The sequence below is a fragment of the Stenotrophomonas sp. SI-NJAU-1 genome (genome assembly GCF_020883215.1).
Classification (GTDB): domain Bacteria; phylum Pseudomonadota; class Gammaproteobacteria; order Xanthomonadales; family Xanthomonadaceae; genus Stenotrophomonas; species Stenotrophomonas indicatrix.
This window is the reverse complement of record NZ_CP086598.1, coordinates 543,007-1,460,710: the sequence shown is the minus strand read 5'-3', so window position 1 is coordinate 1,460,710 and position 917,704 is coordinate 543,007. Positions and strand designations below refer to the sequence as shown.

Here is a 917,704-nt window from a genome sequence, read left to right as displayed (position 1 = left end):
ACGGATCGAGATATCCCAGTGCCTGCACCTGTGTCGGCGCCAACGCGATTTCTTCCTGGCTTTCGCGCAATGCGGCAGCCAGCGCATCGCGATCATCGGGCTCGGTACGGCCACCGGGGAAGCCAACCTGGCCACCATGTTGCCGCAGGGTTTCGGTACGCCGGGTCAGGATCACCTGCGCACCGTTGGCGCGCGGCACGATGCCAGCCAACACCGCCGCCTCGACCGGTGGGCCCGGAGGCAGCAGGTCATCCAGTTCACTGCGGTTCCAGCCGTCACCTGCCGGCGGTTCGGCCAGCGGATGCAGCGCGCGCAGCAGCCGCTCATGATCGGCCAACGACCCTCGCAGCGACTGCTGCAGCTGTTGGCGCAGGGGCAGCACGCGCTGCAGGATATGGCTGCGTTCGCTGTCGCTCATCGACGACCACCGTGCGATTTCGTCGATATGCCGCCCGCACCCGGCGCAGAGCCGGTTGCGATCCAGCTTGCAGACGTTGATGCAGGGGCTTGCGACAGCACGCGCCGTTTCTTCCATTGTTTGCACTGGTCAACAGTAGCGCGAATGGCCTGAATTTGGGATGGGCCCCGCGCGGCTGCAGCGTGGTGCAGAAACAAAAACGCGCCGGTGGGTTCACCGGCGCGTTGATGTTGACGCTGTTTCTTCTTACTTGACGCTGATCAGCTTGATCTCGAACTGCACAGCCACGTTCGGCGGGAACGGGGTGCGCGGGTCGGCGCCGTAGGCCTGATCCGGCGGCAGCGAGACTTCCCACTTCGAGCCTGCCGGCATCTGCAGCAGGGTCTCACGCATGGCCTTCATTTCGACTTCGCTGACCTTGATCGACGGAATCTGCTGGGCCGGGCGGGCTTCGGTCGGGCGCTGGCCGTACGGGAACGGACCGGCCACTTCCAGCTGCACGGTGCTGGCCTGGGTCGGCTTGGCACCCTTGCCGGCTTCGATCACACGGTACTGAACGCCGCTCGGCAGGGTCTGCACGCCCGCCTTTGCCTTGTTCTGCGCCATGAACTGATCGCTCTTGGTCTTGTTTTCGGCAGCAGCCTTTTCGTACTCGGCCTTGGCGGCCTGGGCACGGCCCTGCTCGCGCTTCTGGAACGCTTCAACGGCCGGCTTCAGCTGCTCGGCGGTAATGGCCGGCTGCTTCTTGGCGTAGGCGTCCTGCAGGCCCTTCACCACCGAGTTGATGTCCAGCTGCTCACCGCGACCAGTCAGCTCCGCCAGGTTGTTGCCGTAGTCGTAACCGAAGTAGTAGCTCAGCTTGCCCTTCTCGGACGCGATGTCCTGGGCGAAGGCATTGCCCGTCAGGGCCAGGGCCGCGACGGCGACCGCGATAGAACGCAACTTCATCAAACAGTTCTCCAGGGGTGGTAACTCAGGGACGTTCTGCGCCGCCCTGAGGCGACGGGTTAGGATAACGGCCACAACGTGTAACCGCTACTCACCACGCAGGCTATGACCTGTCTGCGTTTACAGAGTTCAATCTCACTTTTTTTTAACGTTCCAGGAGTTTCCCGTGGTCGAGGCCCCCGCTCCCCACCCGGTCGACGTCAGCGATGATGGCGCCGTCCGCACCATAACCGTGCAACGCCCGGACAAGCTCAACGCCCTCAATGCCGCCACCCTGCAGGCCCTGGCCGAGGCGTTTGGCGACGCCGCCGCCGACCCGGCGGTACGGGTGGTGGTGCTGACCGGGGCTGGCCCCAAGGCGTTCGTGGCCGGGGCCGACATCGCGGAAATGAACACCTTGAGCGCGGTTCAGGGACGTGATTTCTCCCTACTCGGCCAGGCTCTGATGCGCCGCATCGAACGCATGCCCAAGCCGGTGATCGCCCGGGTGAACGGATTTGCGCTGGGCGGCGGGCTGGAACTGGCCATGGCCTGCCATCTGCGCATCGCCGCTGATTCGGCCAAAGTCGGCCAACCGGAAATCAATCTCGGCCTGATTCCCGGCTTCGGCGGCAGCCAGCGCCTGCTGCGCCTGTGTGGCCGTGCGGCCACGCTGGAACTGTGCCTGCTGGGCACCCCGATCGACGCCGCACGCGCACTGGCCCTGGGCATCGTCAACGAAGTGGTACCCGCCGCCGAGCTCGACGCCCGCGTGCAGGCCCTGGCCCGGCAGCTGGCACAGTCGGCGCCGCTGGCGCTGCGTGGCCTGCTGGACGCGGTGCACGTGGGCGGCGAATGCAGCCTGGAAGCCGGCCTGGAATACGAAAGTGCGCAGTTCGGCCTGCTGTTCGCCACCGAGGACATGCGCGAAGGCACCAGCGCCTTCCTGCGGCGCCGCCCCCCCGCCTTCCAGAACCGCTGACGCCATGGCATCCCGACCCAACCCCGTGCTGCTGTTCGCCCGGGTCCAGGCAGACGATCCCGATGGTGCGCTGCAGGCTGGACTGATGGACTACGTGGTGCGCGCTGGCGATGACCGGCTGCTGCCCGATCATCCGGACCTGCCCGACCGCCTGTGCCAGATGCAGTTGCAACTGCAGCGTGCATGGGCGGCGCGCGAACGCTTCCGCGCACGCGCCGTGCGCCTGGCCCGCCGCGAGGCCGAGCGTGATGCGCGGCGGACGCCCGCGCCGGCACCGGACGTCAAACCCGCCCTGCCTGCCGCCGCGGCCGCCATCCTCGCCCGGGCCAAGGCCCGCGCCGCTGGCAAGGAGCAGTAATGGCGACCGCGAAGAAGACCGCGCGCGCCGCTGCGCGCCGCGGCAGTACGATGCCGCGTGCCGACGTGGTGGAAATGTTCACCCGCCTGCGCGAGCTCAACCCGCATCCGAAGACCGAGCTGGAATACAGCTCGCCGTTCGAACTGCTGGTGGCGGTCGCGCTGTCCGCACAGGCCACCGACGTCGGCGTCAACAAGGCCACCCGACGCCTGTTCCCGGTTGCCAACACGCCGGCGAAGATCCTCGCCCTGGGCGAAGAGGGACTGAAGAAGTACATCGCCACCATCGGTCTGTTCAACGCCAAGGCGAAGAACGTGATCGCCACCTGCGCGCTGCTTATCGAGAAGCACGGTGGCGAGGTGCCACGCGATCGCGACGCACTGGAAGCCCTGCCCGGTGTCGGCCGCAAGACCGCCAACGTGGTGCTCAACACCGCCTTCGGCGAACCGGTGATGGCAGTGGACACGCACATCTTCCGTGTCGCCAACCGCACTGGACTTGCGCCCGGAAAGAACGTGCGCGAAGTCGAAGATCGACTGGTCAAAGCGATTCCCGCCGAGTTCCTGCTCGACGCGCACCACTGGCTGATCCTGCACGGCCGGTACGTGTGCAAAGCGCGCAAACCGGATTGCCCGGGCTGCGTGATTGCCGACCTGTGCCGGTTCAAGGACAAGACCCCCGCGGAGTGACCGCGCCCTCCACGCATGGCGTGGATCTACGGGAAATCCGTCCACGCATGGCGTGGATCTACTGCAACCGGGGCGCAATCCGCGCGTCATACGTAACCGGTTTCAATGGCGGGCCCAGCCGTGACGGGGCCTGCGGCGGATCGCGGCCGTGCGCGAACTGTCACATTTACGCAATCTTCACGTTTTAGCCTGCGCGCATCTTCCCACCTGCCTGCAAGGCTCCTCTCCATGAAACTGCATCACCAGCTCCTGACGATCGCCGTGGCTGCTGCGCTGTACGTGCCGGCCGCCCACGCCGAAGTCGCCATCGATGTGATCGGCGGTTCGGAAATCACCTTCGAAGGCCTGGTCCAGGCCGACGGCAACTGGTACGACAATGACGTCGTGGACCTCAACGGCGGTGACGCCGGCAACGGCAAGAACAGCGAATTCGAACTGCGTCGCGCCGAGCTGGTGCTGAAGGGCAAGGGCCCGGGCAACGTGGAATGGGTCGTGGGCTACGACGCCAAGGCCGACAAGTTCCTCGATACCAACGTGAAGTACAAGCTGCTGGGCAACGCCAACCACTTCATCCAGGTCGGCCAGTTCAAGCAGCCCAACAGCCTGGAAGAACTGTCCAGCACCAAGAACAACGACTTCATCTCCAAGGCTGCGGTCACCAACACCTACGCTGTCGCCCGTCGCCTGGGCGGTGCCTACAGCTACGGCCAGGACAACTGGTCGGTCACCGCCAGCGCCTTCGGCCGCGAACTGACCCGCAACCTGGCCCACGGCAGCGGCTACGGCGCACGTGGCACCTGGGCCCCGATCAACGAGAAGGGCCAGGTCCTGCACTTCGGCCTGAGCTACGTCGACTACGACACCGACGCAGACACCCTGCGCGTGCGTGCCCGCCCGAACGCCGACCTGGCCACCGCGCGCCTGGTCGATGGCGGCAACATGACCGACACCGACCGCGTCAGCACCATCGGCGCCGAAGCGATGTACTTCCAGGGCCCGTTCAAGGCGCAGGCCGAGTACTACACCAGCAAGGCCAAGCGTTACGCCCATGACAACTACACCAGCGATGGCTACTACGTCAGCGGCGTGTGGAATGTCACTGGCGAAAGCTGGAGCTACAAGGGCGGCACCCCGGGCACCGGCCTGCCGAACAACCCGGCCGGCGGCCAGTGGCAGCTGGGCGTGCGCTATGACCACATGGATCTGAACGACGGCAACCTCGCCGCCAATCCGGTGGCCGGCCGTCCGCCGATCGTCGATGGTGTGCTCGGCGGCAAGATGGACATCTGGACCGTCGGCGCGAACTGGTACTGGCGCTCGAACTTCAAGCTGATGCTCAACTACGTGATGGTCGACAGCAAGAAGTACAGCTCGACCGCCCGCGGCTTCGTCAACGACGATCCGAACATCCTGGAAGCCCGCGCGCAGTTCTTCTGGTAAGTCCGGAAGCACGCGTTCGAACGAAGGCACGGCCCAGGCCGTGCCTTCGTCGTTGTGGGCAGGCGGTGGCCGCGCGATGATGCCCGGCCCTGTCGACAAGGACCTTCGGGATGCCTTCTTCGCTCCGCCTGCGCCGCCTGCTTTGCGCTGTCCTGCTCGCTGCCCTGCCCGCCACTGCGTTCGCCTGTGACGATGCGCAGGCCGTGCGCGAGGCCGCGTATCGGCAGTTGCCGGCCGGCGCCCTGCCGGTCACGGCACGTTTCACCGATGCGGACAGCACGGCCTGCCGCGCGTGGCCCGCACAGCCCGGCACGACTCTGCTGGCCGTCGCGCAATGGACCGCCCCCGCCTCGGAAGACGTGCGCGGTGGCGACCTGGACCTGTTGTTGATCGATACCGCCAGTGGCCAGCCGCTGGCCTGGACCCGCGTGGCCGATGCGGTCAGCAGTGATGCGCTGCGCTTTACCGGCCTGCACCTGGACACGGCACGCTGGCAGTTGGACCGGGCCACCCGCGCGTTCGGCGTGCGCATGGACTACAGCGGCAGCTCAGGCCCCAACCCGTTCGCGCAGACCGAACTGCAGTTGTTCGTACGCGAGGGCCGGCAGCTGCGCCGGGTGCTTGCCCCGCTGGCCGTCAGTGGCAGTCGCGGCGAATGGGATACGCGGTGCGCCGGCGAGTTCAGCCGCTTCGAGCGCACGCTGGAGATGGGCAATGCCCATGCCGCTGGCCTGGCGCCGATCGTGGTGCGCGAAAAACGCACCGATACGATCAGCGTCGCCGCCGGTGACGACTGCCATGCCACCGACACGACGGCACCCGCACAACGCTGGACACTGCAGCCCCGCGACGGTCGCTATGCCGTTCCGGAGGCGCTGCGCGGGCTCTGAAGGGCGGGCTTGGGCACCGCCATGACGGCTGTCACGTTCGCGTCATATGACAGACGCGGGCGTGTCATGGAACCGTTATGGAATGTGCACCGAAACGTCGGGCAGCCGCCCCTCGACCACCCCAGGAGTCTCTCCCGTGATCCACGCCTTCAAGTCGCGCGCCGCCGTCGCCATTCTGGCCGCGTCGTCCGTGTTCGCCGCCAACGCCGCCGATGTCACCGGCGCGGGCGCCTCGTTCATCTACCCGGTGATGTCCAAGTGGTCGGCCGACTACAGCACCGCCACCGGCAAGAAGGTCAACTACCAGTCGATCGGTTCCGGCGGTGGTATCGCCCAGATCAAGGCAGCGACCGTGGACTTCGGTTCGTCCGACGCGCCGTTGAAGCCGGAAGAGCTGGCTGCCGCCGGCCTGGCCCAGTTCCCGTCGGTGATCGGTGGCGTGGTGCCGGTGATCAACGTTGCAGGCGTCGCCCCCGGCGCGCTGAAGCTGGACGGCCCGACCCTGGCCAACATCTTCCTGGGCAAGATCACCACCTGGAACGACCCGGCCATCGCCGCCCTCAACAGTGGCCTGACCCTGCCCAGCGGCAAGATCACGATCGTTCATCGTTCGGACGGCTCGGGCACCACCTTCAACTTCGTCAACTACCTGTCCAAGGTCAGCCCGGAGTGGAAGAGCAAGGTCGGTGAAGGCACTTCGGTACAGTGGCCGGCCGGCATCGGCGGCAAGGGCAACGAAGGCGTTGCGGCCTACGTGAAGCAGATCAAGGGCGGCATCGGCTACGTCGAACTGTCCTACGCGCTGCAGAACAAGATGTCCTACGCGGCGATGAAGAATGCGGCCGGCAAGATCGTGCAGCCGTCGGACGCCTCGTTCTCGGCCGCTGCGGCCAGCGCCGACTGGGCCAACGCCCGTGACTTCTACCTGGTGATGACCAACGCCCCGGGCGCTGATGCGTGGCCGATCACCGCCACCAACTTCATCCTGGTGCGCAAGCAGCCGAAGAACGTGGCGGGCGCCAAGGCCACGCAGGAGTTCTTCCGCTGGGTCTACAAGAATGGCGATGCGCAGGCCAAGCAGCTGGACTACGTGCCGCTGCCGGACGCGCTGGTGCGCCAGATCGAGACCTACTGGACGCAGAACCTGAAGTACTGAGTTCGTTGCAAGGCGTTCCCCCGCAGGAACGGGGCCGGCGGGTCCTCTCTCCCCCGCCGGCCCCACCGGGCGCTGGATCCTTCGGGGTCCGGCGCTCTTCTTTTTTTGTAGGGTTGGTCGTGAAAGGCGCTGCGCTTCCCTCGATGAGTTGTTGCGGCGATGGGCCGGGCTGCGCAGGACACGCCGCGAGTACGTCCTTGCAGGTTCGGCCACGGCATCCATGCCGTGGACGGTCCTGCGCAGCCCGGCCCAACGCCGCCTGATGGTTCATCGGGGGCGCGCTGGGGTCATGGAAGGCAGGAGCGGGGGCAACGGTTGCCCGGCCCTCCGCCGCGCCGGGGACCGCGCAGACGCGCAGTTGGCGCTGTCAGCCGACCCGGCGGCCAACCGTGAATCCCGCGAAACCCTTGCCAGAACGTGATCCAGGACACCTCTGTCATGGACGTCATACGGCTGTAACAAAAACATCATTTCATAGCCGCATCCGCCGACACCGTCGGCTCTACCCCGCTATGGAGTGACCATGAAACTGCACTCGGCCAGCCTTGCCGCCCTTTCCCTGGCCATCGCCCTGGGCCTGTCTGCCTGCGGTGGCGACAAGCAGGCCGCACAGCAGCCGGCCGCTGACGGCGCCGCTGCTCCGGCCGCTGCCGGCGACAAGGTGACCGCTGAGGTCTCCGGTGCCGGCGCCTCCTTCATCTTCCCGCTGGTGTCCAAGTGGTCGGCCGACTACAACACCGCCACCGGCGCGAAGATCAACTACCAGTCGATCGGTTCCGGTGGTGGCATCGCCCAGATCAAGGCCGGCACCGTTGATTTCGGTTCGTCCGACAAGCCGCTGAGCAGCGACGAGCTGGCCCAGGCCGGCCTGGCCCAGTTCCCGTCGGCCATCGGCGGCGTGGTGCCGGTGGTCAACATCGACGGCCTGGAAGCCGGCAAGCTTCGCCTCAGTGGCGCCCTGCTCGCCGACATCTTCCTGGGCAAGGTCAAGACCTGGAACGACCCGGCCATCGTCGCCGCCAATCCGGGCGTGACCCTGCCGGACGGCAAGATCACCATCGTCCACCGTTCGGATGGTTCGGGCACCACCTTCAACTTCTCCAACTACCTGTCCAAGGTCAGCCCGGAGTGGAAGAGCAAGGTCGGCGAAGGCACCTCGGTGCAGTGGCCGGACGGCGTGGGTGGCAAGGGCAATGAAGGCGTTGCTTCCTACGTGAAGCAGATCAAGGGCTCGATCGGCTACGTCGAACTGGCCTATGCCCTGCAGAACGCGATGCCGTACACCTCACTGCAGAACGCGGCCGGCACCTGGGTGCAGCCGAACGCTGAAACCTTCGCCGCCGCTGCCGCCAGCGCCGACTGGGCCAGCGCCAAGGACTTCAACCTGGTCATCACCAACGCCCCGGGCGAGCAGGCGTGGCCGATCACCGCCACCAACTTCATGCTGATGCAGAAGAAGCCGAAGGATGCCAAGCGCAACCAGGATGCGCTGGCCTTCTTCAAGTGGGCCTTCGAAAGCGGCCAGGCCCAGGCCAACGAACTGCACTACGTGCCGCTGCCGGCCGAGCTGGTCAAGCAGATCGAAGCCTACTGGGCGACCGAACTGAAGTGATGGACCCGACGGTGCCCGCCACGTGCGGGCACCGTCTCCTGCACATCGTGCTGCCCCGCCCCTTCCTGGCCCTGCCGTCCCCATGAATGCCATCGCCCAGCCTGTAGCCGCCCCGTCCACGCGTGACATGCGTGATGCCCGCAACGACAAACTGTTCCGATGGGTGCTGGTCGGCACCGTCATCTTCGTCCTGATCGCGCTGGCCTGCGCCGCACTGTCGATGCTGTGGGGTGGTCGCCACGCTCTGCAGATGCAGGGCCTGAGCTTCTTCTTCTCCTCCGACTGGAATCCGGTCGAAAACAAGTTCGGCGCCCTCGCCCCGATCTACGGCACCCTGGTCACCGCCCTGATCGCGATGGTCATCGCCGTACCGGTCAGCTTCGGCATCGCCTTCTTCCTCACCGAAGTGGCACCGCGCTGGCTGCGTGGTCCGGTCGGCACCGCCATCGAACTGCTGGCGGGCATTCCCTCGATCATCTACGGCATGTGGGGCCTGTTCGTGCTGGTGCCGGTGATGACCGAGTACGTCACCCCGTTCCTCAACGAAACCCTGGGCGAATGGCCGATCATCGGCCCGGTGTTCCAGGGCCCGCCGCTGGGCATCGGCATGCTCACCGCCGGCTTCGTGCTGGCGATCATGGTCATCCCGTTCATCTCCTCGGTGATGCGCGAAGTGTTCCTGACCGTGCCGACCCGCCTGAAGGAATCGGCCTACGCGCTGGGCTCCACCAAGTGGGAAGTGAGCTGGGACATCGTGCTGCCCTACACCCGCTCGGCGGTGATCGGTGGCGTGTTCCTCGGCCTCGGCCGCGCACTGGGCGAGACGATGGCAGTGGCCTTCGTGATCGGCAACAGCGTGCGCCTGTCGCCGTCGCTGCTGGAACCGGGCACCACCATCGCCGCACTGATCGCCAACGACTTCGGCGAAGCCACTGAAACCTACCGCTCGGCGTTGCTGCTGCTCGGCTTCGTCCTCTTCATCGTCACCTTCGTGGTGCTCGCCATCGCCCGCCTGATGCTGATGCGCCTGTCCCGCAAGGAGGGCAACTGATGTCCAGCACCGCTGACTCCCTGTACCTGCGCCGCCGCATCGGCAATGTCATCGCCATCGCGCTGTCCTGCGCCACCGCGCTGTTCGGCCTGTTCTTCCTCGGCTGGATCCTGTTCACCCTGGCCGCCAAGGGCCTGGCCGGCATCAACCTGGATCTGTTCACCAAGATGACACCGCCGCCGATGCAGGAAGGCGGCCTGGCCAACGCCTTCTTCGGCAGTGCGGTGATGTGTGCGCTGGCGATCGGCATCGGCACCCCGCTGGGTGTGCTGGCCGGCACCTGGCTGGCCGAGTACGGCAACGCTCGCAAAGCCGGCACCGTGGTCCGCTTCGTCAACGACATCCTGCTGTCGGCCCCGTCCATCGTGCTGGGCCTGTTCGTCTACACCCTGTACGTGATGCAGACCGGCGGCAGCTTCTCCGCCTTCGCCGGTGCACTGTCGCTGGCCTTCATCGTGCTGCCGGTGGTGGTGCGTACCACCGACGAGATGCTGCGCCTGGTGCCTTCGCAGATGCGCGAAGCCGCGCTTTCGCTGGGCATTCCGCAGTGGAAGGTGATCGTGCAGGTGCTGTACCGCAGTGCCTCGGCCGGCATCATCACCGGCATCCTGCTGGCGCTGGCCCGCATTTCCGGCGAGACCGCACCGCTGCTGTTCACCGCCTTCGGCAACCAGTACTGGAACAGCAACGTGTTCCAGCCGATGGCCTCGGTGCCGGTGGTGATGAACCAGTTCGCCGGCAGCCCGTACGAATCCTGGCAGGTGCTGGCCTGGGCCGGCGCGCTGGTGCTGACCGTGTTCGTGCTGCTGGTCAGCCTCTCTGCGCGCGGCATCCTGCTGCGCAACCGTATCTCCCATGACTGACCTTTCCGTGGATACCGCCATGAACGACCTTTCCAACGCCGTGCCGATGCAGCGCATCGTCGTGCCGGCCTCGCACGAGAACCTGCACGCTCCGGCCCCGGTCAAGCTCGCCGCGCGTGGACTGGACTTCTATTACGACAAGTTCCACGCCCTGAAGGGCATCAACCTGGAGATCCCGGAAAAGCGCGTGACCGCGCTGATCGGTCCCTCCGGTTGCGGCAAGTCGACCCTGCTGCGCATCTTCAACCGCATCTACGCGCTGTACCCGAAGCTGGAAGCGCGCGGTGAGGTGATCCTCGACGGCGAGAACATCCTGTCGCCGAAGTACCCGATGAACCGCCTGCGCAGCAAGGTCGGCATGGTGTTCCAGAAGCCGGTGCCGTTCCCGATGACCATCTTCGAGAACGTGGCCTACGGCATCCGCCACCACGAGAAGCTGTCCAAGGCGGACATGGCCGACCGTGTCGAGCACGCGCTGCGCCAGGGCGCGCTGTGGGACGAAGTGAAGGACAAGCTCAACCAGAGCGCGCTGGGCCTGTCCGGTGGCCAGCAGCAGCGCCTGTGCATCGCCCGTGCCGTGGCCCTGCGCCCGTCGGTGCTGCTGCTGGACGAGCCGACCTCGGCGCTGGACCCGATTTCCACCAGCCGCATCGAGCAGCTGGTGGAAGAGCTCAAGCACGAGTACACCATCGTGATCGTCACCCACAACATGCAGCAGGCCGCGCGCGTCTCCGATTACACCGCCTTCATGTACCTGGGCGACCTGATCGAGCACGACCGCACCGAAGTGATCTTCTCGCAGCCGTCCAAGCAGCAGACCGAGGATTACATCACCGGCCGGTTCGGCTGATCGGCGCTGACGCTTCGCCACCTGTCCCAGCCAGGCGCGCCTGGCTCTACCTGGATTGCAGAACATGAACCTTCCCAACGACCACATCGTCAAAAGCTACGACGAAGAGCAGCAGCGCCTGGTGGCCGAGATCGTGCGCATGGGCGAGATGGCCGTCGCCCAGCTGGAGGCGTCGATGGACGTCATCGAGAAGCGCGATGAGAACGCCGCCCATCGCATCATCGCCAACGACGAAGCGATCGATGCGCTGGAACAGCAGATCAGCCACGACGTGATGCGCCTGGCGCTGCGTGGCCCGATGGCCCGCGACCTGCGCGAGATCCTCGCCGGCCTGCGCATTCCGGCCGACATCGAACGCATCGGCGACTACGCAGCCAACGTCGCCAAGCGCTCGATCGCGCTGGGCAAGGTGCCGCCGCTGCCGCAGATCCAGGGCCTGCGCGCCCTCGGCCGCCTGGCCGCACAGCAGGTCCGCCGCGCCATCGCCGCCTACCGCGACAACGACGCCGATGCCGCGCTGGAACTGCGCGAGGACGACGCCCGCCTGGACGCGCAGTACACCGCGCTGTTCCGCGAGCTGCTGACCTACATGATGGAAGACCCGCGCAACATCACCCCATGCACCCACCTGCTGTTCATGGCCAAGAACCTGGAGCGCGTGGGCGACCATGCCACCAACATCGCCGAGAACGTGTGGTTCCTGGTGCACGGCGAACAGCCGCTGCCGCCGCGCCAGAAGCGCGACGAGACATCCAGCGCGGGCGATATCTGATACTGCACTGCAACACCGGATTCGACTCCAGGGTGGCCGCTGTCCTCGTGACAGCGGCCTTTTTGCTGGCGCTGTAATACTTCTCACGAAAATTTGAATTCCCGGCGAGGATTCGTTGAGTAGGATCGCTGCACCATCGCTTCACCACGGGCACCCGCCCACCACCCAGGAGCACGACCGATGAGCACCTCCAACAAGACGCTGTCCCTGCTGACCGCCACCGCCCTGGCCGCAGGCCTCGGCATGACCGCCTCCGCCTCGGCCCTGAGCATGACCGACCTCGCCCAGGGCTACCTGGTGGCCGGCCAGGCGGCCAAGGCCACCGACGCGAAGGCGACCGATGCAAAATCCGCCGACGCGGCCAAGCATGCCGAAGGCAAGTGTGGCGCCGACGGCAAGAGTGCTGAAGGCAAGTGCGGCGGCGACAAGGGCAAGGCGGCGGCCGGTGCGGACAGCAAGGCCAAGACCGGCGGTGACAAGAAGTCGGCCGAAGGCAAGTGCGGCGAAGGCAAGTGCGGTGGCAAGCACTGACGTCCGCGCCGGCGTCGTCCACCCGCGGTCGCCGCTTCCTGCGGCGGCCGTGGGCCTGGGCCTGCGCCGTGCCCTGCTGCAGGACCTGCGCGATGCACCGGCCGGCGATTTCGATTTCCTCGAATGCGCGCCGGAGAACTGGATCGGTGTCGGTGGTCCCGCAGGTGACGCATTGGCCGAACTGGCGGCGCGCCATCCGCTGAGCTGCCACGGCCTGTCATTGTCGCTGGGCGGCAGTGCCCCCCTGGATACCCAGCTGCTGGCGCAGGTGGGTGCGTTCCTGCAACAGCATCAGGTGCCGCTGTACAGCGAACACCTGAGCTACTGCAGCGACGAGGGCCACCTCTACGACCTGCTGCCGATTCCATTCACCGATGAAGCGGTACGCCACACCGCTGCCCGCATCGCCCGGGTGCAGGACATTCTCGGCCGTCGCATCGCCGTCGAAAACGTGTCGTACTACCTGGCGCCGGATCCGACGATGGACGAACTGGCCTTCACCACTGCCGTACTGGCCGAGGCCGACTGTGATCTGCTGCTGGACGTCAACAACGTCTACGTCAATGCCTGCAACCATGGCTACGATGCCGATGCCTTCATCGCCGGCCTGCCCGCACAACGCATCGTCTGCCTGCACGTAGCCGGGCACCTGGACGAGGCGCCGGACCTGAAGATCGACACCCACGGCAGCCCGGTGATCGACCCGGTGTGGGACCTGCTGGCACGCACCTACGCCCGCATCGGCCCACGCCCTACCCTGCTCGAACGCGACTTCAATTTCCCGCCCTACGCCGAGCTGCGGGGCGAACTGCAGACCATCCACCGCCTGCAGGCCGCGCATGCCGGAGCCGCCCATGGCTGACGCCCCCGAACGCCTGCGTGCGCAACAGCACGCGTTCACCGCGCACCTGCGCGACCCGGCGCAGGTACCGGCGCCGCCCGGCATGGACCCGCGCCGGGTGGCCGTGTACGAACGCCTGCTGTTCAACAATCTGCTGGGGTTGTTGAGCAATGGCTTCCCGGTCTGCGTGCGCCAGCTGGGCGAACCGGACTGGAGTGCACTGGTGCGCCACTATTTTGCCAGCCACCATTGCCACACCCCGTTGTTCACCGAACTGGCTGCCGAGTTCGTGCAGTGGCTGCAGGTGCAGCCGGAGCTGCCGCATCCGGCGCTTGCCGAACTGGCCCACTACGAGTGGGTGGAGACCGCGCTGTACCAGCTGCAGGCCGATCCGCTGCCGGAACCGGGCGACATCGATCCGCTGCAGGTGCCGCTGCGCCGCTCACCGCTGGCCTGGCCGCTGCTGTACCGCTGGCCGGTGCATCAGCTGGGTAGCGAAGATGCACCGTCGCAACCACCGGCAGAGCCCACCGGCCTGCTGGTGCGGCGCGATGCTGATGGCGCGGTGCGATTTGCCACCCTGACCAGCCTCGCAGTGCATCTGCTGACCCTGATCGGCGAGTCCCCCGGGGCCACCGGCCAACAACTTCTGCAGCAACTGGCCGCCCTGCACCACCTCGATCCCGACACATTGGCCGCCCCTGGCGCGCACCTGCTGCAGCAGTTCCTGCGTGCTGGCGTGATCGGTCCGCTCCCCGCTTCATCCTGACGCCCCTTCCAAGAGATACACCGATGAAGACCCCGCCCCTGGCCGCCGCACGCGGCCAGCTGGACCGTTTCGCCCCGTGGTTGGCCCCGCTTGGCCTGCGCCTGCTGCTTGCCTGGGAATTCTTCGAATCCGGGCGCGAGAAGCTGCACGGGCAGAACTGGTTCGCCGATCTGCAGGATGCCTTCCCGTTTCCGTTCGACCAGCTGCCCGCTGCTCTGAACTGGCAATTGGCCACCTGGTTCGAACTGGTGGGCGCAGCGTGCCTGCTGTTCGGCTTCGGCACCCGTTTTGCCGCCGCCAGCCTGCTGGTACTGACGGTTGTGGCAACGTACGCGGTGCACTGGCCGGCCGAATGGAACTCGCTGGGCGATCTGGCGATGGGCTACGCGATCAGCGACCAGGGCTTTGGCAACTTCAAACTGCCGCTGCTGTTCATGGCGATGCTGTTGCCGCTGCTGTTCACCGGCGCCGGGCGCCTGAGCGTGGATGCGGTGCTGGCGCGGTGGTATCCGTCGGCCCCCACGGCGCGGCCTGTGCTCCGGTAGAAGCCGACCCTGGTCGGCGCGCAGGGTGCCAACCAAGGTTGGCACCTACCAGGATCCCGGGCGCCCTGGTCGGCGCACGTCGCGCGGTCCGGTAAATGTCGTCCTTGGTCGGCGCACGTCACGCCGTGCGGTAGATGCCGACCTTGGTCGGCGCACGTCACGCCGTCCGGTAGATGCCGACCTTGGTCGGCGCACGTCACGCCGTCCGGTAGATGCCGACCTTGGTCGGCGCGTAGTGTGCCAACCAAGGTTGGCACCTACCAGGATCCCGGGCGCCGTGGTCGGCGCACGTCGCGCCGTCCGGTAGATGCCAACCTTGGTCGGCGCGCAGGGTACCAACCAAGGCTGGCACCTACCGGGATCCCGGTCGCTCAGGGTCGCTCTGCTAGAATCCATGCATGACCGACCCCACTTCCGCACCTGCCGCCCTCCCTGCTTCCGACGTACCCCAGGCGCAGCGCGCGATGTCACAACGCTTCCGCGGCTTCCTGCCGGTGGTGGTGGATGTTGAAACCGGCGGCTTCGACAGTCAGCGCAACGCGCTGCTGGAAATCGCCGCCGTGCCGATCGAGATGGACGAGAACGGCCTGCTCTATCCCGGCCAGACCGCCAGCGCCCACGTAGTGCCGGCCGAGGGGCTGGAGATCGACCCGAAGTCGCTGGAAGTGACCGGCATCATCCTCGACCACCCGTTCCGGCTGGCCAAGGAAGAAAAGGCCGCGCTGGACCACATCTTCACCCCGGTGCGCGCAGCGATGAAGAAGTACGGCTGCCAGCGCGCGATCCTGGTCGGCCACAACGCCCATTTCGATCTGGGCTTCGTCAACGCCGCGGTGGCCCGTACCGGGCACAAGCGCAACCCGTTCCACCCCTTCAGCGTGTTCGACACGGTCACCCTGGCGGGCATCGCCTATGGCCAGACGGTGCTGGCACGCGCGGCCACGGCGGCCGGGCTGGGCTGGGACGCCAACGAGGCGCACAGCGCGGTGTATGACACCGAGCAGACGGCGCGGTTGTTCTGCACGATCGCCAACGCCTGGCCGCGGTGAAGCAGCCAACGGCGGAGCCCCTCGTGGCGAATCGGCATTGCGGGTGAGGCCGGGCAGGATGGATTCGCGGGGGACGCCGTAAACCCATCCTTGGGGGCTTAGCCGCGCCATCCATGGCGCGGATACCCCGCGAACCCACCCTGCCCGGCCTTGGACAGTTTCCCGGGCGCCACGGGAAGATCAGAAAAGCGGGAGCAACAGCGGGTCGCTGCGCTCGATGGGTGCCGACTGTTGGTACGGCAATGCCAGTAGATCCACGCCATGCGTGGATGCTTTGCAGTGGATCAACCGATGCTCGTGCGATCCCGGCCGTCACTCTTGGCGCGGTACAACGCGCGGTCGGCGCGCTGGTACAGCAGTGCCGGGGTGCGGTCGTCGCCGTCCAGTTCCACCAGGCCGGCGCTGAAGGTCACCCGCAGGCCCGGGATGCCGGCCCAGTCCGGGTGGTCATGGAACAGGCCACGCAGGCGCGCGCACAGCTGCGCCGCCTCCTCCAGCCGGGTGTCATTGAGCAGCAGCGCGAATTCTTCGCCGCCGGTGCGTGCCGGCAGGTCCGAATCGCGGCTGGCGGCGGCGATCACCTGGGCCACTTCCACCAGTACCGCATCACCGATGCTGTGGCTGTGCTGGTCGTTGACATCCTTGAAGTGGTCGATGTCCAGCACCACCAGGCACAGCGGATGGCCGCTGCGCTGGGCGCGGGCGAAGTCACGGGCCAGCGCCTCGTCGAAGCCGCGACGGTTGGCCAGCCGGGTCAGCGCGTCTTCGCGGGCCTGCCGTTCGAACGCCTCGGCCTGCCGCGCCAGGCGCTCGGCCAGCTCGGTCTTCTCCTGGTTCAGGGCCTGCAGGTGCACGGTCTGCGCCTGCAGGTCGAAGGTCGCCTCGTCCACGCGCTGTGCCAGGCGCAGGTTGCTGGCCTTGTACTGCTGCAGCAGGAAGCGGTACAGCGCCACCAGCGCGGACAGCAGCATCAGCCCGATCAGCGCCTGCACGCTGTGCCGCTGCCACCAGAACGGCTCGACGGTGAAGTTCCACACCGCTTCCTGATGACCCCAGCTGCCGCCCGGGTGCGCGGCGGCCACGTGCAGCGTGTAATCACCCGGCGGCAGACCAACGAATTCCACGCTGCGCTGCGGGCCGCGCTCCACCCAACCGTTGTCCAGCCCCTCCAGCCGCGTGCGGTAGCGGATGCGGTCGGACATCAGGTAGCTCAGACCCACGTAGCTCACCGCAAGCCGTCGCCCACCGGGTATCAGGTTGCGCTCGCGGCCTTCCCAGTGCACCGGCGCACCGTCGACCTGTACGTTCTCGATTGCCGCAGGCGGTGCCGGGCGTTCACGGAAACGCTGCAGCCGCTGCGGGTCGACCATGCTCAGGCCGCCGGCGGTCACCACCCAGAAGGTGCCGTCATGGCGCAGGATCGCCGACGGGCCGGAGCTGCCGTTGGCCTGCGCGTTGGCGATGCCATCGATCTCGTTGTAGCGCTCCACCGTCACCCGCGGTGCACGCCCATCGGCCACCGCGTTGAGCGTGGCCATGTCGGTGCGCAGCACACCTCGGTTGCTGCTGACCCACACATTGCCCAAGCGGTCGGGCACCAGCTGGAACACCGCGTCCACCGGCATGCCCTGCTCCAGGCCCACCCGTGCCAGCGTCCCCGCCTGCCAGCGATACAGCCCGCGGTCGCTGCTGATCCACATCGCATCGCCGATCTGATGGAAGCCGAACACGCTGCGGCCCCCGCCCAGCGGCGCCAGGTCGATCGACTGTACCCGGTCACCGCGCAGCACGCGGACGCCTTCAATGGTGCCGATCCACAGATTTCCCTGGTGATCGTGTTCCAGCGCGGTGGTCAGGCCTGCCGGCATGCCCGCAATCGTGGGCACGCTCACCTCGTCGCCTTCGATGCGGACCACGCCCTTCTGTGTTCCCGCCCAGACCACGCCGTCGGGCGCGATGCTGATCGCACGGATGTTGCCGCCGGGCAGGCCATCGGCCACCGCGTAGTTGTGGCGAAGCCGTCCATCGGCGTGCAAGCGGTAGATGCCGTCGCCGAAGGTGCCCACCCACAGATCGCCGCCGGCATCCTGCGCCAGGCTCAGTACCGAGGGCGCCTTGCCACCGCGGTTGTGCAGCGGTATCGCGCGGAATCGACCGTCGGCGGTCTGCAGGTCCAGGCCGCTGGCGCTGCCCACCCAAAGATGCCGGTCACGGTCTTCGAGCACCGTGCGCACGTAGTCGCCGCTGAGCCCGTCGCGTTCGGTGTAACTGCTGAACAGGGTTTCGCGCAGGCGATACAGACCGCCGTTGGCGCCTACCCATATGCTGCCTTCAGCGTCCTCGCGCAGGCTGACCACACGCCCGCCGGGCAGGTTCAGACCTGCCGGCAGGCGCTCCAGGCCATGCGCCGAGATGCGCAGCAGGCCCTGGTTCTCGGTGCCCAGCCACAGGTCGCCATGGCGGTCCTGCAGCATGGCGGTCAAGTGCAGCTGTCCGGGCAGCCGATGCATCAGCACCAGGCGATCGCCCTCCACCCGATACAGGCGCTCGCCCGCGACGATCCACAGCGCGCCATCGGGTGCGCGATAGGGCCACGACAGGCCCTTGTCCACGCCCCACACCGCCGGCGCGCGCTGCAGTACGCCGTTGTTGTCGCGCAGCACCAGGCCGTCGAGGGTGCCGATCCAGACCCGGTCCTGCGCGTCGACCGCCATCTTGGTGAAACTCATCGCCAGCGGCAGGTCCGGCGGCGGGCGCTGGTAGACGATGCCCTTGTCCGGGGTCAGATAGCCGATGCCCTTGCCCTCGTACAACAGCCACAGGCGCCCTTGGCTGTCCATCTGCATGGACTGGATCAGCACCTGCGGCGTATCCGGTTGATGTTCCCAGACCCGCCACCGGCCATCGCTGCCACGGTGGCTGACATTGCCGCGCGAATCGCTGATCCACAGACCGCCCTGCGGGTCGACCAGCAGCGCGCCGATGCCGTTGTCGCGCAGCCCCGGCCGGGTGCTGCGGTCGAACACGGTGAAATCCAGGCCGTTGTAGCGCACCAGGCCTTCCCAGGTGGCGAACCACAGATGGCCTTCCGGGGTCTGCGCGATGTCGCGCAGCGAGTTGTGCGGCAGACCATTACGCGAGGTCCACACATCGATGGCGTAGTCACGCAGTGGCGGCGCGCCACCTTGCGCGGCCAATGGCGCGGCAACCGCCAGCAGCAGCCACAGCACACCCAGCCGCAGCAGGCGACCGATGTTCTCCGCGTGGCGCCCGGCCCGGCGCCTGCCCGTCCCCTGCCCGCCCATCAGCGCGGCGGCGGCGGCCAGCTGCGGATGCCGGTGGCGGCAGCAGACGCGAACAGGGACAGCCGCACCGCGCAGGGCGGCATGCCGGCAGGAACAGGCAGGCTCATCGGAGGAAGAATGGGGAAGTACGCAGATGATAGGGCAAACCCTGTCGCCGGCGTCACCGCACCCGGGCAGCCCGGCGCAACCGGGCCCGGGCCGGGATCGACGCTGCTAGCGCGCCTCGGCGCTGGCCGACCACTGCACCACCGCTTCCAGCCCACCCTCGGGGCGGTTGCGCAACCACAACCGGGCGCCGTCCTTCTCCGCCAGCGCGCGGGCGATGGTCAGGCCCAGGCCGGCACCGCCGGTCTCGCGCGAACGTGATGTCTCCACCCGCACGAATGGGTCGAACACCGCTTCCAGCTGGTCATCGGCCAGCCCGGGGCCATCATCGGCAACGACCACCGTAATCGTGTCCTCGCCGCGTTCAACGCGTACCCGGGCGCGTTGCGCGTACATCACCGCGTTGTCCACCAGATTGGAGAACAGGCGGTGCATCGCCAACGGGCGCAGCATCAGTACCGCGCCGCTGCGGCCTTCGAAAACGACGTCGGCGCCGTCCTCGGCGGTGTCCTCGACGATGCTCTCCAGCAGTGAATCCAGATCCAGCGCGGCGCGCTGTTCGGCACTCTCCGCACTCCGGGCCAGTTCCAGCCCCTCGCGTACCAGCGCCTGCATCGCAGCCAGGTCGCCGATCAGGCGCTCGCGCAGCGTCTCGTCGGTCACGTTTTCCAGGCGCAGGCGCAGCCGGGTCAAGGGCGTCTGCAGGTCGTGGGTGATCGCCGCCAGCATCTGCGTGCGTTCGGCCAGGTGGCGCTGCAGCCGGTGCTGCATTGCATTGAAGGCTTCGGCGGCGCGCCGCACTTCGCGCGGCCCGCGCAGCGGCAAGGGTGCCCGCTGCAGGTCATCGCCCAGGTCTTCGGCGGCGGCCGCCAGCTCCTGCAGCGGCGCACTGGCCATGCGTGCAACCACGTAGGCCAGCACGGCAATGGCCAGTACCAGCAGGGTCAGGAACAGCGGGTCCACGGCAAGGATGCCGTTGTGCGCGATCGCCGGCGAATCCAGGGCGAGCTTCAGCAACGTGCCGTCATTGAGCACCACGTCCACCGCCCGGCACTTGGGCGGAATGAAGGTGGGATCGCGCTCGTGTGGCGGCTTGCGGTGACCCGGCGGCGGTGGCGGCAGCAGTTCCTGCAGCTTGGGAATGCACGAACGGAACGAGGCGAAGTGCACATGCGCCCGCGACACCGGGCCCGGGCGGTCTTCCAGTACTTCCATCAGCGCCTTGTCGGCCCGCCCGATGCGCGCGCCGGGCTGCAGTGCCCGCACGCTGGGGCCACCGATCTCCAGCAGCCGCTCGCGCAGCTCCGGGTTGCCGTCGAGCAGGTTGATGTAGCCCTGCAGGCGGTCGGCGATGCGGTTCAGGTTCTGCCGCTCGAATTCCTGCTGCCGCTTGGAACTGGCCAGCATGGTCGCGCCGATCGCTGCCACGCTCATGCCCAGCAGCAGGATCACGAACAGCCGTCCGACCATCGAGGACAGGAAGTGGCGCAGGCGCTTCATCGCGGCTTATTCCAGGTTGACGGCCGAGGCCAGCACATAGCCTTCGTTGCGCACGGTCTTGATCAGGCCATCGGGGCCACCGTCATCGGCCAGCTTGTTGCGCAGCCGGCTGACCTGCAGGTCGATCGCCCGGTCCTGCGCTTCATAGTTGCGGCCGCTGCTGAGGGCCACCAGCTGCTCGCGCGAGAGCACCTTGTTGGCATGGGCGATGAACACCCGCAGCAGGCGGAATTCGGCCCCGGACAGCACCACCACGCGCCCGTCCGGATCGACCAGGTGGCGATGCTCCAGGTCGAAGATCCAGCGTGAGAAACGCGCACGGCGCACCGCCAGCGGTTCCAGGTTGGCCGGCAGCGCTTCGGTGCGGCGCAGCACGTTGCGGATGCGCGCCAGCAGTTCACGCGGCTCGAACGGCTTGGCCAGGTAGTCGTCGGCGCCCATTTCCAGGCCGAGTACGCGGTCGATCGGCTCGGCGCGCGCGGTGAGCATGATCACCGGCGTGTTCGAGCGCGCGCGAAGGTCGCGGCACAGGGTCAGGCCATCCTCGCGCGGCAGGTTGAGGTCGAGCACGATCAGGTCCACGTGTTCGCGTTCCAGCAGCTGGCGCATGCTGGTGCCATCGGCGGCGGTGCTGACCTGGTAGCCAGCACGGCCGAGCTGCTCGGCCAGCAGGGTGCGGATATCGTTATCGTCATCGACGATCAGCAAACGGTGCATCGGGTTTTCAGTCTCCATGTCGCGAATCATCCCGTGTCGGCAGCTGAACCGCATCCAGGCCAATGCGTACCACTGTATCCCCCGCAATGCGGGATACCTGCCGATACGCAGTCTCTCAGACAGTGTTACACAGAGACACACCCCGAGGATTGAGCGCGGCGTCGCTCGATCTTCACAATGCCCACCAACGCCGCCACTGCGGCCCCCAGAGTGAAGCCGCCACGTGATCTCCCGCCTGTTGCCCGCGACCCGCAAGGGTCGCCTGATGTTGATCGCCCTGATTGTCCTGATCGCCGCTGTATCCGCCTGGTGGCTGCTGCGCAAGCCGGCCGCACCGGCGCTGGCGACCACCCCGGTCAGCCGCGGCGACATCGAGCAGACGGTGGAAGCTACCGGCGTGATCGACGCCTACAAGCTGGTCAGCGTCGGCGCGCAGGCCTCCGGCCAGATCAAGTCGCTGAAGGTGCAGCTGGGCGATACGGTGAAGGAAGGCGACCTGATCGCCGAGATCGACGCCACCACCCAGCAGAACCAGGTGCTCAACGCGCAGGCCTCGCTGGACCAGGTGACCGCGCAGCGCGCAGTGCAGCAGGCCACCCTGCGCCAGGCCGAACTGGAGTTCGCGCGCCAGCAGCAGATGCTGGCTGCCGAAGCCACTTCGCGCCAGGAATACGATGCCGCCGAGGCCCAGCTGAAGACTGCGCGTGCGCAGCTGCAGTCCTACGAGGCGCAGATCAAGGGCCGCGAAACCGAGCTGGGCACTGCCCGTGCCAACCTGGCCTACACCCGCATCGTCGCGCCGATGGACGGCACCGTGGTGGCGGTAGTGGCCGAGGAAGGCCGCACGGTGAACGCCAACCAGACCGCGCCGACCATCGTGATGCTGGCACGGCTGGACGTAGTGACCGTCAATGCCGAGGTGTCCGAGGCCGACGTGGTCAAGATCAAGGCCGGCATGCCGGTGTACTTCACCACGCTGGGTGACCCGGACCGCAAGTACCACGCTACGCTGCGGCAGATCAATCCGGCACCGGCGTCGATCGCCAACGAAAGCTCGTCCAGTTCCAGCAGCTCGTCCAGTTCCAGCTCCAGCAGCGCGGTCTACTACAACGCGTTGTTCGACGTCGAAAACCCCGATGGCACCCTGCGCATCGACATGACCGCACAGGTATCGGTGCTGCTCAAGCAGGCCAAGGGCGTGCTGATGGTGCCGGCCGTTGCACTGGGACCGAAGTCGCGCGATGGCGAGCGCATCGTGCGGGTGGTCGACGACAAGGGCCAGCCGCAGCCGCGCAGGATCAAGGTCGGCATCAACAACGGCGCCAACGTCGAGGTGCTGTCCGGCCTGAAGGAAGGCGAGCGCGTGGTGGTCGGCGAAGGCGGCGCTGCGGCAGCCGCGGGCGGCGGCAACCGTGGCGGCATGCAGATGCGGGTCGGCGGCCCGGGCATGGGGCGCCGATGAGCATGACGGCGCCACTGCTGCGCCTGCGCGACCTGCGGCGCGAATTCCCGGCCGGCGAGGATGTCATCGCCGTGCTGCGCGACGTCAACCTGGACATCCATGCCGGCGAGATGGTGGCGATCGTCGGCCAGTCCGGGTCGGGCAAGTCCACGTTGATGAACATCCTCGGCTGCCTGGACCGCCCGACCCGTGGCAGCTACCAGGTGGCGGGCCGCGAGACCGGGAAAATGGCGCCCGACGAGCTGGCCGAGCTGCGCCGCGAGCACTTCGGTTTCATCTTCCAGCGCTACCACCTGCTGGGTGATCTCGACGCACGCGGCAATGTGGCCGTGCCGGCGGTGTATGCCGGCAGCCCCGGCCCGGTGCGCACTGCGCGTGCCGAGCAGTTGCTGCAGCGGCTGGGCCTGGCCGACCGCATGCACCACAAACCCGGGCAGCTGTCCGGTGGCCAGCAGCAGCGCGTGTCGATCGCGCGCGCGTTGATGAACGGTGGCGAGGTGATCCTGGCCGACGAACCGACCGGCGCCCTGGACACGAAATCCGGCGAAGAGGTGATGGCCATCCTCGGCGAACTGCATGCCGAAGGCCACACCATCATCATCGTCACCCACGACATGAGCGTGGCCGAGCACGCACAGCGCATCATCGAGATCCGCGACGGCGAGATCATCGCCGACCGTGCCAATCCGGCCGCGCCCAGCTACCGTGCGCAACGCGAGCCGAGCGCTGGCGTGGCCCATGGCAGCAGCTGGCAGGCCGCCCGCGACCGCTTCACCGAAGCGTTCCGGATGGCCCTGCTGGCGATGAACGCCCATCGCCTGCGTACCTTCCTGACCATGCTCGGCATCATCATCGGCATCGCTTCGGTGGTCTCGGTGGTGGCACTGGGCAACGGTTCGCAGCAGCAGATCCTGCAGAACATCAGCGCGCTGGGTACCAACACCATCGACGTCTACCCCGGTCGCGGCTTCGGCGACATGCGTTCGGCGCGGGTGCAGACCCTCAAGGCCAGCGATGCCGATGCCCTGTCACGGCAGAGCTACGTCGACAGCGCCACCCCCAGCGTGTCCAGTTCGGCCACCGCGCGCTACCGCAACCAGTCGGCCACCGCGCAGATCAGCGGCGTCGGCGAGCAGTACTTCCGGGTGAAGGGCGTGAGCCTGCTCAGCGGCAGCTTCTTCGACACCGACGCGGTGAAGGGGCTGGGCCAGGTGGCGGTGATCGATGAGAACACCCGGACCCAGTTCTTCCCCGATAGCGATCCGATCGGCCAGGTGATCCTGCTTGGCAACGTGCCGGTGCGGGTGGTCGGCGTGGCCAAGAAGCAGAGCTTCGGTTTCGGCGGCAGCACCAGCCTGAGCGTGTTCGTGCCCTACACCACGGTAATGTCGCGCATGCTCGGGCAGAGCCACGTTTCCAGCATCACCGTGCGGGTGAACGATGAAACGCCGATGGATGCGGCACAGGAAGCGATCACCCGGCTGCTGACCATGCGCCACGGCACCGAGGACTTCTTCCTCAGCAACAGCGCCGAGATCCGCGACACCATCGAACAGACCACGCGCACGATGACCCTGCTGATCGGCGCCATTGCCGCCATCGCGCTGCTGGTCGGTGGCATCGGCGTGATGAACATCATGCTGGTCTCGGTGACCGAGCGCACCCGCGAGATCGGCGTGCGCATGGCGGTGGGGGCGCGGCAGAGCGACATCCGCCAGCAGTTCCTGATCGAAGCGGTGCTGGTATGCCTGCTCGGCGGATTGCTTGGCATCGGCCTGGCACTGCTGATGGGCGTGTTGATCGGCCGGTTCGCCAGCGATTTCCAAGTGCTGTTCTCCACCGCTTCCATCATTGCCGCCTTCGCCTGCTCGACCCTGATCGGCGTGGCGTTCGGCTTCCTGCCGGCACGCAGTGCCGCCCAGCTCGACCCGGTGGAGGCCCTGGCCCGCGAATGAAGATGATGACCCGACTGCCCTTCCCCGCTCCCTCGCGCCTGCTGCTGTCCGGCGCCGTGCTGCTTGCACTCTCCGCCTGCGCTTCCGTGGGCCGCTATCCGGTCGAAGACCCCAGCGTTGCCGCCACCTATGGTCGTGGCGATGCGACCCTCAACGCACCGGCCGACGACCCACGCAGTGGCCTGGACACCCCGGCCCGCGACATCCGCCAGGACAACTGGTGGACCGGCTTCGGCGACGAGCGCCTCGACCGCCTCGTCGCGCAGGCGCTTGCCGCCAACAGCGACCTCGGTGCGGCCGGGCTGGCGGTGCAGCGTGCACGCCTGCAGGCCGGGCTGGCCAGCAACGCGTTGTGGCCGCAGCCTTCGTCGTCCGGCGTGAGCGGCAGCGGCAGCCGCGCCACCGACCAGGCCGACGACTGGCGCCGCAGCTATTCCACCGGCGTGTCGCTGGGGTGGGAGATCGATCTGTGGGGCCGCCTGCGCACCCAGCGCGACATCGCCCGCTGGGAGGCCGACGCCAGCGAAGAAGACCGGCAGAACACCGCCCTGCTGGTGATCGGCGATGTCATCAACCAGTACTGGGCACTGGCCTACCTCAACCAATCCATCGCCACCGGCCAGGCCAACCTTGAGCGGCTGCAGCGCACGCACGAACTGGTACAGGCGCGCTTCGATGCCGGTGCGGTTTCGCGCCTGGAAGTACGCCAGGCACTGCAGAACCTGCAGTCGCAGCGTTCGGCGCAGAGCGCGCTGGAACAACAGCGGGTGGAGGTGCGCAACGCGCTGACCGTGCTGCTGGATGGCACGCCGTGGCCGCAGCAGGACGAACCGCAGAACCTGCTGGAGGCGCAGAGCCCGAGCATTGCCGAAGGCCTGCCCGCCGACCTGCTCGGCCGCCGGCCCGACCTGCGCGCGGCCGAACTGCGGCTGCGCAACAGCCTGAAGACGATCCGGGTGACCGCCACCCAGTACTACCCGGCACTGAGTCTTACCGGCAGCCTGGGTTCCAGCGCCACCTCGCTGGGCGATGTGCTGCGCAATCCGGTGGCGACGCTGGGGGCTGGGCTGTCGCTGCCCTTCCTCAACCTGCAGCGCGCGCAGCTGGATACGGACGTGGCCGGGACCAACTACCAGATCGCCGCCACCAACTTCCGCAAGACGCTGTACACCGCGCTGTCGGAGGTGGACAACGCCTTGTCCGCACGCGAGCAGCTGCTGCGCCAGGTAACCGCGTCGCAGGCGTCCTACGATGAAGCGGTGGAAGTGGAACGTGCACAGGAAGTGCGCTATCGCGTGGGCGCCACCGATCTGCGCACCTGGCTGGAAGCGCAGCAGACCCGGCGCGACGCGGAACTGTCACTGGCACGGGTGCGGCAGAGCCAGTTGAACAACGACGTGACGCTGTTCAAGGCGTTGGGAGGCAGTGCGGGGTAAGGCGCTGCGTCATGCATGTAGTCGGTAGCGCCGGGCCATGCCCGGCGATTCCCTGCGGCAGCCCAACGTGTACCGCGCTGCACGATCGCCGGGCATGGCCCGGCGCTACCGGGAGCGCGTGACACGCCCCCGATCGATGCCGATCAACCGCGCTGGCGCACGGCCTCGAACAGGCTGACACCGGCAGCAACCGAGACGTTCAGGCTCTCGATCTCGCCCGGCATCGGAATCTTGACCAGGCCATCGCAGTTTTCGCGGGTGAGGCGGCGCAGGCCGTCGGCTTCGCCGCCCAGCACCAGGGCGATGTTGCCCTTCAGGTCCAGCTGGTACAGCGACGCAGTCGCCTCACCGGCCAGGCCGTAGATCCACACGCCCTGCTTCTGCAGGTCCTTCAGGCAGCGCGACAGGTTGGTCACCGCCACCACCGGAATAAGGTCGGCAGCACCGGCCGAGGTCTTGCGCACGGTGGCGTTGACCGTGGCCGACTTGTCCTTGGGAATGATCACGGCGGTAGCGCCGGCAGCGGCGGCCGAACGCAGGCAGGCGCCGAGATTGTGCGGGTCCTGCACCTCGTCCAGCACCAGCAGCAGGGCCTTGCCTTCCGCAGCCGTGACCAGGCCTTCCAGCTCGTTCTCGTTGTAGGTGCGGGCGGCGGCATAGCGTGCAGCCACGCCCTGGTGGCGCACCGAACCGCCCACGCCGTCCAGCGCCTGGCTGTTGACCTTGCGCACGTCGATGCCCTTGCGGCGGGCGTTTTCCTCGATTTCGACCAGGCGCGGGTTCTTCGCACCGGCCTCGACCAGCACTTCGCGGACGTTCTCGGCGTCGTTCTCGATGGAGGAGGCGACGGCGTTGACGCCGACGATCCACTGGCTGTTCTTGCTCATGCGGGCAGGACCGGAAAGGGGGTGGCTATGGTAGAGCATCGGCGGACGTGGCGCTGCGGCGGCTGGCCGGTAGCGCCGGGCCATGCCCGGCGACCGTTGTCCGTCGCCCCCGCCGGGCAAGGCCCGGCGCTACCCGCGCGAGCGCGGCGGCCAGTGCGGGGTGTCGTGGTCGGGATGCTGGTGGGAAACAACCGTGGCCAGGAATTCCAGCGCGGCCATGTCCTGTTCCGTGCGGCGTGCCGGCAGCCGGCCAAGCCCATCGACGAAGGGCAGCTTGCGCTCGACGCCGTACTGAAGGGTTGGCGGCAGTCGTTCAGGCTGGTCGAACGCACCGGCGGCCACCGCCACGCCATCGGGGGCCTCATAGGTCAATGGCGTGCCGCAATCGGCGCAGAAGCCGCGCCGCACTACGTTGGACGACTGGAAATAGCGCGGTTGGCCACGGGTCCAGCTGAACTGCACACCGCGCACCGACACCAGTGGCGCGTAGTAGGCGCCGAAGGCTTTCTGGCACATCCGGCAGTGGCAGATCGAGCTGTCGGTCAGCTCGCCCCGCGCCTGGAAGCGGATCGCGCCGCACTGGCAGCCGCCGCTGTATTCTGGTTGGCCCTGCATTGCTGCATTCCTCCGGAACCTCGTGTCGACCAAGGTCGACACCTACCGATGGGGAGCGAGTCGAGCAAGGTCGACACCTACCGATGGGGACGTGCCGCCCGGGACCGGCGCCTACCGGGATGGGCGGCGTCGGCGTGGCAGGTGCCGACCGTTGGTCGGCACAGCTTTCAATACTTCTTCTTCGCGCGCTTGGCCGGCTTGCCGCGCTCGGGCAGCGGCGCCGGGCCTGCTTCCTCTTCCTCGCCCTTGTGCTCGACCAGGCGGAAGTCGATCTTGCGTTCTTCCATGCTGGCCTTCAGCACCAGGATGCGCACCTGGTCACCCAGCCGGTAACTGCTGCCGCGGCGCTCACCGGTCAGCGTCTTGCGGGTCGCGTCGAACTTGTAATAGTCCTGCGGCAACTGGGTCACGTGCACCAGGCCCTGCACCTTCGAGTCGGCCAACTCCACGAACAGGCCAAAGCTGGTCACGCCGCTGATCACGCCGTCGAACTGGCCACCGACGTGTTTTTCCATCCACGCCGCGCGGTAACGCTCATCCACTTCGCGTTCGGCCTCATCGGCGCGACGCTCACGCTCGGAACACTGCAGTGCCAGTGCTGCCATCTCGCGAGCGGTGTAGGTGAACTTGTCCAGCGGCTTGCCCGACAGCGCATGCTTGATCGCCCGGTGCACCAGCAGATCCGGGTAACGACGGATCGGCGAGGTGAAGTGCGCATACGCTTCCAGCGCCAGGCCGAAGTGGCCGTTGTTGTCGGGGCTGTACACGGCCAGGCTCTGGCTGCGCAGCAGCACCGATTCCAGCAGCGTGGCGTCGGGACGGTCGCGGATCTTCTTCAGCAGCTTGGTGTAATCGCCAGGGCGCACCTTCGACCACGGCGGCAGGCTCAGCTTGAACTCCTTGAGGAATTCCAGCAGATCGGCGTACTTGGTTTCCGGCGGCTTCTCATGCACGCGGTAAGGCGCCGGCACATGGCGCGACAGCAGGTACTTGGCCGCCTCCACGTTGGCCGCAATCATGCATTCCTCGATCAGCTTGTGCGCATCGTTGCGCACCAGCATGCCGGCCTGGGTGACTTCACCACGGTTGTCGAGTACGAAGCGGACTTCGCTGCTTTCAAACTCGATCGCGCCACGCTTGCTGCGCGCCTTCGACAGCACCTTGTACAGCTGGTGCAGGCGCTGCACCTGCGGCAGCAGGTCGCCGATGAAGGCCTTGGCACCGGCATCGTCCTCGCCCACCGCCTGCCACACCTGGGTGTAGGTCAGGCGCGCATGCGAATTCATCACCGCTTCGTAGAAGCGCGAGCCGGTCACCTGGCCCTCGCGGTCGATCTGCATGTCGCAGACGAAGCACATGCGGTCGACCTTCGGCATCAGCGAGCAGATGCCGTTGGACAGCGTTTCCGGCAGCATCGGCACCACGAAGCCCGGGAAGTACACCGAGGTCGCGCGCTTCTGTGCTTCATCGTCCAGCGGCGTGCCCGGACGGACATAATTGGAGACATCGGCAATGGCCACCACCAAACGGAAGCCATCGGCGTTCGGCTCGCAGTACACCGCGTCGTCGAAGTCCTTGGCGTCCTCGCCATCGATGGTCACCAGCGGCGTGCTGCGCAGGTCGACGCGGCCGCCGATCATCGCCGGCTCGACCACCAGCGGTACCGCGGCGGCTTCGTCCAGCACCTCCTGCGGGAACTCGAACGGCAGCTCGTGGCCGTGGATCGCGGTTTCCACCACCAGCGAGGCAGTCAGCTTGTCGCCGAGCACGGCGATGATGCGGCCGATCGGCGGACGGCGGCTGTCCGGTGCCTGGGTCAGTTCGCAGACGACCAGCTGGCCATCGTTCGCGCCGCCGGTCTGGTCCGGCGGTACCTGCACGTTGCGCTGGATGCGCTTGTCATCGGGCACTACGTAATTGATGCCCATCTCGACGCTGAAGCGGCCGATCAGGCGGGTCATGCCGCGCTCGAGCACACGGGCGATGCTGCCTTCGCGACGGCCGCGGTGGTCAATGCCGGTGACACGTGCCAGCACCTTGTCGCCGTGCATCACCTTGCGCATTTCATAGGGCGGCAGGAACAGATCGTCACCGCCCTCGACCGGGCGCAGGAAGCCGAACCCTTCCGGATTGGCGATCACCACGCCGGTGACCAGGTTCAACGTCTGGATGGGCGCGAAGCCGCCGCGGCGGTTCTGCACCAGCTGGCCGTCGCGGACCATGGCGCCGAGCCGGCGCGACAGCGCTTCGGCACGGTCCGGTGCGGTCAGGCCCAGGCGCGCGCCGAGTTCCTCAGCCGTCTGCGGCCCTTCGCAGCGTTCCAGCAGGGCCAGGATGGCCTCGCGGCTGGCGATGGGTTGTTCGTACTTTTCCGCTTCGCGGGAGGCGTAGGGATCATCGATCACCTTGCCCGCCGGCGGCAGCTTGCGACCCGTTGCCGGGCCCGGCGGCTCGGCGTTGCGGCGGCCACGCCCCGGAGGCGGTGCACCGCCTTCGGCCAGTGCGGGGAGCCAGCCCGGCAACGGCTTGCCCGGCTTGTTGTTGCGGGCAGTGCCCTGCTTGGTGCCCTTGTTGGGGGCTTCACTGCGGGACTTGCTCCCGCCCTTGCTTGGTTTTTTGGTAGTCATCGCCCTCCATGGTAGCCGCTGTGGGCGTGCAGAACGGGTCAGCGCCCGTCTTTGAACAATCGGGTGAAAAACGTTCACAAAATCGTTGACAGCCTGCGTGTTCATCTTCACAATTGCGCCTCTGGAACGCCCAGATGGCGGAATTGGTAGACGCACTAGTTTCAGGTACTAGCGGGTAAAACCGTGGAGGTTCGAGTCCTCTTCTGGGCACCAACGAAAAAACTCCTCGCTCCGGCGGGGATTTTTTTTGCCTGAAATCCGGCTGCCGCCCCCATCCACGCATGGCGTGGATCTACTGAGCACGTTGGACGCAGGAATTTCAGAAGGGTGTTGACACCTCCGTCACGGCACCCCATAATTCTCCTCCTCGACGCCCAGGTGGCGGAATTGGTAGACGCACTAGCTTCAGGTGCTAGCGGGGGCAACTTCGTGGAGGTTCGAGTCCTCTCCTGGGCACCATGTCGAGAATGAAAAACACCCGCGAAAGCGGGTTTTTTCTTGTCTGACGTCCGGTCGGCATCACCACCACGAACGCAGCATCAGCTCCAGGCCCAGCAGCAGCAGGAAGCCGAGGAAGCAGGCACGGAACACGCGCGCACTGATGCGCTGGCGGATCACCTGCCCCAGCCACATGCCCAGCAGCGCCGGCAGCACCGCCAGCGCGCTCAACCCCAGCTGCTGCACGCCAAACGCACCGTTGAGCACCAGCCCGGTGGTCAGCGAGATCGTCGAGACGGTGAACGCCAGGCCCAGTGCCTGCACCAGCTCCTCGCGCTGCAAGCCCAGCGACTGCAGGTACGGCACCGCCGGCATGACGAACACGCCGGTGGCGCCGGTGACCACGCCGGACACCGCCCCGACCAGCGGCCCCAGCCAGCGCTCGCGCCGCTGCGGTACGCGGAACACCGGCGCCACCAGTGCGTACAGCGCATACACCACCAGCGCCATGCCCAACGCGGCGCGCGAGGCATCACGATCCACCCGTACCAGCAGCGCGGCCGAGCCCAGCGTCACCACCACCACGGCCAGCATCATCGGCCACAGCCGCCGCAGGGTGCGGCCCAGTGATGGCCCGGACAGCAACTGCCAGGCATTGGTGACGAAGGTGGGAATGAACAGCATCGAGGCCGCCGCCACCGGCGACAACGCGCCGCCCAGCAGTCCCATCGCCACCGTCGGCAGGCCCATGCCGGTCACGCCCTTGACCACCCCGGCCAGCACGAACACCACCACCAGCAACCCATAGAAGTATGTCGTCTCGTTCATGCCGCCATTGGAGCCGGCGCCGCAGGCGCGCACAATGCGGTCTTCCCGTCCGCGCCTTCGGACCAGCCGAAGGCAGGGCCGAGCGGAGCGAACGACATGCGTCTGGACATTGCCGATCTGCGCCTGTTCCTGGCGGTGGCCGAAGCCGGCAGCATCACCGCCGGCGCGGTGGAGGCGAATCTGGCACTGGGATCGGCCAGCGAACGCCTGCGCGCCATCGAAACCGACGTTGGCACGGCGCTGCTGACCCGTCACCCGCGCGGCATCAGCCTCACCGAAGCGGGTGCCGCACTGGCCCATCACGCGCGGCTGATCCTGCAGCAGCAGGCGCAGCTGCGCGGCGAACTGCAGGCGTTCGCCCACGGTGCGCGCGGCACGCTGCACCTGTACGCCAACACCGCGGCATTGACCAACTACCTGCCCGCGCGGCTGGCCCCATGGCTGGCAGAGCGCCCTCGCCTGCGCGTGGAACTGCACGAACGCACCAGCAATGAAGTCGTGCGCGCGATCCGTGCCGGCCAGGCAGAGGCCGGCATCATCAGTGATGCCGTTCCCGCCGATGGACTGCACCGACATGTCGTTGCCGAAGACCCGCTGATGATGGTGCTGCCGGCCGGCCACCGCTTCGCCGCACGGCGCTCGCTCGACTTCAGCGATGTGCTGGGCGAGACCTTCGTTGCCCTGGCCGACGGCAATGCGCTGCAGACCTATATCGAAGAGCTGGCGGCAGAGGCCGGACGCACGCTCGACGTGCGCATCCGCATGAAGACCTTTGAAGGCCTGTGCACGATGGTGGGCCATGGCATCGGCGTGGGCATCGCGCCGCGCACGATCGCGCGGCAGCATCGGCGGGCCACCGGCATCGTCGCCGTTGCACTCGGCAACGCGTGGGCACAACGCCGGCTGTGCGCCGCGTTCGCCGACTGGACATCGCTCTCGCCACCGATGCGCAGCCTGCTGCTGCATCTGGATGTGCACGCGGAAGCCGGTGCAGAAAAAAATGTGTGAAATGGTGTTGACACATATCCAGCCTTCCTGCAAAATTCTCCTCCTGAGTCGCCCAGGTGGCGGAATTGGTAGACGCACTAGCTTCAGGTGCTAGCGGGGGCAACTTCGTGGAGGTTCGAGTCCTCTCCTGGGCACCATGACTCAGACAATGATCAAACCCGCGCAAGCGGGTTTTTTCATGTCCGGCGTTTGCCGGGATCACGCGCGTCCATCCACGCATGGCGTGGATCTACTGGAATTCGCATGCATGCGTGGATGCACTGCAGACAAAAACCCCGCCTTCCGGCGGGGTTTTGTTTTTCAGCGACAGCGATCGATCAGTGCCCGCCACCGGCGGCAGCACCCGCGCCCGCACCGAAGGGCGGCTTGGCCAGCCACAGGAACGAGATGATCGCCAGGAAGATCCAGCCCAGCAGGAAGAAGATGTCGTTGAAGCCCATCTGCGATGCCTGGTGGTTGATCATGTTGTTCAGCACCGCCGCGCCATGTTGCAGGTCGCCCTGCCCCATCGCCGCCACCTGGTCCTGCATGCCCGGCTGATAGGCCGAAATGTGTTCGGTCAGGTCCGCGTGATGCACCTGCGTGCGACGTGCCCACAGCCAGGTGGTCAGCGACGCCGCGAAGCTGCCGCCCAGCGTACGCAGGAAGGTGGCCAGGCCCGAGCCGGCCGCGATCTCACGACCATCCAGGTCCGACAGCAGGATCTGCAGCACCGGCATGAAGAACAGTGCCACGCCGATGCCCATGATCAGCTGCACGCCGGCCACATGGTGGAAGTCCACCTGCAGGTTGAAACCCGAGCGCAGGAAGCTGGTCATCGACAGCACCACGAACGCGATGGTGGCCAGCATGCGCATGTCGAAACGCGATGCGTACTTGCCCACGAACGGGGTCATGATCACCGGCAGTACACCGATCGGGGCTGTTGCCAGACCGGCCCAGATTGCGGTGTAGCCCATGTCGCGCTGCAGCCACTGCGGAATCAGCAGGGCCACGCTGAAGAACGCCGCATAGGCCACCACCATCGCCAGCGTACCGGCGCGGAAGTTGCGGTGCCGGAACAGCTTCAGGTCGACGATCGGGTCCTTGTCGGTCAGCTCCCAGATCAGGAACACGGTCAGCGCCACCACGGCCACGCAGGCAAGCACCACGATCTTCATCGACGAGAACCAGTCTTCGTCGTTGCCCAGGTCGAGTACCAGCTGCAAGGCGCCCACGCCGATCACCAGGGTGACCAGGCCGACGTAGTCCATCTTCGGCTTCTCGACGTGCTCGGGGCGCCCCTTCAACTGGTTGCCCACCACCAGCGCAGCGAAGATGCCCAGCGGCACGTTGATCAGGAAGATCCATTCCCAGCTGTAGTTGTCGGTGATCCAGCCACCGAGGATCGGCCCGCAGATCGGCGCCACCACGGTGATCATCGCCAGCAGCGCCAGCGCCTGCCCGCGTTTCTCCCGTGGATAGATCGAGACCAGCAGCGACTGGGTGATCGGGTACATCGGGCCGGCGACGAAGCCCTGCAGCGCACGCGACAGCACCAGCATGCCCATGCTCTGGGCCAGGCCGCACAGCAGCGAGGTGATCACGAAGGCCAGCGTGGCCCATACGAACAGCTTGCGCTCGCCGAAGCGACGGCTGAGCCAGCCGGTCAGCGGCAGCGCGATCGCGGTGCTGACCGCGAACGAGGTGATGACCCACGTCGCCTGCTGCGAGCTGGCGCCCAGGTTACCGGCGATGGTCGGCAGCGAGACGTTGGCGATGGTGGTGTCGAGCACCTGCATGAACGAGGCCATCGCCAGGCCCACGGTGCACAGGGCCACACTGGGTGGCAGGAAGCCGGCGGCCGCACCCGGCGCCGCCGGTGCGCCCGGAGAGCCGGGCGCAGCTGGAGCTTGTGCGGACATGGCCGACCTCAGCTCGCCTTGGACTGCTGCGGCAGGTTGCCCTGGATGATCGTGTGGATCACCTCATCGGCATCGTGCAGCTGCTTGGCATACACGTCGGTGTCGAACACCGTGCCCTTGGCGGCTGCGCTCGGCAGCACTTCGCCCTTCTGGTCGCGCAGGCTCACCTCGGCCTTCATCGACAGGCCGATGCGCAGCGGGTGTTCGGCCAGCTGCTTGGCATCGATGGCGATGCGCACCGGCACGCGCTGCACGATCTTGATCCAGTTGCCGCTGGCGTTCTGCGCCGGCAGCAGCGAGAACGCCGAGCCGGTGCCCAGGCCCAGGCTGTCGATGCGGCCCTTGTACTTGACGTCGCCGGCATACAGGTCCGACTTCAGCTCCACTTCCTGGCCCAGGCGCATGTGCCGCAGCTGGGTTTCCTTGAAGTTGGCTTCGACCCACATCTGCTCGGTCGGCACTACCGCCATCAGCGCATTGCCCGGCTGCACGCGCTGGCCGACCTGCACCGAACGACGGGCGACATAGCCGGTGACCGGCGCGACGATGCCCGAACGTGCATTGTTGAGGAAGGCCTGGCGCAGCTGAGCGGCGGCAGCCTGCACATCCGGCTGGGTGGCGATCACGGTGTCATCGACCAGTGCACGGTTGCGCTCGACGGTCTCGCGCGAACCGGCCACGGCCGCTTCGGCAGCTGCCAGCTCGTCGCGGGCGTGGGCCAGCTCTTCATTGGAGATGGCGCCGGTGGCGGCCAGGTCCTTGCGGCGTGCAAAGTCGTCGCGCACGCGCTTCAGGGTCACCTGGCGTGCGTTCAAGTCCGCCTGCGCACCTTCGACGCTGCGGTACAGGCCGCGGGTCTGGCGCACGGTCTTGGCCAGGTTGGCTTCGGCCTGCTGCAGGGCTACCGAGGTATCGGCCGGGTCCAGCTGCACCAGCAGCTGGCCGCGCTCCACGCGCATGCCGTCATCGGCGTTGATGGCGACCACGGTACCGGCCACCAGCGGGGTGATCTGCACCTGGTTGCCCTGCACGTAGGCGTCGTCGGTCTCTTCGAACCAACGGCCGAACATGAAGTACCACAGCGCCAGTGCCGCCAGCAGCAGCACGACGATCACGAACAGGCCGCGCAACAGCTTGCCGCGGCGGTTGGGGGCGGCGGGGGCCGCAGTGTCTTGGGTCTGGCTCATGGCAGGGGTCTTCAGGAATGCGAGGAATCGGAATGGGAAGCAAGCGGTGCGGCATCAGCGTCACTGGGCTGGAAACCACCGCCGAGCGCCTTGCTCAGGCGCACCGAGGTCTGCAGCTGCTGCGACTGCAGGCCGGCCAGCTGCTGCTGCGACTGCAGCAGGGTGGACTGCGCGGTCAGCACGTCCAGGTAGCTGCCGATGCCAGCGCGATAGCGCTGCTGGGCCAGGTCGAACGCAGCGCGTGCGGTATCCACCGCCTGCTGCTGCGACTGCGCCTGCTGCGCCAGCGAGCGCACCGCGTTGACCTGGTCGGCCACGTCGCGCAGTGCATCGAGCACCGCCTGGTTGTAGTTCGCCACGGCCAGGTCGTACTGCGCATCGGTGTTGGCCAGGTTGGCCCGCAGCTTGCCGCCTTCGAAGATCGGCAGGCTCAGCGCCGGGCCGATGTAGGCGAAGCTGGAACTGCTCTGCAGCAGGTCGCCGACATTCGGTGCGACCACGCCGGCCAGCGCGGTCAGGTTGAAGCTCGGGTAGAACCGGGTCTTGGCAACCTTGATCTGCTTGTCGGCCGCTTCCACCCGCCAGCGCGCGGCGACGATGTCGGGGCGACGGCCGAGCAGTTCACTGGGCACTACGCCCGGCAGCTGCAGGGCCAGCGGGTTCATCGCCCGCGGGCGTTCGATCGACAGGCCGCGGTCCGGGCCCTTGCCGACCAGCGCGGCCAGCGCCGTGCGCCCGGCATCGATGCGCTGCTGCGCCGCCAGCAACTGCTGCTGTGCGGCCGGCACGCGGGCTTCGGCCTGGCGCACCTGCAGGTCGCTGTCGATGCCGGCACTACGACGCTGCCGGGTCAGCTGCAGCGACTTCTGCGAGCGCGCCAGTTCTTCTTCAGCCACGTCGTTGAGCTGCCAGGCGTAGGCCAGGTCGGTATAGGCCTGGGCGATGCCGGTGGACAGGTTCAGGCGCGCGGCCTGGGCTTCGACAGTCGCGGCGTGGGCGCCATCCACGGCAGCCTCCCAGGCGGCGCGCTTGCCGCCCCAGAGGTCGATGCCGTAGCTGAAGTCGAACGCGATCTGGCTGCTGCCAGCGTAGTGGCCGCCGATTTCATCGCCAGCCATCGATTCGGGCAGGCGCAGGCCGGTGTAGCCACCGGACACGGAGAGGCTGGGCAGGCGATCGGCGCGCGCGGTGCCGACCTGCGACTGTGCCTGGCGCAGGCGCGCGTCGGCGGCGTCCAGGCTCGGATGGCCGGCCAGGCCTTCGGCGATCAGCGCATCCAGCTGCGCGTCGCCCAGTGCCTTCCACCAGTCCTGGGCAGGAAAACCGGCGGCGCTCAGGTCGCTGTCGGCCAGGGTACGTTCGCTGTGCAGGCTGTCCACGTCGAGCACGTGGCCCTGCGGGTCAAGGCCACGGCTGCTTGCGCAGGCGGCCAGCGCCAGGGCCAGCGCCGACAGCAGCAGCGCGCGCCCGGAGCGGCGGAGAGTGGGATGCGGGATCGGGTTCATGGGGTTGTCAGGGAATCGCGGATTCGGGTCAGGAGGGACAGCAGCTGCGTGCGTTCGTCGGCGGACAGATCGCGCAGGGCGTAATCCATCACCGCGTCGCCGCGCAGCTTCAACCGCGCCCACAGCGCGCGGCCTTCATCGGTCAATACGATCTGCAGTGCACGCCGGTCCTGCGCATGCGGCTCACGGCGCACGCAACCGAGCGCTTCCAGCTTGTCCAGCAGGCGGGTGACCGCGCTGGGCACCTGGTCGATGGCCTGGGCCAGCTCGTTGGCCGTGCACGGCGCCATGTTCGAGAGCACCTTCAGCCCGATGTAGTGGGTGAAGCCGATGCCGAGGTCTTCTTCGGCCATGGACGCGTCGAGCTGGCGGACAAGGCCGTCGCGCACCTGGCGCAGCAGCAGGCCGAAGCTGGGGGGAGTGGTTGCAGGACAGATCATGGGGGAGCATTCTCTTCCAAAAAAAATATTTCTCAATGGAAATATTCGATCTGGCATCGAATGCTGTGTTGCAGCAGTGGGCTGGATCAGGTGAAGGCGCCACCTTAATGGCGCCCCCAACTGGCCCGGTAGTACAATCCAGCCAATGAATGTCACATTCAAGCCACCCCCGGCCCACGTAAAGGCGGGCGAACCCGGCCCTGCCACCCTGCTGCGCGAAGAAGCACTGGATTGGTTCGAGCGCAATGACGGCCCGCCGGTCATCGCCTTCCGCTTCGACAGCCCGCAGGGGCTGGCCCGCGAAGTGGACTGGCATCACCACGTCCGCGCGCAGCTGATCTGCGTCGAACGCGGCCTGCTGACCACCCGCACCTCCCATGGCACCTGGTCGCTGGCGCCAGGTTCGGCGGGCTGGATGCCGCCGGCCGAGCCGCATACGGTCCACATCGATGGCCCCCTGCGCGGCTGGGGCATGGTGCTGGCCGCACCGCTGTGCGCCGAACTGCCCGCCGACCCATGCGTGCTGGGCATCTCGCGGTTGGCGCAGGCCGTGGCCGAACGCATCTGTGACTGGCCGCAGGACTACGAAAGCACCAGCGAACGGCAGCACATCATCAATGTGCTGCTGGACGAGATACGCGCCGCGCCGCGCCAGCGCATGCACCTGCCGATGCCACGTGACCGGCGCCTGCTGAAGATCGCCTCGCAGCTGCTGGCCGACCCGGCCGACGAGCGCGGCCTGGCGCAGTGGGCGCATTGGGCCGGCCTGTCGCCGCGCAGCCTGACCCGCCATTTCCGCGACGAGACCACCCTCAGCTTCGCGCAATGGCGCCAGCAGGCGCGGCTGGCCGAGGCGCTGCGGCAGCTCAGCGAGGGCCGCAGCGTGGCCGATATCGCCCACGCACTGGGCTTCAGCAGCGCCAGCGCCTTCGTCACCGTGTTCCGGCGACACTTCGGGCTACCGCCCGGACGCTACCTGGCACGGGCCGGCCACGGCCTGGAACCGGGCCTTGACCCTGCACGCGGCTTGGCATCCCCCGCCGCATCCGGATAATCACTGGATTGAGAGCGGCGACCGCCGTCACCGCCTCCCGACATAGGTAACAACGCCGCATGACCGATCTTGCCCGCCCCGTGTTCCACGGTTTCGAACAACTGCCGCTGCGCGAGTACGCCGAACGCGCCTACCTCGACTACTCGATGTACGTGGTCCTGGATCGCGCCCTGCCGTTCATTGGCGACGGCCTGAAGCCCGTGCAGCGCCGCATCATCTATTCGATGAGCGAGCTGGGCCTGAATGCCGCGTCCAAGCCGAAGAAGTCCGCGCGCACCGTCGGTGACGTCATCGGTAAGTACCACCCGCATGGCGACAGCGCGTGCTACGAAGCGCTGGTGCTGATGGCACAGCCGTTCTCGTACCGTTATCCGCTGATCGAAGGCCAGGGCAACTTCGGTTCCAGCGACGACCCGAAGTCGTTTGCGGCGATGCGTTACACCGAATCCAAGCTGACCCCGATCGCCGAAGTGCTGCTGGGCGAACTGGGCCAGGGCACCACCGACTGGGCACCGAACTTCGACGGCACCCTGCAGGAACCGACCTGGATGCCGGCACGCCTGCCGCATCTGCTGCTGAACGGCACCACCGGCATCGCCGTGGGCATGGCCACCGATGTGCCGCCGCACAACCTCAACGAGATCGTCAGCGCGCTGCTGCACCTGCTGGACGATCCGGATGCCAGCGTGCGCGACCTGTGCGAGCACGTGAAGGGCCCCGACTACCCGTCCAACGCCGAGATCATCACCCCGGCCAACGACCTGCGGAACATGTACGAGACCGGCAACGGCAGCGTGCGCGCGCGTGCCACCTACACCAAGGAAGCGCACAACGTGGTGGTCACCGCGTTGCCGTTCCAGGTGTCGCCGTCGAAGGTGATCGAGCAGATTGCCGCGCAGATGCGCGCCAAGAAGCTGCCGTGGCTGGAAGACATCCGCGATGAGTCCGACCACGCCAACCCGGTGCGCGTGGTGCTGGTGCCGCGCTCGAACCGCGTCGACGCCGAGCAGTTGATGGGCCACCTGTTCGCCACCACCGACATGGAGCGCAGCTACCGCGTCAACCTCAACGTGATCGGGCTGGACGGCCGTCCGCAGGTGAAGAACCTGAAGACGCTGCTCAGCGAATGGCTGGCGTTCCGCAGCAGCACCGTCACCCGTCGCCTGCAGCACCGCCTGCAGAAGGTCGAGCGTCGCCTGCACCTGTTGGAAGGCCTGCTGGTGGCGTTCCTCAACCTGGACGAGGTGATCCACATCATCCGTACCGAGGACGAACCGAAGGCGGCGCTGATCGCGCGCTTCGGCCTGTCCGAAGACCAGGCCGAGTACATCCTGGAAACCAAGCTGAAGCAGCTGGCCCGCCTGGAAGAAATGAAGATCCGTGGCGAGCAGGACGAGCTGGCCAAGGAGCGCGACAAGATCCTCAGCATCCTCGACAGCAAGGCCAAACTGAAGAAGCTGATCCGCGACGAGCTGCAGGCCGACGCCAAGAAGTTCGGCGACGAACGCCGCTCGCCGCTGGTGCAGCGCCAGGCCGCGCAGGCCATCGACGAGACCGAGCTGGTGCCGAGCGAGCCGATGACCGTAGTGCTGTCGGAGAAGGGCTGGATCCGTGCCGCCAAGGGCCACGACGTCGATGCGTCCGCCCTGTCCTACCGCGATGGCGACGCCCTGCAGGGCGCGGTGCGTGCACGCAGTACCCAGCAGGTCGCCTTCCTGGACAGCGAAGGCCGCGCCTACTCCACGCCGGTGCATACCCTGCCCTCGGCACGCGGCAACGGTGAGCCGCTGACCGGCCGCTTCTCGCCGGCCGCAGGCACCAGCTTCGTGACCCTGGCCAGCGCCGAACCGGATACCCGCTTCGTGCTGGCCTCGACCCACGGCTATGGTTTCGTCACCCGTTTCGAGAACCTGATCGGTCGCAACAAGGCCGGCAAGGCGATGCTGAACCTGTCGGCGGGCTCGTCGGTACTGACCCCATCGGTGGTGGCCAACGTCGCTACCGACCGCATCGTCGCGGTGACCAGTTCGGGCAACCTGCTGGCGATCGCCGCCAACGACCTGCCGGAACTGGACAAGGGCAAGGGCAACAAGATCATCGAGATCCCCAAGGCCAAGCTCGCCACCGAACGCGTGGTCGCCATCGTGGCGATCAGCCCGGGCCAGACCCTGCAGGTCCGCAGCGGCCAGCGCACCATGGGCCTGAAGTTCAACGAGCTCGACGCCTATCTGGGCGCCCGCGCCACCCGTGGCCATCTGCTGCCGCGTGGCTGGCAGAAGGTGGAAGGGTTGTCGGTCGAATGACGGTTGGTGTCAACCTGGGTTGACACGCCTTGCCCGGCAACCGGGAACCCGCCGGGCATGGCCCGGCGCTACCGGGATCGGAGCATCAGACACAAAAAAGCCGGGGCATTCCCCGGCTTCTTTGTTTGTCGGCTGGCGGGCGGTGGAGCAGCTGGCGGGCGAAGGCTGGCTGGCGGTGCTCCGGTGCTGGCGGGCGACGTTGCTTTGCGCTCCTGGTAGAGCCGGGCATGACCCGGCGCTACGACAATCGGGGTCAGTGCGCCGGGGCGCCGCTGCCGTCGATCTTGCTCAGCTGGTACAGCTCCAGGCCGATTCGCTTGATCAGGCCCAGCTGCTGCTCCAGCCACCAGGCGTGGTCTTCCTCGGTGTCCTTCAACTGCGCCAGCAGCATGTCGCGGCTCACGTAGTCGCCCTTCTCCTCGCACAGCTTCATGCCGGCGGCGAGGTTGTTGCGCACCGCGTATTCGGTGTCCAGGTCCTTGCGCAGCATCTCCTCCACGGTCTTGCCGGGCTCGGTGGCATGCGGGCGCATGTCCGGGTCGCCGCCCAGGAACAGGATCCGGCGCAGCAGCGCGTCGGCATGCTGGGTCTCCTCTTCCATCTCGTGGTTCAGGCGTTCGTACAGCGCGAACAGGCCCTGGTCCTCGTAGCGGCGGGAGTGGATGAAGTACTGGTCGCGGGCGGCGAGTTCGCCGCGCAGCAGTTCCTTCAGGCAGGCGATGACGTCCGGGTTGCCTTTCATGGGGGGAGCTCCTGTGAATCGATGGCGCCCATGGTGCCCGATCTGGAACTACGGTGATCTAATCGGAATCAGTCGCAGTTGCGCCTGCGGCTACAATCGGCCGACCTGCTCGGAAAGGACCTGCAATGCGTCGTACGTGGCGGTGGATTCTGGGTGTGCTGGTGGCAATCGTGCTGCTCGCGGTGCTGGTCCTGTGGTTGCTGCTGCGCGGCAGCCTCGCCGAACTGGACGGCGAGCGCCCGTTGCCCGGGCTGGCCAGCAAGGTCACCGTAGAGCGCGATGCGCTGGGGGTGGTCACCATCACCGCCGGCAACAAGGCTGATGCCCTGCGGGCGCTCGGCAGTGTTCACGCGCAGGAACGTTATTTCGAAATGGACCTGATGCGGCGCAGTGCCGCGGGTGAACTGTCCGCGTTGTTCGGGGCGAAGGCGATCGAAGCCGACAAGCGCATGCGCGTGCACCGCCTGCGCGCGCGCACCGAGGCCCATCTGCAGGACGCACTGGGCAGCGACCCTGCGGCCGTGCGCGCCTATGTGGACGGGGTCAACCAGGGCCTGGGCAGCCTGGCGGTGCGGCCATGGGCCTACCTGCTGCTGCGGCAGGCGCCCCGACCGTGGCAGGCCAGCGACAGCGTGCTGGCAGGCCTGGCCATGTACGCCGACCTGCAGGACCCCAGCAACCAGTCCGAACTCGCCCTGCAGCGCATCCGCGCGGTGGTGCCACCGGCACTGTATGCGCTGCTGGCGCACGACGGCAGCGAGTGGGATGCGCCGCTGGCTGGCGCTGCCCGTGGTAACGCCCCCCTGCCTGATGCCAGCCAGCTGGACCTGCGCACGCTGAAGGCCCCGACCGGCGCGGCTGCCGAGGATGCCGACGCGGTCGGCAGCAACAATTTCGCCGTGGCCGGCGCGCTGACCGCCGATGGCCGTGCGATCGTCGCCGACGACATGCACCTGGGCCTGCGCGCCCCCAGCCTGTGGTTCCGTGTGCGCCTGCGCTACCCCGATCCACAGGCCGCGGGTGGCCAGGTCGACGTCAGCGGATTCTCGCTGCCGGGCGTGCCGGCGGTGATTGTCGGCAGCAATGGCCACGTGGCCTGGGGCTTCACCAACAGCTACATCGACACTGCCGACTTCCGCACCGAGCCAGCGGACGCTGCAGTGACCGTGCACGAGGAACGGATCGTCGTGGCCGGCGCTGCCGACGTGCGTTTCCCGGTACGCGAAACTGCGTGGGGGCCGATCCTGCACACCCACGCCGATGGCAGTGGCGACGCCCTGCGCTGGGTCGCGCAGTTGCCGGGCGCGGTGCGCATGGACTTCGCCGACATGGCACGGGCCGCCGATCTGGACCAGGCCCTGCAGATTGCCGACCATGCCGGTATTCCCGCGCAGAACCTGGTGATCGGCGACCGCAGCGGGCGCATCGCGTGGCGCCTGATCGGCGCGCGGCCTGACCGTGGCCCGGGCTGCGCGCCGTGGCCGATCCGCAGCGACGCCGCGCCGAGCCTGGTCGACCCCGCCTCGCATCGGCTGTGGACGGCCAACAGCCGCGTGGTGGACGAGGCGACGCTGGCCACGGTCGGCAATGGCGGCTACGACCTCGGCGCGCGCGGACGGCAGATCCGCGACCTGCTGGCTACGCAGGAGCATTTCGACGAGCACGACCTGCTGGCGATCCAGCTCGACGACCGCGCGGTGTTCCTGCAGCGCTGGTGGGTGCTGCTGCACCAGGTGGTCGAGCACAGCGACGATCCGGCACTGAAGCGGTTGGGCACGGCCAGCAGCCATTGGGACGGGCGCGCCGCGATCGATTCGGTCAGCTACCGGGTGGTGCGCGAGTTCCGCACGCAGGTGCTCGACACGTTGACCGATGCGCTGCTGGCACCGGCCCGGGCACCGCTGGGCGAGGACTTCCTGGCACCGCGCCTGTCGCAGCTGGAAGGCGTGGCCTGGCCGATGCTGCAGCAGCGCCCCGCCAACCTGCTGCCGCCCGCTTACACGAGCTGGGATGCGCTGCTGGCCGATGCGGCGCGCCGTACCGAAGCAGAGCTGTCCGCGCAGGGGCCGCTGGCGCACCGCAGCTGGGGCGAGCGCAATACCGCAGCGATCTGCCATCCGGTCGCGCGCGCCCTGCCCGCCTTCGCCAGCCGCTGGTTGTGCATGCCGGCCGATCCCCTGCCCGGCGACCGTGACATGCCGCGTGTACAGACGCCGGCGTTCGGCGCCTCGCAGCGCATGGTGGTCTCGCCCGGACACGAGGCCGATGGCATCGTGCACATGCCGGGTGGGCAGAGCGGCCATCCGCTGTCGCCGTACTGGGGCGCCGGACACGAGGACTGGGTGCACGGTCGCCCCACCCCGTTCCTGCCCGGCAAGGCGCAGCACACGTTGACGCTGCTACCGGCCAGGTAATTGCTCGCCGGGCATGGCCCGGCGCTACCAGAGCAACGAGCCCGCGCACAGTGGATCCGAACGATATGGTAGCGCCGGGCCATGCCCGGCGGGATTCACCGCGTCAGGCCTTGCGGCGCTCGATCAGGTTCAACAGCGGCCCGGTCATCGCAGTGGTCACCAGCGCCATGATCACGAGTACCGCAAACAGGCGGTCGCCCAGCAGGCCCAGCTCGTAGCCCAGGTTGAGCACGATCAGCTCCATCAACCCGCGGGTGTTCATCAGCGCACCCAACCGCCACGCTTCGCGCGAGGCCATGCCGGTACTGCGCGCCGCGCTCCAGGTGCCCAGCAGCTTGCCCACCGTGGCCACGGCGATCACCACCATGCACAACGCGATGTCACTGGTCTGCAACGCGTCGGCGCGCATGCGCAGGCCGGTCATGGCGAAGAACAGCGGCAGCAGCAGCGTCACCGCGAACGGTTCGACCCTGGCCACCAGCAGGTGCCGCAGCTGCGCGTTGGACGACACCGCCACGCCTGCGGCGAAGGCGCCGAACAGCGCATGGATGCCGAGCACTTCGGTGACCAGCGCACTGGCCAGCGACAGCAGCAGGATGCCCAGCAGCCAGCGCCCCTCGCGACCCGGCGCGATGGTCTGGCGGGCGAACCATGGCTTCACCAGGCCCAGCATCAGCGCGATGAACGCCACCACGCACAGCAGGTTGACGCTGGCCGGCAACCAGCCGGTGGCCTGCGCTGCCGCCACGATCAGCGCCAGCAGGCACCACGCGGTCGCATCGCCCAGCGCCGCGCAGGCGATGGCGGTCTGCCCCAGCGGGGTGTGGGTGATGCCGCGATCAGCGAGGATGCGCAGCAGCACCGGGAAAGCGGTGATGCTCATCGAAATGCCGACGAACAGCGCGAACGCGGTGAAACCCACGCCCTGCGGGCCATGCTGCGGATAGAGCCAGATGGCCAGCGCCACACCGAGTACGAACGGCACCGCGATGCCGGCGTGGCTGACGGTGAAGGCGAATCGACGACGCCCACGCAGCGCGCCCAGATCAAGCTCGGCGCCGGCCACCAGCAGAAACATCAGCACGCCCAGCTGGCTGAGCATGCCCAGCGGCCCGAGCGATGCGGCCGGGAACAGCGCACCATGCACCTGCGGCAGCAGGCTGCCCAGCAACAGCGGCCCCATCATCAGGCCGGCGGCCATCTCGCCGATCACGGCCGGCTGGCCGAAACGCTTCAACAGCGCGCCGGCGCCCTTGGCGACCAGCAGCAGCACCAGCAGCTGCAGCAGGAACAGGCCGAGCGGCGAGGCCAGGTGATGGGCCCAGTCACTGCCGACCACGGCTTCGGCCTTGCTTGCCACCGTCGGCAGCCCGGGGCCCGCATAGCGGGCCAGCAGCAGGCCGACCAGCAGCGGCACGCCGGCCCACACCAGATAGCGCCACGCCCACTTCGTCGGCCTCACGGAACCTCCGGTCTGTACGTCCATGAACATTCCCCAATGTGCAGGGGGCTGATGATACGTCCCTCGCCGCCCATGCGCCGCAGGGCTCGCCGGGCATGGCCCGGCGCTACCCGTGTCGCTGCCGCTCGGCGCGGCCGATCAGGCCAACGCCTGTTCGTGCACGCCGGCGATGGCGCGGCCCGACGGGTCGGCGGCGGCGGCAAAGCTGGCATCCCAGGCGATCGCTGCCGGCGAGGAACAGGCGATCGACTTGCCGCCCGGCACGGTTTCAGCCGCCGCATGGCTGGGGAAGAACTGCTCGAACAGGTGACGGTAGTAGTACGCCTCCTTGGTCTGCGGCGGATTGTGCGGGAAGCGCTTGTCGGCCGCAGCCAACACGCGGTCGCTGACCTGCGCTTCGGCGTGCGCCTTCAGGCCATCGATCCAGCCATAGCCGACGCCATCGCTGAACTGCTCTTTCTGCCGCCACAGGATGCTGTCCGGCAGGTAGCCCTGGAAGGCTTCGCGCAGTACCGCCTTCTCGATGCGGCGACCACCAGAACCGGCGCCGACCATCTTGTGCGCGGCATCGAATCGCATCGCCACGTCGAGGAACTCGCGGTCCAGGAACGGCACGCGCGGCTCCACGCCCCAGGCCATCATCGACTTGTTGGCGCGCAGGCAATCGTAGTTGTGCAGGGCATCGAGCTTGCGCACCAGTTCCTGGTGGAATTCGCGCGCGTCCGGTGCCTTGTGGAAGTAAAGATAGCCGCCGAAGATTTCGTCGCTGCCTTCGCCGGACAGCACCATCTTCACCCCCATCGCCTTGATCCGGCGTGCCAGCAGGAACATCGGCGTGGAGGCGCGGATGGTGGTGACGTCGTAGGTTTCAATATGGCGGATCACCTCCGGCAGCACGTCCAGGCCTTCTTCGAAGGTGTATTCGAAGCCGTGGTGGACCGTGCCCAGCGCTTCGGCGGCCACCGCAGCAGCGGCCAGATCCGGCGAGCCCTTCAGGCCGATGGCGAACGAGTGCAGGCGCGGCCACCACGCTTCGCTCTGCCCGCCATCTTCGATGCGACGACGCGCATAGCGGGCTGCCACGGCGGCAACCAGCGACGAATCCAGCCCGCCCGACAGCAGCACGCCGTACGGCACGTCACTCATCAACTGGCGTTCGACCGCATGTTCGAAGGCCTGGCGCAGCTCGGCGAGATCGGCCGAGCGGCCCTGCACGTCGTCGTACTCGCGCCACGGCTGCTGGTAGTAGCGCACCAGCTCACCGCTGGCGCTGTCGTAGTAATGGCCCGGCGGGAACTGGGCAACGTCGGCGCAGGTATCGACCAACGCCTTCATTTCAGAGGCGACGCGCAACCGCCCCTGCGCATCATGGCCCCAGTACAGCGGCACCACGCCGACCGGGTCGCGCGCGACCAGCACGCGACCCGCACTGCGATCCCACAAAGCGAAAGCGAAGATGCCGTTGAGCTGCTCCAGCCACTGCGCCGGCGCCCCGCCCTGGCGGTACAGCGCGTTGATCACCTCGCAGTCCGAGCCGGTCTGGAAGGCATAGGCTTGGGCAAGTCCGCCCTTGAGCTGCTGGTGGTTGTAGATCTCGCCGTTGACCGCCAGCGCCAGCTGCCCGTCTTCGGACAGCAGCGGCTGCGAGCCGCCTGCCGGATCGACGATGGCCAGGCGCTCGTGCACCAGCAGCGCGCCTTCGTCCAGGTACACGCCGCTCCAGTCCGGCCCACGATGACGCTGGCGCTGCGACAGCTCCAGCGCATGGCGGCGCAGGGAAGGAAGATCGTCACCGGCCTGCAGGCCGAAAATACCGAAGATCGAACACATGGGTGGAACTCCTGTTGTGGGGAAGTACACGGGGGGAAGGTGTTCGACCGGCCATCCAGGCCCGGGTGGGGCTGCGCCCGGGCACAAAAAAACCCGCATCGGCCGATGCGGGTTTTCTGGTGTCCGGGCGTATGTTGCTGTCTATCTACCCAGGGCGCAGTCCCGCATCGGCCGCGCACGATTATTCGCACGCAGATTATTGCGGTTGCTGTTGTTGACGGCGGTGGCCAGGCGGAGCGACATGGACCTGACCGTAACCGGGTTTCCGGCGCGGCGCAACCGTTGCGTTGGCAACCACTGCGCAGAGCGCATAATGGCCCGCCGTCAAACGTGCAATGGAAATGCAACACCGCAATGGACGCAATGCGGCTTTGGCCGCCCTGATCAGCCTGGGCCTGGCCGCCTGCCAGACCCTGCCCCCACCCTCGCCCCTTCCGCCGGCTCAGCAGCAGAGCCTGGAGCAACGCGGAACCGACGGCAGCTTCGAGGGGGCCTTTGATACCGCGGAAACCTTCGAGCGCTTCAACGATCCGCGCGCCATCGCCTATTACGAGCGTGCCGCAGCGGTCACCCCCTGGACCTTCCACAACACCAAGGCGGAAGAAGCCTTGGGCCGGATCTGGATCTCCGGCATGCTGCGGTATGCCGACAGCCCCCACATCAACCCTGCGCCGGTGCTGCGCGCGTCCTGGCGACGTGGCGAACGCGCCTATCTGGCGGCGGCGTACCACGGTAATCCCTATGCGTTCTACGAACTCGCCAAGGCCTATCGCCAGCGTGGCAATGCGCAACAGGCGCTGCGCTGGGACCTGCGCGGAATGATCTACCAGCGCTACCCGAGTTCATCGTCGCGACTGCCGGATGCAGTGGCCGCGCAGGGCGACAGCGCGCACCCGCTGGTTGCGCAGATCCAGCGTCGCGCCGAGCGCGGCGATGCCGAAGCGCAGGTGGACCTGGGCGCGCTGCTGGAGAAGGGCGTGGGACTGCCGCGCGATCCGGCGCGTGCGCTGCAGCTGTACCAGCGTGCCGGCGAGAAGGGCAATGTGTTCGGCCAGTACTTCGCCGGGCTGCTGCTGGGCCGCAGTGCGCCGGGCGTGGAGAAGGACACCGAGGCAGCGGCGGGCTGGTTCGCCCGGGCCGAGGCGCAGCGCTTCTACATGGCCGCGCCGAGCTACTGGAAAAAAGCGGTCGAACCGCCGTTCTTCATTTTTTCGGAATGACGCGCGCTGCTGCACTCGCCGGGCATGGCCCGGCGCTACCCACGATCATCCGCACGCTCACCCTGGTAGCGCCGGGCCATGCCCGGCGACGCGGATCACACCAGCAACCGCACGCTCACCCCGGTAGCGCCGGGCCACGCCCGGCGACGCGGATCACACCAGCAACCGCACGCTCACCCCGGTAGCGCCGGGCCATGCCCGGCGACGCGGATCACACCAGCAACCGCACGCTCACCCTGGTAGCGCCGGGCCATGCCCGGCGACGCGGATCACACCAGCAACCGCACGCTCACCCCGGTAGCGCCGGGCCATGCCCGGCGACGCGGATCACACCAGCAACCGCACGCTCACCCTGGTAGCGCCGGGCCATGCCCGGCGACGCGGATCACACCAGCAACCGCACGCTCACCCGGTAGCGCCGGGCCATGCCCGGCGACGCGGCTCACACCAGCAGGCGTTCGACCAGTCGCTGGTACAGCCCCGGCAGTGCTTCCAGCTCGTCCACGCGCACGTTCTCATCCACCTGGTGGATGCTGGCGTTGACCGGGCCGACTTCGATGCACTGCGCGCCCAGGGGCGCGATGAAGCGCGCATCGGAGGTGCCACCACCGGTGCTCTCTTCCGGTGCGCGACCGGTGTGCTCGGCCAGCACCGCACGCGCCGCTGCACGCAACGTGCCTTCCGGGGTGTAGAACGGCTCGCCACTGCGGTGCCACTTCAGCGTGTACTGCAGGCCATGGCGGTCCAGCAGCGCAGTGATTTCCGCTTCCAGCTTCGCTGCATCCCAGTGCGGGTTGTAGCGGATGTTGAAATCCACCTCCAGCTCACCGGGAATCACGTTGTTGGCACCGGTGCCGGCATGGATGTTGGAGATCTGCAGGCTGGTCGACGGGAAGCTCTCATAGCCCTCGTCCCAGCGCCGTGCGCTCAGTTCGGCCAGCATCGGCGCGGCAAGATGAATCGGATTGCGCGCTTTGTCCGGGTAGGCCACGTGGCCCTGCACGCCCTGCACGCGCAGCTTGGCCGACAGGCTGCCGCGACGTCCCACGCGCAGCAGGTCACCCAGCGTGGCGGTGGAGGACGGCTCGCCGGTGATGCACCAGTCGATGCGCTGGCCACGCTCGGCGAACAGCCGCGCGACATGGCGCACACCATCGATCGCATCGCCTTCCTCATCGCTGGTCAGCAGCACCGCCAGCGTACCGGCGTGCTGCGGATGGGCCGCAACGAACTGTTCGGCAGCGATCACGAACGCGGCCACGCTGCCCTTCATGTCGGCGGTGCCGCGACCGTACAGCACGCCATCGCGGATCTGTGGCGCGAACGGATCGCTCTGCCACGCCTCGCGCGGGCCCGGCGGCACCACGTCGGTATGGCCCAGCAGGACCAGCACCGGCGCGCCGCTGCCGTGCGTGGCCCACAGGTTGTCGACCTCGCCCAGCCGCAGGTGCTCACAGGTGAAACCGGCCGCCTGCAGACGTTCACCAATCAGCGCCTGGCAACCGGCATCGTCCGGGGTCACCGACGGCCGTGCAATCAGATCGCAGGCCAGGTCGAGGACGGCGCTCACGCGCCGCCCACGCCGAAGCGCGCCTTGAAACCGTTGTCGCTGAAACCCTGGCTGACCTTGCCGTCGGCAGTCACCACCAGCGGCCGCTTGATCAACTGCGGGTACTCGCGCAGCAGCAGCTTCCATTCCGCCTCCGAATCGGCGGCCTTGCGGTTGTCCGGCAGCTGCCGCCAGGTGGTGGAGGACCGGTTGACCATCGCCGCCAGGCCACCCAGCTGGGCGGCCCACTCCAGCAGCGTTTCCGGGCTGGGTTTGTTGTCGCGGTAGTCGACGAAGGTGTACGGCACGCCGAAGCGGTCCAGCCACTTGGTCGCCTTCTTGCAGGTATCGCAGTTCTTCAGACCATGGACGGTGGTGCTCATGCGCGCGGCCCCGTCAGTCGGCCAGGCCGCGCAGCAGGTCGTTGACGCTGGTCTTGCTGCGGGTGCGGGCATCGACCTGCTTGACGATCACCGCGCAGTACAGCGAGTGGGTACCGTCCTTGCTCGGCAGCGAGCCGGACACCACCACGCTGTACGGCGGAATGTAGCCGTAGCTGATTTCGCCGGTGGCGCGGTTGTAGATGCGGGTGCTCTGGCTGAGGAACACACCCATTCCGATCACGCTGTGATGGCCGACGACCACGCCTTCCACCACTTCCGAACGCGCGCCGATGAAGCAATGGTCTTCGATGATGGTCGGGCTGGCCTGCAGCGGCTCGAGCACGCCACCGATGCCGGCACCACCGGACAGGTGGCAGTGCTGGCCGATCTGCGCGCAGGAACCGACGGTGGCCCAGGTGTCGACCATGGTGCCTTCGCCGACGTAGGCACCGATGTTGGTGAAGCTCGGCATCAGCACCACGTCCTTGCCGAAATACGTGCCGCGACGGGCGATCGCACCCGGCACCACGCGCACGCCGCCACGGCGGAACTTCGCCTCGTCATAGCCGGCAAAGCGCGATTCGACCTTGTCCCAGAACGGTGCCGGGCGTGCATCGACCACGGCCATGTCGTTGACGCGGAAATACAGCAGCACCGCCTTCTTCAGCCATTCGTTGACCTTCCAGCCACCATGGCCATCGGGTTCGGCGACGCGGAACTCGCCGCTTTCCAGGCCATCGATCACGCGGTTGACCAGCGGCCGGGTCGAGCCTTCCAGTTCGTGCAGGGTCAGCGTGGCGCGGCGCTCGAAGGCGCTTTCGATGCCGAACTTCAGTTCTTCCACGCCCGGCCCGGCCGGCTTGCGCAGCGACTTGCGCGCGATGTTCTCGGCGCGCGCAGCTTCGGCGGTCTTGGCCGGGACCTTCTTTGCCGGCGCCTTCTTCGCTGCAGCCTGTTTCGGCACGGCGGCCTTCTTCACCGCTGCGGTCTGGCCCGCCTTCGGCTGTCGTGCAGCTTTCTTCGCAGCCGGGGCGGCGGCAGGGGTCTTTCTTGCCGCTGCGCTCTTGGCAGTCGCGGCAGTCTTCTTTGCAGGCTTGGTGGCCATCAGGCGGGGTCTCCGGCGTTTCGATCAGGGTCCAGGCAGGCCAGCATTGCGTCATGCAGCTGCTGCCGGGCGGATTCAGTCAGGGGGAGGTCGTGTTCGTCACTGATCACGAAGGTGTCTTCGGCGCGTTCGCCGAATGTGGCAATGCGCGCGTCCTGCACGCGCAGTCCCTGGTTGCGCAGCACGAACGCCACGTCGGCCAGCAGGCCGGGGCGATCGGGGGCGACCAGGGCAAAACGGGTCGCGCCGGGTTCATCGCGGAACTCGATGCGCGGGGCGAAACGGAAGTGGCGCAGCTGGCGTGGCACCACCCGGCGCGAGGGACGCAGCCGCGCAAGGTCGCCACTGAGCGCCTCGCGCAGTGCCGCTTCCAGGTTGGCGCTGCTGCCATCGGCAAAGGTGTCGGCCGGGCTCACTTCAAAATTATCGAAAATCGTGTCGGCCGGACCATCCAGCACGCGCGCGCGGTGGATGCCGTAGCCCTTGCGGTCCAGGGTCATCACGATCGCGGCGAACAGGCCGTCACGGTCCGGCGAATGCACGAACACTTCCAGCGCCGGGTCGTCGACACTGATCCGGCGAACCTTCACCAGCGTCTGGCCCTGCTTGATCGGTATCAGCGCGGCAGCCTGCCAGGCCAACTGTTCCGGGCGCAGGCGGATGAAACCTTCGTCGGGCATCACCGCGAACTGGCGATCGATGGTGGCATCGTCGTAGCCCTGCTCGCGCACCAGCGCACGCACGCTGTCGCGCGCTTCGGCCACGCGCTCGGCGGCCGGCACCGGGTGCTCCAGGCCCTCGCGCAGCGCGCGGCGGGTAGCGAAATACAGATCGGCCAGCAGCCGGTCCTTCCACGCGTTCCACAGCTTCGGGCTGGTGCCGGCGATGTCGGCGCAGGTCAGCAGATACAGGTAATCCAGGCGGTCGCGGCTGCCGACCAGGGTCGCGAAACGATGGATCACGTCCGCATCGGCGATGTCCTGCTTCTGCGCGGTCACCGACATCCGCAGGTGCTGTTCGACCAGCCAGGCCACCAGTTCGGTATCCGAACCACTCAGCCCCTGCGCGTGGCAGAACGCCCGTGCATCGACCGCGCCCAGTTCGGAATGATCGCCGCCGCGCCCCTTGGCGATATCGTGGAACAGGCCGGCCAGCAGCAGCAGTTCCGGCTTGCGCAGGCGCGGCCAGACTTCGTGGGCGATGGAGAAACGTTCATCGGCGCGACTGCTGGCGAACAGACCCATGTTGCGCAGGACCATCAGCGTGTGCTGGTCCACGGTGTAGACATGGAACAGGTCGAACTGCATGCGCCCGCTGACCTGGGCGAATGCAGGAATCCACTGCCCGAGCACGCCCAGCCGCGCCATGCGCGAAAGCGTGTCGACCGGGCGCTGGCCACGCAGCAGGGCCATGAACTGTTCGCGCGCATCAGGGTCTGCCTGGTCATAGGCAGGCAGCAGCGGCAGCGATTCGGCCAGCGCGCGCGCAGTCAACGAATGCAGGCCACGGATCTGCGGATTGTTCGCCCAGCTGGCGAACAGCGCGAAGACCTGGCCGATGTCAGCATTCGGCCAGTCGGCATCGTTGGCCGCCAGGTAGCCACGGCGCAGCGCGAACCCCACCGTCAGCGGCTCGGGCTGTGCCTCGCCATCGAACTGTTCCTCAAAACGCTGCAGCAGACGATCGCTGATCCGCCGCACCACCGAAGCGGCGCGGTAGAAGCCCTGCATCATCTTCTCGACACCCAGGCTCTCGGCGTCGTCTTCAAAGCCCAGGCGCGCGGCCAGGGTCTTCTGGTAATCGAAGCGCAGGCGCTCTTCCGGGCGTCGCGCCACCAGGTGCAGGCCGAAGCGCAGCCGCGCCAGCACCGCACGTTCGCGCTTCAGCGCCGCGGCCTCGTCAGCGCCCAGGTGGCCCAGGCCGACCAGCGCTTCCAGATCGCGCACGCCAAACGCACGCAGCGCCATCCAGCCCAGCGTGTTGAGATCGCGCAGGCCGCCGGGGCCATCCTTCAGGTCCGGCTCCAGGTTGTCGGCGGTGTCGCCGAAACGCTGGTGGCGGTTGCGCAGTTCTTCCAGCTTGGCCAGGAAGAACGCACGCGGCGGCCACAGTTCGCGGTCATCCACTGCCGCACGCAGCGCACGCCGCGCCGCCTCATCGGCCATCAGCGGGCGCGCTTCGATCAACGCCGTCAGCACGGTCTGGTCGGCTGCAGCCTCGCTGCACTGCCCGGCCGAACGCACCGCGTGGCTGACCGCCAGGCCGCAATCCCACAGCAGCGCGAACAGGCGCGCGAGCGCCTGTTCATGGGCCAGCTGCGCCTGCGGATCGCCGAACACCAGCAGGTCGATGTCCGAGCGCGGGAACAGTTCACCGCGCCCATAGCCACCGACCGCAAACAGCGACAGGCCACTGTCGGCCGGCAGGCAGCGCTGCCACGCATGGCGGATCAGGTGATCGGCCGCGCGCGCGCGCAATGCCAGCAGGCGCTCGATGTTGTCGCCCTGGTCGAAGCGGCGGTACAGGCGCGTATCGGCCTGCTGCAGCGCATCGCGCGCGGCAGCAGCCCAGTCCGGGTCGTTGAGCGACGCGGCCGGCGTGTCCAGCAGCGAACTCGCCGGCAGCATCGTCAGGAGACCTGCGACTCGCCCGGCGACAGGGTCAACACGTCCACGCCGGTCTCGGTGACGGCGATCATGTGCTCCCACTGTGCAGACAGCTTGCGGTCCTTGGTCACCACGGTCCAGCCATCGGGCAGCACCTTGTTGTAGCGGGTGCCCTCGTTGATCATCGGCTCGATGGTGAAGGTCATGCCCGGCTGCAGCACCAGGCCCTGGCCCGGACGGCCGTAATGCACCACCTGCGGTTCATCGTGGTAGACCTTGCCGATGCCGTGGCCGCAGTATTCGCGCACCACGCTGAAACGCTCGCTCTCGGCATAGCTCTGGATCGCATGGCCGACGTCGCCCAGGGTCGCGCCCGGACGCACCGCGCGGATGCCGCGCCACATCGCTTCATAGGTGGCGTCCACCAGGCGCTTGGCCATCACCGACGGGGTGCCGACGAAGTACATGCGGCTGGTGTCGCCATGCCAGCCGTCCTTGATGACGGTGACGTCGATATTGATGATGTCGCCGTCCTTGAGGACCTTCCCTTCGCTGGGAATGCCGTGGCAGATGACATTGTTGACCGAGGTGCACACGGTCTTGGGGAAGCCGCGGTAGCCGACGTTGGCCGGAATGGCGCCCTGTACGTTCACGATGTGGTCGTGGCAGATGCGGTCCAGTTCCTCGGTCGTGACACCGGGCTTGACGTGGGGGGTGACGATGTCGAGCACTTCGCTGGCCAGGCGGCCGGCGATGCGCATCATCTCGATTTCCTGCGGGGTTTTGATATTCACGCTCATGGCTCCCATTATCGCCGATCCGGCCGCAATCTGAACGAACGCCACCCAACTGGCGATCCGGGCCATGCACGGATCCGGCAAGGAAGGTGAAAGCGTGATGGCCCACACCCTTTTGATCGCCTGTTTCTCACGGAATACAGACACTTGCGGTGCCTACGCTAGCCCCACTGTCGTCTGATCGGCGCCAAACGTGCCGACTTCGCGCTGTTCAACGGACCTTCGGGTCAGGGAGGTTGTCCATGCGATCCACCGTTCGTTTCCCCTGGGCCTGGGCCCTTGCCCTGCTGGCAGCCGGTCCGGCCATGGCTGCTGACACCACCACGTTCAACGTCACCCTGGTGGTCACCAAAGCCTGCACCATCACCGCAGCAGCGGCCACCAACGTCGACTTCGGCACGGCTGCATCCACCACCGCCACCCCGACCCTGGGCCAGGGCACGGTGACCGCGCAGTGCTCGGCACTGACCCCGTATACCATCGCCCTCAACGCCGGTGCCAATGCCGGCACGGCCAATGACGTCACCACGCGGCGGATGAAGAACACCAACGCGGCAGTGACGGCCAACAACTACGTGGGCTACCAGCTCTACCAGGATGCCGCACATACCCTGGTGTGGGGCGCCACCACGGGCACCAACACCCAGGCCGGTATCGGCACCGGCCTGGCAGTGCCCTACATCGTCTACGGCCAGATCCTCAACCTGAGCACGGCCAACGCTGCCACCGGCAACTACCTGGATACCGTCACCGCCACGATCACCTATTGATGGAGCACGCCCGCATGGCCGGATCCCGCCCGTGGCGCGCCACCGGCGTGGCGCTGCTCGCCTTCAGCCTGCTGCTCGGGGTCACCGGGGTTTCGGCGACCAGCCTGCAGGTCGCACCCACCAGCCTGCAGCTGGAGGCACGCCAGCGCGCCGGCGAACTGTGGTTGACCAACAGCGGCACCTCGCCGGTGAAGCTGCAGGTGCGGGTATTCCGTTGGGTGCAGCAGGACGGCAATGAACAGCTGCTGCCCACCGGGGATCTGCTGGCCACGCCACCGATGCAGGAACTGGCCGCCGGCCAGCAGCAGCTGGTGCGGGTCATCCGCGCCGTTGCCGAGGCACCGGCCGTGCAGCAGCACTACCGGCTGATCGTCGATGAGGTGCCCGACCTGGCCACGCGCAGCGAAGGCATGCAGTTCGTGCTGCGCTATTCGATCCCGGTGTTCGTGCAGCCCGGTCCAGGCAGCCGCCTGGCCCCGCAGCTGCACGCCCGCCTGGTGCGGCTGGACGACGGGCGCAAAGGCGTGGAAGTAGGCAATACCGGCAACAGCTACGCGCAGATCGCCGACCTTGCCCTCGGCAGCGCCGAGCGCCCGCGCATCGTCCACCCGGGCCTGCTGGGCTACGTACTGCCCGGCCAGATCATGCGCTGGCCACTGGGGCGCACGGCGATCGACGCCGACAACGACCAGATCACGGCAAAGCTCAATGGCGAGTCGGAACAGACGCCGCTGCCGCCGCCACCGGCTCGCTGAGGCGCTGATGAGCGCAGCGCTCGGTGCGGCCCTGTCCCCGGCGGCTCACGCAGCCGATGTCTCCGGGGTCTCCGCCGATGCCCTGCTGCCGCCCCCGACCACGCTCACGGCCAACCAGACGCTGTACCTGGACGTGACCCTCAACAGCACGCCACGCGGCCTGCTGCCCTTCACCTACAATCGCGGTCGCCTGCAGGCCAGCCCCGAGATCCTGCGCCAGCTCGGCTTCAACGCCAGCGGTGAGGCCCCGGTCCATCTGGACCAGATCAGCGGCGCGGTGGTGCGCTATGACGCGCAGCTGCAGACCCTCGCCCTGGACGTGCCACTGGACCAGTTGACCCTGCCCACCACCGTGATCAGCCGACCGCAGGTCCACGCTCCCCGCGGCAGCGCCTCGCCCGGCGTCCTGCTCAATTACGACCTGTATGGCAGCCGCGTCGACAGCCTCGGCAACCTGACCCTGAGCGCTGAGCTGCGGGTGTTCGGCATAGGGGCCGGCGCCTTCGAGAACACCGCGGTCAGCCGCCGCTACCAGACCGGCGAGCGCCACTGGCGCAGCGAAAGCGTACGCCTGGATACGCGCTGGACGCTGGACTTCCCGGACAAGGCGCTGACCCTGGAGGTGGGCGATTTCTACAGCGGCTTTGTCGACTGGAGCCGGCCGGTCCGCCTGGGCGGCATCCACATCGGCCGCAATTACGGGCTGCAGCCGTATCGCGTTCTTACCCCGACTCCGGCCTTCCTCGGCCAGGCGGTGGTGCCATCGACGGTCGAGCTGTATGTGGATGGCCTGCGCCAGTACAGCGGCCAGGTACCGGTCGGGCCGTTCCAGCTGGCGGCGCAACCAGGCATCAGCGGTACCGGCAGCGCGCAGGTGGTGGTCACCGATGCCTTCGGCCGCATGCAGACCCTGGATTTCAGTTTCTACGGCACCCAGCAGCTGCTGGCCAAGGGCCTGTCGGACTGGTCGCTCGGCGTCGGCCAGCTGCGCGAGCAGTTCGGCGAACGCTCCTTCGCCTACGACGACCGTACCGTGGCAAGCGCCAGCTGGCGCGGCGGCGTCAGCGACACATTCACCGGCGAAGCACACGCCGAGGGCGGCGGCGGCCTGGCCCAGGCCGGCGTGGGTGGCTGGTGGCTGCTGGGCGGCGCCGGCGTGCTCAATGCCGCCTATGCCCGCAGCCGCTACCAGGGCCTGCAGGGCGGACAGTGGGCGCTGGGGTACAGCTGGAACAACCGGCGCTTCAATTTCAACCTGCGCAGCGTGCGCAGCCACGGTGACTACCGCGACCTGGGCGCGCTGCAGGCCAACCTGCCGCCCAGCATCAGCGAGCAGGCCACGGTCGGCCTGGACCTGCTGCGCCTGGGCACGCTCAGCGCCAGCTATCTGCGGCTGCGCTACCCCGATGGCGATGACAACCGTTATGCCAGCCTGTTCTGGTCACGCAGCTGGAGCCCGCGCTGGTCGGCCTACCTGTCGGTCAACCAGAACCTGGACGACAGTGATGAGCGCAGCGTCTACCTGTCGCTGACCGCAAGCCTGGGCAACAACCGCCAGGCCAGCCTGTCCAGCCAGCGCAACGGCGACAGCCAGAGCTGGGTTGCCGATGTCACCCAGCCGGTGCCGGGCGACGGCAGCGCAGGTGGTATCGGTTGGCGCGCACAGGTCCGCCACGGCGACGGCGGCAGCGGCGGCCTGGCCGAAGTCGGCATCCTCAACGATGTCGGCCGCTATGCCTTCGGTGCCTCCCGCCAGGCGGGCCTCAACCATGCCTATGGCAGCGCGAGCGGCAGCCTGGTGTGGATGGCCGGGCACACCTTCGCCGCCCGCGAAGTCGCCGATGCCTTCGCGGTGGTCAGCACCAATGGCATCGGCGGTGTGCCGGTGCGGCTTGAGAACCGCCTGATCGGTGCCACCGACGAGCGGGGCCTGCTGCTGATCAGCCCGCTGCTGTCCTGGCAGCGCAACCGCGTCTCCATCGATACCCTGGACCTGCCTGCGGACATGCGCGCCGATCGCATCGAAGACTGGGTGACACCCCGCCAGCGCGCCGGTACCCGGGTGACCTTCAACCTGCGCTCGCGGCCTTCGCTGACCCTCACCCTGCAGGACATGGCAGGCCAGCCGCTGGAAGCCGGCAGCGAGGTGCAGCTGCCGGATGGCCGCCAGGCGTCGGTCGGCTACGACGGCCTGCTGTACCTGGAAGACGTGGCCGCTGGAACCGTGCTGTACATCACCACCAGCCGTGGCCAGTGCCGTGCGCGGGTACCGGCGTCGTCACAGGTGGTCGCCGCCGGAGCGCGGCCGCGCCCGGCCCCGCTGCAATGTGTGCCGGAGGTGGCGCCATGAGCCTGCGCCTGCTGCTGGCGGGCGTGCTGCTGCTTGCATGCCTGGTGCCCAGCCTGCCGGCCCGCGCCGCGGCAGTATGCACGGCAACCGCAGACGCCCTGCTGCCGTTCGGCAACGTCAACAGCGGTGCGGCCGGCCCGACCTCGGGCACCCTGAACATCACCGTGACCTGCACCACCGCCGCGCTGAGCCTGCTCGCCACCACCGGCGTGCGCGTCTGCGTGGGCATCGGCAGCGGCAGTGGCGGCAGCACCACCACGCCGTGGCGAACGATGGTCAACGGCAGCGGCGATACACTCAATTTCCAGCTCTACAACACCTCCAACTACAGCCAGGTGACCGGCCTGACCCCGCGCGGCGTACCGCCGGCGCAGGAGCTGACCATGACCTACAACGTGCCCCTGCTGACCGGCGGCAGCGGCGCGCAGAGCGTGCAGTTGTACGCGCAGATCCCGGCCAACCAGGTGCTGGCATCGGGCAGCTACAGCAGCACCTTCAGCGGCGCGAACGTGGTGCTGACCTGGGCCTGGAACGAGGTACTGCTGGGCAACGCCAGCGTGCCGGCCAACTGCAACGGCGGCGCGACCGGCACCAACAGCAGCAGTGCCGCCTTCGCCTTCAACACGACCGCCACCGTGCTGCCGCAATGCGGCAGCTATCTCACCACCACCATGAATTTCGGCAACGTCACCGGCGGCATTCCCGCCAACATCGACCAGACCGCTACCCTGACGCTGACCTGCCTCAAGCGCACCGCCTACCAGGTCGGCCTGAACAACGGTCAGAACAACCCGGCCCTGACCACCACCCGGCGCATGCGCACCACCATCGGCGGCAACAGCTATTACCTGACCTACGAGCTGTACCGGGATGCTGCGCGCAGCCAGCGCTGGGGCAATACGCTCACCGTGGACACCTTCAGCGGCGTTGGCACCGGCAGCGCGCAGACACTGAACATATTCGGGCGTGTGCCCCCCGTGGCCGGACAGCCGCCGGCGGGCACCTACAACGACCTGGTGCAGGTGACGATCACCTACTGAGCGGAGCTCGTTCTACAGAATCCCCCCTGTCGGCCGATACCGCGCATCAAGTCGACAACACGGTGGATCACAGGTGGTTCGGGGAGTACTGATCTGGGCGATGACCATCGCCAGCACGGCAGCCTGGGCAGAACCGGTACCTGCTCCGCTGCAGATCCGCCTGGTCGTGGTTGAAGGCTGCGCCGGTACTCACGGCGCCCCACGCTGCCCGGTGCCGCAGCAGCACAACGATGGCGGTCACCTGCCGCCCCAGGTCCGGGAACTGGCCCCGCCTGCGCAGGACGAACAGGGGCATTCGCTGCCCGAACCGCCCACCACTTACTACTGATGCGCCGGCTGCTGCTTCTGCTGGCCGCCGTGCTGCCACTTCCCGCGCAGGCGCAGGCGCTGGAGCTGGTGCCGACCACCCTGCACCTGCCGGCCGCGCAGGGGCGGACCGAGCTGTGGCTGCGCAATCCCGGCCCCGGCCCGTGGCGCGGGCAGCTGCAGGTCTGGGCGTGGGACCAGCAACAGGATGCAGAACACCTGCAGCGCAGTGGGCAGGTACTGGCCAGCCCGACCCTGCTGGACCTGCCTGCCGGCGCGCGCCAGCGCGTGTGGTTGCTGCCTGCCTCTTCCGCGCCGGTGGCCGCCGAACAGGCGTTCCGTATCATCCTGGCACCGGACGACGCCGGCATGCCGCGCTATTCGCTGCCGTTGTTCCGTGGCGAACTTGCCTCCCCGGCGCGGCCCCGCCTGCAGGTGGAGGTGGTGCCTGGCGGATCTCAGCCAATACTGCGACTGCACAACAGCGGCGCCCGGCACGCACGCCTGAGCGACCTGAGCTATGAGCCGGCGGATGGCCAGCGCAGCCTGCTGCTGCCCGGCCTTGCCGGCTACGTGCTCGCAGCCAGGCGACGACAGTGGCCATTGCCGCCGCGCGCCGATGGCTATGCAGGCGGCCGCTTCCGCGCCCGCCTGCAGGACGGCACAGATGTGATTCTGACCCCAACGGTGCCCGCAATTGCGGCGAGCCAGTCAAGCGGGCTATAATTGCCCGGATGTCCTGCCGCCCTGTGCGCGGGACGCCGTCCACACCGGACGTCATCGGTGAATCCACACCTGCTGCCCCCATCCGTGCCGGGGTGCTCCGCAAGGAGTTCGGCCACGGAGGCAACAGGGAAGCCCAACCCCGGAACCATCAGCGCTTCCACGCGTCCCGCACACCTATCCCGCGGGCGGAATCGCCGGTTCCCCATCAGGAGTTCTGCAATGCCCCAGGTCACCATGCGTCAGATGCTGGAAGCCGGCGTCCACTTCGGCCACCAGACCCGCTACTGGAACCCGAAAATGGCTCCGTACATCTTCGGCGCCCGCGGCAAGATCCACATCATCAACCTGGAAAAGACCGTCCCGCTGTTCAACGACGCGATGAATTTCATTTCGTCGGTTGCCCAGAAGCGCGGCACCATCCTGTTCCTGGGCACCAAGCGCAGCGCGCGTGAGTCCATCCGCGAAGAAGCCGAGCGTTGCGGCATGCCGTTCATGAACCAGCGTTGGCTGGGCGGCACCCTGACCAACTTCCGTACCGTCAAGCAGTCGGTTGCCCGCCTGAAGGAACTGGAAGCCGGTGAAACCGACGGCACCTTCGAGAAGCTGGTCAAGCACGAAGTGCTGGGCCTGCGTCGCGAGCGCGACAAGCTGGAAGCCTCGCTGGGCGGCATCAAGGACATGAACCGTCTGCCGGACGCGATCTTCGTCATCGATATCGGCCACGAAGACATCGCCATCAAGGAAGCCAAGAAGCTCGGCATCCCGGTGATCGCTGTCGTCGATACCAACTACAACCCGGAACTGGTGGATTACGCGATCCCGGGCAACGACGACGCCATCCGTGCCGTGCAGCTGTACGCGCGCGCCGCTGCTGACGCCGTGCTGGAAGGCAAGGCTGCTGCACCGCACGCTGCCACCGTCCGTGAAGAAGAGTTCGCCGACGCTCCGGCCGAAGAAGCCAAGCCGGCCCGCCGCGCTCCGGCCAAGAAGGCTGCTGCCGACAAGGGCGAAGCCCAGGCCTGATCCAGGCCCTGGTGAGCGCCACGCGCCCACCTTTCCTGTCCGCTGCCGATGGCGCGACGACAGGAGACTGTCACACGGGCCGGCCACCATGCCGGCCCAACCCCTTTCTTTCGTGAGGTAATCCCGTGGAAATCACTGCTTCCCTGGTCAAGGAACTGCGCGAGCGCACCGGCGCCGGCATGATGGAATGCAAGAAGGCGCTCACCGAGGCTGGCGGCAACATCGACGCCGCTGCTGAAGCGCTGCGCAAGTCCGGCGCTGCCAAGGCCGACAAGAAGGCTGACCGCGTGGCCGCCGAAGGTCGCCTGGGCCTGGCCCAGGACGGCGGCAAGGCCGTGCTGGTCGAGATCAACTCGGAAACCGACTTCGTCGCCAACGACATCAACTTCAAGAACTTCGTCGATTCCGTCGCCGCTGCCGCCCTGGCATCGGGCGCCGCCGACGTGGAAGTGCTGAAGTCGGCCAAGCTGCCGAGCGGCCAGACCGTCGAAGAAGCCCGCGCGACCGCCGTGCAGACCCTGGGTGAGAACATCCAGATCCGTCGCCTGGTCAAGCTGGACACCACCGGCAACGTCGGTTCCTACGTCCACACCAACGGCAAGGTCGGCGTGCTGGTCGACCTGATCGGCGGCGACGCCGAGCTGGCTCGCGGCCTGGCCATGCACGTGGCTGCGCTGAAGCCGCCGCACAACAAGGCTGCCGATGTGCCGGCCGAGTTCGTGGAAAAGGAAAAGGAAATCGAACTGGCCAAGATGTCCGAGAAGGACAAGTCAAAGCCGGCCGACATCCTGGAAAAGATCATCAGCGGCAAGATCAACAAGATCGTCAGCGAAGTGACCCTGTACGGCCAGAGCTACGTGCTGGACGGCGACAAGACCGTCGAGCAGGTGGTCAAGGCTGCCGGCGCCGACGTGGCTGGCTTCCAGCTGCTGGTCGTTGGCGAAGGCATCGAGAAGGTGGTGGAAGACTACGCCGCCGAAGTTGCCAAGGCGATGCAGGTCTGATTCCAGCCTCACGGCTGCAATGAAACCAGAAGGAGCCGCGGGAAACCGCGGCTCCTTTTTTATGCCGGTGGGCCTGTGGGTGCCCTTCACCTGTGGGTGGCCGAATCTGTGGGTGCGCACCGTTGGTGCGCACACCGACACCTTTGCGTTGCAAGCGAATCAAGCCGATACTCGGCACAGGGAACCTGCAGTCACATAACAGGAACGAAAGTCGCAGACTGTGATGCATTCCTAGGTATTCTTGTCCTAATGGAATTGAACGACCCGACATGCCTCCCGAGCTGACAGCTGCCCTGGCGCTTTGCCGCAACCTCCCTTCGCCGCCCGGTATTGCCCTGCGCATCATCGAACTGGCCCAGGACCCGGAAGCGGACATCGCAACCGCTGCGGACATCATCGCCATCGACATGGCGCTGAGTGCCCGCATGCTGCGTATCGCCAATTCACCGCTGTATGCCAGCCGGCGCCGGATCGAGAACCTCGGCCAGGCGCTGACCATGCTCGGGCTGAACGCCACGATCAGCCTCGCTCTGGGCTTCACTGTCACCCAGGGCCTGACCGGCAACGGCGGCGCCGACCATGACCTGCGCCAACGCGCCTGGAAGCGCAGCATTCTCAGCGCACTGGCCGCCAGCCAGCTCGGCCAGGCGCGCGGCCTGCGCCGCCTGGAAGAACTGATGCTGGCCGGGCTGCTGCAGGACATGGGAGTGCTGTGCCTGGCCCAGGCCGAATCCGACCGCTACCTGCCGCTGCTGCGTGAAGCGCGCGACAACCCCGACCTGATCGCGCGCGAGCGCCAGGAACTGGGCTGCAGCCACGCCGACGTCGGCGCATGGGTGGCCGAGGAGTGGGGCCTGCCGCGCTACCTGGTGGACAGCATCCGCCACAGCGAAGACGAGGGCACCGCCGAGAATCCGTTCCAGGCCTGCGTGCAGCTGTCTGGGGCCGTTGCCGACATCTGGCTGGATGAAGACGCCGATGCCGCACGCGAACGCGCCCTGCAGCAGGTCCATGACCACTTGCAGATGGACAGCGCCCGCTTCGACCAGGTGCTGGCGCGGATCAGCGAAGCGCTGCCCGACATCGCCAGCCTGTTCGAGAACGGCCTGAACTCGCCGGCACGGGTGCGTGAGCTGATCGACCACGCCCAGGAGCTGGCCACCCTGCGCAATCTGCGCGAACTGCAGGATGCCGACCAGGCCCGGCGCCGCGCCGATGAATTCGAGGCCCGCGCCAAGCGACTGGCCGACCAGGCCCATCGCGATGCCTTGACCGGTGTCCTCAACCGCCGCCAGCTCGAAGCCGTGCTTGAAGAGGAATTCCTGCGCGCCGGCCGCCATGGTTGGCCGCTGTCGGTGGCCTTCATCGACCTGGATGACTTCAAGAAGATCAACGATGCGCACGGCCACCTGACCGGCGACGAGGTGCTGCGCGCCTTTGCCGGCAAACTGCAGGGGCAGCTGCGCAACAGCGACACCGTGGCCCGTTTCGGCGGAGAGGAGTTTGTCGCACTGCTGCCCAATACCAGCGAATCGGTGGCCCTGGACGTGATCCGCCGGGTGCTGGCGAACATCGTCGCCACCCCGATGGCGGAACTGGAAGGTGGCCCGCTGTTCATCACCTTCTCGGCCGGCGTGGCCACCCAGGGCGGCTACGAGCGCTTTGCCGGCGTGCAGGACCTGCTGCGCGCGGCAGATGACGTGCTCTACCGCTCCAAGAACCTGGGCCGCAACCGGGTCATCGCACGCTCTCCCGGCGAACTGGGGCATCATGAACTGTCTGCCACTGCTGGCGCCGAGCTGGGCTGAATGGTACGCCCCGGATGGACGGGGCATACCGGTATTTTGCGCCGCAGTGCACAAAACGCTTTGGCCACGCGCCGCTTGCGCGTAGAATCGCCCGCGATTTCCACGCACCCGAGGTCCCTATGTCCAAGCTCGCCTATCGCCGCATCCTGTTGAAACTTTCCGGGGAGGCGCTGATGGGAGATGAGGACTACGGCATCGACCCCAAGATCATCAACCGCCTGGCCCGTGAAGTCGTCGAAGCCCAGCAGGCCGGCGCCGAAGTCGCCCTGGTCATCGGCGGTGGCAACATCTTCCGCGGCGCGGGCCTGGCCGCTGGCGGCATGGACCGGGTCACCGGCGACCAGATGGGCATGCTGGCCACGGTCATCAACGCGCTGGCCATGCAGGATGCGCTGGAAAAAGTGGGCGCCAAGGCCCGCGTGATGAGCGCGATCAAGATCAACGACGTGTGCGAGGACTACATCCGCCGCCGCGCCATCCGCCATCTGGAAAAGGGCCGCCTGGTGATCTTTGCCGCTGGCGTGGGCAGCCCGTTCTTCACCACCGACTCCGGCGCGGCCCTGCGCGCGATCGAGATCGGCGCCGACCTGCTGCTGAAGGCAACCAAGGTCGATGGCGTGTACGACAAGGATCCGAACAAGTACAGCGACGCTGTCCGCTTCGACAGCCTGAGCTACGACGAAGTGATCCGCCGCGGCCTGGAAGTGATGGATACCGCCGCCTTCGCCCTGGCGCGCGACAGCGACCTGCCGATGCGCGTGTTCGACATGGGCCAGCCCGGCGAACTGCTGAAGATCCTGCACGGCGAGAACATCGGCACCCTCGTGCAGGGCCGCGACCCGGCCTGAGACTGAGCGCAAGGCGACCTCCGGGCCGATTCAGGCCCGGCGGCGTCCCGTATTCGCCTATAATCGCCCGATTCCAGTTACATCCAGGACCCTGGCGATGCTCAACGACATCAAGAACAACGCGCAGACGCGCATGGCCAAGAGCATCGACGCTCTTAAGCACACCCTCACCTCGATCCGCACCGGTCGCGCCACGCCGGCCCTGCTGGACCGTGTCACGGTCAATGCTTACGGCAACGCCAGCACCCCGCTGAACCAGGTTGCGTCGATCTCCAACGCCGATGCCCACTCCCTGCTGGTCACGCCCTTCGACAAGAGCATGATCAAGGAGATCGAAAAGGGCCTGTACAACATCGAGCTGACCCCGAACACCATCGGCACCTCGATCCGCGTCAACCTGCCGCCGCCGACCGAAGAGCGCCGCAAGGAACTGGCCAAGCAGGTCCAGAAGGAAGGCGAAGGCGCCAAGATCGCCATCCGCAACATCCGCCAGGACGCGAACAAGGAGATCGCCAAGCTGCTGAAGGACAAGGCGATCAGCGAAGACGACAAGAAGCGCGGCGAAGACGATATCCAGAAGCTGACCGACAGCAACATCAAGGATGTCGATAAAGTCGTCGCCGACAAGGAAAAGGAACTGATGTCGGTCTGAAGTCGATGCCTTCAGTCCCGCCTCCCCTGCCGGCCGCCCTGCCGCGCCACGTTGCCATCATCATGGATGGCAATGGGCGTTGGGCACAGCTGCGCCGCCGACCCCGCGTGATCGGCCATCGCGCCGGTGCGCGTGCGGTCAACCGCACCATCGAACGCTGCCTGGAACTGGGTATCCCGGCGCTGACCCTGTTCGCGTTCTCCAGCGAGAACTGGGGCCGGCCGCAGGACGAAGTCGATGCCTTGATGAAGCTGTTCCTGGGCGCGCTCGACCGCGAAGTGGATGAGCTGCATCGGCGTGGCGTACGCGTGCGCTTCATCGGCGAACGCGAGCGCTTCGGCGCCGGACTGGTCAGCCGCATGCAGCTGGCCGAACAGCGCACCGCCGACAACAGCGCCCTGACCCTGTCGATCGCCGCCAGCTATGGTGGCCGCCAGGACATCGCCCGTGCCGCACGCGCACTGGCCGCTGAAGTGGCCGCCGGCCGCCTGCTGCCCGAGCAGATCGACGAATCCCTGCTGGGGCGACAGGTGGCGCTGGCCGACCTGCCGCCACCGGACCTGTTCATCCGCACCGGCGGTGATACCCGCATCAGCAACTTCCTGCTGTGGCAGCTGGCGTATACCGAGCTGTGGTTCACCGAAGCACTGTGGCCGGATTTCGATGCCGCGCAGCTGCAGCTGGCGCTGGATGCCTACGCCAGCCGCGAGCGCCGCTTCGGCCTGACCAGCGCCCAGATCGCCGCCCTGGCCACCGAGACGTCCAGCCCATGACCAAGACCCGAGTCCTCGCCGCGCTGATCATGGCGCCGGTCGCCATTGCGGCGATCCTGTTGCTGCCGACACAATGGCTGGCCGCCGCGGCCGCAGCCGTGCTGCTGATCGGCCTGTGGGAGTGGCTGAAGCTGGCCGATGTCGAAGACACCCTCGCCCGCACCGTGCTGCTGGTCCTCAACCTGGTGCTGATGGTGCTGCTGGTGTGGGCCGATGCCGGCACCCTGGTGCTGTTCCAGATCGCGACCCTGGTGGGCGTGGCCTGGTGGCTGGGCGCGCTGGTGTGGCTGCGCTTCTTCAACTTCGGCGCACAGCCCGGCAGCCCGGCGCGCATCCTCAAGCTGCTGGCCGGCACCCTGGCCATCGTGCCGGCGTGGGCCGCACTGGTACTGATCCATGCCGGCGGCGACCCGCCCGGCTATCAGGGCCACCTGTGGCTGCTGGCCGCGCTGGCGCTGGTCTGGGCCGCTGATTCGGGTGCCTACTTTGCTGGCCGTCACTTCGGCAAGCACAAGCTGGCACCGCGGATCAGCCCGAACAAGACCTGGGAAGGCCTGGTCGGCGGGCTGATCGCCGGCGTTGCGGTGGCCGTCGGCCTGGGCTGGCTGGCTGGCATCGATGCGGCGCACCTGCCTGGCCTGCTGGTCACCGCGGTGGTGGCCGTATTCGCCTCGGTACTGGGCGACCTGTTCGAAAGCCTGATCAAGCGCCACGCCGGCGCCAAGGATTCAGGCCACCTGATCCCCGGCCACGGCGGCGTGCTCGACCGCGTCGACGGCGTGCTGGCGGCCATCCCGGTGTTCGCACTGGGCAAGGAAATCTTCGGGTTCTGACCATGGAAGCTGCTGCAGACCTGCGCCGGGTCGCCGTGTTCGGCGCCACCGGCTCGATTGGTGCCTCTACGCTTGACGTGATCGCCCGCCATCCCCTGCGGTACCAGGCCACCGTGCTCGCCGCCGGCCGCCAGGTACAGGCGCTGCTGGCCCTGTGCCGGCAGCACCGGCCCGCGCATGCGGTGATCGCCGATGAAACCCTGTATGCCGAACTGCGCGACGGCCTGCGCGACGCGGGCCTGGCCACCCAGGCCCACGCCGGCCATGCCGCGCTGGACCAGCTGGCGGCCAGCGACGCCTGCGACACCGTGGTTGCCGCGATCGTCGGCGCCGCCGGCCTGTCCTCGACCCTGGCCGCCGCTGCGGCAGGCAAGCGCATCCTGCTGGCCAACAAGGAATCGCTGGTATTGGCCGGCGAACTGCTGACCCGCACCGCCGAACGTGCCGGCGCCGAGATCATCCCGATCGACAGCGAGCACAGCGCGATCTTCCAGTGCCTGCGCTCACGTGATGCCAGCCTCGACGGTGCCGGCGTGCGCCGCATCCTGCTGACCGCCTCCGGTGGCCCCTTCCGCGGGCGCAGCCGCGCCGAACTGCAGCAGGTCACCCCGGCCCAGGCCGTGGCGCATCCGAAATGGTCGATGGGGCCGAAGATCTCGGTCGATTCGGCGACGTTGATGAACAAGGGCCTGGAAGTGATCGAGGCCCACCATCTGTTCGGCATTCCCGGCGAGCGCATCGAGGTGCTGGTGCACCCGCAGAGCCTGGTGCATTCGCTGGTCGAGTTCGTTGACGGCTCCACGCTGGCGCAGATGGGCCTGCCGGACATGCGCACCACGCTTGCCGTGGGCCTGGGCTGGCCGCAACGGATCGAGTCGGGCGTGTCCGGGCTGGACCTGCTCACCCAGGGCCGGCTGGATTTCGAGGCCCCCGACAGCGACGCCTTCCCCTGCCTGGCCCTGGCATGGCAGGCGATGCGCGCCGGTGGCACTGCCCCGGCGGTGCTGAACGCTGCCAACGAAGAGGCTGTTTCAGCGTTTCTTCAGGGCCGCATAGGCTTCCTGACCATTCCTGCGCTGGTTGCTAACGCTCTTTCAACACTGCCGACCGAACCAGCCGATACACTTGAGGTTCTGTTGTCCGCCGACCTGCGGGCCCGCCAGCTGACCCTGAACGCCATCGCCGCCAACTGAACAGCGCACCCATCCCGTATGACGCCGCCGCCCGTGTCCGCCAATGTGAACCTGCATGACTGACTTCATCGGATCGGTCTGGTGGATGATCGTCAGCCTCGGGCTGCTGGTCACCTTCCACGAATTCGGGCATTACTGGGTCGGCCGGCTGTGCGGGGTCAAGGTGCTGCGCTTCTCGGTCGGCTTTGGCCGTCCGCTGTGGTCGCGCCGCGACCGCCATGGCACCGAGTTCGCCATTGCCGCCATCCCGCTGGGTGGTTATGTGAAATTCCTCGACGAACGCGAGGTCGAGGTCCACCCGCATGAGCGCGGCCAGGCCTTCAACCACAAGACCGTATGGCAGCGCATCGCCATCGTCGCGGCCGGCCCGATCGCCAACCTGCTGCTGTGCATCCTGCTGCTATGGGCGATGTTCGTGATCGGCAAGCAGGACTATTCGGCCACCGTCGGCCGCGCAACCGGCATGGCTGCCACGGCCGGGCTCGGCAGTGGTGACCGCCTGCTGCGCGTGGACGGCCGCGATGTGATCACTCTGGGAGAGGCCAGCATGGCCCTTACCGCCGCAGCGATGGACCGTCGCGATGTGACCCTGGAGGTGCTCGACCCCGCGGACCAGCTGCGCTCACGCACCCTGCCGCTGTCGCAGCTGCCGGCCGGCTTCGATGAACGCCGGGTTCCGATCCTGGCCGGCGTGTACTGGCGTGCGTGGCTGCAGCCGCCGCTGGTGGACACCATCGTGAAGGGTTCGGCCGCAGAGGGCCACCTGCAGACCGGCGATCTGATCGTGGCGATCGACGGCCAGCGCATCGACAGCGTCGAGCAGGCCATCAGCGAAGTGGGCAGCCTCGGTCGCCGCGGTGGCCCGGCGATGATCGAAGTGCTGCGTGGCGGCGAGCGCCTGGCGCTGGAGATCACCCCCCGCCAGGGCAAGGACGGCAAGGGCCAGCCCACCTGGCAGATCGGCGCGGGCTTTGCCGAGCGCTACAGCCCCGCCTACGACACCCTGCTCAAGTTCGGCCCTCTGCAGTCGGTCACCGTAGCGGTGCGTGAAACCGGCAGGATGGCCGCCGACTCATTGGCCATGATGGGCCGGATCGTGACCGGCAAAGCCTCGCTGCAGAACGTTTCCGGCCCGGTCACCATTGCCCGGGTCGCCAATATTTCGGCCAAACGTGGCGTGGACTGGTTCATCCAGTTCCTCGCCCTGCTGTCGCTGAGCCTGTGCATCATCAACCTGCTGCCGATCCCCATCTTGGACGGCGGCCACCTGCTGTATTACCTTATCGAGTTGGTCAAGGGCAGCCCGCTGAGCGAGCGTGCCGTCGCCGCCGGCCAATACATCGGCCTGGCGTTGCTGGCCGGGCTGATGGGATTGGCGTTCTACAACGACATCCTCGGCCTGGTCCCGCGATGAACTTTTCCATGTTTTTGCCGTCTACAGCGTCGGCATCCCTTACCAATGCAATCGACCTTCCTACCGGACGTGACATGACGCGACTCCCCAATCGCCGCCTGCTGGCCCTCGCCCTCGCCGCCGTCACCGGCGCTCCCGCCCTGGCCCAGGCAGCCGAGCCCTTCACTGTCAGCGACATCCGCGTCGACGGCCTGCAGCGCATCAGCTCCGGTACGGTGTTCACCTACCTGCCGGTCGAGCGTGGCGAGACGGTCACCGACAGCAAGGTCGGCGAGACCATCCGCGCCCTGTACAAGACCGGCTTCTTCGAAGACGTGCAGCTGGATCGCCAGGGCAGCATCCTGGTGGTGACCGTCAAGGAACGTCCGGCGATCAACAAGCTGACCGTCACCGGCAACAAGGACATCAAGTCCGACCAGCTGCTCAAGGGCCTGTCGGACATCGGCCTGACCGAAGGCGGCACCTTCGATCGCCTGAGTCTGGATCGGGTGACCCAGGAACTTCGCCGCCAGTACAACGATCGTGGCAAGTACACCGTCGACATCACCCCGACGGTGAGCCCGCTTGACCGCAACCGCGTCGACATCGCCATCGCCATCAAGGAAGGCAAGGCAGCCAAGATCCGCCACGTCAACATCGTCGGCACCGAGAAGTTCGAGAGCAAGGACATCCTGGAATACTGGGAGTCCAAGGAGCACAACTGGGCGTCGTGGTACCGCCGTGACGACCAGTACTCCAAGGAAAAGCTGTCCGGCGACCTGGAAAAGCTCAACTCCTGGTACCTGGACCGCGGCTATGTCGACTTCAGCATCGACTCGACGCAGGTGTCGATCAGCCCCGACAAGCGCGACATGTTCATCACCGCCGGCGTGACCGAAGGTGACCAGTACAAGATCTCCGAGATCAAGGTCAGCGGCGATACGATCCTGCCGCAGGAAGACGTCGAGCGCATGGTCGTGCAGAAGTCCGGCGACACGTTCTCGCGTGCCCTGCTGGAATTCAGCTCCGACGCGATCACCAACTCGCTGTCCAACATCGGTTACGCCTTCGCCAAGGTGAACCCGATTCCGACCACCAACCGCGCCGAGCAGACTGTAGCGGTGAACATGCAGGTCGTGCCGGGCCCGCGCGTGACGGTCCGCCGCATCATCTTCAAGGGCAATACCCGCACCTCCGACGAGGTGATGCGCCGCGAAATGCGCCAGTTCGAGAACAGCTGGTACTCGCAGGCGGCGATCGACCGTTCCAAGATCCGCCTGCAGCGCCTGGGCTACTTCGAGGCGGTGGAAGTGGAGACCCCGGCTGTCAGCGGCAGCAACGACCAGGTCGACGTCGTCTACAACGTCAAGGAAACCACCTCGGGCAGCTTCGTGTTCGGTTTGGGCTATTCGCAGTCCTACGGCATGACCACCTCGGTGCAGCTGTCGCAGAACAACTTCCTGGGTGGCGGCAACCGCGTGTCGGTCGAAGCTTCGCGCAGCAGCTACCTGCAGCGCTACGGCTTCAGCTACACCAACCCGTACTTCACCGATGACGGCGTTTCGCTGGGCTACAACCTGTCCTGGCGCGAGCTGGACTACTCCGACTTCAATACCGCGCAGTACAACAGCACCAACGGTTCGGCGCAGGTGGTGTTCGGCGTACCGATCACCGAGACCGACACCGTTTCGCTGATGTTCGGCATCGACAGCAACCAGATCACCACCTACGCGGGCTCGACCCCGAAGTCGATCATCGATTACATCGATGCCGTCGGCAGCCGCACCTTCCATGCGTGGCGCACCGAGCTGGGCTGGGCCCGCGACTCGCGCAACGACTACTTCATGCCGACCCGCGGTACCTACCAGCGCGTGGGCCTGGAAACCACCCTGCCCGGTTCGACCATCGAGTACTACAAGCTGAACTACCAGATCAGCAAGTACTGGCCGATCATCCCCTCGCTGGTGATCAACACCCGCGCCGAAATCGGCTACGGCGATGCCTACGGCAACGACAAGACCCGCGTGATCGACAACGGCGACGGTACCACCCGTACCGTCACTGCGTCGGGCCTGCCGTTCTACGAGAACTTCTACGCCGGTGGCACCAACTCGGTGCGTGGCTTCGAGGACAACACCCTCGGCCCGCGCGAAGTCACCAGCGGTTACCCGGACGGCCAGCCGCTGGGTGGTTCGCTGAAGACCGTCGGTTCGGTCGAAGCCTACTTCCCGCGCCTGTTCGACAGCCCGTCGGCCCGTGTGTCGGCCTTCGTGGACTTCGGCAACGTCTACAACGGCACCGACAACTTCAAGGCCAACGAGCTGCGCGTCTCCACCGGTGTGGCCCTGCTGTGGCGCGCCCCGGTCGGCCCGATCTCGATCAGCTATGCGTTCCCGCTGAAGAAGAAGGACGGCGACGAGATCGAACGTCTGCAATTTACGTTTGGTGGCCAGTTCTAACTGGCCCCCAAACGTTCCCACGGTTTGCGATGCAAACCGCGGGGCCTATCCTGCTCCCTATCCCCCGCGCCGTTGGCGCGCCCCCCTTAACAAAGGGGGGCTCTCCACCAGACGGGTCTTGAATCGCCGGGCATTGCCCGGCGTTTTCGTTATTGAAGCGCACGCTGACGCGCGGTGAGCCGAGTATGGCCCGGTTCTGCAGGCGACTGTGGAGGTTGGATCCGCTCGCACGCGGAAGACTATCCGGCGATGGCGCAGGGGGCTGACCAGGACCGTTGGCGCCATGGATGGCGCCATCGAGCCCCCAGGGATGGGTTTACGGCGTGTCCTGGGCAGCCCCCTGCGCCATCGCCCCACGGATCAGCCAGGCGCCGGCTTTTGCTCCCGCATGACCGCGATGGCGTCACACGTTAAACTCCCGCCGTGAATACTCCTACCTACACCGCCCAGCAACTCGCCGATCAGTTCGGCCTGCAGGTCCATGGCGACCCAGGCACCGCCATCCATGGCGTGGCCACCCTCGCCCATGCCGGTGCCGGCCAGCTGACCTTCCTTGCCAATCCGCGCTACCGCGCCCAGCTGGCAGACAGCCAGGCCGGCATCGTAGTGCTGCGCGCCGAGGATGCCGATGCGGCTCCCGGCACCGCGCTGGTTGCCAAGGACCCCTACACCACCTTTGCCAAGATCGGCGCGCTGTTCGACATCGCCCCGACCCGCCCGCCCGGCATCCATCCCAGCGCGGTGATCGATCCGCAGGCACAGGTCGCCGCCAGTGCCCACATCGGCCCGTTCGTCACCATCGGCGCACGCAGCGTCATCGGCGAGAACTGCATCATCGGCGCCGGCAGCATCATCGGCGAAGACTGCACCCTCGACAGCGGCTGCGAACTGATCGCCCGCGTCACCCTGGTCACCCGCGTCAAGCTGGGCAAGCGCGTGCGCATCCATCCCGGCGCCGTGCTGGGCGCCGATGGCTTCGGCCTGGCCATGGACGCTGGCAAATGGATCAAGGTGCCGCAGCTTGGCGGCGTGCGCATCGGCGACGACTGCGAGATCGGCGCCAACACCTGTGTCGACCGTGGCGCGCTGGAAGACACCGTGCTGGCCGAGGACGTCCGCCTGGACAACCTGGTGCAGATCGCACACAACGTGCAGATCGGCGCCCACTCGGCCATCGCCGGCTGCACCGGCATTGCCGGCAGCGCCAAGATCGGCCGCTACTGCCTGCTCGGCGGCGCCGTCGGCGTCGTCGGTCATCTCGAAATCTGCGACAAGGTCGTGATCACCGGCAAATCGGTGGTCCGCAACTCCATCACCGAGCCGGGCGAGTATTCCTCCGGCACGCCCCTGACCGACAACCGCACGTGGCGCAAGAATGCCGCGCGCTTCAAGCAGCTCGATGCACTGGCCCGTCGCATCCTGTCTGTGAGCAAGGAGAAAGAATGAGCCACACCCAGACCCTGCCGGACATGGCGCAGATCCAGACGCTGCTTCCGCACCGCTACCCGTTCCTGCTGGTGGACAAGGTGGTGTCGATCGACTACGAGAAGCGCACGATCGTCGCGACCAAGAACGTCAGCATCAACGAGCCGTTCTTCCAGGGCCACTTCCCGGGCCAGCCGATCATGCCCGGCGTGCTGATCATCGAAGCCATGGCCCAGGCCGGTGGCGTGCTGACCCAGTTGACGCTTGGCCGCGATGCGCAGTCCAAGCTGTTCTACATGGTCAAGGTCGACAAGGCCCGCTTCACCAAGCAGGTGGTGCCCGGTGACGTGCTGGTGATGCACGTGGAGATCAAGCGCGTGATCCGCAACATGGCCGTGTACGACTGTGTGGCCAAGGTCGACGGCGAACTCGTCGCCTGCGCAGAGGTGCTGTGCGCCGGCACCCGCGAATGACCCTGGCTGGAGGCCCGAAATGAGCGACAACGCCCCCCTGATCCACCCCACTGCCGTGATCGATCCGTCGGCGCGCCTGGCCGACGATGTCCGCGTGGGCGCGTTCACGATCATCGGGCCGGACGTCGAGATCGGTGCCGGCACCGAGGTCGGTCCGCATTGCAGCGTCCATGGCCCGACCCGGATCGGCCGCGACAACCGTTTCATCGGCCATGTCGCGGTCGGCGGCGAACCGCAGGACAAGAAGTTCGGTGGTGAACGCACCGAACTGGTGATCGGCGACCGCAACGTGTTCCGCGAGTTCGTCACTCTCAACCGGGGCACTGGCGGCGGCGGTGGCATCACCACCATCGGCGATGACAACTGGATGCTGGCCTATACGCACGTGGCCCACGATTGCCACGTCGGCAACTTCTGCGTCTTCTCCAACAACACCACGCTGGCCGGGCACGTGACCGTGGGTGACTACGTGATCATCAGCGGCTTTGCCGGTGCGCACCAGTTCTGCCGCATCGGTGCGCATGCCTTCCTCGGCATGGGCGCACTGACCAATGGCGACGTGCCCCCGTTCACCATGGTCGGCACCGACTCGCTGGGCCGCCCGCGCGGCATCAACAGCGAGGGCCTCAAGCGTCGCGGCTTCGATCCCGAACGCATCACCGCCATCAAGCGTGCCTACCGCACGCTGTACGTGGCGGGCCTGCCGCTGGCCGAAGCCAAGGCACAGCTGGCCGAGCAGGCGCGCGACAGCGACGACGTCAAGTCGATGCTGGACTTCATCGAACATACCGAGAGGCACCTGCTGCGATGAGCAGCGCGACCGGCCAGGCGCCGGCCGGCGCCGAGGTGATTTCGCTGGCCTCGATGGCCGGCAGCGTGCCTGCACATCGGGTGCTCAGCGGGCGCCCGTTGCGGATCGCCCTGGTCGCTGGTGAAGCCTCCGGCGACCTGCTCGGCGCAGGCTTGGTGCGCGAACTGAAGGCCCGCTTCCCGCATGCCGAATTCGCCGGCATCGGCGGCGATGCCATGCGCAGCGCCGGCTGCCAGACCTGGCACGATGCCAGCGAACTGGCGGTGATGGGCCTGACCGAAGTCCTGCGCCATCTGCCGCGCCTGCTCAAGCTGCGTTCGGCCTTCCGCCAGCGTGCGCTGGAGTGGCAACCGGATGTGTTCATCGGTATCGACGCGCCGGACTTCAATCTGGGTATCGAACGCTGGCTGAAACAGCGTGGCGTGCGCACCGTGCACTACGTCAGCCCTTCGGTATGGGCATGGCGCGAGAGGCGTGCCGAGAAGATCGGCAACAGCGCCGACCTGGTGCTGTGCCTGTTCCCGATGGAACCGCCGATCTACGCCAAGCATGGCGTCGACGCGCGCTTCGTCGGCCATCCGATGGCCGATGACATCCCGCTGCATGTCGACCGTGAAGCAGCCCGGATCGAACTCGGCCTGCCCGCCTCGGCCAAGGTGCTGGCCGTGCTTCCCGGCAGCCGCCTGGGTGAGATCTCCAAGCTCGGCGAAGCCTTCTTCGAGGCCGCCTGGCAGGTATCCGAGCGTATTCCCGGCCTGCACGTGGTGGTCCCTGCGGCCAACGCGGCCTGCCGGCGCCTGATCGAGGAGCAGCTGTCACGCTCGGCGCTGCCGGTGGCCTATTCGCATGTACTGGACGGCCAGGCGCGCAACGCGATGATCGCCGCCGACGTGGTGGTGCTGGCCTCCGGCACCGCCACCCTGGAGGCGATGCTGGTGAAGCGGCCGATGGTGGTCGGCTACCGGGTCAACGAACTGACGTACCGCCTGGTGAAGGCGCTGGGGTTGATCAAGGTCGACCGCTTCGCCCTGCCCAACATCCTGGCCGGCCAGGACCTGGCGCCGGAGCTGATGCAGCATGACTGCACGCCGGAAAAACTGGCCGCCGCCGTCCAGCAGTGGTTCGACCACCCGCAGCGGATCGCTGACCTGCAGGGCACCTACACACGCCTGCATGAACGCCTGCGCCGCAACGCATCGGCGCGCGCCGCCGATGCCGTTGGCGAACTGCTGGTGCGCGGCCTGGAAAAGGCATGAGCCGCCGTCACGCTGCGGCCGCCAGCCTGGCCCTGTTCGATGGCACGGCGGTGATCGACCCCGGCCACCGCATCGCCGGTGTCGACGAAGCCGGCCGCGGACCACTGGCTGGCCCGGTGGCGGTGGCAGCGGTGGTGTTCGACCCGCAGCGGCCACGCCTGAATGGCCTTGATGATTCCAAGCAGCTGACCGCGGCCCGCCGCGAGCAGCTGCATGACCGCATCCTCGACCGCGCCCTGGCCTGGCACGTGGTGCTGGTGGACGTGGAAGCCATCGATCGCCTGAACATCTATCAAGCCACCCTGCAGGGCATGCGCGATGTCGTCGCGGCGGTGGCCCACGTGGCCGGCTTCGCCCGCATCGACGGCAACGTGGTGCCCAAGGGGCTGGTGCTGCCGGCACAGGCGCTGGTCGGCGGCGATGGCATCGACCGCGCGATCATGGCGGCCTCGATCCTGGCCAAGGTTTCGCGCGACCGCTACATGCTGGATCTGCACGCACGCCACCCGCAGTACGGCTTCGACCAGCACAAGGGCTACGGCACCCCGGCGCATCTGGCCGCCCTGCGTGAACACGGCCCGTGCGCGGAGCACCGGCGCAGCTTCGCCCCGGTACGCGAGTGCCTGGAGGCGCCGACGGCTGCGGCCGCCGCCATCGCCTGAACGTTCGCCGGGCATGCCCCGGCGCTACCACGGCAACATGAACGCCCCCGGTAACGCCGTGCCATGCCCGGCGGCATCGGCGATATCGCGCACCGTCAAGTCCTTGTCGCAACCCCCTGCCCTCGCTACCCTGACCGGGCACTCCAGCGCTTCCCGACCCCGGCGACGATTCCCGCGTCTGCACCCGGGGCCTGCGCGCTCCAACCTGGTCCGGCATGTCCAACTCCCGCTTCGTACATCTCCACGTCCACACCGAGTTCTCGCTGGCGGACTCCACCATCCGTGTGCCGGCAAAGCCGGACCAGGCCGACCCGAAGAAGGCCAAGCAGGCCAACCTGCTGTCGCGCTCGGTCGAACTGGGCCTGCCTGCGCTGGCGGTGACCGACCTCAACAACCTGTTCGCCCTGGTCAAGTTCTACAAGGCCGCCGAAGGCGTGGGCATCAAGCCCATCGCCGGCGCCGACGTGATGATCGCCGAGGAAGGCCAGGACCCGTGGCGGATGACCCTGCTGTGCCGCGACCGCGAAGGCTATCTGAGCCTGTCGCGGCTGCTGACCCGGGCATGGATGGAAGGCCACCGCGCCGAGGGCGGCGTGGCGGTGCATCCGGACTGGCTGAAGGCCGGTAACGCCAACCTGTTCGCCCTTGCCGGCCGTGAGAGCCTGGCCGGGCGCCTGGCCCTGGATGGCAAGCACGATCTGGCCGAGCAGCAGCTGGCCGACTGGCAGCGCGTGTTCGGTGATGGCCTGCACCTGGAGCTGACCCGCACCGGCCGTGACGGGGAAGAGAGCTTCAACCAGTTCGCGCTGGTGGCCGCCGGCCAGCGTGGCCTGCCGGTGATCGCCAGCAACGACGTACGCTTCCTGTCACCGTCCGATTTCAGCGCGCACGAAGCACGCGTGTGCATCTCCACCGGCCGCGTGCTGGATGACCCCAAGCGCCCGCGCGAGTACAGCGACCAGCAGTACCTGAAGTCGGCCGAAGAGATGTGCGCGCTGTTTGCCGACATCCCCGATGCGATCGACAACACGCTGGCGCTGGCCGAGCGCTGCAACATCGAGATGCGTCTGGGCACCTACTTCCTGCCCGACTATCCGGTGCCCGACGAGGAGACGCTGGACAGCTGGATCCGCAGCGAGTCGCGCAAGGGCCTGGCCGCACGCCTGGAAAAGAATCCCATCGCGCCCGGCATGACGGCGCAGGATTACAGCGACCGCCTCGAGTTCGAGCTGGACACCATCATCAAGATGGGCTTCCCCGGCTACTTCCTGATCGTGGCCGACTTCATCCAGTGGGGCAAGGCGCAGGGCATCCCGATCGGCCCGGGCCGTGGTTCGGGTGCGGGTTCGCTGGTGGCATGGGCGCTGCAGATCACCGATCTGGACCCGCTGCCGTACAACCTGCTGTTCGAGCGCTTCCTCAACCCCGAACGCGTGTCGATGCCCGACTTCGACATCGACTTCTGCATGGACCGCCGCGACGAAGTCATCGACTACGTCGCGCGCAAATATGGCCGCGAGCGGGTCAGCCAGATCATCACCTACGGCACCATGGCCGCCAAGGCGGTGGTGCGCGACTCCGGCCGCGTGCTCGGCTTCCCCTACGGCCTGGTCGACGGTGTTGCCAAGCTGATCCCGAACATCCTCGGCATCTCGCTGAAGGATGCGATGGGTGAGGGCAAGGACAACGAGATGGCCTCGCCCGAGCTGATCCAGCGCTACCAGAGCGAGGACGATGTCCGCGACCTGATCGACCTGGCACGGCAGCTGGAAGACCTCACCCGCAACGCCGGCAAGCACGCCGGTGGCGTGGTGATCGCGCCCGAGCCGTTGAGCGAGTTCTGCCCGCTGTTCGCCGAACACGATGAAGACGGCCGTGGCAAGAATCCGGTCACCCAGTTCGACAAGAACGACGTTGAAGAAGTCGGCCTGGTGAAGTTCGACTTCCTCGGCCTGCGCACGCTGACGATCATCGACTGGGCGGTGAAGGCGATCAACAAGCGCCACGAGCGCGCCGGCATTCCGCCGGTGGACATCACCCAGCTGCCGCTGGACGATGCGCCCACCTACAAGGACATCTTCGCCTCGGGCAATACCGGCGCGGTGTTCCAGTTCGAATCCTCGGGCATGCGCCGCCTGCTGAAGGACGCCAAGCCCGACCGTTTCGAAGACCTGATCGCGCTGGTGTCGCTGTACCGCCCCGGTCCGATGGACCTGATTCCCTCCTTCGTCGACCGCAAGCACGGGCGCGAAGACGTGGAGTACCCCGATCCGCGCACCGAGCGCATCCTGCGCGACACCTACGGCATCATGGTGTACCAGGAGCAGGTGATGCAGATGGCGCAGATCGTCGGCGGCTACTCGCTGGGCGGCGCCGACCTGCTGCGCCGCGCGATGGGCAAGAAGGTGCCGGCGGAAATGGCCAAGCACCGCGAGATCTTCCGCGAGGGTGCAGCCAAGGGCGGTGTCGACGGTCCCAAGGCCGACGAGATCTTCGACCTGATGGAGAAGTTCGCCGGCTACGGCTTCAACAAGTCGCACGCCGCCGCCTACGCCCTGGTGAGTTACCAGACGGCCTGGCTCAAGCGCCATTACCCGGCCGAGTTCATGGCCGCGACGCTGTCTTCGGACATGGACAACACCGAAAAGGTGGTCGGCTTCCTGGACGAGGTGCGCAACCTCGGCCTGACCGTGCTGCCGCCGAAGGTGAACCAGTCCGCCTTCATGTTTGAAGCGGCCACGCCGGACACCATCCAGTACGGCCTGGGAGCGATCAAGGGCGTCGGCCAGGGTGCCTGCGAAGCGGTGGTGGAGGAACGCCTTCGCGGCGGCCACTACACCGACCTGCTCGACTTCTGCACCCGCATCGGTTCGGCCAAGCTCAACCGGCGCACGCTGGAAGCGATGATCAACTGCGGCGCGCTGGATGAGCTGGGCCACAACCGCGCCTCGCTGATGCTGCAGCTGCCGGAAGTGATCAAGGCCACCGAACAGATGGCGCGCGAGCGTGCGTCCGGCCAGAACTCGCTGTTCGGCGGTCCGGATCCGGGCGCGACAACGATCCAGCTGGACCTGCCGCAAGCCGACGAGTGGCCGTTGCTGCAGCGCCTCAACGGCGAGCGCGACACGCTGGGCTTCTACCTCAGTGGCCACCCGTTCGACCCATGGCGCGACGACGTGCGCGATCTGGTCGGTACCGACCTCGGCTCGGTGGAAAAGATCTGGAGCGCCAACAGCAACAGTGGCGGGGGCGAGAAGCGCTGGCGTCCGGAAGTGCAGACCGTGCTTGCCGGCCAGGTGGTCGGCGTGCGCCGCAAGGGCGAGAACCAGATCTTCATCCAGCTGGAAGATGGCCGTGGCCGCGTCGAATGCAGCGCGTTCTCCGATGCCATGGCCGAATTCGGCCACCTGATGACCAAGGACCGTATCCTGGTGGTCAAGGGCGGCCTGCGCGAAGACGAATTCAATGGCGGCTTCGCACTGCGCATCCGCCAGTGCTGGGACTTCGACGAGGTCTGTGCGAACTACGCCACGCGCCTGTCGCTGCGGCTGGACCTGCGCCATCAGCGGCCGGTGTGGGAGCGCATCGACGCCCTGCTCGACCGCCATCGCCCCGGCCGCACGCCCCTGCGCCTGGACCTGCTGCTGAAGGGACCCGATGGCGGCATCGCCGGCATGCTCGATGTTTCCGGGCAGAGCGCGGTGCGCGTCGATTCCAGGCTGATGGAGGCGCTGCGCGCCGAACCGGCCGTGCGCACGCTGAAGGTGCGCTACAGCCCGCCATGGGCCAGCTGAGGCTGGCCCAACCCCGTTTCCGCTTTCCCGCCGCATACGTCAAGGACGATTGCCCGCAATGAAATACCTGCTGTTGCCGATGATGGCCGTGCTCGCGCTGGCCGGCTGTTCCTCCAAGGTCGATTTCGAGATCGACAACCCGACCGATGCGCCGCTGGCGATCAGCATCGATGGCAAGGACCTGCCGGTGGCTGCGCACGCTTCGCGACCGATCAGCCTGGCTGCCGGTGAGCATCACCTGCATACCGACCGCCTGGGCGATGTGCGCTTCATCGTCTACGCCGACGGCCGCGGCGGCCTGATCAATCCCAGCCTCAGCGAGTACGTGACGGCGCGCGAGATCTATGTGACTGGTGAGGACAAGCTGAAGAACTTCGGTGTCAGCGGCCTGGGCATCGAGCTGGGCGGTGTCGAGTTCAAGGGACCGTTCGAAAAGCACCACGGCCTGTTCATCGACAAGACCTGGAACTTCGGCGTGCGCGAGCCGTTCCCCGAGGAGCAGGTGGTTGCGCACGTGGACTCGACCGGCGGCCGGATCAGCACCAAGATCTTCACCGCGCCGGAGTTCATCACCTACATCGAGGCCAGCATGGGCGAGGCCGGTGCCTACAAGCGTGAGCAGCCCGCCGGCTACGTGGCCCCGGTCTACACGCTGGAACCGGCGCCGGCGCTGCCCGCGCTGGACCCGGCCTTCGACGCCCATGCCGGTGCGGTGCGCGACATCTATGCCCGCTGGCTGAAGGCCACCACGGCCAGCGAGCAGAAGGCCCTGCGCAAGGAAGACTTCCAGGCACAGATGGCCTTCACCCAGGCCACCATGACGCTGGGTGCGAAGCTGCCGGTGGCGGCCAACCAGGCCTACAACGACTTCGTGACCATCCGCAGCACCGAAATGGCCCGCAGCGCGCTGGTCCTGCCCTGAACCGGCGGCCGGCGGCCCGACTGGCGCCGCCGGTCCTCACTGCGCTACCGTCGGCTTCCAGACGAGGGCGTACGGGCCGTTCCTGCGCATTCGGCTAGAATTCCCCTCTTCTTTACACGACGGCTTCCGATGAATCCGAACTACCTCGACTTCGAGCAACCCATCGCCGACCTGGAAGCCAAGATCCAGGAACTGCGCAACGCCAGTGCCGGGCCGGCGGTCAATGTCGAGGCCGAAGTGCACGCGCTGCAGGACAAGCTGCGCGTGCGTACCGCACAGATCTTCCGCAACCTGACCTCGTGGCAGGTGCTGCAGCTGGCCCGCCATCCGTCGCGCCCGTACACCGCCGACTACATCCGCATCATCTGCGATGAGTTCCAGGAACTGGCCGGCGACCGTGCCTTCGCCGACGACAAGGCGATCATGGGCGGTCTGGCCCGTATCAATGGCCGTTCGGTGATGGTCATCGGCCACCAGAAGGGCCGCGACACCAAGGAAAAGATCAAGCGCAACTTCGGCATGCCCAAGCCTGAGGGCTACCGCAAGGCCCTGCGCCTGATGAAGATGGCCGAGCGTTTCGGCCTGCCGGTGCTTACCCTGATCGACACCGCCGGCGCCTGGCCGGGCATCGATGCCGAGTCGCGCGGCCAGTCCGAAGCGATCGCGCGCAACCTGATCGAGATGGCCGAGCTGAAGGTGCCGATCATCTGCACCGTGATCGGTGAAGGCGGCTCGGGCGGCGCACTGGCGCTGGGCGTGGGCGACCGCACCGTGATGCTGGAATACGCGGTGTACTCGACCATCACCCCGGAAGGCTGTGCTTCGATCCTGTGGAAGGACGCCGGCAAGGCCAAGGATGCCGCCGAGCAGCTGGGCCTGACCGCGCCGCGCCTGAAGGACCTGGGCCTGGTCGACAAGGTCGTGCGCGAGCCGACCGGCGGCGCCCACCGCAACCCGACGCAGATGGCCAAGCGGCTGAAGGCCGTGCTGCTGAACGAGCTGGACGCGCTCGATGCGCTGTCCACCGAAGAGCTGCTGGACCAGCGCTACAAGCGCCTGCGCAGCTACGGTACTTACGAAGCGGCCTGAGCCTCTGCTGCCAGCCGCTAGACAAGCTTGGTAGTGCCGGCCGCTGGCCGGCAACATGCAGGGGATTACAGAAACGAAAGAGCCGGGCAGATGCCCGGCTCTTTTTGTTTGTGCCTCGCGCGGCATCCACGCATGGCGTGGATCTACCAGAAGCAAATGACGCCCCCTCAGAACGGCTTGGCCAGCACCAGCCAGACGATCGGGATGAAGGCCAGCAGCGGGATCTCGTTGATCCAGCGCAGCGCGCGCGACGACGGCAGCGCCCTGCCCCTGGCCACGCCCTTCAGCAGCCGCCCGATCCAGATGAAGTACGCCAGCAGCACCACCACCAGGCCCAGCTTGGCGTGCAGCCATCCTGCGCCACCCGGGGCGACCATGGTCGGGAAATCCGGAATCACCTTGTAGCCCAGCCACAGCACCAGGCCGAGCACGAACGCCAGGCCGAACATCGAATGGCCGAAGCGGTACAAGCGCATGCCCATCAGCTGCAGGCGCTCGACCACCGCCGGCTGCCCCGCCGTCTCGGACAGGTTCACCAGGATGCGCGGCAGGTAGAACACCGTGGCCATCCACGCCACCACGAACACGATGTGGAAGGTCTTGACCCAGTAGTAGCTCTGCATGCGCTCGCTCCGGCGGCTGGCGTGGATGTGCGCGTATTGTCGCAGTAGAGCCAGCCCATGGGTGGCTGGCGCGGCACATCGACGCATGACGTGCTGCAACGCCGTACGATAGGCGCCGATTTCACGACTGCACCGGACCGCCATGGACAAGACCTACGACGCCGCCTACTTCCAGCGCTGGTACCGGCACGCCGACATCGGCGGCAGCGCGCGCCTGGCGCGCAAGGTCGCCCTCGCCGTGGCGACGGCCGAGTACTACCTGGAACGACCGATCCGCAGCGTGCTGGACGTCGGCTGTGGCGAAGGGGCGTGGCGCGCGCCGCTGCTGAAACTGCGTCCGAAGGTCGAATACCTCGGTTTCGACAGCAGCGAGTACGCTGTGCGCCGCTACGGCCGGACCCGCAACCTGCACTTGGCCAGCTTTGGCGATTTCGCCTGGCTGCGCCCCTGCGCCCCAGTCGACCTGCTGATCTGTTCGGACGTGATGCATTACGTGCCCAACCGCGAACTGCGCGCGGGCCTGGCCGGGCTGGCCGAGCTGACCGCAGGGGTGGCCTTCCTGGAGACCTTTGCCGCCGAAGATGAATTCGAGGGCGACCATGACGGCTTCCAGTCGCGTCCGGCCCGCTGGTACCGGCGCGAGCTGGCTCGGCAGGGGCTGCAGGCAGTGGGTTCCCACCTCTGGCTGGGGCCAGCGCTGGCCACCGAAGCGACTGCGCTGGAGCAGGCGGCCCGCTGAATACGGGCAGTGCGCCTGCTTAACGTCCGGGACAGTCGGATGCGCTATGCTGCGCGGCAACATAAGACCATACATATTCGGTCGGCATGCTCTATCAACTGCACGAACTGACCCGCAACCTGCTCGCCCCCTGGGTGCACCAGGCCCAGGCCAACGCCAAGTTCTTCGCCAACCAGGGACACTGGTGGTCGCAGATGCCCGGCGCTGATCGCCTGGCGGCGGTCAATGAGCTGTTCCATCGCATCGGCAAGGATTACGAGAAGCCCGAATGGGGCATCAACGAAATCGAGGTCGAGGGCGAGCGCGTGCCGATCGTGGTGCACGAGGAACTCAGCAAGCCGTTCTGCAAGCTGCTGCGCTTCAAGCGCCACAGCAATGAAGCCGACCAGCTGCACACCATGCTCAACCAGCCGTTCGTGCTGGTGGTGGCGCCGTTGTCGGGCCATCACGCCACGCTGCTGCGCGACACCGTGCGCACGCTGCTGCGCGACCATCGCGTCTATGTGACCGACTGGGTCGACGCGCGCATGGTGCCCGGCAGCGAGGGCGAGTTCGGGCTGGACGACTACATCGCCTACATCCAGGAGTTCATCCGCCATCTCGGCGTGGAGCGCCTGCACGTGGTCAGCGTCTGCCAGCCGACCGTACCGGTGCTGGCCGCGGTTTCATTGATGGCCAGCCGTGGCGAAGCGACGCCACGCACGCTGGTGATGATGGGTGGCCCGATCGATGCGCGCTGCAGCCCGACCGCCGTCAACAACCTGGCCACGCAGAACCCGTTGTCGTGGTTCGAGAACAACGTCATCCACACCGTACCGGCCAGTTATCCCGGTGCCGGCCGCCGCGTGTATCCCGGTTTCCTGCAGCACGCCGGCTTCCTGTCGATGAATCCCAGCCGCCACTTCAGCTCGCACTGGGATTTCTACACCGACCTGGTGAAGGGCGACCTGGAGGATGCCGACGCGCACCGTCGCTTCTACGACGAGTACAACGCGGTGCTGGACATGCCGGCCAAGTACTACCTGGACACCATCTCCGTGGTGTTCCAGGACTTCCTGCTGCCGCGTGGCGAGTGGGTGGTCAATGGCGAAAAGGTCGACCCATCGGCAATCCGAGATACCGCGCTGCTGAGCATCGAAGGCGAACTGGACGACATTGCCGGCCTCGGCCAGACCGAAGCGGCGCAGGCGCTGTGCACCGGCATCGCGGCCGACCGTCGCGAGCATTTCATCGTTGAAGGTGCGGGCCACTACGGCATCTTCAGCGGCCGTCGCTGGCGCGAAGTGGTCTACCCGAAGGTGCGTGACTTCTTCGCCGCGCATGCCGAAGCCCCGGCAGCGAAGGCCACGAAGAAGAAGAGCAACGTCACCCCGCTGCGGCGCAGGGCGGGGTAGCACGTCCCTGGTAGATGCCAACCTTGGTTGGCGCTTCTGGTAGATGCCAACCTTGGTTGGCGCTCTTTCAAGCGTGCTGACACCTGATGGTTCGTGCCAACCAAGGTTGGCACCTACCGCAGCGTGGGATCCCGCTTATAAGCGCACCAGCAGGTTCTTGGCCAGCATGCCGTGCAGCTTGCCGATGCCGCGTGCCAGGTGCATCGTCAGCAGCAGCAGCAACACACCTACCGCTGCAACCACGATCGCCACCAGCGGCGAGGCCGCCATGGGCAGTACGTTCACGTCGTTGATGTAGATGCCGGGGATGTCGCCGCTGAAGATCGCCGCCACCGGTGCCCAGATCAAGCCCAGCGACAGCGACAGCAGGGTCACCGCGATGGTGAAGTAGATGATGCCCAGCGGCAGCATCAGCACGAAGTACAGCAGGGTCAGCCAGGTGCGGCCATCGGTGAACATGTCGCCGATACGCTGCAGCCAGCTGCGGCTGCGGTCGGTGTACTGCGGCCGGCGCGGCATGCGCTCACCCAGCAGCGCTTCAACCAGCCGCCCTTCCAGCAACGCAAGCCCACGCACCGAGCCGAAGAACAGCACCGTCAGCGGAACACCGATGATCAGGATCAGCAGGCCCAGCGACAGCGACAGGCCGGTGACCACCCAGGTGAAGAAGAAGATGCCGGTGGCCAGCGACAACAGCATGTAGAACAGCGCGCCATAGGTGTGCGGGTCGGTCACCACGCCGAAGAAGCGTGCCAGCAGCGAGCGTTGCACGGGTGCTGCCGGCTGCGCCGCCGGTGCCGCACCGCTGGCCTCGGCCGCTGCACGCAGCACCGGGCCAGTGTCGGCCCGCGGCGTGCGCAGCGCGCGGTTCACCGTGAGCTCGGTTTCGCGATAGATCTCCGCCACCTCGTCCGGTGCACCGTAGCTGCCGGCGACGTCGGCGATGACCTCGGCTTCGCTGCGGCCGGGTTGCGCCGCCAGTTCCGAGCGCAGGTATTCCTCGGCGTCGTACAGGGCGTCCTGCACCATCGCCGGATCGGCACCGTCCAGCGCCGCACGCAGCTGCGCCAGGTACTGCGGGATGGTGCTGGGCAGACGGTTGCCTGCCAGGTCCAGGTCGTTCATTGCGGTATCCCCTCCAACACGGAATCGACGGAATCACGGGTGTCGCGCCAGGCCTGGCGCCATTGCTCCAGCACCTCCCGGCCACGCGCGTTGATGCGGTAGTAGCGGCGCGGCGGCCCGCTGCTGGACGGCTCCACATGGCTCTCCAGCAGGCCGGCGCCCTCCAGGTTGCGCAGCACCGGGTACAGCGCGCTCTGCTTGCCACTGAGCACGCCCTCGCCCACCCGTTCCAGCTCCTTGGCGATCAGGTAGCCGTACAGCGGCTCACCTGCGCGGGCCAGCACTGCCAGCAGGGCCAGCGACACGGTTCCGGCGCTGAGCTCCTTCTGGAACTTCTTCAGGTGGACATCGTCCTCGGACATGACCGGCCCTCCACTACGTTGAAGTCCACAGTAGTGCGAAGTTCGGTATAGCGAATGTGTCGTTAGTCATCCTGTCGGTTGGCGTGGCCGTGCGGCTCGCGCAGAATCGAAGCCTCGTTCATGTTCCGGGGATCCCATGCCGCACCGTCGACGCCTTGCCCTGACCGCCCTCGCCCTGGCCTGCCTGCTGCCCGCAATGGCCAGCGCAGCCACGCCCTATCGCAGCCCGCAGCAGATCCTGGATGCCTCGGCGGCCAGCGACTGGCGCACGCCGGACCCGGCCAACCTGCTGTACATGGACCTGCCTGCCGGCCGGGTGATCATCGAGCTTGCGCCGCAGTTCGCCCCACGCCATGTCGCCAACATCCAGACCTTCGCCCACGAGCACTTCTGGGACGGCACCAGCATCTACCGCTCGCAGGACAACTTCGTGGTGCAGTTCGGCGATGCCGACGCCGATGATGCGGCCAAGGCCAAGCCGTTCGGCAGCGCGCAGCGCAAGCTGCCGGCCGAGTTCGAGCGCGCCAGCGCCGGCCTGAAGGTGAGCGTGCTGCCCGACCGCGATGGCTGGGCAGCACAGACCGGCTTCGTCGACGGCTTCCCGGTGGGCCAGGATTCGCAGGCCGGCAAGGCCTGGCTGGCGCATTGCTACGGCATGCTCGGTGCCGGCCGCAGCAACGAGGAAGACAGCAGCATCGGGGCCGAACTGTATGTGGTGACCGGCCAGTCGCCGCGCCAGCTGGACCGCAACATCACCCTGGTCGGCCGCGTGCTGAAGGGCATGGAACTGCTCAGCGCGATCCAGCGTGGACCGGCACCGATGGGCTTCTACACCGACCCGAAGCTGCGCACACCGATCGTGTCGATCCGCCGCGCCAGTGACGTGCCCGCGGCCGAGCGCACACCGATCCAGGTGCTGCGCACCGATTCAAAGACCTTCGCCGATACCGTGGAAGCGCGCCGCAATCGCGTGGATGATTTCTACAAGCGCCCGGCGGGGCATATCGACCTCTGCAATATTCCGGTGCCGGTGAAGTAACGCCGTCGCGGGTTGTGCGCGTGGCGCGTGCTGAAGGTGCTTCATCGTTCATGGGCGTTACTTTTCTTTGTACGCAAAGAAAAGTAACCAAAAGAAACGTTCCGCCGGTCACGAGCCGCCGTGCTGCGCACGTCGGTTCCCTGCGCTTCTCGGTGAATCAGGGGGCGGTGCCGAACTCGCTGCGCTCAGACATCGGCACCTCTTCGCCCCTGATTCCCCTGCGATGCTCGGCTCGCTCAAGGCGGACCCAGATCAAAGGCCGCAGCTGCACCCAGTAGATCCACGCCATGCGTGGATGCTCTTGCTGTTGGTCTTGACTTTCCAGTCCGCCTTGAGCGAGCCGAGCACCGCAGGTCCGGCGAGGGCGAAGAGGCGCGGGTGTCTGAGCGCAGCGAGTTCCCGCGCCGTCCCTCGGCGGGCCGAGGAGCGCAGGGCACCGGTGCGCAGCACCGGCTTGCGACCTGGCGGCGTGTTTCTTTGGTTACTTTCTTTGCACGAGCAAAGAAAGTGACGCCTCCCCGCAGGCGCGGGAAAAGGCTGCCGGGCAGCGCCCGGCACTACCAGTGTGTCGGACGACGCTGCCTCGGCGCCGTCAGCCCTTCTGACTCACCGCCACGCTACCCAGAATCAACGCACCCGCAATCAGCATCTGCAGCGTCACCGGCTCGCCCAGGAACAACCAGGCGAACGCAGCGCCGAACAGCGGAACCAGATAGGTCACCGTTGACGCACGCGACGGTCCGATGCGGCCGATCAGGCGATAGAACATCAGGAAGGCGAATCCGGTGCAGACCACGCCCAGCGCGATCGCCGCGCCCCAGGCCTTGCCCGGAATCGGACCCTGCGGCAGATGCGTGAGCGCCATCGGCAACAACCACAATGAGGCGCACGACAACGTGGCAGCGGCGGCAGCAGCCGAAGGCAGACCGGTCATGTGCCGCTTCACCAGGTTCACGCCCAGTCCGTACAGCAGCGAGGCTGCGGCACCGGCCAGTACGGCCGTGCCGATGCTCAGCCCCGAGATCTTGGCCGTGGCCAGCACCACCACGCCGGCAAAACCCACCAGCAGCGCGCCGGCACGCCGCACCCCGATCTTCTCGCCGAAGAACAGGAAGGCGATCAGTGCGGCAAACAGCACCGTCATCGCATTGCAGATCGCACCGATCGCAGCCGGCGCACGCTCTGCGGCGTAAGCGAACAGCACGAACGGCAACGCCGAATTGACCAGGCCGATCGGCGCCAACCACAGCCAGCGGCGCGGTGGGAACTGCGCGCGTGCGCGCCACAGGAACGGCAGCAGCACCAGGGCGCCCAGCACCAGCCGTACCTCGACCAGGGCGAACGGCCCGAATGAAGGCACCGCCACCCGCATGAACAGGAACGAGCAGCCCCAGATCGCGCCGAGCAGGGTCAATTCCAGCGGTGTGCGCCAATCACGCTCGGTCGCTTGGGGTATCGCATTCATGTGCTGTGTCCGTTGCTCATCGTGGCGCTGTTCCGGCCACACAGGATCAGCCGCAGACGCCCGCTGCACAAGCGCGTAGTATCGCTGCCAGCCACAAATATGGTTTGAGGCTGGACATGCTGCTACGCCCTTCCCTGCTTCCCGCCCTGGCCGTTTTCGCGGTCGCTGCGCGCCATCAGAACTTCGCCCAGGCCGCGCAGGAACTGCATCTGACCGCCAGCGCGGTCAGCCACCATGTGCGACGCCTGGAAGAGGTGCTGGCCACGCGCCTGTTCCTGCGCCATGCACGCGGGGTACGCCTGACCGCCGAAGGCCGGCAGTTGGCCGATGCCGCCAGCGCGGCGTTCACCGATGTCGCCGCCGTCGCCCACCATCTGCAGCCGGACGCGGACAGCGTGCCGCTGCGGATCGCGACGCTGCGCTCGCTGTCGTACTGCTGGCTGCTGCCACGGCTACCGCGTTTCACCCAGGCCCATCCACACATCCGCATCGAGCTGCACACCGGCAGTGGCCTGGACCGTTACGATGAGAACGGCCCGGAGGTCGGCATCCGCTACGGACTGGGCCAATGGCCCGGACTGCACGCGCAGCACCTGATGGACGACAACCTGTTTCCCGTCGCGTCCCCCGCGCTGCCGGGAGTCGAAGCGCTGCAGGACCCGGCACGCATCGCCGAACTGCCGCTGCTGAGCGATCTGTCACCACAGGGCTGGCGCGATTGGTTCCGCCATGCCGGCGTGCGTCCGCCGTCACCGCTGCCGGCAATGCACACTTTTGCCGACAGTACCGATGCGATGCGCGCGGCGGTGTACGGCATGGGCGCGGTGCTGGCGCGCACCCACGTCGCCCAGCCGTACCTGCAGCGCTATGAGCTGGTACGCCTGCCCGGCCCTGCACTGAAGGCACGCTATGCCTATTACGTGGTGCATGCCGAAGGGCGACCGCCAAGCCCCGCCGCACGGCTGTTCATCGACTGGCTGCTGGGCCAGGCAGCGGATGAGCGCACGCCGGTGCCGGCGTTGCCGGACAGTCTGCTGGGCCGCCCCACCACACCCGGCTGACTGCGCCCTCACCCGATCTTTGCCCAGCGCTGGCTAGGCTGCAGGCGAACCCCACAACGTGCTTCCGCCATGGCCCTGCTGCGACTGCGAATTACCGGAACCGAAGATGATGCCCGCGCGATCAGCGACCTGCTGCTCGGCCTGGAAGGCATCGAACACGTCGAAGAGACCGACGACCTGATGCCGCACATGGATGACGATGATTCCAGCTCGGCCGGCCTTTCCGACGACATCGGCCCGGGCACCCACGAACTGGAAGTGGAAGTGGGCAACGAAAGCACCGCGCAGAAGGTCCGCGATGCGGTGCAGGAACTGGCGCTGGAACTGGATGTGTTCGTCGAATACGAGACCGACGAAGGCTGAGCGTCCGCCTGGCATGGCCCGGCGCTACCCGATGCTCGAGGCACCACGGTAACGCCGGCCATGCGCCGTCTGTTCCGGTAGCGCCGGGCCATGCCCGGCGAATACGCGGCGCGGTTCGATCAGGGCTTGCGGCGTCGGCGACGCCACCACGCCCGCACACCCCAGGCCGCGATCAAAGCCAGCACCGCTACCGGCAACAACGCGGCGGCGGCACGGATCAAAAATGCCACGCTGGCGCTGAGAATGCTGCCCGACTCGCTCAACGCTTCGCCGATCTCGCTGCGGCTGCGCTGGCCGGACGTCGTGTCGAAGTGCATGGTCACCAGCTGGGTATCGATGCGCCTGCGCTGCTGGGCGGCGTCCTTGTTGGCCTGCTCCACACCCGCCTCGATCTCCGACAGGCGCGTGGTGATCGCCATCAGATCCTCGATCTTCAGATCGCCGCGGTCCTGGTAGGACAGCAGCCGCGCGTGCTCCTTCTCCAGCCGTGCCTTGGTCAGCGCGGTGTCGGCCACCTGCTGGGCCAGGTCCTCGGCACGCGTGTTGCGCGCCTGCAGCTTGCCGCCCTCGCCGGCCAGGCCGATCAGCGATTCCACGCCCTTCGGCGCGATGCGTACCTTGACTTCGCCACTGGGCTGTTCGCCACTGCGCTGATCCACCTGCAGCACCGCGCACTCACCGAACTTCGCGTTCTGGCACGCCTGCGCGACCTGCTGGATGCGCGGGGCGATCTGCGCTGCTTCCAGCTGCACCTGCACATCGTGCTCGTAGGCCAGGAAAGCGCCTTCCGGCGAAGCGACAGCGGCATCGGCAGCGACTGCGCCGGCCTCCTGCGCTCGCTCACCGTTTTTGGCACAGGCCGCCAGCGCCAGCAGCAATGTCGGCACGATAACCACGCGCGTCCACACGCGAGGCGCCGTCATCGCGAGGCTCCGTCGAACGCGGTGATCGACAATCCACCCAGCTCCACCTGTGGCAGGCAGCGCACGTTGATCGCCACCATCGGCAGGCCGCTGCGCGGATCCACCGCCTCGCTGTACGGCGCGGTGCCGCACTCGCGGCAGTGATGGTGATCGATGTTATGGGTGTTGAACTGGTAGGTCGCCACGTCGGCGATATCCGTGCCCAGCTGGAACGCCTCGCGCGGGGCGAACCAGAGCAGGCTGCCGCGGCGGCGGCACATCGAGCAGTTGCAGTCGATGACGTCCTTGATGGGGGCGTCGGCCTGCACGGTGAATGCGATCCTGCCGCAATGGCAGCTTCCCTGGTATTCCATGTCCCGCGCTCCGCTGGAGAGTCCTTGTATGCGCCCATGGTAATCCTATGGCACGGGGACAAAGCAGCCCCGGGGGCCTATGCTCGAGGATTGACCCCGTACAGGAATGCCGATGCGCCCGCATCTTCTTGCCCTCGCCCTCGTCGCCGCCCTCGCCGGTTGCCAGCCGGCCGATGCCCCGACCAACGGTTCCACCCCGGCCGCCAGCCAACAGGCCGGAAATGCGGCGGTCGACGCCGCCTTCGCCGACCTGTCCAAGCGTGCCCTGGATACCTGGATGCAGCTGTCCCCGGTCAGCGCCACCCAGATCGGCGACCACCGCTATGACAGCGAGATCGACGACCTGAGCGCGGCCGGCCAGCAGAAGACTGTGGACGCCTACAAGGGCCTGCTGGGCGAGCTGGACAAGATCGAGGTGGCCAAGCTGGGCCGCGAAAACCAGGTGGATGCAGCGATCCTGCGCAACCAGCTGCAGTCGGAAATCTGGAATGCCGAGGTCATGCAGTCCGGCAAGTGGGATCCGCAGCTGTACAACGGCGTTGCCGGCAGCGCGATCTACGGCCTGATGGCACGCGAGTTCGCGCCGCTGCCCGAGCGCCTGAAGGCCGCCACCGCGCGCATGGAGAAACTGCCGGCGATCTTCGCCCAGGCCCGCGAAAACCTGGATCCGGCACGCGTGCCGAAGATCCATGCCGAGACCGTGGCCAAGCAGAACAAGGGCATCCTCAGCATCGTCGATACCTTCATCACCCCGCACATCGGCGAGCTGCCGCAGGCCGACCAGCAGCGCCTGCAGGCCGCCATCGACGGCCTGAAGAAGGCAGTGGACGAACAGCAGACCTGGCTGGACAAGACCCTGGTGCCGAACGCCAGGGGTGACTTCCGCATCGGTGCGGAAAAGTACGACCAGAAGCTCAAGTTCGCGCTGAATTCCTCGCTGTCGCGGCAGGAGATCGGTGAGCGTGCACGCGCCGAACTCAAGCGCGTGCGCGAGGACATGTACGGCATCGCGCAGACCGTGCTGAAGGACAAGCCGGGCGCACCGGAAATGCCGGCGCAGCCGACCGACGAACAGCAGCAGAAGGCGATCGAGGCCGCGCTGGAGCTGGCCTACGCTGACAGGCCGGCGCGCGACAAGGTGGTCGACGACGCCAAGGCCGCACTGGAGCAGTCCACTGCGTTCGTCCGCGAGCACGACCTGATGACCCTGCCCGACGCGCCGGTGGACATCATCCTGATGCCGGAATTCCAGCGTGGCGTGGCCGTGGCCTACTGCGATTCGCCGGGCCCGCTGGACAAGAACCTCAAGACCTTCTACGCGGTTTCGCCGATTCCGGACGACTGGAACGACAAGCAGGTTGATTCGTTCCTGCGCGAATACAACTCGCGCATGATCCACTTGCTCAGCATCCACGAGGGCACCCCGGGCCACTATCTGGAAGGCTGGCATTCGGCCAAGTTCCCCTCCACCCTGCGCGCGGTGCTGCGCTCGGGCCTGTTCGCCGAAGGCTGGGCGGTCTACACCGAGCGCATGATGCAGGAGCAGGGGTACCTCAACAACGACCCGCTGTTCCACCTGGTGCAGCTGAAGTTCTACCTGCGCACGATTTCCAACGCGATCCTCGACCAGGGTGTGCACGTGGACAACTGGGATCGCGAGAAGGCGATGCACCTGATGACCCACGACGCCTTCCAGCAGGAAAGCGAAGCCTCGGGCAAGTGGGTGCGCGCGCAGCTGACCTCGGCTCAGCTGCCGACCTACTTCGTCGGTGCGCAGGAACACTTCGACACCCGCAAGGCGATGCAGGACAAGCTGGGTGACAAGTTCAACCTGAAGGCCTACCACGACCAGATGCTGTCCTACGGCGCACCGCCGGTGCGCTTCGCACGCCAGCTGATGCTGGACCAGCCGATCGAGTGAGGGATCGGGTGTGAGTTGAATGAAAACGGCCCGGGGAAACCCGGGCCGTTTCTTTATCCGTGTGGCACAGCATCCACGCATGGCGTGGATCTACTGTTGCGCATCCACCGTGCGGCGTTGGTCATTGCTCCGCGGCGACAAAACCACCGGTCTGCCGTGCCCACAAGCGCGCGTACAGTCCACCGGCCTCGATCAGCTCGGCATGGCTGCCGGTCTCGACGATCCGGCCCTGATCCATCACCACCAGCCGGTCCATGCGCGCGATGGTCGACAGGCGATGGGCGATCGCGATCACCGTCTTGCCGCCCATCAGTTCGTCCAGGTTGTCCTGGATGGCCGCTTCCACTTCCGAGTCCAGTGCCGAGGTCGCCTCGTCCAGCACCAGGATCGGAGCGTCCTTCAGCAGCACACGGGCAATGGCGATGCGCTGGCGCTGGCCACCGGACAGCTTCACCCCGCGCTCGCCGACATGCGCGTCGTAGCCACGACGCCCTTCGCCGTCGACCAGCGTGTCGATGAAGGCCTCCGCGCGCGCCTTGGCCACGGCCGCGCGCAGCTGCGCGTCGGTCGCATCGGGACGGCCGTACAGCAGGTTGTCGCGGATCGAACGGTGCAGCAGCGAGGTGTCCTGGGTGACCACGCCGATCTGCTGGCGCAGGCTTTCCTGGGTGACGCAGGCGATGTCCTGATCATCGATCAGGATACGACCGCTTTCCAGGTCATACAGCCGCAGCAGTACGTTCACCAGCGTCGACTTGCCGGCACCGGAGGGGCCGACCAGGCCGATCTTCTCGCCCGGCTTCACCACCAGGTCCAGGCCGGCAATCACGCCGCCCTTCTTGCCGTAATGGAAATGGACATCCTGGAAGTGCACACCGCCACGAGTCACCTGCAGCGGCACCGCATCCTCGCGGTCCTGCACGGTCAGCGGCTGGGCGATGGTGGTGATGCCATCCTGCACGGTACCGATGTCTTCGAAGATGCCGTTGATGGTCCACATGATCCAGCCGGACATGTTGTGGATGCGGATCACCAGGCCGGTTGCCAGGGTGATCGCGCCGACGGTGATGTGCCCGCCGTTCCACAGCCACAGTGCCAGGCCACAGGTGCCGGCGATGAGGAAACCATTGACGATGGCGATGGTCAGGTCCATGCCGGTGGTGATCCGGGTCTGCGCGCGGTGCTTGACCGCCAGCTCCTGGATCGAATCGGCGACATAGGCCTGCTCGCGGCCGCCGTGGGCGAACAGCTTCAGCGTGGGAATGTTGGTGTAGCCATCGACGATGCGTCCCATCGCCTTGGAGCGCGCCTCCGAGGCGATCCAGGCCCGCTCCTTCGCGCGCGGCACGAAGTAGATCATGATCACCACGTAGGCCAGCAGCCACAGGATCAGCGGCACCATCAACCGCCAGTCGGCCTGCGCGAACAGGTACAGCGCGGTGCCGGTATAGACCACGATGTACCACAGCGAATCGACCATCTGCACCGCCGACTCGCGCAGCGAGGTGCCGGTCTGCATCACCCGGTTGGCCATGCTGCCGGCGAAGTCGTTCTGGAAGAAGCTCAGGCTCTGCCGCACCACGTAGTTGTGCATCAGCCAGCGCGATCGATTGCTCAGCCCCGGCACGATGGCCTGGTTGACCAGCAGGTTGTGCAGGCCGACCAGGATCGGGCGCGCGATGACAGTGATGAACAGCATCCAGCCGAGCGTATCGGCATGGCGCCGGAAGAAGTCCGCGCCGGGCTGCTCGGCAACCATGTCGACGATGCGACCGAGGAAATCGAACATCGCCACTTCCACCAGCGCCAGCAGCAGGCCGGCGACCAGGGTGGCCAGCAGCACCGGCCACACCGGCCGCAGGTAGTGCAGGTAGAACGGCACCACGGTGCGCGGCGGCATGCGCCCGTCAATGGGCGGAAACACCGGAATCAGGGATTCAAACCAACGGAACATCGCATTCCCTCGCCATCGATAGCCGACGGAGTATCCCACGCCGCGTGTGTACGCCGGCCGACGATCACCACCGGTTCCGGGTAGCGCCGGGCCATGCCCGGCGGATCGCCTGCAACCGCGCTACGCGCTCGCCGGCCGTGGTCCGGCGCTACCCGTCCGCTCGGCCAAACGGTAGCGCCGCGCCCGGCGGCGTCATTTCACCGGCGTGAACAGCAGGTCCTGGAAATCGAAGCTGAAATCGGTCAGGTCGGAGATCGGCTGCATGCGCACCTCGCGCACTTTTCCATCCGGGTCCAGGCTGAAATTGACGAACGCATCGGCATTGAGCGAGCGGTCGTCCCAGCGCACGATGAAGGTGTCGTGCTGCCAGTGCTCCAGGCGGCCGCTCAGCTGCGCGGTCTTTGCAAAGCGCAGGCGCAGGCCCTTGCCTTCCGCCGTCACCACCATGTCGCCATACCAGCGGTCGCGGTAGGTGGCCGCATACCCGGCCAGCGGCAACGACGGCCTGCTGCCCTTGTCACGCTCGGCCTGGTGCCTGGCCCACGCTTCGTCGGCCTTGTCCTGGCCCTTGGCCACGCCCTTGGCATAGGCATCCACCCAGTCGTGCTTTTCACCGCCAAGGTAGGCATCGAGCACGCTCAGCGTGATCGCATTGAAGGCCGCACCCACTTCCTGGTTGGTCAGCACCACCACGCCCAGCTTCTCGCCCGGCACCAGGGTCAGCCGCGAAACCATGCCCGGCCAGCCGCCGGTGTGCCAGACCAGCTTCTGCCCGCGATAGTCGCTCAGGCTCCAGCCCTCGCCATAGCCGGCGAAGTTGGCCCGCGCCGGTGCCAGCTCCGGCACGCTCGGCGCCGGGATCGTCTGCGGCGTGATCATCTGCCACATCTGCTGCTGGCTCTTGGCGGTGAACAGCGCAGTGCCATCGGCCAGCTTGCCTTCGGCCAGCTGCACCTGCATCCAGCGCGCCATGTCGTGGGCGCTGGAATAGATGCCGCCGGCACCGGCATTGTTCGACCAGGTCAACGGTGCAACGGTGCGCAGGTCCTTGAAATCGTACTTGGCGTGGCCGACCGCAGCCTTGTCGCCGGCCTTGAGGTGATCGGCGTTGTAGCGCGTGCCGGCCATGCCGACCTTGTCGAAGATGCGTGTCTGCAGGAACTGCTGGTAGCTCATTCCCGAAACGTGCTCGATCACCTGCTGGGCGACCGCATACAGGATGTTGTCGTAGGCATAGCGCTCGCGGAAACCACCCTTCAGCGGCACCTGGCCGAGGCGCTGCACGACTTCGGCATTGCTGTAGGAGGTGGTCGGCCAGAACAGCAGGTCGCCTGCGCCCAGGCTCAGGCCACTGCGGTGGGAAAGCAGGTCGCGGATCGTCATCTGCCCGGTCACGAACGGATCGGACATGCGGAACGATGGCAGGTGGTCGATCACCTTGTCGTCCATCTTCAGCTTGCCGTCCTCGGCCAGCAGATTCAGCGAGGTGGCGGTGAAGGCCTTGGTGTTGGAGGCGATGGCGAACAGGGTATCGGCCTCGACCGGCGCCGGCTTGCCCAGCTCACGCACGCCCCAGCCGCGTTCCAGCACCACCTGCCCGTCCTTGACCACGGCCACGGCGATACCGGGCACGTCGAACTGCGCGCGCACGCGCTCCACGGTCGCATCCAGGTCCTGCAGCTGCTGCGGGGTCGCCGCATTGGCCATGGTCGTGCACGCAAGCAGCACGGCTCCTCCGATCCAGGTTTTCATCCAGCACCATCTCCGAACAGGGGTAGCGGCCATGTGCAGGCCGTCACCGGGGTTTCGCGCGATGGTAACGGCCCCGGGTGCAGCCTGCCCTGTGCCATAGGAGGGGTGTCATGGGTGCGAACGGCCAGAGCAGCAACGGCTCCACCATCATTCCGTGCCTGCGTTACCGCGATGCGCTGGCGGCCATCGACTGGCTGCAGCGCGCGTTCGGTTTCCACGCGCAGGCCGTGCATGCCGACGGCGATACGGTGCATCACGCGCAGCTGGTATTCGGCCAGGGCATGATCATGCTCGGATCTGCCAGCAACAGCGGCGAATGGGCCAAGCTGGCGGTGATGCCCGATGAAGTCGGCGGCCGGCAGACCCAGAGTGCCTGCGTGATCGTCACCGATGTCGACGCCCACTATGCCCGGGCCAAGGCTGCCGGTGCGCGCATCGTCATCGACATTGCCGACCAGGCCTACGGTGGACGTGGCTATGCCTGCGCCGACCCGGAAGGCTACCTGTGGTGGTTCGGCAGTTACGATCCGTGGCGGGCGGAACACACGCAATGACGGCACGGCAAGCGTCTGCGGCGCCGGTGCGCTGCGGTATCGGCGGCTGGGTGTTCCCGCAATGGCGTGGGGGCGCCTTCTATCCGCCCGGCCTGATCCAGCGCGAAGAACTGGCCTATGCCAGTCGTGCGTTGCGCTGCATCGAGATCAACGGCACCTTCTACCGCACCCCGACAGCCGCCCAGTGCGCGCAGTGGGCAGCGCAGACGCCGGAAGGCTTCCGGTTCTCGATGAAGGCCCCGCGTCATCTGGTGCAGCGTCGCAACCTGTCGTCCACGATCGAGGCGGCCAGCGCGTTCCTGCAGGCGGCCGTCGCGCTGGGCGACCGGCTGGGCCCGTTGCTCTGGCAGTTCGACCCGCAGCACCCGGCCGATGCCGCAGCGCTGGATGCCTTCATGGCAGAGCTGCCCAGGCAGCTGGATGGAACGGGGTTGCAGCATGCGCTGGAGGTGCGCAACGCCAGCGTCCATGGGCCGGAACTGGTGGAAGCGGCGCGCCGGCATGGCGTGGCCTTGGTGATCGAAGACAGCGACGAAGCACCGCTGCACGGCGATGTCACCGCCGGCTTCGTCTATGCACGGATCAAGCGCAGCCAGGCCCGACTGGCCGAAGGTCTTCCGCAGCCGATGCAGCAGCGCTGGGCCGATCGCGCGCGGCGCTGGGCCCGGGGTGAGGTGGTGGACGACCTGCCCTGCCTGGCCGCACCGGCTCCTGCCGCACGGCGCGAGGTCTACCTGTTGTGCATCGGTGCCGGCAAGGCGCGCAATCCGGCGGCGGCGATGGCACTGCAGCGGCGCATCGACGGCGACTGAATGCCTGCAGGTGGGCGTTGCGTGCGGCCTTGCCGCACAATACGCCGATGAGCACACCCGACACCCGCAAAGCGCTTTGGCAGATCCACTTCTGTGTCCTGCTGTGGGGCGTCACCGCCATCCTCGGCAAGTTGATCACCCTGCCGGCGCTGCCGCTGGTGTGGTGGCGGATGCTGCTGGTGGTGGCGATGCTGGCGTTGCTGCCGCGGGTCTGGCGCGGGTTGCGCACGTTGCCGCTGCGGCTGGTCGCCGGCTATGCCGGTATCGGCGCGCTGGTGGCCCTGCATTGGCTGACCTTCTACGGCGCGGTGAAGCTGGCCAATGCCTCGGTTGCCGCCACCTGCATCGCCCTGGCACCGGTGTTCACCTCGATCATCGAGCCCTGGGTGGCCAAGCGTCCCTTCCAGCTGCGTGAACTGGCCTTCGGCCTGGCGGTGCTGCCCGGTGTGGCGCTGGTGGTGGGCGGCGTGCCCGACGGCATGCGCATGGGCGTGCTGATCGGCGCGCTCTCGGCCCTGCTGGTGGCGGTGTTCGGCTCGCTCAACAAGCGCATGGTCAGCCATGCCGATCCGCTGACGGTCACCGCACTGGAACTTGGCGCGGGCACGCTCACCCTGACCCTGCTGGCACCGTTGATGCCGTACCTGCTGCCGGCGCTGGCCAGCCCGTTGTGGATCGTTCCCGACCTGCACGACGGCATCCTGCTGCTGGTACTGGCCGGCGCCTGCACGCTGCTGCCGTTCGCCCTGGCCCTGGTCGCGCTGCGCCATCTCAGCGCCTACACCGTGCAACTGGTCACCAACCTGGAACCGGTCTACGCCGTGTTGCTGGCCGTGGTGCTGCTGCGCGAGCAGCATGAAGTCACCCCGTGGTTCTATCTGGGCGTGGCGATCATCGTCGGTGCCGTGTTCCTGCATCCGCTGCTCAACCGCCGCAAGCGCGTGCAGCATCCGGAAATCCTCGGAACATCCGAAGCGCGCAACATCGCCGATTGAGCGCGTCCGCGCATTGCGTGGATCTTCCCGGCACCCGTCTCAGCGCTGCGGCCAATGCCAGGCCGGTGCATCCAGCAGGCGCAGCGCGCGGTACAGGCTGGATTTGCCACTGCCGTTGTCGCCGGTGACCACGTTGAGCCGCTGCATCGGCAGCACCAGCCCATGCAGTGATCGGTAATGGGCGATGGCCAGGGTCTGCAGCATGGTCGACGTCCTTGCGGTGAGACGTTGAGGGTGCAGTACGGCTATCGCAATGGCTGCGACAGCACGGCAGGGCCTGGGCCATCCACGCATGGCGTGGATCTACTGAAGCCGCGCCGGCGGTCAGGGCGCCACTTCCACCCGGTTGCGGCCGGCGCCCTTGGCTCGGTACAGCGCGGCATCGGCACGGGCAAGGGTCTGGTCAGACGTTTCACCGGGCTGGTGCTGCGCCACACCGATGCTGATGGTGACCGGGAAGCCCAGCGGCAGGTTGGACACGGCCACCCGCAGGAACTCGCATTGCAGTTCGGCAGTGCGCAGGTCCGCATCCGGCATCAGTGCCACGAATTCCTCGCCGCCATAGCGCGCGGCCAGGCCACCGCCGGCGAAGTGCGAGCGCAGCAGTGCCCCCAGTTCGGCCAGCACCCGGTCGCCGGTCGCGTGGCCCTGGAAATCATTGATGTGCTTGAAATGGTCGATGTCCAGCAGGGCCACGCAGGTCGGCCGGTGGTTGACGTCGGCGGTCACCATCGCCTCCTCCAGCGCCAGTGCCATCGCACGCCGGTTGGGCAGCCCGGTCAAGGCGTCGGTACGGCTCTGTTCGGCCAGGTCGGCATTCTGGGCCAGCAGCACATCGTGGTACTCCGACAACAGGCGTTCGTAATCGGCGCGCTCAAGCATGTGCCGCTGGATATCCAGGGCGAAACGGCGCAGCTCCATCACCACCATCACCTGCCGCGACAGCGCGGCCAGCGCTTCGGCCTTGTCAGTGGCCAGCTGCTGTGGCCGCGCGTCGAACACACAGAGGGTTCCCAGCGGCAGACCATCGCTGCTGACCAGTGGCGCGCCAGCGTAGAAGCGTACATGGGGATCCCCCACCACCACAGGGTTGTCATGGAAGCGCACATCCTGCAGCGCGTCTTCCACCACCATGATTTCCTGCGGCCGCAGGATCGCATGGCCGCACATCGACTCGCTGCGCAGGTTCTCGGCCGCATCGATGCCCTGTATGGACTTGAACCACTGGCGCTCGACGTCGATCAGGGTCACGGCCGCCATGGTCGTGCCACACACCGCCTTGGCGATGGCCACCAGGTCATCGAACGAGCGTTCGCGCTCGGAATCGAGGATCCGGTAGCGGTACAGCGCCTCCAGGCGCAGCGCTTCGTTGGCGGGCTTGTCGGGCTTGATCATGCAGCGTCACGTTCCGGCAGGTCGCCGCAAAGTCTAGCGGATGTAGCCGCGCAGTCTGCACACACCGGTAGTGCCGGCCGTTGGTCGGCTCCCTGATGTTCATTGCCAGCACCGTGCAGTTGCCGGCCGGCGGCCGGCACTACCACCCGTTGCTTACCAGTCCTGCTGCTGCGGCAACAGGCCGTGAAGCTCCTGCTCGGTCAGGTTGCGCCACTGGCCCGGCTTCAGTGCACCGATCTTGATGTTGTCGATGCGCACGCGGCGCAGCTGGGTCACGCGGTAGCCGAACTCGGCCGACATCAGGCGGATCTGCCGGTTCAGGCCCTGCTGCAGGATGATGCGGAAACCGAACTTGGCGATCCGCGAGGTCCTGCACGGCAGCGTCATCTGGTCATGGATGCGCACGCCACGGGCCATCGCGCGCAGGAACTCGTCGGTGACCGGCTTGTTCACCGCCACCAGGTATTCCTTCTGGTGGCCGTTCTCGGCACGCAGGATCTGGTTGACGATGTCGCCGTTGCTGGTCATCAGGATCAGGCCTTCGGATTCCTTGTCCAGGCGGCCGATCGGGAAGATGCGCTGTTCGTGGCCGACGAAGTCGACGATGTTGCCCTTCACCGTGCTTTCTGTGGTGCAGGTCACGCCCACCGGCTTGTTCAGCGCGATGTACACGTGGCGGCGGGCGCCCGGCTTGCGGGCAGTGCGCACGCGCAACGGCTGGCCGTCGACCAGCACCTTGTCGTCCTCACCGACCACCGCGCCGGTGCCGGCGGCATGGCCATTGACGGTGACCCGGCGGGCGGCGATCAGGCGATCGGCCTCGCGTCGGGAGCAGAAGCCGGTGTCGGCGATGTATTTGTTGAGTCGGCTGGTCATCGCCCCATTATCCGGCATCACCGCCCTTCCCGCCTCATGCCGTGGTCAACGGCGCTTCGGTTTCTCCATCGAACACCCGGTTGCGGCCACTGCGCTTGGCCACGTACATGGCGTGGTCGGCGCGCCGCAGCAGTGCGGCCAGATCATCATCCGCCGGCCGCCACTGCGCCATGCCAATGCTCGCGGTCACCTCCAGACCGGGCACCTGCAGGTCCCGGCAGGCCTCGGTGATGCGCTGGCGCAGGCGTTCCAGGCGGGTGGCCGCAACCTCACGCGGCATGCCCGGCAACAGCAGCAGGAACTCCTCGCCGCCCATCCGCACCACCTGGTCCTCGCTGCGGACAGCGGCGCGAAGCGCGCGGGCCACGGCCATCAGCACCTGGTCGCCGATCTCATGCCCATGGCGATCATTGATGTCCTTGAACAGATCGATATCGAGGAAGCCGATCACCAGCGGCCCCCTCTCACGGTCGCCGCCCTGCAGATGCTGGGCCAGCTGCTGCAGGCCGGCGCGGCGGTTGGGCAGGCCGGTCAGCATGTCGGTCTCGGCGAGCTGGCGCATTTCATCGCGCTGCTGGCGCAGCCGGCCCAGGCGCAGGTTGAGCGCGTAGGCCGCCATCATCAGCAGCCAGGTGACTGCAAGCTGCAGGGCTTCCACCCGGTACGCCATCAACCAGTGCGCACTGGCGGCGTCGGCCACGATCAGCACCAGCATCGGCACCAGTGCGGCCAATCCGGCCAGCGACCAGACATCGCCGCGCAACCGGGCCCAGATGCCCATCGCCAACGACAGCGCACAGCCGATGACGAACGTCCCCTGCAGGACCTGTGCGACGACGCCCAGGCCATCGCGCTGCAACCACGGCACCAGGGCCGCCAACGCCAGCAGGGACCACAACACCAGCTGCTGGCCCACGCGCGAACGTGGCAGCATGCGGTCGCCGCCGTTCAGGCGCCACAGCGCCGGCAGCACCAGTGCCTGGGTGGCCGCAGTCAGCGCCAGCAGCCACCCGTCACCGCGCCCGCCGACGCGCAACCAGGGTTCGGGATAGCCGCTGAGACCGCCAAGGATCGACTGCCACAGCACCAGCACCAAGGTGGCGCCGATGTAGATCAGGAAACTGCGGTCACGGGTGGTCAGGTAGGCCATCAGCGCCGACAGCGCCAACGCGATTGCCACGGCAATGCATGCGGCGCGCACCAGCAGCCTGGCGGTGTCGTTCTGCTGCACCGGGCTGGGCGCACCCAGCTGCAATGTCGGAACCCAGCGCGCCTTCAGCGGCGTCTGCCAGGAGACCAGAAAGGGTTCGTGGCTGCCGGCAGCGGGAACCGCCACCATGCCGATGCCCGCACGGAAGCGCGAATCGCGGGTGCGCGCATCCTGCATGTTGCCGCAGATCTCACGATCACCGTGCTGCAGCCGCACTTCGCCGGCAAAGATGTTGAAGACATCCAGCGCCTGCGGCTGCCCGGACCAGCCTTCCGGCGGTGCATCCACCCGTGTCTGCTGGCGCGGCCCGGCCAGCATCTCCGGCGTGCACGCGCGATGGGGCGTAGGCTCGGCTGTCGCGGTGCCGACCAGAAGGTAATCGCGGCCAGCGTCGACGCTGCGCGCATGGCCCAACCACGGCAACGCCAACCACACCAGCAGCAGGACAAGCACCGCCCCTGTTTCCAAACCCACCTGCCTGCCGCCCACGCCACGTCCTGTTCCTGCTTACGTCCGCGCCCACTGCGCGTCGCCCCTGGCGGCATTATCGCAGCGGAATGCACCACCGATGTGTAGACCAAAGTGGCGGGGGTATTGGCCGGGCTGCCGCCCGGCACCCGCTGTAGCGCCGGCCGCTGGCCGGCAACCTCAACAGCAACAGCAGCAGCGGGCTACCGAGCTGGGCGGGGAGGTATGGGCAGGCAGGACACGCCGTAAACCCATCCATGGAGCTCGATGGCGCCTTGCTCGTGTGCGCCGTCCTGCGCACACGGCAAGACCGGGGTTGGGCGTCCTGCCCAACCCGCCCGAGGGCATGCCTCGGGCCCATGGCGCCAACGGTCCTGCCTACCCATACCGCCCCCCACCCCTGACAGTGTCCCGCCATCTGGTAGATCCACGCCGTGCGTGGATGGACGTTCCTACCGATTCCGAGATCATCGAATGGATTGGATTTCATCCACGCATGGCGTGGATCTACGCGTCGACCAAGGTCGACACCCACCAACAGCCGCGTGAACCTGTCGAAGGCGGGGTGGGTCCGGTTGCGGGGGTGTCCGCGGCATGGATGACGCGGCCAAGCCCCCATGGACGGGTTTACGGCGTCCCCCGCAACCGGACCCACCCCGCATCCCCCAGGAACCCCGCTGTTGCTGTTGCTGTTGCTGTTGCTGTTGCTGTTGCCGCTGAGGTTGCCGGCCAGCGGCCGGCACTACCGCGGGTGCCGGGCGCAGCCCGGCCGCAGCACCTTCAGCCGACAGCCGATGGCCCCTGCGTACCGGCCAACCGCATCGGTCGCAGGTCAGCCAGGGTCAGCCGTTCCAGCGGCTGCGGCCGTTCGATGGCATACCCCTGCAGCCCCTGCACGCCCATCCCGGCAAGCGCCTCGGCAATTTCGGTGGTCTCCACCCACTCGGCCACCACCTCCATCTGCAGTTCGCGGCCCAGCTCGCTGATCGCACGCACGCTGGCCCGGCTGACCGGATCGGTGTCCATGTCGCGCACGAACGCACCATCGATCTTCAGCATGTCCGCCGACAGCTGCCGCAGATAACCGAACGAGGACAGGCCCGAGCCGAAGTCGTCCAGCGCCACCCGGCAGCCGCGCGCCTTGACCGCGTCGATGAAGGCACGCGCCTGGCTTAGATTGCCGATGGCCGCCGTTTCGGTGATCTCGAAACAGAGCTTGGACGCCAGCGCGCGGTTGCGCTCCAGCAGGTCGCAGACGAAGGCCAGGAATCCCGGCTCGGCGATCGACTGGGCCGATACATTCACATTGCACAGGCCCAGCTGCCGCACGTGCGCCGGGCACACCTGCAGGTGGCGGAACAGCAGGCCGAGCACGTGCCGGTCCAACACCACCGCCATGCCGTAGCGCTCCACCGCGGGCATGAACTGGCCCGGCAGGTGCAGCACGCCGTCACTGTCACGCATGCGCACCAGCACCTCGTAGTGCAGGTAGGACGGATCGCCGACCTTGGCGATGCGCTGCGCATACAAAAGCATCCGGTTCTCGGCCATGGCGCGACTGACGCCCTGCAGGCGTTCAGCCTCCAGCCGTCGCTCCTCCAGCGCCAGCCGGTTTTCGTTGAAGCAATGCACGCGGTTGCGACCGGCCTGCTTGGCCGCATAGCACGCGCTGTCGGCCGCGCTCATCAACCAGTTCACGTCCGGCGCCTCGGCTGTCACTTCGACCACGCCGACACTGCAGCTCAACTGGGGGCTGCCCTCGCTGACCGGGAACGTGGCCTGGCCCAGGTTGCGGATCAGTCGCTGCAGCACCCGCTTGGCTTCATCCTGGTTGGCGCGGGCAAGGAACACCGCGAACTCGTCCGCCCCCAGGCGGCCGACCCAGTCGCCATCGCGCACCGCGCCGACCAAGTACTCGGCGAAACTGCGCAGCATCTGGTCGCCGGCCGCGTGGCCGAAGCTGTCGTTGACCAGCTTGAAGTGGTCCAGGTTGATGTAGCCCAGGGCATGGGTTCCACCGTCGGAGCGGACCTGCAGCAGCGATTTTTCCAGCAGGCGCTCGATCTCCCGACGATTGATCAGGCCGGTCAGGGGGTCATGGCTGGCGTGGTGCTCTATCTCACGTGCCAGGGCATGGTTCTGACTGACATCCTCGACGATGGCGAACACCGACAGGCGGCCGCTGGCAGTGCGCACGCCGGTACCACTCCAGCGCCCCCACACCAGGCTGCCATCGCGGCGCCGGAAGCGCAGCTCGCCCGGTCGCAGCTGGCGCTCCCAGTCGATGTGACCACTCTCATCAATCACCAGCTCGCCCTCCATCAGCAGCTCGGCCAGCGACATCTGCAGCAGCACGTCCCGACGATGGTCGAGAATGTCGGCCATCGCCTGGTTGGCCTCCACCACCCGGCCGCCGGCATCCAGCTTGAGCATGCCGACGTTGGCTTGGTAGAAGGCAGCCCGGAAGCGGCTCTCATGCTCGGTCAGGTCCTTGCCGACCCGGCGCGCCAGGGCCACCGCCATCAGGCTGATCAGCAGGACCGACAGGCCGCCCACGGCCAGGGTCGCGATGCGCACCGCGCGGGCCATGCGCAGCAGTGCCTGCGAGAACGCCTGCGCCTGCCCGCGCAGCTGGTGGTCGATGCCACGCAGCCGCTGCAGGTAGTCATCCACGGCTGCCCCGTCCAGCGGTCCGGAGCCATGGCGCCGCTGCAGTTCCTCCGCCAGCGATTGCATGGCCAGCAGGTTTGCGTCGGTCTGCCGCCACAACCAGGTGGCTTCGCGGAAGGCCCCGACGTTGCGCGCATGGCGGAACGAGAAGATCAGCCGCGGAATGTCGGCGCGGGCATTGCCCCCACGCAGAAAACCGGCGCGGGCTGTCGCCTCGTCCGGTTCGGGTTGCTCCAGCGCCTTGCGGGCCTGCAGGTCACCCAACGGAACCTGCAGTGCCCGTTGGGCATCCTGCAGATCCTGCAGATGGCCACGCGCCAGGTAACGGCTGAGCGCTGCGGTGGCGTCCTGCTGCCCCCGCGACCAGTAGCCCTGCCCTGCGATCCATGCGGTCGATGCCGCCTGCAGCTCCTGGATCACAGCCGACAGCGCGACCAAGCCGATCGCCATGCCCGTCAACAGCGCAAATCGCAGTCCCAGCCCGCGGGTCATCGGTACCCGTCGGCGCTGCTGGTCCATGCCACTCCTACCCATCCTGGATCCCCCGAATGTGCTGCGGTGACAATCTCCTACGGAACCGCGCCAGCCTAGAACCGCAGATGTGTGGGCCATGCGAAACCGGACCCGGCCGGTGATCGGCAGGTCGGGTCGAGCATGCCTGACGCTGCACAAAAGACAACGCCAGCCCGGAGGCTGGCGTTGTTCACTTGCATCAATGCGGCTTAGAAGCTGCGCGGGCCACGTGGTTTGTTGAAGCCATCACGACGCGGCGGACGGCTGTCGCGGTCGCCGCCGGGGCCACCCTGACCGCTGCGACGCGGAGCTCCCGGACCACCCGGACCGCCCGGACCACGCTTGTCGAAGCGCGGCTTGAACGGACGCGGCGCCGGATTGACCTCTTCACCGGCGGCCAAAGGGCGCATCTGCAGCTGCTGGCCGGACACCCATACCTTCTGCAGGTGGGTCAGCACGTCCGACGGCATCTGTGCCGGCAGATCCAGCAGCGAGAAGTCGTCGTGGATGTCGATACGACCGATGAAGCGGCTTTCCAGGCCGGCTTCGTTGGCGATGGCGCCGACGATGTTGGCCGGCTTCACGCCATGCTGGTGGCCGACCGAAATGCGGTAGGTCTCCATGCCCTGCTCCGGTGCACCGCGCGGCGGCACGTCACGGCGCGGGCGCTGCTCGAAGCCACTCTCGGCATCGTCACGACGCGGGCCACGCTCGAAGCGCGGGCCGCGCTCGTTGCGGTCGCCACGTTCCGGGCGCTCAGTGCGCTCGAAACGCTCGCGCGGCGCACGCTCTTCGCGCGGTGCACGTACCGGCGGCTGCAGCAGGAACGGGGTATCGCCCTGCATCATCTTCGCCAGTGCGGCGGCCACTTCGATGGCCGGCACGTTCTGTTCGGACTCGAAACGCTCCAGCAGCTGGCGGTAGAAGTCCAGGCCGCCCTGGCCCAGCGTCTCGGTGATGCGCGAGGTGAACTTGTTGATGCGGGTGTCGTTGACCGCTTCCACGCTCGGCAGCTGCATTTCTTCGATCGGCTGGCGGGTCGCACGCTCGATCTGGCGCAGCATGCCCTTTTCGCGCGGGGTGGCGAACAGGATCGCTTCACCGCTGCGGCCAGCACGGCCGGTACGGCCGATGCGGTGAACGTAGCTTTCGGTGTCGTACGGGATGTCGTAGTTCAGCACGTGGCTGATGCGTTCCACGTCCAGGCCACGAGCGGCCACGTCGGTGGCGACCAGGATGTCCAGCTTGCCTTCCTTCAGCATGGCGATGGTGCGCTCACGCTGCGCCTGCTGCATGTCACCGTTGATGGCGGCAGCGGCCAGGCCACGGGCCTGCAGCTTGCTGGCCAGCTCTTCGGTGCCGGCCTTGGTGCGCGCGAAGACGATCATCGCGTCGAACGGCTCGACTTCAAGGATGCGGGTCAGCGCGTCCAGCTTGTGCATGCCGCTCACCCACCAGTAACGCTGGCGGATGTTGGCCGAGGTGGTGGTCTTGTTGGCGATGGTGACTTCGACCGGGTCCTTCAGGTAGGTCTGCGCGATACGGCGGATGGCCGGCGGCATGGTGGCCGAGAACAGCGCGACCTGGCGCTTCTCCGGCAGCTTCTTCAGCACCGCTTCGACGTCGTCGATGAAGCCCATGCGCAGCATTTCATCGGCTTCGTCCAGCACCAGCGTCTTCAGCTCGGACAGGTCCAGCGTGCTGCGGTTCAGATGGTCGATGACGCGGCCGGGGGTACCCACCACGATGTGCACGCCGCGGCGCAGGGCCGACAGCTGCTGGCCGTACGGCTGGCCGCCGTACACCGGCAGCACGCGGAAGCCGGGGATCTTCGAGGAATAGGACTGGAACGCCTCGGCAACCTGGATGGCCAGCTCGCGGGTCGGGGCCAGCACCAGGGCCTGCGGCTTGATCTGCTGCAGGTCGATGTTGGACAGCACCGGCAGCGCGAAGGCCGCGGTCTTGCCGGTACCGGTCTGGGCCTGGCCCAGCACGTCGCGGCCTTCCAGCATCGCCGGGATGGTGGCAGCCTGGATTGGCGACGGCGTTTCGTAGCCGATGGCAGTGACAGCCTGCATGACAGAATCGGACAGGCCGAGCTGCGCGAACTGCAGCTGCGCTTGGGTTTCTTGGGACATGGGGAACTCCGAAGGCACTGCCACGAGCATGGCAGGCGAAAAAAAAGGGGGATTCCGCGCTTTGGGCGCCCTTCTTATCGCGTGCCCTGGCGCTGCTCGGTTGGAGCTGAGGTTTTACTCGCTCAGAGCGGAATGATACCGCACTGTGCCTGAACAAGGTGTACAGGAAGCCAACGGCATGCCGTTACGGCCCGCCGTGGCGCACAATAGGCGCCCATTTTACCGCCGCGGGCCCTGTCCTGCAGCGCCTGCCTCAGGAAACCCGTTCCATGCAGATCCTCGAATTCGACCTCGACGGCGATTACGTCGAACTCAAGCAGTTGCTGAAGCTGGCCGACCTGGTCACCAGCGGCGGCGAAGCCAAGATGGTCATCAGCGAAGGCCTGGTGCTGGTCGATGGCGAGGTCGAGCTGCGCAAGGCCTGCAAGATCCGCGCAGGCCAGGTGGTCGAGTTCAACGACAGCCAGATCCGCGTCCTGGCCGCCGCGTAAGTCACCGCGTGGCCGTCAGGCCACGCGCTGGGTCAGGTGGGCGGCAATCAACTGCCGGAATGGCGCCACCCCCTGCGCCACCCGCAACCCGGCCGCCCGCAACAGGCGCGCCGGACGACGGTCGTCGGTATACAGGCTGGCAATCGCATTGGTCGCTTCATACAGCGGCCGCGCCGCCAGCCGATGCCCGCGCTGGTAGCGGCCCAGCATGCCGGCTGCGGCGATGTCCGCTCCACGCCGCTGCTGTTCGGCGATGCCCTGCGCCAGCCGCTGCGCGCTGGCCAGGCCCAGGTTGAAACCATGTGCGGTGACCGGGTGCATGCCCACTGCGGCATCACCGATCAGTGCCGAACGTTCGCCGACAAAGCGGTGCGCATATACCCCGACCAGGGGATAGGCCTGTGGCGTGGCCACCGGCTGCATGCGTCCCAGGCGGTGTTCGAAGAAGCCGCTGATGGCCTCCCCGAACGCGATCTCATCCATCGCCAGCAGCGCTTCGATCTGCCGCGGCGGCAGGGTGATCACCGCTGATGCCTGTCCTTCGTTGAGCGGCAGCAGCGCCATCGTGCGGCCATAGCCGAACCACTCCCACGCCGTGTGGTGGTGATCGCGCTCGACCTGCATCCTGCAGACCAGCATCGATTTGCCGAAGTCACGCATCTGCGCACCGATGCCGAGCATGCGGCGGGTGCCGGAGAAGCGACTGTCGGCACATACCAGCAGCCGCGCATGCGCTGCCATCGTCCAGGCGCACCACGTGGCCCTGGCTGTCGGCGCGTACCGCCTGCACCTTGCGGCCATCGAACAGTTCCAGCCCGTCCTGGCCCTGCACCGCCTGCCAGGCCGCGCGGCGGATCAGATGGTTGGGCACCAGCCAGCCCAACGGCTGGCCATCGACCTGGCTGCTGGCGAAGGTCAGCGCGAAGGGCGAAGCTCCGTTCAGCACCCGCGCGTCGCGCAGTTCGGCAACCTCGGCTTCGGGCAGGCGCTGCCACAGGCCAAGCTGTTCCAGGCTTTGCCGCGAGGCATGGGTCAGGGCGATTTCGCGGCCGTCGAAGGCCGCCTCGGCCAGGGCCTGGCGCGGCTGTGCCTCGACCAGCCCCACCTGCAGGCCAGTGCTGGCCAGCGCGCGCGCAAAGCACAGCCCGGCCGGTCCGGCGCCGACCACCACCACGTCCATCCTGCGCATGCGCGCCTCCTGCCGTTGATCCAGTCGCGGCCAGCATAGCGCTGCGTGCCTGACCGGCCTTGATCTGGATCAGCTGCGCGTCACAGCAGCGCGAACACCATCGCCAGGATCGCCACGATCGACACCAGCCAGACCAGGCTGCGCACATAGGGCACGCCGGCTGCGTACAGCGGCAGGTAGACCACGCGTGCCCAGAAGTAGACCTGGGCCGCCAGCGCGGTGGTGTCGCTGCCACGCCCGGCCAGCACCACCGCAATCGCAGCGGCGGCGAAGAACGGGAAGGTCTCGAAGAAGTTGGATTGCGCCCGCTGCAGTCGTCCAGCCAGTGGACTCAGCGGCTTGGACGAGTCGTCACGTGCGGAGGCGTTCCATTTCATCCCGCGCTCGCGGGTGACCACGGTGGAGGCGGCAAAGATGTAGACGAAACCCAGCAGCATCGCCCACGCCAGCATCGTCAGTTCGGTTGTCATCATTCATCCACGGCGAAAAGTTGATCGGAGGATCGCTTGTTACTTCGGCCTAACGCGCAGGCTGCTTATAACTTCATTCCAGTAGCGCACAGCCTCAAAGTGCTGCTGTCTCGTCAACCAGGTTTTGTTCTCAGGGCTGATCGGATCACCACCAACGATAGCGGGCTTAATCTCGAACAGCTCCATGCCCTTGGGACGTGAGTACTTATTCAGGTCAATCATTTTCGTCTGCCAATCGAGCAAACAGATCGGGAAGGTCGCTCGCTACCGAGATGGCATGCTGACGATCCATGCCTATAAACGGAATACGAACTATCGGCATTTCTGCATCCAATGCGTCAAACCCATAAGCCTCCCCTCCGCCGTTAGAAGCGAACAAAAATATACCGGGCGCATATGTCTCGACTTCATATTCACGATTGAAATCGACCACCTCTTCTGCTTTCCAGAAAATGACGTAGTTATCGCCAATGAACCCTTCGCCACCGTCGTGCGCCCTGAGGAATTCAATGTAACTCTCGGGAAGCGCCACTCCCAAGGGTGTCGACAGACCATCAACCGCCGAAGCTTCGGCCGGACAATTAAGCCGCCCCTCTGTCAGGTGATACTTCATAGCTGTTTTTCCAGATCTTTCTGCAAGTGGCTCCACCAATAAGTCATCTGCTACCAACCCTCAGGGTGTCGACGCGCGCAGGCTGTATCCGGCCAAGCGCCAGGTCTGGTCTTCGTCGAAGCGGAACGACACCAGCTCGCGTACCGGCTGCGCGCTGTTGGCGAAACGGGTCGGGAAGCTGACGTTGATGTACAGGCCCTCGGGCACGGCAGCACCTGCAGCGTATTTCACGCGGGTGATGGTCGGCTGGCCACGCCCGGCCAGCGCGCCAAGACGCGTGCGGTCTGCCGCAAGCTGGCTGACGAAGGCCGCCTTGGGCACTGCGCGGCGGGCAACCGCCGAGGCGCCGTCCCACAACTCACCGGCCCGATTGGCGTCGACCAGTTGCGCGGCCTTCAATGCGGCACTGCCCATTTCCGCGTCCTGTTTCTGCACCTGCGCCTGCTGGGCCGGGCTCAGCACCGGCGTGGCAGCGGTCGCCGGCTTCGCGGCCGTCGGTGCGCTCGGCGCGGGGCGAGCCGGGGCCGGTGCGGGCGTGGCCGGCGCCGGCGTTTGCGCCAGTGCAGCCAGGGGCAACAGGGACAGCAGCAGGAGCACGCGCTTCATGGACACCGCCGGTTCGATGGAAAGAACCGCAGTCTACGCCAGCGCAGTGAGTGGGCCGTCAGCGAGCCTGGACGCTGCCTTCCACCGCACCCGCCTCGGCCTGCGCCGCCGGTGCCGCCGATGCCGCGGGCAGCTGCTCGGCCACCGGCGGCTGCTCCGGCGGTGCCGGTGGCAGCGTAGCCACGTCGATCTCCGACAGCGGGCTTTCCTCCGGGCACACCGGGTCGGGGAAGCCGAAGCGCTGCTTCAGCGACTGGCCACAGCTGTTGATCGATTCCATGTCGGCACCGTCGCGCTTGCACTGCTGGTCGAACGCCACCAGGAACGCATCCTTGCGCTGCACGAAGTCGTCGCCGCAGGTACGCATCTGCTTGATCCGCTCCAGGTCGTCCTGCACGGCGTTGGTCCCGTCCAGGCCGTACTGACGAAGCTCTTCGGCCGTCAGCAGGCGCAGGCTGCGGTTGGGCACAGTCATCATCAGGTCGGCCACACCCACCGCCACACCATTGCGCTGCAGATAATCCTTCACGTTGTCATAGACCTCGTGCAGCTCGCGGTTGAGCTCTGCGCGCGAAGTGGCCTTGGAACTGATGCGCATCATGCGGTGGATGCCGACCTTGCCGGTCAACAGCCGGTTGTCGCCGGCAGCCAGCACGAACACGCAGGCGCTGTGGCAGATCGAGCCCTCGCGCACCCAGATGGTCCAGCCGGATTCGCCGATGCTGTCGCCGGCAACGATGGCCGATTCCACCTGGCCACCGCTGGAATCCAGATCCAGGATGCGCTTGTGGATCTGCAGCTCGTCGGCGACCACGGCCAGCCGCCACATCATCTCGGCAAACCCGGGGTTGATCTTGCCGTTGTAGCGCACGCGCAGCAGGCCACGCTCGGCGCACGGCGCCAGCGCCTGCTTCAGCTGTTCGCGCTGCAGGCCTTCCAGCTCAACACCATCGCCGCCGTCGCCAGCGTAATCGGTGGTGCAGCTGACCCAGGCCTTGCCGTTTTCCAGCTGCGCCTGCGGCCAGGGCCGATCAGCCCGGCTGCGTGCCGGTGCCGGCGGTGGCGGCGCATCGGCGGCATTGATCGATACCATGTTTTCGCCATCGCTGGCCGGGGCCCGCGTGGCCTTGTCGGCAGCGGTGACGTTGCCGGGGTTCTCCAACTGGCTGCAGCCCGCCAGGGCCAGGCACAACAGGGGCAACCAGCGGAGTTTGGCGGACATCGGGCAACCGGATTCAGACAGGCAAGAACCACAGTCTACCCGTCCACGACGCGCATTCAGCGCCCGCCACTGAACCTGTTCTGACCCTCTGACCCTGTCATTTCCTGTCCCAGCGTCATCCGACATCCCCTCCCACATTGCGTGGATCTACATGTCGACCAAGGTCGACACCCACCAACAGCAGCGGGAACCTGTCGAAGGCGGGGTGGGTCCGGTTGCAGGGGCGTCCGCGGCATGGATGCCGCGGCCAAGCTTACAGGGGTGAGGGCGCTTTGCTTGCGAAGCACTGCTTCGCAAGCGCCCGAACGCACAGCCGCCAGCGGCTGGGCCGGGCCCCGGAGGGGGACTTGCAGCGCCCCCTGCAACCGGACCCACCCCGCCATCCCACGGATAGCCCGCTGTTGCCGTTGCCGTTGCCGTTGCTGTTGCTGTTGCTGTTGCTGTTGCCGCTGAGGGTGCCGGGCGCAGCCCGGCCAGGCCCCTCCAGCATCCATGTCCGAATATGGCGAGTACTACCGCCCGCAGGCGCCTAGACTGGCGCCATGGATACCGCACTCGCCCTCGACACTGCCGCCTGCGATCGTGCCCGCCTGGCCCGGGATGCGCGCTTCGACGGCGTATTCTTCACCGCCGTGCGCAGCACCGGCATCTACTGCCGGCCGGTGTGCCCGGCGCCGCCACCGAAGCCACGCAACATCACCTATTTCCCCACGGCTGCTGCCGCTGCGTCCGCCGGCTATCGCCCCTGCCTGCGCTGCCGCCCCGAGCTGGCCCCGCTGGCACAACAGGCGCTGGCCGGACAGACCGTGCAGCGGGCCTTGGCGCTGATCCATGCCGGCTTCCTGCAGGACCAGCCGGTGGCCGAGCTGGCAGGAAAGATCGGCCTCAGCGCACGCCAGCTGCAACGCCTGTTCGTCGAACGGCTGGGCGCAACGCCAGGGCAGATCCACGCAACCCATCGCCTGCTGCTGGCCAAGCAGCTGCTGACCGAAACCACGCTGCCGGTGACCGACGTGGCACTGGCCGCTGGCTACAACAGCCTGCGCCGCTTCAATACGGCATTCCTGCAGGGCTGCGGCATGGCGCCTACCGTACTGCGCCGCCAACACCATCCCCTGGCCGCCGACGATGGCGGGCTGGTGCTGCGCCTGGGCTATCGACCGCCGCTGGATTTCCCCCGCATGCTGGCCTTCCTGCGCAAGCGCAGCCTGCCCGGCATCGAGCTGATCGGTGAAGACAGTTACCAGCGCGTGTTGGGCACAGCCGAGCGCCCCGCCCTGCTGCGCGTCACCGCCGACCCGAAGCGGCCCGAGCTGCGCCTGCAACTGGGCGCGGTCGACCCACGCCTGATTCCGGACATCGTGCGCCGCGTGCGCCGTGTGTTCGACCTGGACGCCGACCTGCAGCAGGTGCACGCAGCGCTGGGCGATGAACCGCTGTTGGCGCGCGGCATCGCCGAGCGCCCCGGCCTGCGTGTGCCAGGCGGATGGGACGGCTTCGAGGTAGGCGTGCGCGCGGTACTGGGCCAGCAGGTCAGCGTGGCCGCGGCCACCACGTTCGCGCGCCGGCTGGTCGATGCCTACGGTGCGCACCTGCCCGGCATGCCGTCCGAATTCGACCGTCAGTTTCCAGCGCCGGACGTACTGGCCGACGCGCCGCTGGAATCGATCGGCCTGCCACGCAGCCGCGCCGCCACCGTGCGCGCCCTCGCCGCAGCCTGCGCCAGCGGCCAGCTGGACTTCGGGCCGGGGCAGGCACTGGAGGAATTCGTCGCCCGCTGCGTGGCCCTGCCCGGCATCGGCCCGTGGACGGCGCAGTACATTGCCCTGCGCGGGCTGGGCCAGCCTGATGCCTTCCCCGCCGGTGACCTGGTGCTGCAGCAGGTGCTGGGCCACGCGCAGGGCCAGCGCCTCAGCGAACGCGCCACCGAGGCCCGTTCGCAATCATGGCGCCCGTGGCGCGCCTATGCCGTGCTGCATCTGTGGCACCTGTCCGGCACGTTCGTTGGAGAACCCTCATGAACCTGTTGTTCGATCGCTTCGATACACCGATCGGTGAACTGACCATCGCCGGGGATGAGAATGGCCTGGCCCACGTTCTGTTCCCGGAAAACCGCCATCCTGCGCGCGGCCGCGAGCACTGGCATTACACGCCCGGCGCATTGCCGGAGGCGCGCGAACAGTTGCTGCAGTACCTGCACGGTGAGCGCAGCGGTTTCGACCTGGTGCTGGCACCGCATGGCACGCCGTTCCAACTGCGCGTCTGGCACGCGCTGGCGTTGATTCCCTTCGGCCAGACCTGGAGCTATCTGCAGCTGGCGCAGCAGCTGGGTCAGCCGACGGCGACCCGTGCGGTCGGCGCGGCCAATGGCCGCAATCCGTTGCCGATCGTGCTGCCGTGCCATCGCGTGATCGGCAGCAACGGTACGTTGACCGGTTTCGGTGGCGGCCTGGAAACCAAGGCAGCGTTGTTGCGGCTGGAGCAGCGACAGGCACCGCTGTTTGCATGAGGGTTGGAGGCAGGGCTGCGCCCTGCACCCGCTACAAGCCAGAGCAACATCAACGTCAACATCAACGTCCAAAGCGGTCTATCCCAGGGTGGTCGGGGCGGTGTCGGATTGCGGGGCCGCCGCAAGTACGTCCTTGTAGGCTTGGCCGCGGCATCCATGCCGCGGTCACCCCGCAATCCGACACCGCCCCGCCTTCGACAGTTCCCCGGTGACGGATTGATTCGTTCCGGTAGATCCACGCCATGCGTGGATGGAAGCATCCGTAATCTGTCTGGAGAAGAGCCCCCTTGTTGTTCAAGGGGGCGCGCCAAAGGCGCGGGGATGAGGTGAAATGCGCGGACACTCCAGCACGCCAACGGCGGGATGGCGTGTTCAAGGGGGCGCGCCAAAGGCGCGGGGATACGGTGAAATGCGTGGACACGCCAGCGCGCCACAGGCGCGATGGCGTGTCTTGGGTACGTCATTGCTGCGGATTATCATGGCCGGATGACTTCCGTACGCCTGACCCGCACGCTGGCGCTGCTGCTGCCCCTGGCCGCATGCACCACCACGCCTTCGCCTTCGACAACCATCGCTGCACCTGCTGCGGAGGCGAATACGCCGCCCGCCAGCCCGCCGAAGCTGCTGTTGATCTCCATCGACGGCCTGCGCGCCGATGCGTTGGATCGCGGCCTAACCCCGAACCTTCAGCGGATCATCGACGGTGGTGTGCGTGCGCGCTGGATGACGCCCTCCTATCCCTCGCTTACTTTCCCCAACCACTACACACTGGTCACCGGCCTGCGTCCGGACCACCACGGCATCATCAACAACAGCATGGACGATGCCGCGCTCGGTCGCTTCGCGCTGCACGACCGCGCTGCGGTGACCACCAGCGGATGGTGGGGCGGCGAACCGATCTGGGTGGGTGCCGAGAAGGTCGGTGTGCGCACCGCCACCACCTCATGGCCGGGCAGCGAAGCCGAGATCCAGGGCACACGGCCCAGCCAGTGGCGCATTTACGATGCCAAGGAACCGCTGGAGCAGCGTGCGCAGACGGTGCTCGACTGGCTGTCGCAGACCGATGCCGATGCGCCGCGCCTGACCACGCTGTACATGGAGCACGTGGACAAGGCCGGCCACAACTTTGGCCCCGAATCCAGGCAGTACACCGAGGCCATCGTGCATGCCGACCGGATCATCGGGCAGGTGCTCGATGGCCTGCAGCAGCACGGCCTGGCCGACAGCACCAACGTGATCGTGGTCTCCGATCACGGCATGGCGTCGGTGCCGGAGGGCCAGGTGATCGCCCTCGAATCGATGGTTGACCCTGCCATCGCGCGCAACGTCAGCGCAGGCCAGTCGGTCGGCTTCGCGCCGGAGGTGGGACGCGAAGCAGAGGCCGAGCGTGCCCTGCTCGGTCGCCACGCACACTACGAATGCTGGAAGAAGGAGAACCTGCCGACGCGCTGGCATTACGGCACCCATCCGCGCGTGCCGGCCATCGTCTGCCAGATGGATGAAGGCTGGGACGCGCTGACGCGCGAGAAGATCGCCAAACGCGAGCACGCCGATCGCGGCTCACATGGCTACGACAACGCGTTGCCGTCGATGCGCGCGGTGTTCGTCGCCCGTGGCCCTTCATTCCGGCAAGGCCTGGTGATCGACGGTTTCGACAATGTCGACGTCTACCCGCTGCTGGTGCACCTGCTGCAGGTGCCGGAAGCGGCCAACGATGGCAACGCGCAGACGCTGCAGAAAACCCTGCGCTGATCGCGGCGCCATGCCCTGGCCACGGTCAAAAAAAAACGCGGCGCCGAGCGCCGCGTTTTTCGTTGGACCGGTCGGTCGGCGGATCAGCCGGCCTTGGCCACTGCCTTCTTGGCCACAGCCTTCTTCGCCGGAGCCTTGGCCACGGTCTTCTTGGCAACCGGGGCGGCGGCGCCTACGGCGACCTTGCTCGCGGTGTGCGAACGGGCGTTGCCGTAGCTGGCGTTGTAGCGCTTGCCCTTGGCGGTCTTGCGGTCACCCTTACCCATGTCTTCAACTCCTCAAATGTGAAATCTGGTTACCCCGTACTGACACGGGTTCGGCGGGGCCGCCTTGCTGGGCGCCCCCGCGCACGATCGGAAAGCCTACCACGGAGCGCCTAGTGCGCGCAGCTGGCGTCATGCACGTGGCCGTGGTTCAGGCGCAGGTTGACCAGGTGCGCGATGCCGACCAGCAGGCCGCCCAAGGTCATCACCACCGCATGCGGCACCGCGTTGTGGTGCAGCGGGTCGTACAGCACGCCGGCCCACAACGCGATCAGGCCGGGAATCAGGAACGCCAGCGCACGCAGCGCGCCGTGCCGCCGGTAACCCCAGACCAGGCTGAACAAGCCCAGCAGGGTCACGAACACCACCAGCGCCTTCTCCACGCCATCGCTGAGCCAGAAGGACAGGCCAAGCGAGGGGGCAGCGGCCAGCAACAGCGGAATGACCGCGCAGTGCACCGCGCACAGCATCGAACCGGTGGCGCCGAAGCGATCGAGCAGGTGGCGCAGGTGGCGCAGGCGTGAGGGCAAAGGCATGACTTCCAGCAGGGCGGCGAATCGTTATGGAATAATATAACATCGTTTCCCGACCCGCACGGTTCCCCTCCCCTGTCCCGCCGACGGGATTCGTGCGCCACCCGATTGATACAATGTAACAAAGGACCGCCATGCCCTCCCACCACCCTCGTTTCAAGCCGCATTCCCTGGCCCTGGCGCTTGCTGCGCTGCTGCCCTCCGTCGCCTTTGCGGCCTCCGACGATGATTCGCATCGTGACCGCCACCTGACCGAGCTGTCCTCGGTGCAGGTCACGGCATCGCCGCTGCAGGGTGATACCGAATCGCTGGCGCGCCCGGTCGAAGTGCTGTCCGGTGAGCGCCTGGACGAGCAGAAGGCCGGCACCCTCGGTGACACCGTCGCCAAGCTGCCCGGCGTGCAGAGCACCTTCTTCGGCCCCGGCGTCGGCCGCCCGATCATCCGTGGCCAGGAAGGTCCGCGCGTGGCCGTGCTGTCCAACGGCATGGGCAACATGGACGCCTCCACCGTCAGCGCCGACCATGCCACCAGCATCGAGCCGTTCCTGGCCGACCAGATCGAAGTACTGAAAGGCCCGGCTACCCTGCTGTTCGGCAGCGGCGCGATCGGCGGTGCGGTGAACGTGGTCGATGGGCGCATTGCGCGCGAACTGCCGGATCGTCCGCTCAGCGGCCGTGCCGAGCTGCGTGGCAATTCGGTCAACGACGAACGCAGCGGCATGTTCCGCCTGGACGGCGTGAGCGGCAATGTGGTGCTGCACGTGGATGGCCTGGTGCGCAATGGCGATGATTTCCGCATTCCCGGCTACGCGGTGATCGACGGCCTGGAAGACCACCACGATGACCACGACCACGCGGGCGAGGAAGGCGAAGAGCCGCGTCGCGGCCGCCTGGACAACAGTTCCATCCGCACCCGCGCCGGTGGCGTCGGCGCCACCTGGCTGGGCGAAGGCGGCTACTTCGGCGCCTCGGCCAGCACCTACCGCACCAACTACGGCATCCCCAACGGCGCCCACGTGCATGCCGACGGCGATGGCCACGACCATGATCACGACCACGGCCATGGCGAGGAGGAGGAAGGTGAAGAGCACGACGTGCGCATCGACATGGTGCAGAACCGTTTCGAGACCAAGGCCGGCATCTACAACCCGGTATCGTTCCTGAAGAACGTCAACGCGCGCGTGGCCTACACCGACTACGAACACGTGGAGCTGGAAGCCGGCACGCCGTCCACCCGCTTCACCAACCGCGGCATCGAAGGCCGCCTGGAAGCGGTGCAGCAGCAGATCGGCGGCTGGGACGGCGCCTTCGGCCTGCAGTTCGGCAACAGCGATTTCGGCGCCAAGGGCGAAGAAGCGTTCGTGCCCGATACCGGAACCAGGAACATCGGCCTGTTCGTTCTGCAGGAAAAGCAGTTCGGCCCGTTCAAGCTGGAACTGGGCGGTCGCCACGACCAGGTCAAGCTGGACCCGACCGGCGACTACCGCCGCCGCAAGTTCGACGCCACCAACCTGTCGGCTGCCGGCATCTGGAAGCTCAACGATGCGGTCGACCTGCGCATCGGCGTGGACAGCTCCGAGCGTGCACCGACCAATGAGGAGCTGTATGCCGCCGGTGCGCACATCGCCACCCGTTCGCTGGAAATCGGTGATGCCAACCTGAAGACCGAGCGCGGCCAACGCATTGAACTGGGCATCCACACCCACAGCGAGCGCCTGGACTTCTCCGCCGCGATCTACCAGACCAGGTTCAAGGACTTCATCTACCTGGCCGACACCGGCATCACCGAGAGCCTGCCGGTGCGCACCTGGACCCAGCAGGACGCGGTGTTCAAGGGCGCCGAGGCCGAAGCACTGGTGCACCTGTTCGAAGGCGGCGCCGGTGATTGGGACCTGCGCGTGTTCGGCGACTACGTGCAGGCCAAGCTGGACGGCAACGGCAGCCGCACCCTGGACATCGCCGTGCCGCACGGTGACCACAACCACAACTACAGCGTGGAACTGGCCAACACCGGTTACCTGCCGCGCATCGCCCCGGCCCGCGTCGGCGCCGACCTGCGCTGGGCGAAGGATGGCTGGCGTGCCTCGGTGGGCGCGGTGCGTTACAGCCGGCAGAAGGACGTTGCGCAGAACGAGGAGCCGAGCAACGGCTACACCCTGGTCGATGCGCACCTGGCCTACCGCTGGGACCGCAGCGACAGCAACAGCTACGAGTTGTTCCTGGATGGCAGCAACCTGACCAACCGCGAAGTGCGTCCGCATACCTCGCTGCTGAAGGATTACTCGCCGCTGCCGGGTCGTGGTGTCGCTTTCGGGATCCGCGCGTTCTTCTGATGAGGCATCCACGCGTGGCGTGGATCTACGGGGGGCCGCGTGGCCTCCCGTTTTTTTTTGCGCCCCGCCCGCCATCACGCATCCGTCACAAAGATGTGCGTACGACAACAAGCGGACAATCCCGTCGCCATCTGTCTCTCGCCATCCGGACATTTGTGTCCGAAAATGAAGCCATGACCACCCAACGTGCCGATGCCGCTGCCCGCCGAGCCCTCATCCTCGATGCTGCCGACCATGTGTTCGGCCAACACGGCGTCACCGCGCCGCTGGACCTGGTGGTCGAGCGTGCCGAAGTCGGCCGCGCCACCCTGTATCGGAACTTCCCTGACCGCACCGCGCTGATCCAGGCGCTGCTGCAGCGCACGGTCGACCGCATCCGCCGCCAGGTCGAGCAGCTTGGCGACCGCGACGACGCCCTGTTCGAGGTGTTCGAAGGCATGGCCCAGCGCATCGTCGATTCGCCGGCACTGGCCGATTACTGGCGCGCGGTCGATTCGGACGTGCCGGCCATGCGCACCGCACGCGAGACCGTGCGCGACCTGCTGGAAGCCCCCATCGCCCGCGCCAAGGCCGCTGGCCTGTGCCGGCCCGACCTGGAGAAGACGGATATTTCACTGATCTCGGGCATGCTGGGGGCGGCCCTGCGCGGCAAGACCCGCGATGAGCGCGCCCAGCTGGCCGGGCGTGCCCTGCAACTGCTGCGCGGGGGACTCCAGGGAGCAGCCAGCGGGGAACGCTGATGGTGCAGCCGTACCTCAAGCCGGTTCCGGATTGGGAGGAGCACGAGAAGCCGACCATGCCCGGTTCGGCGTCGATGCCCTGGCACCCGCCTTATCGGCGTGCAGCCTATGCACTGGTGTCGCTGCTGGTGGCCATCACCGGTGGCCTCGGCAATGCGCTGGTAACGGCCAACCTGCCCTTCCTGCAGGGGCAACTGGCACTCACTCCCACCCAGGGCAGCTGGCTGGTGGCTGCCTACGCCATGGTCAACGTGACCGCCAACCTGCTGGCCTTCAAGTTCCGCCAGCAGTACGGCATCCGCCTGTTTGCCGAGATCGGCCTGGGGCTGTACGCGGCGCTGGCGGTGCTGCACCTGTTCGTCGGCAGTTTCGAGACCACCATGCTGACCCGCGCCGCCAGCGGTTTCGCCGGCGCGGCCTGCTCGACGCTGGGGACGCTGTACATGCTGCAGGCGCTGCCACGGCGATTCACCGGCAACCTGCTGGTGATCGGCGTCGGCCTGTCGCAGCTGGCGGTGCCGATTGCCTGGATCGTCTCGCCCGGCCTGGTCGATACCGGCCAATGGCACCAGCTGTATTCGTTCGAAGCGGGGCTGGCGCTGTGCGCGTTTGCCGCCGTGGTCGTGCTGAAGCTGCCGCCGGGCATCCAGGTCAAGGCCTTCGAACCGCTGGATTTCCTCACCTTCGCCCTGCTCGCGCCTGCCGTCGCCCTGCTGGTGGTGGTGCTGGCCCAGGGCTACACGCGCTGGTGGTTGAACACACCGTGGCTGGGCTGGGCGCTGATCGCCTCCATCGTGCTGACCACCACCGCACTGATCATCGAACACTACCGGCGCAACCCGCTGCTGCAGATCCGTTGGCTGTCGACCCTGCCGGTGATGCACTTCATCGTCGGCGCCTTCCTGATCCGCTTCCTGACCACTGAACAGTCCTACGGCGTGGTCAACCTGATGCGCACGCTGGGCATGGGACCGGACCAGATGCGGCCGCTGTTCGTGGTGATCCTGGCCGGCGTGGTCACCGGCATCGCCGGTGCGTCACTGACCTTCGGCCCGAAGCGCCTGATCGCGCAGTTGCTGATGGCGATCCTGCTGCTGGGTGCCGCCGCGTTCTTCGACCAGCATCGCACCAGCCTGGATCGCCCGCACGACTTCTACATCAGCCAGTTCCTGGCGTCGGTGGGCGCCGGCATGTTCATGGGCCCGCTGATCATGCTCGGCATTTCCGCCGCGTTGAAACAAGGCGTGGACCACATGATCACCTTCCTGGTGACATTGTCGATCACGCAGACGCTGGGCGGACTGGCCGGCTCGGCCGTGCTGGGAACGTTCCAGCTGCATCGCGAGCAGCTGTATTCCAGCGCGCTGACCAGCCAGCTCGATCCAGCCGACCCGGTGGTGGCACAGCGCCTGCGCATCCAGCAGCAGCTGTACGCAGCGCAGATCACCGACCCGGTACTGCGCAGTGCCCAGGGCAGCGCGCAGCTGGCGCAGACCACCCGCCGCGAAGCCAACGTGCGAGGCTTCAACGATGTGTTCACCCTGAGCGGCTGGCTGGCAATCGGTTTCCTGTGCTGGTTGCTGCTGCTGTCGCTGCGTACCGCCGTACGCAAACAATGGCGCAAGCGCCATCCTTCCTCCCCCGCTGCGGCTGCGACCGCGGCACCGCGCTGAGTCCACCGTCATGCCGCCCGTCCCGCCCCGTCCAGACGACACCGACGCTGCCGAGAACGTCACCCCGCCGCCACCCACCGATGCGGCACCGGCGGTGACGCCTGCCGCTCCCGCCGCCGCGCCGAAGTACCTCAAACCAAGTTCGCGCAGCGTGGTGGTGATGGTGGTGGTGGCCCTGCTGGGCATCGCGCTGATCCTGCGCGCCTGGCACCTGTGGCCGTTCACCAGCAGCGTGATGGTGACCGACAACGCCTATGTGCGCGGTCAGATCACGGTGATGGCGCCGCAGGTGAACGGCTACGTGACCGACGTACTGGTGAAGGACTTCCAGCACGTGAAGCAGGGCGAGCCACTGCTGCGTATCGACGACCGCATCTACGCGCAGCGGGTGGCTCAGGCGCAGGCCACGCTGGACAGCGCGCGCGCGGCCCTGGCCAATTCGGACCAGTCGCAGGCGCAGAACCGCGCGCAGATCGCTGCGGCGCGGGCCACGCTGTCGGCCGGCCAGGCCGAGCTGCAGCGCTCGCGCAACGAGGCCAAGCGTTACGAGGAACTGGCGGCGCAGCAGCTGGTGTCGATCAACGACCGCGACAAGTTCCGCACCAGCCAGGCCTCGGCGCAGGCCAGCGTGCAGCAGTCGCAGGCGCAGATCCGCATCGCCGAAGAAACCCTGGTCTCGACCCAGGTCTCGCGCAAGAGCCTGGAAGCGCAGGTGGAAAGTGCGCAGGCACAGCTTGAGCTGGCCCGCATCGACCTGGCCAATACGGTGATCCATGCGCCGCGCGACGGGCAGATCAGCGAAGCCAGCGTGCGCGTGGGACAGTACGTAGCCGCCGGTTCGCAGCTGCTGTTCCTGGTGCCCGATGCATTGTGGGTGGTAGCCAACTACAAGGAAGGCCAGACCTGGCAGATGAAGATCGGGCAGCCCGCCTCGTTCTCGGTGGATGCGTTCCAGGGCCAGGTGCTGCGCGGACGCGTGGAGCAGATCGCGCCGGCCACCGGATCGGAGTTCAGCGTGCTGCGCCCGGACAATGCCAGCGGCAATTTCACCAAGGTGGTGCAGCGGCTGCCGGTGCGGATCTCGATCAACGGGGACCAGGAACTGGCGGCGCGGTTGCGGCCGGGCATGTCGGTGATCGTGCGGGTGGATACCGCGACCAAGCCGTTGGACTAGGGCGCCGGCCCGGTGGAGTCGAGCCATGCTCCATGCTCGGCTGCATTGTCATGAAATGGGTCAGGTCCCTTTGCCAGTGGCAAAGGGACCTGACCCCAGTCCCGAGGAAGCCGGCCAGCGGCCGGCACTACCCTCGCATCAGCCTGCGCAGCGGGCGCAGAGTCCGTGTACTTCCAATGTCTGTGCCTGCGGTTGGAAGCCGAGCTCCTTGGCCCGCTTTTCCAGCTGGGTCACGATCTCGCGGTCTTCCAGTTCCACCGCGCTGTGGCAGCTGTTGCAGATCAGGAACGGCACCGAATGGGCCGCACTGCTGGGGTGGTGGCAGGCCACGAAGGCATTGACCGATTCCAGCTTGTGCACGAAGCCATTGGCCATGAGGAAGTCGAGCGCGCGGTACACGGTGGGCGGGGCGTCAGCGCCCACCCCCTTGCCGTTGCGCACCCACTCCAGCAGCTCGTAGGCCTTGACCGGCTTGCCGGCCTCGGCGATCAGCTTGAGCACGTTGGCGCGGATGGGGGTGAGGCGCAGCCCGCGCTCACGCGAGACGCGCTCGACCACCGCCACGAAATCCGAAGCGTCGTGGACATGGTGGTGCGGGGCCGTACAGGCGGTTTTGGCGGACATGCGCGTTCTCCAGTTCGGGCGTGGGCCGCAGGGCTCAGGCCGCTGCTACCTTGGTGATGGCCACATCGATGCGTTTCAAGGCCTGCTCGCGTCCGGCCAGGTACACGGTATGGGAAATGTCAGGGCTGACCTGGGTGCCGGTGATGGCCACGCGCAGCGGCTGGGCGACCTTGCCCATGCCCATTTCCAGCGCCGCCGCTGCATCGTGCAGGGCCACGCCAACGGCCTCGGCGGTCCACTCCGGCAGGGCTGCCAGCAGCTCGCGGGCTTTGCCCAGCGGCAGTTCCGCGCCGGCCTTGAAGTGCTTGGCCACGGCCGCTTCATCGTATTCGTTCAGCGGCTGGTACCAGACCACGGCCTTCTCGGCCATTTCCTTCAGGGTCTGCACGCGCTCGCGCAGGGCGATCACCACGTCCACCGGCGCCGGGCCAGCGGACACGTCCAGGCCCAGCTTCTGCAGCTGGTAGACCAGGTGCGGTGCGATCGCGGCCGGCTCCTCGGTCTTCAGGAAGTGCTGGTTGACCCAGCCGAGCTTGGCCATGTCCAGGCGCGAGGCCTTGGAATTGCAGTCCTTCACATCGAACAGGTCGATCAGTTCCTGGCGGCTGAACAGTTCCTGGTCACCGTGCGACCAGCCCAGCCGGGCCAGGTAGCTCAGCAGTGCATCAGGCAGGTAGCCGGCGTCCTTGTACTGCATCACGTCGGCCGCGCCGGTGCGCTTGGACAGCTTGGCGCCCTGCTCGTCCAGGATCATCGGCATGTGGCCGAACTTCGGCACCGGTGCGCCGATGCCTTCGTACAGGTTGATCTGGCGCGGGGTGTTGTTGATGTGATCGTCGCCACGGATGACTTCGGAGATCTTCATGTCCCAGTCGTCCACCACTACCGCGAAGTTGTAGGTGGGGTAGCCGTCCGGACGGAAGATCACCATGTCATCCAGCTCGCTGTTGGCGATCTCGATGCGGCCCTTGATCAGGTCATCGAACACCACCGTGCCTTCAAGCGGGTTCTTGAAGCGGATGACGCGGTTCGGATCGTCCCTGTACGGCAGGCCCTGATCGCGGGCAGCACCGTTGTAGCGCGGCTTTTCCTGCCTGGCCATCGCGGCTTCGCGCATGGCGTCCAGTTCTTCGCGGGTTTCGTAGGCGTAGTACGCCTTGCCGTCGGCGATCAACTGCTCGGCCACTTCCTTGTACCGGGCCACGCGCTCGGTCTGGTAGACCGGGCCTTCGTCGTAGTCCAGGCCCAGCCACTCCATCGCTTCCAGGATCGCGTCGATCGCGCCCTGGGTGCTGCGTTCACGGTCGGTGTCCTCGATGCGCAGCACGAACTCGCCGCCACGATGGCGGGCCTCCAGCCAGCAGTACAGCGCGGTGCGGGCGCCACCGATATGCAGGTAGCCGGTGGGACTGGGGGCGAAGCGGGTGCGGCAGGTCATGGAGGGCTCGAGGAACGGGTATCCCCCGATTTTACCAGCCCTCCGCCCCCTGCGGAAAAAGGGGACGGAGGGGATCAAGTCACTATTGCCGCGCTCCCGGGAGAACGCCGATGCAGCGGAGGGGAAACACGACTTGATCCCCCTCCGTCCCTTTTTCAGGGCTCGGGCTTGCGCGGGAACGGCTGCTCGCGCATGGCGGCGTGGTAGGCAAAGGAGGCAACGATGGCGGCGGCCTGCTTCAGGTCTTCCGGTTCGGCGTGGTCCCAGGTGTCCAGGTGGCTGTGGTGGACGTTGCTGAAGTAGTCCAGTCGGTCCTGGATGAACTGGAAGCCCGGCAGGCCGATGCGGTCGAAGCTGATGTGGTCGGTGCTGCCGGTGTTGCGGGTGGCCACGGTGGTTGCACCCACGTCATGGAACGGGGCGAGCCAGGCTTCGAAGATCGGCATCGCCGCCAGGTTTTCCTGTGCGTAGATGCCACGGAAGCGGCCCGAGCCGTTGTCCATGTTGAAGTAGACCTGGAACTTGCCGTAGTCGCGGGTCTTCTGCAGGGCACCGGTCGGTTCGCGCAGCGAGGCCGGCAGCGCCTTCTGCGCCGGGTCGGTGGGCTCGGGGAATCGACCGAAGTGCTTGGCCACGTAAGCCTGCGAACCGATCAGTCCCTGTTCCTCGCCACTCCACAGCGCAACCCGGATGGTGCGCTTGGGCTTGGCGCCGCTGGCCTTGAGGATGCGCATGGCCTCCATCATCACCGCCACGCCGGCGGCGTTGTCGGCCGCGCCGGTGCCGCTGTGCCAGGAATCCAGGTGCGCGCCGATCATCACCACCTCGTCCGGCCTGCTGCTGCCACGGATCTCGGCCAGGGTGTTGTAGCCGGGCTGGTCGGCCTCGTCGGTGAAGCGTGCGGCCACATCCACGCGCAGGCGCACGCTCTGCTTGGCTTCCAGCGCGCGTACCAGCGGATTGAAGTGCTCGGCGATCATCGCCAGTTCGGGAATGCCGACCGCTTCGCCGGCCTTGCGCGAGCCGCCACCGGCCACGCGGATGATGCCGTTGTCCCAGCTGCTGATGCTGATCGAGGCCAGCGCGCCTTCTTCAACGAAGAATGCGTTGACCTTCGCCGCCAGCGCCTGCTTCTCCTGGTATTCCTTCACCCGCTTGGCGCGATCGGCGGCCACGTCCTTGTCCTTGGGCAGGGTGAATTCCTGCAGGCCTTCCAGCGAGGTGGCGTCGTGCCGGTGCGAATCGGCGTCGGTGCCGCGCTTGTATTCGCGGGCCTCGCCCAGCAGCAGGATCTTTCCACGCAGCTTGCCGCGATATTTCTCGATGTCCTCGGGCTTCTTGATGTCCACCTGCAGCAGGTCGCCCTCGACCGGGCCGGTGGTGCCCGGCGTCCACGCCTTGGGCAGCGCATGCAGTGGCTGCACGCGATCGCCCAGCATTTCCACGCTGGCCGAGGTGAATTCCCAGCCACGGCCGAATTCGTCGAAGGCTTCGTCATGGACATTGTCCAGCTTCCATTCGCTGAACTTGCCGCGGGTCCAGGCGTTGGCACGCCCCATCGCCGGCGAATTGGTCAGGCGCGGCCCGATGCGTTCGGTGAGGTAGCTGAAGGTATCCATCACCTGCGACTTGTGGAACGCCTGCTGGCGGATCTTGCCGACCATGTCCAGGTCCACCGGCTCGCGCTGCTGCGCCACCGCATTGCCACCCATCGCCAGCGCTACTGCCAGCACGCCCCACTTCAGCCCGCTCCACGTCAACACGCCGCACCCCTGCCCTTCGGCTCGATCATCATCCGCTCGAGTCTAGCCAGCCGCGGCGCCCGGCCCCCGTCCCATCGGTCATGGGCATCTGGCAGCTCCACGTCATGCGTGGATGGCGCTTCCCCACCGAAGGGCGCTGCGGACCAAGGTCCGCACCCACAAGAAGCCCAGTAGATCCGCGCCACGCGTGGAGGGGGCCTCCGCTGTCACCCCTTCCACCCCAGCCACAGCTGCGCGCGTTCGGGCAACAGCAGCAGCCAGTGCCGCTGGTCGATGCTGCTGCAACCAAACACCGCCGCATGTTCCGGCCAGTCTGCCGGCAGCCCGTCGATGCCGATCTCCGACAACGCCGCCGCCCCGGCCTTCCATGGCCGGTAACGGGGCACCTTGCCGGCGAGCGCGCCGCGTCCGTGCCGCGCCTCCCGCAACCAGTCCAGCCCGCGCCGCTGCAATCCTTCGCAGGTGATGGCGGCCAGCTGGAAGCGGACCAGGCCGGGCGCGATCCGTGCCCCCGGCAAGGCCGCCAGTACCCCATGGGCCTGCAGCAGTGCATCCACCTCCAACAGCGCGGGAATGCCCTGTCGTGCCCGTTGCTGCAATCCTTGGCGCCAGCCCATGGCGTACTCCTTACTTCTGTTCGGCCAGGGCGTACCAGTCAACCCGACGGGTCACCCACATCGCCAGCGCGAGGATCACGAACAGCAGCAGCGAGCCCATCAGCAGCGCATTGTTTTCCGAGACCAGCAGCCCATACAGCGCGCCATACAGCACCGTCAGCATCGCGGCGAAGCCCAGGCCCCGCTTCCAGTGACCCAGCACATTGGCCAGGTACACCGCCTGCAGGCTGATGCAGGCCAGCGCGGAAACCAGGTAGGCCTGCCAGAAGGCGATGTGCTCGGACAGGCTGATCAGCAGCAGGAAGAAGATCGCCAGCGCCAGGCCGACCATCAGGTACTGCAGCGGATGGATGCGCAGCGACTTGATCAGTTCGAACAAAATGAAACCAACGAACGTCAGCACCACGAACAGCACGCCGTACTTGGACGCGCGGTCGGCCTGGGTATAGGTATCGATCGGGTCGACCAGCGAAACCTGCACCGCCTGTGCATCCAGGTCATCGCCCTCGCGCAGTCGCTGCTGTGCGTCCGATGCCAGCGAGGACACGGCCCAGCGTGCATCGAAGCCCTGCGCATCCACACGCCGCTCGTTCGGCAGGAACGCACCGGCGAACGATGGATGCGGCCAGCTGGACCGCAGGGATATCTGGTTGTCATCGCCCACCGGCACCACCGACAGCGAGCGGCTGCCATCAAGCTGCAGTTCCAGTTCCACGCTGCTGGCCGCCAGGGTGCCTCCGGTGCGGGTGATGCCGGTGATCGGTGCATGCAGCCCACGGCCCAGTGCGGATGCGCCGGCCACGCCCGGCAGCAGCTTGACCTGCTGCCCATCAACCCGCAGGTTCGGCGTACCGACCAGGCCACGCGCATCGGACACGCCCAGCGCGATGTAGGCCTCGCCATAGGTCATGCCATCGTGCTCCGGGTAGGCGTCCTCGCTGAAGGTCGCCTTGAGCTGGCCGTTCCAGCTGTACACCGGCACCTTGAACAGGCCGACCGAGCGCTGGCCGGGCAGCAGCTCGCCACTGATCTGCAGGGTGGCCGGCGGCTGCAGCCAGTAGCCCTGGGTAGTCTGCAGCTCGCTCTTCTTGTTGCCCTGCACATCGACCACTTCCACCAGCTCGCGCTTGGACCATGGCACCACGCGCACCGGCCCGACCACCCGCTGGGTACCGGCACGGCTTTCGGCCACCCGCGAATAGGCTTCTTCGCGATAGGCGCTGCGCTCGGTGATGACGCTGCGGATCAGGTACAGCGGAATCAGCAGCAACAGGATCAGGCCGCCGACAATGGCGAACCGCAGCAGCATCTTCAGGGATTTCATCGTCCGTCCTCGTTGGAGAGGACTGCAGGATGGACGGCTGCGGTGAGCAGGGTTTGTGGCGAATTTGAAGCGGGTGTGAAGTCAGCGCCGCGGACGCTGGCCCGGCATCGCCAGCGGCAGCCACAGGCTGGCCATGGTGCCGCCGCCTTCACGCGGCTGCAGGTTGGCGCGGCCGTCATGCAGGCGCGCGACTTCCTGCACGAAGGGCAGGCCGAGGCCGGAACTGCGGCGGCCGGTGCCGGGTCGGGCCAGCGAATAGAAGCGTTCGAACACGCGCTCGCGTGCGTAATCGGGAATGCCCGCGCCACGGTCGGCAACCTGCAGGCGCATGCCCTGCCCGTCCGGCAGGGCACTCAGCCACACCTGTGCCCCGGGTGGCGAGAACGCAATCGCGTTGTCGATCAGATTGTGCAACGCCTGTCGCAACAGATAACCATCGCCCTGCACGCGCAGGTCGGGCACCTGCTCGATATGCAGCTGGACACCTGCGGCCTGTGCGCGTACCTGCGCCGCCACAGCGGCTTCCTGCAGCAGCACCGGCAAGGCGATCGGATCACGGGTCTGCAACCAGCCGTGCTGCTCGACCTCGGCCAGCGCCAGCAGCTTGTCGATGGTCTCGGTCAGCCGTTCCTGCTGGTCGACGATGCTGCGTGCGAAATGCGCACGGTCAGCGTCGGCCATCGGCTCCTGCAGCAGCTCGGCGGCCCCCCGGATCGCCGCCAACGGGCTTTTCATCTCGTGGGTCAGCGATTGCACGTACTGCTCGACGTACGCCTTGCCTTCCAGCTTGCGCCGCATGGTCTCCAGCGCCTGGCCAAGATCGCCGATCTCGTCGTTGCGCCGCTTCGGCGGCGGCACCGGTTCACCGGCACTGACCGCACGCGCATAGCGGCTGAGCTGGCCCAGGCCGTTGGTCAGCCACATCGTCACCAGCACGCCCACCAGCGCCGACAGGCCGATCAGCCAAGCACCGCGCTCGATGATGGCTCGCTGGCTGGCGGCGATGAACGGATCGATGCTGCGGTTGGGCTGGGCCAGGCTGAGCACGCCGATCAGCGTGCTGCCATCGGCCGGGTCGTACACCGGCGCGGCCACGTGCATCACCGTGTTGCTGTCATCGCCCGGCGTTTCCGGGCTGGAGCGCGCACCGTATTCGCCGCGCAGGGTGCGATAGACATCGTTCCAGCGCGAATTGTCGCGGCCAACGTCGCGGCCCAGCGAATCATAGATCACGATGCCCTTGGCGTCGGTGATCGTCACCCGGTAGTCCAGCGCACGCTTGGGGAAGCGCCAGACCATCGCCTTCAGGTCGCGCTGCCGGGCCTTGGCCAGGTTGCGGGTGAAGGTGCCATTGCGGATGGTGCCGGCCTTGACGTCGGCGGCGGCCATTTCCGCCAGCACGTTGGCCGCATCCACCAGGGTCGATTCCATGGCCTGGCGCACGCCCGGCTTCACTTCGTTGACGAACACACGCATCACGAAGAACGCGGCGATGCCCACGATCAGGAAGAACCCCAGGAACAGTTTCAGGACCAGACGCACGGGTCAGACCTCCAGGGCGTAGCCGAGGCCGCGATGGGTGCGGATCGGCTCACCGCTGGCGCCGGCCGCCCGCAGCTTGGCGCGCAGTGTCTTGACGTGGGTGTCGACGGTTCGGTCGGCGCTTTCGGCGGCACTGTCCCAGCCACGGTCCATCAGCTGGGCACGGCTGAGGATCGCGCCGGGGCGCTGCAGCAGCGCCTCCAGCAGCGCGTATTCGTAGCGGGTCAGGTCCAGCGCATGGCCCTGGAAGCGGATGCGGCGGCCATCGCGATCGATGGCGAAGGCACCGTGTTCCTGCCAGCCGCTCTCGGCGGTCTGCGCCGCCGGAGCCGGTGTGGCACGCCGCAGCCGGGCGCGTACCCGTGCCACAAGCTCGCGCGGCGAGAACGGCTTGGCCATGTAGTCGTCCGCCCCCAGCTCCAGGCCCAGCACGCGGTCGAGTTCGTCGTTGCGGGCGGTCAGGAAGATCACCGGCACCTGCGCCACCGGCCCCGGCAGGGCCCGCAGCCGGCGGCAGACCTCGAAACCACTGAGGTCCGGCAGGCCGACATCCAGCACCACCAGGTCGATATCGCCGGCATGCAGCTGCTGCAGCGCCTGCCCGCCCAGCAGGCAATGGCTGGCGGCGTAGCCTTCGCTGCGCAGCGCATAGAGCACGGTTTCGGCGATGGCCGCTTCGTCTTCGACCACCAGGACATGGGTAACAGGGGCTGTCATGGCGCGCAGCATAGCCGCTGCGGCCCGTGCCCCGTACACTGCCGCCCATGAACTATCGCCACGCCTTCCACGCCGGCAACCACGCCGATGTCCTCAAGCACATCGTGCAGCTGGCCCTGATCGACAGCTTCAAGCGCAAGGACAGCCCGTTCTTCGTGCTCGACACCCACGGCGGTGCCGGCCGCTACCTGCTGGCCAGCGAAGAAAGCCGCAAGACCCTGGAAGCCGAATCCGGGGTCATGCGGCTGATGGCCCAGCCCAAGCTGCCGGAGGTGGTCGAGCGCTACCTCAAGGCGGTGCAGGCCGACAATCCGGTCGGCGCGATGATCGCCTACCCCGGCTCGCCACTGCTCAGCGCGCAGGCCATGCGCCCGCAGGACCGCATGGCGGTGTGCGAGCTGCAGGAGGATGAGGCCGCTTCGCTGAAGACCCTGTTCGCCCATGACAGCCGCGTCGGCGTGCACCCTGGCGACGGCTACGCGCTGCTGCGCTCGCTGCTGCCGCCCAAGGCCAATGGTGCCAAGATCGGCCGCGGCCTGGTCCTGATCGACCCGCCGTACGAGGCCCAGGATGCCGAGTACCAGGCCATCCTTGCCGCGCTGGCCGAGACCCTGGCGCGCTGGCCGCAGGCGACCTGTGCGGTCTGGTTCCCGATCAAGCAGCGCCGCACCATCCTGCATTTCCTGCGCAAGGCCACCGCGCTGCCGGTGAAGTCGGCACTGACCATCGAATTCCTGGTCCGCCCGGACGACTCCCCGCTGCGCCTCAACGGCAGCGGCATGCTGGTGCTCAATGCCCCCTGGCAGTTCGACCGCGTGGTCGGCCCGGCCCTGCCGGCCTTGCGCCAGCACCTGGGCGAGCCCGGCGCCAGCACCCGCCTGGACTGGCTGAAGACGGCCGAATGAGGGCCTTCACGAGGCTGTACGACCGTGAGCCTTTCGTTCACGGAACGCAGCCCCGGTGATGACACAATCGATGGACCACCAAGGAATCACCCGGTATGGCCACTCGCAACCGCATGCCGCCCTGGCATGAGATCTTCAAGGCTCCCAGCGGCCACGAGCTGCTGATCCGCCCCATCCGCCCCGAAGATGGCGCGCCGCTGCAGGCCGCCTTCAGCCTGTTCGGGCCGGAAGAAATCCGCGACCGTTTCCTGCAATCGGTGACCGAGCTGTCACCGGAAACCACCCAGCGCCTGACCCATCCCAACCCGAAGACCGAGATCACCCTGGTCGCCGCCGAGTCGCTGCCTGCTGGTGAGGCCGTGGTCGGCGCGGTGGCCCGCGCCTCGATCATCCCCGGTACCCGGGAGGCCGAGTACGCGATCCTGATCAGCCGCTTCCTGATCGGCCAGGGCCTTGGCCGCCAGCTGATGCGCAAGCTGGTGAAATGGGGCCGCGGCAAGTACCTGGACCGCCTGTATGGCGATGTCGCCGCCGAGAACGAGCCGATGAAGCAGCTGGCCGCCTCGCTGGGCTTCAAGCCGGTCCCGCATCCGAACGGGGCCGAAGGCCTGGTGCGGATGGTGCTGGAACTGGACAACTGACGGCAGCGCCGGGCCCTGCCCGGCGATGTTGATCCGACCGCTGCGCTCGCCGGGCATGGCCCGGCGCTACCCCGGTCACGCAACGATCATGGGCCAGGCGGGGGCTTCTGCTAAAATCCGCGGTTCATGTCGCGTACTCAATATCCCGCCCCGCCGCTGCCACGTGCCGGCCAGCTTCGCGCCTGGTGGCGCGCCCCCGCCTCGCCCACTGCCCTGGCCTGGTATCTGGCCCAGGCAGCGCGCACGCATGACGCGCCGCTGCTGGTGGTGGCCCGTGACAACCACGGTGCCAACCAGATCGAAGCGGATCTGCATACCCTGCTGGGAGGCGACCCGAGCCTGCCGGTGGTGGCGTTCCCGGACTGGGAGACGCTGCCCTACGATCGCTTCAGCCCGCACCCGGACATCATTTCGCAGCGCCTGTCGGCCCTGCACCGCCTGCCCACGCTGAAGCGTGGCCTGGTGGTGGTGCCGGTGCAGACCCTGCTGCAGCAGCTGGCTCCCCGCAGCTATGTCATCGGTGGCAGCTTCAATCTTGAAGTCGGCCAGCGCCTGGACCTGGAAGCGGAGAAGCGTCGCCTGGAAAGCGCCGGCTACCGCAACGTGCCGCAGGTGATGGACCCGGGTGATTTCGCGGTGCGTGGCGGCCTGCTTGACGTCTACCCGATGGGCGCCGACGAGCCGCTGCGGGTGGAACTGCTGGACGAGGACATCGATTCGATCCGTGCGTTCGATCCGGAAAGCCAGCGCTCGCTGGACAAGGTCGAAGCGGTGCACATGCTGCCCGGCCGCGAAGTACCGATGGACGACGCCAGCATCGCCCGGGTGCTGGCGACCCTGCGCGAGCGCTTCGACGTCGATACCCGGCGCAGTTCGCTGTACCAGGACCTGAAATCGGGCCTGGCCCCGGCCGGCATCGAGTACTACCTGCCGCTGTTCTTCGAGCGCACCGCCACCCTGTTCGACTACCTGCCTGCCGGCAGCCTGCCGGTCGTCTGCGTGGGCGCCGCTGAAGCGGCAGAGACGTTCTGGACGCAGACCGGCGAGCGCTACGAGCAACGTCGCCATGATGTAGAACGACCGCTGCTGCCACCGTCGGCGCTGTACCTGTCGCCGGACCTGCTGCGCGAGCGTTTGAACGACGCACCGCGCATCGAGGTTTGGGCCGCCGATCACGCCCGCATCGCCGAGGCGCATGCGCTGGGCGACCAGCCGTTGCCGCCGCTGCCGGTGGCCGCGCGCGAGGCACCGGCCGGTGACGCGCTGAAATCCTTCCTTGGCCATTACCCTGGCCGGGTGCTGATCGCCGCCGATTCGCCGGGCCGTCGCGAGGCCCTGCTGGAGGTGCTGCAGGCCGCCGAGCTGAAGCCACCGGTGGTGGCCGACCTGCTGTCCTTCCTGGCCAGCGACGAACGCTTCGCCATTGCCGTGGCGCCGCTGGAAGACGGCTTCGCCCTGGATGCGCCGCACATCGCGGTGCTGACCGAACGCCAGCTGTTCCCCGAGCGCGCCGGCAGCACCCGTCGCACGCGCCGCGCCGGACGGGAGCCGGAAGCGATCATCCGCGATCTGGGCGAACTGACCGAAGGCGCGCCGATCGTGCACGAGGACCATGGCGTCGGCCGCTACCGCGGACTGATCGCGATGGACGTCGGCGGCATGCCCGGCGAGTTCCTCGAAATCGAGTACGCCAAGGGCGACCGCCTGTACGTGCCGGTCGCACAGCTGCACCTGATCAGCCGCTATTCCGGCGCGTCCGCCGAAACCGCGCCACTGCATTCGCTGGGCGGCGAGCAGTGGAGCAAGGCCAAGCGCAAGGCCGCCGAGAAGGTGCGCGATGTAGCCGCCGAGCTGCTGGAGATCCAGGCCCGCCGCCAGGCGCGTGCCGGACTGGCACTGCAGGTGGACCGCGCGATGTACGAGCCGTTCGCCGCCGGTTTCCCGTTCGAGGAAACCCCCGACCAGCTGGCTGCCATCGACGCCACCCTGCGTGACCTGGCCAGCAGCCAGCCGATGGACCGCGTAGTCTGCGGCGACGTGGGCTTCGGCAAGACCGAAGTTGCCGTGCGCGCCGCGTTCGCTGCCGCCAGCGCTGGCAAGCAGGTGGCGGTGCTGGTGCCGACCACGCTGCTGGCCGAACAGCATTACCGCAATTTCCGCGACCGCTTCGCCGACTATCCGATGAAGGTCGAAGTACTGTCGCGCTTCAAGAGCACCAAGGAGATCAAGGCCGAGCTGGAGAAGGTCGCCGCCGGCACCATCGACGTCATCGTCGGTACCCATCGCCTGCTGCAGCCGGACGTGAAGTTCAAGGACTTGGGCATGGTCGTCGTCGACGAGGAGCAGCGCTTCGGCGTGCGCCAGAAGGAGGCGCTGAAGGCACTGCGCGCCAACGTGCACCTGCTGACCCTGACCGCCACGCCGATTCCGCGTACGCTGAACATGGCCATGGCCGGCCTGCGCGACCTGTCGATCATCGCCACCCCGCCGCCGAACCGGCTGGCCGTGCAGACCTTCATCACCCAGTGGGACAACGCGCTGCTGCGCGAAGCCTTCCAGCGCGAGCTGGCACGCGGTGGCCAGCTGTATTTCCTGCACAACGACGTGGAGAGCATCGGCCGCATGCAGCGCGAGCTGTCCGAGCTGGTGCCCGAAGCGCGCATCGGCATCGCCCATGGGCAGATGCCCGAGCGCGAGCTGGAAAAGGTGATGCTGGACTTCCAGAAGCAGCGCTTCAACGTGCTGCTGTCGACCACGATCATCGAATCGGGCATCGACATCCCCAACGCCAACACCATCATCATCAACCGTGCCGACCGCTTCGGCCTGGCCCAGCTGCACCAGCTGCGTGGCCGCGTCGGTCGTTCGCACCACCGCGCCTACGCCTACCTGGTCGTACCCGACCGTCGTTCGATCACGCCGGATGCGGAAAAGCGCCTGGAAGCGATCGCCTCGATGGACGAACTGGGTGCCGGCTTCACCCTGGCCACCCACGATCTGGAAATCCGCGGCGCCGGCGAACTGCTGGGCGAGGACCAGAGCGGGCAGATGGCCGAAGTCGGCTTCAGCCTGTACACCGAGCTGCTTGAACGCGCAGTGCGCAGCATCAAGCAGGGCCATCTGCCCGACATCGATGCCGGCGAAGAAGCGCGGGGCGCCGAGGTCGAGCTGCACGTGCCGGCGCTGATTCCGGACGACTACCTGCCGGACGTGCACACCCGCCTGACGCTGTACAAGCGCATTTCCAGCGCGCGCGACAGCGATGCGCTGCGCGAACTGCAGGTGGAGATGATCGACCGCTTCGGCCTGCTGCCGGATGCGGCCAAGAACCTGTTCGCCATTGCCGAGCTGAAGCTGCAGGCCAGCTCGCTGGGCATCCGCAAGCTGGACCTGGGTGAGAACGGTGGCCGCATCGTGTTCGAATCCAAGCCGAACATCGATCCGATGGCGGTGATCCAGCTGATCCAGAAACAACCGAACCTCTATGCCATGGACGGTCCGGACAAGCTGCGCGTCAAGCATCCGCTGCCGCTGCCCGAAGACCGCTTCAATGCCGCGCGGGCACTGCTGTTGACCCTGGCCCTGCGCTGATCGATCTGCAGGGTGCCGGTCCGCCGCGGGCGGCAGACCGGCCCCCTTTCCGTTTCCTGCGCCCGCGACAAGGAGTGTTGCCGTGAATCGTTTCGCCCCCCTTCTGCTCGCCACCAGCCTGGGCCTGCTTGCGGCCTGCCACAGCGGCATGAGCAACCGCGATTACCTGCATGAGAATGTCGCCAGCTGGAACGGCACGGTCAGCATGGTCGAGCAATGGACCAACGGCCCGAACGGCGAATCCTTCCATGCGTCGCTGCAGGACGGCAAGAGCATGCAGCAGCATCGCTTCGGCCTGAAGAACGCGCGCAAGGAAATCGCCGACCGGCGGGTCTTCGTCCAACAGTTCACTCATGGCAAGGACGCCGATGCACTGCACCAGAACCTGCTCGATTCCCTGAAGAGCACCGAACAGATGTTCGCCGTGATGGAACAGCTGGCCGCCCTGCCCGATGGCTACAGCGAAGAACAGGTCACCCCGCTGCTGCAGACGCTGGATGAGGCCGTGACCAGAATGGACGAAGACATGCAGACCCTGAGCGACGCGCAGGACGCCTTCGCCAAAGCCCATCGCATCCACCTGCAGACCACCGGCTGATCCGCGCAGCCCCGGTTGCGATGCGGCCGGGGCCAGAATACTGCATGCGACTGAACGCACAGCCCCACGCGGGGCCATTGATGGCCCCCGCGTGACACCGATGCGGGTACCCTATGCGCCGCCCCGGCCCGCTCTCGCGGGCCTTTCCGTTTTCTGCGCAGCTTCGCCGCGCCGCCAGTTCCGATGCCCCAGCCCAGACCTCCCGACCTCCTGCACGCGCAGGCCTGCCTGATCGACGCCCTGTCGATGTCGCTGCAGATGCGTGATGCCTATACCCGCCACCACTGTGACCGCGTGGGCCTTCTTGCGCAGCACCTTGCCCTGCACTGCGACCTGGATGAGGACGCCTGCGCGCAGGTCGGCCTGGCCGCGCGCTTCCACGATATCGGCAAGATCGGCATCCCCGACGAGGTACTGCTGAGCCCGCGCCGGCACAGCGACGAAGAGCGCGCGATCATGCGCGAGCACCCGGTGCGCGGCGAGCACATTTTCCTGGCCACCGGCCGCAGTGATGCCGCGCCGGTCGCGCGACTGATCCGTGCCCATCATGAAGCGTTCGATGGCAGCGGCTATCCCGATGGACTGCACGGCGAGGCCATTCCGCTCGGCGCCCGCATCGTCACCATTGCCGATGCCTACGATGCAATGACCAGCGTGCGCCCTTACCGCGCGGCGATGGAGCATGAGACGGTGCTGCGCATCCTTGATGAGCAGGCCGGTGGGCTTATCGATCCGTATGTGCTGGGTCGCTTCCACGGCATGCTCAAGCGTGAGCCCGCGCTGGCCTGATGAATACACCGAACTGAAATCCACGCGGAATTCGATTGATGTGTATGCACGGTCGCGCCATGCTCGACCTGCGGCCAATCGTGGGCGGACTTCTACCATGCAATCACAGAGCGAACAGAGCGACGTCAATCAGGAGTACCTCCTGTTGCAGGACGCAGCGACAAGGAAGGACGCCACCTTCCTTCCGCGCATCCTGCTTGCACTCGATGACGATTCCGAGCACATCGATTTGATGAAGGACCTGATTGGACTGGCGGAATCGTTCGATGCGCAGTGCTACCTTTCGGCTGTTCTCGATGCAAACAGCACGCTCGCAAACCGTGCCCCGGACTGGCTCGATGTCATCACGTATCGCATCATGAACTCTCGACCGCATCTTCAACTTTATGGAGAGTTGCTGAACCAGCATCACGACAGGAACCGTATCGCGACCTATCTGCGCGGGTTTCTCGAAAGAAATCCTGAAAAGAGGCCGCAAGCAGCAATGATGATTGCATCGATTCCGAACCAGCCCCGATAGCTCAGGATCGGCAGCCATTGGAAAGCAGAAAAAACCCGGCTTTCGCCGGGTTTTTCGTTCCACTCACTCCGGTGCGCTTACCAGATCACCACGCGCTTGTCGTCGGCACGCACCATCGCATCACCGGCCTTGCACTGGAACGCGGCGGCATAGGACGGCATGTTCGACGGCGCGCCGTTGGCACGGAAGTTCGCCGGTGCATGCGGATCGGTGTTCAGGCGCACGCGCAGCTCACCGTCGGTGAAGTTGCGACGCCACACGGTGGCCCAGTTCATGAAGAAGCGCTGGTCCTGGCTGTGACCGTCCACCTCGACGTTCGCCTTCGGGTTCTCCTTCAGCGCCATCTGCAGGGCATCGTAGGCCACGGTCAGGCCACCCAGATCACCGATGTTCTCGCCCAGGGTCAGCTTGCCCTTCACGAACACGCCCGGCACCGATTCATAGCCGTCGAACTGCGCGACCAGCCGGTCGGTGCGTTCGGTGAAGGCCTTGCGGTCGCTGTCGGTCCACCAGTTGTCGAAGTTGCCGTTGGCGGCGAACTGGCTGCCCGAGTCGTCGTAGCCGTGCATCATCTCGTGGCCGATGACCGCACCGATGCCACCGTAGTTCAGCGCCGGATCGGCCTTGGCATCGAAGAACGGTGCCTGCAGGATCGCCGCCGGGAACACGATCTCGTTCTTGGTGGCGTTGTAGTAGGCATTGACGGTCTGCGGGGTCATGCCCCACTCGGTCTTGTCCACCGGCTTGCCGATCTTGTCCAGCATGTAGCGGTAGTTGAACGCACGCGCTGCCTGCATGTTGCCCAGATAGCTGTCACCGTTGGTCTGCAGGCCCGTCCACTCACGCCACTTGTCCGGGTAACCGATCTTCGGGGTGAAGCTGGCCCACTTTTCCAGTGCCTTCTTCCTGGTTTCCTCGCCCATCCACGGCAGCTGCTCCAGGCGCGCCTTCAGCGCCACCGACAGGTTCTGCACCAGGTGCTGCATGGCCTCCTTCGATTCGGCCGGGAATACCGCGTCCACGTACAGCTGGCCCAAGGCTTCGCCCATGCCGCCGTTGACCGACTCCAGCACACGCTTCCAGCGCGGCTGCATTTCCTGCTGGCCGCGCAGGGTCTTGCCGTAGAACTCGAAGTTGGCCTTCTCGAACTGGCTGCTCAGGTACGGCGAGGCGTCGTCGATGGTGTGGAAGCGCAGGTAGGACTGCCAGGTGGCGGCCGGCACGTCGGCCAGCATCTTGTCCATCTCGCTGAAGAAGCCCGGCTGGGCCAGCGAGAACTTCTGCGCGGCCGGCACCTTCAGGGTGTCAAACAGCGCGGTCCAGCTGAAGTTCGGGGTCAGCTTGTCCGCATCGGCGGCGCTGAGCGGGTTGTAGCGCTTGGCCGGGTCACGCATTTCGATGCGCGACATCGAGGCCTTGGCCAGGCGGGTCTCGAACGCCATCACCGCCTTGGCCTGTTCGGCAGCCTGCGCCGCGTCCACGCCGGACAGCGTCAGCACCTGCGCGATGTAGGCCACGTAGGCGTCGCGGATCTTGGCCTGCGCGTCGTCGAAGTAATAGCCCTTCTCCGGCAGGCCCAGGCCGCCCTGGCCGACGTAGGCAATGACGTTGGCCGAATCCTTGTAATCGGCATTGGCGAACAGCGAGAACAGCACGCCCTGGCCCTGCGCCTGGCTGTCGCGCAGGTACTGGGTGATGGCGGCGGTGTCGTTCAGCGCGCCGATCTTGTCCAGCGTCGGCTGCAGCGGCGCCAGGCCGGCGGCCTCGATCTTCGCTTCGTCGTTGCCGGTCTTCCAGATGTCACCGATCTTGGCTTCCACCGAGCCGGCCTTGGCCTGGCTGGCGGCGGCCTGCTGCACCAGCGCGTGCTGCACTTCCAGCGAGCGCTCGCGCAGGATTTCGAAGCTGCCCCAGGTGGTCTGGTCGCCCGGCACCGGGTTGGCCTTCAGCCACTTGCTGTTGACGAAGCCGTTGAGGTCGGTACACGCGGCGATGGACGGATCCAGATCGGCGCTGTTGAGGCTGATCAGCGCGGTCTTGATCTGCGACTGGTCGAACGCCGGCTTGGCGGCGTCGGCAGCGGGCGCGGTCTCGTTCTTGCCGCAGGCGGCGAGCGAAGCAGCGATGGCGATGGTCAGGCCCAGCGGGACCAGATTGCGGACGTTCATGGCATGTCTCCAACGGCGAATCGTCCAGCGTAGCCGCTGCGGCGATGGTGGGGACCGGCCAAAGGTCACAGGGGGAACCCCCGTGGTCGCAACCGGGTAGGTGCGGACCGTTGGTCCGCACACACCCAGCAGGGGAATACCCACCAACGGTGGGTATCTACCGCGCCTTGCCCTGGTTGGCCACGGCTTCGGCGGCCTTGCGTGCCGCTTCCGGATCACCCAGGTAACGGAACGACTTCACGGTGAGGTCGTCGTTCAACTCGAACAGCAGCGGAATGCCGGTCGGGATGTTCAGCTCGAGGATTTCCTCGCGCGAGACGTTGTTGAGGTACTTGTACAGCGCGCGCAGCGAGTTGCCGTGGGCGGTGACCAGCACGGTCTTGCCATCCTTCAACTGCGGCGCGATGGCGTCGTGCCAGTACGGCAGCACGCGGTCGAGCGTCGTGGCCAGCGATTCGGTGCCCGGCAGCGCGTTGCGATCCAGCCCGGCATAGCGGCGGTCGTGGATCGGGTGGCCCGGATCTTCCAGGTCCATCGCCGGCGGCGGGATGTCGTACGAACGGCGCCACACCTTGACCTGGTCTTCGCCGTGCTTGGCGGCGGTCTCGGCCTTGTCCAGGCCCTGCAGGCCGCCGTAGTGGCGCTCGTTGAGGCGCCAGGACTTGTTCACCGGCAGCCAGTCCTGCTCCAGCTCGGCCAACGCACCCTGCAGGGTGTGGATGGCGCGCTTGAGCACGGAGGTGTGGGCGACGTCGAACTGCAGGCCTTCCTCGCGCATCAGGCGGCCGGCGGCAGCCGCTTCCCGGCGCCCCTGCTCGGTCAGGTCGACATCGACCCAGCCGGTGAAGCGGTTGTCCAGGTTCCACTGGCTCTGGCCATGGCGCAACAGTACGAGTTTACGGGTCACTGCAGGGTCTCCAACGCGAGGAAAGGCAGGCGGCCATTGTAGCCCCGGCGCCCGCTCACCGCGCCGTGGCGGTGTGGATGTCATCCTGTGGCCGATGAATACACTGATCGACCCCGGGCGCTGGGAAGGCAGCGTCAGCGCCGCGCGCGAACAGCAGAAGCAGCTGGCGACCCGCGTGCAGCGGCAGGACCGGCTGCCCGCTACCGTGCGCTGGCTGGCCGGGCTGGATGTCGGCTTCGAGGAAGACGGCGCGATCACCCGCGCTGCGGCCGTGTTGCTCGACGCGGACACCCTGCAGCCGGTGGCGCAGGAAATCGCCCGCATCCCCACCGTGATGCCCTATATCCCGGGCCTGCTCAGCTTCCGCGAACTGCCGGCGCTGCTGGCTGCGTTGGCGTTACTGCCGCGCGCACCGGACCTGGTGTTCGTCGATGGCCATGGCATCAGCCATCCGCGCCGGCTGGGCATTGCCGCACACCTTGGCGTGGTGACCGACCTGCCGAGCATCGGCGTGGCCAAATCGAAGCTGGTAGGCCGCTTCATCGAGCCCGACCCTGAGGCCGGCGCGCACACGCCGTTGCTGGACGGCGGCGAGCAGCTCGGCTGGGTACTGCGCAGCAAGCTGCGCTGCAAGCCGCTGTTCGTCGCCGGCGGGCATCGGGTCAGTGCGGATACCGCGCTGGCTTGGGTGCAGCGCACGCTGCGCGGCTATCGCCTGCCAGAGCCGACCCGGCTGGCGGATCGGCTGGCCTCACGGCGCGACGAACAGAGGTAGCGCCGGGCACCGGCCACCACACCCGCTTCAGCGATGCACGTGACCGCGATGGCCCTGCGCATCGGCAGCTGCATGATCGTGTCCGGCGTGATCGTCGTCCTTGCCCGCCGATGGCTGGCCACAGGCTTCGCCGCAGTGGTCGGCTTCGATCTGCAGGGTCACGTGTTCGATACCGAAATCATCGTGCAGGCGATCACCGAGTTCGCGCCGCAGGCGGTCGGCGTCGTCGCCTTCGCGCATCACGATGTGCGCGGTCAGTGCCGGCGTGCTGGACGCCAGCGCCCACACGTGCAGGTCATGCACGTCCAGCACTGCGTCGTGGTCGGACAGGCGGTCGCGGACCCTGGCCACGTCCATGCCCTTGGGCACGCCTTCCAGCAGCACGTTGATGGCCTCGCGCATCAGCACATACGTGCGCGGCAGCACCCACAAACCGATCAGAACGGCCAGGATCGGGTCGATCGGCTTCCATCCGGTCCATTGGATCAACAGCGCGCCGGCGATCACCGCCACCGAGCCGAGCATGTCGGCCCACACTTCCAGGTAGGCGCCCTTCACGTTGAGGCTCTCGCCGCTGCCGGCCTGCAGCAGGCGCATGGAGATCATGTTGATCACCAGGCCGACCGCTGCAATCACCAGCATGCCGGTGGAGGCGATCTCCTGCGGTTGGCGGAAGCGACCGATGGCTTCCCACAGGATGTAGCCGGCAACCACGAACAGCATTGCGCCGTTGATCATCGCGCCCAGTGCTTCAAGACGTGCATAACCGTAGGTACGGCGCGCGTCCGGCGGGCGCCGGCTCAGCCGCACGGCCACCAGCGCGATCATCAGCGCCAGGGTGTCGGTAGCCATGTGCGCGGCATCGGACAGCAGTGCCAGACTGTTGGTCCAGAATGCACCGACCACCTCCACGACAAGGAAGGTGGAGGTCAGGCCGAGCGCCCACCACAAGGGTTTCTCGTGGCGGATCTCGGATGGCAGGTGATCGTGGTCGTGACCCATGGCAACAGCTCCTTTGCGATGGGAGTCAGGCTACGCCGGCGGGTGTCGGGAAACTATCACGGTGTTTATAACATTGCAGGCCACCGATACCTTCGCCGGGCATGGCCCGGCGCTACCGGGTAGCGCCAGGCCATGCCTGGCGGGCGTAGCCGAACAGCAGCCGCGCGCGATCAGAAGCCGAAACGCAGGCTGGCCCAGTACGCGCGGCCGGGCTCGTTGTAGGTCGCCGCACCGGCGTCACTGCTGTTGGCCTCGCGGAACAGGCGCTTGTCGGCCAGGTTGTTGACGCCGAAGCCCACGCTGACCGTGTCGGTCACCTTGTAGCGCGCGCTCACGCCCCAGACGTTGTACGCGCCGCGGGTCTGCAGCACGGTGGACGCATCGCAGTTGGCGGTGCAGCGCGGATCGTTGTTGATGTTGGCCGTGGCCGGTTCCTGCTTGCCGTAGAAGGTGCCGGTCAGCAGCAGCGACAGCTGCTCGGTGGCCTGCCAGTCCAGCATGGTGTTGACGGTGTACTTGGGAATCACCGACAGCGGCTGGCCGGTGCTCTTGTTTTCGTTCTCCACCATGTAGGTGAAGTTGTTGCTCCACTTCAGGCGGTCACCCTGCTCGCCCAGCAGCGGGATCACCAGGTTGCCCTCGAGCCCCTGCACGATGGCCTTGGGTGCGTTCTCCCAGCGGAAGATGCGGCCCTTGCGGTCGGCCGTCAGGCCGATCTGGGTGTAGCCGGCCTGGATCTTGTCCTTGTAGTCATTGTGGAAATAGGTCAACGAGGCCTGCCAGCCGCTCTGCGGTGCCCACTCCACGCCCAGTTCCTTGTTAAGGCTGGTCTCTGCCTTGAGATCCGCATTGCCCTGCATGTAGCAACCGGCGCCCAGGCTCGGCAACGCGTTCGGGCAGCCGTTGCCACGGGTGTAATACAGATAGTCCGGGTTGGACTGGTACAGGTTCGGCGCCTTGAAGGCGCGTGCGATGCCGCCCTTGACCACCCAGTCACTGTTGAGCCGGAACTGCGCGTTGAGGCTCGGACTGGTGTTGTTGCCGAACTGGCTGTGATGGTCGAAACGCAGGCCCGGGGTCACGATCCAGCGCTCGCCGAGGTAGATGTTGTCTTCCACGTAGACGGCGGTGGTCTGTGCATCGGCCTTGCCGCGTGCACGATCGGCCGAAAGGCCCGGAATACCACCACCGCTGCTGCTGGACTGGCTCATCGAATAGGGATCGGTCAGCCGGCTGTCGAGGTATTCGAAGCCCAGCGTCCACACGTTCTCGGCACCGCCGAGGGTGGTCGGGAAGCTGACCTCGCCGTCCAGCTGGTAGTTGCGCAGGCGCGAGGTCGACCAGTCGGCGCCATTGAAGCTGCCTTCCGGGCCACCGGCCAGGCCTTCGTTGATGCGCGAATTGTTGACCCCTTCCACCGCTGCGGTCAGCCGCGAGCTGACATCGCCCCAGCGTCCGCGATGGGTGATCGCGCCGGTGGTGCGATACATGCGGTTGGTCTCGGCCTGCTGCTCGGCCAGCGCGGCCAGGTCGACACCGGTGGAGGTACCAGTGGTACTGACCGCACGATCGCCGGCATAGATGTTGCCCTGGCGGCTGGTACCGGCCTCGAACTCGACCACCTGGTTGGCGGTCACGTCCCAACGCAGCAGCGCGTTGACGTCGCGGTTCTTGACGCCTTCGCGGCCCGCCGGCGGTACCGCATTGGCGCCGGTGGCGAAGTCGCGGTTGAGATCCAGCGAATCGGCATCGGTCCTGTTGAGGTTGCCGTACAACCGGAACGACAGCGTGTCGGTCATCGGCCCGCTCAGCTGCAGGCCGAGGCGCTCGCTGCCGCCCTCGGCACTGTGTTCGGGCACCAGGCCGTACAGGTCAACCGCACCGGTCAGGTCGCCGGTCGGGCGCTTGGTGATGATGTTGACCACGCCACCGGAGGCACCCGAGCCATAGCGTGCCGCCGCCGGGCCACGCAGCACTTCGATGCGTTCGATCATTTCCGCCGGCACCCAGTTGGTATCGCCGCGCGTGTTGCGCTCGCCACTGCGGCCCATGCGCACCGCGTCGCGTGCACCCACGCGCTTGCCGTCGATCAGGATCAGGGTGTTTTCCGGCCCCATGCCGCGCAGATCGATCTGCCGGTTGTTGCCGTACTGGCCCGATGCACTGTTGCCGGTCAGATTGACGCCGGGCATCGTCCGCAGCAGTTCGGCGATGTCGTTGACCGGCGGCCGCTTGGCGATGTCCTCGGCGGTGATGGTGGAAGTGCCCAGCGCCTGCCGCGCGATCTGCGAGGCAGTGACATGCACGGTGTCGATATCGGTGGCATCGGTTTCCGCATGGGCGGTGACGGCAGCGGTGGCCAGCAGTGCTGCGACGGCAAGCGCCAGCGGGCGCGGTGAAAGAGTGTTTGCAGGCATGTTCTGGACCTTCTGGCAGGGCAGCGGAAGCCTCTGGCATAGGGCACGAGGCGGCGACGGGGGAGGCGGAACGATCACTGCGGGATGCCCGCATGCCGGTTCCTGCCTTCATTTTTTCATAAATGCGAGTGATTCTCAAATGCGCCAACGCATTGCGGCATCGGCCGGCATGTGCTTCATCCGCGTTTTTCGGCCTGCATGGCGCTTAAACTGGCCGGCTTCCCTGCCATCAACCGTCGACAGCCGCGGCCGATACCGTGGTCTGTTGTGCGCCGTTAGAGATCGACGTGGATACACCCCAACTGGACGAAGCCAGCCAACCGCTGGCCCAGGCCTGGCAGCAGTGTCTGCTGCTGGCCGGCCCCGCCGCCGCCGCGCTGCTGCATGCCGTGGCCGCCGATGCACCGCCGACGCTGGCGCAGCGCTTCTACGAAGTGCTGCTGCAGGACACGCGTGCGCGCCGCTTCCTGTCCCACGAACAGGTCAAGCAGCGCCTGCAACCGGCGATGCAGCGTTGGCTGGCCCAGCTGCTGACCACCGATGCGGATGGCATTGCCGCGACCGTCGCCGCACAACGGGTGATCGGCGATGTGCACGCACGGGTCGGCATTCCGGTGGACCTGGTGGCCCGCGGTGCGCGCGTGCTCAAGCACGAGCTGTTCATCCGCCTGCGCGCCGATGCCGCTGACAACGACACCGCCTTCGCCGCCATCGATTGCCTCAGCGCGATCATGGACATCGCCATGGAAGGCATGACGCTGGCCTATACACACGCCCGTGAGCGCTCTTCGCGCACCGATGCGGCGTACCGGCTGTTCTCGCTGGTGCAGAACGTCAGCACCGAGCGCGAGCGCCAGCGCGCCCTGCTGCTGGATTGGGAAAACAGCCTGCTGTACACCCTCGCCGGCCATGCGACCGGTGCCGACAACGCCAGTCTGGCGAGCTCGGAATTCGGCCTGTGGTTCACCCACAAGGGCATTCCCAGCTTCGGCGAAAGCAGCGAGACGCAGCAGGTGGGCCAGCTGATGGCACGCATCGACAGCCGGCTGCAGCGCGCCACCGATGAAGATCCGGCACGACGGCTGACCGCCCTGCCGATGATCCGCGAAGACCTGGCCACCATCCGCAATCTGATGACCCTGCTGTTCGAACGCATCGGTGAACTGGATGCGGGCAGCGATGCGTTGACCAACCTGCTCAACCGGCGCTTCCTGCCGACCGTGCTGCGCCGCGAGATCGAGTTGTCCACGCGCAACCACACGCCGTTCTCGCTGCTGTTGCTGGACCTGGACCATTTCAAGGCGATCAACGATGGCCACGGTCATGACGCCGGCGACCGTGCGCTGCAGCACGTTGCCGCCCTGCTCGGCCAGCAGACCCGTGGCAGCGACTACCTGTTCCGCTACGGCGGCGAGGAGTTCGTGGTGGTGCTGGTGGCGGCAAGCGAGTCGCAGGCGGAGGTGATCGCCGAAAGCCTGCGCCGGCAGATCGCGCAGTCGCCGATCACCCTGCCCGATGGACAGACGCTGGCGCTGACCGCGAGCATCGGCGTGGCCGGACACGATGGTCATCCCGATTACGAGCGGCTGATGGCGCGCGCCGACGCGGCGATGTATGCCGCCAAGCGACAGGGCCGCAACCGGGTGGTGGTGGCCGACGACGCACTGCCGGAAGCTCCGGGACGACGCGCGCTGCAACGTTGAGCCTGCAGCGCGCGTGACGTGGCGCCGGGCGGTCTCGACGCTACGCAGCGTCCTTGCGCGGTATGCGCCACGTCGCCCACCACGTCAGTGCCAGCAGCGCGATGCCCGCGCCCAGCGCGCACACCGCCGGCCACCCATGGCGCGCCTGCGTCCAGGTGCCCGCTGCAGCCCCCACACCGCTGCCCACGGCATAGAACAGCATGTACAGCGCCACCAGGCGTCCATGCTGTTCGGCCGGTGCACGCAGCAGCAGGGCCTGGTTGGACACATGCAACGCCTGCCCGCCCAGATCCAGCACCACTACGCCCAGCAGCAACAGGGCCAGCGAGTACGGCAGGCCAAGCAACGGCACCCAGGCGACCAGCATCAGCAGCAGCGCCCCAAGGCTCACCCGGTGGGCAAGGCCACGATCCATCCAATGCCCGACCCGCGCTGCCAGCAGTGCGCCGATGATGCCGGCCAGGCCCAGCGCGCCGATGGCGGCGGTCGACCAGTTCAACGGCGGCGCCGACAACGGCAGTGGCACCGCAGCCCAGAACACGTTGAGACCGGCAAACAGGAACAATGCCAGCGGCCCGCGTTCGCGCAGCGCGCGATCCTGCCGCAGCATATCGGCCATCGAACGCAGCAGGTTGCGCCACGACGGCGGCATTGCGGGCACCGGCACGTGCGGCAGACGCCGCCACAGCAGCAGTGCCAGCGCCGCCATCAGCAATGCCGACAGCAGGTACACCGCACGCCATCCCGCTACGGCGGCTACCGCACCTGAGACCACGCGTGCCGACAGGAGGCCGATGAACACGCCGCCCTGGACCATGCCGACCACCCGCCCGCGTTGCTCCGGTGCAGCGAGGTTGGCGGCGTAGGCGATCAGCCCCTGGGTGAGCGCGGTACCCAGCAGACCCGCCAGCAGCATGCCCGACAGCAACCACGCGGTGCTGCGGGCGGCGGCCAGCCATAGCAGCGCCACCACCAGCGCCAGCAGTTGCACCCGCAGCAGCCGACGGCGGTCGCCACGGTCGGCCAACGGCAGCAGCCCGAGCAGGGCCAGCACGCTGCCGGCCTGGGTGGCAGCCAGCACTGCACCGGCCACGGCGGCATCCAGGGCGAAATCGTGGGCCAGGCGCTCCAGCAGCGGCTGCGCGAAATAGACATTGGCCACGCTGGCACCGGCAGCAATGGCGAGCAGGCCCAACACGGGGCGGGACAGCGAAGGCATCATCAGTTTGGTTGCATTTTGAAACCAGGTGCACGGTAGCGCCACTGGTTTTAAACTGCAACCACAATCGAGGGAGTCCGCCATGCACGCCAACAGCCCCTGCCCCGTGGCCCGCAGCGCCGATCTGCTCGGCGACCGCTGGGCGTTGCTGGTCATCCGCGATGCCTTCGATGGCGTCAGTCGCTTTGGCGATTTCCAGCGCAGCCTGGGCGCGGCGCGCAACATCCTCAGCGACCGCCTGCGGCGCCTGGTCGAGGCGGGGCTGCTGGTGCAGCAGCCCGCCGCCGATGGCAGCGCCTACCAGGACTATGTGCTGACCGCGGCCGGCCAGGACCTGTTCCCGCTGCTGGTGGCCCTGCGCCAATGGGGAGAACGGCATTGCTTCGCTGCTGGCGAAGCACACTCGCAACTGATCGAATCCAGCAGTCGCCGGCCACTGCCCTACATGCAACCCCATGGCCGTGACGGCCAGCCCGTGCGCGCCGCCGATACCCGCGTGCGCAAGCTCAAGGGGGAAGGCGGCCGGGCCTGATCCGCCCGTTCACGCACACCGGTGGCGTCCGTGGGCGGGTAGCATCGCTCGTCTCCTGCCGCTGGATGCCGCCGATGCCGAACCGCGCCCGAACCCTGTCGATCCTGCTGCCACTGGTCCTGCTGCTGGCCGCACCACCGGTCTCTGCCCGCGACGTGGCAGCACCTGCAGAGCACGTGGACAGCGACGGCCCTTACCTGTTCCGTGAGGGCGCGCAGCTGAAAGCGCAGTGGATCTGCCAGGACCAGGTGGAAACCCACAGCGTGCAGGCCGGCACCGATGGCACTGAGGTTGCCGCGCGCTGCGGCTACCCGCATGCGGTGCAAGTGCTGCCGCCGAACGCGCCGTCGGCATCGGTGCTGCCGGCCGTGCCGCGCATCGTCGCCGTGTCCGACATCCACGGCCAGTACGCGCTGCTGGTCCGCCTGCTGCGCGCCAACCGGGTGATCGACACGCAGGACCGTTGGGCACTGGGCACGGGTACGCTGGTGATCGCCGGCGACGTGTTCGATCGCGGCCCGCAGGTGACCGAAGCGTTCTGGCTGCTGTATGGCCTGCAGCAGCAGGCCGCCGCCGCCGGTGGCGCGGTGCATTTCGTGCTCGGCAACCACGAGACCATGGTGCTGTACGACGACCTGCGGTACGTCAACCCGAAGTACCTGCGCAGCGCGCAGCTGCTCGGTCGCAGCTACCCGCAGCTGTATGCTGCCGACTCGGTGATCGGCCAGTGGCTGCGCACGCGGCCGGTGCTGCTGCAGATCGGCGATACCCTGTTCCTGCATGGCGGCATCTCGCCCGACGCGGTGCAGATGGCAGTGGACCCGGCCCGCACCAATGCCGCCTACCAGGCCTCGCTGGGCATTCCCAAGGCCGAGGTGAAGGCGGACCCCGCCACCGCACCGTTGTACGACGGCAAGACCAGCCCGATCTGGTACCGCGGCTACTTCGACGGGCGCCTGGACAGCCAGGGCGTGCAGGCGGTGCTCGACCGTCTCCAGCTCAAGCGCATCGTGGTCGGCCACACCTCGATGCCGCACGTCAGCAGCTTCCACGACGGCCGCGTGATTGCCATCGACAGCAGCATCAAGAATGGCGAGAACGGCGAACTGCTGTTCATCGAGGACGGCAAGCTCAGCCGTGGCCTGCTGGACGGAACGCGGGTGCCGCTGGCCAAGGGCGAGCCCGGCCTGCAGGACTGAACGAAGGGCCAGCGCCGGGTGCGCCCAGGCCGCCCACGCCTGCCACCTCCCCCCCGTTTGCCGCTACCCTCGGCAGCCGAGAGGCCCGCCCTGTCCAGCGGGCGGCCCATCCGCCCCCAGGAGCCCCGCGCATGCGCGTACTCATCGCAGAAGACGACCCGGACATCGCCTCTGGCCTGTGCGCCTCGATGCGCCGGCAGGGGCACGTGGTCGACCACGTGGACAACGGCGCGCATGCCGATGCAGCCCTGAACTCCACCCAGTACGCGCTGCTGGTGCTGGACCTGGGCCTGCCGCAGCTGGACGGCCGCGATGTGCTGCAGCGGTTGCGCCAGCGCGGCGATGGCCTGGCCGTGCTGGTGGTCACCGCACGCGATGGCCTGGCCGAGCGCGTGCGGGTGCTCGACCTGGGAGCCGACGACTACCTGGTCAAGCCCTTCGCCCTGGACGAATTCGAAGCACGCGTGCGCGCGCAGCTGCGCCGGGTCACCAGCAACGGCAACCCCGACCTGCGCATCGGCCGGCTGCGCCTGGACCTGACCGGTCACCGTGTGTGGATAGACGAGCAGACGCTGGAACTGACCGCGCGCGAGTTCGGCCTGCTGTCCGCCCTGGCGGTGCGTGCCGAGCGCATCGTCTCGCGCGCGCAGCTGGTGGAGGCCCTGTGCGACTGGGGCCAGGACCTGACCGACAATGGCCTGGACATCGCCCTGCACCGCCTGCGCCGCAAGCTGCAGCCGGGCGGCATGGGCATCCGCACGGTGCGCGGGCTGGGCTACATGCTGGAAGACGCCAGCGCGTGATCAGCGGACCGCCCAGCCTGCGCCGGCGCCTGCTCGCCTTCCTGGCGCTGCCGATGCTGGGTCTGCTGACCTTCAATACGCTGCTGGCCTACTACATCGCGCTGCACTACTCCAACCGCATCCACGACCGCAACCTGACCGATGACACTGTGTCGTTCGCACAGATGCTCAGCACGATGCCGGTCAGCAGCGACCTGTCCCCGCAGGCACGTTTTCTCATCGAGTACGACCCTGACGGTCACCGCTACTTCAACGTCGACAGCAGCCGCTTGGGCACCATTGCCGGCAACGCCGATTTCAGTGCCTATGCGCCCTCGCAGGACTGCAGCGGCACGCACCCGGCGCTGTACGAAGGCGAGTTGAACGGCCAGCAGGTGCGCATGTCGACGGTCTGCACCCAGGCGATGAACGATCCGCAGGACCAGCTGGCGGTGACCGTGGCCGAAAGCATGGCCGACCGTCGCCAGCGTGCGCGCGAAATCCTGATGATCGTCATTCCGCTGATGGCCATGCTGGCGCTGGGAATGGCCGCGCTGGTCTGGTTCGGCGTCACCCACGGCCTGCGTATCCTGACCCCGTTGACCTCGCGCTTGGCCCAGCGCCGCGGCGAGCTGGCACCGATTTCCGATGCCGACGTGCCCGAGGAAATCCAGCCCTTGATCAGCACCATCGATGGCCTGTTCGCGCGGCAGGCGGAAATGATCACGCTGCAGAACCGCTTCATTGCCGATGCCGCCCACCAGTTGCGCTCGCCGCTGGCGGGCATGGCACTGCACGTGGACCAGGCACTGGCGCACGGCGATCCAGAGACCGTGCGCGAAGCGCTGCAGAACATCCGCCGGCTCAACCAGCGCACTGCACGCGTCAGCACCCAGCTGCTGGCGTTGAGCCGGGCACAGACCGTGCCGGAGACGGTGGAGGCGCTGGATGTATCCGAGCTGGTGCCGCAATGGGTGGGCATGCGCGTGCCCGAAGCGATCCGCGATGGCATCGACCTGGGCTACCTGGGTCCGCAGCAGCCGGTACGGATACTGGGCAACGGCGCACTGCTGCACGAGGCGCTGGACAATCTGATCGACAACGCCCTGCGCTACGCCGGCGCGGATGCGACCGTCACCGTCGGTGTGCAGGCCCTGGACGACAACGATGTCGAGCTGTACGTCGAAGACAACGGCCCGGGCGTGCCCGAGGACGTGATGTCGCGGCTGGGGGAACGCTTCTTCCGCGCGCCCGGCACTGCCGCCAGCGGTACCGGCCTGGGCTTGGCCATCGCCCATGAGGCCGTCGAACACCTGGGCGGACGCCTGGGCTACCTCAACCGCCCCGGCGGTGGCCTGAAGGTGTCCATCACCATACCGTTGCTGAAGGGCCCTTGATCCAGACGGACCGTTGAAAGGTTGCCGAAAATCGCGCTTGCGATGCTGACCTTCCCGACTGCCGCGCTGGAGCCGACTGGTGCCTGCATCCCATGAGTTCTTTCTTCCCGGTGGCCCGCAGGGTGTCATGCTGATCCATGGCCTGACCGGCACGCCCGCCGAAATGCGCATGCTGGGCAAAGGGCTGAACAACGCGGGCTTCAGCGTGCATGGCGTGCAGTTGCCGGGTCACTGCGGCAGCGTCGAAGACCTGCTGCAGACCCGTTGGGAACAGTGGTACCAGGGCGTGGAAGATGCGGCGGCGGACCTGCGTGGCAAGGTCGACCAGCTGTTCGTCGGCGGCCTGTCGATGGGGGCGGTGCTGGCGCTGGCGCTGGCCGCGCGGCGGCCGGACTGGGTCTCCGGCGTGGGGGTGTACGGCGCCACCTTCCGCTACGACGGCTGGAACATTCCGGCGGTCGCACGCTTCTCGTTCCTGTTGCCGTGGTTCAAGCGCCTGGGCATCGGCCGCGACCGCATGTTCATGGAAGAGCCGCCGTACGGCCTGCGCGACGAGCGCCTGCGTGCGCAGGTCAGCGCCGCCATGCTCTCTGGTGACAGTGCCGCTGCCGGCCTGCCAGGCAACCCGTGGCATGCATTGGCCGAAATGCGTGCACTGAGCGCCTGGACACGGCGTCACCTGCACCAGGTCACGGCACCCTGCCTGGTGATGCATGCCCGCGAGGACGATGTGGCCAGCATGGGCAATGCCGAACTGGTGATCTCGCGCGTCAGCGGACCGACCGAACTGGTGGTGCTGGAAGACAGCTACCACATGATCACCATCGATCGCGAACGCCGCGAGGTGATCCGCCGCAGCGCGCGCTTCTTCAGCGACATCGGTGAACGTGCGGGCGTGCTGCAGGCGGTCGCCTGAGATGGGATCGCTTGCCACCCTGCTGTGGCTGGTCAACGTGGTGCTCGACACCGGCGGCCAGTTGGCCTTCAAGGCGGCCGCCAGCGAGCCGCAGGATGGCGAAGGCCTGCAGCGCTGGAAACACATGTTCGGCCGTCCCTGGCTGTGGCTGGGCATCGCCTGCTATGTGCTTGAATTCGTCGCCTGGATTGCCTTCCTGTCGCTGGTGCCGTTGTCGCAGGGCGTGCTGCTCGGCTCGATCAACATCGTCGCGCTGATGGTGGCCGGCCGCATCCTGTTCCGCGAGCGGCTGACGCCGTTGCGGGTGACCGGCATGCTGCTGGTCAGCGCCGGCGTTGCCGTGGTCGGAGCCGGAACATGAGGCGGCTGTACCTGGTCGGCTTCCCGCTGCTGATGGCCTTCGACACCCTGGCCCAGCTGTGCTTCAAGTACGCCGGCGACGCCGCGCTGCCGGTCGAAGCCAACAGCGCATGGCTGCTGCGCGTGCTGTCACAGCCTTGGGTATACGGCGCGATGCTCGGTTACGTCGGCGCGTTCTTCACCTGGATGAGCCTGCTGCGGCACGCGCCGATCGGCCCTGCGTTCGCGGCCTCGCATTTGGAAGTGATCAGCGTGCTGTTGCTGTCGGCGTGGCTGCTGCACGAACCGTTGACGCTGCATCACCTGATCGGTGCGGTGCTGATCGTGGCCGGCATCATCTGCCTGGGCCGGGCCGAGGCGGATGATCCACAAGCTGTTATCGAAGCGGTCCCGTGAGCCTGCTGTCGCGCGAGTTGCCTCCCACCGCTGGCCTGCCCCTGCAGGCCAGCGATTTCCTTCCCGGCGGCGGCGACCTGTGCACGATTCTCGCCGAGCAGCTGGGCACGCCGCCGCTGCAGCTGACCTGCTCGGGCACCCATGCCCTGCTGATCGCCCTGCGCACCCTGCGCAGGCGCGCGCCGCAGCGCGATACGGTGATCCTGCCGGCCTATACCTGTCCGCTGGTAGCGATTGCCGTGCACAGCCTCGGCCTGCGCATACACCTGTGCGATACCCGCCGCGATCATTTCGATTTCGACCCGGTGGCGCTGCACGCCGCAGCCGATGCACGCACGCTGGCGATCGTTCCCACGCATCTGGGCGGGCGCATCGCCGACGTTGATCGCGCATGCGCCATTGCGCACCGCGTCGGTGCCTGGGTGATCGAGGACGCTGCACAGGCACTGGGTGCACGCGTGGCCGGCAACAGCGTCGGCCTGCGCGGAGATATCGGCTTCTTCAGCCTGGCCGCCGGCAAGGGCCTGAGCCTGCATGAGGGCGGCCTGCTGCTGACGCGTGATGAAGCACTGCGTGCGGCATTGATCGAGCAGGCCGCACGACACACGCCCTTCAACCCGCGCTGGGAGCTGACCCGCAGCCTGCAGCTGCTGGGCCTGGCGGCCTGCTACCGCCCTTCCCTGCTGTCGCTGGTGTATGGAAATCCGCTGCGGCGTGCCCTGCGCCGCGGCGACCTGGAAGCTGCGGTGGGTGATGTGTTTCCGTTGGCCATTCCGCAGCATCGCGTCAGCCGCTGGCGGCAGAGCGTCGGTGCACGCGCAGCACAGCGCCTGCCCGATTTCCTGCAGGCGGCCCGGCTGCGTGCGCTGCAGCTGCGCGTGCAGCTGGAGTCGCTACCCGCCGTTGAGGTGGTGGACGGAATGCCAGACACCCAGGGCACCTGGCCGATGCTGATGCTGCTGCTGCCGAGCGAACGCGCACGTGACAAAGCGCTGTCCGCGCTGTGGCAGCGCGGCCTGGGTGTCAGCCGCATGTTCATCCACGCCCTGCCGGACTATGCCTATCTGCGAGGCGTCGTCGCAGACGCGGACGTACCCAATGCCCGCGACTTCGCCGCCCGCTCCCTGACCGTGGGCAACAGCCCCTGGCTGACCCACGAAGACAGCTGCGAGATCGTGAAGGTACTGGCTGGCCAGTAGAGGCTGAAGCCGGGCAAAGCCTGCTTCGCGCTCACTGGCTGAACGCTTCCCGAGTGCCTCCGTGCGGGCTTTCAGGTGGAAAGGAACGAGAAAGACGGCCTGCCTACATTGGCCCCGTCGCCGGCATCGTGCCAAGGCCTCTCTTCATCGACGGAGCTGCCCATGCAATGGAGCATCCTGTGTGACTTCGATGGCACCATCAGCCTCGAGGACGTCATCGATTCACTGCTGGAAAACTTCGGCCAGCCCGGTTGGCAACAGCTGGAAGACCAGTGGCGCTCGGGCGAGATCGGTTCGCGTGAATGCATGCAGGGCCAGGTCCGCCTGCTGAAGCTGGATCCGGCCACCCTCGATGCACACCTGGACCAGGTACGGATCGATCCCGGCTTCGCCACCTTCGTCAACCGCGCGCAGGCGCTGGGCCTGCCACTGCGCATCGTCAGCGACGGCCTGGACTACGCAATCCATCGCATCCTCGCCAACCACGGCCTGCCGCCGCTGCCTGTGGTGGCCAACCACCTGCGCTGGTGTAACGACCATTGGCAGCTTGAATCTCCGTACCAGGCCGAAGGCTGCCGCAGCGGCACCTGCAAGTGCACCTGCGCGGCGCAGGCGCGTGCTGACGAAGCTCCCCGCGTGCTGATGATCGGTGATGGCGCCTCGGATTTCTGCGTGTCCGAACACGCCGATTTCGTATTCGCCAAGCGCCGCCTGATTGCCCATTGCACCGACGCCGGCATTCCCCACGCCGCCATCGACACCTTCCACGACGCTACTGCGCTGCTGCCGCGCCTGCTCGACGGCAGTCTGCTTCAGCCCTCGCTTCCGCGGCTGCTCGCCACCGTCTGATCGCTCCGCCCGTTGCTTCCTTTGAATGCCCTCTCCGGAACCGAACCGATGAATATTTTTGACAAGAACGCCGATGCCGCCATCACCGATGCGCAGCTGCTGGCAGATGAAGCCCGCTACAGCTCCTTCGGCGACACCGTGCACTACGTTGATCCGCCGAAGATCTTCCAGCGCTGCGAAGGCAGCTACATGTTCGATGCCGCCGGCACCCCGTACCTCGATCTGCAGATGTGGTACTCGGCCTGCAACTTCGGTTACGCCAACCAGCGCCTGAACAATGCGCTGAAGGACCAGATCGAGACCCTGCCGCAGGTCGCCAGCCAGTACCTGCACCCCACCCGCGTGCAGCTGGCCAGGACCATCGCGGTGGACATGCACGAGAAGTTCGGCCTCGACGGCCGCGTGCACTTCAACGTGGGTGGTGCGCAGGCGGTGGAGGATTCGCTGAAGATCGTCCGCAACGCGCGCAACGGCAAGAGCCTGATGTTCGCCTTCGAAGGCGGCTACCACGGCCGCACCCTCGGCGCCTCGTCGATCACTTCCAGCTACCGCTACCGCCGCCGCTACGGCCATTTCGGTGAACGCGCGATGTTCATCCCGTTCCCGTATCCGTTCCGTCGCCCGAAGGGCATGACCCCGGACGAGTACTCCGACCACTGCGTGCACCAGTTCGAGCGCCTGTTCGAAAGCGAGTACAACGGCGTGTGGGATCCCAAGGTCGGCCAGGCCGAGTACGCCGCGTTCTACGTCGAGCCGATCCAGGGCACCGGCGGCTACGTCATTCCGCCGCGCAACTTCTTCAAGGGCCTCAAGCGCGTGCTGGACAAGTACGGCATCCTGATGGTCGTCGACGAGATCCAGATGGGCTTCTGGCGCACCGGCAAGCTGTGGGCCATCGAACACTTCGATGTCACCCCCGACGTGCTGGTGTTCGGCAAGGCGCTGACCAATGGCCTCAACCCGTTGTCGGGCCTGTGGGCGCGCGAAGAGTTGATCAACCCGACCGTGTTCCCGCCGGGCTCCACCCACTCCACCTTCAACTCCAATCCGCTGGGCACGCGCCTGGGCCTGGAGGTGCTGAAGCTGGGCAAGGAGATGGACTACGAGCGCACCGTGCCGGAGAAGGGGGCCTACTTCCTCGACGGCCTGCGCGGTCTGCAGAAGCGCCATCCGGAAATCGGCGATGTCGATGGCCTCGGCCTGGCACTGCGTGCGGAAATCTGCGCCGCCGATGGCTTCACCCCGAACCGTGAACTGCTGGACCGCATGGTCGACATCGGCCTGGCCGGCGACCTGCTGCACGACGGCAAGCGCATGGGCCTCGTGCTCGATGTGGGTGGCTGGTACAAGAACGTGATCACCTTCGCGCCCTCGTTGAACATCAGCTACGAAGAGATCGACCTGGCGATTACCCTGCTGGACCAGCTGCTGACCAAGGCCAAGGGCTGAGCGGGAATGCGCTGCCGGTTCCCGTGCCCCGCATGGACATGATCCCGCGTGTATCCAGCACCGCGCTGGAACCGGCCGCGCTGCTGGAGGGCTTCCTGGCCCACCCTCCCCTGGGGTTCGATGCCAGCCGCCTGCCCAGCGGCCTGCCCAGTTTCCGTGCGCCATTGGATCTGACCACAACCCTGGACGATGCACTGCGCTCGCGCCTGCTGGGGCTGCCGCTGTCGCGCCTGTGGCGGCCGTGGCTGACCTGGCAGACGCGGTTCATCGGTGCCACCAGCACCGAGTACACACCGCTGCCGGCGCATGTGTCGGCGACAGCACTGGCCGACGACGTGCTGCGCCATGGCGTCGGTGACAGCCGGCTGCTGGTGGTCAAGGATCTGGCGATCGATTCGCCCTTGCTGGACGATGCCGCCAACGCACACAGCCACGCCTTCCTGCAGGCGCTGGAAGCACGCGGTTTCGTCCCGCTGGAAGGCATGCCGCTGGCATGGGTGGCGATCGATTTCGATTGCATCGACACCTATCTGGCACGCCTGTCCGCAACGCGTCGCAAGAACATCCGGCGCAAACTGCGCTCACGCAGCAACCTGCAGATCGACTGCATCGCCACCGGTGACCCTGCCCTTGCCGAACCGCGGCTGCAGGCCGAACTGTTTGCGCTGTACCTGCAGGTGTATGCACAGAGCGCCGTGCATTTCGACCGGCTCGACCTTCCCTTCTTCCAGCACCTGCTGGCAGACACGCAGGGTCAGGGACGTTTGTTCCTTTACCGCCACAACGGCGAGCTGATCGGCTGGAACCTGTGCTACGTGCACGCCGGCAAGCTGGTGGACAAGTACATCGGCCTGTCCTACCCGCAGTCGCGCGACCACAACCTGTACTCGGTCAGCTGGATGCACAACCTGGAATACGCGTTGCAGCACGGCCTCACCCACTACGTTGCCGGCTGGACCGATTCACGCATCAAGGCCGAACTGGGTGCCCGCTTCACCTCCACCGCACACGCGGTGCATGCGCGTTCGCCGCTGCTGCGCGCCGTCCTGCGCAGGCTGGCCCCGCACCTGCAGGCTGAACCGGATGGAGGAGGCTGACCGATGCACCTGCGTCCGCCGCTGATCCTCGACCTCGACGGAGGCGTCCTGCCACTGCCGCAGGCACGCACGCTTGCGCTGCAGCACTGGCATGACCCGCTGCGCTTTGCCTGCCGCAACGCCACGCTGTCACGCTTCGCCACTGAAGTTCTTCGGCCGCTGCCGGCACAGCTCGGCACGGTCATGCTCGGCAGCGGCGACTTCCACCATCTCAGCCTGCCGCTGCTGCAGCACCTGCACACGCGTGCCCCGTTCCAGCTGGTGGTGCTGGACAACCATCCGGACAACATGCGCTTTCCCTTCGGCATGCACTGCGGTTCCTGGGTCAATGCTGCGGCCGCATTGCCGCAGGTATCGCATGTGCATGTGCTGGGCATCACCTCCGCCGATATCGGCCTGGGCCACGCGTGGGAGAACCACTGGCGGCCGCTGCTGGGGCGGCGGCTGACCTACTGGTGCATGGATGTGGATGTGGGCTGGGCCAGCCGCATGGGCATGGCAGATGCCTTCCGCCGCTTCGACCATCCCGAGGCCCTGGTCGCCGCGTTCGCCGCCGAACAGGCGCAGGCCCCTCAGCCAACCTACCTGTCGATCGACAAGGACGTGTTCGCTGAAGATGTCGCGCGAAGCAACTGGGACCAGGGCCGCTTCCAGCTTGAACACGCGCTGATGGTGATCGAGGCCCTGCGCACCGGTGGAATGGTGGGCAGCGACATCACCGGCGAGGTGTCACTTGCCAACTACCAGAGCCGTTTCAAGCGTTGGTTGTCATCGCTGGATGGACAACCCGACGTCAGCGCCGATGATCTGCCGGCATGGCAGCAGCAGCACCAGCAGGTGAACCGCGAACTGCTGGCGGCGATGGCCGCCGTTCCGATGGCCTGCTGAGCGGGGGTAGTGCCGGCCGCTGGCCGGCAATGCCAACCAAGGTTGGCAACTACCGGACCCGGCCAGCGGCCGGCACTACACTGGACGTCTGCCCCCGGAGCCGCCGCCATGCCCCAGACCGTCATCCCGCAGCTGCGCATGCGCCATGCCGATACCAGCCTGCCCTTCTACGTGCAGGGCCTGGGCTTCCTCGTCGACTGGGAGCACCGCTTCGAACCCGGCTTCCCGCTGTTCGCCCAGCTCACCCGCGAAGGCCAGACGATCTTCCTGACCGAACACACCGGCGACTGCGAGGTGGGCGGTGCGGTGTATTTCATCGTCACCGACGTCGATGGCCTGCACCGCGCGTTCAGCGCTGCGGGAGTACCCATCGAGCAGCCGCCACACGATACCGACTGGGGAAGCCGCGAGATGTTGATCGTCGACCCGGACGGCAACCGCCTGCGCTTCGCCACCGACGCTGGCTGAATGCCACGCGCTTGAACGGAAATATACGCTTCGTATACGCTTCGTATATCCCCAATCGAGAACGCCCATGGGCATCGTCAACATCGATGACACCCTGCACGACCAGCTGCGCCGTGCCTGCACCGTCTCCAACCGCTCGATCAACGCCCAGGCCACGTTCTGGATCCGGGTCGGCATGCTGTGCGAGATGAACCCGACCCTGAGCTTCCAGGACGTCGTCGCCAGTGAACTGCGCGCCGCCGGTGTGCAGCCGCAGCTGCTTGCCCCCGCGCGGGCCTGAGCCGATGGCCATGATCAAGCGCCCCGACGAGATCGACCGCTTGGCCGAGTCCGGACGACTGCTGGCCCAGGTCTTCGCCATGCTCGACGCGCTGCCGCTGCAGGGCCGCAGCACGCTGGAGATCAACGACATCGTCGAGCGCATGATCGTCGACGAGCTGCAGGCACGGCCCGCCAGCAAGGGGCAGTACGGGTTCCCGTACGTGCTCAATGCCTCGATCGACAACGTCATCTGCCACGGCATGCCGTCGGCCGATGACGTGCTGCGCAATGGCCAGATCGTCAACCTCGACATCACGCTGGAGAAGAACGGCTACATTGCCGATTCCAGCACCACGTATGTTGTGGGTGATGCCGACTACGCCGCGCGCAAGCTGGTGCAGGTGACCTACCAGGCCATGTGGAAAGGCATCGCCGCCGTGCGGCCCGGCGCGCGCCTGGGCGATATCGGCCACGCCATCGCCCGCCACGCCCGCAGCCACGGCTACAGCGTGGTCAAGGAGTACTGCGGCCACGGTATCGGCCAGGAGATGCACGAGGAGCCGCAGATCCTGCATTACGGCCATGCCGGCACCGGCATGGAGCTGCAGGAAGGCATGGTGTTCACCATCGAGCCGATGCTCAACCAGGGCAAGCCTGCCATCCGCCAGCAGCCGGACGAATGGCCGGTGTATACCCGCGACGGCAAGCTGTCGGCGCAGTTCGAGCACACGGTGGCCGTGACCGGCAGCGGCGTGCGCGTGCTGACCCTGCGCCCCGGCGAAACCCCGTTGTGCGCGGTGGATGCGGCCTAGAGCGGGCGCAGCAGCAACAGCAGCGCAAGGCACAGCATGAAGACCGCCACGCCTGCATCCAGCAACCGCCATGCTGCCGCGTTGCGGAACACCGGCTGCAGCAACCGTGCGCCGAACCCCAGCCCGCAGAACCAGAGCACGCTGGCCACGCAGGCGCCCGCTGCGAACACCCAGCGCAGGTCAGCCGGGTAGCGCGTGGACAGGCTGCCCAGCAGCACCATCGTATCCAGGTAGACGTGCGGGTTGAGCAGGGTGAAGCCCAGGCAGGCCAGCAGCACCTGCCGCCGGCTGCCACCACTGGCATCGGCCGCGGCCAGCGCGCTGCCACCGCGCCACGCGCGCAGCCCGGCCTGCAGCCCATAGCACAGCAGGAAGGCGGCCCCGCCGAAGCGCAGCACCTGCAGCAGCAACGGCCACTGCAGCACCAGCGCCCCCATGCCGCCAACGCCGGCCAGGATCAGCGCGATGTCCGCGCCCATGCAGGCCAGCACCACCATGCCCACGTAGCGGCGCTGCAGCCCCTGGCGCAGCACGAAGGCGTTCTGCGCGCCGATGGCGATGATCAGGCCGGCACCTGAAAACAGGCCGGCCAAGGCCGCAGCAATCCACATCCGACGCTCTCCACCTTGAGAAGAGGCGCAGGGTGCGACCAACGGGCTCGTTAAGGCCAGCTGGTTTTTCTTTATCCTGTGCAGAAAAACTGAAGAGGCACCGAGTGGACCTGGTACATCCGCAGTTGAGCGCCTTCACCGCCGTGCTCGAAGAAGGCAGCTTCGAGGCCGCCGCACGCCGCCTGTCGATCAGCCCGTCGGCGTTGTCGCAACGGATCAAGGCGCTTGAAGACCGGCTGGGCCAGGTGCTGGTGGTGCGCCAGTCCCCGTGCCGGCCTACCGCTGCCGGCGAAGTGCTGCTGCGGCGGGTGCGGCCGATGCAGGCACTGCAGGCCGAAGCGCTTGCCGAACTGCTGCCGGAACGCGGCAGCGATGCCACCCGTACGCCGATTCCGCTGGCGGTCAACGATGATTCGCTGGACACCTGGTTCGTCGCCACCATCGCCGAGCTGCACCAGCGCCACGGCTACCTGTTCGACCTGCGCATGGACGACCAGGACCACACCCTGGAACTGCTGCGCACCGGCAGCGTGCTTGGCGCGGTCACCGCCGAACGCAGGCCGCTGAAGGGCTGCAACGTGCATCCGCTGGGCGCGATGCGCTACCGCGCCATCGCCTCACCGGCATTTGCGCGCCGCCACTTCAGCGCGGGCATGCAGGCCGAAGCATTGGCCTCGGCGCCGATGATCGTATTCAACCGCAAGGATGAACTGCAATGGCGTTTCCTGCGCAGGCTCACCCGCGCGCGAATCCAGCCGCCCGTACACTACCTGCCCTCCTCCACCGGCTTCGTCGATGCTGCCGCGCGTGGGCTGGGCTGGTGCCTGGCGCCGGAGGCCCTGGTCACGCCAGCGGCAGAGGCCGGGCAGATAGTGGTGCTGGAACCGCGTCGCTGGCTCGACGTACCCTTGTTCTGGCAGCATGCCGCCGTGCGTTCGAGCACCTTGCAGCACATCACCCACGCGCTGCGTACCGCCGCGGGCAATACCCTACGTTGAAAAGAGCATGATCCAGACCACCGCAGACCCCGGCTTCACGCGCGGACCACTACCGTTTGCCCACTTCTTCACTACAGGAACGGCATGCGCCTGAGCTGCCCACGGACAAGGATGCATCGCGCGCTCGGCGCTGCCGGCCTGGCCTTGCTGGCCAGCCTGCCGCTGGTTGCAGCGGCACAGACCAGCGCGCCTCCCGCACTGGAATGGGAACAGGCGCGGCAGCGTCTGGAACAGGTCTCCGACGCGCTGGCCGCTGCTGATGCCGGCGTGCGCAACAAGGAAGAACTGCACGAGGCCACCCGCCTGCTGCGCCTGCCGGAGATCACCGGCGAAGTGCGGCGCCTCCAGTTCCAGAAGACCCTGACCCTGCCGCTGGGCTCGCTGGCGCCGGTGGCCGAAGCCTTTGGCATCGACTCACCGCTGTCGTTCACCGAGCGCGACTGGCGCACACGGCCGGTGGTCACTGCGGTGCTGCCGCTGTACACCGGCGGCCTGATTCCGGCCGCGCAGCGTGCTGCCGGCGCGGCCAGCGAACAGGCCAGCGCCGAGCGCGAAGCGCAGCGGCAGTCGCTGACCGTGCAACTGGCCCAGGCCTACTTCGGTCAGCGCTTGGCCGAACAGGCAGTGGTCGTGCGCCGCGATGTGCGCGATGGCTTGAACCGCCACCTGTCCGATGCAGAGAAGCTGGAACGCGAAGGCTTCGCTACGCGTGCGCAGCGTTTGCAGGCCACCGTCGCCCGCGACAAGGCCGAGCGCGAGTACCAGAAGACGCTCAATGATCTGGCCACGCTGAAGGCTGCCCTGGCCACGCTGTTGCGCAGTGGCGGCGATGTGCAGCCGCTGTCGCCGCTGTTCGTGCAGCGCGCGCCGCTGGAACCGGTCGCCACCTTCGAGCGTACCGCGCAGGCACGGCAGCCGCAGATCGCCCGCCTGCGGGCGATCGTGGCGCAGGCCGAACAGGGCGTGCGCGTGCAGCAGGCCAAGCTGAAGCCAACGGTATTCCTGTTCGGCCAGTACGACTTCCGGCGCCGCGACGAAATGCTGACCGATCCGGACTGGGCGTTCGGCATCGGCCTGAAGTATACCTTCCTGTCGCCGAACTCACGGCCGGCACAGATCAGTGCAGCACGCGCGCAGCAGGAACAGGCCGAGGCCGGCCTGCGCGAGGCCGAGAACCAGGTCGCGCTGGGTGTGCGCAAGGCCTGGAACGAGCTGGAAACCGCACGCCAGCAGTTCGTGCTGCTGGACAGCAGCATCGCCCAGGCCGACGAGAACCTGCGCCTGCAGGAGCTGGCCTTCCGCGAAGGCCAGGCCACCTCGTTGGACGTGATCGACGCACGGCTCGGTCTTGGCGGTGCCCGCGTCGAACGTGCGCAGGCCGCCTACCAATACGATATCGCCTTGGCGCAACTGCTCGAGGTGAGTGGACAGATGGACCGCTTCGAAGACCATCGGCGGCGTGCAGACGAGGTAATTGATCATGAGTGATGTGTTGCACGACGAAGCAACGACGCCCCCGGGCAAGCGCCGGCTGGGGCCGGTTCTGCTGGTGGTGCTGCTGGTGGCGGTGGTGCTGGGCCTGTGGCTGGCCTGGCGCAGCCCCGCCGACCAGATCCAGGGCATGGCCGACGCCGACACCCTCAACGTGTCCGCCAAGATCACCGCGCGCGTGGCCGAACTGAAGGTCCGCGAGGGCGATCGCGTGCAGGCCGGGCAGGTGCTGTTCCTGCTCGACAGCCCCGAAGTGGCAGCCAAGGAACAGCAAGCGCACGGCGCACTGGCTGCGGCGCAGGCGGTGGCCGACAAGGCTGCCGAAGGCGCACGCAGCGAAGACATCCGCGCAGCCGAAGCCAACTGGAAGCGCGCCGAGGCCGGTGCGACCCTTGCCGATGCCACTTACCGGCGCGTGCAGAACCTGTTCAACGAAGGGGTGATGACCCGGCAGAAGCGCGATGAAGCGGCGGCCCAGGCCACCAGCTCGCGCGAACTGGCCCGCGCCGCCCGCGCCCAGTACGACATGGCGTTGACCGGCGCGCGTGAACAGGACAAGCGTGCCGCGCAGGGCCAGGTGCAGCAGGCCCAGGGCGCGGTGGCGGAAGTCAACGCCGCGCGCGTTGAAGTGGAAGGCCGCGCGCCGGTGGCCGGCGAGATCAACAAGCGCATGGCCGACCCGGGCGAACTGGTACCGGCCGGCTACCCGGTGTTCACCCTGGTCGACATCGACCGCATGTGGGTGTCGATGAACCTGCGCGAATCGCAGATGCAGGGCCTGAAGGTCGGCAGCAAGCTGCAGGGCAGCGTGCCGGCACTCGGCAAGGACGGTGAGTTCGAGGTCTACTTCATCAATCCTGCGGGCGACTACGCTACCTGGCGCACCACCCGCCAGTCATCGGGCTATGACGTGCGCAGCTTCGAAGTGCGGGTGCGCCCGGTACGCCGCATCGAGGGCTTCCGCCCCGGCATGAGCGTGCTGTTCGCATGGCCGCAGCACTGAACACCAGCCGCAGCAGCTTCGGCAGCTCATGGCAGCGCGAACTGCACCGGTTGCGCAGCAACCGCGCAGACCTTGCACTGGTCACCGTGCTGCCGCTGTTGATGCTGGTGGTGATGGCCTGGATGTTCTCCGCATCGGTGATGCGCGATGTGCCGATTGCCGTGGTCGACCTTGACCACAGCAGCGACAGCCGCCTGCTGCTGCGCATGCTCGACGCCAGCCCCGGCGTGCGCATCGCAAGCCAACCGGCCGATATGGAGGAGGCGCGCGCGCAGCTGCGCCGGCTGGAGGTGTTCGCGGTGGTGCTGGTGCCGCGCGATGTGACCCGCCAGGCGCTGCGCGGCCGGCAGGGCACGGTGTTTTCCTATTACAACGCCACGTACATGACCACCGGCCAGTCCGCCGCGCGGGATATCGGCGACGCGGTCTCTGCGTGGAACGCGCGGTTGCTGCGCGAACGCATCGGCCTGCAGGTCGGGCCGGGCAAGCTGCGTGCCGCGCCCATCGCGGTGCAGTCGGACATCCTGTTCAATCCGGCGCGCAGCTACGAGCTGTTCCTGCTGCCACTGATCTTCCCGGCGGTGCTGTCGCTGGTACTGGCGCTGGCCGTGGCCGGCAGCCTCGGCCGTGAGATCCGCGACGGCACCCTGCCCGCCTGGCTGGGCCATGCACCGTGGTCGGCCATTGCCGGCAAGGTGCTGCCCTACGTGCTGCTGTTCTCGTTGTACGGCGCGCTGGGCGCGGCCTACCTGGCCTGGCTGCGTGGCGACGGCATCGCTGGCAGCGTGCTTCTGCTGCTGCTCGCACAGCCGCTGTTCTACCTGGCCACCGCGGCCTATGCCCTGTTCTTCGTCGGCGTCACCCGTGACATGGGCACGGCCCTGTCCGCCGTGGGCCTGAGCATCGGCACCGCGCTGGCGTTCTCCAGCGCCACGTTCCCGGTGATCGACGCGCCGTTGTTCACCCGCGTCTGGCATTTGCTGCTGCCGCTCAGCGCCTACATAAAGCTGCAGACCCAGCAGCAGTTCATCGGCTCGCCACTAGCGGTGTCGCTGTGGCCGCTGGCCACGCTGCTGCTGATGATCGCGCTTGCTGGCGGCATCGGCGGCTGGCGCCTGCTGGCGTTCGCGCGCACGCCGCAGGCCGCCCAACCCGCCGGGGCAGGCGCATGAGCCGGATCTGGCACAGCCTGCGACAGACCCTGCTGGCCGTGCTCTGCGACCGCTACGCGATCGTGGTGATGGTCGGCGCGGTGATCCTGTACTCGTTCTTCTACCCCGCCGCCTATCGCCACCAGGTGGCCGGCAACCTGCCCGTGCTGGTGGTCGATGAAGACCACAGCGCGACCAGCCGCGAGCTGCTGCGCAAGCTCGATTCGCTGCGCGTGGCCCATGTGGTCGGGCAACCGGCCGACCTGCAGGAAGCGCGCGCACAGCTGGAAGCGGGCCAGGCCGAAGGCATCGTACTTATCCCGGCCAATCTGGAACGCGACATCCTGCGCGGGCATCCGGCCAAACTGGTGCTGCTCGGCAACGGCGCCTACCTCGGCCGCGCCAGCTGGGTGCTGGGCAGCGTGGCCGATGCGCTGGGTGCGTTCGGCCGTGAGGCGGCGGTTACCCAGGCAGCATTCATGGGCGCGCCACAGGCACCACCGGTCACCCTCGTGCAGCGGCCCTTGTTCAACACGCAGGAAGGCTATGGCAGCGCGATCGTGCCCGGCGTGGCCGAACTGATCGTGCACCAGACGCTGCTGATGGGCATCGGCGTGCTGCTCGGTGGCCGCCGGCTGGTGCTGGGCCGGCGCCTGCAGTTCGACCTGCCCACCCTGACCGGCATGGCCCTCGGCTTCGGCCTGATCGGGCTGTTCGGGCTGTTCTGGTACGCCGGCTTCACCGCCTGGGTGCAGGACTATCCGCGTGGCGGCAACCCGCTCGGCCAGCTGCTCGGCGGCACCCTGTTCATCGCTGCCACGGTGGCGTTCGGCCTGTTCGTCGGCAGCTTCTTCCGCACGCGCGAACGCGCCTTCCAGTACATCATCGCCACCTCGATCCCGCTGTTCTTCCTGGCCAGCCTGTCGTGGCCGGCGGTGATGACCCCGCGCCCGCTGGTGTGGCTGGCGCAGCTGCTGCCGACCACCTCCGGCATCAACCTGATGGTGCGCCTGAACCAGATGGACGCCAGCCTGGCCGAGGTCAGCCGCGAACTGATCACCCTGGCCGCGCTGCTGGTGCTGTACGGCGCCCTCGCCCTCTGGCGCCTGCGCAACCAAAAGGGGACGGAGGGGATTAAGTCGTAACCGGCACGGAGAGGGGGAGAGCGACTCAATCCCCTCCGTCCCCTTTTACGGCTCCGGTGCGTACCAGAACGGAATGCTGTATTCGCGCCGACGGCTGGGGCCGCGTTCGCCGCCGTCCGCGTTCCAGACCAGTCGCAGGTCATGCCGGCCCGGCTTCAGGTCCGCCATCGGCAGATAGCCCACCAGCCCGCGCATGTCCAGGTCGCGGCGTTCCATCGGCACGAAATCGTGCAGGTCGACCTTGGCGCCATCGAGCTGCACCGTCCACAGCGTGGCCATGCAGTTGACCGCTCCTGTCGCGGCCAGTGCGCCCTTCGCTTCATTGCGGGCACCACCGGCGCAGCGCTGTCGCGCCACCGGGTTGTCACGCTGCGGGCGATGGGGAATGAACAGGCGCAACCGTGATGCACTGATGGTATCGGCCGGAATCATCGGATAAGGCAGCAACTGGTCGTGCGCCGAGCGCAGCGATTCGTAGTGCGCGCCCAGCATGCCGTGGTTCACTGCCTCCTCGGTCAGCACGCTGTAGCGGTTGAACAGCGAGAACGTCATCGAGCCATAGACCTGCAGGGCGGCGAGCACCATCGCCAGCATCACCGCCGAAATATAGATCACCGTGAACGAGCGCCCGCGCAGGTTGCTCTGCAGAGTCCACTGCATGGTCTGCAGCAGGCGCAGCATCGGTACCCGCTGCAGGCCAGCCAGTACCGACTGCAGTCGCTTCTCCTGCCGTGCCGTGTCCAGGCCCCGCGTGCGACGTCGCGCGATCGACTTTTCCAGCAGCATCGGCACCATCGCCAGGCCGAGCAGGCAGAGCATCAACACCGCAACGATTCCCAGCGTGATGCGATCCACATCGCCGAAGGCGGCGCCGATGGCCATCGCCACGCCAAGCGAGACAATGGCTACCACCAGCGTGCCGGCCAGGGTCTGCACGCACAACAGCGTGGTCGAGAACAGCATGGTGGCAAGCCGGTCCGCGCGTTCAATGGTGCCGTCGAGGCCGCCGTCGCGCTGCTGCAGGAACGCGCGTGAGAACGGCCCCAGCATCGTCAACCGATCCCAGTCGATACCGTTGGGGAAGTGCGATTTCAGGCCGATCAGGCCGATCCAGTAGCCGCGCACGGCCAAGTGGATGATCAAGGCCACCGCCAGCACGTAGCACATGCCGACGCCGATGCTGAAGGCGAACCACAGCGCCTGGAAATAGACACCTTCGGTATGCAGGCTGCTGCGCGCCCACGCATCGAACAGGTAGCCCGGCACGGCGAGCAGTGCGAAGGCGAGCAGGCCGGAAATGAACAGCTCCAGCTCGTCGGTGCGGTCACGCACGCGGGAGTAGCTGGCTGTCGTGCGAGGCATTGCATCCGCAACATCGGACGGTACCCGACGGTCTACAGCGCTCGACTCGTTCACTGGCGATTCATCCCTGGAGGTCGGCGCAGTATAGGCATGCGCGCTGCCCCACGGAACGGGTCCGGAGACGGAGAACGCCGGCACGGGGCCGGCGTTCGGGGTACAGCAGTGTGGAAGGGGGTTATCGCATGGGGATCAGCGATAGACGCGCTCACAACGGCGCTCGACCACGCGGTCGCCGGTCTTCTGCTGATGGTTGCCCTGGATCTGCCGCCCAGCTGCACCGCCCGCCACGGCACCGGCGACGGTCGCCAGCTTCTTGCCGTTGCCGCCGCCTACCTGGTTGCCCAGCAGGCCGCCGACCACGGCGCCGGTGGCGGTACCGGTGATGCGGTTGGGATCGCGGGAATTGCGCTGCACTTCCACGTTCTTGCAGACCACGCGGCTGCCATCGTTGAACTTGCGCCCTTCATCACGCGGGCCGTAATTCTGTGCGCCAGCAACGGACGAGGCCGCCAGCAGGGTGCCCAGCACCATCAATCGGGTCGAGGTCTTCATGGCCATCTCCTGTGCTCCGGTATGGCGCAAGTGTCTGCCTGCACGTGGCAACTGCAGGTGAAATCCACGTCTCCAGGCCCTCAGCGGCCATCATCGGTTCAGGAAAAGAACATGCGCCCATCGCGACCCGCCTCACGATGGGCGCCGTCTCCCACCCGGTTTAGAACTCTTCCCACCCACCCGTGTTGGCAGCGAGCGACGGGGCATTTCGCGGCGGCAGGCCGGTCGCGCGACGCACCGGCGGCACGCTTGCAGCGACCGCTGCCAACATCGGACGGACCGCTGCCGCCGCGACCGAAGCGCCGGTGCGGAACACCGACACCGCCTCGGCCAGCAGGTTGGCCTGCTCCTCCATCGAACGTGCTGCCGCGCTGGCCTCTTCCACCAGCGCAGCGTTCTGCTGGGTGGCCTCGTCCATCTGCATCACCGTCTGGTTGACCTGCTCGATGCCGGAACTCTGCTCCTGCGAGGCTGCAGAGATCTCCGCCATGATGTCGGTCACCCGCTGCACCGAGGCGACAATCTCGCCCATCGTCGTGCCGGCCTGACGCACCAGCGCCGAGCCGTCAGACACCTTGCCCACCGACTCCTCGATCAGGCCCTTGATCTCCTTGGCCGCCCCCGCCGAGCGCTGTGCCAAGGTGCGCACCTCGCTGGCCACCACCGCAAAGCCCCTGCCCTGCTCACCCGCACGCGCGGCTTCCACGGCGGCATTGAGCGCCAGGATGTTGGTCTGGAAAGCGATGCCATCGATCACGCTGATGATCTCGGCGATCTTCTTCGACGACGCTTCGATGGCGCTCATGGTGATCACCACCTGGCCGACCACCTCGCCGCCCTGCGAGGCCACCCCATGTGCACCGATCGCCAGCTGGTTGGCCTGGCGCGCGTGTTCGGCGTTCTGCTTCACCGTGGAGGTCAGCTCCTCCATCGACGCTGCCGTTTCTTCCAGGTTGGCCGCCTGCTGCTCGGTACGCCGCGACAGATCGGTATTGCCGGAGGCAATCTCCCCCGCCGCCAGATTGATGCTGGACGCACTGGCCTGGATACGGCCGACGATCTGGGTCAGCTGCTCGACGGTGGTGTTGCAGTCGTCGCGCATGCGGGCGAACACGCCGTGGAAGTCGCCCTGCATGCGTACGGTCAGATCGCCGCGCGAGATCGCCTGCAGCAGGCTCGACACCTGCACCAGGTTCTCGTCGGTGGTCTGCATCAACCGGTTCAGCCCGGTCACCATCTCGCCGAAATCATGCTCGAAGCGTGCTTCGTCACCGCGCAGGCTGAAGTCGCCGGCAGCAGCGGCTGTGGCCAGCCGGCGGATCTCGCCGTTGATGGCCGACAGACTCGACTTGGTCTCGTCCATCGCCTGGGTCATCGCCGCCTTCTCACCGGGCAGGCGATCCATGTCCACCGACAGGTCGCCGCGCGCGTAGTGCTTCATCACCTCGATCAGGCGGTTCTGCACCTGCACGTGCGAGCCCACCAATGCATTGGTGTCATGCACCATGCGCCCGTAGTCGCCGGGGAAGGCGCTCTCGTCCATGCGGTAGCTCAAGCTGCCATCATCATGCTGCCGCGCCATCTCGCCCTGCGCGGCCATCACCGCCTGCAGCTGCCCCTGCATGCGCTGCATGGACTTCAGCAACTGGGTCACCTCGTCGTTGCCCGAAGCATCGATGACGTTGTCCAGACGACCGTTGGCGATGCCATCAGCCAACTTCACCGCGCCCGCCAAGGGGCGGGTCAGGCTGCGGGTGATCGCCCACGCGGCCAGTGCGCCGAGAATCAGGCTGAGCACACCAAAGGCAATGGACAGGGTTTCCGTCCATGCTTCCGTGGCGCGGTATTGCTCACGGCCGCGTTCGGTCAGGGTTTCCTGGTGCCGCAGCAGGCTGGAGATTGCTCCATTCCAGGCCGCGGCCAGCCCCTGCTCGGCCAGAAGTTCGGTAGCTGCACCGTCGTAGTCGCCTGCCTTCATCCGCTCGTGCAGTTGCTGAGTGGAGACGTCGGTGGCCTTGCGTGCCGCCGCGATCTGCGCCACCAGCGTATCGCCGGTGGCATCGCGGGGAATCTTGACGTACTTGTCCCAGATGCCGTCGTAGGTACGGCTCAGTTCCTGCGCCCGCTGGTAGTCCTTGTCGAACTCCTCGCCTCGCTTGATCACCATCAGGCGACGATGCATCAGCACCGCGTTATTGGTATCGAGCATGTCGTTCAACAACCGCATCTTGACCATGTTCACGCCCACCACTTTCTCGAACTGGGCGGACTTCAGATGGTTTCCGTACAGCACCAGGCCGACGATGGCCAGGATGAACAGCAACAGCAGACCGAAGCCGGCCGAAAGCCGGGATCCCACACGGAGGTTGCGTAAGGCGAGCATCTCAATTCCCTTGATCGTGGCCCTATATCGGTGGCGGCACGACCCTCGGGAAACTTTAAACACATTTATTGAAACAACGCCTCATCAACATAAATGCGTTCAAGCGGGGATTCTTTCCTTGCTGCCTGCTTATCCCCCTGCAGCGCTGCATCGTCCGGCCTTCAGCAAAGGCGGGTTGGGAACGTATCACCCCGATGAATAAGTCGCGCGCTCTTTGGCAGCCCAACGCTATAGTCGGCGCATGACCGTATTCCTGCAGATCGAAGGCACCGCCATCGTTGATATCCCCAGTTTCCATGCGGAAATCAACCGGGTATTCATGGCCGGCGAAGATTGGCAGCTCGGCCCCAGCCTCGATGCACTGGACGATCTGCTGTACGGCGGTTATGGCGCGCTGGCCGGGCACGAAACCGCTACGCTGGTCTGGCGCGACATCGACCGCAGCCGCGAGGCACTGGGAGTGGATGCAACGCGGGCGTGGCTGGAAGACAAGCTGCGGCAGCCGGGTACGTTCAATGCCGGAACCATCGGCCGCCAGCTGGACGCCCTGCAACGTGGCGAGGGGCAGACCTACTTCGACATCGTGATGGAGATCTTCGCCAGCCACCCGACCATCACCCTGGTACAGGCCTGAGGCTGCCACGCCTGCTGCCGACGCCCATCAAGGAACGTGGCAACAGGTACCACATGCACAGCAGGAGCTTGCACCACAGCACTTGAGCGACTGTCCGCTGCCATCCTGGCACTTCGCGGCACAACATCCCTTATCGCGAGCGGTTGCCATCGGCGAGGCAATGGCACAGGCAGTCGCCCTGCCATCTCCTTCCGAGGGCGACGCTTCCACCGAATAGTCCAGCACCTGGACGTCGACCTGTGCCCCGCCCAGCCCACGCTTGCGGACACCCAGCGGCCGCCCCTCCAGTGCCGCCGCCTGCACCATCGCCGGAGAGATCGTCAATGCGGCCTCCTGCAGCGGCGTCCCGTCCTGCCACAGGCTCCATTGCAGGTCTGCGCCTGCTTCGCCGGCGACGGCCACCGCTTCGGCAATGTCGACCACCAGGCTGTAGCGTTGCCCATGCCTGCCCTCCAGCGCGACGGTCGCCGTGCGCCCTTGCCGCACGCTCAGCCGGGGCGAGAACGCGGGAACCCCGTCGTGCAGCACCCGCAACGCAAGGTGGTGCAGGTCGTTCGACGGCACCGCCTCTGCCGACGGGGAACGACCCGCAGTGCAGGCCAGAAATATCGCAAGCAACACCCGACGGAACATGCATGACTCCGATTGACCGCCCGATTGCGGCGATCCACCCTCCGCCGGACGTCCCGGCAAAAGCTGTGACCCGCAACACGGATTCACCCAGCACCAGCAGGCCGGCGCCGGCAACGACCGTTTCACTCGCAATTGCCCATCACCCGAGCCTCCCGCACGACCATTGAATGCCGCACGCGCCACCGCAGCTGTTCGCCTGCGACACGCGCCCACGCCCCGGCAAAAGCGTCCCCCTGCCCCGACCAGTTACCATGGACAACCCTGTACCCGCTCCGCCCCGCTGCCCTCCGGCGCGAGCGGACGCCCCTGATCCACGAGTCCCATGTCCAAAGACAAGTCCGCCGAACACACCCCGCTGATGAAGCAGTTCTTCGCAGCCAAGTCCGACTACCCGGACCTGCTGCTGTTCTTCCGCATGGGCGACTTCTACGAGCTGTTCTACGACGACGCGCGCAAGGCCGCGCGCCTGCTCGACATCACCCTGACCCAGCGCGGCAGCTCCGGTGGTGCACCGATTCCGATGGCCGGCGTGCCGGTGCACGCCTACGAGGGCTACCTGGCACGACTGGTCGCGCTGGGTGAATCGGTGGCGATCTGCGAACAGATCGGCGACCCGGCACTGGCCAAGGGGCTGGTCGAACGCAAGGTGGTGCGCATCGTCACCCCCGGCACGGTCACCGACGAAGCGCTGCTGGACGAGCGTCGCGACACCCTGCTGATGGCCCTGTCGCGCAACAAGAACGGCTATGGGCTGGCCTGGGCCGACCTGGCCGGCGGCCGTTTCCTGGTCAACGAAGTGGACACCGATGACGCGCTGGAAGCCGAACTCGCGCGTTTGGAGCCGGCCGAACTGCTGGTGCCGGATGAGGAGAACTGGCCGGAGTTCCTGCGCCAGCGCAGCGGCGTGCGTCGCCGCGCACCATGGCTGTTCGACGCCGACAGTGGCCGCCGCCAGCTGCTGAACTTCTTCAAGCTGCATGACCTGAGCGGCTTCGGCATCGACGACAAGCCGCGCGCCACGGCCGCTGCCGGCGCCCTGCTCGGCTATGTCGAGGAAACCCAGAAGCAGCGCCTGCCGCACCTGACCTCCATCTCGATGGAAACCGCCGGCGAAGCGATCGCGATGAACGCGGCAACGCGGCGCCATCTGGAGCTGGACACCCGTGTCGACGGCGATACCCGCAATACCCTGCTCGGCGTGCTCGACAGCACGGTGACGCCGATGGGCGGCCGCCTGCTGCGCCGCTGGCTGCATCGGCCGCTGCGCCTGCGCGAGGTGCTGGTGCAGCGCCACCACGCAGTGGAAACACTGATCGACCGTGGCGCGGACGCAGATATCCGCGAACAGTTCCGCCGCCTCGGCGACCTTGAACGCATCCTCACCCGCGTTGCCCTGCGCTCGGCACGGCCGCGCGACTTCTCGACCCTGCGCGATGGCCTCGGCCTGCTGCCGGCCGTACGCGAGGTGCTGGCACCGCTGGATTCACCGCGCCTGCAGACCCTGCACGCCGCGCTCGGCGAACACGACGAATGCGCCCACCTGCTGGCCAGCGCGATCGCCGACATGCCGCCGCTCAAGCTCAGCGACGGTGGCGTGCTGGCCGATGGCTTCGACGCCGAGCTGGATGAGCTGCGCCGCCTGTCGACCCACGCCGACCAGTTCCTGGTCGACCTGGAACAGCGCGAGCGCGAGAGCAGCGGCATCGCCACCCTGAAGGTCGGCTACAACCGTGTGCACGGCTACTACATCGAAATCAGCAAGGGCCAGTCCGACCGTGCGCCGGTGCACTACACCCGCCGGCAGACACTGACCAACGCCGAGCGCTACATCACCGAAGAACTGAAGGCGTTCGAAGACAAGGTACTGTCCGCCCGCGACCGTTCGCTGTCGCGCGAAAAGTACCTGTACGAGCAGCTGCTGGACACCCTGGGCACCCAACTGGAGCCGCTCAAGCAGTGTGCTGCCGCACTCAGCGAACTGGACGTGCTGGCCGCCTTCGCCGAACGTGCGCAGGCGCTGGACTGGGCGCGCCCGGAGCTGCAGGCCGAGCCGTGCCTGAAGATCGAGCGCGGCCGCCATCCGGTGGTGGAAGCGGTGCGTGACCAGCCGTTCGAGCCCAACGACCTGGACCTGCACCCGGACCGTCGCATGCTGGTCATCACCGGCCCGAACATGGGCGGTAAATCGACCTACATGCGGCAGAACGCGCTGATCGTGCTGCTGGCCCACATCGGCAGCTTCGTGCCGGCCAGCCGTGCGCTGATCGGCCCGATCGACCGCATCCTGACCCGCATCGGCGCAGGCGACGACCTTGCCCGCGGGCAGTCGACCTTCATGGTCGAGATGGCCGAAACCAGCTACATCCTGCATCACGCCACCGCGCATTCGCTGGTGCTGATGGACGAGATCGGCCGCGGCACGTCCACCTACGACGGCCTGGCCCTGGCCGACGCGGTAGCGCGCCGACTCGCCTACGAAAACCGCTGTTACACGCTGTTTGCGACCCATTACTTCGAACTGACCGCGTTGGCCGACGAGCAGCACGAGGGCGGACGCAGCGGCATCGCCAACGTGCATCTGGATGCCGTCGAGCACGGCGAAGCACTGGTGTTCATGCATGCAGTGAAGGACGGTCCGGCCAACCGCAGCTTCGGCCTGCAGGTGGCTGCCCTGGCCGGCCTGCCGCGTTCCACCGTGGCACAGGCGCGCCGACGCCTGGCGGAGCTGGAACAGCGCGGTGGCGAAAGCCATGCCGCCGAACTCGCCCCGCAGGCGCTGGATGCCCCGCAGCAGTTCGGACTGTTTGCCGCCCCGCCGAACAAGGCGCAGGAGGCGCTGGCCGCGATCGACCCGGACGAGCTGACCCCAAAGCAGGCACTGGAAGCGCTGTACCGGCTGAAGGCGCTGCTGTAAGGCAGGCCGCAGGTTCCGCCGGCCCTGCCCGGCGGACGCCCGCCATGAAGCCTTCGCATTGCCGTCGTGTACACGGCGTTATGCTCGGGCGGTTCGTCCTTCACAGACCGGAGACCGCCATGAACACCGAATCCCTCGCTGCATCCCTTTTCCAGCAGCTGCAGCAGGGCCAAGGCCTGCAGCAGGTCTCGCAGCAGCTCGGCCTGGACAGCAGCCAGGCCACCCAGGCCGTCGGCAGCGCGCTGCCGCTGCTGCTCGGCGCGATGGGCCAGAACGCCAGCGAACCGCAGGGTGCGCAGTCCCTCCTCAATGCCCTGCAGCGCGACCACCTTGGTTCGGGCGGCGGTGGCGGTGCTGGCGGCGGTTTCGACATCGGCAGCATCCTCGGCGCGGTGATGGGCGGTGGCGGCGGCAACGCCACCAACGGTGCCGGCATCCTCGGCCACGTGTTCGGCGGGCAGACCTCGCAGGCGGCCGAAGTGCTGGGCCAGAAGACCGGCCTGGACAGCGGCAGGTCCAGCCAGCTGCTGGCGATCCTGGCCCCCATCGTCATGTCGTTCCTCGCCCAGCGGTTTGCCCAGAGCGGCAACGCCGGCCAGCTCAGCCAGGCCCTGGGCCAGGAAGCACAGCACTCCGGCGGCGGCATCGGCAGCCTGCTCGGCGGTGCGCTCGACCAGGACGGCGATGGCCAGTTCGGCGCCAGCGATCTGTTCAAGCTCGGCGCGGGCCTGCTCAAGCGCTGATCGCGCACAACGATGCAAGCGCTGCCGATCATAGGCATCCACTATCGCATCGGTTGAATCAATCGAATTTACCCATGGTTAGGCGATGCCTATGGTGGGTGAGCGATCTGATTCCCTCGTTCGCCAGCCCACAGGTAGAGACCCATGAAAAGCGAAGCGAAGTGCCCGTTCAACCATGCCGTCGTCGGTGATGCGACGACCAACCGCGACTGGTGGCCGAACCAGCTGCGCGTGGATCTGCTCAACCAGCACTCCACGCGCTCCAATCCCCTTGATGCGGGCTTCGACTACGCCAAGGCCTTCAACGGGCTGGACTACAGCGCCCTGAAGGCCGACCTGAAGGCGTTGATGACCGACTCGCAGGACTGGTGGCCAGCCGACTTCGGCCACTACGGCGGCCTGTTCATCCGCATGGCCTGGCACAGTGCCGGCACCTACCGCATCGGTGACGGCCGTGGTGGCGGTGGTCGTGGCCAGCAACGCTTCGCTCCGCTCAACAGCTGGCCGGACAACGTCAGCCTGGACAAGGCACGCCGCCTGCTGTGGCCGATCAAGCAGAAATATGGCCAGGCCATTTCCTGGGCCGACCTGCTGATCCTGACCGGCAACGTCGCACTGGAATCGATGGGTTTCAAGACGCTCGGGTTTGCCGGCGGCCGTCCCGATACCTGGGAGCCGGACCAGGACGTGTACTGGGGCCGCGAGACCACCTGGCTCGGTGGCGACGTGCGTTACAAGCACGGCTCGGAGGGCGTGCAAGAGGACCACGGCGTGCTGGTTTCCGATGACGACGCTGATGGCGATGTGCACTCGCGCAAACTGGAAAACCCGCTGGCCGCGGTACAGATGGGCCTGATCTATGTGAACCCGGAAGGCCCGGATGGCAATCCCGATCCGGTGCTGGCCGCGCATGACATCCGCGACACCTTCGGCCGCATGGCGATGGACGATGAGGAAACCGTCGCCCTGATCGCCGGTGGCCACAGTTTCGGCAAGACCCATGGTGCCGGCCCGGCCGACAACGTCGGCAAGGAACCGGAAGCAGCGGGCCTGGAAAGCCAGGGCCTGGGCTGGGCCAACAGCTTCGGCAGCGGCAAGGGTGGCGATACCATCACCAGCGGCCTGGAAGTCACCTGGACCCGCACCCCCGCGCAGTGGAGCCACGACTTCTTCGAGATCCTGTTCGGCAACGAATGGGAGCTGAGCAAGAGCCCGGCCGGCGCCCACCAGTGGGTCGCCAGGAATGCGGACGCAGTGATTCCCGATGCGCACGATCCGTCGAAGAAGCACCGCCCGACGATGCTGACCACCGACCTGTCGCTGCGCATGGACCCGGCCTACGAAAAGATCTCGCGGAAATTCCTTGCTGATCCGCAGGCCTTCGCCGATGCCTTCGCCCGCGCCTGGTTCAAGCTGACCCATCGCGACATGGGCCCACGTGCGCGCTATCTCGGCCCGGAGATTCCGGCCGAGGAATTCATCTGGCAGGACCCGGTGCCGGAAGCCAGGCATCCGTTGATCGACGCCAAGGACATCGCCGCGCTGAAGCAGAAGATCGCAGCGACCGGCCTGAGCGTGGCCGAGCTGGTGTCCACCGCGTGGGCCTCGGCCTCGACCTTCCGCGGTTCGGACAAGCGTGGTGGCGCCAATGGTGCGCGCGTGCGCCTGGCACCGCAGAAGGACTGGGCGGTGAACCAGCCGCAGCAGCTGGCCAAAGTGCTGGCCGCGCTGGAAAAGGTCCAGGCCGAGTTCAACGGCGCGGGCGGCAAGCAGGTGTCGCTGGCCGACCTGATCGTGCTGGCCGGTGGCGTCGGCATCGAGCAGGCGGCAAAGGCCGGCGGCCATGACCTGAGCGTGCCGTTCACCCCGGGCCGCACCGATGCCAGCCAGGAACAGACCGACGTCGAATCGTTCGCGGTGCTGGAACCGGCTGCCGATGGTTTCCGCAACTACCTCAAGGGCGCTTACAGCGTGCCGGGTGAGGCGCTGCTGATCGACAAGGCACAGCTGCTGACCCTCACCGCACCGGAAATGACCGCCCTGGTCGGTGGCCTGCGCGTGCTCGGCGCCAATGCCGACGGTAGCAGGCACGGCGTGTTCACCCACCGTCCCGGCACGCTGAGCAACGACTTCTTCGTCAACCTGCTGGACATGGGCACCACCTGGAAGGCGACCGGTCGCGAAAGCTATGAAGGCCGCGGCCGCAGCGATGGCGCTGCGCGCTGGACCGGTACCCGTGCCGACCTGGTGTTCGGCTCCAACGCCGTGCTGCGCGCCCTGGCCGAGGTCTACGCCAGCGCCGATGGCGAGAAGAAGTTCGTGCAGGATTTCATCGCCGCCTGGACCCGGGTGATGGAGCTGGATCGCTACGACCTGCACGGTTGACCGGATATGCCAGGTGCCAACCTTGGTTGGCACCTGGCACAGCGCCCACCGAGGTGGGCGACTACCAGACTCTGCTGCGGGGCCTTGACCCGGTAGATGCCGACCTTGGTCGGCACATGGCACGGCGCCCACCAAGGTGGGCGACTACCAGACACTGCTGCGGGGTCCTTACCCGGGAGATGCCGACCCTGGTCGGCACATGGCACGGCGCCCACCAAGGTGGGCGACTACCAGACGCTGCTGCGGGGCCTTGACCCGGTAGATGCCGACCTTGGTCGGCACATGGCACGGCGCCCACCAAGGTGGGCGACTACCAGACGCTGCTGCGGGGCCTTGACCCGGTAGATGCCGACCTTGGTCGGCACATGGCACAACGCCCACCAAGGTGGGCGACTACCAGCGCCCGGGCGGCGCCGTCACAGGGCGTCGATATCACCCAATGCACGGATCAACCGGCGTGCGCGCTTGTCCGGCTTGTGCTCCGGTGCCTGGTAGCCATCACGCGCGGCAATGCGCAGCGCACGCTGTTCGGCGCGGCGCGCCTTGGAGGCCTCGCTCTCGGCATACAACTGCTGCGCCACCGGCGCCGGACCGCGCTGGTCGCTCAGGCCCAGCACCTGGATCTCGAAGTGTTCTTCACCGCGATCAACCAGCAGCTGCTCTCCCACGCGTACTGCGCGCGAGGATTTCGGACGCTGCCCGGCCACGGATACCTTGCCGGTCTCGATCGCCTGTTTGGCCAGGCTGCGGGTCTTGAAGAAGCGGGCCGCCCACAACCAGATGTCCAGACGGACGCTGGGCGCCAACGGGGAAAGCTCGGACATCGGTGGGGACTACTCCGTTCGCTTGTTCAGGGGGCGCGGATTGTCGGGGTCGGTGCGGCAGCCGCTGCCCCCGATCAATGCCGGCGTGCCGGCCGCCAGGTCCTGGCGCTGGCTGCCGACCAGGCACTCGGGGCGGTCGGTCGGCCGCACCTGGGTATCGCCCAGCCGGTCACCCGACGAACATGCGGCCAGTGCCGCTGCGATCAAGGCCGCCACGATCATCCGCATCGCCTGTTGTGGTTGATGCATTGCCACATCCTGCAAACCGGCTTGATGCTAGTGTGCGCCTCCCGGCAATCGATCACCACTCCATGGCCAAAGCGCCGCTTGACCTGACCTCCGGCCCGATCGGCCGCAACCTGCTGCTGTTCGCGCTGCCGATCCTGGCAGGCAACATCGCGCAGTCGCTGAACGGCTCGGTGAATGCGGTATGGGTGGGGCGCTTCCTTGGCGAAGCGGCACTGACCGCCACCGCGAACGCCAACAACATCATGTTCTTCCTGATCGGTTCGGTGTTCGGCTTCGGCATGGCCTCGACCATCCTGATCGGCCAGGCCATCGGTGCGCGCGACATCGCCCAGGCACGACGCGTGGTCGGCACCAGCGCCACGTTCTTCATCGGCCTGTCGGTGATCATCGCCATCGCCGGCTGGTTCCTGGCCCACCCGCTGCTGGCGGCGATGGGCACGCCCGCCGCCTCGCTGCCGTTGGCCGAGGCCTACCTGCGCATCATCTTCCTGGCGATGCCAACGCTGTACGCCTTCGCCTTCCTCAGTGCGGCGCTGCGCGGTGCCGGCGATTCGCGCACGCCCTTCCGCTTCCTGCTGGTCTCGGTGGTGCTGGACATCGCCCTGAACCCGGTGCTGATCTTCGGCATGGGGCCGTTCCCGGAACTGGGCATCGCCGGCTCGGCCTGGGCCACGCTGGCGTCGCAGACGCTGTCGCTGGCCGGCCTGCTGCTGTACATGCGGCACAAGCGGCACACGCTGTGGCTGGGTCGCGCCGACATGCACCTGTTCAAGCTGGACATGACCATCCTGCGCGCGCTGGTGGTCAAGGGCGTGCCGATGGGCCTGCAGATGGTGCTGATCTCGCTGTCGGTGATCATGCTGATGACCATGGTCAACCAGTACGGCACCGACACCGGTGCGGCCTACGGTGCATCGCTGCAGCTGTGGAACTACGTGCAGATGCCGGCGATGGCGATCGGTGCAGCATGCTCGTCGATGGCCGCGCAGAATGTCGGCGCGCAGCGCTGGGATCGCGTGCGCGGCACCGCGCGCCAGGGCATCGCGTTCAACTTCCTGCTGACCGGCGCGTTGATCCTGCCGCTGGTGCTGCTGGACCAGTATTCGCTGGCCTTGTTCCTGCCGCAGGGCAGCGAGTCGCTGCAGATCGCGCGGCACCTGAACCACATCGTGATCGGTTCGTTCCTGTTCTTCGGCGTCAGCTTCGTGATCTCCGGCGTGGTGCGCTCCACCGGCGCGGTGCTGCCGCCGCTGCTGATCCTGGCCGCGTCGCTGTGGGGCGTGCGCGTGCCGTTCGCCGAATTCCTGCAGCCGTACTGGGGTGCCGATGCGATCTGGTGGAGTTTCCCGGCCGGCTCGCTGGTGTCGATGCTGCTGTCGCTGGCGTATTACCGCTGGGGTGGCTGGCGCAAGGCGAAGATGATCAGTACACCGGTGCATGCCGAAGAACTCGCCACGCCCTCGGAGATTCCCGCCTGTCCGCCCTCGCCGGTGGCCGACCCGGATGCGGCGCTGGAAACCATTCCACCGCGTTGAACATGCACCGGTAGTGCCGGCCGCTGGCCGGCAACCCCATGGACGTCGCAAACATCGCGCAGTTGCCGGCCAGCGGCCGGCACTACCGCTTCTTCTTTTCCGCGTTGTGCCTGGCGGCAGCGCGCAGCAGTGCTTTCAGCGCCGCGGCGTTGGGCATGCCGCCTTCGTGGATGTCGATCGCGCGGCGTGTGCCGCCTTCCAGGCTGGCATTGAACAGGCGCTTCGGGTCCGGCAACGCGGCGCCGTGGGCGAAGGTCAGCTTCACCGCCTGCTTGTAGGTTTCGCCGGTGCACAGGATGCCGTTGTGCTCCCACACCGGTGTGCCGCGCCATTTCCAGGTTTCCTCCACGTCCGGCAGCGCCTCGTGGATCAGCGCGCGCACGCGGGCGAGGATGTCGCCGCGCCAATCAGCGAGCTCGGCGATGCGCGCGTCAATCAGGGCGGCAGCGGGGAGAGTGGCATCTGCGGGATCGGACTTCTGCGTGGCCATCGCGCGGTCTCGTTCGGGGAAAGAACCTGGGGGATTACATGCGTTCGCCAGGCAGCTGGCTGGCCTGTCGCACCCAGTCGAGGAACCGCGCCTCGTCCAGCGGCTCGTCCTCGGCAACGTGCAGGTAGCGCGTGTCGGCGCTCTTGGACGGTTCCGGCGGAACAGGCTGCAACATCGCGCCGCGGAAGAACGCGATCTTGATGTAGCGGGTGAAGCAATGGAAGCTGAGGAACCAGCCCTCGCCGGCAGCAACACCGTACATCGGCGAGTTCCATTTCACTGCCTTGTGCACGCCGGGTACGGCCTGTTCAATCAGCATGTCCAGGCGCGCCCCGATGGCCCGCTTCCAGCCCGGCATGGCAGCGATATAAGCCTGCACGGGCGCATCGCCCTCACCCTTGGCGATCTGCGGGTTACCGCCGGACAGCAGCTTCGGCGAGGCACTGTTGGCAGGTTGCTTGGCGGGCATCGCAGGGGCCATGACGGTCGAAGGCCCGAGCGTACGCCGCCGCCCGGCAGCGGTCACGGCGCACTGCGCCATGGCATCAGAGGCTGCTGCGGAACTGACGCCAGGTGGGCAGCTTGCGGGTCCCGCGCAGGAACCACATCAGGGTGGCCATCACCAGGCCGAACATCACGCCTGCCGCCACCCCGGCAAGCAACAGCAGTTCCAGTGCCGGGGCCCTGCCCTGCCACAGCAGCAGCCACATCAGTACCGTCCAGAAGACGCCGAACAACAGGCCCTGCAGCAGCGTATTGGTCAGGAAACCGGCCAGTATCGGCGGCGGCAGCGCGACGCCCAGCCGCCACAGCATGCGGTGCAGCAAGGGGGCCGCTTCCCTCCGTGGCACCCCGGAACGGTCCAGGAAGCGCAACGCCACCTGGATGTCCGCCGGGTATCGATGGTCGATCTCATCCATCCAATGAAACTACCGAGGCGGCAGCACAAACGCAAACGGCCGCCCGAAGGCGGCCGTCGCGACAACAACCGGAGTTGTTTATCAGCCCTTGGTTGCCAGGCGGGCAACCTTGGCGGCAGCAGCAGCAGCCAGGTCTTCCTTGATGCGGGCAGCCTTGCCTTCCAGGCCACGCAGGTAGTACAGCTTGCCGGCGCGGACCTTGCCACGGCGCTTCACTTCGACCGAGTCGATGATGGCGCTGTGGGTCTGGAACACGCGCTCGACGCCGTAGCCGTGCGAGATCTTGCGCACGGTGAACGAGGAGTTCAGGCCGCCGTTCTTGGTCGCGATGACAACGCCTTCATAGGCCTGCACGCGCTCGCGGGTACCTTCCTTCACCTTCACGTTGACGACAATGGTGTCGCCCTGGCTGAACTGCGGCAGTTCGCGGGTGATCTGGGCGGATTCGAATTCCGCGACGATGGACTTGTTCAGCTTGCTCATGGGTTACACCGATTCATTGTTCGGGTGGGCGTGTCATTCGACAGCGTGGGCTCATGCAGTCACCGGACTGTGCTGCACGTTTGTTTTGGGTACTGCGCACCGGCCGGGGCCGGCGTAATTGGCCATGATAGCCGATAAAGCAGGGCTGGCGCTAGGGCCTGCCCTTTTCTGCCAGCTCCTGGCGGGCCAGGGCCAACAGCGTGCGGTCGGCCTTGCCCAGTGCCTGTTCATCCAGCAGGTCCGGGCGCCGCTGCGCGGTACGGATCAACGACTGCTGCCGGCGCCAGGCGGCGATGGCGGCATGGTTGCCCGAGCGCAGCACGTCCGGCACGTCCCCCAGCGGATGCTGGGCCGGCTGGCTGTAATGCGGGCAGTCGAGCAGGCCGAGGTCGCCCTCGAAACTGTCCTGCGCCGCCGATTCGGCGTCATTCAAGGCGCCTTCCTGCAGCCGGGCCACCGCGTCGATGATGACCGCCGCCCCCAGCTCGCCGCCGGACAGCACATAGTCGCCGAGAGAAATCTCCTCATCGACATTGGCGGCCAGGAAGCGCTCGTCGATGCCTTCATAGCGGCCGCAGAGCAGGACCATGCGCGGCAATGCCGCCAGTTCCCGCACCTTGGCCTGGGTCAACGGCGCGCCCTGCGGGCTGAGATGGATCACCCGCGCAGGCGTCGGATCGGCCTCGCGGATCGCCTGCAGGCACGCCTGCAGCGGCTCGATCAGCATCACCATGCCCGGGCCACCGCCGAACGGACGGTCATCCACCCGGCGGTAGTTGCCCTCGGCGTAGTCACGGGGATTCCAGCCATGCAGGCTGAACAATCCCTTTTCCTGCGCACGGCCGACCACACCCAGCCCAGCGGACTGGGCGAGGAAATCGGGGAACAGGGTGATGACGTCGAAACGCATGCTCAGGCTCAGAACTCGGGGTCCCAGTCGACCACGACCAGATTGGCCTCGAAGTCGACCGAGGTGATGAAGTCCGGCAGCACGAACGGAATCATCCGTTCGCGGTCACCGCGCACGACCATCACATCGTTGGCGCCGGTACTGAACAGGTGCGAGACCTGGCCGAGGGCAACGCCTTCGACGGTCTTCACATCCAGGCCTTCCAGATCGACCCAGTAATACTCGTCGGCATTGGGCGGCGGCAGCGCACTTCGGGCCACGAAGACCTCGGTGCCATGCATCGCCTCGACCGTGTCGCGATCCTCGATGCCCGGGAAACGGGCCACAAGGTGCTTGCCGGTATCCCGGCCACGGGCGCCTTCAAGCGTCGATTCCTGCCCGTTGGGGCTGCGCAGGATCCACGGTTGGTAACGGAAAATAGCGGAACGCGGCTCGGTCCAGGACTCGAGCTTTATTTCGCCGCGCACACCAAAAGCGCCGACAATCCTGCCAAGCAGGATGCGGCGCTCGTTATCTTTCATCTGCGTTCAATCAGATGGGCCGCACCAGGGCGCGGCCCGTCAGGATCAGGCCGCAGCGGCCTGGGACTTGCTCGCTTCCTTGATCAGGTTGCGAACTTTCTCGGTCGGCTGGGCGCCGTTCTTGACCCAATGGTCAACGCGGGCCAGGTCCAGCTCGATGCGCTTCTCGCCACCCTGTGCAACCGGGTTGTAGAAGCCGACGCGCTCGATGTTGCGGCCGTCGCGGGCGCTGCGGACGTCGGTGACGATGATGTGGTAGAACGGACGCTTCTTGGCGCCGCCGCGGGTCAGTCGAATCTTGACCATGGTGGTTTTTTCCTATTGCCCAGTCGCCAGGATGGCGCGGTAAGCGGGCGATTATAGCGGCAGAGTCCGGCCGAGCCAACCCCGGGCGTCTACCCCGGGGTCAGATCCCCTTTACCGAGCAAAAGGGATCTGACTCCAACGGTTCCATTCAGGAAAGCGACTGCCAGGGCACCCGGGCCAACACCGCCCTGCCCTGTTCGGCCAGGGCCTGCGAACCCGGCAGCACCTGACCGTCGATGGCGTCCAGCGCCCACACCCCACTGGCGTTGCAGGCGAAAGCCGCCCGCATGCCGGCCAGCTCATCCAGCCGCAACGGCCGGATCTGCTGTGGGCCCACCCAGCCCGCCTGCAGCAGCGCTTCAGCGGTTCCCCGCAGCGCAGGCGCCTGTGGCCAGATCAGGTGTTCGCCGTCATGCACGGCCAGGTTCCAGGTCGTGCCCTCGCTGATCGGCCCGTCGGCAGTCACGAACAGCGCATCGTCGACACCTGCTGCCAGCGCCGCACGGCGCTGGGCGAACAGGGCAAACGTACCGACATGCTTGATCTGCGGCAGCTCTCGCTGCCATGTCGCGCTGCGTACGCGTTTCGGCGCGGTCAGCGCGACCGGCGCGGAGACGGCAACCAGTACATCCACCGGCACGCTTGCCAGCGGCGCGCGGAAATCGAAACGGCGCGAGAACACGGTGACCCGCATCGATGCGTCGACCTGGCCGGCCTGTTGCAGCGCCTGCGCCATCCACGCCTGCACCTGCGCGATATCGAGCCCGCTGCCGAACAGTTCCTGCGTTGCACGCGCCAGCCGCTGCAGATGCAGATCAAGCCCCTGCACCGAGCGGCCGCGCACCTGCAACGAGGTGAAGTGGCCGTAGTTGGTCAGCGCCGGCAGCAGGTCTTCGGCCCGCGCCGTTGCGCCGTTGCAGGTCACCGTCATCGCAACAGTGCCTGCGCCTGTTCCCACATGCCACGCAGCACGTCGGCGGCCGGCGCTGCCGGTGCCATCCATGCCGACTGCCCGGCCCAGGCCTGCATCGCAGCAAGCCGGTTTTCCTGCGTGGCCTGCCTGCGCATCGGAGCGGTCAGGCCACGCTGCACCGGGTACGGGCGCGGCGCAGGTGCACCCTCGGCGGCAGCGGCGCGCACGTAGGCAGTCGCCAGGCCACGGCCCAGGCGTCCACTGAACGCGCGCGTCGGCCAGGTGTCTTCGGGTTCGCTGCGGGCCAACGCATCGGCCCATGCCGGCGCCAACGCCGCTTCGGGTGTGCGCAGGAAGGCCGTGCCGATCTGCACCGCGCTGGCCCCGAGCATCAAGGCAGCAGCAATGCCGCGACCGTCGCCGATTCCGCCCGCAGCGATCACCGGAATATCCAGGTTGTCCGCCAGCCGCGGCAGCAGTGCGAACAGGCCGACCAGCTGCTGCTCTGCACGCATCGGATCGAAGGCGCCGCGGTGGCCGCCGGCTTCGGCGCCCTGCGCGACCACCGCGTCAGCACCGGCGTCCTGCGCAGCGCGTGCTTCGGCCAGCGTCGTAGCGCAGGCGATCCAGGCGATGCCCGCATCCTTCAACTGCTGCACATGACGCGGCGACAGCACGCCCATGATGGTCGAGGCGACCGCCGGCCGTGCCGCCAGCAGCGCACTGAACTGCTCCTCGAAATCGGCCGGCGTGGCATCGGCTGCGCTGGCCGCAACCTCCGGCCCCCACTGGCCCAGAAACGCACGCGTGCTGGCCTCGGCAGCCACATCGCGCACCGGCGCGGGATCGGGCAACCACAGGTTCACCTGCGCCGGCCCGCTGGACGCTGCACGGAAGTCCTGCATCCAGCGACCGATATCCGCCGCCGGCGACAACACGGCCCCCATCGCGCCCATGCTGCCGGCGTTGGCCAGCGCGGCGGAAAGCGGAACCGGACAGGCACCGGCCATCGGTGCCAGCAGGATCGGCAGCTGCAATGAAAAACGCCGACAGAAATCGTCGGCGCGTTCGAGAATCGGCGAAAGGCTCACGCGACGCACCTGTGGGAGGAGTCGCTGCCAGCATACGCCAGACACTGTGGACGGGCGCGTCGCCCCGGGCGATCCGCTCGCGCCTGGCTCAGCGTGCAGACACCGCGTAGGTGCGGACCAGCTGGCTGTCCATTTCTTCGTTGAACTTGAACGTCACGTAGCGCGCGTCATCAGCGGCGAACTCTTCCTCGGCGCTGGCGCGACCGATCTCGGTGCCCTCGGCATCCAGCGCACGCGCCACCAGCTTGCCCTTGAACGCCTTGTCGGCCACCACGTACACCGCCGCGTCCTTGGAGCCCATGCCACGGCTCTTGCCGAGGGTGACGGTGAGGCCCCGCGCGGCCAGGCCCGGATCGGCCTGCAGCGTCACGTTCATGCGCTTGTCCACGCCCTCGCCCAGCCCGGCGACGAAATCGGCAGCGGTTCCACTGATGGCGCTACCGGCCTTCTGCGACACGGAGGTGTCGTCCTTGCAGGCAACCAGCCCGAGGGCCAGCGCGATCACCACGATCGACTTGTTCATGCACATTCCTTTGATTGATTCCGCGGGTTGTTCAAGCGTTCGATACAGCGCGCGCTCAGCGGAACGGCATGCCACGGCCGCCCATGGCGCCCATCATGCCCTTCATGCTGCGCATCATGCCCTTCATGCCGCCGCCGGCCATCTTGCTCATCATCTTTTCCATCTGCATGTACTGCTTCATGAGCTTGTTGACGTCGGCCGGGGTCACGCCCGAGCCCTTGGCGATGCGGGCGCGACGCGAGCCATTGAGCAGGTTCGGGTTGCGCCGTTCCTTCTTGGTCATCGAGCCGATGATGGCGATCATGCGCGGCACTTCCTTGCCCTGGCTGACCTGCTGCTTGAGGTGCTCGGGAATCTGGCCCAGGCCCGGCAGCTTGTCCATCAGGCCGCCGATACCGCCCATGTTCTGCATCTGCTCAAGCTGGTCGCGCATGTCGTTCAGATCGAACTTCTTGCCCTTGGCGACCTTCTCGGCCAGCTTCTGCGCCTTGTCCTTGTCGACCTGCTGCTCGACCTGCTCGACCAGCGACAGCACGTCGCCCATGTCGAGGATGCGGCTGGCGATACGGTCCGGGTGGAACACGTCCAGGCCTTCCGGCTTCTCGCTGACACCGACGAACTTGATCGGCTTGCCGGTGATGTAGCGCACGCTCAGCGCGGCGCCGCCACGGGCGTCACCGTCGGTCTTGGTCAGGACCACGCCGGTCAGCGGCAGCGCATCACCGAAGGCCTTGGCGGTATTGGCCGCGTCCTGGCCGGTCATGGCATCGACCACGAACAGCGTTTCAGCCGGGTTGACCGCAGCGTGCAGGGCCTTGATCTCGGCCATCATCGCTTCGTCGATGGCCAGGCGGCCGGCGGTATCGACCAGCAGCACGTCGACGAACGACTTGCGCGCGTCATCGATGGCGGCGCGGACGATGGCCTCCGGCTTCTGCTCGGCGCTGGACGGGAAGAACAGCACGCCCACCTGGTCGGCCAGCGTCTTCAGCTGCTCGATCGCCGCCGGACGGTAGACGTCGGCCGAGACCACCATCACCTTCTTCTTGCGCTTTTCCTTCAGGTGCTTGGCCAGCTTGCCGACCGTGGTGGTCTTGCCGGCGCCCTGCAGGCCCGCCATCAGGATGATGGCCGGCGCGGGAACGTTGAGGTTCAGGTCGCTGGCTTCGGCGCCCATCACCGCGGTCAGCTCGTCGCGCACGACCTTGATCAGGGCCTGGCCCGGGGTCAGCGACTTCAGCACTTCCTGGCCGACCGCACGCACCTTGATGCGCTCGATCAGGGCCTGCACCACCGGCAGCGCGACGTCGGCTTCGAGCAGCGCGATGCGGACCTCGCGGGTCGCCTCGCGGATGTTCTCTTCGGTCAGGCGGCCACGGCCGCGCAGGCGCTCGATGGTGCCGGAAAGGCGCTGGGTCAGGGACTCGAACATGCGGCGCAACCTGTCTGAAAGCGGGGGACAATAAGGCCCACAGTATAACGGGTCCATCGCGCTCCCCGGACTGCGACGCCACGCCCGTCGCCAGCACCGCGGGGGTATGCGAAACTTCAACGATGACAATCGTTCTCATCGCCGTCCTGCTCTACCTGGCCGCCAGCGCCCTGCTGGTGCGCGCCCTTGGTCGCAACGACGGGGTGACCTCGCCCGCCTGGCTGTGGCCTGCGCTGCCGGCGATGCTGCTGCATGGCGGTTATCACGTGCTGGTGGCGATGCGCACGACCGGCGGCCCGGACATGCACTTCTTCGCCGCACTGTCGCTGGTCGGCCTGGGAATGGCCTGGCTGACCTCGCTGGTGGGCGCGCGCGGGCGCATGTCCACCCTCGGCGTGGTGGTGTTCCCGCTGGCCGCGCTGCTGCTGGTGGTCTACCACGGCTACGGCCATGAACCGAGCAAGGTGCTGGGCTGGCGCCTGGCCAGCCACGCCTGGCTGGCCCTGCTGGCCTACGCCACGCTGAGCATCGCCGCGCTGCTGGCGATCATGCTGTGGCTGCAGGAGCGTGCGCTGCGGCGCCGTGAATTCCGTCCGTGGCTGCGTGCGCTGCCGCCGATGGCCGATCTGGAATCGCTGCTGTTCAGGGTGATCACCGTCGGCTTCGCCCTGCTGACCCTGACCCTGGTTACCGGCGTGCTGTTCGTCGACGACCTGCTGGCGCAGAAGCTGGTGCACAAGACGGTGCTGAGCGTGCTGTCGTGGATCGTGTTCGGCGTGCTGCTGATCGGCCGCCGCCGCTATGGCTGGCGCGGCACCAAGGCGGTGCATTGGACGCTGACGGCGATGCTGTTGCTGCTGCTGGCGTTCTTCGGCAGCCAGTTCGTGATCGAGCTGGTGTTCGGGCATTCTCGCTAGAGGCATGCCGGCCGCTGGCCGGCAACAGGACCGCACCCCGCGTGGATGCCGCAGACGGTCAAGGCAGCGGCTGGGCCAGGATCCTGCGCATCGAGCGACCACTGTTGGTGAGGATGTCGTCGACCTGCCAGCAGCCCTCCCCTTTGCGCACCATCGGCAGGCGGGTCACGTAGGCCTTGCCCCAGACCGGATAGCGCATTTCGACCTGGCCGGCCGTGGCCGAGGCCTGCTTCCAGCGGTAGCGCACCGGGCTGTCGATCTCCCCGTCCTGCGCGTCCAGCCACGGATCGGAATCGAGCGTGCAGAGGCCCTCTTCGCGCACCTGGCAGGCACGCTCGCCGTGCAGCGCCTTGGCAAACGCCGCACTGACCAGTGCCTGCGGCGGCTCCAGCAGGTCGCCCTTGCCGGTGGTCGCTTCGAAGAAGGCGCGCGCCACGTCAGCCGGTTGCTGGCAGGCCGGCGCGGCCTGCACGGTGGGGGCCAGCAGCAGGCCGATGATCACCCACATCCTTGTCTTCCGCATATTCAGTTCCTTGACGGTGGAAGGACGCCGGGCATGGCCCGGCGCTACCCATGCGTGTTGCCCGGCGAACGCGCAGCGCGGCAGGGATTACAATCCGTACCGTTCGATCGCGTCCAGATGCGGCTGGCGATCCTGGTCGCAGGCCTCGGCCAGGCGCAGCCAGCAGTGCGGGTGCGCCCAATCGGCCGTGGCCTGCTGCAGGAAGCGGTGCAGCGCCAACGGCGCTTGGTCCTGCGGCTGGGCAACGGTGAACAACAGGCCCGGCAACGTCCCGTCTTCCACGTCCGGATCGGTCACGGTGTAGTCCGCACGGCTGTGCGCCCATACCTTCCAGCCCTGTGCCTCGGCCGCTTCGACGAAGTCATTCCATGCCTCCTCGCCCGGGTGCGCGCCGTCGACCAGCCAGCTGCGCGCGAAACCACCCCGCTCCAGCACATGCACCTGCGCATAGGTCGGAATGAAGTGCTCGCGCTCCGCTTCGTCCTCGGGTGCGGGGTGTACCAGGCCGGCGTCGAACACCACCCAGTCCCCCACCTGCTGCGCGCGGTTGGCCGGTGCGTTCTCGACGATGCGCGCGGTCACCGGGCCGCTGCGGCGGGCGTAGTACTCCATCGGCTCGCCGCCTTCTTCGCTGCGGATGATCACCCAGCCCCAGGGCTCTTCGACCACGCCCTGCTGGCTGGACAGTTCCATGCCGATTGCTGCCGCCGAGCGGCGCACCGCATCCCAGTCGCGCGCCGCACTGGCCGCACTCATATGGTCCCAATGCGCGGCACTGGGCTCTTCCAGCAGTTCCACCAGTTGCGCATAGCAGGCCTGCGCCTCGCTGAAGCGGCCGGTCTCCATGTACATGCGCGCAAGCGTCCCGCGTGCGCCGTTCGAGCCTGGCGACAACGCCAGCAATGCCTGCGCGGCCTGTTCCAGTGCAGGCCAGTCGGACGCACGCCGTGCGCGCTGCACCTCGCACCAGTGCGCGAACACCGGCACGCTGTCGCGGTAGGTCGCGGCCAGCCTGCGCAGGCCGTCATCATCGCCCTGCTCGGCCAGCCAACGCATCAGCGTGTAGGCCGCCGCGCCGTCTTCCTGCGCGTGGCCGCGCACGAAGTCCCACAGCAGCGCCTGCGCTTCTGTCTTCGCGCCACAGGCGTGCAGCGCCGAGGCGGCGACCTCGGCCAGCGCGCCGTCGTCCGGCCGCTCGGCGTGCGCCTGCAGCAGCCACTGCGCTTCGCGCTCGGGATCGCGCGACTGGTTCTGTTCGCCCTGCGCTTCCAGCCACGCCAGCAGCTCAGCGGCAGGCACCGGCAGCGGCGCCATCTGCGGCAGCGCTTCGATGCGTGCCGCCAGACCGGCCACCAACGCGGCGGCGCCGCGGTCCTGGCGCAGCTGCGCCAGATGGGTGCGGGCCAGACCCAGCTGGCGCTGCGCCACCCAGCGTGCACCGCGCTGCAGGGCCAGCTCCAGGCTCAACGCGGCGATCTCGATCACCAGGCGATGCGCGCCGACAGCGGCGAAGTGCTCGATGATCGTGTTGAAGCGCGTTCCCAGATCCCAGGTATTGCGGGCGGCATCACGGCTGCACAGTGTCGAAGCGGTATTGGCCCACAACCGCCAGTGATTCGGCGTCAGCTCGCTCCATGGCACCAGCTGCTGCAGCGCCTCTTCATCGCGCCCCAGCTGGGCCAGTGCCCAGGCCTTGGACAGCCGGCGCGGCACCGTGCAGTTGGCAGGCTCGTATTCGCCCGCAGCGGCCACTTCGGCTTCGCGCTTCTCGATCAGCGCCAGCGCTTCCTGCGCACGGCCGCTGGCCAGCAGGATCTTGATCTGCATTTCAGGGAAGCTGTCGAACACTTCCTTGCCGCGCGCCTGGATCGCCGCCGCCTGCACCTGCAGGTAATCCAGCGCGTCCTGGCCACGGCCATCGTCGAGCAGCGCATCGGCCTTCTCGCAGCTCAGGCACTGGAAACAGGCCCAGCCCGGATCGATGCGGGCAAGGGTTTCGTCGCACACTTCGATGCGCTCGGGCACCCAGCCCGGGCCATCGATGTTGCCGTAGCAGGCAGCAAGATCCTGGGTGACGCAGATCGACTGCGGGCAGTCCAGGGTATCGGCACGGTGGGCGCGCTCGAACAGCGCCACCGACTCGCCCAGCGCGCTTTCACCCTCCACGCGGTTGCCGACGCGGTTGCGCAGCGCCCAATGGCCGACATAGACGTCGACCCAGGGGTTGTCCAGCGCCTTGCCCAGCGCGCGCGCTTCGGGCAGCAGTGCATCGACGCGGTCGACCTGCAGTTCACTGACTTCATCGGCAAGACGGGTCAGCAGGTGGGCGTTCTGCGCCTGGCCTGCCTGGCGCAGGTCTTCCTGCAGTTTTTCGACCCAGTTCCAGATATCCATGGGGGTAATGCTCCTGTCTAGCGAAGGCGGGATGAGAGGGGGGAGCGGTGCTCAACGCAGCATCTGCTGCAGGGCACCGGCAATATCGGTGAATGCACCATTGAGATCGGGTCCCGGCGTCGCCGCGCTCTGCTGCAGCGGCCGGCCCTGTGCGGACACGATGATCTTCAGCGAGCGCAGCAGGCGCGCGGCCGCCCCGGCCTGCGGGTGGCCCTCGCGCTGGGCCTGCAGCAACGCCTGCACCGCTGGATTGTCCAGGTTGAGGTACAGCCGCGACGGCGCACGCGCCTCGATGCGCGCGGTGAACTGGCGCGCCAGCCGCAGTGCCGCCATCGATACGCGCTTGTCGTTCTCGTCGTCTTCCAGGCGCTGTTTCAGTTCGGCTTCGCGGTCGGGCACCACCACCACCGGCAGCGCCTCGGGGCTGAACCGCGCCGGCAGCAGCTGTTCGCCGTCGCCCAGGTGTTCGCGCAGCCAGGCCAACTGTGTATCGTCAAGGCTGTCGTCGGTGCGGAACAGTGCGCGGTTGCCCTGCTCGGTACCCAGTTCGACCAGGCGCAGGCCCTTGGCCTGGGCCCAGCGCCGCAGGAACGGCACCACCGCGTAGCGATGACCATGCGCGACCGGCACGCCCATCGCGCGGAACAGCATTTCCTCGAAGCCACCACCGTTGTCGAGGATCACATGCACCGCGCCGCGCGCCGGCAACGCGCTGGCCGGCAGGTCACCCTGCGATGTCGGCACGCGCACGTGTTCCAGCAGCAGCTCGAACAGGCGCTCATCGCACAGCGCCGCGCCCAGCAGGGCCTCGTTGTGGCGGTTGAGCACGCGGCGCCAGGCTTCGGGCTGCTGCCGGGCGACGTCGGCCAGGCCATCGATCAGCGCTTCCAGCAGGGCGTGCTGCACGGCGCGATAGTGGTCATCGCGCTGCAGGTCCTCGCGGCTGGCGGTCGGGGTCAGCTTCGACGATTCGATCACCCCGCCGATGAAACCGGCCCAAGGCGGCAGCAGGTCGCGTGCATCGTCGTCCAGCAGCATGCCGCGCACGAACACCGACAGGTTGCGGTTGTCGCTGGTGCCGTAGGTGGCACCGTCCTGCACCCAGAGCATGCCGACGGCGTCGCTGCTGCCATCGGGCTGCAGCGGCATCGTCACGATGGGCTCGAAATCGTGTTCGAAACGGGCCGCGAACTGCTGCGCCTGGCGGCGTGCCTGCACCGGATGCAGGGCGACGTCACCCTGCCCGCGCCACGGCGGAGGTTCGGGATTGATCGCGGCGGCCGCCGCACCGATGAAGATCGGCTCGGACAGCAGCGCGCAGTAGCGGCCCAGCACCTCGTGCAGGCGCGCTTCGTTGGCCAGCGGCAGGAAGTCCGGATGCAGCTCCAGCTCGACCTCGGTGCCGATCGCGCGCGCCGGCACTTCGCTGACGGTGTACTGCTCGGCGTTGCTGGACACGTACAGGTGGCCCAGCTGCGGCGCCTGGTACGAGGTGGTGCGCACGCTGACACGGCGCGCCAATACGAAGGCCGACAGGAAACCCAGACCGAACATGCCGATCAGGCCTTCATCGTCCTCGCCGTCCTGGCGCAGGCCCCGGGTGTAACCGACACCGACGGTGGCCAGGTAATCGTGGATTTCCTGCCGGGTCAGGCCGGCACCGGTATCGGTGATGCGCAGCACGCCGGCGGCGACATCGACCTGCACGTCGATGCGCGACACACTCTGGATGCCGGGCTGCTCGATACGGCGACGGATGATCGAATCGTGCGCGTTCTGCACAAGCTCGCGCAGCGCCACCATCGGCGTGGAATACAGGTGCTTGCCCAGCACCGTCATCAGTCCATTGAGATCGACCCCGGCGCGGCGGATTTCGGCGGCGGGGGTGCTGAACATCGGGTCCTGCATGTAAACGATTACTCCTTGCCACGGAAAGGCGCCAGGGGGCGCCTTCGTCGAGCCGGGAAAACTAGCACAGGCTGGCTGACCGCTGCTGTGCCGTCGGCCGCATCTGCAGGTCCGGGCACGGACCCGACCCCGGTCACGCCGCGTCGATGGCCTCGGACAGCCGTTCGACCGCGATCACTTCCATGCCCTTCACCGAGCCGCCCTTGGGGGCATTGGCCTTGGGCACGATGGCACGCTTGAAGCCGTGGGTGGCCGCCTCGCGCAGGCGATCCTCGCCGTTGGGCACAGGCCGGATCTCACCGGACAGGCCCACTTCGCCGAACGCGATGGTCTTCTCGGCCAGCGGACGGTCCTGCAGCGAGGACAGCACCGCCAGCAGCACCGGCAGGTCGGCGGCGGTCTCCTGCACGCGGATGCCGCCGACCACGTTGACGAACACGTCCTGGTCGCCGACCAGCACGCCGCCATGCCGATGCAGCACCGCCAGCAGCATGGCCAGGCGGTTCTGCTCCAGCCCCACCGCCACGCGGCGCGGATTGGACAGCGGCGAGGCGTCGACCAGCGCCTGCACTTCCACCAGCAGCGGCCGGGTGCCCTCGCGGGTAACCATCACGCAGCTGCCCGGCTGGTGCGTGCTGGCGCCGGAAAGGAAGATCGCCGACGGATTGGAGACCTCCTTCAGGCCCTTGTCGCCCATCGCGAACACGCCCAGTTCGTTGACCGCACCAAAGCGGTTCTTGAACGCGCGCAGCAGGCGGAAGCGGCTGCCGCTCTCGCCTTCGAAATACAGCACGGCATCGACCATGTGCTCCAGCACGCGCGGGCCGGCGATGCCGCCTTCCTTGGTCACATGGCCGACCAAGAACACGGCGGTTCCGGTTTCCTTGGCGAAACGCACCAGCCGTGCGGCACTCTCGCGCACCTGGCTGACCGAACCGGGCGCGGCGGTCAGCGTCTCGGTCCAGAGCGTCTGTACCGAATCGGCCACGATCAGCCGCGGCCCACTCTTGGTGGCGTGCTGCAGGATGGATTCGACACCGGTCTCGGCCAGCGCGTTGACGCCCTCCAGCGGCAGCTCCAGCCGGTGTGCACGACCGGCGACCTGGGCCAGTGATTCTTCACCGGTGACGTAGAGCACCGGCAGGACCGCAGCCATCTTCGCCACCGCCTGCAGCAGCAGGGTGGATTTGCCGATGCCCGGATCACCACCGACCAGCACCACCGCGCCCTCGACCAGGCCGCCGCCCAGCACGCGGTCGAATTCGCCGATGCCGGTGCTGACCCGGTTGTGTTCGGTCTGCGCCACGTCCTTCAGTGCGGTGATCTTCGGCGGGTCGATCTTGCCCGCCCAGCCGGCACGGCGCGAGGCGGGCGCCTTGGCCGCCGCAGCGCTCTCAAGGACGATTTCCGACAGCGAGTTCCAGGCATTGCACTCGGTGCACTGGCCTTGCCACTTGCTGTATTCGGCGCCGCATTCATTGCAGACATACGCGGTGCGGGCTTTGGCCATCGGATATTTCCTGCAGGGGCAACGAGCGTGGCAGGATAGCCGAGCCGGGTCGCAGCTGCTGCGACCACTCAAGTCCCACCCGTCGGTGCCGATAGCGGTGGCGGGCGTGCGCCTTGCGGGCGCCCCTCCCTCCTCCTCTGGATTCAACATGACTGGTAGTTACAGTCAGAGCCTGGTCGCCATCTCGTTGCTGGTGGCCATGCTGGCATCGTATACCGCGCTGGATATGGCCGGCCGCCTGGCCACGGCCCAGGGTCGGGTCGCCCGCTGGTGGCTGGCCGGCGGTGCCGCCGCGATGGGCCTGGGCATCTGGTCGATGCACTTCATCGCGATGCTGGCCTTCAAGCTGCCGGTTCCGGTCGGTTACGACCTGGCGATCACCCTGTATTCGCTGGCGGTGTCGATCGGCGCGTCGGCCTATGCGCTGTGGCTGGTCTCGCGCCCCAGCCTGCCGTTGCATCGGCTGGCCGCGGGTGCGGTGCTGATGGGACTGGGTATCGCGGCCATGCACTACCTGGGCATGGCCGCCATGCGCATGCAGCCCGGTATCGATTATCACCCCGGCTGGTTTGCCGCGTCGATCGCAGTGGCCATCGCTGCCGCCGGTGCAGCGCTGTGGATTGCCTTCCGGCTGCGCGTGGAACAACGCAACACGGTGCGCCTGCGGATGCTGGCGTCGCTGGTGATGGGCCTGGCCATCGTCGGCATGCACTACACCGGCATGGCCGCCGCGCGCTTCCCGCCTGGCAGCGTCTGCGGCGCCATCGGCAGCGGCGGCATCGATCCGCGCTGGCTGGCAGTGCTGGTGATCGTGACCACGCTGGCCACGCTCGGCATCGCCCTGGTGGCCTCGCTGTTCGACCGCCAGATGCGCGTACGCACCCGCCTGCTGGCCGATTCCCTGGCGCACGCCAACGACAAGCTGATCCAGGCCGCCCTGCACGATCCGCTGACCCAGCTGCCGAACCGCATGCTGCTGCAGGATCGCATCGAGCAGGCCATCGAGAAGGCGCAACGCCGCCAGCAGTCGGTGGCGGTGATGTTCTGCGACCTGGATGGCTTCAAGGCCGTCAACGATGCCTATGGCCACCAGCTGGGTGACCGCCTGCTGGTCGCGGTGGCCCAGCGCCTGGGGGCGCAGCTGCGCCCGCAGGACACTCTCGCCCGCCTCGGCGGCGACGAGTTCGTGATCGTGCTGGCCATCGATGCGCCTGACGATGCGGCGGTGGTCGCCGAGCGGGTGATCGCCGCGGCCGGTGAACCGTTCGTGCTGGACGCGGCCGAGCTGCAGGTCACCGCCAGCCTGGGCATTGCCCTGTATCCGGACGATGCCAGCGACGAACGCGAGTTGATGGCACATGCCGATGCGGCGATGTACCACACCAAGGAAACCGGCCGGAACGGCTACACCTTCTTCATTCCCTCGATGCAGCTCAGTGCCAACCGCCAGCTGCGGCTGCTGCAGGACCTGCGCAAGGCGATCGCGCGCAACGAGCTGCTGCTGCACTACCAGCCGAAATTCCCGGCGGCCGATGCACCGGCCACCGGCGCCGAGGCGCTGCTGCGCTGGCAGCACCCGGAACTGGGCCTGCTGGCGCCGGACGTGTTCATTCCCATCGCCGAGCGCAGCGGCCTGATCCTGCCGATCGGCGACTGGGTGCTGGACCAGGCGTGCGCGCAGCTGCGCGCCTGGCATGACGGCGGACACAGCCATTGGACGATGGCGGTGAACCTGTCGCCGCTGCAGTTCGCCTCGCCGGCCCTGCTGGAGAGCGTGCGTTCGGTACTGGAACGGCATCGCATCGACCCGGCGCGGCTGACCCTGGAGATCACCGAAACCACGGCGATGAAGGATGTCGAGGCCAGCCTGGCGATCCTCAACGACCTGACCGCGATGGGCGTGCACATCGCCATCGATGATTTCGGTACCGGCTATTCCAGCCTGCTGTACCTCAAGCGCATGCCGGCCACCGAGCTGAAGATCGACCGGGCGTTCGTGCATGACCTTGAACGCAATGACGAGGATTCGGCCATCGTGTCATCGATCATTGCGCTGGGCCGCACACTGCAGCTGCAGGTGGTGGCCGAGGGCGTGGAAACCCAGGCCCAGCGCGATTACCTGAGCGAGCTGGGCTGCGACCAGCTGCAGGGTTACCACCTGGGGCGGCCGATGGAGGCCGAGGAATTCCTGCGCAAGGTGGGGTGAGAGGCAACCGCATCCACGCATGGCGTGGATCTACTGCATACCCCGGATGCATTGAACGGCAACCGCATCCACGCATGGCGTGGATCTACTGTGCGGGGACCTCGCGGTGACGGGTAGATCCACGCCATGCGTGGATGCGTTCCCCGCGATCGCGCAACAAACAGAAAGGCCGCCCGGGGGCGGCCTTTCTGCGTGGCAACGTCGCGAGGACGTCAGTGCATCATGTGCACGTTCATGTTGTGCATGACCCACAGGGTACCGACCACGATGATGCCGATCACCACCACGGTGAAGGCCGCAGCGTTGACGTTCCAGCGGCTCTCCGACGAGCGGTCCAGGTGCAGGAAGAACACCAGGTGGACCAGCATCTGCAGCACCGCGGTGATGGCGATCACCACACCGTTGACGGTGCGCGAGAAATCACCCGACATCACCATGTAGAACGGGATGACGGTCAGCACCACCGCCAGCACGAAGCCGATCAGGTACGACTTCACGGTGCCGTGGCTTTCGCCGCCGGCGGCGTGGTCGTGTGCATGGTTGTCATGTGCCATTACAGCGCTCCATTGAGGTAGACGACGGAGAACACGCCGATCCAGATCAGGTCCAGGAAGTGCCAGAACAGGCTCAGGCACGCCATGCGGGTCTTGTTGGTCGGGGTCAGGCCGTACTTCTTCAGCTGCACGAACATCACCAGCAGCCACAACAGGCCGGCGCTGACGTGCAGGCCGTGGGTACCGACCAGGGCGAAGAACGCCGACAGGAAGGCACTGCGGTCCGGACCGTAGCCCTGATGGATCAGGTGCTGGAATTCATAGACTTCCATGCACATGAAGCCGAAGCCCAGCAGCCAGGTGATGCCCAGCCACAGGAACATCTGGCCGACCTGCTTGCGGTGCATGGAGATCATGCCCAGGCCGAAGGTCAGCGACGAGGTCAGCAGCAGCGCGGTTTCCCACGCCACGAACGGCAGCTCGAACAGGTCCTTCGCGCCGGGGCCGCCATCAGTGCCACCGGCCAGCACCACGTAGGTGGCAAACAGCGAGGCGAAGATGAGGCAGTCGCTCATCAGGTACACCCAGAAACCGAAAACGGTGTTGCCGCCGGTGTCGTGGTGCTCGTGGTCGTCATGGCCATGGGCCGCCGCGTGTGCGGCGTGCCCGTGGCTCAGGGTCGAGGTATTGGTGCTCATGCCTTCAGCTCCGACTTCACCAGGCCCTGGGCTTCCAGGTGCTTGCGGTGTTCGTTCTCGATGCGTTCCACCTCGGCAGCCGGGACCCAGTAGTCCACGTCCTGGTCGAAGGTGCGGTAGATGAACGTGGCGATCATGCCGACGAAGCCGATGATGGCCAGCCACCAGATGTGCCAGATCATCGCAAAGCCGAACACCAGGCTGAAGGCGCCGATGACAACGCCGGTGCCGGTGTTGCGCGGCATGTGGATGTCGGTGTACTTGGCCGGCTTCGGCCAGGCTTCACCACGCTGCTTGCGCTCCCAGAAATCGTCCAGCTCGGTGACGTCCGGCAGGGTGCCGAAGTTGTAGAAGGCCGGCGGCGAAGAGGTTTCCCACTCCAGCGTACGGGCATCCCACGGGTCGCCGGTCAGGTCGGCGGTCTTCTTGCGGTCGCGGATCGACACGGCCACCTGGATGATCTGGCACAGGATGCCGGCACCCACGATGAAGGCGCCCACAGCGGCCACCAGCAGGAACGGCTCGTAGGCCGGGTTGACGGTGCTCTGCAGACGACGGGTCATGCCCATGAAGCCCAGCACGTACATCGGCATGAAGGTCACATAGAAGCCGATGAACCAGCACCAGAACGCGCACTTGCCCCAGAACTCGTTGAGGCGGAAGCCGAACATCTTCGGCCACCAGTAGGTGATGCCGGCGAACATGCCGAACACCACGCCGCCGATGATGACGTTGTGGAAGTGGGCGATCAGGAACAGGCTGTTGTGCAGCACGAAGTCGATGGCCGGGATCGCCAGCATCACGCCGGTCATGCCGCCGATGGTGAAGGTGACCATGAAGCCGATGGTCCACAGCACGGGCGTGGTGAACTGCACGCGACCGCGGAACATGGTGAACAGCCAGTTGAAGATCTTCACGCCGGTGGGGATGGAGATGATCATCGTCGTGATGCCGAAGAAGGCATTGACGTTGGCACCCGAGCCCATGGTGAAGAAGTGGTGCAGCCACACGATGAACGACAGCACGCCGATGCAGGCAGTGGCGTAGACCATGCCCTTGTAGCCGAACAGGGCCTTGCGCGAGAAGGTCGCGATGACCTCGGAGAACACGCCGAAGGCCGGCAGCACCAGGATATAGACTTCCGGGTGGCCCCAGATCCAGATCAGGTTGATGTACAGCATGGCGTTGCCGCCACCGTCATTGGTGAAGAAGTGCGTGCCCAGGTAACGGTCCAGGGTCAGCAGCACCAGGGTGATGGTCAGCACCGGGAAGGCGGCGACGATCAGCACGTTGGTCACCAGAGCGGTCCAGGTGAAGACCGGCATCTGCATGAGCTTCATGCTCGGGGTGCGCATCTTGAGGATGGTGATGAAGAAGTTGATACCACTCAACGTGGTACCCAGACCCGCCACCTGTAGTCCCCATATGTAGTAGTCCATACCTACATTGTTGCTGTACTCGATGCCCGACAGTGGCGGGAACGCCAGCCAGCCGGTGGCGGCGAATTCACCGATCCACAGCGACAGCATGATCAGCACCGCGCCGGACACGAACAGCCAGAAGCTGAGCGAGTTGACGAACGGGAACGCGACGTCGCGCGCACCGATCTGCAGCGGCACGGCCAGGTTCATCAGGCCGGTGATCAGCGGCATCGCCACGAAGAAGATCATGATCACGCCGTGGGCGGTGAAGATCTGGTCGTAGTGGTGCGGCGGCAGGTAACCCTCGGACCCGCCGACGGCGATGGCCTGCTGGGTACGCATCATGATCGCGTCGGAGAAACCGCGCAGCAGCATGACGAAGGCGACGATGATGTACATCACGCCGATCTTCTTGTGATCCACCGAGGTGAACCACTCCTTCCACAGATAGCCCCACAGCTTGAACTTGGTGATCAGGGCCATGACGCCCAGGCCACCCAGCACCGCACCGACCAGGGTGGTCAGCACGATTGGATCGTGGGGGATCGACTCAAGAGAGAGTTTTCCCAACATGTTCATTCTCCCGAACCCATGTGGCCTTCATGGCCAGCGTGTTCGTGTTCTTCGGTGGCATCCAGGTTCTTCCCGGATTCCTTGGCATCATGCGCGTCGCTCGGGGCGTGCCCCTCGTGCGCTTCATGGCTGGACGCATCGGCAGCAGCCGCACCCGCATGGGAATGCTTCATGCCGTAGTGCTTGTTGTCGCCCATGTGCTTGGCGATGACCCAGTCGAACAGGTTGTCTTCAACCTTGCCGAAGTAGGTGACCGGGTACCACTCGGAATTCTTCGCTTCACCCAGCGCCTTGAACGAGGCCTTGTCCAGGCTCTGCTCGCCGGCACGGACCTGGTCCAGCCACTGGCGGTACTGCGCATCGGTGACCGAGTAGGCAGTGAAATGCATCTTGGCGAAGCCTGCACCGCTGTAGTGCGAGGACATGCCCGGGAATTCACCCAGCTCGTTGGCGATCAGGTGGAGCTTGGTCTCCATCGCCGCCATCGAATAGATCATGCTGCCCAGGTGCGGGATGAAGAACGCATTCATCACCGTATCGGAGGTGATCTCGAAGTTCAGCGGGGTGTTGACCGGGAACTTGATCTCGTTGACGACCGCGATCTTCTCTTCCGGATAGATGAACAGCCACTTCCAGTCCAGCGAGATCGCCTGGATGGTGACCGGCTTGACGTCCGATTCCAGGGGCTTGTACGGATCCAGCGCGTGCGAGGACCGCCAGGTCAGCACCGCCAGGACCAGCACGATCATGCAGGGGATCGACCACACCACCACCTCGATCGCCGTCGAGTGGGACCACTTCGGCTCGTAGCGGGCCTTGGTGTTGGAGGCGCGATACTTCCACGCGAAGGTCAGGGTCATGATGATGACCGGGATGACGACCAGCAGCATGAGCACGGTGGCCGTGATCAGCAGTGTCTTTTCATCCTGGCCGATCTGGCCCTTCGGACTGAGGATGGCCACGGCATCGCAGCCGGTGAGCATCACCAGCAATGCGAGCAGCAGGCCCGGGCGCAACCAGCGCCCAAGGGTTTTCAACGGAATCATCGGTCGATCCAATTGCGAGGGAATGCCGTTCCCCGTCCTGCCCGCACCGGCCAAAGCCGGGCCCACCCGTCCAGAAGACAGGCAGGTGAGGTGGTGTCGAGTCAGCCTTTCAATTTTAGGCCGTCACCCACCATTTAAGAAAGGCATTGACAATGATCAGGCGCAGGAAAGGCCCGGATCTGGATGCGACACGTTGTCGCACCGCGCCATTGTGGCGGGCAGAACGCGCGGGGACGGCAGCGCAGCATCGGCCACGAGGCCGACGAGGCGCCTCGTTCGGCACAGTTGACTGAACAGATTCAGCCATGCCCTGCCCCGATGTCGGGCGCGGTCGGCGGTGTTGTCGCGATCGACGCGGGCTGGCGGTCGGTGCGGGCGCTGCGCCGCAGAAGCGCTGCATGACGCATCCAGCTGCCCGGCGCGCTGCGCGCCGCGGGAAACGCCTTGAAGGGCGGGCATTTCGGGGCAATCGCGCGCATGCCAAAATAAGCGGGAAGCGTAGGACATCACTGACCGCACCTGCTCCACAACTGGCAGCAGCGGCGGGGATGTGCACACCATGGCATGCCACTGAAAACGAGTGGCCGGGTCGGCAAACCCGATTACTGCTGGTTGTTTACGCTTGTCAGCCGGCGCCACCTCTGCGTGGCGCCGGCTGGCAATCCGTTCGCGTTCCATGGCGGGCGGTGCGTGGGGGTGCGTGCTTGCATGCGCCCGCCGGGTTCCAGCAGTAACCGGTTTTTGCCGCCACGCATCGTCCGCCACCTCTCCCGGTGGCGCTGCTGTCTGTCCTGCACGGAGCACTGCCATGCACGCATCGGAATATCTTGAACTGAATGCCCGCCATGACCCGGCCAATGCCGAGAGCCTGGGCGAGCCTGGAGCGGACCCCACCGCCTTCGTCTCCACGCTGCGCAGCATCCAGGCCGGCGCCGCCGCCGATGGGCGCCCGTGGCCGGAGACCTACCTGCGGCCAGGGCGCCGCATGCAACTGGCCGACGCCGACTGCGCGCTGGCCGGCCTGACGGTGGTGCAGGAAATGCTGTTGGCGGCCGAACGCACCCGGCAGAACGGCCCTTCCCACGAATACGTAGGCGAGCGCGCGATGGAGGGCATGATGATGGCCTGCCTGGCCCTTACCGCACAGGTCACCGCCTGCCTGCACGTGCGCCGCTAGTGCGCGGCCGGTTCGGCAGACGGGCGCTGGCGTGGGCCGCCGTATTGATGATCGCGGTGCTGGGCGCGGTGCTCGCGCACAGCCATCGGCCGGAGGCACGCGTCAACGTCACGGCCTATCGGGAGGTTTCCGATCTGGAGTTTCTGCAACTGCAGGAGGATCTGCGCGTGCGGCTGCAGCGGGAAAGCGTGGCGGGGATGCCGGAATTCAACATGGTCAGCGCGGCGACGTATTTCGAGATCCACCAGGGTGGAAAGCCCGTCCTTCTGGTGGACAACTCGGCAGGCCGTTTGTTGGTGATCGCGTTCGGGCAATAGCGCGGGTTGGTTCTGGGAGCGCCTCCGGTCAAGCTGCGTGGGCCGGATCATTCCAAGGTCTGCGGTGTTCCCGCGCTGCCCGCCATGGGGTGTCACTACTGAAACGGCAGGTCAGCGGTCGTGCCGTCCAAACAATAAAGCCCCGACCAAGGCCGGGGCATTCATGCAACGGGTGGCGGAAACGGGAGTCGAACCTACGAGCAGCTGCTTATGACTCCAGATCAACGACTCCTCAGTCACTGGATGCGCGAGTTTGATCAGCGATAGAGCCGACGAAATCGATGATCTCTTCGATCTCGACGCCTCGTTGATTAGGCTCATCGTCGGTTCCCAAGCCGGTCTCCGAGAACTCTTGCAGCAATATGTCGATCAGCAACTCGCGGTCGTGCTCGGCAAGGTGTTCGACGCCGCCTTCAGGCAACTGAAATCTGCGCTTCGCTGCGATTTCGACCAACAGCGAATGCAGACGGGAGGAGATAGGCAGCGTCATTTCACTTCACCTTAGGGTCTATCAACCCATTGGGTATTCATAGCACAGGAATGGCCGGCCGCGGTTTCCAGGCCAGGAACGGTGCCAGGACCTAAGCACTTGGGAAGCCGCTGGGTCGAGTGGGTCGCGCGGCTCGAAAATCCTGGGGTGCCAGCCATGGGCTGGCAGTACTGGAGGACCACGCATTCCGCCGGGCATGGCCCGGCGCTACCAGAGCACAAAAAAGCCCCGACCAGGGCCGGGCTTTTTTCTACAACTGGTGCCGGAAATAGGAATCGAACCTACGACCTACGCATTACGAATGCAGTTACCCTAGGCACCACTGATGGCCAGAATCCTTTTGGAACAAAGGCTTAGCCAACCCCAACTGGCAGCCAGGGTGCCGATAAGTGCCTTGTAAGCCAGGGAGCCGTCACATTGAGGCGATTCGGGCCCGTTAAGCCTCAGGGAAAACCAGGTGGCGCCCTCGCCTGCTTTCAAGACGGACAGCGGCTTGCGGTGTACGCGCCCCGGAACCGAACCTACGTGTAGTACCTCTCATTGACGTTGCGGTTGCAGGCGAGACACTTTCGATATGCGCCAAAACGCCCAGGACGCTCCCGTCCCAGCAAGCCACCGCATTCGCAAACCAAAGGGCTGCGCCCTTGATCCCAGCGCCAAAGCCTTAGAGTAGCGACAAGTGCAAGGGTGACCGATACCGCGATAGCCAACGCCGGGAGCCATCGCACCATCGCATACACCCCTGCAAGCACCGGACTCTCCCGGAGCGTTCCCAACGGCAGCATCAGCAGCAACCCTAGCGCCAAAGCCCCAAGTGCGGGCGCATACATCCTTACCATCATCCACGTCCAACGATCCATGTAGCCGTCCCGGTAATTGTTTTATGCATCCTTGAGCATATGAGTTTGCCCCACCCCTTCTTGATGTCGGTCACGTCGAAGACCTTGCCCGCACGTCGCTCGCCTACTTGCCCAGCCCAACGCTGCAGGACTTCCACGGCTTCGGTGTTCAGAGGAATGTGACGCTGCCTGCCGGACTTAGCGTTCTCGGCCCGAATGGCCAGCATCTTGGCTTCGCAGTTGATGTCCGCCCATGTCATCGAAAACAGTTCACCCCGCCGCATGCCGGTATTGATGGCCGTAAGGACCACCGGGGTCAGGTGATCGACATACCCGTCCATCGGCAAATCAGGCAGGACCGCTTGCCGGTACCTGCGGCGCATTGGCATTTGCCCTCCCCTCAACCCCGGCCAGATCGCGCGCTGACAGTGCAGCCCGGAGCATCGCTTCTTCATCTGGCGAAAGGAACCGAACCACCTTGCGGCTAGCTGCTGATCGCTGACGCATGCCCATTAGGGGGTTAGTATCGATCAGCTTCCACTCAACGGCCCGAGACAAGGCAGACCGCAGGCAAGCAAAGTCCCGCGCTGCGGTAGCCTTGGTGACGGCATCAGGGCCAGTGACACGCCCGCGCCACCATCGCTCCATTGTAGGCACGTCAATCTCAATGATCTGACGGCGCAACAGCCACGGGAACACCGATCGGATGCGGTCTGGGTACTGACGACCGCCCTTGAGCTCAGCTATCGCCCAAGGTTCGAAGTGGTCATTGAGCAGTGTTTCAAGCGTGCAGCTTGTAGGCTTGAACTTCGCGAGCGCTGGCAGTCCGGACTGAACGTATTCAGCGACCGCTTGCCGGGCTTGGTCGCGGGCCTGATCAAGTGACAGATGTTCGACCGACCCCAAGGTACGACGCTTACCGTGTGCCCAAGTCACGATCCAAGCCTTGTGCCCAGACGGCTGCACGCGAAGAATCAGGCCGCGAACTTGGGCATCCCTAAGCTCATAGGGGCGATCTCGGGGCTCTGACGTAAGGACGATGCGTTTTGTAAGGGCGGATGACATTGGTCAAACTGTCCGTAAGTGGCGATAAGGCCAACTTAGGACAGGATGCGAGGCCGTGTTTGGATGCGGATCGTCCGCATGCGATTTAATCTAAGGCGAACCTATCGCCGGCATACAGGGCATGCCGTCGATATCCGCTGCAGCGGCCGAGATGCTGATCATGCCTCCTGACTGCATCTCAACCTTCAAAGAAACTCCGCCATCCGTTGACGAATCGCCCCAGGAAGCCTCATTGATTGAACTGCTTGGCCCCCAGTGCTCTCGCCTATCAGCTGAGAATTCGCGCAGCCCTCTGAAGAATATCGACCGGCTCAAAGAACATTCGTCCAGCGCAATGAGCACCGCTGAGCTTGCAGCCCAGTCGATTCGTATTTCCACAAGCGTCCAATCGTGCATCAGAATCTCACTTTGTCTTGAGGGGAAGATGCGCGGCCGGCGACTCCGGAGCGACATGCTTCCCATTGATATCCAAACGTTGGCCACTAGCATCATTCACATGACAATGGGGGCCGCAGGCAGCGTTGGGATGTACCAGTACCCTTTGATTACCGTTCACTGGATCTACGTAGGCCCCTTTTCCAGCAGAGGGGTCCGGGCCCTTGGGCTGTAGACCGCTCTGCTTTGCAATCCCGTCGATCTCTCCCGCAGTACGTCCCGCGATGTCCTTTGGATTTATATCTGGCGACTTCGTTGGCTTGGTGACCGCACCAACCGTAACAACCCCAGTCCGCGGCGGTTGCATACGCAGTGGCGGCGCTCGAATGCCACCAGCATGGGACTGCCCGCCCTTGACGATACCGGAACCAATGGCATAGCCAGTCTGCTCAGCCCAATTGGCATGCAACGGAAATCCGTGCTCGTATCGGGAAGCATTAAGTGTTCCGTTCTCAAAGCCGGTCTGGAAGTCACTCCAACTCTGTCTCCCGTCCGGATCCGTGAACTTATACGGATTCCCGTTCGCATACCTATAGCGATTGAACTGCCCAACCGGCTGCTCATACGCCGTCACCGGATCAACCGACAGGAACACACCCAACTGCGGATCCATGTACCGCTGCTGCATGTAGCTCAGCCCGGTGGCCGAGTCACTCACATGCCCGGTATACCCCGGTCCGTCCGTGACCTGACCACCTACCACGGCGCCATAGGGCTCGTAGTCATAGCGCTTGATCACGTTGCCGTTGGCATCGCTCTCGGCCACAACCGAGCCAAGAGCATCCGTGTGGATGTACGTGACCGTCTCCTGGGCGATAGCAGATGGCGACACGCCAAGGCCAATAACCAGCCACAGCCCAGCCAGGCACCTAATGAACCTAGCTTCCGAATTCGGCTCTCAATTCTCCCGAAGCGTGTGGACACCCCGCCTACAGTTCCCCCGAACCTGTGCATCCTTCCAATCCCTGAAAGAGCCTTGAAGCAAGGCTGGGTATTCATAGCACAGGAATGGCCGGCTGCGGTTTCCAGGTCAGGAACGCTGCCAGGACCTAAGCACTTGGGAAGCCGCTGGGGCGAGTGGGTCGCGCGGCTCGAAAATCCTGGGCTGCCAGCCATGGGCCGGCACTACTGGAGGACCACGCGTTCCGCCGGGAATGGCCGGCGCAACTCGAAACAAAAAGCCCCGACCAAGGCCGGGGCTTTTGCTGAAACTGGTGCCGGAAATAGGAATCGAACCTACGACCTACGCATTACGAATGCGCCGCTCTACCAACTGAGCTATTCCGGCGAAGCAGGCAATTTTACGGTCGCCCTGCCCCTGCGGTCAATCCGGTCGTGACGATTGCCGTCAAACGTCCACCCGCCCGGGCTCTCAACCCGCCGCCACCCGGTTGCCGCACTCCCGCCCCGCCGCGAAATCGGCCAGGTTGCCCAGCGTGATCGCCGAGATCTCCTGCAGCGCCTCCACGGTGAAGAAGCCCTGGTGGCCGGTCACCAGCACGTTGGGGAAGGTCATCAGGCGCTGGAAGGCCTCATCGTCGATGATCTCGCCGGACAGGTCCTGGAAGAACAGCGCGCTTTCCTGCTCGTAGACGTCAATGGCCAGGTGGCCCAGCCGGCGCGACTTCAGCGCGCGGATCACCGCATGGGTATCGACCAGGCCGCCACGCGAGGTGTTGACCAGCATCGCGCCGGGCTTCATCCGCGCCAGCGAGGCGTCGTCGATCAGGTGCTGGGTATCCGGGGTCAACGGGCAATGCAGCGAGACGATGTCCGAGCGCGAGAGCAGCTCGTCCAGTTCCACCATCGCGCCGATCCCGGCGAACGCCGGCGAAGGATACGGATCGTGCCCCAGCACGGTGCAGCCCATGCCGCGGAAGATGCGCGCGGTGGCCAACCCGATCTTGCCGGTACCGACGATGCCCACGGTCTTGCCATGCAGGGTGCGGCCGAGCAGGCCATCGAGCATGAAGTTGCCCTCACGCACGCGGTTGTAGGCGCGATGGGTGTGCCGGTTGAGGGTCATCACCAGCGCCAGAGCGTGCTCGGCCACCGCTTCCGGCGAGTACGCGGGCACGCGGGCGACGAACAGGCCAAGCGCGTTCGCGCTGGCCAGGTCCACATTGTTGAAGCCGGCACAGCGCAGCAGCACCGCGCGTACGCCCAGTGCATGCAGGGCCTGCAGCACCGGTGCATCGAGCCTGTCATTGACGAACACGCAGACGGCGGCGCAGTCCTGTGCCAGCGCGGCGGTGTGCACGTCCAGCGCCGCGTCGAAGTACACGAACTGGAAATCCTGCCCTGCCCCTTCGCGCTGGTTGGCTTCCTCGAGAAAGCGGCGGTCGTAGGGACGGGCACTGAAAACGGCGATCTGCATGGCAAGGCCTGCGCGGAAATCCGCCACGACCATAGCGCACCTGCCCCCCGATGGGGATGGCACCGGCGGCGCGACGGCCGCCGGTGCCGGTACTGCCTTAGAACGTATAGCCCAGGCCCAGCATCACGCCGTTCTGCAGCTGGCCGTCGCGGCGCTCGCCCACGTAGTCGACCATCACCGACAGGCGATCGGTGGCGCGGCTGGTCACGCCCAGGTTCCAGGCCAGCACCTGCTCGCCCACGGTCTGGCTGCTGGCACCGAACACCAGGTCCGGCGCAGCGGCGAAGCCGGTGCTGTAACGGGCCTGGGTGTCGCCCAGTTCCTTCTGCCAGACAACGCGCGCGCGCGGGGTGATGCGCTCGCCGTTGTTACCTTCGAAGGTCTTGAACAGCTGCAGGCCCGCGCCGACACGGATGCTCTCCAGGCTGTCACCACGGCCCACCAGTGCACCCGCCCCCTGCCCTTCATTGAAACGGGTGGCCGAGGTGCGCGCGTAATCGACCACCGGCAGCAGCGGCTGGATCACTACGCCCTTGGCGGTGGTGAACGAGAAGCCGTGCTCCAGCCGGGCCGAGATCGCATCGTTGTTGTACTTGGCACGCAACGGACCCTGCAGGCCATCGATGCCGTCGATGCTGCGGCGGGTGTCGTGGCGCAGGTCGGTATAGCGCACCGAGGCCGACAGGTAACCCCGCGAGTAAGTGGCATCCAGGTAGCCGCCCACATCCAGCGCGCGCACGTCGCCGGTGAACCCGGAACCATCGCGGCCCTTGGTCGACATGTCCGCGGCGGCAACGCTGACGCCCAGCGTCACCCGGTCATCGGCCAGCTGCGTATCGGCACCGAGCACGATGCCGCCGACGGTATGGCTCAGGCCGGCCACGCCGCCCTCGCCATCGATGCGGCCATGGCTGCCGAAGCCCCGGCCCCAGAGGCCATGGCTGCGCGGCGCTTCGCCGCCGTAACTCGTGCCGCCAGCGCCTGCCGCCGGCTCCACCAGATGCATCGCCAACTGATTGAACAGGCTGCCATTGGCCATGCCCGGCTGTGCCGACGCCGCCTGCGCGGCCTGTGCGGCCAAGCCACCGGCATCTCCGCTGCCGCTGCGCCGTGCGGCCTGGTGCTGCTGCACCACGCTGCCGATACTGCCAACCAGCGCGTTGTCGGCCAGGCGCAGGCTGGCATGGCCATCACCGCGCAGCGCACCGGCCTGCTGGGCGATCACATCGCGGTCAGCAAACTGCAGCGCCCCCAGCAGCGGCTTCAGTCCGGCATCCTGGCGCTGGCCGGCAGTGGCCAGCGCGCGACCGAGACCATCGTTGCCGTTGTTGCCGGTGAGCTGCGCGAGCTGGTCGAAGCCGGGGTTGGCGGTCAGCGACAGGCCCTCGGCGGTCTGGTTGATGTTGAAGCTCAGCAGCGAATTGTGGCGCGGCCGGAACACCTCGCCGTCGGTGATGCTGGCCGTATAGCCGGTGTCGCCCAGGCGCACCGCATCGGTGAAACCGCCCTGGTAGATCGGGCCGCTCACCAGCTCACGCTGGTAGTTGCCGGCGTAGAAGCCCTGCGCCACGTTCAGTTCAAGGTGGGCGCCCGGCGAGATGACCAGCGCACCCTCGTTGGCGCCGCTGTCGTAGAAGTCGCCCACACGCAGGCGCCCGGTCTGGGAGCCGCCGGCTTCAGTCACGTCGAACAGCACCTTGCCGCCCGGCATGATGTTGACGTAGCCATGGGTAACCAGGTCACCACCACGCGGCATCAGGGTGCCGTACACGCGCAGGCGGTTGAAGCCATCCTCGCGGTACGACGGGCCGGTGGCATCGAGCAGTGCGTTCGAGTCGGTGGCAACCGAGGCGATGTCGCCGTGGCCGACCACCATGCCGGCCGCCAGCACGCGCAGCTCCGGGGTGCGCAATGCGCCGCCTTCCAGGGCGATGGTGCCGTTCTCCACCAGCATGAAATCGGCGCCGGTGGTTGCGGCGGTGCGCCAGGTGCCGCCCTTGGCGACGCGGATCACGCCAGCCGAATTGCCCAGCGTGGAGGCGTCCAGCTCCGACAGGCGCAGGCTTGCCAGCAGGTCGGCCTGGATGCCCGGATCGCTGAGGAAGTCCTGTACCGAGAAGGTGCCGATGCCGTTGGGACCGCGTGCAGCCGCGTTGTAGATGGAGACGGCCTGGTTGATGTACGTGGTGGCGAAGTCGGTATCGTTCCAGCGCGCGAAGTCGTCATCGACGAACGCCTGCAGCTGGCGCGCAGTGCGCAGGTAGCCTGGATTGATGTCGCCGCTGACATTACCGGTGACCGTCAGGGTGTCGCCCGGATCGCGGTAACCGGCGGCGGTGATGATGTTGTTGCTGTAGATGTCCTGCCCGGGGAAGGTTTCCAGGCTGCGGCCGCTGCCATCGGGATCGAAGCTGACCGAAGCGCCGGTGGTCCGGGCCGGGTCGCGGAACACCAGCAGGCCGTTGGGCTGCACCACCTCGTACATGGCCTTGTGCAGCAGTCCGGCATCCATGCCGCCGCCGTAGTTGCCGGTGTAGATCTCGGTCATCCGCGGCGACGGCGTGTAGATCACCTTGCCACCGCTGCTGGCGGCGTGGATCTGCACCGAGTCGACCAGCGGCAGGTCACCGGCCAGGTAACGCTCGACGCCACCGGACTGCATGATCGAGCACGACGAAATGCAATGACCGGACACGATGGTGTTCAGGCCGTTGGTGCGGATCACGCCCTGCAGCCACTCACCGGCAATCAGCGCGCCACCGTTGGAGGTGCGCAGCACGACTTCGCGGATCGGGCGGCCTTCTGCCTGCGCTTTGGCCAGCAGCGCCGGCAGCGCGACGACGTCGGCGACGGTGACACCGCCACTCAGCACGACGCGATCGCCCTGCACGTGATAATTCATTGCCATGACGTCATCCATCTGGCCCAGGGTCGCGATACCCACCAGGCCTGCCAGGGCGATGCTCAACTTCGAATGCTTCATTGCGTTCTCTCTCTCCGCCCGCACCACGCGGGTCGACAGCAGAACGCAGCAGCGGGCTCGATGCCCCCAGTCGACGGCAAGAAAAAACATGAATGCATTCACAATGGAAATGCAGGCGAAATGTGGGCTTCCCCATCCGGTCACCGTCGCGTAAAACTCGGTGACGCGTCCGTCATCGTCGTCCGAGGCCCTCCCCTGTCCGCGCCCTCCCCTTTGCTCCGTCCTGCGCCGGAACTGCCCGGGGTTCCGGATGCCTTCATCGCATTCGTGCGCGAGGAACGCGCGCCGCTGTGCGCTTTCCTGCGCGCCCGCGGTGTCGGCCCCGAGGATGCCGAGGACATCGCCCAGGACTGCATGGAGCGCTTGATCCGCTACCGCGCGCACGGCACCGGCGAGCTGCGGCTGCTGCTGTACCGCATCGCCCGCAACCGCCTGGCAGACCGCGGGCGCTCGCCACAATCGCGCAACCACCTGTCGCTGACCGAACGCGACGGCAACGAAGAAGCCGCCAGTGCTTCTCCTGATCCGCTGCGTCAGGCAGAATCCGGGCAGATGCTCGCCCTGCTGCGCCAGGCACTGTTCAAGCTGCCCGAACGTGCCCGCGAGGTGTATCTGCTCAACCGCATCACCGGGATGAGCTATACACAGATCGCCCGGCATTGCGGCATCACCGCCAAGACCGTGGAAAAACACATTGGCCGTGCATTGCAGGGCCTGCGCAAGGAGCTGGGCCCCGATCCTCTCCACAATGATGGAGATGCCGGATGATCCGCAACGACAACAGGGATGACACGTTGCTTTTTGAACACGCAAGCGCCTGGGTAGCCCGGCTGGACGCCCCCGACTGCAGCGCCGAGGAACGGCAGTCCTTCGAGGACTGGTTGGCCGAGGATCCGGCACATGTCAGCGCGTGGGTACAGGCCGAGAAGCTGCACCAGCGCAGCGCCGGCCTGGCCAGCGACCCGTGGCTGCGCACCGCCGCCGCGCGTGCGGCACGCCGGCCGCAGCGGCGTTGGCTGCCCGGTGTCGCCGCCGCTGCAGGCGTGTGCCTGGCCGTTGGCCTGGGCTGGATGCTGTACACCGATGGCAATCCCACACCGCTGACCTACGCCAACGCCAGCCTGCTGCCGCAGCAGCGCACCCTGGCCGATGGCAGCATCGCCACGCTCGACGCCGGCACCACGCTCACCGCACGCTTCGGCTGGCGCAAGCGCGAACTGGCGCTGGAACACGGCCGCATCCAGCTGCAGGTCGAACCGTCATCGCGCTCGCTGCGGGTGCAGGCCGGCGGCAGTTCGATCCGCGACATCGGCACCACCTTCCAGGTTGAACGCCTGGCTGACGGCCGGGTCGAGGTCGCGCTGCTGGAAGGCGTGGTGGAAGTCACCAGTGGCAGCGCGCAGCACACGCTCTCACCGGGCCAGCAGCTGCAGGTCCTTGCCTCCGGCAAGATCCAACCGGGCCCGCAGCTGTCCTCGACCGCCGCCGCCGAGGCCTGGCCACAGGGCCGGCTGGTGTTCGACGGCACGCCCCTGTCCACCGTGGTCGAACGCATGAACCGCTATGGCACCACGCCACTGGTGGTCGCCGACCCGGACATCGCCGACCTCGCGGTCAGCGGCACCTTCCGCGCAGGCGATGCGCATGAACTGCTTTCCGCCCTGGAACTGGGGTGGTCCATTGCTGGCCAGCCGCGCTCGGATGGCGCGCTGGAACTGCGCCGCACCTACTGAGGCGGCGGCCGATGCCGGCGCCGGGTGTGCTTGGTTGGGACGTGCTGCGCTGGGGTCTGCTGCAGGCCCTGCTGTGCGTTGTGCTGGTGCCCGGCGTCGCGGCGACGGTGGCGGCGGCAGAAGCCGTCACCCAGGTCGAGTACCGGATCGCTCCCGGCGCCCTGCCGCCGGCCTTGCAGCAATGGGCACGCCAGAGTGGCATTGCCCTGGTGTTCGACGCACGTGAACTGACCGGCCTGCGTACCAGCGGTGTCGCCGGCTCGCTGGCGCCGGCCGCTGCACTGAAGCAGCTCGTCGCCGGCATGCCGGTGAACATCCTGCAGACCCCCAGCGGCGGATTCGTGGTGCGCCGGCACGCTGCCCCACCTGCACTGGTCGCACAGCCCGTACGACGGCCACCACCGCCCGCACCAACAAAGCCGGTGCAGGTGGAACTGGCGCCGATCCATGTCACCGGCAGCCGCTTGCCGCGCACCTCCGTGCAGACCACGCTGCCGGTAACGGTGATCGATCGCGAGGACATCCTGCGCAGCGGCTACGGCACCTTGTTCGACCTGTTGCGCCACCTGCCCGGCATGAACGGCCATCCGCCATTGAGCACCTCGCGCAGCGGCGACTCGCTGTACCTGCCGGTCGGCGCGGCCGCCACCACCAGCCTGGACGGCATGGGCCCACGCGCCACCCTGTTCCTGGTCAACGGCCGGCGCCTGCCGCGTTATCCGATGGTGTCGCTGGAAGAAGGCGGGCTGACCGATCTGGGAGGCATTCCGCTCAGTTTCGTCGAGCGCATCGAGCTGGTGCGTGGCGGTGCTTCGGCCATCTACGGCGCCGATGCGATGTCCGGCGTGGTCAACATCATCCTGCGTGACCAGGCCGAGGGACCGGAAGCCACGCTGCAATCGGGTGTCAGCAGCCGCGGTGATGGCGATCAGTACCGGCTGCAGGCGGCAACGGGGGGCGTGCGCGAAGGCGGCGACCGCTGGTTCGCCGGCATCGACCTGCATCGCCTGCAGCACGTGGCCGGTGACCAGCGCGACTGGCATGCGGAAACCTCGCTCTACCCGATCGGGCTGATCATGCCCAACGGCGACTACTACCCGGCCACGCAGTGCCATCCGCCATTGCAGCGCGAAGACGACGGTTGCTGGTTCGACAACGCACGCCCGCGTTCGCTGCAACCGGCCTCGGAAACGCTGTCCGGCTACCTGCGTTATCGCCACGAACGCGGTGAAGGACGCTACGCCTACGTGGAGGCACGCGCCAGCCACAACCGCCAGCGTTTCGAGCTGGGACCGACCGCGGTCGCCCTCAATTTCAGCCGTGGCGCAATCCTCAACGTGGTCCTGCAGGAAGGCGACGAAGTGCGTCCGCGCGTGCATGCCACCGAAGGCGACCTCAGTGTCGGCATGGGCCGTGAGCGGCCTGGCCGCAGCTGGGATGCCGGCCTCAGCGCGCAGCGCAGCCAGGTGGACCTGCGCACCGAGGGCACCGTGCGCAGCGAACGTCTGCTGGAAGCAGCACGCACGCTGGATTTCCTGCCGGGCTTTTCCACCCTGCCACCGGGGCTGGCAGAGGAGCTGTTCCCGGCCATCCACAACCGCGGGCGCACCGAGCAGCTGCAGGGTTGGTGGGGCATGCAACGCACGCTGATGACGCTGCCCGGTGGTGCTGCGCAGCTGGCCACCGGTATCGATCTGCGCCGCGAGCGCTGGACCTCGCTGCCCGATCCGCTGCTGGGCAAGGGCGAACTGGCGCTGGGACTGCCGATGGAACAACGCCGGCTGTCGCGGCAGAGCAACGCCGCTTACGCCGAAGTGGGCCTGCCGTTGGCACCGACACTGCGCCTGGACGTGGCCGCACGACTGGACCGAGATGGCGGTGACACTGCGTTTTCGCCGCGTGCCGGCCTGCGCTGGAGCCCGAGCCCGCACTGGTCGTTCCTGCTGGCCAGTGGCCGCGGCTACCGCGCACCCAGCATCTTCGAGCGGCGGCGGCCACCGGGCTACTTCGGCCTGTATGGCCTGCCCGCCTCGGAGTCCCTGCCGCCATGCGCGCGCCCGCTGCGCGATGGCGGCTGCGCGGTGGAAGTGCAGGTGGTGGAGAACGATGGGCTGAAAGCCGAGACCTCGCGCAGCCACTCGCTGGCCGCCAGCTGGACACCCAACGATGCCTTCTCGCTGTCACTGACCCACAACATCGTCGAACTGCGCAACGAGATCCTCGCCCTGCAACCCAGCGATGCACTGTGGAATCCCGGCACCTGGGAGCTGGATGAGCAGGGTCGCCTGCGTGATCTTCGCCTGTCATTCGACAACATCGGCCGCACCACCTCGCACAACTGGGTGCTGCGCGGCGAGTACCGGGTGGATACCGGCCGCAACGTGCAGTGGCTGTTCTCGCTGGATGCGTTGAAACAGCAGGAGCTGCGTCGTGATCGGGGCCATGGCGAATCGGTGGACCTGCGCGGGCATGCCACGCCGGCGAACGCGGGCATCCTCAACGTGCAGTGGCAGAACCCGTCCTGGGACATCGCCCTGCGAGGCAACCGCGTCGGCCGCACCCGCGCATGGCTGGCCGGTGAAGCCTGCGCGCAGGAACAGCATGACCAGGGCCGTTGCATGAACCCGGCGCAGCTGCGCTGGAACCTGCACGTGGCGCGCCGGCTGAGTCCACGCCTGGTGGCTGCACTGGATGTGCACAACCTGCTGGACACGCAGCCGGTGAACCACCTGGTCGGCAGCGGCGGGCAGATGCCGGGGTTGGACGATCCGCTGGGGCGCTACTTCCTGGTGACCCTGCAAGTGCGCTGAGCACTGTGCCTGCTTTCACGGCCCTCCGCCTACAGTGTTTCCATCGTTACAAGGAAGCACGCCCATGCACCTTTCGATCCCTCTGGCCGGGACCACGCTGGCCCTGCTCTCCTGCATCGGCGCCGCCAGGGCCGTCGATACCGACGCAGCTTCGGCTGCTCCGGACCAGCAACTGCAGCCGCTGTTCCAGCAGGTGCAGCGCGCACAGGTGTTCGCCGACCAGAAGGCCTTCGCCGATGCGGTGCCGCAGCGCGAGCCGGCCGCCGTGCTTGCCGACTGGCAGCGCGCACAGCAACAGCCCGGCTATTCCCTGCGCAGCTTTGTGTTTTCCGCCTTCGACGTGCCGGGCGAGGCGCCGCCGTACGTGCCGCCCGCGGGCCAGAGCCTGCGGGCACACATCGAAGGATTGTGGCCGGTGCTGACCCGGCAGACGGCGACGGTGGACCCGCATGGCTCGCTGCTGCCACTGCCCCACCCCTACGTGGTGCCGGGTGGCCGCTTCCGTGAAGTCTATTACTGGGACAGCTACTTCACCATGCTCGGCCTGGCCTCCAGCGGTCGCTGGCAGCAGGTGCGCGACATGGTCGACAACTTTGCCTGGCAGCTTGACCAGTACGGACACATCCCCAATGGCAACCGCAGCTACTACCTCAGCCGCTCGCAACCGCCGTTCTTCAGCCTGATGGTGGAACTGCTGGCCCGCCACGAAGGTGACGATGCCTATCAACGCTACCTGCCACAACTGCGCATCGAGCATGCCTTCTGGATGCAGGGCGCCGATGGCCTGCCGTCGGGCGCGGCACGCGAGCGTGTGGTGCGGATGGCCGACGGCAGCCTGCTCAATCGCTACTGGGACGCGCGCGCCGTGCCGCGTACCGAATCGTGGACCGATGATCTGGCAACTGCCTCGCAAGCCTCGGGACGTGCGCCAGCGCAGGTGTATCGGGATCTGCGCGCAGGCGCTGAATCCGGCTGGGACTTCAGCTCGCGCTGGCTCGATGATCCTGCCTCGCTGGCCAGCATCCGCACCACGTCGATCATTCCGGTGGATCTCAACAGCCTGCTGCACCAGCTTGAACTGACCCTGCAGCGTGCCAGCAGGGCCGCGGGCCTGCGCAACGATGCCCGCGGCTATGCACGCCAGGCCGCCGCACGCCGCGCTGCCATCAACGATCATCTCTGGGACTCCGCGCAGGGATGGTATGTGGATCGCGACCTGGATCGCGGCATCACCCGTCCTGCGCTGACCGCCGCGGCACTGTATCCGCTGTGGCTGCAGATTGCCGACCGCACGCAGGCACGACGCACTGCCAACGCCGTCGAAGCACAGTTGCTGCGCGAAGGTGGGTTGCTGACCACTACCTTCACCACCGGCCAGCAATGGGACGCGCCCAATGGCTGGGCACCGTTGCAGTGGGTGGCGGTGGATGGCCTGCAGCACTACGGCCAGCAGCGGCTGGCGCGGCAACTGGGCGTGCGCTTCCTGCGTACCGTGCAGTCGGTCTATGACCGCGAAGGCAAGCTGGTGGAAAAGTATGTGGTCGACGGTTCCGCCGGCGGTGGCGGCGGCGGCGAGTACCCGCTGCAGGATGGCTTCGGCTGGAGCAACGGCGTCACCCTGGCTCTGCTGGACCGCTTGTGCGCGCCACAGCGAACCTGCGACAGCGCCACCGACCTCGAAAAAGGGGACGGAGGGGATTAAGTCGCAACTGCCACAACGAAGGCGGAAGCGACTTGATCCCCTCCGTCCCCCTTTTCTGCTATCTCACCGAGCAGGCGATGGCGTACTGCGCAGCGTAGTAGGTGGACAGCACCAGCAGGCTGGCCATGGGCAGGCCACCGCCGAAGCGATCCCACGCCAGCAGGGAATCACTGGCCACGAACAGCAGTGCGCCAGCGGCAGCCCAACGCGCGCTGCCCGCTTCCAGTGCGTCGAGGTGCGGACGCTTCCAGTAGCGGGCCAGTGCCAGCACTGCCATCAGCGCCAGCACCACGACATAGGCCAGCACCGGAACGCGCATCGGCAGCGATAGATGCGGCCACAGGCCGGTGACGTTGATCGAAGCGAATGCGGCAAGCAGCACGAAGGCAGCGAGCAATCCGCGGCCCGCGCGCAGGCCGGTACGGAACGCGGCGATGTAGCACAGGTGCGCCAGCAGGAAGGCAACCAGGCCTGGCACGAACGCGTCGATCGGCAGCATCAGCGCGATATCACCTGCACAGGACAACAGCATGCCGGCCAGCACCGCGCGCCGGTAGAACGCATCGCCCGCCGGCCTCGCCTGCCAGGCGATGGCGGCGATCAGCAGCGTGGTCGCCGGCTTGGCCAGCCAGTGCAGCCAGCGGCCGTCGCCGTCCAGGTAGGCGCCGATGATGGCCAGCACGGCCACCACCAGGATCAACCCATCGCGCGTGCGCAGCTTCATCGTGCCTTCCACAGCTCTGCAAGGCGATCCGGGCGGCCGGCGATACGCTCCAGCACCGGATACTGCAGGCCGCCGTGGTAGTCGATCTTCATCGTATCGATGCGGTCGAACTGCTTGACCAGCAGCGTGATCGGCGCGCTGTCAGTGGCGGCCGCAGCCACCGCATCCTTCAAGCGCTGGCTGCTGTATTCGCGGCCAGCAACGGCGATCACCTTCATGCCCGGTGTCAGGCCGGCATTGAACGCCGGGCTGTCCCAGACCACATCACCGACCACGCCACTGTCGAGCACCGTCGCTCCCAGCGAGTAGGCCAGCAGCGCTGCCTTGGCGCGCTTTTCCTGCGCCTTGTAGGCGTCGTTCGGAGTATCGCGGTAGGCCAGCTTCCAGCCCGCCAGTTCCAGGCCACCGGTCAACGGACCATGGCCGTCCAGGCGACCGCGCAGGAACGTCGCCCAGTCGTACGGCGCGATGCCGTTCAAGGTCGCGACCACGTCATCGAAGGTGTAGGGGTTGACGTCCCAGTCGCCGTTGCCGACGCCGAAGAAGGCACGCGCGAAGTCATCCAGGCTGCGCCGGTTGCCGGTCAGTCCACGCAGCTTGCCCTCCACCTCCAGCCACAGCATCTGCCCGCCGGAGTAGTAGTCCTCGCTCATCTGGTAGTTGCGGTACGGCAGGGTGCGGCGCTGGGCGATGGTCGGGTCATTGGTGGTGTCCTGCAGCGGGCGCCATGCCAGGCCCGGGCGACCACGATCATAGGTGGCCGCCACGTTGGCCAGCATGTCGCGCGCCTGCTCGCTGGACCACAGCCCCGAACGCGCGGCCAGCACCTGGCCCCAGAACTGGGTCTGCCCTTCGTACACCCACAACAGGCTGTCGCCCATCGGTGTATTGAAATTGGCCGTGGCCAGGTCGGCACCGCGACGGTACTTGCCGTTCCACGAGTGGGTGTACTCATGCGGCAGCAGGTCGCGCATCCAGGCATTGCTGTCCCACTCGGTGAAGTAACCCGGATCGGCGCTGTTCTCGCTGGAACGGTGGTGTTCCAGACCGATGCCGCCGAGGCGATCGGTCAGGGCAAGCAGGAATTCGTAGTGGTCGTAGTGGCGCGCGCCGTACAGCTTGTCCGCCTGCTGCACCAACGCGCGGTGCGCCTTCAGCTGCGCGTCGGTCGGCTTCAGCGATTTGGCATCGTCGGCGAACACGTTCAGGTGCACCGGCGCCTTCGCGCCCGGGTCGAGGTCGATGCGCTGGTGATGCTCACCGGCAAACAGCGGCGAATCGACCAGGTGGTCATAGGAAATCGGCTTGAACACCACGGTGTCGCCATCGCGGCGTGCGGTCTCCAGTGCAGTCGCGTAGGCCCAGCCCTTGGGCAGGGTGACGCTGGCCTGCGTCTGCAGGTTGCGCGCGTCCACGCCGGCCGGATACAGCGAATTGGCGTTCCACTGCAGGTTGAGCATTTCCGGGGTCATCACCACCCGGCCCTGGCTGCCGCCCTGCGAAGACAGGAAATCGAAGTGGGCGACGATCTCGCTCACGCCCGCCGGCACATCCACCTTGAACGCGTACACGTTGTACTGGTCGCGCTGCCAGGCCAGCGGCCTGCCGTTGGCGGTCACCCGCAGGCCGGCCAGCTTGTCGATCGGGCCGGTGGGCGAATGGTTGCCGGGAATCCACTGCGGGTACAGCAGGGTCAGCGGGCCGGGCTTGGCCGGCACGGTGGCGGTCACCTTGAAGATGCGCCGGGCCAGGTCGCGCGCATCGACGTCGATGCGCAGCAGGCCGGGGGCGGCGGCATCACCCGGTGGTGGGGTCTGCGCCAGCGCGGGCGTGGTCGCCAGCGCGAACAGCACGGACATCACCAGGGCACGGGTTTTCATCGGCAACTTCCAGCAGCGGAGAATTCCCCGATGCTAGGCCTGTGAGATGCCGAGCCCCATGGCCGAAGGTCATGGTCAGTGGCGCATCGACCAGATGCGGCAAAGCCTCATCGGAGCGGCGGCGAAGACTGGCAGCATCCACGCATGGCGTGGATCTGCTGGAAAGCAGATCAGTAGATCCACGCCACGCGTGGATGACGTACAGCCGACAGTGCGAACCCAGGTTCGCCCCCACCCGCAGCGCTGCCGGTCAGTCGACCAGGCGCAGGCGCAGTTCCTTCGGCAGCGCGAACACCATCGATTCCGGCTCGCCGTCCAGCTCACCGATACCGGACGCGCCCAGCTCGGCCAGACGCGCCAGCACGCCATCGACCAGCACCTGCGGTGCCGAGGCACCAGCGGTGACGCCGATATGCTGCTTGCCCACCACCCAGGCCGGGTCGATCTCGTGTGCACCATCGATCAGGTAGCTCTCCACGCCTTCACGACGGGCCAGCTCGCTCAGGCGGTTGGAATTGGAGCTGTTCGGCGAACCGACCACCAGCACCAGGTCGCAGCGCTTGGCCAGGTCGCGCACGGCGTCCTGGCGGTTCTGCGTGGCGTAGCAGATGTCGTCGTTCTTCGGCCCCTGCATCGCCGGGAAGCGCTCGCGCAGCGCATCGATGATGCCGCGCGTGTCATCCACCGACAGCGTGGTCTGGGTGGTGTAGGCGAAGTTTTCCGGCTGGTTGATGTGGAGCGTGGCTACCTGCTCCACGTCCTCGACCAGATAGATCTGGCCGGTGCCCGCTTCGCGGTTCCACTGGCCCATGGTGCCTTCCACTTCCGGGTGACCGGCGTGGCCGATCAGCACGACGTCACGGCCGGCACGGCAGTGGCGGGCGACTTCGAAGTGGACCTTGGTCACCAGCGGACAGGTCGCATCGAACACTTTCAGGCCACGGCGCTCCGCCTCCTGGCGCACGGCCTGGGACACGCCATGGGCGCTGAAGATGACGGTGTTGTTGTCCGGCACTTCGTCGAGTTCTTCGACGAAGATCGCGCCGCGCTGCTTCAGGTCATCGACCACGAAGCGGTTGTGCACCACTTCATGGCGGACATAGATGGGCGCGCCCAGCGTTTCGATCGCGCGCTTGACGATCTCGATCGCACGATCGACACCGGCACAGAATCCACGCGGGTTGGCGAGCAGCACATCCATCAGTTCAGTCTCCCGGCAGCGGCCGGCTTACGGTTTCGGGTTGGCATTATCCGCCTTTTTGGCGGACTTGCCGTCGAACAGGCCGAACAGGGCGATGCCGACGGCACCCACCACGATGGCCGAATCGGCGATGTTGAACGACGGCCAGACATGCTCGCCGACGTACCACTGGATGAAATCGACCACGTGGCCATGCACCTGGCGGTCGATCACGTTGCCGATGGCACCGCCGATGATCAGCGCGTACGGCACGGCGGCCTTCCAGTTGCCTCGCGCGGTAGCGCGCAGCCACCAGGCCATCAGGCCGCTGATGGCGATCGCCAGCACGGTGAAGAAATGCTTCTGCCAGCCACCGGCATCGCTCAGGAAGCTGAACGCTGCCCCGGTGTTGTAGGTGCGGTACCAGTTCCAGAAGCCGTCGATGACCACCACCGGCTGGAACTCCGGCAGGCTCGACAGCACCCAGGCCTTCGACCACTGGTCCAGGCCGATGATGACTGCCGACAGCAGCAGCCAGATCAACGCATTGGGATGCGGGCGCGCGGCGGCCATCAGAACCAGCTCCGCACTTCGCCGGCACCGGCGACGTTGGTCACGCAGCGGCCGCACAGTTCCGGGTGGTCGGCACTGCTGCCGACGTCGGCACGGTGGTGCCAGCAGCGCACGCACTTGGCTTTCTGCGTCGGCTGCGCGCTGACGAACACCTCGTCGGTGGTCGCCGGGCGCACCTGCACGTCACCGCTGATGAACAGGAAACGCAGTTCATCGGCCAGCGGCTGCCAGCGGGTCGCCTGCTCTTCGCTGGCGGCGATGGTGATCTCTGCTTCCAGCGCGGCACCGATCGCACCATTGGCGCGCATCGGCTCCAGCACCTTGGCCACCTGCTCGCGCAGGGCCAGCAGCTGGTCGAAGTCGACCGCGTTGAGCTGTGCGTCGGCCGGCAGCGGAGCCAGGCCCTCGTACCAGGTGGTGAACAGCACGTGGCCGGCACGGTCGCCCGGCAGATACCCCCACAGCTCATCGGCGGTGAAGGTCAGGATCGGCGCCACCCAGCGGGTGAACGCTTCGGCGATGTGGTACATCGCGCTCTGCGCCGAACGACGACCATCCGAATCGGTCGGCATCGTGTACAGGCGGTCCTTGGTCACGTCCAGGTACAGCGAGCCCAGGTCCACGCTGCAGAAGTTCAGCAGCAGCTGCACGATCTCGGCCATGTCGTAGTTGTCATACGCGGCCTTGATCTTCTCCTGCAGTTCCCAGGCGCGATGCACGATCCAGCGGTCCAGCGCGACCATCTCGTCGAGCGGGCGCAGGTGCTGGGCCGGATCGAAACCGTCTAGGTTGCCCAGCAGGAAGCGTGCGGTGTTGCGCAGGCGACGGTAGGCGTCGGCGGTGCGCTTGAGGATTTCCTGCGACAGCGACATCTCGTTGCTGTAGTCGGCCGAGGCGATCCACAGGCGCAGGATGTCCGCGCCCAGCTTGTTCATGATTTCCTGCGGCTCGATGCCGTTGCCCAGCGACTTGGACATCTTGCGGCCATGCTCGTCCACGGTGAACCCGTGGGTGAGGCACTGCTTGTACGGCGCGCGCTTGTCGATGGCCACGCCGGTCAGCAGCGAGGACTGGAACCAGCCGCGATGCTGGTCCGAACCTTCCAGGTACAGGTCGGCCGGCTTGCCGAAGCCACGGGCAGCCAGCACCGCTTCGTGGGTCACGCCCGAGTCGAACCAGACATCGAGGATGTCGGTGACCTTCTCGTAGTCGGCCGCTTCAGCGCCCAGCAGTTCGGCCGCGTCCAGCGAGTACCACACGTCGATGCCTTCGGCCTGGACGCGGTCGGCCACCTGCTGCATCAGCTCCACCGAACGCGGGTGGATCTCGCCGGTCTGGCGATGGGTGAACAGTGCGATCGGCACGCCCCACGTGCGCTGGCGCGAGATGGTCCAGTCCGGGCGGCCGTCGACCATGCTCTGGATGCGCGCCTTGCCCCACGTCGGGAACCAGCCGACGGTGTCGATGGCGGCCAGCGCATCGCTGCGCAGGTTGGCCTTGTCCATCGAGATGAACCACTGCGGGGTGGCGCGGAACACCACCGGCGTCTTGTGCCGCCAGCAGTGCGGGTAGCTATGGCGGATCTCGACGAAGGCCAGCAGCGCGCCGCTGTCGCGCAGCACCTGCACGATCGCCTCCTGCGCCTTCCACAGGTGCTGGCCCGCCAGCACCACCTCGCCTGCCGGCGGCGTCGATTCCAGGTAGACGCCACGGCCGTCGATCGGAGTGATCTGGCCGGCGTTGTACTTGTCCAGCAGGCCGTACTTCTGGCTGACCACGTAGTCTTCCTGGCCGTGGCCGGGGGCGGTATGCACCGCACCGGTACCGTCCTCGTCGGACACGTGTTCGCCGTTGAGCACGAGGATCTCGCGCTCCGGGTAGAACGGATGGATCAGCAGCTGGTTTTCCAGCGCCGAACCTTCGGCCTCACCGTGCAGCACCACCGCGTCCACGCCGTAGCGCTGCAGTGAGCGCTCGGCCAGTGCAGCGGCCAGCACCAGCCAACGGCGCTTGCCGTTGTGCGCCGGGCCTTCGGCCAGCACGTAGCGGATGTCCGCGCCCAGCGATACCGCCAGCGAGGCCGGCAGCGTCCACGGGGTGGTGGTCCAGATCGGCACGGCCACTTCCACGTCGGCCGGCACGCTTACGCCGAACGCCTGCGCCACGGCCTGCGCATCGCGCGCGGTGTAGGCCACGTCGATCGCCGGCGAGGTCTTTTCCTGGTATTCGATCTCGGCCTCGGCCAGCGCCGAACCGCAGTCGAAGCACCAGTACACCGGCTTGGCGCCGCGCAGCAGGTGGCCGTTGGCGATGACCTTGGACAGCGCGCGGATCTCGTTGGCCTCGAAATCGAAGCTCAGGGTCTTGTACGGGTTGTCCCAGTCGCCGGTGACGCCCAGGCGCTTGAAGTCGGCGCGCTGGATGTCGATCTGCTCCTCGGCGAACTCGCGGCACTTCTGCCGGAACGCGACCGCATCGAGCTTCACCCCGACCTTGCCCCACTTCTTTTCCACCGCGATTTCGATCGGCAGGCCATGGCAGTCCCAGCCCGGTACATAGGGCGCATCGAAGCCGGCCAGGTAGCGCGACTTGACGATGATGTCCTTGAGGATCTTGTTGACCGCATGGCCCAGGTGGATGCGCGCATTGGCGTACGGCGGGCCGTCATGCAGCACGAACAGCGGGCGGCCGGCGGCGTTGTCGCGCAGCTGCTGGTAGAGCCCCTGCTCTTCCCAGCGCGCCAGAATGCCCGGCTCGCGCTTGGGCAGGTCGCCGCGCATCGGGAATTCGGTGGCCGGCAGGTTGAGGGTGGTCTTGTAGTCCTGGCTCACGCAGTGGCTCGCAATCTATGTTCGGAAAGGATGGCACGCGCCTGTTCGGCGTCGCGGTGCATCTGGTCGGTCAGCGCCGCCAGATCGTTGAATTTCTCTTCGTCACGCAGTTTGGCAACGAATTCGACTTCGATGTGGCGCCCGTACAGGTCGCCCTGGAAATCGAACAGGTGCGCTTCCAGCAGCGGCTCCACGCCGTCCACGGTCGGCCGCGTGCCGAAACTGGACACCGACGGCCACGGCTGGTCGAACACCCCGTGCACCCAGGTCGCGTAGATGCCCGACAGTGCCGGGGTCTTCGGGAAGCGCAGGTTGGCGGTGGGGAAGCCCAGCGTACGACCGAGCTGACGCCCGCGCACGACCCGCCCGCTGATCGAGTAGGGGCGACCGAGCAGGTCGCCGACGCGGGCGAAGTCGCCTTCCTGCAGCAGCTGGCGGATACGGGTGCTGGAGATGCGGTCACCATGCAGGTCGACCGCTTCGATCTCGCCGGCGCTGAAACCCAGCTCGGCGCCCAGCGCCTGCAGCAGGGCCAGATCGCCACGGCGACGGTTGCCGAAACAGAACTCCGGCCCGATCCACACCTCGCGGGCGTTCAGGCGCTGGGCCAGCAGCTGGCGCACGAAGGTTTCGGCGGGCATCGCCGCCATCGCCGCGTCGAAGCGCAGCAGGCCGATCGCATCAACGCCCAGTTCGTGCAGGATCTCGACCTTGCTGCGTGCCAGGGTCAACCGCGGCGGCGGCGTACCTTGGGCGAAGAACTCACGCGGCAAGGGCTCGAAGGCCACCGCCACCGCAGCCACACCCAAGGCGCGCGCACGCGCGACCGCGTGCCGCACCAGCGCACGATGGCCCAGGTGGAGGCCGTCGAATGCACCGATGCAGACCACGCTTCCGTTGGGGAACAGCTCCCCGCCCTCGACGCTTCTGAACAGCCTGCTCATCAACTCCCGTTCCGGCCGGCCGAAGCCCGCCCCTTCAATGGTGTAACCCTGAAGTATAGCCGCCGGGAGCCACGATCAATGCCCACGCAGGTCGCGCGGACGGAAGCCCATCGCCACCATCGCAAGCAGATAGGTCAGCCCGCCACCGCCGACCAGCAGGCCGAGCGCGCCGATCCGTTCCCACACGCCCATCGACGAGAAGCCCGGCAGCCAGTACAGCAGGGCCAGCAGCATGCCGACCATTGCCGTGCACGCCAGCAGCAGGCGCAGCAGGTAGCCGCCCCAGCCCGGGCGCCGCTGGTAGACATCGGTCTTGCCCAGCCAGTACCAGAGCAGCCCCAGGTTCAGGTAACTGGACAACGCGCTGGCAATGCCCAGCGCCAGGTGCAGGCCGGGCTGCTTGCCCAGCGCCGCCATCACCCCCTGCGCCTTCAGCTCGTCGGGCACCATCACCTGGTACAGCACCGCCAGCAGGGCGAAGTTGAACACCATGTTGGCCACCAACGCAGCGACGCCGGCGCGCACCGGCGTCCTGGTGTCCTGACGCGCGTAGAACGCCGGCAGCACCACCTTCAGCAGCGCGAACGCCGGCAGGCCGAAGCTCAGGCCGTACACCGACAGCGCCGTCATGCGGGTGTCGAAGGCGGTGAACTGGCCGTGCTGGAAGATCGTGGAGATCAGCGGTTCGGCCAGCAGCAGCAGGCCCAGCATCGCCGGCACCGAGATCAGCAGGGTCATGCGCAGGCCCCAGTCCAGCGAGCGCGAGAAGCCTTCGCGGTCGGTGCTGACGTGGTGCCGTGCCAGCGCCGGCAGGATCACCGTGCCCAGGGCCACGCCGAACACGCCCAGCGGCAGTTCCAGGAAGCGATCGGCCAGCGACAGCCAGGACTGCGAACCGTCGGTCAGCTTGGCGGCGATGACGGTGTCCAGCAGCAGGTTGATCTGCGCCACCGACGAGCCGAACAGGGTCGGCACCATCAGCGTCATCACCTTGCGCACGCCCGGATGGTTCCAGCCCCAGCGCGGCAGGGTCAGCAGGTCGATGCCCTTCAACGAAGGCAGCTGGAACAGCAGCTGCAGCAGGCCGGCGGCCAGCACCGCCCAGCCCAGGGCGAGGATCTGCTTTTCCGGGGTGCCACCCAGCCGCGGCGCCAGCCACAGTGCGCCGGCGATCATGCACAGGTTGAGGATGACCGGGGTCAGCGCCGGCATCGCGAAGCGCTGGAAACTGTTCAGCGCACCGCCGGCCAGGGCGGTCAGCGAGACGAACAGCAGGAACGGGAAGGTCAGGCGGAACAGGTCTATCAGCAGGCCCTGCTTGGCCGGGTCGGTGTCCACGCCACTGGAGAAGACCGAGGCCAGCTGCGGGGCGAAGATCAGCGCCAGCGCGGTGACCAGCATAAGCACCCCGCCCAGGGTGCCGGCGGTGCGGGCCATCAGTTCACGCAGCTCGGCGTGGCTGCGGGTTTCCTTCACCTCGGTGAACACCGGCACGAATGCGGTGGCAAAGGAACCCTCGGCGAACAGCCGGCGCAGGAAATTGGGTATCCTGAAGGCGACCCAGAAAGCATCGGTGATGGCGTTGGTGCCGAAGGTCGAGGTCACCACCTGGTCCCGGACCAGGCCGAGAACCCGCGAGACCATGGTCATGCTGCTGAACGACAGCAGGCCCCGCAACATCTTGGGTGAACTCACTCAACGTCCCTCTTGACAATCGACTTGACGTACATTTCTTACGCCATCATACTAGCTAGCTTGCTGTTCCCATAACACCGATTTTTCAGGAAACCACCACCGTGGCCAATATCAAGTCCGCCAAGAAGCGCGCCAAGCAGACCGTCGTGCGCAACGCGCGCAACGTGGCTCAGCGCTCGATGCTGCGCACCGCTGTCAAGAAAGTGATCAAGGCGCTGGACGCCAACGATGCCGCCGGCGCCCAAGCCGCCTTCGCCGTTGCCCAGCCGATCCTGGATCGTTTCAGCGCGCGTGGCCTGATCCACAAGAACAAGGCTGCTCGCCACAAGAGCCGCCTGAACGACCGCATCAAGGCCCTCCAGGCCGCCTGATCCGGTTGGTTGCTGGAGCCCCGGCTCCGGCAGCACGCAAAAGCCCGGCCTCGGCCGGGTTTTTTTGTTGCCTGCAATCCGGCAGTGCCCGCCGCCGGCCGGCACTAGCCATGTACAAAAAAACCCGGCCGAAGCCGGGTTTTTCGCGGGAACCACAACGGCATTACTGCGCGTTGCGCGCCGCCTCGAGCTCGTCTTCCTTCTGGCGATCGAAGAACGCCATGATCCGGCTCATGATCGGGAAGGTGCCCTCGCGACCCAGTGCCGACACCAGGAACCACGGCTCCTTCCAGCCCAGCTCGGCGACGATCTTCTCGGCAGCAGCCTTGGCCTCGTCCTCGAACATCAGGTCGGCCTTGTTCAGCACCAGCCAGCGCGGCTTGGCCAGCAGCTCAGGATCGTGCTTTTCCAGTTCGCGCTCGATGGCACGCACCTGCTCGACCGGCGACACACCTTCCACACCACCTTCCATCGGCGAGATGTCGACGAGGTGCAGCAGCAGGCGGGTGCGCTGCAGGTGGCGCAGGAACTGCGCCCCCAGGCCCGCACCGTCGGCGGCACCTTCGATCAGGCCCGGGATATCGGCGATCACGAAGCTGCGGTAGTTCTCCACCTTCACCACACCCAGGTTCGGGTACAGCGTGGTGAACGGGTAATCGGCCACCTTCGGCGTTGCCGCAGAGACGGCGCGGATCAGGGTGCTCTTGCCGGCGTTGGGGAAGCCCAGCAGGCCGACATCGGCCAGCAGCTTCAACTCCAGCTTAAGCGTGCGCTCCTCACCCGGCTCACCCGGCAGCGCCTGGCGCGGCGAGCGGTTGGTGGAGCTCTTGAAATGCATGTTGCCCAGGCCGCCGCGGCCGCCCTTGGCCACCAGCAGGCGATCACCATGCTGGGTCAGGTCGCCGATGATTTCATCGGTGGCCACGTTGATGATGACGGTACCGACCGGCACGGTGATGACCAGGTCTTCGCCACCCTTGCCATAGGCCTGGCGGCCCATGCCGTTCTCGCCGCGCTGCGCCTTGAAGATGCGGTCATGGCGGAAGTCGACCAGGGTGTTGAGATTTTCGTCGGCGCGGATCCACACGCTGCCGCCCGCACCGCCGTCGCCGCCGTCCGGGCCGCCGAGCGGAATGAACTTCTCGCGACGGAAGCCAATGCAGCCGTTGCCGCCGTTGCCGGCGAACACTTCGATTTCTGCTTCGTCTACCAGTTTCATTGTTTCGATGCCTGCGATGGGCGCGGCATGTACGCCGCCACCTTGATGTAGTGCCGGCCGCTGGCCGACAACCGGGCGATGCCCGTTTTACCATTGATTCCAACGAAAAGCCCCGCCGAAGCGGGGCTCTTCATGCAGCGAGCTCTTCATCCAGCACGGCCATGCCGAGGCATGGGCGCCGGACGCAGCCTTGTCAGGCTTCGACCGAGACGACGCTGACGGTGCGACGCTTCTTCGGGCCCTTCACCGAGAACTCCACCTTGCCGTCCGTCAGGGCGAACAGGGTGTGGTCACGGCCGAGGCCGACGCCGGTACCCGGGTGGAACTGGGTACCGCGCTGACGCACGATGATGTTGCCGGCTTCGATGGCCTGGCCGCCGAAGATCTTGACGCCGAGGTACTTCGGGTTGGAGTCGCGACCGTTGCGCGAAGAGCCTACGCCTTTTTTATGTGCCATGACCTATCTCCTTACTTGCTGCCACCGGCAATGCCGGTGATCTCGATTTCGGTGTAGTACTGACGGTGACCCTGGCGCTTCATGTGGTGCTTGCGGCGACGGAACTTGATGATCCGGACCTTGTCGGCACGACCCTGGGACAGGACGGTGGCGGTGACCGCAGCGCCGCTCAGGGCGTCGCCGATCTTGATGCCATCGCTGTCGCCGAGCAGCAGGATGTTGTCGAACTTGATCTCGCTGCCGACGTCGGCTTCGAGCTTTTCAATGCGGAGCTTTTCGCCCTGCGCCACGCGGTATTGCTTACCGCCGGTGACCAGTACTGCGTACATGACCAGACTTCCTCTGTAGTTATTGTGGTCTATGGACTGCCGCCGTCGAGGGCGGACAGGAGCGGAATTGTACGTGGACCACCGTGGACGGGTCAAGTCAACCCCTGAACGGCTCTGGCGGCCGGGCCGGAACGGGGTCAGATCCCTTTTCATAGCGTGAAAAGGGATCTGACCCCTGCCTGACAGGCGGTCTCACCGGGTGAGACACCGGGCTGGCATTGTCGCCCATTGCCCCCATCTGGTCACCTCGGTAGGCTGACCGATTGCCGCCCTATCGCTGGCCCGGCGGCCCAGCCACGCCCCCACAACCGGATTCCCCATGGCGATGGATTTCATCCGCATCCGCGGCGCGCGGACGCACAACCTCAAGAACATCGACCTCGACCTGCCCCGCGACAAACTGATCGTGATCACCGGCCTTTCCGGCTCGGGCAAGTCGTCGCTGGCGTTTGACACCATCTATGCCGAGGGTCAGCGGCGTTACGTCGAGTCCCTGTCGGCGTACGCGCGGCAGTTCCTGAGCGTGATGGAAAAGCCGGACCTGGACCACATCGAAGGCCTGTCGCCGGCGATCTCGATCGAGCAGAAGTCGACCTCGCACAACCCGCGCTCGACGGTCGGCACCATCACCGAGATCTACGACTACCTGCGCCTGCTGTATGCGCGCGTCGGCACGCCGCGTTGCCCCGACCACGGCTATCCGCTGGAGGCGCAGACGGTCAGCCAGATGGTCGACCATATGCTGACGCTGGACCCGGAACAACGCTACATGCTGCTGGCGCCGGTGATCCGCGACCGCAAGGGCGAGCACGCGCAGGTGTTCGACCAGTTGCGCGCGCAGGGCTTCGTGCGTGTACGCGTGGATGGCGAACTGTACGAAATCGATGCGGTGCCGCCGCTGGCACTGCGCCAGAAGCACACCATCGAAGCGGTGATCGATCGCTTCCGCCCGCGCGAAGACATCAAGCAGCGCCTGGCCGAGAGCTTCGAAACCGCCCTGAAGCTGGGTGATGGCATGGCGTCGGTGCAGTCGCTGGACGATGCCGCTGCGACCCCTACCCTGTTCTCGTCCAAGTATTCCTGCCCGGTCTGCGACTACTCGCTGCCGGAACTGGAGCCGCGCCTGTTCTCGTTCAACGCACCGATGGGCGCCTGCCCCGGCTGCGATGGGCTGGGCATGGCCGAGTTCTTCGACCCCTCGCGCGTGGTCGTGCATCCGGAGCTGTCGCTGGCGGCCGGTGCCGTGCGTGGCTGGGATCGCCGCAACGCCTATTACTTCCAGCTGATCGCCTCGCTGGCCAAGCACTACAGGTTCGACGTCGACGCGGCGTGGAACTCGCTGCCGGCCAAGGTGCAGCAGGCCGTTCTGTACGGCAGCGGCGAGGACGCGATCACCTTCACCTACTTCACCGAGGCCGGTGGCCGCACCCAGCGCAAGCATCGCTTCGAAGGCATCATTCCCAACCTGGAACGCCGCTACAAGGAAACCGAATCGGCGGCGGTGCAGGAAGAACTGGGCAAGTACATCAGCGAGCATGCCTGCCCCGAGTGCAATGGCGCACGCCTGAACAAGGCCGCGCGCAACGTGTTCGTGGCCGACCGCCCGCTGCCGGAACTGGTGGTGCTGCCGATCGACGAAGCGCTGAAGTTCTTCAGTACCCTGAGCCTGCCGGGCTGGCGCGGCGAGATCGCCGCGAAGATCGTCAAGGAGATCGGTGAACGCCTCGGCTTCCTGGTCGACGTAGGCCTGGATTACCTGACCCTGGAGCGCAAGGCCGACACCCTGTCCGGTGGCGAGGCGCAGCGTATCCGCCTGGCCAGCCAGATCGGTGCCGGCCTGGTGGGCGTGATGTACGTGCTCGATGAGCCGTCCATCGGCCTGCACCAGCGCGACAACGAGCGTCTGCTGGGCACCCTCACCCGCCTGCGCGACCTTGGCAACACGGTGATCGTGGTCGAGCACGACGAAGATGCGATCCGCCTGGCCGACTACGTGCTGGACATCGGTCCGGGTGCGGGCGTACACGGCGGTGAGATCGTCGGCCAGGGCAGCCTGCAGGACATCCTCGATGCGCCGCGCTCTTTGACCGGCCAGTACCTGTCGGGCAAGCGTGCGATCGAGATCCCGGCGCGCCGGCACAAGCCGAACCCGAAGATGACGCTGCACCTGCGTGGCGCCACCGGCAACAACCTCAAGGGCGTGGACCTGGCCATTCCGGCCGGGCTGCTGACCTGCGTGACCGGCGTGTCCGGCTCGGGCAAGTCGACCCTGATCAACGACACCCTGTTCTCGCTGGCCGCCAACGAGATCAACGGCGCCTCGCATCCGATCGCGCCGTACAAGGAGATCGACGGCCTGGATCTGTTCGACAAGGTGGTGGACATCGACCAGTCGCCGATCGGCCGCACCCCGCGTTCGAATCCGGCCACCTACACCGGCCTGTTCACTCCCCTGCGCGAACTGTTCGCACAGGTGCCCGAAGCGCGCGCGCGCGGCTATTCGCCAGGCCGTTTCAGCTTCAACGTGCGTGGCGGCCGCTGCGAGGCCTGCCAGGGCGACGGCCTGATCAAGGTCGAGATGCACTTCCTGCCGGACGTGTACGTGCCGTGCGACGTCTGCCATGGCAAGCGCTACAACCGCGAAACGCTGGAGATCCTGTACAAGGGCTTCAACATCAACGACGTGCTGGAAATGACCGTCGAAGATGCGTTGAAGCTGTTCGAGCCGGTACCGTCCATCGCCCGCAAGCTGGAGACCCTGGTCGATGTCGGCCTGAGCTACATCAAGCTGGGGCAGAGCGCGACCACGCTGTCCGGTGGTGAAGCGCAGCGCGTGAAGCTGTCCAAGGAACTGTCGCGCCGCGATACGGGCCGCACCCTGTACATCCTCGACGAGCCGACCACCGGCCTGCACTTCCACGATATCGAGGCGCTGCTCGGCGTGCTGCACAAGCTGCGCGACGAGGGCAACACGGTGGTGGTGATCGAGCACAACCTGGACGTTATCAAGACCGCGGACTGGATCGTCGACCTGGGTCCGGAAGGCGGTCATCGCGGCGGCACCATCCTGGTGACCGGTACGCCGGAAGACGTGGCCGCATGCCCGGCTTCGTACACCGGGCAGTTCCTCGCCCGGATGCTGCCGTCCACTACTGCGCGACCGGACCAGCCCGCCGCCGTGGCCAACAAGCCCGATGCGCGCCCGCCGCGCAAGGTCAAGCCGGAAAAGCCGGCAAAGAAGGCGGCTGCCGCCAAGAGCACCGGCAAGGCCAGCAAGACCGCCACGGCCGGCACCAAGAAGAAGAAGGACGCCTGATGAGCAGCGAACACAAGATCCTGGCCCGCATTCCGATCAGCGTGCGCTGGCGTGACATGGACAGCATGGGGCACGTCAACAACGCCAAGTACATCTCCTACCTGGAAGAGGCGCGCGTGCGCTGGATGCTGGGCGTGGAAGGCGTGTCGATGACCGACCGCATCGCACCGGTGGTGGCCGCCACCAACGTCAACTACCGGCTGCCGATCGTGTGGCCCAACGACATCCTGGTCGAGCTGTTCGTCGAACGCCTGGGCAACAGCAGCGTGACCATCGGCCATCGCATCGTCGACCAGCAGGACGAGTCGAGGCTGTATTCGGACGGCAACGTGGTGGTGGTCTGGATGGACACGCAGACCGGCAGGAGCGCGCCGCTGCCGGACGCGATCCGCAGCGCGTCGAGCTGACACATCTGGTAGATGCCGACCTTGGTCGGCACCGGCCCGCCGGGCATGGCCCGGCGCTACCGTTCCACATCAAAGGACTGACATGATCCACCAGACCGAACTGCGCGACCTGCTGCCCGGCATGGTCCCCTTCCCCGCCGACGTATTCCCGGCTGACCAGGCCTGGCTTGGCCAGCACCTGTTGCCGCTGCTGAAGATCGACCTCGGCGTGCTGCGCCCGGAACTGGCCGGCAGCGTGGCCACGATGCTGTGCCCGATCGAACCCTACGACGGCTGCATCGGTGAAACCACCGAAGAACACCACAACGCGTTCACCGGCACCAACTGGATCGCCTTTGAACTGACCAGCGACAACCGCATGCGTTTCCTCGGCGATGAGGGCTACTTCATCGGTGACCAGGTGCAGGACAAGGACGCGCTGGAGCACATCGCTGAGATGCGCGGGAGCTACAACAAGGCACGTGCGTACTTCCAGCAGCATGGACGCCTGGCCAGCTATTCGCGCTATGGCGACGGCGAGCCCGGCGAGCAGGCGTACCTCGATGTGCTGGGTGGGCAGATCTCGACCGGCAACTGGATCGAAACCGCAGAGATTCCGGCCGCCTTCGCACTGGCGTTCACCGAGGCTGCCGACGACCGGCATGCGCCGGACGATGCCGAGCACGCGATCATCACCCGCGATGGCCACAAGTTCTTCGCCGTGGCCGAAGTGGCCGGCTACAACTGGTGCGCGACCGGTGCCGATGCGATCGTGATGCTGTACGAGCCGGAAAGCCGCACGGTGCTGTTCTCGTACGACTGGTCGTAAGCCCCACCGCGCTGCGCGCTCGCCGGGCATGGCCCGGCGCTACCGATTAAGCTCCACTGCGCTGCGCGCTCGCCGGGCATGGCCCGGCGCTACCGGCGTCGATTCGGTGGTGATGCCTGGGTAGCGCCGGGCCATGCCCGGCGGAACGAGCGCCGCGTTACGGCGCGGCCTTGCGCACCATCAGGGCCGTGCTGACTTCGGTGCCCCCCTCCAGTTGCACCTGCAGCCACACGGGCTGCCCCTCCTCCAATACGCGCCTGCCGTCCATCAACATCAGGTGCAGGCCGCCGGGCTTGAGCACGGCGCGTTCGCCCGGCGCCAATGGCAGGCGCTCGACAGGACGCATGCGGCTGACCCCGTCGACGATCCGGGTCTCGTGCAACGACACATCACCGAAACCCGCACTGCGCGCACCGATGATGGTTACCGCGGTGGAGCAGCCGTTGCGGATCACGCCATATCCCGCAGTCATGGGCGACGCCGTCGGGCTGGGCGGCAGACGTACCCAGCCCTGCGAGACGGTGACGCACTCCGGCACAGCGGCCGCCGCCGATGCTGCGCCCGCACACATCATCAACAGTACGCCAACGAATGGTTTGGTTATCATCGCCCAGGTTCCTTCTTTGCAACGAGACCCGCAGCATGACGACGCTCATCGAGGTGATCAACCATGGCTCCATCCGCGAGCTGCGGCTGGCGCGGCCGCCGGTCAATGCACTGGACACCGAGCTGTGCCGGCAGTTGATCCATGCCATCGAACTGGCGATGGCCGAAGACGCGCACGGCATCGTGCTGTCCGGCAGCGAGCGCATCTTCACCGGCGGCATGGACGTGCCGCACCTGCTCTCGCACGGCGATGACAAGCACAAGCTGCTGGACACCTGGAACGCGTTCTTCGGCGCGGTACGCACGCTGGCCGAGAGCCGCATCCCGGTGGTTGCGGCGATCACCGGCCATGCACCGGCGGGCGGCTGCGTGCTGGCCCTGTGCTGCGACTACCGGGTGATGGCACGCAGTGCCGATCCGGCGCGCCCGTATGCCATCGGCCTGAACGAAGTGCAGGTCGGCCTGATCGCACCGGAAGGCATCCAGCGCCTGTTGCGCCGTGCCGTGGGCGCGCACCGCTCCAGCGTGCTGCTGGCCACCGGCGCGCTGGTACCGGCCGAACAGGCGCTGCAGATCGGCCTGGTCGACGAACTGGTGGATGGCGAACTGGTGGCGGCCCGTGCGGTGGCCTGGCTGCAGGACCTGCTGAAGCAGCCGCGGCAGCCGATGCTGCTGACCCGTGCCATCGCCCGCGCCGAGCTGCACGACGCCCTGCATCCGGACCTGATCCAGCTCGACCGCTTCGTCGAGGCCTGGTTCGCCCCGGATGCGCAGAACGCACTGCAGGCACTGGCGGCGCGTCTCGGCAAGTAAACGTAGTGCCGGCCGCTGGCCGGCAGCCTGGCGATCCGTCCGGGACGCCTGCGGATGCCGGCCAGCGGCCGGCACTACCGAAGATGGGGCATCCGGCCTACACCGGTATAATCGACCCCTCTTTCATCGCTGTGGCCGCCCCCTTGAACGACCTGCCCGAACCCGTCGTCTCCGAGCTGATCGATCTGCTCACCCTGGAGCGGCTGGAGGACAACCTGTTCCGCGGCCAGAGCCGCGACATCGGTACCAAGTACGTGTTCGGCGGGCAGGTGCTGGGCCAGGCCCTGGCGGCCGCCCAGGCCACGGTCGACAATGGTCGCCATGTGCACTCGCTGCATGCCTATTTCCTCCGCGCCGGCAACATCGACCATCCGATCGTCTACGACGTCGACCGCACCCGCGACGGTGGCAGCTTCTCGGTGCGCCGGGTGACCGCCATCCAGCATGGCAAGGTGATCTTCTTCTGCGCGGCCTCGTTCCAGCAGGCCGAATCCGGTGCCGAGCACCAGCACAAGATGCCCGAAGTGCCGCAACCGGAAGACATCGAACCGAACCGGCCGTTGCCGGCGGAGGTGCTTGAGCGCCTGCCGATCAAGGTGCAGCGCTGGCTGTCGCGCGGCGGTCCGTTCGAGTTCCGCCATGTGTATCCCCGCGATGAACTGAACCCGCCCAAGCGCCCGCCCTACCACCAGGTCTGGCTGCGCCTGAGCGAACGCGTGGGCGATGCTCCCGAGCTGCACCAGGCGCTGCTGGCCTACGCGTCGGACTTCCACCTGCTGGGCACGGCGACCTTCCCGCACGGCATCAGCTACTACCATCCGCACGTGCAGATGGCCTCGCTGGACCACGCGATCTGGTTCCACCGCCCGTTCCGCGCCGACGATTGGCTGCTGTACTCGCTGGACAGCCCCAGCGCGCAGGATTCGCGCGGCCTGGCCCGCGGCCAGTTCTTCACCCGTGATGGCGTGCTGGTGGCCAGCACCGCCCAGGAAGGCCTGATCCGCGTGGTTCCGGACCAGGCAGCAGCGGCCGCCGTGCCGGCCAAGGATTGACCGATGCGTCAGATTTTCAGCAGCCAGCGCGTGGAAACCGTGGAAGGCGTGGCCGAGCTCCTGCGCAGCCACGACATCCAGGTGAAGGTCACCAACGGGCGCTCGTACAAGACCCGCCGGCGTGGCCAGTTCAGCTATACCGATCTGGGCAATGCCAGTGCCTACCCGGCAGTGTGGATCGTGCGGGCCGACGACCAGCCACGTGCGCGCGAAATCCTGCGCGAGGCGCGCCTGCTCGACACCACCCGCCGTGACCACCCGACCGCTGAGTTCGCCTTTCGCGATGATGTGCAGGGCAGTACCGGCGGTCGTGGCTGGGCCTGGCGCATCCGCATCGCCCTGCTGGTGGTGATCGCCGGGGTGGCGCTGGTGATCGGCCTGCGCCATCGCGGCGCCCCTGCCCCCGCGACCCCGGTGCCCGCCCCGCAGGCTCAGCCGCAGCAAGCACAGCCGACCGCACCGGCACCGCCGGAAGAAGAGGAAGTGCGGGTCCGCATCCAGCCGTCCACGTAACGCGCAGGTAGCGCCGGGCCACGCCCGGCGAGCGCAGCGGCGTGACAGAAACGCCGCCGGGCATGGCCCGGCGCTGCCGGGACGCGAACCGGTCACATCGGGCACGCGGCTCCGTCATGGGACACAATCCCTGCAGGAGCCCGCCGCCATGACGACCTTCGCCGCAAGCATCGACGAAACCCTGGAACGCGAACTGCCGGCCGCCAGCAGCGGTTGCCAGCATGCCTATGGCCGCATCGTGCTGGCCTGCCAGAACACGGTCACCGCCATCGCCCTGGCCATCACCGGCGACCGCCAGGCCAGCGAGGACATCGCCCAGGAAGCCTTCGTGAAGGGCTGGCAGCAACTTCACCAGCTGCGCAGCGCGACCAGCTTCCTGCCCTGGCTGCGACAGATCACCCGCAACCTCGCCCGTGACTGGCTGCGCGCACAACGTGGCCGACCGCTGAGCGGCGAGGCTGCCGAAGTGGCGTTGACCATGGCTGCCGACCCGACCCCGGGCGTGGCCGATCGCCTGCAGCGGCTGGAAGAGGAGATCGCCGCCGAGAACATCATCTCTGCCCTGCCCGCCGACAGCCGCGAAGTGCTCCTGCTGTATTACCGCGAGGGCCAGCATTCGCAGCAGGTCGCCGACCTGCTCGGGCTGAGCGACGCGGCAGTACGCAAGCGCCTGTCACGTGCCCGTGCGCAGGTGCGCGAGGGCCTGCTGCAGCGCTTCGGCGAATTCGCACGCAGCAGCGCGCCCAGTGCTGCGTTCGCAACGACAGTGGTGTCGATGGTGATGATCGCCGCGCCCGGCACCGCCAGCGCGGCGATCCTGCTGGGAACCGGCGTCGGCGTGGGTGGCAGCAAGCTCGGCCTCGGTGGCGCCAGCGCTGCCGGCGGCACCGCGCTCGGCTCGTTGACCGCCACGCTGGGCCAGCTGCAGATGCTGCCTGCCTCAAGCTGGGCCGCGATCATCGGGGGCGTCGTCGGCGGCGCGCTCGGCAGCTATCTCGGCGGCCGTTTCCTGCTGTCCTACGCAGAGACCGGTGCCGAGCAGGTCCAGGTCCGCCGCTTCGTCAACCTCAGCACCGGCACCAGCCTGGGCTGGTGCATGGCCATCCTGTTCACCGTGCTGCTGCAGGCGCCGATGTGGACGCAGCTGCTGGTGCTGGCACTGGGCTTGATCGTGGTCAACTACCAGTGCCTGGTGACACTGCGCCGCATCATGGCGCCGCTGCTCGCACGTGATGCAGCCCGGCGTGGGCGTCACGGGATCAACTGGAAGTACGAATCCATGTACGGCCTGACCGGCATGATGGCGGTGAACCTGATGGTCATCGGTGCCCTGGCCTACACGATGACGCAAAGCGGCCGCCTGTAACGGACAACGCCGGCAGTGCGCCGGCGTTGTCGCCGATCACTGCATTGAAAATCAGCGCTGCTGCTTCGGCGCGGCGCCGTCACGCGGGCCGCCGTGTCGCGGGCCACCGTGCATCGGGCCCTTGGCGGTGTCGAACTCGGCCTTGCTCAGCTGGCCATCCTTGTTGGTGTCGGCCGCGGCGAACCAGGCATCACGATGCTGCTTCATGCGAAGCTCGCGGTCGGCCTTGTCCAGGTAGCCATCCTTGTTGAGGTCGAGCTGGTCGAAACGCTCGGCCAGGCGCGGATCGGCCTTGGCTTCCTCACGGCTGATGCGGCCATCCTTGTTCGCGTCCAGCTTGGCCCAACGCTCGCCACCGCGACCACCGTGGTGGCCATGCTTCCAGCGCGGCAGCTCATCACGCGAGAGCTTGCCGTCCTTGTTCTTGTCCAGCTCGTCGAACGTTGCGGCCAGGCGCGGGTTGGCCGCCGCTTCGCTGCGGTCGATGACGCCGTCGCCATTGGCATCCAGCTTGGCCGGGCGCTGCGCCGGAGCAGCCGGGGTGTCGGCAGCCAAGGCAATACCGGTGGCGGAGGTGCCGAGCAGCAGGGCCAGCAGCAGGGGGGTACGGATCATGGGGTCACTCCTGGGAATGGGATTGGCATCGGGGTGAACACCTCACCCTCGGAAGACAACAACGCCTGACCACGACCTCGGTTGACGCAGCCACCCGTTCCATTCATCCGGCGGACAGTCGCCGCCTTTGCGACAGGCTGGGGCTATGCTGTGCCCATGGCGAGACATGGCGACAGAGACGACGAACTGCGACTGTTCCAGACCGGCGAGCACCCCTGTGGGTACTGGCCGGACCGGGTCGCGCGCGACCTGGTGCTGGACCCGCAGGACCGTCGCCTCGGCGGGCTGTACCCGCTGGCCCTGAGCTGGGGCTTCCGACGCAGCGGCGACCTGGTCTATCGCCCGCATTGTGCGAACTGCCACGCCTGCGTCGCCGTGCGCATTCCGGTGGCCCGCTTCGCCCCGGATCGCAGCCAGCGCCGCTGCGCTGCCCGCAATGCCGATCTGGAAGTGCGCATCACCGCGGCCATGCCACGCGAGGATCTGTTCGAGCTGTACCACCGCTACCTGGTGCATCGTCATGCCAAGGGCGGCATGGACGACCACGGCCCGCATGAATTCGAACAGTTCCTGATCGGCAGCTGGTCGCACACGCGCTTCATGGAAATGCGCCTGCCCGGCCACGACGGGCAGCCCAGCCAGCTGCTGGGCGTGGCGGTGACCGATGTGACCGAGCACGGCCTGTCGGCGGTCTATACCTTCTTCGACCCCGCCCATGCCGCGCGCGGGCTGGGCACGTTCGCGATCCTGCAGCAGCTGGAGTGGGCCCGCCGCGAGGGCCTGCCCCACCTGTACCTGGGCTACTGGATACGCGAGCACCAGAAGATGGACTACAAGCGGCGCTATCGCCCGCTGGAGGCCTACGATGGCCGCCGCTGGCATGATTTCGATGACGAACTGGACGGACGCTGACAAACCACTGACACCGGGCCAGGTGCACAATAGGGCCCATGAACGCCAAACCCCTGATTCTCGGCCTGGCCCTGCTCTGTGGTGCCGCCGCTCCCGCCTTCGCCACGTCCCCCGCGATGACCGAAAAACCGTCTGCAGCGCTGCGCCTGGCCACCTACAACACCTCGCTGTATTCGGACGAAGCCGGCGGCCTGATCGCCGAGCTGGAAGGCGACAGCGAACATGCGCGCAAGATCGCCGCGGTACTGCAGCAGGCGCGCCCTGACCTGGTGCTGCTGAACGAGTTCGACTTCGATGACGCCCATCGTGCCGCCGACCTGTTCCAGAAGCGCTACCTGGAAGTGGCCCAGCCCGGTGGCGGCAAGCCGCTGCACTTCGCCTACCGCTACCTGGCGCCGGTGAACACCGGCGTGCCCAGTGGCCTGGACCTGGACAACAACGGCGTGGTCGGCGGCGAAGGCCGCGGTCGCGGCAACGACGCCTGGGGCTACGGCCTGCACCCGGGCCAGTACGGCATGCTGGTGCTGTCGCGCTACCCGATCGACGAAGCCAAGGTGCGCAGCTTCCAGCTGCTGAAGTGGAGTGCGATGCCCGGCGCGATCCGCCCGGTCGATCCGCGCACCGGCAAGAGCTTCTACAACGACACCGTCTGGTCGCAGCTGCGGCTGTCGTCGAAGTCGCACTGGGATGTACCGGTGAAGACCCCGGCCGGCGTGGTCCACGCGCTGGTCTCGCACCCGACGCCGCCGGTGTTCGACGGCCCGGAGAAGCGCAACGCCGCGCGCAACCATGACGAACTGCGCTTGTGGCAGGAATACCTGTCCACGGGTGACAAGCCGTGGCTGTGCGACGACAAGGGCAAGTGCGGCGGCCTGGCCCAGGATGCACGTTTTGTCATCCTTGGCGACCTCAACAATGATCCGGTCGATGGCGATGGCCGCCACGAGGCGATCGTCGAACTGATCGAGAACGCCCGCGTGCTGCGCTACCCCACCCCACGCAGCATCGGCGCCGAGCAGACCAGCCTGGCCTATGCGGCCAAGGGCATCACCCGCAAGGGTGCACCGTTCCATGCCACCGGCGATTTCGGCCCGAAGTCCGGCACCATGCGCCTGGACTACGTGCTGCCCTCGGTCGGTTTCGAGTACCTCGGCAGCGGCGTGTTCTGGCCGGCCAATGAGAGTGCCGAAGCGAAGATCGCCGATGGCAGCGACCACCACCTGGTATGGGTGGATGTGAAATAAACCGGTAGCGCCGGGCCATGCCCGGCAGCTTTTCCGGCCGCGTCGCGCGCCCTATGGGAAGCCGCCGGGCATGGCCCGGCGCTACCGTTTTACGAGCGCAGCTCGACGCCGATCGCTTCGGCGGCGTCACGCGCGATGGCGCGTGCTTCGTCGATGGATTCCGCGCGCGCCAAGGTCACGCCCACGCGGCGGTGGCCATGCACGCTCGGCTTGCCGAACAGGCGCACGGCGGTGTCCGGCACCTCCAGTGCGGCGGCCACGTTGTTGAAGTACGGCACGCCTTCGCCATGCGCCAGCAGCGCGCACGAGGCCGATCGGCCACTCTGGCGGATCACCGGGATCGGCAGGCCGAGGATGGCCCGCGCATGCAGCGCGAACTCGCTCAGCTCCTGCGACACCAGCGTCACCAGGCCGGTATCGTGCGGACGCGGTGATACTTCGCTGAACCACACCTCGTCGCCCTTCACGAACAGTTCGACGCCGAACAGGCCCCAGCCACCGAGGTCATCGGTGATCGCGCGCGAGATCTCCTCGGCACGCGCCAGCGCCTTGTCCGACATCGGTTGCGGCTGCCAGCTTTCGCGATAGTCGCCCTCCTTCTGCAGGTGGCCGATCGGCGCGCAGAACGACGTGCCGCCGGCGTGGCGTACGGTCAGCAGGGTGATCTCGTAATCGAAGTCGATGAAACCCTCGACGATGCAGCGGCCGGCGCCGGCACGGCCACCGGTCTGCGCGTATTCCCATGCCGGGGCGATGTCCGCCTCGCTGCGCAGCGTGCTCTGGCCCTTGCCCGAGGACGACATCACCGGCTTGACCACGCACGGCAGGCCGATCGCCGCCACGGCGGCGCGGTACTCGGCCTCGGTGTCGACAAAGCGGTACGGCGAGGTCGGCAGGCCCAGCGTCTCGGCGGCCAGGCGACGGATGCCCTCACGGTCCATGGTCAGGCGCGCAGCACGCGCGGTCGGGATCACCCGCAGGCCCTGTTCCTGTTCCAGCTGCACCAGGGTCTCGGTATGGATCGCCTCGATCTCGGGCACCACCAGGTGCGGCTGCTCCTGGGCGATCAACTGGCGCAGGGCCATTGCGTCCAGCATGTCGATCACGTGCGAACGATGTGCCACCTGCATGGCCGGGGCATCGGCGTAACGGTCGGCAGCGATCACTTCCACGCCCAGTCGCTGCAGTTCGATGGCCACTTCCTTGCCAAGTTCGCCCGAGCCCAGCAGCAGCACACGGGTGGCGGAGGGGGACAACGGGGTTCCAAGCTTGGCCATGGCGGGGTTCCAGCAGCGATGTGAAGGCGGGTGGGCATTCTAGCCGGTCCAGCCGCAGCGCCTGGGCACGCCCAGCCGACGAACGGCAGCCCGAATGTGATATCACTTTGATATCTTCAATTCGAACCCTCAAGGACGTACCGCCATGAAAGAGAAGTCGCTGTCCTCCCTCAACGGCCTGGGCGCGCTCGCCGGGTCCCTGGTCGTAGCCCTCGCCGGCGGCGCCCTGTTCGTGGCCGGGGTCGCGGCGAAGGCCAGCACCGGCTCGCCCAACGTGCTGCTGATCTTGGCCGGCCTGCTGATCGCTGCGCTGGCGCTGATCGCGCTGGCCGGTCTGTACACCGTGCAGCCCAACCAGGCGGCGGTGGTCAGCCTGTTCGGCAAGTACGTCGGCACCGTCAAGGACAACGGCCTGCGCTGGAACAACCCCTTCTTCAGCAAGCGCCGCGTGAGCCAGCGCGTGCGCAATTTCGAGAGCGGCAAGCTGAAGGTCAACGAGCTGGACGGCAGCCCGATCGAGATCGCTGCGGTGATTGTCTGGCAGGTGGTCGACGCCTCCGAAGCGGTCTACAACGTGGACGACTACGAGAGCTTCGTGCACATCCAGTCCGAATCGGCGCTGCGCGCGATGGCCACCAGCTACCCCTATGACCAGCACGAGGACGGCCAGCTGGCGCTGCGCAGCCATGCCAGCGAGATCTCCCAGCACCTGAAGAACGAACTGGCCGAGCGCCTGGCCGATGCCGGCGTGCAGGTGATCGATGCGCGCATCAGCCACCTCGCCTACGCCGCTGAAATCGCCCAGGCGATGCTGCAGCGGCAGCAGGCCAATGCGGTCATCGCCGCACGCACGCGCATCGTCGCCGGTGCGGTCGGCATGGTCGAGATGGCGCTGGCCGAGCTGCAGAAAAACGGCGTGGTGCAGCTGGACGAGGAGCGCAAGGCGCACATGGTCAGCAATCTGTTGACCGTGCTGTGCTCGGACCGCGGCACGCAGCCGGTCGTCAACACCGGCTCGCTGTACTGAGCCACCCTCGCAACGGGGCGCCCCACCGCCCCGCCAGGAGTCTGCATGAGCGAGAAAAAAGCCTATCCGCTGCGCATCAACGCCGAGGTCCTGGCGGCCGCACAGCGCTGGGCGGACGATGAACTGCGCAGCCTCAACGCGCAGATCGAATACGTACTGCGCGACGCACTGCGCAAGGCAGGCCGCCTGCCGAAACCCAAGCCATCGCCGGAGGACAAGGAATGAGCAAGCGCTGGAGCTACCTGACCGTCGAAGTCAAGACATCCATGATGGGCCTGCAGAAGGCTGATGACATCCAGGCCGAACTCAGCCGCCAGGGCCAGCTGGGCTGGGAACTGGTCAACATCATCGTCCCGGCGCCGATGCGCCCGGCCCTGCTGGTCTTCAAGAAGGAGCTGTGACCATGAGCGCACGCCGCTCGTTGCTTGCTGTTTCCCTTGCCCTGTTGTCCGCCAGTGCATCCGCTGGCGAACCGCAGCAGGTCGCGGCACGCCTGCTCGATCACCTGCAGGCGGGGCGCACCGCCGATGCCGAAGCCATGCTGACCCCGCAGATGGCCGCGGCCGTGCCTGCCGACAAGCTGCAGGGCCTGTGGCAGTCGCTGGGTGAACTGAAGCAGCGCGGCCCGGCGCACAGCAGTGAGCAGCAGGGCCTGCACCTGGTGGAAGTACCGTTGCAGTTCGCCAGTGGCGCGGTGATCGCGCAGGTGGCGGTGAACGGGCAGGACCAAGTGGCTGGCCTGCTGCTGCGCCCGGCCCCGGCCGCCAAGGCGCCGCCACCGCCGGCCGACGCGAACTACAGCGAAGCCGATTTCAGCGTGCCACAGGCACGCGGTGCGCTGCCCGGCACCTTGTCCCTGCCCAAGGGCAAAGGACCGTTTCCGGCCGTAGTGCTGGTGCACGGCTCCGGCCCACAGGATCGCGACGAAACCATCGGAGGCAACCGCCCGTTCCTGGACATCGCCCGCGGCCTGGCTGCCCAGGGCATCGCCGTGCTGCGCTACGACAAGCGCACCCATGCCCGTCCCCAGGACTTCCAGAGCGGCCGCTTCAACGTTGATGACGAGACCACCGACGATGCCATCGCAGCGTTGAGCGCGTTGGCGGCGGACCCACGCATCGACGGCACGCGGATCTTCGTGCTCGGCCACAGCCAGGGCGGCATGCTCGCCCCGCGCATCGCCAGCCGCTGGCCACAGGCGCGCGGCGCGATCCTATGGGCCGCGCCGGCGCGCACATTGCTTGAACTGCTGCCGGAGCAGAACCGCTACCTGCTGTCGCTGGACGGCTCGATCAGCGCACCGGAACAAGCGTTCCTGGACAAGCTCGACGCGCAGATCGCCGCGGCCCGCAGCGAAACTCCTGTGCCAGCCAGCGAACTGCCATTGGGCGTGCCGCAGACGTTCTGGAAAAGCATCGAAGCGGTGAACGCACGCGGCGACGCGGTGGCACTGAAAAAACCACTGCTGATGCTGCACGGGGGCCGCGACTTCCAGGTACCGGAAACGGATTGGGCACTGTGGAAAAAAGCCCTGGCCGATCGCCGGGACGTGCAATGGAAGGCCTACCCTGCCCTCAACCACATCGGCATCGCCGGCAGCGGCCCCAGTTCATTGAAGGAATACGCGCAGCCGGGCCACGTCGATGGGCAGCTGATCGATGACGTGGCGCGTTGGGTGGAGGCGCAGCGATGAGCGGCAGTGATGCACGCCCGTTCGAGGTTGCCGAGAGTTCTTCGCTGCGGGTGCTGTGGGTGCTGCTGCCAGTGCTGGCGGTACTGGGCGTGGGCATGTGGGCACAGCTGCACGACAATCGCAGCGAGGCTCCCTGGGTGGAGGTCACCCTGTCGCCGCCGTTCTTCCTGATGGGCGGCAGCGCGGCATGGAGCCTGGCGGTGATCCTACTGATGGGCATCGGCCTGGGCTGGGCGTTCTTCCGTCGCCGGGTGGAGCTGGCAGGCAATGTGCTGGACGTGCGTTCGACGTTGTACCGTCTCCGCACGCCGGTGGCCGACCTGCTGCTGGACCAGGCCGAGGTGGTCGACCTGAGCCGTGATCGCCGCTATGGCATCCGTTTCAAGACCAACGGCTACAGCATGCCCGGCTTCTACTCCGGGCACTTCCGCCTGCAGGGGGGCGGCAAGGGCTTTGCCCTGGTCACCGACCGCGCACGCACGCTGGTCATTCCGGTGCGCGGCGGCAGCACCCTGCTGCTCAGCCTGGAGCGCCCACAGGCCCTGCTGGAGGCGCTGCGCAAGGTGGCCGCCACGGCGCCACGGCAGTAAGCTGGATCGATGCACCGTAGCACTCCGCTGTTGATCAATACCGAGACCGTCGAACTGTGGCCTGCGCCGCTGCTGCGCGCGCGCAGCAATCTCGACGCCCGCCTGCTGGCCCGCGCGCAATGGGTACTGCGGCGCAAGCGCGATGGCCGCTACCTGGCGGCGGTACTGGCGCACGGTGTGCACTCGCTGGTGCCGCGCCTGCCACGCGAGCCGGGCGTGGAGGACGCGCTGGCCCTGCTGGATGGCGCACGGTCACGACCGTTCGGCGCTGCACTGGAAGACCAGTGGCTGCCGCTGGTTGGCCTGCAGCAGCGCCTGCAGCAGCTGGGCCTGGATGCGCAGCGCTATGCGCGCGACAGCGGGCTGGCACTGGAAGCCGAGCCGTGCGTGCTGCACTTGGCCGGACGTGATCGCTTCGCGCGCCCGTTGTGGCTGCGCCGCGGTGCCGCGCAGGGCTGGCGACGGATGCGCCTGCATGCCGCACGGGATGGAGTTGCACTGGACGCGATCTCCGGCTTCCGCAGCCATGCGTATCAGCTCGGCATTTTCGAACGCAAGCTGGCGCGCGGGCAGAGCGTGCCGCAGATCCTGAAGGTCAATGCCGCCCCTGGTTTCAGCGAACACCACAGTGGTCACGCGCTGGACATCGGCACACCGGGGGATGCGCCGGCAGAGGAGACCTTCGAGGCGACGGCTGCGTTTGCGTGGCTGCAGGCCAATGCCGCGGCGCACGGGTTCCATCTGAGCTATCCACGTGACAACCCGCATGGGATCGTCTACGAACCGTGGCACTGGTGCTGGACACCGGCCAACGGCTGAGCCGCTCGTGGCGGCTGCTCGACTGCGGTCCTCGGGCTGGCCGGGAGGGTGGGCGGCGCAGGGGCCGCTGCAAGTACGTCCATGTAAGCTTGGGCGCGCCATCCATGGCGCTTACGCCCCTGCGCCGCCCACCCTCCCGGCCACGGACAGTTTCCGCGTGCGTCCGCCACGGAATTGAACAAACAAAAAAAGCAAAAGCAGACGCGGGTCGCTGCGCTCGACCTCGGGCGTGGCCCGGCGCTACCAGTGCTTGGGCGTTGCGGCTAGCGCCGCAGCGCGTTGATCGCCAGCAGTACCCACCCGGCCATCAGCGTGGTGCCACCTACCGGTGCCAGCCGGGTCGGCCACTGCCACAGCGCACCGCCCACCAGGCTGCCGGAGAACAGCAGCACGCCCAGCAGCAACAGGTACAACGCCAGATGCGCGATCGCGCCCTGCGCGCGCGGGCCGAGGGCGGCCAGTACCGCTCCGTGGGCAAAGGCGTACAACGCCGCCATGTTCAGGTGCTGCTGCGCCAGCGGATCGGACACGCCATGCGCGGCATAGGCCGAGAGACCGATCGAGGCCGCTGCCAGCAGCGCCCCCAGGCAGGCCAGCAACGACGGTTTACGCGCGCGTCGTTCGGAATTGAACATGACAGCTCCTTGCGCAATGCCCGACACCGGGCTCGGGATGAAAAAAAACGCGCCGCAGGAAGCGGCGCGTTTTCGTGTCCAGCACTACATGGGTCAGCCGAGGCTTACTTGACGGCCCAGTAGATGTCGTACGTCGCTTCCGGGGTGAACGACTTGTCCACGCCGTCCTTCCAGGTTTCGTACGGACGGTCGATGACTTCGTTGCCCGAGGTCACGGCCCAGGCGCGCAGGGCGCTGCGGGCAACGTCCAGGCCTGCCATGTGACCGGTGTAGGCCGCATGCGCCGAACGGTGCGGAGCCACGCGGACGTACTTGACCGGGGCGCCACCGTCGATCTTGACGGTCAGCTGTTCGGCCGGCACGCCTTCGGCACCCTTCTTCTTCACCGGCTGGGCGATGTCGAAGGCGTACTTCTCAGCACCGAAATCGGTGGTGATGATACGCAGCGGACCGGCGGCTTCCAGGCCATTGGCCTCGATCACGCGCTTGATCCACTCCTGGTTGTCCTTGATGGACTTGGTGATGGAATCCTGGCCACGGTCGACATTACCGGCGGTGACGACCAGCAGGTCTTCGGCCGGGACATCGACGATGCCCAGATCGGTCAGCGGGGCTTCGGAGGTGCGGTAGTCGACATTCGGCACGGTGGCCAGCATGTTCGCCAGGCGCGACAGGCCCATCTTGATGTCATCGCCGATCTGGCGGCTGACATACAGGCCTGCGTAGCGGCCGAACAGGTCGAAGCCGTACTTCACCGAGTAGTCCTGGGTGATCTTGACGTTGCGACCGCCCTTGCCGGTCGGCTCCAGGGTGAAGGTGGTGACCTTGTCGTGACCCTTGGAGGCATCGTCGACGGCGATCACAACACGCTTGTTCTCTTCGGCTTCGGTCACCTTCCAGGAACCGGTGCCCAGGTCCTTGGAGGTGTAGTCGAGAGTGGCACCGACGCCGGAGGCCGGGCCGGACAGCTTCAGTTCAACGGCGGGATCGCGCAGTACCAGCGGGTTCCAGTCCTTGAAGCGGCGCAGACTGCTGACCGTGTCGTACACGATCGTCATCTTGCGGTTGGTCTCGATGCTTTCGGTGATGTGACGCTCGCCCGGCAGACAGACGCCAATGATGACGAACAGGCCAGCCACGATCCCCAAGGCGATCAGGAACTCGATAATACGGGTCATTCAGAGAGTCTCCGGGGCCGATCCCACGGCCGGGTTGATTGAAGCGAAGCGCCAATCCTAGCAGGCTTCGCGGGCATTGGTTATCGGGATTGGCGCACCGGTTTCCGTGCCGGCTGCGCATTTGTATGCACAAAGAATTCGAAGGGTAACGCATCCGCGTACCCGGCATGTAGGGGGCAAGTGGGGGACAATCCTGAATCCGGGCCCAGGCTGCATGCCAAGTCTTTGTCGCTAAAGGATTTTCCTCACACCAGCTGGAGTTCAAACGCTTTCAGGACCGCACGGGTACGGTCGCGCACGCCCAGTTTGGAGAGGATGTTGGACACATGATTCTTGATCGTGCCCTCGGCGACCCCCAGCGAATTGGCGATCTCCTTGTTGGAGAAACCGCTGGCCATCAGCCGCAGGATCTCGGTTTCACGGTCGGTCAGCGGGTCGGGCCGGTCCAGGCTGACGAAATCGTTGCGCATGTGCTCCAGCCCGGACAGCAGACGCTGGGTCACCGCCGGCTGCACCAGCGAACCGCCCTCGGCCACCGTGCGGATCGCCCCGACCAGCTGCGCCAGGGTCACGTCCTTGAGCAGGTAGCCCTTGGCCCCGGCCTTCAGCCCGGCCAGCACCAGCTGGTCATCGTCGAAGGTGGTCAGGATGATGGTCGGCGGCAGCTGTTCCTGCCGTGACAGCACCTGCAGCGCCTCCAGCCCGGACATCACCGGCATGCGCATGTCCATCAGGACCACGTCCGGGCGGATCTGCGGGATCAGCTCGACCGCCTGGCGGCCATCGGCGGCCTCGGCCACCACTTCGATGCCGTCGTCGAGCGCCAGCAGCGAGCGGATCCCCTGCCGCACCAGGGTTTGGTCGTCGACCAGGCAGACGCGAATCATCAACGCACTCCTTCAGGAACCTGGGTAAGGGCCGCCAGCACCGTTGCCGGTACCGTCGCCCGCAGCCGGAAGCCCTCGCCGGGGCGGGTCTCCACCTGCAGCTGGCCTCCACATTGTTGCAGGCGTTCGCGCATGCCGCGCAAACCATTGCCCACATTGACCGTTTCCGCCCCGACGCCGTCGTCGCGGGCCTCCACCACCACCTGGTCAGGGACCTCACGGTACACCCGCAGCCACAGGTGGCGGGCGCCGGCATGGCGCACCGTGTTGGTGATGATCTCCTGGGTACAGCGCAGCAGCACGTGGGCCCGCTGCGGGTCTTCCACGTTCAGCGGCTCTTCGATCTCCAGCTGGATGTCCAGCGACGGCACGTGCTCGGTCAGCGGGCGCAGGGCGGCGGCCAGGTCGATGGCGCCGGTCTCGCGCAGCTGGCTGACCACCTCGCGCACGTTGCCCAGCAGCAGCTTGGCCAGTGCATGCGAGCGCTTCACGTGCTCCAGCGCCTGGCCCTCGGCGAGGTGGCCGGCCACTTCCAGGTTCAGGGTCAGCGCAGTCAGCTGATGACCCAGCAGATCATGCAGTTCGCGCGAAATGCGGGTGCGCTCGTTCACCCGCGCGCTTTCGGCCAGCAGCGCACGGGTGGCGCGCAGCTCTGCATTCAGCCGGCGCTGCTCCTCGCGCGCTTCGGCCTGGCGGCGCGCCACCAGCGCGATCACGAACACGAAGCTGGAAAAGCCCATGTAGCCGACGGCCTGCAGCACGGCGATGACCGGCGGGAAGCCCAGCGGCTGGATGTAGACCGGCAGCACGGCCAGGTTGCTGGCCACCAGCCACACCACCCCGATGCGCGGGCCCAGCAGCCATGGCAGCAGGCCGGCCACCACCATCAGCAGGATGCTGCCCAGCGCGGTGCCGGAGAAATAGCTCACGCCGATCGCGCAGGCCGTCAGCAGGATCAGCGCGGCATGGTCGAAGAAGCCGGGCCGGCTTTCGCCCAGCGAGCGCGTCAGCACCCAGTACACGAAGCCGAAGGCCAGGTAGGCCGAGGCCCAGGGAATGATCCGGAAGCCGGCCTCGCCGTCCAGGCTTTCCAGTGTCAGCGACACCGGATCGATCAGGTAGATCGCAAGCCAAAGGCCGACGGTGCCCCAGGTGAACAACCCGGAGTAGCGCAGCATCGCATTGTGGTTGAGTCGGGCCAGCATGGCCCATCGTAGCCTGTGCGCGTCAGGGCCCAAGGGCATAAAGTCATGTTCGGTGCGGTCCCCTGTTCATGCCGCAGCCCACCCCGGGCATGCAATAATCATGCGCAGGGTCCGTACATGGGACCAACCGCGTTACCCCACGGAGTCACAATGTCGATTGTCATCCGCGACGTGCGCGAGCACGAGCTCGATTCCGTCCTGGCTTTGAACAACAATGCTGGCCTGGCCATCCTTCCGCTGGATGCAGAGCGCCTGCGCCTGTTCTATGCAACCGCTGAATATTTCCGCGTCGCCGAGCGCGACGGCAACCTGGCCGGCTTCCTGATCGGCTTCGGCAGCGACAGCCAGCACGACAGCAGCAATTTCGCCTGGTTCAAGCAACACCTGGACACCCCCTTCTTCTATATCGACCGCATCGTGGTCGCCAGCCGCCGTCGCGGTGGTGGCGTCGGCCGTGCGTTCTACGCCGACGCCCAGAGCTTCGCCGAGCTGCGCTACCCGCAGATGACCTGCGAGGTGTTCCTGGACCACGGCGCCGATGCCGCCCTGCTGTTCCACGGCAGCTTCGGCTTCCGCGAGCTGGGCCAGAACACCATGCCGCAGGTGGACGTGCGCGCCAGCATGCTGGCCAAGGAACTGTGCAGCTTCCCGTGGGTGAATGAAACCTATGGCGGCAAGCTGCCTGATGTTGCATGGGCGCGCGACCGGCAGCTGCCGGCGCAGGCACAGCGGTCGACGGGGACCTGAGCGTGGCAGTGAATTTCGATTACGAACAGGCCGGTGAACTGAAGATCGGCCAGGTGGGCATCGCCAACCTGCGCATCCGCACCCTCGATGTTGAACGCCTCGTGCAGGAAATGCAGGAGCGGGTGAGCCGTGCGCCGAAGCTGTTCGGCCGTGCGGCGGTGATCCTGGACTTCGGCGGCCTCAGCCAGGTGCCCGACGTGGCAACGGCGCAGGCGCTGGTCGATGGCCTGCGCGTTGCCGGCGTACTGCCGGTGGCATTGGCCTATGGCACCAGTGCGGTCGACCTGCTCTCGCAGCAGCTCGGCCTGCCGCTGCTGGCCAAGTTCCGCGCCCAGTATGAGCGCGCCGAGGCAGAACCTGCCCCGCCGCCGGCACCCGCACCGGAACCGCGCCGTGCCACGCGCGCCGAAGCGAAGGCCGCGCCGGCGCCGGCGCCGGCCACGCCGATGGGCAAGGCTGCCGATACGGCCGCGCCACAGCCTGGCCGCATGCAGCTGGGCAATGTTCGCTCGGGCCAGCAGCTGTACGCGGAAAACTGCGACCTGACCGTGATGGCCACCGTCGGCGCCGGCGCCGAGGTCATCGCCGATGGCAGCATCCATATCTACGGAACCCTGCGCGGCCGTGCGCTGGCGGGGGCCCAGGGCAACACCGCGGCACGTATTTTCTGCCGTGATTTCCATGCGGAACTGGTCGCCATTGCAGGCCACTACAAGGTACTGGACGATGTACCGGAAACCCTGCGCGGCAAGGCCGTGCAGGTGTGGCTGGAACAGGACCAGATCAAGATCGCTGCGCTGGACTGATGCAGCACCTCAAACAGAATCATCAGGAGAAGTCCTTTGGCTGAAATCATCGTAGTCACCTCCGGCAAGGGCGGCGTCGGCAAGACCACTTCCAGCGCAAGCCTGGCCTGCGGCCTGGCAAGGCGTGGCAAGAAGGTGGCGGTGATCGACTTCGACGTCGGCCTGCGCAACCTCGACCTGATCATGGGCTGCGAACGCCGCGTGGTGTACGACTTCGTGAATGTCGTGCATGGCGAAGCCACCCTCAAGCAGGCCCTGATCAAGGACAAGCGCTTTGACAACCTGTTCGTGCTGGCTGCCTCGCAGACCCGCGACAAGGATGCACTGACCCAGGAAGGCGTCGGCAAGGTCCTGAAGGACCTGGCCGCCGACGGCTTTGAATACATCATCTGCGACTCCCCGGCCGGCATCGAGAAGGGCGCCTTCCTGGCGATGTACTTCGCCGACCGTGCGGTGGTGGTGGTGAACCCGGAAGTGTCCTCGGTACGCGACTCGGACCGCATCATCGGCCTGCTCGATTCGAAGACCCACAAGGCCGAATCCGGTCAGGACGTGCCGGCCTTCCTGCTGCTGACCCGCTACACCCCGGTGCGCGTGGAAAGCGGCGAGATGCTCAGCATCGCCGACGTCGAGGAGGTCCTTGGCCTGAAGGCGATCGGCGTGATCCCCGAATCGGGTGACGTGCTCAATGCCTCCAACAAGGGCGAGCCGGTCATCCTGGATGGCGAATCCGCTGCCGGCCAGGCCTATGACGACGCCGTCGCACGCATCCTCGGCGAAGAACGCCCGATGCGCTTCACCAACGTCGAGAAGAAGGGCTTCTTCAGCAAGCTGTTCGGAGGGTAAGCATGGGCCTGTTTGATTTCCTCAAAGCGAAGAAGACCACCGCCGAAACCGCCAAGAACCGCCTGCAGATCATCATCGCGCAGGAGCGCAGCCACCGTGGCGGTCCTGACTACCTGCCGCTGCTGCAGCGCGAGCTGCTGGAAGTGATCAAGAAGTACGTCAACATCGACGTCGATGCAGTGAAGGTGGACCTGGTCAAGGATGGCCAGCACGACGTGCTGGACATCTCCGTGGCGCTGCCTGAAGGCCCGGACAAACCCTGAACCCCCTGCCCCGCCCGTGCCTGCATGGGCGGGGCTGCCTGACCCACATGACGGATACCACGCCCGAACCGAACGTTACCCGCGTCGGCGACATCGCCTTCGCCGATGCCCAGCGCCTGCTCGCCGCGCACGCGCTGCGCCTGCATCGGGTGGCGGCCGGCGAGCCGATCCCGGGCAGTTACTGGGGCGAGCCCGAGGCGGGCATCATCGCCAGCGACGTCTACGTGCGCGATGACACGCCGGTGCATTCAATGCTGCACGAGGCCTGCCACCTGATCGTGCTGCCACCGGAGCGGCGCGCGCAGGTGCATACCGACGCCACCGATTCGGTGCCCGAAGAAGACGCCACCTGCTACCTGCAGATCGTGCTGGCCGGGCACCTGCCCGGTGTCGGCAGTGAGCGGCTGATGGCCGACATGGATGCGTGGGGGTATACGTATCGGTTGGGGTCGACGAAGGCGTGGTTTGAACAGGACGCCGAAGACGCAAAGGCCTGGCTGATCGAACGCGGCTTGCCGGTGGCATGACGCATCGGTAGCGCCGGGCCATGCCCGGCGGCATGCACATCCGCCGCCGCGACGCGGTTCGCCGGGCATGGCCCGGCGCCACCGTGGGTCACGTGGCCAGCGCGCGCAGGGTGATGCCGACCACATACGCCAGATAGGTGCCGGTGGCATAGCCCATCGTACCCAGCAGCACGCCTACCGGCGCCAACGCTGGATGGAACGCAGCGGCCACCACCGGTGCCGAGGCCGGGCCGCCGATGTTCGACTGCGAACCGATGGCGAAGTAGAAGAACGGCACCTTCAACAGCTTGCCCAGGCACCACAGCAGCACGATGTGCACGCTGATCCAGATGATGCCGAGCAGGAACAGCCACGGGCGGTCCAGCAGCGCCAGCAGATCCATCTGCATGCCGATGCAGGCGATCAGGAAGTACAGCAGCAGCGAGCCCAGGCGCGAGGCGCCCGCGCCTTCCAGCGTACGTGCACGGGTGAAGCTCAGGCCCAGGCCGAGCGTGGTCGACAGCACCACCACCCACACGAACGGCGCATCCAGGCTGAACTGCGATGCCCAGCTGACGTGGACCTTGAACCAGGCCGCCAGCGGCGCGCCGATGGCGTGGGCCAGGCCGACGCCACCGAAGGCCACCGCCACGATCAGCATCAGATCGGTCAGGCTGGGAATGCGCTCATGCTCGGCCTGGAAGCGTGCGATGCGCTCCTTCAGCTCGTCGATGGCGGAGGTATCGGCACCGCTGCGTGCATCGATCTTCGCCGCGCGCCCAGCCAGGAAGATCAACGCCGCCATCCACACGTAGCCAACCCCCACATCGACCACCGCGAACTGGCCGAACGTGGTTGCGTTGACGTCGAACACTTCGCGCATGGCCAGCATGTTGGCACCGCCGCCGATCCAGCTGCCGGCCAGCGCCGCCATGCCGGCCCAGGTATCGCCGGCGACGGTATCCGGATGGATCGCACGCATGACCAGGAACGCGACCACCGCACCCAGCATGATGCTGGCCGAGGCGCCCAGGTACATCAGCACCAGCTTCGGCCCCAGCCGCAGGATGCCCTTGATGTCGACCGCCAGGGTCAGCAGGATCAGCGCCGCCGGCAGCAGGATGTCACGCGCGACCGGGTTGTACAGCCTGGTGTTCTGCCCGTCGATCAGGCCGAACGTGTTGTAGATGCCCGGCAGCAGATAGCACAGCAGCAGCGCCGGCACGAAGGTATAGAAGCGCTTCCACAGGCCCTGCTCGCGCGAAGCGGTCCAGAACACGGCGCCAAGGGTGGCGGCGATCAGGCCGAAGACGACGATGTCGTTCTGGATCAGGGCAGTCGAGGGCATGCAGGCATCCTGGTAGTACCGGCCGCTGGCCGGCAACCCCATGTAGGTAGGTCGCAACGTGCAGTTGCCGGCCAGCGGCCGGCACTACCGGAAAGCCGGGCGCCGCCACAAGGGCGGCGCCGGTATCGCTTACTCGCCGATGTGCTGCTTCAGCCAGGCGTTGACGGTGTCATGCCACAGGATGCTGTTGTTCGGCTTCAGCACCCAGTGGTTCTCGTCCGGGAAGTACAGGAACTTCGACTCGATGCCCTGGCGCTGGGCCGCGGTGAAGGCAGCCAGGCCCTGCTCGACCGGAATGCGGAAGTCCTGCTGGCCATGGATCACCAGGATCGGCTTCTTCCAGTCAGCCACGTGGTTGACCGGGTTGAACTTCTCGTAGTTCGCCGCCTTCTGGTACGGGGTACCGCCCTGCTCCCACTCGGTGAACCACAGTTCTTCGGTGGCATAGCCCATCATGCGCTGGTCGAACACACCGTCATGGTTGACCAGGCACTTGAACGGGCTGTTCCAGTTGCCGGCGATCCAGTTGACCATGAAGCCGCCGTAGCTGGCGCCCAGTGCGCAGGCCTTGTCACCGTTGAGGAAGTCGTACTTCTTCAGCGCCGCGCTCCAGCCCTTCTGCAGGTCTTCCAGCGGACGGTCACCCCAGTGCTGGCTGATCGCATCGGTGAAGGCCTGGCCGTAACCGGTGGAGCCGTGGAAGTCGATCATCACCACAGCGTAGCCCTGGCCTGCGTAAGTCTGCGGGTTCCAGCGGTAGCTCCAGCCATTGCCGAAGCTGCCCTGCGGGCCGCCATGGATCAGGAACGCAACCGGGTAGGACTTGCCTTCCTGGTAGTTGTGCGGCTTGACCACATAGCCATGCACGGTGTCGTTGTTCCAGCCCTTGAACTCGAACTGCTCGTAGTCGCCGAAGCTCACATCCTTCAGCACTTCGCCAGCGGCCGGGGTCAGCGCGCGCAGCGCGCCGATCGGCTCGCCAGCGGCCGGCAGCAGACCGACCAGCACCTGGTCGTTGCTCTTCAGGCTGTTGCGGGTGATGGCCACGCTGTTGCCGGCCACGTCGACAGCGGTGACGCTGCCATCGCCGATCAGCTTGGTGGCCTTGCCGCTGGCCACGTCGATCTGGAACAGCGGGTGTTCGCCGAGGTCGTCGGCGGTGGTGTAGATGCTGGCGCCGTCGGCGGACAGGGTGATGCCGCCGGCCGAACGGTCCCACTGCGGCGCGATCTCGCGCGTCTTGCCGCTGGCCAGGTCCATCGCCATCAGGCCGAAGCGGTCCGCCTCGAAGCCTGGGCGCTTCATCGCGCGGTAGAACAGGGTCTTGCCGTCGCCGCTGAACACCGGGCCGGCATCCCAGGCCGGGTTGGACGCGGTCAGGTTGACCGGCGCCTGCTTGCCCGCAGCATCGAAGCGGTACAGGTCGAAGTTGGTCGACCACGGCTCCTGCTTGCCGGCCACGCGGATGCTGGCGACCACGCTGCTGCCATCCGGCGACCAGGCGAAATCGTCATTGCCACCGAACGGCTTGGACGGAGCATCGCCGTCGATGGTCGCGCTCAGCGCCGAAGCGCCCTTGACCGCACCGGCCTTGGCTGCCGGCAACGGGGCGACGAACAGAGTGTTGCGGCGGCCGTCGTTCCAGGTATCCCAGTGGCGCACGAACAGCGAATCAAAGACCTTGCCGCTGGCCTTGGCGCCTTCCACGTCCTTCAGCTTCTTTTCGGTGCAGGCCAGGTCCGACGCACAGACCTGGAACACGCCGGCGCTGAACAGCACGCGGTCGTCCTGCGGCGACACGTGGTAGCTGTCCACGTCCACCGGGAAGTCGGTCAGCTGGCGCGGGGCGCCGCCACTGATCGGCTGTGCGTACAGCTGCTGGCTGCCGTTCTTGGCGCTGAGGAAGTACACGGTCTGGCCATCGGCCGACAGCGACGCGGAGTTGACGTTCCAGCCAGCCGGCGTGAGCTGCTTCGGCGGTGCCGCGTCGCGGGTGCGCAGGTTGCGCGCGAACAGTGCGGTGCTGGCCTTGAGGTTGGCATCGGTGCTGCGCTTGGCGAACACCACGGTGCCGCCGTCGGCGGTCAATACCGGCGCGGAGACGCGGTCCATGGCCACCATGTCGCGGACTTCCAGGCCACGGGCAGCGGCGACGCTGGGCAGGGCAGCCAGCAGGCTCAGTGGCAACAGGGCATGACGCAGTTTCATCGGGGTCTCCGCAGGACGGCAAAAAACCGATGGTAGGCCTGCGCGGCCGGGCCTGCCAAGGCCATCGGTCATGGCCGTGGCTGAGCTGCCGCCAGAAAAAGCAAACCGCGCCGTAGCGCGGTTTGCTGGGGACACCGGTAGTGCCGGCCGCTGGCCGGCAACCATGGGGCGTCACGGGTTCCAGGGTTGCCGGCCAGCGGCCGGCACTCCCGCCACGGCGCGCTTGCCGGTGCGGTAGATCAGCCAGCCGACCAGGAACAGCACGGCCAGGCCGATCCACTGCGCGGCCGGCAGGTGGAACGGCACGGCCAGCACGTCGGCACGGCTGCTGACCACGATCGGCACGGCGATGGCGATACCCATCAGCGCCTCACCGGTGATCAGGCCGGCAGCGAACAGCACACCCGGCTTGTGCACGCGGTCGCGGCCCTCTTCGTCATCGGCGCGCACCTTGTGGAAGCGCTCGACCAGGTAGGAGATCAGGCCACCGAGGAAGATCGGCACCATCAGTTCCAGCGGCAGGTAGATGCCGATCGCGGCGGCCAGCACCGGCACGCGGAAACGCGAGTTGCGCGACTTCAGCCAGCTGTCGAACGCGATGATGGCGGCACCGACCACGGCACCGATGCCGATGAAGGTCCACGGCAGCTCGCCACCGAACAGGCCCTTGGCCACCGACGCCATCAGGTTGGCCTGCGGTGCGGCCAGCGCATTCGGGTGCAGCTCGGACTTGACGCCGATGCCGTAGGCGGTGGCCAGCAGGTTCAGCACCGGGGCCATGATCAGCGCGCACGAGAACGCGCCGATGCCCAGCATCAGCTGCTGCTTCCACGGGGTGGCACCGACGATGTAGCCGGCCTTGAGGTCCTGCAGGTTGTCGCCACCGACGGCGGCGGCACAGCACACCACCGCGCCGATCATGATCGCGGCCACCGCACCCAGCGGCGCACCGAAGGCACCAACCGGCTGCAGGCCATCCTTGCCCAGCAGCAGCACCAGCACCGCCGAAGCGAACAGGATGGTGGAGATGGTGATGCCCGAGACCGGGTTGTTGGACGAACCGATCAGGCCGGCCAGGTAGGCCGACACCGAAACGAACAGGAAGCCGGCGACGATCATGATGAGGGTCATCGGGATCGACACGTGCCACTGGCCGACGATGGCCTGGTACAGCGCCAGCAGCGGCAGGGTGAACACCACCAGCGCCACCAGCATCCACTTCATCGGCAGGTCGCGCTCGGTGTGCGCCAGCACCGGGCCACCGCTCTTGCGCGCGGCCGCAAAGCCACTCTTGACGCCGTTGAGCAGCGACTTGCGCAGCGAGATCAGGGTCCAGATGCCGCCGATCAGCATCGCGCCGACACCGAGGTAGCGCATCTTCGCGCCCCAGATGGCGAACGCCGCTTCGGTGGACGAGGCGGTGGCGATCGAGGTGGCCAGCGCCGGATCGGTGTTCATGAAGAACGCCTGGTAGATCGGGATGGCGATGTGCCAGGTCAGGATCGAGCCGGACACCACCACGATGCCGACGTTGAGGCCGACGATGTACCCCACGCCCAGCAGTGCGGGCGACAGGTTGGTGCCGATGAAGGCGGTGACCTTGGAGCTGCCGACATAGGCCGAAGTGGCCCAGGCGTCCGGGATCAGGCGCATGCCGCTTTCCGCGGCCAGCTTCACGAACGCACCGATCACCGCCGACAGGCCGAGGATCTTCAGGCCCGGGCCCGGGTTCTCACCGGCCTTGAGCACTTCGGCCGCAGCCTTGCCTTCCGGGAACGGAAGCGGATCTTCGACGATCATCGAACGGCGCAGCGGCACCGAGAACAGCACGCCCAGCAGGCCACCGAGACCGGCGATGCCCAGCACCCACCAGTACTTGAAGTCCGGCCAGTAGCCCATGATCACCAGCGCGGGGATGGTGAAGATCACACCGGCGGCGATCGACGAACCGGCCGAAGCGCCGGTCTGCACGATGTTGTTCTCAAGGATCGAACCGCCCCCCAGCAGGCGCAGCACGCCCATGGAAATGACCGCGGCGGGAATCGCGGTGGCGATGGTCAGGCCTGCGAACAGACCGAGGTAGGCGTTTGCGGCCGACAGCACCACCGCCAGCACGATGGCCAGGACCACCGCGCGGAAAGTGAGCTGCTTGGGCGCAGCGTCATGGTTCATGAAAGCCCCTGCTGGCAAAAAATCCCTGCCACGCTAGCGTTCAGGGGGCAGCAAGTCCAGCGTGCCGAAGGATGGGGGGCGCAGGTGGAACACGAGCGGGCCCGCAGCGGCATCCCAGCCAACTGATGCGGCAAAGCCCGAGTGGGCACTCCGTAAACGCTATGTTATAACCTTCCGTTGCCCTGTACCCACCCACCGCATGTCCTCCTCCCCCTCCTCCCGGCTGGCCTCCATCGACCAGTTGCGCGGCACCGTGATGCTGCTGATGCTGCTCGACCACGTGCGCGAGACGTTCTTCCTGCAGTATCAGGTCGGCGATCCGATGGACGCGGCAACCGTATCCCCTGCCCTGTTCGCCTGCCGCCTGCTGGCCCACCTGTGCGCGCCGGTGTTCGTGCTGCTGACCGGCCTGTCGGCCTGGCTGTACGGCCAGCGCCATGCCGATCCGCGCCGTGCCATTGCGGCTTTCCTGCTCAAGCGCGGCCTGTTCCTGGTGGTGCTGGAACTGACCCTGGTCAACCTCGCCTGGACCTTCCAGTGGCCGCCGGAAACGGTATACCTGCAGGTGATCTGGGCGATCGGCCTGAGCATGATCGCGCTGGCCGGCCTGCTGTGGCTGCCGCGGCCGGTGCTGGCCGTCCTGGCGGTGACGCTGGTGGTCGGTCACAACCTGCTGGACGGCGTACGGGTGCAGGGCGACGGCGCTCTGGCAGTGCTGTGGAAGGTGCTGCACCAGCGCGACTGGATCGAGGCTGGGCCGTTGAGCCTGCGTACCTCCTACCCCGTGCTGCCGTGGATCGGGGTGATCGCGCTGGGCTACCTGATGGCGCCGTGGTTCGCTGCCGGCAGCGACCCGCAGCAGCGCCGGCAGCGGCTGCTGTGGTCCGGGCTGGGCGCACTGGCCGCCTTCGCTCTGCTGCGCTTCGCCAACGGCTATGGCGACACGCCGTGGCAGTACCAGCAGACCACGCTGCGCACGTGGATGAGCGTGTTCAACATCACCAAGTACCCGCCCTCGCTGCAGTTCCTGCTGCTGACCCTGGGCATGGGCCTGCTGCTGTTGCGGCTGTATGAGTGGCCACCGCTGGCGCGTGCGCTGCGGCCGCTGGCCGATATCGGTGCAGCGCCGATGTTCTTCTATCTGCTGCACCTGTATGTGCTGAAGCTGTTGTACCTGGCGGCCCTGAAGACCTGGGGCCCGACCCACGGTTGCCTGTATGCGCTGGACTCGGTGGCCGGGCTGCTGCTGGTGGCCTGCGCGCTGGCGGTGGTGCTGTACCCACCGACGCTGGCGTTCGCGCGGTTCAAGGCGCGGCGACGTGACCTGGCCTGGCTGCGATACCTGTGAACGGTAGCGCCGGGCCATGCCCGGCGTTGCACAGGATCGCTGGGCATGGCCCGGCGCTACCCGGCGCGCGCCTGCAGCGCACGCCTATAATTCCGCGATGAATTCCACGGCTATCGCTTCCGACGACTTCCTCGGCCATCCCAAGGGCGTCTACGTCTGCTTCTTCACCGAAATGTGGGAGCGCTTCTCCTTCTACGGCATGAAGGCGCTGCTGCTGCTGTACCTCACCAAGTACCACCTGTTCGGCGACAAGGCCGGGCTGGACCTGCTAGGCGCCTACGGCGGGCTGGTGTACTGCATCCCGGTGTTCGGCGGCATGTTGGCCGACCGCTGGCTGGGCATGCGCCGGGCGGTGCTGTTCGGCGGCATCCTGCTGGTGCTCGGCCACCTCGGCATGGCCTTCGAGGGCCACGCCGCATACCGGGTCAACGGCGAAGTAGTGCGCGACACCTCGGCACTGGCCGTGACCTACCTGTCGCTGGCGCTGATCATCATGGGCGTCGGCTTCCTCAAGCCGAACATCTCCACCATCGTCGGCAAGCTTTATCCGCAGGACGATCCGCGCCGCGATTCGGGCTTCTCGCTGTTCTATGCCGGCATCAACCTGGGCGCCCTGTTCTCTTCGCTGGTGTGCGGTTTCCTGGGCGAGGTCTACGGCTGGAAGTACGGCTTCGGTGCGGCTGGCATCGGCATGCTGGCCGGGCTGGCGATGTTCCTGTGGGGCCAGAAATACCTGCAGGGCCACGCCGAGCCGCCGCAACCGGCGACCTTGAAGCAGAAGGTGCTGGGCCTGCCGCGCGAATGGCTGATCTACCTGTGCGCGGTGATCGGCGTGCTGCCGGTGGCCTGGCTGATGTGGGCGGCCGGCAACGGTGCCTTCGCGCTTGGCGGTGAAATCAGCCTGGCACTGATGCTGATGCTGGTGGTGCTGGGCGGCGTGCTGGTCTGGTTCGCCTGGTTCACCGGCACCCAGTGCACGCCGGTGCAGCGCAAGCAGATGGTCGCGCTGATGGTGCTGATCTTCATGGCGCTGGTGTTCTTCACGATGTACGAGCAATCGTATGGCTCGTGGGTGACCTTCACCGACCGCCTGCTGACCAAGGACATCGTGCCTGCGCTGGTGATCCGCGAAGGCTCACCGCTGCCGTGGTCGATCCTCTCGCTGCTGCTGGCACCGCTGGGCTTCGTGGTCAGCGCGCGCCTGTCCGAGCGTCGCCCGGGCTCGTCCGCGCCGCGCACGTTCTTCATCGCCATCGTCGCGCTGATGCTGGTGCTGCTGGTACGCGACTGCCTGGTGATCCCGCAGACCGCCGGTTCGCTGACCTACCTCGGCGGCCTGTTCCTGGTGCTGCTGGCGCCGGCGTTCGCCGCGTTGTGGACCTGGATGGACCGCCGCGGCTGGGAACCGGGCAAGCCGGTGAAGTCGGCCTGGGGGCTGGTGATCGGTGCGCTCTCGTTCGTACCGCTGGCGCTGGCCGCGCAGCACGTTGGTGCCACCGGCGAGATGGCCAGCGTGTGGTGGCTGGTGCTGGCCTACTTCCTGCTGGCCAGCGGCGAGATGTGCCTGTCGCCGGTCGGCCTGTCGGCGGTCACCCAGCTGGCGGTGCCCCGGGTGATGAGCCTGATGATGGGCACCTGGTTCCTGGCGACGGCCTTCTCCGAAACGCTGGCCGCGCTGTTCGGCAAGCTGGCGGCGATCGACGTACCTGAAGGCGAAACGCTGGACATGGCCGCTGCGGCCGGTGCCTATGCACACCTGTTCTGGCTGCTGATGTGGATCGGCCTGGGCTGCGCGTTGCTGGCCTTCATCGCTGCGCCGCTGTTGAAGCGGATGATGCACGGGGTGAAATAACGCCCGACGGCAGGACACCGCGGCGGCCACCAGGTCGGTGGCCGCCGCGTCTGTTTCAGGGCGCCCTGCCCTTGTCGGAAGACGTTGCGGCCGCTGCGGTACCGCCGCCCAGGCTGCGTGACAGGAAGGCCAGCAGCCTGCTGTAGTACTCGCGCTGGTGCTCAGGCCGGTGGAAACCGTGCCCTTCGGTGCGGTAGTACAGGCTCTCCACCGGTGAGCCGGCCGCCTTCAGCGCTGCCTCCATACGCTCGGTGTGCTTGACCGGCGCACGCGTGTCTTCGCCGCCAGCGGCCAGGAACACCGGCACTTTCAGCTGCGCGGCCAGGTTCACCGGCGAACGGGCTCCCAGGGTCTTCGGATCACCCACCCATTCGCGCTGCCAGGCCATGGCTGAATCGCTCAGCTGTGCCTCACCACTGAACATCAGCGGCAGGTCGTACACACCGACGTAGCCGGCCGCGCACTGGTACAGCCCGGGTTCGCGGATCGGCCCCATCATCGCGGCATACGCACCGTAGCTGGCCCCATAGATGCAGATGCGGTTGCGGTCGGCGATGCCCTCTGCGATGGCCCAGCGGGTGGCGTCGGTCACATCGTCCTGCATGGCCGCGCCCCACTGCTTCGCACCCGCCTGGGTGAACGCGCGGCCATAGTTGGCCGAACCACGGAAGTTGACCTGCAACACGGCATACCCTGCTGCCGCCAGCATCTGCGGCTCGCTGCTGTAGCTGCCCTCATCGAATACGCCGATGGGGCCACCATGCGGCAGCACCACCAACGGCAGATTGCGCCCTTCGCTGCCCGGCGGCAGGGTCAGGAAGCCGTGCAGGGGCAACCCGTCGCGCGCCTTCAGCGAGAACGGGCGCACGGTGGCGGCCAGTCTGGGGTCGATCCATTCGCTGCGGCTGAGCAGATGCTCGGCCGCCTTCGCGCGGGTGTCGAACAGGTAGAAATCCCCGGGGTTGCTGCCCGACCACGTCTGCACCACCACCTTGCCGCCATCGCGGGTACTGGAGGTGATGAACACCGGGCCGCCGAACGCCGCTTCAAGGCTGCGGTACTGACGGGCATCGGCCCCCTTCTCATCGAAGAAGCGCGTGCGCGGTGCATCGCCGGCAAACAGCGCGCCCACCGGCACGCGGGTGCCCGGGCGAAAGATGATCGCGTAGGGATCGACCACGCCATCACGCAGCACCTCGCGCCGTTCGCCGGTCTGCGGGTTCCAGCTGACGATGGCATCGGGCCCGGTGGGCTGCTCGACCTGCAGATAGGCCAGCGCGCCATCTTCGGAGAAGCCGATTGCGGTTTCTATCCGGTGGCTCAGCGACTCGTCATTGACCAGCGACCACTGCGCATTGGTCCCGGCGCGGTAGTAGAGCTTGTTGACGTTGTCCGACGCTGCGCCGTGGGCGAAGCGTACTTCCCCCTGATGATCGGTAGTGAAATCGGCACGCTGCACGGGGGAACCGGACACGCGCACGCGACGCCCACTGACCACGTCAAGCCGCTCGACCCGGGTGTAGGGGTCTTCGGCGAAGGGCCATACCGCGATCAGCACATTGCGGTCGTCGCCCGCCAGTTCGTCGGTGAGGAAGGCCGCGACGTCCTCCACCTTCTTCGGCTGGATGCGCGTGCCCAACCCGCGCCCCTGCACGCGGTAGCCGACCAGCAGCTCCCCACCCTTGCCATCGACGTTGACCCCGTACAGTTCACCGGTGGGCTGTGGCGTATCGAGTACACCGAGCTTCTCGGCCAGGCCGACCAGCAGGCGCTCGTTGCTCACCCATTCAAAGGTGTTGGCGTGGTTCTTGTCCTGCGGGCGGAACACGCCGGCAGGCTTGCGGTCGGACGTGCGCAGGATGACCAGCGCGGTGGAATCGTCCAGCGGTACGGTGCCGGCAACGTATTCGCCGCCGGGCGAGAGCTTGACGTTCGAAAACGACTCCGGTTTCAGGTACTTCTCCAGGTCCACCCCGCCGGTACCCGCCGACGTCCCGCCCACCACCGCGCACAACAGCGCGGCAAGTACAGTCCTGCGCATCCTTCCCCCTCCCTGCCCGGACACCCTGTCCAGATTCGCCGATTCTAGGCAGGCCCGCGATGGCTCCGCCAGTGGCGAGGGCGCCATCGCCGGACTCAGGGCGCCTTCTCTGCATTGCCAGCGGCCGTCACCTGTGCCGTTGCTCCGCCCAGGCTGCGCGACAGGAACGCCAGCAGGTGGCCGTAGTAGTCGCGCTGGTTGGCCAGGTTGTACAGCCCATGCCCTTCGTTCTTGTAGTACAGGGCCTGCACAGGCGTTCCGGCCTGCTTCAATGCCGCCTCCATCCGCTCGGTATGCACCACCGGTGCGCGCTGGTCTTCGCGGCCGGCGGCCAGCAGCACCGGCACACCAACCTGCGCGGCCAGGTTGACCGGCGAGCGTTCGACAAGATCCTTGGGCCGTCCCAGCCACTCGCGCAGGTAGATCAACCCGGATTCGTCACTCTGGATATCCCCGCGCGCATACATCAAGGGCAGGTCGTAGATGCCAACGTAACCTGCCGCACAACGGTAAAGACCCGGCTCGCGCACCGTCCCCATCAGCGCCGCATAGGCGCCGTAGCTGGCCCCATAGATGCAGATGCGTTCACGGTCGGCAATTCCCTGCTCGATGGCCCAGCGCGTGGCATCGGTCACATCGTCCTGCATCGCCGCACCCCATTGTTTGCGCGCAGCCTGCGCATGTGCGCGCCCGTAACCGGCCGAGCCACGGAAATTCACCTGCAGCACGGCATAGCCGGCGGCCGCCAGCATCTGCGTCTCGGTGGAGTACGTGCCATCGTCCAGGACCCCGATCGGACCGCCATGCGGCACCACCACCATCGGTAGCGCGCGCATCGGCACCCCCGGTGGCACGGTGAGGAACCCATGCAGGGGGCGGCCGTCGCGGGCCTGCAAGGTGATGGCGCGTACGTCGGCACTCTGCGCCGGGTCGATCCAGTCGCTGCGGCTGATCAGGTGCCGGGCGCGCTTGCCCAGCGTGTCATACAGGTAGAAATCTCCCGGATTGCGGCCCGACCAGGATTCCACCAGGACAGTGCTGCCGTCGCGGGTGCTGGAGGTGATGTATACCGGAGCACCAAGCGCGGTTTCCAGGCTGCGATAAAGCCGGGCATCCTCCGAGGTCTCATCGAAGAAGCGCGTGCGTGGGGTAGTGCCCATGAACAGCGCGCCCACCGGCACCTGCGTACCGGGGCGGTGGATGATGCGTGCAGGGTCGGCGATCTCATCACGCAGAACCGTTCGCCGCTCGTCGCTCTGCGGGTCCCAGCTGACGATCACGTCGGGGCCTTCGGCCTGCTCCACCTGCAGATAGGCCAGGCGGCCGTCGGCCGAGAAGCCGATGGCCGCCTCGTTGCGCGGGTTCAAGGCCTCGTCGTGCAGCAGTATCCATTCGCTGCTGGCACCCGCGCGGTAATACAGCTTCTTTTTCTGGTCAGGTCCGACGCCGTAAGCGAAGCGCACTTCGCCCCGGGCGTCGATGGTGAAGGCGGCCTGCGCGATCGGCGCGCGCGCGACCGCGTTGCGGCGACCGGTGCTCACGTCCATGCGTTCGATCTGGGTGGCCGCGTTGTCGGTGAACGGAGTGACCGCCACCAGCACGTTGCGATCGTCGTCCTTCAACTCGTCGGTGAGGAAAGCCGCCACCATTCCCGCAGGCTTGACCTTGATGTTGGTGCCCAGTCCGGTTTCAGCGGTGCGGTAGCCGACCAGCAGTTCTCCCCCCTTGCCGTTGGCGTTGATGCCGAACAGCTCGCCGGTGGGCGCCGGTCGATCCAGCACACCCAGCTTCTGCGCCATCCCCACCAGCAGGCGTTCATTGCTTACCCAGTCGAAGGTATGGGCGTGGTTGTTGCGGGGTGGGCGGAAGGTGCCGACCATCTTCATGTCGGCGATCCGGTAGATCGCCAGCGCCGTACCCGCCTCGATCGGAACCGTGGCAGCCACGTACTCGCCACCCGGCGAAATCTTGATGTCGGCGAATGCTTCCTGCCGCAGGTAGCGGTCCAGGTCCACCCCGCCGGTACCCGCCGACGTCCCGCCCACCACCGCGCACAGCAGCGCGGCAAGCACAATCCTGCGCATCCTTCCCCCTGAGAACGGACTCCCTGCCCGCAGTCTCGATTCTAGGCAGGCAAGCAGGCGCGCCGCCAGTGGGCAGAAAAAACGACGGCACCGTTGCCGGTGCCGTCGTTGCCACTACCTTGGAGAGAGAGAGTAAGGACGTGGGTTCGGGGGGCGTGCGCCGGGTCAATGGACCCCGCGCACCGCCAGAGTGAGGGCCAGGATGCTGAGGATCACCGCGATGGTGCCGTCCAGCACGCGCCAGGTGCTGGGCTTGGTGAACAGCGGCGCCAGCAGGCGCGCGCCCAGGCCCTGCGCGGTCAGCCACAGGCAGCTGGCGGTGACCACGCCGGCCGCGAAGGCCATGCGTGCATTGCCGAAGTTCTCGGCGATGGAGCCGATCACCATCATGTCCAGCCAGAAGTGCGGGTTGATCAGCGAGAAGCCGACTGCCGCCATCAGCACCGCACGACGGCTGCCGTCGTCGCTGTCGGCTTCGCCCATGCCACCGCCACCGGCGATCGCACGGCGTGCCGACTTCATCGCATACCAGGCCAGGAAGGCCACGCCGGTCCAGAGGACGGCGGTGGTCAGCCACGGCAGCGCGGTGGTGAGCGTGCGCAGGCCGGCCACGCTGGCGAAGATGAAGATCGCATCGATGGCCGCACAGGTGGCGACCACCGGCACGATGTGCTTGCGCAGGATGCCCTGGCGCAGGATGAAGGCGCTCTGGGCGCCGACCACGGCGAACAGGCCGATGCCGGTGGCTGCACCGGAGAACCAGGCACCGAGGCCGGTGCTGGCGGAGATGACCGAGAACATGGGATTCACTACCTTGTCTTGCCTGGGGGGAGCGGTGCCTCGCGAAGGCGGACAGCACCGGAACGGGCGCCATTGTCGCGCCGCAACATAGAAAAGACGAGCTAAACTTACTAAACCAACATTAGCGGAGCTTAATCTCCATGCGCATCGACCATGCCCAGCTGCGGGCCCTGGCCGCGGTGATCCGCGAAGGCAGCTTCGACCGTGCCGCGCAGTCGCTCAGCGTCACCCCCTCGGCCATCTCGCAGCGGGTCAAGGCCATGGAAGACCGCATCGGCCGCCTGCTGGTCAAGCGCGGCACGCCTGCCACCGCCACCGCTGAAGGCCAGTTGCTGGTGCAGCTGGCCGAGCAGACCGCCCTGCTGGAGCACGACGCGCTGCACCGGATGGGCCTGGCCGACGAGGACCTGCCGCAGGCCAGCATCCCGGTGGCGGTGAACCACGACAGCTTGGAGACCTGGTTCCCGCAGGCCGCCCAGCAGTTCGCGCAGGGCACCGGCACCACCCTGGACCTGCGGGTGGAGGACCAGGACCACACCGTCGAACTGCTGCGCCAGGGCACCGTGCTGGGGGCCGTGACCACCCTGGACGAGCCGGTGCAGGGTTGCCAGATCCACGCACTGGGCAGCATCCGCTACGCCGCCACCTGTACGCCGGAGTTCCGCGAGCAGCACTTCGCCAAGGGCGTGACCGCACAGGCGCTGGCGCAGGCACCGGTGCTGGTGTTCAACCGCAAGGACGACATGCAGTCGCGCTTTGCCCGGCGCATGGCCGGCGCCGACCTGCCCAGCACCGCACCGACGTGGTGGATTCCCTCCACCCGCGCCTTCGTGCAGGCCAATCTGGGCGGGCTGGGCTGGACGATGAACCCGCTGCCGCTGGTCAAGCGCCATCTGGATGCCGGGCGCCTGGTCTACGTGCGGCAGCGCGCGTGGGAAGACGTGCCGCTGTACTGGCAGCACTGGAAGGGCGACGTGCAGACGATGGCCCTGCTGACCCGGGCGGTGCTGGACGCCGCCTCCGCGCTGGTGCAGCGCAGGCGCTGAAGAAGGGACGGAGGGAATCAAGTCGCTTGTGGCGTAAACGCCCTGATCCCCTCCGTCCCCTTTTCATGCAAGTATCGGTGCAACCGACGATGGGGCCGACCGATGGAAACCGAACCGGTATTCCTGCATATCCGCGTGGTGATGGGGATCATCCTCGGCCTGTCCATCACCACCCTGCTGAAGGGGCTGGCGCAGATCATCGAACACCCGCAGCGGCGTGGCTGTTCGGCGCTGCACCTTTGCTGGGTGGTCTGGACGCTGGTATCGCTGGTGACCTTCTGGTGGTGGGAATTCCGCCTGGTTGAAGTGCACCGCTGGACGTTTGAAACCTATCTGTTCGTGATCACCTACTGCGCGACCTGGTTCCTGCTGTGCGCGTTGTTGTTTCCCGAGGACCTGCGCGAGTACGGCAGTTACGGCAACTACCTGATGCAGCGTCGACGCTGGATCTTCGGAGTGATTGCGATATTGACGCTTCTGGATCTTGTGGATACCGCGATCAAGGGTGAAAGTCGATGGCGGCTGCTGGGTACGGCATACCCACTGCACACCGCCCTGATGCTCGTCGTCGCTGCGCTCGGCTGGCGCCTGCACCGCGCGCGTTCGCAGTTGCTGCTGGCCGCAGCAACGCTGGCCTACCAGCTGGTCTACTTCGCGGCGGAGTACTTCACCATCGGCAGTGAATGACGCCTCCCGTCTCCATTCAATCTCGATGCGGCTCAGCCACACGCGCGGCACTCCGTCCGACACCAGGTTTCCAGATGACGATCCACTACCGCAACGCGCTTCCCAATGACGCTGCCACCTGCATTGATCTCCGCGGGCGCACCCGCGAGAACGCTTTCAGTGCCGCGCAACTGGCCGAACTGGGCATCACCACCGGGAGTTGGGCCGCAGGCATCGCCGATGGCGACTCGATCGGCCGGATTGCCTGCGAGGGCGACCGCATGGCCGGCTACTGCTTTGCCGACCGCGACAGCGGCGAGGTGCTGGTGCTGGCCCTGCTGCCGGACTACGAAGGCCGCGGCATCGGCCGCCAGCTGCTGCAGGAGGTGGTCAGCCTGACCCGCGATGCTGGCCACCAGCGGCTGTTCCTGGCCTGCTCGGCAGACCCGCGTTCGCGCTCGCATGGCTTCTACCGTCGGCTGGGCTGGCGCCCGACCGGGCAGATCGATGACGCCGGGGATGAAATCCTCGAACTCCCCTGACGCCCGGCCACGGAGCTGGCCGGATGCCGTTCCGGCAGGCTCAGACGCGTGCCATACCTACGCTGCCCGGTTGTTCTGCGATCCTGGTCTGCCGCCGCATCGAACGTCGGCAGAAGCCGGCTCAGCGCGGCGCGCTGCCGGCCGGGTCGGTGATGCGCAGCTCGCTGCTGACGATGCGGGCCTGCCCACCGCGTACGCCCGGCGTCAGGTTGACGCTGAACACCGCCGACATGTCGATCGGGCGCAGGGCGAAATGGCTGATCTCCGTGGGCCGGATGCGCCAAGGGAACCGGAAGGACTGCCCAGGTCGCAGCGTCTGCAGTGACTTCAGCAACGCGCATCGGACGGATTGATGGCCAGCGACGTTTCCTTGCCGGAATGGCGGTCCACCCGCTTCACGCTGGGCCCGCGCCGGCGGTAGAACTCGGCCGGCACCCGCACGTCCTCGCTGCCGGCATTGCGCAGTTCCAGTTCCAAGGGCAAGCCCCATCATGAGGCGGGGCATGTGATCTCCTGGCGTTTACTTGCCGGACTGGCAACCCTCCGGCTGCTGCGCGATCCGAACCCGGCTCTTCACCAGTTCCATTTCTTCGCGCGGCTTCTGCGGCACCACGTTGAGGGAGAACTCGACGCCAACATCGATCGGGTGAAGTGCGAACGACTGCAGCAGCTCCGGCATGACTGATCGGGTCATCCGGATGGACTGACCCGGCGCGAGCGCTTCCAGTTCATTGACCAGAGATCGGTCCGGATGAGGCGTGCGCAGCCAGGTCGATTTGCCAGAGTGGTTGTCCATCACCTGGACGCGCGGCCCCATGCGATGCAGGTATCGGATCGGCAGCTGCACGCTTTGCCGGCCTTCATTGCGAAGTTCGAGTTCGACCACGATCTCCTCTCCGCTGTAACGGCAGGTCGGGTTGTCGATGCACGTGGCAGTGAGGACGACACCCGCAGGTGGCTCAGCGGCAGTTGCATAGCCGGAAACTGCCTTGAACGAAGCCAGAAAGAGAGCAAGTGCAAAACAGCGACGCACACGACCTCGTTTACGTGATCGGCTCAGCGCGGCGCGCTGCCGGCCGGGTCGGTGATGCGCAGCTCGCTGCTGACGATGCGGGCCTGCCCACCGCGTACGCCCGGCGTCAGGTTGACGCTGAACACCGCCGACACGTCGATCGGGCGCAGGGCGAAATGGCTGATTTCCGTTGGCAGGATGCGCCAAGGGAACCGGAAGGACTGCCCCGGCCGCAGCGTCTGCGGTGACTTGAGCAGGCGCGCGTCGGGCGGATTGATGGCCAGCGACCTTTCCTTGCCCGAGTGGCGGTCCACCAGCTTCACGCTGGGCCCGCGACGGCGGTAGAACTCAGCCGGCACCTGCACGTCCTCGCTGCCGGCATTGCGCAGTTCCAGTTCCACGCGGATGTCCTCACCGAGGAAGTGGCAGGGGGCATTGTCGATGCAACGCACGTGGAGTTCGATCATGGCGGGCGTTTCCTGGCTGGATGCGGTGAAAGGCATGGCGGCAATCATGAGGGCGAATGACATCATGAGACGGTGCATGTGATCTCCCGGGCGATCTCGCGGGTCAGCAGTTCCTGTACCTCGCGTCCGATGTTGTAACAGTGGCGCGGCCGGGTCACGCTGCAGTCCACGCTGGACATGATGGTCGCCAGCGGATCACTGTCCTCGCGGAATTCCGGCGCATGCACCTCTTCGGTGTCCAGCGTACCGCTGGGCAGGAAGAACTTCACGATGGCATCGCTTTCCACGGCGGCATCATCGTACTCGTCAGGCAGGCCCAGGCAGTGTCCGTACTCGTGCGCATAGGTCCACAGCGTAGTGTCCACCGACGCATAGAGGACGCTGTCGCTGACCATCTCACGCTCGTAGACATCGTGCAGCAACACCGAGTAGTCCTGCCCGCTGTCGACGAAATCGATGTCATAACGCACGCGGAAGGCCCGCGTGCCGCACTGGGGATCGGCTACTGTGATGGTGAACTGGTTGTTCCAGTGGCGATTGATTCCGTCGCGCAGGCGCTGCTTTGCCTCAGCCACCTGAGCGGCACTGACGCGTCCATGGGTGGTCACCCGGAAGCGGCTGGTCACCACGATGTCGCCCCCGCTCTTGAGCGGCACGTCGATGCGGAAGCTGGCGTGCAGATCGTACTCATACTGCGTGCCATCGGGCGCATAGGCCTCGAAATAGCGTCCGTCCGGCGACTGCGATACGTGGGTGGAATGATCTCGCACCCAGCACTGCGGCGCCTCGGTGCCCGGCGGCGCGAAGCCTGGCGTCTGCAGCTGCGGTTGCTTCAGCAGCGCCTTGGCCGCCGAGGCCGCTGCGGCCATCGCCGCGCCACCCGAACTGCCTCCACCGCCGGCCGCCACGTGCGCCCGCTGTTGCTTGCCCGCCATCAGCGCACAACCACAGCTGGCCTTGTCGCCGTCGCGGGCAACCGGCTGGCCGTCGATGACCAGGGTACTGTCACCGGACACGATGGAGCCCGGCCCGTGGCGGGCGCAGATGACCCGGTCGCCAACGCGCGCAACGGCACGGCCTTCGATGTCGGTATGCGGTGAGCCCGTAAGCACCGAACCGCCCGTCTGCAGGGCATCACCTACCACGATCAGCATCCGTGACATCGTCATTCGGCCCCTCCATGGCCGTGTGGTTTGCGCGCGAAGAGCCGCCAAGTCTAACCGGCCGGTCCGGCAAACAGGATGATGCATTGCACAAAAACAGGACCGGTTCCGGGTAGAATCGTCCTCCAGGATGACGCAAGGCGTTGTTTCTTCACGCCCTTTCCCTGCCCCACGCGCATCCTGAACTCTTCCCCTCCGCCAACGATCCCGCCCCCATGAAGAAATTTGGCAAGGCCCTGCTCGCCCTGCTCGTGCTGCTGTTGCTGGTGGCCGCGCTGTTCCTGTACTGGCCGCTGACCCAGCGCTCGGTGCCCGCCGCGAACAACGACAAGCCCGTCGATGTCGTGCTGGTCGGCGCCGGCATCATGAGCATCACCCTGGCCACCTACCTGCAGGAACTGCAGCCGGACTGGAACATCCAGGTCTACGAGCGCCTCGACGGCGTCGCCGGTGAAAGCTCGGACGGCTGGAACAACGCCGGCACCGGCCACTCGGCATTCGCCGAACTGAACTACACCCCGGAACTGCCCGATGGCAGCATCGAGACCAAGCGCGCGGTCGGCATCGCCGAATCGTTCGAAGTCTCGCGCCAGTTCTGGTCGCACCAGGTGAAGGAAGGGCGGCTGAGCCAGCCCAGCGACTTCATCAATCCGACCCCGCACATGAGCTTCGTCTGGGGCGATGACAACATCGCCTACCTGCACAAGCGCCAGCAGGCGCTGGTGAAGAACCCGCTGTTCTACGGCATGCAGTACTCCGAGGACCCGGCGCAGATCAAGCAGTGGGCACCGCTGCTGATGGAAGGCCGCGACCCGAAGCAGAAGGTTGCCGCAACGTGGATGCCGCTCGGCACCGACGTCAACTTCGGCGTCATCACCCGCCAGCTGACCACCGGCCTGCAGCGCAGCCCGAACTTCGGCCTGCACCTCAACCACGAGGTCAGCGCACTGCGGCAGAACGCGGACAAGAGCTGGAACGTGACGGTGAAGGACCTCAAGGCCGGCACCGAATCGACCACCCACGCCCGCTTCGTGTTCATCGGAGCCGGTGGCGCTGCGCTGAAGCTGCTGCAGATGTCGGGCATCCCGGAATCGAAGGACTACGCCGGCTTCCCGGTGGGCGGCCAGTTCCTTGCCTTCCAGGGCCAGGACGTGACCTCGCGCCATGGCGTGAAGGCCTATGGCATGGCCGAGACCGGTTCGCCGCCGATGTCGGTGCCGCACCTGGATGCGCGCAAGCTGGATGGAAAGCCGGTGGTCCTGTTCGGGCCGTTCGCGCTGTACAGCACCAAGTTCCTCAAGCACGGCTCGTGGTGGGACCTGTATTCGTCGGTCAACCACAACAACGTCGGCCCGATGCTGGAAGTGGGCAAGGACAACCTGGACCTGGTGCAGTACCTGATGGGCCAGGCGCGCCTGAACGATGCCGATCGCCAGGCCGAGCTGGTCAAGTACTTCCCCAATGCCAAGCCGGGCGACTGGAAGCTGGTCACCGCCGGCCAGCGCGTGCAGATCATCAAGCGTGATCCGCTGAAGGGCGCGGTGCTGCAGTTCGGTACCGAGATCGTGACCGACAAGGACCACACCCTCGCTGCGCTGCTGGGTGCCTCGCCGGGCGCTTCGACCTCGCCGCCGATCATGCTGGACCTGATGGCCAAGGCCTTCCCGGATCAGATGAAGGCCGGTTGGGAAGCCCGCCTGCGCGAGATCGTTCCCTCGTACGGCCGCAAGCTCAACGAGAGTGCCGCGCTGACCAACGAGATCCGCACGTTGACCAGCCAGACCCTGCACCTGCCCTACCTGGAGGTTCCGGTGGAAGCAGGTACGACGCCGGCACTGGCACCAACGACCGCGCCGGCCCCGGCCAAGGAAAAGCGCAACGCCAACGAAGAGCTGCAGGCGCTGTAAGCCTGCGCTTGGCGGATGCCTGCGGACGGCCACCTTCGGGTGGCCGTCTGCGTTTGCGGGCGGCGACGGGGCGGATCCCTCCCGCACGGGAGGGCTCTGACCCGTTCCGGGAGGCCCCTCGCAGGGTCAGAGCCCAGTGCCTGCGGCAATGGGATCCGACCCCGCCCTGACGCTTGCTGCGCGCCTGAAAGCCCCTGCGCAATGACGCGAATTGTAATGTTGTTAAGAATTATTTACATTTGCGCCCTGCGCAGTGACCGCGCCGCTCCCAGATGGACCTGACGTGCCCGAAGCCGCCGCCCCGGGTGCTGGACGACTGTTGCCGCCCCTTCCCCGCCTTCACGCTTCGAGCCCGCCATGACCCAGATTTTCCATTCCCGCCTGCCCCGCCGTGCGCTGCTGCCCGCTGCCCTGCTGTCCTGCCTCACCCTGGCTGCGCCGTCGGCATTGGCCGAGGTCGCTGCCGACGCCTCCGATGCCAAGACCCTGGACCGGGTGAGCGTGCGCGCTGAGCAGTCCGCGCCACCATCGAGCACCACCCGCCTGCCGATCACCCTGCAGGAAACGCCGCAGTCGTCCACGGTAATCGGTCTGCAGCGCCTGCAGGACGAATCGTTGTTCAGCCTCAACGACGTGATGCGCAATGTCACCGGCGTCAGCGTGTCCTTCTATGACACCCAGCGCCCGCTGTACTACGCGCGTGGTTTTGCCATCACCGATTTCCAGGTGGATGGCATTCCTACCTACAGCGGCTCGACCAACCAGGAATACGACACCGCCTTCTATGACCGGGTGGAAGTGATCCGCGGCGCCAACGGCCTGCTCAGCGGCGCCGGTGTGCCGTCGGCCACGGTGAACCTGCTGCGCAAGCGCCCGGGCAAGGAGTTCGACGCTTCGTTCTCGGTCAGCGCCGGCAGCTGGGACTACCGCCGCATGGAAGCGGACGTGACCGCGCCGCTGACCGCCGACGGCCGCTTCCGCAGCCGCGTGGTCGCCGCCTACACCGATCGCGATTTCTATTACGACCGCTACAAAGAGAACAAGATGGCCGGTATGGCCGTGCTGGAAGGCGATGTGACCGACAGCACCACGGTGACCGTCGGCTACCAGACCCAGGACAACAACCCGGTGGGCTCGACCTGGGGCACCGTGCCGTTCTTCGACAGCAAGGGCAACTTCGCCCATCTGCCGCGCTCGACCAACCTGGCACCGAAGTGGAGCTACTGGCAGCGCGAGACCAGCACGGTGTTCGCCAACCTGGAACAGCGCTTCGGTGACAACTGGCTGCTGAAGATCAACACCGCCCATACCCGTGGCAACGTGCAGAACATGCGCCTGTACGGCACCGGCAATCCCGATCCAGTGACCGGCGCGGGCATCTACCTGCGCACCGCCGCCGGCGATTCGGAAGACACCCGCCGCAACGTCGACGCCTACCTGACCGGCACCTTCAACCTGTGGGGCCAGCAGCACGACGTGACCGTGGGCGCGCAGTGGGCCGACCTGGAAGCCACCACCAACACCCTTGCGCTGAACTATCCGCGTGACTGGGCGACGTGTGGTCGTGAGCGTTGCTACTACATCCCCAACGTGCACACCTGGGATGGCGACATCTCCGAAGTGACCTACACCCTGACCGGTGCACGCCGCGTGGCCAGGACCACGCAGAGCGGCTTCTACCTGGCCACCCGCCTGCGCCTGGCCGATCCGCTGGCGCTGATCGCCGGCGCACGCCTGAGCCGCTGGCAGACCCAGACCCGCGCCTACAACGCGGCCGGCGCCTACACCGCCACCAGCGGCGCATACAAGGTGAGCGATGAAGTCACCCCGTACGTGGGCCTGGTGTACGACATCACCCCGAACGTGGCGGCCTATGCCAGCTACACCGAGATCTTCAACCCGCAGAACTACAAGGACCGCAACGAGAACCTGCTGGCGCCGGTGCAGGGCTCCAACCTGGAAGCGGGCCTGAAGACGCAGTGGTTCGACGGTCGCCTGACCGCCAACGCGGCGGTGTTCGAAGCCAAGCAGGACAACTACGCGGTGCGCGACATGGGCGTGCCGGAAGGTTCGCTGAGCGACGGCAGCTCGGCCTACATCGGCGTCAACGGCACCAAGGCGCGCGGCTGGGAAGTGGATGTCAACGGCGAGATCCTGCCGGGCTGGACGGTCAATGCCGGCTACACCCACGTCAAGGTGACCCGTGCGGCCACCGATCTGCTGTACGCCAATCCGGCCGAAAACCTGCTGCAGCTCAACACCCAGCTGCAGCTGCGCGGCGCGCTGGAGCGCCTGAGCATCGGCGGTGGCGTGCAATGGCAGAGCAAGGTGCAGGGCTACAACATCCCCTACCCGCTGGGCGGCACGGTGACGGTGAACCAGCCGGCGTATGCGCTGGTGCAGTTCAACGCCAACTACCGCATCAGCGACAACTGGACGGCGACGCTGAGCGTGCGCAACGCGCTGGACAAGACCTACTGGGCCAACCTGGACTACAACAACTACGGCGAACCGCGCTTCGTGGCGGCCAGCCTGCGCTGGAAGTTCTGAGCACCCCGGGAACGGTGGGTGCCGACTGTTGGGGGGTGGGTGCCGGCCGTTGGCCGGCACGCTTCTGACGCTCCGCCACGACCCCGGTCGTGGCCCACCTGAATGGGCCTGCCTTCGCGCGGGCCTTTTCTTTGCTGCACTGCAGGTTGCACGCTCCTCCGTAATTATGGCGTAATTATTCCAACGCCATTCGGAAGTCCGTCGATGAACCCGAGTTGGGACACGCTGGAGCGGGGCCGCCAGGCGCGGCTGGAACGCGCCGCGCCATGGGCCAGGGGCCACGAGGTGGAGGCCGACGATGTCGCCGAGCTGCTGCACGCGCTGCTGGAACCGGGCGACAAGGTCTGCCTGGAAGGCAACAACCAGAAGCAGGCCGACTTCCTTGCCCAGGCCTTGGCCGACCTCGATCCGTCACGGGTGCATGACCTGCACATGGTGCAGTCGGTGCTGTCGCTGCCCTCGCACCTGGATGTGTTCGAACGCGGCATCGCCTCCAGGCTGGACTTCTCCTTCTCCGGGCCGCAGTCGGTGCGGCTGGCCAACCTGGTGGCCGAAGGACGCATCCAGATCGGTGCCATCCACACCTACCTGGAACTGTTCGGCCGCTACTTCATCGACCTCACTCCGCGTGTGGCACTGGTCGCGGCGCAGGCTGCCGACCGCCACGGCAATCTCTACACCGGCCCCAACACCGAAGACACACCGGTGATCGTGGAGGCCACCGCATTCGGTGGCGGCATCGTCATCGCCCAGGTCAACGAGATCGTCGACACCCTCCCCCGCGTCGATATTCCTGCCGACTGGGTCAACTTCGTGGTGCAGGCGCCGCGCCCGAACCATATCGAACCGCTGTTCACCCGCGATCCGGCACAGATCTCCGAGATCCAGGTGCTGATGGCGATGATGGCGATCAAGGGCATCTACGCCGAGTACGGAGTGAACCGGCTCAACCACGGCATCGGTTTCGATACCGCAGCAATCGAACTGCTGCTGCCGACCTACGCCGAGTCGCTGGGGCTGAAGGGAAAGATCTGCCAGCACTGGGCACTCAATCCGCACCCGGCGCTGATTCCAGCCATCGAATCGGGTTTCGTCAAATCCGTGCACTCGTTCGGGTCGGAACTGGGCATGGAGAAGTACATCGCCGCGCGCGGGGATGTGTTCTTCACCGGCGCCGATGGTTCGATGCGCTCCAACCGCGCGTTTTCGCAGACCGCAGGGCTGTATGCCTGCGACATGTTCATCGGCTCCACCCTGCAGATCGACCTGCAGGGCAACAGCTCCACCGCAACGCGCGACCGCATCGCCGGCTTTGGTGGTGCGCCCAACATGGGTTCGGATGCACGCGGCCGCCGCCACGCCAGCGACGCCTGGATCAAGGCCGGCCAGCAGGCCGCGCGGCCCGGCGAGATGCCACGCGGGCGCAAACTGGTGGTGCAGATGGTGGAAACCTTCCGCGAGCACATGGCGCCGGCCTTCGTCGACCGCCTCGATGCCTGGGACCTGGCCGAGCGCGCGAGCATGCCGCTGCCGCCGGTGATGATCTACGGCGACGACGTCAGCCATGTGCTGACCGAGGAAGGCATCGCCAACCTGCTGCTGTGCCGCAGCCCGGAGGAACGCGAGCAGGCGATCCGCGGCGTGGCCGGCTATACCGCCGTGGGCAGGGGACGCGACCGCGCCATGGTGGAAAACCTGCGCGACCGCGGAGTGATCCGCCGCCCGGACGATCTCGGCATCAACGTGCGCGATGCCAGCCGCGATCTTCTTGCCGCGCGTTCAGTGAAAGACCTGGTGCGCTGGTCCGGCGGTCTGTACGACCCGCCCAAGCGCTTCCGCAACTGGTAAGGGCCACGCCATGGAAACCCTCGACTATCGATTCGCCGGCACGACGCCCGTGCGCTTCCCCACCGATGCGGTGCTGGTGGGCGTACTGGCCTCGGGCAACCTGGAAATCCTGCTGGAACCGGCCGACCTGGACGGTGCGATGACCGTGCGCATCATCACCGCTGCACGTGGCTTCGGCACGGTATGGCAGGCGGTGATCGCCGACTTCGCCCAGCGTCATCCCCTGCGCGATGTGCGCGTGTCGATCAACGATGCCGGCGCTACACCGGCGGTGGTCAGCCTGCGCCTGGACCAGGCCGTCGAGACCCTGCTTGCCGGAGGCCAGCCATGACGCTCGCACAGCGCACCAGCTATTACGAAGCCGATGCCCGCGCGCGCATCGCCGGGCTGCTTGATGCAGGATCGTTCCGCGAATTTCTCGGCCCAACCCAGCGCGCCATCAGCCCGCATCTGGCGCAGCTGGACCAGCCGGCCGCCTTCGACGATGGCATCGTCGTCGGCGAGGGACGCCTGCAAGGCAAACGCGTGCTGGTGGCCGCGCAGCAGGGTGAATTCATGGGCGGCGGCGTGGGTGAGGTGCATGGCGCCAAGTTGACCGGCCTGCTGCGCCGCGCGGCGGATACCCATCCCGATGGCGTGCTGCTGCTGCTCGATACCGGCGGTGTGCGCCTGCATGAAGCCAATGCGGGATTGATCGCCATTTCCGAAATCATGCGCGCCACGCTCGGCGCACGGGCCGCCGGGGTGCCAGTGGTGGCGCTGATCGGCAGCGGCAACGGCGCCTTCGGCGGCATGGGCATCGTCGCCCGCTGCTGCAGTACGGTGATCATGTCCGAGGAAGGACGGCTGTCGCTGTCCGGCCCCGAAGTGATCGAGACCGTGCGCGGCGTGGAGGAATTCGATTCGCGCGACCGCGCATTGGTGTGGCGGGTGACCGGTGGCAAGCACCGCTACCTGATCGACCAGGCGCAAGTGCTGGTGCCCGATGCGATCAGCGCGTTCGCCGAGGCCGCCTCTGGTGCGCTGCAGCCAGACACCGCCAGTGCCGACCCCGACGCGGCACTGGCCGCGCTGCAGGCACGCCACGCCGCATTGAAGGCGCGCGTACAGGCGTGGGGCGACTGCAACGATGGCCTGCAGATCTGGGCACGCCAGGGCATTGCCGACCCGGAACGTCTGGCGCTGCTGGAAACCGATGCCTTCCTTGCCGCCACTGCGCAGCGGAGCCTGCCATGAGCCTGCCATTGAATTCGCTGCTGGACGCACTGTTCCCGCGTGGCCATGCGATCGCGGTGAACGATTCGGTACTGACCGGCACAGCGACCACCGACGACGGTGAGGTGACGGTGATCGGCACCACCGACAGGATCGAAGTCGGTGTGGACCACGCGCTGGTGCTGGCCGACACCGTGCTGGCCAGCACCGCTGCACATCCGCAGCGTCCCATCGTGATGCTGGTCGATACCGCCGGGCAGCGGCTGGCGCGCCGCGATGAACTGCTGGGCATCAACGGCTACTTTGCCCACCTCGCACAGACCCTGGACCTGGCCCGCCGCCGTGGCGCTCGCCTGGTCACGCTGGTCTACGGCGAATCGGTCAGCGGCGGCTTCCTGTCGTTCGGGCTGATGGCCGACCTCATCCATGCCCTGCCCGATGCGCAGGTGCGGGTGATGGATCTGCGCGCGATGGCACGGGTGACCAAGCAGCCGTTGGAAAAACTGCAGGCGCTCAGCCTGACCTCGCCGGTGTTCGCGCCGGGCGTGGCGAACTACGTGGCGATGGGCGCAGTGCAATCGCTGTGGGATGGCGATCTGGCGCATCACCTGCTGGACGCACTGCGTGCAGCCGTCGACGGTGACCATCGCGCTGCACTGGGCGCCGAACGGGGTGGCCGTACGCTGGCTGCGCAGGTGACCACCGCAGTGAGCCAGGGCAATGCCTGAGCGGCCGGCCCGGCACACGCTGGTCTGGCTGTCGGCCGATGCCGATTGGCGGGCCGACCTGCCCGCGCACGAGCCGCGTCTTGCCGCTTGGTTCGCGCAGGGCTTCCCTGCAGTGGTGGCGCGTCGTGCCGCGGATGATGCCGATCCGCGCCTGCGATTGGGCGTTCCGTTGCCACCGGCCGAAGGCAAGCAGCGCCTGTCGTTGCGCGTACCGCTGTGCGACGTCGTGCACATGCGGGCTCCGCCGGCGTTGAGCGAGCTGCTGGCAGCAGGCGACGCAGGTGTTCCACAGCCGTGGCAGGAATCACTCCACGACCTGCAGGCACTGGCGCCGGCCCGTGTGTTCGGCGCCTTCGCCTGGCAATGGCTGACCGCCCTGCCCTATATACATGAGCGTTCGGACATCGACCTGCTGTGGCAGGTGACCGATGCCGCGCAGGCCGAGGCGCTGATCGCGCAGTTGCTGGCATGGCAGACCCGCCATCCGCATCGCCTTGATGGCGAGCTGTGCCTGCCAGATGGTGGCGCGGTGAACTGGCGCGAACTTGCCGGCCGCAGTCGCCAGGTGCTGGTGAAACGCCTTGATGGAGCCGCATTGGAAGCGCGTGATGCACTGTTCGCCACGCGCGAGGCGATCGCATGATCGCCGCCCCGAAGCCGTTGCCGGCACGCGACGCGGTGGTCGACAGCGCACGCCTGGGACGGCTGGCCATTGCCAGCCTGCACGCCGAGCTGGCGTGCGCCCCGAAGCCGGGCCTGGTCACCCCGTTCGACAGCGGCAGCCATGACGACATGGATGCCGGCACTTTCCTGCGCAGTCTTTTCGCCCTGCGCCACTACTTCACGGCGGTGGCCAGGGCCGGTGCCGCCGGCGCCCCCTTCACGGTGCTGCGCGATCACGGTATCTCCGCTGAAGCGGCCATGCTGGCCGCCACCGCCGGCATCAACACCCATCGCGGTGCGATCTTCAGCCTTGGCCTGCTGGTGGCCGCCGCTGCTGAGCGCAGGCGCGTGCATGGTCATGCCGTGTCGGGCGCGCAGGTGTGCCTGGCGGTGCAGCAGTGGAAAGACGCGCTCATCGCTGCGCCGCTGGACCCGCACAGCCCGGGACAGCGCGCACGTGCGCGGCATGGGGTCTGCGGCGTACGCGAACAGGCTGCCGCCGGCTACCCGGTGCTGCGTGAGCTGGCCCTGCCTGCCCTGCGCCATGCGCTGGACAGCGGCCTGCCGCGCGACGCCGCGTTGTGCCAGACGCTGATGCAGCTGGTGGCACAGGTGGACGATCTGAACCTGCTGCATCGCGGCGGTACCGAAGGCCTGCGCTGGGCGCAACAACAAGCGGCCACATTCCTTTCCGCCGGTGGCGCCTTCGCGCCGGACTGGCGCGTGCGCCTGCAGTCCATCGGCGATGCGTTCGTGAGGCGTCGGCTCAGCCCGGGTGGCAGTGCCGATCTGCTGGCCTGCGCCTGGTTCCTGCTGCAGCAGGAGGGCGCATGAGCCTGGCCCTGCTCTGCCCCGGACAGGGTGCGCAGCATCCGGCGATGTTCGACCATGTGCGCGGCATGGCCGCTGCACGCGCGGTACTGGATGCGGCGAGCGACGCGCTGGGGCGCGATGTGTTCGCGGCCGCGGCCGACGACGACCGCTTCGACAACGCACAGGCGCAGCCGCTGCTGTGCGCCGCCAGCATCGCGCACTGGCATGCCCTGCGCGGCGCCGTGCCGGACCCGATCGTGGTGGCCGGGTACAGCATCGGCGAACTGGCGGCACATGCCATCGCCGACAGTTTCGACGTGATCACCTGCCTGTCCCTGTCGGCGCAGCGTGCACGATTCATGGACGCCGTCAGTCCGGTCGATGCCGGAATGCAGGCGATGCTGGGGCTGGATCGACAGACGGTGCAGACATTGTGCGAAATCCACGGCACGCACGTGGCGATCGCCAACGGCACAGATCATTTCATCGTTGGCGGCACGCTGCCGGCACTGCGTGCGCTGGCCGCTGCCGCGCACGCACAAGGTGCCGAGGTGCGCGTGCTGCCGGTACATGTGCCGGCGCATACGCCACTGCTGTCGGCGGCGGTCACACCGTTTGCCGCCGCACTGCAGGCCACCACGTTGCAGGCGCCGCGCCTGCCGCTGCTGGCCGGCATCGACGCACGGCCGGTGCGAGACACCGCAGCGGTGGTGCACACGCTGTCCGCGCAGCTGGCACAGACCATCGAGTGGGCACAGGTGATGCGCCAGGCCTTCGAGCGCGGCGCACGGGTGTTCCTGCAGCTGGGCCCCGGCAACGCACTGGCACGCATGATCGCGCCGGCCTATCCGTGCTGCGAGGTACGCGCGATCGAGGAATTCCAGAGCCTGGACGGCGCGGCGGCGTGGGTCCGCAGCGCGCTGCAGCGGCTGCAGTAACGGGTTTGAGCAGTACGTAACGCGCAGTACGTAACAGGCCATACCCCGGGATGGCGGGCTTCCATCCGTGCAACACGCGAATCAGGTGTCTGGGAGGGCGCATGACTCCACAAATTGCAACGATCATCGGTCTGGTGATCATGTTCATCGTCGCCACCGCGATGCCGATCAACATGGGCGCCGTCGCCTTCGCACTGGCCTTCATCGTCGGCGGGCTCTGGGTCGACATGGGGGGCAAGGAGGTTCTCGCCGGCTTCCCGGGAGACCTGTTCCTGACCCTGGTCGGCATCACCTACCTGTTCGCCATCGCGCAGAAGAACGGCACCATCGACCTGCTGGTGCACTGGGCGGTGAAAGCGGTACGCGGCCATATCGTGGCCATCCCGTGGGTGATGTTCGTGATCACTGCCGTGCTGACCGCCTTCGGTGCGCTGGGCCCGGCCGCGGTTGCGATCATCGGCCCGGTCGCGCTGCGCTTTGCCAAGCAGTACAACATCAATCCGTTGATGATGGGCCTGCTGGTGATCCATGGCGCGCAGGCCGGTGGCTTCTCGCCGATCAGCGTGTACGGCAGCATCACCAATGGCGTGGTGCAGAAGGCAGGCCTGGAAGTCACCGAAATGGCGGTGTTCCTGACCAGCCTCGGCTTCAACTTCATGATGGCCACGATCTGCTTCTTCGCCTTCGGCGGCATCGCGCTGCTGCGTCGCGGTTCGATCACTGCGGCGGGCAAGGTAGGCACCGCGGAGCTGGCGATGGCCGGTGGCCCGCAGGCTTCATCGCGGCAGTTCGCCATCGAAGGCCACGGTGCGCTGGTCGCAGCCGGTGGTGGCACCCTGTCCAACGATCCAGTGGCACTGGATGCGGTGGGCCTGACCCGCGAGCGCTTGTTCACCCTGATCGGCCTGCTCGGCCTGGGTGTGGCCGCGCTGATCTACAACCTCAACGTCGGCCTGGTCTCGATCACCGTTGCGGTGGTGCTGGCCCTGCTGTCGCCGCAGAGCCAGAAGGGTGCGGTGGACGGCATCAGCTGGTCCACCGTGCTGCTGATCTGCGGCGTGGTCACCTACATCGGCGTGCTGGAACATGCCGGTGCCGTGGACTTCATCGGCCACGGCGTCTCCAGCATCGGCATCCCGCTGCTGGGCGCGTTGCTGGTCTGCTACGTGGGCGGCATCGTCTCCGCATTCGCCTCGTCGGCGGCGGTGCTGGGCGCCACCATTCCGCTGGCCGTGCCGTTCCTGATGCAGGGTCATCTCAGTGCAGCTGGCGTGATCTGCGCGCTGGCGGTGTCCTCCACCATCGTCGATGTCAGTCCGTTCTCGACCAACGGCGCACTGGTGGTGGCCTCGGCCGCGAAGGAAGAACGCGAAACGCTGTTCCGCCGCTTCCTGGTCTACAGCGGCCTGGTGGTGGTGTTTGGCCCGCTGCTGGCGTGGCTGGTGTTCGTGGTGCCGGGCTGGATGTGAATGCCTGCGGCAGTGCCGGTCGCTGGCCGGCAACCTCGTGCATCCGTCGAACGATCACGGGTTGCCGGCCAGCGGCCGGCACTGCCTGGCGTTACACTTTCCGCATGACCATCGCTCCCGCTCCGCGTTCTCCGAAGAAGCGCGCCCCTCTGTATGAGGAGGTGGCCGAACACGTGCGCGAGCGGATCTACGACTACCGCCTGCCGCCGGGCGAGTGGATCGACGAACCGGCGCTGTGCGAGGAACTGGCCATCAGCCGTACGCCCCTGCGCGAAGCGTTGAAGCTGCTCGCTGCCGAAGGCCTGGTGCAGATCGATGCCGGCCGCGGCGCACGGGTAACCCGGTTGACCCTGGAAGACCTCAACCAGCTGTTCCCGGTGATGGCGATGCTGGAAGGCCGATGTGCGCATGAAGCGGTCAAGCACATCGACGACGCCGGCGTGCAGCAGCTGGAAGACCTGCACGCGGCGATGGAAGCGGCCGCCGCCGAGGGCAACATCGCCGAGTACTACCGCAACAACTACCTCATCCACGAGACAGTGCAGCATTACGCCGGCAACCCGTGGCTGATCCGCATCACCCACGACCTTCACCGCATCCTGAAGATGCATCGCGGCCGCCAGCTGCTGGCGCCGGGCCGCACCGCGCAGTCGCTGGCCGAACACCGCGAACTGATGGACTGCTTCCGCCAGCGCGATGCTGCAGCCGCCGAACGCACGATGGAACGCCACCTGCTCAGCCAGGGCCAGGCCTTGGCTGCGTATGTGGCCAGCGGCGGGTTGTTGAACGTGCCTGCGCCGTTGCCGACCGAAGGCGGAAGCTGAGCTCATGGGATTGCCGGCCAGCGGCCGGCACTACCCCGGCGAGGCCCGGTCACGGTAGTGCCGGCCGCTGGCCGGCAACCTCGATAGGTCACGTCCGGGTAGTGCCGGCCGCTGGCCGGCAACCTGGAATCTCTCCTCAATCGCCGCCGCCGCAGCTGCCGCCGTCTCCGCTCCCACCGCTGTCGCCACTGCTGCAGTCGGAACTGCTGTAGCTGTGGTGGCTGTTGCTGTCCCCGGAATAGCCCCCGGTGAAATCCGCCGGTCCACCGCTGCTGCCATCGGCTCGCGCGGGCGAACCATCGGCGGTGGCCATCGCCATGCACACGATCGCGCCGACCAATGGCAGCAGCCACACCACCAGCAGCTGCCCGGCGCGGCTGCTGGCGGGAAGGTCGTCGCGGCCCAGCACCACGAAACTGGCCACCAGGTTCAGCCCCAGCACCAGGGCAATCAGGACGAGGGTCACAGCCAGCATGGCGCAGCTCCTTGCGACGGGTTCGGGCCCGCAGACGATACCACCGCCGCCGGTTCGCCCTGCCTGTCATGAAGATGGGACAATGTGGAGCGCGCCGGCCTGCCCTCGGGGCCGCCGGCCCCCCTGCACCACACGGAAGAAGAAGAACAACAACATGCTGAAAGTCATTTTCGATACCGACCCGGGCGTCGACGACGCGCTGGCTCTGCTGTACCTGCACAAGCACCCCCAGATCGACCTGATCGGCGTCACCACCACCTTCGGCAATGCCTCGGTGGAGTCGACCACCCACAACGCGCTGTACCTGAAGCAGGCCTGGGGCCTGTCCGCGCCGGTCGCGCGCGGCGCCGAAGGCCCGCTGCAGCCCGAAGCCACCCCGGAAGCCTGGCCGGTGCACATCCACGGCCACAACGGGCTGGGCAACCACCCGGTGCCGGAAACGCTGGACGCAACCGCCGACGGCCGTCCTGCGCACCAGCTGATCATCGACCTGGTGCGCGCCCATCCGGGCGAAGTGACCTTGGTGGCGGTCGGCCGCATGACCAACCTGGCGCTGGCCCTGCAGCAGGCCCCGGACATCGCCGGCCTGGTGCGTGGCGTGGTGCTGATGGGCGGTGCGTTCCACGTCAACGGCAACATCACCCCGGCGGCCGAGGCCAACATCTGGGGTGACGCGGAAGCGGCCGACATCGTGTTCACCGCCCAGTGGCCGGTCACCGCGATCGGCCTGGACGTGACCACCCGCGTCGAGATGAACCGCGACGGCCTGGACAAGCTGGCCGCGATCGGCGGCGCCGATGCCGAACTGGTCCGCGCCCTGTCGCAGGACTACGTCGACTTCTATCTGCAGGCCGGCCACAAGGGCATGGTCGTGCACGACTGCTGCGCCTGCATCGCCCTGACCCGCCCGGAGCTGTTCCAGTTCGAGCGCGCCAGCGTGCGCGTGGCCACCGACGGTGTCGCCCGTGGCATGACCATTCCCAAGCCGGAAGGCATGGGCTTCGGCCCCAGCGTGTGGGACGGCCATGTCCTGCAGTCCATCGCCATCGGCGTGGATGCGGCCGCGGTGCTGGCCGACATCGAGCAGATCCTGAAGGTCTAAGCGCTCACTGCCCGCCCCGGGACACGGGGCGGGTCTTCGGCACGGTCTCCGGCAGCGTCCACAGCACCGGCAGCACCAGCACCGCCACCAGCGCGATCATCGCCCCCGGCGCCGCCGCCCAGCCGCTGCGTTCCACCCACCATTGCGCCAACCACGGCGTCGCCCCGCCGAACACTGCGGTGGCCATGGTCACCCCCAGCGCCAGACCACTGACCCGGCCCTCGCCGGGGAACTGCTCGGCCGTAGCCGGTGCCGCCACCGCACTGATACCGCCGGCCACACAGGCCAGGCTCACCGCTGCCAGCACGATGCCCAACGGCGCAGCAGAGGCCATCCAGCCGAACATCGACAACGGCAGCAGCGCCGCCAGCACCGTCAGCCCCAGCAGCAGCGGACGCCGCCCGAAGCGATCGGACAGCGCCCCGCACAGCGGGGTGATCGCGATCACCGCCACCGCCGCAATCGTCGACAGCCACAGCGCATCACCTTCGTCGTGCCCTTGTGCGTGCAGGAATGCTGGCACATAGGTGATGCCCACGTAGTAGGTGATCGAACCCAGTGCGGAAATCGCGAACGTGCGCGCCACGGCACCGGGATGGTTGCGCAGCACGTGCCGCAGCGGCGTAGCCGGAATGCTGCCTTCGCGCCGCTGCCGCTCGAACTCCGGCGATTCGTGCATGCCCGAACGCGCGATCAGGATCACCAGTGCCAGCGCCGCGCCGAAGAAGAACGGGATCCGCCAGCCCCAGCTGTCCAGCTGCGGCGCAGGCAGCAGGGCCACGGTGAGCGCGGAGATCGCCACTGCCAGCAACGCACCTACTTCACTGGCCGCCGAGGCCAGCGAGGTGACCAGGCCACGTCGTCGCGCCGGCGCGCTTTCCAGCAGATAGGCGACCACGCCTGTGTATTCGCCGCCCACGGAAAACGCCATCACGCAGCGCAGGATCAGCAGCAGCACGCCAGCAGTCACACCCGCGGTGGCCGCGGTCGGCAGCAACGCGGTGGCCAGCATGGCCGCGGCCATCAACGCCATCGAGGCCAGCAGCATCCAGCGCCGGCCGAGCCGGTCACCCAGGTGGCCGAAGCACAGCGCACCGAGCGGACGCATCAGGTAGGACACCGCGAAGCCGGCCAGGGTGACCAGCATCGCCTCTTCGCCACCGCCGAAGAACACCCGCGACAGCACCGTGGCGAAGTACAGGTACAGGGTGAAGTCGTACCACTCCACCACCGTGGACAGGCCGGCCACCCACATCGAGCGCTGCCGTCCTGCGGTCATTGCGTGCTTTCCTTCATGGCCGCAGCGTGTCATGAAGGCGGTGACGATGCAGTAGATCCACGCCATGCGTGGATGGCTTGCCCCGCCAGACTTCAGGCCGGCAACTGCAACAGCGCCTGCAAACCGCCGCCCTCGCGATTGTGCAGCCGTAGAGAACCACCGAGCGATTGCGCCAGCTGCACGGCGATGGCCAGACCGAGCCCGGTACCGCCGGTATCCCGGTTGCGTGAGCTTTCCAGCCGATGGAAGGGCGCCAATACCGCCTGCAGCTGGTCCTCGGGAATACCGGGGCCACGATCGGAAATCCGAATCCACACCCTGCCCGCCTCGTCACGACCGGCATCAATCTCCGCGCTCCCGGCATAGCGCAAAGCGTTGTCGACCAGATTGCCGACCACCCGCCGCAGTGGTTGCGGCCACGTCTGCACGATCAGGCCGCTCGGGGCGCCACCACTGACTGGCTTGCCCACGTCCTGGTAATCGCCGACCACGCTGGACAGGAATGCCGCCAGATCCATTGCCACCGGCTCACCACTGGCCACATGGCTGCTGCGCGCGTACGCCACGCCTTCGCGTACCAGCTGTCCCAGATGGTCCAGGTCGGCCAGCAGCCGTTGCTGGGTGGCGTCTTCAGGCAGCGTTTCCACCCGCAGCTTCATCCGCGTGATCGGCGTCTGCAGATCGTGCGAGATCGCCGCCAGGATCTGCAGGCGTTCACTGACATGACCACGGATGCGGGCCTGCAGTGCGTTGAGTGCCGTTGCTGCGGTGCCTACCTCCGCTGGACCGTCTTCAGGCAGCGCCGGCCCGTCCTGGCCGGGCTGCAGGTGCTCCATCGCGTGCGACAGCTGTGCCAACGGCCGCATCGCCAGCCGTACCGCCAACCATGCGCACAGCAGCAGCAGTGCCAGCTGCGCCATCAGCACCAGCGGTAACCAGCGTGCCAGTGGCAGGCCGGACGGTGTGACCTCGATGGTCAGCGGCGTGCCGTCGTGCAGGCGCAGCTCCACTTCAAAGCGCTCGGGCATACGCGAGACCTGCCGCGCCTGCAGCGGATATCGATGCCGCAGACTGTCATCGATGATGCTGGTGACCTGTCGCGCACGATCAGTCTCCGGCGCAGGGCCGGCCGCGGCCGGGCGCAACAGATAGCGGTAGGTTCGCCGTTCCAGACGCGGCACCCACGCTTCGCGCTCGCTGGCGGGCAAGCGCTCCAGCAAGGCCACGCTCACGGCCACGTCCTCGTCGAGGTTGCGCAGCATCATGCTGCGGGTGGACTGGTAGCGCTCGTAGAACAGCAGGCCGAACGACAGCGCATGGGCCAGAGTCAGCCCACCCAGCAGCAACAGCAGCAGCCGCGCCGACAGCGTGCGCGGCCACGGCAGGCGGCGCGCCGCGGCGTTCATTCCTCCGGCCCCAGCAACTGCACCGGCACGCTGAACACATAGCCTTCGCTGCGCACGGTCTTGATGTAGGTCGGCTCACGCGCATCGTCGCCCAGGCGCTGGCGCACGCGGCTGACCAGCAGGTCGATCGAGCGGTCGAACAGTTCCGCATCGCGGCCCTGGGTGAGGCTGAGCAGCTGGTCGCGGCTGAGCACACGGTTGGCGTGGTCAAGGAACACGCGCAGCAGCCGGAACTCGGCGCCGCTGAGCGGATAGGCGGTGTCCTGCGCGTCCAGCAGGTGGCGGGCGGTGGTATCCAGGCGCCATTCGCCGAAGGCCAGCTGGCGGCCGGCTTCGCTCACCTGCAGGTTCGGCGGCAGCATCTGCGTGCGGCGGATCACCGCGTTGATGCGTGCCAGCAGTTCGCGCGAGGAGAACGGTTTGGTCACGTAATCATCGGCGCCCATTTCCAGGCCGATGATGCGGTCGGTCTCATCATCGCGGGCGGTCAGCAGCACCACCGGCACGGCGCGGTGCTTGCCGGCCCGCAGGTTGCGGCACAGGCTCAAGCCATCCTCGCCGGGCATCATCACATCCAGCACCACCAGGTCCACCGCATGGGTGTCCATCAGCGCGCGCATCGCGCGGCCACCATCGGCCTGGCTGACGCGCAGGCCGTTGCGCTGCAGGTAGTCGGCCAGCATCTGGCGGATGTCGCTGTCATCGTCGACGACAAGGATGTGCGGTACGTGGTTCATCGTATTCTCGATCGAGGCAGGGGCGAAGCCGCGCGACGCGGCCATGGTAGCGCGGCTCAGGGGCTGGCCAGCAGGCGCTGGATCTCGCTTTCGGTACGCGCATAGTCGCCTTCACCGTAGTGCCGGTAGACCACCCGCCCCTGCCGGTCGATCAGGTACAGCGCGGGCCAGAAACGGTTACCCCACGCGTTCCAGATCCGGTACTGGTTGTCCTGCACCACCGGCCAGGTGATATCCAGCCGGTGGATCGCACGGCGCAGGTTCCCCGGCAGCCCTTCATACGCGAATTCGGGGGTGTGCACGCCGATCACGTGCAGGCCCTGTTCCGCGTATCGGCGATGCCACTGGTGAACGTACGGCGCCACGTTGAGGCAATTGCTGCAGGTGTAGGTCCAGAATTCGACCAGCACCACCTGCCCGCGCAGCTGCTGCAGGGTCAGCGGCGGGGTGTTGTGCCATGGCCCACCGCCGCTGAATCCCGCAGCGGGTGCGGCCTCGGCAGTCTGTGCACCGGCTTCGGGGCTTGGCCACGCAAGCAGCAGCGCAACGGCGCCGAGCAGGGACAGCAGCAGCGGCACGGTATAGGCACGAAGCGTGGCCATTGCTCAGCCCCCCTGCTCGGCCAGCGGCAGCTCGGCCGGCTTCACACCGGCAGCTTCCAGGATGCTGTCGGCCACCTGCGCGGGGTGCGAGAGCAGCGAGACATGGCTGCTGCCGATCGACTGCAGCTGCGCGCCAATGCGCTGCGCGGTGGCGACCTGCAGCTGCGGCGAGAGCATGCGGTCATCGCGGCTGACCACGTACCAGCTCGGCTTGCTGCGCCATGCCGCCGTGGTCACGGCCTCACCCAGCGCACTGGCCTTCAACGGCACCTGCGTGCTGTACAGCAGGGCGGCGGCCTTCTTCATCACGTCGGGTGCGAAATCCTGGGCGATGGCATCGGCCGGCAGGGTCAGGTAACCGTCTTTCTCCTGCAGGCGGGTCAGCCCGGGGCCGACCGGGAAGCCTTCGCCCTGCTGCGCGGAGGACTGGCCGACATCCGGTGCGAACGCGGCCACGTAGACCAGCGCCTGCACCTTGGGATCGTCGCCCGCTTCGGTGATGACCGTGCCGCCCCAGCTGTGGCCGACCAGCACCACCTTGCCAGGCGCGGCAGCGATCGCGCGACGGGTAGCGGCAACGTCATCGGCCAGCGAGGTGAGCGGATTCTGTACCGCCACCGCCGGCAGCTTCCAGGCATGCAGGGTGCCGATGACCTTGTTCCAGCTGGAGCCATCGGCGAAGGCGCCATGCACCAGGATGATGGTGGGCGGCGCGCCGGCATCGGCCTGCACGGCGAAGGCGGGGGTGGCGGTGCCGGCCAGGGCCAGGGCAGCGGCAAGCAGGGTGGTGCGGATCATGGGTGGCACTCCGGTGTTGGGAGTGGCCATTTCCGCGTGCCGGTGTATCCCTGCTGTTTCGCTGTGATGCCGAGTTGTACCGGACTGTAGGGCGGCGGCGGGTTCCTACAGTGGGATACATTCGGCCGCTGGGCATGCCCCGGCGCCATCGGGTGGATATCGCTCCCCGCACGCGGGCGCGCAACGCGCCGATGCGCCCCCGATGCGGCGTCTTTGTATCCAACTGTACGAAACCCCTGCCGCAGCCACAGTCGCTGACAAAACCCCGGGCATCGACACACGTTGCCGATACCTGCGTGGCCCGAAATGGCCTCCATCGACAACCGGCCCGCAGGACACACCCATGATCAGCACCGCCTCCTCCCTCTACACCCCACGCCTGGATGCCGTCGGCCGCTGGCTTTCGCCGCTGGCCCTGCGCGCCCTGCTCGCCTGGGAATTCTTTGAATCCGGTCGCGAGAAGCTGGGCGGCCAGAACTGGTTCGCCGATCTGGAAGGCCGGTTCCCGTTCCCCTTCTCCACCCTGCCCGCCTCGCTCAACTGGCAGCTGGCCACCTGGCTGGAACTGGTGGGCGCGGTGATGCTGCTGCTGGGCCTGGCCACGCGCTCGGTGGCGTACATCTTCTGGGTGCTCACCATCGTGGCCATCGCCGCCGTGCACTGGCCCGACCAGTGGAACGGCCTGGATGAACTCTGGCGGGGCTATGCGATCACCGACCAGGGCTACGGCAACTTCAAGCTGCCGCTGCTGTTCCTGGCCATGCTGCTGCCGCTGATCCTCAACGGTGCTGGATCACTCAGCCTGGACCGTCTGCTTGCCAGCCCGCAACACGCCGCCGCAGACGATGACGGCCTCGGCTGGGGCAGCAGCCTGATCGCGCTGCTGCTGCCGGTCGCCGCACTACTGCCCGGCGTCGGCTTCGGCGGTGCCCTGCTCGGCGCCGCGTTGTTGCTGGCCCATGTACTGCGCCGTCGCCGCAGCGCCTGATCCGCTTCCGCCCTCTCCCACCCTTCCTCGCATCGCATTCCGTCGCCTTCCAGCGGCGTCCATCCCGCACGCCCTGCGTGCACATCCCAAGGAGTCATCACCATGTCCGTCTCGACCAATAACACCTCTGCTTCCCGTCTGCCGCGCATCGGCGCCATCGGCATCGCCCTGGCCGGCGGCCTGCTGCTGGCCGGCCAGGCTGCCGCGATCCAGCCGCTGGCGATCAGTGCCGTGGCCATGAGCGCCGCCGCCGAAGGCAAGTGCGGTGAAGGCAAGTGCGGCGCCAACAAGGCCACCACCAGCAAGCCCGCCGGCAAGGCCAAGGTAGCCGAGGGCCAGTGCGGCGAAGGCAAGTGCGGCGACGCCTCGTTTGCCCGGACCGACCGTGACCACGACGGAAAGGTGTCGCGTGCCGAGTTCAATGCCGTGGCCGCCAAACGTGCCGCCGAATTCGACCGCATCGACACCGACCACGACGGTTACATCAGCGAGCAGGAAGCGCACGACTACCTGCGCAGCGTCTACACCGCCAATGGCAAGCCGATGCCGAAGGGCCTGTTCTCGCGCGTTGCCGACTGATTGCCCGCACCCGGTGCCGCCCTTGTGGCGGCACCTCATCCCGGAGTACCCACCATGTCCCTGCCTTTGCCTACCGCCAGTGCGGGCCTCGGCCTGCGCCGAGGCCTGATCGATGAGCTTCTGGCGATGCCGGCCGATGCCATCGACTTCCTCGAATGCTCGCCGGACAACTGGATCGGCGTCGGCGGTGCACACGGTGCCGCGCTGCGCCAGCTGAGCGAGCGCCACCGCCTGACCTGCCACGGTCTTTCGCTGTCGCTGGGTGGACCGGACCCACTGGACCGCACGCTGCTGCAACAGACCCGCGCTTTTCTCGACCTGCACCAGGTACAGCTGTACAGCGAACACCTGAGTTACTGCGCCGCCGGGGGCCATCTCTATGACCTGCTGCCGCTGCCGTTCACCGCCGAGGCCGTACGCCACGTTGCCGGGCGCATCGCCCAGGTGCAGGACAGCCTGGGGCGTCGTATCGCGGTGGAGAACATCTCCTACTACGCAGTGCCCGCTGCCGACATGAGCGAGATCGAGTTCATCACTGCCGTGCTTGCCGAAGCCGACTGCGACCTGCTGCTGGACGTCAACAATGTCTTCGTCAACGCCTGCAACAATGGCTACGACGCCTTCGATTTCCTGCGCCGCGTGCCGGCCCACCGCGTGGCCTCCCTGCATGTGGCTGGCCACTTCGACGAGGACGACGGCTTCAAGATCGACACCCACGGCGCGCCGGTGAAGGGTGTGGTCTGGGCCCTGCTACGCGAGGCCTATGCGCACGTAGGCGTGCGCCCCACTCTGCTGGAGCGCGACTTCAATTTCCCGCCGCTGGCCGAACTGCTTGCTGAAGTGCAACAGATCCGCAGGGCCCAGGCCGACGCCGAGTTGCCGGAGGTGGCCCATGGCTGAGTCCCTGGCCACGTTGCAGCGGCGCTGGGCCGACCATGTGCGCGATCCCTCGATGCCCGCACCCGATGGCATCGCGGCATGGCGGCTGGCGATCTACTGCCGCCTGTGCATCGACAGTCTGGACAACCTGCTGGCCGGCAGCCTGCCGCGCCTGCATCAACAACTGGGCGAAGCGCGCTGGCGTGGCCTGGTCGAGCACTACTACGCGTACCACGACTGCCACACCCCGCTGTTCCCGCAGATCGCCAGCGAGTTCGCTGCCTGGCTGGCGGCGCAGGACACGTTCGCGCTGCCCGGCTGGGCAGCGGAACTGGCGCACTACGAGAGCACGCAGCAGGCACTGCACATCGAAGCGCGTGATGCCGGGCATTCGTTGCACTCCATGCCTGCGGGCAGCGACGTGCTGGCGCTGTCGCCGCTGGTGCGGGTACTGGGCTACCAGTGGCCGGTGCATGAGGACGCCGGACTGGACGATGCGCCCGCCAGCGAGCCGACACTTCTGCTGCTGCGTCGCCTGGCGGACGACCGCCTGCAGGTCGAGGAACTGGCACCGCTTGCATATGCGCTGTTGTCGGCCTTTGGCAACGACGGTGCGCGCGTGGACGACGCCCGGCAGGCGCTGGCTGAGGCGCATGGCGTGGCCACCGATGCACTGCGCGTGGTGGCCGCGCCCTTGCTGGGCGAACTGTGCGCGGCCGGCGTGCTGGTCGCGCTGACCGGGTTCTGAGATTGCCGGCCAGCGGCCGGCACTACCCCTATCTGATTCGAGGTCTGACCATGGCTGTTTCCAACACTTCCTTGCTGCATGGCTGGCGCCTGTTCATGGCCATCGCCGCAGTCCTGATCGCCTTTGCGCTGGCAGCCTTCGCTCTGCAACCGGATCTGGCCGAGGGCAGCCGCGCAGCGATCCGGGTCACTGCCCGCACGTCGTTCCTGCTGTTCCTGGCCGCGTTTACGGCATCGTCATTTGCCACCCTGCTGCCCGGGCCGACCACCCGCTTCCTGATGCGCGAGCGCCGCATCATCGGCCTGTCGTTTGCGTTCTCGCATCTGCTGCATGCCTTCGCCATCACCGCGTTCGGCATCCTCAATCCGGCGTTCTGGCCAGCGCGCTCCGCCCTTGCCAATCTTCCCGGAACGATGGGTTACGTGGCCATCCTGGCGCTGGCCATCACCTCGCACCGGAGCATCGCCCGGCGCATGGGTCCAACCGCCTGGCGGCGACTGCACGTCACCGGCATGTGGGTCATCGCGGCGGTGTTCACCTATTCGTACTTCAAACGTGTACCCACGAACTTCTGGTATGCGGTGCCTTCGGCACTGCTGTTCACCGCCTTCGTGGTCCGCTGGATCGCCAAACGTGCTCAGTCGCTGCGCCGCAGCGCCCACGCCCGTCCTTCCCTGCCAGCGGCCTGATCATCCCCAACCGGAGTTTGAACATGACAGTCTCTTCCTCTCGCCGCCGTGCACTGGTCATCGGCGGCTCACGCGGTATCGGTGCGGCCATTGCGCAACGCTTGGCCGTTGATGGCCATGACGTCGCCATCACCCACGTCTCGCGCCCCGATGGGGCGCAGGCATCGCTTGATGCCATCCGCGCGCACGGTGGCCGCGCGCTCGCCTTCCAGGCTGACAGCAGCGATGCCGATGCGTTGCGCCGGGCCGTGGCCGCCGCTGCGCAGGCCTTCGGTGGGTTGGATGTGCTGGTGGTCAATGCCGGCCTGTACCGGCATACACCGATCGACAGCGTGGATCTGCCTACGCTGGACCAGCTGCTGGCGGTGAACATACGTGGCGTGGTGCTGGCCATCCAGGCGGCCCTGCCGCATCTGTCCGGCGGTGGCCGCATCATCACCATCGGCAGCAACACTGCCGTGCGCAGTGGTTCGCCCGGCAGCAGCCTGTATGCGATGAGCAAGGCGGCGGTGGCCGCTCTGGTGCGCGAGCTGGCGCTGGAGCTGGCCCCCAGCGGCATCACCATCAACAACCTGCAACCCGGCCCGACTGCGACCGACATCACCGCCGGGCTGGATGAAAAGCTTGCTGCGCGGGTACCCCTGGGCCGCATTGCCCAGCCTGCCGAAATCGCGTCATTGGCCAGTTGGGTAGCGGGGCCGGAAGCGGGCTACATGACAGGCAGCAGCCTGACCATCGATGGAGGCTTCATCCTCTGAGCCGTTGCACGATCCCCCATCCCACACCCCACCGCATCACGGCGCCCGGCGCAGGGTGATCATCGTAATCTCCGACGGTATGCCGATGCGGGCCGGGAACCCGGCCCACAGGCCGGCACCGTTGCTCACGTACAGCGTCATGCCATCCACCGCGTAGCGACCGGAGACGAAGCCGCCGTTGGCGCGCTTCACCAGCTGGTCCATGCCGATGATCTGTCCGCCATGGGTGTGCCCGGACAGCTGCAGCTTCACCCCGCGTGCAGCGGCCTCGCGTGCATTGCGGGGCCGATGGTCGAGCAGGATCACCGGTGCGCTGGGGTCGGCACCGGCCAGGGCGGCCTCCAGGTCGGGCAGCGGCAGGCCATAGCGTGCGGCGACCGGGTCGGTGACACCGGCGATGGTCAGTGCCGCCCCGCCACGGCGCACCTGGGTGTGGCTGTTTTCCAGCACCTGCATGTGCAGCGCGCGGAACGCCTGCATCCATTCGCTGTACTGCGCGTAGTACTCGTGGTTGCCGGTAATGGCGATCACCCCGTCCGGCGCACGCAGGTCCGCCAGTGGCGTGTAATCGTTGCGGCGCGCCTGCACGCTGCCGTCGATCAGGTCGCCGGTGATCACCACCAGATCCGGCTGCAGTGCATTGCTTGCAGCCACGACCTGGCGCACCCAGTCGCCGGTCAGCAGGCGGCTGGCGTGAATGTCGGTGAGCTGCAGCACACGGTAGCCATCGAAGGCCTGCGGCAGTCCGCTGATGGCCACCTCGATCTGCCGTGGCTTGGGTACGGCCATGCCCTGGCTGACACCGAAGGCACTGAGCAGCAGCGCCAGCACCGCGGCAGACGGGCGCAGCGCCTTGCTGCGCAGTACGGAAAGGGCGCGCGGGGCGCGCAGCAGGCGCGCGGCCAACAGGCCGGCGTCCAGCACCAGCAACGCCAGGGCCAGCAGCAGCACGGCGGTGGAACCGGTGGCCAGCGTGGCAATGGCCATCTTCGGAATTTCCGGGGAGGCCATCGTGCCCCAGAAGCTGGCGACGATGCGCAGCTGCACGGCAATGCCCACCAGCAGCACCGACAGCACCACCTTCGACCAGACAGGCAGGCGCAGCGGCCAGAAAAGGCGCCAGGCCACATACAGGCCCATCAGAAAACCAATCGTACTCAGCACTACGACAATCCAGAACGGCGAACAGGCCCGCCATGGTGACGGCAGAAGATGGCAATGGATAGAGCCGGGCATGGGCCCAGCCCCGACATCGTCACGCTTCCGGCAAGCGTTCCACCCGCAATCGCGTGATGCGCCGCTTCTCCATCGCCAGCACGGTGATGCGGATACCGGCCACCTCCAGCGTGTCGCCGATGTCGGGCAGGCGCCCCAGTTGCTCCAGCACCAGCCCGGAAATGGTCATGTAGTCCGCGCTGCGCGGCAGCGACACGCCGGCCAGCCGCTGCAGGTCGTCCAGGGTCAGCGCGCCGTCGGCGTCCCAGCAGTCCTCGCCCTGTGCAACCACGCCATAGCGCTCGTCCTGGGTATCGGCCAGATCACCGGCGATGGCCGCCAGCAGGTCGTTGGCCGTCACCAGGCCTTCCACGCTGCCGTACTCGTCCACCGCCACTGCCAACGGCACCGGGTGCTGGCGGATCAGCTCCAGGGCCTGCAACGCACTGGCGCTGGACAGCACGTACTGCGGCTCGCGCAGGTTGCCTTCCAGTTGCAGTGGCTTGCCCTGCAGCAGGTCGGCCAGCAGGTCACGGCTCTGCACCACGCCACGCAGGCTGTCCAGGTCGCCCTCGCCCACCAGCATCCGCGTATGCGGCGACGCCACCAGGCGTGCGACCACATCGTCGTGACCACGCGCCATGTCGATCCACTGCACGTCGGCACGCACCGTCATCACGCTCGATACCGGGCGGTCGGCCAGGCCCAGCACACTGCGGATCATCTCGTGCTCGGCGGGCTGCAGGCGTTCTTCGGAGCTGCCGCGCTCATCGGCTTCATCTTCATCGTGGCCATTGGCCTGGCGCGCACCCAACAGCCGCAGCACGGCATCGGCAGTACGCTGGCGGAACGGCTGGCGCTGTTCGTTGCGCTCGCGGTTGAAACGTATCCACTGGTTGAACGCTTCCACCAGGATCGAGAACGCGATGGCCGCGTACAGGTACCCCTTCGGGATCTTGTAGCCCAGGCCCTCGGCCACCAGGCTGAAACCGATCATCAGCAGGAAGCCCAGGCACAGCACCACCACGGTCGGGTGCTTGTTGACGAAGCGGGTCAGCGGCTTGCTGGCCAGCAGCATCAGCGCCATCGCGATGGTCACCGCCGCATACATCACGCCGAGGTTGTCGACCATGCCGACCGCGGTGATCACCGAATCCAGCGAGAACACCGCATCAAGCACCACGATCTGCGCCACCACCATCGCAAAGCTGGCATAGACCTTCTTGCCGTCCTCGTGATGCTCGCGGCCTTCAAGCCGCTCGTGCAGCTCCATGGTGCCCTTGAACAGCAGGAACAGGCCGCCGCCGAGCAGGATCAGATCGCGGCCGGAGAAGCTGTGCTCCAGCAGCGTGACCAGTGGCTCGGTCAGTTTCATGATCCAGGCCAACGCAGCCAGCAGCACCAGCCGCATCAGCAGCGCCAATGCCAGGCCGATCACCCGCGCGCGGTCGCGCTGGTGCGGCGGCAGCTTGTCGGCCAGGATCGCGATGAACACCAGGTTGTCGATGCCGAGAACGATCTCCAGCACGACCAGGGTTGCAAGGCCCATCCATATCGAGGGGTCAGCCAACCATTCCATTTCAGGTCCGTTTCGTCAGTAAGGGAAAAGTGGTGCGGTGCAGGCGTGCGGCGCGGCCAGGCTCAATCCGCATCCTGCGCCTGCGCAGGGTCATGCCCGAGCAGGTCGCCGGGGCTGCATTGCAGTTCGCGGCAGATCGCATCGAGGGTGGAAAAGCGGATTGCGCGTGCCTTGCCGGTCTTCAGGATCGACAGGTTGGCCAGGGTGATGTCGATGCGCCCGGCCAGCTCGGACAAGGTCATGCCGCGTTGCTGCAGCATGCGGTCGAGGGTGATGACGATCGCCATCAGATCATGCCCATCAAATCACACCGTCCAGATCGTCGCGCATCGCTGCGCCAACGGTGAACACCCGCGCCAGCACGAACAGCATCAGTACGGCCACCAGGCCGGTGATCGACATGCCACCGCCAACTTCCATCCACGCAAAGTCCGGCCCCATCCAGCTGGCATACAGACCGATCACGATGGACAGCACCTCCATCGCCAGCATCAGCCAGGCCATGCGTTGCAGGCGTACGGCATTGGCATGGGTGAAGGGGCGTTCGTTGGCCGCAGAACGCAGCAGCCGCGCCAGGTGGCGCAGGAACACCAGGCACAGCACCAGCAGCGCGACGATGGCGGCCAGGCCCACGCAGAAATGCAGGAAAAGATGCGAACCGTGCATGGCCGCGGCCTGCGCGTCGTGCACGCTGTCCAGCAGCCAGCTGCGGTCGTAGGCCACCAGCGGCACCGCCAGCAGCGCGGCCAGGATGCCCAGCCAGCACATCGCGCGCACCGCCTGCACGGCGGTCTGGGCGAGGGTGAACAAGCCGCGCGCAGGAAGGGCGCGGGCGGGACGAGCGGTCAAGCAGCCTCCGATGTGGAGCGGCCCTGCCGCCCCGAGGTGGATTTATCGATAAACGATATATCACATCCCCAGGGCGGCTGGCTGAATCGCGCCCGCGCTTGACACCGCCCAGCGGCAAACGGAACATCAGTTAACGAATTAGTTAACTACAACGATGGACCGCATCTTCGAAGCCCTGGCCTCCACCGCACGCCGGCAGATCCTGGCCTACCTCAGCGCCGGCGAACTCAGCGCCGGCGAGCTGGCCGAGCGCTTCGATTTCAGCAAGCCGGCACTCTCCAGCCACCTGCGCATCCTGGAAGACGCCGGCCTGATCGAACGCGAGAAGCGCGGCCAGTTCGTGTACTTCCGGCAGGTGCCCGACCGCCTGGCCAACACGCTGTTTTCCTGGGCTGCCGAAGTCTGTCCGGTCGGCGGCCCGCTGAAGCGGCAAGCGCGCGCACGCCGCAAGACACCCGCCCGCTGAGGAGCACTGCGATGCCCGGTTCGACCCGCACCAGCCGTTCGTTCCCGAGTATCCAGCTTCCGGCACACGACGGCGGTGGCCCGGTGGAAGTCACCCTGATCGCGCAGCTCGGCATCGGTGCCGGCGATGCGCTGGTGAGCGATGCCAGCCAGCGCCAGCGCCACCACCCGGCCTTCATCGATGCGCTGGACGAGCCCTCGGCACGGTTGGGTGGCATGCACCTGCAGCACGGCGATCCGTCATCGCTGTACAGTTTCGTGGTGGGTGCCGGCGGCCATCCCTTCCACCGCCATGCCGGGCCGCGCATGTTCACCGCCATCGCCGGCAGTGCCGGTGCCGAGCTGCGGTTTGCCAGCGCATCCGATCAGCAACTGGCGGACGATCCCTCGCACTTCCTGCGGTCGCTGCGTCGTGTCCGCATCCCGCCCGATTGCCTGTTCACCGTGCGCTTTGGCGGCGGCACCTGGCACCAGTTCGCCTCGAACAGTCCGGCCCACCCTGCCCTGTTCGCGCTTTCGTGCCACAGCAATGAGCTGGCGGGAGCAATGAGCGAGCAGGCACGCGCCCAGGCACAAGCAAACGTCGCGGACATTCCCAGCCTGACCGACCTGCTGCCAGCGGCGCACTGGCCCAGCGCAACCACACTCGCCGCCACGCCGTTGCTGCAACTGTCACTGCAGGCGGCAGCGCCCAGCCTGCGCGCACGCCTGTGCGTGCAGACGCGCACGTTGCTGGGGCCGCTGCGTCGCTTCAGCCTGGAGCCACTGCGCGGATTCGTGGAGCGGGCGACGCCGGCGTACCCGGTCTGCAGCAGCGCGTCGTCGCCTTCAGCGGGAATGCTCGCCAGCGCCCTGCCGCACAGTCACTACAACGACACGACCACGCTGACCCTGCACGGCGGGCAGACCCGCCATCGATCGGCCTCCGCCCTGCTGGCCGACATACTGGACGGGTTCCTGCGCAACCCGCCGGCGGGCGTCGGCCGCTTGATGGCACTGCGCAATCGTCTGGTTGCACCACTGCGTCTGCGCACCTCGCCGCTGGGCTGCCCGGTGTCGTCGTTGCTGTCCACCGACCGCAGCCGCGTGTTCGGCGGACGTTTCCCGGTGCTGGATGCCCGAGTAGATGCGGAAGACCGGTGTGCCGAAGTGCTGCTCGGCGCAGACGACCGCCATCTCCGCTTCCGCAGCAGCGTGCGCGTGCAGTTCTGCGAGGACGGCCAGGTCCAGATCAGCCTGGGCTCGCGCGTGCAGACGCTCAATGCGTTTGGCCGCTTCTACATGGCCATGATCGACAGCGCCCATCGCCATTACGTGGCCCCGGCACTGCTGCGCCGCGCCGTTGAACATGCGCTGGCACCGGAACTGGCCGCGTGGTCCGGCACGCCTGCACATTCCTGAGCTGCGGCAGCAATGTGCAGGGGCCCTGTGCGGCCCCCGTGATCAGACCACGATCTCGCCTTCGTCCTCACCATCCCAGTAATGGATGCGGCTGGCGTGTACGTGGATCAGCACCACACCCGGCGTATCCACGCCCTGCTCGAACCACCGCTCCAGGTCCTTCACCCAATGCTGGGCCATCGTGGCGCGATCGCGGACCAGCGCCGCCCTGCCCTGCACGTGCACGAACAGCGGTGGCTTGCCCAGCAGCGACTTGCTGCCGGTCAGGCCCAGCGCCACGTTCGGGTCGGCGCTGATCTCGCGCACCATATCGGTGTTTTCCATGGTGAAGAACCAGCTGTCGCCGTCGTAGTCCACATCGCCGTTGTTGCTCATAGGGCGGCCAGCGATCTGGCCACCGGCATGGGTCTGCAGCATGGTGAAATCGATGCCGGCCATCTTCTTGGCCAGTTCGGGAAGGGTAAGCGTGGTCATGGGCAGTTCCTTCAACAGATGGGTGTCCAGCGTCTGCTCGACGCGGTGACCGATGCGTGGATGGCTGCTGGCGCCTTCTTCACGCAGTGGCCGCAGTTGGCATTCCCGCGTGCAGCGCGCCCGCGCTGTGGTGACCGTCACTCATCAGTGCGGATAGCGGAACACCAGGTCATCCGGATCGCTGCGCACCGCCTGCGCGTCCAACACGCCGCCGAGGCGGACCGCCACTGCCTGCGAGGCGTGGTTGTCCGCTGCCATGTAGCTCACCAGCGTCGGCAATCCGCGCACCGCGAACGCCCAATCACGCAGCGCCGCCGCCGCCTCGCTGGCGAAACCCTGCCCTTCCTGCCCGGCATACAGCAACCAGCCCAGTTCCTGTTCCGGAAACAGCGGGCCATGGTTGATGCCGACCTGGCCGATGCACTCGCCCGTGTCGCGGCGCTCGATCATCAACGCGCCGTGGCCGAACAGATGCCAGCTGGCCAGGTCGTGGCAGAACTGCCCCCACGCGGCGACCTCAGCGAACGGCCCGCCCATGCCGCGCGCACGGGGCGAGGCCAGGAACGCGGCATACACCGGGAAGTCGTCCAGGCATTGCGCGCGCAGGCGCAGGCGCGGTGTCTCCAGCACCGGGATGTGGATCATGCGTGTGCCAGTCAGTACACGGCCAGGAAGCCGCAGCCGCGGCGTTGTGGTTGGCCCTCGACAGTCACCTGCACGCTGGCCGATGTATCCACGCCTTCAGCGTTGCGGCAGGGCTCGCGCTTGATCTCGACGTTGGTGGGCTGCTTGCCCAGCTCACCGTTGAGTACCGTCAACGAACTGGGCGCACCGGCCGGCTGGCCGAGGTAGCGCAGCGTTCCAGCGCTGCTGCGGCCAGCAACGGTGAGCGTGGCATCGTGGTTGCCCTTGCCGGTGGAGGCGATCTCGATGGACCAGCCGGCGCCGCCGCCGGTGAAGGCAGGCACCGGGCTGGCATCAGCAGCGATAGACGGGTGACGCGGCGCATCGGCGCCCGGATCGGTCTGCGGTGTACTGCTGGCGCAACCAGCGAGCAGGCCCGCCAGCAGCGTGGAAGTCACAACGCAGCGCAGGGCCATGGCGTACTCCTGGGAAGGACGAGTGGCCAGTCTAGGCAGCAGCGCGTGCGCCGGCGATGAACAGTGCCACCTTCAGCGGGCCGCGTGCCCGCCTGCGGCCACCTGCACCAGCACATCATCACCGGCCGCATGCCCCTGCCCATCGTGATCGCCTTGAAATGCTCGAGGTCCAGCAGAATCACGACCGCCTGCGTGTTTCCATCGGCACGCCGCTGTCGTACCGTTCCTCCAGCGGGCGCCGGTTCAAAAGGCCGCTCAGCTGATCGGAACAGCGCTCTTCGGGTCAGATCCAGCGCTGGTCCACCAGTTCGCGCTTCACATAGGCGTAGAACACCGGCGCGGCCACCAGCCCGGGCAGGCCGAAGGCCGCCTCCATCACCAGCATGGCCAGCAGCAGTTCCCAGGCGCGCGCCTGGATCTCGCCGCCGACGATGCGCGCGTTGAGGAAGTACTCCAGTTTGTGGATCACCACCAGGTACAGCAGCGCAGCCACGGCCACGTAGAACGACACCGACAGTGCGACGATGGCGATGATGGTGTTGGAGATGATGTTGCCCACCACCGGCAGCAGGCCCGCCAGGAAGGTGATCAGCACCAGCGTCTTCGACAACGGCAGGTGCACGCCGAACAGCGGCAGCACGCCCAGCAGGAAGATGGCGGTGAACACGGTGTTGAGCAGCGAGATCTTGACCTGCGCGAACACCACCTGGCGGAACGCGGTGGCCAGGCGGCTGGTGCGGCCGATCAGTTCCTGCGCCAGCGGGCCCATCTTCGGCAGCGGCAGTTCGTCGTACAGCGCGATCATCGCGCCCAGCACCATGCCGATCAGCACCCGCACGCCCACCTGCACCACCGATGTGCCGGCCACGCCCAGCTGGCGCTGGTGCTCGGCGGCCCATTCGTTCACGGCCGCGCGCAGCGCCGTCAGATCTTCGGGAATGTAGGGCTGCAGCAGGGCAGGCACCTGGTGGCGCGAGGTGTTGAGGATGTCCATCAACCGCGCCAGCAGCACGTCCGGGCCACCGGTCTCGTTGCGGAAGAACGAGGCCACGCCGATACCGGCCAGCACCAGCACGCTGATGATCACCGCCGACAGCAGGATCACCGCGATCGCCCGTGCCCGGCCTGGGCGCAGCCTGCCTTCCACGGTGGAGGCCAGCACATGGGTCAGCTGGAACACCAGCAGGCCCGACAGCAGGGTCACCACCAGGCCAAGCTTCAGCGCCAGCCACATGCCCAGCAGCATCATCAGCCAGGCAGCGATGCGTGCGGCGGGAGGCTTGGGCAGGGTCGGGATGACGAGCGACATCGGGGCACATCCTGATGGGGTGGCCCATGGTAGTGGATTGAGCTGATGCGCCCGCGCATGCGCGTCCCTGCGGCCGCCGCGTGCCGTCAGCGTGCGGCCACCGCCCCTGCCGCACGCGCCGGTACGGTGGCCTCCTGATCACCCTTGCGCTCGCTGTAGCGATCGACCAGGTAGTCCGCACGATCCCGCGTGAGCAGGGTGAACTTGACCAGTTCCTCCATCACATCCACCACCCGGTCGTAGTACGCCGAGGGTTTCATCCGCCCGTTCTCGTCGAACTCCTGCCATGCCTTGGCCACCGAAGACTGGTTGGGGATGGTCAGCATGCGCATCCACCGCCCCAGCACGCGCAGCGTGTTGACCGTGTTGAACGACTGCGAACCGCCACTGACCTGCATCACCGCCAGCGCCCTGCCCTGCGTCGGGCGCACGCTGCCGTCTTCCAGCGGCAGCCAGTCGATCTGGTTCTTGAACACGCCGGTGATCGTGCCGTGGCGCTCCGGGCTGATCCAGACCTGGCCTTCGGACCAGTGCGACCACGCGCGCAGGCGCTGCACTTCAGGGTGATCGGCGCCGACGCTGTCGAGCATGGGCAACGCATGCGGATCGAACACCCGGGTATCGCAGCCGAGGTGGCGCAGCAGGCGCTCGGCCTCCAGCGCCAGCTTGCGGCTGAACGACTGCGGGCGCAGCGAGCCATACAGCAGCAGGATCCGCGGCGGGTGTGCGCGGCCGGCGCCCAGCAGGGTCGGGTCGGGCTGGGGAAGCGACGCTTCGACCAGATTGGGAAGGGTGGCACTTGTGATGGGCTTATTCATTCGACTATTCTAGAAATATGGAAACAAAGAATGCAATCACCGCCCTTACCGCCCTTGGCCATGCCACCCGCCTGGCCGCGTTCCGGCTGCTGGTCGAAGCCGGCCCGGCCGGACGCATGGCCGGTGACATCGGCGCCGCCCTGCAGGTGCCGCCGGCCACGCTCAGCTTCCACCTGAAGGAGCTGCTGCAGGCCGGGCTGGTCGAGAGCGAGAGCCAGGGCCGCAATGTCTGCTACCGCGCCAACTTCAGCGCGATGACCGGCCTGATCGACTACCTCACCCACAACTGCTGCGCAGGCTCGTCCGATCCCGCCTGCAGCCCCACCTCCCCTGATTGCGCCTGCTGACCGGAGATCTGCTTCGTGACCACCCAACGCGTCCTGTTCCTGTGCACGGGCAATTCCGCCCGCAGCGTCCTCGCCGAAGCCACGCTGCGGGCGTGGGCCGGTCATCGCTTCGAGGTCTTCAGCGCCGGCAGCCAGCCCACCGGCGAGGTCAATCCGTTCGCACTTGCGCAATTGCAGGCCGAGGGCATTGCAACGGCAGGCCTGCGCAGCAAATCGTGGGACGAGTTCGCCGACGGCGCGCCGATGGACCTGGTGATCACGGTGTGCGATGCCGCGGCCGCCGAGGCATGCCCGGTCGTGTTCGGCGATTTCGTGCGCGCGCACTGGGGCCTTCCTGATCCGGCCGCCGTCGATGGCAGCGCGGAGGACAAGGCGGCTGCATTCGCGCAGGCCCATGCCATCGTCAAGGCGCGCCTGCTGGCGCTGTTGGCACTGCCCGCAGACACATGGTCCGATCGTGTGCGGTTGAAGGATGCGCTGGATCGCATTGGCTTCGTGCAGCCCGGGGACGGCCCGGCGTGAGCGCACCAGCACCGATGGGATTGTTCGAGCGTTACCTGACCCTGTGGGTGGCGCTGTGCATCGTGGCCGGCACCCTGCTTGGCCACGCGCTGCCGCAGCCATTCGCTGCACTGGCGTCGGCGGAGGTGGCCAAGGTCAACCTGCCCATCGCGGTGCTGATCTGGCTGATGATCATCCCGATGCTGCTGCGGGTCGATTTCAGTGCGATGCGCCAGCTCGGCCAGCACTGGAAGGGCATCGGCGTGACGCTGTTCGTCAACTGGGCAGTCAAGCCTTTCTCGATGGCCCTGCTGGGTTGGTTCTTCCTGCGCCACGTGTTCGCCGACGCGCTGCCCGCCGCGCAGATCGACAGCTACATCGCCGGGCTGATCCTGCTGGCAGCAGCGCCCTGCACCGCGATGGTCTTCGTGTGGAGCAACCTGTGCCGCGGCGATGCCAATTTCACCCTCAGCCAGGTGGCGTTGAACGATGCGATCATGGTGGTGGCCTATGCACCGGTGGTGGCGCTGCTGTTGGGCCTGTCGGCGATCAGCGTGCCGTGGGACACGCTGCTGCTGTCGGTGTCGCTGTACATCATCGCGCCGGTGCTGGTGGCCGCACTGCTGCGGCGCTGGATGCTGGCCCGTCGCGGCCAGGCTGGCCTGCAGTCCGCGCTGCGGACACTGGGACCGGTCTCGCTGCTGGCCCTGCTGCTGACGCTGGTGCTGCTGTTCGGTTTCCAGGGCGAGCAGATCGTGCAGCAGCCGCTGGTCATCGCCATCCTGGCGGTGCCGATCCTGATCCAGGTCTACTTCAACTCCGGGCTGGCCTACCTGCTCAACCGGCGCCTGGGGGTTGCCCACTGCGTGGCCGGTCCCTCGGCGCTGATCGGCGCCAGCAACTTCTTCGAACTGGCCGTGGCCACCGCCGTGGGCCTGTTCGGCGTGCATTCCGGCGCGGCGCTGGCGACCGTGGTCGGCGTGCTGATCGAAGTGCCGGTGATGCTGTCGGTGGTGCGCGTGGTCAATGCATCGCGCGGCTGGTACGAGCGGCGCTGAGGCAAGCACGCACCGCGCAGGTCGCCCAGGCTGCCGGCGCCATCGCTCTCAACATCCACTTCACCCGTGATGGGATTCGATGGCCGGACAGGAGCTCCTGCTGCAGCGCCCGGTCGGTTGGGCAAGGGCATACCGCCCTGCATGGTTGTTGAGCATCCCCCGCCCTGCCCACCCTGAGGACGTTGCCGTGGACACATCACTTCACTCCCTTGCGAAGCTGGCCGCCCGCGTGTTGCTGATGCTGCTGTTCCTGGTATCGGGCCTGGGCAAGCTGTCCGACCCGGCGGCAACACAGGGCTACATGGCGGCGATGGGTCTTCCCGGCATCCTGTTGTGGCCGACCATCCTGTTCGAGATCGGCACGGCGCTGTGCATCCTGCTCGGTTTCCAGACCCGGGCAGTGGCCGCGGTGCTGGCCGCCTTCAGCCTGGTCACGGCCTTCATCTTCCACCACCAGCTCGCCGACCCGGTGCAGCAGATCATGTTCCTGAAAAATCTGGCCATCGCCGGCGGTTTCCTGCTGCTGGCCTGCAGCGGGCCTGGCCGCTTCAGCGTGGACGCCAGGCGCGGCAAGCCCTGAGCCGGGCAAAGCGCGGCATCCCGCCGCCCTGCCCTTGCCTCAGCGGCCCTTGGGCGGGGCCGTCGAACCCCGCAGCATCACGCTGAAATCCAGCGTCTGCTGAAGCGGTACATCGACCTGTTCGATGATGGCGAGCAGCAGGTTGACCGCGCGCTCACCGATCTCGCGCATCGGTTGCCTGATGGTCGTCAACGGAGGCGTGAGGTAACGCGATGACGCCAGGTCGTCGAAGCCGACGATGGAGACGTGATCCGGCACGCGGATGCCCAGATCCCGGCAGGCTGCCAACGCACCCAGCGCCATCTGGTCGCTGAAGCAGAAGATCGCGGTGGGTGCGGTTGCGGGCGGCAGCAGCGCCATCGCGGCCGCATGGCCGGACTCCACGGAAAAGTCACCCGGCACGACGCTGAGGTGGCGCAGGCGGCCACGCGCCCTGGCGGCGGCGCGGACGCCTTCCAGCCGTTGCTGGTGCAACGGGTTGTCGGGCGGTCCGCCGACCACGGCGATCCGCTCGTGCCCCAGTCCGTACAGGTGCTCCATCACAGCGCGCGCGGCGGCCGCGTTGTCGATGTGGACGCTGGGGATGCCCAGCGCGGGATCGAACTCGCAGCCATTGACGACCGGTGCAGCGGTACCTCGTTGCTGGACAATCTCGCGCGCCGTCGGCGGCAGGCGATGCCCCAGCACGATCAGACCATCGGCCTCGTTGCGCCGGAGCATCTGCGCGTAGCGCTCCTCGCGCTCGGGCAGGTTCTGGGTGTCGCCCAGCAGGACGGCGTAGCCAACGGCCTGCGCCGCATCTTCCGCGCCCTGCAGGATCTGCGCGAAGAACGGGTTGGCAATGTCCGGCACGGTGACCAGGATCTTGCCGCTGCGCTGGGTCTTGAGTGTCCTGGCCACCGTATTGGGCACGTAGCCCAGCGCAGCAGCGGCCTGCTCGATGCGCGCGCGTGTAGCCGGCAGCACTTTGTCCGGCCGGGAAAGCGCTCGCGACACCGTGCCTGCGGAGACGCCGACGTGCCTTGCGATGTCGTAGATGGTGGCCATGGGTTTACTTCCTTCTTCCGCTGTGCAGTGCACAACGGGTCTCGCGAATTCCCCTGCTAGGATAATGCAATCGATTGCATCGAGGGCGAATCAACGTGAAGACGCTCAAGGGTCCAGCGCTGTTCCTGGCGCAGTTCATCGGTGACACACCTCCCTTTGATCGGCTGGACACGCTGGCCGGATGGGCTGCGGGGCTGGGCTATTCTGGCGTACAAGTGCCGACCAGCGCGCCCCACCTGTTCGATCTGGCCGAGGCGGCGCGCAGCCAGGCGTACTGCGACGATGTCAGCGGCATGCTGGGCGGACATGGCCTGCAGATCACCGAGCTGTCCACCCACCTGCAGGGGCAGCTGGTTGCCGTCCATCCGGCCTATGACAGCCTGTTCGACGGTTTCGCGCCGCCGGACAAGCGTGGCGATCCGGCCGCCCGCCAGGCCTGGGCGGTGCAGCAGCTGCTGCTGGCCGCCAAGGCCAGCCAGCGCCTGGGGCTGACCGCGCATGCCACGTTCTCCGGTGCACTGGCCTGGCCTTACTTCTATCCCTGGCCGCAGCGGCCCCCCGGGCTGGTGGACGAAGCCTTCGCCGAACTGGGCCGACGCTGGCGCCCGATCCTGGATGCCTTTGACGCCTGCGGCGTGGATCTGTGCTTCGAGATCCATCCCGGCGAGGACCTGCATGACGGCGCGACCTTCGAGCGCTTCCTCGACGAGGTGGACCACCATCCCCGCGCGAAAATCCTGTACGACCCCAGCCACCTGCTGCTGCAGCAGATGGACTACCTCGGCTTCATCGACCGTTACCACGACCGCATCGGCATCTTCCACGTCAAGGACGCGGAATATCACCCCAGTACCCGCAGTGGCGTGTATGGCGGCTACCAGGACTGGATCGATCGTCCGGGGAGGTTCCGTTCACCCGGCGATGGGCAGATCGACTTCAAGGCGATCTTCTCGAAATTCGCCCAGTACGACTTCCCCGGCTGGGCAGTGCTGGAATGGGAGTGCTGCCTGAAGCACCCGGAAGACGGTGCACGGGAAGGAGCCACCTTCATCCGCGACCACATCATCCGCGTGACCGGACGCGCCTTCGACGACTTTGCCGACAGCGGCACCGATCCTGGATCACTGCGCCGCATGCTCGGGATCTGAGACATCACTGCCTGGGAGGGCAAGCCATGACGCACACCATGTCGCGCTTGGGCGCGATGATGTTTCTGCAGTTCTTCATCTGGGGGGCATGGTTCGTCACCCTGGGAACCTATCTGGTGCAGGGCCCGCTGCAGGCCAGCGCAAGCCAGGTGGCGACGGCCTTCCTCAGCCAGTCCATCGGTGCCATCGTCGCTCCCTTCCTGGTCGGCCTGATCGCTGATCGCTACTTCGCGGCGCAGCGCATCCTTGCGGTCCTGCACCTGGCTGGCGCAGTGCTGATGTGGCTGGCGTCCACCGCAACCAGCTTCAGCATGTTCTCCGCCTGCGTCATGGGCTACATGCTGCTGTTCATGCCGACGCTGGCATTGGCCAACAGCGTGGCGATGCGGCACATGCAATCGCCCGAGAAACAGTTCCCGCTGGTGCGGGTGGCAGGCAGCGTCGGCTGGATCGTGGCAGGCGTGCTGATCGGCTGGATGGGCTGGGAACAGGCGCACCGGCTCGAGCTGACCTTCCGAATGGCCGCGATGGCGTCGCTGGCGCTGGGCCTGTATGCGTTCACCCTGCCGCACACGCCGCCGCTGGCGCAGCAGCGCGATGCCGGCCTGGGGCAGATCCTGGGTCTGGATTCGCTGCGCCTGCTGAAGTCACGCTCGTACCTGGTGTTCTTTCTGGCGTCCATCGCGATCTGCATCCCGCTGGCGTTCTACTACAACTTCACCAACCCGTATCTCAACGACCTGGGCGTGCGCGGCGCGGCGGGCCTGCAGTCGCTGGGACAGGTCTCCGAAGTCCTGCTGATGCTGGCCATGCCGTTCCTGTTCGTGCGGCTGGGGGTGAAGACGATGCTGGCGGTGGGCATGGCCGCATGGGTCGTGCGTTACGTCATGTTCGCCTTTGGCGATGCGGGCGGCGGCTTCCCGCTGCTGGTGATCGGCATCGTGCTGCACGGCATCTGCTACGACTTCTTCTTCGTCACCGGTCAGATCTACACCGATGCGCATGCCGGCCCGGCCGCGCGCAGCAGCGCGCAGGGATTCATCACCCTGGCCACATATGGCGTGGGCATGCTGATCGGCACGTTCCTGTCCGGCGCGGTGGTGGAGCACTTCACCACTGCAGCCGGTCCGGACTGGCAGCAGATCTGGTTGTTCCCTGCAGGGGTCGCGCTGGTCGTGCTGATCGCCTTCCTGCTGCTGTTCCGCGACCGGCCAGTGGTTGCGGCCGCACCTTCCACGCCCTGAGGACCCTACCTGATGCCAAAGCCTGGAATCGCCATCGTCGGCACGGGAATGATCGGTGCCGTGCACCGTCGCGCGGCGCTGCTGGCGGGTGCCGACATCCGTGGCGTGGCCGCCTCTTCTCCGCAGCGCGCACGCGACGTGGCGCAGGCGTGGGGTGTCCCGCGTGCCTATCGGGACATCGAGGAGGTGGTCGCCGATCCACAGGTGCAGGTCGTGCACGTTTGCACGCCCAACCACCTGCACCGCCCCATGGCACAGGCCGCACTGGAAGCCGGCAAGCACGTGGTCTGCGAGAAGCCGCTGGCCACTACGCTGGAGGACGCCCGGGCGCTGGCGGCGTTGGCCGCCGCCAACGCGCTGGTCGCCACGGTGCCCTTCGTCTACCGCTACCACCCGGTGGTCCGCGAGGCGCGCGCACGCATCGCCCACGGCGAACTGGGGCCGTTGCACCTCATCCACGGCAGCTACCTGCAGGACTGGCTGCTGGACCCGGCCAGCAACAACTGGCGCGTGGACCCGGCACTGGGCGGCGCCTCGCGCGTGTTCGCCGACATCGGCTCGCACTGGTGCGACCTGGTGGAATGGGTCAGCGGCGAGCGCTTGGCCGAGGTCTGCGCGGCGTTCGACACGGTGATCGCCGAACGCAGCACCGACACCGGGCAGAGCTTCACCACAGCGGTGGCCGGTGGCGCGATGCAGGCGGTCACCAGCGAGGACGTGGCGGCGGCGATGTTCCGCACCGGCGCCGGTACGCTGGCATCGTTGACGGTCAGCCAGGTATCGGCCGGACGCCACAACCGCCTCTGGTTCGAGATTGATGGTGCCAGGGCCAGCGTGGCGTTCAACCAGGAAGATGCCGAGCGGCTGTGGATCGGCAAGCCCGACCAGCGCGAGGAAGTCTTCGTGCGCGGGCCGGGCGCCGGCAGTGCCGAACAGCGCCGGCTGTCGCTGTTGCCGGCCGGGCACGCGCAGGGCTACGGCCACTGCTTCGAGGCATTCGTCGCCGACACCTACCGCGCCATCGAAGGCGAGCGACCGGATGGCCTGCCCACCTTCGCAGACGGCGTGCGCTCGGCGCTGATCGTCGACCGCGTCATCACCTCGGCCAGGACCCGTGCCTGGACCGCCATCGGTTGAACCCCGGGAGCATCTCATGATGAACACGACTGCCCGCAGAACTGCCACCCTCGCCCTGCTGCTGTTCGCTGCCCTGCCCGCCCTCGCCAACGAAGCCGTCACCCCGCACAAGCCCATCGCCGTGCAGATGTACACACTGCGCAACGCCGGCCCGCTCGACCAGCAGTTGAAGATCGTCCACGACGCCGGCGTGGATGCGGTGGAAACGGTGGGCACGCAGGGCGTCAGCGCGGCCGAACTCAAGCAGTTGCTGGACCGGTATTCGATCAGGGCGATTTCCTCGCACGTGCAACTGGCCGAGCTGCGCAAGGATCTGGACGGCGTGGTGGCCTTCAACCGGTCGATCGGCAACACCACCCTGGTGGTGCCTTACCTGGACGCGAAGGATCGGCCGACCGATGCCGCAGGCTGGACCGCGCTGGGCAAGGAACTGGGCGCGATCGCCAAGCAGGTACGGGCCAAGGGCATGCGCCTGGCCTACCACAACCATGACTTCGAACTGGTCGACTTCAATGGCCGGACCGGCCTGGAACTGCTGTTCGCAGCGGCCGGGCCGGACCTGCAGACCGAGCTGGACCTGGCCTGGGTCGCGCGTGCGGGCCTGGACCCGGCGGTGATGCTCGGCAAGTTCCGCGGCCACCTGTTCGCGGTACACGCCAAAGACAATGCAGCCAAGGGCCAGGCCGAAGACGAGGGCGGCTTCGCGGCCGTCGGCCAGGGCGTGCTGGACTGGCGCGCGATCCTGCCAGCCGCCGCAGCGGCCGGCGTGCACTGGTACATCCTCGAGCACGACCAGCCACGCGATCCGGCCAAGGTCATCCAGACCGGCGCGGACTACCTGCGTGAACACCTGTCCCCCCGCCTGCCAGCCAGCGCGCAGCGCTAGTGCGCGAAGGAGTCCTGATTGAAAACGATGCTGAAAGTGGCTGTGATTCTCTGTGCGGCGATGCTGGCAACCACGGCATGGTCCAAGGACGATCCTGCAGCCGGCGCAAAGCTCTACACAGCGAACTGCACGGCCTGCCATGGTGCCGATCGCGCCGGCATGCCGGGCGCGTTCCCCGCGCTCACCGACATCGGCAAGCGCCTGGATGCCGCGCAGATCAAGGACAAGATCAGGAAGGGCGGCGGACTGATGCCGCCGTTCTCCCAGCTGTCGCAACAGGAGATCGACGACATCACCAGCTATCTGGCGAAGTAAGCCGCCAGCGTTACAGCTCGCGCACCCATATGTTGCGGTAGCTGACCTTGGCGTCGTGCTCCTGCAGATGGATCGGCGCGCACGCATGCGGTGAATACGAGGGCGGGCCGATGTACTCGGTCCTGCCCGCCAGCACGGTGTCGTCCTGCACCAGCACGCCGTTGTGCAGCACGGTGATGCGCGCGGGCGAGATGAGCCCGCCGCCCGGCGAGAAGCGCGGCGCCTTCCAGAGGATGTCGTAGGCCTGCCACTGCCCCGGTGCACGCGAGGCGTTCACCAGCGGCATGGCCTGCTTGTAGATGGAGCCGGCCTGGCCGTTGGCATAGGTCGGGTTGTTGTAGCTGTCCAGCACCTGCAGCTCATAGAGTTCCTGCAGGAAGATGCCGCTGTTGCCCCGGTTCTGGCCGTCGAAACCCTTGGTCTCGACAGGTGTGCGCCACTCGACATGCAGCTGGATGTCGCAGAAGCGCTGCTTGGTGCGGATGCCCTTGCTGCCCGGCACGATGGTCATGGCGCCGTCGGCGACGGCCCAGGGCACACGCCCACCCTGCTCCGACTCCCAGGCGGAGGCATCCTTGCCATCGAACAGCACGATGGCGTCGGACGGCGCCTTGCCCGGCGGCGTGGCCACGGTTGCAGGCACGGGCGTCCACACCTCGGTCTTTGCCGGGTCGCGCGTGGGCTCGGTGTTGGCCTGCGCGAACGCCGGTGCCGCGGCGAGCACGCCGGCGGCGATCAATAGCGGCGCGATCTTCATGGCGTGATCCATCAGCTGGTCCCCCATGCGGGCGTGCCGGGAACATAGGCCAGGTCGCCGTCGTAGCGGCCGGGCACGGCGACGTAACGCAGAACCTCGGTCGCACCGACCTTGGAGGTGAAGAAACCGAAGATGGTGAGCTGCTTGAACATCGTGAAGTAATGCGGCATCGGTTCTCCTGCTTCGGCGGTGCCGGTTTCGGTCACCTCGACCGCGTGCTTCCTGGCCTCTGCATCCAGCGCGCGCAGCAGTTCGGTGCGGGCCTGCGGCGCAAGTGAAACGAAGCGGCCGCCGGCGCGTTTGTCGATATCGGCCAGGCCAGCGCGGAACGTCGCCTGCTGTCGCGCGGTGTAGCAGTCGCTGACGAACGTCGCCATGAACGCACCGGCGCCTGCGTCTTTCGCCCCCGGCGTTTTCGAGCGCGGCAGGATGGTCTCGGCGATCTCGTCCAGCGTGCCGACATCCGCGTCGGTAAAGCGCGTCTTCGCCCCTGCGGCGGGAACCTGTGCCTGACCGAGCGCGGGCAGGCCGATCATCGCCGCACCGGTGGCGGCGACGATCATCTTCAGCAGTTCGCGGCGGTCCATCAGAGGTTCCCCGCTTTCAGTTCGCGCACGGCATGGTCGGCAGCCCGCGCGGTCAGTGCCATGTAGGTCAGCGACGGATTCACGCACGCGCTGGAGGTCATGCAGGCACCGTCGGTGACATAGACGTTGGGCGCATCCCAGACCTGGTTGTGCTGGTTCAGCACGGACGTCCTGCGGTCACGGCCCATGCGCGCGGTCCCCATCTCATGGATGCCCTTGCCCGGGGCGTAGTCGTTGTCGTGCATCTCCACGTCCTTGACCCCGGCGGCCTCCAGCATCTCGGCGGCATCGGCGGCCATGTCCTTGCGCATGGCCAGTTCGTTGGCGCGCATGGATACATCCATCGCCAGCACCGGCAGACCCCACTTGTCCTTGCGGTCCCGGTCCAGGCGGATCGTGTTGTCGTGGTGCGGCAGCATTTCGCCGAAGCCGGTCATGCCGATGCGCCAGTCACCGGGCACGGTCAGCGCCTCCTTCAGGTCGGCGCCGATGTTCAGTTCGGCGATCTCGCGCGACCACCCCGTGCGGCTGGCACCGCCCTGGTAGCCGAAACCACGCAGGTAGCCGCGCTTGTCAGCGGCCACGTTGCGGAAGCGGGGAATGTAGAAGCCACAGGGACGGCGACCGAAGTAGTACTTGTCTTCGTAGCCCTCGACCCGGCCCGAGGCGCCCGCACCGAAGTGATGGTCCATCACGTTGTGTCCCAGCTCACCCGACGATGAGCCCAGCCCACCCTCCCACACATCGGTGGCCGAGTTCATCAGCAGCCAGGTCGAGTTGAAGGAGGAGGCGTTGAGGAAGATGACCTTGGCCGTGTACTGGTAGGTCTGGCCGGTCTCTGCGTCGATGATCTCCACGCCCCGCGCCCGCTTGCGGTCCTTGTCGTAGAGCACTTCCTTGACGATGGAGAACGGCCGCAAGGTCAGGTTGCCGGTCTTCATCGCCGCCGGCAGTGTCGCCGCCTGGGTGGAGAAATAGGCGCCGAAGGGACAGCCGAGGATGCACTTGTTGCGGTACTGGCAGTTGACGCGGCCCTGCTCGGGCATCGGCTTGGTGATGTTCGCCGTGCGCGAGTGGATCATGTGGCGGGTGCCGCCGAAGGCCTTCCGGATCCGGGCGGCCACGTCCTTCTCGACGATGTTCAACGGGATCGGCGGAAGGAACTCGCCGTCCGGCAACACGTCCAGCCCTTCGCGCGTACCGGCGATGCCGGCGAATTTCTCCACATGGTCGTACCACGGCGCGATGTCGGCGTAGCGGATGGGCCAGTCGGTGGCGATGCCGTCCTTGAGGTTTGCTTCGAAATCCAGATCGGAAAAACGATAGCTCTGCCGGCCCCACATCAGCGAGCGGCCGCCCACGTGGTAGCCACGGAACCAATCGAACCGTTTGGTCTCGATGTACGGCGATTCCTGTTCGTCGGCCCACATGCCCTGCAGGTTCTCGGCCAGCGCGTAGTCGCGCATCAGTACCGGGAAGGCGGCCTTCATCGCCTGTGTGGGCCGGTTGCGATGCGGGAAATCCCACGGCTCCTTCATCGCGTTGACGTAGTCCTTGACGTGCTCGATGTTGCGGCCCCGCTCCAGCATCAAGACCTTCAGGCCCTTCTCGGTCAGCTCCTTCGCTGCCCAACCGCCACTGATTCCCGAGCCAACAACAATGGCGTCGTAGTGATTATCTGCCATGGGTTTCTCACCTGGGTGGATATCGTTTCAGACGTCGCAGAGGCGGATCGCCTCGCGCAATGAGGCAACGGGATCTGGCGCTGCAGGCGTGAACTCCTGCGCCAGATACCCCTTGAAACCGGTGTCGCGGATCGCGCGACAGACGGCCGGATAGTGGAGCTCCTGCTGGTCTCCGATCTCGTTCCGGCCCGGCACACCTGCGGTGTGGTAATGCTTGAAGCAGGCGTGATGCTTGCCGATGGTGGCGATGATGTCGCCCTCCATGATCTGCATGTGATAGATGTCGTACAGCAGGCCGAAATTGTCCGAGCCCAGCCGCTGGCACAGCTCTACGCCCCACGCAGAGTGGTCGCACAGGTAGTCGCGATGATCGACCTTGGAGTTCAGCAGCTCCATCACCAGCACGACGTTGCGCTTCTCGGCGTGGCCGAGGATGCGCTTGAGGCCGGCTTCGGCGTTTGCCAGGCCGGCCTGCGGATCCATGCCGTTACGGTTGCCGGAGAAGCAGATGAGGTTACGATAGCCGGCATCGGCAACCAGATCGATATGCCGCGTGTAGCGCTCCACCAGCTGATCGTGGAACTCACGGCCGGCAAAGCCTTTGGTAAGGCCCAGCTCCGCGCCGTTGCACATCGAGCTGTATACGCCGTGGGCCTTCAGCGTGGGCCAATCCTCCGGGCCCACCAGGTCGATCGCGGCAAAACCGATGTCCTTCACCGTCACGCAAAGCTGGGCGACCGACAGCTGCGGGAAGGTCCAACGGGCCACGGAGTGCTTCAGGTTGCCCTTGAGCGGCGCCGTGGCGGCAAACGCAGGCAGAACGCCCGCCGCCCCCAAGCCAAGGCTCGCAGCAGCCGCCATGCGCAGCGCATCGCGCCGCGTGAGGCCCGGGGCCGGTCTGATCGAATGGATGGACATCCACCTGCCGGCCTCCCAACCGGTATCAAACACTGACGATTTCACTGCAATGCAATCGATTGCACCATAGGGGAGGAAATTGTCTGTTTGCAAGTCGCAGTGCACGAAAGCCGATGCTGCAGGGCACAACTCCGATGACGTGCCAAGCAATCAAGCGCGCAGGCGCGCGGTCCGTGCCGGCGGCATCCCTACCAACCGCGCAAAGGCCGCCCCGAGTTGACTACCCCGGCATAGCGGACCCGTCTGGCCATCGAAGTCCCGTCGCTGGGCTCGTGCGTGCGCCTGGTGCTGCCCGGCCGCTCAGCCACCACGCGTTCTGGTGAAACGCATTCCCGCATTCGGAGTATGCAGCACCCGGCCTATGAGCCGCGGGAGCAGGGTGTAATAGCCAGCTCTCGCAACAGCAGCGGGCCCTCCCCAATGCTAGAGACTGCGGCTGAATCGTTATCGCGCGCGGTAACCGAGGAGGACGCGCCGCTACGCACTCCCGGCGCCGATAACGCGGTGGATGGGATGAACACGGCGGGGTGAGGGATTCTGGCGTCTCACCACTCAGATCACTAATTGCATTACGGAAACCGCTGGGACGCAAGTAGAATGCTGATTCCGCATTCAGGACATGACCAAGGATGGAAAATAGCTCAAAACGAGGCTTCACTCAGAGCGCCACAATAAAGATGGAGGATCTGGGCGTTGTGGTAAATATCCACAATCGTGGATTTGGTTTCGCATGCTGTTTGACTGGCGACCGGAATCGCGAAATTTTCCTTAATGAAAGCCGGATTTCATTTCTCAAATCGATAAATAGTCAGCCACTAGGTCGCCTAATCATAATGCGTGTAGTTAGACAGCCAGATGGCCGTCTATCCGCAAGCAGTGTCAGGCCACTCGTTCCAACCGATGCCGGCACTATCGAACTAGCTCGACGGCATCTTGCACGTAGAGAAGCATCGCCGGATGCCGACGTCGGCCCGGCCCCTATTCTTCGATTACTCGCGGGCATTAGCCCGACAATCGACCGCTTGCTGCGTCCAATGATTAATGCAGTGACGGAAGCAGAGTGGCTTTCACCTGCAATGCTCGACACCCTAACTCTTGCGCCAAAACCAATATGGAAGCGCGCCATTTCGCACCACCTTAACGCCAAGACGCCGCAGGCAGTAGAGATACTGTTCGACCTAATCAAGGATAGTAAGAGGGAAATTGACATCACATGGCTTAAGCCAATGTGGGAATCATTGCCCGCCCACCGAGATCAATTACAACGCATTGCTTTTGCAAGCAGTACGCAGATGTCGGTTTCGGAAGCAGCGCAATGGGCACGTCTCGCCCTCGAAAATATGCCCCAAACTGGGACCGACTGGTGGGATGTCCTTAATGACTCGATAAAATCGGGACTGTCATTGGATTCGCACTGGCTGCATTGGGAAAAATGGACAGATGCACCTTGGACAGTGGCCGCAATAGCCCTACAACAATGCGACGCAGATCTAGGCAATTCAATTGCACGACTTAACCACATTGCGAATCAATCCCACGAAGTTGGGCGCACGGACGCAAGTCTTGTTCTCTCCAGCCTCAATCATAATGATCAACGCTTATCCGACATGTGGATTCCACAGTTAGGAATTGACACACCGAAAGAGATGACGCATGCCCTGAGCGCGCAAATGATGACTGCGCGAGCAGCGGAAATATGTGCTGCTATTTACATCAACGGATTGGGGCTACCCACAGAAGATATCGCTTTGCATCAGCTGGATGGAAGCACGACGGAATGGCAGCAAATGGATCTGCGCGTAGACGGAAAGCACGGCGTGGATGTTAAAAACCTCCGACGCAACATCAACGGTGGGATCCAGTCCAGCCGCTGGAAGGTCAAGGACTTCAAAAGCGATGCTGCCGGCAACGACGTAACACTGTGCGGGGTCAGCAGCCCTTACACATGGAAGACTGGCGGCGAATTAAGGTGCAAAACTTCAGAATATATGCGAGTCCTGGGCGTTACGAAATCCAAAGAGATATATCAACTTCTAGAGCAATTCAAAGATATCTTCACGCTACGGAAAAATCCCGTTTCAAGGCTAATTGAGCTACCGGCTTGGGCATGGGACTACCCAAAAGCTCAGTACGAGAAGCGCGACCAGGCTATGGCGGTGCTGCGTAATGCCCTTTCATCCCTTGAGAAAACTGCAGTTGGCCGACGCTGCATCACAGCAATTCCACCTGTATTCTTTTCATTCTGGGGCATGGAGCCTCCCGAAAATGACCGCCTGACCTCGCAACAGAGAGATTTCCTGGATCTTCTCCGATCATCGCACTCGAATCGCAACTCAGCACGACAGGAAGCAGGCGTTCCACGACTCCCTTGGCTCTATCTTTTCACTCTTCACGCGTGGGCACGCTGGCGCGCCGCGAGTGAATTGGCAGATACAAAATCTATTCTAAGCATTCTGAGATGGCATGCCCATTCACCCGGAGATGCGAAGCATGCCGCATCCCTAACGCGAATAGCCAGAGCCAGGGATCTCAGAATTGCAGATCCATCAATTTTCCAAACAGACCCGGTTTCCAACCAACCATCAGCGGTTTCAGGCATAGGAATTATCGATCCCGCCAACACGATAGAGACGCTGCTAAACGCACTATCTATCCTTGAGAAGCACGTCTCCCGGTCGCAGTTCATTGCCCTTTCGGACATCACCATTTATTACAACGGCGTACTGGTTGGCACTTTTCCCGACGGACAGCGGAAGACCTTGTTGGCACATTGCGGAGGACGACTAGATGAGAAGAACATTGAATGCGGACATCGCCCCTTGGTGTACGGCAAGCAGAAAACTTGTGTTTGTGGACGACTCATATGCGAAAGGTGCGGTTCCTGCGCCGACCCCCGCTATGAAACATGTGCTGAACAGACAGAGCGGCACGCTCGGTTACGGCTGAAAAAGAAAGTACTTAGACGGTAAATCAAAAACCCCGGCAGCCTCTAGGCCTTACCGGAGTTTTGTGCTTTCTGCAGCTAGGCCGCCAATCAGAACGGAATATCGTCGTCAGCGAAGTCGTCCATTGGCGGCGCCGACTGCTGCGGCTGCGGGCGCTGGTTGCCGCCCTGGTTGTAACCACCGCCCTGGCCGCCACGCGGGTTGCCACCACCGCCGCCGCCGTATTCCTGGCGCGGGGCCTGCTGGCGCTGCGGGCGCTCGCCGCCAGCGAAGTTGCCGCCGCCACCGCCGCCGCCTTCACCGCGGCCGCCGAGCATCTGCATTTCATCGGCGACGATGTCGGTGGAGTACTTCTCCACGCCGTCCTGGCCGGTGTACTTGTCGTAACGCAGGCTGCCTTCGACGTACACCGAGCTGCCCTTGCGCAGGTACTCGCCGGCGATCTCGCCGAGCTTGCCGAAGAACACGACGCGGTGCCATTCGGTACGTTCCTGCTGGTTGCCATCCTTGTCCTTGCGGACGCTGGTGGTAGCCAGGCTGATGCGGGTGATCGCCATGCCGCTCTGGGTGTACTTCACGTCCGGGTCGTTGCCGAGGTTGCCGACCAGGATGACTTTGTTGATGCCGCGCGCCATAGGTACCTTCGTCCGTTGTCCAGGGGCAGGCCGCCAGTGATAGCACGTCCCCGGGCGGGGGTGCAGAGCGCTGGGGTCGCCCCCGGGAAATTTGGGGGAATGCGAGAACGGGTCATCTTATCATCCCCTCGGCCGACACCTGGGTCAGGAAAGCCCCCGGCCGTGGCCGGAATCCGGCTTGCGGCCCCCCGGGCACGGCACTGCGCGCGCCCTGCCCCGGCGCGCGGCGCCAGCCCGTCGGCGCCCCATGGCATCATTCCCCGATCATTTCCCTGTCGGCCCCCATGACCATCAAAGGCAAAGCCACCTCCCTGGACATCGCCCACCTGGCCGGGGTCTCCCAGCCCACGGTGTCGCGGGCCCTGCGCGGCAGCCCGATGGTCAACGCCGAGACCCGCGAGCGCATCCTGCGCATCGCCCGCGAGCTGAACTACAAGGTCGACAAGAACGCCTCCAGCCTGCGCCTGCGCAATGCCGGCACGCTGGCCCTGCTGTTCTTCGAGGACCCGACCAACGACGACTCGCTGATCAACCCGTTCTTCCACTCGATGCTGGGGTCGATCACCCGCGCCTGCGCGCTGCATGGGCAGGACCTGCTGGTGTCCTTCCAGCAGCTGTCCACCGACTGGCAGGCCGATTACGAAGACAGCAACAAGGCCGATGGCATCATCCTGCTTGGCTATGGCGACTACCACCAGTCGCGCGACCGCCTGCAGCGGCTGGTGGAACAAGGCACCCACTTCGTGCGCTGGGGCGCGGCCCTGCCCGGCCAGCCGGGGGTGTCGATCGGCAGCGACAACTTCCAGGGCGGGCATGACATCACCGCCCACCTGCTGGAACAGGGCTGCCGCCGTATCGCCTTCCTCGGCCATGCCTCCAGCCATTACCCGGAATTCCAGGAGCGCTATCGCGGCCACGTCGAGGCGCTGCGTGCGCATGGCCTGACCGCCGACCCGGCGCTGCAGCACGATGCGATCACCACCGAGGCGTCCGGGCATGAGGCGTGCCTGTCACTGCTGGCCCAGGACCGCTCCATCGATGCAATCTGCGCGGCCAGCGACCTGATCGCCATCGGTGCGGTGCGCGCACTGCGCGAGCAGGGCCTGCGGGTGCCGCAGGACGTGGCGGTGACAGGCTTCGATGACATCCCGCTGGCGGCCTCGGTGTCGCCGCCGCTGACCACCGTGCAGCAGGACACCAAGCAGGCCGGCCAGCTGCTGGTAGAGAAGCTGCTGGCGCTGATCGGCCGGCAGCCGGTGGAAGGCCAGAGCATTCCGGTGAAGCTGGTGGTGCGCGAGTCGTCGCTGCGCACGTAGCCCTTCGGTAGCGCCAAGCCATGCTCAGCATGCATGCGTGGGACGCAAGGCCGACGACAGCCGGGCATGGCCCGGCTCTACAGGACCTGCATCGCTACGCGCCGCCCGGCATGGCCGTGCGTACCGCCATGCTGAATTCATCCAGCAGGAAGGGCTTGGCGATCATCGCCATGCCTTCGTCGAGGAAGGCCGCGCGCTCCTGCGCCTTTTCCGCATAGCCGGTCATGAACAGGATGGGCAGCTTCGGCCGCGATTGCCGCGCGATCTCCGCCAGCTGGCGCCCGTTGAGTCCGGGCAGCCCGACATCGGTGACCAGCAGATCGATGCTCTGCGCCGAAGTGAGGATGGGAATCGCCGCATCGGCATCACCCACCACCTGCGCGTGATACCCCAGGTCTTCCAGCACCACCGTCACCAGCATCCGTACCTGCTCGTCATCCTCCACCACCAGGATGGACTGGCCGGCGCCGCGCCGGATCGGCTGCGAAGGCGCGGGCACGTCCTCCACAACGGCCTCCGACAGGGGAATGAACAGCAGCACCGTCGTCCCTTCGCCGACATTGGACTGGATGGCGATGTGGCCACCGGATTGCTGCATGAAGCCATACACCATCGACATGCCCAGCCCCGTTCCCTTGCCGATGGGCTTGGTGGTGAAGAAGGGCTCGAACGCACGCTCGACCACTTCCGGCGCCATGCCGGCACCGGTGTCGGCCACCTCCACCAGTGCGTAGTCGCCGGCAGGCACGGCCGTGTACTGGCCTTCCCTTACGCTTACCGACGAGGCACGCAGAGTCAGATCGCCGCCGTCCGGCATCGCATCCCGCGCGTTGATGGCCAGGTTCAGCAGCGCGCTCTCGAACTGGTTGGCATCCAGCGTGGCGTGCAAGGGCAGCGGCGAGGGCTCGGCGCGGATGCGCACCGCTTCGCCCAGGGTGCTGTGCAGCAGGTGCTGCACCGACACCAGCAGCGTATTGAGCTCGACCGGCCGCGCATCCAGCGACTGCCGTCGTGAGAACGCCAGCAGGCGCTGGGTCAGTGCCGCCGCACGCTGGGCCGAGGCGGTAGCGGTGTCGAGAAAACGTTCGAGGTCGTCGACCCGGCCCATGTCCAGGCGCAGCCGGACGATGTCCAACGCGGACAGGATGCCGGTCAGCATGTTGTTGAAATCGTGGGCGATGCCGCCGGTCAGCTGGCCGATCGCCTCCATCTTCTGCGACTGCCGCAATGCAGCGTCGCTGGCCTCGCGCGCCGCCATCTGCGCTTCCAGTTCACGGGTGCGCTCGGCCACCATCGCCTCCAGCGCGTGCGCGTGCTGTTGGCTGCTGGCAAGGGCCAGCTTGGCTGCGGTGATATCGGTGACGAACACGTGGAAGCCGTCGATGCGCCCCTCGCCATTGCGGCGCGGCGAGTAACGCACTTCGCAGTCCCGGCGCCCATACACGCGATGTGGCCAGACGATCTCGAACATCGCCTCGCGACCGGCCAACGCGGCTTCCATCGCCGGGCGACGCTGCTGCCACACGGTCTCGCCGATGACCTCGCGCACGTGCCTGCCGATGACCTCGCCGGTGGCCAGTTCGAACCAGCTTTCGTAGGCCTTGTTGGCGAAGCGGAAGCACAGCGCGCGGTCCACGAATGCGATCAGCACCGGCATCGCATCGGCGATCAATCGCAGCTCGGACTCGCTGCGCGCCAGCGCCGCACGGCCATCGGCCAAGGCGGTGACCTGGTCGCGCACCACGAACTGCTTGCCGCGCGCGCGCAGCGCGCCCTGCACCGCGCTGAGCAACGACATGCTGCCCAATGGCCGGTCCATTTCCACCACGTTGATCGAGCCGGGCAACAACGGTTCACGGGTGGAACGCCGGTAGGAACGCGCCGAGCGCAGCAGGATGAACGGAATGTCCGACCAGGTGGGCTGCTGCTGCAGCGCCTGCAGCAGTACCTCGCTGCCGCGTGCCACCGCTTCCTGGGTGACCACAACCAGCCCGGTGCAGTCATCGAGTTGCTCAGCCAGCACTTCCAGGCTTGGCGCGATGCCTGTCCTCAACCCTGCGCCGGCCAGCACCGCCGCGATGCTGTCGGCATCACGGCCGAAGGGAGCGACGATACGGACAACGGTGCCGCCCTCATCGCTATCGGACATCGGACTGGCCCAGCAGCGCTGCGCTGTCGCCGACGAACTCCGGCGTGCCGGTGAGGATGCCCTGGAAATCGGCCAATGCGGCACTGACCGTGATGCCGCGCCCGTCGATCTTCAGTTCGCGGATGGTGTCTTCATGCGCACCGCCGCGGTTCTTGATCACCGAGATCGCCTTGCGGATGCGCCCCTTGGCTTCGAAGAAGCGGAACAGCACCACCGCATCGGCGATGTAGGACACGTTGAGGCTGCCGGTGGACATGGTGCCGACCAGCCCATGCTGCGGGTTGATCATGAAGGTCGCCACACCCTTCTGGTTGAGGTAGGACAGCATCTCGTGCAGCTGCAGCATCAGCTGCTTTTCCTGCGGCATGGCGGTCACGTAGCCGTTGAGGCTGTCGATCACCAGCACGCGGCAGTCGCGCTCTTCCACGGACTTGCGCAGGTTCCAGGAGAACTCCCCGGGCGACACTTCAGCCGGGTCGATCTGCAGGATCTCCAGCAGGCCGGAGCGCAGGTGCTTTTCCAGGTCGATATCCAGCGCCGAAGCGCGTGCCAGCAGCGTGCCCACGCGCTCGTCGAACTCGAAGATGCAGCTGCGCTCGCCTCGCTCGCAGGCGGCCCACACGTACTGCAGCGCCACGTTGGTCTTGCCGCTGCCGGCCGGGCCGGTCAACAGGGTGGAGGTACCGCGCAGCGGACCGCCGCCCAGCAGCCGGTCGATCTCGGCCACGCCGCTGCTGATGGGCGTTCCGACGAACCGTCCGTGATGCTCCGAGGCGATCAGGCGGGGGAAGATCTGCACGCCACCGCGACGGATCACCATGTCGTGGTAGCCGGCAACGAAATCGACGCCCCGCAGCTTCTGCACCTGCATGCGGCGCCGCGCAGGGCCGAAGTCCAGGGTCAGGCGCTCCAGCGAGACCACGCCGTGGCACAGGCTGTGCAGCTGGCCGTCGCGCTCATCGCCGCTGGACGTCAGGTCGTCCACCAGGAAAACCGTCGCACTCTTGGGCGCGAAGAACTGCTTCAGTGCGAGGATCTGCCGACGATAGCGCAGCGAATCCTGCGCCAGCAGGCGCAGTTCCGACAATGAATCGAACACCACCCGGGTCGGCCCGATGCTGTCCACCTTGGACATGATCAGGTTGACCGTCTCGTCCAGCTCCATTTCCCACGAATGCAGCACCGACTGCAGGCGGCCATTGCCCATTGCCCCTTCGGCCGAACCCAGCTCGAACAGGTGCAGACCGTCCAGCGACCAGCCGTGCGCCAACGCGACTTCGCGCAGCTCCTCGGCGGTCTCGGACAGGGTGATGTAGAGGCAGCGCTCGCCGCGCCGCAGGCCTTCCAGCAGGAACTGCAGGGACAGCGTGGTCTTGCCGGAGCCCGGCGGCCCCTCAAGCAGGTACAGCCGCGCCTGCGGCAGCCCGCCACCAATGATGCTGTCCAGTCCTTCAATTCCGGTTGTGATCCGCATGCGTGCCTGCATCGACGTCGACGTTTGAGGGGGAAAGCCTATCGGCGCCCCTGTCGACGGGTTGTGTGATCCAGCGCACCGCTGTTAACGCATTCAGGAAGCTTTCACGAGCACAACCGGCGGGAGATGACGATGAAGTGGGCCGGCTACCAAGGGCTCCGTCTTCCTGCAGCGCCCACGCGTGGGGTGGAGTGATCGGAAAGCAGATCCGCGCCATGCGTGGATGGGATCGCCAGCTGCGCCAAGTGGACGTCACCGGCCGCAGCGCTGCCAGCTCACTCTTGCGATCGGGGGACTATCGCGCCTGTCTTCGGCCCCAGCAGCGCCAACAGCACATAGACCACGATCGAGGCGACCGTACCCAACGCAGCCGGCAGACCGAACGGCCACGGCGACCGCCCCTGCAGCCTTGCCCAAGCGCCCAGGTGCCAGGCCGCCCCCAGGTTGATCAGCCAGGCGATGACAAATACCGGCCACTGCACGAAACCGGCTGCGCGCAGCAGCGGCGTGGCAATGAGCGCAGCCACAATGGCACCGATCAACAGGACCAGGGCAAGACGGGAATGCCGGGCCGAGGCGGTGCTCATGCGCTCAACCCGCGGACCATCACCAGCACCGGGAAGCCACGCGTGTCGGACTCGACAACGGGCTTCCACCCCAATCGCGCATACAGACCACCGTCCAGCGACTCGGTCTGCAGGTAGAGCTGCGATATGCCCATCGACCGGGCGTGCTTCACTGCGCGCTCGACAAGCGTGCTGGCCAACCCTCGCCCGCGTTGGCTGTCGGCCACATACACACTTCCCAGCCAATGCTCATACTCGGGAAAACCGGGCATCTCACCGCGCTTGAGCTGCACGGCGCCGACCACCTGCCCATCGTCGATTGCCGCCAGTACATGCGGGAATCCCTGCGCGTCCTTGGGCCTGCACAGACGCAGACGCTCATCTTCCAGAGTGAAGCCTGCATCCTTTCCCCACTGCGCGTGATACCACTGCGCCAGCTGCTCGCACTCCGGCGCCGCTGGCGCCAGCATCCTGAACTCCATGGGCAACCTCGCTGTCCTGTTCGTCCTTCAGGCAAGCATGCTTCACGTCTGCAGCCACTGCAAATTGTTGACCCGCCGACACCGCGCATGGGCTCGGGCTACAGCGGGCGGGCATTGCAATCAGCCCTGCGCGAAGTCCTTCAGGATCTCGCCGACGCCGTTGGGCGAGATCTCGAAGCCCAGCGTAGTGCCCGGATTGATCACCACGCCGTAGCCGCCCGGCACGCGACGCAGCACGTCCAGCATCAGCCAGCGGACCTGATGCTCGGCCTGCTGGCTGTAGATGCCCACCCGTGCCGGATCGGTGAATACGGCCACGTGCAGGGTGCCCTGCTTGTCGAACAGCAGCGGGTCGAAGCCACTCCCATCGGGTGTGACCAGGCTGCCGGTCAGCAGCACCACCTGGGAAGCGACGAAGGCCTCCATGAACGCCCGGATCGGCACCGTTCCGTCCATCGCGGCCTTGAGCAGGGTTTCGATCGGGGTCTGCGGGGCAAGGTCGGTCATGGCGGTACAGGCGCGGCGTCAGGGGGTGCCTATTGTGCCGGATGCCGCCACACCGGGTAGTGCCGGCCGCTGGCCGGCAAACTGCATTGGGTCCAACGACGAAGAGGCTGCCGGCCAGCGGCCGGCACTACCGTTTCCGAAGTCGCTGGTCGCGCGCCTGCTGATCGGCCATGGCCTTGTCCAGTTCGGCCTGCAGGGCCGGCTGCTGCACGTCCGCATCCAGCACAAACACCTTCACCCCGTGCGCCGGCACCTCCGCCTTCAGACTGCTCTTCACCGCCACCTGGCCACCGTCCAGCGCGTCGCGCCAGAGGCCGGGCTGCAGGTAGCGGTCGACGCTGAAGGTCTTTGCGGCATCGCCCTTGTTCAGCAGCACCAGCGCGGTCTGCGCCACGTCGCCATGCTGCAGCACACGGAAGAACACCGCTTCATCGCCCTGCAGACGTTCGTTCACCTGCAGGCCGCGCTGCAACGCCGGCGTGCTCCCGCGCAGCTTGGCGATGCGCTGCAGCGGGGCGAAGATCGGGCTCTGCGGGGCTGCATCCACCCGCGGCTGGCCGAAGTAGGCACGGTTGCCGGCGTGCTCCGCACGGCCGCGCATGAAGCCGGTTTCCGATCCGTAATAGACCACCGGAATGCCGCGTGCGGTGAACAGCCAGTTGTGCGCGTCGATGAAGCCGCTGTCGCTGGCCTGCAGGCGTGGCATGTCGTGGTTGTCGTAGAAGCTCATCAGCTCATACGGGTTGGCGTACGGGCCAGCGGTCAGGTGCAGCGGCTCGGCCAGCGTTTCAAAGCCCTTGCCGGCGCTGCCGAAGGCCTGCTCCAGCGCGCCGCGCAGCGGGAAGTCGAGCACGCTGACATTGGCGTTGGCCGGCCAGGTGTGTTCGGCGATGCTGGCGGCGTTGTAGTCGAACGCTTCGCCGAACATGAACATGCCCGGGTGCTGCGCGCGGATGCGGTTGACGAACTCGTGCCACCACGGATGCGGCAGCCAGCCGATGGTGTCGATGCGCAGCGCATCCACACCCTGCGCGGTCCACTGCAGGTACGCCCCCACCAGGTAGTCCATCACTGCCGGGTTGTCCTGGTTGAAGTCGCTCAGCTCGGCCAGGTTGCCATCGAAGATCGAGCCGTCCTTGCTGTCGACCGGGCCGATGTTGTTGTAGAACGCGTGCAGCGGATTGTGCTTCGGGTCCAGCTTCTGTGGCGGCAGGTTCTGGTGGTCGGCAATCAGCCTGCCGTCCTTGTCGAAGATCTGGCCGAACTGCGGCTGCCGCTTGGGCATGGTCCAGGCCGGCGAACCATGGTTGCCGACGATGTCCAGCACCACCTTCAGGCCGGCGCCGTGCAGGCCCTTGGTCAACCCGGCAAAATCCAGGTCCCTGCTCGGCAGGTGCTCGTCCAGCGCGTAGAAGTTGATGCCCCAGTAGCCGTGGTAGCCGGTCTTGCCACGGTCGGTCAGGGTGCTGGTACAGCTGATCGGCTTGCTGCCGGTGAAGGCTTCATCCGGGTTGTCGACGATGGGGGTGATCCACACCGCGCCGAAACCGAGGTTGCGGATGTAGTCGGCGTTGTCGAGCACACCACGGAAATCGCCACCGAGATAGCCGATGTTGCCGTCCACCTTGTCCGGGCATGGCACCGGAATATCGAAGGTACGATGCGTGCCGCCCTGGTCGCGATGGTCGTTGGACCGATCGCCGTTGACGAAGCGGTCGGTGACCACGAAGTACACCGCGTCACTGGCGAACGGCTCGGTGGTACCAACGTAGGACGGACGTGGCGCAGCCACGGCATGGCCAGCGAACAGCACAAGGGATACAGCAACAGACAGGGCACCACGCATCACACCACCTCCGGACGGGACGGAACCCGCAACACGCACAGACCGGCAATCAACAGACTGCAGCCACCCAGCACCAGGACATGCATCGGCTGGCCACCCAGCCATGCGCGCAGGGCGAAACCAAGCGCGCTGGCCGCGACCAGCTGCGGGATCACGATGAAGAAATTGAAGATGCCCATGTACACACCCATCTTCGCCGCCGGAACGCTGTCCGACAGCAGCGCATAGGGCAGCGACAGGATCGAGGCCCAGGCAAAGCCGACGCCGACCATCGACAGCAGCAGCCACTGCGGATCGTCGATGAACATCATCGAGATCAGCCCTGCCCCACCCAGCCAGAGGTTGACCAGGTGGCTCCAGCGCAGGCCGATCGCCCGCACCATCGGCGGGATCAGCAGCGCGGCCAGTGCGGCGAAACCGTTGTAGGCACCGAACAGCACGCCCACCCAGTTGGCACCTTCGTTGTAGGCCGCCGATTCGACATCGGTGGAGCCGAAATGCATGCCGGCCACTGCGCGCGTGGTGAAGATCCACATCGCGAACAGGGCGAACCACGAAAAGAACTGCACCCAGGCCAGCCGGCGCATGGTGATCGGCATCGCGCGCAGGTCGCCGACGATGGCGGCCAGCATGTGCGTGCCCGGCAGTACCCGCGCCGCCGCCAGCAGTGCGCCGTAACCCGCGCACAGGCCGGCCAGCACGTACAGCATCCTGTCGCCGTGGCGCCACGCGATCAGTGCCGCCAGCAGCACGCCGAGACCAAGCCACAACGCAACCTGCGCCCACGGCGCAGGGCCGGTCACCGCGGCCCCGGCGTGATGCGCCGGCGGTTCGGCGTCGTCGAAGCTGGCCAGCTCGTCGGGCGAATACTCACGGGTGCTGACCACCGTCCAGGTGATCGCCGCCAGCAGCACCACCGCGCCGAAGTAGAACGCATAGCGCACGGTATCGGGCACCTCGCCCGCCGCCGCCGTGTTGGCAACACCGAAGTGGGCCAGGATGAAGGGCAGGAAGCTGGCAACGATCGCGCCGACGCCGATGAAGAAGCTCTGCATCGCATACCCCGCCGGGCGCTGCCGTGGTGCCAGCTGGTCACCAACAAAGGCGCGGAACGGCTCCATCGACACATTGATCGAGGCGTCCAGCACCCACAGCGTGCCGGCCGCGATCCACAGCGTCGGCGAGTTCGGCATCACCAGCAGGGCCAGCGTGGTCAGCACCGCGCCGATCATGAAGAACGGGCGGCGCCGTCCCCAGCGTGTCCACGTGCGGTCGGACAGGTAGCCGATCACCGGCTGCACCAGCAGGCCGGTCAGCGGCGCGGCGATCCACAGTCCGGGCACCGCGTCCATGTCCGCACCCAGTGTTTCGAAGATGCGGCTGGCGTTGGCGTTCTGCAGGGCAAAGCCGAACTGGATGCCAAGGAAGCCAAAGCACATGTTCCAGATCTGCCAGAACGACAACTGCGGCTTTGCAGGACGGCTCATCGTGCATCCTCTGCTGCCGCCACCGGCGCAATCTTCAGCGCCTGCACCTGGGCCTGGTTCAGCACGCCATCACGACCGCCCTTGCCGCCGGTGTAGTGCGCGAAGTGCTGCAGCGCGCTCATGTTGAAGCCCTCTTCCAGCGTCACCGTGCAGCGGCCCTTGGGTACCGCGAAGGTTGCCGCGGTCGAGTCCTGCGCCGCCACGCTGTGCGGCAGCGTTACCGTGTGCCGCTGCGGAGGCTGGCCCTTGCACTGCACGGCCAGCTGCTTCACCGCCGCGGTCACACCGGTGTTGATCGGGCCGTTCGGGTTGCTGTACTGCAGGCGCAGGCGCACGTGGCCCGCCCTGGCTGCATTGAACTGCCATTGCCGGCTGCCCCGCAGCACCTGCTGCGGGCCGACGCAGACCATCGGGCTGTGCAGGGATTCCAGCGCACCTTCGCGCCGGGTCAGGCTCAGGCAGTGCTGCAGGCCATCATCGCCGACGCGCACCTGGCCCTTGCTGGCCGTGGCCGCGACACCGTCCTGCCAGAGGACCTGGCCGGCAGCCACCGCGACCGACCAGCCCTTGCCACTGCGCTTTGCCTGCGGTGCCAGCGGCGTGGCCGGTGCTCGTGCATTGGCATCGGCACGCGGCACATCACGTCTCACGGCTGCCGGTGCAGCGACCAGCCGCACGGTGGTCGTGGCGCCGCGCGTGCGGGTTTTGCCTGCGACCAGCAAGCCACCATCCACCTGCTTCGGGCGCTCCAGCACATAGCGCTTGCCGCCCGCCTCCAGGCTGATCCGCTTCTGCTTTCCGAACAGCTCCGGCACCAGCTCGGCCGGCAGCTTGGGCTGCACGCGACCGTCGTCCTGCACGCCGAACACGCCTTCGGTGACCATCGACAGATAGCCGGCCACCGACCACAGCTGGCGCTCGGAGTTGACCACCGGCCCGCTCAACGCACCTTCGTCCACGTGCACGGCCTGGCTGACCAGTTCGTAGTTCTCCATGTTGGAACCGGCCAGCGCCGCCCCTTGCATCAGCGAGCGGATCTCGGCAGCAATGCGCGGCGCATCGTCCACCTTGCGCGCCGCGCGCAGCGAGTACGCGCTCACGAACGGCCAGATCGCACGGTTGTGGTAGATCGGCTGCTGCGCTTCCTGCGGCCACACCACCGGGCTGCCGGCAGCCCCCATCGGATAGCCCGCCAGCGCCCGACGCGCACGCTCAGCAGGCAGCACGTCAGCGAGGATGCCCAGCGACAGGCCGAGCAGATCGATCTTGGCGTACGGCACCGGGTGCGCCGCTTCGCCGATGTAGCTCATGTACTGGCCCATGTCTTCGCGCCAGAAGCGCGCGTCGATCTGCACCGCCAGTGCATCGGCCCAGGCCCTGTACTGCTCGCTGCGCTCGTCGCCCAGCTGCGCGGCCATCTGCTGCGCCAGGCGCAGCGCCTGGTAATGCAGCACGTTGGTGGACAGCGCATAGGAATCACCGATGAAGCGCACGTCCTCGCGCGTCCAGTCCGGATAGGTCTGCTCGCGCCAGTCAAGGAACGAGGTCTCGCCGCGATACAGGCCCATCTGCGCGTCGAAGACCATCGCCCGGTCCTGCGCCAATGTGCCCTGCAGGGCCTGCCAGACCTGCTCGGCAAACGCAGGATCATCCAGCAGGTGTCGGGCAGCGAGGAACCACACCACGCGGTCGCTGCTGATCGGCCAGCTGCCACCGGACCCGGTGTCCTGGGCCACGAACAGGCCGGGCGTATGCCCGTCGCGCGCCGCCGACAACTTGAACTGCAGCGACTGACGGGTGCGCTTCGGGTCCAGCTTGGCCAGCGCCAGATCGGCTGCAAAGCTGACGTCACGCGTCCACACATATGGCCAGCGCGCGCCGGTCTGGAAGCACTCGCACGGTACCGGACGGCCTTCGTCGAAGGCCGGATCGCGGATGGCATCCACCCGGTCCTGGCCCATTTCCTGCTGGGCCAGCGCGAACAGCGCATCGAACATCACGCTGCCGGTCTGGCTGCGCATGGGCGCGGCGGCGATGCGCACCTCACCCTTCGGCGCATGCAGCACGAAGCTGCCCTTGGCAGCGGATTCGGCGCGCGCCTGGCGGCCGTCGAATGTCAGGTCGCCCGCGTGCGCGGTCGTCCCCAGCGCTGCCCCCAGGGCAGCGGTCAGGCAAATGATCTTCAGCATCGAAGCGGCAGACCGGCTTGCGCCCGTCGACCTCCCTCCCTCTCTGCACCGTTGTGGGTCCGCACTGCCGTTGCCGGCGTGCGGGCGCGGCACCTCCCTCAAGGTGCCCTGGCCCCATGGTAGACGCGGGGCTGTCGACTGCGTCCAGCTGCATACGTATTCATGGCGTGCAGTACCGGCAGGCCTGTCGGCCTGGCTTATGGTCCGGGTCTGTCAACGGCGCCTTGGGAGGGGAAATGCTGATGTCACCCACAACGGTACGCGCAGTGTTCGCGCACGCTTTCGGCCTGGCCCTGCTGGGATGGGCCGCGCTGGCACAGGCGGCGGCACCGCAGATCGCCAGCGTCGAATCACCGGACAAGGTGCTGAAGGTCAGCCTGGTGCTGGACGGCGGTACCGCGCGCTACCGCGTCGAGCGCCTCGGCCAGACCGTGGTGGCCGATTCGAAGCTGGGTTTTGAACTGCGCGATGGTCGCCTCGACCGCGACTTCAGCCTGCTGGCGCAGGAACGGCGCAGTGTCGATGACAGCTGGGAACAGCCCTGGGGCGAGCGCCGGCTCACCCGCAACCACTTCAACGAACTGACCGTGCACCTGGCCGAAACCACCGGCAGCAAGCGCCGGCTGGACCTGGTGTTCCGCGTCTACGACGACGGCCTGGGCTTCCGCTATGTGTTCCCCGAGCAACCGAACCTGCGCGAAGCGATCATCGATGACGAGCTGACCGAGTTCGCCATCGCGCCGGAGTCCACTGCATGGTGGATACCCGCGGGCGAGCCGATCCATTACGAATACCTGTACCAGCGCACCCCGCTGCGCGAAATGCCGCTGGCGCACACGCCGATGACCCTGCGCAGCCACGACGGCCTGCACGTGGCCATCCATGAGGCGGCACTGGTCGACTACGCGGGCATGTGGCTGCGCCGCACCGAGGGCCAGCGCCTGCGCGCCCAGCTTTCGCCTTCGGCCGAAGGCTGGAAGGTGCGCCGCGCCCTGCCCTTCGCCACGCCATGGCGTACCCTGCAGATCGCCGACCGTGCCGGCGGCCTGGTCGAGTCCGACCTGATCCTCAACCTCAACGAGCCCAATGCGCTGGGCGATGTGAGCTGGGTGAAACCGGCCAAGTATGTGGGCGTGTGGTGGTCGATGCACCTGGATGAAGAGAGCTGGGCGACCGGCCCGAAGCATGCGGCCACCACCGCGAAGACCCGGAAGGTGATCGATTTCGCCGCCGCGCACGGCTTCCGTGGCGTGCTGGTGGAGGGCTGGAATCCAGGCTGGGACGGCAACTGGGTCGGCAACGGTTACGACTTCGACTTCACCCGCGCCACGCCGGATTTCGACATCGAATCATTGTCGGCGTACGGGCTGAAGAAGGGCGTGCACCTGATCGGCCACCATGAAACCGGCTGCGCGATCGAACACTACGAAGACCAGCTGGGTGCTGCGCTGGATCTGTATGCGCGGCTGGGCGTGGACCAGTTCAAGACCGGCTACGTCTGCGACGACGGCCAGGTTGATCGCCGCAATCCGGCCGGCGGCCCGCTGTGGCGCGAGTGGCACGACGGGCAGTTCATGGCCCGCCATCACCTGAAGGTGGTGCAGGAAGCCGCCCGCCGGCACCTGTCGGTGAACCCGCACGAGCCGATCAAGGACACCGGCCTGCGCCGCACCTACCCGAACTGGATTTCCCGCGAAGGCGCACGTGGCATGGAATACAACGCCTGGGGCCAGCCACCGAACCCGCCCGAGCATGAGGTCAACCTGGTGTTCACCCGCATGCTGGCCGGGCCGATGGATTACACGCCCGGCATCCTCAGCCTGAAGGGCCGCCACGGCCAGGCCATTCCCAGCACGCTGGCCCGCCAGCTGGCCCTGTATGTGGTGCTGTACAGCCCTATCCAGATGGCTGCCGACCTGCCCGAGCACTACCTGCAGCACCGCCAAGCGTTCCGCTTCATCGAGGACGTGGCGGTGGACTGGGAGCAGAGCCGCGTGCTCGATGGCGAGGTCGGCGACTACGTGACGATCGTGCGCCGCGACCGCAACAGCCGCGACTGGTTCCTGGGCAGCATCACCGACGAGAACGGCCGCGTGCTGCCGGTGTCGCTGGGTTTCCTGGAGCCGGGCGTGCGCTACCGCGCCGAGGTCTACCGCGATGGCGATGGCGCGGATTTCCGCAGCAGTCCCTTCGCCTTCAAGCGCGAAACACGCGAGGTCAGCAGCACCGATTCACTCACCCTGGTGCTGGCGCCGGGCGGCGGACAGGCCATCCGCTTCACACCGCTGTGAATGCGCCGGTAGTGCCGACCGCTGGCTGGCAACCATCCACGTCGCAACGATGCCGGCCAGTGGCCGGCACTACCGGAATGATGATCTGGAATCGATTACAACCCTGCAAACGCCATTGAATACGTATGCAGGGTGATTCCCACGAAGAACGCGCTGCCTACCATAGCGGCGACGACAGCGGCCACCGCGTCGCACGTCCTCGACACCATCGGGACGACCACGAATCGCACTACAACATTGCCTGGGAGGGGAAAATGTTGAACCACAAGCGCAGTGCGCTGAGCATCGCGTTGGCCGTCGTACTGACGCCATCGCTGGCAGCAGCGCAGTCCACGCAGAGCACGGCAACCCCGCCAACCGGCACCGCCGCCACCAACCTGGACACCGTGCAGGTCACCGGCATCCGTCGCGGCATCGAGAGCGCCATCGCCACCAAGCAGGACGCCACCTCGGTGGTCGAAGCCATCTCCGCCGAGGACATCGGCAAGCTGCCCGACGTCAGCATCGCCGAATCGATCTCGCGCCTGCCTGGCCTTGCCGCACAGCGTGTGGCCGGTCGTGCGCAGGTGATCAGCGTGCGCGGCCTGTCGCCGGATTTCGCCACCACCCTGCTCAACGGGCGTGAAGTGGTCAGCACCGGCGACAACCGCGGCGTCGAGTTCGACCAGTATCCGTCCGAGCTGGTCAACGGCGTGACCGTGTACAAGACCCCCGATGCAGCGCTGGTCGGCCAGGGCCTGTCGGGCACCATCGACATGCAGACCGCACGTCCGCTCAGCTTCCCCGACCGCGTCATCGCCGTCAGCGGCCGCTACCAGAAGAGTTCGTTGGGCCGCGCCGCAGACACCGACCCGTACGGCAACCGCTTCAGCGCCAGCTACATCGACCAGTTCCTGGACAAGACCCTCGGCATCGCCATCGGCTACGCGCACAGCGACATGCCGATCCAGGAAAACCAGGTGGGCCTGTACGAGCCATGGACCACTGAGCACACCGACGCAGGCAACCGCCCGGGCGTTGCCGCTGGCACCTACTTCACCGACGGCATCAAGGCGCTGCGCCGCACCGGCAACAACAAGCGCGACGGTGTGATGGCCACGATCCAGTTCCGGCCCAACAACGCTTGGACCAGCACCTTCGACGCATTCCATACCGAAGCGGAGCAGATCGACACCGCCAACCAGTTCGAGCTCAACCTCAGCAACTACAACGGTGGCTACACCCCGGGCCTGCTGATCAGCAACCCGCAGGTCAATGCCGATGGCACCTTCACCGGTGGCACCGCCAGTGGCGTGTACCCGCTGGTGCGCGGCATGTACAACAAGCGCAAGGACAAGATCGATGCGTTCGGCTGGAACAACGAGTTCACCTTCGGCAGCGTCAAGCTGGTCGCCGACCTGAACTATTCCAAGGCCACCCGCGACGAACTGAACCTGGAAAACAACCTGCAGCTGACCCCGATGCCGCAGCTGGATACGGTCGGTGTGCAGTTCCGCCAGGATGGCTTCTCGCAGATCAGCCCGGGCCTGGACTACTCCAACCCGGACGCGCTGTTCCTGACCAACACCATCTACGGTTCTGGTTACGGCAAGGTGCCGAAGGTGGAAGACCGCCTGAAGGGCGGCAAGCTGGCCGCGACCATCGCCCTGCCCGAAGCAATGGCGTCGTGGGCACCGGATCTGGATATCGGCGTGAACTATGCCGACCGCCGCAAGGTGAAGACCCAGTCCGAAGGCAACATCCTGCTGGGCGCGCAGGGCGATGCCAACATCGCATCGGATCTGCAGTACCGCCCGGTCAACCTCGGCTTCGCCGGCCTGGGCACCATCCCGGCCTGGAACGTGCCTGGCGCGGTCGGTCGCTACATGACCTTCAACCCGGTCGACAACCTGGACTACCTGATTCCCAAGTCGTGGACGGTGCAGGAAAAGATCACCACCGCCTGGGCGCGCCTGAACATCAACACCGACATCGGTGTGGTGGGCGTGCGCGGCAATATCGGCGTGCAGATGCAGCACACCGACCAGAGCTCGGACTCGCGCTACTGGGACAGCTCGCAGGCGGCCGGCAACAACATCCAGCCCTACTCGGACGGCCGCACGTACAACGACTGGCTGCCCAGCTTGAACCTGGCCTTCATGTTCCCGCATGAGCAGACCCTGCGTTTTGCCGCAGCCAAGCAGGTCGCGCGCCCGCGCGTGGACCAGATGCGCGCGGGCCTGGAGTTCGGCGTGGATACCGGTACCGGTCGCCCCGGCGGCAGTGGCGGCAACCCGTTGCTGGACCCGTGGCGCGCCACCGCGCTGGACCTGTCCTACGAGAAGTACTTCGGCGAGAAGGCCTACGTGGCCGCCGCGATCTTCTACAAGGACCTGAAGAGCTACGTCTACACCCAGTCGGTGGACAACTACGACTTCACCGGCCTGCTGGGCAACTATGTGCCGCCGCCGGGCATGGTGGTGCCGGTGCTGCCGACCGGCACGTTCTCGACTCCGGTGAATGGCAAGGGCGGCACCCTGAAGGGCCTGGAGCTGACCGCATCGTTCCCGCTGGAAATGCTGACCGACAGCCTGCGTGGCTTCGGCGTGCAGGCCAGCGCGACCTTCAACAAGAGCGACATCCAGATCCTGGATCCGGAAAGCGCATCCAGCGTGGGCACCGACCCGATCAGCCTGCCCGGCCTGTCCAAGCGCGTGTACAACTTCACTGCCTACTACGAGCGCAGTGGCTTTGAAGCACGCGTGAGCCAGCGCCGCCGTTCGGACTTCATCGGCGAGATCGGCAACTTCAACGGCAACCGCACCCTGCGTTATGTCGTGGGCGAGAACGTGACCGATGCGCAGGTCAGCTACACCTTCAGCGACAGCAGCAGCCTGCGTGGGCTGACCCTGCTGCTGCAGGGAAGCAACCTGACCAACGAGCCGTACCGCACCTACGCCGGCACCAAGGATCGCCCGCTGGAGTACATCGAGTGGGGCCGCACCTACATGCTGGGCGTGAACTACAAGTTCTGAGGTAGCGCCGGGCCATGCCCGGCGCCCCGGACTTGGTAGTGCCGGCCGCTGGCCGGCACCCCACCCACGAACCCGCTGCGCAGGCAGCGGGTTTTCCTTTGTGCGCACAACGCGATGGCCAGTGAAGCGTGATCGGTACGGCCTATCCACGCATGGCGTGGATCTACCCGGTCGCATCGCAATCGATGCGTGGCGGGGATCCATTCGGCATATCTCCGGTAGATCCACGCCATGCGTGGATGCTCTGCACCGGAACCGCGCACACAAAAAAGGGACGGGGCGCTTCGGCCCCGTCCCCGCAAGTACCGCCACCGGAGAAATCGGTCAGCTGCGTCGCGCGCAATACACCGCACGCGGCGGCAGCTGCAGTTCATTGCCCTGCACCGTCCCCGCATCCGGGCCCGGCACAGCCACCTGCTGCCAGTTGCCCGCCGGCAGCGGATGGCTCACCGCTTCGGCCGACAGGTTGAAGGCCAGCAGGAGAGTTTCATCTGCAAGCATACGCTCGAACAGCAGCACTGGCTCGGCACTGTCCAGGAACCGGATGTCACCGTGCAGCAGGGCCGGCTGGGTACGGCGCCAGGCCAGGAAGCCGCGGAAGGCCGACAGCACCGAATGCGGATCCTGCGCCTGCACCGCCACGGCCGCCGCCTGGTGCTCGGCCGGGATCGGCAGCCACGGTTTGCCGGTGGTGAAGCCGGCCAGCGGCGCGTCGATCCACGGCAGCGGCGTGCGGCAGCCGTCACGCCCCTTGAAGTTGGGCCAGAAGGTGATCCCGTACGGGTCCTGCAGCGCCTCGAACGGCACGTCGGCCTCGGCCAGGCCCAGTTCCTCGCCCTGGTACAGGCAGACCGAACCACGCAGTGAACACAGCAGTGCCACCAGCATCCGCGCCAGGCGAGGGTCGGCCGGATGACCACCCCAGCGGCTGACTGCCCGCTCCACATCGTGGTTGGACACTGCCCAGCACGGCCAGCCTTCGGTCATCGCCGCTTCCAGGCGCGAAACGGTGTCGCGGATGTAGGCCGCGCTGTAATCGTTGACCAGCAGCTCGAAGCTGTAGCCCATGTGCAGGCGGCCATCGCGGGTGTATTCGGCGGTGGTCGCCAGCGAATCCTCCGAGGAGATCTCGCCCAGGCTCACCGCCCCCGGGTATTCGTCCAGCAGGGCGCGCAGCTGCTCCAGGAACGCCAGATTCTCCGGCTGGGTGTTGTTGTAATAGTGGTACTGGTAGGCGTACGGGTTGTCCGCGCTGAAGCCGCGGCCGACGCGCTTGTCGGCCGGCTTGGGCGGGTTGTCGCGCAGCTGCGCGTCATGGAAGCAGAAGTTGATCGCATCCAGGCGGAAGCCATCCACACCCCGGTCCAGCCAGAAGCGCACGTTGTCCAGGGTCGCCTGCTGCACCTGCGGGTTGTGGAAATTCAGGTCCGGCTGGTCCACCAGGAAATTGTGCAGGTAGTACTGCTCGCGGCGCGGCTCCCACTGCCAGGCACCGCCGCCGAACAGCGACAGCCAGTTGTTGGGGGGCGTACCGTCCTCGCGCGGATCCACCCACACGTACCAGTCCGCCTTCGGGTTGCTGCGGTCCTGGCGGCTCTCGCGGAACCAGGCATGCTCGATCGAGGTGTGGCTGAGCACCTGGTCGATCATCACCTTCAGGCCCAGGCCGTGGGCCTTGGCCAGCAGCCGGTCGAAGTCGTCCAGGCTGCCGAACAGCGGATCGACATCGCGGTAGTCGGCGATGTCATAGCCGAAATCGGCCATCGGCGATCGGAAGAACGGCGAGATCCAGATCGCATCCACGCCCAGCCCGGCGATATGGTCCAGGCGCTGGATGATGCCGGGCAGGTCGCCTACCCCGTCGCCGTTGGCGTCGAGGAAACTGCGCGGGTAGATCTGGTAGATGACGGCTCCGCGCCACCATGGATAGTGCGACATCGACAGCCCCCCTCCGGGCATGCGGGGCCCGCCGGAAGCGGGCCGAAATCCTGCTCCCGCAAGCTTAGCGGCGGCTCCCCGGCGATGGCGCTGCCTGCATACGTATTCACGCCCGGCCGGTCCGGCTCACGCGCCGGTGACGCCATCCGCCCGAATTCACAGGCAACGCCTATAATCAGGGATGAGCCTGAAAGCCTGATCGCATGACCATCACCGAAGACACCCGTCCCGCCCTGGGCCTGTCCCAGATCCAGTCGCTTGCCGCAGCCGACATGGCTGCCGTCGATGCCCTGATCCGCCGCCGGCTGTCTTCGGATGTGGTGCTGATCAACCAGATCGCCGACCACATCATTTCCGCTGGCGGCAAACGCCTGCGGCCGATGCTGGTGATGCTGGCCGGCCATGCGGTCGGCGGCGCCGGCCCCGAACACCACCAGCTGGCAGCGATCATCGAGTTCATCCACACCTCCACCCTGCTGCACGACGACGTGGTGGACGAATCCAGCCTGCGCCGCGGCCGCAGCACCGCCAATGCACTGTGGGGCAACGCGCCCAGCGTGCTGGTGGGCGACTTCCTGTACTCGCGCAGCTTCCAGCTGATGGTCGAGCTGGACCGGATGTCGGTGATGCAGATCCTGGCCGACACCACCAACCGCATTGCCGAAGGCGAAGTGCTGCAGCTGCTGCACGTGCACAATCCGGACACCGACGAAGCCGCCTACCTGCGCGTGATCGAGCGCAAGACCGCAGTGCTGTTCGCCGCCGGCACCCGCCTGGGTGCACTGGCCAGCGGCGTCGATGAAGCCACCCAGCAGGCCCTGTACGACTACGGCATGCACCTGGGCTACGCCTTCCAGATCGCCGATGACGTGCTGGATTATTCGGCCAACGCCGAGGAGCTGGGCAAGAACCTGGGTGACGACCTGGCCGAAGGCAAGGCGACGCTGCCGCTGATCCATGCCATGGCCCATTCCGATGAGGCCACCCGCCAGCGCCTGCGCGCGATCGTGCAGAACGGTGACGCCTCGGCGATGCCGGACGTGCTGGCGGCGATCCACGCCACCGGAGGCCTGGAATACAGCCGCCGTCGTGCCGAGGAATATGCAGAGGCCGCCGAACGGGCGCTTGACGGCCTGGCCGACAATGATGCCGTCGCCGCCCTGCGCGGCCTCGCCCGCTACGCGGTACAGCGTTCGCATTGATGGATTCGCCGGGCACGGCCCGGCGCTACCGCATGAGATCTGGTAGCGCCGGGCCATGCCCGGCGGACACGGCGCCTCAACGCCTCTCGAACCGCTCCTCGAAGAACTCATCCAGCGCCTTCCAGGCGCGCTTGGCGGCGCGTTCGTTGTACTGGCAGCCCGGCGGGCTGTTGGCATCGCGCTCGGCAAAGCAGTGCACCGCACCGCTGTAGTTGGTGAACTCCCAGTCCACCTTGGCCGCATCCATTTCCTTCTGGAAACTGCCGATATCCTCGGCCGTCACGCTCTTGTCGTCGGCGCCGTTCAGTACCAGCACCGACGGGTGGCTGCCGCCGGCCTGCGCCGGCAAGGGGGAGCCGAGCCCGCCATGCAGGCTGACCACGCCCGCCAGCGGCGCGCCGGCACGGGCCAGTTCCAGCACCGTGGTGCCGCCAAAGCAGAAGCCCACTGCGCCGATCCGGCTGGCGTCCAGCGGCGCCTTCCCCGCCTGCGCCTTCAGTATGTTGACCGCCTCCAGTGCACGCGCTCGCAGCAGTGGCCGGTCATTGCGCAGCTTGGTCGCCACCGGTCCGGCCTCGGCATCGGTCTTCGGCCGCACGCCCTTGCCGTACACATCGGCCACCAGCACCACGTAGTCATCGCCCGCCAGCTGCTTGGCCTTCTCGATGGCCGATTCGTTCACGCCCTTCCAGTTCGGCACCATCACCAGACCGGGACGCTTGTCAGCATCTCCATCGTCATAGACCAGCACGCCACTGAAGGTCGTGCCCTGGTGCTTCCACTCCACCGGCTGGGTCTTCATCGCCGCCCACGCTGGCATCGCTGCCAGCCCCAGTACCATCGCCACGCCGCAACGCCAACGGTTCATGCGCCTGCTCCAGAAAAAGGGGACGGAGGGGATCAAGCCGCATTCGCCCCTCCCGCGTCGCATTCTGCATTGGCGGCGTGACGCAGGTGTGGTTGGATACGACTTGATCCCCTCCGTCCCCTCTTCTGCATGAACCTTGTTGATCGCTTTCTGTCTGGATTGATCCCGCGCCTGCCCGAGGACGATGCCCCGCAATGGGCGTGGACCGAAGGCGCCAGCGAGGCCGACCTGCAACGCCTGCGCGCGCAGTGGCCGCAGGTGCCCGGCAGCCTGGTCGAGCTGCTTTCGCGCGTGGATGGCACGCACTTCCGCGACTATCCGAAGGGCGAGGTCTGCGTGCTGATGCTGGGCTCGGACGTGGGCGACTACCCGTACTACCTGCGCTCCATCGCGCAGATCTTCGAAGACCAGCAGCAATGGGACGACAGTATCCGTTCCATCTACGAGGAATGGCTGGAAGAAGATCCGGAGATCCTCGGTGCCGGCATCGATGCCGACCTGCCGATGAGCCGCCGCCTCTGCTTCTCGCACTGCATGAACAACGGCGGCACCTCGATGCTGTACCTGGATTTCGATCCCGCACCCGGCGGCAGCGTTGGCCAGGTGGTGCGCTACCTGCACGACCCGGACAGCTACGCGGTCATCGCGCCCAGCTTCGATGCGTACCTGCAGGAACTGATCGATCGCGACTACAGCTTCCTCGACGAGTAGATCCACGCCATGCGTGGATGAAATCCTCGCCGGCCGATGACCTCATGCCATGCGTGGATCAGGGCTTCACTCGCGCTCGATCCAATGCAACACCCCCGGTTCGAACGCAAGCAGATCGTCCACCGCCACCCGCGCGCGCGCCCAACACCGTTCCGGCGGCTTCGGCTGCCGGCCCCCCACAGCCCCAGCGTAGTCGCGCACCAGCAGGCCGATGCGCGCCGCTCCGGCATCCAGCAGGGCATCAATGCGCTGCAGCCACTGGCCGGCGTCACCCAGGGCTCCATCGCGATGCACCTGCTGATCCTGCTCGCGCCGCGCCCACTGCTCGGCCAGCGCACGGGCGATCTTCGCCTCGCTCCAGCCCTTCCTGCGCCAGCGTTCGGCATCGTTCTTCCTTTCCCGCATCTTCCATGCCGATGCGAGTGCGGTGCCACAGTCGCAGTGGCCTGCGCTCAACCAGGGCTGCCAGCCCGGCCCCACGGCGGCACGCAGGCTGGGCGAATCCTGCGCGAACAGCCGCCGGCCGCTGCGCTCCATGATTGCGGAGCTTTCGGCGTCCGGAAACGAAGTGGGCAGGAACAGGGTGATAAAGGTGCACATAAGGCTCGCCGAATCCGTCCGGGTTTCCACACAGGGTAGATCCACGCCATGCGTGGATGAAATCCCCCGGGTTGCCGGCCAGTGGCCGGCACGACCGTCAGGCGATCCCGATACCCGGAATCGCGCTGATCGTATCCGGGTCGAATCCGGCCAGCTCGGCGAAATGCCGCCCCCGCGCAACGTAATCGCGGTAGGCGCCATAGCTCGGCGCGCCCGGCGACAGCAGCACCACCCCACCCTGTTCGCCCAGTGCGCGACGCGCCAGCGACATCGCATCGGGCAGATCGGCCGCGGCATGCAGGCCGAAACGGCCGGCATCGGCCAGCGGCTGCAGCATCGCGTGGATGCGCGGGCCGTTGCTGCCCATGGTCACGATCTCCACCGGCGGCACGTCGTGCGCCATGTGCTGCATGAAATCCGTCCAGTCCAGGCCACGATCATGCCCGCCCACCAGCAACGCGATGCGCTGGCCGGCAAAGCACTCCAGTGCCGCCAGGCTGGCATGCGGCGTGGTGCTGATCGAATCGTTGACGTAGGTCAGGCCATCGGCCTGGCCGATGCGTTGCAGGCGGTTCGGCAGCGGCCGGAAATCCTGCACCGCCGGCGCCAGCGCCACGGCATCCAGGCCCAGTGCCTCCAGCGCGGCCAGCACCGCGCACAGGTTGCCGCGGTTGTGGCGGCCCGGCAGTGGCGTATTGCGGGTATCGAATACCGCCTGCCCGCCGCGATGCACGATGTCACCGCGCATGTGCCAGCCCTGCGGCTGGTTGAACCAGACCACCTCGCTGCCGGGCAGCGGCAGCGCCGCAAGATGAGGGTCTGCCGCATTGAGCACGGCAACGCGCGGCGCGGCGCCAGTCACCAGCTGCAGCTTGTCTTCGATGTAGCGCTGTTCGCTGCCGTGCCAGTCCAGGTGTTCCGGGAACAGGTTCAGCACCACCGCCACCTGCGGGTGCGCACCACTGCGCGCGACCTCGCCGGTCTGGTAGCTGGACAGCTCCACCGCCCAGTAAGCAGGCGCCGGCTGCGGGTCCAGCACTTCCAGCAGCGGCAGGCCGATGTTGCCGACCAGGCCGGTGCGATGCCCGGCGGCGCGCAGCAGATGGGCGACCAGCGCGGTGGTGGTGCTTTTGCCCTTGGTGCCGGTCACGCAGATCGTGTCGCGCACGGTGCCATCGGCATCGGCATGTTCGGCAAACCACAACGCCGTGCCGCCGATGAAGCGGGTGCCCTGCTCCGCCGCCGCCAACGCGATCGGCAGGTACGGGCTGATCCCCGGCGACTTGATCACCACCTCGAATGCCGCCAAGGCCTCGGCCGAGGGTTCACCACGCACGTCCAGCACGCCCTGCGTTTCCGCACGCGCGGCCGCGACCTCGCTGGCCGGGCAGAACAGGCTCAGGCCAAGCGATGGCAGGCGCGCACGCAGCACCGCATACGCAGCACGCCCCTCACGTCCCCAGCCCCACAGCGCTACGCGCTTGCCTTCAAGCTGCGAAATCTTCACGCACCCGTTCCCACAGCGCCGCCGGAATACGATGGTCGCCCTGCAGCTGCATCAGCGGTGCCAGCTCCAGTTCGGCCGCATCCAGCTGCGGCTGGATTTCATTGCAGAAGCGCTTCACCAGCACGTCTTCCTTCCACTCCGGGCGCTGCGCCAGGGTCGCCATCGCCGCACGCGATTCGCGGCCTTCGCCCACGCATTCGAACGGTTTGTGGTCCTGGAATTCCAGCAGTGCATCGAAGCCACCAGCCTGCTCGATGTCATCCAGCAGGTTGCGCCCGAAGATGCTTACCAGGCGGGTCTTGGGCATGAACGGGGCCAGCGCCAGGAACACGAAGTGGCACTTCGGGCAGACGCCGCACCAACGGTTCACCGGGCGCTCGCCGAGGATGTGGAAGTTGCGGTTGCAGCTGGAGAAATGCGCGTCGTAGAAATCACTCTTGGCGAACTGCCGGGCCACCGCCAGTTCCGACATCGGCCGCAGCAGCGAGTAGTACTGCAGGTCGGCGGCCACGTACCTGCGCACGTGGTTGCCGAAGGCCTGCTCGCAGGCCCAGCCCTTGGACCACTGGTGGTTCACTTCACCGGTGCCCGGAATCTGGCTGCCATAGCTGGCCGAGCGCTCGTTGGAGAACACCACCTGGTCCACACCGTGCAGCAGCGCAGCCAGCACCATGATCGCCGAGTTCACCACGGTGACCGGGATGTGCCCGTTCCATGCGCCCTGGCGGTTGAGTTCGAACAGTTCCGGCGCCAGCGCGCGGCCCAGGTTCAACGTCGGCAGCCCGGTGCGCTCGGCACAGGCACGGATCAACTGCGAACCCCCGATCCAGGTCACCGTCTCGTCCACGCCGGCGCGGCGCAGCGCTTCGATGCTGACCAGGGAATCCTTGCCGCCGCCGATGGCGACCAGGGCGTGCGATTGCAGGCCCAGCACCGGCGCCTGCACCGCTTCACCCTGCACCGGCAGGCGGAAGCGCCCACGCAGGTTCAGGCCGTTGCGGTAGGCGAATTCGCCCAGGCCGTTGAGGTAGATGGTCTCCACCAGCGCTGCGGTATCGGCATCGATGCTGTAGCTGTCGATGCTGACCGTATCGGGCACCCCGGCCTTGTAGTAGCTCACGCCGGCAATCAGGTGCAGCAGCCGCAGCGCGCGCTGCACGGCATCGGCACGGGTCGGTTCCAGCACGAACGGGGCGCCGGGCACGGTAACGGTTTCCACCATTTCCGGGCCGTCATCGAAGGCGTAGACCAGCTTGGCCACGCCGGTGTCCGCAGCGAATTCGCAGCGGACGAAACGGAAGCGGGAAACCTGGTGTTTATCGAAAGCAGTCATGGTGAATCCAGTTCAAGCACGGTCAGGCACGTGCCCGCGCGCAGGCGCGGGAGGTGTCGGTGGGCGGGTGCAGGGCGCGGAAGGCGGCGATCATTCGATCACGTCTTCGCGCGGCATCGCCCGCTGGTTGTAGGTGTTGGACATCACATAGCCGTAGGCACCGGCGTCGGCGATCAGCATCACATCATCCGGCGCGGTCGACACCGGCAGCTTGCGGCGCTTGCCGAACACATCGCTGGATTCGCAGATCGGGCCGACCACATCGAACGCGGCTTCGGCGTAACCGCCCTGGCGGCTGAGGTTCTCGATGTCGTGCCAGGCGTCGTACAGGGCCGGGCGCATCAGCGTGTTCATGCCGGCATCCAGGCCGACGCGGCGCACGCCATCCTTCTCCACCACCTGGGTGGCGTGGGTCAGCAGCACGCCCGATTCGGCCACCAGGAAGCGGCCCGGCTCGATCGCCAGGCGGAACGCCGGGTGCAGTGCCTTGACCTCGGCCAGGCCCTCGGCCCAGGCATCCAGGTCGAACGGCTCGTCTTCCTCGCTGTACGGAATCGGCAGGCCACCACCGATATCGATGGTGTGCACGCTGCCGATGCGGCGCGCAAAGCCTGCCAGCTCATCGCACATCAGCCGCCAGTGCTGGGCGGTTTCCACGCCGCTGCCAAGGTGCGCGTGCAGGCCTACCACGCGGGTGCCCAGCTCGGTCGCCGCGCGCACGAACTCGTCCACGCGCGCGATCGGCAGGCCGAACTTGGATTCCTTGCCACCGGTGCGGACCTTGGCGTGGTGGCCTTCGCCACGGCCCAGGTCCACGCGCAGCCACAGCTCGCGGTTGCGGAACAGGTCCGGCCAGCGTTGCAGGGCTTCGACGTTGTCGACAGTGACGGTCACGCCCAGCGCGAACGCCGCTTCGTACTCGCTGCGCGGGCAGAAGCTGGGGGTGAACAGCACGCGCTTGGGCGACAGTTCCGGAATGGCCTGGAACACATGCTTCAGCTCACCGTGCGACACGCACTCCAGGCCGAAACCTTCGGCCTCCAGCAACTGCAGGATGGCCGGATGGCTGTTGGCCTTGATCGCGTAATAACGCTGGTCGATCGGCTTGATCGCCGCCAGCGCGCGGGCACGCGCCCGTACCGTCGGCAGGTGGTAGACGTAGCGCGGGGTGCCGGCATCGGCCAGCTGCAGCAGGTGCGCACGCTGGCCGCGCCACCACGGCGTACCACGCGGACGCACGGTGCCGGCGATTTCGCGCCAGCGCGGGCCGAACACTTCGGTCTCTTCCACCGGCATCGCGCCGCTGTCGATCAGTTCGGCGTGCAGGATCGGCAGCAGGCCATCGGCATCGGCTTCGTCGATGACGAAGGTCAGGTTCAGGTCGTTGGACGACTGCGAGATCATGTGCACGCGCTCACGACCGAAGGTCGCCCACACGTCCGACAGCTTGTGCAGCAGCGAGCGCATACCCAGGCCGACCAGGGTGATCGCCGCGCACGGCACGATCACCTTGACCTTGCAGATCTGCGACAGGTCGGCCGACAGCGCGGCCAGCACATCGGTGTTGACCAGGTTCTCGGACGGATCCAGCGATACGGTGACGTTGGTCTCGGCCGAACCGATCAGGTCCACCGACAGGCCGTGCTTCTTGAACAGGCCGAATACATCGGCGAGGAAGCCGACCTGCTGCCACATGCCGATGCCTTCCATCGACACCAGCACGATGCCGTTGCGGCGGCTGATTGCCTTCACTCCGGGCACCGGCGCGGCATTGCCGTCGATGCTGGTGCCCGGCAGCTCCGGACGCTCGGTATCGAGGATCGCCATCGGCACGCCCGCATCGCGGCACGGCTTGATCGAGCGCGGGTGCAGCACCTTGGCGCCGGTGGTGGCGATTTCCTGCGCTTCGTAATAGTCCAGGCGGGTCAGTAGACGCGCGTCCGGCACGTCCTTGGGATTGGCGCTGAACATGCCGGGCACATCGGTCCAGATCTCCACGCGGCTGGCGCCGAGCAGCGCACCGAAGTATGCCGCCGAGGTATCCGAGCCGCCGCGGCCGAGGATGGCAGTGCCACCGTCGGCGTGACGCGAAATGAACCCTTGGGTGATCAGCAGGCGCGTGGGCTGCGCGCGGAAGCGCTGCGCCCATTCCGCATCGGCACGCCACTGGCAGTTCACCGACAGGCGCTGCGACCAGTCGCTCTGGTTCGGCTGCGGCGGCAGCGCGTCCAGCCACTGGCGCGCATCCATCCAGCCGAAATCCAGGCCGCTGGCACGCAGGTAGGCCGCGCCCAGGCTGGAAGACAGCAGTTCACCCTGGCCGAGCACTTCGGCCTGCCAGTCCAGAGGACGGCTGGGCGCACGCGGGTCGTCCAGCAGGCCCTGCAGCGCGGCCAGCCGCTCGGCCAGCACCTCCGCGCCCAGCCTCAGCTCGTCCAGGAAGGCCTGGTGGCGTTCGACCAGCGCCGCCACGCGATCACGGCTGTCCGGCGCGCCATCGGCAATCGCGGTCAGTTCATTGGTGACCCCGGACAGCGCCGAAACCACCACCAGAACGCGCGAACCGGTCTCCTCGGCCCGTTTTTTCGCCAGCTTCCCGATCGTGTCCCAGCGGTGGCGACGCGACACCGAGGTGCCGCCGAACTTCAGTACGATCCAACGATCGACAAGGGGGGAAGCTGACATGGATAGGCTATGTGTAATGTGGGGAAGCCGCCCGAGGGGGCGGAACCTTCGATTCTAAGCCCAATACACCCGTCAATGACCGCCTACCGCTACCTGCAGCTCGATGTCTTTGCCCACCAGCCCGGTACCGGCAACCCGCTCGGCGTCGTGTTCGACGCGGATGGACTGTCCACCGACCGCATGCAGGCCCTGGCCGCCTGGCTGAACCTGTCCGAGACCGTGTTCTTCCTTCGCCCCACCGCTGCCGGCGCCGACTACCACGTGCGCATCTTCACCCCTGCCAGCGAGCTGCCCTTCGCCGGGCACCCCAGCGTGGGCGCCGCCTGGGCTGCGGTCACCTACGGCCTGGTGCAGCCACGCGACGGGGCCTTGGTGCAGCAGTGCGCGGCCGGCCTGCTGCCGGTGCAGGTCACCGGGCCGTCCGACGCGCCCACCATCCGCCTGGCCAGCCCAGCGGCGCGGCCGCTGCCGGTAGCGCCTGGCGACCTTCCTGACGCCCTGCGCGCCACTGCCGCCGAGGGCCAGCACGCCGAGCTGTGGGACAACGGCCCGCGCTGGTGGCTGCTGCCGCTGCGCGACGCCGACGCCGTACGCACGCTGGCACCGGACATGGCGGCCCTGCGCGACTGGAGCATTGCCACCGAAGCGCTCGGCGTGGCCGTGTTCGCACTCGAACCTGGAACCGACCATGACCTGGTGGTGCGCGCGTTCTGTCCCGCCGATGCGCCCAACGTGCCGGAAGACCCGGTGACCGGCAGCGCCAACGCGCTGATCGGCGCCTGGCTGCGGCAGCGCAATGCCCTGCCCGGCAAGGACGGGAGCTACGTGGCCAGCCAGGGCCGCGAGGTCGGCCGCGACGGCCGCGTCCAGGTCACTGTGGATGCGCAGGACACGGTGTGGATCGGCGGCCAGGTGCAGCTGGTGATCGACGGCCACATCCGCTGGTAGCGCCGGGCCATGCCCGGCGGCCTGCCGCGCTGCGCGCTCGCGGGGCATGGCCCCGCGCTACCCTATGCCGCCTGTTTCCTGGAGTTCCTGCCCGATGACCACCCGCCGTTTCCTGCAGCTGGATGTGTTTTCCCCGCGCCCGGGCGCCGGCAATCCGCTGGCCGTCGTGCTCGATGCCGAAGGCCTGGACGATGCGGCGATGCAGGCCATCGCCCGCTGGACCCGCCTGCCCGAAACGACGTTTGTGTTCCCGGCACAGACGGCCGGCACCAGCTATCGGCTGCGCATGTTCAGCCCGCAGAAGGAAGTGCCGTTCGCCGGCCACCCCAGCGTCGGCACCGCCCACGCGGTGCTGCAGGCGGGCCTGGCCATGCCGGTCGACGGGGTACTGGTTCAGGACGGCATCGCCGGTGCACTGCCGCTGCGCGTGACCGGCGAAGGCGCACAGCAGCGCATCGCCATCCGCACGCCCCGCGCGCAGCTGGCCGAGATCGCCGCCACCGATGATCCACGCCTGCAGGCCGCACTGCGCACCTGGCCGCTGGGTTCGCTGCCGCCGGCCCGCATGCAGGGTGGCCGCAGCTGGTGGGTCGTAGAGGTCGAGGATGAGACAGCGTTGCGCGCCCTGCACCCTGACTGGGATGCGATCGCCACACTGGCTGAATCAACCGACAGCATGGGCGTGTTCGCTTATGCCTTTGCCGATGGCAGCGATGGTTACGACCTGGCCGTACGCGCTTTCGTCGGCAATGGGCGCCGCTTCGAGGATGCTGCGTCAGGCGCGGCCAACGCCGTGCTGGCCGCCTGGTTGGACCTGCGCGATGCCCTTCCGCACAGACGCCAGCCCTTCGAAGTCAGCCAGGGCCGCGAAGTCGGCCACGATGCGCGGCTGACGCTGCTGGTCGATGAAGAGGGCGAGGTCTGGTCCGGCGGCCAGGTGCAGACGGTGATTTCCGGCACCATCGACTGGTGAACGCAAGGCGGTAGAGCCGGCCGCTGGCCGGCTGCCACCTTATGCCCGGTTTCATGTGGTTGCCGGCCAGCGGCCGGCGCTACCTTCTCAGCCCAGTTCGGCTTCCAGGCTGATCGGCACCGCACTCAGCGCCTTGGATACCGGGCAGTTCTGCTTGGCGTCATCAGCGATCGCGCGGAACTGGGTCGCATCGATTCCCGGCACCACCGCCTTCACTTTCAGCCGGATCTGCGACAGCTGCGGACCACCTTCCATCGACAGATCGACCTTGGCTTCGGTATCCAGCGAGGTCGGGGTAAAGCCTGCTTCGCCGAGCTTGGCCGACAGCGCCATGGTGAAACAACCAGCGTGCGCGGCAGCGATCAGCTCTTCGGGGTTGGTGCCTTTTTCATCACCGAAACGGCTGTTGAAGCCGTAGCGGGTTTTGTCCAGAAGACCACTCTGCGGCGTGCTCAACTGGCCCTTGCCCGACTTCAGGTCGCCTTCCCAATGCGCGGTAGCGTGTCGCGAGATTCCCATGTCCTGCTCCGTTGCGGCTGTGATGAAGCGATACCCTGGCACGCGCCCCGTTAGCCCTGTGTCGCCCCGCCGCATGCGGCGCGCCTGTCCCGGGCCAACGACTGGACACTTCTTCGCCAGCAGTCTGGCGATTTTCCCCTTGTTTTCAGTCATTTCGCCCATCCAGTCGAAATCACCGACACTGCGGTGCAGCGCACCACCGCACCCGCTCCCCCTACCGCCGGCCATGTACTGAATCGGCCTGGATATGAAAAAACATGCACTTTCAGCACTCCAGGCTATTGGCGGCGCCCAAGAGTTGCCCTACATTGCGCTTGCCGACGGGGTTCGGCGCCGACCAAACAACCAACCGTTCACGGAACAGGAAACCATGGCAAAGACCGCTAAGAAGGCTGCCCCGAAGAAGGCAGTGAAGAAAGTCGCGACGAAGGCAGCCGCCAAGCCGGCCGCTCCGAAGCCGATCAAGGAAGTGCTGACCAAGTCGGGCCTGGTTGCACACATCGCTGAAGCGTCCGGCGTTGTCGCCAAGGACGTCCGCGCTGTGCTGGCCTCGCTGGAAGGCGCTGTCGCTTCCTCGGTGCACAAGAAGGGCGCCGGCTCGTTCACCCTGCCGGGCCTGCTGAAGATCACCACCGTCAATGTGCCGGCCAAGCCGAAGCGCAAGGGCATCAACCCGTTCACCAAGGAAGAGCAGTGGTTCGCTGCCAAGCCGGCCACCACCAAGCTCAAGGTGCGCCCGCTGAAGAAGCTCAAGGACGCTGCGCTCTAAGCGCGCGCCCTGCAGCGGATACCTCTGACGGGACGGCCTTGGCCGTCCCGTTTTTTTTGCCCCGCCTCCGCGCTCGCTCTGCAGTAGATCCACGCCATGCGTGGATGCCGCCCACTGCGCCCCCGCAACACAGCGTTTCCCGCGCCCACGCAATTTCCCGCACAGGCCCGCCGCCCATGGCCGCGCCGCTGTTTTTCCAGCGCAGGAACGAACCGGGTGGAACACTGCGTGCAGCGCCGGCCATCGCCGCCGGCCAACGCCTTGCCTATGGTGGTCCCATTCCTCCCCACCAGCGCGAGCACCCCCATGGCCAGCCCCTCCACCCGCTACCGGATCTCGGTGACCCCGATCGAAAAGGACGGGCACCAGTGCACCGGGCGCTGCACCATCGAACTGGAACACCGCGCCAGCCGCGACCTGATGCGCCTGCTGGAATCGGCCCCGCGCACGGCAGGCCTGAGCGGCGACGAACGTGCCACGCTGGTGGTGGCCACCCAGCTGCTGCGTGACATCGTGCAGCGCCATGCCGACACCGACGGCCATGCACTGGCAGCGGTCGCCGCGCAGGTCCTGCCGGCGCTGGACGCGCTGGAGCAGCTTCCCTCTTCGCGCTGACCACTTCGCGCTGGGCCGCCCCCGGCCGCTACACTGCCGCCTTCCAGGTTGCCTCGGGGAGGAGGCAGACATGCGCGGCTTTATTTGCTCGTTGATCCCGTTGCTTGTGGCGGGGTGTTCCAACCCGGCGCCCCCGGCCGATGACACAAGGCGCGACGCGAGCGCCTCCACAACGGACCCATCGGTGCCAACGACGGAAGCGGCACCGCAGGCCGCTACCGTCGATGCGATCGCCATCGATCCGCTGTATGGCGCCGTTGCCCTCGGCAGCGAGCCGCCCTCAGCAATGCTCAACCGCTACGTGCTCGATCTGCTCAACCAGGACAAGGCCCGCAGCGATGCCGCCTGGGCCTATGCCCCCGCCGACCCGCGTCATGCTGACGACGCCGCGCTGCGCCTGCTGCCCGACGTGCGCAACCTGCGCCTGGACAGTGATGTGCCGCTGCCCCGTGACGATGGGCAGCCACCGCGCCTGCTGGAAGTGCCAGTGAGGATCCGCGCCATGACCGCCAACGGCACCATCCGTTACCACGGCTGGTATCGGGTGCAACCCAGCGCCGACGGCCACGGGTGGCAGATCCAGTCGGCCAGCCTGCAACCAACGCTGGACTGAACCGTTGCCGTCGTGTGTATCCGCGATTCAGCGGGCAAAGCTACTCTGTAGGCCTCTTCGATCCTTCTTCCGGTCACTGCCATGCGCCTGCGTTCCCTGATGACCCGCCTAGCCGCCTCGACCGTGCTGATTGCTGCCGCGATCGGTGCGCAGGCCGCCCCTTCGATCTCCGGTCGTGAACTGGCGGTTGGCGCCAGCGACGTGCAGCAGTATCTGGACGGCAGCTTCCCGCGCACCCAGGACGCACTGGGCGGCCTGATCGCGCTGACCATGAGCCACCCGCAGCTGAGCCTGCCGGCAGGCGAGCGCTTGAACCTGGGCATGGACGTGGCGCTGGCCACCGCCGGCGGCAACCCGGCCAAGCTGGGTACGGTGAAGCTCAGCAGTGGCCTGCGCTATGACGCGCAGACCCAGGGCTTCCACCTGCAGCAGCCGAGCGTGGATGACTTCACTCCGGCCAGCCAGGGTGGCCGTCTCGATTCACGGACCCGTGGCCTGCTGAACGCATGGCTGAGCGACTACGCCCAGCGCGAACCGATCTACAAGCTGGACCCGGCCGTGGCCGGGCTGCTCGGTGCCCTGCAGGTGCAGTCGGCGCAGGTGAAGAACGGCAAGCTGGTGGTGACCTTCAACCAGAACCTGGGCGACCTGGTGCCGGCGGGCATCCTCGGCAAATAAGGTAGTGCCGGCCGCTGGCCGGCAATCCTTTCACACACGTGCCGGCCAGCGGCCGGCACAACCAGCACAGCATCACGCCGCCAGCGCTTTAACCACCGCCTCGCTGAAGGTCGGAATGTCATCGGGCTTGCGGCTGGTGATCAGGTTGCCGTCCACCACCACTTCCGCGTCGCGCCAGCGCGCGCCTGCATTGGCCAGGTCCTGCTGCAGCGACGGCCACGAGGTGACCTCGCGTCCCTCCGCCAGCCCGCTGTTGATCAGCAGCCAGGGGCCGTGGCAGATCGCCGCCACCGGCTTGCCGGCACCGGCCATGCTGCGGATGAAATCCAGTACTGCTTCGTTGGTGCGCAGGGTGTCTGGATTGATCACGCCACCGGGCAGCACCAGCGCATCGAAATGGCCGGCGTCGGCGCCATCCAGTGGGTGATCCACGGCGACCGAATCACCCCAGTCCTTGTCCTTCCAGCCCTTGATGCTCGCCTCCTTGGCCGGCGACACCACGCTCACGCGCGCGCCCTCCGCTTCCAGCAGGTGCTTGGGCTCGATCAGTTCGGACTGCTCGAAACCATGCGTGGCGAGGATGGCGATCTGTTTGCCGCGTAGACGCTGTGCCATGTCGTGCTCCAGATAGGGGGGAGCGCACAGGGTGGCCGAGTGGCCCTTGAACGGCGGTGACCCTCACGTGCACGGCAGGTGGAGAATCGCCCGGATAGCGCCGGGCCGTGCCCGGCGGTTTCTGGTTCCGCCCGCGTTTTGCGCTCGCCGGGCATGGCCCGGCGCTACCGGATCAGCGCTTGGGCTGCAGCATCGTGCCGGTGCACTTGGGCGAGCCACAGCGGCACTCCCAGATCTTCTTCAGCTTGGCGGTATGCCGCTCGGCCAGGGTGATGCCGTAGTTGTAGGTCAGTTCTTCGCCGGCCTTGATATCGCGCAGCGCCTCGATGAACACCTTGTCGCCGCGGCTGTCACCGTCTTCGTCTTCCTCGATCACCGCCTCGCAGTTCGGGTCGCAGCTGTGGTTGATCCAGCGCGCGTCGTTGCCCTTGTAGTTGGCATCGATCACCCAGTCGTCGTTGAGGGTGAACAGGAAGGTATGGCCGCTTTCCACGTCGCCACTGTCATCGGCATCGACATCGCCGTGGCTGCGCAGCAGGCCCTTGTACTGGATCACGCGCTCGCCCTGCTTGATCGGGGCCACGGAAAACACACCGTTGCCGTGGATGGCGGACTTGCGGGCTTGGATCTTCTTGGGCATCGGCAAGAGACGTTTGCAGCGGAAGGAACGTTGATTCTCGCCCATTCCGGGTGATTGCGAAAATCACCCCCATGCCCCAGCATGTCGCCCCGATGGCGGCCCTTGGCGACTGCCCTCCGGCTGGGCCCAAGCGCCCGCTGAATGGCCGGGTTGGATGCCGGCGAATAAAAGCGTACAATTTCAGTCCGCTTTAAGAACCACTCGCATCCCATGTTGCGCGTCACCAAGCTCACCGATTACGCCACCGTCGTACTGACCGTGCTCGCCGCCCGTCCGGGCGAGGTGCTCAGTGCCACCGAGCTGGCCGAATTCACCGGTCTGGAGCCACCCACCGTCAGCAAGGTGCTCAAGCCACTGGCCCAGGCCGGCCTGGTCGAAGGCCTGCGCGGGGTCCGCGGCGGTTACCGGCTGACCCGCCCATCGATCGAGATCTCGCTGTTTGAAGTGGTTGAAGCCATGGAAGGGCCGTTGGCCCTGACCGAGTGCAGCCACGACCACCACCAGTGCGGCATGGCGCCCAAGTGCGGCGCGCGCAGCAGCTGGCGGCTGATCAACGACGTGGTCTCCGAGGCCCTGCGCGATGTCAGCCTGGCGCAGATCCTGCCCCTCTTCCCCTTGTCGACGAAGAACAGCGCCGCACCATCGCTGTCGACGTCGTCTCCTGATCCGTAGGCAGCCCCCATGGCCACCGAAACCATCGAAACCGTCGCCAGCGACGACACCCCCAACCGCGAGATCCATGAGCAGCTCGGCCGCAAGTATTCGGCTGGCTTCATCACGGACATCGAGTCGGACTCCCTTCCCGCCGGCCTGGACGAGGACACCATCCGCGCCCTGTCGGCCAAGAAGGAAGAGCCGGAATGGATGACGCAGTGGCGCCTGGACGCCTACCGCCACTTCCTGACCATGCCGATGCCGAACTGGGCCAAGCTGCAGATCGCCCCGATCGACCTGCAGGCGCTCAGCTACTACTCCGCGCCGAAGGGCCCGAAGTACGCCTCGCTGGATGACGTGCCCAAGGAACTGCTGGACACCTACGACAAGCTGGGCGTGCCGCTGCACGAGCGCGCCAAGTTGGCCGGCGTAGCGGTGGACGCAGTGTTCGACTCGGTGTCCGTCGGTACCACCTTCCGCAAGGAACTGGCCGAAAAGGGCATCGTGTTCTGCTCGATGTCCGAAGCCATCAAGGAGCACCCGGAACTGGTCAGACAGTACCTGGGCACCGTGGTGCCGGTGGGCGACAACTATTTCGCCGCGCTCAATTCGGCGGTGTTCTCCGATGGCAGCTTCGTGTTCATTCCCAAGGGCGTGCGCTGCCCGATGGAACTGAGCACCTACTTCCGCATCAACGCCGGCCACACCGGCCAGTTCGAACGCACGCTGATCATCTGCGAGGACAAGGCGTACGTGTCCTACCTGGAAGGCTGCACCGCGCCGATGCGCGATGAGAACCAGCTGCATGCCGCAGTGGTCGAACTGGTGGCGCTGGAAGATGCCGAGATCAAGTACTCCACCGTGCAGAACTGGTACCCGGGCGATGAGAACGGCGTCGGCGGCATCTACAACTTCGTCACCAAGCGTGCCGAATGCCGTGGCGCGCGCAGCAAGGTCACCTGGACCCAGGTCGAGACCGGCTCGGCGATCACCTGGAAGTACCCGTCCTGCGTGCTGCTGGGCGACGACTCGGTCGGTGAGTTCCACTCGGTGGCACTGACCCACCATCGCCAGCAGGCCGACACCGGCACCAAGATGATCCACGTCGGCAAGCGCACCAAGAGCAAGATCATCAGCAAGGGCATCAGCGCCGGCCGCGGCCAGAACACCTATCGTGGCCTGGTCAAGGTGGACCGCAACGCAGACGGCGCGCGCAACTACACCCAGTGCGATTCGCTGCTGATCGGCAAGCAGTGCGGCGCCCACACCTTCCCCTACATCGAGGTGAAGAACCCGGGCGCCACCGTCGAGCATGAGGCGACCACCTCGAAGATCTCCGACGACCAGCTGTTCTACTGCCGCGCCCGTGGCATCAGCCAGGAAGACGCGGTGTCGATGATCGTCGACGGCTTCTGCAAGCAGGTGTTCCGCGAACTGCCGATGGAATTCGCGGTGGAAGCCAAGAAGCTGCTGGAAGTCTCGCTGGAAGGTTCGGTGGGCTGATCGCCCACCCTGCCCTCGCACAACGCATTCTCTTTACCGGCGGGCCCCGGCCCGCACCACGGAAACCCCCACCATGCTGAAGATCGAAAACCTCCACGCCCGCATCGGCGACAAGGAAATCCTCAAGGGCCTGTCCCTGGAAGTGAAGCCCGGCCAGGTGCACGCCATCATGGGCCCCAACGGCGCCGGCAAGTCCACCCTGGGCAATGTCCTGGCTGGCCGCGACGGCTATGAGGTCAGCGAAGGCAGCGTGCAGTTCGAAGGCGTCGACCTGCTCGACCAGGACCCGGAAGCGCGCGCCGCTGCCGGCCTGTTCCTGGCGTTCCAGTACCCGGTGGAAATCCCCGGCGTGAACAACACCTACTTCCTGCGCGCCGCGCTGAATGCACAGCGCAAGGCGCGCGGCGAGGAAGAGCTCGATTCCATGCAGTTCCTCAAGCTGGTGCGGCAGAAGCTGGCCGTCCTGCACCTGAAGGACGAACTGCTGCACCGTGGCGTCAACGAAGGCTTCTCCGGTGGCGAGAAGAAGCGCAACGAGATCTTCCAGCTGGCCGTGCTCGAGCCGAAGCTGGCGATCCTGGACGAAACCGATTCGGGCCTGGACATCGATGCACTGAAGAGCGTGGCCGACGGCGTCAACGCGCTGCGCAGCGCCGACCGCTCGTTCCTGGTCATCACCCACTACCAGCGCCTGCTGGACTACATCAAGCCGGACGTGGTGCACGTGCTGGCCGATGGCCGCATCGTCAAGAGCGGTGGCCCGGAACTGGCGCTGGAACTGGAAGCGCACGGCTATGACTTCCTGAAGGACCGGGTCGTGCCCGAGGCGGCGGTCTGATGAGCGCCCTGCTCGACTCCATGGCCCAGGCCTTCTGTGGCAGCGATGCGCGCCGCGAAGTGCTCGACAGCGTGCTGCGCGACGGCCTGCCCGGCGCACGCAGCGAAACCTGGAAGTACACCTCGCTGCGCCAGCTGGAACGTCGCAGCTTCGCGGCTGCTCCGCTGGCCCCGGCGCTGCTGGATGCCACCTCGCTGGAGGACATCCCGGCACCGCGCCTGGTGTTCGTCAATGGCCGCCTCAACGACGCGCTGAGCGACGTGCAGGGCCTGCCGGCCGGCGTGCAGCTGGAAACGCTGTCTTCCGCACTGGCCGCTGGCGAGGACGCCGTGCGCTTCCTCGGCCGCCGCTACGAGCGCAGCGACGAAGTATTCGCCCGTCTTAACGCCGCCCTCGCCGATGAAGGCGTGGTGCTGCGCGTGGACGATGGCGTGCAGGTCGAGGTGCCGCTGCAGCTGGTATTCGCCAGCGTGGCCGGCGACACCGATCTGGCCTGGCACCACCGGCACCTGATCGAACTGCGTGCCGGCGCCAGCCTGGGCGTGGTCGAGCACCGCTTCAGCGTCGGTGATTCGGCGCATCTGGACAACACGGTACTGCACGCCCACGTCGCCCGCGATGCGGTGCTCAAGCACGCCCGCGTGCAGGCCGGCAGCGCGCGCCAGACCAGCTTCCTGCGTACCGACGCGGTGCTGGCCAAGGACGCGCAGTACCACCGCGTGGACCTGGAGCTGGGTGCCGCGCTCAGCCGCCATGAGCTGAACGTGCGTCTGGAAGGCGACAACGCCCAGCTGACCGCCAATGGCGTGCTGCTCGGCAACGGTCGCCGCCACGTCGATACCCGCCTGGGCATCGACCACATCGCCCGCGACACCAGCGCCGAGCTGCAGTGGCGTGGCGTGGCCGCCAACCGCAGCCGCGTGGTGTTCCATGGCGGCATCCAGATCCGTGCCGGTGCCGATGGCACCGACGCCAACCTGTCCAACAAGAACCTGCTGCTGTCGCCCGACGCCGAGATCGATACCCAGCCGACGCTGGTGATCGACGCCGACGAAGTGAAGGCCGCACACGGTGCCACCGTCGGCCAGCTCGACGCCAACGCGCTGTTCTACCTGCGTTCGCGCGGCCTGCCGCAGGCCCAGGCGCAGGCGCTGCTGAGCGCCGCGTTCTGCCACGAACCGCTGAAGGTGCTGCCCGAAGCGCTGCGCGAACAGCTGGCACGCCGGCTGGACAAGGCCCTGGCCGAGGCGGGCGTGGCATGAACCTGTCCACCCCGCGACCGATCGAAGCACCCGCCGACGCCCCCGACTGGGCGCGCGTGCGCCTGGACTTCCCGCTGCTGATGCGCGAAGTGCACGGCAAGCCGCTGGTCTATTTCGACAACGCCAACACCGGCCAGAAGCCGGTGCAGGTGATCGGCGCGGTGGACGAGTTCTACCGACGCTACAACGCCAACGTCAGCCGTGCCGTGCATGCGCTGGGTACCGAGGCCACCGACGCCTACGAAGGGGCACGCAACAAGCTGGCCCGTTTCCTCAATGTGCGCAGCAACGACCTGGTGCTGTGCAGCGGCACCACCTTCGCGATCAATCTCGTTGCCTACTCGTGGGCCCTGCCCCGGCTGAAGGCCGGCGACGTGATCCTGGTGTCGCGCATGGAACACCACGCCAACATCGTGCCGTGGCAGCTGGTCGCCCAGCGTACCGGCGCGACCATCCGCGTGGCCGAGATCACCCCCGACGGCGCGCTGGACCTGGACGCACTGCGCGCAGCGATGACCGCCGAGGTCAAGCTGCTGGCCGTGGCCCATGTCTCCAATGTGCTCGGCACCATCAACCCGGTGCGCGAGATCTGCCGTGAAGCGCGCAAGCGCGGCATCGTCACCGTGGTCGACGGCTCGCAGGCCGCACCACACCGCAAGGTCGATGTCACCGCGATCGGCTGCGACTTCTACGCCATCACCGGCCACAAGATGTGCGGCCCGACCGGCACCGGTGCGCTGTGGGCGCGTCGCGAGCATCTGGACGCGATGCCGCCGTTCCTGGGCGGCGGCGAGATGATCAAGGAAGTCAGCTTCGACGGCACCGTGTTCAACGACGCCCCGCACAAGTTCGAAGCCGGCACCCCGAACATCGCCGGTTTCATCGGCCTGGGCGTGGCGGCCGACTATCTGCAGGACGTCGGCCTGGACCACGTGGAAGCGCGCGAAGCCGAGCTGCTGGCGCACTTCACCGAAGAGCTGCGCCGGGTCGATGGCCTGCGCATCATCGGCGAGGCACCGGAAAAGGCCGCGGTGGTGTCGTTCCTGATTGACGGGGCGCACGCGCACGACCTGGCTACGCTTCTGGATCTGGAAGGTGTGGCCGTGCGTTCGGGCCAGCACTGTGCGCATCCGCTGCTGCAGTACTACGGCGTGGCGGCGACCTGCCGCGCTTCGCTGGCGTTCTACAACACGCATGAAGAGATCGAACGGTTCATGACCGCATTGACGAAGGTGCGGAAGCTGTTGGGGTGAGTTTTCCAGCAGCAGTTGGCAAAGACGAGAACGCCGCGGGAGACCGCGGCGTTTCTGTTTCTAGCGACTGCCAATGCTGACCTGCGGAACGACAACCGTAAATGTCATCTGCATAGGCAAACCCAAAATCGGCCCTACTTCTGCATACACATCGCTAGCAACACGAGGTCACCTGCGTATGAATGTTGCGGCCAATCAAGCAGTGAGTACGGCTGGGATCATATTTTACTCGCGCCAGCTTCGCCGCACCGTAGCCGGCGGCTTGCAGCTGTGCGCTCGGCATAGGAAGCCGCAGACCAACCCACGCTACAACGGTCATTGAAGGCAGTGGCCGGCACGTTCAGGGTCGGCATGGTGGACGGCGATGATCGGAGGGCCACCAAGGCGACGTTGCCCCTACCGCCATACACTGCGCGGCAACCGCGCACCCGAAGCTGGCAGGTACCGGCGACCAGGCCGGTGCGGGTGAAAAATAGCGCTGCATCATCCGGCTCAATCAGCTGGAGCGCTGGACACCGGCACTGATCCTACTTGCCAGAGAAGCGATTGGAGACAGCCGCATAAATCGCCTCTGGCGGCTCATCAACCCCGAACATCTCCATATGCATCATCTCCTCAATATAGCGATGTTTCTCTATATCACCCGGATAGGGGCTCGCGACCTCCAAAAAATCTCGACCACCTACAGCCAGAACAAAACGTTCATGGACATCCCAATAGCACAGAGAGTCGGAGGCATCGTGTCGAAGCACAACCTCGAAACCGGCAGCGCGACTATCAATTTCATAAACATCATAAGCATCCGCTATCACAACCTCCTCAATCTGCTTGCCACTCGCAGATATTCTCGAAAGCAGCACCCGCTCAGACGCAGAGATCCTGGAAAATGCAGCCCATACAAAGTAGCAGTCCACAATTGACAGCGACCAAGGGTATACAGAATTCCATCGCCCTTTCACATATCTCATAAACAGCTGGGAATCGTCACCAAACATGAGCCTACTCCTCCTTAAACCTAACCTTGATAACCTCTTTGATCTTGGTCCCGGTTCGCTCAGTACTGAGCCGCACTGAAGTCTCACCCGATCCATCTCTCGTAATTCTTGCGCTCATCTGGACCACTGAGCCGTCACCCAATTTCCCTAGCTGCCCCCCATCCCGAGCCTCAGACTTACCGCGCGTCAAGACATTGAACATTTTCTTTGCGCCGGCATCGCCACCATGTCCCTCATACTGGCTGGTTCTTCTGCCTGCGCGTCCCCCGGTGGGCCCCAGCTGATCTGCGATTGAGTCAATGTACTTCTGCGCTTGAGAAAAATCCTTCCCCGCAGTTATGGTGCCTCGCATTGCCGCAACCAGCGCTGATACGAATCCTCCACCTTCGGCCGCTGCGCCACCGGTTGCACCCGCCGCCGCCGATCCGCCGACAATTCTCAGCATCAGACGGCCATCTCGCCCGATTTGCTGCTGTGCCTGATCAAGGGTCAGGCACTCGAGACATTGCCGTCAGCCTGAACTCGCCCAAGTGCTCACGCATGAAAGCGTACTTCGCCATCACCCCTTGGCGAAGTACGCCGCGGCTTTTTTTAGGATGTCGCGCTCTTCAGTCAGGCGTTTCACCTCGGCCTTCAACTGACGCACCTCGGCTGAGTCCCTGGGCGTCGGCAACATCGACCCCTCTGGCGTGCCCGCCAAGGCCTCGCGCTTGGCCTTGCGGAGCCATTGGTAAAGGCTGTGGGATGAGACCCCCAGCCGCTTGGCAACCTCGGCTACAGCAAAGCCTCTTTCGGTAACCTGCTTGACCGCCTCGGCCTTGAACTCATCGGTGTACTGCTTGCTTGCCATAGACACCTCTCTCGCTTCCATTGATTATGGCTCTGAGATGTCTACGAAATCCTGGCCGGTCCACCCTTGGCTGGAAGACGCCCAATCAAGCGCTGGAAGAAGAGTTCGCTCAATTCAACTCACGTGTTGCGCTTGCAAGTTGAGACCGCCCTGTATGCCCGTACACGAGACGCAGCAACCCATAGCTGGCGATCGTGAAAACAGCAGCTTTCGCGTAATAGACGGTGACGCCCTTCAGGATCGGCTTGGAAATTTTCACTTCCGCATCAGGCATCATTGCGATTCACGAATCCACCCTTTGTACTAGATGTCGGATCATCCAATTCGGCATGAAAATTCTCTTGTATAAGATGCAAGGCAGTTTTCGCGTCAACTCCATATCCCGAATGAAGCGCGTCAGCAATGTTTCGGGCAGCATCCGCAAGGATGACACCCCACGCCTTCTCTTCTGAGATATTGGTTGTCTCCCGATACATGCCAACCTTCATTGAACAGTGGAGTCCTCTTTTCGCAATCCACACTCGTAGCATCTCAACAGAGTTCTCGTCTTCCAAAGCCGCTTTAGGAATCGGGCGCTCGTTCATTGCGAAACCTCACTTTGCCGTTGGGGGATCAATTCCGCGCTCCTGCCATCTTTTTGGTGCCACTTCATTACGTTTATTGTCCAAGCCATCCTTGCCGCCACGATCATTCATCGCTTTCTGTTCCTTATTCTGCCTGTCGGTGCGATCTCCCTTCTTGTAAGAGTCGACCTTCTCAGCCCCCCCCTTCGGTCGCGACCATCTGATCTATCGCGTGCACGACTATCGAGGTCGTCCGTCGAGCCAATGTAGTCTTTGCCTGAGCTCGTGTTCTCGCCACTTACACAATAAATGCAACCTTCATCACTGCTAGTGGTTCCTGGCTCAGGGGTTGGGCCTTGGGACTCGTTTTGCTGGGACTCTGCAATTGCATTTTCGAGTAGTCGCCGAGCGTAAATGATAGCAACGGCCCCATAGTCCACGATCGCTTCGCCGAGTGAACGACTTTCGATCGTGCAAGAGCTTTGATTGCAAGTGACATCCCTTCCATCTGGGTCGGTGAACTTGTAAGGATTGTTCAGCGCATAGACATAGCTATTGAAGTTTGAAACGGGCTGCTGATAGGCCGTCACGGGGTCCGCTGACAGAAACCGGCCCAACTGAGGGTCCATATATCGCTGCTGCATGTAACTCAGCCCGGTCTCCGAGTCCGTCACATGCCCCGTATACCCCGGCCCATTCTTCAACGGCCGATTGACCACGCCTCCATACGGTTCATACACCGTGCGCTCGATGACATTGCCGCTGGCATCGGTGATCGCCACCGGTGACCCCAGTGCGTCAGTGTGAATGTACTCGACAACTTCCTGGGCGACCGCCGGCGCCACACAGGCCACCGGCCCCGCCAGCACAAGTGACGCCCGAATCAACAGCGAAGAGAGTCCATTCATGGCTTAGTCCCAGCTCAGTACACCGCGGGTGACAGGATGGTCGGCTGACCACGACGAGCAACCGCCTGCATTGCAGGCACGCACGCGATAGTTGCCGGCACAGTACGCATTGCTGTTTGCACTCGCATAGGCGTTGGGCCCGGTATACAGACGCTTGCCACCGCCACCACTCTCAATCTGGTACTCGGTGACATCGGCCACTTTGTTCCAGCCGACCGAGCACTGCACCTGATACGGCGCATTGCGCGTAATCAACCTTGGCGTGCCCAGCGGAAGTGCGACTACAGCCGTCGCAATGCCTGCGTAGGGGCTACACCCGGCGAAGTTGCAGGCTCTCACCCGGTAGGCATAACTGCCTTTTCCACGGCTGGCACCAAAGCCGTTCGCACCGCCGTTATGCACCACAGCCCAGCCGCCGCCGTTGGCGCTCTCCTAATCTCTCGGCGGCAGTCGACATTCAGAACTCGACCTCTCTGCAATAACTGCAACGCAGTCACCCACGGACAGTCCACAGGTGTCCGCCGACACAAAAATTCCTCGATAATTGGTCAAAACGAAATAGCTTCTCAGCTTTTCATTCCCCTCCTGATCGAATGACTGCCGAACATCAATCAAATGGACCTCACACATTTGCTCCCTCGATGCGCCTCCGGCGACAGAACTGGAGCGGAGCGCCGCAGCGTATTGATTTGCCCTTGCATTGTTCGGGAGATGATTGACAACCCCACCTGAACTCGCCACTTCACTAGTACACGCAACAAGGCCAGCCAGGCAAATCGCTGCAAAAATTACGACTATTGATCTTCGAATGCGATCAGAATACTGGACTTTACTCACTAATATATGCTCCGATGGCTTAATGCAATAAATTCAGACCTCGCCACATAGTTTCACCATTTTTTTCGAAACAACCGAAGCACATTGACCTTCTCCGACATCACATGTGGATGCATCCATGAACCTCCCCTCCCCATCCATCAATACATAGAAAAGCCTCCTCCTTCTCTTTCCTTCCCGGGACAGCTCAAGCTGCGACACCACCAACTCCGCCTTTACTTCGACGCCGCCATCCACAGAGCGCGAACGAATGACGTCATCCACTTCAGCAAAGATTTTCTGGGATGATGAACTGTCATGATCTTGATTGATAACCTGCAAATGGCAGCCGCGCTGCTGACCGCAGGAAGAAAGAAGAAAAATTGATATGACGGAGGCCAATAAAGTTGAAATATTCATCGGAATATCCGGTTGGTTATTTCCCTGAAAACTGCTTATCGAGGCGTTTTTCATCAAGTCGCCCCTCAACCCTAAAGACCCCCTTGAAATCGCTCAACCGATGCCTCGATGTCGTGTCATTACTCAGCATCGCATCCTCATCTCTCGCAGTAATTCGCGTACCATTTCGATCAGCGATAATATGATCGGAAGAGTACCCCTCCATGGGGCTCGATGTACGCCCATCTCGCGACCCCACATCACGATACCCCTCCGGGGCGCCTGCAAAATGCAGGATATCGTGAACTGCCGCGCCTATCCAGTTGCTCTCGGAGCTATCGATATGAGCCGTCCTCCCGCCGATTCCGCCATATACCCCCTGGCCGGCACGAGGATAGTTTGCATAATCCTTTCCAGGCCCCAAATTCATTGAATTCTGGCCATGACCACCGGCGGAACCCAGGACCTGCAAACGAACCTTAATCCCTCGATACTCGGAAGCAATTGAATCAACCCGACTCCTGATCGCTTCCACATTGGATTTTGTTGCAGCGGGACCCGTAAAATTAACCGGAATCACCAGAACATTGACATCTGAAAAATATATCGCATCAGCGCCATCCGGATCGACGAACTTGTAGGGATTCCCATTTCCATATCTGTAACGCTGGAAATTTGCATAGGGATTTTCGACAGTAGTGACTGGATCCACCGAGAGGAAGGTACCCAAACTTGAGTCGAAGTATCTCTGCTGCATGTAGTTCAACCCGGTTACAGAGTCCGTCATATGCCCGGCATACCCTGGACCATCCTTCAACGGCCGATTGACCACGGCACCATACGGTTCATATACCGTACGCTCGATGACATTTCCACTGGCATCGGTGATCGCCACCGGTGAGCCCAGTGCGTCAGTGTGGATATACTCGACCACCTCCTGGGCTGCTGCCGGCGCAATACACGCCAGCATCGTCACCACAAGAAGCGCTGCGCGAATTAGTAAAGAAGTGATTCCATTCATGGCTCAGTCCCAGCTCGGTACACCGCGGGTGACAGGATGGTCGGCTGACCACGACGAGCAACCGCCTGCATTGCAGGCACGCACGCGATAGTTGCCGGCACAGTACGCATTGCCGTTTGCACTCACATAGGCGTTGGGCCCGGTATACAGACGCTTGCCACCGCCACCACTCTCAAACTGGTACTCGGTGGCATCGGCCATTTGGCTCCACCCCACCGAGCACTGCACCTGGTAGGGCGCCTTGCGCGTGGTCAGCCATTCGGCCAGATAGAAATGGGGCGTCCCAGGCGGAAGTGCCACTGTTACCGTTACGATGCCTGAGTAAGGGCTGCACCCCACGAAGTTGCAGGCGCGCACGCGATAGGCATAGCTGCCCTTGCCGCGGTCCGTGGCGAAGCTGTTCGCACCGCCGTTATGCACCACGGTCCATCCGCCGCCGTTGGCGCTCTCCTCCAGGATGGAGCTTTCGCTGTTGGCAGGCACAGACCAACTGAGACTGTACTGCGGCACATTCACCAGCCCTGGGGCGTTGATCACCGGCTCGATCGTCGGCGCGCCGATCATCGCTCCGGCAGCAGCCCGGCCAGGAAAACGGGGAAGCCCGCGAAGCCGAGCTGCTGGCGCACTTCACCGAAGAGCTGCGCCGGGTTCCGCAGAGATCGGACATCGAGCGGAGCATGGATTTCGCCGAGAAGCAGATCGTCAGTCGACGCATCCTTTTCCCTCAGCCTGAACGCCCCGCCTACGGACACCCACGGATACGCATGCTGATCAAACACGCGGCGCTGTAGATCTACTGGCCCTCGGATTCGAACCTCAGTCTCGTCCGTCACTCCAGCCTCGAACGACTCTTCGCTTGAGCTCAATACAAAGAGTCCCCGAATCACCCCAAGATACCCCTCACCCGAACGGATTTGACGTCGTATCGGTCGGGATTCGTTGCGAGCGCTCTGAAGCTCACTCGACAAACCAGACGATCACTGACTCCACACGCAGTTGTGCGGGCCACCTGCCCTTCCTGCTGATGCCCACAACCGGCTAGAAGGATCAACACGATGAAAGCCGTGCAGAGCATTCTATTAAGTTTCATCTCGGAATATCCGACCTATTCAGAGACAGCCACGTCACTAACGCAGCGCCTTCACAGCGGTACACGCGTTCAACAGCGCAAGGAGGCCTTCGGGATGGGGGCCGAGGCCAACAACATCCTCGCCATCACGGCCGGAGTTGAGCGAGGTATCCACCTCAATGTGCAGCACCTCGCGGTTGAAGTCGTCGACCACATTGAACGTTCGGAATCGTTTGCCGCAGGCCAGCGCATCACTCATGAAGTCCATGGACCAGACGGTATCCGACCGCCAGTTCTACGCCGATTGGCCGAACGCGTTGTGGCTGAGCGACTTCACCTATGCCTCGACCTGGCAGGGCAAGCTGCACATGGCGTGTGCGATTGACGTTTACGCGCAGTCGATCGTGGGCTGGAAAGCCCTACCCTCAATGGGCACGAACTTCGTACTCGATGCGCTGGCAGGTCTTGCACGCCCGGCAACGGGACGGTGAGCTGATCCACCACTCCGACAGAGGGGACGCAATACGTCAGTATCTGCCACGGCGAGCGGCACGCCGAAGCCCGGATCGAGTCATCGGTGGGCAGCGTGGGCGACACATACGACAACGCCCTGACCAAGACTATTAGCAGGCTGTACAAGGCCAAGGTGATCCATCGCAAATCGTGGCGCAACCGCGAGTAGATAGAACTGGCCATGCTGGACTGGGTGCACTGGTTCAACCACAAACGCCTGCTGGCGCCGATCGGGCATATCATCCCACCAGCGAAAGCCGAAGCGGCTTATTATCGGCAGCACGTCGGCCAGGCCCGGGGGGCCTGACTCAAACCAAATAGCCTTCAAGAAGGTCGGGGTGGTTCACAGCACTTCTAAAGCAGAGGGAAGAGCGACTCTGTTCACGCCCCCTCCAATACGAATGAACTTCTTCTGGTTACGTCGAAATGAACAGATGAAGTTGGAATCTTTACTACTTCAGCAGCGCGCTCCCCATCCAAGTGATTTGAGATAGCCTCACCGGGGGATTCACCTTGGCCTAGCAGGTAGACGCGATAGTAATCTTCGTAATCATCAAGGATCTCATTGAACTCGCAGTCCAGCACCCATACTCGACCAAACTCATCCATTGCCACCACTAGTCGCGGGATGTCGTAAAAGTCCCGATATTCACATACAGTAAATTTACCTTGCGGAATCTTCATTTTATGCGTTCTAGTTTTGGGACAGGGTTTGACTGAGGGGGACTGAAGCTACTTGGCGCGCCACGGCCCTCCGCAACATTCACGTGTTGGAAGTTAACATTTCCAGCTCGAGTAGGCTCAGGCGCGACATCCACCTTTCCTCCACCCGCTCGAATCTGCCCTGCGGTGGAAGTTCGAATGGTCCCGTGCGGAACTCCAGCCCCTGCTTCTTGAACGGAGCGTCCTTGAGAACCAGAGAAGGTGCTTCCTTGCGCAGGCATCTCGCCAGCCCCACCTCGCACAATCACATTGGCATTGGGCACATCTCCGGGAGCGTGCGGATCCCCCTTTGGCGATGCTCCCGCTCCTTCGGAACCTTGATTTCTGTTTGGCGTAGTTACTGATCTTGCGATAGCAATAACCGCTCTAACAACTGGCGAAGCCGGAAGAGCCGCCACAGCTATTGCCGAGGCCGGCTTTACCATTGGGCTATAAACATCCGTTTTTCCGGCAGCGGCATCACGTGCGAATTGATCACTGTGTCGATCACACGCTCCGCATCGCCCGTCTGGATCATTAAATTTGTACGGATTGTTGTAAGCATACGCGTAGGGAGTGAAGTGCCGCATGTCCCCTTTGCTGTAGATGGTCACTGGATCAACGCTCAGGAAAGCCCCTAACGCCGGATCCATGTACCGCTGCTGCATATAACTAAGCCCGGTCTCCGAATCCGTCACATGCCCCGTGAAGCCGGGCCCGTCCTTCAAAGGCCGGTTCACCACGGCCCCATACGGCTCATACACCGTGCGCTCGATGACATTGCCGCTGGCATCGGTGATCGCCACCGGTGAGCCCAATGCATCGGTGTGGATGTATTCCACCACTTCCTGGGCCGCAGCCGGCGCAGCACTGGCCATCGTCGCCACAACAAGCAGCACCGCACGAATCAGTAGAGAAGTGATTCCATTCATGGCTCAATCCCAGTTCAGTACGCCTTGCGTGACGGGATGGTCGGCTGACCATGGCGAACAGCCGCCTGCATTGCAGGCACGCACGCGATAGTCACCGGCGCAGTAGGCATTGCCGTTTGCACTCACATAGGCGTTGGGCCCGGTATACAGACGCTTTCCACCGCCACCACTCTCAAGCTGGTACTCGGTGGCATCGGCCATTTGGCTCCACCCCACCGAGCACTGCACCTGATAGGGCGCCTTGCGCGTGGTCAGCCATTCGGCCAGATAGAAATGGGGCATCCCAGGCGGAAGTGCCACTGTTACCGTCACGATGCCCGAGTAAGGGCTGCAGCCCACGAAGTTGCAGGCGCGCACGCGATAGGCATAGCTGCCCTTGCCGCGGTCCGTGGCGAAGCTGTTCGCACCGCCGTTATGCACCACGGTCCATCCGCCGCCGTTGGCGCTCTCCTCCAGGATGAAGCTTTCGCTGTTGGCAGGCACAGACCAACTGAGACTGTACTGCGGCACATTCACCAGCCCTGGAGCGTTGATCACCGGCTCGATCGTCGGCGCACCGATCACGGCAACTGTTGCAGATCCCGACCACGGCCCGCATCCAGCGCCGTTGCAGGCCGCGACGCGGTAGGCATAACTCCCCACACCACGTGCGGGCGTTGCAAAGGACACCACGTGTGCATCCACCAGCGTCACCCAGCCACCGCCATTGGTGCTTTCCTGCAGCGTGTAGCGGTCAGCACCACCAATCCCGTTCCAGCCGATGCCAATGCTGCCCGGTGCCGAGCGCGCCGGCGCGGAGAGCCCGGGCGCAGTGGCAGGCGGATACACCACCATCACCGCCGCAGTTGCGCTGTACGCCGTGCACCCAACCGGATTGCAGGCACGGACCCGGTAGCTGTAGTTGCCTGCTCCCTTCCCACTGAAGGCCTTGGACTGACTGATGGCGTTGTGCACCTGGGTCCATGCGCCGCCATTGGTGCTTTCCTCCAGGTCATAGCGCTCGGCACCGGAAGCCGCAGACCATGCCACGCTGTAACTGCCATTGAAGGCCGTGGCAGGTACGTTCAAGGTCGGCACGGTGGATGGCGCCAATGCCACGGCGACTGACGCGACATTGCTCCATCCGCCGCACACCACGCGACAGCCGCGTACACGGAACTGATAGGTACCCGTGACCAGGCCAGTGCTGGTGAACGATTGCGCCGCGCCGTCGAAGATCTTGCTCCACGTGCCCGCCAAGGCACGCTGCAGTTCGTAGCGGTTGGCGCCACCAGCCAGGCTCCAGGTCAGATTCACGCTGCCCTGGGTGATGTAGCCCGGCGCACTCAGCGCGGGAACGCTGGGTGCGGCCTCACCGTGCACCTGGGCAACCAGGCTGCCGGAAAGGTAGAGGTAGTCTGCCTGCTTGCCGGTACGCTCGTTGCGCTGGAAACGCAGCACGCCGCCGTTGTCGTAGAACGAATAGATCGCGCCCGTGCCGCTTGCGCTGGCTTTCACTCGACGCCCATGGGCGTCGTACTCATAATTCTCTGCCGTACCTGCCGCACGCAGCCGGTTGCCGTAGTCAAACGTGAAGGGCTGACCATTGCGCACCGAAAGATTGCCCTGCACGTCATAGCCCAGGCCGATTACGGTTGCCCCGGTGCCGGTTTCGATCACGTTGACCAAGCGGTTGGTCGGATCGAAGTAATGCGTACGATCGCGGCTGCCGACCTTGGCCCGACGCAGGTTGTCCAGCGCATCATATTCATACAGCGCATTGCCGAAGCCCGGCGCAGTGACCGCGCGCAGCCGGTCCAGGCCGTCATAGGTCATGTCCCGGTTGCCGGGCGCCCCGGGCAGGCCATCGGAAATGGCCATCACGTTGCCGCCGGCATCGTAGTCGTAGCTGTCATCGAGCACTGCAGCCGCTGCAGTGGCATCACGGCTGCGGTCCGGCAGCCCGCGGGCATTCTGGGTCATCGTGTGCACGATCCCGTTGCCATACGCGAAACGCGCCAGCGCGCCGTTGGCGAAGTAGCTGGCCTCTTTCGCATAACCGCCGACGATGGTCGCCCGACCCAGTGCATCTGGCGCATAGCTGACCACACGCCCACCCGGGTAAGTGTTGCTGGCCAGCGTGCCGTTGGCATCGTAGCCATAGGCCAGGCTCAGATTGCCGAAGTCTGGATGCTGCAGGGTTTCGCCGCTGAGCAGGCGGCGACGGTTGTACTGGTAGCGATTGACGACCATCGGCCGGGCCGGGTCGTTCTGCGTGCTGATTTCGACCGGCAGTCCGTCCGCCGTGTAGGACCAGGTCTGGTTTCCACGGCCGTCCGGGAAGATCAAGGTCGACAGGCGGTTGGCGGCGTCATAGCTGCGTTTCACCGCGCGCCCGCTGGCAAGCGCCTCGGTGCGATTGCAGTCGGTGGTGCTGGTCAAACCCGTGCCAGCCGCCGACCACAGCACGTTGCCTGCCACGTCGTAGTCCTGCACTGTCGCACCAGTTTCCGGCTCGATGGTCTTGCACAGCTGCTGGTAACCGTCATAGACATAACGGCGGGTCAGCGACTGGCTGCCGTCTGCATTGCGGCGTGTAATCGCCAGCGGCTTGCCCAGTGTGTCTCGCTGGATCTCGGTCACCACGCCTTCCGGGTGCTGCAGCGTCAGCGGCATCTCGTAGCTGGGCTGGTCATAGGCCAGATGCCGTGTTGTGGTCGACTGGCCGCGCGGATTGGTCACTTTCACCGACAGGTTGCCCACGTACTCGGTGCGGGTAACCAGTGCCCCAAGCTCGGACGACTGGCTGACCACGACCGGTCGGCCCAACGCGTCGTACTGGGTGGTGGTGCCGTCAAACGACGCATTGATGTCGGAAAGCTGGCGAACCGGATAGGACGCGAACACCGTCTTGCCGCTGGTGTCGTAGCGGGTCACGACTGCGCTATCGAGAACGTTGTCTGCATTTTCAGTGACCAGCACCGGGCGGAACATGGCGTCCAGATAAGTGTCGGTCCGTCTACCGCCTTGGGTTCGGGAATGCTTCCATGCGCCAGCCGGCACGCCGAACTGCGCTCCGCCCAACCGCTGCAGGTCCATGGTCACCGCATTCCAACTCACGGTGTCGCCACCAGGGAACTGCTGGCTGCGTAGGCGCCCCATGCTGTCGTAGCTGAAACTGGTGGTCGCACCGATTTCATCGGTCAACGAGGTGATCCAACCGTTGTCGTCCACCACAACGGTGCGCGTCGCTCCATTGGGAGATTCAGCCGTGGCTGGCATCCGCAACTGCTGCGGAATGCCGCGTTTCCATGCTGACAGATGGCTGGTGTTGCCGCGGCCATCGGCTACCGACGCCACAGTGCCATCGGCCGCATAGGTCACCTGCTGCGCCAGGCGGCCGAATGCATAGGCGCGCAGCGGCAACGCAGTGGCGGTGTCGAACTCGGTGCGCGACTGCTCAATACCATTGAGGACACTGCGCGCGGTCTGACCATTCAACCATAGCGTCGGATTGTCGTAGTAGGTCGTGGTGCTGGTACGGCTCTGTCCGGCGGAATTCGCTTCGACGACGGTGACTTCGCGGACGAAGGCGTCAAAGCTCTGCACCGTACGGGTGAACTGCACGCCATCCTGATTCACGCTGGTGCTCTGCACTGGGCGATTCAGGTGCTCACCCAACTCCCTGGCGCCGTACTTGAGATTCCGTCCTGCCTCATGCGGGAACGGTGCGCTGGCAAGCTGCGCGTCCGGGTAGTAGTTGTTGCGCTCCGTGCGAACCACCGCGCCGCCAGAGCTGGTGGTCGTGGACAGCAGTAGACCGTCGTTGTAGCCGACTTCCTTACCGAATTCGTATGTCCGGATGACCCCATCGGGGAGGGTTTCAATCGTAATCTTGGGTTCTGCCAGCCCCACCGGGATCATCGGCCACCCAGCCTGGTCGACCCTTCTGTCGTACTCCCATCCCAGATTTGTGTACTGATAACTCCATTGAGCGGTAGGCATGCCGGGACCACTGATGGTTTTGGCAACCAGCGACATCGCGTCACGATAGATGGGCGTGAGATTCCACCCATCGGCCAGCAGCTGCTCATCACCTGAGGTCTGGCAATTGAATGGCACATTCTTGCGCCCATGCCGGAATGGCCGGAAGACGAAGATTCCCACCGCACCGGATGGATGCGTGATGGAGGCTGTAACTTCCGTCTGCACGATCTTGTTCGTCTTCGCGCAGAGGGCCGGGGTTTCCATGTAGTCACTCACAGGCTGCCCGGTGTACTCCTGGTACTTCTTCGTCACATAGACCGGCGGCAGGTTGTAGCCCCATGCCGTCCCGTCCGGCAAAGTAACCGACTGCAATTCACCGGTAGGAGCATAGCCATATGTCCAGGTTCGGCCCGATGCCGCCGCCGATGCAATGCGCCCCAAGGAATCATAGGAAAGGCTGATGCTGCGCCCATCGTTGGCGACCATTCGATCCAATCGCCCACCACTCCACTCGTAGCGGACCCAGTTGCCGAAACGATCAACGACCTGCGAAGGATAGAGGAAGACCTTTTTTCGCTTCAGGGTGGCATGGGTGATGGTGTCGTAGGGCTGAAGAACAGCAGACTCGTTCTCGCGCGCCACCATCCAGTCAAAGTAGTACTTGGTTCCGTCTGGCGCGTGCCCCAGGAAGCCCTCGCCCGGCTGACCACTCTTGAGCGAACTGAGGCAGGAGAAGAACCATCCCCCTTTCGTATTCCAGGGAGTTGGCGTGCCAACCTGCGGCGTTGGCTGGCGTGCGTCCCCACTGCCCGCAAGGACGGTTTCACCACCTCCTCCCGGCAACGAAAGCCTTACCCCCTCCCAATAGGTGTAGGGGGCAAAACTGATGGTCTGGGTATGTTTGTAGTTCCAGACGTCCAACGACGGGGGAGCGGAAACTGTCGAGCAGCGTGCGCTTGGCGTCCAATGCCCGCCGACCGCGGTTTCGGGCTGGTCTCCGTATGTGCCTGAAAGTGATGGGATGTCCAGATCCCAGTTTCCATACTCCTTGTCGTTTGCACTGCCGCTGACGTCGCTGTAACTGCGGCTAAGCGACACCGACAAGCCACCATTGCCCGGAATCGAAATATCCGTGGCCTTGAAGCTGATCGAACCGTCATACAGGTTGACCTGCTCGCCAAAGATCTCGCCCTTCAAGGGCTCGACCAGGTCGCCGTACTTCAAGCGCTTGTCGTACTCCTGGCGCCAGGTCGGCACGATCTGGGCGGAGGCGGGAACCGGTGCCAGTACGCAGAAGGCCAGTGCTGTCAGAAGCAGGCCTTTGATGCCGTTTACCGCGCGCGGATGAGCAATGAGCCGTGACTGCATGATGATCCTCCCTGGATCGACCTTCCTTGAGAGCCCCGTCCACATCGAGCCCTGTCGATGATCGGATCAGACGGTGCCCACTCCGGCAGACAACCACACGCTTGAACGCGGTGGGCGGGCATTGACCCATTTATGAATGAAAAATGAAGGAGGTGTCAACATGGCGTATCCGCCATACCCGGCAAAGCCGGCCGACGCAGCACTCTCCCCGCCCGCTCCCGCCCCACCTAGAATGCCCCCATGAGCACCCTGACCTTCCGCGCCGCCACGTCGGCCGACATCCCCGCCCTGATCCCCCTGGTCACCTCGGCCTACCGCGGCGACGCCAGCCGCGTCGGCTGGACCACCGAAGCCGACCTGCTGGACGGCGCCCGCGTCGATGCCGAAGGCATCCAGGGCGACCTGGACCGCCCGCGCTCGACCATCCTGCTGGCCGAACGCGACGGCCAACTCGTGGCCTGTGCCCACGTCGCCGACGTCGACGGCAAGGGCTACTTCGGCATGTTCTCGGTCGACCCGGCCCAGCAGGGCGGCGGCGTCGGCAAGCAGTTGATGGACGCGGCCGAAGCCCTCGCCGCACGCGAATGGAACGTGCCGGTGATGCAGATGACCGTGATCGACATCCGCGACGAACTGATCGCCTTCTATGAGCGCCGCGGTTACCAGCGCACCGGCATCAAGAAGCCGTTCCCGTATGGCGATGAACGTTTCGGCATCCCCAAGCGCGACGACCTGCGCTTCGAGATCCTGGAAAAGCCGCTGGCCGGGGCCACCGCGTGAGCGAGGCCTGGACCTTTGTCTGCGCCGGCGCCGAACTGCTGCCGGGCGAAATGAAGAGCGTGTTCGACGAAGTCACCGGTACGCCGATCGTGGTGTTCAACCTCGACGGCGAACTGTACGCGCTGGAAGACCAATGCACGCACGAGGAGTTCGAGCTGTCCTCGGGTGAGTTCAACACCACCGAGGGCAGCGTTGAATGCGTACTGCATGGCGCGCGCTTCGACGTGCGTGATGGCCGCGCCCTGTGTGCGCCGGCCTACACCGCGGTACCGAAGTTTCCGGTGAAGCGCGAACACGACGCCATCTGGACCCGCGACGACCGCGATTGAAGCCCAGGGCACCCACCCACGGGGTGGTTCTCCTGACGGGCGCCTGGAGGGCCTTTCAGGGGCCCTGCGGGCAACTCGGAGCCGCTTACAAATCACGCAGATGCGAATCATTATCGTTGGTGTTATGCTAACTAACATCTTCGTCACGACTCCACCTGCGCCATGGCCTCGCCCGCGCCTACCGTTCTGCTGTGCCAGCTTGCCCGTCGGGGTTGGCCACTGCTTGTGGCCGCGCTGCTGACTCTGTGGTTGGGCTGGTCAGCGTTGCAGGAAGGCCGGAGCACGCCGACAGGTGGTGCGCCCGGAACCTACGCCCAGGACGCAGCCCCGTTTTCGCCCCCCTACGCGCCGCCGCACGAACACGCGATGCAGCGCGCGGAATCCGAGCCGGAAGGAAGTCGAGGCGACAAGCCACCGGCACCGCGGCGGCTGTGCCTGCAGCCCCCAGAGCATTCCCCCGTAAACGCTCCTGCGCCGACCATGCTTGGTCCGCCGGTGCCCGCGCCCGGTCGTCGCCAACCGCCTTCGCACGCACCGCCTGCGCAGCTGGCCTGACGCTTTTCTGCGCGCTGCGCAGCCGCTGAACCGCATTCCGCTTTCCCTTCCTGTTGCCGCGCTGTCCAGCGCCGGCGGCTCCTTCCTGTTCCTTCTCTGCAGATGCCCATGAACCCGATCAAGAGCCGCAAGCACGCTTCGCCGCTTCGTACCCTGCCGCTGGCCACCGCCAGCCTCGCTGCCGGTCTCGGCCTGGTCGCCCTGCCTGCGCTGGCCCACGCCGAAGCCACCGACAACGCCCGCACGCTGGACAAGGTCGACGTCCATGCAGTTCGCGGCTACAAGGCTGACAAGGTTGCCTCGCCCAAGTTCACACAGCGCCTGCAGGACACCCCGCAGACCATCCAGATCATCACCAGCGACCTGTTCAACCAGCAGGGTGCCACCACCTTGACCGAGGCACTGCGCAACAGCCCCGGCGTGGGCACCTTCTATGCCGGTGAAAACGGCAACACCACCACCGGCGACGCACTGTTCATGCGTGGCTTCGACACCTCCAACAGCCTGTTCGTCGACGGCGTGCGCGACCTTGGCTCGATCTCGCGCGATGTGTTCAACATCGAACAGGTGGAAGTGACGAAGGGCCCGGCCGGCACCGACAATGGCCGCTCCGCACCGACCGGTGCGATCAATCTGGTCAGCAAGCAGGCCAATCTGCAGGGCGCGACGTCGGCCAGCGTGTCGCTGGGCAGCGACCAGCAGCGACGCACCACCGGCGACTGGAACCAGGCGCTGGGTGCGACCAGCGCGCTGCGCGTCAATGCGATGTGGCAGGACAGCGACCAGCCGGGCCGCGACCATGTGCAGAACAAGCGCTGGGGTATTGCGCCATCGCTGGCCTTCGGCCTGGGCACCGCTACCCGCTACTACCTCAACCTGCTGTACGTGAAGCAGGACAACGTGCCCGATGGCGGCGTGCCGACCCTGGGCCTGCCTGGCTGGACCGCGCAGCCGACCCTGGAAGCGCTGGCCGGTCATCCGGTGAACCCGGAGAACTTCTACGGTACGCGTGCAGACCATGATGACGTGACCGCGAAGATGGCCACGTTCCGCTTCGAACACGACTTCAGCGACACCCTGCGCCTGACCAACACCACGCGTTGGGGCCGCACAGAACAGGACTACCTGCTGACGGCCTTCATGGGTACCGGCGTTCGCGGTGCGAATGGCCGCCCGACCGGCAACATCAGCTACACAAATCCGGCCGATCTATCGACCTACGCGATCGCGCGCAGCCTGCCGACCTTCAAGGACCAGCGCAACACCATCCTCACCGATCAGTTGAACCTGCGCGCCGACTTCAACACCGGCAGCGTCGGTCATGCGCTGAGCACCGGCCTGGAATTCACCCGCGAAGAGCTGGACAGCTACGGGCAGGCCGCCACCGGCGGCACCACCTGGCCGGCAGCGAATCTGTACAACCCCGACTGGAACGTGGGCGGGCTGACCTGGGCGCACAATGGCGCCGATGCCCACGGCAAGACCACAACCTCCTCGGCCTATCTGTTCGATACCCTGTCCTTCGGCGAGAGCTTCCTGCTGACCGCGGGCGTGCGCGCCGACCACTACAAGACCGAGTACGCGAGCGCATCGGTGTGCGGTGGTCGCGGTGGCCCGGCATGCGGCAGCAATCCAACCGGCACCGTGCTGCGCAACCCGACCCTGGAAGCGTCCGACACGCTGCTGAACTGGAAGCTCGGTGCACTGTACAAAGTGGGCGAGACGGTCAGCATCTATGCCAACTATGCCGTCTCACAGCAGCCTCCTGGCGGCGCGAACTTCCAGCTGAGCAGCTCGGCCAGCAGTGCCGACAACCCCAAGCTCGACCCGCAGAAGGCCAAAACCTTCGAAGTGGGCAGCAAGTGGGCGTTCCTGGATGACGCGCTTGCAGTGAATCTGGCGCTGTTCCAGACCGACGTAGACAACGAGATCAACACCACCGTGCTCGACGATGCCGGCAACCCGACCCAGACCGGCAGCAAGCGGGTCAAGGGCGTGGAGCTCTCGGCAGTCGGTCGCCTGACCGACAACTGGTCGGTCACCGCCGGCTACAGCCACCTCGACACCGAGGTGAAGGAAGGTGCCAAGGTAGCCGCCGATGGCACCACCAACCTGACCTACACCCCGGCCGACACGTTTACCGGCTGGACCAGCTACACCCTGCCCTTCGGCCTGACCATCGGTGGCGGCGTGCGCTATGCCGGTGGCATGCACCGTGGCACCGACGGTGCGGTGGGTACCCCATCGTTCACCAAGTCCTACGTTGTCTATGACGCCGTCGTGTCCTGGGCGCTCAATGACTCCATCTCGCTGCGCTTGAACGGTTACAACCTGTTCGACAAGCAGTACGTGGCCAGCATCAACAAGAGCGGCTACCGTTACACCCCGGGCGCCCCGCGCACCTTCCTGCTCAGCGCGGACGTCCGCTTCTGATGTCACGGCGCGGGGGAGCCCGTCTCCCCCGCGCATCGATGAGGAACCGCCATGCTGCTGCACATCCCCAACGTGCTTGCACCTGAAGAAGTGGCGCAGATCCGCCAGCGGCTGGACGCTGCCGACTGGACCGACGGACGCGAGACGGTCGGCTCACAGGGTGCGCAGGTCAAACACAACGAGCAGTTGCCCGATGCCTCACCGCTGAAGGCCGCGCTGGCCTCCGCAGTGCTGGCCGCGCTCAAGCGCAACCCGCTGTTCTTTGCCGCCGCGCTGCCCTTGAAGTACCTGCCACCGCGCTTCAACCGCTACAGCGACGGCGGCACCTACGGCTTCCACGTCGATGGCGCGGTGATGAACCTGGCCAACGGCGAGCAGCTGCGCTCGGACGTCTCCTGCACGCTGTTCCTGTCCGACCCGGACGAGTACGACGGCGGTGAGCTGATCATCAGTGATACCTACGGCGAGCACGAAGTGAAACTGCCGGCCGGTGATCTGATCGTGTATCCCTCCAGCAGCCTGCACAAGGTCAATCCGGTCACCCGCGGTGCGCGCGTGGCATCGTTCTTCTGGGTGCAGAGCATGATCCGCGACGATGTGCAGCGTCGTCTGCTGTGGGAGATGGATACCTCCATCGAGCGCCTGCGGCAGACCGATGGCGATGCCGACGCGGTGCTGCAGCTGACCGGCGTGTACCACAACCTGCTGCGGCGCTGGAGCGAGGTCTGAACCGATCAGGCCACCCTTGCGGCAATTTAGCAATCATTCTCATTTACAACGGCTAACGGGTCTCATTACAATCACACCCCGTTGACGCCGGATGTTCCGGCCAGCCAGGGATCTCCGCTTGCGTCGTCCGTTCCGCCCCCGCCCGCTTCGGCTTGTACAGCTCGGCACCGCCATGCGCGGCCGTCGGCCTGCGCTGGCCAGCCTGCTGGCGTGGGTGGCGATGCTGACCCTGTTGCTGGGCACCCTGCCGCTGCTGCCGGTCGCCCACGCTGCCGCGCCGCAGGCGCTGCAGCAGCCGCTGGAAGAGCGCGGCGGCGAAAGCCCTTTGCAGGAAGAAGCGCCGGCCAAACTGCGGCGCTGCGCCTCGGCACCGGCCAAGTCCACGGACAATCCGATCCCGCCGCTGTTGCTGGCCAGCCACTGGCTGCGCACCGAACTTGATCTGGTTCCCTCTGCGTCGGTTCCCTCCGGCGCGCGTCCGCACTGGCCGCTGGCCGTACCGGACATGCCCTGGGCCGATGCGCCCGGGCGCCGCCAGCAACGCGGCCAGGCGCCGCCGCTCGCCTGATCCACGGCACGCCGTGACCGCCTGCGCGGTTGCGACGGCTCGCCGCTGCCTGTTTCGCCCCTGCCGCCCGTGACCGGGCCATCCCTGCCCTGCCGTGCGCGTTCCGCGCCCTGCATCGCGCTGCCCTACATCCTTCGAGGTATCTGCCATGGCCCAGCGCCATCGTGTCCGTTCGTCCCTGTCCCGACATCTGTTGACCAGCGCTGTGCTGGCTGCGGTCGCGGCGCCCGCCTACGCCAATGGTGCCGCCAGCGGCGCGCCGCAGACGCTGGACAAGGTGGTGGTGACCGCCTCCGGTTTCGAGCAGAAGGTAGTCGATGCACCGGCCAGCATCAGCGTGGTCAGCCGCGAAGAGCTGAGCAAGCGCCCTTACACCAGCCTGGTCGACGCCCTGCGCGACGTCGAAGGCATCGACGTCGGCCTGGAAGCCACCGACAAGAACGGCCGCGCCACCATCTCCATGCGCGGCCTGCCGTCGGAGTACACCCTGGTGCTGATCGACGGTCGCCGCCAGAGCAACGCCGGCCAGCTGTATCCGAACAACTTCGGTGGTGGCCAGTTCGCCTACCTGCCGCCGCTGGATGCGATCGAGCGCATCGAAGTGGTGCGTGGCCCGATGTCCACGCTGTACGGCTCGGATGCAATGGGCGGCGTCATCAACATCATCACCCGCCGCAACCAGGACAGCTGGCACGGTGCGGTCACCCAGGGCTTCACCGTGCAGCAGGACGACCAGTTCGGCGACGCGCGCAGCACCGATCTGTACCTGAGCGGCCCGCTGGTCAAGGATCGCCTGGGCCTGGCCGTGCGCGGCAGCTACTACGACGCCAAGGCATCCAATCCCGAATGGGATGCACTGACCCTGCCCGACGGCACGCTGTGGGAACGCAGCATCGGTTTCGGTGGCGGCGGCAAATCGGTGGCCAACACCAACTGGAACACTGGCGTGCGCCTGAACTTCCATGTCAACGACGACCACGAACTGTGGCTGGACTACGACGTCTCACGCCAGAAGTACGACAACAGCGAAGGCCAGACCGGCACCCTCGACAGCCTGGCCAGCCTGTGGCGCGTGGGCAACGCGGTGGTGCCGAACCCGAATGGAAGCGGCACCGTCACCCGCCGCGTGGTGCAGCCGCGCGTGGGCTACACCGCCTACCAGCGCTATGAGCGCGACCAGCTCTCGCTGACCCATCAAGGTCGCTACAGCTTCGGCACCTGGCAGACCTCGCTGACCCACAGCAAGAGCAACAACCTCGGCCGCTCGCTGCCGCTGACGCTGGACGAGCGCGCCGGCCTGCAGACCCTGTGGAACGACGTCTGCCGCCGCACCGGTGCCGCCAACAACTGTGCCGCCGGCCGCAACAACGGCCTGGCCGCACTCAACGCCAGCGAACAGGCACGCCTGCAGGCGTTCCTGCCGCGGCCGCTGCGCACCATGGAACTGGAAGGCTACGTGCTGGACACGATGCTCGACCTCGACTTCGGTGCGCACAAGCTGACCGTGGGCGGCCAGTACAACGACACCGACATGGTGGACGGCGTGTTCGGCATGGACGGTGCCGGCTACCGCAGCAACACCAAACAGAAGCACCGCATGTGGGCGCTGTTCGCCGAGGACAACTGGTCGCTGACCGACACCCTGACCGCCACCTTCGGCCTGCGCTACGACGACCACAACATCTTCGGCAGCCACCTCAGCCCGCGCGGCTACCTGGTCTGGAATGCCACCGATGCCTGGACCTTCAAGGGTGGCGTCAGCACCGGCTACAAGACCCCGCGTCCGGACCAGCTGTTCCCCGGCATCACCGGCTTTGGTGGCCAGGGCGTGCTGCCGCTGGTGGGCTCGCCGAACCTGAAGCCGGAAACCAGCACCAACTACGAGCTGGCCGCCTATTACGAAGGCCAGCGCTGGGGCTTCAACGTCACCGGTTTCATCAACAGGTTCGAAGACAAGATCGCCAGCGGCGGCACATTCCCCAACTGTGAAGTCGCGCCGGTCGGCAGTGGCTACTGCGTGGACATCGGGCCGGGCTGGGCGTCGCTGGGCTACAGCACCTTCACCCAGAGCGTGAACATCGACAAGGCCGAGACACGTGGCGCAGAACTGGCCGGCCACGTCGACCTGCTGGACACCCTGCAGCTGCGCGGCAACTACACCTGGACCAAGAGCGAGCAGACCGCCGGTTCCGGCAAGGGCCTGCCGATCACCGGCACCATGCCGGCCAGGCACATGGCCAACGCCAGCCTCAACTGGCAGCTCAACGATGCCATCAGCCTGTCGTTGATCGGCGAAGGCCGCTATGACCGCTACCGCGACACGATCCTTGATGCCGCTGGTGCCAGTCACACCCGCTACTACGAGGACTACACCCTCTTCCACCTCGGTGGCAGCTGGAAGGCCACGCAGTGGCTGACGGTCAACGCGCGGGTCAACAACCTGTTCGACAAGAACTTCGTCTCGCAGTCGTGCCTGCTGACCAGCCCCAGCGAATACAACTGCGTGGACGACTACGCCACCAAGGACCAGCGCCGCAGCTACTGGATCTCGCTCAACGCGAAGTTCTGACCTTGCTCTGGTGGATGCCGACCTTGGTCGGCACCTCTCCATCCACGCATGGCGTGGATCCACCGAACCGTGATAGTGCCGGCCGCTGGCCGGCAACCGCGCGATGTTCTCAGGTGGCATGGGATTGCCGGCCAGCGGCCGGCACTACCCCTTCAGGGATACACAACGACATCTAATTGCGAGCAATTCTCATCAATGATGTAATGACCAGTATTCATCCGTCCCGAACCGTGCCGTGAGCCGTCCCGCATCTTCCACCGTGCAGCAGCAGAGCCGCGGCTTCTGGCTGCGTACCCTGCACCAGTGGCACTGGATCAGCTCTGCGGTCTGCCTGATCGGCATGCTGCTGTTCGCGGTGACCGGTCTGACGCTGAACCATGCAGCAAAGATCGAGGCCAAGCCACAGGTGCAGAACCAGCACCTGGAACTGCCGGCCGCACTGCTCGGCGGCCTGGGCTCCCGCGAGGACGGCAATGCACCACTGCCACGCCCGGCCCGGCAATGGCTCGACGATCAGCTGGGCATCTCCATTGGCGGTCGACCCGCCGAATGGTCGGCCGAGGAAATCTATCTGTCACTGCCACGCCCCGGCGGCGACGCCTGGTTGAGCATCGACCGCGAAACCGGCGCGGTGGAGTACGAATCCACCTCGCGCGGCGCGGTGTCCTATCTCAACGACCTGCACAAGGGCCGCAATGCCGGCCCCGCATGGGGCTGGTTCCTGGACGTGTTCGCCGTGGCCTGCCTGGTGTTCTGCATCACCGGCCTGTTCCTGCTGCACCTGCATGCGCGGCAGCGACGCATGACCTGGCCACTGGTCGGCCTGGGCCTGATGATCCCGCTGCTGATCGCCCTGCTGCTGATCCACTGACTTCCACCGTGACTTCCATCCGTTCTTCCGGAGCCGCCCCATGCGCGTCACCCTGACCATCGCCCTCAGCGGCCTGCTGGCCACCTCGCCGGCTTACGCCACCACCCTCGACATCAACGTCGAAGTGCCCAAGCTCAACGTGGCCGAGTACCACCGCCCGTATGTGGCGGTGTGGCTGGAAGGCGCCGACCAGAAGGTCGCCGCCAACCTGTCGGTCTGGTACCAGCAGACCAGCAACAGCGAAGGCCATGGCACCAAATGGCTGCCCGACCTGCGCCAGTGGTGGCGCAAGAGCGGCCGCACCCTGCAGGTGCCGGTGGACGGCGTGACCGGCCCGACCCGCCCGGCCGGCAAGCACGCGCTGTCGTTCAACGACAAGCAGCCCGCACTGAAGCAGCTGGCCCCGGGCAACTACACCCTGGTGGTGGAAGCGGTGCGTGAAGTCGGCGGCCGTGAACTGCTGAAGATTCCCTTCACCTGGCCGGCCACCGCCGCACAGAACGGCCGCGCGCAGGGCGCCACCGAACTGGGCCAGGTCACCCTCGCCGTCAAACCCTGAAAAGGGGACAGCGGGGATCAAGTCGTGATTCCCACCGTCCTGTCGCAACGCACCCGATCCTTCCTGGAGTCTTCCGCATGAAGCGCACGCTCGTCCTCGCCGCCGCTCTGGCCGCTGCCCTTCCCTTCTCTGCCTTGGCCCACAAGGCCTGGCTGCTGCCCTCGCAGACCGTGATCGCCGGCAACGCGCCGTGGATCACCGTCGACGGTGCGGTCTCCAACGACCTGTTCTACTTCAATCACGTGCCGCTGCGCCTGGAATCGGTGGTGATCACCGCCCCGGACGGCAGCATGGTGCAGGCGCAGAACGCGGCCACCGGCAAGTACCGCAGCGTGTTCGACGTCGAGCTGAAGCAGCAGGGCACCTACCGCATCGCCTCGGTCAACGACGGCCTGTCGGCCACCTATGAACTGAACGGCGAGCGCAAGCGCTGGCGCGGTACCGCCGCCACCTTCGGCGAACTGCCCAAGGATGCGAAGAAGCTGGAAGTGAGCCAGTCGGTCGGCCGCGTGGAGACCTTCGTCACCAACGGGGCGCCGAACGACACCGCGCTGAAGCCGACCAACCGCGGCATCGAACTGGTGGCCGTCGGTCACCCGAACGACCTGTTCGCCGGCGAGGAAGCCACCTTCCGCGTACTGGTCGACGGCAAACCGACCGCAGGCCTGGAGTTCGAGATCGTGCGCGGCGGCACCCGCTACCGCAACGCGCAGGACGAGCAGAAGCTGACCAGCGACGCCAAGGGCGAGATCAAGGTGACCTGGCCGGAAGCCGGCATGTACTGGCTGGAAACCGGCACCGAAGACAAGAAGACCTCGGTCAAGCAGGCCGCCAAGCGCCGCCTCAGCTACGTCGCCACGCTGGAAGTGCTGCCGCAGTAAAGACAGCGCTGCGATACCCGGCGCGCCCTGGTATCGCAGCCTGCCACGCATGCCCATGATCTCTACCGCACTCGACATCGCCCGGCTGGGCGGCACCACCATGGGCACCACCTGGAGCGTGTCACTGGTCGCACCGCGCCAGCGCGACCTGCATCCACTGCATGCTGGCATCCAGGCACGTCTGGATGACGTGGTGGCACAGATGAGCACCTGGGAAGCGGGTTCCGACCTGAGCCGCTACAACCGTGCCGACGCAGGTCAGTACTGCGTGCTTCCCATCGAGACACGCCATGTGTTGGCCTGCGCGCAGGCCATCGCTGCAGCCAGCGGCGGGGCGTTCGACCCCACCGTCGGCCCGCTGGTGGCGCTGTGGGGCTTCGGCGCCCATGCCGGCGCACGGCGCGCACCCGATGCCGCCACGTTGCAGGCAACCCGCGCACGCTGCGGCTGGCAGCGCCTGCACTGGCAGGACGAGGCGCTGCTGCAGCCCGGTGGCCTGGAGCTGGATCTCTCGGCAATCGCCAAGGGCTTCGGCGTCGACCACGTCGCCGCCTGGCTGCGCGGCCAGGGTGTCGATGCCGCACTGATTGAAGTCGGTGGGGAACTGGCCGGTTACGGCCGCAAGCCGGACGGCCAGCCGTGGCGCGTGCTGGTGGAGTCGGCGCCGGAAGAAGATGCCCACACCGATACGCCACCGCGTGTACTGGCGCTGGACGGAAAGGCGGTGGCCACCTCCGGCGATCGCTGGCACCACTATCACGACGATGACGTGGCCTACAGCCACAGCCTTGACCCGCGCAGCGGCACGCCGGTACGGCAGGTCGCAGCCGCCGTCACCGTGGTCGCCAGCGACGCGATGCACGCTGACGCGTGGGCTACCGCGCTGACCGTGCTCGGCCGCGACGCGGGCATCGCGCTCGCAGAGCGCAAGGGGCTGGCCGCGCGCTATCTGGAACGCACCACCACCGGCCCACGCGAAACCCTCAGCAGCGCCTTCCAGCAGCTGCTGGATGGGCAGGCTGGATGAGCATGCGTTTCCCGCGCGCGACCGTTGGCAACGTCATGGTGCTGGCCCTGCTGGCCGTGATCGGCGGGGCACTGCTGCGTCTGCACCTGGGCGAAGCGTGGTGGCAGGGTGCACCGCCGGCCCGGCAATGGGGCATCGCGCTGGCCGCCACCGCGCTGTATCTGCTGGCGTGTGGCGTGCTGTGGTGGCGCAGCCGTCCGCGCCACGACACGCCCGAAGACGGCAACCCACCGCTGCTGCTGGTCTGGTCCAGCCAGACCGGCTTCGCCCGCGAACTGGCCGAGCGCAGTGCGCAGGCTCTGCGCTCGGCCGGCATGCCGGTGCGCCTGCGCGGTCTGCATGAGGTCGATGCCACCCTGCTGGCGGGCAGCGCGCGTGTACTGTTCATCGTCAGCACCACCGGCGAAGGCGATGCGCCCGACCACGCCCTGCCCTTCCTGCGCAAGGTGATGAGCACGCCGCCGCCGCTGCAGCACGTGCAGTACGGGGTGCTCGCACTGGGTGATCGCAGCTACGGGCATTTCTGCGCGTTCGGCCACCAGCTGCACGACTGGCTGCGCCAGCACGGAGCACATCCGCTGTTCGATGCCATTGAAGTCGACAACGCCGATCCAGCTGCCCTGCGCCACTGGCAGCAACTGCTTGGCCAGCTCGGCGGCGGCGCGAGCGAACTTCCCGATTGGACACCGGCCGAGTACCAGCCGTGGACGCTGCTGCAGCGTACCCACCTCAACCCCGGCAGTGCCGGTGGTCCGGTCTATTGGCTGCGCCTGCAGCCCCCGACCGGCAGCGGCGCGCAGTGGCAGGCCGGTGACATCGCCGAGGTCGGTCCGCAGCATGCCGAACAGAGCACGCGCGACTGGCTGCAGACGCAGGGCTTCGATGCGGACACCGTGTTGGACGACGGCACTACGCTGCTCGCCCGCGTTGCGCGCTCGCACCTGCCGTCATTGGTTGCAGCAGGCGATCTGCCTGGGCTGTTGGCGGCACTGCAGCCCCTGCCACATCGCGAATACTCCATCGCCTCGGTGATGGACGACGGCGCGGTGGAACTGCTGCTGCGCCGGCAGCTGCGTGCCGATGGCACGCCGGGCATCGGCAGTGGCTGGCTGTGCGACCACGCCGCCATCGGCGAAACGCTGCAGGTGCGACTGCGCCGCAACGAGAATTTCCATGGCGTCGCCGCCGATGTTCCACTGCTGCTGATCGGCAACGGCACCGGTATCGCCGGCCTGCGCGCGCACCTGCACGAACGCGCACGCATTGGTGGTGCCCGCACCTGGCTGTTGTTCGGCGAACGCTCGGCCGCGCATGATTTCCACTTCGGCGATGAACTGCAGGCGATGCTCGGCAACGGCACGCTGACCCGCCTGGATACGGTGTTCAGCCGTGATGGCGGCGCACATCGCTACGTGCAGGATCGCCTGCTGGCCGAAGCAACCACGCTGCGGCAGTGGGTCGATGACGGCGCGACGATCCTGGTCTGCGGCAGCCTGCAGGGCATGGCCCCGGCAGTGGATGCGGTGATCGAGCAGGTGCTCGGTGCCGACGGCAAGGAAGCGCTGCTGCTGGCCCGTCGTTACCGGCGCGACGTGTATTGAGCGAACGTTTGGGGCGAATTGCCTCCTGGTGGGTGCGAACCTTGGTTGGCACCCTGCTGCGGCATCGGCTGCCATATCGGCGCATGGCGTGGATCTACGCGGATCCAGGGTGACAACCATGCTGCAGTAGATCCACGCCATGCGTGGATGATTGCTTCCGGGCGCCGAGGCTGGCTCAGCCGCCCGCCGCGCTCACCCGTATCGCCAGCAACTCGCCACCGCCCTGCAATGCATGCCGCTGACGCTCACCGGCGGCCAGCCACGCGGTATCGCCGGCCTGCATCGCGGGCAATCCACTGTCCGCGCCGAACGTGGCCTGCCCGCCCAACAGGTGCAGGGCCCAGGCCACGCCCGGCTCGCAGAAGAAGAACATCGGCCCGACCAGTGGACGATGCAGCAGCTCGGCCTGCAGCAGTCCGCGCTTCCACATCAGGTTGAAATCGTGGGTGGTGCCGTCCACCAGCTCGCCATGCAGCGCTGATTCGCCGGCAAAACGCACGCGCCCATGCGGTGGCAGCACCTCGGCTACACGGCCGTCCTCGAAACGCAGGCGCACGCCATTGCCCTGCAGCAGCACCAGTTCGCGCTCGACGCCCGGGAATGCGGAAAACGCGGCGTCCTGCTCGATCTCGGCCACCGACAGGCGCAACGCCCAGTCATCACCCTGCGCCGGCAACCGCAGGATCTCGCGGGTCCAGCCGAGGCCGTTGCGCCAGCGTTCGCGGCGGTAATCCAGGCTGGAAATCACCTGGCTCGGGGTCTGCAGCAGGGAGTCGATGTTCATGCGCGCATTGCATCATGCCGCGCGCCGCAACGCATCAACGCGTTGCAAGACCCGCAGCCGTACCGCAATCGCCACCCAGCAGCTGCGAGTGCTTGAGCCAGTCCTTGTCGGGGTAATAGGCAAACACCATCGTGCCGCCTCGCAGCGCGTCGATCAGTGGCTTGGCCACCGACAACCGCACCGCCGGGCAGCCCAGGCTGCGCCCCAACCGCCCCTGCAACTGCGCAGTGGACGGATTCACATACGGCGCACCGTGGATGACGATGGCGCGCTCGCGCGCACGATCGTTGAACCCCGGCTCCAACCCTGCCAGGCGCAGCGAATAGCCGTTGCCGCCCATGTAGGTTTCCTGCGCGGTGAACGCACCGATGCTGGACATGAAGCTGCCATCGCGGTTGGAGAAATGTTCGGTGCGGTTCTCGCCGCTGTTGCGGCCGTGGGCCACCCACTCCTCGAACAACAGCCGCTGGCGGGCGAGATCGAAGACCCACATCCGCGGCTCGGTGGACGGTCGCGAGTAATCGATCACGCTCAGGCGTTCACTGCTGACTCCCAGCTCCGGCCGCTGCAGTGCACAGCGCATGGCGTGGGCAGCCAACTGCAGAACCCGACGGTCGGCCTTGGGCGCGGTGCGTGCCAGCTGCGCGGCGAGGTCGTCGGCGCTGATGGCGGCAATGGGCGTCTGTGCCCAGGCCGGGGCACTGGCAGTGGTTGCCAGCAGGCCAAGGGCGGCCAGCCGGCACAGGCGGGAAGCAGACATGGGCACGTAGGGAGGTCTCAGGATCCCTTGAGGGTGGACGCTGGCGGCTCCGATTCCAAGACCGGCTGCATTCCCGATTCAGCCGCGCTTGGGCGCACCGCCGGCAGCGACGTCACCAGCAGGGTCGTGCCCGGCACCAGCACCTCGTACAGCTGGCGGGCGAAATCAGCCGGCAGGGCCATCGGCAACGACGGCGTGGCCAGCAGGTCCGGCGTGGCCTGGGCGCGGTCCTGGCCGAGCAGCGGATAGGCCGTCCACTGGTGCATGCGCTGCTGCGCGTCAAGCGGGCTGGGCGTATCGCTGTAACCCTGGCCCATCACGAACAGGGTGGTGCCCTGGAACGCTGGCAGCGCGTCGGCCTTCAGCGGCGACTCACCGATCATCACGCCATCGCGCAGCACGTACAGGCGCTGGTCGTGCAGGCTGACCAGGATGCCGACCTGGCCACTGGGTGCGGCCGCATCATCCCACCAGGCCTTGTCAGGCGAACCGCCCTCGCCTTCCGGCAGGGCCTGGCCGCGTGCATTCACCGGCGCCAGCACCGCCGGATAGGCCAGCGTCATCGGCGCGCTCTTGGCATCGGCCACGACCACCGTATCGCCGCGCTTGGTTTCGCTGAACAGCTTCTGGGCGAAGGCCTGCGGCAGGCGCACGCAGCCATGCGAGGCCGGGTGCCCGGGCAGGCTGCCGCCGTGAAGGGCGATGCCGTCCCAGGTCAGCCGCTGCATGTACGGCATGGGTGCGCTGTTGTAGAGGTTGGAGCGGTGGTCCTTGTCCTTCTGCAGGATGGTGAACACACCGGTCCGCGTCTCATGGCCGGTCTTGCCCGAGCTGATCGTGGTCAGGCCAATGGCAATGCCATTGCGGTACACGTAAGCCCGTTGCTCATCCAGGCTCACCACCAGCACGATCGGACCGGCCGGCGAGACTTCCGGATGCCACAGGTACTCGCCCGGCTTGAGGTCGGTCGGCCCGCGTACTTCGGAAGTCGTGGCCACGACAGGCTTGGAGGGTGCGGCCGCCTGTGCGGCGCACGGCAGTGCCAAGGCCACGGCGAGCATCAAGGTCAAACGGTGCAGGTGCATCCAGCAGGTTCCATTCCATGCGAAGGCCCCACCGTACACCATGGGCACGTCGCAGCCGCGCCAAAAGAAATTGCCCGGCGACACAGCCATGTGTCGTACCGGGCAATCGTCACGTCCCTGTCGGCCTGCTGCCACCCCCTCGCATCCTGCGAAGCGGGGGCGGCGTTGCATCCTGCACGCGGCCGCGTCTGTCCTGTTTGTATCTCAGCCCCTTCCACAGGTCTGTGATGCCACCATCCTGGTGATTGGTGCCGCATCCCTGCGACGGTCGGCGGCTGCAGCCATCCTGTCCGCAGCCATTGAACCTGCATCCTGCAGATTCCGACGATTCCTGTTGTCAGCGCCTGGGTACGGTTCGCACCGGTACCGATCCGGGTACCGGATCCGCGGGCAACATCGTGTTGCCAACGGTGATCCGTCGTCGATTCCGTTCGACGATCGATGTCCCTATCCCCTTCACCTGCGTCAGGTCCTCGACGCGGTGAAACGGGCCGTGTCTGCGCCGGTGCTCGACGATCGCCGCAGCCTTGGCGGCCCCGACCATCGTCAATCCCTGCTGCAGCGCCTGGGCATCGGCCCGGTTGATGTCGATCGGCTCGGCAGCTTGCGCTCCCGCGATCCACATTCCCAGCACCAGCGCCCTTAACACGACAAACCAAGGCACGACGTGTATCTCCTTGTGGTTCTGACCGTCCCGACCGGCAATCCCGTCGGTCGAAACAGTGTCCGTCACCACATGCACACAGCGTATAGGGTTCACGGATTTCTAAAAGCCAGCCAAATACCCGACGTGATGTAGGGAAAACCCTACCCTTGGCCGAGGCGTAGAATGGGCGGATCAGCCATGCAACCGGAGTTTCAGATGGACAGCGCCAAGCTCGGCCAATTCGTCAATGACAAGTGGGACAGCGAAATCGTCCCGCAGTTGGTCGACTACATCCGCATTCCCAACAAGTCGCCGATGTTCGACGCCAACTGGGTGCAGAACGGCTACATGGAGCAGGCGGTCACCCTGATGGAAACCTGGGCCAAGGCCCAGGACCTGCCCGGCCTGAAGGTCGAAGTGGTACGCCTGGAAGGCCGTACCCCGCTGATTCTGCTGGAAATTCCGGCTACCGGCGCCGAAACCGGCGACGACACCATCCTGCTCTACGGGCACCTGGACAAGCAGCCGGAGATGACCGGCTGGGACGACGATCTGGGCCCGTGGACCCCGGTCCTGCGCGGCGACAAGCTGTATGGCCGTGGCGGTGCCGATGACGGTTACGCCATCTTCGGCTCGCTGGCCGCCGTGCTGGCACTGCAGGCCCAAGGCCTGCCGCATGCCCGCTGCGTTGTACTGATCGAAGCCTGTGAAGAGTCGGGCAGCTACGACCTGCCGGCCTACGTGGACCATCTGGCTGACCGCATCGGCAAGCCGTCGCTGGTGGTCTGCCTGGATTCGGGCTGTGCCAACTACGACCAGCTGTGGTGCACCACCTCGCTGCGCGGCCTGACCGGCGGCAACTTCTCGGTGAAGGTGCTCAACGAAGGCGTGCACTCCGGTGATGCCTCCGGCGTGGTGCCGTCCAGCTTCCGCCTGCTGCGCCAGCTGCTGTCGCGCATCGAGGACCAGGACACCGGCCGCATCCTGATCGACGGCATGAACGTGGAGATCCCGGCCGAGCGCCTGGAACAGGCCAAGCGTGCCGCCGACGTGGTCGACACCGCGATCTTCGAGAAATTCCCGCTGGTCGATGGCCTCAAGCCGATGAACGACGACCTGACCGAGCTGGTGCTCAACCGCACCTGGCGCCCGGCGCTGTCGGTGACCGGCATCGGCGGCATGCCGCCGCTGGAATCGGCCGGCAATGTGCTGCGCCCGCATACCGCAGTGAAGCTGTCGCTGCGCCTGCCGCCCACTGCCGATGGCAAGACCTGCGGCGAACTGCTGAAGGAAGCGCTGCTGCGCGATCCGCCGAACGGCGCGCAGGTCACCCTGGACCTGGAAAAGGCCTCCACCGGCTGGAACGCGCCGGCGATGGCACCGTGGCTGACCAAGGCCATCGACGATGCCAGCCAGACCTTCTTCGGCAAGCCGGCGATGTACATGGGTGAAGGCGGCTCGATCCCGTTCATGGGCATGCTGGGCGAGAAGTTCCCGGGCGCCCAGTTCATGATCACCGGCGTGCTCGGCCCGCACTCCAATGCCCACGGCCCGAACGAGTTCCTGCACATCCCGATGGGCAAGAAGGTCACCGCGTGCGTGTCCAAGGTGATCAGCGAGCACTACGCGGCCAGCCTGCGTGGCGAGACCAGCGGTTCGCCGGTGGCCGCCGACAGCGGCACCCGCCACGGCGACCACGGCTGCTGCTGATCCAGCACGCAGTGACGGACGCAGCCCGGCCTTGCTAGGCTGCGTCCAACCTTCCAGAGCACTGATCGCATGAACGGTCTGTTTGGCAGCACCAGCTGGCTCTACATCATCCTGGTCGGCTTCTTCGTCGGCCTGCTGGGACGCTTCTTCATGCCCGGCAACAACCGCATGGGCTGCCTGCTGACCATCGTGCTGGGCATCATCGGCGCGCTGCTGGCCGGCTGGTTCGGCCAGTACATGGGCTGGTACGCGCCCGGTGAACCGGCCGGCTTCCTCGGCGCGGTGCTGGGTGCGGTGGTCGTGCTGGCGATCCTGCGCCTGTTCAGCGGCCGCCGCTGAGCCGCCATCTTCTTTTCCATTCTGCCCCGACGTTGGCGCGCCCGGCGCGCCCGGATATGCCTGCATGACCGAACCCGCCTCTGATCCCCAGCGCAGCGCACAGCGCCTGCAGTGGGCCCGTACCCAGCTTGACGATGGCAACGCCGTGGTCGAACGCGCCTCGGTCGACGCCGGCATGCGCAGCTACTGGCGCACCACCAGCCAGCGCGGCAGCCACATCGTGATGGACGCCCCGCCGGGGCTGGAAGACCCCACGCCGTGGCTGCGCATGCGCGGCCTGCTGCACGATCACGGCCTGCGCGTGCCCGCCCTGCTTGCCCAGGACCTCGACGCCGGCTTCCTGCTGCTGGAAGACCTGGGCGGCCCGACGCTGGCGAAGATCCTCGACGAACGCAATGCCGACGCGTGGTTCAGCCGATCCATCGATCAGCTGCTGCGCCTGCAGGCCATTCCGGTGCCGGCCGATTTCGGCCAGTTCGGCGAAGCGCTGCTGCAGCGTGATGCCGGCCTGTTCGACGAGTGGTTCCTGCAACGCCATCTTGGCCTTGAACTGGACTGCGGCGAGATCGAAGGGCTGCAGCTGGTGCACCGTCGGCTGATGGACAACGCGCTGGGCCAGGCCCAGCTGATGACCCACCGCGACTACATGCCGCGCAACCTGATGCCGGTGGATGGCGGCCCGGCGGTGCTGGATTTCCAGGACCTGGTGCGTGGCCCGATCGCGTACGACGCGATAAGTCTGTTCAAGGATGCCTTCCTGAGCTGGCCGCTGCAGCGCGTGGACGAATGGCTGGCGCAGTATCACCAGCGCGCACGCGATGCCGGCCTGCCGGTACCCGACCGTGCCACCTTCCTGCGCGATGCCGACTGGATGGGCATCCAACGCCACGTGAAGATCCTCGGCCTGTTCTGCCGCCTGCGCTACCGCGACAACAAGGGCCACTACCTGGACGATGCGCCGCGCTTCATCGACTACCTTGATGAAGTGCTGCCGCGCTACCGCGAACTGGCGCCCCTGCAGCAGTTGCTGGAAACGCGGATCAAACCGGCACTGGCCGAGTTGGCCGCGCCGATGCGCGTTCAGCGCTGAAGGCCGCGTCGATGAAGGCACTGATTTTCGCCGCCGGCCTGGGCGAGCGCATGCGCCCCCTCACCCTGCACACGCCCAAGCCACTGCTGGCGGTGGCCGGCAAACCTCTGATCGTGTGGCATCTGCAGCGGTTGGCCGCGCTCGGCATCCACGACGTGGTGATCAACACCGCGTGGCTCGCCGAGCAGTTTCCGGCCACATTGGGCGATGGCAGCCAGTGGGGCCTGCGCCTGCATTTCATGCACGAAGGCGATACCCCGCTGGAAACCGGTGGCGGCATCCTCAATGCACTGCCGGCGCTGGGGGACGATCCGTTCCTGGTAGTGAACGGCGATATCTGGACCGATTTCGATTTCGCCACGCTGCCGCGTGAACCGGCCGGCCAAGCGCATCTGGTGCTGGTCGACAACCCGGCGCAGCACCCCAATGGCGACTACCGGCTGGACGCGCACGGTGTACTGCACCATGACCGCGAAGGCCCGTGCCTGACCTATGCGGGCATCGGCGTCTATCGTCCGTCGATCGTGGCCGATTGGCGCGCGGTGATCGGTGAGGCACCGGGCAGCGAGCATGTGCCACCGAAGTTTTCGGTGGTGCCGTTGCAGAAGCATTTCATGGCACAGGGGCGGATGACGGGGCAGCACCATCGCGGGCGCTGGACCGATGTCGGGACGGTGGATCGCCTGCGCGCGCTGGATGTTGAGTTGGCTGCGAACGGCTGAGCCCCTCGTGGTTGGTCGCATCTGAAGCAGAAGCCTTGCTTGGCCGGGCGGGATGGGCTGCGCAGGGGACGCTGCAAGTACGTCCATGTAAGCTCGGTCGCCGCATCCATGCGGCTCACGCCCCTGCGCAACCCACCCCGCCCGACCTCTGACAGTTTCCGTGTGCGTCCAACCACGGAAAAAGAAAAAGAAAAGCAAAAGCGGGTCGCTTCGCTGCGCTTGCTCTGGTGACGACCAACGGTCGTCACCCACTAGAAGCAAGACACGTGTCGACCAAGGTCGACACCCACCAACAGCAGTGCAGAACGCCGACCCGACAGATCGCGGGAACCTGTCGAAGGCGGGGTGGCTCAGGTTGCGGGGGCGTGAGCGCCATGGATGGCGCGACCGAGGCTACAGGGACGTACTTGCGCCGTCCCCCGCAACCTGAGCCGCCCCGCCATCCCACGGATAGCCAGCTTCTGACGTTGACGTTGCTTCTGCGGGTGCAGGGCGGCAGCCCTGCAAACAAACCCCACCCTCAGTAACGAGGACGGCCTTCTTCCAGCACCTGGCGCAGGAACGGCACGGTGATCCGCCGCTTCGCCGCCAGCGATTCGCGATCCAGCCAGTCCAGCAACGTGATCAGCCCACCCAGCTCGCGCCCGGTGTGCGACAGCAGCCACTCGATGGCGGCCTCGTCGATCGCCAGCCCCCTGCGCAGCGCGCGCTCGCGCAACACCGCCGCGCGGCCTTCCTCATCCAGCGGCTGCAGCAGCACGCGCACGCATTGGCCCAGGCGCGAACGCAGGTCCGGCAACACCAGGCCCAGTTCGCCCGGTGACTTCTGTGCGGTGTACAGCACCGTCACGTCGGCAGCGCGCGCGCGGTTGTGGAAATCGAACAGCGCGATTTCGTCCTCACGATTGCCTGCCACCGCATCCAGGCCATCCAGCGCCACCAGCTCGCGCTGCTCGAGCCCTTCCAGCGCTACCCGCACCCGGCCGATCACGCTGGTCAGCGGTACATAGGTCGGCAGGCGCCCGGCCTGCTCGGCGCTGGAACACATCGCCAGCGCCTGGTGAGTCTTGCCGGTGCCGGCCGCGCCTTCCAGGTACACCCAGTCGTGGCTGGCCCCTACCGCGATGGCATGCAGCTGCGCCAGCGCGCCGTCCGGCGCGCCGATGAAGCTTTCCAGCCGCTGGTCCCGCGGGTAATGCAGGGCCAGCGGAAGTTGCGGCACACCAATCACTTCAGTTCCGGACCCTTGTCATTGCCAGGCACGATGAGATGGGGCTGGTCGATCACCCCATCAAGCACGATCGTGGGCTTCTCGCCGGCGTACAGCTCGCTCTGGCGGTAACGCTGGTGCGCATAGCGCAACAGCACATTGCTGACCGCCGCCACCGGCAGCGCCAGCAGCATGCCCAGGAAGCCGAACAGCTGGCCACCTGCCATCACCGCGAAGATCACCGCCACCGGGTGCAGGCCGATCTTGTCGCCAACGATGCGCGGGGTCAGCACGTAGCTCTCCAGCAGCTGGCCGACGGTGAACACCACGCCCACCAGGATCAGCAGCTTCAGGTCGAAACCCTGCGCCTGCACCAGTGCGGCCACGATCGCCATCAGGATGCCGGTGGTCGCGCCCAGGTAGGGAATGAAGCTGATCAGGCCGGCGATCAGGCCGATCAGCAGGCCCAGCTTGAGCCCGACCAGCGACAGGCCACCGGCGTAGATCACGCCCAGCGCCAGCATCACCAGGAACTGCCCGCGGATGAAGGCGCCAAGCACCTCGTTGGATTCACGTGCCAGCGTGGTGATCGTGCCGATCTGGTTGCGCGGGATCACCGATGCCACGCGTTCGACCAGCGTGTCCCAGTCACGCAGGAAGTAGAACGCCAGGATCGGCAGCAGCAGCAGGTTGACCACCCAGGTCACCACCGTGAAGCCCGAGCGCGATACGTAGCCCATGAAGGTCGTGGCGAATCCGCCGGCCTGCTGCCAATGGCTGCGCACCCATTCAATCACACGGTCCGGATCCATCCACTGCATCACTTCCAGCCCGGTCTTCTGCTCGAACCAGGGAATGCCCTTCTCCATCAGCCAGGCCTGCGCCTGCGGGGCCGCGGCGATCAGGGTGCTGATCTGGCGCTCGATCATCGGCACCAGCACCAGCAGCAGCGCGACGATCACCAGCACCATCGCCACGAACACCAGCACCACGCCGGTCATGCGCGAGCGGCCGGTGTCCTCGATGCGGTCCACCAGCGGATCGCCCAGCCAGGCCAGCGCCAGCGCCAGCACGAACGGCGTCAGGATCGGCGCCAGCAGCCACACGACCCAGCCGATCAGGCCGGCCAGCAGGATGAACTTCAACCGCCGCAGGAACTGTGCGATTTCCGCTTCCGGGGACAGGATCATCGCAGGCGGTACTCGTTGCTGACCGGCGCCGGTGCCGGTGCACCGGTCGTGTCGTCGATCGGCGTCGGCAGGGCCGGCAGTGTCGCCGACGGCACCAGCACGCCGTTGTCGCCGAGCATGCGGTTGAAGCCGGCCAGGCCGGTGGTCATTTCCAGATTCAGTTCCAGATGGTCGGCGGTCGCGCGCAGCGGGGTGACGTTGCGTACCACGGCCACTTCACGCAGGCCGGCGGCCAGGCGCAGGTAGTCGTCGGCGCTGTTGATGCCGGTCACCACCACGCGGTAGGTGCCCGCCTGGCCGGTGGCCGCACCAGCCTTGGCATAACGCTTGACCAGCGCGTCGGCAGCGCCATCGGCACCGGCGGCCATCGCGCGCATGGCGTTGGCGTCCTTGCTGGTCCACTTGTTCAGTTCCCGGCCGTTGTCGACGAACACCCAGTCCGCCTGCCAGCCGCCATTGGCGCGGTACAGCTTGCCGATCAGCTGCATCGGCGGCGAATAGCGCGACGAGGCCCGCGCGACTGCGGCGCTGTCCTGGCGCCAGATGGCACCGGCCAGGGCCTGTTCTGCGGCGCCACCACTGGGCAGGCCGAGCTTGTAACCGCGCTCGATGGCCCGGCTCAGCAACGGCCGCGCGGCATTGGCCTGCTGCACGCTGACCAGGCGCGGACCACTGCCGTCGTCGACGGCCAGCCACAGCACCGGCTTCGGCCGGGGCTGCGGCCACAGCGGCAGGCCCAGGGCCGACACCAGCCCGTCCACGTCATCCTCGCGGAAGCGCGCGACCAGCAGGGTACGGAAGCTCGGCGCACCGCTGGCGCCCACGCTCTGGTCCTGCCTGTAGTCGTAGCTGGCCACATAGTCCTTGGCATTGCGCAGCGCCTGGACCACGCCAGGGCGCGACATGACGCTGCGATCACCGGACAATTTGCCCAGTACCACGCTCAACGCGCGGGCAAGTGCACCGTTGCGGTCAGCCTCGGCTTGGCTGTTGACGGGCACTTCGGCCTCGTACGCACCACTGGCAGTGGCAACATCCCCCTCGGTTCGCATGCCGCTCTGGGCCATCGTGGCCACCGGCAGGCACAGCGCAAGGAGCAGGGTCAAAAACAGGCTGCGGCGCATCAGGACATCCATTGGCTCGACGTATCCGGGGGGAATTGTTGCCCGAATACGGCCTTTGCGCCAATGCGGCCTGTTAAAATCGGCGATTCAACCCCTGCCAGCGCCGACGCCCGTGACCAACACCCCGTCTTCCGCCCCTTCTCCCCTCACCTACCGTGACGCGGGTGTCGACATCGACGCCGGCAACGAACTGGTCGAGCGGATCAAGCCCCTGGTCAAGCGCAGCTTCCGTCCGGAGGTGATGGGCGGCCTGGGTGGCTTCGGCGCCCTGTTCGACCTGTCCAACAAGTACCGCGAGCCGGTGCTGGTGTCGGGCACCGACGGCGTCGGCACCAAGCTGAAGCTGGCCCACCAGCTGAACCGCCACGATACGATCGGCATCGACCTGGTCGCCATGTGCGTGAACGACGTGCTGGTGCAGGGCGCCGAGCCGTTGTTCTTCCTGGACTACTTCGCCACCGGCAAGCTGGACATCGACACCGCCGCCGCGGTCGTGGGCGGCATCGCCAATGGCTGCACCGAGGCCGGTTGCGCCCTGATCGGCGGCGAAACCGCCGAGATGCCCGACATGTACGCGCCGGGCGAGTACGACCTGGCCGGCTTCACCGTCGCGGCCGTCGAAAAGAGCGAACTGAAGGACGGCGCCAATGTCGCCGCCGGCGACGTGCTGATCGGCATCGCCTCGTCGGGCCCGCACTCCAACGGCTATTCGCTGGTCCGTCGCATCTACGACCGCGCCGGCCGCCCGGCCGAGCTGGAACTGGAAGGCGGGGTCAAGCTGGTCGATGCGCTGATGGCCCCCACCCGCCTCTACGTCAAGCCGATCCTGTCGCTGCTGAAGTCGCACGGCGATGCCATCCACGGCATGGCCCACATCACCGGTGGCGGCCTGACCGAGAACATCATCCGCGTGGTGCCCGAAGGCCTCGGCCTGGACATCCAGGCCTCGTCGTGGACCCTGCCGCCGGTGTTCCAGTGGCTGCAGAAGGAAGGCGCGGTGGCCGACAGCGAGATGTGGCGCACCTTCAACTGCGGCATCGGCTTCGTGCTGATCGTCGCTGCGGAGCAGCTCGAGACCGTATCCGCTGCGGTCAAGGCGGAAGGCCTGGAGCACTGGACGATCGGCCAGGTGGTCACCGCCCAGGGCGGCGAACGCGTCCACATCGCCTGACCCACTGGACAAAGGAACCCGCATGGACGCACCTCCTCCCTTGTCGACGCCGCCGGCTCCGCCGGTGCTGCCGCCGAACCCGGCCATGCCGGTGTTCGGCCCGCAGGACGCCACCCAGCTGCGCCAGCTGGCGATCGGCCACTATGTGGTCGCTGGCCTGATGGCGGTGTTCTCGCTGGTCTTCGTCCTGCACATCGTGCTGGGCATCGCCATGCTGTCCGGCTCGCTGCCGATGAAGTCCGGCGGTGAACCGTCATCGCCGGAGGAGCAGCAGGTCGTCGGCTGGCTGTTCACCGTGATGGGCGTCTGCATCGTGCTCGGCGGGCTGACCCTGGCAGGTTTCGTGGCCTATGCCGGCCGCTGCCTGTCGCAGCAGCGCCGCTACCTGCTGTGCATGATCGTGGCCGGGCTGTCGTGCCTGTTCACCCCCATCGGCACCATCCTCGGCGTGTTCACCCTGGTCGTGCTGCTGCGCCCACAGGTGAAGGCCGCCTTCGCTGGCCAGGCGGGTGTGGCATGAGCGATGGAATGAACCCGCCACCGCTGCCACGGCAGACCCTGGCGGACCTGCAGACCGCAAGCCACCTGCACACCCTGAAGATCCTGTTCTACGCACTGGCCGGCTTCCATTGGCTGGCAGCGCTGGTGTTCCTCGGCTTTGTCGGCATCGTCGCCTTCGAACGCGGCATGGACGACGGCGCCGTGCTGGCGACGGTGTACGGCGCCGTATCGCTGCTGGCCATCGGGCTGGGCTTCCTGCAACTGCGCACCGCGCGGCTGCTTGGCCAGCGCAGCCACCTGGCCTGGTGCCGCGGCGCGGCCTGGGCAGCGGTGATGGCCGGCCCGCTGGGCATGGCGCTCACCGCCTACGCGGTGTATTTCCTGCGCAAGCCGGAGATCGCCGCACTGTTCGACCGCGGCGACCACGTCAGCGTCTGAGCTGGCAAGCGCATGTTCCGTCTCCTCTGCTGATCGCCCCGACATGTCCACGCCCGCTGCCCCCACGCTCGCCCGCAACCGGGCCACCCACTCACTGTCGGCACCGAAGAAGGCCGCACTGGCCGCGGTGCTGGGCATATTCGCCGCCACCTGGATCCATCCGCTGTGGCCGCTCGAGCAGACCCTGCACAGCTCGTTGACCGTGATCGGCCTGCTGGCGCTTTGGTGGGTGAACCGGCGCTGGCAGCTGGGCAACGGTGCGTTCATCGCCATCTGCGGCTTCATCGCCATCCACTGCGTGGCCGCGCGCTGGCTGTATTCCAACGTGCCGTATGACGCGTGGTTGCAGGCGCTGCTGGGATGGTCGCCGGACGCAGCGTTTGGCTGGCAGCGCAACCACTTCGATCGCCTGATCCACTTCCTCTATGGCGTCTGCTTCACCCCGGCGTTGCTGCAGCTGGCGCGACATGCCTGGCCTGCGCTGCGCATCGGCCAGGCATTCACCCTGGCACTGATGGCGGTGATGTGTTCCAGCCTGGTGTATGAGTGGCTGGAATGGGGCATCGCCCTTGCCCTGTCGCCGGAAGCGGCCGAAGCCTACAACGGCCAGCAGGGCGACATGTGGGACGCGCATGCGGACATGCTGCTGGCGACCCTGGGCAGCCTGTTGCTGTGGCCGCTGGTGCGCCGGAGCGCGGTGCGATGAGCATCCGCCGAATCGCCGTGCTGGCATCCGGGCGCGGCAGCAACCTGCAGGCCATTGTCGACGCCATCGCGGCAGGGCGACTGCAGGCCGAGATTGTCGGCGTGTTCTCCGATCGTCCCGCTGCCGCCGCACTGGAGCGGGTGGCAACGGATCGGCGCTGGGGGCATGCGCCGAAGGAATTCAGCGACCGCGCCGCCTACGAGCTGGCACTGGGTGATGCGCTGGCAGCATCCAGACCGGACTGGATCGTCTGCGCTGGCTACATGCGCATCCTCGGCCCCGATTTCGTGCAGCGGTTCAATGGTCGCCTGGTCAACATCCACCCCTCGCTGCTGCCGCTGCACAAGGGCCTGCACACCCATGCACGGGCGCTTGAGGCCGGAGACGTCGAGCACGGCGCCAGCGTGCATCTGGTGGTGCCGGAACTGGATGCCGGCGCGGTGCTGGCGCAGGCCCGGGTTCCGGTGCTTGCCGGCGACGATGCGCAGACCCTGGCCGAACGCGTGCTTGCGGTGGAGCATCCCCTGCTGATCGCCACCCTGGAACTGCTCTGTGCGGGGCGCCTGGCTGAACGGGAAGGCCAGCCGACGCTCGACGGTCACCCCCTGTTTAGCCCCTTGGCTCTAGATTCCGCCGGAAACCTGAACCGGTAACGCCCGTGCACACGCCCCGCTGACTGCGGGGCTGGCATCCTGCTCCCCTCCTGCGGTTCCTGTCGGCCATGAAGACCACGTCCCTGCTGCGTACAACTCTGCTGCTGCCGCTTGCCGTCCTCGCCTGTGCGGGCTGGGGCCAGGCAACAGCGCCTGCTGCGCCGGCACCTGCCGAGGTGGCACCGCCGGTGTTGCCCGCCCTGGCTTGGGAGCCGCCGCCGCTGCAGCCGTTCAGCGCGACCTACCAGGCGTTCTACAAGGGCAAGGAAGCGGGCGATGCGACCATGCAGGTCACCCACACCGGCGGCAGCCAGTGGCGGGTGGACATGCAGGTGGTCGGCCGCCGCGGCTTTGCCAGTGTGCTGGGCCTGAACATCGAGCAGAGCACGGTGTTCGAGGAGCGCAGCGGTGTGTATGCGCCGCTCAGCCAGAGCACGGTGCGCAAGGGCCTGTTCCTGGGCAAGAAGGCGGTCGGCACCTACAACTGGCAGGCCGGTACCGCGCAATGGAGCGGCGACGTGGAAAAGAAGCGCGCCCAGCCGATTCCACTGCAGGCCGGGGACCAGAGCGCGTTGCTGATCAACCTGGCGATCATGCGCGACGCGCGTCCCGGCGCGGCCATGCACTATCGCTACGTCGACATGGGCAAGGTGCGCCAGCACGATTACCAGGCCGCGCCGCAGACCGAGAACGTCGAGGTCGGCGACCTGTCCTACAACGCGCTGCGGGTGTATCGCACCAACGGCGGCAACAATGAAACCATTCTCTGGATCGCCAACGGTGTCCCCACCCCGGTGCGCATCCTGCAACGCGAAGATGGCGAAGATCGCGTCGATCTGCGCCTGATCGAATACCAAGGAGTCTGAGCATGAACACCCTGACCCGCCCCCTGACCTGGATCGCCGCTGCCGCATTGTCGGTGGCCAGCCTGCCGGCCATGGCCCTGCAGCCGTTCAAGGCCGACTACCTGGCCAGCTACATGGGCATGCAGGCCAATGGCAGCATGACCCTGGCCAGCGAAGGTGCCAACAAGTGGCGCTACAGCCTGCAGGTCAAGAACCAGCTGGCGGACCTGAGCCAGAGCACGGTGTTCGAGGAGGTGCGTGGGCAGCTGCGTCCGCTCAGCAGCCAGGACCGCTCCGCGTTGCTGGTGAAGAAGCGCAATGTGCAGGCCAACTACAACTGGACCAGCAACCAGGCCACCTGGACCGGCGACATCAAGCCGGATCGCGCCGGCCCGATCGCCCTCAAGTCCGGCGACATGGACGCGCTGCTGATCAACCTGGCCATCGCCCGCGACCTGGCTGCCGGCAAGCCGCTGACCTATCGCATGGTCGACGAGGGCCGCATCAAGAACATGACCTACCGCGTGGTTGGCAAGGAAGCGGTCACCGTTGGCGGCAAGAGCTACGAGGCGACCAAGGTCTCGCGCGTCGACGGCAACAAGGAGCTGATTGCCTGGATCGTGCCGGAGTTCCCCGTGCCGGCGCGCATGCTGCAGCGTGAAAGCGGCCGCGATGCGCTGGACCTTACCATCAAGTCGATGAACTGACCGATCGCGCTGCGCGCTCGCCGGGCATGGCCCGGCGCTACCGCCCAACGTCGATCCACGCCAAGCGTGGATTCACGCCCCGCACACAAAAACGCCCGCTTTCGCGGGCGTTTTTTCATTTCTTCGTTTCTTCCGCCGGCTTGAACTCGGTGCGGCAGTCGACCCGGATCTGCTCGCCCGTGGATCGGCGCACGAACGTGCGGCAATGGCGGTTGCCGTCCTGGCTGTCGTTCACCGCAACCGCGTAGAACGACTGGATGATCTCGTCACGGGTTACCGTGCCGTCGCCATTCCAGTCCATGTCCTTCTGCTCGATGCCCTTGGTGATGGCGATGTTGGCGTACCAGGCATAGCCCAGCCACGCCAGCACGATCAGCATCAGCACCAGCAGCGCCTTGCGGCGACGGCTGAATTTGCCGCGCAGGATCATGCGGCCACGCGCCGGATGGTGGCGCCGAGCGAAGACAGCTTTTCTTCGATGTTTTCGTAGCCGCGATCAAGGTGGTAGATGCGATCGATGGTGGTATCGCCATCGGCCATCAAGCCGGCCAGGATCAGCGACGCTGACGCGCGCAGGTCGGTTGCCATCACCGGTGCACCGCTCAGGCGCTCGTGACCACGCACGATGGCCGTGTGGCCTTCCACCTGCACATCCGCGCCAAGGCGCAGCAGCTCGTTGACGTGCATGAAACGGTTCTCGAAGATCGTTTCGTTGATCACGCCCACGCCGTCGGCCACGCAGTTGAGCGCCATGAACTGCGCCTGCATGTCGGTCGGGAACGCCGGATACGGTGCGGTGGTCAGGTTGACTGCCTTCGGCCGCTTGCCGTGCATGTCCAGGGTGATGCTGTCTTCGGTGGTCTCGATGGTCGCGCCGGCTTCCACCAGCTTGGCCAGCACCGCGTCCATGGTGTTCGGGCGCGCGCGATTGACGGTGACCTTGCCACCGGTCATCGCTGCAGCCACCAGGAAGGTGCCGGTTTCGATGCGGTCGGGCAGCACTTCATGGCGGCCACCGGACAGGCGTTGAACGCCTTCGATGACCAGGCGGGCGGTGCCCAGGCCTTCGATCTTCGCGCCCAGCGCGATCAGGCAATGCGCCAGGTCGGTGACTTCCGGTTCCATCGCCGCGTTGTCGAGGATGGTGGTGCCTTCGGCCAGCACCGCTGCCATCAGCACGTTCTCGGTACCGGTCACGCTGACCATGTCGAAGGTGAAGTGGCCACCCTTCAGACGCTTGGCGGTGGCCTTGATGAAGCCGTTCTCGACCACGATGTCGGCACCGAGTGCCTGCAGGCCCTTGATGTGCTGGTCGACCGGGCGCGAACCGATCGCGCAGCCGCCGGGCAGCGATACTTCGGCGGCGCCGAAGCGGGCCAGCAGCGGGCCCAGCACCAGGATCGAGGCGCGCATGGTCCTGACCAGCTCATACGGCGCCACATGCTGGTTGACCGGACGCGGGTCGACCACGATCGCACTGCCACGCGACAGCGTGCCCTGGTCGATGGTCACGTTCGCGCCCAGTTCGCCCAGCAGCTTCACCGTGGTGACCACATCGTGCAGATGCGGCACGTTGGTGATCTCCACCGGCGCGTCGGCCAGCAGGGTCGCGCAGAGAATGGGGAGGACGGCGTTCTTGGCGCCGGAGATGCTTACTTCACCGTGCAGCGCAGCGCCGCCGGTCACAACGATCTTGGCCATGTATTGGGGATCTTCTGCGGTTCAGCCGGCTTCGGCCGGGGTCACGGTTTTCAGTGCGAGCGCGTGGATCGCGCCGCCCATCAGGTCACCCAGAGTGGCATACACCATCCGGTGGCGGGCCAGCGGCAGCTTGCCGGCAAAGGCCTCGCTGACCACGGTCGCTTCGAAATGCACGCCATCATCACCGTGCACGTCGGCGCGGGCGCCGGGCAGGCCGGTTTCGATCAGATTGCGGATGGTGTCGGCGTCCAACGGGCTTTCCTAATAAAATGTGGGTCCATTCTACTTCCGCTGCGTGGCATCCGCATGGCCGAATCCCTGTTGCCCCCCCGTTCCCCCGACCCTGCCGCCCTGGTCGCCAGTGGCCGGCGTGTGTTCGAGATCGAACGGCAGGCGCTGGACGCGGTGGCCGACCGCCTCGGCGACGCGTTCCAGCAGGCCTGCCGGGCGATCCTGGGCAGCCGCGGCCGGGTGGTCGCCACCGGCATGGGCAAGTCCGGCCATGTGGCACGCAAGATCGCCGCCACCCTGGCCTCCACCGGCACCCCGGCGTTCTACGTGCATCCGGGCGAGGCCGGCCACGGCGACCTGGGCATGATCACCGAAGACGACGTGGTGCTGGCCCTGTCCTATTCGGGCGAATCGGATGAGCTGCTGATGCTGCTGCCGGTGCTCAAGCGCCAGGGCAACGTGCTGATCGCCATGACCGGCCGCCCGCAGTCGAGCCTGGCCAGCGCCGCCGACTTCCACCTGGATGTGAGCGTGCCGGCCGAAGCCTGCCCGCTGGCGCTGGCACCGACCTCCAGCACCACCGCCTCGCTGGCGATGGGTGACGCGCTGGCGGTGGCCCTGCTGGACGCTCGCGGCTTCACCGCCGACGATTTCGCCCGCTCGCACCCGGCCGGCAGCCTCGGCCGCCGCTTGCTGCTGCACATCACCGACGTCATGCACACCGGTGCGGACCTGCCCAAGGTCGATGTCGGCGCCAGCCTCAGCGAAGCGCTGATGGAGATGAGCCGCAAGCGCCTGGGCATGACCGCCGTGGTCGACGGCCAGGGCGTGCTGATCGGGTTGTTCACCGACGGCGACCTGCGCCGCGCCCTGGACACCGACCTGGACGTGCGTACCGCGAAGATCGCCGATGTGATGACCCGGCAGCCGCGCACCATCAGCGCCGACAAGCTGGCGGTAGAAGCTGCGCGGCTGATGGAAACGCACAAGATCACCGGCCTGATCGTGGTCGACGACCAGGGCCGCGCGGTCGGCGCGCTGAACATTCATGACCTGTTGCGGGCGCGGGTGGTTTAACCGACAGTCCGTAGACCCCATTCAGTCTGTACCAACGAGCCCGCAACCACTGAGTCCGATGCCCTGATGCCCTGGTCCCCCCTGCCCGCCTTCCCCGCCCACCTGCATGCCGTTGCGGCCGGTATCCGCCTGGCCTGCTTCGATGTGGACGGCACCCTCACCGACGGTCGGCTGTACTACGACAAGGATGGCAACGAGAGCAAGGCGTACTTCGTGCAGGATGGTCTGGGCCTGAAACTGCTGCAGCAGCACGGCATCCACCCCGTGCTGATCACCGCGCGCAACAGCCAGTCCGCGCTCAAGCGCGGCGCCGACCTGGGCATCGACACCCAGATCGCCGTCGGCGACAAGCTGGCCAGCGTGCAGGCGCTGTGCGCCCAGCACGGCATCGGCCTGGAGCAGGTGGCCTTCATGGGTGACGACCTGCCGGACCTTGCGCCGCTGGGCGCGGTCGGCCTGGCGGTGGCTCCGGCCAATGCCCACCCGTGGATCGCCGAGCGCGTGCACTGGGTCACCCGTGCTGACGGTGGCCGTGGTGCCGCGCGCGAGCTGTGCGACGTGCTGCTGGCCGCGCAGGGCCGCGTGGACGCCGTGCTGGCGAGGTTCGGCGCATGAATGCCCCCACCCTGAACTGGCGGATGATCCTCGGCGTCGGCCTGCTGCTGGCCGCCCTGCTGAGCAGCTGGGCGGCGCTGCGCAACCGCGAAAAGGCACCTGCCGCCGAAGGCCAGGACGCCGGCGTGGACTACATCCTGCACGATTTCCAGATCGTCGCCCTGGACGAACATGGCAAGGAATCGACCACCCTGCGCGCGCCCCTGCTGGAACGCCAGCGTGGTGACCAGACGCTCAACATCACCACGCCGCTGTTCGAAATGCCCGACAAGGACGGCAAGCACTGGACGCTGCGCGCCCAGACCGGCTGGCTCAGTGCCAAGGGCGACGAGATGAAGCTGCGGGGCAACGTCGCCGGCGACAGCCCGGCCGGCCCGGGCGTGGTCCCGACCACCTTCCGCACCGACCACCTGGATGTATTCCCGAAGGACAACCGCGCCCGCACCGATGCCCTGGTGACCATGACCCGGCCCGGCATGGAGCAGTCCGGCGTCGGGTTCGAGGTGGATTCGAAGAACAACACGTATCATTTCCTCAGCCAGTCCAAGGGTCGATACACGCCCAAGCGCTGATTCCGCCGCCCGCCCGCGACGTCTTCCGACAGGCGCGAAGCCGGCAGCCCCCACCCGCCGCCCCCGGTCCCGCCGGAGGGCCACCACCGGTAGAACGGACCCCGATGAAGATTCCCTTTGCAGCCGTGCTCGCACTCAGTCTTCTTGTCCCCGCTGTCGCCTTTGCCAAGTCGACGGACCGCAACGAAGCGATGAACATTGATTCCGGTGCGCAGTCCGGCACCCTCACCGGTGATGGCAAGACCGTGCTGTCCGGTGGCGTGATCATCACCCAGGGCACCCTGGACCTGCGCTCGTCCGAAGCAGAGATCTATCTCAAGGGCGGCGAAGCCGTGCGTGCGGTGTTCACCGGCAAGCAGGCCAAGATGAAGCAGCAGCTCGACGATGGCACCTGGATGGATGCGGTGGCCGACCGGATCGACTACGACATCACCACCGAGATCATCACCCTGACCGGCAACTACAAGGTCACCAGCGCGCGCGGCACCAATGCGGGCCAGCGCATGGTCTACAACACCCGCAGCGGTGAAATGAACTCCGGCGGCGATGGCAGCCGCGTGCGCACCGTGATTCCGCCGAAGAACAAGACGCCTGCTGCCGCTCCGGCTCCGGCTGGAGGCAAGAAGTAATGCTCGTCGCAACTGGCCTGCGCAAACGCTACAAGCAGCGCGAAGTCGTCAAGGACTTCGGGCTGACCCTGGACGCCGGTGAAGTGGTCGGCCTGCTCGGTCCCAACGGTGCCGGCAAGACCACCTGCTTCTACATGATCGTCGGCCTGGTCGGTGCCGATGCCGGCAGCATCGTGCTGGACGGCAAGGACATCACCGGCGACCCGATGTACACCCGCGCCAAGCAGGGCGTGGGCTACCTGCCGCAGGAACCGTCGGTGTTCCGCAAGCTGACCGTGGCCGACAACCTGCGCCTGGTGCTGGAACTGCGCGAGGACCTGGATTCGGCAGGCCGCGAGCGCGAACTGAACAGCCTGCTCGACGAACTGCAGCTTGGGCATGTTTCCGAACAGCTCGGTGCCAGCCTGTCCGGTGGTGAGCGCCGTCGCTGCGAGATCGCCCGTGCCCTGGCCGCCAAGCCGCGGCTGATCCTGCTCGACGAACCCTTCGCCGGTGTCGACCCGATCTCGGTCGGCGAAATCCAGCGCATCGTCACCCATCTCAAGCAACGCGGCATCGGTGTGCTGATCACCGACCACAACGTGCGCGAGACCTTGGGAATCTGCGACCGCGCGTATATCCTCGCAGAGGGCACCGTACTGGCCCAGGGCTCGCCGGAGGCGATCCTGGACAACGCCGACGTGCGCCGCGTCTACCTTGGGGATTCCTTCAAGCTGTGACCGCGGCCGCCGGGCCCTCTCCCTTCCGTTCGGCACAGGCATGAAGACTCGGCTGCAGACATCGTTGGGACAGCAGCTGGTGCTTACGCCCCAGCTGCAGCAGGCGATCAAGCTGCTGCAGATGTCCACGACCGAGCTGGAGCTGGAAATCGCCCAGGCGGTGGAGAGCAATCCGCTGCTGGACTGGTCGGACAGCAGCGACGAAGGTGCCGGTGTCGACAAGGACGGCAGCGGCGAGGACGCGGGCGGCGACAATGACGCCCCGCCCGACAACGCTGAAAGCAGCGGCGACGACTGGGCGCCTGCCGAGCTGGACTGGAGCAGTGGCGGCAGCGGCGGTAGTTTCGATGACGACGACGACAATGGCAGTGCCGCCGAACGCGTTGCCGAAACCGAAACCCTGGCCGACCACCTGCTGTGGCAGCTGCACCTGACCCACCTGTCCAAGCGCGACCGCAGCATCGGCGCCGCGCTCATCGATTCGCTGGAAGACGACGGCTATCTGCGCGAGCCGCTCTCGGCCATCGCCGAAGCGCTGTTGCCGGCGATCCACGCCGGTGAAGACGAAATCCTGACCGTGCTGCACCAGATCCAGCGCTTCGACCCGGTAGGCGTGGCCGCACGCAGCCTTGGCGAGTGCCTGCAACTGCAGCTGGACGTGCTTCCTGCTGATACCCCGTGCCTGGCCCTGGCCCGACAGGTTGCCGCCGGCCCACTGGAACAACTGCCGCGCTCGGGCGTGACCGGCCTGGCCCAGCAGTTGAAGCAGCCGCTGGCCGAGGTCGAGACCGCCGTGGCCCTGCTGCGCTCGCTGGACCCGCGCCCCGGCACCCAGATCGCCCCGCTCGCCCAGGACACCTACGTGGTGCCCGACGTGGTCGTATGGCGGCAGAACGGCATCTGGCGCGCCGCGCTGGCCGCCCATGCCGGCCCCAGGCTGGTGATCCACCGCGGTTACGAGCAGATGATCCGCCGCTGCGGTGACGCCGATGCCGGTTACCTGCGCGGCCAGCTGCAGGAGGCGCGCTGGCTGCTGAAGGGCCTGCAGGCGCGAGGCGAGACGCTGCTGCGGGTAGTGCGCAGCCTGATCCAGCAGCAGGCGGGCTTCCTTGAATTCGGCGAACAGGCATTGCGCCCGTTGACCCTGCGCGAGATCGCCGGCGAACTGGGCCTGCATGAATCCACCGTATCGCGCGCGATCGCCCGCAAGCATGTGCGTACGCCACGTGGCACCCTGCCGCTGCGCGCCTTCTTCGCTTCGGGCATCGACACCGACGGCGGCGGCGAAGCGTCCAGCACCGCCATCCAGGCCATGATCCGGCGCCTGATCGATGACGAGAACCCACGCAAGCCGCTTTCTGACGCCAAGCTGGCTGACCTGCTCAAATCGTCGGGAATTCCGGTAGCGCGGCGCACCGTGGCGAAGTATCGTGAGGCCATGAACATCTCCGCCTCGCACGAAAGAGTCAGAATCGTTTGACGCGCCGCCGCGCCCGGCGGAGAGGTTCATTGGCACATCCGATCAAAGGAGAAACCCGATGCGCATCGAAACGTTTGGCAAAGATGTCGAAGTCACCCCGGCCCTGCAGTCCTATGTAGAGGAGAAGCTGGCCCGGATCGGCAAACACTTCGACCAGCACTGCGAAGCGCGGGTGACGCTCAAGCTGCAGAAGACTGAACACCACGTCGATGCCAGCCTCAATATTCCGGGTCAGACCCTGCACGCTGAAGCCAATGCGCAGACCATGTATGCGGCGATCGACCTGCTGGCGGACAAGCTTGACCGCCTGGTGATCAAGCACAAGGAGAAAAAACAGCAGCACGCACCGCTGCCGGTGGGCGACAATGGTGGCTGATCGCCACCGCTCCCCGCAGACATGCCCCTGACTGACCTCCTGGCGGCCGTGCAGACCCAGCTCTGCACGGCCGCCGACCGCGACAGCGTCCTGCAGGCCGCGGCCGGATTGCTGGCCTGCCGCCAGGCCAACGCCGAACAGATCTATCTCAACCTGTGCCAGCGCGAAGCGCTGGGCAGTACCGCGATCGGCTACGGCATCGCCATCCCGCATGGTCGTGCGCCGACCCTGGATCGCCCCCGTGGCGCGCTGCTGCGCCTGCAGACCCCGGTCGATTTCGGTGGTGACGAGCCGGTGGACCTGGTGTTCGCCATGGCCGTTCCCGCCCACTACACCCATCAACACCTGATGCTGCTGTCCGAGCTGGCCGAGCTGTTTTCCGCGCCCTGCATCCGCCAGGCGCTGCGCGAGGCCGGTGATGCACGGGAGCTGCGCCAGGCCCTGGACCTGACTCCACCGGCGAGCGCCGCATGAATACCAGCATCACTGCCCGCGAACTGTTCGAACAGCAACGAGAGCGGCTCGGCCTGCGTTGGGCAGCGGGCAAATCCGGCGAGAAGCGTGAGCTGGAGGCCGGCAATACGGTCTCGCGACGCCCTTCGCTGGCCGGCTATCTCAATGCGATCTATCCCAACAAGGTGCAGATCCTCGGTACCGAGGAACTGTCCTGGCTGGACGCGCTGGAACCACGCCAGCGCTGGGAAACCATCGAAAAGATCATGCAGTCGCATCCGCTGGCGCTGGTGCTGACCCGTAACCAGCCGTGCCCGGAAGACCTGCGCGCGGCCGCCGATGAATCCGGCACGCCGCTGTGGCTGTCACCCAAGCGCGGCCACGAACTGCTCAACCATCTGTCCTATCACCTTGCCCGGACGCTGGCGCCGCGGGTGATCCTGCATGGCGTGTTCATGGAGATCTACTCCATCGGCGTGCTGATCACCGGCGAAGCGGGATCAGGCAAGAGCGAGCTGGCCCTGGAACTGCTCAGCCGCGGTCACCGCCTGGTGGCCGACGACGCTCCCGAGTTCACCCAGATCGCCCCCGACGTGCTCGATGGCACCTGCCCGGAACTGCTGCAGGACCTGCTGGAAGTGCGCGGCCTGGGCGTGCTGAACGTGCGCGAGATGTTTGGCGACACCGCTGTAAAAAAGAACAAGTACCTTCGGCTGATCGTCCACCTGACCAAGCCGATGACCGAGCCCACCCCCCATGGTTACGAGCGCCTGACCGGCGACTCGGGCACGCGCCACGTGCTGGACCTGGACGTGCCGCTGATCACCCTGCCGGTGATGCCCGGCCGCAACCTGGCCGTCCTGACCGAGGCGGCCACCCGCCTGCACATTCTGCGTACCAAGGGTATCGACCCGGCGGCGATGTTCATCGCCCGCCACAGCAACCTGCTGGAACGGCGAACGCCCTGACCCCCCTGTCCTTCGAAGAGCCCGTCCATGAGCACCGTCATTCCCACCGCCCCGACCCTGATCATCGTCAGTGGCCTGTCCGGCTCGGGTAAATCCGTCGCCCTGAAGACCTTCGAGGACCAGGACTACTACTGTTCGGACAACCTGCCGATCCAGCTGCTGCCGGATTTCGTGCGCAATGTGCTGAGTCATCACGACGGTGCATCAGCGCGCCGGCTGGCGGTGGGCATCGACGTGCGCGGGCAGAGCGACCTGACCCAGTTGTCCAGCTGGCGGCAGCTGGCCACCGATGCCGGCGTCGACGCCAAGGTGCTGTTTTTCGAGGCCAGCGATGAAACGGTGCTCAAGCGCTACGCCGACACCCGCCGCCGGCACCCGCTGAGCCAGCTGGGCCTGTCGCTGCCGGAAGCGATTGCGCGTGAGCGCGAGCTGATCGCGCCGCTGCGCCGCGAAGCCGATGCGGTGATCGATACCAGTGCGTTGAACGTGCACCAGCTGCGGCGCCGGATCATCACTGAATTTGCGATGGGCCATGCCAGCCGCCTGTCGCTGCTGTTCGAATCGTTCGCCTACAAACGTGGCGTGCCGGCCGAGGCCGACTTCGTGTTCGACGCGCGCGTGCTGCCCAACCCGCATTGGGATCCGGAACTGCGTGCGTTGAGCGGCCGCGAACCCAGCGTGCGCGACTACCTGGAGGCGCAGCCGGATGTGCAGCGCTACCTGGCGCAGCTGATGGATTTCCTGGATACCTGGCTGCCCAAGCTGGGCGATGGCACCCGCAGCTATGTGACGGTGGCCTTCGGTTGCACCGGTGGCAAGCACCGCTCGGTGTTCCTGGCCGAACGCCTGGCCCGCCATGCGCGTGAGATGGGCTGGGAAGACGTGGCGACGTACCACCGCGAACAGGATTGAGGGGCTCGGCCGGGCTGCGCCCGGCACCCGCAGAAACCACGGCAACGTCAACGGCAAGAGCCGGACTACGTGGGATGGCGGCGCATCGTCGTTTGGCTGTTGGTGGGTGTCGACCTTGGTCGACACGGTAGATCCACGCCATGCGTGGATGAATCGACAAACAGGGGTCGGGTCGGATCCCTTTTTCAACGGAAAAGGGCTCCGCCCCAAACAACGCTGAATACGGGACACAGTGCCCCTCTCCTGCTGCTATCGCCAATTCACCTTGACCTGTTAACGTGCAGTAATGACCTGTGGCATTCTCCTCGTAACACATCCTGGGGTCGGGATCGCCCTGCTCGACGTGGCGACCCGGCTTCTGCGGCAGTTGCCGCTGAAGACCGAAGCTTTCGAAGTACCGTTCGACGCAGACCTGGATGCTCTGCTCCCGCTCGCCTCGGCCGCTCTGCGGCGGGTCGATGGGGGCGATGGCGTGCTGATCCTGACCGACCTGTACGGCGCCAGCCCTGCCAACCTTGCCGGGCAGCTGGCCCGGTTGGGGACCCCGGTTCGCCGGGTGTCGGCGCTGAGTCTGCCGATGTTGCTGCGGGTGATGAATTATCCGGAACAGGGACTGGATCAACTGCCCGCCACTGCGGCGGCGGGCACCCGTAATGGAGCGATAGTCGACGATGCTTGAACGAGAACTCACTGTGAGCAACCGCCTGGGCCTGCATGCCCGGGCCACCGCCAAGCTGGTGCAGACCCTGGCGCCGTTCCGCTGCAACGTGACCATGGCCGCCAAGGGCCGTGAGATCAACGCCAAGAGCATCATGGGCGTGATGCTGCTGGCGGCCGGGCAAGGCACGCCGGTCACCATCCGCATCAACGGCGAGGACGAAGCCGCCGCGATGGACGCGGTGGTCGACCTGTTCGAGCGCCGCTTCGACGAGGACAACTGAGCGTGCCGCGCGCGCGCGCCGGCCAAGCCCCCACCGGCCAACGGCCGGTACAGCTGCTGGCCGGCCACGGCGCCGCCCGCGGCACGGCAATGGGCCGCGCCCGCGTGCGCCTGCCGCATGCACTGGAAGTAGCCGAACAGCGCGTCGCCCCCTCCCAGGTTGAATCCGAGCTGGCGCGCCTGCACCACGCAGTCGACGCGGCGCGCACGGAAATGCACGACCTGCGCCAGCGCCTGCATGGCGCGCTGAACCAGGAGGTCGGCGAGTTCCTCGACCTGCATGCGCTGCTGCTGGATGATCCCGAACTGCTGTTCGGCCTGGACGAACTGATCCGCAGTGGCCCCTACAGCGCCGGCTACGCGCTGCGCCTGCAGCGCGACCGCCTGGCCAAAGTCTTCGACGGCATGGACGATGCCTACCTGAAGAGCCGCATGGACGACCTCGACCATGTGATCGGGCGCATCCATGCCTTCCTGCAGCCCGAGCGGCCCGCAGCGATGAAGGGCCTGGCCGGCGAAATCCTGGTCTGCGACAACATCGCCCCTTCCGAGCTGGCCCAGCTGCAGTCGCACGGTGTGGTCGGCATCGTCACCAGCGCTGGCAGCGCGCTTTCGCACAGTGCGATCCTCGCCCGCAGCCTGCACCTGCCGTTGATCGTCAGCGTGCCGCAGCTGCTGAACAAGGTGATCGACGGCGACGTGCTGATCATCGATGGCGCCGACGGCAGCATCACCGTCAATCCGCAGGCTGACAACCTGCGTGATTACCGCGCGCGCCTGAAGGAGCACGCACGCGAGCAGCGCGAGCTTGGCCGCCTGCGCAGCAAGCCCAGCCGTACCCGCGACCAGGTCGACATCGCCCTGCTGGCCAACGCCGAATCGCTGGAAGATGTGACCCAGGCCCATGCGCTGGGCGCCCACGGCCTGGGCCTGTACCGCACCGAATTCCTGTTCCTGCAGCGCAACGAGCTGCCGGACGAAGAAGAACAGTTCCAGACCTACCGCGATGCGGCGCTGGGCATGAGTGGCCGCCCGGTGACCATCCGCACCCTCGACCTGGGCGCCGACAAGGCAGACCGCACCGGCCTGACCCTGAGCAACGAGGAAAACCCGGCGCTGGGCCTGCGCGGCGTGCGCCTGTCGCTGGCCCGGCCCAAGGTGGCCGATACCCAGATGCGCGCGATCCTGCGCGCCTCGGCCTACGGCAAGCTGCGCGTGCTGGTGCCCATGGTCAGCACCCGTGACGAACTGCTGGCGGTACGCCGACGCATGCTGAAACTGGGCGAGCAACTGCGCGCCGAGGGCCACATGGTGGCCGAGCACGTGCCACTGGGCGCGATGATCGAAGTACCCGCCGCCGCGCTGGCGCTGGAGAGCTTCATCGACCTGGTCGACTTCCTGTCGATCGGCACCAACGATCTGGTGCAGTACCTGCTGGCCGCCGACCGCAACAACGAAGCACTGGGCGAACTGTATTCGCCGCTGCATCCGGCCGTGCTGCGCCTGCTGCAGATGGTGATCGAGACCGGCGCACGCCATCGCATCCCGGTGGCGGTATGTGGCGAAATCGCGGGCGACGCACGGATGACCCCGCTGCTGCTGGCACTGGGCCTGACCGAGTTCAGCCTGCACCCGGGCACCCTGCTGGAAGTACGCCGGGCCGTCCGTGACGCCGATCTGGGGGCCCTGCGTGCCCGCGCACCGAAGCTGCTGGGCATGCGTGACCGCCGCGGCATCGAGCGCTGGCTGGCGCTTGTGGCGGACGCGTCCTGACCCCCGCGCTACGCGCTCGCCGGGCACGGCCCGGCGCTACCGCCGCGTGTCACCTTTGGTAGCGCCGGGCCATGCCCGGCGGATTCGATACCGCCGCGTGTCACCTTTGGTAGCGCCGGGCCATGCCCGGCGGATTCGATCTGGAGCAGCAGCCCCTTGTTGTTCAAGGAGCGCGCCGGCAGGCGGGGATAAGGTGGCATGCGTGGACCCCAGTGGCCTGTGGCCGGCGGGGTATGCGCTGAAACATCCCCTTGCGATAATGACGCGCTGAACACCCCTGTTGCCGCATCCTTGCCAAGATCGCGGCTTTTCTTATCCCGCGGGAGCTGCGATGGCTGAGGCCGTACGCCACGACAAGACTGCGCGCCAACTGCGGATGCTGTCCGATGCACTGGACAGCGGTCGGCTGGGCCCGGTACGCCGTCTGGTCAATACCCTGGCGCCGGCCGAGATCGGCAACCTGCTCGAATCGCTGCCACCGGGCAAACGCGAGATCGTCTGGGGCCTGGTCGATCCGGAAGATGACGGCGAGGTACTGGTCCACGTCGGCGACGACGTGCGCGAAAGCCTGCTCGCGGACATGGACCCGGACGAAATCATCGCCGCGGTCGAAGACCTCGACATCGACGATCTGGCCGACCTGGTTGAAGACCTGCCGGACACGGTCATCGACGAAGTCCTCAAGTCGATGGACCGCGAGAACCGCGAGCGCCTGGAGCAGGTGCTGTCCTACCCCGAGGACAGCGCCGGCCGCCTGATGAACCCGGACGTGGTGACGGTACGCGCCGACGTCAACGTCGATGTGGTGCTGCGCTACCTGCGCCTGCGCGGCGAACTGCCCGACCACACCGATCACCTGTTCGTGGTCAGCCGCCGCCACCAGTACCTGGGCCGGGTGTCGCTGGCCTCGCTGGTGACCCACGAAGACACCACACCGATCAACCGCCTGATCGACGATGAGCAGCCTGCCATCGATGTCGGCGAAAGCGACCAGGAAGTGGCGCGGCAGTTCTCCGACCATGACTGGATCTCCGCGCCGGTGGTGGATGACAACAACATCCTGATCGGCCGCATCACCATCGATGACGTGGTCGACATCATCCGTGGCCAGGCCGAGCACCAGGCGCTGGGCGCCGCCGGCCTGGACGAGGATGAAGATCTGTTCAGCCCGGTCTGGCGCGCGATGCGCCGCCGCTTGATGTGGCTGTCGGTGAATCTGTGCACGGCCTTCCTGGCCTCCAGCGTGGTCGGCCACTTCGAGGGCACCATCGACAAACTGGTCGCCCTGGCGGTGTTGATGCCGATCGTCGCCGGCCTCGGCGGCAATGCCGGCACCCAGGTACTGGCGCTGATGGTGCGCGGCCTGGCACTGGGCCAGGTCGGCAGTTCCAACGCACGCACGCTGCTGTGGAAGGAAGTGCGGGTGGCCCTGCTCAATGGCGTGGTGCTCGGTTCGGTGCTGGGCCTGATCGTGCTCGCCTGGTTCCACTCGCCCGGGCTCTCGGCCGTGATCGCCATCGCGTTGACCTGCAACCTGTTGTTCGCGGCGCTTGCCGGCGTACTGGTACCCCTGGGCCTGAAGCGCTTCGGCTTCGATCCGGCGCTGGCCAGCGGCATCTTCCTGACAGCGGTGACCGACTCGATGGGCTTCTTCACCTTCCTCGGCCTGGCCACCATGGTCCTGCTGCACTGACTGGAACTGCCATGGCAACGACGATCGAAAACTACTTTGCGCCGGGTTGGCGCGACCAGCTGCACACCTGTGCCGCCTGCGAGTGGAAAGGCAGTTCGCGGGCAATGGTGATGGAACTGGACGAGGACGCCACCGAGTATGTGTGCCCGGTGTGCGAGAACCCATTGCTGGTGGTGCTGCACCCGGACATGGCGCAGGTGCAGGCCGCGGCCGCAGGCGGCAATGCCGAAGCACAGGAGCAGCTGGAGATCATCGCCAGCTTCCCGCGCCCGCAGTGATGCGGCGCACGATGCCGGGCCGGTCGCGGCGCACTACCATCGGGGCGACATCGCCCTCATGGGAACCGCCATGCTTCGATTGCTTCTGCGCTGGCTGCCGCTGCTGGCCCTGCTGATGTTGACCGGGTGTGCCAGTACGCCGCCCGGTGCGCGCGGCCACTTCGAGGCACGCGCGGTGAAGGTGGACGGCGACACCGCCTACTACCAGGTGTTCATCCCGGCCGCTGCCGCGCGCGCGGCTGGTCCGCTGCCGGTGGTGCTGTTCCTGCACGGCTCCGGCGAGCGCGGCGGCGATGGCGTGAAGCAGACCCACGCAGGCCTGGGCCCGTACCTGCGTCGGCACGCGGCCGACTTCCCCGCGCTGGCGGTGTTTCCGCAGGTTCCCGGCGACGAGGAATGGAGCGGTCGCAACAACCGGGTGGCGATCGCGGCACTGGATGCCACGATTGCCGAATTCGACGCTGACCCGGCAAGGCAGTACCTGACCGGAATGTCGATGGGCGGCTATGGCAGCTGGAACATCGCGCTGGACGATCCGAAGCGCTTTGCCGCGATCGTGCCGGTCTGCGGTGCGGTGCTGGCGCCACGTGCGGTACGCCCTACCCTGTTCGTGGAACAGGTGGCCAACGAAGCGGATCCCTATGCGGTGATCGCGCAACGGTTGCAGCGCACCCCGGTCTGGATCTTCCACGGCGCGCTGGATGATGTGGTGCCACCGGATGATGATCGCCGGCTGCAGGCCGCCTTCCAGACCGCAGGTGCGCGTGACGTGCGCTATACCGAATACCCCGAGGGCAACCACAACGCCTGGGATGCCACCTACGCCGACGCAGCGATGTGGGCGTGGCTGTTCGCCCAGAAGCGCTGAACGCTTGCTCCGGTAGAGGCCAACCTTGGTTGGCCCATTCCAGTAGAGGCCAACCTTGGTTGGCCCATTCTGGTAGAGGCCAACCTTGGTTGGCACTCGCCTACCCAAGATCAAGCCATTCCCCGATGTCCGTCGCAAGCAGGTCCGCCCAAGCTTGCGCCATGCAAAACGTCCGCCTCCTGCTCGGCCGTCGCTCCAGCATCGGCCTCAGCTACATCCTGACTACCGTCGTGGACCGCCAACGACGCTGCCGCAGCCCTGGCAATCCAGGAATTCCAGAGGCTGGATCAGGAAGGCTTCACGCGCTCGATCGCCTACGTGGTCATGCCCGATCACATCCATTGGCTGCTCGAACTGCGTGCGGGAACATTGGAAACCGTCATGAAGCGCTTCAAATCGCGCACGGCGCAGCAGGCAAACCGGTTGTTGGGAAGGGTCGGGCGTTTCTGGCAGGCCTGCTACCACGACCATGCGATCCGCTCGGACGAATCGTTGTACCGGCATGCGATGTACCTGATGGGCAATCCGATCAGGGCGGGTCTGACGACGCAGTTGGGGCAGTATCGGCACGCATGGTGCGAGTGGGAGCTCGAGGCCTTGGGTGATCGACCAGAGGCATTCAGCACGGACGGATAGTGCCAACCAAGGTTGGCATCTACCAAAGCAGTGCACGTGCCAACCCAGGTTGGCATCTACCAAAGCAGCGCTCGTGCCAACCAAGGTTGGCATCTATCAACGCAGCAATCGGAGGCAATCAACCCAGCAGGGTTTCCAGCACGGCCATGCGTACGGCGACGCCGTTGGCGACCTGGCGCAGCACCCACGACTGCGGGCCGTCGGCCACGTCATCGGTCACTTCCACGCCGCGGTTGATCGGGCCCGGGTGCAGCACGGCTGCGTCCTTGCCGGCGCGGGCCAGGCGTGCGGTGTTCAGGCCGTACTGTGCGTGGTACTGCTCCAGCGACGGCACCAGGCCTTCTTCCATGCGCTCGCGCTGCAGGCGCAACATCATCAGCGCGTCGACGCCTTCCAGCATCGCGTCGAAATCATCACCGACCACGCAGCCCTTGAGGGTGTCGTCGTCGGGCAGCAGCGACTGCGGGCCGCATACGCGGATCTCGCCCACGCCCAGCGTGCGCAGGGCATGCAGGTCGGTGCGGGCAACGCGTGAGTGCTTGACGTCACCGACGATCACCACCTTCATCTTCGAGAAGTCCGGGCCCTTGGCCTGGCGCAGGGTCAGCATGTCCAGCAGGCCCTGGGTCGGGTGCGAGCTGCGGCCGTCGCCGGCATTGACCAGCGCGGTGCCCTCGCCGGCCACGGCAGCCAGCGCCGCCACGGCGCCGTCATCGGGGTGGCGCACGACGAAACCGCGCACGCCCATCGCTTCCAGGTTCTTCAGCGTGTCGCAGGCGGTTTCGCCCTTGCGCGTGGACGAGGTGGAGGCGTCGAAGTTCAGCACGTCCGCACCCAGCCGCTGCGCCGCAAGATGGAACGAGCTGCGGGTACGGGTGGAGGGTTCGAAGAACAACGTGCACACCGCCGATCCGCCCAGCACGTGGCGCTTGTTGCCGACACGGCCGACCGCGGCGTCGCGGATCTGGCCAGCGCGGTCGAGCAGTTGCACCAGGGTGTCGCGGGGAAGACCTTCAAGCGTCAACAGGTGGCGCAGGCGGCCGGAGTCATCGAGTTGCTGGGCGGTCATGGCGGGGTTCGTATCGTCAGGGAATGGGAATGGCGTCGTCCGGCGACGACAACCAGCGGTCGATGATCACCGCCGCAGCCACGGCATCGAGCGCAGCCGCGTCGCGGCGACGCTTGCGCCCTTCGGCGCGTTCGACGGCGAAGCGGCGGGCGGCCTCGACCGAGCTGGAACGCTCGTCGATCATCACCACCGGCAGCTTGAAACGTTCCCGCAGCTGGCGGGCAAAGCCCTGCGCGCGCTTGCGGTTGGGCTGGTCCTGGCCGTCCAGGGTCAGCGGATCGCCGACCACCAGGCCATCGGGCTTCCATTCCTTGAGCAGGCGTTCGATCGCCGCCCAGTCGGGGCCATTGCCGTGCACATCGACCACGGCCACCGCGCGTGCATGCGCGGCGAAGGCACTGCCGATCGCCACGCCGATCCGGCGCGAGCCGACATCGAAACCGAGTACGGTGCCATCGCGGCGGATGAGGGCCGGCTCAGACATGGCCGCTGTAATCGGTCAGCCGGAACAGATCGACGCCAATGCGCGACGCGGCGCCCTGCCAGCGCTGTTCCAGCGGCAGCTGGAACACCAGTTCGGCATCGGCCGGCACGGTCAGCCAGCTGTTTTCGGACAGTTCGCTTTCCAGCTGGCCGGCACTCCACCCCGCGCAGCCCAGGGTGACCACGGCATTGGCCGGGCCTTCGCCACGCGCCATCGCCTCGAGGATGTCACGCGAGGTGGTCAGGTACAGGCCGTCACCGACGACGAGGCTGGAATCCCACGCGCGCGCGTCGTCATGGATGACGAAGCCACGCTCGGGATGCACCGGCCCGCCATTGAGCACCGGACGCGCCTGCAGGACGCCGTCGCCGGTCGCGATATCCATCTGCGCAAGCACTTCGCCCAGGGTGTACTCGGACGGCTGGTTGACCAGCACCCCCATTGCCCCGTTCTCGTCGTGCTGGCAGATCAGCGCGACGGTGCGGGCGAAGGTGGCGTCGATCAGCGACGGCAGCGCCACGAGCAGGTGATTGGCGAGGGAAGTCGGCGTTACTGGCATGGGCGCCATTCTAACCGCTGCGACCGGATGCGGGCGCGAAGGGATGGGCTAGGATGGGCTGCTTGGATGGACGATGAAGCGAAGCAGGAGGACGTGCCGATGCCCTTGTCCACCCGCAGCGCTAGGTGACACGCCGGCCGACTTCCCCCACTCCCGCACCAACGGCAGGATGAAAGAGAGAAAATGAGCGGATACTGCCGCATTGCCCCGGGCCATCCGGTGCACGAGCACTACCATGCCAACGAATATGGCTTCCCGCAGCGCGATGAGCGTGAACTGTTCGAGCGCCTGCTGCTGGAGATCAACCAGGCCGGCCTGAGCTGGGAAACCATCCTGAAGAAGCGCGAGGGGTTCCGCGCGGCGTATGACGGTTTCGACGTCGATCGGGTGGCGGCCTACGCCGAGCAGGACATCGAGCGCCTGCTGTCGGACCCGGGCATCATCCGCAACCGCTTGAAGGTGCTGGCGGCGATCCACAACGCGCAGGTGATCCAGCAGCTGCGACAGAGCCACGGCAGCTTCGCCGCCTGGCTGGACGCACACCATCCGCGCAGCAAGGCCGACTGGGTGAAACTGTTCAAGAAAACCTTCCGCTTCACCGGTGGCGAGATCACCGGCGAGTTCCTGATGAGCCTGGGCTACCTGCCGGGCGCGCATGCCGAGGACTGCCCGGTGCATGCAACGCTGCTGAAGCTGGCACCGCCGTGGGTGCAGGCAGCGCGCGGCTGATGCGCATCCGCCGGGCATCGCCCGGCGCTACCGGCGCGCGTGGCACCTGGGCGGGCGATCCGCCGAATGCGGAATCAGACGCCCATGTAGCGGCCCGGGCGGTGGTTGAACATCAGGACCAGGCTGAGCACCACCGCACCGATGGCCGAGTACATCACCTTCGACGGCGACAGCACGAAGAACGCGGCCACCATCAGGCACGCATCGAAGGACATCTGCACCTTGCCAGCGCTCCAGCCGCGGGTGCGCTGCAGGTACACCGCCAGGATGCCGATGCCGCCGAGGCTGGCGCGGTGGCGGATGAAGAACAGGATGCCCAGGCCGGACAGCGCGCCACCGACCAGCGCCGAGTACAGCGGCGCAATATGCGAAAAGTCCGCCCAGCGCGGCAGGATGTCGGTGAGCAGGCCGCAGGCAGTGACCGCTGCGAACGTCTTCAGGGTGAATTCCCAGCCCATGCGGCGCACGGCCACCCAGTAGAACGGCAGGTTGACCAGCACGAACACCAGGCCGAAGTTCCAGCCCAGCGAATAGTGCAGCAGGAAGGCCATGCCGGCCATGCCGCCGATCATCAGCCCGCCCTTGGCGAAGATCGCCAGGCCCAGTGAAGCCACGAGCATGGCCAGCACCATGCCCTGCACGTCCTCGGCGACCGAGTGGCGCAGCGCCTTCTCATCGGCGGGGGTGCCGGCAACATCGGGCGGCGGGGTCAGCGGGCCAGCGGTGACCAGGTGGCCGTCAGCGTCGTCGCACGGCGCCGGGCCATGGGATTGGAGGGACATACAGGTGGGGGCACTGCGGGTGGGGAGCGGTATTAGACACGATCTGCATGACAGTTGCAGATGAAATCGTTCAGTTGGGGATGCCGGCGAACGGCGCAGCCCCTCGTGGCCGGGCGGCATGCTGCCTCCGAATCTGGCAGTGGGCCGGGCGGGTGGGCTGTGCAGGGGGCGCTGCAAGTACGTCCGGCCCCGGACAGGTTCCGTGCGCGTCCAGCCACGTAAAGAGAAAAGAAGAGCAGAAGCGGGTCGCTGCGCTCGGTGGGGCGGCGGGTTCAGCGCTGGCTGGCCAGGTGGTGGGCGACCAGGGCGTTTGCATGGCCATGGCCCAGCCCGTGCTCGGATTTCAGGAAGCTGACCAGCTCCATGTGCTTCAGCCCCGGCCGTTTGGCCAGCAGCCCCAGCCAATGCGCCACCGGCTGCCCGTAGGTCTTTTCGATGGAAGGAAAATAGGACGCCGGGCCCTTGGGTTTGCTGTCGGTGCTCATGTGCTGCTCCCTTTACTTTGGAAAGTACCCGATCGACGAAGCACGGAACCACAAATCGACATAGCGCTTTAACCGACCAGCACCGGCAGCACCGGGCACGCATCCACGCATGGCGTGGATCTACGTGTCGACCAAGGTCGACACCTACCAACCGCCGCGGGAACCTGTCGACAGCGGGCGCCGGGCGCAGCCCGGCCGTATCATCCCCTCATGCCGCGTGAAAACCTCAACGACCTGCAAGCCTTCGTCCACGTTGCCCGCGAAGGCAGCTTCACCAAGGCCGCTGCCCAGCTGGGCGTCTCCCAATCCGCCCTCAGCCACGCCATGCGCGGGCTGGAAGAACGACTGGGCGTGCGCCTGCTGACCCGCACCACCCGCAGCGTCGCCACCACCGAGGCCGGTGCCCGCCTGCTGGAAACCCTGGCCCCGCGCCTGGCCGAGATCGAAGACGAACTGGCCGCGCTGGCCGAGTACCGCGAGCGCCCCGCAGGCACCATCCGCATCAACGCCACCGGCCACGCCGCCGAGTACCTGGCCTGGCCCAGGCTGGCACCGCTGCTGCAGCAGTACCCGGACCTGAAGGTCGAGCTGACCACCGATTACGGCCTGGCCGACATCGTCGCCGAGCGCTACGACATCGGCATCCGTCTCGGTGAGCGCCTGGCACGCGACATGGTGGCGCTGCCGATCAGTCCGCCGCTGCGCATGCGCGTGGTGGGGGCACCGTCGTACTTCCGCCAGCACGTGGCGCCGGTGCATCCGCACGATCTGGCCGCGCACAACTGCATCACCCTGCGCCTGCCCACCCATGGCGGCCTGATGCCGTGGGATTTCGGTCAGGATGGCAACGAGCTGAGCATCCGCGTCTCTGGTCAGTGGACCTTCAACACCATGGGCATGACGCGGGCTGCGGCGCTGGCCGGCAGCGGACTGGCCTGGCTGCCCGAAGACCAGGTGCAGGCGGCCCTGCTGGAAGGCCGCCTGCAATCAACACTGGATGACTGGTGCCCGCACTTCGATGGCTACTACGCGTATTACCCGTCACGCCGGCACGTCACCGTGGCGATGCGTACGGTGCTTGATGCGCTGCGCGGGCCGATGGTGGGGTGAGGCGTGCGGACCAACGGTCCGCACCCACCACAGGACGAGAGTCCGTACCCACCACAGATCGAAAGACCGCACCCAGCACAGGACGAAAGCCCGCACCCACTGCGATCAGCCCTTGGCCTGCGCTGCGCGCTGCGCGTTGTAGCGCTCGCCGACGATGGCGATCTCCTGCAGCGTCTGCGCGATGCGCTCCAGCTCGGCGGGAGACAGCTGCAGGTCGGCGGCGGCAAGGTTCTCTTCCAGGCGATGGATCCTGGTCGTACCCGGAATCGGCACGATCCACGGTGCCTGCGCCAGCAGCCAGGCCAGCGCGACCTGTGCCGGGGTGGCGCCCCGCGCCGCCGCGATCGTGGTGATGCGGTCAACCAGCGCTTGATTGGCGCGACGCGCTTCCACTTCGAAGCGCGGCACGGTGTTGCGGAAATCGTTGTCGGCGAAGGTGGTGTCGGCGTTGATCGCGCCAGTCAGGAAGCCGCGCCCGAGCGGGCTGAACGGCACGAAGCCGATGCCGAGTTCCTGCAGCGCCGGCAGCAGTTCGCGTTCCGGTTCGCGCCACCACAGCGAGTACTCGCTCTGCACTGCGGCCACCGGTTGCACGGCATGGGCGCGACGCACCGTGGCGGCGCTGGCTTCGGACAAGCCGAAGTGGCGCACCTTGCCCTCGGCGATCAGGTCACGCACGGTGCCGGCCACATCCTCGATCGGCACGTTCGGATCCACGCGGTGCTGGTAGAACAGGTCGATGTAGTCGGTGCGCAGGCGCTTGAGGCTGGCTTCTGCCACCGCACGGATGTTCTGCGGACGACTGTCCAGGCCGGTGTCGACCTGTGCGTCCTTGAAGCCGAACTTGGTGGCGATCACCAGCTTGTCGCGGTGCGCTGCCAGTGCCCTGCCGAGCAGGTCTTCGTTGGTATATGGACCATAGACTTCGGCGGTGTCGAAGAAGGTCACGCCGCGCTCGACCGCCGCATGCAGCAGGGCGATGCCCTGCCCCTGCTCGACCGGCGGACCGTAGCCGTGGCTCAGGCCCATGCAGCCCAGGCCCAGGGCGGAGACTTTCAGGCCGCTGCGGCCGAGTTCACGTGTCTGCATCGTCGTGCTCCAGTGGGGGAGCGATGACGATACGCCTGCAGGGGCAGCGGATTGAACGACCTGGATGGCAGTCGGTCATGACTGGATTTCATGAATCCAGTTCACCCGCCACAATCGCCACGATCGCCAGCAACAGCAGCGCGCCACCAGGCAGCAGCATGAGGACGTGCCAGACGCCGAAGCGGTCCATGCGCCGCATGTCCACCTTCGCGTCCAGGTGGTAGCGCCGCAGCAAGCTGTTGACCGGCAGCAGCGGCACAAAGGTGCACAACGAAAGCAGCGCGCCGCCATGGGGCAACCGGCCGGCGAAATTGAGCAGGAAGAACAGCGCCCCCAGCAGACCCGGCGCGAAGGCCAGCTGCCGGCGGCGCGACTGCGCGATATCACGCAGATCGCTGAAGCATGAAAACGCCCAGATCGGTGAGAACAGCGCACGTGCCCACGGCCACTGGCTGCCGTCGGTTTCGCGCTTGATGGCCCGCCAGTTCTGCCAGAACCAGTACAGCGGATACAGGCCCAGCGTGGCCAGCGACAGCGCGGCGATCTTCATCGTCGGCGGCGAGTAATACACCGCTTGGTTGGATGTGGCGAAGCTGCCCTGCGTAGTCGGCAGCACCGGCGGACGCGCAGGCGTTGCCGCCGGCGCACGATACGGATCGTGCATTTCCATATGCGAACCTCATGTTGTCACGCCGGCAGGGTACCGGCTCCCCCTGTCCCGCGAGCGCGGTGACCGCGCGACTATCGCAGAGCCTGCAGGGGCGACGCCAGTGCCGCTCAGGCGCGCATGGCCGCCACCTGGTAACAGACCTTGTTGCCCTCCAGCACGATCCACTTCTTCTGCTGCAGCTGCTGCACCAGCGCGTTGACTTCAGCCGCAGGCAGAGCCTTCTGGAACAGGTTGTTGACGGAGTTGTGCAGTGCCGCCTTTGAACCGGGTCTTGCCTTGTCCTGCCGCACCAGCCAGTCGCGCAGATGCACCAACCGAGCATCCGGCGGCACGGTTTTCGCTGCGGGCGATGCGGCTGCAGCAGCCTTCTGCCGCGCGGAGCGGAACATCGGCAGATCGGCCACAGAGGTACAGCGGCCTGCCTGCAGGCCACGCGACTTCAGGTGTGCCACCAACGGATCGAAACCGGTGTCCTTGGAAATGATGTGAAAGAACGCCTTGGGATCAGCGGCCGCCATTTCGCCGATGTAGAACGCGATATGGAAATCCAGCGCGTTGGGGCCACTGCCATGGCAGCGTATGTAACGACCCTGGCTGCCCAATGCCTGCATGGCCTCGGCCACATCCATGCTGATGCGTGCCTGCGATGCACCGACGAATACCAGAACGGTGAACCCCGGTGCGGCCAGCTCCTTCAGGGACGGCGGCTGGACGTTCTCGAAATCAATCAATATCACGTTGCGGGCCAACGGCATATCCATATGCACTCCCCTGTAGCGTTCGCCATGGACCAGGCCCCCGCATGCCGGGGACCGGCCATGTACCCGGTGATCACCGGACCTCTGAAATCTCCACGCCATCCAACCCCTGCGACAGGGTGCGGGCATCGCCGCCCTGGCTGAGCTTGATGCGCAGGCGCACTTCGTTCTGCGAATCGGCGTAGCGCAGTGCGTCTTCGTAGCTGATCTCACCGGCCTGGTACAGCTCGAACAGGCTCTGGTCGAAGGTCTTCATGCCCAGCTGGACCGATTCCTTCATCAGCTCCTTCAGCTTGTGGATCTCGCCGTCGCGGATGTAGTCCTGCACCAGCGGCGTGCCCAGCAGGATCTCCATCGCCACCTTGCGCGAGCGGCCATCCGGCGAAGGGATCAACTGCTGCGCGACCACGCCCTTGAGGTTCAGCGACAGATCCATCAACAGCTGGTTGCGGCGATCTTCCGGGAAGAAGTTGACGATGCGGTCCATCGCCTGGTTGGCGTTGTTGGCGTGCAGCGTGCACAGCACCAGGTGACCGGTTTCGGCAAAGGCGATGGCATGGTCCATGCCCTCGCGGGTACGCACCTCGCCGATCATGATCACATCCGGCGCCTGGCGCAGGGTGTTCTTCAGCGCGGCTTCCCAGCTGTCGGTATCGATGCCGACTTCGCGCTGGGTGATGATGCAGCCCTCGTGCTTGTGCACGAATTCGATCGGATCTTCGATGGTGATGATGTGCCCGGTCGAATTCTGGTTGCGGTAACCGATCATCGCTGCCAGCGAGGTTGATTTACCGGTACCGGTCGCGCCGACGAACAGGATGATGCCGCGCTTGGTCATCGCCAGCGTCTTGATGATCGGCGGCAGGCTCAGCTCTTCCACGGTCGGGATGCGCGTCTCGATGCGACGCAGCACCATGCCGACCTGGTTGCGCTGGTAGAAGCAGCTCACGCGGAAGCGGCCAACGCCGGACAGGCCGATGGCGAAGTTGCATTCGTGGGTCTTTTCGAATTCCTCGCGCTGCGCCGGCGTCATCACGTTCAGCACCAGGTCGCGGCTTTGCTGCGGCGTCAGTGGCGTCTGGGTGATCGGCGAGATCTTGCCGTTGACCTTGATCGCCGGCGGCATGCCGGCAGTGATGAACAGGTCCGAGGCGCGCTGGTGCGCCATCAACTTGAGGAACGAGGTGAAATCGATGGTGGTCGCGGTGGTGTTCACGGCGGGCTCCCAATGGGGCATGTACCAGGAATCGGTCGGTGGAGGAAACAGCGCGGGGCCGGCGACGTATTCGCGCGCCCTGCCCCGCCATTGCCTCGCCTTACTCGAACAGACGCTTGTCCTTGGCGTATTCGCGGGCCTGGTTGCGGGTGATCAGGCTGCGCTTGACCAGGTCCTGCAGGTGCTGGTCCAGGGTCATCATGCCGTACTGCTGGCCGGTCTGGATGGCCGAATACATCTGAGCCACCTTGTCCTCGCGGATCAGGTTGCGGATGGCCGGGGTGCCCACCATGATTTCCCAGGCGGCGGTACGACCGCCACCGACCTTCTTCAGCAGCGCCTGCGAGATGACCGCGCGCAGCGATTCGGACAGCATCGAGCGCACCATCGGCTTCTCGCCGGCCGGGAACACGTCGATGATGCGGTCGATGGTCTTGGCCGCCGAACTGGTGTGCAGGGTGCCGAACACCAGGTGGCCGGTTTCCGCGGCGGTCAGCGCCAGGCGGATGGTTTCCAGGTCACGCAGTTCGCCGACCAGGATGATGTCCGGGTCCTCACGCAGTGCCGAACGCAGCGCTTCATTGAAGCCGTGCGTATCGCGGTGCACTTCGCGCTGGTTGATCAGGCACTTCTGCGAGGTGTGCACGAATTCGATCGGATCCTCGACGGTGAGGATATGGCCGTATTCGTTCTTGTTGATGTAGTCGATCATCGCCGCCAGCGTGGTCGACTTGCCCGAACCGGTCGGGCCGGTCACCAGGATCAGGCCCTGCGGCTGCTGGATCACCTCGCGGAACAGCGGCGGGCAGGCCAGGTCTTCCAGGGTCAGCACTTCGGACGGAATGGTACGGAACACCGCACCGGCGCCACGGTTCTGGTTGAACGCATTGACACGGAAGCGCGCCAGCGACGGGATCTCGAAGGAGAAATCGACTTCGAGGAATTCCTCGTAATCGCGGCGCTGTTTGTCGGACATGATGTCGTACACCAGCGCATGGACCTGCTTGTGGTCCAGGGCTGGAATGTTGATCCGGCGAACATCACCGTCCACGCGGATCATCGGCGGCAGGCCTGCGGACAGATGCAGGTCGGACGCTTTGTTCTTTACGGAAAACGCCAACAGCTCGGCGATATCCATGAGCGGCTACTCCCCAATAACGGCTTCGACTGGAAGGATCTTTCCCCGGGCGGCAGTATAGCCTCCTGATTGAACGGAACGCGTTACGTGGCCACTCCCCTGCCCCAGATCCTGAGCAACCTGCACAACGCCGCCGCTGCCGCCGGGCGGCCACCGCCGCGCCTGCTGGCGGTGTCCAAGACCCAGCCGGCCGAGGCCGTGGCTGCGCTTGCCGCGCAGGGCCAGACCGCGTTCGGCGAAAACTACGTGCAGGAAGCGCTGGCCAAGATGCAGGAACTGCAGGCGTTGGGCCTGGAATGGCACCTGATCGGCCACCTGCAGTCGAACAAGGCCGAACCGGTGGCCACGCACTTCGACTGGGTGCAGAGCGTGGACCGGCCCAAGCTGGTCGCCGCGCTGGCCCGCTACCGCCCCGCTGAACGCGGCCCGCTGAACGTACTCATCCAGGTCAACATCGATGACGAGTCGAGCAAGCACGGCTGCGCGCCGGACGACGTGGACGCGCTGGCGGCAACCATCGCCGCCGAGCCGAACCTGCGCCTGCGCGGCCTGATGGCGATTCCTGCGCCGTGGCCCGACGCCGAGCGCCGGCGCGACGCGTTCGTGCGCATGCGCACACTTTTCGAGGCGCTGGCTGCCGGTCATCCCCAGGTGGACACCCTGTCGATGGGCATGAGCAGCGACTACGCTGAAGCGATCGCCGAAGGTGCCACCCTGGTGCGCATCGGTACCGCCCTGTTCGGCGCGCGTCCGCGCCCGGCCTGATTCCAAGGAGATTCCCATGGCAGCTGATTCCATCACCTTCATCGGCGGCGGCAACATGGCCCGCAGCCTGATTGCCGGCCTGATCCGGCAGGGCGTGCCGGCCGCGCACATCCACGTGGCCGAACCGGTGGCCGAACTGCGCGAAAAACTGGCTGCCGATTTTGGCGTGCAGACCCACGACAACGCGGCCGCTGCGGCGGCGCAGGGCAACACGTGGCTGCTGGCGGTGAAACCGCAGGTGCTGCGCGAGGTCTGCCAGTCACTGCAGGTGTTGGCGCAGGCACAGGAGCCGTTGGTGATCTCGATCGCCGCCGGCATCACCAGCCCGCAGCTGCAGCGCTGGTTGGGTGGCACGCTGCCGGTGGTGCGCGCGATGCCCAACACCCCGGCCCTGCTCGGTGCCGGGGTCACCGGCCTGTATGCCACGCCAGCGGTGGATGCGCAGCAGCATGCGCAGGCCGAACGCGTGCTGGCCAGCGCGGGACGCACGGTGTGGATCGACGACGAAGCGCAGATGGATTCGGTCACCGCCGTATCCGGCAGTGGCCCGGCCTATGTGTTCCTGCTGGCCGAAGCAATGGAAGCGGCCGGCATCGCACAAGGCCTGCCTGCAGAAGCGGCGCGCACGCTGGTGGTGCAGACACTGCTGGGCGCCTCGCGCATGCTGGACGAAGCCGGTGAAAGCCCAGCCGAACTGCGGCGCCGGGTAACCTCACCCAACGGCACCACCCAGGCGGCGATCGAGAGTTTCCAGGCCGACGGGTTTGAAGCGTTGGTGGACAAGGCACTGCGTGCGGCGCAGGTGCGTGGGCAGGAACTCTCTGCGGCCAATGATTGAAACAAGTGTGCTGACCAACGGTCGGCACCCACCGCCATCCACGCATGCGTGGATCTACGTGCCCAGCCTGGCCATGACGAAATCAACGAAACACTGCAGCCGTGGTCGTGGGCGACGGTCGGGCAGGTAGATCAGGTGCATCGGCCGTGGCTCGGGCAGATAGTCGCGCAGCAGTGGCTTCAATCGTCCCGCTGCGATTTCGCCGGCAAGCAGCGCGGTCGGCTGCAGCACCAGGCCCGCGCCTGCCACGGCTGCTTCGCGGAGCGCGTAGCCGTCATTGCTGGTCAACCGCGCTTCCCAATCGACCTGCTCGCCATTGGCCAGCTGCCAACCGTGACCGCCGCGCCAGGCCAGGTGGCTCAGGCAATCATGTCCTTCAAGATCGGCGGGCGTACGCGGCGTACCACGGCGGCGCAGGTACGACGGTGATGCACACAGACTCATCGCATACGGCGGCAGCGGCCGCGCCACCAGTTCCTGCGACGGCAGCGGACCGACGCGGATGGCTGCATCGAAGCCATCCTCGATCAGGTCGATGCGGCGATTGCTCAGGTCCAGCTCGATGTTCAGCAGCGGTTGTGCCCGCAGCAGCTCGCTCAACACGGGAGCCAGCACGCAGCTGCCCCAGGTGGTCGGCGCACTGACCCGCAACAGCCCGCGTGGCTGCACCTGCAGCCCGGCCACGTCCGCCTCGGCCTGCTGCACCTGTTCCAGCACCTGCCGGCAACCGGCCAGATAGGCAGTGCCGGCTTCGGTCAGGCGTTGGCGACGGGTGTTCCGCTGCAGCAGCGCGGTGCCCAGGTGCGCTTCCAGCTGCTGGATGTACTTGCCGACCATCACCGCCGAGACCTGCAGGTGGCTGGCGGCAGCGGAAAAACTACCGTGCTCGGCCACGGCGGCGAAGGCCTGCATGCAGCGCAAGGTATCCATTGCAAACCCATGGTTAGGAATATGCGAATCATACGCCGCTTACCAAACCAACCGGTGACAGCGCAGACTGCATCCATCCCCTCTCGCAAGGAGCTTTCATGAAGATTCTTCTCGTCGGTGCCAGCGGCACCCTCGGCCAGGCGGTCGCCCGCCACCTGGGCCAGCAGCACGACATCCTCGCTGCCGGCCGCCACAGCGGCAGCCTGCGCGTGGACCTCACCGACGACGCCAGCGTGCGCGAGCTGTTCGCGCAGACCGGCCCGGTCGATGCGGTGATCTCGACCACCGGCAAGCTGCATTTCGGCCCGCTGCAGCAGATGACACCCGAACAGTTCAACGTCGGCCTGCAGGACAAGCTGCTCGGCCAGGTGCGTCTTGCACTGGCCGCGCAGCACCATCTCAATGCTGGCGGCTCGATCACCCTGACCAGCGGCATCGTCAGCGCGCAGCCGATCCGCGATGGCGCCAACGCCACTGCCGTCAATCATGCGCTGGAAGGTTTCGTGCGGGCGGCGGCGCTGGAACTGCTGCCGCGCGGGCTGCGCATCAACGTGGTCAGCCCGAACGTGCTGGTGGAATCGATGGAAGCCTACGGCCCCTACTTCCCCGGCTTCGAAGCGGTGACCGCACAGCGCGCGGCGCTGGCCTTCCAGCGCGCGGTGGAAGGCATCCAGAGCGGCGAGACCATCACCGTCTGGTAACGCGCGTGCCGACCAGGGTCGGCACCCACCCGCACGGTCAGCCCCAGCGCATCGGGCCGTCGCCGCGCTCGCCGAGCACGTCATCCGGGTTGGCCAGGCGGCAGCGCTTCAGTGACAGGCAACCGCAGCCGATGCAGCCGGTCAGCTCGTCGCGCAGCAGCTGCAACATGTGGATACGTTCCTCCAGCTCCACCTGCCAGCGTGCCGACAGCTTGGCCCAGTCGGCCTTGGTCGGCGCCCGCCCCTGCGGCAGGCTCTCGAACGCACGTGCCACCGCTTCCAGCGGCATGCCCACGCGTTGCGCCACGCGGATCACCGCCAGCCGCCGTAGTACGTCGCGGGCGTAGCGGCGCTGGTTGCCGGACGTGCGCAGGCTGCTGATCAAGCCCTTGCGCTCGTAGAAATGCAGCGCAGAGACGGCCACCCCACTACGGCGGGCGACATCGCCGACGCTCATGTCCTGTGCCAGCATCGATTGACCTCAACTTTGGTTGAGGTGGCATGCTGCTACCATCGCCGCCAGATGACAAGCGCGGCCCGTCCGCCCCCGCAGGAACCCGATGCCCTCCCCCGCTGCCACGGCCGATCCGGTCGATTCCTCCATCCTGTCCGCGCGCTACCGCGCCACCACCCTGGGCATGGTCGCCCTGGTCTCCCTGCATGCCTTCGAGGCACTGGCGGTGGCCGCAGCAATGCCGACCGTGGCCGAGGCCCTGGACGGCCTGCGCCTGTATGCGTTGGCCTTCGGCGGCACCTTGGCCACCAGCGTGATCGGCATGACCCTGGCCGGCCGCTGGGCCGACCGCCACGGCCCCGCACGCCCGCTATGGTGGGGCCTGGCCTGCTTCGTGCTGGGCCTGCTGCTGGCGGGCTTCGCCCTGCGCATGGGCATGCTGGTGGCCGGACGCCTGCTGCAGGGCCTGGGCGCAGGCGCCATTTCGGTGTCGCTGTATGTGATGGTCGGCCGGACCTATCCCGAGCATCTGCGGCCGAAGGTCTTCGCCGCGTTCTCTGCCGGTTGGGTGGTGCCGTCGATGATCGGCCCCGCGCTGAGCGGTGTGATCGTGCAGCATCTTGGCTGGCGCTGGGTGTTCCTGGCGGTGCCGCTGCTGGCGATACCGGCCGGCCTGCTGCTGCGACCGGCGCTGGCGCGCATGCAGGCTGCAGCCACGGATGTTGCCGATGATGGCCGCGGCAACATCGTGCGCTGGGCCAGTGGCGCCTCCCTGGCTGCCCTGCTGCTGTATCTGGGCGGGCAACAGCAGGGCGTACCGGCGCTGCTGTGCATCGGCGTGGCGATGCTGGCGCTGCTGTTCTGCGTGCATCGCCTGTTGCCTGCCGGCACCCTGCGCCTGCGCCGCGGACTGCCCAGCGTGATCGCATTGCGTGGTGTGGCCGCTGCCGCGTTCTTCGCCTGCGAGGCCTACCTGCCCCTGCTGCTGCAGCGCGAGCGTGGGCTGTCACCCAGCTGGGCCGGTGCCGTGCTGAGCCTGGGCGCGCTGGGCTGGTTCACCGGCTCGTGGCTGCAGGGTCACCAGCAGCGTGGCTGGTCGCGCCAGCAACTGCTGCGCGTGGGCACACCGCTGATGACCGTGGGCATCGCCGCGACGCTGGCGGTGCTGTTCACTGCGGTGCCACTGCCGGTCGCCCTGGTCGGCTGGACACTGACCGGCTTCGGCATGGGCATGATCTACGCCAGCCTTTCGGTGCTGACGCTGTCACTGTCACCACCACACGAACAGGGTGCAAACACCTCGGCCCTGCAGTTGAGCGAAGCATTGTCGGTGACCACCGCACTGGCGGTATCCGGCGCGCTGTTCGCACTGTTCGTGGAAAGCGCCCCGCATACCGGTTACATCCTGTGCCTGGCCATCACCCTGGGCCTGGCGGTGTTCGCCACGGTGATCGCAAGGCGCGTGTAGACGCCCCGGAGAGCGTCCCGTTACGGCCTCGCCACCGTACCCACTTCATCGATGTCCTGGTGCAGGATGCGGCGCACTTCCAGCACCGCCTGCGGCGTCTCCTGCACGCTGTGGCCGGAGATGATCACCTTCTCCGACAACGCGCCCGGCAGGTGCGAGCTCCAGTACGGCACCAGCCCATCGTCGGATTTCTCCACCGCCAGTTCCGGTTTGCGCTGGGCGATGATGGAGTGGTACTTCAGGCCCGGCGTGATCGGCAGCTGCGCAGCGGCTTTCACGAACGGGTCGCTGGCCTTGAGGTTGTCGATGCTGTTGGGAATCTTCGGCTTGGCCGTGCCATCGGCCTGCTGCTCGGCCTGAGCCAGTGCCAGGAACACATCCTCGAACTTGCCGAGGATGGTCAGCGGCAGGCGCACCAGGCGGCCGATCAGGCGGCCGACCTTGTTGCCGGCGATGTCCGTGCCCTGGTGCGGGGCGGCGATGAAGATCGCACGCTCCACGTTCGGTTCGGCCTTGAAGTGCAGCAACGGACCCAGCTTGGACTGCACCCGCTTCAGGCGTTCGCCCTTCAGGTTGTAGTTGGCGAGCAGATCATTCCACAGCACATCGCCGGAATCGCTGACCAGCAGGCGCGCCAGCACGCCGCCCATGCTGTGGCCGATGTAGACCATGTCCTTCGAGGCGCGCGTGCTGCCGTTGGGGTCGAAGTGCTGCAACGTGTCGTTGAATGCGTTGGCGATCTCGTAGCGGTTCAGCGCGATCGGCGCATTGGTCGGGTAGTACACCTGCCACACCTGGAACTGCTGGCGCAGTTCGGGGTCACCCATGATCTCGTTGGCCAGGTTCACCCACGCTTCCGGGCTGCTGCCCAGGCCATGCAGCATGAAGATGATGCGGCGGTTCGGATCCCATGGCTGCATCAGGTAGATGTGCGGCTCGCCGATGCCCTCGCTCATGCCGAACAGGGTACGCAGCGACTGCGTGGCGAACCCGCTCTGCGCCAACCACAGGCCGTAGGCGGCGGTGAAGTTGCCCGCCAGCGGCACCTCTTCGCCATGCAGGGTGATGCGCTCGGTGGCCTCGGGCGAATAGCCATCCAGCAGCACCTGGCGGGTGCGCATCACGTCTTCCAGCGTGTTGCCTTCAAAACGCAGCAATGCCGTGACGTTGATCGAGGACATCTCGCTGTACTCGGGCACCGAATCATCGTGCTGGTGGCGGCGTCCGCGGCGGACGCCCTCCTCCTCCTGCTCGTCCTTGCTGGCCTGCGCCTGTGCCGTTTCGGCCTTGGCCCCTTCCGCGGCGACGGCAGGCACCACCAGCTTCGGCGGGTCCATCACCATCACCAGCTCGGCGCCGAAACCATCGCGGCGATAGGTGCTGCGCATGCCGACGAAGCTGACGGTACCGGCCGGCACCAGCTGCTTGGGAATGCTCTTCAATGAAAGGCGCTGGAAATCGGAAGCCAGCGTCCAGCTGCCCGCCGACACCGGCTTGGTGTAGTCCTCGCCGGCCAGCGCTGCGGCACGGGCACGCGCGAACAACACCACGGCGGCCTTCTCGGCAGCATAGTTGTAGTAATCGCGTACCTGCGTCTGGCGATCCTCGAACGCGCGATCGGAGGGCGAGCGCCCGCTGTAGAACAGATAGGCATAGCCATAGCGCGCCGCCTCCAGCCAAGCATCCAGCGCCGCATCGCTCATCGGCGGTTCGTTGGCCGTCTGCTTCTTCGGCGTCAATGCCAGAGCGGCCTTCACCCACAGCTCGGACAGCGTCGACAACCGCTGCTCGACGTTGAGGTCATCGGTCATCAACAGCGTGCTGCGGCAGACCAGGAAGTCCTTCTCGCACTGCGATTCGTCCAGCCCGGCCGCACTCAATGTCTCGCGCGAGGCGGGGCTGAGCTTGCCGGTGTTGAGCACATCGGCGCGCTTGTTGACCAGGTAATCGCTGGACGCCACCTGTTTGACGGTGACCATCGCGCAGCCGCTGCCGCCCAGCAGCAGGAAAGCAGCCAACAGCGCCGGCAGCGCGCGCTGCCAGCGGAACAGGATCATCGGGGTCATTGCTGCGGGTCCTGCTCGGTGCCAGGGATGCCCTGGCGGATCACGGTGGAGAAATCATCGTCGGGTGCCATCTTCAGCGCGCGCTCGGTGATGCGGCCCTTGGCATGCAGTTCGGCGTACGGCACGCCAGGCGTGAGCGCGCCCACCTCCTGCGCGTACTCGGCCAGGTAGCCCGAGGCCAGCAACCGGTAGTCCAGCGGCAGGCGCGGGGCGATATGCCGCGCCAGGTCGAAGACGATCGTGGTGCAGTTGCTGGTCAGCGTGTTGTAGAAGCCAGGTTTGGCGTCAAGCTGGCGTGCCTGATCGATGTAGGCAGCAAACAGGGTCTTGAGCTGGTTGCGATCCATGCCATGCAGGCGGTACAGGTAGACATCCTCGCCGCGTGCGTTGGTGCGGGTGCGGATGATGTCGGTTTCTTCGGACGCGACCAGCGTCATCTCGAACTTGCGGAAGAAGCCGCCCAGTGCGGAGAACGATTCACCACGCTCCTTGCGGATTTCCAGCGAGAACACCAGATGGCGCCCGTCCTCGAATCCGAACGAGACCAGGGTGTGGGCGATCGCCGGGCCCATCCAGTACGACAGCACCAGATCGGCCGAACGCAACTGGTCGAGGTCGTAGCTGCGGCGCACCCAGCGCGCGTCGTAGTCGGTCTCGGTGCGCCAGGTGAAATCGCGCACGTTGTCCAGCACCACGTGGCGGCCATCGAAGGATTCCACGTGCAGGCGCTGCGCCACGTCATCGGCCCAGTCGCGGTCCTGGCGCGGGGTCAGCAGCAGCCACCACAGCCCCGCCAGCGCCAGAGCGCCGGCAAAGGCCGCCCACAGCCGGCGCGTGCCACGGCCGCGCGCCACCTGCCACGCCGCCCAAGCGGCGGCCAGCAGCCACAGCATCGCCGCGGTCACGCCCAGCCAGCCCGGCCCGGGCATCTGGTAGGTCAGCAGACCGGCCACCCACAGCGCCAGCAGCACCATCACACATCCTGTCATCCATCGTCCTGCAGCTTTCACTGGCATCCTGTCGGGGTCCCGGGGCGGCATAGTTAGCCACAAGCCGCCTCACGGCGACATCCATGACGGTTCAGGCTGGCGCCGGCGGGCGCATACTGGCGTCAACCAAGGGTACACAGGGAGCGAGGATGGGCATCACCACCGTGGCCGGCGTCGCCGTGCAGGCGCAGCATCGGGCCAGCTGTCATTGCGGCACCGTCGAGCTGCTGCTGGACCTGCCCGAGGGCATCGTCGACCCGCGCCGCTGCGACTGTTCGATGTGCCGGCGCCGCGGCGCCATCGCCGCCAGCGTGGCCGAAGACGGGCTGCATATCGTGCGTGGCCAGGCCCATCTGCGCCTGTACCAGTTCAACACCCACGTAGCCGAGCACTACTTCTGCGACGTCTGTGGCATCTACACGCACCACCGCCGGCGCTCCAACCCGGACCAGTACGGCTACAACGTGGCCTGCCTGGAAGGCATCGATCCGTTCGCGCTGGGAACCGTTCCGGTCAGCGACGGGGTCAACCACCCCTCTGATCGCACCGGTTAGTGGCGGCTGCGCCGGGGTGGCGGCGCGATCTTCTGCCAGGGGGCCATGCTGGCCCGGCCGACGCGCAACGGACGCTTCAACGGCGTTCGACGCGCGGGCAGGTCCGCTGCAGGCGGCAGCGTCGCGGCGGGCAGCGCAGGGCGCGAGGGCCAGAGTCGGTCAAGCAACCACATGGCTGGTCTCCGTGGGGGACGGGGACGATCAACCCTACCGATGCCCGGGCCAAGACCGGGTGATGGCGCTGCGGCAGGCAGGTGACAGCCAGGCACATTCCCCATGAAGCAGGACCTGGGCACGCGACTGTTCCACCGCACCACGCGCCGTATGCACCTCACCGACGAAGGCGACCTGCTGCTGCAGCGCTGCCGCCGGGCATTGGATGAACTGTCCGAGGCCCAGGCGGATCTTGCGCAACGCCAACTTGCTCCCCGCGGCCTGCTGCGGATTGGCCTGCCCACCATCGGCTACCGTTTTCTGCTGCCGGTGCTGCCCGGCTTCCAGCAGCGCTACCCGCAGGTGCAGTTGGAACTTGATTTCAATGACCGCCTTGTGGATGTAGTCAGCGAAGGGCTGGATGCGGTGATACGCAGCGGTGAACTGGCCGATTCCAGCCTGATGTCGCGTCGGCTCGGCAGCTTCCACTTCGTGCTGTGCGCAGCGCCGGTGTACCTGCGAACGCATGGCGGGCCTCAGTCGCTGCCGGAACTGCATTCACTGCAGGCGCTGCGTTTCCGCTTCCCGACCACCGGCACACTGCAGCCCTGGAGCCTGCCCGGCGTCAATGGCGATGCCGGCGCTGCTCTGGCTACGGCAATGACCTGCAACAACATGGAAGCGCTGCTGGCCGCTGCGATCGGTGCCATGGGCGTGGCCTGGATGCCTGATTTCCTGGCGGCCGAAGCACTGGCCGATGGCCGGCTGCAGCAGGTGCTGCCGATGCTGGAACGGCAGCACGGACAATTCTCACTGCTGTGGCCGGGCAATCGCCACCCCAGCGCGCGCCTGCGGGTGTTCATCGATTACATGGCCGAACATCTGTTCACCCGTCCCCGTTGAGCAGAAAGATGCACCGCCCGCCGCCGCTCTCCATGCACGACGCGCATTGCCACCCCCGAGGCAAGCGCCATCAGCGCACTCGTGGCTGACCACGAACGGGCGGCGGGCGATGCGGGTTGGCGTACCGGACAACTCTGGGACTGACCGGCGGATCATTGTGATCCCCACACATCGCCCACCACGGACAGCGGGTCACGAGATCCGCAGGCGCCATCCGTGCGCCTGCCGATCACGTGCCAGAGTTGATTATGGGACGCCAATCCCAGCCGGCCGATGATGGCCGACGGGGACATGCTGAGTGCTGTCGCCGAGGCGGTGTGTAGGGGTTATCCGCGCCCGCGCCTCAGGCTTGCCGCAGGTGCGATTTCCAAGGGCAGAACTGCAGGACGAGTCACACTCCGCAGGCATGCACGACGCCGATCAGCGTCGCACCACTGCACGCAGCACAGATGCTCAGCTGGCAATCACGACACTACCGGTTGCGCTGCCATCGCCAGGAAATTCTGCAGCACCGGCGCAGGCGATTCCGGTCGCATGCAGAACTGCAGTTCGAACGCAGCGTTGCCGCCATCCAGCGGCCGATAGACGATTTCTTCGGGACGGAACCCGGCCATGCTGGCCGGCACGATTGCTACGCCCGCTTCCACGGCCACCAGCGACAGCACTGCGTGCATGCCCTGCGCTTCCTGCACGACCCGTGGCGTGAAGCCGGCAGCAGTACACAGGCCCAGCACCTGCGCGTGGAAGCCGATGCCTTCGGCCGACGGCCATGAAACGAACGGCTCGTCCACCAGCGCGGCGACATCCAGCCGTAGCCGTGCGGCCAGCCGATGCGCGCGCGGCAGGGCAATGGCCAGTCGATCATGGTCGAACGCCTGCAGATGCAGCTCTGCGGAAATGATCGGCGGAATCAGGATGCCCAGGTCGATGCGCCCCTCGCGCAGCCACTGTTGCTGCTGCCGCGAGGTGGCTTCGTGCAGATGCAGCTGCACCTGCGCAAACGCATGGCGGAACTGGCGGATCAGTGCCGGCAGGCGCCCGTAGAGTGCGCTGCCGACATAGCCGACACGCAGGCTGCCGGTCTGCCCTGCCGCCGCTTCCCGCGTGCGCTGCAGCGCCTGTTCGGCGTGCTGCAGGGTTGCACGCGCCTCCACCAGCAGCGTCTGCCCCGCTGCGGTCAGGCCCAGCGTGCGGTTGCCGCGTACGATCAGCCCGGTACCCACCTCGTCTTCCAGGCGCCGCATCGCCGCCGTCAATGGCGGCTGCGACATGTGCAGGCGTGCAGCAGCGCGATGGAAGTGCAGTTCTTCGGCCACCGCCACGAACTGGCGGAGCAGGCGCAGATCGATCATTTCATCGCAGGCAAGTGGAGACCTGCCTAGGGTACGCGTTCAACCGCGCGCGTCGACACTCGGCCGTGCAATGACCGGCCACTGCAGGGCCACCGATTCGATGCTGTCCGCTGCCACCGCACGCAGGTCGCGCGGATAGGCCACGTGTTCGGCTTCCTGCAATCGCAATGCATGGAACTGGCCGTTGCTGGCCCGCAGGGTCCAGCCCCCCTGCCGGCACCGCGTAGAGGCAAGGAAGGCGACCCCGGGTGCCACCGCCTCTGGATGCAGTTCATCCGGTTCCCCGTCGATGCCCCACATGCGGGTCTTGGCCACCGGCGACACCGCGTTGACCACGATGCCATGCTCGGCGCCTTCCATGGCCAGCACATTGACCAGCCCCTGCGCAGCCAGCTTGGCCATCGCGTAGCCGCACAGGCCGCGCTGCGCATACTGCGGGTACAGCGCGCGATCGGAGGTGGTCAGCACGATGCGGCCGCCGCCGGCAGCACGCATCGCAGGCCATGCCGCCTGTGCCAGCCACAGTGGTGTCTTCGCCGCCAGGCACAGCATCTGCTCCAGCGCATCGTCTTCCACCATTTCAATACCGGCGTAGGCCACCCAGCCGGCGTTGTGGATGATGAAGTCCAGGCGACCATGCCGCTGCAGGATGTCCTGCACGAGCCCGTGGCAACCGCTGCGCTGGTTGATGGGGCCGCTGGCGGCTTCGACCGGCAGGCACTGGGCATGCAGTGCCGCCACCGCCTGGGCGATGCGCTGCGGATCGGTACCCGTGCCGTCCGTCGCGGCGCCCACGTCATGCATCACCACGTGCGCGCCACGCTGGGCCAGCAGGCGGCTGTAGGCCAGGCCGAGGCCACCGGCGGCACCGGTTACCAGGCCCACCTGGCCTTCGAACGAGATACTGGAACTGGGTTTCATCGGCACAGCTTCAACCAAGCGCGCCGGCCCCGGCCAATACTGTTGGCGGCACGCCACGATACGCCGACGCTATCGCGCGTCATCGGCTGAAGCGGCGGGCGCCGGCCACGCAGATCACCGCTGCCACGGTCACCAGCAACATGCCGGCGCTGACGGTCTCGTGCAGCAGCAGCGCCGCCAGCGCCAGGCCGAAGAACGGCTGCAGCAGCTGCAGTTGGCCGACCGCAGCGATACCGCCCTGGGCCAGGCCGCGATACCAGAACAGGAAACCGACCAGCATGCTGAACACCGCCACGTACCCCAGCGCCCACCAGGCCGACGCGGCGACCGCCGTGAACGAGGCCGGGCGCATTGCCACCATCAGCGGCAGCATCACCGGCAATGCCAGCAGCAGCGCCCAGCTGATCACCTGCCAGCCACCCAGATGCCGGGCCAGGCGGCCGCCCTCGGCATAGCCGAGTCCGCACACCACGATCGCTGCCAGCATCAACAGGTCGGCCTGCAGTGAGGCTTCGATGCCGTTGCGCGCGGCGTAGCCGACCACACAGGCGCTGCCCAGCAGCGAGAACACCCAGAACGCCGGGCGTGGCCGGTCACCGCCGCGCAGGACGCCGAATACCGCCGTGCTCAGCGGCAACAGGCCAAGGAACACGATGGTATGCGCCGAGGAGGCGTGGCGCAGGGCAAGCGCGGTCAGCAACGGGAAGCCCACCACCACGCCCAGGCTGACCAGCACCAGACCGGGCAGATCGCTTCTGACCGGGCGCGGCTGGCGCAATGCCAGCAGCAGCACCAGCCCCAGCAACGCGGCGATGCTGGCGCGCGCGGCGGTGACGAAGCTGGCGTCCAGCTCCATCACTGCCAGGCGGGTGGCCGGCAACGAGCCGGCGAAGATCACCACACCGATGAAGCCATTGATCCACCCGCTTGCCGACCGTTCCACACCCTGCTCCAGAAATGCCGGGCAATGGCCGGCCGTGCCCGTCATTGGGCCACCGGGCACGGGCGATACACAGCTACAATCCAGTACAGTCACAAGTAACTGTACTGCCCACAATCCCCTTACAGTCACGCGCATGTCCCGACCGCCCAGCCGCATCGACAGCGTCATCCACGCCGTCCGCTCCCGCATCAGTTCGCGCCTGGATGGCCCGGGCAGCCGCCTGCCCTCGGTGCGCGCGCAGGCCACGGCGATGGGCGTTTCCGTGTCCACCGTGGTCGAGGCCTACGAACGCTTGGCCGCCGAAGGCGTGATCGCCGCGCGCGCCGGCTCCGGCTTCTACGTGGCTGGCCCGGCGGCACCACTGGCGCTGGCGGAAATGGAACCGCGGCTGGATCGCGCGGTGGACCCGCTGTGGGTATCACGGCAATCGCTGGAAACCCCGCCGGGACACCTCAAGCCTGGCTGCGGCTGGATGCCCAGCGACTGGCTGTACCACGATGGCCTGCGCCGCGGCCTGCGCCGCATGGCCCGCGCCGACTCCGCGCAGCTGGTGGACTATGCAGGACCGCTGGGCCTGCCGGCATTGCGACAGACACTGCAGCGACGCGCGGCCACGCTGGGCATCGACGCGTCGATGGAGCAGTTGCTGCTGGCCGAATCGGGGACGCACGCGGTCGACCTGATCTGCCGCTTCCTGCTGAAGCCCGGTGACTGCGTGCTGGTCGACGACCCGAGCTATTTCAATTACCACGCGATGTTGAAGGCCCATCAGGTGCAGGCCATCGGCATACCGTACACGCACACCGGGCCGGACCTGCAGGTGTTTGCCAGCGCGCTGCAGGAACACGCGCCACGCCTGTACATCACCAACGCCGGGCTGCACAACCCGACCGGCGCGGTGCTGTCGGCGACCACCGCACACCGCCTGCTGGGCCTGGCCGAACACAGCGAACTGATCATCATCGAAGATGACATCTTCGCCGACTTCGAGCTGCGCCCGGCGCCTCGGCTGGCGGCCCTGGATGGATTGTCGCGGGTGATCCATGTCGGCAGTTTCTCCAAGACCATTTCCGCGGCATCGCGCTGCGGCTACATCGCCGCGCGCCCGGACTGGATCGAGGCACTGACCGATCTGAAGCTGGCCACCAGCTTCGGCGGTGGGCACCTGGCGGCGAACCTGATGCAGATCGCACTGACCGACAGTGGCTACCGCCGCCACATGCAGGCGGTGCGCACGCGCCTGGCCGATGCGCGCAAGCACACGCTGCGGCAGGTGCAGAAGCTGGGCATCACGCCATGGCTGCAACCCGATGCAGGGCTGTTCCTGTGGTGCCAGCTGCCCGATGGCCGCGATGCATCGGCGGTGGCCAGGCAGTGCCTGCGCGAAGGCGTCGTGGTGGCGCCGGGCAATGCCTTCAGCCAGTCGCAGCGGGCTGCCGACTACGTGCGCTTCAATGTGTCGCAGTGCCAGGACCCGAAGATCTGGCAGGTGCTGGGGAAGGCGTTGCGATGAGCTGGTAATGCGCCACAAGCGCATCCACCACCACGCGTACGCCCGGCAACTGTCCGCGACGATGCGGTAGCAGCACACTGGTGGTCACCTCGCCGGCGTGCCAGGCCGGCAACACCTGTTGCAGCCGGCCGGCGGCGATGGCCGCTGCACACAGGCTGTGGGGCAGCACGGTGATGCCAAGACCCGCCTCGGCCGCGGCGATCAGCAGCTGCGACTCATTCCCGACCAGAGCCACGCGTGGCTCCACCTGCACACTGCGAGCGCCGGCACCCTGCAGCGTCCAGCGCGTTGCGTGGCGCGCGGTCAGAAGGCCGGCATGCGTGCATAGCTGTTCCGGGAAGTCCAAGGCGGGCGCGTTGGCCAGATAGCCCGGCGAGGCCACCAGCACGATGCGCTCGCTGCCGAGTGATCGCTGCACCAGCCCGGAATCCGGCAGCGGACCGAAGTGGCTGCGCAGGGCGATGTCGATGCCCTCCTGCGCCAGATCGATGAAGCGATCACTGACTTCCACTTCGATGCGAAGACGCGGGAAGCGGCGCGCAAGCGCAGGCAGACAGACAGCGAGCTGGCCCTGCACCACCGGAATGGAGGCGCTGATGCGCACGGTGCCGCTGGGTTCGGCCTGGCGGTTGCGGACAATGGCTTCGGCCGCCTCCACCTCAGACAGGGCCGCGCGCGCACGCTCGAAGAATTCCTGGCCAACTTCGGTCAACGCGAAGCGGCGCGAACTGCGCTGCAGCAGGCGCACGTCAAGTCGTTCTTCCAGCAACGCCACGCGCTTGCTCAGGGTCGAGCGCGGCAGGCCCAGATGGCGACCACCGGCAGCGAAACCGCCCTGCTCCACCGCCGTGACGAACAATGCCAGATCGTTGAGGTTGAGCATGCGCAATGTCCACACGTGTGGACTTCAGGATGCCATTCGGACGGCTTCCGGGGCAATGTCCACGCAGGCACGCTTTCCTCACCCGCCGCATCGCGGCTTGAACCGGAAACCTGCCATGACCCCGATCCTCTTCTACGGCGTACCCTCGGGCTGCTCGTTCGGCTCCATCGTCGCCCTGGAATGGCTGCGCCAGCCTTACCACTTGTGCCGCATCGATATGCCAGGCCAAGTGCAGGGCGAAGACTACCGCCGCCTCAATCCACTGGGCGAAACCCCAACCCTGCGTACCGCCCATGGCGAATTCCTCAGTGAGAGTCTGGCCATCCTCAACCACCTCGCTGCACAGGGCGTCGCTCAAGGACTGGGCTTCACCCAGGGCACAGCCGGCTTCGATCGCCTCAACCATCGGCTGGCCTATCTCAACACCAGCTTCTTCGGCGCCTATGCCCCGCTCTGGCACGCGCTGGAACACTCGGAGGGCGAGGAAGGCGAGGCGTTGCGCGCCTATGGCACGAACAAGATACGCCACAGCCATCAAGCGCTGGAGCAGATGATTGGCAGCGGCCCGTGGCTGCTGGGCGAGCAACGCAGCTTCGCCGACGCCTACTTCGCCGGCATCGCCCGCTGGAACGACTATCACCAGGTGGTCGACCGCCGCGAGTTCCCCAGGGTGCAGCAGCTGTTCGAGCGCCTGCAGGACGACGCCGGCGTGCAGTTCGCCCACGCCATCGAAACGCAGCGACCGGCAGCCAGCAGCGGCGGCTTCCTCGGCGAGGTGCAACTGCACGACGTGCTTGAGGCCGCCACGGCCTGAGCCCGGTCCTGACTGTGCGGCAGCGACGCGCAATGCCTCTTGCGCGCCTTGCTACAGTGGCCTGTCCCCTGCCGCAGGAATCCGCGCATGTCCTCGTTCTCCGATCCGCAGGCAGTGGCCCGCTATGCCGAAGCGCCACTGCGCCAGGTGCCTGGCTTCCTCGCGTTGCAGCAGATGAGCCGCCTGCTGCTGGCCGAGCGCGTGCCTGCACACGGCCGCGTGCTGGTGCTCGGTGCCGGGGGCGGGCTGGAGCTGAAAGCCTTCGCCGAAGCGCAGCCGGGCTGGCAGTTGCTGGGCGTGGACCCCGCCGCGCCGATGCTGGCCCTGGCCGAGCAGACACTGGGTCCGTTGAACGCACGCGTCGAACTGCTGGAAGGCTACATCGACGATGCCCCGGACCTGCGCTTCGATGGAGCCAGCTGCCTGCTGACCCTGCACTTCCTCGATGCCGCGCAGCGCCTGCACACGCTGCGCGAGCTGCGGCAACGACTACGCCCGGGCGCGCCGCTGGTGGTGGCCCACCACAGCGTGCCGCAGGACGCAGACGGCAAGCATCGCTGGCTGCAGCGCTACGCCGCGTTCGCCGAAGCCTCCGGCGTTCCCCGTGCCGATGCGCAGCGCGCGGTCGCTGCCATCGCCGAGCGCCTGCCACTGCTCTCGCCCGAGCAGGAAGTGGCGTTGCTGCAGGAGGCCGGCTTCGAGAACGTGGAACTGTTCTACGCCGGTTTCAGTTTCAAGGGATGGGTGGCCCAGGTGCCGGCCACACCGGCGTAGCGTTGCGAGGCGGACTCAGGGCACCACGGTAATACCGATGCGCTGCATCAGCAGCGCCACCTGCTGCACGTCCAGGGTGGCGCCACGCAGGTTGGTGCTGCGCAGGTCCAGTTCACCCAGCTCCGAACCGGTCAGGTTGCAATCGGTGAAATTGGCCGCATTCCAGTCGATGCCCTCGAACTGGCCGCCGGACAGGTCCGACCCTGCGAAACTGGCGCCGCTCACGTTGGCTCCGTCCCAGCGGTTTTCCCACAGCTCGCACTTCTCCAACGTCACCCGCGAGAAGTTGGCATAGCGCAGGTTGGATTTCTTGATGAAGGCACTGCAGAACCAGCTGCGCGTGGTGACCTGGTTCATGAAACCGGCGTTGCTGAAATCGGCGCCCTGCGCGCGGCACTCGCTGATTTCCAGTCCCAGCGCCTTGATGAAGTTGAAGTTGCACAGGCTGATGTCGCACTGGCGGAAGCTGGCTTCCTTCAACGTGGCGCCACTGAAACGACACCCGGTACGCGTGTCGGCGTCGTAGAAACCGCAGTTGACGAACTCGGTGGCAGTGAGGTCCGCGCCGGAGAAATCACAGTCATGGAACTGCTGGTCGACCACCTTCTGGCCGGTGAACTGATCCACGCCGATGCGCAGCTTGTGGTGAACAGTGGCGGACATGCAGGGTTCCGTGACGGGTGCCGCGACATGATGCCGCGTCCGACGGACATGCGGTAGAACCCGCAGACACCCCGGTTCACGACAGCTGCAGCCGGGATGTGTACAAGCGAAGCGCGTGGGCCGCTGAACCTCTCTGACGGATTCATCGCCATGCCTCGCGTGGATCCTCTGCGGGCGTCAACCCAGGTCATGCAGCTGTCGCGTTGACCCCGGCTCGCACCGATCAACACCACCGCCCTCGCCAAGGTCAGTGATCAGCGCCACATCCGGGCCGTGCCATTCATCACGCCCGGTTTGAGGAGCGAAGTATCCCTACCCTCCTTCACGTGCCGGCAGGCGCATCAAGGGGCACCGGCATGTTCCCCGCCGGCGACCTGTCCCACACGAGGAGCCCCGATGAAACCAACGCCACTGGCCCTGGCCGCAGCGCTGTGCGTGTTTACAGCGCATGCCAGGCAGGACGATGACTGCCCGAGCGATGCACAGATGATCGCCACCCTGTCCTACGCAGAGCTTGACCGCTATGAAGCGGACATGCGCAATGACGAACCGCCGTTCGAGGAGCTGTGCAAGGACGCCACCGACAAGGACGAAGAGGACGCTGCGGGGTCACGGCGCCACTACTGCATCAAGCGCACGGCGCGCTACGTGTCCTACAACACCGACATCGGCGCAGAGGAGTATTCGGACGTCACGATGTATGACTACGCCTACCTTCCACGCACAGGTACCACGTGGACGCACCGTGTGCGCGTGGTGATCCAGGATGTTCTGGGCGAGGCATCCAGGGGACTGACGATGGCGCCCTTCCTGTTCTGTGGCAGCTGCACCGACAAGCAGCAGTTCCAGATGATCGGCCTCGGAGGTCAGGGTACCTATGACTTCACCGCAACGTTGAGCATGGACACCGACGACGGGCGGACCAGCCAGAACACGCAGCTGATCCTGACCCGGTTCAACGTGGAGCAGACGCTGATCGAGATGTCGGCGCCGGAAGTGCGATGCGAGAGGCTGGCAAACAGTCACTCCGGCTGCCGGCACGCGGATTATCCGGGCGTTCTGGAGCTCAGCCTTTCGGACCCGGATGTTGATGAATCCGCTGCTCATATTCTTGCGGCGCAGGCCGCACTGCCCAACAACATCGGACGCTGGGATCCTGATGCTTCACTGCGGGGGAAGGCAATGACTCGTGTGCGAAGCAATGAAATAAGAAGGGCGAACAGGAACACAAGCAAAACGCTTTGCGAGCAGAGGTTTCCAGGTCAGCCAGGTGCTGGCAAGGACTGCGATGAGTACCCCTTCGCATCGACCTATCAGGGTGCGAGTCTCGTACAGGAAGATCAGATGTCCGTCCGATATCTTGACTCCTCGGACAACCGCCGCGTTGGCGGAAAACTGGGCGAGTTCTACTGTGGAACCGACCGCATCATCGACGGCGAGGAATTCTGGCTGAGGATCACCCCATGAACGGGCAGACCAAGCACCTGAAGGCACCAGCTGACGTAGATGAGTGGCTCGACCTACTCACGCAGCTCAATCAAGGAATCCTTTCCACACTGGAGGAACGGCTTGCTGCACCTCATTTCGACATGGGCATGCAACCCTTCGCCGAGCAGTACCCGGACAGTCCGCTGGCAGACGTCGCTCGGCGCGCACTCACCGGAACCATCGATTGGTGTGGTGTACCCGGCGCCAGCGAGCAGGCCATTGTTGATGCGGAGAAACGCCTGGGGGTCAGATTGCCAAAAAGCTATCGCGACTTCCTGAAGGTCAGCAATGGCTTCGCGCTGCCGGGACGCTTCGTGGACATCCTGCTGCCCGTCGAACTGATCCGCCCATTCGGGCAGGACAACGAGGAGATCGTGCAGATCCGTCGGGAACTGGTTGTAGATCCGGTGGTGGATGCGTTCCAGTACCACCTGGACCGCGCCATACAGGTAAGTGGCACGCCGCAGATGGGCGATGACTTCTTCCTGCTGGATACCTATCACTCCACAGCGCTGAATGAATGCGATGCGCATGTCTACAGCCGTGTCGATATCGATTGGTACGCCTCATTTGGGCATCTGATGTTGGAGGAAAGCAACTCCACTCTGTAGCGCTGAAGCACCCTCCTTCGGGAGGGTGCACTTCTCAACTGACTCCGCTACGCAATCACCGAGGATGCATAGAGGTGGAAGTTGAGCGGATGATCAAACCCCATCACGTGCCTGGTCATGGATTCGCAAGCCTTCCCGCTAGCGAAGAAGTCCGAGCGGGCCAAGGCGGGTTGAAGAGTGCGATTTTCGCCTGACGGCGAGTCATCGGCTTCCTGGAGCCCGCACGCCCTCGATGCACTTACTCTGCACACACGAAAAAGCCGGCTCAAGGCCGGCTTCTTCATGTCACCTGAAAAATCAGGTGATCTATTTGGTGGGCGGTACAGGGATCGAACCTGTGACCCTTGCCGTGTGAAGGCAATGCTCTACCGCTGAGCTAACCGCCCGGTGTGTTGCTGAGCCGCTCATTATAGGGGCTTTTCAGAGACCGTCAACAGTTTTCACATTCGTGTTCACGCGCGTTTCCAGAGGCCGCCGGGCATGGCCCGGCGCTACCGGAATCACATCGTATGCGTCGGCTTGTCCGAACCGGTCAGGCCGGCCAGGATCGTTTCGATCTTGTGGCGCACGGTCTCGCCTTCCTGGCCATCGGCCAGCTGCACGCCGATGCCGGCGGTGCGGTTGCCCTGCGCACCGGCCGGAGTCACCCAGATCACCTTGCCGGCCACCGGCAGGCGCTCGCTGGAATCGGGCAACGTCAGCAGCAGGAACACCTCGTCGCCCAGGAAGTAGCGCTTGGGCGTGGGCACGAAGATGCCGCCATTCTTCACGAACGGCATGTACGCGCTGTACAGCGCGGCTTTGTCCTTCACTGCCAGGGACAGGATGCCCTGGCGGGCGTTGCTGGCACTCATCGATTTCCCCTTGCGGCAGGCCGCTCGTTCACCTTGTTCCAGGCCAGCAGCAACTCGACCACCGCAAGGTCTGCGCGCACGGTGGTGCGCAGCAGGTCGCGGGTGCGGTTGGCCGCATCGAACCAGGCTGCAAGCTTGTGCAATCGCTCCGGCGTGGTCAAGGCATCGGTGCTGGCCTGGGCCAGCGCCAGGTCGGCAGCGAAGCGCAGGCGCAGCGCCGCGTTGTCATCGGCACACCACTTTTGCGCCAGCTCCACCGCGCCGGTCTTGCCGGCGGCCAGCTGTTCCAGCTCACGGCTGACGTCGCGACGCAGGCTCAGGCCATCTTCGCGCAGCCAGTTGTCGGCCTGCCCGGGATGGCCGCGTGCCGCATCCAGTGCCTCACGCGCGGCCGCTTCGCTGTGGCCCTGCTGCTGCAGCCAGGCCAGCGCTTCCTCGCGCGGCGGCAGCTTGAATTCCAGGCGCTGGCAGCGGCTGCGCACGGTCTGCGGCAGGCGCGCCGGGTCACTGCTGATCAACCACAGGTAACGCCCGGGTTGCGGCTCTTCCAGGGTCTTCAGCAGCGCATTGGCGGCCGAACGGTTGATGGCATCGGCCGGGTCGACGATCACCACCTGCCCCACGCCGTACTGCGGGGTCAGCGCCAGCTTGTTGGTGATCTCGCGCACCTGCTCGATCACGATCTCGGTGCGCAGCTTGTCGCCGCTCTTGTTCGGAATGAAGCTGATCAGCTGCAGGTCGGGATGCGTGCCGGCGGCAATCAGCTGCCGGGTGCGGGTGGCATGCGCGCCATCCCCGCGTGCCAGCACGTGGTCGGCAAGCGCCAGGGCCACCTCCCGCTTGCCCAGCCCGGCCGGGCCACAGATCAACAGGCCATGGCCCAGTCGATCCGCATCCAACGCAGCCACGGTCTGCTCGAACGCGCGCTGCTGCCAGGGCGAGAACGTACTCATGCGCCCTCCCCTTGCTGCAGCCAGCGCTCGACACGCGCAACCACATCGGCGGCCACGCGCTCCTGCACCTGCCCGGCGTCGACCAGCGCGAAGCGCTGCGGGTCCTGCTGCGCACGGCTGCGGAACACTTCACGCACGCGCTGGAAGAAATCGTCCTGCTCGCTTTCGATGCGGTCCGGCCACAGGTCGCGGCCGTTGGCACGCGCGCGGCCGACGGCCACGTCCACGTCCAACAACAGGGTCAAACCGGGCAGCAGGCCAACGGCGCGGCGCTCCAGGTCAGCGATCCACTGCGGGTCCAGGCCGCGGCCGCCGCCCTGGTAGGCATAGCTGGAATCGGTGAAGCGATCGCTGAGCACATAGGCACCGCGCTGCAGTGCTGGCTGGATCACCTGGCGCACATGCTGCGCGCGTGCGGCGAACACCAGCAGCAGCTCAGCCTCGGCACTGAGCGGCTCGGCGGCGATCTCGGCATCGGGCTTCAGCACCAGGCCGCGGATGCGCTCGGCCAGCGGCGTGCCACCGGGCTCGCGGGTCAACACGACCTCATGGCCGTGACGGCGCAGGCACTCGCGGATGGCGTTGATGGCGGTGGTCTTGCCCGCGCCCTCGCCGCCTTCCAGGCTGACGAAACGGGGATGGCGAAGCAGCGCGGAACTCATTGCGCCGGGGTCTCCTGGGTGCGTTGCTGGCGCAGCTGCTGCAGGTAGCGGGCTACGGCGGCGTTGTGTTTGTCCAGGCTCGGCGAGAACACGTGCGCACCACTGCCATCGCCCACTGCGACGAAGTACAGCGCATCGCCCGGTGCCGGCTGTGCGGCGGCCATCAGCGCGTCGCGGCTGGGCATGGCGATCGGGGTCGGGGTCAGGCCAGAACGGGTGTAGGTGTTGTAGGGCGTATCGGTGGTCAGATCGCGGCGGCGGATGTTGCCGTCGTACGCCGCGCCGATGCCGTAGATCACGGTCGGATCGGTCTGCAGGCGCATGCCGATCTTCAGGCGGCGCATGAACACGCCGGCAATCTGCGGTCGCTCGCTGGCCAGCGCGGTTTCCTTTTCGATGATCGACGCCAGCGTCAGCAGCTCGTAGGGCGTGTTGATCGGCAGATCCGGGGCGCGGCTTTCCCAGGCCTCGTCCAGCGCCTTCTCCATCGCGCCGTGGGCACGCTTGAGCACGTCCAGGTCGCTGTCGCCGCGCTGGTAGACGTAGGTTTCCGGCAGGAACCGGCCTTCCGGATGCTGGCCGGCGAAACCGAGGCGATCCATCAGTGCTGCGTCATCGAGGGTGTCGGTGGTGTGCAGCAGCGGATCGGCACGCTTGAGCGCGGCGCGCAGCTGGCGGATGTTCCAGCCTTCGATGATGGTGACGCGGTGCTGCAGCACCTTGCCCGCGCGCATGCGCAGCAGCAGCTCGCGCGGGGTCAGGCCCTTGCTCAGCGCGTACTCGCCCACCTTCAGCTTGCCGGCCGCGTCGAGCTGGCGCGCCAGCAGTTGCCACTGGGTGTCCTGGCCCTCGTCCACGCCGGCCTCGCGCAGCTTGCGCAGCACGCTGTTCATGCCATCGCCGCTGGCGATGACCACGCTGTCCGCGCTGGGGGTCAACGGCACGTCGGCAAACTGGCTCTGCTTGTAGAAGAACCACGCGCCCGCGCCGGCCACGATGGCGGCCAGCACCAGCAGCAGCGTTACCACCAACAGACACCCGCGCTTGGCTCCCGCCATGGACTACCTCTGAACTCGATTCCGTCGTGCAGGATACCGTGCCGGTGGTGTGGGGTCATGACCGGGGGCACTCATCCACGCATGGCGTGGATCTACCGCCGGGCATGGCCCGGCGCTACCGTGGCGTCTCCCTCCTGGTAGCGCCGGGCCATGCCCGGCGGCGGCAATCGGTCAACCCTGCTGCCCCAGCGCCCGCAGCAGGCCGCGGGCCTTGGCCCGGGTTTCGTCCAGTTCCTTGTCCGGGTCCGAGTCGACCACGATGCCGGCACCGGTACGGAAGCTGACCTCGCTGCCGTCCACTTCGGCGGTGCGGATCAGGATGTTCAGGTCCAGGTCGCCATCACGGTTCAGCCAGCCGAACGCGCCGGTGTACGCGCCGCGTGGCACCTGCTCCAGCTCACTGATGATCTGCATGCAGCGCACCTTCGGGCAGCCGGTGATGGTGCCGCCGGGGAAGGTCGCGGCGATCACCTCGCCCGGGGTGACGTCCGCGCGCAGCTGGCCGCTGACGTTGCTGACGATGTGGTGCACGTGGGCGTAGCTTTCCACGGTCATCAGCTCGTCCACCACGACCGTGCCGGGCAGGCAGATGCGGCCCAGATCGTTGCGCTCCAGGTCGATCAGCATCACGTGCTCGGCGCGCTCCTTGGGATGGCCGACCAGTTCCTGGATGCGCGCGGCATCGTCGTCGCCCTCGAAGCGCGGACGGGTGCCGGCGATCGGGCGGGTCTGTGCGTGGCCGCCATGCACCGACACCAGCCGTTCCGGCGACGAGCTGACCACATGCCGGCCGTACGCACTGAACAGGCCGGCAAACGGCGCCGGATTGGCCCGCCGCAGCTGCGCGTACAGCGCCTGCGGGCTGACCGGTGCTGCGAAGTGCGCGCTCCAGCGCCGCGACAGGTTCACCTGGAACACGTCGCCGGCGCGCAGGTAGTCGATCACCCGGCGCACACCCTCGGTGAAGCGCTGTGGTTCGTCTTCGCTGACCGACTGCGGCGGCTGCCAGCCCTGCCCGGCCGGCGGCAGTTCACCCGCTACCAGCGCGACCAGCGAGTCCAGCAGCGCTTGCTCGCCCGCTTCGGCAACGAGGAAGCTGGTGTCGGCCTGGTGGTCATGCAGCACGGCGGCCGGGCAGCGCAGGGCAAGTGCGGTCGGCCGGCCGTCATCGCGCGCGCGCGCCGGCAGCACCGGTTCGACCTGGCTGGCCACTTCGTAATCGAGCATCAACGCCCAGCCACCGCGGAACGGCAGCGCGTGGCCGCCGTCGTGCGGCAACCGCTGTGCCTGCCATGCGCGGTCCAGCGCCTGCAGGAAGCTGCCGGGCTGCACCGCGCCGTGCTGGTCGCGCACCTGGCCATCGGCGTCCAGCTGCAGGGTGTCGCCCTGCGCGGCCAGCAGCAGGCTCCAGCGGCCCTGGGCGGTGCCTGCGGCGGTGGACTCCATCAGCAGCGGGAAACGCACCGGGTCGCGCTGCTGCAGGGCCAGCAGGTCGATCGGGTGCGGCAGCGGGTGGATCAGCGGGGAGTGGGTCATGGCAGCCAGTTCGGGAGACGGATACACGGAAGCCGCCTTGCGGCGGCCTCGTGGTTGGCGGAGCCGAGCATGGCTCGACCCTACTGGTGCGATCAGACGCGCTTGAAGATCAGCGTGCCGTTGGTGCCGCCGAAACCAAAACCATTCGACATCACCACGTCGACCTTGGCCTGGCGTGCTTCGTTGGGCACGTAGTCCAGGTCGCAGCCTTCGCCCGGCTGCTGCAGGTTGATGGTCGGCGGAATCACGTTGTCACGCATTGCCAGCACCGAGAAGATCGCTTCCACGCCGCCGGCAGCGCCGAGCAGGTGGCCGGTCATCGACTTGGTGGAGCTGACCATCATCTTGTAGGCGTGGTCGCCGAAGGCGGTCTTCATCGCCATGGTCTCACCGAGGTCGCCCAGCGGGGTCGAGGTGCCATGTGCGTTGAGGTAGCCGACCTGTTCCGGGGTGACACCGGCGTCCTTCATGGCCATGGTCATGCAGCGCGCAGCGCCTTCGCCGTTCTCGCTCGGCGCGGTCATGTGGTACGCGTCGGAGCTGGCGCCGAAACCGGCCAGCTCGCAATAGATCTTCGCGCCACGCGCCTTGGCGTGCTCGTACTCTTCCAGGATCAGGATGCCGGCGCCGTCGCCCAGCACGAAGCCGTCACGGTCCTTGTCCCACGGGCGCGAGGCCTGTTCCGGAGCATCGTTGCGGGTGCTCATTGCCTTCATCGCGCAGAAGCCGCCCAGCGCCGTCGGCGAGGAGCCGCGCTCTGCACCGCCGGCCACCATCACGTCCGCATCGCCGTACTGGATCATGCGCATGGCGGTGCCGATGGAATGGTTGGAGGTGGCGCACGCCGAGACCGCCGAGAACGACGGGCCCTTCAGGCCGCTGATGATGCTCAGCTGGCCCGGCAGCATGTTGATGATGGTCTTGGGCACGTAGAAGGGAGAGATCTTCTTCCCTTCGTGGAATTCGATGGTCTGCTCTTCGATGCCGAGCAGGCCGCCGATGCCAGCGCCAACGATGGCGCCGATGCGGTCGGCATTGGCGTCGGTGATCTCCAGGCCCGAATCATGCAGGGCCATGAACGCGGCACCGAGGCCGTAATGGATGAACGGGTCCATCTTCTTGGCATCCTTGCCGCTGACCCGGTACTTGCCGAACAGTTCGTTGTCGGCGGTGATGTCAAAGCCTTTGACCTCACCTGCGATCTTGGTGGTGAACCGTTCCAGGTAGGCATCAGAAACGTTGGTCAGCGGACCGATGCCCGAACGACCGTGGGTGATGCCTTCCCAGCTGCTGGCCAGATCATTGCCCAACGGCGAGACCATACCCAGGCCGGTTACGACGACGCGACGCTTCATTGCTGATTCTCCTGACCCGAACGTTCTTTGCGGGTAACGCGGTTTACTTCGGTGTGGTGCGCAAACACACGGGGCCGCAAACAGCGGCCCCATGGGGTGTCGTGCGCGCCGGACTCAACGCCCGCACGCGCACTGACGTCCTGCATCAGGCCTTGACGTGGGCCGTGATGTAGGTGATCGCCGCCTGCACGGTGCTGATCTTCTCGGCTTCTTCGTCCGGGATCTCGCACTCGAATTCTTCTTCCAGCGCCATCACCAGCTCGACGGTGTCCAGCGAGTCAGCGCCCAGGTCATCGACGAACGATGCGCTGTTGGTGACTTCTTCTTCCTTGACGCCAAGCTGTTCGATGACGATTTTCTTGACGCGTTCTTCGATGGTGCTCATGGGATATCGCTCCAGATGGAGTAGTGGTTCAAAAGTGGTCGCCATCAAAGGCGATGGCCGTGGGATAGTGTAGTGGAAACCGGCGTGACCTTGCATTGCAGCAAAAATCCTCGCAGATCAACCACTTGCGGCGCGATCCCTGCGCCCCTTGCTTACGGCATGTACATGCCGCCGTTCACATGGAGAGTTTCGCCGGTGATGTAGCCGGCAGCCGGGCTGGCCAGGAAGGCCACCGCATGGGCGATGTCCTCCGGCGAACCCAGGCGTTCGAGGGCGATGTCGCCGATCAGCGCGGCACGCGCTTCTTCCGGCAGCGCCTTGGTCATGTCGGTGTCGATGAAGCCCGGCGCGACCACGTTGACGGTGACCCCGCGCGAGCCGATTTCCTTGGCCAGCGACTTGGAGAAACCGATGATGCCGGCCTTGGCGGCGGCATAGTTGGCCTGGCCGGCGTTGCCGGTCACGCCCACCACCGAGGCGATGTTGATGATGCGGCCCTTGCGCGCCTTCATCATGCCGCGCATGACGGCCTTGCTGGTGCGGAACACGCTGGTCAGGTTGGTGTCGATGATCGACGCCCAATCGTCTTCCTTCATGCGCATCAGCAGGTTGTCGCGGGTGATGCCGGCGTTGTTGACCAGGATCGAGATCGGGCCGAATTCCTTGGCGATACCGTCAAGCACGGCATCGAGCGCAGCGGCGTCGGTGACGTTCAGCGCGCGGCCGTGACCGCCGTGGGCAGCCAGGCGCTCGCCGATCGCGGCGGCGCCGGACTCGGTGGTGGCGGTGCCGATGACGGTGGCGCCCTGGGCGGCCAGCAGATCGGCGATGGCGGCACCAATGCCACGGCTGGCACCGGTAACCAGTGCGATTTCACCCTGCAGGGGCTTGCTCATGATGTTTTCCTCAGGCTGGGGCGGCCGCAGCACCCGCGCCGCTTGCAGCGGCCACCGGCACGGTCGGCAGGAACAGGGGCAATCAGGCCGACCACGTCTCGCGGGCGGTTTCGAAGTCGCCCGGGGTGGCCAGGGAACGGCCGTCGATGGCCTTGTCGATGCGCTTGACCAGACCGGTCAGCACCTTGCCCGGGCCGCATTCGGCGATCCGGGTGACGCCACGGGCGGCCAGCGCCTGCACGCAGCCGGTCCACTGCACGGGCTGGTACAGCTGCTGCACCAGCGCGGCGCGGATCGCGTCCACACCGTCGTGCACCTTGGCGTCGACGTTCTGCACCACCGGCAGCTGCGGCAGCTGCCAGGACAGGCCGGCCATCACTTCGGCCAGACGGTTGGCGGCTTCGCGCATCAGCGGGGTGTGCGAGGGCACGCTGACGGCCAGCTTGACCGCCTTGCGCACGCCCTTCTCGGCCAGCAGCGCCAGCGCGCGGTCGACCGCGGCAGCGTCGCCGCCGATCACGATCTGGCCCGGCGAGTTGAAGTTGGCCGGAACGACCACCTGGCTGCCGGCGGCTTCGGCGCAGACGTCCAGCACCAGCTGGTCTTCAGCGCCGAGCACGGCGGCCATCGCGCCAACACCTGCGGGAGCGGCGTCCTGCATCAGCTGGCCGCGCAGGCGCACCAGGTGCGCACCGTCGTGCAGGCTGAGGGCGCCAGCGGCGACCAGGGCGGTGTACTCACCCAGGCTGTGGCCCGCCAGAACCGACGGACGAGGACCGCCCACGGCGTTCCAGGCGCGCCACGCGCCGATGCTGGCGGCCAGCAGGGCCGGCTGGGTGTATTCGGTACGGTTGAGCATTTCCTCCGGGCCGCCCTGGGACAACGCCCACAGGTCAACGCCGGCACCATCGGATGCCTCGGTGAAGGCCTCACGCACCTGCGGGTGCAGTTCGGCCAGCTCGGCCAGCATGCCCACAGACTGCGAGCCCTGACCGGGGAAGACAAAAGCGAGGGTGGATACGGTCACGCGGTCATCCGCTTGTTGCAATCGAAGCGGGCCATGATAAGGGGGAACATGCCGTGTCGTCTGTACGTGCGCGTATGCACGCCGTATGGACAGTGCCGCGACACGGGGTCCGCCGGGCATGGCCCGGCGGACCGCCATCAGCAGAGCAGCTGCAGGATGTCCAGCTCGCCGTCGGCGAACCAGTCCATGCACAGGCCGACCACCATCAGCAGGCCCAGCGTGGTGGCGCCATGGGTGATGAAGATGGAGTGGGCCAGCGCACGCGCCGAGCGCCCCAGCTTCATGCACACCCGCGCCAAGCGCTGCAGACGGCCGCTGACGGCGTGCACATGCGCGCGTACCGGTGCCTGCACCCCGTTCATCGCCTCGGCCATCATCGCCTGCAGGCTTTCGGGGCGATCAGCGTAGTACTTGGCCACGCCGTAGCCGAACATCAGCCAGTCACGCGCCTGCGCTTCGGCCAGGTCCATGACTTCCAGCGGATCTTCTTCGAAGTCGATGAAACCGACATTCTGGCCATCCCAGGTGAGGTTGCGCGGCAACGGCTGGCCGAAATAGGCGCCACGTGCGTGTGCTTCGGCGATGGCCTGCATTGCCGCGGCCACGAGGCGATCGCGACCGGCATCGTCGGCCTCGCGCAGGCAGGTATTGAACGAGCTGCCGTTGTCGCCGATCACCAGCGCGGCATGGCCGCTGCCGATCACCGCGGGCACGTTCACGCCCTGCGCCTGCAGTTCCGCCAGCCGGCGGGCCTCGGTTTCGCGCGCGGCGTCGCCACCGCGGTGCGGCGGCGGGCGCAGCGCATCGAGATGGAACCGGCGGGCAACAAAATTGAGCAGGCCCAGGGCCACGGCCCGGCTTCCTTCGCCGTACTGCTTCAGCCAGGCGCGCTGCCCTTCGATGACGATGGGCTCAACCATGACGGTCTCCTTCAACGCATTACGGCCCCAGAGGGGCCGTAACGACGGTTTCACGTTGTCGTAACTTGCACTATCAATAGCGCAGCAGGGCCGAACCCCACGTGAAGCCACCACCGAAGGCTTCCAGCAGCAGCAGCTGGCCGCGCTCGACCCTGCCGGAACGAACGGCAGCATCCAGTGCCAGCGGCACCGAGCCGGACGAGGTATTGCCGTGCTTGTCGACAGTGACCACGACCTGGTCCATCGACATCTCCAGCCGCTTGGCGGTGGCTTCGATGATGCGCAGGTTGGCCTGGTGCGGAATCAGCCAGTCCAGGTCGGACTTGGTCAGGCCGTTGGCATCCAGGGTTTCGTCCACGACCGAGTCCAGCGCCTTGACGGCGTACTTGAACACGTCGTTGCCCTTCATGTTGATGGTGCCGCCACCGTTGTTGCCTTCACCGAAACCGACCGAAACGCCGACCGGATTCCACAGCAGCTCTTTCTTGCTGCCATCCGAATGCAGGTGGGTGCTGAGGATGCCGGTTTCTTCGTCGGCCTTGAGCACGACAGCGCCCGCGCCATCACCGAACAGCACGCAGGTGGTGCGGTCTTCCCAGTCGACGATGCGGGTCAGGGTTTCCGCGCCGATCACCAGCACATGGCGGGCATCACCGGAGCGGATGAATTTGTCAGCCACGCTGAGCGCGAACACGAAGCCCGAACAGGCCGCGTTGACGTCGAAAGCGGGGCAGCCGCTCACACCGAGCTTGGCCTGGATCAGGCACGCGGTGGAGGGAAAGATCAGATCGGGAGTGGTCGTACCGACCACGATCATGTCGAGCTGCGAAGCGTCGATACCGGCCGCTTCGATCGCACGCAGCGCGGCCTGGTAGCCGAGATCACTGGTGGTTTCGCCTTCGGCAGCGATGTGCCGTTCACGGATACCGGTGCGCGTCTGGATCCACTCGTCCGAGGTCTCGACCATTTTTTCCAGGTCGGCATTGGTCAGGACTTTTTCCGGCAAATAACTACCGGTGCCCGCGATCCTCGAGTAGATCCGCTTGCTCATCATGTTTCCTGTTGCACGAGCCGCCGTTCACCGGCGTGCCCGGGAAAGAAGGCGAAGGCCGCTGCCCAGCGGGCAGCGACCCTCCGGCACATCAGTCTTCCTGGACAGCCGAAGACTTGGTCTGGATGACCTTCTTGCCGCGGTAGAAACCGTCAGCAGTGATGTGGTGACGCAGATGCACTTCGCCGGTGGTCGGGTCGGTCGACAGCTGCTTGGCGCTCAGGGCGTCATGCGAACGACGCTGGCCACGACGGGACGGGGTAACACGGGATTTCTGGACAGCCATGGGATTGCTCCAAACTCGGTTCGTTTTGCTTCGTCGTTTCGTCGCACAGGACGCCAGCGCCCAGCACACTTTTCGCTTTCGCCGCAGCCGCCGACGACAACCGGCTGCTATTGTTTCTTCAATGCCGCCAACGCCGCGAACGGATTGGCCTTTTCAGTTTCTTCTTCGGTCGGCGCCCAGTCCTTGTCGACTGCCTCGCCGTCCGGCGACAGCGGCACCACAGGCACCGCCAGCACCAGTTCGTCTTCGACCAGGTCCAACGGACGCAGCTGGCCATCTTCCGGCACCAGCAACGCCTCGTATTCCTCCGGCAAGGACGATTCCTCGTCCTCGTCGCGGATCAGGCCAAGCCTCTGGGTCATCTTCACCGGCAACAGGAAACGCTGCATGCTGCGCTGACAGGTCAGCGGCAACGCGGTATCGATGGTCAGTTCCACATAGGATACCCGCAAGATCTCGTCGCGACCGAATTCGAGCGAGTAATTACACTCACCCTCGGTATCGGCGACAAGCCCCTGCAGGCGAGTCAATTCAGCCAGGGCTACCTGACCGTCGAAGCGCCTTCGCGCTACGACCATCCGCCAGGCATCCAGCGTTTCGGGCACGTTCGCGGACATAAGCCGCCGAATATTAAGGATCGGCCGGTCGTGTGTCAAATGACTGCCACGAAAGGCTTGCTGTGGCTGGCGGTACCGGGCCAGACTTTCGCGTCCCGCCCCCGGAATTCCCGCATGCCTGCCCTGGTCCTGGCCTCCACTTCCCGCTACCGCCGCGATCTGCTGGAACGGCTGGGCCTGCCCTTCGACTGCGCACGCCCGCAGGTGGATGAGACCCCGCAGGCCGACGAAGCGCCGCTGGCGCTGGCGGCACGCCTGGCCGGCGCCAAGGCGGCCGACGTGGCCGCCCGCCATCCCGGCAGCTGGGTGATCGGCTCGGACCAGGTGGCCGACCTGAACGGCCAGCCGCTGGGCAAACCGGGCACGGTGCAGGCCGCCTGCGCGCAGCTGGCGGCGATGTCCGGGCAGACAGTGCGCTTCCATACGGCCATCAGTCTCACCCGTGACGGAGAATCCTTTTCGGCAATGGATATGACCCAGGTGCGCTTCCGCGCGCTGCAGGCATCGGAGATCGCCCGCTACGTGGCCATCGAACAGCCGCTGGACTGCGCCGGCAGCTTCAAGTGCGAAGGCCTGGGCATCAGCCTGTTCGAGGCCATCGACAACCGAGACCCCACGGCGCTGATCGGGCTGCCGCTGATCGCGCTGTGCAGCTTGTTGCGCCGGGCCGGATTCGCGGTGCCCTAACCCCGGCACGAGGCACGCTGCCTCAGCGCTTGCCCACCACGAATGGCTGCTCCTGCCACTGCTCCACGCTGCCATCGCGACCGTGCAGGCGCAGGCCCAGCCAGTGCTTTCCCGGTGCCAACGTCGTGGTATCGAGCGTTGCATCGAAGCCGACAGCCGGGTGTTGCGGGTCAGTGCTGTCCGGCCAGGCGTGGCGGATATCGAACACCCGCCCATAGCTGGCATCGCCCATCGAACGACCATCCACCAGCACCTCAACCCGCGACAGGCCAACGCCCTCCTTGAACGCCCAGCCCTTGATCGCCAGCGTCCCGTTCACCACCTCTCCATTGGAGGGGGTGTCCAGCCAGGCCAGTGCAGGTGCTACGCATGGCCCCTGCGCGCGCTGCACCGGCAGGCGGAACAGCAGGAAGCGCTGGAACCCGTGATCGCTGCTGACCACACGCGGTGGTGGCAACGGCCCGACCTGTTCGCAGATGGCGTGATAACGGGTGAGCAGATCGCGGAAACGCTGATCGCTGGGCGACAGCACCAGCAGCATCGGCACGTCGCGCTCGCCTTCATGCACCTGTCCCCATTGCGCCAACTGCGCGGTACGGCCGTGCTTGTCGTTGAGCGGATGGGGCAGCACGTCGATGTCACCACGGCCCAGTTGGAAGCCCAGTTCGGCGCCCACCTTGAAGTTGCCGGCCAGCACACGGCTGCCTTCCGGCATCTGCTGCAGTTCTTCGCGAACCGCAGCCGCCAGCGGCTGCCAGCCGGCGAAGTTGCGCGGGTAGTACTTGTCGCCGGCCAACTGCTCGCGCAGCGATGACGAGGACGCCATCAGGTAATAGCCGAAGGCCAGCACCATGCCCAGCCCGGCCAGCCACCAGCCGGTACGCCGCAACCAGCGTGGCCAGCCGTTGAGGATCACCGGCACCGCCACCAGCAGGGCCAGGTAACCCGGCAGCGGCCAATGGAAGCTGATGCGTTCGACATCGGTGAAGAAGCCCAGGGCGAAGATGCCCAGCGTCGATACGCCACCGACCAGGCCGAAATAGCGCCACTGCGCGCGCGCACCACCGCCGTTGCGGGTGCCGGCCAGCGCAACTTTCCACATCGCAATGCACAGGACGGGCGTCACCAGCATCGGCTGGATCACCAGGAACCACAGGCCGCGCCACTCGAATGCCCACGGGTGGCGCTCGACTACCTGGAACTTCAGTCCAGCATCGTGATTGTCGGCATTCCAGGCCAACAGCGGCAGCCATGCCAGGACACCAACGGCCAAGGCCACCCAGACGCGCGGGTCGGCCAGCATGCGCCGGCCCTGCGGCAGCGCCAGCAGGGCAATGAAGCCGACGCCGATCACACCGATGAAGCGATAGTGGCTGAGCGCACCGATCAGCAGGCCCAGCGCCAGCTTCACCGCCGAGGAGGCGTCGACGTTGCGCAGCAGGCGTGCGCCGGCGTCCAGGCACAGCACCGCCGCCAGCGCCATCGGCACATCGGGTACGGCCAGCAGGCCCAGCGTGGCCGACAACGGCATCAGCAACGTCAAGCTGCCGGCCTGCCAACCGGCAACATTGCCGAACCAGCGCGCCGCAATGCGCGATACCAGCAGCGGCAGCAGTGCGCCGATGGCCAGGAACGGCAGCCGCAGCGCAAGCACATGCTGGCCGCCAAGCTCCACACCCAACCGGGTCAACCAGGCCGTCAGCCCTGGCAGATCCGAATAGGCCGCAGCCAGATGCTGGCCTTCCTGCCAGTAGAACGCCTCATCGACGAACAACGGCAGGCGTGCGGCCACGACCAGCTTGGCCGCTGTGACGAGCGTCCATAACCAGAGAAAAATCGTACGTGCGCGCTGTTCGCCCTGCATTGATGTATGGATAGAATCGACCGGTTACCGAACTTGAGACGATCATGACAGCTTCGTCCCCCATGCCCAGCATGCTAACCGATCAACTGCGTCAGTCCCTGCGCAATGCGCAGGACCAGGTCAACACGCTGGTGCTGGGCAAGGTGCATGAGGTGCGGCTGGCCTTCGTCGCCCTGCTTTCTGGCGGCCATCTGCTGATCGAAGACCTGCCTGGTCTCGGCAAGACCACATTGGCCCATGCCTTGGCCAGCAGCCTGGGGTTGAGCTTCCAGCGCGTGCAGTTCACCTCCGACCTGCTGCCGGCCGACGTGCTCGGCGTATCGGTGTACGACGCCGGCAGCCGCCAGTTCCAGTTCCATCCCGGGCCGGTGTTCACCCACGTGCTGCTGGCCGACGAGATCAACCGTGCGCCCCCGCGCACGCAGAGCGCCCTGCTGGAAGCGATGGCCGAGCAGCAGGTCACCCTCGACGGTCAGACACATGCCCTGCCCGATCCGTTCTTCGTGATCGCCACGCAGAACCCGGTGGATCTGTCGGGCACCTTCCCGTTGCCCGACTCGCAACTGGATCGTTTCCTGCTGCGGCTGGCGATGGGCTACCCCAGCGCGCAGGCGGAACGTGAGCTGCTGCGCGGCACCGATCGTCGCGACCTGATCGCCCGCGCGCTGCCGCAGCTGGACGACACCCAGGTACGTGCACTGCGCGAGGCCGTTGGCCAGGTGCATGTCAGTGACGCGCTGGTGGACTACGTGCAGGCATTGTTGACCCGCAGCCGCCAGCACGCTGGCGTACGCGTCGGATTGTCGCCGCGTGCCGGGCTGGCCCTGCTTCGCGCGGCCAAGGCACATGCGCTGCTGCTTGGCCGTGGCCACGTCGTGCCGGAAGACGTGCAGACCCTGTTCGTGGCGGTGGCCGGCCATCGCCTGGTGGGCGAGGCCGAGTCCAGCACGGGGCCGGCGCTGGCGCGGGCGATCCTGCAGACCGTCGCGGTCGATTGAACGTGGCATCGCATGCCCGGCGACTGTTGCAGCTGGCGCGCCCGCGCACGCCGGAGTCGTTGCCGCAGCGGCTGGACCGACGGCGCATCTATGTGCTGCCCACCCGCTTCGGCCTGTTTGTGGCCTGCCTGCTGGTCGCGATGTTGCTGGGCGCGCTGAACTACAACAACAACCCTGCGCTGTTGCTGGCACTGCTGCTGGCCGCAGCCGCAATCGCCAGCGCCATCGCTGCGCACCTGCAGCTGTCGGGCGTGCAGATCGACGCGATCTCCGCCGAACCAGTGCCGGCCGGACAGCCGCTGCGCCTGCGCGTGGACCTGTCGCTGCGCGATCCGCGGGCGCGCCACGGCCTGCATCTGCAACTGTGGAACAGCGAGGCGTGGCTCGACCTGGCCGCCCACGGCCGCGGTGAAGCCGAGCTGGAAGTACCCAGCGAACGCCGTGGCTGGCTGGAACTGCCACGCATCCGCCTGTCCAGCACCCAACCGCTTGGCTTGGTCAGGGCGTGGTCATGGGTGTGGCCCGAAGAACCCCTGCTGGTCTACCCGCTGGCCGAAGCGAAGGCGCCGCCGTTGCCGCAGCAGGGCAGCGATCCACTGCACACCCGCGCCCACGCCAATGGCGAGGAACTGCACCAGCTGCGCCCCTATCGCGCCGGGGATCCACCGCGCAGCATTGCCTGGAAGCACTCGGCGCGCCGCGACACGCTGCTGGTACGCGAGTATGAAAAACCGGTAGGCATCGAGGTCGTGCTGGACTGGCGCGCACTGGCCCCCTTGGACCGGGAAGCACGCATTGCGCGGCTGGCACGCTGGGTGGACAGCGCCGAGCGCGAAGGCCGACGCTACACGCTGCTGCTGCCGATGCAGCCGCCACTCGGGCCCGGCCAGGGCGCCGGCCACCACCATCTGTGCCTGCGCGCGCTGGCGCTGCTTCCCCATGACTGAGCCTGCCCTGCTGCTGGACCGCAACACCCGCACGTGGACGCTGGCCAGCGCCGCACTGGCCTTGTTGCCGCTGCTGCTGCAGCTGCCCACCACATTGGCCGCGTTGATCGCTGTGGCGGCGCTCGCCACCGCGGCGCTGTCACAGCGCGGCGTGCTGCCGATGCCGGTGCGGGTACTGCTGGTGCTGGGCATGCTGGCTGCCATCGTCTGGCAGATGGGGGCGGTGCGCCCCGGCCGGGATACCGGTTGCGCGCTGCTGGCGGCGATGCTGGCGATCAAGTCCAGCGAGCTGCGTACCCTGCGCGATGCACGCAGCCTGCTCGGCTTTGCCCTGTTTTCACCGTTTGCTGCCTTCCTGCTCGACCAGGGGCCGCTGACCACCGTGCTCGCCGTGCTGGCCGGCGTCAGCGCCCTGATTGCGCTGCAGCGCCTGGCGCAGGGTGAAGGCCGCAGTGCGCCGCCGCCACTGACCACGCAGCTGCGTGGTGTCGGTCGCCTGCTGCTGATCGGCCTGCCGCTGGCGCTGGCCTGCTTCTGGCTGTTCCCGCGGTTGGCCACGCCGCTGTGGGGCATTCCCGAACGCGCGGTCGGCACACCGGGGCTGTCGGACACGATGGAGCCGGACAAGTGGCTGGATCTGATGGCCGACGACACCCCGGCCCTGCGTGTCCAGTTCTTCGGCGCGGCTCCAGCGCCGACACAGCGCTACTGGCGCGGGCCGGTACTGACCCGGTTCGATGGGCTCGTCTGGCGACGCGACCGCCGTACCGAAGGTCTGCCGCCAGCCATCGTGGAACACGGCACGGAGGGCTGGGACTATCAGATCGATTACGAACCTACCGACCGTCGCCAGCTGGTCGCGCTGGATCTCCCCACTGCCGCACCAGAGGGCAGCCGACTGGATGCAGCCCTGAGCCTGAGCAGCGACCGTGCATTGTCCGCACTGAGCCGGTGGCGCCTGCACTCGGCTCCGCCGCAGCGCTTCGATGCCACGCTGTCGCCGTACCAGCGTCGCGCAGCGCTGCAGTTGCCGGAAGGCTTCAACCCACGCACGGCAACCCTGGCCCGACAGTGGCGGCAGGAAGCGGGAGACGACGACGACGCCGTGGTCCGTCGTGCGCTGGCGTGGGTCACCGCGGACTTCTCGTACACGTTGGAAACGCCGGCCCCCGGGCGCGATCCGGTGGATGCATTCCTGTTCGAGTACAAGGCCGGCTACTGCCAGCATTTCAGCTCTGCCTTCGTGGTGCTGATGCGCAACGCCGGCATTCCGGCACGGGTGGTCACCGGGTTCGCCGGCGGCACCCGCAACCGGATCGGCGACTACTGGATACTGCGGCGCATGGACGCCCACGCCTGGGCCGAGGTGTGGCTGCCGCAACGCGGCTGGGTGCGCATCGACCCGACAGCGGCAGTAGCACCCGAGCGCATTCTGGACACGCTCGATGATCGCCTGCAGGCTGGTGCCACTACCGGCCTGCAGCAACGCTGGCTGCAGCTGGGCCAGGTCGGCGACTGGATGCGCAGGGGCTGGAACGAACTGGTGCTGTCCTTCGACGCGCGCCGCCAGCAGCAGTTGCTGCAACCGTTCGGGCTGGACGACCTCGGCCCTGGACAGCTACTGGCCGGCTTCGTGATGGCCGCGTTGCTGGCGCTGGCGTGGATGGCGTGGCTGCTGGCCCGTGGCGAACGCGAGCGTGACCCGCTGCTGCGCGCCTGGCACCGCCTGGGGCAACGCTATGCGCGGCTGGGGCTGGGCCGCGAACCGCACGAACCGGCCCTGCACTGGGCCCGGCGGGTCCACGCACTGCGCCCCGACCCGGCCCTCATCACACTCAGCCAGCGTTTCGCCGATGCACGCTACGCTGGCACTTGTACCGAGCTCGCCCCATTATTGCGGGACCTGCGCAGGCATCGCCCGACTTCCGGAGCCTCCCCATGAATACCAAGTTCCTCCTCACCGCCGTGGCCGCCCTGGCCTTGTCGGCCTGCGCCACGGCCCCCAAGCCGCTGCAGGGACAGTTCAGCCTGGTTTCCCCGCGTGATTCTGTAGCCACCCAGCAGGTCGGCACGCCGGTGCGCTGGGGTGGTCGGATCATCGAAACCAAGCCCGGCCAGGGCGAGACCTGTTTCCAGATCATCTCGCGTCCGCTCAACGGCAGTGGCCGCCCGAACACCACCTCTTCCGACGCCAGCGACGGCCGCTTCATCGCCTGCCGCGCCGGCTTCTACGATCCGGCCGTGTTCGAAGCCGGCCGCGACGTGACCTTCATCGGCAAGATCGATGGCTACGCCAACACCCGTATCGGTGATTACGACTACCGGCTGCCGAAGCTGTCTGCCGACGTGATCTATCTGTGGCCGGAGCAGCGCCAGGTCGATGTGGTGCCCTACCCCTACGGACCGTGGGGCCCGGGCCCGTATGGCCCGTACTGGGGCGGCTACCGCGGCTGGGGCTGGTGGTAGTCCAGGCCCGTTGCACATGATGCAGAAGGCCGCCCACCGGGCGGCCTTTTTTCATCCACGCATGGCGTGGATCGACAGCGCACCAACAACAGTAGATCCACGCCATGCGTGGATGGCTGCCTCAACGCCCTGGCGTACCGAAGTGACCCAGCGGCGCGCCAGCCAGAAGATGCATGTGGATATGGAACACGGTCTGCCCGGCATCTTCGCGGCAGTTCATCACGATGCGGTAGCCGTCCTGCGCGAATCCTTCCCGACGCGCGTACTCGGCGGCGGCCAGGGCCAGCTTGCCGATCAGGTGCGCCTGCGACGGCTGCAGGTCATCCAGGGTCGGAATGATCTCGTTCTTCGGAATGAACAGCACGTGCACCGGCGCCTGCGGTGCGATGTCCTTGAACGCCAGCACGTCGTCGTCTTCATAGACGATGGTGGCCGGGATCTCGCGACGGATGATCTTGCTGAAGAGGGTTTCGCTGCTCATGGTCGGCCTCGGCGGGGTGTCCCCGCATTGTAGGCCGGTAACGCCGGGGCATGCCCGGCATCGACTCAATCGCGCACTTCGCTGCGGGTGCCGAACGCATGCGACAGCGTGCCGCGATCGACATACTCCAGCTCACCGCCGAGGGGCAGGCCCTGCGCCAGTCGACTCGGCCGCACCTGTCGGGCCCGCGCCAGCTGCGCGAGATAGTGCGCGGTGGCTTCGCCTTCCACGGTGGCGCTGGTGGCAATGATCAGTTCCTGCACCTCCGCTTCGGCCAGGCGCTGTTCCAGCTGCTCCAGACCCAGCTCGCGCGGGCCGATGCCATCCAGCGGCGACAGGCGCCCCTGCAGAACGAAGTAAACGCCGCGATAGCCGGTGGCGTTCTCGATCGCCAGGCGATCAGCCGGCGATTCCACCACGCACAGCTGGCTGCGCTCGCGGCTGCCATTGGCGCAGGTCGGGCACAGCTCGCTTTCGCTGAAGTCGCGGCACTGCGCGCAGTGACCGATGCGTTCGACCGCCTGCGCCAGCGTCTCGGCAAGGCGCTTGCCACCTTCGCGCTCGCGTTCGAGCAGGTGGTAGGCCATGCGCTGTGCCGTCTTCTGGCCTACGCCAGGCAACACCCGCAGTGCATCGATCAGTTGTTCAAGCAGGGGTGCGGACACAGCGGCGTGTTCTGTAGAGCCGAGCGTGCTCGACTGGAAACTGCGGGCAATCGAGCACGCTCGACGCTACACGGCGCATGGCACCCGGCAGTGCAGGTGCCACGCAGGACATCATCAGAACGGCATCTTCATGCCCGGCGGCAGCTGCATGCCGGCGGTGGCCGAACCCATCTTCGACTTCGACTCGGCGTCGATCTTGTTGGACGCATCGTTGAAGGCGGCGGCGATCAGGTCTTCCAGCATTTCCGGGTCACTGGCCAGCGACGGATCGATGCGTACCTTGCGGCACTCCTTGGCACCGGTCAGGGTGACATTGACCATGCCGCCACCGGCGCTGCCGGTCACTTCGATCCTGGCGATTTCTTCCTGGGCCTTCTGCAGGTTTTCCTGCATCTTCTGGGCCTGCTGCATCAGTTGGGCGATATTGCCGCGCATGTCGTCTTACTCGTCAAAAGAACGGATGGAATCGGAAACAACCCGGGCGCCGTGCTGCTGGATCAGCAGCTGGACTTCCGGATCGTCCATGAAAATGGCCTCGGCAGCCTGCTGCCGCTCGCCACGCTGGCGGTCGGCGCGCTGGTGCAGGGTCTCGGCCGGGACCTGCTCGGTTTCCACGGTTTCGACCACGATCTTCAGCGCGTGGCCAAGGGACCTTTCCAGCACCTCGCCCAACGCTGCCAGCGCGCGCTCGGAGCGCAGGTATTCAAATCCGGGCGAAAGGCCCAGTTTCAAGACCCCATGCTGGCAACTGATGAAGGCCGCATTGGCCGCAAGCTGTCGCGACGGACCGCTCAGGCCACTGTTGGCGACCAGGTCCAGCCAGTCCTCGGCACAGGCCAGCTCGCTGACGCTGCCTGCCGGCGAGGCCTTTTCCTTTGCCGCAACCGGTGCCGGGGCGATGTCGATACCCTCGGCACGGAACGGACGCTCCGGCGCGGCAACCGCCTCTGCAACCGGCGGTGAAGCCGGCACCGGCGGCTCGTGCCACGGCGCGACCATGGCCGCGTCGGGCGTTGCCATCTCGGCCGCCAGCGCTTCATCGCGCGCGCCAGCCGCGTCGGTCGCCCACGGCGGCAGGTCGTCAGCGTCGACGGACGCCTTGCCGGTAGCGGCCTCGGGCGCCAACTGCGCCTTCATCGGCGGCGGCGAGCCGGGCTCCTCGATCGGAACCGGTTCAGGTTCAGGCGTCGGATCTGGTTCCGGGGTCGGCTCGGGCTCCGGCTCGGGTTCGCGCTGTGGCGCCGGGTTCGGCGTCTGCGCGGTTGCCGCCGCCAACACGGGTGCCGCAATTGCCTGGGTGATCGCTGCGGCTTCTGGCGCCGCAGCAGCGGCCGGTGCAGCCCCTTCGTGGCTGCCAGCTCCGCCGCCCCCGGCCTGGCCCGTACCGGTCGGTGCGCTGCCACCGGAGGATTCCGGAGTACGCGGCACAGACGGCACGGCAGCCGCAGGGCGGAACGCCAGCATGCGCAGCACGGCCATTTCAAAGCCGGCGCGGGGGCTGGGCGCCAACGGCAGATCGCGACGACCATTCAGGGCCATCTGATACCAGAGCTGGACCACTTCCGGGCGCAGGCGCTCAGCAAACACGCTGGCATCCAGTCCCTCGGCAGCGGCGGATGCGCCCGGCACCAGTTGCTGCACCTGGATGCGGTGCAGGCCCTCGGCCAGCGCATCGAGCACCCCGCTCCAGTCCGGCGAGAACTCGGCCAGCGCCGCCACCACCTGCAGCAGGCGCGGGCCATCGCCCTCGGCCAGGGCATCGAGCATGGCCGCCACCTGGGTGCGGTCGACCGTGCCCAGCATGGTGCGCACCACGTCCTCACGCAGCGCACCGCCGGCATAGGCAATGGCCTGGTCGAGCAGCGACAGGCCATCACGCAGGCTGCCGTCGGCGGCCTTGGCCAGCTGCACGATGGCGGTCGGGTCCGACTCGATCTCTTCAGCGGTGAGGATGCGGGTCATCTGCCCCTGGATCTGATCTTCATCCAGGCGCTTGAGGTTGAACTGCAGGCAGCGGCTGAGCACGGTGACCGGCAGCTTCTGCGGGTCGGTGGTGGCCAGCAGGAACTTCACATGTTCCGGCGGTTCTTCCAGCGTCTTCAGCAGCGCATTGAACGCGGCCTTGGACAGCATGTGCACTTCGTCGATCAGGTAAACCTTGTACTTGCCACGCGAGGGCATGTACTGGGCGTTCTCGATCACCTCGCGCACATCGTCCACGCCGGTATTGGACGCAGCATCGATTTCCAGCAGGTCGATGTAGCGACCGGCGTCGATGTCCAGGCAGGCCGCACACTGGCCGCAGGGATCGGCACTGGTGCCCTGCTCGCAGTTCAGCGACTTGGCGAAGATGCGCGCGATCGTGGTCTTGCCCACGCCGCGGGTACCGGTGAACAGGAACGCATGGTGGACCCGGCCGCTGTCGAGCGCATTGCTGAGCGCACGGACCACGTGTTCCTGGCCCACCAGCTCGGCAAAACGCTTCGGACGCCACTTGCGGGCAAGGACGAGATAGGACATCAGGCCACCGTCTTCCATCGGATGTTCCATTGTGCCACGCCTGTCCAGCCCTCTCGCCCTGCAAACCAGTGCTTGTGTCCTGCCGCTGCGCCCGCTAGAATCTGCGCCCCTGCTGAGGCGTTTGCCGATGGCAGGGATCCGGAGAGGTGTCCGAGTGGTTGAAGGAGCACGCCTGGAAAGTGTGTAAGCGTCTAAACCGCGCTTCGGGGGTTCGAATCCCCCTCTCTCCGCCAGTTCTCGCAAACCCCTGTTTACGCAGGGGTTTTTGCTTTTCTGGATGGACTGCTGGGAAAGACGCAATCCGGGACACATCGCCCCTATGCGCATCCCCCATCATCTGGTTCGAGCCCGCTCTGGGCTCTGGTCATTCCGGCAACGGGTTCCTACGGACCTTCAGGCCCTCATCGGCAAACGCATCCTGAAGCGCACGCTGCGCACCTTCGAGCTGTCCGTGGCCCAACTGCGCGCCCTGACACTGGCCGCACGTTATGCTCAGGCCTTCAGCGTGTTGAGGGAACGACGCATGGGAACCCAGGACGAGGACATCGAGACGCTTTTTGCGCGCCTCACCAGCTCCGACAGCCTCCAGCAGCTGACGTTGAACCGAACGCGCACCGCCGACGGTGTCGTCACCGAGCACTGGCAGATCGACACTCCGGAGGACGTGAAGCTTTATCAGCAGATCATGGAGCTGTCTGCCTCACGGCCCAGCGAACTTGGGGAGCTGATTCGTCAGGGCGTCCCGCCGATGCCGGAGGCCCGCCGGGTGACCAAGCCCGCCATTGAGACCATCACCTTGGGCAAGGCCAAGGAGGCGTGGCTGGCGAGCATCAAGGGCAGCACCCTGCCCAAGACTTGGACCATCAAACGAACGGCGGTAGAGCTGCTGACTCGCTTCCTGGGCGAGAAGGCCAGACTCCATACGCTCACTCGGTCCGACCTGGCCCGGTGGTATCAGCACATGCGGGACGAAGGGGCATCCACCCCCACCCTGACCAACAAGCAAAGCTATGTAGGCGGGAAAGGAGGATTTTTCGAGTGGGCGATCGCCTCGGGCCATTACCCGAAGGGCGACAACCCGGCCTCCGGGCATGTGAGCTACTCAACGCGGGAGAAGCGGGCCCGGCGCAAGTTCGGCTTCAAGGCTTATGACACCCATCAAGTCCAGGCCCTGTTTGCGCCGGCGGCCTTCGAGGCCCTGCCCCTGCCCGCTCGCTGGGCGGCCCTGTTGGGGCTCTACACGGGGGCTCGAGCCTCCGAAGTCGGGCAGTTGATGGCCAGCAACATCTCGGAAGAATGCGGAGTGCCCTGCATACATATCACCGACGAAGGCGAAAATCAGCGGGTGAAAACCGACGTAAGCGTCCGCACCGTGCCCGTCCACCCCGACTTGGCGGCGCTGGGCTTCCTCGAGTGGGTCGAGAGCATGCGGGCCGAGGGCCATACTCGCTTATTCCCTGGAGCCAAGGCCGAGGCCAAGAACGGCCAGGGCAACTGGGTGTCGAAGGCCTTCAGCCGTTACTTGGCCGAGGTGGGCAAGAACTGGCCCACTGCGAAGCGGGGCTTCCACTCCCTTCGGAAAACCCTGATTCAAGAGCTCCAGGGCTTGGGAGTGGTTTCCGAGCTGCGGGCTCAGATCGTAGGTCACGAGCTGGACGATGAGCACCACGCCACCTACAGCCGCGATTTTACGGCCAAAGAGAAGTTGGAAGGACTGGGGGCTCACTCGCCCGGCCTTCGGACGCTGGCCTACGGGCTCAACCTCCAAACCTTGCGTCCGCTGGTGCACCCGGCCCTTCTGCCCGCCGGCAGCCTTCCCACGAACCGTCGCAAAGCAAGGAGCAACGCGTGAGCACTTTTCCGGTCGAGGCTCGAGTCGCCGTCCTCTTGGATTGCGACAACGTTCCCCCTGAAATCGTGGACCACGCTCTGCTCATGGCAGCGCAGTTTGGGCGGGTTGTGGTCCGCCGCGGCTACGGAAACCACTCCACGCTGGCCAAGCGCTGGCAGGAGACCTTGGTCCGGCAGGCCTTTACTCCGTGCCTCCAATACCAATACGCGGCTGGGAAGAACACCGCTGACATGGCGCTGGCCCTGGATGCCTTAGAGGCATTGTTCGACCACCGGGCGGACACCTTTTGCCTGGTGACGAGTGACTCCGACTTTGCCTACCTCTGTCGCAAGCTCCGGGAACGCGGTGCGACGGTCTGTATCGTGGGTGAGGAAAAGACGCCAGAGGCATTGCGCAACGCCTGCGACCAGTTCTTCGAGTGGAAGCCTTCGGAGCAGAAACCCGAAGCGGAGGAGCAGGCCTCGAGCTTGAAAGGACAGGCGCAAGGAAAGACCGAACCCCCCAAGCCATTGCCCAAGCGACGCCCCCGTTTCTTGGTCGATGCAGTGGCCCTTCTCGCCGACGGCAGCACAGATGGAAGGGTCATCGTCAGCGCGCTTGGCAACTATCTAAAGCGAACCGATCCCTCGTTCTCGCCAAACGCTTATGGGCACTCCGGCCTGCTTAACATGGTCAAGACGTATGACCTGCTCGTTGCTTCGCAAGCGCCGGGAGGCCACTGGCTGGTCAAGCTCGCACCGGAACAGAGCCCGGCGACTCAGGCTACAATCGCAGCAGCGTCTGATGCCTAAGGCGAAGAATCCAAATAGAAAAACTGTGACGCACTGCGTCATCGCGCGCTTGCGCAATCCCGACTGAGTGGTTCGATGTGAAGACCTTTCACTACATGACTGACCAATGCCCGCAAACGTCGAACTACGTATCGCCAGCCAACTTCTTCAAGTTCTGGTGCCTCAAAACAACACTCGCGACGCCGCTGAGCGAGAGGTGGATGTCCAGCATGCGCTGGATATAGCGAAAATACTCTTGCGCCGCTTCGCCGCGAGCCCACAAGGCCAAGCAGCTCAGTCACTTACCCACTCGCCTCCCAGTAGCGGCGCATCCCGAGCCGCTACCGTCGACCGCAGCCAAGTGCCGCAAACCTTCCCATCCCCCGATGCTTGGCGTGCATCTCGCGGCCTCCCGCCAGTGAAGCCACTCCCAAATCGGACAACGCCCGTGGGACCAGGGCCCCGTTGAGCAATAGCCCCGCTTTCGCGGGGCTTGTCCTTTATGGGATCAGTGGAAGGTCGGCCCACGGGGAGCCGGCGGACGAAGAGCGGGCGCATCGGAGGACAAGGGCTGAGGAGCCGCTGGCTTCAGAGCTTGGCCCTGTGGGGGAGAAGGCATTGCCTCAAGGACTTCAGCCTTTTTGGCGATGTCCGCGTCGATCAAGCCAATCTCTTGTTCCGATGCCCGCTCCTGAGCCAACTTCAGTTCGGCGGTGCGCGTCTCAAGCACCGAAAGCCGCCGCCCTCGGCGCTGGGTCCATTCCGGACGCGAGTAGCCGGTTGAACCCATCGGATAGTCGGCATTGAACCGCTCCCACTCTTGCTCGGCCATATGCCGCAACCTGGTTGCACTCTTAAGGTTCAAGAGCCTGCGAGCCCGGCTAATGATGAGGCACTTCAGGGCACGGACTTGAAGCACAGCCATGGTGATCCACTGCCGGAGTTCGACGCTCTCCCCTTGCGCTGAAAGCAGCCGCTGCGCCCAACTCAACCCAGCACGAGTCTTTTCCATGGCCAAGTCTGCCCTCGCCCTGGAAATCTCCTCAACGTCGCGCAAGGCGTCCACAATCCTCTCAGCAAGGCTAACGGGTGCCCCATGGTCGGGTAGTCCGTGAGACGAAAGGAGCACATGCTGCAGGTGAACACCGGAGACCCCCTTCATTTCCATACCCGCGGGCAGGCCGGCCGTATCGCTGTTGAGCACCCGCCCACGGCGCGACCCAGACTCCTCCCCAGCGGGTGGCATGGGCTTGCCCTCCAACCCGGCCTTGAGCACCAAGTAGTCATAGTGCTCCTGATTGTCTTCCGAAATCTGGTCGTTCGTCCTCGCCCTAGTGGTATCCACGCCTTTCCCAGCCAGAGCGCTCGCCCGCTTACCGAGGTGTAGGGTCGGCTCCCGGGAGAGCGCCGCTGCCGCCAAATCATCCCCACGCTCCATTGCCGATCTGGCCTGTTCAGCCAGACTGCGGTGGTCGATGGTGCTGGTAAAGCCGGCCGCCTCCAGGTGGGCGTTCGTCGTCGTAGCGACCATCTCCCGAATCCACTGAACCTCTACTTTTCCAGACGGCCCGACATCTAGCTCGCGGGTTTTGTCGCCAAAGCCCTCAGGCCCAATGCGACGAGTAGTCGCCAGGATGTGGACATGGTGGTTGAGACCATCCGGCGTGCTCGGGCAATGAATGCTGGCTTGGACAGCGAATCCGTAACGCCCGACCAACGCGTCGGCGAGCACGAATGCCAGATGGGCGCGCTGTTCTTCGGAAAGCTCATGGGGCAAGGAGATCTCGAACTCCCTCGCCACGGTCGAGTCTTTCCGTCGCTCCGCAGCTTCCGCGACCGCCCAGAGCTCCCGGGGGTCCAAGGCCCACTCGGGAGCGTCTGGCGGGGCGAGGCAGAAGCTTTCGACGACACCGCTGCGGCGGCGGTAGTCGTGCTGCTGTCCGGTGAGCAAGTCCGCGAGCAGCAGCCCGCCCCGGTAGGCAGCGGCAGCAACGGCGGACTGCCCCCGGCTGCGGCTAAAAGTCTTGATCGCGGTATGGAAGATGGCCATAAAAACTCCTGTGAAGACAGGAGTCTTTATGGCTCAGCTTTTGCTTTTGGCAAGCCTCCAAGAGGCTTGGGGTTCCAGGGGCGCAGCCCTTGGCGCACGCATCCGTCAGGATGCCTAAGTGCGCTCTTGCTGTTTTACCAACATGCAGAATTCACCCATCAACAGAGCACCGCCCCCCGGAGCAAGCCATCAGGGTCAAGCAGATCAGCCAACTCCAAGTCCGGGGTCACCGCAAAAGCGGCCAAACTGTCCGTCCACACCGCTTGGTCTGCAAACCGGGGCAGATGACGCACAACATCATAGAAGAGCTTCTCCGCTACCGGCATGGCCGGAGTCGACATGTGGTGAGCCAATGGGTGGAGGTTACGCCAGTTGTTCAACGCCATCAGCAAGCCATCCAACTCATAGAACTTAATCGTTGAGAACTGGCGTAGTATGCGCATGTGCAGACCAAACCCCGGCTGGTCATCCTGCTCACCATACTCGGCCGGGTTCTTGTAACGACCGCCATGAGTGTCAAAGGCTATTAGATCGAGACCGACGGCTTTGCCCATGAGTAACCACTCAGCGGACCTGTGGAGATACAGGAGCGCCCTTGACGCCAGCCCTGTCTCCATGGCCCGGAGGGCACAGGCACAGAACCATGCCGAAGCTACGAGGAACGCCTCAGCGTGCCTCTCTCTCGTTGCACCAGTCGGAACCGTTAGATGTTGCAAAGCAGTTATCAGGGCACGTAGCCAGTCGTCGAACTTCGTGACTACCGGCATAGCAGGGAAGCCGAAAGCGACCAAGTGAAGAGACTGCCGGAGTGCTTGACACCTAGTTGCAAGCGCCGCGTTGACTTTCCACCAGTTTTTTGTAGCCGGCAAGGGTGTGACCTGCTCATCAATGACACCTTGGGACATTGCCAGGAGGACCTCTTCAGCAAGCTCTCCGAGCCAATCGGCGAGGGACCGAGTCAGCGGATGAACTTGTCCTCCTTGGAGCCACGATGGCGCCTTGGATTCGGCAGACAGAGATCTACTTGCCAACGACAATCCGTGGCCATCTAGAGACTGAATGGCCAATGCAGAGTCAATCGCGCTGCGCAAGAGAGTCCTATACTCCGGCGAGACATCGTCGATGCTTAACGACAGCAGAAGGTCCCGGTTGGCGACCCTTGCCCCCAACTTCGACAGTCGATCACTCCTCGGCTTCAGACGACCTTGGGCGATTGAAAGGCTGTGATCCGCCACACACCAAGACGGTGATTCGGAAGACATCGTGAGCAAGAACGCGATAAGGGGCAATGGCGCTTCACCGTTCGGAAGCACTCTATAGACCCTAGGCCAATACATGCCGTTAGCGAGCACTCCTTGCAGTGAAGCGAAATCAGCCTGCCTTACAAATATCGGCCGCTCCGAACCTGAGACTATTGCGCTAGACCAGAGCATATTCGTCAGGCCGGCTCGTAAAGTTCATCTTCGCGACGCTGCAACATGTTAGAAAACATCTGCAGGGCGACCTTGAACCGATCCTTGGAGGCAGTCGTGATTACGGCTTCGAACGCCTGCAAGTCCTGCTTACGTAGTTCCCGTAGCCTGCCCGCCTCCTCTTCACCGAAGTGCTCCCCAAGATTGTTTCGAGTCTCGCGTAGCGTTTCTTCCCAGAGCCTGGCAGCGTATCTGCGAGCCGAGGTTATCCCCATGGTCTCAAGGTCTTGTGCCACCGCGATCCTCTTCTCGCCGTCGAGTTCGGCAACTGCGGCGTCGCGCACATCTTTCCGGACCATGGTCGCGATAAGGACATCACTCCAAGCCAAGCGCGCCCAATCTGAGCCAATGTTGACTTTTTCTCGCCGCCACAAGGTGCGCTGGCAGTAGGGAAGATCAGGGCTCAGGTATACCGTTCGTCCGGGACCAGTGTCCGCAACGAAGGCACCTAGCGCATCAGTAGTGATACGAGCAGCTTCGATAGCGCTGACGTTTCGAAGGGCACCTACTCGGAGCCACATCCTGAGCAAACCCTGCTGGAAAATAGACAGGAAGAATACATCCTGCTCGCTGGGAACCTTCGCCCATGCGCGAAAATCTGCGTAAGCCCCTTGGACAGGACCATTAGCATCGCCGTCATATTCATAGGTGAACCGATCCAGATGATTTGAAAGGCTCGTAAAAGCTAGATTTCGATTCTCCCTCTGCTCTTTGAGTCGGGCAAACGCCTGACCCAAGCGAGCCTCCTGCTGCGCATAGGGCGGAAGTCCTCTGAGCAATATAGTAAGTGCAGGCACTACTGTGGACCGCAACCTCTCTCGCATGACCTGAGAAACCGCGGGGCCTCTTCGCTGGTCCGAAACACCATCCGGGTTGAAGTTGGGATCAGCCAAGGCAAACTCGTCCTCGACGGAGCGCAGCTCCAGAAGTTTAGAAGCCAACCCAGTTGGCTCGAACAAGTAAGCCTTCAGGACCTCAGAAACGACCGATATGGTCGTAATGCTAAAACCCCTAGTTCTTCGTGCAGTGCGCTCATCGTCGCGAGTGTTCCACTCCAGCAAGTGCAATCTCCGCCACCCTTGTGACTCACCTTTCCAAGCGTCGGCTAGCTCTCGAACAGCCATCGCGGAGTGACGTTTGTCGTCGAGCAATATGAGGAAATGACCACTCACCTTGCGCGGTTCAGAATTAATAGTGATGAAAAGCTCACGGAAATCAACGGTGATATTCTCGCTACGCCCGACCTGTGCACCAGGTGGCCACACGATGCAAACCGGAAGCTCCACCGGCGCTACAATCTCCCTACCCTCCTGGCTTTTGGTCAACAGCCGAAGGGCCTCAAGTCTATGTTGGCCATCCAAGACAACTAACTTCGCGCGCGCGGGATTGAGCGCCAACTCGCCGGCGTATGCGTAGTATCTATGGGGGGTCTGGTTTCCGCCCTCGCCCCAGGGAACCGACCTGTCAGAGTGAGCGGCGTCTGCAACTGGCAGGCGCACTCGGAAGCCGTCTGTATCGAAGAGGCTTACAAGGTATTCCTGCCCATCCTCCTCAACCTTTTCGGAAGCGACTGAATCATATTGTGGCTTGATGCGAGTAGCCTCGCCAGCTTCCATCAGCGCAACACAAACGATGAGCGGTGGAAAGAAGATGGGACGATCCTTACCCTTTGCCAAATACCTATTGGCGATATCACGAACACGTTCCGGATCAATATCGCGCTGAATAAGCTCATCGAACTGGTAGTCCTCAAGGTCCATGACCTCACTTGCAGTAGTGAGGTCATCGAAGTTGTTCACAGTTAACGATGTCAGCAGGAACTGCGTCGGAAAACTGTCCGAGGTTTTGAACTGACCAAATGAGCCTTGATAGATCTTCGTGAAACGATTGATCGGTCGTTTGCCTGGAATCGTGGTCATATATTGCACCCATGCTTGCCGCCATCTGATATATGCAGACGGCTATGAGGAAAAAAGATGATAAGGTTCGCGACGCGCCATAAAATAGGCCAAATAGACGCTAGCCGGTGTTATCTGGTTACCTACCGCTGAGAGGCTTCCAGAGGAAAAATGCCATCAGCATCGCGTTGGCGTGGGGGGTTTGTCGAACGATCGCCCATTTCTGAAATGCATCCTCCACGTCCTTGAGCTGACTAAGGACCCAAGACTTGAGGAAAGTCCTACCCACGTCGTAGTCGGCGGCATGGCGCTGCTCTTGTAGGGTCACAAAGGTCCGGGCTACATCCGCTAAATCAGCGGGCACTGGGCCAGCAGCCCCGAGGAGCAGCACATAGACGCGCGGCAGAGGATTCTGAACGATTCCCTTGGCCGCACTTTTCATATCTGCATGCGTCAAGGCCCGCTGGACGACTTTCGCCATCCCAACAGGTTGCAAGGGCGTGATTCGCGCGGAGGCCTCAGCAGACAGCAGATGAAACAATGCGTAATAAGCAGAAGATACAGCACGGCGCAGATTTGCCTGCTGCGGCCGCTTGCTCTCTTTCGTCGCCAGATGCCTGGCCTGCTTTAAAAGGTCCTGGGGTAGCCCCATCTTCTGCTCATCCTTGAAGCTGACAGTTACCTCTTATTACGGAACTCGAAATAGGGCCATCTGGAAATCCCCTCGAGCAGCGCAGACTTTTGAACTTCAGAAATGAAACTACGAAGTTCATTGAGCTTCTTTGAGTCAGACGACACTTTCTTGTCGTTAACAGTGAGGTATACCCAGAGGGCTGACTCGCCCGAGGAATCCTCATCCACACGCACGTCGTATGCAAGGACCGACGCCGGCAGCGGTGCGCGCTGCAGGATAGACGTCATTGCCTGCTGATCTTCGATCTCGGTGTGGAGTGCCAAGTCTGCCATGGGATACATCTATCACTTTCAATGAGGCAGCGCAAGCAGCTGCAAAGGGTGCCTATGATACCAGTCCAAGGCTGTCTCTCGGCGAGTAAGCGGCTCGTCTTGTCTTTGCTAACACACCCCGCCCTTTAGTCGTCTCGGCCTGGCACGTCACTTGCGTTCTCAGCCAAGTTCCGGGCTTAGCCCCCCACGCATAGAGAGGAACTTCCTTCACTACCCCCTATCTCGTCCGCGCCTCACACAAAGTTGTATACGTGAAAATGGTTATCCGGCCTCTATCGCTACGCGCCCCTGGGAGCATCTTTATCCAAGGCCTGACTCGGTGCGGACCCCAGCCACCGTGTTGGACTTTCCAGGACCCATTACGCAAAACAGTAATCGCGGCCTACTGCCTTGGGGCGGGTCTGCTCGCTCTTCTCCATGCCGTCTCCGATCACTTCATAGCCGCCAGCGGGCATAAGAAAAACATATGCAAAAACCAACATAGCGGACAGGGCGTTTATCTTATGTTCAGATAATGCTGCGCGGTTTGTTAGGCTATGTTAGTTAAACAGTACCAAAATGACTCTGTGAAAACTCAAGCCCCGCACGGACAAGTCATTGAAATATAAATAAACAAAGGTCGAAATCGGGGCGGTACAAACGCGGCGCTTGGGCAAACTGCCAGTCCACTTTGGAGAGCCCTACAGCGTTGATATTTGCCGACGGTTTTGTATTGACCATTTTTGGACCTGTCTTATTGGTACTTCCATCGTTCCGATGGAAGCCAAGCAATGCCCTCCCCCGCTTTAGAACACCTCCACCAATACCTGCTCCACCCAATGGGCACCCTCCAGCTCAAGGGCGTCCAGATGGGTAACCTTCGTATCGAAGAGTTGAACATCACTGGGCGGGAGGCGGCCATCCACGCCCAGGAGATGCTGGACCGAGCCGATGACCGCCAGCGTCGCAGTCGTCGAGCCAATGGATGCACTCAGTATCCCGCCCCGTTGCCCATCGCCTCCGCCCCTCGTCTGCTATCTGTCGAGATCGCCGACTACGTGAGGTCCAGAGACGACCGTAATCTAGCCAAGGACACAACCGGATCTACGCTCCGCACCCTCAACTTGCTTAAGATGACCTGCGGCGACATCCCTGTTTCGCGCATAGACCATGCCCATATTTATCGTCTGTGGGAGTTGCTGCGGTGGGCTCCCCCGTTGCTCCTCTCCGACCCCAAGTATCGGGACTACACGTATGAGCAGGCCGTCGCGCTGGGCAAGGAGCTGGCCGTTTCTCCCCTGGCCCCCAAGACATTGGAAAAGCATCGGCGTTTCCTGTCGACCTTCTTCAAGGGCCTAGTCGAAGCCAACGCGATCCCAGCGTCCCCCATGGCCGGCTTCAAGAAGTTCAAAGACGATCTGGCGGTAGACGCCGACAAAGCAGAGAGGCTCTTTGACGAAGCGGACCTCCAAAAGATCTTCGCGCCTGAGAACTTCATTCCGTGGGCGAAGTGTCATCCCCACCGGTGGTGGATGCCCATGATCGGCCTCTACACCGGCGCGAGGATCAACGAGGTTGCGCAACTGAAAGTGGCCGACATCGTGCAGGACGCCGGCATCTGGTGGATACGCATCCGGGTCACGATCGACCCAGACCTGGCACACAAGAGTCGAGGAAGAAGTCGCCAACGCCTAAAAGGCAAGTCGGCCGTCCGGGATGTGCCTATCGCGCAGCCACTCATCGACGCCGGCTTCCTGGACTACGTCGAAGACATTCGCCAGTGCGGACACCCGCGGCTGTTCCCCCACCTTTCCGCCGGCGTGAACCGTGAAACAGGGGACTCGAACGCACGTTACAGCCAAGCCGCGCTCAACCAGTTCAGCACTTACATGAAACGCTTGGGCTTCAAAAAAGGCGTCGGCTTCCACGCGTTCCGCCATACGCTAGCCACCGAGCTTCACCACCAGGACATCCCAGACGAGGTCATTGCCCTCATCACTGGTCACTCAGCTAACAAAAGGGTCGCTGTCCTGCACGAGGCGTATTTTCACAAGAAACCGGCATACGCTCAGAAGAAGAAAATTCGCACCATCAAGCGATATCAGCCGAGCGTAGTGCTGCCGAAGTATGAACGAGGTCAGTTCGCCGATCAGCTATCCGACCCGAGCAAGTTCTACCCCTGAACGACCACCTCATCCCCACCACTGGATACGGCTTCCAGTGGTGGGTGACGAGCAGTCCGAACCCCTTACTTTGCGACCTTCTTTACCCGAGTGGCCTTCTTTGCGGCCTTCTTGGCAGAAGCGCGCTTGGTCGACTTCTTGACGACTTTCTTGGCCACTTTGGCTGCCTTCTTCGCGGGCTTAGTGGCGGACTTCACTGAGCCTTCCACGGGCGGGAACTTGGAGTCTGGGTGTGCTTTGGCCCAAGTCCGGCCCTCAGCCGACTTCGCCCAGGCAGTGAACACCTTAGGAGACAGTCCGCGCCCCGTCCAAGTCTCACCAGTCGGCAGCCGGTATTTCGGCGCGACCGAACCGAGCTTGCGCCCCTTCAGGGGACCCTTTGGCGTTACGGCAGTGCCCCTGGATGGGGCCTCAGCCGTCTCCCCAATGATTTTGCCCACCTGCCGGCGTTGGGCAGGAGTGAGCACCTTTGCATAACGCTGGAGCACTGCCAGCGCCTTTGGCACTTCGCCATCTCTCTTCTCGACCAGCCTTTTCTGGGCTTCGAGTTGTTTGATTTCGGCATTGAGCGATTTCAGAGTCGTGAGGGCCAAAGGGCTGCTCCATTGAAGGGGGGCATTGATTTATAACCGAATCACCCGTGCTGCGGGGCTGCGCTGCATGATGCCCCTCACCGCTTAGCGCCCTTTGAAGGCGAATACGATCCTTTCCCAAAAGCTCATGGGCACAGGCACAGCCTCCACTTTGCCCAGATGCGCATCAGACTGTCGAATCTCAAACGCCCCAGGATTAAAGACAGCGGCCGATGAGATATCAGCAATCCTGATAACCCTCGAAAAATCTTTGGGATCTTTAAGAGCGCTACCTTCACCCTCCTCATCAAGGGCAGCCTGAATGGTCGCGGAGTAGTCGACTGTCTTGAAAACTCGGCTTGCGCCGTCTCGATATCCGCTCCACAACGGAGCAATGGTGACAAACTCCGCACTGGGATTCGTTGTCAGCAAATCAGCAACGTAGCCAACCAGGACCCTTCCGTTATTGAAGTTGATCATTACGCCTCTGGGGTCATCGCGTTCAAGCCCAGAGAAAGATACCTCGTTGGAGCGGAGAAGCGACAATACCGTTGGAATCTGCTTAGGAGACCCGAACAACTTTGCGAGCCCCACTTCCCTCCAGAGAAAGGTAAGCATCCCAGTAAGTATCTTAAGAGATAGAACAATGGACCCGGGAGGCTTGGAGGGTTCAACTCCCACATTGCTGCTCCACAAGACGCGCATCAAGGGATCCAAATCGCCTCGATGGTAGAGCCAAAGTCCCGCAATGCGCTCGCTCACCAATAGGTTGCTAGCCCTTATCAGGGTCTCCGCTATAAGCAGAGTTCCAATAGCAGTTCCGATGAACGCAAAGGGTGCGACTTTGTGAATCGCAAGACCAACAGCCAAACCCCATGTGGTTTTCAGGAGGGCAAAGCAAATCGCTCTACTGAGGATCAAGAACAACAATCCCCAGACGGCCGCCGCAAGAAGTAGCTGATCTTTAGCCAGCCTTGCGGTTGCATAGGCTTTGAATCTGCTTCTAGAAAGAAACAAATATCCCGCCAGAAGCGGGAGTAAAAGGATGTTATAAGGCATGGGAAGTTATCCTCCCATCTTATGCCTTCTGCCAGGAGAGGTCGGGACAGACTGAGCGGCTTTAACGTGCTCATCAAGCGCCTTACGGCCCCTTTCAGAGGTCAAGTATCCTTTGAGGTCTAAACGGAGGTGGCCATTCTCGAAGTTAAAGTAGGAACGCCGATCGCCGAACTTTCGTTCCAACGCCTTCTTGACTAGCTCGACAGTGGATTCGGTGCTCTTGCTCATGGCGACTGTCCGCAAAAGTAGGAGGGCTTTCTCACCCTCCATGCTATCAAACTTGAGGCCGGGCGCAAGTGGTTGATTTTGATCCACTTTGGGTCGCCCGAGGCACATGCCACTGAGGCCTCATCCTCACTCAACAGCTATTTCCAGGCAAGCACCTTGAGAGACTTCGCGTCTCCCCGAGCCCTGACAAACGCTTCGCCCTTCTTCAGCGAAGTCAGGGAAGCGCCAGCGCCCAGGATCCGCTTCACCGCGGACTCCCGCGCGTTAGTTACAAAACAAGCGACCAGCCCCATTTCATCCAGGAAATCGTCGTCCTCACCCTCGAAGTCGTCCGGTTTCTGGGAGATGAGCATGACCGCCGCACCCTTCGAACGCCCCAAACGAATGAGATTGGACAGGCCGGGAAGGCGTGCTTCCAGAGCCCTGTGAGCTTCATCCACGACACACAGGACTCGGAGTGCACGATTCCCTTCACTGTCAGTCTCTGAGTCCGGCTGCGAGTTGATGAAACGCTCCAGAGCATCCGTCAACAGAGCCACCACGGTCACCCTTACCAGCTCGGGGACATTGGCCGGCAGCGAGATGATCCAAGACTTAGAGAAAAACTCCTCAGGAGACATTTTGGGCTCGAAGAGCGGCAGTCGGCAGAGATCCACAAGCGTTGCGATCGCGCCATCTTCCTTCGCCCCCGCGGATGCATAGGCGTTCTCTAGGCAATCTCGAACATCCTCCAAGGTGCAAGGGCTACGAGTGCGCAATGCCTCTTCTAAGGCGTCGTTGAGGCGACGCTTCTGAAGGTCACCAAACTTGGTCTGCTTGAGGTTGCTCAAGCTGTCACGGAGCCGTTGGGCCGTGGAGATGATGCCGTGCTTGCTCCTGTCAGAGAGGGCAAACACATCTAGGGGGATGGGGACCAATGGCGGCGAAAGAACCTGGGCATCAAATGCCCGGTCCAAAGCATTGTGTCGGTCAGCCATGTCGCCCTTGAAGTCGAACGCCAACAACGGAACGTTCGTCTGCTCGGCGATGGACCGAAGCACGAACGCCGCCGTGCGGGTTTTGCCGCTGCCCACCCCGCCCATGAAGGCACTATGGGGGCTACCGCCGGGCGCGTTGAGGGTCCAAATGACCTCCTCATTGGTAGCCACGTCGCGACCAATCTCACCAAGACGGACGGGAACTGGGCCGCGAGATGCTTCAGCCACTACCGAGGTCACCTGGTTGCGCCGCTTCTCGGTGACTTCAGGCAATGCGCTTTCCGCCAAACGTCGCCAGAACTCGGAGGTATCACCACCTGATGCGTCGAGCTCCTCCGACAAGATCTTCATGCCTCGAGCCCAGTGGCGCTGGACTGCGCTCTGCAAATCTTTGATGGTGAGCGGGCTGCCGGCATGCTCGATGAACAGCGAGACCCAGCTGGCCAGGTCGGCCCCTGTGCCAAACAGCACGTCGCCCTTGATGATCCGGCCCACCTCGCCCTCCGCCTTGGCCGGCTGCCCGGGCAAGGCCAACGAGCGAGCCATCGCGAGTCGAGCAGGGATGTTGTAAGACCCGAATCCCAATCGATCTTTGACCCGCTGAGACAGCTCATCCGTGTCAGAAGTGGAACGGAATGAGGTCCCGGCGATGACTTCCAAGGTCAGGTAGTCGTTTGCATCATTGCTCATATCAAACTCCCTGCCCGTCGAAATAGCCTTCCTCACACCAGCTGCGAGCCACACCGCCATCGACCTTGTTGCGGATGATGTAGAACTTGGCCACCTTGCTGCGAATCGCTGCAAGGAACTGCCCCACGACCTCGGTATCTGTTGAAATCAGGATGACCTGACCCTTTCGGCTGGTGATGTGCTTAAGCACATTCAAACGATGGTTCTCGTCCAGCCGGCCCAAGGGGGTGTCCACAACCAGCGGGAAGGTCCGCTCGGACACTTCAGCGATGGCCGAGAACAATGCCTGGGTGAAAATCTGCTTCTCGCCGGCCGAGAGGTCGTATTGACGAAGGTCACGCCCATCCGGGGACGCCAGCTCCACGTCGCCGTCTTCGTTGATCGTCACTTCGCGCAGGTAGTCGCTGCGGTGGGCCATAGCACGCACACTGCGCGTCATCGCCTCCGCCACTGCTTCAGACTGCAATGGCCACGCCTCATCAACGAGGTTACCCAGCATCTCCGCCACCTGCTCGGCACGACCAGCCAACTGGGCCGGCCGCTCGGATTGGTCCAAGTGACCGGTCAGGCGACCCAGCTCGCGGCGCTTCTGTTCGAGGTCAGCACCACGGGACTTGACCATATTGGTGAGTGAGCCGCGTTCCTCGCGCATCAAACCCACCTTGGTATTCACCTCGTTCAACTGGTCGCGCTTCTCCTCGACCTGCGGGGTGGCCCCCTCCGTGGAGCGAATCACGGCCGACACTTCGCGCAGCTTGGCGGAGCTGCTTTCCATCGTCTCAAGCAGCTCGACGATGCTGGCGGATGAAACTGCCTTCGCGTCTCGCAGACGGTCCAACACCCGCTGAAGCATGGGGCCACGGGCGTGCGCATGCCTAAAGGAATCGGCCACATCGCCCGGCGGCGGGAACCACAAGCGCTCCAGAGCCTTCTCCACGGCAGCTCGCACGCCGTCCACTTGGCGCTCTAGGAGCTCTGGCTCTACCGTTGGCAGCTGCTCGTTTAGGAACTCCAGAACGCTGGCAGTCCGGCTGTCGCGCTGGGAAAGTGCGGCCTCCCACTGGTCGAGTCGGGCTTCCTGGTCAAGACGAGCCTCAACTTTGGAGAGCAGCAAGCCACCGGCCAGCGCCAGAGGTAACTCTGCCTGCGCAGCGCTGACCAACTGGTCTTGGGCATTGTTGTAGCGTTTTTCGTGGTCAGCCTGGTCGCGCGTGAGCTCTTCCAGCTGCGCCCTAGTGCCAGCTCCGTAGCCCAACTCCCGCGTCAGCGTGTCGCGCAGGGTCTCGCTGTTCCGGATTTCGGTCTCGATGGTTTGCAGTCGTGCTTCATAGCGCTCAAGTTCCTCCTCCATGCTGCTGACTGCCGCGTCCAGCTCAGCAATGGCTTCATTGCTGACGCCTTTGGGCACTTGGCTCCGCTTGGTGTTCGCATAGGTGCGGAGGTCTTTTTGAAGCTGCTTTAGCCAGTTGAGGCCCAAAAGCCCCTCAATACCTTCTCGCACCTGCGAACCCATGTCGCGTTCGGCATACACGGCCGCTGATTCACCGTCAAACAGAAAGAATCCGGCCAGAGAAGTGGGGATAAACGTCTTCGAGACCCAGTCGCGATACCAGCCGTCGACGTCTGCTTCAGTCCGACCAGGGCCAACCACGCGCCGACCGATCCCATGGAAGATCTTCAACTGCTCTGCTGACTCGCCAGCCTTGAGCTTTCCTTGGTCGTTGAAATACCAAGTCCGGTCAATCCAGATGGGTTCATCTGCATCGTCAACGAACTTGAGCTCAATGCGGCAAGAGGTGCGGCCTTCCGAGAGGGCATTCCCAAAGAGAGCTCGCTCCATGAAGTCCTTGAACGATTGTGCGCGACCTTGGTCATCGCTGGCGACACCTGCTCGCAGCACCAAACGCAAGCCGTCGCGACCAAACAGGCCCAATGCCAAGGCTTCGAACAAGGAGGTTTTACCGAACCCGTTTCGGCCACCAATGACGACCACGTTCTTTGTCTTGCCGGGTTTCGGGAACTCGAAGGTGGCCGACTCGAATGCCTTCCAATCTCGGAGGCTAATCGACTCAAGGTGCATTGTCGGCTTCCTCTTCGTAGGTTTCGCCCAGCACCTCGTCAAAAGCCTCCCACAGGCCATGACGACGCTGCATGGTGCTCTTATCCACAACCTCTTCAACCAGTCGGCGCAGGTCGTTTACCGGCAGGCCGATCTGACGGCAGTGCCTTCTAATAAGCTTGTTTCCCGCCTCCTGGGCGAAAAGCGTCACAACATCGCGTGGCATCTAGTGTTCCCCCTGTGTCCTTACTTGGAACCAGCCATTGCCCGCGCCTCATCTACGGAGCGCGTGGCAAACATGCTGGCATCTTCAGCCCAAATCTCTCTAATCCGGCTCACTTCCGAGTCTTCAATCAACTTGGTCTTCATCTCATCTTGTAGCGCCAGCACCCTGTCGAGAACTTCTTGACGGGTTTCCAAAGTGAAGGGTCCCGGGATGAAAACGCCATCATTGGTGATCGTGAGCTTACCGTTGCGGCGTCTTGCGAGACGGCGTTCTGGGTCGTTTCGGATCTCGGCCAACCAGTCCCGGAAACCAATCAGAGGCGTAAACTCGCCATAGCCGGCCTCGACAAAGCCCATCAGGCTCTTGTCCTTTTCCACCACGGTGCACGTCCAGCAGCCAAATCGAGAGTTCGAAGTGCCACAACCAGGTGCGTCGTCTTGGGACAACACAGTGGGGCATTCAGCAGCGCCAGCATCCATGTAGAGCTGGATCAATGCGCCATGCGTGCCACCCCACGGCGGCGGGGTAAAGGCCAAGTATTCCCATACCTCGTCCGTGGAAAGCTCCACAATCGGGCGGAACACCATGCAGTTAACTAGGTCGTTGTGGCGGTTAAGCCGCTCGCCATTGTCGTAGCGGGCCACCGACGCCGCTCGGGTCGCGCTCTCGGAGCGGCGCACACCAAGAAGAAGGATGACTTGACCAGCCACGTCGGCCTGCTGGCGGATGTATCGGCTGGTGGGCTGGATTTTCATCCGGTCGGTGCACCAACGGAAAGACCTATTGGGCGGTGGGTAGCCGCGCCCGATGAGGTTCACCCAGAAAGTCGCGTCATCGTCAGGCCGGGTCGTCACCACCTGAATAGGCAATCGCCAAGCATTGGCGGCATGGTCGATCTCAGACTGCACGGATGCAATGTGAGTGATGACCAGCGGGCTCTCCACAAGGGTGTCGTTCGAGACGATGTGGACCTCGCGGGTGCGCTCGTGAGGCGCGAGGGACATCAGCACCTCGAACACAAGATGCGTCACCAAGGTGCTGTCTTTGCCGCCAGAAAAACCAATGATCCAGGGGTGTTGATGATCCTGCAGGTATTCCTCTCGGATGTCCTGACGGATGAGTTGGATCTTCTGCTCAAGAGCAGGATCCATCTTGGGGCGGGGTCGTGCAGTGCTCATGGCGTGATTGTCGCATAGACCTGCCACGGGAGGTCCGCAGCGGATGGGATGGAGAAGCTCAAAACCCTTGCGGGCTATAGCTCTTGGGCGAACTTTTTAGCCAAGGCAGCGCGCTGGCTGGCAGTCAACTTGGACAGGGCAAGCACCACGGCCGCGGTGGCCTCGTCCTCCGCCACGAGGTAGGCCATCGGCACCCCGAGCACTTCGGCCAAACGCCCGAGCCCATCCAGGTCAATCCCGCTCACCTCCGTCTCATACCGGTTGACCCGGCTGCTCGCCAGCTTCTTATCGAGCCCCATCAGAACCCCCAGCGCTCGCTGGCTGGCGATGCCGCGCAGCTGCCTGGCCTGCTTGAGGCGGGCGGCGAACAACGAACGGGGGGAAGCCTCGGGCACGTGAACGAATGTTGAAAAGCTGGGCCGACAGCATGACTTGCTCCTCCTCTGCATGGCAGACTCTTCATGAAATGTAGCACCCTCCCGACCAACCACAGGGGTTGTCATGAAGAAGAACCAGACAAGGATGGCCACCGCCCTGGCGGCCGCGCTGTTGCTGAGTGCCCACGCCGTTTCCGCTCAGGAAGCCAGCCAGCCCAACCCGGAGCCAGGAAAGCCGGGCTTTTTCCGCCAGTTGGGGAAGAGCCTGAAGGATGCCGGCGGCCAGATGATTGGGGTGAAACCCACCGGGGCTACCGCAAGCCAAGCCCCTGGCAATCAGCCGATCTACACCCCGGTCAGCGGCTCCGGAAAGATCCAGGGGCTGTTCAAATCTGATAACCACCAGCTCGCACAACAAGGCCGGCTGGACTGGCCCCGCGTGGCGTTGACGTTCCAGGAGTGGGGTGCGTCCCAGCCCTGCTGGACGATTGAGGCTCGGATTTGGACCAGCCCCTCCGCGTCGACGACGGAGACATTCCGGAGCTGCGCTAACGCCGCACTGACTGAAGTTGACGACCTGGGCGACATGGCAGAGCTCAACTCGGCGGCCCTCTGGAAAGGCCGAGACAGCCTCACCGGCGTTCGGGTGCCGTCGAGCAAGGCCAACACCGGGGCCAGCCGGTCTACTGGCCCTAATCCGCCGGCACAGCCCTTTGTCGTCAACGTCAGCCGCCCAGGCGTATCCGACAAGGCCGTCGACGTGGCCCTGAGGGTGGCTTGGATCTCTGGATTCCTTCAGACCGCCGACTTGCATCCGGGCGCGGCAGGGGTGCTGACCCCGTTCAAAGACGGCCGCCTGTGGATCGCGGGGTTCAACCCTGAAGGCAATCGAGACCGGTAAGCCCTCTCTTTCTCTACCCGTCCGGGGCGGCCTACCGCCGCCCCCTCATCACCCTCAAGGATTGACCCATGAACGCAAGGTTTCCCCTGGCCGGCTTGGCCATTGCACTGACCCTCTCGGCCTGCGGCGGACCGCCCTCCAATAATGATGCAGAGCGGGCCTTTGCCACTCTGTTGGAGGAAAGCGGGGCGGGACGGGTTGGCGACATCCGCGACTTCGAACTGACCGGATGCGTCGAGGCCCAAGACATGGAGGGCTACCGCTGCGACACCAAGGGGAAAGTCTCCATCGATATTGGAGGCCGCCAGGTGCCCATTCCGGTCAGCAAGAACCTTAGGTATGCGAAGGAGTCAGGGAGCTGGAGGGCCTACGCCAAATGAGCGTCCCTCCCCCCCTTCTTGACCAGTCGCCCCCTGCCCGCCGCAAGTTGATGACCCCCAGGGACAGGTTCTTCTGGTGGTATTCGGGAGCCCTGCTTCTCACTGGACCTTTCGGATTCGTCGTTGGGCCGCTCATGGCCCGACGCGCAAGCCGGAAGGCGGCTCGGCTCTACCCCGCAGAGGCCCGCGCAGCCCAGGCGCGGGACAAGGGCTTCGCTTGGTGGCAGTGGTGGGCCATGACCATTCTCACCCTGATGGGCGCGCTTGGGGTCTTCGCCGTGCTGAGTGGGCTTCCGATGTTCCTCTTTGTCATCTACGCCCAGCTGACGCAGTAATCACGCAAGAATCCGATAGGTAAAGGGCCGCTAAACGCGGCCCTTTTTATTGATCAAAGATCCTTTGACCACGGATGTCCCATCCTTTGAAATAGCCTAGGATGGCAGGACACAACACAGGACACACGTCCGGTTTGCGTGCTGCGAGCAGTCAGGGAGAGAGGTCTCCAGATCAGTACCTCCCCCTCTCTCCGCCAGACTCTGCAAACCCCTGAGAAATCAGGGGTTTTGCTTTTCTGGGCCTAGCAAGGGGCAGGACACAAATCGGGACACATCCCGATGAGAGTTCCCCATCACTTGATCAAGACGCCAGCAGGCTTTTCGTTCCGCCAGCGCGTGCCCGTCGATCTACAGCTCCTTCTGGGCTGCCGAATTCTCAAGCGAAGCCTTCGAACGCGCGAAATGCGCAGCGCCCAGGCTTGCGCCCTGGTCCTGGCCGCCCGCTATGCTGAGGTCTTCAGCGCCATCAGGAAGAACGGCATGGGCGAGAAGACGGCAGAGCAATGGCTCCAGGAGCTTCGGGGACAACGGCTCCAGGACTACACCCTCGAACGAGACGCCAATGGCACCCTGCGTATCCAAGCGGAGCCAGGCGAAGACACCGAGGCGCTGACTCGCGCCATCGAGAGTATCGGACGGGTCAACCCTGCGTTCTTCGGCGCAGTAGCCGCCGCCCCAGCAGCTCCCTCCAAGCCCCAGCCCAGCAAGATCCTGTCGCTGATGGAGGCCCGCGATCTTTGGCTCAAAGCCATTGCACCGGACACCATCCCCAAGACCTACAGCATCAAGAAATCGGCGATTGACGGGTTCGTACGCACCACCGGCCCTGACTACCCCTTGCCGAGCATCAACCGGATCGACCTGTCGAACTTCTATCAGTCGCTCGCCGATGCTGGCATCTCAACCCCGACCCGAGTGAACAAGCAGTCTTATTTGGGCGGCTTCTTCGACTGGTTGATTGCAGCTGGCTACTACACAGACAGCAATCCGGCGCGAAGCCATGTCTCATACGGCAATAGCGCCAAGCGTAAGCGGCGCAAGCTGGGCTTCAAGGCCTTCGACCTGAAGCAGATCAGCCTGCTCTTTGCTCCCACGGCCTTTGCCACCTTGTCACCTGCCGCGCGCTGGGCAGCCTTGTTGGGCCTTTATACCGGTGCCCGTGCCTCTGAAGTTGGGCAGCTGCTGGTGAGCGATGTTCAAACGGAGGGCGGCGTGGCCTACATCCATATTAATGACGACGGCGAGCACCAGCGCCTCAAGAGCGAGGCCAGCATCCGTACTGTCCCGATTCACGCTGACCTGATGGCGCTGGGCTTCGGCGACTATGTTGCCAGCCTGCCCACCTCAAGCCGCCTCTTCCCCCAAGCGAAGGCCAATGCCGTCAATGGCGCGGGGAACTGGATCTCCAAGGCCTTTACCCGCCACCTCGCTGAGCACGGAAAGACCTGGCCCAAGGCCAAGCGCGGTTTCCATTCCCTGCGTGAGACGGTCATCCAGCAGATGCAGGGCTTCGGTGTCGCCTCAGAAATGCGCGCCCAGATCGTCGGCCACGAGCTTGATGATGAGCTCCATCCCGTCTACAGCCGGGAATTCACCCCGGCAGAAAAACTCAATGGGCTGATCACTCCTGAATTCAAAACAGCGGGCATGTCATCCTTGAGCCGACGTCCCCCCGGTTTGAGTAGTGGGTGGATTTAGAGTCCGGTGCTGATGTTATCGTTCTTCGCCGCCAACTGCGCGGCGTACTGGGCGGGGGTTAGCCCGCCAAGCGCTCGCTTGGGTCTTTCTTCGTTATAGTCGCGCCGCCAGCTTTCGATGCTGGTGCGGGCATGAAGCAATGTCGGGAACCAGTGCTCGTTGAGGCATTCGTCGTCCCAGGGGAAACAGTCCTGGATATCCAGCTGGCTATATCAAGTACGAGAATGCTGGAAAGCAAGGCGTAGATCCGCTCTCCGGGAAAACGCTACCTAATTCGAAGTCTCACTTCCCAGTCAGATAGGCCTGAACATGATCGAGCACCAGGTGGAAGCCCTCCGGCCATTGATCGGGAAAAATGTGACACTGGGGATTGAAGATGGCATGGCCACGATAGGTACGCACGATGGCTGGGAGCTGCATATCTACAACTCTTTCAGCCTCCTTAGCGATGGCATTGCGGAGAATCCTCCGCGCTCAACGCTGAGCTTGGTGCTGGAGGATTGCCGGTTCGATCACGAGACAATGGTTGCGCAGTTTTCTAGAGGGGTCACACTCACAGTCGACTTAAGTGACGATGGCTACTCTGGCCCAGAGGCGATGCAGTTGAATAGTCCAGATGGAACTATCGTGATCTGGAACTAAGTTCGATGCAGCCGCCGCTACTCGCACTGGGATCGCCCCCCAAGGGCGACAGGTATTGACCTTCTCCCTGTCGCCCCTGTTTCGAATGAAGCAGTAGCTTGACCTCGCCGGTAATCCCCCGCTTTTAGCGGTCGCCAAAAGTGGAACTACGCTGCCAATGCAAGTTTCTGCATTGGCGTGATGCCGCCGAGCGCCATGTTTGGGCGCTCGTGGTTGTAAGTCCATAGCCAACGGGTGGCGATGTCCTGGACCTGTTCGATGTCATTGAACAGATTGCTGGCAAGCCAAGCGTAACGAACCGTCCGGTTGTAGCGTTCGATGTAGGCGTTCTGCTGAGGATTGCCCGGCTGGATGTAGAGCAGCGCGATTTCGTGCCGCTCCGCCCATGCTTGCAGCGCTCCGCTGATGTACTCGGGCCCGTTGTCGCAGCGTATGGCGCGGGGCTTTCCGCGCCATTGAATGACCTGTTCCAGGCTGCGGATCACACGCGCTGCCGGCAAGGAAATATCGACCTCCATCGCCAGCCCCTGCCGGTTGAAGTCATCCAGCACATTGAGCATCCGAAAGCTGCGTCCATCAGCCAGCTGATCGTGCATGAAATCCATCGACCATGTCTGGTTGACCGCCTCAGGCACCGTCAAAGGCTCCGGCACTTCCCGGACGATGCGCTTGCGCGGCTTGATGCGCAGATTCAGCTCCAAATCGCGATAGATCCGATACACGCGCTTGTGGCTCCAAGCGAAGCCCTTCACGTTGCGCAGGTGCAGGAAGCACAGCCCAAAGCCCCAATCGCGGTAGGCGCTGGTCAGCCTGAGCAACCAGTCGGCGATGATCGCATTTTCTTGGCAGGCCTTGGCCTGATAGCGGTAGCAGGTCTGACTCACCTCGAACGTCCTGCACGCATGAACGATGCTGGTGATGCCTGCCTGGACCGCCCGTCTGGCCATCTCGCGACGCTGAGATGGCCTCACCATTTTTTTGAGAGCGCTTCCTTCAGCAGCTCGGCACTGAGCTGCGCATCGGCGTACATCTTCTTCAGCCGCCGGTTCTCGTCCTGCAGTTCCTTAGCAGATCCACGCCATGCGTGGATGCCTGTGCCCGGTGAGTCGACTACCCACCCATGCCCCAGCCATCCGCCCCCCGACCCAAGCCCCCTCACCTTTCGCTGAACAGCTGGTTCAAGGCCGCATACCCTGGTGCCCCCTCTGGCATCGCCATCACGTCGCCGAGAAAATCCGTGGTCGCCGCAGCCATCGCCGTCCATGCGTGCATGAACAACGCCGGCCCAGCGCTCAGCCGCCGCACGCCGGCCTGCGACAGCGCAGCAAACGACGCCATCCCCGGCAGCCACATCAGGTTGAGAGGCAGCGATACAGCGCTGGCAACGGCCGCAGCCTCGTCCAGCGCACGCAGTCCCGGCACAAAGCCGCCGTCGGCACCGGCACGTGCATAGGCCTGCAGCCGATCGATGCTCATCCTGACCGCCTTATCGCCTTCGGCCAGGCTGCGCAGATACACATCGGTGCGCGCATTGATGAACAGTGCTCGCCCGCCAAGCGCAGAACGGATGGCGCTGATCTTCGCCACCAGCACCGCAGGGCTGCCTGCGCCGTCTTCGATGTTGATCCCGACCACACCCGCATCGGCCAGGCGCAACACCCGCGCAGCGACCACGTCGGGGGCATCGCTGTAGCCGTCTTCGATATCGACCGTGACCGGCAACGAGGTCACACCAACGATTTCGGAAACCCGCTGCAGCAGCGCGGTATCAGGCAGCGCACCGCCATCGGCATGGCCGCAGGACCACGCCATCGCAGCACTCGATGTTCCCACCGCGAGCGCCCCCTGCTGCTGGACCAGGCGGGCACCACCGGCATCCCATACGTTGGGCAGCACGTAAAGACCGGCGCCTTGGTGGAGCTGTACAAAACTGGCATGAGCATTCGACATGGAACCTCCTGGTGACGGGAACCTGCAGTCTGCGCCCGAACCGGTTTCCGGGCTCGCCATGTTCGGACATCAATGATGCGGACGTCGCGCACAATGAGTGCGCCACCACGATGACGTTCCTTCATGACACCCCGTGCCTACCGCTGCAGCGATATCACCGCCTGCCTGTCGATCTTCGACAGCAACGTGCCCACCTACTTCGCCCCCCAGGAGCGAGGCGACTTCGAGCGCTTCCTGCAAGAACACGCCGCGCAGTGCGCATTCCAGGTGATCGAAGTCGAGGGCCAGGTGGTGGCCTGTGGCGGCCTCTGGAACTGCGGCGGAGGCCGCGCCAGCTTCTGCTGGGGCATGGTTGAACGAGGTCGCCACAGACAGGGGCTGGGACGCGCGCTGGCAGTGGCCCGCTTGCACCAGGCTGCAGCAGACCCGTCGATCCGGCGCATCACGCTCAGCACCAGCCAGCACACACAGGGCTTCTATGCCGGCCTCGGCTTCCGGGTGGTACGCGTGGTGGCCGACGGCCACGGCGCCGGGATCGACGCCGTGGAGATGGAGCGGGTGCTGTAGCCTCCCGCCGCACCCATGCCCGGCCTCAACTGCTGGAGAGTTTCATCAGCACCAGGCCGGCGACGATAAGCACCGCTGCGCCAATCCGCATCGGGCTGACCTGCTCGCCCAGGAACACGATGCCGACCACGAAGGCGCCGACCGCGCCGATGCCGGTCCAGATCGTGTAGGCGGTGCCCAGCGGCAGGCTGCGCATGGCGACGGCCAGCAACCAGAAGCTGGCGATCATGCCGACGATGGTGATGGCGGTGGGGGTGAGTTTGGTGAAGCCTTCAGACTGCTTCATCGACACGGCCCATACGATTTCCAGCAGGCCGGCAAACAACAGATAGATCCAGGCCATGACAGCCCTCCGATGGTAGGGCCAGGCCGTCCTGGTCATTCAATCCCGATGTGGGGGAGGTCGTTCCTCCTGCGGCCGGATTCTAGCAACGGCAGCAGCCCCGGGCCGATGCCGCAGCCAACGGGTTACATCGGATTCAGCGCGTGAAGCTGGCGTCAGCACCCATGCCTGCGCTAGAATGCGCGTCTGCCATCGGTCAACTGATGCGCAGTCCGGCTGTGGTTTCCGGCGCACGACGCGCTGCTTCCCCTGATCCGTGAATCGGCCGCCTCCGGGCGGCCAACGTCTCTATGGTGGCCCCGTCGGCCCCTCGCGACGCTAGGTCGAAAACTCCGCCAGGGCCGGAAGGCAGCAACGGTATCGATCGACGCGGGCGCCGAGGTCAGCCGGCGGGGCCACCGCCTTTTCAGGCGATACCCCGCCCCTGATGGATGCCAACCCTGGTTGGCGCCCTTCCTTGGTTGGCGCCCTTCGCCGGGCATGTCCCGGCGCTACCGCGCCTCAGGCGTACCCTGATGGAACACCATCCGCCAGCCCGTTGTATGCTGACGCCACAACGAGCTGCGCAGCACCCACCGCTGCGGTTGGTCATCGACGTGATAGCGACTGCGGTAACGCACCTGCGCCAGGCCCTCTGCCAGCATCCACACGGCGTACCGGTCCGACTCGATCACCACCTGCGCACGCTCCAGCGGGATCTCTTCCAGCGCGGCTTCACGGCCGTAGCACTGGCCGGAGCTGCCGATCTCGCTGAAATCCTCATCCAGCAATGCCGCCAAGCGCTGATGATCTGCGCGCACCTGCGGGGAGTGCAGTGCGCGTTCCAGCCGCTCCAGCTCGGCAGCCAGCGCCGGCCTTGCGGCGTGGCCAGCGTTGCTCACGGCGGATCCTGCACCAGTACGTGCGGGGCAGTCGGCGTGGCCAGCACAACGCACTGGCCCGGCTGTGCCACCCGGTGCCCACGCGCGGCCAGGGCCTGGCCATCGGCCACGCTGGCATAGTGGTACAGCATCATCCGTGCCTGCAGCTCGGCGCTGTACTCGCGCTCCAGGTCATCCACCCCGGTGTGCGAAGGATTGCCATGCAATCCGCAATCGTGGGCGATCAGTTCATTGTCGTTGGCAAAGCGCGCCAGCATTTCCGGAATCGGCCGGGTATCACCACTCCAGGTCAGCGCGCCCTGCAGGCGCAGGCCATAGGCCGTCTCCGGCCAGTGGTGCCGCACGGGGAACAGCTCCAGCCGCACACCCTCGTGCCAGAACGCATCGCCCACCACGATCAGCTGGAAGGCATCCCAGAAGTTGGCGCCGCCCTCGGCCAGCACGTTCGGGTAATCGCCGATGCGCTTGTGCAGCAGCGGCACCACCGTGGCCGGCACGTACAGGCGCACCTTGCCGCGCCGCTGCGTGCTGAAGAAGGTATCCACGAACAGGCGCTCGAAACCCGCCACGTGGTCCAGGTGCACATGGGTGACGAAAAGCGCCTGCGGCATATGCCCGTAGTGCGCCTTGAACGCGGTCAGGCCTTCACCACCACAGTCGATGGTCAGCCACGGCTGGCCATCACGCTCGATCACCGACATCGGCGAACCCAGCTCGACCGCCGATGCATTGCCGACGCCGAGGAAACGCAACGACCAGTCCATCAGGTGCCCCGGTTCCAGGCCATGTCATAGGCGCGGCGCAGGCGCGCGTAGTCTTTTTCCACGTCTTCCACGCTGCGCTCACCGCGCAGCTTGACCAGCGAGCGCAGCAGGCGCTTGAGATTGCGCTCGCGCCAGGCCGTGGCCGGGATGCGGATCACCCCGCGATCGAAGTCGATCAGCCAGCCATGGCCGTTGCCATCGAACAGGATGTTGTGCGCATTGAGATCGGCATGGTCCAGCCCGGCACGGTGGAAGCGCGCGATCATCCGCCCGGTTTCTTCCCACGGCGCCCCGCGCCCGGCCACCAGTGCGCGGTCGGCCAGCGAGCGCACCCCTTCGATCCGTTCCATCAGGATCGCGGCGCGGTAGCGCAGGCCTTCACGCATGTAGAAGGCGGCAATCGGCCGGGGCACCGGCAGCTTCTTCTCGCGCAGCGCGCGCATCAGCCGGAATTCGGCAAAGCTGCGGGTCCGGTCCGCCCCCCGCCAGATGTACTGGTCGTGGCTGATCCGGGCCGCCAGCCCCCCGCGCAGGTAGTGCCGCAGTACGCTGGCGCCGAACGGCGCATCCACGAACCAGGCGCTGCCACGGCCGCCCTCACCCACCGGCCGGGCCTTGCCGGCCCAGTGCTGTGGCGAGAACAGACCGATGTCGGCTTGCCGCAGCCGCTCGCGGTCGAACAGAATGGCCCCGATGCCGCGACCCTCGCGGCATGGCGTCAGCGCTTCATTGGCGTCGAATGCGACCATTCCTTTGAGTCTAACAACACATGGCATCAGCGTCCTCCTCCTTGTGTCTTCTGCGCCTGTCCGCTCTTGGCGATGTGACCCACGTAGTGCCGCTGGTGCGCACCCTGCAGGCCGCGCGCCCGGATACGCCGATCCACTGGATCATCGACAAGGTCGGGCAGAAGCTGCTCGATGGCCTGCCGGGCGTCACCTTCCACGCCTACGACAAGAAGACCGGCATGGCCGGAGTGAAGGAGCTGCGCAAGCAGTTGCCGCCCGGGCGTTTCGAGGCCCTGCTGCAGATGCAGGTGGCGTTCCGCGCCAACGTGCTGTCGGCCTTCATTCCCGCCGAGCGCCGCATCGGGTACGACCGCAGCCGCTCCAAGGACCTGCACGGCCTCTTCATCAACGAACGCATCCCCGATCGCCCGGGCATCCATGTGCTCGATGCCATCGGCAGCTTCTGCGAGCCACTGGGCCTGCGCCAGACCGATGTCAGCTGGGACCTGGCCGTGCCGCAGGCAGCCTATGACTGGGCCGCCGCGCAGTGGCAGGACGATGGCCGGCCGGTGCTGATGATCTCGCCCTGCTCCAGCCACGTGCGCCGCAACTGGTACGCCGACCGCTATGCCGAGGTCGCCAACCATGCCGTCACGCGCGGTTGGCGGATCGTACTGTGCGGCGGCCGCAGCGAACTGGAGCGCAGCATGGCCGACGCCATCCAGGCCCAGCTGGATGTTCCGGCACTGGACCTGGTCGGCAAGGACACGCTCAAGCAGTTGCCGGCCCTGCTGTCCCGCGCCAACCTGGTGATGACCCCCGACTCTGGCCCGATGCACATTGCCAACGCAATGGGTACCAAGGTGCTGGGCCTGCATGCGGCCAGCAACCCGAACCGCAGCGGCCCGTATTCGGACCGCCGCTACTGCGCGGACCGCTACGACGACGCGGCGCGCAAGTACCTGGGCAAACAGGCAGCCGACCTCAAGTGGGGTACCAAGATCGAATTCGACGATGTGATGGAACTGATCACCGTCGAGGACGGCATTGCCGCGTTCGAGCGTTACGTCGCCGACCATCTGGGATGAGTGGCACGCAGGGCAGCTGAGCGCTGTCTACTGGGTGCGGACCTTGGTCCGCACCGTCCCGTAACTCGGGAGATCCATCCACGCATGGCCTGGATCTACTGCGTCGGGCCGCCCGGGATTACGCGCGCTGCGTGTAATCCTGGTAGGACTTCTCTTCCACGTACGCCGAACCCAGCGCCAGGTTGATCGCCTTCTTGATGCGTGCGCGTTCGTCGTTGCGCAGGTACACGCTGCGCGCCAGGTCGATGAACCCCTGATCGAAGGCCTGCGCCTTGTCCTTCAGGCGGATGTCGTCCTCGATCTCCCACAGCTGCTCGTTGACCGTCTTCAGCTCGGCGCGCAGCTTGGCGATGTCCTTCACTGCCGCAGGGTGCGCCATCCACGTGGTTTCCAGCGCGGACAGCTCCTTGCGTACGTTGGCCAGCTTGCCTTCGTCACTGATGCGCTCGGACTTGATCTGCAGGATCGAGATCTTGTCCAGCAGCTCGCCGAATGAAACGGGGACGAGGATTTCAGCGGTCATCGTGGCGGCTCCAGCAGGTGATGACGTACATGGTAACCCGCCGCACGCGAACGGCATCCACGCATGGCGTGGATCTACTGAAGCATCCGCAGGGAGGCCGGCAACGGGAGGGCCCGAACGTTGCATCGCAACGTTTGGGGCGACGCGCGAAGCGTCGTCGCATCCCCGCGCCAGATAAAAAAGCCACCAATCCGTGCAAGTTGACGCAAAGCCATCTGGAGCAGCAAGCCCCTTTGTTGAGGGGCTGCCCCGACAGGGGCGGGGAGAGGCCGGCAAAGGGAGGGGCCCGAACGTTGCATCGCAACGTTTGGGGCGACGCGCGAAGCGTCGTCGCATCCCCGCGCCAGATTAAAAAGCCACCGATCCGTGCAAGTTGACGCAAAGCCATCTGGAGCAGCAAGCCCCTCTGTTGAGGGGCTGCCCCGACAGGGGCGGGGAGAGGCCGGCAAAGGGAGGGGCCCGAACGTTGCATCGCAACGTTTGGGGCGACGCGCGAAGCGTCGTCGCATCCCCGCGCCAGATTAAAAAAGAAGGGCTGCCTTTCGGCAGCCCTTCTTTTTTAATCTGGCGGAGAGGGGGGGATTCGAACCCCCGAGGCGCTATAAACGCCTGCCTGATTTCGAGTCAGGTACATTCAACCGCTCTGCCACCTCTCCAGATGTTCCCCGGCGAACCGGGGACGCGCATCATACGAGGAAGCGCGGCTGACGACAAGTCATTGCGCCCAATGAAGTGAAATTTTCCTGACTGCATGGCTTGCCGGATGTCCGCTTGGCCGTGATGATGCCGTTCTCCCCGGCATTACCCCCTCGCCCAGCACCCACCATGATCGAATTCGGACATCTCACCCACCCCGGCCTGCGCCGCGAGCTCAATGAGGACACCTATTACGGTGACGGCGAGCTGGCCCTGTGGCTGGTAGCCGACGGCATGGGCGGGCACGCCTGCGGCGAGGTGGCCAGCGCACTGGCGCGCGAGACCATCGTCCGTGAGATCCGCCGTGGCGCGCCGTTGGCGCAGGCGATCCGCACCGCCGACGAAGAGATCATCCGCGCCTCGCGCCGGCGCAACGACAGCCTGCCGATGGGCACCACCGTGGTCGCTGCACGGGTGCAGGGCAACCGTTACGAAGTGGCCTGGGTCGGCGACAGCCGCGCCTATCTGTGGCGCGATGGCCAGCTTGCACAGCTCAGCCAGGACCACAGCGTGGTGCAGGAACTGGTCGCGCAGGGCAACCTGACCGCCGAGCAGGCGCGCGCCCATCCTCACCGCAACGTGGTCACCCAGGCACTGGGCGTCACCGACCCGGCACACCTTAACGTGGCGACCACCAGCGGCGAGCTGCGCCCGGGCATGCAGTTGCTGCTGTGCAGTGATGGCCTGACCGAGGAAGTGGATGACCGCGGCATCGCCCGCACCCTCGCCTTCGACGACGCCAGCGCACAGGAATGCGTGGACAGCCTGGTCGCCTCCGCCCTCGACGGCGGCGGCTCGGACAACATCACCGTGATCCTGGTGCGCTGCCACTGATGCCGGCTGGAGGCAAGCCCCCTGAGTCAGGGGGCGGCCGCGAAGCGGCGGGGATCTGGGTGCTGGTGAGACGGGGCCCACGATTTGCAGCGCGGATTGTGGGGCGCCAGCGCGATTGCGCTGGCGCTTCATCGGACAACATCACCGTCATCCTGGTGCGCTGCCACTAACCCATGCAGGGCGTGGATCTACAGTAGAGCCACGCCATGCGTGGCTGCATTTCGCACGCCACCGCTGCGCCTACGCGCTCGCGGCCTCTTCCACCTTCGGGCCGTCCCACAGCGCGTGGCCGGCCTTCTTGCGCAGCCGCTCCAGACGCGCCGCATGCGCTTCCTGCTCCGACGGCGTGGCCACCACGCGCGGCCGCGGCAGCAGCTTGGATGCATCGAACGCCTGCAACGCGGCAGCGCCACCGGCATCGTCATCGCCCAGCCCGAAGCCGATCTCCTCCTGGCCCGAGGTCAACGCGATGTACACATCACCCAGGATCTGCGCATCCAGCAGACCGCCATGCAGGGCGCGGTGCGAGTTGTCCACGCCCAGCCGCTTGCACAGGGCGTCGAGCGAGTTGCGCTGGCCCGGGAAGCGCTCGCGCGCCAGCGCCAGGGTATCGATCACCGTGCAGCGGTCGGTGATCTTCCCGTACTGCTCTCCCAACAGGGAAAGCTCATTGTCGAGGAAGCCCAGGTCGAACGCGGCGTTGTGGATGATCAGCTCGGCGCCATCGATGAAGGCCAGGAACTCCTCCACGACCTGCGCGAACTCCGGCTTGTCGGCGAGGAATTCCAGGGTGAGGCCGGTCACTTCCTGCGCACCCTGTTCGAATTCGCAGTCCGGCTTCAGGTACTGGTGATAGGTATTGCCGGTCGGGCGGCGCTTGAACAGCTCGACGCAGCCGATTTCGACGACGCGGTTGCCCTTCTTCCACTCCAGGCCGGTGGTTTCGGTATCAAGGATGATCTGACGCATGGGCTCAGTTTACCGGGCTGCCGTCGCGGATCTGGATCGCGGCGTTGCGGGCCAGGGTATCCACGCGTTCATTGTCCGGGTCGCCGGAATGGCCTTTCACCCAGCGCCAGTCGATCTGGTGCCGCAGCGTGGCGGCCTGCAGGCGCTCCCACAGTTCACGGTTCTTCACCGGGTCACCGCCGGCGGTCTTCCAGTTCTTGCGGATCCAGCCCGGCAACCACTGGGTCAGGCCCTGCCGTACGTACTGCGAATCGGTGTAGAGGACGATCTGGCAGGGTTCGGTCAGCGACTCCAGTCCGGAAATGGCCGCCATCAGCTCCATCCGATTGTTGGTGGTATGCGCCTCACCACCGCTCAGTTCACGCTCATGCCCCTTGTAGCGCAGCAGCGCCGCCCAGCCACCGGGGCCAGGATTGCCAAGGCAGGAACCGTCGGTGTGGATTTCGATGGTTTTCAATACAACTCCAGATCAGGTAGCAACGGTGCCGTGCCAGCGCACGGGCAACGGGGTCGGCCCGGGCAGGGCCAGCGTGCGTTTTTCAGCGTGGAACAGGCAGGCCGCGCGCAGGGGGGCCCAGCCGCCGCGACGGCGGCTGCCGGCACCCTGCCACATCGGCCCCAGGTAACGCATGTCCTCGCATTCCAGCCCATGGCGCTCAAGCAGCTGGCGGATCCGCTGCGGCGTGCGCACCACCAGCCCGTGCTGGCGCCAGCGCGTGCGGAACGGGCTGAACGGGTTGAGGCTGGTCAGCCACAGATGGCCGCCGGGCATCAGCACGCGCTCGCATTCGTCCAGCAGATGGTCGGCATCGCCGACGGTCACATGCTGCAGCACGATGGCGTTGACGCTCTCGTTGGGCAGCGGCAACGGCAGGGCACAGCGGGTATCGCCGGCGTAACCACTGCCCTGGCGATGCAGGCGCAGGCCCCGACCGCCCAGCTGCGCATCCGCCAGCCAGGCGGCGCTGGGGGCGATCCACAACCAGGGCCGGGTCGGCAGCAGCGACAGCTGCGGCAGCAGCAGCTGCCGTTCGAGCACGCGCAGGGCCTCCGCCGGTTCACTGTCGAACCACGGGGCCTGGCTCGCTTGACGGGTGCTCTGCAGCGCGGGCATGGTCCAATTCTATGCGACTGACTGCCCTGCCCGCATTTGCGGACAATTACATCTGGATGCTGATCGCCGACGACGGTGCTGCCGTGGTCGTCGATCCCGGCGACGCTGCGCCGGTACTGGCGCTGGCTGCCCAAGGCGTGCGCGTGGACACCATCCTGCTCACCCATCACCACGACGATCACATCGGCGGGGTACCGGCGCTGCAGGCGCGTTTTCCCGGCGTGCGCGTGGTCGCACCGGTCGACGAGCGCATCCCGATGGCCACCGAGCGGGTCGGTGAAGGTGAACGTGTTCAGGCACTGGGCCGGATGTTCCACGTACTATCCGTCCCCGGGCACACCCGCAGCCACATCGCGTTTCACACCGCTGAACAGCTTTTCAGCGGAGATTCGTTGTTCAGCCTGGGCTGTGGACGCCTGTTCGAAGGTACGCCGTCCCAGCTGCTGGCATCGATGCGCAAGCTGGGTGCCCTGCCCGCGCAACTGCTGCTGTGTTGCGCTCACGAGTACACCGTGTCAAATGCCGTCTTCGCGCGGCATGTCGACCCCGCCAACGCTGCCTTGCTGCAGCGCCAAGAGGAGGCTTTGGCCATGCGCCGCGATGACCGTTCCACCCTGCCAGTATCCCTGGCCGATGAAATTGCCTGCAATCCGTTCCTGCGTACCCACACGGCGCCCATCCGCGCTGCCGTGTCGGCGCACCTGGGGCGCGAAGTCGTGGACGACGTCGACGTCATGGCCGGTCTCCGGCACTGGAAAGACGGCTTCCGCGCATGAGTCGCCGAAGTCTGCCGCTGGCCCTGGGTCTGATCCTGGGGTTGGCCGGAACTGCCGGCGCACAATCGCTGGGCGCCGGCATCAGCCAGAACCTGACCGCCGCCTCGGCCCTGCCGCTGGATCCGTCAACGCTGCCGGCCGCATCGGTACGCAATGGCCAGGAAATCTTTTCCAGCTTCCGCGACGGCCTGGCCGAGCCGAGCTGCGACGCCGAGGCCACCAGCCCGCGCTGGCAGAAGCAGTTCGCCCATGCGCCTTCGCGGTTGGCCAACCAGGATGACGACGCGCTGGTGCTGTTCGGCTACGTGGTCGAAGAGCTGCGCAAAGCCAACCTGCCCACCGAATTCGCCCTGATTCCCTTCGTCGAAAGTGGCTACCGGCCCAATGCCCGCAACGGCAGCGGCCCGACCGGCCTGTGGCAGTTCATCGCCACCACGGCACGCAACCATCGCGTACCGATGAGCAACAACTACGACGGCCGGCTGTCGGCAGTGGAGTCCACCCAGGCCGCCGTGCGCTACCTGAAGACCCTGCATGGCATGTTCGGCGGTGACTGGCGCCTGGCCACCATGGCCTACAACGCGGGCGAGTACCGCGTGCTGCAGTCCATGCGCAAGGCCGGCATGAATGCGCAGAACGCCAAGCCGGCAAGCCTGCCCGGGCTGTCGCCGGTCACCCATGCCTACGTCGAGAAGCTGCATGCCCTGGCCTGCGTGCTGGAAGACGTGGAAGACCAGCCGGGCGTGATGGCCTCGCTGGACCGCACCGTGCCGGTGCTGAAGGACCACACCCTGCCGGCGGGCACCAGCGTCCAGCAATGGGCCGCGCAGCGCGCGCTGGACCCGGCGAAGATCGCCCGTCTGAATCCGGCACTGGCCGCTGGCAACCGCCCGTCGGGCGCGGCCCGCGTACTGGCTCCGGTTTCGGCGTCCAACGCGGACGTTGCCAACATCGCCAGCACGGCCGTTGCCACCACACTGGCCAGCACCGCCAGCGCCGCGCCGAGCCCGCAGGTGGCCAAGGTGGTCGCGTCGGCTGCCGATCGCCCGCGCAACCGTCGCCACACCGTGCGCAACGGTGAATCGGCCTGGACCATCGCCCGCCGCTACGGCATGCCGGTGAAGGCGCTGTTGTCGCTGAACGGCTTGAGCGGCAGCAGCGTGCTGAAGCCGGGCGCGGTACTGCGCGTCGAAGACTGAGGTCGGTGCGGCGCTGCCGCGTGGTTTCCGGCCAACGGCGAAGCCCCTCGCGGGTGGCGGCAGCAGCATTCATGAGTTGGGACGAGCGAGGTGGACCCACGGGGGACGCCGTGAACCCATCCTTGGTGGCTTGGCCGCGGCATCCATGCCGCGGACACCCCCGCGCGCCCACCCCGCCCGTCCCCTGATGGTTTCCGGTGGCACCACCCACGGATTGGAAGATGAAGAGCAGGAGCAGGTCGCTTCGCTTCTGGTAGCGGCCGACCCTGGTCGGCACTCATCGCGCAGGTCACGGATCGATCAGGGCTGCGACAACAAAAAAGGCCCGGCAATGCCGGGCCTTTTCGTTCCTGCTCGCCGGAGGGCTTACAGGTTCGCTTCGGTGGTCTGCACCAGGAAGCGCTTGCGCATCGCCTCGATGTAGGCCTTGGCCGCAGCCATGCCGTCGATCTGGCTCAGCTGGTCCTTCAACTGCTTCTGCTGCTCGGCGGTCACTTCCTTGATGTCGCCCGGGTTGACCTTGTTCACCGCGAAGACCAGCGCATGGCCGTTGACGTCGACCTTGCCGTAGCTCGGCTTGCCTTCGGCAGGCAGCGGCGCACTGAAGATTGCACGGTTGATCTCCGGAGTCGGCACCGGCTGGCTGCGCGGCAGGCCCGGCATCGGGCTCAGCTGCAGCTTCTCGCTGGCAGCCAGCGACTGCAGGGTCGCGCCGGCCTTCAGCTTGGCCAGCAGGGCATCGGCGGCCTTGTCACCGGCCTGGCGCTGACGGTCGGCACGGATCGCGGCGATCACCTGCTCACGCGCCTTGTCCAGCGGCAGTGCCTGCTCCGGGGTATGCGCGGCAACGCGGATCACTACGCTGTGGTTGCTGCTGCCGCCCAGCGCGATCGGATCGCTGGCGGTACCGTCCTGCACCAGGACGTCGGAGAAGGCGGCACGCAGCACGGCCGGATCAGCGGCAATGCCGGTGGCGGTCGTGCGCGTGATCGGGCCCAGCGTCTGCATCGAGAGGCCGACCGCCTTGGCGGCCGCGGCCAGATCACTCGGGCTCTTGTTGATGGCATCGACCAGGCGGCCCGCCAGATCGTTGAAGCCACGCTCGCCGTCGGCCTTCAGCTGCTCGGCAGCCAAGGTGTCGCGTACTTCTTCGAAGGACTTGCCCTGGCCGCCACGAACCGCTGCGACCTTGATGATGTGGTAACCGAAGTCGGTCTTGACCGGGCCGATCACCTCACCCGCCTTGGCACCAAACAGCGCATCTTCGAACGGCTTGACCATCGCACCCCGTTCCACCCAGCCCAGGTCACCGCCCTGCGCCTTGGAACCAGGATCTTCCGAGTTCGCCTTGGCCAGCGCGGCAAAGTCGGCACCTGCCGCCTTGGCTTCGACAGCCAGCTTGGCGGCCTTGGCTTCAGCACCGTCGCCGGTGATCAGGATGTGCGCCGCCTGGCGCTGTTCCGGCGTCGTGAACTTGGCCTTTTCGTCTTCATAGCGCTTGCGCAGCGTCGCTTCGTCAGCTGCGGTCGGTGCCGGCAGGTTGGCACCGTTGAGCTCGACATATTCCAGCGACACCGATTCGGCCTGGCGGAAATCCTTGCCATGGCTGTCGTACCACTGCTTGATCTGCGCATCGGTCACCGGCGCGGTATCCACCGGAACTTCCGGCAGCGCGGCCAGTTCCACATCGCGGGTTTCGCCCAGCAGCTTCAACAGACGCTCGGTCTCGGCCTGGGTGACAAAGCCGGAATTCTGCAGGCCCGACGGGATCACCGACTGCTGCAGGCTCTCACGGACCAGTTCCTGGAACTGGGTGGGCGTGCGCGGCGGATTGCCACCGGCCAGGGCCAGGCGGTAATTGCTTTCGCTGAACTTGCCATCGGCGCCCAGGAAGCCCGGAATGGTGGTGATGTATTCGCGCACAGCGCCGTCGCCAATCACGACACCGGCCTGCTCACCGACCAGGCGCACGACCTGCTCGTCGATCAACTGGTCGAGCACGGCCAGCTTGTTCTCGGTGCTTTCGAACGCGCGTGGATCGAAGTTCTCGCCCTGCTGCTGGCGTTCACGCATGCGTTCCTGCTCGAAACGGGTGCGGAAGTCCTGTGCACTGATCTCATGGTGCTGCCACATCATGCGCACCGGCCACCAGGACGGTGCAGAGCGCCACCAGGTCGGCGGTGCCGAAACCTTGGCGACGTTCTGTGCGCCGACGCCACCGAGGTAGCTGTTGTCGATCACGAACAGGAACGGAATCATCAGCAGCCCCAGGATCACGGTAACGATCCAGCCTGAGGTCTTGTCGCGGAGTTTCTGCAGCATGGTGAGGAATCACAAGGCTTGATTGGCGAGCCCGGCAGTGTAACCCGCTTCGTGGCGCGGACCAAAAGCAGTGCCAGCGGGGCCTGCCGGCCTCCGGCCCAGGCGATCTGCACGTTCGCCCGCATCGAATGATGGAAACGGCGCAAAGAAAAAGCCCCCGACTTGCGTCGAGGGCTCTTAGAGTTGGCGGAGCGGACGGGACTCGAACCCGCGACCTCCGGCGTGACAGGCCAGCATTCTAACCAGCTGAACTACCGCTCCGCGCTTGAAACTTTGCAGGCGCTCAGTATATCCGAAGACTTCCTGAAAACCTACCCCGCTGAACACTTTTTTCAAAGTTTTTTCACGAGGATTTAAGAGTTTTGCAATGGCGGAGCGGACGGGACTCGAACCCGCGACCTCCGGCGTGACAGGCCAGCATTCTAACCAGCTGAACTACCGCTCCGTATTGCAGACCTCTTTGTTTTCTCTGCAACCGGTTGGTTGGAGAGAAAACAAGGCCCCCAGCTTTTCGGCCGGGGGCCTCGTTGAAAATGGCGGAGCGGACGGGACTCGAACCCGCGACCTCCGGCGTGACAGGCCAGCATTCTAACCAGCTGAACTACCGCTCCACATTTCAAACTTACCGCGGTGCTGTGGTGGGTGCTGAGGGTTTCGAACCCCCGACCCTCTCCGTGTAAAGGAGACGCTCTACCGCTGAGCTAAGCACCCCAGCGAGCCGCTTAGTTTACAGCATCCTTCAGGGCCTTACCAGCCTTGAACGACGGATTCTTCGAAGCAGCAATCTTGATGGTGTCGCCGGTCTTCGGGTTGCGGCCGGTGCGGGCAGCACGATCGCGGACCTGGAAGGTACCGAAGCCAACCAGGGTGACCGCATCGCCGTCCTTCAGCGCCTTGGTGACGGCAGCAACGACGGCATCGACAGCGCGGCTGGACTCGGCCTTGGTCAGGTCGGCGGCTTCAGCAACGGCATCGATCAATTCGGTCTTGTTCATTCTGTACAACTCCTTTGGCGGTGGGTTCCGCGTATTCGACAGGGAAGCAACCGCACGACGTCTGCATGCGGTTGCCATGTGGAAACGGTTCGCCGAATTCAGTGAGCGCTGACTGCGATCACTCGTTCGCGAGTGCTGCTTTTATACCAGCGGCCCTACCCCCACGCAAGCTGGAAAGCCAGCAACGACGCGGGTTTCAAGCATTTCGACAGGACGCATCAATGCTTGACGCGCGCGTTTCCACTCGGTTTGGCCTTGCTGCGCACCGTGACGCGCTGCGCACTCTTGCGCGTCTTCTTCGGCGCCAGCGGACGTTCCAGGGCCAGATCGAGCACTTCCTCGATGTACTTCACCGGCACGATCTCCAGGTCGCGGGTGACGTTGGCCGGAATGTCGGCAAGATCCTTGCGGTTCTCATCGGGGATGATCACCGTGCGGATTCCGCCGCGCAGGGCAGCCAGCAGCTTCTCCTTCAGGCCACCGATCGCGGTGACGCGACCGCGCAGGGTGATTTCGCCGGTCATCGCCACATCGGCGCGCACGGCAACCTTGGTCAGCATCGACACCAGCGAGGTCACCATTGCCGCACCGGCACTGGGGCCATCCTTCGGCGTCGCACCATCGGGTACATGCAGGTGCACGTCGTGCTTCTGCAGGAAGTCCGCATCGATGCCGAAGCGCTCGGCGCGCGAACGCACCACCGACAAAGCCGCTGACGCTGATTCCTTCATAACGTTGCCGAGCTGGCCGGTCAGGATCAGCTGGCCCTTGCCCGGTACCAGCGTCGATTCGATCTGCAGCAGATCGCCACCGACTTCGGTCCAGGCCAGGCCCGTGACCAGGCCGATCTCGTTCTCTTCTTCGGCACGGCCGAAGTCGAAGCGACGCACGCCCAGGTACTTGTCCAGGTTCTTGCTCGACACGCTCACCAGCGCCTTGGACCTGCGCGCGCCCTTCTTCGCCTTCGCCACCGGCTGCGGCCCACCCAGCGCGATTTCCTTCACCACCTTGCGGCAGATCTTGGCGATCTCGCGTTCCAGGTTGCGCACGCCGGATTCGCGCGTGTAGTAGCGCACGATGTCCTGGATCGCATCGCTGCCGATCTCCAGCTCTTCCGGCTTCAGGCCGTTGGCCTTGATCTGCTTGGGCGACAGGTAACGGGTGGCGATGTTGAGCTTCTCATCCTCGGTGTAACCGGGGATGCGGATCACTTCCATGCGGTCCAGCAGCGGGCCGGGGATGTTGAGCGAGTTGGAGGTCGCCACGAACATCACTTCGGACAGGTCCAGGTCCACTTCCAGGTAGTGGTCGTTGAACGCGTTGTTCTGCTCGGGATCGAGCACTTCCAGCAGCGCCGAGGACGGATCGCCACGGAAGTCCATCGACATCTTGTCGATCTCGTCCAGCACGAACAGCGGGTTCTTGCTGCCGACCTTGTTGAGGTTCTGCACGATGCGGCCCGGCATCGAACCGACATAGGTACGACGGTGGCCACGGATCTCGGCTTCATCGCGCACGCCGCCGAGCGACATGCGCACGAACTTGCGGTTGGTGGCCTTGGCGATGGACTGGCCCAGCGAGGTCTTGCCCACGCCCGGCGGCCCGACCAGGCACAGGATCGGACCCTTCATCTGCTTCACCCGCGACTGCACCGCCAGGTATTCAAGGATGCGTTCCTTGACCTTCTCCAGGCCGTAGTGATCGGCATCAAGGGTGTCCTGCGCGGCCTTCAGGTCCTTGCGCACCTTGCTGCGCTTCTTCCACGGCACGCCCAGCAGCCACTCCAGGTAGTTGCGCACGACCGCTGCTTCGGCAGACATCGGCGACATCTGCTTGAGCTTGTTGAGCTCGTTGCGCGCCTTGGCTTCCACCGGCTTGGGCATGCCCGCTTCGGCGATCTTGCGCGCCAGCTCTTCCAGTTCGCCCGGCGCATCGTCCAGGTCACCCAGTTCCTTCTGGATGGCCTTCATCTGTTCGTTGAGGTAGTACTCGCGCTGGCTCTTTTCCATCTGCGACTTCACGCGGCCGCGGATGCGCTTTTCCATCTGCTGCACGTCGATCTCGCCGTCGACCAGGCCGACCAGCATCTCCAGGCGTTCGCCCACGGCCAACGTTTCCAGCAGGCGCTGCTTGTCCGACAACCGCACGCTGATATGGGCGGCGATGGTGTCGGCCAGGCGTGTCGGCTCATCGATGCCGGCCAGGGTCTGCAGCAGTTCCGGTGGCAGCTTGCGGTTGGTCTTGACGTACTGCTCGAACAGCGACATCAGCGAGCGGGCGATGGCCTCGATCTCGCGCGGCTCGCGTGCATCGGCGGCCTCGATTTCCACGGCCTGGCCGTGCAGCGATCCATCGCGTTCGCTGACGCTGGTCACCTGCACGCGCGACAAGCCTTCGACCAGCACCTTGATGGTGCCGTCGGGCAGCTTCAGCAGCTGCAGGACCTGCGCCAGGGTGCCGACCTGGTAGAGGTCGGCGGCCTGCGGGTCATCGGTCTCGGCCGACTTCTGCGCCAGCAGCAGGATGCGCTTGTCTGCTTCCATCGCCTGTTCCAGCGCGTGCATGGACTTGTCGCGGCCGACGAACAGCGGGATGACCATGTGCGGGAATACCACTACGTCGCGCAGCGGCAGGACCGGCAGGTCGAGGGTCTCACTTGGGGAACGGGCCATGGGGGCTCCAGGGAAAGGGAAAACAGTCTCCGGGAGGGCATCTTCCGGAGACAAAAAAAGCCGATGGCCCCGTTATGGGGCCATCGGCTTTCAGATGCAAGACGTTCCGAGAAAATTCTTTCTATTCAACGAGTTGAAAGAATCATTCAGCGCCGGCGGCCTTCTGTTCAGGGACCGGCGGGGTCTGGTAGATCAGGTACGGCTCGGACTTGTGCTCGATCACCGATTCATCCACGACAACCTTGCTGACGTTTTCCTGCGACGGCAGGTCGTACATGGTGTCCAGCAGGACCGATTCGACGATGGTGCGCAGGCCACGGGCACCGGTCTTGCGCTTGAGCGCCTTCTTGGCGATGGCCGACAAGGCGTCCGGACGGAACTCCAGCTCGACGTTCTCCATCTCGAACAGCTTCTTGAACTGCTTGGTGATGGCGTTCTTCGGCTCGGTCAGGATGCGGATCAGGGCCGGCTCGTCCAGCTCCTCCAGGGTCGCGACCACCGGCAGGCGGCCCACGAACTCGGGAATCAGGCCGAACTTGATCAGGTCTTCCGGCTCGACTTCAGCCAGCACCTTGCCCACTTCCTGCTTGCGCTCGCTGCTCTTCACCTTGGCACCGAAACCGATGCCGCCGGCGTCGTTGGAACGCTGCTGGATCACCTTGTCCAGGCCGGCAAACGCGCCGCCGCAGATGAACAGGATGTTCTTGGTGTCCACCTGCAGGAATTCCTGCTGCGGATGCTTGCGCCCACCCTGCGGCGGAACGCTGGCCACGGTGCCTTCGATCAGCTTCAACAGGGCCTGCTGCACGCCTTCGCCGGACACATCGCGGGTGATCGACGGGTTCTCGCTCTTGCGCGAGATCTTGTCGATTTCATCGATGTAGACGATGCCCTGCTGCGCCTTCTCGACGTCGTAGTCGCACTTCTGCAGCAGCTTCTGGATGATGTTCTCCACGTCCTCGCCCACGTAACCGGCTTCGGTCAGCGTGGTGGCGTCGGCCATGGTGAACGGCACGTTGAGCAGGCGGGCCAGGGTCTCGGCCAGCAGGGTCTTGCCCGAACCGGTCGGACCGACCAGCAGGATGTTCGACTTCGCCAGCTCGACTTCGTCGTTCTTCTGGCGGCTCTCGATGCGCTTGTAGTGGTTGTACACGGCCACGGCCAGGGTCCGCTTGGCGCGGTTCTGTCCGATCACGTACTGGTCGAGCACCTCGAGGATCTCGCGCGGCTTGGGCAGCGAACTGCGCGCCGACTGCGCCTTTTCCTCAAGCTCCTCTCGGATGATGTCGTTGCACAGCTCCACGCACTCATCGCAGATGAACACGCTCGGACCGGCAATCAGCTTGCGCACTTCATGCTGGCTCTTGCCGCAGAAAGAGCAGTAGAGGATCTTGCCGGTGTCCGTGGAACGACCTTGGCGGTCTTCGCTCATGCTTCGCTTACCCAGTTACCCCACCCGCTGAACGGGGGTTCGATTCGAGAATAACACAGGGCCGGAGGGACATCAGTCTCCCCGACCCTGCAGGAACGGGGCCTGCCATGGCCCCGTGAGTGCCGGTCAGCCGGCCTGGATCGACTCTTCCGGACGACGCTCCAGGACCTGGTCGACCAGGCCATAGGCGACCGCATCGACCGCGCTCTTGAAGTTGTCGCGCTCGGTATCGCGCGCGATGGTCTCCAGCGACTGGCCGGTGTGCTTGGCCAGCACTTCGTTCAGGCGCGCACGCAGGGTCAGGATCTCGCGTGCGTGGATGTCGATGTCGGTGGCCTGGCCCTGGAAGCCACCCAGCGGCTGGTGGATCATCACCCGCGAGTTCGGCAGCGCATAGCGCTTGCCCGCCGCACCGGACGCCAGCAGCAGCGCGCCCATCGAGGCGGCCTGGCCAACGCAGATGGTGCTCACGTCCGGCTTGATGTACTGCATGGTGTCGTAGATCGCCATGCCGGCGGTGACCACGCCACCCGGCGAGTTGATGTAGATGCTGATGTCCTTTTCCGGGTTTTCCGCTTCCAGGAACAGCAGCTGCGCCACCACCACGTTGGCCATGTGATCGTCGATCGGGCCAACCAGGAAGATCAGGCGCTCCTTCAACAGGCGCGAATAGATGTCGTAGGCACGCTCGCCGCGGCTGGTCTGCTCGACCACCATGGGAACCATGTTCAGGGCTTTGGTTCGGTTGTCCATTTCGTGAGGTACCTATCTTGGGGGGAAACACCCCCGCGCCAGGGCTGGCGCGGGGTATCCGGCAATCCGCCAGGGATTACTGGCGGATCGCGTCCTGGAACGACAGCTTTTCTTCAGTGTGCTGGGCGCGCTCGGCGATCCAGTCGATCACCTGCTCTTCCATCACGCGGTTCTGCAGGCCAGACATCAGCTGGGGGTCGTTGCGGTACATCTCAATGACCTGTTCCGGCTCTTCGTAGGTCGAGGCGATCAGACGCATCGTTTCATTCAGACGCTTCGGCTCCAGGCGCAGGTCGTTGCTGCGGGCCACTTCGCCCACCACCAGGCCGACCAGCACGCGCTTGGCGGCAGCGTCCTTGAAGCCTTCGTGGGCGTCAGCCGGGATCTCGCCCGGGTTGCGGCCACTGCGGCGGATCTGCTCGACCTGCTGGGCCAGCATGGCGCGGGCTTCGTTCTCGACCAGGCGCGGCGGCATTTCCACCGACGAATAGGCCGCGATCAGCTGCTCGCCGACTTCACGACGCAGGCGGTTCATCAGTGCGCCCTTCAGCTCACGCTCGAGGTTGGCGCGGATGTCGCTGCGGAACTGCTCGACGTCGCCACCCTTCACGCCGAAGCTCTTAATGAAGGCTTCATCGACGGCCGGCACGACAGGCTCGGAGACGTCGCTGACCTTGACGGTGACCTGCACGGTCTTGCCCGCCAGCGCCGGCACGCGCCAGTCAGCCGGGAACTCGACGTCCAGGGTCTTCTCTTCGTCCTTGGCCATGCCGACCAGGCCCTGCTCGATGGTCTCGAACATCATGCCCTGGCCGAGCACGATGCTGCCCTTCTCGGTGCCTTCGGCCGGCAGGCGCTCGTCCCCGGCCTGCGACCAGGTTTCCAGTGCGACCAGGTCGCCGTCCTGTGCGGCGCGGGTGACCGGCGACCAGCTGCGACGCTGCGCCTGCAGGTTCTCGATCATCTGGTCGATGTCGGCATCGGTGATTTCGGCGGTGTGGCGCACCACGGTCAGCTTGCTGACGTCGATGTCACCGAAGTCCGGCACCACTTCGACGGTGGCCACGAAGGAGAACTCACCCTCGTCACCCTTGTCGATGCGCGGGCTGCCGACAATGCGCAGGTCGTGCTCACGCACGGCGGCGTCGAAGGTTTCGCGCAGCAGGCCGTCCAGCGCCTCGCCACGGACCTGCGCGCCGAAGCGCTGCTCGATCACCTTGGCCGGCACTTTGCCCGGACGGAAACCCTTGATGCGGGTGGTGCGGGCGATTTCGCCCAGGCGGCCGTTGATGTGGCTCTGCAGACGGTCTTCCGGCAGCGAGAAGCTCAGGCGGCGTTCCAGGTTGCCGATGGTTTCGATCGAAGCTTGCATGTTGACTCCTGCCACCGGTGGCGCCCTGGCCCCCGGCTCGATGATGGATGAAACGGTTGTAAGGACACGACGTCGATGACGCGCCTGCTTGCCGCAGCCCTTTAGTTTCGCCCAATTCGGGCGGCGCCGCCAGCACGGCCAGGCGCAGGGGTTGACGCGGAATGCCCGACTGGGCGGGGGACGGGCCGGCCTGGTGCGAAAGGGGGGACTCGAACCCCCACGCCTTGCGGCACTGGAACCTAAATCCAGGGCGTCTACCAATTCCGCCACTTTCGCGTGGCCGGCTCAGGTGTTCATTGTTGCAGGCGGGGGCGGAAAGCGGAAGGCTTCCACAAAACTGAACAGGGAAATCACCCTTTGGAGCCGGCCTGGGCTCATCCCGGCCCAGGCCGATCCGGGTCAGTGGGCGACCGGCGCGGGCTTCGGTGCTTTGCCCGCAGTGCCGCCAGCCGCATCGTCGCTGGGCGTTTCCAGCGTCGCGCCATCGACGGAGCGCGTCATTTCAACCGCGCCAGCAGGCAGCGCCTCCCCTGTCGACCCGGTCGACTGCGTGGCGTCGCGACCCTCCACCGGCTGTGCCGCGATGTGGTCGACATCCGCAGATCGCTCGACCGTCCGCGCGTAGTCCGGTGCAGCGGCGGTTGCCGCCTCGTCCGCCCTGCAGCCTGACAGCGCGATCACCACCAGGCCGGACAGCATCACGCCCGTGCTCTTGTTGAACGTCATCGAAGCACTCCTCATGCATGCGCCTTCGGCGCGGAACACCTATTGGGAGCGATGCCGGCAGCAACCGGTGAGAAGCAGCTCACAGCATTGAAGATGCTGATGACGCATGTGACGCTGATTTCAGCCACGCTTCAGTAGATCCACGCCATGCGTGGATGAACCCATCAATGCCTGCGATATCCACCCATGACGGGGATCTACCGACGCTGCCGCAGGCAAGAAAAAGCCACTTGGCGGACCAAGTGGCTTTCGTCTGGTGGGCTGTCAAGGATTCGAACCTTGGGGACGCGGCTGCGCATTCGCGCTGCCGCCCCACGCGCTGCTGCGCACCGCGGGCCCCTCTCACCAACGCCCACATCCCCCGGCTTCGCCGCGCCCCTTGACTCAAGGGGCTACCCCCAGCCGGCTGCACGCCAGCGGAGACATAAAGAAAAAAGCCACTTGGCGGACCAAGTGGCTTTCGTCTGGTGGGCTGTCAAGGATTCGAACCTTGGACCTATTGATTAAGAGTCAACTGCTCTACCAACTGAGCTAACAGCCCGAAATCGGGGGGCGAATTATGACCCGATCCGCGAGGGCGTTGCAAGCACTTTCTTCAACGTCGTTGAAACAAGCACTGCAACCGGCGATCCATCGCGAAGGGTTACATCTTGAAGAAAAAAGCCACCGGGCGATTCCGATGGCTTCTGTCTTGGTGGGCTGTCAAGGATTCGAACCTTGGACCTATTGATTAAGAGTCAACTGCTCTACCAACTGAGCTAACAGCCCTTGAAACTCAGGCGCACATTATAGCCGGCGACCTGTTTATTGCAATACCGTTTCGGCGATGCCGATGCGGTTGAATCAGTGGGGTGGCTGAGGGGATTCGAACCCCCGACCACCGGAATCACAATCCGGTACTCTAACCAACTGAGCTACAGCCACCACTGAAACTTTCGCTTCACCGCCAATGCTGCCGACGCTGACGCTTGATACGTTGCCCGAGGACTGTCACCGAAGTTCAGGTCCGCCGAAGCGAGTCCGACATTCTGGTGGAGTCTGCATGCTTTTGCAAGCACTTCTTCACATCCGCCAGCTACGTTCCGGTGTCGCACCAATGGCGCGCCCGACAGGAATCGAACCTGTAACCGCCGGCTTAGAAGGCCGGTGCTCTATCCAGTTGAGCTACGGGCGCCCGAACCGGAACGGCGTCCAATCCGACGTGACGTGGGATTGGTCGGGGTAGAGGGATTCGAACCCCCGACATCCTGCTCCCAAAGCAGGCGCGCTACCAGACTGCGCTATACCCCGGTGTTGCAATCCCCTCGGGCATGGACCCGGGGAGCTGGCCATTGTGGCCAAGCGCCCTGCGAACTGTCAACGCGCAATCCCAGCCCTGCCCCGCCATGACCACGGCTTGCGCAGTCATCGGCTATGCTCGCAACCAGCGGCCGGATGGCCCAATCGCCCCCTTTTCGCACGGAGACCTCGCATGCGCAGCGGCAACCCGGCTCTTTCCGAGTCGACCTTCCTCGATCTGGCCAGTGGCTCGGTGGTGACCAGCCCCGACCAGGCCATGACCCTCAATGGCACCGTCAACAAGACCGGCTTCCTGCTGCTGCTGACCGTGCTGACCGCGGCCTTCGCCTGGAACCAGACCGTGGACGACTACGGCCAGGTGATGGCCGGCGCCAAGCTGTACGCCATGGGCGGGGCGATCGGTGGCCTGGTGCTGGCCCTGATCACCGTGTTCAAGAAGGAGTGGTCGCCGGTCACCGCACCGCTCTATGCGCTGGTGGAAGGCCTGTTCCTGGGTGCCATCTCGGCCGTGTTCAACATGAAGTTCCCGGGCATCGTGTTCCAGGCCGTGCTGCTGACCTTCGGCACCCTGTTCGCACTGCTGTTCGCCTACCGCAGCGGCCTGATCAAGGCCACCGAGAACTTCAAGCTCGGCGTGGTCGCCGCCACAGGCGGCATCGCCCTGCTGTACCTGGCCTCGTTCGTGTTGTCGTTCTTCAACATCCAAGTGCCGCTGATCCATTCCTCAAGCGGCTGGGGCATCGCCTTCAGCCTGTTCGTGGTGGTCGTGGCCGCGCTGAACCTGGTGCTGGATTTCGACTTCATCGAAACCGGCGTGGCCCAGCGCGCGCCAAAGTACATGGAATGGTATGGCGCATTCGGCCTGATGGTGACCCTGGTCTGGCTGTATGTGGAGTTCCTGCGCCTGCTGTCGAAGATCCAGCAGCGCTGATCCTGGCAATGCCATAAACGACAAGGCCGCGGTCCGTCGGGATCGCGGCCTTTTTTGTAGCGTCGAGCACACTCGACACCTGCGGGAACGTGCCCCATGGCAGACACCACCCCTCGCCGCTTCCACAGCTATCGCCCGGCCGATGGCCATCGCCTGCCACATGATCCGTTCAACGCCATCATCGGCCCGCGCCCCATCGGCTGGATCTCCAGTCGTGATGCCGACAGCAATGTGAACCTGGCGCCCTACAGCTTCTTCAACGCCTTCAACTACACGCCGCCGATCATTGGTTTCAGCAGCCAGGGGCGCAAGGACTCGCTGCACAACATCGAAGCCACCGGCGAGTTCGTCTGGAACCTCGCCACATTCGATCTGGCCCAGGCAATGAACGAGAGCTGCCGCGCAGTCGCGCCGGACGTGGACGAGTTCGTCCTGGCCGGGCTGACACCACTGGCCTCGGAGCAGGTTGCACCGCCGCGCGTGGCGCAGAGCCCGGTGAGCATGGAGTGCCGCTGCACGCAGATCGTGCGTCTGCGTGATGCGGCCGGCAATGACACCAATGGCTGGCTGGTACTGGGAGAAGTGGTCGCCGTGCATATCGATACGCGGTTGCTCGTCGACGGCATCTACGACACCGCAGCGAGCGACACCATCCTGCGCGGCGGCGGACCGGCCGACTACTTCCGGATCACCGCCGACCAACGCTTCCGCATGCTGCGGCCCGCCTGACCCCTCAGCCCGCCGCCCCACGGGACAGCAGGATCGGCAGCGACGAGGCCAGCAGGGCCACGCCGGAAGCGGTCAGCAGGCCGAGGACGATCTGCCGGAAACGCGCCTCACTGATACCGATATACAGCTTCGCCCCCAGCAGCGTGGGTACCAGCATCGCCGGCGCGACAATGGCGAAGTACGGCAGCATCTGCCGGGTGACCATGCCGGTACCGACATAGGTGGCCATGGTCACCGCCAGCATCGCCAGATTGAAGTTCTGGATGACCGCGCGCTGCTCGTGCTTGCCGAAGCCCCGCAGCGTGCTCCACAGGGTCGGTATCGGCCCGGCGAAGCCACCGATGCCACTGAGCACACCACCGGCCATGCCGGCCAGCGCGTCGCCGAACCGGCCGCCAACGGTGACCGGTGGCAACGAACGCGCCATCAGCATCACCGGGCACCACAGCGCCAGGAAACCTCCCAGCAGCGCCTTGAACCAGGCCATGTCCAGCTGCGGCAGCACCAGCACGCCAAGCGGAATGCCCGCCAGCCCACCGAGCACGAACGGCAGCAGCAGGCGCAGGTTGAAGCCACGGCGCACCGTGAACACCGCCAGCAACTGGCCAACCAGCGCGCCGAACACCGACAGCGTCGCCGCAAGCCGGGGATCCAGCCCCCACGCCCAGAACGACATCGCGACCATGCCGAACGCGAATCCCGACAGGCCCTGCACGAACCCTGCGACGATCGCGCCCAGCGCGACCAGCAGATACACCGGCTCCATCCCTATTCCTCACCGCTGCCGTGCGACTACCCTGCCGCACCCGACGCTGCAGCGTAATGCGCGGCAAGATGATCGACCAACGCGCGCACCTTCGGCGCCAGCGCACGCGCATGCGGATACAGCGCGAAATAGCAGCGGATGCCACCGTGCCAGCTGGGCAGCACACGGATCAAACGGCCGGCGCGAAGATCTTCCTGCACCGTAAGCGCGGTGAACAGACTGATGCCCATGCCGGCCAGCACCGCCGCATACAGCGCCGGTGTGGCATCCACGCGCAGTCGTTGGCCGGCCTCCACGCTGGCGATGACACCGCGCGGCCCGTGCAGCTGCCACGGCGTCATCGCCGCAACAGGATTGAACCCCAGCAAGGTGTGGTTCTGCAGGTCGGCCACCTGTCGAGGCAGTCCCTGCTGGGCGAGGTACGCCGGTGCCGCAACCAGGATGCGCGGGCATCGCGCCAGTTCACGGGCGACCAGCTGACTGTCGGGCAAGGACGGCGCGATGCGCAGGGCGAGATCGAAGCCCCCGCCGACCACATCGACCAGCTGATCGTCGGCCGACAGTTCCAGCGCCACCTGGCGATAGCGCGCCAGGAAGCCAGGCAGCCAATGCGGCAACTCCTGGCTGGCGACCACCTGCGGCACGCTGACCCGCACGCGCCCGCTGGGCTGGGCCTGGCCGGCCCGCGCACGGTCATCGGCGGCCTCCAGCCGGTCAAGCAGCGCCACCGCCTCGCGGTAGTAGTCGCGCCCGGCCTCGGTCAGCGACAGCCGCCGGCTGTTGCGATCCAGCAGCCGCACCTGCAGGTGCTCTTCAAGTTGACGCAGCTGCCGCGACATCGCCGAATGGGTGGTACCCAGCCGCTCGGCGGCAGCGGTGAAGCTGCCGGCGTCGACGATCGCGCGCAGGGCTCGCAGGGCGGCGAAATGGTCCATCGGCAGCGCGCTCCAGTCGGCGGGGCCCGCAGGCTGCGGACCCCGCCAGCTTATCAAGTGCCGTTGCCTGCCTTGCGCACCGGCAGGGCCAGAATCGCCGAGGCGGTCATCACATCGCCAAAGGCATCCTCGATCTGCGCCAGCGACGCCTCATGCAATGCGCGATGGCCGATGGTCCCGCCATTGGCCAGATCCAGATCACGGCTGGCAGAGGCGTCGGAGGCCACGATCACCCGGTAGCCGCGCGGCGCCGCCGCCGCATCGCGTGCAGCGCCGGCAACGCAGGCATGGGTCTGCAGGCCAGTGACGATGAGGGTGTCGATACCGGCATCCTTCAGCACCTTGTCCAGTGCTGCTGCCGAGGCACCGGCGAACACGCTGACGTTGTCCTTCTGTACCACGGTCTCGCCCTTGCGCGGTTGCATGTCACGGTGGAATGCCGCGTTGACGCTGCCCTCTGCAAACAGCGGCGCGCCTGCCGGCAGTACGTGCTGCACATGGATCACGCGGATGCCGTTGGCATCAGCGAAGTCGACCACGCGACGCGTTTGCCGCAGGGCCGCCACGCCATCGGGAATGACCATGCGACCACCGGCGAAACCGGGCGCGGCACTGGCGTCGAAGTACTCGTTCTGGAAGTCGATCACCAGCACGGCTGTCTTCGCTGCGTCGAGCGAGGTGACGGCCGCAGCGCCGGCCATATGCCGGATGGTGGGGTGGACCGGCTCGGCGGCGACAACCGGGGCGGTGGCAACCATGCCGATCAGGCCGGCCAGGCCGAAAGCAGTGAGGTTCATGGTCAAGCTCCTGTGCGGTGGAAAGTGGGCACAGGATGAGGAGCGGCAAGCGCACGAACCAGCCATCGGCCAGCACACGATCTGTGCACGATTTGCACAGATCATTCTCATGGCCTTGAGCTTGCGCGATGCTACGAGGTCAGCTTTGCCCCATTGAGCCGTACGATCATCGCGTACTCGCGCCCGAGCACGACTTCGGCGGTATTGCTACCGGCGCGCACGGCATGCTGCAGGCCGGCCGGATACTTCACCGGCACGCCAGCCAAGGTGTGGACATGGCGGGGAGGCGCATTGGCGCTCCTGATGACGAATTCCGCGCAGGCCCCTTCCAGCAGGAGAACCGGCGCCCCTGCCGGAAACTCGATCAACTGCAGTACGCGCTCCTCGGACCGCCGCATGCTGCGAACGGGTGCCCCCTCGCTGCGCAGGCGGCGCAGCGCGCGCTGCGAACGGGACCATGGCCAGTAGAAGATGAAGTAGATGGCTACACCCAGAAGGTAAACGGCAGCAGCCACCAGGATCCACACAGCCGTCGCAGGCATCCACAAAACCCTGTCGGTGAAAAACGCGCAGCTCAAAAACGCGGACGGGCCGTACAAGGACGGCCCATCTGCAACTACCCGAAGCCCTGCGGGAATCTGCCTGCAACGATCCCCGGCAGGACAGCCGCCGCTTACAGGCGGCTGGCGATCGCCCTGGCAAAGCCCATCGTGTTGCCGGTGCCGCCGAGGTCGCCGGTCAGCGAATCCTTGGCTTCCATCGTGGCGACGATGGCCTTGCGCAGGCGCTCGGCGTTTTCCGGCTGGCCGACGTGGTCCAGCATCTGTGCCGCTGCCAGCAGCAGGGCGCACGGATTGGCCTTGCCCTGGCCGGCGATGTCCGGCGCGGTGCCGTGCACGGCTTCGAAGATCGCCGCGTCCTTGCCGATGTTGGCGCCCGGGGCCAGGCCCAGGCCACCGACCAGACCGGCGCACAGGTCGGAAATGATGTCACCGAACAGGTTGGTGGTGACGATCACATCGAACTGTTCCGGACGCATCACCAGCTGCATGCAGCAGTTGTCGACGATCATTTCCTGGAACTCGATGTCCGGGTACTGCGCGGCGACTTCGCGCGCCACGGCCAGGAACAGGCCCGAGGTCGACTTGATGATGTTGGCCTTGTGCACGGCGGTGACCTTCTTGCGGCCGGTGCTCTTGGCCAGCTCGAAGGCGTAACGCACGATGCGCTCGGAGCCCTTGCGGGTGATGCGGGTGCCGGAGAAAGCGGTCTCGCCGTCGGCCGACACTTCCTGGCCTTCGGCCAGGTACGCACCTTCGGTGTTCTCACGAACGGTGATCAGGTCGACGTTCTCGAAGCGCGACTTGGTGTTCGGGAAGGTGTGGGCCGGACGCACGTTGGCGTACAGGTCGAAGTGACGGCGCAGGCTGACGTTGATCGAGGTGAAGCCGCCACCGACCGGGGTGGTCAGCGGGCTCTTCAGCGCGACCTTGTTGCGCGCGATCGATTCCAGGGTCACCGCCGGCATCAGGTCGCCGTGCTTCTCCAGGGCCACCAGGCCGGCGTCGGCATCTTCGTACTCCAGGCCAGTGTTGAGCTGGTCGAGCACGTACAGGGTGGCGTCCATGATTTCCGGGCCAATGCCGTCGCCGCGGATGACCGTAATTTTCTGCGTCATTGATCGATGTTCCGAACAGGGGGAAAAACGCCGTCCGGACGTGCCCGGAAACGCCGGCGCAAAGGAAGTTTCACCCGCAATTATGCCTTAGCCGGGCCCGGCTGCCCAAGTAGACCATGGTCCCGACCCCGGCAAAGGCATAATTGCCCGCGCATTCCTCCTTATCCCCGCGCCTTCGGCGCGCCCCCTTGAACAACAAGGGGGCTCCTGGGTTGCGGGATCGCGGGGAAGGCCCGGCGCATGTTTGGTAGTGCCGGCCGCTGGCCGGCAACCTCGGCCGATTCAGGTCCACCGGATGCCGGCCAGCGGCCGGCACTACCAGAGAGCCCGGTTCGCGGTAGCGGCCGGGCTCAGTGCTCGTGCGCTGCCGGGGCGGCGGCGCCACCTTCCAGCTGGTCGAGGAAGTCCACTGCGCGGCGCAGGTGCGGGATCACGATCGAGCCGCCGACCACCAAGCCTACCGAGAAGGTCTCGAAGAACTCTTCACGGGTGACGCCGGCGTCCTTGCACTGGGCCACGTGGTAGCTGATGCAGTCGTCGCAGCGCAGCACCATCGAGGCGACCAGACCCAGCAGCTCCTTGGTCTTCACGTCCAGCGCGCCGGCCTGGTAGGTCTGCGTGTCCAGCGCGAAGAAGCGGCGCACCACCTGGTTCGGCTCGCCCAGGATGCGTTCGTTCATGCGCTTGCGGAAGTCGGTGAATTCGGCGATCCGGTCCTTGCTGCCGTCGTCGGCCGCGCTCATGCCTGGCCCTGCCCGGCCAGCAGCGGCTCGAGCTTGCCTTCACGATGCAGGGCCATCATGTCGTCGTAGCCGCCCACATGGACGTCGCCCACGAAGATCTGCGGGACGCTGGTGCGGCGGGTCCTGGCCATCATCTTCTCGCGCTCGACCGGGTCCAGGTCGATGCGGACCTCGGTCCATTGCTGGCCCTTGCTCTTGAGGAAGTTCTTGGCGGCCACGCAGTACGGGCAGACGGCGGTGGAATAGATGGTGATGGCGGGGGTAGCGCCGGCGGACTGGGCTGTCACGGGAAACTCCACGATGGATCGACGGTCCATATATGGTACCGGTGCGCTGGAATTTCCACGCCACGCCCGCAACACTGTGGATTGATTAACGAATGGTTGCCCCCTGCCCTGCCACGCTGGGCCGACCCTGCCCGAGGACCGACCGCTTGCGACCCCTGCTGCTCACCGCTGCCCTGACCCTGGCCCTGGCCGCCCCGCTGGCGCAGGCCCAGGAGAAGCTGCCGGACATCGGCTCCTCGGCGGGCGAACTGCTGACCCCGGCCCGGCAGGCCGAGTATGGCGCGATGATGCTGCGCGAACTGCGCAACTATGGCTACCTGCTGGACGATCCCCTGGTCAACGACTGGCTGCAGACCATGGGCACGCGCCTGGGCTCCAACAGCGACCAGCCACGCCAGCCCTACACGTTCTTCGTGATGAAGGACCGCCAGATCAATGCCTTCGCCACCCTCGGCGGCTACATCGGCGTCAATGCCGGTCTGGTATTGACCGCCGAGCGCGAGGACGAGGTGGCGGCGGTGCTGTCCCATGAAATCGCCCACGTCACCCAGCAGCACGTGCTGCGCGGGGTCGAGCGCGCCCAGCGCGACCAGATCCCGATCCTGCTGGGCATGCTGGCGGCGGTGGTTGCCGCCCAGGCCAGCAACAGTTCGTCCTCGGGCAACGCGACCATGGCCGCGATCAGCTCGGGCATGGGCCTGATGCAGCAACGGCAGATCGACTACACCCGCTCCAACGAATCGGAGGCCGACCGGCTGGGCATCCGCACGCTGTCGCGCAGCGGCTACGACGTGGATGCGATGGCCGGCTTCTTCGAGCGCATGTCCTCGGCGATGCGCGGCAACGATGGCGGCTACAGCGTTCCCGACTTCCTGCGCACCCACCCGGTCAACACCACCCGCATCAGCGAGGCCAAAGCCCGCGCCGAACAGATGAAGAAGGACACGGTGCTGCTGACCACGCGCACGCCAAGCGGCGAGCGCAGGGAAAGGGTGGATCCGGCCGACCCGACCCTGGGCGATCCGCTGCTGCGCGGCATCAACCCGCTGCTGCCCGGCAGCGTGCTGCGGGTTCCGGTCGGCCAGCTCAGCCGCGGCGCCAGTGGCGATTTCAACTGGGCCCGTGAGCGCCTGCGCGTGCTCAGCGCCGACAGCCCGGCCGACCTGCAACGCGAGTACACCGACCTTGCACGCAGGCAGAAGGACGGCCTGGATGACGCCCAGCGCTATGGCCAGGCGCTGGCCACGATGCGCGGTGGCCGCAGCGGCGCCAGCCAGGCCCGGCAGACCCTCACCGACCTGCTGAAGACCCACCCGGACAGCCTGTGGGTGGCCCTGGCACTGGCCGAAGCGGAATCGCGCACCGGCCAATCCACCCAGGCCAATGCGCGCTTCGAGCAGCTGCTGCACGAACACCCCAACAGCCGGCCGGTGGCCCTGACCTACGCCGAGATCCTGAACGAACAGGGAGGCCAGGCCGCGGGCCAGCGCGCGCAGGCGATGCTGCGTCCGCTGCTGTCGCAAAGCGGTAACGATCCGGTCTTCCAGCAGCGCTACGCCCGCGCCAGTGAACTGGCCGGCGACAGCGTCCGCGCCAGCGAGGCCTATGCCGAGGCGGCGTTCCTGGGCGGGCGCCCGGAACAGGCCCTGATGCAGCTGCAGGCACTCAAGCGCAACCCCGCGCTGGACTATGTCGGCCGGGCCCGGGTGGATGCGCGGATCGAAGCAATCACGCCCACCGTACTCGAGCTGCGCCGGCAGGGCGTGCAGGACCCGGATCTGGACCGCCGCTGAGTGCGGCATGACCGGAAGATGGCAGCAACGCCAGATGCCGGCCAGCCAGTCACAAACATGTCATCAAACCGTAGTCTACTGGCACCACTCCAGTAACCGAGCCCTACGGTGCCCTCGTGCAGAAACGCATCCTGATCGTCGATGACGAGCCCGCGATCCGCGAAATGGTCGCCTTCGCCCTTCGCAAGGGCGATTACGAACCTGTCCACGCCGGTGACGCCCGCGAGGCCCAGACCGCCATCGCCGACCGCGTCCCCGACCTGATCCTGCTGGACTGGATGCTGCCCGGCACCAGCGGCCTGGACCTGGCCCGGCGCTGGCGCAAGGAAACCCTCACCCGCGAAGTGCCGATCATCATGCTGACCGCGCGCGGCGAAGAGAACGACCGCGTCGGTGGCCTCGAAGCCGGTGTCGACGACTACGTGGTCAAGCCGTTCTCGGCGCGCGAACTGCTCGCGCGTATCCGCGCGGTCATGCGCCGCGCCCGCGACGATGACGAGGACGGCAGCGTGGCGGTGGGTGCGATCCGCATCGACGGCGCCGCCCATCGCGTGTTCGCCAACGACCAGCCGGTGCCGATCGGCCCGACCGAGTACCGCCTGCTGCACTTCTTCATGACCCACCCCGAGCGCGTGTATACCCGTGCGCAGCTGCTGGACCACGTGTGGGGCGGCAGCGTGTATGTGGAAGAACGCACCATCGACGTGCATATCCGCCGCCTGCGCAAGACGCTGGAACCGTTCAACGCCGAGAACATGGTGCAGACCGTGCGCGGCGCCGGTTACCGCTTCTCCACCGCAACCTGAGCCTCGTCGTGCCTGCGCCGTGCACCCCACGGTGCCGGCGCCGGCAACTCTGCTATAACTTCCGGTTCACCTGCGTGAACCGCCGCAACCCACGACGAGACCGCAATGCCCCGCCACATCCGCTCTGCCTGGTTGAAGACACTGGCCACCGTGGCCACCGTGTTGCTGTCGGCCGGTCTGGTCGGTTGGTTCACTGGCCACCTGTGGCTGTGCATCGCGCTGGCGGCACTGGCGACGCTGGTCTGGCACTACTGGCGGCTGCGCCGGGTACTGCGCCGGCTGACCGCGCGCCAGCGCTGGGACACCGCCGCCGAAGGCACCGGCGTCTGGAACGAGCTGGACCGCCTGCTGTACCGCAACCAGGTTGAAATGCGCGTGCGCAAGCGGCGCCTGCTGGACATGCTGCGCAGCTATCGCGCCGCCGCCGCCGCGCTGCCCGATGCCGTGGTGGTGCTGGACCGCAACAGCCAGCGCGTGCAGTGGTTCAACGAAGCAGCCACGGCGCTGCTCGGCCTGCATCATCCGGGCGACCTGGGGGAAGCCCTGGTCGAACGCCTGCAGCCGATGCCGCTGGCCCACTGGCTGGCCGGTGGCCGCAACGCCGAACCGATCCTGGACGTGCCCTCGCCGGTCGATCCTGCGATCCGCCTGAACCTGCGCCTGATTCCCTATTCGTCCGACTACTGGCTGTTGATCGCCCGCGACGTCAGCAAGCTGCTGCGCCTGGAACAGGTACGCCGCGACTTCGTGGCCAACGTTTCACATGAGCTGCGCACCCCGCTCACCGTGGTCCACGGCTACCTGGACATGATGGACCCGGAGGATTTCCCGGGAACCGGACCGATGCTGGAGGAAATGCGCAAGCAGAGCCAGCGCATGGCCCAGCTGGTGGAGGACCTGCTGACCCTGTCGCGGCTGGAATCGCAGGAACACAGCGAGGCCGAGACGGTAGCCATGCAGCCCATGCTGGCCACCCTGCGCCGCGAAGCCGAAGCGCACAGCCAGGGCCGGCACCAGATCAGCATCGATGACCTGGCCGGCGTGGACCTGCAGGGCTCGACCAAGGAACTGCACAGCGCGTTCTCCAACCTGGTCACCAATGCGGTGCGCTACACCCCGGCCGGTGGCCGCATCGCGGTGGAGTTCCGCCGCGAGGGCGACGGCGTGGTGCTGGCGGTACGCGATACCGGCTACGGCATTCCGGCCACCCACCTGCCGCGCCTGACCGAACGCTTCTACCGCGTCTCCAGCAGCCGCTCGCGCGAAAGCGGCGGCACCGGCCTGGGCCTGTCGATCGTCAAGCACATCCTCGGTCTGCACCACGCACGCCTGGAAATCGACAGCGAGGTCGGCAAGGGCTCGGTGTTCGCCTGCCATTTCGATGCCGACCACGTGCGACCGCGTGAGTCCGCCCCCCTGACCTCCTTCGAAGAATGACGCCATGAGCAGCCTCGGATCCCTCCCCCTCCCCGTGAGCACGGACAGCGATCCGTTGCGCGACCCGGCGCTGTACATCAACCGCGAACTGTCGCAGCTGGATTTCAACTTCCGCGTGCTGGCGCAGGCGATGGACCCGCAGGTGCCGCTGCTGGAGCGCCTGCGCTTCATGTGCATCTCCTGCACCAACCTGGATGAATTCTTCGAGATCCGTGCCGCCGCGGTCCGTCATGCACAGGAGTTCGGCCTGCCGCCGGCGCCGGACGGCATGAGCCCGCAGGCCATTCTCAATGCCATTCACGAGCGCGCCGCCGAGCTGGTGGACCAGCAGTACCGCTGCTGGAACCAGACGCTGCGCCCGGCGCTGATGGAGGCCGGCATCGGCGTGCTCGGCCGCAACTCCTGGACCCACCGCCAGAAGCGCTGGCTGCGTGCCTATTTCCGCAACGAGATCATGCCGGTGCTGTCGCCGCTGGGCCTGGATCCGGTGCATCCGTTCCCGAAGATCCTCAACAAGTCGCTGAACATCGTGGTGGTGCTGAAGGGCACCGATGCGTTCGGCCGCAGCGGCCACCTGGCCATCGTGCGCGCACCGCGTTCGCTGCCGCGGATCATCCAGCTGCCGGAAAAACTCGGCGGCCCGCAGAATTTCGTGTTCCTGTCCTCGGTGCTGTCCACCTTCGTGGACGAGTTGTTCCCGGGGCTGGAAGTGCTGGGCGCCTATCAGTTCCGTGTCACCCGCAACTCCGAGCTGGTGGTGGATGAAGAGGAAGTGGAAAACCTGGCGCTGGCCCTGCGCGATGAGCTGGTGGACCGCGGCTACCGGCCTGCAGTGCGGCTGGAGATCGCCCACGACATGCCGCGCGACATCGTACGCACCCTGCTGCAGAACTTCGGCCTGACCGAGAACGCGGTGTACCGCATCGACGGACCGGTCAACCTCAACCGCATCATCCAGCTGTACGACCTGATCGCCCAGCCGGACCTGAAGTATCCGCCGATGACCCCGCGCACCCTGCGCGACAGCGACGGCATCTTCGAGACCGTGGCCCGCCAGGACCTGCTGCTGCACCACCCCTTCGACGCGTTCGCCGCGGTGCTGGACCTGATCCGCCAGGCCGCACTCGATCCGAACGTGCTGGCGATCAAGCAGACCCTGTACCGCACCGGCAAGGACTCATTGATCGTCGATGCACTGATCCAGGCCGCACGCGCCGGCAAGGACGTGACCGTGGTGGTCGAGCTGCGCGCGCGCTTTGATGAAGAGGCCAACCTGGGCCTGGCCGATCGGCTGCAGGAAGCCGGCGTGCAGGTGGTGTACGGCGTGGTCGGCTACAAGACCCACGCCAAGATGCTGCTGATCGTGCGCCGCGAAGGCCGCAAGCTGCGCCGCTACGTGCACCTGGGCACCGGCAACTACCACAGCGGTACCGCGCGCGCGTACACCGACCTGAGCCTGATCACCGCCGATGCGGACATCGGCAACGACGTGCACCTGCTGTTCCAGCAGCTGTCCGGGCTGGCGTCGAAGATGAAGCTCAAGCGCCTGCTGCAGTCGCCCTTCACCCTGCACACCGGGATCCTGGCGAGGATCGAGCGCGAGACGCGCATCGCCGCCGCCGGGCGACCGGCGCGGATCATCGCCAAGATGAACGCCCTCAACGAAGCGCAGGTGATCCGTGCGCTGTACGCCGCCTCGCAGGCGGGTGTGCAGATCGACCTGATCATCCGTGGCGCCTGCACCCTGCGCCCGGGCGTACCGGGGGTGTCGGACAACATCCGCGTGCGCTCGATCGTCGGCCGTTTCCTGGAACACAGCCGGGTCTACTGGTTCGGCAACGACGGCGCACCGGAGCTGTACTGCGCCAGCGCCGACTGGCTGGAACGCAACCTGCTGCGCCGGGTGGAAACCTGCTTCCCGATCCTCGACCCGGCGCTGGCCAAGCGGGTGTACCGCGAGGTGCTGCAGAACTACCTGGACGACAACCTCAACGCCTGGGAGCTGGATGCCGAAGGCATCTACCACAAGCGCGCACCGGCCCACGACGAAGCCCCGCATTCGGCGCAGATGGCGTTGATGCAGGGCCTCTGACCCGGTAGGTGGCCAACCTTGGTTGGCACGTTTGGATTCATCCACGCATGGCGTGGATCTACCGTGTCGACCAAGGTCGACACCTACCAACAGCCGCGTGAACCTGTCAAAGGTCGACATATGCAGGCCCTTTGATCCGATAGATGCCAACCTCGGTTGGCACGTTTGGATTCATCCACGCCTGGCGTGGATCCACCGTGTCGACCAAGGTCGACACCCACCATGCGCAGGCCATGCCATTCCGACAGATCGCGAAAAACTGTCAAAGGCGGGGTGGGTCCGGTTGCGGGGGTGTCCGCGGCATGGATGCCGCGGTCAAGCCCCCAAGGGTGAGGGCGCTTTGCTTGCGAAGCACTGCTTCGCAAGCGCCCGAACGCCCAGCCGCCAGCGGCTGGGCCGGACCGCGGAGCGGGGTTTACGGCGTCCCCCGCAACCGGACCCACCCCGCCATCCCACAGGAAGCCAGCTGTTGCCGTTGCTGTTGCTGTTGCTGTTACGTTGAGGTTGCCGGCCAGCGGCCGGCACTACCGCTTCGGCAGGTGCAGGGCGCAGCCCTGCCGCACTCCCCCTCCAAAATGTGAAGGCCGCGCGGTGACGAGTTCACCGCCCCTTCGGCTAACATTCGCCCATGCCGCATACCACCACGACTCCGCCCGCATTGCAGGATGGCGACCTGCTGGCCGCCATCGACCTTGGCTCCAATAGTTTCCACATGGTCATCGCGCGTTACACGCTTGGCCAGCTGCGGGTGATCGACCGCCTGCGCGAAACCGTGCGCATGGCCGACGGCCTGGACGGCAAGGGTGGACTCTCCGCCGCAGCGCGACAGCGCGCGCTGGAGTGCCTGGCCCGGTTCGGCCAGCGCATCCGCAACGTCCCGCCGCATCGCGTGCGTGCACTGGCCACCAACACTGTTCGCCAGCTGCGTTCGCCGCAGGCCTTCCTGATGCCAGCCGAAACCGCGCTCGGGCATGCCATCGAAGTAGTCAGTGGCCGCGAAGAGGCGCGCCTGATCTACCTGGGCGTAGCCCATGCACAACCGCCCAAGCCCGACCAGCATCGCCTGGTGATCGACATCGGCGGCGGCTCGACCGAGTTCATCATCGGCAAGGGCATGCAGACCCTGGAACGCGAGAGCCTGCAGGCCGGCTGCATCGCAAGCACCCGACGCTTCTTCCCCGGCGGCAAACTCAGCAAGAAGCGCTGGAAGGACGCACTGGCCGAAATCGGCCGGGAGTTCCAGCCTTTCGCCAGCAAATACCGCGCGCTGGGCTGGCAGGAGGCACTGGGGTCGTCTGGTACCCACAAGGCCATCAGCGAAATCTGCGCGACGATGAAGCTGAGCAAGGGTGCGATCACCGCCGAGGCGTTGCCGCAGCTCCGCGATGAGCTGCTGAAGGCCAAGAAGATCGACGACATCGTGCTGCCTGGCCTGTCCAGCGATCGCCGCCCGATCATCGCCGGCGGCATCCTGGTGCTGGAGGCCGCCTTCCAGGCGCTGGGCCTGCAGAAGCTGCTGGTCAGCAAGGCCGCGATGCGCGAGGGCATCCTCTATGACATCCTCGGCCGTGCCGGCGACAACGACCCGCGCGATGAATCGGTGGCCGCCCTCACCCATCGCTATGGCATCGATACGGTGCAGGCCGGCCGCGTGCAGGACACCGCGCTGTCGTTGCTGGAGCAGGTGCAGGAGCGCTGGAAGCTGGATGCCGATGACGCACGCATGCTCGGCTGGGCCGCACGCCTGCATGAGCTGGGGTTGATGATCGCCCACAGCGGTTACCACGTGCATGGCAGCTACGTGCTGGAAAACTCGGACATCGCCGGCTTTTCGCGACAGGAACAGCAGATGCTGGCGACGCTCGTGCGCAATCATCGCCGCGGCATCAGCAAGACCGCCTTCGATGCCATTCCCGAACGCCTGCTGCTGACCGCACGGCGCCTGGCTGCCCTGCTGCGCCTGGCGGTCCTGCTCAACCGCGCGCATGAGGACGCACCGCTGCCGGTGCTGGAACTGACTGCCGACGACAGCCGCCTGTCGCTGATCGTGCCGCAGGACTTCATCGATGCGCGGCCGCTGCTGCGCGCCGACCTGATCGGCGAGACCGAGGGCATTGCCGGGCTGGGCATCCAGTTCCGTCCGTTCGTAGTCTGAGCAGGGCCACGGGACGCCGTCCGATCGCCGGTCGGCGCCCGATTACATTTCGTTACAGTTCGCGCAATCGACCGCCCATTCCTGCTGCAACGCAGCAGCTGGCGATGGTCGTGCCTGCCGCATCTTCACGTAAACCCCTGCTTTTGTTCACATTCTGTGAAAACAGGCGATGTGTAACGACACAAACCGACATACGTTCTTTACATGGCATTAACCAACGAGACTACTATCGGGTCATCGGCTCGGTCCTGGACCAGTCGATTCCTTCGACGCCCACTTTGGCGTCCTTTGCACGACCCGAGAGAGAGAGCTCGTCATGACTTCACGCACGACCGCACTGGGGCAGGCCATCCGCTACGCCCTGGCAACCACCGCCACCCTGGCCGCCCTGCCGGCTTTCGCACAGAGCGGCAGCACTGCCTCGCCGACCAACCTGGACCGCATCGAGATCACCGGTTCGCGTATCCGCCAGGTCGACGTGGAAACCGCCCAGCCGGTGCTGGCGCTGAGCCGGATGGACATCGAGCGCCAGGGCTTCAGCTCGGTCTCGGACATCCTGCAGAACGTCACCGCGATGGGCACCCCGACCATCAGCCGCGCCAACGTGCTGACCGCCGGTGAGAATGCCGGTGGCACCTACGTGGACATGCGCGGCCTGGGCACCCAGCGCACGCTGGTACTGATCAACGGCAAGCGCCTGGGCATCAGCACCTCCGGCTACCAGGACCTGTCGGTCCTGCCGGTGTCGGCGATCGAGCGCGTGGAGATCCTGAAGGACGGCGCCTCGGCCATCTATGGTTCCGACGCCATGGCCGGCGTGGTCAACATCATCACCCGCAGCAATGTCAGCGGCGTGACCGCCAATGTCTACCACGGCCAGTTCAGCGAGGGTGACGGTGCCCGCGACCGCGTCGACGTGGTTGCCGGCTGGTCCAATGACCGCTTCTCGGCCACCCTGGCACTGGAGCACTCCGAGGAAAAGGCAGTCTGGGCACGTGACCGCGGCTTCAGCCGTTACAGCAACACCGACCGTCACCCGACCGAAGGTTGGACCACGACCAGCCAGTGGGGCCAGTTCACCGGCCTGCGTGGTCCCGGCTGTACGGTCGCGGCCGGTTGCGGCTACTCGCTCAACCGTGGCGCCGATCCGACCAAGCCGGGCAACTACCACCTCACCGACCCGGCCGCCTTCACCGGCGACACCAGCAACACCAACGATCAGATGCACCTGAGCTATCCGATCAAGCGTGACTCGGTGTTCTTCTCCGGCCAGGCCAACATCACCGACAACGTCCGCTTCAAGACCGAGCTGGGCTACAACAAGCGCTCCTCGACCCGCGTCACCGCTGGCTACCCGCTGGCTTCCAACACGCTGGGCGCGACGGGTGCCGCAGGCAACATGTCCATCGACAGCTACTTCAACCCGTTCGGCAACAAGAACGGCTATGCGACGCCAACGTCAGTGGCGTGGAACCGCCGCACCTGGGAAATGCCGCGCGAAAGCACCAGCGAGCTGAAGACCTACCGCGCCGTCGCCGCTTTCGAAGGCACCTTCGACCTGGGCGAGCGCTACTTCGACTGGGAAGTGGGCTATCAGTACAGCAAGAACGAGCTGACCCAGCACACCACCGGCAACCTGCACAAGCAGCGTGTCATCGATGCAGTGGGCCCGTCCTACTTCAACAACGCCACCGGCAAGGTCGAGTGCGGCAGCGCTGCGGCTCCGAAGGCCAACTGCATGGTGTGGAACCCGCTGGTTCCCTACGGCGTGCAGAGCCCGTATGGCCTGGACGGCAACCAGGCGCTGCAGGACTGGCTGTTCCCCGCCGAGAACGCCACGGGTGAAACCACGACCAAGAACTGGTTCGCCAACCTGAGTGGCAGCCTGCTCACCCTGCCGGCAGGCGATCTGGGCTTCGCATTCGGCCTGGAAAACCGCGAAGAGAACGGCAAGTTCATCCCTGATGCCCTGGCCCAGACCGGCGCGACCACCAACCTGGCCGCTGGCCCGACCGGCGGCTCGTACAAGGTGAAGGAAGCCTATCTGGAGTTGAACGTACCGGTGCTGGCCGACCTGCCCGGCGCGCGTGAACTGAGCTTCAACGCAGCTACGCGCTACTCCGACTACAACACCTTCGGCGACACCCTCAACAGCAAGTTCGGCTTCAAGTGGAAGCCGATCGACCAGCTGCTGGTGCGTGGCACCTGGGCGGAGGGCTTCCGCTCGCCGACCATCAACGATCTGTACGGCGGCGGCTCGCAGACCTTCCCGACCTTCAGCGATCCCTGCGACAGCGTGTACGGCTCGGCCCGTTCCAACAGCGCCGTGCGTGCACGCTGCGCCCAGGACATCGCCAACATCGATACGTACCGCCAGCTGGACAGCACCAACAGGCCGACCAGCGGTTCGAGCGCGGCCAGCCCGGTGGCGTTCACCTCCGGCTCCAACCCGGACCTGCTGCCGGAAACCTCGACCAGCCGCACGCTGGGCGTGGTGTGGAGCCCCACCTTCATCAGCAACTTCAATGTGTCGCTGGACTGGTGGAAGATCCGCATCGACAACACCATCGTGTCCGACAGTTCGAACCAGATCCTGATCGACTGCTACGAGCAGAACATCGAGTCGCGTTGCGCGCGCTTCTCGCGTGATCCGGTCACCGGCATCGTCACCGGCCTGAAGTTCGGCAACCGCAATGCGGGCTTCGCCGAGACCGAAGGCTACGACATGGACGTCAGCTACCGTCTGGATACCGACTACGGCAAGCTGAGCACCTCGTGGTCGACCACCTACGTCAGCTCGAACATCTACCGTTCGTCCAATGACGTTGCCACCGTGCCGACCACCACCAACGGCATCGCGGTCAATACCGGCATCGGCTTCCGCGTGCGTTCCAACGCCACCATCGGTTGGGACTTCGAGAACTTCGGTGTGAGCTGGACCGCCCGCTACTACTCCGGTGTCAAGGAGCAGTGCCTGAGCCTGCCGAACCATCCGGACGAGTGCTCCGATCCGGGCGTGTACGCGCCGTGGTACAAGGGCGCCCGCAACTACAACGAACGTGGTTCGGTGACCTTCAACGACGTGCAGGTGCGCTACAAGCTGCCGTGGAACGCCACCGTCTCGGTGGGTGCCAACAACGTGTTCAACCGTCTCGGCCCGGTGATGTACACCAAGCCGAACTCGGTGTACTCCTACTCGGGCAGCTTCGACATCGGCCGCTTCGTGTACATGCAGTACAAGCAGAGCTTCTGATCCACGCGCTGTCGCACTACCACGACCACGGCCCTTCGGGGCCGTGGTTTTTTTGTGCCGCTGAACTGCGCAGGCACCGCCCTGCCCGGCTGTCATCGCGCTGTCGCAAAGCGGTCATGTCGGCTACATCGCCAGGCCCGAGCATGCGTAAAACCGGAGGCCCGCCATGCGCTATGCCATCGTCACCGAAACCTACCCGCCGGAGATCAACGGCGTCGCACTGACCGTGCAGGGCCTGGAGCAGGGATTGCGCGCGGCCGGCCACGAGGTCGACCTGATCCGCCCGCGACAGGCCAGCGAAGCGCTGGAGGCGGCGCCGGACACCCTGCTGGTACCGGGTGCGGCGCTGCCACGCTATCCCGGCCTGCGCTTCGGCCTGCCGGCACCGATCCGGCTGGGGCGGCACTGGCGGCAGCAGCGCCCTGATGCGGTGTACGTGGCGACCGAAGGTCCGCTGGGCTGGTCGGCACTGCGCACCGCGCGCCGCCTCGGCATTCCGGTCGCCACCGGATTCCACACCCGCTTCGACGAGTACCTGCCCGACTATGGCGTGGCGTGGCTGCAGTCGGCGGCAATGCGCTGGATGCGCCGTTTCCACAACCAAGCCGACGCGACCCTGGTGCCCACCCGCGAACTGCAGGAATTCCTGTCCGGCCAGGGCTTCGAGCGCGTCCGCCTGCTCGCCCGTGCGGTCGACAGCCAGCAGTTCGACCCGTCACGCCGCGATCCGGCGCTGCGCGAGGAATGGGGTATCGATGGCACGGGCATGGCGGCGATCTACGTTGGCCGCATCGCCGCCGAAAAAAACCTCGGCCTGGCGGTGAAGGCCTTCCGCAAGCTGCAGCAGGTGCGCCCGAAAGCGCGTTTCGTCTGGGTCGGCGATGGCCCGGCGCGCGAGAAGCTGGCGCATGAGAATCCCGACTTCATCTTCTGCGGTATCCAGCGCGGCGATGCCCTGGCCCGACACTTCGCCAGTGGCGATCTGTTCCTGTTCCCCAGCCGCAGCGAGACCTTCGGCAACGTGACCCTGGAAAGCATGGCAAGCGGCCTGGCCACGGTTGCTTTCGACTACGGCGCGGCCCGCGAGTACCTGCGCAACGGCGAGAACGGTGCCGCAGTTGAGGACGACGAGCAGTTCGTGCAGGCCGCAGTGCAACTGGCTGCCGATGATGCCCAGCGCCGCGAGCTGGGTGGCAACGCGGCACGGGCGATGAAGCGGCTGCACCCGCAGCAGGTGGTGGCGGAGTTCGAAAGCCTGCTGGCGGAACTGGCCAGCGTGCGGAGGAGCGGACATGCGCACCACGCCGCTTGAGCTGCTGGCCGGTCGCGAAGCCCGGTTGTGCCGCCGCGCCAACCACTACTGCCGACGTCGTCGCGTGCGGCGCGTCTTTTCGATCATCAGCCGGCTCGGCGATGGCGTGTTCTGGTACGTGCTGATGGGCGCGCTGGTGCTCACCGATGGCTTCGACGGCCTGCGCGCGTCAGTGCACATGGCCGCCACGGGCCTGGCCGCGCTGCTGCTGTACAAGGGCCTGAAACGCTGGACCCGGCGGCCACGGCCGTACGCGGCCGACCTGCGTATCCGTGCCTGGGTGGCGCCGCTGGATGAGTTCAGTTTCCCGTCCGGCCATACCCTGCACGCGGTCTCGTTCACCATCGTCGCGCTGGCCTACTACCCCTGGCTGGCGCCGCTGCTGGTGCCGTTCACCTTCGGCGTGGGCCTGTCGCGCGTGGTGCTGGGCCTGCACTACCCAAGCGACGTTCTGGCTGCCACCGGCATCGCTGCACTGCTGGCTTCGGCCAGCCTGGCCTGGCTGCCGTTGCCGGTGTGATGCCCTAGAATGTCCGCATGACCACGCTGTTCATCTCCGATCTGCATCTGGACCCCAGCCGTCCGGCCATCACCGACCTGTTCCTGCGCTTCCTGCGCGAGGAAGCGCCTGGCGCCGATGCGCTGTACATCCTCGGCGATCTGTTCGAAGCCTGGATCGGCGATGACACCCCCTCGGCCGCAGCCGACGCGGTGGCCGATGCGCTGAAGGTACTGTCCGACAGCGGCGTGCCGGTCTTCTTCATCCGCGGCAACCGCGACTTCCTGCTGGGCGAAGACTATGCCCGCCGCGCAGGCCTGCGCATCCTGCCGGACCCGTGCATGATCGAGCTGTACGGCCGCCCGGTGCTGCTGCAGCACGGTGACCTGCTGTGCACTGATGACATCCCCTACCAGCAGTTCCGTGCCCAGACCCGCGACCCGGTCTTCCAGGCGCAGTTCCTGTCGCAGCCGCTGGAAGCGCGTATCGCCTTCGCGCAGAAGGCGCGTGATGCCAGCCAGGCGCGCCAGTCGGAAATGAAGCAGGGCGACCGTGCGCAGTTCGAAACCGTCACCGACGTGGCCCCGGCGGAAGTGGAAGCCACTTACGTGCGCCACGGCGTGGACACGATGATCCATGGCCACACCCATCGCCCGGCGATCCACACCCTGCAGGCCGGCGGACGCAGCTGCACCCGCATCGTGCTGGGCGACTGGTACGAACAGGGTTCGTTGCTGCGCGTGGATGCCAACGGCTGGACCCTGGATACGCTCAGCCGCGCATGATGGATCGCAGGATGCCAACCAAGGTTGGCATCTACCAGAGCAGGTGCACGCGCCCTGGTAGACGCCGACCCTGGTCGGCGCCTGGACTCAGCGGAAGGCCGCGATGGTGGCCTTTGTATTGACCAGCACGCGCTGGTTGTCGGCACTGCTGGCGATGCCCATCGGCACGCCGTTGTAGCTGATGTTCGGATTGGACCAGTAGTTCAGCCGCGGGCAGCCGGCCGAGCAGTCATAGGCCATGATCGTGCGCCAGCGCGATCCGCTGGCCGGCTCATAACGATAGCCATGGCCATAGGCATACGGCGACGTGCTCGGATCACTGGCGATGTCGTGACGTGCGCTCTGCAGGTGGCCGATTTCATGGGCGAACGAGTAGTAGCCGGTGGCGCAATCCCAGTACACCGCAGCAAACGCGGTCGATGCGGTGGAACCGATGCCCGACGCCAGTCCGCAGTAACTGGTGTTGTTGATCAGCAGTACGCCGACGTCAGCGGCGGTGTTGTTGCGGCTGGTGTGGATGCTGTCCATGTAGCCGTCGCTGGTACCACGGAAGCGCGACAGGTCGGTGGTGAAATTGCCGGACTCGGTGTAATTGGTGGTTTCATAACCGGCCAGCTGCAGGGTGAGGCCAACGTTGCTGTTGGTGTAACCCTGGTTGGATTCGGCAACCGCCAACTGCACCAGCGACTGCATGTTGCCACCATAGGCGGTCACTGCAGCGTTGGTTGCCACCACCAGCACGCGGATGGTCGCCGGGCTGCCTGAGGAGGCCTGCGCAGTGCCGAGGCGATCATTGGCAGGCATGGCGATCTTCGGCAACTGGTTGTAGTCGGCCGGATGATCGGCCGGCATCCGCGATTCATCCACCTCGACCAGCACGTGGCGATTGCCCAGCGGACGCAGACGATAGAGTTTGCCGTCCTTGCGGATCGAGCCGGTGAGGGTATTGCCCGAGCGCACCAGGATCAGCGAATTGCCCGGATCGTCCTGGCCATTGGACGTGGCCGCCTGCAGGCGATCGGACGGCGCGCGCAACTGGCCGTACCAGATGCTGCCACCATCGGGCAGCGCCTCGACCTTGCTGCGAACGGCCTGCACCTTCTGCCCGAGCAACTCGAATTCCAGCTGCGGCTGCGCGGTGGCGGCAGCATCGACACGCACTTCCTGTACGGCGGCGGTGGACGGGGTGGCCAGCAATCGCCCCAGTGCCGGCTCGCTGGTGGCCGATGCACGGCTGAGCACGGTGACCGGCTCGAACAGCGGCGCCGCATGGGCGGCCGCCGCTACCGACAATCCCAACAACAGACCACCTGTCGCTTTACCTATCGATCTGGACATCATCTTGTCGCTCCTTGAAGTGAAGTGGACAGCGTTGATGCAGCACGACCCGGGGTGCCGGGTCCGGCCATCAGGCCTGCGCAGGGCGTGTGAATTCAATAGACGAAAGGAATGGAAATCGCGATCTGTGATCGACCGCATCTGCGTTCAGTCAGGTCAAAAGCGTCAGTACACTTCGCCAACACACGGCTTTCGCGCTACCGTGACGTGGCCACGACAGGGGATGCACATGGCGCCAGCGCAGTACAGCGGTGACACGACGGCTGATCCGGGCCTGCTGCGGATCGGCCTGTTCTTCGATGGCACCCGCAACAACGCCCACAACCTGGCGCAGGGCCACCGGCAGGCGCCGCGACCGCGCCCCGCCCTGCTCCGCGCCGATGATGATTCGACCTACCAGAGCCGCTTGACCAGCAGCTACGACAACGGCGCCACCAACATCGCGCGCCTGCATCAGCTGTACCCGGACAGCCGGCGCACGCCCGGCAGTACACCTTCGCTGGCGATCTACGTGGAAGGCGTCGGCACCCGCGATGATGCCGAAGACGACCTGATCGGCCTGGCCTTCGGTATCGGCGCCAGTGGCGTGCAGGCGAAGGTGCAGCGTGCGTTGCAGGTGCTGCTGCCGGCGGCACTGTCGGCACTTGCGTCGCAGTGGCGCGCGCCCCTGCACAGCGTGCAGCTGGATCTGTTCGGCTACTCGCGCGGCGCGGCCTCCGCGCGCGATGTGGCCAACCATCTGCGCGGATGGGACGGCGCGCGCTGGCGGCAGCTGCTGCAGCAGGCGGGCCTTTCATGCAGCGCAGATTTCACCCTGCCGCGGCCGTTATTGCGCTTCATCGGCCTGTTCGACACGGTGGTCGCCGTCAACGGCGGCCGCGCCGACGAACATCCCCGCATCGCCCTGCCCGCAGGCATCGCCGAGGCCGTGCTGCAGCTCATTGCGCGCGACGAGCATCGCCAGCACTATGCGCTGACCACGGTGGCACCGGCCCATCCCGAAATCGCGCTGCCCGGCGTGCACGCCAACATCGGTGGTGGCTACGACCAGGTGGAAGAAGGACCCAAGCTGCTCAGCCGGCCGCGGCGGCAGCAGCTGCGCCGGCCTGGCGTGGAGGACTTCCAGACACCGCCCCTGGCACTGCTGCAGGCGACCACCGCGTACGCTGAAGCACAGGCCGACGCCGAACGCTGGCGGCAGCAGCTGGGGCTGAACCCGAAGGAAGTGTGGGTCGATGTCTGGCACCAGTGGCAGCAGCAGCGACGCGCGGGCAGCCGCAGCGTGCTGATGTCGCCGGTGCTGTACGTCACCGCTGCGGTGGTGCTGCACCGGCGCATCGATTGGCGCTACCAGCTGGTTGCGCTGCAGGTGATGCAGCAGTACGCCATCGCGGCCGGCGTGGCCTGGACTGCCGACGCCGCCGAGGTGGCGGGTTGGGAACTGCCCAGCGCGCTGCAGCCGATCGCGCGCCGCCTGATTGCCGGCCAGCCGTTGACCCCGACGCAGGAAGCGTTGCTGCGTCGCCGTTACCTGATGCAGTCCGCACACTGGAATTTCGATGCGCTGGGCGATACCGCCCTGACCTACACCGCCGACGCCGGTGTCAGCGAGCTGCCGTATCGGCCCGGCCCGGGGTTGTTCTACATCAACCGGCCGACGGTGGATGGCAGGCGCGTGATGTTGCCGAACGCATGAGACCCAAGAAGGGGACGGAGGGAATCAAGTCGTGTGTGGCACAAACGACTTGATTCCCTCCGTCCCCCTTTTCCTTCAACCCGCCTGTTCGACCAGGTTGGCCAGCTCATCCGCATCGAACCCGGCCAGCAGGCGTGCCTCGATGTTGAACGGCCCGTGCAGGTAGCCACCGGCATACTCGACCAGCAGTTCCTTGAAACGCGCTCGTGGCTCGACGCCGGCGCGCTCGCAGTACCAGCGGAACCATCGCGAGCCGGCGGCAACATGTGCAACCTCCTCGCGCAGGATCACGTCCAGCACGTCGGCGGTTTCGCCATCGCCGACGTTGCGCAGCTTGTCGATCATGCCCGGGGTCACGTCCAGCCCGCGCGCTTCCAGCACGCGCGGCACCAGCGCCATCCGCGCCAGGCCGTCGTGCGCGGTCTTCCCGCACATTTCCCACAGGCCGTTGTGCGCAGGGAAATCGGCGTACTCATGGCCATGTGCCAGCAGGCGCTCGCGCAGCAGCATGAAGTGGCGCGATTCGTCGTCGGCGCAGCTCACCCAGTCGGCATGGAACGCAGCCGGCAGACCGCGGAAACGGTACACCGCGTCCCAGGCCAGGTCGATCGCATTGAGCTCGATATGGGCGATGGCATGGATGAACGCCGCACGCCCTTCCACCCCGCCCAGGCCGCGCCGCGGCACTTCACGCGGATGCACCATCACCAGCTGCGGCGGCCGGCCCGGCATGCGGATCGGATCGGCCGGCGGTGCATCGGCCGGTACGTTCAAGCGGCCGGCGCGGAACGCGGCAGCGTAGGCCTGGGTCAGTGCGACCTTGCGCAGCGGATCGGCTTCGGCCAGGCACTGCTGCGCGGCGCGCAGCAGATTGCCGCCGACGTCAGGTACGTCGACCACTGCCGGCGCCTCAGGCGCGGCGCTTGTGCTTGGCGTCGTCCGAACGCAGCTGCTGGATGCGCTCGAAGTAGCCCGGCTCGATGCCCGTCGGGTAATGGCCGTTGAAGCACGAGGAATCGAAGTTGCGCAGCGCCGGATTGCCTTCGCTCACCGCCGCTTCCATGTCTTCGATGTCCTGGTAGATCAGCCAGTCGCAGCCCAGGTGCGCTTCGATTTCCTCGATGCTGCGATTGTGCGCGACCAGTTCTTCAGCGGCCGGCATGTCGATGCCGTAGATGTTCGGGTAACGCACCGGCGGCGCGGCGCTGGCCAGGTAGACCTTGCGTGCGCCGGCGTCACGCGCCATCTGCACGATCTGCTGGCTGGTGGTGCCGCGCACGATCGAGTCGTCCACCAGCAGCACCACGCGGTTGCGGAATTCCAGGTGGATCGGGTTGAGCTTGCGGCGCACCGACTTCACCCGTTCGCCCTGGCCCGGCATGATGAACGTGCGGCCGATGTAACGGTTCTTGATGAAGCCTTCGCGGTACTTCACCCCAAGCACGTTGGAGATCTCCAGCGCGGCATCGCGCGAGGTGTCCGGGATCGGGATGATGGTGTCGATGTCGTGGTCCGGGCGCAGGCGCAGGATCTTCTCGCCCAGCTTGATGCCCATGCGCATGCGCGCCTTGTGCACCGACACGTTGTCGATCATCGAATCGGGGCGTGCGAAATACACGTACTCGAAGATGCACGGGGTGTGTTCGGCCGGCTCGGCGCAGATTTCCGAGAACAACTCGCCGCGCGCGGTGATCACCAGTGCTTCGCCCGGCTGCACGTCACGCACGCGCTGGAAGCCCAGCACGTCCAGCGCGGCCGACTCGGAGGCAACGATGTATTCGTCACCCTCGGCATGGCTGCGTTTGCCCAGCACCAGCGGGCGGATGCCATGCGGATCGCGGAAAGCGACCAGGCCCAGGCCCAGCACCACGCTGACCACCGCATAGCCGCCCTTGCAGCGGCGGTGCACGCCGGCAACCGCGCGGATGGCGGCTTCCGGGCTGAGCTGGCGCTGCTGTTCCAGTTCGTAGGCGAACACGTTCAACAGCACTTCGCTGTCCGAATCGGTATTGACGTTGCGGCGGTCCTGCTCGAACACCTGCTGGCGCAGGTCTTCGGTGTTGATCAGGTTGCCGTTGTGGGCCAGCGCGATGCCGTACGGCGAATTGACGTAGAACGGCTGTGCCTCGTCCATGCCTTCCGAACCGGCGGTCGGATAGCGCACATGGGCGATGCCGACGCTGCCTTCCAGGGTGGACATGGTGCGGGCATCGAAGACATCGCGGACCAGGCCGGTGGCCTTCTGCACCCGCAGGCGGCTGCCGTTGACGGTGGCGATGCCCGCCGCGTCCTGGCCGCGATGCTGGAGGACGGTCAAGCCGTCATACAACTGCCCGGCGACGTTCTGGTTGCCGACGATTCCGACGATGCCACACATGATGCGAGGTCTCCGCTGGGCTGTGCCCAGTTACAAGGAAGGTGGCCGTGCCTGGCCGTGGGTACCGCCCGCGGCTGGCGCGGGGCGGGCCGGGCGCGCGGGCGCCGGCTCGATGCTGCTGGGCAGTGTGGAGGCCGCACCGGGCTCCTGCTCCATCTCCACGGGCTGCGGCCATCCGCCGCCCGCCACTACCTGGTTGAGAACGCCATTATCGCCTGTCGCCGCCGGCTTGCCCAACACCTGCTGTGAAGATGGGGCGTTCTCGTCCAAGGGCAAGGGCAGCCGATCGGGAAGCAGGGCCTGCAGAGGCAACGCCTCAGGCAGCACCCTGTCCAGCTGCGGCAGCTGCGCCTGCATCCAGGCCACGGCAGGCTGGAGCAGCGGCCGCAGCTGCGACTGCTGCCACGCCGGCTCACCCGGCAATGCAGTGAAACCGGCCAGCAGCAGGAGGATGCAGGCGAAGAACAGGCCGCGCACCGCGCCCAATGCACCGCCCAGCACGCGATCGACGCCACCGAGCAGGGTCAGCTTGATCGCGGCCTTCAGCAGCAGGCCCAGCAGCCCGACCACCACCACGGTCAGAATGAAGACACCCAGGTATCCGGCCAGGTAGTGCCCGGTACCGGGCGGCGCCGGTGCCGCCCACCAATGCGAGGCCTGGTTGCCGAAGGTGAAGGCCATCCATCCAGCCAGCAACCATGACACCAGCGCGACCACGGTACCGACAAAACCACGGATGAAACCGAACAGGGCGGACGCGCCGATCAGCACGCCCAGCACGATATCGATCACGCGGCCCGCTCCTGCCAGCGACAGTGGCGGACAACGGGCCGGATCACGGGTGCGGTCGCACCATGCCGGCGACGCCGACCTTGGCGGCGACCTGCGCCTTCAACTGTTCGGCATCGGCGCGGTTGGCGACTGGCCCGACACGGACCCGGTGCAGGCTGCCCTTGTCGGTACGCACCTGCTCGACGAAAGCGCTGAAACCTGCCGCGCGCACCTTGTCGCGCAGAGCGTTGGCATCGGCGGCCTGGCCGAATGCGCCGAGCTGTACGGCAAAACCCACTCCGCTGGCGGCCGGTGCGGCCGGCGTGCTCGGCGGCGTGTCCGGCTTGCTGGCGGTCGCTTCCGGCTTGGCCTCGGGCTTCGGTTCCGGCTTGGCCGGCTCCGGCTTGGCGGCCGGCGGTGCTGCTGCGGTCGGCGTACTCGGCGGCAGGCTTTCACTGCGCACCGGGTTGCCGGTCGCCGACGGCGTGGCCGCCGCGACGGGAGTACTGGCGCTCGGCGCGGGCGTCGGTGTGCTTGCCACCGGTGCGCTGGTCGAGGGCTTCGCATCGAGCGTGATGACTTCTGCCTTCACGTCGGCACGCACCTTCACCGCCTGCAGCCGGGCCGCTTCGGCCTGGGCACGGTCGGCATACGGCCCAACGCGAACGCGCCAGGCCGGGCGACCGTTGATCGATGCGGTCTCGATGAAGCCCGGAAGCTGCGAACGCTTGAGGTAGGCGATCACCGCATCGGCGTCGGCCTGGCTGCCGTAGGCGCCGAAGGTCACCGCGTAGTTACCGGCGGCGACGGCTGGCGAGGTGTCCACGGTCGGCGGTGTCGCCGGGGCGGCGGCCTCCTCGACGGGACGGGCCTGGCCACTCTGCAACCCGGTGGCGCCGCCGGCCGGTGCGACCAGCGGCAGTTCACGGGTTTCAAACTGGCCATCGGCCGGCGCATCGGGCGCGGCGATCGGCACAGAAGCGACACCGCTGTCCGGGGCCGGGCCCTTGACCAGCATCGGCAGGAAAATGACGGCCAAGGCCACCAGGACGATGGCACCAATCAGACGCTGTTTCAGGGGCGTATCCACGTAGGGCAGGCGGCAGGCTGGACGTTGCGGTCGATTATACGGGTGCGCGACCGCACGGCGTCGGTAATGGCTGAACGGCGGTCAGGCGTGGGCCTGCAGCCATTGCAGCGCAGCCGCGGCGGTATGGAAGGAACCGAATACCAGCACCCGGTCGCCGCGCTCGGCGCGGGCCAGCACCTGCGCCATCGCCTGTTCGACCGTGCCGGCCAGCGCCGCAGTGGCTGCCGCGGTATCTGCCAGCCGTGCCTGCAGTTCCGCCGCACTCTGCCCACGCGCGCCATCCAACCCGGCCAGGGTCCAGTCGCCCACTACCTCCTGCAGGGCCTGCACCACGCCCACGGCGTCCTTGTCCTGCAGCGCGGCGTACACCGCCAAGGTGCGCCCGGGGGATGCCTCGGCCTTCAGCGCACGCGCCAGCTGGCCGGCCGCCTGCGGGTTGTGGCCGACATCGACGCGGACCTGCACACCATCGCGCTCGAACGCCTGCAGGCGCCCGGCGATGCGCGCCGCTGCCACGCCTGCGGCCCATGCCGCGCGCGGCACCGGCCGGTCCAGCGCGCGCAGCGCCGCGATCGCCGCACCGGCGTTGGCCAGCTGGATCGGCCCGGCCAGCGTCGGCGTCGGCAGCTCCAGGCGGGTGCCGACATCGCGCCAGCGCCAACGCTGCGCGTCGATCGGTTCGTAGAAATAGTCGCTGCCGCCGCGGATCGCATTGGCACCCACCAGGTAGGCGCGCGCCAGCACGCTCGACGGCGGATCGGTCTCGCCCAGGATCACCGGCTTCCAGCCGCGGATGATGCCGGCCTTCTCGGCACCGATGGCCTCGCGGTCCTCGCCCAGCCATTCGGCGTGATCGATGTCCACGGTGGTGATCACCGCCACGTCGGCGTCGACGATGTTGACCGCATCCAGGCGGCCGCCAAGGCCCACTTCCAGCACGGCCAGATCAAGATCGGCATTGGCGAACAACTGCAGCGCGGCCAGCGTTCCGTACTCGAAGTAGGTCAGCGTCACGTCACCGCGCGCGGCTTCGACTGTATTGAACGCGGCCACCAGTGCGGCGTCATCAGCATCCTGGCCATCGATGCGTACGCGCTCGTTGTAGCGCAGCAGGTGTGGCGAGGTGTACGCACCGACCTTCCAGCCCGCAGCGCGCGCGATGGCCTCGATGAAGGCGACGGTGGAACCCTTGCCGTTGGTACCACCGACCACGATGGTGTGCCTGGCCGGCGTGCCCAGGCCCATCGCGGTGGCCACGGTGCGCACGCGCTCCAGCCCCATGTCGATGCTGGCCGGATGCTGGCGTTCAATGTAGTCCAGCCATTCGGCCAGAGTGGTCGGGGTGTTCTTCACGGCAAGACTTCCAACAGGTGCAGGTGGTTCAGGGCAGAAGAGTCAGAGTGCGCGGTGCTTGGCTTCACCGAAGAACGGCGTGTGGTGGGCGCAGTCGTTCAGGCGCACCACTTCCAGGCTGTCCAGGTCGGCGCCTTCAAGCAGGTTGAGCGTGGTCGGTGCCTGGCGGAAGGTCCACAGCCGCGACAACGGCAGGCCCAGCACCTTGCACAGGATCACCCGGTTGACTGCGTCGTGGGCGACCACCAGCAGGGTGTCGTGTTCGCCAAGGCCTTCGGCGGCACGGGCCAGGCCGCGCCAGCTGCGCTCCAGCACCAGGCGCAGCGATTCGCCGCCCGGCATCAGCACGGTGTCCGGTTCATTGCGCCACGCCTGCAGGCGCGACGGGTCTTTTTCGTTGATTTCGCTGGCCAGCAGGCCTTCCCACTCACCGTGGGCGATTTCCTGCAGCTCCGGCTCGGTCAGCAGCATGTCGGCGCGTGCAGCACCCAGGGCCAGTTGCGCGGTGCGTTGGGCACGCGACAGCGGCGAGGCCACGGCGCGGGTGATGTCCACCGAAGCCAGGCGGGCGCCAAGCGCCTGGGCCTGGGCCTCACCGATGGGCGAAAGCGGGATGTCGATCTGGCCTTGGTAGCGGCCTTCGGCGTTCCACGGCGTTTCGCCGTGACGGGCAAGCAGGATGCGCATGCGAACAAGGGGTCCTTGGGGGAGGAGTTCCGGCGCATTGTTCACATCCTGTGAAGTGCGCGGAACAGGGATCATACCTGTTCGGCGGACCCGGCCGGTCGGGGCATGAAAAAACCCCGCGACAGACGTCGCGGGGTTTCAGGAACTCCGGCTATCTGGTCGAGGTTGCCGGCCAGCGGCCGGCACTACCTTATTTGGCCAGGTTCAGTTCCTTCAGCAGCTGCGGCGCCGGCGCCACTTCCTGCATGATCCACTGCATGTAGCGGCTGTCGACGGCAATCATGCGGGTCATCACCGGGTCGAACACCCAGTTGGAACTGACCGATTCCCAGTTGCCGTCGAAGGCCAGGCCGACCAGCTTGCCGTTGGCATCGAGCACCGGCGAACCGGAGTTGCCGCCGGTGATGTCCAGGTTGGACAGGAAGTTCACCGGTACCGAACCGATCCGCTTGTCTTCCAGACCGCCGTAACGCTTGGCCTTGACCGCATCGAGCAGGGCCTTCGGCGAGTCGAACGGATCCTCACCGGTTTCCTTCGCCGCCACACCTTCCAAGGTGGTGAACGGAGTGTACTTCACGCCGTCCTTGCCATAGCCCATCACGTTGCCGAAGGTGATGCGCAGCGACAGGTTGGCATCGGGATAGACGAACTCGCCCTGACTCTTCTTGTAGTCGGCCACGGCCTGCAGGTAGAGCGGACGAGCGGTCAGCGATTCGCCCTCGCGGATCTTCTTCTGCTCTTCCTGCTTCAGCAGCGCCGGCATGACGGCCACCGCGTACTGGATGGCCGGATCATTGCTGGCTTCAAACGCAGCGCGATCGGCCTTGAACCACTTCAGGCGGTTGTCCAGGCTGCCCAGTCCGGTGCCGCCCAGCTTGGTCACCAGCGACTTCACCGCAGTGGCATCGCTGCCGGCCAACCACGTGTTCAGCACTTCGTTGTCGCGCTGCGCGGCCGGCAGGGCCACGTACTGGTCCAGCCAGTAGGTCTGCAGCTGCTGGTCCATCTTCGCCACGTAGCGGCGATCCATCTGCTTCAGGCTGCCCTCGATGGTGGTCAGGTCGCGGTCCTGGTAACCCGCTTCGCGCTCGGCGTCGGGCTTGCTGCGCTCGATCGACAGGCGGTACAGGGTGATGGCCGCGCCCACCGCGGAGGTGTTGTTGAACTGGCCGACGAACAGGTCGCGCTCGCGCGTCGACTTGCTGGTATCCAGGTGCTGCAGCAGCTGCGCGTGTGCAGCCAGTGCCGGCTTGCCGGCAGCGCCCTGCTTCTTCAGCCAGGCCAGCACCGCCGCTTCTTCGGCCTGCTTCTGGCCGGCGGCATCGATGCGCTTGAAGCCTTCCAGCTGGCCCAGGTAGTTCTTGGCCACGTTGTTCATGCTGGCCGCGGTGGCGGCGTACTTCACCTTGACGTCGGCGTCGGCCTTGCCGGCGTCGGCGATCATCTTCAGCACCGCGTTGTAGTGGCGGGCGATGGTCGGGTAGGTGAAGCTGGCAGTCTCGTTGAACTCGCCGGCCAGCGCGTAGCGGTTGGTGCGGCCCGGGTAGCCGGCCACCATCACGAAGTCGTCGGCGCCCAGCGGCGTATCGGCGAACTTCAGGAAGTGCTTGGGCTGGTAGGGCACGTTGTCGGCCGAGAACGCCGCCGGCTTGCCGTCCTTGCCGACGTAGGCACGGTAGAACGAGAAGTCACCGGTGTGGCGCGGCCACATCCAGTTGTCGACGTCACCGCCGAACTTGCCGACGCTGCCCGGAGGTGCATAGACCAGGCGCACGTCCTTGATTTCCAGGTTGCGGAACAGGCGGTAGGTGTTGCCGCCGGAGAACGAATACAGGCGGCAGCGGAAGCCGGCATCGGCTTCACACGCGGCGACCTGGGCCTTGTCGAAAGCGTCCAGCGCACGGCTGCGGGCCAGCGGGTCCTTGCCGGCGCTGGCGATGGCCGCCTTGGCCTGGGCGGTGACGTCGGTGATCTGGTCGAGCACGAACACGCGGGCATTCGGGCCGGCACTCAGTTCATCGCTGAGCTTGGGCGCGTTGAAGCCGTCCTTGATCAGGTTCTTCTGTGCGGTCGAGTTCAGCTGGATCGCACCATAGGCACAGTGGTGGTTGGTGACCACCAGGCCCTGCGGGGAGACGAAGCTGGCGGTGCAGCCGCCCAGCGCGACCACCGCGCCCATCGGGTCACCGGTCAGGTTGGCCAGCTGTTCCGGGGACAGCTTGAGGCCGGCCTTCTGCAGCGGGCCGGCGATTTCCGGCAGCTGCTGCGGCACCCACATGCCTTCAGCGGCATGGGCGACCTGGACCAGCCCGAGGCTGGCGACGACGGAGAATGCAAGCAGGTTCGAGCGCATGGAGCGGCCCCTGGTAGTGGAACCCTCGATTGTAGCCCGCCGCCCTGCCCCGGCCCGAACCCCGGAAGTCATGGGCCCCGGACCGCCGGGCATGGCCCGGCGAGCGCAGCGGCGCTGTTCGAAACGCCCGCCTGCGCACAGCTTTCGTTCCACCACTGCGCCCGCAGCGCAGCATGGGAATTCCGCGTGGCGCCCTATAATCCGCGCTTTCCCCCCTGATGAGTTCCACCCCGATGGCGCAGCAAACGATGAAGGCCCTGGTCAAGCGCGAAGCGGCCAAGGGCATCTGGATGGAAGAGGTCCCGGTGCCGACCCCGGGTCCCAACCAGGTCCTGATCAAGCTGGAAAAGACCGCGATCTGCGGCACCGACCTGCATATCTACCTGTGGGACGAATGGAGCCAGCGCACGATCAAGCCGGGCCTGACCATCGGCCATGAGTTCGTCGGCCGCATCGCGCAGATCGGCCCGGGCGTGACCGGCTACGAGATCGGCCAGCGCGTGTCGGCCGAAGGCCACATCGTCTGCGGCCACTGCCGCAACTGCCGCGGCGGTCGTCCGCACCTGTGCCCGAACACCGTCGGCATCGGCGTCAACGTCAACGGTGCGTTCGCCGAATACATGGTGATGCCGGCCAGCAACCTGTGGCCGATTCCCGACCAGATCCCCTCCGAGCTGGCCGCCTTCTTCGACCCGTACGGCAATGCCGCGCACTGCGCGCTGGAATTCAACGTCATCGGCGAAGACGTGCTGATCACCGGCGCCGGCCCGATCGGCATCATCGCGGCGGGCATCTGCAAGCACATCGGTGCACGCAACGTGGTGGTGACCGACGTCAACGACTTCCGCCTGAAGCTGGCCGCCGACATGGGCGCCACCCGCGTGGTCAACGTCGCCAACACGTCGCTGAAGGACGTGATGAAGGAACTGCACATGGAGGGCTTCGACGTGGGCCTGGAAATGAGCGGCAACCCGCGCGCGTTCAACGACATGCTCGACTGCATGTACCACGGCGGCAAGATCGCCATGCTCGGCATCATGCCCAAGGGTGCCGGCTGCGACTGGGACAAGATCATCTTCAAGGGCCTGACCGTGCAGGGCATCTACGGCCGCAAGATGTACGAGACCTGGTACAAGATGACCCAGCTGGTGCTGTCCGGCTTCCCGCTCGGCAAGGTGATGACCCACCAGCTGCCGATCGACGACTTCCAGAAGGGCTTCGACCTGATGGAAGAAGGCAAGGCCGGCAAGGTGGTCCTCAGCTGGAATTGACCCTTCGGGTCAATTCCCCCGCAGGTTTCCTTATCCCCGCGCCGTCGGCGCGCCCCTTGAACAACAAGGGGCTCTCCCCAGTTGGGATCAAGAACGCTGCGGAATCGAAAAAGGCGCCCATTGGGCGCCTTTTTCGTGAAGCGTGCCAGGCAAGCCAGGCACCTACCGTAACGCCTGCGGCGTTACTTGCCTACGGCCACGCTCAGCATCACCCGGCTGTGGGCCAGCTTGCCGGAGTTGTCGCGGCCATTGCCATCGGTGCCGTAGTAACCCAGGCCGACATTGAACAGGCCGAACTGCCGGGCGACGCCGACGTTCCAGTCGGTGTAGTCCTTGGCGATACCGTCCTCGAAGGTGCTGCGACCGACGTTGGCGTTGAGCGTGACGTCCTTCGGCAGGCCCCAGCTGCCACCCAGGCCGAAGTACCAGCCATCGGTGCTGCTGTTCCACACATCGTTGCTGTAGGCCACCGTCAGCTTGTAGGTGTCGTCCAGCGTGGTGGTGGTGATCAGCTCGTTGTAGTTCTGGTGGCTGGCCTTGAGGTAGGTGTAACGGTTCAACAGCACGTCGAAGTTGACGCGCTCGGTCACGTCCACGCCGTAGCCGATCAGGTTGTCGACCTCGGTCTTCGGATCGCCCGGACCGAAGTCCACGCCCGAGCCCCAGACACCGGCATACAGGCCAACCGGGCTGGTGTAGGTGAAGCCGGCCTGCAGGGTCGGATCCTCATCGGTCTGCGACACACCACGGAACAGGTAGTCCGAGACGGCGGTGACGTTCCAGCTGTACGGAGATTCGTTGTCCTGGGCGCTGGCGGCGAACGGCGCGAGGGTCAGGGCGGCGGCAATGGCGAGGCAGGCACGGGCGTGCTTCATGAGCGTCTCCGGTGGGGTCGGTGGCGTGGAAGGCGGGATCTGCAGCGGGCGCAGCGACCGGAGCCAGACGGGCCCGGTTCACGAATTTTTAACCCGTTTGCTATTGCGATGCAACATGTGCCGGCCATGGCGGCGCCCCATCCGGCCCGGTCCGCTGCGGTCGATGCCCGGTAGAATCAGTGGTTTCCCGTGCTGAGCCGTGCCCACGCCATGACCGACTCCTCCGCCCTGACCCGCCACTATGCCGAGGAACTGGACGCCATCCGCGCCCAGGGCCTGTTCAAGTCCGAGAGGATCATCACCAGCCCCCAGTCCGCCGAGATCACCCTGGAAGACGGCCGCAAGGTGCTGAACTTCTGTGCCAACAACTACCTCGGCCTGGCCGACCATCCCGACCTGATCCAGGCCGCGAAGGACGCGCTGGACAGCCACGGTTTCGGCATGGCATCGGTGCGCTTCATCTGCGGCACCCAGGACCTGCACAAGCAGCTGGAGAAGCAGATCGCCGACTTCTTCGGCAAGCAGGACACCATCCTGTACGCGGCCTGCTTCGATGCCAACGGCGGCCTGTTCGAACCGCTGCTGGGCGAGAACGACGCGATCATTTCCGATGCCCTGAACCATGCCTCGATCATCGACGGCGTGCGCCTGTGCAAGGCCAAGCGCTTCCGCTACGCCAACTGCGACATGGCCGACCTGGAAGCGCAGCTGCAGGCCGCCGATGCGGCCGGCTGCAAGACCAAGCTGATCACCACCGACGGCGTGTTCTCGATGGATGGCTTCATCGCGCCGCTGGACGAGATCACCGCGCTGGCGAAGAAGTACAACGCGCTGGTGCACATCGACGAATGCCATGCCACCGGCTTCCTCGGCGCGACGGGCCGCGGCTCGGCCGAGGTCAAGGGCGTGCTGGAGAAGATCGACATCATCACCGGCACCCTGGGCAAGGCCATGGGTGGCGCGCTGGGTGGCTTCACCTGCGCCAGCGCCGAAGTGATCGAGCTGCTGCGCCAGCGCTCGCGCCCGTACCTGTTCTCCAATTCGCTGCCGCCGCACGTGGTCGCCGCCGGCATCAAGGCGTTCGAGATGCTGGCCGCGGCCGATGACCTGCGCAGCACCCTGGCCGCCAACACCACCTACTTCCGCGAGAAGATGACCGCTGCCGGCTTCGACGTGAAGCCTGGCGTGCATCCGATCAGCCCGGTGATGCTGTACGACGCACCGCTGGCGCAGAAGTTCGCCGAGCGGCTGCTGGAAGAAGGCATCTATGCGATCGGCTTCTTCTTCCCGGTGGTGCCCAAGGGCCAGGCCCGCATCCGCACCCAGATCAGCGCCGCGCACAGCCGCGAGCACCTGGACCGCGCGATCGATGCATTCACCCGCATTGGTGTCGAGCTGGGCGTGATCAAGGGCTGATCACCCACGGATAACGCCGGGCCACGCCCGGCGGTTTCCCGATAGCCGCGCCATGCGCCCGCCGGGCGCGGCCCGGCGCTACCCATCAGGACGTGCCGACCAAGGTCGGCACCTGCCAGACCTTATTTCTTCTTTTTCTTCTTGTCCTTGGGTTCGTCCTTGCTGGCAACCACCACCGGCTTGGCGGCAGCGTCCTGCCCGTTGCCCTTGGCAACGCGGATGCCATTGGCTTTCATCCAGGCATCGAACTGGTCGGCGGTCATCTTCTGGTCGCCGTTGCTCATCATGAAGCGGTAACTGCCGCGGCCATCCAGTTCCGGGGTCTTCACTTCAACCACCGGGGTTTCGGCAGGGAGTTCGGCCTTGGCCGTCTTCTTGTGGCCGCCGCAGGCCGTCAATAGCACGATCGGCAACAACAGGCTGGCGCAGCGCAGGGTTTGCTTGAGGGTCGGGTGATACATGGCAGGCTCCGTTCTGGACATTCGACAACCAGGCGCCCCCTACGCCTGGAACGGTGGCCGGCGAGCGCCGGCCGTGGGCATCACTCAGCCCGGTGCAGCGGCCCCCAGCCGCTGCTGGTCGCTGACCTCCAGCGCCCGCCACTGGCCCTTGCCGAGATCGCCGAGCGTGAGCTCTCCGATCGCAACCCGGACCAGGCGCAGCACCTGCAGGTCGAAGGCCGCCAGCAGGCGACGGATATGGCGGTTGCGGCCCTCCTCGAGGACCACCTCCAGCCAGGCGGTCTTGTCGCCGCTGCGCAGCACGCGCACGGCCAGAGCAAGCAGGAACTCGCCCTCGTCTTCGACACCGGCGCGCAGCGCGGCCAGGGTGTCCTCGTCGGGCAGGCGATCGACCTGCACGTGGTAGGTCTTGTGCGGGCCGGTCTGCGGATCAGTCAGGCGCGCAGCCCACTGCGGATCGTTGCTGAACAGCAGCAGGCCTTCACTGGCCTTGTCCAAGCGACCTACCGGCGCGATCCACGGCAGGCCGGCACCATCGAAGCAGCGGTACACGGTGTCGCGGCCACGCTCATCCTGCACGGTGGTGACCACCCCGCGCGGTTTGTTGAGCATCAGGTACAGACGTTGCGGTGCGCCCATCGGCTGGCCGTCGACCTCGATCGGCGGCGCCGGGCTGGCAATCGGGAATTCCGGATCACGGACGATGCGCCCGGCGACACGAACGCGGCCATCAGCGATCCAGCGCGCGGCCTCGCTGCGCGAGCACACGCCGGCCTTGGACAGCACGCGCGCCAGGCCATGGCGCACGCCAGCGGAAACCGCAGGGGGGGTCGCACGCCCACGCGCAGCGTGGGAGCGGGCAGCGGGGGCAGCAGGTGGGCGGCGCGTACGCAAGCCTCTGCTCCCCGCCGCGCTTACTTCTTGTCGACCGGCTTGGTCTCAGCCGGTACTTCGGCAGCGGCCGGGGTGGCAGCCGGAACCGGACGTGCCTTGACCACGCGTACGCCGCGCGCCTTCATCCAGGCGTCGAACTCTTCGGCGGTCATGCGCTTGCCGTTCTGGCTCATGTCGAAGCGCCACGGCGTGTTGTCGAATTCGGTCTGCGGCTTGTACGCAGCCGGATCATTGGGCTTTACCGCCGGCGCGCTCGGAATCGCCTTGGCGATGTTCTGGCAGCCATCGATGCGCAACCGCTGCAGCACCTGGTCCAGCGACTGCGACGGATCGTAGCTGCTGCCCAGCACGCCACTGGCCATGCCCAGCTGGCTGCTGCGGATGTACAGCTCATCGGCCACCGGGGCGACGGCCGTGGCCGGCAACGGCAGCGGCGAGGCGCTGGTGTTGACCGAGCAATCGACCGCAGCGTGAGCAGCGGGAACCAGAGCCAGCGCCAGAACGGCAGCCGATGCAGAGCGCAGCATGAGGGCATCCACGAAAGGAAGTGACGCGGCGAGTTTAGCAATGCCGCGTCATCTTTCAAGCGCCACTTTCAATGAATACGGCAACTCATTGGTTTCATGGGCAAATCACCGACGAACGGTCACCTTTCCAGCGCTGATTCATCATTACAGGCCGCACAAACAACAAGACCCGGCCGAAGCCGGGTCCTGCTGTGTCTTACTGGCAGAGCGTCAGAACTCAGTTCTGGACGTTCAGCTCGGTACGACGGTTCTTGGCGCGACCTTCCGGATTGTCCGAACCATCCGGGTTGGTGTTCGGCGCAATCGGGCGGCTCTCGCCGTAGCCGATCGGACCGGCCAGACGGCCAGCGTCGACGCCGTTCTTGGTCAGGTAGTTGTACACCGCGGTGGCGCGGCGCTCCGACAGCTTCTGGTTGTAAGCGTCGGTACCCTTCGAGTCGGTGTGACCGGCAACTTCAACGCGCAGATCCGGGTAACGCTTCAGGATCTCGGTGGCTTCGCTCAGGATGGCCACAGCGTCCGGACGCAGGTTCGACTTGTCGAAGTCGAAGTTCACGCCCTTCAGGTCGATCGAGACCGGCACCGGGCAACCGTCCGGACCGATGGTCTGACCCGGCTGCGAGTTCGGGCACTTGTCGTCGCAGTTGTTGACGCCGTCACCGTCGTCATCCAGGTCGGCGCAGCTCGGGGCAACCGGAGCCGGAGCCGGAGCAGCAGCCACCGGGGCCGGGCCCAGCGGGATCACGACGCCGACCGAAGCCAGCACGTCGCCGAACCAGCTTTCGTCGCGCGCGGCGATGCTCTGGTCGTCGAAGTCAGCGCGGTAGGCCACTTCGGCGCGCACAGCAACGCGCTTGTCGAAGGTGGTCTGCAGACCGACGCCGAGCTTGGCGGCAACGTTGCCGTCCTTGCGGTCGGCCGGGCCGTTCGGGCCAGCTGCGTACTCTTCTTCAGACTTCTGGTAGCCCAGGCCGCCCACGATGTAGGGGTTCCAGCCGCGGCCTTCCTTGATGAAGTGGCGACGCAGATCGAACGACACGCCGTACTGCGACCAGTTCTGATCCTGGTTGGCGTCGAAGTTCGGGTTCTGGTAGTTCAGCTCACCATCCAGCGACCAGTTCGGGCTGATGAACTTGCCCAGACCCAGGGTCACGAACGGAGCGTCGTTGGTCAGGCGGTCGCTGTCCTGGAAGTTGAAGCCGGCCGAACCGGTCAGGTACCAGCGGTCATCGAACTCCTGCGCCGACGCAGCCTGGGCGAATGCCAGACCGCCCAGCAGCGCGGCAGTAAGGATCTTCTTGTTCATTGAGTACAGCTCCTATTTCGGGGGTATGAAACCGGTAGAGGCATGGGCCAGCACTACTGCGTCGATGTTCAGACAGCCGATTCAGCACGCCACCGCCGCGAACATTATGCTCAGGCGGGTGAAGGTCATGTTAACAGTCCCGTAACATGTGAAGCGCCGCGCACGACCGGCCACCGGTCCGACGTTGAAACCCTATACAGGATGATGAAAATCCGCAAGACCCGCGCACCACAAGGGTTTGGAAGGGTTTAAGGGCCAGATGCATCAGATTTGTCGCTCGTTATCCCAAAACGGTTCAGCGCGCGCCCATCGAGGTGAGGAACCTTATGATGCAGACAGGAACCGAGCTGGAGCTGCAATGAAAGCCGTCGCCCTGTGCCGTGACTCCGCCCCTGCCCTGCGTGATCTGGTGGTGCCACCGCCGCAACCGCCGCGTGGCCGTGACCTGCTGATCCGTATCGAAGCACTTTCCGTCAATCCCGTCGACGGGAAGCTGCGTGCAGCCACGCCGGCCATGTCGCTGGATGCCCCGCGCATTCTCGGCTGGGACGCGGCAGGGGTGGTCGAAGCGATGGGCGAGGAGGCCAGCCTGTTCGCCTCCGGTGACGAGGTCTACTACGCAGGAGATGTCACCCGCCCTGGCTGCAATGCACAGTATCAGCTGGTGGATGAGCGGCTGGTGGCACGCAAACCGACCACCCTCGATTTCGCCGAAGCGGCCGCGCTGCCGCTGACCACCCTCACTGCGTGGGAACTGCTGTTCCAGCGCATGCCCCTGCAGCTTGATGATCGCCGCCACGCTGGCCAGCGCCTGCTGGTGATCGGCGGTGCCGGCGGCGTCGGCTCGATGGCGATCCAGCTGGCCCACCACGCGGGGTTTGAGGTCATTGCCACCGCCTCGCGTGAAGCCTCGATCGACTGGTGCCGGCGGATGGGCGCCCAGCATGTCATCGACCATCGCCAGCCCCTGTTGCCGCAGCTGCAGGCGCTCGGCATCGATGAAGTGCAGGTGGCACTCAACCTGGCCGACACCGATCACTACTGGGACGAACTGGGCCAGCTGCTGGCACCACAGGGTCATGTAGGCCTGATCGTGGAACCCCGCGGTCCGCTGCGCATCGGCGATCCCTACAAGGCCAAGTGCATCGGCATCCATTGGGAATTCATGTTCGCCCGCGCGCGCTTTGCCACCGCCGACCGCATTGAGCAGCACCGCATCCTCAATCGGGCCGCCAGCATGATCGACGCGGGCCAGCTGCGCGGCACGCTGAGCGAAGTGCTGGGCCCGATCAATGCGGCCAACCTGGACGCCGCCCATCAGCGTCTGGCCGGCAGCCGCACCATCGGCAAGCTGGCGCTGGCCGGCTGGGACGACTGATTCAGCGCGCTCAGCCTGTCGCAGTGGATTGGCCGACATCTGTATCTATTGAACGGCCCGTTTCGGGGATAGGGTGGAAACAGATTCCCATCCCTCGAGCCTGCCATGCCCTCCGCCCTGCCCCTGCGCCTGCTGCAACTGATCATCGGCCTGTTCCTCTACGGCTTCGGCGCCTCGCTGATGATCCGCGCCGCGATCGGTGTCGCGCCGTGGGACGTGCTGTCGCAGGGCATCGCTGCGCAGACGCCGTTGTCGTTCGGCCTGGCCACCAACGTGATCGGCGCGCTGGTGCTGCTGCTGTGGTGGCCGCTGCGGCAGAAGCCCGGTGTCGGTACCGTGCTCAACGTGATGCTGATCGGCCCTTCGGCCCAGTTCGGACTGTGGCTGCTGCCGCCGGCGGTCGGCCTGGGCTGGCAGGTGGCGATGTTCTGCGCCGGCATGCTGCTGGTGGCGCTGGCCACCGGCCTATACATCGGCGCCAGGCTGGGCCCCGGCCCGCGCGATGGCCTGATGACTGGACTGCACGCGCGCACCGGCTGGCCGATCTGGAAGGTGCGCAGCCTGATTGAAGGCAGCGTGCTGCTGCTGGGTTGGTGGCTGGGCGGCAATGTCGGCGTCGGCACGCTCGCCTTCGCGTTGCTGATCGGACCATTGTGCGAGGTCACCCTTGGCTGGTTCGGGATCGGCCGCGCACCGGTAGTGCCGGCCGCTGGCCGGCAACCGCAATCGCCCTGAGCTGACCGGTAGGCCGGGCATGGCCCGGCGCCACCGAGCGAGCAGCCCTTGCTCCGGGCGCCGTTTCGCGGCACCCTTCGCGCTTCCGTACGCAAGCGTATCGACATGTCGCCAGCCAACGAAAGCGCCTTCCCCCACCTGTTCGCCCCGCTGGACCTGGGCTTCACCCAGCTGCGCAACCGGGTGCTGATGGGCTCGATGCACACCGGCCTGGAGGACCGCGCGCGCGACTTCCCGCGCCTGGCCGCCTACTTCGCAGAACGCGCCGAAGGCGGCGTTGGCCTGATCGTCACCGGCGGCTTCGCGCCGAACGTGGTGGGCTGGCTCAAGCCCTTCGGCGGCAAATTGTCCTGGCCATGGGAAGTGCGCCCGCACCGGCAGCTGACCGCCGCCGCGCACCAGCACGGCGCGAAGATCTGCCTGCAGCTGCTGCACGCCGGGCGCTATGCCTATCACCCGCTGTCGGTGGCGCCGTCGAAGTTGAAGGCACCGATCAATCCGTTCACCCCGCGCGCCTTGTCGGCCAGCGGCGTCGAGCGGCACATCGCCGACTATGCACGCAGCGCGAAGCTGGCCCGCGAAGCCGGCTACGACGGCGTGGAAGTGATGGGCTCGGAGGGTTACCTCATCAACGAGTTCATCGCCCCGCGCACCAACAAGCGCAACGATCGCTGGGGCGGTGATGCCGCACAGCGCATGCGCTTCGCGGTGGAGATCGTGCGCCGCATCCGCGAAGCCTGCGGCCCGGATTTCATCATCATCTACCGCCTGTCGCTGGTCGACCTGGTCGAAGACGGCAGCAACTGGGAAGAGATCGTGCAGCAGGCCCAGGCCATCGAGGCCGCCGGTGCGACGATCCTCAATTCCGGCATCGGCTGGCATGAAGCGCGCATTCCGACCATTGCCACGTCGGTACCGCGTGGCGCATTCGCCGCGGTCACCGCCAAGCTCAAGCCGCATGTGTCATTGCCGCTGGTGGCGACCAACCGCATCAACATGCCCGAAGTGGCCGAACGCATCCTCGCCGATGGCGGGGCCGACATGGTGTCGCTGGCACGCCCGCTGCTGGCCGATCCGCAGTGGCCGAACAAGGCCCGCGCCGGCCGTGCCGAGGCCATCAATACCTGCATCGCGTGCAACCAGGCCTGCCTGGACCACGTGTTCGAGAACAAGCTGGCCAGTTGCCTGGTCAATCCACGCGCTGCCCACGAGACCGAGCTGGTCTATACCCCGACCACCGCACCGAAGCGGGTGGCCGTGGTCGGCGCCGGTCCGGCCGGCCTGGCCTGCGCTACGGTCGCTGCCGAACGCGGCCACCAGGTCACCCTGTTCGACGCCAGCGAGGAGATCGGTGGCCAGTTCAACGTGGCCAAGCGCATTCCCGGCAAGGAAGAGTTCCACGAGACCCTGCGCTACTTCCGCCACAAGCTGGCCGAGACCGGCGTGCAGCTGCGCCTGGGCACCCGTGCCGACGCTGCCAGCCTGGCCGGTTTCGACGAGGTCGTACTGGCCACCGGCATCCTGCCGCGCAAGGTCGACTTCCCCGGTGCCGACCACGCCAAGGTGGTCAACTACCTGGACGTGCTGCTGGGCCGGGTCGAGGTCGGTGCCAGCGCCGCCATCATCGGCGCCGGTGGCATCGGCTTCGATGTCGGCGAGTTCCTTGCCCATGACGGCCCCTCGCCGTCGCTGGACCCGCAGCGCTGGATGGCCGAATGGGGCGTGGATGCCACCTTCGAGGCCCGCGGCGCGCTGTCCCGGCCGGCGGTGGAGGCGTCGCCGCGCAGGCTGTGGCTGCTGCAGCGCAGTGCCGGCAAGCCCGGTGCACGCCTGGGCAAGACCACCGGCTGGATCCACCGCGCCACGCTGAAGGCCAAGGGCGTGCGCATGCTGGGTGGTGTCGAGTATCTGGGCGTGGACGATGCGGGCCTGCGCATCCGCGTGGACGGCAGCGAACAGCTGCTGCCGGTCGACCACGTGGTGATCTGTGCCGGGCAGGAACCGCAGCGCGCGCTGCAGGCCGAACTGCAGGCCGCGGGCATCACCGCACACTTGATCGGTGGTGCAGATGTGGCCGCCGAACTCGATGCAAAACGTGCGATCGATCAGGGCAGCCGGCTCGCCGCCGCGCTCTGATGAGCACCTGAATGGGGGCCGGAATGTGATTTCCGTCACCGGCCCCCAAGCTGAATGTCAAGCCGGGCGATTCAGGATGCGTTCGGCAATGCCCCCCTACCTTGCGCCGACTTTCTGCTCACCAGCCAGTTTCCGGTGAGCCGGTGCGGACCCCGCCGATCGATCCACGATCGTGTTCTTGGGGCCGCCCACGGGGCAGCCCCGATGGCCGCCTCCCCATGACGCCAAGTCGTACCCCGCCTCCAGCAGCCTGCGCTGCCGGAACCGCCAGGTGCGTCCCACACGGAGCAAGGAGTTATATGAAACTGGCCTGGATTCTCTGGCTGTCGCAGTTGCTGCCGCAGCCGGCCGCTGATTCATTGTGTTTGAGCACCACCGTTTACCTGGAAGCCCGCGACCAGACCCTGCGTGGCCAGCAGGCCGTGGCCGAGGTCGCCCTGCGCCGCCTCGACAGTGGCCTGTGGGGCGACTCGATGTGCCAGGTGGTGACCGCGCGCAAGCAGTTCGCCCCCACCATCGTCTCCCCCGGCACCCAGCTGGGCAACGATGCGGCGTGGAGTGAGGCGATGGACGTGGCCTTCGACGCCGAGCGCAACTGGGCGCTGCCAGCCGGCGAGCGCCGCGAGATCGTGCCTGGCGCCAGCCACTTCGCTGCGCTGGCCATCGCCAGCCCGAACTGGCGCAACGCCTACCAGGTGGCCACCATCGGCGATCACACCTTCTACAAGGTGCAGAACCTCAAGCCCCGGCAGTCGTAACGATCCGTTGCCGGTGGCAGCGTTGCCGCGTGCGGCTGGGCTCTGGGATAGTGGTGGTTTCCCGCCACACCCCGCCTGGAGTTCCCATGAAGCTGTACAGCAAGCCCGGTGCCTGTTCCACCGCCGACCACATCGCCCTGCAGTGGACCGGCCAGCCGTTCGAGGTCGAACTGCTGAACAAGGACACCCTGAAGGGTCCGGAATTCCTCAAGATCAATCCGGCCGGTGCGGTACCGGCGATCGTCGATGGCGACTTCGTGCTGGTGCAGAACGCGGCGATCATGGGCTACATCGCCGACAGCTACCCGCAGGCCGGTCTCGGCGGCGATGGCAGCCCGCGCCAGCGCGCTGAAGCCACCCGCTGGCTGGCCTTCGTCAACTCCGACGTGCACCCGGCGTTCTCGCCGCTGTTCGCGCCGGGCAAGTTCATCGCCGATGAAGGCCAGTACGACGCGATCCGCGCCGCCGCGCACAAGCGCCTGCGCGCCCTGTTCGAGACCGCCGACAGGCAGCTGGCCGACAAGCCGTGGCTGGCTGGCTTCCGCAGCTTCGCCGATCCCTACTTCTACATCACCCTGCGCTGGGCGGCCGGCGCCAAGGTCGACCTGTCGGGCCTGGACAACCTGGCCGCCTACAAGGCGCGCATGGACGCCGATCCGGGCGTGCAGGCGGTGCTGAAGGCCGAAGGCCTGGCCTGATGGATCCGGGGTCGGATCCGTCTGCGCAGCAGGCGGCTCCGACCCCATTGGTGCCATCGGCGCGGTCAGCCGATTTCGCGGATCACTTCGCCCTTCGCATCGCGCAGGAACGTCGGCACCACTTCAACCTGCAACGTATTCGACACCGGGTAGGTCCCGCGTTGCGGCCGCACGCCATGCCAGGCCTGCAGCGCCGCCTCATCCAGTATCCAGCGCACGTTGTCGTCCTCGACCGCGAGCGCGCCATCGGCGGCCGGCATGAACTCCCATTGCCGTTCGCGGCTGACCAGCGTCAGTGCCTTGCCGTGGCGCAGGCGCAGTGGCAGCAGCTCACCCACACTGCCGACCTGCCCGGCCCCCAGCACCAGCGTGGTGATACCCGCCGTCTGCCGCCAGTCCAGCGTCTCGATGAACAACATGCCGGTACTGGACCCCTCACGCTCGCTGCCGGCCTGCACCCGCGCAGCCAGCGCCGGATCGTCCAGCAGATTGCCGCGATGCAGATCGGTGATCCACAGCGGCATCGCGTCCTCAAGCACCTGCAGGACACCGCGCGTGGACCAGCGCTTGATCGCGTCCATTTCCTCGTCGGTCAACCCCACCACCTGCAGGAACTGCAGCTGCCCGTTGGCAGTGTCGCGCGCCGGCAACTGCGGATCGGCAACGAACGCCAGATGGCAGAGACGGGTGTCGGTCTCCAGCGCGATCGGGCCATTGGCGTTGAGGTGGTGGCCATCCTCGAACACATTGCCGCTGCTGAACACGTAGCGCGCCAGATTCTGCAGCAGGTTCATCGGCCACGCAGGCGGCGTGCTGCCTGCATCCTCACCCTTGTCCGCAGCCAGGCGGAACGTCAGCTCGAAACCATAGCCACTGGTGGCCGCATCACTGCTCTCTTTTGCATACAGTTCTGACAGGCCGTAGGTGATGTAGTGCCAATGCGGAACCGGTGATTCCGCCCAGTACACGCTGATGCCGTCGAGCGGATCCTGGCCACCCAGCGTGTACGGCAACGCGGTACCGAAGTGACGCGGCTCCTGGCCGGCGTACAGCGGTGCCAGCGCGGCATTGATCGCATCCCAACCGGGGGTATCGGTGTCGTCCTGCATGCGGGGCTCCTGGGCGGAAAAAGAACGGACCACTTTACCCCGGGTGTCAGCCGGGCACGACCTCTGCCGTGACCGGTGCCATCGAGATCTGGATCTCCTGCCACCAGCGCTGGGCCAGCGCCGGGCTGCGTGCCTTGCCGATCGCGGCGATCATTTCCGGGCACAGTTTTTCCAGGGCGACCGCGTCGGTACAGCGCTCGATCTTCAACTGCATGAAGTAGCCTTTCAGGCCCAGATGCCGGCGCACGGCATCGCTCATCGCGTCGTACAACTGCTGGTACAGCGCCGGATCCTGCTCGCGGCCGCTGCACAGCCCGCGCTGCGGAGCAGGTTCGGCCCTGCCGCCGACCACTTCGATCAGGCCCAGTGCAGCCAGCTGCTGCAGCGCATCCGGCGGCGCGCGCAGTCCTTCGAACAAACCGCGCAGTTCGCTTTCATCGCGCTGGCCGTCAACCATCAACAGGATCGAACGCAGCGCCGCCGGCAGGCGCCGGGCACGATCTTCGATTTCCTGTCGGCCAGCGGCCGTCTTGGCATGCAGCAGTGCCATAGCTCCCCCTCCCTTCGATGCGATACGCATGCGCGCCCTCGCGGGCACGCCCCCCTGTTCGTCATCCCCGGGTGGCACGCGCGTTCCCCGGCGCGTGCCCCGTGTTGCAGGTCGATGACAGGCGGAGCTTAGCGCATGTCCTGGCAGGCTTGGGTAGCGCCAGGCCGTGCCTGGCGGCTTTGCCGCGCTTTGCGCTCGCCGGGCATGACCCGGCGCTACCACCCCAATCAGCGTCCCAGCGCGCGGCGGATCTCTTCCAGCGCCCCCGGGTCGTCCAGCGTCGACAGGTCGCCGGGGTCGCGCTGCTCGGCCAATGCCTGCAACGAGCGACGCAGCAGCTTGCCCGAACGGGTCTTGGGCAGCGCGTTGACCACATGGATGTGCGCCGGCCGCGCCACCGCACCCAGCGAGGCGGTCACCGTGGCCATCATCTCGGCCACCACTGCGGCCGGGTCTTCGCCATCGAGCCCCTGCTTGAGGGTGACGAACACCAGCGGCACCTGCCCCTTCAATTCGTCCTTCACCCCGATCACCGCTGCCTCGGCCACGCGCGGGTGACTGGAGATGGCCTCTTCGATCTCACGCGTGCCCAGACGGTGCCCGGCCACGTTGATCACATCGTCGGTGCGGCCGAGGATGAAGGTATAGCCATCGTCATCGCGGATGGCCCAGTCCAGCGAGCTGTACAGCAGTTCCTTGAAGTGGCTGAAGTAGCTCTGCAGGAAGCGGCTGTCGTCATTCCAGACCGTGCTCATGCAGCCCGGCGGCAACGGCGGCGTCATCACCAGCACACCCTTCTGCCCGGCAGCCACCTCTTCACCGGTGTTCTCGTCGATCACCTTCATCCGGTAGCCGAGATTGGGGAACCCGGGCGAGCCGAACCGCACCGGCTTCATGTCCAGCCCAGGCAGCAGGGTCAATGCCGGCCAACCGGTTTCGGTCTGCCAGTAGTTGTCGATGATCGGCTTGCCCAGCGCGTCGCTGATCCAGTGCGCGGTCGGCTCGTCCAGCGGCTCGCCGGCCAGGAACAGATACTTCAGCGCATCCAGGTCGTGGCGGTGGATGAAATCGGCATCGTGCTTCTTCAGCACGCGGATCGCCGTCGGCGAAGAGAACATCGTGCGCACGTTGTACTGCTCGCACAACGCCCACCAGATGCCCGGATCGGGGTTGGTCGGCAGCCCTTCGTACAGCAGCGAGGTGCAGCCGCCGATCAACGGGCCATACACGTTGTAGGAATGGCCCACGGCCCAGCCGACATCGGAGGTGGAGAACATCACCTGTCCCGGCTTGCAGTCGAACACGGTCTGCATCGACTGCGCCATCGCCACCGCATAGCCACCGACATCGCGCTGCACGCCCTTCGGCTTGCCGGTGGTGCCGGAGGTATACAGCAGGTAGCTGGGCTCGCTCGATTCCAGCCATTGCACCGGCACATCGATCTGCCCGATCTGCGCACGCAGGGTGGCGTACTCGACGTCGCGCCCTTCGATGCGGGGCTCGGCCGGGTCCAGCCCGCGCGAAACGATCAGCACGTGCGGCGGCGGACTGCTGGCTTCGGCGCAGGCGGCATCGACCATCGCCTTGTACGGAATGAGCTTGCCGCCACGCATGCCGGCATCGGCAGCGATCAGCAGCTTCGGCTTGGCATCGTCGATGCGCAGCGCGAGGTTGTGCGCAGCGAAGCCACCGAACACCACCGAGTGCACCGCACCGATACGTGCACAGGCAAGCATGGCGAACACGGCCTCGGCCATGTTCGGCATGTAGATCACCACGCGGTCGCCGTGGCCGACGCCAAGGTGCTTCAGCACGGCGGCGAAGTCGTTCACTTCGCGATACAGCTGGCGATAGGTGATTTCGCGGGTGCTGTTGGTTTCGGTGGAGATGGCGACCAGTGCGAGCTGGTCCGCGCGGTCGGCCAGATGCCGGTCGACGGCGTTGTAGCAGAGGTTGGTTTCACCGCCCACGAACCAGCGCCGGAACGGCGGGTTGCTGTAGTCGAGCACCTGTTGCGGCGGCTTGTGCCAATGGATGCGCTTGGCTTCCTCGCCCCAGAATGCCTCCGGCTCGTCGATCGAGCGGCGGTAGGTTTCCTCGTAGTTCATGACGCAGCCCTCCCAGACAAAGTCATGGCTTCGAGCATAGTCCGGCGCTGGCGCGTGGGCCGCCCTACCTTGGTAGGGGGTGTGTTGCCGGCAGGGCTGCGCCCTGCACCCGCAGAAGCAACGGCAACGGCAACGGCAACAGCAAGAGCGTGCATTCCTTGGGATGGCGGGGTGGGTCCGGTTGCGGGGGACGCCGTGAATACGTCCATGTAGGCTCGGTCGCGCCATCCATGGCGCTCACGCCCCCGCAACCGGACCCACCCCGCCCTCGACAATTTCCCGCCGCTGTTGGGCTGCTGTTGGTAGCTGTCGACCTTGGTCGACACGGAGATCCACGCCATGCGTGGATGCCGTTCGATGAACTGTCGAAATATTCGATTCCGATGGAGATTCATCCACGCATGAGGTGGATCCATCAGACGCCGGAAATCTGTCAGAGGTGGGGCGGTGTCGGAGTGCGGGGTGTCAGCCGCATGGGCCCGAGGCATGCCTCGGGCGGGTTGGGCAGGACGCCCAACCCCGGCCTTGCCGTGTGCGCAGGACTGCGCACACGAGCATGCGGCTGCCAAGCCTACAGGGACGTACTTGCGGCGTCCCCGCAATCCGACACCGCCCCGCCATCCCACGGAATGCCAGCTTCTGCTGTTGCTGCTGAGGTTGCCGGCCAGCGGCCGGCACTACCGCGGGTACAGGGTGCAGGGCGCAGCCCTGCCGAACACCCTACCCTTCTAGAACGGAGTCGCAGATTCGAACGCGAGCGCCTCGCCCGTCACCGGATGGGTGAACTGCAGCTTCCGCGCATGCAGGCACACGCGCTGCGCGGCCTCTGCGCCATACAGCACGTCGCCGACGATCGGATGCCCCAGACTGGCCATGTGCAGGCGCAACTGATGGCTGCGGCCGGTGACCGGTTCCAGTTCAACGCGCGTGCGTTGCGCCTCGATGTCGCGCGACAGTACCTGCCATCGGGTCAGTGCCGGCTTGCCGCGTTCGTGGTCGACCATCTGCCTGGGCCGGTTCGGCCAGTCGACGATCAGCGGCAGGTCCACTTCACCGGCATCCTCTTCCAGCAGCCCCTGCACGATGGCTTCATAACGCTTGCCCACCTGGCGCTTCTCGAACTGCATCGACAGCGCTACCTGCATGTCCTTGCCGCGCGCGTGCAGCAGCAGGCCGGAGGTGACCTGGTCCAGGCGATGCACGGTCAGCGCATCGGCATACAGCGCCTGCAGCCGTGCGACCACGCAGTCCTGGTTCTCCGCCGAGCGGCCGGGCACGGACAGCAGGCCGGCCGGCTTCTCGGCCACCAGCAGCGCGTCGTCGATGTAATGCAGAAGGATCATGTCGTTGCCAGGTACTCCATACGAAAACGGGGAAGCCGAAGCCTCCCCGTTTCCTGCGTACCGGCCAACGGCCGGTACCTGCCCTGATGGAAAAAGTGCCGGCAGGGTGCCGGCACCGACCGCATCAACCCAGCAGGTGGGCGACGCCGGCGCGCTCTTCTTCCAGCTCGGCCAGGGTCTTGTCGATGTACTTCTGGCTGAAGTCGTCGACCGGCAGATCCTTGACCAGGGTGTACTCGCCGTTCTCGGTGGTGACCGCGAAGCCGAAGATCACGCCTTCCGGAATGCCGTAGGAACCGTCGGACGGCACGCCCATGGTGACCCACTTGCCGTTGCTGCCCAGCACCCAGTCACGCACGTGGTCGATCGCTGCGTTGGCCGCCGAAGCTGCCGAGGACGAGCCGCGGGCTTCGATGATCGCCGCGCCGCGCTTGCCGACGGTCGGGATGAAGGTGTTGGCGTTCCACTCCTGGTCGTTGATCGCATCGGCGATCGACGCACCATCGGCGGTGGCGAAACGGTAGTCCGGGTACATGGTCGGGCTGTGATTGCCCCACACCACCAGCTTCTCCATGCCCGCGACCGGCTTGCCGAGCTTGGCCGACAGCTGGCTCAGCGCACGGTTGTGGTCCAGGCGCAGCATGGCGGTGAAGTTGCGCGGGTTCAGGTCCGGCGCCGACTTCATGGCGATGTAGGCGTTGGTGTTGGCCGGGTTGCCGACCACCAGCACCTTCACGTCACGCTTGGCGACCTTGTTCAGTGCGGCGCCCTGGGCGGTGAAGATCTTGGCGTTTTCCAGCAGCAGATCCTTGCGCTCCATGCCCGGGCCGCGCGGACGTGCGCCGACCAGCAGGGCGATGTCGGCGTCCTTGAAGGCGACTTCAGCGTCGTCGGTACCGACCATGCCGGCCAGCAGCGGGAACGCGCAGTCTTCCAGCTCCATCATCACGCCCTTCAGGGCGGCCTGGGCCTTGTCGACCGGCAGCTCCAGCAGCTGCAGGATGACCGGCTGGTCCTTGCCCAGCATTTCACCGGAGGCGATACGGAACAGCAGGGCGTAGCCGATCTGGCCGGCGGCGCCGGTCACGGCAACACGAACAGGTGCTTTCATGGGGATTTCCTCTGCTAAGAAGCTAAGTAGCGTTGTGGGAGATGGCCGCGCGGGCGGGGACAGGCCTGGCGGGGCGGCCGCAACATGGAAACGGCCCCCTCTGCAGGGGGCCGTCCGGGTATTGGATCAGGCGGCGAGGATCTTGTTCCACTCACCCACGCGCTCTGCCTGGGCGGCGAGCACGGCGTCGGTGTCGCCTTCCAGGGTGATCGAATGGATCACGTCGCCCTGCTTGACCGAATCAACGATCGCCTGGCCTTCCAGGACCTGGCCGAACACGGTGTGCTTGCCGTCCAGCCAATCGGTCTTGATGTGGGTGATGAAGAACTGGCTGCCATTGGTGTTCGGACCAGCGTTGGCCATCGACAGCGAGCCGACCTGGTGCTTCACACCATTCTTCTCGTCTTCGAACTTGTAGCCCGGGCCGCCGGTGCCGCGACCCTGCGGGCAGCCGCCCTGGATCATGAAATCGGGGATCACGCGGTGGAAGATCAGGCCGTCATAGAAGCCGCGCTTGACCAGGTTCACGAAGTTGGCGACCGTCAGCGGCGCCTTGTCGGCGAACAGCTCGACCTTGATCGGGCCCTGGGTGGTGTCGAAAGTGGCGATGAGGGACATGCAGATCCTTGGGATGCGGGGTGTGTAATCAGCCCCATAAGGATACACCTCCCCCGTGGCATGGGCGGCTTCGACCATGTGCGCAGGCAGGGTCTTCAGCCTGTGGACGGGCAGCGCCGGGGGGCAGGCTGAATGGGGGCCTCAGCAGTCCTGAAATCCAGGTTTTCGCCAATCGTCAAGTTCGACGTATAATGTTGGACTTCTTTTTCCAAATCCGGCGCCGACTGGCCCCCTTTCGTATGTCCATCGAAAATCTTCGCAACATCGCCATCGTCGCTCACGTCGACCATGGCAAGACCACCCTGGTCGACCAGCTGCTGAAGCAGTCCGGCACCCTGTCCGAGCGTACCGTCCTCGCCGAGCGCGTGATGGACAGCAACGACCAGGAAAAGGAACGCGGCATCACCATCCTGGCCAAGAACACCGCCATCACCTGGGAAGACAAGAAGACCGGCATCAAGAACCGGATCAACATCGTCGACACCCCCGGACACGCCGACTTCGGCGGCGAGGTCGAGCGCGTGCTGTCGATGGTCGACACCGTGCTGATCCTGGTCGACGCGATGGACGGCCCGATGCCGCAGACCCGCTTCGTCACCCAGAAGGCCTTCGCGATGGGCTTCAAGCCGATCGTCGTGGTCAACAAGGTCGACCGTCCGGGCTCGCGTCCGGAGTGGGTGATCGACCAGGTCTTCGACCTGTTCGACAAGCTCGGCGCCACCAATGAGCAGCTGGACTTCCCGATCGTCTACGCCTCGGCCCTGAACGGCTACGCCGGCCTGGAAGACACCGTGCGCGACGGCGACATGACCCCGCTGTACGAAGCGATCATGCAGCACGCACCGAAGCCGGAAGTGGACCCGGAAGGTCCGTTCCAGATGCGCATCAGCCAGCTGGACTACAACAACTTCGTGGGCGTGATCGGCATCGGCCGCATCCAGCGCGGCACCCTGAAGAAGAACATGCAGGTCGCGGTGATCGACCGTGAAGGCAAGAAGCGCAACGGCAAGGTCGCCCAGGTGCTGGGCTTCCTGGGCCTGGAGCGCATCGAGCAGGACACCGCCGAAGCCGGTGACATCGTGGCCATCTCCGGTATTCCGGAGCTGACCATCTCCGACACCCTGTGCCACCCGGACACCCCGGAAGCGCTGCCGGCACTGACCGTCGACGAGCCGACCATCTCGATGACCTTCCAGGTCAACAACTCGCCGTTCGCCGGCAACAAGGACCTGTCCGGTGGCAAGTTCCTGACCAGCCGCCAGATCAAGGACCGCCTGGACCGCGAGCAGGTCCACAACGTGGCCCTGAAGGTCGAACAGCTGGAAGACGCCGACAAGTTCCTGGTCTCCGGCCGTGGCGAACTGCACCTGTCGGTGCTGATCGAGAACATGCGTCGTGAAGGCTACGAGCTGGCCGTGTCGCGCCCGGAAGTGATCATCAAGCAGATCGACGGCCAGGCCATGGAGCCGATCGAGCAGCTGGTGGTGGACATCGAAGAAGTCCACCAGGGCGGCGTGATGGAAAAGCTGGGCACCCGCAAGGGCCAGCTGAAGAACATGGAATCGGACGGCAAGGGCCGTGTGCGCCTGGAATACCAGATCCCGGCCCGTGGCCTGATCGGCTTCCAGAACGAGTTCAAGACCCTCACCCAGGGTTCGGGCCTGCTGTTCCACGTGTTCGACCATTACGGCCCGAAGGAACAGGGCGCCATCGCCAAGCGCATCAACGGTGTGATGATCGCCAATGCGCCGGGCACCACCCCCGCGTACTCGCTGGGCCCGCTGCAGGAACGCGGCAAGCTGTTCGCTGCTGAAGGCGACAACGTGTATGAAGGTCAGCTGGTCGGCATCCACTCCAAGGACAACGACCTGACCGTCAACGCGATCAAGACCAAGCCGCTGACCAACATGCGCGCTTCGGGCAAGGACGATGCGATCCAGCTGACCCCGGCGATCAAGTACTCGCTGGAACAGGCCCTGGACTTCATCGAAGACGACGAGCTGGTCGAGATCACCCCGAAGGAGATCCGTCTGCGCAAGAAGTTCCTGACCGAAAGCGACCGCAAGAAGAACTCGCGCGGCGGCTGATCCAGCGAACCGTGAGCCAGAACGGCTACAACCCGGATCCACACCGGCATCCGGGCCTCCATGTCATCGCCTTGCTCGAAGCGAGCAAGGCGATGCTGGCGTTGTTGGCGGCCACCGGGCTGGAAATCCTCGGCCCGCAGCCGCTTCGCGACGGCGTCAATGCCCTGATCCGGCGTTTCAGCCTGGACCCGGATCACGGCACCCTGCCCTCGCTGTTGAACATGATCAGCCCCGACGCGGTGCACCTGGCCGCGGCGGCGATGATCGGCTACGGCCTGCTGCACCTGGTCGAGGCCTGGGGCCTCTGGAAAGCCAAGGCATGGGCTTCCTGGCTGGGCTGCCTGACTGCCTCCATCTATCTGCCCTTCGATATCTACGCGATCGTCCGCCATCCCGGCTGGGCCTCGTGGACGGTGCTGGCGATCAACCTGATCGTCGTCTACGTGCTGGCGCGCGACCTGCGCAAGCGCCGTCGCTGAGCAGCCGCTACACTGGGGATCGGAGCCGTCGAAGCTGCCCCATGCGCCTGTCCTTGCCGCCCCTCCTGTCCTTCCTGATCGCCGCGTTGCCTGCGGGGCTCGCTGCTGGCTGCAGCCCGGCCGCGTCCACCGCGCATGCCGGTGAACCCGGCAACAGCTCTATGCCTTTCCCCTACGCCGAGACCGAAGTCTCCGACCTGCAGGCGCGGATGGTCGCCGGTGAGCTCGACAGCGTCACCCTGACCGGCGCCTACCTCAAGCGCATCGCCGCCCTGGACCGCACCGGGCCACGCCTGCGCGCGGTGATCGAACTCAACCCCGATGCCCTGAAGGAAGCCGCACAGCGCGACCAAGAGCGCCGTGCCGGCCGCCTGCGCGGACCCCTGCATGGCATCCCGATCCTGCTGAAGGACAACATCAACGCCGCGCCGATGGCCACCAGTGCCGGCTCGCTGGCCCTGCAGGGCTTCCGCCCCGGCGATGCCTACCTGGTCCGCCGCCTGCGCGAAGCGGGCGCAGTGGTGCTGGGCAAGACCAACCTCAGCGAGTGGGCCAACTTCCGCGGCAACGACTCGATCTCCGGCTGGAGTGCGCGCGGCGGCCAGACCCGCAACCCCTACCGCCTCAGCCATTCGCCCTGTGGCTCCAGCAGCGGCAGCGCAGTGGCCGTGGCCGCCAACCTGGCCAGCGTGGCGATCGGCACCGAAACCGACGGCAGTATCGTCTGCCCCGCCGCGATCAACGGCGTGGTCGGCCTGAAGCCGACCGTCGGCCTGGTCAGCCGCGAAGGCATCATCCCGATTTCCTTCAGCCAGGATACCGCTGGCCCGATGACGCGCAGCGTCGCCGACGCCGCCGCCGTGCTGACGGCCATCGCCGGCCGCGACGACGCCGATCCCGCCACCGCGACCATGCCCGGCCGTGCGGTCTACGACTACACCGCACGCCTGGATCCACAGGGCCTGCGCGGCAAGCGCATCGGCCTGCTGCAGACCCCGCTGCTGAAGTACCGAGGGATGCCGCCACTGGTTGAGCAGGCGGTCGCTGAACTGCGCCGCGCCGGCGCGGTGGTGGTGCCGGTGGAACTGCCCCACCCGGATGCCTGGGCCGATGCCGAGCGCATCGTCCTGCTGTACGAGTTCAAGGCGGGGCTGGAGCGCTACCTCAACACGTACCAGGCGCCACTGCGCAGCCTGGCCGGGCTGATCGCCTTCAACGAGGCACACAAGGGCCAGGAACTGGGCCTGTTCGGCCAGGAGCTGCTGCTGGAAGCCCAGGCGACCCCCGGCCTGGCCGATCCCGTCTACATCCGCGCGCGCAGCGATGCGCGGCGACTGGCGGGCCCGGAAGGCATCGACGCAGTGCTGGCATCGCAGAAGCTCGATGCGCTGGTCGCACCGACGACCGGTGTGGCCTGGCCCTTGCGCACCACCGGCGATGACTTCCCCGGTGAAAGCTACAGTGTCGCCGCCGTCGCCGGCTACCCCAGCCTGAGCGTGCCGATGGGCCAGATCGATGGCCTGCCGGCGGGGCTTCTGTTCATGGGCACGGCCTGGAGCGAACCGAAGTTGATCGAGATGGCCTACGCGTATGAGCAGCGCACCCGCGCCAGGCGTCCGCCGCGCTTCGATACCGACGCATTGATCGAATCCGGCGATCCCTGACATCCGGTGGTAGCGCCGGGCCGTGCCCGGCGAGCGCAGCGGCACTCTGCAATCCGCCGGGCATGGCCCGGCGCTACCATTCCGGGCGCGGCTCGGTCGGCGCGATTGCGGCTTCGCCATCCTCGGCACCGGGTGAACGCACGTCGGCACTGCCAGCGCGCGGCATCCGCGGCATGTCCAGTTCGTCGTCCCGCTGCAGGCGAGCACGCACCTGCGGCAGCGACTGCGGATGCTCGCGTGCGAGGAAATCCAGCATGCGTTCGCGCACCAGACAGCGCAGGTCGAACGCATCACCGGAACTGCGCGCGCTGACCAGCAGCCGCACCTGGATCGCACGCTCGCTGGTCTCGGTCACCTGGGTCACGCAGACCCGTCCATCCCACAGCGGCTGGCCCTGGCAGATGCGTTCCAGCTCGGCACGTATCGCCGCGATCGGCGCACGGTAGTCCAGCCACAGGAAGGCCGTACCCAGCAGGTCGGCACTGCGTCGTGTCCAGTTCTGGAACGGGTGCTCGATGAACCAGGTCAACGGCACCACCATCCGCCGCTCATCCCAGATGCGCACCACTACGTAGCTGCTGCCGATCTCTTCGATGCGCCCCCATTCGCCCTCGACGATCACCACGTCATCGAGCCGGATCGGCTGGGTCACCGCGATCTGCAGGCCGGCGATCAGATTGCCGAACACCGGTTTGGCGGCGATACCCGCCACCAGGCCGATCAGGCCCGCCGACGCCAACAGTGCGGTGCCGATCTTCTGCACCATCGGGAAGGTCAGCAGTACCAGCGAAGCACCGAGCACGATGATGCCGCCCATCAGCACGCGGCTGAGCACTCGCGTCTGGGTCTGGATGCGGCGCGCCTCGAGGTTGTCCGAGACATCGATCGGATGGCTGCGCAGGATCGCCCGCTCACCCGCCGCAACGCCTCGCACCAGCAACCAGATGAAGCAGGCGGTCAGGGCGATGTGCAGCACGCGCAGCAGTTGATCGAGTGTATGTTCCGGCAATGGCGTAGCCTGCAGCGCCGGCACCAGCAGCAGCACGGGTAGTGCAAGGGCCAGCGGCGGTCCGATCACCCGGCCGATGCGCGCACGGCGCCGGTCACGCCCGCGCAGGCGACGGTACATGGCCAGTACGGCCCAGGCCCCCAGACCGCCAACCACCAGGGCGCTGCCGATCGGCCACAGGTACTGCTGCAGCTGTTGCCAGACCACCATGCATCCTCGCTGTAAGCACCAAGCTCCAGCGTGGCCCATGCACCATGAGCACAATGTCAGTCGTTCGTAAGCAGAATGTAGGCGGGGGTGTTCGGCAGGGCTGCGCCCTGCACCCACGGTAATGCCGGCCGTTGGCCGGCAACCTCAACAGCAACAACAACAGCAACAGCAAAAGCCTGCATTCCTTGGGATGGCGGGGAGGGGACAGATGGCGGGGGACGCTGCAAGTACGTCCATGTAAGCTCGGTCGCGCCTTGCTCGTGTGCGCTGTCCTGCGCACACGGCAAGACCAGGGTTGGGCGTCCTGCCCAACCCGCCCGAGGCATGCCTCGGGCCCATGGCGCTCACGCCCCCGCCATCTGTCCCCTCCCCGCCTCCGACAATTTTCCGCGATCTGTCGGAATGTCATGGCCCGCTATTGGTGGGTGTCGACCTTGGTCGACACGTAGATCCACGCCATGCGTGGATGCTCTTCAAATTCAATTCGAAATATTCGATTCCGATGGGGATTCATCCACGCATGGCGTGAATCCTTCGGACACCGGACAACTGTCGCAGGTGGGGCGGTGTCGGATTGCGGGGTGTCCGCGGCATGGATGCCGCGGCCAAGCCTTATCTGATTGGAATCTGGCAACGTAGGTGTCGAGAGCCGGCGTGGGCCGCCGTGTAAGCCTGGATCTCGACGATCGCCATGTAGCTTGGCGCCCACGCCGGAATCTCCCTTGATCCGCCCGAACAGTTGCTGGAGCTGACACTCGCAGTGATAAGACTGGGCAAGCGGGGGAGCTCTCGACCCTTCCAGACTATACGGAGTCCGGTGATGAACGGGATCGGGATTGATGTCAGCAAGCGCCGGCTCGACGTTGGCACGACAGACGGAAAGACCCTGCAGGTCAGCAATAGCCGCTCCGGCTTTGCTGAATTGGACCTCTGGCTGAGGAAACGCCCAGCCGTCCAGATCGTGCTGGAGGCCACTGGTGGCTACGAACAGCCTGTGCTGGACTTCCTGCACAACGCTGGTCATCCGGTGGTCCGCGCCAACGCGCTGCGGGCCCGAAGGCTGGCCCAGGGGATGGGGCAGATGGCCAAGACCGACCGCCTGGATGCCTATGCATTGGCGCAGATGGCGGCCTTGGTGAAACTGCCGTCCTATCAGCCATTGGAACCTTGGCAGCGGAAGATGCGGGAATTTGTGCGGGCACGTCGACAGGCGATGCACGCGCTGACCGTCGCGCGGCAGCAGCAGGAAATGGTGGGTAATCGTCAATTACGCCGACTGCTTCAGGCCAACATCACTTGCTTGCAGAGAACGGTGGAACGTTTGGGAAAGCGGATTTCCGAACAGGTTTCCAAGCAGCCTCAACTGGCTGTCCTGAAGTCGATGAAAGGTGTTGGCCCGGGCCTGCAGGCCGTGTTGGCCAGCTATCTTCCCGAGCTGGGCAAGATCAGTGGCAAGGCCGTGGCCAGCCTGGTCGGTGTGGCACCGATGTCCCATGACAGCGGGACCCTGCGTGGCAAACGAAGCATCCATGGCGGCAGGGCTGAGATCCGTCAGGTGCTCTACATGGCCAGCATGTCGGCCATGCGGCATGAACCTCGCCTGCGGGACTTTTACCAGTCGCTGCGAGCGCGGGGCAAGGAAGGCAAAGTGGCCATCGTGGCGGTGATGCGGAAGATGCTGGTGATTCTCAACGCCCGTATGCGTGACGCTCAAGGCGGACCGATCCCCGCCTGAGCGCACCAGAGGGCGTTGCTCCTGAGGCTGCCGGCCAGCGGCCGGCACTACCGTGCCCGTCTGCAGGAGGGGCCCAGGCTCCTCCTGCAACACAGTTGCTACAAGGACGTACTTGCGGCGTCCCCGCAATCCGACACCGCCCCGCCAGCCCACGGATAGCCCGCTTTTGACGTTGACGTTGACGTTGATGTTGATTCGGCAGGTGCAGGGCGCAGCCCTGCCGAAACACACTTACCGCACCTGCTCCTGCTTGCGCACGATAGCCATCGCAATCTCCAGCGACTGCTCGTAGTTCAGACGCGGGTCGACGGTCGAACGATAGGCGCGTTCCAGGTCACGTTCGGTCAGTTCGCGCGCACCGCCGGTGCATTCGGTCACATCCTCACCGGTCAGCTCCAGATGCACGCCGCCCAGACGGGTGCCTGCGGCCGCGTGCAGGTCGAAGGACATCTCGACCTCGCCGCGCACGTTGTCGAAGCGCCGCGTCTTGAAGCCATTGGCGGTGCTTTCGGTATTGCCGTGCATCGCATCGCATACCCACAGCACGCGGCGACCATCGCGCTTGACCGCATCCAGCAGCGGCGGCAGCTTCTGCGCGATCTGCGCCGCGCCCATACGATGGATGAAGCTCAGGCGGCCCGGCTCGTCATCCGGGTTGAGCACATCGATCAGGCGCAGCAACTGGTCCGGCGTCACCGACGGGCCCACCTTGATCGCGATCGGGTTGCGCACGCCACGCAGGTACTCCACGTGCGCGCCATCCAGCGCGGCGGTACGCATGCCGATCCACGGATAGTGCGTGCTCAGGTTCAACCAGCCCTGCTGGCGCGGCACCTGCCGGGTCAGCGCCTGCTCGTAGGGCAGCAGCAGCGCTTCATGCGAGGTGTAGAAATCGATGCGATTGAGGTTGTGCACGCGGGCCCCGGCCAGGGTCTCCATGAAGTGCACGGCATCACCGATCGAGGCCACCATCTTCTGGTACTCGGCGGCCAACGGCGAATGGCTCACCCATTCCAGGTTCCAGTATTCGGGATGGTGCAGGTCGGCGAAGCCACCATCGATCAGCGCCCGCACGAAGTTCATCGTCATCGCCGAATGCGCGTGGGCCTGCAGCATCCGCTTCGGGTCGGGCAGACGCGCCGCCTCGGTGAAGGCCGGCGCATTGATCACATCGCCGCGGTAGCTGGGCAGGGTCACGCCGTCGCGGGTTTCGGTGTCGGCCGAACGCGGCTTGGCGTACTGGCCGGCGAAACGGCCGACGCGGATCACCGGCTGCCGCAGGCCGTGCACCAGCACCAGGCTCATCTGCAGCAGCACCTTCAACCGGTTGGAGATCGTGCCCGATTCGCAGTCGCTGAAATTCTCCGCGCAGTCGCCGCCCTGCAAAAGGAAACGCTTGCCCTCCTGGGCGTCGGCCAACTGCTGCTTCAACGCCAGGATCTCCCACGAGGTCACCAGCGGCGGCAGCCGCTTCAGCTCGTGCAGCGCGGCATCCAGTGCCACCGGATCGGGATAGGTCGGCATCTGCAGCGCGGTCTTGCCCCGCCAGCTCTCCGGTGACCAGGCGGCGCCAGCAACGATGGCGGCAGGATCGGGGGCGGGCGGAACGGCGGACAGGCTCATCACGGACATCCGGGGAGGGGGGGCGGTCATGGTCGCAGAGCCAGCCGCTGGCGCAAAGGGCCGGGCCCGGTCATGACTGCCTGAACGGTGTGGAAAGGGGCCGTGTGATCGGCCAGAAACGGCATGGTCGCCATCGCCGGACAGGCGCATGATCGGCACGCAGTTGTTACGGAGTAACACTCCCTCATGGACCGGCCCCTCCCCCTTCCCTGCCCATTTCCCATGAAGACCTCCCTGCTCACCACCGCCATCACCTTCGCCCTGATCCTCACCAGCCAACCCGTGCTTGCCGCCGACGCCGATGCCAGCGCCGCTGCGATCAAGGACCTTGACGTGGTCACCGTCAGCGCCCAGCTCGACCAGGCCCGCAACGCCCTGTCACCGGACATCGGCAGCAGCCAGTACCAGATCACCGCCGAGGACATCGAGAAGCAGCCGCTGGGCGCCTCCGCCCCGCTCAGCCAGGTGCTGCTGCAGGCCCCGGGTGTGGTCCAGGACTCTTACGGTGGCGTGCACGTGCGCGGCGACCACGCCAACCTGCAGTACCGCATCAACGGCGTACTGCTGCCCGAATCGATCTCCGGCTTCGGCCAGACCCTGGATGCCCGCACCATCAAGAGCATCCGCCTGATGGACGGCGCCCTGCCGGCGCAGTTCGGTGAACGCACCGCCGCGGTGGTCGATATCACCACCCGCAGTGGCGCCGAGCTGGGCAACGGCGGCAGCGCTGGCATCACCGCCGGTTCGTTCGGCAAGGTCAACCCGAACGCCTCCTGGTGGGGCAACCAGGGCCGCTGGAGCTGGTTCCTGACCGGCAACTACGATCGGAACGAGGTCGGGCTGGAGAATCCCACCAGCGCACGCAGGCCGCTGCATGACGACACCCACCAGGGGAAGGCCTTTGCCGACCTGACCTACCTGGTCAACGACAGCACCCGCCTGAGCGTGTTCGCCGGCGTTGCCAACAACCGCTTCCAGATCCCGGTCAACCCGGGGCAGACCCCGCAGTTCGGCTACATGGACACCACCACCTTCGATTCCAGCCAGCTGGACGAAACCCAGCGCGAGACCACCCGCTTCGGCATGCTGGTGCTGCAGGGCACGCTGGGCCAGACCACGTACCAGCTCTCGGCCGGCCAGCGCTACAGCGATGTGGCCTTCAATCCGGACGTCGTGGGCGACCTGGTGTTCAGCGGCGTCGCCTCCCAGGTCCAGCGCAGCAACCGCGCCAACACCCTGCAGGCCGATTTCTCCACACCGCTGGGCGACAACCACACCCTGCGTTATGGCCTGTATGGCAACTACGAGCGCGCCGCCGCCAACAACAGCAGCTGGGTCTTCCCGGTCGACGCCGATGGGCGGCAGACGAGCACCACGCCACGGCTGATCCCGGACCGCAATGCCTTCCACGCCAGCACCGCAGCCTTGTACGTGCAGGACGAGTGGCGGATCGGCGATGACTGGACCGTCAATTACGGCCTGCGCGGCGACCGCTTCAAGGCCTTCGGTCACACCGAGGGCCAGCTCAGCCCACGCCTGGGCGTGGTCTGGAACGCCAGCGACAGCACCACCGTGCACGCCGGCTATTCGCGCTACTTCACCCCGCCCGCCAGCGAGCTGGTCGCCGGCAGCGATCTGGCCCTGTTCGATGGCACCAGCAACCAGCAACCGACCGGTGGCAGCACCACGCCTTTGTCCGAGCGCAGTGACTACTACGATATCGGCGTGTCACAGCAGGTCGGCAACCACCTCACCCTCGGCCTGGATGCCTACGACCGTCGCGTGCACCGCCTGCAGGACGAAGGCCAGTTCGGCGCCGCCTACATCTATTCCACCTTCAACTATCGCCGCGGCCACATCCACGGTCTGGAGTTCAGCGCCGACTACAGCAACGGGCCGATCAGCGCGTACTTCAACGCGGCCTACAACAAGGCCATGGGCACCCAGGTCATCACCAGCCAGTACAACCTCGATCCGGATGCACTGGCCTACGTACAGCAGAACTGGATCCATCTTGACCACGACCAGAAGCTGACGTCTTCCGGCGGTGTCAGCTACGCCTTCGCTGGCCATAACCGGGTGGGCGCGAACTACGTGTACGGCAGCGGCCTGCGCTCGGACATCGAGGGCGTGCCCAACGGCGGCGAGCTGCCGTCGTACCTGCAGGTCAATCTCAGCGCCGCGCATGACTTCAACGCCGACAGCGGCCATCCGCTGCACGTGCAGCTGGCGGTGATCAACGCGCTGGATCGCAGCTACCAGCTGCGCGATGGCGGTGGCATCGGCGTGTTCGCGCCGCAGTGGGGCCCACGTCGCGGCGCTTACCTGAGCCTGCAGCAGGACTTCTGAGGTACCACCGACTGCCGGCCAGCATTCGCACGGGACTGCACTGCCCCTGGGATTGCCGGCCAGCGGCCGGCACTACCGGAAAACAGTAGAGCCGCGCCATGCGTGGCTGCAGGCGGGGGCAGATCCCTTTGGGATGCAAAGGAATCTGACCCCGTTTTGCTTTCAGTGCTTGACCTTGCGCAGCGACACCACCAGCGCCCACAGCGCCAGCAGCACGAACCACACGCCCGACCACATCGGCATGGTCAGGCCAAGGAACGTCCAGTCGATGTTGCCGCAGTTGCCGGTGCCGGTCAGCACGGTGCGGAACACTTCCAGCGGCCCCATGGTCTCGCGCAGGAAGGCCAGCGGCGGGCCACACGTCGCTCCCATTTCCGGCGGCAGCATCTGCACGTAGACATGGCGTGCGGCGATGCCCACGCCCACGGCGGCAGCGATGAACGCGAGGATGCCGTAGGTCGCCCGTCCCGGACGGTTGGACGGCCCATGCAGGGCGCCGATCAGGAACAGCAGGCCCAGGGCCGCGAACGCCAGGCGCTGGAAGATGCACAGCGGACACGGCTCCAGCCCCATCTTCAGCTGCAGGAAGATGGCGTAGCCCAGCAGGCCCGCGCAGATCAGGAAGCCCAGCAGGAACTGGGCGCGGAAAGGCCAGCGCAGAGGATTCATCGGCAACGCTCGTGTAGTACGGACCGCAAGCGTAACCGAGAGTGCGCGCCGTTCGAACCGCCACAACGTCGCGCCCGTCGGAACACGCCGGTGCGCGCGCGGCAACATGCGGGATCATCCACGCCCGGCGTGGATCTCCATCCGTCGCCCAGAAACGGAAAAACCCGGCACGAGGCCGGGTTCTTCACCGAATGACGGGTGTTGCGCGTCGATTACTCTTCGACGGCTTCAGCCACGGCCGGACGGTCAACCAGCTCAACGTAGGCCATCGGCGCGTTGTCGCCAGCGCGGAAGCCGCACTTCAGCAGGCGCAGGTAACCACCCGGACGATTCGCGTAGCGCGGGCCCAGGATGGTGAACAGGTTGCCGACGGCTTCGTTGTCGCGCAGGCGGGCGAAGGCCAGACGACGGTTGGCGACGGAGTCGACCTTGGCCAGGGTGATCAGCGGCTCGGCGACGCGGCGCAGTTCCTTGGCCTTCGGCAGGGTGGTCTTGATCAGCTCGTGCTTGAACAGCGAGGCAGCCATGTTCTTGAACATCGCTTCGCGGTGGGCGCTGGTACGGCTGAACTTACGGCCGGATTTCTGGTGACGCATGGTGATATTCCTTGGTTAATGATGTGGCTTTGCGGATCGTTGTCGCCTTCCTGGCGCTGCTGCTCGGACTGCGGTTGGTCCTGGCCATCCGTCCTGGACGACCTGCCCGCGAACCTTCGTTCGTCGTGGCGGTGTTGCCTTGGTGCAATGGCCCCGTCGTTGCCGACGGGGCCACGCGGTCTTGCAGAAAGGCGTTATCAGCCCAGCATGCCGTGGCTGGCGACGCCGGCCGGCGGCCAGTTCTCCAGCTTCATGCCGAGCGACAGGCCACGCTGGGCCAGCACTTCCTTGATCTCGGTGAGCGACTTCTTACCCAGGTTCGGGGTCTTCAGCAGCTCGACTTCGGTCTTCTGGATCAGATCGCCGATGTAGTAGATGCTCTCGGCCTTCAGGCAGTTGGCCGAACGCACGGTCAGCTCCAGATCGTCGATCGGGCGCAGCAGCACCGGATCCACGCCGTTGTTGGCCGGCTTCGCCGCACCGCGGTCGCGGTGGGTGAAGTCACCGAACACCGACAGCTGATCGCTGAGGATGTCGGCAGCGGTACGCACTGCTTCTTCGGCGTCGATGGTGCCGTTGGTCTCGATATCGATGACCAGCTTGTCCAGGTCGGTGCGCTGTTCGACACGAGCCGCTTCCACGGCATAGGCGACACGGCGGACCGGCGAGAACGAGGCATCCAGGACCAGGCGGCCGATGGCACGGGTTTCTTCGTCCGGACGACGACGCGCAGCGGCCGGCTGATAGCCGAAACCACGCTCGATCTTCAGACGCATGTTCACTGCCGTGTCCTTGGTCAGGTGGCAGATCACGTGGTCGCCGTTCAGGATCTCCACGTTGTGGTCGACCTTGATGTCGGCAGCGGTGACAACGCCCGGACCCTGCTTGGACAGGGACAGCGTCGCGTTGTCGCCGGAGTGCATACGGATGGCCACGTCCTTCAGGTTCAGCAGGACTTCGAGCACGTCCTCCTGCAGACCTTCGACCGTGGTGTACTCATGCAACACGCCGTCGATTTCGACTTCCGTGATGGCGAAGCCCGGGATGGACGACAGCAGCACGCGACGCAGGGCATTACCCAGCGTATGCCCGTAACCCCGCTCCAAAGGTTCGATAACGACCTTTGCACGGGTGTCGGTAAGGCGTTCGATCTGCGGACCGCGAGGACGCAGAACCTGGTTGGCGGTAACCGTCATGTTGCGGGTTCTCCTAGTGAACCCCCGGCCGTCGCCGGGGGCTCTCCAATGTGAATTACTTCGAATACAGCTCGACGATCAGCGCTTCGTTGATGTCCGCAGGCAGATCCGAACGATCCGGAACAGCCTTGAAGATGCCGGAGAACTTGCCGGAATCCACTTCAACCCACGACGGGCTCAGGTCATGCTGGGCGGCGACGGTCAGGGCTTCCTGGACGCGCAGCTGCTTGGCAGCCTTTTCAGACAGGGCGATGGCGTCGCCAGCCTTGACCTGGTACGAGGCGAGGTTGACCGACTTGCCATTCACGGTGACGCCGCGGTGCGACACCAGCTGACGGGCAGCCGGACGGGTCACGGCGAAGCCCATGCGGTAGACAACGTTGTCCAGGCGGGTTTCCAGCAGCTGCAGGAGGTTCTCGCCGGTGTTGCCCTTCTTGGTCGAGGCCTTCTTGTAGTAGTTGCGGAACTGACGCTCCAGCAGACCGTAGATACGCTTGACCTTCTGCTTTTCACGCAGCTGGGTAGCGTAGTCGGACAGCTTGCCCTTGCGGGCGGTGGCGCCATGCTGGCCGGGCTTCTGCTCCAACTTGCACTTGGAGTCCAGCGCACGCGCCGGGCTCTTCAGGGACAGGTCGGCGCCTTCGCGACGGGCGAGCTTACAGGTAGGACCGATATAACGAGCCATTTCTTATCGCTCCCTTTAGACGCGACGCTTCTTCGGCGGACGGCACCCGTTGTGCGGGATAGGCGTCACGTCGATGATGTTGGTGATCTTGTAGCCGACGTTGTTCAACGAACGCACGGCCGACTCACGGCCCGGACCCGGACCCTTGATGCGGACTTCCAGCGACTTCACGCCGTAGTCCAGCGCAGCACGACCGGCCTTTTCGGCAGCCACCTGGGCTGCGAACGGGGTCGACTTGCGCGAACCGCGGAAGCCAGCGCCACCGGAGGTCGCCCACGACAGAGCGTTGCCCTGGCGGTCGGTGATGGTCACGATGGTGTTGTTGAACGAAGCGTGGACGTGGGCAACGCCGTCGGTGACGACGCGCTTGATCTTCTTCTTGGTCTTAGCAGCAGGCTTAGCCATTTATAGGTCCCTTACTTCCTGATCGCCTTGCGCGGGCCCTTGCGGGTGCGGGCGTTGGTACGGGTGCGCTGGCCACGCAGCGGCAGACCGCGACGGTGACGCAGGCCGCGGTAGCAGCCCAGGTCCATCAGGCGCTTGATCGCGATGCCGATTTCACGGCGCAGATCGCCTTCCACGATGTACTTGCCGACTTCGGCGCGCAGGCGCTCGATTTCCGGCTCCGACAGATCGCGGATCTTGGTGGTCGAAGTGACACCTGCGACTTCGCAGACCTTCTTCGAACGGGTACGGCCGATGCCGTAAATGCTTTGCAACCCGACCCAGACATGCTTCTGGGCTGGCAGGTTGACGCCTGCAATACGCGCCATGACGCGGTTCTCCAGCTGAGTGATGGCCGACAGCGCGCTCGAGGCACGCCGATCCGGCAGGATGGATCAAAAAAGTGAACCAGTGATACTAACAAGGTTCCGGTCTACTTGGAAGCCCGTGAAACCAGAGGTTTCATGAACCCGGCCCGGGGAGTGTGCCCAGGCTCCGGCGCCGGATGGGGTTGGACCTGGAGTTTCCTCCGGGGCCGCCCGCGCTACTCCAGCGCGGGACCACCACATCACACCCCCACCCGGAACCGCTGCGGGGGCCGCCCTTCGTTTGTGTGGCCGGAGTCCGCGAAGCGGAGGACCATCACGTCAGGAAGACGAAAGTATAACAGGCGAATCAGCCGCGAGCAAAACCACCGCGGTTGCCGCCCTTCAGGTTGGCCTTCTTCAGCAGGCTCTCATACTGGTGGGACATCAGGTGCGCCTGCACCTGGGCGATGAAGTCCATCACCACCACCACCACGATCAGCAGCGAAGTACCGCCGAAGTAGAACGAGGCATTCAGCTGCGTGCGCATCAGTTCCGGCAGCAGGCAGACGATCACCAGGTACGCCGAACCGGCAGCGGTCAGTCGGGTCAGCACGCCGTCGATGTAGTCGGCGGTGGCCTTGCCCGGACGGATGCCCGGAATCAGCGCACCGGACTTCTTCAGGTTGTCGGCGGTTTCCTGCGAGTTGAACACCAGCGCGGTATAGAAGAACGCGAAACCGGTGATCAGCGCAGCGAACACGATCATGTGCAGCGGCTCGCCCGGGCCCAGGGCATTGGCGACCTTCTGCAGGGTCTGGCCAAAGGTGCTCTGGTTGGCAGCCTGGCCGGACCACATGGCCAGGGTGGCCGGGAACGCCAGCAGGCTTGAGGCGAAGATCGCCGGGATGACGCCGGCCATGTTCAGCTTCAGCGGCAGGAACGAGGTCTGGTTCATGTACGCGTTGCGACCGCCCTGGCGGCGCGCGTAGTTCACCGTGATCCGGCGCTGGCCGCGCTCGACGAACACCACGAAGAAGGTGAAGGCGAGCACGACGATGGCGATCAGCAGCAGCTGGATGAACTGGATGTTGCCGTCGCGGTAGGCGTCGAAGGTGTGGATGACCGCACCCGGCAGGCCCGCCACGATACCGGCGAAGATGATCAGCGACACGCCGTTGCCGATACCGCGCTCGGTGACCTGCTCACCGACCCACATCAGGAACATGGTGCCGGCAGTCAATGCGACCACGGCAGTGAGCACGAAGCCCATGCCCGGCATGTACACGACCGGTGCGCCGGTCGGCGAGACCTGGCCCTGCAGCGCCAGCGCGATCGAGCCGCCCTGCACCACTGCGAGAAGCACGGCGCCGATGCGCGAATACTGGGTGATCTTGCGGCGGCCGGACTCACCTTCCTTCTGCATCGCCTTGAGGGCGGGGAAGATGTGCACGGCCAGCTGCATCACGATCGATGCCGAGATGTACGGCATCACGTTCAGCGCGAAGATGCTGAAACGGTGCAGGGCGCCGCCCGAGAACATGTTGAACATGTCCACGATGCCGCCGCCCTGCTGTTGCATCATGGCAAGCATGGCATCGGGATTGACGCCCGGCACCGGCACGTAGCAGCCGATGCGATAGACGATCAAAGCCCCGACGACGAACAGCAAACGTTGGCGAAGTTCAGTGAACTTGCCCATTCCGCCCGCGAGGTTACCGATGCCAGCTTGCGCCATGATTCTCTTACTCCGTTACGCTGCCGCCGGCAGCTTCGATCGCAGCCTTGGCACCGGCCGTGGCAGCAACACCCTTCAGGGTGAACGCCTTGGTCACTTCGCCCTTGACGACGACCTTGGCCTTCTTGGCAGTGCTCGGGACCAGCTTGGCCGCACGCAGGGCAGCGAAGTCGATCTCGCCGGCCGGCAGCTTGTCCAGCTGGTACAGCAGCACTTCAGCGGTGTCCTTGGCGATCGGCGAACGGAAGCCGATCTTCGGCAGACGACGCTGCATGGGGGTCTGGCCGCCTTCGAAGCCAGCCTTGATCTTGCCGCCACCCTTGCGGGCGAACGAACCCTTGTGGCCGCGGCCACAGGTCTTGCCCAGGCCGGAGCCGATACCGCGACCGACGCGGGTACGTTCCTGACGGGCGCCCGGTGCCGGGCTCAGTTCATTGAGACGCAGAGTCATGATCGATTACTCCTCAACCTTGACGAGGTAGTGAACGGTGTTGATCAGACCGCGAACCTGCGGGCTGTCCTTCAGTTCACGGACATCGTTGAGCTTGTTCAGGCCCAGGGCACGCACCGACAGGCGGTGACGCGACTGAGTACCACGCAGGCCACGCACCAGGCGCACCTTCACAGTCTTGTTGGACTCATTAGCCATGGTTGAGTTCCTCCACCTTCTTGCCGCGCTTGGCCGCGATGCGAGCCGGCGACTGCGCTGCAGTCAGGCCCTTCACGGTGGCACGCACCAGGTTGATCGGGTTGCGCGAACCGGTGGCCTTGGCCAGCACGTTCTTCACGCCAACCGCTTCCAGGACGGCGCGCATGGCACCACCGGCGATGACGCCGGTACCTTCGGAAGCCGGCTGCATGAACACGCGCGCTGCGCCGTGACCATCCTTGATGGTGTGCCACAGGGTGCCGTTGTTCAGGTCAACGGTAACCAGGTTCTTGCGAGCCTGTTCCATCGACTTCTGGATGGCGACCGGCACTTCGCGGGCCTTGCCATAACCGAAACCGACCTTGCCTTCGCCGTCGCCGACGACAGTCAGGGCGGTGAAGGTGAACTGACGGCCACCCTTGACGGTCTTGCTGACGCGGTTGACCGCGACCAGCTTTTCGATCATGCCGTCGTCGACTTTCTCTTCGCGGTTACGGTCGCGATCGCGACCCCGCTGCTGACGTTCTTCTGCCATGTTTATTCCTTGGTTGTTGGGTTATGTACGGCTCGAGGCCGCTTATGGTTGTGGAGTGGTGCGTTGTTGCGGTGGGCCACTGCAGAAGAGCGGCGCCGCCCAGCCTCACTCAGGCTGGCGAGCAGGCGGACAGGGGGCATCAAGCCCCCTGCCCTTATCCCTTAGAACTGCAGGCCGGCTTCGCGGGCGGCGTCAGCCAGGGCCTTGATGCGGCCGTGGTAACGGTAACCCGAACGATCGAAGGCAACCTTCTCGATGCCGGCGGCCTTGGCGCGCTCAGCGACGATGCGGCCAACCTTGGCAGCGGCATCAGCGTTCTTGCCGTTCTTCAGGCCGTCCTTGACGTCGGCCTGGGTGGTGTTGGCAGCAGCCAGCACCTTCGAGCCGTCAGCGGTGAAGACCTGCGCGTACAGGTGCTGGCCGGTGCGCAGCACCGACAGGCGTGCAACGCCGAGCTCACGGATGTGGGCACGGGTCGACTTGGCGCGACGCAGGCGGGCGATGTTCTTGTTCATGATCTTTTTCCCTGGAAAGCGGAAGGTCCTAATTAGGCCTTCTTGGCTTCCTTGCGAATGATGACTTCGTCGGAGTACTTCACGCCCTTGCCCTTGTACGGCTCCGGCTTGCGGAACGCACGGATCTTGGCGGCAGCTTCACCGACGGCCTGCTTGTCAGCGCCCTGCACCAGGATTTCGGTCTGGGTCGGGGTGGTGATGGTGATGCCTTCCGGCGCCACGAACACAACCGGGTGCGAGAAGCCCAGCGACAGGCTGAGGTCCTTGCCCTGCATGGCGGCACGGTAACCCACGCCGACCAGCTCCAGCTTGCGCTCGAAGCCTTCGGAAACACCCTTGACCATGTTGGACAGGATGGCGCGGACGGTACCGGTCAGCGGGATCAGATCCACGTTGTCGGTGCTCAGGGTGGCAACGCCGTTCTCGACGTTGATGTTGATACCAGCCGGCTTGGCCAGCGACAGGGTGCCCTTCGGGCCCTTGGCGGTGACGTTGTCGTTCTGGACGTTCAGTTCAACCTTACCCAGGTCGATCGGCTTCTTGGCTACGCGGGACATGGTCTACTCCTTTCGCCTTAGGCCACGAAGCACAGGACTTCGCCGCCGACGCCCAGCTGGCGCGCCTGCGCATCAGTCATGATGCCCTTGGAGGTGGAAATGATGGAAATACCCAGGCCGTTCATGACCTTCGGCAGTTCGCTTTTGCCGCGGTACTGGCGCAGGCCCGAACGCGAGAAGCGCTTCAGGGTCGCGATGACCGGCTTGCCTTCGAAATACTTCAGCACGATTTCCAGCTCGGACTTGTTGTTCTCGAGCGCGGTCACGCGCAGGTCGGCGATGTAACCCTCGTCCTTCAGGACCTGGGCGATCGCTACCTTGATCTTGGACGACGGGGCTTTCACCGTCTGCTTGCCCACCGCTGCCGCATTCTTGATGCGGACCAGCAGGTCGGCGATGGGATCAGTCATGCTCATATGAGTACCTTTGAGTGCACCGATATCCGCTTTCGCGAAAATCTGTTGTCTCCTGGAAACGGGCCAGGCCCCCTCCCCTTACGTCTTCGCGCAGGGCAAGACGCGGGAGTATACGCCAAAAGAGCCCGACTTGCGTCGGGCTCTTCGGGTTTTTTGCAGAGGGAAAGCTGAACGCCCCCTCCCCGGCTGCGAAGGCCCCCGGAGGAGCCCTCGCCGGCAGGACCGGCTGGGATTACCAGCTGGCCTTGCGCAGGCCCGGAACGTCACCACGCATGGTGGCTTCACGCAGCTTGTTGCGGCCCAGGCCGAACTTGCTGTAGACGCCACGCGGACGGCCCGACAGTTCGCAACGGTTGCGCTGGCGGCTCGGCGACGAATCGCGCGGCAGCTTGGCCAGCTTGGTTGCGGCGTCGATCTTCTCTTCGTAGCTCGCGTCCACCGAGGACACGATCTTCTTCAGAGCCGCACGCTTGTCAGCGTACTTCTTGGCCAGCTTTTCCCGCTTGATGTCGCGGTTGACCATGGAGGTCTTTGCCATTTCGGTTTCCTCGACGAATCAGTTACGGAACGGGAACTTGAACGCTGCCAGCAGCGCCTTCGCTTCCGCGTCGGTCTTCGCAGTGGTGGTGATGGCGATATCCATGCCGCGGATCGCGTCGACAGCGTCGAAGTCGATTTCCGGGAAGATGATCTGTTCCTTCACACCCATGTTGAAGTTGCCGCGACCGTCGAAGGAACGACCGGAAACACCACGGAAGTCGCGCACGCGCGGCAGCGAGATGTTGATCAGGCGGTCCAGGAACTCGTACATCTTGTGGCGACGCAGCGTGGTCTTGCAACCAATCGGCCAACCATCACGGATCTTGAACGACGCAACCGAGATACGCGACTTGGTGACAACCGGCTTCTGGCCGGAAATCTTGGTCATGTCGCCGACGGCGTTTTCCAGGATCTTCTTGTTGGTGGCCGCTTCGCCGACACCCATGTTCAGGGTGACCTTGACGAGCTTCGGCACTTCCATCGAATTGGTGTAGCCGAACTGCTTCATCAGCGCCGGCACCACTTCTTCCTTGTAAAACTTTTCGAGACGGGAAGTCATCTTCTCATTCCTCAGGCGTCAAGCGCCTCACCGCTGGAGCGGAACACACGCAGTTTGCGTCCATCCTCCAGCACCTTGAAGCCAACGCGTTCGCCCTTGCCCGAAGCCGGGTTCAGCACATTCACGTTGGAGATATGGATCGACGCTTCACGCTCGACCACGCCGCCGGCAACACCTGCCTGCGGGTTCGGCTTGGTGTGGCGCTTGACGATGTTCACGTTGGCGACGACCACACGGTCGCCGTCGACGCGGACGATTTCGCCCTGCTTACCCTTGTCCTTGCCGGCGTTGACGACAACCTGGTCGCCCTTCTTGATACGGTTAGCCATGATTATCTCCTGTCGCTCACAGCACTTCGGGAGCGAGCGAGACGATCTTCATGAACTTCTCCGAACGAAGTTCACGAGTCACCGGCCCGAAGATACGGGTGCCGATCGGCTCCTGCTTGTTGTTAAGCAGAACGGCAGCGTTGCCGTCGAAGCGGATCAGCGAGCCGTCGGCGCGACGCACACCCTTGCGGGTACGCACCACGACGGCGTCATACACTTCGCCCTTCTTGACCTTGCCGCGCGGGATCGCATCCTTCACGGTGACCTTGATGATGTCGCCGATGCCGGCGTAACGGCGCTTGGAACCACCCAGCACCTTGAAGCACATCACCTGCTTGGCACCAGAGTTGTCCGCGACGTCAAGGTAGCTCTGCATCTGGATCATGATTCAGACTCCTTATTCAGCCGCACGCGTGATGACTTCCACCACGCGCCAGTTCTTGGTCTTGGACATCGGAGCAATCTCGGTCACGCGGACGACATCGCCTTCCTTGCAGGCGTTGTCGGCATCGTGGGCGTGCAGCTTCGTCGAACGCTTGATGTACTTGCCGTACAGCGCGTGCTTGACCTGACGCTCAACCAGGACGGTAACCGTCTTGTCCATCTTGTTGCTGACGACACGGCCTTCGACCGTGCGCAGCGCCTTGTTTTCAGTATTGTCGCTCATAGCGGCCATCCTTACTTCGTGCTGCCGAGCAGAGTCTTGACGCGAGCAATCTCGCGACGGACCCGGCGGATGTCGTGTGTCTTCGGCAGCTGGCCGGTGACCTGCTGCATACGGACAGAGAACTGTTCCTTACGCAGGTCGATCAGGTGGGCCTTGAGGTCGTCAGCCGACTTTTCACGGAGAGTTTTGATATCCATCAGCGCACCGTCCGGGTCACGAAAGTGGTGGTGACCGAGAGCTTGGCCGCGGCCAGGCGGAACGCCTCGCGTGCCACTTCCTCGGTTACACCCTCGATTTCATAGATCATGCGGCCGGGCTGGATCTGGGCCACCCAGTATTCCACGTTGCCCTTACCGGAACCCATTCGAACTTCGATGGGCTTCTTGGTGATGGGCTTGTCGGGGAACACTCGGATCCACATCTTGCCGCCGCGCTTGACGTAGCGGCTGATCGAGCGGCGAGCCGCTTCGATCTGACGCGCGGTCAGCTGACCGTGGGCGGTTGCCTTCAGGCCGTACTCGCCAAAGCTGACAGCGTTTGCGCTCCAGCTGAGGCCTTCGTTACGGCCCTTGTGCACCTTGCGGTACTTGGTTCGCTTGGGTTGCAACATTGTCGTTACCTCGCTTCACGAGCCGGGCGCTGACGGTCACCGCGGTCGCCGCGATCATGACGATCGTTGCGCGACGGGGTGTCGTCCTGCTTTTCCTGGCCAACCTGGGAGAAATCGAAGACCTCGCCCTTGTAGATCCAGACCTTGATGCCGATGATGCCGTAGGTCGTCTTGGCTTCAGCGAAGCCATAGTCGATGTCGGCACGCAGGGTGTGCAGCGGCACGCGGCCTTCGCGGTACCACTCCGAACGGGCGATTTCTGCACCGTTGAGGCGGCCACCGACGTTGACCTTGATGCCCAGAGCACCCAGGCGCATCGCATTGCCGACCGAGCGCTTCATTGCACGGCGGAACATGATGCGACGCTCCAGCTGCTGGGCGATCGACTCGGCAACGAGCTGTGCGTCCAGTTCCGGCTTGCGCACTTCGGTGACGTTGATGTGCGCCGGGACGCCCATCATTTCGCTCACTTCCTTGCGCAGCTTCTCGATGTCCTCACCGCGCTTGCCGATCACCACGCCCGGACGGGCGGTGTGGATCGTCACGCGAGCGGTCTTGGCCGGACGCTCGATCAGGATCTTGCTGATGCCGGCCTGGGCCAGCTTCTTGCGCAGCATTTCGCGCACTTTCAGGTCGGCTGCCAGGTAACCAGCGAACTCGGCCTTGTTGGCGTACCACTTGGAGTTCCAGTCCTTGGAAATGCCGAGGCGGATACCAATCGGATGAACTTTATGACCCATGGTCTTTTCCTTATCCGCTTACTTGGCGGCGCCCACAACCACAGTGATGTGGCTGGTGCGCTTGAGGATGCGGGTACCGCGGCCTTTCGCCCGCGCCATGAAACGCTTCAGGGTCGGACCTTCATCTACCATGATGGTCTGAACCTTCAGCTCGTCGACGTCGGCGCCCTGGTTGTTCTCGGCATTTGCAATAGCCGACTCCACCACCTTCTTGATCAGGTGGGCAGCCTTCTTGTCCGAGAACTTCAGCAGGTTGACGGCACGCTCGGCCGGCAGACCGCGCACCTGGTCAGCGACCAGACGTGCCTTCTGCGGGGAGATGCGCGCGGTGCGCAGGATGGCTTTCGCTTCCATTGTCATCTCTCCTTACTTGCCCGACTTCTTGTCACCACCGTGACCCTTGAAGGTCCGGGTGATGGCAAATTCGCCAAGCTTGTGGCCGACCATGTTCTCGTTGACGAGAACCGGGATGTGGTTCTTGCCGTTATGCACGGCAATGGTGACGCCTACCATGTCAGGCAGGATCATCGAACGACGCGACCAGGTCTTGATCGGACGCTTGCTACCCGCAGCGGCAGCCACCTTAGCAACCAGGTGGTGATCGACAAACGGGCCCTTCTTGAGTGAACGTGCCATGGTCGATTAGCCCCTACGATCGCGGACGATGAACTGCTGAGTGCGCTTGTTATGGCGCGTCTTGTAACCCTTGGTCGGAACACCCCACGGGGTGACCGGATGCGGATTACCCTGGCCGGCCTTCGCCTCACCACCACCGTGCGGGTGGTCAACCGGGTTCATGGCAGCACCACGAACGGTCGGGCGGACACCGCGCCAACGCTTGGCACCGGCCTTGCCCAGCTTTTCCAGGCTGTGCTCGTCGTTGCCGACTTCGCCGATGGTCGCGCAGCACTCGACCGGAACCTTGCGCATTTCACCCGAGCGCAGGCGCAGGGTGGCGTAGATGCCTTCACGAGCAACCAGCTGCACGGCAGCACCTGCAGCGCGAGCGATCTGAGCGCCCTTGCCCGGCTTCAGCTCGATGCAGTGGATGGTGGTACCGACCGGGATGTTGCGCAGCGGCAGGGTGTTGCCCGCCTTGATCGGGGCGTCCGAACCAGCGATCACCTGATCACCAGCCTTCAGACCCTTCGGGGCGATGATGTAGCGACGCTCGCCGTCGACATAGCACAGCAGGGCGATGTGGGCGGTGCGGTTCGGATCGTATTCGATGCGTTCCACGCGCGCCGGGATGCCCAGCTTGTTGCGCTTGAAGTCAATCAGGCGGTAGTGCTGCTTGGCGCCACCACCGACGTGACGCACGGTGATGCGACCGTGGTGGTTACGACCACCCGAGCGGCTCTGCGACTCGACCAGCGCGGCGTGCGGAGCACCCTTGTGCAGGTCGGGAGTGACCACGCGCACGGCCGAACGGCGGCCGGGGGAGGTGGGCTTGAATTTCATCAATGGCATGGGATGTACCTCAGGCCTTGGCCGTTACATCGATCGACTGGCCGTCGGCCAGGCGAACGTACGCCTTGCGCCAATCGCCGCGGCGGCCAGCACGGTTACGGAAGGACTTGTTCTTGCCCTTGACGTTGACCACGTTGACAGCTTCGACCTTGACGTCGAACAGCTGCTCAACCGCGGCCTTTACATCGGCTTTGGTGGCTTCGTTCGAAATTTCGAAGACGTACTGGTTGGAGAGTTCCTGCAGGCGCGCGGTCTTTTCGGAGACACGCGGGGCACGCAGCACGCTGAAGATTTTTTCGTTGCTGTTCATGCCAGCCACTCCTCGACCTTCTTGACCGCGTCAGCGGTGATGACGACCGTGTCGGCACCGACCAGCGACACCGGGTCCAGACCCTGCACGTCACGCACCTGCACATACGGCAGATTGCGGGCGGACAGGTACAGGTGCTCGGAGGCTTCCTCAGTGACGATCAGCGGGCGCTTGCCCACTTCCAGGCCGGCCAGCTTGGCGATCAGACCCTTCGTGTTGGTCGCTTCGACATCGAAGGACTCCACGATGGTCAGACGGCCCTGACGGTTCAGCTCGGACAGGATCGCGCACATGGCGGCACGGTACTGCTTACGATTGACCTTCTGCTCGAAGCTGCGCGGCTTTGCCGCGAAGGTGACACCGCCGCCGACGAAGATCGGAGCCGTCAGTGCGCCATGACGCGCGCCGCCGCCCTTCTGCTTCTTCGACTTCTTGGTGGTACCTGCCACTTCGGAGCGAGTCTTCTGCGCCTTGGTGCCGGCGCGACCGGCGTTGCGGTAAGCAACGACGACCTGGTGGACCAGATCTTCGCTGAAATCGCGACCGAACACGGCGTCGGAGACCGAGACCTTGTTGTTGCTACCCGTGATAACGAGTTCCATCGTCATCTCTCCTTATGCCTTGCTCGCCGGACGGACGATCACGTCGCCACCCGCCGCGCCCGGAACGGCGCCGCGAACCGCGATCAGACCGCGTTCGACGTCGACCTTGACAACTTCCAGGTTCTGGGTGCTCTGCTGCACCGAGCCCATGTGACCGGACATCTTCTTGCCCGGGAACACGCGACCGGGCGTCTGGCGCTGACCCAGCGAACCCGGCGCGCGATGCGACAGCGAGTTGCCGTGGGTAGCGTCACCCATACGGAAGTTGTAGCGCTTGATGGTGCCCTGGAAGCCCTTACCCTTGGTGACACCCTGGACGTCGACGATCTGGCCGACTTCAAAGATGTCCGCCTTGACTTCGCCACCGACGGCGAAATCGCCGAGCTGGGCGTCTTCAACGCGGAATTCCCACAGGCCACGACCCGCTTCCACCTTCGCCTTGGCGAAGTGGCCGGCTTCCGGCTTGTTGACCAGGGCAGCGCGACGCGCACCGACGGTCACCTGCACGGCGCTGTAGCCGTCAGTTTCGACGGTCTTGATCTGCGCGATGCGGTTGGGGGTTGCTTCGATCAGGGTCACCGGGATGGAACGGCCATCTTCGGTGAACACGCGGCTCATGCCAGCCTTGCGGCCCACGAAGCCCAACGAATACTTCTTCGTCATGGTCGTAGTCCTCAGGTCAGCTTGATCTGAACGTCGACGCCGGCAGCCAGTTCGAGCTTCATCAGCGCGTCCACGGTCTTGTCATTCGGGTCAACGATATCGAGCACGCGCTTGTGCGTGCGGGTCTCGTACTGGTCACGCGCGTCCTTGTCGACGTGCGGGGAGACGAGGATGGTGTAACGCTCGATCTTGGTCGGCAGCGGGATCGGGCCACGCACTTGCGCGCCGGTCCGCTTGGCCGTCTCAACGATCTCGCTGGCCGAACGGTCGATCAGACGATGATCGAACGCTTTCAGCCGGATCCGGATCTTTTGGTCCGCCATGGCGGTAGGTTCCTTCGTTAAAAGAGCGACAGACAAAGCCTCTGGGTTGCTTTGCCCCATGAAATCCCTGAATACAGACGGCCCGCATTCCCGCAGGCCGACAAGGTCAATCCGTAGACCCCAAAAACGTAGGCAGACCCGTTACCCGGCCTGCCCAGACGGAGAAGCATAATGGCACGCAAGGCAGCTGTCAACAGTCTCCTGTTGACGCCGCCTGAATGGCATTGACCCTTCCTGGTCCGGGGAACACAAGGCACATCCTGTGCCTACTTTCCCGTTTTGATACGCCCCGATGCCCTACCCAGGCAACATCGGGGCGCAGAGTCTAGCAGATTACTCGAGGATGGTGGCAACCACGCCAGCACCGACGGTACGGCCACCTTCGCGGATTGCGAAGCGCAGGCCGGCGTCCATGGCGACCGGGTTGATCAGGGTGACAACCATCTTCACGTTGTCGCCCGGCATCACCATCTCGACGCCTTCCGGCAGCTCGACCGCACCGGTGATGTCGGTGGTACGGAAGTAGAACTGCGGACGGTAGCCCTTGAAGAACGGGGTGTGACGGCCGCCCTCGTCCTTCGACAGCACGTACACTTCGGCGTCGAACTTGGTGTGCGGCTTGATCGAACCCGGCTTGGCCAGAACCTGGCCACGCTCGACGTCGTCACGCTTGGTGCCGCGCAGCAGCAGACCGGCATTGTCGCCTGCCTGGCCCTGGTCCAGCAGCTTGCGGAACATTTCCACGCCGGTCACGGTGGTCTTCTGCACCGGACGGATGCCGACGATTTCGATTTCTTCGCCGACCTTGATCACGCCGCGCTCGATACGACCGGTCACCACGGTGCCGCGGCCCGAGATCGAGAACACGTCTTCAACCGGCATCAGGAACGCCTTGTCGACGTCACGCTCCGGGGTCGGGATCCAGGTGTCCAGCGCTTCGACCAGCTTGATGACGGCCGGCACGCCGATGTCGCTCTGGTCGCCTTCCAGCGCCAGGCGGGCCGAACCCGAGATGATCGGGGTGTCGTCGCCCGGGAAGTCGTACTTGCTCAGCAGCTCGCGGACTTCCATTTCGACCAGTTCCAGCAGCTCGGCATCGTCAACCATGTCGGCCTTGTTCAGGAACACGACGATGTACGGCACGCCGACCTGACGCGACAGCAGGATGTGCTCGCGGGTCTGCGGCATCGGGCCGTCAGCGGCCGAGCACACCAGGATCGCGCCGTCCATCTGGGCAGCACCGGTGATCATGTTCTTGACGTAGTCAGCGTGGCCCGGGCAGTCGACGTGGGCGTAGTGACGGGTGGTGGATTCGTATTCGACGTGCGCGGTCGAGATCGTGATGCCACGTGCCTTTTCTTCCGGCGCGGCGTCGATCGCGGAGTAATCCTTGAACTCGCCACCGAAGCGCTCGGCACCGATCTTGGTCAGTGCGGCGGTCAGCGTGGTCTTGCCGTGATCGACGTGACCGATGGTGCCGACGTTGACGTGCGGCTTGGTGCGCTCGAACTTACCCTTTGCCATTGTTCTATACCTTGATTATGTAAGTGGTTTTCAGGAGAGGCTGAGCGAGGCTCAGCCCTTCTTCATGACGGCTTCGGCGATGTTGTTCGGCGCCGGCTCGTAATGGTCGAATTCCATGGTGAAGGTGGCGCGGCCCTGGGTCTGCGAACGCAGCGCAGTGGCGTAGCCGAACATTTCACCCAGCGGGATCATCGCGTTGATGATGCTGGCCGAACCGTCACCGGTGGTGTCGGAACCCTGCAGCACGCCGCGACGACGGCTGACGTCGCCCATCACGTCACCCTGGTAATCCTCCGGGGTCACGATCTCGACCTTCATGATCGGCTCCAGCAGCACCGGCTTGGCCTTGGCGAAGCCCTGCTTGAAGGCCATCGACGAAGCCAGCTTGAACGCCATTTCCGAGGAGTCGACGTCGTGGTACGAACCGAACACCAGCTTGACCTTGACGTCCACGACCGGGAAGCCAGCCAGCGGACCGCTGGTGATGGTTTCGCGCAGGCCCTTTTCGATCGAAGGAATGAATTCCTTCGGGATCACGCCGCCGGTGATGTCGTTGACGAACAGGAAGTCGTCCTTGATCGCCGGGGCCAGCTTGGCATCGGCACGGTCGGCAGCGGTCAGCGGCGACAGCTCGATCACGACGTGACCGTACTGACCCTTACCACCGGACTGCTTGGCGTGCTTGTAGTCCGACTTGACGTCGGCCAGGGTGATGGTTTCGCGGTAGGCCACCTGCGGCGCGCCGACGTTGGCTTCAACGTTGAACTCGCGCTTCAGGCGGTCGACGATGATGTCCAGGTGCAGCTCGCCCATGCCCGAGATGATGGTCTGGCCGGATTCCTCGTCGGTCTTGACGCGGAACGACGGATCTTCCTGGGCCAGACGACCCAGGGCCAGGCCCATTTTTTCCTGGTCCGACTTGGTCTTCGGCTCGACGGCCATCGAGATCACCGGCTCCGGGAACGTCATGCGCTCCAGGATGATCGGCTGGTCGATGGAGCACAGGGTGTCACCGGTGGTGGTGTCCTTCAGGCCCACGGCAGCAGCGATGTCACCGGCCAGAACTTCCTTGATTTCCTCGCGGTTGTTCGAGTGCATCTGCAGGATGCGGCCGATGCGCTCCTTCTTGCCCTTGACCGAGTTCAGCACGGTGTCGCCACCGTTCAGGGTGCCCGAGTACACGCGGAAGAAGGTCAGTGCGCCGACGAACGGGTCGGTGATGATCTTGAAGGCCAGCGACGAGAACGGAGCCTTGTCGTCGGACTTGCGGCTCATTTCCTTGGTTTCGTCGTCAACGTCGGTACCGGTCACGTCCGGCACGTCGACCGGCGACGGCAGCAGCTGCACCACGCCGTCGAGCATGGCCTGCACGCCCTTGTTCTTGAACGCCGAGCCGCAGAACATCGGCACGATCTCGGTGGCCAGGGTACGGATACGCAGCGCATTGATGATTTCAGCCTCGGCCAGCTCTTCGCCGCCCAGGTACTTTTCCATCAGCTCTTCGTTGGCTTCGGCCGCAGCTTCGATCATGAAGGTACGGGCTTCTTCAGCCTTTTCCTGCAGGTCGGCCGGGATTTCGCCGTACTCGAACTTCATGCCCTGGGAAGCTTCGTCCCAATGGATGGCCTTCATCTTCAGCAGGTCGACAACACCCTTGAAGCCTTCTTCAGCGCCGATCGGCAGCTGCATCGGCACGGCGACAGCGCCGAGCTTGGCCTTCAGCTGGTCGCGGACCTTGTAGAAGTTGGCACCGGTGCGGTCCATCTTGTTGACGAACGCGATGCGCGGCACCTTGTAGCGGTTGGCCTGGCGCCACACGGTTTCCGACTGCGGCTGCACGCCACCGACGGCGCACAGCACGAACACCGCACCGTCGAGCACGCGCAGCGAGCGCTCCACTTCGATGGTGAAGTCGACGTGCCCGGGGGTGTCGATGATGTTGAAGCGGTGCTCCGGCAGGGACTTGTCCATGCCCTTCCAGAACGCGGTGGTGGCAGCGGACTGGATCGTGATGCCACGCTCCTGCTCCTGCTCCATCCAGTCCATGGTGGCGGCGCCGTCATGCACTTCACCGATCTTGTGGCTCTTGCCGGTGTAGAACAGGATGCGCTCGGACGTGGTGGTCTTGCCGGCATCGATGTGAGCCATGATGCCGAAGTTGCGGTAACGCTCGATGGGAGTGGAACGGGCCACGGGAGCCTCTCAATTTCTTGGAATTCGGATGGCCGAACGCCGCCTTTCGGCGGCCTTCGGATTGGCGCAGCCCTTCTGGGGCCGCGAGGCAGCACCGAGATGGTGCTGCCCTGCCTGTTTTACAAGGCCGTCAAACTCACCAGCGGTAGTGGGCGAATGCCTTGTTGGCTTCGGCCATGCGGTGGGTTTCTTCGCGCTTCTTGATGGCGCCGCCGCGGTTTTCCGAGGCATCGATCAGTTCAGCGGCCAGCTTCTTCGGCATGGTGTTCTCACCACGCTTGCGCGCGGAGTCGATCAGCCAACGCATGGCCAGCGCCATCTTGCGCGAAGCGCGCACTTCGACCGGCACCTGGTAGGTGGCACCACCGACACGACGCGACTTGACTTCGACCGACGGAGCCACGTTTTCCAGAGCCTTCTGAACCAGCTCGACGGAATTCGGGTTCTTCTCACCGATCACGTCCATGGCGCCATAGACGATCTTCTCAGCGACGGACTTCTTGCCGCTCAGCATCACCATGTTGATGAAACGGGCGATGGTTTCGCTTCCGTGCTTCGGATCCGGCAGGACTGCGCGCTGCGGCGTATTACCTTTACGAGACATGTGTGCTTTCCCTTAGCTCTTCGGACGCTTGGCGCCGTACTTGGAACGGCCCTGGCGACGCTTGGCAACGCCGGAGGCGTCCAGCGAACCACGAACGGTGTGGTAACGCACACCCGGCAGATCCTTGACGCGACCGCCACGGATCAGGACCACGGAGTGCTCCTGCAGGTTGTGGCCTTCACCGCCGATGTAGGAAATCACTTCTTCCTGGTTGGTCAGGCGAACCTTGGCAACCTTGCGAAGGGCCGAGTTCGGCTTCTTCGGAGTAGTGGTGTAAACGCGCGTGCAGACGCCACGGCGCTGGGGGCACTTTTCGAGAGCCGGCGAGGCGCTCTTATAAGTGGTTGCCTGCCGCGGCTTGCGGACAAGCTGATTGATCGTCGCCATCAGTATGTTCTTCTGAGAGAGGCCGAAAAAAACCGGCCATGAATGCGGATATGTGCGAGCAGGCGAAAAACCGGCCTGCTGAGACAGACGATTGTAGCAACTTGACGAAAACGCGGTCAAATGCGCACACGCCAAGCCAGCCCTGATCCAGGGCCGTTACAGGGGAGCCTTCTCCATGCCCCCCGTTCAGGTTGTCGCCCGACCCATCGCTGGGCCGGGGCGGCATCCTACCTCATCGACGGCGAACAGACCAGCGGCCTGCGCCCTCGAGTGCAGATCCCGCCGAAGCGGGTCCTGCGTGATACGTGCCCGGCACGGAGCCGGGACATCCAGCAGGGTCCGGCCGATGGCCGGGCCCCTGCCCGATCGCGGTCCGGCCGAAGCCGGACCCAACGATCAATCCTCGGCCTGCTCGGCGTCGGTCGACTCCACCACCACTTCCGGTGCTGCCACGGCCACGGCGGCGGCAGCTGCCGGGGTGCCGGCCAGGGTCTGCATTTCCGAGTCCGTCAGCCCGCTCGCATTGCGGCGGCGGTTGGCGTGGTAGGTCAGGCCGGTACCGGCCGGGATCAGACGGCCGACGATCACGTTCTCCTTCAGGCCGCGCAGGTTGTCCTTGGTGCCGCGGACGGCAGCCTCGGTCAGCACGCGGGTGGTTTCCTGGAAGGAAGCGGCCGAAATGAACGACTCGGTTGCCAGCGAAGCCTTGGTGATGCCCAGCAGCACCGGGTCGAAACGGGCGATCAGCTCGTTGCGGGCGGTGAGGCGAGCATTTTCCTCGATGACGCGCTGACGTTCGACCTGTTCGCCGTTCAGGAACTTGCTGCTGCCCTGATCGGTGATCTCGACCTTGCGCAGCATCTGGCGAGTGATCACCTCGATGTGCTTGTCGTTGATCTTCACGCCCTGCAGGCGGTACACGTCCTGGATTTCCTTCACCAGGTAGGCGGCCAGCGGCTCGACACCCAGCAGGCGCAGGATGTCCTGCGGGCTCGGCTCGCCGTCGACGATGGTTTCGCCCTTGGTCACGTGCTCACCTTCGAACACGATGACCTGACGGTACTTCGGAATCAGCTCTTCGTGCTCCGAACCATCGGTGTCCTTGATGATCAGGCGCTGCTTGCCCTTGGTGTCCTTGCCGAAGCTGATGATGCCCGAACGCTCGGCCAGCACGGCCGGATCCTTCGGCTTGCGCGCTTCGAACAGATCGGCCACGCGCGGCAGACCACCGGTGATGTCGCGGGTCTTGGACGCTTCCTGCGGGATCTTGGCAACCACGTCACCCACGCCGACGGCAGCGCCGTCCTGCAGGTTGACGATCGAGCGCGGCGGCAGCAGGTACTGCGCCGGCAGGTCGGTGCCCGGAATCGACAGGTCGTTGCCCTTGCCATCGACGATGCGGACGATCGGGCGCAGATCCTTGGCCTGGGCGCCGCGGCGCTTCGGGTCGGTGATCTCGCGCGAGGCCAGGCCGGTCAGCTCATCGGTCTTCTCGATGACGGTGATGCCGTCGACGAAGTCGATGAAGCGGATGAAGCCGGCCACTTCCGAAACGATCGGGTGGTTATGCGGATCCCAGTTGGCCACGGTCTGGCCAGCCTTGATCGAATCACCATCCTTGGAGGTGATGGTCGCACCGTACGGCAGCTTGTAACGCTCACGCTCACGACCGTGGGCATCGAGCACCGAGATTTCGCCCGAGCGCGACACTGCCACCAGCGAGCCATTGGCGTGCTCGACCGACTTGAGGTTGCTGAACTTGACCGAGCCGGTGGTCTTGACGGTGATGTTGTCGACCGCAGCAGCTCGCGACGCCGCACCACCGATGTGGAACGTACGCATGGTCAGCTGGGTACCCGGCTCACCGATGGACTGGGCGGCGATGACGCCGACCGCTTCACCGATGTTGACCAGGTGGCCACGGGCCAGATCGCGGCCGTAGCAGCGACCGCAGACGCCGAAGGCCGATTCGCACGAGATCGTCGAACGCACCTTGATGCTCTGCACGCCGGCGTCTTCCAGCTTGGCGACCCAGGCTTCGTCGAGCAGGGTGTTGCGGGTGACGATCGGATCTTCGTCATTGCCCGGCAGGAACACGTCCTCGGCAACCACGCGACCCAGCACGCGGTCCTTCAGCGGCTCGACCACATCGCCGCCTTCCACGATCGGGGTCATGATCAGGCCTTCGGTGGTGCCGCAATCCACCTCGGTGATCACCACGTCCTGCGCCACGTCGACCAGACGACGGGTCAGGTAACCCGAGTTCGCGGTCTTCAGCGCGGTATCGGCCAGACCCTTACGGGCACCGTGGGTGGAGTTGAAGTACTCCTGCACGTTCAGGCCTTCGCGGAAGTTCGCCTTGATGGGCGTCTCGATGATCGAGCCATCGGGACGGGCCATCAGGCCACGCATGCCGGCCAGCTGGCGGATCTGCGCCTGGCTGCCTCGTGCGCCGGAGTCGGCCATGATGTACAGGGAGTTCATCGACTTCTGGTCGATGGTCTCGCCCTTGGCATTGATGACCTTCTCGGTACCGATGGTGTCCATCATCGCCTTGGCGATGCGCTCATTGGTGCGCGACCAGATGTCGACCACCTTGTTGTAGCGCTCGCCGGCGGTGACCAGGCCCGACTGGTACTGCTCCTGGATTTCCAGCACTTCGGCTTCGGCCTCGGTGAGGATGCCCTTCTTCTCGTCCGGGATCAGCATGTCGTCGATGCCGATCGAGACGCCGGCGCGGGTCGCGTAGGCGAAGCCGGTGTACATCAGCTTGTCGGCGAACACGACCGTGTCCTTCAGACCCAGCTGGCGGTAGCTGGAGTTGATCAGGCGGCTGATGTTCTTCTTGGTCAGCTCGGTGTTGGCCAGCGCGAACGGCAGGCCTTCCGGCAGGATTTCAGCCAGCAGGGCGCGACCGATCGTGGTGTCCACGATCGAGGTCTTGTTCTGCTTGTTGCCTTCTTCGTCGGTCACCACCTCGGTGATGCGGACCTTGACGCGTGCGTGCAGTTCCACCACGCGGTTGTCGTAGGCGCGCTTGACTTCGGCGATGTTGGCGAAGGCCATGCCCTCGCCCTTCTTGTTTTCCAGCGAGCGGGTCATGTAGTACAGACCCAGCACGACGTCCTGCGACGGCACGATGATCGGCTCGCCGTTGGCCGGCGACAGGATGTTGTTGGTCGACATCATCAGCGCACGCGCTTCCAGCTGGGCTTCCAGCGAGAGCGGCACGTGGACGGCCATCTGGTCACCGTCGAAGTCGGCGTTGAACGCGGTGCAGACCAGCGGGTGCAGCTGGATGGCCTTGCCTTCGATCAGGACCGGCTCGAAGGCCTGGATGCCCAGACGGTGCAGGGTCGGCGCACGGTTCAGCATCACCGGATGCTCGCGGATGACCTCTTCCAGGATGTCCCAGACTTCGGCTTCTTCGCGCTCGACCAGCTTCTTGGCGGCCTTGATGGTGGTGGCCAGGCCACGACGCTGCAGCTTGGCGAACACGAACGGCTTGAACAGTTCGAGCGCCATCTTCTTCGGCAGGCCGCACTGGTGCAGGCGCAGGTACGGACCGACCACGATGACCGAACGGCCCGAGTAGTCCACGCGCTTGCCGAGCAGGTTCTGGCGGAAGCGGCCCTGCTTGCCCTTGATCATGTCGGCCAGCGACTTCAGCGGGCGCTTGTTGGTACCGGTGATGGCACGGCCGCGACGGCCGTTGTCCAGCAGCGCATCGACCGATTCCTGCAGCATGCGCTTTTCATTGCGCACGATGATGTCCGGCGCGCTCAGTTCGAGCAGGCGGCGCAGGCGGTTGTTGCGGTTGATGACGCGGCGGTACAGGTCGTTCAGATCGGAGGTCGCGAAGCGGCCACCATCCAGCGGAACCAGCGGACGCAGGTCCGGCGGCAGCACCGGAAGCACGGTCATGACCATCCATTCCGGACGGTTGCCCGATTCCAGGAAGGCTTCGATCAGCTTGATGCGCTTGGTCAGTCGCTTCAGCTTGGTTTCCGAACCGGTGCTGGCGATCTCTTCGCGCAGGCGGGTCATCTCCGACTGCAGGTCGATGGTGCGCAGCAGCTCGTACACGGCCTCGGCGCCCATGGCGGCGTCGAAATCATCGCCATGTTCCTGGCGGGCCTGCAGGTACTGTTCTTCGGTCAGCAGCTGGCGGCGCTCCAGGGCGGTCAGGCCCGGCTCGGTCACCACGTACGCTTCGAAGTACAGCACGCGCTCGATATCGCGCAGGGTCATGTCCAGCATCAGGCCGATGCGCGACGGCAGCGACTTCAGGAACCAGATGTGCGCGACCGGCGACGCCAGGTCGATGTGGCCCATGCGCTCACGACGCACCTTGGCCAGGGTCACTTCGGTGCCGCACTTCTCGCAGACCACGCCGCGGTGCTTCATGCGCTTGTACTTGCCGCACAGGCACTCGTAGTCCTTGACCGGTCCGAAGATGGCGGCGCAGAACAGGCCGTCACGTTCCGGCTTGAAGGTACGGTAGTTGATGGTTTCCGGCTTCTTCACTTCGCCGAAGGACCACGAACGGATCAGGTCCGGCGAAGCCAGCGCGATCTTGATCGCGTCGAAGTCCAGCGTCTGGCGCTGCTGGTTGAAGAGGTTGAGCAGGTCTTTCATGGTGTTCTCCAGAAGGAGGAATGCTGTGTCGATGGGCTTTCAGTTCACTGCCAGCGGCGCGGCGGCGGTGGCCGCCGCGCCGGCATGGATCAGTTGTCTTCCAGTTCCATGTTGATGGCCAGCGAGCGGATTTCCTTCACCAGGACGTTGAAGGATTCCGGCATGCCCGCGACCATCTCGTGCTCACCGTCGACGATGTTCTTGTACATCTGGTTGCGGCCCTGCACGTCATCGGACTTCACCGTCAGCATTTCCTGCAGGGTGTAGGCCGCGCCGTAGGCTTCCAGCGCCCAGACTTCCATTTCACCGAAGCGCTGGCCGCCGAACTGCGCCTTGCCGCCCAGCGGCTGCTGGGTGACGAGCGAGTACGGACCGGTCGAACGGGCGTGCATCTTGTCGTCGACCAGGTGGTTCAGCTTCAGGTAGTGCATGTAGCCAACGGTGGTATGGCGATCGAAGGCTTCACCGGTGCGGCCGTCATACAGCTGGGTCTGGCCACTGCTGGGCAGGTCGGCCAGTTCCAGCATGCGCTTGATTTCCGCTTCGGTGGCACCGTCGAACACCGGCGTAGCCATCGGCACGCCGTCGGTCAGGTTGCGGGCCAGGCGCAGCAGTTCCTCGTCGCTGAACTGCGACAGGTCGACACGGTTGGCCACGTTGGTGTCATCGTGGTTGTAGATGTCGTCCAGGAACTTGCGCAGGTCGGCGACCGCAGCCTGGGCTTCCAGCATGGCCTGGATCTTGCGACCCAGACCCTTGGCGGCCCAGCCCAGGTGCACTTCCAGGATCTGCCCGATGTTCATGCGCGACGGCACGCCCAGCGGGTTCAGCACGATGTCCACGGTTTCGCCCGAGGCCATGTACGGCATGTCCTCGACCGGCACCACGTTGGACACCACACCCTTGTTGCCGTGGCGGCCTGCCATCTTGTCGCCCGGTTGGATGCGGCGCTTCACGGCCAGGAACACCTTGACCATCTTCAGCACGCCCGGGGCGAGGTCATCGCCCGCGGTGATCTTGCCGCGCTTGTCGGCGAAGCGACGCTCGAACTCCTTCTCGTGCGCCTGGATCTGCTTCTGTGCGCGTTCGATGGCTTCGGCGGCGTCCTCGTCCTTCATGCGCAGCACGAACCAGTCGGCCTTCTTCAGGCCATCCAGGTAGGCGTCGGAGATGACGTCGCCCTTCTTCAGGCCGGCGCCACCGTTGACCACCTTGCCGACGATCTGCGAACGCAGACGGGCATAGATGGCCGCTTCCAGGATGCGGAACTGGTCGTCGAAGTCCTTCTTGACGCGCTTGATTTCAGACTCTTCGATCTGACGGGCGCGCTTGTCCTTCTCGATGCCGTCGCGGGTGAAGACCTGCACGTCGATGACGGTGCCGTCCATGCCCGGCGGCACGCGCAGCGAGCTGTCCTTCACGTCCGAAGCCTTCTCGCCGAAGATCGCGCGCAGCAGCTTCTCTTCCGGGGTCAGCTGGCTTTCGCCCTTCGGGGTGACCTTGCCGACCATGATGTCGCCGGCGCGGACTTCGGCGCCGATGTACACCACGCCGCTCTCGTCCAGGCGGTTCAGCGCCTGCTCGGAGACGTTCGGGATGTCGGCCGAGATTTCCTCCGGCCCCAGCTTGGTGTCACGCGCAACGCAGGTCAGCTCTTCGATGTGGATCGTGGTGTAGCGATCCTCTTCCACCACGCGCTCGGAGAGCAGGATGGAGTCTTCGAAGTTGTAGCCGTTCCAAGGCATGAAGGCGATCAGCATGTTCTGGCCCAGGGCCAGTTCACCGATGTCGGTAGACGGACCATCGGCCAGCACGTCGCCACGCGCCACCACGTTGCCCACTTCCACCAGCGGACGCTGGTTGATGCAGGTGTTCTGGTTGGAGCGGGTGTACTTGATCAGGTTGTAGATGTCCACGCCGGCGTCGGAGGCGTCGGTGATCTCGGCTTCGTTGACCTTGACCACGATGCGGGCGGCGTCGATCTGCACGATCTCGCCACCACGACGGGCGTTCACGGTCACGCCCGAGTCACGCGCCACGGCGCGCTCGATGCCGGTACCGACCAGCGGCTTCTGCGCACGCAGGGTCGGCACGGCCTGACGCTGCATGTTGGCGCCCATCAGTGCGCGGTTGGCGTCATCGTGCTCCAGGAACGGAACCAGCGCGGCCGCGATCGACACGGTCTGCATCGGCGAGACGTCCATGAAGTGGACTTCCGCCGGCGGCTTCAGCAGCGATTCGCCCTGGTAACGGCAGGGGACGAACTGCTCGGTCAGCACGCTGTTGGCATCGGTCAGGGCGTTGGCCTGGGCGATGACGTACTCGTTTTCTTCGATGGCCGACAGGAACTCGACTTCGTCGAAGACCTTGCCGTCCACGACCTTGCGGTACGGGGTCTCGAGGAAACCGTACTGGTTGGTGCGGGCATACACGGCCAGCGAGTTGATCAGGCCGATGTTCGGGCCTTCCGGCGTTTCGATGGTGCAGACGCGGCCGTAATGGGTCGGGTGCACGTCGCGCACTTCGAAGCCGGCGCGCTCACGGGTCAGGCCGCCCGGGCCCAGGGCCGAGACGCGACGCTTGTGCGTGACTTCCGACAGCGGGTTGTTCTGATCCATGAACTGCGACAGCTGCGAGGAGCCGAAGAATTCCTTGATCGCCGCAGCCACCGGCTTGGCGTTGATCAGCTCCTGCGGGGTCAGGCCTTCCGACTCGGCCATCGACAGACGTTCCTTGACCGCGCGCTCGACGCGGACCAGGCCCACGCGGAACACGTTCTCGGCCATTTCACCGACCGAACGCACGCGACGGTTGCCCAGGTGATCGATGTCATCGACCACGCCGCGACCGTTGCGGATCTCGGTCAGGACCTTGATCACGTCCAGGATGTCCGAGCTGTCGCCGTGGGCGGCAACCAGGCGCTTGGACTCTTCGTCGTTGCGCTCGCCGTAGTACTTGCGGTCGTACAGCACGGCTTCGCCGGTGGTTTCCTTGCGGCCCACGCGACGGTTGAACTTCATGCGGCCGACCGCGGACAGGTCGTAGCGCTCGAAGGTGAAGAACAGGTTGTGGAACAGGTTCTGCGCGGCATCCTTGGTCGGCGGCTCGCCCGGACGCATCATGCGGTAGATCTCGACCAGGGCTTCCAGCTGGGTCTTGGTCGGATCGATGCGCAGGGTGTTGGACAGGTACGGGCCACGATCCAGGTCGTTCACCCACAGGGTGCCCACGGCATCGACGCCGGCCTTGCGGAAGGCCTGCAGCTGTTCGTCGGTGATTTCGTCGTTGGCCTGGGCCAGCAGTTCGCCGGTCGAGGCATCGACCACGTCGTGCGACAGGATGCGGCCGACGATGTAGTCGTCCGGCACGGCCAGGGCGGCGATGCCCGAGGCTTCCAGCTGCTTGATGTGGCGCGCGGTGATGCGCTTGCCGGCTTCCACGATGACCTTGTCGCCGTCGGCGAGGTCGAAGCCCAGGGTTTCGCCGCGCAGGCGCTCGGGCACCAGCTCCAGCTGGACGCCTTCATCCGGGTTGATGTGGAAGGTGTTGATCTCGAAGAACTCGGCCAGCATCTCTTCGTTGCTGTAGCCAAGCGCGCGCAGCAGGATCGACACCGGCAGCTTGCGGCGACGGTCGATACGGGTGAACAGCGCGTCCTTCGGGTCGAACTCGAAGTCCAGCCAGGAACCGCGGTAAGGAATGATGCGGGCGCTGTACAGCAGCTTGCCCGAGCTGTGGGTCTTGCCACGGTCGTGGTCGAAGAACACGCCCGGCGAGCGGTGCAGCTGCGAGACGATGACGCGCTCGGTGCCGTTGACGATGAAGGTGCCGTTGTCGGTCATCAGCGGGATTTCGCCGAGGTAGACCTCCTGCTCCTTCACGTACTTGATGGCCTTGGTCGACGACTCGCGGTCGTAGATCACCAGGCGCACGGTCACGCGCAGCGGCGCACCGTAGCTCATGCCACGCTGACGGCACTCACGCTCGTCGAAGACCGGATCGCCCAGCTTGTAGCCGACGTATTCCAGGGCAGCATTGCCGCTGTAGCTGGCGATCGGGAAGACCGACTTCAGTGCAGCGTGCAGGCCGTGGTCCGTGCGCTTGGCCGGATCGACGTTTTCCTGCAGGAATTCACGGTAGGAATCCACCTGGATGGCGAGCAGGAACGGCACTTCGAGAATCGAACGCTGCTTGCCGAAATCCTTGCGGATACGCTTTTTTTCGGTGAACGAATAGGACGTCATGAGGTCTTCCACCTTGTTGTGCGGGTCGTGCGCCCACGACCCGAAGGGAACTTGAAATTGTCAGTTGGAAGTCGCTGGTATTGCCGGCACCAGCACGCCTTCTCCCGCTACTTCCAACTGCCAACTCGTCTGCATCCACTCCCCCGCCGCCGCGCGTTGCGCTGGCCGGCCAGGGTTTGACCGCAGCCCGTGTTGGGCTTTTTTGCCGTTTTTCACATCCACGCATGGCGTGGATCTACAGCACCGCAACAACGACCAAAGGCCGGGGGCTTACGCCCCCAGCCTTGGCTGCATCGCCGGATTTCGATGGCGACGCAAAGGAAGTGCTTACTTGACTTCGACAGTCGCGCCAGCAGCTTCCAGGTCCTTCTTCATCTTCTCGGCTTCGTCCTTCGAAGCGTTGTCCTTCAGGACGCCGCCGGCTTCGGCCAGGTCCTTCGCTTCCTTCAGGCCCAGGCCGGTGATGGCGCGGACGGCCTTGATGACTTCAACCTTCTTGTCGCCGGCGGTCTTCAGGGTGACGACGAATTCGGTCTGCTCTTCGACCGGAGCGGCCGGGCCGGCCGGGCCAGCAACGGCAACCGGAGCAGCGGCGGAAACGCCGAACTTCTCTTCGATGGCCTTGACCAGCTCCATCACTTCCATCAGGGACTTCTCGGCGATGGCGTCGACGATCTGTTCGTTGGTAAGGGACATGATAATTACCTTTGGATGTTTTTCTGGATTGAGGTTCCGTCAGGAACCACGATTGGTCGAAACTCAGGCGGTCTCGGCGGCCGGTTCAGCAGCGTCGGCGGCGACGTCGCCACCATTCTGCTTGTCGCCGATTGCCTTGATGGCGCGGGCGAACATCGTGACCGGCTCGGTCAGGACACGTGCCAGCATTGCCAGGGCCTGGTCGCGGGTCGGCAGCGATGCCAGAACCTCGACGTGGCTCGCCGGGAACACTTCACCACCGATTGCGACGACCTTGGCCTTCAGCTTGTCGTTGCCCTTGGCGGCATCCTTGATCAGGCGACCGGCTGCACCGGGCTCCTCGAGCGAGAACGCGTACAGCAGCGGACCAACCATCTGGTCCTGTGCGACTGCGAACTCGGTGCCTTCAACAGCACGCGAAGCCAGGGTGTTCTTGACAACTTTCAAGAAAACGCCGGTTTCACGAGCCTGCTTGCGCATCGCGGTCATCTGGGCGACCGTGGTGCCAGCGTATTCGGCTGCGATCAAGGAGTGGGCCTTGGCGGCGATGTCTGCCAGCTCCGCGACTACTTCTTGCTTCTGGGACAGATTGAGAGCCATTGCACTCCTCCGATTGAACTCCGCTTACGGCTCCTGCCGTGTGCGGTCCTGTGCGGCATCCGTCCTGGACGCCGGGAACATCGGAATGATGTTCCGGGGGGTGGGCCGTTCTAGACCTGGAGTGGGCCAACCTGGGTAACCCCAGACGTGCGTGAACCAGAAAAACTCCAGAAGGGCACCATCTACGCAGGGTGATTCCGGGGAATCGATTAAGCGTTCGTGACTGCTCCGGCGGCGACTCCCTGCCAAATCGAGCTTCCGTGCCCGTCGCCGGCATGCCACGACCGCACCTGCGGTCTTTGACGGCTACCACCGGCGATGGGTTGCCGGCGATGCCTTCAAATGTCACGGTCGCGGGACCCGAGGGACCCGCGACCGCTTGAAACGATTACTTCAGGCTCAGCGACGACTGGTCGACGGTGACGCCCGGGCCCATCGTCGAGCTGACCGAAACCTTCTGCAGGTAGGTGCCCTTCGAGGTAGCCGGCTTGGCCTTGATCAGGTCCAGCAGCAGCGCGGTCAGGTTCGACTTCAGCGCGTCTTCGGCGAAGTCGGCCTTGCCGATGGTGCAGTGGATGATGCCGGCCTTGTCGGTGCGGTAACGCACCTGACCCGACTTGGCATTCTTCACAGCCTCACCCGGGTTCGGGGAGACGGTGCCGACCTTCGGGTTCGGCATCAGGCCGCGCGGGCCCAGCACGGTACCCAGCTTGCCGACAACGCGCATTGCGTCCGGGGTCGCGATCACGACGTCGTAGTTCAGATCGCCGGCCTGCATCTTCTCGGCCAGGTCGTCCATGCCGACGGCTTCGGCGCCAGCGGCCAGGGCTTCGTCAGCCTTGGCACCGGCCGGAGCGAAGACAGCGACGCGAACCGACTTGCCGGTACCTGCCGGCAGCACGGTGGAGCCACGGACCTGCTGGTCGGACTTCTTCGCGTCGACGCCCAGGCGCACGGCAACGTCGATCGACTCGACGAACTTGGCCTTGGTGGCGGTCTTCAGGATGTTGATCGCGTCCTCGAAGGCGTATGCCTTGCCCGGAACGATAGCGGCCTTGATGGCCTTCTCACGCTTGGTCTGTGCCATCTTCTTAACCCTCCACCACGAGGCCCATGGAACGGGCAGAGCCAGCGATGGTACGCACGGCGGCGTCCAGATCGGCGGCAGTCAGATCCGGTTCCTTCGCCTTGGCGATCTCTTCCAGCTGCTTACGGGTGACCTTGCCGACCTTCTCGGTGTTCGGGCGCTTGGAGCCCGACGAGATGCCAGCCGCCTTCTTCAGCAGGGTGGTAGCCGGGGTGCTCTTGGTGATGAAGGTGAACGTACGGTCCGAATAGGCCGTGATGATCACCGGAACCGGCAGACCCGGCTCGAGCTTCTGCGTGGCGGCATTGAAGGCCTTGCAGAATTCCATGATGTTCAGACCGCGCTGACCCAGCGCAGGACCGACCGGCGGCGAGGGGTTGGCCTGACCGGCCTTCACCTGCAGCTTGATATAACCGACAACTTTCTTTGCCATGTGAGTACTCTCCGGGTGCTAGCGCCTTGCGACAACAGGCTCCCCATCGGACCGGGAATCACGCGTCCCGGCATCGCGTTTTGAAATCATGCCGAAGGCCACCTTTCGGTGGCCTCGTCCCGCCAGCTTCCCAACGGGAGCCGCGCAGCATATCAGGTTTTTTCTTCACATGCCTGAAGCAGCACGTGAATTCTGGTCAGACGGCCTTTTCGACCTGACCGAACTCGAGTTCGACCGGGGTGGCGCGACCGAAGATCAGCACCGAGACGCGCAGACGGCTCTTCTCGTAATTGACTTCTTCGACCACACCGTTGAAGTCGTTGAACGGACCGTCGGTGACGCGGACCATCTGGCCCGGCTCGAAAAGCACCTTCGGACGCGGCTTCTCGACGCCTTCCTGGACACGGTTCAGGATCGACTCGGCCTCGGAATCGGCGATCGGCAGCGGACGATCGGCGGTTCCGCCGATGAAGCCCATGACGCGCGGGGTTTCCTTGACCAGGTGCCAGCTTTCGTTGTCGATGCGCGGAATGCCCGCTTCTTCGTGGGTCTCGATCTGGACCAGCACGTAACCCGGGAAGAACTTGCGCTCGGAACGGCGCTTCTGGCCGGCGCGCATTTCGATCACTTCCTCGGTCGGAACCAAGACGTCGCCGAAGCGCTCTTCCATGCCGTCACGGACGATGCGATCGCGCAGAGCCTGCGCCACCGACTTCTCGAAGCCCGAATAGGCGTGAACGACGTACCAACGCTTCATGCATTTCTCCTTAGCGGCTCAGGAACCACTGAGTCAGTTTCTGGATGAGGAAGTCGAACCCACCCAGCAACAGGCTGAGGATCAGGACGACGACAATCACCACCCAGGTCATGCGAATGGCTTCCTGACGGGTCGGCCAAACCACTTTACGCAGTTCGAAACGCGACTCGGAGAGGAATTCGCGGGTGTCGCGCCCCTTGCCGGTCAGCATGAACACGCCGATACCGCCAACCAGGCCGACCACGACCGCCAACGCACGCAGCTGACCCGCCCACGCGCCCAGCTGGGCAGCGCGACCGGAGTCGGCGGAGAACCAGAACCAGACGAACAGACCTGCCAGCACCAGCAGCGATGCGAGGACGTACTTGACGATATCCCCGCCTTGCGCGGAGGTGTCCTTGGAATGTTCGATCTTGCTATTCATCAGGCTGTGTCTGCTTTAGCGGCAGGGCCGCTCGATAAGGTGGGCAGATGGCACGCCAGGAGGGACTCGAACCCCCAACCTGCGGTTTTGGAGACCGCTGCTCTGCCAATTGAGCTACTGGCGTACGTTGAAAACTTGCCTTCCCTTAGACGGCGAAGGCGGACCGAGGTTCCCGGCCCGCCACTCGCCAGACCGGCAGCGCTATGCGACCGCCGGCATGCAGGCTTACTCGAGGATGGTGGCAACCACGCCAGCACCGACGGTACGGCCACCTTCGCGGATTGCGAAGCGCAGGCCGGCGTCCATGGCGACCGGGTTGATCAGGGTGACAACCATCTTCACGTTGTCGCCCGGCATCACCATCTCGACGCCTTCCGGCAGCTCGACCGCACCGGTGATGTCGGTGGTACGGAAGTAGAACTGCGGACGGTAGCCCTTGAAGAACGGGGTGTGACGGCCGCCTTCGTCCTTCGACAACACGTACACTTCGGCGTCGAACTTGGTGTGCGGCTTGATCGAACCCGGCTTGGCCAGAACCTGGCCACGCTCGACGTCGTCACGCTTGGTGCCGCGCAGCAGCAGACCGGCATTGTCGCCTGCCTGGCCCTGGTCCAGCAGCTTGCGGAACATTTCCACGCCGGTCACGGTGGTCTTCTGCACCGGACGGATGCCGACGATTTCGATTTCTTCGCCGACCTTGATCACGCCGCGCTCGATACGACCGGTCACCACGGTGCCGCGGCCCGAGATCGAGAACACGTCTTCGACCGGCATCAGGAATGCCTTGTCGACGTCACGCTCCGGGGTCGGGATCCAGGTGTCCAGCGCTTCGACCAGCTTGATGACGGCCGGCACGCCGATGTCGCTCTGGTCGCCTTCCAGCGCCAGGCGGGCCGAACCCGAGATGATCGGGGTGTCGTCGCCCGGGAAGTCGTACTTGCTCAGCAGCTCGCGGACTTCCATTTCGACCAGTTCCAGCAGCTCGGCATCGTCAACCATGTCGGCCTTGTTCAGGAACACGACGATGTACGGCACGCCGACCTGACGCGACAGCAGGATGTGCTCGCGGGTCTGCGGCATCGGGCCGTCAGCGGCCGAGCACACCAGGATCGCGCCGTCCATCTGGGCAGCACCGGTGATCATGTTCTTGACGTAGTCAGCGTGGCCCGGGCAGTCGACGTGGGCGTAGTGACGGGTGGTGGATTCGTATTCGACGTGCGCGGTCGAGATCGTGATGCCACGTGCCTTTTCTTCCGGCGCGGCGTCGATCGCGGAGTAATCCTTGAACTCGCCACCAAAGCGCTCGGCACCGATCTTGGTCAGTGCGGCGGTCAGCGTGGTCTTGCCGTGGTCGACGTGACCGATGGTGCCGACGTTGACGTGCGGCTTGGTGCGCTCGAACTTACCCTTGGCCATGGCTGCTTATCTCGAATTCGTCTGGTGTGGTGCTGGTAGATGGTGCTCACGAAAGGAATCGAACCTTCGACCTCTTCCTTACCAAGGAAGTGCTCTACCGACTGAGCTACGTGAGCGAGTTTTGCATTATGGCATGAACTCGATAATATTCAAAGTTCATTCAATGGAGCGGGAGACGGGAATCGAACCCGCACCATCAGCTTGGAAGGCTGAGGTTCTACCATTGAACTACTCCCGCACCGGGAATGTGCCACAACGTGAAGCTGGTGGAGGGAGGTGGATTCGAACCACCGAAGGCGTAAGCCAGCAGATTTACAGTCTGCCCCCGTTGGCCGCTTGGGTATCCCTCCTTTTACCACCCCGTCCCGTGCCGCCGAAGCGTTGCGGTGTGTGGTGGTGAGCCCGCAATTCTGGAGATGAAGCGGGGGTCTGTCAACGCTTTTTTTCACTTTTTTTCACGCGCGTCGCAAACCCCTTGATACGCAAGGCTCTGCTCAAGGCATCGCGATTGTCTCGTCGGCAAAGATGGCCACATGGGCAACGCCATCGGCCCCGATCCAGCCCCGATACATGCCTTGGGTGTTGAACGGCGCTGCTGCTTTTCCGTCTGCGGACAGCACGATCGCTCCGCCGTCGCCGCCCATCTGCGGAATCATGTCGTTGATTACGCCCTTGCCTGCCTGTTCCGGCGATTGACCGAGATAACGCATGCGCGCGCAGATCTCATGGGCTGCCGCGGTGCGGATGTAGTACTCGCCCCAGCCGGTACCCGATACCGCACAACGCGCATCGGCCCAGGTGCCGGCGCCGATGATCGGCGAATCGCCGACACGGCCATAGCGCTTGTTGGTCATGCCGCCGGTGGAGGTACCTGCCGCAAGATGCCCCTGCGCATCCAGGGCGACCGCACCGACCGTGCCGAAGTGTTTTGCGGTCTCCAGGTCGGAATGGGCCTGGCCGCCCGCCTCTTCCTTCAATGCACGCTGCAGCTGCTGCCAGCGCTTGTCGGTGCGGAAGTACGAGGGGTCGACCAGGCTCACGCCCTGCTCGGCGGCGAAGGCTTCGGCGCCCTGCCCCACCATCATGACGTGCCTGGATTTCTGCATCACCGTCTGCGCAAGCAGGATCGGGTTGCGCACGCGCTGCACGCCGGCCACCGCTCCGGCTGCCTGGGTGGCGCCGTCCATCACCGCCGCATCCAGTTCATTGCGGCCTTCGTGGGTGAACACCGCGCCCCTGCCCGCGTTGAAGGTCGGATCATCCTCCAGCACGGTGATGGCAGCGGTGACCGCGGCCAGTGCCGGACGCCCCGCTGCCAGTTCGGCATGGCCCTTCAACAATGCCGCCTTCAGCGCCGCGCGTGCGGCCTGTTCTTCCGCCGCGGAGAGAGCCCTGCGCTCCACCCCGGCGCCGCCGTGGATGACCAGCACGGGTGATGCAGCGGGGGCGGCCTGGGCCAGCAGTGGCAGGGACAGCAGAGCAGACAGCGCCAGGCGCAGTTTCATGGAAGCAGATCTCCAGCAGGACAGGGATTGGATTGCACGGTAGCGCCGGGCCGGGCCCGGTGGAAGGCACAGCGCGGCGGCATCCGCCCGGGCATGGCCCGGCGCTACCGGATCATTGTCGGATCAGTTCGATCTGGCCGTCATCGACATCGGCCAGCGCCTGGTAGGCCACGTCGGCCTGCAGGTCGTCCAGGCGCATGCGACTGCCGCTGGCAACCACGGTGACCGGCACCGCGTGGAAGCGCAGGGGTTCGCCTTCCACCAGCCGGTCGGCATCGCGTCCGGGACTGACCACCCAGACCCTGCCTTCGCCGTCGGCGCTGTAGACCCGGGCCTGGCCGTCAGGCTCCACGCACAGGGCCGTGTCTTCGTCGACGCCGATGCCGACCATGTCCGGGTCGCCGCTGTCATGCGCGGCGCGGGCCACGAACACGATGAGGCGACCGAGACGGTCGCGCTTGTCGAAGTGGGTGTCGGTGACCACCCGCTGCAGGTAGGGCAGCTGCAGGAAGCCGCGGTCCAGGGTCACCGCCTCGCCCATCGGGTCGGCCATGGCGCTGGCCGAATCGATGCTGCCGCCGTCCAGCGCACCATAGGCGTAGCCGCCGAGGATGGCCAGCCCGGCGCTGGTGCCGGCAATCGGCTTGCCGGCGCGCACGTGGGCGTTCAGCGCGCGATTGAGCGCGGTGCCCTTCCAGAAGCGGATGTAGCGGGACTGGTCTCCGCCGGCGATGAAGATCGCATCGGCTGCTGCCACGACCCGCAGCACGGCCGGGTCATCGGCGCCGCGGCGGCTGTCGAATACCAGCGTCTGCACGGCGGTGGTGCCGCCGACCTCACGATACAGACGGTCCTGCAGTTCATCGGTACCCGAGGCGCGCAGGATCAGCACGCGGCCATTGCCGGCCTGGCGCAGCCACCACTGGAAGGCTTCAGGTACCCATTCGCCGCCGCCCATCAGCATCATTGCGGGTGCCCGCGGCCCGGGCCGCGGAGCATCCAGATCGCCCACTTCGTAGTAGGCGAAGCCCGCGTCCACCAGTTCCTGCGCCGCGACAGGTGAAGACCAGAGCGCCGACAGCAGCAAGGCGATGAGCGGGCCACGCGGCCCGTGGCGAAGGCGTCGCATCTTGATCTCCCTGAACAAAAACGACCTGCAACCGTTTTCGCTCTTTGCCAGACATATCTCCGGTAGTCAAGGACATGAAAAAGGCGTTAAATGCGCGCGCCTATTCCTGAAATGTGAATGGGGGACAGGGCCCCTCCTCTGCGGGCCGGCATTACTTCCGGGAATTTCTCATGCGTAGACAGGCGATGGCGTGGTCGATCCAGCTGGCGTTGATGGGCGTTGCTGCGTCGGCGGCGGCACAGACTCCCGCTTCCTCTTCGGTACAACAGCTGGATGCGGTGCAGGTGACCGGCTCACGCATCCCGCGCGCCCAGGTGGAAGGACCGGCGCCGATCACTGTCATCAACGCAGAGCAGATCCGCTCCAGCGGCTTCACCACCGTGCCGGACGTACTGCGCGCGATGACCCAGAACGGCGGTGAGACGCAGAGCCAGCAGTCCTCCGGAGGGGCCGATTTCTCGCCGGGTGCGCAGCAGGTCGACCTGCGCGGGTTGGGGCCGAACCACACCCTGGTGCTGGTCAACGGCCGTCGCATCGCCGACTTCCCGATGCCGTTCAAGGGCCGCAGCAACTTCACCGATGTGTCCAACATTCCGCTGGGCATGATCGATCGCATTGAAGTGCTGACCGGCAGTGCGTCAGCCATCTACGGCTCGGATGCGATCGCCGGCGTGGTCAATTTCATCCTGAAGAAGCAGGCCGATGGCACCACCATCGACATGCGCATGGGCACCACCACCGAAGGCGGTGGTGAGTCGTTCGACATGAGCCTGGCCAGCGGCTTCAGCAGCGGCAACTTCAACGCGGTGTACAGCGTCGAACTGCAGTCGCAGACGCCGCTGTGGGCCTACGACCGCGACATCCAGGACTCGACGCAGGACGGCCCGACCGAAGGCGCGCGCATCGCCCGTCGTTCCTACCTGCGCACCGATTACAACGATGACTACCTGGACCCGGGCGCGGCGACCTGCGAGGCGCTGGCCGCGCAGAACCAGGGCAGCACCTACCGCGCGTTCCGTCCACGCTACGGCTACTACTGTGGCAGCGACAGCGCGATCGGCTACGGCACCATCCTCAGCAAGCGCCGCGGCGCCAACGGCTATGCCTCGCTCAGCTACGACTTCGAGAACGGCCAGCAGTGGTTCGCCGACGTGCAGCTGGGCTACCACACGATGTCGCTGATGCGCGATGTCACCACGTGGGGCCGCATGGCCGCCGACGGCGATGAGTCGGGCTACTTCAACAATGAAGCCACCGGCGAGATCGAGTTCTGGCAGCGCCAGTTCTCGCCCGAGGAAATGGGCGGGCTGGACAATGCGATGGTGCGCAGCACGCAGAAGACCTTCAGCGTGGCCACCGGCTTCAAGGGCAACCTGACCGGCAACTGGGACTACGAAGCAGCACTGAGCCATTCGCAGTACCAGTCGCGGATCAGCTGGGCGCAGATCATCGCATCCAAGGCCAACGACTTGTTCCTGGGCCCGCAGCTGGGCGAGGACGAGGACGGCTTCCCGATCTACAACGCCGATCCGTCGCGCCTGTACCGGCCGCTGACCCGTGCCGAGTACGATTCGATCGCCGCACGCACCACCTATACGCCGAAGTCGCGCACCGAGACGGCGGCGTTGACCCTGACCAATGGTTCGCTGTTCACCCTGCCCGGTGGTGATGCCGGCTTTGCAGCCACCGTGGAGGTGGGCCAGCAGGCCTATGCGCTCAACCCGGACCCGCTGGCGACCGGCTATTACTACTACAGCTGGAAGGATTCGGACGGCACGGGGTCGCGCAACCGCTGGGCGACCGCTGCCGAGCTGCGCATGCCGCTGCATGAGACGGTCAACCTGAGCGTGGCCGGCCGTTACGACCAGTATCGCTATTCGGGCCACACCATCGGCAAGGCGACCTGGAGCGGCGGCCTGGAATGGCGCCCGATCGACACGCTGCTGGTGCGCGGCTCGTACGGCACCGCGTTCCGTGCGCCGGACCTGCACTATGTGTTCGCCGGCCCGGGCAACGACGAGACCAGCGCGGAAGATCTGTACAACTGCCGCGCCGACGCCGCCGATGATTGCGCCGATTACGAGCGCAACGTGATCCGCAGCCGCAGTGGCAACCGCGAGCTGGAACCGGAAACCAGCACCTCCTGGAGCGCGGGCTTCGTGTGGTCGCCGGCCACCGGCCTGGACCTGTCGGCCGACTGGTTCAACATCGACATGCGCGACCAGGTGCAGGACATGGACGTGCGTACGATCCTGGCCAGCGAAGCGAACTGCCGCCTGGGCAGCGCCGACATCGGCTCGCCGACCTGCGTGGATGCCCTGGCCCGCATCACCCGCACCGCAGACGGCCGCCTGTACGGTGTGCACGTCAATCCGATCAACGTGGCGCGCGAGTCCACCTCCGGCGTCGACGTCGGCCTGCGCTACCGCCTGCAGACCGGCATCGGCGACTTCATCTTCAATGGCACCCACACCTGGGTGAAGAAGCATGACTTCCAGCGCTATGCCGGCGATGTGACCGAAGACCAGTTCGCGATCAACAGCGGCTTCGATATTCCCCGCACCAAGACCAGCGTCAGCGTGACCTGGGAAAAGGACGCCTGGTCGGCCACCCTGTACGGCTCGCGCCTGGGCAAGCTGCCGACCTCGGACAGCTACGACCAGGTGTTTGACGAGGAAAGCGGCGACAGCCCGTGGATCAAGGCGACCTACCGCTACAACGCTTCGCTGCAGTACCGCTTCGACGATCACTCGCGGTTGTCGCTGTCGGTGGTCAATGTGTTCAACAAGATGCCGCCGAAGGACAAGACCTATACGGCGTACCCGTACTACGACGTGTCCTGGTTCGACAGCGTCGGCCGTACCATCAACCTGCAGTACACCCACAAGTTCGGCGGCAGCGCGCTGTAAGGACGCCCTGCTGCTGGCCCGCCACAGACCCCCGCTTCGGCGGGGTCTTTTTGCCCTGCCCCCTTCCTACCCTGAACCGTGCCCCGCCCTCGGGCACGACCGCGCGGTGCCGGCTGTTTTTAGGATGTGGCTGATTCCGGGCCGGTGACCGTTCTGCCTAGCATCGGTGCATGTTCCGTCTCCCTCGCCCTTGCCTGCCCCAGATCGCGCCACCGACCGCCGCCTCGGTGCTGCTGAGCTGGCTGACGCTGTGCGTGTTCCTGTGCCTGACCGCGGCCACTGGCTTCTACCTGCTCACGGCGCTCACCGAAGACATTTCCACCCATCGGCGTGACATGAACGCCGCTGCCTACAGGGCGCAGATCTACTTCGACCAGCGCGAAGCCCTGCTGCGCTATCTGGGCGATTCGGTGGTGGTCGGTGATCCGTCGGCTCCTCCCAGCGAAGGCGTGCGCCAGCTGCCACTGGACGGGCCGGGCGGGAAGCCGGGCCAGCGCCTGCTGCTGTCACCGCGCGCCGAGCACACGCTGAACGTGCTGCAGACGCATCTGCTGCTTCTCGATTCGCAGGGAACGCATTGGCTGGCCGGCCGTCAGGCCGACGCGGACATCACCAGCCTGCCCACGTTGCAGGTGCTGCGTCAGCGCAGCGGCACGCTTGCCGGCACCGACCCGGTGTACTGGCTGCGTCCGGACAATGCCGGGGTCGCTTTGGCGCAGCCGGTGCAGACCGGACCGGATTCGAACCAGTGGCTGATACTGCTGCTTGACAGGGCGGCCACCTCGGACATGATCGATGGCCAGCACATCGGCGGCTACGCCTTGCTGGATCGCGATGGGCAGCCTGCCCTGTCGAGCCCGGCGCCGCACCTGGACAACGCAGGCTGGAAGGCGTTGCAGCAGCGACAGGACGACAGTTTCGGCGTGCTCTGGAGCGCGGGCCTGCCACGCGGCGTGGCCCTGGTGAAGGGCGTCGGCAATGACGGCTGGCGACTGGTCTATCACCTGCCTCCGCGCCTGCTGCTCGGCGACATGGCGACCTCGCTGCTGATCAGCGGTGCATTGCTGATGCTTGCAGGAATGGCGCTGCGTCTGCTGCGGCGTCGCGTCGACCGCCAGTTGATCCAACCGGCCCTGCTGCAGCACCGGCGCTTGCTGGAAAGCCTGGATTTCAGTTCCACGGTGATCGATCTGGCGCCGGTTGGCATCTGTGTCCTGCGCCGCAGCGACCGCCAGCTGCTGCTGTCCAACCAGCTGCTGCGCGACTGGCTGGGCGAAGACGGCACGGACAGCGATTGGCAGGCACCGTGGCGCGGGCATGCCGGCGAACGCGGTCGCGGGCTGGAGTTCACCGCACGCGACGGTCGCCAGCTGCAGGTACTGCATGCTGCCTGCCGTTACCAGGATGACGACGTGCTGCTGTGCGTATTCCATGACATCTCACGCCATCGACAGGCGCAGGCGGCGCTGTCCTCGGCGCGGCAGGCGGCCGACGCTGCCAACCAGGCCAAGAGCGCGTTCCTGGCGACCATGAGCCATGAAATCCGCACACCGCTGTACGGCGTGCTTGGCACGCTGGAGCTGCTCGGCCGAACGCCCCTGGATGCGCGCCAGTCGCAGTACCTGCGCACCATCGAGAGTTCTTCGTCGGTGCTGCTGCAACTGATCAGCGACGTGCTGGATGTGTCCAAGATCGAATCGGGCCAGCTGAGCCTGGAGCCGGCATCGTTCTCGCCGCGCGAGCTGACCGAAAGCGTGCTGCGCAGCTTCGCCGCTGCGGCGACGCGCAAGGGCCTGCAGGTACTGGTCTGCACCGATCCCCGGTTGCCGACACGGGTGCTCGGCGATGCCGACCGGATCCGCCAGGTGCTGGGCAACCTGCTCAGCAATGCCATCAAGTTCACCGAGCATGGCAGGGTGGTGCTGCGCGTGCGACTGGTGCAGCGCGAAGGCGAGTCGAGCGTGCTGGCCTGGCAGGTCACCGATACCGGCGTGGGCATCGTCACCGAGGAACAGGCGCGCCTGTTCGAACCCTTCCGCCAGGTCCGTGGCGCTGCCAGTGCACAGGGCACCGGGCTGGGCCTGTCGATCAGCGACCGCCTGGTGCGCTTGATGAGTGGCGAACTGCGCGTGGTCAGCGAACCGGGACTGGGCAGCAGTTTCACCGTGCGCCTGCCGTTGCCGGTGCTGGCGGCGGCCGAGGATGGCCCCGCGTTGCTGGCCGAACCGCCTGTCTACGTGCGCGGCCGCGATCGCGAGCTGGTGGACAGTGCCTGTGGCTGGCTGCGCCGCTGGGGTGCCAATGCGCAGCCCCTGCACGGCGATCCTGCCCTGCTCGACCATGACGGCGCAATCCTGATGGATGGCGAGGCGGAGCAACCGTTGGCCTGGCAGGGACCGCGGGTGCTGGCTTCGATCGATGCTGGCGACCAACCGGCACCTACCGCCGATGGCGCGCTGATGGTCACCCTGCATGGCATTTCCTCGATCGCCCTGGCGGTCGCACGCCAGCAGCGGCAATGCGCAACGCTGCCCACCGCAGCGCGCGATGTGCAACCGGGCCCGTTGGGATTGCGGGTGCTGGCGGTGGAGGACAATCCCATCAACCGGGTGATCCTGGCCGAACAGCTGCGGGCTCTGGGTTGCGAGGTGGAACTCGCGCAGGATGGTGTCGAGGCGTTGCAGCTGTGCCAGACCCACGACTTCGACCTGGTGGTCACCGACATCAACATGCCGCGCATGGACGGCCACACTCTGGCGCGCCGGCTGCGGGCAGAGGGCACTCTGCTGCCGGTGATAGGCGCCACTGCCAACGCCACCGCCGAGGAGCGCGAGCGCTGCCTGGCCAACGGGATGCAGGGTTATCTGAGCAAACCCATCGACATCGCACGCCTGCGTCAGGCGCTTTCCGCCGTTCGCCAAGGAGATCCAGCGTGACCCGCCGTGTCCTGATCCTGGAAGACCAGCCGTTCCAGCGCGGCTATCTGGTCAATCTGTTCAGCGCGCACACGGGCGTCCAGGTCGACGCCTGCGAAGATGTGGACGCAGCTATCTCCTTGTGTGCCTGCCAGGCCTATGACCTGGTGGTAAGCGATCTGTTGATGCCCGGCCAGGATGGCATCCAGTTCATCCAGGCACTGGCCGCGCAGCCGCGCCCGCCCCGGCTTGCCGTGGTCAGCGCAGCCTCGCGGCGGATGATGAGTTCGGCACGGCTGATGGCCCAATCACTGGGCCTGGACGTGATCGGGCTGTTGGCCAAGCCGGTCGCCGCCAGCGATGTCGATGCGCTGCTCGATGCACTGGCCCAGACCCGGCTGGCGGTGCGTCTGCCTCCGGCTGCGCTGGCGCCCGAGCCGGACGCGGCGCAGCTGCGGCAGGCGCTGGCCGACGGCAGCCTGACCGCGTGGTTCCAGCCGAAGAAGTCATTGCAGTCCGGGCGCGTGGTCGCCGCCGAGGCTCTGGTGCGCTGGAGCCATCCGCAGTTGGGAACACTGGCGCCTGGCAGCTTTCTGCCTGCGCTGTGCCGCCATGGCCTGGAGGGCGAACTGCTGCGCGCGATGCTCACCGCCAGCATCCAGACGCAGGCGCGCTGGCGCTCCCAGGGTTTCCACGTACCGGTATCGATCAACCTGCCACCGCATCTGCTGGAGCAGTCCGACCTTCCCGATGAGCTGCTGGCGTTGACCCTGGCCGCGGGCGGCAATCCGGCTGATCTGTGCTTCGAACTGATGGAGAACAGCACCACCCGCCACGTCAGCGACTTCTATGCAGGCGCATGCCGGTTGCGGATGAAGGGGTTCGGCCTGGCCCAGGACGACTTCGGCCAAGGGCTGAGTTCGGTGCACAACCTGGTCAACACCCCCTTCACCGAGGTCAAGATCGATCGTGCGCTGGTCAGCGGCTGTGCGCGCGATCCCGCCCTGCATCTGACCTTGGCCACTGTCATCGCCCTGGCCAATCGGCTTGGCCTGACCATCGTCGCCGAAGGGGTGGAATGCGATGCCGACCTGGCTGCGCTGCGCCAGCTCGGCTGCAGTCAGGTGCAGGGTTTCCTGATTTCCCAAGCGCTGCCATCGGACGAGTTCACCCGTCTGCTGGATGAAGAAAACCCGCACGAGGCTGCCGGCAACACCCGGGCGGCGTCGCACTGACATCGTGGCTGAAAAACTTCACAATTCCATCAAGAGTCATTGACGATCCTGTGCACACGGCGGTACCGGCCGTGCCTTGGACCCTTCCGGCCGCAATCGACCGCCTTCTGTTTCCGAGACCTGCCCATGCCGGCCGAGGCCGCTCCTGTACGCCGACTTGCGCGGCGCTCCCTGCGCGTACATGCCCTGCTGATCGGCGTGGTGGTGCTGGCGACGCTGCAGGCCGGCCTGCTGCTGTCCACCGGCAGCCAGTTGTTCAACGAGGAACAGGGCAAAATCCGGTACCACTTCCGCCGTCTGGACGGCACGCTGCAGGAGCAGGAACGCTTCCTGCGGCAATGGCGGCTGCATGACGTGGGCAGCAGCGGACTAGCGGCCGACGATGCCGCTCCGCCGGCACCATCGGGGCCGCTGTTCACCAGCTTCGCCGCCATCGGTGCTGGCGGCGGTGCGGCAACACCGGCAACGACCGAACTGGGCGATCGCTTCCTGCGCTTCTATGGCGCCTTCTGGACGGCCTCCCGGTTTCCGCCTCCTCATTGCCTGCTGGTCGATGGCCAGGGCCGCCGTGGACTGCTCGCACCCATCCAGATGTCGCTACGTGATGCCGGCCAGAGCAGCCCGCATCACCTGCAACCTGCCCTGGCGCTGGTCCATCGGATGCTCGGCGAACAACCAGCTCTGCGACGCGGCAGCATCGTCTGGACGCCGGTGGCCTGGCGCGATGGAAAGAACCGCCTGCTCGCCATCGCCCACACGCCGCAGGATGCCCACCTGTGGGGCGAAAGCGAGGACCAGTCACTGGCGGCAGTAGCCTGCCTGTTGGATCCCGCCCGGGTTGATGACTACCGCCAGGTAATGGGCACACCGGTCTTTGAACGGATGTCCCTTTTCGACGGCAACGGCCGGTTGCTGCTCGGCGATGCGGCCGACGCCAGCAGCGCCGACACCTCCTGGCGCGCGGGCGTGGGCGGCCTGCTGTTCCGCATGCGCAGCGAACAGGGTTGGCTGGCGGTGTACCACGTCAGCTGGCAACAGGTGTTCCAGCACCCGCATGGCCCCTTGCTGGGGAGCATGCTGGTGGCGTTGCTGCTGGCCGTTGGGGGCGCGCTGATCCTGCGCGCTTACCGGCGGTCGGTGATCGAACCGCTGCGCCGCAACCACGCGCGACTGCTTGAGAGCGAAGCCTTCAGCCGCACCATTCTCGACAACGCACCGATCGGGCTGTGCCTGCTGCGGCGCACGGATGGCCGCGTGCTGCTGGACAATGCGCTGGCGCGTCACTGGCTGGGCGAAGACCATGGCGAAGGCGGCTGGCACGGGCCGTGGCGGCGCAGCGTGCTGGCCGCCGGTGGCACCACCGGCGGCAATGGACTGGCCTACACCACCCCGGACAATCGCCACCTGCTGATCACCGCCACGCCCGCGCGCTATCGCGGTGAGCCGGCGATACTCTGCCTGTTCATCGATCTCAGCAGCCAGCACGAAGCGGAGCAGGTACTGCAGCAGGCCCGGCGTGCGGCCGACCAGGCCAACCGGGCCAAGAGCCAGTTCCTGGCCACCATGAGCCATGAAATCCGCACCCCTCTGTACGGCGTGCTGGGTACCCTGGAACTGCTCGGCCTGACCCCGCTGGATGCTCGCCAGCAGGACTACCTGGACACGATCCAGCGCTCATCCTCGACGTTGATGCAGCTGATCAGTGACATCCTCGATGTGAGCAAGGCCGAGGCCGGCCAGCTGAGCCTGGAGCCCGGCGCGTTCGATCCGGTACGGCTGACCGAGGATGCGCTGGATTCCTATGCCGCTGCCGCCGCACGCAAGGATCTGCAGTTCTACGCCTGCATAGACCCGGACGTACCGGCTGCGGTCAACGGTGACGCCGCACGCGTCCGCCAGATCCTCAACAACCTGATCAGCAATGCACTGAAGTTCACCGACAGCGGGCGGGTTGTCGTGCGCCTGGGCGTGCAGCGCATCGATGATCGCAGCTGGCTGCGCTGGCAGGTTGCCGATACCGGCATCGGCATTGCCAGCGAACACCAGGCACACCTGTTCGAACCCTTCTTCCAGGCCAATCCACGCACCGACGCCATGCGTGGCACCGGACTGGGCCTGGCAATCTGTGCCCACCTGACCACCATGATGGAAGGCCACCTGCGGGTGGTCAGCGAAAGCGGGCTCGGCAGCAGCTTCTCCGTCGAGCTGCCCCTGCCTCCGACGAGCCCGGACCCGCTGCAGGCGCCGTCATCGCAGTTGCCGACGGGAATGCCGGTGCAGGTGCGCGGCAGTGTCCGCGAACTCGTGCAGTCTTTGTGCGAACGACTGCAGCAGCGCGGCGCGCAGGCCAGCGTGTACCGCGAGGATGCACCCGAGCTTTTCGATCCATCGGCGGTGATGCTCGACGTGCTGCTCGATGACTCCATACCTGCCTGGGATGGCCCGCGCGTGATCGCCTGTCCTCAGGGCGGGCTGCGGCCGCAGCACGTGCGGGGGTATTGGCAGGTCGGCCTGCAGCACTTTGATGCGATCGTGATCGCGCTGGCTGCTGCAGCCGGACGGTCCCTGCCAGGCAGCCTCGGCGGGCACCTGCCTGCTTCACGCCGATTCGATCTGCACGTGCTGGTTGCCGAAGACAATCCGATCAACCAGGCCATCCTGCGCGACCAGCTGGAACAGCTGGGTTGCCACGCCGTGGTCGCCAGCGATGGCAATGAAGCATTGGGATACTGGCAGCAACGGCCCTTCGCTCTGGTCCTGAGCGACCTCAACATGCCTGGCCTGGACGGCTACGGGTTGGCGCGGGCGTTGCGCGCGCGCGGCGTAGATGTGCCTATCCATGGCGCGACCGCCAACGCGGACCCGGCGGAGCGACAGCGCTGCCAGGAGGCGGGGATGCAGGGCGTTCTGGTAAAGCCGATCACACTCGAAGCGCTGCAGCGGCTGCTGAGCCAGGTTGCGGCGTTGCCGCGCAGCGAGCCAGTCGTCGTAGAAGATGGTCCCCTGCAGGTTCCGGAGAAGATGCAGGCGTTGTTCCTGCAGACCATGCAGGCCGACCTCGACAGCCTGCAGCGGGCCATTGCCGATGCCTCGCCCGGCCAGGTGGCACAGGTGCTGCATCGCATCCGCGGCGCAATGGTGATCGTTGGTGCCCCGGCACTGGTGGCATGCGGCCAGCACATCGAACAACAGCTCGGCGACGGTTGCGAACTGCCGGCGCTCATCGAAGCGCTCAACCAGTTCCAGCGTCGCCTGCAGCGGCTGCTTGAACCGTTTGCACCCGCTGACGTCCCCCCACCTTCCAGCAACGCGACACCGACATGACACTGCGCATCCTCATCGCCGACGACCATCCGATCGTGCTTGCCGGCATCCGCGATGTGCTGGCCGGCGAACTGGACCTGGAAGTGGTCGGCGCAGCCGCTGATCCGGCGACGCTGATCGAGTTGATGGCAAGCACGCGCCCACACGCGGTGATCACCGACTACAGCATGCCCGGCGGTGACACCTTCGGCGATGGCATCAAGCTGATCTCGTTCCTGCGCCGCAGCTTTCCGGAGACTCATGTGCTGGTGCTGACGATGGTCTCCAATCCCTCGCTGGTAGCGGCGATGTATGCCGCAGGCGCCGGCGGCGTGGTGCTCAAGAGTCACGGTCTGGGGAGCCTGGTGCAGGCCCTGCGCACGGTATTGGCCGACCGCATCCATCGCCCGCATGGGCTGTTGCCGGTGGCAGCCGCAGAACCTGCCGATGCAGCGGTGGTGCGGGCACGCCTGTCTCCGCGGGAACTGGAAGTGATCCGCCTGTTCACCGGCGGCATGAGCGTAGGCGACATCGCCCGCCAACTGCAGCGCAGTGCGAAGACGGTCAGCACCCAGAAAATCAGCGCGATGCGCAAACTGGGCGTGGACAGCGACCAGGCGCTGATCGAGTACTGCCTGCAGGCATCACTGTTCGGCTGAGGCATCCCCATCGCTGTGCCGTCCTCCGGCCCACGGGGGAGGACGAAGGGCTTCAGCACACGCCTGATTCCATCGCCCCTGCCAGGCCAGAACGTCCGTCTGGCGGCAGCATGGAGGAGCGCCCGCAAGCGCTCCATGCGAAAGATCCGAAGTTGCCAGTGCCTCTGAGACGGCAACGCGGGGCGGCCTCAAGGTTTTCCACACCACGCGTGGAAGGCGATGGGGGTTTGATGTGGACAAGTGCCTGCGAGCCCTGCGCTGCGGGCGATTCAGGGCATGGCTGTTTTTTGTCCATATGCCGCTGGGGGTTTTCCACATGCAACGTGGAAAGCGATGGGAACTTGATGTGGACAAGTGGGTGGGAGTGTTGTCTCACAGGCGTTTGGGGGCGTGGCGAAATTTTGTCCATGCACGCTTGCCCAGGCACGGAAGCGCCGGGCCCACGCCCCGGTTGCGGTCCGCACGAGCCGCGCATCGGCCAGGCCCCGCACAGTCATCCGGGTTTTCCACACTGCAGGTGGAAAGCGATGGGAGTTTGGTGTGGATAAGCAGTTGCGAGCCATGCGCGGCAAGCGCCTCAGAAGGCGGTCAATTTTTGTCCACGCTGCTCGGGCGAAGCCGCAAACGCGAACGCCCCGCACAAGGCGGGGCGTCCGGCGAGATCCGCTGGCGTGGGATCAGACGTTGAAGCGGAAGTGCAGGATGTCGCCTTCCTGCACGCGGTATTCCTTGCCTTCCAGGCGCAGGCGACCGGCTTCCTTCGCACCGGCTTCGCCCTTGTACTTGATGAAGTCGTCATACGCGATGGTTTCAGCGCGGATGAAGCCCTTCTCGAAGTCGGTGTGGATGACGGCGGCAGCCTGCGGCGCGGTGGCGCCCTTGCGCACGGTCCACGCGCGGACTTCCTTTACACCGGCAGTGAAGTAGGTCTGCAGGCCGAGCAGGCTGTAGGCCGCGTTGATCACGCGGTTCAGGCCCGGCTCGGTCAGGCCGAGGTCGGCCAGGAAGGTATCGCGGTCTTCGTCATCCAGCTGCGACAGCTCTTCTTCGATCGCCGCCGACACCGGCACCACCTGCGCGCCTTCTTCGGCGGCACGGGCGCGCACGGCGTCCAGGTGCGGGTTGTTCTCGAAACCGTCTTCCAGCACGTTGGCGATGTACATCACCGGCTTGAGGGTCAGCAGGAACAGATCGCGCACCAGCGCCTTCTCTTCCTCGTCCAGGCCCGCCGAACGGCCGGCCTTGCCGTCGGCCAGCGCGGCCTGCAGCTTGGCCAGCACCGGCTTGCGTGCCGCTGCGTCCTTGTCCCCCCCCTTGGCCGCACGCTCGGCGCGGTTCAGTGCCTTCTCCACGCTGTCCAGGTCTGCCAGGGCCAGTTCGGTATCGATGGTGTCGATGTCCGAGATCGGGTCGACCTTGTTGTTGACGTGGATGACGTCAGCGTTCTCGAAGCAGCGCACCACGTGGGTGATCGCATCCACTTCGCGGATGTGGGCCAGGAACTTGTTGCCCAGGCCTTCGCCACTGGCCGCACCGGCCACCAGGCCGGCGATGTCGACGAACTCCACCGCGGTCGGGATGACCTTCTGCGGGTTGATGATCGCCGCCAGCTCGTTCAGGCGCGGATCCGGCACCGGCACGATGCCGACGTTGGGCTCGATGGTGCAGAACGGGAAGTTCGCCGCGGCGATGCCCGCCTTGGTCAGCGCGTTGAACAGGGTCGACTTGCCGACGTTGGGCAGGCCGACGATGCCGCATTTGATACCCATGGGTGACAGCTCTCTGGGGTGAAAGTGATTGGTGAAACAGCGCGCGCGCCGCTTGGCCAATCCATCTCAGTGTCGTCGATCAGCATCTGTGCCAACCAAGGTTGGCACCTACCGGGGACCGGTTGGCACCTACCGGGGACCGGTTGGCACCTACCGGGGGCCGGTTGGCACCTACCGGGGACCGGTTGGCACCTACCGAGGACCGGTTGGCACCTACCGGGGGCCGGTTGGCGCCTACCGGCGCCGGTTGGCACCCGTTGCCGGCCAGCGGCCGGCATTACCGGTTACTTCGGGGTGTGCAACCGCTTCATCGCTTCGCTGAAATCGCCCTGCACCGCCAACGGCAGCACGTCGATCGCATCGTCGATGGCGCGGGAGATCAGTACCTCATCGTCCTTGGAGGGGCGTCCCAGCACCCAGCCGACCACGCGGTCCTTGTGGCCGGGATGGCCGATGCCCACGCGCAGGCGGTGAAACCTGCCATGGCCGAGCAGACGGATGGTGTCGCGCAGGCCGTTCTGTCCACCGTGGCCACCGTCGAACTTCAACCGCGCCACGCCGGGCGCCAGGTCCAGTTCGTCGTGGGCCAGCAGGGTTTCCTCCGGCTCGATCTTCCAGAACCGCTGCGCGGCGGTGACCGACTTGCCGCTGAGGTTCATGAAGGTGGCTGGCTTGAGCAGCCACACGGTCTGTCCGGCAATGTCGACCTTGGCGGTCTCGCCAAACAACTTGCTGTCCACGTTCCATCGCGCACCGGCCTTTTCAGCCAGGGCCTCAACGAAATGAAACCCGGCATTGTGGCGGGTCCGGGCGTGCTCCGATCCGGGGTTGCCCAGACCGACGATCAGTCGCAATCCTGCCATCGTTCCATCCAGATACGGCGCCTGCCCCGAAGGACAGGCGCCGCGGGGTATTACTCGGCCGCTGCTTCTTCAGCGTCGGCAGCGTCCTGCTTGCCGTGCTTGGCAGTGACGATGGCGTCGTCGTGGTCCTTGCCCAGCGCCAGCGCCGGAATTTCCACGCCCTTCGGCAGCTTGATGTCCGACAGGTACACCACGTCGCCAGCCTTCAGCTCGCCCAGGTCGACTTCGATCGACTCCGGCAGGTCCTTCGGCAGGCAGCTGATGGCCACTTCCTTCAGTTCGTGGGTGACCACGACGTCGGCAGCCTTGCCGGCCGGCGAGGCGTCTTCGTTGATGAAGTGCAGCGGAACCGAAGCGCTCAGCTTCTCGTTCTCGTTCACGCGCAGGAAGTCCAGGTGCATGATCAGCTGCTTGTACGGATGGCGCTGCATGTCACGCAGCAGCACCTTCTGCACCTGGCCGTCCAGGTTCAGGTCCAGGATCGAGGCATAGAACCACTCGTTCTGCTGGGCCAGCCAGATTTCGTTGTGGTCCAGGCTGATGGCGACCGGCTCGGCGTTGCCGCCGTACACGATCGCCGGGATCACACCGGCGTGACGCAGGCGGCGGCTCGCACCCTTACGCTGCAGTTCACGCTTGGTGACCTTGATTTCATGGGTCTTCGACATTTTCGACTACTCGGTTGTTGCCTTGCCTTGCGGCTTGGCGGTTGAAGGCACTTCCGCGACCAGAAGCGCCCGGCGTGTCCCTGCCGTTGCCGGCGGGGACGAAAAAATCAATCCACGTACAGCGAGCTGACCGACTCGCCGAAGGCGATGCGGCGCATCGTTTCGGCCAGCATTTCCGCCACGCTCAGCTGGCGGATCTTGCTGCACACCCGCGCGGCGTCCTTCAGCGGGATGGTGTCGGTCACCACCAGCTCATCGAGCTGGGAATTGGTGATGTTGTCCACCGCCGGGCCCGACAGCACCGCGTGGGTGCAGTAGGCGGCGACCTTGAGCGCACCGCGCGCCTTCAGGGCAGCGGCAGCGGCGCACAGGGTGCCGGCGGTGTCGACGATGTCATCGACCATGACGCAGGTCTTGCCTTCGACGTCACCGATGATGTTCATCACGGTGGAGACGTTGGCGCGCGGACGACGCTTGTCGATGATCGCCAGGTCGGCGTCATCCAGGCGCTTGGCCACTGCACGGGCGCGGACCACGCCGCCCACGTCCGGCGACACCACGATCAGGTTCTCGGTGCCGTAGGCGCGCCAGATGTCGGCCAGCAGCAGCGGAGAGGCATACACGTTGTCGACCGGAATATCGAAGAAACCCTGGATCTGGTCGGCGTGCAGGTCGACGGTCAGCACGCGATCAGCGCCTGCGGTGCTGAACATCTTCGCCGCCAGCTTGGCGGTGATCGGCACGCGCGAGGAACGCATGCGGCGATCCTGGCGCGAGTAGCCGAAGTACGGCACCACGGCGGTCACGCTGGCCACCGATGCGCGCTTGAGCGCGTCGATCAGCACCAGCAGTTCCATCAGGTTTTCCGCGCTCGGCGCCGAGGTCGGCTGGATCACGAACACGTCCTGCTTGCGGACGTTCTCTTCGATCTCCACCTGCACTTCACCATCGGAGAAGTGCGAGACCAGCGCCTTGCCCGGGCGCACTCCCAGTTCCTTGCAGATGTTCTGCGCCAGACGTTTGTTGGCGTTGCCGGAAAAGACCAGCAGGTTCGGGGACTCTTGCATCATGATTGTCTCGGGCGGGGACGAGTGGCGGGGATCCGGTAACGGCAAGGACCACCTCGGCCCCTGCTGCTGACAACACCGCGGCTGTTCCCACGTCCCGCGCAGGTGATGCGCTGGAAGGCGCGGACGCAGCCGCATTGGCAGGGGCGGGAGGATTCGAACCTCCGAATGCCAGGATCAAAACCTGGTGCCTTGGGCCTCTTGGCGACGCCCCTGCATTGATGAATCAGTGTTGCTCGAGTGCATCCAGCAGTGGCGAACGTGCAACGCCCGCAGCCACCCTTGCCCGCAACTCCTTCGACAACTTCGCTCGTCCCTGCTCGGCGGCAGCCTGCGAATCGAACTCGACGAAACAACCACTTCCCGAACCGGTCAGTCGTGCCGTGCCAATGTCGCTCAACGCAGCAAGCACCGCCTCGACGGCAGGCTCACGGCGGCGCAGCACCGGTTCGAACACGTTCCCGACCAGCGAGCCGGAAGCGAAGTCCTCTATTTTCGCCTGTGGACTGTCGCGCGTCAAATCCGGATCAGCGAACAGGAGGGGGGTCGGCACATGAACGCCCGGATCAACCACCACATACCAGGCCTGCGGCAGGGCGATCGGTTGCAGCTGCTCGCCCACCCCCTCGGCCCAGGCGTTGTGGCCGCGCACGAATACCGGCACATCGGCGCCGAGGCGCAAGCCCAGCGCCGCCAGCGCATTGTCGTCCAGCCCCGCGCCCCAGAGCCGGTTCAGCGCCACCAGCACGGTGGCCGCATCGGACGACCCACCGCCGAACCCCCCGCCTGCGGGAACATGTTTTTCGACGATGATGTCGGCACCTTGCTCGACATTTGCCGCTTCTTTAAGCATCAGTGCCGCACGCACCGCCAGGTCATCCGCCTCCGCGACGCCGGCCAGGCCCTCGCCGTGCCGCCGCACCTGGCCGTCTTCACGCAGGCGCAGGCCGATACGGTCACCCCAGTCGAGCAGGCGGAAGACGGTCTGCAGCTCGTGGTAGCCGTCGGCACGACGGCCGGTGATGTGCAGGAACAGGTTCAGCTTGGCCGGGGCCGGCCACCAGGACCAGCCCGCGTCATCCACCGGCGGGTTCATGGCGCGCCCTGCCCCCACTGGTCGACCAGCAGCCGCACCTTGGCGTCGCCATTGACTGCCTCGACCCTGCGCGGCAGGGCCGGACGCCCGGCTTCGGCCGGGTACCAGTCCAGATACTGGATCACCCAGCCCATCTGCTGGAGCCGCCGCGGGCGGCCATCTGCATCACGATCGATCTTTTCCGGCCCGCCGCTGTCCCCAGCGACCAGACCGCGTACCCAGTCGGGCAGCTGGTTGACCGGGATATTCCAGCCGGTGGCCTCCAGCAGCAGGGCCTGCGCGTCTTCACCTTCGCGCGGACCACCGGCCAGCCCTTCCAGACGGCCGGCTTCATGATGGCTATCACCGCTCAACTTCCAGCTCTGGCGGGTGACCGGCGCGCTCAGTTCAACCACATACCGTTGGCCTTCCTGCTTCCAGTCGATGCGGCCGCTGCCACCGTCCTTGCCCTTGCTGACCGCCACCCGGCCCTGGAAATTCCACTCCGACGCCGATCGCAGCGCGTCCACGCGCGCGGCCTCGGCGGCGGCCGCTTCGGCCGAAACGGTGGTGACAACGGCGGGCGCCGGCGTTTTCTGCCGGCCAACGGTGGTACAGGCACTCAGGGCCAGGGTCACGGCCACCAGCAGCAGGGGCCGGATCATGGAAACACTCATGGATTGAATTTCTCGCGGGCGCGCAGCAGTGCGCGGTTTTCAGGGTCGAGCCTGGCCGCTTCCTCGAAGAAGTGACGGGCTTCATCGTGCTTGCCCAGCACCCAAAGCACCTCGCCCACGTGGGCGGCGATTTCCGGGTCCTTGGCCAGCGTCCAGGCGCGGCGCAGCTGTACCAGCGCGTCGGCGTTGCGCCCCAGGCGATACAGCACCCAGCCATAACTGTCGACGATGGCGGCGTTGTCCGGTTCGGCCACGCGTGCGCGGTCGATCAGTTCGAGCGCTTCCTGGTAGCGACCGGTCCGGTCGGCCAGGGTGTAGCCCAGTGCGTTCAGTGCCGGTACGTTCTCCGGCTCGGTCACCAGGATCTTGCGCAGGTCGGCCTCGGCGCGGGCGATGTCGTCGCGACGCTCCCAGGCCAGCGCACGGGCGTACAACAGGCCGTTCTCGTCCGGATACGCAGCCAGGCCACGGGCCAGTGCATCGATCTCGCCGGGAAGGTCATCGGCGCGCTGGCGCAGCTCGGCTTCCAGCAGATACGCATCGCGCCGCACATCGTCATCCACTCCGGCATCGGACTGGATGGCACGCACCTCATCCAGCGCCAGCGACTGGCGGCCCGCCAGCCCCTGCGCATTGGCCGCACGCAGGCGCGCTTCATTCAGCTCATCGCCGCCGGGAACGCTGTGATACCAGTTGACCGCCTCCGGGTAGCGCTTGAGGTACTCGGCGATCTTGCCCAGCAGCAGGCGCTGCGCCGGGTCCGGTTTGGCCGCCTGCCGCGACAGTTCGTTGTACAGACTGGACAGCGCGGCCTTGTCGCCCTGCTTGGCCAGCAGCGAAGCGCGCATGCCCCACGTCTGCACATCCTGGGGACCGACCGCCAGCACGCGCTCGGCCGCTGCCGGCTGACCGAGGCTGTCATAGGCGATGGCCACCGCGTTGCGCAGCTCCGGGTCCTGACGGGTCTTCGGCTCCACCCCATGCAGCAGCGACAGCGCCTGGTCGGTCTGGCCAGCCTGCTGCAGCTGGCTGGCGCGCAGCAACGCCACGCGTGGCTCCTCGGGGAAGCGCTTGACCACCTCATCGATCATGCGCCGGGCCAGCTCGGGCTTCTCCATGCGCAGTGCAAGGCGTCCAAACTCCTGCCAGGCCTCGATCTTCTGGGGAATGGCGTTGGCATCGACCAGCTCGCCCAGCACCTGGGCCGGCACGGCCGGATCGCGGCCACCGCCGATCAAGGCGCCCAGGGCGAACTTCCAGCCCTCATCCCCCGGGTCCTGCAACAAGGCCTGAAGCTCGCTGCGCGCAGCCTTCACATCGCCCTGGCGCATCGCCAGCGCACCGGCGGCACTGCGCATCGCCAATGAGCGCGGCGCACGCTGCTGCCACAGGGCCAGGCCCTTGGCCGCAGCATCATCCTCGTTGGCCAGCATGGCGATACGGGTCGCCCGCTCGGCCAGACCGGCGTCGCCGTCGGTCTGCTGGGCCGCCTGCAGGTACCAGCGGGCGGCCTCGGCCAGCTTGCCCGCCTGCAGGGCGAACTCGCCGGCCAGCACCGGCTCCAGCGCCAGTTCCCCAGTCACCGCAGGCCGTGCAGGCGCCTTGGCGGGCACCGCCGCCAGGGCCTGCGCACAGGCCAGAGACAGCAGCAGAACACTGGGGATGCGAATCAATGCGGGCATCGTCGGCATCGGGGCCTTAAAATGTCGTCCAATGGCCAGCAGCTTATCGCAAGCAACTGAACAATGACCCTGTGGGTGCTCGGACTGAATCACCAGACCGCACCGGTGGAACTGCGCGAACGCGCAGCCTTCGCCGGTGACGCGTTGCCGCGCGCGCTCGGTTCGCTGCGCGATACCCCGCAGATCGCCGAGGCGGTGCTGCTGTCCACCTGCAACCGCACCGAGCTGTATGCCGTGGCCGAGTCCGCGCAGGCGCTGGACCAGTGGCTGCAGAGCCAGGCCGGTGACCTGCAGGGCTACCTGTACCAGCACGCCGATGCCGATGCCGTTCGCCATCTGTTCCGGGTGGCGACAGGGCTGGATTCAATGGTGCTGGGTGAGCCGCAGATCCTGGGCCAGGTGAAGGACGCCTGGTCGACCGCGCGCGACCATGGCCTGCTCGGCCAACGCCTGGACCGGCTGTTCCAGCAGACGTTCTCGGTGGCCAAGCGCGCGCGTACCGATACCCAGGTCGGTGCCAACCCGGTATCGGTGGCCTCGGCAGCGGTGCGCCTGGCGCAGAATGCATTTGCCCGCCTGGACGATTCCACCGTGCTGCTGGTCGGCGCGGGCGAGACCATCGAACTGGCCGCACGCCACCTCAGCGAAGGCAAGGTGCGGCGGCTGCTGATCGCCAACCGCACCCTCGCCCATGCGCAGGAACTGGCAAGCCGCCATGGCGGTGTGGCGCTGCCGCTGACCGAACTGGAGCGTCACCTGGCCGAGGCCGATGTAGTGTTCTCGGCCACCGCGGCACGCGAACCGGTGATCCATCGTGCCGCAGTGGCCAACGCCCTGCGCGCACGCCGGCACAAGCCGATGCTGCTGTTCGACCTGGCCGTGCCGCGCGACATCGAGGCCGACGTTGCCAGTCTCGACGATGCGTTCCTGTACACCGTGGACGACCTCGAGCGCGCGGTGGAAGACAACCGCCGCAGCCGCCGCGAGGCGGCCGCCGAAGCGGAGACGATCATCGACCTGCAGGTCTCGCGCTTCGTCGAGACCCTGCAGGCCAGTGCCCACCAGGCACCGCTGCGGCAGCTGCGCGCTTTCGGCGAGGCCACCCGTGCCGAACTGCTGGAGCGCGCGCGCCAGCAGCTGGCCAACGGCAAGCCGGCCGACGAAGTGCTGGAACTGCTTGCCCACGGATTGACCAACCGCCTGCTGCACCCGCCGACCGCCGCCCTGCGCGCGGCTGCGCTCAGCGGCGATGCCGACCTGACCCGCGCCGCCGAGCGCCTGTTCCCGGCTGCGCCGGGTTACCACCACCCACCTGTGAGAACCGATGACGCCGACCCTGCGCCGTAAGTTGGAAGCGCTGGCCGAGCGCCGCGAAGAACTGGAACGTCTGCTCGCCGAACCGGAGGTGGTCGCCAACAACGCGCGCTTCCGCGATCTTTCGCGCGAGTTTTCCCAGCTCGAACCGATCGCCACCGCGCTGGCCGATGAAGCGCGTGCCAAGGCCGACCTGGCGGCGGCCGAAAGCATGCGCGCCGATCCGGACCTGCGCGAACTGGCCGACGAGGAGATCGCCGCCGCCCAGGCCCGTCTGCAGGACCTGGAGCAGGAGCTGGCACTGCTGCTGGTGCCGCGCGACCCGCGCGATGAAGGCAACCTGTTCCTGGAAGTGCGCGCCGGCACCGGCGGCGACGAGGCGGCGATCTTCGCTGGCGACCTGTTCCGCATGTATGCCCGCTACGCCGAGCGACAGGGCTGGAAGGTCGAGATCGAATCGGACAACCCCGGCGAACATGGCGGCTACAAGGAAGTGGTGGCGCGCGTGGTCGGCCGGGGCGCGTTCTCGCGCCTGAAATTCGAATCGGGCACCCACCGCGTGCAGCGCGTGCCGGCCACCGAATCGCAGGGCCGCATCCACACCTCGGCGGCCACCGTGGCGATCATCCCGGAAGCCGACGAAGTCGATGAGATCGTCATCAACCCGGCGGACCTGAGGATTGATACCTACCGCTCCTCCGGCGCCGGTGGCCAGCACGTCAACAAGACCGAATCGGCGATCCGCATCACCCACGTGCCCAGCGGCGTGGTGGTGGAATGCCAGACCGAACGCAGCCAGCACGCCAACCGGGACAAGGCGATGAAACGCCTGAAGGCGCAGCTGCTGGATGCCGAGCGCCAGCGCCACGACGCGGCGCAGGCCGAATCACGGCGCCTGCAGGTTGGCAGCGGCGACCGCAGCCAGCGCATCCGTACCTACAACTTCCCGCAGGGCCGGATCACCGACCACCGCGTGGAAGGGCTGACCCTGTACGACCTGCCCAACGTACTGGCCGGCGATCTCGATCCGCTGCTGCAGCGATTGAGCCACGAGCACCAGGTCGACGCCCTGGCCCAGCTTTCGGCAGGCTGACCAGCATGTCGGCCTGGCAGCAGCGGCAGCAACTGCAGAAGGCGATCACGCGCCAGCCCGGCGACTTCGTCGCCTGGGTGATGCTGGCCGACCTGGAACTGGAAGCCGGCGACATCGCAGCCGGCGAGCAGGCCGCGCGGCGCGCACTGCAGCTGCGGCCCAATCATCCTGAAGCGCTTGCCCGGCTCGGCCGGGTAGCGTGGATGGCAGGAGCGCATGCCGATGCCGCCACGCTGCTGGGCCAGGCCTCGGCGCTGGCACCGGAGCACCCGGGCATCGCGTTGTGGCTGGGGCACGCGCTGGAAGATGCCAACGATGCCGAAGGTGCATCAGCGGCCTATCGTCGCGCACATGCACTGATGCCCGATGAACCGTATATCGCCGCGCAGCGCCTCGCCTGGCAGCGTCGCCTGTGCGATTGGCAGGACGTGGATGCGCTGGCCGATCAGGTGCGCGGTGCACTGGTGTCCGGCCAAGGCGTAGTGGAACCCTTCGCGTTTCTCAGCGAAGACGCCAGCGCGGCCGAACAGCTGGCCTGCGCGCGTGCACGCGCCGCCGCTGTGGCGGCATCGGTGCGGCCACTGCCGCCGGCGAAGCTGCGCGAACGAGGCCCACTTCGCGTGGGCTTGCTTTCCAACGGCTTCGGCGCCCATCCCACCGGATTACTGACGGTGGCGCTGCTGGAGCAGATGAGCCGCGACCCGGCCCTGCAACTGCATCTGTTCGCGCTCAACGCGGACGATGGCAGCCGCATCCGCCAACGCCTGCAGGCCGCTACCCGGCTGCATGACGTGGTGGGATTGCGCCACGCCGATACGGCCGCGCGCATCCGTGCACAGGGCATCGACCTGCTGCTGGACCTGCGCGGCTGGGGCGGTGGCGGCACGCCGGAAGTACTGGCGATGCGCCCTGCCCCGCTGCAGTTGAACTGGCTGGCCTACCCCGGCACCTCCGGTGCATCGTGGCTGGATGCAGTGATCGCTGACGACTTCGCGCTGCCGTCCTCGCTGGAACCGCACTACAGCGAACGCGTGCTGCGCCTGCCGCGCGCGTTCCAGCCCTCCGACAACACCCGCGTGCTGGAACCGGCGCCGGACCGTGCGGCGTGTGGGCTGCCCGCGCAGGGCACGGTGTTCTGCTGCTTCAACAACAGTTACAAGCTCAACCCGCGCAGCATGGGCCGTGCGTTCGCGGTGCTGCAGGCAGTACCTGGCAGCGTGCTGTGGCTGCTGTCCGGCCCCGGCCAGGCCGATGCACGGCTGCGTTCCGCCGCCAAGGCTGCAGGACTGGATCCGGCGCGCCTGGTGTTCATGGCCAAGCTGCCGCATCCGCAGTATCTGGCCCGCTATCAGCTGGCCGACCTGTTCCTGGATACGAACCCGTACAACGCGCACACCACCGCATCGGATGCACTGTGGGCCGGCTGCCCGGTGCTGACCTGCCCCGGCGCTACCTTCGCCGCGCGCGTGGCCGGCAGCCTCAACCATCATCTGGGGCTGGAGCACATGAACGTCGCCGACGATGCGGCCTTCGTCGCCACCGCCAGTGCACTCGGCAACGACCCGGCCGCGCTGGCTGCCCTGCGTGCCGAACTGGCGCAGGCACGCGAGCGCAGCGGCCTGTTCGACATGGCGGCCTTCGCGCGCGATCTGTCCGCACTGCTTCAGCAGCTGGCCCGCGAACAGGGCTGGCAGGGCCTCGACACGCCCTGACATCGCCCTGCGCTACGCTCGGGCTTCCCTCCCGCGTGGCATGACGATGGCCAAGCTCAAGCGCAAGGAATACGACGAACTGCTGCAGCCGCTGCAGCTGGAACTGACGGCGATGGCACGCTGGGTGCAGCACAGCGGGCAACGCCTGCTGGTGCTGTTCGAAGGACGCGATACCGCCGGCAAGGGCGGTGCGATCCAGGCCATCAGCCAGCACCTCAACCCACGCCAATGCAGGGTGGTGGCGTTGCCCAAGCCCACCGACCGCGAAGCCACGCAATGGTATTTCCAGCGCTACGCCACGCATCTGCCGGCCGCCGGCGAGATCGTGCTGATGGACCGCAGCTGGTACAACCGCGCGGGCGTGGAACGGGTGATGGGCTACTGCAGCGAGAGCGAGTACCAGCAGTTCCTGCATCAGGCACCGGTGTTCGAACAGCTGCTGGTGGATGACGGCATCCTGCTGTTCAAGTACTGGCTGTGCGTGGACCAGGAGCAGCAGGAGAAGCGTTTCGCCGAACGCCATCTTGATCCGTTGAAGGGGTGGAAGCTGTCGCCGGTGGATCTGAAGTCGCGCAGCAAGTACAGCGCGTACACCGAAGCGCGCGAGGCGATGCTGCGCGCGACCCATCGCGACGGTGCGCCGTGGACGCTGGTGGATTTCAACGACCAGCGGCTGGGTCGCCTGACTCTGGTCCGCAATCTGCTGGACCGGCTGCCGGACACACGGGTGGATGCGCCCTTGCCGGAGCTGCCGGAACTGAAGGGCAAGCTGCATCGCGAGCACTACGACGTGCTGAAGCCGATCGAGGATTTTCCGGTCAAGGAGTAGGGTTGGTCGGCAGGGCCTGCGGCCCTGCACCTGCAGAGGCTTCAAGCAACGGCCGAAGCAACAGCAAAAGCGGCATTGCGTGGGATGGCGGGACGGTGTCGGAGTGCGGGGACGCCGCAAGTACGTCCTTGTAGGCTTGGCAGCCGCATCCATGCGGCTGACACCCCGCACTCCGACACCGCCCCACCTTCGACAGATTTCCGGTGGCTGATGGATTCACGCCATGCGTGAATGTATGTCCATCGAAATCGAATATTTCGACAATTGAACGAAGAGCATCCACGCATGGCGTGGATCTACCTGTCGACCAAGGTCGACACCCACCAAGAGCAGGCCATGTCATTCCGGCAGGTCGCCAGAAACTGTCGAAGGCGGGGTGGGTCCGGTTGCGGGGGCGTGAGCGCCATGGGCCCGAGGCATGCCTCGGGCGGGTTGGGCAGGACGCCCAAGCCGGGTCTTGCCGTGTGCGCAGGACAGCGCACACGAGCAAGCGGCGACCGAGCCTACAGGGACGTATTTACGGCGTCCCCCGCAACCGGACCCACCCCGCCATCCCTCAGGAAACCCGCGTTGGCTTTGGCTGTTGCTGTTGCTGTTGCTGTCGAGGTTGCCGGCCAGCGGCCGGCACTACCGCTTCGGTGGGTGCAGAGCGCAGCCCTGCCCCTCCCCTTATTTGGCAGCAGCAATCTGCTTTTCGATGTCCGCCGCGGTGACCGGGCCCAGGAAGCTGTGGGCCAGCTTGCCCTGCGGGTCGATCAGATGGGTCAGCGGCAGGCCACGCGGGGTGGCGAAGTCGGCCGGCGGGTCGAACGGATCGACGACCACGATCGGATAGGTCACCGGATGCTTGGTCAGGAACGCCTGCATCTCCGGAACCTCGATGTCCTCGTAGGCCAGGCCCACCACTTCGATGTTGCTGCGCATGGCATGCAACGCCGACAGCTCGGGCATTTCCTTGCGGCAGGGCGCGCACCAGGTCGCCCAGAAATTCACCACCACCCACTTGCCACGATGCGCGGCCAGGTCGTAATCGCTGCCATCGACCGCCTTCATCTTCAGCGTCGGGAACTCGGCAGTAACGCGCTCGGCGGGCGTGTCCTCCACCGGCGCCGGCGCGGCGGGGGTCGGTGCCTGTGCCGGCGGCTGGCTGCTGGCCGGGCTCGGCTCCTGCGCGGGTTTGCAGGCGGCCAGGGCCAGCAGCGCAGCCAGCAGCAACGGGGTCTTGCAGGTCATGGGGCGTCTCCAGAATCAGGGTAGATGTCGCTGACGCGACGCTTGAGGCGCTCGCGCAGCGGCAGGCGCAGTTCATCCAGTGCGGCCAAGGCGGCCCGGCCGAGGCTGTCATCGCGGTAAGGCAGGTGTTGTTCGGCCACCGGAATGCGCAGCTGCGTGCATTCGTACAGGTCGCCCAGGCTGACCTGGTCCAGGTCGCGGGCCAGCAGCCACTCGCCGCGCTCATCGCGGCGCAGCAGGCCGATGCCCTCCAGGTGGCAGGCGAGGTCCTGCAGCAGCGAGTCGGTCAGCATCGGTTCCAGCCGCAGGATCTCGTCGTCGGCCAGGCCCCTGCCCTTGGCGCGTGCGTGCTGGAAGCGCCCGAGCAGGCGCAGCAGGCCATAGAACTCGTAGCCCTGCGGCAGGCGCAGTTCCACCGGTTGGTAGCGGAAAGCCGCCATCGACGACGCCAGCGACGCGCCCAGCAGCACGGCCACCCAGCAGAGGTAGATCCACAGCAGCAGGATCGGCACGAAGGCCACCGTGCCATACAGCTTCTGGTAGGACTGGAAGCTGCCCAGGTAGGCACCGATGCCCCACTTCACCAGCTCCAGGATCACTGCGGCGAGAATCGCGCCCGGAACCGCATGGCGCCACTTCACGGTGTGGTGTGGCACCACCCGGAACATCAGGGTGATGCAGACGAATTCGATCAGGATCGGCGCCAGCCGCAGCGCTAGATCCGCCAGCCAGCGCCCTTCCTGCGTGCCGAACAGCGGCATCGCGAACACCCGCGCAGACACCGCCAGCGAGGCAGCGGCGAGCATCGCGCCCAGGGTCAGCACCGTCCAGTAGACCAGGAAGCGGGTCAACCGCGGCCGACTGCTGCCGACGCGCCAGATCTGGTTGAAGGTCTCTTCAACACTGTTGAGGGTGATCAGCAGCGAGATGACCAGGGCGATGAAGCCGGCGGCAGTGAGCTGGCCGGCGCTGGCCGAGAACTGCCGCAGGTAGCCTTCGGCAGCGCGCGCGGCATTGGGCACGAAGTTGGAGAAGACGTAGTCGCTGAGCTGGTCGCTCCAGCGATCGAACACCGGGAAGGCCGAGAGCACGCCGAATACCACGATCGCCAACGGCACCAGCGCGAACACCGTGGTGTAGGCCAGGGCGGCGGCGGCCTGGAACAGGCGGTCGTCGAGGAAGCGGCGCCACAGGAAGCGGCCGAAGCTGGCGGCGCGTGCGCGATCCCGCGCGCGCTCCATCCACAAATTGAGCGTATCCAAAGGTTCCATCGGCGCAAGGGTACCCGATGCGGAATCGGTGCAGGATAGCCATACTGGCGTCCACACGATGAGGAGAGCTGGGCGCGATGGGCGAAATCCTGGTGCTGTACTACAGCCGCGGCGGCTCGGTGGCACGGCTGGCGCGCCAGATCGCGCGGGGCATCGGCGAGGTTCCGGGCATGGCAGCGCGGCTGCGCACGGTGCCGCCGGTGGCCGCCGTCACCCAGACCGCGCAGCCGCCGGTACCCGACGATGGCGCGCCCTATGTAAGCGTGCAGGACCTGGCGGAGTGCCAGGGACTGCTGCTGGGCAGCCCTACCCGTTTCGGCAACATGGCCGCGCCGGTCAAGCATTTCCTTGACGGCCTCGGCGCCGAATGGGTGAACGGCACGCTGGCCGGCAAGCCGGCCGGGGTGTTCACGTCCACTGCGTCGATGCATGGCGGCCAGGAGTCGACCCTGCTGTCGATGCAGGTACCGCTGCTGCACCACGGCTGCCTGATCGTCGGCATTCCGTTCACCGAGCCGGCGCTGAGCCACACCACCAGTGGCGGCACGCCGTATGGCGCCAGCCACGTGGCCGGCGCCGCCGACGACCCGCAACCGACCGACGATGAGGCGGTGCTGGCGCGGGCGCTGGGCCGGCGCGTGGCCGACATCGCGCAGCGGCTGGCACGATGAGCACCGCGCCGCGCACCGTGCTGCTGCTGGCCCTGATGGGGCTGGCGGCGCTGTTTGCCGGCTGGTTCATCAACGACAGGCACTGGCTGGCCACCCAGCTGGTGTTCACTGCGCCGCCGCTGGCGCTGGCCATCGCCCTGCGGCTGGGCTGGCGCAAGGCCGGGTTCTGGGCGGCGGTGCTGGCCCTGGGCTGGTTCAGCCACGGCGTGATGAGCGCTTGGAGCCATCCCGAGACCCGCTGGCTGGCCCTGATCGAAATCGTGCTGGCGCTGCTGGTGATCTTTTCGGCAAGCCTGCCCGGCCTGCGCGCCCGTTTCGGGCGGCGGCGCTGACGCTGCACCCGGTGCGCCGTATCATCTGCGTTCCCGGCCCCGCGCCGCTGTACCTGCCTTGGTTTCGCGCATGCACATGATGGAAGAGCTCCTGGTCGTCACCACCGGTGGCACGATCGACAAGATCTACTTCGACGACAAGTCGGACTACCAGATCGGCGACCCGCAGATCGGCATGATCCTGCGCGAACTGGGGGTCACGTTCCGTTTCAACGTGATTCCGATCCTGCGCAAGGATTCGCTGCACATCAACGACGACGATCGTGAGCTGATCCGCGCGACGATCGCCGCCCAGCCCACCCGCCACGTGCTGGTGACCCACGGCACCGATTCGATGGTGCAGACCGGCAAGGTGCTGGCGACGATCCCGGACAAGACCATCGTGATGACCGGCGCGCTGAGCCCGGCGCGTTTCCGTGGTTCGGATGCGGAGTTCAACATCGGTTGTGCGATCGGCGCGGTGCAGTCGCTGCCGGCGGGGGTGTTCATCGCGATGAACGGCCGGATCTTCGACCCGCAGCATGTGCGCAAGAACGTGGCGGCGAACCGGTTCGAGTCGGTTTGAGGGATTGAAGGCGCGCTGTCGCGCGTCGGCATTTCGGTTGCTGTAGTCGTGAGAGGCTCAGGCTCCCATCCCAGGATACGCCGTAAACCCATCCTTGGGGGCTCGATGGCGCCATCCTTGGCGCCAACGGTCCTGCGATGGGAACCTGAGCCTCTCCAGACAGATGCCGGTGCGCGGCCAGCAAGGTCAAGGGCAGAGCAAGAGCAAGAGCAAGAGCAAGAGCAAGGGCAAATGCACTGCTGCACATTGCTTTCTCCGCTTCGCCGTCCCCCCAAAAAAACACCCCGGCCGAGGCCGGGGCGTGCCCATGGAGAGGGGCTTGGGCTCAGTACTGGGCGTTGACGGTCACGCCCGAGAAGGTGCTGTACGCCTTCACCCGCACGTACCAGGTGCCGGCGGCGGGGCTGTTGACGGTGCAGGTCTCGTTGTTGCCGCTCAGGTACGGGCGGCAGGTGTAGACGGTGTCGGTCGGGGCACTGCCCTGGCGCAGGTACAGGTCGGCATCACCGCTGCCGCCACTGATCGCCACGCGCAGCTGCGCGCTGCCAGCCGGGACGTTGACGGTATAGTTGAGCGATGCGCCGCTGGCTGCGCCGAGGCCGGTAACCGGCACGTTGTTCTGCAGCACCGTGCCGCCCGGGTTGGGCGTGGTGCCGTTGATCGCGGCAGTCACCGCGGCATCGGCGTCGATGATGCCGGCGCCGCAACCACCCGAGCACGCACCCGGCAGTGGGCGCGCGGTGCTCTTGATGATGCTTTCCACCTGCGCCGGGCTGAGCGGGCTCGGTGCCACCGACTGCATCAGTGCTACCACGCCCGCCACGTGCGGTGCCGCCATCGAGGTGCCGTTGTAGGACGCATAGCTGGCGCTGCCCGGGGTGGTGGTGCCGCTGTTGAGGGTGGACAGGATGCTCTGGCCCGGTGCGGAGATATCGATGCCGGTGCCGTAGTTGGAGAAGCTGGCACGCGCACCCGCCGAGGTGGTGGCCGCCACGGCGATCACGTTCGGGCAGTTCGCCGGTACCGCGCTGGAGACGTTGGTGTTGCTGTTGCCGGCAGCGACCACCACGGTGGTGCCACGGCCAACTGCGCCGTTGATCGCGTTCTGGTAAGTGGTCGAGCAGCTGCCGCCACCGCCCAGCGACATGTTGATGACCTCGGCCGGGTTGGCGTTGGCCGGCACACCGCTGACCGTGCCACCGGAGGCCCAGACGATCGCGTCGGCGATGTCGGAGGTGTAGCCGCCACACTTGCCGAGCACGCGCACCGGCACGACCTTGGCATTGAAGGCGGTACCGGCCACGCCGGTGCTGTTGTTGGTCACTGCGGCGACCGTGCCGGCCACGTGGGTGCCGTGCCAGCTGGAGTTGGAGGCCGGAATGCCCGAGCCGCACTCGTTGGCGCCGTACCAGTCGCCCTCGTCGTTGGGATTGCTGTCACGGCCACCGCCGTCGCGCGCCATCGCCGCGTCGCTGATGAAGTCATAGCCGGGCAGGATGTTGGCGTTGAGGTCGGCATGGTTGGTGATGCCGGTATCGATCACGGCCACGACCACGCCGGTGCCGGTGGCCTTGTCCCAGGCCGGGCGCACGTTGATCGAGGCGTTGGACGTACCGAAGCCCCATTGCTCGCTGAAACGGGTGTCGTTGGGGGTCAGCGTCGGGCGCATGATCTGGTCGACTTCGACGTATTCCACGTTCGGGTCGGCGGCCAGCTTGCGCATCAGCAGCTCGGATTCGGCCTGGTCCAGCGCACGGTCGGTCCTGACCACGGTGGAGCCGACCGCAAGCCGGCGGACCTGCTGCAGGCCCAGCGCGCGGCCCTGGCTGCTGGCGATGCCGGCAGCGGCCGTCTTCAGCGAAGAGGCCAGCGCGGTGGTGTTGGCCACCGGCGCACTGCCGTCGCGGTACTTGACGATGAAGCGCTGGTGGGTCGGCGCGGACTGCAGGCCGCTGAGCTGGACATCACCGGCCAGCGCAGGCGTGGCCAGCAGCAGCGAAGACAGGACGGACGCACCAAGGACCACCCACACACGACGCACACGCGGTTGCGTTACCTGGGACATCGGATTTCCCTTCTAATGGTAGGAATGCCGGAATCGGCAGAAGCACCGGCCTGAACCGTGGGCTGGCTTGCGATGGCGAGGTTCGGGTCCGGCGAGCCAGCGGATTCCCCTGACCATCCGCTGTGTTGATGACGCTAGTGGCTCAAACCGGACACCACAAGATTTTCAGCGTCTTTTCAGCAAGATGAAATGTTGGATCTGAGACTTTCCGGGTCGAGGGTTTGTGAAGGTGAAGGAACTTTCGCGTCATCTGCACGTACCTGACTGCGGAATGTCCTGTCCCACCATGTCTTTGCCGACATCGGCGAACAGCCGCCGGGCATGGCCCGGCGCTACCGTGGTAGGCGTACATTCGCCGGACATCGCCGCCCGCTGACAGGAGCCGTTGATCCTGGTAGCGCCGGGCCATGCCCGGCGGACATACGCGTGAAACGCAGAAAGCCCGTCGCAGGGACGGGCTTTCCGGGGATGCAGCCGGGGGTAACCCGGCGCCAGCGTTCAGCGCAGGCGATCAGCCCAGCTTGACCAGCCAGCCGTGGCGGTCCGGCAGGCGACCGTACTGGATGTCGGTCAGTTCCTTGCGCAGCGACATGGTCACTTCGCCGGCCGGCGCATTGATGTCGCCCACCGAGAAGCCTTCACCCTTCAGCTGGCCGATCGGGGTGACCACCGCAGCGGTACCGCAGGCGAACACTTCGGCGATCTCGCCGGAGGTCACGCCCTGCTTCCACTCATCGATGGTGACCTTGCGCTCTTCGACCTTCATGCCGCGGTCGCGGGCCAGCTGCAGGATGCTCTCGCGGGTGATGCCCTCGAGGATGCTGCCGGACAGTTCCGGCGTGACCAGGGTGCCGTCCTTGTAGACCAGGAACACGTTCATGCCACCCAGTTCTTCCAGGTACTTGCCTTCGACCGGGTCCAGGAACAGCACCTGCGAGCAGCCCTGCGCCTGCGCCTTCTGCTGCGGCAACAGCGACGCGGCGTAGTTGCCTCCGCACTTGGCCGCACCGGTACCGCCCTTGGCCGCACGCGCGTACTCGGTGGACAGCCAGATCGACACCGGGGCGACGCCCTTGGCGAAGTACGGGCCAGCCGGGCTGGCGATCACGTAGTAGCCGGCCTTGTGCGCGCCGCGCACGCCAAGGAACGCTTCATCGCCGATCATGAACGGACGGAAATACAGGCTCGACTCATCGGCCGACGGCACCCAGGCGCTGTCGACGGCGATCATCTGCTTCAGCGATTCGACGAAGATCTCCACCGGCAGTTCCGGCAGCGCCAGGCGCTGCGCCGAACGCTGCAGGCGACGGCCGTTGGCATCGGGGCGGAAGGTCCAGATCGAACCATCGGCATGGCGGTAGGCCTTGATGCCTTCGAAGATCTCCTGGCCGTAGTGCAGCACGGCCGCGGCCGGGTCCAGCTGCAGCGGACCGTAGGCGCGCACGCTGGCGTTGTGCCAGCCGGCATCCTTGTCCCAGCGCACTTCCACCATGTGGTCGGTGAAGTGCAGGCCGAAGCCCGGCTTTTCCAGGATCTGGGCGCGCTCTTCAGCGCTGCGCGGGTGGTCCGAACGGGTGACGGCGAAGCTGGGAATGGACTGGGACACCGGAGATTTCCTGTTCTGGTTGCGGGTAATGCCGGGCCCGCGTCACTGCGGGCCGTGGGTCAAAGCATGCCGGTTTCGAGCCGTGCGGCCTCGGACATCATGTGCTGGTTCCACGGCGGGTCGAAGACCAGCTCGACGTCGGCCTCGGCCACCGTCGGGATCATTTCAAGCTTGCTGCGCACGTCGTCGACCAGGATGTCGCCCATGCCGCACGCAGGCGCGGTCAGGGTCATCTTCACGTCGATCTCGCGCTGCCCTTCGTCCAGGTGCTTGATCTCCACCTCGTAGACCAGGCCCAGTTCGACGATGTTGACCGGAATTTCCGGGTCGAAACAGGTGCGCAGCTGCTGCCAGACCAGTTGTTCGACCTGCTCGTCGCTGGCATCGTCGGGCAGTTCCAGCGGTGCCGGCGCTTCCTTGCCGATGGCATCGCCATCCTTGCCGGCGATACGGAACAGATTGCCCTCGACGAACACCGAATAGCTGCCGCCCAGCGCCTGGGTGATGTACCCATAGCTGCCGGCGGGCAGGGTCACGGTGTCGCCCTGCGGGACCATCACGGCCTCGCAATCGCGTTCGAAGTGGACAGGTTCGCTGCTACGGGAATACATGGGGACCGATATGGGGCTGCGGCATAAGCCACGCAAGCGGCCATTCTAGCGTAGGCGCCCCGCCCTCGCCGGTGCACTGCGGCAAACCACAGTATCCTGTCGGCGACCTTCAGGAGCTTCGATGTCCTCCAATGCCGCACGCGCCAGGACCGTTACCTGGCTCTGGCCCTTCATGCTGTTGCTGGCGCTGGCCACCGCCCCCCTCGCCTGGATGCTGATCGCCCTGTTCACCGGCCGTCCGGTCGGCTGGATGGCGGTACTGACCGCTCTGGAACTGGTGTTCATGCTGCGCTTGGGCACGCTCGGTCCCGGCAAGCTGCGCATCGCCCTGGTCATGCTGGGCACGCTGCTGGTGGCCGCGATCTCGAACTGGGCCATCGCCAGTGCCTGGATGGGCGGCTCGATGGGCCTGAACCCCTGGGACGCCTCGCTGCGGATGGGCCCGCACCTGGCCTGGACGCTGATCACCCTGGCCAATGGCGTGGTCGAGTGGCTGTGGCTGGCGGTGGGTGTCGCCGTAGGCGCCTGGCTGGCGCGCTGAGCGCGCCGGACGTGGGTAGCGCCGGGCCATGCCTGGCGGATTGTTGGAACAGCCGCGCTGCGCGCTCGCCGGGCATGGCCCGGCGCTACCGGTATGGCATCAATGCCCGCCGTCGAGCGCCTTCAGCTCACTGACCAGCGACGCCGCTGCCTCGGCCCCATCGCCGTACAGCATGCGGGTGTTGTCGGTATAGAACAGCGCATTCTCGATACCGGCAAAGCCGGTGCCCTTGCCGCGCTTGATCACCACCACGTTGCGGGCATTGACCACGTCCAGTACCGGCATGCCGTAGATCGGACTGGCCGGATCGGTGCGCGCCACCGGGTTGACCACGTCGTTGGCGCCGATCACCAGCACCACGTCGGTGCTGGCGAATTCGGGATTGATGTCGTCCATGTCGGCGATCAGGTCGTACGGCACGCCGGCTTCGGCCAGCAGCACGTTCATGTGCCCGGGCATGCGCCCGGCCACCGGGTGGATGGCGAACTTCACCTTCACCCCGCGCTGGCCCAGCCGCTGCGCCAGTTCCCAGATCTTGTGCTGGGCCTGGGCGACGGCCATGCCGTAACCGGGCACGATCACCACGCGTTCGGCAAACGCCATCATCGCGGCCACGTCGGCCGCATCGATGGGCTTCTGCGAACCGCTGATCGTCTGCGCCTCGCCGCTGGCGCCAGCACCGAAGTTGGAGAACAGCACGTTGCGGATCGGCCGGTTCATCGCCTTGGCCATCAACCGGGTCAGCAGGATGCCGGCCGCACCGACCATCATGCCGGCGATGATCAGCGCCTCGTTGCCCAGCACGTAGCCTTCGAACGACACCGCCAGGCCGGTGAACGCGTTGTACAGCGAGATCACCACCGGCATGTCGGCGCCACCGATCGGCAACGTCATCAACACGCCCAGCGCCAGGGCCAGCACGAAGAAGGCGACGATCGCCCACGTGCTGAGCGTACTGGCGGCGATGATGCCCAGCACCACCACGGCCAGCGCCACCAGCAGGTTCATCACCTGCTGGCCCGGCCAGGTCACGCGCTTGTCGAGGCGGCCATCGAGTTTGGCCCAGGCCACCACCGAGCCGGACAGCGACACCGCACCGATCGCCGCGCCCACCACCGCCAGCACCAGCACCGTGCCGGACGGCTGCCGCGCGGCCAGATCGGCCAGCGCCTGCGCACTCCAGTGGGTGGTATCGCGGTTGGCCAGGAACGCATAGCGCAGCAGTTCCACCGCACCGATGGCGGCCGCCGAGCCGCCGCCCATGCCGTTGTACAGCGCGACCATCTGCGGCATGTCGGTGACGGCGACCTTGCCCGCCGACCACCAGGCCAGGCCGGCCCCCAGCAGCAGTGCTACCAGGATCAACGGCACGTTGTGCAGTTCGGGCAGGAAGAAGGTCGCCACCGTGGCCAGCAGCATGCCCAGCCCCGCCCAGCGGATACCGCTGCTTGCGGTCATCGGCGAGGCCATGCGCTGCAGGCCGAGCAGGAACAGGGTGGCGGCAACCAGGTAGCTGGCCTTGACCAGCCAATCGAGCAGTTCGACGGTGCTGATGTTCAAGCCTGCGGCTCCTTCGGTTCATCGTTGTCGGCCTTGCGCACGCTCGGCTTGAACATTTCCAGCATGCGCGCGGTGACCACATAGCCGCCGGCGGCGTTGCCGGCACCGAGCACCACGGCAAGGAACCCCAGCACCTTCTCCAACGGCGTCTGTGCGTGCCCCAGCACCACCATCGCGCCGATCAGCACGATGCCGTGGATGAAATTGGAGCCCGACATCAACGGGGTATGCAGGATCACCGGGACCCGGGAAATGATCACGTGGCCGGCAATGGCGGCCAGCATGAAGATGTACAGCGCCACGAACCCGTCACTCACCGGCAACGCTCCTGCTCTGTCTTCGTCGCCCCATCATAACCATGGGCTGAACCCTGCGCGCGTCCCGGTCAACCACGGCCGCGCTTACGCGTTGTCGATGGTGACCCCTGCCAAGGAACCGTACCCTGTGCTGGTGAGCAGCCCTGTCCCCTCGACCACCGATGCCGATGCCGACGCCGTTCCGGCCTCGCTGGAAGCGTTCCTGGCCAGCGTGGGGCCGCGCGCCTTCCGCTTCGCCGAGGCCGGCCTGCGCCAGCGCGAGGATGCGCTGGATGCGGTGCAGGACGCGCTGCTGCGCATGCTGGACTACGCCGACAAGCCGGCCGCCGAGTGGGCGCCGTTGTTCTGGAGCATCCTGCGCCGGCGGGTGATCGACCTGCAGCGCCGCCGCCGTTTCCGCCTGCCGTTCTGGCGCGACAACCGGGATGCCGACGGCGGCGAGATCGACTGGGCCGACCCCGGGCCGGACCCTTCGCAGGCGCACGAGCAACGCCAGCAGTACCAGCAGCTGGTGCAGGCGCTGCGCGACCTGCCCGCCCGCCAGCGCGAGGCATTCACCCTGCGCGTGCTGCAGGACCTGGACGGGGCCACCACCGCCCGCGCCATGGGCTGCAGCGAAGGCGCGGTAAAGACCCATCTGGCGCGCGCCCGACAGGCGCTGCAGAATCAACTGGAGATGCACCCGTGAACCGCCCCCTGCCTTCCGATGACGCCCTGCGCAGCCTGCACGCGCAGTCGCTGCAGGCGCTGTCGCCGGCCACCTTGGCACGCCTGCGCAGTGCCCGTCACAGCGCCAGAACCGCGCACGCCGGTCGCTGGCGCTGGTGGCTGGCCAGTGCCTGTTCGCTGGTGATCGCGCTGGGCATCGGCATCCAGTTCGTCGGTCCGGGCGATCATCAGGGCCCGATCAGCACGCCGATCGTCGCTGCGGAAGAAGACAATGGCGTGTTGTACGACGAGAATCCCGATCTGTACCTGTGGCTGGGCGACAACGACCTGGCGATGGAGTGAACCATGCTGCGATATCCCTGCCTGCCCCTGCTGATCGCCCTGACCCTGCTGCCCGCTGCATCGGCACTGGCGCAGGCCACCGCGCCGGCGCCTGCCGCGCGTCCGGCGCCTGCTGCCGCGCCGCTGCCGAACTGGGAACAGCTGAGCCCGGCCCAGCGCGAAGCGCTGTTGGCGCCGCTGCGTGACCGCTGGAACGGCGCCGATCCCGCGCAGCGCCAGCGCATGCTGTCGCACGGCCAGCGCTGGCAGTCGATGAGCCCGGAAGAGCGCGACAAGGCCCGCCGCGGCCTGCGCCGCTTCGAACACATGAACCCCGAACAGCGCGAGCAGGCCCGGGCGCTGTTCGGCCAGATGCGTGATCTCAGCCCGGCCCAGCGCGATGCCATGCGCGAGCGCTGGTCACAGATGAGCGCGGACGAACGCAGGGAATGGGTGCGGAACAATCCGCCGCCAGCGAAGCCGCGGTAACCCCTAACGAAGGGGTAGCGCCGGGCCATGCCCGGCGGATTCACCGGATGCCGCTGCACCCGCCGGGCATGGCCCGGCGCTACCGGCTTACGCCTGCCAGCGCGTTTTCGCCAGCAGCTCGTCTTCCCAGTCGAAGCCCAGCTGGCCTTCGCGCACGAACAGGGCGACGAAGTTCATCAGGTTGCGCGCATACATCTCGCTGGCCTGGGTGGCACCCCGGCTGGCCAGGCCCAGCGGGCCATCGATGGTCACGCCCTGGTGTTCGATGCATTGGCCGGGCGCGGTCAACGCGCAGTTGCCACCGCTCTCGGCGGCCAGATCGACGATCACGCTGCCGGCGGCCATGCCTTCGACCATCGCGGCGGTGACGATCGTCGGCGCCTGACGTCCCGGCACCGCGGCAGTGCAGATCACCACGTCCACGCTGCGCAGGTGGTCGCCAAGACGGCGCTGCTGTTCGCCACGCTCTTCATCGGTCAGCGCCCGCGCATAACCGCCCTCGCCCGCCGCACTCACCCCCAGGTCGAGGAAGCGCGCGCCGAGCGACTGGATCTGTTCGCGGGTTTCCGGGCGCACGTCGAAGCCCTCCACCTGCGCGCCCAGCCGGCGGGAGGTGGCGATGGCCTGCAGGCCGGCGACACCGGCGCCGATCACCAGCACCTTGGCTGGACGCACGGTACCGGCCGCCGTGGTCAGCATCGGGAAGAAGCGCGGCGCGCGTTCGGCAGCGATCAATGCCGCCTTGTAGCCGGCCATGCCGGCCTGCGAACTGAGCACGTCCATCGCCTGCGCGCGCGTGGTGCGCGGCAGCTGCTGCAGCGGGAACAGGTACAGGCGGTCATCGGAGGCCAATGCAGCCAGCGCCGGGTCGGCCGCCGGGGTCAGCAGGCCGACCACGCTGGCACCCGGCTTGAGCTGGGCCAGCACCCCGGCCGGTGGCGCCTGCACGCACAGCAGGATGTCGATCTCGGCCCAACGGCCGGCGTCGAAGGCACGGGCACCGGCGTCGTCGTAAGCGGCATCGGTGAAGCCGGCGGCCTGGCCCGCACCGGGTTGGTACCACACGGTGATGCCCAGCGCCCCGAGCTTGCGCGCCGTTTCCGGCGTGAGCGCAACGCGGCGTTCGCCCGGCGCGGTCTCCTTGATCCCCAGCAACGCCACGGCCATGCAGATTCCCGCTGATCGGTGAGTGGGTCCGATCCTAGCAGGCGTACGCGGCTCAGTGCAGCGTTGCCCCACCCGGGTCGAGGCGGTCAAGCACGCCCTGCATGGCACTGTCGAAGGCGCCATCGTCGACGTGGGGACGCAGCCGACCCAATCGCACCATCACTGCCAGTTCCTCGGGCGACGCCACGCAGAAGCGCACGCCACGACGGTTGACGAACAGCAGGCGCGAGGAAATCGGGCTGATCCAGGACAGTTTGCCCGCCTGCACCTTGCCATCCTTGTCGACGAAGTCCAGCCAGTTGCCGATCTCCATCCGACGGAAGCGGTCGGCATCGGCATTGTCGAAATCGTCGGTATTGAACGTGCCGCCCAGCTCCACCGCCGGCGTTTCCGGGGCCGGGGGTGCGGGCAGCACCACCTGCGGAAGCTCCGGCAGGGCGCGCTCGAGCTCCGGCCGCGATTCGGCGATGCCCTGCAGGGTGTCATGCAGCGCATCGATGGCGGCGGTGGCCGCGTCCCCATGCACGCCGACGCTGGCAAAGACCCTGACCAGCATCGGCTGCCAGGCCTGCAACCAGGGCTTGCCGACGATCTGCCGGCGGGCCTCGGCCACTTCCTCGAGCAGGCCGTCAGCGAGGGTCAGCGCCTCGGCCACCGACGCGCCTTCCTCACCCTCGCGCAGCAGCGCCAGGGTCAGGTGATGCTGCCAGGGCTGGCGCAGGAACCCGGCGATGGCCTGCGGCAGGGTCGCGTCGCCGATGCGGCGGTCCAGTTCGGCACCAGCACGGCTGCGGGCCATCTCCAGCTTCTCCTGCCCGCGCTGCGTCTCGGCGGCACGGCGCTCGGCGATTTCCACACGACGGCGATGCTGCGCGAGGAACTCGCGGAACTCCTCTTCCAGGGTCAGGAAGATCGCCAGGTTCTCGTTGAACTCGGCAACCAGCCGCTCGATGATTTCTTCGACCTTGGCCATCAGCATGCGCTCGGCCTGGCTTTCGCCGGTATTGCCCTCGCAGGCTTCGGCCAGCGAATTGAGCAGTTTGCGGGCCGGATGGGTCTTCTGTACGAACATGCGGCGGTCCAGCATCGCCACTTTCACGAACGGGACCACCAGGCGACCGATCAGCTCACGCGAGCGGCCTTCCAGTTCACGCTCGTCAAGCATGACATCGAACAGCATGCCGACCAGGTCGATCGCATCCTCGTCCTGCGCGTCCAGCCGGGCCTGGCTCGGATCGACGCCGAGCCGGGTAGCGCTGGACAGCACTTCGCTCTTCAGGCGCTGCGCCAGTGATTCGCCATCCTCGCCGATCGCCGCACGCAGGGTCGCGCTCGGCGTGGCCTGCAGCAGCGACAGCACCGACATCATCTCGCGCTGGCTCAACGGGCGATGCTGGCCAACCGCGACCTGCGCCGCAGAGGTTGCGTCCTCACGCACATGGCGGGTCTGCTGCAGCAGCTCGTGCAGCGCTTCCAGCAGCATTCCCTGCTGGCCGGAATAGGCTTCACCGGACGGGCTCTGTTCGCCACCGGCATGCTGCTGCAGGTGGCCACGACGCTCGGACCAGCGCGCGGCAAAACGCTGCGCCCAGGCCGGTGCGGCCTGTTCGTCGTCATTGAATTCGTTGTCAACGCCCGGTGCCGTGCGCTGCTCGACCAGATCATCCAGGCCATGCGGAACATGCTGGGCCGGGCTCGGGGCCGGCGCCAGCGGTCGTCGCGGGGCGCCCATCTGCGACATCACCCCGGCCGCGGCCAGGTGCTCGTCCAGCTTCTCGTAGATGCGGCCCACCGGCGCGCGCAGGTCGCGCTCGCACAGCTTGATCAGCACCAGGTGGACTTCCGGGGCCAGCTCGCAGCCGGCAAAGGCCTCGTGGATGGCCACGCCCAGGTGTTCGGGGCTGATCGGGTTGCGGTCGGCATCCAGTTCAATACCGCCGCCCAGCCAGCCCAGGCGGCGGTCGAGCCGTGCCAGCACCGGCTTGAAGTCGCGCAGCAGCACGGTGGCGAAGTTGCGCACCGCCAACCGCGATTCCAGCACATGTTCCGGCACCAGGCTGAGGCCGTCCTGGGCCTGCCCGGCCAGGGTCAGCTCGGCAGAGACGGGCTCGCCCGCCGCCAGGCCGGCCCAGGCATGGCCGAGATGGGCGGCAAAAGCGCCGGCGATCTCCTCACGGCGGCGGCGCAGCTCGCGCATCGCGTCCAGGAACAGCAACTGCGACGAGCCGGCATTGCCGGCACGGTCGAACAGGGCATCGTCGAAGCGGGCCAGTGCCGCGCCAAAGGCCTGGCACAACGCCGGCAGGACGATGTCCCGGGCAAGCTGGAGCTGGGCCGGGTCACGGCCCGGCGATCCCATCGGAGTGGGCGCGCTCATCATTCGGGAAGGCTCCCCACCTTCTCTGGTGCGACAGACATCATGGACATCGCGACGGCCGGTACACCCCATGCACCGGTCCCTCGATGGTAGGCCGGCCAGCCCATCGCGGACAGTGAAACAGTCCTCACTTCAAACCTCATGAACGGCGGCCCGGCAGTATTGCGTATCGTAAGCCGTGCAGGGCCTGCGAGGCGAGGGGAAGCAGGGCTCCGTGATCCGCCAGTGGCATGATGTTCATCACAGTTTGCTATTCAGGGGTCTGACGCGACACAAACGGCGTCATCTACCTGCCCGACTATAATCAGCGACCCGTGATGACCGGTTCAGACTCCATGCCCGACCCTGCTGCCCTGCTTGCCCTGGATGCCCGCCGCTCGGTGCCGTCGCGGCAACTGGGCGAGCCCGGACCGGATCCGGCCACCCTGCAGCGGATGCTGACCTCGGCGGTCCGCGTGCCCGACCACGGCAAGCGCGTACCGTTCCGCTTCCTGAAGATCGCCGGCGATGCGCGTCACACTCTGGGCGACTTCCTGGCCGCGCGCAGCCGTGAGCGCGACCCGAATGCCGGCGACGCCGTGTTCGAGAAGGACCGCCAGCGCTTCAGCCATGCACCGCTGGTGATCGTGGTGGTGGCCAGCCCCCGCCCGGACCCGAAAGTGCCCGCGCAGGAACAGCTGATGACCGCCGGCTGCGTGTGCTTTGCCCTGTTGCAGGCGGCACAGGCGCTGGGCTTCGGCGCGCAGTGGCTGACCGCATGGATGGCCTTCGATCCTGCCGTGCACGCCCACCTGGGGCTGGCCGAGGGCGAAGGCATTGCCGGCTTCATCCACATCGGCACGCCCAAGGCCGAAGTGCCCGAGCGCGAGCGCCCCGATGCCGCGGCCCTGCTGCAGGACTGGACCGGCCAGTGAGCGCCGTGATTCCCGTGGCGATACCGCCGCCGCTGTACTTGGTGGACGCCAGCATCTACGTGTTCCGCGCCTGGCACTCGCTGCCGGACGAATTCCAGGACAGCCAGGGCTGGCCGACCAATGCCGTGCATGGATTCGCCCGTTTCCTGCTGGACCTGCTGGAGCGCGAACGCCCCGGGCACATCGCCATCGCCTTCGACGAGGCGCTGGACAGTGGCTTCCGTCATCGGCTGTACCCGGCCTACAAGGCCAACCGGGACCCGGCGCCGGAAGCGCTCAAGCGCCAGTTCGTGCACTGCAAGGCGCTGTGCGCGGCGCTCGGCCTGGCGGTGCTGGCCCACCACGATTACGAAGCCGACGACCTGATCGGCAGCGCCCTGCATGGCCACCGCAGCAGCCATCGCGGCGTGATCATTTCCGCTGACAAGGACCTGTCGCAGCTGCTGCTCGACCATGACGAGCAATGGGATTACGCACGCAACCAGCGCTGGGACGTGGCCGGAGTCAAGGCCCGGCACGGCGTGCATGCGCACCAGATTGCCGATTACCTGGCCCTGTGCGGCGATGCGGTCGACAACATTCCGGGCATCAGCGGTGTCGGCGCCAAGTCGGCGGCCGTGCTGCTGGCCCATTTCGGCAGCATGGACGTGCTGTACGAACGCCTGGACGAAGTGCCGTTCCTGCGCCTGCGCGGCGCGGCCCAGATGGCCGTGCGCCTGCGCGAGCAGCGCGAGCATGCCCAGCTCTGGCGCCAGCTGACCACCATTGCCCTGGACGCGCCGTTGGAAGGCTGCCAGCCCGGCATGCCGCGCCAGGCGGCCGATCCAGAGCTGCTCGGCGGCCTGTGCCAGACCCTGCGCTTCGGCCCCATGACCCGCCGCCGGCTGTTCAGTGCCGCCGGCATTTCCGACCCCGTCCCTACTTCCAGCGAGCCCGCATGAGCCAGCGCAACACCGAAGCACCGCGTGTCGTCTACGAAGGCAAGTACCAGCGCATGGTCGTGCGCGGCAGCTGGGAATACAGCGAACGCACCCACGCAGGCGGCCTGGCCGCCATCATCATTGCCGTCACCCCCGAGGACAAGGTGCTGTTCGTCGAGCAGTTCCGCGTGCCGCTGCAGGCGTCGACCATCGAGATGCCGGCCGGGCTGGTCGGCGACATCGATGCGGGCGAGTCCATCGAAGTCTCCGCTGTACGCGAGCTGGAAGAGGAGACCGGCTGGACCGCCGAGCACGCCGAAGTGCTGATGATCGGCCCCACCTCCTCCGGTGCCAGCAGCGAGAAGATCGCCTTCGTGCGTGCCACCGGCCTGCGCCGCATCGGCGAAGGCGGCGGCGACGAGAGCGAGGACATCACCGTGCATGAAGTGCCGCGCACGCAGGCGGCCGCCTGGCTGGTGCAGAAAATGGCCGAAGGCTATGAAGCCGATGCCAAGCTGTGGGCCGGCCTGTGGATGATCGAGCACCACCTGGACGGCCGCCCCCGTGGCTGACGCCGGCCTGCACGCGCTGCCGGCACTGCTGGGCGCCGACGATCCAGCGATCTTCAGCGTGCACCGTGCGCAGGGCGCCTCGCCGTTCCTGCTGCTGGCCGACCATGCCGGCCAACAGGTGCCGCGTGCACTGGCCGACCTTGGACTGCCGCAGGCCGAACTGGACCGGCATATCGGCTGGGACATCGGCATCGGCGGCACCACCCGTGCATTGGCCGAGCGGCTGGATGCGTGGGCGATCGAGCAGACCTATTCGCGGCTGCTGATCGACTGCAACCGGCCGTTGGTTTCGCCCACGCTGATTCCCGAGGTCAGCGACCATACCGTGGTGCCGGGCAATGCCGGGCTGTCGCCCGCACAGCGGCAGCAGCGCATCGATGCGATCCACGCGCCCTACCATGCACGCATCGATGCCGAACTGGATGCGCGCCGCGATGCGGGACGGCCGACGCTGCTGGTGATGATGCACAGCTTCACCCCGGTGATGAACGGCGTGCAGCGCCCGTGGCACGCCGGCGTGCTGTACCACCAGGACACCCGTTTTGCCCAGGCCTTGCTGCAGGCACTGCGCGATGAAGGCGACCTGGTGGTGGGCGACAACGAACCATATTCGGTCAACAGCAGCAGCGACTATGCGGTGCCGGTACATGGCGAAGGTCGCGGCCTGGTGCATGTGGAACTGGAAATCCGCCAGGACCTGATCGCCGATGCCGCCGGGCAGCAGGCGTGGGCGGAGCGGCTGGCGCGCATCTTCAGCGCATTGCAGCCGCAGTTGTTGGCGTTCGGATGACCGCCATCCACGCATGATGTAGATCTGCCCCGGATCGGTAGTGCCGGCCGCTGGCCGGCAACCTCAGGATAGCTGGATCATTGCGGTTGCCGGCCAGCGGCCGGCACTACCGCAGCATCAGCGCATCCATCCACCGGAACGGTTGCACGGCCTCGGGCACCTCACCGTCATCATCGAACGCGGCGTCTTCATCTGCCGGCAACCAGAAACGCGCTGCCAGCAGATCGCCCTCGCTGGCATGCACCCAGCCGAACGACGCCCATGCGTTGTGGTCGTCATTGCAGGCGGCAAACGCGTCCAGCGTCTGGCGAAGATCAAGCAGCGCAATCATGCGTCGTTGGGCAGCGCGTCGGGAGAGCTGCAGTCTACCCGTGCCGGACGCAGGCCCAGCGCGATGACCACGCCGAGCGCGGCGAACAGCGCGGCACCGTGCTGTGCATTGACCATGCCCTGCAGGGCATCAGGACTGGTTGCCGCCTGCGTGCCGCGTGCGGCGTTGGCCACCATCACCAGTACTGCCAGTCCCAACGCGCCGCCGATCTGCTGTGCGGTAGCCGCCATGCCGGACGCCACACCCTGCTGCGGCCCCGGCACGCCCTGCCCGGCCACGATCCACATCGCCGTCCAGCTCATGCCCTGGCCCAGGCTGAGCATCACGATGCCCGGCAGCAGCGGCCAGTAGCTGGCGCCGTGCGGCATCGCCAGCGCCACCGCGGTGATGCCGATGGCACCGGCAGCGAAGCCCCAGGCCAGCACCTGCCGCGGCGAACGGCGCTGCAGCATGCGCTCGGCAATGCGGATGCCGAAGGTGCACACCAGCGTCGGCAGCAGGAAGGCCATGCCGGCCTGCAGCGGGCTCCAGCCATAGCCATCCTGGAAGTACAGCGCCAGGAAGTAGTACTGCACGCCATAGCTGCTCATGAACGCGAAGGTCAGGCCGAGTGCTGCACGCAGGCCGGGCAGGCGCAGCAGCGCGAACTGCATCAGCGGGTCGCGGCTGCGCTTTTCGATCTGCACGAACACCGTCAACAGCACGGCTGACAGCAACAGGCAGATGAGCGTGGCCGGCGCGGTCCAGCCCCATTCCGGCCCCTGCACCAGGGTGGTGACCAGCAGGCTGCCGCCGGCGGTGACGGTGAGGCAACCGGCCAGATCGAAGGAACGGCCGCGCACGCGCGGGCCATCGGCCGGCAGCCACGCGCCCGCGGCGACGGCACAGGCGGCGGCCAACGGCACGATCACCGCCAGCACCGCCGGCCAGCCGAACGCCTGGGTCAGCACGCCGCCCAGCAGCGTCCCCAGCGCGAGGCCCGCCGCGCTGGCCATGCTCCAGATTGCCAGCGCGCGGTTGCGCACCGGACCTTCTGCATACAGCGTATTGATCAGGGCCAGGGTGGCCGGAAACAGCAGCGCCGCACCGATGCCCTGCACCGCACGCGCCACGATCAGCAGCGTGGCATTGGGCGCCAGCGCACCCAGCAGCGAGGCCAGCGCGAACAGCAGCATGCCCAGCCGGTAGAAGCGGCGGCGGCCCAGCAGATCGGCCGCACGCCCGCCCAGCAGCAGGCTGCCGCCAAAGGCCACCGTATAGGCGCTGACCACCCACTGCAGCTGCTGCGCATTGATCTGCAGCGCGCGGCCCATGTCGTGCAGGGCGACGAAGATGATGGTGGCGTCCAGGGCGATGATCAGCTGCGCGGTGGCCAGCAGGGTCAGCGCCCAGCGCGGGTATTTCAGGGGAGGCATGCGGCGCCCGGTGCGGAGGGGGGACGGCAGTCTCATTGATGCAGGTGAATCAATAAACCCCCTCAGCGAGATTTCTGTCATGATTTTCCGCATGAATGGATCCTCGATGGACCTCAATGCGGTGCGCATGCTGGTGCAGGTGGCTGAGGCGCGCAGCTTCACCGTCGCCGCCGGCCAGCTCGGCTTGAGCCAGTCCGGGCTGTCACGCGCGATCGGCCGGCTGGAAGCCTCGCTGGGGGTGAAGTTGCTACAGCGGAACACCCGCAACGTCGCGCTGACCCCGGATGGCCAGCAGTTCGTCGAGCAGGTGGGACCGTTGCTGTGCGGGATGGAAGACGCCGAGCGGCTGCTGGCCGACCGCCCCTGTACGCCATCGGGTACGTTGAAGATCAGCGCTCCGTCGATGTTCGGGCGCAAGGTGCTGGTGCCGTTGCTGGGACCGTTGCTGCAGCAGCATCCGCAGCTTCAGGTCGAGGCGGTGCTCAGCGACCGTCTGGTGGATCTGGTGGAGGAAGGCTTCGACGCCGCCCTGCGCACCGGCACCATCGCCGACCAGCGCATGGTGGCGCGGCCGTTGAAGCCACTGCGCTGGGTGACCGTGGCCAGCCCGGCCTATCTGGCCACGCAGGGTGAGCCGGCTGATGTGGCGGCATTGCAGAACCATGCCTGCCTGGCGGTGCGCAACCTGCGCAGCGGCCGGCTGGTGGACTGGCAGTTCCTGCAGGACGGGCAGCTGCGCGAGGTCACGCCGCCGACGCGGATGGTGTTCGACTGCGGCGACCCGTTGGTGGAAGCGGCGATCGCCGGCATCGGCATCGTGCAGGTGATGGATTTCGCGGTGGCCGACGCGTTGGCCGATGGCCGCCTGCAGCGCGTGCTGCAGCCATTTGAAGGCCGCAGCCGCGCGCTGTCGTTGATCTACCCGCCCTCGCGCCAGCACTCACCGAAACTGCAGGTGCTGGCCGAAGCGTTGTTGGCCGGGGATTGGTAGATCCACGCCATGCGTGGATGAGGTCTTTGGTGCAGAGCTAGCGCGCAACGTGGCGAAATCTGATTCAGCCCAATTGGAGGAAGAACGCCCCCGCGCGCCCTCCGAGACCAAAATCGGGCTGATCGGGAATGAAAAGATACGCCATGCCATCCGACAGGATGCCCTTATGCGAAGGCAGAATTTCGTCGATGTCCGCCCCATAGAGCATCAAGCGGCGACGGCCCCCATTCCACGTCATGGGCAACTGCAGCCATGCGTCGATTCCATCCAGCTTGGAATCCAGGTTTTCGTCGTCGTCAGGCTCCAAACACTCGACACGCTCGATCCGGCCGCGTTCCAGTGAATCGCTCATGCATCGACTTCTGGATGCGGCGCCACGCCTGTATGCGAGCACAACTGCTTCGCTGGTTCCCTGCACCGCGCGCAGCCGACGGAAGTGGGAATGATCCTGGGTATCGGTGGGGATGAAGACTGAGAACCAGAAATCCTCAGCAACGCCCTGCGGATAGAACCAATGTGCAGGGAGTGCCATCAGGTGAAAGAACGCACGACCTTCAACACTCGTTGGCCAGGGTATGTTCTCTGGAAGAAACGCACCGCCGCCAACGTATGCATCGGTTGGAGAGGCCTTTCCCGTGGTCAACAGCAGGCGGGTGTACATGGTGGGGTCGCCGAAAATTGCACAGACGTCCACGGTGCCAGCCCGCCTCGCCCCGGTTCAAGGCCAATTGCGACAGCCTTGAACAAGGGGAGAATCGCCGCCAGGCATGGCCCGGCGCTACCGGCAAGGCGTTGCCGGCCAGCGGCCGGCACTACCCCACGATCAGGCGAAGCTATCGGTCGCACGCACCAGCGCGTCGACGTTCTCTGCTTCGAACGCGGAGTGCCCCGAGGCCGGGGTGATCTCCAGCTTCGCCTTCGGCCACACCTTGGTCAGGTCCCAGGCATTGGCCAGCGGGCAGACCACGTCGTAGCGGCCGTGCACGATCACGCCCGGGATGTCGGCGATGCGGTGCGCGTCGCGCAGCAGCTGGTCTTCCACTTCGAAGAAACCACCGTTGACGAAGTAGTGGTTCTCGATGCGGGCGAACGCCAGCGCGAAGTGCGGGTCTTCATGGCTGTTGATGAAGTCGTCGTCCACGTGCAGGAAGCTGGTCGCGCCCTCCCACACCGCCCAGGCCTTGGCCGCGTCCAGGCGCGTTGCTTCGTCTTCGCTGGTCAGGCGGCGATGGAAGGCGGAAATCAGGTCGTGGCGTTCCACCGCCGGAATCGGCTTGAGGTAGTGCTCCCACGCATCCGGGAACAGGCGGTTGGCGCCTTCCTGGTAGAACCATTCCAGCTCCCAGCGGCGCAGCATGAAGATGCCGCGCAGCACCAGTTCGGTCACGCGCTGCGGATGGGTCTGCGCATAGGCCAACGCCAGGGTCGAGCCCCAGCTGCCACCGAACACCTGCCAGCGATCGACCTTGAGGTGCTCGCGCAGCTTCTCGATGTCGGCCACCAGGTCCCAGGTGGTGTTGTCCACCAGATCGGCGTGCGGGGTGGAACGACCGGCACCGCGCTGGTCGAACAGGATGATGCGGTACTTGGCCGGGTCGTGGAACTGGCGCATCTTGTCGCTGCAGCCGCCGCCGGGCCCACCATGCAGCATCACCACCGGCTTGCCGTCCGGGTTGCCGCACTGTTCGAAGTACAGCGTGTGGCGGTCGTCGACCTTCAGGGTGCCGACGTCGTAAGGGGTGATGGCGGGGTACAGCGTACGCATGCTTGCAGCTCCGTGGTGGTGCCCTGCCCTTGGCAGGAGAACCCCCATTCTAGGCCGGTCGCCGGCCCAGGGTGACCCGGTCGCGCTGCTCCAGGTCCTGCACGGTCTGCACGTCGATGTAGCCGGCCTGCTCGAACAGCGCGCCGATGGCATCGCCCTGGTCCCAGCCGTGCTCGATCAGCAGCCAGCCGCCGGGCTGCAGGTGGTCGCCGCCGCCGACGATGATGCGACGGATGTCGTCCAGCCCATCGACGCCCGAGGCCAGTGCCGTGGCCGGCTCGAAGCGCAGGTCGCCCTGTTGCAGGTGCGGGTCGTTGCTGGCGATATAGGGAGGATTGCTGGCGATCAGGTCGAAGCGTTCACCGTGCAGCGGCGCGTACCAGTCGTGACCACCTTCGGCAAAACGCACGTTGCCCAGCTCGTGGCGCGCGGCGTTGCGGGCCGCCACCGCCAGCGCAGCGGAACTGGCGTCGGTGGCCAGCACCTGCGCCTGCGGTCGTTCGCTGGCCAGGGCCAATGCAATCGCGCCGCTGCCGGTGCCAAGATCGGCCAACCGCAGTGCACGGTCCGGCGGCAGGCGCTCCAGCGCCAGTTCCACCAGCAGTTCGGTTTCCGGGCGCGGAATCAGGGTGGCGGGGTCGACTTCCAGATCGAGGGTCCAGAAACCACGACGGCCGGTCAGGTAGGCCACCGGCTCGCCCGCGAGGCGACGACCCAGCAGGGCCTCGAACGCGGCCTGCTCGGCGGCGGGCAGTGGATCGGTGGCGTGCGCGAACAACCAGCTGCGCGGTCGCTGCAGCACATGCAGCAGCAGCAGCTCTGCTTCATGACGGGCCTCTACGCCCCCCAGGCGGCCGCTGGCGTCGGCCACGACCTGGCGCAGGGACGGTTCGGAATCGGCGGGCATGGCAGGCACTGGCGCGGGCGGTGGGCCCGCAATTGTAGAGTCTGGATACCGTTCAGGTTCGCTGGGGCGGGATTCGCTGCGGTGGGATATGAGAGACCTATCGACCGGTTTCCGCAGCCGCTGATGATTTCCCTTGTCATACAGCGGGTTGCAGGATGCAGGTGGCCTGATTCATTGCCGGCTCAGCGCACTTCAATAGACTACATCTATCAAATAGATGCAATCAATGCATTGTCCTTATCGAAATGGAACCAGTAACCTAGGTCCTGTCGATTCACCCACTCCCCTTCACCCAGAGGAAAAACGATGTCCCTGATCAACACCCAGATCCAGCCGTTCGAAGCCAACGCTTACCTGAATGGCGAGTTCATCAAGGTCTCCGACAGCACCCTGAAGGGCCAGTGGTCGGTCCTGATCTTCATGCCGGCAGCCTTCACCTTCAACTGCCCGACCGAGATCGAAGACGCCGCTGACCATTACGCCGAGTTCAAGAAGGCCGGCGCCGAGGTCTACATCGTCACCACCGACACCCACTTCTCGCACAAGGTCTGGCACGAAACCTCGCCGGCCGTGGGCAAGGCCCAGTTCCCGCTGGTCGGCGACCCGACCCACCAGCTGACCCGCGCTTTCGGCGTGCACATTGAAGAAGAAGGCCTGGCCCTGCGCGGCACCTTCATCATCAACCCGGAAGGCGTGATCAAGACCCTGGAGATCCACTCCAACGAGATCGCCCGTGACGTCTCCGAGACCCTGCGCAAGCTGAAGGCTGCCCAGTTCACCGCCGCCAACCCGAACCAGGTCTGCCCGGCCAAGTGGAAGGAAGGCGAGAAGACCCTGACCCCGTCGCTGGACCTGGTCGGCAAGATCTGAAGCAGCACCGGCCTGCCGCAGCCCCACGCTGCGGCGCGCCCATCCCCGTGCCGGCCACATCGCCGGCGTGGGGGTGAACCCAAGACGGCCGCGCCCGCATCGCCCCTTCCACAGGTCCGCGCTGCCCTCTTGGGTTCACCCCTACCCCCTCGCTGGTCCGCTACCTTCTACAGCGGTGCCACGCCCCCGTTTTGCCTGAAGCCAGGAGAAGACCATGTTGGACGCCAACCTGCAGTCGCAGCTGAAGACCTATCTGGAGCGCGTGACCCGCCCGATCCAGATCACCGCGCATGCCGACGACGGTGCCAAGTCGCAGGAGATGCTGGAACTGCTGCAGACCCTGGAAAGCCTGTCGGACAAGATCTCGCTGCAGGTGCTGCGCGACGGCCAGGGCCGCGTGCCGTCCTTCGACCTTGGCACGCCGGGCCAGGACATCCACCTGACCTTCGCCGGCCTGCCGATGGGCCACGAGTTCACTTCGCTGGTGCTGGCCCTGCTGCAGGTCGGCGGGCATCCGTCCAAGGCTACTGCCGAGCTGATCGAGCAGGTGCAGAACCTGGAAGGCGACTACCGGTTTGAAACCTATTTCTCGCTGTCCTGCCAGAACTGCCCGGACGTGGTGCAGGCACTGAACCTGGCCGCGGTGCTCAACCCGCGCATCCAGCACGTGGCCATCGACGGCGCGCTGTTCCAGGAGGAAGTCGAGCAGCGCGAGATCATGTCGGTGCCGACCGTCTACCTCAACGGCGCGGTGTTCGACCAGGGCCGCATGACCCTGGAGCAGATCGTGGCCAAGCTGGACACCAACGCCAGCAAGCGCGATGCCGAGAAGATCGCCGCCAAGGACGCCTTCGACGTGCTGGTGGTCGGTGGTGGCCCGGCCGGTGCCGCTGCGGCGATCTATGCCGCGCGCAAGGGCATCCGTACCGGCATCGCCGCCGAGCGTTTCGGTGGCCAGGTGCTGGACACCATGGCGATCGAGAACTTCATTTCGGTGAAGGAGACCGAGGGCCCGAAGCTGGCCACGGCGCTGGAACAGCATGTGCGCGAGTACGAAGTCGACATCATGGACCTGCAGCGCGCCACTGCGCTGGTGCCCGCCGGCGAAGACGGCCTGGTGCAGGTGCAGCTGGAAAACGGCGCGGTGTTGAAGTCGCGCTCGGTGATCCTGTCCACCGGCGCGCGCTGGCGGCAGATGAACGTGCCCGGCGAAGACCAGTACCGCAACAAGGGCGTGGCGTACTGCCCGCACTGCGACGGCCCGCTGTTCAAGGGCAAGCGCGTGGCGGTGATCGGCGGTGGCAATTCCGGCGTTGAAGCGGCCATCGATCTGGCCGGCATCGTGTCGCATGTGACCCTGCTGGAGTTCGATTCCAGCCTGCGTGCCGACGAAGTGCTGCAGAAGAAGCTGCGCAGCCTGGCCAATGTCACCGTGCTGACCAGCGCGCAGACCACCGAAGTGCTGGGCGACGGCAGCCGCGTCACCGGCCTGGCCTACAAGGACCGTGTCGGCGGCGACTCCCATCGCGTCGAACTGGAAGGCATCTTCGTGCAGATCGGCCTGCTGCCGAACACCGAATGGCTGAAGGACACCGTGGCCCTTTCGCCGCGTGGCGAGATCGTCATCGATGACCGCGGGCAGACCAATCTGCCGGGCGTGTTCGCCGCGGGCGATTGCACGACGGTACCCTACAAGCAGATCATCATTGCGATGGGCGCCGGTTCGACCGCCGCACTGAGCGCTTTCGATCACCTGATCCGCTCCTCGGTTCCCAAGAGCAGCGGCGCGGTGGCCGAAGCAGCCTGATCCAATGTTCCCAGGCCATCGGGAGCACCATCAGCCGGCAGGGCACGCCCTGCCGGTGCAGTACCCCGAGAGGTCTGAGGATGAACCTGCGTGACCTGAAATACCTGGTGGCCCTGGCCGATCACAAGCACTTCGGCCGGGCCGCCGCCTCCTGCTTCGTCAGCCAGCCCACGTTGTCGACCCAGATCCGCAAGCTGGAAGAGGAACTGGGCCTGCCGCTGGTGGAACGCGCACCGCGCAAGGTGATGTTGACCCCCGCCGGCCACGAAGCAGCCGCGCGGGCACGGGTGATCGTGGCCGAAGTGGAGCAGCTGAAGGAAGCGGCGCGACGCAGCCGCGATCCCGAAGCGGGCACGGTGCGCCTGGGGATCTTCCCCACCCTGGGCCCCTACCTGTTGCCGCACGTGATTCCGCGCATCCGCACGCGCTTCCCCGAGCTGGAACTGCTGCTGGTGGAGGAAAAGAGCGATGTGCTGCTGGAGCGCCTGCGCGAAGGCAGGCTCGACGCCGCACTGTTGGCGCTGCCGGTGATCGACGACCAGCTGCACGCCGAATTCCTGTTCGAGGAACCGTTCCTGCTGGCCGTATCCGGCCGCCACCCGCTGGCCACGCGCGAGCATCTGGACGTACAGGAACTGGCCACGCAGAAGCTGCTGCTGCTGGAAGACGGCCACTGCCTGCGTGACCAGGCGCTGGAAGTCTGCCGTCTGTTCGGCGCCAATGAAAAGTCGGAATTCCGCGCTACCAGCCTGGAAACGCTGCGACAGATGGTCGCCGCCGACGTGGGCATCACCCTGCTGCCCAGCCTGTCGGTACAGCCGCCGGTGCCGCGCTCGAACAACATCCGCCTGCTCGACTTCGTCGGCGAGGGCCGTCCCAGCCGTCGCATCGCCATGATCTGGCGCCGCAGCTCGGCAATGAACGAGTTCCTGATGGAGCTGGCCGAGCAGTTCAAGCGCCTGCCCGATGCGCTGTTCACGCTGGAGGCGCTGGCCCCGCCAAGCGGCGATGCTGCCACCCCGCCCACGCCGGTGCTGAACGGCTGAGACACCGCAGCCGGGCATCGCATCCGGCGGGAGTCGATTCCGGCCGCATTTGTCCCCACAATACAGTCAGGCGGCGCCAGCAGGTGCCGCCTTTTGCATGGCTTTCAACCAAGGAGCGTCACCATGAACACCGCCAGCGGCCTTCCGCCGTCGATCACTGTTTCCACCCTCGACATGGATCGCCTGGACGCCATGCTCGAATCCCCGGCGCACAGCCAGACGCCGGCCGCGCGTACGCTTGCCGACGAGCTCAACCGCGCAACCGTGTTGCCGCCAGACCAGATTCCCGAAGGCATCGTCATGATGCATTCGCGCGTGGAGTGCGAAGATGAAGTGTCGGGCGAGAAGCATGTCCTGACCCTGGTCTTCCCTCGCGAAGCCAATGTCGATGAAGGCAAGGTGTCCGTGCTGGCACCCGTCGGCAGTGCCCTGCTGGGCCTGGCCGTTGGCCAGAGCATCGACTGGACCGCCCCGGGCGGCCGCAAGCTGCGGCTGCGCGTGAGCGCGGTCCACAACGACCGTCCCTGACCTGCGCTGCGAACCGCGCGCGATCAGTTTCCCTGCAATCCCCGCACCAGGAGCCGTAATGAGTACCCCGTCCAAACTGTCCCAGCTGCGCGAACTGTCCGTGGTCGTTGCCGATACCGGTGACTACGAGGCGATCAAGCGCCTGCAGCCGGTGGACTGCACCACCAATCCGACCCTGGTGAAGAAGGCGCTGAACCTGCCGGTCTATGCGGAACTGATCGAACGCGAACTGGCCTGGGGCCGCCAGCAGGGCGGCGACCGCGAGGCCGTGGTGCACGCCGTGGCCGACCGCCTGACCATCGGCGTCGGTGCGCTGCTGAGCACGCTGGTACCGGGCCGCGTCTCCACCGAAGTGGATGCCGACCAGGCCCACGACACCGCCGCGACCGTGGCCAAGGCCCGTCAGTTCATCCAGATGTACGCCGATGCCGGCGTGCCGCGCGAGAAGATCCTGATCAAGATCGCTGCGACCTGGGAAGGCGTGGAAGCCGCGCGCGTGCTGCAGGCCGAAGGCATCGACTGCAACCTGACCCTGATCTTCAACCCCACCCAGGCGCTGGCCTGCAGCGAAGCCGGTGCGTTCCTGATCTCGCCGTTCGTCGGCCGCATCCTGGACTGGTACGTGGCCAACGGCCAGACCCCGGCAAACATCGACGAGGACCCGGGTGTGGTGTTCGTGCGTGGGGTGTATGCCGAATTCAAGCGCCGCGGTTCGCCGACCGTGGTGATGGGCGCCTCGTTCCGTTCGACCGCGCAGATCGAAGCGCTGGCCGGCTGCGACCGCCTGACCATTTCGCCGGACCTGCTGGAGAAGCTCGACGCCGACCACGGCGCGCTGCCGCGCAAGCTGGTTGCCGGTGCCGCTGAAGCGGTGCAGGTGACGCCGATCGACGCGGCGAAGTTCGCAGCCGACCTGGCCGCCGATCCGATGGCGACCGAGAAGCTGGCGACCGGTATCGATGCGTTTGCCAAGGATCTGGAAGCGCTGCGTCAGCGGATCCGCGAGGCGCTGTAAGGGTTCCTGCCAACGGCTGAGCCCCTCGTGGCGGGGGCTTGGTCGCGAAGAGCGGGTCATGCGTTTGGCAGGGTGGGTAGGCCGTGCAGGGGACGCTGCAAGTACGTCCATGTAAGCTCGGTCGCCGCATCCATGCGGCTCACGCCCCTGCACGGCCTACCCACCCTGCCTTCGACAGTTTCCTGCGGCCGCCCGCCACGGAAGAAAGAAAAGAAGAGCAGAAGCGGGTCGCGCGCTGCGCTTGCTCACAAGCAAACAAACAAAAAGGACGCGGCGAAAGCCGCGTCCTTTTTGTTTTCCATCAGTTCGTCAGTAACCCATGCTCCTGCCCACCGTCACCGGGAAACGGTCGGGGGCGGGGCGGTGTGGGTTGGCAGGACCGTTGGCGCCATGGGCCCGAGGCATGCCTCGGGCGGGTTGGGCAGGACGCCCAACCCCGGTCTTGCCGTGTGCGCAGGACAGCGCACACGAGCAAGGCGCCATCGAGCCCCCAGGGGTGAGGGCGCTTTGCTTGCGAAGCACTGCTTCGCAAGCGCCCGAACGCACAGCCGCCAGCGGCTGGGCCGGACCCCGGAGGGGGTTCACGGCGTGTCCTGCCAACCCACACCGCCCCGCCCAACCAACAGAAACCCAGAGCCGCTTTGGCTTTGGCTTTGGCTTTGGCTTCTGCCCGCCGCAGGCGGACCACCGCGCGTCAGCGCGGCACCTCCACATCCAACCCGATCGGGCAGCTCACGCCGGTACCGCCAATGCCGCAGTAGCCGTTCGGGTTCTTGGCCAGGTACTGCTGGTGATAGTCCTCGGCGTAGTAGTACGTCGGTGCCGGATACACGATCTCGGTGGTGATCGGGCCATACCCCGCTGCAGCCAGCTGCGCCTGGTAGGCCTCGCCACTGGCCAGCGCCGCGGCGTACTGGGCCTCGTCGATGGCGTGGATCGCCGAACGGTACTGGGTGCCGGTGTCGTTGCCCTGGCGCATGCCCTGGGTCGGGTCATGGCTTTCCCAGAACAGCTGCAGCAGCCGCTCCAGGCTGACAACCGCCGGGTCGAACACCACCTGCACCACCTCGGTGTGGCCGGTCAGGCCCGAGCAGACCTCTTCATAGGTGGGGTTCGGTGTGATTCCACCGGCATAGCCCACCGAGGTGCTGTACACGCCCGGCTCGTTCCAGAATTTGCGCTCGGCCCCCCAGAAGCAGCCCAGCGCGAAGCGGATCTGCTGCAGGCCGGCGAAACGGTCCTTCAGCGGATGGCTGTTCACGAAGTGCTGGTTGCTGTGCAGCGGCAGTGGCTGGTCGCGGCCCGGCAAAGCCTCTTCCGGGCGCGGCAGGCGCTGCTTGAAGGCCCCGATGCCGAGGATGCCCTGTCCGATTCCCAACATGATGCGCTCCTACGCCGGAAGCCCGGCAATGTCGTCGGCATCTGAAATGGGGGCGTCTGTGGCGTGGCCCAAGTCCAGCGCCGCCACGATGTCTTCGGCCTGTGGCCGCGCGGCGTCGGGAATACCGACCCGCAGCACGCCGAACAGCGGCAGCTCACCCATGCCTCCCAGCAGCGACTCGCCGAACACGAACGCCGGGATGCCAGCGTCTTCCAGCGCGTGCTTGACCAGGTGGGCGTCGAACAGATTGTCGGCCTTGTACACGATGTGCATGCGGCAGCTCCGTGGGACAGGATTCCAGCATACGCCCGGGGGCTGAATGGTGCCGCTGCGCTCGCCGGGCATGGCCCGGCGCTACCGGTGCGGGATGGTAGCGCCGGGCCATGCCCGGCCAGCGTAGCGGCCCCCCGGGCAGCCCTTCCCGGTAAGCGTTAGACTGGCAATCTTTCTGCCTTTCTTTCGCCGACTCATGTCAGAGCACACCCCCGCCAGCCCCGAGACCCCCGCCGACAGCCACGAGAAGCGCGATTTCATCCGCCAGATCGTGCGCGAGGACCTGGCCAGCGGTAAGCACCAGGCGATCAAGACCCGCTTCCCGCCCGAGCCGAACGGCTACCTGCACATCGGTCACGCCAAGTCGATCTGCCTGAACTTCGGCGTCGCCGGCGAGTTCGGCGGCGTCTGCAACCTGCGTTTCGACGACACCAACCCGGCCAAGGAAGACCCGGAGTACGTGGCCGCGATCCAGGACGACGTGCGCTGGCTGGGCTTTGAGTGGAACGAGCTGCGCCATGCGTCGGATTACTTCGACGCCTACTACCTGGCCGCCGAGAAGCTGATCGCCGACGGCAAGGCCTACGTCTGTGACCTGTCGGCCGAGGAAGTGCGCGCCTACCGCGGCACCCTGACCGAACCGGGCCGGCCCTCGCCGTGGCGCGACCGCAGCGTCGAGGAAAACCTGGACCTGTTCCGCCGCATGCGCGCCGGTGAATTCCCCGATGGCGCGCGCACCGTGCGCGCCAAGATCGACATGGCCAGCGGCAACATCAACCTGCGCGATCCGGCCCTGTACCGCATCAAGCACGTCGAACACCAGAACACCGGCAACGCCTGGCCGATCTACCCGATGTATGACTTCGCCCATGCACTGGGCGATTCGATCGAAGGCATCACCCACTCGCTGTGCACGCTGGAGTTCGAAGACCACCGCCCGCTGTACGACTGGTGCGTGGACAACGTCGACTTCGCCCACGATGACGCGCTGACCCAGCCGCTGGTCGACGCCGGCCTGCCGCGCGAAGCGGCCAAGCCGCGCCAGATCGAGTTCTCGCGCCTGAACATCAACTACACGGTGATGAGCAAGCGCAAGCTGATGGCGCTGGTCACCGAACAGCTGGTGGACGGCTGGGAAGACCCGCGCATGCCGACCCTGCAGGGCCTGCGTCGCCGTGGCTACACGCCGGCGGCAATGCGCCTGTTCGCCGAGCGCGTGGGCATCAGCAAGCAGAATTCGCTGATCGATTTCAGCGTACTGGAAGGCGCGCTGCGCGAAGACCTGGACAGCGCCGCGCCGCGCCGCATGGCCGTGGTCGACCCGGTCAAGCTGGTGCTGACCAACCTGGCCGACGGCCACGAAGAGCAGCTGACCTTCAGCAACCACCCGAAGGACGAGAGCTTCGGTACCCGCGAAGTGCCGTTCGCACGTGAAGTGTGGATCGACCGCGAGGACTTTGCCGAAGTGCCGCCGAAGGGCTGGAAGCGCTTGGTTCCCGGTGGCGAAGTGCGCCTGCGCGGCGCCGGCATCATCCGCTGCGATGAAGTGATCAAGGATGCCGACGGCACCATCACCGAACTGCGCGGCTGGCTGGATCCGGAGTCGCGCCCGGGCATGGAAGGCGCCAACCGCAAGGTCAAGGGCACCATCCACTGGGTCAGCGCGGTGCACGGCGTGCCGGCCGAGATCCGCCTGTATGACCGCCTGTTCTCGGTGCCGAACCCGGACGATGAATCGGAAGGCAAGACCTACCGCGATTACCTCAATCCGGAATCACGCCGCACCGTCATCGGCTATGTCGAGCCGGCAGCTGCCACCGCGGCGCCGGAACAGTCGTTCCAGTTCGAGCGCACCGGCTACTTCGTTGCCGACCGCCGCGACCACACCGCAGCCAGGCCGGTGTTCAACCGCAGCGTGACCCTGCGCGACACCTGGTCGGCCTGAGGACCTGCGCGGGCGCCGGGATGGCGCCCGCGCGACCGCGACCATGATCACCGCCCTGTCCGCTCTGCTCTGGTTCATCTCGCAGCATCCGCTGCTGACGTTCTTTGCAGCGATGGTGCTGGCCGGGCTGGTCTCGTGGTGGCGGCGCTTTCCGGGCTATGCCATCGTGGTGTTCCCGCTGGCGATGCTCAACATCTTCCTCGGCAGCTTCCTCAACGCCACCTTCCTCAATGCGGTGGGCGAGCGTGGCGAAGCGGTGATCGTCAAGGCCGAGGAAACCAACTCCACGCTCAACGAACAGTACATCTGGCGCTACGAAGCGGTGCTGCGTACCGCCGAGGGCCGCGATGTGGAAGTGGTGTTCCACACCAACACCGCCTCGCTGTGGCCGCTGGAGAACGCGATCCGGATTCCGGCACGGGACCAGCCGTTCGTGGTGAAGTACACACCGGGCTTCCCGCGCAACTTCGTCATCCTCACCAACGAATCCCCGCACGGCATCGCCCAGGGCCGTGCTAGCGCGCGCGAGCGCGTGGACGTGGCAGCACGCAAGCTGCATTTCAGCCCGGGCAATGCCGATTTCCGCGCGGACTATCGCCGCGAGCTGGAAAGCTGGCTGCGTGACCACGGCAACGATCCGCAGCAGCAACCCGACGCGCAGCGATATCGCGCCGAACTCGACGCACTGTAGCGCCAGCCCTGCCTGACAGGTGTGTTCCTCCCCTGCAAACCAAGTGCCTCCGATGACCAAGACCGCGTCTCCCCTTCTGCCGCTGCTGCAACAGGTCCTGCTGGGCCGTGACATCGCCTGCACCGTCGAGGGCGACGGACTGCTGCTCGACAGTGGCCTGCACCTGACCCCGCACGGCGTCGCCAGCAACGAACGCGACAACGGCGGCTGGCAGACCTCCTCCGTCATCGAGAGCCGTCACGCGGGCTTGTTCGCCGATGGCCTGTTCGAGTACCAGCACGCCAATGGCGCATCCGAACAGGAATCCCTGCTGTCCGGCTTCGAGACTTGGGTGCGGGTGGATCTGGCAACCCTGCAGGCTGCCATCGGCGCCGACGACGCACCGGATCTGCCGATGATGGGACTGACCTACCCGACCAACGAAGACGGCCGGGAACACGAGCGCACCGTGGTGCTGGGACCGCTGGCCCATTACCGCGCCCGCGAACTGGACGACGCCGCTGCATGCAGCGAAGACGACCACGGCTCCTGCCCCTGCTGCCTGTTCACCAGGAGCATCGACGCCTTCGACGACCTGCTGAAGGCTCATCACTTCCTGGCCATCCGCCTGTTCGCTTCGCGCGACGAGCAGGGCCAGTGCGAAGCCGACTGCCGGGTCAACGGCCATGACTTCGCCCCTGCCCTGCCGCTGCTGCGTGCCTATGCCGCGCGCTGGCCGCAGGCGGGGCTGGAATTCCGCAAGCAGTACGTGGTGATCCGCACCGGCTCACCCTCAGCGGCCTGAATCCAGCGCGCACGCCCGGTACATGCCACTGCCGCTACACTGCGCGCCGACATCTGTTGCACCTGTTCCTTTCACTCCCAACGAGGCACCCCCGCGATGCTGTACGCGCAAGTCCACCTGACCCTTCCCGCCTGGATCCACGACCAGATCGACCTGGATCGTCGATATCCGGGCGACGAGGCCAAGGTCGCGCTGGCGATCGAGCTGTCGCGGCTGAACGTCGACCACGCCAGTGGCGGCCCGTTCGGCGCCGTGGTGTTCGGGCCGGATGACAAGGTGATCGCTGCCGGCGTGAACCGGGTGATGCCGCATTCGACCTCGCTGGCGCACGCCGAGAACATGGCCTACATGCTGGCCCAGCAGCGCCTGCAGACCCCGCGCCTGAACGCGGTGCTGTCGCCGGTCACCCTGGCCACCAGTTCGCAGCCATGCTGCCAGTGCTACGGCGCCACCGTGTGGGCCGGCATCGACCGCCTGCTGATCGGCGCCAGTTCGGCCGACGTGGAAGAACTGACCCCGTTCGATGAAGGCCCGCTGCCGGCCGACTGGGTGGGCGAGCTCAACAAGCGCGGCATCGACGTGGTGCAGGGCCTGAACCGGGATGCGGCGCGCAGCGTGCTGCGTGCCTATGGGGAGAGCAATGGCGCCCGTTACTGAGGCCGGCATCGGCCTGCTGTGCCTGTGCCGGCAGGGCTTCGAGCCCGAGCTGGCCGGCGAACTGCAGTTTCGCGCAGGCGCCGCCGGTTTTGCCGGCTACGCCCGTACACAGCGCAACGACGGCTACGTGCTCTTCATGTGTGATGAAGCCGCAGCGCTTGCACCGCGATTGCCGTGGCACGAGCTGATCTTCGCCCGCCAGAAGCTGGTGGTGCTGGCCGAGCTGCCACAGCTGGACCCGGCCGACCGCATCACGCCGATGCTGGACGTGCTGGCCGATGCGCCGCGCTTCGGTGATCTGTGGGTGGAACACCCCGATTCGGATGCCGGCAAACCCTTGTCCGGGCTCGCGCGTGCCTTCGGCAACGCCCTGCGCCCGGCGCTGCGCAAGGCCGGCAAACTCAGCGACAAACCCAATGCACGCCTGCCGCGCCTGCACGTGGTGTTCGTCGATGGCACGCATGCCTTCATCTGCGTGGCCAACCCGGACGACAGTGCACCTTGGGCGTTGGGCATTCCGCGCCTGAAGCTGTTGCCCGACGCGCCTTCGCGTTCGGCATTGAAGCTGGATGAAGCGCTGCTGACCCTGCTCGCCCCGGAAGAACGCGAAGCGCTGGTCCGTCCGGGCATGCGTGCGGCCGATCTGGGCGCGGCACCCGGCGGCTGGACGTGGGTACTGACCCGCCAGCACGTGCATGTGCTGAGCATCGACAACGGTCCGCTGCGCCAGCACGTGCTGGACACCGGTCTGGTCGAGCACCTGCGCGCCGATGGCTTCCATTGGCACCCGGAGCAACCGCTGGACTGGATGGTCTGCGATATGGTCGAGCAGCCGCGTCGCGTCGCCGAACGCATGGCCACCTGGTTCCGCGAGGGCTGGTGCAGGCACGCGATCTTCAACCTGAAGCTGCCGATGAAGAAACGCTGGGAAGAAACCCGCCTGTGCCTGGACCTGTTCCAGGAGCAGGCCGGCAAGCCGCTGGTGGTACGTGCCAAGCAGCTGTACCACGACCGTGAGGAAATCACGGTGCTGGCGTCGCCGCTGCGCTGATGGACATCCCGCGCATTTCCCTGCTGCTGTGTACCGCGGTGCTGGCAGTGCCGGCACTGGCACAGCCGGCGCGCCCGCAGCCGGCACAGAGCGCCCCGCTGCGCGATGACAGCGGCGTGGTCCGCCAGCAGTCACTGTCGGCCGCCCGCGTGACCGGCAGCGTCGACATCGTGTTGCCGCTGGGCGAAACCCCGGTAACGGTGCGCTCGCTGGCGCCGGCCAGCGTGGTCGGCCAGTACCGCATCCATTTCGCCGAGCTGGACGTGAACGCTGATGGTTTCATCAGCCGTGACGAAGCACTGGCCAATCCGGCGCTTTCCGATGAGTTCAACGCATTGGACAGCAAGCGCCGCGGCAAGCTGGACCGCGCTGACCTTGCCGGTTGGCTGATCGATTGACCCGATTCCGGTAGCGCCGGGCCACGCCCGGCGGGATCGGTGAACCGCGCTGCGCGCTCGCCGGGCATGGCCCGGCGCTACCGGCGGATGACCGCGCGCGGCGCCGTCGGTCACACCCCTGCGGCGCGCTTCCAGAAGGCCTGCACCAGCGGCGGCCACTTGCCTGCGCAGCCCAGCGCGCGGCCACGCGCCAGGGTCAGGTGCATCTCGTCGTTGGAGAACAGCCGGTTGATCGCGTCGAAGCTGTAGGCGGCGATCTGGTTGTCGCTGCGACGCTCACGCGCCCAGCGCTGCACGCGCTGCGGCGACAACCGGGGTTGTCCGCGCCGTTCGGCCGATGGCGCCAGCCAGTGCTGCAGGGCGGCAACATCGCGCAGGCCGAGGTTGACGCCTTGCCCGGCCAGCGGATGCACCACGTGGGCGGCATCGCCCAGCGCCAGCACGCGACCGGCCACGTAGTGGCGGGCCAGCTGCCGGCGCAGCGGGAAGGCCGCGCGCGGCGAGGCCAGCCGCAGCTCACCCAGGCGCGCGGCGAAAGCGCGGGTCAGTTCACGATTGAATGCGTCTTCGTCCAGGGCCAGTACGCGTGCCGCCTCGTCGTCGGGCAACGTCCAGACGATGGAACTGCGGCGCTCGGCCACCGGCAACAGCGCCAGCGGACCGGTCGGCAGGAAACGCTGCCAGGCCGTGGCCTGGTTGGGCAGCTCGCTGTCCACATAGGCGACCACACCGCGCTGCTGGTAGTCGTGGCGTTCGACGTCGATCCCGGCCAGTCCGCGCAGGGTCGATTCAGCGCCATCGGCGGCCACCGCCAGTGCGGCTTCGATGCGACGACCATCATCCAGGCGCAGGCGCACAGCGTGCTCGTCCTGTTCAAGCGCTTCCACGCGCGCCGGGCAATGCAGCTCCACGCCAGCTGCCGGCAGCGCCGCCCACAGGCGATCCTGCAGCAAGCCGTTCTCGACGATGAAACCCAGCTCGCGACGGCCGAAGCGGTCCGCGTCGAACAGCAGGTCGTCGCCACCGGCCGCGTCCCACACCTGCATGCGCCGGTACGGCCAGGCGCGCGCCTGCGCGATCGTCGGCCACACGCCGAGGCGCTCAAGCAACTGCACGTTGTCGGCGGCGAAGGCGAACACCCGCAGATCCGGCTGTGCGGCCTGCCAGGGTGCCGGTTCACGCCCTTCCACCAGCGTTACGGCAAGGCCGGCATCGGCCAGCGCCAGCGCACAGGCGGCGCCGACCACACCGCCGCCAACGATGGCCACGTCCAGGCGTGCGCGCCGGTTCATGCGGCTTCTCCACGGCACAGGCGCGGCACATCGCCACGGAAGCCCATCGCACCACCGACCAGCATCGACTGCACCGAGGCGCGCTGTGCGGCCACCAGGCCCAGGGTGCGCAGCGGGCGCAGCAGCGGCGCCGGATTGCTGGTCAGCCGGGCAAGGCCGCCGGAGAACGCCACCGTCTGCCGTCGATCTTCTTCGCGGCGGGCCACGTAGGACCGCAGCAGTGCGTCGCTGCCGGCATCGCCCTCCACTTCCAGCAGCTCGGCCAACGTCAATGCATCGCGCAGGCCGAGGTTGAAACCCTGCGCACCCAGCGGGTGGATGGTCTGCGCGGCATTGCCCAGCAGCACCGTGCGCTCCCCCACCAGCGCGCGCGCCAGTACCTGGATCAGCGGATAGGCACTGCGCGGGCCGGAGTCGAGCAGGCGGCCCGCGCGCCAGCCGATGGCCTGCTGCAGGCGCTGCAGCCAGGCGGTGTCGTCCAGCGCCATCACCGCCTCGGCCTGGTCACGGGCAACACCGTGGACGGTGCCGAAATGACGGTCGCCACGCGGCAGCAACGCCGTCGGGCCGGTATCGGTGAAGCGCTCCCAGGCGGTGCCATCGGGGGCGCGCTGGCTGCGCACGCGGGCCACGAACAGCGTCTGCTGGAAGTCGTGCCGATCAACGTCGATGCCCAACGCATCGCGCACGCCGCTGCTGGTGCCGTCGGCACCGACCACCAGCCGCGCCAGCAGCACCTGCTCGCCGCTGTCATCGGCCACCCGCACCTGGCGGTAGCCGTCAATCACTTCGCCCAGGCCAAGGAAACGCATCGGCCGGTAGCGGCGCAGTCGCGACAACTCCTGCAGCCGGCTTTCCAGCGCCTGGCCGAAATCACGCGCCACCACCACCTGGCCGAACCAGGGCCGGTCGTACGCTGCGGCATCGAGCTGCACACGGCCGAAATCGCCGGCGCGGCTGACATGGATGCGGCGGATGGGGCCAGGGGCCATCGTCAGCTTCTGCATGACCCCCAGCGCGGTCAGCGCGTTGATCGTGGCTGCGGCAAAACTGAGGTTGCGCTGGTCGAACACCGCCGGCAGTTCCCCGGCCGGGCTGGCTTCGAGCAGCCCCACGTCGCGGCCCAGGCGGTCCAGGGCGATGGCCAGGCTGGCACCCACCAGACCGCCACCGACGATCAGCACGTCATGTCGTTCACTCATGGGCGCATGATACGCGCTCGCCGTGCCGGCATGCCCCACGCCGCCGCTCCTGCGCCAAGCGCCGCGCCGGGCTAGAATGAAACCTGAATCCGCCCCGGCCCCACCGCCATGTCCGACTCCGCCCCCCGCGCCTTCGTCCTGTCAGTGCTCGTGCTGTTGCTGGCGGCAACCCGCGTCAATCACTTCGCGGCAATCCCGGATGCCTCCTGGGCGGTGTTCTTCATCGGCGGCTTCTACCTCGCCCGCTGGACCCGCTGGGCGTTCCCGCTGCTGATGGTGTTCGCGGTGCTGGTCGACTGGATCGTTATCCGCAGCAGCGGCCTCGATTTCTGGCAACACTACTGCGTGTCGCCGGGCTACTGGCTGCTGTTGCCGGCCTACTTCGCCATGTGGGCCGGTGGCATGCTGCTGGGCCGCAACTACCGCAGCGCGCACTGGTCGGTACTGGGCAAGGGTGCCTTGCTGCTGGTGGCGTCGGTGGCGCTGTGCCATCTGCTGGCGCAGGGCGGTTTCTACTGGACCAGCCAGAACGTGGCCGAGCCGACCGTGGCCGGCTGGGCACAGAACTACGCCCAGTGGTTCGGCCCCTACCTGCGCACCACTGCGATCTATGTGGCCCTGGCCGCCGCACTGCAGCTGGCCGTGGAGCAGGTGCTCAAGCTCCTGCAGGCCCGCCGCGACATCCAGCACTGAGCCGCGCCATGGGTCATCGCCTCTCGCGCATCTACACCCGCACCGGCGACGACGGCAGCACCGGCCTGGGTGACGGCAGCCGGGTCGGCAAGGATGACCTGCGTGTTGCGTCCTACGGCACCGTCGATGAAGCCAACGCCACGCTCGGCCTGCTGTTGGCGGTGCCGCTGCCCGAGGATGTCCGTGCACTGGTGGTGCACCTGCAGCACCAGCTGTTCGATCTGGGCGCCGAACTGTGCATTCCCGGCCATGCCGCCATCCACGCCGCCGATGTGTCGGCACTGGAACAGCAGCTGGACCACTACAACGCCGACCTGCCGATGCTGAAGGAGTTCATCCTGCCGGCCGGTGGCGAGGCCGCCGCGCGCTGCCACCTCGCGCGCACCGTCGTCCGCCGCGCCGAGCGCGACACGGTCGCCCTGGCCCGCGTGGAACCGGTTCGCAGCGAGGCGCTGCAGTACCTCAACCGGCTGTCAGACCTGCTGTTCGTGCTGGCCCGGGTGCTGGCACGGGCCGATGGCCACGGCGAAGCGCTGTGGCAGCCACAGCATCGCCAGCGCTGAGCCGCCATGCTGGTCTTCTCCCATCCCGCCTGCCTGCTGCACGACCCGGGCCCCGGCCATCCTGAATGCCCGCAACGCCTGCAGGTGGTGCTCGACGCGCTGCACCAGGCCTTTCCCGGGCAGCTGGACTGGCGCGAGGCGCCGCCGGCCAAGTTCGGTGAACTGACCCGGGTCCATGACAGCGCGCTGCTCGACCTGGTGCTGCAACCGCAGAGCGCACCGCTGCGCCAGCTGGACATGGATACCTGGACCTCGCCAGGCTCGGCCAGTGCCGCGGTGCATGCCGCCGGCGCAGGTGTGGCGGCCGTCGATGCGGTGATGCTGGGTGAGGATCCGCTGGCCTTCTGCGCGGTGCGCCCGCCTGGCCACCATGCCACCAGCAGCACAGCGATGGGATTCTGCCTGCTCAACAACGTCGCCATCGCCGCCGCCTACGCCCGCGACCGCCACGGCCTGGAGCGGGTCGCGGTGGTCGACTTCGACGTCCACCATGGCAATGGCACCCAGGACATCTTCCAGCACGACGCCCGGGTGTCCTACTACAGCACCCACCAGGCAGGGCTGTTCCCCGAGTCCGGTCTGCGCCGTGACCGCGGTGCCGGCAACCTGATGAACATCCTGCTGCCGCCCGGCAGTGGCGGCTTCCGCTTCCGCAACGTCTGGGCCGACGAGATGCTGCCGGCGATCGACGACTTCCGCCCCCAACTGCTGCTGATCTCGGCAGGCTTCGACGCTCACCTGCGCGACCCACAGGCGGACCTGATGCTGGAGACCGACGATTTCGCCTGGATCACCCGCGAACTGCACGCGCTGGCGCGCCGCCATGCCGCCGGCCGGGTGGTGTCGATGCTGGAGGGAGGATACGACCTGCAGGCCCTGGCCGAGTGCAGCGTGGCCCACCTGCAGGCACTGATGGCGACACCCTCCGGCAACGGGCCTGGATGAACCCGAACCGGCAGTCCGGGGTGACCTTCATTGCCCCTATGCAAGGGATGGGGCAAGCTACCGTCCGTTTTCGCCCGAATCCGAACCGCGTGCGCCGAGCCCTCCGCCTGCTTCCCCTGCCCCTGAGCATCGCCGTCTGCCTTCCGGCATGGGCTGATGACAAGCCGCTCAACTGGGGCCTTTGCCCGGCCACCGACGTGATCCCTGCGTTCACCGACGCGCCGACCCCGGTGCCCGGCCAGGACAAGGCGGCCGCCAGCGCTGCGCGCGAACAGCAGCCCACCGACATCGAGGGCGACCAGCTGCTGGGCACCACCACCGTGCCGCAGTACCAGGGCAACGTGGCGCTGCGCCGGGGCGACCAGTTCGTCGGTACCGACAAGCTCAGCTTCGATACCGAAAGTGGCAACTATGTCGCCGATGGCAACGTCCGTTACCAGGATTCCTCCATCCGGATGGTCGCCAAGCGCGCCGAGGGCAACCAGGAAAGCGACACCCACAAAATCACCGACATCCAGTACCAGCTGGTGTCCCGCCGCGGCAATGGCGAAGCCGAATCGGTCGACCTGCAGGGCGCGGTCGGGCAGATGCACCGCTCCACCTACACCACCTGCGACCCGTCGCAGCCAGTGTGGCGGCTGACGGCGCCGGAGATCGAAGTCGACAACGATGAGGGCTTCGGTACCGCCCGCAACGCCGTGCTGCGGATCGGCAAGGTGCCGATCCTGTGGGCGCCCTACTTCAAGTTCCCGATCGATGACCGGCGCAAGACCGGCCTGCTGTTCCCGCAGCTGGGCATGTCCGGCCGCAACGGTTTCGATTACGCACAACCGATCTACTTCAACCTGGCGCCGAACTACGACGACACGTTGACCCCGCGTTACATGAGCCAACGCGGCCTGATGCTCGACAACGAGTTCCGCTACCTCTACAACGGCGGCCGTGGTGAACTGCTGACCGCGTACATGCCCAACGACAAGCTGCGCGACCGTGACCGCGGCCGGGTGATGTTCGGCGGCTACCACAACCTCGACGACCACTGGCAGGCCCGCGCCAATCTGGCCTGGGTCAGCGACGAGCGCTACGTGGAAGACTTCGCCAACCGCCTGGTGGGGGTCACCGCGTCGAACCTGCAGAGCACCGTCGGCCTGTACGGCACCGGCGAGAACTGGACGGCCGGCATCATGGCCGACCGCTGGCAGCTGACCGACTACACCCTCAACGAGAGTGCGTTGGCCTACAACCGCCAGCCGCGCCTGTACTTCAACTGGGACAAGCCGCTGCTGCCGTGGCTGGAGACCGGTATCTACGCCGAGGCCGTGCGCTTCACCCACGACGACATCAACTTCAAGTACGGCGCCGAGGCGGGACCGGACCTGCAGTACACCCGCAACGGCAGCCGGCAGACCGACGGCATCGGTGTCAGCGGCGGCTCGCGACTGGACCTGAAACCGTACGTATCGTTCCCGATCAGCGGCGCGGCCTGGTATGTCACGCCGACGCTGGCCTACCGCTATACCGGTTACCAGCTGGACCGTGGACTGGTTGATGGCGTGAACGGCATCCGCGGCCAGATCCTGCGCTCGCAGGGCATCGACCCGGCCACCGCCACCCCCGAACAGCTGCGCGGCAACACCTCACCCAGCCGCAGCCTGCCCATCGCCAGCCTCGACGCCGGACTGTTCTTCGATCGTGAGACGAAGATCGGTGGCAAGTCGTTCCTGCAGACCCTGGAGCCGCGCCTGTTCTACCTGCGCACGCCGTACCGCGACCAGGACGAGCTGCCGATCTTCGATACCCGCGACTTCACCTTCAGCTGGGGCCAGCTGTTCCGCGATTCGCGCTATACCGGCGCCGATCGCCAGAACGACGCCAACCAGCTGACCATGGCGCTGAGCACCCGCTTCATCGACCAGACCACCGGCAAGGAGCGCTTCTCGGCCTCGATCGGCCAGATCCAGTACTTCGACGAATCGCGGGTAAGCGTGACCCCCGGTGGTGCGCCGGTGGAGAAGGGCAAGTCGGCCTGGATCGCCGACGGCAACTACATGATCAACGACCGCTGGACGCTGGGCGCCACCTATCAGTGGGACCCCAAGTACAAGCGCGAGGATCTGGCCAGCGTGCGTGCCCGCTACCTGATGTCCAACGACGGCGTGGTCAACCTGACCTACCGTTACCGCATCAATTCCGGTGCCCCGGCCACGGCCAACAAGCATGACCGCACCCTGCTGGAACAGGCCGACCTGTCGTTCCTGTACCCGCTGAACGAGCGCTGGAGCCTGGTGGGCCGTTATTACTACTCGCTGCAGGACAAGGAACCGCTGGAGATCATCGGCGGCGTACAGTGGGACAGCTGCTGCCTGGCCGTGCGCGCCGTGGCCCGCCGCTACGTGCGCAACCGCGAAGGCGAAATGAACAACTCCATCCAGCTCGAGTTCGTGCTCAAGGGCTTGAGCTCCCTCGGCCAGGACACGGACCGCACTTTGCGCCGTGCTATCCTCGGCTACAACCGCGACGACCTCTATCTCGTGCCGCCCAGCAACACCGGAGCGACCCGCGATGACTACGATCCGAATCAGATCCCATGACCAAGAGCTTCCCCGTTCTCCTCGCATCGCTTCTGGCGGTGTCCAGCGTGTCCGCCCCCCTGCAGGTTCTTGCGCAGGAGGCCCAGCCGTTGGATCGCATCGCTGCTGTCGTCGATGAGGACGTGATCCTGCAGAGCGAGCTCCAGCGTGCGATCGCCAACATCAAGGCACAGTACGCCGGCCGCGAGGCCCAGCTGCCGCCCGATGACGTGCTCAGCCGCCAGGTGCTCGAGCGCCTGGTGCTGGTCAAGCTGCAGGTGGCCCGTGCCCAGGGCAGCGGCATCCGTGTCAGCGACCAGGAACTGACCCAGGCGATGAATGCCATCGCCCAGCAGAACGGCTCGACCCTGGATGCCCTGCGCCAGCGCCTGGCCAGTGACGGCATCGATTTCAACGATTTCCGCGCCTCGGTGCGTGACGAGATCACCGTGCAGCGCCTGCGCCAGAGCTTCGCGCAGAGCCGCATCAGCGTCAGCGAAGGCGAGGTCGATGCGGCCCTGAAGCAGCAGGCCGATGCCGGCAACCAGTTCCACCTCGCGCACATCCTGGTCGCCCTGCCCGACGGTGCCAGCGCCGAGCAGATCGCCACCGGCCAGAAGAAGGCTGACGGCGTGAAGGCCCTGCTGGACAAGGGCGAGCTGGACTTCAACGCGGCGGCCGTGCGCTATTCCGACAGCCCCAATGCCCTGGAAGGCGGCGACCTCGGCTGGCGCACCCTGGATGAAATCCCGGCCGCGTTCGCACAGACGATGCAGCAGATGAAGCCCGGCGAAGTGGTCGGCCCGATCCGCGGCCCGAGCGGCTTCCAGCTGCTGAAGCTGGTGGAAGTGCGAGACGCCAGCGCGGCGGCAGGCACCCATACGGTCACCGAATACCACGGCCGCCATATCCTGGTGCGCGTGGACGATGCCCAGTCCGACGCGGCCGCCAAGGCCAAGATCGACACCCTGCGTGCGCGTATTGCCGGCGGTGCCGACTTCCAGCAGGTGGCCAAGGAATCGTCCGAGGACAACAACAGCAAGGGCCAGGGCGGCGATCTGGGCTGGTTCCCGGCCGACGCGTTCGGCCCGGCCTTCGGCCAGCAGGTGGCAGGCATCCAGGACGGCGGCGTGAGCCAGCCGTTCCGCACCGATGCGGGCTGGCACATCGTGCAGCGCGTGGGCACCCGCCAGACCGACGTCGGCAGTGACAACCAGCGCGCCCAGGTCCGCGAGACCATCGGTCGCCGCAAGCTGGAAGACGAGTACAACCGCTTCCTGCAGGAGCTGCGTGGCGAAGCCTACGTCAGCTTCCGCAGCGGTGACCGGGCGGAAAATACCGCCACGCCTCCGCAGTCCTGAGCCATGCTCCCCGAGCTCGCTCTGGTACCGGGCGAGCCCGCCGGGATCGGTCCGGAACTGTGTGTCCGACTGGTCCAGCAGCCGCGCGATGATTGCCGGCTTCTGGCTTTCGCCGATCCGGACACCCTGCGCGCGGCCGCAGCCGCGCTGGATCTGCCCCTGCAACTGCTGCCCGAGGACGCACAAGCACGCGTCCCCGGCGATCTGCGCCTGCGCGCCGTCGCCAACCGCGCCCCCAGCCGTTTCGGCCATACCGACCCTGCCAACGCAGGTGCGGTGATCGGCGCCCTGCTCGGTGCGGGCCAGGCCTGCCTGTCCGGTGAACTGCACGGCGTGGTGACCGGCCCGGTGCACAAGGCGGTGATCAACCAGGGCGGCATCGCCTACAGCGGCACCACCGAACTGCTGGCTGACCAGGCCGGGGTGAAGGTGGTGATGATGCTGGCCAACGACATCGTCCGCGTTGCCCTGGCTACGACCCACCTGCCGCTGCGCGAGGTCGCCGATGCGATCACCGCGCCCGGCCTGGAACACACCCTGCGCACCGTGCATGCCGCGCTGCGCCGCGAGTTCGGCCTGGCCGCACCGCGCATCGCCGTGCTTGGCCTGAACCCGCATGCCGGCGAAGACGGCCACCTCGGTCGCGAGGAACTGGATCTGGTCATCCCGCTGCTGCAGCGCCTGCGCAGCGAGGGCATGGACCTGATCGGTCCGCTGCCGGCCGATACCGCGTTCCTGCCGGCCAAGCTGGCCGGCTTCGACACCGTGCTGGCCATGTACCACGACCAGGGCCTGCCGGTGCTGAAGTACTCCGGCTTCGAGCAGGCGGTGAACCTGACCTTGGGCCTGCCCTATCCGCGCGTGGCGGTGGACCACGGCACCGCGCTGGATCTTGCCGGCCGCGGCATTGCCGATCCTTCCAGCCTGCAGGCCGCCACAACGCTGTGTGCGCGGCTGGCGCGGCAACGTACACTGAGCACATGACTTCCCCGCATTCCCCCTCCGGCCCGGTGTTTTCCGCCCCGGCCAAGAAGCAGCTCGGCCAGCACTTCCTTGCCGACCGCTACTACATCGACAAGATCGTGATGGCGGTCAATCCCAAGGACGGCGACCGCCTGGTCGAGATCGGTCCGGGCCAGGGTGCGATCACCCTGCCGCTGCTGCGCGTGCACCCGAAGATGACGGTGATCGAGTTCGACCGCGACCTGATCGCGCCGTTGACCGCCGCCGCCGAGCCGCTGGGTGAACTGACCATCGTCAACCGCGACGTGCTGCGGGTCGATTTCACCGAGCTGGCCGATGGACAGCCGATCCGCCTGGTCGGCAACCTGCCCTACAACATCTCCTCGCCCATCCTGTTCCATGCACTGGAACATGCTGCGGTGGTCTCGGACATGCACTTCATGCTGCAGAAGGAAGTGGTCGACCGCATGGCTGCCGGTCCCGGCAGCAAGGTGTTCGGCCGCCTCAGCGTGATGCTGCAGGCCTACTGCGAGGTGACCTCGCTGTTCGTGGTGCCGCCGGGTGCGTTCAGGCCGCCGCCGAAGGTCGATTCGGCCGTGGTGCGCCTGGTACCGCGCGACCCGGCCAGCATCGACATCAAGGACCACAAGCGCTTCGCCGAGGTGGTCAAGGCCGCCTTCGGCCAACGCCGCAAGACCCTGCGCAATGCCCTGAACAACGTGGTCAGCGCCGAGCAGTTCGTGGCCGCCGGCGTGCGCCCCGATGCCCGCGCCGAACAGCTGGACGTGGCTGAATTCATCGCTTTGGCCAATGCCACCTGATTACACTGCCGGTATGGAAGACGCTGACGTTTATGCCATCTCCGTCGAAGTCGCCCCGCGCTTCCTCGACGACCAATCCGCGCCGGAAGACGGTCGTTATGCGTTCGCCTATACGATCCGCATCCACAACCAGGGCCGGGTTGCCGCGCGCCTGGTCGCACGCCACTGGCGCATCACCGATGCCAATGGCCGCGTCGAGCATGTCGATGGCGATGGCGTGATCGGCGAACAGCCGCGTCTGCGTCCGGGTGAAGACTTCCATTACACCTCGGGTGTCATGCTCGGCACCGAGCACGGCACGATGCAGGGCCATTACGACATGGTGGCCGACGACGGCACCGAATTCGCCGCGCCGGTCGCACCCTTCGTGCTGGCCATCCCGCGCACCCTGCACTGACACGGAGGCCGAACGATGAGTGTATGGGCGATCGGCGACCTGCAAGGCTGCTATGACGTAACCCAGCGCCTGCTGGAGAAGATCCGGTTCGATCCGGCGCAGGACACCCTGTGGTTCTGCGGCGACCTGGTCAACCGCGGCGGACAGTCACTGGAAACCCTGCGGCTGGTGCATTCGCTGCGCGAACACAGCGTGGTGGTGCTCGGCAACCACGACCTTTCCCTGCTGGCCGTCGGTGCGCGCACCGAGGAAGAGCAGCGCAAGGTCAACCCGGACCTGCTGCGCATCGTCCAGGCCGAAGACCGCGACGTGCTGCTGGACTGGCTGCGCCTGCAGAAGCTGGTGCACGTGGACCGTGAGCTTGGCTGGATGATGGTGCATGCCGGCCTTGCGCCGAAGTGGACCACGCAGATGGCCGAGAAGCATGCCGCCGAAGTGGAAGTGCAGCTGCACGGCGCCGGCTACCGCAAGCTGTTCCGCAACATGTACGGCGACAAGCCCAGCTGGGCGCCGAACCTGACCGGCTACGAGCGCTCGCGGGCGATCATCAACGTGCTCACGCGCATGCGCTACTGCACCTCGCGCGGCCGCATCGGCATCGAGGACAAGGGCACGCCGGGCACCCAGGAACAGGGGCTGTATCCCTGGTTCGAAGTGCCGGGCCGGGTCGAGCGCGACCTGAAGGTGGTCTGCGGCCACTGGTCCGCGCTCGGCCTGACCATCACCCAGGGCATCCACGCGATCGACACTGGTGCCGTGTGGGGGGGCAAGCTCACCGCGATCCAGCTCGACACCGATGAGCTGCGCGTGGTGCAGGTACCGGGACGCGACGTACCGGCACCGGTCGCCAACGCGCGGCCGCCCGCGCGACCGGCACACGAGCGCACGGCAGGCAAGGACAACAACCAAGGCAACGGCAACGCTGCAACGGCTGGCGCCCCGGGCAACCGTGGTCCGCGCCGCCGCCGCCGCCGTGGTGGTGGTGGTGGTGGCAACAACAACGGAACGCCTCCTTCGGCATGACGCCCGGCAACCGCGCACCATGGACGGTGCTGCTGCTGACGCTGGCCCTGGCCAGCGGCTGCCAGCCCTCATCGTCGCCCGCGACTGCCGGCCACGACGCTGCCGCCGCCCCTGCATCAGCCCCTGCACCGTCGCCGCCACTGGTCGCTGCCGCGCGCGCGCAGATCGGCGTCACCACCCGTTACGACCCTGCCTATCAGGTACTGGCCTACCCCGGTGGCGACGTGCCCGCTGATCGCGGCGTATGCACCGACGTGGTGGTCCGCGCTCTGCGTACGCAGGGGCTGGACCTGCAGGTCCGCGTGAACGAAGACATGCGCGCTGATTTCAGCGCCTATCCGGCCCTCTGGGGCCTGTCCCGGCCGGATCGGAACATCGACCACCGGCGCGTGCCCAACCTGATGCGCTGGTTTGACCGCCACGGCTGGCAGCAACCGATCAGTGGCCTTCCCAGCGACTTCGCCGCCGGCGACATCGTGGCCTGGAAGCTCAACGGCAACGGCCTGCTGCACGTAGGCATCGTTTCCGACCGGCGCCTGGCCGACGGCACGCCGCTGGTACTGCACAACATCGCGCGCGGTACGCGGGAAGAGAACCTGCTGTTCCAGCACACCATCATCGGCCACTACCGGATGCCGTAAAACGATCCTGTAGAGCCGAGCACGGCCGGGCTCTACAGGACGCCGCGCTCAGCGGCGGACGTAATGCACGAAGCGGAACGCGTAGGCGTGACGCTCATCGGCCGGGTGCGGCTCACTGGCCACTTCCTGCCAGAGGCGCTCATCCACGTCCGGGAAATGGGTATCGGCCGGTACTTCGGCATCCACCCAGGTCAGGTACAGATCACTGGCCTGGTCCAGCAGCTGGTGGAAGATCTCGCCGCCACCAATGATGCACAGCTCGCTGGCGCCCTCGCCCTCTGCAATCGCTTTCGCCTCGTCCAGCGAGGCCACCGCGCGCATGCCCTCGAACGGCACCTGGCCGCTGCGGGTCAGCACCAGGTTCGTTCGACCGGGCAGCACGCGGCCAATCGATTCGGCGGTCCTGCGCCCCATCAGAATCGGCTTGCCCAGGGTCAACGCCTTGAAGTGCCTGAAGTCGTCCGGCAGGTGCCAGGGCATGGCGTTGCCCTGGCCGATGCCACGATTGCGATCCAGCGCCACCACCATCGACAGCTTCATCGTACTCACACCGCCACCGGCGCCTTGATCGCCGGATGCGGATCGTAGCCATCAATGCGGATGTCATCGAACTGGAAGCCGAACAGATCGGTCACCTCCGGATTCAACCACAGCGTCGGCAGCGCGCGCGGTTCACGCGACAGCTGCTCGCGGGCCTGCTCGAAGTGGTTCGAATACAGGTGCGCGTCGCCCAGCGTGTGCACGAAATCGCCGACGCCCAGGCCGGTGGCCTGCGCCACCATGTGGGTCAGCAATGCGTAGCTGGCGATGTTGAACGGTACGCCGAGGAAAATGTCGCCACTGCGCTGGTACAGCTGGCAGCTGAGCTTGCCGTCGACCACGTAGAACTGGAACAGGTTATGGCACGGCATCAACGCCATCTGCGAAAGCTCGCCCACGTTCCAGGCACTGACCACCAGCCGCCGCGAATCCGGATTGCGCTTGATCTCCTCCACCAGCCACTGCATCTGGTCGATCTCGCCGCCGTCGGCCGTGGCCCAGCTGCGCCACTGCTTCCCGTACACCGGGCCGAGGTCACCGTTCTCGTCGGCCCACTCGTCCCAGATGCGCACCTGGTTGTCCTTGAGGTAACCGATGTTGGTGTCGCCCTTCAGGAACCACAGCAGCTCGTGGATGATCGAGCGCAGGTGCAGCTTCTTGGTGGTGACCAGCGGGAAGCCGTCGTTGAGGTTGAAGCGCATCTGCCAGCCGAACACGCTGCGGGTGCCGGTACCGGTGCGGTCGCTCTTCTCCGCGCCGTGTTCGAGCACGTGCGAGAGCAGGTCCAAGTAGGCCTTCATGCCTTGCCCTCCGCCGTCACCAGCGGCTGCGGCTGCAGCACCGGCGCGCGGCGCGACATCACCAGCAGCACCAGACCGAAGGCGATCAGCGGCACGCACAGGATCTGGCCCTTGGTCAGCCAGCCGAAGGCCACGTAGACGCCGTTGTCGGGCATGCGCACGAACTCGACCGCGAAGCGGAAGATGCCATACAGCAGCGCGAACAGGCCGCCAATGAGATAGCGATGGCGCGGCTTGGCCGACACCGTCCACAACACCGCGAACATCACCAGCCCTTCCAGCAGCGCTTCATACAGCTGCGACGGATGGCGCGCGAACTGGTTGAGCGCACCGCTGGCGAACTGCGACTGCAGGGTGGCGTGGTCGAGCTGGTTCAACGGTGCCGGCAGGCCGGACGGGAACACCACGCCCCAGCTGCCGTCGGTGTACTTGCCCCACAGCTCGGCGCCGATGAAGTTGCCGATGCGGCCAAAGCCCAGGCCCAGCGGCACCAGCGGCGCCATGAAATCCATGGTGTCGAAGAAGTGCAGCGCATGCTTGCGCGACCACCACCAGCAGGCCGCGATCACGCCGAGCAGGCCACCGTGGAAGCTCATGCCGCCATCCCACACCTTGAACAGCAGCAGCGGGTTGTGCAGGAAATCGCCCAGCGCGTAGAACAGCATGTAGCCGATGCGCCCGCCCAGCACTACGCCGAGCATGGCGTAGAACAGCAGGTCGGAGAAGCCGTTGGCGTCGACGCCCGGCAGGCGCCCGTCGGCGATCCGCTTGCGCCCCAGCAGCCAGGCGGCGGTGAAGCCGAGCAGGTACATGATGCCGTACCAGTGCACCTTGATCGGTCCCAACGAGAGGGCGATGGGGTCGATGTCGTGGAAATAGATCATGAAGGGCGCCTTGCAGGGATGCCGATATTCTAGCGCCGCCCGGGAGCGGCCTCGTCGTGGCCGCCGTCGCCCGATTGCCGGGCTTCAGCCCAGGATCTGCGGCGTGTCCGGCAGGCCGTCCTGATCGGACCGCGCCGAGGCCGGAAAGTGCCCCTCCACCAGGGAGGAAACCTCGTCGATGGCATCGCGCAGCGCCGCCACCGGCTGCGCGCTGCGCAGGCCTTCGCGCAGATGCGTGCAGACCCGCTGCCACTGCTCGGGCGCGACCCGCCCCTGCAGGCCGCGGTCGGCCACGATCTCGATGGCGTGGTCGGCCAGCAGCAAGTAGATCAGCACGCCATTGTTGTGCGCGGTATCCCAGGTGCGCAGGCGCGCGAAGGCATGCTCGGCCGCCTGCCGCGGGGTGACCTTGTGCCACAGCGCATGCAGTGGCAGATCGGCCTCCACCGCAAACATCACCTGGCCGCCATGGCGCTGCTCGCCCGCGGCGATCGCCTCGGTGATCGCCTGCAGCGTGGCCGGCGGGAACGCCCGCCGTACCGACGGCGAAAACAGATGCCTGCACAGACGTTGGATCATCACCAGCCTCCCGACGCGCCACCGCCGCCGGAACGGCCACCACCGCCGCCCCAGCCGCCGCCACCGCCAAACCCACCCCCGCCGCCGAAGCCGCCGCCGCCCCAGCTGCCTCCGCCCCAACCGCCACCGCCGGCGAAACGCCCCGGATGGCCGGACAGCATCGCCACCACCAGGCCCACCACGCCGGCCAGGCCACTGGCCAGCAAGGTGGAAGTGAACAGGAAGGCCGCTACCGCCGCTCCAGCGCCCCCCAGCAGGCCGCGCAGCGGACGCGGTACCCGCGAGAACACGCCGCGCAGGATGCTGCCGGCGAACACGCCGATGAACAACGCCAGGATCCAGGTATCACCGCCCCCGTCGGGGGCGCGTCCCTGCTGGCTGCTGACCGGCGCCGGCAGGGCTTCGCCGTCGATGATCCTCACCAGCACCGCCGTGGCCTCGGTGATGCCACCGGCATAGTCATTGGCGCGGAAGCGTGGCACCAGGTATTCCTGGATCACCCGGTTGGCGATCGCGTCGGGAATCGCGCCTTCCAGGCCATAGCCCGGTTCGATGCGCACGCGCCGATCGTCCTTGGCCACCACCAGCAGCACGCCGTCGTCCACGCCCTTGCGACCGATCTGCCACTGATCGAACACCCGGGTGGTGTACTGGGCAATGTCTTCCGGCTGCGTGGTCGGCACCACCAGCACCTGCATCTGGCTGCCCTTGCGCTGCTGCAGGTCCAGCGCCTGCTGCACCAGCGCCTGCTTCTGCGCGGCATCCAGGGTGCCGGTGGTATCGACCACCGGCGAATCCAGCGCCGGAATCGGCGCCAGCGTCTGCGCCTGCACGGTCAACGGCAGCCACAGCAGCAGGGCCAGCAGTGTGGCGGCCAGGCGCATCGGTCAGTGGCCCGGGGCCGGGGCCGGCTGCTGCTGCGGCGCGTTGCCGAAATCAACCGCCGGCGCGTTGGAGATCTGCGCTTCGTTTTCCACGGTGAAGTTCGGCTTGGGCTGGTAGCCGAAGATCTTGGCGGTGATCAGCTGCGGGAACGAGCGGATGTAGGTGTTGTAGTCCTGCACCTGCTGGATGTAGCGGCCGCGGGCAACGGTGATGCGGTTCTCGGTGCCTTCCAGCTGCGCCTGCAGGTCGCGGAAGTTCTGGTCGGACTTCAGCACCGGGTAGTTCTCGGTAACCACCAGCAGGCGCGACAGCGCGCTGCCCAGTTCGCCCTGGGCCTGCTGGAACTGCTTGAGCGAGGCTTCATCGTCGGCGTTGACGTTGATCTGGCCAACGCGCGAACGGGCGTTGGTGACTTCGGTCAGAACGCGTTCTTCCTGGCTGGCGAAACCTTTCACGGTCTGCACCAGGTTGGGCACCAGGTCGGCGCGGCGCTTGTACTGGTTGAGCACTTCGGACCAGCTGGCCTTCACCGCTTCGTCCTTCTGCTGGATGGCGTTGTAGCCGCAGCCGGACAGCAGGGAGGCCAGCAGCAGCAATGGGATGAGGCGGGTCAGCAGGCGCATGGCCAAGGCTCCGGGTGGACTGAGCGCCGAGCATGCCATGGTCGGTGTTAACGGACGTGTGGAGAGTGCCGGCCATCGGGCGCCGCCCCCTCCGCGGTGGTCATGTCTGCTGGATATCGGGGTGGGCCGGGAGGGTGAGTGGGCTGGGGGACGCCGTGAATACGTCCTTGTAGGCTCGGGCGCGCCATCCATGGCGCTTACGCCCCCAGCCCACTCACCCTCCCGGCCACGGACGGTTTCCTGCGCACCGCGGGAAGATCAAAAAAGAGCAAAAGCGAAAACCCATGCTCCGGGCATTCGTGCCGACCAACGGTCGGCACCCACCATCAGCAGCAGGTTCCAACAGATCGCAAGAACCTGTCGAAGGCGGGGTGGGTCTGGTTGAGGGGGCGTGAGCGCCATGGATGGCGCGACCGAGGCTACATGGACGTATTTACGCCGTCCCCCTCAACCGGACCCACCCCGCCAACCCACGGAATGCAGGCTGTTGCTGTTGCTCTGGATTCTGCGGGTGCAGGGCTGCAAGCCCTGCCGGAACCCCACACCGTTCAACAGGCCTCAGCCACCGGGGCACGCGCACGCCCCAGCCACGCCAGCAGCAGCGCCGACGCTGCCAGCAGCCCACCGGCCACCGGAATCGCCGCGTACCCCAGCCCCAGGCTGATCACCGCACCACCCAGCGCCGCGCCCAGTGCATTGCCGAGGTTGAACGCACCGACGTTGATCGACGACGCCAGGCCCGGCGCCTCGCTGGCCGCCTGCATCACCCGGATCTGCAACGGCGGCACGATCGCGAAGGTCGCCGCACCGAACAGCAGTACGCCCAGCGCCGCAGTCGCGTGGCTCATGAAGGCCAGCGGCAGCACGAACATCAGCACCGCAAGTACCGCCAGCAGGATCCGGGTGGCGCCGTCCAGCGACCAGTCGGCCAGGCGGCCGCCAATACCGTTGCCGAAGGTAAAGCCGATGCCGATCAATGCCAGCGACAGCGCGATGAAAGCATTCGACGCACCGGTCAGTTCAGTCAGCACCGGCGCCACGTAGGTGTAGAGGGTGAACATCGCACCTGCACCCAGCACCGTAGTGGCCATCGCCAGCAGCACCTGCGGCTGCATGATCGATTTCAGTTCACGCCGCACATCCGGACGCGCGCCCGCGGCCGACGGCGGCAGTGCCATGGCCAACGCGGTGATCGCAACCACACCGAGTACGGCGGTGCCGGCAAAGGCCAGGCGCCAGCCCAGCTGCTGGCCGACCCAGGTCGCCAGCGGCACGCCACCGATGTTGGCGATGGTCAGGCCCATGAACATCGTCGCCACCGCCGCGGCCTGCTTCTCCTTCGGCACCAGGCTGGCGGCGACCACCGCGCCGATGCCGAAGAACGCACCGTGATTGAGGCTGGTCACCAGCCGTGACAGCAGCAGCAGGCCGTAGTTCGGGGCCAGCGCCGACAGCAGGTTGCCGACCACGAAGATCGACATCAGCAGCATCAGCGCGGTGCGCTTGCCGAAGCGTCCCATCAGCAGGGTCATCACTGGTGCGCCCAGCATCACGCCCACCGCATAGGCGGTGATCAGCATGCCGGCGGTGGGGATGCTGACCCCGACTCCGCTGGCGATGACCGGCAGCAGGCCCATCGGCGTGAACTCGGTGGTGCCAATGGCGAAGGCGCCGACGGCGAGGGCCAGCAATGCGGCTCTGGAATTCATGGGGATTGCCTGCGTGGGGCAGGCCCTGTGGAAAATGAGCGCGTAGCCTGCGCGCTTTGCCGGCCGGGAGTAAGCCACTACGCGGGAAAACAGTGTTGATCCCGATTCACAAGTGGAAGGTGCAAGCCGGCATTGCGGGAAGAAGCCCCGCCGGGCATCGCCCGGCGCTACCGGGAAGGGCCCACGCTTGGATAGCGCCGGGCCATGCCCGGCGAGCGCAGCGGCGCCTGGAACGCAGAACCCCCGGCGATGGCCGGGGGTTCTGTCTCGCTTGCTTACCAGTCGCCGGCGCCCGGCACGTGGTGTTCGCGTGCCCGGCGGCGCATCAGCAGGTTCAGCCACTCCACCAGCACCGAGAAGCCCATCGCCGCGTAGATGTAGGGCTTGGGCACGTGCACGTCCAGGCCGTCCAGGATCAGCACCGCGCCGATCAGCAGGATGAAGGCCAGGGCCAGCATCTTCACGGTCGGGTTGGCATCGATGAAGCGGCCCAGCGGGTTGGCCGCCAGCAGCATCACCGCCACCGACAACAGGATCGCCGCCACCATCACCGGCACGTGGTCGGCGATGCCGACGGCGGTGATCACCGAATCCAGCGAGAACACGATGTCGATGACCGCGATCTGCGCGATCACGTAGCCGAACACGGCCGAAGTCTTGGTGGTGGTCGGGTCCTCGTCCTCGCCACCGGTGATCATCTCCTTGATCTCCATCCAGCCCTTGATGATCAGGAACAGGCCACCGACGATCAGCACCAGGTCGCGGATGGAGATGCCCATGCCGGCCACGGTGAACAGGTTTGCCTGCATGTGCGCCAGGTACGCCAGCGACACCAGCAGGCCGATACGGGTGATGCAGGCCACCGCGATGCCGAGGCGGCGCGCGAACGGGCGGCGGTTCTCCGGCAGCTTGCTGACGGCGATGGAGATGAACACCAGGTTGTCGATGCCGAGCACGATTTCCAGCGCGCTGAGGGTGAACAGGGTCAACCAGACGTTCGGATCGGCGAGAAACTCAAGGGACATGGGAAGTCTTCAACAAGGGGAAGGAAGAAGGATCAGCCGACGCTGGCCGGCAACAACCGCGGCACCAGCACCAGGGCCCAGCACAGCAGCACGTTCATCATCAGCACGAACACCGCCGCCGAGCCCATGTCCTTGGCGCGGCCGGCCAGTTCGTGGATTTCCGCGCCATAGCGCTCGATCACCGCCTCGATGGCCGAATTGGCCAGCTCCATCGCCAGCACCAGCAGCATCGAGCCGATCATCAGCGCGCGCTCCACCGGGGTCTGGCCCAGCCAGATCGCCAGCGGGGTCAGCAGCACCAGCAGGTAGACCTCCAGCCGGAACGAGGACTCGTGCAGCCAGGCAGCACGCAGGCCCTGCCAGGACCAGCGGGCGGCCTGGAAGATGCGGCGCGGGCCGCGGGGCATGTGGCCGAACTGATCAGCCACGGGTGATGGATCCAGCAACAGGGGCGCGGCGCAGCGACCGCTCAAACGCACGGCAGGAAATCATGGGTGCACAGGGATAGGCAGACAGCCCCCATTTTGCCACAAGGCCGGCAATGGCACCCCGCACGCCCCGCCGCGAGGCCCTGCGAACGACCCCGCGAACGGCCCAGCACGGCCAAGCGCGGGGCCAGCCCAGCTTCTATGATGGATACCCCCTGCCCTGCCGGAGTGCCTGATGACCCGTCCCCGCACCTGCCTGATCCTGCTCGGCCTGCTGGCCGCGCCGCTGGCCCAGGCCCTGAGCCCGCCGGCGCCGCCGCAGGTCCCTGCGCAGGTCTCCAACGTGGCCTGGGAGGCCGACATCGCCGCCTTCGCCGCCGTCGACCGGACCAATCCGCCGCCACGTGGTGGCATCGAGTTCATCGGCAGCTCGTCCTTCCGCATGTGGGACAGCCTGGCCCGGGATTTCCCGGGGCAACCGGTGTTCAACCGCGGCTTCGGAGGTTCGGAAGTGCGTGACAGCACCTGGTACGCCGGCCAGGCCATCGTGCCGTACGCGCCGTGCAAGGTGTTCTTCTACGCCGGCGACAACGACCTCAACAGCGGCCGCAGCGCGACCCAGGTACGCGATGACGTGGTGGCCTTCGTGCAGCGCGTGCATCGCGACCTGCCGAAGACGAAGGTGGAATACGTCTCCATCAAGCCCAGCCCATCGCGGGCGCACCTGCTGCCGGCGATCAACGACGCCAACGCGAAGATCAAGGCCGCGTTGGCGAAGCTGCCCAACACCGGCTACACCGACATCTACACACCGATGCTCGGGGCCGACGGCCAGCCCGATGCGTCGTTGTTCCGCGAGGACATGCTGCACATGACCCCGGCCGGCTATGCGATCTGGACCAAGGCGCTGGCGCCGAAGGTCAACTGCAACTGATTGATCCCGAGGTTGCCGGCCAGCGGCCGGCACTACCGCGACAACGCGCGTGCTCCGGTAGTTGCCAACCGTGGTTGGCATGAATGCGTCCACCTGCACCCCAGTGAAAGCGCCGACCAAGGTCGGCAACTACCGAGCTGGCAAGCGGCCCTCAGCGGAAAATCACCGTCGCCTCGGTGCCCTTGCCCAGCTCGCTGGCCAGGCTGACCTTCCAGCCGAAGCGGTCACACAGGCGGCGCACGATCGACAGCCCCAGGCCAGTGCCCTGCGGTCGGCTGGGATCGGCACGATAGAACGGCTCGAACGCACGCGACAGCGCGTCGGCGGACATGCCGATGCCGGTATCGCTCACCACTACCCGGTCGTTGTGCACGTGCACGTCGATGCGGCCTTCGTCGGTATAGCTGCAGGCGTTGCGCACCAGGTTGCTGACCACCACCTGCAGCACCCGCGGCGGTGCGTGCAGCTGCACGGCCGCGTCGCTGTGCAGGTGCACCGCCAGCGGCCGTCCCACCAGCAGCTCGTTGGCGTTGTCCACTTCGTAACGGACGATGTCGTTGACGTCGAACAGTTCCACCTGCGGCTCGACGTCGGCCTCACGGGCCAGGATCAGGAAAGCATCGATCACCGCTTCCATGTCCCGCCCGGCACGCTGGATGCGCTGCAGGCTGCGGCGCAGGCGCGGCTCCAGGCTTTCATCGCCCAGCGCCATGTCGCTGGCCACGCGGATGACGGTCAGCGGCGTGCGCAGTTCATGGCTGGCATCACGGGTGAAGTTGCGCTCGCGCGCCACGTGCGCGGTGACCCGGTTGGCCAGCGAATGCAGCGCCGCCGCCAGCTGCCGGGTCTCGCCCTGCATGTCCGCCGGCAGCTTGTTCGGCTCCAGGTCGGCCGCTTCCGGATGGCCCGGATCCCAGCGCGAGACACGACGCGCCAGCCAGTTCACCGGCGATACCAGGCGTTTGGAGGCACGGTAGGTGATCCAGGAGGCGCCATATACCGCCAGCAGGGTCAGCAGCACCGGCACGATGCCGAACCAGAACGCCAGCATCTCCGCGCGCGAGCGCAGGAACACCAGGTACAGGCGCCCCTCTTCGCGGGCGTCGACCAGCACCAGCTGATCGTCGTCGGGCAGTTCGTGGAAACCCGGTACCAACGTGCGCAGGTTGGCCGGCAGTGACAGGCTGGACTGCCCGCGTTCCAGCAGGTAGCCACGGATGTTCTGGGTGTTGGGCGGCGGCTGCACGGGCGAGGCCTCGTGCAGTGTCCAGTAGTACGCCGCTTCTTCGCGCAGGGCAGCGCCCACCAGGCTGTGCTTGATCACCAGCGACACCAGCCAGGCACCCAGCAGGATACCCAGGCTGGCCAGCACGGCTTGCAGGATGAAAGCGATACGGATCTTGCGCGGCAGGCCGTGCGGCATTGCGGTGTCCCGGTCAGAGCGCTGCGATTATAGGCAGCGCGCTGTGCCGTGATCGTGCATGGACGATGACGACCCGGTATCCGGAACGTTCACCCCTTCCCTGCCGACCACGGCCGTGCCGGTTCTGCTGCAACACCGGCACGACGTCGATCAGGCCATCGGCTGGGCGATATCGGCGATGCGATAGCCCGCGCTCTGCACGGTGTGCAGCAGCGGCCGATCGAACGGCTTGTCGATGATCTTGCGCAGGTTGTACAGATGGCTGCGCAACGTGTCCGAATCAGGCAGGCCGTTACCCCAGATCTCGCGCTCGATTTCCTGGCGGGTGACCACACGCGGCGATTCACGCATCAGGATGGTCAGCAGGCGCAGGCCGATCGGCGACAGCTGCAGCTCGGTGCCGGCACGGGTGGCACGCATGCTGACCGGATCGAGCACCAGGTCGGCGACCTTGAGCACTTCCGAACCCACCTGGCGACGTTCGCGGCGGATCAGCGCGCGCAGGCGGGCTTCCAGTTCCTGGATCGCGAACGGCTTGGTCAGGTAATCGTCGGCACCAAAGCCAAGCCCGGTGAGCTTGTCATCCAGCGTGTCGCGCGCGGTCAGCATCAGCACCGGGGTCGACTTGCGCGCATCGTTGCGCAGCCGGCGGCACACTTCGATGCCATCCAGCCGCGGCAGCATGAGGTCCAGCACGACGACGTCGTAGCTGTTCTCGGCAGCCAGACGGTAGCCGTCCAGGCCATCCTGCGCATAGTCGACCTCGAAGCCACGGCCTTCCAGGTATTCACCGATCATCTCGGAGATATTGCGGTTGTCTTCGACCACCAGCACCAAGCCGGAAGTCTCCTTCGTCTGACGCATGAGAATCCCTCTTTCTTCAGCTTTGTGAAACATGCCCGATCGACGGTGCACGCGATGTGAAGCTGCGTCAATGAAAAGAGGATGGCGTGCTCACAGCAGCGGTTTCAGCAGCGGCCAGACGTTGTCCAGCACCTTCGGCTGCGCTTGGGCGGTGGGATGCAGGCCGTCGGCCTGCATCAAGCCGGGCTGCAGGGCCACGCCTTCCAGCAGGAACGGCAGCAACGGCACCTTGTACTGCGTGGCCAGTGCCCGGTACGCCGCAGCCAGGCGCTGGCGGTAGCCCGGCCCATAGTTGGGCGGCACGTCGATGCCCAGCAGCAGCACCTTGGCACCGGCCTTCTGGCTGGCCTGCACCATCTTCTCCAGGTTGCCCTGCACCTGCGCCGGGGTCAGCCCGCGCAGCGCATCGTTGCCACCGAGGGCGATCACCACCACCGTGGGCTTCTCCCGGCCAAGCAGGCCCGGCAGGCGGGTCAGCGCGCCAGCGGTGGTTTCCCCGCTCATGCTGGCGTTGACGATGCGCGGCGGGGTTTTCGACTGCTGCCTGACCCGCTGCTGCAGCAGGCTGACCCAGCCGGCATCGGCCGGGATATTGTGGGCGGCACTGAGGCTGTCACCGAGCACCAGCACGGTACCGCCGCCCGGACCTTTGGCACACGCCAGTGCCGGCAACAGCAGCAACCCTAGCAGCAGCATCATCATTGCGCCGGCTTGCCGGCTCCATTCCGTCTTGTGCATTGGAGTCTCCTCATCGACAGCCTGTCCCCCCGCAGCGCGCCCGTCGCCATCGCCGTCGACCAGGTCGGCAAATCCGTGCATGGCCCGGAGGGTGAAGTCCACATACTGGACAACATCACCCTGACCGTCCATGAAGGCACCAGCGTGGCCATCGTCGGCGCCTCTGGTTCCGGCAAGACCACCCTGCTCGGCCTGCTGGCCGGACTGGACCTGCCCAGCCGTGGCCGCATCGCGCTGGCGGGCCAGGATCTGACGGCACTGGACGAAGAAGCGCGTGCACAGCTGCGCGCGCGCGAGGTCGGCTTCGTCTTCCAGAGCTTCCATCTGCTGCCGGCGCTGACGGCGGCCGAGAACATCGCGCTGCCGCTGGAACTGGCCGGGCGCGAGGACCGCACGCGGGTGGACGAGGTGCTGGCGGCGGTCGGACTCTCGCATCGTGCCCGCCACTACCCGCGGCAGTTGTCCGGCGGCGAGCAGCAGCGTGTCGCCCTCGCCCGCGCCTTCGTCAGCCGCCCGCGCATCCTGTTCGCCGACGAACCCACCGGCTCGCTGGACCAGGCCACCGGCCAGCACATCAGCGATCTGCTGTTCGAACTCAATGCCGGCAGCGGTACCACGCTGGTGCTGGTCACCCACGACCTGCGCCTGGCACAGCGCTGCCAGTACATCCATCGCATCGACAACGGCCGCCTGCAGCCGGTGGAACATGGAGTGGACGCATGAACCTGCTGCGGCATGCGTGGCGCGCGCTGCGCCGCGAGGCCCTGGCAGGTGACCTGCTGACGGTGTTCGCCGCCCTGGTGCTGGGCGTGGCGGTGATGACGGCGGTGGGCACGCTGGTGAACCGGGTCAACCTGGCACTGACCGGCAGCGCAGCGGAAATGCTCGGCGGCGACCTCGGCGTGGCCGGCCGCGATGACCCGCCCGCCGCGTTCGCTGAGGAGGCGCAGCGACGCGGCCTGGCGCATACGCGGCTGGCCAGCTTCGGCAGCGTACTGTTCCAGGGCGATGCCAGCCAGATGGCCAGCATCAAGGCCGTGGAAGCGGGCTACCCCCTGCGCGGCGCGCTGCGCGTGCGTGCCACGCCCGGCGGTGCGCTGATCGCCGATGCCGGAATGCCGGCCAAGGGCCAGGCCTATGCCGACCCACGCCTGCTGCAGGCACTGGGCCTGAAGGCGGGCGACGATCTGGAATTCGGTGCGGGCACGCTGCGCATCGCCGGCATCATCGAATCGGAGCCGGATGCCGGTGGCGACCTGCTGACGCTGTCGCCGACCCTGCTGGTCAACCGCGCCGATGTGGAAGGCACCGGCCTGCTCGGCCCCGGCAGCCGCATCAATTACCGGGTGATGTTCGCCGGCCCTGCCGCCGACATCGCGTCATTCCGGCAATGGCTGCTGCCGCAGGTAAAAGGCATGCGCCTGCTCAGCGTGAACGATACCCAGCGCGGTGTGCGCCAGGCCTTCGACCTGGCCGGTCGTTTCCTCGGCCTGAGCGCGCTGCTGGCGGTGCTGCTGGCCGGCGTTGCCACCGCGCTGGCGGCCAACCGGTTCGCGCTGCGTCGCATCGACCAGGTAGCGATCCTGCGCTGCCTGGGTGCACGCCAGCGCGACATCCTGGCCGGCCTGGCCCTGCAGCTGCTGATGCTGGCGGTGCCGGCGTGTGCGATCGGCATCGGCCTGGGCATGGCGGCACAGGAAGGCCTGGTGCAGGTACTGGGCAGCCTGGTACCGCAACGCCTGCCGCTGCCCGAAGCCATGCCTGCGCTGACCGGCGCGGGGATCGGCCTGTTGCTGCTGTTCGGCTTCGGACTGCCGCCGCTGCTGCGCCTGCGTGGCGTGCCGCCGATGCGCGTGCTCAACCGTTCGTTCGCTGCCTTGCCGCCGGCCTCGCTGCTGGCCTATGTGGCTGCGCTGGCGGCCAGCCTGGCACTGGCGGTGCAGGTCACCGGCGATCTGAAGCTGGCACTGTGGGTGCTGGGTGGCCTGGCCGGGCTGGCGGTGGCCGCGGGCGTGGTCGGGTTCCTGCTGCTGCAGCTGCTGCGTGGTTTGCAGCACCGCCTGCACGGCAACTGGCGGCTGGGCCTGGCGGCGCTGACGCGGCGGCGGATGCTGGCGGTGATGCAGCTGGTGGGGCTGTCACTGTCGCTGTGCGCCCTGCTGTTGCTGGCGGTGATCGGCCCCGGCTTGCTGCAGCAGTGGCGCGAGCGCCTGCCTGCGGACACGCCCAATTATTTCCTGATCAACATCCAGCCCGAGCAGCGCGACAGCGTGCTGGCTGCACTGCAGGGCCTGGGTGCGGATGATGCCAGCATCGAACCGATGGCCACCGGCCGCCTGATCGCGATCAACGGCAAGCCGCCGCTGCGGGTCGACCGCACACAGGCCGAGGACACTCCACCGCAGGGCGAAGGCCAGCGCGACGACGATGACGAGAACCGGCCGCTGAACTTCAGCTGGCGCAGCACGTTCCCGCCGGCCAACACACTGGTCAACGGCACGTTCTGGAAGCCGGACAGCACCGCTGCCGAGGCCTCGGTGGAGATCGGCTGGGCCAAGCGCTACGGCGTGTACCCCGGTGACCGCATCACCATTGCGGTGGGCGAGCAGCAGCGCGAGTTCAGCGTTACCAGCGTGCGTAAGGCCGACTGGAATACCTTCCGGCCGAACTTCTTCGTGTTGTTGAACCCGAACGCGGTGGGCGATACACCGCACAACCTGCTGTCGGCATTCCATCTGCCAGCGGGACAGGCAGCGGGTCTCGGGGCCCTGGTGCGCGCGCAGCCGAACCTGTCGCTGCTGGACGTGGATGCAGTGATCTCGCAGGTGCGCGATGTGATGGAACGGGTGGCGCAGGCGGTGCAGCTGGTGATGGTGTTCAGCCTGCTGGCCGGCGTGCTGGTGCTGCTGGCGGCGCTGCAGGCAACGGCGGGCGAGCGCCGCTATGACAGCGCGGTGCTGCGCACGCTGGGTGCGACGCGGCGCCAGCTGCGTGGCGCGGTGCTGGTCGAGTTCGGTGCGCTGGGCGCGCTGGCGGCGCTGCTGGCGGTGGGCGCGTCAGCGGTGATCGGCGTTGCGGTGTCGCAGAAGGTGTTCGAACTGCCGCTGCTGCCGCCCTGGCCGGGACTGCTGCTGGGTGGCCTGCTCGGCATCGCGCTGAGCCTGCTGGCCGGCTGGCTGGGGACCCGGCGGATCCTGCACACGCCACCGGCATTGGCGCTGCGCGAGGCCTGACGCTGTTCTGTGGCAAAGGCATCCACGCATGGCGTGGATCTACCAGCGAGCCGAGTAGATCCACGCCACGCAAGCAGGTAGATCCACGCCATGCGTGGATGGGGTGCCCATGGTCCCGGTAGATCCACGCCATGCGTGGATGGGTGCCCATGGTCCCGATAGATCCACGCCATACGTGGATGGGGTGCCCATGGTCCCGGGTAGATCCACGCCGTGCGTGGATACGGTGCTGGGCAGGGCCGGCACCGCAGCGCGCCGATCAACCTTCCTTCGGCGCCTTTTCCACGTACTTGGCGAAGACTTCGTCGATCTGCGCGTCCTTCACCTTCTTGCCGGCCTGCACGTCCTCGGCCTGGGTGAACAACGGGATGATCATCGCCATGCCGTCGAGCTTGGTCTTCAGGTGCACGCCCGGGGCCTGGGTAAGGTAGCCGTCCCAGCGCTGGCGCACCTTGCTCCAGTAGCCGGCGGTGGCCTTCCAGTAATCGCGCGCCGGGGTGAAGTCGACCTCGGTGGTCCTGATGTAGTCGTTGAAGCCGAATTCGCGGGCGATTTCCACCTGGCTGCCATCCGCGTTGCGCTGCACCTTGGTGTTGAACTGCTCGTGGGTCCAGCCGTTCGGGGTCAGGGTGTGGCGGTTGACCACGGCCAGCGCGTTGTAATCGCTGCGCTTGGTGTACTCGCGGCGTGGCAGCGGCCGCCAGCTGATGTCGCTGGTCCAGGTCGGCACATTGTTGGCGTAGGTCCACGTGCCGGTGCCGCAGTAGCGCGGTGCATCGCTGACTTCGTACACGCACTGGGTCCAGGCGCCCTGGTTGGTCGCAGCTGCGATCGTGCGCACCTGCCAGGTCTGGTCGGCGCTGAACTCGAAGCGGTTCGGCGCTTCGTACACCCAGTCCTGCCGCCAGTGCTTGGTCACGTGGCCGCTCTTCTCGTCCAGCAGCAGGTGCTGCAGCACGATGCGCTTCGGCGTGTCCTCGACCACGATCACCACTTCGTTGCCACCGCTGCGCATGGCCGGCGCGCGCTCGTAGCCCGGCGTCAGCAGCACGGTCTCATCGAAAGCGAAATCCACCGTGTACTCACCCTGCATGGCAAGGATGCTGTCATGGTCGCGGGCGATGTCGGAGGGCTGCGCGCTGGCGGCGCCACTGGCGGCGAGCAGCACCATCACGCTGGCTGTCTGGAACTTCATCGGGTCTTCCTTCGGGGTTGCAGGTTTCGTGGAAAGGCCATCCTGGCCGGCAGGCAATCCATCGCAATCAGGTCACAGGCGGACCAGCGGCAGGTCGCCGGGAGCGCGCGCGGCAGGGCGGCGTGCGGCGTCGGCGCAACAGCAGTCGTCGATCGCCAGTTCGCCTTCGGCGCCTTCCATGCGTGCGATGCGGCGCGCGGTGGCGGCACCGAGCGAAGACAGCGTGGACAGGCTGGCGGCCAGGGTCCGGCCCTCGTCGGCGGCGTGCAGGCGCAGCGTGCACAGACGCCAGCGTTGCCCGCCCAGGTGCCCGGCCAAGCGCCGCCACAGGCGTTCACCGACGCTGCCATCGCTATCGTGCGAAGGACCCGGCGGCAGCGTCGCCACCAGCCGGTCCCATGCCAGGAAATCGCTGTCCGGCAACAGGTAAAGGCGCCACACGCAACGGCCACGTGCATCGAGGAAGCACAGGCTTTCGCGCAGGCCCTCGCTGTCCACGCCCTGGCAGGCATGCACCGATACCGCCTGGCGCCAACCGCCCAGCTCGTTGCCATCGGCGTGATACAGGCACAACACGGTGCCGAGCGCTGCCAGCTGTGCCGGCGCAGGCCAGGCCCGCAGCGACGAACGCGACAGGGAGGACGGCAGGCGACGCGCGGACAGGGCTCGGCTCATGGGATCACCAGGACACGGCAAGGCTGGCCGACAGGGTGCGGCCGGGGCTGGTATAGCGGTCCAGAACGGTACTGGTGGCCGACAGGGTCGAGCCGACGTTGGACCAGTCGATGTAACGCTTGTCACCCAGGTTGAAGACACCGACGTTGAAGGTGGCGCCCGGGGCGAAGTTCCAGTGCGCCATCAGGTCGGCCACGCCATAGCCCGCCGGGCGATAGGTGGTGGTGCTGGCCAGCCGGTCCTTGCGCTTGACGAAGGTGCCTGCCAGTTCGACACCCCAGGTATCGGTGTCGTACATCAGGCCGACAGTGCCGCGCAGCGGATCGACCGAATCCAGCGGCGTGTCTTCGGTCTTGTTGTCGCCGCGCGACCACGCCACCGCACTGCGCAACGCCCAGCCCTGCAGTGCGGGACGGATCTGGCCGAAGTCGACGCCGGCCTTCAGTTCGGCGCCGTAGATGCGTGCGTCGGCGATGTTGCGCGACTGGAACACCATCAGGCCCTGCGGGTTGGTACCCACCAGCGTCTGCGACTCGATGAAGTCCTTGTAGTCGTTGTAGTAGCCGCTCACGCTCACGTACGCCGCCGGCGACAGGAAGCGCAGGCCCAGTTCAACGCCATCGCTGGTTTCCGGCTTCAGGTCCGGATTGGGAATGGCGGTATAGCCGAAAGCGAAATTGGTGAAGCCGAGGTTGACGTCGTTGTACGGCGGCGAGCGGAAACCACGCGAGTAACCGGCAAACAGCGACCACTCGTCGGTGAAGCGATAGACCAGGCCGAACTTCGGCGACACGCTGGTCTTCTTCAGCTCCGACACGGCCACGCCGGGGTTGTCCTCGGCGAAGATGCTGTCCACGTCCGGCTTCAGTTCGTAGCGGTCCACGCGCACGCCCGGCACCAGCGACAGCCTGCCATCGGCCAGGCGCATTTCATCCTGCGCGTACAGGCCCAGCTCGGTGGTCTTGCTGATCGGGAAATCGCGCACGGGGAACGCGTCGGGCAGGATCGTCGTGCTGACCACGCCACGATTGCTGACCTGGTAGCCATCGCGCTTCTGGCGGATCTCGGTGCGGGCGCCATCGAAGCCATAGGTCAGCGCGTGTTCGACGCTGCCGGTGCTGAAGGCCTTGTTGAACACCGCCTGCAGGCCATACACGCGCTGGTCGAAACTGAACTGGCGATGGCGGCGGCTGCCGTTGGCGCGCGCCTCATCGGTGCGCTGCGTGGTTTCGCTGTCCTGCGTGTAGACCTGCCAGTGCAGGCTGTCGGCGAAGCCCTTGTCCAGCGCATCCATCTCGTGGGCGAAGGACACGCGGGTGCGGTTCTGCTTGTCGCGCGCCTTCATGCCGGTGGTGGTGGTGCGGTCGATCGAGGACAGCACATCGGTATCGGTGTTGTCTTCGTTGCCTTCCACGGTCAGGCGGAAACGCTGGTCTTCGCTGGGCGCATAGACCAGCTTGGCCAGGCCGCTGCGACCATCGCGGTCCTGCGGGTTGGCCGCGGTGCGCGTGTTGTCATCGCTGCGCACATCGCCCTTGTTGTCGGTTTCCTGGCCCTGGCGGTGGTTGATGTTGACCATGCCGCTCCAGTGTTCGCCACCGAAGGCGCTGGTGACGCCGCCGAGCAGGCCCTTCCACTCGCCGTCGTAGCCGAATTTCAGGCCGACGTAGCTGTCCTTGCCATCCTTGAGGTAATCAGCCGGATCCTTGGTGACGAAGGCAACCACGCCGCCAAGTGCGTCCGAGCCGTACAGCGAACTGGCCGGGCCGCGCACGATCTCCACGCGCTTGAGCGTGTCCAGGTCGGTGAAGTTGCGATTGGCGTTGGAGAACGAGCCGATGTTGAAGCTGGTCGGCATGGCGATGCCATCGGTCTGGATGCGCACGCGATTGCCATCCAGGCCACGGATGCGGATGCTGCCGAGGCCGAAACGGGTGGCACTGCGGCTGACCGACAGGCCCGGCTCGTAGCGGACCAGATCCTTGATGTCCTGTACCAGCTGCCGGTCCATCTGCTCGCGGTCGATCACATCGACGGTGGCGGCGACATCGCTGACCGCACGTTCGGTACGGGTGGCGCTGACCTGCACGCGATCGAACTCGCGCGCGTCGGGCGCGGCATCGGCAGCAGCGTGGGCGGACAGCGGCAGAGCCATCCACAGGGCAATGGAAAGGGCAGTCGGGCGGGTCATCGGCATCGTTCGGTCAGGCAGGGGAACCCCCGGCCACCGCCACACCAGACAGGCATGAACGGTAGACCGAGGGGGAGAGAGCAGGAGCGGACGGGTCGCCCACCCTGCCGGCGCTGCCGACAGGAGGGAGGGAGGCGGGCGACCAGACCGCGTTACTTGGTCAGGATCAGCTTGTCGTTGCTGGTATGACGCAGACGGTAGAAGCGGTCACCGTGCTGGATCAGGATTTCACGACGGCCCTTGAGCAGGGCTTCGCTGTCGATGACCTCTTCCGGCGGCACGACACGCACCGGGCGGTCGCGGAGGGTCAGCGTTTCGGGGCGCAGCAGTACAGGTTGAGCGTTCATGAGCATCTGGACTCGTGCGAGGGACGAGTTAAATGATAATGATTCTCAGTTCACAATCAACAACCATTCTCAACTTCATTGATGGAATTAATGATCGAAATCGACAATTCGATATATGAAATCTATCGTGATTGATGCGACGAGTCCCAGCTGAAGGTCGGCCGCGGGCTCGGCCGTAGGCCCTGCACGGGGCTTCAGGCAAATACGGCTTCCACCTGCGCCCAGCCAGCGTCGTCCACCTGCGCCAGCACGTCCAGCGCCTGCAGGTTCTGCAGCAGCTGGCTGACCCGGCTGGCGCCGAGGATCACGCTGGAAACGTTGGGATTGCGCAGGCACCATGCGATGGCCAGGCTGGCCGGGGCGTGACCCAGCTCGCGGGCCACTGCACTGAAGCGGCGCACCCGGGACAAACGCTCATCGGCGTTGTCGCCCAGTACCAGGTCCTGCAGCCAGCCCATGCCTTCGCGGCCCAGACGCGCATCGGCCGGGACGCCATCGTCGTACTTGCCGCTCAGCAGGCCCGAGGCCAGCGGCGAGAAGATCGTGGTGCCCAGTCCGGCGGTGGCATACAGCGGCGCGTACTCCACTTCCACCCGCTGCCGGTGCAGCAGGTTGTACTGCGGCTGCTCCATCGACGGCGCCTGCAGGTTGTGGCGCGCGGCGATGTCCACCGCCTCCTGGATCTGGTTGGCCGACCATTCCGACGTGCCCCAGTACAGCACCTTGCCCTGCCGGACCAGGGTATCCATGGCATGCACCGTCTCAGCGATCGGCGCGTCCGGATCCGGGCGATGACAGTAATAAAGGTCCAGGTAGTCCACCCGCAGGCGCTTGAGCGCAGCATGGCAGGCGTCGGTCACATGCTTGCGCGACAGGCCGCGCTGGGTGGGCCGGGGGTCCTTGGCACTGCCGAAGAACACCTTGCTGGACACACAGAAGCCATCGCGCGGCAGGCGCAGGTCGGCCATCACATCGCCCATCACCTGCTCGGCGCGGCCGTTGGCGTAGCCCTCGGCGTTGTCGAAGAAGTTGATGCCATGGTCCCAGGCCGCCGCCACCAGGTTGCGCGCCTCGTCGCGCGGCACCTGGTCGCCGAAGGTCACCCAGGCGCCGAAGGACAGGGCGGACATCGGCAGGCCGGTGGAGCCAAGGCGACGGTAGAGCATGCGATTCTCCTGCTGCGGGCCCGCATACGGGCCGGGATCAAGCCACCATTCTACCTATCCCGGCAGGCGCAACCCCTTGCTGTTGCTGGCCTGATCGGAGCCGATGGCCGCGCGCAGACGGCTTTTCCTTGCTCCGGCCCCTGCCCTGCACTAGGCTTCCCGTTTTTCGCGACGCCCCAGGGGAGTCACTCAGATGGTCGAAGGTTTGGGCAGGATCGGCTTCGGCCTGTTCGGTTTGGCGGTGCTGATCGGCATCACCTGGCTGTTTTCCAACAACAAGCGCGCGGTGGACTGGAAGCTGGTCGCCACCGGCATCACCCTGCAGATCGCCTTTGCGGCCCTGGTGATCCTGGTACCGGGCGGGCGCGACGTGTTCGATGCGCTGGGCCAGGGCTTCGTGAAGGTGCTGAGCTTCGTCAACGAAGGTTCGAAGTTCATCTTCGGCTCGTTGATGGACGTCAAGAACTACGGTTTCATCTTCGCCTTCCAGGTGCTGCCGACGATCATCTTCTTCTCGGCGCTGATGGGGGTCATGTACCACCTCAATGTCATGCAGGCGATCGTGCGGGTGATGGCCTGGTCGATCACCAAGGTGATGCGCGTGTCCGGTGCGGAAACCACCAGCGTCTGTGCCAGCGTGTTCATCGGCCAGACCGAGGCGCCGCTGACGGTGCGTCCGTACATCGCCAGGATGACCCAGTCCGAGCTGCTGACGATGATGATCGGCGGCATGGCCCACATCGCCGGCGGCGTGCTTGCCGCGTACGTGGGCATGCTGGGCGGTGGCGATCCGGTGCAGCAGGCGTTCTACGCCAAGCACCTGCTGGCGGCCAGCATCATGGCGGCTCCGGCCACCCTGGTCGTGGCCAAGCTGCTGATTCCGGAAACCGGCACCCCGCTGACCCGCGGCACGGTCAAGATGGAAGTGGAGAAGACCTCCAGCAACATCATCGACGCGGCCGCCGCCGGCGCCGGTGACGGCCTGAAGCTGGCCCTGAACATCGGTGCGATGCTGCTGGCCTTCATCGCCCTGATCGCCCTGCTCAATGCGCCGCTGACCTGGATCGGTGAAGTGACCGGCCTGGCGGCTGCGATCGGCAAGCCGACCGACCTGTCGACCATCTTCGGTTACGTGCTGGCCCCGATCGCCTGGGTGATCGGCACCCCGTGGGCCGACGCCACCACCGTCGGTTCGCTGATCGGCCAGAAGGTCGTGATCAACGAGTTCGTCGCCTACACCGAACTGTCGAAGATCGTGAATGGCCAGGTGCCGGGCATGAGCCTGTCCGACGAAGGTCGCCTGATCGCCACTTACGCGCTGTGTGGCTTCGCCAATTTCAGTTCGATCGCGATCCAGATTGGCGGCATCGGCGGGTTGGCACCGGAACGTCGCCACGACCTGGCCAAGTTCGGCCTGCGCGCGGTGCTGGGCGGTACCATCGCCACCTTCATGACGGCTACCATCGCCGGCGTGCTGACGCATTTCAGCTGAACCCTAGTTTCGAGAACAGATTCCCTATGAGCAGCAGTGTCGTTGTCGTCGGTTCCTTCAATGTCGATCACGTGTGGCGGTGCGAGTCGCTGCCGGCACCGGGTGCGACCATTGCCGGCCGCTACAGCACAGGCCCAGGTGGCAAGGGCTTCAACCAGGCCGTTGCCGCCTGCCGAGCCGGCGCTGAGACCAGCTTCCTGTGTGCACTGGGCGACGATGCGGGTGGTGCCACCGCCCGTGACCTGGCCGCGCAGGATGGTTTCGCGCTGATCGCCGAAGCCAGCAGCGAGCCGACCGGCACCGCCGGCATCTATGTCGATGCCCGTGGCCGCAACACCATCGTCATCGGCCCGGGTGCCAACGCGGCGCTGAGCACCGACTTCGTGCAGCAGCAGGCCCTGCTGGCCAGCGCCAAGGTGGTGCTGGTGCAGCTGGAATCGCCGGTGCAGACCATCGAAGCGGCCCTGGCCGTGGCCCGCGAGGCCGGTGTCACCACCGTTCTCAATGCCGCCCCGGCCGACGCCCCGTCGAGCATCGGCCTGCTGAAGCTGGCCGATGTGATCACCCCGAACGAGACCGAGTTCGCCGCCCTGCTCGGCCGTCATGTCGGCGAGCGCGTGGATGCCAATGACGTCGCCGCGCTGGACGGCGCCAGCCTGCACGCGCTGTGCCGCAAGCTGGTCGGCAACGGCACGGTGGTGGTGACCCTGGGTTCGGTGGGCGTGTTCGTGTCGCATGCCGACGAGAACCTGCGTGGCGACACCCAGCCGTACTACCGCGTGGGTGCCGAACAGGTGCAGGCCATCGACACCACCGGTGCCGGCGATGCCTTCAACGGTGCGCTGGTCGCCTCGATCGCCCAGGTTCCGGACGCACCGTTCGGCCGCCACGTGCGCTTCGCCAACCAGTTCGCCGGTCGCTCGACCGAGAAGGAAGGCGCGGCCGCGGCGATGCCGCGCTTCACCCCGGCCGATGCCGAAGTGAAGTAACGCGACATCCCCCCTGGGGATGATGATCGGGCCCGGGCATGCAGATGCCCGGGCCTTTTCACGTTCATGGGCAAGGCCCCATCCAGGCATGGCGTGGATCTACCGGGCGCTGGATGCGCCTTGCCGGCCTACCCAGCCGCCCACCATCACCCGCCCTTGGGGGCGATGGAAGCGACCATCAAGCATCTGCTGATGCCCGTCCGGCATGAGGTCGGTCCGGATCGGCCTGAACCGGCGGGCCGCCAACCCAGCCGGGGCGCCTGCCGCGCCCTACAATGGGCGCATGCAGATCGGCCCGTACTCCATTGCCCCCAACGTCGTGCTGGCGCCCATGGCCGGCGTCACCGACAAACCCTTCCGCCTGCTGTGCAAACGGCTGGGCGCAGGCCTGGCCGCCTCGGAAATGACCATCAGCGACCCGCGCTTCTGGAACACGCGCAAGTCCATCCACCGCATGGACCATGCCGGTGAACCGGCGCCGATCAGCGTGCAGATCGCCGGCACCGAGCCGCAGCAGCTGGCCGAGGCCGCGCGTTACAACGTCGACCATGGCGCGCAGATCATCGACATCAACATGGGCTGCCCGGCCAAGAAGGTGTGCAACGCCTGGGCGGGGTCAGCGCTGATGCGCGACGAGCAGCTGGTCGCGCGCATCCTGGAAGCAGTGGTGAACGCGGTGGACGTGCCGGTGACGCTGAAGATCCGCACCGGCTGGGACTGCGACCATCGCAATGGCCCGCTCATCGCGCGTATCGCCGAAGACAGTGGCATCGCTGCGCTGGCGGTGCACGGCCGTACCCGCGACCAGCATTACACCGGCCAGGCCGAGTACGCCACGATCGGCGAGATCAAGGCCGCGCTGCGCATCCCGGTGATCGCCAACGGCGATATCGATTCGCCGCAGAAGGCCGCCTTCGTCCTGCAGCAGACCGGCGTGGATGCGGTGATGATCGGCCGCTCCGCACAGGGCCGGCCGTGGATCTTCCGCGAAGTGGCGCATTACCTGGCCACCGGCGAGGAGCTGCCGCCGCCGTCGCTGGCCGAAGTGCGCGACATCCTGCTCGGCCATCTGCACGCGCTGCACGATTTCTATGGCGAACCGCAGGGCGTGCGCATCGCGCGCAAGCATCTGGGCTGGTACGCCAAGGACCGGCCGGAGAATGCCGCGTTCCGCGCGGTGGTCAACCGCGCCGAAGATCCGGCCAGCCAGATCGCGCTGACCACCGACTATTTCGACCGCTTGATTGCCGGGGAACCGGCGATGTCTTCTGCTGCCTGAGCCCGCCCCCATGACCCCGCCTATTTCTTCCCCAACCTACCTGCACGGGTTCTCCGGCACCGAGCAGCAGCGCCTGATGACCCAGGCACGCCTGCTGGAATCGAGCATCTTCGGCCAGATCGATTACAGCGGCGCAAAGCGCCTGCTGGAAGTCGGCAGTGGCGTGGGCGCGCAGACCGAGATCCTGCTGCGCCGCTTCCCCGAGCTGCACGTGACCGGCGTGGACCTGAGCGAGGCCCAGCTGCAAACCGCGCGGGAGAACCTGGCGCGCACACCGTGGTGCAACGACCGTTACACCCTGCAGCAGGCCGATGCCGGCGAACTGCCTTTCGAGGCGCGCAGCTTCGATGCGGCGTTCCTGTGCTGGGTGCTGGAACACGTGCCGTCGCCGGCGCGCGTGCTGAGTGAAGTACGCCGCGTGTTGGCCCCGGGCTCGCCGGTGTACATCACCGAGGTGATGAATGCCTCGTTCCTGCTTGATCCGTATTCGCCGCACATCTGGCGCTACTGGATGGCCTTCAACGATTTCCAGTATGACCACGGCGGTGATCCGTTCGTCGGCGCCAAGCTGGGCAACCTGCTGCTGGCCGGTGGCTTCCGCGATGTGCACACCGAGATCAAGACCATCCATCTGGACAACCGCGAACCGGCACGTCGCAAGACGATGATCGCGTTCTGGGAACAGCTGCTGCTGTCGGCGGCCGACCAGCTGCTGCAGGCCGGCACGGTGGACGAAGAGACGGTGGAGGGCATGCGCCGCGAATTCCGGCTGGTGCAGAACGATCCGAACGCGGTGTTCTTCTATTCGTTCGTGCAGGGCCGCGCAACGGTGTATTGAGCGGTCGCGGTACACGCCATCCACGCGTGGCGTGGATCTACTGTGCTGATGGGCTGTGGCGTGGATCTATGGGTGCGCGGCGGCGCCGTCCGCCGCCGCCGGCTCGTGCCAGATGCGCTGCCACATCGCCGTCAACCGGCGGCCGGCATCGGCACGCGCGGCCGGGCTGCTGTAGTCCACCCGCAACTGCTCGGGCACGATCGCGCGCCAGTGGCCATCAACCTGCTCGGCCACCGCGAAGTTGAAGGTGTAGTCCGGCTCCAGTCCCATGCGCAGGTCGCTCAGCACCAACCTGCCGTGCACCACCTGTGCGCGCATGAAGCCACGGTTGAACCACTGCAGGCGCTGTACTGCCGGAATTCCCGCCGCTTCGCGCAAGGCCTGCACGTTGGAGGGGTGCCCCTCGAAACGCATCGGCCCGTGGTCAGCCACCAGCGAACGGTCACCGACCACGTAGCCATTCGGGGTCATCGCCACGACCCGCCACAACAGGGTGTTGAACGGCATCGGCACCGAGAACCGCGGCGCGTCGCCCAGGCCCATCGCGGCCAGGCTCTGCTGCGCGGTGCGGTCGACCTGTGCCTTGGCGATCAGCCCCCAGCCCAGGTACGCACTGCTGAGCAGCAACGCAACGCAGAGCACCTTGCCCACCCACGGTCGCGCGCGGCCGAACCACGCCAGCACGCAGCCCAGCAGCAACCACACCGTGTAGCCGGGATCGATGATGAAGACACTCGAGCCCATCGCCGGATGGGGCTGCAACGGCCACCACAGCTGCGTGCCGTAGACCGTGAACGCATCCAGCACCGGATGGGTGACCAGCGCCATCTGGATCGCCCAGAACCAGCGCAGCGGCGATTGCGCCACCCGGCCGTTGCCGAAGCGCTTGAACAGCCACCAGATCAGCGCGGCCACCCACGGCAGCACCAGCAGCGAATGGCTGAAGCTGCGATGGTCGGTCATGTTCGCCACCGGGTCGGCGGCGGCAAAGCCCAGCCAGAGGGCATCCAGGTCCGGCAGGGTACCCAGCGCGGCACCGGCCAGCAGGGCGGCACGGCGGTGTCCAGGCGGGGCGATGGCGGCAGCGACGGCGCCGCCAAGAACGATCTGGGTCAATGAGTCCATCGGCCGATGCTAGCGGCTTGGCGATCTCCGTGCAGCGGTGGTTTCCTGCCCGGCGGCGCATCAGTCAGCTGCCAGTGCGGCCGCGGCCGCGCGTGGGCCTGTCCCTGCAGCTGTGAATCACGCCGCCTGCGACAACCGTGCTCCCGGCAGCTCCACCAACGTCCGCCCGTTGTGGTCCAGCAGCCGCAAGGCGCCGTCGTGGTCCTCGGCCAATGCGGTCAGGCTCTCCACCCAGTCGCCGTCATTGGCGTAGACCAGACCGTCGCGTTCGATCAGTGCGGCGCGGTGGATGTGCCCACAGATGATGCCGTCGAGGCCTCGCCGGCGAACATCGTCCAGGCCGGCCTGCACGAAGCGCTCGATGTAGCGTTCAGCGGCACCACTCTGCCGTTTCAGGAATTCGGACAGCGACCAGTAGCGCATCCCGAGTCGGCGCCGCACCGCGTTCAACAGATGGTTGCCGGTGAGGATGCGGTAGTACAGCCAGTCACCAAACCGTTCCTGCAGGCCACCGAAGTGGGTGACACCGTCGTAGTCGTCGCCATGCGCCACCAGCAGCCGGCGGCCATCGGCGGTGGTGTGGATCGCACGGCGGCGCACCTGCATCGCCGGCAGCATCAGGCCGCACACCTGGCGCAGCGAGGCGTCGTGGTTGCCGGGGATGTAGATGATCTCGGTACCGGCGCGTCGCAGCGCGTGCAGGGCCAGGATGACCTCGCTGTGCGACTGCCGCCAGTTGGCGCGTCGGTGCGCCATCCACCACAGGTCGATGATGTCGCCGACCAGATACAGGCGCTCGCAGCGCAGGGTGCCGAGGAAACGCGCCAGCTCGGTGGCGTGGCAATGCCGCGACCCGAGATGAACATCGGAGACGAACACGGCGCGACGATGCGGTGCCAGGTTCGCCAGCGTGCTCATGCCGGCATCCTCGCATCGCGCAGGTAGCGTTTGCGCTTGTGTGGCCGGATCGCGTGCAGGTCGACTTCGATCAGGCCGTCGATCGAGTCGCTGAAATCCGGATCGACGCCAAACGCCAGGAACCGTGCACCGCCGGGTTCGCACAGGTCTGTGTACTGCCGGTACAAGGTGGGCACACCGGTACCGAGCGCGGCGAGATTGGCTTTGAGCACGTCGAAGGCAGCCGCCGCATCCATCTCACCAAAGCAAGGTGGCGCGGCGAAGTACTGGAACGGTCGGTTCGACTGCACCCGGCCATCGGCTGCGCCGTAGTAACGCTGGTAATAGGCCACCAGCTGCTCCCGCGCATCGCGTGGCAGCGCGGCGCTGATCGACACCGCACCGAACAGGTAGCGGATGCCGGGCTGGCATTGCAGGTAAGCGCCGATGCCCTGCCACAGGTAATCCAGGCTGCGGCTGCCCCAGTAATCGGGCACCACGAAGCTGCGTCCCAATTCCAGGCCTTCGGCAATGCGGGGAATGGCGTCGTCGGAATAGCGGAACAGCGAAGCGCTGTAGAGCCCGGCCAGGCCCCGGCGCGCCAGCGCCTGCGCGCCCCGCATGATCCGGTAGGCACCGGCGATGCGCTGGGCGGTGCCGTCCCAGATCACGATGTGCTGGTAGTGCAGGTCGAAGTCATCCAGGTCGCGACTGCGCCCAGTGCCCTCGCCCACCTGGCGGAAAGTCAGTTCGCGCAGCCGCCCCAGCTCGTGCAGCAGCGGCGAATCGGCCGTGCAGCTGGCCAGCAGGATCTGTTTGCCATCGGCGGTCTGCCCCAGCACGGTGGCGGCGGCAATCGCAGCGGCGACCTGTGCAGGCGGCACCGGCGCGGCCAGCGGCTCGGGCCGTGCCGGGCAGCCTTCGGCAACCGCTGTGCTGCGCCCCAGCGCATATACCGCGCGGCGCACCGCCAGCAGCTGCGCGCCGGGATCACCCTGCCCCAGCTGCATCGGTTCGCCGATGCGCAGCCGCAGCGGCCGGCCGCGGCGGGCGAACATCTCCCGTGCCAGCAGTGCCGTACCAGCCGGCTTGAACAGGGTGGACGCGCCGTAGAACAGCGCCGAGTTGCGCGCTTCCACCCGTACCGGCAGTACCGGTGCGGCGGCGGCACGGGCAAAGCGGACAAACCCCCGCTGCCAGCGGCCATCGCGGATGCCGAGCAGCGACAGCCGCGAGACCTCGCCGGCCGGGAACACGATCACGCACTGCTCGGCCGCCAGCGCCTGCTCCACCGCCTGCAGGCTGCTGCGCTGGACCTTGCCGCCGAGGATGCGTACCGGCAGCAGCAGGTCCTGCAGCGGCCCGATCGCGCCCAGCAGATCGTTGGCCACGATCCGCACGTCACGGCGGATGCGGCCAACCGCATCCAGCAACGCCAGCGCATCCAGCGCGCCGGAAGGGTGGTTGGCCACGATCAACAGGCGGCCGGTGGCGGGGATCCGCGCCAGCGCGGCGGGATCCACGTGGTAGCGACCCTCGATGAACTCCAGTCCGGCGGCGACGAAGTCGAAACCGCGCACGTTGGCGTTGCAGCGCAGGAACGCCTCGATCCGGTCCAGCCGCGACCAGCGTCCGACGCTGCGCAGCAGGGGCCGGGCCAGTTGGCCGCGACGGCCATGGAACCAGTCGGGATAGCGTTGCTGCAGACGCTGTTCGAGTTCCTGCATGGCGTGTCCCCTCCTGCCCGGCGGCCGGGTTGGCCGAGAGCCTGCGCCCGGCAGGCGGCAGCCAGATGGCGGTTTGACGGCAGAATGATGACGGCGCCTGGGCAGGCCCACCCGGTGCCGGCGGGGACGGCAATGGTCACGCCAGTGGAACACTGCCTGTGCACGATGCCGCCGCAATGCCCGCCAGGCCTTGCCCTGCCGGGCACAACACCTTAACCACCGGCAACCCATACAGGTTCACAATGCACAGGCGGCGCACCCCGTGTATCATTCGCGCCCATCTTTCCATCCGAATCAAAGGATATTAAGCCTGATGTCCAGCTACCTCTTCACCTCCGAGTCGGTCTCTGAAGGCCATCCGGACAAGGTTGCCGACCAGATCTCCGATGCGGTGCTGGACGCGATCCTGACCCAGGACCAGCGCGCCCGCGTGGCCTGCGAGACCATGGTCAAGACCGGCGTTGCCATCGTTGCCGGCGAAATCACCACCAGCGCCTGGATCGACCTGGAAGCGCTGACCCGCAAGGTCATCGTGGACATCGGCTATGACAGCTCCGACGTCGGCTTCGACGGCGCCACCTGCGGCGTGCTGAACCTGATCGGCAAGCAGTCCCCGCACATCGCCCAAGGCGTTGACCGCAAGAAGCCGGAAGAAATGGGCGCTGGCGACCAGGGCCTGATGTTCGGCTATGCCACCAACGAAACCGACAGCTACATGCCGGCGGCGATCCACCTGTCGCACCGCCTGGTCGAGCAGCAGGCCAAGATCCGCAAGAAGCGCAACTCGCCGCTGTCCTGGCTGCGCCCGGACGCCAAGAGCCAGGTCACCCTGCGCTATGAAAACGGCGTGGTCTCGGCCATCGACGCGGTGGTGCTGTCGACCCAGCACGCCCCGGGCATCAAGCAGAAGGACCTCATCGAGGCCGTCCGCGAAGAGATCATCAAGCCGGTGCTGCCGGCCAAGTGGCTGCACAAGGGCACCAAGTTCCACATCAACCCGACCGGAAAGTTCGAGATCGGCGGCCCGGTGGGCGACTGCGGCCTGACCGGCCGCAAGATCATCGTCGACACCTACGGCGGCTGGGCTCGTCACGGTGGTGGCGCGTTCTCCGGCAAGGATCCGTCCAAGGTCGATCGTTCGGCCGCCTACGCTGCCCGCTACGTCGCCAAGAACGTGGTTGCCGCCGGCCTGGCCGACCGTTGCGAAGTGCAGGTCTCCTACGCCATCGGCGTGGCTGAGCCGACCTCGATCTCGGTCACCACCTTCGGCACCGGCAAGATCAGCGACGACAAGATCGAGAAGCTGATCCGCAAGCACTTCGACCTGCGCCCGTACGGCATCATCAAGATGCTGGACCTGGTGCACCCGATGTACCAGCAGACCGCGGCCTACGGCCACTTCGGCCGCAAGCCGAAGGAGTTCAGCTACATCAACGGCGAAGGCGAGACCGTCAACGCCACGGCCTTCTCCTGGGAGAAGACCGATCGCGCCGCCGCCCTGCGCGCCGATGCGAAGCTGAAATAAGAAACACGAAGGGCCGCGCAAGCGGCCCTTCTGCTTCCGGTAGTGCCGGCCGCTGGCCGGCAACCATGCCTCGGTTTGCGCACATCATGAGCGTCCCGGCCGCTGGCCGGCAGATGGTAGTGCCGGTGGTTGCCGATACAATCGCCCCATGTCGACCGAACTCAAATCCCACCAGCTGTCCATGACCGTGCTGATGTCGCCGGAAATGGCCAATTTCTCCGGCAAGGTCCACGGTGGCGCGATCCTGCGCCTGCTCGACCAGGTCGCCTATGCCTGCGCCAGCCGCTATGCCGGCCGCTACGTGGTCACCCTGTCGGTGGACCAGGTGGTGTTCCGGCAGCCGATCGCGGTGGGCGAACTGGTCACTTTCCTGGCCTCGGTGAACTACACAGGCACCTCGTCGATGGAAATCGGCGTCAAGGTGGTGGCCGAGGACATCCTCAAGCGCAGCGTGCGCCACGCCAACAGCTGCTTTTTCACCATGGTGGCGGTGGACGAGGACGGCCGGCCGACGCCGGTTCCATCGCTGCAGCCGGCCAGTTCGGACGAAAAGCGCCGCCAGGCCGCCGCCTTGATCCGCCGCCAGCTGCGGCAGGAAATGGAGCAGCGGCATCTGGAACTGCTGGCGTCCAATCCGCCGTCGCCGGAAGAGTGAAAGCGGGCCGACCGGGCTCGGCCCCTGGCAAACCGGTAGTGCCGGCCGCTGGCCGGCAACTGCAGTAGCCTGCCTGCTGCGAGGTTGCCGGCCAGCGGCCGGCACTACCAATGCGAGTTCGCCGGGCCATGCCCGGCGGATGCGGATCACCCCGTGTTCTGCACGCCCTGCGAAACACCGTTCACGCAGGCCACCAGCGCACGCAGCAGGTCGTCGTCCTGGCGCCCGCTTTCGCGCCAGCGCTGCAGCAGGTCCACCTGCAGCACGCTGATCGGGTCCACATAGGGATTGCGCAGGCGGATCGACAGCGCCAGCCGCGCGTCGTGGTCCAGCAGGGTCTGCTGCTCCATCAGCGCCAGCAGCCAGTGCCGGGTCAGCTCCAGTTCGCGCTCGACCTGGGGGAAGAACGCATCGTGCAGCTCGCCGGACAGGCGCGAGAACTGTTCGGCGATGGTGATATCCCCCTTGGACAGCACCATCGCGATGTCATCCAGGAACGTGCGGAAGAACGGCCAGTCCCGCGCCATTTCACGCAACGTGGCTTCATGGCCGGCGTCGGCGGCCGCCTGCAGGCCGCTGCCGACCCCATACCAGCCCGGAATCACCGCGCGCGCCTGGCTCCAGGCGAACACCCACGGAATCGCGCGCAGGTTGGTCAAGGCCGCATCCTGGCCGAGCCGGCGCGACGGCCGCGATCCCAGCGTCATCCGTTCAATCACATCGATCGGCGTGGCGGTACGGAAATAGTCCATGAAACGCGGTTGGCCGACGAACGCCCGATAGACCTCGCTGCTGGCACCGGCGACCACGTCCATCACCGGCCGCCAATCGTCCTCGCGCGGTTCGGCGGCACGCGGGCGCAGGCTGGCGCGCAGCACCGCACCGGTGGCCTGCTCCAGCGAACGCAATGCCAGCGCGCGGATGCCGTACTTGCGGTGGATCACCTCGCCCTGCTCGGTCACCCGCAGGCGGCCATCGATGCTGCCGCGTGGCGAGGCATCGACCGCGTGCGTGGTCTTGCCACCACCGCGGCTGATCGAGCCACCGCGGCCATGGAAGAAGGTCAGGCGCAGGCCCGCTTCGGCGGCCACCTCCAGCAGCTCCACCTGTGCGCGCTGCAGGCCCCAGCGTGATGCGGCAATGCCACCATCCTTGCTGCTGTCCGAATAGCCGAGCATCACCATCTGCACGTCCTCGCGTGCACGCAGATGCGCGCGGTACACCGGATCGGCCAGCAGATCGCGCAGCGTCGCAGTGCCGCGCTTGAGGTCGTCCACGGTTTCAAACAGCGGCGCGATATCCAGCGGCACGTGGCCGGCGTCATCGACCAGGCCGCCACGCCGTGCCAGGGCCAGCACCGCCAGCACATCGCCACGGTCGTGTGCCATCGAGATGATGTAGCTGCCCAGCGCGTCGCCACCATGCCGCGCACGAGCATCGGCCAAGGCCGCGAACACTGCATCCAGCCGCTGGTTGCCTTCGTCGTCAGCGGCGGGCAGCGGCGTCTCACCACTGGCATGCGGTGCCAGCCGGCGTGCACGACCCGCTGCATCCAATGCGTCCCATGCCGCATCGCCACCCAGCACTGCCGCCAGCGCGCGCGCATGCACGCTCGATTCCTGGCGCACATCCAGCCGCGCCAGATGGAAGCCGAAGGTCTTCACACGCCACAACAGGCGCTGCACCGCGAAGCCGCCGGCATGTTCGCCCCGGTTCGCGCGCAGGCTGTCGAGGATCAGCTGCAGGTCATCGATCAGCTCGTCCGGGCCGGCATAGGCGCCGTCGGCATCATCCAGCGTGGCCTGCAGGCGTGCGCGCATGCGGTCATTGAGCAACCGATACGGCATGTCGGCATGGCGTGGCCGCGACTGCACCTGCGGCAGCAACTGCTGGTAATGCGCGACGCGCGCCTGCAGTGCATCGCTTACCCCCACCCGCTCGGTGGATTGGCTGAGCAGGCTGGCCAGCTGCAGCAGTTCCTTCTGGTAGCGGCCCAGCACGGCAACGCGCTGTGCATCCAGCGTGTTGCGGATGGTGTGCGCATCCACATTGGGATTGCCGTCCATGTCGCCGCCCACCCACGTGCCGAAACGCAGCAGGCGCGGCAGCGGCAGTTCCGCGCCATAGGTATCGCGCAGCGCCTGCTGCAGCGATTCGTACAGCACCGGGATCACCCGGTACAGCACCTGCACCAGATAGAAGCCGACGTGTTCGCGTTCGTCGTCCACGGTCGGGCGCACCGGCGAGGAATCGGTGGTCTGCCACGAGGCGGTCAACGCCATGCGGAAACGCGCGGCATCTGCGGCTGCTTCACCCGGCGTGCGCTGGCCGTCGAGGTTGTCGACCAGGCTGGCCACCATCAGCTGCTCTTTCTCCAGCAGCGCGCGGCGCACCGCCTCGGTCGGGTGCGCGGTGAACACCGGCTCGATATCGATGCGTGGCAGCCACTGCGCCAGTTCGTCCAGGCCAACGCCCTGCGCCTTCAGGTGCTGCAGGGCATCCTGCAGGCCATCGGGTTGCGGTGCGGCGGCAACGGCGCGCTGGTAGTCGCGGCGGCGGCGGATGCGATGCACACGCTCGGCGATGTTGACCACCTGGAAGTAGGTGCTGAACGCGCGCACCATGGTCTCGGCCTGTTGCGGTTCACGCCCGGCCAGGCCGTCAGCCAGCACGGACAGCGGCGCCTGGTTCTCGCGGCGGGCAATGGCACGCGTACGCACGTCCTCGACGTCATCGAGAAAGGCAGCCGACACCTGCTCGACCAGCAGGTCACCGACCAGTGCACCCAGACGGCGCACGTCGTCACGCAGGGGAAGATCGGGGGAAGCGAATTCGATACTGCTGCGGTACTCGTTCATCGGCGACGCACAGGCCTCGGTCAACGGATCCAGACCCCAAGCCTAAACCAGAACGCGTGCCGTGCTGCGATGCAAAAATGGTTTCATCTGGTAGTGCCGGCCGCTGGCCGGCAACCTCACGTTGCGGAGGTCCATGAGGTTGCCGGCCAGCGGCCGGCACTACCAGCACTGGTCAGCGCGTCTTCTTGGCCTTGCCCTGCTGCACCGGGCCGAGGTTCTGCTCCAGCCAGCGTTCGCTTTCGGCCAGCATCGTCATGATCGATTCGCGTGCGCGGTAGGCATGCGACTCGTTCGGCAGCATCACCAGGCGGGCAGTGCCGCCCAGCCCCTTCACTGCGGCAAACATGCGTTCGCTCTGCATCGGGAAGGTGCCCGAGTTGTTGTCGTCCACGCCGTGGATGAAGAGGATCGGATCCTTGATCCTGTCGGCGTAATTGAACGGCGCCATCTTCTGGTACACGTCCTGCGCCTGCCAGTAGTTGCGCTCTTCGGCCTGGAAACCAAACGGAGTGAGCGTGCGGTTGTAGGCGCCGCTGCGCGCGATGCCGGCCTTGAACAGGCGGGTGTGCGCGAGCAGGTTGGCGGTCATGAACGCACCGTAGGAGTGGCCACCGATGGCGATGTGCTCGCGGTCGGTCACGCCACGCCGCACCACCTCGTCCACTGCGGCCTGCGCATTGGCCACCAGCTGTTCGATGTAGGTGTCGTTGGGCTCCTTGTCGCCTTCGCCGATGATCGGCATCGACGGGCTGGCCAGCACCACATAGCCCTTGGCAAGGAACGCCTGCGGGCCCCAGTAGCTGATCGCGTTGAAGCGGTACGGCGAATCGGTCACCTGGCTGGCGGCCGCCGCGCTCTTGAACTCACCCGGGTAGGCCCACATCAGCAGCGGCCGCGGGCCATCGCGCTTGGGGTCGTAGCCCGGCGGCAGCAGCAGGGTCGCGGTCAGGTCCACGCCGTCCTTGCGCTTGTAGCGGATCTGCTCCTTCTGCACGCCCTTCAGCTGCGGCAGCGGATGGGCGAAATGGGTCAGCGCACGCGGTGCGGCGTTGGTGTCGGCCAGCGACTGCACGTAGAAGTTGGTCGGCTCGTCCGGGCTCTCGCGGCTGATCAGCAGCGAACTGGCCTGCGCATCCAGCAGCGTTACCGGCGCGGCGTAGGTCGGTGCCTGCGAATGGAACAGGCGCGTTGCCTTGCCGCTGGCCACATCGAAGCGATCCACGAACGGACGGTCGCCTTCCGGCGATGCACCGGCACCGGCCAGGTACAGGCTGCCGCCATCGGCGGTGGTCTGCAGCAGCGAGCGGCCGCGGTCATCACTGGCCATCAGCGGGCGGCCCGGATCGGCGTAGCGGTCCTGCGCGTCGCGATCCCACAGCAGCCTGGCATCGGCGCTGGCGTTGTCCGGTGCGATCAGCCAGGTCTTGCTGCGGCGGGTCTTCCACCACGATTCGTTGAGCAGGGCCAGGTCGCCGCGGCCCCAGCTGATGCCGGCATAGCGGCTGCCGAGCTGGGCCAGGGTCACCGGCGGGGTGTCGAACGGTGCTGCCTGCATGAACACCGCATCGCGCACCTTGGCTTCCCGGTTCGGGTCGCCACCATCCTGCGCTTCGGCCCAGACCAGGGTGGCATCGGCATCGCCGCGCCAGCTGATGTCACGCACGCCGGTCACTTCGGCATCATTGCCGGTCGGCAGGCCTTCCACCAGCGGCCGTACGGCCACGGTATGCACCAGCTTGCCGGTGCTGCGGTCGAGCACTTCGATGCGGCGCGGGAAGCTGCTCAGCGGCACCACGTAGGAGTACGGACGCTGCACCGGCTGGCTGAGCACGAAGCGGCCGTCGGGCGACACCGCAAAACCCATGAAGATGCCGGCCGTACCGATGGCACGGCTCTGCCCGTCCAGGCCCACTTCCATCGGTTGGGTGGTGGCGTAGTAATCGAACTGGCGCGCGTCGGCCTCGTTCTTCAGCAGGTCCTGGTAGGTGCGGATGGACACCACGCCACCGCCCTGGCTGGTCTGCTGCACGGCCGGGCCGGTCGGGATGCCATCTGCAGCCGGGGCGGCGCCAAGGTTGCCCGGGCGGGTGAACACCACCAGGCCACGGCTGTCCGGCAACCACTGGTAGCCACTGCCCAGAACGGTGTTCAGGCCGGCGACCAGGCGACGGGCGCTGCCGCCAGCCACGTCCACCAGCCACAGCTCATTGGCCCCGGTAGCGGCATCGACCTGGTTGAAGGCCAGCCACTTCTGGTCCGGCGACCACGTCAGGCTGGCGATCGACAGCGAGGCCGGCAACCCGCTGATCTGCCGTTCCTTGCCGTCAGCCACATTCATCAGCCACAGCTTCTGGCCGAAGCTGAAGCGGCTGTCAGAGAAGGTTTTCGGATTGATGCGCAGGCCGGCCAGCTTCAGCTCCGGCTGCGCCACCACCTGGATCGACGGCAGCGACGGCATCTGCATCAGCGCGGCGACATCGCGGCGCGGCGACAGGAACAGCGACGGCGCCCGCGGCGCGTCGACCACCGCCTGCAGTGCGGCCGAGGGCAGCTCGTAACCGGCCACGCCCTGTGCCTGCGCCGCGGCCGCCTGCGGTGCCGCAGCCCAGGCCTGCGGGACCACCGCCAGCAGGGCCATCGACAGGACCAGGCCAGTCAAGCGCCGGTTGCGGCGTGCGTGCGTGCTCATCATTGTTCCACCTGTTCGCTGCATGAAGCCCTCGACCTTAACAGGCCATGCACCTGCGCCCATCTGCCGATGGTTGGGTCATCGCCGTGTCACAGCGGAGGCGCGATATAATGGGCATCCTCCCCTGCCGAGGGGCGCTGCGACCGGATCCCTTGAGACCGGCCAGGCTCGGCCAGGTGGCTTTGCAACAACGGCGCCCGGCCAGATGCGAGCATCCGCTCGCCCACAACCGGAGCTACTGCATGAATGCTGTTGCCAAGACCTTCTCCACCGAAGGCGACTACAAGATCCGCGACATCACCCTGGCCGACTGGGGCCGCAAGGAACTGGACATCGCCGAGCACGAGATGCCGGGCCTGATGTCCATCCGCCGCAAGTACCAGGCCGAGTTGCCGCTGAAGGGCGTGCGCGTGACCGGCTCGCTGCACATGACCATCCAGACCGCAGTGCTGATCGAGACCCTGAAGGACATCGGCGCCGACGTGCGCTGGGCTTCGTGCAACATCTTCTCGACCCAGGACCACGCCGCTGCGGCGATCGCCGCCACCGGCACCCCCGTGTTCGCCTGGAAGGGCGAGTCGCTGGAAGAGTACTGGGACTGCACCCTGGACGCGCTGACCTTCACCCTGCCCGACGGCACCCTGACCGGCCCGGAGCTGGTGGTCGACGACGGCGGTGACGTGACCCTACTGATCCACAAGGGCTACGAGCTGGAAAACGGCAGCACCTGGGTCGACGAAAAGGCCGCTTCGCACGAAGAGCAGGTCATCAAGAACCTGCTCAAGCGCGTGGCCAAGGAGCGCCCGGGTTACTGGGGCCGCGTGGTCAAGGACTGGAAGGGCGTTTCGGAAGAAACCACCACCGGCGTGCACCGCCTGTACCAGCTGGCCCAGGCCGGCACCCTGCTGATCCCGGCAATCAACGTCAACGACTCGGTCACCAAGAGCAAGTTCGACAACCTGTACGGCTGCCGCGAGTCGCTGGCCGATGGCCTCAAGCGCGCGATGGACGTGATGCTGGCCGGCAAGGTCGCCGTGGTCTGCGGCTACGGTGACGTCGGCAAGGGCTGCGCCGCGTCGCTGCGTGCCTACGGCGCGCGCGTGGTGGTCACCGAGATCGATCCGATCTGCGCCCTGCAGGCGGCGATGGAAGGCTTCGAGGTCAACACCATCGAATCCACCCTGGGCCGTGCCGACCTGTACGTCACCACCACCGGCAACAAGGACATCATCCGCATCGAGCACCTGAGCGCGATGAAGGACCAGGCCATCGTCTGCAACATCGGCCACTTCGACAACGAGATCCAGGTCGATGCGCTGGTCGCCTTCCCGGGCGTGAAGCACGTCAACATCAAGCCGCAGGTGGACAAGTACATCTTCCCCAACGGCAATGCGATCTTCCTGCTGGCCGAAGGCCGCCTGGTCAACCTGGGCTGCGCCACCGGCCACCCGAGCTTCGTGATGTCCAACTCGTTCGCCAACCAGACCCTGGCCCAGATCGACCTGTGGGCCAACAAGGGCACCTACGAGAACAAGGTGTACCTGCTGCCGAAGAAGCTGGACGAAGAAGTGGCCCGCCTGCACCTTGAAAAGATCGGCGTGAAGCTGACCACCCTGAGCCAGGAACAGGCCGACTACATCGGCGTGCCGGTGGAAGGTCCGTTCAAGCCGGATCATTACCGCTACTGATGCCTGCGGGTGTCGGCCAGCGGCCGGCACTACCAGTGCATGCAACACACGGACGGGCGCCTTCGGGCGCCCGTCCTGGTTTGGCGTGCGGTCGTGCACCACGCATCCACGCATGGCGTGGATCTACCGCATGTATCGTCCGACCCAGTAGATCCACGCCATGCGTGGATGCCGTCCATCGGTCCCACGGTGGATCCACGCCGCACGTGGATGCCGTCCATCGGTCCCATGGTAGATCCACGCCATGCGTGGATGCCGTCCATCGGTCCCATGGTAGATCCACGCCATGCGTGGATGCCGTACATCGGTCCCATGGTAGATCCACGCCATGCGTGGATGCTTTCCATTGGCCACCCGCAGTAGTCTCGGTCAAGGCAACGCCCGCGCGCGGCGCTACGATACGCCCATGACCCCGGCCATCAACCTGCTCAAGCGCGAGAAGATCGCCCATACCGTGCACAGCTACGTGCACGATGCCCATGCCGAATCCTATGGCGGCGAAGCCGTCGAAAAGCTGGGCCTGGACCCGGCACAGGTATTCAAGACGCTGCTGGCCAGCACCGAAACGCACGAACTGCTCGTTGCCATCGTGCCGGTGGCCGGCCAGCTTGATCTGAAAGCACTGGCCGAGGCGGCCGGCTGCAAGAAGTGCGAGATGGCCGCCGTCGATGCCGCGCAGCGCGCAACCGGCTATCTGGTCGGCGGCATCAGCCCGCTTGGACAGAAGAAGCGCCTGCGCAGTTTTCTCGACGCCAGCGCGCAGGCACTGCCCACCCTGCACGTCAGCGCGGGACGGCGTGGCCTGGAAGTGGAGCTGGCACCGACCGACCTGCTGCGCCTGACCGGCGGCCACTACGCCGCGATCGGCAGGCCCCGTTGATGCGCTGGCCCTGGTCCACATCGCCGCCACCGCGGCTGGACGACCCGCAGGCCGATGTGCTGCTGCAGGACCTGCTGTCGCGCGATGCCAGTCGTATCCATGCCGCCAGCAGCCGCTTGGCACGGTTGTTCAGCGCTACGACGCTGGATGCGCTGGCGTCGCAGATCGAGCGGATCGAGCAGGCCTGCCAGGGCGTGCAGCTTGGCGGTGCGCTGGTCAGCAACGGTGTGCACCTGCAGGCCGCGCTGCGCCGCCTGCGCTACTGGCACGAGCGCAAAGGCTGCCTGTGCGCGCTGTATCCGGATTACCTGTTCTTCGACCCACGCCGGCTCATCGAGCAGGGGCATGTGCGGCTGCTGGAACAGGGCGTGGCCGAGGATGGCTGGGGCGACCGCCATCGGGTGGCCTGCACCTGCTGCGGCCAGCGCTGGGATGCCACCGACCGCGAGTACCACTACCCGTGGTGGGAGTGGACACCGCTGGCGGGGCGCTCGGCCGGTTAGTCGCTCGCAAACGTCGCTGTGGCAGGCACAAGGCTCATGCGCGGGGTGCCGGAGGTCCCTCCCTCCCGCTTCCACCGCCATCCCAGCGCGGCCTTCACCGCTGCTTCGTCGAGCAGCGGATGACCGCTGGAGCCCGCCACGATGACAGCTTCGGCGTGCCCCTGGTCGTTCAACAGCACGCTCATGCTCGCTTTGCCCTGCAGGTTGTCAGCGCGTGCAGCCGCCGGGTAGCTCGGCATGGACGGGCGGTCGAGACGCCAGCGAGCGGCATCCTGGACGACCAGCGAGGTGCGTGCCGAGAGCGGGCAGCGCGATGGCATCTGCAGTTCGAATCCCGGTGTTCCCTGCGTCGGCTGGGCGTGTGCCGGCTTGCCACATGCGATGAGGGAGATCGCCTCCAGCATGCGTTGCTGGCGTTGCAACGCTGCTGCATCGCGCCCGGTGGCGCTGAACGTGCAGCGCCCTCCGGCGTTGGACGCCTGCAACTGGTCGACACCGGCATCGCGGAGCGCCGCCGGCTCGGAAAAGCTTCCGCAGGAAGCGTCGGCGTCGTATCCCGCCGAGCAACCACCAGCGGCAAGCACCGCCATCAACACAGCGCGCCGTGGATTCATGCGTCCCATCATCACTCTGCACCTCCTGCGTCCATCTGCCGCCATCGTAGCGTGTTGTTTCGTGGCCGTTTCACAACGTCTCATCACGGCCGCCAGTTGGCGTTGTTCTCCCAGAACGCCACCGCGCGCTGATAGGCTTGGCGGTCCAGCGGCACGCCCGAACCACCCTCCTCCACGCCCAGCGCATTGCGCATCATGGTGATCGGCGCCATCGGCACTTCTTCCGGCTCGGCGGTATAGATGCAGCCGACGATGCCCCAGTCCGCATCGATGGGTGAACCTTCCTTGGCCAGCTGCTCGGCGCTGTACAGGATCACCACCAGGTAATTGGCCCGTGGCGATTCCACGCCCTCGAACCAGCGCACCAGCACCGGCAGTTCCTCACGGTTGCGCGCCTCGTAGCCGCTGCGCAGCAGGTGCCGGTTGGCGTCGGTGACCGGCACGGTCAGGCAGCGCGTGCTGGTCCAGTTTTCATAGACGAACAGCTTGCAGAACGGTGCATAGCCATCGAGCACCTTCAGCGGCGGGTGCGCGTTGAGATGCGCCTGGAACTGCTCGGCGCTGCAGTCCTGGATGGTGTTGGCGCGCGGTACGCGCGGGAACAGACGGGGGCGGGCGAAATCGGTGAGGACGATGGACATGGCGCGGTGTGATCGAAGAATCCGCTGCACAGGGTAACCGCCACCGGCGGTGCAAGGGGAGCAGGCCGAGAGTCACTGGCATCCGAACCGGACTTGCCCCACCCTGCCCTCGACCTACCGTAGGGATTGCAGGCTCATGGATGCAGCACGCGCGTTGCCCCCTTCCCGTCGATCACACCAACGGCCTCTGCTGAAGGCCGTAGCGGCTGTGCTTCTCGCTGCGGCCCTGCTGTTCGCTGCCGCCCTGATCTGGCCGTTGCCAGCGCCGCCGCAACCCGATGTCGGCAACAGCCGGGTGATCATCAATGCGCGGGTGGTGGACGTGCAGAACGGCGTCGCCAGCGCGCCCACCACTGTGACGGTGCGCAACGGCACCATCATCGCCATCGGCAATGGCCCCCACGACGCCACCTTGCACGTATTCAACGCCGGTGGCCGCTGGCTGCTGCCCGGCTTCTGGGACATGCACACCCACGCACTGCAGTTGTCGCCGCAACTGCAGTTCCCGTTGATGCTGGCCAACGGCATCACCGGCACCCGCGACATGATGGACTGCCCGCAGCCGACTGATCCGCTGATCGCCTGCGTCGCTGACAAGCGTCGCTGGAGCGCACAGGCCATCGCTGGCACGTTGACCGCGCCGCGCTTCGTGCAGGTGGCCAGCTTCTACTTCGAAGATCCTGCTCTGGCACCACATGACGCCGTCCGTCGCGCGCGTGAGTACGCCGAGCGCGGCGTGGATGCACTGAAGGTCTACAACCGGCTGCGCCCGGATACCTACCAACGGCTGGCTGCCGAGGCGCGGCAACTGCATCGTCCGCTGGTGGGCCACCTGCCCAGGGCGGTGGCGCTGGAAGAGGCACTGCAGGCCGGACAGCACAGCTTTGAACACGCACATCTGTTCGTTCGCCACTGCTCCGGCTCCGCAGCTGCATGGCGCAGCGGGACGCTGGACGGTGAAGACCCGACAGCCTTGGCCGAGTACATGGTGGACAGCTATGCGCCTGCAAGGTGCAAGGCCGCCTTCGCGCTGATGCAGGCCAGCGGCAGCGCCTTCGTGCCCACTCATGTCACCCGCGAGGAGGACGCCCGCGCGCGCGATCCGGGCTTCATCGACGACCCGCGGCTGGCGCACCTCGATCCGCTTTCGCGCTGGGCCTGGCGCGACGACCTGCAGGCCACCGTCACCCGCTACCCAGGCCAACGTGGCGAGCGCGCGCTGCAGGCCTATTTCAATCATGGCCTGGCACTGACCGGCGCTGCGCACCGCGCTGGCGTTCCGGTGCTGGTGGGCACCGACACAGGGCTTGGCGGCTTCCGCTATCACGATGAACTCCAACTGCTGCACCAAGCCGGACTCAGCCAGGCCGACGTGCTGCGCGCAGCCACGTTGCACGCCGCACAGCACCTTCACCTGCAGGCCCGGCATGGCAGTGTCGAGGTCGGCAAGGCGGCCGACCTGGTGCTGCTGGACGGCAATCCTCTGCTGGACATCGGCAACAGCCAGCGCGTGCATGCAGTGCTGCTGGCTGGCCACCTGTACGATCGTGCCCGGCTGGATGCACTGCTGGCCTATTCCCGCGCGCAGGCACGCTCACCTGCGGTCATGGCGCGGCTGCTGTGGGGATTCGTGACCAGCCCGGTCAGCGCAGAACTGTAGGATCGGCTAAAGCGCCATCCGCTCGCGAAGCTCCCGTGCCTGCCGCCGCGATACCTCCACTTCACTGCCATCATCCAGTGCCAGATCGTAGCCATCGCCAATGCTCGGCGTGACCGCACGGATGCGCCGCAGGTTGACCAGCGTGTTGCGGTTGGCACGAAAGAAAAGGTCCGATGGCAAGCGTGCCTCCAACGCGCTCAGGCTGCGGGCCAGCAATGCGTTCTGGTCTCGGAACCAGAGCCGCGTGTAGTTGCCGTCCACAACCAATCGACGGATCTCGGCAATGGACACGAACCAGCAGCGCTCGCCTTCGCGCACGAACACCTGGTCCTGCGCACCCAGCGTGCCGTGCATCATGGGAGGCTCGGTATCCAACGCCGCATGATGGCGTGCACGCTGCAGCGCTTCCAGCAGTCGCGGCGCTTCCACCGGTTTCACCAGGTAATCCAGTGCATTGGCCCGGAACGCGCGTACTGCATAGGTGTCATAGGCAGTGACGAACACCACCGAGGGCACCCTTTCCAACCCGTCCAGTACATCGAAGCCATTGCCGGAGGGCATCTGCACATCCAGCAACACCAGGTCCGGCGCCAGCGTGGCGATCGCCTCGCGCGCAGCAGGCACATCGTCGGCCTCGCCCACGCACTGCACCCACGGCAGCGCCGACAACAGCGTCCGCAGTTCCTGTCGCGCCAGCCGTGCATCATCGACAATCAACACACGCAGCGCGGCCGTCATTGCGGAATCTCCAGCAGCGCCTGCATGCGGTCGCCGATCGGCTGCAGGGCGAAACGGCCGCGCGTGCCAAGCTGCGCGCGCAGGTAGGCCAATCCCACACCATGCCCTTGCGCAGGCTCACCGCCAGTGCAGAGCGGGTTGTCGACCTGGAGGCGCAGCAGGTCATCTTCCATCGACGCGCGGATACGTACCTCACCGCCGCCCGCGCGGCTGGCAATGCCATGTTTTATTGCGTTCTCCACCAACAGCTGCAATGCCATCGCAGGCAGTTGTGCCTGCACAGCCTCTGCGGCTATCTCCCGCCGCACCTTCAGACGCTGTTCGAAGTGGATCGCCTCGATGGCCAGATAGTCGTCGACCACTTCCAGTTCCTCGGCCAGGGTCACCTGCTCGCTGCGATTATGGGCCAATGCGTGGCGCAGCGTGCGCGACAGGCGGGTGACCATGTCGCGGGCACGCTCGGGTTCTTCCAGAATCAGCGCTCGCAGGTTGTTCAATGCGTTGAACATGAAATGCGGATTCAGCCGCGCACGCAACGCATCGCGCTCCAGGGCGCTGCGCTCCGCCTCCACCCGCAATCGCGCCAGCTCGCTGTGGCGCGCGCGGCGCAAGCCATGCAGGCCCGCCCACAGTCCCGTCCACATCAAAAGGAACAGGGCGGTGTTCATCCAGTACAGCACGACCGACGACAGCTGATAGTCGGCACGCCCACCGGGCAACTGCACCCAGCCCAGGGCCAGCGCCGGCAACAGCAATGCCGCCGTCAGCGCCTGTGCAATGCTGGCACCGACCACCACGCCAGCTGCCAGTTTCAGCACCAGTCTGCCCAGACTGCCATCCCACCAGCGCTGCCGCAGTGCGACCGAACGCAGCGCGCCGCTGCACAACCACAGGGAAACGGCAATGCTGAAGGAGATCAACACCACGCCGCTGAACAGCGTACCGCCGCCGATACGCACCCCCAGCCACAGGCTGTACGTCGCATAGCCTGCCCACGCCAGCGCGTTGAGGATCCAGAAGCGGCGGGATGGCGTGGTGGCGTCCATGAGCAGCCTTGGCGGTGGAGGAAAGGGCATACGGCGGTCAGGGATGTGCGGCGAGGAAGCGGCGCACGTGCGCCTGCAGCCAACGCGGATCATCCCACATCAGGAAGTGGTAACCCTGTGCGCTCATCTCGATCTGCACACCCTGCAGCTTCGCGTACTGCGCCTGGAACTGCGCACGGGTACTGGCTTGCGTACTCCCCATCGACTGGTAAGCGGCCCAGCTGCCCATCACCAGGACCGGCGTGTGGATGCCGGCGATGTCATCACGCAGATCGCGCACCAGCATGGAGTACATCGCATCGGCCATGCTCGTGCGATCACTGTCGCGCCCCCAACGCTGCAGCTCCGGCAGATGCTGGGTGCTGCGGGTCAGGGCTTTGGCGGTCGCATCGTTGCGTGCATTGAAGCTGGCCTCATCGGCCGCCAGCAGCCCTTCACGCAGCTGCCCGGCCATCATCCCCACGTTCTGCGCGGTGGCCTGCGGGTTCATCACCGCCGCATAGAACGGCAGCGAATCAACGATCACCAGCGGACCGACGGTATCGGGTGCCTTCAGTGCCAGTTGCATCGCCAGCACACCCCCCAGGCTGTGACCGATCACGGCGACCTTCGACAGGTGCCGCGCCTGCAGATAGCCCAGCAGTTCGTCGCGCATCGCCGGCAGGAAATCCGCCGGCCGCGGGTCGGCAGGTGCCGCACCAGCAAAACCCGGCAGTTGCACCAGATGGCACTGCACGTCCTTCAGGGCCAGGCAGGTCTCACGCCAGACCTCCGCACTGCTGTTAAGCCCGGGAATCATCAGCAAGGGACGGCCCTTGCCGAGCACCTCGACCTGCACTGCGCCTGGAACAGCGGCCTTATCGACGGCTGCGGCATGGGCCGGGCCTGAGCCAAGCACGGCCATCGCCATGCCGATCATGGTCAGCCTGGCCAAGGCCTTCATCGCGTACCAGAGTGCCTGGAAGATTTTCATCGTCTGCTCCTTAATCGCGTGGGTGGTGCCGGGATTGGGACCAGCCTGGCTTCGTTCCCGGTGCCCCGGTGGCGATTACGGAGCAACGGCCCGTCAGCGGGGCGAACGGTCGCCCGCACGGGATGGCCTGACCCCGCACATCCATCGCACATCCATCTCGATGAAGAGATATACTGCTTCACACCCGATGCCGCCGCCCGTGCCATGACCGCCATCAGCTTCGAGTTCTATCCGCCCAAGACCGACGAACAGCGCACCCAGCTGGACCGTGCCGCGGCCAGGCTGAAGGCGTATGCCCCCGAGTACGTGTCCTGCACCTTCGGCGCCGGTGGCTCGACCCTCAGCTACACCTCCGAGACCGTGCGCCATCTCAACCAGCACCACGGCTTCGACGCGGCACCGCACCTGTCCTGCGTCGGCGGTACCCGCCAGGAAATCCGCGAACTGCTCAAGCTCTACCGCGCCATCGGCTGCCGGCGCCTGGTCGCACTGCGCGGCGACCTGCCCTCGGGCATGGGCTTTCCTGGCGACATGCGCTACGCCTCCGAACTGATCGCCTTCATCCGCGCCGAGCATGGCGATGCCTTCCGCATCGAAGTGGGCGCGTATCCGGAAACGCACCCACAGGCGCAGGACGCCCTGCTCGACCTGAAGCACTTCAAGGCCAAGATCGACGCCGGTGCCGATGCCGCCATCACCCAGTACTTCTTCAATCCCGACGCCTACTTCCACTTCGTCGACGAAGTGCAGCGGCTCGGCGTGCAGGTGCCGATCATCCCGGGCATCATGCCGATCTCCAACTTCAGCCAGCTGCGCCGTTTCTCCGAACAGTGCGGTGCGGAAATCCCGCGCTGGATCAGCCGCAAGATGCAGGCCTACGGTGACGACGCCGAATCGGTGCGCGCCTTCGGCGCTGAAGTGGTGGCCAAGCTGTGCCAGCGCCTGATCGAAGGCGGCGCACCGGGCCTGCACTTCTACACCTTGAACCTGGCCAAGCCGACGGTCTCGGTACTGAAGCTGCTGCAAGGCTGAAAAGTACGCTGCTTTATCGCAATCGGCGCTACGCTGCATCGATGAAGCTCGTCCTGTCCCTGTTGCTGGTCCTGCTGCTGCCCGGTGTCTGCGCCGGTGTGCAGGCGCAGTCCACGCGCTTGAACCGCTGCACCGATCCGCAGGGGCAAAGTGTCTATACCGACCGCCCCTGCGACAGCCTGGGCGCGCAGTCCCGGCGGCCACCGCCGGCGCCTTCCGGCAATACCCTGCAACGCGACAGCCTCGGCAGCAGCTGCCCACGTCGGCTGAGCGAACTGGTGCAGGCGCTGCACACGGCGGTCAGCATCGGTGACGTGAACCGGCTCTCTTCGCTGTACCTGTGGGGCGCGGTGTCCGATGCCGGCGCACAACGGATTCTTGGCCAGCTGGAATCGGTGGTGCGGCGGCCGCTGGTGGACGTGGTGCCGGTGTATCCGCGGCAGGATGTCGATGAGGGCGCGGGCCCTGGCGCGCAGGAATTGGAATCGGATACGGCACCTGCACCGACTGCAAGGCGCCCGGTCGGATTGCGGTTGGAGCAGACCCTGCCGGGCAGCGCCACGCGCGCGGCGACCGTGCTTGGGCTGCGGCGGCAGTATGGGTGTTTCTGGATTACGTTGTGAGCGGGAGCTGCTGAACCGCCATCCACGCATGGCGTGGATCTACTGTTCCCTGCGTGGCGTGGGTCTGCTCATCCGCGCATGGCGTGGGTCTACTTGTCGCTGCGTGACGTGGGTCTGCTCATCCACGCATGGCGTGGATCTACTTGTCGCTGCGTGACGTGGGTCTGCTCATCCACGCATGGCGTGGATCTACTTGCTTGCGACCCTGTGTATCGCGCTACACCGGCCACAGGCCGCGGATGGCGGCGATACCCTGCCCGCCATGCCGGCGTGCCTCGGCCACATGCTGCGGTGTCATGCCGCCCAGCGCATAGATCGGCAGCGAGACCTGCGCGCGCAGCGCGGCGAAGGCCTCCCACCCCAACGGCACTGCATCGGGATGGCTCGCGGTGGCCTGCACCGGCCCCAGCACGGCGAAGTCGCAGCCCAACCGCTGTGCGGCCAGCAGCTGCTCAAGCCCGTGGCAGGAGGCGGCCACCAGTTGCCCCGGCGGCAGCGGCCGTTCCTGCAGCGACTGCAGCTGCTCGCTGCCCAGGTGCACGCCAACGCCGAGGGTGCGCGCCAGTTCGATATCGCGGTTGAGCAGCCACTGCACACCGCGCCGATGCGCGCGCACGGCCTGCTCGATCACGCCCTGACGCTGCGGATGCTCGGCGGGCAGGCGCAGCTGGATGCGTTGCTGCCCCGAAGCCACGGCCTGCTGCAGCTGCCCGTGCCAACGTTGCAGGCCGCCCTCATCGATGTCCGGCGCAGGGGTGATCAGGTAACAGTCCGGCTGGCGCAGTGCGGCCACCACCGGCAGGTCAGCCGGCGGCATTGAATAACGGGCCAGCTTGTCCGGCGTCACCCAGGTGATGGCCTGGCCCTCGCGTCCACGCGGGGCGCCCTTCCAGCTGCGCACGTGGCGCACTTCCAGGGTCAGGTCCTTGTCCGGGTAGCGCTGCGGCACGTCCATGATCCACTCGCCCACCTCGGCCTCGATGCCCAGCTCCTCGTGCAGCTCGCGCACCAGCGCCTGTTCGGAGGTCTCACCGGGCTCGCGTTTGCCGCCCGGGAATTCCCAGAGGCCGGCCATGTCGCGGCTTTCGGTACGGCGGTTGAGCAGGATGCGGCCGCGGGCGTCGGTGATGACGGCGGCTACGACGTGGATCGATCGTTTCGGGGAAGGCATGGCCGAAGCATGCCGAAAAGCGGGGCACCGGCGCAATCGCCGGGCGCTTCAAGGCCCAGAACAGGAAAGCCCCGCTTTCGCGGGGCTCTCCGGGGGTCAGCTCAGCTGGCCGTGGCAGTGCTTGTACTTCTTGCCGCTGCCGCACGGGCACGGATCGTTGCGACCGATCTTGGGCTCGTCACGCTGCAGCTGCGCCACGCCCTGCTGGGCGGCCTCCACCTGCGAAGCCTCTTCGTCGGCACCGTAGCCGCCAGCATCCTGGTGCTGGAACTGCGACTGGCTCAGGCGGGCTTCCACCTGCTGGCGCTCGGCCGCTTCCAGTGCCTGCACTTCCTCGTCGCTGCGGATACGCACGCGGGCCAGCAGGGTCACCACTTCGCGCTTGACGTTCTCCAGCATGTCCGAGAACAGCTCGAAGGCTTCCTTCTTGTATTCCTGCTTCGGCTGCTTCTGCGCATAACCACGCAGGTAGATGCCCTGGCGCAGGTAATCCATGCGCGCCAGGTGCTCCTTCCAGCTCTGGTCGAGCACGGTCAGCATCACGTGCTTCTCCAGCGCGCGCATGGTCTCTTCGCCCACACCCGCTTCCTTCTCGGCGAAGTGCTGGTTGATGCGCTCCTGCACCTTGGCGGTGATGCCTTCGGCGTCCAGTTCCTCGTGCGACTTGACCAGATCGGTCAGCGACATGTCCACGCCGAAGTCCGCCTGCAGGGTGGCTTCCAGGCCACGCAGATCCCACTGCTCGTCCACCGAGTTCGGCGGCACGAAGCGGGCGACCACGTCGAAGATCACGTCGTCGCGGATGCCATCCACGTTGTCCTTCACCGACTCGGCGTCAAGCAGTTCGTCGCGCTGGGCGTAGATCACCTTGCGCTGGTCGTTGTTGACGTCGTCGAAGTCCAGCAGGTTCTTGCGGATGTCGAAGTTGTGGGCCTCGACCTTGCGCTGCGCCTTTTCAATCTGGCGGCTGACCAGACGGTCTTCGATGACGTCATCTTCCTTCATGCCCATCATGCGCATGGCCTTCTGCACCCAGTCGGAGGCGAAGATGCGCATCAGGTTGTCTTCCAGCGACAGGTAGAAACGGGACGAGCCCGGGTCACCCTGGCGGCCCGAACGGCCACGCAGCTGGTTGTCGATACGACGCGATTCGTGGCGCTCGGTGCCGACGATGTGCAGGCCGCCGGCCGCCTTGACCGCGTCATGGCGCTTCTGCCACTCGGCCTTGACCGCTGCCTTCTGCTCGTCGGTCGCGCCTTCGCCCAGCTCGTGGATTTCCGCTTCCAGAGAACCGCCCAGCACGATGTCGGTACCACGACCGGCCATGTTGGTGGCGATGGTCACGGCGGCCGGACGACCGGCGTTGGCGACGATGGTCGCTTCGCGGTCGTGCTGCTTGGCGTTGAGCACTTCGTGCTGCACACCCGCCTTGCGCAGGTGCTCGGACAGCATTTCCGAGGTTTCGATCGAGGTGGTACCCACCAGCACCGGCTGGCCGCGCTTGGCGCACTCTTCGATGTCGGCCAGCACCGCGTTGAACTTGCCCTTGCGGTTGAGGAACACCTGGTCCGGGCTGTCCTTGCGGATGGTCGGGCGGTTGGTCGGGATCACCACCACTTCCAGGCCATAGATGCTCTGGAATTCGAACGCTTCGGTGTCGGCCGTACCGGTCATGCCGGACAGCTTCTTGTACATGCGGAACAGGTTCTGGAAGGTGATGCTGGCCAGCGTCTGGTTCTCGCGCTGGACAGGCACGCCTTCCTTCGCTTCCACCGCCTGGTGCAGGCCATCGGACCAGCGGCGGCCGGCCAGGGTACGGCCGGTGAACTCATCGACGATGACCACTTCGCCGTCGCGCACGATGTAGTCCACATCGCGCTGGTAGATGGCGTGCGCGCGCAGGGCGGCGTTGAGGTGGTGGACCACGGTCAGGTTCTGCGCCGCGTACAGGCCTTCGGTCTCGGCATCGAGGATGCCCGCTTCCACCAGCAGCTGTTCGGCGTGCTCCATGCCCGCTTCGGACAGGTGCACCTGCTTGCCCTTCTCATCGACCCAGAAATCGCCTTCGCCGTCTTCCGCTTCCTGCTTGACCAGGTTCGGCACGATGCGGTTGACGCGGATGTACAGCTCCGGGGAATCGTCGGCCGGGCCGGAGATGATCAGCGGGGTACGCGCTTCGTCGATCAGGATGGAGTCGACTTCGTCGACGATGGCGTAGTGCAGGCCGCGCTGGTAGCGGTCAGCCTTGGACAGCGCCATGTTGTCGCGCAGGTAGTCGAAACCGAATTCGTTGTTGGTGCCGTAGGTGATGTCCGAACCATACGCTTCGCGCTTGTCGCTGTGCGGCATGCCCGGGTAGACCACGCCCACGCTCAGGCCCAGCCAGTTGTACAGCTTGCCCATCTGCGCGGCATCGCGGCGGGCCAGGTAGTCGTTCACGGTGACCACGTGCACGCCCTTGCCTTCCAGCGCGTTGAGGTACACCGGCAGGGTCGCCACCAGGGTCTTGCCTTCACCGGTGCGCATTTCTGCGATCTTGCCCAGGTGAAGCACCATGCCGCCGATCAGCTGCACGTCGTAGTGGCGCATGCCCAGCACGCGGCGACCGGCCTCGCGGCAGACCGCGAACGCTTCCGGCAGCACCTTGTCCAGGGGTTCACCACCGGCGATGCGCTGCTTGAATTCCGGCGTCTTGGCCTGCAGCTGCTCGTCGGAAAGCTTCTCGATCTCCGGCTCCAGCGCATTGATCTTGGCGACGATGCGGTTGAGCTGGCGCAGCTGTCGTTCATTACGACTGCCAAATACGCGGGTAAGCAGGCTGTTGATCATTGAGGGAACCGGGTTGGATGGAAATGCCGCACGGCTCCGGGAAGGATCCGTCCGCCGCAAACGAATCAGGGCGCCTGGCGCCCTGTCGATGGCAACACCCATTGTAGCTTGGGATGGACCGCTGGGGTTTCAACCCTGTGTGGTCGTCTGGGCGGCCGGGACCGGGGTCGTGGTGGCCGCGCTTCGCGCTCGCGGGGCATGGCCCCGCGCTACCGCCGGGATCCGACGGCGTTCCGGTACCGCTGGGATCCGACGGCATCCCGGTAGCGCCGGGCCATGCCCGGCGTTGCAATCAACCGCGGGTGATGCGCCCGACCGGGGTATTGCCGCCATCGCCGAGGAACTTGCGCGGGTTGACCACGTTGCCGTTCTCCCACACCTCGAAGTGCACATGGGCACCGGTCGAACGACCGGTGGAACCGGCCTTGGCCACTTCCTGGCCGGCACGGACGAGGTCGCCGACCTTCACCACCAGGCGCGAATTGTGCGCGTAGCGGGTGACGTAACCATTGCCGTGGTCGACATCGACCACGTTGCCGTAGCCGCCCTTGACGCCGGAGAAGCTGACCACGCCGTCGGCCACGGCCATCACCGGGTCACCCACGCGGGCGTGGAAGTCCATGCCCTTGTGGGTGGCGGCACCGCGACCGAACGGGTCGGCACGGGTACCGAAGCCGGAGGTGACGTAGCTGTTGCGGATCGGCATGCGCGAGGGCACGGCGTTCTGCTGCAGCTGGTGGTCGAACATCAGCGATTCCATCACCGACAACTGGCGGCCTGAAGCAGCGAAGCGCTGCTCCAGCACCTGTAAGTCGGCGTTGACGTCCTTGACCGGAATGTCGGCGGTCGGGCCGCCGGCATCGCCGTCACCGAGGCCGGGGGTCTCGTTGAAGTCGAATTCGCCATCTTCCAGCTTGCCCATCTGGGTCAGTCGCTCGCCCAGTGCGTTCAGGCGGGTGGCCTGTGCCTGCAGCTCGCCGAGGCGGGCAGCCAGCGCGTTGACCTGGGTCTGCGCATCGCGCTGGACCTTGGCCAGTTCGGCCTCCTGGCGGTCGACCTTGGCCTGCAGGCGCGAGTCATTGAGCGCGCTGACGCCAATTCCACCGGCAAGGCCGATAATGCAACCTGCGCCGAGCACGCTGCCCAGCAGGGCTCGGGGGCGGTCCTCGAAGTAGAACCGCAAACGCGTGAGCGCCGATTTGGCCTGTCCTTCACGCGTTTTGATTACGATCTTTTTGAATGCCATCAGTGAGTTTTCATGTCTGAGCCGAAATCCAGCGTTCGTCCCGCTTCCCGACCGAAACCGGCCCTGGATGCAGTGATGGCGGACAAAAGCGGGAACCCGCTGCGGCGTGCCCTATGGCTCGACGCGCTGGACCGTCAGTTGCGCCCCCAGTTGCCGCCACCTCTGCGCAGCCGTTGCCGGCTGGCCAATGTGGACGGGGAACACCTCGTTTTTCTCGTCGAGTCCCCGGTCTGGCATGCCAAGTTGCGGCTTGCCGAAGCCCAGTTGCTCGACGCGGCCCGGTCCATCGGGCTGAAGGCCACCAAGGTGACCGTCAAGACTGCGTCTCCCACTCCCACGCGCTCCCCAGCGCTCGACAACCGGAATGGACCCCACGCAGTTTCAGCCGCCACGCACAAAGGGCTACGCGACGCCTTGGCAGCTCTGCAGGACCTTCCTTCGAAACCGAAGCGGGAAACCTGAAAGCAGCGGAGCGTCCTGCTCCACTCCCCGTCGCGCGTGTCACCGCTGCGTGAAACATTTCGGGGGCCGGGTCGCATCCTAGCTGGCCTCGGTGGGGCAGTCGTTAGATTGTTGTTAAAACAACGTTAAATTCAGGCTTCGGACCCAACAGGTTCACAAAACCGTGACCTCGGCCCTGCCGTCGCGTCACCGGTTGCGCCAGGGCGGCACGCGACGCCGGAAATGCAGACGCCGCCTTGGAAGGCGGCGTTTTTTCATTCAAATTCAATAACTTGTGAAATCAGGCATAGGCCGGTGTGGCGTACACCACCGGATCCGGCACCGTCGGCGAGTCGTAAGTCACCCATTCCCAGGCGGTGGCATCGGCCATCAGCGCCCGCACCAGCTTGTTGTTGAGCGCGTGGCCGGACTTGAAGCCCTCGTAGGCACCCAGCACCTGGCCACCGGCCAGATAGAGGTCGCCGATCGCGTCAAGAATCTTGTGCCGCACGAATTCGTCGGCATAGCGCAGGCCGTCTTCGTTGAGCACGCGGAACTCGTCGAGCACGATGGCGTTGTCCATCGAACCGCCGAGGCCGAGATTGCGCTCGCGCATGTATTCCAGGTCGCGCATGAAGCCGAAGGTGCGCGCGCGGGAGATTTCCTTGGTGTAGGCCATCGTCGAGAACTCGATTTCCTGGCGCGACTGCTTGGCCGGGATCATCGGGTGGTCGAACTGGATGGTGAAGCCCAGCTTGTACCCCTCATACGGGGTAAAGCGGGCCATCTTGTCGCCCTCGGTCACTTCCACGGTCTTCAGCACGCGGATGAAGCGCTTGGGCGCATCCTGTTCGACGATGCCTGCCGACTGCAGCAGGAACACGAACGGGCCGGACGAACCGTCCATGATCGGCAGCTCGGCCGAGGACAGTTCGACGATGATGTTGTCCACACCCAGGCCGGCCAGGGCCGACATCAGGTGCTCGACGGTCTGGATCTTGGCGTCATTGCAGGTCAGGCCGGTGCACAGGGTCACTTCGGTGACCAGTTCGGCCTTCGCAGGCACTTCCACTACCGGATCCAGGTCCACGCGCCGGAACACGATGCCATGGTTGACCGGCGCCGGACGCAGGGTCATGTAGACCTTGTCGCCGCTGTGCAGGCCTACACCGGTGGCGCGGATCGTGTTCTTGAGGGTGCGTTGCTGGATCATGGGGGACGACCGGAAGTGACACAGTAGATTAACACGCAGGGTCCCCTACCCCGGCTGAAACGCCGGTGGGACGCGCGTGAAGCAGGGCGGCCGGGCCCATCCTGGCCCGGCGCCCGCGTTTTCAGGACATGGTGACGCAACCCGGGGGGGACAAGCCCCGGGCAGCGTCGATCAGTCCGCCTGGCGGCGCAGGAACGCCGGGATGTCCAGGTAATCGTTCGGCAGTTCCGCCGCGGCCGGGGCCGAGGAGGCCGGAGCCGACGGGGAGGAAGCTGCTGCCACGCTGTCGCTGCTGGCACGACGCAGGCCCAGGCCCATGCCGCCGACGGCCTTGGACACGGCGTCGCCGCCGTTGTCGAACTCGCCGAACTCCGGCTGGCCGGTGGTGGCGTTGCGGACCAGCTTGATCGGTGCACGCTCGCCCGGACGCTGGGTCTTGCTGGCCGAGACGCGGTTCAGGCCCGTGGCGACCACGGTCACGCGCACTTCGTCCTGCATGTCCGGATCGAGCACGGTACCCACCACCACGGTCGCGTCTTCCGAAGCGAAGCCATCGATGGTGCGGCCGATCTCGTCGAACTCGGCCATGGTGAAGTCGGCACCGGCGGTGATGTTGACCAGGATGCCGTTGGCGCCTGCCAGGTTCACATCGTCCAGCAGCGGGTTCTGGATGGCCGACTCGGCCGCGGCCTGCGCGCGGTCATCGCCGCGGGCGGTACCGGTACCCATCATCGCCAGGCCCATTTCGGACATGACGGTGCGCACGTCGGCGAAGTCGACGTTGATCAGGCCCGGACGCACGATCAGGTCGGCGATGCCCTGCACGGCGCCCTGCAGCACGTCGTTGGCGGCACGGAAGGCCTGGATCATGGTCGCGTTGCGACCCAGCACGGTGATCAGCTTCTCGTTGGGGATGGTGATCAGCGAGTCGCAGTGCTGGCTCAGTTCTTCGATGCCCTTCAGCGCGACCTGCATGCGGCGGCGGCCTTCGAACGGGAACGGCTTGGTGACCACGGCCACGGTCAGGATGCCCATTTCCTTGGCCAGCTGTGCCACCACCGGCGCAGCGCCGGTACCGGTGCCACCGCCCATGCCAGCGGTGATGAACACCATGTCCGCACCCTGCAGCGCGTCCATGATGCGCTCACGGTCTTCCAGCGCAGCCTGGCGGCCGACTTCGGGGTTCGCGCCTGCGCCCAGGCCCTTGGTGACATTGGTACCCAGCTGCAGCTGAAGCTTGGCACCACAATTCTTGATGGCCTGCGAGTCGGTGTTGGCAGTGATGAATTCCACGCCATCCACTGCCGAGTTGACCATGTGCGCCACGGCATTGCCGCCGCCGCCGCCCACGCCAACCACCTTGATCACCGCATTGGGTGCCATCTTTTCGATCAGTTCAAAATGCGCCATGTCCGTGTCCTCGTTGTATCCGCTTGTCGGTGGCATGGACGGTCGGGCCTCCTGCCTTCGCGTGTCATGTTGCCGTTGCGGCTGTGTGGGTTGTGTGTTGCGTTGTTGCGTCGTGATGCGGGTACTGCGGGTGTTGCGACCGGGCTGCGCCCGGGTGGTACAGGTGCCGCGTCAGAATTCGCCGCGGAACCAGGTCTTGAGTTTCTTGAACATGCTTCCAGCGCGGCCGGTCGGCAGCGACGGCCGCCGCGGATGCTCGATCTGGCTGCCCATCAGCAGCAGGCCCACGCCGGTGGCATGCACCGGGTTGCCCACCACTTCGCCCAGCCCGGTAACGTGCTGCGGGATGCCCACGCGTACCGGCATCTGCAGCATCTCCTCGGCCAGTTCGACCACGCCTTCCATCTTCGAAGCACCACCGGTCAGCACCATGCCGGCGCGCACCAGTTCCTCGAAGCCGGAGCGGCGCAGTTCGGCCTGCACCATTTCGAAGATCTCTTCGTAGCGGCCCTGCACTGCCTGCGCCAGCGCGTGGCGCGGCATGCGGCGCGGCGGACGATCACCGACCGACGGTACCTGGATGCTTTCCTCGGCAGTGGCCAGCTGGGCCAGGGCGCATGCATAGCGCACCTTGATCTGCTCGGCTTCCGGGGTCGGCGTGCGCAGCATGTGCGCGATGTCGTTGGTCACGTGGTCGCCGGCGATCGGCAGCGAGGCGGTGTGGCAGATCGCGCCCTGCACGAACACTGCGATGTCGGTGGTGCCGGCGCCCATGTCGACCAGCACCACGCCAAGCTCGCGCTCGTCGGCGGTCAGCACCGCCACGCTGGACGCCAGCGAGGACAGCACCAGGTCGTCCACCTGCAGGCCGCAGCGCTGCACGCACTTGCTGATGTTGGCCGCGGCCGACTGCGCGCACACCACCAGGTGCGCATGCACCTCCAGGCGCACGCCGGTCATGCCGACGGGGTTGCGGATGCCTTCCTGCGAATCATCCAGCACATACTCGCGCGGGATCGCATGCAGGATCTTCTGGTCGGCCGGGATCGCCACTGCCTTGGCCGCATCGAGCACGCGATCGAGGTCGCCCCAGGTCACTTCACCGTCGCGGATCGGCACGATGCCGGGCGAGTTCTTGCACTGCACGTGGTTGCCGGAAATGGAGGCATACACCGAGCGGATCTCGCAGCCGGCCATCAGCTCGGCCTCTTCGACCGCGCGCTGGATCGACTGCACGGTCGATTCGATGTCCACCACCACGCCGCGCTTGAGGCCGCGCGACTCGTGGGAGCCGATGCCGATCACTTCGATCGGGTTGCCCGGCGAATACTCGCCCACCAGCGCCACCACCTTGGAGGTGCCGATATCCAGGCCGACGATCAGCGATTTGTCACCCTTGCGATTCATGTTCTTTCCTGCGTCCTTCTTGCCGGGGTGCCCGGTGCATTGGCCGGGGCGGCCGGAGTGCCCCAGCTCAGCGTGAAACCATTGGTATATCGGAGGTCGGCGCGCTCGATCGGCGCGGCCTGGTTGGCCAGCTGCGGCAGCACGCGCACGAAGCGCTGCAGGCGCGAGCGGGCATCGTCGCGGCCGACCACCACTTCAGTGCCGTTGCTCAGCAGCAGCGACCAGCTGCCGCGCGCGTCCATCGTCAGCCGGCGCACGTCGACGCCTGCCGGCGCGAACAGCGCGCGCGAATCGTTGTACAGCTTGACCACTTCCTCGGTCTGGCTGTCCGGGCCATCCAGCTCGGGCAGCTGCAGGTCGGCCAGCTTCTTCGGCGTGGGGAACAGCTTGCCCTGCTCGGACAGCAGGCGATCTTCGCCCCAGCGCGCGAACGGCTTGTGCTCGACCAGCGTCACTTCCAGCACGTCCGGCCACTGCTTGCGCACCTGCGCGCTTTCCACCCACGGCAGTTTTTCCAGTGCGTCCTGCGCGTCCTGCAGCTTGACCGCGAAGAAGCCGGCATGCGCATACGGCAGCAGCACCTGCTGCAGCTGTTCCGGCGGCACCCGCTTGAACTCACCGTGCACGCGCAGCTTCGCCAGCGGCCAGCGCTCGGCGCCGACCCGGCCATTGACCACCGCCACCACCGGCAGTGCAACCACCGACAGTGCCAACAGCCAGACGAAGATGCGCAGCACCGCGTTCATGCGTGCGATGCCTCCAGGGTCTGTTCCAGCACGCGCCACACCAGCTCTTCGAAGCTGATGCCGGCCTGCCCGGCCGCCTTGGGCACCAGCGAGTGGCTGGTCATGCCCGGCGCGGTGTTCACTTCCAGCAGGAAGAAGCGGCCGCTGCTGCGGTCACGCATCACGTCCACGCGTCCCCAGCCACGGCAGCCGGCCGCGCGGAAGGCAGCCAGCGCGATGCGGCGGATCTCGTCTTCGTCATCACCGTCCAGGCCGGGGCACAGGTACTGGGTGTCTTCGGCGATGTACTTGGCGTTGTAGTCGTACCACTGACCCTTGGGCACGATGCGGATCGACGGCAGCGCGACATCGCCGAGGATGGCCACGGTCAGTTCGTCGCCCACCACCATCTGTTCCATCAGCAGCTGGCCGTCGTAGCGCGCGGCCAGGGCCACGGCTTCGTCCAGGCCGGCGTCGTCGGTGACCCGGCTGATGCCCACGCTGGAGCCTTCATTGGCCGGCTTGACCACCACCGGCAGACCGAGCTCGGCGGCCAGCGCGTGGACATTCTTTTCGGCCGCTCCCGGCATCCTGCCTCCCGCGGCACTCGTACCTCCGTGTACTTCGCGATACTGCGGGGTCGGCAGGCCCAGCGACAGCCACACCTGCTTGGTGCGGATCTTGTCCATGCTCAACGCCGAGCCCAGCACGTTGGAGCCGGTGTACGGCACGCCGAAGGCCTCCATCAGGCCCTGCACGATGCCGTCCTCACCGCCACCATTGTGGCCGTGCAGGATGTTGAACACGCGATCGATGCCGCCGGCCGCCAGCGCCTTGGCCAGCGCCGGAATGCCATCGATGGCGACGGCGTCGACGCCGCGCGACTGCAGGGCTTCGAGCACGTTGCGGCCCGAATCCAGCGACACTTCGCGTTCGCTGGAGCTGCCACCGAGCAGCACGGCGACGCGGCCGAACACGGCCGGGTCGGTGCTGCGCAGCGGCGGGAAGGTCAGCGTGCTCACGCCTCGCCCTCCGCCTTGAAGCCTTCCACGGCAATGTGGCTGGCGACGGCGCCGATGTCGCCGGCCCCCATCATCAGCAGCAGGTCGCCGTCCTGCAGCACGTCCGGCAGCACGGTGGCCAGTTCGGATGCCTTGCCGACCACCACCGGCTCGCTGCGGCCACGCGCACGGATGGCGCGGGCCAGCGCATGCGAATCGGCGCCGGCGATCGGCTCTTCACCGGCCGGGTAGACCTCGCTCAGCACCAGTGCGTCGACACTGGACAACACCGCGGCGAACTTGTCGAACTGATCGCGGGTACGGCTGTAGCGGTGCGGCTGGAAGGCCACCACCAGGCGCTTGTCGGCCCAGCCACCACGCGCGGCGGCGAACACCGCTTCCAGCTCGCTCGGATGGTGGCCGTAGTCGTCGATGATGCGGACCTTGGCACCGCTGGCAGTGGTCACTTCGCCCAGATCATTGAAGCGGCGACCGACGCCAGCGAAGCTGGCCAGCGCACGCGCGATCGCATCCGGGGCCACGCCCAGCTGCCAGCCCACCGCCGCAGCGGCCAGCGCATTGAGTACGTTGTGCTTGCCCGGCAGCGCCAGCACCACTTCCTGGCTGGTGCCCTGCGGCAGGCGCAGGGTGAAGCGCATGCGCGAACCTTCCTGCACCACGTTCTCGGCGCGCACGTCGGCCTGCGGGCTCATGCCGTAGCTCATCACGTGGCGCGGGGTCCTGGCGGCCAGTGCGGCCACTTCCGGATCGTCGATGCACAGCACCGCCAGGCCGTAGAACGGCAGGCGCTGCAGGAACTCGGCGAACGCCGCCTGCACGCGGGCGAAATCGTTGCCGTAGTTCTCCAGATGATCGGCATCGATGTTGGTGATGATCGACATCAACGGATTCAGGCGCAGGAAGCTGCCGTCGCTTTCGTCGGCCTCGGCCACCAGCCACTGGCCACCACCGAGCTTGGCGTTGGCACCGGCCGCCAGCAGCTGGCCTCCGATCACGAAGGTCGGGTCCAGCCCGCCTTCGCTCAGCACCGCAGCGGTCAGGCTGGTGGTGGTGGTCTTGCCGTGGGTGCCGGCCACGGCGATGCCGCGGCGGAAGCGCATCAGTTCGGCCAGCATCGCCGCGCGCGGCATGATCGGAATGCGCTGGCTGCGCGCTTCCATCAGCTCCGGGTTGTCTTCGCGGATCGCGCTGGAGACCACTACGCAGTCGGTGCCCAGCACGTTGGCGGCGGAATGGCCGCGCATGATGCGCGCACCCAGCCCGGCCAGGCGGCGGGTCGCAGCGTTGTCGGCGTTGTCCGAGCCGGACACTTCATAGCCCAGCGTCAGCATCACTTCGGCAATGCCGCTCATGCCGGTGCCGCCGATGCCGACGAAATGCACGCGCGGGAATGCGCGTACCAGATCGTTGGTGTCATGCAGGCGGCGGATCATGCGCGGCCTCGCGCAGGGCAGGCGCTGGAGCGTGCCTTGTTCATACAGCTTCCTCGAGAATGATATCGGCGATGCGCTCGGCGGCATCGACCTTGGCCAGGGCACGCGCGGCTTGCGCCATCTGCATGCGGCGGGCGGGATTTTCGGACAGATCACGCAGCAGCGCGGCAATGCCGTCTGCCAGCGTTTCATCCTGCTTCAGCAACACGGCTGCGCCGCGCTCGACCAGGAACTCCGCGTTGCGGGTCTGGTGATCGTCGACAGCGGCGGGGAATGGCACCAGCACGCTGCCGACACCAATCGCACACAGTTCGGCCAGGGTCGAAGCGCCGGCACGGCACACCACCAGGTCGGCCCAGGCGAAAGCTTCGGCCATGTCGGCGATGAACGGCGTGATCTCAGCCTGCACACCGGCCTTGGCATAGGCCTGGACTGCTTCGGCGTGCAGCTTCTCGCCACTCTGGTGGCGCACCAGCACCGGCACTGCGGCACCCAGCGTGGAGATCGCCTGCGGCACGCCGGTGTTGAGCGCGCGCGCGCCCTGGCTGCCACCGACCACCAGCACGCGCAGCGGGCCGTGACGGTCGGCGAGGCGGTGTTCCGGCGGCGCAATGGCAGCGATTTCTGCCCGCACCGGGTTGCCGACGAACTCCTCGCGTGCAGCGAAGGTGCCCGGGAAACCGGTCAGCAGGCGGCGCGCGTAGCGCGACAGGATGCGGTTGGTCAGGCCCGAGGCGCGGTTCTGTTCATGCACGATCAGCGGCAGGCCGTGCAGGCGCGCGGCCATGCCACCGGGCCCGGAAGCGAAGCCACCGAAGGCGACCACCGCACGCGGCTGGCGATCACGGATGATCAGGCCGGCCGCACGCAGCGCGCGCATCAGGCGCCACGGCGCGGCCAGCAGAGCCAGCTTGCCCTTGCCTCGCAGGCCGGTGATGGCCAGCGTATCGATGGCGATGTCGTGCTGCGGCACCAGGCGGGTTTCCATGGCGCCATCGGCACCCATCCAGGTGACCGGCACGCCACGCGCGCGCAGCACGCGGGCCACGGCCAGGCCCGGGAAGATGTGCCCGCCGGTACCACCGGCCAGGATCATCACCGGCCGCGTGTTGTTCTGGACCGCGCTCATCCGAGCCTCCCGAAGGTCGGTTCGACGCGCGACTGCAGGCGGCTGGTGCCTCGTACGGCGGCCGGCTCGGTCGCTGCCGGCTCGGTGCCCTTCGGCACGTTCTTTGCCACCGGTGCAGTGGAAGGCTCGGCGGCGGCAGGACCAGCAACATCGTCGGCCGCGCCCATGCGCACAGCCTGGCGGCGCTCGGCGCGCTTGAGTTCATAGGACACGCGCAGCAGCAGGCCCATCGCTACGCAGGTCATCAGCACCGACGAACCACCCGAGGAGATCAGCGGCAGGGTCAGGCCCTTGGTCGGCAGGATGCCCAGGTTCACGCCGATCGAAACGAAGGTCTGCATGCTGATCCACAGGCCGATGCCGAAGGCGATGTAGCCGGAGAAGTGGCGCTTCATTTCCACGCAGCGCATGCCCAGCCAGAAGGTGCGGCCGACCAGCAGCGCATACAGCGCCACGATCACGCAGGTGCCCAGGAAACCGAATTCCTCGGCGGTGACCGAGAAGATGAAGTCGGTGTGCGCCTCGGGCAGGTAGTACAGTTTCTGCACCGAATTGCCCAGGCCCACGCCGGTCCACTCACCGCGACCGACCGCCATCAGCGCGTTGGACAGCTGGTAGCCGTCGCCCTGCTGGTCGGCCCACGGGTCGAGGAAGGAGGTGATGCGGCGCATGCGGTACGGCTCGATGATCGCCAGCGCGCTCATGCCCACCAAGCCGATCACCACCGGCATCGACATGCGCGGCATGTTCACCCCGCCCAGCACCAGCATGCCGGCGGTGATCGCCAGCAGCAGGGTGGACGAACCGAAGTCGGGCTGCAGCAGCAACAGCACCACCAGCGCACCGGCTACGCCCAGCGGCTTGAGCATCGCCGGCCAGGTCGCGTTGACCTCGTCGCGGAAGCGCACCAGGTAGCTGGACAGCCAGACGATGTAGAGCACCTTCACCGCTTCGACCGTCTGGAACTTGGAGATGCCCAGGTTGATCCAGCGGCGGGCACCGTTGACGCTGCTGCCCAGGCCGGGCACGAACACCACCACCAGCAGCGCGAAGCAGCCCAGCAGCAGCATCTGGTTGTACTGCTCGATGGTCTTCAGCTCGGTACGCGCGGCGAAGATGGCCAACACGATGCCGACCGCCAGGAAGATCAGGTGGCGGTTGAGGTAATAGAACGGGCTGCTCATCAACGCGATCGAGCTGGACGCCACCATCACCACGCCCAGCCCGGTGAGCGCGATCATCGCGCCGAGCAGCCACTTGTCGTAGCTGCCACCGATGGCCTCAAGGCGTGTTGCCTGGTGCGACAGGTCATTCATCAGCGTACCTTCAACGTGGCCAGGCCGATCAGCACCAGCACGACGGAGATGATCCAGAAGCGCACGATCACGCGCGGCTCCGGCCAGCCCTTCAGTTCAAAGTGGTGGTGGATCGGCGCCATGCGGAACACGCGCTTGCCGGTCAGCTTGAACGAGGCGACCTGGATCATCACCGACAGCGTTTCGATGACGAACACGCCACCCATGATCACCAGCACCAGTTCCTGGCGGGTGATCACCGCGATGGTGCCCAGCACCGCGCCCAGCGACAGCGCGCCGATATCGCCCATGAACACCATGGCCGGATAGGTGTTGAACCACAGGAAGCCCAGCCCCGCGCCGGCGATCGCCGCACAGATGATGACCAGCTCACCGGCGCCCGGAATCTGCGGGATCTGCAGGTAGTTGGCGAACACCGCGTTGCCCGAGGCATAGGCGAACACGCCCAGCGCGCAGGCCACCAGCACCGTCGGCATGATCGCCAGCCCGTCCAGGCCGTCGGTCAGGTTGACCGCGTTGGAGAAGCCGACGATCCAGAAATAGGCAATGGCCACGAAGCCGATGCCGGCCAGCGGCAGCGCCACCGACTTGAACATTGGGATGTAGAAGGTCAGCGCCGCCGGTACGTCGGCGGTCTGGAACAGGAAGATGCCCGCAGCCAGGCCGAAGATCGACTGCAGCAGGTACTTCCAGCGCGACTTCAGGCCGTTCGGGTCGCGACGGACGATCTTGATCCAGTCGTCGTACCAGCCGATGGCGCCGAAGCACAGCATCACCGCCAGCACCAGCCACACATAGCGGTTGCGCAGGTCGGCCCACATCAGTACCGACAGGGTGACGGTGAGCAGGATCAGCGAACCACCCATGGTCGGCGTGCCGGCCTTGGAGAAATGGGTCTGCGGACCATCGGTCCGGATCGGCTGGCCGCCCTTGAACTGGGCAAGCTTGCGGATCATCGCCGGGCCGAGCCACAGCGACAGGAACAGCGCCGTCAACGCGGCAAGGATGGCGCGGAACGTCTGGTAGTTGAACAGCCCGAACAGGCTCTCCAACTGCTGCAACCATCGAGCCAGTTCATACAACATGCGGGGATTCCTCTCCTTGCGCCAGCAGCGCTTTGACGATCGTGTCCATGGCGCTGCCACGGGAACCCTTGACCAGGCAGCGCACGCCGGCGTGCAGCGCTTCCTTCAGCGCCTGCGACAGCGCGTCATGGGTGGTGAAATGATGTCCGCCCTCGCCAAAGGCAGCGGCGGCAGCGGCGCTGAGCGGGCCCAGCGCATACAGGCGCTTGAGGCCGGCGGCACGCGCGCGGATACCGGCCTGTGCATGCAGCGCCTCGGCGTCGGCGCCCAGCTCACGCATGTCGCCCAGCACCAGCCAGCCCTCTTCCGGGGCGGCGGCCAGTGCATCGATGGCCGCAGCCAGCGAGCCGGGGTTGGCGTTGTAGCTGTCGTCCACCAGCACTGCGCCATTGCGCAGCTGATGGGCGATCTGGCGGCCTGGCACCGGCTGCGCTTCCGCCAGGCCGGTGGCCACCAGTGACAGCTCGATGCCGGCGGCCAGCGCCAGGCTGGCGGCGGCCAGCGCATTGCTGATGTTGTGGCGGCCCGGCAGGCCCAGCACCACGCCCGCCTCGCCCATTGGCGTAACCAGGGTGAAGCGGCTGCCCTGCGCACCGGCGCGGATGTCGCGCGCGGTGACGTCGGCGGTGTGTTCCAGGCCATAGCGCAGCACCCGGCAACGTGCCGGTGTACCGATGAAATGCTGTTCGAACCAGCGCCCGTAGGCATCGTCGACGTTGATCACGGCCACGCCATCGGCCGGCAGCGCGGCGTAGATCGCGCCCTTGGTCACCGCCACGCCGAGCAGGCTGCCCATCCGCTCCAGATGCGCCGGGGCGATGTTGTTGACCAGGGCATAGCGCGGACGCGCGATGTCGGTCAGGTAGGCGATGTCGCCCGGCTTGCCGGCGCCCATCTCGTAGACGGCGTAGTCGGCATCTTCCGGGGCGTCGATCACCGCCAGCGGCAGGCCGATCTCGTTGTTGCGGTTGCCCGGGTTGGCGTAGACCACCTTGTGCGCGTGCTGGGCCACCTGCTGCAGGATCGCCAGCAGCAGGCTCTTGACGCTGGTCTTGCCGTTGCTGCCGGTGATGGCGAACAGTTCGGTCGCGCGGTCGCGCTGCATGCCGGCGGCGATCTTCGCCAGTGCGCGCTCACTGTCGGCCACCAGCACCTGCGGCAGGTCCAACGGCAGCAGACGTTCGACCAGCAACGCGCTGGCGCCACGTGCCTGTGCGTCGGCAGCAAAATCGTGGCCGTCGAAGCGTTCGCCACGCAGCGCCACGTACAGGCTGCCCGGGCCAAGGCTGCGGGTATCGTTGCTGACCGCGTCGATGGCCACGTCGTCGCCATGGATCTCGCCACCGGCCCAGTGTGCGATCAGCGAAAGCAGGGTGCGCTTCATGCGTCGCCCTCCCCGGCCTGAGCGGCCAACACACCGGCCTTCGCAGCCAGCGCGGCGGCCGACACTTCGGTGTCGTCGAAGTCATGGCGCACGCCATTCACTTCCTGGTAGGGCTCGTGGCCCTTGCCGGCGATCAGGATGATGTCGCCGGCACCGGCGCGCTTCACCGCCAGGCCGATCGCACGCGCGCGGTTGCGCTGCACGGTCACGGCCGAGGCATCGGTGAAGCCCGCCAGGATGTCGGCCACGATCACGTCGCCGTCTTCGCCACGCGGGTTGTCGTCGGTGACGATGACCTGGTTGGCCAGGCGCTCGGCAATGGCAGCCATCTGCGGGCGCTTGCCGGTATCGCGCTCGCCACCGCAGCCGAACACGCAGAACAGCGTGCCCTGCAGGTGGCCGTGCAGGCTGTCCAGCGCCTGTTCCAGTGCGTCGGGGGTGTGTGCGTAATCAACCACCACGGTCGGCAGGCCGTCTTCACCGCCCAGGCGGTTCATGCGGCCACGGATCGGCTGCAGTGCCGACAGCACCTCGGCGATGCGCGTCAGCGGATGCCCCAGCGCATGCAGGCTGCCAGCCACGGCCAACAGGTTGTCCACGTTGAAGCGGCCCAGCAGCGGCGACTGCACTGCAGCGCGCTGGCCGTCGATGACCAGTTCGAAACCGATGCCGCGGCCATCCAGCTGCAGCGCTTCGGCGCGCACGCTGGCACCGTCGGCACCACGCGAGCTCAGGCCGATGGCCTGCACGCCCGCCGGCAGGCCGGCGAACAGCTGGCGACCGAACGCATCGTCGAGATTGATCACCGCCGCCTTCAGGCCCGGGCGATGGAACAGCCGCGCCTTGGCCGCGCCGTAGCTGGCCATGTCGCCGTGGTAGTCAAGGTGGTCGCGGGTGAGATTGGTGAACACCGCCACGTCGTAGTGCACCGCATCCACGCGGCCCTGGTCCAGCGCATGCGAGCTGACTTCCATCGCCACCGCGCGCGCGCCATCGTCGCGCAGCTGCGCCAGCAGCGCATGCATCTGCAGCACCAGCGGGGTGGTGAAACCGGTCGGCTCGACCGCACCATAAAGTCCGGCGCCCAACGTGCCGATACTGCCACTGGGCGTACCGAGCAGATGCCAGGCCTGGGCCAGCAGCTGCACGGTGGAGGTCTTGCCGTTGGTGCCGGTCACGCCAACCATGGTCATCGCCCGCGAAGGCGCACCATGGAACTGGTCGGCCATTGCCCCCAGACGCGCACGCAGGTCCGGCACGGCGATGGCATCGGCCGGTGCAGGCAGCTCGGCAGGCGCCGGCGCTTCGAACAGGATCGCGCCGGCACCGGCAGCACGCGCCTGCTCGACAAAACCCAGGCCATGCGCGCCGAAACCGGCGATGGCAACGAAGGCATTGCCGGGGCGCACGGCACGGCTGTCCAGCACCAGGCCGGTCAGAACGGGATCATGGCCCGCCAGGGCCACGTCCGGAAGCAACTGCGAAAGCAACATCGAAGGGCTCATTGCGTGCCTCCCGTGGCGGGCGGCACATGGGGGTGCGCGCTGGGCAGCGCGGCATCGAATTCAGCGGCGGCATCCACCGGCAGTGCGGCTTCGGCCGGCGGCACCGGCAGCACCGAGGCAGAATGCCCGATCTTTCCGGACTGCTGGGCAGCCAGCCACGACTGCAGATCATCCAGCGGCACGTCCATCAGGCGCAGGGTGCCTTCCATCACGTTGTGATAGACCGGCGCCGACACCAGGCCGCCGTAGAACTTGCCGCCCTGCGGATCGTTGATGACGATGACGGTGGCAAAACGCGGATTGGTGGCCGGCACCACGCCGGCGAACAGCGCGTTGTAGTGGCCGCGCTCGTAACCACCGGGGCCGGTCTTGCGCGCGGTACCGGTCTTGCCGGCCACGCGGTAGCCCAGCACCGCCGCCTGCTTGGCACCGCCCTGGGTGACCACCGTTTCCATCATCGCCACCACCTGCTTGGCGACGTTCTCGTCGATGATCTGCTGGCCTTCGTTACGCTGGCCCTTGACGAAGGTCGGCGCGATCAGCTTGCCGCCGTTGGCCAGCGCCGAGTACGCGGTGGCGATCTGCAGCGGCGTGACATTCAGGCCATAGCCGTAGGACATGGTCGTCTTGGTGGTGCCCGACCAGCGGGCCGGACGCAGCACCACGCCACCGGACTCACCCGGGAAACCGCTGTGCGGGACCGAGCCGTAGCCGAAACGGCGCACACCGTCGTAGAACACCTGGTCGGGCATCTTCGCGGCGACCTTGGCCGCACCCACGTTCGAGCTGCGGGTGATCACGCCGGTCACGTTCAGCACGCCATTGTTGCGCGGCACATCGCGGATGGTGAAGCGCCCCAGGGTCATGTAACCCGGGTTGGTGTCGATGACGGTGTCCTTGGTCACCGCACCGGCCTGCAGCGCGGTGGCGATGGTCAGCGGCTTCATCGTCGAACCCGGCTCGACCAGATCGGTCACCGCGCGGTTGCGGCGTGTGTCCGGCTGCGCGCTGGTCAGCGAATTGGGGTTGTAGGTCGGCAGGTTGACCATGGCCAGGATCTCGCCGGTGGTCACGTCCATGATCACCATCGAGCCGCCGGCCGCCTTGTTGGCCACCAGCGCGTTGCGCAGTTCCTTGAAGGCCAGGTACTGGATGCGGCGGTCGATGCTCAGGGTCAGGTCCTTGCCCGGCTCGGCCGCACGCAGCAGATCGCTTTCGACCGTCTCGCCCTTGCGGTTGCGGATCACCCGCTTGCTGCCGGGCTTGCCGCGCAGCCATTCGTCGAAGGCCAGCTCCAGGCCTTCCTGGCCACGGTCGTCGATGTTGGTGAAGCCCAGCACATGCGCCATCGCTTCACCCTGCGGGTAGAAGCGGCGGAACTCGCGCTGTGCGGCCACGCCCGGAATCTTCAGCGCGACCACGCGCTCGGCCTCGTCCGGATTGATCCGGCGACGCAGGTACATGAATTCCTTGTCCGACTTCTGCGACAGGCGGCTGCTCAGCTCATCCACCGACATGCCCACCGCCTGGGCCAGTTCGGGGATGCGGTCGGGCGAACGCAGCAGGTCCTGCGGATTCACCCAGATCGAGGCGACCGGGGTGGACACCGCCAACGGTTCGCCGTTGCGGTCGGTGATCATGCCGCGCGAAGTCTTGATCGGCAGCTCGCGCAGGTAACGGGCTTCGCCCTGGCGCTGGTAGAAATCGCTGTTGATGATCTGCACGTAGGCGGCACGACCCACCAGCGACACCGAGCACAGGCCGAGTGCCAGGGCCACCCAGCGCAGGCGCTGGCGCAGGTTGAAGGCGTTGCGGGGACGGTTGCGGCCGGTCTTGCTCATGGGCGCACCACCACCACGTCGGCGGCTTCGGGGAACTTCATGCCGAGCTTTTCGCGGGCGATGCTGTCCACGCGGTTGGCTTCGGCCAGGGTCGCCTGCTCCAGCTGCAGGCGGCCGAATTCGATGTTCAGATCATCGCGCGCACGCTCGGCGCGCGACAGCTCGATGAACGTCTGCCGGTGACGGTGACGCACGAACACGACGCCGATCGCCGAGGCCACGGTGCAGGCCAACAGGATGATCAGCAGCAGCCGGCTCATGCATCGGCCTCCCGCTTCTGGGCTACACGCAGCACGGCGCTGCGGGCGCGCGGGTTCATCGCCAGCTCTTCGTCGGTGGCCTTGATGGCGCCGCCGATCAGGTCCAGGGTCGGCACGAAGGCCTGCGCCTCGGGCAGCCGGCGGTTGGCCGGCGGTGCCTTGGCCAGGCGGTTCATGTACTGCTTGACGATGCGGTCTTCCAGCGAGTGGAAGCTGATCACCGCCAGCCGGCCACCGGGCTTCAAGCGCTCCACCGCCGCGTCCAGGCCGGCTTCGAGGTCGGCCAGTTCACGGTTGATGTGGATGCGGATGGCCTGGAAGCTGCGCGTGGCCGGATGGATCTTGTCCTTGCCGCGCGGCATCACCGAGGCGATCAGTTCGGCCAGCTCGGCGGTGCGGGTGAACGGCTGCTTGTCGCGGCGGGCCACGATGGCGCGGGCGATGCGCCGGCTCTGCCGCTCTTCGCCGTAGGTCCACAGCACGTCGGCGATCTCGCGATCTTCCACGCGGTTGATCCACTGCGCAGCGCTTTCGCCACTGTCCGGGTCCATGCGCATGTCCAGCGGGCCGTCCTTGCCGAAGCTGAAGCCACGCTCGGCCACATCCAGCTGCGGCGAGGACACGCCAAGGTCGAACAGCACGCCATCCAGGCCTTCGGCGGTCTCGTTCCACTGCAGCAGCTGGGCGAAGCTGCCACGGAAGATCGACACGCGCGGGTCCGGCGCGAAATCGCGCTCGGCAACGGCAATGGCTTCCGGATCCTTGTCCATGACCAGCAGGCGTCCCTCGGGACCGAGCTGGGTGAGCACGCCACGTGCATGACCGCCACGACCGAACGTGCCATCCAGATAACGTCCGTTTTCGATCACCCTCAGGCCTTCCAGGACCTGGGTGTACAGGACCGGCAGATGCACCGCCGGCGACTGCGACACCGGAAGGTGACCGGTCTGCGCTTCTGGGCGCATCCGGGCACCCCGGCTCACAACTTCAGGTCGAGCAACCCATCACCCAGATCCTCGTCAGACAACGTCTGCTGGATCAGGGCCCGATGCGCCTGCTCGCTCCACAATTCGAATTTGTCGCCCATACCGAGCAATACCGCCTTCTTCTCAATGCCCACCGCACCGCGGTGGCTGGCGGGAATGCTGATGCGACCGTTGCCGTCCAGCTCCAGGTGGGCGGCTGAACCGACCAGCTTCTGCTGCAGCAGACGGACGACGCGCTGTGTGTTGGGTTTGGACATGACGTCGTCGCGCACCCGCTCCCACTCCGACTCGGCATACAGCCACAGGCAGCCTGACTCGAAGGGGTTGTAGGTCAACACGAGACGGTTGTTGCTGACGCGCGCAACCAGGTCGCGGTGAGCGGTGGGAACCGCCATGCGTCCTTTGTCGTCAACTGTGATGGCCGTCTCGCCCTGGAACACGACGCCTGCACCTTATCCTTCGCCCGGTGAAACATTGAACCACGAAAATCCACAAAACACCCGGATTTCCCTCTGATGCCCACCTTAGCAGCGGCCCAAGGGTTGTCAACAACTTTTCAGCAGGGAAATCGCCAGCCGCATCAATGGCTTGCGCCGATGTTTAGAGAGTTGTTCAAGGTTTATCCACAAGTTGCTGATCCGTCTCAATTTTTGAGATTGAACGGAAGTTCAGGGGTGTGGAGGGCGCGTGAAACATGGGCTGCGCATTCATCCACAACGGCCCGAAAGCGACGTCCCACTGCGCAAACCGGGCACAATGGCGCCATGTGCCTGCTTGCTATTGGCTGGTTGCACCACCCGCGCTGGCGGCTGGTGATGGCCGGCAACCGTGATGAGTTCCACGCCCGACCGACCGCGGCCCTGGCCCCTTGGCAGGACGGGACATCGGTCATCGGCGGACGCGACCTGCGCTCCGGCGGCGGCTGGGCCGGGGTGGGGGCCGGCGGCCGGATGGCGGTGGTGACCAATGTCCGCGATCCACAGGCGTCCCAGACCGGGCCATCGCGTGGCGCCCTGGTGGCCGATTACCTGCGTGGCCGCGATCCGGCAGATAGGCATATAGAACGCCTGGCCGGGATCTCCGCTGCCTATGCCCCGTTCAACCTGCTGCTGGCCGATGGCCACAGCCTGGAGTACCTGGGCAACCACCCGGCCGAACGGCAGACGCTTGGCCCGGGCGTGCACGGCATGTCCAACGGCGCGCTTGATGCGCCCTGGCCGAAGACCCGGCGGCTGATGGATGCGCTGTCGTCCTGGCTGGCGGCCGATGCCGACTCGCTTGACCCGCTGTGGCAGGCCCTGGCCGATGAACATCGCCCGGTCGACAGCGACCTGCCCGATACCGGCATCGGCCTGGAACGCGAACGCTGGCTCAGCCCCGCTTTCATCCGCGGCGACGATTACGGCACCCGCGCCAGCACCGTGCTGCTGATTGATGCCAACGGCCACGGCGAAATCCACGAGCGCCGCTTTGGTCCGCAGGGCGTACCCAGCGGACAAGGTCACGTCATTTTCTGACTGGAACGGTAGTGCCGGCCGCTGGCCGGCAACCTCTGGATCTTCCGGGCAGGTCACGCGGTTGCCGGCCAGCGGCCGGCACTACCAGGTCCAGACACCCTGCGTGGAGGGCCATAGGTAAATCCACGCCATGCGTGGATGGGCGTGGATGGAATGAAGGGGCGGAGCCGGCCGATAAGCCGGGTTCTGTCGTGGACAGTCATTCCTCTAGGCGTTACGTCGCCGCAACGCTCAAGCAACCTACCCGGATCCAACGCGGGCCGCGCCAATGGATCCCTATTTGGTCTTGCTCCAGGTGGGGTTTGCCGTACCGGTCTGTTGCCAGACTCGCGGTGCGCTCTTACCGCACCATTTCACCCTTACCGGCCTTCCGAAGAAGACGTAGGCGGTATCTTTCTGTTGCACTTTCCGTCGGCTTGCGCCGCCCAGGCGTTACCTGGCACCTTGCCCTATGGAGCCCGGACTTTCCTCGGCACCCCCGAAGGGATGACGCGACTGTCTGGCCGACTCCGCCGCGCGCATTCTAGCGTACATGAGCGGTTCCTGCCCGCCGCGCTCCGGTAGCGCCGGGCCATGCCCGGCGGCTGTTGGATGCCGCGCTACGCGCTCGCCGGGCATGGCCCGGCGCTACCGGCCGTACAACGCCTTGCGCGGTGCGCCGGTCAACTCGGCCGCCAGCTTCGCCGCGGTCGACGGCGGCAGGTGCTCGCTCAGTTTTGCGTAGACGTGCCGGCCATGTGCCAGCTGCGCCTCGGCATCGTCGCCAGCGCCCTGCACCATCACCACGAACTCGCCCTTGCGCTGGTTGTCATCGGCTTCCACCTGCGCCAGCAGCCCGGCCAGGTCGCCATCGAGCACGGTCTCGAACAGCTTGGTCAGTTCGCGCGCCAGCACGGCCGGGCGCTCGCCACCAAAGATCGCCGCCATGTCGGCCAATGACTCGGTGATGCGGTGCGAGGATTCGTAGAACACCATCGTGCGCACTTCGCCGGCCAGCCCCTGCAGGCGGTCGCGGCGGCCGCTGGCCTTGGCCGGCAGGAAACCCTCGAAGCTGAAGCGGTCGCTGGGCAGGCCGGCCACGCTCAGCGCAGCGATGGCCGCGCAGGCACCGGGAACCGGGCTGACCTTGATGCCGGCAGCACGCGCCGCACGCACCAGCCGGAAGCCCGGATCGCTGACCAGCGGGGTGCCGGCATCGCTAACCAGCGCCAGCGACTCGCCCGCCTGCAGCCGCGCCACCAGGCGCTGGGCCAGGGCCTCTTCGTTGTGTTCGTGCAGGGCCACCAGCGGCTGCTGGATGCCGAAATGGGACAGCAGCTGGCCGCTGCGGCGGGTGTCCTCGGCGCAGATGGCCGCCACCGAACGCAATACCTCCTGCGCGCGCGGGCTCAGATCGGCCAGGTTGCCGATCGGCGTGGCGACGACATACAGGGTTGGGACACTCATTTCAGCGGTACTCACGGGGCAAGGGTAGAATCCTAGCGTGTACCTGGCCAAGGCCGCTGCCCTCATCGCATGGACCCGATCATGAACAAGCCCGCCGCACGCATCTCTGCCCTGTCGCTGTCGTTGATGCTGCTGGCCGGTTGTGCCACCACCAGCCTCGTCAGCACGCCCGAATCGCCGGCCCAGAGCCAGGCGCTGGCGCTGATTGAACAAGGCAAGCCGCGCGACGCCGCCCTGCAACTGGAAGCGCTGGCCGCAACCCTGCGTGGCGGTGCCCGCAGCAACGCGCAGGCCGATGCGGCCTGGGCCTGGCACCTGGCCGGCGACAGCGCGCGCGCGCGCAGCCTGCTGGGCCAGGTGACCGCCCGCCAGCTGACCGGCGCCAGCCTGCAGCGTTACCAGCTGGCCAGCGCCGAGCTGGCGCTGGCCGACAAGCAGCCGGCACAGGCACTGGCCCTGCTGAAGGATCATGGCGACAACGTGCACCCGAGCCTGCGCACGCGCTGGTACCTGGCCCGTGCCAATGCCCTGCAGGCCACCGGCGATGCCTTCGGCGCCGCTGGCGAGCGCGCCCGTGCGCATGCCGGCCTGGCCGGCACCGCGCGCAGCGAGAACCAGGCTGCCATCTCCGGCCTGCTCGGAACGCTCGACGACGCCACCCTGCGCAGCCGCGCCGCCGCCTTGCCGGCCAATGACCCGCTCTACAACTTTGCAGGCCGTGCGCTGATTGCCCGCGGCCTGCCGCTGCCGCGCCCGTTCGATCGCGATGGCGCCGCCCAGTTCGACACCAGCAAGCGCCCGCCGGCGATGAGCGATGGCTACCGCCCGCCGGCCAAGCTTGCCGTGCTGCTGCCGCTCAGCGGCCGCCTGGCCACCGCCGCACAGCCGGTGCGCGATGGCCTGCTCAGCGCCTACTACGGTGAAACCCGCCGTCGTCCGGAGGTCAACTTCTTCGACACCGCCGGTACCCCGGCCGGTGCGCTGGCCGCGTATGACAAGGCCGTGGCTTCCGGCGCCGACTTCGTGGTCGGCCCGCTCGGCCGCGACGAGGTGGATGCCGTGTACGGCCGCCAGCAGCTGCCGGTGCCGGTGCTCGGCCTGAACCGCGGCAAGGATGCACCGCCCGCCGGCAGCGCCGGTTTCTCGCTGGCACCGGAGGACGACGGCATCGTCGCCGCCGAATACATGCGTGGCCGCGAGCGCAGCAAGGCGCTGGTGATCAGCAGCAGCGACGACACCGGCCGCCGTGCCGCAGCCGCCTTCACCCAGCGCTTTGCCCAGCGTGGCGGCAGCGTCGCCGCCACCATCGCGGTCAGCGAAACGGTGGGGGATGTCAGCGCGCAGGTGCGCAACGCCGGCGCGGTCGATGCGGTGTTCCTGGCCGTACGTGCGCCGCAGGCCCGCCTGCTGGCCCCGCAGCTGGCGCTGGCCGGTGCCGGTGGTGCCACCCGCGTGGGTACCTCGCAGCTGACCACCGGCAGCGGCAAGGTCGAAGAAGACGTGGCGCTGGACGGCATCATCTACCCGAACGAAGCCTGGAACGTGCGCAGCGTGTCCGGCGTGCCGTCCGCTGCCCAGGTCGCGCAGACCCTGCCCAGCGCGCGCGGCGCCGCCAGCCGCCTGTTCGCCTTCGGCGCCGATGCGTGGAAGATCAGCGCCTACCTGGACAAGCTGGCCACCGAAGGCGGCCTGGACGGCGCCACCGGCACGCTGTACCTGGACAGCAACGGCAACATCCTGCGCCAGCCGGCATGGTCGACCTTCAGCGGTGGCCGGCCGATGCCGATCGCCGGTGGTCGCTGAGCACCTGCAACGTGGCTCGGCGGTGGAAGCCGCCGCCGAGCAGCATCTGCAGCAGGCCGGGTTGCGGCCGCGCGCGCGCAACGTGCGTTATCGCGGCGGTGAACTGGACCTGGTGATGGATGACGCCGGCACGGTGGTTTTCGTCGAAGTGCGCTACCGCGCGCGACAGGACTTCGGTGGCGGAGCGGCCTCGGTCGATCCGCGCAAATGCCGGCGCCTGATCCACGCGGCGCAGCTGTACCTGCAGGAACACCCCGCCGTGGCCAACGCGCCCTGCCGCTTCGACGTGGTTGAAGCCACGGGCGAGCCACCGCAGCTGCATTGGCTGCGCGACGCGTTCCGGTTGGATGATTGCTGATGGCTACCGTCCGCTCTGGTAGAGGCCGACCTTGGTCGGCGCTTCTGTGCCAACCAAGGTTGGCACCTACCAGAGCGCAGCCTGGCCGGCACTACCACGGTGCGTGACTGATGCCTTCGATCATCACCCACGCGGCGGTGCCACTGGCGTTGTGGTGCGCTGCTGATCGCGGCCGCATTCCGCCACGCCTGCTGGGCGCCGGCGTGATCGCGGCGGTGCTGCCCGACGCCGATGTACTCGCGTTTGCCCTGCACATTCCCTACGCCGATGCGTTCGGCCATCGCGGGGCCAGCCACTCGCTGCTGTTTGCCCTGGTGCTGGCCGTGCTGGCGGCGATGTTGGCGTTCTTTGGTAGCCGCCAATCTTGGTCGGCGCCAGACAGCTCCGGTAGTCGCCGACCTTGGTCGGCGGTTTCTTGCCAACCAAGGTTGGCACCTACCAAGGCAGGGCCAACGGTGACATCGACCCTACAAGCCGCGGTGTTCGTGTTCGTCTGCGCCGCCAGCCATCCGCTGCTGGATGCGTTGACCTCCGGCGGCCTTGGCGTTGCCTTGGCCTGGCCCTGGAGCGACCACCGCTTCTTCGCGCCCTGGCGGCCGATCCGCGTATCGCCGTTCGCGCCGCAGTTCTTCAGCGCGCGCGGCCTGGCCACCCTGCTGTCGGAACTGCGCTGGGTGTGGCTGCCGCTGGCCGGCGCTGTCATCGCCTGGAAACTGATTCACCCCGCCCCCGCTGCCCCACGAGATCTGTCATGAGTACTGCCCTGCCCTCCGCATTGGTTGCCGAACTGTCCGCCCTGCTGGGCAGCGACGGCTGGCGCATGGATGACGGCGCACTGGAGGCGAACGCGCAGGACAATTCGTGGCGCCACCAGCGCCCGGCTGCGGTGGCATTGCCGGCAGACATCGAACAGGTGCAGGCGCTGGTGCGTGCCTGCCGCGCGCATGGCGTGGCCCTGGTCGCGCGCGGTGCGGGCACCGGCACCACCGGCGCTGCGGTGCCGTTGCCCGGCAGCATCGTGCTGTCGTTCACCCGCATGGACCGCATCCTCGAGATCCGCGCCGGTGACCGCTGCGCGGTGGTGCAGCCGGGCGTGCTCAACGGAACGCTGCAGCAGGCACTGGCACCGCACGGCCTGTTCTGGGCACCGGATCCCTCCAGCGCCGAGATCTGCAGCATCGGCGGCAACCTGGCGTGCAATGCCGGTGGCCCGCGCGCGGTGAAGTACGGCACCAGCCGCGACAACGTGCTGGGCCTGGTGGCGGTGACCGGTACCGGCGAAGTGATCCGCTGTGGCGGCGCCTACACCAAGGACGCCACCGGCTACGACCTGACCCATCTTCTGGTCGGCAGCGAAGGCACGCTGGCGCTGATCGTGGAAGCCACGCTGAAGCTGACCCCGCTGCCGGTCAGCCAGGCCGGGCTGCGTGTGCTGTACCGCGATGCCGACGCGGCCGCCTCTGCCGTCTCGCGGCTGATGTCGCAGCCGGTCGTTCCCACGCGCTTGGAATTCATGGACGCACGCAGCCTGGAGCTGCTGCGCCTCAATGGCGCAGACGTACCCGACGCTGGCGCGATGTTGCTGGTGGAAGCCGATGGCGACCACGACACCCTGCCCTACCTGCTGCAGGCATTGGCGACCGCCGCCGAAGGTGACGGCATGATCGCACTGGACGTGGCGATGGAAGGCCGCGCGCGCGACCAGCTGTGGGCCGCACGCAAGGCCTTGTCACCCGCGCTGCGCAGCGTCGCCCCGGGCAAGATCAACGAGGACGTGGTGGTACCGGTATCGCGCATCCCCGATCTGGTGGCTGGCGTACAGGTACTGGCCCGCGACTATTCGCTGACCATCGTCACCTTCGGCCATGCCGGCAACGGCAACCTGCACGTCAACATCCTGTACCACCCGGACGATGCCGACGAGAACGCACGCGCGCATGCCGCGCTGCCGAAGATCTTCGAACTGACGCTGGCGCTGGGTGGCACGCTGTCGGGCGAACACGGCATCGGCCTGGCCAAGCGTGATTTCATGGCGAAGGCGTTCACCGCGGAAACGCTGGCGGCGATGCGCGCGATCAAGGCCGCGCTGGATCCGGATGGCATCCTCAACCCGGGCAAGGTGCTGCCGCCGGCATAGGGAATTACGCTGGTGGAGGTGCGCCTGTAGCGCCATCGTCGGCAAGATCAATCAGCAGCTGCCGGAAGCTGGGCAGCAGAACCCGGTTGCCATGCCCGCTCAGGTGATCGTTGTCGAAGAACAGCGGTTCACCGTCCTGCACCGCCGAGCAGGTATCAGGCCCGCACAGCAGCGGCAGCGGATCCCACACGGTCAATGACGGGTAACGCGCGGCCAGCTCGGCCAGCAGTGCCATCTGCGGTGCACGCAGCATCTGCAGATCCGCGCGCGACATGCTCAGGCCACCGGCGCACGCCGGATTGCTACGGTTGAACCAGTCCGAGCAGCGATAGGCCCCGGTCTTGAACAGCGGCAGCGGTGCATCGATGACCATGTGCACGCCCAACCGCTGCAGGCGGCCCAGCACACGCTCGGCTTCATCACGTGCCGCTTGCGCATGCGCGGGCGTGCGTTCGGCCAGCAATTGCCGGTAGACGTCCTGCTCATCCTTGTGCTGCCAATCGAACCCTCGCAGCTCCGGCATGCGCAGCGCCGCCAGCAACACGATGTCACCCGGGCGCGCGTCGCGTTCGATGGCCGACAGGCTGTCCTCGATGAAGTCCTGGCAGTCGGCCGGGCTGGCCCGCAGCAGATTGACGAAGCTGCAGCCGCCGCGATCCTCCTGGCGGATCTCCATCCCGGTCTGCCGCGCGACCATGCTGGTCATCGTGCGGTAGGCCGCCGCATGCGAGTCGCCGACAACAAACAGGCGTCGCCCTTCGAGGGCAGGTGCGCTCACCGGTCCCAGCGGTCGCCACGCCGGGTAGCGACGCGCCTGCCATGCGTAGCCATCACGGGTGACGCTGAGCGAGATCTGCTCGTGGTACTCCACCGTCGCCCAGGCGCCGGCGCCGCACAGCGCCACCACCGGCAGCGCCATCGCCAGCACCTTCGCCGGCGCCAGCCGCAACAGCGGCAGCGCGCTGCGCAGCGGACGTTCCACGCAATGGTAGGACGCGGCCGACACGGCCAGCAGCAGTACCGGATACAGCCACAGCGCAGCGCCCTGCAGCCCGTAGGTCCAGCGCAGCAGCACCAGCAGTGGCCAATGCCACAGGTACAGCGAATACGACAGGCGCCCCAGGTACGACAGCGGTGCCCAGCCCAGGGCGCGGCCGACCCGCGATTGGCCATGCCCCGCTACCGCCGCCAACAGCAGCAGAGTACCGACCACTGTCGCCAGCACACCCGGCACCGGCATCGCCAGTTGCGGCGCGACAAGTACGCCCGCCAGCAGCAGCGCCAGGCCGGGCAGTGCGAGCGCATCCTCGCGCTTGCCAGGGCCGCGCGTGCTCATCCACTGGTACAACAGTGCACCGGCCGCCAGTTCCCAGAACCGCGACGGCAGCAGGTAGAACGCCGCCGCCGGGGCCGTCTGCGCCTGCCAGGCCGCCCACGCCAGCGACAGCACCGTGAGCGCCGGCAACAGCACACGCGACCACGGCCAGCGGTCGCGGCCGCGCAACCACACGAAGAACAGCAGCGGGAACACCAGGTAGAACTGCTCCTCCACGCCCAGTGTCCAGGTGTGCAGGAACGGATTGAGTTCCGCGCCGGGCGAGAAGTAGTCATCCTGCTGGCCGGCCAGTACCACGTTGCTGAAACCCACCAGCGCCGCCCAGCCGGTCTGGTCGAACTGCTCGTTGCGCCAGGCGCGGGGAATGAACAGCGCCGACAGCACGAAGGTGGCCATCAGCATCACCAGCAGCGCCGGCAACAGGCGCAGCACGCGGCGCCGGTAGAAATCGAGCAGCAGCGCTCCCAATGGCATGCCTGCACGCGATGCCAGCGACTGGCTGATCACGAAGCCGGAGACCACGAAGAACAGGTCCACCCCGGTGAAACCACCGGGCAGCCACGCCGCGTTCGCATGGAAGACGATGACGGCCAGCACGGCCAGTGCACGCAGGCCATCGATGGCAGCGTTGTGGGAGCGTTCGGGGTGAAGCATGCGAGCGACCGTCAGCGAGCGATCGGGCAGCATGGCCAGCGCTGGCGCAGTCATTCAATGGACAATCGCGACAGACGTGGACATCGTTCATGTCCGATCCCAACTCAGCACGATGATAGAGCCGAGCCATGCTCGGCGGTTCTGCAGCCAGATCGCCTGGGGTCAGAGCCCATTGCCATGCAATGGGCTCTGACTCCGGCGTCGTGGGTTACCAGGCCATGCGCAGGCCCACCTGGCCGCCCACGTTGCGGTAGCCGTGATCGCCGCGTTGCACGGTCATGCCGCCCCATGCGCCCCAGCGCTGGCCCAGCTTCAGCTCGGCGCCGGCCTGTACCTCATAGCGGTTGCGCGGTACCTCCGCACCCAGCGTGTCACCGTTGAACTGCAACGCGCTGGTGCCGCTGCCACGCAGCCAGTCCACGCCCATGTACGGCTGCACCACACTGCCCGCCGCAGTGCCTCCACCGAACACGCGCACGCCCACGCGTCCGTTCAGTCCGCCGGCATCGGCACGATCAATCACCGTGCCGTTGTGCTCCACATGACGGTCGGCGCGGAAATCCGCGTACGACAACTGCAGCTGCGGCTGCAGGTACAGCTGGCTCGATTCCCCCTGCCACACATTGAAGGTGTAACCGGCCTCCAGCGACGCGCCGGTCGTGCGCGAATCGTACTGCTCTGGCTCCAGGCCCACGCCCTGCACCCGGTTGTCGAAACGGCCGTACTGCACGTTCGCATCCACGTAGGCGCCGTGAGTGCCCTCGCCATCCTGCAACCAGGTGCCATAAACACCCAGCGCAGTGCCACGCACGCGGCCGGTAGCGCTGTAGCCGGTCAGATCCGAAACGACCCGGTTGTCGGCACGGCCGCTACCCAGCATCACCCCGAAGGCGGCGTTGCCCCGACGCAGCAGATCACTGCCGATCTGCAGTACCGACGTATTGCCGTCCACCGACAGCTGGCCACCGACGGCGGTGAAATCTGCGTTGCTGCGACCTGTGCGCGCCCACGCAGTGCGCTCGCTGCCGAGGGCGCCGGTGCGATCATGCATGCGGTGGGCGAACATGCTGATGGTGGCCGACTGATTGGCCAGGTAGGCGCCGGCCTCCGGGCGCAGCACCGGCGGCGGCCGGATCGGGTCCACCGGCCCCACGCCCTCGCCACCATCCCCGCCCTCACCCGGGCCCGGGCCTGGATCAACCGCACAACCCGGCGCCGCCGGATCGTCCTGGCACACATCGAACCACTGCGAACGCAGGTACCAGTTGCCATCCGACGGATCGGCCAGGCCGCCCTGGAACAGGAAGTACTCGTACGAGCCGCCCACCGCACGGCCGGCCAGCGCGTAGCGCGCCAGTGATGCACCGTCCACTTCGATCAACCGGATGCCATCCACCGTAGGTGCACCCACACCACCGATGTTCCTGACCACGATGCTTGCATCACCCGAGGTATCCCCCTGCACATGCAGCTGATCCATCGCGCTGTCATCACCGGCCAGCGCGCCCTGGAACAGGAACGTGGCACCTTCGCTGTGCAGGTCACCGCCCACGGTAAGCGTGTTGAAGCGACCGCTGCCGTCGGACAATGCCAGCCCGCTGTCGAGCACGCGCAGTTCGCCCACGGTGGCATCAGCGCCCAGTGTCCATTGGCTGGCGCGTTCGATCGTCATGGTCTGCACCAGATCCGACGCTCCCTGCCACAACGAGCCGCCAGCCACGCGCACGTGCACATCGGACTGCGGCACCAGCCCGGCGTCCTCATCCTCGGGTGTGATGACGATGTCGCCCACCAACTGCGAATGCTCCTCCAGCACGACGTCGAAGCGTCCTGCCACCGCCGCATCCAGTGCCAGGCCAATGCCGTTGCCAGCGGATACCAGCGCGCCGTTGGACAGGGTCAGGCCCGGGTCACGGCTGCTGCGCAGCCACACACCACCGTGCTGCGCGCTGACCAACGAGCCACCATCGATGCGCATGCGGCCGTTGTCATTGATCACTGCTGCCCATGCGCCTTCGCCTTCGGTACGAACGTGGGTGTTGGTCAGCGTCATTTCGCCGACCCCACCGGACAACACGCCGTGCGAGTTGACGCCGGTGGTGCGCACCACGCTGTCGGCCAGGTGCACGGTACCGCCCAGGCGCGCGATGGCACCGATGGCGCCGGCGCCTTCGGTCAGGATGTCGGTTGCGCTGGCAGACGCCACCGGGCGAGCGCTGGCGCCGCCCTCGGCATACAGGCCATGGCCGTTCTGGCCGAGGGTGCGCAATCGGCTGCTGGCGATCCGTGCGGTGCCACCCAGTACCGAAATCGCCTGCCAGTAAGTACCGTCGGCAGTGATCTCCGAGCCCTCCACGTCGAGCTGCCCGTCGCTCATCAGCCGAATGCCCACGCCATTGCGAGTGGTAATGGACGAACCCGCCACCTTCGCCACGCCGTCACGCTGGTTGATGTCGATGCCCATCGCAGTACTGTCAAGACGGCTGTTGCGCATCGTCAGTTCGGAACCCGCGGTCATGTTGATACCGTAATGACCAGACAGCGCAACGCCATCGAGCGACAACTTGCCGCCGCTGGTTGCGAAACTGACCGCACTGGCATTGCTGCCACGTGCATGGACACTGCCCCCACGCATTTCAACCGTGCCGCCGATGGACAGGCCCGCCCCCGAGCGCTCGTGAGTGAGATCGATGTCCACATCCTCCAGTACGACGTTTCCCACGCCCGCCAGCACCCCGCTGGCGCCGGCGCCCACGCCGTTGATCTGCACCGATCGCAGGTGAACGTCGCCGCCATCCTGCACCCAGAGCCCATGCGCGCCGCCGCCCACCTCGATCCGGGTCCGCTCTGCGCTGAGGCTGCCGCCGCGCACTTCCAGACCATTGGACTGGCCGGCATTGACCTCGATCACACTGTCGACCACGCGCGCGCTTCCATCCTGCACGAACACACCATGCGACAGGCCACCGGTCGTGGTGATATGAGCGCGATCCAGAACCACGTGGCCGTCGAGTGCTTCAGCACCGTTGGCCGCCGTGCCCTGGGTCTGGATACGGGTTCCGATGGCATGCACCTGTCCGCCGCTGGCAGCAGACAGACCTGCTGCACCGTAGCCGGTGGTGGTCACGCTGCCCTGCTGAAGTTCGATGCGACTGGCGATGCCTTCGGCGCGTGCGGCGGCGGCACGCTGCCCCTCGGTGGTCAGGTTGACCGGTCCGGTTGGAACGATGCTTCCCCCGTTGAGGGCAAGGAACACGTAACCCGCGGGATCACCCGGCACCACCGGCTCTGTCGTGGCGTAATCGCCTGCCGCTGGCGTCTTTTCATCTCCATCGGCAATGACCTGCTGCGCAAGTGCCGGCGCGGCGGACGCAAACGCCAGACCCAGCGCCGATGCCAAGGCATGGCGACGGGGAAGCAGAACGAACATGGCATATCTCCTGGAAAACAGGCGGCCATGCTCGGTGCACGCTGCACGCGACACCATCGAATGCGTTGCAAACATCGCCCCCTAGACGCCGGCTCGGCCGTGCGCCCTACTGAACGGCTGCTTTCCCGGGATGGACGGTCAATACCGCTTTGCAACTAATTGCATGGGAACACCCCATTCCATGCCGGAGACTGGAGGCCATTTCGGACATAGCCTTTCGCAACTCACCCACTGATTCACGCAATCATCACGGCGTGGTGGTCATATCCGCCTGCCTGAAAAGGGTGTTGTCGACCGTTGACGTGTCCCCAGCCGCTCTCCAGCAAAAGGACCCATCATGACCCGCTCTTTTATCCGATGCCTGCCCACACGACGCCCGCTGGCACAGTCGCTGCTGTTGGCGCTGGCCACGTTGCCGGCAGCGGTTGCCTACGCGGCCGATCTGGATGGACAGACGGTCGAAATCGACGCCAGCGCGCCCTTTGAACACTGGACACTGGTCAACGGCTCATCGCTCACCGCTCTCAGCACCCGCATCTGGACCCTGACCGCTAGCGACACGTCGGTCATCGAGCTTGAAGACACATCGGTGGTTGCAACCGGCCATGCCGAACGCGCGGTCTTTCTGCAGGGCGCCAGCTCACTGCTTTCCCGTAGCTCCTCATTCTATGGCGGCATCCACCTTCAGCCGAACGGCGCCTCGGCCCGGCTGTATGACAGCCGGATCTACATCGACCCCTTCGACCTTTCTTTCCCTCACTCGATCGGCGTCGATATTTCCAGCACCGCCTCAGGTGCTCCATCAGACAATGCATATGCGCTGATCGATTCCACCCGCATTGATGTAGGAACCTTGCCCGGGTGGCAACTCCGCTTCAGCGGCCTCGGCGTGCGCCTGATGGCTGGCAGCATGGACATTGTCAACGACTCCGTTGTCTCGGGCGAAAACGTGGGCGCCTTCCTGTGGGCCGAGTCGAACCCGGCACAGCGGATTGCCTTGACCGTGGACCACTCCGTGCTGATCGGACACCGCGGCGCTGCGATCCGGGTCAATGCAGGTTCCCAGAGCACGTACGACATCAATGTGGTCAATGGCGGCCAGCTCGGTGGCGGCGATGGCAACCTGCTACTGGTAGGGAACGACATGCGCCCGGTCAACACGCGTACCGACGTCAACTTCAACGTGGACGATTCCCGCCTGGTAGGCAACATCACGCTCGATTCGACCACGGCGACAGCAGCTACGATCAATGTCGCCCTCCGCAACAAGGCGCAGATCGACGGTCGCTTCATCAACGTCACCAGCGCCAGCATTGATGGCGACAGCACCTGGCTGATGACCGGCGACAGCAACGTCGGCCACCTCGCGCTGGGCAGCACCGGCACCGTGGCACTGGGCAATGCCAGCACCTTCAATACCCTTACTGTCGACAGCTTCGACGGCTCGGGCGGCACCCTGCTGTTCAACACCCACCTGGAAGATGACAGCTCGGCCACCGACAAGCTGGTCATCAACGGCGATGCCAATGGCCAGGCCAACGTGCGCGTGCTCAATGCCGGCGGTGCCGGTGCGAAGACCGACCGCGGCATCGAGCTGATCGATATCGGCGGTGCGTCCAACGCGCAGTTCGACCTTGTCGGCCGTGCAGTGGGCGGGCAATACGAGTACTTCCTGGTGAAGGATGCCAACGGCAACTGGTACCTGCGCTCGCAGACCGGTGCCGGCCCGGACCCGTGCGTGGTCGATCCCACCCTGCCCGAGTGCACGCCGATCGATCCGGTGGACCCGGTGGATCCGATTGATCCGCCGCCGCCGGTGCTGCGCCCGGAAGCCGGCGCGTACCTGGCCAATCAGTTCGCGCTGGACCAGTTGCTGCGCCACGGCTGGCGCGACCGCCGGGGCGGCAGCACCGGCGCCACCGACGGCGTGCGCGGCTGGGCCCGTGTTGACGCTACGCAGAGCAAGCTCGGTGCGGTGGATGACCAGCTCGACCTGCGCGTGGATCGCTCGCGCCTGCAGCTGGGTGCGGACGTGGGCGTGTTCGACAACGACCATGGCCGCGTCGGCGTGATGGGCACCATTGCACAGTCCCGCGCTACCTCGCGCTCGGACCTGACCGGCTACAGCGCACGCGGCAAGGTGGAAGGTGGCGCACTGGGCGTGTACGGCAACTGGAGCACCGATGCGCTGTATGTGGACGCCAGCGTGCAGCGCGGCCAGTTCCGCAACCGCGTGCAGGGTGAAGGCCTGGCCGAGGAGCGTTACGACTCGGATATCTGGCAGTCGTCCGTGGAAGCCGGTTACCGCTTCAACATCGGCCAGATCGGCAGCACCGCGCTTAGCCTGCAGCCGGAACTGCAGCTGGTGTACACCGATGCAAAGACCGACGTGCATACCGAAACCAACGGCACCGTGGTGCGTGCAGCGGGCAACAGCGGCCTGTCCGGTCGTGCCGGCCTGCGCCTGCAGGGTGAATCGCGCTCGGCGGTGGGCGCCTCGGTCAGCCCGTATCTGGCGGCCAACTGGTACCGCGATGGTGCCGGTAATGGCATCGCCTTCGACGATGAAGTTCTGAAGGCCGGCATCCCGCGCAACCGCTATGAACTGAGCGCGGGTGCGCGCGTGGAATTCCGTTCCGGTTTCAGTGCCTGGGGCGGGTTCGGGGTGATGCGCGGTGACAGCGGGTATCGCGAAGCGACGGCGAACCTGAGCGTGGCCTACACGTGGTGATGTGAGCACGAACGGCGCCGGAGAGATCCGCCGCCGTTCTGCTTTCTGTAGCGCCGAGCGGATCTGTTGCACCGCAGCTTCTCGGGCCCGCGTCGCCTGCGATGAACAGTGCCCAACCCGATCAGCAGCCTAATCCAGCCTTTACAACAAATTGCATGGGCTGAAGCCAGCGTCCCGCCCAGAATTCGTGCCGATCAAGACATGAACCGGCGAATTCAGCTCATCCCAGCCGCTTCACATGAACGCCCCAAAAAAAGCGCTTACGTGAACGAATGGATGGGCGAATTCGGCGCAGGCGCACTTGCGCACGATGCGGGACTCAATCGCCGCCTCGGCCGCCGCCCGCGTCAATCGGGCCCTGCAATCCACTTCTGCCATGAGGACCTACCCATGCGTCATCGCTACAGCATTTCCCAACCCAAGCTGCTGCCACTGGTCCATGGCTTGTTGGCCGCACTGGCTCTGGCCCCTTCAACGGCGGCGTTTGCAGGTGACCTGGACGGAGCTTTCGCCTCCGTGCACCCGGGCGATGCCGTCGAGGAGTGGACGTTGAAGAACGACGCATTTCTGGGCGTGCAGGACGCTGAGACGCAGACCATCAGCGCCGATACCTCCCAAATCAACGCCTTCCGCGCCACGATCAGCCGCAGCGGCATACATCAGCACGCCGTGGCACTTTACGGCACGGCCTTGTTTCAGTCCGAGGGAAGCACGCTCCGCGGCGGTGGCGTCCTCGTCAGCGGAGCCTCAATGGCGCACATGATCGGAAATCGTGTGCTGGTGACCGCTGAAGATGGTCTGTCACCCACTGAAGCACTCAGCATCGGCCTCTCGATGGGTGGCACGCCGGCCGGCCCGCCGCTGCCCGGTGCATCGGCCATCATCGACTCTACCTATATGCGCGTGGAAGACACCGCCACCGGCAGCGACATTGCCAGTGGGCTGGGCGTGCGCATGCAGAATGGCAAGGTAAGCATCGTCAACGGATCGCGCATCGACGCGGACAACGTGGGCGTACTAATGATGGGCACGTTCCGCACGCCAGACACCCTGCAGTTGGTGGTTGATGGCTCTACGATCTCATCTGGCCGCGGCGCCGCGATCCGTGTGGCCGCCGCCGAAGCGGCCGACTTTGACATCACCGTGGCAAACGGTGCGCAGCTGATTGCGGGCAACGGCAATCTGCTGCAGGTCGATTCCCGCAGCGGCAGCGCCACACCCGGTGCCAGCCACGTAACGTTCAACGTGGATGATGCGCGGCTTGCGGGCAATGTCAGCTTCGACGCCGCCACGGTCGATGGCAGCCTGGACGTCAGCCTCCGCAACAAGGCGCAGATCGACGGCCGCTTCATCAACGTCACCAGCGCCAGCATCGACAGCGACAGCACCTGGCTGATGACCGGCGACAGCAACCTCGGCCACCTCGCGTTGGGCAGCACCGGCACCGTGGCACTGGGCAATGCCAGCACCTTCAATACCCTTACCGTCGACAGCTTCGACGGCACGGGCGGCACCCTGCTGTTCAACACGCACCTGGGCGATGACAGCTCGCTGACCGACAAGCTGGTGATCGCCGGCGACGCCAACGGCCAGGCCAACGTGCGTGTGCTCAATGCCGGCGGTGCCGGTGCGAAGACCGACCGCGGCATCGAGCTGATCGACATCGGTGGTGCGTCCAACGCGCAGTTCGATCTGGTCGGCCGTGCCGTGGGCGGGCAGTACGAGTACTTCCTGGTGAAGGACGCCAACGGCAACTGGTACCTGCGTTCGCAGACCGGCGCCGGCCCGGACCCGTGCGTGGTCGATCCCACCCTGCCCGAGTGCACGCCGATCGATCCGGTGGACCCGGTGGATCCGCCGCCGCCGGTACTGCGCCCGGAAGCCGGCGCGTACCTGGCCAACCAGTTCGCGCTGGACCAGCTGCTGCGCCACACCTGGCGCGACCGCCAGGGCGGCGCCGCAGCGGCGGATGGTATTCGCGGCTGGGCCCGGGTGGACGCCACGCAGAGCAAGCTCGGTGCGGTGGATGACCAGCTGGACCTGCGCGTGGACCGCTCGCGACTGCAGCTGGGTGCGGACATCGGCGTGTTCGACAACGGCCGTGGCCGCGTCGGTGTGATGGGTACCGCTGCACGCAGCAGCGCCACCTCGCGCTCGGACGTGACCGGCTACAGCGCACGCGGCAAGGTGGAAGGCGGCTCACTGGGCGTCTACGGCAACTGGAGCACTGATGCGCTGTATGTGGACGCCAGCGTGCAGCGCGGCCAGTTCCGCAACCGCGTGCAGGGTGAAGGCCTGGGCGAGGAGCGTTACGACTCGGACATCTGGCAAAGCTCGCTGGAAGCGGGTTATCGCTTCAACATCGGCCAGATCGGCAGCACGGCGCTGAGCCTGCAGCCGGAACTGCAGCTGGTCTACACCGATGCAAAGACCGACGTGCATACCGAAGCCAACGGCACCGTGGTGCGTGCAGCGGGCAACAGCGGCCTGTCCGGTCGTGCCGGCCTGCGCCTGCAGGGTGCATCGCGCTCGGCGGTGGGTGCCTCGGTCAGCCCGTATCTGGCCGCCAACTGGTACCGCGATGGTGCCGGTAATGGCATCGCCTTCGACGACGAAGTGCTGAAGGCCGGCATCCCGCGCAACCGCTATGAACTGAGTGCGGGTGCGCGCGTGGACTTCCGTTCCGGGTTCAGTGCGTGGGGCGGGTTTGGCGTGATGCGCGGTGACAGCGGCTATCGCGAAGCGACGGCGAACCTGAGCGTTGCTTACAAGTGGTGATGTAAACACGAACGGCGCCGGAGAGATCCGGCGCCGTTCTGCTTTCTGCTTTCTGTAGCGCCGAGCATGCTCGGCTGCTCTTCGGTCGGATCGCGATGAGCCGAGCATGCGCTCGGCGCCACAACAGATGTCGCAACTGGCACGCGCAGGCGTGCTCCGGCTTCGCGCAGCGCGTTCGATATGCGTCCGCAATGTTTTCGAAATTGAAACTTTTCTGATTGGTATAGCAGCATCTGCGTGCACATCATGGCGCGCCACCGACAACGGGTGGCACGGGCTTGCAATCCCGTTTGGCAAAGGCGTTGTTTACGCTTGCCTGTCGGCGTCGCTCTTTCCTTGTTGGGCGGCGTCGGCAGGCAATCCGTCCGTGCCCTATGGCGGGCGGTGCGTGGGGGTCTCGTACCCGCCGGCGTTTCGCGCTTTTGCCACCGGTATTGCAACCACGCACCGTCCGCCGCCCTCGCCCAGCGCGGGGGCGGCCCCTTGCTCCTCACTCAAGGACGCCGCCATGACTTCTTCGCTCTATCCCTATCTGTTCGCCACACTGGGCGACGCCGTCGAACGCTTGCCGGATGACCTGGCCAAAGCACTGGAAACCACGTTGGGCAGCACGATGCGCACCCACGCCGACGAAGGCATCACCCTGCTCGGCTGCCTGCAGCGCATCCGCCACGTGGACGCCGCCGATGGCCAGCCGTGGCCGGACAAAGGACGCAAGCAGTGCTTTGGCTTCGCGATGGCACGCATCGACCGCGCCAATGCCGGGCTGACCTTGCTGCTGGAACTGCTGCACGCCATCGAACGCGTACGCGTGGACGGCGATGCCGACCAGCAGGTGGGCGATGACGTGCGCGAAGGCTTGCTGCTGGCCTGCCGTGGGCTGGCCGAGTATGTGGATGTGCAGTTGCGGGTGGCGTAAGCAGGGCTGCCGCACGCGCCGGCCCTGCCCTTGGTAGCTGCCAACCTTGGTTGGCATGGCCGCAAGGCCATATGCAGGACGAGACGGCGTGCCAACCAAGGTTGGCACCCACCAGGACAACGCGGTAGCGCCGGGCCATGCCCGGCGTTCTCGTGTGTCAGGCGAAATGCTCGTATCCGCTCGGGCCGTCGTGGCCTTCGGTGTGCACGCCCTGCCCTTCCATGATGCGGCCGATGCGGGTGATCGGCACGTCCAGCGATTCGGCCACGTAGTGCAGCGCGTCGCGCTGGTCGGCGGCGGCGGTGAAGCACAGTTCGTAGTCGTCGCCGCCGTGCAGCGCGCAGTCACGGGCGCCATCACGGCCGAGCAGTTCGCGCAGTGCCGACGACATCGGCAATGCATCGGCGTCGACTTCGGCGCGCACACCGCTGCGTGCGGCGATGTGGCCCAGGTCGGCCAGCAGGCCATCGGAGATGTCCACGGCGGCATGCGCGAATGCACGCAGGCGCAGGCCCAGGGTGACGCGCGGGGTGGGACGCAGCAGACGCAGGCGCAGGGTTTCGTAGTCGGCCAGCAGGGTGGCGGCGGTGACGTTCAATGCGCCCTGCTGCCACAGGCGCAGGGCACCGGCAGCATCGCCGAGGGTGCCGCTGACCCAGATGTCATCGCCAATCTGTGCGCGATCACGACGCAGGGCCTGGCCGCGGGATACCTGGCCCATCGCGGTCACCGACAGCGACAGCGGGCCACGCGTGGTGTCACCGCCGATCAGGGCGATGTCGTGCTGGTCGGCCAGGGCGAAAAAGCCATCGGCGAAGGCATCGATCCAGTCTTCGCTGGCCTCGGGCAGCGACAGCGCCAGCGTGCACCAGGCCGGGCGCGCGCCCATCGCCGCCAGGTCGGACAGGTTGACGGCCAGCGTCTTCCAGCCGATGTCGAACGCCGGGGTCTCGGCCGGGAAATGCACGCCGCTGTTGAGCGTGTCGGCGGTGACCACCAGTTGCTCGTTCGGGCGCGGCTGCAGCAGCGCGGCGTCATCGCCGATGCCGAGCACGATGTCGTCGCGCTCGACGGTGCGGGCGCGGATGCGGTCGATGAGGGCGAATTCGGCCAGGGACATGGGGCGCTCCCGCGTTTGTACGTGCCGCGCCGTGCGCGGTGGGCGGTAGTGCCGGCCGCTGGCCGGCAACCTCAGAATCCCTGCAGTTGCCGGCCAGCGGCCGGCATTCCCACAGGTGGGTCAGTGACCCGATTCGACCTTGCGCCATTCCACGGCGGCACGATCCAGCACGCCGTTGACGTAGGTGTGGCCATGTTCGGAACCGAAGCGCTTGGCCGATTCGATGGCTTCGTTGATCACCACGCGGTACGGCACGTCCAGGCGGTAACGCAGTTCGTAACCGGCCAGGCGCAGCACCGCGCGTTCGATCGCGTCCACTTCGTCGATGCCACGGTCCAGGTACGGGCCGAAGGCTTCGTCGATGTCGCGACGGTTGTCGAGCACGCCATGCACCAGCGCTTCGAAGTACGCCAGGTCGGCGATTTCGCGGGCCTGTTCGTGGGCGAACTGGGCGATCAGCGACTGTGCGTTGCCGCCGGAGATCTGCCAGGCATAGATGGCCTGCACGGCACGACGGCGCGCGCGCGAGCGCAGCACCGGATCGATGCCATCGCGGCGGACGGGTTTACCGGAGGGCTTGCCCTGGGTGTTCTTGTTCATGGCAGCTGCTCCAGAAGGTTGACCATTTCCAATGCGGCGAGTGCGACTTCCTCGCCCTTGTTGCCGTGGCTGCCGCCTGCGCGGGCCTCGGCATCTTCCACGCGCTCCACGGCCAGCACGCCGTTCAGCACCGGCACGCCGAAGTCCAGCTGGACGCGCATCAGGCCTTCGGCACAGCGGTCGGCCACGTGTTCGTAGTGGCGGGTGTCGCCACGGATCACGCAGCCCAGGGTAAGGATGGCGGCGTGTTCGTGGGCGGCGGCCAGGCGCGCGGCGACCAGCGGCAGCTCCCAGGCACCCGGCACGCGGATCACGTCGATGTTGGCTTCGGCAACGCCGTTGCCGGCCAGGCTCTGGCGGGCGCCAGCGACCAGCACATCGGTGATGCGGGCGTTCCAGCGGCTGGCCAGGATGGCGAAGCGCGCCGATTCGGGAGTGCGAAGATCGCCTTCGTAGTGGCTCATATGCGGCTTGGGATTCGATTAAGGGGTAATTCTACCGTGGATGGGCCCCGGCCGTGGCTGCTGCCCCCGTGTGCCAACCGCTGGCTCTACACCCCGGGTAGTGCCGGCCGCTGGCCGGCAACTGCAGTTCCCTGAGGTTGCCGGCCAGCGGCCGGCACTACCGGTCATGGGGCGGCCGGCGAAGCGGTCACGGGGTAACCGTCTCCACCACTTCCAGACCATAGCCGGCCAGGCCGACCTGGCGGCGGGGCGTGCCCAGCACGCGCAGCTTGCCCAGGCCCAGGTCGGACAGGATCTGCGCACCGGCACCGTTGCGGCGCCACTGGCCCACATCCTTGTCCTTGCCCGGCACCACCGGCGCCGGCTGCTGGCGCAGGCGGGCCAACAGCGCTTCGCCGTCGCGCGGGGCCGACAGCACCACCATCACGCCGCTGCCTTCCGCGGCGATCGCGCGCAGGGCATCGGTGGCCGCCACGCCGAAGTCATCACGGCGCCAGTGCAGCAGGTCGGCCAGCGGGTTTTCCACCTGCACGCGCACCAGGGTGGGCGTGTCCGCATCCGGAGTGCCGCGGACCAGGGCGAAATGCAGGTCGTGGGCGATGCGGTCGCGGTAGGTGACCAGCTTGAACGGACCGAACTCGGTGTCGATATCACGCTCGTCCACGCGCTCGACAGTCTTTTCGGTGGCCAGGCGATAGGCGATCAGGTCGGCAATGGAGCCCATCTTCAGGCCGTGCTCGCGGGCGAACACTTCCAGCTCCGGGCGGCGCGCCATGCTGCCGTCCGGGTTGAGGATCTCCACCAGCACGCCGGCCGGTTCCAGCCCGGCCAGCATGGCCAGGTCGACGCCGGCTTCGGTATGGCCGGCGCGGGTCAGCACGCCACCGGGCTGGGCGATCAGCGGGAAGATGTGGCCCGGCTGGTGCAGGTCCGACGGCTTGGCATTGGGCTTCACCGCGGTGCGGATGGTATGCGCGCGGTCGTGTGCCGAGATGCCGGTGGTCACGCCCTCGGCCGCTTCGATGCTGACAGTGAAGTTGGTCTGGAACTGCGCGGTATTGGCCTGCACCATCGGCGCCAGGCCGAGGTCGGCGGCGCGTGTGCGGGTAAGCGGCAGGCACACCAGGCCGCGGCCATGGGTGACCATGAAGTTGATGTCGCTGGCCTTGACCAGCTCGGCGGCCATGATCAGGTCGCCTTCGTTCTCGCGGTCTTCGTCATCGACGATGACCACCATGCGGCCGAGGCGGATGTCTTCCAGGATGTCGGGAATCGGGGCGAAGTTCATGCGCGGGCTCCTTCACCCAACAACCGCTCGACATAACGAGCCACCAGGTCGATTTCCAGGTTCACCGCGCTGCCCACGCCGGTGGCGGAGAACGCGGTATTGGCCACGGTGTGCGGGATCAGCGCCACTTCAAAGCCTTCGTCGTCCACTTCGTTGACGGTGAGGCTGACACCGTCCACGCAGATCGAGCCCTTCTTGGCGATGTAACGGCGCAGGGCGGCCGGCGCGGCGAAACGCCAGCGCTGGGCACGCGCATCTTCATGGATGGACAGGACCTGGCCGAGGCCGTCGACGTGGCCGCTGACCAGATGGCCGCCAAGGCGGTCGGTCGGGCGCATGGCACGCTCGAGGTTGATGACCGCACCTTCGGACAGCTGGCCCAGCGTGGTCAGGCCCAGGGTCTCGGTGGACGCATCGGCCTGGAAGCTGCCGGCGTCGAACGCGATGACGGTGAGGCAGACGCCGTTGATGGCGATGCTCTCGCCCATCTGCACGTTGTCGAACGGCAGGTTGCCGACATTGAAGGTGAAGCGGACATCGCCGCCGATGGATTCGCGTGCGGCCAGACGGCCGACGCCTTCGATGATTCCAGTAAACAAGTAACGTTCTCCGCAGAAAGTGAGCGAAAAACGCCGCAAGGCAAACAGGCGGGCGCAGGGCTGCAAAGGCCCTGTGGCACCGTCTTCTTTCATCCGGACTATGACCGTCGGCTCCGGCATTGGACCGGATCTGCTGACCCCCGGCGGGTAGGCCGGGGCGCTCGCGGGCTCGTGCTTTCGCACCTACCGCCGGTGGGGAATTGCACCCCGCCCTGAAGACGTTTGTATACCGGCGAACCGGCGCGGGCATTGTAGCAGCCCCGCTCGCGGGGCCGGGACCGTCTGGGCGGGCCACCGTTCAGTTGTCAGTTGTGACCGACTTCGCGCTATGGCAGAGGCAAGTCGCCAGCGTCTGGCCTTTCGTAAAACTTTCATTAAACTCGGCCGTCGGACGACATGAGGTCGCCACGGGCTGCCGCACAGGTGGACCGCCAATGGACTGATATTCACAGGAATTCCCATGCGCAAGATCCTGATCGTGGCCACCCTGCTGGCCGCTGCTCCGTTCTCGGCCTCCGCCGATGCCCTGAGCTACACCTACGTTGAAGGCGGCTGGACCCAGGTCAAGGTTGACGACAACAACCTGGATGATCCGAAGGTCGATGGCGGCTACGTGCGTGGCTCGTTCGCACTGGCCGAACAGGTACATGTCTTCGGCGGCTGGTCGCGCACCAGCAAGACCTATCGCTATACCGACGGCTCGCTCAAGCTTGAACTGGACCAGCCGGAACTGGGCATCGGCTACCACATGCCGTGGAGCGACCGCGTCGACTATACCGCCGACATCGCCTGGGTGCGCCAGAGCGCCGAAGTGACCGATCGCTACGACGGTCTGGGCACCGATCGCTTCAAGGACCACACCAATCTGGTGCGCGCCACCATGGGCGTGCGTGGCAAGCCCTCGCGCATGACCGAAGCCTGGATCAAGGCCGGTTACATGGACGGTGGCAATGAATTCAAGGGCACCTGGGTCGGCACCGTTGGTGGCCAGATCAACTTCACCGAGACCTGGGGCCTGGTGGGCGAAATCTCCGGCTACCGCGACGTCACCCAGTACTCGGCCGGCGTGCGCGCCAGCTTCTGATTGCCCGATCCTCGTCGTGCGATCGAACGGGCTCCGCGAGGGGCCCGTTTTTTGTTGGCCGTCGCGCGCAATACGCTTGGCTGCGGCACGCCATCGAATGCAATGGCAATTGCGCTAGGCTTGCCGCCCTCTGGAACAGGAACACCGTCATGAAGACCCCGATCCGCCGCCTGCTGGCCACCGCACTGCTGTGCGCCCCGTTGTTCGCCGCAGCCGCCCCGGCGCAGCTGAGCCCCGAACAGACCTTCGATCTGTACGCACGCGCATTGCTGGAAGACGATGCCGCCGCCACGCGCACGCTCAACGATGCATTGAAGCCGGCCTTCGACGGCCAGGACTCGGTAACGCCGGTGCCGGGCATGATGGCCCAGGCCCTGGCCGAGCCGTGGCAGACGGTGCTTGCCGTGGCCGGAGTGAAGGGCGATCCGGCAGCGGCGGAAGCGATGTACGCCAAGGCGCTGAAGGCCTCGCAGTGCCGTGCCACGCGCAGCACGGTGGAAGATAACGAATTCGTGGACGACCAGAAGATCGCCAAGGTCGATTTCAGCTGCCAGCTGGCCGACCTGGGCAGTGTGCAGCCGTTGTTCCTGGCCAGCCTGACGGGTGAGGACAAGGCTCCGCGCGCGCGCTTCACCGAGGCCTATACCCAGGCCCTGCAGAGTGGCCCGCGCAAGGCCGTGACCGGCACCCTCACCCTGTACACCGCCAAGGACAAGGGCTACTGGTACAGCAGCAACTTCGATGATCTGGTGGGCCCGGTGCTGGATGCGCTGGCGCCGTTCGATGCCTGGATGCAGGACGTTGAAGCAGCCAAGGCACCGAAGGTGACCGGCGTGCCGGCCTGCGATCTGCTGCTGCAGCAGCACCGCAGCTGCGTGGCGAAGATCGCACCGGACCAGATCAGAGGTGTGGAGGCGATGACCGAAGAGTTGAAGGCCAAGACGCAGGTGATGTCGGCCGAGGAAATGACGCAGGAGTGCAAGGCACTGCGTCCGATGGCCGAGATGATGTGGACCGATGCGTGCGCGTGAGTTCACTGCGCTGAAGCGACTGGGGCTGGCTGCATTGCTGGCCCCTGCTGCGGCACAGGCGGCGCCGCCTGTGCCCACGCCCGGACACGTGTTCGAGCTGTACGCACAGGTGATCGTGCACGGCGATACCGCCGCCCAGGCCGAGCTGGGCCGCTATCTGGGTACATCCAAGGGCCCGGCGATCGCGGCGGCGCTGGCGAGCGTAAGCCATCTGGACCAGGCGCCTGAAATGGCCGATTGGCCGCAGGCCGCCGCGGCCCTGCGCAGGCGCCAGACATCGGTGCGTTGCAGTGTCGGCAGCGTGCATCATCCGCAGGCAGACATTGCCGATGTTGACTACCGTTGCCACCTGCCGGACCTGACGGCCCTCCTGCCCGTCTATCGGCAGCACCCGGTGCCATTCAACGGACCACATCCACCGCAGATGGCGAGCGAACTGGCTACGGCGTATACGCAGATGATCGCGACGGCACCGGACCGGGAAAGGATCATCACCGTGTCCTTCGAGCGCGATCATGACGGCGGCGCTTGGCGCGTACAGAACCCGTCGCCGCTGATGGGCGAACTGGCCGATGCGTTCCTGCCGTTCTTCGAGTGGAACGAGCACCCGCCGAACTGAAAAGGGGACGGAGGGGATCAAGTCGTTCTTGCCACAAACGACTTGATCCCCTCCGTCCCCTTTTTCATGGCCGCAGCAGCAACCGCAGATCCTCACCCACCTGGCGCTGGTCGACCACGCGCAGGCGGCGCTGTTGGTCCATCACGTCGATGCCGAGGTCGGCCAGCAACGGGCGGCCGCTGTCGCCCAGCAGTGTTGGCGCCTGGTACATCAGCAGTTCGTCCACCCAGCCACCACGCACCAGCGCGCCGGCCAGCGTTGCACCGGCTTCGGTGTGCACCTCGTTGATGCCGCGCTCGGCCAGCAGTGCCAACACCGCGCCCAGATCAAGGCGACCGTGGCGGACGGCTACGCTGGCAAAGGCCGCGTCAGCAGCGTCGGGCGGACTGACCATTGCATCGTGCAGGTACAGCGTGGGCGCCCCACTCTCGCGCACACGGCTGCATTCCAGCGAGCGCAGGCGGGAATCGAGGACGACGCGCAGGGGCGGCATGACTTCAGTGTCAGCCAGGCGCACGGTCAGCATCGGGTCGTCGGCGATGACGGTGTCGGCGCCGGTGAGGATCGCGCCAGCGCGCGCGCGCCAGTGCTGCACATCTTCGCGAGCGGCGGGGCCGGTGATCCACTTCGAGCTGCCGTCGGCCATCGCGGTACGGCCATCGAGGCTGGCGGCCAGCTTCACCCGCAGCCACGGACGACCGCGCTCCACGCGCGACAGGAAGCCCTTGTTGAGTTCCCGCGCCTGTGCCGCCATCAAGCCCTCGGCGACCTCGATGCCGGCGTCACGCAGCAGGTCGAAGCCACCGCCATCGACTTTCGGGAACGGGTCGCGCATCGCCGCGACCACACGCGACACGCCGGCCTCGATCAGCGCCAGTGCGCACGGCGGCGTGCGGCCGTAATGCGCGCAGGGTTCCAGGGTGACGTAGGCGGTGGCACCACGCGCGTCGCTGCCCGCTTCGCGCAGGGCGAAAACTTCGGCATGCGGGCCGCCAGCGCGCTGGTGCCAGCCCTGCCCGACCACGCGCTCGCCATGGGCGATCACACAGCCGACCATCGGATTGGGACGGGTGGTATAGGCACCGCGCTCGGCAAGCCGCAATGCGGCGGCCATGTGCAGGTGGTCAAGGACGGTGAACGATAGGCTCATGCCACCATGGTACCGCCGTCAGCACGATGCCAGCCAAGGCCCAGTAGATCCACGCCATGCGTGGATGGGCGGTACGGCGCCAACCAAGGTTGGCAGAGCCCAGTAGATCCACGCCATGCGTGGATGGGCAGCACGGCGCCAACCAAGGTTGGCAGCTACCGATGCAAAGGCCGTCAGCCCTTCTTTTTCTTGGTCAGGGCGATCACATCGCCCAGCAGTTGCAACTGCTCGGTGCTGGAAGGCAGGTCGCGTTCGAGCTTCTCGATTTCCTCGCGGAAATCGGCGACATCCTCAAAGCTGCGATAGACCGAGGCGAAACGCACATAACCGACATGGTCAAGCTTGCGCAGTTCGTTCATCACGAACTCGCCCACTTTGATCGACGGCACTTCGCGTTCGCCGCTGATGCGCAGCTGGTGCACCACTGCGCGCACCGCCGCCTCGATCTTCTCTTCCGGCACCGCACGCTTCTGCAGCGCGCGGTCAAAGCCGGCGCGGACCTTGCGGGCATCGAAGGCTTCGCGGGTGCCATCGCTCTTGACGATGGCCGGCAGCTTCAGTTCAACGGTTTCCAGCGTGCTGAAGCGTTCGTTGCACGCCTCGCACTCACGCCGACGGCGAATCGTCGCGCCGTCTTCGGAGACGCGCGAGTCGATGACCCGTGTATCGGCATGCTGGCAGAAGGGGCAATGCATTGAACGCCTGGCTCAGGGAAATACCTGCTGCCACGGTCGTGGTAGCGTCGCAAAGGTACCTGAGAAGGGGTTTTGCAGCAAATGCAGGCGGCAATCAGCCTTGTCCGGCAAGGCCCGGAGCGCGACGCAACCACACCAGATGCGCAGCCGGCACCAGCAGCGGCACGCCCAGTACCAGATAGCCCAGTACCTGCCAGGGGCTGCCGGCAAACAAGCTGAAAAGCACCACGCTGATCACCGCCAGCGCCGCCATGGCGCCCAGCGCCAAGCCGATCCAGGGAATAGGGGCGGTGTGCCGCAGGCCATCGCGCCCCCGCCACAGGTAGCGGATGCTGAGCCACAACCAGGCCAGCAAGCCGATCACACCCGCCAGCGCCCACAGCAACAGCACCGCACCTTCGTCGCCGCGCATCAGGCCGTGCCGGGTCAGGAAGGTGTAGATGCCGAAGCCGGCGACGCCGCCACCGGCCACCAGTGCAGGCAACCCCAGCAGCAGGCATTGGGCGATATACAGGCGTTTGTGCAGGCGCTCATCCATGCGTTCGAATCTCCTTGCTGGCTGCTTGCTTCACGTGCGTGGTCGCAGCCACAACAGCATGCCGGCCGGGACCAGCATCGACGGCCCCAGCAGCAGCAGACCGGAGCCTTCGGCGTGAACCGTGACGCTCCACCACGCCGCCAGCCCCAGCGGCGGCAAGGCGGCCAGACCGCCGGCCAGCAACATCCACCACCAGACCGGCCGCACCCGCAGGCCGGCACGTCCGTGCATCAGGTAACCCGCACTGAGCCACAGCCAGGCCAGGCAGCCGGCCATGCCGGCCAGGCCCCACAGCGGCATCAGCGTCACCGATGCCAGGGTGCCGTGACCAAACTGGCCCAGGCCCATCAACAGCAGCAGCATCGCTGCGGCCCCGCCGCCTACCAGGCTGGGCAGGCCGAAGAGCACAGCCAAGGCTGCATAGAGATACCTGAGGCGGCGCTCATCCATGCGCGGGTACTCCGGTGCCGGGGTCAGAACCCTTCCCGCAGGGAAGGGCTCCGACCCCAGTGCCCGGTCAACCGTAGACCGGGTACTTGCGGCACTGCGCGCTGACCGCATCACGCACGCGGGCGATCACGGCCTCATCGGCCGGGGCGTCGAGCACGTCGGCGATCCAGTTGGCCAGGTCCACGCAGTCCTGTTCCAGGTAACCGCGGGTGGTCACCGCCGGGGTGCCCAGGCGCAGGCCAGAGGTCACGAACGGCGAACGCGGGTCGTTCGGCACCGAGTTCTTGTTGACGGTGATATGGGCCTTGCCCAGCGCAGCTTCCGCGTCCTTGCCGGACACGTCCTTGCCGATCATGTCGACCAGCATCAGGTGGTTCTGGGTGCCGCCGGAGACGATCTTGTAGCCGCGTGCGATGAGCGTGTCGGCCATCGCCTGCGCGTTCTTCACCACCTGCTGCTGGTAGGTCTTGAAGCCCGGCTCCAGCGCTTCCTTGAAGGCCACGGCCTTGCCGGCGATGACGTGCATCAGCGGGCCACCCTGGATACCCGGGAACACGATCGACTGCAGCTTCTTGACCAGGTCTTCGTCGGCGCCCTTGGCGACGATGATGCCGCCGCGCGGGCCGCGCAGGGTCTTGTGGGTGGTCGAGGTGACCACGTGCGCATGTTCCAGCGGGCTCGGGTAGACGCCAGCAGCAACCAGGCCGGCGACGTGCGCCATGTCGACGAACAGGTAGGCACCGACCTTGTCGGCGATGGCGCGGAAGCGCGCCCAGTCGATCACCTGCGAGTAGGCCGAGAAGCCGGCCACGACCATCTTCGGCTTGTGCTCCAGGGCCAGGCGCTCGACTTCGTCGTAATCGATCAGGCCCTGGTCGTTGACGCCGTACTGCACGGCGTTGAACAGCTTGCCCGAGGCGTTGACCTTGGCACCGTGGGTGAGGTGGCCGCCGTGGGCCAGGCTCATGCCGAGGATGGTGTCGCCCGGCTGCAGCAGCGCGAAGTACACGGCCTGGTTGGCCTGCGAGCCGCTGTGCGGCTGCACGTTGGCGTAGTCCGCGCCGAACAGTTCCTTGAGGCGGTCGATCGCCAGCTGTTCGGCGATGTCCACGTATTCGCAGCCGCCGTAGTAGCGCTTGCCCGGGTAGCCTTCGGCGTACTTGTTGGTCAGCTGGCTGCCCTGGGCTTCCATCACCGCCGGGCTGGTGTAGTTCTCGCTGGCGATCAGCTCGACGTGGTCTTCCTGGCGCTGGGTCTCAGCGGCGATGGCCTTGGCCAGTTCGGGATCGTAGGTTTCGATGCGGACGTCACGCGGGAACATCGGGTACTCCAGCAGGCGGGGAAAGGGGTGCGGCTCAGCCCTCAATTGTAGCCCCGCCCCGGCCTGCTGGGGCCGAAACGACCGGGGCCGGATTCGACGAACGAATCCGGCCCCGTATGGTTTCGAATGGCGCTGTGGGGTCAGAGCCCTTTCCTGCGGAGAGGGTTCCGACCCCGGCGCTGCATCAACGGTTGTTGATGATGTAGTCGGCGATGATGCCGGTTGCCACGGCCACCAGCAGCATGTTGCCGCGGTCATCGCGGATCCAGTGGTGGCCGTACGGCGGGCGGCGCAGGTGGTAGCGCGGGTAGTCGTTCACCACGTAGATCGGGCCGCGGTAGTAATCGCGGTAGCGGTGGCCGCGCTGCCAGCCATAGCCATAGCCGGGCCGGTAGCCCGGGCTGTAGACCACGCGCGGCGGCGGCGGCGCCGGGCGGTAGTAGCCATGGTCGTAGCGGCGGTCGTGGCGGTAGTCACGGCGCGCTTCGCGGCGGTCGCGTTCCCAGTCGCGGCGGTCGTGGCGCCACTCGCGGCGATCTTCGCGCCATTCACGGCGGTCGTGGTCGCGACCACGGTGGTCGTTGTCGGCGAAGGCCGGGGCGATGGCGCCCAGCGCCAGTACAGAGGCCACGGCGCCGGCCATGAGTCGATGGATGTGCATGGGAGACCTCTGTTGGGTGGGTGGTGAGCCCATATTGCGCATTCGATCTGAACGGTTTCCGGCTGGAAACGCTTCCCGCTGCGGGACTGTGACGGCCCATTCAGTCCTCGGCCAGCCCCGGGCGCTGCGGACGGCGCGGGGCGTAAGCGGTTCCGGCTATAATTGGGGGTATTCCATTCAGTCTGTGCCCGCTGCCGCAACGGGAAATTCCCCGTGACGGACCGGGCGCAGGGTCGCGCCTACGGAGACCTCATGTCCTCGCAATACATCTACACCATGAACCGCGTGTCCAAGGTGGTCCCGCCCAAGCGGCAGATCATCAAGGACATCTCGCTGTCCTTCTTCCCGGGCGCGAAGATCGGCCTGCTGGGCCTGAACGGTGCCGGCAAGTCCACCGTGCTGAAGATCATGGCCGGCGTGGACACCGATTTCGAGGGCGAAGCCCGCCCGCAGCCGGGCATCAAGGTCGGCTACCTGGCACAGGAACCGGAACTGGACCCGACCAAGACCGTGCGTGAAGCGGTGGAGGAAGGCGTGGGCGAGGTGTTGCAGGCACAGGCTGCGCTGGACGCGGTCTACGCCGCTTATGCCGAAGAAGGCGCCGATTTCGACGCGCTGGCCAAGGAACAGGAGCGCCTGGAGGCGATCCTCGCCGCCGGTGATGCGCACACGCTGGAAAACCAGCTGGACGTAGCTGCCGATGCGCTGCGCCTGCCGCCGTGGGATGCCATCGTCGGCAAGCTGTCCGGTGGTGAAAAGCGCCGCGTGGCGCTGTGCCGCCTGCTGCTGCAGAAGCCGGACATGCTGCTGCTCGACGAACCGACCAACCACCTCGACGCCGAGTCGGTGGAATGGCTGGAACAGTTCCTGGCGCGCTACACCGGCACCGTCGTGGCGGTCACCCATGATCGCTACTTCCTGGACAACGCCGCCGAGTGGATCCTGGAACTGGACCGTGGCCGCGGCATTCCGTGGAAGGGCAACTACACCGACTGGCTGACCCAGAAGGATGAGCGCCTGAAGCAGGAAGACAACCAGGAAAAGGCCCGCCAGAAGGCGATCCAGAAGGAACTGGAGTGGTCGCGCCAGAACGCCAAGGGCGGCCGCACCAAGGGCAAGGCCCGTCTGGCCCGCCTGGAAGAGCTGCAGTCGGTCGATTACCAGAAGCGCAACGAGACCAATGAAATCTTCATCCCGCCGGGCGAGCGCCTGGGCCAGGCGGTGATGGAATTCAAGAACGTCTCCAAGAAGTTCGGCGACCGCCTGCTGTTCGACAACCTGAACTTCCTGGTGCCCTCGGGCGCCATCGTCGGCATCATCGGCCCGAACGGCGCCGGTAAGTCGACCCTGTTCAAGATGATCACCGGCCAGGAAAAGCCGGACACCGGCGAGATCGTGGTCGGCCCGACCGTGCAGCTGTCCTATGTGGACCAGAGCCGCGACGCGCTGGAAGGCAACCACAGCGTGTTCCAGGAAATCGCGGGCGGCCTGGACATCCTCAACATCAACGGCATCGAGATCCAGTCGCGCGCCTACATCGGCCGCTTCAACTTCAAGGGCCAGGACCAGCAGAAGATGGTCGGTTCGCTGTCCGGTGGTGAGCGTGGCCGCCTGCACATGGCCAAGACCCTGCTGCAGGGTGGCAACGTGCTGCTGCTCGACGAACCGTCCAACGACCTGGACATCGAAACCCTGCGTGCGCTGGAAGATGCGCTGCTGGAGTTCCCGGGCAACACCTTCGTCATTTCGCATGACCGCTGGTTCCTGGATCGCATCGCGACCCATATCCTGGCGTTCGAAGGCGATTCGCACGTGGAGTTCTTCCAGGGCAACTACCGCGAGTACGAGGAAGACAAGCGCCGCCGCATGGGCGACGACGCTGCGCCGAAGCGCCTGCGCTTCAAGGCGCTGAAGTAAGCAAGAACGAAAGGCCGCGCTCGCGCGGCCTTTCGCCTTTCATGGGCTGCTATCGATTTTTATTGACGCTTTTGGCCTCTTCGCGACGCGCTTCAACGCCACCCGGCTGAAGGCTGCCCGTGTAAAGCAGTGTTGATTCCTTGTCGCACACGGCATCCTCCGTACTTTGCAACTCGTTGTATGTTCCCGGCCCAACGCTTCGGTTTTCCTACGCACCCGATTCATCCCCCTCGTAGGAAAACACCATGAAAGCACTGATCTCCACCACGGCAGCGCTGCTGCTGTCGGGCACTGCCGCGGCCGCGCCGGCGAACTGGGAAGGCATCTACCTGGGTGCCCATGCCAGCCATGGCGAAGGCCACAGCCAGGACCGCAGCAACGCCAATGCCTCTGAAAAAAGCATCCGTGGCTTCGCTGGCGGGCTGCAGGTCGGCCGCAACTGGCAGTTCGACAACAATGTAGTTGCCGGGATCGAAGGCACCCTTTCCTTCGGCAACATCACCCAGGAGTGGAAGGACCGCGACAACCACCAGTACAGCCCTTACTACGGCAAGGATGCGGTGACCCGTTCGGGCGCAGTCAACCTGACGCTGGGTTACGCGGCGGGCCAGTGGCTGCCGTACGTCAGCGCCGGCGTGAGCGTGGCCCGCCAGGAGTTTTCGCTGGGCTGCGACAAGTCGCTGGTGGAGGCCACCAATGGCTGCCGCGTGGCCGAATTCGAAACCCGCGCGTCCCATGTATCCACCGGCGCGAACGTCGGCGCGGGCGTGCTGTACCGCTTCAGCGACCAGCTTTCGGCGGGTGCGGAGTACCGTTACACCCATCTGGGCTCCAGCCCGGTTTACCTGGAAGATCCCAACTACCCGGCTGCGGCGCGACGCAGCTTCCATACCAACTACAGCAGCGTTACGCTGAAGTTGAACTACCACTTCTAACCGCCTGGCGACGCACCCGCCGGTCCTTCGGGCGGCAGGGCGCGCAGGTACGAGAGATCTGCGATGTCCCTGTTCGAACGCCTGTTCCAGCTGCAGCAGCACGGCACCACCGTGCGCACCGAACTGCTGGCCGGTGTCACCACCTTCCTGACGATGTCCTACATCGTCTTCGTCAATCCCGAGATCCTGGGCACCACCGGCATGGACGCCGGTGCGGTGTTCGTGGCCACCTGCCTGGCCGCGGCGCTGGGCTCGGTGGTGATGGCGCTGGCGGCCAACTTCCCGGTGGGCATGGCCCCGGGCATGGGCTTGAATGCGTTCTTCGCCTTCACCGTGGTCGGCGCGGCCGGCCTGCCCTGGCAGCAGGCGCTGGCGGCGGTGTTCATTTCCGGCCTGGTGTTCCTGGTGCTGTCGCTGACCGGCGTGCGCGCGTGGCTGGTGTCGGGCATCCCGGCGTCGTTGCGGTCGGCGATCGTGGCCGGCATCGGCCTGTTCCTGGCCATCATCGCGCTGCAGAAATCCGGGGTGATCATCGGCAACGAGGACACGCTGGTCGCGCTGGGCCCGCTCAATACCGCGCCGCCGCTGCTGGCACTGGGCGGCTTCCTGCTGATTGCGATCCTGGAAGCGCGGCGTGTGCGCGGTGCGATCCTGATCGGCATCCTGGCGGTGACCGCGGCCGGCTGGGCGTTGGGCGATCTGCAGTACCACGGGCTGGTGTCATTGCCGCCGAGCCTGGCGCCGACCTTCCTGCAGCTGGACCTGCCTGGCCTGCTGCACCACAACGGCGGCGCGCCGATCGCCGTGCTGCTGCAGGTGGTGCTGGTGTTCGTGCTGGTGGAAGTGTTCGATGCCACCGGCACGTTGTATGGCGTGGTCGGCCGTGCCGGCCTGCTGAAACTGCCGGGTGCGCAGAAGCGGTTCGGGCGCGCGCTGCTGGCCGACAGCACGGCGATCGTGGCCGGCTCGCTGCTGGGCACCAGCAGTACCACCGCCTTCGCCGAAAGCGCCTCGGGCGTGCAGGTGGGTGGCCGTACCGGTTTGACCGCACTGGTGGTCGCTGCGTTGTTCCTGGCCGCGCTGTTGTTCTCGCCGCTGGCGGCAATGGTGCCCGGCTATGCCACCGCGCCGGCCCTGCTGTTCGTAGCCGGACTGATGCTGCGCGAACTGGTGGAAGTGGACTGGAGTGACCTGACCGAATCCGTACCCGCCGCGCTGTGTGCGCTGGCGATGCCGTTCACCTATTCCATCGCCAACGGCCTGGCCTTCGGCTTCATTGCCTATGCCGCGCTGAAGGCCGGCACCGGCCGCTGGCGCGAGGTGCACCCGGCGGTGTGGCTGGTGGCGGTGCTGTTCGTGCTGCGTTACGCGCTGGAGTGATCGCCTGTTGAAGGGCCCGCCGGGCATCGCCCGGCCGTTGCATCACCAGCGCGGCTGCAGGCGTCCGTCGGCAGCGAAACGCCAGCGGCCTTCGGCCCAGCCGCGACCAAACAGGGTGAGCACCTGCGAGTAGTACGCGGGCTCGTCGGCGCGCTGCTGCTCGGCGCTGGGCAGGCTTTCCAGCAACGCCGCAGCACGGGATTTTTCCCCCTGCGCCAGCAGGTAGGGCAGCAGTGCGGCACGGAACCCATAATTGCCCTCGCCCTGCCCTTTGCCGGTGCGCGTGTCTATTTTTTCCCACATCGGCGCACCGCTGCGCAGGCGCTGCAACGGGCCGGACAGCGCACTGAGCTGGCGACGGAACAAGGGATCGCGCGGCGCGGTCATGCCGGCCCAGGTGTAGCAGCGGATGGCGTCGTACCCCCCCACAGCCCCCTTCACGGGATCGACGATGAAGCTGCCATCCTTCCACGCGGCCCAGTCCGGCGCGAACCCATGCGGACTGGTCTGCTGCAGCAGGGCCACGGTGTTGTCGGCCAGCGCCTGCCAGGGGCCGCTTCGATCAACCCCTGCGAATCGCCGCAGCAACGGCAGCGGCAGGTAGCTCGGATTGACCCGGGTGGCGCCGTCTTCGATGAATCCCTGCGGCCCCGGCAGCAGCATCGGCCCCAGCGTGGGTATCTGCACGATTTCGCGCGCACGCACCTGTGCCAGCATGCCTTCGGCGATGGCCTGCAGCGCGGGGCGGCGCCACAGGCGTGCAGCTTCCAGCAGTGCGTAGGCGAGCCACAGGTCCGAATCGGATGCAGGATTGTCGTCCAGCAGGCGCCAGCCTTCCTTGCCCTGCCCCCACAACCAGCCTGGCAGGCGCGCGGCCATGTCACCGCCTGCGAGGTTGTCCTGCGTCCAGGCCAGGATGCGGTCGAACAGTGCAGGATCGTTGTCGACCAGCGCGAAGAACAATGCATAGGACTGGCCCTCCGATGTGCTGCGCTGATCGTCCTGGCTGCGGTCGATCATGCGCCCATCGCGGCTCAGGCTGCTGTCCTGCAGCACCTGCCAGGCCGGCCAGCGCGATGCTGTGGTGACCGCGCCAACACCGGCGCTGCCCAGCAGCGGCAGCAGGACTGTCGCCTGCAGCAGACGGCGGCGTTGCAGGTCAGCGGAATTCGCCATACGGCACCAGCGGAGAGACGGGCAAGGGCAGGTTTCCCTGCCACGGTCTGAAGGAATAGCGCAGGTACAGCTGGAAGGTGTTCGGCGAAAAATCGCGGCTGCGCTGCAGGGTACCGGCCGCCCCCAGCACGACGTGATCACCCAGGCGCCGCTCTACTGCTGCGTACAGGCGATAGCCCGTACCGGTACTGCTGCCATCGGTGGTGTACAGGCCATCCGGGTCCAGTTGCAGCGGACCGTACTGCGGTTCCAGCTGTGCGATGACCCGCTGGATGAGGGCCTCGTCGGGGAAGCGGCTGATCGAGCGGGTGCGTGCATTGGAGACACTGACCGAACCATCAACGCGCACCGACCAGTCGTCGTTGCGCCAGGCGAAGCCCACCGGCAGGCTCAATGACGCGTAGCGCTGCGGGCTGTAGTAGCCGCCCTGCCCCAGCGAATAGCCGCCCAGGTCCTTCTGGTAGCGCCAATACATCGCGGTGGTTCCCACGTCCAGGCGCATGTCCGGGCGTTGGATCAGCTTGTGGTACCAACCGACCATCGCCCGCGCGCGGGTGTTGTCCACCACGTTGTGACCGATGAGCTGGTGCCAGCTCCAGTTCGACCACACGCCGTTGCGCCCGCCTTCGTCGTAGCCGAGGCTGAAGGTCACGCCATTGGCGGTGACACCGCCCCAGGCAATGCCGCTGCGTGGATCGATCGCGCCAGCCTGCGACAGCAGCGAATTGGTCATCGGCCGCCGCGATACGGTCGCTCCCCAGCCCAGCCGGCCGAGGTCGCCATTGAGAGTGACGCCGCCCAGCCAGTTGCCCACCACGTAGTTGGACGGCGAATGGCCGATATCGAAATTCCAGCGATCATCCAGGGTGCGCCAGCCGACGGCAAAGCCGGCACCCGAACTGCGCCGCTGGTGTACGTAGCGGGTGCAGCCCGGCGCCTGCAGCTGCGTGCCGTCGGCCTGCAGCAGGCCCAGGTCGCAGCTGCCGAAATCGTCGCTGTAGGTGCCATCGGCATCGGTCTGGAAACGGCCTGCATCGAAATGCACCTGCTCGATGCGCGCCCAGCCCAGGCCACCGGCAAACGGTGCATCGAGATGGGCAATGCGGGTATCGCGTGTCAGTTTCGAGATGCCAGGTGTGCCGTCGCTGCGACGGCCGGAATCCTGCATCACGGTCAGCGTCGGGTTTTCCTGCTGGTACAGGGTTTCCACGTCGCTGCGCAGGCTGCGCCGCAACCAGTCGTCGCCGGCGGTTTCGCGACTGGCCAGGGTCAACGCGCGGTTGTCGCGCGGCTGCGCCTGCGACGGTGCGATCAGGCCATTGTCGGCCATCGCCCGTGCGTACATGTCCAGCGCCTGCTGCGGATCTTCGCGCCGTACAAGACGCGCCGCATCGCGCCAGGACTGGGCGTCCGGTGCGCTCTTGCGGGCAAGCAGCGCGCGCAGGATCTGCAGCGCCTTGGCGTCTTCATGCAGGTCGGTCCAGATGGTCGCCAACTGGCGTTGCTGGCCGATCGCATCATCGGCCACCACGGGGGGCGCGTCGTGCATCTGCCGACGGGCACTGACCAGGTCGCCGGTGCCGATCCAGGCCTGCAGCCGCCCCAGCTGCGCATCGAGATTGTCCGGCTGCACTGCCAGCACCTGCTGGTAGTAGTGCAGCGCCTGTGCATGATCATCGCGCAGGCGTGCCCACTCGGCCAGGATCAGCTGGTTGTCCGCGCTGGGCGGCTGTTGCTGCAGCAGGGCAATGGCTTCTGCTTCCCGGCCTTGCGCGCGCAGTTCCCACAGATGATCGATCAGCTGCTGGCGCTGCAGGCGTTCTGACAAGGCGCGCATGTCATCGTCCCACTGCGCACGCGGCACGCCTTCCAGCACGGCCAGCGCCTGTGGCAGGCGATCGGAGCCGGACAGGTACAGCGCCTGCGCGTAACGCGCTTCGATGCCGGCATTGCGCGCGGCCATATCGGCAACCACCGCATCTGCTTCGTCCAGCTTGCCGGCCGCCCGCAGTTCATTGCCCAGCGCATACGCCAGCCAGGCATCGCCGGGCAGTTCGCGGCGCAGCTCACGCCCCAACGTGATGGCCGCATCGGCATCACCAGCGGCCAACGCCTGCTCGCGACGCTCACGCAGCCGGCTGATCCGCAGCTGGCGCAGGTCTTCGGCGTACAGGGTGCGCTGCGCTGCAGGCAAGGCGTTGATGAAGGATTCCAGACGCTGCGGGTCGGTACGGCCATACAGCTGCACCAGCTTGCGGATCACATTGGCATCGCGCGGGGCGATCCGCCGCGCGGCCTGCAGCTGCCGCTCGGCGGCTTCATCGTCGCCACGCGCCACCGCGACATCGACCAGGCCGAGGATGGCGTTTATCTCGCGCGGTTGCTGCCGGCGCGCCTGCGAATACAGCGCCTGAGCGTCATCGAGCCTGGCAGCGGCCAGCGCGGCATCAGCCTGGTCCAGCAGCAACCAATAGCGGGTGCTGGTGATCAGGTCGCGCCATCTGTCGCTGGTATCGCCTGCGGGAGTGGCCTGCACGGCACGCTGGAAATAGGCGATGGCCTGCTCGCGGTGCCCCTGCCGCATCAGGGCCATGCCCAGCCCACCGAGGAACTCCGCTTCGCGCGGATAGCCGCGCAGCGATTGCAGGAAAGCGCGCTCGGCCTCTGCATTGCGACCGGCGTCGAGCAGCTGCTGGCCACGCAGGCCAGCGCGCCAGGAGGGATCGCTTACCCGCTTGTGCTGTTCGGCATAGCGTTCGCGCACCAGCGCGATGTCGCTGAAGGTGGGGTTGCGGGTGATGAATTCCTGCAGGCGGCGCACGTTGCGCTCGTCGGCAGGCTGGTCCTGCAGGTAGCCCCATTCGGCATCGGCCGCCAGCGCGCGCGCTTCCGGATTGCGCCCCATGCGCTGCAGCGCCGCCAGCGCATCGGCATCACGCCCGGCTGCGAACAACAGCTGCGACAGCGTCTGCAGAAGGGTGGTGTTGCCGGGGTAACTGCGGTCCAGCGCGGCCAGCTCGCGGATCGCGGCGTCGCGCCCGCTGGCCTGCGTGCCGCGCAGGCGCCAGTACTCCAGGCCCAGCTGCAGCCCCGGTGGATCGTCGTTGAACAGACGGCGGTAGATCGCCAACGCTTCGTCGCTGCGACCACCGGCGGCGAACAGGCGTGCCTGCTGCAGGTCCTGCTGCAGGTCGCCGCGATACGCGCGCCACAGGCGCTCACCGGCGGCCAGTTCGCGGCTGCCGGCGCCGAGCTGGCGCAGCCGCTGCAGGGTCGCATCGGCATCTTCCATCTTCTGCTGCGACAGCTGCACCTCCAGGATCGCCACCAGGGTGCTGCGGTCGTCCGGCGCCAGCATGCGCAGCCGGGCCAGGGCATCTTCGATCAGCCCCTGACGGCCGCTGGCCTCGCCGATGCGCACCTGCTGCAGCAGCCATTGCCGCTGCTCGGCGACAGTACCGCCGGGCGTGGCAGGCAGCGCCTGCGCCGCGCACGGGCCAGCCAGCCCGATCAGGACCAGGCCGGAGGCGGCGACCAGCGACGGCGGCATACGCACCATCAATCAGTGCCCCGGATCCAGCCGCTTGGCTGCCACCCAGCGCAGCACACGCCAGAACAGGAATGCCACCATCAGCACCACCACCGTGGCCAGCACCGCCAGCAGTGCCGGATGGTCGGCCAGGTGGTACCAGAGCAGCAGCCACCACGGCAGCGCGCCAACGTAGTAATGGTCGCCGACGAACTGGCTGTGGATGCCCGAACTGCGCAGGATCGCCACCGAACCGGCGATCGCCTGGCGCTTGCCGGTATCGCTGAGGGCGTCGTCGAGCAGGCCGTAGTCGGCGGCATTGCTGGCCGCCAGCGAGACGATGCTGCGCTGCGCATGATGCGGCGACTGCAGGCCGATGATCGCCGCGAAGGGCGCTTCGGCGGTGACCGCCACCTGGGTAACTGCCGGATCACCGGCACGGCTGCCGCGACGGGCCTGCTCCATCGCCAGCTGCGGCGACGGTGACTGGCCATTGAGCAGGCGCGTGCGCTGGTCATCGATCAGCAGCGACAACTGATCGCTGCCGCGCAGCTCTGCCGGCATTGCACCCAGCATCAGCAGGTCGGCATCCAGTGCGCTGGCCTGCTTCCAGTCGTCGGACAGGCGCAGGCCATAGGCCGGGTACCCCGTCTGTACGCCCAGGCCGCCCACCAGGTTCAACAGCAGGCTGACCTGCGACTCGCTTGCCGTTGCCGGCACCAGCACCACCGTCTCGGACAGATCGGCCATGCGGCTGAAGGGGAAACCGCTGAGCGCGAATGCAGACAGGTCCGGCAGGCCCATGTAGTGGTGGAAACCGGAGAAGTCGATGGTCGAATCTTCTTCGATCGCCGCCTGCAGGTTCGGCGGCAGCACGGTCTGGCAGTGGTCGCGCTGGGCACTGCCCATCACGCTGGCAAAGTTGAAATCAAAGCGCAGCTGGTTGCGGTCACCCAGCTTGAGCGAGGGAATCAGCAGGCGACCGTCGTCGGCACCGGCGTCGCCGGCCAGCACCGGCAGGCGGATTTCCTCCAGGCCCTGCTTGCCGTTGCGGCGTACCAGCGGGAAGCTGGAAATGAACTGGTCGTTGATCGCTACGCCCAATCGTGATTCATCGCTGCCGAACGGTGGCGTGTAGCGGTAACGCAGGTTCAGCGGAATGCCCTGGTTGCGCCAGATGAAAAGATCCGGCGGCAGGTTGAGGTTGACCGTGATCGGCTGCGGCGACACGCCGTTGGCGTGCAGCTGCTGCGGGTAGTCGAGCAGTTCGGCCAGGCGCACGGCCCGGTCGGTGCGCACCCAGTTCGGTGCATCGTACGGCTTGCGCGGGGCCAACGGTTTGACCTCGTCGATGCTGACCTGGCGGCCACGGAACAACGCGTTGCCCGCCGCCATCGCCGCCACCGCCTTCTGCAGATCGTCATCGTTGCGGCCCAGCACCAGCAGCAGCTTGCGCTGCGGATCCTCCGGCAGCGCCATCAGTTCCACCACTGGGCCCTTCACCGGTGCATGGTTGGCGATCACCGGCGGGAACTTGCCATTGACTGCCAGCACCACGGCATGGCCCTGCGCCGGCAGTTGGCCGAAGCTGACCGGGAAGCGCGCCTGCCGCCACCAGCCGGCCAGGCTGCCGAAGTAAGAGGCCATCACCGCACCGGCGCGTTGCTGGGCCAGCGTCGGTGCGGCACCGAACACCACCGGCAGCTCCAGGCGCGCGGTGTCGCGCGGATCGAAGAACGGCAACGGGAAGTTGGCCAGGTCATCCTGCATCGCCAGCAACTGTCCGCCCAGGCGCAAGGTGCTGTTGCTGGACAGGTTCACCCACAGCGAACTGTGGGTGGGCTCTTCGCAGATGTCGGTGTAATGGCCGACAAACTCCAGCCGCACCTGGTTGAAGTCTGCGATCAGGCGCGCATCCAGCGGCAGCTTGGCCTGCACCGGGCGGCCAAGCTGCTCGTTGCTGATCGGCACCACGCCCATCAACGCATCGTTGAGATAGACCCGCAGGTGCGACAGGGTCGGCAGCAGCGACGGCGACGGTGTGAAGCTCAGGTCCAGTTCGGCCTCGCGCGCGAGCCGGTCGCGGCGCACCTGGAATTCGAAGGTGGTCGCGTTGCGCACGCCCGACAACAGCGTGTCCTGGCGACGACCCAACTGGGCGAAGGTACTTTCGCGTTGCCAGGGCCAGGCACTACCCGCCCAGGTCTGCGGCAGTGCAGCTTCACTGCGCTGCGCAGGAACCGCTGCAGCCGCCACCGGGGTCGGTACGGCGACCTGGGCAGCCGGTGCGTCCGGGGTGGAACCGGTGGTCGGCATGCGTGCCGGGGCCGGCGCACTGTTGCCCGAGGCCACAGGCAAGGCCAGCAGAGGCAGCAGCAGCCAGCGCAGAGAGGACGGAATGCTCATGGACGAAGCCCTGGATCAGCGGCTGGGTCAGCCGGGTGGGATGGAAGCGGACGTTGCGGGGCGAAACTGGCCAGCCAGCGCAGCAGGCGACGGTTCCAGTGCGCGGGACGGTCAAGGTCGAACGGAGTGAAGTCGCCCATCCGCCGGTAACCGCGCCAACCCAGCACCAGCACGCTCCACAGGCTGCGTGGCAGGCTCTTGGGCTGGTAGCCGGCGTGCCAGTCGAGCCACGCATCGGCGCGGGCGAAGGTGCACTGGGCAAATTCCACGCGCTGGCGTTCATTCTCGAACGTCAACAGCAGGCCGAGGCGATGGCCAACGCTGCGCTGCACCCGTGCGGGGAACGCAAACTCGCGGCGGCCCCGGCCCAGCAGCACCTGCACCGGTTGCCCCTCAAGCAGCTGCGGGTCGTCGCCCAGCTCGATGCCGACACCGTCGTTGGAGTAATCCTGCATGACGCCACGCAGGCGGCGACCATCGGGAACCTGCAGGGCCATCGGCAAGCGTGTCGTCACGCGATGGGTGCGGCGCACCTGCTGCACCTCGGCGGCCACGGCCAGCGCGCCACCGATGATCAGCAGGTTGTACAGCACCCACAGCGAGCTGACGACCACGGTACCGCGTTCATCAGCCGGGCCGTGCATGAAGCGCCAGACCGCAAAGCACAGGCCCAGCACGTTCAACAGTGCCAGCACCAGGTATGGCCGTGCCACACGCCAGTCGAAACGGTCACCGGCCTGGGTGCCGCCCTTGTCGGTGACGTTGAACTTGCCGCGCCGCGGGCTGAACAACGCGATGGTGGTCGGCCGTGCGATGTACCAGGCCAGCACGGTCTCGTAGACCTCGCCCCAGAAGGGCCGCCGATACTTGCCCTGGATGCGTGCGTTGGTAAGGCTGGCGTGGGCCATGTGCGGCACCACGAACAACAGGATGGCCAGCGCTGGCGCATAGATGATGTAGACGTGCAGCAGCAGGAACGCCAGCGGCGCGGTGAGGAACACCAGACGTGGAATGCCGGCGAGGAAGTGCAGCATCGCATTGGCGTAGCAGAAGCGCTGGAACAGGCTCAGGCCCTTGCCGATCAGCGGATTGTCGATGCGGAAGATCTGCACCATGCCGCGCGCCCAGCGGATGCGCTGGTTGACATGCGCTCCCAGGCTGTCGGTGGCCAGGCCAGCCGCCTGCGGGATACGCAGGTACGCCGAGTTCCAGCCGTTGCGGTGCAGGCGCAGCGCAGTATGCGCATCTTCGGTGACGGTCTCGGTGGCAAAGCCGCCAATGGCATCGATCGCCTCGCGGCGCAGCACCGCGCAGGAACCACAGAAGAAGGCCGCGTTCCACAGGTCGTTGCCATCCTGCACCAGACCGTAGAACAGCTCGCCCTCGTTGGGGTCGCTGCGGAATACCTGCAGGTTGCGCTCGAACGGATCGGCCGAGAAGAAGTGGTGCGGCGTCTGTACCAGCGCCAGCTTCGGGTCGCGCAGGAACCAGCCGCACGAGACCTGCAGGAACGAACGCACCGGCAGATGATCACTGTCGAAGATCGCCACCAGTTCGCCATCGATCAGGGTCAGGGCGTGGTTGAGGTTGCCCGCCTTGGCGTGTCGGTTGTCGGTGCGGGTGATGTAGTTCACTCCGGTACGTTCGGCGAAGGCGCGGAACTCTTCGCGCCTGCCGTCGTCGAGAATGTGGATGCGCAGCTTGTCGGCCGGCCAGTCCAGGCCCATTGCCGCGTACACGGTGTGCCGCACCAGGGCCAGGTCTTCGTTGTAGGTGGGAATGAGCACATCCACCGTCGGCCACTGCTGGACATCGGCGGGCAGCGGCGCCGGGCGACGGCGCAGCGGCCAGGCCACCTGCACATACCCCAGCATCAGCACCAGCCACGAGTAGGTTTCCGCAGCCAACAGCACCAGCCCGCAGATCAGGTCGAAGGTGCTGTTCCAGTTCAACGTGGCCGTATAGCGCCACCACAGGTAGCGGCAGGACACGGTGATCGACAGCACCACCAGCACCAGGGTGGCGTAGCGCCCCTGCATGCGCCGCACCAGCAGGGCGATGACCCACAGCAGCAGCACGAACACGAACTGCGCGAAGTAGGTGAACGGCTGGGTGATGCACAGCACGGCCAGGCCCAGCGTGACCAGGCCGACCAGGAAGGTCAGCAGATTGCGCGTACGCGGCGACAGCCCCTGCAGGCGCTGGCTGATCCAGGCCATGAAGCGGCTGTTCCAGACCTCGTTGGGTGCATCGCGCATTGCGCGCACGTAGCGCAGGTGGCCACGCCCGGCGGCGCCGCGCAGCTCGGCGATGCGTTGCCGGCGCGCGCGCGCCAAGCGTTGCCGGCGCTGCGAAGGGCGCGGCACCAGGCGCACGATCGACAACCAGAGCGCCTGGATCAGCAAGCGGATCGGGTCGCCGGGGCGCCAGCGACGGTCACCCTGCAACTGCGGGAAGGCGCTGCGCAGGCGCGGTGCCAATGCCTGCCAGGACGGGGCTTCCAGGCGCAGGAACGCCCAGCCGATGGCCTGCAGCAGCCATAGCACCAGGCAGGTCGCCCACGGCGCATGGACCCGATCACGCAGGCGGCTCCAATGCAGGTAATAGACCCGCGCGCTCATCGGTGCGCGCCCTCCGCCTGCCGCCGGGCCGACTCGGCCAGGCACCACAGCGCCAGACCATCGATATCAGCGGCGGCCAGCGAATCGGCCGCATAGCGGCCCAGCGGCTGCTTGCTGGCCAACGCCGCCGGTACCCGCGCATCCTCATGCAACGGTTGCGGCAACAGGAGCGCAGCATGCGAGTGCAACCACAACTGCATCAGGTCGCGCTGTACCGGCACGGCAGGATCGTAGCGGTTGGCCAGCACACGGCGTACGTCGTCACTGTGCCGTTGCAGCACCACATGGTTGGCCGGATCGACACAGGCCAGGCGAAGCGGCAAGGTGCAAGCAGCATGCTGGTTGATCGCGGCCACGTGGGCCGGCAGCCGCTGTGGCAGGTCGAACATCACCCAGTCGAACTGCGCTGCCAACAGCGGCATGCGTTCGGCCCAGGTTGCCGGCGCAGCCTGCAGCTGCTGCTCAATGTGCAGTGCCTCGGCGTCATCGACGCGGCCATAAGGAAGCACGGCCAGGCCCGGCGCACAGGCAAAGGCCGCCGCGCGCCAGTCGCCTCCGTCAAGCTGGGCGCGCGCCCAACCGCCCGCTTCCTTCGCGGGCAGGCCCAGGTGCAGGCCCAGCATCTGGTCCGGGCTGCATTCGACCAGCAGCACGCGCTGGCCCTGCGCGTGCAGGGCCTGGCCCAGCGCCGCCAGCACGGTGGTTACCCCGGTGCCGCCATGCACGCCCTGCAGAGACAACAGGGTGCTCATGGCTGCTGCTCCAGTTCCGCCAGCAGCGGCCAGCGTGCCAACGCGTGCGCGCGCTCGCGCTGCGCCGAAAAGTCCACGTAGGGCATCTCCGGCATGTTCAGGCTGCGCCGCAGCAGGTCGATGTCGTCTTCCTCGACCGACAGCGTAGTGGGCACCGCGAGGATGTCGGCAGCCATCAGCGTTTGTCCTCGGGGTAAGGGCTCCAGGCCTGGCTGCCCTGCAACTGCAGCCACGGCTTGCCGTCGTAGTCGATGACCTTGGCACCTTCGTTCTCGGAAACCGATGGCGTCCGTGGCAGCCCCTTCAGCAGGCTGTCCCAGTCACGGTCGGCAGGCGGGGACTGCGCGTTGAGCGCGTAGACCCGTGCCACCAGTTCGGAGATGGCCAGGTAGCTGCTCGGTTCGGGAATGTGGCGCGGGCCACCGGCAGCAGGTGCCCCCATGCCGACCAGCTTCACGCCTACCGGCACGTGGGTGATCGACGGGCTGGGGATTTCACGCATGCCCGGGATCTGCATGCGATCGCCGTGCAGTGCGGCACCGTGTTCGGGTACCACCACGATCATGGCGCGGCGCCCACTCTTCTCCACCGCGTCGACGAAGCCGGCCATGTCACCGAGCACCATCTGCGCACGCGCCTTGTAGTCGGCAGCGTTGGCACGACCATCGGCGCCGACGATGCGGTTGCCGTCGTGCAGCGAGATCGTGTTGTAGAACAGCGCGACCTGCTGGGTTGACTCGGCCTGGCGTTGCTTGAACCAGCTGTTCAGCACGTCGCCATCGCGACGCAACGGTGACTTGTCGAACGCCACCAGCGCGCGCGGCAGTGGATTGATGTCCATCGGCTTGGCCTGCAGGCCACCGTACTTGGACAGCTCGCCGATGAAATCGTCGAAGTGGCCGTCGTGATTCATGGCCAGCTCGCTCTGGAAGCCGAGGCGCTGCAGGTTGGAGAACAGCTGGCACTCGGCCGGTACCGGATCGAACAGCGCCGTGTGCGAAGTCTGCCCGCAGCTGGCGCGCAGCAGGCGGATGGCCGCCGGCCCGCTGTAGGCGGTTGCCGAATTGAAATCGTCGAAGACCACGTCCATGCGGTCGAGCAGATTGTTCTGGCGCAGTCCTACTTCGTCCAGGTCGCTCCAGGCCAGCGAACAGATGTTGAGGATGATGACGTCGAACGGCGCGCCGCTGGCCGGCGCCGGGAAGGCCGTCTTCAAACTCGACTGCTGCTGGTAGAAGCTTGCCAGCCAGGCGTTGAGATTGTCGTTGCTGGCCGGTGCCAGCGGCGCGCGGCCGCCGCCCGTATTGCCCGTGGCAGCCACGGCCTGGCCCTGTCGCGCGACCAGGTCTGCCGGCAGCGGCAGCGCGACCACCGCCATGCCGAGCATGCCCAGCACGCTTAGGGTGGTGATGCGCAGCCACGGTTTCAGCAGGTAATAGCCCACCAGCAGCAGGGCCAGCACCGCCACCATCTGCCAGTTGATGAAGCGCTGGGCCAGCTCCAGCCAGTAGTCGGCAGAGAAATCGAGCACGCCCGGCTGCGCCAGCAATCGCTGGAAGGGCGGCCACCAGGTGTCGTGGTAGTACAGCGCCACGCCCACGGGAACAGCCACCACCGTGCGCGCGATGCGCGCCCAGCGCCAGCGCAGCGGCACCAGCAGCGCGCCCAGGAACAGCAGATTGGGCAGGATCTTCAGGTCCAGCGCGCCCATCCAGGCCAGCACCACCTTGGACAGGAAATACAGGTTCCAGCCGCGCAGGTCGGCCCAGGCGAACGGCGATGCGGGCAGCGCCTGCGGACTCATGCCGGCCTCCGCGGTGCACGCTGGCGCACACCCGCCCGGCGCAGGTGGCGCGGCGGCAACCACCCGCCGACGCGGCGGCGCAGGCCGCGCCACAGCACGCCCAGCATCGCGCCGAACGGAATCATCAATACCGCGCAGGCGACGATCAACGTCCACAGCTGCTGGTCGGTGGTCATGCGTCGTCTCCGAGCCGCAACGGTGTGGGTGTGGCGAAGGGCGTTGCGACGATCGTGGCAGCCGCAGCTGCCGCCGGTTCCACAGGCGGCGGCAGCAGCTCGGTGTCCGGATCGCTGCCGCTGGCATTCATCGCCGCGATATCGTATTCGGCCAACCGCTGGTAACCATCGAACAGCTCGCGCCAGGGCAGGCGGAACAGATTGCCCAGCGCCTGTTCGATGGCATCGCGGCGACAACCGAACAGGAACAGCCGAACTTGCCCGCGGTACACGCAGGCGAGGTCGCCCTGGCGGCGGATGCGCAGCTGCTGCAGCGTCTGCTCGGCGCGCAGCCCCGCCACCGGCTGGAGTGCCAGTACCGCACTTTCCACGGCGCTGCCGTCCTGGTCGATGCGTTCACTGGCGATCTGGCGGAACCGCGATGCGCTGACCTGGCCACTGATCGACGGCGGCCGGTGCGCACGGATCAACGGTTCCGGATCGTCAGCCAACTGTCCCTGCCAACGCTGCCGCTGCACGGTGTCCAGCAAGGTCAGCAGGCGAGGCAACGGAGTATGGGCAGGCACCACCAGACTGCCACCGCACTGCAGCAGCAGCCGCTCGTCGGCGTAGCGCAGGCAGGGCTGCAGTTCGCGCACCACCAGCTTCACAGCATCGCCGCGCTCACGCCGCAGGCGATGCAGCAACCGCGCCAGGGCATCGACCTGCGCGTTTTCGCTGATGGCCACCACCACCGTGGCCTCGCGTGCCTGCAGCGCGGCTGGCATCAGCCCAGCCCAGCCCTCATACAGGCGCCAGGCCGACGACAACGGCGGGGCACCTTCCAGCACATCGGTCTGGGCCAGGAACAGGTCGCGGTCGCTGCCGCCCTCCCCGGCCACCGACTGTACTTCGACCTCGGGGTCGACCACGCGCTGCAAACGCTGACCGACCTGCTCCACGGTGAAGGCACGTTGTGCGACGACCCCATGGCTGTTGGTCCAGTAATGCAGCAGCAGCTGCAATGCACCGCGGTGCGGATGCAACTGGGCCACGCCGGCACAGCTCCGGTTCAAGGGCAGCAGACGTGGCGCGACCGTGGCCACCTCTCCGTGGCACAGCAGCAACAGAACCTGCGCAGCCTGCTGCGCCCATTGCTGCAGGTGCTGGCACCAGCGCGACAAGCGCGCATCGTCCCAGCCGTCCAGCGCGGCCACCGGGAACTGCACAACGGCCATGCGTGTTGTCGCGCCCGATGCCCGGGGCAGGTCCCCGGCAAGGCCGCGCAGGGTCTGCTGCATGCCCTGGTGCGAACACTGGAACATGCGCACCCGTGCAGGGCCCTGTTCGGGGGTCAGCAGAGACAACATCGGCTCGACGCCGCGCCCCAGCGTCGCCAGCACTACGTCATCCAGATCGCCCGCACCGATCAATGCGCTGGCGCCGAGCAGATCGGCCGGTGCGCTGCCGGCGGCAACCACCCAGTACACGCTGCCACCGCGCATTTCGACGAATTCGGCCGGCATGCCGGCAATGGCAAGTTGGGGCGCCGTCACGCGCAGCTCTCTTCAGCGGCCATGGGCACGCTCACCGGCAGACATGCAGGGGAACGCAGCAGCGAAGGACGTTCGTCCGATCACACGCGCCACACTCATCAGTGCGGTGGTCCGGCGCCTCACCCAGCGCCTTGACCACCGGTCCCATCGTGATTGCTTCAGGACCGGAAACGGAAAGAACCTTCACCGCAGAACTCCCTCAAGGCCTGCTAAACATCCTGTCGCCAGATCGTAAGCGATTCTGTGAATTTCAGCCACACAAATGTGATATGCATCACAAACTACGCCACGGGCGTCGATCGCAGCCGATGACGTAGCGCGTCACTTTGTGACGGCAGGTCTCTCTTCCGCTGGCAGCTCGAACACCTGACGCAGGTAGGACAGGTAGCCCGGGTCGTCGCACATGCTCTTGCCCGGCGAGTCACTGAGCTTGGCCACCGGCTGGCCATTGCAGCGGACCATCTTGATGACGATGTTGAGCGGGGTGGGCCCCAGATCGTTGGTCAGGTGGGTGCCCACGCCGAACGCCACCTGGCAGCGGCCACGGAAGTAGTCGTACAGGCGCATCACCTTGGTGATGTCGAGCCCATCGCTGAACACCAGCACCTTGCTGCGCGGGTCGACCCGGCGCAGCTGGAAGTGGGCCAGCATGCGGTCGCCCCAGTCGAACGGGTCGCCCGAATCATGGCGCACGCCGTCGAACAGCTTGCAGAAATACATGTCGAAGTCGCGCAGGAACGCGTCCAGCCCGACCACGTCGGACAGGGCGATGCCAAGGTCACCGCGGTACTCGCGCGCCCACGATTCCAGCGCCGCCACCTGCGAATCGCGCAGGCGCGGGCCCAGTGCCTGGAACGCCTGCAGGTATTCGTGGGCCATGGTGCCGTGTGGCGTCATGCCATACAGGCGCGCGAAGTGCACGTTGCTGGTGCCGACCAGCTGCGGGCCCAGCGCATCGCGCAGCAGCGGCAGCAGGCGTGCATGCCAGTCGCGCGAGTAGCGGCGGCGGCTGCCATAGTCGGCGATGCGGCACTGTTCGAAGCCGGGGGTATCGCGCAGCAGCGCGGCCTTGGCCTGCAGGCGGCGTTCGCCTTCGGCGAAATCGGCCGTGGTGGTGTTGCGGAACCACACTTCGTTGATGATCGCCAGCAACGGCACTTCGAACAGGATGGTGTGCAACCACGGACCGGTGATGTCCAGTTCGATCTCGCCGGGCACCGTCTTCGACGCGCGCAGCTGGATGTACTTGCGGTCCAGGTGGAACAGGCCGAGGAAGTCGGCGAAATCGGGTTTCACGAAGCGCAGGCCACGCATGTAATCCAGCTCTTCATTGCTGAAGCGCAGGCTGCACAGGTGGTCGATCTCCTCATCGATCTGGTCGATGTAGCGGGCCAGTTCGATACCGGGGGTGCGGCATTTGAAACGGTATTGAACCTGCGCGCCGGGGTGCTGGTGCAGCACCGCCTGCATCATGGTGAACTTGTACAGGTCGGTGTCGAGCAGGGACTGGATGATAGGCATGGGGGAATTATGCGCTCGTTCGGGTGAACCGGGGTCCGCGATGAGGCCCCCCCCCATCACCCGCTCTGCGGTGGAGCCACGCCATGCGTGGATGTGCCTGCGCGTTACAGCGACCTGCGCAGCAACCTCGGCACCTGCACCAGCGCATGGGCCCAGATCGCCCCCCACACCGCCACCCGCACCGGCAATGACCGCTGCGGTGCTTCGAACTTGCTGAAATAGCGCCACAGCCCGCGATGCTTGTGCCATTCGACGAAGAACGGGCGCGAACGGCTGGACACCCCGCGCACGTGGGTCACCTTCAGGTCGTTGGCGATGGCAACCACGCCACCGGCCTCACGCACGCGGCGGCACAGGTCCAGGTCTTCGGCGTGCAGCCGATAGCCGGCATCCCAGCCGCCGATGCGATCAAACAGAGCGCGCGGCATCAGCAGCAGCGCACCGGACAATGCCGGCACCTGCTGCAACGGCTGCGCCGGGTCGCGGGCAATGGCCAATCGCGCGCCGCGACCGGGCGAGCGCAACATGGCAAGGAAGTCCGGATCCCGGCGCCGCACCGCGTCATCGGCCTGCCCGTGTTCGTCCACCTGCTCCACCCCCAGCAGACTGTCGCCCACCGCATCGGCGCGGTCACGCAGGGCTGCCAGTGTATCGACGTCGACCATCAGGTCGGGATTGATGAAGGCCAGCCACGGGCTGCGTGAATCGGCTACGCCCTGGTTGTTGGCCGCGGCGAAACCGGGATTGTCCGGGTTGGCGATGAAACGTACACGCGGATCGTGGCTGGCGTGGCGCTGCACGACTTCCAGGGTGTCATCCAGCGAGCCATTGTCGACCACCCGGATCTCGGCCACGTCCTGCGCCTGGCGCAGCCGCGACAGGCAGGCGTCGATGGTGCTGCCGCTCTGGTAGGTGACGACGATGGCGGCAATGGCGGAATTCAAACAGGCGGCTCCAACGGTGATGGCGGGACGAACAGATCGCCCTGCCCGCGCGGCATTATCGCCTGCTGCAGGCCGTGCTGCAGATCCTGGCGCAGCGTATGCAGCGGGTCGTGCATCAGGAAGTCAGCCAGCCGCGGCATCCAGCCCGGCCAGCGCGCGGCCAGTGCTTCCAGGTCGCCGTCGCGGCTGGGCGCTTCATTGCCGCGGCTGACGAAGGCGTTTTCGCACAACACGTTGCGCCAGCCGAGACCGGCCATGCGCAGGCTCAGATCGACCAGCGCCGCGTTCCAGCCCAGATAGCTTTCTGCATCCAGGCCGCCAGCGCGCCGCCGTGCATTGGCGCGCACCAGCACGGCGTGGGTGACCGCCGAAGGGAGTTCAGGATGCAGGCTCGGCAGTGCGGCGCAGACATGGGCCAACAGCGTCGGGTCGTCAGGTTCGGGGTTGAGCTCGCCCAAGCGCGGCCACGCCGCGGTTTCGCCCACGTTGCACCACGGCGTGGCCGTGGCAATGGCCGCGTCGCGCGCAAACGAGGCCTGCAGCTGCTGCAGCCATCCCGGTGCGGGCACGCTGTCCGGGGCCAGCACCGCCACGTCCAGGCCATCGCAGGCACGCAGCATTTCGTCCAGATGGGCCACCTCGCCGAGTGGCCTGGCGCGGCGGGTGTATTCGGCCTGCAACGGCGTATGTGCCAGCCAGTGTTCAACCACCGCCTGGGCACGTGGCCCGGCCTGCGCGTCATCGGCCAGCCAGATCGATGTCCCCGCTGCGGTACCGGCATCAAGCGCGGCCAGGCAACGGTCAAGTGCCGCGTCGTCCACGCCCAGCGGCAACAACACGATCGCCCCCATCCCGCCTCCGTGGTTGTCGGTGGCCACAGCGTAGCATCGGGTGGGTGTCGGCCGGGTTGCACCCGGCACCCGCAGAGGCCAGAGCCAGAGCCACGGCCGAAGCAACAGCAACAGCTGGGGTCCTGGGGGATGGCGGGGCGGTATCGGATTGCGGGGACGCCGCAAGTACGTCCTTGTAGCAACTGTGTTGCAGGAGGAGCCTGGGCCCCTCCTGCAGACGGGCACGGTAGTGCCGGCCGCTGGCCGGCAGCCTCAGGAGCAACGCCCTCTGGTGCGCTCAGGCGGGGATCGGTCCGCCTTGAGCGTCACGCATACGGGCGTTGAGAATCACCAGCATCTTCCGCATCACCGCCACGATGGCCACTTTGCCTTCCTTGCCCCGCGCTCGCAGCGACTGGTAAAAGTCCCGCAGGCGAGGTTCATGCCGCATGGCCGACATGCTGGCCATGTAGAGCACCTGACGGATCTCAGCCCTGCCGCCATGGATGCTTCGTTTGCCACGCAGGGTCCCGCTGTCATGGGACATCGGTGCCACACCGACCAGGCTGGCCACGGCCTTGCCACTGATCTTGCCCAGCTCGGGAAGATAGCTGGCCAACACGGCCTGCAGGCCCGGGCCAACACCTTTCATCGACTTCAGGACAGCCAGTTGAGGCTGCTTGGAAACCTGTTCGGAAATCCGCTTTCCCAAACGTTCCACCGTTCTCTGCAAGCAAGTGATGTTGGCCTGAAGCAGTCGGCGTAATTCACGATTACCCACCATTTCCTGCTGCTGCCGCGCGACGGTCAGCGCGTGCATCGCCTGTCGACGTGCCCGCACAAATTCCCGCATCTTCCGCTGCCAAGGTTCCAATGGCTGATAGGACGGCAGTTTCACCAAGGCCGCCATCTGCGCCAATGCATAGGCATCCAGGCGGTCGGTCTTGGCCATCTGCCCCATCCCCTGGGCCAGCCTTCGGGCCCGCAGCGCGTTGGCGCGGACCACCGGATGACCAGCGTTGTGCAGGAAGTCCAGCACAGGCTGTTCGTAGCCACCAGTGGCCTCCAGCACGATCTGGACGGCTGGGCGTTTCCTCAGCCAGAGGTCCAATTCAGCAAAGCCGGAGCGGCTATTGCTGACCTGCAGGGTCTTTCCGTCTGTCGTGCCAACGTCGAGCCGGCGCTTGCTGACATCAATCCCGATCCCGTTCATCACCGGACTCCGTATAGTCTGGAAGGGTCGAGAGCTCCCCGCTTGCCCAGTCTTATCACTGCGAGTGTCAGCTCCAGCAACTGTTCGGGCGGATCAAGGGAGATTCCGGCGTGGGCGCCAAGCTACATGGCGATCGTCGAGATCCAGGCTTACACGGCGGCCCACGCCGGCTCTCGACACCTACGTTGCCAGATTCCAATCAGATAAGGCTTGGCAGCCGCATCCATGCGGCTGACACCCCGCAATCCGACACCCCCCCACCTTCGACAGTTTTCCGCGAACTGTCTGAACGACTCCTGGGGTCAGATCCGTTTTCCGCAGGAAAACGGATCTGACCCCATTCCTGTATTTCGATATCTGAAAGATGTGTCGACCAAGGTCGACACCTACCAACAGCCCACGGAATCTGTCGGCGGCGGGGCGGTGTGGGCTGGCAGGACCGTTGGCGCCATGGATGGCGCCATCGAGCCCCAGGGACGGGTTTACGGCGTGTCCTGCCAGCCCACACCGCCCCGCCATCCCACGGAATGCCCGCTGTTGCCGTTGCCGTTGCCGTTGCTTCGGCTTCGGCTTCGGCTTCGGCTTCGGCTTCAGCTTCGGCTTCGGAGGGTGCCGGGCGCAGCCCGGCCGGCTTACTTCCTGCGCGGCTGGTTCAGCGGTTCCATCGCGCGGAAGCGCTGGCTGTACTCGTCGGTCAGCGTGCGCGCCTCCTGGCCGTTGCGGACGATGGTCGGGGTCAGCAGCACGATCACTTCCGAACGACGGCTGGTGCGGCTCTTCTGCCCGAACAGCGCACCCAGTACCGGAATCCGGCTCAGGCCGGGAATGCCGCTGCTGCCATCGGTGGCCGAATCGGTGATCAGGCCGGCCAGCATGATGGTGTCCCCGCTCTGCACCGCCGCCTCGGTGGCCAGCTTCTTGGTGGAGATGCGCGGATTGCAGTTGCGCTCCTGCGGATTGCAGTTCTCCGGCACGTCCGATGCGCTGCTGATCTCCTGCACGATATCCAGGAACACCGTGCCGTCACGGGTGACGCGCGGGCGCACCTTGAGGATCACGCCGGTATCGATGTACTGCACCGAGCTGTAGCTGCTGGTGCCGATGCCGGTGTTGACCGTGGTGGTGTTGATCGGCACCTTGTCGCCCACGTTGAGGGTGGCTTCGGCGTTGTTGCGCACGAACACCGAGGGCGTCTGCAGCAGGCGCACGTCGGTGACCTTGTCCAGCGCGCTGACCACCGCCGCACCGTTGTGCCCGGTGAATGCCCAGCCGACGCCATCGGTGCCGGTCACTGCACCAGCGAAGGTGTTCCAGGAGCCGCCGGCTGCTGCGGGCAGGGTCAACCCGGACAGCGCGCCGGTCAGCGCACGCCCTGCCACGGCATTGTCGAAGAACCAGTTGACGCCGTACTTCAGGTCGCCGGTCAGCCCGACTTCGGCCACCTGCGCTTCGATGTGCACCTGCAGCGGCATCACGTCCAGCTTTTCAATCACTTCGCGGATCGAGCGCCAGGCCTGCGGCGTCGAACGCACCAGCAGCGTGTTGGTTTCCTCCACCGCCGACACGCCGACACGGTCGCCCTCCACTTCCAGGCTGATGCTGACGTTGCCCGACTGGCGCTGCGGCAGGTTCAGGCTGCCGCCGCTGCTGCCACTACCGCTGCTGCTGCCGCCACCGACCTGGTTGTTGAAACTGCTGCTGTTGCCCGCATCCATGCCGCGGTCGCCCTCGCTGCCCAGCTGCGAGGGAATGGCACCCGGCGCCAGCGATGCCGAGCCGGACCCGCTGCGGTTGCCGCTGCTGGCAAAGGCTTCGCTGAGGCGTTCGGCCAGGTCGCGTGCCTTGATGTAGCGCAGTTCATGCGAGAACAGGCGCGCACTGCCGCCGGCGGTATCGATGCGGTCCAGCCACTGCTGGATCTGGTCCAGGTAGCGCACCTGCGGGGTGATCACCAGTACCGCGTTTGCGTTTTCCAGCGGCAGGAAACGGAACATGCCGGCGCTGGGCGTCTTGCTCTCTTCGCCGAAGACCTTCTCCAGATCCGCCGCGACCTGCTCGGCCTTGCCGGACTGGATCGGGAATACGCCCACCGACATGCCCGAGAGCCAGTCGACGTCGAAGATCTCGACGGTATGCAGGTAGTTCTCCAGTTCCGCACGCGTACCGCCGAGGGTGATCACGTTGCGGCCGCTGTCGACGTTGACGATGGCATTGGGCCGCGCATACGGCTCCAGCACCTTCTTCATCTCGCTTGCAGAGATGAACTGCAGCGGCACCACGCGCACTTCAAAACCGCGTGCGCTGGAGGCCGGCGCGGTGCTCGGCGCCACCGTGCCGGCCAGTGCCTGGTCGGCGGCGACGATGTTGTAGCGGCCACCGCTGTAGACCATGCGGGCGTTGTTCCAGCCCAGCACCATCTCCAGCAGGTTCAGGGCCTGTGCCGGCGATACCGGCTTGGGCGTGGCCAGCGTCACCGTGCCCTGCACGCCCGGCGCGATCACGTAGTTCTGGCCGAGCATGTCCCCGAGAATGGCCTTGACCACCGCATGTACCGATTCGCCTTCAAAGTTGAAGGTCGCTTCACCGGAGCTGGCCGCATGCAGCGCGGGCGACGGTTTGCGCGCGGCCTCGCGGTTGATCATGGTGCCGGTGCCACGGCGGATCACCGCCTGCGGCGCCCCCTGCACCTGATCGGCCGCCTCGGTCTGCGCATCGACGGCAGCCTGGCCGGCACTGGCCGAAGGCTGCAGGTTGCCGTTGCGTTGCACATGCGGGGCCGACACGGTGCTGCAGCCGACCAGCAGCGTCAGGGCGAAGGACCAGGGAAGAAAACGCAGATTCATGCATTCACTCTATCGGTTGGTGCCATCGCCCGGGGGCGGCGACGGTTGTTGCTGCTGTTGCTGCAGCTGACGGCGGCGGGCCTGGATGCGTTCGCGGATGGCCTGCATCTGCGCTTCGCTGGGACCGTTGGTGTTTGCAGGGGGTGCGGCGGCCGCGGCCGGTGCAGGCGAGGCGGGAGCCACGTTGCCATCGGCGGCACGGGGGTTGGGCAGGGTCTGGCTGGGCGTTGGCTGCGGTGGCGGCGGCGGAACCACCGCGCCAGGCACAGGCGGTGTGCCAGCGGCTCCGCGCAGCGCGGTCGGCGCTTCACCGCCCTGGCCATTGAACACGGCCAGTTCCAGCACCTGGCTGCCACTGGAGCCGATCACCGTGGCCTGGCGCGGTTCCAATGCCACCAGCTGCCAGCCATCGACTGCATCGCCGTTGAGGCGCAGGCGCAGCGACCGGCCCTGCTCGGTGGTGAAGGTGGCCATGCTGAAGTCGCCGGTCATCAGCACGCCGGTCAGGCGCAGTGCCGGACTGGCGGCGGCTTCACTGCCCCCCAGCAGATACGGGCGCGGCTTGCGGTCTTCGGCGAACAGGGGCCGTTCGCTGATCACGCTGTAGCTGTCTGCGCCGGCCATGCGTTCGGGCGCCAGCACGGGCAGCGCCGGCAGCGCGGCCTGGGCGTCGCCCTCCGCACTGACCGTGGGCAGCTGGCTGCCAAGACCGAAGCCGGTGGCCAGCCAGAGCGCTGCGGCCCATCCGGCCACCGCCAGCAACAGCCCGGTGCGCAGGCTGATCTGCTCAAGCTTCATCGGCCACCTCCTGCGCATCGGTGGCAGGCTGCTCCGCCGGTGACGGCACAGGTGCCGGCGGCGACGCCACCGGCGCTGCTGCAGGCGGCGTGGCCACGGGTGCTGTCGAGGGATCGGCAGCAGCCGCCGGCAACAGGTAGCCGGCCAGCTCGAAGGACACATCCAGGCCGAGGCCGGATTCGTTGGGCGATTGCTGGAAGCGCTGTGCGATCAGGTTGAGGTTGTCCACGAACAGGCGCGGGCTGCCGGTCTCCAGGCTGTGCAGCACGGTGGCCAGTTCGGCCACGCCACAGCGCAGGCGCACCTGCATGGCCACGCGCACGAACGCAGCATCGCGACGGTTGTCGCTCAACGGCGTGCGGTTGCTGATGGTGCAGCTGCGGTTGCCCGGGCTGGCCATCGCCACCGCATCCTGCAGGCGTGCGCCGAGCGCGGCCGCGGCGGCCTCGGCGGTGGCTTCCTGCAGGAACCCCGGGCGCTGCTGCAGGGCGTCGCGGGTTGCGCGCAGCCGCTGTTCGATCTGCGGCTGCTGCTGCAGCTGCGCCTGCACGCGCTGCTGGCGCTCGCGCAGGGCGGCGGCATCGGCATCGATCGCCAGCAGCGGCTGGGTGAACCACGGGTGCACCAGCAGCAGGTAGGCCAGGCCCAGCACTGCCAACAACAGTGCCAGTGCCAGCCAGCGGTCACGGCGTGCGCTTGGCATCGGCATTGGCCGCCTCCGTGGTTGCAGTCGGGGCGGGTGCCGGCGCCGCTGCCGCCGAAGGCAATGGCTGCAGCTCGGCGGTCAGGGTGAAGCGGTCGCGGCCACTGGCGGCACCGTCAGCCTGCAGCACGCCGGTAAGGTTGACCTTGCGCCACTGCGGCGCGTCCTGCAGCAGCGTGACCAGCTGCGATGCTTCGCTGCTGAGGCCGATCAACTGCAGGCTGTTGTTCTCGATCGCCAGTTTTTCCAGGTAGGTGCCATCGGGCAGGCGTCGGGTCAGCTCGTTCCAGACTTCGACGGTACTGGCGCGCTGGTTGCGCTGTGCTTCCAGGAACGCCGCTCCATCCAGCAGCGCCTGCAGCTGGCTGCGTTCGCTGGCCACGCCGCGCGCACTGCGGGCGCTGCGCTCGACGTCTGCGCGCAGCGCATCGACGGCGTCACGACGGTTGTCCAGCAACTGCATCGCCGCCAGCACCAGCATCACCAGCGCAGCCATGGCAAGCAGCAGGTTCCAGCGCCGCATCGGGTCCGGTCGCTGCTGACGCTGCGCGGGCGGCAGCAGGTTGACCTGCAGCGCGCGGCCCTGGGCATCGATCGCATCGACACCGGCCAGCACGTCGGCCCACGCTCCGATCTGCGCGCGCCAGTCATCCAGCTGGCGCAGCGGCCAGGCCACCAGCTCCACTTGCAGCAGGCCTTCGCCGGCACTGCCCAGCTCACGGATGTCATAGCTGACCTGGCTGGCTTCGAACGGTGTCTGCCGGTCGATCTCGTAGCCGACCACCGCACGCAGGCGGTCAGCGGCTGCGGCAGGCAGACGCAGAGTGCGCCGCAGGACCTGCCCGGCCGGCAGCAGCCACACCCGTGGCAGGCTGCGCAGGCGCGGCTCCAGCACGCGGTCCAGGTCCGCCGGTTGCAGCGGCCATGGCAGGCGGGCCACAGGCTCGAGGCCGTCACCGGTTTCGCGCCAGACCTGCAACTGCCCGTCTTCGCACTGCAGCAGCAGGCGGGTCTGCGACCAGCCCAGCGCCCATTGCCAACGCATCGGCACCCAGGCCAGCAACGACTGCCGCCACCAGCGCAGGAAACGGCCGGCACCGGGGCCGATCTGGCCCTGCACCTGCCGCAGACTGTCCTGCCACGCCGTCATCTTGCTGCCATTCCCTGCTCCCAGCGAAGCACTGTGTAGGTCCGGCCGGGCACCCCGCCCGATCCGTTGCGCACCACCGCCTGCAGCACCGACAGGCGTCCGCTGCCGTCAGTGGCGCGGGACTCGATACTATAGGTGCCACTGCCGCTGGCAAGCGCCGATGCACCCGCAGCGTTATCTCCGTCACGCTCCTGCTGGGCGCGTTGCGCCAGCAGTTGTTCCGCATCCAGGCCCATTGCGGTCAACACCGGGCCACTGGCGAAGCGTGGATCCGGTCGCGCCTGCCGGCTGTAGAGCGTCAGGTGCGGCAGCATCGCGGCATACAGCGGCCCGCGCATCCCCAGCACTCGCTGCAGTTCGCCCAGGGTTTCAAAGCGCTTGTTGCGCGGGCCATAGGGCAGGCCTGCGGCGGCGTACTCCGGCGCCTCGGCACCGCCACCGGGCTGCAGCAGGCTGTCTTCGTCGCGCCAGTCGATGATCGCACCGGCCAGCTGCCTGGCGCTTTCTGCCGGCTCGCCCAGTGCCTGCATGAATGCGGACAGCAGGGCCGCATCGGCCAGGTTGAGGTTGATCTTGCCGTTCTCGTCCAGCACCCGGATCTCGATGCGGGCGTCGTCGAACTGCCAGCGATAGGCGCGGCCATCAGCCTGCCACGGCGGACGCTGCGGGTCCGGCTGCAGCCGCAGCAACGCGTATTCCAGGCCGGCGCGGGCGCGCTCCTGGCCGCGTGCGTCGTCACCGAGCACCCGCTGCTGCAGGTGTTCGACCCGTGCGCTGAGCGCAAAGGCGCCGACCAGCGCGGTCATCAGCGCGATCAACCACAACACCAGGACCAGCGCGGCACCACGTGGACGCTTCATCGCGCACCTCCGCTGCCACCGGCCCGCAGTGACACCACCAGCGGCGGCCACGGCGCGCCCCTGGCCGGCACGATCTGCACTTCCACCAGCAATGGCAGGCGCCGGGTGTCCTCCCAGCGTGGCAACCATTCGGTCAGCTGCCCGTTGCTGGCGTCGACACCGCGGTAGCGCAGCCTTACGTCCTTCAGCTCCTCCGCCAGCACTTCGGGCGGGCGCGGCGGGTTCTCTTCGATGCGCTCGCCTTCCTGCAGCAGCACCAGCCCCAGCAGCAAGCGGCGGTGGCCGGCTGCGCCATCCACCTGCAGCGCATGCAGGTAAGGGCCGCCACGACCGAGATAGCCCGGCAGGTCGGCAACGAACTGCATGCCCTGATCGTCACCCTGGAAGAACACCGGTTCGCGGGTGGGATCGGGCACTTCCAGCGGGCTGCGCAGGGCACTGGCGAGCTGCCGCCGCAGCAGGGCCTGCACTGCGCGCATGCGTTCGCTCTGCGCGGCAATCTGCTCGCCGCGCTGGCTGATCGCCATCGCCGATCGCACGCTGGCGAACGCCAACGCCAGGCCGCCTGCCAGCAGCACCGTGGCCAGCATCACTTCGACCAGGGTGAAGCCGCGTGCGCGGCGCCTCATCGCGCATTCTCCAGCGCGGGCGGCAACAGACGCAGGCTGCGCCAGCGCAACTGCTCGCGTTCACTGTCGCCCCAACGCACCTGCAGCTGCAGTTCCGCCAGCCAGGGTGCGCCCGGCGACTGCGCAGCGGGCAGCGCACCACTGCGCGGCTCGGCCCAGGGCTGCACCTGCAGCTGCCAGTGATAACGCCCCTGCTCCCACTCGCCCTGCTGGCTGCCGGCCTGCAGCGGTGCTTCCACCCCGGCGGCGGCCAGCAACGACTGCGCGTGCAGCACCGCGCGCGTGCGCAGCTCGGCGTCGCGCACCTGCCGCGCGCCGCCGGACAGGCTGCCCAGCAACAGCGTCAGCGCCAACCCGAGCAAGGCGAAGGCAACGATCACTTCCAGCAGGGTGAAACCCCGGGCGCGCGACCTCATTGCGCCCGCCACGGTCCGGAACGGACTTCACCGGTCAACCAGCCCACATCGATGCGCCACTCGGCGCTCTCCAGCTGCAGGCGGATGCGGCCGCCGCTGGAACCGCCATCGGGATGGAATTCGATCACGCCCTGGCCGGGCGCGGTGGCCAACTGCGCGGCACCTTCGAACTGCACCTTCAGCTTGGCCGGCACTTCACCGTGGCGCTGGCTGGCGCCCTGCCAACGATGCTGCGCCGGTTCGATCACGAAGCGCTGCGGTTCGCCGCGGGCAATGGCCTGCGCGCGCACCATGCGCAGCTGGTTGGCGATGTCCTTGCCGGCACTGCGCAGCTGCATGCCGGCAAAGCCGCGCGACATGCCAGCGGCGGTGATCAGGCCGATGGCCGCGATCAACGCGATCACCAGCAGCATTTCCAGCAGCGACAGGCCCGCCGCGCGCCTGCCGTGCAGGCGCGGGTGTGACACCCGGCGCGGCAGGAAAAGCAGCATGCGTGCTTATGGCTGGTAGCGGATATCAGCGTCGACGCTGCTGCCGCCAGCCTTGCCGTCCTTGCCCAGGCTGATCAGTTCATACGCCTGGCCCTCGCCCGGTGCGCGGTACTCCAGCGCATGGCCCCACGGGTCGTTGAGGTCGGCAGGCTTGGCATACGGGCCCAGCCAGCCAGCGACGCCGGCCGGTGCGGTCACCAGGTCGTTGAGCGAGGCGGGCAGCTTGCCGGTGTCGATCTGGTAGTTGTCGACCTTGGAGGCAACGGTCTGCACCTGCGCCTTGGCGATGTTGGCCTTGCCACGATCGGCGCCGCCGAGCACGCGGCTGGCGACCAGAGTCAGCACCGCGCCGATCAGCACGATGACGATGATGATCTCCAGCAGGCTCATGCCCGACTGGTGGCGTGCGGCGGTGAAGGAAAGGCGGATCGGTCGACGGGAAGCAATCATGGTCGGTCCTTTCAGGTACGGGATGTCGGGGTTGCGAAGGAGGCCATCGTCAGCCGATGGCGTTGGTAAGGTCGTACAACGGCACCAGCACGGCCACGATCACCGCGCCGACCACCGAGGCCAGCACCAGGGTGATCGCCGGCACCATCGCCGCCAGCAGGCGGTCGATGCGGCGGGCGCTGTCCTGTTCGAAGGTATCAGCAGCTTTCAGCAGCATGGTATCGAGCGCGCCGGACTCCTCGCCGACCTGGATCATCTGCAGCGCCAGCCGGGGAAAACGCTTGCCGCGCGACAACGCCAGCGACAGGCCGGTGCCGTTCTTGACCTCGTCGGCGGCGGTCTCCAGGTCTGCCGCCAGGGCGCGGTTGCCAAGCACGTTGCCGGCGATGCCCAGTGCCCCCAGCAGCGGCACGCCGTTGCGCAGCAGTGTCCCCAGGGTGCGCGCCAGCCGCGCGGTTTCCAGCTCGCCCAGCAGGCGGCCGATGCCCCGGCGCTGCAGCAGCCAGCCATCCAGCGCCAGACGGAACGCGGGCTGCCGCACCTTGCGTTCGAACAACAGCAGCAGCACGCCCGGCACCACCAGCAGCAGCACCCACCAGTCGCGCACGAACAGGCCCAGCTGCAGCACCAGGTTGGTGAACCATGGCAGCGCCACGTCCAGGCTTTCGTACATCTGTGCGAACTGCGGCACCACGTAGCCCAGCAGGAACAGCAGCGCACCGCCCACCACCACCAGCAGGATCGCCGGGTAGACCAGCGCGTTGATCACCTTGCCCTGCAGCGCACGGCTGCGTTCGAGGTAGTCGGCCAGGCGTTGCAGCGTCTCGTGCAGGCTGCCACCGGCTTCGCCGGCGCGCACCATGTTCACGTATAGACGCGAGAACAGGCCGTGCTGGCGTTCCAGCGCGGTCGACAGCGGCGCGCCACCACGCACCACGTCGCGGATGTCAGTGATCGCGCGGCGCGAGCGCTCGTCTTCGGGCAGGCTGAGCAGGATCGACAGCGCGCGGTCCAGCGGCTGCCCGGCACCGAGCAGGGTGGCCAGCTGCTGGGTGAACTGCAGCAATGCCGCGCCCTGCAGCGGACGCTGGCGGAACAGGCCGCGCAGGCTGCTGCCGCCAACCGCCCCCCCGTCGGCCAGCTGCGTCTCCATCGGCAGATGGCCCTGGTCCTGCAGGCGCGCGACCAGCTCGGCCTCGCTGGCCGCTTCCATCTGTCCGTCGAACACTTCACCGTGTGGGTTCAGTGCCTTGTAACGGTAGTTCGGCATGTCAGCGTCGTCCCTGCACGCGCATCAGCCTTCCTCGGTCACGCGCAGGACTTCCTCGAGGGTCGTCTGCCCGCTCAGGGCCTTGCTCAGGCCGTCCTCGTACATGGTGCGCATGCCGGCTTCGCGGGCGATGCGCTCGATCTCGCCCATGCCATCGCGACGCATCACCGCACGGCGCAGCGCGTCGTTCATCACCAGGAATTCCATGATGGTGGTGCGCCCCAGGTAGCCGGTCGGCGCCAGCGCCGAAGGCTTCGGGCGATACAGGTGGATCGTTCCATCCGGTTGCAGGCGGCGCAGGTCGAAGCGTTCGATCTCTTCCGGCGAGGCTTCGTAGCGTTCGGCGTGGGTCGGCTCCAGCCGGCGCACCAGGCGCTGGGCCAGGATGCCGTTGATGGTGGAGGTGAGCAGATAATCTTCCACGCCCATGTCGAGCAGGCGGGTAATGCCGCCTGCGGCATTGTTGGTGTGCAGCGTGGACAGCACCAGGTGGCCGGTCAACGCCGACTGGATCGCGATGCGCGCGGTTTCCAGATCGCGCATTTCACCGATCATGATGATGTCCGGATCCTGGCGCACGATGCTGCGCAGCGCATTGGCGAAATCCAGCCCGATCTGTGGCTTGGCCTGGATCTGGTTGATGCCTTCGATCTGGTACTCGACCGGATCTTCAACGGTGATGATCTTGACGTCGGCGGTGTTGAGCTGGCTCAGCGCGGTGTACAGCGTGGTGGTCTTGCCCGACCCGGTGGGGCCGGTCACCAGCAGGATGCCGTGCGGCTGTTCAAGCACCTTGCGGAACTGCGGCAGGAAGGCATCGGTGAAGCCCAGCCGATGGAAGTCGAACACCACCGTCTCGCGATCAAGCAGGCGCATCACCACGCTTTCGCCGTGCGCGGTGGGCACCGTGCTGACACGCAGGTCCAGTTCCTTGCCCTGCACGCGCAGCATGATGCGGCCATCCTGCGGCAGGCGGCGCTCGGCGATGTTGAGCCGGGCCATGATCTTGATGCGGCTGATCACCGCGGCGGTCAGGTTGGCCGGCGGGCTCTCGCCTTCGACCAGCACGCCATCGACGCGGTAACGCACCTTCAGCCGGTTTTCGAACGGCTCTACGTGGATGTCCGACGCGCGTAGTTCGACCGCGCGCTGGATCACCAGGTTGACCAGGCGGATCACCGGCGCTTCGGAAGCGAGATCGCGCAGGTGCTCGATATCGTCCACTGCGCCGCCCTCGCCATCGGCGGTTTCCACGATCGCGCCCATCGCACTGCGGCCCTGGCCGAACCAGCGCTCGACCAGATCATCGATCTCCGCGCGCATGCCCAGCAGCGGCGTGACCGGTACACCCAGTGCCAACTGCACGGCCTGCTGCGGGTAAGGATCGTGGGCGTCGGCCAACCACAGCTGCACGCCGTGTTCATCCAGCGCCAGCGGGCACACGTGGAACTGCTTGAGGAAGCGCAGCGACAGCGGCAGGCCTTCGGCCAGCGCCTGCGGTGGCGATTCAGGCAGCTGCCGTCCTTCCAGCAGCGGCAGGCCCAGCACATCGGCGCTGGCCTGCGCCTGGTCACGTTCGGACACCAGCCCAAGCCGTACCAGCAGGCCAAGCAGGCTGCCACCGGACTCGGCATGCAGCGGCCGCGCACGTGCCAGATCTCCTTCCTTGAGCCGACCACGTGCCAGCAGCGCATCGAGGATGCGGCCTTCAGTGTCGTCGGTGGCAGTGGCAGCGAGCGCGTTCACATGACTCTCCTGTCGATCGTCCCGACTTTAGCAGTTAAGCCGTGGTTTCCACCCGCACCGATTCTTCTTTCGTGAAAAGACGAGGCCCGTCACACAGGTAACGGGCCTCGCTTGTTCATTTACGACAGCCGGTGATTACTGGGTCGCCAGGATGCTCACCCCGCTGTAAGCGGCCTCACCCACCACCTTGATGTAGTAGGTACCGGCCACCGGCTTGGCCACGCGCACGGTTTCGGTGTTGCCCGGGCGGGTCGACTTGGCATCGTTGTCGGTCGCGGTGGGCACGCGGCCCTGCGCCAGGTATACCGACACGTTGCCGCTGCCGCCATAGGTCAGCACGCTCAGCGTCTTGCCAGCCGCCGCTTCGAAGGTATAGACGGTTTCGCTGGCGGCCGCACCGGCCAGCCCGCCCACGGTCACCTTGTTGGTCAGCGGAATGCCTTCCGGCTCGCAGTTCTCGGTGCACGGCTCCTTCAGCGCGGCATCCAGTGCGGCCTTGGCATCGAGGATACCGGTACCGATCGGGGTGGCCGCCGGGATGGTCACCGGGAACTTGCGCGCCGACTGCTTGAGCAGGGTCTCCAGCGCGGCCGGGGCCAGCGGCTCGTTGCCCTTGGCGATCAGCGCGCTCTGCACCATGGCAGCCACCGCGGCAACGTGCGGCGAGGACATCGAGGTACCGCCCTTGCCCATCAGCACCCACTCACCGGCGTCCGGGGTGGTTTCCGAACTGGAACCGACCTGCCAGATGTAGCCGTTCGGGTTGCCGTCGACACTGCCGCCACCGCCCGGGGCCGACAGGTCGACCGCGGTGCCGTAGTTGGAGTAGTAGGTGATGCCACCGGTGACACGGGTCGCACCCACCGCCACCACGTTGTTGCAGCTGGCCGGACGGTACTTGGACGCGTTGTCGGTTTCATTGCCGGCCGCGACCACCACCAGGGTGCCGCGCGACACGGCGCCGTTGATCGCGTCCTGGTAGGCGGCATCGCAGGCGCCGCCACCGCCCAGGCTCATGTTGATGATTTCTGCCGGATTGGTGTTGGCCGGAATGCCCGGCACGGTGCCGCCCGACGCCCAGGTGATGGCGTCGCTGATGTCGGCCAGGGTGCCGCCGCACTTGCCCAGCACGCGCACCGGCAACACCTTGGCCTTGTAGGCCAGGCCTGCCAGGGCACTGCCGTTGTTGGTCACCTCGGCAATGGTGCCGGCCACGTGCGTGCCGTGCCAGGAACTGCCTTCCGGTTCGGAACCGGTGTAGCACTCGTTGGCCGTTTCCACCCAGTCGCCGTAGTCGGTGGCCCCCGGTGCGCGGCCATCGTTCGGGCGACGCGAGGATTCCTTGTCACTGATGAAATCGTAGCCTTCCAGCAGATTGCTGCCGAAATCCGGCACGCCCGGCAGGATGCCGGTATCGAGCACGGCGACCACGATGCCCTCGCCCTGCGAGAGATCCCACGCGGCCGGTGCATTCACACCACCGGTGGCGTTGAAGAAGTTCCACTGGTACTGCGCGTAGTTGGGATCGTTGGGCACCAGTGCCGGCTGCGCATTGGTGGCACGCAGGTCCGAGCGCTGCAGGCGCACGTTGGCCACCGCGTACTGCACCGACGGATCGGCATTCAGTTCAGCCAGCACCTTCTGCATGTCGGCCGAGCCCAGCCGGGACTTCAGGCGGATCAGGTCGCCACCGGTACCGAGCTTGCGCTCCACCAGCGGGGAAAGTGCCGCAGCACGGCTGGTGGTGCCGCTGCTGACGATGGCACGCGACAGTGCCGACTGCACGACCGAGAGCTTGGTCGAACGATCGCTGGCGGCCGCGGTGCCGTTGCGGTACTTCACGATGATGCCGTCCACGCTCTGCTGGGCAGTGCTGGCCACGCGCGCCGGTTCCTTGGCCACGCCCGGCTTGGCCGCATGCGCCGCACTGACGCCGACAGTCAGCGACAACACGGCGGCAGCCAGCACATTGATGCGAAGGGTCTGCTTCTTGGTCACGTTCGAAATCCTCTTCAAGGTCATGGTTGAGCTTTCCTTCTCCGCCCGTTGCACGGACGGAGCTCACTACGGCCATCACTCCCTGCGACTGCCCTGGCTGGCCCACCAGGGTTGCCATGCCACGCCCCTTTGGCGCTCACTGCTCGACGTGCCGATGGGTTGCCCACCGGCACGTTGTTGCGCACTTACCAGCCGAAGCCGGCACCGACGCCGACCGAGCTGTCATCACTGCTGAAGGCACCACCGACGGTGACCGTGGCGCGATCGCTGATCGCACGCTGGTAGCCCAGCGACATGGCCGACTCGCCTCCCTGGAAACCGATGCCGACGCCGACCCGGTTCTGGGTGCGGATGCCGGCGGCACTGGTGGCCATGTTGAGCATCGCTGCGCTCATCGCGCCCTGGCGGTCGATGCGGCGGTCCATGTGGCGCAGGCGTCCATCAACTTCGCCCTTGAACACATCGAAGCTGTCGGTGACTGCCTGCACGCGGCTGTCGGTGTAGCTGTTGGCGGTGGTGATGCCACGATCCAGCTGGCCCTTGTTGACCGCATCGGTTGCGGTGGTACCGGCCGCCACGTTGGTGACCTGGCGTTCGTTGCCCTCGCTGCCGACCGAGACGGTGTTGGCGCGATCGGCAACCGAGCCCTGGCCCAGCGCCACCGCATTGGCCGCCGTTGCACTCGCGCCCTGGCCGACAGCAGTGGACGATGCACCGCTGGCGACAGCGCCATCGCCCATCGCGACGGCGTTGACGCCACCGCCTGCGACCAGTGCTGGCTGAGCACTGCCTGCGCTGGCAGCGGTCGGCGTGCCCTGCACACTGGCCGTTGCCGATCCGCCATCAGCCAGGCTCGCGTCGGTGGCAGCCGACGCCGTGGCCACGTTGGACGCGTCTGCGTCCAGCGCAGCGGCCATCGAACGCAGGCTGGCCGCGCCGGAACGCGTGCCGCTGGCAGTGCGACGATCGATCTCGCTGACCTTGCGGTCCAGTGCGCCCAGCGCGTCGCCGACGTTGCTGTAGGTGGACCCCTGGATCACATAGTTCGGCGCGACGAACACGCCCTGCATGCCGACGCTGGCACCGCCGCCGAGGAAGCTGGCGGCATCGCTGAGCGACTGGAACAGCTGCCCACCGTTGATCGCCTGGCGGCTGCCGGAGGCGATGCTGCCGGCGCCGACGTTGTCGATGGTGGTGCCCTGGATACCGGCCAGGGTCAGGCGGTCGCGGCTGGCATCGTCGTAGCCGACCGCACTGGCCGCGCTGGTTTCAACAGTGGCGATGCGCGAGTCGAAATCACCGACCCGGGTTTCCACCGCACCCACGCGCTGGTTGGTGACGTTGAGCTGTGAACCGGTCACGGCGTCGCTGCTGCCGGCGGCGATGCGGCCATCGGCAACGTTGACGATGCGGCGCGTAGCAGGACCATCAGTGCCGTTGCCGCCACCGACCGACACCACGTTTGCATCCACCGCACGCGCGCCGGCACCGAGTGCCACTGAGTTGCTGCCGGTGACGGCGGCATTGGCGCCTACGGCCAGTGATGCGTTGCCGACGGCGCTGGCGTTGCTGCCCAGTGCATTGCTGCGGTTGCCACTGGCAGTGGCACTGGAGCCCACCGCCACTGCGTTGGTACCGCTGGCAGTGGCGGTGCCGCTGCCGTTGGCACGGAAGTGCCTGCTGGTGGCGTCGGCGGTGGAGGCCACCGCATCCAGCTGGCCCTTGTTCACCGCATCGTTGGCCTGGGTACCGGCGGCCACGTTGGTCACCTGGCGGTTGATCGCGCTGTGGCTGACCCCGGCAGCATCGACCCACTCCTGCGCCGCACCCACCGATACCGCATTGGCACGGTCGGCCAGCGAACCTGCACCGAGCGCCACGCTGTTGTCGGCGTCCTTGGTGGTCCAGGTATTGCTGCCCAGCACGGTGGCATTGGTGGCCTGCGCATAGCTGTTGTAGCCGACCACGGTGGCACCGTCCTCGGTGGCCCATGCCTCGCTGCCGATCGCGGTGGTGTGCTGGCCCGTGCCGACGCTGTTGGCGTCCTGTCCGGCCAGCGCGTTGAAGCCGACCGCCACGCCATTGAGCCCGGTGGTGGCATTGTTGCCCAGTGCGGTACCGAACTGGCCGGCGCGCGCCTGCACGCCGAAACCAGCACCGGCGATCTGCGCGACGGTGCCCTGGCCCACGGCTGTGGACACTTCGGCGGCCTGCGCGCCACTGCCCAGCGCGGTGCCGAAGAAGGCGGACGTGGCACCGGCGCCGTAGGCGGTGGACTGCCAGCCGTTGGCCGACGAGAAGTTGCCGACGGCGGTGGCTTCGCGACCATCAGCGGTTGCGCCATAACCGACGGCGGTTGCGGCCAGCCCGTTGGCCTGGGCGATGCCGCCGACGGCGACCGCACCGATGCCCTGCGCCTGGGACTGCGCACCGAGGGCCACACTGGCCGGGCCTGCGCTGCTGCTTTCCACGCCGATGGAAATCGCGCCACCGGCCGTGCTGCTGGCGCTGCTGCCGATCGCCACACCGTCTTCACCACTGGCCAGCGCATTGAAGCCGACGGCGGTGGCGTTGGCCGCGACCGCGGTGGCACCACTGCCGAGCGCACTGGCGCCATTGCCGATCGCATTGGCCGCTTCACCGGCCGCCAGCGCATTGTCACCTTCGACGTAGGCACCGGCATCGCTGTCGGCACTGCCGCTGGCCTGGAAGTGCTTGCTGGTCTTGTCGGCGACACTGGCCACGGCATCCAGCTGGCCCTTGTTCACTGCATCGGTGGCCTCGGTGCCGGCGGCAACATGGGTGACCTGACGTTCACCGCCCGCGCTGCCGACGGCCACCGTGTTGTCGCGGTCGGCCTTCGAGCCCGCACCAAGGGCGACACTGTTGACACCGTTGGCGGTCGCGCTGGCACCCAGGGCAGTGCTGTCAGCCGCATCGGCCCATGCATTCCAGCCGATCGCGGTGGCGTAGTCATCGGTCGCCCAGGCACCGGCACCGAAGGCCGCCGCACCGGTACCGCTGGCACGCGACGGGATCAGGCCGAAGAAGGTGCTGCCACCGATGGCGACACTCTCTGCGCCACTGGCTTCGCTGGATTGACCAACGGCGACGGCGCCGCTGCCTGCTGCCGCCGCTCCGAAGCCGACAGCCGTGGTGTTGGCACCGGTCGCCGCCGAGCCGTAGCCCAGTGCGGTGCCGAGGCGGCCGCTGGCTTCGCTGTAGCCACCGATGGCGGTGGTGCCATCGGCCGAAGCGGCACTGCGGAAACCGCTGGCCAGCGACTGCGCACCGCTGGCGACGGCCTCCGCACCGTTGGCGGTGCTGTAGACGCCACTGGCCTGTGCAGCGGTGCCGGTAGCGGTGGCGCTGATGCCACTGGCTACCGCGCCGTTGCCGAGTGCGGCACTGTCTTCACCGGTGGCCTGCGCGTTGCTGCCTACCGCAGCCGCATTGCTGCCCGTGGCCAGCGAGTTGATGCCCACGGCGGTCGCGTTGGCGGCCACGGCCGTGGCACCACTGCCGAGCGCGGTGGCGCCATTGCCGATCGCATTGGCCGCTTCACCGGCAGCCAGTGCGTTGTCGCCTTCCACATAGGCACCGGCATCGCTGTCAGCGCTGCCGCTGGCTTGGAAGTACTTGCTGGTCTTGTCCGCCGTAGCGGCGACAGCATCGAGCTGATTCTTGTTGACCGCATCGGTGCCTTCGGTGCCGGCCGCCACATGGGTCACCTGGCGTTCGCTGCCGGCACTGCCGACGGCCACCGTGTTGTCACGGTCGGCCTTGGAGCCTGCGCCCAGGGCGACGCTGTTGGCACCGTTGGCGGTAGCGCTGGCGCCCAGGGCCGTCGACTCGGCGCCATCGGCCCACGAATTCCAGCCGATTGCAGTGGCGTAGTCGTCGGTGGCCCAGGCACCGGCACCGAACGCCGCTGCGCCGTAGCCACTGGCACGTGATGGCACCAGGCCGAAGAAGGTGCTGCCACCAATGGCCACGCTCTCATCGCCGCTGGCTTCGCTGGAATCACCCATCGCCACAGAGCTGGCGCCCGACGCCGCAGCGAAGACGCCGGCAGCGGTGCTGTTGGCACCACTGGCCACGGTGCCATAGCCCAGCGCCGAGCCGAGGCGACCACTGGCTTCGCTGTAGCCGCCCACCGCCGTGGTGCCGTCTGCAGAGGCTGCCGAACGGAAGCCGCTGGCCAGCGACTGCGCACCGCTGGCGCCCGCCTCGGCACCGTTGGCCGTGCTGTACACCGCCGTCGCCTGCGCACCTGCACCGGTCGCAGTGGTGCTGGTTTCGCTGGCCACCGCGCCGCTGCCGAGCGCCGCGCTGTCTTCGCCCGTCGCCTGTGCGTTGTTGCCCACCGCAGCCGCATTGCCGCCGCTGGCCAGGCTGTTGAAGCCTACCGCCGTAGCGTTCGCCGCTACCGCCGTTGCACCACTGCCGAGTGCGGTGGCGCCGGTGCCGATCGCATTGGCGGCCTCACCGGCAGCCAGCGCGCTGTCACCTTCCACGTAGGCACCGGCATCGCTGTCGGCGCTGCCGCTGGCCTGGAAGTACTTGCTGGTCTTCGCGCCTTCGGCGGCCACCGCGTCCAGCTGGTCCTTGTTCACCGCATCGGTACCCTGGGTACCGGCGGCCACGTTGGTGATCTGACGGGTGTTGCCGCCGCCACCGACCGACACGGTGTTGTCGCGGTCGGCAATCGAATCGGCACCCAGCGCCACGCTGTTGGCACCGCGCGATTCAGCCGCATTGCCCAGCGCGGTGCTGTTGATGCCCGGCGCATAGGCGCCGCCACCGACCGCGGTGGAATAGTCGCCGGATGCTTCGGTCGCCAGCAGGCCGAACAACGAGCCACCGACGGCCACGGCATTGGTGCCGGTAGCCAGGCTGCCCTGGCCGGTGGCGGTGCTGTAGGCACCGGATGCTTCCGAATCGCCACCCAGCGCGACGCTGTTGGAACCGGAGGCGTTGGCGAAGTTGCCGAAGGCGGTGGCGTTGAATGCCGAGGCGTTGGCGTAACCGCCGATGGCGGTGCTGTAGCCACCGGTCGCTTCGGCACCGATGCCGAATGCTGCCGAAGCGGTGCCACTGGCCACGCTTTCACTGCCGACCGCAGTGGCGGCCTCACCGCTGGCGTTGCTGAAGTAGCCCACCGCCACGGCTTCTTCGCCGCTGGCTTCGGACAGCACGCCGCTGGCGGTGCTGCCGGCGCCGCTGGCCACCGCGGCCGCGCCGAAGGCCGCACTCTGTTCGCCGCTGGCTTCACTCTCGGCACCATGAGCCGTGGCGTATTCGCCGGTCGCCTGTGCGTTGGCACCGATGGCGCTGGCATTGGCCGCGCTGGCCAGGGCATTGAAGCCGATGGCCTGTGCGTTGCCGGCCAGTGCATTGGCACCACTGCCGAGGGCGGTTGCGCCGTTGCCGATGGCGTTGGCCGATTCACCCGCGGCCAGCGCGTTGTCGCCTTCCACGTAGGCACCGGCGTCGCTGTCGGCACTGCCACTGGCCTGGAAGTACTTGCTGGTGGTCGCGGCACTGGCTGCAACCGCGTCCAGCTGCGACTTGTTCACCGCATCGGTGGCCTGGGTACCGGCCGCCACACTGGTGATCTGCCGCTCGTTGCCGGCGCTGCCCACCGACACGCTGCGGTCGCGGCTGGCCACCGAACCGGCACCCAGTGCAACCGCGTTGTTGCCACTGGCCGTGCTGCCCGCGCCCAGGGCGATCGCACTTTCACCGCCAGCCACCGTGTTGGTGCCGATGGCGATGCTGTTGACGCTGTTGCCCAGTGCCTGGAAGCCCAGCGCAACACTGTTGTCGCCGTAGCTGAAGGCGCCGCGGCCGACGGCGGTGGAACTGGTGCCGTTGGCCCAGCTGTTGTAGCCGATGGAGGTGGCACCGTTGGCGCTGGCCCATGCCGCCGGACCAAACGCCGAGGCATTGCGGCCGGTGGCCCACGCGCCGGCACCGAAGGCGGTGGCGCCTTCCTCGCTGGCAGTGCTGTAGCCACCCACGGCGGTGCTGTCATCGGCCTTGGCGAAGGCGCTGTCGCCGATGGCGACGGCATAGCTGCCGGTGGCGCGCGCCTTGCCGCCCGCCGCGAAGCTGTTGTCGCCGGTGGCCTGCGCCGCATTGCCGAAGGCGCTGCTGCTGGCACCGGTCGCCTGCGCGGCATTGCCGACGGCGGTGGAACCGGCCGAGGCGGTGGTGCCGATCTGCACCGGGTTGCCCTGCTCATCCAGCAGCGGCTGGTTGTATTCGTCGTAGGCCTGGCCGAGGCCACCCACGGCTACCGCACCTTCACCGTCGGCGAAGGTATTGCGACCCAGTGCCACGCTGTCGGCGCCGATGGCCGCCGCGCCTGCGCCCTGTGCCAGCGCGCCGGCACCGATGGCGTTGCTGGCCGAACCCGCCGCCACCGCACCCTCGCCTTCTGCGTAGGCACCGGCATCGCTGCCGCTTTCCGGCTGCGCCTGGAAGAAGCGCGCGGTGGTGTCGGCGGTGCTGGCCACGGCGTCCAGCTGTGCCTTGTTCACTGCGTCGGTGGCTTCGCTGCCGGCAGCCACGCTGGTGATCTGCCGCTCGTTGCCCGCACTGCCCACGGCCACGCTGTTGGCGCGCACCGCTTCGGAATTGGCGCCCAGTGCAACGCTGTTGGCACCACGCGCAGTGGCGTAGTAGCCGACGGCGGTGCTCTGCGTGCCACTGGCCCAGGTCTGCGCGCCGAGCGCACTGGCGTTCTCGCCCGGTGCATAGGCGAAGTAGCCCACTGCGACCGACTCGGCACCGGAGGCCTCGGTCAGGCTGCCATTGGCCACGGCCTGGTCGCCGCTGGCGATGGCACCGGCACCGACGGCGGTGGCCGCTTCGCCACTGGCCTGGGTCTGCACGAAGAAGCCCAGGCCCGGGATCAGGTCGGCCGGGCCACCGATGGCCACGCTGCTGGTGCCGGTAGCGTTGCTCTGCGTACCGACGGCGGTGGAATAATCGCCGATGGCATTGGACACTGCACCGAATGCCGACGACTGCGCACCTGCCGCATAGGCTCCCACGCCGTACGCCGACGCTGCGAAACCACCGGCATCGGCGCTGGCGCCGACGGCGGTACCACCGACCCCGGCACTGGTGGCGCCGGTCTCTACCGGCACGCCGCCACTGGTGATCAGCGGATTGCCATCGGCATCCACCGCAGCACCGCCGACGGCGACGCTGCCAGGGCCGACTGCCTGCGCGTTGTTGCCGAAGGCCGCGCTGTTCTGGCCAGATGCAAGCGCGTTGTTGCCGACCGCAGTGGCGTTCTGCGCGACGGCGGTCGCACCTGCACCGACGGCGGTCGTACCGTTGCCGATCGCATTGGCGGCTTCGCCAGCGGCGAGCGCGTCATCTCCCTCGGCCAACGCACCGGCATCGCTGTTGCTGCTGCCGGTGGCCTGGAATCGCTTGGCGGTGGTATCTGCTACCGCTGCCACGTCCTTCAACTGAGCAACATTGACCGCGTCGGTATCTTCGGTACCGGCGGCAACGCTGGTGATCTGCCGGGTCAAGCCGTAGTCGACCGCACCCACCGACACGGTATCGACGCGGTCGGCCAGCGAGCCGGCGCCCAGCGCCACGCTGCCGGTAGCCACGGCCGCTGAATTGGAACCCAGCGCGGTGCTGTATTCGCCCACCGCCGTGCTGAACGCACCGACGGCAATCGACGCTTCGTTGGCGGCGGTCGCACCGCGGCCCAGCGAGGTGCTGCCGGGGCCCATCGCCACGGCACCCGCGCCGACCGCGGTAGCGCCATCGGCGCTGGCTTCGGACAGTGCACCCAACGCGGTGGCTGCACCGTTCTCGCTGGCGGCCACGGCACTTGCGCCTACCGCCGTATCGCCAAGACCGAAGGCGGCCGCACTCTGCCCGACCACTACGCTGGCATCACCCAAGGCGAGCGCGTTCTGGCCGAAAGCACTGGCACCAAGTCCTGCGGCAATGGCCTGGGTGCCGACCGCGGTGGTGGCGTTGGCCAGCGACTGGCTGCCACTACCGACCGCGATGGCGCCCTGGCCTTCGATCTTTGCCGCGTCGCTGTCATCGCCAGCGCCATCGGCCTTGAAATAGCGGCTGCCCTCGGCCGCCGCCTGCGCAAGCGCAGCCTGCGTGGCGCGCGCCTGTGCATCCAGCTGTGCCTTGTTCACCGCATCGGTGGCGGCGGTACCGGCGGCGACATTGGTCACCTGCCGTTCCTTGCCGGCATCACCGACAGAAACGGTGTTGGCGCGCGTTGCCTTGGAACCGGCGCCCAGCGCCACGCTGTTGGCGCCGGTGGCGCTGGTACCCGCACCAATTGCCACCGCGTTGCTGCCCTTGGCGCTGGCACTGCCATCGACCACGCACTTGTCCAGCACCTTGCTGTTGAGCACCACGCAGTTCGCGCTGCCCCCAATCTCGACCGACTGCGCCGCAGCGATGCCGGTCATGCCCAGTCCCATTGCCAAGGCCAGCGCTGCAGCCAGTCGTGCCGGCGCGGCATCGGTCGCACCGCGGCGCTGGTCGACGACCCCGCCTGATGAGCTGGAAGAGGCCAGTTCCGAGGCCACCACCAACTGACCCAATGCTTTGTTCCAGACCTTGCGATAAATCCGATTCATCGGTACGGCTCCTGATTGGACTGGTTTTGGGCAAAGCAACGCCACCGCCGAGCCTTCGTGGCCCAACGTCCCCTGGGGGCGTTTATTCGCGTGATTTACTGCGGGTATTGCCGAACGGCGCGCAGGGACAGAAAACCGAGCGCATGCGCCGTGCGGTTACTGCGGGATGAACAGATTTGAAACGGGGGTCAAGTGTTAACGGCATCTTCGCGGATCGTCAAGAGTTTGACGCAGCAAAACCCATTGCCGTGAAGCAGTTCACTGTTTCACTTGTTTATGTCCGCATTTTGTTAGGCGTACGTGAGGAAATCCTCACTTATGAAAACGCATGTAACTGATGGCCAGTTCAGGAGTTTCCGTATGGACAAAGAAAAACCCGCCGGTTTCCCGGCGGGTTCTCCATACGCGATGGCATCGTCAGCTGCGCAATGCGCGTGCGATCAACCGCACCATACCCGTGCGTTGCGGAACATGCGCATCCACGGTGAATCGCCCTGCCACTCGGACGGGGCCCAGCTCAGGTTGAGCGCGCGCGGGGTGCGCTCCGGGTGCGGCATCATGATGGTCACCCGGCCGTCTGTGCTGGTCAGGCCGGTGATGCCGTCGGGCGAGCCGTTCGGGTTCAGCGGGTACTGGCTGGCGACGTTGCCGTTGCCATCGATGTAGCGCAGTGCGACACGGGCCGTGGCCTGGTCGACGGCATTGTCGAACACCGCCTGGCCTTCGCCATGCGCCACCGCCACCGGCAAACGCGACCCGGCCATGCCACGCAGCAGGATCGACGGCGACTCCACCACTTCCAGCAGCGCGGTGCGGGCCTCGAACTGCTCGCTGGCGTTGCGGCGGAACTGCGGCCAGTGTTCGGCACCGGGGATGATGTCCTTCAGCTGGCTCATCATCTGGCAGCCGTTGCACACGCCCAGGGCGAAGCTGTCCTGGCGCGCGAAGAACGCGGCGAAGGCATCGCGCAGCGCGGTGCGCTCGAGGATCGAGGTCGCCCAGCCGCGGCCGGCACCGAGCACGTCGCCGTAGCTGAAGCCGCCGCAGGCAACCAGGCCGGTGAAGTCCTGCAGCGCCACGCGGCCTTCGATGAGGTCGCTCATGTGCACGTCGAACGCACGGAAGCCGGCACGTTCGAAGGCGTTGGCCATTTCGATCTGGCCGTTGACGCCCTGTTCGCGCAGGATCGCAACGCGCGGACGCGCCCCGGTCTGCACGAACGGTGCGGCAACATCCTCATTGGGATCGAAGCTCAACTTCGGCTTCAGGCCCGGCGCGGTGAAGCCGCGGGCGATCTCGCGCTCGGCATCGGCATTGGCCGGATTGTCGCGGCGCTTCTGCATGGCGTGGGTGACCGACCACCAGGCGTCGAACAACGCTTCCCAGCGCCATTCGGCCAGCGAATCACCACCCAGCGACACCCGCACCACCGGCGCAGTGGTGGGCTTGGCGATGCGCTGTGCGCACTCGGTCAGCGCGTGGCGCTCGACCAGGTCGGCGAACGCGGCGCGGTCTTCGCGGGCGATCTGCACAACGGCGCCCAGCTCTTCATTGAACAGGCTGCGGAACGGGTCATCGCCCCAGGCATCGAGGGTGATGTCCAGGCCCAGGCGCGAGGTGAAGGCCATTTCGCACAGGGCGGCGAACGCACCACCGTCGCTGCGGTCGTGGTACGCGCGCAGCAGGCCGGCCTGGCGTGCATCGCGGATCAGCTCGAAGAAGCCACGCAGCCGCTGCGGGTCGTCCAGGTCCGGGGCGGCACCGGCGAAGGCCGGCAGGTCGCCGTGATCGGCGTGCACCTGGGCCAGGATCGAACCGCCCAGGCGCTGCTTGCCGGCACCGAGGCCGATCAACCACAGCTCGCTGTCGATGTCGCGGTCCAGCAGCGGGGTCAGCTGCTGGCGCGCATCGGCCACCGGCGCGAACGCGGTGATGACCAGCGACACCGGCGACACGCTCTTGTGCGCCTGTCCTTGGTCGTGCCACTGCGCCTGCATCGACAGCGAGTCCTTGCCCACCGGGATGCTGATGTCCAGCTGCGGGCACAGTTCCATGCCCACCGCCTTCACCGCGTCGTACAGCAGCGCGTCTTCGCCCGGGTGGCCGGCAGCGGCCATCCAGTTCGCCGACAACTTGATTTCATCCAGCGCGTCGACCGGAGCCGCGCACAGGTTGGTCAGTGCTTCGCCAACGGCCATGCGGGCCGAGGCCGCCGCATCCAGCAGTGCCAGCGGCGTGCGTTCACCGAGCGCCATCGCCTCGCCGGCCACGCCGTCGAAATCGGCCAGGGTGATCGCCACGTCGGCCACCGGCAGCTGCCACGGGCCGACCATCTGCTCGCGCGCGGTCAGGCCGCCCACGCTGCGGTCGCCGATGGTGACCAGGAAGTTCTTGGAGGCCACGGTCGGGTGTGCGAGCACACGCAGACCGGCTTCCTGCAGATCCAGGCCCCCGGTCTTCAGCGCCGGCCAGCGCGGTGCCGGCGGGTGCGCGGTATCGCGGTGCATTTTCGGCGGCTTGCCGAACAGTACGTCCATCGGCAGGTCGATCGGCGCGTCGGCCGGGATGTTGCCCGGCACGGCACCATAGGCCACCACCAGGTGTTCGGCTGCGGTGGCGACACCGACCGCAGCGAACGGGCAGCGCTCACGTGCGCACAGCGCGGCGAATTCGGCCAGGCGCTCCTGCGCCACGCCGAGCACGTAGCGCTCCTGCGACTCGTTGCACCACAGCTGCATCGGCGACAGCGACGGATCGTCGGTGGGTACCTTGCCCAGGTCGATGATGCCGCCCACGCCGGAATCGTGCAGCAGTTCGGGAATGGCGTTGGACAGGCCACCGGCACCGACGTCATGGAAGAACTTGATCGGATTGCCGGCGCCCATCGCCACGCAGCGGTCGATGACCTCCTGGCAGCGACGCTCCATTTCCGGGTTGTCACGCTGCACGCTGGCGAAGTCCAGGTCCTCGGCGCTCTCACCGGAAGCGACCGAACTGGCGGCACCGCCGCCGAGGCCGATCAGCATCGCCGGGCCGCCGAGCACGATCACGGCATCGCCGTCCTGCAGCAGGATCTTGTCGACCTGCACGCGATCGATGGCACCCAGGCCACCGGCCAGCATGATCGGCTTGTCGTAGGCGCGCACCAGGTCGGCGCCTTCCGGCAGTTCGAAGCTGCGGAAGTAGCCAAGCAGTGCCGGGCGGCCGAACTCGTTGTTGAACGCGGCGCCGCCGAGCGGGCCGTCGGTCATGATCTCCAGCGCCGGGGCCATGCGCGGGTTCAGCGCACGCGGCGCTTCCCACGGCTGCGGCAGCTCGGGAATGCGCAGGTGCGAGACCGAGAATCCGCTCAGGCCGGCCTTCGGCTTGCCGCCACGACCGGTTGCACCTTCGTCGCGGATTTCACCACCGGCGCCGGTCGACGCGCCCGGGAACGGCGCGATCGCGGTCGGGTGATTGTGCGTTTCCACCTTGATCTGGAACGCGCTGGGCACCTGCGGTTCGCGGCGGTACTCGCCGCTGGCCGGGTCCGGGCGATAGCGCGAGGCCGGATGGCCTTCGATCACCGCCGCGTTGTCGCTGTACGCGCTGAGCGTGTGCTGCGGGGTCTGCTGGTGGGTGTTCTTGATCATCCGGAACAGCGAGCGGTCCTGCTCCTGGCCGTCGATGGTCCAGCTGGCGTTGAAGATCTTGTGCCGGCAGTGCTCGGAATTGGCCTGCGCGAACATCATCAGTTCCACGTCCGACGGCGAGCGGCCCAGCGCGGTGAAGCGCTCGCGCAGGTAGTCGATCTCGTCCTGCGCCATGGCCAGGCCGAGGCGCTGGTTGGCGGCCTCCAGCTGGTCCACCGGCACGCGCTCCAGTTCGCCACGGGCCGGGGTCGAGAACAGGGACTGGCCCTGATCGACGCGCTCCAGCACCGACTGCGTCATCGGGTCGTGCAGCACCTTGACCAGTGCCTGCTGGGCGGCAGCCTCGGTCGGCCAGCCCTGCACGTCGATGCGCAGGCCTCGCTCGACCCGGCTCACCGGCTGGCCGGCACCGCGGACCAGTTCGCTGGCCTTGCTCGACCACGGCGACAGCGTGCCCAGGCGCGGCACCACGATGCGGCTGACCGCACCGTCAACAACCGCCTCGGACTGCGGGCGGGCTTCCAGGATGCGGCACAGGGTATCGACGTCGGGGGCGGCAGTGCCCTCGGCCTGCACGAAGTAGACGTGCCAGGCACCGCTGATGCGCAGGGAGGGAGCGATGGACTGCAGGCGGGATTCAAGACGTTCGCGGCGGAACGGCGACAGGGCGGGCGCGCCCTCGAGGACCATCATGTCCGGGGAACCGTAGTTGGGAAACGGGCCCGACATTGTACCGGAAGCGGGGGAAGGGCTTTGGCCGGGCGGCGCCCGGCACCCGCCGAGGCCAAGGCAACAGCAACAGCAACTGCCAAAGCAAAAGCGGGGTTCCCGTGGGATGGCAGGGTGGGTCCGGTTGCGGGGGACGCCGTGAATCCGTCCATGGAGGCTCGGTCGCCGCATCCATGCGGCTCACGCCCCCGCAACCGGACCCACCCCGCCTTCGACAGTTTCCTGCTGCTGTGGGTAGGTGTCGACCTTGGTCGACACGGTAGATCCACGCCATGCGTGGATGCTCCTTGGTCACCGGCCGCTGGCCGGCAATCAGGGAAGGGCCTGCAATCAGACGCCTGAGAGCGGAGCGATCGGCGTTTGATTTTGATCTTTTGTTCGTCTTTCGTGGCTGGCGCCACAGGAACCTGTCAGGGGCCGGGCGGGTGGGCTGCGCAGGGGCGTGAGCCGCATGGATGCGGCGACCGAGCCTACAGGGACGTATTCACGGCGTCCCCTGCGCAGCCCACCCGCCCGGCCCACCCCCAGAAATCCGCTGTAAACGACCAAACCCCAGCCACGAGGGGGCTCCGCCGCTGGCCGCCGACCGCGCGCCAGCGCCGCTCTCCGCCAAATCCCCGAACCATGCACTCGCTCACGGATTGACCACGCAATTGATGACAACGTTGTCCCCACCTGGCGCCGGACTCTCTCCCCGGCCCACCAGGTACCTCCGTCCGCCCCTCCGTCGCCTTCCCGGGCGACGTCCGGACCCTGCGTTACGTGCGGCGCCGCCCTGGCCCGCGCGCCAACCATCGATCGGAGACACACCATGTACGACCCGCTTGTGCAGAGTGCCGATGTACGCAGTGCCCACCCTTCCCTTCATCGCTGTCGCCCGCGCCGTCTGGCCTGGCTGCTGGCCCTGGCCGGGGCGGTCGCCCTGCCCGGCCTGGCCCAGGCCGCCAGTTGTGCCGGCGTGGCCGAATGGGACCAGGCCAGGATCTACCGCAGTGGCGACACCCTGCAGAAGGGCGGGGTCCTCTACCGGGCGAACCAGGACATCTGGAACGCGCCGCCGGACCATCCGGCCGGGGCGCCCTACTACACCAACCTCGGCGCCTGCGACGGCGGCGGGGCCAACCAGCCGCCGGTGGTCAGCCTGACCTCGCCGGCCAACGGCGCCACCTTCAGCGCCGGCAGCACGGTCAACGTGACCGCCAACGCCAGTGATGCGGACGGCAGCGTCAGCAAGGTCGAGTTCTTCCGCGATGGCAGTTCGCTGGGCATCGACACCAGCGCGCCGTACAGCGCCAGCTGGGCCAACGCCAGCGCCGGCAGCCACACCCTGCGCGCGGTCGCCACCGACAACAACAACGCCACCGCCAGCACCGCGACCATCACCATCACCGTCAACGCAGCCAGTGGCGATACCACCGCGCCCAGCGTGCCCGGCGGCCTGGCCGTGGGTACCCGCACCGCCAACAGCATCGCCCTGAGCTGGAGCCCGTCCAGCGACAACACCGGTGGCAGCGGCGTGGCCGGCTACGACGTGTACCGCAATGGCAGCCTGGTCGGCTCGCCGTCCAGCGCCAGCTATGTCGATGGCGGGCTGACCGCGTCCACCAGCTACAGCTACCGCGTGCGTGCGCGCGACAACGCCGGCAATGCATCGGCACAGGGCACGGCAGTGACCGCCAGCACCCTGGCCGACGACGGTGGCACCACCGGCAAGCGGGTCATCGGTTACTTCACCCAGTGGGGCATCTACGGCCGCAACTACCGGGTCAAGAACATCGACAGCAGTGGTTCGGCCGCGCGCCTGACCCATATCAACTACGCCTTCGGCAACGTGCGCAACAACCGCTGCGAAGTGGGCGTCACCCAGCCGTCGGACCCGAACAGCGGTGCCGGTGGCGATGCCTTCGCCGACTACACCAAGGCCTTCGGTGCCGGCGAAAGCGTGAGCGGCAGCGCCGATACCTGGGACCAGCCGTTGCGCGGCAACTGGAACCAGCTCAAGCAGCTCAAGGCCAAGTACCCGGGCATGAAGGTGCTGATCTCGCTGGGTGGCTGGACCTGGTCGCGCGGCTTCTCCAGCGCGGCGCAACCGGCCAACCGCCAGGCCTTCGTTGCTTCGTGCATCGATGCCTACATCAAGGGCAACCTGCCGGTGACCGACGGTGCCGGTGGCCCCGGTGCGGCGCTGGGGGTGTTCGATGGCATCGACATCGACTGGGAATACCCGGTGGCCTGCGGTATCGCCTGCGGCACGCCCGAAGACAACGCCAACTTCACCGCGCTGATGGCCGAATTCCGCCGCCAGCTCGATGCGGTGCGTCCGGGCCTGCTGCTGACGGTGGCGGTCGGCGCCGGCATCGACAAGATCCGCGTCACCGATCCGGCCGCGTACCACCCGTACCTGGACTACATCAACGTGATGACCTACGACTTCCACGGCGCGTGGGATGCGAAGACCAATCACCAGTCGGCGCTGTTCGATTCGCCGAATGATCCGTCCACCGGCGACCAGAAGCTGTACAACAGCAACGACGCCATCGAGGCCTTCATCAGCCGTGGTGTTCCCGCCGCCAAGCTCAACCTGGGCATCGGTTACTACGGGCGCGGCTGGACCGGGGTGACCAACGCCAACAATGGCCTGTACCAGAGCGCCACCGGTGCGGCACCGGGTACCTACGAGGCTGGCATTGAAGACTGGAAGGTGCTGAAGAACCTGGCGTGGCCGAGCTACACCGACAACACCGCCGGTGCCACCTGGATCTACAACGGCAGCACGTTGTGGAGCTTCGATACCCCGGCCAACATCACCCGCAAGATGGGCTACGTGAAGACCCAGGGACTGGGCGGCGCGTTCGTCTGGGAGTTCAGCGGCGACGATGCGCAGGGCACGCTGACCAAGGCGGTCAGTGATGGGTTGAAGTAAAAAAAGGCCGGGGGCGCACTGCGTCCCCGGCTTTCTGACTGAGGCATCCGCCGGGCATGGCCCGGCGCTACCCGCCCATCCACGGTAGCGCCGGGCCATGCCCGGCGACGTTTCAATCAGCGCTTGGCCGACAGCTTCTCCAACGCTGCACGCAGCTGCACCGGCGGCAGGTAGCCGCCGAGCTGGGTGCCATCGGGCGCAAAGATCGCCGGCGTGCCATTCACGCCCAACTGCTGGCCCAGTGCGTACTGCATCGCCACCGGGTTGGTGCAGTTCTTCGCTGCCACCGTGCCACCACGCTTGGCATTGGTCAGCGCCTGGCGACGATCGGCCGCGCACCAGACCGAGATCATGTCGGTGTAATCCTTGCTGCCCAGCCCCATGCGCGGGAAGGCCAGGTATTCGACGGTGATGCCGTTGCGGTTGAGCTCGGCGATGTCCTGGTGCAGCTTGCGGCAGTAGCCGCATTCGATGTCGGTGAACACGCTGATGGTGTACTTCGCGTTCGGCGCGGCGAACACGATGCGGTCGCCATGGTTGGCCTTGGCCAGCAGGTCGCGACGATAGCCCAGCAGGCCTTCGCTGTTGGCCGGGCTCTTGGCGCGGGTGTCGTAGGGCTGCGACTGGAACAGGTAGCGGCCGTCGTCGGAGACGTACAGCAGCTGGCCGGAGACCACCACTTCACGGAAGCCCGGGAAGGGCGCGGCACCGATGTAGTCCACCTGGAAGCCGGGGTTGAGCTCGGTCAGCGCCTTGCGCACGGCCTGCTCGGCCGGAGCATTGACCGTGGCGGCGGGGCCGGCCTTGGCTGCCGCTGCAGCGGGGGCCTTTGCGGCGGGCGGGGCGGGCTGGGCGCAGGCACTCAGGCTGAGCGCGCCGAACACGGCGGCGATGGCGAATCGGAGCATGGAGCAGTCCGCAGCAGAAAGAAGACCCCGGATTCTGACACAGCCATCCTGAGCGGTCCGCGATGCCGCGCACAGGCCCGGCTGGCCCCCGCCATGGGCTCAGCCGCGGGGATGATGGCGGGCGTGCAGCTTCTGCAGGTGCTCGCGTGCGACCAGCGTGTAGATCTGCGTGGTGGACAGCGAGCTGTGGCCCAGCAACATCTGCAGCGCGCGCAGGTCGGCGCCGCGGTTGAGCAGGTGGGTGGCGAAACTGTGCCTCAGTCCATGCGGACTGATCCGCGCCGGGTCGATACCGGCCACCGCCGCGTAGCGCTTGACCAGGTGCCAGAACGCCTGGCGGGTCAAGCCATGCAGCGCCGGTTCGATGAACAGGGGCGTCTGCCCGTCGGCCAGCGCCTGCACCTTGCCCTTCCCCACCAGCTGCGGTCGCGACTGCTGCAGGTAGCGTTCCAGCCAGTACTGCGACTCCTCGCCCAGCGGCACCAGGCGTTCCTTGCTGCCCTTGCCGGTCACCCGCAGCACGCCCTGGCGCAGGTTCACCGCCGTAGCGGGCAACAGCACCAGCTCGCTCACCCGCAGCCCGGCGGCATACATCAGCTCCAGCATGGCGCGGTCGCGCAGGCCGAGCGGACTGTCGATATCCGGTGCCGCCAGCAGCGCGTCGATCTGGCTCTCTGCCAGCGCCTTGGGCAGCAGCCGTGGCAGCTTCGGCGGGTCCAGCAGCGCACTGGGATCCTCGCTGCGTTCGCCACGCCGCACGGCATCGGCAAAGAACGCGCGCAGCGCCGACAGCAACCGCGCGTTGCTGCGCGGTGACCAGTTGTGGCGGGTGCGCCAGGCCAGGTAATCGAACAGACCGGCGCGTTCAATACCGGCCAGACCACCGTCGCGCCCGTCACACCAGCGCGCCAGGCCTTCAAGGTCGCGGCGATAGCTGTCCAGGGTGGCGCGGGCCAGACCGTGCTCGGCCCAGATCGCATCGAGGAAACGCTGGATGCGCTGACTGTCCTCGCCGCGCAGCTCGGGCAGTTGCTGGACCAGCTGACGACGTTCGGCGGGAGTGGAAGTGACGGCCATGCACGCAGCATACGAGGCCAACTGCGGGCACGGCCAGCATTGCGTATGCTCGGCACATGTCGAGCCCCGCCACCGATGCGACCCACGTCGCCGCTGATACGCCCCGCCCGCGCGCGCTGCTGCTTTGGCGCCTGCTGGCGATGATCTATGACGCGCTGCCGGTGCTGGCCTTGTGGATGCTGGCCGGCACGGTCTTCACCCTGGCCTATGCGTTCAGCGGCCATGCGCAGCGCGAGAACATCGCGCCCTTCAGTGCCTGGCAATGGCTGCTGTGGGCGGTGTGCTGGGCCTTGACCGGGTGGTATGCCACCGCCAGCTGGCGGCGCGGTGGGCAGACACTGGGCATGCGCCCGTGGCGGTTGAAACTGGAATCACGCGATGGCACGCCGTTGCGACGCGGCCAGCTGTGGCTGCGTTTCGCGGTGGCCACGTTGTCGTTGCTGCTGGGCGGATTGGGCTTCTGGTGGGCGTTGGTGGATCGCCAGCGGCTGACCTGGCACGACCGCGCGAGTGCCACGCAGCTGCTGCGGATGCCGAAGCGCTGACCTGTGCTGGCAGCGCCGGGCCATGCCCGGCGGACGCGGGATATCGCACACCTTCACCGGGCATGGCCCGGTGCTACCGGAATCAGCCCGATTTGCGCCGGAACAACAACCCGGACACCGCCAGCATCACGATCGGCGGCAGCGCGTAGGCAATGCGGTAGTCGAACTTCAGCGCGCCGGCCATGCGGCCGAAGAACAGCTGCAGCAGCCAGAACGCCAGCGCGAACAGGATGCCCAGGAACAGGCGCTTGCCCATGCCGCCACTGCGCAGCGAACCGAACGCGAACGGCACCGCCGCCAGGCACAGCGCCAGCACATTCAACGGATAGAACCAGCGGCTCCAGTACACATCCTCGTAGTCGCGTGCATCCAGGCCGTTGCGCTCGCGGTAAGCGATGCTGGTGCTCAGCTCGGACACGCTGAGGTTGCGCGGCTTGGCGATGCCGGTGGCCAGGGCGCCGGCATCCAGCTTGGAATTCCACGGCTCACGGGCCGCTTCCTGGCGCGTTGCCGAGCGCTCGCCGAAGGTGTCACGGCGCACGCCGGTCAACACCCAGCCATCCTTGTCATGCTCGGCGGTGGCGGCGTGGGTCAACGTACCGATCCGACCCTCTTCGTCGATCTTGTACAGGCGCACGTCACGCAGAATCAGCCGCGTGCCCTTGTCGCCGACCAGCTGCTCCTCGCCACTCTGTGCGTTGAGGAAGGTGTCACCCTCGCGCGCCCACAGGCCGGAGTAACGCGCCACCGCGATGTCGGTGCCCCACTTGGCACTCATCTTCAGCGAATCGGCGCGGTTCTGGCCCCACGGCCCCAGGGTCTCGGCGCTGATCACCATCAACCCGGTCAACAACGACAGGGCGATCGCCACCGACACGCTCAGGCGCTTGCGCGACAGGCCCAGTGCGCGCAGCGCGGTCAGTTCCGAGGTCGCGGCCAGCTGGCCCAGGCCCATCAGCGCGCCGATCACCGCCGCGGTCGGGAACATCGTGTAGGCCCGGCGCGGCACGGTGTACAGCACCCAGGCCGCAGCATGGCCCAGCGAATAGCCATTCTTGCCGATGTCCTTGAACTCGCCGGAGAAGGCCATCAGCACGTCCAGGCCGACCAGCACCGCCCAGGTCAGCAGCACGGTACCCAGCACCGCCCGGCCCAGGTACAGATCGAAACGCATCGGTCGCAGCATCATGCGCGGGCTCCCTTCGGACGTGCCATGCGGCCATCGCGCGCGTACATCCACACCGCCAGTGCGAGCAGCGGCAGGGTCAGCCACCACAGGCCCAGCGCCGGCGGGATCTGGCCGTTGGCGATCCAGCCACTGCCGATGAACATCATGTTGGTACCGACCATGTAGGCCAGCAGGGCCAGCATCATCCGGCCGTAGCGCTGCTGCCGCGGCGAACTGCGCCCCAGCGGCACGGTCAGCAGGGCAAAGGCCAGCGCGATCAGTGGCGGGGCCAGGCGACGGTGCAGCTGTGCCTGGGCCTCGGGGCGCTTGTCACCGAACAGCGCGGTGGTCGGCATCAGTTCGGGGTCATCGCTCTTGCGGGCTTCACTGCCGTCGGGCAACGCCACGTCGTTGCGGGCGAAGGTGGCCAGACGATAATCCAGTCCGCCAGCCACCGGCCCTTCCAGCTGATGACCATCATCCAGCTCGAGGAAGCGCTGGCGGGCGCCTTCGAAGTACATGCGACCATTGGCAGCGGACACCACTTCAAGGCGATCCTCCTTCTGCCGCTGCAGGAATACCCGGCCCAGCTGGCTGCCGTCGGGCGAGATCGAGGCGACATAGACCACCCCGCCATTGGGCAGCGGGGTGAACCGGCCCGGCTCCAGGCCGGCCATCAGCACGCTGCGGTTGGCGTCCTGGACCATCTGTTCGGCGGTGCGCGCGGCCCAGGGGCCGAGCCACAGCGAACAGGCCCCGACCACCGCGATCACCGGCAGCACCAGCATCAGCAGGGGCTTGAGCAGGCGCCGGGGGCCGACACCGATGGCGGTGATGACGGCCATTTCCGAGTCGCGGTAGAGGCGGGCGATGGCCAGCAGCAGGCCCAGCATCAGTGCCAGCGGCAGGATCAGCGGCATGTAGACGATGAACTGCAGGCCCAGCTGCGAGAACAGCAGCTTGGCCGGCAGCCGCCCGTCGGCGATGTTGCCGAGGATGTCCACCAGCACGCCGCCCACGCTGACCACCAGCAGGACGATCAGGGTAGCCAGGAAACTCTGGACGAAATCGCCCAATAGATAGCGGTCGAGCTTCAACATGGGGCGGTGGTTTAAACTCTCAGGTTCGTTCGCGGTGCCGCCCAGTCTAGCGTCTGGGCGTAAACGGTCCGCGATTGTACGGACTTGCCAATGGAATCTGCTCAATGGCTCTCGAATTCACCCTGAACCACCTCGCCGCGGCTTCGGCCGCCGTTGACTGCATCGTCGTCGGCGCCTATGCCGACCATACCCTGACTGCGTCCGCGCAGGCACTGGATGCTGCAAGCGGTGGACGCCTGGCCGCCCTGGCCCAGCGCGGCGACCTGTCCGGCAAGACCGGCGCCACCACCCTGCTGCACGACCTGCCGGGCGTGACCGCCCCGCGCGTGCTGGTGGTCGGCCTCGGCGATGCCGCCCGCTTCGGCGTGCCGCAGTACCTGAAGGCGGTCGGCGATGCCGTGCGCGCGCTGAAGGCCGGCGCTGCCCGCAGCGCACTGTTCACCCTGTCCGAAGTGGCAGTGAAGGACCGCGACGCGGCCTGGGCGATCCGCCAGGCGGTGATCGCCGCCGACCACGCGGCCTACCGCTACACCGCCACCCTGGGCAAGAAGAAGGCCGACGATGCCGGCCTGGCCCAGCTGGCCATCGCCGGTGAGGACGTGCAGGCCTTGGCCCAGGGCCAGGCCATCGCCGCCGGTGTCGAGTTCGCCCGCGAGCTGGGCAACCTGCCGCCGAACTACTGCACCCCGGCCTACCTGGCTGAAGTGGGCGTGAAATTCGCCGGCGAGCATGACGGTGCCGAAGCCGAGATCCTCGACGAGACCCAGATGGAAGCGCTGGGCATGGGCTCGCTGCTGGCCGTGGCCCGTGGCTCGGCCAACCGCCCGCGCCTGGTCGTGCTGAAGTGGAGCAATGGCGGCGACGCCAAGCCCTACGTGCTGGTCGGCAAGGGCATCACCTTCGATACCGGTGGCGTCAACCTGAAGACCCAGGGCGGCATCGAAGAGATGAAGTACGACATGTGCGGTGGCGCCAACGTCATCGGCACCTTCGTCGCCGCGGTCAAGGCCAAGCTGCCGTTGAATCTTGTGGTGGTGGTCCCGGCGGTGGAAAACGCCATCGACGGCAATGCCTACCGTCCGTCCGACGTCATCACCTCGATGTCGGGCAAGACCATCGAAGTGGGCAACACCGACGCCGAAGGCCGCCTGATCCTGTGCGACGCACTGACCTACGCACAGCGCTTCGAGCCGCAGGCGCTGGTCGATGTGGCCACCCTGACCGGTGCCTGCATGGTCGCCCTCGGCCACCAGACCGCAGGCCTGATGAGCAAGCACGACGACCTGGCCAACGAACTGCTGGCCGCCGGCGAGCAGGTCTTCGACCGCGCCTGGCGCCTGCCGCTGTGGGACGAGTACCAGCCGATGCTGGATTCCAGCTTCGCCGACGTCTACAACATCGGCGGCCGCTGGGCCGGTGCGATCACCGCCGGCTGCTTCCTGTCGCGCTTCGCCGAAGGCCAGCGCTGGGCCCATCTGGACATCGCCGGCGTGGCCAGCGATGAAGGCAAGCGTGGCATGGCCACCGGCCGGCCGGTCGGCCTGCTGAGCCAGTGGTTGCTGGACCAGGTCGCCCGCGCCTGACGCCGTACCCGACCCTGGCCGGCAACCGCCGGCCGGGGCCTCGCCGGTCCAGCCGCCACCCGGCATGGATCGGCACCTGCCTCACCTGGATGCCGCCATGCCCCGCGCCGACTTCTACCTGATCGCCAAGCCCCGTTTCCTGACCGAGCCGTTGCGCCTGGTCTGCGAGCTGGCGCGCAAGGCCAACGACGCCGGGTTGTTCACCCTGGTCCTCGCCCGCGACCAGGCCCAGGCCGAAGAACTTGACGAACTTCTCTGGTCGTTCGACGACGATGCCTACATTCCGCACCAGATCGCAGGTGAGGACGTGGACGAGGAAGAAGCCCTGGTACTGATCGCCCCGCCCGGCGGCGAGGCGCCCGTGCGGCCGCTGGTGATCAACCTGCGCGACGAACCCTGGCTGGGCCAGTGCGAGCGCGTGCTGGAAGTGGTCCCGGCCGATCCGGAAGCACGCGAACCACTGCGCGAGCGCTGGCGCCAGTACAAGACCGCCGGCTACGACCTGAACAAGCACGACATGTAAGCCCTGCGAGGACCCTTGATGCGCCTGCTGATCGCCCTGATTCTTCCCTGGCTGTCCTTTTTCACCATCGGCCGGCCGTTTGCCGGCATCGTCTGCCTGATCCTGCAGATCACCCTGATCGGCTGGCTGCCCGCCGCGATCTGGGCTGCCTATTCGGTCAGCCAGTACCACACCGACCAGAAGATCCGGCGCACCCTCGGGTCGCGCTGATCTCCCTTCCCGCCTTGATGACTGGTTCCCCCGCATGACCCAACTCGCCTCCAGCTACGACCCGAAGTCCTTCGAGACCGACCTCTACGAGGCCTGGGAGAAGGCCGGCCATTTCAAGCCGTCCGGCAAGGGCGAGCCGTACACCATCCTGCTGCCGCCGCCGAACGTGACCGGCACCCTGCACATGGGCCATGCCTTCCAGCAGACCCTGATGGATGCGCTGGTGCGCTACCACCGCATGCGCGGCTACGACACGCTGTGGCAGGTCGGTACCGACCACGCCGGCATCGCCACCGAGATGGTGGTCAGCCGCAACCTGGCGCTGGAAGGCAACGGCGAAACCCGCGATTCGCTGGGCCGCGAGGGCTTCATCGGCAAGGTGTGGGAATGGAAGCAGCAGTCCGGTGACATCATCGAACGGCAGATGCGCCGCCTGGGCACCTCGGCCGACTGGTCGCGCAGCACCTTCACCATGGACCCGCAGCCGTCCGAAGCGGTGATCGAAGCCTTCGTGCGCTGGCACGAACAGGGCCTGATCTACCGTGGCCAGCGCCTGGTCAACTGGGATCCGGTGCTGAAGACGGCGATCTCGGACCTGGAAGTGGAGAGCGCCGAGGAAGAGGGTTTCCTGTGGTCGATCGCCTACCAGCTGGATGAAGGCCTGAGCTACGAACACATCGAGCGCGATGCCGACGGCGTCGAGACCCTGCGCGAAACCCGCGATTACCTGGTGGTCGCCACCACCCGCCCGGAAACCCTGCTGGGCGACACCGCGGTGATGGTGCATCCGGAAGACGAGCGTTACCTGCACCTGATCGGCAAGAGCGTGGTGCTGCCGCTGACCGGCCGCCGCGTGCCGGTGATCGCTGATGACTACGTGGACCGTGCGTTCGGTACCGGCGTGGTCAAGGTCACCCCGGCGCATGACTTCAACGATTACCAGGTGGGCGTGCGCCACAGCCTGCCGATGATCAACCTGTTCACGCCGGTGGCCGCGATCAACGACAACGCGCCGGAGCGTTTCCAGGGGCTGGACCGTTACGACGCGCGCAAGGCCGTGCTGGCTGAACTGGAAGACCTGGGCATCCTGGTCGAGACCAAGGCGCACAAGCTGCAGGTGCCGCGCGGCGACCGTACCGGCCAAGTGATCGAGCCGTACCTGACCGACCAGTGGTTCGTGAAGATGGACGAACTGGCCAAGCGTGGCCTGGAGCTGGTCGAAGGTACCGATGGAAAGCCGGGCAGCATCTCCTTCGTGCCGCCGAACTGGATCAACACCTACCGCCACTGGATGACCAACATCCAGGATTGGTGCATCAGCCGCCAGCTGTGGTGGGGCCACCGCATTCCGGCGTGGTTCGATGCCGCCACCGGCAGCTGCTACGTCGGCCGCAGCGAAGACGAGGTGCGGGCGAAAAACAATCTCGGCAGCGACGTCGTGCTGAGCCAGGAAAGCGACGTGCTGGAGACCTGGTTCTCCTCGCAGCTGTGGCCGTTCTCCACCCTGGGCTGGCCGAACGAGCAGGCGATGGCCGAGCGCGGTTTCGACCGCTACCTGCCGTCGTCGGTGCTGATCACCGGCTTCGACATCATCTTCTTCTGGGTGGCGCGCATGATCATGGCCACCGACAACCTGACCGGGAAGATCCCGTTCAAGGACGTCTACTTCACCGGCCTGATCCGCGACGGCCAGGGCCAGAAGATGTCCAAGAGCAAGGGCAACGTGCTCGATCCGCTGGACATCATCGACGGCATCACCATCGATGATCTGGTGGCCAAGCGCACCGGCGGGCTGATGCAGCCGCGCATGGTCGAGAAGATCGAGAAGGCCACGCGCAAGGAGTTCCCGGACGGCATCGCCGCCCATGGTGCCGATGCGCTGCGTTTCACCATCGCCGCGCTGGCCACCCATGGCCGCGACATCAAGTTCGACATGAACCGCGCCGAGGGCTACAAGAATTTCTGCAACAAGCTGTGGAACGCCAGCCGCTTCACCCTGATGAACACCGAAGGTGCAGCGTTCACCGGTGCGCCGACGCCGCGGACCGATGCCGAGCGCTGGATCCTCTCTCGCCTGGCCGCCACCACCGCCGAGGCGCAGGGCCATTTCGCCGCCTATCGCTTCGACCTGCTGGCGCAGTGCCTGTACGAGTTCGCGTGGAACGCGTTCTGCGACTGGTTCCTGGAGCTGAGCAAGCCGGCATTGAACGGCGCCGATGCCGCCGACGCCGACAGCACCCGCCACACCCTGCTGTACGTGCTGGAAGCGCTGCTGCGCCTGCTGCACCCGCTGACGCCGTTCATCACCGAACAGCTGTGGCAGCAGCTGGCACCGCGCCTGGGCCTGGCCGAAACCACGCTGTCGCTGCGTCCGTACCCGACCGCCGCCGAGTTCGAAGGCGATTTCACCCAGGCCGAGGCCGACGTGGAATGGTTGAAGGCGGTGATCAGTGCGGTGCGCCGCGTGCGCAGCGAGTTGAACGTCGCCCCGTCCAGGCTGGTACCGCTGCGCCTGCTGGCCGGCCAGGAACATGCCGGGCAGAGCCAGGACCGCGCGCGCATCGAGCGCTTCAGTGCCTCGCTGTCGTTCCTGCTGAAGCTGGACAGCATCCAGTGGCTGGCCGACGCACAGAGTGCGCCGCCGGCCGCCGCCGCGATCGTCGGTGAGCTGAAGCTGCTGGTACCGCTGGAAGGCCTGGTTGATCTCGATGCCGAGCGCGCGCGCCTGGACAAGGAGATCAAGCGCGTGGAAGGCGAACAGGAGAAGAGCGAGACCAAGCTGGCCAAGTTCTCCGACAAGGTTCCGCCGGCGGTGATCGAGCAGGAACGCGTGCGCTTGGTCGACTGGAACAACCAGCTGGCCGGCCTGCGCGAACAGCGCGCGAAGCTGTAATCGCTGATCGGGTGGGTGCGGACCGTGGTCCGCACCGCTGTGAAGTGCCAACCAAGGTTGGCACATTCTCGAGGTCGACGCCGGGCAATGCCCGGCGTTTCCTTTTGCCTCGCATGGCATCATCGCCTGATGCCGCTTTCCATCTTCCTGCTGGTCCTCGCCGCCGCCGCACTGCACGCCAGCTGGAACGCGATCGTCAAACGCGGGCCGGACAAGTTCCTCGGAACGGTGCTGGTCACCGGCAGCGCTGCACTGCTGTCGGCGATCGCCCTGCCCCTGCTGCCCATGCCCACCGCCGCAAGCTGGCCGTGGCTGGCCGTCTCGGTGCTGCTGCAGGTGACGTACTACGCATTGGTCGCACGCTGCTACCAGCAGGTCGACATGAGCCTGGCGTATCCGATGATGCGCGGTTGCGCGCCCATCCTCGTTGCGCTGGCCGGCGCCGTGCTCGGCGAACGCCTGCCGCCTGCAGCCTGGCTCGGCGTCCTCCTGGTAAGCGGCGGCATCCTGTGCATGGCCCGCGGCGCACGTGGCGGCCAGCTGCGCCTGCCGTTGCTGACGGCGGCGATGATCGCCACCTACACCCTGGTCGATGCGCAGGGCGCCCGACTGTCCGGCAATGCGCTGAGCTACACGCTGTGGCTGTTCCTGCTGTCGGGCATTCCGTTGCCGTTGTGGGCGCTGCATCGGCAGCGCGGTGTGCTGCTGGCGTATGCGCGCCGGCACTGGCCGCTGGGCGTGGCCGGCGGCATCGGCACCACCGCCTCGTATGCGATGGCGCTGTGGGCGATGACCCAGGTGCCGGTGGCAATGGTGTCGGCCCTGCGCGAATCGTCGATCCTGTTCGCGCTGCTGATCTCGGTGTTCCTGCTGCGCGAACGGGTACCGCGTGCGCGTTGGGTGGCTGCCGCATTGATCGTGGCTGGCGTGCTCGCGCTGCGGTTGGCCTGAGGAAAGCGTGCCAACCAAGGTTGGCAACTACCATGGCAGGCGATCGGTCGATCACAGTGGAGACCGGTTGGTAGTGCCGGCCGCTGGCCGGCAACCATTCTCCGTTACAGCGGCGGCATTGTCTCCAGCTCGCCGTCCACCAGTTCGATCGCCATCACCAGCGCATCTTCGCGCCCCTGCGCAGCAGGGTAGTAGCGGGGGCGCCGGCCGATCTCGTTGAAGCCTTCGCTGTGATACAGCGCCAGCGCCGGGGCATTGGACGGACGCACTTCCAGGAACACCCGCTGCGCGCCTCGATCACCGGCCAGGCGGACCAGCGCACGCAGCAACTGGCGGCCGAGCCCCCGCGACTGCACCAGCGGATCGATGCAGATGTTCAGCACATGGGCTTCATCGGCAGCGAGGCTGAGCACGCCATAGCCGATCAGCAGGCCATCACGCTCCATGGCCAGGCCGGGGTAACCGGCACGCAGGCAATCCAGGAAAATGCCGCGGGTCCAGGGATAGGGATAGCCACGCACTTCGATGGCCATCACCGCGTTGAGGTCGCTCTCGCGCAGCGCACGCATCGCCACCTGCCCGGGCTGGCTGACCGCACTCATGCGGTTCCGCCCTTGCGCAATGCGCGCAGTCGCGGCCACAACGCGCGCTTGGCTGCGGGGTCGCGACGCAGTTGCTCCAGCGGCCAGCTGTCCATCAGCGCCTGTGTGGCCGGGTCGTTGGGATTGCAGCCGGAAGCCCGCAACAGTGCGATCTGCAGGCGGTCGGGCAGGCGCACCAGCGGCTGCCGCGCGTTGCCGGTGGGCAGCGGACGGGCCGCAACCGGTACGGTATCCGGCGCCGCTACCGGTGCGGCAGTGCGTGGCGGCGCGCGCTCGGGCCGCGCTTCCAGCACCGGACCGCGCTGGCCGCGTTCCTGCGGCGTCGACGGGCGCGGCATGGGTGCCGGCTCGACCGCCGCAGGCATCGATGCCGTGGCTTCGGCCACGCTCAGCTGCAATGCCGCGTCCATTTCGGCGGCCAACTGGCCGTCGTGATAGACGGTGTAGCCCATGGCCTGCAGCCAGGCCTGCTGGGCCGGGGACCACAACAGGGGCAGGTCCTGGCTCACGCCGCCTCGGGCTTCTTGCGCAGGCGCTGCACGCCCCACATCACCGGGCCTGACAGGGCGTACAGGATGCCGACGACGAACAGCACGCGGGGCAGGTCGATCACCGCGATGGCGATGGCGATCGGCACCAGTGCCAGCACCAGGAACGGGACACGGTCCGAACGCGCGCCCTGCTTGGCCGGACCGCCCTTGAAGCTCCAGAAGCGGATGCGGCTGACCATCAGCAGTGCGGCGACCAGGGTCACCGCCAGCGCCACGAAGCGCAGCTCGTTGCCGTTCCAGCCCAGCGTGCCATCGGCGAAGGCCCACACGAAGGACATCATCAGGCCGGCAGCAGCCGGGCTGGCCAGGCCGACGAACCAGCGCTTGTCGACCACCGCTACCTGGGTATTGAAGCGCGCCAGGCGCAGGGCCGCGCAGGCGGCGTACAGGAACGCCACCGCCCAGCCCAGGCGACCGACCAGCTCACCGTCGTATTTCAGTTCCGACAGGGACCAGTGATACATCACCAGAGCCGGTGCCATGCCGAAGCTGACCAGATCGGCCAGCGAGTCGTACTGCACGCCGAACTCGCTGCTGGTACCGGTCAGGCGCGCGACACGGCCATCGAGACCATCCATCACCGCCGCCACGAACACGGCGATGCTGGCATTGACGAAATCCCCATTGGCCGCGGCGATGATGGCGTAGAAGCCAGAGAACAGCCCAGCCGTGGTGAACAGGTTGGGCAGCAGGTAAATCGTGCGCGAGCGCGGCGGCGGTGTGATCGGGTCCATGGAATCCAGTTTAATCGACTTGCCAGCGCTCGGCGCCAATGCTGCAATCGGCGTTCTACGCCCATTCCGCGGAGTTTGCCATGCGTGCCCTGTCCTGCCTGGGTTGCCTGCTGCTGTTGGCCAGTACCACTGCGCTGGCCGGCCCTGTCTACAAGTGGAAGGACGCCAAGGGCGTGACCCAGTATTCGGAAACGCCGCCGGCGGGGGCGAAGTACGAGACCCGTGCCCAGGCCAGGACAGCGGCGACGGACGCGGCCCCGGAGCCAGCCGCCGCGCCGGTGCCGGAACAATGCAGCACCGCCCGCGCCAACGTGACGCTGCTGGAAGGCAGTGGCCCGGTGATGCACGACACCGACGGCGACGGCAAGCCCGATACCGCGCTTACCCCCGAACAGCGCAGCGCGCAGAAGGGCCTGGCCGAGGCAGCGATCAAGGCGTACTGCCCTCCGGCGGGTTGAGGGGGGATCGGCCGGGCGGCGCCCGGCACCCGCCGAATCAACGTCAACGTCAACGTCAAAAGCGGGCATTCCGCGGGATGACGGGGCGGTGTCGGATTGCGGGGACGCCGTAAACCCATCCGTGGGGGCTTGGCAGCCGCATCCATGCGGCTGACACCCCGCAATCCGACACCGCCCCGTCTTCGACAGTTTCCCGGTGGCCAGTAGATCCACGCCATGCGTGGATGTTCTACGTTCAATTGTCGAAATATTCGATTTCGACGGAGATTCATCCACGCATGGCGTGGATCTACGTGTCGACCAAGGTCGACACCCACCAAGAGCAGGCCATGCCATCCCGACAGATTGCGGAGATCTGTCGAAGGCGGGGTGGGTCCGGTTGCGGGGGTGTCCGCGGCATGGATGCCGCGGCCAAGCCCCCACGGATGGGTTTACGGCGTCCCCCGCAACCGGACCCACCCCGCCATCCCACGGAATACCCGCTTTTGACGTTGACGTTGATTCGGCGGGTGCCGGGCGCAGCCCGGCCGATACCCCTCCTCCGGCCGGGCTGGCAGAATAGGTATCTCTGCCGTAATCCGAAGCCGACGATGCGCCTCTCCCAGTTCCACCTGCACACCACCAAGGAAACCCCCAGCGACGCCGAGCTGACCAGCCACCGGCTGATGCTGCGCGCGGGCATGATCCGCAAGCTCGCATCCGGCCTGTACACCTGGTCGCCGCTGGGCCTGCGCGTGCTGCGCAAGGTCGAACGCATCGTCCGCGAGGAAATGGACCGCGCCGGTGCCGTGGAATTCCAGATCCCGACCATCCAGCCGAAGGAACTGTGGGAGCAGACCGGCCGCTGGCAGAAATTCGGCCCGCAGCTGCTGAAGATCAAGGACCGCAAGGAACAGACCTTCTGCTACAGCCCCACCGCCGAAGAAGCGGCCTGCGATTTCGCGCGCAGCGAGCTATCCAGCTACAAACAACTGCCGGTGAACTTCTACCAGATCCAGACCAAGTTCCGCGACGAGATCCGCCCGCGCTTCGGCGTGATGCGTGCGCGCGAGTTCCTGATGAAGGACGCCTATTCGTTCCACCTGCACGACGAAGACCTCGTGCGTGAATACGAAAACATGAAGGTGGCCTACAGCCGCATCTTCACCCGCCTGGGCCTGGACTTCCGCATGGTGCAGGCCGATTCCGGCGCGATCGGCGGTGACGCCTCGCAGGAATTCCACGTGATCGCCGACTCCGGTGAAGACGCGCTGGTGTTCTCCACCGGTTCGGACTACGCGGCCAACATGGAAGCGGCCATTGCCGCCGATCCGGCCGCGCGTGCTGCGGCCAGCGAAGCACTGCGCAAGGTCGAAACCCCAACCCAGAAGACCTGCGAAGACGTCGCCGCGCTGCTGGGAATCGATCTGCAGCGCACGGTGAAGTCGGTGGCGCTGATCGCCGGCGAAGGAAAGGCGCAGCAGTTCGTCCTGGCGCTGGTGCGTGGCGACCACGAGGTCAACGAAATCAAGCTGGGCAAGGTTGCTGGCCTGGACGAGCAGCGTTTTGCCAGCGAAGCAGAGATCGCCGAATACCTCGGCAGCGTGCCGGGCTTCCTTGGTCCGGTTGCACCGGCCAAGCCCATCCGCGTGGTCGCCGATCGCGAAGTGGCGGCGATGTCCGACTTCGTCGTCGGTGCCAATGAGGCCGGTTTCCACCTGGCTGGCGTCAACTGGGGCCGCGACCTGGCCGAACCGGAAGTGGCCGATATCCGCAACGTGCGCGCCGGTGATCGTGCGCTGGACGGCGGCGAGCTGAAAATCGCCCGCGGCATCGAAGTCGGCCACGTGTTCCAGCTGGGGCGCACCTATGCGAAGGCACTCGATGCCACCGTGCTGGACGAGAATGGCAAGGCCGCGGTAATGACGATGGGCTGCTACGGCATCGGTATTTCGCGTGTGGTCGCTGCGGCCATCGAGCAGAACCACGATGACGCCGGCATCATCTGGCCCGACGCCATGGCGCCGTGGCAGGTGGTGGTCTGCGTGATCAATCCGAAGGGCGACGCAGGCGTGGCCGATGCAGCTGCAGCTCTGCTGCAGGAGCTGCGCGATGCCGGCCTGGATGCCGCACTGGACGACCGCGGCCTGCGCCCGGGCGCGATGTTTGCCGACATGGAACTGATCGGCATCCCGCACCGCGTGGTGGTCAGCGAGCGCGGCCTGGCCGCAGGCACCTTCGAATACCGCTCGCGTCGGGCGGCCGAAGCGGAGAGCCTGGACAAGGCCACCCTGCTGCAGCGCCTGCAGGGCTGATCGGAAAAGACCGGGGTATACCCCGGTCTTTTTTTTCCCGGCTGGCCGTCCCGGGAAAACCGCAACGGACATAATCCGGTCAAAATGGTCGCAACCGGGCCAACCAGCCGACAGACGGTGACTGCAACTGTTTGTGCTGGGATTAATTCATCATTACTCTGTCCTGCGACGCCACGGACCGGCTCGTCCCTGTCCCTAAATTAGTTTCTGGAGTAATCGTTGATGAGTATCGACCTGACCGGCCTGTCTGCACGTGAGCTGGGCGCATTGATCCGCACGGCCAAGAAGCAGCAGACCATCGTCGCCAAGCGTCGCCCGATCACCAAGGTGCGTGCCCAGCTGAGCAAGCTGGCCAAGACCGAGGGTTACACCATCGAGGAACTGTTCGGTGGTGAACCCGCACCGCGCGCGCGCAAGGTCGCCAAGGCCGCCAAGGCCCCGTCCAAGACCGCCGGCCGCAAGCTGGGCAAGGTTGCGCCGAAGTACCGCAACCCGGCCAACCCGAAGGAAACCTGGACCGGTCGTGGCAAGCAGCCGCGCTGGATGGCCGAGCTGACTGCCAAGGGCAGCAAGAAGCCGGAAGATTTCCTGATCAAGAAGGCCTGAGGCCAGCTGCAGCAGGAATGAAAAACGCCGGCGAAAGCCGGCGTTTTTTTTCGGGTAGCGCCGGGCCATGCCCGGCGAGCGCAGCGGTTGGTTTCCCGATCCGCCGGGCATGGCCCGGCGCTACTGCCTGGTCACAGCGTCTTGCGCGCCGGCATCAGCAGGTTGCCGAACAGCAGGCCGGCGACCAGCGCCATCACCACGTTCAACACGGTCAGGAACACGCTCTGGCCCGCGCCCACGTCCTGTTGCTGGACCAGGGTCAGCACGCCACGCAGGCTGGTGCTGCCGGGCACCATCATGATGATGCCCGGCAGGCGGATGATCGCACCGGGGCGCCCGACCACGCGCCCGAACAGGTTGCCGCCGGCCGTCAGCAGCATCGCCGACAGGAAGATGCCGGCCGGCGTACCCCAGGCATGACCACCAAATTTGGAAATCGCGTAACCGGCCACCGAGGCGGCGATCACCCACGGATAATCGCGGCGGTTGGCCTTGAACAACATCGCGAAGGCGAACGCCGCCGTCAGCAGCGAGCCCCACTCCACCCACGGCCCCTGGGGCCGCGAGGCGCGGATCATCGGGTCCAGCCCCAGCACATCGGCCAGGGTCACCGCGATCATCGCGCCGACACTGAGCTTCATGATGGTGGTCAACGCGCCGGCGAAGCGCGCGGTGCCGGAAACCCAGTGCTGGCTGGCCAGTTCATTGACCGCATTGGTCAGTGACATGCCCGGCAGCAGCACCACCAGCGAGGCGATGATCACCGTGTTGAGATTCAAGGCACCCACGAACGTGGCAACGACGGTGGCGACCAGGCCGGCCAGCAGCGCCGCCAGCGCTTCGGCCGCTTCACGGCTGGCCGGGCGCTTGTCGGTGACCATGCCGAGCAGGCCGATCAACAGGCCGATCACGCCGGCGGTGGCGATATCCAGCCACGGCAGTTTCCACATGCCCGCCACGCCGGCCGCACCGAGGGTGAAGGACAGGATGGTGCGCAGCTTGCCGCGCCGGCCCGGATCCTTGTCCAGCTGGCGCAGCGCGGTGTGGCCTTGGGCGATGCTCATGCGGCCGTTGGCCACTTCTTCGGCGATCCCGTCAGCCACGCTGAGCTTGTGCAGGTCGTTTTCGCCGGGCGCCAGCCGGATCACCCGGGTGATGTCACTGGAGCCGATGGCCTGCGCCGGATCGCTGAAACTGAGGATGATGCCGGTGGGGTTCGACCACGGTTCACAATCCAGATCGAGCTGCCGGGCCAAGGCAACCACCGCCGCTTCCAGGCGCTGGGCCGTGGTGCCGTAGCTGTGCAGGCGGCCGGCGATCTCGGAAACGAAGGCCACGCGCTGCGCGTAGGTGGCCTGGGGCGTGGGGATCGTGTGAGCGTCTGCAGACATGCGCCGTAGTATTACCTACGTCAGGCTCCGCTGGAGAAATTCATCCTGGTTCGACGCGACGTGCAATTCAGAACGGTTATGCTGCGACCCGAATGGCCCCCATGACCCCGACCCACGCCCCCCAGCTCGAACAGGACGCTCAGGATCCGGGACTGATCCGGCTGTCCGGCCACTGGACCCTGAAGACCGCGCTGGCCGCGGCCGAAGTGCTGCGTGGCGTTCCGGACAAACTGACCGGCATCGACGCCACCGGCATCGAGCTGCTCGATTCGGCCGGTGTACTGCAGGTGCTGCGCGTCGCCCATCGCGCTGACCTCGGCGAAGACGCATTGCAGTTCCGCCCGGATCACCAGGCGCTGGTGTGCACCATCGAAGAAGTGGCCGATGACCGCCCCAAGCCCAAGCGCGATTTCGGCGTACTGGCCGCACTGGAGCGGCTGGGTGTCAGCGTCCATGCCACCGGCCACAACATCAAGGCACTGTGCAGCTTCCTCGGCGAGAACCTGGTCAAGGGCGCGCGCCTGGTCAAGGAACCTCGACGTTTCCGCCTGACCGCCACCGTGCACCAGATGGAGCAGGTCGGTCTGGATGCGGTGCCGCTGGTGGCGCTGCTGTCCTATCTGGTCGGCGCGGTGATCGCCTTCCTCGGCTCGACCATCCTGCGCGACTTCGGTGCGGAGATCTATGTGGTCGAGCTGGTGAACATCGCCTTCCTGCGCGAATTCGCCGTGCTGCTGACTGCGATCGTGCTCGCCGGCCGCACCGCCAGTGCCTTCACCGCGCAGATCGGTGCGATGAAGGCACGCGAGGAAATCGATGCGATGCGCACCCTGGGGCTCGACCCCATCGACCTGCTGGTACTGCCGCGCCTGGTCGCGCTGCTGGTGACCCTGCCGCTGCTGACCTTCATCGCGATGGTCGCGGGCCTGGCCGGCGGCATCACCGTCGGCGCGTTCGATCTGGACATCCCGCCGCAGATGTACATCGCGCGCATGCACGAAACGATGGAAGTGCGGCACATGCTGGTAGGCCTGTCCAAGGCGCCGGTGTTCGCGCTGGTGATCGGCCTGATCGGCTGCCTGGAAGGCCTGAAGGTGGAAGGCACCGCGCAGTCGGTCGGCGAACGCACCACCTCAAGCGTGGTGCAGACGATCTCGCTGGTGATCATCATCGACGCCTTCGCGGCGTTGTGGTTCATGCACATGGACTGGTGACATGACTACGCATCCGGCCCCCGAAGACGTGCCCATGCAGGACGACGACGGCCACGACCTGGCCATCCGCGTGCGCGGGCTGGTCAACCGCTTTGGCAGCCAGACCGTGCATGAAGGGCTGGACCTGGACGTGCGCCGTGGCGAGATCCTTGGCGTGGTGGGCGGCTCGGGCACCGGCAAATCGGTGCTGATGCGCTCGATCCTCGGGCTGCGCGTGCCGGACGAAGGGCAGATCGAGGTGCTTGGCCGCGATGCGCGTGCCGACGATCCCGAGAGCCGCCTGCACATCGAGCGCAACACCGGCGTGCTGTTCCAGGACGGCGCCCTGTTCTCGTCGCTGACCGTCGGCGAGAACGTGCAGGTGCCACTGAAGGAACACCATCGTGAACTGCCCGAGCGCTGGCATTACGAGCTGGCCCTGCTGAAGGTGAAACTGGCCGGCCTGCCCGCCGATGCCATCAACAAGCTGCCCTCGCAGCTGTCCGGTGGCATGCGCAAGCGCGCCGGCCTGGCACGTGCGCTGGCGCTGGATCCACCCCTGCTGTTCCTGGATGAGCCCACCGCCGGCCTGGACCCGATCGGCGCGGCCGCGTTCGACCGCCTGATCAAGACCCTGCAGGAAGCACTGGGGCTGACCGTGTTCCTGATCACCCACGACCTGGACACGCTGTATGCCATCTGCGACCGGGTGGCGGTCATCGCCGACCGCAAGGTGGTGGCCAATGCGCCGCTGCCGGACATCGAGAAACTGGATCATCCGTGGATCCAGGAATACTTCCACGGACCCCGCGCGCGCGCTGCGCGTGGCGAACAGATCGAGAGTGCCTGAGCCATGGAAACAAAAGCCAACTACGTGCTGATCGGCGCGTTCACCCTGATCACCGGCCTGGCCCTGCTGGCCTTCGGCCTGTGGGCCGCCAAGTACTCCTCCGACCGCACCTGGCAGGAATACCGGGTGGTGTTCCGCGAAGCGGTGACCGGCCTGTCGGTTGGCAGCCCGGTGCAGTACAACGGCATCGCGGTGGGTTCGATCACCGAACTGAACCTGGTACCGGATGACCCGCGCCAGGTGGTCGCGCGCATCCGCCTGAACTCGACCACGCCGGTCAAGACCGATACCCGCGCCAAGCTGGCGATCACCAGCCTGACCGGCCCGTCGATCATCCAGCTCAGCGGCGGCACGCCACAGTCGCCGGCGCTGACCACGGTCAACAAGGACCCGGCACCGATCATCCCGACCACGCCGTCGGCGCTGCAGAACATCACCGACGTGGCCAACCGCATCGTCGAGCGCATGGACCAGATCCTCAGCGACCGCAACGTCGCCTCGATCAACGCGACGCTGGCCAACCTGGAGACGATCAGCGGCGGCCTTGCCGACCGTGACCAGGGTACGCAGGCGCTGCTGCTCAGCGCGCGCGATGCAGCACGCAGTCTGGACACCACCCTGAAGACCACCAACGGCACCATCGAGCGCCTGGACAAGAACCTGGTGCAGCAGCTGCCGGGCATCATCGACAAGCTCGACGCCACCCTGGCCAAGCTTGATTCGGCCGCCGGCAATGCCGATTCGATCCTTGGCGAGAACCGCGCCGCCATCAACAGCTTCGCCAATGACGGCCTGGGCCAGCTCGGCCCGACGCTGGGTGAACTGCGTGGCCTGATCCGCGACCTGCGCCGGGTCAGCGACCGCCTCGAGAACAATCCCGCACGCTACCTGCTCGGCCGCGACGCCCCGAAGGAGTTCGAACCCAAATGAGCCCGACCACCCTTCCGCGCCTGCTGCTGGCAGCGTCGCTGGCCACCCTGCTGGGTGGCTGCTCGATCCTCGGCAGCAGCGACAAGAACCCCGTGACCCTGTATTCGCCGGCCGTGCAGGTCAAGGTCGACCCCAGCTGGCCGCAGGCCGACTGGCAGCTGGTGCTGGCCAAGCCCAGCGCCGCGCGCATGGTCGACAGCCCGCGCATCAACGTGCGGCCGACGCCGTCGGAGCTGGAGATCTACAAGGGCGCCAGCTGGGCGCAGCCGGCCACCGACATGATCGAAGACACCCTGCTGCGTGGCTTCGAGGATTCCGGCCGCATCCACGGCGTGGCCCGCGTTGCCGCCGGCATCCGCGCCGACTACAAGCTGTCCACCGACATCCGTCGCTTCGAATCGGATTACCAGGGCCAGGCAACGCCGACGGTCGTCATCGAGATCAATGCCAAGCTGATCGACGTCACCAACCAGCGCGTGGTCGCCGACCGCACCTTCCGCCAGCTGCAGCCGGTGGGCAGCACCGACGTGTCAGCAGTGGCAGCGGCGTTCGAGCGTGGCCTGCAGCAGGTGGCGCAGGACGTGGTGGGCTGGACGCTGACCAGCGGGCAGAATGACAAGCAGGCGCTGAAGCGCTGAAGTTGCCCGTTTCGCACGCCACCTGTTCCTGGTAGCGCCGGGCCATGCCCGGCGAACCCCGGTCAACGCGGATGGATCCAGCGGAACGTCAGGTTGATGCGTTCACCCTGCACCCGTGCCATCTTCGGCAGCGCGTGCTGGTAGTGGCGCTGGGTAGCGCCGCCCATCAGCAGCAGGTCGCCATGGCCCAGCAGGAATTCTGCCTTGCGCGTGGTGTCATCGCGGCGGCGCAGCAGGAAGCGCCGCGCTGCGCCGAGGCTCAACGAAGCAATCAGAGGCGCCGGCCCCAGCTCGGGCTCGTCGTCGCTGTGCCAGCCCATGTAGTCGGTGCCGCCGCGGTAGCGGTTGAGCAGTACGCTGTTGAATCGACCGACGCCCTCGGCCTGCAGCCGGTCGCGCAGCGCGGACAACCGTGGCGGCCACGGATGCGGCACGAACTCGGCACCGGAATAACGGTAGCGTGCCTGCGCATCGCCGATCCAGCAGCTCAACCGTGGTGAATCCACCCAGTGGCCGAACATGCGGATGCGGTGGGTTTCCCAGGGGATTTCCTCGGCCAATGCCTGCTGCAGGGCATCAGCTTCGGCTGCGGTCAGCCATCCGGTCAGGTGGCGGACGTCAGCGTCTGGCAGGTCGTGAGGAAACAGCATCGGGCTTCAGAGTGATGGGGCAGCGACGCGCTGCCCCGTGGATGCTCAGCGGCGCTTGAACGCAACGCCGGTCTTCTCCTTCAACTCATTCTCAGCCACGCCCGCAGCGGTCTCCACCAGCACCAGACCGTCATCGGTCACATCGAAGACCGCCAGGTCGGTGATGATGCGGTCGACCACGCCCACACCGGTCAGCGGCAGCGTGCATTCGGCCAGGATCTTGTGTTCGCCGTTCCTGGCGGTGTGCTCCATCAGCACCACCACGCGCTGCACGCCGGCCACCAGGTCCATCGCTCCGCCCATGCCCTTGACCATCTTGCCGGGCACCATCCAGTTGGCCAGGTCGCCCTTGTCAGTCACCTGCATCGCACCGAGGATGGCCAGGTTGACGTGGCCACCGCGGATCATCGCAAAGCTGTCATGGCTGCCGAAGTAGCTGGCACCTGCACGCGCGGTCACCGTCTGCTTGCCGGCATTGATCAGGTCGGCGTCCACCTCGGCCTCGGTGGGGAACGGACCGATGCCCAGCAGGCCGTTTTCCGACTGCAGCCACACGTCCACGCCTTCGGGAATGTGGTTGGCCACCAGCGTCGGCAGGCCGATGCCCAGGTTCACGTAGGCGCCATCGGTCAGCTCACGCGCAGCGCGCGCGGCCATCTCATCGCGGGTCCATGCCATGTCAGTTGCCCTCCGCACGGATGGTGCGCTGTTCGATACGTTTTTCAGGGGTGGGGTTGTGCACGATGCGGTGCACGTAGATGCCCGGCAGGTGCACCTGGTCCGGATCGATGCTGCCGACCGGCACCACCTCTTCCACTTCCACGATGCAGACCTTGCCGGCCATCGCACAGGCCGGGTTGAAGTTGCGCGCGGTCTTGCGGAACACCAGGTTGCCGGCCTCGTCGGCCTTCCAGGCCTTGACCAGGGCAACGTCGGCGCGCAGCGCGGTTTCCATCACATAGTGCTTGCCATCAAACTCGCGGGTTTCCTTGCCTTCGGCCACCACGGTGCCGTAACCGGTGGCGGTGAAGAACGCCGGAATACCCGCACCGCCTGCACGCAGGCGCTCGGCCAGGGTGCCCTGCGGATTGAACTCCAGCTCCAGCTCACCGGCGAGGAACTGCCGTTCGAATTCCTTGTTCTCGCCCACGTAGGACGAAATCATCTTGCGGATCTGCCGGGTTTCCAGCAGCTGGCCCAGGCCGAAGCCATCGACGCCGGCGTTGTTGGAGATCACGGTCAGTCCCTTGACGCCACTGTCGCGCAACGCGGCGATCAGCGCCTCCGGAATGCCGCACAGGCCGAAGCCGCCCACGGCCAGGGTCTGGCCATCGGCGACCACGCCCTGCAGCGCCTGCGCCGCAGAGGCGAAACGCTTGCTGCGCGTGCCGCTGGAAGTTGATTGCTGCATCTCTACTGCCCTACCCGGTGAGAATGCCGCCATTCTAGCGGCACACCCGTTGCCGGCTGGGATGCGCCGCAGCATGAACCGGCATGCCGGGCTGCCAATCCGTAGAATGTCCCCTTCCCGCTTGCGGTGCCCTTGGCAACGCGTGCTGTAGATGGAGAGGACAGGACCACGCATGGCCGAAGTATTCACCGGAGGGGAACTGTCCCGCTGGCTGGATGCCGGGACGCTGGAAAAGGGCAACCACCACGTGCTGGAAGTGCGCGAGCTGCGCTACCGGTCGCCGCTGCTGACCGCCCAGGTCGAGGGTCGGCAGGTGTTGATCGACCTGGATGCCAGCGCCCGCACCCCGCACAGCCCCCTGCAGAGTCGCTGCACCTGTCCGGCTGGTCCGCACTGCGAGCATGTCGCCGCGGTGTTGCTGGCTGCCCTGCAGAGCTCCCTGGAGGGTGAAGCGGGTTCGCTGCGTGCAGCCGCCGATCCGGTGCTGCCCACGCTGCGGATCCAGGCGATGACGCCGATCCTGCATCTGCACAGCATGGAATATCGGCCTGCGTGGCTCACCGAACGTGATCCCTCGCAGTGGCTCGACGTCGCCACCGTCGCGTTCGAGTACGACGAACACGTGCGTTTTCTCGACGACCCATCGCTGTTCGTGCACGACGCCGAGGGCCAGCTCTACCTGCTGCCGCGTGACCTGGCCGGGGAGGCACGGCGCGAAGCTGAACTGCACAGCGTCCACCTGCACCGCGAGCGGCAACCGCGCATCGTGCTGGACGGCGGCGGCCCGTTGTTCGAGCTGCGCAGTTTCGACTGGACCCGCTTCCTGCTGGAGGACGTGCTGCGGCTGGAAGCACTGGGCTGGAAGATCGAGACTGACGACGCCTTCCGCCACCGCATCACCCGGGTGGAAGAAATCGACCTGGATGTCCGGTCGGTGTCGGCCGACAGCAACGAGCTCGACCTGGCCCTGACCATCGACGTCGATGGCCGCAGCATTGCGCTGGTTCCGCTGCTGCAGGGCGTACTGCAGTCCGATCCGCGCTGGCTGCGCGGCCAGCTGGATGCCATTGGCGATGAAGAGAACGTATTGCTGACGACGGCAGACAACGAACGTCTCGCCCTGCGGGCAGCCCGGCTGAAGCCGGTGATCGCGCTGCTGGCGGATCTGTTCGGCGACCGTGGGCACCCGCTGCGCCTGCAGGCGCATGATCGCGGGCGCCTGCAGGCCCTGCAGGAAGCTGCGCAGTTGCGGCTGCACAGCAGCAACGATACCCGTGCGCGCGTGCAACGCCTGCTGGACGCACCGGCGATGACCGCTGTCCCAGCCCCCGAGGGCTTGCGCGCGACGCTGCGCAGCTACCAGCTCGAGGGCCTGTCCTGGCTGCAGTACCTGCGCCAGCAGGGCCTGGGCGGCGTGCTGGCCGATGACATGGGCCTGGGCAAGACACTGCAGACGCTGGCCCATCTGCTGCTGGAAAAGCAGAGTGGCCGCCTGGACAAGCCGGCGCTGGTGGTCGTGCCAACCTCATTGCTGCACAACTGGCAGAGCGAAGCGGCGCGCTTCACCCCGGATCTGCGTGTACTGACCCTGCACGGTCCCGCACGTGACACGCAGTTCGAGGCCATTGCCAGCCATGACCTGGTACTGACCACCTATCCCCTGCTGTGGCGTGACGAACAGGCACTGCAGGCACATTGTTATCACCTGCTGATCCTGGACGAGGCGCAGCAGGTGAAGAACCCCAGATCGCGTGCAGCAGCCACGCTGCGCACGCTGCAGGCGCGTCATCGCCTGTGCCTGACCGGCACCCCGCTGGAAAACCACCTGGGCGAGCTGTGGACGCAGTTCGACTTCCTGCTGCCGGGGTTGCTGGGCGGCGAAAAGCAGTTCAACCAGCATTGGCGCCATCCCATCGAGCGCGGCAGCGACCAGCGCCGTGCGCAGCTGCTGGCCCAGCGGCTGCGGCCTTTCATCCTGCGCCGGCGCAAGGACCAGGTCGCTTCCGAACTTCCTCCGAAGACGGTCATCACCCGCACCGTAGCGATGGAAGGCGCCCAGCGCGATCTGTACGAAACCGTGCGTGCGGCGATGGAAAAGCAGGTCCGCGATGCGATCAACGGCAGCGGGCTGGCGCGCAATCACATCATCGTGCTGGACGCGTTGCTGAAGCTGCGCCAGGTCTGCTGCGACCCGCGCCTGCTGCCAGGCGAGACACCCGCGCGCGCTGCCGGTTCGGCCAAGCTGGACCTGCTGCGCGAGATGCTGCCGTCCATGGTCGAAGAAGGGCGGCGCATCCTGCTGTTCTCGCAGTTCACCGGCATGCTGGCGTTGATCGCGCAGGCATTGGATGCACTGGGCCTGGCCTACGTGACCCTGACCGGCGATACCCAGGATCGGGTCACGCCGGTGCAGCGCTTCATGCAGGGCGAGGTGCCGGTGTTCCTGATCAGCCTGAAGGCCGGTGGCGTGGGCCTGAACCTGACCGCTGCCGACACCGTCATCCACTTCGACCCCTGGTGGAACCCGACCGCCGAGAACCAGGCCACCGACCGTGCCCATCGCATCGGCCAGGAACAGCCGGTGTTCGTCTACAAGCTGATCACCGCTGGCAGCATCGAGGAACGGATCGCCGAGCTGCAGCAGCGCAAGGCCGACCTGGCCGACGCGATCCTGCAGGGCGGTGGCGGCACAGGCCCACGTTTCGACGCAGCCGACCTTGAGGCCCTGCTGTCTCCCCTGCCCGGCGCGCCGGGTAAACGCCCTGGCAGGGCCGGCAGACGGTCGGCGCAGGCCTGATGTGGCAGGCCAGTCATGTGGCGTTGCCTGATGGAAACGATTCCCATACAGGCCGGGAGCTACAATGAAAGGCTGAGCTCACCAAAGGACCTGATCGATGCCCCTGCCCGCCTTCAAGGCCTATGACATCCGTGGCCGCGTGCCGGAAGAACTGAACGAAGACCTGGCCCGCCGCATCGGCGTGGCCCTGGCCGCACAGCTCGCGCCAGGCCCGGTGGTCCTTGGCCATGACGTGCGCCTGACCAGCCCAGCGCTGCAGGATGCGCTGGCAGCGGGCCTGCGCGGTACCGGCCGCGAAGTGATCGACATCGGCCTGTGCGGCACCGAAGAGGTGTACTTCCAGACCGATCACCTGGGTGCGGCGGGTGGGGTGATGGTCACCGCCAGCCACAACCCGATGGACTACAACGGGATGAAGCTGGTCAAGGAGAACGCCCGCCCGATCAGCTCCGATACCGGCCTGTTCGCGATCTCCGACGCCGTGGCTGCCGACACCGCGCCTGCGCAGCCGGCAACCGCAGGCCAGCGAAGCGAGCATGACAAGGGCGCCTACATCCAGCACCTGCTTTCCTACGTGGATGCCACCAAGCTCAAGCCACTCAAGCTTGTGGTCAACGCGGGCAACGGTGGTGCCGGTGCCGTCGTCGACCTGCTGTCACCGCATCTGCCGTTCGAGTTCATCCGCATCTGTCACGAACCCGATGGCAGCTTCCCCAACGGCATCCCCAACCCGCTGCTGCCGGAGAACCGCGAGGCGACCGCCGAGGCCGTACGCGCACATGGCGCCGACTTCGGCATCGCCTGGGATGGCGACTTCGACCGCTGCTTCTTCTTCGACCACACCGGCCGCTTCATCGAGGGCTATTACCTGGTGGGTCTGCTGGCCAAGGCGGCGCTGGACCGTAACCCGGGTGGCAAGATCGTGCATGACCCGCGCCTGGTCTGGAACACCGTGGAGATGGTCGAACAGGCGGGTGGTGTGCCGGTGCTGTGCAAGAGCGGCCATGCCTTCATCAAGGAGAAGATGCGCGCAGAGGACGCGGTGTATGGCGGCGAAATGAGTGCCCATCACTACTTCCGCGAATTCGCCTACGCCGACTCGGGCATGATCCCCTGGCTGCTGATCGCCCAGCTCATTTCCGAAAGCGGCCGTTCGCTGGCCGACTGGGTTGAAGACCGCATGGCCGCCTATCCGTGCAGTGGCGAGATCAACTTCAAGGTCAGCGATGCGAAGGCGTCCGTGGCCCGTGTGATGGAACACTTCGCCGCACAGTCGCCTGCGCTGGACCATACCGATGGCATCAGTGCCGATTTCGGTGACTGGCGCTTCAACCTGCGCAGCTCCAACACCGAGCCGCTGCTGCGCCTGAATGTGGAATCGCGAGGAGACGCCGCGCTGATGCAGGCGCGTACCGACGAGATCTCCTCCCTGCTGCAGAAATGATCAAAGGAAGGCCATGAGCAACATCCAGCCCGTCATCCTGTCCGGTGGTTCCGGCACCCGCCTGTGGCCCCTCTCGCGCGAGGCCTATCCCAAGCAGTTCCTGCCCTTGGCCGGTGAACTGACCATGCTGCAGGCCACCTGGCAACGCGTGGCCCCGATCGCCAGCCGCGGCCCGCTGGTCATCGCCAACGAAGAACACCGTTTTGTCGCGGCCGAACAGCTGCAGCAGGTCGGCGCCGAGCCGGCCGCGATCATCCTCGAGCCGGTCGGCCGCAACACCGCCCCGGCCATTGCCGTGGCCGCGCTGGAAGCCACCGGCGAGGGTGCCGACGCGCTGCTGCTGGTGCTGCCCTCCGATCACGTGATCACCAATGAGGCTGCGTTCCGCACGGCGGTCGAGGCAGCCACCAGCGCCGCCGAAGCCGGCAAGCTGGTCACCTTCGGCATCGTGCCGACCGGCCCGGAAACCGGCTATGGCTACATCAAGGCAGCCGACGGCCAGGGCGTACGCGCGGTCGAGCGCTTCGTCGAGAAGCCCGACCTGGACACCGCCACCGGCTACGTGGTCAGTGGCCAGTACTACTGGAACAGCGGCATGTTCCTGTTCAAGGCCTCACGTTATCTGCAGGAGCTGGAGCGCCTGCAGCCGGGGATGCTGTCAGCCTGCCGTCAGGCCTGGCAGAGCGCACGCCGCGATGCCGATTTCACCCGATTGGACAAGGACGCGTTCACTGCCGTGCCGTCCGATTCGATCGATTACGCCGTGATGGAAAAGACCGCCGATGCAGTGGTGGTGCCGTTGGATGCCGGCTGGAACGATGTCGGCTCCTGGACCGCACTGCGCGATGTATCGCAACAGGACGGCGATGGCAATGCGCACCAGGGTGATGTGATCGCCATCGACTGCCGCAACACCTACGCCTACAGCCAACGCCTGGTGGCGATGGTCGGGCTGGATGATGTGATCGTGGTCGAGACCGACGACGCGGTGCTGGTCGGCAACGCCGACCGCATGCAGGAGGTCAAGACCGTAGTAGCGCAGTTGAAGGCCGGCGGCCGCAGCGAAGCGACCTGGCACCGCAAGGTCTACCGCCCGTGGGGCGCCTACGATTCAATCGACAACGGCGAGCGTTTCCAGGTCAAGCGGATCACGGTAAAGCCGGGCGGTACACTGAGCCTGCAGATGCATCATCACCGTGCCGAGCACTGGATCGTGGTCAGCGGCACCGCCGAAGTCACCCGTGGCGACGAGGTGATCCTGCTGAGCGAAAACCAGAGCACCTACATCCCGCTGGGCGTGACCCATCGCCTGCGCAACCCCGGCAAGCTGCCGCTGGAACTGATCGAAGTGCAGTCCGGCAGTTACCTCGGCGAAGACGACATCGTGCGTTTCGAGGATACCTACGGGCGCAGTTGACCCGGAACCCGCTGCATTCCGGGTAGCGCCGGCCCATGGCCGGCGAGCGCAGCGGTAATGTGCATCCGCCGGGCATGGCCCGGCGCTACCGCGTCAGCGGGCCATTTCAGCCATGACCCGCTTCAGGCCGTCCTGCCACGTTGGCAGCGCGATGCCAAAATCCTGCTGCAGCCTGCGGTTGTCGAGCACCGACCATGCCGGGCGCTTGGCCGGGGTCGGGTATTCGGAACTGGGGATGGCTTCAACCGACGGCACCTTGGCCAGCACGCCCGTCGCCAGCGCTTCAGCGAAAATCGCTTCGGCAAACCCATGCCAGCTGGTCTGGCCCGACGCCGTCAGATGCCAGGTTCCCGACAGCGCGCCCGGATGCTGCAGCGCCTGCACGGTGACATCCGCGATCAATGCCGCCGGCGTCGGCGTGCCGATCTGGTCGGCCACCACACGCAGCTGATCGCGCTCCGCGCCCACCCGCAGCATCGTGCGCAGGAAGTTTGCGCCGTGCGAGGCATACACCCACGCCGTGCGGAAGATCAGATGACGGCCGCCCGCAGCGCGCACGGCGTCTTCGCCATCACGCTTGCTGGTGCCATAAACCCCCAGCGGCGCGGTCGGTTCATCCTCGCGGTACGGGGCCGTGCCCTGGCCATCGAATACGTAGTCGGTGGAGTAATGCACGAAGGGCACGCCATGGGCCGCACACCAGCGCGCGATCACGCCCGGAGCCTGCGCGTTGGCCGCGAACGCGGCCTCCACGTCCTGCTCGGCGCGATCCACGGCGGTGTAGGCCGCAGCGTTCACTACCAGCGACGGCTGCAGCCGGTCCAGCAGCGCCGGCAAGCTGTCCGGCTGGCCGAAATCGGCGGTTTCGCAGGCGCTGCCATCGGGCAGGACACCGCTGCGTGTGGTCGCGACCACCTTGCCCAGCGGTGCCAGCGCGCGCAGCAGTTCCTGGCCGACCTGGCCGTTGCCGCCGAAGACCAGAACGGTCATGGCACGTAGACCGGCAGGCGGTCTTCAGCAATGTCCTTCAGGAAGGGCGCGTTCTCGTCCTTGGCCGACAGCGTCGGTGCACTGACCGGCCAGTCCACGGCAATGTCGGCATCGTTCCAGCGCACGCCGGCATCGAAGTCCTTGAGGTACACCTCGGTGCACAGATAGCTGAACACCGCGCGCTCGGACAGCACGGCGAAACCGTGCGCAAAGCCTTCCGGAATCCAGAACTGCTTCTTGTTCTCCGCGCTCAGCACCACCGCTTCCCACTGGCCGAATGTCGGCGAGCCGCGACGGATGTCGACGGCCACGTCATAGACCTCGCCTTCCAGCACGCTGACCAGCTTGCCCTGTGGACGCGGCCACTGGTAGTGCAGGCCACGCAGAACGCCTTTGGCGGACGTGGAAACGTTGCTCTGCACGAAGCGGTCGGGCAGGCCCAGCGCGGCGAAGCGCTCGGCGTTCCAGGTTTCGAAGAAGTATCCGCGGGCGTCGCCGAATACCGCCGGCTCGATCACCACGCAGCCGGGCAACTTGGTTTCGATCACTTTCACGGAACAACTCCACGCAGGGCGAGCGTATGCAGGTACTGGCCGTAGCCATTCTTGATCAGCGGTGCCGCCAGCGCCTCCAGCTGCTCGGCGTTGATCCAGCCTTGGCCGAAAGCGATTTCTTCCGGGCAGCAGACCTGCAGGCCCTGGCGGGTCTGGATCGTCTCGATGAAGTTGGACGCTTCCAGCAGCGACTGGTGGGTGCCGGTGTCGAGCCATGCATAACCGCGACCCAGCGCTTCCAGGTGCAGATTGCCCTCCTGCAGGTAGCGCTTGTTGAGATCGGTGATCTCCAGCTCGCCACGCGGCGACGGCGTGAGCTCGGCCGCGTAATCGCTGGCCTTGCCGTCGTAGAAATACAGGCCGGTGACCGCATAGTTCGAACGCGGATTCTCCGGCTTCTCGACCAGGCCGATCACCTTGCCGCTCTTGTCGAACTCGGCAACGCCATAGCGCTCCGGATCATTGACCCAATAACCGAACACGGTCGAACCATCCACGCGCTCGTCGGCGCGCCTGAGCACTTCACGCAGACCGTGGCCATGGAAGATGTTGTCGCCCAGCACCAGGCAGCTAGGCTTGCCGGCCACGAAATCGCGACCGATCAGGTAGGCCTGGGCCAGCCCGTCCGGGCTGGGCTGCACGGCGTACTGGATGTCCATGCCCCACTGAGAACCATCGCCCAGCAACTGCTGGAACAACGCCTGCTCGTGCGGGGTGTTGATGATCAGCACTTCGCGGATGCCCGCCAGCATCAGTACGCTGAGCGGGTAGTAGATCATCGGCTTGTCGTACACCGGCAGCAGCTGCTTGCTGACGCCCTTGGTGATCGGATACAGCCGGGTGCCGGAACCGCCGGCGAGAATGATGCCCTTGCGTTGGGTCATGTCGTGTCCTTTGTTCAGGCCGCGGTGCCGATGCGCTGCAGGCGGTAGCTGCCGTCGAGCACACCGTTGACCCACTCCTGGTTGTCCAGGTACCAGTCGACGGTGAAGGTGATGCCCTGCTCGAAGGTGTAGGCCGGTTCCCAGCCCAGATCGTTCTTCAGCTTGGAGGCATCGATCGCATAGCGGCGGTCATGGCCGGGGCGGTCGGTGACATAGGTGATCTGGCTGCTGCGCGGCTGGCCGTCCGCACGCGGGCGACGCTGGTCCAGCAGCGCGCAGATTGCCTGCACCACTTCAATGTTCTGCTTTTCCGAATTGCCGCCTACGTTGTAGGTCTCGCCCACCTGGCCCTTGGCCAGTACGGTGCGGATCGCTTCGCAGTGGTCAGACACGAACAGCCAGTCACGCACCTGCTTGCCATCGCCGTACACCGGCAGCGGCTCACCGGCCAGTGCCTTGGCGATCACCAGCGGGATCAACTTCTCCGGGAAGTGATACGGACCGTAGTTGTTGGAGCAGTTGGTGGTCAGCACCGGCAGCCCGTAGGTGTGGTGGAACGCACGCACCAGGTGGTCCGACGCAGCCTTGGACGCCGAATACGGCGAATTGGGCGCATACGGGGTGGTTTCGCTGAACTTGCCGGTCTCACCCAGGGTCCCGTAGACCTCGTCGGTGGAGACATGCAGGAAGCGGAAGGCCGCACCCTGTTCGGCCGGCAGCGCCTTCCAGTAGTCACGGACCGCTTCGAGCAGGCCGAGGGTACCGACCACATTGGTCTGGATGAACGCACCCGGGCCGTCAATGGAGCGGTCGACGTGGCTCTCGGCAGCGAAATTCAGCACCGCGTCCGGCTGGTGCTCGGCCAGCAGGCGGGCGACCAGGGCCTGGTCGCCGATGTCACCCTGGACGAACACGTGGTTGGGATTGCCGTCCAGGCTGGACAGGGTCTTCAGGTTGCCGGCGTAGGTCAGCACATCGAGGTTGATGACCTTGACGCCGCGTGCGACGGCCTCGAGAACGAAGTTACCGCCAATGAATCCGGCGCCGCCGGTGACAAGCCATGTGGGCACTACCTGTTCTCCTGATCGAAATTCATCCAAGGAGCACCCTCAGGCGCTCCGGCACAGCGGCACAGGATACATGCCGTTGGCCTTCACGACTGCCTGCGCGACGTGAACGGGATGCCGCACGGCGACGCTTTTTGTGGCGCCGCAGCAAAACCATACGCATTCGCATGGTCACCCCAAGCCAGCTAGAATCGGGATCCCACCCCCGAACCGGTTGCTGTTGCAGGACCGGATGTTCCCCCAGCAAATGTGAGCCGGCCATCGGCTGGCACTACAAGGACCCCGTACAAGATGAAAATCCTCGTCGCGTACAAGCGCGTGGTGGACTACAACGTCCGCATTCAGGTCAAGCCGGACGGTTCCGGCGTGGTCACCGACGGCGTCAAGCTGTCGCCCAACCCCTTCGATGAAATCGCCCTGGAAGAAGCGTTGCGCCTGCGCGACAAGGGCATCGCCAGCGAGGTCGTGGTTGCCACCATCGCCCCGGCCGACGCCCAGGCGCACCTGCGCAACGGCCTGGCCATGGGTGCCAATCGCGCCATCCACGTCGTTACCGACCAGGCCATCCAGCCGCTGACCGCCGCCCGTACCCTGCTCAAGCTGGTCGAGAAGGAACAGCCGGACCTGGTCATCCTGGGCAAGCAGGCCATCGACGATGACGCCAACCAGACCGGTCAGATGCTGGCTACGCTCTGGGGACGCCCGCAGGCGACGTTTGCCAGCAAGCTCGAGATTGCCGATGGCAAGGCCACGGTGACCCGTGAAGTCGACGCCGGCCTGGAAACGCTGGAAGTGGACCTGCCGGCCGTGGTCACCACCGACCTGCGCCTGAACGAGCCGCGCTTCATCAAACTGCCCGACATCATGAAGGCCAAGGCCAAGCCGCTGGAAACGCTGCAGCTGGCCGACCTCGGCGTTGAAGCCGCCGATACCTTCAAGACCACCCAGTACGCCGCGCCGTCCAAGCGCAGCAAGGGTGTGATGGTCAAGGACGCGGCTGAACTGGTTGCCGCACTCAAGCAGAAGGGGTTGCTGTAATGAGCAGGATTCTCGTCATCGCCGAGCACCACGACGGCAAGCTCAACGCCGCTACCGCCAAGACCGTCAGCGCTGCCGCAGCCATTTCCGGCGCCAGCATCGACGTGCTGGTGCTGGCCGCCGACCCGACCGCTGTTGCGGCTGAAGCGGCCAGGATCGCCGGCGTCGCCAAGGTCCTGACCGTGGCCAACGCCGCCAATGCCCACGCGCTGGCCCAGGTACTGGCCCCGCAGATCGCGCAGCTGGCCAAGGGCTACACGCACGTGTTCGGCCCGTCGACCACCTTCGGCAAGGACCTGATGCCGTGCGTGGCCGCCCTGCTCGGCGTCAACCAGGTCTCCGACCTGATGACCGTCGAAGGCAGCCACACCTTCAAGCGCCCGATCTACGCCGGCAACGCGATCATCACCGTCGAGGCGCCCGCCGACCAGATCGTGGTCGCCACCGTGCGCGCCGCGTCGTGGCCGGAAGCTGCCCAGGGTGGCAGTGCCACCGTTGAAGCGGCCAGTGTCGATGCTCCCCTGCCGGCCCACACCCGCTTCATCGGCCTGGCCGCCGGTGCCAGCGACCGCCCGGACCTGCAGAGCGCCAAGCGCGTGGTCTCCGGTGGGCGCGGTGTCGGATCGGAAGAGAACTTCAAGGTCATCTTCCAGCTGGCCGACAAGCTCGGCGCCGCCGTCGGCGCTTCGCGCGCTGCGGTCGATGCCGGCTACGTGCCCAGCGACCTGCAGGTTGGCCAGACCGGCAAGATCATTTCGCCGGAGCTGTATGTGGCCGTGGGTATCAGTGGTGCCATCCAGCACCTGACCGGCATCAAGGATGCCGGCACGATCGTGGCGATCAACAAGGATCCGGACTCGCCGATCTTCGAGATCGCCGATATCGGCCTGGTCGGGGATCTGTTCACGATCCTGCCGGAGCTGGAAGCGGCCCTGGCCTGAAGTGTGGCGATGGGGTCGGAGCGGCGTGGCCGCTCCGACCGCCATCGCCTCAGCCCGTGCGCCAGCTGGCGTATGCTTTCCTGTCACTGGCCCCGTGGGCCTGAACCTCATGGACGCGCCATAGACATGTACACGATCTTCCTGCCCCACTGTCCTTCGGCCCCGACCCGATGATTGTCGGTTCCGGACTGGTGGCCCGTGCGTTCGCGCAGCGCTATGCCGAGGACGATTCGACCATCATTTTCGCTTCAGGCGTCTCCAACTCGAACGAGACCGACCCGGAGGCGTTCGCACGCGAGCGCGCCATGCTGACCGGGCACCTGGCCGAAGGCCAGCAGCGGCTGGTCTATTTCGGCAGTTGCAACGTGGTCAACGCCAAAGAGCACTCGGCCTATTTCCAGCACAAGCGGGCCATGGAAGCCCTGGTGATCGGCTCTGGCCGCGGCACCGTGCTGCGCCTGCCGCAGGTGGTAGGGCGTACACGCAACCCCAATACCCTCACCAACTTCCTGCGCGACTGCATCCTGCAGGAGCGGCAGTTGACGCTGTGGGCGGGCGCGCAACGCAACCTGATCGACATCGATGACGTCGCCGCCATCGCCACCCGCATTCTCGATGGCGGTGCAGCGCCATCGGTGGTGGCAATCGCTTCGCCGTGGTCACTGCCGATGCCCCGTATCGTCGACCTGTTCGAACAGGTGCTCGGTCAGCGCGCGCATCGGGTGCTGATGGACCGTGGCGAGGCCATGGCGATCGACAGCACCCTGTCAGAGCAGGTCGCTCGCGACATCGGAGTGGATTTTGGGCCAGACTACCCACTCCGCGTGATCCAGAAATACTATGGCCCCCGCCATGAAACCTGAACTCTCCATCGTCATTCCCGTCTATGGCAGTGCCTCGATCCTGCCCAGCCTCGTCCGCCGCCTGGAGGAAGTCCTGGTGCCGGCGCTGGGTGCCGATGGCTTCGAGGTCGTGCTGGTGCACGATTCCGGCCCGGACAATGCCTGGGAGGTCATCCGCAGCGAGGCCCGCACGCGGCCATGGCTGGTGGGCGTGGACCTGCGCCGCAACGCCGGCCAGCACAATGCGATCATGGCTGGTCTGGGCTTCGCGCGGGGCCGCTATATCGTCACGATGGACGATGATCTGCAGCACGACCCGGCCGACGTGCCGCGCATCCTGCAGACCCTGCGCGATGGCGCCGACCTGTGCTACGTGCAGTTCGAAGGCCGCAAGCATGCACTGTGGAAGCGCGCCGGCAGCCGCTTCAACGACATGGTCGCCGCACGCCTTCTGAAGAAGCCCGAAGGTCTGTATCTGTCGCCCTTCCGCGGTTTCGTGCGTGAACTGGGCGAAGAAGCCCGGCGCTACCAGGGCCCCTTCGTCTATCTGGACGGACTGCTGGTGCAGAGCACCAGCCCCAAGCGCATCGCGACCATCACCGGCCAGCACCACGCACGCAGCGATGGCCGCTCCGGCTACAGCCTGAGCAAGTCGATTTCGCTGTGGCTGCAGATGGCCACCAGCTTCTCCATCGTACCGCTGCGCTTTGTCTCGCTGGCGGGGGTATTGGCTTCGTGCGTGGCGTTCCTGCTGGCCGTGGTGGTGCTCTGGCAGAAACTGCACAGCCCGCAGATGGCGGTCGGCTGGCCGTCACTGATCATCACCATCCTGTTCATGGGCGGCCTGCAGTTGCTGGCGCTCGGCGTGATCGGCGAATACACCGGCCGCGTGCTGCTGAACATCAACAACCGCCCGCAGTACATCATCGGACGTACCACCAACGTGGCAGGCCGGGACGAAGACGATCGTCCCTGAACTCCGCGGACGCGGCCTCAGGCCGCGCCCATCCGGCGCCCCAGCCAGAGGTAGGTCAGGCGTCGCGCCTGCGCCATCAGGCGAGCCTTGAGGTTGCCCACGCGCAAGGTCATCGGCGACAGCAGCTGCGGATCGGCCGCAGCCAGCGCGTTGTGGAAATCGATGGCCTGCTGCGCCTGGTCGTTCATCAGCCTCACGCTCCACTGCCCTGCATTGATGCGGAAACTGGCCAGGCTCTCGCGCAGCGCGACCATGTCGCCCTGCAACATGATCGCCGAATAGCTGGCCTGGTCGATGAGATAGGGGTGGGAGTTGTCCCAGCCGCCCGCCTGCACCAGCAGCTCGCGCCGGAACATCACGCAGCCCGGCTCGCCGAACAGGTTGGTGCCGGCAAGCACCGATGCCCGTACCGCATCGCGCCCGCTGACCAGCCCCTTCAGCGGCCCCAGGCCCCGCCCGGCGATCACCACCTTGCCCTGCGCGTCCACAAGGTCGCGCTTGCTGGCGACCAGCACGGCCGAGGGGTGTGCATCCAGCGCTGCGACCTGGCGGCTGAGGGCATCGGGTGCGATCAGGTCATCGCCACAGACCAGCTTCAGCAGTTCGCCGCGGGCTGCCATGCTGACCCGGTCCCAGTTGGCCTTGGCACCGCCGCCGGCGGGTGTCGGGCTGAGTACGCGGACCTTGGGATGATCGGCATAACGGGCCAGCAGTTCGTCAGTACCGTCGTTGGAGGAATGATCAGCCACGACCAGCTCGAAATCGTCGTAGTCCTGCGCGAGGATCGAATCGAGCGTCTGCGCAAGGTACTCAACGTTCCGGTAGGCCGGCACGACGACCGAGACACGTGGATTCATTCCTTCTTCTCCGCGGTAGGTGGTTCCGGTCGTCGCCGGAACGAGAAATGCTTGTGGCCGACGTAGTTGAAGATCACCACCAGTACGGTGATGGCGATCTGGGTCGGAATGGCCGGCAGCCCCAGCACATCGGCCAGCAGCGCCAGCGCCCCCATGTTCAACAGCAGGCTGCCGACATTGACGCTGGTGAAGCGCAGGAAATCACGCCAGCCATTGCCGCTGACCCGGAACACCAGCCGCCGGTAGACGAAGAACACCAGCACCAGCGAGACCACCCAGGCGATGCCCAGGCTGACCACCGACGGCACCCCGGGCCCCAGCAGCAGCACCAGGCCGGCAAACAGCGCCGTGCTGAAGGCGGTGTTGGCACCACCGACCAGCAGGAACAGCACGCGCTGGTCCTTGATCAGGCGCTGCAGTGGGCCGGGAGGGCCAGAGCGCGGCAGCGGGCCGCTGTCATCCTTCATGGCCATGCTCACGGTACCTCGCAGCTGACCGAGAAGCCGGTAAGCAGTACACCCAGTTCGCGGGTGTCGCTGCTGCCTGGCTGGTCGCGGCTGGGAATGCTCACCGGGCTGACTGCCAGCTCGGCATGCTCATTGCCCACACGCGCGCGCGCCGCCTGGCCTGGCTGCACGGTCAGCACATCCTCGTTGCCTGCGGCGGTGCTGATGCGCACCTGGCGCTCGGATTGCCCGGGCGGCACGTACAGCTCGGCGAAATAGGCGCAACCACAGGGCGGCAGCGCAAGCGACGCGTGCGCGCCACTCCAGCGCACGGCGCCTTCGGCCGCATGCCATCCCTGGGTGTACTCGATCGCGCGCGTGGAACAATCGCTGGCAGTGCTGTCGGCGTACAGCGCCAGATGGCGCTCACGCATGACGTTTGCGCCTTTGCGGGCATAGTCCAGCTGTGCCTGCAACAGACCTGCCGCGGCCTCGTCGGGTACGGCCCGCAACAACGCCTTGTTCATGGACGCGAAGATGTCTTCGCGGAAAGGACTGGCTTTCCACTCGTGGACGTAGGTGAGCAGCTGGGTCAGCAGCACCGCCGACAACAGGCCGCCCACCAGCACGCTCCAACCCGGTGCCCGGCGGGGCCCGGCCTGCAGCTCGCGTGCCGCCAGCCAGATCACGCCGATCAGCCCCAGCACCAGGTCCATGTAGTAGCGCGACGCCATCACGGCGGCTGGACCCTCGGCACCGCGCGCCAGTGTCAGCGAAGCGGCGATCAGAACACCATAGAGGGCCAGCAGCAGTGGCAGCCGCGACCCGGGGGCACCACGGCGCAGCCAGGCTACAGCCGCGACCACGCCGACCAGCAGCAGGATGCCCCCGAGCACCGCAATGGTCTGCAGCGGCAGCTTTCCGCCCAGCAGCACCGCCTCGGGATACCCCATCGTGGAGCCCACTGCGTACAGCAGCAGCACCGGTACGTCAGCACCGACATTGAGGCCGTTGCGGGTGGACGCATCGGTGACCGATCCGCTGAGCAGATACACGACCATCGACAACCCGACCGCCGCGCTCGGCAGGATGCCGGCCCAGCGTCCCTCGGCCCGCCAGCGCGGCAGGAACGAAAACACCTGCACGATCATCACGGCGCCGACAAAGGCGTAGTTCCAGCCCATGCCGCACACCAGCACGATCAGCGGCGCGGCAAGCACCAGCGCCACCACCCATACCGCCGGCCAGCGCGAACGCGCGGACAGCAGGTGGGCATGGCCACAGAAGAACGCCACGAAGGCCAGGTTCTTCGTCCACAGCGGCAGGCCCAGATCGAGGGTCAACAACTCGTAGCCTGCCCAGCTGAAGCACAGAGCCGCCACGGTCACCGTCACCACCACGTTCAGCCAAGGGCGCTTTGCGCCGGGCTGGTGCCGCATGTCGGCCATCCAGGCCATGCACAGGCACGCCGCGACAGCCGAGATCACCACGCCGGTCAACCGGTTGGCCAGCAGGACGTCCAGATCGAAAAGGCTGACATTCGCCCACAGGAACAGCTGATTGACGAACCCGCGATGCGAAGATCCGCCCCAGAACTCGAAGGTGGACAGATGGCCCGCCTGCCATTGGTCGAGCTGGAACAGCAGGCGCAATGAATCCATGTAAAGCGCGTCGGGGTGCGCGCGGTTGAGGATCACCTGGTGGATGGCCGCGAACGCCGCCACCACGGCCAGCACCAGGGCAACGCTACGCCAGGGACGTCCCTGTGCAACGGCGGTGCCTGCACCGGTATTCGGGCGTTGTGCTGCGCCCCCTCTCATCGGCTGCCTCATGCGGCCCGCTCATCGCGCTGCATCGATGATGACAACACCCGCCACAGCGCCTCACGCGAATATTCCTGGTCGATGAATGCCCGCTCCGCCGTCGAGACACGCTGCCAGAGTGCGTCATCGCGCAGCAGCGAGACAATGTGCGCAGCCATCGCCAATGGTTCGTCCGCCACGGGCATGAAGGCGCTGGCGCCGCTCAGCCCCTGCATGCCCACCGACGTGGTTACGCAGGGAACACCGTGGCGCAGCGCTTCGAGCACCTTGCCTTTCACGCCACCGCCGAAACGCAAGGGCGCGACCGCAACCCGTGCGTGCGCATAGAAGGTTTCCAGGCGCGCGTCGCTGACATAGCCGGTCACCTCGATCCGCTCGGATGCCAGGGCCTGCACTTCCGGACGGGGGTTGGACCCCACCAGGCTCACCCGCACGTCGGGAACCTCGCGCTGTACCAGCGGCAGCACCTCGTTGACGAACCACAGTGCGGCATCGACGTTGGGCGCATGCGCAAAGCCCGCCACCAGCAGGATGCCCTGGCGGCTCTGCGGCGATGGCACCACCTCCGATTGTTCGAATGCGTACAGCGGGATGGTCGCAGCGCGGCTGGTCGCAGCGGGTGCCTGTTCGGCCAACCATTGCTGCACGTGGCGCGTCTCATCATCCGACGGATAGAGCACGACGTCGGCCTGCTGCCAGAGCGCATGCTCGAACTGGCGGTAACGCTCGGTTTCCCGCTCCAACTCATCGTCGGGCTTCACCTGCAGCTGCTGCTGCATGCGCAGGTGATGGATGTCGTGGCCGTAGTACACCAGCGTTGCCTTGCTGTGCCTGCGGACGCTGGCCACCAGCTCGATGGAAATGTGGGGACGGTTGAGGATCGCCACATCCAGGTAGCGGCCGTTGGCCTCCATCCAGGCGTCGAAGCCGGACGCGCCCACGCACGCGGCTCCATGCATCACCTCGATGCCCGATTGCTGCAGCGGCAGTGCGTACTCGGCATCATAGTAGGCGTTGGCCGGCCAGAACGTGACCTGGCATCCTTCCTGCACCAGCGTCTGCAGCACCTGGCAGGTCGCACGCGATCCTGCATCACGGTCAGGCTGGGGAATGTAATGATCGACCACCAGCACGTGGCGCTTGCTGCGCGAACGGTCACGCGCCAGGAAGACGTTCTCGGCATTGGGGAACTGTGCTTCCTGCAGCGTCGGGCCCCAGCGTTCGAGGAACTTGTCCCGGTTGACTGCCTGCCACGCCTTTACCCCGCTGCTCTCGTCGGTGCCGCTGGAAACACCTTCGTAGTGCACGACCACCGACTCCGGCTGCATGTAGACCTTCAGGCCGCGTGCACGTACCCGGAATGCGATGTCCGTGTCCTCATAGTATGCCGGCGCGAAATGCTCATCGAATCCGCCAAGTTCGCGGAACAGGTCCAGCGGCAGCATGATCGACGCACCGGACACGTAGTCGGCTTCCTTGAGATAGCTGTAGGCCGGGCGTGAGGGATCATCGAGCCGCCCGAAGTTCCAGGCACTGCCATCGGCCCACACGATGCCGCCCGCTTCCTGCAGCCGGCCATCGGGGTAAACGAGCTTGGAACCGACCAGGCCGGCATCCGGATGCGACTGGAACACCTCGACAAGGGCATCGAGCCAGCCTGGCCGGACCTCGGTGTCGTTGTTGAGGAGATACACGTAGCGGCCCTTGGCCAGGGTCAATGCCTGGTTGCAGGAACGCAGGAAGCCCAGATTCTTCGGATTGGCGTGATAGCGCAGTCCCGGGATCGCCGCCAGACCGCCGATCTGCGTGTCACCGGAGGCATCCTCCAGCACCAGCACCTCGAACGGTACACGTGCGCCGGCGCGGGCAATGGATGCCACGCAGGCCAGACTCTGCTCGAAATTGCCGTAGGTCGGGATGACGATGCTGACCACCGGATCGTCCACCTCGGCGAAGCGTACGCTCTGCAGGATGGCCTGCGGGTCGCTCCTGACGTCCTCCAGCAACAGCCCGTCCAGCGGCGCCGGCGTGGATTCGTCCTGCTTCAGCAGCATCCGCTTTGCGATCGGCACCATCGGCTTGAGCAGTGGATGCCGCGCCAGCCCCGATGCACGCAGCGACTGCAGCACCACGCGCCACTCGCCGCGCAGCACGCGCCCGGCGAAACGCAGGGGCTTGGTGATGCGCCAGGAACGCGAACTGATCAGCGAGCCGGTCAGATCCTGCAACGACTGCAGTTCCTCGCGATAGGATGACAGCAGGGCCGACACGTCGCTGCCATCGCCCTCCTCCGCCTGTTGCCGACCCGCCAGGTTGACGCCTGACTGGTGGAGAAGCTGGTCGATCTGTTCATGGCGCTGCCGCAGCTCGGCGCGTGCCGCGCTGGTCAAGCCGGACACAGCGGTCATCTGCGCCTGCAGCTGGCTGCGGACCTCCCAGACCTCGGCCATCGCCGACTCAAGGCGCTGGGCCCGCGCCTTCTCCTGCTCCAGTTGCTGCTGCAGACGCGCAACCGCCGCGCGCTGCTCCTGCTCCAGTTTCTGCAGCATCTGCTGCTGCAGCAGCTGTTGCTGCTGCAGCCGTTCGGCGGCGGCCAACCCAGCCTGCTCAAGCTGTCGATGCAGCTCTGCCACCACGCCCTGCTCGCGCACCACATGGCCCCGCAGCGAACCGATCTCGGCGTCCTGCGCCTGGGCCCAGCGCGCGACTTCGTGGTGATGGGCGTACAGATCCTCCGCCTCGGTATACAGCACCGACGCTGGCAGCTGCGGCAGCAGCGATGCGTCCGCCGCGGCCACCACCACGAAATAGACGGCATCGGGAATGACTGCCGCGCGCTCCTGGACACCCTCGCCGGTATCGGTCAGCGCCTGGTAGACAGGCTGCGCCGGTCCGGCATCCAGCCCGGTGATGGTGGAACAGACCGACATGCGGTGACCGCACAGGTGCATCGCCGGGAAATACCGCCCCACAAGGGCGCGGAACTCCTCCAGGTAGAGTTCCTTGACGTGGTATTCGTTGTGGTAGCCCGCACGATCAGAGTAGACCTCCTTGTTCGGCGAGGACATGATCATCACGCCATCCGGCCGCAGTACGCGACGGATTTCGGACATCATCTCTTCCTGCTCGTACAGGTGTTCGATGGTCTCGAAGGACACGACCACATCGACGCTGTCGTCGGGAAGCGGAATCGCTGCGGCAGAACCCTGCAGGTACTGCAGGTTCGCTACGCCGGCATAGCGCTCTCCCGCATGCGCGACGGCATCCTGCGAGATGTCGACACCGCGGACAGAACGCGCGCGCCCGGCGAGCATCGCGCTGCCGTAGCCTTCGCCACTGGCCACATCGAGCACGTCCTTGCCTTCCACCAGGGGCAGGCACCACGCATATCGATGCAGATGTTCCTGGCGGATGACACCGTGTTCGGTGGGGACGAAACGTTCGCCGGTGAACTCGATCATCAGGATTCCTTGGTGACTTCGATGGCAAGCATGGGCAGCCCCACCAGGCCAAAACGCATGGTCTCGTCGATCGCGCGGAATTCCAGCGCGTCATGGATCCAGTGCTGCTGGGTGTGGTCGTGCTGGTCGCCGGAGGCCACCGCTGCATCGATCATGTAAGAGCCGGACGGCATCACCGGCATGCGGAACAGGAACGAAGCCACGACAGACTCGCCGGCCCGCCCGCCCACCGGTGCGTCCTTGCAGGCGAAGTAGCTGTTGTCGCCAAACAACCTCTGGCCCAGTCGATCCTTCACATAGAAGCCGACGATCAGGCTGTCCAGCGACTGCATGAGCTCAACCCGGACGCGCAGGCGGACCAGCTCGCCACCCTCGGCCATGCCCAGCGGCAAGCCGTCCTGATCGGTCAGTGCCACATCGACAATGCGCGCACCCTGCGCACCGAACTCCTGGCCCACGTTCTCCGGGTCGAATTCGAACAGAGCGATCCGGTTGCTGACGCCCGCTTCGCGCAGGGCATCGTGACGGAAGTCGGGAGCATCGGACGCCAGCCTGCGCGACTTCCTTTCCACCTTCACGTCCTCGACACCGGCTTCGCGACGGCCGACCACGTGCTGCTCGGTCATGTACGCCTCGATCACCTCCTGCGACGTACCGGACAGGCGCATCTGGCCATTCTGGAGCCATACCGCACTCTCGCAGAGGTTGGTCACCGCCGCCGCATCGTGACTGACGAACAGCAGCGTGCCGTTCTTCTGGAACTCGCGCAGGAAACGCATGCACTTCTGCGAGAAGAAGGCATCACCTACGGCAAGCGCCTCGTCGATGATCAGGATGTCGGCATCGACGTGGGCGATCACTGCGAACGCCAAGCGCACCGACATGCCACTGGAATAGCTGCGCACCGGTTGGTCGATGAACTCACCGATGTCGGCGAAGGCCAGGATGCTCTCCATGCGTGCTTCGATCTGGGGCCGGGTCAGGCCCAGGATCGTCGCGTTGAGGTAGACGTTCTCGCGCCCCGTGAACTCCGGATTGAAGCCACTGCCCAGTTCCAGCAGCGCCGCCACCCGCCCCTTGACCGTGATGTGGCCCTCGGTGGGGTTGAGGGTACCGGCGATCATCTGCAGCAGGGTGGACTTGCCCGAGCCGTTGCGGCCGACAATGCCCACGGTCTGTCCGCGGCGTATCGAGAAACTGACGCCACGCAGTGCCCAGAAATCCTTGTAGAAGGACCTGCGCTTGCCTGCCAGCGCCTGCAGAAGCCGATGCGAGGGACGCTCGTACATGTGGTACGACTTGCCCACGCCCTGTACGTCGATGACGACGTCATTGTCGATGCGATCAGAGGACATCGGCAAAACCCACGCGCAGCTTGTTGAACATGCGATGGCCCAGCAAGGCGACCGTGCAGGCGATGAGCGTGTAGATGCCAAGCCCTGCCCAGTTGGGCATCCGGCCCCAGATCACCACCTCGCGCACCTGGTCGATGATGAAGGTCAGCGGGTTCAGTTCGAACACGATCCGGTAGCTTTCAGGGACGGATTCAACCGGCACGATGGCCGATGACAGGAACAGCATGGCGGCGGCCATCACACCGGCGATCTGGCCGATGTCGCGCAGATAGACACCCAGCGACGACACGATCCAGCCGACGCCCGCCGTCAGGATCACCAGCGGGATGACCACCACCGGCAGCAGGATGGCCGTGGCCGGAATGCTGCCCTTGATGAACAGCTGCAGCAGCAGTAGTACCACCATGTTCATCAACAGATGGAACAGCGCCGAGAAGGTCATGCTCCAGACCAGGATGTCCAGCGGAAACACCACCCGCTTTACATAGCCGGTATTGGCAACGATCAGCTGCGGTGCGCGGGTGAAGCACTCGGCGAAGAAGCCGTGCACGGTCAAGCCGGCGAACAGGATCAGCGCGAAGTCGGTGGTAGAACCGCTGGAACCTGGCCACCGCCCCTTCATGACGAAGCCGAAGGCCAGGGTGTAGACCAGCAACATCAGGAAGGGGCTGATCAGCGACCACAGCAGGCCGAAGCTGGCGCCGCGGTAGCGGCCCAGGACTTCGCGCTGGCTCAGCTCGAAGGTCAGCGAGCGATGCTTGCCGAATACCGAGAGAATCCCCATCAGGCAACCTGCTGCGTCAGCGCCCGTTCCAGATCCACCTGCAGATCCCCAAGATCCTCAACCCCCACGCTCAACCGTACCAGCGCATCGCTGATGCCCAGCTGCTCGCGACGGGCCACCGGGATCGACGCATGGGTCATCACCGCCGGATGGTTCACCAGGCTTTCCACCCCGCCCAGCGACTCGGCCAGGGTGAACAGCTCGGTGTTCTCGCAGAAGCGCTTGGCCGCCTCGAAACCACCCTTCAGCACGATCGAGACGATGCCGCCGTAGCCAGCCATCTGCCTGCCCGCCAGCTCATGCTGCGGGTGCGAGGCCAGGCCCGGGTAGATCACCTTTTCCACCGCCGGGTGCTTTTCCAGCCACTGTGCAAGCGCCATTGCGTTGGCGCAGTGCGCCTTCATGCGCAGCGGCAGGGTCTTCAGGCCTCGCAGCGCCAGGAAGCTGTCGAACGGGCCCTGCACGCCGCCCACCGAGTTCTGCAGGAAGGCCATCTGCTCGGCCAGGTCGGCGTTGTCGCCGACCACGACCATGCCACCGACCATGTCCGAATGGCCATTGAGGTACTTGGTGGCCGAGTGCAGCACCAGGTCGGCGCCCAGCTCGAGCGGACGCTGCAGCATCGGCGAGGCGAAGGTGTTGTCGACCACCACGATCAGGCCGTGGCGCTTGGCGACGGCAGCGACCGCGGCGATGTCCACGATCTTCAGCATCGGGTTGGTCGGGGTCTCGATCCAGACCATCTTCGTCTTCGCGGTGATCGCCGCTTCGAAGGCCGCCAGGTCGGTCAGGTCGACGAAGCTGAAATCCAGAGCGGCTGTGCGGCGGCGCACGCGCTCGAACAGGCGGAAGCTGCCGCCATAGATGTCGTCCATCGCCACCACGTGGCTGCCGGCATCCAGCAGCTCGATCACGGTGGAACTGGCGGCCATGCCGGAGGCGAAGGCGAAGCCACGGGTGCCGCCTTCCAGCGAGGCCACGCAGCGCTCATAGGCGAAGCGGGTCGGGTTGTGCGTACGCGAGTACTCGAAGCCCTGGTGCTCGCCCGGGCTGGACTGCGCATAGGTCGAGGTGGCGTAGATCGGCGGCATCACCGCGCCGGTGCTCGGGTCGGGCGACTGGCCGCCATGGATGGCCAGGGTGGCCAGCGCCAGCGCGCGGTCCGGGGAAGAAGCGTTGGACATGTCGTTTCCTGAATGGCGCCGATGACCGGCGCCGTCGAAGGAGCGGGAGTCTATCAGCGCGGCCTTAACGAGCTTTGACGCGGATAAACCGGGATTCAGCGGTGATCTGCAGCGATCGGCCGGTTACTGCACGCGGCGGCGCAGGTAGTTCAGCAGGTCGATGCGGGTGATCAGGCCCAGGAAGGCATTTCCATCCATCACGATGGCCACCTGGCCGCGGTCGAACACCGGCAGCAGCGCCTCGATCGGCGATTTCACATCCAGCCGGTCCAGCTTGCTGACCATGGCGGTGGCCACCGGGTCGCGGAAGCGCGCTTCATCACCATAGACATGCAGCAGCACGTCGCTTTCATCGACGATGCCCACCAGCTGCTCGCCGTCCATCACCGGCAGCTGCGACACGTCGTACAGCTTCATGCGCTGGTAGGCGGTGGTCAGCAGGTCGTTCGGACCGATCACGACAGTGTCGCGCTGGCCGTACGGGCGCAGGATCAGGTCGCGCAGATCACCGTGCTGCGGGCGTTCAAGGAAGCCGTTGTCCAGCATCCAGTAGTCGTTGTACATCTTCGACAGGTACTTGTTGCCGGTGTCGCAGACCAGCACCAGCACCTTCTTCGGCGTGGTCTGCTCCCTGCAGTACTTCAGCGCTGCCGCCAGCAGGGTGCCGGTCGAGGAGCCACCGAGGATGCCTTCCTTGCCCAGCAGGTCACGCGCGGTATGGAAGCTCTCCGCGTCGGTGATGGCGTAGGCCTTCTTCACACGGCTGAAATCGGAGATCGAGGGCAGGAAATCCTCGCCGATGCCTTCCACCAGCCAGCTGCCCGACTTGTCGTTGAGCACGCCGTCGTTGATGTACTCGGCCAGGATGGAGCCGACCGGGTCGGCCAGCACCAGCTCGGTCTTCGGCGACAGCGTGGCGAAGGCGCGTGACAGGCCGGTCATGGTGCCGGAGCTGCCGCAGCCGAACACGATGGCATCCAGATCGCCATCCATCTGCTCGAGAATCTCCGGGCCGGTGCCGAATTCATGCGCGGCCGGGTTGTCCGGGTTGCCGAACTGGTTGACGAAGTAGGCGCCCGGGGTCTGCTCGGCAATGGTCCTGGCCAGGTCCTGGTAGTACTCGGGGTGGCCCTTGGCCACGTCCGAGCGGGTCAGGCGCACTTCGGCACCCATCGCCTTCAGGTTGAAGATCTTCTCCCGGCTCATCTTGTCCGGGACCACCAGGATCAGCTTGTAGCCCTTCTGCTGGGCCACCAGCGCCAGGCCCAGGCCGGTATTGCCGGCGGTGCCTTCCACCAGGGTAGCGCCGGGCTTCAGGTCGCCGCGCTTCTCTGCCGCTTCGATCATCGACAGGCCGATGCGATCCTTGATCGATCCGCCCGGGTTGGCGCTTTCGAGCTTCAGGTAGAGCTCGCAGACGCCAGCATCCAGGCGCTGGGCCTTGACGATCGGGGTCTGGCCGATGAGTTCGAGGACGGAAGAATGGATGGGCATTCGGGGGACTTCGGTTCGCGCCACACAGGGCCGGACCGATGATTATCCGACGGATGGCGACGAAAGTCAGGAGCCGTTTCTGTGGCGCCGGGCCATGCCCGGCGGGGCGCGTGCCGACCAACGGTCGGCGCCCGCCAGCCAGGCTGGCGGCCCAAGGGGATGCGGACGGCCCCGGATCGACGAGGAGACCGGTACCGCCCGCATCGGGGGACGTGCCTGCAGGGCCTAGGCACCACCGCGTGTGGTGCCCAGGCGCGACGCCTGCGTTCAGCGGCGTCGCGTTGCCAGGTCAGGAAAGCCTGGCGGGGCCATCGATGGCCGGGTCATGCCATTCCGGGCACGACCGGAGTGCGTCAATGCGTGGGGGACGACGCTGCGAGCGGTGTTTCGTACATTCGCAGAAGGCGTTGCTTGGCCAGCAGCTTCTCGCGCTTCATTCGACCCAGGGTGACATCATCGATAGGGAGTACACCCAACTCCGCGTCCATGCACTTCTTGTTCAACTTGCGGTGCTGGTCATGGAGTGCCCGGAACTCCGGATCGCGCGCGCGACGGGCGTCGATCTCGCTCTGGGGCTGATCTTCAAACATGATGGACCTCCTTCGACAGATACACGAACGCCCCGGCCGCAAGGCACGGGGCGTTGTTCATGGAGGAGTGCCGGTCAATGCCCACATGGGTGCCCACAAGGACGTGCGGCACTGGCCTGCGCACGTCGATCTGCTGCGGTTCGCGCCCTGCTTGCATCGGCCCGGCCCTCCCATCGTCCGGTCCGCGTGATTGCGTCCCGGACAATTGACCCTACGCTTGCTCTGGACAGGGTTCAAGCCCCTGCGGCAAAAAGACCGAACCCCGCCGAGGCGGGGTTCAGGCTGAATACTCAACACAACGAAAAACAAACAATATCAATCAATTACGGGGCGATGACGACCTCGGCCGAGCGGGCCCGGGTGGAGGCGGCCTTCTTCCCAGCGACCTGGATCCGGCTGCTGGCGACACCGGCCGACACCAGCGCGTCACGCAGTGCCTCGGCGCGCTTCTGGCCGACGCCATTGGCACTGTCATAGGCTTCGATGCGGATCCTGCCCTTCTTGCCGATATTTACGTACTCGGCCAGGGCCTTGGCCTGGTTGCGGGCGCCAGCGGACAGGCTCGAGGCCCCGGCGGCGAACGCGTCACCGGCAAAGGTAAAGACCTCGCCGCGGCCATCGAACTTCGAGCCCGGCAGTTTCTGCCCGGACACCAGCTCGGCTTCCTCACGGGCCAGCTTGGCCGCGTTCTGCTGGGCCGAGCTGAGACGCTGCTGCTGCTTGCCGGCCACGCTGGTCAGGGCGTTCTCGGCATCCTGGCGGGCCAGGGTCTCGGCCTCGGCCGCTTGGCGCAGGCGTTCGGCCTCTTCTGCCTGCATCTGCGCCTGCATGCGCAGTTGTTCGGCTTCCTGCCGGGCACGGGCGGCATCGCGGCGGCTGGCCTCGATCAGCAGGTCGCTGCGGGTGCGCTCCAGGCGGTCGACCTCACGCGCGGCCAGCGCAGCCCGCACGGCGGTCTCGGCGATCTCGACCCGGCGCTCGGCCAGGTAGGTGGCCAGCTCCTGGTCACGGCGCTTGGCCTTCTCCAGGGTGGCGATGGCCTGCTGCGCCTGCATGCGCTCGAAGGCGCCCAGTTCGGCGGTGTCCGGATTGGCCTGGATCGCCATCAGGCGCTGGCTCAGCTGGCCCACCATCGGGTTGTCAGCGGCCAGGGCCAGCGTCGGCAGGGCCAGCAGGGTAGCCAGGGTCAGCGCGGAAATCGTCTTCATCGGCGGTCCTCCCCGGTCGACAACTGGCGCTGCAGCTGGTTCACCTCGTTGCGGCGCAGCTGAAGCTGCGCGGTCGCCGTGGCTTCCTCGCTGCGGGCACGGGCCAGATCGGCATCGGCGGTGGCACGCAGGGCCAGAGCCGGTGCGTTCTTGCGCTCACGACGGTCGCCGGCGGCACGCTGGGCCTGCTCCAGCCCTTGGCGGGCCAGCCCGATCAGGTCCGGGGCGTACTGGTCGGCGTCGGCCTGGGTGGCCTTGTCCACTGCCTGCCGGGCCTGGGCCAGTTCCAACGCGCCATCCTGCGCCCAGGCGGGAGCAGAGAGTGCGAATGCAAACGCCATCACATACAGGCTGTGGCGCATTCGTGCGAAGCTAAGTTGTTTCATTGGGGAGGCCGTACCGGTTGTCGGTTCGCGGCCATTGTCGTCAAGCCGGTACCGTGCTTGCAACGGGCGCCGGCAGTTTCGTTGGGGAAAATTCGCAATGGATATCGGCTACTTCCTGAAGCTGATGACCGAAAAGAACGCTTCGGACATGTTCTTGACCACCGGCGCGCCGGTGTACATCAAGATCGAGGGCAAGCTGTATCCGCTCGGCAATACCGGCCTGCCGCCGGGAATGGTGAAGAAGATCGCCTACTCGCTGATGGACGAGGGCCAGGTGCCGCAGTTCGAGCGCGAGCTGGAACTCAACATGGCCATCGCCCTGGCCGATGCCGGGCGTTTCCGCGTCAACGTGTTCAAGCAGCGCGGTGAAGTGGGCATGGTCATCCGCGCCATCCGCAGCCGGATTCCGAGCATCGAAGAGCTCAACCTGCCGCAGGTGCTGAAGGACGTCATCATGACCCCGCGTGGGCTGGTGCTGGTGGTGGGGTCCACCGGCTCGGGCAAGTCCACCTCGCTGGCGTCGATGATCGACCATCGCAACAGCACCACCACCGGTCACATCCTCACCATCGAGGACCCGATCGAGTACCTGCACAAGCACAAGATGTCCATCGTCAACCAGCGCGAGGTCGGGCTCGATACCCATGCCTTCCACAATGCGCTGAAGAACGCGATGCGCGAAGCGCCGGACGTGATCCTGATCGGCGAGATCCTGGATGCAGAAACGATGGAGGCGGCCATCGCCTTCGCCGAAACCGGGCACCTGTGCCTGGCCACCCTGCACTCCAACAACGCCGACCAGACCATCGAGCGCATCCTCAACTTCTTCCCGGAAAGCGCGCACAAGAACGTGCTGATGAACCTGGCGCTGAACCTGCGTGCGGTGATCAGCCAGCGCCTGGTGAAGAACAAGGAGGGGCGCCGCCTGCCGGCCACCGAAGTACTGATCAACACGCCGATGATCCGCGACCTGCTGCGTCGCGGCCAGGTGCACGAGATCAAGGCGGCGATGGAGGCTTCGCTGGAAGAAGGCATGGAGAGCTTCGACCAGTGCCTGTTCCGGTTGGCCAAGAACGGCACCATCGATCAGGAAGAAGCCCTGCGCGCGGCCGACTCGCGCGATGGCCTGGCGCTGAAGTTCCGCCTGTCCGAAGGAGGCAGCGGCGAGCATGATCCGTATGCGGACTTCTCGGCGGGCGCGCCGAGCATTACCCACGGGTTCTGACGGCGCGCCCGCCGGGCATGGCCCGGCGCTACCGGGCGCGTGGTGGTAGCGCCGGGCCATGCCCGGCGGAATCCTGAAGGGTTAAGGGGCGGTCTCATCCAATGAGACCCCTCGTGCGTAGGTTTCTTCAATGGAAACCATACGCAAGCTGGCCATCCTTGCAGATGCCGCCAAGTACGATGCCTCCTGCGCCTCCAGTGGTGCGGGCAAGCGCGATTCGCGCGCCTCCGGTGGCATCGGCAGTACCGAGGGCATGGGCATCTGCCACAGCTACACGCCCGATGGCCGCTGCGTGTCGCTGCTGAAGATCCTGCTGACCAACTTCTGCGTGTACGACTGCGCCTATTGCGTGAACCGGGTGTCCAGCAACGTGCCGCGCGCGCGTTTCAGCGTGGACGAGGTGGTCACGCTCACCCTGGATTTCTACAAGCGCAATTACATCGAAGGGCTGTTTCTTTCCAGCGGCATCATCCGCAACGCGGACTACACGATGGAGCGCATGGTGGAGGTGGCACGTCGGCTGCGCGAGGAGCATCGATACGCCGGCTACATCCACCTGAAGACGATCCCCGAGGCATCGCCGGAACTTCTGGCCGCTGCGGGTCGTTACGCCGATCGCCTGTCGATCAATGTCGAACTGCCCACCGAGGCGGGCCTGGCCACCCTCGCACCGGAAAAGACCAGCACATCGATCCGCGGCGCGATGGGTGAACTGCGCTGGCGCATCGAAGAAGCCAAGGAGGCCCGCAAGGCGCCGGCAGTGATCGCACCGGTTTCCAGCCGCAGCGCGCGTCCTCGCCCTCCCCGCTTCGCACCCGCCGGGCAGAGCACGCAGATGATCGTCGGCGCCGACGGTGCCAGCGACCAGCAGATCCTGACCAGTGCCGACAGCCTCTACGGCAACTACCGCATGCGCCGGGTGTACTACTCCGCCTTCAGCCCGATTCCCGATGCGAGCCGCCAGCTGCCGCTGCAACCACCTCCGCTGCAGCGCGAGCACCGGCTGTACCAGGCCGACTGGCTGCTGCGCTTCTACGGCTACGGCGTGGAGGAGATCACCGACACCACCCAGGGCGGCATGCTGGATCTGGACATCGATCCGAAGATGGCCTGGGCGATCCGCCATCCCGAACGCTTCCCGGTGGACCTGAACCTTGCGCCGAAGGAACTGCTGCTGCGGGTGCCGGGCCTGGGAGTGCGCAACGTCAAGCGTGTGCTGATGGCGCGCCGCCACGGTCGCCTGCGGGTGGCCGACGTCGCCCGGCTGAAGGCGCCGATGAGCAAACTGCTGCCGTTCGTGCAGCTGGCCGACCACCATCCGCGCAGTGCGCTGGATGATCCGGCGGCGCTGCGCGCGAAGCTGGCGCCACCACCCCGCCAGGGCTCGCTGTTCGATGCCGCGCCCGCTGCCTGATCTGCAGCGCTGGTCGCTGCGCGTAGACCCGCCGTGGTCGCTGGATGCCTGGCGCGGTGCGGCGCGTGAGGCCTTGCTGCGCGGGGTGCTGCCGGAACAGCTGGACTGGATCACAGGTACCGAAGCGTCGCTGCTGGACGCGCCGGCGGTGCAGCAGGCGCCACTGCCCGACGGCGCCACCGTCCCGAACGTGCCGCGCGACTTCGTCGAACTGGCCGCTACCTGCCTGTGCCATCGCGATCCGCAGCGCCTGCCGCTGCTGTACCGCCTGCTGTGGCGCATCGCGCATGGCGAACGCACGGTACTGTCCAATCCGGCCGACGCCGATGTGCTGCGGTTGATGGCGCTGGCGCAGGCGGTGCGCCGCGACACGCACAAGATGAAGGCCTTCGTGCGCTTCCGGGAGGTGCCCGGCGAGACCGACGCGTTCATCGCCTGGTTCGAGCCCGATCACAACATCGTCGACCGCGTCGCGCCGTTTTTCGCCCGCCGTTTTGCCGGCATGCGCTGGGCGATCCTGACCCCCGCGCGCAGTGTCCGCTGGGATGGCAGCACGCTCTCGTTCGGTGAGGGCGGCAGCCGCCGCGATGCACCCGCCGAAGACGCCCGTGAGACGCTGTGGCAGACCTATTACGCCAGCATCTTCAATCCGGCCCGGCTCAACACGCGGATGATGCAGCAGGAAATGCCCGCCCGTTACTGGAAGCATCTTCCCGAAGCGCACCTGTTGCCGGGCCTGGTGCGTGACGCAGCCGGCCGCGTGCAGGAGATGCATGATCGACCGGCACAGGTACCGCAGCGACGTATTCCCGCACGGCCGAACGATGCAACCGGTGCCGCTGCGGACAACGGCAGCCTGCAGGCGCTGCGCCAGCAGGCCGCCGTCTGCCGGCAGTGCCCGTTGTGGGAAGCGTCGACCCAGACCGTGTTCGGCGAAGGTCGTGCCGATGCACGCATCATGCTGGTGGGCGAACAGCCCGGTGATGTCGAGGACCTGAGTGGGCGCCCCTTCGCCGGGCCGGCGGGCAAGCTGCTGGACCGTGCGCTGCAGGAACTGGGCATCGAACGCGGCGCCCTGTACCTGACCAACGCGGTGAAGCACTTCCACCACGAGCGCCGAGGCAAGGTGCGCCTGCATAAGCGCCCTGAGAACCGCCATGTGCAGGCCTGCCGGCCGTGGCTGCAGGGCGAGATCGCACGGGTGAAGCCACAGGTGATCGTCTGCCTGGGTGCCACGGCGGCCTCGTCCGTATTCGGTCGCGATTTCAACCTGACGCGCGACCGTGGCCGCTGGCTCACGCTCGAGGATGGCACCCGGGGGTACGCCACCGTGCATCCTGCCTGGGTACTGCGGCAGAAGGATGAGACGCGGCGCGAGGACGCCTACCGGCTGTTCCGCGACGACCTGCGGCAACTGCTGGCGGCCGATTCCGCGCGCGCCGGAGACCGGTAGCGCCGGGCCACGCCCGGCGAGCACAGCCAGACGTCAGGCGGCGTCGATCTGGTTTTCGGGGCGTGCAGCGACGAAGGCTTCCAGCTGCTGGCAGGCCGCTTCAATGCGGCGCAGCGTGGGGTACGGCGCCAGATCCAGACCAAACCGATGCGCGTTGTACAGCTGCGGCAACAGGCAGATGTCGGCCAGGCCCGGACGGTCACCGTGGCAGAACGTGCCGGTGTCAGCGCTGTCGGCCAGCATCGCTTCCATTGCGGCAAAGCCCTCGGCCATCCAGTGCAGGGTCCACCGCGTGCGTGCATCGGCGGGCAGCTGCAGATCGCGCTCGAGGTACTGCATCACCCGCAGGTTGTTGATCGGGTGGATGTCGCAGGCCACCAGCTGCGCCAGCGCCCGCACCCGTGCGCGGCCAGCGGCGTCGGCCGGCAGCAGCGGCACCTGCGGGAACCGCTCTTCCAGATACTCCAGGATCGCCAGCGACTGGGTCAGCACGTGGCCGTCATGCAGCAGCGTGGGCACCAGCTGCTGCGGGTTGAGCCCGCGATAGGCGTCATGGTGCTGCTCGCCGCCCTCGCGCACCAGATGCACCGGTCGTGCTTCGAAGGCCAGGCCTTTCAAGGCCAGGCCGATGCGCACGCGGTAGGCGGCGCTGGATCGCCAGTAGGTGTACAGCACGATGCCGTCGTCGACCGGAATCTCCATCGCCGCCTCCATGCTCAGGGCTTGGCCGCCTGTTCGATGCGCTGCTCGATCGCACCGAAGATGCTGTTGCCGGCGGCATCGAGCATCTCGATGCGCACCACGTCGCCGAAGGACATGAACGGCGTGCTCGGCTTGCCGTCGCGCAGGGTTTCCACCACGCGCTGTTCGGCGAAGCACGAAGCACCCTTGCTGGTGTCTTCGTTGGCGATGGTGCCCGAGCCGACGATGGTGCCGGCACTGAGCGGGCGCGTCTTGGCCGCGTGCGCGACCAGCTGGGCGAAGTTGAACTGCATGTCGACACCTGCTTCCGGCGCACCGAACCACGTCCCGTTGATGTGGGTCAGCAGCGGCAGGTGCACCTTGCTGTCCTGCCAGGCAGCGCCCAGTTCGTCGGGAGTGACGAACACCGGCGACAACGCCGAGCGCGGCTTGGACTGCAGGAAGCCGAAGCCCTTGGCCAGTTCGCCCGGGATCAGGTTGCGCAGCGAGACGTCGTTGACCAGACCGATCAGCTGGATGTGGCCGGCGGCCTGCTCCGGGGTGGCGGCCATCGGCACGTCGTCGGTGATCACCACGATCTCGGCTTCCAGATCGATGCCGTAGTCCTCGCTGATCACCTTGACCGCATCGCGCGGGCCATGGAAACCGGCGCTGGTGGCCTGGTACATCAGCGGATCGGTGTAGAAGCTCTCCGGCACCTCGGCGCCGCGGGCGCGACGTACGCGCTCGACGTGCGGCAGGTAGGCGCTGCCATCAACGAATTCATAGGCGCGCGGCATCGGCGCGGCCAGGGCCTGCGGGTCCAGGTCGAACACGCCATCGGCGTCACCGGCATTGAGCGACTCATACAGCGCATTCAGACGCGGGGCCAGATGGCTCCAGTCCTCCAGGGCCAACTGCAGGGTGGCGGCGATGCCGGTGGCGCGCACGCCGTGGCGCAGGTCACGCGAGACGACGATCAGGGTGCCGTCGCGGCCGCCTTCCTTCAAGGAACCAAGCTTCATGGTGGGTGTCCGGAGTCGTGGGCAAACAAGTTTCAAGTGTAATCAAATAAGCAGCGTAGCCAAGCTGCAGCGCGGCATCGCCTCACCCTACCGCAGGAGGGGGGCGGCAGGGTTGCACCCTGCACCTGCAGAGGCAACGGCCAAGGCCAAGGCAACCGCGAAAGCAACTGCAACAGCCCCGGCTCTGGGTTTTCTGTGGGTTGGGCGGGGCGGTGTCGGATTGCGGGGACGCCGTAAACCCATCCTTGGGGGCTTGTCCGCGGCATCCATGCCGCGGACACCCCGCAATCCGACACCGCCCCGCCTTCGACAGGTTCCCGATGACGGTTGCATTCGTTCTGGTAGATCCACGCCATGCGGGGATGGATCTCATTCGAAGTCGAATATTTCGACAATTGAACGAAGAGCATCCACGCGTGGCGTGGATCTACGTGTCGACCAAGGTGACACCCACCAGGAGCAGGCCCTGCCATTTCGACAGATCGCGGAAAACTGTCGAAGGCGGGGTGGGTCCGGTTGCGGGGGCGTGAGCCGCATGGACGCGGCGACCGAGCTTACATGGACGTACTTGCAGCGGCCCCCGCAACCGGACCCACCCCGCCATCCCACGGTATGCCCGCTGTTGCTGTTGCTGTTGCCATTGCCGTCGATTCGGCGGGTGCAGGGCGCAGCCCTGCCGAACCCCCAACCTGAACAGCCTGTTTTGCGTCAGGTCTCATCCTTCCGTTAGACTATGCGGGTCTGCAGCGGCCGTCCGTTTCCCTCCGGGATCGCCGGCGACCGGGGTTCGCCCCATCGCCCGCCCCCACTCCGACGCCGTTCGTCACGCATTCCAGTCTGCGCTTCGCGTTGGCTGCACCCAATTCTCGCAGCGCGGTTCACGGGAACGCTCCGAGTCAGCCGATCAGTTTGATCTGCCCCCGTCTGTCCGTTCGGACAGGCGTTAACTGTACTTGGAGCAATCTCGATGTCTTTTGAATCCCTGGGCCTTGCGCCCTTCCTGCTGCGTGCGCTCGCCGAGCAGGGCTACGAAACCCCGACCCCGATCCAGCAGCAGGCGATTCCGCTGGTGCTAGCCGGTCGCGACCTGCTGGCCGGCGCACAGACCGGTACCGGCAAGACCGCCGCGTTCGGCCTGCCGCTGCTGCAGCACCTGGGCACCGCTTCGCAGGAAGTGCGCACCGGCCCGCGCAAGCCGCGCGCGCTGATCCTGGCACCGACCCGCGAACTGGCCACCCAGGTGCATGACAGCCTGCGCGGTTACAGCAAGTACCTGCGCATCCCCAGCGCCTGCATCTACGGCGGTGTCGGCATGGGCAACCAGCTGGACATCCTGCGTCGCGGCGTGGACCTGCTGGTGGCGTGCCCGGGCCGCCTGATCGACCACCTGGAGCGTCGCAGCATCGACCTGTCCGGCATTGAACTGCTGGTGCTGGACGAAGCCGACCGCATGCTGGACATGGGCTTCCTGCCCTCGATCAAGCGCATCCTGGCCAAGCTGCCCAAGCAGAACCGCCAGACCCTGCTGTTCTCGGCCACCTTCGAGGACAACATCCGGCAGTTGGCGCTGGAGTTCATGCGCAACCCGGAACAGATCCAGGTCACGCCGAAAAACACCGTCGCCGAGACCATCACCCACAAGGTGCATCCGGTCGATGGCAGCCGCAAGCGCGACCTGCTGCTGCACCTGCTGGCGCAGGACAGCCGCGAGCAGACCCTGGTGTTTGCCCGCACCAAGCACGGCAGCGACAAGCTGGCCGCGTTCCTGGAAAAGTCCGGCATCAAGACCGCGGCGATCCACGGCAACAAGAGCCAGGGCCAGCGCCTGCGTGCGCTCGGCGACTTCAAGGCTGGCCGGGTCACCGTGCTGGTAGCAACCGACATCGCCGCGCGCGGTATCGACATCAACGAGCTGCCGAAGGTGATCAACTTCGATCTGCCGATGGTGGCCGAAGACTACGTGCACCGCATTGGCCGTACCGGCCGCAACGGCGCTACCGGCGAAGCAATTTCGCTGGTTGCACAGGATGAAGTGAAGCTGCTGCGCGCGATTGTGCGCCTGCTCGGCCGCGACATGGACATCCGCGATGTGCCGGGCTTCGAGCTGCAGACGCCGATCCGCTGGGGCAACAGTGCACCGGGCAAGGCCGAGGCCGATACCGGAGAGCGCGTGCCGCGCAAGACCCACGCGCGCCGTCCGCACGGCGATGCACCGCGTCATGCCCATGCAGGCCCGAAGAAGGCCGGCGGTGGCCGCCGCGAGGGCGCGGGCAACGGCCAGCAGCGCGCAGGCGCAGGTGCCGGTCAGGGCCAGCGTCGTGGCGGTGCCGGTAATTCCGGTGGCGGCCGTGGTCGCGGCCAGGGCGGCAACGGCGGCGGTCGCGCTGGCTGATTGCTGCTGACATGGATGGCGCTTCCCGCTGCGCGGGGGGCTATCGAGGGACGGCGCTGACGCGCCGTCCTTTTTTGTTGCTGGCTACCGGGTGATAAAGCAGGCGGTGGCAGTACCGAGGGCGGATGGGCATGGGGGCAGCGCAGAACACGCTGTAAATACGTCCATGTAAGCTCGATGGCGCCATCCATGGCGCCAACGGTTCTGCGCTGCCCCCATGCCCATCCGCTTCAAGCATTGCCTGCGCCTTCTTCTCCCGCCGGGTTGCCGGGAGAAGAAAGATCAAATTCAAATTCAAATTCAAATTCAAATTCAAAGGCAAACGCCGAAGCCGCAATTCCTGCTTTTGCCCTTGCCCCCGCCTTGGGTTTGATGCGTCCGCGCCTGGAGGAAACTGTCTGGGGAGGACGGATAGGCCGCGCAGGACCGCAGGCGCCATGGATGGCGCCTACGAGCCTACAGGGACGTACTTGCGGCGTGTCCTGCGCGGCCTATCCGTCCTCCCAACCCACATGGCAATGAAGGCGCCAAACGCCTCAACCCCGCGCTTTCGCCGGATTCACCAGATTCCCGAAGAAGATCGCGTTGATCAGCATCCGATCAGTGCCATGCCAGTACTTGCGATGCGCCGGATCATCAGCAAACAGGATCACGTTGCCCTGCCCCTGCGCCGACACCAGCAGCCATGCACTTCCAGCCACGCGACTGCGGTTGCGCTCGGACAGATACCCGTTCACCCGAGGTGTGTCGTCGATCCGCACCACCGTGGAAAACCCGTTCGTGCTCGGCTGCAGGATGACCGTGTTCTCCTTGTTGATCGCCAGTTGCCGGCGCGGCACGCCGAACGCCAAAGGGTGACTGGGGTCGACGTCGGCGCTGAGGATGTTGCCGCTGACACGCTCGATCGCGGCGATGTCGCGCTGGTCACCGAAGGCGCGGCGCGCGGTGTCTGTTGCTTCCTCGTCCTTGCCCAGCTTCTCGCCGTCGGCAAGTTTCTGTTCGATTGCCCACTTCGCAGCGCTGCCATAGGTGACCAGTGACCCGCCGGCTTGGATCCAGCGCTTCAATGCCGCTACTGCGGCCGCGTCGATGCCGGCATAGGTGCCGCCGGACAGCACGATCGTGGTGTAGCGGTCCAGCGATACCTTGCCCAGCTGCTGTGGGTCCAGCTTGCTGGCCGGCAGGCGCAGCTGCTGGTCGAGCAGGAACCAGGCCGAACCGATTTCGGTGGCTGCCACGCCCTCGCCCATCACCAGCGCGACGGCAGGCTTGCGCAGTGCCTTGACGCCGTCACTGCCAAGGTCGATGCCGTCGCGGCTGCGACCGCTGGCCAGCGCATGCACCTGCACACCGGCGGCCCGCGCTGCGGTGGCGACCGCCTCCTGCAACGCCGCCCCGTGCAGCGGCTGCCCGGCCACCGGTACCACGATGCTGCCCCCGGCAAAGGCCACTTCACCTTGTGCGGTGGCCGCAGTGAATGGCTGGAAGGTGGCACGCGTGGACAAACCCTTGGCCTGCAGGGCGGCCAGTGCGCGGCCCGCGTTGTAGTCGCGCCAGTCGATCACGTAGGCGAAGCCCGCTTCACCGCCGGTCAGCCCGCCCTGCACTGCGGGAACCTCGACCACGCGGGCGCCGCCATCGATGCGGCTGCGGCTGCCGGAAAAGGCCACGCCGTAGGCCGGGGCGATCGCGTAGCTGGTGCTGCCGTAGAACACGTCGCCCTTGATCGGCGGGGTCTCGGCGAAGATCGAATGGACCAGGCGGAACTGCGCCTGCTGCACCGGCACCACGTAGGCGCTGCCCGCTTCGAAACGCTGGCCATCTACGCTGACAGCGCGGTCCAGTGCATGCACTTCAATCCTGTGCAGCAACAGCAGTTCCAGCAGGCGTCGGGTCAATGCCGGATCATGCGCGTCGCCGAACACGAAGCTCTTCACCGGCTGTTGTGCGGCCTGCTTCAGCGCGCTCTGGAAGAAACGCTTCTGCAGATCGAACAGCGCGCTGCGCTCGGTCACCGCACCGCGCACCGTGCCCAACCCGGTGGCAACCTGGTTGCGGATGGTGAACGGGAACGTCAGCAGCCCATTCACCGATTCCTGCACGCGACCGCGCGAGCTGGCCTGCTCCACCGTGACGCCGACCGCGCCGTGGAAATCCGGATAGGTCGAGCCGTACACGGGCGAGAAATTGTCGAAGTTCTCACCGGTGTAGTACAGCGAACCCAGCGCATCGAGCGCCTGGGCGTGGTACTTGGCCAGGGTCTTGTTGAACTCGTACGACGCTGCCGGGATCAACGGGCTATGCATGCTCTTCGGTGATGGCTCGAAGTAGTACGTGCTGTCCTTGCCCATTTCGTGGAAGTCGATCTGCACGTTCGGGTACCACTGGTGGAACTGCGCCACCTTCGGCCGCGAATCCTGCTGCGTCAGTGCCAGCCAATCGCGGTTGAGATCGGTGAAGTAGTGGTTGGTACGGCCCTGCGGGAACGGTTCGACGTGTTCCTTGTCGGCCGGATCGGCCGAGGCCGGATCGGACGCCCAGGCGTTGTGCCAGTTGGCGGCGCGATCGCGGCCGTCGGGATTCTGCGCCGGGTCGAACAGCACCACTGCCTGCTGCAGCCACTGCTGCGTTTCCGCGCTGCGGTTGGCCACCAGGTAGTAGGCGGTCAGCATCGCCGCTTCGCCACTGGAGGTCTCGTTGCCGTGCACGCTGTAGCCCAGCCACACCACCACCGGGCTGTCACCGGCAGCGCTGCGCGGCTGCTCCGGGTCAGCCAGGGTCGCGTGCTGCTGGCGGATCTGTTCCAGCCGCGCGTGGTTGCCTGCAGCAGTGACCGTGGCGATCAGCAGCGGTCGGCCCTCATAGCTGCGGCCGATCTCGCGCACACTGATCCTGTCCGAGTGCTTGGCCAGCTCCTGGAAGTAAGCCACCAGCTGCTCATGGCGGGTGTAGCGGCTGCCGATCGGATAGCCGAGGAACTGCTCCGGCGTGGGAATGGCGGTATCGAATGCCGCCGCATCGGTGGTCTGCGGGAAGAAATAGGCGCTCTGCGCATGGACCGCAGGCGGCAGCGATACGGCGGTGGCGACAGCGAGCAACAACGGAAAAACGGCACGGCGGTGGAAGGACACGGTGACTCCCCTGGAACATGGCAACACAGCCGGCCACGCAGGGTGGCCGGCCGCGGCGGGTGGATCAGAAGCGGTAGTCGAAGCCCAGCGTGAAGTAGCGGCCACGCAGGTCGTACTGGCTGAAATCGTACGGCGCGCGGATGCCCGGGAACGAGGCGTCGTACGGCGGCGTCTTGTCACCCAGGTTCTGCACCTTGGCGTACACGGTCAGGTTGTCGATGCCGGTGTAGCCCAGGTAGAGATCGAACTGGTTGTAGGCGTCGACGCGGCTCTGCACCGCAGCGGCAGCGGTGCTGGCCTTCTGGTCGTAGCCACTGGTGTAGTACCAGGTCACCGCAGCGGTGTAGTCGCTGTACTTCCAGTCCAGGGTGGTGGTGGCCTTGTTCTTCGGCAGGGTGGCGCCGAGATTGCTGCCGGCATAGTCCACCAGCGGGCCACCGACCACGGTCGGGCGCCGGTAGTCGCGCACGTGGGTGTAGGCCGAGGTTACGGTGAAGTCACCGAAGGCGGTGGTCGGGATGCGCTGGCGCAGCTCGACGTCGATGCCCGAGGTCTTCAGCTCGCTCAGGTTCTGGTAGCGGTTGTAGACCGCCTGCAGCTTGCCGCGCTCATCGCGCTGCACGGCACCGGCGACGTTGTCGTTGACCAGGGTCTGGGTGTTGTTGGTACCGACCAGGTTGTCCAGCTGGATACGGTAGTAGTCGATGCTCAGGTTGGTGTTCGCCCATGGCGACAGCACCACGCCGAAGTTCACGCTCTTGGTGCGCTCCGGCTTCAGGTCGCTGTTGCCGACGGTGAAGAAGGTCGGGTTCTGCCGCGAGCCCGGCACGTCCGGATCACGCGGGTCGACCACGCTGCCGTAGGCGATGCTGGTGCTGTTGGAGTTCTCCGACAGCGACGGTGCACGGAAGCCCTTCGACGCGGAGGCACGCACCAGCAGGAAATCCAGCGGCTGCCAGCGCAGGCCGAGCTTGGGCGAGAAGGCGTCGCCAAAATCATCGTAATGATCGGCGCGGGCGGCGGCGGACAGTTCCAGGGTCGAGGCCAGCGGCACGTTGACCTCGGCGTAGGCGGCGCTGACCTTGCGCTCGCCATGCACTTCGGCGATTGCCGGGCGCACCTGCAGGCCGGCATCGATCTGCCACGGGTTGTTCGAATCAAGCTTCTCGCGGCGCCATTCGGCACCGGCGGCGAATCCGATGTCGCCGGCCCAGGTGCGGCCGAGGCTGCCGGAGATCTTCGCATCAATGCCCTGCAGCACCGACTCGGCCGGACGCAGGGTGGCGATGTTGATCGAATCGCGCACCGACTGCGGCGTCGCGGCCGGGTTCAGCAGGTTGTAGCTGCCGGTGGCCAGTGCATTGGCCAGTGCCCAGCGGTTGGCGAAGCCGCCGGAGACGGTTTCGCGCTCGCTGCTGCGCGCGCCGAACGCGGCCACTTCCCAGTCCCACTTCTCGGTGTTGCCACGCAGCCCGAACACACCGCGATAGGCGGTGGACCGGTTGGTCTTGATGGTGCCGCCGAGGTCGAAGAAGGTGTATTCGATCGGGATCGCGCGGCCGTACGGGTTGTACGGATTGCTGGCCGGCAGGTTGGATGACACCGGCTCGGCCAGGCCGGTCTGCGCGTTCAGTGCGAAGCGACCGCTTTCCAGGGTGAAGAACGGGCTGCTGCCGAACCAGGCAGCACTCTTGATCTGGCTGTACAGCACTTCGCCGAACGCTTCGACGTTGTCGCCGAGGCGGAACGTGCCGTTGGCGTAGGCCTGGTAACGCTTGGTGGAGGGAATCAGGGTGGTGTACGGGGCCTGGTTGAAGCCGCAGGTATCACCGGCCAGGCCGTCGATCGGCGCGCTGGCCACGCGGGTGGTGCCGGTGGGGCAGTTGCCGTTGGCATCGAGCATCGGCACCGAGGTGCCATTGACCAGATAGCGTGCGCCCTTGGCCGACCAGCCGTTCCAGCGGCCGCCGGGCTGGTCGCTGTAAATGCCGCTCTTGGTCAGGTTGCGCTCGTCCTGGTCCAGTCGCTCGCGGTTGTAGCCCTGCAGGCTGAAGAGGATGTTGTAGCCGTCCTTGTCGATGTCGCCCAGGCCACCGACGAACTTCAGGTTCTGCTCGTGCAGGCCGCCCTGGTCGGCGCCGCCGAAGCTGCCGCCGATCTCGGCGCCTTCGAAGTTCTGCCGGGTGATGATGTTGACCACGCCGGCCACCGCATCGCTGCCGTACACCGCCGATGCACCGTCCTTGAGCACTTCGATGCGTTCGACCGCCACCAGCGGCAGCGCGTTCAGATCGACGAAGGTGTCCGACAGGCCGCCGGCCGGGAAGCCGTAGTTGGCCAGGCGGCGGCCGTTGAGCAGCACCAGCGTGTTCTTCTGCGAAAGACCGCGCAGGCCGATGCCGGCCGAGCCCGACGCCCAACCGTTGTTGGTGGTCTCGTTGCTGGCATTGCCGGTGTTGGCCGAGATCGAGCGCAGCACATCGGCCACGGTGGCCTTGCCGGTCTGTTCCAGCTGCTGGCGGCCGATCACCTGCACCGGGTTGGAGGCTTCGGTATCGGCGCGTTTGATGTTGGAACCGGTGACGCGCACGGCAGCCAGGGTGCTGGCTTCGCCGCCGGCGTCGGCGGTGGTTTCGGCGGCGGCAGACAAAGGCGCGGCCAGAGCGACGGCCAGGGCCGCCACGAGCAGGGTGTGCTGGGGCATGACGATGTGGGGGAGGTAGTGGAAGGACGAGGTAAGTTCCGCAGTAATCCATGCCTGGCCGGGGTGCGGCCAATAACATCTCTTCATACGGATATAAGAGAAACTATCATCTCTTCATCCGGATGAAAAGAATTTCTTCACAGGAAGGCAACGAAAAGCCGGGCTGATCGGCCGCCCGCGGCGTACAATCGCGCCATGGAAATCTTCAAAGTCTTCATGCTCGAGGCGGCGCACCGCCTCCCCAACGTGCCGCCGGGGCACAAGTGCGCGCGCCTGCACGGCCACTCCTTCCGGGTGGAACTGAAGGTCGAGGGCGAGCCGGGCGCGCAGACCGGCTGGATCATGGACTTCGGCGACGTGAAGGCGGCTTTCCAGCCGATCTACGACCGCCTGGACCACCATTACCTCAATGACATCCCCGGCCTGGACAACCCGACCAGCGAAAACCTGGCCGTGTGGATCTGGAACGAGCTCAAGCCCACCCTGCCGGCATTGAGCGAGATCACCGTGCACGAAACCTGCACCTCGGGCTGCCGTTACCGCGGCCCCGCCGCCTGATCAACCCATTGATCTGAAAGGCCTCAAGGCGCCAGAGATGGCGCCTTCGTGATTTTTGTTGCATTGCCGCATGATCGGCGTATGCTGCATTGCATCAATACAAATGCACGGCGGATGCGACTGGCAGGCAACAGAGCCACCGGCGCGACGCCCACGCTCATTGCATGGGTCCCTCCCCCCATGCAATCCGGACCCGGCAGATCCCTCCCTCTGCCGGGTCTTTTTTTGCCTGGCGTCTGCATTCCAGAGCGCTCCTTCGTCCGGGTCTATGCGAGCTGGAGGGCCCCGCCGGGGCAGGTAGGGGTTTGGGCAAATGTCCCCCGGCGCCGGCCGTTGGCCGTCACCTCCTCCTTTACTTTGCCCAGACCCCTACCCGCCCCGACGAGGCTCGGCTTGCGGCACCAGGCGCGCAGATGCAGCGCTCGCGACGGCCCTTCAATGAGACGCCGACGAGCTCCGGACGCAGGACGGAGGCCCTTGCGTGCGAAGTAAAGGGGGAGGTGACGGCCAACGGCCGGCGCCGGAGGACATTCGCACGCAAGGGCCTCCGCCCTGCGCCAGGAAGATTCGCCGCGCCCGTAAGGATCGCTCCCGGTTATCGCCCGCGATTGCCGTGCCAGTGCTGGTACCACGCCTGGAACATCAACACGTTCCACAGGTGCGTATGCCATTTGCGCTCGCCGCGCAGGAACGCCTCCCAGATCGCGCGCACGCGTACCGCATCGAAGCACCCCTGGTCGCGCAGCAGCTGCGGGTCGAGCAACGCTTCCGCCCAGTCGCGCAGCGGGCCGGCCAGCCAGCGTGCCATCGGTGGGCCGAAACCGCGCTTGGGGCGATGGACCAGCGGGGCGGGCAGGTAGCGCGCCAGCAGATGCTTGAGGATCCGCTTGTGCTCGCCGTCGTGGTACTTCAAGTGCTGCGGCAGGCGCCAGGCCAGGCGTATGACCTCCATGTCCAGCAACGGCGAGCGCGTCTCCACGCCGGCCGCCATGCCGGCACGGTCGACCTTGGCAAGGATCCCCTCGGCCAGGTCCATGCGGAAATCCAGCAGCTGGATGCGCGCTTCCGCCGGCAGTGCGGTGTCCTGCTGCTGGAAGATCGTCGCCGGCTCGCGCGCCCCCAGTACCACCTGGGTCGGCTGCCGCCAGCGGGTGACGCGCTGCAGGTAATGCCCCTCCACGTCGTTGGCGGCCACCTCGGCCACCAGTGCGCGCCAACCGCCAAGCCGACCCCGCTCGACGTTCAAGCGGCTGCTGCCACGCCGCGCAAGATCACGTACCCAGTCCGGCAGGCCACCGCACAGGCGCGCATTGCGCAGCGCGCGGCCATAGCTGGGGTGCCCGAAGAACAGCTCATCGCCGCCGTCGCCGGTCAGCGCCACCGGCTTGCGCGCGCCGAGCAGCTCGCTGGCCAGCAGGGTGGGCAACTGCGAGGCATCGGCGAACGGTTCGCACCAGACCTGCGGCAAGCGTTGCAGCAGTTCCAGGCCCTGCCGGCTGTCCATCCTGTGCAGGTGGTGATGCACGCCCAGGTGCCGGGCCACCTGCGAGGCCCAGTCGCTCTCGTCGTGACCGGGGTCGTCGAAACCCACCGTCCATGCTTCCACCGGCAACGCCGACTGCGCCTGCATCATCGCCACCACCAGCGACGAATCGGTGCCACCGGACAGGAATGCACCGCAGGCCACGGGTGAATGCATGCGCGTGGCGATCGCCTGCTGCAGCACCACCTCCAACTGGTCGGTGGCCTGCTCCAGGCTGGGCGCCGGCTGCAACGGCTGCTGCAGCGCGGATTGCATCGCATCGCGCGCGCACCAGTAGCGATGGCCGCCCTGCGTGGCCTGCGTTGATCCGCCGGCGGCATGATCGTTGAGGTCCACGCGCAGCATCGCCCCGGCCACCAGCTTGTGGATGCCGCGATAGATGGTGTGCGGCGCCGGCACATAGTCGTGGCGCAGCAGCAGGCTCAATGCATCCTGGTCGATGCTGGGAGCGAATCCGGCAAAGGCCTGCAGCGCCTTCAACTCCGAAGCGAACAGGAACTGGCCCTGGTACCAGCCGTAATACAACGGCCGTTCGCCGACCGGGTCACGCGCCAGCCAGAGCTCATGTGCGTGGCGGTCCCAGACGCTGAACGCAAATGCCCCTTCGATGCGCGACAGCGCACGCTGCACGCCCCACTCGACGACGGCCTGCAGCAACAGGCGTGCATCGGTGCAGCTGCGTGGCAGGTCGCGCAGCTGCGACTGCAGGGCCGCGCGGTTGTAGATGCGGCCATCCAGGCACAGCACGTAGCGCCCGCAGCTGGAGCTGAGCGGCTGCAACGGCATGTCGGTCGGCGCACGGCAATGACCGAGGGCCAGCCCTGCGTCGGCATCGGTCCAGTACCCGATGCGACCGCGGCCGCGCTGCTGCAGCGCCCGCAGCATCGGCGCCAGCTGCTGCAGCAGCTGCTCATCGTCGGCAGGCGGCAGCCAGGCCCCGACCACGCCGCTCATCGCTGGCCTCCATGGCAAGGGCAATCAAGGAAAAGCGCGGGACAGGAGGCGGACGGCATGAGGACGGCACGCGGATGGGGAGAGCTGCCATGCTCGGCCCCGCCGAGCGCCACGTCAGTCGTAGCGCTGTCAGCGACCGTCACCGCAGGCGCGGATTGCGTAACGTTTTGTAACAACCCGATTGCTACCGTGCGGCCAAGTCGTTGCCCGGCCTGAGGCCCGGCCCGCGCGCCAGCAACCCCGGCTGAATGGCGCCCGCTCCCTGGACCCGAGCGGCCCGGCAGCTGGGATAGCATCGCCGCGCTCGTGCCACGGCGGTACGGAAGCACCCCGGAGGCCTTGTAAATGCTGGATATCGTACTGGTTGAAGACGACGCTCGGCTGGGCACGATGGTCAGCGACTACCTGAAGCGCCACGGTTACCAGGTCGCCCACGAACGCTGCGGCCAGCGCGCGATCGCCCGGATCCTCAGCGAGAAGCCGGCGCTGGTCCTGCTCGATATCGGTCTGCCGGGCCAGGATGGTTTCGAAGTGTGTCGGCAGATCCGGCCCCACTATGACGGGATCATCTGCGTGCTGAGCGCCCGCACGGACAACATCGACCAGGTGCTGGGGCTGGAGCTGGGCGCCGACGATTACATCGGCAAGCCGATCGAACCACGGGTGCTGCTGGCCCGGCTGCGCGCCCACCTGCGCCGCCACCGCCGGGTCGAGCCACGCGATGGCGCCCTGCGCTTCGGTGAACTGAGCATCGACCCGTCCACCCGCAACGTGCACCTGCAGGGCCGCCTGCTGGAGCTGACCACCGCCGAGTTCGACCTGCTGTTCCTGCTGGCCGGCAACGCGGGCCAGATCCTCGACCGCGATGCGCTGCTGCGTGGCCTGCGCGGCATCGCCTTCGATGGCCTGGACCGCTCGATCGACGCACGCATCTCGCGCCTGCGGCGCAAGCTCGGCGACAACCCGGAGCAGCCCGAGCGGATCAAGACCGTGCGCGGCCGTGGTTACCTGTTCAGCCGATCAGCATGGGGATGAAGCATCCGTCGTCGGCCATGCGTGGCCATGCCTTCCACTTCCTGCGCTACGGCATCGGTTTCCTCACCGCCCATCTGCTGCTGATCGTGGTCGGGCTGTGGGCCTGGGATGCGCTGCTGGAAGACCGCACCGAGGCCAGCCTGCAGGCGGAAATGCGCGGCCCGCACGCCATGCTGCAACATCGCTTCGCCGAAACGCCGCCGGCGCAGTGGCCAGCCCTGGCGCAACAGTTGGACAGCGATTTCGCCTATCCGCTGCAGCTGATGCCGCTGACCGAAGCTGCCGCGATACTGCCGGCGAAACAGCGCAAGGGCTTGCTCAACGGACACGTGCAGATCGAGCTGGACAGCATGCGCAGCCTGCAGCGCGTCGGCAACAGCAGCAGTGCGCTGATCCTGGGGCCGCTGGACCAGGCCCTGCCCGAAGAAGGCTGGCAGGACAGCGAAGCCTCCGGCGTGGCCATCATCCTGCTGATCCTGATGGTGGCGGTGGCATTGCCGATGTACGTAATGGTCTACCGGTTGTGGCGCGATGTCTCGCAGCTGGCACAGACCGCACGACGGATGCGCGATGGCCAGCTCGACAGCCGGGCGCCACGCGCCGGTACCGCGCTGGTGCGGCCATTGGCCAAGGCGTTCAACCACATGGCCGAACAGCTGCAGCTGCTGCTGGACAGCCAGCGCGTGCTGGCCCAGGCGGTGGCGCACGAAGTCCGCACACCGCTGGCACGCATGCGCTTCGGCCTGGCCGACCTGGAAGACACCGGACTGGACGACGCCCAGCGCGATGCGCTGTCCGGCCTGCGCATCGACATCGACCGGTTGCAGCACCTGACCGATGCGGGCGTCGAGTACGCCGCGCTCGGCCGCTGCCATCAGGTCACCCGCCAGCGCCTGCAACTGGCAGCGCTGGTACGCGGCGTGGTCGAGCAGTTCGCACCACTGACGATACCGGTGCAGCAGGACCTGTCACCGGCAGGGCTGGTCAACGTCAACCGGCACATGCTGGAACTGGCGCTGCGCAACCTGCTGGGCAACGCGCTGCGCTATGCGCGCCGGCAGATCCGCATCGTCAGCACGCTCAACGAGGGATGGCTGTGCCTGCAGGTGGAGGACGACGGCCCCGGTATCGCCGTCGAACTGCGCAGCCAGGTGCTGCAGCCCTACGTGCGGCCGGACCTGGCCAGCCCGGGCTTCGGGCTGGGCCTGGCGCTGGTGCAGGTGGTGGCGGACAAGCATCGCGGCCACGTGGAAGTGGCCGATTCGGTGCTCGGCGGTGCCTGCATCCGGCTGCTGCTGCCGATGGAAAGCGGTGTCCCGCCACCGGCAGACAACGTCTAGTTCGCCTCGGCATCGGCACGCGGCAAGGCGAACACGAACAGCGCGCCCTGTTCGCTGTCGCGCAGTTCGATACGGCGGCCATGCAACTGCACGATGCGCTGCACGATCAGCAGGCCGAGCCCGCCGTTCTCGCCACGCGGCGCGCCCAGTGCCGCTGGCGCCTGGAACAGTTGCCCACGCAGCGCCGGCGGCACCCCGGGGCCATCGTCCTGCACCGCCACCTGCACACTGTCGGGCAGCGCCGACAGCTGCACCTGCACACGGCCCCCGTCCGGCGCATGCCGCAGCGCGTTGTCGAGCAGATTGGTCAGCACGCGCTCAACAAGGCCCAGGTCAGCGCGCACCAGCGGCAGGCCCGGCGGGAAATCAGCGTGCAGGCGCTGCCCACGTGCCTGCGCGGCCAGCTCGAACTTCTGCAGTACGTCCTGCAGCAGTTCCGGCAGCGCGAACACTTCCCACTCCAGCCGCACTTCACCGTGCTCCAGCCGCGCCAGTTCAAACAGTGCCCGGGCCAGACGGCCGACCTTGGCGCTCTGCGCCAGCGCGATACCGAGATAGCGACGACGCTCCTGCGGCGACAGCGTGGCTTCTTTCAGCGCCAGCGTTTCCAGGTAACCGTGCAGCGAGGACAACGGCGTGCGCAGGTCGTGCGAGATGTTGGCCACCAGTTCGCGGCGCTGCAGGTCCTGCTGGCGCAGCTGCTGCCACTGCTCGCCCAGCCGCTGTGCCATCTGCGCATGGGCATGTTCGAGGATCTTCAGTTCATCGCGCTCGCCCGCGCGCAGCGGTACCGGCGCTGGCAGTGGCGTCGGAGCGTCGATGTCGAAGGCCTGTATGCGCCGGGTGACCTGGC

General features: G+C 66.4%; 821 protein-coding genes, 22 tRNA genes, 2 other RNA genes, 9 pseudogenes and 2 riboswitches (2 of these 856 running past the window's edge). Of the genes and pseudogenes, 378 read left to right on the top strand and 476 right to left on the bottom strand.

Features of this window, described 5'->3' with window-relative positions; translation table 11 throughout:
- A protein-coding gene (locus tag LMF57_RS06725; RefSeq protein WP_140226730.1) for a CoA pyrophosphatase crosses the window boundary here: on the bottom strand, positions 1-535 show its 5' portion. It extends 269 nt beyond the left edge of the window; only the first 535 of its 804 coding nucleotides appear in the window; the start codon lies at positions 533-535; its stop codon lies off the left edge, out of view.
- 129 nt (positions 536-664) lie between these two features.
- Positions 665-1,366 carry an FKBP-type peptidyl-prolyl cis-trans isomerase N-terminal domain-containing protein gene (locus LMF57_RS06720; RefSeq protein ID WP_025875366.1) on the bottom strand — a complete coding sequence of 234 codons (702 nt, stop codon included), beginning with the start codon at positions 1,364-1,366 and terminating at the stop codon, positions 665-667.
- 166 nt (positions 1,367-1,532) lie between these two features.
- On the opposite strand from LMF57_RS06720, the gene LMF57_RS06715 reads away from it, so the two are divergent.
- From LMF57_RS06715 to rnt, 16 genes are all read left to right on the top strand, one after another.
- On the top strand, positions 1,533-2,327 hold the full coding sequence (locus tag LMF57_RS06715) for an enoyl-CoA hydratase-related protein (protein WP_229291132.1): 795 nt from the start codon (positions 1,533-1,535) through the stop codon (positions 2,325-2,327).
- Between the two features lie 4 nt (positions 2,328-2,331).
- Positions 2,332-2,685, top strand: a complete 354-nt coding sequence (locus tag LMF57_RS06710) for a hypothetical protein (protein ID WP_049466535.1) — start codon at positions 2,332-2,334, stop codon at positions 2,683-2,685.
- The gene (gene nth / locus LMF57_RS06705) at positions 2,685-3,374 is read left to right on the top strand and encodes an endonuclease III (protein ID WP_229291131.1); all 690 of its coding nucleotides are present in this window, start codon (positions 2,685-2,687) and stop codon (positions 3,372-3,374) included. The genes LMF57_RS06710 and nth overlap by 1 nt, the downstream gene beginning before the upstream one ends.
- 228 nt (positions 3,375-3,602) lie before the next feature.
- Positions 3,603-4,814 (top strand): OprO/OprP family phosphate-selective porin, encoded by a 1,212-nt coding sequence (locus LMF57_RS06700; protein ID WP_117309933.1) that lies wholly within the window; start codon positions 3,603-3,605, stop codon positions 4,812-4,814.
- 110 nt (positions 4,815-4,924) lie between these two features.
- Complete coding sequence (locus LMF57_RS06695; protein ID WP_208082175.1) at positions 4,925-5,704, top strand: hypothetical protein; 780 nt, start codon at positions 4,925-4,927, stop codon at positions 5,702-5,704.
- 136 nt (positions 5,705-5,840) lie between these two features.
- A complete protein-coding gene (gene pstS / locus LMF57_RS06690; RefSeq protein WP_025875374.1) occupies positions 5,841-6,860 on the top strand; it encodes a phosphate ABC transporter substrate-binding protein PstS in 1,020 nt (339 codons plus the stop codon).
- A gap of 523 nt (positions 6,861-7,383) precedes the next feature.
- Complete coding sequence (gene pstS, locus LMF57_RS06685) at positions 7,384-8,472, top strand: phosphate ABC transporter substrate-binding protein PstS (RefSeq protein WP_100464372.1); 1,089 nt, start codon at positions 7,384-7,386, stop codon at positions 8,470-8,472.
- A gap of 82 nt (positions 8,473-8,554) precedes the next feature.
- Complete coding sequence (pstC, locus tag LMF57_RS06680) at positions 8,555-9,523, top strand: phosphate ABC transporter permease subunit PstC (protein ID WP_140226733.1); 969 nt, start codon at positions 8,555-8,557, stop codon at positions 9,521-9,523.
- The gene (pstA, locus tag LMF57_RS06675) at positions 9,523-10,386 is read left to right on the top strand and encodes a phosphate ABC transporter permease PstA (RefSeq protein ID WP_117309930.1); all 864 of its coding nucleotides are present in this window, start codon (positions 9,523-9,525) and stop codon (positions 10,384-10,386) included. The genes pstC and pstA overlap by 1 nt, the downstream gene beginning before the upstream one ends.
- Positions 10,387-10,405: 19 nt before the next feature.
- Positions 10,406-11,236: a phosphate ABC transporter ATP-binding protein PstB gene (gene pstB / locus LMF57_RS06670; protein ID WP_025875381.1), complete on the top strand. Its 831-nt coding sequence runs from the start codon at positions 10,406-10,408 to the stop codon at positions 11,234-11,236.
- Positions 11,237-11,300: 64 nt separating this feature from the next.
- Positions 11,301-12,008 (top strand): phosphate signaling complex protein PhoU, encoded by a 708-nt coding sequence (gene phoU, locus LMF57_RS06665; RefSeq protein WP_049465163.1) that lies wholly within the window; start codon positions 11,301-11,303, stop codon positions 12,006-12,008.
- 180 nt (positions 12,009-12,188) lie between these two features.
- The gene (locus LMF57_RS06660; protein WP_117309929.1) at positions 12,189-12,539 is read left to right on the top strand and encodes a hypothetical protein; all 351 of its coding nucleotides are present in this window, start codon (positions 12,189-12,191) and stop codon (positions 12,537-12,539) included.
- Positions 12,526-13,401, top strand: a complete 876-nt coding sequence (locus tag LMF57_RS06655; protein WP_208082222.1) for a DUF692 domain-containing protein — start codon at positions 12,526-12,528, stop codon at positions 13,399-13,401. Before LMF57_RS06660 ends, LMF57_RS06655 begins: the two co-directional genes overlap by 14 nt.
- Entirely contained in the window at positions 13,394-14,149 is a 756-nt protein-coding gene (locus LMF57_RS06650) for a putative DNA-binding domain-containing protein (RefSeq protein ID WP_229291130.1), read from the top strand. Before LMF57_RS06655 ends, LMF57_RS06650 begins: the two co-directional genes overlap by 8 nt.
- Before the next feature lie 23 nt (positions 14,150-14,172).
- Positions 14,173-14,694: a DoxX family protein gene (locus LMF57_RS06645; RefSeq protein ID WP_229291129.1), complete on the top strand. Its 522-nt coding sequence runs from the start codon at positions 14,173-14,175 to the stop codon at positions 14,692-14,694.
- Between the two features lie 464 nt (positions 14,695-15,158).
- Complete coding sequence (gene rnt / locus LMF57_RS06640) at positions 15,159-15,743, top strand: ribonuclease T (protein WP_005408782.1); 585 nt, start codon at positions 15,159-15,161, stop codon at positions 15,741-15,743.
- Between the two features lie 284 nt (positions 15,744-16,027).
- Here rnt and LMF57_RS06635 read toward each other — a convergent pair whose 3' ends face one another.
- The 3 genes from LMF57_RS06635 to LMF57_RS06625 form a co-directional block, all read right to left on the bottom strand.
- Positions 16,028-19,048 (bottom strand): ligand-binding sensor domain-containing diguanylate cyclase, encoded by a 3,021-nt coding sequence (locus LMF57_RS06635; RefSeq protein WP_117309925.1) that lies wholly within the window; start codon positions 19,046-19,048, stop codon positions 16,028-16,030.
- Positions 19,049-19,261: 213 nt separating this feature from the next.
- Positions 19,262-20,653, bottom strand: coding sequence for an ATP-binding protein (locus LMF57_RS06630; protein WP_117309924.1), 1,392 nt, complete (start codon positions 20,651-20,653; stop codon positions 19,262-19,264).
- Between the two features lie 6 nt (positions 20,654-20,659).
- Positions 20,660-21,388: a response regulator gene (locus LMF57_RS06625; RefSeq protein WP_025875399.1), complete on the bottom strand. Its 729-nt coding sequence runs from the start codon at positions 21,386-21,388 to the stop codon at positions 20,660-20,662.
- Positions 21,389-21,593: 205 nt separating this feature from the next.
- Here LMF57_RS06625 and LMF57_RS06620 point away from each other — a divergent pair, with 205 nt between their 5' ends.
- The 3 genes from LMF57_RS06620 to LMF57_RS06610 are packed head-to-tail and all read left to right on the top strand — an operon-like array spanning position 21,594 to position 26,223.
- Entirely contained in the window at positions 21,594-22,832 is a 1,239-nt protein-coding gene (locus LMF57_RS06620) for an efflux RND transporter periplasmic adaptor subunit (protein WP_117309923.1), read from the top strand.
- On the top strand, positions 22,829-24,787 hold the full coding sequence (locus LMF57_RS06615; protein WP_208082219.1) for a MacB family efflux pump subunit: 1,959 nt from the start codon (positions 22,829-22,831) through the stop codon (positions 24,785-24,787). The genes LMF57_RS06620 and LMF57_RS06615 overlap by 4 nt, the downstream gene beginning before the upstream one ends.
- A complete protein-coding gene (locus LMF57_RS06610; RefSeq protein ID WP_324255957.1) occupies positions 24,784-26,223 on the top strand; it encodes an efflux transporter outer membrane subunit in 1,440 nt (479 codons plus the stop codon). The genes LMF57_RS06615 and LMF57_RS06610 overlap by 4 nt, the downstream gene beginning before the upstream one ends.
- Before the next feature lie 143 nt (positions 26,224-26,366).
- Here the strand turns inward: LMF57_RS06610 and rlmB are convergent, their stop codons facing one another.
- The 3 genes from rlmB to rnr all read right to left on the bottom strand — a co-directional run bounded on the left by rlmB (position 26,367) and on the right by rnr (position 30,352).
- A complete protein-coding gene (gene rlmB, locus LMF57_RS06605) occupies positions 26,367-27,110 on the bottom strand; it encodes a 23S rRNA (guanosine(2251)-2'-O)-methyltransferase RlmB (RefSeq protein WP_025875407.1) in 744 nt (247 codons plus the stop codon).
- 129 nt (positions 27,111-27,239) lie between these two features.
- Positions 27,240-27,725, bottom strand: a complete 486-nt coding sequence (locus tag LMF57_RS06600) for a GFA family protein (protein ID WP_117309921.1) — start codon at positions 27,723-27,725, stop codon at positions 27,240-27,242.
- Between the two features lie 167 nt (positions 27,726-27,892).
- Positions 27,893-30,352: a ribonuclease R gene (gene rnr, locus LMF57_RS06595; protein ID WP_229291127.1), complete on the bottom strand. Its 2,460-nt coding sequence runs from the start codon at positions 30,350-30,352 to the stop codon at positions 27,893-27,895.
- Between the two features lie 128 nt (positions 30,353-30,480).
- Here rnr and LMF57_RS06590 point away from each other — a divergent pair.
- Both LMF57_RS06590 and LMF57_RS06585 read left to right on the top strand, forming a co-directional pair.
- A tRNA-Leu gene (locus LMF57_RS06590) sits at positions 30,481-30,565 on the top strand.
- Between the two features lie 159 nt (positions 30,566-30,724).
- Positions 30,725-30,811, top strand: a tRNA-Leu gene (locus tag LMF57_RS06585).
- A gap of 60 nt (positions 30,812-30,871) precedes the next feature.
- On the opposite strand, the gene LMF57_RS06580 is transcribed toward LMF57_RS06585, so the two are convergent.
- Entirely contained in the window at positions 30,872-31,618 is a 747-nt protein-coding gene (locus tag LMF57_RS06580) for a sulfite exporter TauE/SafE family protein (protein WP_229291126.1), read from the bottom strand.
- Positions 31,619-31,714: 96 nt separating this feature from the next.
- Here LMF57_RS06580 and LMF57_RS06575 point away from each other — a divergent pair, with 96 nt between their 5' ends.
- Positions 31,715-32,626: a LysR substrate-binding domain-containing protein gene (locus LMF57_RS06575; protein WP_229291125.1), complete on the top strand. Its 912-nt coding sequence runs from the start codon at positions 31,715-31,717 to the stop codon at positions 32,624-32,626.
- Between the two features lie 50 nt (positions 32,627-32,676).
- Positions 32,677-32,763, top strand: a tRNA-Leu gene (locus LMF57_RS06570).
- 180 nt (positions 32,764-32,943) lie between these two features.
- On the opposite strand, the gene emrB is transcribed toward LMF57_RS06570, so the two are convergent.
- The 4 genes from emrB to emrR are packed head-to-tail and all read right to left on the bottom strand — an operon-like array spanning position 32,944 to position 37,662.
- Entirely contained in the window at positions 32,944-34,530 is a 1,587-nt protein-coding gene (gene emrB, locus LMF57_RS06565) for a multidrug efflux MFS transporter permease subunit EmrB (protein ID WP_025877622.1), read from the bottom strand.
- A gap of 8 nt (positions 34,531-34,538) precedes the next feature.
- The gene (gene emrA / locus LMF57_RS06560; RefSeq protein WP_099783412.1) at positions 34,539-35,717 is read right to left on the bottom strand and encodes a multidrug efflux MFS transporter periplasmic adaptor subunit EmrA; all 1,179 of its coding nucleotides are present in this window, start codon (positions 35,715-35,717) and stop codon (positions 34,539-34,541) included.
- Positions 35,718-35,728: 11 nt separating this feature from the next.
- Positions 35,729-37,222 (bottom strand): multidrug efflux transporter outer membrane subunit EmrC, encoded by a 1,494-nt coding sequence (gene emrC / locus LMF57_RS06555; protein ID WP_229291124.1) that lies wholly within the window; start codon positions 37,220-37,222, stop codon positions 35,729-35,731.
- Complete coding sequence (gene emrR / locus LMF57_RS06550; protein ID WP_025877626.1) at positions 37,219-37,662, bottom strand: multidrug efflux system transcriptional regulator EmrR; 444 nt, start codon at positions 37,660-37,662, stop codon at positions 37,219-37,221. Before emrR ends, emrC begins: the two co-directional genes overlap by 4 nt.
- 145 nt (positions 37,663-37,807) lie before the next feature.
- Here emrR and LMF57_RS06545 point away from each other — a divergent pair, with 145 nt between their 5' ends.
- Both LMF57_RS06545 and parC read left to right on the top strand, forming a co-directional pair.
- Positions 37,808-38,716: a helix-turn-helix transcriptional regulator gene (locus tag LMF57_RS06545; protein WP_032975809.1), complete on the top strand. Its 909-nt coding sequence runs from the start codon at positions 37,808-37,810 to the stop codon at positions 38,714-38,716.
- Between the two features lie 59 nt (positions 38,717-38,775).
- Positions 38,776-41,019 (top strand): DNA topoisomerase IV subunit A, encoded by a 2,244-nt coding sequence (gene parC, locus LMF57_RS06540; protein ID WP_140226746.1) that lies wholly within the window; start codon positions 38,776-38,778, stop codon positions 41,017-41,019.
- Positions 41,020-41,272: 253 nt separating this feature from the next.
- Here parC and bfr read toward each other — a convergent pair whose 3' ends face one another.
- On the bottom strand, positions 41,273-41,761 hold the full coding sequence (gene bfr / locus LMF57_RS06535) for a bacterioferritin (protein ID WP_025877631.1): 489 nt from the start codon (positions 41,759-41,761) through the stop codon (positions 41,273-41,275).
- Positions 41,762-41,886: 125 nt separating this feature from the next.
- Here bfr and LMF57_RS06530 point away from each other — a divergent pair, with 125 nt between their 5' ends.
- A complete protein-coding gene (locus LMF57_RS06530; protein WP_229291123.1) occupies positions 41,887-44,175 on the top strand; it encodes a penicillin acylase family protein in 2,289 nt (762 codons plus the stop codon).
- Between the two features lie 103 nt (positions 44,176-44,278).
- On the opposite strand, the gene LMF57_RS06525 is transcribed toward LMF57_RS06530, so the two are convergent.
- Entirely contained in the window at positions 44,279-45,667 is a 1,389-nt protein-coding gene (locus tag LMF57_RS06525; protein ID WP_229291122.1) for a cation:proton antiporter, read from the bottom strand.
- A gap of 108 nt (positions 45,668-45,775) precedes the next feature.
- A complete protein-coding gene (gene asnB, locus LMF57_RS06520) occupies positions 45,776-47,467 on the bottom strand; it encodes an asparagine synthase B (protein WP_229291121.1) in 1,692 nt (563 codons plus the stop codon).
- 341 nt (positions 47,468-47,808) lie between these two features.
- Here asnB (LMF57_RS06520) and LMF57_RS06515 point away from each other — a divergent pair, with 341 nt between their 5' ends.
- The gene (locus tag LMF57_RS06515) at positions 47,809-48,687 is read left to right on the top strand and encodes an SEL1-like repeat protein (protein ID WP_208082211.1); all 879 of its coding nucleotides are present in this window, start codon (positions 47,809-47,811) and stop codon (positions 48,685-48,687) included.
- 442 nt (positions 48,688-49,129) lie between these two features.
- Here the strand turns inward: LMF57_RS06515 and dapE are convergent, their stop codons facing one another.
- From dapE to map (LMF57_RS06490), 5 genes are read right to left on the bottom strand one after another with little or no spacing between them, the layout of a single operon-like run.
- A complete protein-coding gene (gene dapE, locus LMF57_RS06510) occupies positions 49,130-50,257 on the bottom strand; it encodes a succinyl-diaminopimelate desuccinylase (protein WP_229291120.1) in 1,128 nt (375 codons plus the stop codon).
- Positions 50,254-50,619 (bottom strand): arsenate reductase, encoded by a 366-nt coding sequence (locus tag LMF57_RS06505; protein WP_080149330.1) that lies wholly within the window; start codon positions 50,617-50,619, stop codon positions 50,254-50,256. Before LMF57_RS06505 ends, dapE begins: the two co-directional genes overlap by 4 nt.
- Positions 50,620-50,632: 13 nt before the next feature.
- Entirely contained in the window at positions 50,633-51,724 is a 1,092-nt protein-coding gene (gene dapD, locus LMF57_RS06500) for a 2,3,4,5-tetrahydropyridine-2,6-dicarboxylate N-succinyltransferase (protein WP_229291119.1), read from the bottom strand.
- Positions 51,724-54,351 carry a [protein-PII] uridylyltransferase gene (locus tag LMF57_RS06495; protein ID WP_117309912.1) on the bottom strand — a complete coding sequence of 876 codons (2,628 nt, stop codon included), beginning with the start codon at positions 54,349-54,351 and terminating at the stop codon, positions 51,724-51,726. Before LMF57_RS06495 ends, dapD begins: the two co-directional genes overlap by 1 nt.
- 2 nt (positions 54,352-54,353) lie before the next feature.
- Complete coding sequence (map, locus tag LMF57_RS06490; RefSeq protein ID WP_205420742.1) at positions 54,354-55,130, bottom strand: type I methionyl aminopeptidase; 777 nt, start codon at positions 55,128-55,130, stop codon at positions 54,354-54,356.
- A gap of 239 nt (positions 55,131-55,369) precedes the next feature.
- Here map (LMF57_RS06490) and LMF57_RS06485 point away from each other — a divergent pair, with 239 nt between their 5' ends.
- The 24 genes from LMF57_RS06485 to LMF57_RS06370 all read left to right on the top strand — a co-directional run bounded on the left by LMF57_RS06485 (position 55,370) and on the right by LMF57_RS06370 (position 83,492).
- Entirely contained in the window at positions 55,370-55,897 is a 528-nt protein-coding gene (locus LMF57_RS06485) for a spore coat U domain-containing protein (protein WP_117309911.1), read from the top strand.
- Positions 55,897-56,652: a molecular chaperone gene (locus LMF57_RS06480; protein WP_117309910.1), complete on the top strand. Its 756-nt coding sequence runs from the start codon at positions 55,897-55,899 to the stop codon at positions 56,650-56,652. The genes LMF57_RS06485 and LMF57_RS06480 overlap by 1 nt, the downstream gene beginning before the upstream one ends.
- Positions 56,653-56,659: 7 nt before the next feature.
- Positions 56,660-59,002, top strand: a complete 2,343-nt coding sequence (locus LMF57_RS06475; protein WP_229291118.1) for a fimbria/pilus outer membrane usher protein — start codon at positions 56,660-56,662, stop codon at positions 59,000-59,002.
- A 2-nt stretch (positions 59,003-59,004) separates the two neighbouring features.
- Positions 59,005-60,042 (top strand): spore coat protein U domain-containing protein, encoded by a 1,038-nt coding sequence (locus tag LMF57_RS06470; RefSeq protein WP_324255965.1) that lies wholly within the window; start codon positions 59,005-59,007, stop codon positions 60,040-60,042.
- Positions 60,043-60,142: 100 nt separating this feature from the next.
- A complete protein-coding gene (locus tag LMF57_RS06465; RefSeq protein WP_208082250.1) occupies positions 60,143-60,370 on the top strand; it encodes a hypothetical protein in 228 nt (75 codons plus the stop codon).
- Positions 60,370-61,074 carry a fimbria/pilus periplasmic chaperone gene (locus LMF57_RS06460; RefSeq protein WP_229291116.1) on the top strand — a complete coding sequence of 235 codons (705 nt, stop codon included), beginning with the start codon at positions 60,370-60,372 and terminating at the stop codon, positions 61,072-61,074. The genes LMF57_RS06465 and LMF57_RS06460 overlap by 1 nt, the downstream gene beginning before the upstream one ends.
- A gap of 219 nt (positions 61,075-61,293) precedes the next feature.
- Positions 61,294-62,097, top strand: coding sequence for a 30S ribosomal protein S2 (rpsB, locus tag LMF57_RS06455; protein ID WP_229291115.1), 804 nt, complete (start codon positions 61,294-61,296; stop codon positions 62,095-62,097).
- 125 nt (positions 62,098-62,222) lie between these two features.
- Positions 62,223-63,101, top strand: a complete 879-nt coding sequence (tsf, locus tag LMF57_RS06450) for a translation elongation factor Ts (protein WP_117309905.1) — start codon at positions 62,223-62,225, stop codon at positions 63,099-63,101.
- A gap of 269 nt (positions 63,102-63,370) precedes the next feature.
- Entirely contained in the window at positions 63,371-64,909 is a 1,539-nt protein-coding gene (locus tag LMF57_RS06445) for a GGDEF domain-containing protein (protein ID WP_117309904.1), read from the top strand.
- Between the two features lie 119 nt (positions 64,910-65,028).
- Positions 65,029-65,757: a UMP kinase gene (gene pyrH / locus LMF57_RS06440; protein ID WP_025877663.1), complete on the top strand. Its 729-nt coding sequence runs from the start codon at positions 65,029-65,031 to the stop codon at positions 65,755-65,757.
- 97 nt (positions 65,758-65,854) lie between these two features.
- Positions 65,855-66,409, top strand: a complete 555-nt coding sequence (frr, locus tag LMF57_RS06435; RefSeq protein ID WP_049465365.1) for a ribosome recycling factor — start codon at positions 65,855-65,857, stop codon at positions 66,407-66,409.
- A gap of 5 nt (positions 66,410-66,414) precedes the next feature.
- The gene (gene uppS, locus LMF57_RS06430; protein ID WP_208082249.1) at positions 66,415-67,182 is read left to right on the top strand and encodes a polyprenyl diphosphate synthase; all 768 of its coding nucleotides are present in this window, start codon (positions 66,415-66,417) and stop codon (positions 67,180-67,182) included.
- Positions 67,179-68,015: a phosphatidate cytidylyltransferase gene (locus tag LMF57_RS06425; protein WP_229291114.1), complete on the top strand. Its 837-nt coding sequence runs from the start codon at positions 67,179-67,181 to the stop codon at positions 68,013-68,015. Before uppS ends, LMF57_RS06425 begins: the two co-directional genes overlap by 4 nt.
- Positions 68,016-68,017: 2 nt before the next feature.
- Entirely contained in the window at positions 68,018-69,208 is a 1,191-nt protein-coding gene (gene dxr / locus LMF57_RS06420; protein ID WP_229291113.1) for a 1-deoxy-D-xylulose-5-phosphate reductoisomerase, read from the top strand.
- A 55-nt stretch (positions 69,209-69,263) separates the two neighbouring features.
- Positions 69,264-70,622 (top strand): RIP metalloprotease RseP, encoded by a 1,359-nt coding sequence (gene rseP / locus LMF57_RS06415; protein WP_117309900.1) that lies wholly within the window; start codon positions 69,264-69,266, stop codon positions 70,620-70,622.
- Positions 70,623-70,696: 74 nt separating this feature from the next.
- Positions 70,697-73,060: an outer membrane protein assembly factor BamA gene (bamA, locus tag LMF57_RS06410; RefSeq protein ID WP_117309899.1), complete on the top strand. Its 2,364-nt coding sequence runs from the start codon at positions 70,697-70,699 to the stop codon at positions 73,058-73,060.
- A 423-nt stretch (positions 73,061-73,483) separates the two neighbouring features.
- Positions 73,484-74,506: a UDP-3-O-(3-hydroxymyristoyl)glucosamine N-acyltransferase gene (gene lpxD, locus LMF57_RS06405; RefSeq protein ID WP_117309898.1), complete on the top strand. Its 1,023-nt coding sequence runs from the start codon at positions 73,484-73,486 to the stop codon at positions 74,504-74,506.
- Positions 74,503-74,958, top strand: a complete 456-nt coding sequence (fabZ, locus tag LMF57_RS06400; protein WP_229291112.1) for a 3-hydroxyacyl-ACP dehydratase FabZ — start codon at positions 74,503-74,505, stop codon at positions 74,956-74,958. The genes lpxD and fabZ overlap by 4 nt, the downstream gene beginning before the upstream one ends.
- Before the next feature lie 19 nt (positions 74,959-74,977).
- On the top strand, positions 74,978-75,769 hold the full coding sequence (gene lpxA, locus LMF57_RS06395) for an acyl-ACP--UDP-N-acetylglucosamine O-acyltransferase (RefSeq protein WP_117309896.1): 792 nt from the start codon (positions 74,978-74,980) through the stop codon (positions 75,767-75,769).
- A 53-nt stretch (positions 75,770-75,822) separates the two neighbouring features.
- On the top strand, positions 75,823-77,025 hold the full coding sequence (gene lpxB, locus LMF57_RS06390; RefSeq protein ID WP_229291366.1) for a lipid-A-disaccharide synthase: 1,203 nt from the start codon (positions 75,823-75,825) through the stop codon (positions 77,023-77,025).
- Positions 77,022-77,687, top strand: a complete 666-nt coding sequence (locus LMF57_RS06385) for a ribonuclease HII (RefSeq protein ID WP_208082247.1) — start codon at positions 77,022-77,024, stop codon at positions 77,685-77,687. The genes lpxB and LMF57_RS06385 overlap by 4 nt, the downstream gene beginning before the upstream one ends.
- 215 nt (positions 77,688-77,902) lie before the next feature.
- Complete coding sequence (dnaE, locus tag LMF57_RS06380; RefSeq protein ID WP_229291111.1) at positions 77,903-81,481, top strand: DNA polymerase III subunit alpha; 3,579 nt, start codon at positions 77,903-77,905, stop codon at positions 81,479-81,481.
- Between the two features lie 58 nt (positions 81,482-81,539).
- Complete coding sequence (locus LMF57_RS06375) at positions 81,540-82,403, top strand: hypothetical protein (RefSeq protein WP_229291110.1); 864 nt, start codon at positions 81,540-81,542, stop codon at positions 82,401-82,403.
- A 129-nt stretch (positions 82,404-82,532) separates the two neighbouring features.
- Positions 82,533-83,492 carry an acetyl-CoA carboxylase carboxyltransferase subunit alpha gene (locus tag LMF57_RS06370; protein WP_208082245.1) on the top strand — a complete coding sequence of 320 codons (960 nt, stop codon included), beginning with the start codon at positions 82,533-82,535 and terminating at the stop codon, positions 83,490-83,492.
- A gap of 167 nt (positions 83,493-83,659) precedes the next feature.
- Here the strand turns inward: LMF57_RS06370 and LMF57_RS06365 are convergent, their stop codons facing one another.
- Positions 83,660-84,115, bottom strand: coding sequence for a CopD family protein (locus LMF57_RS06365; protein ID WP_099844244.1), 456 nt, complete (start codon positions 84,113-84,115; stop codon positions 83,660-83,662).
- Between the two features lie 142 nt (positions 84,116-84,257).
- On the opposite strand from LMF57_RS06365, the gene LMF57_RS06360 reads away from it, so the two are divergent.
- A complete protein-coding gene (locus tag LMF57_RS06360; protein WP_132825551.1) occupies positions 84,258-84,854 on the top strand; it encodes a class I SAM-dependent methyltransferase in 597 nt (198 codons plus the stop codon).
- A gap of 86 nt (positions 84,855-84,940) precedes the next feature.
- The gene (gene phaZ / locus LMF57_RS06355; protein ID WP_117309890.1) at positions 84,941-86,248 is read left to right on the top strand and encodes a polyhydroxyalkanoate depolymerase; all 1,308 of its coding nucleotides are present in this window, start codon (positions 84,941-84,943) and stop codon (positions 86,246-86,248) included.
- A 135-nt stretch (positions 86,249-86,383) separates the two neighbouring features.
- Here phaZ and LMF57_RS06350 read toward each other — a convergent pair whose 3' ends face one another.
- Both LMF57_RS06350 and LMF57_RS06345 read right to left on the bottom strand, forming a co-directional pair.
- Complete coding sequence (locus LMF57_RS06350; protein WP_033830707.1) at positions 86,384-87,373, bottom strand: sensor domain-containing protein; 990 nt, start codon at positions 87,371-87,373, stop codon at positions 86,384-86,386.
- Positions 87,370-87,735, bottom strand: coding sequence for a PadR family transcriptional regulator (locus LMF57_RS06345; protein WP_089239815.1), 366 nt, complete (start codon positions 87,733-87,735; stop codon positions 87,370-87,372). The genes LMF57_RS06350 and LMF57_RS06345 overlap by 4 nt, the downstream gene beginning before the upstream one ends.
- A 136-nt stretch (positions 87,736-87,871) precedes the next feature.
- Here LMF57_RS06345 and LMF57_RS06340 point away from each other — a divergent pair, with 136 nt between their 5' ends.
- The gene (locus LMF57_RS06340; protein WP_229291109.1) at positions 87,872-88,774 is read left to right on the top strand and encodes a peptidylprolyl isomerase; all 903 of its coding nucleotides are present in this window, start codon (positions 87,872-87,874) and stop codon (positions 88,772-88,774) included.
- 592 nt (positions 88,775-89,366) lie between these two features.
- Here the strand turns inward: LMF57_RS06340 and LMF57_RS06335 are convergent.
- On the bottom strand, positions 89,367-90,239 hold the full coding sequence (locus LMF57_RS06335) for a DMT family transporter (protein WP_025877696.1): 873 nt from the start codon (positions 90,237-90,239) through the stop codon (positions 89,367-89,369).
- 116 nt (positions 90,240-90,355) lie between these two features.
- Between LMF57_RS06335 and LMF57_RS06330 the strand changes: the two genes are divergently transcribed.
- Positions 90,356-91,300, top strand: coding sequence for a LysR substrate-binding domain-containing protein (locus tag LMF57_RS06330; protein WP_117309888.1), 945 nt, complete (start codon positions 90,356-90,358; stop codon positions 91,298-91,300).
- Between the two features lie 69 nt (positions 91,301-91,369).
- Entirely contained in the window at positions 91,370-91,663 is a 294-nt protein-coding gene (locus LMF57_RS06325; protein ID WP_025877698.1) for a hypothetical protein, read from the top strand.
- Positions 91,664-91,782: 119 nt separating this feature from the next.
- On the opposite strand, the gene LMF57_RS06320 is transcribed toward LMF57_RS06325, so the two are convergent.
- Together LMF57_RS06320 and LMF57_RS06315 are read right to left on the bottom strand one after the other, a co-directional pair.
- The gene (locus LMF57_RS06320) at positions 91,783-92,586 is read right to left on the bottom strand and encodes a DUF4349 domain-containing protein (RefSeq protein ID WP_229291108.1); all 804 of its coding nucleotides are present in this window, start codon (positions 92,584-92,586) and stop codon (positions 91,783-91,785) included.
- Positions 92,583-92,939, bottom strand: a complete 357-nt coding sequence (locus LMF57_RS06315) for a GFA family protein (protein WP_025877700.1) — start codon at positions 92,937-92,939, stop codon at positions 92,583-92,585. Before LMF57_RS06315 ends, LMF57_RS06320 begins: the two co-directional genes overlap by 4 nt.
- 112 nt (positions 92,940-93,051) lie before the next feature.
- Between LMF57_RS06315 and LMF57_RS06310 the strand changes: the two genes are divergently transcribed.
- Positions 93,052-94,860, top strand: coding sequence for a DUF885 domain-containing protein (locus LMF57_RS06310; RefSeq protein ID WP_229291107.1), 1,809 nt, complete (start codon positions 93,052-93,054; stop codon positions 94,858-94,860).
- A 121-nt stretch (positions 94,861-94,981) separates the two neighbouring features.
- Here the strand turns inward: LMF57_RS06310 and smrA are convergent, their stop codons facing one another.
- On the bottom strand, positions 94,982-96,814 hold the full coding sequence (gene smrA / locus LMF57_RS06305) for a multidrug efflux ABC transporter SmrA (RefSeq protein WP_208082528.1): 1,833 nt from the start codon (positions 96,812-96,814) through the stop codon (positions 94,982-94,984).
- A gap of 192 nt (positions 96,815-97,006) precedes the next feature.
- A complete protein-coding gene (locus tag LMF57_RS06300) occupies positions 97,007-98,566 on the bottom strand; it encodes a serine hydrolase (RefSeq protein WP_229291106.1) in 1,560 nt (519 codons plus the stop codon).
- Between the two features lie 110 nt (positions 98,567-98,676).
- Between LMF57_RS06300 and LMF57_RS06295 the strand changes: the two genes are divergently transcribed.
- From LMF57_RS06295 to LMF57_RS06285, 3 genes are read left to right on the top strand one after another with little or no spacing between them, the layout of a single operon-like run.
- Entirely contained in the window at positions 98,677-99,120 is a 444-nt protein-coding gene (locus tag LMF57_RS06295; RefSeq protein WP_033830702.1) for a VOC family protein, read from the top strand.
- On the top strand, positions 99,117-99,932 hold the full coding sequence (locus LMF57_RS06290; protein ID WP_117309881.1) for a DUF72 domain-containing protein: 816 nt from the start codon (positions 99,117-99,119) through the stop codon (positions 99,930-99,932). Before LMF57_RS06295 ends, LMF57_RS06290 begins: the two co-directional genes overlap by 4 nt.
- A 47-nt stretch (positions 99,933-99,979) precedes the next feature.
- Positions 99,980-100,927 carry a DMT family transporter gene (locus LMF57_RS06285; protein ID WP_117311863.1) on the top strand — a complete coding sequence of 316 codons (948 nt, stop codon included), beginning with the start codon at positions 99,980-99,982 and terminating at the stop codon, positions 100,925-100,927.
- Between the two features lie 72 nt (positions 100,928-100,999).
- On the opposite strand, the pseudogene LMF57_RS06280 reads toward LMF57_RS06285, so the two are convergent.
- The 6 genes and pseudogenes from LMF57_RS06280 to LMF57_RS06255 form a co-directional block, all read right to left on the bottom strand.
- Positions 101,000-101,131, bottom strand: a pseudogene (locus LMF57_RS06280) (AAA family ATPase); the annotation flags it as partial.
- Between the two features lie 120 nt (positions 101,132-101,251).
- Complete coding sequence (locus tag LMF57_RS06275) at positions 101,252-102,322, bottom strand: sensor domain-containing diguanylate cyclase (protein ID WP_229291105.1); 1,071 nt, start codon at positions 102,320-102,322, stop codon at positions 101,252-101,254.
- 153 nt (positions 102,323-102,475) lie between these two features.
- Positions 102,476-103,198: a pseudouridine synthase gene (locus LMF57_RS06270; protein WP_117309879.1), complete on the bottom strand. Its 723-nt coding sequence runs from the start codon at positions 103,196-103,198 to the stop codon at positions 102,476-102,478.
- Between the two features lie 34 nt (positions 103,199-103,232).
- On the bottom strand, positions 103,233-104,897 hold the full coding sequence (locus tag LMF57_RS06265) for a GGDEF domain-containing protein (protein ID WP_117309878.1): 1,665 nt from the start codon (positions 104,895-104,897) through the stop codon (positions 103,233-103,235).
- 759 nt (positions 104,898-105,656) lie between these two features.
- Positions 105,657-108,080, bottom strand: coding sequence for an EAL domain-containing protein (locus tag LMF57_RS06260; protein ID WP_229291104.1), 2,424 nt, complete (start codon positions 108,078-108,080; stop codon positions 105,657-105,659).
- A 188-nt stretch (positions 108,081-108,268) separates the two neighbouring features.
- The gene (locus LMF57_RS06255) at positions 108,269-110,197 is read right to left on the bottom strand and encodes a DEAD/DEAH box helicase (RefSeq protein WP_229291103.1); all 1,929 of its coding nucleotides are present in this window, start codon (positions 110,195-110,197) and stop codon (positions 108,269-108,271) included.
- Between the two features lie 269 nt (positions 110,198-110,466).
- Between LMF57_RS06255 and LMF57_RS06250 the strand changes: the two genes are divergently transcribed.
- Complete coding sequence (locus LMF57_RS06250; RefSeq protein WP_025877723.1) at positions 110,467-110,688, top strand: RNA-binding S4 domain-containing protein; 222 nt, start codon at positions 110,467-110,469, stop codon at positions 110,686-110,688.
- Positions 110,689-110,703: 15 nt separating this feature from the next.
- Here the strand turns inward: LMF57_RS06250 and ubiM are convergent.
- The 5 genes and pseudogenes from ubiM to LMF57_RS06225 all read right to left on the bottom strand — a co-directional run bounded on the left by ubiM (position 110,704) and on the right by LMF57_RS06225 (position 114,788).
- Positions 110,704-111,877: pseudogene (ubiM, locus tag LMF57_RS06245) on the bottom strand (5-demethoxyubiquinol-8 5-hydroxylase UbiM).
- 80 nt (positions 111,878-111,957) lie between these two features.
- Positions 111,958-112,347 (bottom strand): MAPEG family protein, encoded by a 390-nt coding sequence (locus tag LMF57_RS06240; protein ID WP_180831397.1) that lies wholly within the window; start codon positions 112,345-112,347, stop codon positions 111,958-111,960.
- A 214-nt stretch (positions 112,348-112,561) separates the two neighbouring features.
- Entirely contained in the window at positions 112,562-112,960 is a 399-nt protein-coding gene (locus LMF57_RS06235; protein WP_180831398.1) for an SMI1/KNR4 family protein, read from the bottom strand.
- 60 nt (positions 112,961-113,020) lie between these two features.
- The gene (locus tag LMF57_RS06230; protein ID WP_229291102.1) at positions 113,021-113,566 is read right to left on the bottom strand and encodes a DUF4019 domain-containing protein; all 546 of its coding nucleotides are present in this window, start codon (positions 113,564-113,566) and stop codon (positions 113,021-113,023) included.
- Positions 113,567-113,624: 58 nt separating this feature from the next.
- A complete protein-coding gene (locus tag LMF57_RS06225) occupies positions 113,625-114,788 on the bottom strand; it encodes a hypothetical protein (RefSeq protein WP_229291101.1) in 1,164 nt (387 codons plus the stop codon).
- Between the two features lie 542 nt (positions 114,789-115,330).
- Between LMF57_RS06225 and LMF57_RS06220 the strand changes: the two genes are divergently transcribed.
- From LMF57_RS06220 to LMF57_RS06210, 3 genes are all read left to right on the top strand, one after another.
- Positions 115,331-116,809, top strand: a complete 1,479-nt coding sequence (locus LMF57_RS06220) for a DNA-3-methyladenine glycosylase 2 (RefSeq protein ID WP_229291100.1) — start codon at positions 115,331-115,333, stop codon at positions 116,807-116,809.
- Entirely contained in the window at positions 116,806-117,297 is a 492-nt protein-coding gene (locus LMF57_RS06215; RefSeq protein WP_117309871.1) for a methylated-DNA--[protein]-cysteine S-methyltransferase, read from the top strand. Before LMF57_RS06220 ends, LMF57_RS06215 begins: the two co-directional genes overlap by 4 nt.
- 486 nt (positions 117,298-117,783) lie before the next feature.
- Positions 117,784-119,049, top strand: a complete 1,266-nt coding sequence (locus LMF57_RS06210) for an ectonucleotide pyrophosphatase/phosphodiesterase (RefSeq protein ID WP_208082597.1) — start codon at positions 117,784-117,786, stop codon at positions 119,047-119,049.
- A gap of 83 nt (positions 119,050-119,132) precedes the next feature.
- Here LMF57_RS06210 and LMF57_RS06205 read toward each other — a convergent pair whose 3' ends face one another.
- Together LMF57_RS06205 and LMF57_RS06200 are read right to left on the bottom strand one after the other, a co-directional pair.
- A complete protein-coding gene (locus tag LMF57_RS06205; RefSeq protein WP_025879339.1) occupies positions 119,133-119,315 on the bottom strand; it encodes a 30S ribosomal protein THX in 183 nt (60 codons plus the stop codon).
- 110 nt (positions 119,316-119,425) lie between these two features.
- On the bottom strand, positions 119,426-119,848 hold the full coding sequence (locus LMF57_RS06200; protein WP_229291099.1) for a MerC domain-containing protein: 423 nt from the start codon (positions 119,846-119,848) through the stop codon (positions 119,426-119,428).
- 131 nt (positions 119,849-119,979) lie between these two features.
- On the opposite strand from LMF57_RS06200, the gene LMF57_RS06195 reads away from it, so the two are divergent.
- The 4 genes from LMF57_RS06195 to LMF57_RS06180 all read left to right on the top strand — a co-directional run bounded on the left by LMF57_RS06195 (position 119,980) and on the right by LMF57_RS06180 (position 125,765).
- On the top strand, positions 119,980-122,178 hold the full coding sequence (locus tag LMF57_RS06195; RefSeq protein WP_229291098.1) for a TonB-dependent receptor: 2,199 nt from the start codon (positions 119,980-119,982) through the stop codon (positions 122,176-122,178).
- Positions 122,179-122,351: 173 nt separating this feature from the next.
- The gene (locus LMF57_RS06190) at positions 122,352-122,918 is read left to right on the top strand and encodes a TetR/AcrR family transcriptional regulator (RefSeq protein ID WP_025879336.1); all 567 of its coding nucleotides are present in this window, start codon (positions 122,352-122,354) and stop codon (positions 122,916-122,918) included.
- Positions 122,918-124,591: an MFS transporter gene (locus LMF57_RS06185; protein WP_025879335.1), complete on the top strand. Its 1,674-nt coding sequence runs from the start codon at positions 122,918-122,920 to the stop codon at positions 124,589-124,591. The genes LMF57_RS06190 and LMF57_RS06185 overlap by 1 nt, the downstream gene beginning before the upstream one ends.
- A 10-nt stretch (positions 124,592-124,601) precedes the next feature.
- Positions 124,602-125,765, top strand: a complete 1,164-nt coding sequence (locus LMF57_RS06180) for an HlyD family secretion protein (protein WP_229291097.1) — start codon at positions 124,602-124,604, stop codon at positions 125,763-125,765.
- Between the two features lie 138 nt (positions 125,766-125,903).
- On the opposite strand, the gene LMF57_RS06175 is transcribed toward LMF57_RS06180, so the two are convergent.
- The 7 genes from LMF57_RS06175 to creB all read right to left on the bottom strand — a co-directional run bounded on the left by LMF57_RS06175 (position 125,904) and on the right by creB (position 133,802).
- Positions 125,904-126,389, bottom strand: coding sequence for a Fur family transcriptional regulator (locus tag LMF57_RS06175; protein ID WP_025879333.1), 486 nt, complete (start codon positions 126,387-126,389; stop codon positions 125,904-125,906).
- 34 nt (positions 126,390-126,423) lie between these two features.
- Entirely contained in the window at positions 126,424-127,827 is a 1,404-nt protein-coding gene (gene gltX / locus LMF57_RS06170; RefSeq protein WP_208082592.1) for a glutamate--tRNA ligase, read from the bottom strand.
- Positions 127,828-127,982: 155 nt separating this feature from the next.
- Positions 127,983-129,539, bottom strand: coding sequence for a M20/M25/M40 family metallo-hydrolase (locus LMF57_RS06165; RefSeq protein WP_229291365.1), 1,557 nt, complete (start codon positions 129,537-129,539; stop codon positions 127,983-127,985).
- A gap of 257 nt (positions 129,540-129,796) precedes the next feature.
- Positions 129,797-130,207, bottom strand: a complete 411-nt coding sequence (locus LMF57_RS06160) for a hypothetical protein (RefSeq protein WP_099783339.1) — start codon at positions 130,205-130,207, stop codon at positions 129,797-129,799.
- 10 nt (positions 130,208-130,217) lie between these two features.
- Positions 130,218-131,531 carry a cell envelope integrity protein CreD gene (gene creD / locus LMF57_RS06155; RefSeq protein ID WP_117309864.1) on the bottom strand — a complete coding sequence of 438 codons (1,314 nt, stop codon included), beginning with the start codon at positions 131,529-131,531 and terminating at the stop codon, positions 130,218-130,220.
- 81 nt (positions 131,532-131,612) lie between these two features.
- The gene (gene creC, locus LMF57_RS06150) at positions 131,613-133,073 is read right to left on the bottom strand and encodes a two-component system sensor histidine kinase CreC (protein ID WP_140224912.1); all 1,461 of its coding nucleotides are present in this window, start codon (positions 133,071-133,073) and stop codon (positions 131,613-131,615) included.
- A 3-nt stretch (positions 133,074-133,076) separates the two neighbouring features.
- Positions 133,077-133,802, bottom strand: a complete 726-nt coding sequence (creB, locus tag LMF57_RS06145) for a two-component system response regulator CreB (protein ID WP_229291096.1) — start codon at positions 133,800-133,802, stop codon at positions 133,077-133,079.
- Between the two features lie 35 nt (positions 133,803-133,837).
- Between creB and rlmJ the strand changes: the two genes are divergently transcribed.
- From rlmJ to LMF57_RS06115, 6 genes are all read left to right on the top strand, one after another.
- On the top strand, positions 133,838-134,695 hold the full coding sequence (rlmJ, locus tag LMF57_RS06140) for a 23S rRNA (adenine(2030)-N(6))-methyltransferase RlmJ (RefSeq protein ID WP_117309861.1): 858 nt from the start codon (positions 133,838-133,840) through the stop codon (positions 134,693-134,695).
- A gap of 95 nt (positions 134,696-134,790) precedes the next feature.
- Positions 134,791-135,336: a GNAT family N-acetyltransferase gene (locus LMF57_RS06135; RefSeq protein ID WP_025879325.1), complete on the top strand. Its 546-nt coding sequence runs from the start codon at positions 134,791-134,793 to the stop codon at positions 135,334-135,336.
- Positions 135,337-135,462: 126 nt separating this feature from the next.
- A complete protein-coding gene (gene mfd / locus LMF57_RS06130; protein ID WP_033830682.1) occupies positions 135,463-138,927 on the top strand; it encodes a transcription-repair coupling factor in 3,465 nt (1,154 codons plus the stop codon).
- Positions 138,928-139,009: 82 nt separating this feature from the next.
- Positions 139,010-139,525: a hypothetical protein gene (locus LMF57_RS06125; protein ID WP_117309859.1), complete on the top strand. Its 516-nt coding sequence runs from the start codon at positions 139,010-139,012 to the stop codon at positions 139,523-139,525.
- A 183-nt stretch (positions 139,526-139,708) separates the two neighbouring features.
- Entirely contained in the window at positions 139,709-140,314 is a 606-nt protein-coding gene (locus tag LMF57_RS06120; RefSeq protein ID WP_117309858.1) for an HD domain-containing phosphohydrolase, read from the top strand.
- Positions 140,295-140,834 (top strand): Imm30 family immunity protein, encoded by a 540-nt coding sequence (locus LMF57_RS06115; protein ID WP_208082589.1) that lies wholly within the window; start codon positions 140,295-140,297, stop codon positions 140,832-140,834. The genes LMF57_RS06120 and LMF57_RS06115 overlap by 20 nt, the downstream gene beginning before the upstream one ends.
- A gap of 77 nt (positions 140,835-140,911) precedes the next feature.
- Here the strand turns inward: LMF57_RS06115 and LMF57_RS06110 are convergent, their stop codons facing one another.
- Together LMF57_RS06110 and gpmA are read right to left on the bottom strand one after the other, a co-directional pair.
- Positions 140,912-143,002, bottom strand: coding sequence for a M13 family metallopeptidase (locus tag LMF57_RS06110; protein WP_180831405.1), 2,091 nt, complete (start codon positions 143,000-143,002; stop codon positions 140,912-140,914).
- A 157-nt stretch (positions 143,003-143,159) separates the two neighbouring features.
- The gene (gene gpmA, locus LMF57_RS06105; RefSeq protein ID WP_025873769.1) at positions 143,160-143,909 is read right to left on the bottom strand and encodes a 2,3-diphosphoglycerate-dependent phosphoglycerate mutase; all 750 of its coding nucleotides are present in this window, start codon (positions 143,907-143,909) and stop codon (positions 143,160-143,162) included.
- A 94-nt stretch (positions 143,910-144,003) separates the two neighbouring features.
- Between gpmA and nfi the strand changes: the two genes are divergently transcribed.
- Positions 144,004-144,684, top strand: a complete 681-nt coding sequence (gene nfi, locus LMF57_RS06100; RefSeq protein ID WP_025873770.1) for a deoxyribonuclease V — start codon at positions 144,004-144,006, stop codon at positions 144,682-144,684.
- Between the two features lie 27 nt (positions 144,685-144,711).
- Here the strand turns inward: nfi and LMF57_RS06095 are convergent, their stop codons facing one another.
- Together LMF57_RS06095 and LMF57_RS06090 are read right to left on the bottom strand one after the other, a co-directional pair.
- Positions 144,712-145,686, bottom strand: a complete 975-nt coding sequence (locus LMF57_RS06095; RefSeq protein ID WP_025873771.1) for a cation diffusion facilitator family transporter — start codon at positions 145,684-145,686, stop codon at positions 144,712-144,714.
- Between the two features lie 170 nt (positions 145,687-145,856).
- The gene (locus LMF57_RS06090; protein ID WP_229291095.1) at positions 145,857-148,103 is read right to left on the bottom strand and encodes a TonB-dependent siderophore receptor; all 2,247 of its coding nucleotides are present in this window, start codon (positions 148,101-148,103) and stop codon (positions 145,857-145,859) included.
- Positions 148,104-148,390: 287 nt separating this feature from the next.
- Between LMF57_RS06090 and LMF57_RS06085 the strand changes: the two genes are divergently transcribed.
- Positions 148,391-149,806, top strand: coding sequence for a GGDEF domain-containing protein (locus LMF57_RS06085; RefSeq protein WP_229291094.1), 1,416 nt, complete (start codon positions 148,391-148,393; stop codon positions 149,804-149,806).
- Between the two features lie 40 nt (positions 149,807-149,846).
- Here LMF57_RS06085 and LMF57_RS06080 read toward each other — a convergent pair whose 3' ends face one another.
- Positions 149,847-151,028, bottom strand: coding sequence for an MFS transporter (locus LMF57_RS06080; protein WP_117309854.1), 1,182 nt, complete (start codon positions 151,026-151,028; stop codon positions 149,847-149,849).
- Positions 151,029-151,107: 79 nt separating this feature from the next.
- Between LMF57_RS06080 and LMF57_RS06075 the strand changes: the two genes are divergently transcribed.
- The 15 genes from LMF57_RS06075 (at position 151,108) to map (LMF57_RS06005) (ending at position 163,630) form a co-directional block, all read left to right on the top strand.
- A complete protein-coding gene (locus LMF57_RS06075; RefSeq protein ID WP_223494591.1) occupies positions 151,108-151,557 on the top strand; it encodes a helix-turn-helix domain-containing protein in 450 nt (149 codons plus the stop codon).
- A gap of 65 nt (positions 151,558-151,622) precedes the next feature.
- On the top strand, positions 151,623-152,756 hold the full coding sequence (locus LMF57_RS06070) for a metallophosphoesterase (RefSeq protein WP_229291093.1): 1,134 nt from the start codon (positions 151,623-151,625) through the stop codon (positions 152,754-152,756).
- 131 nt (positions 152,757-152,887) lie between these two features.
- Positions 152,888-153,559: a response regulator gene (locus tag LMF57_RS06065; protein WP_025873777.1), complete on the top strand. Its 672-nt coding sequence runs from the start codon at positions 152,888-152,890 to the stop codon at positions 153,557-153,559.
- Entirely contained in the window at positions 153,556-154,935 is a 1,380-nt protein-coding gene (locus LMF57_RS06060) for an ATP-binding protein (protein ID WP_117309852.1), read from the top strand. Before LMF57_RS06065 ends, LMF57_RS06060 begins: the two co-directional genes overlap by 4 nt.
- Before the next feature lie 79 nt (positions 154,936-155,014).
- Complete coding sequence (locus LMF57_RS06055; RefSeq protein WP_229291092.1) at positions 155,015-155,851, top strand: alpha/beta fold hydrolase; 837 nt, start codon at positions 155,015-155,017, stop codon at positions 155,849-155,851.
- A 1-nt stretch (position 155,852) separates the two neighbouring features.
- Positions 155,853-156,212 (top strand): EamA family transporter, encoded by a 360-nt coding sequence (locus tag LMF57_RS06050; RefSeq protein ID WP_117309850.1) that lies wholly within the window; start codon positions 155,853-155,855, stop codon positions 156,210-156,212.
- Positions 156,209-156,607 (top strand): DMT family transporter, encoded by a 399-nt coding sequence (locus LMF57_RS06045; protein ID WP_117309849.1) that lies wholly within the window; start codon positions 156,209-156,211, stop codon positions 156,605-156,607. Before LMF57_RS06050 ends, LMF57_RS06045 begins: the two co-directional genes overlap by 4 nt.
- Entirely contained in the window at positions 156,604-157,806 is a 1,203-nt protein-coding gene (locus LMF57_RS06040) for a DegT/DnrJ/EryC1/StrS family aminotransferase (RefSeq protein ID WP_229291091.1), read from the top strand. Before LMF57_RS06045 ends, LMF57_RS06040 begins: the two co-directional genes overlap by 4 nt.
- A gap of 162 nt (positions 157,807-157,968) precedes the next feature.
- A complete protein-coding gene (locus LMF57_RS06035; RefSeq protein ID WP_229291090.1) occupies positions 157,969-158,655 on the top strand; it encodes an MtnX-like HAD-IB family phosphatase in 687 nt (228 codons plus the stop codon).
- A gap of 48 nt (positions 158,656-158,703) precedes the next feature.
- A complete protein-coding gene (locus LMF57_RS06030; RefSeq protein WP_229291089.1) occupies positions 158,704-160,104 on the top strand; it encodes an aminotransferase class III-fold pyridoxal phosphate-dependent enzyme in 1,401 nt (466 codons plus the stop codon).
- A gap of 32 nt (positions 160,105-160,136) precedes the next feature.
- On the top strand, positions 160,137-161,201 hold the full coding sequence (locus LMF57_RS06025; protein ID WP_229291088.1) for a GNAT family N-acetyltransferase: 1,065 nt from the start codon (positions 160,137-160,139) through the stop codon (positions 161,199-161,201).
- Positions 161,202-161,204: 3 nt separating this feature from the next.
- Positions 161,205-162,089 carry an arginase family protein gene (locus LMF57_RS06020; RefSeq protein WP_229291087.1) on the top strand — a complete coding sequence of 295 codons (885 nt, stop codon included), beginning with the start codon at positions 161,205-161,207 and terminating at the stop codon, positions 162,087-162,089.
- A 108-nt stretch (positions 162,090-162,197) separates the two neighbouring features.
- The gene (locus LMF57_RS06015) at positions 162,198-162,557 is read left to right on the top strand and encodes a VOC family protein (protein WP_033830670.1); all 360 of its coding nucleotides are present in this window, start codon (positions 162,198-162,200) and stop codon (positions 162,555-162,557) included.
- 67 nt (positions 162,558-162,624) lie between these two features.
- Complete coding sequence (locus tag LMF57_RS06010) at positions 162,625-162,837, top strand: ParD-like family protein (RefSeq protein WP_208081983.1); 213 nt, start codon at positions 162,625-162,627, stop codon at positions 162,835-162,837.
- A gap of 10 nt (positions 162,838-162,847) precedes the next feature.
- Entirely contained in the window at positions 162,848-163,630 is a 783-nt protein-coding gene (gene map, locus LMF57_RS06005; RefSeq protein ID WP_025873789.1) for a type I methionyl aminopeptidase, read from the top strand.
- Here map (LMF57_RS06005) and LMF57_RS06000 read toward each other — a convergent pair.
- Complete coding sequence (locus LMF57_RS06000; RefSeq protein ID WP_229291086.1) at positions 163,627-164,241, bottom strand: LysE/ArgO family amino acid transporter; 615 nt, start codon at positions 164,239-164,241, stop codon at positions 163,627-163,629. The genes map (LMF57_RS06005) and LMF57_RS06000 overlap by 4 nt on opposite strands.
- A 104-nt stretch (positions 164,242-164,345) precedes the next feature.
- Here LMF57_RS06000 and LMF57_RS05995 point away from each other — a divergent pair, with 104 nt between their 5' ends.
- The 5 genes from LMF57_RS05995 (at position 164,346) to LMF57_RS05975 (ending at position 170,029) form a co-directional block, all read left to right on the top strand.
- Positions 164,346-165,239, top strand: coding sequence for a LysR family transcriptional regulator ArgP (locus LMF57_RS05995; RefSeq protein WP_229291085.1), 894 nt, complete (start codon positions 164,346-164,348; stop codon positions 165,237-165,239).
- 84 nt (positions 165,240-165,323) lie between these two features.
- Positions 165,324-166,727: a TolC family protein gene (locus tag LMF57_RS05990; RefSeq protein WP_229291084.1), complete on the top strand. Its 1,404-nt coding sequence runs from the start codon at positions 165,324-165,326 to the stop codon at positions 166,725-166,727.
- Positions 166,720-167,733: an efflux RND transporter periplasmic adaptor subunit gene (locus tag LMF57_RS05985; protein ID WP_229291083.1), complete on the top strand. Its 1,014-nt coding sequence runs from the start codon at positions 166,720-166,722 to the stop codon at positions 167,731-167,733. The genes LMF57_RS05990 and LMF57_RS05985 overlap by 8 nt, the downstream gene beginning before the upstream one ends.
- Positions 167,718-168,905 carry an ABC transporter permease gene (locus tag LMF57_RS05980; RefSeq protein ID WP_229291082.1) on the top strand — a complete coding sequence of 396 codons (1,188 nt, stop codon included), beginning with the start codon at positions 167,718-167,720 and terminating at the stop codon, positions 168,903-168,905. Before LMF57_RS05985 ends, LMF57_RS05980 begins: the two co-directional genes overlap by 16 nt.
- Positions 168,902-170,029, top strand: coding sequence for an ABC transporter permease (locus LMF57_RS05975; protein ID WP_229291081.1), 1,128 nt, complete (start codon positions 168,902-168,904; stop codon positions 170,027-170,029). The genes LMF57_RS05980 and LMF57_RS05975 overlap by 4 nt, the downstream gene beginning before the upstream one ends.
- A 45-nt stretch (positions 170,030-170,074) precedes the next feature.
- Here LMF57_RS05975 and LMF57_RS05970 read toward each other — a convergent pair whose 3' ends face one another.
- From LMF57_RS05970 to LMF57_RS05960, 3 genes are all read right to left on the bottom strand, one after another.
- Positions 170,075-171,391 carry a hypothetical protein gene (locus tag LMF57_RS05970; RefSeq protein WP_208081977.1) on the bottom strand — a complete coding sequence of 439 codons (1,317 nt, stop codon included), beginning with the start codon at positions 171,389-171,391 and terminating at the stop codon, positions 170,075-170,077.
- 189 nt (positions 171,392-171,580) lie between these two features.
- Entirely contained in the window at positions 171,581-171,949 is a 369-nt protein-coding gene (locus LMF57_RS05965) for a glycine zipper 2TM domain-containing protein (RefSeq protein ID WP_208081976.1), read from the bottom strand.
- Positions 171,950-172,103: 154 nt separating this feature from the next.
- Complete coding sequence (locus tag LMF57_RS05960) at positions 172,104-174,326, bottom strand: methyl-accepting chemotaxis protein (RefSeq protein WP_229291080.1); 2,223 nt, start codon at positions 174,324-174,326, stop codon at positions 172,104-172,106.
- A gap of 241 nt (positions 174,327-174,567) precedes the next feature.
- Here LMF57_RS05960 and LMF57_RS05955 point away from each other — a divergent pair, with 241 nt between their 5' ends.
- The gene (locus LMF57_RS05955) at positions 174,568-174,960 is read left to right on the top strand and encodes a barstar family protein (RefSeq protein WP_229291079.1); all 393 of its coding nucleotides are present in this window, start codon (positions 174,568-174,570) and stop codon (positions 174,958-174,960) included.
- 27 nt (positions 174,961-174,987) lie between these two features.
- On the opposite strand, the gene LMF57_RS05950 is transcribed toward LMF57_RS05955, so the two are convergent.
- Positions 174,988-175,593, bottom strand: coding sequence for a hypothetical protein (locus tag LMF57_RS05950; RefSeq protein WP_229291078.1), 606 nt, complete (start codon positions 175,591-175,593; stop codon positions 174,988-174,990).
- A gap of 322 nt (positions 175,594-175,915) precedes the next feature.
- Between LMF57_RS05950 and mutS the strand changes: the two genes are divergently transcribed.
- The 3 genes from mutS (at position 175,916) to katG (ending at position 181,635) form a co-directional block, all read left to right on the top strand.
- On the top strand, positions 175,916-178,507 hold the full coding sequence (gene mutS, locus LMF57_RS05945; RefSeq protein ID WP_229291077.1) for a DNA mismatch repair protein MutS: 2,592 nt from the start codon (positions 175,916-175,918) through the stop codon (positions 178,505-178,507).
- Positions 178,508-178,626: 119 nt separating this feature from the next.
- On the top strand, positions 178,627-179,250 hold the full coding sequence (locus LMF57_RS05940; RefSeq protein WP_208081971.1) for a DUF937 domain-containing protein: 624 nt from the start codon (positions 178,627-178,629) through the stop codon (positions 179,248-179,250).
- 144 nt (positions 179,251-179,394) lie between these two features.
- Entirely contained in the window at positions 179,395-181,635 is a 2,241-nt protein-coding gene (katG, locus tag LMF57_RS05935) for a catalase/peroxidase HPI (RefSeq protein ID WP_229291076.1), read from the top strand.
- 416 nt (positions 181,636-182,051) lie between these two features.
- Here the strand turns inward: katG and LMF57_RS05930 are convergent, their stop codons facing one another.
- Positions 182,052-182,459, bottom strand: coding sequence for an RNA-binding S4 domain-containing protein (locus LMF57_RS05930; RefSeq protein WP_025873812.1), 408 nt, complete (start codon positions 182,457-182,459; stop codon positions 182,052-182,054).
- 9 nt (positions 182,460-182,468) lie between these two features.
- Positions 182,469-182,708, bottom strand: coding sequence for a hypothetical protein (locus tag LMF57_RS05925; RefSeq protein WP_025873813.1), 240 nt, complete (start codon positions 182,706-182,708; stop codon positions 182,469-182,471).
- A gap of 62 nt (positions 182,709-182,770) precedes the next feature.
- Here LMF57_RS05925 and LMF57_RS05920 point away from each other — a divergent pair, with 62 nt between their 5' ends.
- Complete coding sequence (locus LMF57_RS05920) at positions 182,771-184,243, top strand: MATE family efflux transporter (RefSeq protein WP_117309830.1); 1,473 nt, start codon at positions 182,771-182,773, stop codon at positions 184,241-184,243.
- An 82-nt stretch (positions 184,244-184,325) separates the two neighbouring features.
- Here LMF57_RS05920 and LMF57_RS05915 read toward each other — a convergent pair whose 3' ends face one another.
- The 11 genes from LMF57_RS05915 to ffh all read right to left on the bottom strand — a co-directional run bounded on the left by LMF57_RS05915 (position 184,326) and on the right by ffh (position 191,832).
- The gene (locus tag LMF57_RS05915) at positions 184,326-184,733 is read right to left on the bottom strand and encodes a DUF1801 domain-containing protein (RefSeq protein WP_117309829.1); all 408 of its coding nucleotides are present in this window, start codon (positions 184,731-184,733) and stop codon (positions 184,326-184,328) included.
- A 34-nt stretch (positions 184,734-184,767) separates the two neighbouring features.
- On the bottom strand, positions 184,768-185,202 hold the full coding sequence (locus LMF57_RS05910) for a DUF1801 domain-containing protein (RefSeq protein WP_117309828.1): 435 nt from the start codon (positions 185,200-185,202) through the stop codon (positions 184,768-184,770).
- Between the two features lie 76 nt (positions 185,203-185,278).
- Positions 185,279-185,653 (bottom strand): DUF6404 family protein, encoded by a 375-nt coding sequence (locus tag LMF57_RS05905; protein WP_117309827.1) that lies wholly within the window; start codon positions 185,651-185,653, stop codon positions 185,279-185,281.
- A gap of 81 nt (positions 185,654-185,734) precedes the next feature.
- Entirely contained in the window at positions 185,735-186,136 is a 402-nt protein-coding gene (gene rplS / locus LMF57_RS05900; protein ID WP_117309826.1) for a 50S ribosomal protein L19, read from the bottom strand.
- Positions 186,137-186,287: 151 nt separating this feature from the next.
- Positions 186,288-187,046, bottom strand: a complete 759-nt coding sequence (gene trmD, locus LMF57_RS05895; RefSeq protein ID WP_229291075.1) for a tRNA (guanosine(37)-N1)-methyltransferase TrmD — start codon at positions 187,044-187,046, stop codon at positions 186,288-186,290.
- A gap of 8 nt (positions 187,047-187,054) precedes the next feature.
- Positions 187,055-187,567 (bottom strand): ribosome maturation factor RimM, encoded by a 513-nt coding sequence (gene rimM / locus LMF57_RS05890; RefSeq protein WP_049470186.1) that lies wholly within the window; start codon positions 187,565-187,567, stop codon positions 187,055-187,057.
- A 45-nt stretch (positions 187,568-187,612) separates the two neighbouring features.
- The gene (gene rpsP / locus LMF57_RS05885) at positions 187,613-187,873 is read right to left on the bottom strand and encodes a 30S ribosomal protein S16 (protein WP_025873821.1); all 261 of its coding nucleotides are present in this window, start codon (positions 187,871-187,873) and stop codon (positions 187,613-187,615) included.
- Between the two features lie 148 nt (positions 187,874-188,021).
- On the bottom strand, positions 188,022-188,804 hold the full coding sequence (locus LMF57_RS05880) for an aminotransferase class IV family protein (protein WP_229291074.1): 783 nt from the start codon (positions 188,802-188,804) through the stop codon (positions 188,022-188,024).
- On the bottom strand, positions 188,801-189,877 hold the full coding sequence (locus LMF57_RS05875) for a nitronate monooxygenase (protein WP_229291073.1): 1,077 nt from the start codon (positions 189,875-189,877) through the stop codon (positions 188,801-188,803). The genes LMF57_RS05880 and LMF57_RS05875 overlap by 4 nt, the downstream gene beginning before the upstream one ends.
- 88 nt (positions 189,878-189,965) lie before the next feature.
- Positions 189,966-190,400, bottom strand: coding sequence for a hypothetical protein (locus LMF57_RS05870; RefSeq protein ID WP_229291072.1), 435 nt, complete (start codon positions 190,398-190,400; stop codon positions 189,966-189,968).
- A gap of 55 nt (positions 190,401-190,455) precedes the next feature.
- Positions 190,456-191,832 carry a signal recognition particle protein gene (gene ffh / locus LMF57_RS05865; RefSeq protein ID WP_025873824.1) on the bottom strand — a complete coding sequence of 459 codons (1,377 nt, stop codon included), beginning with the start codon at positions 191,830-191,832 and terminating at the stop codon, positions 190,456-190,458.
- A gap of 122 nt (positions 191,833-191,954) precedes the next feature.
- On the opposite strand from ffh, the gene ccsA reads away from it, so the two are divergent.
- Entirely contained in the window at positions 191,955-192,749 is a 795-nt protein-coding gene (gene ccsA / locus LMF57_RS05860) for a cytochrome c biogenesis protein CcsA (RefSeq protein ID WP_025873825.1), read from the top strand.
- 58 nt (positions 192,750-192,807) lie between these two features.
- Here the strand turns inward: ccsA and LMF57_RS05855 are convergent, their stop codons facing one another.
- The 4 genes from LMF57_RS05855 to radA all read right to left on the bottom strand — a co-directional run bounded on the left by LMF57_RS05855 (position 192,808) and on the right by radA (position 199,084).
- Entirely contained in the window at positions 192,808-193,272 is a 465-nt protein-coding gene (locus LMF57_RS05855) for a YbjP/YqhG family protein (protein ID WP_229291071.1), read from the bottom strand.
- A gap of 87 nt (positions 193,273-193,359) precedes the next feature.
- Complete coding sequence (locus tag LMF57_RS05850; RefSeq protein WP_229291070.1) at positions 193,360-195,666, bottom strand: tetratricopeptide repeat protein; 2,307 nt, start codon at positions 195,664-195,666, stop codon at positions 193,360-193,362.
- Between the two features lie 51 nt (positions 195,667-195,717).
- Positions 195,718-197,574 carry an ATP-binding protein gene (locus LMF57_RS05845; protein WP_229291069.1) on the bottom strand — a complete coding sequence of 619 codons (1,857 nt, stop codon included), beginning with the start codon at positions 197,572-197,574 and terminating at the stop codon, positions 195,718-195,720.
- A gap of 133 nt (positions 197,575-197,707) precedes the next feature.
- Positions 197,708-199,084: a DNA repair protein RadA gene (gene radA, locus LMF57_RS05840; RefSeq protein ID WP_025873829.1), complete on the bottom strand. Its 1,377-nt coding sequence runs from the start codon at positions 199,082-199,084 to the stop codon at positions 197,708-197,710.
- A gap of 148 nt (positions 199,085-199,232) precedes the next feature.
- Here radA and LMF57_RS05835 point away from each other — a divergent pair, with 148 nt between their 5' ends.
- On the top strand, positions 199,233-201,290 hold the full coding sequence (locus tag LMF57_RS05835) for a bifunctional diguanylate cyclase/phosphodiesterase (RefSeq protein WP_229291068.1): 2,058 nt from the start codon (positions 199,233-199,235) through the stop codon (positions 201,288-201,290).
- 212 nt (positions 201,291-201,502) lie between these two features.
- On the opposite strand, the gene cyoD is transcribed toward LMF57_RS05835, so the two are convergent.
- Genes cyoD through cyoA form a run of 4 tightly spaced genes read right to left on the bottom strand, consistent with a single transcriptional unit; the run spans position 201,503 to position 205,522 of the window.
- Positions 201,503-201,844 carry a cytochrome o ubiquinol oxidase subunit IV gene (gene cyoD / locus LMF57_RS05830; protein WP_025873831.1) on the bottom strand — a complete coding sequence of 114 codons (342 nt, stop codon included), beginning with the start codon at positions 201,842-201,844 and terminating at the stop codon, positions 201,503-201,505.
- On the bottom strand, positions 201,844-202,482 hold the full coding sequence (cyoC, locus tag LMF57_RS05825; protein ID WP_025873832.1) for a cytochrome o ubiquinol oxidase subunit III: 639 nt from the start codon (positions 202,480-202,482) through the stop codon (positions 201,844-201,846). Before cyoC ends, cyoD begins: the two co-directional genes overlap by 1 nt.
- Positions 202,479-204,476, bottom strand: coding sequence for a cytochrome o ubiquinol oxidase subunit I (cyoB, locus tag LMF57_RS05820; protein ID WP_093817877.1), 1,998 nt, complete (start codon positions 204,474-204,476; stop codon positions 202,479-202,481). The genes cyoC and cyoB overlap by 4 nt, the downstream gene beginning before the upstream one ends.
- 2 nt (positions 204,477-204,478) lie before the next feature.
- On the bottom strand, positions 204,479-205,522 hold the full coding sequence (gene cyoA / locus LMF57_RS05815) for a ubiquinol oxidase subunit II (RefSeq protein WP_229291067.1): 1,044 nt from the start codon (positions 205,520-205,522) through the stop codon (positions 204,479-204,481).
- A gap of 808 nt (positions 205,523-206,330) precedes the next feature.
- On the opposite strand from cyoA, the gene LMF57_RS05810 reads away from it, so the two are divergent.
- Both LMF57_RS05810 and LMF57_RS05805 read left to right on the top strand, forming a co-directional pair.
- The gene (locus LMF57_RS05810) at positions 206,331-206,699 is read left to right on the top strand and encodes a hypothetical protein (RefSeq protein WP_208082736.1); all 369 of its coding nucleotides are present in this window, start codon (positions 206,331-206,333) and stop codon (positions 206,697-206,699) included.
- A 47-nt stretch (positions 206,700-206,746) separates the two neighbouring features.
- A complete protein-coding gene (locus LMF57_RS05805) occupies positions 206,747-207,016 on the top strand; it encodes a hypothetical protein (RefSeq protein ID WP_229291066.1) in 270 nt (89 codons plus the stop codon).
- Positions 207,017-207,248: 232 nt separating this feature from the next.
- On the opposite strand, the gene LMF57_RS05800 is transcribed toward LMF57_RS05805, so the two are convergent.
- From LMF57_RS05800 to LMF57_RS05775, 6 genes are all read right to left on the bottom strand, one after another.
- Positions 207,249-207,506: a hypothetical protein gene (locus LMF57_RS05800; RefSeq protein WP_208082734.1), complete on the bottom strand. Its 258-nt coding sequence runs from the start codon at positions 207,504-207,506 to the stop codon at positions 207,249-207,251.
- Between the two features lie 838 nt (positions 207,507-208,344).
- Positions 208,345-208,686, bottom strand: a complete 342-nt coding sequence (locus LMF57_RS05795) for a tyrosine-type recombinase/integrase (protein WP_229291065.1) — start codon at positions 208,684-208,686, stop codon at positions 208,345-208,347.
- A gap of 1,127 nt (positions 208,687-209,813) precedes the next feature.
- Positions 209,814-210,677 carry an RHS repeat-associated core domain-containing protein gene (locus tag LMF57_RS05790; RefSeq protein ID WP_229291064.1) on the bottom strand — a complete coding sequence of 288 codons (864 nt, stop codon included), beginning with the start codon at positions 210,675-210,677 and terminating at the stop codon, positions 209,814-209,816.
- A gap of 380 nt (positions 210,678-211,057) precedes the next feature.
- A tRNA-Thr gene (locus LMF57_RS05785) sits at positions 211,058-211,133 on the bottom strand.
- Between the two features lie 84 nt (positions 211,134-211,217).
- Entirely contained in the window at positions 211,218-212,222 is a 1,005-nt protein-coding gene (locus LMF57_RS05780) for a 2-hydroxyacid dehydrogenase (RefSeq protein ID WP_088100543.1), read from the bottom strand.
- A 97-nt stretch (positions 212,223-212,319) separates the two neighbouring features.
- Positions 212,320-215,205: an autotransporter outer membrane beta-barrel domain-containing protein gene (locus LMF57_RS05775; RefSeq protein ID WP_208082732.1), complete on the bottom strand. Its 2,886-nt coding sequence runs from the start codon at positions 215,203-215,205 to the stop codon at positions 212,320-212,322.
- A 267-nt stretch (positions 215,206-215,472) separates the two neighbouring features.
- Between LMF57_RS05775 and LMF57_RS05770 the strand changes: the two genes are divergently transcribed.
- The 4 genes from LMF57_RS05770 (at position 215,473) to treA (ending at position 221,450) form a co-directional block, all read left to right on the top strand.
- A complete protein-coding gene (locus LMF57_RS05770; protein WP_117311860.1) occupies positions 215,473-215,973 on the top strand; it encodes a sigma-70 family RNA polymerase sigma factor in 501 nt (166 codons plus the stop codon).
- The gene (locus LMF57_RS05765) at positions 215,970-216,938 is read left to right on the top strand and encodes a FecR domain-containing protein (protein WP_117309814.1); all 969 of its coding nucleotides are present in this window, start codon (positions 215,970-215,972) and stop codon (positions 216,936-216,938) included. Before LMF57_RS05770 ends, LMF57_RS05765 begins: the two co-directional genes overlap by 4 nt.
- 11 nt (positions 216,939-216,949) lie before the next feature.
- Positions 216,950-219,748 (top strand): TonB-dependent receptor, encoded by a 2,799-nt coding sequence (locus LMF57_RS05760; protein ID WP_229291063.1) that lies wholly within the window; start codon positions 216,950-216,952, stop codon positions 219,746-219,748.
- A 64-nt stretch (positions 219,749-219,812) separates the two neighbouring features.
- Positions 219,813-221,450 (top strand): alpha,alpha-trehalase TreA, encoded by a 1,638-nt coding sequence (gene treA, locus LMF57_RS05755; RefSeq protein WP_117309812.1) that lies wholly within the window; start codon positions 219,813-219,815, stop codon positions 221,448-221,450.
- Between the two features lie 58 nt (positions 221,451-221,508).
- On the opposite strand, the gene LMF57_RS05750 is transcribed toward treA, so the two are convergent.
- From LMF57_RS05750 to murJ, 7 genes are all read right to left on the bottom strand, one after another.
- Entirely contained in the window at positions 221,509-222,174 is a 666-nt protein-coding gene (locus LMF57_RS05750) for a lysoplasmalogenase (protein WP_117309811.1), read from the bottom strand.
- Positions 222,171-224,054 (bottom strand): M61 family metallopeptidase, encoded by a 1,884-nt coding sequence (locus LMF57_RS05745; protein ID WP_117309810.1) that lies wholly within the window; start codon positions 224,052-224,054, stop codon positions 222,171-222,173. The genes LMF57_RS05750 and LMF57_RS05745 overlap by 4 nt, the downstream gene beginning before the upstream one ends.
- Before the next feature lie 250 nt (positions 224,055-224,304).
- Entirely contained in the window at positions 224,305-225,255 is a 951-nt protein-coding gene (gene ispH, locus LMF57_RS05740) for a 4-hydroxy-3-methylbut-2-enyl diphosphate reductase (protein WP_117309809.1), read from the bottom strand.
- A gap of 27 nt (positions 225,256-225,282) precedes the next feature.
- Entirely contained in the window at positions 225,283-225,807 is a 525-nt protein-coding gene (lspA, locus tag LMF57_RS05735) for a signal peptidase II (RefSeq protein WP_032975973.1), read from the bottom strand.
- Entirely contained in the window at positions 225,807-228,638 is a 2,832-nt protein-coding gene (gene ileS, locus LMF57_RS05730; RefSeq protein ID WP_117309808.1) for an isoleucine--tRNA ligase, read from the bottom strand. Before ileS ends, lspA begins: the two co-directional genes overlap by 1 nt.
- Complete coding sequence (locus LMF57_RS05725) at positions 228,635-229,582, bottom strand: bifunctional riboflavin kinase/FAD synthetase (RefSeq protein WP_025873849.1); 948 nt, start codon at positions 229,580-229,582, stop codon at positions 228,635-228,637. The genes ileS and LMF57_RS05725 overlap by 4 nt, the downstream gene beginning before the upstream one ends.
- A gap of 75 nt (positions 229,583-229,657) precedes the next feature.
- Entirely contained in the window at positions 229,658-231,262 is a 1,605-nt protein-coding gene (gene murJ, locus LMF57_RS05720) for a murein biosynthesis integral membrane protein MurJ (RefSeq protein ID WP_117309807.1), read from the bottom strand.
- Positions 231,263-231,378: 116 nt separating this feature from the next.
- Here murJ and rpsT point away from each other — a divergent pair, with 116 nt between their 5' ends.
- The gene (gene rpsT / locus LMF57_RS05715; RefSeq protein WP_025873851.1) at positions 231,379-231,648 is read left to right on the top strand and encodes a 30S ribosomal protein S20; all 270 of its coding nucleotides are present in this window, start codon (positions 231,379-231,381) and stop codon (positions 231,646-231,648) included.
- A 163-nt stretch (positions 231,649-231,811) separates the two neighbouring features.
- On the opposite strand, the gene obgE is transcribed toward rpsT, so the two are convergent.
- The 4 genes from obgE to rplU are packed head-to-tail and all read right to left on the bottom strand — an operon-like array spanning position 231,812 to position 233,653.
- Positions 231,812-232,867, bottom strand: a complete 1,056-nt coding sequence (gene obgE, locus LMF57_RS05710; RefSeq protein ID WP_032975970.1) for a GTPase ObgE — start codon at positions 232,865-232,867, stop codon at positions 231,812-231,814.
- Complete coding sequence (locus LMF57_RS05705) at positions 232,864-233,001, bottom strand: hypothetical protein (RefSeq protein ID WP_208082730.1); 138 nt, start codon at positions 232,999-233,001, stop codon at positions 232,864-232,866. Before LMF57_RS05705 ends, obgE begins: the two co-directional genes overlap by 4 nt.
- Before the next feature lie 59 nt (positions 233,002-233,060).
- Positions 233,061-233,324 carry a 50S ribosomal protein L27 gene (gene rpmA / locus LMF57_RS05700; protein WP_049467623.1) on the bottom strand — a complete coding sequence of 88 codons (264 nt, stop codon included), beginning with the start codon at positions 233,322-233,324 and terminating at the stop codon, positions 233,061-233,063.
- An 11-nt stretch (positions 233,325-233,335) separates the two neighbouring features.
- Positions 233,336-233,653: a 50S ribosomal protein L21 gene (rplU, locus tag LMF57_RS05695; protein ID WP_093817644.1), complete on the bottom strand. Its 318-nt coding sequence runs from the start codon at positions 233,651-233,653 to the stop codon at positions 233,336-233,338.
- A 319-nt stretch (positions 233,654-233,972) separates the two neighbouring features.
- Here rplU and uvrA point away from each other — a divergent pair, with 319 nt between their 5' ends.
- The 3 genes from uvrA (at position 233,973) to LMF57_RS05680 (ending at position 238,184) form a co-directional block, all read left to right on the top strand.
- Positions 233,973-236,969 (top strand): excinuclease ABC subunit UvrA, encoded by a 2,997-nt coding sequence (uvrA, locus tag LMF57_RS05690; RefSeq protein WP_208082115.1) that lies wholly within the window; start codon positions 233,973-233,975, stop codon positions 236,967-236,969.
- On the top strand, positions 236,969-237,376 hold the full coding sequence (locus tag LMF57_RS05685) for a thioesterase family protein (protein ID WP_229291062.1): 408 nt from the start codon (positions 236,969-236,971) through the stop codon (positions 237,374-237,376). The genes uvrA and LMF57_RS05685 overlap by 1 nt, the downstream gene beginning before the upstream one ends.
- Positions 237,377-237,458: 82 nt before the next feature.
- Positions 237,459-238,184: an enolase gene (locus LMF57_RS05680; RefSeq protein ID WP_229291061.1), complete on the top strand. Its 726-nt coding sequence runs from the start codon at positions 237,459-237,461 to the stop codon at positions 238,182-238,184.
- A 157-nt stretch (positions 238,185-238,341) separates the two neighbouring features.
- Here LMF57_RS05680 and LMF57_RS05675 read toward each other — a convergent pair whose 3' ends face one another.
- Positions 238,342-238,791, bottom strand: a complete 450-nt coding sequence (locus LMF57_RS05675) for a copper chaperone PCu(A)C (protein ID WP_229291060.1) — start codon at positions 238,789-238,791, stop codon at positions 238,342-238,344.
- A 35-nt stretch (positions 238,792-238,826) separates the two neighbouring features.
- Here LMF57_RS05675 and LMF57_RS05670 point away from each other — a divergent pair, with 35 nt between their 5' ends.
- The 4 genes from LMF57_RS05670 to LMF57_RS05655 all read left to right on the top strand — a co-directional run bounded on the left by LMF57_RS05670 (position 238,827) and on the right by LMF57_RS05655 (position 242,534).
- On the top strand, positions 238,827-239,603 hold the full coding sequence (locus tag LMF57_RS05670) for an enoyl-CoA hydratase/isomerase family protein (RefSeq protein ID WP_229291059.1): 777 nt from the start codon (positions 238,827-238,829) through the stop codon (positions 239,601-239,603).
- A 143-nt stretch (positions 239,604-239,746) separates the two neighbouring features.
- Positions 239,747-240,655, top strand: a complete 909-nt coding sequence (gene tesB / locus LMF57_RS05665) for an acyl-CoA thioesterase II (protein ID WP_229291058.1) — start codon at positions 239,747-239,749, stop codon at positions 240,653-240,655.
- 3 nt (positions 240,656-240,658) lie between these two features.
- Positions 240,659-241,168 carry a pathogenicity-like protein gene (locus LMF57_RS05660; protein ID WP_117309802.1) on the top strand — a complete coding sequence of 170 codons (510 nt, stop codon included), beginning with the start codon at positions 240,659-240,661 and terminating at the stop codon, positions 241,166-241,168.
- A 148-nt stretch (positions 241,169-241,316) separates the two neighbouring features.
- A complete protein-coding gene (locus LMF57_RS05655) occupies positions 241,317-242,534 on the top strand; it encodes an RNA polymerase sigma factor (protein WP_229291057.1) in 1,218 nt (405 codons plus the stop codon).
- Positions 242,535-242,585: 51 nt separating this feature from the next.
- Here LMF57_RS05655 and LMF57_RS05650 read toward each other — a convergent pair whose 3' ends face one another.
- Entirely contained in the window at positions 242,586-243,149 is a 564-nt protein-coding gene (locus LMF57_RS05650; protein WP_229291056.1) for an EF-hand domain-containing protein, read from the bottom strand.
- 156 nt (positions 243,150-243,305) lie between these two features.
- Between LMF57_RS05650 and LMF57_RS05645 the strand changes: the two genes are divergently transcribed.
- Complete coding sequence (locus tag LMF57_RS05645; RefSeq protein WP_032975961.1) at positions 243,306-244,061, top strand: arginyltransferase; 756 nt, start codon at positions 243,306-243,308, stop codon at positions 244,059-244,061.
- Between the two features lie 38 nt (positions 244,062-244,099).
- Positions 244,100-245,305: an endonuclease/exonuclease/phosphatase family protein gene (locus LMF57_RS05640; RefSeq protein WP_208081823.1), complete on the top strand. Its 1,206-nt coding sequence runs from the start codon at positions 244,100-244,102 to the stop codon at positions 245,303-245,305.
- Between the two features lie 89 nt (positions 245,306-245,394).
- On the opposite strand, the gene purT is transcribed toward LMF57_RS05640, so the two are convergent.
- Positions 245,395-246,582, bottom strand: a complete 1,188-nt coding sequence (purT, locus tag LMF57_RS05635; RefSeq protein ID WP_229291055.1) for a formate-dependent phosphoribosylglycinamide formyltransferase — start codon at positions 246,580-246,582, stop codon at positions 245,395-245,397.
- A 145-nt stretch (positions 246,583-246,727) separates the two neighbouring features.
- Here purT and LMF57_RS05630 point away from each other — a divergent pair, with 145 nt between their 5' ends.
- From LMF57_RS05630 to LMF57_RS05605, 6 genes are read left to right on the top strand one after another with little or no spacing between them, the layout of a single operon-like run.
- Positions 246,728-247,609 (top strand): SPFH domain-containing protein, encoded by an 882-nt coding sequence (locus tag LMF57_RS05630; RefSeq protein WP_208081435.1) that lies wholly within the window; start codon positions 246,728-246,730, stop codon positions 247,607-247,609.
- Positions 247,610-247,654: 45 nt separating this feature from the next.
- Positions 247,655-247,834: a hypothetical protein gene (locus tag LMF57_RS05625; RefSeq protein WP_005412615.1), complete on the top strand. Its 180-nt coding sequence runs from the start codon at positions 247,655-247,657 to the stop codon at positions 247,832-247,834.
- Entirely contained in the window at positions 247,831-248,010 is a 180-nt protein-coding gene (locus LMF57_RS05620; RefSeq protein WP_025873867.1) for a DUF4177 domain-containing protein, read from the top strand. Before LMF57_RS05625 ends, LMF57_RS05620 begins: the two co-directional genes overlap by 4 nt.
- A 2-nt stretch (positions 248,011-248,012) precedes the next feature.
- Positions 248,013-249,302, top strand: coding sequence for an alpha/beta fold hydrolase (locus LMF57_RS05615; RefSeq protein WP_208081436.1), 1,290 nt, complete (start codon positions 248,013-248,015; stop codon positions 249,300-249,302).
- Positions 249,299-249,892 (top strand): PH domain-containing protein, encoded by a 594-nt coding sequence (locus LMF57_RS05610; protein ID WP_208081437.1) that lies wholly within the window; start codon positions 249,299-249,301, stop codon positions 249,890-249,892. The genes LMF57_RS05615 and LMF57_RS05610 overlap by 4 nt, the downstream gene beginning before the upstream one ends.
- A 9-nt stretch (positions 249,893-249,901) precedes the next feature.
- On the top strand, positions 249,902-250,711 hold the full coding sequence (locus LMF57_RS05605) for a M15 family metallopeptidase (protein ID WP_208081438.1): 810 nt from the start codon (positions 249,902-249,904) through the stop codon (positions 250,709-250,711).
- A gap of 263 nt (positions 250,712-250,974) precedes the next feature.
- Here the strand turns inward: LMF57_RS05605 and LMF57_RS05600 are convergent, their stop codons facing one another.
- The 4 genes from LMF57_RS05600 to LMF57_RS05585 form a co-directional block, all read right to left on the bottom strand.
- Positions 250,975-251,346, bottom strand: a complete 372-nt coding sequence (locus LMF57_RS05600) for a DUF423 domain-containing protein (protein WP_208081439.1) — start codon at positions 251,344-251,346, stop codon at positions 250,975-250,977.
- A 104-nt stretch (positions 251,347-251,450) separates the two neighbouring features.
- Complete coding sequence (locus LMF57_RS05595; protein ID WP_049467700.1) at positions 251,451-252,524, bottom strand: SRPBCC family protein; 1,074 nt, start codon at positions 252,522-252,524, stop codon at positions 251,451-251,453.
- Between the two features lie 245 nt (positions 252,525-252,769).
- The gene (locus tag LMF57_RS05590) at positions 252,770-253,411 is read right to left on the bottom strand and encodes a response regulator transcription factor (protein WP_117309795.1); all 642 of its coding nucleotides are present in this window, start codon (positions 253,409-253,411) and stop codon (positions 252,770-252,772) included.
- Positions 253,411-254,616 (bottom strand): sensor histidine kinase, encoded by a 1,206-nt coding sequence (locus LMF57_RS05585; protein WP_025873874.1) that lies wholly within the window; start codon positions 254,614-254,616, stop codon positions 253,411-253,413. Before LMF57_RS05585 ends, LMF57_RS05590 begins: the two co-directional genes overlap by 1 nt.
- Before the next feature lie 150 nt (positions 254,617-254,766).
- On the opposite strand from LMF57_RS05585, the gene LMF57_RS05580 reads away from it, so the two are divergent.
- The 5 genes from LMF57_RS05580 to LMF57_RS05560 are packed head-to-tail and all read left to right on the top strand — an operon-like array spanning position 254,767 to position 257,805.
- Positions 254,767-255,363 carry a GNAT family N-acetyltransferase gene (locus LMF57_RS05580; protein ID WP_025873875.1) on the top strand — a complete coding sequence of 199 codons (597 nt, stop codon included), beginning with the start codon at positions 254,767-254,769 and terminating at the stop codon, positions 255,361-255,363.
- Complete coding sequence (minC, locus tag LMF57_RS05575) at positions 255,309-256,169, top strand: septum site-determining protein MinC (RefSeq protein WP_117309794.1); 861 nt, start codon at positions 255,309-255,311, stop codon at positions 256,167-256,169. The genes LMF57_RS05580 and minC overlap by 55 nt, the downstream gene beginning before the upstream one ends.
- A 36-nt stretch (positions 256,170-256,205) precedes the next feature.
- Positions 256,206-257,015 carry a septum site-determining protein MinD gene (gene minD / locus LMF57_RS05570; protein ID WP_117309793.1) on the top strand — a complete coding sequence of 270 codons (810 nt, stop codon included), beginning with the start codon at positions 256,206-256,208 and terminating at the stop codon, positions 257,013-257,015.
- Between the two features lie 2 nt (positions 257,016-257,017).
- Positions 257,018-257,278, top strand: a complete 261-nt coding sequence (minE, locus tag LMF57_RS05565; RefSeq protein WP_005408532.1) for a cell division topological specificity factor MinE — start codon at positions 257,018-257,020, stop codon at positions 257,276-257,278.
- Positions 257,279-257,325: 47 nt separating this feature from the next.
- Positions 257,326-257,805 (top strand): hypothetical protein, encoded by a 480-nt coding sequence (locus LMF57_RS05560; RefSeq protein ID WP_117309792.1) that lies wholly within the window; start codon positions 257,326-257,328, stop codon positions 257,803-257,805.
- 88 nt (positions 257,806-257,893) lie between these two features.
- Here the strand turns inward: LMF57_RS05560 and LMF57_RS05555 are convergent, their stop codons facing one another.
- From LMF57_RS05555 to LMF57_RS05545, 3 genes are all read right to left on the bottom strand, one after another.
- On the bottom strand, positions 257,894-259,132 hold the full coding sequence (locus LMF57_RS05555; protein ID WP_229291054.1) for a DUF819 family protein: 1,239 nt from the start codon (positions 259,130-259,132) through the stop codon (positions 257,894-257,896).
- Positions 259,133-259,261: 129 nt separating this feature from the next.
- On the bottom strand, positions 259,262-261,340 hold the full coding sequence (locus LMF57_RS05550; RefSeq protein ID WP_229291053.1) for a S9 family peptidase: 2,079 nt from the start codon (positions 261,338-261,340) through the stop codon (positions 259,262-259,264).
- Between the two features lie 171 nt (positions 261,341-261,511).
- On the bottom strand, positions 261,512-263,512 hold the full coding sequence (locus tag LMF57_RS05545; RefSeq protein ID WP_229291052.1) for an oligopeptide transporter, OPT family: 2,001 nt from the start codon (positions 263,510-263,512) through the stop codon (positions 261,512-261,514).
- A gap of 199 nt (positions 263,513-263,711) precedes the next feature.
- On the opposite strand from LMF57_RS05545, the gene LMF57_RS05540 reads away from it, so the two are divergent.
- Positions 263,712-264,860, top strand: coding sequence for a heparan-alpha-glucosaminide N-acetyltransferase domain-containing protein (locus tag LMF57_RS05540; RefSeq protein ID WP_208082132.1), 1,149 nt, complete (start codon positions 263,712-263,714; stop codon positions 264,858-264,860).
- 97 nt (positions 264,861-264,957) lie between these two features.
- Positions 264,958-266,712 carry an oligopeptide:H+ symporter gene (locus LMF57_RS05535; protein ID WP_229291051.1) on the top strand — a complete coding sequence of 585 codons (1,755 nt, stop codon included), beginning with the start codon at positions 264,958-264,960 and terminating at the stop codon, positions 266,710-266,712.
- Positions 266,713-266,767: 55 nt separating this feature from the next.
- Here the strand turns inward: LMF57_RS05535 and LMF57_RS05530 are convergent, their stop codons facing one another.
- The 3 genes from LMF57_RS05530 to LMF57_RS05520 all read right to left on the bottom strand — a co-directional run bounded on the left by LMF57_RS05530 (position 266,768) and on the right by LMF57_RS05520 (position 271,638).
- The gene (locus LMF57_RS05530; RefSeq protein ID WP_229291050.1) at positions 266,768-268,753 is read right to left on the bottom strand and encodes a S9 family peptidase; all 1,986 of its coding nucleotides are present in this window, start codon (positions 268,751-268,753) and stop codon (positions 266,768-266,770) included.
- Positions 268,754-268,848: 95 nt separating this feature from the next.
- Positions 268,849-270,837, bottom strand: a complete 1,989-nt coding sequence (locus tag LMF57_RS05525) for a S9 family peptidase (RefSeq protein ID WP_229291049.1) — start codon at positions 270,835-270,837, stop codon at positions 268,849-268,851.
- 165 nt (positions 270,838-271,002) lie between these two features.
- Complete coding sequence (locus LMF57_RS05520; protein ID WP_025873889.1) at positions 271,003-271,638, bottom strand: LysE family transporter; 636 nt, start codon at positions 271,636-271,638, stop codon at positions 271,003-271,005.
- Positions 271,639-271,778: 140 nt separating this feature from the next.
- Between LMF57_RS05520 and LMF57_RS05515 the strand changes: the two genes are divergently transcribed.
- The 3 genes from LMF57_RS05515 to LMF57_RS05505 all read left to right on the top strand — a co-directional run bounded on the left by LMF57_RS05515 (position 271,779) and on the right by LMF57_RS05505 (position 273,892).
- Entirely contained in the window at positions 271,779-272,684 is a 906-nt protein-coding gene (locus tag LMF57_RS05515; protein WP_229291048.1) for a LysR family transcriptional regulator ArgP, read from the top strand.
- Between the two features lie 102 nt (positions 272,685-272,786).
- Positions 272,787-273,371 (top strand): hypothetical protein, encoded by a 585-nt coding sequence (locus LMF57_RS05510; protein WP_117309786.1) that lies wholly within the window; start codon positions 272,787-272,789, stop codon positions 273,369-273,371.
- Positions 273,372-273,445: 74 nt separating this feature from the next.
- Positions 273,446-273,892 carry a GNAT family N-acetyltransferase gene (locus LMF57_RS05505; RefSeq protein ID WP_117309785.1) on the top strand — a complete coding sequence of 149 codons (447 nt, stop codon included), beginning with the start codon at positions 273,446-273,448 and terminating at the stop codon, positions 273,890-273,892.
- 121 nt (positions 273,893-274,013) lie between these two features.
- On the opposite strand, the gene LMF57_RS05500 is transcribed toward LMF57_RS05505, so the two are convergent.
- The 5 genes from LMF57_RS05500 to LMF57_RS05480 all read right to left on the bottom strand — a co-directional run bounded on the left by LMF57_RS05500 (position 274,014) and on the right by LMF57_RS05480 (position 276,540).
- Positions 274,014-274,226 (bottom strand): hypothetical protein, encoded by a 213-nt coding sequence (locus LMF57_RS05500; protein ID WP_229291047.1) that lies wholly within the window; start codon positions 274,224-274,226, stop codon positions 274,014-274,016.
- Positions 274,220-274,375 carry a hypothetical protein gene (locus LMF57_RS05495; protein WP_162887617.1) on the bottom strand — a complete coding sequence of 52 codons (156 nt, stop codon included), beginning with the start codon at positions 274,373-274,375 and terminating at the stop codon, positions 274,220-274,222. The genes LMF57_RS05500 and LMF57_RS05495 overlap by 7 nt, the downstream gene beginning before the upstream one ends.
- A 37-nt stretch (positions 274,376-274,412) precedes the next feature.
- Positions 274,413-274,778 (bottom strand): hypothetical protein, encoded by a 366-nt coding sequence (locus LMF57_RS05490; RefSeq protein ID WP_117309783.1) that lies wholly within the window; start codon positions 274,776-274,778, stop codon positions 274,413-274,415.
- Positions 274,779-274,948: 170 nt separating this feature from the next.
- A complete protein-coding gene (locus LMF57_RS05485; RefSeq protein WP_162887616.1) occupies positions 274,949-275,371 on the bottom strand; it encodes a hypothetical protein in 423 nt (140 codons plus the stop codon).
- A gap of 62 nt (positions 275,372-275,433) precedes the next feature.
- Positions 275,434-276,540 carry a PAAR domain-containing protein gene (locus tag LMF57_RS05480; protein WP_229291046.1) on the bottom strand — a complete coding sequence of 369 codons (1,107 nt, stop codon included), beginning with the start codon at positions 276,538-276,540 and terminating at the stop codon, positions 275,434-275,436.
- Between the two features lie 209 nt (positions 276,541-276,749).
- Here LMF57_RS05480 and mqo point away from each other — a divergent pair, with 209 nt between their 5' ends.
- The 11 genes from mqo to LMF57_RS05425 all read left to right on the top strand — a co-directional run bounded on the left by mqo (position 276,750) and on the right by LMF57_RS05425 (position 289,489).
- Positions 276,750-278,441, top strand: a complete 1,692-nt coding sequence (gene mqo / locus LMF57_RS05475; protein WP_229291045.1) for a malate dehydrogenase (quinone) — start codon at positions 276,750-276,752, stop codon at positions 278,439-278,441.
- A 357-nt stretch (positions 278,442-278,798) separates the two neighbouring features.
- Positions 278,799-280,991 carry a TonB-dependent siderophore receptor gene (locus tag LMF57_RS05470; protein WP_229291044.1) on the top strand — a complete coding sequence of 731 codons (2,193 nt, stop codon included), beginning with the start codon at positions 278,799-278,801 and terminating at the stop codon, positions 280,989-280,991.
- A 204-nt stretch (positions 280,992-281,195) separates the two neighbouring features.
- Positions 281,196-282,839, top strand: a complete 1,644-nt coding sequence (gene mdcA / locus LMF57_RS05465) for a malonate decarboxylase subunit alpha (RefSeq protein WP_229291043.1) — start codon at positions 281,196-281,198, stop codon at positions 282,837-282,839.
- Between the two features lie 10 nt (positions 282,840-282,849).
- Positions 282,850-283,170 carry a malonate decarboxylase acyl carrier protein gene (gene mdcC / locus LMF57_RS05460; RefSeq protein WP_032975933.1) on the top strand — a complete coding sequence of 107 codons (321 nt, stop codon included), beginning with the start codon at positions 282,850-282,852 and terminating at the stop codon, positions 283,168-283,170.
- Positions 283,167-284,075, top strand: coding sequence for a biotin-independent malonate decarboxylase subunit beta (locus tag LMF57_RS05455; protein WP_229291042.1), 909 nt, complete (start codon positions 283,167-283,169; stop codon positions 284,073-284,075). The genes mdcC and LMF57_RS05455 overlap by 4 nt, the downstream gene beginning before the upstream one ends.
- Before the next feature lie 2 nt (positions 284,076-284,077).
- Positions 284,078-284,782, top strand: coding sequence for a biotin-independent malonate decarboxylase subunit gamma (mdcE, locus tag LMF57_RS05450; protein WP_117311856.1), 705 nt, complete (start codon positions 284,078-284,080; stop codon positions 284,780-284,782).
- Positions 284,775-285,425, top strand: a complete 651-nt coding sequence (mdcG, locus tag LMF57_RS05445; protein ID WP_208081947.1) for a malonate decarboxylase holo-[acyl-carrier-protein] synthase — start codon at positions 284,775-284,777, stop codon at positions 285,423-285,425. The genes mdcE and mdcG overlap by 8 nt, the downstream gene beginning before the upstream one ends.
- Positions 285,422-286,279, top strand: coding sequence for a triphosphoribosyl-dephospho-CoA synthase MdcB (gene mdcB / locus LMF57_RS05440; protein WP_208081948.1), 858 nt, complete (start codon positions 285,422-285,424; stop codon positions 286,277-286,279). Before mdcG ends, mdcB begins: the two co-directional genes overlap by 4 nt.
- Positions 286,276-287,196, top strand: coding sequence for a malonate decarboxylase subunit epsilon (gene mdcH / locus LMF57_RS05435; RefSeq protein WP_208081949.1), 921 nt, complete (start codon positions 286,276-286,278; stop codon positions 287,194-287,196). The genes mdcB and mdcH overlap by 4 nt, the downstream gene beginning before the upstream one ends.
- Positions 287,197-287,297: 101 nt before the next feature.
- Positions 287,298-288,665: an SLC13 family permease gene (locus LMF57_RS05430; protein WP_117309774.1), complete on the top strand. Its 1,368-nt coding sequence runs from the start codon at positions 287,298-287,300 to the stop codon at positions 288,663-288,665.
- A 104-nt stretch (positions 288,666-288,769) separates the two neighbouring features.
- Positions 288,770-289,489 carry a GntR family transcriptional regulator gene (locus LMF57_RS05425; protein WP_117309773.1) on the top strand — a complete coding sequence of 240 codons (720 nt, stop codon included), beginning with the start codon at positions 288,770-288,772 and terminating at the stop codon, positions 289,487-289,489.
- A gap of 136 nt (positions 289,490-289,625) precedes the next feature.
- On the opposite strand, the gene LMF57_RS05420 is transcribed toward LMF57_RS05425, so the two are convergent.
- Positions 289,626-289,964, bottom strand: coding sequence for a hypothetical protein (locus tag LMF57_RS05420; RefSeq protein WP_229291041.1), 339 nt, complete (start codon positions 289,962-289,964; stop codon positions 289,626-289,628).
- 154 nt (positions 289,965-290,118) lie between these two features.
- On the opposite strand from LMF57_RS05420, the gene LMF57_RS05415 reads away from it, so the two are divergent.
- Complete coding sequence (locus tag LMF57_RS05415) at positions 290,119-291,066, top strand: nucleoside hydrolase (RefSeq protein WP_117309771.1); 948 nt, start codon at positions 290,119-290,121, stop codon at positions 291,064-291,066.
- A gap of 4 nt (positions 291,067-291,070) precedes the next feature.
- Here the strand turns inward: LMF57_RS05415 and LMF57_RS05410 are convergent, their stop codons facing one another.
- From LMF57_RS05410 to LMF57_RS05390, 5 genes are all read right to left on the bottom strand, one after another.
- Positions 291,071-292,345, bottom strand: a complete 1,275-nt coding sequence (locus tag LMF57_RS05410) for an MFS transporter (protein ID WP_208081878.1) — start codon at positions 292,343-292,345, stop codon at positions 291,071-291,073.
- Between the two features lie 92 nt (positions 292,346-292,437).
- Positions 292,438-293,751 carry a HAMP domain-containing sensor histidine kinase gene (locus LMF57_RS05405; protein ID WP_080149437.1) on the bottom strand — a complete coding sequence of 438 codons (1,314 nt, stop codon included), beginning with the start codon at positions 293,749-293,751 and terminating at the stop codon, positions 292,438-292,440.
- Positions 293,748-294,488 (bottom strand): response regulator, encoded by a 741-nt coding sequence (locus LMF57_RS05400; RefSeq protein WP_025873908.1) that lies wholly within the window; start codon positions 294,486-294,488, stop codon positions 293,748-293,750. Before LMF57_RS05400 ends, LMF57_RS05405 begins: the two co-directional genes overlap by 4 nt.
- A 56-nt stretch (positions 294,489-294,544) precedes the next feature.
- Positions 294,545-295,090: a redoxin family protein gene (locus tag LMF57_RS05395; protein WP_117309769.1), complete on the bottom strand. Its 546-nt coding sequence runs from the start codon at positions 295,088-295,090 to the stop codon at positions 294,545-294,547.
- Between the two features lie 3 nt (positions 295,091-295,093).
- Positions 295,094-295,888 (bottom strand): alpha/beta hydrolase, encoded by a 795-nt coding sequence (locus LMF57_RS05390; RefSeq protein ID WP_208081879.1) that lies wholly within the window; start codon positions 295,886-295,888, stop codon positions 295,094-295,096.
- Between the two features lie 343 nt (positions 295,889-296,231).
- Between LMF57_RS05390 and LMF57_RS05385 the strand changes: the two genes are divergently transcribed.
- The 6 genes from LMF57_RS05385 to LMF57_RS05360 all read left to right on the top strand — a co-directional run bounded on the left by LMF57_RS05385 (position 296,232) and on the right by LMF57_RS05360 (position 300,529).
- Complete coding sequence (locus LMF57_RS05385; RefSeq protein WP_025873911.1) at positions 296,232-296,876, top strand: DoxX family protein; 645 nt, start codon at positions 296,232-296,234, stop codon at positions 296,874-296,876.
- Between the two features lie 102 nt (positions 296,877-296,978).
- Positions 296,979-297,455 (top strand): EF-hand domain-containing protein, encoded by a 477-nt coding sequence (locus LMF57_RS05380; protein WP_025873912.1) that lies wholly within the window; start codon positions 296,979-296,981, stop codon positions 297,453-297,455.
- A 54-nt stretch (positions 297,456-297,509) separates the two neighbouring features.
- Positions 297,510-298,355: a DUF692 domain-containing protein gene (locus tag LMF57_RS05375; protein WP_208081880.1), complete on the top strand. Its 846-nt coding sequence runs from the start codon at positions 297,510-297,512 to the stop codon at positions 298,353-298,355.
- The gene (locus tag LMF57_RS05370; protein WP_117309766.1) at positions 298,348-299,082 is read left to right on the top strand and encodes a putative DNA-binding domain-containing protein; all 735 of its coding nucleotides are present in this window, start codon (positions 298,348-298,350) and stop codon (positions 299,080-299,082) included. Before LMF57_RS05375 ends, LMF57_RS05370 begins: the two co-directional genes overlap by 8 nt.
- 50 nt (positions 299,083-299,132) lie before the next feature.
- The gene (locus tag LMF57_RS05365; protein WP_025873915.1) at positions 299,133-299,771 is read left to right on the top strand and encodes a ferric reductase-like transmembrane domain-containing protein; all 639 of its coding nucleotides are present in this window, start codon (positions 299,133-299,135) and stop codon (positions 299,769-299,771) included.
- Between the two features lie 23 nt (positions 299,772-299,794).
- Entirely contained in the window at positions 299,795-300,529 is a 735-nt protein-coding gene (locus LMF57_RS05360) for an SDR family oxidoreductase (protein ID WP_025873916.1), read from the top strand.
- A 36-nt stretch (positions 300,530-300,565) separates the two neighbouring features.
- On the opposite strand, the gene LMF57_RS05355 is transcribed toward LMF57_RS05360, so the two are convergent.
- From LMF57_RS05355 to LMF57_RS05340, 4 genes are all read right to left on the bottom strand, one after another.
- Positions 300,566-301,702, bottom strand: coding sequence for a metallophosphoesterase (locus LMF57_RS05355; RefSeq protein ID WP_229291364.1), 1,137 nt, complete (start codon positions 301,700-301,702; stop codon positions 300,566-300,568).
- Between the two features lie 82 nt (positions 301,703-301,784).
- A complete protein-coding gene (locus tag LMF57_RS05350) occupies positions 301,785-303,323 on the bottom strand; it encodes a TerC family protein (protein ID WP_117309765.1) in 1,539 nt (512 codons plus the stop codon).
- 62 nt (positions 303,324-303,385) lie between these two features.
- Positions 303,386-303,610 (bottom strand): helix-turn-helix transcriptional regulator, encoded by a 225-nt coding sequence (locus tag LMF57_RS05345; RefSeq protein WP_025873919.1) that lies wholly within the window; start codon positions 303,608-303,610, stop codon positions 303,386-303,388.
- 13 nt (positions 303,611-303,623) lie between these two features.
- Positions 303,624-304,091 (bottom strand): DUF2975 domain-containing protein, encoded by a 468-nt coding sequence (locus LMF57_RS05340; RefSeq protein WP_059063423.1) that lies wholly within the window; start codon positions 304,089-304,091, stop codon positions 303,624-303,626.
- Between the two features lie 235 nt (positions 304,092-304,326).
- Here LMF57_RS05340 and LMF57_RS05335 point away from each other — a divergent pair, with 235 nt between their 5' ends.
- Together LMF57_RS05335 and LMF57_RS05330 are read left to right on the top strand one after the other, a co-directional pair.
- Positions 304,327-304,638 (top strand): metalloregulator ArsR/SmtB family transcription factor, encoded by a 312-nt coding sequence (locus LMF57_RS05335; RefSeq protein WP_117309764.1) that lies wholly within the window; start codon positions 304,327-304,329, stop codon positions 304,636-304,638.
- Between the two features lie 11 nt (positions 304,639-304,649).
- On the top strand, positions 304,650-306,038 hold the full coding sequence (locus LMF57_RS05330; RefSeq protein WP_229291040.1) for a DUF2867 domain-containing protein: 1,389 nt from the start codon (positions 304,650-304,652) through the stop codon (positions 306,036-306,038).
- A 42-nt stretch (positions 306,039-306,080) separates the two neighbouring features.
- On the opposite strand, the gene LMF57_RS05325 is transcribed toward LMF57_RS05330, so the two are convergent.
- From LMF57_RS05325 to arsH, 5 genes are all read right to left on the bottom strand, one after another.
- Complete coding sequence (locus LMF57_RS05325) at positions 306,081-306,512, bottom strand: pyridoxamine 5'-phosphate oxidase family protein (protein WP_229291363.1); 432 nt, start codon at positions 306,510-306,512, stop codon at positions 306,081-306,083.
- A 144-nt stretch (positions 306,513-306,656) separates the two neighbouring features.
- Positions 306,657-307,157: a GNAT family N-acetyltransferase gene (locus LMF57_RS05320; protein ID WP_229291039.1), complete on the bottom strand. Its 501-nt coding sequence runs from the start codon at positions 307,155-307,157 to the stop codon at positions 306,657-306,659.
- Positions 307,158-307,168: 11 nt separating this feature from the next.
- Positions 307,169-307,612 (bottom strand): hypothetical protein, encoded by a 444-nt coding sequence (locus LMF57_RS05315; RefSeq protein ID WP_229291038.1) that lies wholly within the window; start codon positions 307,610-307,612, stop codon positions 307,169-307,171.
- Positions 307,613-307,895: 283 nt separating this feature from the next.
- Complete coding sequence (locus LMF57_RS05310; protein WP_229291362.1) at positions 307,896-308,861, bottom strand: AI-2E family transporter; 966 nt, start codon at positions 308,859-308,861, stop codon at positions 307,896-307,898.
- A gap of 146 nt (positions 308,862-309,007) precedes the next feature.
- On the bottom strand, positions 309,008-309,739 hold the full coding sequence (gene arsH, locus LMF57_RS05305; protein ID WP_117309760.1) for an arsenical resistance protein ArsH: 732 nt from the start codon (positions 309,737-309,739) through the stop codon (positions 309,008-309,010).
- 17 nt (positions 309,740-309,756) lie between these two features.
- Between arsH and LMF57_RS05300 the strand changes: the two genes are divergently transcribed.
- The 4 genes from LMF57_RS05300 (at position 309,757) to LMF57_RS05285 (ending at position 312,225) form a co-directional block, all read left to right on the top strand.
- Complete coding sequence (locus tag LMF57_RS05300) at positions 309,757-310,086, top strand: metalloregulator ArsR/SmtB family transcription factor (RefSeq protein WP_229291037.1); 330 nt, start codon at positions 309,757-309,759, stop codon at positions 310,084-310,086.
- Positions 310,087-310,101: 15 nt separating this feature from the next.
- Positions 310,102-310,608 carry an arsenate reductase ArsC gene (locus LMF57_RS05295; RefSeq protein WP_117309758.1) on the top strand — a complete coding sequence of 169 codons (507 nt, stop codon included), beginning with the start codon at positions 310,102-310,104 and terminating at the stop codon, positions 310,606-310,608.
- Positions 310,609-310,622: 14 nt separating this feature from the next.
- Positions 310,623-311,645 carry an ACR3 family arsenite efflux transporter gene (gene arsB, locus LMF57_RS05290; protein WP_208081902.1) on the top strand — a complete coding sequence of 341 codons (1,023 nt, stop codon included), beginning with the start codon at positions 310,623-310,625 and terminating at the stop codon, positions 311,643-311,645.
- A 187-nt stretch (positions 311,646-311,832) separates the two neighbouring features.
- Positions 311,833-312,225 (top strand): DoxX family protein, encoded by a 393-nt coding sequence (locus tag LMF57_RS05285; RefSeq protein WP_025873933.1) that lies wholly within the window; start codon positions 311,833-311,835, stop codon positions 312,223-312,225.
- 39 nt (positions 312,226-312,264) lie between these two features.
- Here LMF57_RS05285 and LMF57_RS05280 read toward each other — a convergent pair whose 3' ends face one another.
- A complete protein-coding gene (locus tag LMF57_RS05280; protein WP_117309756.1) occupies positions 312,265-313,272 on the bottom strand; it encodes a LacI family DNA-binding transcriptional regulator in 1,008 nt (335 codons plus the stop codon).
- Positions 313,273-313,367: 95 nt separating this feature from the next.
- Between LMF57_RS05280 and LMF57_RS05275 the strand changes: the two genes are divergently transcribed.
- Genes LMF57_RS05275 through LMF57_RS05255 form a run of 5 tightly spaced genes read left to right on the top strand, consistent with a single transcriptional unit; the run spans position 313,368 to position 318,002 of the window.
- On the top strand, positions 313,368-314,420 hold the full coding sequence (locus tag LMF57_RS05275; RefSeq protein ID WP_229291036.1) for a sugar phosphate isomerase/epimerase family protein: 1,053 nt from the start codon (positions 313,368-313,370) through the stop codon (positions 314,418-314,420).
- Positions 314,421-314,446: 26 nt separating this feature from the next.
- Positions 314,447-315,664: a nucleoside permease gene (locus tag LMF57_RS05270; protein WP_229291035.1), complete on the top strand. Its 1,218-nt coding sequence runs from the start codon at positions 314,447-314,449 to the stop codon at positions 315,662-315,664.
- 12 nt (positions 315,665-315,676) lie between these two features.
- Positions 315,677-316,801 carry a Gfo/Idh/MocA family oxidoreductase gene (locus tag LMF57_RS05265; RefSeq protein WP_229291034.1) on the top strand — a complete coding sequence of 375 codons (1,125 nt, stop codon included), beginning with the start codon at positions 315,677-315,679 and terminating at the stop codon, positions 316,799-316,801.
- A gap of 19 nt (positions 316,802-316,820) precedes the next feature.
- Positions 316,821-317,687 carry a sugar phosphate isomerase/epimerase gene (locus LMF57_RS05260; protein ID WP_229291033.1) on the top strand — a complete coding sequence of 289 codons (867 nt, stop codon included), beginning with the start codon at positions 316,821-316,823 and terminating at the stop codon, positions 317,685-317,687.
- A gap of 18 nt (positions 317,688-317,705) precedes the next feature.
- Positions 317,706-318,002, top strand: a complete 297-nt coding sequence (locus LMF57_RS05255; protein ID WP_025873939.1) for a cytochrome c — start codon at positions 317,706-317,708, stop codon at positions 318,000-318,002.
- 10 nt (positions 318,003-318,012) lie between these two features.
- Here LMF57_RS05255 and LMF57_RS05250 read toward each other — a convergent pair whose 3' ends face one another.
- Genes LMF57_RS05250 through LMF57_RS05235 form a run of 4 tightly spaced genes read right to left on the bottom strand, consistent with a single transcriptional unit; the run spans position 318,013 to position 321,949 of the window.
- Positions 318,013-318,786, bottom strand: coding sequence for a DUF1080 domain-containing protein (locus LMF57_RS05250; protein WP_229291032.1), 774 nt, complete (start codon positions 318,784-318,786; stop codon positions 318,013-318,015).
- Positions 318,771-319,346 (bottom strand): gluconate 2-dehydrogenase subunit 3 family protein, encoded by a 576-nt coding sequence (locus LMF57_RS05245; RefSeq protein WP_208081891.1) that lies wholly within the window; start codon positions 319,344-319,346, stop codon positions 318,771-318,773. The genes LMF57_RS05250 and LMF57_RS05245 overlap by 16 nt, the downstream gene beginning before the upstream one ends.
- A complete protein-coding gene (locus tag LMF57_RS05240) occupies positions 319,346-321,031 on the bottom strand; it encodes a GMC family oxidoreductase (RefSeq protein WP_117309750.1) in 1,686 nt (561 codons plus the stop codon). The genes LMF57_RS05245 and LMF57_RS05240 overlap by 1 nt, the downstream gene beginning before the upstream one ends.
- 27 nt (positions 321,032-321,058) lie before the next feature.
- Complete coding sequence (locus LMF57_RS05235) at positions 321,059-321,949, bottom strand: TIM barrel protein (protein ID WP_205420735.1); 891 nt, start codon at positions 321,947-321,949, stop codon at positions 321,059-321,061.
- 629 nt (positions 321,950-322,578) lie between these two features.
- Here LMF57_RS05235 and LMF57_RS05230 point away from each other — a divergent pair.
- A complete protein-coding gene (locus tag LMF57_RS05230) occupies positions 322,579-324,918 on the top strand; it encodes a hypothetical protein (RefSeq protein ID WP_229291031.1) in 2,340 nt (779 codons plus the stop codon).
- 65 nt (positions 324,919-324,983) lie between these two features.
- Here LMF57_RS05230 and LMF57_RS05225 read toward each other — a convergent pair whose 3' ends face one another.
- Entirely contained in the window at positions 324,984-325,529 is a 546-nt protein-coding gene (locus tag LMF57_RS05225; RefSeq protein ID WP_229291030.1) for a single-stranded DNA-binding protein, read from the bottom strand.
- 284 nt (positions 325,530-325,813) lie between these two features.
- Between LMF57_RS05225 and LMF57_RS05220 the strand changes: the two genes are divergently transcribed.
- Complete coding sequence (locus tag LMF57_RS05220; RefSeq protein WP_117309748.1) at positions 325,814-326,845, top strand: LacI family DNA-binding transcriptional regulator; 1,032 nt, start codon at positions 325,814-325,816, stop codon at positions 326,843-326,845.
- Between the two features lie 94 nt (positions 326,846-326,939).
- Here the strand turns inward: LMF57_RS05220 and LMF57_RS05215 are convergent, their stop codons facing one another.
- From LMF57_RS05215 to LMF57_RS05180, 8 genes are all read right to left on the bottom strand, one after another.
- On the bottom strand, positions 326,940-328,994 hold the full coding sequence (locus LMF57_RS05215) for a PAS domain-containing sensor histidine kinase (RefSeq protein WP_117309747.1): 2,055 nt from the start codon (positions 328,992-328,994) through the stop codon (positions 326,940-326,942).
- Positions 328,984-330,480, bottom strand: coding sequence for an ATPase domain-containing protein (locus LMF57_RS05210; protein ID WP_093817589.1), 1,497 nt, complete (start codon positions 330,478-330,480; stop codon positions 328,984-328,986). Before LMF57_RS05210 ends, LMF57_RS05215 begins: the two co-directional genes overlap by 11 nt.
- A 263-nt stretch (positions 330,481-330,743) precedes the next feature.
- Positions 330,744-331,055 (bottom strand): hypothetical protein, encoded by a 312-nt coding sequence (locus tag LMF57_RS05205; RefSeq protein ID WP_117309746.1) that lies wholly within the window; start codon positions 331,053-331,055, stop codon positions 330,744-330,746.
- Entirely contained in the window at positions 331,052-331,516 is a 465-nt protein-coding gene (locus LMF57_RS05200; protein WP_117309745.1) for a GNAT family N-acetyltransferase, read from the bottom strand. The genes LMF57_RS05205 and LMF57_RS05200 overlap by 4 nt, the downstream gene beginning before the upstream one ends.
- Positions 331,517-331,636: 120 nt before the next feature.
- Positions 331,637-332,023, bottom strand: coding sequence for an SseB family protein (locus tag LMF57_RS05195; RefSeq protein WP_117309744.1), 387 nt, complete (start codon positions 332,021-332,023; stop codon positions 331,637-331,639).
- A 127-nt stretch (positions 332,024-332,150) separates the two neighbouring features.
- Entirely contained in the window at positions 332,151-333,869 is a 1,719-nt protein-coding gene (locus tag LMF57_RS05190) for an alpha-amylase family glycosyl hydrolase (RefSeq protein ID WP_117309743.1), read from the bottom strand.
- Positions 333,869-335,356 carry an MFS transporter gene (locus LMF57_RS05185; protein WP_208081897.1) on the bottom strand — a complete coding sequence of 496 codons (1,488 nt, stop codon included), beginning with the start codon at positions 335,354-335,356 and terminating at the stop codon, positions 333,869-333,871. The genes LMF57_RS05190 and LMF57_RS05185 overlap by 1 nt, the downstream gene beginning before the upstream one ends.
- Positions 335,353-337,545: a Six-hairpin glycosidase-like protein gene (locus tag LMF57_RS05180; RefSeq protein WP_208081898.1), complete on the bottom strand. Its 2,193-nt coding sequence runs from the start codon at positions 337,543-337,545 to the stop codon at positions 335,353-335,355. The genes LMF57_RS05185 and LMF57_RS05180 overlap by 4 nt, the downstream gene beginning before the upstream one ends.
- A 236-nt stretch (positions 337,546-337,781) precedes the next feature.
- Between LMF57_RS05180 and LMF57_RS05175 the strand changes: the two genes are divergently transcribed.
- On the top strand, positions 337,782-339,836 hold the full coding sequence (locus tag LMF57_RS05175) for a glycoside hydrolase family 97 protein (protein WP_208081899.1): 2,055 nt from the start codon (positions 337,782-337,784) through the stop codon (positions 339,834-339,836).
- A gap of 254 nt (positions 339,837-340,090) precedes the next feature.
- A complete protein-coding gene (locus LMF57_RS05170; protein ID WP_208081900.1) occupies positions 340,091-342,850 on the top strand; it encodes a TonB-dependent receptor in 2,760 nt (919 codons plus the stop codon).
- 324 nt (positions 342,851-343,174) lie between these two features.
- Here LMF57_RS05170 and LMF57_RS05165 read toward each other — a convergent pair whose 3' ends face one another.
- On the bottom strand, positions 343,175-344,788 hold the full coding sequence (locus LMF57_RS05165) for an alpha-glucosidase family protein (RefSeq protein WP_117309739.1): 1,614 nt from the start codon (positions 344,786-344,788) through the stop codon (positions 343,175-343,177).
- 203 nt (positions 344,789-344,991) lie between these two features.
- Here LMF57_RS05165 and LMF57_RS05160 point away from each other — a divergent pair, with 203 nt between their 5' ends.
- Positions 344,992-345,990, top strand: a complete 999-nt coding sequence (locus LMF57_RS05160; protein WP_117309738.1) for a polyprenyl synthetase family protein — start codon at positions 344,992-344,994, stop codon at positions 345,988-345,990.
- A 76-nt stretch (positions 345,991-346,066) separates the two neighbouring features.
- Here LMF57_RS05160 and LMF57_RS05155 read toward each other — a convergent pair whose 3' ends face one another.
- Positions 346,067-346,858, bottom strand: coding sequence for a dienelactone hydrolase family protein (locus LMF57_RS05155; protein WP_208082916.1), 792 nt, complete (start codon positions 346,856-346,858; stop codon positions 346,067-346,069).
- A gap of 129 nt (positions 346,859-346,987) precedes the next feature.
- Here LMF57_RS05155 and LMF57_RS05150 point away from each other — a divergent pair, with 129 nt between their 5' ends.
- A complete protein-coding gene (locus LMF57_RS05150; protein WP_117309736.1) occupies positions 346,988-347,569 on the top strand; it encodes an SMI1/KNR4 family protein in 582 nt (193 codons plus the stop codon).
- A 66-nt stretch (positions 347,570-347,635) separates the two neighbouring features.
- Here LMF57_RS05150 and LMF57_RS05145 read toward each other — a convergent pair whose 3' ends face one another.
- From LMF57_RS05145 to LMF57_RS05130, 4 genes are all read right to left on the bottom strand, one after another.
- Positions 347,636-348,199, bottom strand: coding sequence for a hypothetical protein (locus LMF57_RS05145; RefSeq protein ID WP_229291029.1), 564 nt, complete (start codon positions 348,197-348,199; stop codon positions 347,636-347,638).
- A gap of 67 nt (positions 348,200-348,266) precedes the next feature.
- On the bottom strand, positions 348,267-349,676 hold the full coding sequence (gene murD, locus LMF57_RS05140; RefSeq protein ID WP_208082918.1) for a UDP-N-acetylmuramoyl-L-alanine--D-glutamate ligase: 1,410 nt from the start codon (positions 349,674-349,676) through the stop codon (positions 348,267-348,269).
- On the bottom strand, positions 349,657-351,009 hold the full coding sequence (gene murL / locus LMF57_RS05135) for a UDP-N-acetyl-alpha-D-muramoyl-L-alanyl-L-glutamate epimerase (protein WP_208082919.1): 1,353 nt from the start codon (positions 351,007-351,009) through the stop codon (positions 349,657-349,659). The genes murD and murL overlap by 20 nt, the downstream gene beginning before the upstream one ends.
- Positions 351,010-351,099: 90 nt before the next feature.
- Positions 351,100-353,694 carry a bifunctional aspartate kinase/diaminopimelate decarboxylase gene (locus LMF57_RS05130; protein WP_229291028.1) on the bottom strand — a complete coding sequence of 865 codons (2,595 nt, stop codon included), beginning with the start codon at positions 353,692-353,694 and terminating at the stop codon, positions 351,100-351,102.
- A gap of 75 nt (positions 353,695-353,769) precedes the next feature.
- Here LMF57_RS05130 and LMF57_RS05125 point away from each other — a divergent pair, with 75 nt between their 5' ends.
- Together LMF57_RS05125 and LMF57_RS05120 are read left to right on the top strand one after the other, a co-directional pair.
- A complete protein-coding gene (locus LMF57_RS05125; RefSeq protein WP_229291027.1) occupies positions 353,770-354,642 on the top strand; it encodes a PhzF family phenazine biosynthesis protein in 873 nt (290 codons plus the stop codon).
- Positions 354,643-354,736: 94 nt separating this feature from the next.
- Complete coding sequence (locus LMF57_RS05120; RefSeq protein ID WP_208082920.1) at positions 354,737-355,615, top strand: PhzF family phenazine biosynthesis protein; 879 nt, start codon at positions 354,737-354,739, stop codon at positions 355,613-355,615.
- Positions 355,616-355,702: 87 nt separating this feature from the next.
- Here LMF57_RS05120 and LMF57_RS05115 read toward each other — a convergent pair whose 3' ends face one another.
- Positions 355,703-356,134, bottom strand: coding sequence for an OsmC family protein (locus LMF57_RS05115; protein WP_019659396.1), 432 nt, complete (start codon positions 356,132-356,134; stop codon positions 355,703-355,705).
- Between the two features lie 370 nt (positions 356,135-356,504).
- Here LMF57_RS05115 and LMF57_RS05110 point away from each other — a divergent pair, with 370 nt between their 5' ends.
- From LMF57_RS05110 to LMF57_RS05095, 4 genes are all read left to right on the top strand, one after another.
- A complete protein-coding gene (locus tag LMF57_RS05110) occupies positions 356,505-356,903 on the top strand; it encodes an HU family DNA-binding protein (RefSeq protein ID WP_053516661.1) in 399 nt (132 codons plus the stop codon).
- A 306-nt stretch (positions 356,904-357,209) separates the two neighbouring features.
- Complete coding sequence (locus LMF57_RS05105) at positions 357,210-357,518, top strand: DUF3861 family protein (RefSeq protein ID WP_025873974.1); 309 nt, start codon at positions 357,210-357,212, stop codon at positions 357,516-357,518.
- 184 nt (positions 357,519-357,702) lie between these two features.
- Positions 357,703-358,131: a hypothetical protein gene (locus tag LMF57_RS05100; RefSeq protein WP_324255956.1), complete on the top strand. Its 429-nt coding sequence runs from the start codon at positions 357,703-357,705 to the stop codon at positions 358,129-358,131.
- Between the two features lie 81 nt (positions 358,132-358,212).
- On the top strand, positions 358,213-358,809 hold the full coding sequence (locus tag LMF57_RS05095; protein WP_025873976.1) for a DUF1439 domain-containing protein: 597 nt from the start codon (positions 358,213-358,215) through the stop codon (positions 358,807-358,809).
- Positions 358,810-358,881: 72 nt separating this feature from the next.
- On the opposite strand, the gene LMF57_RS05090 is transcribed toward LMF57_RS05095, so the two are convergent.
- Together LMF57_RS05090 and LMF57_RS05085 are read right to left on the bottom strand one after the other, a co-directional pair.
- Positions 358,882-359,424, bottom strand: coding sequence for a type 1 glutamine amidotransferase domain-containing protein (locus LMF57_RS05090; protein WP_229291025.1), 543 nt, complete (start codon positions 359,422-359,424; stop codon positions 358,882-358,884).
- 172 nt (positions 359,425-359,596) lie between these two features.
- Positions 359,597-360,064, bottom strand: coding sequence for an SET domain-containing protein-lysine N-methyltransferase (locus tag LMF57_RS05085; protein WP_010483549.1), 468 nt, complete (start codon positions 360,062-360,064; stop codon positions 359,597-359,599).
- A 210-nt stretch (positions 360,065-360,274) separates the two neighbouring features.
- On the opposite strand from LMF57_RS05085, the gene LMF57_RS05080 reads away from it, so the two are divergent.
- The 5 genes from LMF57_RS05080 to LMF57_RS05060 all read left to right on the top strand — a co-directional run bounded on the left by LMF57_RS05080 (position 360,275) and on the right by LMF57_RS05060 (position 365,574).
- Positions 360,275-360,736 (top strand): SUF system Fe-S cluster assembly regulator, encoded by a 462-nt coding sequence (locus LMF57_RS05080; protein ID WP_324255955.1) that lies wholly within the window; start codon positions 360,275-360,277, stop codon positions 360,734-360,736.
- A 9-nt stretch (positions 360,737-360,745) separates the two neighbouring features.
- On the top strand, positions 360,746-362,221 hold the full coding sequence (gene sufB / locus LMF57_RS05075) for a Fe-S cluster assembly protein SufB (protein WP_117309728.1): 1,476 nt from the start codon (positions 360,746-360,748) through the stop codon (positions 362,219-362,221).
- Between the two features lie 73 nt (positions 362,222-362,294).
- Positions 362,295-363,059: a Fe-S cluster assembly ATPase SufC gene (gene sufC / locus LMF57_RS05070; RefSeq protein WP_025873980.1), complete on the top strand. Its 765-nt coding sequence runs from the start codon at positions 362,295-362,297 to the stop codon at positions 363,057-363,059.
- Entirely contained in the window at positions 363,059-364,321 is a 1,263-nt protein-coding gene (gene sufD, locus LMF57_RS05065) for a Fe-S cluster assembly protein SufD (protein ID WP_208082921.1), read from the top strand. Before sufC ends, sufD begins: the two co-directional genes overlap by 1 nt.
- Positions 364,318-365,574, top strand: coding sequence for a cysteine desulfurase (locus LMF57_RS05060; protein WP_208082922.1), 1,257 nt, complete (start codon positions 364,318-364,320; stop codon positions 365,572-365,574). Before sufD ends, LMF57_RS05060 begins: the two co-directional genes overlap by 4 nt.
- 527 nt (positions 365,575-366,101) lie before the next feature.
- Here LMF57_RS05060 and LMF57_RS05055 read toward each other — a convergent pair.
- The 11 genes and pseudogenes from LMF57_RS05055 to LMF57_RS05005 all read right to left on the bottom strand — a co-directional run.
- On the bottom strand, positions 366,102-366,569 hold the full coding sequence (locus LMF57_RS05055; RefSeq protein WP_140224798.1) for a hypothetical protein: 468 nt from the start codon (positions 366,567-366,569) through the stop codon (positions 366,102-366,104).
- Positions 366,570-367,063: 494 nt separating this feature from the next.
- Positions 367,064-367,419: pseudogene (locus LMF57_RS05050) on the bottom strand (transposase); the annotation flags it as partial.
- A 109-nt stretch (positions 367,420-367,528) separates the two neighbouring features.
- On the bottom strand, positions 367,529-367,693 hold the full coding sequence (locus LMF57_RS05045) for a hypothetical protein (RefSeq protein ID WP_208082450.1): 165 nt from the start codon (positions 367,691-367,693) through the stop codon (positions 367,529-367,531).
- Positions 367,686-368,003, bottom strand: a complete 318-nt coding sequence (locus LMF57_RS05040) for a DUF5076 domain-containing protein (RefSeq protein WP_208082429.1) — start codon at positions 368,001-368,003, stop codon at positions 367,686-367,688. The genes LMF57_RS05045 and LMF57_RS05040 overlap by 8 nt, the downstream gene beginning before the upstream one ends.
- A gap of 107 nt (positions 368,004-368,110) precedes the next feature.
- Positions 368,111-368,890: an RHS repeat-associated core domain-containing protein gene (locus LMF57_RS05035; RefSeq protein WP_229291024.1), complete on the bottom strand. Its 780-nt coding sequence runs from the start codon at positions 368,888-368,890 to the stop codon at positions 368,111-368,113.
- A gap of 3 nt (positions 368,891-368,893) precedes the next feature.
- Positions 368,894-369,145, bottom strand: coding sequence for a hypothetical protein (locus tag LMF57_RS05030; RefSeq protein WP_229291023.1), 252 nt, complete (start codon positions 369,143-369,145; stop codon positions 368,894-368,896).
- A gap of 615 nt (positions 369,146-369,760) precedes the next feature.
- On the bottom strand, positions 369,761-370,126 hold the full coding sequence (locus LMF57_RS05025; RefSeq protein ID WP_208082432.1) for a hypothetical protein: 366 nt from the start codon (positions 370,124-370,126) through the stop codon (positions 369,761-369,763).
- Positions 370,127-370,142: 16 nt separating this feature from the next.
- Entirely contained in the window at positions 370,143-371,126 is a 984-nt protein-coding gene (locus tag LMF57_RS05020; RefSeq protein ID WP_229291022.1) for an RHS repeat-associated core domain-containing protein, read from the bottom strand.
- A 3-nt stretch (positions 371,127-371,129) separates the two neighbouring features.
- Positions 371,130-371,690 carry a hypothetical protein gene (locus LMF57_RS05015; protein WP_229291021.1) on the bottom strand — a complete coding sequence of 187 codons (561 nt, stop codon included), beginning with the start codon at positions 371,688-371,690 and terminating at the stop codon, positions 371,130-371,132.
- Positions 371,687-371,905, bottom strand: a complete 219-nt coding sequence (locus LMF57_RS05010) for a hypothetical protein (RefSeq protein ID WP_208082434.1) — start codon at positions 371,903-371,905, stop codon at positions 371,687-371,689. The genes LMF57_RS05015 and LMF57_RS05010 overlap by 4 nt, the downstream gene beginning before the upstream one ends.
- 438 nt (positions 371,906-372,343) lie before the next feature.
- A pseudogene (locus tag LMF57_RS05005) lies at positions 372,344-372,478 on the bottom strand (IS3 family transposase); the annotation flags it as partial.
- A 1-nt stretch (position 372,479) separates the two neighbouring features.
- Here LMF57_RS05005 and LMF57_RS05000 point away from each other — a divergent pair.
- Positions 372,480-373,015 (top strand): annotated as a pseudogene (locus tag LMF57_RS05000) (DDE-type integrase/transposase/recombinase); the annotation flags it as partial.
- A 74-nt stretch (positions 373,016-373,089) separates the two neighbouring features.
- On the opposite strand, the gene LMF57_RS04995 reads toward LMF57_RS05000, so the two are convergent.
- Genes LMF57_RS04995 through LMF57_RS04985 form a run of 3 tightly spaced genes read right to left on the bottom strand, consistent with a single transcriptional unit; the run spans position 373,090 to position 379,676 of the window.
- Positions 373,090-373,392: a hypothetical protein gene (locus LMF57_RS04995; protein ID WP_208082436.1), complete on the bottom strand. Its 303-nt coding sequence runs from the start codon at positions 373,390-373,392 to the stop codon at positions 373,090-373,092.
- On the bottom strand, positions 373,389-374,342 hold the full coding sequence (locus tag LMF57_RS04990; protein WP_208082437.1) for an RHS repeat-associated core domain-containing protein: 954 nt from the start codon (positions 374,340-374,342) through the stop codon (positions 373,389-373,391). Before LMF57_RS04990 ends, LMF57_RS04995 begins: the two co-directional genes overlap by 4 nt.
- A gap of 3 nt (positions 374,343-374,345) precedes the next feature.
- Entirely contained in the window at positions 374,346-379,676 is a 5,331-nt protein-coding gene (locus LMF57_RS04985; protein ID WP_229291020.1) for an RHS repeat domain-containing protein, read from the bottom strand.
- Positions 379,677-379,916: 240 nt separating this feature from the next.
- On the opposite strand from LMF57_RS04985, the gene LMF57_RS04980 reads away from it, so the two are divergent.
- From LMF57_RS04980 to LMF57_RS04930, 11 genes are all read left to right on the top strand, one after another.
- Entirely contained in the window at positions 379,917-380,456 is a 540-nt protein-coding gene (locus LMF57_RS04980) for a GNAT family N-acetyltransferase (protein ID WP_229291019.1), read from the top strand.
- A complete protein-coding gene (locus tag LMF57_RS04975; RefSeq protein WP_033830543.1) occupies positions 380,453-380,785 on the top strand; it encodes a non-heme iron oxygenase ferredoxin subunit in 333 nt (110 codons plus the stop codon). The genes LMF57_RS04980 and LMF57_RS04975 overlap by 4 nt, the downstream gene beginning before the upstream one ends.
- Before the next feature lie 663 nt (positions 380,786-381,448).
- Positions 381,449-383,773, top strand: coding sequence for a catecholate siderophore receptor Fiu (locus tag LMF57_RS04970; RefSeq protein ID WP_229291018.1), 2,325 nt, complete (start codon positions 381,449-381,451; stop codon positions 383,771-383,773).
- A gap of 51 nt (positions 383,774-383,824) precedes the next feature.
- Positions 383,825-384,502, top strand: coding sequence for a Fe2+-dependent dioxygenase (locus tag LMF57_RS04965; RefSeq protein ID WP_229291017.1), 678 nt, complete (start codon positions 383,825-383,827; stop codon positions 384,500-384,502).
- A gap of 172 nt (positions 384,503-384,674) precedes the next feature.
- The gene (locus LMF57_RS04960) at positions 384,675-385,070 is read left to right on the top strand and encodes a hypothetical protein (protein WP_117309721.1); all 396 of its coding nucleotides are present in this window, start codon (positions 384,675-384,677) and stop codon (positions 385,068-385,070) included.
- 148 nt (positions 385,071-385,218) lie between these two features.
- Positions 385,219-387,639, top strand: coding sequence for a TonB-dependent receptor (locus LMF57_RS04955; protein ID WP_229291016.1), 2,421 nt, complete (start codon positions 385,219-385,221; stop codon positions 387,637-387,639).
- Positions 387,640-387,874: 235 nt separating this feature from the next.
- On the top strand, positions 387,875-388,510 hold the full coding sequence (locus tag LMF57_RS04950) for a PepSY-associated TM helix domain-containing protein (protein ID WP_229291015.1): 636 nt from the start codon (positions 387,875-387,877) through the stop codon (positions 388,508-388,510).
- 40 nt (positions 388,511-388,550) lie between these two features.
- The gene (locus tag LMF57_RS04945) at positions 388,551-389,069 is read left to right on the top strand and encodes a DUF2271 domain-containing protein (RefSeq protein WP_032975835.1); all 519 of its coding nucleotides are present in this window, start codon (positions 388,551-388,553) and stop codon (positions 389,067-389,069) included.
- A 77-nt stretch (positions 389,070-389,146) separates the two neighbouring features.
- Complete coding sequence (locus LMF57_RS04940) at positions 389,147-389,950, top strand: DUF4198 domain-containing protein (protein WP_229291014.1); 804 nt, start codon at positions 389,147-389,149, stop codon at positions 389,948-389,950.
- A 55-nt stretch (positions 389,951-390,005) separates the two neighbouring features.
- Positions 390,006-390,977, top strand: a complete 972-nt coding sequence (locus LMF57_RS04935; protein ID WP_229291361.1) for an FAD:protein FMN transferase — start codon at positions 390,006-390,008, stop codon at positions 390,975-390,977.
- Entirely contained in the window at positions 390,974-392,578 is a 1,605-nt protein-coding gene (locus LMF57_RS04930; RefSeq protein WP_229291012.1) for a sulfite reductase subunit alpha, read from the top strand. The genes LMF57_RS04935 and LMF57_RS04930 overlap by 4 nt, the downstream gene beginning before the upstream one ends.
- A 175-nt stretch (positions 392,579-392,753) precedes the next feature.
- Here the strand turns inward: LMF57_RS04930 and LMF57_RS04925 are convergent, their stop codons facing one another.
- From LMF57_RS04925 to LMF57_RS04910, 4 genes are all read right to left on the bottom strand, one after another.
- On the bottom strand, positions 392,754-393,362 hold the full coding sequence (locus tag LMF57_RS04925; protein WP_099842051.1) for a HutD family protein: 609 nt from the start codon (positions 393,360-393,362) through the stop codon (positions 392,754-392,756).
- A 34-nt stretch (positions 393,363-393,396) separates the two neighbouring features.
- A complete protein-coding gene (locus LMF57_RS04920) occupies positions 393,397-394,122 on the bottom strand; it encodes a murein L,D-transpeptidase catalytic domain family protein (RefSeq protein ID WP_117309715.1) in 726 nt (241 codons plus the stop codon).
- A 17-nt stretch (positions 394,123-394,139) separates the two neighbouring features.
- Complete coding sequence (locus LMF57_RS04915) at positions 394,140-395,207, bottom strand: L,D-transpeptidase (RefSeq protein WP_229291010.1); 1,068 nt, start codon at positions 395,205-395,207, stop codon at positions 394,140-394,142.
- Between the two features lie 337 nt (positions 395,208-395,544).
- The gene (locus LMF57_RS04910; RefSeq protein WP_229291360.1) at positions 395,545-395,832 is read right to left on the bottom strand and encodes a helix-hairpin-helix domain-containing protein; all 288 of its coding nucleotides are present in this window, start codon (positions 395,830-395,832) and stop codon (positions 395,545-395,547) included.
- Positions 395,833-396,069: 237 nt separating this feature from the next.
- Here LMF57_RS04910 and LMF57_RS04905 point away from each other — a divergent pair, with 237 nt between their 5' ends.
- The 4 genes from LMF57_RS04905 (at position 396,070) to murU (ending at position 399,714) form a co-directional block, all read left to right on the top strand.
- Positions 396,070-397,563 (top strand): M20 family metallopeptidase, encoded by a 1,494-nt coding sequence (locus LMF57_RS04905; RefSeq protein WP_033830531.1) that lies wholly within the window; start codon positions 396,070-396,072, stop codon positions 397,561-397,563.
- Positions 397,564-397,632: 69 nt separating this feature from the next.
- The gene (locus tag LMF57_RS04900; RefSeq protein WP_025874000.1) at positions 397,633-397,902 is read left to right on the top strand and encodes a GlsB/YeaQ/YmgE family stress response membrane protein; all 270 of its coding nucleotides are present in this window, start codon (positions 397,633-397,635) and stop codon (positions 397,900-397,902) included.
- Positions 397,903-397,966: 64 nt separating this feature from the next.
- Positions 397,967-398,992 carry a phosphotransferase gene (locus LMF57_RS04895; protein WP_229291009.1) on the top strand — a complete coding sequence of 342 codons (1,026 nt, stop codon included), beginning with the start codon at positions 397,967-397,969 and terminating at the stop codon, positions 398,990-398,992.
- A gap of 11 nt (positions 398,993-399,003) precedes the next feature.
- Positions 399,004-399,714 (top strand): N-acetylmuramate alpha-1-phosphate uridylyltransferase MurU, encoded by a 711-nt coding sequence (gene murU / locus LMF57_RS04890; RefSeq protein ID WP_208082449.1) that lies wholly within the window; start codon positions 399,004-399,006, stop codon positions 399,712-399,714.
- A 520-nt stretch (positions 399,715-400,234) separates the two neighbouring features.
- On the opposite strand, the gene hda is transcribed toward murU, so the two are convergent.
- Genes hda through LMF57_RS04875 form a run of 3 tightly spaced genes read right to left on the bottom strand, consistent with a single transcriptional unit; the run spans position 400,235 to position 403,238 of the window.
- Complete coding sequence (hda, locus tag LMF57_RS04885; protein WP_208081687.1) at positions 400,235-400,942, bottom strand: DnaA regulatory inactivator Hda; 708 nt, start codon at positions 400,940-400,942, stop codon at positions 400,235-400,237.
- Positions 400,942-402,114, bottom strand: coding sequence for an AI-2E family transporter (locus LMF57_RS04880; protein WP_117309712.1), 1,173 nt, complete (start codon positions 402,112-402,114; stop codon positions 400,942-400,944). Before LMF57_RS04880 ends, hda begins: the two co-directional genes overlap by 1 nt.
- The gene (locus LMF57_RS04875) at positions 402,111-403,238 is read right to left on the bottom strand and encodes a DUF2066 domain-containing protein (protein WP_229291003.1); all 1,128 of its coding nucleotides are present in this window, start codon (positions 403,236-403,238) and stop codon (positions 402,111-402,113) included. Before LMF57_RS04875 ends, LMF57_RS04880 begins: the two co-directional genes overlap by 4 nt.
- Before the next feature lie 112 nt (positions 403,239-403,350).
- On the opposite strand from LMF57_RS04875, the gene purM reads away from it, so the two are divergent.
- The 7 genes from purM to LMF57_RS04840 all read left to right on the top strand — a co-directional run bounded on the left by purM (position 403,351) and on the right by LMF57_RS04840 (position 408,259).
- Positions 403,351-404,409: a phosphoribosylformylglycinamidine cyclo-ligase gene (gene purM / locus LMF57_RS04870; RefSeq protein ID WP_229291001.1), complete on the top strand. Its 1,059-nt coding sequence runs from the start codon at positions 403,351-403,353 to the stop codon at positions 404,407-404,409.
- 85 nt (positions 404,410-404,494) lie between these two features.
- Positions 404,495-404,929 (top strand): hypothetical protein, encoded by a 435-nt coding sequence (locus tag LMF57_RS04865; protein WP_229291359.1) that lies wholly within the window; start codon positions 404,495-404,497, stop codon positions 404,927-404,929.
- A complete protein-coding gene (locus LMF57_RS04860) occupies positions 404,926-405,348 on the top strand; it encodes a hypothetical protein (RefSeq protein WP_117309708.1) in 423 nt (140 codons plus the stop codon). The genes LMF57_RS04865 and LMF57_RS04860 overlap by 4 nt, the downstream gene beginning before the upstream one ends.
- 94 nt (positions 405,349-405,442) lie before the next feature.
- Entirely contained in the window at positions 405,443-406,054 is a 612-nt protein-coding gene (locus LMF57_RS04855) for a DUF2238 domain-containing protein (protein WP_229291358.1), read from the top strand.
- Positions 406,051-406,707: a phosphoribosylglycinamide formyltransferase gene (gene purN / locus LMF57_RS04850; protein ID WP_117311849.1), complete on the top strand. Its 657-nt coding sequence runs from the start codon at positions 406,051-406,053 to the stop codon at positions 406,705-406,707. The genes LMF57_RS04855 and purN overlap by 4 nt, the downstream gene beginning before the upstream one ends.
- Before the next feature lie 68 nt (positions 406,708-406,775).
- On the top strand, positions 406,776-407,573 hold the full coding sequence (locus LMF57_RS04845) for a DUF3108 domain-containing protein (RefSeq protein ID WP_117309706.1): 798 nt from the start codon (positions 406,776-406,778) through the stop codon (positions 407,571-407,573).
- Between the two features lie 2 nt (positions 407,574-407,575).
- Positions 407,576-408,259 (top strand): DUF3108 domain-containing protein, encoded by a 684-nt coding sequence (locus tag LMF57_RS04840; protein WP_117309705.1) that lies wholly within the window; start codon positions 407,576-407,578, stop codon positions 408,257-408,259.
- A gap of 115 nt (positions 408,260-408,374) precedes the next feature.
- Here LMF57_RS04840 and LMF57_RS04835 read toward each other — a convergent pair whose 3' ends face one another.
- Genes LMF57_RS04835 through LMF57_RS04825 form a run of 3 tightly spaced genes read right to left on the bottom strand, consistent with a single transcriptional unit; the run spans position 408,375 to position 410,212 of the window.
- Positions 408,375-408,689, bottom strand: coding sequence for an EF-hand domain-containing protein (locus tag LMF57_RS04835; RefSeq protein WP_229290999.1), 315 nt, complete (start codon positions 408,687-408,689; stop codon positions 408,375-408,377).
- A complete protein-coding gene (gene murA, locus LMF57_RS04830) occupies positions 408,686-409,960 on the bottom strand; it encodes a UDP-N-acetylglucosamine 1-carboxyvinyltransferase (RefSeq protein WP_229290997.1) in 1,275 nt (424 codons plus the stop codon). Before murA ends, LMF57_RS04835 begins: the two co-directional genes overlap by 4 nt.
- Positions 409,961-409,981: 21 nt before the next feature.
- Complete coding sequence (locus LMF57_RS04825; protein WP_117309703.1) at positions 409,982-410,212, bottom strand: BolA/IbaG family iron-sulfur metabolism protein; 231 nt, start codon at positions 410,210-410,212, stop codon at positions 409,982-409,984.
- Positions 410,213-410,266: 54 nt separating this feature from the next.
- On the opposite strand from LMF57_RS04825, the gene LMF57_RS04820 reads away from it, so the two are divergent.
- The 17 genes and pseudogenes from LMF57_RS04820 (at position 410,267) to LMF57_RS04740 (ending at position 424,180) form a co-directional block, all read left to right on the top strand.
- Positions 410,267-411,268, top strand: a complete 1,002-nt coding sequence (locus LMF57_RS04820; RefSeq protein ID WP_229290996.1) for a KpsF/GutQ family sugar-phosphate isomerase — start codon at positions 410,267-410,269, stop codon at positions 411,266-411,268.
- 66 nt (positions 411,269-411,334) lie between these two features.
- Positions 411,335-411,883 (top strand): HAD hydrolase family protein, encoded by a 549-nt coding sequence (locus LMF57_RS04815; RefSeq protein ID WP_117309701.1) that lies wholly within the window; start codon positions 411,335-411,337, stop codon positions 411,881-411,883.
- Positions 411,880-412,455, top strand: a complete 576-nt coding sequence (gene lptC, locus LMF57_RS04810; protein WP_080149498.1) for an LPS export ABC transporter periplasmic protein LptC — start codon at positions 411,880-411,882, stop codon at positions 412,453-412,455. The genes LMF57_RS04815 and lptC overlap by 4 nt, the downstream gene beginning before the upstream one ends.
- A gap of 104 nt (positions 412,456-412,559) precedes the next feature.
- Positions 412,560-413,084, top strand: a complete 525-nt coding sequence (lptA, locus tag LMF57_RS04805; protein WP_025874018.1) for a lipopolysaccharide transport periplasmic protein LptA — start codon at positions 412,560-412,562, stop codon at positions 413,082-413,084.
- The gene (lptB, locus tag LMF57_RS04800) at positions 413,084-413,803 is read left to right on the top strand and encodes an LPS export ABC transporter ATP-binding protein (protein WP_025874019.1); all 720 of its coding nucleotides are present in this window, start codon (positions 413,084-413,086) and stop codon (positions 413,801-413,803) included. Before lptA ends, lptB begins: the two co-directional genes overlap by 1 nt.
- A gap of 40 nt (positions 413,804-413,843) precedes the next feature.
- Positions 413,844-415,283 carry an RNA polymerase factor sigma-54 gene (locus tag LMF57_RS04795; protein WP_117309700.1) on the top strand — a complete coding sequence of 480 codons (1,440 nt, stop codon included), beginning with the start codon at positions 413,844-413,846 and terminating at the stop codon, positions 415,281-415,283.
- Between the two features lie 58 nt (positions 415,284-415,341).
- Positions 415,342-415,659 (top strand): ribosome-associated translation inhibitor RaiA, encoded by a 318-nt coding sequence (gene raiA / locus LMF57_RS04790; RefSeq protein ID WP_004147311.1) that lies wholly within the window; start codon positions 415,342-415,344, stop codon positions 415,657-415,659.
- Between the two features lie 21 nt (positions 415,660-415,680).
- Positions 415,681-416,133, top strand: coding sequence for a PTS sugar transporter subunit IIA (locus tag LMF57_RS04785; protein WP_229290995.1), 453 nt, complete (start codon positions 415,681-415,683; stop codon positions 416,131-416,133).
- The gene (hprK, locus tag LMF57_RS04780; RefSeq protein WP_004147299.1) at positions 416,130-417,080 is read left to right on the top strand and encodes an HPr(Ser) kinase/phosphatase; all 951 of its coding nucleotides are present in this window, start codon (positions 416,130-416,132) and stop codon (positions 417,078-417,080) included. The genes LMF57_RS04785 and hprK overlap by 4 nt, the downstream gene beginning before the upstream one ends.
- Before the next feature lie 27 nt (positions 417,081-417,107).
- On the top strand, positions 417,108-417,992 hold the full coding sequence (gene rapZ, locus LMF57_RS04775) for an RNase adapter RapZ (protein WP_229290991.1): 885 nt from the start codon (positions 417,108-417,110) through the stop codon (positions 417,990-417,992).
- Positions 417,993-418,278: 286 nt separating this feature from the next.
- Positions 418,279-418,671: a PTS fructose IIA component family protein gene (locus LMF57_RS04770; protein ID WP_025874023.1), complete on the top strand. Its 393-nt coding sequence runs from the start codon at positions 418,279-418,281 to the stop codon at positions 418,669-418,671.
- Complete coding sequence (locus LMF57_RS04765; RefSeq protein WP_093817544.1) at positions 418,664-418,933, top strand: HPr family phosphocarrier protein; 270 nt, start codon at positions 418,664-418,666, stop codon at positions 418,931-418,933. Before LMF57_RS04770 ends, LMF57_RS04765 begins: the two co-directional genes overlap by 8 nt.
- Positions 418,934-418,935: 2 nt before the next feature.
- The gene (gene ptsP, locus LMF57_RS04760; RefSeq protein WP_208081676.1) at positions 418,936-420,705 is read left to right on the top strand and encodes a phosphoenolpyruvate--protein phosphotransferase; all 1,770 of its coding nucleotides are present in this window, start codon (positions 418,936-418,938) and stop codon (positions 420,703-420,705) included.
- 331 nt (positions 420,706-421,036) lie between these two features.
- Positions 421,037-422,398, top strand: a complete 1,362-nt coding sequence (gene mgtE / locus LMF57_RS04755; RefSeq protein ID WP_025874026.1) for a magnesium transporter — start codon at positions 421,037-421,039, stop codon at positions 422,396-422,398.
- 11 nt (positions 422,399-422,409) lie between these two features.
- Positions 422,410-422,676 carry a hypothetical protein gene (locus LMF57_RS04750; protein WP_025874027.1) on the top strand — a complete coding sequence of 89 codons (267 nt, stop codon included), beginning with the start codon at positions 422,410-422,412 and terminating at the stop codon, positions 422,674-422,676.
- A gap of 70 nt (positions 422,677-422,746) precedes the next feature.
- The gene (locus LMF57_RS04745) at positions 422,747-423,544 is read left to right on the top strand and encodes a prolyl oligopeptidase family serine peptidase (RefSeq protein ID WP_208081675.1); all 798 of its coding nucleotides are present in this window, start codon (positions 422,747-422,749) and stop codon (positions 423,542-423,544) included.
- A 161-nt stretch (positions 423,545-423,705) separates the two neighbouring features.
- Positions 423,706-424,180 (top strand): annotated as a pseudogene (locus tag LMF57_RS04740) (transposase).
- A gap of 118 nt (positions 424,181-424,298) precedes the next feature.
- On the opposite strand, the gene LMF57_RS04735 reads toward LMF57_RS04740, so the two are convergent.
- Genes LMF57_RS04735 through LMF57_RS04725 form a run of 3 tightly spaced genes read right to left on the bottom strand, consistent with a single transcriptional unit; the run spans position 424,299 to position 426,292 of the window.
- Positions 424,299-425,249, bottom strand: a complete 951-nt coding sequence (locus LMF57_RS04735; RefSeq protein ID WP_089239291.1) for an aspartate carbamoyltransferase catalytic subunit — start codon at positions 425,247-425,249, stop codon at positions 424,299-424,301.
- A 16-nt stretch (positions 425,250-425,265) separates the two neighbouring features.
- On the bottom strand, positions 425,266-425,733 hold the full coding sequence (ruvX, locus tag LMF57_RS04730; RefSeq protein WP_025874031.1) for a Holliday junction resolvase RuvX: 468 nt from the start codon (positions 425,731-425,733) through the stop codon (positions 425,266-425,268).
- Entirely contained in the window at positions 425,726-426,292 is a 567-nt protein-coding gene (locus tag LMF57_RS04725) for a YqgE/AlgH family protein (protein ID WP_025874032.1), read from the bottom strand. Before LMF57_RS04725 ends, ruvX begins: the two co-directional genes overlap by 8 nt.
- Before the next feature lie 183 nt (positions 426,293-426,475).
- On the opposite strand from LMF57_RS04725, the gene LMF57_RS04720 reads away from it, so the two are divergent.
- A complete protein-coding gene (locus LMF57_RS04720) occupies positions 426,476-427,021 on the top strand; it encodes a DNA-3-methyladenine glycosylase I (protein ID WP_229290990.1) in 546 nt (181 codons plus the stop codon).
- A gap of 74 nt (positions 427,022-427,095) precedes the next feature.
- Here LMF57_RS04720 and LMF57_RS04715 read toward each other — a convergent pair whose 3' ends face one another.
- Together LMF57_RS04715 and LMF57_RS04710 are read right to left on the bottom strand one after the other, a co-directional pair.
- Complete coding sequence (locus LMF57_RS04715) at positions 427,096-427,803, bottom strand: YitT family protein (RefSeq protein WP_117309696.1); 708 nt, start codon at positions 427,801-427,803, stop codon at positions 427,096-427,098.
- A gap of 272 nt (positions 427,804-428,075) precedes the next feature.
- Positions 428,076-428,288, bottom strand: coding sequence for a DUF4287 domain-containing protein (locus tag LMF57_RS04710; RefSeq protein ID WP_117309695.1), 213 nt, complete (start codon positions 428,286-428,288; stop codon positions 428,076-428,078).
- A gap of 210 nt (positions 428,289-428,498) precedes the next feature.
- Between LMF57_RS04710 and LMF57_RS04705 the strand changes: the two genes are divergently transcribed.
- Complete coding sequence (locus LMF57_RS04705) at positions 428,499-429,398, top strand: LysR family transcriptional regulator (RefSeq protein WP_033830519.1); 900 nt, start codon at positions 428,499-428,501, stop codon at positions 429,396-429,398.
- Positions 429,399-429,503: 105 nt separating this feature from the next.
- Here LMF57_RS04705 and LMF57_RS04700 read toward each other — a convergent pair whose 3' ends face one another.
- The 5 genes from LMF57_RS04700 to LMF57_RS04680 all read right to left on the bottom strand — a co-directional run bounded on the left by LMF57_RS04700 (position 429,504) and on the right by LMF57_RS04680 (position 434,269).
- Positions 429,504-430,487, bottom strand: a complete 984-nt coding sequence (locus tag LMF57_RS04700; RefSeq protein WP_117309694.1) for an aldo/keto reductase — start codon at positions 430,485-430,487, stop codon at positions 429,504-429,506.
- Between the two features lie 88 nt (positions 430,488-430,575).
- On the bottom strand, positions 430,576-431,151 hold the full coding sequence (locus LMF57_RS04695) for a hypothetical protein (protein ID WP_140224771.1): 576 nt from the start codon (positions 431,149-431,151) through the stop codon (positions 430,576-430,578).
- Positions 431,152-431,264: 113 nt separating this feature from the next.
- Positions 431,265-431,918 (bottom strand): PIN domain-containing protein, encoded by a 654-nt coding sequence (locus LMF57_RS04690; protein ID WP_162887614.1) that lies wholly within the window; start codon positions 431,916-431,918, stop codon positions 431,265-431,267.
- A 70-nt stretch (positions 431,919-431,988) separates the two neighbouring features.
- Positions 431,989-433,152, bottom strand: a complete 1,164-nt coding sequence (locus LMF57_RS04685; RefSeq protein ID WP_049467229.1) for a PilT/PilU family type 4a pilus ATPase — start codon at positions 433,150-433,152, stop codon at positions 431,989-431,991.
- A 79-nt stretch (positions 433,153-433,231) separates the two neighbouring features.
- Positions 433,232-434,269: a type IV pilus twitching motility protein PilT gene (locus LMF57_RS04680; protein ID WP_004147099.1), complete on the bottom strand. Its 1,038-nt coding sequence runs from the start codon at positions 434,267-434,269 to the stop codon at positions 433,232-433,234.
- Between the two features lie 87 nt (positions 434,270-434,356).
- Here LMF57_RS04680 and LMF57_RS04675 point away from each other — a divergent pair, with 87 nt between their 5' ends.
- Both LMF57_RS04675 and proC read left to right on the top strand, forming a co-directional pair.
- Positions 434,357-435,034 carry a YggS family pyridoxal phosphate-dependent enzyme gene (locus tag LMF57_RS04675; protein WP_093817534.1) on the top strand — a complete coding sequence of 226 codons (678 nt, stop codon included), beginning with the start codon at positions 434,357-434,359 and terminating at the stop codon, positions 435,032-435,034.
- Between the two features lie 16 nt (positions 435,035-435,050).
- Entirely contained in the window at positions 435,051-435,872 is an 822-nt protein-coding gene (gene proC, locus LMF57_RS04670) for a pyrroline-5-carboxylate reductase (protein ID WP_117309691.1), read from the top strand.
- Positions 435,873-435,926: 54 nt separating this feature from the next.
- Here the strand turns inward: proC and LMF57_RS04665 are convergent, their stop codons facing one another.
- The gene (locus LMF57_RS04665) at positions 435,927-436,802 is read right to left on the bottom strand and encodes a LysR family transcriptional regulator (RefSeq protein ID WP_117309690.1); all 876 of its coding nucleotides are present in this window, start codon (positions 436,800-436,802) and stop codon (positions 435,927-435,929) included.
- Positions 436,803-436,900: 98 nt separating this feature from the next.
- On the opposite strand from LMF57_RS04665, the gene LMF57_RS04660 reads away from it, so the two are divergent.
- Positions 436,901-437,503, top strand: coding sequence for a short chain dehydrogenase (locus LMF57_RS04660; protein WP_025874043.1), 603 nt, complete (start codon positions 436,901-436,903; stop codon positions 437,501-437,503).
- Between the two features lie 37 nt (positions 437,504-437,540).
- On the opposite strand, the gene soxR is transcribed toward LMF57_RS04660, so the two are convergent.
- Positions 437,541-437,975 carry a redox-sensitive transcriptional activator SoxR gene (gene soxR, locus LMF57_RS04655; RefSeq protein ID WP_032951587.1) on the bottom strand — a complete coding sequence of 145 codons (435 nt, stop codon included), beginning with the start codon at positions 437,973-437,975 and terminating at the stop codon, positions 437,541-437,543.
- A gap of 88 nt (positions 437,976-438,063) precedes the next feature.
- Here soxR and LMF57_RS04650 point away from each other — a divergent pair, with 88 nt between their 5' ends.
- Positions 438,064-439,425: an MFS transporter gene (locus LMF57_RS04650; RefSeq protein ID WP_099783070.1), complete on the top strand. Its 1,362-nt coding sequence runs from the start codon at positions 438,064-438,066 to the stop codon at positions 439,423-439,425.
- Positions 439,426-439,445: 20 nt separating this feature from the next.
- Here LMF57_RS04650 and LMF57_RS04645 read toward each other — a convergent pair whose 3' ends face one another.
- Positions 439,446-441,491 carry an alpha/beta fold hydrolase gene (locus tag LMF57_RS04645; protein ID WP_229290989.1) on the bottom strand — a complete coding sequence of 682 codons (2,046 nt, stop codon included), beginning with the start codon at positions 441,489-441,491 and terminating at the stop codon, positions 439,446-439,448.
- Positions 441,488-442,465, bottom strand: coding sequence for a DUF4105 domain-containing protein (locus tag LMF57_RS04640; RefSeq protein ID WP_229291356.1), 978 nt, complete (start codon positions 442,463-442,465; stop codon positions 441,488-441,490). The genes LMF57_RS04645 and LMF57_RS04640 overlap by 4 nt, the downstream gene beginning before the upstream one ends.
- 164 nt (positions 442,466-442,629) lie before the next feature.
- Between LMF57_RS04640 and LMF57_RS04635 the strand changes: the two genes are divergently transcribed.
- Positions 442,630-443,034, top strand: a complete 405-nt coding sequence (locus LMF57_RS04635; protein ID WP_025874047.1) for a GFA family protein — start codon at positions 442,630-442,632, stop codon at positions 443,032-443,034.
- Positions 443,035-443,310: 276 nt separating this feature from the next.
- On the top strand, positions 443,311-444,090 hold the full coding sequence (locus tag LMF57_RS04630; protein ID WP_229290988.1) for a LysR substrate-binding domain-containing protein: 780 nt from the start codon (positions 443,311-443,313) through the stop codon (positions 444,088-444,090).
- Positions 444,091-444,554: 464 nt separating this feature from the next.
- Here LMF57_RS04630 and LMF57_RS04625 read toward each other — a convergent pair whose 3' ends face one another.
- The 3 genes from LMF57_RS04625 to LMF57_RS04615 all read right to left on the bottom strand — a co-directional run bounded on the left by LMF57_RS04625 (position 444,555) and on the right by LMF57_RS04615 (position 447,306).
- Positions 444,555-445,442, bottom strand: a complete 888-nt coding sequence (locus LMF57_RS04625; RefSeq protein WP_099783056.1) for a LysR family transcriptional regulator — start codon at positions 445,440-445,442, stop codon at positions 444,555-444,557.
- Positions 445,443-445,481: 39 nt separating this feature from the next.
- A complete protein-coding gene (locus LMF57_RS04620) occupies positions 445,482-446,363 on the bottom strand; it encodes an SDR family oxidoreductase (RefSeq protein ID WP_117309685.1) in 882 nt (293 codons plus the stop codon).
- Between the two features lie 79 nt (positions 446,364-446,442).
- Entirely contained in the window at positions 446,443-447,306 is an 864-nt protein-coding gene (locus LMF57_RS04615; RefSeq protein WP_099785940.1) for a DMT family transporter, read from the bottom strand.
- Between the two features lie 133 nt (positions 447,307-447,439).
- Here LMF57_RS04615 and LMF57_RS04610 point away from each other — a divergent pair, with 133 nt between their 5' ends.
- The gene (locus LMF57_RS04610; protein WP_229290985.1) at positions 447,440-448,819 is read left to right on the top strand and encodes a PLP-dependent aminotransferase family protein; all 1,380 of its coding nucleotides are present in this window, start codon (positions 447,440-447,442) and stop codon (positions 448,817-448,819) included.
- Here LMF57_RS04610 and LMF57_RS04605 read toward each other — a convergent pair.
- Positions 448,758-449,702, bottom strand: coding sequence for a LysR substrate-binding domain-containing protein (locus LMF57_RS04605; RefSeq protein WP_229290982.1), 945 nt, complete (start codon positions 449,700-449,702; stop codon positions 448,758-448,760). The genes LMF57_RS04610 and LMF57_RS04605 overlap by 62 nt on opposite strands.
- A 115-nt stretch (positions 449,703-449,817) precedes the next feature.
- On the opposite strand from LMF57_RS04605, the gene LMF57_RS04600 reads away from it, so the two are divergent.
- Positions 449,818-450,516, top strand: coding sequence for a glutathione S-transferase family protein (locus LMF57_RS04600; protein WP_229290981.1), 699 nt, complete (start codon positions 449,818-449,820; stop codon positions 450,514-450,516).
- 87 nt (positions 450,517-450,603) lie between these two features.
- On the top strand, positions 450,604-451,290 hold the full coding sequence (locus tag LMF57_RS04595) for a methyltransferase (RefSeq protein ID WP_117309681.1): 687 nt from the start codon (positions 450,604-450,606) through the stop codon (positions 451,288-451,290).
- A 15-nt stretch (positions 451,291-451,305) separates the two neighbouring features.
- On the opposite strand, the gene smqnr is transcribed toward LMF57_RS04595, so the two are convergent.
- On the bottom strand, positions 451,306-451,953 hold the full coding sequence (gene smqnr / locus LMF57_RS04590) for a SmQnr family pentapeptide repeat protein (protein ID WP_117309680.1): 648 nt from the start codon (positions 451,951-451,953) through the stop codon (positions 451,306-451,308).
- Positions 451,954-452,349: 396 nt separating this feature from the next.
- On the opposite strand from smqnr, the gene LMF57_RS04585 reads away from it, so the two are divergent.
- Positions 452,350-453,420 carry a NucA/NucB deoxyribonuclease domain-containing protein gene (locus LMF57_RS04585; RefSeq protein ID WP_117309679.1) on the top strand — a complete coding sequence of 357 codons (1,071 nt, stop codon included), beginning with the start codon at positions 452,350-452,352 and terminating at the stop codon, positions 453,418-453,420.
- Positions 453,417-454,052: an SMI1/KNR4 family protein gene (locus LMF57_RS04580; protein ID WP_205420734.1), complete on the top strand. Its 636-nt coding sequence runs from the start codon at positions 453,417-453,419 to the stop codon at positions 454,050-454,052. Before LMF57_RS04585 ends, LMF57_RS04580 begins: the two co-directional genes overlap by 4 nt.
- Positions 454,053-454,363: 311 nt before the next feature.
- Here the strand turns inward: LMF57_RS04580 and LMF57_RS04575 are convergent.
- The 14 genes from LMF57_RS04575 to LMF57_RS04510 form a co-directional block, all read right to left on the bottom strand.
- Positions 454,364-454,438: transfer RNA gene (locus LMF57_RS04575), tRNA-Val, on the bottom strand.
- 114 nt (positions 454,439-454,552) lie between these two features.
- Positions 454,553-454,906: a PilZ domain-containing protein gene (locus tag LMF57_RS04570; RefSeq protein ID WP_025874071.1), complete on the bottom strand. Its 354-nt coding sequence runs from the start codon at positions 454,904-454,906 to the stop codon at positions 454,553-454,555.
- Entirely contained in the window at positions 454,903-455,859 is a 957-nt protein-coding gene (locus tag LMF57_RS04565) for a DNA polymerase III subunit delta' (RefSeq protein ID WP_229290980.1), read from the bottom strand. The genes LMF57_RS04570 and LMF57_RS04565 overlap by 4 nt, the downstream gene beginning before the upstream one ends.
- Entirely contained in the window at positions 455,856-456,521 is a 666-nt protein-coding gene (gene tmk / locus LMF57_RS04560) for a dTMP kinase (RefSeq protein WP_049467276.1), read from the bottom strand. The genes LMF57_RS04565 and tmk overlap by 4 nt, the downstream gene beginning before the upstream one ends.
- The gene (gene mltG, locus LMF57_RS04555) at positions 456,518-457,579 is read right to left on the bottom strand and encodes an endolytic transglycosylase MltG (protein WP_229290978.1); all 1,062 of its coding nucleotides are present in this window, start codon (positions 457,577-457,579) and stop codon (positions 456,518-456,520) included. Before mltG ends, tmk begins: the two co-directional genes overlap by 4 nt.
- 171 nt (positions 457,580-457,750) lie before the next feature.
- Positions 457,751-459,115, bottom strand: coding sequence for an aminodeoxychorismate synthase component I (locus LMF57_RS04550; protein WP_117309675.1), 1,365 nt, complete (start codon positions 459,113-459,115; stop codon positions 457,751-457,753).
- 92 nt (positions 459,116-459,207) lie between these two features.
- Positions 459,208-460,470, bottom strand: a complete 1,263-nt coding sequence (gene fabF / locus LMF57_RS04545) for a beta-ketoacyl-ACP synthase II (protein WP_025874076.1) — start codon at positions 460,468-460,470, stop codon at positions 459,208-459,210.
- A 145-nt stretch (positions 460,471-460,615) separates the two neighbouring features.
- Positions 460,616-460,855, bottom strand: coding sequence for an acyl carrier protein (gene acpP / locus LMF57_RS04540; protein ID WP_025874077.1), 240 nt, complete (start codon positions 460,853-460,855; stop codon positions 460,616-460,618).
- 152 nt (positions 460,856-461,007) lie between these two features.
- The gene (gene fabG, locus LMF57_RS04535; RefSeq protein ID WP_117309674.1) at positions 461,008-461,751 is read right to left on the bottom strand and encodes a 3-oxoacyl-ACP reductase FabG; all 744 of its coding nucleotides are present in this window, start codon (positions 461,749-461,751) and stop codon (positions 461,008-461,010) included.
- An 82-nt stretch (positions 461,752-461,833) separates the two neighbouring features.
- Complete coding sequence (fabD, locus tag LMF57_RS04530) at positions 461,834-462,778, bottom strand: ACP S-malonyltransferase (protein WP_025874079.1); 945 nt, start codon at positions 462,776-462,778, stop codon at positions 461,834-461,836.
- 137 nt (positions 462,779-462,915) lie between these two features.
- The gene (locus LMF57_RS04525) at positions 462,916-463,698 is read right to left on the bottom strand and encodes a hypothetical protein (protein ID WP_032977357.1); all 783 of its coding nucleotides are present in this window, start codon (positions 463,696-463,698) and stop codon (positions 462,916-462,918) included.
- A gap of 73 nt (positions 463,699-463,771) precedes the next feature.
- On the bottom strand, positions 463,772-464,749 hold the full coding sequence (locus tag LMF57_RS04520) for a beta-ketoacyl-ACP synthase III (protein WP_049465181.1): 978 nt from the start codon (positions 464,747-464,749) through the stop codon (positions 463,772-463,774).
- A 91-nt stretch (positions 464,750-464,840) separates the two neighbouring features.
- Positions 464,841-465,035, bottom strand: a complete 195-nt coding sequence (gene rpmF, locus LMF57_RS04515) for a 50S ribosomal protein L32 (protein ID WP_025879386.1) — start codon at positions 465,033-465,035, stop codon at positions 464,841-464,843.
- A gap of 107 nt (positions 465,036-465,142) precedes the next feature.
- Positions 465,143-465,652 carry a YceD family protein gene (locus tag LMF57_RS04510; protein ID WP_049465184.1) on the bottom strand — a complete coding sequence of 170 codons (510 nt, stop codon included), beginning with the start codon at positions 465,650-465,652 and terminating at the stop codon, positions 465,143-465,145.
- Positions 465,653-465,766: 114 nt separating this feature from the next.
- Here LMF57_RS04510 and LMF57_RS04505 point away from each other — a divergent pair, with 114 nt between their 5' ends.
- Positions 465,767-466,339 (top strand): Maf family nucleotide pyrophosphatase, encoded by a 573-nt coding sequence (locus LMF57_RS04505; RefSeq protein WP_117309671.1) that lies wholly within the window; start codon positions 465,767-465,769, stop codon positions 466,337-466,339.
- 22 nt (positions 466,340-466,361) lie between these two features.
- On the opposite strand, the gene LMF57_RS04500 is transcribed toward LMF57_RS04505, so the two are convergent.
- Positions 466,362-468,203, bottom strand: coding sequence for a glycosyltransferase family 39 protein (locus LMF57_RS04500; protein WP_208082516.1), 1,842 nt, complete (start codon positions 468,201-468,203; stop codon positions 466,362-466,364).
- A gap of 44 nt (positions 468,204-468,247) precedes the next feature.
- Between LMF57_RS04500 and LMF57_RS04495 the strand changes: the two genes are divergently transcribed.
- From LMF57_RS04495 to LMF57_RS04480, 4 genes are read left to right on the top strand one after another with little or no spacing between them, the layout of a single operon-like run.
- Positions 468,248-469,201 (top strand): MoxR family ATPase, encoded by a 954-nt coding sequence (locus tag LMF57_RS04495; RefSeq protein WP_208082515.1) that lies wholly within the window; start codon positions 468,248-468,250, stop codon positions 469,199-469,201.
- 2 nt (positions 469,202-469,203) lie between these two features.
- Complete coding sequence (locus LMF57_RS04490; RefSeq protein WP_208082514.1) at positions 469,204-470,148, top strand: DUF58 domain-containing protein; 945 nt, start codon at positions 469,204-469,206, stop codon at positions 470,146-470,148.
- The gene (locus LMF57_RS04485; protein WP_229290977.1) at positions 470,141-472,090 is read left to right on the top strand and encodes a DUF3488 and transglutaminase-like domain-containing protein; all 1,950 of its coding nucleotides are present in this window, start codon (positions 470,141-470,143) and stop codon (positions 472,088-472,090) included. The genes LMF57_RS04490 and LMF57_RS04485 overlap by 8 nt, the downstream gene beginning before the upstream one ends.
- A complete protein-coding gene (locus tag LMF57_RS04480; protein ID WP_025879379.1) occupies positions 472,087-472,614 on the top strand; it encodes a Slp family lipoprotein in 528 nt (175 codons plus the stop codon). The genes LMF57_RS04485 and LMF57_RS04480 overlap by 4 nt, the downstream gene beginning before the upstream one ends.
- Before the next feature lie 121 nt (positions 472,615-472,735).
- Here the strand turns inward: LMF57_RS04480 and LMF57_RS04475 are convergent, their stop codons facing one another.
- From LMF57_RS04475 to dnaX, 4 genes are all read right to left on the bottom strand, one after another.
- Positions 472,736-473,095, bottom strand: coding sequence for a histidine triad nucleotide-binding protein (locus LMF57_RS04475; RefSeq protein WP_032977365.1), 360 nt, complete (start codon positions 473,093-473,095; stop codon positions 472,736-472,738).
- 65 nt (positions 473,096-473,160) lie between these two features.
- The gene (gene recR, locus LMF57_RS04470; RefSeq protein ID WP_208082512.1) at positions 473,161-473,760 is read right to left on the bottom strand and encodes a recombination mediator RecR; all 600 of its coding nucleotides are present in this window, start codon (positions 473,758-473,760) and stop codon (positions 473,161-473,163) included.
- 114 nt (positions 473,761-473,874) lie between these two features.
- Entirely contained in the window at positions 473,875-474,195 is a 321-nt protein-coding gene (locus LMF57_RS04465) for a YbaB/EbfC family nucleoid-associated protein (protein WP_117309666.1), read from the bottom strand.
- 6 nt (positions 474,196-474,201) lie between these two features.
- Entirely contained in the window at positions 474,202-476,298 is a 2,097-nt protein-coding gene (gene dnaX, locus LMF57_RS04460) for a DNA polymerase III subunit gamma/tau (RefSeq protein ID WP_208082523.1), read from the bottom strand.
- 122 nt (positions 476,299-476,420) lie between these two features.
- Between dnaX and LMF57_RS04455 the strand changes: the two genes are divergently transcribed.
- The 3 genes from LMF57_RS04455 to LMF57_RS04445 all read left to right on the top strand — a co-directional run bounded on the left by LMF57_RS04455 (position 476,421) and on the right by LMF57_RS04445 (position 478,923).
- Positions 476,421-476,513 (top strand) — tRNA-Ser (locus LMF57_RS04455).
- Positions 476,514-476,599: 86 nt separating this feature from the next.
- On the top strand, positions 476,600-478,132 hold the full coding sequence (locus tag LMF57_RS04450; protein ID WP_229290976.1) for a DUF6538 domain-containing protein: 1,533 nt from the start codon (positions 476,600-476,602) through the stop codon (positions 478,130-478,132).
- On the top strand, positions 478,129-478,923 hold the full coding sequence (locus LMF57_RS04445) for an NYN domain-containing protein (protein ID WP_229290975.1): 795 nt from the start codon (positions 478,129-478,131) through the stop codon (positions 478,921-478,923). Before LMF57_RS04450 ends, LMF57_RS04445 begins: the two co-directional genes overlap by 4 nt.
- Before the next feature lie 487 nt (positions 478,924-479,410).
- Here LMF57_RS04445 and LMF57_RS04440 read toward each other — a convergent pair whose 3' ends face one another.
- From LMF57_RS04440 to LMF57_RS04420, 5 genes are all read right to left on the bottom strand, one after another.
- Positions 479,411-480,952, bottom strand: a complete 1,542-nt coding sequence (locus tag LMF57_RS04440) for a MobA/MobL family protein (protein ID WP_229290974.1) — start codon at positions 480,950-480,952, stop codon at positions 479,411-479,413.
- A gap of 158 nt (positions 480,953-481,110) precedes the next feature.
- Positions 481,111-481,506 carry a hypothetical protein gene (locus LMF57_RS04435; RefSeq protein WP_229290973.1) on the bottom strand — a complete coding sequence of 132 codons (396 nt, stop codon included), beginning with the start codon at positions 481,504-481,506 and terminating at the stop codon, positions 481,111-481,113.
- An 884-nt stretch (positions 481,507-482,390) separates the two neighbouring features.
- Positions 482,391-484,343: a hypothetical protein gene (locus tag LMF57_RS04430; protein ID WP_229290972.1), complete on the bottom strand. Its 1,953-nt coding sequence runs from the start codon at positions 484,341-484,343 to the stop codon at positions 482,391-482,393.
- A 118-nt stretch (positions 484,344-484,461) separates the two neighbouring features.
- Complete coding sequence (locus LMF57_RS04425; protein ID WP_229290970.1) at positions 484,462-484,974, bottom strand: hypothetical protein; 513 nt, start codon at positions 484,972-484,974, stop codon at positions 484,462-484,464.
- A gap of 26 nt (positions 484,975-485,000) precedes the next feature.
- Positions 485,001-485,288, bottom strand: a complete 288-nt coding sequence (locus tag LMF57_RS04420) for a hypothetical protein (protein ID WP_188252568.1) — start codon at positions 485,286-485,288, stop codon at positions 485,001-485,003.
- 770 nt (positions 485,289-486,058) lie between these two features.
- Here LMF57_RS04420 and LMF57_RS04415 point away from each other — a divergent pair.
- Positions 486,059-487,450 (top strand): site-specific integrase, encoded by a 1,392-nt coding sequence (locus LMF57_RS04415; RefSeq protein ID WP_229290969.1) that lies wholly within the window; start codon positions 486,059-486,061, stop codon positions 487,448-487,450.
- A 65-nt stretch (positions 487,451-487,515) separates the two neighbouring features.
- Here LMF57_RS04415 and LMF57_RS04410 read toward each other — a convergent pair whose 3' ends face one another.
- From LMF57_RS04410 to LMF57_RS04380, 7 genes are all read right to left on the bottom strand, one after another.
- Entirely contained in the window at positions 487,516-488,043 is a 528-nt protein-coding gene (locus LMF57_RS04410; protein ID WP_229290968.1) for an H-NS family nucleoid-associated regulatory protein, read from the bottom strand.
- Between the two features lie 84 nt (positions 488,044-488,127).
- Complete coding sequence (locus LMF57_RS04405) at positions 488,128-489,081, bottom strand: hypothetical protein (protein ID WP_229290967.1); 954 nt, start codon at positions 489,079-489,081, stop codon at positions 488,128-488,130.
- A 365-nt stretch (positions 489,082-489,446) separates the two neighbouring features.
- Positions 489,447-490,976 carry a DndE family protein gene (locus tag LMF57_RS04400; RefSeq protein WP_229290966.1) on the bottom strand — a complete coding sequence of 510 codons (1,530 nt, stop codon included), beginning with the start codon at positions 490,974-490,976 and terminating at the stop codon, positions 489,447-489,449.
- Position 490,977: 1 nt separating this feature from the next.
- Positions 490,978-493,056 (bottom strand): DNA sulfur modification protein DndD, encoded by a 2,079-nt coding sequence (dndD, locus tag LMF57_RS04395; RefSeq protein WP_229290964.1) that lies wholly within the window; start codon positions 493,054-493,056, stop codon positions 490,978-490,980.
- Entirely contained in the window at positions 493,046-493,261 is a 216-nt protein-coding gene (locus LMF57_RS04390) for a DNA modification system-associated small protein (RefSeq protein ID WP_111097280.1), read from the bottom strand. The genes dndD and LMF57_RS04390 overlap by 11 nt, the downstream gene beginning before the upstream one ends.
- Before the next feature lie 20 nt (positions 493,262-493,281).
- The gene (dndC, locus tag LMF57_RS04385) at positions 493,282-494,439 is read right to left on the bottom strand and encodes a DNA phosphorothioation system sulfurtransferase DndC (protein WP_229290961.1); all 1,158 of its coding nucleotides are present in this window, start codon (positions 494,437-494,439) and stop codon (positions 493,282-493,284) included.
- Positions 494,440-494,513: 74 nt separating this feature from the next.
- A complete protein-coding gene (locus LMF57_RS04380; RefSeq protein WP_229291355.1) occupies positions 494,514-494,810 on the bottom strand; it encodes a transcriptional regulator in 297 nt (98 codons plus the stop codon).
- A gap of 130 nt (positions 494,811-494,940) precedes the next feature.
- On the opposite strand from LMF57_RS04380, the gene LMF57_RS04375 reads away from it, so the two are divergent.
- The 4 genes from LMF57_RS04375 (at position 494,941) to LMF57_RS04360 (ending at position 498,130) form a co-directional block, all read left to right on the top strand.
- Positions 494,941-495,717, top strand: a complete 777-nt coding sequence (locus tag LMF57_RS04375) for a hypothetical protein (protein ID WP_229290959.1) — start codon at positions 494,941-494,943, stop codon at positions 495,715-495,717.
- A 68-nt stretch (positions 495,718-495,785) separates the two neighbouring features.
- Positions 495,786-496,097, top strand: a complete 312-nt coding sequence (locus tag LMF57_RS04370; protein ID WP_229290958.1) for a hypothetical protein — start codon at positions 495,786-495,788, stop codon at positions 496,095-496,097.
- Positions 496,094-496,432, top strand: a complete 339-nt coding sequence (locus LMF57_RS04365; RefSeq protein WP_229290957.1) for a hypothetical protein — start codon at positions 496,094-496,096, stop codon at positions 496,430-496,432. The genes LMF57_RS04370 and LMF57_RS04365 overlap by 4 nt, the downstream gene beginning before the upstream one ends.
- 279 nt (positions 496,433-496,711) lie before the next feature.
- Positions 496,712-498,130, top strand: coding sequence for a DUF6538 domain-containing protein (locus LMF57_RS04360; protein ID WP_229290956.1), 1,419 nt, complete (start codon positions 496,712-496,714; stop codon positions 498,128-498,130).
- Here LMF57_RS04360 and LMF57_RS04355 read toward each other — a convergent pair.
- Positions 498,127-498,303: pseudogene (locus LMF57_RS04355) on the bottom strand (transposase); the annotation flags it as partial. The gene LMF57_RS04360 and the pseudogene LMF57_RS04355 sit on opposite strands and share 4 nt — an antisense overlap.
- A 136-nt stretch (positions 498,304-498,439) precedes the next feature.
- On the opposite strand from LMF57_RS04355, the gene LMF57_RS04350 reads away from it, so the two are divergent.
- Positions 498,440-498,772 (top strand): hypothetical protein, encoded by a 333-nt coding sequence (locus LMF57_RS04350; RefSeq protein ID WP_229290955.1) that lies wholly within the window; start codon positions 498,440-498,442, stop codon positions 498,770-498,772.
- Positions 498,773-498,918: 146 nt separating this feature from the next.
- Here the strand turns inward: LMF57_RS04350 and LMF57_RS04345 are convergent.
- Positions 498,919-499,838: pseudogene (locus tag LMF57_RS04345) on the bottom strand (IS3 family transposase); the annotation flags it as partial.
- Between the two features lie 89 nt (positions 499,839-499,927).
- Positions 499,928-500,722, bottom strand: coding sequence for an isocitrate lyase/phosphoenolpyruvate mutase family protein (locus tag LMF57_RS04340; protein ID WP_229290954.1), 795 nt, complete (start codon positions 500,720-500,722; stop codon positions 499,928-499,930).
- 123 nt (positions 500,723-500,845) lie between these two features.
- Between LMF57_RS04340 and LMF57_RS04335 the strand changes: the two genes are divergently transcribed.
- Entirely contained in the window at positions 500,846-501,289 is a 444-nt protein-coding gene (locus tag LMF57_RS04335; protein ID WP_208082510.1) for a GNAT family N-acetyltransferase, read from the top strand.
- A 25-nt stretch (positions 501,290-501,314) separates the two neighbouring features.
- Here LMF57_RS04335 and sugE read toward each other — a convergent pair whose 3' ends face one another.
- A complete protein-coding gene (gene sugE, locus LMF57_RS04330) occupies positions 501,315-501,632 on the bottom strand; it encodes a quaternary ammonium compound efflux SMR transporter SugE (RefSeq protein WP_208082509.1) in 318 nt (105 codons plus the stop codon).
- 299 nt (positions 501,633-501,931) lie between these two features.
- Between sugE and ffs the strand changes: the two genes are divergently transcribed.
- Positions 501,932-502,028: signal recognition particle sRNA small type (gene ffs / locus LMF57_RS04325), an RNA gene on the top strand.
- A gap of 95 nt (positions 502,029-502,123) precedes the next feature.
- Here ffs and LMF57_RS04320 read toward each other — a convergent pair.
- From LMF57_RS04320 to LMF57_RS04310, 3 genes are read right to left on the bottom strand one after another with little or no spacing between them, the layout of a single operon-like run.
- The gene (locus tag LMF57_RS04320) at positions 502,124-502,513 is read right to left on the bottom strand and encodes a DUF4440 domain-containing protein (protein ID WP_229290953.1); all 390 of its coding nucleotides are present in this window, start codon (positions 502,511-502,513) and stop codon (positions 502,124-502,126) included.
- On the bottom strand, positions 502,510-503,277 hold the full coding sequence (locus tag LMF57_RS04315) for an MBL fold metallo-hydrolase (protein WP_229290952.1): 768 nt from the start codon (positions 503,275-503,277) through the stop codon (positions 502,510-502,512). The genes LMF57_RS04320 and LMF57_RS04315 overlap by 4 nt, the downstream gene beginning before the upstream one ends.
- Entirely contained in the window at positions 503,277-504,026 is a 750-nt protein-coding gene (locus LMF57_RS04310; RefSeq protein WP_033830466.1) for a 3-deoxy-D-manno-octulosonic acid kinase, read from the bottom strand. The genes LMF57_RS04315 and LMF57_RS04310 overlap by 1 nt, the downstream gene beginning before the upstream one ends.
- Positions 504,027-504,046: 20 nt before the next feature.
- Between LMF57_RS04310 and LMF57_RS04305 the strand changes: the two genes are divergently transcribed.
- Positions 504,047-505,093 (top strand): glycosyltransferase family 9 protein, encoded by a 1,047-nt coding sequence (locus LMF57_RS04305; RefSeq protein ID WP_229290951.1) that lies wholly within the window; start codon positions 504,047-504,049, stop codon positions 505,091-505,093.
- 118 nt (positions 505,094-505,211) lie between these two features.
- Here the strand turns inward: LMF57_RS04305 and LMF57_RS04300 are convergent, their stop codons facing one another.
- Positions 505,212-505,616: a DUF6165 family protein gene (locus LMF57_RS04300; RefSeq protein ID WP_049468383.1), complete on the bottom strand. Its 405-nt coding sequence runs from the start codon at positions 505,614-505,616 to the stop codon at positions 505,212-505,214.
- A 565-nt stretch (positions 505,617-506,181) separates the two neighbouring features.
- A tRNA-Ser gene (locus tag LMF57_RS04295) sits at positions 506,182-506,272 on the bottom strand.
- A gap of 169 nt (positions 506,273-506,441) precedes the next feature.
- Between LMF57_RS04295 and LMF57_RS04290 the strand changes: the two genes are divergently transcribed.
- Complete coding sequence (locus tag LMF57_RS04290) at positions 506,442-507,146, top strand: protein phosphatase 2C domain-containing protein (RefSeq protein WP_025878157.1); 705 nt, start codon at positions 506,442-506,444, stop codon at positions 507,144-507,146.
- Between the two features lie 240 nt (positions 507,147-507,386).
- On the opposite strand, the gene dnaQ is transcribed toward LMF57_RS04290, so the two are convergent.
- The 3 genes from dnaQ to LMF57_RS04275 are packed head-to-tail and all read right to left on the bottom strand — an operon-like array spanning position 507,387 to position 509,229.
- Positions 507,387-508,115 carry a DNA polymerase III subunit epsilon gene (gene dnaQ / locus LMF57_RS04285; protein WP_025878156.1) on the bottom strand — a complete coding sequence of 243 codons (729 nt, stop codon included), beginning with the start codon at positions 508,113-508,115 and terminating at the stop codon, positions 507,387-507,389.
- Positions 508,116-508,119: 4 nt separating this feature from the next.
- Positions 508,120-508,572, bottom strand: a complete 453-nt coding sequence (gene rnhA, locus LMF57_RS04280) for a ribonuclease HI (RefSeq protein WP_049468386.1) — start codon at positions 508,570-508,572, stop codon at positions 508,120-508,122.
- Between the two features lie 12 nt (positions 508,573-508,584).
- Entirely contained in the window at positions 508,585-509,229 is a 645-nt protein-coding gene (locus LMF57_RS04275; protein ID WP_025878154.1) for a methyltransferase domain-containing protein, read from the bottom strand.
- 11 nt (positions 509,230-509,240) lie between these two features.
- On the opposite strand from LMF57_RS04275, the gene gloB reads away from it, so the two are divergent.
- Positions 509,241-510,005, top strand: coding sequence for a hydroxyacylglutathione hydrolase (gene gloB, locus LMF57_RS04270; RefSeq protein WP_033830463.1), 765 nt, complete (start codon positions 509,241-509,243; stop codon positions 510,003-510,005).
- Positions 510,002-511,204: a lytic transglycosylase domain-containing protein gene (locus LMF57_RS04265; RefSeq protein WP_229290950.1), complete on the top strand. Its 1,203-nt coding sequence runs from the start codon at positions 510,002-510,004 to the stop codon at positions 511,202-511,204. The genes gloB and LMF57_RS04265 overlap by 4 nt, the downstream gene beginning before the upstream one ends.
- A gap of 366 nt (positions 511,205-511,570) precedes the next feature.
- Here LMF57_RS04265 and LMF57_RS04260 read toward each other — a convergent pair whose 3' ends face one another.
- The 17 genes from LMF57_RS04260 to LMF57_RS04180 form a co-directional block, all read right to left on the bottom strand.
- A complete protein-coding gene (locus LMF57_RS04260; RefSeq protein ID WP_229290949.1) occupies positions 511,571-513,526 on the bottom strand; it encodes a peptidyl-prolyl cis-trans isomerase in 1,956 nt (651 codons plus the stop codon).
- Between the two features lie 184 nt (positions 513,527-513,710).
- A tRNA-Asp gene (locus LMF57_RS04255) sits at positions 513,711-513,787 on the bottom strand.
- Between the two features lie 107 nt (positions 513,788-513,894).
- Positions 513,895-513,971 (bottom strand) — tRNA-Asp (locus LMF57_RS04250).
- An 89-nt stretch (positions 513,972-514,060) separates the two neighbouring features.
- Positions 514,061-514,137 (bottom strand) — tRNA-Asp (locus tag LMF57_RS04245).
- Between the two features lie 25 nt (positions 514,138-514,162).
- Positions 514,163-514,237 (bottom strand) — tRNA-Val (locus LMF57_RS04240).
- Positions 514,238-514,248: 11 nt separating this feature from the next.
- On the bottom strand, positions 514,249-514,521 hold the full coding sequence (locus tag LMF57_RS04235) for an HU family DNA-binding protein (protein WP_004146343.1): 273 nt from the start codon (positions 514,519-514,521) through the stop codon (positions 514,249-514,251).
- 218 nt (positions 514,522-514,739) lie between these two features.
- Complete coding sequence (gene lon / locus LMF57_RS04230; RefSeq protein WP_132825808.1) at positions 514,740-517,193, bottom strand: endopeptidase La; 2,454 nt, start codon at positions 517,191-517,193, stop codon at positions 514,740-514,742.
- A gap of 142 nt (positions 517,194-517,335) precedes the next feature.
- Complete coding sequence (gene clpX / locus LMF57_RS04225; protein WP_025878143.1) at positions 517,336-518,625, bottom strand: ATP-dependent Clp protease ATP-binding subunit ClpX; 1,290 nt, start codon at positions 518,623-518,625, stop codon at positions 517,336-517,338.
- Positions 518,626-518,751: 126 nt separating this feature from the next.
- The gene (gene clpP, locus LMF57_RS04220; RefSeq protein WP_025878142.1) at positions 518,752-519,378 is read right to left on the bottom strand and encodes an ATP-dependent Clp endopeptidase proteolytic subunit ClpP; all 627 of its coding nucleotides are present in this window, start codon (positions 519,376-519,378) and stop codon (positions 518,752-518,754) included.
- A gap of 76 nt (positions 519,379-519,454) precedes the next feature.
- Entirely contained in the window at positions 519,455-520,750 is a 1,296-nt protein-coding gene (gene tig / locus LMF57_RS04215) for a trigger factor (protein WP_208083265.1), read from the bottom strand.
- A gap of 191 nt (positions 520,751-520,941) precedes the next feature.
- Positions 520,942-521,026: transfer RNA gene (locus tag LMF57_RS04210), tRNA-Leu, on the bottom strand.
- Positions 521,027-521,149: 123 nt separating this feature from the next.
- A complete protein-coding gene (locus LMF57_RS04205) occupies positions 521,150-521,476 on the bottom strand; it encodes a hypothetical protein (RefSeq protein WP_208083264.1) in 327 nt (108 codons plus the stop codon).
- Between the two features lie 465 nt (positions 521,477-521,941).
- Positions 521,942-522,017: transfer RNA gene (locus LMF57_RS04200), tRNA-Lys, on the bottom strand.
- Between the two features lie 151 nt (positions 522,018-522,168).
- A tRNA-Lys gene (locus tag LMF57_RS04195) sits at positions 522,169-522,244 on the bottom strand.
- Positions 522,245-522,323: 79 nt separating this feature from the next.
- Positions 522,324-522,400, bottom strand: a tRNA-His gene (locus LMF57_RS04190).
- A gap of 173 nt (positions 522,401-522,573) precedes the next feature.
- Positions 522,574-522,650 (bottom strand) — tRNA-Arg (locus LMF57_RS04185).
- A 39-nt stretch (positions 522,651-522,689) separates the two neighbouring features.
- Positions 522,690-522,766 (bottom strand) — tRNA-Pro (locus LMF57_RS04180).
- A gap of 181 nt (positions 522,767-522,947) precedes the next feature.
- Between LMF57_RS04180 and LMF57_RS04175 the strand changes: the two genes are divergently transcribed.
- Both LMF57_RS04175 and LMF57_RS04170 read left to right on the top strand, forming a co-directional pair.
- A complete protein-coding gene (locus LMF57_RS04175) occupies positions 522,948-523,706 on the top strand; it encodes a Bax inhibitor-1/YccA family protein (protein ID WP_229290947.1) in 759 nt (252 codons plus the stop codon).
- 96 nt (positions 523,707-523,802) lie between these two features.
- Positions 523,803-524,435: a flavin reductase family protein gene (locus LMF57_RS04170; protein WP_229290941.1), complete on the top strand. Its 633-nt coding sequence runs from the start codon at positions 523,803-523,805 to the stop codon at positions 524,433-524,435.
- Between the two features lie 4 nt (positions 524,436-524,439).
- On the opposite strand, the gene LMF57_RS04165 is transcribed toward LMF57_RS04170, so the two are convergent.
- The 7 genes from LMF57_RS04165 to grxC all read right to left on the bottom strand — a co-directional run bounded on the left by LMF57_RS04165 (position 524,440) and on the right by grxC (position 529,641).
- A complete protein-coding gene (locus LMF57_RS04165) occupies positions 524,440-525,201 on the bottom strand; it encodes a sulfite exporter TauE/SafE family protein (protein WP_229290940.1) in 762 nt (253 codons plus the stop codon).
- Positions 525,202-525,227: 26 nt separating this feature from the next.
- Positions 525,228-526,136, bottom strand: coding sequence for a LysR family transcriptional regulator (locus tag LMF57_RS04160; RefSeq protein ID WP_229290939.1), 909 nt, complete (start codon positions 526,134-526,136; stop codon positions 525,228-525,230).
- A gap of 53 nt (positions 526,137-526,189) precedes the next feature.
- Complete coding sequence (locus LMF57_RS04155) at positions 526,190-526,933, bottom strand: isochorismatase family cysteine hydrolase (protein ID WP_229290938.1); 744 nt, start codon at positions 526,931-526,933, stop codon at positions 526,190-526,192.
- A 131-nt stretch (positions 526,934-527,064) separates the two neighbouring features.
- Positions 527,065-527,532, bottom strand: coding sequence for a hypothetical protein (locus tag LMF57_RS04150; RefSeq protein WP_229290934.1), 468 nt, complete (start codon positions 527,530-527,532; stop codon positions 527,065-527,067).
- Positions 527,533-527,606: 74 nt separating this feature from the next.
- Entirely contained in the window at positions 527,607-528,611 is a 1,005-nt protein-coding gene (locus LMF57_RS04145) for an isocitrate dehydrogenase (protein WP_229290932.1), read from the bottom strand.
- A 350-nt stretch (positions 528,612-528,961) separates the two neighbouring features.
- The gene (locus LMF57_RS04140; protein WP_005408260.1) at positions 528,962-529,354 is read right to left on the bottom strand and encodes a carboxymuconolactone decarboxylase family protein; all 393 of its coding nucleotides are present in this window, start codon (positions 529,352-529,354) and stop codon (positions 528,962-528,964) included.
- Positions 529,351-529,641 (bottom strand): glutaredoxin 3, encoded by a 291-nt coding sequence (gene grxC, locus LMF57_RS04135; protein ID WP_117311846.1) that lies wholly within the window; start codon positions 529,639-529,641, stop codon positions 529,351-529,353. Before grxC ends, LMF57_RS04140 begins: the two co-directional genes overlap by 4 nt.
- Positions 529,642-529,733: 92 nt before the next feature.
- Here grxC and LMF57_RS04130 point away from each other — a divergent pair, with 92 nt between their 5' ends.
- The 9 genes from LMF57_RS04130 to lpxH all read left to right on the top strand — a co-directional run bounded on the left by LMF57_RS04130 (position 529,734) and on the right by lpxH (position 543,773).
- Positions 529,734-531,434: a M48 family metalloprotease gene (locus tag LMF57_RS04130; protein ID WP_205420733.1), complete on the top strand. Its 1,701-nt coding sequence runs from the start codon at positions 529,734-529,736 to the stop codon at positions 531,432-531,434.
- Positions 531,435-531,550: 116 nt separating this feature from the next.
- Positions 531,551-532,240, top strand: a complete 690-nt coding sequence (gene phoB / locus LMF57_RS04125) for a phosphate regulon transcriptional regulator PhoB (RefSeq protein ID WP_025878121.1) — start codon at positions 531,551-531,553, stop codon at positions 532,238-532,240.
- 105 nt (positions 532,241-532,345) lie between these two features.
- Positions 532,346-533,677 (top strand): phosphate regulon sensor histidine kinase PhoR, encoded by a 1,332-nt coding sequence (phoR, locus tag LMF57_RS04120; protein ID WP_117309649.1) that lies wholly within the window; start codon positions 532,346-532,348, stop codon positions 533,675-533,677.
- Positions 533,678-533,681: 4 nt separating this feature from the next.
- Complete coding sequence (gene ppk1 / locus LMF57_RS04115) at positions 533,682-535,769, top strand: polyphosphate kinase 1 (RefSeq protein ID WP_025878118.1); 2,088 nt, start codon at positions 533,682-533,684, stop codon at positions 535,767-535,769.
- Between the two features lie 628 nt (positions 535,770-536,397).
- Complete coding sequence (gene ppx, locus LMF57_RS04110; RefSeq protein WP_025878116.1) at positions 536,398-537,924, top strand: exopolyphosphatase; 1,527 nt, start codon at positions 536,398-536,400, stop codon at positions 537,922-537,924.
- Between the two features lie 316 nt (positions 537,925-538,240).
- Positions 538,241-541,177 (top strand): TonB-dependent receptor, encoded by a 2,937-nt coding sequence (locus tag LMF57_RS04105; RefSeq protein ID WP_229290931.1) that lies wholly within the window; start codon positions 538,241-538,243, stop codon positions 541,175-541,177.
- Between the two features lie 166 nt (positions 541,178-541,343).
- Positions 541,344-542,489 carry a glycosyltransferase family 1 protein gene (locus tag LMF57_RS04100; RefSeq protein ID WP_208081623.1) on the top strand — a complete coding sequence of 382 codons (1,146 nt, stop codon included), beginning with the start codon at positions 541,344-541,346 and terminating at the stop codon, positions 542,487-542,489.
- Positions 542,470-543,009, top strand: a complete 540-nt coding sequence (locus tag LMF57_RS04095) for a phosphatase PAP2 family protein (protein WP_229290930.1) — start codon at positions 542,470-542,472, stop codon at positions 543,007-543,009. The genes LMF57_RS04100 and LMF57_RS04095 overlap by 20 nt, the downstream gene beginning before the upstream one ends.
- 17 nt (positions 543,010-543,026) lie before the next feature.
- Complete coding sequence (gene lpxH / locus LMF57_RS04090) at positions 543,027-543,773, top strand: UDP-2,3-diacylglucosamine diphosphatase (RefSeq protein ID WP_229290928.1); 747 nt, start codon at positions 543,027-543,029, stop codon at positions 543,771-543,773.
- An 87-nt stretch (positions 543,774-543,860) separates the two neighbouring features.
- Here lpxH and LMF57_RS04085 read toward each other — a convergent pair whose 3' ends face one another.
- The gene (locus tag LMF57_RS04085; RefSeq protein ID WP_025878107.1) at positions 543,861-545,114 is read right to left on the bottom strand and encodes a zinc-dependent metalloprotease; all 1,254 of its coding nucleotides are present in this window, start codon (positions 545,112-545,114) and stop codon (positions 543,861-543,863) included.
- A gap of 226 nt (positions 545,115-545,340) precedes the next feature.
- Between LMF57_RS04085 and LMF57_RS04080 the strand changes: the two genes are divergently transcribed.
- Positions 545,341-546,807: a DUF2235 domain-containing protein gene (locus LMF57_RS04080; RefSeq protein WP_229290924.1), complete on the top strand. Its 1,467-nt coding sequence runs from the start codon at positions 545,341-545,343 to the stop codon at positions 546,805-546,807.
- A 75-nt stretch (positions 546,808-546,882) separates the two neighbouring features.
- On the opposite strand, the gene LMF57_RS04075 is transcribed toward LMF57_RS04080, so the two are convergent.
- From LMF57_RS04075 to LMF57_RS04045, 7 genes are all read right to left on the bottom strand, one after another.
- Positions 546,883-547,707, bottom strand: coding sequence for a ferritin-like domain-containing protein (locus tag LMF57_RS04075; RefSeq protein WP_117309645.1), 825 nt, complete (start codon positions 547,705-547,707; stop codon positions 546,883-546,885).
- A gap of 10 nt (positions 547,708-547,717) precedes the next feature.
- Positions 547,718-549,184 carry an amidophosphoribosyltransferase gene (gene purF / locus LMF57_RS04070; RefSeq protein WP_025878104.1) on the bottom strand — a complete coding sequence of 489 codons (1,467 nt, stop codon included), beginning with the start codon at positions 549,182-549,184 and terminating at the stop codon, positions 547,718-547,720.
- Between the two features lie 30 nt (positions 549,185-549,214).
- Positions 549,215-549,976, bottom strand: coding sequence for a CvpA family protein (locus LMF57_RS04065; protein WP_117309644.1), 762 nt, complete (start codon positions 549,974-549,976; stop codon positions 549,215-549,217).
- Positions 549,977-550,019: 43 nt separating this feature from the next.
- Positions 550,020-551,045 carry an SPOR domain-containing protein gene (locus tag LMF57_RS04060; RefSeq protein WP_229290922.1) on the bottom strand — a complete coding sequence of 342 codons (1,026 nt, stop codon included), beginning with the start codon at positions 551,043-551,045 and terminating at the stop codon, positions 550,020-550,022.
- 81 nt (positions 551,046-551,126) lie between these two features.
- Positions 551,127-552,398, bottom strand: coding sequence for a bifunctional tetrahydrofolate synthase/dihydrofolate synthase (folC, locus tag LMF57_RS04055; protein WP_117309642.1), 1,272 nt, complete (start codon positions 552,396-552,398; stop codon positions 551,127-551,129).
- Positions 552,399-552,440: 42 nt separating this feature from the next.
- A complete protein-coding gene (locus LMF57_RS04050) occupies positions 552,441-553,085 on the bottom strand; it encodes a histidine phosphatase family protein (protein ID WP_025878100.1) in 645 nt (214 codons plus the stop codon).
- Positions 553,086-553,275: 190 nt separating this feature from the next.
- A complete protein-coding gene (locus tag LMF57_RS04045) occupies positions 553,276-555,438 on the bottom strand; it encodes a S46 family peptidase (RefSeq protein ID WP_229290920.1) in 2,163 nt (720 codons plus the stop codon).
- A 248-nt stretch (positions 555,439-555,686) separates the two neighbouring features.
- Here LMF57_RS04045 and tdh point away from each other — a divergent pair, with 248 nt between their 5' ends.
- On the top strand, positions 555,687-556,709 hold the full coding sequence (gene tdh, locus LMF57_RS04040) for an L-threonine 3-dehydrogenase (protein WP_117309640.1): 1,023 nt from the start codon (positions 555,687-555,689) through the stop codon (positions 556,707-556,709).
- A gap of 182 nt (positions 556,710-556,891) precedes the next feature.
- On the opposite strand, the gene LMF57_RS04035 is transcribed toward tdh, so the two are convergent.
- Entirely contained in the window at positions 556,892-557,584 is a 693-nt protein-coding gene (locus LMF57_RS04035; RefSeq protein ID WP_229290918.1) for a TorF family putative porin, read from the bottom strand.
- 210 nt (positions 557,585-557,794) lie between these two features.
- Between LMF57_RS04035 and kbl the strand changes: the two genes are divergently transcribed.
- Positions 557,795-559,000 (top strand): glycine C-acetyltransferase, encoded by a 1,206-nt coding sequence (kbl, locus tag LMF57_RS04030; protein WP_059066100.1) that lies wholly within the window; start codon positions 557,795-557,797, stop codon positions 558,998-559,000.
- A gap of 122 nt (positions 559,001-559,122) precedes the next feature.
- Here the strand turns inward: kbl and LMF57_RS04025 are convergent, their stop codons facing one another.
- The 4 genes from LMF57_RS04025 to LMF57_RS04010 all read right to left on the bottom strand — a co-directional run bounded on the left by LMF57_RS04025 (position 559,123) and on the right by LMF57_RS04010 (position 562,188).
- On the bottom strand, positions 559,123-559,461 hold the full coding sequence (locus LMF57_RS04025) for a hypothetical protein (RefSeq protein WP_208081722.1): 339 nt from the start codon (positions 559,459-559,461) through the stop codon (positions 559,123-559,125).
- 84 nt (positions 559,462-559,545) lie between these two features.
- Positions 559,546-560,355 (bottom strand): pseudouridine synthase, encoded by an 810-nt coding sequence (locus LMF57_RS04020; RefSeq protein ID WP_229290916.1) that lies wholly within the window; start codon positions 560,353-560,355, stop codon positions 559,546-559,548.
- A gap of 20 nt (positions 560,356-560,375) precedes the next feature.
- Positions 560,376-560,882, bottom strand: a complete 507-nt coding sequence (locus tag LMF57_RS04015; protein WP_049467667.1) for a hypothetical protein — start codon at positions 560,880-560,882, stop codon at positions 560,376-560,378.
- A gap of 217 nt (positions 560,883-561,099) precedes the next feature.
- Positions 561,100-562,188, bottom strand: coding sequence for an OmpA family protein (locus LMF57_RS04010; RefSeq protein WP_117309637.1), 1,089 nt, complete (start codon positions 562,186-562,188; stop codon positions 561,100-561,102).
- A 358-nt stretch (positions 562,189-562,546) separates the two neighbouring features.
- Between LMF57_RS04010 and LMF57_RS04005 the strand changes: the two genes are divergently transcribed.
- The 5 genes from LMF57_RS04005 (at position 562,547) to LMF57_RS03985 (ending at position 567,893) form a co-directional block, all read left to right on the top strand.
- A complete protein-coding gene (locus LMF57_RS04005) occupies positions 562,547-563,566 on the top strand; it encodes a zinc-binding alcohol dehydrogenase family protein (protein ID WP_229290914.1) in 1,020 nt (339 codons plus the stop codon).
- A 105-nt stretch (positions 563,567-563,671) separates the two neighbouring features.
- On the top strand, positions 563,672-564,301 hold the full coding sequence (locus LMF57_RS04000) for a hypothetical protein (RefSeq protein WP_229290911.1): 630 nt from the start codon (positions 563,672-563,674) through the stop codon (positions 564,299-564,301).
- Between the two features lie 105 nt (positions 564,302-564,406).
- Complete coding sequence (locus LMF57_RS03995) at positions 564,407-566,437, top strand: NADPH-dependent 2,4-dienoyl-CoA reductase (RefSeq protein ID WP_229290908.1); 2,031 nt, start codon at positions 564,407-564,409, stop codon at positions 566,435-566,437.
- 299 nt (positions 566,438-566,736) lie between these two features.
- Positions 566,737-567,195 carry a cell wall hydrolase gene (locus tag LMF57_RS03990; protein WP_025878087.1) on the top strand — a complete coding sequence of 153 codons (459 nt, stop codon included), beginning with the start codon at positions 566,737-566,739 and terminating at the stop codon, positions 567,193-567,195.
- A gap of 86 nt (positions 567,196-567,281) precedes the next feature.
- Positions 567,282-567,893, top strand: a complete 612-nt coding sequence (locus LMF57_RS03985; RefSeq protein WP_025878086.1) for a glutathione S-transferase N-terminal domain-containing protein — start codon at positions 567,282-567,284, stop codon at positions 567,891-567,893.
- A 65-nt stretch (positions 567,894-567,958) separates the two neighbouring features.
- Here the strand turns inward: LMF57_RS03985 and LMF57_RS03980 are convergent, their stop codons facing one another.
- From LMF57_RS03980 to LMF57_RS03955, 6 genes are all read right to left on the bottom strand, one after another.
- Entirely contained in the window at positions 567,959-569,002 is a 1,044-nt protein-coding gene (locus tag LMF57_RS03980) for a suppressor of fused domain protein (RefSeq protein WP_117309632.1), read from the bottom strand.
- A 46-nt stretch (positions 569,003-569,048) separates the two neighbouring features.
- Complete coding sequence (locus tag LMF57_RS03975) at positions 569,049-569,552, bottom strand: hypothetical protein (RefSeq protein WP_033830438.1); 504 nt, start codon at positions 569,550-569,552, stop codon at positions 569,049-569,051.
- Positions 569,553-569,779: 227 nt separating this feature from the next.
- Entirely contained in the window at positions 569,780-571,660 is a 1,881-nt protein-coding gene (gene prpE / locus LMF57_RS03970; protein ID WP_229290907.1) for a propionate--CoA ligase, read from the bottom strand.
- 728 nt (positions 571,661-572,388) lie between these two features.
- Complete coding sequence (locus LMF57_RS03965; RefSeq protein WP_229290905.1) at positions 572,389-573,003, bottom strand: RluA family pseudouridine synthase; 615 nt, start codon at positions 573,001-573,003, stop codon at positions 572,389-572,391.
- Between the two features lie 124 nt (positions 573,004-573,127).
- The gene (locus tag LMF57_RS03960; protein ID WP_208081825.1) at positions 573,128-574,114 is read right to left on the bottom strand and encodes a malate dehydrogenase; all 987 of its coding nucleotides are present in this window, start codon (positions 574,112-574,114) and stop codon (positions 573,128-573,130) included.
- 126 nt (positions 574,115-574,240) lie between these two features.
- Positions 574,241-574,732, bottom strand: coding sequence for a peptidylprolyl isomerase (locus tag LMF57_RS03955; RefSeq protein WP_049467937.1), 492 nt, complete (start codon positions 574,730-574,732; stop codon positions 574,241-574,243).
- 239 nt (positions 574,733-574,971) lie between these two features.
- On the opposite strand from LMF57_RS03955, the gene typA reads away from it, so the two are divergent.
- The 3 genes from typA to LMF57_RS03940 are packed head-to-tail and all read left to right on the top strand — an operon-like array spanning position 574,972 to position 578,962.
- The gene (gene typA, locus LMF57_RS03950; protein WP_059066099.1) at positions 574,972-576,819 is read left to right on the top strand and encodes a translational GTPase TypA; all 1,848 of its coding nucleotides are present in this window, start codon (positions 574,972-574,974) and stop codon (positions 576,817-576,819) included.
- Between the two features lie 11 nt (positions 576,820-576,830).
- On the top strand, positions 576,831-577,298 hold the full coding sequence (locus tag LMF57_RS03945; protein WP_229290903.1) for a DUF2127 domain-containing protein: 468 nt from the start codon (positions 576,831-576,833) through the stop codon (positions 577,296-577,298).
- 41 nt (positions 577,299-577,339) lie between these two features.
- Positions 577,340-578,962: an amidase gene (locus LMF57_RS03940; protein WP_229290902.1), complete on the top strand. Its 1,623-nt coding sequence runs from the start codon at positions 577,340-577,342 to the stop codon at positions 578,960-578,962.
- 73 nt (positions 578,963-579,035) lie between these two features.
- On the opposite strand, the gene LMF57_RS03935 is transcribed toward LMF57_RS03940, so the two are convergent.
- A complete protein-coding gene (locus LMF57_RS03935) occupies positions 579,036-580,181 on the bottom strand; it encodes a mechanosensitive ion channel family protein (protein WP_229290900.1) in 1,146 nt (381 codons plus the stop codon).
- An 820-nt stretch (positions 580,182-581,001) separates the two neighbouring features.
- Here LMF57_RS03935 and LMF57_RS03930 point away from each other — a divergent pair.
- Positions 581,002-581,916: an IS110 family transposase gene (locus LMF57_RS03930; protein ID WP_229290897.1), complete on the top strand. Its 915-nt coding sequence runs from the start codon at positions 581,002-581,004 to the stop codon at positions 581,914-581,916.
- A 231-nt stretch (positions 581,917-582,147) separates the two neighbouring features.
- Here the strand turns inward: LMF57_RS03930 and LMF57_RS03925 are convergent, their stop codons facing one another.
- Positions 582,148-583,539, bottom strand: a complete 1,392-nt coding sequence (locus LMF57_RS03925; RefSeq protein WP_229290896.1) for a 3-deoxy-7-phosphoheptulonate synthase class II — start codon at positions 583,537-583,539, stop codon at positions 582,148-582,150.
- Positions 583,540-583,761: 222 nt separating this feature from the next.
- Between LMF57_RS03925 and LMF57_RS03920 the strand changes: the two genes are divergently transcribed.
- Complete coding sequence (locus LMF57_RS03920; protein WP_229290894.1) at positions 583,762-585,888, top strand: TonB-dependent receptor; 2,127 nt, start codon at positions 583,762-583,764, stop codon at positions 585,886-585,888.
- Positions 585,889-586,050: 162 nt separating this feature from the next.
- On the opposite strand, the gene LMF57_RS03915 is transcribed toward LMF57_RS03920, so the two are convergent.
- The 47 genes from LMF57_RS03915 to LMF57_RS03685 all read right to left on the bottom strand — a co-directional run bounded on the left by LMF57_RS03915 (position 586,051) and on the right by LMF57_RS03685 (position 622,643).
- A complete protein-coding gene (locus LMF57_RS03915) occupies positions 586,051-586,557 on the bottom strand; it encodes a disulfide bond formation protein B (protein ID WP_025879322.1) in 507 nt (168 codons plus the stop codon).
- Between the two features lie 212 nt (positions 586,558-586,769).
- Complete coding sequence (rplQ, locus tag LMF57_RS03910; protein ID WP_093817440.1) at positions 586,770-587,153, bottom strand: 50S ribosomal protein L17; 384 nt, start codon at positions 587,151-587,153, stop codon at positions 586,770-586,772.
- 197 nt (positions 587,154-587,350) lie between these two features.
- Positions 587,351-588,349: a DNA-directed RNA polymerase subunit alpha gene (gene rpoA, locus LMF57_RS03905; protein ID WP_049470514.1), complete on the bottom strand. Its 999-nt coding sequence runs from the start codon at positions 588,347-588,349 to the stop codon at positions 587,351-587,353.
- A 55-nt stretch (positions 588,350-588,404) separates the two neighbouring features.
- Complete coding sequence (gene rpsD, locus LMF57_RS03900; RefSeq protein WP_025879319.1) at positions 588,405-589,034, bottom strand: 30S ribosomal protein S4; 630 nt, start codon at positions 589,032-589,034, stop codon at positions 588,405-588,407.
- Between the two features lie 15 nt (positions 589,035-589,049).
- On the bottom strand, positions 589,050-589,439 hold the full coding sequence (gene rpsK / locus LMF57_RS03895) for a 30S ribosomal protein S11 (RefSeq protein WP_004145443.1): 390 nt from the start codon (positions 589,437-589,439) through the stop codon (positions 589,050-589,052).
- A gap of 11 nt (positions 589,440-589,450) precedes the next feature.
- Positions 589,451-589,807 carry a 30S ribosomal protein S13 gene (gene rpsM, locus LMF57_RS03890; protein WP_025879318.1) on the bottom strand — a complete coding sequence of 119 codons (357 nt, stop codon included), beginning with the start codon at positions 589,805-589,807 and terminating at the stop codon, positions 589,451-589,453.
- 346 nt (positions 589,808-590,153) lie between these two features.
- Positions 590,154-591,521 (bottom strand): preprotein translocase subunit SecY, encoded by a 1,368-nt coding sequence (gene secY / locus LMF57_RS03885; protein WP_025879317.1) that lies wholly within the window; start codon positions 591,519-591,521, stop codon positions 590,154-590,156.
- Positions 591,522-591,528: 7 nt separating this feature from the next.
- Positions 591,529-591,972, bottom strand: coding sequence for a 50S ribosomal protein L15 (rplO, locus tag LMF57_RS03880; RefSeq protein WP_049470509.1), 444 nt, complete (start codon positions 591,970-591,972; stop codon positions 591,529-591,531).
- Positions 591,973-591,978: 6 nt separating this feature from the next.
- The gene (gene rpmD / locus LMF57_RS03875; protein ID WP_004154497.1) at positions 591,979-592,170 is read right to left on the bottom strand and encodes a 50S ribosomal protein L30; all 192 of its coding nucleotides are present in this window, start codon (positions 592,168-592,170) and stop codon (positions 591,979-591,981) included.
- Positions 592,163-592,705 (bottom strand): 30S ribosomal protein S5, encoded by a 543-nt coding sequence (rpsE, locus tag LMF57_RS03870; RefSeq protein ID WP_049470506.1) that lies wholly within the window; start codon positions 592,703-592,705, stop codon positions 592,163-592,165. The genes rpmD and rpsE overlap by 8 nt, the downstream gene beginning before the upstream one ends.
- 161 nt (positions 592,706-592,866) lie before the next feature.
- Positions 592,867-593,220 carry a 50S ribosomal protein L18 gene (gene rplR, locus LMF57_RS03865; protein ID WP_093817438.1) on the bottom strand — a complete coding sequence of 118 codons (354 nt, stop codon included), beginning with the start codon at positions 593,218-593,220 and terminating at the stop codon, positions 592,867-592,869.
- Positions 593,221-593,252: 32 nt separating this feature from the next.
- The gene (gene rplF / locus LMF57_RS03860; protein WP_049470500.1) at positions 593,253-593,777 is read right to left on the bottom strand and encodes a 50S ribosomal protein L6; all 525 of its coding nucleotides are present in this window, start codon (positions 593,775-593,777) and stop codon (positions 593,253-593,255) included.
- A 17-nt stretch (positions 593,778-593,794) separates the two neighbouring features.
- Positions 593,795-594,193 carry a 30S ribosomal protein S8 gene (gene rpsH, locus LMF57_RS03855; RefSeq protein WP_025879311.1) on the bottom strand — a complete coding sequence of 133 codons (399 nt, stop codon included), beginning with the start codon at positions 594,191-594,193 and terminating at the stop codon, positions 593,795-593,797.
- A 232-nt stretch (positions 594,194-594,425) separates the two neighbouring features.
- Positions 594,426-594,731 carry a 30S ribosomal protein S14 gene (gene rpsN / locus LMF57_RS03850; protein ID WP_049470498.1) on the bottom strand — a complete coding sequence of 102 codons (306 nt, stop codon included), beginning with the start codon at positions 594,729-594,731 and terminating at the stop codon, positions 594,426-594,428.
- Positions 594,732-594,749: 18 nt separating this feature from the next.
- Complete coding sequence (rplE, locus tag LMF57_RS03845; RefSeq protein WP_049470496.1) at positions 594,750-595,292, bottom strand: 50S ribosomal protein L5; 543 nt, start codon at positions 595,290-595,292, stop codon at positions 594,750-594,752.
- A gap of 11 nt (positions 595,293-595,303) precedes the next feature.
- Positions 595,304-595,621 (bottom strand): 50S ribosomal protein L24, encoded by a 318-nt coding sequence (gene rplX, locus LMF57_RS03840; protein ID WP_004145359.1) that lies wholly within the window; start codon positions 595,619-595,621, stop codon positions 595,304-595,306.
- A 16-nt stretch (positions 595,622-595,637) separates the two neighbouring features.
- A complete protein-coding gene (gene rplN / locus LMF57_RS03835; RefSeq protein WP_010483978.1) occupies positions 595,638-596,006 on the bottom strand; it encodes a 50S ribosomal protein L14 in 369 nt (122 codons plus the stop codon).
- 12 nt (positions 596,007-596,018) lie between these two features.
- Positions 596,019-596,288 carry a 30S ribosomal protein S17 gene (gene rpsQ / locus LMF57_RS03830; protein WP_004145355.1) on the bottom strand — a complete coding sequence of 90 codons (270 nt, stop codon included), beginning with the start codon at positions 596,286-596,288 and terminating at the stop codon, positions 596,019-596,021.
- Between the two features lie 11 nt (positions 596,289-596,299).
- Positions 596,300-596,485 (bottom strand): 50S ribosomal protein L29, encoded by a 186-nt coding sequence (rpmC, locus tag LMF57_RS03825; protein ID WP_025879306.1) that lies wholly within the window; start codon positions 596,483-596,485, stop codon positions 596,300-596,302.
- A complete protein-coding gene (gene rplP / locus LMF57_RS03820; protein WP_025879305.1) occupies positions 596,485-596,898 on the bottom strand; it encodes a 50S ribosomal protein L16 in 414 nt (137 codons plus the stop codon). The genes rpmC and rplP overlap by 1 nt, the downstream gene beginning before the upstream one ends.
- 5 nt (positions 596,899-596,903) lie before the next feature.
- Positions 596,904-597,638, bottom strand: coding sequence for a 30S ribosomal protein S3 (rpsC, locus tag LMF57_RS03815; protein ID WP_004145350.1), 735 nt, complete (start codon positions 597,636-597,638; stop codon positions 596,904-596,906).
- An 18-nt stretch (positions 597,639-597,656) separates the two neighbouring features.
- The gene (gene rplV, locus LMF57_RS03810) at positions 597,657-597,992 is read right to left on the bottom strand and encodes a 50S ribosomal protein L22 (RefSeq protein ID WP_004145348.1); all 336 of its coding nucleotides are present in this window, start codon (positions 597,990-597,992) and stop codon (positions 597,657-597,659) included.
- 12 nt (positions 597,993-598,004) lie between these two features.
- Positions 598,005-598,274: a 30S ribosomal protein S19 gene (rpsS, locus tag LMF57_RS03805; RefSeq protein WP_004145340.1), complete on the bottom strand. Its 270-nt coding sequence runs from the start codon at positions 598,272-598,274 to the stop codon at positions 598,005-598,007.
- Positions 598,275-598,280: 6 nt separating this feature from the next.
- Complete coding sequence (gene rplB, locus LMF57_RS03800; protein ID WP_049470491.1) at positions 598,281-599,108, bottom strand: 50S ribosomal protein L2; 828 nt, start codon at positions 599,106-599,108, stop codon at positions 598,281-598,283.
- 10 nt (positions 599,109-599,118) lie between these two features.
- On the bottom strand, positions 599,119-599,418 hold the full coding sequence (gene rplW / locus LMF57_RS03795) for a 50S ribosomal protein L23 (protein ID WP_049470489.1): 300 nt from the start codon (positions 599,416-599,418) through the stop codon (positions 599,119-599,121).
- The gene (rplD, locus tag LMF57_RS03790) at positions 599,415-600,020 is read right to left on the bottom strand and encodes a 50S ribosomal protein L4 (protein ID WP_049470486.1); all 606 of its coding nucleotides are present in this window, start codon (positions 600,018-600,020) and stop codon (positions 599,415-599,417) included. The genes rplW and rplD overlap by 4 nt, the downstream gene beginning before the upstream one ends.
- 12 nt (positions 600,021-600,032) lie before the next feature.
- Positions 600,033-600,683 carry a 50S ribosomal protein L3 gene (rplC, locus tag LMF57_RS03785; protein ID WP_059066096.1) on the bottom strand — a complete coding sequence of 217 codons (651 nt, stop codon included), beginning with the start codon at positions 600,681-600,683 and terminating at the stop codon, positions 600,033-600,035.
- A gap of 11 nt (positions 600,684-600,694) precedes the next feature.
- On the bottom strand, positions 600,695-601,006 hold the full coding sequence (rpsJ, locus tag LMF57_RS03780; protein ID WP_010341589.1) for a 30S ribosomal protein S10: 312 nt from the start codon (positions 601,004-601,006) through the stop codon (positions 600,695-600,697).
- A 333-nt stretch (positions 601,007-601,339) separates the two neighbouring features.
- Positions 601,340-602,530: an elongation factor Tu gene (tuf, locus tag LMF57_RS03775; protein ID WP_117309620.1), complete on the bottom strand. Its 1,191-nt coding sequence runs from the start codon at positions 602,528-602,530 to the stop codon at positions 601,340-601,342.
- A gap of 51 nt (positions 602,531-602,581) precedes the next feature.
- Positions 602,582-604,723, bottom strand: coding sequence for an elongation factor G (gene fusA / locus LMF57_RS03770; protein ID WP_049469645.1), 2,142 nt, complete (start codon positions 604,721-604,723; stop codon positions 602,582-602,584).
- Positions 604,724-604,859: 136 nt separating this feature from the next.
- Positions 604,860-605,327: a 30S ribosomal protein S7 gene (gene rpsG / locus LMF57_RS03765; protein ID WP_025879343.1), complete on the bottom strand. Its 468-nt coding sequence runs from the start codon at positions 605,325-605,327 to the stop codon at positions 604,860-604,862.
- A gap of 12 nt (positions 605,328-605,339) precedes the next feature.
- Positions 605,340-605,714 carry a 30S ribosomal protein S12 gene (rpsL, locus tag LMF57_RS03760; protein WP_025879344.1) on the bottom strand — a complete coding sequence of 125 codons (375 nt, stop codon included), beginning with the start codon at positions 605,712-605,714 and terminating at the stop codon, positions 605,340-605,342.
- Positions 605,715-606,110: 396 nt separating this feature from the next.
- The gene (gene rpoC, locus LMF57_RS03755; RefSeq protein WP_093821425.1) at positions 606,111-610,352 is read right to left on the bottom strand and encodes a DNA-directed RNA polymerase subunit beta'; all 4,242 of its coding nucleotides are present in this window, start codon (positions 610,350-610,352) and stop codon (positions 606,111-606,113) included.
- Between the two features lie 89 nt (positions 610,353-610,441).
- Complete coding sequence (gene rpoB / locus LMF57_RS03750) at positions 610,442-614,596, bottom strand: DNA-directed RNA polymerase subunit beta (protein WP_117309621.1); 4,155 nt, start codon at positions 614,594-614,596, stop codon at positions 610,442-610,444.
- Positions 614,597-614,923: 327 nt separating this feature from the next.
- Positions 614,924-615,292, bottom strand: coding sequence for a 50S ribosomal protein L7/L12 (gene rplL, locus LMF57_RS03745; RefSeq protein WP_049469634.1), 369 nt, complete (start codon positions 615,290-615,292; stop codon positions 614,924-614,926).
- Between the two features lie 63 nt (positions 615,293-615,355).
- Positions 615,356-615,892: a 50S ribosomal protein L10 gene (gene rplJ / locus LMF57_RS03740; RefSeq protein ID WP_049469632.1), complete on the bottom strand. Its 537-nt coding sequence runs from the start codon at positions 615,890-615,892 to the stop codon at positions 615,356-615,358.
- 388 nt (positions 615,893-616,280) lie between these two features.
- Complete coding sequence (rplA, locus tag LMF57_RS03735; RefSeq protein WP_025879349.1) at positions 616,281-616,979, bottom strand: 50S ribosomal protein L1; 699 nt, start codon at positions 616,977-616,979, stop codon at positions 616,281-616,283.
- A gap of 4 nt (positions 616,980-616,983) precedes the next feature.
- A complete protein-coding gene (gene rplK / locus LMF57_RS03730) occupies positions 616,984-617,412 on the bottom strand; it encodes a 50S ribosomal protein L11 (RefSeq protein WP_004145248.1) in 429 nt (142 codons plus the stop codon).
- A 196-nt stretch (positions 617,413-617,608) separates the two neighbouring features.
- Positions 617,609-618,169, bottom strand: coding sequence for a transcription termination/antitermination protein NusG (nusG, locus tag LMF57_RS03725; RefSeq protein WP_049469630.1), 561 nt, complete (start codon positions 618,167-618,169; stop codon positions 617,609-617,611).
- A 10-nt stretch (positions 618,170-618,179) separates the two neighbouring features.
- Positions 618,180-618,593 carry a preprotein translocase subunit SecE gene (gene secE, locus LMF57_RS03720; RefSeq protein ID WP_099841962.1) on the bottom strand — a complete coding sequence of 138 codons (414 nt, stop codon included), beginning with the start codon at positions 618,591-618,593 and terminating at the stop codon, positions 618,180-618,182.
- A 48-nt stretch (positions 618,594-618,641) separates the two neighbouring features.
- Positions 618,642-618,717 (bottom strand) — tRNA-Trp (locus LMF57_RS03715).
- A gap of 101 nt (positions 618,718-618,818) precedes the next feature.
- Complete coding sequence (gene tuf / locus LMF57_RS03710) at positions 618,819-620,009, bottom strand: elongation factor Tu (protein ID WP_117309620.1); 1,191 nt, start codon at positions 620,007-620,009, stop codon at positions 618,819-618,821.
- Between the two features lie 40 nt (positions 620,010-620,049).
- Positions 620,050-620,125, bottom strand: a tRNA-Thr gene (locus tag LMF57_RS03705).
- A 48-nt stretch (positions 620,126-620,173) separates the two neighbouring features.
- A tRNA-Gly gene (locus LMF57_RS03700) sits at positions 620,174-620,247 on the bottom strand.
- A gap of 26 nt (positions 620,248-620,273) precedes the next feature.
- A tRNA-Tyr gene (locus LMF57_RS03695) sits at positions 620,274-620,359 on the bottom strand.
- Positions 620,360-620,503: 144 nt separating this feature from the next.
- The gene (locus LMF57_RS03690) at positions 620,504-621,514 is read right to left on the bottom strand and encodes an isoaspartyl peptidase/L-asparaginase (protein ID WP_208082359.1); all 1,011 of its coding nucleotides are present in this window, start codon (positions 621,512-621,514) and stop codon (positions 620,504-620,506) included.
- Between the two features lie 112 nt (positions 621,515-621,626).
- The gene (locus LMF57_RS03685) at positions 621,627-622,643 is read right to left on the bottom strand and encodes a cyanophycinase (RefSeq protein ID WP_229290887.1); all 1,017 of its coding nucleotides are present in this window, start codon (positions 622,641-622,643) and stop codon (positions 621,627-621,629) included.
- A gap of 170 nt (positions 622,644-622,813) precedes the next feature.
- Here LMF57_RS03685 and LMF57_RS03680 point away from each other — a divergent pair, with 170 nt between their 5' ends.
- The 5 genes from LMF57_RS03680 to LMF57_RS03660 all read left to right on the top strand — a co-directional run bounded on the left by LMF57_RS03680 (position 622,814) and on the right by LMF57_RS03660 (position 633,664).
- Positions 622,814-625,552: a TonB-dependent receptor gene (locus LMF57_RS03680; RefSeq protein WP_229290885.1), complete on the top strand. Its 2,739-nt coding sequence runs from the start codon at positions 622,814-622,816 to the stop codon at positions 625,550-625,552.
- Positions 625,553-625,722: 170 nt separating this feature from the next.
- Positions 625,723-628,488, top strand: a complete 2,766-nt coding sequence (locus LMF57_RS03675; RefSeq protein ID WP_229290883.1) for a response regulator — start codon at positions 625,723-625,725, stop codon at positions 628,486-628,488.
- Positions 628,485-629,702: an EAL domain-containing response regulator gene (locus LMF57_RS03670; protein ID WP_229290881.1), complete on the top strand. Its 1,218-nt coding sequence runs from the start codon at positions 628,485-628,487 to the stop codon at positions 629,700-629,702. Before LMF57_RS03675 ends, LMF57_RS03670 begins: the two co-directional genes overlap by 4 nt.
- 126 nt (positions 629,703-629,828) lie before the next feature.
- Positions 629,829-633,026 carry a hybrid sensor histidine kinase/response regulator gene (locus tag LMF57_RS03665; protein WP_229290880.1) on the top strand — a complete coding sequence of 1,066 codons (3,198 nt, stop codon included), beginning with the start codon at positions 629,829-629,831 and terminating at the stop codon, positions 633,024-633,026.
- On the top strand, positions 633,023-633,664 hold the full coding sequence (locus LMF57_RS03660) for a response regulator transcription factor (protein ID WP_117309614.1): 642 nt from the start codon (positions 633,023-633,025) through the stop codon (positions 633,662-633,664). Before LMF57_RS03665 ends, LMF57_RS03660 begins: the two co-directional genes overlap by 4 nt.
- Positions 633,665-634,341: 677 nt before the next feature.
- Here the strand turns inward: LMF57_RS03660 and ychF are convergent.
- The 8 genes from ychF to LMF57_RS03620 form a co-directional block, all read right to left on the bottom strand.
- Positions 634,342-635,433: a redox-regulated ATPase YchF gene (gene ychF, locus LMF57_RS03655; RefSeq protein WP_025879150.1), complete on the bottom strand. Its 1,092-nt coding sequence runs from the start codon at positions 635,431-635,433 to the stop codon at positions 634,342-634,344.
- A 284-nt stretch (positions 635,434-635,717) separates the two neighbouring features.
- On the bottom strand, positions 635,718-636,296 hold the full coding sequence (gene pth / locus LMF57_RS03650; RefSeq protein ID WP_093818987.1) for an aminoacyl-tRNA hydrolase: 579 nt from the start codon (positions 636,294-636,296) through the stop codon (positions 635,718-635,720).
- Between the two features lie 50 nt (positions 636,297-636,346).
- Positions 636,347-636,964: a 50S ribosomal protein L25/general stress protein Ctc gene (locus tag LMF57_RS03645; protein WP_117309613.1), complete on the bottom strand. Its 618-nt coding sequence runs from the start codon at positions 636,962-636,964 to the stop codon at positions 636,347-636,349.
- 107 nt (positions 636,965-637,071) lie between these two features.
- Complete coding sequence (locus tag LMF57_RS03640; RefSeq protein ID WP_025879147.1) at positions 637,072-638,031, bottom strand: ribose-phosphate diphosphokinase; 960 nt, start codon at positions 638,029-638,031, stop codon at positions 637,072-637,074.
- Positions 638,032-638,169: 138 nt separating this feature from the next.
- A tRNA-Gln gene (locus LMF57_RS03635) sits at positions 638,170-638,246 on the bottom strand.
- Positions 638,247-638,257: 11 nt separating this feature from the next.
- On the bottom strand, positions 638,258-639,127 hold the full coding sequence (gene ispE / locus LMF57_RS03630; protein ID WP_229290879.1) for a 4-(cytidine 5'-diphospho)-2-C-methyl-D-erythritol kinase: 870 nt from the start codon (positions 639,125-639,127) through the stop codon (positions 638,258-638,260).
- Positions 639,124-639,783, bottom strand: coding sequence for a lipoprotein insertase outer membrane protein LolB (gene lolB / locus LMF57_RS03625; RefSeq protein ID WP_117309611.1), 660 nt, complete (start codon positions 639,781-639,783; stop codon positions 639,124-639,126). Before lolB ends, ispE begins: the two co-directional genes overlap by 4 nt.
- A complete protein-coding gene (locus LMF57_RS03620; RefSeq protein WP_229290876.1) occupies positions 639,780-641,465 on the bottom strand; it encodes a tetratricopeptide repeat protein in 1,686 nt (561 codons plus the stop codon). Before LMF57_RS03620 ends, lolB begins: the two co-directional genes overlap by 4 nt.
- Positions 641,466-641,528: 63 nt before the next feature.
- On the opposite strand from LMF57_RS03620, the gene hemA reads away from it, so the two are divergent.
- From hemA to ppk2, 4 genes are read left to right on the top strand one after another with little or no spacing between them, the layout of a single operon-like run.
- Complete coding sequence (hemA, locus tag LMF57_RS03615) at positions 641,529-642,812, top strand: glutamyl-tRNA reductase (protein WP_093818983.1); 1,284 nt, start codon at positions 641,529-641,531, stop codon at positions 642,810-642,812.
- The gene (gene prfA / locus LMF57_RS03610; protein ID WP_132825879.1) at positions 642,790-643,872 is read left to right on the top strand and encodes a peptide chain release factor 1; all 1,083 of its coding nucleotides are present in this window, start codon (positions 642,790-642,792) and stop codon (positions 643,870-643,872) included. The genes hemA and prfA overlap by 23 nt, the downstream gene beginning before the upstream one ends.
- A gap of 5 nt (positions 643,873-643,877) precedes the next feature.
- Complete coding sequence (locus tag LMF57_RS03605; RefSeq protein ID WP_229290872.1) at positions 643,878-645,584, top strand: tetratricopeptide repeat protein; 1,707 nt, start codon at positions 643,878-643,880, stop codon at positions 645,582-645,584.
- Between the two features lie 46 nt (positions 645,585-645,630).
- On the top strand, positions 645,631-646,413 hold the full coding sequence (ppk2, locus tag LMF57_RS03600; RefSeq protein ID WP_117309608.1) for a polyphosphate kinase 2: 783 nt from the start codon (positions 645,631-645,633) through the stop codon (positions 646,411-646,413).
- A gap of 669 nt (positions 646,414-647,082) precedes the next feature.
- Here the strand turns inward: ppk2 and LMF57_RS03595 are convergent.
- A complete protein-coding gene (locus tag LMF57_RS03595) occupies positions 647,083-647,646 on the bottom strand; it encodes a TlpA disulfide reductase family protein (protein WP_229290871.1) in 564 nt (187 codons plus the stop codon).
- A complete protein-coding gene (locus LMF57_RS03590) occupies positions 647,643-648,917 on the bottom strand; it encodes a YihY family inner membrane protein (protein ID WP_032977469.1) in 1,275 nt (424 codons plus the stop codon). The genes LMF57_RS03595 and LMF57_RS03590 overlap by 4 nt, the downstream gene beginning before the upstream one ends.
- Before the next feature lie 77 nt (positions 648,918-648,994).
- Between LMF57_RS03590 and wrbA the strand changes: the two genes are divergently transcribed.
- The 3 genes from wrbA (at position 648,995) to LMF57_RS03575 (ending at position 650,485) form a co-directional block, all read left to right on the top strand.
- Entirely contained in the window at positions 648,995-649,588 is a 594-nt protein-coding gene (gene wrbA / locus LMF57_RS03585) for an NAD(P)H:quinone oxidoreductase (RefSeq protein WP_025879137.1), read from the top strand.
- Entirely contained in the window at positions 649,585-649,920 is a 336-nt protein-coding gene (locus LMF57_RS03580; RefSeq protein ID WP_025879136.1) for a DUF2069 domain-containing protein, read from the top strand. The genes wrbA and LMF57_RS03580 overlap by 4 nt, the downstream gene beginning before the upstream one ends.
- Positions 649,921-649,999: 79 nt before the next feature.
- Positions 650,000-650,485, top strand: a complete 486-nt coding sequence (locus LMF57_RS03575; protein WP_033830416.1) for an asparaginase domain-containing protein — start codon at positions 650,000-650,002, stop codon at positions 650,483-650,485.
- Between the two features lie 325 nt (positions 650,486-650,810).
- Here the strand turns inward: LMF57_RS03575 and LMF57_RS03570 are convergent, their stop codons facing one another.
- The 3 genes from LMF57_RS03570 to sufT all read right to left on the bottom strand — a co-directional run bounded on the left by LMF57_RS03570 (position 650,811) and on the right by sufT (position 654,767).
- Positions 650,811-652,550 (bottom strand): S8 family peptidase, encoded by a 1,740-nt coding sequence (locus LMF57_RS03570; protein ID WP_229290870.1) that lies wholly within the window; start codon positions 652,548-652,550, stop codon positions 650,811-650,813.
- A gap of 511 nt (positions 652,551-653,061) precedes the next feature.
- Complete coding sequence (locus LMF57_RS03565; protein ID WP_117309605.1) at positions 653,062-654,156, bottom strand: branched-chain amino acid aminotransferase; 1,095 nt, start codon at positions 654,154-654,156, stop codon at positions 653,062-653,064.
- 59 nt (positions 654,157-654,215) lie between these two features.
- A complete protein-coding gene (gene sufT, locus LMF57_RS03560) occupies positions 654,216-654,767 on the bottom strand; it encodes a putative Fe-S cluster assembly protein SufT (RefSeq protein ID WP_025877975.1) in 552 nt (183 codons plus the stop codon).
- A 121-nt stretch (positions 654,768-654,888) separates the two neighbouring features.
- Here sufT and LMF57_RS03555 point away from each other — a divergent pair, with 121 nt between their 5' ends.
- Positions 654,889-655,308 carry a hypothetical protein gene (locus LMF57_RS03555; RefSeq protein WP_229290869.1) on the top strand — a complete coding sequence of 140 codons (420 nt, stop codon included), beginning with the start codon at positions 654,889-654,891 and terminating at the stop codon, positions 655,306-655,308.
- Between the two features lie 99 nt (positions 655,309-655,407).
- Here LMF57_RS03555 and LMF57_RS03550 read toward each other — a convergent pair whose 3' ends face one another.
- Entirely contained in the window at positions 655,408-656,868 is a 1,461-nt protein-coding gene (locus LMF57_RS03550; protein ID WP_229290866.1) for an NAD(P)(+) transhydrogenase (Re/Si-specific) subunit beta, read from the bottom strand.
- Positions 656,865-657,185, bottom strand: coding sequence for an NAD(P) transhydrogenase subunit alpha (locus LMF57_RS03545; protein ID WP_117309602.1), 321 nt, complete (start codon positions 657,183-657,185; stop codon positions 656,865-656,867). Before LMF57_RS03545 ends, LMF57_RS03550 begins: the two co-directional genes overlap by 4 nt.
- Positions 657,186-657,282: 97 nt before the next feature.
- On the opposite strand from LMF57_RS03545, the gene LMF57_RS03540 reads away from it, so the two are divergent.
- From LMF57_RS03540 to LMF57_RS03530, 3 genes are read left to right on the top strand one after another with little or no spacing between them, the layout of a single operon-like run.
- Positions 657,283-657,873, top strand: coding sequence for an RNA polymerase sigma factor (locus LMF57_RS03540; RefSeq protein ID WP_229290865.1), 591 nt, complete (start codon positions 657,283-657,285; stop codon positions 657,871-657,873).
- The gene (locus LMF57_RS03535) at positions 657,870-658,196 is read left to right on the top strand and encodes a hypothetical protein (RefSeq protein ID WP_208082758.1); all 327 of its coding nucleotides are present in this window, start codon (positions 657,870-657,872) and stop codon (positions 658,194-658,196) included. The genes LMF57_RS03540 and LMF57_RS03535 overlap by 4 nt, the downstream gene beginning before the upstream one ends.
- A 3-nt stretch (positions 658,197-658,199) precedes the next feature.
- Positions 658,200-658,664 (top strand): DUF3106 domain-containing protein, encoded by a 465-nt coding sequence (locus LMF57_RS03530; RefSeq protein ID WP_229290862.1) that lies wholly within the window; start codon positions 658,200-658,202, stop codon positions 658,662-658,664.
- 87 nt (positions 658,665-658,751) lie between these two features.
- On the opposite strand, the gene LMF57_RS03525 is transcribed toward LMF57_RS03530, so the two are convergent.
- Both LMF57_RS03525 and LMF57_RS03520 read right to left on the bottom strand, forming a co-directional pair.
- Positions 658,752-659,831: an NAD(P) transhydrogenase subunit alpha gene (locus LMF57_RS03525; protein ID WP_117309598.1), complete on the bottom strand. Its 1,080-nt coding sequence runs from the start codon at positions 659,829-659,831 to the stop codon at positions 658,752-658,754.
- Between the two features lie 52 nt (positions 659,832-659,883).
- Positions 659,884-662,211: a DUF1631 domain-containing protein gene (locus LMF57_RS03520; protein ID WP_117309597.1), complete on the bottom strand. Its 2,328-nt coding sequence runs from the start codon at positions 662,209-662,211 to the stop codon at positions 659,884-659,886.
- A gap of 332 nt (positions 662,212-662,543) precedes the next feature.
- Between LMF57_RS03520 and LMF57_RS03515 the strand changes: the two genes are divergently transcribed.
- From LMF57_RS03515 to LMF57_RS03500, 4 genes are read left to right on the top strand one after another with little or no spacing between them, the layout of a single operon-like run.
- Positions 662,544-663,122 (top strand): nitroreductase, encoded by a 579-nt coding sequence (locus LMF57_RS03515; protein WP_117311842.1) that lies wholly within the window; start codon positions 662,544-662,546, stop codon positions 663,120-663,122.
- Complete coding sequence (locus LMF57_RS03510; protein ID WP_229290861.1) at positions 663,119-664,063, top strand: 5'-3' exonuclease H3TH domain-containing protein; 945 nt, start codon at positions 663,119-663,121, stop codon at positions 664,061-664,063. The genes LMF57_RS03515 and LMF57_RS03510 overlap by 4 nt, the downstream gene beginning before the upstream one ends.
- Positions 664,060-664,614 carry an NUDIX hydrolase gene (locus LMF57_RS03505; RefSeq protein WP_025877960.1) on the top strand — a complete coding sequence of 185 codons (555 nt, stop codon included), beginning with the start codon at positions 664,060-664,062 and terminating at the stop codon, positions 664,612-664,614. The genes LMF57_RS03510 and LMF57_RS03505 overlap by 4 nt, the downstream gene beginning before the upstream one ends.
- Entirely contained in the window at positions 664,607-665,404 is a 798-nt protein-coding gene (locus LMF57_RS03500; protein ID WP_229290856.1) for an N-formylglutamate amidohydrolase, read from the top strand. Before LMF57_RS03505 ends, LMF57_RS03500 begins: the two co-directional genes overlap by 8 nt.
- Positions 665,405-665,510: 106 nt before the next feature.
- Here LMF57_RS03500 and LMF57_RS03495 read toward each other — a convergent pair whose 3' ends face one another.
- Together LMF57_RS03495 and LMF57_RS03490 are read right to left on the bottom strand one after the other, a co-directional pair.
- Complete coding sequence (locus LMF57_RS03495) at positions 665,511-665,735, bottom strand: hypothetical protein (protein WP_229290855.1); 225 nt, start codon at positions 665,733-665,735, stop codon at positions 665,511-665,513.
- Positions 665,732-667,150, bottom strand: coding sequence for an MFS transporter (locus tag LMF57_RS03490; protein WP_229290852.1), 1,419 nt, complete (start codon positions 667,148-667,150; stop codon positions 665,732-665,734). The genes LMF57_RS03495 and LMF57_RS03490 overlap by 4 nt, the downstream gene beginning before the upstream one ends.
- Positions 667,151-667,256: 106 nt before the next feature.
- Between LMF57_RS03490 and LMF57_RS03485 the strand changes: the two genes are divergently transcribed.
- Positions 667,257-668,141, top strand: a complete 885-nt coding sequence (locus tag LMF57_RS03485; protein WP_140224919.1) for a LysR family transcriptional regulator — start codon at positions 667,257-667,259, stop codon at positions 668,139-668,141.
- Positions 668,142-668,205: 64 nt separating this feature from the next.
- Here the strand turns inward: LMF57_RS03485 and LMF57_RS03480 are convergent, their stop codons facing one another.
- From LMF57_RS03480 to prmC, 3 genes are all read right to left on the bottom strand, one after another.
- Positions 668,206-668,802, bottom strand: a complete 597-nt coding sequence (locus LMF57_RS03480) for a hypothetical protein (RefSeq protein WP_162887611.1) — start codon at positions 668,800-668,802, stop codon at positions 668,206-668,208.
- Positions 668,803-668,964: 162 nt separating this feature from the next.
- On the bottom strand, positions 668,965-669,906 hold the full coding sequence (gene pip, locus LMF57_RS03475) for a prolyl aminopeptidase (protein ID WP_032977488.1): 942 nt from the start codon (positions 669,904-669,906) through the stop codon (positions 668,965-668,967).
- Between the two features lie 49 nt (positions 669,907-669,955).
- Entirely contained in the window at positions 669,956-670,813 is an 858-nt protein-coding gene (gene prmC / locus LMF57_RS03470) for a peptide chain release factor N(5)-glutamine methyltransferase (protein ID WP_229290845.1), read from the bottom strand.
- 306 nt (positions 670,814-671,119) lie between these two features.
- On the opposite strand from prmC, the gene ahpC reads away from it, so the two are divergent.
- The 5 genes from ahpC to LMF57_RS03445 all read left to right on the top strand — a co-directional run bounded on the left by ahpC (position 671,120) and on the right by LMF57_RS03445 (position 676,079).
- Positions 671,120-671,683 (top strand): alkyl hydroperoxide reductase subunit C, encoded by a 564-nt coding sequence (ahpC, locus tag LMF57_RS03465; protein WP_025877950.1) that lies wholly within the window; start codon positions 671,120-671,122, stop codon positions 671,681-671,683.
- Between the two features lie 214 nt (positions 671,684-671,897).
- A complete protein-coding gene (ahpF, locus tag LMF57_RS03460; RefSeq protein ID WP_208083147.1) occupies positions 671,898-673,490 on the top strand; it encodes an alkyl hydroperoxide reductase subunit F in 1,593 nt (530 codons plus the stop codon).
- A gap of 80 nt (positions 673,491-673,570) precedes the next feature.
- Positions 673,571-674,536 (top strand): LysR substrate-binding domain-containing protein, encoded by a 966-nt coding sequence (locus tag LMF57_RS03455; RefSeq protein WP_025877947.1) that lies wholly within the window; start codon positions 673,571-673,573, stop codon positions 674,534-674,536.
- Between the two features lie 123 nt (positions 674,537-674,659).
- Positions 674,660-675,064 carry a nucleoside diphosphate kinase regulator gene (gene rnk, locus LMF57_RS03450; RefSeq protein WP_025877946.1) on the top strand — a complete coding sequence of 135 codons (405 nt, stop codon included), beginning with the start codon at positions 674,660-674,662 and terminating at the stop codon, positions 675,062-675,064.
- A 58-nt stretch (positions 675,065-675,122) separates the two neighbouring features.
- Positions 675,123-676,079 (top strand): transaldolase, encoded by a 957-nt coding sequence (locus tag LMF57_RS03445; RefSeq protein ID WP_229290843.1) that lies wholly within the window; start codon positions 675,123-675,125, stop codon positions 676,077-676,079.
- Positions 676,080-676,773: 694 nt separating this feature from the next.
- Here LMF57_RS03445 and msrA read toward each other — a convergent pair.
- Both msrA and LMF57_RS03435 read right to left on the bottom strand, forming a co-directional pair.
- Positions 676,774-677,439, bottom strand: coding sequence for a peptide-methionine (S)-S-oxide reductase MsrA (gene msrA / locus LMF57_RS03440; protein WP_229291354.1), 666 nt, complete (start codon positions 677,437-677,439; stop codon positions 676,774-676,776).
- Between the two features lie 30 nt (positions 677,440-677,469).
- Positions 677,470-677,733 (bottom strand): DUF2007 domain-containing protein, encoded by a 264-nt coding sequence (locus LMF57_RS03435; protein WP_117309590.1) that lies wholly within the window; start codon positions 677,731-677,733, stop codon positions 677,470-677,472.
- A gap of 196 nt (positions 677,734-677,929) precedes the next feature.
- On the opposite strand from LMF57_RS03435, the gene LMF57_RS03430 reads away from it, so the two are divergent.
- From LMF57_RS03430 to LMF57_RS03405, 6 genes are all read left to right on the top strand, one after another.
- Positions 677,930-679,678, top strand: a complete 1,749-nt coding sequence (locus tag LMF57_RS03430; protein ID WP_117309589.1) for a glutamine--tRNA ligase/YqeY domain fusion protein — start codon at positions 677,930-677,932, stop codon at positions 679,676-679,678.
- Positions 679,679-679,721: 43 nt separating this feature from the next.
- Entirely contained in the window at positions 679,722-680,369 is a 648-nt protein-coding gene (locus LMF57_RS03425; protein ID WP_117309588.1) for a hypothetical protein, read from the top strand.
- Positions 680,370-680,421: 52 nt separating this feature from the next.
- The gene (locus LMF57_RS03420; protein WP_117309587.1) at positions 680,422-681,153 is read left to right on the top strand and encodes a DUF6348 family protein; all 732 of its coding nucleotides are present in this window, start codon (positions 680,422-680,424) and stop codon (positions 681,151-681,153) included.
- A 96-nt stretch (positions 681,154-681,249) separates the two neighbouring features.
- On the top strand, positions 681,250-681,810 hold the full coding sequence (locus tag LMF57_RS03415; protein WP_117309586.1) for a nucleoside deaminase: 561 nt from the start codon (positions 681,250-681,252) through the stop codon (positions 681,808-681,810).
- Positions 681,794-682,861, top strand: coding sequence for a 23S rRNA (cytidine(2498)-2'-O)-methyltransferase RlmM (gene rlmM, locus LMF57_RS03410; protein ID WP_229290841.1), 1,068 nt, complete (start codon positions 681,794-681,796; stop codon positions 682,859-682,861). Before LMF57_RS03415 ends, rlmM begins: the two co-directional genes overlap by 17 nt.
- Positions 682,861-683,259, top strand: a complete 399-nt coding sequence (locus LMF57_RS03405) for an EF-hand domain-containing protein (RefSeq protein ID WP_229290838.1) — start codon at positions 682,861-682,863, stop codon at positions 683,257-683,259. Before rlmM ends, LMF57_RS03405 begins: the two co-directional genes overlap by 1 nt.
- A gap of 110 nt (positions 683,260-683,369) precedes the next feature.
- On the opposite strand, the gene LMF57_RS03400 is transcribed toward LMF57_RS03405, so the two are convergent.
- Positions 683,370-684,551 carry a UbiH/UbiF family hydroxylase gene (locus LMF57_RS03400; RefSeq protein WP_208082843.1) on the bottom strand — a complete coding sequence of 394 codons (1,182 nt, stop codon included), beginning with the start codon at positions 684,549-684,551 and terminating at the stop codon, positions 683,370-683,372.
- Positions 684,548-685,753 (bottom strand): 2-octaprenyl-6-methoxyphenyl hydroxylase, encoded by a 1,206-nt coding sequence (gene ubiH, locus LMF57_RS03395; RefSeq protein ID WP_229290835.1) that lies wholly within the window; start codon positions 685,751-685,753, stop codon positions 684,548-684,550. The genes LMF57_RS03400 and ubiH overlap by 4 nt, the downstream gene beginning before the upstream one ends.
- A gap of 108 nt (positions 685,754-685,861) precedes the next feature.
- Here ubiH and LMF57_RS03390 point away from each other — a divergent pair, with 108 nt between their 5' ends.
- The 10 genes from LMF57_RS03390 to LMF57_RS03345 all read left to right on the top strand — a co-directional run bounded on the left by LMF57_RS03390 (position 685,862) and on the right by LMF57_RS03345 (position 695,730).
- Positions 685,862-686,446 (top strand): hypothetical protein, encoded by a 585-nt coding sequence (locus LMF57_RS03390; protein WP_229290829.1) that lies wholly within the window; start codon positions 685,862-685,864, stop codon positions 686,444-686,446.
- 8 nt (positions 686,447-686,454) lie between these two features.
- Positions 686,455-687,009 (top strand): cob(I)yrinic acid a,c-diamide adenosyltransferase, encoded by a 555-nt coding sequence (locus tag LMF57_RS03385; protein ID WP_025877925.1) that lies wholly within the window; start codon positions 686,455-686,457, stop codon positions 687,007-687,009.
- Positions 687,010-687,015: 6 nt separating this feature from the next.
- Entirely contained in the window at positions 687,016-687,954 is a 939-nt protein-coding gene (locus LMF57_RS03380; protein ID WP_117309580.1) for a histone deacetylase family protein, read from the top strand.
- An 89-nt stretch (positions 687,955-688,043) separates the two neighbouring features.
- Complete coding sequence (lptD, locus tag LMF57_RS03375) at positions 688,044-690,545, top strand: LPS-assembly protein LptD (protein ID WP_229290827.1); 2,502 nt, start codon at positions 688,044-688,046, stop codon at positions 690,543-690,545.
- A complete protein-coding gene (locus tag LMF57_RS03370) occupies positions 690,542-691,885 on the top strand; it encodes a peptidylprolyl isomerase (protein ID WP_117309578.1) in 1,344 nt (447 codons plus the stop codon). The genes lptD and LMF57_RS03370 overlap by 4 nt, the downstream gene beginning before the upstream one ends.
- Before the next feature lie 3 nt (positions 691,886-691,888).
- Complete coding sequence (gene pdxA / locus LMF57_RS03365) at positions 691,889-692,869, top strand: 4-hydroxythreonine-4-phosphate dehydrogenase PdxA (protein WP_229290826.1); 981 nt, start codon at positions 691,889-691,891, stop codon at positions 692,867-692,869.
- Complete coding sequence (gene rsmA, locus LMF57_RS03360) at positions 692,866-693,669, top strand: 16S rRNA (adenine(1518)-N(6)/adenine(1519)-N(6))-dimethyltransferase RsmA (RefSeq protein ID WP_025877916.1); 804 nt, start codon at positions 692,866-692,868, stop codon at positions 693,667-693,669. The genes pdxA and rsmA overlap by 4 nt, the downstream gene beginning before the upstream one ends.
- Positions 693,670-693,682: 13 nt before the next feature.
- On the top strand, positions 693,683-694,066 hold the full coding sequence (apaG, locus tag LMF57_RS03355; protein ID WP_025877914.1) for a Co2+/Mg2+ efflux protein ApaG: 384 nt from the start codon (positions 693,683-693,685) through the stop codon (positions 694,064-694,066).
- Positions 694,067-694,081: 15 nt separating this feature from the next.
- Positions 694,082-695,089: a symmetrical bis(5'-nucleosyl)-tetraphosphatase gene (locus tag LMF57_RS03350; protein WP_229290823.1), complete on the top strand. Its 1,008-nt coding sequence runs from the start codon at positions 694,082-694,084 to the stop codon at positions 695,087-695,089.
- Positions 695,086-695,730: a DUF1287 domain-containing protein gene (locus tag LMF57_RS03345; RefSeq protein WP_229290820.1), complete on the top strand. Its 645-nt coding sequence runs from the start codon at positions 695,086-695,088 to the stop codon at positions 695,728-695,730. Before LMF57_RS03350 ends, LMF57_RS03345 begins: the two co-directional genes overlap by 4 nt.
- Before the next feature lie 48 nt (positions 695,731-695,778).
- Here the strand turns inward: LMF57_RS03345 and LMF57_RS03340 are convergent, their stop codons facing one another.
- The 9 genes from LMF57_RS03340 to LMF57_RS03300 form a co-directional block, all read right to left on the bottom strand.
- Entirely contained in the window at positions 695,779-696,270 is a 492-nt protein-coding gene (locus LMF57_RS03340; RefSeq protein ID WP_229291353.1) for a dihydrofolate reductase, read from the bottom strand.
- A gap of 5 nt (positions 696,271-696,275) precedes the next feature.
- Positions 696,276-697,070, bottom strand: a complete 795-nt coding sequence (locus LMF57_RS03335; protein WP_117309572.1) for a thymidylate synthase — start codon at positions 697,068-697,070, stop codon at positions 696,276-696,278.
- Entirely contained in the window at positions 697,067-697,954 is an 888-nt protein-coding gene (gene lgt / locus LMF57_RS03330) for a prolipoprotein diacylglyceryl transferase (protein WP_088101117.1), read from the bottom strand. The genes LMF57_RS03335 and lgt overlap by 4 nt, the downstream gene beginning before the upstream one ends.
- A gap of 84 nt (positions 697,955-698,038) precedes the next feature.
- Positions 698,039-698,533, bottom strand: coding sequence for a TPM domain-containing protein (locus tag LMF57_RS03325; protein WP_117309570.1), 495 nt, complete (start codon positions 698,531-698,533; stop codon positions 698,039-698,041).
- Positions 698,533-699,417, bottom strand: coding sequence for a TPM domain-containing protein (locus tag LMF57_RS03320; protein WP_208082836.1), 885 nt, complete (start codon positions 699,415-699,417; stop codon positions 698,533-698,535). The genes LMF57_RS03325 and LMF57_RS03320 overlap by 1 nt, the downstream gene beginning before the upstream one ends.
- Positions 699,418-699,420: 3 nt before the next feature.
- Positions 699,421-700,041: a LemA family protein gene (locus LMF57_RS03315; RefSeq protein ID WP_025877902.1), complete on the bottom strand. Its 621-nt coding sequence runs from the start codon at positions 700,039-700,041 to the stop codon at positions 699,421-699,423.
- 548 nt (positions 700,042-700,589) lie between these two features.
- Positions 700,590-701,750 (bottom strand): MFS transporter, encoded by a 1,161-nt coding sequence (locus tag LMF57_RS03310; protein ID WP_223494263.1) that lies wholly within the window; start codon positions 701,748-701,750, stop codon positions 700,590-700,592.
- Positions 701,751-702,025: 275 nt separating this feature from the next.
- On the bottom strand, positions 702,026-702,775 hold the full coding sequence (locus LMF57_RS03305) for a TerC family protein (protein ID WP_059066043.1): 750 nt from the start codon (positions 702,773-702,775) through the stop codon (positions 702,026-702,028).
- A gap of 32 nt (positions 702,776-702,807) precedes the next feature.
- Positions 702,808-703,203 (bottom strand): diacylglycerol kinase, encoded by a 396-nt coding sequence (locus tag LMF57_RS03300; protein WP_117309568.1) that lies wholly within the window; start codon positions 703,201-703,203, stop codon positions 702,808-702,810.
- Positions 703,204-703,438: 235 nt separating this feature from the next.
- Between LMF57_RS03300 and LMF57_RS03295 the strand changes: the two genes are divergently transcribed.
- Positions 703,439-704,137, top strand: coding sequence for an SGNH/GDSL hydrolase family protein (locus tag LMF57_RS03295; RefSeq protein WP_229290817.1), 699 nt, complete (start codon positions 703,439-703,441; stop codon positions 704,135-704,137).
- Positions 704,138-704,288: 151 nt separating this feature from the next.
- Here the strand turns inward: LMF57_RS03295 and LMF57_RS03290 are convergent, their stop codons facing one another.
- The 3 genes from LMF57_RS03290 to LMF57_RS03280 form a co-directional block, all read right to left on the bottom strand.
- The gene (locus LMF57_RS03290; protein ID WP_229290814.1) at positions 704,289-705,560 is read right to left on the bottom strand and encodes a HAMP domain-containing sensor histidine kinase; all 1,272 of its coding nucleotides are present in this window, start codon (positions 705,558-705,560) and stop codon (positions 704,289-704,291) included.
- A 150-nt stretch (positions 705,561-705,710) separates the two neighbouring features.
- Entirely contained in the window at positions 705,711-706,424 is a 714-nt protein-coding gene (locus tag LMF57_RS03285) for a response regulator transcription factor (RefSeq protein WP_002811889.1), read from the bottom strand.
- Positions 706,425-706,514: 90 nt separating this feature from the next.
- A complete protein-coding gene (locus LMF57_RS03280) occupies positions 706,515-707,162 on the bottom strand; it encodes an arylesterase (protein ID WP_059066041.1) in 648 nt (215 codons plus the stop codon).
- Between the two features lie 75 nt (positions 707,163-707,237).
- On the opposite strand from LMF57_RS03280, the gene LMF57_RS03275 reads away from it, so the two are divergent.
- The gene (locus LMF57_RS03275) at positions 707,238-707,885 is read left to right on the top strand and encodes an ATP-binding cassette domain-containing protein (protein ID WP_049465502.1); all 648 of its coding nucleotides are present in this window, start codon (positions 707,238-707,240) and stop codon (positions 707,883-707,885) included.
- Complete coding sequence (locus tag LMF57_RS03270; protein WP_229290812.1) at positions 707,882-710,395, top strand: FtsX-like permease family protein; 2,514 nt, start codon at positions 707,882-707,884, stop codon at positions 710,393-710,395. The genes LMF57_RS03275 and LMF57_RS03270 overlap by 4 nt, the downstream gene beginning before the upstream one ends.
- A gap of 259 nt (positions 710,396-710,654) precedes the next feature.
- Here the strand turns inward: LMF57_RS03270 and LMF57_RS03265 are convergent, their stop codons facing one another.
- The 5 genes from LMF57_RS03265 to LMF57_RS03245 form a co-directional block, all read right to left on the bottom strand.
- Entirely contained in the window at positions 710,655-711,590 is a 936-nt protein-coding gene (locus LMF57_RS03265) for a DUF6607 family protein (RefSeq protein WP_229290811.1), read from the bottom strand.
- Between the two features lie 72 nt (positions 711,591-711,662).
- Positions 711,663-712,265 (bottom strand): Hemin transport protein, encoded by a 603-nt coding sequence (locus LMF57_RS03260; RefSeq protein ID WP_099782885.1) that lies wholly within the window; start codon positions 712,263-712,265, stop codon positions 711,663-711,665.
- 4 nt (positions 712,266-712,269) lie between these two features.
- On the bottom strand, positions 712,270-714,456 hold the full coding sequence (locus LMF57_RS03255) for a TonB-dependent hemoglobin/transferrin/lactoferrin family receptor (RefSeq protein ID WP_205420729.1): 2,187 nt from the start codon (positions 714,454-714,456) through the stop codon (positions 712,270-712,272).
- 152 nt (positions 714,457-714,608) lie between these two features.
- Entirely contained in the window at positions 714,609-714,803 is a 195-nt protein-coding gene (locus LMF57_RS03250; protein WP_005412278.1) for a hemin uptake protein HemP, read from the bottom strand.
- A 194-nt stretch (positions 714,804-714,997) separates the two neighbouring features.
- Complete coding sequence (locus LMF57_RS03245) at positions 714,998-715,969, bottom strand: aldo/keto reductase (RefSeq protein ID WP_208082764.1); 972 nt, start codon at positions 715,967-715,969, stop codon at positions 714,998-715,000.
- 193 nt (positions 715,970-716,162) lie between these two features.
- Between LMF57_RS03245 and LMF57_RS03240 the strand changes: the two genes are divergently transcribed.
- The 4 genes from LMF57_RS03240 (at position 716,163) to LMF57_RS03225 (ending at position 720,567) form a co-directional block, all read left to right on the top strand.
- Positions 716,163-717,461 carry a nucleoside transporter C-terminal domain-containing protein gene (locus LMF57_RS03240; RefSeq protein WP_032974926.1) on the top strand — a complete coding sequence of 433 codons (1,299 nt, stop codon included), beginning with the start codon at positions 716,163-716,165 and terminating at the stop codon, positions 717,459-717,461.
- Between the two features lie 26 nt (positions 717,462-717,487).
- The gene (locus tag LMF57_RS03235; protein WP_229290809.1) at positions 717,488-718,450 is read left to right on the top strand and encodes a ribokinase; all 963 of its coding nucleotides are present in this window, start codon (positions 717,488-717,490) and stop codon (positions 718,448-718,450) included.
- A 283-nt stretch (positions 718,451-718,733) separates the two neighbouring features.
- Positions 718,734-719,729, top strand: coding sequence for a tRNA dihydrouridine synthase DusB (dusB, locus tag LMF57_RS03230; protein ID WP_025877853.1), 996 nt, complete (start codon positions 718,734-718,736; stop codon positions 719,727-719,729).
- Between the two features lie 10 nt (positions 719,730-719,739).
- On the top strand, positions 719,740-720,567 hold the full coding sequence (locus LMF57_RS03225) for a class I SAM-dependent methyltransferase (protein ID WP_099841926.1): 828 nt from the start codon (positions 719,740-719,742) through the stop codon (positions 720,565-720,567).
- A gap of 66 nt (positions 720,568-720,633) precedes the next feature.
- Here the strand turns inward: LMF57_RS03225 and LMF57_RS03220 are convergent, their stop codons facing one another.
- From LMF57_RS03220 to LMF57_RS03210, 3 genes are all read right to left on the bottom strand, one after another.
- A complete protein-coding gene (locus LMF57_RS03220; RefSeq protein WP_208082768.1) occupies positions 720,634-721,692 on the bottom strand; it encodes a metal-dependent hydrolase in 1,059 nt (352 codons plus the stop codon).
- Positions 721,693-721,809: 117 nt separating this feature from the next.
- The gene (locus LMF57_RS03215) at positions 721,810-722,610 is read right to left on the bottom strand and encodes a UDP-2,3-diacylglucosamine diphosphatase (protein ID WP_059066035.1); all 801 of its coding nucleotides are present in this window, start codon (positions 722,608-722,610) and stop codon (positions 721,810-721,812) included.
- A complete protein-coding gene (locus tag LMF57_RS03210; RefSeq protein ID WP_229290807.1) occupies positions 722,607-724,316 on the bottom strand; it encodes a lysophospholipid acyltransferase family protein in 1,710 nt (569 codons plus the stop codon). The genes LMF57_RS03215 and LMF57_RS03210 overlap by 4 nt, the downstream gene beginning before the upstream one ends.
- A 313-nt stretch (positions 724,317-724,629) precedes the next feature.
- Between LMF57_RS03210 and metK the strand changes: the two genes are divergently transcribed.
- Both metK and LMF57_RS03200 read left to right on the top strand, forming a co-directional pair.
- Positions 724,630-725,841 carry a methionine adenosyltransferase gene (gene metK / locus LMF57_RS03205; protein ID WP_049468504.1) on the top strand — a complete coding sequence of 404 codons (1,212 nt, stop codon included), beginning with the start codon at positions 724,630-724,632 and terminating at the stop codon, positions 725,839-725,841.
- A 148-nt stretch (positions 725,842-725,989) separates the two neighbouring features.
- Complete coding sequence (locus tag LMF57_RS03200; protein ID WP_025876535.1) at positions 725,990-726,496, top strand: acyl-CoA thioesterase; 507 nt, start codon at positions 725,990-725,992, stop codon at positions 726,494-726,496.
- Between the two features lie 146 nt (positions 726,497-726,642).
- Here the strand turns inward: LMF57_RS03200 and ppc are convergent, their stop codons facing one another.
- A complete protein-coding gene (gene ppc, locus LMF57_RS03195; protein WP_229290806.1) occupies positions 726,643-729,354 on the bottom strand; it encodes a phosphoenolpyruvate carboxylase in 2,712 nt (903 codons plus the stop codon).
- A 172-nt stretch (positions 729,355-729,526) separates the two neighbouring features.
- Positions 729,527-732,043, bottom strand: a complete 2,517-nt coding sequence (locus tag LMF57_RS03190) for a prolyl oligopeptidase family serine peptidase (protein ID WP_229290805.1) — start codon at positions 732,041-732,043, stop codon at positions 729,527-729,529.
- Between the two features lie 123 nt (positions 732,044-732,166).
- Positions 732,167-732,249, top strand: a riboswitch (S-adenosyl-L-homocysteine riboswitch).
- 36 nt (positions 732,250-732,285) lie between these two features.
- On the opposite strand from LMF57_RS03190, the gene ahcY reads away from it, so the two are divergent.
- The 3 genes from ahcY (at position 732,286) to LMF57_RS03175 (ending at position 735,114) form a co-directional block, all read left to right on the top strand.
- Positions 732,286-733,731 (top strand): adenosylhomocysteinase, encoded by a 1,446-nt coding sequence (ahcY, locus tag LMF57_RS03185; RefSeq protein ID WP_025876541.1) that lies wholly within the window; start codon positions 732,286-732,288, stop codon positions 733,729-733,731.
- Positions 733,732-734,137: 406 nt separating this feature from the next.
- Positions 734,138-734,611 carry a Cys-tRNA(Pro) deacylase gene (ybaK, locus tag LMF57_RS03180; protein WP_229290802.1) on the top strand — a complete coding sequence of 158 codons (474 nt, stop codon included), beginning with the start codon at positions 734,138-734,140 and terminating at the stop codon, positions 734,609-734,611.
- A complete protein-coding gene (locus LMF57_RS03175; protein ID WP_229290801.1) occupies positions 734,611-735,114 on the top strand; it encodes a hypothetical protein in 504 nt (167 codons plus the stop codon). The genes ybaK and LMF57_RS03175 overlap by 1 nt, the downstream gene beginning before the upstream one ends.
- On the opposite strand, the gene LMF57_RS03170 is transcribed toward LMF57_RS03175, so the two are convergent.
- Together LMF57_RS03170 and LMF57_RS03165 are read right to left on the bottom strand one after the other, a co-directional pair.
- Complete coding sequence (locus tag LMF57_RS03170) at positions 735,111-735,728, bottom strand: energy transducer TonB (protein WP_229290800.1); 618 nt, start codon at positions 735,726-735,728, stop codon at positions 735,111-735,113. The genes LMF57_RS03175 and LMF57_RS03170 overlap by 4 nt on opposite strands.
- An 83-nt stretch (positions 735,729-735,811) precedes the next feature.
- A complete protein-coding gene (locus LMF57_RS03165) occupies positions 735,812-736,369 on the bottom strand; it encodes a DUF3228 family protein (protein ID WP_208082957.1) in 558 nt (185 codons plus the stop codon).
- 136 nt (positions 736,370-736,505) lie between these two features.
- Between LMF57_RS03165 and LMF57_RS03160 the strand changes: the two genes are divergently transcribed.
- A complete protein-coding gene (locus LMF57_RS03160; RefSeq protein WP_324255953.1) occupies positions 736,506-738,029 on the top strand; it encodes an amidohydrolase family protein in 1,524 nt (507 codons plus the stop codon).
- A 6-nt stretch (positions 738,030-738,035) separates the two neighbouring features.
- Here LMF57_RS03160 and LMF57_RS03155 read toward each other — a convergent pair whose 3' ends face one another.
- From LMF57_RS03155 to LMF57_RS03145, 3 genes are read right to left on the bottom strand one after another with little or no spacing between them, the layout of a single operon-like run.
- A complete protein-coding gene (locus tag LMF57_RS03155) occupies positions 738,036-738,767 on the bottom strand; it encodes a LytTR family DNA-binding domain-containing protein (protein ID WP_229290790.1) in 732 nt (243 codons plus the stop codon).
- On the bottom strand, positions 738,764-739,813 hold the full coding sequence (locus LMF57_RS03150; protein ID WP_229290787.1) for a histidine kinase: 1,050 nt from the start codon (positions 739,811-739,813) through the stop codon (positions 738,764-738,766). The genes LMF57_RS03155 and LMF57_RS03150 overlap by 4 nt, the downstream gene beginning before the upstream one ends.
- A gap of 37 nt (positions 739,814-739,850) precedes the next feature.
- Complete coding sequence (locus tag LMF57_RS03145; protein WP_229290785.1) at positions 739,851-740,786, bottom strand: alpha/beta hydrolase; 936 nt, start codon at positions 740,784-740,786, stop codon at positions 739,851-739,853.
- A gap of 204 nt (positions 740,787-740,990) precedes the next feature.
- Here LMF57_RS03145 and metF point away from each other — a divergent pair, with 204 nt between their 5' ends.
- Together metF and LMF57_RS03135 are read left to right on the top strand one after the other, a co-directional pair.
- On the top strand, positions 740,991-741,818 hold the full coding sequence (metF, locus tag LMF57_RS03140) for a methylenetetrahydrofolate reductase [NAD(P)H] (protein ID WP_229290784.1): 828 nt from the start codon (positions 740,991-740,993) through the stop codon (positions 741,816-741,818).
- A 41-nt stretch (positions 741,819-741,859) separates the two neighbouring features.
- Positions 741,860-742,441 (top strand): DUF4124 domain-containing protein, encoded by a 582-nt coding sequence (locus tag LMF57_RS03135; RefSeq protein ID WP_229290781.1) that lies wholly within the window; start codon positions 741,860-741,862, stop codon positions 742,439-742,441.
- Positions 742,442-742,658: 217 nt separating this feature from the next.
- On the opposite strand, the gene LMF57_RS03130 is transcribed toward LMF57_RS03135, so the two are convergent.
- The 3 genes from LMF57_RS03130 to LMF57_RS03120 all read right to left on the bottom strand — a co-directional run bounded on the left by LMF57_RS03130 (position 742,659) and on the right by LMF57_RS03120 (position 747,687).
- Positions 742,659-743,612, bottom strand: coding sequence for a Nudix family hydrolase (locus LMF57_RS03130; RefSeq protein ID WP_208082950.1), 954 nt, complete (start codon positions 743,610-743,612; stop codon positions 742,659-742,661).
- 96 nt (positions 743,613-743,708) lie between these two features.
- The gene (gene secA, locus LMF57_RS03125) at positions 743,709-746,441 is read right to left on the bottom strand and encodes a preprotein translocase subunit SecA (protein WP_229290776.1); all 2,733 of its coding nucleotides are present in this window, start codon (positions 746,439-746,441) and stop codon (positions 743,709-743,711) included.
- Between the two features lie 292 nt (positions 746,442-746,733).
- The gene (locus tag LMF57_RS03120) at positions 746,734-747,687 is read right to left on the bottom strand and encodes a M23 family metallopeptidase (protein WP_229290774.1); all 954 of its coding nucleotides are present in this window, start codon (positions 747,685-747,687) and stop codon (positions 746,734-746,736) included.
- A gap of 12 nt (positions 747,688-747,699) precedes the next feature.
- On the opposite strand from LMF57_RS03120, the gene LMF57_RS03115 reads away from it, so the two are divergent.
- A complete protein-coding gene (locus tag LMF57_RS03115; RefSeq protein ID WP_025876573.1) occupies positions 747,700-748,149 on the top strand; it encodes a DUF721 domain-containing protein in 450 nt (149 codons plus the stop codon).
- Positions 748,150-748,429: 280 nt separating this feature from the next.
- Here LMF57_RS03115 and lpxC read toward each other — a convergent pair whose 3' ends face one another.
- The 15 genes and pseudogenes from lpxC to LMF57_RS03040 all read right to left on the bottom strand — a co-directional run bounded on the left by lpxC (position 748,430) and on the right by LMF57_RS03040 (position 765,239).
- The gene (gene lpxC / locus LMF57_RS03110; RefSeq protein WP_208082340.1) at positions 748,430-749,341 is read right to left on the bottom strand and encodes a UDP-3-O-acyl-N-acetylglucosamine deacetylase; all 912 of its coding nucleotides are present in this window, start codon (positions 749,339-749,341) and stop codon (positions 748,430-748,432) included.
- A 171-nt stretch (positions 749,342-749,512) separates the two neighbouring features.
- Positions 749,513-750,751, bottom strand: coding sequence for a cell division protein FtsZ (gene ftsZ / locus LMF57_RS03105; protein WP_229290773.1), 1,239 nt, complete (start codon positions 750,749-750,751; stop codon positions 749,513-749,515).
- Positions 750,752-750,922: 171 nt separating this feature from the next.
- A complete protein-coding gene (gene ftsA, locus LMF57_RS03100) occupies positions 750,923-752,158 on the bottom strand; it encodes a cell division protein FtsA (protein ID WP_025876580.1) in 1,236 nt (411 codons plus the stop codon).
- Positions 752,159-752,226: 68 nt separating this feature from the next.
- Positions 752,227-752,904 (bottom strand): annotated as a pseudogene (locus LMF57_RS03095) (cell division protein FtsQ/DivIB); the annotation flags it as partial.
- Positions 752,901-753,905, bottom strand: coding sequence for a D-alanine--D-alanine ligase (locus LMF57_RS03090; RefSeq protein ID WP_223494238.1), 1,005 nt, complete (start codon positions 753,903-753,905; stop codon positions 752,901-752,903). The gene LMF57_RS03090 and the pseudogene LMF57_RS03095, both read right to left, overlap by 4 nt.
- Entirely contained in the window at positions 753,902-755,338 is a 1,437-nt protein-coding gene (gene murC, locus LMF57_RS03085; RefSeq protein ID WP_093818913.1) for a UDP-N-acetylmuramate--L-alanine ligase, read from the bottom strand. Before murC ends, LMF57_RS03090 begins: the two co-directional genes overlap by 4 nt.
- 40 nt (positions 755,339-755,378) lie before the next feature.
- Positions 755,379-756,467, bottom strand: a complete 1,089-nt coding sequence (gene murG, locus LMF57_RS03080; RefSeq protein WP_117309537.1) for an undecaprenyldiphospho-muramoylpentapeptide beta-N-acetylglucosaminyltransferase — start codon at positions 756,465-756,467, stop codon at positions 755,379-755,381.
- Positions 756,464-757,783 (bottom strand): putative lipid II flippase FtsW, encoded by a 1,320-nt coding sequence (ftsW, locus tag LMF57_RS03075; RefSeq protein WP_117309536.1) that lies wholly within the window; start codon positions 757,781-757,783, stop codon positions 756,464-756,466. The genes murG and ftsW overlap by 4 nt, the downstream gene beginning before the upstream one ends.
- Complete coding sequence (gene mraY, locus LMF57_RS03070) at positions 757,783-758,868, bottom strand: phospho-N-acetylmuramoyl-pentapeptide-transferase (protein WP_025876592.1); 1,086 nt, start codon at positions 758,866-758,868, stop codon at positions 757,783-757,785. Before mraY ends, ftsW begins: the two co-directional genes overlap by 1 nt.
- Positions 758,858-760,252, bottom strand: coding sequence for a UDP-N-acetylmuramoyl-tripeptide--D-alanyl-D-alanine ligase (gene murF / locus LMF57_RS03065; RefSeq protein WP_208082335.1), 1,395 nt, complete (start codon positions 760,250-760,252; stop codon positions 758,858-758,860). The genes mraY and murF overlap by 11 nt, the downstream gene beginning before the upstream one ends.
- Entirely contained in the window at positions 760,249-761,757 is a 1,509-nt protein-coding gene (locus LMF57_RS03060; RefSeq protein ID WP_229290771.1) for a UDP-N-acetylmuramoyl-L-alanyl-D-glutamate--2,6-diaminopimelate ligase, read from the bottom strand. The genes murF and LMF57_RS03060 overlap by 4 nt, the downstream gene beginning before the upstream one ends.
- Positions 761,754-763,598 carry a penicillin-binding protein 2 gene (locus LMF57_RS03055; protein WP_117309534.1) on the bottom strand — a complete coding sequence of 615 codons (1,845 nt, stop codon included), beginning with the start codon at positions 763,596-763,598 and terminating at the stop codon, positions 761,754-761,756. Before LMF57_RS03055 ends, LMF57_RS03060 begins: the two co-directional genes overlap by 4 nt.
- Positions 763,595-763,858 (bottom strand): cell division protein FtsL, encoded by a 264-nt coding sequence (gene ftsL, locus LMF57_RS03050; protein WP_025876599.1) that lies wholly within the window; start codon positions 763,856-763,858, stop codon positions 763,595-763,597. Before ftsL ends, LMF57_RS03055 begins: the two co-directional genes overlap by 4 nt.
- Entirely contained in the window at positions 763,855-764,823 is a 969-nt protein-coding gene (gene rsmH, locus LMF57_RS03045) for a 16S rRNA (cytosine(1402)-N(4))-methyltransferase RsmH (RefSeq protein ID WP_117309533.1), read from the bottom strand. Before rsmH ends, ftsL begins: the two co-directional genes overlap by 4 nt.
- A 14-nt stretch (positions 764,824-764,837) precedes the next feature.
- Positions 764,838-765,239, bottom strand: a complete 402-nt coding sequence (locus LMF57_RS03040; protein ID WP_189914854.1) for a division/cell wall cluster transcriptional repressor MraZ — start codon at positions 765,237-765,239, stop codon at positions 764,838-764,840.
- Between the two features lie 369 nt (positions 765,240-765,608).
- Here LMF57_RS03040 and LMF57_RS03035 point away from each other — a divergent pair, with 369 nt between their 5' ends.
- Positions 765,609-766,361, top strand: coding sequence for an NRDE family protein (locus tag LMF57_RS03035; RefSeq protein ID WP_229290770.1), 753 nt, complete (start codon positions 765,609-765,611; stop codon positions 766,359-766,361).
- Between the two features lie 159 nt (positions 766,362-766,520).
- Here LMF57_RS03035 and rnpB read toward each other — a convergent pair.
- Together rnpB and rsmI are read right to left on the bottom strand one after the other, a co-directional pair.
- Positions 766,521-766,872, bottom strand: an RNA gene (rnpB, locus tag LMF57_RS03030) — RNase P RNA component class A.
- Between the two features lie 116 nt (positions 766,873-766,988).
- The gene (gene rsmI, locus LMF57_RS03025; RefSeq protein ID WP_093818905.1) at positions 766,989-767,807 is read right to left on the bottom strand and encodes a 16S rRNA (cytidine(1402)-2'-O)-methyltransferase; all 819 of its coding nucleotides are present in this window, start codon (positions 767,805-767,807) and stop codon (positions 766,989-766,991) included.
- Between the two features lie 81 nt (positions 767,808-767,888).
- On the opposite strand from rsmI, the gene LMF57_RS03020 reads away from it, so the two are divergent.
- The 4 genes from LMF57_RS03020 to LMF57_RS03005 all read left to right on the top strand — a co-directional run bounded on the left by LMF57_RS03020 (position 767,889) and on the right by LMF57_RS03005 (position 772,105).
- A complete protein-coding gene (locus LMF57_RS03020; protein ID WP_229290769.1) occupies positions 767,889-769,610 on the top strand; it encodes a penicillin-binding protein activator in 1,722 nt (573 codons plus the stop codon).
- Positions 769,600-769,968 carry a YraN family protein gene (locus tag LMF57_RS03015; RefSeq protein ID WP_025876611.1) on the top strand — a complete coding sequence of 123 codons (369 nt, stop codon included), beginning with the start codon at positions 769,600-769,602 and terminating at the stop codon, positions 769,966-769,968. The genes LMF57_RS03020 and LMF57_RS03015 overlap by 11 nt, the downstream gene beginning before the upstream one ends.
- A gap of 110 nt (positions 769,969-770,078) precedes the next feature.
- Positions 770,079-770,723 carry a metal-dependent hydrolase gene (locus LMF57_RS03010; protein ID WP_229290768.1) on the top strand — a complete coding sequence of 215 codons (645 nt, stop codon included), beginning with the start codon at positions 770,079-770,081 and terminating at the stop codon, positions 770,721-770,723.
- Complete coding sequence (locus LMF57_RS03005; RefSeq protein WP_229290767.1) at positions 770,720-772,105, top strand: FAD-linked oxidase C-terminal domain-containing protein; 1,386 nt, start codon at positions 770,720-770,722, stop codon at positions 772,103-772,105. Before LMF57_RS03010 ends, LMF57_RS03005 begins: the two co-directional genes overlap by 4 nt.
- Before the next feature lie 4 nt (positions 772,106-772,109).
- On the opposite strand, the gene LMF57_RS03000 is transcribed toward LMF57_RS03005, so the two are convergent.
- Both LMF57_RS03000 and LMF57_RS02995 read right to left on the bottom strand, forming a co-directional pair.
- On the bottom strand, positions 772,110-774,149 hold the full coding sequence (locus LMF57_RS03000; RefSeq protein WP_229290766.1) for an acyltransferase family protein: 2,040 nt from the start codon (positions 774,147-774,149) through the stop codon (positions 772,110-772,112).
- Positions 774,150-774,303: 154 nt separating this feature from the next.
- Positions 774,304-777,525, bottom strand: a complete 3,222-nt coding sequence (locus LMF57_RS02995) for an autotransporter outer membrane beta-barrel domain-containing protein (protein ID WP_229290764.1) — start codon at positions 777,523-777,525, stop codon at positions 774,304-774,306.
- 337 nt (positions 777,526-777,862) lie between these two features.
- Here LMF57_RS02995 and LMF57_RS02990 point away from each other — a divergent pair, with 337 nt between their 5' ends.
- From LMF57_RS02990 to LMF57_RS02980, 3 genes are all read left to right on the top strand, one after another.
- Positions 777,863-780,256, top strand: a complete 2,394-nt coding sequence (locus LMF57_RS02990) for an autotransporter outer membrane beta-barrel domain-containing protein (RefSeq protein WP_229290763.1) — start codon at positions 777,863-777,865, stop codon at positions 780,254-780,256.
- 390 nt (positions 780,257-780,646) lie between these two features.
- Positions 780,647-783,034 (top strand): autotransporter outer membrane beta-barrel domain-containing protein, encoded by a 2,388-nt coding sequence (locus tag LMF57_RS02985; protein ID WP_229290760.1) that lies wholly within the window; start codon positions 780,647-780,649, stop codon positions 783,032-783,034.
- A gap of 508 nt (positions 783,035-783,542) precedes the next feature.
- Entirely contained in the window at positions 783,543-783,953 is a 411-nt protein-coding gene (locus tag LMF57_RS02980; protein ID WP_229290758.1) for a hypothetical protein, read from the top strand.
- 157 nt (positions 783,954-784,110) lie between these two features.
- Here LMF57_RS02980 and thiL read toward each other — a convergent pair whose 3' ends face one another.
- From thiL to LMF57_RS02955, 5 genes are all read right to left on the bottom strand, one after another.
- On the bottom strand, positions 784,111-785,073 hold the full coding sequence (thiL, locus tag LMF57_RS02975; protein ID WP_051562411.1) for a thiamine-phosphate kinase: 963 nt from the start codon (positions 785,071-785,073) through the stop codon (positions 784,111-784,113).
- A gap of 120 nt (positions 785,074-785,193) precedes the next feature.
- Positions 785,194-785,673 carry a transcription antitermination factor NusB gene (gene nusB / locus LMF57_RS02970; RefSeq protein ID WP_093818893.1) on the bottom strand — a complete coding sequence of 160 codons (480 nt, stop codon included), beginning with the start codon at positions 785,671-785,673 and terminating at the stop codon, positions 785,194-785,196.
- The gene (ribH, locus tag LMF57_RS02965) at positions 785,670-786,137 is read right to left on the bottom strand and encodes a 6,7-dimethyl-8-ribityllumazine synthase (protein ID WP_229290756.1); all 468 of its coding nucleotides are present in this window, start codon (positions 786,135-786,137) and stop codon (positions 785,670-785,672) included. The genes nusB and ribH overlap by 4 nt, the downstream gene beginning before the upstream one ends.
- A 187-nt stretch (positions 786,138-786,324) precedes the next feature.
- Entirely contained in the window at positions 786,325-787,425 is a 1,101-nt protein-coding gene (gene ribB, locus LMF57_RS02960; RefSeq protein ID WP_025876641.1) for a 3,4-dihydroxy-2-butanone-4-phosphate synthase, read from the bottom strand.
- Complete coding sequence (locus tag LMF57_RS02955) at positions 787,422-788,024, bottom strand: riboflavin synthase (RefSeq protein WP_117309522.1); 603 nt, start codon at positions 788,022-788,024, stop codon at positions 787,422-787,424. The genes ribB and LMF57_RS02955 overlap by 4 nt, the downstream gene beginning before the upstream one ends.
- A gap of 77 nt (positions 788,025-788,101) precedes the next feature.
- Positions 788,102-788,248: riboswitch (FMN riboswitch) on the bottom strand.
- 236 nt (positions 788,249-788,484) lie between these two features.
- Here LMF57_RS02955 and LMF57_RS02950 point away from each other — a divergent pair.
- The 3 genes from LMF57_RS02950 to LMF57_RS02940 all read left to right on the top strand — a co-directional run bounded on the left by LMF57_RS02950 (position 788,485) and on the right by LMF57_RS02940 (position 790,758).
- Complete coding sequence (locus tag LMF57_RS02950) at positions 788,485-789,108, top strand: hypothetical protein (RefSeq protein ID WP_117309521.1); 624 nt, start codon at positions 788,485-788,487, stop codon at positions 789,106-789,108.
- A 149-nt stretch (positions 789,109-789,257) separates the two neighbouring features.
- Positions 789,258-790,139: a hypothetical protein gene (locus tag LMF57_RS02945; protein ID WP_229290754.1), complete on the top strand. Its 882-nt coding sequence runs from the start codon at positions 789,258-789,260 to the stop codon at positions 790,137-790,139.
- Complete coding sequence (locus LMF57_RS02940) at positions 790,126-790,758, top strand: hypothetical protein (protein ID WP_229290752.1); 633 nt, start codon at positions 790,126-790,128, stop codon at positions 790,756-790,758. Before LMF57_RS02945 ends, LMF57_RS02940 begins: the two co-directional genes overlap by 14 nt.
- A gap of 64 nt (positions 790,759-790,822) precedes the next feature.
- Here LMF57_RS02940 and ribD read toward each other — a convergent pair whose 3' ends face one another.
- From ribD to LMF57_RS02910, 6 genes are all read right to left on the bottom strand, one after another.
- Entirely contained in the window at positions 790,823-791,908 is a 1,086-nt protein-coding gene (gene ribD, locus LMF57_RS02935) for a bifunctional diaminohydroxyphosphoribosylaminopyrimidine deaminase/5-amino-6-(5-phosphoribosylamino)uracil reductase RibD (RefSeq protein ID WP_229290751.1), read from the bottom strand.
- A 173-nt stretch (positions 791,909-792,081) separates the two neighbouring features.
- Positions 792,082-792,603, bottom strand: coding sequence for a transcriptional regulator NrdR (nrdR, locus tag LMF57_RS02930; protein ID WP_025876654.1), 522 nt, complete (start codon positions 792,601-792,603; stop codon positions 792,082-792,084).
- Positions 792,604-792,697: 94 nt separating this feature from the next.
- On the bottom strand, positions 792,698-793,141 hold the full coding sequence (locus tag LMF57_RS02925; protein WP_208082633.1) for a hypothetical protein: 444 nt from the start codon (positions 793,139-793,141) through the stop codon (positions 792,698-792,700).
- A 30-nt stretch (positions 793,142-793,171) separates the two neighbouring features.
- The gene (locus tag LMF57_RS02920; RefSeq protein WP_208082632.1) at positions 793,172-793,591 is read right to left on the bottom strand and encodes a hypothetical protein; all 420 of its coding nucleotides are present in this window, start codon (positions 793,589-793,591) and stop codon (positions 793,172-793,174) included.
- Between the two features lie 67 nt (positions 793,592-793,658).
- Positions 793,659-794,912 (bottom strand): serine hydroxymethyltransferase, encoded by a 1,254-nt coding sequence (glyA, locus tag LMF57_RS02915; RefSeq protein WP_229290749.1) that lies wholly within the window; start codon positions 794,910-794,912, stop codon positions 793,659-793,661.
- A 184-nt stretch (positions 794,913-795,096) separates the two neighbouring features.
- Complete coding sequence (locus tag LMF57_RS02910) at positions 795,097-795,573, bottom strand: RcnB family protein (protein WP_049469467.1); 477 nt, start codon at positions 795,571-795,573, stop codon at positions 795,097-795,099.
- 252 nt (positions 795,574-795,825) lie between these two features.
- Here LMF57_RS02910 and ettA point away from each other — a divergent pair, with 252 nt between their 5' ends.
- The 3 genes from ettA to LMF57_RS02895 all read left to right on the top strand — a co-directional run bounded on the left by ettA (position 795,826) and on the right by LMF57_RS02895 (position 799,805).
- A complete protein-coding gene (ettA, locus tag LMF57_RS02905; RefSeq protein ID WP_117309515.1) occupies positions 795,826-797,490 on the top strand; it encodes an energy-dependent translational throttle protein EttA in 1,665 nt (554 codons plus the stop codon).
- 245 nt (positions 797,491-797,735) lie between these two features.
- A complete protein-coding gene (locus tag LMF57_RS02900) occupies positions 797,736-798,425 on the top strand; it encodes an outer membrane beta-barrel protein (protein ID WP_117309514.1) in 690 nt (229 codons plus the stop codon).
- Positions 798,426-798,488: 63 nt separating this feature from the next.
- Positions 798,489-799,805 carry an NCS2 family permease gene (locus LMF57_RS02895; RefSeq protein ID WP_025876668.1) on the top strand — a complete coding sequence of 439 codons (1,317 nt, stop codon included), beginning with the start codon at positions 798,489-798,491 and terminating at the stop codon, positions 799,803-799,805.
- Between the two features lie 42 nt (positions 799,806-799,847).
- On the opposite strand, the gene bcsZ is transcribed toward LMF57_RS02895, so the two are convergent.
- From bcsZ to purL, 27 genes are all read right to left on the bottom strand, one after another.
- Positions 799,848-800,981 (bottom strand): cellulose synthase complex periplasmic endoglucanase BcsZ, encoded by a 1,134-nt coding sequence (gene bcsZ, locus LMF57_RS02890; RefSeq protein ID WP_229290748.1) that lies wholly within the window; start codon positions 800,979-800,981, stop codon positions 799,848-799,850.
- Positions 800,965-804,540, bottom strand: a complete 3,576-nt coding sequence (gene bcsC, locus LMF57_RS02885) for a cellulose synthase complex outer membrane protein BcsC (protein WP_229290747.1) — start codon at positions 804,538-804,540, stop codon at positions 800,965-800,967. The genes bcsZ and bcsC overlap by 17 nt, the downstream gene beginning before the upstream one ends.
- Positions 804,541-804,543: 3 nt before the next feature.
- Positions 804,544-806,916, bottom strand: a complete 2,373-nt coding sequence (gene bcsB, locus LMF57_RS02880) for a cellulose biosynthesis cyclic di-GMP-binding regulatory protein BcsB (protein WP_229290745.1) — start codon at positions 806,914-806,916, stop codon at positions 804,544-804,546.
- On the bottom strand, positions 806,913-809,537 hold the full coding sequence (bcsA, locus tag LMF57_RS02875; protein ID WP_229290742.1) for a UDP-forming cellulose synthase catalytic subunit: 2,625 nt from the start codon (positions 809,535-809,537) through the stop codon (positions 806,913-806,915). Before bcsA ends, bcsB begins: the two co-directional genes overlap by 4 nt.
- Entirely contained in the window at positions 809,534-810,289 is a 756-nt protein-coding gene (bcsQ, locus tag LMF57_RS02870; protein WP_117309510.1) for a cellulose biosynthesis protein BcsQ, read from the bottom strand. The genes bcsA and bcsQ overlap by 4 nt, the downstream gene beginning before the upstream one ends.
- Positions 810,286-810,465, bottom strand: coding sequence for a cellulose biosynthesis protein BcsR (bcsR, locus tag LMF57_RS02865; RefSeq protein WP_117309509.1), 180 nt, complete (start codon positions 810,463-810,465; stop codon positions 810,286-810,288). The genes bcsQ and bcsR overlap by 4 nt, the downstream gene beginning before the upstream one ends.
- Positions 810,465-812,093 (bottom strand): cellulose biosynthesis protein BcsG, encoded by a 1,629-nt coding sequence (gene bcsG / locus LMF57_RS02860; protein WP_132825980.1) that lies wholly within the window; start codon positions 812,091-812,093, stop codon positions 810,465-810,467. Before bcsG ends, bcsR begins: the two co-directional genes overlap by 1 nt.
- On the bottom strand, positions 812,090-812,269 hold the full coding sequence (bcsF, locus tag LMF57_RS02855; RefSeq protein WP_025876682.1) for a cellulose biosynthesis protein BcsF: 180 nt from the start codon (positions 812,267-812,269) through the stop codon (positions 812,090-812,092). The genes bcsG and bcsF overlap by 4 nt, the downstream gene beginning before the upstream one ends.
- Positions 812,266-813,804: a BcsE family c-di-GMP-binding protein gene (locus tag LMF57_RS02850; RefSeq protein ID WP_132825981.1), complete on the bottom strand. Its 1,539-nt coding sequence runs from the start codon at positions 813,802-813,804 to the stop codon at positions 812,266-812,268. The genes bcsF and LMF57_RS02850 overlap by 4 nt, the downstream gene beginning before the upstream one ends.
- 321 nt (positions 813,805-814,125) lie before the next feature.
- Positions 814,126-815,325 carry a nicotinate phosphoribosyltransferase gene (gene pncB, locus LMF57_RS02845; protein WP_117309506.1) on the bottom strand — a complete coding sequence of 400 codons (1,200 nt, stop codon included), beginning with the start codon at positions 815,323-815,325 and terminating at the stop codon, positions 814,126-814,128.
- Positions 815,326-815,429: 104 nt separating this feature from the next.
- Positions 815,430-816,269 (bottom strand): glycosyltransferase family 2 protein, encoded by an 840-nt coding sequence (locus LMF57_RS02840; protein ID WP_208082626.1) that lies wholly within the window; start codon positions 816,267-816,269, stop codon positions 815,430-815,432.
- Entirely contained in the window at positions 816,266-817,120 is an 855-nt protein-coding gene (locus LMF57_RS02835) for a glycosyltransferase (RefSeq protein ID WP_229290740.1), read from the bottom strand. The genes LMF57_RS02840 and LMF57_RS02835 overlap by 4 nt, the downstream gene beginning before the upstream one ends.
- A 277-nt stretch (positions 817,121-817,397) precedes the next feature.
- Complete coding sequence (locus LMF57_RS02830) at positions 817,398-818,312, bottom strand: IS110 family transposase (RefSeq protein WP_229290738.1); 915 nt, start codon at positions 818,310-818,312, stop codon at positions 817,398-817,400.
- Between the two features lie 632 nt (positions 818,313-818,944).
- Entirely contained in the window at positions 818,945-821,155 is a 2,211-nt protein-coding gene (gspD, locus tag LMF57_RS02825) for a type II secretion system secretin GspD (protein ID WP_117309504.1), read from the bottom strand.
- A 9-nt stretch (positions 821,156-821,164) separates the two neighbouring features.
- The gene (locus LMF57_RS02820; protein WP_117309503.1) at positions 821,165-821,953 is read right to left on the bottom strand and encodes a general secretion pathway protein GspN; all 789 of its coding nucleotides are present in this window, start codon (positions 821,951-821,953) and stop codon (positions 821,165-821,167) included.
- On the bottom strand, positions 821,943-822,662 hold the full coding sequence (gspM, locus tag LMF57_RS02815; RefSeq protein WP_032977172.1) for a type II secretion system protein GspM: 720 nt from the start codon (positions 822,660-822,662) through the stop codon (positions 821,943-821,945). The genes LMF57_RS02820 and gspM overlap by 11 nt, the downstream gene beginning before the upstream one ends.
- Positions 822,637-823,806: a PilN domain-containing protein gene (locus LMF57_RS02810; RefSeq protein ID WP_117309502.1), complete on the bottom strand. Its 1,170-nt coding sequence runs from the start codon at positions 823,804-823,806 to the stop codon at positions 822,637-822,639. The genes gspM and LMF57_RS02810 overlap by 26 nt, the downstream gene beginning before the upstream one ends.
- Positions 823,803-824,666, bottom strand: coding sequence for a type II secretion system protein GspK (locus LMF57_RS02805; protein WP_117309501.1), 864 nt, complete (start codon positions 824,664-824,666; stop codon positions 823,803-823,805). The genes LMF57_RS02810 and LMF57_RS02805 overlap by 4 nt, the downstream gene beginning before the upstream one ends.
- Positions 824,663-825,295, bottom strand: a complete 633-nt coding sequence (locus LMF57_RS02800; protein ID WP_093818850.1) for a type II secretion system protein J — start codon at positions 825,293-825,295, stop codon at positions 824,663-824,665. The genes LMF57_RS02805 and LMF57_RS02800 overlap by 4 nt, the downstream gene beginning before the upstream one ends.
- Positions 825,292-825,711: a prepilin-type N-terminal cleavage/methylation domain-containing protein gene (locus LMF57_RS02795; protein WP_025876704.1), complete on the bottom strand. Its 420-nt coding sequence runs from the start codon at positions 825,709-825,711 to the stop codon at positions 825,292-825,294. Before LMF57_RS02795 ends, LMF57_RS02800 begins: the two co-directional genes overlap by 4 nt.
- A complete protein-coding gene (locus LMF57_RS02790; RefSeq protein WP_117309500.1) occupies positions 825,708-826,202 on the bottom strand; it encodes a GspH/FimT family pseudopilin in 495 nt (164 codons plus the stop codon). Before LMF57_RS02790 ends, LMF57_RS02795 begins: the two co-directional genes overlap by 4 nt.
- Before the next feature lie 6 nt (positions 826,203-826,208).
- Positions 826,209-826,652 (bottom strand): type II secretion system major pseudopilin GspG, encoded by a 444-nt coding sequence (gspG, locus tag LMF57_RS02785; protein WP_093818848.1) that lies wholly within the window; start codon positions 826,650-826,652, stop codon positions 826,209-826,211.
- Positions 826,653-826,701: 49 nt separating this feature from the next.
- Positions 826,702-827,922 carry a type II secretion system F family protein gene (locus LMF57_RS02780; protein ID WP_117309499.1) on the bottom strand — a complete coding sequence of 407 codons (1,221 nt, stop codon included), beginning with the start codon at positions 827,920-827,922 and terminating at the stop codon, positions 826,702-826,704.
- Positions 827,923-827,946: 24 nt separating this feature from the next.
- Positions 827,947-829,668 (bottom strand): type II secretion system ATPase GspE, encoded by a 1,722-nt coding sequence (gene gspE, locus LMF57_RS02775; protein ID WP_117309498.1) that lies wholly within the window; start codon positions 829,666-829,668, stop codon positions 827,947-827,949.
- Positions 829,669-829,803: 135 nt separating this feature from the next.
- Positions 829,804-831,666, bottom strand: coding sequence for a S8 family peptidase (locus LMF57_RS02770; RefSeq protein ID WP_229290737.1), 1,863 nt, complete (start codon positions 831,664-831,666; stop codon positions 829,804-829,806).
- 185 nt (positions 831,667-831,851) lie between these two features.
- The gene (locus LMF57_RS02765; RefSeq protein ID WP_229290736.1) at positions 831,852-840,308 is read right to left on the bottom strand and encodes an ESPR-type extended signal peptide-containing protein; all 8,457 of its coding nucleotides are present in this window, start codon (positions 840,306-840,308) and stop codon (positions 831,852-831,854) included.
- 440 nt (positions 840,309-840,748) lie between these two features.
- Positions 840,749-844,633: a phosphoribosylformylglycinamidine synthase gene (gene purL / locus LMF57_RS02760; protein ID WP_229290735.1), complete on the bottom strand. Its 3,885-nt coding sequence runs from the start codon at positions 844,631-844,633 to the stop codon at positions 840,749-840,751.
- 847 nt (positions 844,634-845,480) lie between these two features.
- Between purL and LMF57_RS02755 the strand changes: the two genes are divergently transcribed.
- Positions 845,481-847,592, top strand: coding sequence for a glycosyl hydrolase family 18 protein (locus tag LMF57_RS02755; protein WP_229290733.1), 2,112 nt, complete (start codon positions 845,481-845,483; stop codon positions 847,590-847,592).
- Between the two features lie 116 nt (positions 847,593-847,708).
- On the opposite strand, the gene LMF57_RS02750 is transcribed toward LMF57_RS02755, so the two are convergent.
- Together LMF57_RS02750 and xerD are read right to left on the bottom strand one after the other, a co-directional pair.
- A complete protein-coding gene (locus LMF57_RS02750) occupies positions 847,709-848,500 on the bottom strand; it encodes a thioredoxin fold domain-containing protein (protein WP_229290732.1) in 792 nt (263 codons plus the stop codon).
- 99 nt (positions 848,501-848,599) lie between these two features.
- Positions 848,600-849,577, bottom strand: coding sequence for a site-specific tyrosine recombinase XerD (gene xerD, locus LMF57_RS02745; protein ID WP_025879354.1), 978 nt, complete (start codon positions 849,575-849,577; stop codon positions 848,600-848,602).
- A 56-nt stretch (positions 849,578-849,633) separates the two neighbouring features.
- Between xerD and LMF57_RS02740 the strand changes: the two genes are divergently transcribed.
- Positions 849,634-850,122, top strand: coding sequence for an RDD family protein (locus LMF57_RS02740; RefSeq protein ID WP_229290731.1), 489 nt, complete (start codon positions 849,634-849,636; stop codon positions 850,120-850,122).
- A gap of 82 nt (positions 850,123-850,204) precedes the next feature.
- Here LMF57_RS02740 and lptG read toward each other — a convergent pair whose 3' ends face one another.
- On the bottom strand, positions 850,205-851,311 hold the full coding sequence (gene lptG / locus LMF57_RS02735; RefSeq protein ID WP_117309492.1) for an LPS export ABC transporter permease LptG: 1,107 nt from the start codon (positions 851,309-851,311) through the stop codon (positions 850,205-850,207).
- Complete coding sequence (gene lptF / locus LMF57_RS02730) at positions 851,308-852,390, bottom strand: LPS export ABC transporter permease LptF (RefSeq protein ID WP_117309491.1); 1,083 nt, start codon at positions 852,388-852,390, stop codon at positions 851,308-851,310. Before lptF ends, lptG begins: the two co-directional genes overlap by 4 nt.
- 104 nt (positions 852,391-852,494) lie before the next feature.
- On the opposite strand from lptF, the gene LMF57_RS02725 reads away from it, so the two are divergent.
- From LMF57_RS02725 to LMF57_RS02705, 5 genes are all read left to right on the top strand, one after another.
- Positions 852,495-853,973 (top strand): leucyl aminopeptidase, encoded by a 1,479-nt coding sequence (locus LMF57_RS02725; protein ID WP_117309490.1) that lies wholly within the window; start codon positions 852,495-852,497, stop codon positions 853,971-853,973.
- A 97-nt stretch (positions 853,974-854,070) separates the two neighbouring features.
- Complete coding sequence (locus LMF57_RS02720) at positions 854,071-854,496, top strand: DNA polymerase III subunit chi (RefSeq protein ID WP_140226156.1); 426 nt, start codon at positions 854,071-854,073, stop codon at positions 854,494-854,496.
- An 18-nt stretch (positions 854,497-854,514) separates the two neighbouring features.
- Positions 854,515-854,706, top strand: coding sequence for a YqaE/Pmp3 family membrane protein (locus LMF57_RS02715; protein ID WP_025879360.1), 192 nt, complete (start codon positions 854,515-854,517; stop codon positions 854,704-854,706).
- Positions 854,707-854,740: 34 nt separating this feature from the next.
- Positions 854,741-857,599 carry a valine--tRNA ligase gene (locus LMF57_RS02710; protein WP_229290726.1) on the top strand — a complete coding sequence of 953 codons (2,859 nt, stop codon included), beginning with the start codon at positions 854,741-854,743 and terminating at the stop codon, positions 857,597-857,599.
- A gap of 129 nt (positions 857,600-857,728) precedes the next feature.
- Positions 857,729-858,550 carry an EamA family transporter gene (locus tag LMF57_RS02705; RefSeq protein ID WP_229290721.1) on the top strand — a complete coding sequence of 274 codons (822 nt, stop codon included), beginning with the start codon at positions 857,729-857,731 and terminating at the stop codon, positions 858,548-858,550.
- 104 nt (positions 858,551-858,654) lie between these two features.
- On the opposite strand, the gene rimI is transcribed toward LMF57_RS02705, so the two are convergent.
- Genes rimI through pssA form a run of 3 tightly spaced genes read right to left on the bottom strand, consistent with a single transcriptional unit; the run spans position 858,655 to position 860,437 of the window.
- Complete coding sequence (gene rimI, locus LMF57_RS02700) at positions 858,655-859,152, bottom strand: ribosomal protein S18-alanine N-acetyltransferase (protein WP_117309486.1); 498 nt, start codon at positions 859,150-859,152, stop codon at positions 858,655-858,657.
- On the bottom strand, positions 859,149-859,661 hold the full coding sequence (locus LMF57_RS02695; RefSeq protein WP_117309485.1) for a hypothetical protein: 513 nt from the start codon (positions 859,659-859,661) through the stop codon (positions 859,149-859,151). The genes rimI and LMF57_RS02695 overlap by 4 nt, the downstream gene beginning before the upstream one ends.
- Entirely contained in the window at positions 859,658-860,437 is a 780-nt protein-coding gene (gene pssA, locus LMF57_RS02690) for a CDP-diacylglycerol--serine O-phosphatidyltransferase (RefSeq protein WP_117309484.1), read from the bottom strand. Before pssA ends, LMF57_RS02695 begins: the two co-directional genes overlap by 4 nt.
- Before the next feature lie 80 nt (positions 860,438-860,517).
- On the opposite strand from pssA, the gene LMF57_RS02685 reads away from it, so the two are divergent.
- From LMF57_RS02685 to LMF57_RS02675, 3 genes are all read left to right on the top strand, one after another.
- Entirely contained in the window at positions 860,518-860,895 is a 378-nt protein-coding gene (locus LMF57_RS02685) for a DUF4124 domain-containing protein (RefSeq protein ID WP_117311834.1), read from the top strand.
- 590 nt (positions 860,896-861,485) lie between these two features.
- A complete protein-coding gene (locus LMF57_RS02680) occupies positions 861,486-863,189 on the top strand; it encodes a proline--tRNA ligase (RefSeq protein ID WP_093818834.1) in 1,704 nt (567 codons plus the stop codon).
- 222 nt (positions 863,190-863,411) lie between these two features.
- A complete protein-coding gene (locus LMF57_RS02675; RefSeq protein ID WP_117309482.1) occupies positions 863,412-863,795 on the top strand; it encodes an H-NS histone family protein in 384 nt (127 codons plus the stop codon).
- A gap of 131 nt (positions 863,796-863,926) precedes the next feature.
- Here the strand turns inward: LMF57_RS02675 and LMF57_RS02670 are convergent, their stop codons facing one another.
- Complete coding sequence (locus LMF57_RS02670; protein WP_025878492.1) at positions 863,927-865,186, bottom strand: threonine/serine exporter family protein; 1,260 nt, start codon at positions 865,184-865,186, stop codon at positions 863,927-863,929.
- 92 nt (positions 865,187-865,278) lie between these two features.
- Here LMF57_RS02670 and LMF57_RS02665 point away from each other — a divergent pair, with 92 nt between their 5' ends.
- Genes LMF57_RS02665 through LMF57_RS02650 form a run of 4 tightly spaced genes read left to right on the top strand, consistent with a single transcriptional unit; the run spans position 865,279 to position 868,797 of the window.
- Positions 865,279-866,400, top strand: coding sequence for an ABC transporter permease (locus tag LMF57_RS02665; RefSeq protein ID WP_205420725.1), 1,122 nt, complete (start codon positions 865,279-865,281; stop codon positions 866,398-866,400).
- A gap of 1 nt (position 866,401) precedes the next feature.
- Positions 866,402-867,229: an ABC transporter ATP-binding protein gene (locus LMF57_RS02660; RefSeq protein ID WP_117309480.1), complete on the top strand. Its 828-nt coding sequence runs from the start codon at positions 866,402-866,404 to the stop codon at positions 867,227-867,229.
- A gap of 3 nt (positions 867,230-867,232) precedes the next feature.
- Entirely contained in the window at positions 867,233-868,159 is a 927-nt protein-coding gene (locus LMF57_RS02655) for an MlaD family protein (RefSeq protein WP_093818830.1), read from the top strand.
- Positions 868,156-868,797, top strand: a complete 642-nt coding sequence (locus tag LMF57_RS02650; protein WP_229290719.1) for an ABC-type transport auxiliary lipoprotein family protein — start codon at positions 868,156-868,158, stop codon at positions 868,795-868,797. The genes LMF57_RS02655 and LMF57_RS02650 overlap by 4 nt, the downstream gene beginning before the upstream one ends.
- A 62-nt stretch (positions 868,798-868,859) precedes the next feature.
- On the opposite strand, the gene LMF57_RS02645 is transcribed toward LMF57_RS02650, so the two are convergent.
- From LMF57_RS02645 to LMF57_RS02635, 3 genes are read right to left on the bottom strand one after another with little or no spacing between them, the layout of a single operon-like run.
- Positions 868,860-869,447, bottom strand: a complete 588-nt coding sequence (locus tag LMF57_RS02645; RefSeq protein ID WP_117309478.1) for an alpha-ketoglutarate-dependent dioxygenase AlkB — start codon at positions 869,445-869,447, stop codon at positions 868,860-868,862.
- A 45-nt stretch (positions 869,448-869,492) separates the two neighbouring features.
- Positions 869,493-870,125, bottom strand: coding sequence for a CoA transferase subunit B (locus LMF57_RS02640; RefSeq protein ID WP_117309477.1), 633 nt, complete (start codon positions 870,123-870,125; stop codon positions 869,493-869,495).
- A 1-nt stretch (position 870,126) separates the two neighbouring features.
- Entirely contained in the window at positions 870,127-870,858 is a 732-nt protein-coding gene (locus LMF57_RS02635; protein ID WP_117309476.1) for a CoA transferase subunit A, read from the bottom strand.
- Between the two features lie 172 nt (positions 870,859-871,030).
- Between LMF57_RS02635 and LMF57_RS02630 the strand changes: the two genes are divergently transcribed.
- From LMF57_RS02630 to LMF57_RS02620, 3 genes are all read left to right on the top strand, one after another.
- On the top strand, positions 871,031-873,655 hold the full coding sequence (locus LMF57_RS02630) for a DEAD/DEAH box helicase (protein ID WP_229290716.1): 2,625 nt from the start codon (positions 871,031-871,033) through the stop codon (positions 873,653-873,655).
- A 97-nt stretch (positions 873,656-873,752) separates the two neighbouring features.
- Positions 873,753-875,099, top strand: coding sequence for a phosphomannomutase (locus tag LMF57_RS02625; protein ID WP_208081503.1), 1,347 nt, complete (start codon positions 873,753-873,755; stop codon positions 875,097-875,099).
- Between the two features lie 13 nt (positions 875,100-875,112).
- Positions 875,113-876,516, top strand: coding sequence for a mannose-1-phosphate guanylyltransferase/mannose-6-phosphate isomerase (locus LMF57_RS02620; protein WP_229290715.1), 1,404 nt, complete (start codon positions 875,113-875,115; stop codon positions 876,514-876,516).
- A gap of 93 nt (positions 876,517-876,609) precedes the next feature.
- Here the strand turns inward: LMF57_RS02620 and rfbD are convergent, their stop codons facing one another.
- From rfbD to rfbB, 4 genes are read right to left on the bottom strand one after another with little or no spacing between them, the layout of a single operon-like run.
- Positions 876,610-877,506 (bottom strand): dTDP-4-dehydrorhamnose reductase, encoded by an 897-nt coding sequence (gene rfbD / locus LMF57_RS02615; RefSeq protein WP_208081502.1) that lies wholly within the window; start codon positions 877,504-877,506, stop codon positions 876,610-876,612.
- A complete protein-coding gene (gene rfbC, locus LMF57_RS02610) occupies positions 877,503-878,060 on the bottom strand; it encodes a dTDP-4-dehydrorhamnose 3,5-epimerase (RefSeq protein ID WP_061480210.1) in 558 nt (185 codons plus the stop codon). Before rfbC ends, rfbD begins: the two co-directional genes overlap by 4 nt.
- On the bottom strand, positions 878,057-878,944 hold the full coding sequence (rfbA, locus tag LMF57_RS02605) for a glucose-1-phosphate thymidylyltransferase RfbA (RefSeq protein WP_117309471.1): 888 nt from the start codon (positions 878,942-878,944) through the stop codon (positions 878,057-878,059). Before rfbA ends, rfbC begins: the two co-directional genes overlap by 4 nt.
- 14 nt (positions 878,945-878,958) lie before the next feature.
- Positions 878,959-880,014: a dTDP-glucose 4,6-dehydratase gene (rfbB, locus tag LMF57_RS02600; protein ID WP_117309470.1), complete on the bottom strand. Its 1,056-nt coding sequence runs from the start codon at positions 880,012-880,014 to the stop codon at positions 878,959-878,961.
- 288 nt (positions 880,015-880,302) lie between these two features.
- Here rfbB and LMF57_RS02595 point away from each other — a divergent pair, with 288 nt between their 5' ends.
- From LMF57_RS02595 to LMF57_RS02580, 4 genes are all read left to right on the top strand, one after another.
- A complete protein-coding gene (locus LMF57_RS02595; protein WP_093818820.1) occupies positions 880,303-881,049 on the top strand; it encodes an electron transfer flavoprotein subunit beta/FixA family protein in 747 nt (248 codons plus the stop codon).
- The gene (locus LMF57_RS02590; protein ID WP_117309469.1) at positions 881,049-881,990 is read left to right on the top strand and encodes an electron transfer flavoprotein subunit alpha/FixB family protein; all 942 of its coding nucleotides are present in this window, start codon (positions 881,049-881,051) and stop codon (positions 881,988-881,990) included. Before LMF57_RS02595 ends, LMF57_RS02590 begins: the two co-directional genes overlap by 1 nt.
- Positions 881,991-882,181: 191 nt before the next feature.
- Positions 882,182-882,853, top strand: coding sequence for an NAD(P)-dependent oxidoreductase (locus LMF57_RS02585; protein ID WP_208081482.1), 672 nt, complete (start codon positions 882,182-882,184; stop codon positions 882,851-882,853).
- On the top strand, positions 882,843-883,808 hold the full coding sequence (locus tag LMF57_RS02580; protein WP_229290714.1) for a glycosyltransferase family 2 protein: 966 nt from the start codon (positions 882,843-882,845) through the stop codon (positions 883,806-883,808). The genes LMF57_RS02585 and LMF57_RS02580 overlap by 11 nt, the downstream gene beginning before the upstream one ends.
- A gap of 17 nt (positions 883,809-883,825) precedes the next feature.
- Here LMF57_RS02580 and LMF57_RS02575 read toward each other — a convergent pair whose 3' ends face one another.
- The 11 genes from LMF57_RS02575 to LMF57_RS02525 all read right to left on the bottom strand — a co-directional run bounded on the left by LMF57_RS02575 (position 883,826) and on the right by LMF57_RS02525 (position 897,372).
- Entirely contained in the window at positions 883,826-884,665 is an 840-nt protein-coding gene (locus LMF57_RS02575) for a glycosyltransferase family A protein (RefSeq protein ID WP_117309466.1), read from the bottom strand.
- On the bottom strand, positions 884,662-885,138 hold the full coding sequence (locus tag LMF57_RS02570; RefSeq protein ID WP_229290713.1) for a GtrA family protein: 477 nt from the start codon (positions 885,136-885,138) through the stop codon (positions 884,662-884,664). Before LMF57_RS02570 ends, LMF57_RS02575 begins: the two co-directional genes overlap by 4 nt.
- A gap of 2 nt (positions 885,139-885,140) precedes the next feature.
- Positions 885,141-886,931: a hypothetical protein gene (locus LMF57_RS02565; protein WP_229290712.1), complete on the bottom strand. Its 1,791-nt coding sequence runs from the start codon at positions 886,929-886,931 to the stop codon at positions 885,141-885,143.
- An 8-nt stretch (positions 886,932-886,939) separates the two neighbouring features.
- Complete coding sequence (locus tag LMF57_RS02560) at positions 886,940-890,395, bottom strand: glycosyltransferase (protein ID WP_229290711.1); 3,456 nt, start codon at positions 890,393-890,395, stop codon at positions 886,940-886,942.
- The gene (locus LMF57_RS02555; protein ID WP_117309462.1) at positions 890,395-891,750 is read right to left on the bottom strand and encodes an ABC transporter ATP-binding protein; all 1,356 of its coding nucleotides are present in this window, start codon (positions 891,748-891,750) and stop codon (positions 890,395-890,397) included. Before LMF57_RS02555 ends, LMF57_RS02560 begins: the two co-directional genes overlap by 1 nt.
- Positions 891,740-892,534, bottom strand: coding sequence for an ABC transporter permease (locus LMF57_RS02550; protein ID WP_117309461.1), 795 nt, complete (start codon positions 892,532-892,534; stop codon positions 891,740-891,742). Before LMF57_RS02550 ends, LMF57_RS02555 begins: the two co-directional genes overlap by 11 nt.
- Positions 892,534-893,718: a cystathionine gamma-synthase gene (locus tag LMF57_RS02545; protein ID WP_117309460.1), complete on the bottom strand. Its 1,185-nt coding sequence runs from the start codon at positions 893,716-893,718 to the stop codon at positions 892,534-892,536. The genes LMF57_RS02550 and LMF57_RS02545 overlap by 1 nt, the downstream gene beginning before the upstream one ends.
- Before the next feature lie 123 nt (positions 893,719-893,841).
- A complete protein-coding gene (locus LMF57_RS02540; protein WP_117309459.1) occupies positions 893,842-895,212 on the bottom strand; it encodes a pyridoxal-phosphate dependent enzyme in 1,371 nt (456 codons plus the stop codon).
- 353 nt (positions 895,213-895,565) lie between these two features.
- On the bottom strand, positions 895,566-895,802 hold the full coding sequence (locus LMF57_RS02535; protein WP_093818802.1) for a YdcH family protein: 237 nt from the start codon (positions 895,800-895,802) through the stop codon (positions 895,566-895,568).
- A 323-nt stretch (positions 895,803-896,125) separates the two neighbouring features.
- Positions 896,126-897,010, bottom strand: a complete 885-nt coding sequence (locus tag LMF57_RS02530) for an OmpA family protein (RefSeq protein ID WP_049465104.1) — start codon at positions 897,008-897,010, stop codon at positions 896,126-896,128.
- Positions 897,007-897,372 carry a DUF4398 domain-containing protein gene (locus tag LMF57_RS02525; protein ID WP_117309458.1) on the bottom strand — a complete coding sequence of 122 codons (366 nt, stop codon included), beginning with the start codon at positions 897,370-897,372 and terminating at the stop codon, positions 897,007-897,009. The genes LMF57_RS02530 and LMF57_RS02525 overlap by 4 nt, the downstream gene beginning before the upstream one ends.
- 121 nt (positions 897,373-897,493) lie before the next feature.
- Between LMF57_RS02525 and LMF57_RS02520 the strand changes: the two genes are divergently transcribed.
- From LMF57_RS02520 to LMF57_RS02510, 3 genes are all read left to right on the top strand, one after another.
- On the top strand, positions 897,494-898,621 hold the full coding sequence (locus tag LMF57_RS02520; protein ID WP_025878450.1) for a PilT/PilU family type 4a pilus ATPase: 1,128 nt from the start codon (positions 897,494-897,496) through the stop codon (positions 898,619-898,621).
- A gap of 130 nt (positions 898,622-898,751) precedes the next feature.
- A complete protein-coding gene (locus tag LMF57_RS02515) occupies positions 898,752-900,035 on the top strand; it encodes a putative DNA modification/repair radical SAM protein (protein ID WP_140226343.1) in 1,284 nt (427 codons plus the stop codon).
- Positions 900,016-901,488, top strand: coding sequence for a UdgX family uracil-DNA binding protein (locus tag LMF57_RS02510; protein ID WP_229290710.1), 1,473 nt, complete (start codon positions 900,016-900,018; stop codon positions 901,486-901,488). Before LMF57_RS02515 ends, LMF57_RS02510 begins: the two co-directional genes overlap by 20 nt.
- Positions 901,489-901,521: 33 nt before the next feature.
- On the opposite strand, the gene maiA is transcribed toward LMF57_RS02510, so the two are convergent.
- Entirely contained in the window at positions 901,522-902,190 is a 669-nt protein-coding gene (maiA, locus tag LMF57_RS02505) for a maleylacetoacetate isomerase (RefSeq protein ID WP_117309455.1), read from the bottom strand.
- 14 nt (positions 902,191-902,204) lie between these two features.
- Complete coding sequence (locus LMF57_RS02500) at positions 902,205-903,194, bottom strand: fumarylacetoacetate hydrolase family protein (protein ID WP_117309454.1); 990 nt, start codon at positions 903,192-903,194, stop codon at positions 902,205-902,207.
- A gap of 967 nt (positions 903,195-904,161) precedes the next feature.
- Here LMF57_RS02500 and LMF57_RS02495 point away from each other — a divergent pair.
- Positions 904,162-905,586, top strand: coding sequence for a DEAD/DEAH box helicase (locus tag LMF57_RS02495; protein WP_117309453.1), 1,425 nt, complete (start codon positions 904,162-904,164; stop codon positions 905,584-905,586).
- Positions 905,587-906,122: 536 nt separating this feature from the next.
- On the opposite strand, the gene LMF57_RS02490 is transcribed toward LMF57_RS02495, so the two are convergent.
- Positions 906,123-908,717: a M14 family zinc carboxypeptidase gene (locus LMF57_RS02490; RefSeq protein ID WP_229290708.1), complete on the bottom strand. Its 2,595-nt coding sequence runs from the start codon at positions 908,715-908,717 to the stop codon at positions 906,123-906,125.
- Between the two features lie 64 nt (positions 908,718-908,781).
- Positions 908,782-911,421 (bottom strand): TonB-dependent receptor, encoded by a 2,640-nt coding sequence (locus LMF57_RS02485; protein ID WP_229290706.1) that lies wholly within the window; start codon positions 911,419-911,421, stop codon positions 908,782-908,784.
- Between the two features lie 195 nt (positions 911,422-911,616).
- Between LMF57_RS02485 and queD the strand changes: the two genes are divergently transcribed.
- On the top strand, positions 911,617-911,979 hold the full coding sequence (gene queD / locus LMF57_RS02480) for a 6-carboxytetrahydropterin synthase QueD (RefSeq protein ID WP_229290705.1): 363 nt from the start codon (positions 911,617-911,619) through the stop codon (positions 911,977-911,979).
- 595 nt (positions 911,980-912,574) lie between these two features.
- On the opposite strand, the gene asnB (LMF57_RS02475) is transcribed toward queD, so the two are convergent.
- On the bottom strand, positions 912,575-914,476 hold the full coding sequence (gene asnB / locus LMF57_RS02475) for an asparagine synthase (glutamine-hydrolyzing) (RefSeq protein ID WP_229290704.1): 1,902 nt from the start codon (positions 914,474-914,476) through the stop codon (positions 912,575-912,577).
- A gap of 345 nt (positions 914,477-914,821) precedes the next feature.
- Between asnB (LMF57_RS02475) and LMF57_RS02470 the strand changes: the two genes are divergently transcribed.
- The gene (locus LMF57_RS02470) at positions 914,822-915,511 is read left to right on the top strand and encodes a winged helix-turn-helix domain-containing protein (RefSeq protein WP_025878439.1); all 690 of its coding nucleotides are present in this window, start codon (positions 914,822-914,824) and stop codon (positions 915,509-915,511) included.
- Complete coding sequence (locus LMF57_RS02465) at positions 915,508-916,851, top strand: ATP-binding protein (protein ID WP_229290702.1); 1,344 nt, start codon at positions 915,508-915,510, stop codon at positions 916,849-916,851. Before LMF57_RS02470 ends, LMF57_RS02465 begins: the two co-directional genes overlap by 4 nt.
- On the opposite strand, the gene LMF57_RS02460 is transcribed toward LMF57_RS02465, so the two are convergent.
- Positions 916,848-917,704 carry the 3' portion of a HAMP domain-containing sensor histidine kinase gene (locus tag LMF57_RS02460; RefSeq protein ID WP_229290700.1) on the bottom strand. 616 nt of this gene lie beyond the right edge of the window, so only the last 857 of its 1,473 coding nucleotides appear in the window; its start codon lies beyond the right edge, outside the window; its stop codon occupies positions 916,848-916,850. The two genes, LMF57_RS02465 and LMF57_RS02460, sit on opposite strands and share 4 nt — an antisense overlap.

Bases quoted from the DNA above. Each gene is read 5' to 3' on its own strand.
- LMF57_RS06720 (WP_025875366.1), bottom strand. From the start codon at position 1,366: ATGAAGTTGCGTTCTATCGCGGTCGCCGTCGCGGCCCTGGCCCTGACG.
- LMF57_RS06710 (WP_049466535.1), top strand. From the start codon at position 2,332: ATGGCATCCCGACCCAACCCCGTGCTGCTGTTCGCCCGGGTCCAGGCA.
- nth (WP_229291131.1), top strand. From the start codon at position 2,685: ATGGCGACCGCGAAGAAGACCGCGCGCGCCGCTGCGCGCCGCGGCAGT.
- LMF57_RS06700 (WP_117309933.1), top strand. From the start codon at position 3,603: ATGAAACTGCATCACCAGCTCCTGACGATCGCCGTGGCTGCTGCGCTG.
- LMF57_RS06695 (WP_208082175.1), top strand. From the start codon at position 4,925: ATGCCTTCTTCGCTCCGCCTGCGCCGCCTGCTTTGCGCTGTCCTGCTC.
- pstS (WP_100464372.1), top strand. From the start codon at position 7,384: ATGAAACTGCACTCGGCCAGCCTTGCCGCCCTTTCCCTGGCCATCGCC.
- pstC (WP_140226733.1), top strand. From the start codon at position 8,555: ATGAATGCCATCGCCCAGCCTGTAGCCGCCCCGTCCACGCGTGACATG.
- pstA (WP_117309930.1), top strand. From the start codon at position 9,523: ATGTCCAGCACCGCTGACTCCCTGTACCTGCGCCGCCGCATCGGCAAT.
- pstB (WP_025875381.1), top strand. From the start codon at position 10,406: ATGAACGACCTTTCCAACGCCGTGCCGATGCAGCGCATCGTCGTGCCG.
- phoU (WP_049465163.1), top strand. From the start codon at position 11,301: ATGAACCTTCCCAACGACCACATCGTCAAAAGCTACGACGAAGAGCAG.
- LMF57_RS06660 (WP_117309929.1), top strand. From the start codon at position 12,189: ATGAGCACCTCCAACAAGACGCTGTCCCTGCTGACCGCCACCGCCCTG.
- LMF57_RS06650 (WP_229291130.1), top strand. From the start codon at position 13,394: ATGGCTGACGCCCCCGAACGCCTGCGTGCGCAACAGCACGCGTTCACC.
- LMF57_RS06645 (WP_229291129.1), top strand. From the start codon at position 14,173: ATGAAGACCCCGCCCCTGGCCGCCGCACGCGGCCAGCTGGACCGTTTC.
- rnt (WP_005408782.1), top strand. From the start codon at position 15,159: ATGTCACAACGCTTCCGCGGCTTCCTGCCGGTGGTGGTGGATGTTGAA.
- LMF57_RS06635 (WP_117309925.1), bottom strand. From the start codon at position 19,048: ATGGGCGGGCAGGGGACGGGCAGGCGCCGGGCCGGGCGCCACGCGGAG.
- LMF57_RS06630 (WP_117309924.1), bottom strand. From the start codon at position 20,653: ATGAAGCGCCTGCGCCACTTCCTGTCCTCGATGGTCGGACGGCTGTTC.
- LMF57_RS06625 (WP_025875399.1), bottom strand. From the start codon at position 21,388: ATGGAGACTGAAAACCCGATGCACCGTTTGCTGATCGTCGATGACGAT.
- LMF57_RS06615 (WP_208082219.1), top strand. From the start codon at position 22,829: ATGAGCATGACGGCGCCACTGCTGCGCCTGCGCGACCTGCGGCGCGAA.
- LMF57_RS06610 (WP_324255957.1), top strand. From the start codon at position 24,784: ATGAAGATGATGACCCGACTGCCCTTCCCCGCTCCCTCGCGCCTGCTG.
- rlmB (WP_025875407.1), bottom strand. From the start codon at position 27,110: ATGAGCAAGAACAGCCAGTGGATCGTCGGCGTCAACGCCGTCGCCTCC.
- LMF57_RS06600 (WP_117309921.1), bottom strand. From the start codon at position 27,725: ATGCAGGGCCAACCAGAATACAGCGGCGGCTGCCAGTGCGGCGCGATC.
- rnr (WP_229291127.1), bottom strand. From the start codon at position 30,352: ATGACTACCAAAAAACCAAGCAAGGGCGGGAGCAAGTCCCGCAGTGAA.
- LMF57_RS06580 (WP_229291126.1), bottom strand. From the start codon at position 31,618: ATGAACGAGACGACATACTTCTATGGGTTGCTGGTGGTGGTGTTCGTG.
- LMF57_RS06575 (WP_229291125.1), top strand. From the start codon at position 31,715: ATGCGTCTGGACATTGCCGATCTGCGCCTGTTCCTGGCGGTGGCCGAA.
- emrB (WP_025877622.1), bottom strand. From the start codon at position 34,530: ATGTCCGCACAAGCTCCAGCTGCGCCCGGCTCTCCGGGCGCACCGGCG.
- emrA (WP_099783412.1), bottom strand. From the start codon at position 35,717: ATGAGCCAGACCCAAGACACTGCGGCCCCCGCCGCCCCCAACCGCCGC.
- emrC (WP_229291124.1), bottom strand. From the start codon at position 37,222: ATGAACCCGATCCCGCATCCCACTCTCCGCCGCTCCGGGCGCGCGCTG.
- emrR (WP_025877626.1), bottom strand. From the start codon at position 37,662: ATGATCTGTCCTGCAACCACTCCCCCCAGCTTCGGCCTGCTGCTGCGC.
- LMF57_RS06545 (WP_032975809.1), top strand. From the start codon at position 37,808: ATGAATGTCACATTCAAGCCACCCCCGGCCCACGTAAAGGCGGGCGAA.
- parC (WP_140226746.1), top strand. From the start codon at position 38,776: ATGACCGATCTTGCCCGCCCCGTGTTCCACGGTTTCGAACAACTGCCG.
- bfr (WP_025877631.1), bottom strand. From the start codon at position 41,761: ATGAAAGGCAACCCGGACGTCATCGCCTGCCTGAAGGAACTGCTGCGC.
- LMF57_RS06530 (WP_229291123.1), top strand. From the start codon at position 41,887: ATGCGTCGTACGTGGCGGTGGATTCTGGGTGTGCTGGTGGCAATCGTG.
- LMF57_RS06525 (WP_229291122.1), bottom strand. From the start codon at position 45,667: ATGTTCATGGACGTACAGACCGGAGGTTCCGTGAGGCCGACGAAGTGG.
- asnB (WP_229291121.1), bottom strand. From the start codon at position 47,467: ATGTGTTCGATCTTCGGTATTTTCGGCCTGCAGGCCGGTGACGATCTT.
- LMF57_RS06515 (WP_208082211.1), top strand. From the start codon at position 47,809: ATGCAACACCGCAATGGACGCAATGCGGCTTTGGCCGCCCTGATCAGC.
- LMF57_RS06505 (WP_080149330.1), bottom strand. From the start codon at position 50,619: ATGAGCACCACCGTCCATGGTCTGAAGAACTGCGATACCTGCAAGAAG.
- dapD (WP_229291119.1), bottom strand. From the start codon at position 51,724: ATGGCCACCAAGCCTGCAAAGAAGACTGCCGCGACTGCCAAGAGCGCA.
- LMF57_RS06495 (WP_117309912.1), bottom strand. From the start codon at position 54,351: ATGCTGCCGGCGAGTTCGCTGCTGGACACGCCGGCCGCGTCGCTCAAC.
- map (WP_205420742.1), bottom strand. From the start codon at position 55,130: ATGAGCGTGAATATCAAAACCCCGCAGGAAATCGAGATGATGCGCATC.
- LMF57_RS06485 (WP_117309911.1), top strand. From the start codon at position 55,370: ATGCGATCCACCGTTCGTTTCCCCTGGGCCTGGGCCCTTGCCCTGCTG.
- LMF57_RS06480 (WP_117309910.1), top strand. From the start codon at position 55,897: ATGGAGCACGCCCGCATGGCCGGATCCCGCCCGTGGCGCGCCACCGGC.
- LMF57_RS06475 (WP_229291118.1), top strand. From the start codon at position 56,660: ATGAGCGCAGCGCTCGGTGCGGCCCTGTCCCCGGCGGCTCACGCAGCC.
- LMF57_RS06465 (WP_208082250.1), top strand. From the start codon at position 60,143: ATGACCATCGCCAGCACGGCAGCCTGGGCAGAACCGGTACCTGCTCCG.
- LMF57_RS06460 (WP_229291116.1), top strand. From the start codon at position 60,370: ATGCGCCGGCTGCTGCTTCTGCTGGCCGCCGTGCTGCCACTTCCCGCG.
- rpsB (WP_229291115.1), top strand. From the start codon at position 61,294: ATGCCCCAGGTCACCATGCGTCAGATGCTGGAAGCCGGCGTCCACTTC.
- LMF57_RS06445 (WP_117309904.1), top strand. From the start codon at position 63,371: ATGCCTCCCGAGCTGACAGCTGCCCTGGCGCTTTGCCGCAACCTCCCT.
- pyrH (WP_025877663.1), top strand. From the start codon at position 65,029: ATGTCCAAGCTCGCCTATCGCCGCATCCTGTTGAAACTTTCCGGGGAG.
- frr (WP_049465365.1), top strand. From the start codon at position 65,855: ATGCTCAACGACATCAAGAACAACGCGCAGACGCGCATGGCCAAGAGC.
- uppS (WP_208082249.1), top strand. From the start codon at position 66,415: ATGCCTTCAGTCCCGCCTCCCCTGCCGGCCGCCCTGCCGCGCCACGTT.
- LMF57_RS06425 (WP_229291114.1), top strand. From the start codon at position 67,179: ATGACCAAGACCCGAGTCCTCGCCGCGCTGATCATGGCGCCGGTCGCC.
- dxr (WP_229291113.1), top strand. From the start codon at position 68,018: ATGGAAGCTGCTGCAGACCTGCGCCGGGTCGCCGTGTTCGGCGCCACC.
- rseP (WP_117309900.1), top strand. From the start codon at position 69,264: ATGACTGACTTCATCGGATCGGTCTGGTGGATGATCGTCAGCCTCGGG.
- bamA (WP_117309899.1), top strand. From the start codon at position 70,697: ATGACGCGACTCCCCAATCGCCGCCTGCTGGCCCTCGCCCTCGCCGCC.
- fabZ (WP_229291112.1), top strand. From the start codon at position 74,503: ATGAGCCACACCCAGACCCTGCCGGACATGGCGCAGATCCAGACGCTG.
- lpxA (WP_117309896.1), top strand. From the start codon at position 74,978: ATGAGCGACAACGCCCCCCTGATCCACCCCACTGCCGTGATCGATCCG.
- lpxB (WP_229291366.1), top strand. From the start codon at position 75,823: ATGGCCGGCAGCGTGCCTGCACATCGGGTGCTCAGCGGGCGCCCGTTG.
- LMF57_RS06385 (WP_208082247.1), top strand. From the start codon at position 77,022: ATGAGCCGCCGTCACGCTGCGGCCGCCAGCCTGGCCCTGTTCGATGGC.
- dnaE (WP_229291111.1), top strand. From the start codon at position 77,903: ATGTCCAACTCCCGCTTCGTACATCTCCACGTCCACACCGAGTTCTCG.
- LMF57_RS06375 (WP_229291110.1), top strand. From the start codon at position 81,540: ATGAAATACCTGCTGTTGCCGATGATGGCCGTGCTCGCGCTGGCCGGC.
- LMF57_RS06370 (WP_208082245.1), top strand. From the start codon at position 82,533: ATGAATCCGAACTACCTCGACTTCGAGCAACCCATCGCCGACCTGGAA.
- LMF57_RS06365 (WP_099844244.1), bottom strand. From the start codon at position 84,115: ATGCAGAGCTACTACTGGGTCAAGACCTTCCACATCGTGTTCGTGGTG.
- LMF57_RS06360 (WP_132825551.1), top strand. From the start codon at position 84,258: ATGGACAAGACCTACGACGCCGCCTACTTCCAGCGCTGGTACCGGCAC.
- phaZ (WP_117309890.1), top strand. From the start codon at position 84,941: ATGCTCTATCAACTGCACGAACTGACCCGCAACCTGCTCGCCCCCTGG.
- LMF57_RS06350 (WP_033830707.1), bottom strand. From the start codon at position 87,373: ATGAACGACCTGGACCTGGCAGGCAACCGTCTGCCCAGCACCATCCCG.
- LMF57_RS06345 (WP_089239815.1), bottom strand. From the start codon at position 87,735: ATGTCCGAGGACGATGTCCACCTGAAGAAGTTCCAGAAGGAGCTCAGC.
- LMF57_RS06340 (WP_229291109.1), top strand. From the start codon at position 87,872: ATGCCGCACCGTCGACGCCTTGCCCTGACCGCCCTCGCCCTGGCCTGC.
- LMF57_RS06335 (WP_025877696.1), bottom strand. From the start codon at position 90,239: ATGAATGCGATACCCCAAGCGACCGAGCGTGATTGGCGCACACCGCTG.
- LMF57_RS06330 (WP_117309888.1), top strand. From the start codon at position 90,356: ATGCTGCTACGCCCTTCCCTGCTTCCCGCCCTGGCCGTTTTCGCGGTC.
- LMF57_RS06325 (WP_025877698.1), top strand. From the start codon at position 91,370: ATGGCCCTGCTGCGACTGCGAATTACCGGAACCGAAGATGATGCCCGC.
- LMF57_RS06320 (WP_229291108.1), bottom strand. From the start codon at position 92,586: ATGACGGCGCCTCGCGTGTGGACGCGCGTGGTTATCGTGCCGACATTG.
- LMF57_RS06315 (WP_025877700.1), bottom strand. From the start codon at position 92,939: ATGGAATACCAGGGAAGCTGCCATTGCGGCAGGATCGCATTCACCGTG.
- LMF57_RS06310 (WP_229291107.1), top strand. From the start codon at position 93,052: ATGCGCCCGCATCTTCTTGCCCTCGCCCTCGTCGCCGCCCTCGCCGGT.
- smrA (WP_208082528.1), bottom strand. From the start codon at position 96,814: ATGTTCCGTTGGTTTGAATCCCTGATTCCGGTGTTTCCGCCCATTGAC.
- LMF57_RS06300 (WP_229291106.1), bottom strand. From the start codon at position 98,566: ATGAAAACCTGGATCGGAGGAGCCGTGCTGCTTGCGTGCACGACCATG.
- LMF57_RS06295 (WP_033830702.1), top strand. From the start codon at position 98,677: ATGGGTGCGAACGGCCAGAGCAGCAACGGCTCCACCATCATTCCGTGC.
- LMF57_RS06290 (WP_117309881.1), top strand. From the start codon at position 99,117: ATGACGGCACGGCAAGCGTCTGCGGCGCCGGTGCGCTGCGGTATCGGC.
- LMF57_RS06285 (WP_117311863.1), top strand. From the start codon at position 99,980: ATGAGCACACCCGACACCCGCAAAGCGCTTTGGCAGATCCACTTCTGT.
- LMF57_RS06275 (WP_229291105.1), bottom strand. From the start codon at position 102,322: ATGATCAAGCCCGACAAGCCCGCCAACGAAGCGCTGCGCCTGGAGGCG.
- LMF57_RS06270 (WP_117309879.1), bottom strand. From the start codon at position 103,198: ATGACCAGCCGACTCAACAAATACATCGCCGACACCGGCTTCTGCTCC.
- LMF57_RS06260 (WP_229291104.1), bottom strand. From the start codon at position 108,080: ATGGGTAGGAGTGGCATGGACCAGCAGCGCCGACGGGTACCGATGACC.
- LMF57_RS06255 (WP_229291103.1), bottom strand. From the start codon at position 110,197: ATGTCCCAAGAAACCCAAGCGCAGCTGCAGTTCGCGCAGCTCGGCCTG.
- LMF57_RS06250 (WP_025877723.1), top strand. From the start codon at position 110,467: ATGCAGATCCTCGAATTCGACCTCGACGGCGATTACGTCGAACTCAAG.
- LMF57_RS06240 (WP_180831397.1), bottom strand. From the start codon at position 112,347: ATGACAACCGAACTGACGATGCTGGCGTGGGCGATGCTGCTGGGTTTC.
- LMF57_RS06235 (WP_180831398.1), bottom strand. From the start codon at position 112,960: ATGAAGTATCACCTGACAGAGGGGCGGCTTAATTGTCCGGCCGAAGCT.
- LMF57_RS06230 (WP_229291102.1), bottom strand. From the start codon at position 113,566: ATGAAGCGCGTGCTCCTGCTGCTGTCCCTGTTGCCCCTGGCTGCACTG.
- LMF57_RS06225 (WP_229291101.1), bottom strand. From the start codon at position 114,788: ATGTCCGCCAAACTCCGCTGGTTGCCCCTGTTGTGCCTGGCCCTGGCG.
- LMF57_RS06220 (WP_229291100.1), top strand. From the start codon at position 115,331: ATGGATACCGCACTCGCCCTCGACACTGCCGCCTGCGATCGTGCCCGC.
- LMF57_RS06215 (WP_117309871.1), top strand. From the start codon at position 116,806: ATGAACCTGTTGTTCGATCGCTTCGATACACCGATCGGTGAACTGACC.
- LMF57_RS06210 (WP_208082597.1), top strand. From the start codon at position 117,784: ATGACTTCCGTACGCCTGACCCGCACGCTGGCGCTGCTGCTGCCCCTG.
- LMF57_RS06205 (WP_025879339.1), bottom strand. From the start codon at position 119,315: ATGGGTAAGGGTGACCGCAAGACCGCCAAGGGCAAGCGCTACAACGCC.
- LMF57_RS06200 (WP_229291099.1), bottom strand. From the start codon at position 119,848: ATGCCTTTGCCCTCACGCCTGCGCCACCTGCGCCACCTGCTCGATCGC.
- LMF57_RS06195 (WP_229291098.1), top strand. From the start codon at position 119,980: ATGCCCTCCCACCACCCTCGTTTCAAGCCGCATTCCCTGGCCCTGGCG.
- LMF57_RS06190 (WP_025879336.1), top strand. From the start codon at position 122,352: ATGACCACCCAACGTGCCGATGCCGCTGCCCGCCGAGCCCTCATCCTC.
- LMF57_RS06185 (WP_025879335.1), top strand. From the start codon at position 122,918: ATGGTGCAGCCGTACCTCAAGCCGGTTCCGGATTGGGAGGAGCACGAG.
- LMF57_RS06180 (WP_229291097.1), top strand. From the start codon at position 124,602: ATGCCGCCCGTCCCGCCCCGTCCAGACGACACCGACGCTGCCGAGAAC.
- LMF57_RS06175 (WP_025879333.1), bottom strand. From the start codon at position 126,389: ATGTCCGCCAAAACCGCCTGTACGGCCCCGCACCACCATGTCCACGAC.
- gltX (WP_208082592.1), bottom strand. From the start codon at position 127,827: ATGACCTGCCGCACCCGCTTCGCCCCCAGTCCCACCGGCTACCTGCAT.
- LMF57_RS06165 (WP_229291365.1), bottom strand. From the start codon at position 129,539: ATGGGTGGCAATGCGGTGGCGCAGCAGCGCGAGCCGGTGGACCTGGAC.
- LMF57_RS06160 (WP_099783339.1), bottom strand. From the start codon at position 130,207: ATGGGCTGGCGCCAAGGATTGCAGCAACGGGCACGACAGGGCATTCCC.
- creD (WP_117309864.1), bottom strand. From the start codon at position 131,531: ATGAAATCCCTGAAGATGCTGCTGCGGTTCGCCATTGTCGGCGGCCTG.
- creB (WP_229291096.1), bottom strand. From the start codon at position 133,802: ATGCTGCGCGCCATGACAGCCCCTGTTACCCATGTCCTGGTGGTCGAA.
- rlmJ (WP_117309861.1), top strand. From the start codon at position 133,838: ATGAACTATCGCCACGCCTTCCACGCCGGCAACCACGCCGATGTCCTC.
- LMF57_RS06135 (WP_025879325.1), top strand. From the start codon at position 134,791: ATGGCCACTCGCAACCGCATGCCGCCCTGGCATGAGATCTTCAAGGCT.
- mfd (WP_033830682.1), top strand. From the start codon at position 135,463: ATGTCGCGTACTCAATATCCCGCCCCGCCGCTGCCACGTGCCGGCCAG.
- LMF57_RS06120 (WP_117309858.1), top strand. From the start codon at position 139,709: ATGCCCCAGCCCAGACCTCCCGACCTCCTGCACGCGCAGGCCTGCCTG.
- LMF57_RS06110 (WP_180831405.1), bottom strand. From the start codon at position 143,002: ATGAACGTCCGCAATCTGGTCCCGCTGGGCCTGACCATCGCCATCGCT.
- nfi (WP_025873770.1), top strand. From the start codon at position 144,004: ATGAATACACTGATCGACCCCGGGCGCTGGGAAGGCAGCGTCAGCGCC.
- LMF57_RS06095 (WP_025873771.1), bottom strand. From the start codon at position 145,686: ATGGGTCACGACCACGATCACCTGCCATCCGAGATCCGCCACGAGAAA.
- LMF57_RS06090 (WP_229291095.1), bottom strand. From the start codon at position 148,103: ATGCCTGCAAACACTCTTTCACCGCGCCCGCTGGCGCTTGCCGTCGCA.
- LMF57_RS06080 (WP_117309854.1), bottom strand. From the start codon at position 151,028: ATGATGCCTTCGCTGTCCCGCCCCGTGTTGGGCCTGCTCGCCATTGCT.
- LMF57_RS06075 (WP_223494591.1), top strand. From the start codon at position 151,108: ATGCACGCCAACAGCCCCTGCCCCGTGGCCCGCAGCGCCGATCTGCTC.
- LMF57_RS06070 (WP_229291093.1), top strand. From the start codon at position 151,623: ATGCCGCCGATGCCGAACCGCGCCCGAACCCTGTCGATCCTGCTGCCA.
- LMF57_RS06065 (WP_025873777.1), top strand. From the start codon at position 152,888: ATGCGCGTACTCATCGCAGAAGACGACCCGGACATCGCCTCTGGCCTG.
- LMF57_RS06050 (WP_117309850.1), top strand. From the start codon at position 155,853: ATGGGATCGCTTGCCACCCTGCTGTGGCTGGTCAACGTGGTGCTCGAC.
- LMF57_RS06045 (WP_117309849.1), top strand. From the start codon at position 156,209: ATGAGGCGGCTGTACCTGGTCGGCTTCCCGCTGCTGATGGCCTTCGAC.
- LMF57_RS06035 (WP_229291090.1), top strand. From the start codon at position 157,969: ATGCAATGGAGCATCCTGTGTGACTTCGATGGCACCATCAGCCTCGAG.
- LMF57_RS06030 (WP_229291089.1), top strand. From the start codon at position 158,704: ATGAATATTTTTGACAAGAACGCCGATGCCGCCATCACCGATGCGCAG.
- LMF57_RS06025 (WP_229291088.1), top strand. From the start codon at position 160,137: ATGGACATGATCCCGCGTGTATCCAGCACCGCGCTGGAACCGGCCGCG.
- LMF57_RS06020 (WP_229291087.1), top strand. From the start codon at position 161,205: ATGCACCTGCGTCCGCCGCTGATCCTCGACCTCGACGGAGGCGTCCTG.
- LMF57_RS06015 (WP_033830670.1), top strand. From the start codon at position 162,198: ATGCCCCAGACCGTCATCCCGCAGCTGCGCATGCGCCATGCCGATACC.
- LMF57_RS06010 (WP_208081983.1), top strand. From the start codon at position 162,625: ATGGGCATCGTCAACATCGATGACACCCTGCACGACCAGCTGCGCCGT.
- map (WP_025873789.1), top strand. From the start codon at position 162,848: ATGATCAAGCGCCCCGACGAGATCGACCGCTTGGCCGAGTCCGGACGA.
- LMF57_RS06000 (WP_229291086.1), bottom strand. From the start codon at position 164,241: ATGTGGATTGCTGCGGCCTTGGCCGGCCTGTTTTCAGGTGCCGGCCTG.
- LMF57_RS05990 (WP_229291084.1), top strand. From the start codon at position 165,324: ATGCGCCTGAGCTGCCCACGGACAAGGATGCATCGCGCGCTCGGCGCT.
- LMF57_RS05985 (WP_229291083.1), top strand. From the start codon at position 166,720: ATGAGTGATGTGTTGCACGACGAAGCAACGACGCCCCCGGGCAAGCGC.
- LMF57_RS05980 (WP_229291082.1), top strand. From the start codon at position 167,718: ATGGCCGCAGCACTGAACACCAGCCGCAGCAGCTTCGGCAGCTCATGG.
- LMF57_RS05975 (WP_229291081.1), top strand. From the start codon at position 168,902: ATGAGCCGGATCTGGCACAGCCTGCGACAGACCCTGCTGGCCGTGCTC.
- LMF57_RS05970 (WP_208081977.1), bottom strand. From the start codon at position 171,391: ATGCCTCGCACGACAGCCAGCTACTCCCGCGTGCGTGACCGCACCGAC.
- LMF57_RS05965 (WP_208081976.1), bottom strand. From the start codon at position 171,949: ATGGCCATGAAGACCTCGACCCGATTGATGGTGCTGGGCACCCTGCTG.
- LMF57_RS05960 (WP_229291080.1), bottom strand. From the start codon at position 174,326: ATGCTCGCCTTACGCAACCTCCGTGTGGGATCCCGGCTTTCGGCCGGC.
- LMF57_RS05955 (WP_229291079.1), top strand. From the start codon at position 174,568: ATGACCGTATTCCTGCAGATCGAAGGCACCGCCATCGTTGATATCCCC.
- LMF57_RS05950 (WP_229291078.1), bottom strand. From the start codon at position 175,593: ATGTTCCGTCGGGTGTTGCTTGCGATATTTCTGGCCTGCACTGCGGGT.
- mutS (WP_229291077.1), top strand. From the start codon at position 175,916: ATGTCCAAAGACAAGTCCGCCGAACACACCCCGCTGATGAAGCAGTTC.
- LMF57_RS05940 (WP_208081971.1), top strand. From the start codon at position 178,627: ATGAACACCGAATCCCTCGCTGCATCCCTTTTCCAGCAGCTGCAGCAG.
- katG (WP_229291076.1), top strand. From the start codon at position 179,395: ATGAAAAGCGAAGCGAAGTGCCCGTTCAACCATGCCGTCGTCGGTGAT.
- LMF57_RS05930 (WP_025873812.1), bottom strand. From the start codon at position 182,459: ATGTCCGAGCTTTCCCCGTTGGCGCCCAGCGTCCGTCTGGACATCTGG.
- LMF57_RS05925 (WP_025873813.1), bottom strand. From the start codon at position 182,708: ATGCATCAACCACAACAGGCGATGCGGATGATCGTGGCGGCCTTGATC.
- LMF57_RS05920 (WP_117309830.1), top strand. From the start codon at position 182,771: ATGGCCAAAGCGCCGCTTGACCTGACCTCCGGCCCGATCGGCCGCAAC.
- LMF57_RS05915 (WP_117309829.1), bottom strand. From the start codon at position 184,733: ATGGCCACGCAGAAGTCCGATCCCGCAGATGCCACTCTCCCCGCTGCC.
- LMF57_RS05910 (WP_117309828.1), bottom strand. From the start codon at position 185,202: ATGCCCGCCAAGCAACCTGCCAACAGTGCCTCGCCGAAGCTGCTGTCC.
- LMF57_RS05905 (WP_117309827.1), bottom strand. From the start codon at position 185,653: ATGGATGAGATCGACCATCGATACCCGGCGGACATCCAGGTGGCGTTG.
- rplS (WP_117309826.1), bottom strand. From the start codon at position 186,136: ATGAGCAAGCTGAACAAGTCCATCGTCGCGGAATTCGAATCCGCCCAG.
- trmD (WP_229291075.1), bottom strand. From the start codon at position 187,046: ATGCGTTTCGACGTCATCACCCTGTTCCCCGATTTCCTCGCCCAGTCC.
- rimM (WP_049470186.1), bottom strand. From the start codon at position 187,567: ATGAAAGATAACGAGCGCCGCATCCTGCTTGGCAGGATTGTCGGCGCT.
- rpsP (WP_025873821.1), bottom strand. From the start codon at position 187,873: ATGGTCAAGATTCGACTGACCCGCGGCGGCGCCAAGAAGCGTCCGTTC.
- LMF57_RS05880 (WP_229291074.1), bottom strand. From the start codon at position 188,804: ATGACGGTGACCTGCAACGGCGCAACGGCGCGGGCCGAAGACCTGCTG.
- LMF57_RS05870 (WP_229291072.1), bottom strand. From the start codon at position 190,400: ATGAACAAGTCGATCGTGGTGATCGCGCTGGCCCTCGGGCTGGTTGCC.
- ffh (WP_025873824.1), bottom strand. From the start codon at position 191,832: ATGTTCGAGTCCCTGACCCAGCGCCTTTCCGGCACCATCGAGCGCCTG.
- ccsA (WP_025873825.1), top strand. From the start codon at position 191,955: ATGACAATCGTTCTCATCGCCGTCCTGCTCTACCTGGCCGCCAGCGCC.
- LMF57_RS05855 (WP_229291071.1), bottom strand. From the start codon at position 193,272: ATGCGGAAGACAAGGATGTGGGTGATCATCGGCCTGCTGCTGGCCCCC.
- LMF57_RS05850 (WP_229291070.1), bottom strand. From the start codon at position 195,666: ATGGATATCTGGAACTGGGTCGAAAAACTGCAGGAAGACCTGCGCCAG.
- LMF57_RS05845 (WP_229291069.1), bottom strand. From the start codon at position 197,574: ATGCAGGACCCGATGTTCAGCACCCCCGCCGCCGAAATCCGCCGCGCC.
- radA (WP_025873829.1), bottom strand. From the start codon at position 199,084: ATGGCCAAAGCCCGCACCGCGTATGTCTGCAATGAATGCGGCGCCGAA.
- LMF57_RS05835 (WP_229291068.1), top strand. From the start codon at position 199,233: ATGACTGGTAGTTACAGTCAGAGCCTGGTCGCCATCTCGTTGCTGGTG.
- cyoD (WP_025873831.1), bottom strand. From the start codon at position 201,844: ATGGCACATGACAACCATGCACACGACCACGCCGCCGGCGGCGAAAGC.
- cyoC (WP_025873832.1), bottom strand. From the start codon at position 202,482: ATGAGCACCAATACCTCGACCCTGAGCCACGGGCACGCCGCACACGCG.
- cyoB (WP_093817877.1), bottom strand. From the start codon at position 204,476: ATGTTGGGAAAACTCTCTCTTGAGTCGATCCCCCACGATCCAATCGTG.
- cyoA (WP_229291067.1), bottom strand. From the start codon at position 205,522: ATGATTCCGTTGAAAACCCTTGGGCGCTGGTTGCGCCCGGGCCTGCTG.
- LMF57_RS05810 (WP_208082736.1), top strand. From the start codon at position 206,331: ATGCACGCATCGGAATATCTTGAACTGAATGCCCGCCATGACCCGGCC.
- LMF57_RS05805 (WP_229291066.1), top strand. From the start codon at position 206,747: ATGATCGCGGTGCTGGGCGCGGTGCTCGCGCACAGCCATCGGCCGGAG.
- LMF57_RS05800 (WP_208082734.1), bottom strand. From the start codon at position 207,506: ATGACGCTGCCTATCTCCTCCCGTCTGCATTCGCTGTTGGTCGAAATC.
- LMF57_RS05795 (WP_229291065.1), bottom strand. From the start codon at position 208,686: ATGGACGGGTATGTCGATCACCTGACCCCGGTGGTCCTTACGGCCATC.
- LMF57_RS05780 (WP_088100543.1), bottom strand. From the start codon at position 212,222: ATGCAGATCGCCGTTTTCAGTGCCCGTCCCTACGACCGCCGCTTTCTC.
- LMF57_RS05775 (WP_208082732.1), bottom strand. From the start codon at position 215,205: ATGAAGCATTCGAAGTTGAGCATCGCCCTGGCAGGCCTGGTGGGTATC.
- LMF57_RS05765 (WP_117309814.1), top strand. From the start codon at position 215,970: ATGATCCGCAACGACAACAGGGATGACACGTTGCTTTTTGAACACGCA.
- LMF57_RS05760 (WP_229291063.1), top strand. From the start codon at position 216,950: ATGCCGGCGCCGGGTGTGCTTGGTTGGGACGTGCTGCGCTGGGGTCTG.
- treA (WP_117309812.1), top strand. From the start codon at position 219,813: ATGCACCTTTCGATCCCTCTGGCCGGGACCACGCTGGCCCTGCTCTCC.
- LMF57_RS05750 (WP_117309811.1), bottom strand. From the start codon at position 222,174: ATGAAGCTGCGCACGCGCGATGGGTTGATCCTGGTGGTGGCCGTGCTG.
- LMF57_RS05745 (WP_117309810.1), bottom strand. From the start codon at position 224,054: ATGAAAACCCGTGCCCTGGTGATGTCCGTGCTGTTCGCGCTGGCGACC.
- ispH (WP_117309809.1), bottom strand. From the start codon at position 225,255: ATGGATGTGCTGCTCGCCAACCCGCGTGGATTCTGTGCCGGTGTCGAT.
- lspA (WP_032975973.1), bottom strand. From the start codon at position 225,807: ATGGCCGCCGCGCGCCCGCATCCCAATGCGTTGATCTGGCTGCTGCTG.
- LMF57_RS05725 (WP_025873849.1), bottom strand. From the start codon at position 229,582: ATGAGCAGGCTGTTCAGAAGCGTCGAGGGCGGGGAGCTGTTCCCCAAC.
- murJ (WP_117309807.1), bottom strand. From the start codon at position 231,262: ATGTTGCGGGGCCTGCTGTCGTTCAGCAGCATGACCATGGTCTCGCGG.
- obgE (WP_032975970.1), bottom strand. From the start codon at position 232,867: ATGAAACTGGTAGACGAAGCAGAAATCGAAGTGTTCGCCGGCAACGGC.
- LMF57_RS05705 (WP_208082730.1), bottom strand. From the start codon at position 233,001: ATGAAGAGCCCCGCTTCGGCGGGGCTTTTCGTTGGAATCAATGGTAAA.
- rpmA (WP_049467623.1), bottom strand. From the start codon at position 233,324: ATGGCACATAAAAAAGGCGTAGGCTCTTCGCGCAACGGTCGCGACTCC.
- rplU (WP_093817644.1), bottom strand. From the start codon at position 233,653: ATGTACGCAGTACTGGTCACCGGCGGTAAGCAATACCGCGTGGCGCAG.
- uvrA (WP_208082115.1), top strand. From the start codon at position 233,973: ATGGCGATGGATTTCATCCGCATCCGCGGCGCGCGGACGCACAACCTC.
- LMF57_RS05685 (WP_229291062.1), top strand. From the start codon at position 236,969: ATGAGCAGCGAACACAAGATCCTGGCCCGCATTCCGATCAGCGTGCGC.
- LMF57_RS05680 (WP_229291061.1), top strand. From the start codon at position 237,459: ATGATCCACCAGACCGAACTGCGCGACCTGCTGCCCGGCATGGTCCCC.
- LMF57_RS05675 (WP_229291060.1), bottom strand. From the start codon at position 238,791: ATGATAACCAAACCATTCGTTGGCGTACTGTTGATGATGTGTGCGGGC.
- LMF57_RS05670 (WP_229291059.1), top strand. From the start codon at position 238,827: ATGACGACGCTCATCGAGGTGATCAACCATGGCTCCATCCGCGAGCTG.
- LMF57_RS05660 (WP_117309802.1), top strand. From the start codon at position 240,659: ATGCGTCAGATTTTCAGCAGCCAGCGCGTGGAAACCGTGGAAGGCGTG.
- LMF57_RS05655 (WP_229291057.1), top strand. From the start codon at position 241,317: ATGACGACCTTCGCCGCAAGCATCGACGAAACCCTGGAACGCGAACTG.
- LMF57_RS05650 (WP_229291056.1), bottom strand. From the start codon at position 243,149: ATGATCCGTACCCCCCTGCTGCTGGCCCTGCTGCTCGGCACCTCCGCC.
- LMF57_RS05645 (WP_032975961.1), top strand. From the start codon at position 243,306: ATGGCGAGACATGGCGACAGAGACGACGAACTGCGACTGTTCCAGACC.
- LMF57_RS05640 (WP_208081823.1), top strand. From the start codon at position 244,100: ATGAACGCCAAACCCCTGATTCTCGGCCTGGCCCTGCTCTGTGGTGCC.
- purT (WP_229291055.1), bottom strand. From the start codon at position 246,582: ATGGCCAAGCTTGGAACCCCGTTGTCCCCCTCCGCCACCCGTGTGCTG.
- LMF57_RS05630 (WP_208081435.1), top strand. From the start codon at position 246,728: ATGAAAGAGAAGTCGCTGTCCTCCCTCAACGGCCTGGGCGCGCTCGCC.
- LMF57_RS05625 (WP_005412615.1), top strand. From the start codon at position 247,655: ATGAGCGAGAAAAAAGCCTATCCGCTGCGCATCAACGCCGAGGTCCTG.
- LMF57_RS05620 (WP_025873867.1), top strand. From the start codon at position 247,831: ATGAGCAAGCGCTGGAGCTACCTGACCGTCGAAGTCAAGACATCCATG.
- LMF57_RS05615 (WP_208081436.1), top strand. From the start codon at position 248,013: ATGAGCGCACGCCGCTCGTTGCTTGCTGTTTCCCTTGCCCTGTTGTCC.
- LMF57_RS05610 (WP_208081437.1), top strand. From the start codon at position 249,299: ATGAGCGGCAGTGATGCACGCCCGTTCGAGGTTGCCGAGAGTTCTTCG.
- LMF57_RS05605 (WP_208081438.1), top strand. From the start codon at position 249,902: ATGCACCGTAGCACTCCGCTGTTGATCAATACCGAGACCGTCGAACTG.
- LMF57_RS05600 (WP_208081439.1), bottom strand. From the start codon at position 251,346: ATGTTCAATTCCGAACGACGCGCGCGTAAACCGTCGTTGCTGGCCTGC.
- LMF57_RS05595 (WP_049467700.1), bottom strand. From the start codon at position 252,524: ATGACCCGTATTATCGAGTTCCTGATCGCCTTGGGGATCGTGGCTGGC.
- LMF57_RS05590 (WP_117309795.1), bottom strand. From the start codon at position 253,411: ATGATTCGCGTCTGCCTGGTCGACGACCAAACCCTGGTGCGGCAGGGG.
- LMF57_RS05585 (WP_025873874.1), bottom strand. From the start codon at position 254,616: ATGCTGGCCCGACTCAACCACAATGCGATGCTGCGCTACTCCGGGTTG.
- LMF57_RS05580 (WP_025873875.1), top strand. From the start codon at position 254,767: ATGTCGATTGTCATCCGCGACGTGCGCGAGCACGAGCTCGATTCCGTC.
- minC (WP_117309794.1), top strand. From the start codon at position 255,309: ATGGGCGCGCGACCGGCAGCTGCCGGCGCAGGCACAGCGGTCGACGGG.
- minE (WP_005408532.1), top strand. From the start codon at position 257,018: ATGGGCCTGTTTGATTTCCTCAAAGCGAAGAAGACCACCGCCGAAACC.
- LMF57_RS05560 (WP_117309792.1), top strand. From the start codon at position 257,326: ATGACGGATACCACGCCCGAACCGAACGTTACCCGCGTCGGCGACATC.
- LMF57_RS05555 (WP_229291054.1), bottom strand. From the start codon at position 259,132: ATGCCCTCGACTGCCCTGATCCAGAACGACATCGTCGTCTTCGGCCTG.
- LMF57_RS05550 (WP_229291053.1), bottom strand. From the start codon at position 261,340: ATGAAACTGCGTCATGCCCTGTTGCCACTGAGCCTGCTGGCTGCCCTG.
- LMF57_RS05545 (WP_229291052.1), bottom strand. From the start codon at position 263,512: ATGAACCATGACGCTGCGCCCAAGCAGCTCACTTTCCGCGCGGTGGTC.
- LMF57_RS05540 (WP_208082132.1), top strand. From the start codon at position 263,712: ATGTCCTCCTCCCCCTCCTCCCGGCTGGCCTCCATCGACCAGTTGCGC.
- LMF57_RS05535 (WP_229291051.1), top strand. From the start codon at position 264,958: ATGAATTCCACGGCTATCGCTTCCGACGACTTCCTCGGCCATCCCAAG.
- LMF57_RS05530 (WP_229291050.1), bottom strand. From the start codon at position 268,753: ATGCGCAGGACTGTACTTGCCGCGCTGTTGTGCGCGGTGGTGGGCGGG.
- LMF57_RS05525 (WP_229291049.1), bottom strand. From the start codon at position 270,837: ATGCGCAGGATTGTGCTTGCCGCGCTGCTGTGCGCGGTGGTGGGCGGG.
- LMF57_RS05520 (WP_025873889.1), bottom strand. From the start codon at position 271,638: ATGTTCTCGGTCATCTCCGCCAGCACCGGCCTCGGTGCCTGGTTCTCC.
- LMF57_RS05515 (WP_229291048.1), top strand. From the start codon at position 271,779: ATGCGCATCGACCATGCCCAGCTGCGGGCCCTGGCCGCGGTGATCCGC.
- LMF57_RS05510 (WP_117309786.1), top strand. From the start codon at position 272,787: ATGGAAACCGAACCGGTATTCCTGCATATCCGCGTGGTGATGGGGATC.
- LMF57_RS05505 (WP_117309785.1), top strand. From the start codon at position 273,446: ATGACGATCCACTACCGCAACGCGCTTCCCAATGACGCTGCCACCTGC.
- LMF57_RS05485 (WP_162887616.1), bottom strand. From the start codon at position 275,371: ATGATCGAACTCCACGTGCGTTGCATCGACAATGCCCCCTGCCACTTC.
- LMF57_RS05480 (WP_229291046.1), bottom strand. From the start codon at position 276,540: ATGACGATGTCACGGATGCTGATCGTGGTAGGTGATGCCCTGCAGACG.
- mqo (WP_229291045.1), top strand. From the start codon at position 276,750: ATGAAGAAATTTGGCAAGGCCCTGCTCGCCCTGCTCGTGCTGCTGTTG.
- LMF57_RS05470 (WP_229291044.1), top strand. From the start codon at position 278,799: ATGACCCAGATTTTCCATTCCCGCCTGCCCCGCCGTGCGCTGCTGCCC.
- mdcA (WP_229291043.1), top strand. From the start codon at position 281,196: ATGAACCCGAGTTGGGACACGCTGGAGCGGGGCCGCCAGGCGCGGCTG.
- mdcC (WP_032975933.1), top strand. From the start codon at position 282,850: ATGGAAACCCTCGACTATCGATTCGCCGGCACGACGCCCGTGCGCTTC.
- LMF57_RS05455 (WP_229291042.1), top strand. From the start codon at position 283,167: ATGACGCTCGCACAGCGCACCAGCTATTACGAAGCCGATGCCCGCGCG.
- mdcG (WP_208081947.1), top strand. From the start codon at position 284,775: ATGCCTGAGCGGCCGGCCCGGCACACGCTGGTCTGGCTGTCGGCCGAT.
- mdcB (WP_208081948.1), top strand. From the start codon at position 285,422: ATGATCGCCGCCCCGAAGCCGTTGCCGGCACGCGACGCGGTGGTCGAC.
- mdcH (WP_208081949.1), top strand. From the start codon at position 286,276: ATGAGCCTGGCCCTGCTCTGCCCCGGACAGGGTGCGCAGCATCCGGCG.
- LMF57_RS05430 (WP_117309774.1), top strand. From the start codon at position 287,298: ATGACTCCACAAATTGCAACGATCATCGGTCTGGTGATCATGTTCATC.
- LMF57_RS05425 (WP_117309773.1), top strand. From the start codon at position 288,770: ATGACCATCGCTCCCGCTCCGCGTTCTCCGAAGAAGCGCGCCCCTCTG.
- LMF57_RS05420 (WP_229291041.1), bottom strand. From the start codon at position 289,964: ATGCTGGCTGTGACCCTCGTCCTGATTGCCCTGGTGCTGGGGCTGAAC.
- LMF57_RS05415 (WP_117309771.1), top strand. From the start codon at position 290,119: ATGCTGAAAGTCATTTTCGATACCGACCCGGGCGTCGACGACGCGCTG.
- LMF57_RS05410 (WP_208081878.1), bottom strand. From the start codon at position 292,345: ATGACCGCAGGACGGCAGCGCTCGATGTGGGTGGCCGGCCTGTCCACG.
- LMF57_RS05405 (WP_080149437.1), bottom strand. From the start codon at position 293,751: ATGAACGCCGCGGCGCGCCGCCTGCCGTGGCCGCGCACGCTGTCGGCG.
- LMF57_RS05400 (WP_025873908.1), bottom strand. From the start codon at position 294,488: ATGAACCACGTACCGCACATCCTTGTCGTCGACGATGACAGCGACATC.
- LMF57_RS05395 (WP_117309769.1), bottom strand. From the start codon at position 295,090: ATGGCCACGCTTCGTGCCTATACCGTGCCGCTGCTGCTGTCCCTGCTC.
- LMF57_RS05390 (WP_208081879.1), bottom strand. From the start codon at position 295,888: ATGATCCGCACCACCCTGCTTGCCGCTGCCCTGGCCCTGGCCGGCACC.
- LMF57_RS05385 (WP_025873911.1), top strand. From the start codon at position 296,232: ATGATCAGCACCGCCTCCTCCCTCTACACCCCACGCCTGGATGCCGTC.
- LMF57_RS05380 (WP_025873912.1), top strand. From the start codon at position 296,979: ATGTCCGTCTCGACCAATAACACCTCTGCTTCCCGTCTGCCGCGCATC.
- LMF57_RS05375 (WP_208081880.1), top strand. From the start codon at position 297,510: ATGTCCCTGCCTTTGCCTACCGCCAGTGCGGGCCTCGGCCTGCGCCGA.
- LMF57_RS05370 (WP_117309766.1), top strand. From the start codon at position 298,348: ATGGCTGAGTCCCTGGCCACGTTGCAGCGGCGCTGGGCCGACCATGTG.
- LMF57_RS05365 (WP_025873915.1), top strand. From the start codon at position 299,133: ATGGCTGTTTCCAACACTTCCTTGCTGCATGGCTGGCGCCTGTTCATG.
- LMF57_RS05360 (WP_025873916.1), top strand. From the start codon at position 299,795: ATGACAGTCTCTTCCTCTCGCCGCCGTGCACTGGTCATCGGCGGCTCA.
- LMF57_RS05350 (WP_117309765.1), bottom strand. From the start codon at position 303,323: ATGGAATGGTTGGCTGACCCCTCGATATGGATGGGCCTTGCAACCCTG.
- LMF57_RS05345 (WP_025873919.1), bottom strand. From the start codon at position 303,610: ATGGCGATCGTCATCACCCTCGACCGCATGCTGCAGCAACGCGGCATG.
- LMF57_RS05340 (WP_059063423.1), bottom strand. From the start codon at position 304,091: ATGTGCTGGCTGGGCATCCTGGCCGCGCTGCTGGCGGTGCCGCTGGTG.
- LMF57_RS05335 (WP_117309764.1), top strand. From the start codon at position 304,327: ATGGACCGCATCTTCGAAGCCCTGGCCTCCACCGCACGCCGGCAGATC.
- LMF57_RS05330 (WP_229291040.1), top strand. From the start codon at position 304,650: ATGCCCGGTTCGACCCGCACCAGCCGTTCGTTCCCGAGTATCCAGCTT.
- LMF57_RS05325 (WP_229291363.1), bottom strand. From the start codon at position 306,512: ATGACCACGCTTACCCTTCCCGAACTGGCCAAGAAGATGGCCGGCATC.
- LMF57_RS05320 (WP_229291039.1), bottom strand. From the start codon at position 307,157: ATGATCCACATCCCGGTGCTGGAGACACCGCGCCTGCGCCTGCGCGCG.
- LMF57_RS05315 (WP_229291038.1), bottom strand. From the start codon at position 307,612: ATGGCCCTGCGCTGCGTTGTGACTTCCACGCTGCTGGCGGGCCTGCTC.
- LMF57_RS05310 (WP_229291362.1), bottom strand. From the start codon at position 308,861: ATGATGCTGCTGGGCATGTGGCTGGCGCTGAAGCTTGGCCTGGTGGTG.
- arsH (WP_117309760.1), bottom strand. From the start codon at position 309,739: ATGAATAAGCCCATCACAAGTGCCACCCTTCCCAATCTGGTCGAAGCG.
- LMF57_RS05300 (WP_229291037.1), top strand. From the start codon at position 309,757: ATGGAAACAAAGAATGCAATCACCGCCCTTACCGCCCTTGGCCATGCC.
- arsB (WP_208081902.1), top strand. From the start codon at position 310,623: ATGGGATTGTTCGAGCGTTACCTGACCCTGTGGGTGGCGCTGTGCATC.
- LMF57_RS05280 (WP_117309756.1), bottom strand. From the start codon at position 313,272: ATGGCCACCATCTACGACATCGCAAGGCACGTCGGCGTCTCCGCAGGC.
- LMF57_RS05270 (WP_229291035.1), top strand. From the start codon at position 314,447: ATGACGCACACCATGTCGCGCTTGGGCGCGATGATGTTTCTGCAGTTC.
- LMF57_RS05265 (WP_229291034.1), top strand. From the start codon at position 315,677: ATGCCAAAGCCTGGAATCGCCATCGTCGGCACGGGAATGATCGGTGCC.
- LMF57_RS05260 (WP_229291033.1), top strand. From the start codon at position 316,821: ATGAACACGACTGCCCGCAGAACTGCCACCCTCGCCCTGCTGCTGTTC.
- LMF57_RS05250 (WP_229291032.1), bottom strand. From the start codon at position 318,786: ATGGGGGACCAGCTGATGGATCACGCCATGAAGATCGCGCCGCTATTG.
- LMF57_RS05245 (WP_208081891.1), bottom strand. From the start codon at position 319,346: ATGGACCGCCGCGAACTGCTGAAGATGATCGTCGCCGCCACCGGTGCG.
- LMF57_RS05240 (WP_117309750.1), bottom strand. From the start codon at position 321,031: ATGGCAGATAATCACTACGACGCCATTGTTGTTGGCTCGGGAATCAGT.
- LMF57_RS05235 (WP_205420735.1), bottom strand. From the start codon at position 321,949: ATGTCCATCCATTCGATCAGACCGGCCCCGGGCCTCACGCGGCGCGAT.
- LMF57_RS05230 (WP_229291031.1), top strand. From the start codon at position 322,579: ATGGAAAATAGCTCAAAACGAGGCTTCACTCAGAGCGCCACAATAAAG.
- LMF57_RS05225 (WP_229291030.1), bottom strand. From the start codon at position 325,529: ATGGCGCGCGGCATCAACAAAGTCATCCTGGTCGGCAACCTCGGCAAC.
- LMF57_RS05220 (WP_117309748.1), top strand. From the start codon at position 325,814: ATGACCATCAAAGGCAAAGCCACCTCCCTGGACATCGCCCACCTGGCC.
- LMF57_RS05215 (WP_117309747.1), bottom strand. From the start codon at position 328,994: ATGTCCGATAGCGATGAGGGCGGCACCGTTGTCCGTATCGTCGCTCCC.
- LMF57_RS05210 (WP_093817589.1), bottom strand. From the start codon at position 330,480: ATGCAGGCACGCATGCGGATCACAACCGGAATTGAAGGACTGGACAGC.
- LMF57_RS05205 (WP_117309746.1), bottom strand. From the start codon at position 331,055: ATGAGCACCGCCTCGGCCCGGCATTCCCGTCTTGCCCTGGTCCTGTTG.
- LMF57_RS05200 (WP_117309745.1), bottom strand. From the start codon at position 331,516: ATGGAGTTCAGGATGCTGGCGCCAGCGGCGCCGGAGTGCGAGCAGCTG.
- LMF57_RS05195 (WP_117309744.1), bottom strand. From the start codon at position 332,023: ATGACCGACCTTGCCCCGCAGACCCCGATCGAAACCCTGCTCAAGGCC.
- LMF57_RS05190 (WP_117309743.1), bottom strand. From the start codon at position 333,869: ATGCGTGGTGCCCTGTCTGTTGCTGTATCCCTTGTGCTGTTCGCTGGC.
- LMF57_RS05185 (WP_208081897.1), bottom strand. From the start codon at position 335,356: ATGAGCCGTCCTGCAAAGCCGCAGTTGTCGTTCTGGCAGATCTGGAAC.
- LMF57_RS05180 (WP_208081898.1), bottom strand. From the start codon at position 337,545: ATGCTGAAGATCATTTGCCTGACCGCTGCCCTGGGGGCAGCGCTGGGG.
- LMF57_RS05175 (WP_208081899.1), top strand. From the start codon at position 337,782: ATGCTGATGTCACCCACAACGGTACGCGCAGTGTTCGCGCACGCTTTC.
- LMF57_RS05170 (WP_208081900.1), top strand. From the start codon at position 340,091: ATGTTGAACCACAAGCGCAGTGCGCTGAGCATCGCGTTGGCCGTCGTA.
- LMF57_RS05165 (WP_117309739.1), bottom strand. From the start codon at position 344,788: ATGTCGCACTATCCATGGTGGCGCGGAGCCGTCATCTACCAGATCTAC.
- LMF57_RS05160 (WP_117309738.1), top strand. From the start codon at position 344,992: ATGACCATCACCGAAGACACCCGTCCCGCCCTGGGCCTGTCCCAGATC.
- LMF57_RS05155 (WP_208082916.1), bottom strand. From the start codon at position 346,858: ATGAACCGTTGGCGTTGCGGCGTGGCGATGGTACTGGGGCTGGCAGCG.
- LMF57_RS05150 (WP_117309736.1), top strand. From the start codon at position 346,988: ATGAACCTTGTTGATCGCTTTCTGTCTGGATTGATCCCGCGCCTGCCC.
- murL (WP_208082919.1), bottom strand. From the start codon at position 351,009: ATGACTGCTTTCGATAAACACCAGGTTTCCCGCTTCCGTTTCGTCCGC.
- LMF57_RS05130 (WP_229291028.1), bottom strand. From the start codon at position 353,694: ATGTCAGCTTCCCCCCTTGTCGATCGTTGGATCGTACTGAAGTTCGGC.
- LMF57_RS05125 (WP_229291027.1), top strand. From the start codon at position 353,770: ATGACCGCCTACCGCTACCTGCAGCTCGATGTCTTTGCCCACCAGCCC.
- LMF57_RS05120 (WP_208082920.1), top strand. From the start codon at position 354,737: ATGACCACCCGCCGTTTCCTGCAGCTGGATGTGTTTTCCCCGCGCCCG.
- LMF57_RS05115 (WP_019659396.1), bottom strand. From the start codon at position 356,134: ATGGGAATCTCGCGACACGCTACCGCGCATTGGGAAGGCGACCTGAAG.
- LMF57_RS05110 (WP_053516661.1), top strand. From the start codon at position 356,505: ATGGCAAAGACCGCTAAGAAGGCTGCCCCGAAGAAGGCAGTGAAGAAA.
- LMF57_RS05105 (WP_025873974.1), top strand. From the start codon at position 357,210: ATGGCCAGCCCCTCCACCCGCTACCGGATCTCGGTGACCCCGATCGAA.
- LMF57_RS05095 (WP_025873976.1), top strand. From the start codon at position 358,213: ATGCGCCTGCGTTCCCTGATGACCCGCCTAGCCGCCTCGACCGTGCTG.
- LMF57_RS05090 (WP_229291025.1), bottom strand. From the start codon at position 359,424: ATGGCACAGCGTCTACGCGGCAAACAGATCGCCATCCTCGCCACGCAT.
- LMF57_RS05085 (WP_010483549.1), bottom strand. From the start codon at position 360,064: ATGCCCAAGAAGATCCAAGCCCGCAAGTCCGCCATCCACGGCAACGGT.
- LMF57_RS05080 (WP_324255955.1), top strand. From the start codon at position 360,275: ATGTTGCGCGTCACCAAGCTCACCGATTACGCCACCGTCGTACTGACC.
- sufB (WP_117309728.1), top strand. From the start codon at position 360,746: ATGGCCACCGAAACCATCGAAACCGTCGCCAGCGACGACACCCCCAAC.
- sufC (WP_025873980.1), top strand. From the start codon at position 362,295: ATGCTGAAGATCGAAAACCTCCACGCCCGCATCGGCGACAAGGAAATC.
- sufD (WP_208082921.1), top strand. From the start codon at position 363,059: ATGAGCGCCCTGCTCGACTCCATGGCCCAGGCCTTCTGTGGCAGCGAT.
- LMF57_RS05060 (WP_208082922.1), top strand. From the start codon at position 364,318: ATGAACCTGTCCACCCCGCGACCGATCGAAGCACCCGCCGACGCCCCC.
- LMF57_RS05055 (WP_140224798.1), bottom strand. From the start codon at position 366,569: ATGTTTGGTGACGATTCCCAGCTGTTTATGAGATATGTGAAAGGGCGA.
- LMF57_RS05045 (WP_208082450.1), bottom strand. From the start codon at position 367,693: ATGCCTGATGCGGAAGTGAAAATTTCCAAGCCGATCCTGAAGGGCGTC.
- LMF57_RS05040 (WP_208082429.1), bottom strand. From the start codon at position 368,003: ATGAACGAGCGCCCGATTCCTAAAGCGGCTTTGGAAGACGAGAACTCT.
- LMF57_RS05035 (WP_229291024.1), bottom strand. From the start codon at position 368,890: ATGAATGGACTCTCTTCGCTGTTGATTCGGGCGTCACTTGTGCTGGCG.
- LMF57_RS05025 (WP_208082432.1), bottom strand. From the start codon at position 370,126: ATGAATATTTCAACTTTATTGGCCTCCGTCATATCAATTTTTCTTCTT.
- LMF57_RS05020 (WP_229291022.1), bottom strand. From the start codon at position 371,126: ATGAATGGAATCACTTCTTTACTAATTCGCGCAGCGCTTCTTGTGGTG.
- LMF57_RS05015 (WP_229291021.1), bottom strand. From the start codon at position 371,690: ATGATCGGCGCGCCGACGATCGAGCCGGTGATCAACGCCCCAGGGCTG.
- LMF57_RS04995 (WP_208082436.1), bottom strand. From the start codon at position 373,392: ATGAAGATTCCGCAAGGTAAATTTACTGTATGTGAATATCGGGACTTT.
- LMF57_RS04990 (WP_208082437.1), bottom strand. From the start codon at position 374,342: ATGAATGGAATCACTTCTCTACTGATTCGTGCGGTGCTGCTTGTTGTG.
- LMF57_RS04985 (WP_229291020.1), bottom strand. From the start codon at position 379,676: ATGCAGTCACGGCTCATTGCTCATCCGCGCGCGGTAAACGGCATCAAA.
- LMF57_RS04980 (WP_229291019.1), top strand. From the start codon at position 379,917: ATGAGCACCCTGACCTTCCGCGCCGCCACGTCGGCCGACATCCCCGCC.
- LMF57_RS04970 (WP_229291018.1), top strand. From the start codon at position 381,449: ATGAACCCGATCAAGAGCCGCAAGCACGCTTCGCCGCTTCGTACCCTG.
- LMF57_RS04965 (WP_229291017.1), top strand. From the start codon at position 383,825: ATGCTGCTGCACATCCCCAACGTGCTTGCACCTGAAGAAGTGGCGCAG.
- LMF57_RS04960 (WP_117309721.1), top strand. From the start codon at position 384,675: ATGCGCGGCCGTCGGCCTGCGCTGGCCAGCCTGCTGGCGTGGGTGGCG.
- LMF57_RS04955 (WP_229291016.1), top strand. From the start codon at position 385,219: ATGGCCCAGCGCCATCGTGTCCGTTCGTCCCTGTCCCGACATCTGTTG.
- LMF57_RS04945 (WP_032975835.1), top strand. From the start codon at position 388,551: ATGCGCGTCACCCTGACCATCGCCCTCAGCGGCCTGCTGGCCACCTCG.
- LMF57_RS04940 (WP_229291014.1), top strand. From the start codon at position 389,147: ATGAAGCGCACGCTCGTCCTCGCCGCCGCTCTGGCCGCTGCCCTTCCC.
- LMF57_RS04935 (WP_229291361.1), top strand. From the start codon at position 390,006: ATGATCTCTACCGCACTCGACATCGCCCGGCTGGGCGGCACCACCATG.
- LMF57_RS04930 (WP_229291012.1), top strand. From the start codon at position 390,974: ATGAGCATGCGTTTCCCGCGCGCGACCGTTGGCAACGTCATGGTGCTG.
- LMF57_RS04925 (WP_099842051.1), bottom strand. From the start codon at position 393,362: ATGAACATCGACTCCCTGCTGCAGACCCCGAGCCAGGTGATTTCCAGC.
- LMF57_RS04920 (WP_117309715.1), bottom strand. From the start codon at position 394,122: ATGTCTGCTTCCCGCCTGTGCCGGCTGGCCGCCCTTGGCCTGCTGGCA.
- LMF57_RS04915 (WP_229291010.1), bottom strand. From the start codon at position 395,207: ATGCACCTGCACCGTTTGACCTTGATGCTCGCCGTGGCCTTGGCACTG.
- LMF57_RS04910 (WP_229291360.1), bottom strand. From the start codon at position 395,832: ATGTGGATCGCGGGAGCGCAAGCTGCCGAGCCGATCGACATCAACCGG.
- LMF57_RS04905 (WP_033830531.1), top strand. From the start codon at position 396,070: ATGGACAGCGCCAAGCTCGGCCAATTCGTCAATGACAAGTGGGACAGC.
- LMF57_RS04900 (WP_025874000.1), top strand. From the start codon at position 397,633: ATGAACGGTCTGTTTGGCAGCACCAGCTGGCTCTACATCATCCTGGTC.
- LMF57_RS04895 (WP_229291009.1), top strand. From the start codon at position 397,967: ATGACCGAACCCGCCTCTGATCCCCAGCGCAGCGCACAGCGCCTGCAG.
- murU (WP_208082449.1), top strand. From the start codon at position 399,004: ATGAAGGCACTGATTTTCGCCGCCGGCCTGGGCGAGCGCATGCGCCCC.
- LMF57_RS04880 (WP_117309712.1), bottom strand. From the start codon at position 402,114: ATGATCCTGTCCCCGGAAGCGGAAATCGCACAGTTCCTGCGGCGGTTG.
- LMF57_RS04875 (WP_229291003.1), bottom strand. From the start codon at position 403,238: ATGCGCCGCAGCCTGTTTTTGACCCTGCTCCTTGCGCTGTGCCTGCCG.
- LMF57_RS04865 (WP_229291359.1), top strand. From the start codon at position 404,495: ATGCCGGTGTTCGGCCCGCAGGACGCCACCCAGCTGCGCCAGCTGGCG.
- LMF57_RS04860 (WP_117309708.1), top strand. From the start codon at position 404,926: ATGAGCGATGGAATGAACCCGCCACCGCTGCCACGGCAGACCCTGGCG.
- purN (WP_117311849.1), top strand. From the start codon at position 406,051: ATGAGCATCCGCCGAATCGCCGTGCTGGCATCCGGGCGCGGCAGCAAC.
- LMF57_RS04845 (WP_117309706.1), top strand. From the start codon at position 406,776: ATGAAGACCACGTCCCTGCTGCGTACAACTCTGCTGCTGCCGCTTGCC.
- LMF57_RS04840 (WP_117309705.1), top strand. From the start codon at position 407,576: ATGAACACCCTGACCCGCCCCCTGACCTGGATCGCCGCTGCCGCATTG.
- LMF57_RS04835 (WP_229290999.1), bottom strand. From the start codon at position 408,689: ATGATCCTGCGCGGCAAATTCAGCCGTCGCCGCAAGGCGCTGCTGGTG.
- murA (WP_229290997.1), bottom strand. From the start codon at position 409,960: ATGGCCAAGATCGTTGTGACCGGCGGCGCTGCGCTGCACGGTGAAGTA.
- LMF57_RS04820 (WP_229290996.1), top strand. From the start codon at position 410,267: ATGGCCGAATCCCTGTTGCCCCCCCGTTCCCCCGACCCTGCCGCCCTG.
- LMF57_RS04815 (WP_117309701.1), top strand. From the start codon at position 411,335: ATGCCCTGGTCCCCCCTGCCCGCCTTCCCCGCCCACCTGCATGCCGTT.
- lptC (WP_080149498.1), top strand. From the start codon at position 411,880: ATGAATGCCCCCACCCTGAACTGGCGGATGATCCTCGGCGTCGGCCTG.
- lptA (WP_025874018.1), top strand. From the start codon at position 412,560: ATGAAGATTCCCTTTGCAGCCGTGCTCGCACTCAGTCTTCTTGTCCCC.
- lptB (WP_025874019.1), top strand. From the start codon at position 413,084: ATGCTCGTCGCAACTGGCCTGCGCAAACGCTACAAGCAGCGCGAAGTC.
- LMF57_RS04795 (WP_117309700.1), top strand. From the start codon at position 413,844: ATGAAGACTCGGCTGCAGACATCGTTGGGACAGCAGCTGGTGCTTACG.
- raiA (WP_004147311.1), top strand. From the start codon at position 415,342: ATGCGCATCGAAACGTTTGGCAAAGATGTCGAAGTCACCCCGGCCCTG.
- LMF57_RS04785 (WP_229290995.1), top strand. From the start codon at position 415,681: ATGCCCCTGACTGACCTCCTGGCGGCCGTGCAGACCCAGCTCTGCACG.
- hprK (WP_004147299.1), top strand. From the start codon at position 416,130: ATGAATACCAGCATCACTGCCCGCGAACTGTTCGAACAGCAACGAGAG.
- rapZ (WP_229290991.1), top strand. From the start codon at position 417,108: ATGAGCACCGTCATTCCCACCGCCCCGACCCTGATCATCGTCAGTGGC.
- LMF57_RS04770 (WP_025874023.1), top strand. From the start codon at position 418,279: ATGACCTGTGGCATTCTCCTCGTAACACATCCTGGGGTCGGGATCGCC.
- LMF57_RS04765 (WP_093817544.1), top strand. From the start codon at position 418,664: ATGCTTGAACGAGAACTCACTGTGAGCAACCGCCTGGGCCTGCATGCC.
- mgtE (WP_025874026.1), top strand. From the start codon at position 421,037: ATGGCTGAGGCCGTACGCCACGACAAGACTGCGCGCCAACTGCGGATG.
- LMF57_RS04750 (WP_025874027.1), top strand. From the start codon at position 422,410: ATGGCAACGACGATCGAAAACTACTTTGCGCCGGGTTGGCGCGACCAG.
- LMF57_RS04745 (WP_208081675.1), top strand. From the start codon at position 422,747: ATGCTTCGATTGCTTCTGCGCTGGCTGCCGCTGCTGGCCCTGCTGATG.
- LMF57_RS04735 (WP_089239291.1), bottom strand. From the start codon at position 425,249: ATGACCGCCCAGCAACTCGATGACTCCGGCCGCCTGCGCCACCTGTTG.
- ruvX (WP_025874031.1), bottom strand. From the start codon at position 425,733: ATGTCTGAGCCGGCCCTCATCCGCCGCGATGGCACCGTACTCGGTTTC.
- LMF57_RS04725 (WP_025874032.1), bottom strand. From the start codon at position 426,292: ATGCCAGTAACGCCGACTTCCCTCGCCAATCACCTGCTCGTGGCGCTG.
- LMF57_RS04720 (WP_229290990.1), top strand. From the start codon at position 426,476: ATGAGCGGATACTGCCGCATTGCCCCGGGCCATCCGGTGCACGAGCAC.
- LMF57_RS04715 (WP_117309696.1), bottom strand. From the start codon at position 427,803: ATGTCCCTCCAATCCCATGGCCCGGCGCCGTGCGACGACGCTGACGGC.
- LMF57_RS04710 (WP_117309695.1), bottom strand. From the start codon at position 428,288: ATGAGCACCGACAGCAAACCCAAGGGCCCGGCGTCCTATTTTCCTTCC.
- LMF57_RS04705 (WP_033830519.1), top strand. From the start codon at position 428,499: ATGCCGCGTGAAAACCTCAACGACCTGCAAGCCTTCGTCCACGTTGCC.
- LMF57_RS04700 (WP_117309694.1), bottom strand. From the start codon at position 430,487: ATGCAGACACGTGAACTCGGCCGCAGCGGCCTGAAAGTCTCCGCCCTG.
- LMF57_RS04695 (WP_140224771.1), bottom strand. From the start codon at position 431,151: ATGCACGATCCGTATCGTGCGCCGGCGGCAACGCCTGCGCGTCCGCCG.
- LMF57_RS04690 (WP_162887614.1), bottom strand. From the start codon at position 431,918: ATGGATATGCCGTTGGCCCGCAACGTGATATTGATTGATTTCGAGAAC.
- LMF57_RS04685 (WP_049467229.1), bottom strand. From the start codon at position 433,152: ATGCCCCATTGGGAGCCCGCCGTGAACACCACCGCGACCACCATCGAT.
- LMF57_RS04680 (WP_004147099.1), bottom strand. From the start codon at position 434,269: ATGGATATCGCCGAGCTGTTGGCGTTTTCCGTAAAGAACAAAGCGTCC.
- proC (WP_117309691.1), top strand. From the start codon at position 435,051: ATGGCAGCTGATTCCATCACCTTCATCGGCGGCGGCAACATGGCCCGC.
- LMF57_RS04665 (WP_117309690.1), bottom strand. From the start codon at position 436,802: ATGGATACCTTGCGCTGCATGCAGGCCTTCGCCGCCGTGGCCGAGCAC.
- LMF57_RS04660 (WP_025874043.1), top strand. From the start codon at position 436,901: ATGAAGATTCTTCTCGTCGGTGCCAGCGGCACCCTCGGCCAGGCGGTC.
- soxR (WP_032951587.1), bottom strand. From the start codon at position 437,975: ATGCTGGCACAGGACATGAGCGTCGGCGATGTCGCCCGCCGTAGTGGG.
- LMF57_RS04650 (WP_099783070.1), top strand. From the start codon at position 438,064: ATGCCCTCCCCCGCTGCCACGGCCGATCCGGTCGATTCCTCCATCCTG.
- LMF57_RS04645 (WP_229290989.1), bottom strand. From the start codon at position 441,491: ATGACCCCGATGATCCTGTTCCGCTGGCAGCGCGCGCTGCCGGCGCTG.
- LMF57_RS04640 (WP_229291356.1), bottom strand. From the start codon at position 442,465: ATGGTGCTGCTGGCGCTGTGGGTGGCCGGTCTGCTGACCTACCAGATG.
- LMF57_RS04635 (WP_025874047.1), top strand. From the start codon at position 442,630: ATGGGCATCACCACCGTGGCCGGCGTCGCCGTGCAGGCGCAGCATCGG.
- LMF57_RS04630 (WP_229290988.1), top strand. From the start codon at position 443,311: ATGAAGCAGGACCTGGGCACGCGACTGTTCCACCGCACCACGCGCCGT.
- LMF57_RS04625 (WP_099783056.1), bottom strand. From the start codon at position 445,442: ATGATCGATCTGCGCCTGCTCCGCCAGTTCGTGGCGGTGGCCGAAGAA.
- LMF57_RS04620 (WP_117309685.1), bottom strand. From the start codon at position 446,363: ATGAAACCCAGTTCCAGTATCTCGTTCGAAGGCCAGGTGGGCCTGGTA.
- LMF57_RS04610 (WP_229290985.1), top strand. From the start codon at position 447,440: ATGTCCCGACCGCCCAGCCGCATCGACAGCGTCATCCACGCCGTCCGC.
- LMF57_RS04605 (WP_229290982.1), bottom strand. From the start codon at position 449,702: ATGCTCAACCTCAACGATCTGGCATTGTTCGTCACGGCGGTGGAGCAG.
- LMF57_RS04600 (WP_229290981.1), top strand. From the start codon at position 449,818: ATGACCCCGATCCTCTTCTACGGCGTACCCTCGGGCTGCTCGTTCGGC.
- LMF57_RS04595 (WP_117309681.1), top strand. From the start codon at position 450,604: ATGTCCTCGTTCTCCGATCCGCAGGCAGTGGCCCGCTATGCCGAAGCG.
- smqnr (WP_117309680.1), bottom strand. From the start codon at position 451,953: ATGTCCGCCACTGTTCACCACAAGCTGCGCATCGGCGTGGATCAGTTC.
- LMF57_RS04585 (WP_117309679.1), top strand. From the start codon at position 452,350: ATGAAACCAACGCCACTGGCCCTGGCCGCAGCGCTGTGCGTGTTTACA.
- LMF57_RS04580 (WP_205420734.1), top strand. From the start codon at position 453,417: ATGAACGGGCAGACCAAGCACCTGAAGGCACCAGCTGACGTAGATGAG.
- LMF57_RS04570 (WP_025874071.1), bottom strand. From the start codon at position 454,906: ATGAGTGCCAGCAACGCCCGCCAGGGCATCCTGTCCCTGGCAGTGAAG.
- LMF57_RS04565 (WP_229290980.1), bottom strand. From the start codon at position 455,859: ATGAGTACGTTCTCGCCCTGGCAGCAGCGCGCGTTCGAGCAGACCGTG.
- tmk (WP_049467276.1), bottom strand. From the start codon at position 456,521: ATGAGTTCCGCGCTGCTTCGCCATCCCCGTTTCGTCAGCCTGGAAGGC.
- mltG (WP_229290978.1), bottom strand. From the start codon at position 457,579: ATGGCGGGAGCCAAGCGCGGGTGTCTGTTGGTGGTAACGCTGCTGCTG.
- LMF57_RS04550 (WP_117309675.1), bottom strand. From the start codon at position 459,115: ATGACCCACTCCCCGCTGATCCACCCGCTGCCGCACCCGATCGACCTG.
- fabF (WP_025874076.1), bottom strand. From the start codon at position 460,470: ATGAAGCGTCGCGTCGTCGTAACCGGCCTGGGTATGGTCTCGCCGTTG.
- acpP (WP_025874077.1), bottom strand. From the start codon at position 460,855: ATGAGCACCATCGAAGAACGCGTCAAGAAAATCGTCATCGAACAGCTT.
- fabG (WP_117309674.1), bottom strand. From the start codon at position 461,751: ATGAGCAAGCCCCTGCAGGGTGAAATCGCACTGGTTACCGGTGCCAGC.
- LMF57_RS04525 (WP_032977357.1), bottom strand. From the start codon at position 463,698: ATGGTTGAGCCCATCGTCATCGAAGGGCAGCGCGCCTGGCTGAAGCAG.
- LMF57_RS04520 (WP_049465181.1), bottom strand. From the start codon at position 464,749: ATGAGCAAGCGGATCTACTCGAGGATCGCGGGCACCGGTAGTTATTTG.
- rpmF (WP_025879386.1), bottom strand. From the start codon at position 465,035: ATGGCTGTCCAGAAATCCCGTGTTACCCCGTCCCGTCGTGGCCAGCGT.
- LMF57_RS04510 (WP_049465184.1), bottom strand. From the start codon at position 465,652: ATGTCCGCGAACGTGCCCGAAACGCTGGATGCCTGGCGGATGGTCGTA.
- LMF57_RS04505 (WP_117309671.1), top strand. From the start codon at position 465,767: ATGCCTGCCCTGGTCCTGGCCTCCACTTCCCGCTACCGCCGCGATCTG.
- LMF57_RS04500 (WP_208082516.1), bottom strand. From the start codon at position 468,203: ATGCAGGGCGAACAGCGCGCACGTACGATTTTTCTCTGGTTATGGACG.
- LMF57_RS04495 (WP_208082515.1), top strand. From the start codon at position 468,248: ATGACAGCTTCGTCCCCCATGCCCAGCATGCTAACCGATCAACTGCGT.
- LMF57_RS04485 (WP_229290977.1), top strand. From the start codon at position 470,141: ATGACTGAGCCTGCCCTGCTGCTGGACCGCAACACCCGCACGTGGACG.
- LMF57_RS04480 (WP_025879379.1), top strand. From the start codon at position 472,087: ATGAATACCAAGTTCCTCCTCACCGCCGTGGCCGCCCTGGCCTTGTCG.
- LMF57_RS04475 (WP_032977365.1), bottom strand. From the start codon at position 473,095: ATGAGCAGCGAAACCCTCTTCAGCAAGATCATCCGTCGCGAGATCCCG.
- LMF57_RS04465 (WP_117309666.1), bottom strand. From the start codon at position 474,195: ATGCGCGGCAATATCGCCCAACTGATGCAGCAGGCCCAGAAGATGCAG.
- dnaX (WP_208082523.1), bottom strand. From the start codon at position 476,298: ATGGAAGACGGTGGCCTGATGTCCTATCTCGTCCTTGCCCGCAAGTGG.
- LMF57_RS04450 (WP_229290976.1), top strand. From the start codon at position 476,600: ATGCGCATCCCCCATCATCTGGTTCGAGCCCGCTCTGGGCTCTGGTCA.
- LMF57_RS04440 (WP_229290974.1), bottom strand. From the start codon at position 480,952: ATGGCCATCTTCCATACCGCGATCAAGACTTTTAGCCGCAGCCGGGGG.
- LMF57_RS04435 (WP_229290973.1), bottom strand. From the start codon at position 481,506: ATGGGCAAAGCCGTCGGTCTCGATCTAATAGCCTTTGACACTCATGGC.
- LMF57_RS04430 (WP_229290972.1), bottom strand. From the start codon at position 484,343: ATGACCACGATTCCAGGCAAACGACCGATCAATCGTTTCACGAAGATC.
- LMF57_RS04425 (WP_229290970.1), bottom strand. From the start codon at position 484,974: ATGGGGCTACCCCAGGACCTTTTAAAGCAGGCCAGGCATCTGGCGACG.
- LMF57_RS04420 (WP_188252568.1), bottom strand. From the start codon at position 485,288: ATGGCAGACTTGGCACTCCACACCGAGATCGAAGATCAGCAGGCAATG.
- LMF57_RS04415 (WP_229290969.1), top strand. From the start codon at position 486,059: ATGCCCTCCCCCGCTTTAGAACACCTCCACCAATACCTGCTCCACCCA.
- LMF57_RS04405 (WP_229290967.1), bottom strand. From the start codon at position 489,081: ATGCCTTATAACATCCTTTTACTCCCGCTTCTGGCGGGATATTTGTTT.
- LMF57_RS04400 (WP_229290966.1), bottom strand. From the start codon at position 490,976: ATGAGCAATGATGCAAACGACTACCTGACCTTGGAAGTCATCGCCGGG.
- dndD (WP_229290964.1), bottom strand. From the start codon at position 493,056: ATGCACCTTGAGTCGATTAGCCTCCGAGATTGGAAGGCATTCGAGTCG.
- LMF57_RS04390 (WP_111097280.1), bottom strand. From the start codon at position 493,261: ATGCCACGCGATGTTGTGACGCTTTTCGCCCAGGAGGCGGGAAACAAG.
- dndC (WP_229290961.1), bottom strand. From the start codon at position 494,439: ATGAGCACTGCACGACCCCGCCCCAAGATGGATCCTGCTCTTGAGCAG.
- LMF57_RS04375 (WP_229290959.1), top strand. From the start codon at position 494,941: ATGAAGAAGAACCAGACAAGGATGGCCACCGCCCTGGCGGCCGCGCTG.
- LMF57_RS04370 (WP_229290958.1), top strand. From the start codon at position 495,786: ATGAACGCAAGGTTTCCCCTGGCCGGCTTGGCCATTGCACTGACCCTC.
- LMF57_RS04365 (WP_229290957.1), top strand. From the start codon at position 496,094: ATGAGCGTCCCTCCCCCCCTTCTTGACCAGTCGCCCCCTGCCCGCCGC.
- LMF57_RS04360 (WP_229290956.1), top strand. From the start codon at position 496,712: ATGAGAGTTCCCCATCACTTGATCAAGACGCCAGCAGGCTTTTCGTTC.
- LMF57_RS04350 (WP_229290955.1), top strand. From the start codon at position 498,440: ATGATCGAGCACCAGGTGGAAGCCCTCCGGCCATTGATCGGGAAAAAT.
- LMF57_RS04340 (WP_229290954.1), bottom strand. From the start codon at position 500,722: ATGTCGAATGCTCATGCCAGTTTTGTACAGCTCCACCAAGGCGCCGGT.
- LMF57_RS04335 (WP_208082510.1), top strand. From the start codon at position 500,846: ATGACACCCCGTGCCTACCGCTGCAGCGATATCACCGCCTGCCTGTCG.
- sugE (WP_208082509.1), bottom strand. From the start codon at position 501,632: ATGGCCTGGATCTATCTGTTGTTTGCCGGCCTGCTGGAAATCGTATGG.
- LMF57_RS04315 (WP_229290952.1), bottom strand. From the start codon at position 503,277: ATGGACTGGTCGTTGCGTTTCCTCGGCGTCGGCAATGCATCGGCGGTC.
- LMF57_RS04310 (WP_033830466.1), bottom strand. From the start codon at position 504,026: ATGGTCGCATTCGACGCCAATGAAGCGCTGACGCCATGCCGCGAGGGT.
- LMF57_RS04305 (WP_229290951.1), top strand. From the start codon at position 504,047: ATGGCATCAGCGTCCTCCTCCTTGTGTCTTCTGCGCCTGTCCGCTCTT.
- LMF57_RS04300 (WP_049468383.1), bottom strand. From the start codon at position 505,616: ATGACCGCTGAAATCCTCGTCCCCGTTTCATTCGGCGAGCTGCTGGAC.
- LMF57_RS04290 (WP_025878157.1), top strand. From the start codon at position 506,442: ATGATCGAATTCGGACATCTCACCCACCCCGGCCTGCGCCGCGAGCTC.
- dnaQ (WP_025878156.1), bottom strand. From the start codon at position 508,115: ATGCGTCAGATCATCCTTGATACCGAAACCACCGGCCTGGAGTGGAAG.
- LMF57_RS04275 (WP_025878154.1), bottom strand. From the start codon at position 509,229: ATGCCCGCGCTGCAGAGCACCCGTCAAGCGAGCCAGGCCCCGTGGTTC.
- gloB (WP_033830463.1), top strand. From the start codon at position 509,241: ATGCGACTGACTGCCCTGCCCGCATTTGCGGACAATTACATCTGGATG.
- LMF57_RS04265 (WP_229290950.1), top strand. From the start codon at position 510,002: ATGAGTCGCCGAAGTCTGCCGCTGGCCCTGGGTCTGATCCTGGGGTTG.
- LMF57_RS04260 (WP_229290949.1), bottom strand. From the start codon at position 513,526: ATGCTGCAGAAACTCCGCGACAAGACCTCAGGCTGGATCGTTACCGTG.
- LMF57_RS04235 (WP_004146343.1), bottom strand. From the start codon at position 514,521: ATGAACAAGACCGAATTGATCGATGCCGTTGCTGAAGCCGCCGACCTG.
- lon (WP_132825808.1), bottom strand. From the start codon at position 517,193: ATGGCCCGTTCCCCAAGTGAGACCCTCGACCTGCCGGTCCTGCCGCTG.
- clpX (WP_025878143.1), bottom strand. From the start codon at position 518,625: ATGAGCGAAGACCGCCAAGGTCGTTCCACGGACACCGGCAAGATCCTC.
- clpP (WP_025878142.1), bottom strand. From the start codon at position 519,378: ATGGACAACCGAACCAAAGCCCTGAACATGGTTCCCATGGTGGTCGAG.
- tig (WP_208083265.1), bottom strand. From the start codon at position 520,750: ATGCAAGCTTCGATCGAAACCATCGGCAACCTGGAACGCCGCCTGAGC.
- LMF57_RS04205 (WP_208083264.1), bottom strand. From the start codon at position 521,476: ATGACGTTCAACAAGAGCACGGGCGTGATGCTGTCCGGCCTGGTGGTG.
- LMF57_RS04175 (WP_229290947.1), top strand. From the start codon at position 522,948: ATGCGCAGCGGCAACCCGGCTCTTTCCGAGTCGACCTTCCTCGATCTG.
- LMF57_RS04170 (WP_229290941.1), top strand. From the start codon at position 523,803: ATGGCAGACACCACCCCTCGCCGCTTCCACAGCTATCGCCCGGCCGAT.
- LMF57_RS04165 (WP_229290940.1), bottom strand. From the start codon at position 525,201: ATGGAGCCGGTGTATCTGCTGGTCGCGCTGGGCGCGATCGTCGCAGGG.
- LMF57_RS04160 (WP_229290939.1), bottom strand. From the start codon at position 526,136: ATGGACCATTTCGCCGCCCTGCGAGCCCTGCGCGCGATCGTCGACGCC.
- LMF57_RS04155 (WP_229290938.1), bottom strand. From the start codon at position 526,933: ATGAACCTCACTGCTTTCGGCCTGGCCGGCCTGATCGGCATGGTTGCC.
- LMF57_RS04145 (WP_229290932.1), bottom strand. From the start codon at position 528,611: ATGACGCAGAAAATTACGGTCATCCGCGGCGACGGCATTGGCCCGGAA.
- LMF57_RS04140 (WP_005408260.1), bottom strand. From the start codon at position 529,354: ATGAGCGCGGCCGACGACGGCAGCAAGGACCGGATCGCCGAATTCACC.
- LMF57_RS04130 (WP_205420733.1), top strand. From the start codon at position 529,734: ATGGTTGCCCCCTGCCCTGCCACGCTGGGCCGACCCTGCCCGAGGACC.
- phoR (WP_117309649.1), top strand. From the start codon at position 532,346: ATGCCCCGCCACATCCGCTCTGCCTGGTTGAAGACACTGGCCACCGTG.
- ppk1 (WP_025878118.1), top strand. From the start codon at position 533,682: ATGAGCAGCCTCGGATCCCTCCCCCTCCCCGTGAGCACGGACAGCGAT.
- ppx (WP_025878116.1), top strand. From the start codon at position 536,398: ATGCCGCATACCACCACGACTCCGCCCGCATTGCAGGATGGCGACCTG.
- LMF57_RS04105 (WP_229290931.1), top strand. From the start codon at position 538,241: ATGACTTCACGCACGACCGCACTGGGGCAGGCCATCCGCTACGCCCTG.
- LMF57_RS04100 (WP_208081623.1), top strand. From the start codon at position 541,344: ATGCGCTATGCCATCGTCACCGAAACCTACCCGCCGGAGATCAACGGC.
- LMF57_RS04095 (WP_229290930.1), top strand. From the start codon at position 542,470: ATGCGCACCACGCCGCTTGAGCTGCTGGCCGGTCGCGAAGCCCGGTTG.
- lpxH (WP_229290928.1), top strand. From the start codon at position 543,027: ATGACCACGCTGTTCATCTCCGATCTGCATCTGGACCCCAGCCGTCCG.
- LMF57_RS04085 (WP_025878107.1), bottom strand. From the start codon at position 545,114: ATGATGTCCAGATCGATAGGTAAAGCGACAGGTGGTCTGTTGTTGGGA.
- LMF57_RS04080 (WP_229290924.1), top strand. From the start codon at position 545,341: ATGGCGCCAGCGCAGTACAGCGGTGACACGACGGCTGATCCGGGCCTG.
- purF (WP_025878104.1), bottom strand. From the start codon at position 549,184: ATGTGTGGCATCGTCGGAATCGTCGGCAACCAGAACGTCGCCGGGCAG.
- LMF57_RS04050 (WP_025878100.1), bottom strand. From the start codon at position 553,085: ATGCGCATCCTGCTTGCCCGTCACGGCGAAACGCCGTGGAACGCCGAA.
- LMF57_RS04045 (WP_229290920.1), bottom strand. From the start codon at position 555,438: ATGCGCTCGAACCTGCTTGCATTCTCCGTCGTCGCCAGCCTCGGGCTG.
- tdh (WP_117309640.1), top strand. From the start codon at position 555,687: ATGAAGGCCCTGGTCAAGCGCGAAGCGGCCAAGGGCATCTGGATGGAA.
- LMF57_RS04035 (WP_229290918.1), bottom strand. From the start codon at position 557,584: ATGAAGCACGCCCGTGCCTGCCTCGCCATTGCCGCCGCCCTGACCCTC.
- kbl (WP_059066100.1), top strand. From the start codon at position 557,795: ATGACCGACTCCTCCGCCCTGACCCGCCACTATGCCGAGGAACTGGAC.
- LMF57_RS04025 (WP_208081722.1), bottom strand. From the start codon at position 559,461: ATGTATCACCCGACCCTCAAGCAAACCCTGCGCTGCGCCAGCCTGTTG.
- LMF57_RS04015 (WP_049467667.1), bottom strand. From the start codon at position 560,882: ATGCTGCGCTCTGCATCGGCTGCCGTTCTGGCGCTGGCTCTGGTTCCC.
- LMF57_RS04010 (WP_117309637.1), bottom strand. From the start codon at position 562,188: ATGAACAAGAAGATCCTTACTGCCGCGCTGCTGGGCGGTCTGGCATTC.
- LMF57_RS04005 (WP_229290914.1), top strand. From the start codon at position 562,547: ATGAAAGCCGTCGCCCTGTGCCGTGACTCCGCCCCTGCCCTGCGTGAT.
- LMF57_RS04000 (WP_229290911.1), top strand. From the start codon at position 563,672: ATGCCCTCCGCCCTGCCCCTGCGCCTGCTGCAACTGATCATCGGCCTG.
- LMF57_RS03995 (WP_229290908.1), top strand. From the start codon at position 564,407: ATGTCGCCAGCCAACGAAAGCGCCTTCCCCCACCTGTTCGCCCCGCTG.
- LMF57_RS03990 (WP_025878087.1), top strand. From the start codon at position 566,737: ATGAAACTGGCCTGGATTCTCTGGCTGTCGCAGTTGCTGCCGCAGCCG.
- LMF57_RS03985 (WP_025878086.1), top strand. From the start codon at position 567,282: ATGAAGCTGTACAGCAAGCCCGGTGCCTGTTCCACCGCCGACCACATC.
- LMF57_RS03980 (WP_117309632.1), bottom strand. From the start codon at position 569,002: ATGCAGGACGACACCGATACCCCCGGTTGGGATGCGATCAATGCCGCG.
- LMF57_RS03975 (WP_033830438.1), bottom strand. From the start codon at position 569,552: ATGGCACTGCTGCATGCCAAGACGGCCGCTGGCCGACAGGAAATCGAA.
- prpE (WP_229290907.1), bottom strand. From the start codon at position 571,660: ATGAACTACGAGGAAACCTACCGCCGCTCGATCGACGAGCCGGAGGCA.
- LMF57_RS03965 (WP_229290905.1), bottom strand. From the start codon at position 573,003: ATGATCCTTCTGCATTACATCGACGACGCGCTGCTGGTGGCCGAGAAG.
- LMF57_RS03960 (WP_208081825.1), bottom strand. From the start codon at position 574,114: ATGAAAGCACCTGTTCGTGTTGCCGTGACCGGCGCCGCCGGCCAGATC.
- LMF57_RS03955 (WP_049467937.1), bottom strand. From the start codon at position 574,732: ATGTCCCTCATCGCCACTTTCGACACCACCCAGGGCCCGATCAAGGTC.
- typA (WP_059066099.1), top strand. From the start codon at position 574,972: ATGTCCATCGAAAATCTTCGCAACATCGCCATCGTCGCTCACGTCGAC.
- LMF57_RS03940 (WP_229290902.1), top strand. From the start codon at position 577,340: ATGCGCCTGTCCTTGCCGCCCCTCCTGTCCTTCCTGATCGCCGCGTTG.
- LMF57_RS03935 (WP_229290900.1), bottom strand. From the start codon at position 580,181: ATGGTGGTCTGGCAACAGCTGCAGCAGTACCTGTGGCCGATCGGCAGC.
- LMF57_RS03930 (WP_229290897.1), top strand. From the start codon at position 581,002: ATGAACGGGATCGGGATTGATGTCAGCAAGCGCCGGCTCGACGTTGGC.
- LMF57_RS03925 (WP_229290896.1), bottom strand. From the start codon at position 583,539: ATGAGCCTGTCCGCCGTTCCGCCCGCCCCCGATCCTGCCGCCATCGTT.
- LMF57_RS03920 (WP_229290894.1), top strand. From the start codon at position 583,762: ATGAAGACCTCCCTGCTCACCACCGCCATCACCTTCGCCCTGATCCTC.
- LMF57_RS03915 (WP_025879322.1), bottom strand. From the start codon at position 586,557: ATGAATCCTCTGCGCTGGCCTTTCCGCGCCCAGTTCCTGCTGGGCTTC.
- rplQ (WP_093817440.1), bottom strand. From the start codon at position 587,153: ATGCGTCACCAGAAATCCGGCCGTAAGTTCAGCCGTACCAGCGCCCAC.
- rpoA (WP_049470514.1), bottom strand. From the start codon at position 588,349: ATGACGGTTACCGCCAACCAGGTTCTGCGTCCTCGCGGTCCGCAGATC.
- rpsD (WP_025879319.1), bottom strand. From the start codon at position 589,034: ATGGCTCGTTATATCGGTCCTACCTGTAAGCTCGCCCGTCGCGAAGGC.
- rpsK (WP_004145443.1), bottom strand. From the start codon at position 589,439: ATGGCTAAGCCTGCTGCTAAGACCAAGAAGAAGATCAAGCGCGTCGTC.
- rpsM (WP_025879318.1), bottom strand. From the start codon at position 589,807: ATGGCGCGTATTGCAGGCGTCAACCTGCCAGCCCAGAAGCATGTCTGG.
- secY (WP_025879317.1), bottom strand. From the start codon at position 591,521: ATGGCGCAAGCTGGCATCGGTAACCTCGCGGGCGGAATGGGCAAGTTC.
- rplO (WP_049470509.1), bottom strand. From the start codon at position 591,972: ATGACTCTGCGTCTCAATGAACTGAGCCCGGCACCGGGCGCCCGTCAG.
- rpmD (WP_004154497.1), bottom strand. From the start codon at position 592,170: ATGGCTAATGAGTCCAACAAGACTGTGAAGGTGCGCCTGGTGCGTGGC.
- rpsE (WP_049470506.1), bottom strand. From the start codon at position 592,705: ATGGCAGAAGAACGTCAGCAGCGGGGTCGCGATCGCGACCGTAACCGC.
- rplR (WP_093817438.1), bottom strand. From the start codon at position 593,220: ATGAACAAGAACATCGCCCGCCTGCGTCGCGCCAAGTCGACCCGTGCC.
- rplF (WP_049470500.1), bottom strand. From the start codon at position 593,777: ATGTCCCGCGTAGCCAAGAAGCCGATCGACCTGGGTAAGGTTGAACTG.
- rpsH (WP_025879311.1), bottom strand. From the start codon at position 594,193: ATGAGCATGACTGATCCCATCGCCGACCTGCTGGTCCGCATCAAGAAT.
- rpsN (WP_049470498.1), bottom strand. From the start codon at position 594,731: ATGGCAAAGACCTCCATGGTCAACCGCGACATCAAGCGGGAAAAGCTG.
- rplE (WP_049470496.1), bottom strand. From the start codon at position 595,292: ATGACTTCCCGTCTCGAAAAGTTTTACAAGGAAGAAGTGGTGCCGGCG.
- rplX (WP_004145359.1), bottom strand. From the start codon at position 595,621: ATGGCTAACCGTATCAAGAAGGGCGACCAGGTTGTCGTCAACGCCGGC.
- rplN (WP_010483978.1), bottom strand. From the start codon at position 596,006: ATGATCCAGATGCAGAGCTACCTTGACGTCGCGGACAACTCTGGTGCC.
- rpsQ (WP_004145355.1), bottom strand. From the start codon at position 596,288: ATGAGCGACAATACTGAAAACAAGGCGCTGCGCACGGTCGAAGGCCGT.
- rpmC (WP_025879306.1), bottom strand. From the start codon at position 596,485: ATGGATATCAAAACTCTCCGTGAAAAGTCGGCTGACGACCTCAAGGCC.
- rplP (WP_025879305.1), bottom strand. From the start codon at position 596,898: ATGTTGCAACCCAAGCGAACCAAGTACCGCAAGGTGCACAAGGGCCGT.
- rpsC (WP_004145350.1), bottom strand. From the start codon at position 597,638: ATGGGTCATAAAGTTCATCCGATTGGTATCCGCCTCGGCATTTCCAAG.
- rplV (WP_004145348.1), bottom strand. From the start codon at position 597,992: ATGGAAGCGAAAGCCATCCTGCGCACCGCGCGCATCTCCCCGCAGAAG.
- rpsS (WP_004145340.1), bottom strand. From the start codon at position 598,274: ATGGCACGTTCACTCAAGAAGGGCCCGTTTGTCGATCACCACCTGGTT.
- rplB (WP_049470491.1), bottom strand. From the start codon at position 599,108: ATGCCATTGATGAAATTCAAGCCCACCTCCCCCGGCCGCCGTTCGGCC.
- rplW (WP_049470489.1), bottom strand. From the start codon at position 599,418: ATGAACAGCAACGAAAAAATCTTCAGCGTGCTGCGTGCCCCGCGTGTC.
- rplD (WP_049470486.1), bottom strand. From the start codon at position 600,020: ATGGAACTCGTTATCACGGGTAGCAACAACAAGGTCTCGGTCTCCGAC.
- rplC (WP_059066096.1), bottom strand. From the start codon at position 600,683: ATGACGAAGAAGTATTCGTTGGGCTTCGTGGGCCGCAAGGCTGGCATG.
- rpsJ (WP_010341589.1), bottom strand. From the start codon at position 601,006: ATGGCGGACCAAAAGATCCGGATCCGGCTGAAAGCGTTCGATCATCGT.
- tuf (WP_117309620.1), bottom strand. From the start codon at position 602,530: ATGGCAAAGGGTAAGTTCGAGCGCACCAAGCCGCACGTCAACGTCGGC.
- rpsG (WP_025879343.1), bottom strand. From the start codon at position 605,327: ATGTCTCGTAAAGGTAATACGCCGCAGCGCGCAGTCCTGCCGGATCCG.
- rpsL (WP_025879344.1), bottom strand. From the start codon at position 605,714: ATGGCGACGATCAATCAGCTTGTCCGCAAGCCGCGGCAGGCAACCACT.
- rpoC (WP_093821425.1), bottom strand. From the start codon at position 610,352: ATGAAAGACCTGCTCAACCTCTTCAACCAGCAGCGCCAGACGCTGGAC.
- rpoB (WP_117309621.1), bottom strand. From the start codon at position 614,596: ATGACGTCCTATTCGTTCACCGAAAAAAAGCGTATCCGCAAGGATTTC.
- rplL (WP_049469634.1), bottom strand. From the start codon at position 615,292: ATGTCCCTTACCAACGAACAGATCGTCGACGCCATCGCCGAGAAGTCC.
- rplJ (WP_049469632.1), bottom strand. From the start codon at position 615,892: ATGGCTCTCAATCTGTCCCAGAAGCAAGAAGTAGTCGCGGAGCTGGCA.
- rplA (WP_025879349.1), bottom strand. From the start codon at position 616,979: ATGGCACAGACCAAGCGTGAGAAGGCCATCAAGGCCGCTATCGTTCCG.
- rplK (WP_004145248.1), bottom strand. From the start codon at position 617,412: ATGGCAAAGAAAGTTGTCGGTTATATCAAGCTGCAGGTGAAGGCCGGT.
- nusG (WP_049469630.1), bottom strand. From the start codon at position 618,169: ATGAAGCGTTGGTACGTCGTTCACGCCTATTCGGGCTTCGAGAAGTCG.
- secE (WP_099841962.1), bottom strand. From the start codon at position 618,593: ATGAATAGCAAGATCGAACATTCCAAGGACACCTCCGCGCAAGGCGGG.
- tuf (WP_117309620.1), bottom strand. From the start codon at position 620,009: ATGGCCAAGGGTAAGTTCGAGCGCACCAAGCCGCACGTCAACGTCGGC.
- LMF57_RS03690 (WP_208082359.1), bottom strand. From the start codon at position 621,514: ATGAAACTGCGCCTGGCGCTGTCTGCTCTGCTGTCCCTGCCACTGCTG.
- LMF57_RS03685 (WP_229290887.1), bottom strand. From the start codon at position 622,643: ATGCGACGCCTTCGCCACGGGCCGCGTGGCCCGCTCATCGCCTTGCTG.
- LMF57_RS03680 (WP_229290885.1), top strand. From the start codon at position 622,814: ATGCGTAGACAGGCGATGGCGTGGTCGATCCAGCTGGCGTTGATGGGC.
- LMF57_RS03675 (WP_229290883.1), top strand. From the start codon at position 625,723: ATGTTCCGTCTCCCTCGCCCTTGCCTGCCCCAGATCGCGCCACCGACC.
- LMF57_RS03665 (WP_229290880.1), top strand. From the start codon at position 629,829: ATGCCGGCCGAGGCCGCTCCTGTACGCCGACTTGCGCGGCGCTCCCTG.
- LMF57_RS03660 (WP_117309614.1), top strand. From the start codon at position 633,023: ATGACACTGCGCATCCTCATCGCCGACGACCATCCGATCGTGCTTGCC.
- ychF (WP_025879150.1), bottom strand. From the start codon at position 635,433: ATGGGTATCAAATGCGGCATCGTCGGCCTGCCCAACGTCGGCAAGTCG.
- pth (WP_093818987.1), bottom strand. From the start codon at position 636,296: ATGGCAGGATTGCGACTGATCGTCGGTCTGGGCAACCCCGGATCGGAG.
- LMF57_RS03645 (WP_117309613.1), bottom strand. From the start codon at position 636,964: ATGTCGAAGACCCATGAAATCAAGGTCACCAAGCGTGAACTGCAGCGT.
- LMF57_RS03640 (WP_025879147.1), bottom strand. From the start codon at position 638,031: ATGCAAGAGTCCCCGAACCTGCTGGTCTTTTCCGGCAACGCCAACAAA.
- ispE (WP_229290879.1), bottom strand. From the start codon at position 639,127: ATGAACCCGCCGGTGGATGACGCGGGCTGGTCCTGGTGGCCGGCCCCG.
- lolB (WP_117309611.1), bottom strand. From the start codon at position 639,783: ATGAGTGTTTCCATGATCCGGCCCCTGCTGCTGGTGGCCGTGACCCTG.
- LMF57_RS03620 (WP_229290876.1), bottom strand. From the start codon at position 641,465: ATGCCCGCATTGATTCGCATCCCCAGTGTTCTGCTGCTGTCTCTGGCC.
- hemA (WP_093818983.1), top strand. From the start codon at position 641,529: ATGACCCTGTGGGTGCTCGGACTGAATCACCAGACCGCACCGGTGGAA.
- prfA (WP_132825879.1), top strand. From the start codon at position 642,790: ATGACGCCGACCCTGCGCCGTAAGTTGGAAGCGCTGGCCGAGCGCCGC.
- LMF57_RS03605 (WP_229290872.1), top strand. From the start codon at position 643,878: ATGTCGGCCTGGCAGCAGCGGCAGCAACTGCAGAAGGCGATCACGCGC.
- ppk2 (WP_117309608.1), top strand. From the start codon at position 645,631: ATGGCCAAGCTCAAGCGCAAGGAATACGACGAACTGCTGCAGCCGCTG.
- LMF57_RS03595 (WP_229290871.1), bottom strand. From the start codon at position 647,646: ATGACCTGCAAGACCCCGTTGCTGCTGGCTGCGCTGCTGGCCCTGGCC.
- LMF57_RS03590 (WP_032977469.1), bottom strand. From the start codon at position 648,917: ATGGAACCTTTGGATACGCTCAATTTGTGGATGGAGCGCGCGCGGGAT.
- wrbA (WP_025879137.1), top strand. From the start codon at position 648,995: ATGGGCGAAATCCTGGTGCTGTACTACAGCCGCGGCGGCTCGGTGGCA.
- LMF57_RS03580 (WP_025879136.1), top strand. From the start codon at position 649,585: ATGAGCACCGCGCCGCGCACCGTGCTGCTGCTGGCCCTGATGGGGCTG.
- LMF57_RS03575 (WP_033830416.1), top strand. From the start codon at position 650,000: ATGGAAGAGCTCCTGGTCGTCACCACCGGTGGCACGATCGACAAGATC.
- LMF57_RS03570 (WP_229290870.1), bottom strand. From the start codon at position 652,550: ATGTCCCAGGTAACGCAACCGCGTGTGCGTCGTGTGTGGGTGGTCCTT.
- sufT (WP_025877975.1), bottom strand. From the start codon at position 654,767: ATGTATTCCCGTAGCAGCGAACCTGTCCACTTCGAACGCGATTGCGAG.
- LMF57_RS03555 (WP_229290869.1), top strand. From the start codon at position 654,889: ATGTCCTCCAATGCCGCACGCGCCAGGACCGTTACCTGGCTCTGGCCC.
- LMF57_RS03540 (WP_229290865.1), top strand. From the start codon at position 657,283: ATGGTGACCCCTGCCAAGGAACCGTACCCTGTGCTGGTGAGCAGCCCT.
- LMF57_RS03530 (WP_229290862.1), top strand. From the start codon at position 658,200: ATGCTGCGATATCCCTGCCTGCCCCTGCTGATCGCCCTGACCCTGCTG.
- LMF57_RS03525 (WP_117309598.1), bottom strand. From the start codon at position 659,831: ATGGCCGTGGCGTTGCTGGGGATCAAGGAGACCGCGCCGGGCGAACGC.
- LMF57_RS03520 (WP_117309597.1), bottom strand. From the start codon at position 662,211: ATGATGAGCGCGCCCACTCCGATGGGATCGCCGGGCCGTGACCCGGCC.
- LMF57_RS03515 (WP_117311842.1), top strand. From the start codon at position 662,544: ATGCCCGACCCTGCTGCCCTGCTTGCCCTGGATGCCCGCCGCTCGGTG.
- LMF57_RS03505 (WP_025877960.1), top strand. From the start codon at position 664,060: ATGAGCCAGCGCAACACCGAAGCACCGCGTGTCGTCTACGAAGGCAAG.
- LMF57_RS03495 (WP_229290855.1), bottom strand. From the start codon at position 665,735: ATGATTGCGCTGCTTGATCTTCGCCAGACGCTGGACGCGTTTGCCGCC.
- LMF57_RS03490 (WP_229290852.1), bottom strand. From the start codon at position 667,150: ATGCCTCCCCTGAAATACCCGCGCTGGGCGCTGACCCTGCTGGCCACC.
- LMF57_RS03485 (WP_140224919.1), top strand. From the start codon at position 667,257: ATGGACCTCAATGCGGTGCGCATGCTGGTGCAGGTGGCTGAGGCGCGC.
- LMF57_RS03480 (WP_162887611.1), bottom strand. From the start codon at position 668,802: ATGTACACCCGCCTGCTGTTGACCACGGGAAAGGCCTCTCCAACCGAT.
- pip (WP_032977488.1), bottom strand. From the start codon at position 669,906: ATGCGTACGCTGTACCCCGCCATCACCCCTTACGACGTCGGCACCCTG.
- prmC (WP_229290845.1), bottom strand. From the start codon at position 670,813: ATGCCCGCCGATTCCGAACCGTCCCTGCGCCAGGTCGTGGCCGACGCC.
- ahpC (WP_025877950.1), top strand. From the start codon at position 671,120: ATGTCCCTGATCAACACCCAGATCCAGCCGTTCGAAGCCAACGCTTAC.
- ahpF (WP_208083147.1), top strand. From the start codon at position 671,898: ATGTTGGACGCCAACCTGCAGTCGCAGCTGAAGACCTATCTGGAGCGC.
- LMF57_RS03455 (WP_025877947.1), top strand. From the start codon at position 673,571: ATGAACCTGCGTGACCTGAAATACCTGGTGGCCCTGGCCGATCACAAG.
- rnk (WP_025877946.1), top strand. From the start codon at position 674,660: ATGAACACCGCCAGCGGCCTTCCGCCGTCGATCACTGTTTCCACCCTC.
- LMF57_RS03445 (WP_229290843.1), top strand. From the start codon at position 675,123: ATGAGTACCCCGTCCAAACTGTCCCAGCTGCGCGAACTGTCCGTGGTC.
- LMF57_RS03435 (WP_117309590.1), bottom strand. From the start codon at position 677,733: ATGCACATCGTGTACAAGGCCGACAATCTGTTCGACGCCCACCTGGTC.
- LMF57_RS03430 (WP_117309589.1), top strand. From the start codon at position 677,930: ATGTCAGAGCACACCCCCGCCAGCCCCGAGACCCCCGCCGACAGCCAC.
- LMF57_RS03425 (WP_117309588.1), top strand. From the start codon at position 679,722: ATGATCACCGCCCTGTCCGCTCTGCTCTGGTTCATCTCGCAGCATCCG.
- LMF57_RS03420 (WP_117309587.1), top strand. From the start codon at position 680,422: ATGACCAAGACCGCGTCTCCCCTTCTGCCGCTGCTGCAACAGGTCCTG.
- LMF57_RS03415 (WP_117309586.1), top strand. From the start codon at position 681,250: ATGCTGTACGCGCAAGTCCACCTGACCCTTCCCGCCTGGATCCACGAC.
- rlmM (WP_229290841.1), top strand. From the start codon at position 681,794: ATGGCGCCCGTTACTGAGGCCGGCATCGGCCTGCTGTGCCTGTGCCGG.
- LMF57_RS03405 (WP_229290838.1), top strand. From the start codon at position 682,861: ATGGACATCCCGCGCATTTCCCTGCTGCTGTGTACCGCGGTGCTGGCA.
- LMF57_RS03400 (WP_208082843.1), bottom strand. From the start codon at position 684,551: ATGAACCGGCGCGCACGCCTGGACGTGGCCATCGTTGGCGGCGGTGTG.
- ubiH (WP_229290835.1), bottom strand. From the start codon at position 685,753: ATGAGTGAACGACATGACGTGCTGATCGTCGGTGGCGGTCTGGTGGGT.
- LMF57_RS03390 (WP_229290829.1), top strand. From the start codon at position 685,862: ATGTCCGACTCCGCCCCCCGCGCCTTCGTCCTGTCAGTGCTCGTGCTG.
- LMF57_RS03385 (WP_025877925.1), top strand. From the start codon at position 686,455: ATGGGTCATCGCCTCTCGCGCATCTACACCCGCACCGGCGACGACGGC.
- LMF57_RS03380 (WP_117309580.1), top strand. From the start codon at position 687,016: ATGCTGGTCTTCTCCCATCCCGCCTGCCTGCTGCACGACCCGGGCCCC.
- LMF57_RS03370 (WP_117309578.1), top strand. From the start codon at position 690,542: ATGACCAAGAGCTTCCCCGTTCTCCTCGCATCGCTTCTGGCGGTGTCC.
- pdxA (WP_229290826.1), top strand. From the start codon at position 691,889: ATGCTCCCCGAGCTCGCTCTGGTACCGGGCGAGCCCGCCGGGATCGGT.
- rsmA (WP_025877916.1), top strand. From the start codon at position 692,866: ATGACTTCCCCGCATTCCCCCTCCGGCCCGGTGTTTTCCGCCCCGGCC.
- apaG (WP_025877914.1), top strand. From the start codon at position 693,683: ATGGAAGACGCTGACGTTTATGCCATCTCCGTCGAAGTCGCCCCGCGC.
- LMF57_RS03350 (WP_229290823.1), top strand. From the start codon at position 694,082: ATGAGTGTATGGGCGATCGGCGACCTGCAAGGCTGCTATGACGTAACC.
- LMF57_RS03345 (WP_229290820.1), top strand. From the start codon at position 695,086: ATGACGCCCGGCAACCGCGCACCATGGACGGTGCTGCTGCTGACGCTG.
- LMF57_RS03340 (WP_229291353.1), bottom strand. From the start codon at position 696,270: ATGAAGCTGTCGATGGTGGTGGCGCTGGATCGCAATCGTGGCATCGGC.
- LMF57_RS03335 (WP_117309572.1), bottom strand. From the start codon at position 697,070: ATGAAGGCCTACTTGGACCTGCTCTCGCACGTGCTCGAACACGGCGCG.
- lgt (WP_088101117.1), bottom strand. From the start codon at position 697,954: ATGATCTATTTCCACGACATCGACCCCATCGCCCTCTCGTTGGGACCG.
- LMF57_RS03325 (WP_117309570.1), bottom strand. From the start codon at position 698,533: ATGATCCAACGTCTGTGCAGGCATCTGTTTTCGCCGTCGGTACGGCGG.
- LMF57_RS03320 (WP_208082836.1), bottom strand. From the start codon at position 699,417: ATGCGCCTGGCCGCCACACTGCTGGCCCTGCTGCTGTGGCTGCCGTTG.
- LMF57_RS03315 (WP_025877902.1), bottom strand. From the start codon at position 700,041: ATGCGCCTGCTGACCCGCCTCATCCCATTGCTGCTGCTGGCCTCCCTG.
- LMF57_RS03310 (WP_223494263.1), bottom strand. From the start codon at position 701,750: ATGAATTCCAGAGCCGCATTGCTGGCCCTCGCCGTCGGCGCCTTCGCC.
- LMF57_RS03305 (WP_059066043.1), bottom strand. From the start codon at position 702,775: ATGTCCCTTGAGTTTCTCGCCGATCCGAACGTCTGGTTGACCCTGTTC.
- LMF57_RS03295 (WP_229290817.1), top strand. From the start codon at position 703,439: ATGACCCGTCCCCGCACCTGCCTGATCCTGCTCGGCCTGCTGGCCGCG.
- LMF57_RS03290 (WP_229290814.1), bottom strand. From the start codon at position 705,560: ATGCCGCACGGCCTGCCGCGCAAGATCCGTATCGCTTTCATCCTGCAA.
- LMF57_RS03285 (WP_002811889.1), bottom strand. From the start codon at position 706,424: ATGCGTCAGACGAAGGAGACTTCCGGCTTGGTGCTGGTGGTCGAAGAC.
- LMF57_RS03280 (WP_059066041.1), bottom strand. From the start codon at position 707,162: ATGCACAAGACGGAATGGAGCCGGCAAGCCGGCGCAATGATGATGCTG.
- LMF57_RS03270 (WP_229290812.1), top strand. From the start codon at position 707,882: ATGAACCTGCTGCGGCATGCGTGGCGCGCGCTGCGCCGCGAGGCCCTG.
- LMF57_RS03265 (WP_229290811.1), bottom strand. From the start codon at position 711,590: ATGAAGTTCCAGACAGCCAGCGTGATGGTGCTGCTCGCCGCCAGTGGC.
- LMF57_RS03260 (WP_099782885.1), bottom strand. From the start codon at position 712,265: ATGAGCCGAGCCCTGTCCGCGCGTCGCCTGCCGTCCTCCCTGTCGCGT.
- LMF57_RS03255 (WP_205420729.1), bottom strand. From the start codon at position 714,456: ATGACCCGCCCGACTGCCCTTTCCATTGCCCTGTGGATGGCTCTGCCG.
- LMF57_RS03250 (WP_005412278.1), bottom strand. From the start codon at position 714,803: ATGAACGCTCAACCTGTACTGCTGCGCCCCGAAACGCTGACCCTCCGC.
- LMF57_RS03245 (WP_208082764.1), bottom strand. From the start codon at position 715,969: ATGCTCTACCGTCGCCTTGGCTCCACCGGCCTGCCGATGTCCGCCCTG.
- LMF57_RS03240 (WP_032974926.1), top strand. From the start codon at position 716,163: ATGGTCGAAGGTTTGGGCAGGATCGGCTTCGGCCTGTTCGGTTTGGCG.
- LMF57_RS03235 (WP_229290809.1), top strand. From the start codon at position 717,488: ATGAGCAGCAGTGTCGTTGTCGTCGGTTCCTTCAATGTCGATCACGTG.
- dusB (WP_025877853.1), top strand. From the start codon at position 718,734: ATGCAGATCGGCCCGTACTCCATTGCCCCCAACGTCGTGCTGGCGCCC.
- LMF57_RS03225 (WP_099841926.1), top strand. From the start codon at position 719,740: ATGACCCCGCCTATTTCTTCCCCAACCTACCTGCACGGGTTCTCCGGC.
- LMF57_RS03220 (WP_208082768.1), bottom strand. From the start codon at position 721,692: ATGGACTCATTGACCCAGATCGTTCTTGGCGGCGCCGTCGCTGCCGCC.
- LMF57_RS03215 (WP_059066035.1), bottom strand. From the start codon at position 722,610: ATGAGCACGCTGGCGAACCTGGCACCGCATCGTCGCGCCGTGTTCGTC.
- LMF57_RS03210 (WP_229290807.1), bottom strand. From the start codon at position 724,316: ATGCAGGAACTCGAACAGCGTCTGCAGCAACGCTATCCCGACTGGTTC.
- metK (WP_049468504.1), top strand. From the start codon at position 724,630: ATGTCCAGCTACCTCTTCACCTCCGAGTCGGTCTCTGAAGGCCATCCG.
- LMF57_RS03200 (WP_025876535.1), top strand. From the start codon at position 725,990: ATGTCGACCGAACTCAAATCCCACCAGCTGTCCATGACCGTGCTGATG.
- ppc (WP_229290806.1), bottom strand. From the start codon at position 729,354: ATGAACGAGTACCGCAGCAGTATCGAATTCGCTTCCCCCGATCTTCCC.
- LMF57_RS03190 (WP_229290805.1), bottom strand. From the start codon at position 732,043: ATGAGCACGCACGCACGCCGCAACCGGCGCTTGACTGGCCTGGTCCTG.
- ahcY (WP_025876541.1), top strand. From the start codon at position 732,286: ATGAATGCTGTTGCCAAGACCTTCTCCACCGAAGGCGACTACAAGATC.
- ybaK (WP_229290802.1), top strand. From the start codon at position 734,138: ATGACCCCGGCCATCAACCTGCTCAAGCGCGAGAAGATCGCCCATACC.
- LMF57_RS03175 (WP_229290801.1), top strand. From the start codon at position 734,611: ATGCGCTGGCCCTGGTCCACATCGCCGCCACCGCGGCTGGACGACCCG.
- LMF57_RS03170 (WP_229290800.1), bottom strand. From the start codon at position 735,728: ATGAATCCACGGCGCGCTGTGTTGATGGCGGTGCTTGCCGCTGGTGGT.
- LMF57_RS03165 (WP_208082957.1), bottom strand. From the start codon at position 736,369: ATGTCCATCGTCCTCACCGATTTCGCCCGCCCCCGTCTGTTCCCGCGC.
- LMF57_RS03160 (WP_324255953.1), top strand. From the start codon at position 736,506: ATGGATGCAGCACGCGCGTTGCCCCCTTCCCGTCGATCACACCAACGG.
- LMF57_RS03155 (WP_229290790.1), bottom strand. From the start codon at position 738,767: ATGACGGCCGCGCTGCGTGTGTTGATTGTCGATGATGCACGGCTGGCG.
- LMF57_RS03150 (WP_229290787.1), bottom strand. From the start codon at position 739,813: ATGGACGCCACCACGCCATCCCGCCGCTTCTGGATCCTCAACGCGCTG.
- LMF57_RS03145 (WP_229290785.1), bottom strand. From the start codon at position 740,786: ATGAAAATCTTCCAGGCACTCTGGTACGCGATGAAGGCCTTGGCCAGG.
- metF (WP_229290784.1), top strand. From the start codon at position 740,991: ATGACCGCCATCAGCTTCGAGTTCTATCCGCCCAAGACCGACGAACAG.
- LMF57_RS03135 (WP_229290781.1), top strand. From the start codon at position 741,860: ATGAAGCTCGTCCTGTCCCTGTTGCTGGTCCTGCTGCTGCCCGGTGTC.
- LMF57_RS03130 (WP_208082950.1), bottom strand. From the start codon at position 743,612: ATGCCTTCCCCGAAACGATCGATCCACGTCGTAGCCGCCGTCATCACC.
- secA (WP_229290776.1), bottom strand. From the start codon at position 746,441: ATGATCAACAGCCTGCTTACCCGCGTATTTGGCAGTCGTAATGAACGA.
- LMF57_RS03120 (WP_229290774.1), bottom strand. From the start codon at position 747,687: ATGGCATTCAAAAAGATCGTAATCAAAACGCGTGAAGGACAGGCCAAA.
- LMF57_RS03115 (WP_025876573.1), top strand. From the start codon at position 747,700: ATGTCTGAGCCGAAATCCAGCGTTCGTCCCGCTTCCCGACCGAAACCG.
- lpxC (WP_208082340.1), bottom strand. From the start codon at position 749,341: ATGATCCAGCAACGCACCCTCAAGAACACGATCCGCGCCACCGGTGTA.
- ftsZ (WP_229290773.1), bottom strand. From the start codon at position 750,751: ATGGCGCATTTTGAACTGATCGAAAAGATGGCACCCAATGCGGTGATC.
- ftsA (WP_025876580.1), bottom strand. From the start codon at position 752,158: ATGAATCGCAAGGGTGACAAATCGCTGATCGTCGGCCTGGATATCGGC.
- murC (WP_093818913.1), bottom strand. From the start codon at position 755,338: ATGATCCGCCGCCTGCATGACACCAACGATCTGGTACGCGCATTCCCG.
- murG (WP_117309537.1), bottom strand. From the start codon at position 756,467: ATGAGCGCGGTCCAGAACAACACGCGGCCGGTGATGATCCTGGCCGGT.
- ftsW (WP_117309536.1), bottom strand. From the start codon at position 757,783: ATGAATGACCTGTCGCACCAGGCAACACGCCTTGAGGCCATCGGTGGC.
- mraY (WP_025876592.1), bottom strand. From the start codon at position 758,868: ATGTTGTATGAACTGGCTCGATGGTTGCAGCAGTTGGAGAGCCTGTTC.
- murF (WP_208082335.1), bottom strand. From the start codon at position 760,252: ATGAAGCGCACCCTGCTTTCGCTGATCGCACACTGGGCCGGTGGCGAG.
- LMF57_RS03060 (WP_229290771.1), bottom strand. From the start codon at position 761,757: ATGAGCCCTTCGATGTTGCTTTCGCAGTTGCTTCCGGACGTGGCCCTG.
- LMF57_RS03055 (WP_117309534.1), bottom strand. From the start codon at position 763,598: ATGAGCAAGACCGGCCGCAACCGTCCCCGCAACGCCTTCAACCTGCGC.
- ftsL (WP_025876599.1), bottom strand. From the start codon at position 763,858: ATGAGCCGGCTGCTGCTGATCATCCTGTTGGCCTGCACCGTGGCCTCG.
- rsmH (WP_117309533.1), bottom strand. From the start codon at position 764,823: ATGCGCCCAGAAGCGCAGACCGGTCACCTTCCGGTGTCGCAGTCGCCG.
- LMF57_RS03040 (WP_189914854.1), bottom strand. From the start codon at position 765,239: ATGGCGGTTCCCACCGCTCACCGCGACCTGGTTGCGCGCGTCAGCAAC.
- LMF57_RS03035 (WP_229290770.1), top strand. From the start codon at position 765,609: ATGTGCCTGCTTGCTATTGGCTGGTTGCACCACCCGCGCTGGCGGCTG.
- rsmI (WP_093818905.1), bottom strand. From the start codon at position 767,807: ATGAGTGTCCCAACCCTGTATGTCGTCGCCACGCCGATCGGCAACCTG.
- LMF57_RS03020 (WP_229290769.1), top strand. From the start codon at position 767,889: ATGAACAAGCCCGCCGCACGCATCTCTGCCCTGTCGCTGTCGTTGATG.
- LMF57_RS03010 (WP_229290768.1), top strand. From the start codon at position 770,079: ATGCCTTCGATCATCACCCACGCGGCGGTGCCACTGGCGTTGTGGTGC.
- LMF57_RS03005 (WP_229290767.1), top strand. From the start codon at position 770,720: ATGAGTACTGCCCTGCCCTCCGCATTGGTTGCCGAACTGTCCGCCCTG.
- LMF57_RS03000 (WP_229290766.1), bottom strand. From the start codon at position 774,149: ATGACTGCGCCAGCGCTGGCCATGCTGCCCGATCGCTCGCTGACGGTC.
- LMF57_RS02995 (WP_229290764.1), bottom strand. From the start codon at position 777,525: ATGTTCGTTCTGCTTCCCCGTCGCCATGCCTTGGCATCGGCGCTGGGT.
- LMF57_RS02990 (WP_229290763.1), top strand. From the start codon at position 777,863: ATGACCCGCTCTTTTATCCGATGCCTGCCCACACGACGCCCGCTGGCA.
- LMF57_RS02985 (WP_229290760.1), top strand. From the start codon at position 780,647: ATGCGTCATCGCTACAGCATTTCCCAACCCAAGCTGCTGCCACTGGTC.
- LMF57_RS02980 (WP_229290758.1), top strand. From the start codon at position 783,543: ATGACTTCTTCGCTCTATCCCTATCTGTTCGCCACACTGGGCGACGCC.
- thiL (WP_051562411.1), bottom strand. From the start codon at position 785,073: ATGTCCCTGGCCGAATTCGCCCTCATCGACCGCATCCGCGCCCGCACC.
- nusB (WP_093818893.1), bottom strand. From the start codon at position 785,673: ATGAACAAGAACACCCAGGGCAAGCCCTCCGGTAAACCCGTCCGCCGC.
- ribH (WP_229290756.1), bottom strand. From the start codon at position 786,137: ATGAGCCACTACGAAGGCGATCTTCGCACTCCCGAATCGGCGCGCTTC.
- ribB (WP_025876641.1), bottom strand. From the start codon at position 787,425: ATGAACTTCGCCCCGATTCCCGACATCCTGGAAGACATCCGCCTCGGC.
- LMF57_RS02950 (WP_117309521.1), top strand. From the start codon at position 788,485: ATGCGCAAGATCCTGATCGTGGCCACCCTGCTGGCCGCTGCTCCGTTC.
- LMF57_RS02945 (WP_229290754.1), top strand. From the start codon at position 789,258: ATGAAGACCCCGATCCGCCGCCTGCTGGCCACCGCACTGCTGTGCGCC.
- LMF57_RS02940 (WP_229290752.1), top strand. From the start codon at position 790,126: ATGCGTGCGCGTGAGTTCACTGCGCTGAAGCGACTGGGGCTGGCTGCA.
- ribD (WP_229290751.1), bottom strand. From the start codon at position 791,908: ATGAGCCTATCGTTCACCGTCCTTGACCACCTGCACATGGCCGCCGCA.
- nrdR (WP_025876654.1), bottom strand. From the start codon at position 792,603: ATGCATTGCCCCTTCTGCCAGCATGCCGATACACGGGTCATCGACTCG.
- LMF57_RS02925 (WP_208082633.1), bottom strand. From the start codon at position 793,141: ATGGATGAGCGCCTGCACAAACGCCTGTATATCGCCCAATGCCTGCTG.
- LMF57_RS02920 (WP_208082632.1), bottom strand. From the start codon at position 793,591: ATGGATGAGCGCCGCCTCAGGTATCTCTATGCAGCCTTGGCTGTGCTC.
- glyA (WP_229290749.1), bottom strand. From the start codon at position 794,912: ATGTTCCCGCGTGACGTCCGCATCGAAACCTACGATCCCGAACTGGCC.
- LMF57_RS02910 (WP_049469467.1), bottom strand. From the start codon at position 795,573: ATGCACATCCATCGACTCATGGCCGGCGCCGTGGCCTCTGTACTGGCG.
- ettA (WP_117309515.1), top strand. From the start codon at position 795,826: ATGTCCTCGCAATACATCTACACCATGAACCGCGTGTCCAAGGTGGTC.
- LMF57_RS02900 (WP_117309514.1), top strand. From the start codon at position 797,736: ATGAAAGCACTGATCTCCACCACGGCAGCGCTGCTGCTGTCGGGCACT.
- LMF57_RS02895 (WP_025876668.1), top strand. From the start codon at position 798,489: ATGTCCCTGTTCGAACGCCTGTTCCAGCTGCAGCAGCACGGCACCACC.
- bcsZ (WP_229290748.1), bottom strand. From the start codon at position 800,981: ATGGCGAATTCCGCTGACCTGCAACGCCGCCGTCTGCTGCAGGCGACA.
- bcsC (WP_229290747.1), bottom strand. From the start codon at position 804,540: ATGGTGCGTATGCCGCCGTCGCTGGTCGCCGCCTCCGGCCTGGTCCTG.
- bcsB (WP_229290745.1), bottom strand. From the start codon at position 806,916: ATGAGCATTCCGTCCTCTCTGCGCTGGCTGCTGCTGCCTCTGCTGGCC.
- bcsA (WP_229290742.1), bottom strand. From the start codon at position 809,537: ATGAGCGCGCGGGTCTATTACCTGCATTGGAGCCGCCTGCGTGATCGG.
- bcsQ (WP_117309510.1), bottom strand. From the start codon at position 810,289: ATGAGCACCCTGTTGTCTCTGCAGGGCGTGCATGGCGGCACCGGGGTA.
- bcsR (WP_117309509.1), bottom strand. From the start codon at position 810,465: ATGGCTGCCGACATCCTCGCGGTGCCCACTACGCTGTCGGTCGAGGAA.
- bcsG (WP_132825980.1), bottom strand. From the start codon at position 812,093: ATGAGTCCGCAGGCGCTGCCCGCATCGCCGTTCGCCTGGGCCGACCTG.
- bcsF (WP_025876682.1), bottom strand. From the start codon at position 812,269: ATGACCACCGACCAGCAGCTGTGGACGTTGATCGTCGCCTGCGCGGTA.
- pncB (WP_117309506.1), bottom strand. From the start codon at position 815,325: ATGCCTATCATCCAGTCCCTGCTCGACACCGACCTGTACAAGTTCACC.
- LMF57_RS02835 (WP_229290740.1), bottom strand. From the start codon at position 817,120: ATGGGGGCGATCGTGTTGTTGCCGCTGGGCGTGGACGACGCGGCACTT.
- LMF57_RS02830 (WP_229290738.1), bottom strand. From the start codon at position 818,312: ATGAACGGGATCGGGATTGATGTCAGCAAGCGCCGGCTCGACGTTGGC.
- gspD (WP_117309504.1), bottom strand. From the start codon at position 821,155: ATGAATCTGCGTTTTCTTCCCTGGTCCTTCGCCCTGACGCTGCTGGTC.
- LMF57_RS02820 (WP_117309503.1), bottom strand. From the start codon at position 821,953: ATGAAGCTTGAGCAGATCAGCCTGCGCACCGGGCTGTTGCTGGCGGTG.
- gspM (WP_032977172.1), bottom strand. From the start codon at position 822,662: ATGCCGATGCCAAGCGCACGCCGTGACCGCTGGCTGGCACTGGCACTG.
- LMF57_RS02810 (WP_117309502.1), bottom strand. From the start codon at position 823,806: ATGACGGCGTGGCAGGACAGTCTGCGGCAGGTGCAGGGCCAGATCGGC.
- LMF57_RS02805 (WP_117309501.1), bottom strand. From the start codon at position 824,666: ATGAAGCGTCCACGTGGTGCCGCGCTGGTCCTGGTGTTGTGGTTGATC.
- LMF57_RS02800 (WP_093818850.1), bottom strand. From the start codon at position 825,295: ATGAGGCGCCGCGCACGCGGCTTCACCCTGGTCGAAGTGATGCTGGCC.
- LMF57_RS02795 (WP_025876704.1), bottom strand. From the start codon at position 825,711: ATGAGGTCGCGCGCCCGGGGTTTCACCCTGCTGGAAGTGATCGTTGCC.
- LMF57_RS02790 (WP_117309500.1), bottom strand. From the start codon at position 826,202: ATGCTGCTTTTCCTGCCGCGCCGGGTGTCACACCCGCGCCTGCACGGC.
- gspG (WP_093818848.1), bottom strand. From the start codon at position 826,652: ATGATTGCTTCCCGTCGACCGATCCGCCTTTCCTTCACCGCCGCACGC.
- LMF57_RS02780 (WP_117309499.1), bottom strand. From the start codon at position 827,922: ATGCCGAACTACCGTTACAAGGCACTGAACCCACACGGTGAAGTGTTC.
- LMF57_RS02765 (WP_229290736.1), bottom strand. From the start codon at position 840,308: ATGAATCGGATTTATCGCAAGGTCTGGAACAAAGCATTGGGTCAGTTG.
- purL (WP_229290735.1), bottom strand. From the start codon at position 844,633: ATGATGGTCCTCGAGGGCGCGCCCGCCCTGTCGCCGTTCCGCCGCGAA.
- LMF57_RS02755 (WP_229290733.1), top strand. From the start codon at position 845,481: ATGTACGACCCGCTTGTGCAGAGTGCCGATGTACGCAGTGCCCACCCT.
- LMF57_RS02750 (WP_229290732.1), bottom strand. From the start codon at position 848,500: ATGCTCCGATTCGCCATCGCCGCCGTGTTCGGCGCGCTCAGCCTGAGT.
- xerD (WP_025879354.1), bottom strand. From the start codon at position 849,577: ATGGCCGTCACTTCCACTCCCGCCGAACGTCGTCAGCTGGTCCAGCAA.
- LMF57_RS02740 (WP_229290731.1), top strand. From the start codon at position 849,634: ATGTCGAGCCCCGCCACCGATGCGACCCACGTCGCCGCTGATACGCCC.
- lptG (WP_117309492.1), bottom strand. From the start codon at position 851,311: ATGATGCTGCGACCGATGCGTTTCGATCTGTACCTGGGCCGGGCGGTG.
- lptF (WP_117309491.1), bottom strand. From the start codon at position 852,390: ATGTTGAAGCTCGACCGCTATCTATTGGGCGATTTCGTCCAGAGTTTC.
- LMF57_RS02725 (WP_117309490.1), top strand. From the start codon at position 852,495: ATGGCTCTCGAATTCACCCTGAACCACCTCGCCGCGGCTTCGGCCGCC.
- LMF57_RS02720 (WP_140226156.1), top strand. From the start codon at position 854,071: ATGCCCCGCGCCGACTTCTACCTGATCGCCAAGCCCCGTTTCCTGACC.
- LMF57_RS02715 (WP_025879360.1), top strand. From the start codon at position 854,515: ATGCGCCTGCTGATCGCCCTGATTCTTCCCTGGCTGTCCTTTTTCACC.
- LMF57_RS02710 (WP_229290726.1), top strand. From the start codon at position 854,741: ATGACCCAACTCGCCTCCAGCTACGACCCGAAGTCCTTCGAGACCGAC.
- LMF57_RS02705 (WP_229290721.1), top strand. From the start codon at position 857,729: ATGCCGCTTTCCATCTTCCTGCTGGTCCTCGCCGCCGCCGCACTGCAC.
- rimI (WP_117309486.1), bottom strand. From the start codon at position 859,152: ATGAGTGCGGTCAGCCAGCCCGGGCAGGTGGCGATGCGTGCGCTGCGC.
- pssA (WP_117309484.1), bottom strand. From the start codon at position 860,437: ATGGACCCGATCACACCGCCGCCGCGCTCGCGCACGATTTACCTGCTG.
- LMF57_RS02685 (WP_117311834.1), top strand. From the start codon at position 860,518: ATGCGTGCCCTGTCCTGCCTGGGTTGCCTGCTGCTGTTGGCCAGTACC.
- LMF57_RS02680 (WP_093818834.1), top strand. From the start codon at position 861,486: ATGCGCCTCTCCCAGTTCCACCTGCACACCACCAAGGAAACCCCCAGC.
- LMF57_RS02675 (WP_117309482.1), top strand. From the start codon at position 863,412: ATGAGTATCGACCTGACCGGCCTGTCTGCACGTGAGCTGGGCGCATTG.
- LMF57_RS02670 (WP_025878492.1), bottom strand. From the start codon at position 865,186: ATGTCTGCAGACGCTCACACGATCCCCACGCCCCAGGCCACCTACGCG.
- LMF57_RS02665 (WP_205420725.1), top strand. From the start codon at position 865,279: ATGGCCCCCATGACCCCGACCCACGCCCCCCAGCTCGAACAGGACGCT.
- LMF57_RS02660 (WP_117309480.1), top strand. From the start codon at position 866,402: ATGACTACGCATCCGGCCCCCGAAGACGTGCCCATGCAGGACGACGAC.
- LMF57_RS02655 (WP_093818830.1), top strand. From the start codon at position 867,233: ATGGAAACAAAAGCCAACTACGTGCTGATCGGCGCGTTCACCCTGATC.
- LMF57_RS02650 (WP_229290719.1), top strand. From the start codon at position 868,156: ATGAGCCCGACCACCCTTCCGCGCCTGCTGCTGGCAGCGTCGCTGGCC.
- LMF57_RS02645 (WP_117309478.1), bottom strand. From the start codon at position 869,447: ATGCTGTTTCCTCACGACCTGCCAGACGCTGACGTCCGCCACCTGACC.
- LMF57_RS02640 (WP_117309477.1), bottom strand. From the start codon at position 870,125: ATGGCATGGACCCGCGATGAGATGGCCGCGCGCGCTGCGCGTGAGCTG.
- LMF57_RS02635 (WP_117309476.1), bottom strand. From the start codon at position 870,858: ATGCAGCAATCAACTTCCAGCGGCACGCGCAGCAAGCGTTTCGCCTCT.
- LMF57_RS02630 (WP_229290716.1), top strand. From the start codon at position 871,031: ATGGCCGAAGTATTCACCGGAGGGGAACTGTCCCGCTGGCTGGATGCC.
- LMF57_RS02625 (WP_208081503.1), top strand. From the start codon at position 873,753: ATGCCCCTGCCCGCCTTCAAGGCCTATGACATCCGTGGCCGCGTGCCG.
- LMF57_RS02620 (WP_229290715.1), top strand. From the start codon at position 875,113: ATGAGCAACATCCAGCCCGTCATCCTGTCCGGTGGTTCCGGCACCCGC.
- rfbD (WP_208081502.1), bottom strand. From the start codon at position 877,506: ATGACCGTTCTGGTCTTCGGCGGCAACGGCCAGGTCGGCCAGGAACTG.
- rfbA (WP_117309471.1), bottom strand. From the start codon at position 878,944: ATGACCCAACGCAAGGGCATCATTCTCGCCGGCGGTTCCGGCACCCGG.
- LMF57_RS02595 (WP_093818820.1), top strand. From the start codon at position 880,303: ATGAAAATCCTCGTCGCGTACAAGCGCGTGGTGGACTACAACGTCCGC.
- LMF57_RS02590 (WP_117309469.1), top strand. From the start codon at position 881,049: ATGAGCAGGATTCTCGTCATCGCCGAGCACCACGACGGCAAGCTCAAC.
- LMF57_RS02580 (WP_229290714.1), top strand. From the start codon at position 882,843: ATGAAACCTGAACTCTCCATCGTCATTCCCGTCTATGGCAGTGCCTCG.
- LMF57_RS02575 (WP_117309466.1), bottom strand. From the start codon at position 884,665: ATGAATCCACGTGTCTCGGTCGTCGTGCCGGCCTACCGGAACGTTGAG.
- LMF57_RS02570 (WP_229290713.1), bottom strand. From the start codon at position 885,138: ATGGCCATGAAGGATGACAGCGGCCCGCTGCCGCGCTCTGGCCCTCCC.
- LMF57_RS02565 (WP_229290712.1), bottom strand. From the start codon at position 886,931: ATGAGAGGGGGCGCAGCACAACGCCCGAATACCGGTGCAGGCACCGCC.
- LMF57_RS02560 (WP_229290711.1), bottom strand. From the start codon at position 890,395: ATGATCGAGTTCACCGGCGAACGTTTCGTCCCCACCGAACACGGTGTC.
- LMF57_RS02555 (WP_117309462.1), bottom strand. From the start codon at position 891,750: ATGTCCTCTGATCGCATCGACAATGACGTCGTCATCGACGTACAGGGC.
- LMF57_RS02550 (WP_117309461.1), bottom strand. From the start codon at position 892,534: ATGGGGATTCTCTCGGTATTCGGCAAGCATCGCTCGCTGACCTTCGAG.
- LMF57_RS02545 (WP_117309460.1), bottom strand. From the start codon at position 893,718: ATGTCCAACGCTTCTTCCCCGGACCGCGCGCTGGCGCTGGCCACCCTG.
- LMF57_RS02540 (WP_117309459.1), bottom strand. From the start codon at position 895,212: ATGCCCATCCATTCTTCCGTCCTCGAACTCATCGGCCAGACCCCGATC.
- LMF57_RS02535 (WP_093818802.1), bottom strand. From the start codon at position 895,802: ATGTTTGAAGATCAGCCCCAGAGCGAGATCGACGCCCGTCGCGCGCGC.
- LMF57_RS02530 (WP_049465104.1), bottom strand. From the start codon at position 897,010: ATGAAGACGATTTCCGCGCTGACCCTGGCTACCCTGCTGGCCCTGCCG.
- LMF57_RS02525 (WP_117309458.1), bottom strand. From the start codon at position 897,372: ATGCGCCACAGCCTGTATGTGATGGCGTTTGCATTCGCACTCTCTGCT.
- LMF57_RS02520 (WP_025878450.1), top strand. From the start codon at position 897,494: ATGGATATCGGCTACTTCCTGAAGCTGATGACCGAAAAGAACGCTTCG.
- LMF57_RS02515 (WP_140226343.1), top strand. From the start codon at position 898,752: ATGGAAACCATACGCAAGCTGGCCATCCTTGCAGATGCCGCCAAGTAC.
- LMF57_RS02510 (WP_229290710.1), top strand. From the start codon at position 900,016: ATGCCGCGCCCGCTGCCTGATCTGCAGCGCTGGTCGCTGCGCGTAGAC.
- maiA (WP_117309455.1), bottom strand. From the start codon at position 902,190: ATGGAGATTCCGGTCGACGACGGCATCGTGCTGTACACCTACTGGCGA.
- LMF57_RS02500 (WP_117309454.1), bottom strand. From the start codon at position 903,194: ATGAAGCTTGGTTCCTTGAAGGAAGGCGGCCGCGACGGCACCCTGATC.
- LMF57_RS02495 (WP_117309453.1), top strand. From the start codon at position 904,162: ATGTCTTTTGAATCCCTGGGCCTTGCGCCCTTCCTGCTGCGTGCGCTC.
- LMF57_RS02485 (WP_229290706.1), bottom strand. From the start codon at position 911,421: ATGCCCCAGCACACCCTGCTCGTGGCGGCCCTGGCCGTCGCTCTGGCC.
- queD (WP_229290705.1), top strand. From the start codon at position 911,617: ATGGAAATCTTCAAAGTCTTCATGCTCGAGGCGGCGCACCGCCTCCCC.
- asnB (WP_229290704.1), bottom strand. From the start codon at position 914,476: ATGAGCGGCGTGGTCGGGGCCTGGCTGCCGCCTGCCGACGATGAGCAG.
- LMF57_RS02470 (WP_025878439.1), top strand. From the start codon at position 914,822: ATGCTGGATATCGTACTGGTTGAAGACGACGCTCGGCTGGGCACGATG.
- LMF57_RS02465 (WP_229290702.1), top strand. From the start codon at position 915,508: ATGAAGCATCCGTCGTCGGCCATGCGTGGCCATGCCTTCCACTTCCTG.